This is a genomic window from Pseudomonas sp. LBUM1658 (assembly GCF_059716055.1).
The window spans coordinates 2584500-3507245 of the sequence record NZ_CP166798.1 but is presented as its reverse complement, the minus strand read 5'-3'; the positions used below and the strand labels follow the sequence as shown (position 1 = coordinate 3507245).

The 922746-nt window shown below is 58.3% G+C and carries 768 protein-coding genes and 57 pseudogenes (1 of these 825 cut by a window edge); 428 read left to right on the top strand and 397 right to left on the bottom strand.

What is annotated here, in order from left to right:
- The 5 genes from ACA064_RS16020 to phaC all read left to right on the top strand — a co-directional run.
- Positions 1-475: the 3' end of an L-rhamnonate dehydratase gene (locus ACA064_RS16020; protein WP_497668981.1), read on the top strand. The gene continues 701 nt to the left of window position 1, outside the view; 475 of the gene's 1176 nt are visible here — the last part of the coding sequence; its start codon lies off the left edge, out of view; its stop codon occupies positions 473-475.
- Between the two features lie 58 nt (positions 476-533).
- Positions 534-1529, top strand: coding sequence for an AraD1 family protein (araD1, locus tag ACA064_RS16015; RefSeq protein WP_497668980.1), 996 nt, complete (start codon positions 534-536; stop codon positions 1527-1529).
- A 36-nt stretch (positions 1530-1565) separates the two neighbouring features.
- A complete protein-coding gene (locus tag ACA064_RS16010) occupies positions 1566-3149 on the top strand; it encodes an aldehyde dehydrogenase (NADP(+)) (RefSeq protein WP_497668979.1) in 1584 nt (527 codons plus the stop codon).
- Positions 3150-3619: 470 nt separating this feature from the next.
- Positions 3620-4546: an alpha/beta fold hydrolase gene (locus ACA064_RS16005; protein ID WP_497668978.1), complete on the top strand. Its 927-nt coding sequence runs from the start codon at positions 3620-3622 to the stop codon at positions 4544-4546.
- A gap of 110 nt (positions 4547-4656) precedes the next feature.
- Complete coding sequence (gene phaC, locus ACA064_RS16000; protein ID WP_497668977.1) at positions 4657-6342, top strand: class II poly(R)-hydroxyalkanoic acid synthase; 1686 nt, start codon at positions 4657-4659, stop codon at positions 6340-6342.
- A 415-nt stretch (positions 6343-6757) separates the two neighbouring features.
- On the opposite strand, the gene ACA064_RS15995 is transcribed toward phaC, so the two are convergent.
- Positions 6758-7810 carry an AraC family transcriptional regulator gene (locus ACA064_RS15995; RefSeq protein ID WP_497668976.1) on the bottom strand — a complete coding sequence of 351 codons (1053 nt, stop codon included), beginning with the start codon at positions 7808-7810 and terminating at the stop codon, positions 6758-6760.
- A 316-nt stretch (positions 7811-8126) separates the two neighbouring features.
- Positions 8127-8670: pseudogene (locus ACA064_RS15990) on the bottom strand (SDR family oxidoreductase).
- A gap of 225 nt (positions 8671-8895) precedes the next feature.
- Here ACA064_RS15990 and ACA064_RS15985 point away from each other — a divergent pair.
- The 5 genes from ACA064_RS15985 (at position 8896) to ACA064_RS15965 (ending at position 13497) form a co-directional block, all read left to right on the top strand.
- Positions 8896-9411, top strand: a complete 516-nt coding sequence (locus ACA064_RS15985; RefSeq protein WP_497674257.1) for a DUF4142 domain-containing protein — start codon at positions 8896-8898, stop codon at positions 9409-9411.
- Positions 9412-9483: 72 nt separating this feature from the next.
- Positions 9484-9906 (top strand): hypothetical protein, encoded by a 423-nt coding sequence (locus tag ACA064_RS15980; protein WP_497668975.1) that lies wholly within the window; start codon positions 9484-9486, stop codon positions 9904-9906.
- A 66-nt stretch (positions 9907-9972) separates the two neighbouring features.
- Positions 9973-10494, top strand: coding sequence for a cupin domain-containing protein (locus ACA064_RS15975; RefSeq protein ID WP_497668974.1), 522 nt, complete (start codon positions 9973-9975; stop codon positions 10492-10494).
- A 160-nt stretch (positions 10495-10654) separates the two neighbouring features.
- The gene (ligD, locus tag ACA064_RS15970; protein ID WP_497668973.1) at positions 10655-13216 is read left to right on the top strand and encodes a DNA ligase D; all 2562 of its coding nucleotides are present in this window, start codon (positions 10655-10657) and stop codon (positions 13214-13216) included.
- 50 nt (positions 13217-13266) lie between these two features.
- Positions 13267-13497, top strand: a complete 231-nt coding sequence (locus tag ACA064_RS15965) for a hypothetical protein (RefSeq protein WP_497668972.1) — start codon at positions 13267-13269, stop codon at positions 13495-13497.
- Between the two features lie 112 nt (positions 13498-13609).
- On the opposite strand, the gene ACA064_RS15960 is transcribed toward ACA064_RS15965, so the two are convergent.
- From ACA064_RS15960 to arcD, 7 genes and pseudogenes are all read right to left on the bottom strand, one after another.
- Complete coding sequence (locus ACA064_RS15960) at positions 13610-14566, bottom strand: LysR family transcriptional regulator (RefSeq protein WP_497674256.1); 957 nt, start codon at positions 14564-14566, stop codon at positions 13610-13612.
- A gap of 231 nt (positions 14567-14797) precedes the next feature.
- A pseudogene (locus ACA064_RS15955) lies at positions 14798-14938 on the bottom strand (alcohol dehydrogenase catalytic domain-containing protein); the annotation flags it as partial.
- Positions 14939-14971: 33 nt separating this feature from the next.
- Positions 14972-15334: a DUF5064 family protein gene (locus ACA064_RS15950; protein ID WP_497668971.1), complete on the bottom strand. Its 363-nt coding sequence runs from the start codon at positions 15332-15334 to the stop codon at positions 14972-14974.
- 62 nt (positions 15335-15396) lie between these two features.
- A complete protein-coding gene (gene arcC / locus ACA064_RS15945; protein ID WP_497668970.1) occupies positions 15397-16326 on the bottom strand; it encodes a carbamate kinase in 930 nt (309 codons plus the stop codon).
- Between the two features lie 165 nt (positions 16327-16491).
- A complete protein-coding gene (locus ACA064_RS15940) occupies positions 16492-17502 on the bottom strand; it encodes an ornithine carbamoyltransferase (RefSeq protein ID WP_150643922.1) in 1011 nt (336 codons plus the stop codon).
- A 77-nt stretch (positions 17503-17579) separates the two neighbouring features.
- Complete coding sequence (gene arcA / locus ACA064_RS15935; RefSeq protein WP_497668969.1) at positions 17580-18836, bottom strand: arginine deiminase; 1257 nt, start codon at positions 18834-18836, stop codon at positions 17580-17582.
- A gap of 35 nt (positions 18837-18871) precedes the next feature.
- Complete coding sequence (arcD, locus tag ACA064_RS15930) at positions 18872-20299, bottom strand: arginine-ornithine antiporter (RefSeq protein WP_497668968.1); 1428 nt, start codon at positions 20297-20299, stop codon at positions 18872-18874.
- A gap of 318 nt (positions 20300-20617) precedes the next feature.
- Here arcD and ppk2 point away from each other — a divergent pair, with 318 nt between their 5' ends.
- The gene (gene ppk2, locus ACA064_RS15925; protein WP_497674255.1) at positions 20618-21439 is read left to right on the top strand and encodes a polyphosphate kinase 2; all 822 of its coding nucleotides are present in this window, start codon (positions 20618-20620) and stop codon (positions 21437-21439) included.
- 49 nt (positions 21440-21488) lie between these two features.
- Positions 21489-23288, top strand: coding sequence for a SulP family inorganic anion transporter (locus ACA064_RS15920; RefSeq protein ID WP_497668967.1), 1800 nt, complete (start codon positions 21489-21491; stop codon positions 23286-23288).
- 92 nt (positions 23289-23380) lie between these two features.
- On the opposite strand, the gene ACA064_RS15915 is transcribed toward ACA064_RS15920, so the two are convergent.
- Positions 23381-23605 carry a hypothetical protein gene (locus ACA064_RS15915; RefSeq protein ID WP_497668966.1) on the bottom strand — a complete coding sequence of 75 codons (225 nt, stop codon included), beginning with the start codon at positions 23603-23605 and terminating at the stop codon, positions 23381-23383.
- 291 nt (positions 23606-23896) lie between these two features.
- Positions 23897-24880 carry a ribose-phosphate diphosphokinase gene (locus tag ACA064_RS15910; RefSeq protein WP_497668965.1) on the bottom strand — a complete coding sequence of 328 codons (984 nt, stop codon included), beginning with the start codon at positions 24878-24880 and terminating at the stop codon, positions 23897-23899.
- A 153-nt stretch (positions 24881-25033) separates the two neighbouring features.
- Here ACA064_RS15910 and ACA064_RS15905 point away from each other — a divergent pair, with 153 nt between their 5' ends.
- A complete protein-coding gene (locus ACA064_RS15905; protein WP_497668964.1) occupies positions 25034-25363 on the top strand; it encodes a hypothetical protein in 330 nt (109 codons plus the stop codon).
- Positions 25364-25435: 72 nt separating this feature from the next.
- On the opposite strand, the gene ACA064_RS15900 is transcribed toward ACA064_RS15905, so the two are convergent.
- Positions 25436-25618, bottom strand: a complete 183-nt coding sequence (locus ACA064_RS15900; RefSeq protein ID WP_497668963.1) for a hypothetical protein — start codon at positions 25616-25618, stop codon at positions 25436-25438.
- 550 nt (positions 25619-26168) lie between these two features.
- Between ACA064_RS15900 and treS (ACA064_RS15895) the strand changes: the two genes are divergently transcribed.
- Complete coding sequence (treS, locus tag ACA064_RS15895; RefSeq protein WP_497668962.1) at positions 26169-28244, top strand: maltose alpha-D-glucosyltransferase; 2076 nt, start codon at positions 26169-26171, stop codon at positions 28242-28244.
- A gap of 116 nt (positions 28245-28360) precedes the next feature.
- Here treS (ACA064_RS15895) and ACA064_RS15890 read toward each other — a convergent pair whose 3' ends face one another.
- The 6 genes from ACA064_RS15890 to ACA064_RS15865 all read right to left on the bottom strand — a co-directional run bounded on the left by ACA064_RS15890 (position 28361) and on the right by ACA064_RS15865 (position 38335).
- Positions 28361-29020 (bottom strand): MliC family protein, encoded by a 660-nt coding sequence (locus tag ACA064_RS15890; RefSeq protein ID WP_497674254.1) that lies wholly within the window; start codon positions 29018-29020, stop codon positions 28361-28363.
- A gap of 498 nt (positions 29021-29518) precedes the next feature.
- Positions 29519-31027 carry a c-type cytochrome gene (locus ACA064_RS15885; protein ID WP_497668961.1) on the bottom strand — a complete coding sequence of 503 codons (1509 nt, stop codon included), beginning with the start codon at positions 31025-31027 and terminating at the stop codon, positions 29519-29521.
- Between the two features lie 18 nt (positions 31028-31045).
- On the bottom strand, positions 31046-32569 hold the full coding sequence (locus ACA064_RS15880) for a c-type cytochrome (protein ID WP_497668960.1): 1524 nt from the start codon (positions 32567-32569) through the stop codon (positions 31046-31048).
- The gene (locus tag ACA064_RS15875; protein ID WP_497668959.1) at positions 32566-34722 is read right to left on the bottom strand and encodes a hypothetical protein; all 2157 of its coding nucleotides are present in this window, start codon (positions 34720-34722) and stop codon (positions 32566-32568) included. The genes ACA064_RS15880 and ACA064_RS15875 overlap by 4 nt, the downstream gene beginning before the upstream one ends.
- A gap of 149 nt (positions 34723-34871) precedes the next feature.
- Positions 34872-35765 (bottom strand): hypothetical protein, encoded by an 894-nt coding sequence (locus tag ACA064_RS15870; RefSeq protein WP_497668958.1) that lies wholly within the window; start codon positions 35763-35765, stop codon positions 34872-34874.
- A gap of 17 nt (positions 35766-35782) precedes the next feature.
- Positions 35783-38335, bottom strand: a complete 2553-nt coding sequence (locus tag ACA064_RS15865) for a hypothetical protein (RefSeq protein WP_497668957.1) — start codon at positions 38333-38335, stop codon at positions 35783-35785.
- A 1080-nt stretch (positions 38336-39415) separates the two neighbouring features.
- Between ACA064_RS15865 and ACA064_RS15860 the strand changes: the two genes are divergently transcribed.
- The 6 genes and pseudogenes from ACA064_RS15860 (at position 39416) to ACA064_RS15835 (ending at position 45542) form a co-directional block, all read left to right on the top strand.
- Entirely contained in the window at positions 39416-40180 is a 765-nt protein-coding gene (locus ACA064_RS15860) for a tetratricopeptide repeat protein (protein ID WP_497668956.1), read from the top strand.
- A gap of 100 nt (positions 40181-40280) precedes the next feature.
- Positions 40281-40514: pseudogene (locus tag ACA064_RS15855) on the top strand (transposase); the annotation flags it as partial.
- 1 nt (position 40515) lies between these two features.
- Positions 40516-40936: pseudogene (locus ACA064_RS15850) on the top strand (IS3 family transposase); the annotation flags it as partial.
- Between the two features lie 169 nt (positions 40937-41105).
- On the top strand, positions 41106-42827 hold the full coding sequence (locus ACA064_RS15845; RefSeq protein ID WP_497668955.1) for a type I secretion system permease/ATPase: 1722 nt from the start codon (positions 41106-41108) through the stop codon (positions 42825-42827).
- Positions 42820-44190 (top strand): HlyD family type I secretion periplasmic adaptor subunit, encoded by a 1371-nt coding sequence (locus tag ACA064_RS15840; RefSeq protein WP_497668954.1) that lies wholly within the window; start codon positions 42820-42822, stop codon positions 44188-44190. The genes ACA064_RS15845 and ACA064_RS15840 overlap by 8 nt, the downstream gene beginning before the upstream one ends.
- A 2-nt stretch (positions 44191-44192) precedes the next feature.
- Positions 44193-45542, top strand: coding sequence for a TolC family outer membrane protein (locus ACA064_RS15835; protein WP_497668953.1), 1350 nt, complete (start codon positions 44193-44195; stop codon positions 45540-45542).
- Between the two features lie 284 nt (positions 45543-45826).
- Here ACA064_RS15835 and ACA064_RS15830 read toward each other — a convergent pair whose 3' ends face one another.
- The gene (locus tag ACA064_RS15830; RefSeq protein WP_497668952.1) at positions 45827-51442 is read right to left on the bottom strand and encodes a putative Ig domain-containing protein; all 5616 of its coding nucleotides are present in this window, start codon (positions 51440-51442) and stop codon (positions 45827-45829) included.
- Positions 51443-51939: 497 nt separating this feature from the next.
- Between ACA064_RS15830 and ACA064_RS15825 the strand changes: the two genes are divergently transcribed.
- Positions 51940-52353 (top strand): arsenate reductase ArsC, encoded by a 414-nt coding sequence (locus ACA064_RS15825; protein ID WP_497668951.1) that lies wholly within the window; start codon positions 51940-51942, stop codon positions 52351-52353.
- A 249-nt stretch (positions 52354-52602) separates the two neighbouring features.
- Here the strand turns inward: ACA064_RS15825 and ACA064_RS15820 are convergent, their stop codons facing one another.
- A complete protein-coding gene (locus ACA064_RS15820; protein WP_497668950.1) occupies positions 52603-53331 on the bottom strand; it encodes a Crp/Fnr family transcriptional regulator in 729 nt (242 codons plus the stop codon).
- 98 nt (positions 53332-53429) lie between these two features.
- Entirely contained in the window at positions 53430-62114 is an 8685-nt protein-coding gene (locus ACA064_RS15815; protein ID WP_497668949.1) for a glycoside hydrolase family 94 protein, read from the bottom strand.
- A 565-nt stretch (positions 62115-62679) separates the two neighbouring features.
- Here ACA064_RS15815 and ACA064_RS15810 point away from each other — a divergent pair.
- From ACA064_RS15810 to ACA064_RS15790, 5 genes are all read left to right on the top strand, one after another.
- Positions 62680-62928 carry a hypothetical protein gene (locus ACA064_RS15810; protein WP_497668948.1) on the top strand — a complete coding sequence of 83 codons (249 nt, stop codon included), beginning with the start codon at positions 62680-62682 and terminating at the stop codon, positions 62926-62928.
- 298 nt (positions 62929-63226) lie between these two features.
- On the top strand, positions 63227-63886 hold the full coding sequence (locus ACA064_RS15805; RefSeq protein WP_497668947.1) for a hypothetical protein: 660 nt from the start codon (positions 63227-63229) through the stop codon (positions 63884-63886).
- Positions 63879-65819, top strand: a complete 1941-nt coding sequence (locus ACA064_RS15800; protein WP_497668946.1) for a hypothetical protein — start codon at positions 63879-63881, stop codon at positions 65817-65819. The genes ACA064_RS15805 and ACA064_RS15800 overlap by 8 nt, the downstream gene beginning before the upstream one ends.
- Positions 65820-66776: an ATP-binding protein gene (locus ACA064_RS15795; protein ID WP_497668945.1), complete on the top strand. Its 957-nt coding sequence runs from the start codon at positions 65820-65822 to the stop codon at positions 66774-66776. It begins immediately after the preceding gene.
- Between the two features lie 77 nt (positions 66777-66853).
- Complete coding sequence (locus tag ACA064_RS15790; RefSeq protein WP_497668944.1) at positions 66854-68116, top strand: hypothetical protein; 1263 nt, start codon at positions 66854-66856, stop codon at positions 68114-68116.
- 82 nt (positions 68117-68198) lie between these two features.
- Here ACA064_RS15790 and ACA064_RS15785 read toward each other — a convergent pair whose 3' ends face one another.
- Positions 68199-69338 carry a site-specific integrase gene (locus ACA064_RS15785; protein WP_497668943.1) on the bottom strand — a complete coding sequence of 380 codons (1140 nt, stop codon included), beginning with the start codon at positions 69336-69338 and terminating at the stop codon, positions 68199-68201.
- A gap of 78 nt (positions 69339-69416) precedes the next feature.
- On the opposite strand from ACA064_RS15785, the pseudogene ACA064_RS15780 reads away from it, so the two are divergent.
- Positions 69417-70290 (top strand): annotated as a pseudogene (locus ACA064_RS15780) (DNA-binding protein).
- Positions 70291-70571: 281 nt separating this feature from the next.
- On the opposite strand, the gene ACA064_RS15775 reads toward ACA064_RS15780, so the two are convergent.
- The 4 genes from ACA064_RS15775 to ACA064_RS15760 form a co-directional block, all read right to left on the bottom strand.
- A complete protein-coding gene (locus ACA064_RS15775) occupies positions 70572-71498 on the bottom strand; it encodes a helix-turn-helix transcriptional regulator (protein ID WP_497668942.1) in 927 nt (308 codons plus the stop codon).
- A 179-nt stretch (positions 71499-71677) separates the two neighbouring features.
- Positions 71678-72220, bottom strand: a complete 543-nt coding sequence (locus ACA064_RS15770) for a VOC family protein (RefSeq protein ID WP_497668941.1) — start codon at positions 72218-72220, stop codon at positions 71678-71680.
- Positions 72217-74154, bottom strand: a complete 1938-nt coding sequence (locus tag ACA064_RS15765) for an oxidoreductase (protein WP_497668940.1) — start codon at positions 74152-74154, stop codon at positions 72217-72219. The genes ACA064_RS15770 and ACA064_RS15765 overlap by 4 nt, the downstream gene beginning before the upstream one ends.
- Before the next feature lie 89 nt (positions 74155-74243).
- On the bottom strand, positions 74244-75146 hold the full coding sequence (locus ACA064_RS15760; protein ID WP_497668939.1) for a LysR family transcriptional regulator: 903 nt from the start codon (positions 75144-75146) through the stop codon (positions 74244-74246).
- Between the two features lie 338 nt (positions 75147-75484).
- Here ACA064_RS15760 and ACA064_RS15755 point away from each other — a divergent pair, with 338 nt between their 5' ends.
- From ACA064_RS15755 to ACA064_RS15735, 5 genes and pseudogenes are all read left to right on the top strand, one after another.
- Positions 75485-76825 (top strand): MFS transporter, encoded by a 1341-nt coding sequence (locus ACA064_RS15755; protein ID WP_497668938.1) that lies wholly within the window; start codon positions 75485-75487, stop codon positions 76823-76825.
- Positions 76826-77001: 176 nt separating this feature from the next.
- Positions 77002-78285: a salicylate 1-monooxygenase gene (gene salA, locus ACA064_RS15750; protein WP_497668937.1), complete on the top strand. Its 1284-nt coding sequence runs from the start codon at positions 77002-77004 to the stop codon at positions 78283-78285.
- 80 nt (positions 78286-78365) lie between these two features.
- The gene (gene catA, locus ACA064_RS15745; protein ID WP_497668936.1) at positions 78366-79304 is read left to right on the top strand and encodes a catechol 1,2-dioxygenase; all 939 of its coding nucleotides are present in this window, start codon (positions 78366-78368) and stop codon (positions 79302-79304) included.
- Between the two features lie 48 nt (positions 79305-79352).
- Positions 79353-80497: pseudogene (locus ACA064_RS15740) on the top strand (NAD(P)-dependent alcohol dehydrogenase).
- A gap of 27 nt (positions 80498-80524) precedes the next feature.
- The gene (locus ACA064_RS15735) at positions 80525-81976 is read left to right on the top strand and encodes an aldehyde dehydrogenase (protein WP_497668935.1); all 1452 of its coding nucleotides are present in this window, start codon (positions 80525-80527) and stop codon (positions 81974-81976) included.
- A gap of 103 nt (positions 81977-82079) precedes the next feature.
- On the opposite strand, the gene ACA064_RS15730 is transcribed toward ACA064_RS15735, so the two are convergent.
- From ACA064_RS15730 to ACA064_RS15720, 3 genes are all read right to left on the bottom strand, one after another.
- Entirely contained in the window at positions 82080-83354 is a 1275-nt protein-coding gene (locus ACA064_RS15730) for an MFS transporter (protein WP_497668934.1), read from the bottom strand.
- A 62-nt stretch (positions 83355-83416) separates the two neighbouring features.
- On the bottom strand, positions 83417-84571 hold the full coding sequence (locus ACA064_RS15725; RefSeq protein ID WP_497668933.1) for an acyl-CoA dehydrogenase family protein: 1155 nt from the start codon (positions 84569-84571) through the stop codon (positions 83417-83419).
- Between the two features lie 57 nt (positions 84572-84628).
- Positions 84629-85495, bottom strand: coding sequence for an IclR family transcriptional regulator (locus ACA064_RS15720; RefSeq protein ID WP_497668932.1), 867 nt, complete (start codon positions 85493-85495; stop codon positions 84629-84631).
- Between the two features lie 237 nt (positions 85496-85732).
- On the opposite strand from ACA064_RS15720, the gene ACA064_RS15715 reads away from it, so the two are divergent.
- Genes ACA064_RS15715 through ACA064_RS15690 form a run of 6 tightly spaced genes read left to right on the top strand, consistent with a single transcriptional unit; the run spans position 85733 to position 92313 of the window.
- Entirely contained in the window at positions 85733-86518 is a 786-nt protein-coding gene (locus ACA064_RS15715; protein WP_497668931.1) for an enoyl-CoA hydratase, read from the top strand.
- A gap of 3 nt (positions 86519-86521) precedes the next feature.
- Positions 86522-88051 carry a 3-hydroxyacyl-CoA dehydrogenase gene (locus ACA064_RS15710; protein ID WP_497668930.1) on the top strand — a complete coding sequence of 510 codons (1530 nt, stop codon included), beginning with the start codon at positions 86522-86524 and terminating at the stop codon, positions 88049-88051.
- Positions 88052-88075: 24 nt separating this feature from the next.
- Positions 88076-89278 (top strand): 3-oxoadipyl-CoA thiolase, encoded by a 1203-nt coding sequence (locus ACA064_RS15705; RefSeq protein ID WP_497668929.1) that lies wholly within the window; start codon positions 88076-88078, stop codon positions 89276-89278.
- Positions 89279-89304: 26 nt separating this feature from the next.
- Positions 89305-90543, top strand: a complete 1239-nt coding sequence (locus tag ACA064_RS15700; RefSeq protein WP_497668928.1) for a CaiB/BaiF CoA transferase family protein — start codon at positions 89305-89307, stop codon at positions 90541-90543.
- Between the two features lie 60 nt (positions 90544-90603).
- Positions 90604-91368, top strand: coding sequence for an electron transfer flavoprotein subunit beta/FixA family protein (locus tag ACA064_RS15695; protein ID WP_497668927.1), 765 nt, complete (start codon positions 90604-90606; stop codon positions 91366-91368).
- Complete coding sequence (locus tag ACA064_RS15690) at positions 91369-92313, top strand: electron transfer flavoprotein subunit alpha/FixB family protein (RefSeq protein WP_497668926.1); 945 nt, start codon at positions 91369-91371, stop codon at positions 92311-92313.
- Positions 92314-92362: 49 nt separating this feature from the next.
- Here ACA064_RS15690 and ACA064_RS15685 read toward each other — a convergent pair whose 3' ends face one another.
- Positions 92363-94231, bottom strand: coding sequence for a sigma-54-dependent Fis family transcriptional regulator (locus tag ACA064_RS15685; protein WP_497668925.1), 1869 nt, complete (start codon positions 94229-94231; stop codon positions 92363-92365).
- Between the two features lie 313 nt (positions 94232-94544).
- On the opposite strand from ACA064_RS15685, the gene ACA064_RS15680 reads away from it, so the two are divergent.
- The 5 genes from ACA064_RS15680 (at position 94545) to ACA064_RS15660 (ending at position 101010) form a co-directional block, all read left to right on the top strand.
- Positions 94545-95345, top strand: coding sequence for an SDR family NAD(P)-dependent oxidoreductase (locus ACA064_RS15680; RefSeq protein ID WP_497668924.1), 801 nt, complete (start codon positions 94545-94547; stop codon positions 95343-95345).
- Between the two features lie 162 nt (positions 95346-95507).
- Positions 95508-97178, top strand: a complete 1671-nt coding sequence (locus ACA064_RS15675; RefSeq protein WP_497668923.1) for a flavin-containing monooxygenase — start codon at positions 95508-95510, stop codon at positions 97176-97178.
- 103 nt (positions 97179-97281) lie between these two features.
- Positions 97282-98730: an NADP-dependent succinate-semialdehyde dehydrogenase gene (gene gabD / locus ACA064_RS15670; RefSeq protein WP_497668922.1), complete on the top strand. Its 1449-nt coding sequence runs from the start codon at positions 97282-97284 to the stop codon at positions 98728-98730.
- Positions 98731-98851: 121 nt separating this feature from the next.
- On the top strand, positions 98852-100183 hold the full coding sequence (locus tag ACA064_RS15665) for a carbohydrate porin (protein WP_497668921.1): 1332 nt from the start codon (positions 98852-98854) through the stop codon (positions 100181-100183).
- A gap of 44 nt (positions 100184-100227) precedes the next feature.
- Positions 100228-101010 (top strand): (S)-acetoin forming diacetyl reductase, encoded by a 783-nt coding sequence (locus ACA064_RS15660; RefSeq protein ID WP_497668920.1) that lies wholly within the window; start codon positions 100228-100230, stop codon positions 101008-101010.
- Between the two features lie 128 nt (positions 101011-101138).
- Here ACA064_RS15660 and gfa (ACA064_RS15655) read toward each other — a convergent pair whose 3' ends face one another.
- The 6 genes from gfa (ACA064_RS15655) to ACA064_RS15630 form a co-directional block, all read right to left on the bottom strand.
- Positions 101139-101717 (bottom strand): S-(hydroxymethyl)glutathione synthase, encoded by a 579-nt coding sequence (gfa, locus tag ACA064_RS15655; protein ID WP_497668919.1) that lies wholly within the window; start codon positions 101715-101717, stop codon positions 101139-101141.
- 109 nt (positions 101718-101826) lie between these two features.
- Positions 101827-102195: an ArsR/SmtB family transcription factor gene (locus ACA064_RS15650; RefSeq protein ID WP_497668918.1), complete on the bottom strand. Its 369-nt coding sequence runs from the start codon at positions 102193-102195 to the stop codon at positions 101827-101829.
- A gap of 85 nt (positions 102196-102280) precedes the next feature.
- Positions 102281-103264 (bottom strand): LLM class flavin-dependent oxidoreductase, encoded by a 984-nt coding sequence (locus ACA064_RS15645; protein WP_497668917.1) that lies wholly within the window; start codon positions 103262-103264, stop codon positions 102281-102283.
- Between the two features lie 44 nt (positions 103265-103308).
- Entirely contained in the window at positions 103309-104115 is an 807-nt protein-coding gene (locus ACA064_RS15640) for a sugar phosphate isomerase/epimerase family protein (protein WP_497668916.1), read from the bottom strand.
- 15 nt (positions 104116-104130) lie between these two features.
- Positions 104131-104931 (bottom strand): sugar phosphate isomerase/epimerase family protein, encoded by an 801-nt coding sequence (locus tag ACA064_RS15635; RefSeq protein WP_497668915.1) that lies wholly within the window; start codon positions 104929-104931, stop codon positions 104131-104133.
- Complete coding sequence (locus ACA064_RS15630; protein ID WP_497668914.1) at positions 104928-105944, bottom strand: LLM class oxidoreductase; 1017 nt, start codon at positions 105942-105944, stop codon at positions 104928-104930. Before ACA064_RS15630 ends, ACA064_RS15635 begins: the two co-directional genes overlap by 4 nt.
- Before the next feature lie 157 nt (positions 105945-106101).
- Here ACA064_RS15630 and ACA064_RS15625 point away from each other — a divergent pair, with 157 nt between their 5' ends.
- Positions 106102-106983: a LysR family transcriptional regulator gene (locus ACA064_RS15625; RefSeq protein ID WP_497668913.1), complete on the top strand. Its 882-nt coding sequence runs from the start codon at positions 106102-106104 to the stop codon at positions 106981-106983.
- An 80-nt stretch (positions 106984-107063) separates the two neighbouring features.
- Here the strand turns inward: ACA064_RS15625 and ACA064_RS15620 are convergent, their stop codons facing one another.
- Genes ACA064_RS15620 through ACA064_RS15605 form a run of 4 tightly spaced genes read right to left on the bottom strand, consistent with a single transcriptional unit; the run spans position 107064 to position 109640 of the window.
- A complete protein-coding gene (locus ACA064_RS15620) occupies positions 107064-107465 on the bottom strand; it encodes a DoxX family protein (protein WP_497668912.1) in 402 nt (133 codons plus the stop codon).
- Between the two features lie 18 nt (positions 107466-107483).
- Entirely contained in the window at positions 107484-108155 is a 672-nt protein-coding gene (locus ACA064_RS15615) for an alpha/beta hydrolase (protein WP_497668911.1), read from the bottom strand.
- Positions 108148-108990 carry a DODA-type extradiol aromatic ring-opening family dioxygenase gene (locus ACA064_RS15610; RefSeq protein WP_497668910.1) on the bottom strand — a complete coding sequence of 281 codons (843 nt, stop codon included), beginning with the start codon at positions 108988-108990 and terminating at the stop codon, positions 108148-108150. Before ACA064_RS15610 ends, ACA064_RS15615 begins: the two co-directional genes overlap by 8 nt.
- A 20-nt stretch (positions 108991-109010) precedes the next feature.
- Positions 109011-109640: an NADPH-dependent F420 reductase gene (locus ACA064_RS15605; RefSeq protein ID WP_497668909.1), complete on the bottom strand. Its 630-nt coding sequence runs from the start codon at positions 109638-109640 to the stop codon at positions 109011-109013.
- Positions 109641-109749: 109 nt separating this feature from the next.
- On the opposite strand from ACA064_RS15605, the gene ACA064_RS15600 reads away from it, so the two are divergent.
- Positions 109750-110649: a LysR family transcriptional regulator gene (locus ACA064_RS15600; protein ID WP_497668908.1), complete on the top strand. Its 900-nt coding sequence runs from the start codon at positions 109750-109752 to the stop codon at positions 110647-110649.
- 146 nt (positions 110650-110795) lie between these two features.
- Here ACA064_RS15600 and ACA064_RS15595 read toward each other — a convergent pair whose 3' ends face one another.
- Positions 110796-111749, bottom strand: coding sequence for an alpha/beta fold hydrolase (locus tag ACA064_RS15595; RefSeq protein WP_497668907.1), 954 nt, complete (start codon positions 111747-111749; stop codon positions 110796-110798).
- A 168-nt stretch (positions 111750-111917) separates the two neighbouring features.
- Between ACA064_RS15595 and ACA064_RS15590 the strand changes: the two genes are divergently transcribed.
- The 6 genes and pseudogenes from ACA064_RS15590 to ACA064_RS15565 all read left to right on the top strand — a co-directional run bounded on the left by ACA064_RS15590 (position 111918) and on the right by ACA064_RS15565 (position 115911).
- Positions 111918-112775: a LysR family transcriptional regulator gene (locus ACA064_RS15590; RefSeq protein WP_497668906.1), complete on the top strand. Its 858-nt coding sequence runs from the start codon at positions 111918-111920 to the stop codon at positions 112773-112775.
- Positions 112690-113667, top strand: a pseudogene (locus ACA064_RS15585) (Mu transposase domain-containing protein); the annotation flags it as partial. The gene ACA064_RS15590 and the pseudogene ACA064_RS15585, both read left to right, overlap by 86 nt.
- Positions 113660-114463 (top strand): IS21-like element helper ATPase IstB, encoded by an 804-nt coding sequence (istB, locus tag ACA064_RS15580; protein ID WP_497668905.1) that lies wholly within the window; start codon positions 113660-113662, stop codon positions 114461-114463. The pseudogene ACA064_RS15585 and the gene istB, both read left to right, overlap by 8 nt.
- Positions 114450-114767 (top strand): hypothetical protein, encoded by a 318-nt coding sequence (locus ACA064_RS15575; protein ID WP_497668904.1) that lies wholly within the window; start codon positions 114450-114452, stop codon positions 114765-114767. The genes istB and ACA064_RS15575 overlap by 14 nt, the downstream gene beginning before the upstream one ends.
- A 136-nt stretch (positions 114768-114903) precedes the next feature.
- A complete protein-coding gene (locus ACA064_RS15570; RefSeq protein ID WP_253551918.1) occupies positions 114904-115068 on the top strand; it encodes a general stress protein in 165 nt (54 codons plus the stop codon).
- A 252-nt stretch (positions 115069-115320) separates the two neighbouring features.
- Positions 115321-115911 carry a cyclodeaminase/cyclohydrolase family protein gene (locus ACA064_RS15565; RefSeq protein ID WP_497668903.1) on the top strand — a complete coding sequence of 197 codons (591 nt, stop codon included), beginning with the start codon at positions 115321-115323 and terminating at the stop codon, positions 115909-115911.
- Between the two features lie 949 nt (positions 115912-116860).
- Here ACA064_RS15565 and ACA064_RS15560 read toward each other — a convergent pair.
- Positions 116861-117406 (bottom strand): cysteine hydrolase family protein, encoded by a 546-nt coding sequence (locus tag ACA064_RS15560; RefSeq protein WP_497668902.1) that lies wholly within the window; start codon positions 117404-117406, stop codon positions 116861-116863.
- Positions 117407-117567: 161 nt separating this feature from the next.
- A complete protein-coding gene (locus ACA064_RS15555) occupies positions 117568-118458 on the bottom strand; it encodes an MBL fold metallo-hydrolase (RefSeq protein WP_497674144.1) in 891 nt (296 codons plus the stop codon).
- Positions 118459-118693: 235 nt separating this feature from the next.
- Between ACA064_RS15555 and ACA064_RS15550 the strand changes: the two genes are divergently transcribed.
- The gene (locus ACA064_RS15550) at positions 118694-119722 is read left to right on the top strand and encodes a GlxA family transcriptional regulator (protein ID WP_497674143.1); all 1029 of its coding nucleotides are present in this window, start codon (positions 118694-118696) and stop codon (positions 119720-119722) included.
- Positions 119723-119736: 14 nt separating this feature from the next.
- Here ACA064_RS15550 and ACA064_RS15545 read toward each other — a convergent pair.
- Positions 119737-120524: pseudogene (locus tag ACA064_RS15545) on the bottom strand ((Fe-S)-binding protein); the annotation flags it as partial.
- A 142-nt stretch (positions 120525-120666) separates the two neighbouring features.
- On the opposite strand from ACA064_RS15545, the gene ACA064_RS15540 reads away from it, so the two are divergent.
- Together ACA064_RS15540 and ACA064_RS15535 are read left to right on the top strand one after the other, a co-directional pair.
- Positions 120667-121302 (top strand): hypothetical protein, encoded by a 636-nt coding sequence (locus ACA064_RS15540; protein ID WP_497674142.1) that lies wholly within the window; start codon positions 120667-120669, stop codon positions 121300-121302.
- 65 nt (positions 121303-121367) lie between these two features.
- On the top strand, positions 121368-122060 hold the full coding sequence (locus tag ACA064_RS15535; RefSeq protein WP_497674141.1) for a DUF421 domain-containing protein: 693 nt from the start codon (positions 121368-121370) through the stop codon (positions 122058-122060).
- A 301-nt stretch (positions 122061-122361) separates the two neighbouring features.
- Here ACA064_RS15535 and ACA064_RS15530 read toward each other — a convergent pair whose 3' ends face one another.
- The 4 genes and pseudogenes from ACA064_RS15530 to ACA064_RS15515 all read right to left on the bottom strand — a co-directional run bounded on the left by ACA064_RS15530 (position 122362) and on the right by ACA064_RS15515 (position 125720).
- Positions 122362-123126 carry a metallophosphoesterase family protein gene (locus ACA064_RS15530; protein ID WP_497674140.1) on the bottom strand — a complete coding sequence of 255 codons (765 nt, stop codon included), beginning with the start codon at positions 123124-123126 and terminating at the stop codon, positions 122362-122364.
- Between the two features lie 138 nt (positions 123127-123264).
- A pseudogene (locus ACA064_RS15525) lies at positions 123265-123459 on the bottom strand (transposase domain-containing protein); the annotation flags it as partial.
- A 127-nt stretch (positions 123460-123586) separates the two neighbouring features.
- Positions 123587-124489 (bottom strand): Fic family protein, encoded by a 903-nt coding sequence (locus tag ACA064_RS15520; protein WP_497674139.1) that lies wholly within the window; start codon positions 124487-124489, stop codon positions 123587-123589.
- A gap of 988 nt (positions 124490-125477) precedes the next feature.
- A complete protein-coding gene (locus tag ACA064_RS15515) occupies positions 125478-125720 on the bottom strand; it encodes a type II toxin-antitoxin system PrlF family antitoxin (protein WP_497674138.1) in 243 nt (80 codons plus the stop codon).
- Between the two features lie 142 nt (positions 125721-125862).
- Here ACA064_RS15515 and ACA064_RS15510 point away from each other — a divergent pair, with 142 nt between their 5' ends.
- Positions 125863-126312, top strand: a complete 450-nt coding sequence (locus ACA064_RS15510) for an antitoxin Xre/MbcA/ParS toxin-binding domain-containing protein (RefSeq protein ID WP_497674137.1) — start codon at positions 125863-125865, stop codon at positions 126310-126312.
- A 1345-nt stretch (positions 126313-127657) separates the two neighbouring features.
- Here the strand turns inward: ACA064_RS15510 and ACA064_RS15505 are convergent.
- The 5 genes from ACA064_RS15505 to ACA064_RS15485 form a co-directional block, all read right to left on the bottom strand.
- Entirely contained in the window at positions 127658-129142 is a 1485-nt protein-coding gene (locus ACA064_RS15505) for a hypothetical protein (RefSeq protein WP_497674136.1), read from the bottom strand.
- A gap of 1310 nt (positions 129143-130452) precedes the next feature.
- A complete protein-coding gene (locus ACA064_RS15500; RefSeq protein ID WP_497674135.1) occupies positions 130453-130716 on the bottom strand; it encodes a hypothetical protein in 264 nt (87 codons plus the stop codon).
- Positions 130717-131215: 499 nt separating this feature from the next.
- Entirely contained in the window at positions 131216-132427 is a 1212-nt protein-coding gene (locus tag ACA064_RS15495; protein WP_497674134.1) for a type II toxin-antitoxin system HipA family toxin, read from the bottom strand.
- Positions 132427-132771 carry a helix-turn-helix domain-containing protein gene (locus ACA064_RS15490; protein ID WP_497674133.1) on the bottom strand — a complete coding sequence of 115 codons (345 nt, stop codon included), beginning with the start codon at positions 132769-132771 and terminating at the stop codon, positions 132427-132429. Before ACA064_RS15490 ends, ACA064_RS15495 begins: the two co-directional genes overlap by 1 nt.
- 293 nt (positions 132772-133064) lie before the next feature.
- The gene (locus ACA064_RS15485) at positions 133065-134267 is read right to left on the bottom strand and encodes a patatin-like phospholipase family protein (protein WP_497674132.1); all 1203 of its coding nucleotides are present in this window, start codon (positions 134265-134267) and stop codon (positions 133065-133067) included.
- A gap of 389 nt (positions 134268-134656) precedes the next feature.
- Here ACA064_RS15485 and ACA064_RS15480 point away from each other — a divergent pair, with 389 nt between their 5' ends.
- The 4 genes and pseudogenes from ACA064_RS15480 to ACA064_RS15465 all read left to right on the top strand — a co-directional run.
- On the top strand, positions 134657-135709 hold the full coding sequence (locus tag ACA064_RS15480) for an ABC transporter substrate-binding protein (RefSeq protein ID WP_497674131.1): 1053 nt from the start codon (positions 134657-134659) through the stop codon (positions 135707-135709).
- Between the two features lie 1053 nt (positions 135710-136762).
- Positions 136763-137764: pseudogene (locus tag ACA064_RS15475) on the top strand (tartrate dehydrogenase); the annotation flags it as partial.
- A 108-nt stretch (positions 137765-137872) separates the two neighbouring features.
- Positions 137873-138799, top strand: coding sequence for a 2-hydroxyacid dehydrogenase (locus ACA064_RS15470; protein WP_497674130.1), 927 nt, complete (start codon positions 137873-137875; stop codon positions 138797-138799).
- A 258-nt stretch (positions 138800-139057) separates the two neighbouring features.
- Positions 139058-139291 (top strand): annotated as a pseudogene (locus tag ACA064_RS15465) (response regulator transcription factor); the annotation flags it as partial.
- A 50-nt stretch (positions 139292-139341) separates the two neighbouring features.
- Here ACA064_RS15465 and ACA064_RS15460 read toward each other — a convergent pair.
- The 9 genes from ACA064_RS15460 to ACA064_RS15420 form a co-directional block, all read right to left on the bottom strand.
- Positions 139342-140448, bottom strand: coding sequence for a DmpA family aminopeptidase (locus ACA064_RS15460; RefSeq protein WP_497674129.1), 1107 nt, complete (start codon positions 140446-140448; stop codon positions 139342-139344).
- A 135-nt stretch (positions 140449-140583) separates the two neighbouring features.
- A complete protein-coding gene (locus tag ACA064_RS15455; RefSeq protein ID WP_497674128.1) occupies positions 140584-141894 on the bottom strand; it encodes an NTP/NDP exchange transporter in 1311 nt (436 codons plus the stop codon).
- A 13-nt stretch (positions 141895-141907) separates the two neighbouring features.
- On the bottom strand, positions 141908-142852 hold the full coding sequence (locus tag ACA064_RS15450; RefSeq protein ID WP_497674127.1) for an aldo/keto reductase: 945 nt from the start codon (positions 142850-142852) through the stop codon (positions 141908-141910).
- A gap of 38 nt (positions 142853-142890) precedes the next feature.
- Positions 142891-143610: a SphA family protein gene (locus ACA064_RS15445; RefSeq protein ID WP_497674126.1), complete on the bottom strand. Its 720-nt coding sequence runs from the start codon at positions 143608-143610 to the stop codon at positions 142891-142893.
- A 489-nt stretch (positions 143611-144099) separates the two neighbouring features.
- Positions 144100-146484: a DUF3772 domain-containing protein gene (locus ACA064_RS15440; protein ID WP_497674125.1), complete on the bottom strand. Its 2385-nt coding sequence runs from the start codon at positions 146482-146484 to the stop codon at positions 144100-144102.
- Positions 146485-146860: 376 nt separating this feature from the next.
- Complete coding sequence (locus ACA064_RS15435; RefSeq protein WP_497674253.1) at positions 146861-147409, bottom strand: cupin domain-containing protein; 549 nt, start codon at positions 147407-147409, stop codon at positions 146861-146863.
- A 197-nt stretch (positions 147410-147606) separates the two neighbouring features.
- Entirely contained in the window at positions 147607-148890 is a 1284-nt protein-coding gene (locus tag ACA064_RS15430; protein WP_497674124.1) for an NAD(P)/FAD-dependent oxidoreductase, read from the bottom strand.
- Positions 148891-148942: 52 nt separating this feature from the next.
- Complete coding sequence (locus ACA064_RS15425; protein WP_497674123.1) at positions 148943-150433, bottom strand: aldehyde dehydrogenase; 1491 nt, start codon at positions 150431-150433, stop codon at positions 148943-148945.
- A 100-nt stretch (positions 150434-150533) separates the two neighbouring features.
- A complete protein-coding gene (locus tag ACA064_RS15420) occupies positions 150534-151910 on the bottom strand; it encodes a glutamine synthetase family protein (protein WP_497674122.1) in 1377 nt (458 codons plus the stop codon).
- A gap of 280 nt (positions 151911-152190) precedes the next feature.
- On the opposite strand from ACA064_RS15420, the gene ACA064_RS15415 reads away from it, so the two are divergent.
- The 6 genes from ACA064_RS15415 (at position 152191) to pcsA (ending at position 158319) form a co-directional block, all read left to right on the top strand.
- Positions 152191-152952, top strand: a complete 762-nt coding sequence (locus tag ACA064_RS15415) for a gamma-glutamyl-gamma-aminobutyrate hydrolase family protein (RefSeq protein WP_497674121.1) — start codon at positions 152191-152193, stop codon at positions 152950-152952.
- A gap of 214 nt (positions 152953-153166) precedes the next feature.
- Entirely contained in the window at positions 153167-154309 is a 1143-nt protein-coding gene (gene potA, locus ACA064_RS15410) for a polyamine ABC transporter ATP-binding protein (protein WP_497674120.1), read from the top strand.
- Between the two features lie 29 nt (positions 154310-154338).
- Entirely contained in the window at positions 154339-155220 is an 882-nt protein-coding gene (locus ACA064_RS15405; RefSeq protein WP_497674252.1) for an ABC transporter permease subunit, read from the top strand.
- On the top strand, positions 155217-156101 hold the full coding sequence (locus ACA064_RS15400) for an ABC transporter permease subunit (protein WP_497674119.1): 885 nt from the start codon (positions 155217-155219) through the stop codon (positions 156099-156101). The genes ACA064_RS15405 and ACA064_RS15400 overlap by 4 nt, the downstream gene beginning before the upstream one ends.
- A 53-nt stretch (positions 156102-156154) precedes the next feature.
- Positions 156155-157267, top strand: coding sequence for a polyamine ABC transporter substrate-binding protein (locus tag ACA064_RS15395; protein ID WP_497674118.1), 1113 nt, complete (start codon positions 156155-156157; stop codon positions 157265-157267).
- 329 nt (positions 157268-157596) lie between these two features.
- Positions 157597-158319 carry a phosphatidylcholine synthase gene (pcsA, locus tag ACA064_RS15390; protein ID WP_497674117.1) on the top strand — a complete coding sequence of 241 codons (723 nt, stop codon included), beginning with the start codon at positions 157597-157599 and terminating at the stop codon, positions 158317-158319.
- Positions 158320-158700: 381 nt separating this feature from the next.
- On the opposite strand, the gene ACA064_RS15385 is transcribed toward pcsA, so the two are convergent.
- The 5 genes and pseudogenes from ACA064_RS15385 to ACA064_RS15365 all read right to left on the bottom strand — a co-directional run bounded on the left by ACA064_RS15385 (position 158701) and on the right by ACA064_RS15365 (position 166650).
- Positions 158701-159213, bottom strand: coding sequence for a DUF2388 domain-containing protein (locus ACA064_RS15385; RefSeq protein WP_497674116.1), 513 nt, complete (start codon positions 159211-159213; stop codon positions 158701-158703).
- Positions 159214-159317: 104 nt separating this feature from the next.
- Positions 159318-160607 (bottom strand): SEL1-like repeat protein, encoded by a 1290-nt coding sequence (locus tag ACA064_RS15380; protein ID WP_497674115.1) that lies wholly within the window; start codon positions 160605-160607, stop codon positions 159318-159320.
- Positions 160607-162421 (bottom strand): phospholipase D-like domain-containing protein, encoded by a 1815-nt coding sequence (locus tag ACA064_RS15375; RefSeq protein ID WP_497674114.1) that lies wholly within the window; start codon positions 162419-162421, stop codon positions 160607-160609. Before ACA064_RS15375 ends, ACA064_RS15380 begins: the two co-directional genes overlap by 1 nt.
- Positions 162418-165128: pseudogene (locus ACA064_RS15370) on the bottom strand (type VI secretion system Vgr family protein). Before ACA064_RS15370 ends, ACA064_RS15375 begins: the two are co-directional and overlap by 4 nt.
- Positions 165129-165747: 619 nt before the next feature.
- Complete coding sequence (locus tag ACA064_RS15365; RefSeq protein ID WP_497674113.1) at positions 165748-166650, bottom strand: LysR family transcriptional regulator; 903 nt, start codon at positions 166648-166650, stop codon at positions 165748-165750.
- A gap of 137 nt (positions 166651-166787) precedes the next feature.
- On the opposite strand from ACA064_RS15365, the gene salA (ACA064_RS15360) reads away from it, so the two are divergent.
- The 6 genes from salA (ACA064_RS15360) (at position 166788) to ACA064_RS15335 (ending at position 174837) form a co-directional block, all read left to right on the top strand.
- Complete coding sequence (gene salA, locus ACA064_RS15360) at positions 166788-168083, top strand: salicylate 1-monooxygenase (protein WP_497674112.1); 1296 nt, start codon at positions 166788-166790, stop codon at positions 168081-168083.
- 207 nt (positions 168084-168290) lie between these two features.
- Positions 168291-169658: an MFS transporter gene (locus ACA064_RS15355; protein ID WP_497674111.1), complete on the top strand. Its 1368-nt coding sequence runs from the start codon at positions 168291-168293 to the stop codon at positions 169656-169658.
- 229 nt (positions 169659-169887) lie between these two features.
- A complete protein-coding gene (locus ACA064_RS15350) occupies positions 169888-171162 on the top strand; it encodes a peptidase MATCAP family protein (protein ID WP_497674110.1) in 1275 nt (424 codons plus the stop codon).
- Between the two features lie 134 nt (positions 171163-171296).
- Positions 171297-172397, top strand: a complete 1101-nt coding sequence (locus ACA064_RS15345; RefSeq protein ID WP_497674109.1) for a polyamine ABC transporter substrate-binding protein — start codon at positions 171297-171299, stop codon at positions 172395-172397.
- Between the two features lie 56 nt (positions 172398-172453).
- Positions 172454-173872 (top strand): aminotransferase, encoded by a 1419-nt coding sequence (locus tag ACA064_RS15340; protein ID WP_497674108.1) that lies wholly within the window; start codon positions 172454-172456, stop codon positions 173870-173872.
- 86 nt (positions 173873-173958) lie between these two features.
- Positions 173959-174837, top strand: coding sequence for a LuxR C-terminal-related transcriptional regulator (locus tag ACA064_RS15335; RefSeq protein WP_497674107.1), 879 nt, complete (start codon positions 173959-173961; stop codon positions 174835-174837).
- Between the two features lie 326 nt (positions 174838-175163).
- Here ACA064_RS15335 and ACA064_RS15330 read toward each other — a convergent pair whose 3' ends face one another.
- The 9 genes from ACA064_RS15330 to ACA064_RS15290 all read right to left on the bottom strand — a co-directional run bounded on the left by ACA064_RS15330 (position 175164) and on the right by ACA064_RS15290 (position 181272).
- The gene (locus tag ACA064_RS15330; RefSeq protein ID WP_497674106.1) at positions 175164-175307 is read right to left on the bottom strand and encodes a hypothetical protein; all 144 of its coding nucleotides are present in this window, start codon (positions 175305-175307) and stop codon (positions 175164-175166) included.
- A gap of 265 nt (positions 175308-175572) precedes the next feature.
- The gene (locus ACA064_RS15325) at positions 175573-175806 is read right to left on the bottom strand and encodes a hypothetical protein (RefSeq protein WP_497674105.1); all 234 of its coding nucleotides are present in this window, start codon (positions 175804-175806) and stop codon (positions 175573-175575) included.
- The gene (locus ACA064_RS15320) at positions 175772-176056 is read right to left on the bottom strand and encodes a hypothetical protein (RefSeq protein ID WP_497674104.1); all 285 of its coding nucleotides are present in this window, start codon (positions 176054-176056) and stop codon (positions 175772-175774) included. Before ACA064_RS15320 ends, ACA064_RS15325 begins: the two co-directional genes overlap by 35 nt.
- Before the next feature lie 85 nt (positions 176057-176141).
- Complete coding sequence (locus ACA064_RS15315; RefSeq protein WP_497674103.1) at positions 176142-176597, bottom strand: DUF421 domain-containing protein; 456 nt, start codon at positions 176595-176597, stop codon at positions 176142-176144.
- A gap of 7 nt (positions 176598-176604) precedes the next feature.
- The gene (locus ACA064_RS15310; protein ID WP_497674102.1) at positions 176605-177123 is read right to left on the bottom strand and encodes a hypothetical protein; all 519 of its coding nucleotides are present in this window, start codon (positions 177121-177123) and stop codon (positions 176605-176607) included.
- A 12-nt stretch (positions 177124-177135) separates the two neighbouring features.
- Positions 177136-177636, bottom strand: coding sequence for a CinA family protein (locus ACA064_RS15305; RefSeq protein ID WP_497674101.1), 501 nt, complete (start codon positions 177634-177636; stop codon positions 177136-177138).
- Positions 177637-177797: 161 nt separating this feature from the next.
- Positions 177798-178913, bottom strand: a complete 1116-nt coding sequence (locus tag ACA064_RS15300) for a carboxylate-amine ligase (protein WP_497674100.1) — start codon at positions 178911-178913, stop codon at positions 177798-177800.
- Positions 178914-178929: 16 nt separating this feature from the next.
- Positions 178930-179883 carry a methyltransferase gene (locus ACA064_RS15295; protein WP_497674099.1) on the bottom strand — a complete coding sequence of 318 codons (954 nt, stop codon included), beginning with the start codon at positions 179881-179883 and terminating at the stop codon, positions 178930-178932.
- Between the two features lie 9 nt (positions 179884-179892).
- On the bottom strand, positions 179893-181272 hold the full coding sequence (locus ACA064_RS15290) for an iron-containing redox enzyme family protein (protein WP_497674098.1): 1380 nt from the start codon (positions 181270-181272) through the stop codon (positions 179893-179895).
- A gap of 237 nt (positions 181273-181509) precedes the next feature.
- Between ACA064_RS15290 and ACA064_RS15285 the strand changes: the two genes are divergently transcribed.
- Positions 181510-182859 carry a cation:proton antiporter gene (locus ACA064_RS15285; RefSeq protein ID WP_497674097.1) on the top strand — a complete coding sequence of 450 codons (1350 nt, stop codon included), beginning with the start codon at positions 181510-181512 and terminating at the stop codon, positions 182857-182859.
- Here the strand turns inward: ACA064_RS15285 and ACA064_RS15280 are convergent.
- A complete protein-coding gene (locus ACA064_RS15280; protein ID WP_497674096.1) occupies positions 182842-183060 on the bottom strand; it encodes a hypothetical protein in 219 nt (72 codons plus the stop codon). The two genes, ACA064_RS15285 and ACA064_RS15280, sit on opposite strands and share 18 nt — an antisense overlap.
- 298 nt (positions 183061-183358) lie before the next feature.
- On the opposite strand from ACA064_RS15280, the gene ACA064_RS15275 reads away from it, so the two are divergent.
- On the top strand, positions 183359-183604 hold the full coding sequence (locus tag ACA064_RS15275) for a hypothetical protein (RefSeq protein ID WP_497674095.1): 246 nt from the start codon (positions 183359-183361) through the stop codon (positions 183602-183604).
- A 6-nt stretch (positions 183605-183610) separates the two neighbouring features.
- Here the strand turns inward: ACA064_RS15275 and ACA064_RS15270 are convergent, their stop codons facing one another.
- The 3 genes from ACA064_RS15270 to ACA064_RS15260 form a co-directional block, all read right to left on the bottom strand.
- On the bottom strand, positions 183611-185338 hold the full coding sequence (locus ACA064_RS15270; protein WP_497674094.1) for a PAS domain-containing hybrid sensor histidine kinase/response regulator: 1728 nt from the start codon (positions 185336-185338) through the stop codon (positions 183611-183613).
- Positions 185322-186485 carry an alcohol dehydrogenase-like regulatory protein ErcA gene (gene ercA / locus ACA064_RS15265; protein WP_497674093.1) on the bottom strand — a complete coding sequence of 388 codons (1164 nt, stop codon included), beginning with the start codon at positions 186483-186485 and terminating at the stop codon, positions 185322-185324. The genes ACA064_RS15270 and ercA overlap by 17 nt, the downstream gene beginning before the upstream one ends.
- A 77-nt stretch (positions 186486-186562) precedes the next feature.
- A complete protein-coding gene (locus ACA064_RS15260; RefSeq protein ID WP_497674092.1) occupies positions 186563-186997 on the bottom strand; it encodes a DUF2231 domain-containing protein in 435 nt (144 codons plus the stop codon).
- 178 nt (positions 186998-187175) lie between these two features.
- Here ACA064_RS15260 and ACA064_RS15255 point away from each other — a divergent pair, with 178 nt between their 5' ends.
- From ACA064_RS15255 to ACA064_RS15170, 18 genes are all read left to right on the top strand, one after another.
- Complete coding sequence (locus tag ACA064_RS15255; protein WP_497674091.1) at positions 187176-188303, top strand: PAS domain-containing sensor histidine kinase; 1128 nt, start codon at positions 187176-187178, stop codon at positions 188301-188303.
- Positions 188293-188916 (top strand): response regulator transcription factor, encoded by a 624-nt coding sequence (locus ACA064_RS15250; protein ID WP_497674090.1) that lies wholly within the window; start codon positions 188293-188295, stop codon positions 188914-188916. The genes ACA064_RS15255 and ACA064_RS15250 overlap by 11 nt, the downstream gene beginning before the upstream one ends.
- Positions 188917-189117: 201 nt before the next feature.
- Positions 189118-190185 carry an NADH-quinone oxidoreductase subunit B family protein gene (locus tag ACA064_RS15245; protein ID WP_489362021.1) on the top strand — a complete coding sequence of 356 codons (1068 nt, stop codon included), beginning with the start codon at positions 189118-189120 and terminating at the stop codon, positions 190183-190185.
- A 34-nt stretch (positions 190186-190219) separates the two neighbouring features.
- On the top strand, positions 190220-192067 hold the full coding sequence (locus ACA064_RS15240) for a nickel-dependent hydrogenase large subunit (protein WP_497674089.1): 1848 nt from the start codon (positions 190220-190222) through the stop codon (positions 192065-192067).
- Positions 192064-192633: a NifU-related iron-sulfur-binding protein gene (locus tag ACA064_RS15235; RefSeq protein WP_497674088.1), complete on the top strand. Its 570-nt coding sequence runs from the start codon at positions 192064-192066 to the stop codon at positions 192631-192633. The genes ACA064_RS15240 and ACA064_RS15235 overlap by 4 nt, the downstream gene beginning before the upstream one ends.
- Before the next feature lie 225 nt (positions 192634-192858).
- Complete coding sequence (locus ACA064_RS15230) at positions 192859-193503, top strand: DUF5947 family protein (protein WP_497674087.1); 645 nt, start codon at positions 192859-192861, stop codon at positions 193501-193503.
- The gene (locus ACA064_RS15225) at positions 193496-194146 is read left to right on the top strand and encodes a DUF6084 family protein (protein ID WP_497674086.1); all 651 of its coding nucleotides are present in this window, start codon (positions 193496-193498) and stop codon (positions 194144-194146) included. The genes ACA064_RS15230 and ACA064_RS15225 overlap by 8 nt, the downstream gene beginning before the upstream one ends.
- Complete coding sequence (locus ACA064_RS15220; RefSeq protein ID WP_497674085.1) at positions 194143-195519, top strand: hypothetical protein; 1377 nt, start codon at positions 194143-194145, stop codon at positions 195517-195519. The genes ACA064_RS15225 and ACA064_RS15220 overlap by 4 nt, the downstream gene beginning before the upstream one ends.
- Complete coding sequence (locus ACA064_RS15215; RefSeq protein WP_497674084.1) at positions 195516-195998, top strand: hydrogenase maturation protease; 483 nt, start codon at positions 195516-195518, stop codon at positions 195996-195998. The genes ACA064_RS15220 and ACA064_RS15215 overlap by 4 nt, the downstream gene beginning before the upstream one ends.
- A 36-nt stretch (positions 195999-196034) precedes the next feature.
- A complete protein-coding gene (locus tag ACA064_RS15210; RefSeq protein ID WP_497674083.1) occupies positions 196035-196142 on the top strand; it encodes a DUF6893 family small protein in 108 nt (35 codons plus the stop codon).
- Between the two features lie 33 nt (positions 196143-196175).
- The gene (gene hypF / locus ACA064_RS15205) at positions 196176-198578 is read left to right on the top strand and encodes a carbamoyltransferase HypF (RefSeq protein ID WP_497674082.1); all 2403 of its coding nucleotides are present in this window, start codon (positions 196176-196178) and stop codon (positions 198576-198578) included.
- Positions 198569-198844, top strand: a complete 276-nt coding sequence (locus ACA064_RS15200; protein WP_497674081.1) for a HypC/HybG/HupF family hydrogenase formation chaperone — start codon at positions 198569-198571, stop codon at positions 198842-198844. Before hypF ends, ACA064_RS15200 begins: the two co-directional genes overlap by 10 nt.
- A gap of 12 nt (positions 198845-198856) precedes the next feature.
- Positions 198857-199543: a D-sedoheptulose-7-phosphate isomerase gene (locus ACA064_RS15195; RefSeq protein ID WP_497674080.1), complete on the top strand. Its 687-nt coding sequence runs from the start codon at positions 198857-198859 to the stop codon at positions 199541-199543.
- Positions 199540-200715, top strand: a complete 1176-nt coding sequence (hypD, locus tag ACA064_RS15190) for a hydrogenase formation protein HypD (RefSeq protein ID WP_497674079.1) — start codon at positions 199540-199542, stop codon at positions 200713-200715. The genes ACA064_RS15195 and hypD overlap by 4 nt, the downstream gene beginning before the upstream one ends.
- Positions 200712-201809 (top strand): hydrogenase expression/formation protein HypE, encoded by a 1098-nt coding sequence (gene hypE, locus ACA064_RS15185; RefSeq protein ID WP_497674078.1) that lies wholly within the window; start codon positions 200712-200714, stop codon positions 201807-201809. The genes hypD and hypE overlap by 4 nt, the downstream gene beginning before the upstream one ends.
- The gene (locus ACA064_RS15180) at positions 201809-202150 is read left to right on the top strand and encodes a hydrogenase maturation nickel metallochaperone HypA/HybF (protein WP_497674077.1); all 342 of its coding nucleotides are present in this window, start codon (positions 201809-201811) and stop codon (positions 202148-202150) included. The genes hypE and ACA064_RS15180 overlap by 1 nt, the downstream gene beginning before the upstream one ends.
- Positions 202150-202959, top strand: coding sequence for a hydrogenase nickel incorporation protein HypB (gene hypB / locus ACA064_RS15175; RefSeq protein WP_497674076.1), 810 nt, complete (start codon positions 202150-202152; stop codon positions 202957-202959). Before ACA064_RS15180 ends, hypB begins: the two co-directional genes overlap by 1 nt.
- A 9-nt stretch (positions 202960-202968) precedes the next feature.
- Positions 202969-203673, top strand: a complete 705-nt coding sequence (locus ACA064_RS15170) for a hypothetical protein (protein WP_497674075.1) — start codon at positions 202969-202971, stop codon at positions 203671-203673.
- 9 nt (positions 203674-203682) lie between these two features.
- Here the strand turns inward: ACA064_RS15170 and pqqB are convergent, their stop codons facing one another.
- The 8 genes from pqqB to pedF all read right to left on the bottom strand — a co-directional run bounded on the left by pqqB (position 203683) and on the right by pedF (position 212101).
- Positions 203683-204597: a pyrroloquinoline quinone biosynthesis protein PqqB gene (pqqB, locus tag ACA064_RS15165; protein WP_497674074.1), complete on the bottom strand. Its 915-nt coding sequence runs from the start codon at positions 204595-204597 to the stop codon at positions 203683-203685.
- A 56-nt stretch (positions 204598-204653) separates the two neighbouring features.
- On the bottom strand, positions 204654-204725 hold the full coding sequence (pqqA, locus tag ACA064_RS15160; protein ID WP_010209364.1) for a pyrroloquinoline quinone precursor peptide PqqA: 72 nt from the start codon (positions 204723-204725) through the stop codon (positions 204654-204656).
- 302 nt (positions 204726-205027) lie between these two features.
- On the bottom strand, positions 205028-206548 hold the full coding sequence (gene exaC, locus ACA064_RS15155; protein WP_497674073.1) for an acetaldehyde dehydrogenase ExaC: 1521 nt from the start codon (positions 206546-206548) through the stop codon (positions 205028-205030).
- Positions 206549-206894: 346 nt separating this feature from the next.
- The gene (locus ACA064_RS15150; RefSeq protein WP_497674072.1) at positions 206895-208676 is read right to left on the bottom strand and encodes a PQQ-dependent methanol/ethanol family dehydrogenase; all 1782 of its coding nucleotides are present in this window, start codon (positions 208674-208676) and stop codon (positions 206895-206897) included.
- Between the two features lie 359 nt (positions 208677-209035).
- Positions 209036-209974: a quinoprotein relay system zinc metallohydrolase 1 gene (locus tag ACA064_RS15145; RefSeq protein ID WP_497674071.1), complete on the bottom strand. Its 939-nt coding sequence runs from the start codon at positions 209972-209974 to the stop codon at positions 209036-209038.
- 15 nt (positions 209975-209989) lie between these two features.
- Entirely contained in the window at positions 209990-210751 is a 762-nt protein-coding gene (locus ACA064_RS15140; RefSeq protein ID WP_497674070.1) for a quinoprotein dehydrogenase-associated SoxYZ-like carrier, read from the bottom strand.
- Between the two features lie 9 nt (positions 210752-210760).
- Positions 210761-211636: a substrate-binding periplasmic protein gene (locus ACA064_RS15135; RefSeq protein WP_497674069.1), complete on the bottom strand. Its 876-nt coding sequence runs from the start codon at positions 211634-211636 to the stop codon at positions 210761-210763.
- 3 nt (positions 211637-211639) lie between these two features.
- A complete protein-coding gene (gene pedF, locus ACA064_RS15130; RefSeq protein ID WP_497674068.1) occupies positions 211640-212101 on the bottom strand; it encodes a cytochrome c-550 PedF in 462 nt (153 codons plus the stop codon).
- Between the two features lie 252 nt (positions 212102-212353).
- On the opposite strand from pedF, the gene ACA064_RS15125 reads away from it, so the two are divergent.
- On the top strand, positions 212354-214009 hold the full coding sequence (locus tag ACA064_RS15125) for a methanol/ethanol family PQQ-dependent dehydrogenase (protein ID WP_497674067.1): 1656 nt from the start codon (positions 212354-212356) through the stop codon (positions 214007-214009).
- A 250-nt stretch (positions 214010-214259) separates the two neighbouring features.
- Positions 214260-214910 carry a pentapeptide repeat-containing protein gene (locus ACA064_RS15120; protein ID WP_497674066.1) on the top strand — a complete coding sequence of 217 codons (651 nt, stop codon included), beginning with the start codon at positions 214260-214262 and terminating at the stop codon, positions 214908-214910.
- Between the two features lie 159 nt (positions 214911-215069).
- Here the strand turns inward: ACA064_RS15120 and ACA064_RS15115 are convergent.
- The 3 genes and pseudogenes from ACA064_RS15115 to ACA064_RS15105 form a co-directional block, all read right to left on the bottom strand.
- Positions 215070-215525 (bottom strand): annotated as a pseudogene (locus tag ACA064_RS15115) (LuxR C-terminal-related transcriptional regulator); the annotation flags it as partial.
- Positions 215526-215777: pseudogene (locus tag ACA064_RS15110) on the bottom strand (sensor histidine kinase); the annotation flags it as partial.
- A 2-nt stretch (positions 215778-215779) separates the two neighbouring features.
- The gene (locus ACA064_RS15105) at positions 215780-215902 is read right to left on the bottom strand and encodes a hypothetical protein (RefSeq protein ID WP_497674065.1); all 123 of its coding nucleotides are present in this window, start codon (positions 215900-215902) and stop codon (positions 215780-215782) included.
- 156 nt (positions 215903-216058) lie between these two features.
- Between ACA064_RS15105 and ACA064_RS15100 the strand changes: the two genes are divergently transcribed.
- From ACA064_RS15100 to ACA064_RS15075, 6 genes are all read left to right on the top strand, one after another.
- Positions 216059-217243 (top strand): ABC transporter substrate-binding protein, encoded by a 1185-nt coding sequence (locus ACA064_RS15100; protein WP_497674064.1) that lies wholly within the window; start codon positions 216059-216061, stop codon positions 217241-217243.
- A gap of 50 nt (positions 217244-217293) precedes the next feature.
- A complete protein-coding gene (locus ACA064_RS15095) occupies positions 217294-218253 on the top strand; it encodes a YVTN family beta-propeller repeat protein (protein ID WP_497674063.1) in 960 nt (319 codons plus the stop codon).
- A complete protein-coding gene (locus ACA064_RS15090) occupies positions 218250-218984 on the top strand; it encodes an ABC transporter ATP-binding protein (RefSeq protein ID WP_497674062.1) in 735 nt (244 codons plus the stop codon). The genes ACA064_RS15095 and ACA064_RS15090 overlap by 4 nt, the downstream gene beginning before the upstream one ends.
- Positions 218981-219772: an ABC transporter permease gene (locus ACA064_RS15085; protein ID WP_497674061.1), complete on the top strand. Its 792-nt coding sequence runs from the start codon at positions 218981-218983 to the stop codon at positions 219770-219772. Before ACA064_RS15090 ends, ACA064_RS15085 begins: the two co-directional genes overlap by 4 nt.
- 262 nt (positions 219773-220034) lie before the next feature.
- Positions 220035-220592 carry a PQQ-dependent catabolism-associated CXXCW motif protein gene (locus ACA064_RS15080; RefSeq protein WP_497674060.1) on the top strand — a complete coding sequence of 186 codons (558 nt, stop codon included), beginning with the start codon at positions 220035-220037 and terminating at the stop codon, positions 220590-220592.
- A gap of 56 nt (positions 220593-220648) precedes the next feature.
- Positions 220649-221314 carry a response regulator transcription factor gene (locus tag ACA064_RS15075; protein WP_150802679.1) on the top strand — a complete coding sequence of 222 codons (666 nt, stop codon included), beginning with the start codon at positions 220649-220651 and terminating at the stop codon, positions 221312-221314.
- Positions 221315-221529: 215 nt separating this feature from the next.
- Here the strand turns inward: ACA064_RS15075 and nahK are convergent, their stop codons facing one another.
- The 4 genes from nahK to ACA064_RS15055 form a co-directional block, all read right to left on the bottom strand.
- On the bottom strand, positions 221530-224157 hold the full coding sequence (gene nahK / locus ACA064_RS15070; RefSeq protein WP_497674059.1) for a hybrid sensor histidine kinase/response regulator NahK/ErcS': 2628 nt from the start codon (positions 224155-224157) through the stop codon (positions 221530-221532).
- Positions 224087-225250 carry a nitric oxide-sensing protein NosP gene (gene nosP / locus ACA064_RS15065; protein ID WP_497674058.1) on the bottom strand — a complete coding sequence of 388 codons (1164 nt, stop codon included), beginning with the start codon at positions 225248-225250 and terminating at the stop codon, positions 224087-224089. The genes nahK and nosP overlap by 71 nt, the downstream gene beginning before the upstream one ends.
- 407 nt (positions 225251-225657) lie before the next feature.
- On the bottom strand, positions 225658-226842 hold the full coding sequence (locus tag ACA064_RS15060) for a porin (protein ID WP_497674057.1): 1185 nt from the start codon (positions 226840-226842) through the stop codon (positions 225658-225660).
- A gap of 227 nt (positions 226843-227069) precedes the next feature.
- Positions 227070-228098: an Ldh family oxidoreductase gene (locus ACA064_RS15055; RefSeq protein ID WP_497674056.1), complete on the bottom strand. Its 1029-nt coding sequence runs from the start codon at positions 228096-228098 to the stop codon at positions 227070-227072.
- Positions 228099-228242: 144 nt separating this feature from the next.
- On the opposite strand from ACA064_RS15055, the gene ACA064_RS15050 reads away from it, so the two are divergent.
- The 10 genes from ACA064_RS15050 (at position 228243) to ACA064_RS15005 (ending at position 237669) form a co-directional block, all read left to right on the top strand.
- Positions 228243-229118, top strand: a complete 876-nt coding sequence (locus tag ACA064_RS15050) for a MurR/RpiR family transcriptional regulator (protein WP_497674055.1) — start codon at positions 228243-228245, stop codon at positions 229116-229118.
- Positions 229119-229130: 12 nt separating this feature from the next.
- Positions 229131-229886 (top strand): transporter substrate-binding domain-containing protein, encoded by a 756-nt coding sequence (locus tag ACA064_RS15045; protein WP_497674054.1) that lies wholly within the window; start codon positions 229131-229133, stop codon positions 229884-229886.
- Between the two features lie 112 nt (positions 229887-229998).
- Positions 229999-230718 (top strand): ABC transporter permease, encoded by a 720-nt coding sequence (locus tag ACA064_RS15040; RefSeq protein WP_497674053.1) that lies wholly within the window; start codon positions 229999-230001, stop codon positions 230716-230718.
- Positions 230715-231425, top strand: coding sequence for an ABC transporter permease (locus ACA064_RS15035; RefSeq protein ID WP_497674052.1), 711 nt, complete (start codon positions 230715-230717; stop codon positions 231423-231425). The genes ACA064_RS15040 and ACA064_RS15035 overlap by 4 nt, the downstream gene beginning before the upstream one ends.
- A gap of 50 nt (positions 231426-231475) precedes the next feature.
- A complete protein-coding gene (locus ACA064_RS15030) occupies positions 231476-232717 on the top strand; it encodes an NAD(P)/FAD-dependent oxidoreductase (RefSeq protein WP_497674051.1) in 1242 nt (413 codons plus the stop codon).
- Between the two features lie 17 nt (positions 232718-232734).
- Positions 232735-233523, top strand: a complete 789-nt coding sequence (locus ACA064_RS15025) for an amino acid ABC transporter ATP-binding protein (protein ID WP_497674050.1) — start codon at positions 232735-232737, stop codon at positions 233521-233523.
- Between the two features lie 203 nt (positions 233524-233726).
- Positions 233727-234467, top strand: coding sequence for a response regulator (locus ACA064_RS15020; RefSeq protein ID WP_497674049.1), 741 nt, complete (start codon positions 233727-233729; stop codon positions 234465-234467).
- Positions 234464-235780 (top strand): sensor histidine kinase, encoded by a 1317-nt coding sequence (locus ACA064_RS15015; RefSeq protein WP_497674048.1) that lies wholly within the window; start codon positions 234464-234466, stop codon positions 235778-235780. Before ACA064_RS15020 ends, ACA064_RS15015 begins: the two co-directional genes overlap by 4 nt.
- A gap of 274 nt (positions 235781-236054) precedes the next feature.
- Positions 236055-236906 (top strand): HvfB family MNIO-type RiPP peptide maturase, encoded by an 852-nt coding sequence (locus tag ACA064_RS15010; protein ID WP_497674047.1) that lies wholly within the window; start codon positions 236055-236057, stop codon positions 236904-236906.
- Positions 236899-237669: an HvfC family RiPP maturation protein gene (locus ACA064_RS15005; protein ID WP_497674046.1), complete on the top strand. Its 771-nt coding sequence runs from the start codon at positions 236899-236901 to the stop codon at positions 237667-237669. The genes ACA064_RS15010 and ACA064_RS15005 overlap by 8 nt, the downstream gene beginning before the upstream one ends.
- Positions 237670-237726: 57 nt before the next feature.
- On the opposite strand, the gene ACA064_RS15000 is transcribed toward ACA064_RS15005, so the two are convergent.
- The 12 genes and pseudogenes from ACA064_RS15000 to ACA064_RS14945 form a co-directional block, all read right to left on the bottom strand.
- Positions 237727-238515 (bottom strand): SDR family oxidoreductase, encoded by a 789-nt coding sequence (locus ACA064_RS15000; RefSeq protein WP_497674045.1) that lies wholly within the window; start codon positions 238513-238515, stop codon positions 237727-237729.
- A gap of 68 nt (positions 238516-238583) precedes the next feature.
- On the bottom strand, positions 238584-238889 hold the full coding sequence (locus tag ACA064_RS14995) for a DUF1330 domain-containing protein (protein WP_497674044.1): 306 nt from the start codon (positions 238887-238889) through the stop codon (positions 238584-238586).
- Positions 238890-238929: 40 nt separating this feature from the next.
- Positions 238930-240195, bottom strand: a complete 1266-nt coding sequence (locus tag ACA064_RS14990; protein ID WP_497674251.1) for an MFS transporter — start codon at positions 240193-240195, stop codon at positions 238930-238932.
- A gap of 131 nt (positions 240196-240326) precedes the next feature.
- Positions 240327-241466, bottom strand: coding sequence for a 4-hydroxybutyrate dehydrogenase (gene gbd / locus ACA064_RS14985; RefSeq protein ID WP_497674043.1), 1140 nt, complete (start codon positions 241464-241466; stop codon positions 240327-240329).
- Positions 241467-241979: 513 nt separating this feature from the next.
- The gene (locus ACA064_RS14980) at positions 241980-242729 is read right to left on the bottom strand and encodes a hypothetical protein (protein WP_497674042.1); all 750 of its coding nucleotides are present in this window, start codon (positions 242727-242729) and stop codon (positions 241980-241982) included.
- A 202-nt stretch (positions 242730-242931) separates the two neighbouring features.
- On the bottom strand, positions 242932-243354 hold the full coding sequence (locus ACA064_RS14975) for a hypothetical protein (protein WP_497674041.1): 423 nt from the start codon (positions 243352-243354) through the stop codon (positions 242932-242934).
- 172 nt (positions 243355-243526) lie between these two features.
- A complete protein-coding gene (locus ACA064_RS14970) occupies positions 243527-243853 on the bottom strand; it encodes a lipid II-degrading bacteriocin (protein ID WP_497674250.1) in 327 nt (108 codons plus the stop codon).
- A gap of 152 nt (positions 243854-244005) precedes the next feature.
- Positions 244006-244983 carry an IS5 family transposase gene (locus tag ACA064_RS14965; protein ID WP_497669155.1) on the bottom strand — a complete coding sequence of 326 codons (978 nt, stop codon included), beginning with the start codon at positions 244981-244983 and terminating at the stop codon, positions 244006-244008.
- A 6-nt stretch (positions 244984-244989) separates the two neighbouring features.
- Positions 244990-245547: a lipid II-degrading bacteriocin gene (locus ACA064_RS14960; RefSeq protein ID WP_497674040.1), complete on the bottom strand. Its 558-nt coding sequence runs from the start codon at positions 245545-245547 to the stop codon at positions 244990-244992.
- A gap of 9 nt (positions 245548-245556) precedes the next feature.
- On the bottom strand, positions 245557-245745 hold the full coding sequence (locus ACA064_RS14955) for a Com family DNA-binding transcriptional regulator (RefSeq protein WP_497674039.1): 189 nt from the start codon (positions 245743-245745) through the stop codon (positions 245557-245559).
- A 219-nt stretch (positions 245746-245964) separates the two neighbouring features.
- A pseudogene (locus tag ACA064_RS14950) lies at positions 245965-246087 on the bottom strand (alpha/beta fold hydrolase); the annotation flags it as partial.
- A 245-nt stretch (positions 246088-246332) separates the two neighbouring features.
- Positions 246333-247346, bottom strand: coding sequence for an AraC family transcriptional regulator (locus tag ACA064_RS14945; RefSeq protein WP_497674038.1), 1014 nt, complete (start codon positions 247344-247346; stop codon positions 246333-246335).
- 226 nt (positions 247347-247572) lie between these two features.
- Here ACA064_RS14945 and ACA064_RS14940 point away from each other — a divergent pair, with 226 nt between their 5' ends.
- The 3 genes from ACA064_RS14940 to ACA064_RS14930 are packed head-to-tail and all read left to right on the top strand — an operon-like array spanning position 247573 to position 250231.
- Positions 247573-248757: an acetyl-CoA C-acyltransferase family protein gene (locus ACA064_RS14940; RefSeq protein WP_497674037.1), complete on the top strand. Its 1185-nt coding sequence runs from the start codon at positions 247573-247575 to the stop codon at positions 248755-248757.
- An 18-nt stretch (positions 248758-248775) separates the two neighbouring features.
- The gene (locus ACA064_RS14935) at positions 248776-249627 is read left to right on the top strand and encodes a 3-hydroxybutyryl-CoA dehydrogenase (RefSeq protein WP_497674036.1); all 852 of its coding nucleotides are present in this window, start codon (positions 248776-248778) and stop codon (positions 249625-249627) included.
- The gene (locus ACA064_RS14930; protein ID WP_497674035.1) at positions 249614-250231 is read left to right on the top strand and encodes a TetR/AcrR family transcriptional regulator; all 618 of its coding nucleotides are present in this window, start codon (positions 249614-249616) and stop codon (positions 250229-250231) included. The genes ACA064_RS14935 and ACA064_RS14930 overlap by 14 nt, the downstream gene beginning before the upstream one ends.
- A gap of 201 nt (positions 250232-250432) precedes the next feature.
- Here ACA064_RS14930 and ACA064_RS14925 read toward each other — a convergent pair whose 3' ends face one another.
- Together ACA064_RS14925 and ACA064_RS14920 are read right to left on the bottom strand one after the other, a co-directional pair.
- A complete protein-coding gene (locus ACA064_RS14925) occupies positions 250433-251245 on the bottom strand; it encodes a class I SAM-dependent methyltransferase (protein WP_497674034.1) in 813 nt (270 codons plus the stop codon).
- Positions 251246-251336: 91 nt separating this feature from the next.
- On the bottom strand, positions 251337-251609 hold the full coding sequence (locus tag ACA064_RS14920) for a DUF4242 domain-containing protein (RefSeq protein WP_497674033.1): 273 nt from the start codon (positions 251607-251609) through the stop codon (positions 251337-251339).
- 238 nt (positions 251610-251847) lie between these two features.
- Here ACA064_RS14920 and ACA064_RS14915 point away from each other — a divergent pair, with 238 nt between their 5' ends.
- Together ACA064_RS14915 and ACA064_RS14910 are read left to right on the top strand one after the other, a co-directional pair.
- The gene (locus ACA064_RS14915; RefSeq protein WP_497674249.1) at positions 251848-252831 is read left to right on the top strand and encodes an AraC family transcriptional regulator; all 984 of its coding nucleotides are present in this window, start codon (positions 251848-251850) and stop codon (positions 252829-252831) included.
- Positions 252832-252863: 32 nt separating this feature from the next.
- The gene (locus tag ACA064_RS14910; RefSeq protein WP_497674032.1) at positions 252864-253232 is read left to right on the top strand and encodes a VOC family protein; all 369 of its coding nucleotides are present in this window, start codon (positions 252864-252866) and stop codon (positions 253230-253232) included.
- On the opposite strand, the gene ACA064_RS14905 is transcribed toward ACA064_RS14910, so the two are convergent.
- From ACA064_RS14905 to ACA064_RS14895, 3 genes are all read right to left on the bottom strand, one after another.
- A complete protein-coding gene (locus tag ACA064_RS14905; RefSeq protein ID WP_497674031.1) occupies positions 253229-253759 on the bottom strand; it encodes a hypothetical protein in 531 nt (176 codons plus the stop codon). The genes ACA064_RS14910 and ACA064_RS14905 overlap by 4 nt on opposite strands.
- A 23-nt stretch (positions 253760-253782) precedes the next feature.
- Positions 253783-254586 (bottom strand): putative hydro-lyase, encoded by an 804-nt coding sequence (locus ACA064_RS14900; RefSeq protein ID WP_497674030.1) that lies wholly within the window; start codon positions 254584-254586, stop codon positions 253783-253785.
- A gap of 91 nt (positions 254587-254677) precedes the next feature.
- The gene (locus tag ACA064_RS14895; protein WP_497674029.1) at positions 254678-255625 is read right to left on the bottom strand and encodes a LysR family transcriptional regulator; all 948 of its coding nucleotides are present in this window, start codon (positions 255623-255625) and stop codon (positions 254678-254680) included.
- A 206-nt stretch (positions 255626-255831) separates the two neighbouring features.
- Between ACA064_RS14895 and ACA064_RS14890 the strand changes: the two genes are divergently transcribed.
- Positions 255832-256326 carry a GNAT family N-acetyltransferase gene (locus ACA064_RS14890; RefSeq protein ID WP_497674028.1) on the top strand — a complete coding sequence of 165 codons (495 nt, stop codon included), beginning with the start codon at positions 255832-255834 and terminating at the stop codon, positions 256324-256326.
- Between the two features lie 39 nt (positions 256327-256365).
- Here ACA064_RS14890 and ACA064_RS14885 read toward each other — a convergent pair whose 3' ends face one another.
- Complete coding sequence (locus tag ACA064_RS14885) at positions 256366-257076, bottom strand: FadR/GntR family transcriptional regulator (RefSeq protein WP_497674248.1); 711 nt, start codon at positions 257074-257076, stop codon at positions 256366-256368.
- Between the two features lie 532 nt (positions 257077-257608).
- On the opposite strand from ACA064_RS14885, the gene ACA064_RS14880 reads away from it, so the two are divergent.
- The 3 genes from ACA064_RS14880 to ACA064_RS14870 all read left to right on the top strand — a co-directional run bounded on the left by ACA064_RS14880 (position 257609) and on the right by ACA064_RS14870 (position 264150).
- Entirely contained in the window at positions 257609-258952 is a 1344-nt protein-coding gene (locus ACA064_RS14880; RefSeq protein WP_497674027.1) for an MFS transporter, read from the top strand.
- An 83-nt stretch (positions 258953-259035) separates the two neighbouring features.
- Positions 259036-260388 (top strand): glucarate dehydratase, encoded by a 1353-nt coding sequence (gene gudD / locus ACA064_RS14875; RefSeq protein WP_497674026.1) that lies wholly within the window; start codon positions 259036-259038, stop codon positions 260386-260388.
- Between the two features lie 204 nt (positions 260389-260592).
- A complete protein-coding gene (locus tag ACA064_RS14870; RefSeq protein ID WP_497674025.1) occupies positions 260593-264150 on the top strand; it encodes a hypothetical protein in 3558 nt (1185 codons plus the stop codon).
- 254 nt (positions 264151-264404) lie between these two features.
- On the opposite strand, the gene ACA064_RS14865 is transcribed toward ACA064_RS14870, so the two are convergent.
- From ACA064_RS14865 to ACA064_RS14850, 4 genes are read right to left on the bottom strand one after another with little or no spacing between them, the layout of a single operon-like run.
- Entirely contained in the window at positions 264405-265013 is a 609-nt protein-coding gene (locus tag ACA064_RS14865; protein WP_497674024.1) for a PqiC family protein, read from the bottom strand.
- Between the two features lie 5 nt (positions 265014-265018).
- On the bottom strand, positions 265019-266692 hold the full coding sequence (locus ACA064_RS14860) for a PqiB family protein (protein ID WP_497674023.1): 1674 nt from the start codon (positions 266690-266692) through the stop codon (positions 265019-265021).
- Complete coding sequence (locus ACA064_RS14855) at positions 266685-267299, bottom strand: paraquat-inducible protein A (protein WP_497674022.1); 615 nt, start codon at positions 267297-267299, stop codon at positions 266685-266687. Before ACA064_RS14855 ends, ACA064_RS14860 begins: the two co-directional genes overlap by 8 nt.
- The gene (locus ACA064_RS14850) at positions 267299-267907 is read right to left on the bottom strand and encodes a paraquat-inducible protein A (RefSeq protein ID WP_497674021.1); all 609 of its coding nucleotides are present in this window, start codon (positions 267905-267907) and stop codon (positions 267299-267301) included. The genes ACA064_RS14855 and ACA064_RS14850 overlap by 1 nt, the downstream gene beginning before the upstream one ends.
- A 237-nt stretch (positions 267908-268144) precedes the next feature.
- On the opposite strand from ACA064_RS14850, the gene ACA064_RS14845 reads away from it, so the two are divergent.
- The gene (locus tag ACA064_RS14845; protein ID WP_497674247.1) at positions 268145-269353 is read left to right on the top strand and encodes a serine hydrolase domain-containing protein; all 1209 of its coding nucleotides are present in this window, start codon (positions 268145-268147) and stop codon (positions 269351-269353) included.
- 220 nt (positions 269354-269573) lie between these two features.
- On the opposite strand, the gene ACA064_RS14840 is transcribed toward ACA064_RS14845, so the two are convergent.
- Both ACA064_RS14840 and ACA064_RS14835 read right to left on the bottom strand, forming a co-directional pair.
- On the bottom strand, positions 269574-271835 hold the full coding sequence (locus ACA064_RS14840) for a helicase C-terminal domain-containing protein (RefSeq protein ID WP_497674020.1): 2262 nt from the start codon (positions 271833-271835) through the stop codon (positions 269574-269576).
- Positions 271832-273502: a VRR-NUC domain-containing protein gene (locus ACA064_RS14835; RefSeq protein ID WP_497674019.1), complete on the bottom strand. Its 1671-nt coding sequence runs from the start codon at positions 273500-273502 to the stop codon at positions 271832-271834. Before ACA064_RS14835 ends, ACA064_RS14840 begins: the two co-directional genes overlap by 4 nt.
- Positions 273503-273707: 205 nt before the next feature.
- Here ACA064_RS14835 and ACA064_RS14830 point away from each other — a divergent pair, with 205 nt between their 5' ends.
- Positions 273708-273932, top strand: coding sequence for a YgdI/YgdR family lipoprotein (locus ACA064_RS14830; RefSeq protein ID WP_497674018.1), 225 nt, complete (start codon positions 273708-273710; stop codon positions 273930-273932).
- Between the two features lie 268 nt (positions 273933-274200).
- On the opposite strand, the gene ACA064_RS14825 is transcribed toward ACA064_RS14830, so the two are convergent.
- Entirely contained in the window at positions 274201-275607 is a 1407-nt protein-coding gene (locus tag ACA064_RS14825; RefSeq protein WP_497674017.1) for an NAD(P)/FAD-dependent oxidoreductase, read from the bottom strand.
- Positions 275608-275879: 272 nt separating this feature from the next.
- Here ACA064_RS14825 and ACA064_RS14820 point away from each other — a divergent pair, with 272 nt between their 5' ends.
- The gene (locus ACA064_RS14820) at positions 275880-276152 is read left to right on the top strand and encodes a DUF1652 domain-containing protein (protein WP_497674016.1); all 273 of its coding nucleotides are present in this window, start codon (positions 275880-275882) and stop codon (positions 276150-276152) included.
- A 113-nt stretch (positions 276153-276265) separates the two neighbouring features.
- Here the strand turns inward: ACA064_RS14820 and ACA064_RS14815 are convergent, their stop codons facing one another.
- A complete protein-coding gene (locus tag ACA064_RS14815; protein WP_497674015.1) occupies positions 276266-278740 on the bottom strand; it encodes a UvrD-helicase domain-containing protein in 2475 nt (824 codons plus the stop codon).
- A 273-nt stretch (positions 278741-279013) separates the two neighbouring features.
- Here ACA064_RS14815 and ACA064_RS14810 point away from each other — a divergent pair, with 273 nt between their 5' ends.
- The gene (locus ACA064_RS14810) at positions 279014-279709 is read left to right on the top strand and encodes a pirin family protein (RefSeq protein WP_150803396.1); all 696 of its coding nucleotides are present in this window, start codon (positions 279014-279016) and stop codon (positions 279707-279709) included.
- 220 nt (positions 279710-279929) lie between these two features.
- On the opposite strand, the gene pgm is transcribed toward ACA064_RS14810, so the two are convergent.
- The 6 genes from pgm to ACA064_RS14780 form a co-directional block, all read right to left on the bottom strand.
- Complete coding sequence (gene pgm, locus ACA064_RS14805; RefSeq protein ID WP_497674014.1) at positions 279930-281576, bottom strand: phosphoglucomutase (alpha-D-glucose-1,6-bisphosphate-dependent); 1647 nt, start codon at positions 281574-281576, stop codon at positions 279930-279932.
- 106 nt (positions 281577-281682) lie between these two features.
- Entirely contained in the window at positions 281683-283086 is a 1404-nt protein-coding gene (locus ACA064_RS14800) for an aminotransferase-like domain-containing protein (protein ID WP_497674013.1), read from the bottom strand.
- Between the two features lie 109 nt (positions 283087-283195).
- Complete coding sequence (locus tag ACA064_RS14795) at positions 283196-284674, bottom strand: hypothetical protein (protein ID WP_497674012.1); 1479 nt, start codon at positions 284672-284674, stop codon at positions 283196-283198.
- Positions 284675-284818: 144 nt separating this feature from the next.
- Positions 284819-285028: a hypothetical protein gene (locus ACA064_RS14790; protein ID WP_497674011.1), complete on the bottom strand. Its 210-nt coding sequence runs from the start codon at positions 285026-285028 to the stop codon at positions 284819-284821.
- A 163-nt stretch (positions 285029-285191) separates the two neighbouring features.
- Positions 285192-286283, bottom strand: coding sequence for an IS630 family transposase (locus ACA064_RS14785; protein WP_497674246.1), 1092 nt, complete (start codon positions 286281-286283; stop codon positions 285192-285194).
- A 255-nt stretch (positions 286284-286538) separates the two neighbouring features.
- On the bottom strand, positions 286539-287561 hold the full coding sequence (locus tag ACA064_RS14780) for a zinc-dependent alcohol dehydrogenase family protein (protein WP_497674010.1): 1023 nt from the start codon (positions 287559-287561) through the stop codon (positions 286539-286541).
- A 284-nt stretch (positions 287562-287845) separates the two neighbouring features.
- Between ACA064_RS14780 and ACA064_RS14775 the strand changes: the two genes are divergently transcribed.
- Complete coding sequence (locus ACA064_RS14775; RefSeq protein ID WP_497674009.1) at positions 287846-288760, top strand: LysR family transcriptional regulator; 915 nt, start codon at positions 287846-287848, stop codon at positions 288758-288760.
- An 89-nt stretch (positions 288761-288849) separates the two neighbouring features.
- Here the strand turns inward: ACA064_RS14775 and ACA064_RS14770 are convergent, their stop codons facing one another.
- Entirely contained in the window at positions 288850-290109 is a 1260-nt protein-coding gene (locus ACA064_RS14770; RefSeq protein WP_497674008.1) for a type II toxin-antitoxin system HipA family toxin, read from the bottom strand.
- Positions 290102-290419, bottom strand: a complete 318-nt coding sequence (locus ACA064_RS14765; RefSeq protein ID WP_497674007.1) for a helix-turn-helix domain-containing protein — start codon at positions 290417-290419, stop codon at positions 290102-290104. Before ACA064_RS14765 ends, ACA064_RS14770 begins: the two co-directional genes overlap by 8 nt.
- Before the next feature lie 517 nt (positions 290420-290936).
- On the opposite strand from ACA064_RS14765, the gene mexE reads away from it, so the two are divergent.
- The 7 genes from mexE to ACA064_RS14730 all read left to right on the top strand — a co-directional run bounded on the left by mexE (position 290937) and on the right by ACA064_RS14730 (position 302744).
- Positions 290937-292193 (top strand): multidrug efflux RND transporter periplasmic adaptor subunit MexE, encoded by a 1257-nt coding sequence (gene mexE, locus ACA064_RS14760; RefSeq protein ID WP_497674006.1) that lies wholly within the window; start codon positions 290937-290939, stop codon positions 292191-292193.
- A 15-nt stretch (positions 292194-292208) separates the two neighbouring features.
- Positions 292209-295388 (top strand): efflux RND transporter permease subunit, encoded by a 3180-nt coding sequence (locus tag ACA064_RS14755; RefSeq protein WP_497674005.1) that lies wholly within the window; start codon positions 292209-292211, stop codon positions 295386-295388.
- A complete protein-coding gene (locus tag ACA064_RS14750; protein WP_497674004.1) occupies positions 295385-296809 on the top strand; it encodes an efflux transporter outer membrane subunit in 1425 nt (474 codons plus the stop codon). Before ACA064_RS14755 ends, ACA064_RS14750 begins: the two co-directional genes overlap by 4 nt.
- Before the next feature lie 369 nt (positions 296810-297178).
- Positions 297179-298078 (top strand): bestrophin family protein, encoded by a 900-nt coding sequence (locus ACA064_RS14745; protein ID WP_497674003.1) that lies wholly within the window; start codon positions 297179-297181, stop codon positions 298076-298078.
- Between the two features lie 77 nt (positions 298079-298155).
- A complete protein-coding gene (locus ACA064_RS14740; protein ID WP_497674002.1) occupies positions 298156-299211 on the top strand; it encodes a tetratricopeptide repeat protein in 1056 nt (351 codons plus the stop codon).
- Between the two features lie 363 nt (positions 299212-299574).
- Positions 299575-301077: an ATPase domain-containing protein gene (locus ACA064_RS14735; protein ID WP_497674001.1), complete on the top strand. Its 1503-nt coding sequence runs from the start codon at positions 299575-299577 to the stop codon at positions 301075-301077.
- Positions 301074-302744 (top strand): ATP-binding protein, encoded by a 1671-nt coding sequence (locus ACA064_RS14730; RefSeq protein ID WP_497674000.1) that lies wholly within the window; start codon positions 301074-301076, stop codon positions 302742-302744. The genes ACA064_RS14735 and ACA064_RS14730 overlap by 4 nt, the downstream gene beginning before the upstream one ends.
- Before the next feature lie 73 nt (positions 302745-302817).
- Here ACA064_RS14730 and ACA064_RS14725 read toward each other — a convergent pair whose 3' ends face one another.
- The 5 genes from ACA064_RS14725 to ACA064_RS14705 form a co-directional block, all read right to left on the bottom strand.
- Complete coding sequence (locus ACA064_RS14725; protein WP_497673999.1) at positions 302818-303195, bottom strand: response regulator; 378 nt, start codon at positions 303193-303195, stop codon at positions 302818-302820.
- A gap of 77 nt (positions 303196-303272) precedes the next feature.
- Positions 303273-304454, bottom strand: coding sequence for a hybrid sensor histidine kinase/response regulator (locus ACA064_RS14720; protein ID WP_497673998.1), 1182 nt, complete (start codon positions 304452-304454; stop codon positions 303273-303275).
- The gene (locus ACA064_RS14715) at positions 304448-305053 is read right to left on the bottom strand and encodes a chemotaxis protein CheB (RefSeq protein WP_497673997.1); all 606 of its coding nucleotides are present in this window, start codon (positions 305051-305053) and stop codon (positions 304448-304450) included. Before ACA064_RS14715 ends, ACA064_RS14720 begins: the two co-directional genes overlap by 7 nt.
- On the bottom strand, positions 305050-305865 hold the full coding sequence (locus tag ACA064_RS14710; RefSeq protein ID WP_497673996.1) for a CheR family methyltransferase: 816 nt from the start codon (positions 305863-305865) through the stop codon (positions 305050-305052). The genes ACA064_RS14715 and ACA064_RS14710 overlap by 4 nt, the downstream gene beginning before the upstream one ends.
- On the bottom strand, positions 305865-309356 hold the full coding sequence (locus tag ACA064_RS14705) for a response regulator (RefSeq protein WP_497673995.1): 3492 nt from the start codon (positions 309354-309356) through the stop codon (positions 305865-305867). The genes ACA064_RS14710 and ACA064_RS14705 overlap by 1 nt, the downstream gene beginning before the upstream one ends.
- Positions 309357-309615: 259 nt before the next feature.
- Here ACA064_RS14705 and ACA064_RS14700 point away from each other — a divergent pair, with 259 nt between their 5' ends.
- The 12 genes and pseudogenes from ACA064_RS14700 to ACA064_RS14645 all read left to right on the top strand — a co-directional run bounded on the left by ACA064_RS14700 (position 309616) and on the right by ACA064_RS14645 (position 321628).
- Positions 309616-309966, top strand: coding sequence for a response regulator (locus ACA064_RS14700; protein WP_497673994.1), 351 nt, complete (start codon positions 309616-309618; stop codon positions 309964-309966).
- A gap of 152 nt (positions 309967-310118) precedes the next feature.
- A complete protein-coding gene (locus tag ACA064_RS14695; protein WP_497673993.1) occupies positions 310119-311408 on the top strand; it encodes a glycosyltransferase in 1290 nt (429 codons plus the stop codon).
- A gap of 70 nt (positions 311409-311478) precedes the next feature.
- Positions 311479-312384 carry an AraC family transcriptional regulator gene (locus tag ACA064_RS14690; protein ID WP_497673992.1) on the top strand — a complete coding sequence of 302 codons (906 nt, stop codon included), beginning with the start codon at positions 311479-311481 and terminating at the stop codon, positions 312382-312384.
- A 17-nt stretch (positions 312385-312401) separates the two neighbouring features.
- Positions 312402-312488 (top strand): annotated as a pseudogene (locus ACA064_RS14685) (outer membrane lipoprotein carrier protein LolA); the annotation flags it as partial.
- Between the two features lie 177 nt (positions 312489-312665).
- On the top strand, positions 312666-313976 hold the full coding sequence (locus ACA064_RS14680; protein ID WP_497673991.1) for an ABC transporter substrate-binding protein: 1311 nt from the start codon (positions 312666-312668) through the stop codon (positions 313974-313976).
- A gap of 54 nt (positions 313977-314030) precedes the next feature.
- Positions 314031-314957 carry a carbohydrate ABC transporter permease gene (locus ACA064_RS14675; protein WP_497673990.1) on the top strand — a complete coding sequence of 309 codons (927 nt, stop codon included), beginning with the start codon at positions 314031-314033 and terminating at the stop codon, positions 314955-314957.
- A 10-nt stretch (positions 314958-314967) separates the two neighbouring features.
- The gene (locus ACA064_RS14670) at positions 314968-315798 is read left to right on the top strand and encodes a carbohydrate ABC transporter permease (protein ID WP_497673989.1); all 831 of its coding nucleotides are present in this window, start codon (positions 314968-314970) and stop codon (positions 315796-315798) included.
- Between the two features lie 102 nt (positions 315799-315900).
- Entirely contained in the window at positions 315901-317004 is a 1104-nt protein-coding gene (locus tag ACA064_RS14665) for an ABC transporter ATP-binding protein (RefSeq protein WP_497673988.1), read from the top strand.
- A 16-nt stretch (positions 317005-317020) separates the two neighbouring features.
- Positions 317021-318502, top strand: a complete 1482-nt coding sequence (locus tag ACA064_RS14660; RefSeq protein ID WP_497673987.1) for a mannitol dehydrogenase family protein — start codon at positions 317021-317023, stop codon at positions 318500-318502.
- Between the two features lie 163 nt (positions 318503-318665).
- Positions 318666-320162 carry a xylulokinase gene (gene xylB / locus ACA064_RS14655; protein ID WP_497673986.1) on the top strand — a complete coding sequence of 499 codons (1497 nt, stop codon included), beginning with the start codon at positions 318666-318668 and terminating at the stop codon, positions 320160-320162.
- A 13-nt stretch (positions 320163-320175) separates the two neighbouring features.
- Positions 320176-321114: a carbohydrate kinase family protein gene (locus ACA064_RS14650; RefSeq protein WP_497673985.1), complete on the top strand. Its 939-nt coding sequence runs from the start codon at positions 320176-320178 to the stop codon at positions 321112-321114.
- 250 nt (positions 321115-321364) lie between these two features.
- Complete coding sequence (locus tag ACA064_RS14645) at positions 321365-321628, top strand: DUF2790 domain-containing protein (RefSeq protein WP_497673984.1); 264 nt, start codon at positions 321365-321367, stop codon at positions 321626-321628.
- A gap of 93 nt (positions 321629-321721) precedes the next feature.
- On the opposite strand, the gene ACA064_RS14640 is transcribed toward ACA064_RS14645, so the two are convergent.
- Complete coding sequence (locus ACA064_RS14640; RefSeq protein WP_497673983.1) at positions 321722-321991, bottom strand: DUF1652 domain-containing protein; 270 nt, start codon at positions 321989-321991, stop codon at positions 321722-321724.
- Positions 321992-322118: 127 nt separating this feature from the next.
- On the bottom strand, positions 322119-322595 hold the full coding sequence (locus tag ACA064_RS14635) for a PA2171 family ribosome-binding persister protein (protein WP_497673982.1): 477 nt from the start codon (positions 322593-322595) through the stop codon (positions 322119-322121).
- A gap of 320 nt (positions 322596-322915) precedes the next feature.
- On the opposite strand from ACA064_RS14635, the gene eco reads away from it, so the two are divergent.
- Positions 322916-323395 carry a serine protease inhibitor ecotin gene (eco, locus tag ACA064_RS14630; RefSeq protein ID WP_497673981.1) on the top strand — a complete coding sequence of 160 codons (480 nt, stop codon included), beginning with the start codon at positions 322916-322918 and terminating at the stop codon, positions 323393-323395.
- Between the two features lie 51 nt (positions 323396-323446).
- Positions 323447-323770, top strand: a complete 324-nt coding sequence (locus ACA064_RS14625) for a DUF2834 domain-containing protein (protein WP_497673980.1) — start codon at positions 323447-323449, stop codon at positions 323768-323770.
- A gap of 45 nt (positions 323771-323815) precedes the next feature.
- Here ACA064_RS14625 and ACA064_RS14620 read toward each other — a convergent pair whose 3' ends face one another.
- Both ACA064_RS14620 and ACA064_RS14615 read right to left on the bottom strand, forming a co-directional pair.
- Positions 323816-324964 (bottom strand): PQQ-dependent sugar dehydrogenase, encoded by a 1149-nt coding sequence (locus ACA064_RS14620; protein ID WP_497673979.1) that lies wholly within the window; start codon positions 324962-324964, stop codon positions 323816-323818.
- Positions 324965-325015: 51 nt separating this feature from the next.
- Positions 325016-325390 carry a hypothetical protein gene (locus ACA064_RS14615; protein WP_497673978.1) on the bottom strand — a complete coding sequence of 125 codons (375 nt, stop codon included), beginning with the start codon at positions 325388-325390 and terminating at the stop codon, positions 325016-325018.
- A gap of 204 nt (positions 325391-325594) precedes the next feature.
- Between ACA064_RS14615 and ku the strand changes: the two genes are divergently transcribed.
- Positions 325595-326473, top strand: coding sequence for a non-homologous end joining protein Ku (gene ku / locus ACA064_RS14610; protein ID WP_497673977.1), 879 nt, complete (start codon positions 325595-325597; stop codon positions 326471-326473).
- A gap of 170 nt (positions 326474-326643) precedes the next feature.
- On the opposite strand, the gene lpxO is transcribed toward ku, so the two are convergent.
- The 3 genes and pseudogenes from lpxO to ACA064_RS14595 all read right to left on the bottom strand — a co-directional run.
- Positions 326644-327543, bottom strand: a complete 900-nt coding sequence (gene lpxO / locus ACA064_RS14605; protein ID WP_497673976.1) for a lipid A hydroxylase LpxO — start codon at positions 327541-327543, stop codon at positions 326644-326646.
- A gap of 255 nt (positions 327544-327798) precedes the next feature.
- Complete coding sequence (locus tag ACA064_RS14600; protein WP_497674245.1) at positions 327799-328221, bottom strand: response regulator; 423 nt, start codon at positions 328219-328221, stop codon at positions 327799-327801.
- Positions 328222-328227: 6 nt separating this feature from the next.
- Positions 328228-329235, bottom strand: a pseudogene (locus tag ACA064_RS14595) (PAS domain S-box protein); the annotation flags it as partial.
- Positions 329236-329615: 380 nt separating this feature from the next.
- Between ACA064_RS14595 and ACA064_RS14590 the strand changes: the two are divergent.
- Complete coding sequence (locus ACA064_RS14590; protein WP_497673975.1) at positions 329616-331181, top strand: methyl-accepting chemotaxis protein; 1566 nt, start codon at positions 329616-329618, stop codon at positions 331179-331181.
- Between the two features lie 96 nt (positions 331182-331277).
- On the opposite strand, the gene ACA064_RS14585 is transcribed toward ACA064_RS14590, so the two are convergent.
- A complete protein-coding gene (locus ACA064_RS14585) occupies positions 331278-331667 on the bottom strand; it encodes a hypothetical protein (RefSeq protein ID WP_497673974.1) in 390 nt (129 codons plus the stop codon).
- Positions 331668-331932: 265 nt separating this feature from the next.
- Between ACA064_RS14585 and ACA064_RS14580 the strand changes: the two genes are divergently transcribed.
- The 3 genes from ACA064_RS14580 to ACA064_RS14570 all read left to right on the top strand — a co-directional run bounded on the left by ACA064_RS14580 (position 331933) and on the right by ACA064_RS14570 (position 335583).
- Positions 331933-333522 (top strand): ABC-F family ATPase, encoded by a 1590-nt coding sequence (locus ACA064_RS14580; protein WP_497673973.1) that lies wholly within the window; start codon positions 331933-331935, stop codon positions 333520-333522.
- Between the two features lie 267 nt (positions 333523-333789).
- On the top strand, positions 333790-334986 hold the full coding sequence (locus ACA064_RS14575) for an MFS transporter (RefSeq protein WP_497673972.1): 1197 nt from the start codon (positions 333790-333792) through the stop codon (positions 334984-334986).
- Positions 334987-335157: 171 nt separating this feature from the next.
- On the top strand, positions 335158-335583 hold the full coding sequence (locus tag ACA064_RS14570; RefSeq protein ID WP_497673971.1) for a tail fiber domain-containing protein: 426 nt from the start codon (positions 335158-335160) through the stop codon (positions 335581-335583).
- A 35-nt stretch (positions 335584-335618) separates the two neighbouring features.
- Here ACA064_RS14570 and ACA064_RS14565 read toward each other — a convergent pair whose 3' ends face one another.
- The 6 genes and pseudogenes from ACA064_RS14565 to ACA064_RS14540 all read right to left on the bottom strand — a co-directional run bounded on the left by ACA064_RS14565 (position 335619) and on the right by ACA064_RS14540 (position 340946).
- On the bottom strand, positions 335619-336656 hold the full coding sequence (locus ACA064_RS14565) for an alpha/beta hydrolase family protein (RefSeq protein ID WP_497673970.1): 1038 nt from the start codon (positions 336654-336656) through the stop codon (positions 335619-335621).
- Positions 336657-336919: 263 nt separating this feature from the next.
- Complete coding sequence (locus ACA064_RS14560; RefSeq protein WP_497673969.1) at positions 336920-337531, bottom strand: FMN-dependent NADH-azoreductase; 612 nt, start codon at positions 337529-337531, stop codon at positions 336920-336922.
- A 165-nt stretch (positions 337532-337696) separates the two neighbouring features.
- A protein-coding gene (locus ACA064_RS14555; RefSeq protein WP_497673968.1) for an IS3 family transposase occupies positions 337697-338859 on the bottom strand; the annotation gives its coding sequence in 2 pieces (ribosomal slippage) (positions 337697-338604 and positions 338604-338859; 1164 coding nt in all).
- A 198-nt stretch (positions 338860-339057) separates the two neighbouring features.
- Positions 339058-339424 (bottom strand): annotated as a pseudogene (locus tag ACA064_RS14550) (YqaA family protein).
- A 78-nt stretch (positions 339425-339502) separates the two neighbouring features.
- On the bottom strand, positions 339503-340639 hold the full coding sequence (locus tag ACA064_RS14545; RefSeq protein ID WP_497673967.1) for a nickel/cobalt efflux protein RcnA: 1137 nt from the start codon (positions 340637-340639) through the stop codon (positions 339503-339505).
- A gap of 7 nt (positions 340640-340646) precedes the next feature.
- Positions 340647-340946, bottom strand: coding sequence for a metal-sensing transcriptional repressor (locus ACA064_RS14540; protein ID WP_497673966.1), 300 nt, complete (start codon positions 340944-340946; stop codon positions 340647-340649).
- Between the two features lie 518 nt (positions 340947-341464).
- Between ACA064_RS14540 and ACA064_RS14535 the strand changes: the two genes are divergently transcribed.
- Together ACA064_RS14535 and ACA064_RS14530 are read left to right on the top strand one after the other, a co-directional pair.
- Positions 341465-342202 (top strand): HupE/UreJ family protein, encoded by a 738-nt coding sequence (locus ACA064_RS14535; RefSeq protein ID WP_497673965.1) that lies wholly within the window; start codon positions 341465-341467, stop codon positions 342200-342202.
- Positions 342203-342214: 12 nt separating this feature from the next.
- The gene (locus tag ACA064_RS14530) at positions 342215-342853 is read left to right on the top strand and encodes a transmembrane anchor protein (RefSeq protein ID WP_497673964.1); all 639 of its coding nucleotides are present in this window, start codon (positions 342215-342217) and stop codon (positions 342851-342853) included.
- Positions 342854-343115: 262 nt separating this feature from the next.
- Here the strand turns inward: ACA064_RS14530 and ACA064_RS14525 are convergent.
- Positions 343116-343328 (bottom strand): annotated as a pseudogene (locus ACA064_RS14525) (transporter associated domain-containing protein); the annotation flags it as partial.
- Positions 343329-343524: 196 nt separating this feature from the next.
- Between ACA064_RS14525 and ACA064_RS14520 the strand changes: the two are divergent.
- The 12 genes from ACA064_RS14520 (at position 343525) to ACA064_RS14465 (ending at position 353424) form a co-directional block, all read left to right on the top strand.
- Positions 343525-343995, top strand: a complete 471-nt coding sequence (locus ACA064_RS14520) for a hypothetical protein (protein WP_497673963.1) — start codon at positions 343525-343527, stop codon at positions 343993-343995.
- Between the two features lie 99 nt (positions 343996-344094).
- The gene (locus ACA064_RS14515; RefSeq protein ID WP_497673962.1) at positions 344095-344493 is read left to right on the top strand and encodes a hypothetical protein; all 399 of its coding nucleotides are present in this window, start codon (positions 344095-344097) and stop codon (positions 344491-344493) included.
- 124 nt (positions 344494-344617) lie between these two features.
- Positions 344618-344869 (top strand): DUF2933 domain-containing protein, encoded by a 252-nt coding sequence (locus ACA064_RS14510; RefSeq protein WP_497673961.1) that lies wholly within the window; start codon positions 344618-344620, stop codon positions 344867-344869.
- 252 nt (positions 344870-345121) lie between these two features.
- Positions 345122-345394 (top strand): heavy-metal-associated domain-containing protein, encoded by a 273-nt coding sequence (locus ACA064_RS14505; RefSeq protein WP_497673960.1) that lies wholly within the window; start codon positions 345122-345124, stop codon positions 345392-345394.
- Between the two features lie 27 nt (positions 345395-345421).
- Entirely contained in the window at positions 345422-345862 is a 441-nt protein-coding gene (locus tag ACA064_RS14500; RefSeq protein ID WP_497673959.1) for a DUF411 domain-containing protein, read from the top strand.
- A 245-nt stretch (positions 345863-346107) separates the two neighbouring features.
- Complete coding sequence (locus ACA064_RS14495) at positions 346108-347958, top strand: copper resistance system multicopper oxidase (RefSeq protein WP_497673958.1); 1851 nt, start codon at positions 346108-346110, stop codon at positions 347956-347958.
- A 75-nt stretch (positions 347959-348033) separates the two neighbouring features.
- On the top strand, positions 348034-348885 hold the full coding sequence (locus ACA064_RS14490; RefSeq protein WP_497674244.1) for a copper resistance protein B: 852 nt from the start codon (positions 348034-348036) through the stop codon (positions 348883-348885).
- A 78-nt stretch (positions 348886-348963) separates the two neighbouring features.
- On the top strand, positions 348964-349347 hold the full coding sequence (gene copC, locus ACA064_RS14485; RefSeq protein ID WP_497673957.1) for a copper homeostasis periplasmic binding protein CopC: 384 nt from the start codon (positions 348964-348966) through the stop codon (positions 349345-349347).
- A gap of 3 nt (positions 349348-349350) precedes the next feature.
- Complete coding sequence (copD, locus tag ACA064_RS14480) at positions 349351-350289, top strand: copper homeostasis membrane protein CopD (protein WP_497673956.1); 939 nt, start codon at positions 349351-349353, stop codon at positions 350287-350289.
- Positions 350290-350443: 154 nt separating this feature from the next.
- On the top strand, positions 350444-351112 hold the full coding sequence (locus tag ACA064_RS14475; RefSeq protein ID WP_497673955.1) for a heavy metal response regulator transcription factor: 669 nt from the start codon (positions 350444-350446) through the stop codon (positions 351110-351112).
- Positions 351113-351439: 327 nt separating this feature from the next.
- Complete coding sequence (locus tag ACA064_RS14470; protein WP_497673954.1) at positions 351440-352729, top strand: NRAMP family divalent metal transporter; 1290 nt, start codon at positions 351440-351442, stop codon at positions 352727-352729.
- 350 nt (positions 352730-353079) lie between these two features.
- The gene (locus tag ACA064_RS14465; RefSeq protein ID WP_497673953.1) at positions 353080-353424 is read left to right on the top strand and encodes a helix-turn-helix domain-containing protein; all 345 of its coding nucleotides are present in this window, start codon (positions 353080-353082) and stop codon (positions 353422-353424) included.
- Positions 353425-353697: 273 nt separating this feature from the next.
- On the opposite strand, the gene ACA064_RS14460 is transcribed toward ACA064_RS14465, so the two are convergent.
- A complete protein-coding gene (locus ACA064_RS14460) occupies positions 353698-353880 on the bottom strand; it encodes a hypothetical protein (RefSeq protein WP_497669494.1) in 183 nt (60 codons plus the stop codon).
- 598 nt (positions 353881-354478) lie between these two features.
- Here ACA064_RS14460 and ACA064_RS14455 point away from each other — a divergent pair.
- From ACA064_RS14455 to ACA064_RS14430, 6 genes are all read left to right on the top strand, one after another.
- Positions 354479-354766 (top strand): hypothetical protein, encoded by a 288-nt coding sequence (locus ACA064_RS14455; protein ID WP_497673952.1) that lies wholly within the window; start codon positions 354479-354481, stop codon positions 354764-354766.
- A 34-nt stretch (positions 354767-354800) separates the two neighbouring features.
- The gene (locus tag ACA064_RS14450) at positions 354801-355853 is read left to right on the top strand and encodes an AraC family transcriptional regulator (protein ID WP_497673951.1); all 1053 of its coding nucleotides are present in this window, start codon (positions 354801-354803) and stop codon (positions 355851-355853) included.
- 409 nt (positions 355854-356262) lie between these two features.
- Positions 356263-356685 carry a hypothetical protein gene (locus ACA064_RS14445; protein ID WP_497669497.1) on the top strand — a complete coding sequence of 141 codons (423 nt, stop codon included), beginning with the start codon at positions 356263-356265 and terminating at the stop codon, positions 356683-356685.
- Positions 356682-358187, top strand: a complete 1506-nt coding sequence (locus ACA064_RS14440; RefSeq protein WP_497673950.1) for an ATPase domain-containing protein — start codon at positions 356682-356684, stop codon at positions 358185-358187. Before ACA064_RS14445 ends, ACA064_RS14440 begins: the two co-directional genes overlap by 4 nt.
- A 5-nt stretch (positions 358188-358192) precedes the next feature.
- Positions 358193-359806: a sensor histidine kinase gene (locus ACA064_RS14435; RefSeq protein ID WP_497669499.1), complete on the top strand. Its 1614-nt coding sequence runs from the start codon at positions 358193-358195 to the stop codon at positions 359804-359806.
- Between the two features lie 70 nt (positions 359807-359876).
- Complete coding sequence (locus tag ACA064_RS14430; protein ID WP_497669500.1) at positions 359877-360125, top strand: hypothetical protein; 249 nt, start codon at positions 359877-359879, stop codon at positions 360123-360125.
- 105 nt (positions 360126-360230) lie between these two features.
- On the opposite strand, the gene ACA064_RS14425 is transcribed toward ACA064_RS14430, so the two are convergent.
- The 3 genes from ACA064_RS14425 to ACA064_RS14415 all read right to left on the bottom strand — a co-directional run bounded on the left by ACA064_RS14425 (position 360231) and on the right by ACA064_RS14415 (position 361530).
- Positions 360231-360428: a hypothetical protein gene (locus tag ACA064_RS14425; protein WP_497673949.1), complete on the bottom strand. Its 198-nt coding sequence runs from the start codon at positions 360426-360428 to the stop codon at positions 360231-360233.
- Between the two features lie 336 nt (positions 360429-360764).
- Positions 360765-361301, bottom strand: a complete 537-nt coding sequence (locus tag ACA064_RS14420; protein WP_497673948.1) for a hypothetical protein — start codon at positions 361299-361301, stop codon at positions 360765-360767.
- Between the two features lie 16 nt (positions 361302-361317).
- Positions 361318-361530 (bottom strand): PLDc N-terminal domain-containing protein, encoded by a 213-nt coding sequence (locus ACA064_RS14415; RefSeq protein ID WP_497673947.1) that lies wholly within the window; start codon positions 361528-361530, stop codon positions 361318-361320.
- Here ACA064_RS14415 and ACA064_RS14410 point away from each other — a divergent pair.
- Both ACA064_RS14410 and ACA064_RS14405 read left to right on the top strand, forming a co-directional pair.
- On the top strand, positions 361439-361780 hold the full coding sequence (locus tag ACA064_RS14410; RefSeq protein ID WP_497674371.1) for a hypothetical protein: 342 nt from the start codon (positions 361439-361441) through the stop codon (positions 361778-361780). The two genes, ACA064_RS14415 and ACA064_RS14410, sit on opposite strands and share 92 nt — an antisense overlap.
- Before the next feature lie 38 nt (positions 361781-361818).
- Positions 361819-362004: a hypothetical protein gene (locus ACA064_RS14405; RefSeq protein ID WP_497673946.1), complete on the top strand. Its 186-nt coding sequence runs from the start codon at positions 361819-361821 to the stop codon at positions 362002-362004.
- Between the two features lie 215 nt (positions 362005-362219).
- Here ACA064_RS14405 and ACA064_RS14400 read toward each other — a convergent pair whose 3' ends face one another.
- Both ACA064_RS14400 and ACA064_RS14395 read right to left on the bottom strand, forming a co-directional pair.
- On the bottom strand, positions 362220-363347 hold the full coding sequence (locus ACA064_RS14400; protein ID WP_497673945.1) for a GGDEF domain-containing protein: 1128 nt from the start codon (positions 363345-363347) through the stop codon (positions 362220-362222).
- 412 nt (positions 363348-363759) lie between these two features.
- Entirely contained in the window at positions 363760-364101 is a 342-nt protein-coding gene (locus tag ACA064_RS14395) for a helix-turn-helix domain-containing protein (RefSeq protein WP_497673944.1), read from the bottom strand.
- A gap of 302 nt (positions 364102-364403) precedes the next feature.
- On the opposite strand from ACA064_RS14395, the gene ACA064_RS14390 reads away from it, so the two are divergent.
- The gene (locus tag ACA064_RS14390; RefSeq protein WP_497673943.1) at positions 364404-364553 is read left to right on the top strand and encodes a hypothetical protein; all 150 of its coding nucleotides are present in this window, start codon (positions 364404-364406) and stop codon (positions 364551-364553) included.
- Positions 364554-364618: 65 nt separating this feature from the next.
- Here ACA064_RS14390 and ACA064_RS14385 read toward each other — a convergent pair.
- The 11 genes and pseudogenes from ACA064_RS14385 to ACA064_RS14335 form a co-directional block, all read right to left on the bottom strand.
- A pseudogene (locus ACA064_RS14385) lies at positions 364619-365751 on the bottom strand (IS3 family transposase).
- 51 nt (positions 365752-365802) lie between these two features.
- Complete coding sequence (locus ACA064_RS14380) at positions 365803-366390, bottom strand: Rossmann-fold NAD(P)-binding domain-containing protein (RefSeq protein ID WP_497673942.1); 588 nt, start codon at positions 366388-366390, stop codon at positions 365803-365805.
- Positions 366387-367055, bottom strand: coding sequence for an NAD(P)H-binding protein (locus ACA064_RS14375; RefSeq protein ID WP_497673941.1), 669 nt, complete (start codon positions 367053-367055; stop codon positions 366387-366389). The genes ACA064_RS14380 and ACA064_RS14375 overlap by 4 nt, the downstream gene beginning before the upstream one ends.
- A 68-nt stretch (positions 367056-367123) precedes the next feature.
- Entirely contained in the window at positions 367124-367510 is a 387-nt protein-coding gene (locus tag ACA064_RS14370; RefSeq protein WP_497673940.1) for a nuclear transport factor 2 family protein, read from the bottom strand.
- Positions 367511-367568: 58 nt separating this feature from the next.
- Complete coding sequence (locus ACA064_RS14365; protein WP_497673939.1) at positions 367569-367949, bottom strand: nuclear transport factor 2 family protein; 381 nt, start codon at positions 367947-367949, stop codon at positions 367569-367571.
- Between the two features lie 149 nt (positions 367950-368098).
- Positions 368099-368842 carry an SDR family oxidoreductase gene (locus ACA064_RS14360; protein ID WP_497673938.1) on the bottom strand — a complete coding sequence of 248 codons (744 nt, stop codon included), beginning with the start codon at positions 368840-368842 and terminating at the stop codon, positions 368099-368101.
- Between the two features lie 75 nt (positions 368843-368917).
- Positions 368918-370021 (bottom strand): alkene reductase, encoded by a 1104-nt coding sequence (locus tag ACA064_RS14355; RefSeq protein WP_497673937.1) that lies wholly within the window; start codon positions 370019-370021, stop codon positions 368918-368920.
- Between the two features lie 57 nt (positions 370022-370078).
- Complete coding sequence (locus ACA064_RS14350; protein ID WP_497673936.1) at positions 370079-370660, bottom strand: TetR/AcrR family transcriptional regulator; 582 nt, start codon at positions 370658-370660, stop codon at positions 370079-370081.
- A gap of 220 nt (positions 370661-370880) precedes the next feature.
- Entirely contained in the window at positions 370881-372140 is a 1260-nt protein-coding gene (locus ACA064_RS14345) for a cation:dicarboxylate symporter family transporter (RefSeq protein ID WP_497673935.1), read from the bottom strand.
- 113 nt (positions 372141-372253) lie between these two features.
- Positions 372254-372679, bottom strand: a complete 426-nt coding sequence (locus tag ACA064_RS14340) for a VOC family protein (RefSeq protein WP_123364336.1) — start codon at positions 372677-372679, stop codon at positions 372254-372256.
- A 122-nt stretch (positions 372680-372801) separates the two neighbouring features.
- Positions 372802-374004: a pyridoxal phosphate-dependent aminotransferase gene (locus ACA064_RS14335; protein WP_497674243.1), complete on the bottom strand. Its 1203-nt coding sequence runs from the start codon at positions 374002-374004 to the stop codon at positions 372802-372804.
- A gap of 101 nt (positions 374005-374105) precedes the next feature.
- On the opposite strand from ACA064_RS14335, the gene ACA064_RS14330 reads away from it, so the two are divergent.
- The gene (locus tag ACA064_RS14330) at positions 374106-374984 is read left to right on the top strand and encodes a LysR family transcriptional regulator (RefSeq protein WP_497673934.1); all 879 of its coding nucleotides are present in this window, start codon (positions 374106-374108) and stop codon (positions 374982-374984) included.
- Between the two features lie 53 nt (positions 374985-375037).
- Here the strand turns inward: ACA064_RS14330 and ACA064_RS14325 are convergent.
- Positions 375038-375298 (bottom strand): annotated as a pseudogene (locus ACA064_RS14325) (histone-like nucleoid-structuring protein, MvaT/MvaU family); the annotation flags it as partial.
- 56 nt (positions 375299-375354) lie between these two features.
- Between ACA064_RS14325 and ACA064_RS14320 the strand changes: the two are divergent.
- Positions 375355-375522, top strand: a complete 168-nt coding sequence (locus ACA064_RS14320) for a hypothetical protein (protein ID WP_497673933.1) — start codon at positions 375355-375357, stop codon at positions 375520-375522.
- A gap of 20 nt (positions 375523-375542) precedes the next feature.
- Here the strand turns inward: ACA064_RS14320 and ACA064_RS14315 are convergent, their stop codons facing one another.
- Positions 375543-376058, bottom strand: a complete 516-nt coding sequence (locus tag ACA064_RS14315; RefSeq protein ID WP_497673932.1) for an Lrp/AsnC family transcriptional regulator — start codon at positions 376056-376058, stop codon at positions 375543-375545.
- 119 nt (positions 376059-376177) lie between these two features.
- Between ACA064_RS14315 and ACA064_RS14310 the strand changes: the two genes are divergently transcribed.
- The 3 genes from ACA064_RS14310 to ACA064_RS14300 all read left to right on the top strand — a co-directional run bounded on the left by ACA064_RS14310 (position 376178) and on the right by ACA064_RS14300 (position 379908).
- Positions 376178-377212 carry a histone deacetylase family protein gene (locus ACA064_RS14310; protein ID WP_497673931.1) on the top strand — a complete coding sequence of 345 codons (1035 nt, stop codon included), beginning with the start codon at positions 376178-376180 and terminating at the stop codon, positions 377210-377212.
- A gap of 50 nt (positions 377213-377262) precedes the next feature.
- The gene (gene ocd / locus ACA064_RS14305; RefSeq protein WP_497673930.1) at positions 377263-378318 is read left to right on the top strand and encodes an ornithine cyclodeaminase; all 1056 of its coding nucleotides are present in this window, start codon (positions 377263-377265) and stop codon (positions 378316-378318) included.
- Between the two features lie 174 nt (positions 378319-378492).
- Complete coding sequence (locus ACA064_RS14300; RefSeq protein ID WP_497673929.1) at positions 378493-379908, top strand: amino acid permease; 1416 nt, start codon at positions 378493-378495, stop codon at positions 379906-379908.
- A 203-nt stretch (positions 379909-380111) separates the two neighbouring features.
- On the opposite strand, the gene ACA064_RS14295 is transcribed toward ACA064_RS14300, so the two are convergent.
- Positions 380112-380477: a histone-like nucleoid-structuring protein, MvaT/MvaU family gene (locus ACA064_RS14295; RefSeq protein ID WP_497673928.1), complete on the bottom strand. Its 366-nt coding sequence runs from the start codon at positions 380475-380477 to the stop codon at positions 380112-380114.
- Positions 380478-380782: 305 nt separating this feature from the next.
- Between ACA064_RS14295 and alaE the strand changes: the two genes are divergently transcribed.
- Positions 380783-381247 carry an L-alanine exporter AlaE gene (alaE, locus tag ACA064_RS14290; RefSeq protein ID WP_497673927.1) on the top strand — a complete coding sequence of 155 codons (465 nt, stop codon included), beginning with the start codon at positions 380783-380785 and terminating at the stop codon, positions 381245-381247.
- A 769-nt stretch (positions 381248-382016) separates the two neighbouring features.
- Here the strand turns inward: alaE and ACA064_RS14285 are convergent.
- From ACA064_RS14285 to ACA064_RS14270, 4 genes and pseudogenes are all read right to left on the bottom strand, one after another.
- Positions 382017-382712 carry a VIT1/CCC1 transporter family protein gene (locus ACA064_RS14285; RefSeq protein WP_415767586.1) on the bottom strand — a complete coding sequence of 232 codons (696 nt, stop codon included), beginning with the start codon at positions 382710-382712 and terminating at the stop codon, positions 382017-382019.
- Between the two features lie 251 nt (positions 382713-382963).
- Positions 382964-383044, bottom strand: a pseudogene (locus ACA064_RS14280) (transcriptional regulator); the annotation flags it as partial.
- A 96-nt stretch (positions 383045-383140) separates the two neighbouring features.
- Positions 383141-384364, bottom strand: a complete 1224-nt coding sequence (locus ACA064_RS14275) for an MFS transporter (protein WP_497673926.1) — start codon at positions 384362-384364, stop codon at positions 383141-383143.
- Between the two features lie 46 nt (positions 384365-384410).
- The gene (locus tag ACA064_RS14270) at positions 384411-385553 is read right to left on the bottom strand and encodes an alpha/beta hydrolase (RefSeq protein WP_497673925.1); all 1143 of its coding nucleotides are present in this window, start codon (positions 385551-385553) and stop codon (positions 384411-384413) included.
- 100 nt (positions 385554-385653) lie between these two features.
- On the opposite strand from ACA064_RS14270, the gene ACA064_RS14265 reads away from it, so the two are divergent.
- A complete protein-coding gene (locus ACA064_RS14265) occupies positions 385654-386547 on the top strand; it encodes a LysR family transcriptional regulator (protein ID WP_497673924.1) in 894 nt (297 codons plus the stop codon).
- Positions 386548-386639: 92 nt separating this feature from the next.
- Here ACA064_RS14265 and ACA064_RS14260 read toward each other — a convergent pair whose 3' ends face one another.
- The gene (locus ACA064_RS14260) at positions 386640-387005 is read right to left on the bottom strand and encodes a histone-like nucleoid-structuring protein, MvaT/MvaU family (RefSeq protein WP_497673923.1); all 366 of its coding nucleotides are present in this window, start codon (positions 387003-387005) and stop codon (positions 386640-386642) included.
- 445 nt (positions 387006-387450) lie between these two features.
- Between ACA064_RS14260 and ACA064_RS14255 the strand changes: the two are divergent.
- The 4 genes and pseudogenes from ACA064_RS14255 to phaZ all read left to right on the top strand — a co-directional run.
- Positions 387451-387759: pseudogene (locus ACA064_RS14255) on the top strand (hypothetical protein); the annotation flags it as partial.
- Between the two features lie 912 nt (positions 387760-388671).
- Entirely contained in the window at positions 388672-388839 is a 168-nt protein-coding gene (locus ACA064_RS14250) for a hypothetical protein (RefSeq protein ID WP_497673922.1), read from the top strand.
- Positions 388840-389176: 337 nt separating this feature from the next.
- Positions 389177-389550: pseudogene (locus ACA064_RS14245) on the top strand (manganese catalase family protein); the annotation flags it as partial.
- Positions 389551-389629: 79 nt separating this feature from the next.
- Positions 389630-390436, top strand: coding sequence for a poly(3-hydroxyalkanoate) depolymerase (phaZ, locus tag ACA064_RS14240; RefSeq protein WP_497673921.1), 807 nt, complete (start codon positions 389630-389632; stop codon positions 390434-390436).
- Positions 390437-390609: 173 nt separating this feature from the next.
- Here phaZ and ACA064_RS14235 read toward each other — a convergent pair.
- The 4 genes and pseudogenes from ACA064_RS14235 to ACA064_RS14220 form a co-directional block, all read right to left on the bottom strand.
- A pseudogene (locus ACA064_RS14235) lies at positions 390610-390819 on the bottom strand (S24 family peptidase); the annotation flags it as partial.
- Between the two features lie 127 nt (positions 390820-390946).
- Positions 390947-391202: pseudogene (locus ACA064_RS14230) on the bottom strand (Y-family DNA polymerase); the annotation flags it as partial.
- Positions 391186-391275, bottom strand: a pseudogene (locus ACA064_RS14225) (peptidase S24); the annotation flags it as partial. The pseudogenes ACA064_RS14230 and ACA064_RS14225, both read right to left, overlap by 17 nt.
- A 162-nt stretch (positions 391276-391437) precedes the next feature.
- Positions 391438-391848, bottom strand: a complete 411-nt coding sequence (locus ACA064_RS14220; RefSeq protein WP_497673920.1) for a hypothetical protein — start codon at positions 391846-391848, stop codon at positions 391438-391440.
- A gap of 120 nt (positions 391849-391968) precedes the next feature.
- On the opposite strand from ACA064_RS14220, the gene ACA064_RS14215 reads away from it, so the two are divergent.
- Both ACA064_RS14215 and ACA064_RS14210 read left to right on the top strand, forming a co-directional pair.
- Positions 391969-392331, top strand: coding sequence for a hypothetical protein (locus tag ACA064_RS14215; RefSeq protein WP_497673919.1), 363 nt, complete (start codon positions 391969-391971; stop codon positions 392329-392331).
- On the top strand, positions 392328-392741 hold the full coding sequence (locus tag ACA064_RS14210) for a hypothetical protein (RefSeq protein WP_497673918.1): 414 nt from the start codon (positions 392328-392330) through the stop codon (positions 392739-392741). The genes ACA064_RS14215 and ACA064_RS14210 overlap by 4 nt, the downstream gene beginning before the upstream one ends.
- A 245-nt stretch (positions 392742-392986) precedes the next feature.
- Here the strand turns inward: ACA064_RS14210 and ACA064_RS14205 are convergent, their stop codons facing one another.
- From ACA064_RS14205 to ACA064_RS14185, 5 genes are all read right to left on the bottom strand, one after another.
- Positions 392987-393367, bottom strand: a complete 381-nt coding sequence (locus ACA064_RS14205) for a hypothetical protein (protein ID WP_497673917.1) — start codon at positions 393365-393367, stop codon at positions 392987-392989.
- Between the two features lie 28 nt (positions 393368-393395).
- Positions 393396-393794 (bottom strand): DUF6957 family protein, encoded by a 399-nt coding sequence (locus tag ACA064_RS14200; protein ID WP_497673916.1) that lies wholly within the window; start codon positions 393792-393794, stop codon positions 393396-393398.
- 95 nt (positions 393795-393889) lie between these two features.
- Positions 393890-394294, bottom strand: coding sequence for a DUF6957 family protein (locus ACA064_RS14195; RefSeq protein WP_497673915.1), 405 nt, complete (start codon positions 394292-394294; stop codon positions 393890-393892).
- Positions 394291-394644 (bottom strand): hypothetical protein, encoded by a 354-nt coding sequence (locus tag ACA064_RS14190; protein ID WP_497673914.1) that lies wholly within the window; start codon positions 394642-394644, stop codon positions 394291-394293. Before ACA064_RS14190 ends, ACA064_RS14195 begins: the two co-directional genes overlap by 4 nt.
- Positions 394645-395427: 783 nt before the next feature.
- Positions 395428-396156: a metallophosphoesterase gene (locus tag ACA064_RS14185; protein WP_497673913.1), complete on the bottom strand. Its 729-nt coding sequence runs from the start codon at positions 396154-396156 to the stop codon at positions 395428-395430.
- A gap of 289 nt (positions 396157-396445) precedes the next feature.
- On the opposite strand from ACA064_RS14185, the gene ACA064_RS14180 reads away from it, so the two are divergent.
- From ACA064_RS14180 to ACA064_RS14165, 4 genes are all read left to right on the top strand, one after another.
- Positions 396446-396898, top strand: coding sequence for a helix-turn-helix domain-containing protein (locus tag ACA064_RS14180; protein ID WP_497673912.1), 453 nt, complete (start codon positions 396446-396448; stop codon positions 396896-396898).
- A gap of 455 nt (positions 396899-397353) precedes the next feature.
- A complete protein-coding gene (locus ACA064_RS14175) occupies positions 397354-398277 on the top strand; it encodes a LysR substrate-binding domain-containing protein (RefSeq protein ID WP_497673911.1) in 924 nt (307 codons plus the stop codon).
- Between the two features lie 414 nt (positions 398278-398691).
- Positions 398692-399624 carry a LysR substrate-binding domain-containing protein gene (locus tag ACA064_RS14170; RefSeq protein WP_497673910.1) on the top strand — a complete coding sequence of 311 codons (933 nt, stop codon included), beginning with the start codon at positions 398692-398694 and terminating at the stop codon, positions 399622-399624.
- Positions 399621-399980: an MmcQ/YjbR family DNA-binding protein gene (locus tag ACA064_RS14165; protein ID WP_150641776.1), complete on the top strand. Its 360-nt coding sequence runs from the start codon at positions 399621-399623 to the stop codon at positions 399978-399980. Before ACA064_RS14170 ends, ACA064_RS14165 begins: the two co-directional genes overlap by 4 nt.
- On the opposite strand, the gene ACA064_RS14160 is transcribed toward ACA064_RS14165, so the two are convergent.
- Both ACA064_RS14160 and ACA064_RS14155 read right to left on the bottom strand, forming a co-directional pair.
- Positions 399977-400405: a DUF1294 domain-containing protein gene (locus tag ACA064_RS14160; protein ID WP_497673909.1), complete on the bottom strand. Its 429-nt coding sequence runs from the start codon at positions 400403-400405 to the stop codon at positions 399977-399979. The genes ACA064_RS14165 and ACA064_RS14160 overlap by 4 nt on opposite strands.
- On the bottom strand, positions 400402-401232 hold the full coding sequence (locus tag ACA064_RS14155) for an undecaprenyl-diphosphate phosphatase (protein WP_497673908.1): 831 nt from the start codon (positions 401230-401232) through the stop codon (positions 400402-400404). Before ACA064_RS14155 ends, ACA064_RS14160 begins: the two co-directional genes overlap by 4 nt.
- 292 nt (positions 401233-401524) lie before the next feature.
- On the opposite strand from ACA064_RS14155, the pseudogene ACA064_RS14150 reads away from it, so the two are divergent.
- A pseudogene (locus ACA064_RS14150) lies at positions 401525-402304 on the top strand (cache domain-containing protein); the annotation flags it as partial.
- Positions 402305-402424: 120 nt separating this feature from the next.
- The gene (locus tag ACA064_RS14145) at positions 402425-403159 is read left to right on the top strand and encodes a methyl-accepting chemotaxis protein (RefSeq protein WP_497674242.1); all 735 of its coding nucleotides are present in this window, start codon (positions 402425-402427) and stop codon (positions 403157-403159) included.
- A 162-nt stretch (positions 403160-403321) separates the two neighbouring features.
- Here the strand turns inward: ACA064_RS14145 and betA are convergent, their stop codons facing one another.
- From betA to speB (ACA064_RS14125), 4 genes are all read right to left on the bottom strand, one after another.
- Positions 403322-405010, bottom strand: a complete 1689-nt coding sequence (gene betA / locus ACA064_RS14140) for a choline dehydrogenase (RefSeq protein ID WP_497673907.1) — start codon at positions 405008-405010, stop codon at positions 403322-403324.
- Between the two features lie 2 nt (positions 405011-405012).
- Complete coding sequence (locus ACA064_RS14135) at positions 405013-406581, bottom strand: purine-cytosine permease family protein (RefSeq protein WP_497673906.1); 1569 nt, start codon at positions 406579-406581, stop codon at positions 405013-405015.
- A gap of 161 nt (positions 406582-406742) precedes the next feature.
- Positions 406743-408251 (bottom strand): aldehyde dehydrogenase family protein, encoded by a 1509-nt coding sequence (locus ACA064_RS14130; RefSeq protein WP_497673905.1) that lies wholly within the window; start codon positions 408249-408251, stop codon positions 406743-406745.
- Between the two features lie 97 nt (positions 408252-408348).
- A complete protein-coding gene (gene speB / locus ACA064_RS14125; protein ID WP_497673904.1) occupies positions 408349-409326 on the bottom strand; it encodes an agmatinase in 978 nt (325 codons plus the stop codon).
- A 154-nt stretch (positions 409327-409480) separates the two neighbouring features.
- Between speB (ACA064_RS14125) and ACA064_RS14120 the strand changes: the two genes are divergently transcribed.
- The 9 genes from ACA064_RS14120 (at position 409481) to fapF (ending at position 417295) form a co-directional block, all read left to right on the top strand.
- A complete protein-coding gene (locus ACA064_RS14120; RefSeq protein WP_497673903.1) occupies positions 409481-410395 on the top strand; it encodes a LysR family transcriptional regulator in 915 nt (304 codons plus the stop codon).
- Positions 410396-410493: 98 nt separating this feature from the next.
- Complete coding sequence (pnuC, locus tag ACA064_RS14115; RefSeq protein WP_497673902.1) at positions 410494-411057, top strand: nicotinamide riboside transporter PnuC; 564 nt, start codon at positions 410494-410496, stop codon at positions 411055-411057.
- On the top strand, positions 411054-411578 hold the full coding sequence (locus ACA064_RS14110) for an AAA family ATPase (protein ID WP_497674241.1): 525 nt from the start codon (positions 411054-411056) through the stop codon (positions 411576-411578). The genes pnuC and ACA064_RS14110 overlap by 4 nt, the downstream gene beginning before the upstream one ends.
- Positions 411579-411909: 331 nt before the next feature.
- Complete coding sequence (gene fapA / locus ACA064_RS14105; RefSeq protein WP_497673901.1) at positions 411910-412347, top strand: functional amyloid chaperone FapA; 438 nt, start codon at positions 411910-411912, stop codon at positions 412345-412347.
- A gap of 1 nt (position 412348) precedes the next feature.
- Positions 412349-412921: a fibril amyloid subunit FapB gene (gene fapB, locus ACA064_RS14100; protein WP_497673900.1), complete on the top strand. Its 573-nt coding sequence runs from the start codon at positions 412349-412351 to the stop codon at positions 412919-412921.
- A gap of 52 nt (positions 412922-412973) precedes the next feature.
- The gene (gene fapC, locus ACA064_RS14095; RefSeq protein ID WP_497673899.1) at positions 412974-414452 is read left to right on the top strand and encodes an amyloid-like fimbrin subunit FapC; all 1479 of its coding nucleotides are present in this window, start codon (positions 412974-412976) and stop codon (positions 414450-414452) included.
- Positions 414453-414514: 62 nt separating this feature from the next.
- Positions 414515-415195 (top strand): fibril amyloid maturation endopeptidase FapD, encoded by a 681-nt coding sequence (gene fapD, locus ACA064_RS14090; protein ID WP_497673898.1) that lies wholly within the window; start codon positions 414515-414517, stop codon positions 415193-415195.
- Between the two features lie 32 nt (positions 415196-415227).
- Complete coding sequence (gene fapE / locus ACA064_RS14085; protein ID WP_497673897.1) at positions 415228-415968, top strand: fibril amyloid subunit FapE; 741 nt, start codon at positions 415228-415230, stop codon at positions 415966-415968.
- A 46-nt stretch (positions 415969-416014) separates the two neighbouring features.
- Positions 416015-417295, top strand: coding sequence for a fibril amyloid transporter FapF (fapF, locus tag ACA064_RS14080; RefSeq protein ID WP_497673896.1), 1281 nt, complete (start codon positions 416015-416017; stop codon positions 417293-417295).
- A gap of 127 nt (positions 417296-417422) precedes the next feature.
- On the opposite strand, the gene ACA064_RS14075 is transcribed toward fapF, so the two are convergent.
- Complete coding sequence (locus ACA064_RS14075; RefSeq protein ID WP_497673895.1) at positions 417423-418748, bottom strand: sigma-54 dependent transcriptional regulator; 1326 nt, start codon at positions 418746-418748, stop codon at positions 417423-417425.
- Between the two features lie 353 nt (positions 418749-419101).
- On the opposite strand from ACA064_RS14075, the gene ACA064_RS14070 reads away from it, so the two are divergent.
- On the top strand, positions 419102-419371 hold the full coding sequence (locus tag ACA064_RS14070) for a hypothetical protein (RefSeq protein ID WP_497673894.1): 270 nt from the start codon (positions 419102-419104) through the stop codon (positions 419369-419371).
- 72 nt (positions 419372-419443) lie between these two features.
- On the opposite strand, the gene ACA064_RS14065 is transcribed toward ACA064_RS14070, so the two are convergent.
- Positions 419444-424612 (bottom strand): dermonecrotic toxin domain-containing protein, encoded by a 5169-nt coding sequence (locus ACA064_RS14065; RefSeq protein WP_497673893.1) that lies wholly within the window; start codon positions 424610-424612, stop codon positions 419444-419446.
- 183 nt (positions 424613-424795) lie between these two features.
- Complete coding sequence (locus tag ACA064_RS14060; protein ID WP_497673892.1) at positions 424796-426019, bottom strand: hypothetical protein; 1224 nt, start codon at positions 426017-426019, stop codon at positions 424796-424798.
- A 285-nt stretch (positions 426020-426304) separates the two neighbouring features.
- Here ACA064_RS14060 and nhaB point away from each other — a divergent pair, with 285 nt between their 5' ends.
- On the top strand, positions 426305-427807 hold the full coding sequence (nhaB, locus tag ACA064_RS14055; RefSeq protein ID WP_497673891.1) for a sodium/proton antiporter NhaB: 1503 nt from the start codon (positions 426305-426307) through the stop codon (positions 427805-427807).
- Positions 427808-427916: 109 nt separating this feature from the next.
- Here the strand turns inward: nhaB and ACA064_RS14050 are convergent, their stop codons facing one another.
- Genes ACA064_RS14050 through gnd form a run of 3 tightly spaced genes read right to left on the bottom strand, consistent with a single transcriptional unit; the run spans position 427917 to position 431241 of the window.
- Positions 427917-428747: an HAD family hydrolase gene (locus ACA064_RS14050; protein ID WP_497673890.1), complete on the bottom strand. Its 831-nt coding sequence runs from the start codon at positions 428745-428747 to the stop codon at positions 427917-427919.
- Positions 428744-430264 carry a glucose-6-phosphate dehydrogenase gene (gene zwf / locus ACA064_RS14045; protein ID WP_497673889.1) on the bottom strand — a complete coding sequence of 507 codons (1521 nt, stop codon included), beginning with the start codon at positions 430262-430264 and terminating at the stop codon, positions 428744-428746. The genes ACA064_RS14050 and zwf overlap by 4 nt, the downstream gene beginning before the upstream one ends.
- The gene (gnd, locus tag ACA064_RS14040; protein WP_497673888.1) at positions 430261-431241 is read right to left on the bottom strand and encodes a phosphogluconate dehydrogenase (NAD(+)-dependent, decarboxylating); all 981 of its coding nucleotides are present in this window, start codon (positions 431239-431241) and stop codon (positions 430261-430263) included. The genes zwf and gnd overlap by 4 nt, the downstream gene beginning before the upstream one ends.
- 275 nt (positions 431242-431516) lie before the next feature.
- Between gnd and ACA064_RS14035 the strand changes: the two genes are divergently transcribed.
- Positions 431517-431702 carry a DUF6026 family protein gene (locus ACA064_RS14035; RefSeq protein ID WP_497673887.1) on the top strand — a complete coding sequence of 62 codons (186 nt, stop codon included), beginning with the start codon at positions 431517-431519 and terminating at the stop codon, positions 431700-431702.
- Positions 431703-431741: 39 nt separating this feature from the next.
- Here ACA064_RS14035 and ACA064_RS14030 read toward each other — a convergent pair whose 3' ends face one another.
- From ACA064_RS14030 to ACA064_RS14020, 3 genes are all read right to left on the bottom strand, one after another.
- Entirely contained in the window at positions 431742-436703 is a 4962-nt protein-coding gene (locus tag ACA064_RS14030) for a dermonecrotic toxin domain-containing protein (protein ID WP_497673886.1), read from the bottom strand.
- Between the two features lie 186 nt (positions 436704-436889).
- Positions 436890-437840 carry a hypothetical protein gene (locus ACA064_RS14025; protein ID WP_497673885.1) on the bottom strand — a complete coding sequence of 317 codons (951 nt, stop codon included), beginning with the start codon at positions 437838-437840 and terminating at the stop codon, positions 436890-436892.
- A gap of 3 nt (positions 437841-437843) precedes the next feature.
- The gene (locus ACA064_RS14020) at positions 437844-439268 is read right to left on the bottom strand and encodes a hypothetical protein (protein ID WP_497673884.1); all 1425 of its coding nucleotides are present in this window, start codon (positions 439266-439268) and stop codon (positions 437844-437846) included.
- Positions 439269-439520: 252 nt separating this feature from the next.
- Between ACA064_RS14020 and ACA064_RS14015 the strand changes: the two genes are divergently transcribed.
- Entirely contained in the window at positions 439521-441266 is a 1746-nt protein-coding gene (locus ACA064_RS14015; protein WP_497673883.1) for a phosphoethanolamine transferase CptA, read from the top strand.
- A 338-nt stretch (positions 441267-441604) separates the two neighbouring features.
- The gene (locus tag ACA064_RS14010; protein WP_497673882.1) at positions 441605-443851 is read left to right on the top strand and encodes a TonB-dependent siderophore receptor; all 2247 of its coding nucleotides are present in this window, start codon (positions 441605-441607) and stop codon (positions 443849-443851) included.
- 179 nt (positions 443852-444030) lie between these two features.
- Here ACA064_RS14010 and ACA064_RS14005 read toward each other — a convergent pair whose 3' ends face one another.
- The 5 genes from ACA064_RS14005 to ACA064_RS13985 form a co-directional block, all read right to left on the bottom strand.
- Positions 444031-444522 carry a GNAT family N-acetyltransferase gene (locus ACA064_RS14005; RefSeq protein ID WP_497673881.1) on the bottom strand — a complete coding sequence of 164 codons (492 nt, stop codon included), beginning with the start codon at positions 444520-444522 and terminating at the stop codon, positions 444031-444033.
- A gap of 151 nt (positions 444523-444673) precedes the next feature.
- Positions 444674-445261 carry a DinB family protein gene (locus tag ACA064_RS14000; RefSeq protein ID WP_497673880.1) on the bottom strand — a complete coding sequence of 196 codons (588 nt, stop codon included), beginning with the start codon at positions 445259-445261 and terminating at the stop codon, positions 444674-444676.
- 18 nt (positions 445262-445279) lie between these two features.
- The gene (zapE, locus tag ACA064_RS13995) at positions 445280-446392 is read right to left on the bottom strand and encodes a cell division protein ZapE (protein ID WP_497673879.1); all 1113 of its coding nucleotides are present in this window, start codon (positions 446390-446392) and stop codon (positions 445280-445282) included.
- A gap of 107 nt (positions 446393-446499) precedes the next feature.
- A complete protein-coding gene (locus tag ACA064_RS13990; RefSeq protein WP_150803481.1) occupies positions 446500-446841 on the bottom strand; it encodes a nuclear transport factor 2 family protein in 342 nt (113 codons plus the stop codon).
- Positions 446842-446895: 54 nt separating this feature from the next.
- A complete protein-coding gene (locus ACA064_RS13985; protein WP_497673878.1) occupies positions 446896-447612 on the bottom strand; it encodes a helix-turn-helix transcriptional regulator in 717 nt (238 codons plus the stop codon).
- Positions 447613-447809: 197 nt separating this feature from the next.
- Here ACA064_RS13985 and ACA064_RS13980 point away from each other — a divergent pair, with 197 nt between their 5' ends.
- Positions 447810-448862 (top strand): aldo/keto reductase, encoded by a 1053-nt coding sequence (locus tag ACA064_RS13980; RefSeq protein ID WP_497673877.1) that lies wholly within the window; start codon positions 447810-447812, stop codon positions 448860-448862.
- A gap of 121 nt (positions 448863-448983) precedes the next feature.
- Here ACA064_RS13980 and speB (ACA064_RS13975) read toward each other — a convergent pair whose 3' ends face one another.
- Positions 448984-449943, bottom strand: coding sequence for an agmatinase (gene speB, locus ACA064_RS13975; RefSeq protein WP_497673876.1), 960 nt, complete (start codon positions 449941-449943; stop codon positions 448984-448986).
- Positions 449944-449964: 21 nt separating this feature from the next.
- Positions 449965-451056 carry a polyamine ABC transporter substrate-binding protein gene (locus ACA064_RS13970; protein ID WP_497673875.1) on the bottom strand — a complete coding sequence of 364 codons (1092 nt, stop codon included), beginning with the start codon at positions 451054-451056 and terminating at the stop codon, positions 449965-449967.
- Between the two features lie 101 nt (positions 451057-451157).
- On the opposite strand from ACA064_RS13970, the gene ACA064_RS13965 reads away from it, so the two are divergent.
- The 3 genes from ACA064_RS13965 (at position 451158) to ACA064_RS13955 (ending at position 453251) form a co-directional block, all read left to right on the top strand.
- Positions 451158-452057 (top strand): LysR family transcriptional regulator, encoded by a 900-nt coding sequence (locus tag ACA064_RS13965; protein WP_497673874.1) that lies wholly within the window; start codon positions 451158-451160, stop codon positions 452055-452057.
- Between the two features lie 47 nt (positions 452058-452104).
- Positions 452105-452578 (top strand): LEA/WHy family protein, encoded by a 474-nt coding sequence (locus ACA064_RS13960; RefSeq protein WP_497673873.1) that lies wholly within the window; start codon positions 452105-452107, stop codon positions 452576-452578.
- A gap of 82 nt (positions 452579-452660) precedes the next feature.
- Entirely contained in the window at positions 452661-453251 is a 591-nt protein-coding gene (locus tag ACA064_RS13955; RefSeq protein WP_497673872.1) for a GNAT family N-acetyltransferase, read from the top strand.
- Positions 453252-453342: 91 nt separating this feature from the next.
- On the opposite strand, the gene ACA064_RS13950 is transcribed toward ACA064_RS13955, so the two are convergent.
- The gene (locus tag ACA064_RS13950) at positions 453343-454269 is read right to left on the bottom strand and encodes a carbon-nitrogen hydrolase family protein (RefSeq protein ID WP_497673871.1); all 927 of its coding nucleotides are present in this window, start codon (positions 454267-454269) and stop codon (positions 453343-453345) included.
- A gap of 85 nt (positions 454270-454354) precedes the next feature.
- Between ACA064_RS13950 and ACA064_RS13945 the strand changes: the two genes are divergently transcribed.
- Complete coding sequence (locus tag ACA064_RS13945; RefSeq protein WP_497673870.1) at positions 454355-455287, top strand: LysR family transcriptional regulator; 933 nt, start codon at positions 454355-454357, stop codon at positions 455285-455287.
- Positions 455288-455299: 12 nt separating this feature from the next.
- Here ACA064_RS13945 and ACA064_RS13940 read toward each other — a convergent pair whose 3' ends face one another.
- Positions 455300-455551: a hypothetical protein gene (locus ACA064_RS13940; RefSeq protein ID WP_497673869.1), complete on the bottom strand. Its 252-nt coding sequence runs from the start codon at positions 455549-455551 to the stop codon at positions 455300-455302.
- Between the two features lie 165 nt (positions 455552-455716).
- Here ACA064_RS13940 and ACA064_RS13935 point away from each other — a divergent pair, with 165 nt between their 5' ends.
- Positions 455717-456037, top strand: a complete 321-nt coding sequence (locus ACA064_RS13935; protein WP_497673868.1) for an ElaB/YgaM/YqjD family protein — start codon at positions 455717-455719, stop codon at positions 456035-456037.
- 129 nt (positions 456038-456166) lie between these two features.
- Positions 456167-461518 (top strand): dermonecrotic toxin domain-containing protein, encoded by a 5352-nt coding sequence (locus ACA064_RS13930; protein WP_497673867.1) that lies wholly within the window; start codon positions 456167-456169, stop codon positions 461516-461518.
- Positions 461519-461698: 180 nt separating this feature from the next.
- Here ACA064_RS13930 and ACA064_RS13925 read toward each other — a convergent pair whose 3' ends face one another.
- Positions 461699-462736 carry an Ldh family oxidoreductase gene (locus tag ACA064_RS13925; protein WP_497673866.1) on the bottom strand — a complete coding sequence of 346 codons (1038 nt, stop codon included), beginning with the start codon at positions 462734-462736 and terminating at the stop codon, positions 461699-461701.
- Between the two features lie 844 nt (positions 462737-463580).
- Here ACA064_RS13925 and ACA064_RS13920 point away from each other — a divergent pair.
- From ACA064_RS13920 to ACA064_RS13910, 3 genes are all read left to right on the top strand, one after another.
- On the top strand, positions 463581-466628 hold the full coding sequence (locus tag ACA064_RS13920; RefSeq protein WP_497673865.1) for a dermonecrotic toxin domain-containing protein: 3048 nt from the start codon (positions 463581-463583) through the stop codon (positions 466626-466628).
- Positions 466629-466634: 6 nt separating this feature from the next.
- On the top strand, positions 466635-468155 hold the full coding sequence (locus ACA064_RS13915) for a M35 family metalloendopeptidase (protein WP_497673864.1): 1521 nt from the start codon (positions 466635-466637) through the stop codon (positions 468153-468155).
- 131 nt (positions 468156-468286) lie between these two features.
- Positions 468287-469282 carry a FecR family protein gene (locus ACA064_RS13910; RefSeq protein WP_497673863.1) on the top strand — a complete coding sequence of 332 codons (996 nt, stop codon included), beginning with the start codon at positions 468287-468289 and terminating at the stop codon, positions 469280-469282.
- Positions 469283-469329: 47 nt separating this feature from the next.
- Here ACA064_RS13910 and pvdQ read toward each other — a convergent pair whose 3' ends face one another.
- Positions 469330-471675, bottom strand: coding sequence for a bifunctional acylase PvdQ (gene pvdQ, locus ACA064_RS13905; RefSeq protein WP_497673862.1), 2346 nt, complete (start codon positions 471673-471675; stop codon positions 469330-469332).
- Between the two features lie 310 nt (positions 471676-471985).
- On the opposite strand from pvdQ, the gene ACA064_RS13900 reads away from it, so the two are divergent.
- Complete coding sequence (locus ACA064_RS13900; protein ID WP_497673861.1) at positions 471986-472363, top strand: fe2+ zn2+ uptake regulation protein; 378 nt, start codon at positions 471986-471988, stop codon at positions 472361-472363.
- A 23-nt stretch (positions 472364-472386) separates the two neighbouring features.
- Here the strand turns inward: ACA064_RS13900 and ACA064_RS13895 are convergent, their stop codons facing one another.
- Positions 472387-472575 (bottom strand): hypothetical protein, encoded by a 189-nt coding sequence (locus ACA064_RS13895; protein WP_497673860.1) that lies wholly within the window; start codon positions 472573-472575, stop codon positions 472387-472389.
- Between the two features lie 164 nt (positions 472576-472739).
- On the opposite strand from ACA064_RS13895, the gene ACA064_RS13890 reads away from it, so the two are divergent.
- The 5 genes from ACA064_RS13890 (at position 472740) to ACA064_RS13870 (ending at position 476350) form a co-directional block, all read left to right on the top strand.
- Complete coding sequence (locus tag ACA064_RS13890; RefSeq protein ID WP_497673859.1) at positions 472740-473189, top strand: SRPBCC family protein; 450 nt, start codon at positions 472740-472742, stop codon at positions 473187-473189.
- A 208-nt stretch (positions 473190-473397) separates the two neighbouring features.
- On the top strand, positions 473398-473844 hold the full coding sequence (locus ACA064_RS13885) for a DUF411 domain-containing protein (RefSeq protein ID WP_497673858.1): 447 nt from the start codon (positions 473398-473400) through the stop codon (positions 473842-473844).
- A complete protein-coding gene (locus ACA064_RS13880; RefSeq protein ID WP_497673857.1) occupies positions 473844-474278 on the top strand; it encodes a YqaA family protein in 435 nt (144 codons plus the stop codon). Before ACA064_RS13885 ends, ACA064_RS13880 begins: the two co-directional genes overlap by 1 nt.
- Before the next feature lie 85 nt (positions 474279-474363).
- Positions 474364-475383, top strand: coding sequence for an alpha/beta fold hydrolase (locus tag ACA064_RS13875; protein WP_497673856.1), 1020 nt, complete (start codon positions 474364-474366; stop codon positions 475381-475383).
- A 13-nt stretch (positions 475384-475396) separates the two neighbouring features.
- Positions 475397-476350 (top strand): D-2-hydroxyacid dehydrogenase family protein, encoded by a 954-nt coding sequence (locus ACA064_RS13870; protein WP_497673855.1) that lies wholly within the window; start codon positions 475397-475399, stop codon positions 476348-476350.
- 6 nt (positions 476351-476356) lie between these two features.
- On the opposite strand, the gene ACA064_RS13865 is transcribed toward ACA064_RS13870, so the two are convergent.
- The 3 genes from ACA064_RS13865 to ACA064_RS13855 all read right to left on the bottom strand — a co-directional run bounded on the left by ACA064_RS13865 (position 476357) and on the right by ACA064_RS13855 (position 479850).
- A complete protein-coding gene (locus ACA064_RS13865) occupies positions 476357-477388 on the bottom strand; it encodes an NAD(P)/FAD-dependent oxidoreductase (RefSeq protein WP_497673854.1) in 1032 nt (343 codons plus the stop codon).
- On the bottom strand, positions 477375-479540 hold the full coding sequence (locus ACA064_RS13860; protein ID WP_497673853.1) for a hypothetical protein: 2166 nt from the start codon (positions 479538-479540) through the stop codon (positions 477375-477377). The genes ACA064_RS13865 and ACA064_RS13860 overlap by 14 nt, the downstream gene beginning before the upstream one ends.
- Positions 479541-479643: 103 nt before the next feature.
- The gene (locus tag ACA064_RS13855; protein ID WP_497673852.1) at positions 479644-479850 is read right to left on the bottom strand and encodes a hypothetical protein; all 207 of its coding nucleotides are present in this window, start codon (positions 479848-479850) and stop codon (positions 479644-479646) included.
- Between the two features lie 289 nt (positions 479851-480139).
- Between ACA064_RS13855 and glgA the strand changes: the two genes are divergently transcribed.
- The 10 genes from glgA to ACA064_RS13805 all read left to right on the top strand — a co-directional run bounded on the left by glgA (position 480140) and on the right by ACA064_RS13805 (position 497234).
- Positions 480140-481714, top strand: coding sequence for a glycogen synthase GlgA (gene glgA / locus ACA064_RS13850; RefSeq protein WP_497673851.1), 1575 nt, complete (start codon positions 480140-480142; stop codon positions 481712-481714).
- Positions 481715-481725: 11 nt separating this feature from the next.
- Positions 481726-483519, top strand: a complete 1794-nt coding sequence (gene treZ / locus ACA064_RS13845) for a malto-oligosyltrehalose trehalohydrolase (protein WP_497673850.1) — start codon at positions 481726-481728, stop codon at positions 483517-483519.
- Entirely contained in the window at positions 483516-485597 is a 2082-nt protein-coding gene (gene malQ / locus ACA064_RS13840) for a 4-alpha-glucanotransferase (RefSeq protein ID WP_497673849.1), read from the top strand. The genes treZ and malQ overlap by 4 nt, the downstream gene beginning before the upstream one ends.
- On the top strand, positions 485594-488377 hold the full coding sequence (locus ACA064_RS13835; protein WP_497673848.1) for a malto-oligosyltrehalose synthase: 2784 nt from the start codon (positions 485594-485596) through the stop codon (positions 488375-488377). The genes malQ and ACA064_RS13835 overlap by 4 nt, the downstream gene beginning before the upstream one ends.
- Positions 488378-488398: 21 nt before the next feature.
- Entirely contained in the window at positions 488399-488686 is a 288-nt protein-coding gene (locus ACA064_RS13830; protein WP_497673847.1) for a DUF2934 domain-containing protein, read from the top strand.
- Between the two features lie 216 nt (positions 488687-488902).
- A complete protein-coding gene (gene glgX, locus ACA064_RS13825) occupies positions 488903-491068 on the top strand; it encodes a glycogen debranching protein GlgX (RefSeq protein WP_497673846.1) in 2166 nt (721 codons plus the stop codon).
- Between the two features lie 225 nt (positions 491069-491293).
- Entirely contained in the window at positions 491294-492052 is a 759-nt protein-coding gene (locus tag ACA064_RS13820; RefSeq protein WP_497673845.1) for a PIG-L deacetylase family protein, read from the top strand.
- A gap of 92 nt (positions 492053-492144) precedes the next feature.
- Positions 492145-492945 (top strand): endonuclease/exonuclease/phosphatase family protein, encoded by an 801-nt coding sequence (locus tag ACA064_RS13815; RefSeq protein ID WP_497673844.1) that lies wholly within the window; start codon positions 492145-492147, stop codon positions 492943-492945.
- A 244-nt stretch (positions 492946-493189) separates the two neighbouring features.
- A complete protein-coding gene (locus tag ACA064_RS13810; protein WP_497673843.1) occupies positions 493190-495856 on the top strand; it encodes an autotransporter family protein in 2667 nt (888 codons plus the stop codon).
- 319 nt (positions 495857-496175) lie between these two features.
- On the top strand, positions 496176-497234 hold the full coding sequence (locus tag ACA064_RS13805) for an autotransporter domain-containing protein (RefSeq protein ID WP_497673842.1): 1059 nt from the start codon (positions 496176-496178) through the stop codon (positions 497232-497234).
- Between the two features lie 62 nt (positions 497235-497296).
- On the opposite strand, the gene glgB is transcribed toward ACA064_RS13805, so the two are convergent.
- The 3 genes from glgB to ACA064_RS13790 all read right to left on the bottom strand — a co-directional run bounded on the left by glgB (position 497297) and on the right by ACA064_RS13790 (position 505100).
- On the bottom strand, positions 497297-499528 hold the full coding sequence (gene glgB / locus ACA064_RS13800) for a 1,4-alpha-glucan branching protein GlgB (RefSeq protein WP_497673841.1): 2232 nt from the start codon (positions 499526-499528) through the stop codon (positions 497297-497299).
- Positions 499529-499530: 2 nt separating this feature from the next.
- Positions 499531-502872, bottom strand: a complete 3342-nt coding sequence (gene treS, locus ACA064_RS13795) for a maltose alpha-D-glucosyltransferase (protein ID WP_497673840.1) — start codon at positions 502870-502872, stop codon at positions 499531-499533.
- A gap of 230 nt (positions 502873-503102) precedes the next feature.
- Positions 503103-505100 (bottom strand): alpha-1,4-glucan--maltose-1-phosphate maltosyltransferase, encoded by a 1998-nt coding sequence (locus tag ACA064_RS13790; RefSeq protein WP_497673839.1) that lies wholly within the window; start codon positions 505098-505100, stop codon positions 503103-503105.
- A 213-nt stretch (positions 505101-505313) separates the two neighbouring features.
- Between ACA064_RS13790 and ACA064_RS13785 the strand changes: the two genes are divergently transcribed.
- The 6 genes from ACA064_RS13785 (at position 505314) to ACA064_RS13760 (ending at position 510530) form a co-directional block, all read left to right on the top strand.
- Positions 505314-505475 carry a hypothetical protein gene (locus tag ACA064_RS13785; RefSeq protein ID WP_497673838.1) on the top strand — a complete coding sequence of 54 codons (162 nt, stop codon included), beginning with the start codon at positions 505314-505316 and terminating at the stop codon, positions 505473-505475.
- Between the two features lie 720 nt (positions 505476-506195).
- Positions 506196-507056: an McbB family protein gene (locus ACA064_RS13780; protein WP_497673837.1), complete on the top strand. Its 861-nt coding sequence runs from the start codon at positions 506196-506198 to the stop codon at positions 507054-507056.
- Complete coding sequence (locus tag ACA064_RS13775) at positions 507053-507856, top strand: SagB/ThcOx family dehydrogenase (protein WP_497673836.1); 804 nt, start codon at positions 507053-507055, stop codon at positions 507854-507856. Before ACA064_RS13780 ends, ACA064_RS13775 begins: the two co-directional genes overlap by 4 nt.
- The gene (locus ACA064_RS13770) at positions 507843-509039 is read left to right on the top strand and encodes a YcaO-like family protein (protein WP_497673835.1); all 1197 of its coding nucleotides are present in this window, start codon (positions 507843-507845) and stop codon (positions 509037-509039) included. The genes ACA064_RS13775 and ACA064_RS13770 overlap by 14 nt, the downstream gene beginning before the upstream one ends.
- 10 nt (positions 509040-509049) lie before the next feature.
- The gene (locus tag ACA064_RS13765; protein ID WP_497673834.1) at positions 509050-509793 is read left to right on the top strand and encodes an ABC transporter permease; all 744 of its coding nucleotides are present in this window, start codon (positions 509050-509052) and stop codon (positions 509791-509793) included.
- The gene (locus tag ACA064_RS13760; protein ID WP_497673833.1) at positions 509793-510530 is read left to right on the top strand and encodes an ABC transporter ATP-binding protein; all 738 of its coding nucleotides are present in this window, start codon (positions 509793-509795) and stop codon (positions 510528-510530) included. Before ACA064_RS13765 ends, ACA064_RS13760 begins: the two co-directional genes overlap by 1 nt.
- Here ACA064_RS13760 and ACA064_RS13755 read toward each other — a convergent pair.
- The gene (locus ACA064_RS13755; protein WP_497673832.1) at positions 510502-510999 is read right to left on the bottom strand and encodes an MgtC/SapB family protein; all 498 of its coding nucleotides are present in this window, start codon (positions 510997-510999) and stop codon (positions 510502-510504) included. The two genes, ACA064_RS13760 and ACA064_RS13755, sit on opposite strands and share 29 nt — an antisense overlap.
- A gap of 149 nt (positions 511000-511148) precedes the next feature.
- Between ACA064_RS13755 and ACA064_RS13750 the strand changes: the two genes are divergently transcribed.
- The 3 genes from ACA064_RS13750 (at position 511149) to mapR (ending at position 514664) form a co-directional block, all read left to right on the top strand.
- Positions 511149-511382, top strand: a complete 234-nt coding sequence (locus ACA064_RS13750) for a DUF3203 family protein (RefSeq protein ID WP_497673831.1) — start codon at positions 511149-511151, stop codon at positions 511380-511382.
- A gap of 207 nt (positions 511383-511589) precedes the next feature.
- A complete protein-coding gene (gene ccoG / locus ACA064_RS13745) occupies positions 511590-513002 on the top strand; it encodes a cytochrome c oxidase accessory protein CcoG (protein ID WP_497673830.1) in 1413 nt (470 codons plus the stop codon).
- A 252-nt stretch (positions 513003-513254) separates the two neighbouring features.
- Positions 513255-514664, top strand: coding sequence for a GntR family transcriptional regulator MpaR (gene mapR / locus ACA064_RS13740; RefSeq protein WP_150641841.1), 1410 nt, complete (start codon positions 513255-513257; stop codon positions 514662-514664).
- A 116-nt stretch (positions 514665-514780) separates the two neighbouring features.
- Here the strand turns inward: mapR and ACA064_RS13735 are convergent, their stop codons facing one another.
- From ACA064_RS13735 to ACA064_RS13700, 8 genes are all read right to left on the bottom strand, one after another.
- A complete protein-coding gene (locus tag ACA064_RS13735) occupies positions 514781-515527 on the bottom strand; it encodes an SDR family oxidoreductase (RefSeq protein ID WP_497673829.1) in 747 nt (248 codons plus the stop codon).
- A 94-nt stretch (positions 515528-515621) separates the two neighbouring features.
- Positions 515622-517703 carry a putative bifunctional diguanylate cyclase/phosphodiesterase gene (locus tag ACA064_RS13730; RefSeq protein ID WP_497673828.1) on the bottom strand — a complete coding sequence of 694 codons (2082 nt, stop codon included), beginning with the start codon at positions 517701-517703 and terminating at the stop codon, positions 515622-515624.
- 304 nt (positions 517704-518007) lie between these two features.
- Positions 518008-519495: an efflux transporter outer membrane subunit gene (locus tag ACA064_RS13725; protein ID WP_497673827.1), complete on the bottom strand. Its 1488-nt coding sequence runs from the start codon at positions 519493-519495 to the stop codon at positions 518008-518010.
- A complete protein-coding gene (locus tag ACA064_RS13720; RefSeq protein ID WP_497673826.1) occupies positions 519492-522599 on the bottom strand; it encodes an efflux RND transporter permease subunit in 3108 nt (1035 codons plus the stop codon). Before ACA064_RS13720 ends, ACA064_RS13725 begins: the two co-directional genes overlap by 4 nt.
- 139 nt (positions 522600-522738) lie before the next feature.
- Positions 522739-525831, bottom strand: coding sequence for an MdtB/MuxB family multidrug efflux RND transporter permease subunit (locus ACA064_RS13715; protein WP_497673825.1), 3093 nt, complete (start codon positions 525829-525831; stop codon positions 522739-522741).
- Positions 525828-527144: an MdtA/MuxA family multidrug efflux RND transporter periplasmic adaptor subunit gene (locus ACA064_RS13710; protein WP_497673824.1), complete on the bottom strand. Its 1317-nt coding sequence runs from the start codon at positions 527142-527144 to the stop codon at positions 525828-525830. Before ACA064_RS13710 ends, ACA064_RS13715 begins: the two co-directional genes overlap by 4 nt.
- A 175-nt stretch (positions 527145-527319) precedes the next feature.
- Positions 527320-527820: a thiol peroxidase gene (gene tpx / locus ACA064_RS13705; protein ID WP_497673823.1), complete on the bottom strand. Its 501-nt coding sequence runs from the start codon at positions 527818-527820 to the stop codon at positions 527320-527322.
- Between the two features lie 524 nt (positions 527821-528344).
- Entirely contained in the window at positions 528345-528707 is a 363-nt protein-coding gene (locus ACA064_RS13700; protein WP_497673822.1) for a DUF6124 family protein, read from the bottom strand.
- 550 nt (positions 528708-529257) lie between these two features.
- Between ACA064_RS13700 and ACA064_RS13695 the strand changes: the two genes are divergently transcribed.
- From ACA064_RS13695 to ACA064_RS13685, 3 genes are all read left to right on the top strand, one after another.
- Positions 529258-530400: an RHS repeat-associated core domain-containing protein gene (locus ACA064_RS13695; protein WP_497673821.1), complete on the top strand. Its 1143-nt coding sequence runs from the start codon at positions 529258-529260 to the stop codon at positions 530398-530400.
- A gap of 402 nt (positions 530401-530802) precedes the next feature.
- Positions 530803-531870, top strand: coding sequence for an RHS repeat-associated core domain-containing protein (locus tag ACA064_RS13690; protein ID WP_497673820.1), 1068 nt, complete (start codon positions 530803-530805; stop codon positions 531868-531870).
- Between the two features lie 449 nt (positions 531871-532319).
- Positions 532320-533111, top strand: coding sequence for a hypothetical protein (locus ACA064_RS13685; protein WP_497673819.1), 792 nt, complete (start codon positions 532320-532322; stop codon positions 533109-533111).
- 19 nt (positions 533112-533130) lie between these two features.
- On the opposite strand, the gene ACA064_RS13680 is transcribed toward ACA064_RS13685, so the two are convergent.
- On the bottom strand, positions 533131-533370 hold the full coding sequence (locus ACA064_RS13680) for a hypothetical protein (RefSeq protein WP_497673818.1): 240 nt from the start codon (positions 533368-533370) through the stop codon (positions 533131-533133).
- Between the two features lie 13 nt (positions 533371-533383).
- Between ACA064_RS13680 and ACA064_RS13675 the strand changes: the two genes are divergently transcribed.
- From ACA064_RS13675 to ACA064_RS13635, 9 genes and pseudogenes are all read left to right on the top strand, one after another.
- The gene (locus ACA064_RS13675) at positions 533384-534367 is read left to right on the top strand and encodes an AAA family ATPase (RefSeq protein WP_497673817.1); all 984 of its coding nucleotides are present in this window, start codon (positions 533384-533386) and stop codon (positions 534365-534367) included.
- A gap of 11 nt (positions 534368-534378) precedes the next feature.
- Positions 534379-535313: pseudogene (locus ACA064_RS13670) on the top strand (DUF58 domain-containing protein).
- Positions 535310-535879: a DUF4381 domain-containing protein gene (locus ACA064_RS13665; RefSeq protein ID WP_497673816.1), complete on the top strand. Its 570-nt coding sequence runs from the start codon at positions 535310-535312 to the stop codon at positions 535877-535879. The pseudogene ACA064_RS13670 and the gene ACA064_RS13665 overlap by 4 nt, the downstream one beginning before the upstream one ends.
- Entirely contained in the window at positions 535866-536861 is a 996-nt protein-coding gene (locus ACA064_RS13660) for a vWA domain-containing protein (protein WP_497673815.1), read from the top strand. Before ACA064_RS13665 ends, ACA064_RS13660 begins: the two co-directional genes overlap by 14 nt.
- 1 nt (position 536862) lies before the next feature.
- Positions 536863-538443, top strand: a complete 1581-nt coding sequence (locus ACA064_RS13655; RefSeq protein ID WP_497674240.1) for a VWA domain-containing protein — start codon at positions 536863-536865, stop codon at positions 538441-538443.
- Complete coding sequence (locus ACA064_RS13650; RefSeq protein WP_497673814.1) at positions 538440-539840, top strand: BatD family protein; 1401 nt, start codon at positions 538440-538442, stop codon at positions 539838-539840. Before ACA064_RS13655 ends, ACA064_RS13650 begins: the two co-directional genes overlap by 4 nt.
- A complete protein-coding gene (locus ACA064_RS13645) occupies positions 539837-540871 on the top strand; it encodes an HAD family hydrolase (protein WP_497673813.1) in 1035 nt (344 codons plus the stop codon). The genes ACA064_RS13650 and ACA064_RS13645 overlap by 4 nt, the downstream gene beginning before the upstream one ends.
- A gap of 73 nt (positions 540872-540944) precedes the next feature.
- Positions 540945-542045, top strand: a pseudogene (locus ACA064_RS13640) (sulfatase-like hydrolase/transferase); the annotation flags it as partial.
- A gap of 237 nt (positions 542046-542282) precedes the next feature.
- Positions 542283-544799 carry a fused MFS/spermidine synthase gene (locus tag ACA064_RS13635; RefSeq protein WP_497673812.1) on the top strand — a complete coding sequence of 839 codons (2517 nt, stop codon included), beginning with the start codon at positions 542283-542285 and terminating at the stop codon, positions 544797-544799.
- Between the two features lie 162 nt (positions 544800-544961).
- Here ACA064_RS13635 and ACA064_RS13630 read toward each other — a convergent pair whose 3' ends face one another.
- Positions 544962-545633, bottom strand: a complete 672-nt coding sequence (locus tag ACA064_RS13630) for a DUF3313 domain-containing protein (RefSeq protein WP_497673811.1) — start codon at positions 545631-545633, stop codon at positions 544962-544964.
- A gap of 216 nt (positions 545634-545849) precedes the next feature.
- Here ACA064_RS13630 and ACA064_RS13625 point away from each other — a divergent pair, with 216 nt between their 5' ends.
- Together ACA064_RS13625 and ACA064_RS13620 are read left to right on the top strand one after the other, a co-directional pair.
- On the top strand, positions 545850-548204 hold the full coding sequence (locus ACA064_RS13625; protein ID WP_497673810.1) for a tetratricopeptide repeat protein: 2355 nt from the start codon (positions 545850-545852) through the stop codon (positions 548202-548204).
- 328 nt (positions 548205-548532) lie between these two features.
- Positions 548533-549033, top strand: coding sequence for a hypothetical protein (locus ACA064_RS13620; protein WP_497673809.1), 501 nt, complete (start codon positions 548533-548535; stop codon positions 549031-549033).
- A 237-nt stretch (positions 549034-549270) separates the two neighbouring features.
- Here the strand turns inward: ACA064_RS13620 and ACA064_RS13615 are convergent, their stop codons facing one another.
- The 5 genes from ACA064_RS13615 to nirA form a co-directional block, all read right to left on the bottom strand.
- Positions 549271-549417, bottom strand: coding sequence for a hypothetical protein (locus ACA064_RS13615; RefSeq protein WP_497673808.1), 147 nt, complete (start codon positions 549415-549417; stop codon positions 549271-549273).
- Between the two features lie 159 nt (positions 549418-549576).
- The gene (locus ACA064_RS13610; protein ID WP_497673807.1) at positions 549577-550191 is read right to left on the bottom strand and encodes a hypothetical protein; all 615 of its coding nucleotides are present in this window, start codon (positions 550189-550191) and stop codon (positions 549577-549579) included.
- Complete coding sequence (locus tag ACA064_RS13605; RefSeq protein WP_497673806.1) at positions 550188-551660, bottom strand: PAAR domain-containing protein; 1473 nt, start codon at positions 551658-551660, stop codon at positions 550188-550190. Before ACA064_RS13605 ends, ACA064_RS13610 begins: the two co-directional genes overlap by 4 nt.
- Before the next feature lie 141 nt (positions 551661-551801).
- Entirely contained in the window at positions 551802-552296 is a 495-nt protein-coding gene (locus tag ACA064_RS13600; RefSeq protein ID WP_497673805.1) for a DUF934 domain-containing protein, read from the bottom strand.
- Entirely contained in the window at positions 552293-553966 is a 1674-nt protein-coding gene (nirA, locus tag ACA064_RS13595; protein ID WP_497673804.1) for a nitrite reductase NirA, read from the bottom strand. Before nirA ends, ACA064_RS13600 begins: the two co-directional genes overlap by 4 nt.
- A gap of 268 nt (positions 553967-554234) precedes the next feature.
- Here nirA and ccoN point away from each other — a divergent pair, with 268 nt between their 5' ends.
- Positions 554235-555662 (top strand): cytochrome-c oxidase, cbb3-type subunit I, encoded by a 1428-nt coding sequence (ccoN, locus tag ACA064_RS13590; RefSeq protein WP_497673803.1) that lies wholly within the window; start codon positions 554235-554237, stop codon positions 555660-555662.
- Between the two features lie 14 nt (positions 555663-555676).
- Positions 555677-555901, top strand: a complete 225-nt coding sequence (locus ACA064_RS13585) for a cbb3-type cytochrome c oxidase subunit 3 (RefSeq protein ID WP_497673802.1) — start codon at positions 555677-555679, stop codon at positions 555899-555901.
- 107 nt (positions 555902-556008) lie between these two features.
- Here the strand turns inward: ACA064_RS13585 and ACA064_RS13580 are convergent, their stop codons facing one another.
- Positions 556009-556503 (bottom strand): hypothetical protein, encoded by a 495-nt coding sequence (locus ACA064_RS13580; protein WP_497673801.1) that lies wholly within the window; start codon positions 556501-556503, stop codon positions 556009-556011.
- Between the two features lie 222 nt (positions 556504-556725).
- Between ACA064_RS13580 and ACA064_RS13575 the strand changes: the two genes are divergently transcribed.
- The gene (locus ACA064_RS13575) at positions 556726-557418 is read left to right on the top strand and encodes an aspartate/glutamate racemase family protein (protein ID WP_497673800.1); all 693 of its coding nucleotides are present in this window, start codon (positions 556726-556728) and stop codon (positions 557416-557418) included.
- Between the two features lies 1 nt (position 557419).
- On the opposite strand, the gene ACA064_RS13570 is transcribed toward ACA064_RS13575, so the two are convergent.
- Positions 557420-557941 carry a GNAT family N-acetyltransferase gene (locus ACA064_RS13570; protein WP_497673799.1) on the bottom strand — a complete coding sequence of 174 codons (522 nt, stop codon included), beginning with the start codon at positions 557939-557941 and terminating at the stop codon, positions 557420-557422.
- 289 nt (positions 557942-558230) lie between these two features.
- Positions 558231-558671 carry a carboxymuconolactone decarboxylase family protein gene (locus ACA064_RS13565; protein WP_497673798.1) on the bottom strand — a complete coding sequence of 147 codons (441 nt, stop codon included), beginning with the start codon at positions 558669-558671 and terminating at the stop codon, positions 558231-558233.
- Between the two features lie 169 nt (positions 558672-558840).
- Here ACA064_RS13565 and pdxR point away from each other — a divergent pair, with 169 nt between their 5' ends.
- From pdxR to ACA064_RS13550, 3 genes are all read left to right on the top strand, one after another.
- On the top strand, positions 558841-560274 hold the full coding sequence (pdxR, locus tag ACA064_RS13560; protein ID WP_497673797.1) for a MocR-like pyridoxine biosynthesis transcription factor PdxR: 1434 nt from the start codon (positions 558841-558843) through the stop codon (positions 560272-560274).
- 101 nt (positions 560275-560375) lie between these two features.
- Entirely contained in the window at positions 560376-560657 is a 282-nt protein-coding gene (locus ACA064_RS13555) for a putative quinol monooxygenase (RefSeq protein WP_497673796.1), read from the top strand.
- 48 nt (positions 560658-560705) lie between these two features.
- Complete coding sequence (locus ACA064_RS13550; protein ID WP_497673795.1) at positions 560706-561116, top strand: cupin domain-containing protein; 411 nt, start codon at positions 560706-560708, stop codon at positions 561114-561116.
- A 196-nt stretch (positions 561117-561312) separates the two neighbouring features.
- On the opposite strand, the gene ACA064_RS13545 is transcribed toward ACA064_RS13550, so the two are convergent.
- Both ACA064_RS13545 and ACA064_RS13540 read right to left on the bottom strand, forming a co-directional pair.
- Complete coding sequence (locus tag ACA064_RS13545; protein ID WP_497673794.1) at positions 561313-566226, bottom strand: NAD-glutamate dehydrogenase; 4914 nt, start codon at positions 566224-566226, stop codon at positions 561313-561315.
- A 631-nt stretch (positions 566227-566857) separates the two neighbouring features.
- The gene (locus ACA064_RS13540; RefSeq protein ID WP_497673793.1) at positions 566858-568249 is read right to left on the bottom strand and encodes a hypothetical protein; all 1392 of its coding nucleotides are present in this window, start codon (positions 568247-568249) and stop codon (positions 566858-566860) included.
- A gap of 337 nt (positions 568250-568586) precedes the next feature.
- Here ACA064_RS13540 and ACA064_RS13535 point away from each other — a divergent pair, with 337 nt between their 5' ends.
- The 4 genes and pseudogenes from ACA064_RS13535 (at position 568587) to ACA064_RS13520 (ending at position 570334) form a co-directional block, all read left to right on the top strand.
- The gene (locus ACA064_RS13535) at positions 568587-568943 is read left to right on the top strand and encodes a hypothetical protein (RefSeq protein ID WP_497673792.1); all 357 of its coding nucleotides are present in this window, start codon (positions 568587-568589) and stop codon (positions 568941-568943) included.
- A 57-nt stretch (positions 568944-569000) separates the two neighbouring features.
- A pseudogene (locus tag ACA064_RS13530) lies at positions 569001-569174 on the top strand (amidohydrolase family protein); the annotation flags it as partial.
- A gap of 28 nt (positions 569175-569202) precedes the next feature.
- Complete coding sequence (locus ACA064_RS13525) at positions 569203-569484, top strand: hypothetical protein (RefSeq protein ID WP_497673791.1); 282 nt, start codon at positions 569203-569205, stop codon at positions 569482-569484.
- Positions 569485-569767: 283 nt separating this feature from the next.
- A complete protein-coding gene (locus ACA064_RS13520) occupies positions 569768-570334 on the top strand; it encodes a 6TM ABC transporter family protein (protein ID WP_497673790.1) in 567 nt (188 codons plus the stop codon).
- A gap of 133 nt (positions 570335-570467) precedes the next feature.
- On the opposite strand, the gene ACA064_RS13515 is transcribed toward ACA064_RS13520, so the two are convergent.
- The gene (locus ACA064_RS13515) at positions 570468-571445 is read right to left on the bottom strand and encodes an IS5 family transposase (protein ID WP_497669155.1); all 978 of its coding nucleotides are present in this window, start codon (positions 571443-571445) and stop codon (positions 570468-570470) included.
- A 28-nt stretch (positions 571446-571473) separates the two neighbouring features.
- Between ACA064_RS13515 and ACA064_RS13510 the strand changes: the two genes are divergently transcribed.
- From ACA064_RS13510 to ACA064_RS13460, 11 genes are all read left to right on the top strand, one after another.
- A complete protein-coding gene (locus ACA064_RS13510; RefSeq protein WP_497673789.1) occupies positions 571474-572670 on the top strand; it encodes an ATP-binding cassette domain-containing protein in 1197 nt (398 codons plus the stop codon).
- Positions 572671-572694: 24 nt separating this feature from the next.
- Entirely contained in the window at positions 572695-572835 is a 141-nt protein-coding gene (locus ACA064_RS13505) for a hypothetical protein (protein ID WP_497673788.1), read from the top strand.
- Positions 572836-573189: 354 nt separating this feature from the next.
- Positions 573190-574149, top strand: a complete 960-nt coding sequence (locus ACA064_RS13500; RefSeq protein ID WP_150640839.1) for an AAA family ATPase — start codon at positions 573190-573192, stop codon at positions 574147-574149.
- Positions 574150-574154: 5 nt separating this feature from the next.
- A complete protein-coding gene (locus ACA064_RS13495; protein WP_497673787.1) occupies positions 574155-575093 on the top strand; it encodes a DUF58 domain-containing protein in 939 nt (312 codons plus the stop codon).
- On the top strand, positions 575090-575584 hold the full coding sequence (locus ACA064_RS13490; RefSeq protein WP_497673786.1) for a DUF4381 domain-containing protein: 495 nt from the start codon (positions 575090-575092) through the stop codon (positions 575582-575584). Before ACA064_RS13495 ends, ACA064_RS13490 begins: the two co-directional genes overlap by 4 nt.
- The gene (locus ACA064_RS13485; protein WP_497673785.1) at positions 575577-576650 is read left to right on the top strand and encodes a vWA domain-containing protein; all 1074 of its coding nucleotides are present in this window, start codon (positions 575577-575579) and stop codon (positions 576648-576650) included. Before ACA064_RS13490 ends, ACA064_RS13485 begins: the two co-directional genes overlap by 8 nt.
- Positions 576647-578386, top strand: a complete 1740-nt coding sequence (locus ACA064_RS13480) for a vWA domain-containing protein (protein ID WP_497673784.1) — start codon at positions 576647-576649, stop codon at positions 578384-578386. Before ACA064_RS13485 ends, ACA064_RS13480 begins: the two co-directional genes overlap by 4 nt.
- On the top strand, positions 578383-580026 hold the full coding sequence (locus tag ACA064_RS13475) for a BatD family protein (protein WP_497673783.1): 1644 nt from the start codon (positions 578383-578385) through the stop codon (positions 580024-580026). The genes ACA064_RS13480 and ACA064_RS13475 overlap by 4 nt, the downstream gene beginning before the upstream one ends.
- 287 nt (positions 580027-580313) lie before the next feature.
- On the top strand, positions 580314-581558 hold the full coding sequence (locus tag ACA064_RS13470) for an exonuclease SbcCD subunit D C-terminal domain-containing protein (RefSeq protein ID WP_497673782.1): 1245 nt from the start codon (positions 580314-580316) through the stop codon (positions 581556-581558).
- Complete coding sequence (locus tag ACA064_RS13465; protein WP_497673781.1) at positions 581555-585196, top strand: SbcC/MukB-like Walker B domain-containing protein; 3642 nt, start codon at positions 581555-581557, stop codon at positions 585194-585196. The genes ACA064_RS13470 and ACA064_RS13465 overlap by 4 nt, the downstream gene beginning before the upstream one ends.
- Positions 585193-585795, top strand: a complete 603-nt coding sequence (locus ACA064_RS13460) for a glutathione S-transferase (protein ID WP_497673780.1) — start codon at positions 585193-585195, stop codon at positions 585793-585795. The genes ACA064_RS13465 and ACA064_RS13460 overlap by 4 nt, the downstream gene beginning before the upstream one ends.
- 199 nt (positions 585796-585994) lie before the next feature.
- On the opposite strand, the gene ACA064_RS13455 is transcribed toward ACA064_RS13460, so the two are convergent.
- The 6 genes from ACA064_RS13455 to ACA064_RS13430 all read right to left on the bottom strand — a co-directional run bounded on the left by ACA064_RS13455 (position 585995) and on the right by ACA064_RS13430 (position 588726).
- A complete protein-coding gene (locus tag ACA064_RS13455) occupies positions 585995-586267 on the bottom strand; it encodes a hypothetical protein (protein WP_497673779.1) in 273 nt (90 codons plus the stop codon).
- Positions 586264-586476 carry a hypothetical protein gene (locus ACA064_RS13450; RefSeq protein ID WP_497673778.1) on the bottom strand — a complete coding sequence of 71 codons (213 nt, stop codon included), beginning with the start codon at positions 586474-586476 and terminating at the stop codon, positions 586264-586266. Before ACA064_RS13450 ends, ACA064_RS13455 begins: the two co-directional genes overlap by 4 nt.
- 115 nt (positions 586477-586591) lie before the next feature.
- The gene (locus ACA064_RS13445) at positions 586592-586717 is read right to left on the bottom strand and encodes a hypothetical protein (protein WP_497673777.1); all 126 of its coding nucleotides are present in this window, start codon (positions 586715-586717) and stop codon (positions 586592-586594) included.
- Between the two features lie 212 nt (positions 586718-586929).
- Positions 586930-587109: a hypothetical protein gene (locus ACA064_RS13440; RefSeq protein ID WP_497673776.1), complete on the bottom strand. Its 180-nt coding sequence runs from the start codon at positions 587107-587109 to the stop codon at positions 586930-586932.
- 158 nt (positions 587110-587267) lie between these two features.
- A complete protein-coding gene (locus ACA064_RS13435; RefSeq protein ID WP_497673775.1) occupies positions 587268-588443 on the bottom strand; it encodes a lactonase family protein in 1176 nt (391 codons plus the stop codon).
- A complete protein-coding gene (locus ACA064_RS13430; protein ID WP_497673774.1) occupies positions 588430-588726 on the bottom strand; it encodes a DUF5629 family protein in 297 nt (98 codons plus the stop codon). The genes ACA064_RS13435 and ACA064_RS13430 overlap by 14 nt, the downstream gene beginning before the upstream one ends.
- A 66-nt stretch (positions 588727-588792) precedes the next feature.
- On the opposite strand from ACA064_RS13430, the pseudogene ACA064_RS13425 reads away from it, so the two are divergent.
- Positions 588793-589083, top strand: a pseudogene (locus ACA064_RS13425) (FadR/GntR family transcriptional regulator); the annotation flags it as partial.
- A gap of 224 nt (positions 589084-589307) precedes the next feature.
- On the opposite strand, the gene ACA064_RS13420 reads toward ACA064_RS13425, so the two are convergent.
- From ACA064_RS13420 to ACA064_RS13385, 8 genes are all read right to left on the bottom strand, one after another.
- Positions 589308-591683 (bottom strand): efflux RND transporter permease subunit, encoded by a 2376-nt coding sequence (locus ACA064_RS13420; RefSeq protein ID WP_497673773.1) that lies wholly within the window; start codon positions 591681-591683, stop codon positions 589308-589310.
- Positions 591684-591700: 17 nt separating this feature from the next.
- Positions 591701-592756 (bottom strand): WD40/YVTN/BNR-like repeat-containing protein, encoded by a 1056-nt coding sequence (locus ACA064_RS13415; protein WP_497673772.1) that lies wholly within the window; start codon positions 592754-592756, stop codon positions 591701-591703.
- Positions 592757-593168: 412 nt separating this feature from the next.
- A complete protein-coding gene (gene pepN / locus ACA064_RS13410) occupies positions 593169-595826 on the bottom strand; it encodes an aminopeptidase N (RefSeq protein ID WP_497673771.1) in 2658 nt (885 codons plus the stop codon).
- Between the two features lie 12 nt (positions 595827-595838).
- Entirely contained in the window at positions 595839-596669 is an 831-nt protein-coding gene (locus tag ACA064_RS13405) for a DUF2797 domain-containing protein (protein WP_497673770.1), read from the bottom strand.
- On the bottom strand, positions 596666-596929 hold the full coding sequence (locus ACA064_RS13400; RefSeq protein WP_497673769.1) for a YeaC family protein: 264 nt from the start codon (positions 596927-596929) through the stop codon (positions 596666-596668). Before ACA064_RS13400 ends, ACA064_RS13405 begins: the two co-directional genes overlap by 4 nt.
- 40 nt (positions 596930-596969) lie before the next feature.
- Positions 596970-597842, bottom strand: a complete 873-nt coding sequence (locus ACA064_RS13395; RefSeq protein WP_497673768.1) for a rhomboid family intramembrane serine protease — start codon at positions 597840-597842, stop codon at positions 596970-596972.
- Complete coding sequence (locus ACA064_RS13390; protein WP_497673767.1) at positions 597839-598810, bottom strand: metallophosphoesterase; 972 nt, start codon at positions 598808-598810, stop codon at positions 597839-597841. Before ACA064_RS13390 ends, ACA064_RS13395 begins: the two co-directional genes overlap by 4 nt.
- Positions 598810-599700: an NAD(+) kinase gene (locus tag ACA064_RS13385; RefSeq protein WP_150640862.1), complete on the bottom strand. Its 891-nt coding sequence runs from the start codon at positions 599698-599700 to the stop codon at positions 598810-598812. Before ACA064_RS13385 ends, ACA064_RS13390 begins: the two co-directional genes overlap by 1 nt.
- A gap of 155 nt (positions 599701-599855) precedes the next feature.
- Between ACA064_RS13385 and ACA064_RS13380 the strand changes: the two genes are divergently transcribed.
- Entirely contained in the window at positions 599856-600806 is a 951-nt protein-coding gene (locus ACA064_RS13380; RefSeq protein WP_497673766.1) for a DUF1853 family protein, read from the top strand.
- Here the strand turns inward: ACA064_RS13380 and ACA064_RS13375 are convergent.
- Together ACA064_RS13375 and ACA064_RS13370 are read right to left on the bottom strand one after the other, a co-directional pair.
- Entirely contained in the window at positions 600798-602090 is a 1293-nt protein-coding gene (locus tag ACA064_RS13375) for an arsenic transporter (RefSeq protein ID WP_497673765.1), read from the bottom strand. The genes ACA064_RS13380 and ACA064_RS13375 overlap by 9 nt on opposite strands.
- A gap of 280 nt (positions 602091-602370) precedes the next feature.
- Positions 602371-603474: a DUF2855 family protein gene (locus ACA064_RS13370; protein WP_497673764.1), complete on the bottom strand. Its 1104-nt coding sequence runs from the start codon at positions 603472-603474 to the stop codon at positions 602371-602373.
- Positions 603475-603528: 54 nt separating this feature from the next.
- On the opposite strand from ACA064_RS13370, the gene ACA064_RS13365 reads away from it, so the two are divergent.
- Positions 603529-604188, top strand: coding sequence for a TetR/AcrR family transcriptional regulator (locus tag ACA064_RS13365; protein WP_497673763.1), 660 nt, complete (start codon positions 603529-603531; stop codon positions 604186-604188).
- A gap of 25 nt (positions 604189-604213) precedes the next feature.
- On the opposite strand, the gene ACA064_RS13360 is transcribed toward ACA064_RS13365, so the two are convergent.
- Positions 604214-604771, bottom strand: coding sequence for an NADPH-dependent FMN reductase (locus tag ACA064_RS13360; protein WP_497673762.1), 558 nt, complete (start codon positions 604769-604771; stop codon positions 604214-604216).
- 186 nt (positions 604772-604957) lie between these two features.
- Here ACA064_RS13360 and ACA064_RS13355 point away from each other — a divergent pair, with 186 nt between their 5' ends.
- Positions 604958-605194 carry a hypothetical protein gene (locus tag ACA064_RS13355; RefSeq protein WP_497673761.1) on the top strand — a complete coding sequence of 79 codons (237 nt, stop codon included), beginning with the start codon at positions 604958-604960 and terminating at the stop codon, positions 605192-605194.
- An 88-nt stretch (positions 605195-605282) separates the two neighbouring features.
- The gene (locus tag ACA064_RS13350) at positions 605283-606176 is read left to right on the top strand and encodes a LysR substrate-binding domain-containing protein (protein ID WP_497673760.1); all 894 of its coding nucleotides are present in this window, start codon (positions 605283-605285) and stop codon (positions 606174-606176) included.
- Here the strand turns inward: ACA064_RS13350 and ACA064_RS13345 are convergent.
- The 3 genes and pseudogenes from ACA064_RS13345 to dnaQ all read right to left on the bottom strand — a co-directional run bounded on the left by ACA064_RS13345 (position 606142) and on the right by dnaQ (position 609865).
- Positions 606142-606760: pseudogene (locus ACA064_RS13345) on the bottom strand (GNAT family N-acetyltransferase). The gene ACA064_RS13350 and the pseudogene ACA064_RS13345 sit on opposite strands and share 35 nt — an antisense overlap.
- Before the next feature lie 14 nt (positions 606761-606774).
- Complete coding sequence (locus ACA064_RS13340) at positions 606775-609030, bottom strand: Orn/Lys/Arg family decarboxylase (protein WP_497673759.1); 2256 nt, start codon at positions 609028-609030, stop codon at positions 606775-606777.
- An 82-nt stretch (positions 609031-609112) separates the two neighbouring features.
- Complete coding sequence (dnaQ, locus tag ACA064_RS13335; RefSeq protein WP_497674239.1) at positions 609113-609865, bottom strand: DNA polymerase III subunit epsilon; 753 nt, start codon at positions 609863-609865, stop codon at positions 609113-609115.
- Between the two features lie 138 nt (positions 609866-610003).
- Here dnaQ and ACA064_RS13330 point away from each other — a divergent pair, with 138 nt between their 5' ends.
- Together ACA064_RS13330 and ACA064_RS13325 are read left to right on the top strand one after the other, a co-directional pair.
- The gene (locus tag ACA064_RS13330) at positions 610004-611215 is read left to right on the top strand and encodes a tyrosine-type recombinase/integrase (RefSeq protein WP_497673758.1); all 1212 of its coding nucleotides are present in this window, start codon (positions 610004-610006) and stop codon (positions 611213-611215) included.
- The gene (locus tag ACA064_RS13325; protein WP_497673757.1) at positions 611212-611751 is read left to right on the top strand and encodes a hypothetical protein; all 540 of its coding nucleotides are present in this window, start codon (positions 611212-611214) and stop codon (positions 611749-611751) included. Before ACA064_RS13330 ends, ACA064_RS13325 begins: the two co-directional genes overlap by 4 nt.
- Positions 611752-611884: 133 nt before the next feature.
- On the opposite strand, the gene ACA064_RS13320 is transcribed toward ACA064_RS13325, so the two are convergent.
- On the bottom strand, positions 611885-612862 hold the full coding sequence (locus tag ACA064_RS13320) for an IS5 family transposase (protein ID WP_497669155.1): 978 nt from the start codon (positions 612860-612862) through the stop codon (positions 611885-611887).
- A 28-nt stretch (positions 612863-612890) separates the two neighbouring features.
- Here ACA064_RS13320 and ACA064_RS13315 point away from each other — a divergent pair, with 28 nt between their 5' ends.
- The 3 genes from ACA064_RS13315 to ACA064_RS13305 are packed head-to-tail and all read left to right on the top strand — an operon-like array spanning position 612891 to position 616573.
- Complete coding sequence (locus ACA064_RS13315) at positions 612891-614069, top strand: hypothetical protein (RefSeq protein ID WP_497673756.1); 1179 nt, start codon at positions 612891-612893, stop codon at positions 614067-614069.
- Positions 614070-614073: 4 nt separating this feature from the next.
- A complete protein-coding gene (locus tag ACA064_RS13310; RefSeq protein WP_497673755.1) occupies positions 614074-616137 on the top strand; it encodes an integrase in 2064 nt (687 codons plus the stop codon).
- Positions 616130-616573, top strand: a complete 444-nt coding sequence (locus ACA064_RS13305; protein WP_497673754.1) for a hypothetical protein — start codon at positions 616130-616132, stop codon at positions 616571-616573. Before ACA064_RS13310 ends, ACA064_RS13305 begins: the two co-directional genes overlap by 8 nt.
- Positions 616574-616774: 201 nt before the next feature.
- Here ACA064_RS13305 and ACA064_RS13300 read toward each other — a convergent pair.
- Positions 616775-617020 (bottom strand): annotated as a pseudogene (locus ACA064_RS13300) (hypothetical protein); the annotation flags it as partial.
- Between ACA064_RS13300 and ACA064_RS13295 the strand changes: the two are divergent.
- Positions 617002-617873, top strand: a pseudogene (locus ACA064_RS13295) (transposase); the annotation flags it as partial. The pseudogenes ACA064_RS13300 and ACA064_RS13295 sit on opposite strands and share 19 nt — an antisense overlap.
- Before the next feature lie 154 nt (positions 617874-618027).
- Here ACA064_RS13295 and ACA064_RS13290 read toward each other — a convergent pair.
- The gene (locus tag ACA064_RS13290; protein ID WP_497674370.1) at positions 618028-618762 is read right to left on the bottom strand and encodes a hypothetical protein; all 735 of its coding nucleotides are present in this window, start codon (positions 618760-618762) and stop codon (positions 618028-618030) included.
- 308 nt (positions 618763-619070) lie between these two features.
- Between ACA064_RS13290 and ACA064_RS13285 the strand changes: the two genes are divergently transcribed.
- Positions 619071-623639 (top strand): hypothetical protein, encoded by a 4569-nt coding sequence (locus ACA064_RS13285; RefSeq protein ID WP_497673753.1) that lies wholly within the window; start codon positions 619071-619073, stop codon positions 623637-623639.
- 59 nt (positions 623640-623698) lie between these two features.
- On the opposite strand, the pseudogene ACA064_RS13280 reads toward ACA064_RS13285, so the two are convergent.
- The 3 genes and pseudogenes from ACA064_RS13280 to ACA064_RS13270 form a co-directional block, all read right to left on the bottom strand.
- Positions 623699-623851: pseudogene (locus ACA064_RS13280) on the bottom strand (inositol monophosphatase family protein); the annotation flags it as partial.
- A gap of 89 nt (positions 623852-623940) precedes the next feature.
- Positions 623941-625326 carry a DEAD/DEAH box helicase gene (locus tag ACA064_RS13275; RefSeq protein ID WP_497673752.1) on the bottom strand — a complete coding sequence of 462 codons (1386 nt, stop codon included), beginning with the start codon at positions 625324-625326 and terminating at the stop codon, positions 623941-623943.
- Positions 625323-625904: a VspR family transcription factor gene (locus ACA064_RS13270; protein WP_497673751.1), complete on the bottom strand. Its 582-nt coding sequence runs from the start codon at positions 625902-625904 to the stop codon at positions 625323-625325. The genes ACA064_RS13275 and ACA064_RS13270 overlap by 4 nt, the downstream gene beginning before the upstream one ends.
- A 111-nt stretch (positions 625905-626015) precedes the next feature.
- Between ACA064_RS13270 and ACA064_RS13265 the strand changes: the two genes are divergently transcribed.
- Positions 626016-626270 carry a helix-turn-helix domain-containing protein gene (locus tag ACA064_RS13265; protein ID WP_497673750.1) on the top strand — a complete coding sequence of 85 codons (255 nt, stop codon included), beginning with the start codon at positions 626016-626018 and terminating at the stop codon, positions 626268-626270.
- Between the two features lie 634 nt (positions 626271-626904).
- On the opposite strand, the gene ACA064_RS13260 is transcribed toward ACA064_RS13265, so the two are convergent.
- From ACA064_RS13260 to ACA064_RS13250, 3 genes are all read right to left on the bottom strand, one after another.
- Positions 626905-627126, bottom strand: a complete 222-nt coding sequence (locus ACA064_RS13260) for an AbrB/MazE/SpoVT family DNA-binding domain-containing protein (RefSeq protein ID WP_497673749.1) — start codon at positions 627124-627126, stop codon at positions 626905-626907.
- Between the two features lie 791 nt (positions 627127-627917).
- A complete protein-coding gene (locus ACA064_RS13255) occupies positions 627918-629348 on the bottom strand; it encodes an IS1182 family transposase (protein ID WP_497673748.1) in 1431 nt (476 codons plus the stop codon).
- Between the two features lie 128 nt (positions 629349-629476).
- Entirely contained in the window at positions 629477-630178 is a 702-nt protein-coding gene (locus ACA064_RS13250; RefSeq protein ID WP_497673747.1) for a GntR family transcriptional regulator, read from the bottom strand.
- 181 nt (positions 630179-630359) lie between these two features.
- On the opposite strand from ACA064_RS13250, the gene ACA064_RS13245 reads away from it, so the two are divergent.
- From ACA064_RS13245 to ACA064_RS13210, 8 genes and pseudogenes are all read left to right on the top strand, one after another.
- Positions 630360-631193, top strand: coding sequence for a fumarylacetoacetate hydrolase family protein (locus tag ACA064_RS13245; protein ID WP_497673746.1), 834 nt, complete (start codon positions 630360-630362; stop codon positions 631191-631193).
- 81 nt (positions 631194-631274) lie between these two features.
- A complete protein-coding gene (locus ACA064_RS13240) occupies positions 631275-632195 on the top strand; it encodes a VOC family protein (protein WP_497673745.1) in 921 nt (306 codons plus the stop codon).
- A gap of 117 nt (positions 632196-632312) precedes the next feature.
- Positions 632313-633929, top strand: coding sequence for a bifunctional 3-(3-hydroxy-phenyl)propionate/3-hydroxycinnamic acid hydroxylase MhpA (mhpA, locus tag ACA064_RS13235; protein ID WP_497673744.1), 1617 nt, complete (start codon positions 632313-632315; stop codon positions 633927-633929).
- Positions 633930-633996: 67 nt separating this feature from the next.
- Complete coding sequence (locus tag ACA064_RS13230) at positions 633997-635358, top strand: outer membrane beta-barrel protein (RefSeq protein WP_497673743.1); 1362 nt, start codon at positions 633997-633999, stop codon at positions 635356-635358.
- A gap of 60 nt (positions 635359-635418) precedes the next feature.
- Complete coding sequence (locus tag ACA064_RS13225; RefSeq protein ID WP_497673742.1) at positions 635419-636675, top strand: MFS transporter; 1257 nt, start codon at positions 635419-635421, stop codon at positions 636673-636675.
- Positions 636676-636904: 229 nt separating this feature from the next.
- Positions 636905-637714, top strand: a pseudogene (locus tag ACA064_RS13220) (MCP four helix bundle domain-containing protein); the annotation flags it as partial.
- A gap of 357 nt (positions 637715-638071) precedes the next feature.
- Positions 638072-638569 (top strand): annotated as a pseudogene (locus tag ACA064_RS13215) (methyl-accepting chemotaxis protein); the annotation flags it as partial.
- A gap of 36 nt (positions 638570-638605) precedes the next feature.
- Entirely contained in the window at positions 638606-639379 is a 774-nt protein-coding gene (locus ACA064_RS13210; protein ID WP_497673741.1) for an ABC transporter ATP-binding protein, read from the top strand.
- 14 nt (positions 639380-639393) lie between these two features.
- On the opposite strand, the gene ACA064_RS13205 is transcribed toward ACA064_RS13210, so the two are convergent.
- Positions 639394-640302 carry a LysR substrate-binding domain-containing protein gene (locus tag ACA064_RS13205; protein WP_497673740.1) on the bottom strand — a complete coding sequence of 303 codons (909 nt, stop codon included), beginning with the start codon at positions 640300-640302 and terminating at the stop codon, positions 639394-639396.
- A 110-nt stretch (positions 640303-640412) separates the two neighbouring features.
- Between ACA064_RS13205 and ACA064_RS13200 the strand changes: the two genes are divergently transcribed.
- From ACA064_RS13200 to ACA064_RS13190, 3 genes are all read left to right on the top strand, one after another.
- The gene (locus tag ACA064_RS13200) at positions 640413-640988 is read left to right on the top strand and encodes a nuclear transport factor 2 family protein (RefSeq protein WP_497673739.1); all 576 of its coding nucleotides are present in this window, start codon (positions 640413-640415) and stop codon (positions 640986-640988) included.
- Between the two features lie 116 nt (positions 640989-641104).
- Positions 641105-642439 carry an MFS transporter gene (locus tag ACA064_RS13195; RefSeq protein ID WP_497673738.1) on the top strand — a complete coding sequence of 445 codons (1335 nt, stop codon included), beginning with the start codon at positions 641105-641107 and terminating at the stop codon, positions 642437-642439.
- Positions 642440-642497: 58 nt separating this feature from the next.
- Complete coding sequence (locus ACA064_RS13190; protein WP_497673737.1) at positions 642498-643859, top strand: outer membrane beta-barrel protein; 1362 nt, start codon at positions 642498-642500, stop codon at positions 643857-643859.
- A gap of 73 nt (positions 643860-643932) precedes the next feature.
- On the opposite strand, the gene ACA064_RS13185 is transcribed toward ACA064_RS13190, so the two are convergent.
- The 8 genes from ACA064_RS13185 to ACA064_RS13150 all read right to left on the bottom strand — a co-directional run bounded on the left by ACA064_RS13185 (position 643933) and on the right by ACA064_RS13150 (position 653143).
- A complete protein-coding gene (locus ACA064_RS13185; RefSeq protein WP_497673736.1) occupies positions 643933-645285 on the bottom strand; it encodes an outer membrane beta-barrel protein in 1353 nt (450 codons plus the stop codon).
- A gap of 64 nt (positions 645286-645349) precedes the next feature.
- Complete coding sequence (locus ACA064_RS13180; protein ID WP_497673735.1) at positions 645350-645727, bottom strand: nuclear transport factor 2 family protein; 378 nt, start codon at positions 645725-645727, stop codon at positions 645350-645352.
- Positions 645728-645797: 70 nt separating this feature from the next.
- On the bottom strand, positions 645798-646658 hold the full coding sequence (locus ACA064_RS13175) for a fumarylacetoacetate hydrolase family protein (RefSeq protein WP_497673734.1): 861 nt from the start codon (positions 646656-646658) through the stop codon (positions 645798-645800).
- Positions 646659-646663: 5 nt separating this feature from the next.
- The gene (locus ACA064_RS13170) at positions 646664-647260 is read right to left on the bottom strand and encodes a VOC family protein (RefSeq protein WP_497673733.1); all 597 of its coding nucleotides are present in this window, start codon (positions 647258-647260) and stop codon (positions 646664-646666) included.
- 31 nt (positions 647261-647291) lie between these two features.
- A complete protein-coding gene (locus ACA064_RS13165; protein ID WP_497673732.1) occupies positions 647292-648584 on the bottom strand; it encodes a 2-oxo acid dehydrogenase subunit E2 in 1293 nt (430 codons plus the stop codon).
- 23 nt (positions 648585-648607) lie between these two features.
- Entirely contained in the window at positions 648608-651271 is a 2664-nt protein-coding gene (gene mdeB / locus ACA064_RS13160; RefSeq protein WP_497673731.1) for an alpha-ketoglutarate dehydrogenase, read from the bottom strand.
- A 110-nt stretch (positions 651272-651381) separates the two neighbouring features.
- Positions 651382-651888 carry a flavin reductase family protein gene (locus ACA064_RS13155; protein WP_497673730.1) on the bottom strand — a complete coding sequence of 169 codons (507 nt, stop codon included), beginning with the start codon at positions 651886-651888 and terminating at the stop codon, positions 651382-651384.
- A gap of 28 nt (positions 651889-651916) precedes the next feature.
- On the bottom strand, positions 651917-653143 hold the full coding sequence (locus tag ACA064_RS13150; RefSeq protein WP_497673729.1) for an acyl-CoA dehydrogenase family protein: 1227 nt from the start codon (positions 653141-653143) through the stop codon (positions 651917-651919).
- Positions 653144-653555: 412 nt separating this feature from the next.
- Between ACA064_RS13150 and ACA064_RS13145 the strand changes: the two genes are divergently transcribed.
- The 4 genes from ACA064_RS13145 (at position 653556) to ACA064_RS13130 (ending at position 659213) form a co-directional block, all read left to right on the top strand.
- Complete coding sequence (locus ACA064_RS13145) at positions 653556-654299, top strand: TetR/AcrR family transcriptional regulator (RefSeq protein WP_497673728.1); 744 nt, start codon at positions 653556-653558, stop codon at positions 654297-654299.
- A gap of 69 nt (positions 654300-654368) precedes the next feature.
- Positions 654369-655328, top strand: coding sequence for a quinone oxidoreductase family protein (locus ACA064_RS13140; RefSeq protein ID WP_497673727.1), 960 nt, complete (start codon positions 654369-654371; stop codon positions 655326-655328).
- Positions 655329-655634: 306 nt separating this feature from the next.
- Complete coding sequence (locus tag ACA064_RS13135; protein ID WP_497673726.1) at positions 655635-657245, top strand: hypothetical protein; 1611 nt, start codon at positions 655635-655637, stop codon at positions 657243-657245.
- Positions 657246-657617: 372 nt separating this feature from the next.
- Positions 657618-659213 (top strand): hypothetical protein, encoded by a 1596-nt coding sequence (locus ACA064_RS13130; protein WP_497673725.1) that lies wholly within the window; start codon positions 657618-657620, stop codon positions 659211-659213.
- Between the two features lie 307 nt (positions 659214-659520).
- Here the strand turns inward: ACA064_RS13130 and ACA064_RS13125 are convergent.
- The 10 genes and pseudogenes from ACA064_RS13125 to ACA064_RS13080 form a co-directional block, all read right to left on the bottom strand.
- Positions 659521-659649: pseudogene (locus ACA064_RS13125) on the bottom strand (efflux RND transporter permease subunit); the annotation flags it as partial.
- A gap of 239 nt (positions 659650-659888) precedes the next feature.
- A complete protein-coding gene (locus tag ACA064_RS13120; protein ID WP_497673724.1) occupies positions 659889-661280 on the bottom strand; it encodes an aldehyde dehydrogenase family protein in 1392 nt (463 codons plus the stop codon).
- Between the two features lie 60 nt (positions 661281-661340).
- Positions 661341-662156, bottom strand: a complete 816-nt coding sequence (locus ACA064_RS13115) for an HpcH/HpaI aldolase/citrate lyase family protein (protein WP_497673723.1) — start codon at positions 662154-662156, stop codon at positions 661341-661343.
- Complete coding sequence (locus tag ACA064_RS13110) at positions 662153-662995, bottom strand: HTD2 family dehydratase (protein WP_497673722.1); 843 nt, start codon at positions 662993-662995, stop codon at positions 662153-662155. Before ACA064_RS13110 ends, ACA064_RS13115 begins: the two co-directional genes overlap by 4 nt.
- Before the next feature lie 25 nt (positions 662996-663020).
- Positions 663021-663965, bottom strand: coding sequence for an electron transfer flavoprotein subunit alpha/FixB family protein (locus ACA064_RS13105; protein ID WP_497673721.1), 945 nt, complete (start codon positions 663963-663965; stop codon positions 663021-663023).
- Complete coding sequence (locus ACA064_RS13100) at positions 663966-664715, bottom strand: electron transfer flavoprotein subunit beta/FixA family protein (protein WP_497673720.1); 750 nt, start codon at positions 664713-664715, stop codon at positions 663966-663968.
- Positions 664716-664765: 50 nt separating this feature from the next.
- Positions 664766-664926 (bottom strand): annotated as a pseudogene (locus tag ACA064_RS13095) (CoA transferase); the annotation flags it as partial.
- Positions 664927-664933: 7 nt separating this feature from the next.
- Positions 664934-665812, bottom strand: a complete 879-nt coding sequence (locus tag ACA064_RS13090; protein ID WP_497456052.1) for an SMP-30/gluconolactonase/LRE family protein — start codon at positions 665810-665812, stop codon at positions 664934-664936.
- A 32-nt stretch (positions 665813-665844) separates the two neighbouring features.
- On the bottom strand, positions 665845-667035 hold the full coding sequence (locus tag ACA064_RS13085; protein WP_497673719.1) for a thiolase C-terminal domain-containing protein: 1191 nt from the start codon (positions 667033-667035) through the stop codon (positions 665845-665847).
- Positions 667032-667487 (bottom strand): Zn-ribbon domain-containing OB-fold protein, encoded by a 456-nt coding sequence (locus ACA064_RS13080; protein ID WP_497673718.1) that lies wholly within the window; start codon positions 667485-667487, stop codon positions 667032-667034. The genes ACA064_RS13085 and ACA064_RS13080 overlap by 4 nt, the downstream gene beginning before the upstream one ends.
- A 339-nt stretch (positions 667488-667826) precedes the next feature.
- Between ACA064_RS13080 and ACA064_RS13075 the strand changes: the two genes are divergently transcribed.
- The 5 genes from ACA064_RS13075 to ACA064_RS13055 all read left to right on the top strand — a co-directional run bounded on the left by ACA064_RS13075 (position 667827) and on the right by ACA064_RS13055 (position 674110).
- On the top strand, positions 667827-669383 hold the full coding sequence (locus ACA064_RS13075; RefSeq protein ID WP_497673717.1) for an AMP-binding protein: 1557 nt from the start codon (positions 667827-667829) through the stop codon (positions 669381-669383).
- Positions 669384-669453: 70 nt separating this feature from the next.
- Complete coding sequence (locus tag ACA064_RS13070; protein WP_497673716.1) at positions 669454-670443, top strand: Ldh family oxidoreductase; 990 nt, start codon at positions 669454-669456, stop codon at positions 670441-670443.
- 61 nt (positions 670444-670504) lie between these two features.
- Positions 670505-671863, top strand: coding sequence for an MFS transporter (locus ACA064_RS13065; RefSeq protein WP_497673715.1), 1359 nt, complete (start codon positions 670505-670507; stop codon positions 671861-671863).
- 136 nt (positions 671864-671999) lie between these two features.
- Complete coding sequence (locus ACA064_RS13060) at positions 672000-673370, top strand: MmgE/PrpD family protein (RefSeq protein ID WP_497673714.1); 1371 nt, start codon at positions 672000-672002, stop codon at positions 673368-673370.
- A gap of 80 nt (positions 673371-673450) precedes the next feature.
- Positions 673451-674110, top strand: coding sequence for an NADPH-dependent F420 reductase (locus tag ACA064_RS13055; RefSeq protein ID WP_497673713.1), 660 nt, complete (start codon positions 673451-673453; stop codon positions 674108-674110).
- A gap of 7 nt (positions 674111-674117) precedes the next feature.
- Here ACA064_RS13055 and ACA064_RS13050 read toward each other — a convergent pair whose 3' ends face one another.
- Positions 674118-674243, bottom strand: a complete 126-nt coding sequence (locus ACA064_RS13050; RefSeq protein WP_497456044.1) for a hypothetical protein — start codon at positions 674241-674243, stop codon at positions 674118-674120.
- 332 nt (positions 674244-674575) lie between these two features.
- Here ACA064_RS13050 and ACA064_RS13045 point away from each other — a divergent pair, with 332 nt between their 5' ends.
- On the top strand, positions 674576-675838 hold the full coding sequence (locus tag ACA064_RS13045; RefSeq protein WP_497673712.1) for an OprD family porin: 1263 nt from the start codon (positions 674576-674578) through the stop codon (positions 675836-675838).
- A 219-nt stretch (positions 675839-676057) separates the two neighbouring features.
- Here the strand turns inward: ACA064_RS13045 and ACA064_RS13040 are convergent, their stop codons facing one another.
- From ACA064_RS13040 to ACA064_RS13030, 3 genes are read right to left on the bottom strand one after another with little or no spacing between them, the layout of a single operon-like run.
- Positions 676058-677305, bottom strand: coding sequence for an acetyl-CoA hydrolase/transferase family protein (locus tag ACA064_RS13040; RefSeq protein WP_497673711.1), 1248 nt, complete (start codon positions 677303-677305; stop codon positions 676058-676060).
- A 51-nt stretch (positions 677306-677356) separates the two neighbouring features.
- Positions 677357-678580, bottom strand: coding sequence for a CoA transferase (locus ACA064_RS13035; protein ID WP_497673710.1), 1224 nt, complete (start codon positions 678578-678580; stop codon positions 677357-677359).
- The gene (locus ACA064_RS13030) at positions 678570-680279 is read right to left on the bottom strand and encodes an acyl-CoA dehydrogenase family protein (protein WP_497673709.1); all 1710 of its coding nucleotides are present in this window, start codon (positions 680277-680279) and stop codon (positions 678570-678572) included. The genes ACA064_RS13035 and ACA064_RS13030 overlap by 11 nt, the downstream gene beginning before the upstream one ends.
- A gap of 355 nt (positions 680280-680634) precedes the next feature.
- Here ACA064_RS13030 and ACA064_RS13025 point away from each other — a divergent pair, with 355 nt between their 5' ends.
- The 3 genes and pseudogenes from ACA064_RS13025 (at position 680635) to ACA064_RS13015 (ending at position 683326) form a co-directional block, all read left to right on the top strand.
- Positions 680635-681606, top strand: coding sequence for a LysR family transcriptional regulator (locus ACA064_RS13025; RefSeq protein WP_497673708.1), 972 nt, complete (start codon positions 680635-680637; stop codon positions 681604-681606).
- A gap of 69 nt (positions 681607-681675) precedes the next feature.
- Positions 681676-681765 (top strand): annotated as a pseudogene (locus tag ACA064_RS13020) (integrase); the annotation flags it as partial.
- A gap of 127 nt (positions 681766-681892) precedes the next feature.
- Positions 681893-683326 (top strand): IS1182 family transposase, encoded by a 1434-nt coding sequence (locus ACA064_RS13015; RefSeq protein WP_497673707.1) that lies wholly within the window; start codon positions 681893-681895, stop codon positions 683324-683326.
- Positions 683327-683570: 244 nt separating this feature from the next.
- Here ACA064_RS13015 and ACA064_RS13010 read toward each other — a convergent pair whose 3' ends face one another.
- From ACA064_RS13010 to ACA064_RS12975, 8 genes and pseudogenes are all read right to left on the bottom strand, one after another.
- The gene (locus ACA064_RS13010) at positions 683571-683840 is read right to left on the bottom strand and encodes a hypothetical protein (protein ID WP_497673706.1); all 270 of its coding nucleotides are present in this window, start codon (positions 683838-683840) and stop codon (positions 683571-683573) included.
- A 25-nt stretch (positions 683841-683865) separates the two neighbouring features.
- The gene (locus ACA064_RS13005; RefSeq protein ID WP_497673705.1) at positions 683866-684327 is read right to left on the bottom strand and encodes a PRC-barrel domain-containing protein; all 462 of its coding nucleotides are present in this window, start codon (positions 684325-684327) and stop codon (positions 683866-683868) included.
- 696 nt (positions 684328-685023) lie between these two features.
- Positions 685024-685333 (bottom strand): annotated as a pseudogene (locus ACA064_RS13000) (hypothetical protein); the annotation flags it as partial.
- 265 nt (positions 685334-685598) lie between these two features.
- On the bottom strand, positions 685599-686180 hold the full coding sequence (locus ACA064_RS12995; RefSeq protein WP_497673704.1) for a gamma-glutamylcyclotransferase: 582 nt from the start codon (positions 686178-686180) through the stop codon (positions 685599-685601).
- 29 nt (positions 686181-686209) lie between these two features.
- Positions 686210-688846 carry an AAA family ATPase gene (locus ACA064_RS12990; protein WP_497673703.1) on the bottom strand — a complete coding sequence of 879 codons (2637 nt, stop codon included), beginning with the start codon at positions 688844-688846 and terminating at the stop codon, positions 686210-686212.
- A 62-nt stretch (positions 688847-688908) separates the two neighbouring features.
- Complete coding sequence (locus ACA064_RS12985) at positions 688909-689088, bottom strand: hypothetical protein (protein ID WP_497673702.1); 180 nt, start codon at positions 689086-689088, stop codon at positions 688909-688911.
- A gap of 537 nt (positions 689089-689625) precedes the next feature.
- The gene (gene rnhA / locus ACA064_RS12980; protein ID WP_497673701.1) at positions 689626-690084 is read right to left on the bottom strand and encodes a ribonuclease HI; all 459 of its coding nucleotides are present in this window, start codon (positions 690082-690084) and stop codon (positions 689626-689628) included.
- Positions 690085-690190: 106 nt separating this feature from the next.
- Positions 690191-690949 carry a methyltransferase domain-containing protein gene (locus ACA064_RS12975; RefSeq protein ID WP_497673700.1) on the bottom strand — a complete coding sequence of 253 codons (759 nt, stop codon included), beginning with the start codon at positions 690947-690949 and terminating at the stop codon, positions 690191-690193.
- Positions 690950-691015: 66 nt separating this feature from the next.
- On the opposite strand from ACA064_RS12975, the gene gloB reads away from it, so the two are divergent.
- The 8 genes from gloB (at position 691016) to fabI (ending at position 701747) form a co-directional block, all read left to right on the top strand.
- Positions 691016-691783: a hydroxyacylglutathione hydrolase gene (gloB, locus tag ACA064_RS12970; protein ID WP_497673699.1), complete on the top strand. Its 768-nt coding sequence runs from the start codon at positions 691016-691018 to the stop codon at positions 691781-691783.
- Between the two features lie 98 nt (positions 691784-691881).
- On the top strand, positions 691882-693324 hold the full coding sequence (locus ACA064_RS12965) for a transglycosylase SLT domain-containing protein (protein WP_497673698.1): 1443 nt from the start codon (positions 691882-691884) through the stop codon (positions 693322-693324).
- Positions 693325-693544: 220 nt separating this feature from the next.
- Positions 693545-695374 carry an extracellular solute-binding protein gene (locus ACA064_RS12960; protein ID WP_497673697.1) on the top strand — a complete coding sequence of 610 codons (1830 nt, stop codon included), beginning with the start codon at positions 693545-693547 and terminating at the stop codon, positions 695372-695374.
- Positions 695371-697224 (top strand): extracellular solute-binding protein, encoded by a 1854-nt coding sequence (locus ACA064_RS12955; protein WP_497673696.1) that lies wholly within the window; start codon positions 695371-695373, stop codon positions 697222-697224. The genes ACA064_RS12960 and ACA064_RS12955 overlap by 4 nt, the downstream gene beginning before the upstream one ends.
- Before the next feature lies 1 nt (position 697225).
- Positions 697226-698299: a microcin C ABC transporter permease YejB gene (locus ACA064_RS12950; protein ID WP_497673695.1), complete on the top strand. Its 1074-nt coding sequence runs from the start codon at positions 697226-697228 to the stop codon at positions 698297-698299.
- Between the two features lies 1 nt (position 698300).
- The gene (locus tag ACA064_RS12945; RefSeq protein WP_497673694.1) at positions 698301-699320 is read left to right on the top strand and encodes an ABC transporter permease; all 1020 of its coding nucleotides are present in this window, start codon (positions 698301-698303) and stop codon (positions 699318-699320) included.
- Between the two features lies 1 nt (position 699321).
- Positions 699322-700932: an ABC transporter ATP-binding protein gene (locus tag ACA064_RS12940; RefSeq protein WP_497673693.1), complete on the top strand. Its 1611-nt coding sequence runs from the start codon at positions 699322-699324 to the stop codon at positions 700930-700932.
- A gap of 20 nt (positions 700933-700952) precedes the next feature.
- Positions 700953-701747, top strand: coding sequence for an enoyl-ACP reductase FabI (gene fabI / locus ACA064_RS12935; protein ID WP_150802880.1), 795 nt, complete (start codon positions 700953-700955; stop codon positions 701745-701747).
- A gap of 88 nt (positions 701748-701835) precedes the next feature.
- Here the strand turns inward: fabI and ACA064_RS12930 are convergent, their stop codons facing one another.
- Entirely contained in the window at positions 701836-706254 is a 4419-nt protein-coding gene (locus ACA064_RS12930) for an SET domain-containing protein-lysine N-methyltransferase (RefSeq protein ID WP_497673692.1), read from the bottom strand.
- Positions 706255-706752: 498 nt separating this feature from the next.
- Here ACA064_RS12930 and ACA064_RS12925 point away from each other — a divergent pair, with 498 nt between their 5' ends.
- The gene (locus tag ACA064_RS12925) at positions 706753-707178 is read left to right on the top strand and encodes a VOC family protein (RefSeq protein ID WP_497673691.1); all 426 of its coding nucleotides are present in this window, start codon (positions 706753-706755) and stop codon (positions 707176-707178) included.
- Between the two features lie 16 nt (positions 707179-707194).
- On the opposite strand, the gene ACA064_RS12920 is transcribed toward ACA064_RS12925, so the two are convergent.
- The 4 genes and pseudogenes from ACA064_RS12920 to ACA064_RS12905 all read right to left on the bottom strand — a co-directional run bounded on the left by ACA064_RS12920 (position 707195) and on the right by ACA064_RS12905 (position 709196).
- Positions 707195-708160, bottom strand: coding sequence for a GGDEF domain-containing protein (locus ACA064_RS12920; RefSeq protein ID WP_497673690.1), 966 nt, complete (start codon positions 708158-708160; stop codon positions 707195-707197).
- A 67-nt stretch (positions 708161-708227) separates the two neighbouring features.
- The gene (locus ACA064_RS12915) at positions 708228-708437 is read right to left on the bottom strand and encodes a hypothetical protein (RefSeq protein ID WP_497674369.1); all 210 of its coding nucleotides are present in this window, start codon (positions 708435-708437) and stop codon (positions 708228-708230) included.
- A 249-nt stretch (positions 708438-708686) separates the two neighbouring features.
- Positions 708687-708824 (bottom strand): annotated as a pseudogene (locus ACA064_RS12910) (short-chain dehydrogenase/reductase); the annotation flags it as partial.
- A 114-nt stretch (positions 708825-708938) separates the two neighbouring features.
- Complete coding sequence (locus tag ACA064_RS12905; RefSeq protein ID WP_497673689.1) at positions 708939-709196, bottom strand: transmembrane sensor/regulator PpyR; 258 nt, start codon at positions 709194-709196, stop codon at positions 708939-708941.
- A gap of 294 nt (positions 709197-709490) precedes the next feature.
- Here ACA064_RS12905 and ACA064_RS12900 point away from each other — a divergent pair, with 294 nt between their 5' ends.
- Both ACA064_RS12900 and ACA064_RS12895 read left to right on the top strand, forming a co-directional pair.
- Complete coding sequence (locus ACA064_RS12900) at positions 709491-709994, top strand: VOC family protein (RefSeq protein ID WP_497673688.1); 504 nt, start codon at positions 709491-709493, stop codon at positions 709992-709994.
- Between the two features lie 37 nt (positions 709995-710031).
- On the top strand, positions 710032-710865 hold the full coding sequence (locus tag ACA064_RS12895) for an AraC family transcriptional regulator (RefSeq protein WP_497673687.1): 834 nt from the start codon (positions 710032-710034) through the stop codon (positions 710863-710865).
- 216 nt (positions 710866-711081) lie between these two features.
- Here the strand turns inward: ACA064_RS12895 and ACA064_RS12890 are convergent, their stop codons facing one another.
- Positions 711082-711669 (bottom strand): LysE family translocator, encoded by a 588-nt coding sequence (locus ACA064_RS12890; protein ID WP_497673686.1) that lies wholly within the window; start codon positions 711667-711669, stop codon positions 711082-711084.
- A 230-nt stretch (positions 711670-711899) separates the two neighbouring features.
- On the opposite strand from ACA064_RS12890, the gene ACA064_RS12885 reads away from it, so the two are divergent.
- Together ACA064_RS12885 and ACA064_RS12880 are read left to right on the top strand one after the other, a co-directional pair.
- On the top strand, positions 711900-712184 hold the full coding sequence (locus tag ACA064_RS12885; protein ID WP_497673685.1) for a hypothetical protein: 285 nt from the start codon (positions 711900-711902) through the stop codon (positions 712182-712184).
- 135 nt (positions 712185-712319) lie between these two features.
- Positions 712320-712736 (top strand): TIGR03067 domain-containing protein, encoded by a 417-nt coding sequence (locus tag ACA064_RS12880; RefSeq protein ID WP_497673684.1) that lies wholly within the window; start codon positions 712320-712322, stop codon positions 712734-712736.
- 35 nt (positions 712737-712771) lie between these two features.
- Here the strand turns inward: ACA064_RS12880 and ACA064_RS12875 are convergent, their stop codons facing one another.
- Positions 712772-713542, bottom strand: a complete 771-nt coding sequence (locus ACA064_RS12875; RefSeq protein ID WP_497673683.1) for a phytanoyl-CoA dioxygenase family protein — start codon at positions 713540-713542, stop codon at positions 712772-712774.
- A gap of 159 nt (positions 713543-713701) precedes the next feature.
- Between ACA064_RS12875 and ACA064_RS12870 the strand changes: the two genes are divergently transcribed.
- The 3 genes and pseudogenes from ACA064_RS12870 (at position 713702) to ACA064_RS12860 (ending at position 716354) form a co-directional block, all read left to right on the top strand.
- Entirely contained in the window at positions 713702-713908 is a 207-nt protein-coding gene (locus ACA064_RS12870) for a DUF1059 domain-containing protein (protein ID WP_497673682.1), read from the top strand.
- Positions 713909-714077: 169 nt separating this feature from the next.
- Positions 714078-714455: pseudogene (locus ACA064_RS12865) on the top strand (LysE family translocator); the annotation flags it as partial.
- A gap of 423 nt (positions 714456-714878) precedes the next feature.
- On the top strand, positions 714879-716354 hold the full coding sequence (locus tag ACA064_RS12860; RefSeq protein WP_497673681.1) for a sensor domain-containing diguanylate cyclase: 1476 nt from the start codon (positions 714879-714881) through the stop codon (positions 716352-716354).
- Between the two features lie 1136 nt (positions 716355-717490).
- On the opposite strand, the gene ACA064_RS12855 is transcribed toward ACA064_RS12860, so the two are convergent.
- The gene (locus ACA064_RS12855; protein WP_497673680.1) at positions 717491-718177 is read right to left on the bottom strand and encodes a GNAT family N-acetyltransferase; all 687 of its coding nucleotides are present in this window, start codon (positions 718175-718177) and stop codon (positions 717491-717493) included.
- Positions 718178-719286: 1109 nt separating this feature from the next.
- On the opposite strand from ACA064_RS12855, the gene ACA064_RS12850 reads away from it, so the two are divergent.
- From ACA064_RS12850 to ACA064_RS12825, 6 genes are all read left to right on the top strand, one after another.
- The gene (locus ACA064_RS12850) at positions 719287-719943 is read left to right on the top strand and encodes a hypothetical protein (protein WP_497673679.1); all 657 of its coding nucleotides are present in this window, start codon (positions 719287-719289) and stop codon (positions 719941-719943) included.
- The gene (locus ACA064_RS12845) at positions 719900-720304 is read left to right on the top strand and encodes a LysE family translocator (protein ID WP_497673678.1); all 405 of its coding nucleotides are present in this window, start codon (positions 719900-719902) and stop codon (positions 720302-720304) included. The genes ACA064_RS12850 and ACA064_RS12845 overlap by 44 nt, the downstream gene beginning before the upstream one ends.
- A gap of 84 nt (positions 720305-720388) precedes the next feature.
- Positions 720389-721471: a bifunctional transcriptional activator/DNA repair enzyme AdaA gene (locus ACA064_RS12840; RefSeq protein WP_497674238.1), complete on the top strand. Its 1083-nt coding sequence runs from the start codon at positions 720389-720391 to the stop codon at positions 721469-721471.
- A gap of 43 nt (positions 721472-721514) precedes the next feature.
- Positions 721515-722327, top strand: a complete 813-nt coding sequence (locus ACA064_RS12835; RefSeq protein ID WP_497673677.1) for an isocitrate lyase/PEP mutase family protein — start codon at positions 721515-721517, stop codon at positions 722325-722327.
- A gap of 4 nt (positions 722328-722331) precedes the next feature.
- Complete coding sequence (locus tag ACA064_RS12830) at positions 722332-722949, top strand: DNA-3-methyladenine glycosylase family protein (protein ID WP_497673676.1); 618 nt, start codon at positions 722332-722334, stop codon at positions 722947-722949.
- A gap of 88 nt (positions 722950-723037) precedes the next feature.
- Positions 723038-723526 (top strand): GFA family protein, encoded by a 489-nt coding sequence (locus ACA064_RS12825; RefSeq protein WP_497673675.1) that lies wholly within the window; start codon positions 723038-723040, stop codon positions 723524-723526.
- A 43-nt stretch (positions 723527-723569) separates the two neighbouring features.
- Here the strand turns inward: ACA064_RS12825 and ACA064_RS12820 are convergent, their stop codons facing one another.
- Positions 723570-724199, bottom strand: coding sequence for a MiaE family protein (locus ACA064_RS12820; RefSeq protein WP_497673674.1), 630 nt, complete (start codon positions 724197-724199; stop codon positions 723570-723572).
- 226 nt (positions 724200-724425) lie between these two features.
- Between ACA064_RS12820 and uspL the strand changes: the two genes are divergently transcribed.
- Positions 724426-725289 (top strand): universal stress protein UspL, encoded by an 864-nt coding sequence (gene uspL / locus ACA064_RS12815; RefSeq protein ID WP_497673673.1) that lies wholly within the window; start codon positions 724426-724428, stop codon positions 725287-725289.
- Between the two features lie 103 nt (positions 725290-725392).
- Here the strand turns inward: uspL and ACA064_RS12810 are convergent, their stop codons facing one another.
- Entirely contained in the window at positions 725393-725866 is a 474-nt protein-coding gene (locus ACA064_RS12810) for a DUF1289 domain-containing protein (RefSeq protein WP_497673672.1), read from the bottom strand.
- A 408-nt stretch (positions 725867-726274) separates the two neighbouring features.
- On the opposite strand from ACA064_RS12810, the gene acnB reads away from it, so the two are divergent.
- Positions 726275-728875 carry a bifunctional aconitate hydratase 2/2-methylisocitrate dehydratase gene (gene acnB / locus ACA064_RS12805; protein WP_497674237.1) on the top strand — a complete coding sequence of 867 codons (2601 nt, stop codon included), beginning with the start codon at positions 726275-726277 and terminating at the stop codon, positions 728873-728875.
- 64 nt (positions 728876-728939) lie between these two features.
- On the opposite strand, the gene ACA064_RS12800 is transcribed toward acnB, so the two are convergent.
- From ACA064_RS12800 to ACA064_RS12790, 3 genes and pseudogenes are all read right to left on the bottom strand, one after another.
- Positions 728940-730577 carry a SulP family inorganic anion transporter gene (locus ACA064_RS12800; RefSeq protein ID WP_497674236.1) on the bottom strand — a complete coding sequence of 546 codons (1638 nt, stop codon included), beginning with the start codon at positions 730575-730577 and terminating at the stop codon, positions 728940-728942.
- A gap of 395 nt (positions 730578-730972) precedes the next feature.
- Complete coding sequence (locus ACA064_RS12795; protein ID WP_497673671.1) at positions 730973-732253, bottom strand: serine/threonine transporter; 1281 nt, start codon at positions 732251-732253, stop codon at positions 730973-730975.
- A 397-nt stretch (positions 732254-732650) separates the two neighbouring features.
- Positions 732651-732752: pseudogene (locus tag ACA064_RS12790) on the bottom strand (LysR family transcriptional regulator); the annotation flags it as partial.
- A 209-nt stretch (positions 732753-732961) separates the two neighbouring features.
- On the opposite strand from ACA064_RS12790, the pseudogene ACA064_RS12785 reads away from it, so the two are divergent.
- Positions 732962-733884 (top strand): annotated as a pseudogene (locus ACA064_RS12785) ((Fe-S)-binding protein); the annotation flags it as partial.
- Between the two features lie 14 nt (positions 733885-733898).
- Here the strand turns inward: ACA064_RS12785 and ACA064_RS12780 are convergent.
- Positions 733899-734927 carry a GlxA family transcriptional regulator gene (locus ACA064_RS12780; RefSeq protein ID WP_497673670.1) on the bottom strand — a complete coding sequence of 343 codons (1029 nt, stop codon included), beginning with the start codon at positions 734925-734927 and terminating at the stop codon, positions 733899-733901.
- Between the two features lie 236 nt (positions 734928-735163).
- On the opposite strand from ACA064_RS12780, the gene ACA064_RS12775 reads away from it, so the two are divergent.
- Complete coding sequence (locus tag ACA064_RS12775) at positions 735164-736054, top strand: MBL fold metallo-hydrolase (RefSeq protein WP_497673669.1); 891 nt, start codon at positions 735164-735166, stop codon at positions 736052-736054.
- Positions 736055-736154: 100 nt separating this feature from the next.
- Positions 736155-736700 (top strand): cysteine hydrolase family protein, encoded by a 546-nt coding sequence (locus ACA064_RS12770; protein ID WP_497673668.1) that lies wholly within the window; start codon positions 736155-736157, stop codon positions 736698-736700.
- 493 nt (positions 736701-737193) lie between these two features.
- Here the strand turns inward: ACA064_RS12770 and qhpE are convergent, their stop codons facing one another.
- The 10 genes from qhpE to ACA064_RS12720 all read right to left on the bottom strand — a co-directional run bounded on the left by qhpE (position 737194) and on the right by ACA064_RS12720 (position 751023).
- Positions 737194-737862: a subtilisin-like serine protease QhpE gene (gene qhpE / locus ACA064_RS12765; RefSeq protein WP_497673667.1), complete on the bottom strand. Its 669-nt coding sequence runs from the start codon at positions 737860-737862 to the stop codon at positions 737194-737196.
- Entirely contained in the window at positions 737862-738950 is a 1089-nt protein-coding gene (peaD, locus tag ACA064_RS12760; protein ID WP_497673666.1) for a quinohemoprotein amine dehydrogenase subunit beta, read from the bottom strand. The genes qhpE and peaD overlap by 1 nt, the downstream gene beginning before the upstream one ends.
- 5 nt (positions 738951-738955) lie before the next feature.
- Positions 738956-739282, bottom strand: a complete 327-nt coding sequence (gene qhpC, locus ACA064_RS12755) for a quinohemoprotein amine dehydrogenase subunit gamma (RefSeq protein ID WP_268266815.1) — start codon at positions 739280-739282, stop codon at positions 738956-738958.
- On the bottom strand, positions 739279-740712 hold the full coding sequence (gene peaB, locus ACA064_RS12750; protein WP_497673665.1) for a quinohemoprotein amine dehydrogenase maturation protein: 1434 nt from the start codon (positions 740710-740712) through the stop codon (positions 739279-739281). Before peaB ends, qhpC begins: the two co-directional genes overlap by 4 nt.
- A gap of 7 nt (positions 740713-740719) precedes the next feature.
- The gene (gene peaA, locus ACA064_RS12745; protein ID WP_497673664.1) at positions 740720-742267 is read right to left on the bottom strand and encodes a quinohemoprotein amine dehydrogenase subunit alpha; all 1548 of its coding nucleotides are present in this window, start codon (positions 742265-742267) and stop codon (positions 740720-740722) included.
- 536 nt (positions 742268-742803) lie between these two features.
- Entirely contained in the window at positions 742804-744312 is a 1509-nt protein-coding gene (locus ACA064_RS12740) for a sigma-54-dependent Fis family transcriptional regulator (RefSeq protein WP_497673663.1), read from the bottom strand.
- A gap of 447 nt (positions 744313-744759) precedes the next feature.
- Complete coding sequence (locus ACA064_RS12735) at positions 744760-746235, bottom strand: benzaldehyde dehydrogenase (RefSeq protein WP_497673662.1); 1476 nt, start codon at positions 746233-746235, stop codon at positions 744760-744762.
- A 279-nt stretch (positions 746236-746514) separates the two neighbouring features.
- Entirely contained in the window at positions 746515-747819 is a 1305-nt protein-coding gene (gene qhpG, locus ACA064_RS12730; protein WP_497673661.1) for a flavin-dependent monooxygenase QhpG, read from the bottom strand.
- A gap of 75 nt (positions 747820-747894) precedes the next feature.
- Positions 747895-749613 (bottom strand): ABC transporter ATP-binding protein, encoded by a 1719-nt coding sequence (locus ACA064_RS12725; RefSeq protein ID WP_497673660.1) that lies wholly within the window; start codon positions 749611-749613, stop codon positions 747895-747897.
- A gap of 226 nt (positions 749614-749839) precedes the next feature.
- Positions 749840-751023, bottom strand: a protein-coding gene (locus ACA064_RS12720) for an IS3 family transposase (RefSeq protein WP_497673659.1) whose coding sequence is annotated in 2 segments (ribosomal slippage) — positions 749840-750768 and positions 750768-751023 — 1185 coding nt in all. Because the reading frame shifts where the segments join, the coding sequence is not laid out codon by codon here.
- 535 nt (positions 751024-751558) lie between these two features.
- Here ACA064_RS12720 and ACA064_RS12715 point away from each other — a divergent pair.
- The 7 genes from ACA064_RS12715 to ACA064_RS12685 all read left to right on the top strand — a co-directional run bounded on the left by ACA064_RS12715 (position 751559) and on the right by ACA064_RS12685 (position 757320).
- Positions 751559-751744, top strand: a complete 186-nt coding sequence (locus ACA064_RS12715; protein ID WP_497673658.1) for a hypothetical protein — start codon at positions 751559-751561, stop codon at positions 751742-751744.
- 4 nt (positions 751745-751748) lie between these two features.
- The gene (locus tag ACA064_RS12710; protein ID WP_497673657.1) at positions 751749-751988 is read left to right on the top strand and encodes a hypothetical protein; all 240 of its coding nucleotides are present in this window, start codon (positions 751749-751751) and stop codon (positions 751986-751988) included.
- Between the two features lie 7 nt (positions 751989-751995).
- Positions 751996-752583 (top strand): TetR/AcrR family transcriptional regulator, encoded by a 588-nt coding sequence (locus tag ACA064_RS12705; RefSeq protein ID WP_497673656.1) that lies wholly within the window; start codon positions 751996-751998, stop codon positions 752581-752583.
- Between the two features lie 227 nt (positions 752584-752810).
- On the top strand, positions 752811-753761 hold the full coding sequence (locus ACA064_RS12700) for a 2-hydroxyacid dehydrogenase (RefSeq protein WP_497673655.1): 951 nt from the start codon (positions 752811-752813) through the stop codon (positions 753759-753761).
- 154 nt (positions 753762-753915) lie between these two features.
- Positions 753916-754983 carry a phosphotransferase family protein gene (locus ACA064_RS12695; protein WP_497673654.1) on the top strand — a complete coding sequence of 356 codons (1068 nt, stop codon included), beginning with the start codon at positions 753916-753918 and terminating at the stop codon, positions 754981-754983.
- A 39-nt stretch (positions 754984-755022) separates the two neighbouring features.
- Positions 755023-755790 carry an SDR family oxidoreductase gene (locus ACA064_RS12690; RefSeq protein WP_150802742.1) on the top strand — a complete coding sequence of 256 codons (768 nt, stop codon included), beginning with the start codon at positions 755023-755025 and terminating at the stop codon, positions 755788-755790.
- Positions 755791-756204: 414 nt separating this feature from the next.
- The gene (locus ACA064_RS12685) at positions 756205-757320 is read left to right on the top strand and encodes a Gfo/Idh/MocA family protein (protein ID WP_497673653.1); all 1116 of its coding nucleotides are present in this window, start codon (positions 756205-756207) and stop codon (positions 757318-757320) included.
- A 71-nt stretch (positions 757321-757391) separates the two neighbouring features.
- Here ACA064_RS12685 and ACA064_RS12680 read toward each other — a convergent pair whose 3' ends face one another.
- Both ACA064_RS12680 and ACA064_RS12675 read right to left on the bottom strand, forming a co-directional pair.
- Positions 757392-758675, bottom strand: coding sequence for a Zn-dependent hydrolase (locus tag ACA064_RS12680; protein WP_497673652.1), 1284 nt, complete (start codon positions 758673-758675; stop codon positions 757392-757394).
- A 249-nt stretch (positions 758676-758924) separates the two neighbouring features.
- Positions 758925-760412 carry an NCS1 family nucleobase:cation symporter-1 gene (locus ACA064_RS12675; protein WP_497673651.1) on the bottom strand — a complete coding sequence of 496 codons (1488 nt, stop codon included), beginning with the start codon at positions 760410-760412 and terminating at the stop codon, positions 758925-758927.
- A 624-nt stretch (positions 760413-761036) separates the two neighbouring features.
- Between ACA064_RS12675 and hydA the strand changes: the two genes are divergently transcribed.
- The 3 genes from hydA to preA all read left to right on the top strand — a co-directional run bounded on the left by hydA (position 761037) and on the right by preA (position 765312).
- Positions 761037-762476 carry a dihydropyrimidinase gene (gene hydA, locus ACA064_RS12670; RefSeq protein WP_497673650.1) on the top strand — a complete coding sequence of 480 codons (1440 nt, stop codon included), beginning with the start codon at positions 761037-761039 and terminating at the stop codon, positions 762474-762476.
- Positions 762477-762669: 193 nt separating this feature from the next.
- Positions 762670-764037 carry an NAD(P)-dependent oxidoreductase gene (locus tag ACA064_RS12665; RefSeq protein WP_497673649.1) on the top strand — a complete coding sequence of 456 codons (1368 nt, stop codon included), beginning with the start codon at positions 762670-762672 and terminating at the stop codon, positions 764035-764037.
- Positions 764038-765312 carry an NAD-dependent dihydropyrimidine dehydrogenase subunit PreA gene (preA, locus tag ACA064_RS12660; protein ID WP_497673648.1) on the top strand — a complete coding sequence of 425 codons (1275 nt, stop codon included), beginning with the start codon at positions 764038-764040 and terminating at the stop codon, positions 765310-765312.
- A gap of 162 nt (positions 765313-765474) precedes the next feature.
- Here the strand turns inward: preA and ACA064_RS12655 are convergent, their stop codons facing one another.
- Complete coding sequence (locus tag ACA064_RS12655) at positions 765475-766095, bottom strand: TetR/AcrR family transcriptional regulator (protein WP_497673647.1); 621 nt, start codon at positions 766093-766095, stop codon at positions 765475-765477.
- A gap of 163 nt (positions 766096-766258) precedes the next feature.
- On the opposite strand from ACA064_RS12655, the gene copC (ACA064_RS12650) reads away from it, so the two are divergent.
- Together copC (ACA064_RS12650) and copD (ACA064_RS12645) are read left to right on the top strand one after the other, a co-directional pair.
- Entirely contained in the window at positions 766259-766624 is a 366-nt protein-coding gene (gene copC, locus ACA064_RS12650) for a copper homeostasis periplasmic binding protein CopC (protein WP_497673646.1), read from the top strand.
- Between the two features lie 3 nt (positions 766625-766627).
- Positions 766628-767500, top strand: a complete 873-nt coding sequence (gene copD / locus ACA064_RS12645; RefSeq protein ID WP_497673645.1) for a copper homeostasis membrane protein CopD — start codon at positions 766628-766630, stop codon at positions 767498-767500.
- A gap of 142 nt (positions 767501-767642) precedes the next feature.
- Here copD (ACA064_RS12645) and ACA064_RS12640 read toward each other — a convergent pair whose 3' ends face one another.
- The 3 genes from ACA064_RS12640 to ACA064_RS12630 form a co-directional block, all read right to left on the bottom strand.
- On the bottom strand, positions 767643-768551 hold the full coding sequence (locus tag ACA064_RS12640; protein WP_497673644.1) for a helix-turn-helix domain-containing protein: 909 nt from the start codon (positions 768549-768551) through the stop codon (positions 767643-767645).
- Positions 768552-768576: 25 nt separating this feature from the next.
- Positions 768577-769623 (bottom strand): NAD(P)-dependent alcohol dehydrogenase, encoded by a 1047-nt coding sequence (locus ACA064_RS12635; RefSeq protein WP_497673643.1) that lies wholly within the window; start codon positions 769621-769623, stop codon positions 768577-768579.
- 211 nt (positions 769624-769834) lie between these two features.
- Entirely contained in the window at positions 769835-770635 is an 801-nt protein-coding gene (locus ACA064_RS12630) for a sulfite exporter TauE/SafE family protein (protein WP_497673642.1), read from the bottom strand.
- A gap of 165 nt (positions 770636-770800) precedes the next feature.
- Here ACA064_RS12630 and ACA064_RS12625 point away from each other — a divergent pair, with 165 nt between their 5' ends.
- Entirely contained in the window at positions 770801-771664 is an 864-nt protein-coding gene (locus ACA064_RS12625) for an MBL fold metallo-hydrolase (RefSeq protein WP_497673641.1), read from the top strand.
- A gap of 5 nt (positions 771665-771669) precedes the next feature.
- Here the strand turns inward: ACA064_RS12625 and ACA064_RS12620 are convergent, their stop codons facing one another.
- Both ACA064_RS12620 and bkdR read right to left on the bottom strand, forming a co-directional pair.
- Positions 771670-773178, bottom strand: a complete 1509-nt coding sequence (locus ACA064_RS12620; RefSeq protein ID WP_497673640.1) for a metallophosphoesterase — start codon at positions 773176-773178, stop codon at positions 771670-771672.
- A gap of 248 nt (positions 773179-773426) precedes the next feature.
- Complete coding sequence (gene bkdR / locus ACA064_RS12615) at positions 773427-773915, bottom strand: Bkd operon transcriptional regulator BkdR (RefSeq protein ID WP_018929722.1); 489 nt, start codon at positions 773913-773915, stop codon at positions 773427-773429.
- Between the two features lie 194 nt (positions 773916-774109).
- Between bkdR and ACA064_RS12610 the strand changes: the two genes are divergently transcribed.
- The 12 genes from ACA064_RS12610 to ACA064_RS12555 all read left to right on the top strand — a co-directional run bounded on the left by ACA064_RS12610 (position 774110) and on the right by ACA064_RS12555 (position 785819).
- Positions 774110-775345: a 3-methyl-2-oxobutanoate dehydrogenase (2-methylpropanoyl-transferring) subunit alpha gene (locus ACA064_RS12610; RefSeq protein ID WP_497673639.1), complete on the top strand. Its 1236-nt coding sequence runs from the start codon at positions 774110-774112 to the stop codon at positions 775343-775345.
- 1 nt (position 775346) lies between these two features.
- Entirely contained in the window at positions 775347-776405 is a 1059-nt protein-coding gene (locus ACA064_RS12605) for an alpha-ketoacid dehydrogenase subunit beta (protein WP_497673638.1), read from the top strand.
- Positions 776406-777689 (top strand): dihydrolipoamide acetyltransferase family protein, encoded by a 1284-nt coding sequence (locus ACA064_RS12600; RefSeq protein ID WP_497673637.1) that lies wholly within the window; start codon positions 776406-776408, stop codon positions 777687-777689.
- A gap of 18 nt (positions 777690-777707) precedes the next feature.
- Positions 777708-779093, top strand: a complete 1386-nt coding sequence (gene lpdA, locus ACA064_RS12595; protein ID WP_497673636.1) for a dihydrolipoyl dehydrogenase — start codon at positions 777708-777710, stop codon at positions 779091-779093.
- Between the two features lie 208 nt (positions 779094-779301).
- Positions 779302-780321, top strand: a complete 1020-nt coding sequence (locus tag ACA064_RS12590; RefSeq protein WP_497673635.1) for a branched-chain amino acid aminotransferase — start codon at positions 779302-779304, stop codon at positions 780319-780321.
- Positions 780322-780499: 178 nt separating this feature from the next.
- Complete coding sequence (locus ACA064_RS12585; RefSeq protein WP_497673634.1) at positions 780500-780673, top strand: periplasmic nitrate reductase, NapE protein; 174 nt, start codon at positions 780500-780502, stop codon at positions 780671-780673.
- Between the two features lie 34 nt (positions 780674-780707).
- Positions 780708-780968 carry a chaperone NapD gene (locus ACA064_RS12580; protein ID WP_150640940.1) on the top strand — a complete coding sequence of 87 codons (261 nt, stop codon included), beginning with the start codon at positions 780708-780710 and terminating at the stop codon, positions 780966-780968.
- Complete coding sequence (napA, locus tag ACA064_RS12575) at positions 780965-783469, top strand: nitrate reductase catalytic subunit NapA (RefSeq protein ID WP_497673633.1); 2505 nt, start codon at positions 780965-780967, stop codon at positions 783467-783469. Before ACA064_RS12580 ends, napA begins: the two co-directional genes overlap by 4 nt.
- Positions 783470-783480: 11 nt before the next feature.
- The gene (locus ACA064_RS12570) at positions 783481-783966 is read left to right on the top strand and encodes a nitrate reductase cytochrome c-type subunit (protein WP_497673632.1); all 486 of its coding nucleotides are present in this window, start codon (positions 783481-783483) and stop codon (positions 783964-783966) included.
- 9 nt (positions 783967-783975) lie between these two features.
- A complete protein-coding gene (locus ACA064_RS12565) occupies positions 783976-784572 on the top strand; it encodes a cytochrome c3 family protein (protein ID WP_150640943.1) in 597 nt (198 codons plus the stop codon).
- A gap of 86 nt (positions 784573-784658) precedes the next feature.
- Positions 784659-785198 carry a cytochrome b gene (locus ACA064_RS12560; protein ID WP_497673631.1) on the top strand — a complete coding sequence of 180 codons (540 nt, stop codon included), beginning with the start codon at positions 784659-784661 and terminating at the stop codon, positions 785196-785198.
- Between the two features lie 48 nt (positions 785199-785246).
- Positions 785247-785819, top strand: a complete 573-nt coding sequence (locus ACA064_RS12555) for a YceI family protein (protein WP_497673630.1) — start codon at positions 785247-785249, stop codon at positions 785817-785819.
- Between the two features lie 93 nt (positions 785820-785912).
- Here the strand turns inward: ACA064_RS12555 and ACA064_RS12550 are convergent, their stop codons facing one another.
- Positions 785913-786251 (bottom strand): FKBP-type peptidyl-prolyl cis-trans isomerase, encoded by a 339-nt coding sequence (locus ACA064_RS12550; protein ID WP_150640946.1) that lies wholly within the window; start codon positions 786249-786251, stop codon positions 785913-785915.
- A gap of 201 nt (positions 786252-786452) precedes the next feature.
- On the opposite strand from ACA064_RS12550, the gene ACA064_RS12545 reads away from it, so the two are divergent.
- The 3 genes from ACA064_RS12545 to ACA064_RS12535 all read left to right on the top strand — a co-directional run bounded on the left by ACA064_RS12545 (position 786453) and on the right by ACA064_RS12535 (position 790986).
- Complete coding sequence (locus ACA064_RS12545) at positions 786453-787793, top strand: diguanylate cyclase domain-containing protein (RefSeq protein WP_497673629.1); 1341 nt, start codon at positions 786453-786455, stop codon at positions 787791-787793.
- 108 nt (positions 787794-787901) lie between these two features.
- Positions 787902-789707: a monovalent cation:proton antiporter-2 (CPA2) family protein gene (locus ACA064_RS12540; protein WP_497673628.1), complete on the top strand. Its 1806-nt coding sequence runs from the start codon at positions 787902-787904 to the stop codon at positions 789705-789707.
- A 160-nt stretch (positions 789708-789867) separates the two neighbouring features.
- Complete coding sequence (locus ACA064_RS12535; protein WP_497673627.1) at positions 789868-790986, top strand: DNA alkylation repair protein; 1119 nt, start codon at positions 789868-789870, stop codon at positions 790984-790986.
- A gap of 15 nt (positions 790987-791001) precedes the next feature.
- Here ACA064_RS12535 and ACA064_RS12530 read toward each other — a convergent pair whose 3' ends face one another.
- From ACA064_RS12530 to ACA064_RS12520, 3 genes are all read right to left on the bottom strand, one after another.
- Positions 791002-792075 (bottom strand): NAD(P)-dependent alcohol dehydrogenase, encoded by a 1074-nt coding sequence (locus ACA064_RS12530; protein ID WP_497673626.1) that lies wholly within the window; start codon positions 792073-792075, stop codon positions 791002-791004.
- A 46-nt stretch (positions 792076-792121) separates the two neighbouring features.
- The gene (locus ACA064_RS12525; protein ID WP_497673625.1) at positions 792122-792694 is read right to left on the bottom strand and encodes a GNAT family N-acetyltransferase; all 573 of its coding nucleotides are present in this window, start codon (positions 792692-792694) and stop codon (positions 792122-792124) included.
- A 126-nt stretch (positions 792695-792820) separates the two neighbouring features.
- Positions 792821-793720 carry a LysR family transcriptional regulator gene (locus tag ACA064_RS12520; protein ID WP_497673624.1) on the bottom strand — a complete coding sequence of 300 codons (900 nt, stop codon included), beginning with the start codon at positions 793718-793720 and terminating at the stop codon, positions 792821-792823.
- A gap of 134 nt (positions 793721-793854) precedes the next feature.
- On the opposite strand from ACA064_RS12520, the gene ACA064_RS12515 reads away from it, so the two are divergent.
- Both ACA064_RS12515 and ACA064_RS12510 read left to right on the top strand, forming a co-directional pair.
- Positions 793855-795507: a GMC family oxidoreductase gene (locus ACA064_RS12515; RefSeq protein ID WP_497673623.1), complete on the top strand. Its 1653-nt coding sequence runs from the start codon at positions 793855-793857 to the stop codon at positions 795505-795507.
- Between the two features lie 264 nt (positions 795508-795771).
- A complete protein-coding gene (locus tag ACA064_RS12510; RefSeq protein ID WP_497673622.1) occupies positions 795772-797394 on the top strand; it encodes an MFS transporter in 1623 nt (540 codons plus the stop codon).
- A 73-nt stretch (positions 797395-797467) separates the two neighbouring features.
- On the opposite strand, the gene ACA064_RS12505 is transcribed toward ACA064_RS12510, so the two are convergent.
- On the bottom strand, positions 797468-798661 hold the full coding sequence (locus tag ACA064_RS12505; protein ID WP_497673621.1) for an acyl-CoA dehydrogenase family protein: 1194 nt from the start codon (positions 798659-798661) through the stop codon (positions 797468-797470).
- A complete protein-coding gene (locus ACA064_RS12500) occupies positions 798658-799830 on the bottom strand; it encodes an acyl-CoA dehydrogenase family protein (protein WP_497673620.1) in 1173 nt (390 codons plus the stop codon). Before ACA064_RS12500 ends, ACA064_RS12505 begins: the two co-directional genes overlap by 4 nt.
- A gap of 703 nt (positions 799831-800533) precedes the next feature.
- Between ACA064_RS12500 and ACA064_RS12495 the strand changes: the two genes are divergently transcribed.
- Together ACA064_RS12495 and ACA064_RS12490 are read left to right on the top strand one after the other, a co-directional pair.
- Positions 800534-800863 (top strand): hypothetical protein, encoded by a 330-nt coding sequence (locus tag ACA064_RS12495; RefSeq protein ID WP_497673619.1) that lies wholly within the window; start codon positions 800534-800536, stop codon positions 800861-800863.
- A gap of 452 nt (positions 800864-801315) precedes the next feature.
- Positions 801316-802041, top strand: coding sequence for a hypothetical protein (locus tag ACA064_RS12490; RefSeq protein WP_497673618.1), 726 nt, complete (start codon positions 801316-801318; stop codon positions 802039-802041).
- A gap of 140 nt (positions 802042-802181) precedes the next feature.
- Here ACA064_RS12490 and ACA064_RS12485 read toward each other — a convergent pair whose 3' ends face one another.
- Both ACA064_RS12485 and ACA064_RS12480 read right to left on the bottom strand, forming a co-directional pair.
- Positions 802182-802631, bottom strand: a complete 450-nt coding sequence (locus ACA064_RS12485; protein WP_497673617.1) for a hypothetical protein — start codon at positions 802629-802631, stop codon at positions 802182-802184.
- A gap of 154 nt (positions 802632-802785) precedes the next feature.
- A complete protein-coding gene (locus ACA064_RS12480) occupies positions 802786-803436 on the bottom strand; it encodes a methyl-accepting chemotaxis protein (protein ID WP_497674235.1) in 651 nt (216 codons plus the stop codon).
- Positions 803437-805431: 1995 nt separating this feature from the next.
- On the opposite strand from ACA064_RS12480, the gene ACA064_RS12475 reads away from it, so the two are divergent.
- The 6 genes and pseudogenes from ACA064_RS12475 to ACA064_RS12450 all read left to right on the top strand — a co-directional run bounded on the left by ACA064_RS12475 (position 805432) and on the right by ACA064_RS12450 (position 812532).
- The gene (locus ACA064_RS12475; protein ID WP_497673616.1) at positions 805432-807072 is read left to right on the top strand and encodes a CHASE2 domain-containing protein; all 1641 of its coding nucleotides are present in this window, start codon (positions 805432-805434) and stop codon (positions 807070-807072) included.
- 12 nt (positions 807073-807084) lie between these two features.
- Positions 807085-807534: a hypothetical protein gene (locus ACA064_RS12470; protein WP_497673615.1), complete on the top strand. Its 450-nt coding sequence runs from the start codon at positions 807085-807087 to the stop codon at positions 807532-807534.
- A 28-nt stretch (positions 807535-807562) separates the two neighbouring features.
- A complete protein-coding gene (locus ACA064_RS12465; protein WP_497673614.1) occupies positions 807563-808663 on the top strand; it encodes a M48 family metalloprotease in 1101 nt (366 codons plus the stop codon).
- Positions 808664-808798: 135 nt separating this feature from the next.
- Positions 808799-809708: pseudogene (locus ACA064_RS12460) on the top strand (LysR family transcriptional regulator).
- A gap of 264 nt (positions 809709-809972) precedes the next feature.
- The gene (locus tag ACA064_RS12455) at positions 809973-811736 is read left to right on the top strand and encodes an L-lactate permease (RefSeq protein ID WP_497673613.1); all 1764 of its coding nucleotides are present in this window, start codon (positions 809973-809975) and stop codon (positions 811734-811736) included.
- 352 nt (positions 811737-812088) lie between these two features.
- Complete coding sequence (locus ACA064_RS12450) at positions 812089-812532, top strand: hypothetical protein (protein WP_497673612.1); 444 nt, start codon at positions 812089-812091, stop codon at positions 812530-812532.
- A gap of 70 nt (positions 812533-812602) precedes the next feature.
- Here ACA064_RS12450 and ACA064_RS12445 read toward each other — a convergent pair whose 3' ends face one another.
- Complete coding sequence (locus ACA064_RS12445; protein ID WP_497673611.1) at positions 812603-813499, bottom strand: LysR family transcriptional regulator; 897 nt, start codon at positions 813497-813499, stop codon at positions 812603-812605.
- A gap of 171 nt (positions 813500-813670) precedes the next feature.
- On the opposite strand from ACA064_RS12445, the gene ACA064_RS12440 reads away from it, so the two are divergent.
- From ACA064_RS12440 to ACA064_RS12415, 6 genes are all read left to right on the top strand, one after another.
- Complete coding sequence (locus ACA064_RS12440) at positions 813671-815761, top strand: acetate--CoA ligase family protein (protein WP_497673610.1); 2091 nt, start codon at positions 813671-813673, stop codon at positions 815759-815761.
- A complete protein-coding gene (locus ACA064_RS12435) occupies positions 815758-816552 on the top strand; it encodes an enoyl-CoA hydratase/isomerase family protein (RefSeq protein WP_497673609.1) in 795 nt (264 codons plus the stop codon). The genes ACA064_RS12440 and ACA064_RS12435 overlap by 4 nt, the downstream gene beginning before the upstream one ends.
- Entirely contained in the window at positions 816549-817988 is a 1440-nt protein-coding gene (locus ACA064_RS12430) for an aldehyde dehydrogenase family protein (RefSeq protein WP_497673608.1), read from the top strand. The genes ACA064_RS12435 and ACA064_RS12430 overlap by 4 nt, the downstream gene beginning before the upstream one ends.
- Positions 817985-818806 (top strand): enoyl-CoA hydratase, encoded by an 822-nt coding sequence (locus ACA064_RS12425; protein ID WP_497673607.1) that lies wholly within the window; start codon positions 817985-817987, stop codon positions 818804-818806. The genes ACA064_RS12430 and ACA064_RS12425 overlap by 4 nt, the downstream gene beginning before the upstream one ends.
- 121 nt (positions 818807-818927) lie before the next feature.
- The gene (locus ACA064_RS12420) at positions 818928-820244 is read left to right on the top strand and encodes an MFS transporter (protein WP_497673606.1); all 1317 of its coding nucleotides are present in this window, start codon (positions 818928-818930) and stop codon (positions 820242-820244) included.
- A gap of 292 nt (positions 820245-820536) precedes the next feature.
- Positions 820537-821391: a universal stress protein gene (locus ACA064_RS12415; RefSeq protein ID WP_497673605.1), complete on the top strand. Its 855-nt coding sequence runs from the start codon at positions 820537-820539 to the stop codon at positions 821389-821391.
- Positions 821392-821524: 133 nt separating this feature from the next.
- Here the strand turns inward: ACA064_RS12415 and ACA064_RS12410 are convergent, their stop codons facing one another.
- Genes ACA064_RS12410 through ACA064_RS12380 form a run of 7 tightly spaced genes read right to left on the bottom strand, consistent with a single transcriptional unit; the run spans position 821525 to position 827837 of the window.
- Complete coding sequence (locus ACA064_RS12410; RefSeq protein WP_497673604.1) at positions 821525-822892, bottom strand: ATP-binding protein; 1368 nt, start codon at positions 822890-822892, stop codon at positions 821525-821527.
- A complete protein-coding gene (locus ACA064_RS12405) occupies positions 822889-823551 on the bottom strand; it encodes a response regulator (RefSeq protein WP_497673603.1) in 663 nt (220 codons plus the stop codon). Before ACA064_RS12405 ends, ACA064_RS12410 begins: the two co-directional genes overlap by 4 nt.
- Before the next feature lie 11 nt (positions 823552-823562).
- A complete protein-coding gene (locus ACA064_RS12400) occupies positions 823563-824207 on the bottom strand; it encodes a tetratricopeptide repeat protein (RefSeq protein WP_497673602.1) in 645 nt (214 codons plus the stop codon).
- Positions 824204-825013: an SDR family oxidoreductase gene (locus tag ACA064_RS12395; RefSeq protein ID WP_497673601.1), complete on the bottom strand. Its 810-nt coding sequence runs from the start codon at positions 825011-825013 to the stop codon at positions 824204-824206. Before ACA064_RS12395 ends, ACA064_RS12400 begins: the two co-directional genes overlap by 4 nt.
- Positions 825000-825692: an iron-containing redox enzyme family protein gene (locus tag ACA064_RS12390; protein WP_497673600.1), complete on the bottom strand. Its 693-nt coding sequence runs from the start codon at positions 825690-825692 to the stop codon at positions 825000-825002. Before ACA064_RS12390 ends, ACA064_RS12395 begins: the two co-directional genes overlap by 14 nt.
- Positions 825689-827170 carry an AMP-binding protein gene (locus ACA064_RS12385; RefSeq protein WP_497673599.1) on the bottom strand — a complete coding sequence of 494 codons (1482 nt, stop codon included), beginning with the start codon at positions 827168-827170 and terminating at the stop codon, positions 825689-825691. Before ACA064_RS12385 ends, ACA064_RS12390 begins: the two co-directional genes overlap by 4 nt.
- The gene (locus tag ACA064_RS12380) at positions 827160-827837 is read right to left on the bottom strand and encodes a thermostable hemolysin (protein WP_497673598.1); all 678 of its coding nucleotides are present in this window, start codon (positions 827835-827837) and stop codon (positions 827160-827162) included. Before ACA064_RS12380 ends, ACA064_RS12385 begins: the two co-directional genes overlap by 11 nt.
- 231 nt (positions 827838-828068) lie before the next feature.
- Between ACA064_RS12380 and ACA064_RS12375 the strand changes: the two are divergent.
- A pseudogene (locus tag ACA064_RS12375) lies at positions 828069-828284 on the top strand (cytochrome b); the annotation flags it as partial.
- 184 nt (positions 828285-828468) lie between these two features.
- Here ACA064_RS12375 and ACA064_RS12370 read toward each other — a convergent pair.
- Positions 828469-829122 (bottom strand): peroxiredoxin, encoded by a 654-nt coding sequence (locus ACA064_RS12370; RefSeq protein ID WP_497673597.1) that lies wholly within the window; start codon positions 829120-829122, stop codon positions 828469-828471.
- A gap of 287 nt (positions 829123-829409) precedes the next feature.
- On the opposite strand from ACA064_RS12370, the gene ACA064_RS12365 reads away from it, so the two are divergent.
- Positions 829410-830216, top strand: coding sequence for a DNA/RNA non-specific endonuclease (locus ACA064_RS12365; protein WP_497673596.1), 807 nt, complete (start codon positions 829410-829412; stop codon positions 830214-830216).
- 1035 nt (positions 830217-831251) lie between these two features.
- Positions 831252-832786 (top strand): annotated as a pseudogene (locus ACA064_RS12360) (M15 family metallopeptidase).
- 237 nt (positions 832787-833023) lie between these two features.
- Here the strand turns inward: ACA064_RS12360 and ACA064_RS12355 are convergent.
- Positions 833024-833377 carry a DUF1428 domain-containing protein gene (locus ACA064_RS12355; RefSeq protein WP_497673595.1) on the bottom strand — a complete coding sequence of 118 codons (354 nt, stop codon included), beginning with the start codon at positions 833375-833377 and terminating at the stop codon, positions 833024-833026.
- A 247-nt stretch (positions 833378-833624) separates the two neighbouring features.
- Between ACA064_RS12355 and ACA064_RS12350 the strand changes: the two genes are divergently transcribed.
- Entirely contained in the window at positions 833625-834305 is a 681-nt protein-coding gene (locus ACA064_RS12350) for a type 1 glutamine amidotransferase domain-containing protein (protein ID WP_497673594.1), read from the top strand.
- A 116-nt stretch (positions 834306-834421) separates the two neighbouring features.
- On the opposite strand, the gene ACA064_RS12345 is transcribed toward ACA064_RS12350, so the two are convergent.
- Positions 834422-834790 (bottom strand): DUF427 domain-containing protein, encoded by a 369-nt coding sequence (locus ACA064_RS12345; RefSeq protein ID WP_497673593.1) that lies wholly within the window; start codon positions 834788-834790, stop codon positions 834422-834424.
- Positions 834791-835020: 230 nt separating this feature from the next.
- Here ACA064_RS12345 and ACA064_RS12340 point away from each other — a divergent pair, with 230 nt between their 5' ends.
- A complete protein-coding gene (locus ACA064_RS12340; RefSeq protein WP_497673592.1) occupies positions 835021-835962 on the top strand; it encodes a class I SAM-dependent methyltransferase in 942 nt (313 codons plus the stop codon).
- A gap of 154 nt (positions 835963-836116) precedes the next feature.
- Entirely contained in the window at positions 836117-836611 is a 495-nt protein-coding gene (locus ACA064_RS12335; protein WP_497673591.1) for a PaaI family thioesterase, read from the top strand.
- 188 nt (positions 836612-836799) lie between these two features.
- Here the strand turns inward: ACA064_RS12335 and uxuA are convergent, their stop codons facing one another.
- The 6 genes from uxuA to ACA064_RS12305 all read right to left on the bottom strand — a co-directional run bounded on the left by uxuA (position 836800) and on the right by ACA064_RS12305 (position 844190).
- A complete protein-coding gene (gene uxuA, locus ACA064_RS12330) occupies positions 836800-837975 on the bottom strand; it encodes a mannonate dehydratase (protein ID WP_497673590.1) in 1176 nt (391 codons plus the stop codon).
- Between the two features lies 1 nt (position 837976).
- Positions 837977-839449 (bottom strand): mannitol dehydrogenase family protein, encoded by a 1473-nt coding sequence (locus ACA064_RS12325; protein ID WP_497673589.1) that lies wholly within the window; start codon positions 839447-839449, stop codon positions 837977-837979.
- Positions 839450-839465: 16 nt separating this feature from the next.
- Entirely contained in the window at positions 839466-840758 is a 1293-nt protein-coding gene (locus tag ACA064_RS12320; protein ID WP_497673588.1) for an MFS transporter, read from the bottom strand.
- Between the two features lie 92 nt (positions 840759-840850).
- The gene (locus ACA064_RS12315; RefSeq protein WP_497673587.1) at positions 840851-841882 is read right to left on the bottom strand and encodes a Zn-dependent oxidoreductase; all 1032 of its coding nucleotides are present in this window, start codon (positions 841880-841882) and stop codon (positions 840851-840853) included.
- A gap of 90 nt (positions 841883-841972) precedes the next feature.
- Positions 841973-843184, bottom strand: coding sequence for a D-mannonate dehydratase ManD (gene manD, locus ACA064_RS12310; protein ID WP_497673586.1), 1212 nt, complete (start codon positions 843182-843184; stop codon positions 841973-841975).
- 4 nt (positions 843185-843188) lie between these two features.
- The gene (locus tag ACA064_RS12305) at positions 843189-844190 is read right to left on the bottom strand and encodes a sugar kinase (RefSeq protein WP_497673585.1); all 1002 of its coding nucleotides are present in this window, start codon (positions 844188-844190) and stop codon (positions 843189-843191) included.
- 218 nt (positions 844191-844408) lie between these two features.
- Between ACA064_RS12305 and kdgR the strand changes: the two genes are divergently transcribed.
- Positions 844409-845212, top strand: coding sequence for a DNA-binding transcriptional regulator KdgR (gene kdgR, locus ACA064_RS12300; protein ID WP_497673584.1), 804 nt, complete (start codon positions 844409-844411; stop codon positions 845210-845212).
- Between the two features lie 52 nt (positions 845213-845264).
- Here the strand turns inward: kdgR and ACA064_RS12295 are convergent, their stop codons facing one another.
- From ACA064_RS12295 to ACA064_RS12285, 3 genes are read right to left on the bottom strand one after another with little or no spacing between them, the layout of a single operon-like run.
- Positions 845265-846080: a DUF3618 domain-containing protein gene (locus ACA064_RS12295; protein ID WP_497673583.1), complete on the bottom strand. Its 816-nt coding sequence runs from the start codon at positions 846078-846080 to the stop codon at positions 845265-845267.
- A complete protein-coding gene (locus ACA064_RS12290) occupies positions 846077-846508 on the bottom strand; it encodes a phage holin family protein (protein WP_497673582.1) in 432 nt (143 codons plus the stop codon). Before ACA064_RS12290 ends, ACA064_RS12295 begins: the two co-directional genes overlap by 4 nt.
- Complete coding sequence (locus tag ACA064_RS12285; RefSeq protein ID WP_497673581.1) at positions 846508-847158, bottom strand: hypothetical protein; 651 nt, start codon at positions 847156-847158, stop codon at positions 846508-846510. The genes ACA064_RS12290 and ACA064_RS12285 overlap by 1 nt, the downstream gene beginning before the upstream one ends.
- Before the next feature lie 282 nt (positions 847159-847440).
- Here ACA064_RS12285 and ACA064_RS12280 point away from each other — a divergent pair, with 282 nt between their 5' ends.
- A complete protein-coding gene (locus ACA064_RS12280; RefSeq protein WP_497673580.1) occupies positions 847441-847731 on the top strand; it encodes a hypothetical protein in 291 nt (96 codons plus the stop codon).
- A 33-nt stretch (positions 847732-847764) separates the two neighbouring features.
- On the opposite strand, the gene ACA064_RS12275 is transcribed toward ACA064_RS12280, so the two are convergent.
- Complete coding sequence (locus ACA064_RS12275) at positions 847765-848235, bottom strand: Lrp/AsnC family transcriptional regulator (RefSeq protein WP_497673579.1); 471 nt, start codon at positions 848233-848235, stop codon at positions 847765-847767.
- A 206-nt stretch (positions 848236-848441) separates the two neighbouring features.
- Here ACA064_RS12275 and ACA064_RS12270 point away from each other — a divergent pair, with 206 nt between their 5' ends.
- The 5 genes and pseudogenes from ACA064_RS12270 to ACA064_RS12250 all read left to right on the top strand — a co-directional run.
- Entirely contained in the window at positions 848442-849680 is a 1239-nt protein-coding gene (locus ACA064_RS12270) for an MFS transporter (protein ID WP_497673578.1), read from the top strand.
- Between the two features lie 365 nt (positions 849681-850045).
- Positions 850046-850546: pseudogene (locus tag ACA064_RS12265) on the top strand (nuclease-related domain-containing protein); the annotation flags it as partial.
- 51 nt (positions 850547-850597) lie between these two features.
- Positions 850598-850735: a hypothetical protein gene (locus ACA064_RS12260; protein ID WP_191624371.1), complete on the top strand. Its 138-nt coding sequence runs from the start codon at positions 850598-850600 to the stop codon at positions 850733-850735.
- A gap of 120 nt (positions 850736-850855) precedes the next feature.
- Positions 850856-851002, top strand: a pseudogene (locus tag ACA064_RS12255) (RES domain-containing protein); the annotation flags it as partial.
- A 149-nt stretch (positions 851003-851151) separates the two neighbouring features.
- Positions 851152-851433: pseudogene (locus tag ACA064_RS12250) on the top strand (hypothetical protein); the annotation flags it as partial.
- 521 nt (positions 851434-851954) lie between these two features.
- Here ACA064_RS12250 and ACA064_RS12245 read toward each other — a convergent pair.
- A complete protein-coding gene (locus ACA064_RS12245) occupies positions 851955-852704 on the bottom strand; it encodes an SDR family NAD(P)-dependent oxidoreductase (RefSeq protein ID WP_497674234.1) in 750 nt (249 codons plus the stop codon).
- 155 nt (positions 852705-852859) lie between these two features.
- Here ACA064_RS12245 and ACA064_RS12240 point away from each other — a divergent pair, with 155 nt between their 5' ends.
- On the top strand, positions 852860-853765 hold the full coding sequence (locus ACA064_RS12240; protein ID WP_497673577.1) for a LysR family transcriptional regulator: 906 nt from the start codon (positions 852860-852862) through the stop codon (positions 853763-853765).
- A 48-nt stretch (positions 853766-853813) separates the two neighbouring features.
- On the opposite strand, the gene ACA064_RS12235 is transcribed toward ACA064_RS12240, so the two are convergent.
- The 4 genes from ACA064_RS12235 to ACA064_RS12220 all read right to left on the bottom strand — a co-directional run bounded on the left by ACA064_RS12235 (position 853814) and on the right by ACA064_RS12220 (position 857200).
- Positions 853814-854449 (bottom strand): LysE family translocator, encoded by a 636-nt coding sequence (locus ACA064_RS12235; protein WP_497673576.1) that lies wholly within the window; start codon positions 854447-854449, stop codon positions 853814-853816.
- A gap of 120 nt (positions 854450-854569) precedes the next feature.
- Positions 854570-855505 carry a 4-hydroxybenzoate octaprenyltransferase gene (ubiA, locus tag ACA064_RS12230; protein ID WP_497673575.1) on the bottom strand — a complete coding sequence of 312 codons (936 nt, stop codon included), beginning with the start codon at positions 855503-855505 and terminating at the stop codon, positions 854570-854572.
- A gap of 208 nt (positions 855506-855713) precedes the next feature.
- Positions 855714-856586 (bottom strand): oxygenase MpaB family protein, encoded by an 873-nt coding sequence (locus tag ACA064_RS12225; protein ID WP_497673574.1) that lies wholly within the window; start codon positions 856584-856586, stop codon positions 855714-855716.
- An 83-nt stretch (positions 856587-856669) separates the two neighbouring features.
- Positions 856670-857200, bottom strand: coding sequence for an ester cyclase (locus tag ACA064_RS12220; protein ID WP_497673573.1), 531 nt, complete (start codon positions 857198-857200; stop codon positions 856670-856672).
- 23 nt (positions 857201-857223) lie between these two features.
- Between ACA064_RS12220 and ACA064_RS12215 the strand changes: the two genes are divergently transcribed.
- Positions 857224-858117: a LysR family transcriptional regulator gene (locus ACA064_RS12215; protein ID WP_497673572.1), complete on the top strand. Its 894-nt coding sequence runs from the start codon at positions 857224-857226 to the stop codon at positions 858115-858117.
- A 351-nt stretch (positions 858118-858468) separates the two neighbouring features.
- On the opposite strand, the gene ACA064_RS12210 is transcribed toward ACA064_RS12215, so the two are convergent.
- The 5 genes from ACA064_RS12210 to ACA064_RS12190 form a co-directional block, all read right to left on the bottom strand.
- On the bottom strand, positions 858469-859788 hold the full coding sequence (locus tag ACA064_RS12210) for an outer membrane protein transport protein (RefSeq protein ID WP_497673571.1): 1320 nt from the start codon (positions 859786-859788) through the stop codon (positions 858469-858471).
- 162 nt (positions 859789-859950) lie between these two features.
- Positions 859951-861852 (bottom strand): acyl-CoA synthetase, encoded by a 1902-nt coding sequence (locus ACA064_RS12205; protein WP_497673570.1) that lies wholly within the window; start codon positions 861850-861852, stop codon positions 859951-859953.
- Positions 861852-862808: a fumarylacetoacetate hydrolase family protein gene (locus tag ACA064_RS12200; RefSeq protein WP_497674233.1), complete on the bottom strand. Its 957-nt coding sequence runs from the start codon at positions 862806-862808 to the stop codon at positions 861852-861854. Before ACA064_RS12200 ends, ACA064_RS12205 begins: the two co-directional genes overlap by 1 nt.
- Before the next feature lie 175 nt (positions 862809-862983).
- Positions 862984-864075, bottom strand: a complete 1092-nt coding sequence (locus tag ACA064_RS12195) for a VOC family protein (RefSeq protein ID WP_497673569.1) — start codon at positions 864073-864075, stop codon at positions 862984-862986.
- A gap of 87 nt (positions 864076-864162) precedes the next feature.
- The gene (locus ACA064_RS12190; RefSeq protein WP_497673568.1) at positions 864163-864777 is read right to left on the bottom strand and encodes a TetR/AcrR family transcriptional regulator; all 615 of its coding nucleotides are present in this window, start codon (positions 864775-864777) and stop codon (positions 864163-864165) included.
- Positions 864778-865087: 310 nt separating this feature from the next.
- Between ACA064_RS12190 and ACA064_RS12185 the strand changes: the two genes are divergently transcribed.
- Positions 865088-866344 carry an NADH:flavin oxidoreductase/NADH oxidase family protein gene (locus ACA064_RS12185; protein WP_497673567.1) on the top strand — a complete coding sequence of 419 codons (1257 nt, stop codon included), beginning with the start codon at positions 865088-865090 and terminating at the stop codon, positions 866342-866344.
- On the opposite strand, the gene ACA064_RS12180 is transcribed toward ACA064_RS12185, so the two are convergent.
- Together ACA064_RS12180 and mhpA (ACA064_RS12175) are read right to left on the bottom strand one after the other, a co-directional pair.
- Complete coding sequence (locus ACA064_RS12180) at positions 866333-866980, bottom strand: TetR/AcrR family transcriptional regulator (protein ID WP_497673566.1); 648 nt, start codon at positions 866978-866980, stop codon at positions 866333-866335. The genes ACA064_RS12185 and ACA064_RS12180 overlap by 12 nt on opposite strands.
- Before the next feature lie 2 nt (positions 866981-866982).
- Entirely contained in the window at positions 866983-868641 is a 1659-nt protein-coding gene (mhpA, locus tag ACA064_RS12175) for a bifunctional 3-(3-hydroxy-phenyl)propionate/3-hydroxycinnamic acid hydroxylase MhpA (RefSeq protein WP_497673565.1), read from the bottom strand.
- A gap of 284 nt (positions 868642-868925) precedes the next feature.
- Between mhpA (ACA064_RS12175) and ACA064_RS12170 the strand changes: the two genes are divergently transcribed.
- The 10 genes and pseudogenes from ACA064_RS12170 (at position 868926) to ACA064_RS12125 (ending at position 883602) form a co-directional block, all read left to right on the top strand.
- Complete coding sequence (locus tag ACA064_RS12170) at positions 868926-871823, top strand: AAA family ATPase (RefSeq protein ID WP_497673564.1); 2898 nt, start codon at positions 868926-868928, stop codon at positions 871821-871823.
- 308 nt (positions 871824-872131) lie between these two features.
- Positions 872132-872347 (top strand): hypothetical protein, encoded by a 216-nt coding sequence (locus ACA064_RS12165; RefSeq protein WP_497673563.1) that lies wholly within the window; start codon positions 872132-872134, stop codon positions 872345-872347.
- Between the two features lie 116 nt (positions 872348-872463).
- Positions 872464-873996, top strand: coding sequence for an efflux transporter outer membrane subunit (locus tag ACA064_RS12160; protein ID WP_497674232.1), 1533 nt, complete (start codon positions 872464-872466; stop codon positions 873994-873996).
- A gap of 30 nt (positions 873997-874026) precedes the next feature.
- The gene (locus ACA064_RS12155) at positions 874027-875145 is read left to right on the top strand and encodes an efflux RND transporter periplasmic adaptor subunit (protein WP_497673562.1); all 1119 of its coding nucleotides are present in this window, start codon (positions 874027-874029) and stop codon (positions 875143-875145) included.
- Complete coding sequence (locus ACA064_RS12150; RefSeq protein ID WP_497673561.1) at positions 875142-878240, top strand: efflux RND transporter permease subunit; 3099 nt, start codon at positions 875142-875144, stop codon at positions 878238-878240. The genes ACA064_RS12155 and ACA064_RS12150 overlap by 4 nt, the downstream gene beginning before the upstream one ends.
- 128 nt (positions 878241-878368) lie before the next feature.
- Positions 878369-878464: pseudogene (locus ACA064_RS12145) on the top strand (integrase); the annotation flags it as partial.
- A gap of 255 nt (positions 878465-878719) precedes the next feature.
- Positions 878720-878887 carry a hypothetical protein gene (locus ACA064_RS12140; protein WP_497673560.1) on the top strand — a complete coding sequence of 56 codons (168 nt, stop codon included), beginning with the start codon at positions 878720-878722 and terminating at the stop codon, positions 878885-878887.
- A 475-nt stretch (positions 878888-879362) separates the two neighbouring features.
- A pseudogene (locus ACA064_RS12135) lies at positions 879363-879983 on the top strand (tyrosine-type recombinase/integrase).
- 298 nt (positions 879984-880281) lie between these two features.
- Positions 880282-881898 (top strand): DUF1254 domain-containing protein, encoded by a 1617-nt coding sequence (locus ACA064_RS12130; RefSeq protein WP_201181170.1) that lies wholly within the window; start codon positions 880282-880284, stop codon positions 881896-881898.
- Between the two features lie 36 nt (positions 881899-881934).
- A complete protein-coding gene (locus ACA064_RS12125) occupies positions 881935-883602 on the top strand; it encodes a DUF1254 domain-containing protein (RefSeq protein ID WP_497458392.1) in 1668 nt (555 codons plus the stop codon).
- A gap of 476 nt (positions 883603-884078) precedes the next feature.
- Here the strand turns inward: ACA064_RS12125 and ACA064_RS12120 are convergent, their stop codons facing one another.
- Positions 884079-884513, bottom strand: a complete 435-nt coding sequence (locus ACA064_RS12120) for a GFA family protein (protein ID WP_497673559.1) — start codon at positions 884511-884513, stop codon at positions 884079-884081.
- Positions 884514-884584: 71 nt separating this feature from the next.
- Positions 884585-885526, bottom strand: coding sequence for a carbon-nitrogen hydrolase family protein (locus tag ACA064_RS12115; RefSeq protein ID WP_497673558.1), 942 nt, complete (start codon positions 885524-885526; stop codon positions 884585-884587).
- A gap of 104 nt (positions 885527-885630) precedes the next feature.
- Here ACA064_RS12115 and ACA064_RS12110 point away from each other — a divergent pair, with 104 nt between their 5' ends.
- Complete coding sequence (locus ACA064_RS12110; RefSeq protein WP_497673557.1) at positions 885631-886314, top strand: winged helix-turn-helix transcriptional regulator; 684 nt, start codon at positions 885631-885633, stop codon at positions 886312-886314.
- 62 nt (positions 886315-886376) lie between these two features.
- Here the strand turns inward: ACA064_RS12110 and gfa (ACA064_RS12105) are convergent, their stop codons facing one another.
- A complete protein-coding gene (gfa, locus tag ACA064_RS12105; RefSeq protein ID WP_497673556.1) occupies positions 886377-886955 on the bottom strand; it encodes an S-(hydroxymethyl)glutathione synthase in 579 nt (192 codons plus the stop codon).
- A gap of 318 nt (positions 886956-887273) precedes the next feature.
- Complete coding sequence (locus tag ACA064_RS12100) at positions 887274-887510, bottom strand: hypothetical protein (protein WP_461970250.1); 237 nt, start codon at positions 887508-887510, stop codon at positions 887274-887276.
- 427 nt (positions 887511-887937) lie between these two features.
- Here ACA064_RS12100 and ACA064_RS12095 point away from each other — a divergent pair, with 427 nt between their 5' ends.
- Together ACA064_RS12095 and ACA064_RS12090 are read left to right on the top strand one after the other, a co-directional pair.
- Positions 887938-888588 carry a DUF2459 domain-containing protein gene (locus ACA064_RS12095; RefSeq protein WP_497674231.1) on the top strand — a complete coding sequence of 217 codons (651 nt, stop codon included), beginning with the start codon at positions 887938-887940 and terminating at the stop codon, positions 888586-888588.
- A 45-nt stretch (positions 888589-888633) separates the two neighbouring features.
- Positions 888634-889296, top strand: coding sequence for an AraC family transcriptional regulator (locus ACA064_RS12090; protein WP_497673555.1), 663 nt, complete (start codon positions 888634-888636; stop codon positions 889294-889296).
- Positions 889297-889340: 44 nt separating this feature from the next.
- Here the strand turns inward: ACA064_RS12090 and ACA064_RS12085 are convergent, their stop codons facing one another.
- Genes ACA064_RS12085 through ACA064_RS12075 form a run of 3 tightly spaced genes read right to left on the bottom strand, consistent with a single transcriptional unit; the run spans position 889341 to position 891489 of the window.
- Positions 889341-890318 (bottom strand): saccharopine dehydrogenase family protein, encoded by a 978-nt coding sequence (locus tag ACA064_RS12085; protein WP_497673554.1) that lies wholly within the window; start codon positions 890316-890318, stop codon positions 889341-889343.
- Positions 890315-890716 (bottom strand): VOC family protein, encoded by a 402-nt coding sequence (locus ACA064_RS12080; protein ID WP_497673553.1) that lies wholly within the window; start codon positions 890714-890716, stop codon positions 890315-890317. The genes ACA064_RS12085 and ACA064_RS12080 overlap by 4 nt, the downstream gene beginning before the upstream one ends.
- A gap of 29 nt (positions 890717-890745) precedes the next feature.
- Positions 890746-891489 carry an SDR family NAD(P)-dependent oxidoreductase gene (locus tag ACA064_RS12075; RefSeq protein WP_497673552.1) on the bottom strand — a complete coding sequence of 248 codons (744 nt, stop codon included), beginning with the start codon at positions 891487-891489 and terminating at the stop codon, positions 890746-890748.
- Between the two features lie 138 nt (positions 891490-891627).
- On the opposite strand from ACA064_RS12075, the gene ACA064_RS12070 reads away from it, so the two are divergent.
- Positions 891628-892521: an AraC family transcriptional regulator gene (locus ACA064_RS12070; protein ID WP_497673551.1), complete on the top strand. Its 894-nt coding sequence runs from the start codon at positions 891628-891630 to the stop codon at positions 892519-892521.
- Positions 892522-892604: 83 nt separating this feature from the next.
- Here ACA064_RS12070 and ACA064_RS12065 read toward each other — a convergent pair whose 3' ends face one another.
- Positions 892605-893219, bottom strand: a complete 615-nt coding sequence (locus tag ACA064_RS12065; RefSeq protein ID WP_497673550.1) for an eCIS core domain-containing protein — start codon at positions 893217-893219, stop codon at positions 892605-892607.
- A 651-nt stretch (positions 893220-893870) separates the two neighbouring features.
- Between ACA064_RS12065 and ACA064_RS12060 the strand changes: the two genes are divergently transcribed.
- The 3 genes from ACA064_RS12060 to ACA064_RS12050 are packed head-to-tail and all read left to right on the top strand — an operon-like array spanning position 893871 to position 897125.
- Positions 893871-895028, top strand: coding sequence for a M20 aminoacylase family protein (locus ACA064_RS12060; RefSeq protein ID WP_497673549.1), 1158 nt, complete (start codon positions 893871-893873; stop codon positions 895026-895028).
- Between the two features lie 42 nt (positions 895029-895070).
- On the top strand, positions 895071-896726 hold the full coding sequence (locus tag ACA064_RS12055) for a sodium:solute symporter family transporter (protein WP_497673548.1): 1656 nt from the start codon (positions 895071-895073) through the stop codon (positions 896724-896726).
- A gap of 27 nt (positions 896727-896753) precedes the next feature.
- On the top strand, positions 896754-897125 hold the full coding sequence (locus ACA064_RS12050) for a DUF485 domain-containing protein (RefSeq protein ID WP_497673547.1): 372 nt from the start codon (positions 896754-896756) through the stop codon (positions 897123-897125).
- On the opposite strand, the gene ACA064_RS12045 is transcribed toward ACA064_RS12050, so the two are convergent.
- Together ACA064_RS12045 and ACA064_RS12040 are read right to left on the bottom strand one after the other, a co-directional pair.
- Complete coding sequence (locus tag ACA064_RS12045; protein ID WP_497673546.1) at positions 897083-898015, bottom strand: LysR family transcriptional regulator; 933 nt, start codon at positions 898013-898015, stop codon at positions 897083-897085. The genes ACA064_RS12050 and ACA064_RS12045 overlap by 43 nt on opposite strands.
- Positions 898016-898245: 230 nt before the next feature.
- A pseudogene (locus ACA064_RS12040) lies at positions 898246-898335 on the bottom strand (polyphosphate kinase 2); the annotation flags it as partial.
- Between the two features lie 342 nt (positions 898336-898677).
- Between ACA064_RS12040 and ACA064_RS12035 the strand changes: the two are divergent.
- Positions 898678-898851: pseudogene (locus tag ACA064_RS12035) on the top strand (DNA polymerase V subunit UmuC); the annotation flags it as partial.
- A 144-nt stretch (positions 898852-898995) separates the two neighbouring features.
- Here the strand turns inward: ACA064_RS12035 and ACA064_RS12030 are convergent.
- Both ACA064_RS12030 and ACA064_RS12025 read right to left on the bottom strand, forming a co-directional pair.
- Positions 898996-899298: a zinc-binding dehydrogenase gene (locus ACA064_RS12030; protein WP_497673545.1), complete on the bottom strand. Its 303-nt coding sequence runs from the start codon at positions 899296-899298 to the stop codon at positions 898996-898998.
- A gap of 35 nt (positions 899299-899333) precedes the next feature.
- On the bottom strand, positions 899334-899774 hold the full coding sequence (locus tag ACA064_RS12025) for a DoxX family protein (RefSeq protein ID WP_497673544.1): 441 nt from the start codon (positions 899772-899774) through the stop codon (positions 899334-899336).
- Between the two features lie 211 nt (positions 899775-899985).
- On the opposite strand from ACA064_RS12025, the gene ACA064_RS12020 reads away from it, so the two are divergent.
- From ACA064_RS12020 to ACA064_RS12010, 3 genes are all read left to right on the top strand, one after another.
- On the top strand, positions 899986-900885 hold the full coding sequence (locus ACA064_RS12020; RefSeq protein WP_497673543.1) for a LysR family transcriptional regulator: 900 nt from the start codon (positions 899986-899988) through the stop codon (positions 900883-900885).
- A 123-nt stretch (positions 900886-901008) separates the two neighbouring features.
- On the top strand, positions 901009-901488 hold the full coding sequence (locus tag ACA064_RS12015) for an ester cyclase (RefSeq protein ID WP_497673542.1): 480 nt from the start codon (positions 901009-901011) through the stop codon (positions 901486-901488).
- Positions 901489-901517: 29 nt separating this feature from the next.
- The gene (locus tag ACA064_RS12010; protein WP_497673541.1) at positions 901518-901943 is read left to right on the top strand and encodes a nuclear transport factor 2 family protein; all 426 of its coding nucleotides are present in this window, start codon (positions 901518-901520) and stop codon (positions 901941-901943) included.
- 85 nt (positions 901944-902028) lie between these two features.
- Here the strand turns inward: ACA064_RS12010 and ACA064_RS12005 are convergent, their stop codons facing one another.
- Positions 902029-902649 (bottom strand): tyrosine-type recombinase/integrase, encoded by a 621-nt coding sequence (locus ACA064_RS12005; protein ID WP_497673540.1) that lies wholly within the window; start codon positions 902647-902649, stop codon positions 902029-902031.
- A 216-nt stretch (positions 902650-902865) separates the two neighbouring features.
- Here ACA064_RS12005 and ACA064_RS12000 point away from each other — a divergent pair, with 216 nt between their 5' ends.
- Together ACA064_RS12000 and ACA064_RS11995 are read left to right on the top strand one after the other, a co-directional pair.
- Positions 902866-903357: a hypothetical protein gene (locus tag ACA064_RS12000; protein ID WP_497673539.1), complete on the top strand. Its 492-nt coding sequence runs from the start codon at positions 902866-902868 to the stop codon at positions 903355-903357.
- A gap of 33 nt (positions 903358-903390) precedes the next feature.
- A pseudogene (locus ACA064_RS11995) lies at positions 903391-903594 on the top strand (HNH endonuclease); the annotation flags it as partial.
- On the opposite strand, the gene ACA064_RS11990 reads toward ACA064_RS11995, so the two are convergent.
- From ACA064_RS11990 to ACA064_RS11980, 3 genes are read right to left on the bottom strand one after another with little or no spacing between them, the layout of a single operon-like run.
- A complete protein-coding gene (locus ACA064_RS11990; protein WP_497673538.1) occupies positions 903542-904117 on the bottom strand; it encodes an FAD-binding oxidoreductase in 576 nt (191 codons plus the stop codon). The pseudogene ACA064_RS11995 and the gene ACA064_RS11990 overlap by 53 nt on opposite strands.
- A 7-nt stretch (positions 904118-904124) precedes the next feature.
- Positions 904125-904535 (bottom strand): DUF4440 domain-containing protein, encoded by a 411-nt coding sequence (locus tag ACA064_RS11985; protein ID WP_076030837.1) that lies wholly within the window; start codon positions 904533-904535, stop codon positions 904125-904127.
- Positions 904516-905883, bottom strand: a complete 1368-nt coding sequence (locus ACA064_RS11980; protein ID WP_497673537.1) for an MFS transporter — start codon at positions 905881-905883, stop codon at positions 904516-904518. The genes ACA064_RS11985 and ACA064_RS11980 overlap by 20 nt, the downstream gene beginning before the upstream one ends.
- 105 nt (positions 905884-905988) lie before the next feature.
- On the opposite strand from ACA064_RS11980, the gene ACA064_RS11975 reads away from it, so the two are divergent.
- Positions 905989-906876, top strand: coding sequence for a LysR family transcriptional regulator (locus ACA064_RS11975; RefSeq protein ID WP_497673536.1), 888 nt, complete (start codon positions 905989-905991; stop codon positions 906874-906876).
- A 159-nt stretch (positions 906877-907035) separates the two neighbouring features.
- Here the strand turns inward: ACA064_RS11975 and ACA064_RS11970 are convergent, their stop codons facing one another.
- Complete coding sequence (locus tag ACA064_RS11970) at positions 907036-907371, bottom strand: hypothetical protein (protein WP_497673535.1); 336 nt, start codon at positions 907369-907371, stop codon at positions 907036-907038.
- A gap of 389 nt (positions 907372-907760) precedes the next feature.
- Here ACA064_RS11970 and ACA064_RS11965 point away from each other — a divergent pair, with 389 nt between their 5' ends.
- Together ACA064_RS11965 and ocd (ACA064_RS11960) are read left to right on the top strand one after the other, a co-directional pair.
- Positions 907761-907979: a hypothetical protein gene (locus ACA064_RS11965; protein WP_497673534.1), complete on the top strand. Its 219-nt coding sequence runs from the start codon at positions 907761-907763 to the stop codon at positions 907977-907979.
- A 572-nt stretch (positions 907980-908551) separates the two neighbouring features.
- A complete protein-coding gene (ocd, locus tag ACA064_RS11960; RefSeq protein ID WP_497673533.1) occupies positions 908552-909598 on the top strand; it encodes an ornithine cyclodeaminase in 1047 nt (348 codons plus the stop codon).
- A gap of 195 nt (positions 909599-909793) precedes the next feature.
- Here ocd (ACA064_RS11960) and ACA064_RS11955 read toward each other — a convergent pair whose 3' ends face one another.
- The 6 genes from ACA064_RS11955 to ACA064_RS11930 all read right to left on the bottom strand — a co-directional run bounded on the left by ACA064_RS11955 (position 909794) and on the right by ACA064_RS11930 (position 914833).
- Positions 909794-910291 carry an Lrp/AsnC family transcriptional regulator gene (locus ACA064_RS11955; RefSeq protein WP_497673532.1) on the bottom strand — a complete coding sequence of 166 codons (498 nt, stop codon included), beginning with the start codon at positions 910289-910291 and terminating at the stop codon, positions 909794-909796.
- Between the two features lie 266 nt (positions 910292-910557).
- Positions 910558-911322, bottom strand: a complete 765-nt coding sequence (locus ACA064_RS11950) for an ABC transporter ATP-binding protein (protein WP_497673531.1) — start codon at positions 911320-911322, stop codon at positions 910558-910560.
- Positions 911323-911352: 30 nt separating this feature from the next.
- Positions 911353-912057, bottom strand: coding sequence for an ABC transporter permease (locus tag ACA064_RS11945; protein ID WP_497673530.1), 705 nt, complete (start codon positions 912055-912057; stop codon positions 911353-911355).
- 2 nt (positions 912058-912059) lie between these two features.
- Positions 912060-912746 (bottom strand): ABC transporter permease, encoded by a 687-nt coding sequence (locus ACA064_RS11940; protein ID WP_497673529.1) that lies wholly within the window; start codon positions 912744-912746, stop codon positions 912060-912062.
- A gap of 142 nt (positions 912747-912888) precedes the next feature.
- Positions 912889-914004, bottom strand: a complete 1116-nt coding sequence (locus ACA064_RS11935; protein ID WP_497673528.1) for a succinylglutamate desuccinylase/aspartoacylase family protein — start codon at positions 914002-914004, stop codon at positions 912889-912891.
- Between the two features lie 58 nt (positions 914005-914062).
- Entirely contained in the window at positions 914063-914833 is a 771-nt protein-coding gene (locus ACA064_RS11930) for a transporter substrate-binding domain-containing protein (protein WP_497673527.1), read from the bottom strand.
- 291 nt (positions 914834-915124) lie between these two features.
- Here ACA064_RS11930 and ACA064_RS11925 point away from each other — a divergent pair, with 291 nt between their 5' ends.
- Together ACA064_RS11925 and ahr are read left to right on the top strand one after the other, a co-directional pair.
- Positions 915125-916507: an aminotransferase-like domain-containing protein gene (locus tag ACA064_RS11925; protein ID WP_497673526.1), complete on the top strand. Its 1383-nt coding sequence runs from the start codon at positions 915125-915127 to the stop codon at positions 916505-916507.
- A gap of 458 nt (positions 916508-916965) precedes the next feature.
- Positions 916966-917997 (top strand): NADPH-dependent aldehyde reductase Ahr, encoded by a 1032-nt coding sequence (ahr, locus tag ACA064_RS11920; RefSeq protein WP_497673525.1) that lies wholly within the window; start codon positions 916966-916968, stop codon positions 917995-917997.
- A gap of 86 nt (positions 917998-918083) precedes the next feature.
- On the opposite strand, the gene ACA064_RS11915 is transcribed toward ahr, so the two are convergent.
- Together ACA064_RS11915 and ACA064_RS11910 are read right to left on the bottom strand one after the other, a co-directional pair.
- On the bottom strand, positions 918084-918821 hold the full coding sequence (locus ACA064_RS11915; protein WP_497673524.1) for an SDR family oxidoreductase: 738 nt from the start codon (positions 918819-918821) through the stop codon (positions 918084-918086).
- Positions 918822-918869: 48 nt separating this feature from the next.
- A complete protein-coding gene (locus ACA064_RS11910; protein WP_497673523.1) occupies positions 918870-919076 on the bottom strand; it encodes a hypothetical protein in 207 nt (68 codons plus the stop codon).
- Between the two features lie 42 nt (positions 919077-919118).
- Between ACA064_RS11910 and ACA064_RS11905 the strand changes: the two genes are divergently transcribed.
- A complete protein-coding gene (locus tag ACA064_RS11905; protein WP_497673522.1) occupies positions 919119-919790 on the top strand; it encodes a class I SAM-dependent methyltransferase in 672 nt (223 codons plus the stop codon).
- A gap of 500 nt (positions 919791-920290) precedes the next feature.
- Here ACA064_RS11905 and ACA064_RS11900 read toward each other — a convergent pair whose 3' ends face one another.
- Positions 920291-922300 (bottom strand): putative bifunctional diguanylate cyclase/phosphodiesterase, encoded by a 2010-nt coding sequence (locus tag ACA064_RS11900; protein ID WP_497673521.1) that lies wholly within the window; start codon positions 922298-922300, stop codon positions 920291-920293.
- Between the last annotated feature and the right edge of the window lie 446 nt (positions 922301-922746).

Genomic DNA, 922746 nt, shown 5'->3' with positions numbered 1-922746 from the left:
GTTCGAACCGCGCTGGCTGGAAGAGCCGGTGATCGCCGATGACATCGAAGGTTATATCGAGCTGAAGAAGATGGGCATCATGCCGATCTCCGGCGGCGAGCACGAATTTACCTCCTACGGCTTCAAGGACTTGCTCGAGCGCCGCGCTATCGACGTGATCCAGTACGACACCAACCGTGTCGGCGGCATCACCGCGGCGCGCAAGATCAACGCCATGGCCGAGGCCTGGTCGGTACCGGTGATCCCTCACGCCGGTCAGATGCACAACTACCACCTGACCATGGCCAGCACCGCCTCGCCCATGGCCGAGTTCTTCCCGGTGTTCGACGTCGAAGTCGGCAACGAGCTGTTCTACTACGTGTTCAAGGGCGAGCCACAGCCGGTCAATGGCTATATCCAGCTCGACGATAACAAGCCAGGCCTTGGCCTGGAGCTCAGCGATGAATACCTGAAAGACTTCAACATCATCGAGTGACCGTCCTGCGCGCCGTCAATGCAGGCGGCGCCTTGTCTGAGCATCAGGAGCAGATTCCATGAGGTTGATACAGTTTGAAAACACCGCTGGCCAGCGTCAGGTCGGAGTCGTCGACGGCGAGCAGGTGCAAGTGCTTCGCGCCACCAGCAGTACCCGCGAACTGGCGTTGGCCGCGATTCGCGCCAGGCACAGTCTGGTCGATGAAGTGACTCGGCGTGGCACCGACGTTGGACCGGCCTACGCCGACTTGCTCGGCTCTGGTCGCGTGCTGCCGCCGCTGGACCATGAAGATCCGGCCCACTGCCTGGTCAGTGGCACTGGCCTGACTCACTTGGGCAGCGCCTCGACCCGCGACAAGATGCACCAGCAGGCCGATCAGGGCGAAGCCGCACTGACCGATACCATGCGCATTTTCAAATGGGGTGTGGAGGGCGGCAAGCCAGCGTCGGGCCAGGTGGGCGCGCAGCCGGAGTGGTTCTACAAAGGCGACGGCAGCATAGTTGTGCGCCCTGGCGCCGCTTTCCCGGTTCCGCCATTTGCCGAAGACGCCGGTGAAGAACCGGAATTGACCGGGCTCTATGTCATCGGAGACGACGGTCAGCCTTATCGCCTGGGCTTTGCCTTGGGCAACGAGTTCTCCGACCACGTGACCGAGCGCAAGAACTACCTGTACCTGGCTCATTCCAAGCTGCGTTTTTGTGCTTACGGTCCGGAACTGCGCATCGGCGAGCTGCCACGACACCTCTCGGGCATGAGTCGTATCCGCCGCAACGGCGAAGTGGTCTGGGAAAAAGAATTCCTGAGCGGCGAAGACAACATGTGTCACAGCCTGGAAAACCTTGAATACCATCACTTCAAATACGCGCAGTTCCTCCGTCCGGGCGACGTGCATATTCATTACTTCGGCACTGCGACCTTGTCCTTTGCCGATGGCATCAAAACCCAGCCTGGCGATCACTTTGAAATCAGCATCGATGAATTTGGCGCTCCACTGATCAACCCGATCGGCGAAAGCGCTGCACCCTTGCCACCAGGTTGTGTGCGAGCGCTGTGAGGCGCTCATTGCTGAATATTTTCCAAGGAGACTGATATGCCGACTCTCACCGGGCAGAATTTTATAGCCGGCCAACGCAGCGGCACAGGCGATGTGCTGCTGCAAAGCCGTGACGCCAGCACGGGCGAGGTACTGCCCATCCAGTTCAGTCAGGCGACTCAGGCTGAGGTCAATGCAGCGGCATTGGCTGCGGCCCAGGCTTACCCTGCTTATCGCCAGCTCCCGTCGGCATGTCGCGCCGAATTTCTGGACGCGATTGCCGCTGAGCTGGACGCCCTGGGTGAGGACTTTATCGCCACAGTCTGCCGCGAGACGGCATTGCCTGCCGCGCGCATCCTGGGTGAGCGCGGACGCACCAGTGGTCAGCTGCGGCTGTTTGCCCAGGTACTGCGTCGGGGTGATTTCTACGCTGCGCGGATTGACTCGGCGTTGCCCGAGCGCAAGCCCTTGCCGCGCCCGGACCTGCGTCAATACCGGATAGGCCTGGGCCCGGTTGCGGTATTCGGTGCGAGTAACTTTCCATTGGCATTCTCCACTGCTGGTGGCGACACCGCCGCCGCGCTGGCAGCGGGTTGCCCGGTAGTGTTCAAGGCCCATAGCGGGCATATGGCAACTTCTGAATGGGTCGCCCAGGCGATCATTCGTGCCGCGGAACAAACCGACATGCCGGCCGGTGTATTCAACATGATCTACGGTGCCGGGGTAGGCGAGTGGCTGGTCAAACACCCATCGATCCAGGCCGTCGGGTTCACCGGCTCACTCAAGGGCGGTCGGGCTTTGTGCGATATGGCCGCCGCGCGGCCGCAGCCGATTCCGGTATTTGCCGAGATGTCGAGCATCAACCCGGTGCTGCTGTTGCCGCACGCGCTTGAACAGCGTGGCGAGCAGATTGCCAGCGAACTGGCTGCGTCGGTGGTCATGGGCTGTGGTCAGTTCTGTACCAATCCTGGTTTGATTCTGGGCGTGCGTTCGCCTGCCTTTACTGACTTCCAGCAACAGTTTGCGTGGCGCATGGAGGAGCAGGGCGCCCAGACCATGCTCAATGCGGGCACGCTGGCCAGCTATACCCGGAACGTGGCTCGGCTGCTGGCCCACCCAGGCATTGAACCGCTGGCAGGAAACCCTCAAACGGGTTCTCAGGCCCAGCCGCAACTGTTCAAGGCGCACGTCAGCCTGTTACTTGAAGGCGATGAAGTGCTTCAGGAGGAAGTTTTCGGCCCGGCGACGGTGCTGATTGAAGTGGCCGACGAGGCGCAGTTGCTTGAGGCTGTGCAAGGCTTGCACGGGCAGCTGACGGCAACTTTGATTGCCGAACCTCAGGACCTGCAAGGTCGGGAAAGCCTGATTGCATTGCTGGAACTCAAGGCCGGACGCTTGTTGCTCAACGGTTACCCGACGGGTGTCGAAGTCTGCGAAGCCATGGTGCATGGCGGCCCCTACCCGGCGACCTCGGATGCTCGCGGCACGTCCGTCGGTACCTTGGCGATCGATCGCTTCCTGCGCCCGGTGTGCTTCCAGAACTACCCGGACGCGCTGCTGCCGGACGCCTTGAAAAATGCCAACCCGTTGGGCATCCAGCGCCTGGTCAATGGCGAGCAATCGGCTGAAGCCTTGAGCTGACAGGCTCATGGTGGACGATCAGCCCTGGGTTCGCCTGGGGCTTTTCATTGAACAATCGAGGACTGGCATCCTTTGTCGTTCATGAATAGCCATAGTATCCGATTGACTGCATTCGGCCAGTGATAGCGTCGAGGTGGGTTGGATAGCTCACGGTTCGTCGGAATAGTTCAGTTTGCGCTTGCATGTGAGAGATCGCCTGCTTAAATCAGAGCCTCGGGTCGATTAGTGACTTAGCGGTCACAGCGAGCGTCTGAGCGTCCTCGCGCAGCTGTGTTCCACGGGGGAATTCTCTGCTTTGGCGCACGAACATCACCTGATTGTTCTTTGTAATTGCTTGAAATAAAACAACTTATTAGTTTATTTGTCTGTGCTCAAATTGGGGGCCGGGCGTTCTGCAATCTAATAAACGGTCCTGCGAACAGCCGCTCACGCTGTTCTGCGAACCAGACTTGTGCCGGAAGGATAACGACATGAAGCCAGAGACTGCCATCGTCGAGATTTTCAACAAGTACAAGGTTTATACCGAACACTATTTAAACAGCGCCGCAGACAAGACCATCATTCTGGTCAATGGCTCGCTGGCAACCACTGCATCTTTCGCTCAAACAGTGCGTTACCTGCAGCCGCAGTTCAATGTGGTTCTCTACGACCAGCCCTACGCCGGCCAGTCGCGACCCCACAACCGTTACGACCAGCCGATCCGCAAGGAGGACGAAGCAGAGATACTGCTGGAATTGGTCGAACACTTTTGCGCCGACCATGTGCTGTCGTTCTCCTGGGGCGGTGCGGCCACCCTGTTGGCACTCGCTCAGCAGCCGCGACGGATTGAGAAGGCGGTGATCAGTTCATTCTCGGCGCGGGTCAATAAGCCGATGCGCGACTACCTGGAGAGCGGCCTGAGTCTTCTGCATGCCTGCGACCGCTTCAACGTTGGCCGCCTGGTCAACAACACCATCGGCAAGCACCTGCCGTCGCTGTTCAAGCGCTTCAACCACCGCCATATCAGCAGCCTGGCCGAGCACGAATACAGGCAGATGCATTTCCACATCAATGAGGTGCTGACCCAGGACACCCGCTGCTACGTCGACTGCGCCGATGCCATCGAGATTCCGCTGCTGTTCGTCAACGGCGAATGGGACGAGTACACCTCGGCGCAAGACGCCCGGCTTTTCGCCGGCCATGTCCGTCAGTGCCAGTTCAGCACCATCAAGAACACCGGGCACTTCCTCGATATGGAGCACAAGGCGGCCTGGCAGGAAACCCGGCAGGCGTTACTCGGCTTTCTGCAGCCGGCTTCCAGCCTGGTCAAGCCCAAGTGCACGCCGTCGCTGGGCAACCGGCACCGTTATGCAGCCAGTGACCGTATCTTTGCGGCGCATAGCCACTTGCCCCGCTAGAGAGTCCTGGCTCTGGATGGATTTTTCGCACGGCAGTCTGGCGTGCGTTGGTACAAGTCCTTTCTGTTTGGCGCTATGACAAATCAGAATACGACGATGGAGTTTGGTCCATGCGAAAGAAACCAGCGGCGGGCGTTACGCCCGTACCCGCGTCCTTTAAAAAGGAAAAACCAAGCGCAACCCTCAGCTTGAGTGGCCGCAATCTGCTCCCCACGCTGCGTACCCTGGCGCTGCAGGGCGCCAAGCAGCCGATCCTCAGCGCCCGCCATGCGCTAGCCCTCGGCGGTCAACTGGGCCGCGTGCTGTTCGGCAAGACATCGCACCAGGCCCTCGCCGAGGATGCGCGCTTCCAGGACCCGTCCTGGCACCTCAACCCCTTCTACCGCCGCAGGTTGCAGGCTCATCTGGCCTGGAAAAAGCAACTGAACGCCTGGATCGACGAGAGTCACCTGGCGGCCGACGATCAAGCCCGCGCGCGTTTCATTTTGGCCCAGCTCGGCGATGCGCTGTCGCCGTCCAACAGCCCGCTCAATCCGCTGGCGGTCAAGGAGTTGTTCGATACCGGCGGCGCCAGCCTGGTCAAGGGAGTTGCTCATCTGCTCGACGACCTGCGGCACAATGGCGGCATGCCCAGCCAGGTCAGCAAACAAGCCTTCGAGGTCGGCCGCAATATCGCCACCACCCCTGGCGCCGTGGTGTTTCGCAACGAGCTGCTGGAGCTGATCCAGTACCAGCCGATGAGCGAAAAACAGTATGCCCGCCCGCTGCTGATCGTGCCGCCGCAGATCAACAAGTACTACATCTTCGACCTCAGTACGCAGAAGAGCTTCGTTCAGTACGCGCTGAAGAACGGCTTACAGGTGTTCATCGTCAGCTGGCGCAATCCGGACGCTAGCCATCGCGAGTGGGGTCTATCGAATTATGTCCAGGCCATCGAAAAAGCCCTCGATGTGACCCGCGCCGTCAGCGGCAGCAAAGAGGCCCACCTGATGGGCGCTTGCGCTGGTGGCCTGAGCATCGCCGCGCTACAAGGCTACCTGCAAGCCAAACGACAACTGCGTAAAGTCGCCAGCGCAACCTACCTGGTCAGCCTGCTGGACAGTCAGATCGACAGCTCGGCCATGTTGTTTATTAATGAGCGAACCCTGGAAGCTGCCAGACGCCGGTCCTTTAAGCAAGGCGTGCTGGATGGTCGCGACATGGCCAAGATCTTCGCCTGGATGCGCCCCAATGACCTGATCTGGAACTACTGGATCAACAACTACCTGCTCGGCAAGCAGCCCCCGGCGTTCGACATCCTCTACTGGAACAACGACAACACCCGCCTGCCGGCCGCCCTGCATGGAGATCTGCTGGACTTCTTCAAACACAACCCACTCACGCACCCTGGTGGCCTGGAGATCTGCGGCATGCCGGTCAACCTGCAGAAAGTCACGGTCGACAGCTTCAGCATCGCCGGGATCAACGACCACATCACGCCCTGGGACGCGGTCTATCGTTCGACCCGACTGCTCGGTGGCGAACGACGCTTCGTGCTTTCCAATAGCGGGCATATCCAGAGCATCCTCAACCCGCCAGGTAATCCCAAGGCTAGTTACCTGGAGAATGACAAGCTGCCGTCAGACCCGCGGGCCTGGTATTTCGACGCGCAGAAGTACGAAGGCAGTTGGTGGCCAGAATGGCTGGGCTGGATTCAGGCGCGCTCTGGTGAGCAAACCGAAACCCGGCTGGCGCTGGGCAACCGCAACCACCCGCCAATGGAAGCCGCACCCGGTACCTACGTGCATGTGAGTTAAACCCTGAACATTGAACAGACTGGCGGGGTTTATTACCCATTGTAGGAGCGAGCTTGCTCGCGATGGACGTCAACGATAACGCGTGTTTTCTGAATAAACGCGCCGCCCTTGAGTCCATCGCGAGCAAGCTCGCTCCTTGGGGTAATGCTGTTCACTTAAGAAAATGGATGGCGGCCTGAAAGCCCACCGGGTTTTTTCTTTGGTGTACATATCCGTTTCTGCAGCAACGGATATGTACCCAATCAACAAAATACGGGCAGGCCGGCTCTTGATGCATCGCCCCCTCGCTACGCCTATGTGTGCCTGAAACCCCGAGCTTAAGTGAACAGCATTACGCTCCTTGGGGGGCTTTTTCCGGCCAGTTTCCGTCGCGTTCCGGTGACCAGAAGAAAACCAGATTGAGCAGGGACATTCCTTAACCGACTAGACGGATCTTGGTTTCCTTGACCTCAAGCGCCGATTCGTTGGCTCGATACTGACCGGGGGTCATGCCGAACCAGCGGGTGCAGGCCTTGTGGAAACTGCTGTGGTCATGGAAGCCGAGCAGGAAAGTCACCTGCTTCATATTGAAATGGGAATGCCGCAGGTAGAAGTCGGCCAACTGCCGACGCACATCGTTTAGGACATCCTTGAATTGCGTGCCATCCTTTTCGAGTGCCCGTTGCAGCGTTCGCTTGCTGAGATTCATCGCAGCCGCAATCGATTCCATATCACACTGAGCCTCTTGCCCCTGACTCAGGCGCTCGGTGATCAGCGCACGAATCCTGCACACGATGGTGAGGCCGTACAACAGCTCCAGCTGAGCTTCGGCAAAACTGTCATGGAGCGAGGCCAACTTCTCGTTGGCCATGCCCAGCGGACGCAGAAGCTCCTGGCCATCGAACAGGATGCTGTCATAGGCCGCCCCGAAACGCAGCTCACAGCCAAACAGTCGTTGATGCTCGCGGATGTCTTCCGGCTGGGGATAGCTGAACTCCACGCTCAGCGGTTGCGGTGATTTGCCACCGGTCAGCCAGCGGCAGAAAGCCAGCAGCGAACCAAGACTGGCATCGGTGTACTGCCGTGGCTTGATCGAACCGCGCTGCTGGTGATCGAGCGCGGCCAGGCGGTAATGCTGCTGTTCCTGGACAAAAAACAGACTGAAGCCCGTGCTGATCAACGGGCTGAAACGAACCAGGCGTTCGAGGGCTTTTTTCAGGTTCAAGCTGGACATCATGGTGTAGCCAACGATCTGAAAAGTACCCGGATGGAAGTTCTCGTAGGCTTTCAAACCGATGTTCGGATCGCCGGAAGCCTGAGCCGCCAGATCCCATAGATGATAGATAGCGCTTCGCGCGCAGAATCCTCCCGGGGTGTCCGCGAGTTTTATATCAAGTCCAGCTTCCTGGCACAGAGTGGCGACATCCAGTCCTTGCGCCGAAAGCGTATTCACCAGCATGCCGGCATAACCTGAACTCATTCTATACATGACGACCCCCGACTCCCTGTTAAACCAGACATCCTTTACCGCTCAAGCGAAATCGGCGGCCTTGTTGTCGGGAATCTCGGGTGAACCGCGAGGGGGTGGTGATGGGACACTAGCGTGTCGTTCATTGCAGTACCCTCTTGATTGACCTGTTGTTATTTTTTTGGGGCTCAACCTGCTCTGTTGTGTTGGCAGGCCGGCTCGGGCAACGAAGAGCTGATTGCCGAGAGCATGCCGGACCATGATGGTGTATGAACTTGAACCAGTTTGTACCACGTTGAACGTATTTGTCTCCTGGTAATCATAAGTGGCGCTTGGCTCAAAGCATGGGCTTGCCCCCGGTGACGCCATAACGCGAACCGGAAATATAGCTGCCTTCATCCGAAACCAGCAGCACGAAGATCGGCGCCACTTCGATCGGCTGCCCGGGACGCCCCAAGGGCGTTTGCGCGCCAAAATTGCAGGCTTCTTCTGGTGGCATGGTCGAGACAATCAACGGCGTCCCAATCGGCCCCGGTGCGACGCTGTTGACCCGTATGCCTTTGTCACCGAGCAGTTGCGCCAGGCCGCCGGTGAAGTTGGCATTGGCGCCCGGCCTGCTCGACCCACCGTCGGTTTCCCGGGCATCGTCATGTTCATCCAGATATGAAACCGCCACATCGGCCCCTTCACGTGCATAGGCAATCGCCACGGCACGTCCAATGCCGCTGTCAGCACCGGTGATCAGGGCGATCTTGCCGGCCAGGCGGTCGTGGCCGGCATAACTCTGTTCGCCACAATCGGGGTAAGGCTCCATTTTGCTCTGCGAACCAGGGACGTGTTTGCGGTTGGGGTGGAAACGGAGGAACGGGATAGTCGCGCATGGCGGTGGCTCCTGGGTCCAGGGTTGAACGCTGTTTCCATTGGAAGCCGGGCAACAATCGAAGTTGAAAATGATTGCGCGGGGGGCGACGAATGGAATTGCGTTCAACACCAGGCAGTGGCCGCTGAACTGAATAGAAAAAAGATGAACCTCTGCAAAATCCCGGGACTCAGAACAGATAGCGGTAACCAAAACAATTCCGGAATCACGAGACGAGGACTTCATGATGAATACTCTGTTGCGCAGCGGCGCTTTCGCTCTGGCTTTCACACTTGCCGGGGCCGTGCATGCGGCCCAGGATGCTGATGATTTTGTCGAAGAGGCGTCGGCCAAAGGCATTGCCGAAGTCGAGGCGGGTAAACTGGCCCAGGAAAAGAGCACATCCAGCGACGTCAAAGCGTTTGCTGACATGATGGTCAAGGATCACGGACAGGCCATCGAGAAACTCACGGCACTGGCCACCAGCAAACAGCTCGAAGTCTCTACCGATGCCGAGCTGATGGACAAAGCCAAAGCGATGATCCTTGAGTTGCGTAACGCCAAGTCCTTCGACCAGGCCTATGCCAAAAATCAGGTCAATGCTCACGAAGCGGCCATCGACTTGTTTAAGGATTATGCCAAAGACGGTACCGATGCCGAGCTCAAGGCCTTTGCCCAACAGACATTGCCAACGTTGCAAGAGCACCTGGAGAAAGCCAAGGCGCTGGCCGCAGCGCATGGCGGTAATCAGGCCAATCCATAACCGCAGGTTAGCCGAAGGCCGGCGTCTCGGTGCCAGTCTTCGGCGCAGCCGCAAGCGTCAGGGCATGCAGATATGAACACACACACATTCATTCTGGGGCTGGCCATGCTGGTCAGCGGCTACAGCCATGGCGCTGCCTGCGATGTTTTTACCCGCTCGCAAAGCAGCGCAGTGCCGAGTGTTGAAACCCACACTTGTTACCAATTCACCGGTGTGCCGCCGGATGCAATCAATTGGTCATGCGGCAATGAGAGCAAGGAAATGCTCACCAGTGAAAAACGCCGGGTCGCACAGTGCCAGACCGGCTCGGTTGGCCGCTGCACCGCGACACTGACCCAGGAGGGTCTGACCAATCCGCACTCGACTAGCAAGGTACCCGGGCAGGATTCGCCGAACATTCCCCAAGGCGCGCAGGTGGTCACCTATTACTACCAGACCGCGCACCTGCCACAGGCACGCAAAGACTGCGAAATGGCGGGCGGTCGTTGGGAGTGACCCCTCTCCAGATAAACCTCTCGTAACGCAGCGGCTCAGAATTCTATTGCCCTGGAGATCGTCGATATGAGTACGCCTACCGATAAATCGCCCTTGCAGATGTACTTCAATGACGACGGGCAAACGCCCAACAGCCGTTTACCCGTGTTGCTATATCGCCAGGTTGCGCTGCATCGCCCCGACAAGGCCGATGAATTGGAAGGGTTATTCGAGGCTCATCACTGGTCAGCCCTGTGGCGCGCCCAGGTGTTTGATTATCACCATTACCACTCTACTGCCCACGAGGCACTGGGTGTCGTCAGAGGAGAGGCGTTATTGATGCTCGGCGGCCTATCCGGTGCCGAGGTCAAGGTCGGGGAGGGCGACGTGCTCGTGTTTCCGGCCGGCACCGGGCATTGCAGTCTTGAGCAAAGCGCGGACTTCCTGGTGGTGGGGGCCTACCCCAAAGGCCAGGAAAACTATGATATTCAGCGACCAGACGTAATGAATCACAGCTCGTCAGTGGCACGCATTGCCAAGGTGCCTTTACCTGCGGCCGACCCGGTCCAGGGACTGGAAGGTGCCTTGGTTAAAGCTTGGGCGTGCTGAACCCGGCCAATGTGGCGGCTTAGGCTGATTGACCAGGGTTCCCACCGCTTATCCGGTCTTGCACAACAAGAAATGAACTGGCACCTGTGTTTTTGCCTCCGTTAACAATAGAGGGTCTGTATATAAGAGGAGCCTGACCAGCCCGAGTCGCAGGTGAGCCATGAGCAAAAATCTGGACGACTACAATCGCATGCGAGACTTCGCCGCCACGCCGGAACCTGCGGCGAGGAAATCAGAAAAGCGCTCGAAAAAAACTGCGCACGCCTTGCAGTTCTGTATTCAAAAGCACGATGCCTCTCGACTGCACTATGACTTTCGCCTTGAGCTCGATGGCGCGCTCAAGAGTTGGGCGGTGCCAAAGGGGCCGTCGCTGGACCCCAAGGTAAAGCGCCTGGCGGTGCACGTCGAAGATCATCCGATCGATTACGCCACGTTCGAGGGCAGCATTCCCGAAGGGCATTACGGCGCCGGCGATGTGATTGTCTGGGATCGCGGGGTGTGGATACCCCAGGAAGACCCTGCCAAAGCCTATGAAAAGGGTCGTATGAAGTTCGAGTTGCAGGGCGAAAAACTCGGCGGTCTGTGGAATCTGGTGCGCACCCACATGCCGGGTAAGCAAGAGCAATGGTTTCTGATCAAGCATCAGGACAGTGCGGCGAAGCCCGAGGCAGAGTATGACGTGGTCAAGGCCGAGCCGGACAGCGTCCTTAGCGACCGCACGATCCTCCCCAAGGCGCAAGGCACGGACAAACCCAAACCCATCAGAAAAAAGCCGGCCCCTGCGCAAAAGCACAAAACGCCGCAATTGACCGGTGCGCGCAAGGCCAAACTGCCAGAGCTGCTCAAGCCGGAACTGGCGACACTGGTCGACAGCGCACCGGACGGCGACTGGAACTATGAGATCAAGTTCGACGGTTATCGAATTATGGCCCGCGTCGATCACGGCAACATCCAGCTGTTCACCCGTAATGGGCACGACTGGACTCACAAGCTGCCCAAACAGGCAGAGGCCCTGGCTGTTCTGGGTCTGGAGTCTGCCTGGCTTGACGGTGAAATGGTGGTGGCCGACGAGCAGGGAGTCCCGGATTTTCAGGCCCTGCAAAACGCCTTTGACTCGGGTCGCAGTGGCAACATCGTTTACTACCTGTTCGACTTGCCCTACCTCAATGGCGTTGACCTGCGAGAGGTGCCCGTCGAGGAACGAAGGGCCGCCCTGGCGACGGTGCTTAACCTTAACGAAGATCCGCTTCTGCGGTTCTCCGAGTCATTCGGCGAGACCCCCGATGCCTTGCTGAACAGCGCCTGCGAAATGCAGATGGAGGGGTTGATCGGCAAACGTCTTGGTTCGCCTTATGTGTCCCGGCGCAGCGCTGACTGGATCAAACTCAAGTGCAAAAATCGACAGGAGTTTGTGCTGGTCGGTTATACCGACCCGAAAGGTGCGCGCAGTGCCTTTGGGGCGTTGCTTCTGGGCTTGCATGACATAGACAGCGGCGAATTGCGCTATGCGGGGAAGGTGGGGACCGGCTTTAACGAAGGGACCCTCAAGAGCATTTACCAACAACTCAAACCTCTGGAGACGAAAAAGCCGGCTGTGGTCAATCCACCGAGCGGTTTTGAGGCTAAAGGCGTGCATTGGCTGAAACCGAAGTTGTTGGCGGAAGTCGCCTATGCCGAAATGACCAAGGATGGGTCGGTACGCCATGCGGTATTTCATGGACTGCGTGACGATAAACCTGCCAGGGACATTACTGAGGAGCGCCCGAAGGGTATGAAAAAACCAGCCAGCGCTGCGAAAAAACCACCCGCCAAGGTCGCATCAACCCAAGCTGTGTCGGGTACCGGCAAAGTGCGTATCACTCACCCTGACCGAGTCATCGATGCCACCAGCGGCACCACCAAAGTGCAACTGGCGCAGTACTATGCCAGCGTCGCCGAGTGGATCCTGCCTCAGCTCAAGGACCGGCCGGTGGCGCTGGTTCGGGCACCTGAAGGCATTGCCGGGGAATTGTTCTTTCAGAAAAACGCCGAGCGTCTGGCCATTCCGGGGATCACAACCCTGGACAAAGACGTCACCGGGCAGCCCGTGATGATCATCAATAACATCGAAGCCCTGGTCGGGGCGGTGCAGATGAGCACGGTGGAGTTGCACACCTGGAACGCCACCTCTGACAACCTGGACAAGCCCGACCGATTTGTCCTTGATCTCGACCCCGACCCCGCATTGCCCTGGAAAAGCATGGTCGAAGCGACACAATTGACCCTCGCGGTGCTCGATGAACTGGGACTCAAGGCATTCCTCAAGACCAGTGGAGGGAAGGGCATCCACCTGGTTGTTCCGTTAACCCGAAAACTCGGCTGGGACGAGGTCAAGGATTTCAGCCACGCGATAGTCAGTCACATGGCCAAGTTGTTACCGGATCGTTTTTCCGCGGTATCCGGACCAAAAAACCGGGTGGGGCGAATTTTCATCGACTACCTGCGCAATGGCCTTGGCGCTACCACCATCTGTGCCTACGCCGTGCGCACTCGCGAAGGGTTGCCGGTGTCGGTACCGATCTTTCGCGAGGAGGTCGCGGAACTGAAAGGCGGTAATCAATGGAATCTGCACAACGTGTATGAGCGCTTGGTCGACGTCGGTGACGGGCCCTGGGCTGAGCTGAAGAAAACCCGACAGTCCATCACCGCTGACATGCGTCGGCGGTTAGGGATGAGGAAGTAGGAAAAATTGAAGAGCCCTCAATTGCAACCTTCACCGTGGAGACCACTACAATGAATCAGTACCCCTTGGATGAAACTGATTCCGAGCACCGTAATCGTCAGGTCGGACAAGCTTTGGGACTCGCTGTGGATGAGGTGACGCAATGGGTAACCCTCATCGAGGAAGATGGTAGCGGCATGGGTTACGTTGTCGAGTTTTCCAAAGCCACGCCAGCGGAAATCCTGGCCAAGGTTCCCGGACTGGGAAGCGATTTAACGATCAATATCGGCCCCATTGATTGATGCTGCGAATAAGACCTTCGGGTGCCCCACTTTGTACAATGCAATTCTGCGTGGGCCCGGGCGCACTTCGAAGGAGCTGGGATCGCCCCATGATGATCGTTTTACAAGGACCTTACAGCGCGTTCGTCCACGGATTTCCCTGAGCGATCTTGCCCTCCAGCCAATCTTTCAGCGCTAGCGTTGCGGAGGACGCAAATTTTGCCGAGGGTCGAATAAGGTAGATCCCTCCTTTTTCCCCCAACTCCCAGTCCGGCAATACTCTTACAACTTCTTTGTTTACCAATGCACGACTGAACAGCCATTCCCCAGCACCCAGGATGCCGGTACCCGCAATGGTCGCGCGCAAAAGCGCTTCACTATCGTTGGACACCAGGGAGCCCTGGGGGCGTAGGGCAAATTGCTCACCTGCGCTGATGAGCTTCCATTCAGGGTAAGACGCCAGTCCCGTGAATCCCAGGCAGTTATGATTTGCCAGCTCCGTGGGTGACTCAGGCCAGCCGTATCGTTCGACATAATCAGGAGACGCGCAAAGAATGCGGCGATGATCGCCGAGGCGCTTGGCAATCAGGCGGCTATCGTCCAGTTCACCTATGCGTATTGCCACATCGAAGCCTTCGGCGATCACATCAACGAAGCGCTCGCTGTAATCCACGGTGACCGTCAAATGCGGATGGGCAGCCAGAAACTCCGGCAGTATCGGCGCCAACCAGAGCCTGCCCATGGCTGCCGGCACAGCCAGCCGCAGATTGCCGCGGACCTCGGCGGCCCCTAGGGCTGCCTCCTGCTCTGCTTCAGCTATCAACTCGGTAGCCAGACGCAGGCGCCTGACAAGGTGGGCCCCGACGTCTGTCAGACGGATGTGTCGGGTGCTGCGCTCGATCAGCCTTACTCCCAGCCGGGCTTCCAGCGCCGCCAAGCGCTTGGAAACGATCGTGGGATGGCGCTGCAAAAGCCGAGCGGCCGCAACGAATGACCCCTGGGATTCGAGCGCCAGCAAAGCGGCAATTTCATCCGTATGGCGGCTGACACCAATCACGAAAGCGCCTAGATGCTTGGCCCACTTGGCCATGATGGCGCCCAGACCGCCGGCGACGCCATACAGCACCATGACAGTTCCCGGCCCCACTGGATAAGTCGTTTTGAGCAGGTACTGTGCCGTGATTCCCTTGAACAGAACGGCTGCGGCGTCGTGGAAGCTGATCGACTCAGGAAGCGGCACCAGTTTCCCGGCCGGAACCAATCGGCCACTGGCGTAGGCACTCAGGGGGCCGGTGGCATAAGCCACGCGATCACCCACTTTAACGTTAGTGACTTCGGGCCCCACCGCAGCGACCCGACCAGCCCCCTCCAGACCCAACCCCGAAGGCAGAGCAACGGGAACCGCGCCGTTGCGCTGGGTGACATCGAGATAGTTAATGATCTCCTGTGGGAGCAAGCTCACTCCCACAGGTTCAGCATTCACAGAAGAATTGGATTATTCCAGATGCTCGGGTTTGACCGGGTCCCCCGATTTCATATCCAGCTGCACCCGCACGTCTTCGAACATTGCATCGTAGTCCTTGTGTGACGAACCGATGCTGCTCAGCGCCTTGGGAATGCCGTACTTCTCTGCGATTTTCGTGACGTTGCTGGCGAAGTTGTAGGCCTGATCCTTGGGCAGGAAGAATGATTCTTTCAGATCCTTGCCCTGGATGCTGCCATGCATCGTGAACAGCATCCCTTTGCCCTCCTTGGGGTCCTGGGTGACTTCATAGTCGATGCGTATGTTGTAGCTGACATCGTCCTTGTTCAGCGCGTGGCGCTCGATGTGCAGATGACCGGGCTCGAACGTGGCCATTGGCGTCTCTCCTTCAAAAGGCATTGAAGTGGGGGGCAGGCGAGGATCCTGACCCGAGGGTTTTATTGGTAAGTGATGCCAAGTGTCGCCGTGCTGATGCGGGTGCCGGCCTTGCCCTGGACGATCGCTTCGATGTCCGAGAGTGAACCGATCACCGCGACTTTGCCAGTGTTGCGGGCGAACTCGCAAGCGGCCTGGACCTTCGGCCCCATGGAGCCGGCGGCGAAGCCCAGCTTGTCCATTTCGTCCGGGTGGGCCTGGGCAATGGCCTTCTGGGTCGGTTGGCCAAAGTCGATATAGGCCGCGTTGACGTCGGTGGCGATCACCAGCAAATCACTGTCCAGCTGTTCGGCCAGCAGCGCCGAGCAGAGGTCTTTGTCGATCACCGCTTCGATGCCCTGGAGTTTGCCGTTGGCACCGTACATGGTCGGGATTCCGCCACCACCAGCACAGATCACGATACTGCCTTTTTCCAGCAGCCATTTTATCGGACGGATCTCGAAGATGCGTTTGGGTTTCGGGCTGGCCACCACGCGGCGAAACTTGTCGCCGTCCGGGGCGATGCTCCAGCCTTTTTCTGCCGCGAGTTTTTCCGCTTCAGCCTTGGCGTAAACCGGGCCGATGGGTTTGGTCGGGGTCTGGAAGGCGGGGTCGTTGGCGTCGACTTCGACCTGGGTCAGCAGGGTGGCAAAGGGCACCTCGAAGTCCAGCAGGTTGCCCAGCTCCTGTTCGATCATGTAGCCGATCATGCCTTCGGTTTCGGCACCGAGGACATCCAGCGGGTAGGGCGTTACCGAGGTGTAGGCGGCCGCCTGCAACGACAGCAGGCCGACCTGCGGGCCATTGCCGTGGGCGATAACCAGTTCGTTGCCGGGATGAATCCGGGCGATCTGTTCGGTAGCGGTGCGGATGTTGATGCGTTGATTGTCCGCGGTCATGGGTTCACCACGACGCAGGAGGGCGTTACCACCCAGAGCAACGACGATACGCATGATGCAGTCCTTCTAAATTCTGAAATGGAACGGCTTGACTCGGTCCCCTGTAGGAGCGAGCTTGCTCGCGATGAACTCAAAAACACCGCGGTGCTCCTGATGCCCCGCGTTATCGTTGACGACCATCGCGAGCAAGCTCGCCCCTACAGTGGTCCGCGTCAGCCGTTAGATATCCGCCAGCGCCGACACCAGGATCGCCTTGATGGTGTGCATGCGGTTTTCCGCCTGCTCGAAGGCGATGTTGGCCGGCGATTCGAACACCTCTTCGGTGACTTCAACGCCATTGGCCAGGTGCGGATAACGCGCGGCGATGTCCTTGCCGACCTTGGTTTCGCTGTTGTGGAAGGCCGGCAGGCAGTGCATGAATTTCACTCGCGGGTTGCCCGAGGCCTTCATCATCCTGGCGTTGACCTGGTACGGCAGCAGTTGCTCGATCCGTTCGTCCCAGGCTTCCACCGGCTCGCCCATGGAGACCCAGATATCGGTGTGGATGAAGTCCACGCCCTTGACCGCGGCTAGCGGGTCTTCGGTGATGGTGATGCGCGCGCCGCTGTCTTCGGCGAAGGCTTTGCACTGGGCGATGAAGTCGGCATGGGGCCACAGGGCTTTGGGGGCGGCGATGCGCACGTCCATGCCCAGCTTGGCGCCGATCATCAGCAGCGAATTGCCCATGTTATAGCGCGCGTCACCGAGGTAGGCGTAGCTGATGTCATGCAGCGGCTTGTCGCTGTGTTCGCGCATGGTCAGGGTGTCGGCGATCATTTGCGTCGGGTGGAATTCAGCGGTCAGACCATTGAACACCGGCACGCCGGCGAACTGGGCCAGCTCCTCGACGATTTCCTGTTCGAAGCCGCGATATTCGATGGCGTCGAACATCCGGCCCAGTACCCGGGCGGTGTCTTTCATGCTTTCTTTGTGGCCGATCTGCGACGACACCGGGTCGATGTAGGTGACGTGAGCGCCCTGGTCGTGGGCCGCGACTTCGAAGGCGCAGCGGGTGCGGGTCGAGGTTTTTTCGAAGATCAGCGCGATGTTCTTGCCTTTGAGGTGCGGCCGTTCGGTGCCGGTGTACTTGGCGCGTTTCAGGTCACGGGACAGGTCCAGCAGGTAGTGCAACTCGCGAGTGGTGTGGTGCATCAGCGAGAGCAGGCTGCGATTGCGCATATTGAAAGCCATTTTGGATCTCCTTGGATGTCGGTCGTCCACCTGCCGAGGCCCTTCATGGGGGCAGCGGCAAGCACGTCAATGATGAATTAGTAGTCGATCGGGTCGCGAATGATCGGGCAGGTCATGCAATGGCCGCCGCCACGCCCGCGTCCCAGTTCTCCGGCGCTGATGGTGATGACCTCGATACCGGCCTTGCGCAACAGGGTGTTGGTGTAGGTGTTGCGGTCGTAGCCGATCACCACGCCGGGCTCCACGGCCACTACGTTGTTGCCGTCGTCCCACTGTTCGCGTTCGGCGGCGAAGCTGTTGCCGCCGGTTTCGACCACGCGCAGGGTTTTGAGATTGAGCGCTGCGGCTACGGTGTCGAGGAAGCTGGTGTCTTCGCGACGGATGTCGATGCCGCCCGGTTTGCTTTCGTCAAGGCGCAGGCTGAAGGCGACGATCTGGCTCACCACTTCCGGGAAGATCGTCACCAGGTCGCGGTCGCAGAAGCTGAACACGGTGTCCAGGTGCATCGCCGCGCGGGATTTCGGCAGGCCGGCGACGATCACCCGTTCCACCGCTTTGTTTTTGAACAGGTTCACCGCCAGTTGGCCGATGGCCTGACGGGACGAACGCTCGCCCATGCCGATCAATACCACATCGTTGCCGATCGGCATCACGTCGCCGCCTTCAAGGGTGGAGCTGCCGTGGTCCTGGTCCGGGTCGCCGTACCAGACCTGGAACTCGGCGTTGGTGAACTGCGGGTGGAATTTGTAGATGGCCGCGGTCAGCAGGGTTTCCTGACGACGGGCCGGCCAGTACATTGGGTTCAGCGTCACACCACCGTAGATCCAGCAGGTGGTGTCGCGGGTGAACTGGGTGTTGGGCAGCGGCGGCAGGATGAAACTGGAGTGACCGAGAAATTCGCGGAACATCTGAATGGTCTTGCCGCCGAAGCTGTCCGGCAGGTCATCGGCGGACACGCCACCAATCAGGAATTCGGCGATCTTGCGCGGCTCCAGGCTACGCAGCCACGAGCCGGTTTCGTTAACCAGGCCCAGACCCACCGAATCGGCAGTGATCTTGCGCTGCAGGATCCAGTCCAGGGCTTCGGGGATCGCAACGATGTCGGTCAGCAGGTTGTGCATTTCCAGCACGTCGACATTGCGTTCGCGCATTTTGGTGACGAAATCGAAATGGTCGCGCTTGGCCTGGGCGACCCACAGCACGTCATCGAACAGCAGTTCGTCGCAGTTGTTCGGGGTCAGCCGCTGATGGGCCAGGCCAGGGGAGCAAACCATGACTTTGCGCAGTTTGCCGGCTTCGGAATGGACGCCGTACTTAACTTTTTCCGTGGTCATTACAGTGATCCTCCATATAGCAAAACAGCCAGGTGTTACAGGGTCAGGAAGCCGTCGTAGAGCCCATAGGCCGCCACCAGGGCGCCAATGAGCACTGCGGCGAAAATCAGCTTCTCGACGTTGGTGAAAACCGGTTTGTCGACTTCAAGCTTGGCCTTGGCGAACAGAATCGCGCCGGGGGCATAGAGCAGGGCGGAGAGCAACAGGTATTTGACACCGCCGGCATAGATCAGCCAGAGCGCGTAAATCAAGGCGATGGCGCCGATGATCAGATCTTTCTTGCGTTCGGCCATGGCGTTCTCATAACTCTCGCCGCGCACCGCCAGCAGCAGGGCATAGGCCGCCGACCACAGGTAAGGCACCAGGATCATCGAGGTGGCGAGGTAGATCAGCGACAGGTAAGTACTGGCCGAGAACAGCGTGATGATCAGGAAAATCTGGACCATGGCGTTGGTCAGCCACAGGGCGTTGACCGGCACTTGGTTGGCGTTTTCCTTGCGCAGGAACGCCGGCATGGTGTGGTCCTTGGCGGCGGCGAACATGATCTCCGCGCACAACAGCACCCACGACAGCAGTGCACCGAGCAAAGAAATGATCAGACCGACGCTGATCAACGCCGCGCCCCAGGGGCCGACCACATGCTCGAGCACGGCGGCCATCGATGGGTTCTGCAGCTTGGCAAGTGTAGGTTGGGTCATGATCCCCAGCGACAGCACGTTCACCAGTACCAGGAACAGCAGCACGGTGATGAACCCGATCACGGTGGCTTTACCCACGTCGCTGCGTTTTTCCGCCCGGGCCGAAAAGATGCTCGCGCCTTCGATACCGATGAACACCCAGACGGTGACCAGCATCATGTTGCGCACCTGGTTCATCACACTGCCCAGGTCGGGATTTTTCAGGCCCCAGATGTCGGCGGTGAAGATCTCCAGTTTGAACGCGAACACCGCGATCAACACAAACAGAACCAGCGGCACGATCTTGGCGACCGTGGTCACCAGGTTGATGAACGCCGCTTCCTTGATCCCTCGCAGCACCAGGAAATGCACGGCCCAGAGCAACACCGATGCACCGATCACCGCGGCCAGGGTGTTGCCTTCACCGAAGATCGGGAAGAAATAGCCGAGGGTGCTGAACAGCAGCACGAAGTAGCCGACGTTGCCCAGCCAGGCACTGATCCAGTAACCCCAGGCCGAAGAGAAGCCCATGTAGTCACCGAATCCGGCCTTGGCGTAGGCGTAGACACCCCCGTCAAGATCGGGCTTGCGATTGGCCAGGGTCTGGAACACAAACGCCAGGGTCAACATGCCCACGGCGGTGATGGCCCAGCCAATCAGCACGGCACCGACATCGGCACTGGCCGCCATGTTTTGCGGCAGGGAGAAGATCCCGCCACCAATCATCGAGCCAACCACCAGAGCGACTAATGCGCCCAGCCGGAGTTTTCCGGGAGATTCAGACATTGCATGACTCCAATGCAGGAGAAAAGAGACAACAGAGTAATCTGCTCGCTATTCAAACAGCTGACTTAGATCAATGCAGCTCTAACGCTATATCAATTACAGCCATCATGCTCCCAGAGCCTGTAGCAACAATGTAGATGATCGGCTCATGAACTAAACTCACGCGGTTAGTTACCGGAGTCAAACATACAGAGCAGGGGATCCGTCCACAACCGGCGCTGCGCTTTGCTCGAGCAAGCCGCGATCTGCGAGCTGATTGCTGCACCTGAAGGGTCGATCCGTTGGCAGCCAGCGACTTGCATTCGTGAGGGCTTGGTCATGGCAAAGGACAAGAAGGGCGCCACAAAGAGTAATTCCGCTAAAAGCTTGAAACTGACAAACAAAGACTATCTTGATCAGCTACGCCGATTGCATGTCGAACTGGTCAAATTGCAGGAGTGGGTGAAACAAAAAGGCATCAAGATCTGTATTGTCTTCGAGGGGCGCGACGGTGCCGGCAAGGGCGGGACGATCAAGGCGCTCACCGAACGGGTGAGCCCGCGTATCTTTCGAGTGGTGGCGTTGCCTGCGCCGACCGATCGCGAGAAGAGCCAGATGTATTTGCAGCGCTACCTGCCGCACCTGCCCGCGGCTGGCGAAGTGGTGATCTTCGATCGCAGTTGGTACAACCGTGCGGGCGTCGAGCGCGTGATGGGGTTCTGCACCGAAAAGCAGGTTGCGAGTTTCCTGAAGTCAGTACCCCTGGTGGAGCGTGCGATCGTCAACTCAGGAGTTATCCTGCTCAAGTATTGGCTGGAAGTCAGCCCGCAGGAGCAGACCCGCCGACTCGAGGCGCGCATCAAGGATGGACGCAAAATCTGGAAACTTTCCCCTATGGATCTCAAGTCGTACGGCCGCTGGTATGACTACTCGCGCGCACGTGACGACATGTTCAAGGCGACCGATACCGAATATGGGCCGTGGCTTGTGGCCAACTCAAACGACAAGCGGCGGGCCCGCCTCAACATCATCACCGACTTGCTCAGCCGCATCCCGTACAAGAATGTGCCGCGCGAGAAGGTGACGTTGCCCAAGCGGCAGAAGCCAGGCGGTTATCGCGAGCCGGATTATCCGTTCAGGCGAATCCCTGAAAAATTCTGACGGGTACGGTTAAGCGAATCTGCGCTGTCTACCAAAGGGCTTCAGTTCTATGAGCAATCCGGATTCTTCGCCCCCCCTCCCGGAGCCGGGCCGGATTGCGCGTCGGGATACGGGCGACGATCAAACCGGCTGGGGCCGCTGGCTGCCAGGGCTGCGCACGCTGCGCGGATACCAAGTGGCTTGGTTGCGACACGACATTGTGGCCGGACTGGTGCTGACCACCATGCTGGTGCCCGTCGGCATCGCCTACGCGGTGGCATCGGGGGTGCCTGGCATCTATGGCCTTTACGCGACCATCGTTCCTCTGCTCGCCTATGCGTTGTTCGGACCCAGCCGGATTCTGGTGCTGGGGCCGGATTCCTCGCTGGCTGCCGTCATCCTCGCCGTCGTCCTGCCATTGTCCGGCGGCGACCCGCAGCGCGCAGTCGCCCTTGCGGGCATGATGGCGATCGTCTCGGGGGCGGTGTGTATCCTGGCCGGCGTGGTGCGCCTGGGCTTCGTCACGGAGCTTCTTTCCAAACCGATCCGCTATGGGTACATGAACGGGATCGCTTTGACGGTATTGATCAGCCAGCTGCCCAAGTTTTTCGGCTTTTCGATCGAAACCGACGGACCGCTGAGAAACTTATGGGCCATCGCTACGGCGGTTATGGATGAAAAAACCAACTGGACCACGTTCATGGTCGGCGCAGCCACCCTGGCGGTGATCCTGCTGCTCAAGGGCAACAAGCGCGTGCCGGGCATCCTGATTGCCGTGGCAGGAGCGACCGTCGCCGTTGGCGTGCTGGACCTGGCGGCGCGCGCTAATGTGTCGGTCCTCGGCTCTCTTCCACAAGGCCTGCCTGCGTTCGCCATCCCTTGGATCACCAGCGCCGATATCGTCCCGGTCCTGATCGGCGGTTGCGCCGTCGCCCTCGTCTCGTTCGCCGACACCAGCGTGCTCTCTCGTGTCTATGCGGCGCGGACCCGCACCTATGTCGACCCGAATCAGGAGATGGTAGGGCTCGGCGTCGCCAACCTGGCCGCGGGATTTTTTCAGGGCTTCCCGATTAGCAGCAGTTCGTCACGTACTCCCGTGGCCGAGGCTGCAGGCGCCAGAACCCAACTGACCGGAGTCGTCGGCGCGCTTGCTGTTGCCTTACTGCTGATGGTGGCACCGGACCTGCTGCAGAACTTGCCCACCAGCGCACTGGCTGCGGTGGTGATCGCATCGGCTATCGGCCTGATCGAGGTCACCGACCTGCGACGAATCTATCGCATCCAGCGTTGGGAGTTCTGGCTGTCAATCGTCTGTACGGTAGGCGTGGCCGTGCTGGGTGCGATTGAGGGCATCGGCCTGGCCATCGTGATTGCTGTCATCGAATTTCTGTGGGATGGCTGGCGCCCGTACTCTGCGGTTCTGGGACGCGCCGAAGGCATCCAGGGCTACCACGACATCAAGCGTTATCCCAACGCGCGCCTTATTTCCGGCCTGGTCCTGTTTCGCTGGGATGCGCCGTTGTTTTTTGCCAACGCCGAGCTGTTCCATGACCGAGTGCTGGACGCAGTGGCTACATCACCTACACCAGTGCGCTGGCTGGTCGTTGCAGCGGAACCGGTCACCAGCGTGGACGTGACCTCCGCCGACATGCTGGCCGAGCTGGACGAAACCTTGCACGCGGCTGGCATCAAGTTGTGCGTGGCCGAGATGAAGGACCCGGTCAAGGACAAGCTGAAACGATTCGGGCTTTTCGCGCGGTTTGGCGAAGCGGCGTTCTTTCCGACGATAGGCGCCGCCGTCAGGAGCTATCTCGAGACCCATCCGGTGGATTGGATGGAAGGGGTTGCCCGCAAGGACGAGGATCGCTGAAGCGTTGGAGAGACTAGGCTCATTGCCACGGTTTGCCGCTGCTCGCTGACGTGGGCACGTCAGTGGCCGTCAGCTTGGCAGCTAGCGGCAAGTCAGTCGGCCATCGACATGCGCTCAGGGGTCTTATCCCTGATACGCAACCATTGCTGCCTGGCTTGCCGATATTTTTCATCAGCCTGTTTTTTAATCTCGGAAAACCTTTGCAGGGTCTGAGTCGTAACAGGTTGCTCGCTCAAGAGCGCATAGGCTTGAGCGCTGAGTTGATCTGCTTCAAAGAAGAGCTGATTGCTCAGGTTGATGGAGCTGTTCATGGTCATGGCAGCATTCCTTCTGACAGGACTGGAAGGTTGAATACTTTTCCTTGTGTTCCTTCAAGTCAGGATATTGCGGGAGAGACTTGCGTGGTTCAGCGGCAACCTCCCGTATGGGCACAAAGAGGTGCGGTCGTACCCGGCAACCATGACGCATCGGGCGAATGGCTGTTACCCAATCGTGGTGCAATGCGGGTTCATTGGCTTGATCTGTATCAATGTCCCAGGAGACTGCTGATGGTGTCCGACCTGTGGTTGTTCATGGGCGCCCAGACCAGGCGAAAGTCGAGCCTGGGTTCAGAGGGGCTGAAGCAGATCCTCTGAAGCCCACGCTCCATTTTCAGCCAATAGCGTGGCAACCATGGCCGTGCTGTCGAGCACGTGCAAGCGTTGCGTCACCTGTTCGGGTGGCAGGCGAAACGGCGGCACACTGTCACAGATGGTGATCCGTTCAAACAGCGGGCTGTCGAGCAGATCACTGCCACCGGTGAACAAACCATGGGTGGCTGCAGCGAGCAAGCGAACGGCACCTGCCTTCTGGCAGGCACGGCCAGCGTGCATCAGCGTATTACCGGTGCTGATCAGGTCGTCGACAATGATGGCCGTCTTGCCCTGGACTTCGCCGACCAGCAGGGTGCCGGTGAGCGTGGCTTGGTCCCGGTGCTTCTCCATCAGCGCACCGCCCACCGGGCGGCCCAGTCGCCGCTCCAGGGCCTGGCGAAATTGTTCGGCGCGCTTGGCACCACCGGTGTCGGGAGAAACCGCAACCACCTCGGTGTCACCGACCAGCCCGGCGAAATACTCGGCGAACAATTCTGCGCACTGCAAATTCCATGTGGGAATGCGAAAGGCATTATCGAATGCCGCCGGGTTGTGTACCTCCAGTGCGACCAGACGATCCACGCCACACGCTTCGAGTATGGCCGCCAGATAACGAGTGATGGTTGGATCCTGATGGTGAGTGCGGCGATCCTTGCGCCCGTAGCAGAGGTAGGGAGCCACCACTTGGACCTGGCGAGCACCGGCATCCTTGAGTGCGCCGCAGAAGAACAGCAGGCGACACAGCTTATCGTTCGCGCTCTGTCGATCATCTCCATACAGAGCATGAAACACTACGACCTCGCGGCCGTTGACCGGCTCCAGCGGTCGGCATTTCTGTTCGCCATCCTCATAGTTACGCTCCTCGTGGAGCGCCAGTTGGCAACCAAGCCGTTGCGCCACGCGGGTTGCGTAGTGCTCACTGCCTTGCAGAGCGAACAGAAGAGCACGTTGGGTGAGCATGATACGGCTCCTCAGAGGCTGTTATGGAGAGCGCCCAGCTATTCAGTTTTACGGCAGCAAGGAGCGCGATCAGCGGATTGCACCATGACGGCTGGAAATTTCGCTGCACTGTGTAGAATGTCCCATTCCTTATTCTAGTAACGAGAAATCCATATGAGCGCAGGACTGAGTGAGGAAGAGATGCGCTTGGCGCTATTTGGCTCCCCAAACCCATCCGATCCACAGCCGCATCCGGAAAAACAGGAGCCAGTGATCGTATCAAAGCCACTGCCTGACCCAAAGCCGCGATCGGTTGCTAAACCTCTTTCGCCGAAGCTTCGGGTTACGCTGCACGTTACCAAAGAGTTTGAAGGCGACGTAGAAGTGTTTATCTATGAGGCGAATACCTTGAGCACGCTTGTCGCGGAACAAGAGGCCAAGAGTGAAGCTAAAAAGAAGAAGTTCAGGTATTTCGATGTGGTATCGGTCAAACCTGTCCAGTAGTCGTGGCAGTAAGTCCGGGGCGATTCAGGCCCCAGGCCAGGGCGGCCATGACGGCGGTGTCGGTGTATCAGCTTAGAGCGCTGGGTTTTCCGGCGTTGTCACTTCATTGAGCTGGAGAAGGAACTTGGGAGAGCTCACTGCAGCTGGAGCGCCAGTAACCGGTTCTTCAAGCAGCCAGCGAACAACCCCGAAGGCCGTGGCCAGCCACAGGGTGCCCAAGACAACAAGTAGCGCGACGAAGCCTTTTAAATTCATTTCGGGTTACCGATTGAGCTCGGCTTCAACGAAGAGTTGATCGCTAAGGTCGATAGATTCAGGCCATGGGGAGTTTTGCGCTTTTTTTGAAGAGATCGGGCTCATAGCGGCATTTCCTTTTGGCAGGACTCGAAGGTGAAAACGCTCTCCTGGCATTCCTTCAAGTCAGGCGCCAAGCACAAGAAGTCGCTTGGCGTGTGGTCATCGTTCCTGACCATAACGGCATATGGAATTAATTGAGCTTGGATCAAGTTGGGCTGTTTTGCACAGTTGCTGCTGTGTTTACTTCATTATAACCAGAGGAAATCAATTCTCTCGCTCATAGGCATCTTATGGTCGATTCTGTTGAAAAGCCCCCTGCAAATGTTGAAGAGGAAAACTGTGCGGCGGAGATTGAAAGCGGTTTTTACGTAGCCCATTGCGCATCGAGCAGGATCGCAAGTGCAACGAATGCCACTTCATGGCCTCATATAAAAACGAGCGGTGCCATTGGTGCAGGTACAGATGGGATGGCCGGGAGTTTTTTTCATGACAACAGGTGATTGTTTTTATGACGGCGGCTGAGAAAAACCATGTGGAATGGCTGGTTGAGCAATCGATGCTTCATGCCGCAAGGCAGCGGGCCAAACTCTACTCTGGGCAAGGTCGAATGTGGCAACAGCCTTATGCTCATACTCGGCCCCGTGATGCTTCGGCCCTGGCTTCGGTGTGGTTCACCGCGTATCCGGCGTCCATTGTTACCAGCGAAAATGGCACCGTGCTGGAGGCCTTGGGAGATGAAACCTTATGGCATGCGCTGTCGAAAATCGGTATCCAGGCTATTCACAATGGCCCGCTGAAAATGTCTGGCGGCCTGAAGGGCATCGAACGCACTCCCACGATTGACGGCAATTTTGATCGCATCAGTTTCGACATCGACCCGCACCTGGGCACCGAGGCGCAGCTTCAGGCGCTGACCCGTATGGCCGCTGCGCACAATGCGGTCATCATCGACGACGTCATCCCGTCTCATACTGGCAAAGGCGCGGATTTTCGCTTGGCCGAAATGGCGTATGAAGACTATCCGGGGCTCTACCACATGGTGGAAATCCGCGAAGAGGACTGGACGCTGCTACCCGATATTGCAGAGGGGCGCGATGCGCAGAACCTCAGTCCGCAGCAGGTAGACGTTCTGCGAGACAGGCATTACATCGTAGGCCAACTACAACGGGTGATCTTCTTTGAGCCAGGGATCAAGGAAACCGATTGGAGTGCGACACCGATCGTGGTGGGCGTCGATGGCAAGCCGCGACGCTGGGTTTACCTGCATTACTTCAAGGAGGGGCAGCCGTCGTTGAACTGGCTGGACCCGACCTTCGCCGCGCAGCAGATGATCATCGGAGACGCGCTGCACGCCATCGACGTCATGGGTGCGAAAATTCTACGTCTGGACGCCAACGGATTTCTCGGCGTAGAACGCAAACTCGACGGCACCGCCTGGTCTGAAAGCCATCCGTTATCGATCACCGGCAACCAGTTGCTGGCCGGCGCGATTCGCAAGGCCGGCGGTTTCAGCTTTCAGGAACTGAACCTGACCGTTGACGATATCGCCGCCATGTCCCACGGCGGTGCCGATCTCTCGTACGACTTCATCACCCGACCCGCCTACCAGCATGCGTTGCTGATGGGCGATACCGAATTTCTGCGATTGATGCTGCGTCAGATGCACACCCTCGGCATCGATCCGGGCTCGCTGATCCATGCCTTGCAGAACCATGACGAACTGACCCTTGAACTGGTGCATTTCTGGACCCTGCACGCCCATGACACCTTCCTCTACCAGGGCCAGACTTTTCCCGGCAACATCTTGCGCGAGCACATCCGCGAGCAGATGTACGAACGCCTGGCCGGAGAGCACGCCCCCTATAACCTGAAATTTGTCACCAACGGTGTGTCCTGTACCACCGCCAGCATCATCACGGCAGCGCTCGGCATTCGCGACCTCGATGCGATTACCCCCGCGGATATTCAACAGATACGCCAGATTCATTTGCTGTTGGTTATGTACAACGCGATGCAACCGGGGGTGTTCGCGTTGTCTGGCTGGGACCTTGTGGGCGCACTGCCGTTGCCGGCAGAACAGGTCGCGCATTTGATGCTCGACGGCGATACGCGCTGGATTCATCGCGGTGCCTACGATCTGGTTGATCTCAATCCGGACGCGCCTTTTTCGGCGGGTCAGATGCCACGCCCGAAAACGTTGTACGGCAGCCTGACCAGTCAATTGAAAGACCCGGATTCGTTTGCCTCGCAGCTGAAGAAAATCCTTGCTGTTCGCCGCGCCTACGATATCGCGGCCAGTCGCCAGATCCTGATTCCGGATGTCCAGCACTCGGGGTTGCTGATCATGGTCCACGAATTACCGGCTGGCAAAGGCACACAAATCACCGCGCTGAATTTCGGCTCGACACCGATCACCGAAACCCTGCATCTGCCCAATATTGCCCCGGGGCCGGTGGTCGACATCATCAATGAGCGGGTCGAAGGCGATCTCACACCTGAGGGCGAATTCACCATCACGCTGGATGCCTATGAAGGATTGGCACTGCGCGTGGTCAGTAGTTCGCCGATGATCCAGGGACTGTAAATGACGTTGAGACTACAGCGGTCTCAACGCTGATGAGGAATGATTTAGCCGAGCCGACTTCACTCTTCACGATCGATCTGACGGAAATTGTGTATACCGTACTTGCGCCAGAGAAATCAGCCGACCGGCTCGGCCGTACAACTCATTTCCCCTGACCCTGGCTTCTGGAAAAGGACCACGTTGCCGTTTTGCCAGAAGCTGTAGTTTCCCTGGTAATCCTTGCCGAGGTATCGGGCTCCTGAATCACTCTGCACCTGGCTCAGGGTGATCGAGGTGTTCGCCCATTTCAGGTACAGGACACCAGGCTGCGTGTTAAAGAAGGTAGCGGCAATCAGCGGGTCAAACCCTGTACAACGAAAAGCCAGGGGGCCTTCGGTGAGTCTGTCTGGATCCTTGGTTCTCACGATTGCCGAGCCTTGGCGTAGCTGGTGCGCGCGCTCGGCATAACTTCGGATCGTGCACGCCTTGGGTTCCTTCTCGGAGGCACACTGATTGCGGGCCTCGATCCAGAACTGCTGGTCGATCATGACTTTGTCTGGAGGAGGTACTGAACGTTGATCCGTGAGCGCCAGGCGATAAAGACGCGTCAGTTCGATATCCATCTGCGTCAGTTGCGGATCGCGACAGATAAGCTTTTCGACGGATGCCCTTGCGGTGGCGCAGTCGAAACTGGTCTTGAGGATTGGCAAAGGGGACGCAGCATTTGCACAGGTGCTCATCGCCGTGCACACGCTGGCAGCGAGCAGACAGGAGAAAAGGGCCGTGACCGTTTTCATGTTGGCTTCACCCAGATCATTACGTGATGCCCGGAATGCCGTGGGATCTATCGATCCGTTGAACAATTCGTTCGCATTGGGTGTATCGCAGTGTAAGTCAGTGCTCAAAACTTGCCACACCGCGCGCACGGCACAATGGGCCGAGGAGGGCGGATACTTCGATGTCTGCTTTGAAGCGTCCGGCGTACCGGGGGCAATCGCTTCCACAGCGTCCTTCACTCGCCCGAAATGGGCATGGGCCACAACACGGTCGAGCGAACCTACCGCGAGCGGTCCCGCGCCGAGCCCGTATAGCCGCAGCACTGGCACGCTGCCATCGTCTGTTCCGCTGACACGCACGCTCACCGTACCGACGGTGAACACCTTGCCCAGGCGCTCCGGCAGTTCCAGCTTGAGCAGCAGCCGCTGGCGCGCTCTGCCTGCGGCCGGCGGCGGGGACAGCCGATAACGCGTCGCTCCGGCGCCGTCGGTAGTGAATTCGGGCATTGGGCAACTGCCTTATAATGTTTTCAGGTATTCCACCAAGGCGTCCTTGTCTTGCTCCGGCAGCCCGGTGCCGAACGTGTGGCCCTGGTTGCCACCGCCCTTCGCACTGACCTCGTGGCGGGTGCCGATGCGTTTGGCCTCCCCGCTCTGGGTTTCGAAGCCTGCGCGGATCGGATCGTAGACGTCATAGCCGCGCCAGAACATGGCGGGGCGTTGCGCCGGCGGCTCGAGCAGGTCGCGCAGCGTCGGCACGGAGCCGTTGTGCAGGTAAGGCGCGCGCAGCCAGATGCCGTCAAGGAAGGCGGCGATGTAACCGCGCAGTGGCTCCTCGACCAGGCCGGGGCGCTCGATGCCCATCTCCGTCACCACCTTGTTGGCTTCGATGGCGGCCTTCTCGCTCCAGGTGTCGAGGCGGTCGCGGCTGGTGCCGACCTCTGCCAGCGGCACTACGGTGCCGGTACGGGCCGAGGCGTGGCAGGCGGCGCAGGTGCTGTCGAACACCGCCTTGCCGCGCCCGGCCTTCGCTGCATCCACAGGGAAAGGATATTTCGGTGCCGGCTTGTTCGAGACGTAGTCCTGCAGCCAGTGCACCTGGGCGAGAAACTCGTCGTTGTCCTTTGGTGCGGCGCCGAGCAGCCCCAGCGTCGAGTCGATGATGACCGAGTATGCATCGTGGCTGTCCCCGGCGAAGTTCATGCGCATGCCCTGTTCCGGCCGATACTTCTTCAGGTTCCACAGCGAGGGCATGTCGGTGGGACCGAGGCTGTCATCCATTGGCCAACGGATCATGAAGTACTTGGTCAGGTTCATGGCGTCGTCGCGCCCGCGCCCCCAGGATGGAAAGTCTTTGCGGTAGAGCCAGGCGAACTGCTGCTCACGCTCAAGCAAGGTCTTTTTCGTGATTGGGATGAGCAGGTAGCGGTAGATCGCGCGGTCGATGAAGGATAGATCGGTGACCAGGCGGATCTCGGCCATGAGGTTGTCGGCGTTGAAGCGCGGGTCCTTCGCGCAGTCGACCAGAAAGCGGAAGAACGCCCACAGGTCCAGCGTATGGTTCGGCCCGGTTGGCACGAAGACCGGCGCGGAATCGACATCAGTGCGATAGCTGGCGGTATGGCAGGCGGCGCAGTTGTTGGCAACACGCGGAAAACCGACGACCTTCTTCGAGAACCCCACCGGCAACTCCTGGCCTTCCTCCCACACCACGCCGAACGACCCATAGCCGCCGGGGCCGGGCAGCTTGTCGGGAAACAGGCGTGGCAGCACGTAGAAGATCCAGTAGGGGATGCCGGCGTCGCGTTCCGCGCCGATCGAGCCGTACTTGAAGCGCATGTCCGGATCTTTGGTGATCCATTCGGGTTGCGGCTCCTCGCGAAAGAACTTGTACCAGGTGAAGGCCGCGCCGCCGACACCCAGTACCAGCAGCACGACGAGCGCGGCGAGCAGGCTGCGGCCGAGGTTGCGCGCGAAGTCGGGACCGCCATGGCGGCCCGGGTCACGCGCGCGGAAGGCAGGTTTCATGATCGTTCTCCTATGGGCTCAGAAGGTCTTCAGATGCTCGATCAGGGCGTCCTTGTCGGCCGCCGGCAGTTCGGTGCCGTAGTCCCGTCCCTCGTGGCCGGCATTGCTGTTACCGGGTTGACGGGTGTCGAACAGGAGCAGGCGCGGGCCATCGGCCAACGCGCGTGCCGACGGGGCGGCTGCCGGAAGATCCGCGACGAAGCCCACCCGCCGCGGCTCGTACACATTGTTGCCGCGAATGAAGGTGATCGGCCGCTCGACAGACGGCTCGAGCAGGTCGCGCAGGGTCGGCACGGAGCCATTGTGCAGGTAGGGCGCGCGCAACCAGACGCCGTCCAGCGGCATGTTGGCGTAGCCCCAGGTCTTGCGGAAATAACGGAAACGGTGCGGATAGCCGGCGTACAGCGTGGCCTGGTTGACGGCAAGATCGCGGGTGTAGGAATCGAGCCGCGCGCGGTCGGTGCCGATCTGTGCGAGCGCAGTCACGTGGCCGACCTTCGCGCCCTTGAAGTCCTGCCCGCTAGCTCCGTGGCAGCCGGCGCAGTACTGCGCGTAGAGCGGCGCACCGCGTGCCGCCAGCGCGTGGTCGATCGGGTAGGGGTAGGACGGCGGCGCCAGATCCAACAGCCAGTCTGCCACCCGCCCGATGGCGGCGAGGTCGATCGTCGGCGGCGTGGTGCCTGTGCCGAAGGCAGCGCTCTTGTTGCGTTCCTCGGTATGGGTGTTGTTGCCGTCCCAGTGCAGCGCCATGCGCTCGCCGTCGTCGCGCGTCATGCGCTTGCGCTGGTTCCAGATTGACGGAAAGTCGGAGGCGCCGAGCAGTTCCTGCGGTGGTAACTGCATCATCGGGAAGTTGAACAGCACCTTCGCTGAGTTGAAGGTATCGACCCGGCCCGGGCCCCATTCGGGTTGGTCGAAGACGAACTCGAAGCGCCCGCGCAGCATCAGCAGGCGCTCGCGCATCAGCGCGATTGCCACCGGATAGACCAAGTAGCGGTCGAGAGGATTGAGGCCGCCGGCGAGGCGGTCGATCTCCGGCACGATGAATTCCCTGGAGAACTTCGGCCCGGCGGCGCAGTTGAAGAAGAAGGTTTCGAAGGCGCGGATGTCGAAGCGGTGAGCCGGCATGCCGACGATCAGTCGCGGTTCGCCGTCGACTGCATCGCGCACCGTGCTGGTGTGGCATGCCGCGCAGTTCAGGAACACGCGGTCCAGCCCGAGATTGCGTCGCTTTGACACGCCGACCGGCAGGTCGCGGCCGGGTTCGTAGATCAGACCGAGCGAGGCGTAGCCGCCAGGCAGATCGTCGGCGCAGACCTGAGGCAGGGCCTGCCAGATCCAATAGGGAAAGCCGGATTCGCGCTCACCGCCAGTGGAGCCGTATTTAAAGTGCTCCACCGGGTCGCTGTACTGCACCGGAACATCAGGCAGGAAGCGCACTGCGGCGTAGAGGCCGCCGAGCACCAGTAGAATCCAGGGCAACAGCAGGAACGCTCGGCCTGACCAGCGTAGCAGGGCTGGGTGGCGGGATGGGTCGGTCACCTGCGTTCTCCTCGATCCGGGTCAATGGGTGGGACGCAAGGTGCCAAGCTTGGGTAGGGGTGCTCGAGCACAGCTTCGCCGGCGAGGCCCCCGCGCGCGCGCGTCAGGGTTTCCAGTGTGCTCAGCATCGCCGGCAGATCGGCGGACTGGGCGAAGCCGGGAGCATGGGCGGCGGCCGGTGGCGGCATCGGTGTTTTCAGCTGCGCGGCGGTCGTCAAGTGGTTCATCTGCAAGCGGTAGAGCATGCGTTCGGCGCAGTCGGCCAGGTTGGCGCGCACGCGGCTGTCGTCGCCGTGCAGGAACCCTGGCGGAAATCTGCTCGCTGAGCTGTGGCATAAACCGCACTGCTGGACGAAAGGCCGCAGGTCCGCTGCCGCCGTCATGTCGCGAATGAACGCGACATCGGCCAGCCGCGCCGGCGGCAGCGGGGGCTGTTCGCCTACCGGTAAAGGAACGCCGAGCCGGGCAAATATGGGGGGCAGCAGCGCGTCTCGGCGTAGCGCGTGCGCGTCGAAGGCATCGCTGTCACCAGCCAGCGTGGCCTGCGCCAGCGCGTCGATAGCGGCGTCGAGCGGGGCGAGATCCGCCACCAGTTCGAGTCTGGCGGTCGCCGGCGTATCGCCGCGCGCGCGCGTCAGCCACAGCCTGCGGATGCCTTCGCCACGGGCACTGCGCACACCGGCGGCGTGCTCGCCGAGGGTGAAGCCGATGTCTGCGGCGTCTCCGCGCGGCGTGCCGTGGCCGAGTTTGATCGGGCCACTATGGTCAGCACCTGGCAGGCTCAGGCGGTCGATGCTGCCCGAGGCAATGAGTCCACCGTGCAGGCTGAGCCGTGCCAGCAGGCGGCTGCCCTCGGCACCGTCGCAGTCGAGATCGAGCCGCGCTGTGCCCACGCGTTCGCGACAGATCAAGGTGACACTGTGTAGCGGCGCATCGGGCGCGGTGGCGAGTTTCCGGCCCAACAGGCGGATATCGGTTTGCGAGAAGAACAGTGACAGGGCGTGGACGAAGCGGGCAACGTCGGCGCTATCTTGCCCGCGCCAAATTGCCAATGGCGGGCGCAGCGCCAACGGGTCGAACGCGGCGCCGATGTCGGCGATGCGGTGGGCGGCCAGGCCGCTCGGTAGCGCAGCAGTGACGGTGCCGGAAAGGTCGATGGCGGAGAACGGCTGACGGTTGGGCAGTTGCGGGTCGGGTAAGGGCAGGCCGTACGGCCAGCGTGCACGCCAATGGGTCAGTAGGGGTTCGAGCAGATCGCGCCGGGCGGTCGGCGTGTCGAGCGTCATCGTGCGGCCGCCGCCGAGTCGGTAGCGCAGCGCTACGCGTAGAGCCTCGGCGCGGCAGGCGATGGCCTGCGCGCGGGTCGCCGCGGCACAGCCCTCGCGCCACAGGCGCTGGGCGAGGGTGAACAGGTTGGAGCGGGCAGTCGCGGCGTCGATCGCATCCGGCAAGTCAACGCCGTGGCGCCAGGCGATGCCGTAATAGGGTTGGCCGGTGGCTGCGAGGCGCGCAGCCACCGGCGGGCTGGCGGCGGTTTCGTCCCAGGAGGCGCGCGAGAAGATCGGCGCGGCATTCTGATGACAGGCCAGGCACAGCGCGCGGTTGGCGTAGCCCAGCGTGGGACGATTGTCAGCGCGATAGTTGTGTACGACCTGGAACTCGAAGCGGCCAGCGGTTTCGTTGTAGCTGATCACCTCTAGCGCAGCGGCGCCTTCGTGGTAGCCGATATACAGGCGGTCCTTGAGGTAGAGGTGGCCGGCCGCTGCAGCGGCGGGTGGTTCGCCCGTGACGGCGGCGACTACGCGCGGCTGGAGAAACGCCTGTATGTCCGCCACGGCGGGGCGCTGCAACGATCGGCCAAGCGGAATCAGCACCACGGTCAATCCTCCCGAAGCCTGGTTCGCATCCAACTCGGCACGGATGCGCTCGAGCAGGGCCGCGAATGGAAAGGGCACCACTGCCTCCCCCGTCGGCCCGGGCGGACCGAGCAGGATATCGAACAACGAGCGCCCGGCCGACGGCAGGGGCTCACCCGGCGCTTCGACCGCTGCCAGCGGCGTGGCGACCGGCGTTTCGCCGGCCATGACCGACAGCGTCGCTAGCCAGCCGAGCAGCGCCAGCGCCGTCGTCTGCCATGCCGTTCGGACCATCATCCGCTGCTCCCGCCATGCCCAGCGCTGCTCCCTGTCTATCCGCGGCGGGCCTGGGTTCATCGCGGTCGGCTGACGCGGTCTTGGACCTGGCTATCAAGGCTGCCGCAAAACTCGCTGCTTCTCTCATTTCGCGGGAGCGACGCTTCGGGTTACTGGCCCCCCGGAGCGCGAGCGATCTGCGTGCCAGTCCAGCAATCTTCCTGTACCTCGCCGCGCTCCATGAAGGCATCGCGGGTGCGCTTGGCGATCTCCTCGTTGTACAGCACGAAATTCACCACGAAGCTGCGGTCCATGTAGGCGCGGCCGAGATAGAAACCGGGATACACCATGCGGATCTCGTCGCGGATTGCGAAGCCGTCGCGCCCGGCCATCATGTCCGGCAGACGGCGGTAGCCCGGCAGCTCGTCGGTAAAGGCGTAGTCGATGATGATCGACTCGCGCCGGCTGTCGAGCAGGCTTTGTCCGCAGTGCAGCTTGGCCGGGAACAACAGCCATTGATCCTTGCCGTTAACCTTGATGGACTGCAGCGGTCGGTCAGCGCTTTCCTCGACCAGTCCGAGCTTCTTCAGCGTACCGAGATCTTCGATGCGATTGCGCAGCAGGCGCTCGTCGCGATAGAACACCTTGCCCTTCCACAGGGTTTCACCGATCAGGTCGAGCTTGTGGCCGGCCACATTCACCAGTAGCCCGCGCAGCCCACCGCCGGCGATTTCCGACAGGCGCAGCTTGCCGCTGCCGCCGCGCGCAAAGAACAGATCGCCTTCGAAAGGCCCGTCCGGAATCGGCCCGGCTGACAGCCGGGCATAGATCTGGTCGATCTGCTCCTGATCGAGAAAAGACAGGTTCTTCGGCGTGATCTTGTAGAGATCCTCCGGTGACAGCGGGTGCTGGTATTCGAGCTGGGCAAAATCCGGTTTCTCGGCATAGCCCTCGCCATAGGGGGCGAAGGCGATGTTTGGGGGCTTTTTGTCGAGATCGAAAAACCCGCAGCCGGATCCGCCGAGGGCGATGGCGGCACAGATGGCGAAGGTGGCGATCCTCATGGCGGCTCCCCTTGCACTTACAAGGTGGCAAGGAAGGCGATCAGCGCCTTCTTGTCGGCCTCGGACAGATCCTCGCCGAAGCGGTGACCTTCGTTTTCGATCTCGGCGGTGCAGCTGCTGTAGATCTGCTTGATCAGATAGGGGCGTGCCTTCAGTGCCGCCACCAACGCATTCGGCTTACCGATCAGTTCGCCGGTGATTACCTTCAGGTCGGCGAGCACCTTGCCGCCGGTGTCCTCGCCGAAACGTTGGGCCAGACTCGCCTGCAGCTCCTGCGGCGCGGTCTTGGCGCGCACCAGATCGACGATGAACCGCTTGTGCTGGAAGTTACCGATGGTGCCAGCGGTGACGCCGCGGCCGTCGATTTCGCTCGGGATGGTGAGTTCGAAGCCGAGCAGCCTTTCCTTCGCGGTGCCGTCCCACAGGCGTGGGCCAATGCGCAGGGTGACATCCTCGCTCAGCAAGGTTACTTTCGGAATGCGTTGCGCCGGGTTTAGCAGCTCCTGCATCGACATCTTGTACAGCCGGTAGCGACCCTCGACGCTGGGGTCGTATTCGAAGCAGGCCGGTTGCTGCTCGGCGGGCAGCAGCTTCACGCTGCTGCCGTCCACGTAGCGCGGGCGCATCGCGTAGAAGTCGTTTGCGGCATGCTGCGGCTTGCCGCACAGCTCGGGGCCGAGCGCGTTGTTGTGCAGGAAGGGGGCGTGTGCCCACAGATTGAGCAGCGAGATGCCGCGATAGTGGCCGCGCCCGCCGTCGCCGGGCTCTCTGACGTTGGGGTCGGGCGGTTGCGCACGCAGGGTCTCTGAGCCGTATTCCTGCCAGATGTGGCCGGCCATGTGATTGGAGTGCAGCGCGCGGCAGCGGAAGGTACCGACTTCGGAGACCGGGGTGCTGCGGTCGTTGCCCAGCCAATCCTCGCGCATGCCGCTGCCGAGGTCGATTTTGTGGAAGTCGAGACTGGCGAACTGCCCGGCCGCCGCTTCTGGCTGGCTGGAATGGCAGCGCGCGCAGGTGTTGGCGAAGATCTGGCTGCCACGCGCCACCGCGTTGTCGCCGAATTCGCGTTCAAGGGCGTCAATCAGGTCCTGCTCGGTATAGCGGGCGTCCGGTGTCGTGGCGCGCAGCTGGTTTTCGCGTGCGACACGCAGATCGGTGACGTGTGCTTCGGCCGACATGAAGAAATCGAGGATGTTCGGCAGCCGGTCCTCAATGGCGCGGAAGTTGGGACAGTCGCGCCGGCACTGGCCAATGTTGAACGGCGTCTGGCCGAATCCGCGCTGTTGAGGATCGATCTGGCGCAGGTCAGAGAGGTGGTTCATCCAGCACTGTTCCGAGCACGAGCCGATGTTGAAATACACGCGCTGGATCGCCTCGAGCGCGCCGATCGAGTCTTCGCCACCCTTCAGGATGTGATGCACGGTGTCCTTCGCGAGGGACTTCTGCCAGCACTTGCCGTCACGTCCCGGTTCGCACCAGCAACGGGTTTCGTCCGGGTCGTCGACGCAGGAGGCAACCTTGCGCCATTTCAGTACCTGCTCGTCAGCGAAGGTCGGCCGTTTGGCGATGTTGATCAGGGCGTTGATAGTGCCCGGATTGTTCAGCTGGTCGGTCGGAATCGCCGATGTGTCGCTGGAGCCGGGCCGCGCATGGGCGAACATCTGCCATTCCAGCGTGTTTGAGGGCATGCCCGAGACCATGATTTCCGAGATGCGCGAGTATTGGTTACCGACCAGGCCCTTGATGTTTTCCCATTTGGGGTTCGCCGGGTCGGCGGGTGGGTTCAGCGGATCGAAGGCGATGTGGCAGGAGCCGCAGGCGGTGCCTATCAGGAAGGGCGGCTCGATGGCGCCATCTTGCAGGTGCGAGCGTGTCGCCTCGCCTGCGCCGGCGGCCGCAATCGGCCGGTTGTAGCCTTCCCAGCTGCCGGGGCTGTCGTTGAGACGCTGCCAGCCCGCCTTGTCGAAGCGCGGGTTGGGAAACTTGCGAATGCCGAGCGCGCCGGTGGAGGTGCCGAATTTCAGATCGCAGGCCGATTGGCGCTGGTCGTCTGGCCCATGCACATCGCCATCCTTCAGCAGCGCGTCGCGGAAGTCGCATGCGGGATCGGTATAGCCGCTGCGTCCGACGAAGCCGAGCAGCTCCTCGTCGCCCGGGCACCAGTCCATGCCATAGGTCTCATCCAGGCTCTTCGCCGGGCAGTCCGGCGAGCCCGGTGTGCAGCAGGCCGGATCGTTGATAATGCCCCAGGCGCGGAAGCGGTCGCCGCGCTGGTCGCTGCGCAGTACGCGGTACCAATCGATCAGTACGCCGACGCGCTGCTGGAAGACGTAGGTATGGAAACGGTCGTTGCCCGCCGTGGCCTTGAACCAGATCAGACGGCCGGCACATTCTGATTCGTTCAGCCCTTCGCGTGCACAAGCCGCAAAGTAGGGCGCATCCTGCGCGTGCACACTGCGTGTTTCGGCCGTCGCCTGCGCGACCGCAGGCGACGGCGTGCCCGCGGTCAGCGGGATGGCAATGAGGAGGGACACCACGAAGGGAATGACAACGAGCAGCGCACGCTTCATGGGGCGACCTCCTTGCGGTCGGACCGACGATAAGTCACGGCGGGAAGCCGCCGAAGCACTGCTGGTAACAACGTTTGGGTCATCGACTGCACCCCGCGAGAGGAGAGATGCAGGAAGGCGTACTGTCGATCCGCAAAGCGCATCGCACCCAAAGGGCGATCCGCCGTTCAGTGTGTCCAATTAAGGCTTAGCAGGCCGCAGCCCATTTGCAAGAAATTTTACATTGCTATTTGTCGGGCATGCAGGCCCGCCTGTATTGCGCCAGCGACCTCGTGGGCAGAGGGGAAGGCACCCGGCCGGTACGACTGTTGTGCTTGCCTATGCTGAAATGCCCGAAACAGGCGTAGTAGCTTGAGTGGTTGATTTCAAACACTTTGCACAGCCAATTAACCGGCTCATGGACGCTCAGCTGATCAATCAGCGCGTACGCTCGTGATCTTCCGACATCAAGAGCGCGGATTGTATTTTTATTTCGGGCAACTTCGGCGGCCGGATTTTAAATGCTGTAGATACCGTTTTACATTCTGATGACGGCATACGAGCGGCATTCCATTTGGCATTCCTTCAATACGCTATTTAACTTATGGGTGATGTCAGATGTTGTCCCTGGTACGTCCGGCTTTCGTCGCGCACCATGGCATTCGTGGCGAAGCAGCGGTCCAGCATCTCGGTGTCGTTACTCTTCTTTCCTCTCCGTGTCCATTCTGATCAACCTCCGATGTACCCTTTCTCGAGCCGAGCTCGTTTCCACCTAAGCAAAAACACACGCCGAGGTAAAGCAAAGCAAGGTGAGTGCAAGAACGGGAGCCTTTTTCATGCAGTTGTGTCTCTGGTGGTGATGGGGCGCAGGTGACGCCATTCGTGCCTTCAAGTAGACAATAAGAATCGTCGAAGGTGCCGATTCGGCTGCTGCGCCGATCATCGTCACGGGGGCTGTTGCAGAGGGAACTTCAGGGTACTGGCCTAGTCTATAGAGTCCCTGCATCGGTGATGACGGGACAGTGAACCAACCCCAGCCGAGCAGCGCTGGAGGTCTGTTATACGACAGTGCCGTCCGAGATCAGCCGAGTCCGTCCCCTGATGCCAACCAAGAGTTTTCTGCCAGGTCTTATCCTGGCGTTCTGCGCAGCCGCATCGCTTTGCTCGGTTGCTGCCGAGCGAAGAGCCTCCCCGCAAAGTAACAACGCATCAACCACCCTAATTGAATCCGCCTCGCAGCAGTATGCAGATGGCCAGTTGGACCAAGCCGCTGCCACGCTGGAGCGTGCGCTGCATATCCAGCCGAACAATCCCGCGACGCTGCACTACCTCGGTGTGTTGCGTCTTCAGCAGGGACAGTATCAGCAGGCTGAAGCGCTGGCGGCGCGCTCCAACCTGCGGGTTGGTCGCAACGTCGAGTTACGCAACCGCAACTTCCAATTGATCCAGGCGGCGCAGCAGGCCCAGGCTTCGAGTACCCCACCCAACGCCAAAGAGAATCGGGTTGCAGTGCAGAAGGGGCTGAAAGAGGAAGCCCAAAGGCGCCGCGAAGCAGAAATTGCCGCTGCTGAGCAATCCGCTCTGGACACTGAGCGCCACGCTGGCACCTTCGCTCGCGCACAGGCAGAGTGGGAATCGGAATCGCGGACGGTTGGCAGGCCACGTCCCGAAGGAGAATTGCAAGTGGCTTCCGTCAAGCCAGAGCCCGCGTACGATGAGGTTGAGATTCCCCGCGGCCATTGGCCGCCTCCGGGCAAATGCCGAATCTGGTTTCCTGAGCGCCCGCCCGGACATCAGCCCGCTCCCGGCAGCTGCAAGAAGCTGAAACATCGGGTTCCGTTCGGAGCCTACCTGGTGGGCGGTTGAGTTTCTGAGTGTCCGCTTCTGGCCGATTCTGTTGAAAAAGTAGCTCCCCTGTCTGGCCTGCGGCAAAATCTCTTCATTGGCCGGAGGGGGATCACACAGCATGATGGGACAGTTATCAAGTGGGCAGGAGCGACTGTTTTACTCGTTCAACCTTGAAGATCACATCCCAGCAAATCACCTTCTGCGCAGCATTGATCAGTGTCTCGATCTGAGCGACCTGCGCCACTACCTCGCCGATTTCTATAGTCCGATTGGACGTCCGTCGATTGATCCTGAACTGATAATTCGCATGCTGATCGTAGGCTATTGCTACGGTATTCGCTCAGAGCGGAGGTAAGGTCGACCGCGAACAAGCGCGCAAGGACAAGAAGCGCATCCAGGACCTTGAGCGTGAGCTACGCCGCAAAGACAAGGCGCTGGCCGAAAAGGCCGCGTTGTTGGTGCTGCGAAAAAAGCTCAACGGCTACTGGGGGACCGACAACGGGACAACTGACGTCTTTGCCGGAACGGCAGTTGCTCGTGGCGTGGTTGACCGAAGCCATTGCAGCAGGAACCAGAAAGGTCAGGGCTTGTCAGGAGGTCGGTCCGTCGCTCAGAACCTTGCAGCGATGGACCGAAGCAGACGTTATCGGGGCCGATACCCGAACGACCACCGTACGACCCGTGCTGCGCAATGCGTTGAACGAGGTCGAGCGACAGGCGACCGTGGCGCTGTGCAACATTCCCGCCCGTCACCCACATGAAAACCCAGCCCGTAGAACCGGCACTAACCCGTGGTTGCGTTGTCAGTAATGGCGCCTGTAACGACGAGGACCGTCTTTGATAGCGGCACGCCAGGCTACATTTAGTGTTTTCTCCCCTTAGGGCAAAACGCTCGCGATGGATTGCGTCTTGGACCGACTATTCCTTTTGCGAGCGACATTCTATGGGTTTGCTTCTCGATCCGCGTCATGACATTGATGCCGCTTTATTAAGCTATCGCCGGGTGTTCTGGTCGCTCGCGCTGTTCAGTGGCGTGATCAACCTGCTGGTGCTGGTGCCGTCGCTCTACATGATGCAGGTGTACGACCGGGTCCTCACCAGCCGCAACGAAACCACCTTGTTCATGCTCACCTTGATCGCCCTGGGACTGTTCATGTTCAGCGCCCTGATCGAGTGGGTACGTGGCGAGGTGATGATTCGCATGAGCGCGGGGTTGGACGATGCCTTGGGCGAGCGGATTTTCGACGCCGCCTTCGCCCGCAGCCTGCGCGAGCACAACGCCAACCCGGCGCAGGTGCTCACCGATCTGGCGACGCTGCGGCAGTTGATCACCGGCCAGGGCCTGATTGCCTTGCTCGATGCGCCGTGGTTGCCAATCTTCCTGCTGGTGGCGTTCATCTTTCATCCCTGGTTCGGCGTGCTGACGCTGGTTCTGGCTCTGGTGCTTATCGGCCTGGCGCTGTGGGGCGAGTTGGCGACTCGCACGCGCTTGGGCGAAGCCAATCGCCTGGGCGTGCAATCGTCGATCTATGTAAACAGCACGTTACACAATGCCGAAGTCATCCAGGCCCTGGGCATGCTCGGGCCGTTGCGCCAGCGCTGGAGCCTGCTGCAGCAACGCATCATTGCCGCCCAGGCCCATGCCAGCGATCGCAGCGCGCGTATCACTTCTACCACCCGTTTCGTACGCATCTCCGGACAGTCGCTGGCCCTGGGCCTGGGGGCGTTGCTGGTGCTTGAAGGCCAATTGTCGGCGGGTATGATGATTGCGATGTCGCTGCTGCTGGGGCGTGCCCTGGCGCCCGTGGAAATCGCCATTGGCTCGTGGAAGCAATTCAACTCCGGCCGCCAGAGCTACCAGCGCCTGAGCCAACTGCTTGCCCAGCATCCGCGCGAGCGCCTGCGCATGCCTTTGCCACCGCCCACCGGCGCGGTGCGCCTGGAGCAGTTGTATGTCGGCCCGCCCGGCGCCTCGCAACCGATCCTGCGGGGCATCAATTTCAGCCTGGTCAAAGGTGATGTGCTCGCCGTCGTCGGCCCCAGCGCCAGTGGTAAATCAACGCTGGCCAGGGCGCTGGTCGGGGTATGGCCGGCCATGGGCGGGTCGGTGCGCCTGGACGACGCCGAGATCAGTCAATGGTCCCATGACGCCCTGGGCCCGCACCTTGGATACCTGCCGCAGGACATCGAGCTGTTCGACGGCAGTGTGGCCGACAACATTGCCCGCTTCGGTGAACAGGTCGCCGACAAGATCATCGCCGCCGGGCGTCACGCCGGCATTCACGAGATGATCCTGAGGTTCCCCAAGGGTTACGACACGCCGCTGGGCCCCGGCGGGCTTGGCTTGTCCGGCGGACAAAAGCAACGCCTCGGCCTGGCCCGCGCGCTCTACGGGCGCCCGTCGCTGATCGTGCTCGATGAGCCCAACTCCAACCTCGATGAAGCCGGAGAGCTGGCGCTGGTGCAGGCCATCAGTGCGCTCAAGGCTGCTGGCAGCACCGTGGTGCTGATTACCCACCGGCCTAATGTGCTGGCGGTGGTCGATCACATCCTGGTGCTCAAGGACGGCACTCAACAAGCATTCGGTCCACGGGATCGGGTGCTCAAGGCATTGATGCCGGGGCCAAGACCGGCCGCGGTCAGGGGGGCTGGCGAAGATGCGTGATCCGACCCCTGGGGCACAAACGTCCAGCGAGCAGGGGCTGAGCGTGCGCGGCGCCACACCGCTGCCCTGCGCCAGTACCGACGCCGGGGGGGCGGCACGCTATGGTGTGGGTTTCCTGGTCCTGACGCTGGGCGGCTTCCTGCTCTGGGCCTGCCTGGCGCCGCTCGACCAGGGTGTCGTGGGCAGCGGCACCGTGGTGGTGGCGGGCGAGCGCAAGGCTGTGCAGTCGTTGGTCGGCGGGGTGGTGGAAAAGCTGCTGGTCAGCGATGGCGACCGCGTCACCCAGGGGCAGTTGCTGGTGCAGCTCAATACGGTGCAGGCGCAGTCGCAACTGGACGTGACCCTGGGCAAGTTGCTCAACGATCGCAGCGTCGAGGCGCGGTTGATTGCCGAGCGCCTGGGCTCAGCCGAGATCCAATGGCCCGCTGAACTGCTGGAACGCGCCGACGAGCCGCGGGTCAAGGCCGCCATGGCCTTGCAGAGCCAGTTGTTTCTGACCCGCCGCGCAGAGCTGGGTAGCCGCTTGCAGATCATCGAACACGAAGCCGCGGCGTTGCAGCAGCAATTGCTTGGCTACGAAGGCGTCAAACGCAACTACGACGCGCAGATGCGCTTCCAGCAGCAGGAGCTGGAAGGCCTGCGCGATTTGGCCCGTGAAGGCTACGTTCCGCGCAACAAACTCTTCGAGGCCGAGCGCAACGCAGCTCAATTGGCCGGGCAGATTGCCTCCGGGGTGGGCGATGTCGGCAGGACCCGCCAGGCGATCAACGAAAGCCGGCTCAAGTCCTTGCAGGCGCAGCAGGAATTTCGCCGCGATGCCGAAACCCGGCTCAGCGAGGTCTCTGCCGAGGCGGCAGGTTATGCCGATCAGATTCATGCCTTGCAGTTTGAAGTCGACAACGGTGCGATCCGTGCGCCGGTGTCCGGGCAGGTCATGGACGTGAGCATTCATACGGTCGGGGGCGTTGCGCAGGCCGGCCAAACCCTGATGCAGGTGGTGCCGCTGGATGCGCCGATGGCGATCACCGCGCGTTTCGAGCCGCTGATGGCCAATAAGTTGCGCCCGGGTCTGCCGGTGCATGTGCATTTCACCGCGCTGCAACGGGTGGATACGCCGACCGTCACCGGCACGGTGACTACGGTGTCGGCGGACCAGTTGATCAATGAACAGACGCACCAGCCGTACTTTTCCGCCAAGGTCGAAATTCCCGCCGACACCGTCGCCTCGCTGCAGGCCGCCGGCCTGCTGGTGCGCCCCGGCATGCTCGCCGATGTCACGGTGGTGACGGGGGAACGCACCTTGATGAATTACCTGATGAAACCTTTGCGTGAACGCTTGCTTGCGGCCTTCAAAGAGGAATGAGCATGACCGACCGTTGCCGCTATCGCTGCGCTGTACTACTGGGTTTGTGTACCAGCTGGGCCGCGATCAATCCCGTATGGGCCGCCGAAGGAGGCCTGAACCTGACCGCCGCGTACGACGCCTCGCGTCTCAATGACCCGACCGTGCAATCGGCGGCCCATACCTTTGATGCTTCGAAGCATGAAGAGGCGATTGGCCGCGGCGGCCTCTATCCGCAAGTGTCGCTGACGTCGCGCTACGGCTACGGCGGACGTATCGATGGCGGCGACGACCGCAGCTACGTCAACAGTAACGATTACCAGGCGAACAACGTCACCCTGGCGGCGCAACAACCGCTCTATGACAAGGGGCGCTGGGCGGCGTATCAGGAGGGCAAGGCGCGAGGGCAGTTGGGTACCCAGCTATTCGACGTTGCCGGCCAGACCCTGTACGACCGGGTTGCCAAAGGCTATTTCGACGTCGCCCGGGCCGAGAACGAGATCAAGTTGATCGCCCAGCAAAAGACTGCCATCAATGGGTTGGTGACGCAGAGCAAAAAGCTTTATCAGGGCGGCCAGGGCGCGATCACCGATATTGATGAGGCCCAGGCGCGGCTCGATCTCGTCGACGCCCAGGAGGCTGAAGCCCAGGCCCGCCGCGTGGCTGCGTTGCGGGCGTTGTCCGGTCGCGCCAGCGTGCCCATCGATGACATCCAGCCGATGCGCGAAGAACTCGCCGCCGGTAGCCCGATCCCAGCGGAGCAGGATTTGCCGTACTGGACGGCGATTGCCCGTGAAGCCAGCCCCGAGCTGGCAGCCCGGCTGGCGGCGGTGAAAGTCGCCGAGGCGCAGGCCGACAGTCAGCGCGCCGGGCATTATCCGACCTTGTCGCTGACCACCCAGCTAACCCGCCGGGAAACCCGTCAGTACCAGGAGCTCGACCCGCGCCAGGACTCTTATTACGTGGGGGTTCAGCTGGATATTCCGTTGTATCGCGGCGGGGCGGTACGCGCCTCGGTGGCGAAGGCCGAAGCGCAACTGGCCGGTGCCCAGTCCGACTACGATGTGCAGCGTCAACAGTTGGCCGAGGACATCGAAGCCGATTATCTGGGCGTCGTGGCCGGGTTCACCAAGAGCAAGGCGATGCAGCGGGCGGTGGAGTCCAATCAGCGGGCGCTGACCTCGACGGAAAAAGGCTTCCAGGGTGGAGTGCGTTCCACGGTGGACATTCTTGATGCCCAACAGCGGGTGTTCCAGGCCCGTCGAGACCTGCTCAACACCAAGCTCGACATGCTGCAAAGCTATGTGAGCCTGCACACCCACACCGGCCAAATGAACCGCGCCGTCCTGGAGCAGGTGCAAAGCCTGTTCTGAAAAGCCTGGGGCTCTAACCAAAGCTCAAGATCGCAGCCTATCCCTGTGGGAGCGGGCTTGCTCGCGAAAGCGGTGGGTCAGTCAGCATCCATCTCGAATGTACCGCCGCCTTCGCGAGCAAGATCGCTCCCACATTTGATCTTCGGTTGTCTTGGATTTTCTGGCACCGCAAATCCCCCTGTGGGAGCGAGCCTGCTCGCGAAAGCGGTGGGTCAGTCAGCATCCATCTCGAATGTACCGCCGCCTTCGCGGGCAAGCCCGCTCCCACAGGATGTGGGCTTAACTCAGGCTGTAAAGTCGCTGGCGTGCAGCTCCTTGACGCCCACCAGTTCGAATTCGAACTCGGGGCTGGCGTCGGTGTTGACACTGCCATAGAGAATGCCATCGGCAAAGCGCAGTTGGCCGGTGGCGTTGGCAGGGTCGAAGGCGTTGGTGGCGATGAAGGTGAAGGCGTCGACAGCGGCGGTCAGCGGGTTGGCGTCCAGGCCGGTGAAATCCAGATGATCGCCCTCGGTGCTCTTGAAACCGTTGATCACATCGCGCAAAGCCCCGACGCCCATGTCCGACAGCGCACCAAACGCGTAGGTATCCGCGCCAGTGCCACCGGTGAGGTTGTCGGTGCCTGCACCGCCGATCAGCCGGTCATCGCCCGAACCGCCCACCAGCGTATCGTTGCCCGCACCACCGTTCAGAACGTTCGCGGTGCTGTTGCCCGACAGACTGTCGGCGTAGGCGCTTCCCGTCAGGTTTTCGAAGAATTTCAGGGTGTCGAGCCCGGAGCCCACGGTGTTTTGTTGCGCTGACGTCGAGAGGTTTACGGTAACGCCGGACTGGGCGCGTTCAAAAGACACCGTGTCATTGCCATCGCGCCCGTCCAGCACGTTGTTGCCGGCACTAGCGAACAGCGTGTTGTCCAGCGCATTGCCCGTGCCATTGGCGGCACCAGCACTGTCGATATACAGATGCTCGACGTTGTTGCCGAGGGTATAAGCCGCCAGGCTGCTGTGCACACTGTCGATCCCTCCAGCCATCACATTGCTGTTGGTTTCGATCACGGTGTCGTCGGCGTTGTCGACATAGTAAGTGTCGTTGCCATCGCCACCGCTCATGCTGTCTGCCCCTGCGGCACCATCGAGCACGTTGTCGGCGGCATTGCCGGTGATGAAGTTGCGCCGCTCATTGCCGGTGCCGTCGATGTCCGACACGCCGGTGAGCACCAGGTTCTCGAGATTGGCGCCCAGCGTCCAACTGACCGAGGCCTGCACCGTATCGATCTGCGAGGTCGAGGTGTTGGTTTCCACCACGCTGTCGAACGCGTTATCGACCACATAGATGTCGTTGCCATCGCCACCGGTCATGGTGTCGGCGCCCAGGTCGCCATCCAGCGTGTCGTTGCCCGAGCTGCCCACCAGGGTATCCGCCTGGTCGGTACCGGAAATCATCCCGCCCTGGTTCTGGGCGTTGTCGAAAATGTCCTGCACGCTGTTGTTGTCGTTGGGGTTGCCTTGGGAGCCAAGGTCATCGGCAATGTAGTCGGCCAGGCGCTGGCCGACGATTTCCGCCGATTCCTCGTGCAGGTGCCAGACGTCATCGGGATACACCAGCGGATCGACTTCGTAGCGCAAGGGCAGGTCGGTGTAGTCCACCGCCAGCTTGACGTCAGCGCGCTCGGCGGCGATGGCTTCCTGGACGGCGCGGACATAGCCAACCCCCTGGACGATGGAGGCAATCTTCTCTTCCGAGTAACCACGGGCACGCGCCGCGTCCTGCTCGTAGTGACCGGTTTCCATCATGTACACGCTGAAGTTGCCGAGCTGGGCATGCAGGTAATCAAACACCTTCAGGGTCGCGGCCTTGTAGGCCGCGGCTGCCGCTGGTTTGTCCGTGGCGCGGGCGATCTCCTGGGCGCCTTCCTCGCCCTGGCCCCAAATGATGCCCATGGTGACGTTATCGATGGATTGCAGTTCGGTGAGCTGGTCCCGCAGCAACGCTACGGCACGCAACAGCGCAGGCCCGGGTTGGTTGGTGTCGGTCAGCCACCAGCACAACTTGAGTTCCTCGGCGCCCAGGGTCGACAGGCCGGTGACCGTGCTGCCACCCACCGCGATGTCGATGCCGTTGCCATCGGCATCGGTGAACTGGCTGCGCACGTCATAGGTGGTGTAGCGGTCCAGGTCTTTGACCAGCATCGAGGTGCCGGACTGATCGTCGTCCTCCGTCATGCGCAGCAGGCGCGCATTGGATTGGCCGAGGGTGGGCAGGTAGAGGATGTCCTGCTGGGCGCGCTCGCCGAACACGAAGTCGCTGGCGGTCAGGGTGTTGAGGTAGTTGCCGTTGAGGGCGATTTCAAAACGATTGCCATCGGCATCCGCTTCGGCGGACTTGATGTAGGTCTTGTCGCCGGCTGCGTTGAGGGTCATGTACAGCGTGCCATTGCTGCCATCGCCGAGGCCGAGAAAGCCAAGGCCCGAAACATTGATCTTGTCGACGCCCACGGTAAAGTCATAAATCGTGTCGGTGACCGTGACACCGCCGGTGTCGTAGTCGCGGTAGCTGTCGAGTACGTTGGTGTAGCGGAAGGTGTCGGCACCGTCGCCGCCGTACAGCGAATCGCGTCCGGCACCGCCGTCGACGATGTCCGCGCCGGTGCCAGCCTTGATTGTGTCGTTGCCACCGAGGCCGAGGATCAGGTCTGCGCCCGCCGTGCCGTTGAGGCTTTCGGCGTTGTTGGTGCCGGTGATGGTGTTGGCGGGCGCATCGGCCACCGCCAGGGCGAAGCTGTCGCTGACCGACGCACCTGAAGGATCGGTGGCCTTGACCAGTACGTTGTAATTGCCGGACGCAGTGCTGGTTGGCGTGCCGGTGAACGTCAGGCTGGTGGCGTTGAAACTCAGCCATGCGGGCAGGGCTCTGCCGTCGGCGAGGGTCGCGGTGTAGGTCAGCACATCCTGGTTGGCATCGGTGAAGCTGTCGTGGGTCACGGTGTAGTTGAACGGCGTGCTTTCGGTGGCGTTCTGGTCGAGGAGGGGGATGGCCACCACCGGCGCTACATTGCTGGGGGTGTTCTGGTCGGCGAAGACAAAATGACTCGCCGTCAGGCTGTTCACCAGGTTGCCCGCCAGCGACACTTCGAAGCGGTTGCCGTTGGCGTCGACGGTGAGATCCTTGAGGTAGGTGCGGTTGCTCGAAGCGCTGTAGGTCACTTGCAGCGTGCCGTTCAGGCCATTGCCCAGGGCCGTGTAGCCGAGCGCCGAGACATCGATTTTGTCGGCGGTCACGTCGAAATCGAGGATCTGGTCACTGGCACTGGTGGAACCGGTGCGGTAGCTGTCGAGCTTTGAGGTGTAGCGGAATACATCGGCACCCGCGCCGCCGGTGAGTTTGTCCACGCCGGTGCCGCCGACCAGAATGTCGTTGCCGGCGCCGCCATTAAGGGTGTCGTTACCGGCGCCACCGAACAGTTGTTCGTTGGCTGCGGTGCCGGTCAGCGTGTCGTTGTTCGGCGTGCCATTGATCACAGTGGGTGCGGCGGGTACGTCCTGCACGGCGAGGGTAAAGCTGTCGCTGACGGTGGCGTTGCTGCCGTCGGTCGCGGTGACCTGTATGGAGTAAGTGCCCGACGCGGTGTCGCTGGGTGTGCCGCTGAACGTACGAGTGGCTGCATCGAATGTCAGCCAGCTGGGCAGGGCGCTGCCATTGGCCAGTTTGGCGGTGTAGCTGAGGCTGTCATTATCCGGATCGGTGAAGCTGGTGGCCGGCACCACGTAGCTGAACGGGGTGTTTTCGGTGGCATTCTGATCCAGCAACGCCGTTGCCACCACCGGCGCATGGTTGACCGTTGGCGAAGTGGCAAAGACGAAATTGGCGCTGGTCAGCTTGTCGAGGTAATTGCCGTCCAGCGCCACCTCGAACCGGTTGCCATTGGCGTCGGCGGTCAGGGACTTGATGTAAGTCTTGGTGCCAGCAGTATTGAGCACCAGGTACAGGGTGTTGTTTTTGCCGTCCCCCAGGCCGGTGAAACCCATGGCCGAGAGGTCGATCTTGTCGGCGGTGATATCGAAATCGGTGATCAGGTCGCCAAGGTTGGCACCGCCGGTGTTGTAATTGCGGTAACTGTCCAGGCGATTGGAGAACACAAAGATGTCCGCTCCGGCGCCACCGGTGAGGGTGTCCATACCGGCACCGCCGTCGAGCTTGTCGTCGCCCGGGCCGCCACTGAGGCTGTCGTTACCCGCCAGGCCGAGCAGGGTGTCGGCCGAATCACTACCCAACAGCGAGTCGCTGCCGCTGGTGCCGGTGACCACCCGATTGAAAATGAAGTTGCTGGCGGTCAGGGTGCTGGCGAGGTTGCCCGAGAGAATCAACTCGAAGCGATTGCCGCTGGCGTCGGCATCGTAGTCCTTGATGTAGGTGCGGTCGTTGCTGGCGCTGTAGCTGACCTGCAGGGTGCCGCCACGGCCATTGCCCAGGCCGGTGAAACCGAGGCCGGCGAGGTCGATCTTGTCCTGGGTGACGTCGAAGTCGGTGATGGTGTCATCGAAGCTTGCGGTTGCGTTGCGGTAACTGTCGGACTGAGCGGCGAAACGGAACGTATCGGCGCCGGTACCGCCGGTGAGTTTGTCGATGCCTGCACCACCCACCAGAATGTCGCCACCGGCTCCGCCATTGATAGTGTCGTTGCCGGCACCGCCATAGAAAATCTCGCTGGCGGCGCTGCCCAGCAGGGTGTCGTTGCCAGCCGTACCTTGCACGGTGGTCATCGGCACCGTGGCGCTGACGTAGCTGCCGTCGCCATAGACCAGCGTGGCGCCCTTGCTGGTGTGGCTGATGGTGTTGCCGATGATGGCGTTGCGATCAGTGCCGTCTTCATTGCGCTCTGCAACGCCGTAGGTCGACAGGTTGCTGCCGCTGATGATGTTGCCCTGGATCGTGTTGTCGCTGCCGTTGAAGTACTTGCCGGACACCCCCAGGGTGTCGTCGTAGGACTGGATGATGATTTCCGGTACGGGGTTGCCCAGGGAATTGTTGTTGAGCGTGTTGTCGATGATCTCGACGTGGTTGCTGCCGTAGATGCGGATCCCGGCGCTGGTGTTGTCGTGGATATCGACGCCGTCGACGGTCACGTCGCTGGACAGTTTGATCAGCACCCCTTCGGCGCCGTTGCCGTACACCTCGCCACCGGTGATGGTGATGTTGCTGGGGGAGGGGATGTCCTCGCTGCCGCGCTGCACCACGATGCCATTGCCGCCATTGTTGTAGGCAACGTTGTTGGTGAGGGTGAAGTCGTGGGTACTGGTGACGACGTTGAAACCGTGCCGGTCATTGTCGTAGGCGACGTTGTTTTCGAAGGTGCTGTCGCTGAGGAAGTCAGCAACGAAGCCGTCCAGGCCATTGCCGTGGGACACGCTGTTCTTGATGACCATGTTGACGGTCTGCTCGTGGGGGTCGAAACCGTACCCGGAGCAATCCTTGATCTCGACGCTGTCGAGGGTGACGTTGGAGTCGTAGCCTTCTTCGCCGGGAATGTAGCCGTTGAACCAACCGTCGATCTTACCCGTGGTGTGGTCACGGTTGCCATCGATGGTGAGGTTGCTGACGCCGAAGTCGTGGGTTTCCTCGCCATAGGCGGAGCGGATGACCCCCGTGATCTTGGCGTCGGAGCCATCAGCCACCTTGACGGTGGTTGCGCCCATGCCGTCGCCGTACAGGTAGACGTTGCTCTTGAGCATCAGGCAGCCGTCGGAAGGTTCCTCACCTCCCGAAACGATATAAGTTCCGGTCGGCATGTACACCTGCCCCCCGCCTGCAGCGGCCGCCGCATCAATTGCACTTTGTATCGCCGCCGTGTCGTCAGTGATGCCATCTCCTTTGGCGCCAAAATTCTGTACGTTGAAAATCATGATCATATCTCCGTATCAGGCTAAAACTTCGGTAGATGCCAATATTCCATCGACTGCCACCGTGTTATGACCCAGCGGAGCGCAAAAGTTGTGACCGCATATCGGGGAGGTGTCAAAAAACCGGACTAGCTGATCAGCGGTTGTGAGGGGTTTCGAAAAAGTAACGTTCTGTTGACGCTCGCTCAGGTAGCGAGCGGTGCCCCTGTGGGAGCGGGCTTGCTCGCGAAGACGGTGGTTCAGGCAGCATTGATGTGACTGACACACCGCTTCCGCGAGCAAGTCGGATCGCCGCACCGCCGCTCCCACAGGTTCCGCGGTGGACTGGCAGATGTGGTTTTCCTTGATTGGCATCAACGCCTATTGGAAATGTTGGCACTGATTGGTTTGAAATAATGCACTGCATCGATTCGAAGTCGGGCGATCAAAATCACTGCTTTAATCAACGATGTCGTTTTTGAAAGCACTATTTCGTTAGGCTGAGGATTGGGGGAAAAGGTATGGCTGACAGAGTCCAGGTGCTGTTCGTCTGCGCCAAAAATGACGTTCGTTCAGTGATGGCAGAAGCGCTTCTTCGACATACTGATTCGTCACACTTCGAAGCCTTCAGTGCCGGGCTTGAGGCAGGTGAGATCGACTCACGCACACTGGAATCTCTAGATCACATAGGTGTCGAGACTACTGGCCTGCGTAGCAAGACGATCGATGAGTTTGAGGGGAGGCAGTTCCACTATGTAATCACTCTGTGTGACAAGTCTTCCGAAGAAGCAGCTCGGATGCCTACTTCCGGCGAGGTGATGGTGTGGAGCTTTGAGGATCCGACGACCAGTGAGAGACATGAGCCTTTTCGTCACGCTCTTCAGGAGATACACGACCGCATCAAAATGTTCGTCACTGTGAAGACCAGACAGTGAAGTCATAGATCTAGGTTCTTCAGTGTGATTTCCGAGCGTGGCTAGTAAGCACTCGTATTGTTTGTTGATGGCTATCAGGGCTGATGCGGGCTGACCGTCGGATCTTCTATTTGAATGATCACTCCCTTGCGCCAGACGTCAGCGCCTGAATCAATAACGGGTGCAGGGAGGTCAGCTCAGGCCGAGAAAAAACTTAACGTCGTGTCCGGGATTAGTTGACCACTGCACAGAGCGAGGGAGGGCTTAGAATCAATCAGAGCGGTGCACGGGAAGGTAGGGGAGTAAACGGTCGGTTTCATTTCTGACCACGGCGTAGCACTCGCAGCTCAGCTGCTCAAGCTTAGGTCTGTCTAGCACGTTGATGCGGCCGCGACTGTATTCGATCACGCCCTGCCTTTGAAGTTTGCCCGCCGCATCGGTAACACCCTCGCGGCGAACACCGAGCATATTGGCAATCAGCTCTTGAGTCATGGTCAACTGATTACCAGGCAAGCGATCAAGTGAAAGCAAGAGCCAGCGGCACAACTGCTGATCTATCGAGTGGTGACGGTTACATGCTGCGGTCTGGGCCATCTGCGTGATTAGGGCCTGGGTGTAGCGCAGCATCAACAGCAGCATTTCGCCATGACGATTGAACTCATCCTTGAGTCGCGGCCCTGGCAGCTGGAAAGCATGCCCGGCACTTTGCACAACCGCCCGGCTAGAGGTGCTTTCACCGCCCATGAACACATCGACGCCCACCAGACCTTCATTGCCAACCACTGCGATTTCCGCGCAGGCTCCGTTTTCCATTACAGAGAGTAGTGAAACGATAGAGTCGGTAGGGAAGTAGACATGGCGAAGCGTATCTCCAGACTCGTACAGCACCTTGCCGAGGGGCAAGGAGATCAGTTCAAGATCAGGGAGGAGGCGGTTCTGGACTTGATCAGGGAGTGCGGCAAGCAGATAGTTCTGTTGTGACTTGAGTGCATCGAACATATAACGCCACCGTTCAGAGAATGAGTCCTTTCTCCCTCAGCCTAGTCCAAAACAGGCGCTCTGTGCGCTATCGCTCAGAGCCCCTGTTACAACTGCCGTTAAGAAGTTGATGTGACGCGCCCCTCATTAACCGCCGTAGATTTCGGGCAAGTCGCCAAAATACGGTGTTCGATCCCATCGTCCAGCAGTCCTAACGTCGCATCGGTGAGTAGCTTGCCATCCAGGCTGAGTGTGTGTGTGGCGTCTTCGTTTTGGCGCACCTCGATGTGATAGAGGGTTGCACCGAACCAATAATGTAGCGTGAAGCCAGGCCAATTGGCTGGCAGCACCGGTTCAATGCGCAGCGAGTTGCCGCAACGTGTCAGTCCCAGCAGTGATTCGACGATCAGGCGATACATCCAGCCCGCCGAGCCGGTGTACCAGGTCCAGCCGCCGCGTCCTGTGTGGGGCGCAACCCCGTAGACATCGGCGGCCATCACGTAAGGCTCAACCTTGTACGTTTCGATTTGTGCAGCGCTGCGACGACTGACGGGATTGATCATGCGCAGCAGCTCCCATGCCTTGTCGCTGTCGCCGAGACGGGCGAAGGCCATACTTGCCCAGACGGCGGCGTGAGTGTACTGGCCTCCGTTCTCGCGTACGCCGGGTACGTAGCCTTTGATGTAACCGGGATCCAGTGCACCCTTGTCGAACGGCGGGTCCAGTAATAACACCACGCCGGTGTCGCGCCGGACCAAGTGCAGATCCAGTGAATCCATCGCAGTTCGGCGCCGTACCTCCGACGCAGCCCCGGAGAGCACCGACCAGCTTTGCGCTATGGAGTCGATACGACATTCCTCGTTATTCGCAGAGCCCAATACCTGGCCATCGTCGAAGTAAGCGCGGCGGTACCAAGCGCCATCCCAACCCTGATTTTCCAGGCTCACACGCAAGGTCACCGCCTGCTCAGTACAACGCTGGGCGAAGACCATGTCGCCTTCCAACTGCGCAGTACTGGAGAATTGCAGCAGCACCTCGTAGCCGAAGAAACCAAGCCACACGCTCTCACCAAGGCCTTGCTCGCCGACTCGATTCATTCCGTCATTCCAGTCTCCGCCCCCCATCAACGGCAGCCCATGGGATCCGCGCTTGAGGCCATGCTCAATGGCGCGCACGCAATGTTGGTAGAGGCTTTCCTGGAGTTGCGAACTGCCAGGCAAATCGTAGTAGGAATCTTCGCCAGCATTGAGTGCGCGTCCCTCGATATAACCCACCACTTCGCTCAGCACGCTACGATCACCGGTGATGTACACGTAGCGGCTGGTTGCCAGAGGCAGCCAAAGAAAGTCGTCGGAACAGCCCGTTCGCACACCGCGACTTTGCGGTGGATGCCACCAGTGTTGTACGTCGCCTTCGGGGTATTGATGTGCGGCGCAGAGCAGTAGGTGGCGGCGCGCGGCAGCCGGGTCGGCATGTATCATTGCCATGCTGTCCTGCAACTGATCACGAAAGCCAATGGCTCCGCCGGATTGGTAATAACCGCTGCGCGCGCAGAAGCGGCATGCGATGACCTGATACATCAGCCAGCCGTTGACCAACACATCGATGGCTGGATCGGGAGTCTGAATTTGTATGGCCCCCAAGGTCGTGCTCCAATGCATACGCACAGCGTCCAGTTCGCCCGCCGCGGCCTTGGCGCCGCGGTATTTCTGCACCAGGTGGGTGGCTGATTTGGCGTCCTGTTCGGCGCCGAGGCGGAACATCACGTCCTGGCTTTCGCCGTCCGCCAGCTCCAGTGCGACCTGCATTGCTGCGCACGGGTCGAAACCACCACCACAGCGTCCAGACAATCGGGCACGAGTCAGTGCTGCCGGAGTTTGCAGGTTTGCGTTGCGACCAAGAAATTCGGCACGATCACCGCTAAAACTGCGCCCCGTCGAGTCCGTGTCGAGAAAGGCGACGCGACCGGAGAACTCGATCGAAAAGGCATTGCGCGCAAACAGCGCGCCACTGAATGGGTCCACCTCCGTGACCACATGCATGGCCGACTTGCTGCGCAAATCCCCCAGTACCCACTCCACGTAGCACGTTGCCGACAAACGCCGCGGCCGGCCGCTGGTATTGCGTATTTTCAGGCGCGAGAATTTGATCGGTGCATCCAGCGCCACATAGACCCACAACTCGCTATGGATGCCGTCCTCTTCATACTCGAATACGCTGTAGCCGAAACCGTGGCGAGTCCGGTAAAGGCCGCTACCTGGGCAGGGTTGCGGGGTCGGCGACCAAAAGTGTCCGGTATCTTCGTCGCGCAGGTACAACGCCTCACCGCTGGGGTCAGAGATCGGGTCGTTATGCCATGGGGTGAGACGATATTCGTGAGCATTCTCGCTCCAGGTGTAAGCACCGCCACTTTCGGAAATCACCGTGCCGAATTGCGCATTGGCCAGCACATTGGCCCAAGGCGCGGGTGTGGGTTGGCCTGGGCGCAGGGTCACTACGTATTCGTTACCGTCCGGGCTGAAGCCACCGTAGGGATTGCTCAATATCAAGGCAGGGTCGGTTTGTGCGGCACTGACCACAGGTGGTTGCTGCACTCGCACAATACTCGGTTCGAGCCTGGGGAGCAGAGGGTCCGCGCGGCGCCGATGGACCTGATCGGCCAGGCTGCCGTGGCTGTCATTGAGTACCAGACGGGCCACCGATAGCATCAGTGTCCGGTCCTCGTTCGACAACTGCTGCGCCGGCCGCACAAAAATCCCGCCAGGACGGTCGACCAGGCTCGCTTCACTGCCCGAGGTGACCAGTCCCATAATCAGGTCTTGCAGTTGCTGGCGATAGCCGGCCTGGTCTTCGTTCCAGATCACCAGATCTACCGACAGGCCTTTCTGACGCCAATAGGCATGAGCTTTGACCATCTGCTGTACAAACTCGATGTTAGCCAGATCGCTGATCTGCAGCAGCACGATGGGCAAGTCACCCGATATCGCCTGCCCCCAGAGGCCGGACTGGTTGCGCCGGTTGGCCACCAGCACGCTGCTCTCGGCCCGCAATGCGGCGTTGGCATAGATGATCGACGCCGCCATCTGTTCGAACAGACGCGCGTCGGCCAGTGACGCGTTGAGCTGACGCAGCAACACCTGGCTATGGGTCCAGGCCAGGTCAAAGACGCGATCGGCCAGATGACGGTCGCGATACTTGTCGATCAGGTGCAGGCAGTTGTCACGGCTGTCGGCAAGGCCAGTCACCAGGTCGATGGTCGCCGTTTGACCAGGGTCCAGGGTGATGCGACAACGTATCGCTACAATCGGATCAAGTACCGGGCCGGCGGTTCCTGACAATTGTTCAACCTCATCATCCATTGCCGCCGGGGCCACGACACTGCGTCCACGACCGATAAAGCGCGCGCGGTCGGTCTCGTAGGAGATCGCATCGACGTGTACACCGTGCGCTGCCAGCAAATGACACATCCAGGGCACTGTTTCCTGGCTGGAGCGCGGTCGACGGGTGCAGATGATTGCCTGCAGCGCACGCAACAGTTCGGTCTGCACGAACAGATTGCTGAAGGCCGGGTGTATCGCGTCGCTGATTGCCGAAGCCAGCACTACCTCGGCGTAGCTAGTGAGTTCTATGCTGCGGCGCACCCGCGCACGGTTGGTGATGTGCAGGCGGCGCAACTCGATATCGTCTTCCGGTGAGACGACAATTTCGGTATGGGTGTCGAAGTCTTGTTCGCGTACGCGGAACTCCGCTCTGGCATCAGTGAAGATGGCTTCGTGGCTTTCCGTTTGGCGCAGCGTCGGTTGGTGCGCGGCGGACCAGAATGTGCCGCTTGTGACATCGCGCAGGTAACAGAACATACCCCAGTTGTCGCAGGTGAAGTCTTCATGCCAACGGGTGACAGCAATCTCGTTGCTACGGCTGTAACCTGCGCCAGCACTGCTGACCATCACATGGTAGCGGCCGTTGGAGAGCAACTGCACCGCAGGGCGTTTGCGGTCAGGATCGGTAAATACCCGCAGCTTGGTCTCATGTAATCGTGATGCCCGGTCCGCAGCCGGCGAACTTGCGGCATGCAGGTATTGCGCGGCGGTCTTCGGCACACGCTCCTGTAACAGCAGGGCGGTCGCCTGGAATTGTGGGTCGGATTCGAAACGTCGCTGCATTGGCCTGTCAAGTAGCAGGCACGTCAGCGCGAGCAGGCTCATACCCTGGTGGTGCGCCATGAAGGAATAGACGACTGCGCAACGTTGTCCGCGCTGCAAGCGCGCTTCGGTAAAGTCCACGGCTTCATACAGGCCGTAGCGCCCGGCCAGGCCCAGCGCGGCAAGTCGCTGCAGGTTCCGGCACGAGGCTTCGGGGGCCACCATCAGCGCCAGGGCGCTGGCATAGGGAGCGACAACGGTGTCCTCGCCAAGACCTCGCTTGAGTCCCAGGCCTGGTACACCGAATGCGCGATACTGGTAGTTGAAGTGAGCATCCTGAGTGTTGTAACCCGACTCGGAAACCCCCCAGGGAATACCCAACTGATTGCCATACTCTATCTGCAAGGCGACCGCTGAGCGGCAGGTCTGGTCGAGCAGGGTGCCTTCATAGTTGGGCATTACCAGCATGGGCATCAGGTATTCGAACATCGAGCCAGACCAGGACAGCAGCACGGGTAGGCCACCGTTGCTGCTGAGCAGTCTTCCAAGGCTAAACCAGCCTTCTTGAGGTAACTGGCCTTGGGCGATAACCACAAAGTTGGTCAGTCGCACCTCCGAGGCCAGCAAGTCGTAATAACCCGTATCCAGCTTGCGCTCGTCGGCGTTATAGCCGATGGCGAAAAGATCGCGCTGGGAATCATAGAGAAAGGTGAAGTCCATGTCCGCCATGGCGTCGGCCAGATTGGCCAGGCGGGTGACTGAGGCAATGCGCTGTACCGCCAGGCGCTGAACGCCCGTCACTTGAGCCTGCTGAGCCGGCAACCAGCGCGCGACATCGAGTTGCGCCAACTGGCGCCAGCTGAGTGCCAATGACTCGGCCCTGTCGATGGCGGGCGGCAGCCTGAAGCGCAGCAGTTCGGCCTGCAGATCCTGACATTGCGCGTACAGCGCCTCGAGCCAGAAGGCGGCTTCGCCGACCGTCGCCGAGTGGCTGAGGGCAGTGGGTGCGCTGATGCGCTCCAGCAAGATCAGGAGAGTCTCGGTGGCATCGTCAGGGCTCGAAACAACCCGAACCTGCGCCACGAGCGCTTCGCTTTGCAGCATTCGCACGTCGTGGTCGTCCAGGCCCGCGGCGAGGAGGGCGTCTTGCAGCACATCCAGGGTATCGATCATGCCGTTGACCACCCGCAAATCAAGCAGTGGCGCATCGATCAAGTCCAACAGCCCTGGGCGCAAGGTCAGTAGCAGTCCTGCCAGATTCCCGCTATCTACCGTCGATACGTAGTGCGGTGGCAGGGGCTTGAGCGTCAAGGTGTCATACCAGTTGTAGAAGTGCCGGCGGTGGCTCTTCAGGCCGGCCATGCTGGACAAGGACTGATCGAGGCGCTCCAGCAGCCGTCCGCCACTCAGATAGCCAAAGTCGTGCGCGGCCAGATGGGATAGCAGCGCCATCCCCATGTTGGTCGGCGATGTACGATGTGCAATGGCAGGGCGGGGCTGGTCCTGGATGTTGTCAGGGGGCAACCAGTTGTCGGCCGGACCGACGTATTGATCGAAGTACGCCCAGGTTTTGCGCGCCAGGGATCGCAGAAAGCGCAGCTCCTGCGCTGAAGGATTGAACTGCGCCCGGGGGGAAGGCCGGCTGAGCCACCAGGCGACGGCCGGGCTCGCAAGCCACAGCAGCAAAAATGGTCCGGCCAAGGCAAGGACATTAGGAGTGGGTAGTAACAGTGCGCAAAGGACCACCGCCAGCAATGGGGCGATCCACATTCCACGGTATAGATCAGACAGTTTGTTGCTGTTGCTGCGTTCCACTTCCCGTGAAGGGTCCCACTGCAACAGACGGCGCTTGCTGATCAGCATGCGCCACAACGTACGGCCGATCGCATCCAGGCTGTATAAGGCTTCAAACGGCAGCCAAACCAGAGGAAGGACCGCCCGCGTAAAGTGTTGGCTGGAGGTGCCCAGGGCCGCTGTCAAATGCTGCTCGATCGGAACGTCGGCGGTTTTGCCCATCAGCTCCTGCAAGGTGCTCGCCAGTGGTTGGATAAGTACCAGGATAAGCACCGCGAAGGTCCACGAAAAAGACTGCATTGCTCCAAGCCAGCCCCACAGCAACATTGCCAGGAAAGCGCTCGGCTCCAGACTGCGCCGAAGATTGTCAAAGATTTTCCAGCGAGCCACGGCACAAAGGCGATTGCGCTCTAGCCCTCCACCTGCCTTGGGCGTCCAGGGCATGACCCAAGGCAGCAACTGCCAGTCCCCGCGAATCCAGCGATGCCGGCGCTTGACGTCGGCGCTGTAACGGGCGGGGTATTCTTCGAACAGTTGCACGTCGCTGAGTAACCCCGAGCGGGCATAACAGCCCTCGATCAGGTCGTGGCTAAGGATGCGGTTTTCCGGGAAACAGCCTTCCAGGGCGTGCTCGAAAGCATCCACGGCGTAGATTCCTTTGCCAATGAATGAACCGTGCTGGAAAAGATCCTGATAAACATCCGAAACAGCGCGGGTGTAGGGATCGACGCCTGCATCGCTCCCGAACAGCCGGGCATAGGAAGAGCGTGCAGTGCTCGGCAGACTGATGCCCACTCGCGGTTGCAAAATCGCATAACCGCTGCTGATATGGCCCTGATGCGGATCGAACACGGGGTGATTTAGCGGGTGCTCCATCGCGCCGATACATTGCTGTGCAACATCACGCGGTAGTTGGGTATCCGTGTCGAGGGAGATCACGTAACGAACGGGAGTCAGTGTCTGGATATCGCCAACGATCAGTGAAAAGCACTCCTGGCCACGGCCTCGCAGCAGGGCATTGAGCTCGGCGAGTTTGCCGCGTTTGCGCTCATAACCCATCCAGGTCTGCTCTGCCTCGTTCCAGCGTCTTGGTCGGTGCAACAGGAAAAAGCGGTCATTGTGTGGGTCGGGGTATTTCTGATTTAACGCTTCTATCAGCCGCCGTGCCAGCAACATCAGGCTCGCATCCTGCTCCAGCTCCTGGGTGGGGGCATCCATGAAATCGGTGAGCAGGGCGAAGTGCAGATTGGCATCCCGATTGGCCAGGAAGCGTACTTCCAGGCCTTCGACCAACTCTTCGACATCTACGCAATGGGCTATCAGGGTGGGAATGACCACCAACGTGCGCGCTTGCACCGGGATACCCTGGCTGTAGTCCAGTCGGGGAAGAATGCAGGGGGGTAGGGTGAGAGTGATCAGCCAATTGACCAGGCTGATGGCCAGGCGGCTGGACATCAGCAACGTAGGTATCGCGAGCAATGCCAGCAGGTATCCAGGTCTTGCGTCGCGATAAACGGCCTCAAGGAAAGGCCAGGCGAACAGCGTTGACAGGATCAGCACCAGACCCAAGTAGAAGGTCAGCGGTGCGCGAAGCAGCAGGCGTGGCCATTGCTCGCCCAAGGGCACTCGAGCGGCGATTCGATGCTCGAGCTCATTGAGCCCAGGGCCCACCAGGTAGTAACCCACATGTCCGGCCACGTCGCCCTCGGGCGGGGGCCTTACCCGGGCATCGGCCAGGGCGATGGCCGCTTGCGCGACGCTTTTTTCAGCCTGGTCACAATTCTTCGCCAAGCGTTCGACCACATGCCGATAGTGATCACGGGTGGCGAAATCCATCCGCGCGTAGATCCCTGCCGGGTCTGTGCGCAACACGTGCTCGACGTGGCTCAGGTGTTCGACGAACTCCTGCCAGTTGGTGGCCGACAGCAAACGCAAGCTGGCGATGCTGTTGCTGATGGACACCTGATCGGCGGCTTGCTGCTGTGCATCCACCTGCACCAGGCGCTCGATATTGAGTCCTGACTCGCTGAGCACCTGCTCGATCCAGGCCAATGGCAGTATCAGCGCGGCACTTTGCCCTTGTAGCCGTCGCGCCAGTTCAGCGACGAATGATGAGCTCATTGGTGGCCCCGAGCGCGCCATGTCAGCCACCGTCAGGACCACGCTTTTGGCATCGCGTTCGGCGGTTTCGATCAAGTGATCGGCCCAGTCATTGGCCAGGTTGCGGTCATCCCAGTTCGCCATGACTCGCGAGGCTACTCGCCGCAGATTTTCGATCAGTGCCAGGCGCAGCATGATCGGAATCGCCCACAATTCACCGAGCGTTAGTGGTGTGATCGTCTGATAGAACACTACAAAACGGCTCAGACTCTCCTCATCGACCCTGCCGTCGCCATGTGAAATGGTCTCCAGCGCGATGTCGTAGACCCGTGGCAATCCGGCCGATGGGCCATCGGCCAATTGCGGCAACTCGCGGCTGTAGCCTCGGGGCAGGTGAGATTTGGTGGTGCGGATTTGTTCTTCGACCAGGTAATAATTGTCCAGCAACCATTCCGCTGCCGGTGTTGCACGCCGGGCGGACAACGGTGCAGTAGTGAGCGCCTTGCAGCTACTGGCTAGCGTCACCTCGTTGTCGGCCAGGCGCGCCAATAGCGAGTCTTTCGCCGAGCGGCCACTGATACGGTGCTGTTGGGCCAGTAGCGTTCCATGGCTGGCCATCTGTTCGGCGCTGAACAACTCCGAGCGCAGCAGTGGTTCGTAATCGAATTTACGATGTGATTCGTTCCACTGGCGATAGTAAAAGGCAGGCAGACGCCAGAACCGGAAGAGGATGTGGGTCCAAATGACTGTCCATATTTTCCTTAACATGACACGCCCTCGACGAATGGCGTGATGAGGGTGGCAGTGCTCACGGCGCAGTTCGTGACCTGATGGCGGCGTCACGAACACCTAGCAGCAAGCAACTACGGCAGGCTTCGAGTCTGCCAAAGGGGGCTGGCCAATGTCTGTGTGTTAGCGAACATAGCTGCGTTCCGGCTAGTCGGAATGTAATGTCACCTAGCTTGCGAGATAACTGATGTTGGCGTCACACCGTCGCAGTGCAGGGCTTGACCTTTTTTGCTGAGCCTTGCCATAAGCATGTCTTCGAGAATTTGACTCGGCAAGTGACCAATAGCTTCTCGGCTCTGATAATCAGTCCGAACAATGCCCGTAGCGACAAAGCTTCCCCCGGTGTCGCTCGATGGCCATCCTCATGAGTGAACAGGCCAGTCAATATTGGCGCTTGTTCATACTGGACAGCGAGCAGCGCACGCTGAGGTATAGATGCTTGGTTTTCGTAGTCATCGTGAGTACCTCGCGCCATATGGCATGATTCAAGTTTATGGTCTATTGCTTGGTGGCCCAGATCCGGGCCGAACGTCAGGAGATCGAAATGCGCGTAGTGATGGACCGGCCGCTCCCGGTGGATTACGTACATCCAAGCGGGGAGCAGGCGAAGATCGATTTCATCTGGGGGGAGCTAAACAACCCTATACCCGTTGGCATCAGCATCTGGCTCAAAACTGGCGAGACCTACGTGAAGCTTGGGGTAGAAATTGACAACTGGAATACCTTTGGCGAAGCCAGGCAGCGCGGTATGGAACTGGCGACCAATTTTTTCCCCCCAGCTTTATCATTTTAGTACCCCGAACTAATAATGAAAAATCCCAAGAAAATCCAAAATCAACCTTCGTTCAATCGGTTAGCGCGAATATCGCGAATGAGCTTGAGATCATTATGCACTTTTACTTCCTCTGAGCGCTGATCAGATTTTGATCCGGTTTTCAATGGTGAAGTAATTTTCCAAAACCGGGAATTTCGCCCTAGCTTGCCAGATGACGACGCTCTGCTAAGCTGCTGGGAGGAATTAACCGGAATGCCCCAGCCATAGGGAATTGAGATAAGGACCAGCATATCCTCATGTTACCATGGGGATAACTATGTCTGCGAAAGGTGTAACATATAATTTTACATCCAGAAAAAGAGCCTTTGGCAATCAATGGCTAATATATAGCAATAAATCTCAAGCCATTCTTTCTTTGCTTAGCGATAGAGAGATTGCGCATTGGGTGTTAAACCTAGAATTCTGTCAGGAAATAAAATCATTTCACTTCAACGACTTCGAAGAAGAAATATTGACCGCCGATGGAAAGATCGCGTCACGCTATCGGTTGCGGGTAGAGTCCAGTGACGGAGTTGAGTTTTACAAAATTTCGGTCAATAAGAGTGAGGCGGATAGAGCGCATGAAGAGCTCTTTGATAGTTATCTCTGGCGCGAGAGGCATGTTAGATTCAAACATTTTACAGATGAGGATTTTCATTGCCACAAGCAAAAAATATTTCCTCTTTTAAAGCTTTCAGCTTTCTTGACTGCCAGTCGAGAACAGTACCTGCCGCCTAATTTAGTCGAATCTGCAAGTTTGCATGTCAATAATTTTAAGAGAGGAACACTTCTGCAGTATTTGTCTGCCCTCAGCGAATACAGCAGGCCCTCAGTGATGTTGCAAATATATCGCATGTACAACGCAGGCGATGTTGTGATTAGCTTCGAGGAGACACCATTCTCATTAGACTCCACATGGAGTCTAAAAAATGAATGACGCCACGAAATACTCTATAAATCCTATCTACGTAAAAGTAGACCCTGCGCAGGTGCCAGATAATAAAAGGGCAATATTTTTACGTCGGCGCGATGCGGCAGCGATGCGTTTAGATGGCGTATCATTGAAGCAGATATATACAGAAACTGGGATCAGCGCGTCCAAGGTCCATCGCTTGATGGATCGATTTAAAACAAAAGATGAAAATGGTGTTTGCTTTGGTGAGGCGGCGTGCATTCCGGATTTTAGAGTAAAAAAATATGAAAGAACAAAGTCAATTCTACCTAAAAAAAGTGAACAGAAAGGTGGCATGGCTGGAGTAATGGATAATCTACTAAAAGCCTTCCCAAATATTTTAACTAGATTTGTTGAGCAAGTTTTCCGGCGCAACGCTCCTATTGGCAAGGGGATGAAGTATCAAAGGACATTACTTTTTCAAGACTTTTATGAAATATGCAGAAGCGAGGGTGTCGGTGATAATGCCTGGCCTCTTTCTCAGGTCAGAGGCGCAAACAAAACTGTTTCAAAATTGATTAATAACATACTCGAGCAAGATTTCCAAGCTGCAGCACTTGCAGTAGGAGGTGGGTTGAGCCTGATCCACACCGCTGTAGGCAATGGGATTGAGCCACTATTTGGTCAATGTGATGTATTAGACGTGTTCGAGATCGATTCCCATTACCTAGATGGAACATTCGTGTTGCATATCAAAGGCGATCGCAGACTCACCACGAAAGATGTGATCGATAGATTCTGGTTGATTTGTGCGCGCTGCAGGAAAAGTAAAGCAATATTTGCCGCTCGATACGTTTTTGCTAGCCAAGTCACTGCACTCGATATATTTCAAGTAATTTGCGACGCGTATCTAGGCAACTGGAAACCAAGAGAAAAACTAAACGTGCCAAATCTTGAGTACATCACAGGCGCCGGCATGCCTTACTTTGTCCTTCCTGAACTCAGATACCATAGTATTGCTGCAATCTATTTTGACAACGCTATGCAGCATTTTGCTCTGGATGTACAAGATCTGTGCCTAGACAAGCTAGGGATCGCCGTTGACTACGGCCCCCTGGGTAGTCCAGGGCGCAGGACAAATATTGAAGGGTTATTTAAGACTTTATCCAGTCACGTACTGCATACGTTTTCATCAACAACCGGATCGCATCCTCATGACGGAAGATCAGACTCTCCTCAGGAGGCAGCTGTCTACTACGATATTAATGTGGATGAGGCGCTTGAAGTATTAGATGTATACATCGCAAACCATAACGCACTTCCAAGTGGGGGCGCTAACAAGGGAAATAGTCCGCTTGAAGCCATAAAAGCTTATCAAGATTGTAATATGCTATTTAAACCGATCGTGAATGATCTTCTCGTAAATTCCAAAGACATCAATTCATTGTGTCGTAAAGTTACTGTTCGAGGCAGCATTGCAAAAGGAGTGCGTCCGCGCATCAAACTAGATAAAGCACTGTACACGAGTTCTGTTCTCGCAGAAATGCCTAGCTTGATAGGCCAAGACATCATAGTCAGGATCGATCCAAACGACTACAGGACAGTTGCCGCGTTTTTACTTAGTGGTTTGCCACTCGATATTTTGACTGTAGAGGCCGCGTGGCGAGACTACAAACATAGCGTTCAAACAAGGAAGTTAATCAATAGAGCAATTGATAAAAAATTATTCGAAATTTATTTCGGTCAGCGCCCCGTCATCGTATATCGCAATTTTTTACTGAAATCGAAGTCAGCTCGCAATAACTTAGCGCTGCAAAGATTGCTAAGCGAGAACCCTGAGCTTGGTGAGCAAGTGGCCTCTACTAAAGAGCCAACAAGCAGTGACAGCAGTGATGCCCACGACAATAGTGACAAAAAAGAAACGACTAAGGAGCCTCAATGGCGATCTTTTTCTATTTCTCAATTTGAGGAAGATTAAATGCCCGATCTAAATCATCCTGGACTAAAAACGTATTTTAGGCTCAACACACCGGTGTTGAAAGATGTCGTGAGGCAAGTTTTTTTCGCAATAGCAATGCAGCAGACAGGAGTGATTTTCCAAGGTCCACCGCGAATAGGAAAAACTCGGTGCTCGGAAGCGTTAGCTGAAGAAGTGGAGCTAAAATTTGCGGATGTATTCGTCATAAGGCTTATCGCTGTGGCCCGTGAAAATGCAAGACATCGATCGACCGTAATACATCAGCTAATTAAACAAGAGAAAATACCTACAAAACCGAGAGATAGTAGCCTTGTAAAATTAAATTTGTTGGTTGATCGTATTCAAACGAGAATGGGGGAGCGGAACAAAACACAATTTGTGCTGATTATTGACGAATTGCAACGATTTGCTAGCGCTGACTTTTACCAATTGTCTGACTTGGTGAATCTTCTTGACAGTTTAAAAATAAAGATGACCGTGGTGTCTTTCGCTATGCCAGAGATCGTAGACATGGTAGATGAATTCAAAACAGTAGAACAGTCACAAATTATCTCCCGATTTATGAGCGATGTACGAGACATGTCTGGCGTAAATAGCGAAAAAAGTCTAGTCCAGATCCTCAAGCTTTATGACTGCGACATGATATATCCCGAAGGTAGTGGAATCACTTACACCCAACACTTTTTTGCAGCAGCCTTCGCGCAAGGTTGGCGGATCAGTTCAATCGCCTCTGCGTTATGGAGTGAAATGAACAATAAGGCTTCAGGCAATTACGTTAAAAACCTACCAATGGAACATGTATCTGCTGTTGTCCGTTATTTTTTTCTGGTTCGCTGTATGGTTAAAGGTAGTGATGATGCTAATTCTCCTATAACTATCGATGATCTCCGAGAGGCTGTGGAGCGTTCCGGTTTTGAACCTTTTTGTCGTAGAGCAGCAGTTGGTAAGCGATTATGAAGCTTTATACTCCGAAACAGGTGTACCCCTACGAATCTTATATTTCTATCTTTTATAAACTTCTGAGGTACACGTATTTGACTGACAGTGATTTGCTAAAAGTCAGCGGGATCACGTATGGGCGTCATCGGATGCCGTTTGAAACTCCAAGCTGGTTACCTGCATCGGCACTAGGGGAGGGGGCGACCCATCTTCCGACACGGTTCGCCCCGCCACAGCAAATTCTAAACCCTGCAAATAATATCCGCTTCTGCCCCGCATGCATCAAGATGGGATTTCACTCCGTATTCACATTCATTAAGTATTATCATTATTGCGCTATCCACAATGTTGAACTAATCGACATGTGCGCTGAATGCCGCAGTCGTTTTATGGGTGAGGTGCCTATCACCTCCTACTTTGAAGGAACGGTATTGGAGGGAAAAAAGCAGCACCATTGCGAAATCTGCTCTCTGGCTTGGCCCGATCTAGGCCACTGTTTTAGTTGGCGGGTAGACGGCGTTTTTATGGCCAAGGTGTTGGAAGTAAGCGACCACGAGGCTCAATGGTTTGAAGCGCTGATGTCCAGGGTGCTTGTTGGCTCGTACCATTGTCAGCATTACTACACTAGTGATGAGGATAGGGAGGCTTTGGCGGTGCCTCTTGAGCGGTTCTTAGGGATATCGTGTCCAGATCGAATGGCCGGTCGTGTGTACAGCCATCAGCCGGTGCATTGGATAACTCCGGAGTGCCCAATGAATGGGTATTACGACTATCTTGATCTTCAGGATTATCAACATGTCCGGCAAACGCTTTATGCTTGTTGCGAAGCGCTAGAAGAAAAGTATCTGCGCGGTCACGATGATTGTTTGGAGCGAATTAATTCGCTGACCGAATACGGCGCAAACACAGGGATCATTGGTAATTTTTGTTCATGTGCTCTGGCTTACGTGATGCTGCGCTTAAAATTGGCTTGTATTAAGTGGCCGACGGTTACAAGCGTTTCAAGTAAAAAGTCGGGATTCGACTGTTTTATTCAGCGTGCGCCATGTGCTTATGATGGTGCGGCCATAACTAAACTTATTACTGCGTGTTTCCTTAAATTCCTCGGCGAGATTCAATACAACATTGAAAAGGGCATCAGTTTTTCGATTGTTTTAAATGCTGAATATCCGTGGTACAGATCGGGAAAACATCAAAGCTTCTTTATTCGGCGGAGTAGCTACCGGTTTCGCAACGCCTGCACGCAGGACTTGGAATTCCAGCATACTTTTAAATTGACTCGAACCTCTCCCCGGTCCGGATTTAGCGTAATTTACGCTGACAACGAGCTTTCAGCCCACCATGTCCTAACTTTATAGATTACAGACTCAAAATGCCGGAGCAGCTACAGCTAACACGCTAGTATTCTTGGAGAGCCTTATTTCTTCAACTGAGTCCATCCTAGGGTTTAATTGTATCAGACGTATCTTTTATCGACCCCGGCCTGGCTGATGGCTCGAGGCGGGGTAGTAGCTCGGTTGCACGGCTGCTTAGCAGCGCACCAACTTGGAAGTAGCCCATTACTGAGCTCACACTGCGGTGCTCGGTCATGGCCATCACTTCGCCCAGTGGCACGCCCTGACGGCCAGCCTCGGTGACAAATCCCGACCTCAAACTGTGCGCCGCCCAATCCCCCTCCAGCCCGGCCAGCTGGGCACGGCGCTGGACAATGCGCGCGACCTGGTCTGCTGATAGGCCTGAGGCCCCCACTTTGCCACCCTTATACAATCGACGAAACAGAGGCCCGGAGGAGGCTGGCGCGGCCTCGAGCCAGGCACTCAGCGCGTGCGCCGCCGGTCCGCGCAGCGGCTTCTCCCGACGTATGCCGCCGGTGTCGGTCTTGGTCGCGCCCAGGGCATACAGCCAGGTGTCGGCATCCAACTTCCGCACATCGCCGATCTGCAAGCCGACCACCTCCGAGCGCCGCCGGCCGCCACCACTCCAGGCCAGCAAGAGCAGGGCGCGGTCACGGATGCCGCGCACGCCGTCGCTGCAGGTGGCGAGCAGCGCCTGCAACGGCTCGAGTACGAGGGCCATCTTTTTCCGTACCGACAGGCCTTGGCGCGATTGTGCCTTGCGCGCCTCGCGCAGCAGGGTTTTCAGCGCCGGGGCCTCAATCGGGTTGTCCCAGTTGTTAATCCGGTGCCATTTACCGAGCACCGCCAGGCGATGGCTGACCGTATTGAACGCCAGCGGCCCCAATTTCGCCTTGATCCGAGCGGCGACCAGCGCGGCGTCAATGCTTGGAGGCAGCAGCTGTGCCCAACCGCCGCCATCCAACGGGCGGGCCAGGTGATCGAGGACAAACTGCACCGCCACCGTCGTCGGCAGCGGCGTACTGCCCAGCGTCTGGCCGTAGCGCAGCTGCAGCCAGGCCGACCCGTAGGTGAGGGCGCTGCGGTAGCTGCGCAGGGTGTTGGTCGCGGTGCCGGCGGCGAGAAACGCCGCCGCGGCCTGCTGAGCGCTGAGCGCCAGGCCATGCAGGTCCAGCGGCGATTGGTCGACCAGCGATAGCTGATCGGTAATATTGAGTACGGTCATCGGACTGAAGTTTCAGTATGCGGAAGATAACGGCGGATAACAGTGCATTATCCTACCTAATTAGGTGAGCAGCAGGGCATGGCCGTCGGCGTACCGGAAACGGAGGTGTTTGCCGCGGCGGACGCGGTATTGGCCCGCGGGGAGCGGCCGACAGTCGAACGCGTGCGCCTGGCGCTGGGCCGCGGCAGTCCGGCGCGGGTCGGTGGGCTGCTCGATCAATGGTGGGCGCGTTTGGCTGAGCGCCTGAATGGCGAGACCCGCTTGCCGGCGTTGCCGGGTGAAGTGGCGCAGGCGTTCGTCGCGGTGTGGCAGCAGGCCACTTGCCTGGCGCAGAGTACAGCCGAGCAAGCGCTGGCCGAACAACGCCAAGTGCTAGCCGCCGAGCGCGAGCGAGTGGCGCTGATCGAAGACCAGGCGCGCCAGGACGCGGCGCAGTTTCGTCAGCACGCGGCTGAAGCCGCGACGGGGCGTCAGGCAGCCGAGGCGCGCTTGGCGGATCTGGAATTGCTTTTTGGCGCAGCGTCAGACACAGATCGACGACCTGCAGCAGCAGCGTGAAGGTTTGTTACACGAACGTAGCGAGGCACAACAGCTGAATCAGGCGTTACAACAAAATCTGCAAGCGCTAAGGCTCAAAGCCGAGCAGGAGCGCGTAGCGCAGGAAGGCTACATTCGCGGGGTCGAGGATCGTGCGCACCGCGAAGTCGACCACGCCCGGGAGGAGGGCAAAGCCATGACGGCCCAGCTCAAGGCCGCCGGCCGGCAGGTCGAGCAGTTGCAACGGCGGGTGGAGTCGATTCAGATCGAGCTTAGCCAGACCCAGCTACGGGCTGCAGCGCAGCACGCTCGCGCCGAAACGCTGGAGCAGCAATTGATTCAGGTTCGCCAAGCTCCAGTGACCAAGCGCAAGCCAAGAACCCGAAAAAACGCCACACCAGGTATCAACCCCTAGACCGAATGGCCGCAGAAATTCTCGCAGAATCGACAGACGTAGATACCGGATGCGTAGCAGATACCGCAAAAGAATACCCGCTTAAAATTTGCTGCAAGGACATAGTTCTGGCGACCAGTCCACAAGCGAGGCAGGGGTGAAAATAGGAGAGCCAAGCCATAAGCATCTTCGGATCATGAAAGGCAGCTAACGGCCCAGAGTGTGTAAAAACGTCAGATTGGGTTTTCTATATCGACGCAAGGAGACCTTGCTCACGTTTCGTGGTCGCTGACTAACGCACGTTACTGTAAGGCCGATGAGCAAAAAAGCCTGGAAACGTTTTTCTCGCGATACTGCTTGGGCGTCATGAACAGTTTTTCCTGGAACAGTCTGGTCATATGGCTTTGGTCCGAGAATCCGCAATCCATGGCGACAGCCTTCAACGGAACATCACGCACCGTAGACAAGATCCGCTCAGCTTTTTTTAAGCGGCGCGACTGAACGTACTGATGGGGAGAGACCCCATACACAGCCCCAAACACCCGTACAAAGTACGACGGGCTCAGGTCGACTATTGCGGCCATGTCTTTTACCGAAATCGGGCAGGACAGGTGTGAATCGATGTATTGCTGAAGCTGGTCGCGTTTCATGTTCGTCAGGCGAGACGCTTGATCGCTGTCTCTCAGATCACACCGCACATACTGGCGCAGCAGATGAATGCATATCTGTATTTCTAACGTCTGGGCGAAGATGCTGCTCCCCGGTTCGCCACTCAAACATTCCATTTCATAGGCTGCCATGAGCCTGGAGAGCTTCGCGTCGTTGACAATGGGGCAGTGGTCGACAAAAACCCCGTCAACGTCCTGTTGAAAAACTTCATTGGCGACCTTTGCCATCATCGCTTGCGAGATGTAGATATGACTGACTTCGATATCGTTCATCCAGTACCACCTGGATGATTCGCCTCGAGTCAAAATGGTGACGTCGTTATCGCCAACGGACCATTTTTGCCATTTCTTGCCATCATGGAAACCAAGATTGGATGTTCCCGATTTCCATCTCACCAACTCGTAATCCCGCATGCAAGGGATGCTGACTTCGGTTTTGTCAAAGCGATAGCCGCGGATCGACATGCCGTTATCGGGTGCAGTCTCAACGGTACCTTTGATCGTTACTTCACCAGGGATAACGTCCAGCATTTTTTCTGGCGTTAGCAGGATGGCACTCATCACAACTCCCTTTTTATTTGTATTGGCAGTGGAGTTTTTTATCAGCACTTAGCAGTTTTTGAGTGTTGATGGCATAGCGTTCTCACATTCAAAAACTAACACATCCTTCAAGTTTGTACGCAAAACAGGCTTGCCGCCGATCGGGGGGGATTTCCTCCGATCGTCTGGCAAGCCTTTCCTTACTCCACCTGGTTTTCGTGGTCACTCAGCTCGGTCAAACCCGGTCGCCATCGGCGCAGGTGAGTGTGACGCTCGTAGGCCTGCGCCGACGGGTAAGTCACCAGTTCAATCGTGCTTCCCCAAGGCGTGCGGGTGTATACGTAGCGATTAGCTTTTCCGGCGTCACCGCCCGGGAGGTCGCCAGGGCGGCTGAGGAGAACGCCACCGGCTTTCTCCAGGCGATTGGCGGCGGCGTCGATATCGTCAACGTAGATGCATATGTGCTGAATACCCAAATCGCTTGGAACTACAGGTTGCGACTGCTGCACCCCGGTGTAAGAAAACAGCTCCAGGTTGGGGCCGTTGCCGAGGCGAAGCATGCGGATTGCGGTAATCACAGCTCCGGGGGCGATGCCGAGTCCCACCTCCACCTCAGGCCCCCCCAAGGGCGCGTCAAGCATGTCGTAAAGTTTCTCGGCACCAAAGGCATCGACGAAGAATTGGGTCGCCGCTTCCATATCTGGAACGGTAATACCTACGTGTTCGATCGCGCGAACGTTCATGACAACTCTCCTATTTTCGCTGCCGCCCAGAATCCGGACTGGGTTGCCTCATACATCCGCCCGCCACGCGACCTCGTCCCGATGCTATGGACGCGAATGTCATCGACGGACGCCTCGAGGACAGTTGAAGCATTGCGCGCAGTCGCCATCACCACGTAGCCGTCATCGGGCACCGCTCCTGCTGTTCTGATCGATACGTCCAGGCTCTTGAGAAGGCCGATGAGGTGGTCGCGCTGCATATCATTGGTATCGACACCCACCCCATCAGCGGGTGAAACAAGGCTGACTTTTTTGCCTTGCTCGGCCATCCAAAGGGCGGCGAACATTGCAGTTTCGGTTTCACCAAATACGGTGACTTTGTCAGCCACGGGCAGATCCCCGTTTGCCAGCATGTCGGCAACATCCGGACTTTGATCCTGCGCAACGGTACCGGTCGCCAGCAATACGGTGTCCCACGGGGCCAAGTCGAAATCAGCTGCATCGGTATTGAGTTGTACTTCGACGCTCACGCGTTCGAGTTCGCTCTCGTAAAAGTGAATCATGTTCTTGACCTCCATGCGAAACGGGCTCGCAGCTGCCCAGGCATGGAGCTGGCCGCCGATGCGATCCGATCTCTCGACCAACCGCACGCTGTGTCCGCGCTCAGCAGCCAGTATCGCAGCCTCACAGCCGGCCGGGCCGCCACCGACGATCAGTACTCGCTGCTGTTTGGAAGCAGGACGGCGAGCGTCACTCGCGCGGCGTTCCTGTCCGAGGGTAGGATTTATCACGCACTGAGTGCCCTTGCCGTTGAACATCCACCGTGAGATGCACTCATTGACCGCAAGGCAGCGTCGGACACTCTGCGGTTGCCCGCGCCGTGTCTTGTTAACCGTTTCGGGGTCTGCAAGACCTGATCGACCGAGGGCCACAAAATCGAGCTCTCCGTTAGACACCGCTTGTGCCATCTCGTCAAAGAGCCAAGTGAGACGACCAACTCCGATCACCGGGATCGAAACACGCTTTTTCACGAGCTTGGCGTAATCCACCAGTGATCCTGGCGGGATCATGGGCAGCAACGTCATTGCAGTGTCGTAGTTCCCGGCACTTACATCCAAGGCGTCAACGTAAGGCTCGAGCATTTCGCAAAAGGCCAGGCCATCTTCCAATGAGAGACCGCCCTCGTAAGGCTCCATCACGCTGAGGCGATACAGGATCGGGAAATCCGCACCGACCTGTACGCGAACCCCACGCACGACTTCGAGCGCAAAACGGGCTCGATTTTCCAGGGATCCACCCCAGCGGTCGGTACGTTTATTTGTGAAAGGTGAGAGAAACTGACCGAGCAAATAGCCATGTGCACCGTGCAGCTCAACGGCATCAAAGCCGGCTGCCACCGCGCGCCGGGCACCTTGGACGTACTTGTCGATCAGCCCTGGAATTTCATGTTCTTCGATTGCTCGCGGTGGGGTGCCGAACGCGCTGGTGATGCCTGCTGTCGGCGCGAGTGGCGGTTCGTTACGTTCCGTATTGCCCTGGGAATTCTGGCGGCCGGTGTGGTGCAGCTGCACCGCAATCTTCGCTCCTTCGCCGTGGACGGCGTCGACCAGATTGCTGAGTGCGCCAATAAACCTGTCGTGGTCAATTCGCATCGGGTGGCCCGCCGTGCGCCCGACTTCCCAATCGATGGAGGTGTTCTCGGTGATGATAAGACCAACCCCTCCACGAGCACGGGCCCGATGGTATTCGATGAGCTTATCGTCAACCTCACCGAAGGTGCTGGCGAACTGAGTGAAGATCGGCGCTTGCACGAAGCGGTTGCGCAACTGCAAGGTGCCGATCCGCCCAGGCTGGTAGAGCGCCGCAGCAGGGCTGTCTGAAACCACAAGATTACGGATGTCTGGGTGTGCCATTGCCATCTCCTCATTATTTTTTTTGTTTTGAGGTTTGAGCATGGAAGATGGGCCGGCAAGAGTATTGAACAATCATGCCGAAGTGTTGAAGAATTCTGCTTTGGTGTCGCAACCATACTCGCTCAGGTGACTTAATCGGAAAACAGCTCAAACATCAGCTGGCGAAGCCAACGATTGGCTGGATCCTTGTTATAGCGTGCATGCCAGAACAGGTTTATTTCGATGTTTGGCAGTTCCACTCGCGTCGGCAGCACCGTGAGCCCAAAGGGTTGTTCGCAACTGCTGGCGAATCGTTCAGGCACTATTGCCATCAAGTCAGTGCGTTGAAGTATGTGGCCTACTGCGACGAAGTGGGGTACCTCCAGGCGTATATTTCGCTCGATGCCGGCGCGCGCCAGAAACGTATCGACTTCGCCGTGCCCCGTGTTCGCCGCTACGACGCGAACGTGGTCATAACTGCAAAAACGTTCCAGCGTTAACGGTTCCCTGGTAGCCGGGTGGTCTTTACGGCACATGCAGACATAGCGATGGTGAAACAGGCGCTGCTGAAAAAATCCAGCTTGCAGGTGCGGCAGTAATCCAACTGCAAGGTCAATCGCACCGTTCTGCAACCCTTCGGCCAAGGTATTGGAGGTGTTGCGCAGTGTGCTGATCGAGCAACCCGGAGCGCGCTCAGCCAGAGCGTCCATCAACCGCGGCATGAAGTAGATTTCACCAATATCGGTCATCGCCATCGTAAATCTACGATTGTAGTTGAGCGGGTCAAACTTGTCCTGTCGGCTCAGTGCATCACGCAAGGTCTGAATGGCCAGTGCAACCGGCTCAGCCAACTGCCGGGCATAGGGCGTGGGCTCCATTCCTTGATAAGTGCGAACGAAAAGCTCGTCGTTCAAAGCGACACGCAGTCGCTTTAACGCGTTGCTGACCGCGGGCTGGGTCAGCTCAAGGTTATCCGCCGCCGTCGATACCCTGCGGTCAATGAGCAGTTGGTTAAACACCAAAAGCAGATTGAGATCCAATTCACGTAATTCCATACCGCCTCGTGCAGATTGCGCGCTCATAAAGGGCTATAAATCTTTGCCCACCGTTGGGTCTGCACCGCTCTGAAATTGCCGCTGCAAGAGCCAAAGCCTAACAAGTGCCAGACCGCCGCGTCCATCGTGAGATCGATGGGACTTTTGCTCCCCTTCGATCTTTATTCACGTTCGAAATAATGCCTATTCACCTGGCTGCATTTATCACGGTTGATGGTTTGCCCATGATCGAATCCATGTCCAGTGCTGAACGCTCTGCGTAACACCATTGGGCACCGCGCAATTTCCGGAGGCGTCAGATCCTCCGGCTCTATAACAATGACAAGAAGAGCGATGCCATGCGTACGATTGATGTATCAGCCCTGATTGACGGGGCACGTTTCAATGCCTTCCATGCGCGCGTGCTGTTCTGGTGCGCGCTCATCATCATTTTCGACGGCTATGATCTGGTCATCTATGGGGTCGTGTTGCCTTCACTGATGTCCGAGTGGGGCCTCAGTTCGTTACAGGCGGGTGCGTTAGGCAGCTGTGCGCTGGTGGGCATGATGCTGGGTGCGTTGTTTTTCGGTTCTTTGTCGGATCGTATAGGCAGACGTAAAACCATCATGATGTGCGTCGCCATCTTCAGCGCAGTGACAGCGATCAACGGCTTGGCACGGAGCCCCGAGGCATTTGCCTTATGCCGGTTCATCGCCGGCCTTGGGATCGGGGGGGTGATGCCCAACGTTGTCGCGTTGATGAACGAGTACGCACCAAAAAAATCCCGTAGCACTTTGGTCGCGATCATGTTCAGTGGCTACTCGTTAGGCGGAATGCTATCGGCGAGCCTGGGCATGGTGCTGATCCCACAATGGGGATGGCAAGCGGTGTTTTATGTAGCGCTGATTCCTTTGTTGGTCTTGCCATTTCTGATACGACAATTGCCGGAGTCGATGGATTTCCTGCTGCGCACCGGGCAGACCGTCAAGGCCAAAAACCTGTTGGCAGAGGCCGCGCCGTCTTATGAACCAACCGCAAATGACCAGTTGAACCAGATGGTTGCCAAAGGCACGACTGTGTCGATTGCGCAGCTGTTCCAGGACGGGCGCAAGTTGAACACCTTCATGCTGTGGTTGGCGTTTTTCTGTTGTTTGCTGATGGTTTATGCATTGAGCTCCTGGCTGCCAAAACTCATGAGTGCTGCAGGCTATGGATTGAACTCCAGCCTGGCGTTTCTGGTAGCGCTAAATGTCGGCGCGATTATTGGCGCGGTGGCCGGTGGATGGCTGGGGGACCGAATTGGAATCGCCAAGGTCTTGTTCGGGTTTTTCAGTTGTGGAGCATTAGCCCTGAGTCTGTTAGCGCTCAAGGCGCCGTTACCGGTACTTTATTTGCTCATCGCCATAGCAGGGGCGTGCACCATTGGCACGCAGATCCTGGCCAACGCCTGCACGGTGCAGTATTACCCTGCGCACATACGGTCTACAGGGCTTGGTTGGGCGATGGGCGTCGGTCGCACCGGAGCCATCATCGGTCCTTTGTTAGGAGGCGCACTGCACGCTTCTTCATTGCCGCTGCAGGCGAGCTTTCTCATCTTCGCAGTACCAGGTCTGATAGGGGCCATCGCTATTCTGGTGTTTCTGATTCAGAACTCTCCAGGCCGTCAGGCCGCTTCATCCAAGCAACCCGTGCCGCAGTAACGATTGCAGAAAAAGGCGAGCGCAAGGAAGGGCTCGTCTGGCCAATGACTGCTCGTCCTAACGAGTAATATTCACACTCTTGATGGTATGTATGGGAGTTGCGGTATTTATCAATAGCGCTCAGATGGCGATGATTTGGTTACTCCAATAACAATCAGCCTTATGGGTAACTTGCTATGCGTACTCCTCAATCTAAATTGCACATCGGTATTGTTGGCGGCGGTATTGCCGGCGTGGCTCTGGCCCTGGACCTGTGCCGTCATTCCCATCTGAGCGTGCAGTTGTTCGAAGCGGCTCCGGCCTTTGGCGAGGTCGGAGCAGGTGTCTCCTTCGGCGCCAATGCCGTTCGTGCCATCGCGGGTCTGGGTATTGCCGAACCCTACCGCAAGATTGCCGACCAAACGCAGGATCCCTGGCAGGACATCTGGTTCGAATGGCGTCGTGGTGAAGATGCCGGTTATCTGGGCGCAAGCCTGGCCGAAGGGGTAGGGCAGTCTTCGGTACACCGTGCTGACTTCCTCGATGCTCTAGCCAGCCAGTTGCCCGAAGGGATCGCCCAATTCAGTAAGCGCGCCGTTAGCGTGGAGCAGGATGCCGAACAGGCTCGCGTAGTTTTCACCGATGGCACTGAGCATCGCTGCGATCTGTTGATCGCCGCGGACGGTATCAAGTCTTCAATTCGTGATCATGTTCTCAACGGTCTTGGCCAACCACTTGTGGCGCCGCGTTTCAGTGGTACCTGTGCCTACCGTGGGATGATCGACAGCCAACAGCTGCGCGCGGCCTACCGAGCCCGGGGTGTCGATGAGCACTTGATCGACGTCCCGCAGATGTACCTGGGGCTTGATGCACATATCCTCACATTCCCCGTCAAACAAGGCCGGCTTATCAACGTTGTGGCCTTCATTTCCGATCGCAGCCGCCCTGATCCAACCTGGCCAAGCGATTCTCCGTGGGTTCGCAATGCCAGCCAGGAAGAAATGCTCTCTGCCTTCAATCATTGGGGAGACGCTGCACGGGTGCTGCTCGAATGCATTCCGGCACCCACCCTTTGGGCTTTGCATGAACTCGATGAGTTGCCAGGCTACGTGCACGGCCGCGTAGGGCTGATCGGCGATGCTGCGCATGCAATGTTGCCGCACCAGGGCGCTGGCGCAGGTCAGGGGTTGGAAGACGCCTGGCTTCTGGCGCGATTGCTGGCCGATCCGCAGGTCCTGACCAGCCAGCCACAAGCGGTGCTCGCGGCTTACGACGCAATTCGTCGTCCACGTGCCTGTCGTGTGCAGCGCACATCCTGGGAAGCCGGGGAGCTTTATGAACTGCGTGATCCAGCCGTAGCCGATGACGAACAACTGCTGGGAAAAACCCTCGCAGAGCGTTTCGACTGGCTGTGGAATCACGATATGCAGTCCGATCTTCAAGAGGCTCGTACCCAGTTGGGTTGGCGAGCACTCGCCTAATGACTTGAACCGACATGCATGGAGGGAGCATCCAGCGGCTCTCTTCGTTCGTGAATACCAATAAGATCAGGTGAATCAAGATGACAGTGAAAATTTCTCAACTGCCGCAATTGCAGCAATTCTTCCGACAAGCCTCGGGACTGGACAACAACGAAGGCGATCCACGCCGCAAGCAGATCGTTTTACGTTTGCTGCAGGAAGTCGCCCGAGTGATCGAAGATTTGCAGATCAGCGACGATGAGTTCTGGGGGGCGGTGGACTACGTCAACCGCTTGGGTGCCAGAAACGAAGCAGGTTTGCTGGTCGCGGGACTCGGCATAGAACATTTCCTTGATCTGCTGGCGGATGCCAAGGACGCCGAAGCGGGCCGGAGCGGGGGCACGCCACGGACAATTGAAGGCCCGCTGTATGTAGCAGGGGCTCCACTGAGTGAGTACCAAACTCGAATGGATGATGGGAGCGAGGACGGTATCGCAACGGTGATGTTTCTGGAGGGACGCGTAACCGATTTGAAGGGTCAGCCGATCGCCGGAGCCACCGTGGACTTGTGGCAAGCCAACACCCAAGGCTACTACTCATATTTCGATAAGAGCCAGTCCGAATTCAACTTGCGTCGCCGGATTCTCACTGACGCCAATGGTTGCTACCGGGCTCGCAGCATCGTGCCTTCTGGGTACGGTTGCGATCCAACCGGCCCCACTCAGGAATGCCTCGATCAGTTGGGCCGTCACGGGCAGCGACCCGCGCATATCCACTTCTTCATTTCTGCCCCGGGGCATGAACATCTGACCACACAGATCAACCTGTCGAATGACAAGTACCTGTGGGACGACTTCGCCTATGCAACACGTGACGGACTGATCGGCGAAGTCAGCTTTGTCGATGACGAGGAACGGGCCGCAGCCAAGGGCGTGGCAGGGCGCTTTGCCGAGATGACTTTCAATTTCAGCCTGCGTCCGGCCGCCGGCGAAGAAGCAACCCATCGCAGCCAACGCCCGCGAGCGTTGCAGTCTGCCTGACAATCCGACGTTTTCTCGACTTCGACGAACTACTTCAAGGAGACAACGATGTCCCGGACCGATGCACAATCGATTAACATCCGTGCCGCAGTGCTGCGCACCTCGGGAGCCCCATTACAAATTGAGGATGTCTTGCTCGAGGCTCCGCGGCCAACAGAAGTGCGGGTCCGCGTGGTCGCCACAGGCGTTTGCCACACTGACATGGTGGTGCGAGATCAGCTATTTCCTACACCACTGCCCATCATCCTCGTCATGAAGGTGCCGGTGTAGTGGATGCGGTCGGTTCTGCAGTCACCACGGTACAACCGGGCGATCACGTGGTCATGACGTATATGTCATGCGGCCTTTGCCTGCCTTGCGAAACGGGCCACCCGGTACATTGTACGCACATGCACCCGCTGAACTTCGGTGGTGGCCGACTCGATGGCACTACTTCCGCTTGCGCTTGTGGCAACGACCACGCCATCCACGACCATTTCTTCGGCCAATCCTCCTTTTCCACTTACACGATCGCCAATGAGCGCAACGTGGTCAAGGTAGCGAAACAGGTGCCATTGGAACTGTTGGGGCCGCTGGGTTGCGGCATCCAGACTGGCGCATGATCGGTTCTCAATGCACTTAAGGTAGAAGCCGGATCGAGCTTCGCCGCCTTTGGTGCGGGCGCAGTCGGCCTGGCGGCGGTAATGGCTGCGAAGGTCGCCGGCGCTACTACCATCATTGCAGCGGACGTCACCCCGAGTCGGCTGGAACTGGCGCTCGAACTGGGGGCAACCCACGTCATCAATAGCCGCGAAGAGGATCCGGTTCAACGTATTCAGTCCATCACCCAGGGCGGTGTCAATTACAGCCTTGAATGCTCTGGCCGCTCCGAGGTTCTGCGCCAGGCGATCGATGCACTCACCACGCTTGGCACCTGTGGCATCGTCGACGCTACCAAAGTCGGCACCGAGGTGGTATTCAATATCAACGACGTGATGATTCCCGGCAAACGGATCATGGGCATCGTACAAGGCGATGTCGTTGCCAATGCCTTTATTCCGAAGCTGGTTGATCTCTATCTGCAGGGCCGATTCCCCTTCGACAAGCTATGCAAGTTTTACGAGTTCGATGAGGTGAACCAGGCGATGGCCGATAGCGAACGCGGTGTAACCATCAAACCGATTCTTCGCATGCCAGTCCCTGCTTCGGTCTGACTTTTTCGATTTGCAAAGGAACCCGTAATGACCGTTCAACTCGTGATAGATAATCAAAAACTCGACTCCTCCAATGGCAAGACTTTCCAACGCATCGATCCGCTCAGTGCCGCGACCGTTAGCGTAGGTGCAGCATGCAGCGTCGAGGACGCCATCCGTGCCGCCGAATCTTCCCAGCGCGCTTTTCGGACGTGGTCCAGAACCGGTCCAACCGAGCGTCGGCGCATTCTGCTGGCGGCAGCCGATGCCCTGGAATCGAAAATGGCGCAGTTCTGCTCGGTCATGGCCGAAGAGATCGGAGCTTCGCAACTGTGGGCACAATTCAACGTGGGCGCATCGGCCAACCTGCTACGTGAAGCCGCGGCCCTGACCACACAAATCAAAGGCGAAACCATTCCTACCGACAAGCCAGGCGCACTGTCGATGACGTTGCGCCAACCGGTGGGCGCGGTGCTGAGTATCGTGCCCTGGAACGGTCCGGTCATTCTTGGGGCACGCGCTATTGCCTACCCACTGGCGTGTGGCAATACGGTGATTTTCAAGGGGTCTGAAAGCAGCCCACGTACGCATGCGCTGCTGGCCGAAGCGTTTTACGATGCCGGTCTGCCTGCGGGAGTGTTGAACTTCCTGATCAGCGCGCCAGAGGACGCCGCTGGTGTGACTGAAGCGTTGATCGCGCATGACGTTGTGCGTCGAGTGAATTTCACCGGCTCGACCAAGGTCGGCCGCATGATTGCCCAGACCTGTGCCAGTCATCTCAAACGCTGCCTCCTGGAGCTAGGTGGCAAAGCACCTTTCATCGTTCTGGATGACGCGGATATCGACGGGGCAGTCAACGCTGCCGTTTTCGGAGCATTCCTTTACCAAGGACAAATCTGCATGTCGACCGAGCGTTTTGTGGTCGATGAAGCGGTTGCCGACGAATTCGTTTCCCGTTTCGCAGAACGAGTACGGTCGCTCGAAACTGGCGTTCCATCAACGACACCAAGCTGCGTGATTGGCCCAATGATCGGCCAAGGCTCAGTGAAACGGATCAATCATTTACTCGACGACGCCGTTGGAAAGGGCGCTGACATAGTTGCTGGCGGCCTGGCGGAAAATGCCTTGATGGGGCCGACACTGGTCGATCGGGTAACGCGTGAGATGTCGATCTACGACGAAGAAACCTTTGGTCCGGTGACAACTATCGTCCGGGTGAAGGGGGCCGAGCAAGCGCTGGAGGTGGCCAATGACACCGCCTACGGTCTTTCGTCATCAATATTCAGTCGCGATGTCACACGTGCATTGGATCTGGCTGGCCGACTTGATGCTGGCTGCGTACACATCAATGGAGCAACCGTCCAAAACGAACCCCAGGCCCCTTACGGAGGAATGAAGAAGAGTGGCTACGGCCGCTTCGATGGGAGTGCCGTCATTGAGGAGTTTACCGAGGTCAAGTGGGTAACGGTCGAGCCCTCTGATCAGCCTTATCCATTCTAAGTTTGAAACCGGCGCGCAAGGCGCCGGTTTTTTCTAGCGGTCGGGTGCCACGGAATAGCCTTGTCTCATTAGCCAACGCCAGGCCTCCAGGGATTACAAAGCACTATTGTTTTTGCGGGTCGAACTGTTTGTCCCTGATAAATAGCGCGGGAATCACGCCACAGATGAAGTAGGCCGCGCCCATGACCAGGAAACCCACACCGATCGAGCCATGAGAGGCGAGGAACCCGATAGCAGCCGGAGCAATCGCTGCGCCCAGACGCCCGATATTGTAGGCCCCGCCTACGGCAGACCCACGAAATTTGGCTTCGAAGCTTTCGGTCATGTACGTGGCGTTCACACCGTAGGGAATACCGTACAAAAAGCCAAACACCACCAGCATCCAGAGTATGTTTTCCTGGCTTTGGAAGAGCACGATGACCGGCAGGAACACCGCGGTCCCTAGAGCGCCAAAGGCGAACACAGTGCGACGCCCGATACGATCAGCCGCCAGGCCAGCAAGAATTTTGCCGAGGATCATGGCGGTGTAGGTGCCGACCATGTAGCCGGTCATGGATTTGAGATTCATGCCCAGTTCGCTTTCCAGGTACGTCGGCATCCAGTTGTTCACACCGTAGTAACCGAACTGTAGAAAGCCTGCAGTCAGGGCCCAGAAGATAAACATCCGACTAGCTTGCGGATCACTGAAGATCAGCTTGTACATGCTTTCGCGCTTTTCGGAGAATGGTTTTTGGGCGCCCGTGATTTTTTTCTTGGCGCGCTCGGCCTGAGCGTTGATCCAGGCTTGTGGCTCCGGTACGAAACGTTGCATCACCACGGCCAGGATCACCGGGATAATCGCGATGTAGAACAGCCAGCGCCAGCCATGGCTCGGCAGTATCCAACCCGCCAGCAGCGTCGCAACGATATACCCCACTGACCAGCCTGCCTGCAGGGTGCCGAGTACAGTAGTGCGGTAACGGGTGGGCACGTATTCGGACATCAGCGTGTTGCAAGCCACATACAGTGCGCCGATCCCTAGCGAGGCGACGAAACGGGTGATCGCGAACTGCCAATAGCTATGCGTCAGGCCTAAGACAGCGGTGCCGACGGAAAACAGTACGATACTCCAGACGACGGTCTTCACCCGGCCGAAGCGATCGCAGGCCCAGCCACCGTAGATGCCACCGATGGCCATTCCAGCCAGGGTAAAGCTACCCAGGCTGCCGGCCTCTACGTTGCTCAGGCCGAATTCGGCCTTCAGGCTGCTGAGGCTGTAGGAAAGCAGCATCAGATCGGCACCGTCGATCAACAATCCAAGAAAACAGAAGATGAAGACCAGCACCCAGGTACTGGTTTTGGCGTGCGTAGTCACACTCGCCTGAGCTGCAGCGTCCATGGTGTTACCTTTTGTATTTATTAGGGAAGGGCACTTGAACCGGAAATTGAAAGTCCGAGGTCTCAGTTTTGAGCGTCGCGGATCATGTTTCGGGCAATGACTATCTGCTGAATCTGCGTAGTGCCTTCGTAAATGCGGAACAGGCGAACGTCCCGATAGAAGCGCTCGATGGCGTATTCGCTCACATAGCCGGCGCCACCATGAATCTGTACGCAGCGGTCGGCGACCCGTCCGCACATTTCAGTGGAGAACATCTTGGCGCAGGAGGCTTCAGTGCTGACGTTGCGTCCGTTGTCACGCTTGCGTGCGGCGTCCAGCACCATGCAGCGACTCGCATAGATTTCAGCCTTGCTGTCGGCGAGCATGGCTTGGATCAGTTGAAACTCGGCGATCGGTTTGCCGAACTGTTTGCGCTCCAACGCGTAACGCAAGGCATCGTCGAGCATCCGCTCAGCGGCGCCAACACTCAACGCCGCAATATGCAGGCGACCCTTGTCGAGAACTTTCATCGCGGTCTTGAAGCCTACGCCTTCGACACCGCCGATCAGTTGGCTGGCGGGGACCCGTGCATTCTCGAATATGACGTCGCAGGTGTGTGCACCTTTGTGGCCCATTTTGTGGTCGGGCTTACCCAGTGATACGCCGGGTGTTCCACGCTCGACAATAAACGCGCTGATGCCGGCGGCGCCTTTGATCTCGGGATTGGTTCGCGCCATGACCGTATAGATTCCGGCATGCGGGGCATTGGTGATGAATCGCTTGGTGCCATTGAGAATGTAGCTATCGCCATCGCGCACGGCGTTGGTTTTGAGCGAGGCGGCGTCTGAGCCAGCGTCGGGCTCAGTCAAGCAGAAAGAACTGAGTAGCTCGCCGCTGGCCAGCTTGGGCAGGTAGTGATGCTTCTGTTCTTCAGTGCCGTCCAGGAGGATGCCGATGGAGCCGATCCCGTTGTTGGTACCGATGTAGGAGCGAAACGCCGGTGAAGTGCGACCCAGTTCGAAGGCGATATGCACCTCTTCCTCCATCGTGACGCCCAAACCGCCAAACTCTTCCGGAAGCGTCAGGCCAAACAAGCCCATTTCCCGCATCTGCTCGACGATGTCCTGGGGGATTGCGTCTGTGTCAGCCACCTCATTTTCACGGGGAATCAGCACTTCGCTGACGAACTGACGAAGGGAATCCAACAGTATCTGCAGGGTTTCGGTATCACGGATCATGTGCGCTCCTGAGGCTCGCGAGCGAGCCGTTTTTTAGAGCGCCGTTACTCCGTTGCGTCAGCGAGCAGCGGCGCCAATGTTGTTGACCATATTGATCAGGCGAGGCCCGATATCGTCCACGAGCTGTTCACGGGGTAGCTGAAAGCTCGGTCCACCGCAGTTGAAGGTCAGTAACCCGTACTGCGGGTGTAGCAATGGCACTGCAACGGAGTTGACGTCGCGGTGCCACTCACCGATCGATAGGCAGAAGCCGTAGTCGGCGTAATCCCTGAACGCTTTGTCCAGACCCTTGCGGATGGCTGGCCATTGCTCTGATTCGCGCTGGCGAATGTGGTCGAGCAAAAATTCCCGCTCTGTTTCCGGCATCGCAGCAAGGCACGCCCGACCCACCGAACTCTGTGCCAGTGGCAAGTAGCTGCCGATTTGCCGGCGCATGGTCATGTTGCCCTGACCCTGAACCACATCCAGGTACACCATCTGAAGTCGATCGCGGGCGGCCATGGCGACGGCCGCCTGAGTGTGAGTGGCCAACTCTTCCATCAAGGGATGAGCCACCGTGCGAATCGCCAGATTCGACAACATGGCGTAACCGAAACCCAACACACCTACGTCCAGTTGATACTTGCCTGAATGCACTTCACGTTTGAGGCAGCCCAGCCGCATCAGCGTATTGGTCAGACGCGTCACCGTCGGTTTGGGCAGCCCGGTCATTCGCGCCAGGTCCTGATTGCCGAGCACGTTGTCGCGCGGGGTGAAACACCTCATCAGCTCAAGACCGCGTGCCAACGCAGTTACGAACTGGCCACTGCTTTCGTCTTCGCTCAGCGCGCTGGCGGGATCCAGCATGCCCATCTTCAGTAAGCCGATTTCATCCGCTCCTTTCGACTTGTCCACGGCCTGGTGATCTGCCTTGTTGCGACCCATGGTAGAACCTCGCTTTCGAGAAATGCAAGAAAATAAAATACAGTTTCGCTTGACGAAATTGTATTAGGTGCTTAATCAAAAACCAATCTATTTATTTTAGTTGTGTAAGTCACTGTAATTAAAGGACTAAAACAGATTTATTGGCTTTCCTGTTTACAGAAATTTAGAAGGGTATCTATGATGTATCGTAATAACGGTATTCAGTTTCGTATAGCGAAACAAAAATAAGAGGTAGGTATGGACTCCCAGCTTAACGCTGTAGTGGCTCTGCAAATCCGCGATGATGCCGTCGCTGTCGTACGGATCCAGCGGCCTGAGGTCAAAAACGCACTCAACAGCGCGGTACGCGAACAGTTGGCGGGAATCTTTCGCTCTCTGGCCGGCAATGAGCAGGTGCGTGCGATCGTCCTCACCGGTGGTGAACAGTGCTTTGTCGCCGGTGCCGACATCCGCGAGTTCGCCGAGGCCAGCCCGATCGAGATGTATCGCCGCCACACGGAGTACTTGTGGGAGGCCATCGCTCGTTGCCCTAAACCTGTGATCGCCGCGGTGAATGGTTTTGCCTTGGGGGGCGGCTGCGAATTGGCGATGCACTGCGACATTATCGTCGCAGGACAATCGGCACGCTTCGGTCAGCCGGAGGTCAAGCTTGGCCTGATGCCGGGCGCCGGCGGCACCCAACGCCTGATTCGTGCCGTCGGCAAATTCCAGGCAATGCGTATCGCGCTGACGGGCTGTCTGGTAGCGGCCCCCGAAGCGCTTGCCATGGGCATGGTCAGCGAGGTGGTGAGTGACGAACGTACAGTGCCGCGAGCACTTGAACTGGCTGCTGAAATAGCCGCCTTGCCGCCACTGGCTGTCGCGCAGATCAAGGAAGTGATGCTACTCGGTGCCGACTTGCCCCTGGACAGTGCCCTGGCGTTGGAGCGCAAGGCGTTTCAGTTGCTGTTTGATTCCAGGGACCAGAAAGAGGGCGCCACCGCCTTCCTTGAAAAACGCAAAGCCATCTTCTCGGGAGAGTGATTCATGACACGCGAGATCAACCATATGGCGGTTGTGGGGGCTGGCATCATGGGCACCGGCATTGCCCAGATTGCAGCCCAGGCCGGTATTCAGGTCCTGCTCTTCGATAACCGCGAAGGTGCCGCTCAGGCCGCTCGCGATAACCTTGAACAGACACTGGACAAGCTGGTGAGCAAAGGCAAGGTCCTCGGCGCAGACGCACAGGCCACACTCGATCGCCTGCGGGTAGCAACCGCTCTGACCGAGCTCAAGGACGTCGACCTCGTCGTCGAAGCTATTATCGAACGCCTTGATGCCAAGCAGGCTTTGCTCGCGCAACTTGAAGCGGTCGTCGGTGACGATTGCATCCTGGCAACCAATACCTCATCGCTGTCCGTGACCAGCATCGCGCGGGAATGTCGACGCCCTGAACGTGTCGCGGGGTTCCATTTCTTCAACCCGGTGCCATTGATGAAAGTCGTGGAAGTCATCGACGGCCTTGCCAGTGATCCGCAGGTGGGTGATCGCTTGCAAGCGTTGGCGGCGCGCATGGGCCATCGTGGCATTCGAGCCAAGGACACGCCAGGTTTCATCATCAACCATGTGGGGCGAGCCTACAGCACCGAAGCCTTGCAAATTCTCAAGGAGGGCGTGACTGAGCCCGCCGAAATCGACCGAATCCTGCGCGAAGGCCTGGGTTTTCGCATGGGGCCGCTGGAGCTGTTCGACCTTACAGCCCTGGATGTCTCGCACCCAGTGATCGAGTCGATCTACAACCAGTTTTACCAAGAGCCTCGATATCGCCCGGCAGCGCTGACTCGGCAGATGCTTGAGGCCGGGTACGTCGGTCGCAAGGTCGGGCGTGGCTTTTACCGATACGCCAATGGCCAAATGGTTGATGCGCCCCAGGCGCAGACTGTGCCGGTAGTGGAGACTTTACCGCCGGTGTGGCTGGGCACCGAGAACGAGACCGATCGTGTCAGCCTGACGGCTTTGCTGGAGCAACTGGGCGCGCAGGTAGAGCCGGGTGACACACCGTCCAGCGAAGCACTCTGCTTGCTGGCGCCCTATGGCCTGGATGCCACCAGCGCTGCGGAACGCTTCGCCACTGACCCGGCGCGCACGGTATGCATCGACCCGCTGCTCGACTGCGCTCGCTACCGCACGCTGATGCTGAACCCGGCAACCCGAGTCGACATGCGCAATGCCGCGCACGCTTTGCTGGCTCGAGACGGCGTCGGTGTCAGCGTGATCAACGACAGCGTCGGCTTCGTTGCCCAACGCGTGCTGGCAATGATCGTCAACCTGGCTGGCGATATCGTTCAACAGCGTATCGCCAGCGTCGAAGACCTGGATGAGGGAGTGCGCCGGGGGCTTGGTTATCCGCAGGGGCCGTTGGCCTGGGGCGACAGTGTCGGCGCCAAACGCCTGCTGACCATCCTGGAACGAATGACCGAATTGACGGGGGATCCGCGTTACCGGCCGGGTCCCTGGCTGCGCCGACGAGCGACCATCGGCCTGTCGTTGTGCCACATCGAACCGACACTGACTTGACCTTTTAACGCCAAGGATACTTCCATGCTCGACGCCTACATCTTCGCAGGGTTGCGGACTCCTTTCGGCCGTCACGGTGGTGCACTCGCACCCGTGCGACCTGATGATCTTGCTGCTCATGTGATTCGAGAACTGCTTGCGCGATATGCCATCCCTGGTGACGCCATTGAGGACGTGATTCTCGGCAATACCAACCAGGCAGGAGAAGACAGTCGCAACATTGCCCGTCACGCCGCGTTGCTCGCCGGTTTGCCGGTGACGGTGCCGGGGCAGACGGTCAATCGATTGTGTGCCAGTGGTCTGGCCGCCGTGATCGACGCAGCCCGCGCGGTGACCTGCAAGGAAGGCGAACTGTTCATCGCTGGCGGAGTGGAAAGCATGTCCCGCGCACCCTTTGTCATGGCCAAGGCTGAAACCGCCTACAGTCGTGATTTGACGGTGTTCGACAGCACTATTGGTGCGCGCTTTCCAAACCCGAAGATCGTCTCCGAATTTGGCAATGACAGCATGCCTCAGACGGGAGACAACGTGGCCCACGAGTACGGTATTGACCGAACACAGGCCGACATTTTTGCAGCAGGCTCGCAGGCGCGTTACGAAGCAGCGCGCAAGTCCGGATTCTTCGCTGACGAACTACTTGCGGTGAGCGTACCCACCGGCCGAAAGACACCGCCCAACGTAGTCGAACAGGACGAACATCCGCGCCCGCAATCGGATCTCGCGGCCCTGGCTCGCTTGCAGCCTTTGCTCGAAGGCGGCGTGGTGACTGCGGGCAACGCTTCCGGTGTTAATGATGGTGCCGCCGCACTGCTGATTGGCTCTTCTGCCGCTGGCGAACGCCATGGGCTGGTACCCATGGTGCGAATCCTGTCTGCAGCGGCCGTTGGTGTGGCGCCTCGCATCATGGGCGTGGGGCCCGTCGAGGCGATCCATAAGGCGTTGGCGCGAGCCGGACTGAGCCTAGCGGATATGGACATCATCGAAATCAACGAGGCATTCGCCAGCCAGGTTCTGGGCTGTCTCAAAGGGCTTGGCCTTGCATTTGACGATCCTCGCGTGAACCCCAATGGCGGTGCCATTGCGGTAGGGCATCCGCTGGGCGCTTCGGGTGCGCGATTGGCGCTCAGCACAGCACGGGCGTTGCAGCTAAGTGGCAAACGCTACGCAGTGGTAAGTCTATGTATCGGTGTCGGCCAAGGGCTGGCGATGGTTATCGAGCGCGTCTGAATGCGCGCAAAAAAAGGTGGTATGAAATGGGTGCTTTGACTGGATACCGCGTGCTCGACTTGAGCCGTGTGCTGGCCGGTCCTTGGTGTGGCCAGACCCTGGCCGACCTGGGAGCCGAAGTCATCAAGGTTGAACGACCAGGTGTGGGTGACGATACCCGTGGTTGGGGGCCGCCGTGGATGAAGGGCCAGAACGACGAGGCTACACACGAAGCCTCCTATTACCAATCGACCAACCGGGGCAAGTTATCGGTGGCGCTGAACCTGGCGAGCGCCGAAGGTCAGGAACTGGTGCGTGCCCTGGCCACCGATTGCGATGTGCTGATTGAAAACTACAAGGCCGGGTCGTTGGCCAAATACGGGCTGGATTATGCCTCGTTGTCCCAGCTCAATCCGCGGCTGGTGTATTGCTCGGTGACCGGTTTCGGGCAGACCGGGCCGCGGGCTGCGGAGCCGGGTTATGACTTCATCATCCAGGGGATCGGCGGGCTGATGAGCATCACGGGGGAGCGTGACGACCTGCCCGGTGGCGGGCCGCAGAAAGTTGGCGTGGCGTTCTCCGACCTGATGACCGGGCTCTACTCGACGGTCGCCATTCAGGCTGCATTGCTCAGCCGCGAGAAAAGCGGCGTGGGTCAACACATCGATATGGCGCTGCTTGACGTTCAGGTCGCTACGCTGTGCAACCAGAGCCAGAACTACCTGGCTTCCGGTAAATCTCCAGGTCGCTACGGTAACGCCCACGCCAATATCGTGCCGTATCAGGTATTTCGCGCCAGTGATCAGGACTTCGTTATCGCCTGCGGTAACGATTCCCAGTTTGTTGCGCTGTGCGAGGCTATCGGTCTAACGGACCTTCCTAAAGACCCACGCTTCGCGCGCAATGCGGACAGAGTGACCAATCGGGAGGCGATCATCGAGATTCTTACGCAACATTTCGTCAGCGCTACTGCCGATGAATGGGTGCGACGTATTCATCCGCAGGGCGTGCCGATAGGAGCGATCAACAGCATTGCCCAGGCGCTGGATGAGCCGCAAGTGAAAGCGCGCAATATGCTGGTGAACATCCCTCATCCGCTGAAGGCAGATTTCGTTACGGTGGGCAGTCCTATCAAGTTGTCAGGTACGCCGGTGGAGTACCTGCGCCCGGCTCCGATGTTGGGTGAGCATACCGATGAAGTCCTCAAGCGTCAGTTGGGGCTGGACGATGAGCGCCTTGCCGAACTGAAGGCACGCGGTGTCATCGAGCAGCTAGGCGAACGCTGATATGTATGACCTCGCATGCCACCTGAGCTGTCGGGGCAATTTTCACCATTGGAGCCTGTCATGAAAGTCCTCGTAGCCATCAAGCGGGTGGTCGACTACAACGTAAAAGTTCGCGTCAAGGCGGACAATTCCGGCGTCGACCTCGCCAACGTCAAGATGTCGATGAACCCGTTCTGCGAAATTGCCGTAGAAGAAGCCGTACGCCTGAAAGAACTCTCTATAAAAGAAGGGCGCGTTGCGACTGAAATCGTCGTCGTCTCCATCGGCCCGACCACTGCTCAAGAGCAACTGCGCACTGCGCTCGCTCTGGGTGCAGACCGCGCCATCCTCGTCGAATCCGCTGAAGATCTGACGTCCCTGGCCGTTGCCAAACTGTTGAAAGCGGTTGTCGACAAGGAGCAGCCTCATATGGTGATACTCGGCAAACAAGCCATCGACAGTGACAACAACCAGACTGGCCAGATGCTCGCTGCATTGAGCGGCTACGGTCAGGGCACGTTCGCTTCGAAAGTCGAAGTGTCCGGCGACAGCGTTGCCGTGACCCGCGAAATCGACGGCGGCGCGCAGACGGTTTCCCTGAAACTGCCGGCCATCGTCACCACCGACCTGCGTTTGAACGAGCCGCGTTATGCGTCCCTGCCAAATATCATGAAAGCCAAGAAGAAGCCTCTCGAAGTGCTTACTCCGGACGCTTTGGGCGTTTCCACCGCCTCCACCAACAAGACCGTGAAAGTCGAAGCGCCAGCTGCACGCAGCGCGGGTATCAAGGTCAAGTCGGTGGCTGAACTGGTAGAGAAACTGAAAAACGAAGCGAAGGTGATCTGAATGACAATTCTGGTGATTGCTGACTATTCAAATGACAAGCAGGACAATAAAGTCCTGGCCCCGGCCACGCTGAACACCGTGGCTGCCGCCGCCAAAATCGGCGGTGACATCCATGTTCTGGTGGCTGGCACCAATGTTGGTGCTGTAGGTGAAGCCGCGGCGAAAATCGCTGGCGTTTCCAAAGTACTGGTGGCCGACAACGCCGCCTACGCTCACCAACTGCCGGAAAACGTAGCACCGCTGGTTGCCGAGCTGGGCGCTGGTTACAGCCACATCCTGGCGGCTGCGACTTCCAACGGCAAAAACATCCTGCCGCGCGTTGCCGCTCAGCTGGACGTTGACCAGATCTCCGAGATCATCTCGGTCGAAAGCGCTGACACCTTCAAGCGTCCGATCTACGCCGGTAACGCCATCGCTACCGTGCAATCGAACGCTGCGGTCAAAGTGATCACCGTGCGTGCTACCGGTTTTGGCCCGGTAGCCGCTGTGGGTGGTTCTGCTCTTATTGAAGCGGTGGCGACTATTTATGACGCTGGAAAATCCAGCTTCGTTGGCGAAGAACTGGCCAAGTCCGATCGTCCTGAACTGACCGCTGCCAAAATCGTCGTTTCCGGCGGTCGCGGCATGCAGAACGGTGACAACTTCAAACACCTGTATGCCTTGGCTGACAAGCTGGGCGCTGCTGTCGGTGCTTCCCGCGCCGCGGTTGACGCAGGTTTTGTACCCAACGACATGCAGGTCGGTCAGACCGGCAAGATCGTTGCGCCACAGCTGTACATCGCCGTCGGTATCTCCGGCGCGATCCAGCACCTGGCCGGCATGAAAGACTCCAAAGTGATCGTTGCGATCAACAAGGACGAAGAAGCACCGATCTTCCAGGTGGCCGATTACGGCCTGGTGGCGGACTTGTTCGAGGCGGTGCCGGAACTGCAACAATTGATCTGAAACGTGAAGCGACGGGGCCAGGCGCTATGTTCATAGCGCCTGGTGTTGTTCAGTTATAGGAGCCTTTGCCTGGCATTTTGATCCCGTGCAGATTCACTTTGCGATACAGCGTCGCCCGGGAAATGCCAAGCTCCTGTGCCGCCAGCACAGGTTTCCAGCGATTGCGCACCAGCGTATCGATCAATGCCTGGCGTTCCGGGCTACCGGATACCGTTTCCAACCCCTTCACTGGCGCACTCACGCTGAGAGTGGTCGGTAAGTCCTTAACGCCAATCACCTGACTTTTACAGACGGCGCACGCGTATCGCAGCACGTGGTGCAACTGCCGCATATTGCCTGGCCAACTGTAATTCAAGAGCATTTCCAGTGCGCCCTCGCTCAGTTCGAGGGGGTCTCCCGAGCGCTGACACTCTTCATCCAGAAGTTTACTAATCAACGCCAGCTTGTCCTTGCGCTCACGCAGCGGGGGGATATCGAAGCGCGCGCCGCTCAACCGGAAGAACAGGTCCTCACGAAAGCTGCCGTTATCTACCAGGGTGGAGATATCACGGTGGCTGGCGCAAATGACCTGAATGTCGATGGACTGCGGTCGCGCACCGCCCAATGGAGCCACTTCTCCCTCGCTCAAAACCCTGAGCAAACGGGTTTGCAACATGAGCGGCATGTCCCCGATTTCATCCAGGAACAGCGTACCGCCGTCAGCTTGCTGCAGCAGACCACGCATGCCTTTGCTGGAGGCGCCGGTGAACGCGCCGGCTGCATAGCCAAACAGCTCACTCTCAATAAGATTCTCGGGTATCGCCGCACAGTTGACCGCTACGAAGGGCTTGCCCCGTCGTTTACTGGCGGCATGCAGTTGCAGAGCGAAGTGCTCTTTGCCTGCGCCGGTCTCACCATGGATCAGCACCGGCAACCCGCGGTCCTTGACGCGCACTCCCAACTCCAGCGCTTGAGCAACCTTGGGATCGAGAGCTGAAACCGCAATACCGGGCATAGGCACGCTGTTGGGTCTTCTTGGCACCTTGAGGCGCACATGCAGGCCTATCGATGGCAGGTAGTGGATGCTGTCATCGCCGGAAGTGGGCAATCGTTCGGATGCGAAGGCATCTTCAATATGGGTGGGGATTCTTCCACAGCGCTGCATCAGGAGTCGGCGTGCGGCCGGGTTGAGTGCCTCAATCATGCCATCTCGATTCCAGGCGAACAGGTACTGTGGCTGACTGTCGACATAACCGGGCAGGGGGTGCGCGCGCATCACCCACAGATCCTGGGTGCTGTACATGAAGTACGCATTCTCGATGTCAGTGGCACTCTGAATGACCATCTGCCGAATCAAATGCTGGCTTCGCCGGTCATCCGGTGAGCGGATCGAGGACACATCCAGTACCGCGAGGATCTCGCCGTTCGGCGAAAAAACGGGTGCCGCGGAGCAGGTGATGCCGATGAACGCCGCGCGAAAATGATCGTGCTTATGCACCGTGACTGGCAGTTTGTCGATCAGCACAGCGCAGACGCCGGTCGTACCTTCTTCGCTTTCCGACCAACAGGTTCCGACATCCATACCCGCGCGGCGGTATTCCCCGCGTATCGTCGACTCGATTCGGTAGTCAACCGTACAACCCAGCGTATCGGTGAGCATCACACAATAATCGGCGTCACGTACGCGGCTGTGTAGTCGCGATACTTCATCGCCGGCAAGGCGCAGAAAGTCGTCGACGCGCTCGCGGTGTTCATGGAGTTGGTGAGCCTCAAGGACCCTGGGGCCCTGCAATGAACCGGGGTCGAGTTTGTGATGCTGTACCGAGCGGCGCCAGGAATCGAGGATGACACTAGGCACCGGCAAGGTCGGGGCGTTTTCGGCAGTGCGTAACACTCGATTCACATGTTCAACGTGAATCTTTGAAAAGCCAGAGGACATGGTACCTCCGAAGGTTGGATCTTATTTTTCTGTGAGACTCATTAAAGGCGGGTTGGGCAGTCCCTACAAGCTGAATCGGTCAGTCAGTTCAGGTGAGACATAACATCTCAGTATTCGCAGCCTGGCATGAGAAGAGAGAGTCATTATGTCTTGAACCCTCCCGCTGTTTTGTCCTCTTGCTTACGTATTTAACCGCTCTGTTACGTGCCTTTCAGCCTGTTATTCCGTTGTTGGCATTCGACTTGCTCTGACAGTCTCAGCGGGCCGCATGAGACGGCCGTATCTCAACAACAATAATGAACAGAGGCATCACATGAGCGAATCCAAAGCTGTCGATTTCTCCCTTACAGGCAAAGTTGCCCTAGTGACAGGTGCTGGACGTGGTATCGGTCAGGGCATCGCGCTAAGTCTGGCCCAGGCTGGCGCTGACCTGGTGCTCGCGGATTACGACATTGGCATCGCCGAAGAGGCCGCCGCCAGCGTTCGCGCCCTGGGTCGTCGAGCTGTTGCCCTGCAAGTTGATGTCAGCAAGGCCGAAAGCGTCGCCAGCATGATTGAACAGGTCAGACAGGCATTTGGCCGTCTCGATGTGGCAGTCAACAACGCCGGTGTGGTCAGTCTCGGCAGGGTCGATGAATTACCGGTCAGCGAATGGGACCGGATCATGAACATCAACGCTCGCGGTGTATTCCTGTGCTGCCAGGCTGAACTCAAGCTAATGCGCGAGCATAAATTCGGCCGAATCATCAACCTGGCCTCGATTGCCGGCAAAGTCGGTTTCCCGGACTTGTCCCATTACAGCGCTTCCAAATTTGCCGTGATCGGCTTTACCAACGCCTTTGCCAAGGAAGTTGCCCGTGAAGGCATTACGGTCAACGCCCTATGCCCCGGTGTGGTCGGCACTGGCATGTGGCGTGGTGATGAAGGGCTGTCCGCACGCTGGGCCCAACCAGGTGAAACGGAAGTGCAGTCCTGGGAGCGGCACCAGTCCAGCCTCCTGCCTCAAGGCGAGGCGCAAACGGTAGAAGACATGGGCCAACTGGCGGTTTACCTGGCCTGTGCACCCCATGTCACCGGACAGGCGATCGCCGTCGATGGCGGCTTCTCGCTCTAGTTGAGCGAGCGGGAAAGTACTAACCCGCTCAACCCCAATTTTGATGACCACCTTCCCTTGACGCTTAGTCAAGGGAGACGGATGCGGCTTGCCTGCAGCCTTCAAAAAACGCGCTGCCGTTAGTGAAGTCTGCGGGCGCAAAGACCGAAACAGGAGAACATAATGACAACTACAGTTCTGGCCAAACGTTCCGTTGGCACCGACATCATTAACTACGACGCCGTTGTGATTGGCGCGGGCTTTGGCGGCATTTACATGCTCAAGAAGTTGCGAGATGAACTCGGTTTGAACGTTCGCGCCTTTGACAAGGCGGGCGGTATCGGCGGCACCTGGTTTTGGAATCGATACCCGGGCGCGTTATCCGATAGTGAATCTTTTGTCTATTGCTTCTCCTGGGACCGAGAGCTGTGCCAGGAGTGGGATATCACCACGCGCTACCTGACCCAACCGCAGATCCTGTCGTACCTCAACCACGCGGTTGATCGACATGACCTGCGTCGTGATATCCAGTTGGAAACCGGGATCACCTCTGCTGGGTTCGACGAGCAAAGCAGCCGCTGGCTCGTCACCGCTGACGACGGTCACCAATACAGTGCCAAGTATCTGGTCACGGCACTCGGTCTGCTCTCGGCGACTAACGTGCCGAAGATAAAAGGCCTCGACCAATTCAAGGGTCATATGTACCACACGGCCAACTGGCCTGCCGATGCCGTGCTGGAGGGCAAACGGGTGGGCGTCATCGGAACCGGCTCGACCGGTTGCCAGGTCATCACGGCCATCGCGCCAACGGTCGGCCACCTGACCGTGTTCCAACGCTCCGCGCAATACACAGTGCCAGTGGGTAACGGCCCGCTCAGCCGCGACTATGTAGATGACATCAAGCGCAACTACGACGCCATCTGGAAAGAAGTGCGCAGCTCGCGGTTGGCGTTCGGTTTCCAGGAAAGCGACATTCCAACCATGAGTGTCGACGCTGCCGAGCGAAAAGCCATCTTCCAGCGCGCCTGGGACGGTGGTGGCGGTTTTCGCTACATGTTCCAGACCTTCAATGACATCGCAACCAGCGAAGAAGCGAACCTCGCCGCCCAGGACTTTGTGCGGGGAAAAATCGCCGAAATCGTCAAAGACGCAGAAACCGCCCGCAAGTTGATGCCCCGCGACCTTTACGCAAAACGGCCGCTGTGTGACAGCGGCTACTACGCCACATTCAACCGGGACAACGTATCGCTGGTCGATGTTAAGGCCAACCCTATCGAGGAAATCACCGCCAAGGGCATTCGCACCGCGGACGGGGTGGAACACGAGCTGGATGTACTGGTCTTTGCCACCGGCTTCGATGCCGTGGATGGCAACTACAAGCGTATTGATATTCGCGGGCGCGACAATGTCTCGATAAACGATCACTGGGCCGACGGACCTTCGAGCTATATGTCGGTCGCCACCGCCAACTTCCCCAATATGTTCATGATCCTCGGTCCCAACGGTCCTTTCACCAACCTGCCGCCCACCATCGAAACCGAAGTTGAGTGGGTGTCCGAGCTGATTACCTTCATGGAAGAAAACGAGTTGGCATGCGTGGAACCCGATCCGCAAAGCGAGCATGAATGGGGCGTGACCTGCCAGGACATCGCCGATCAGACGCTGTTCGCCAAGACCGATTCGTGGATCTTCGGTGCCAACATCCCCGGCAAGAGCAACAAGGTTTACTTCTATATGGGTGGCTTGGGGGCATTCAGCGAACATCTGACAGCGGTGAAAAACGATGACTACCGGGGCTTCAAGTTCAAGGCCGTGAGTGTGGCGGACAAGCACGTGCAAAAAGCACTGCACTGATCGACAGAACGCGACTGGCAAACACGGTTGCACTCGTCTGCTGCGCCAGTGCCCAGGCGAGTGTTGAACGGGCGTAATTGCGCCGCATAACGGAGAACTTGCAGTGATATTGAACAACCCTCAGCTCTTGCGCCAACAAGCCTATATCGACGGTGAATGGCTGGCTGCCGACAACGACGCCACCATCACCGTGGTCAACCCGTCGACCCATGTCACCATCGGCCAGGTCCCACGCATGGGTAGGGCCGAGACCCGTCGTGCCATCGAAGCTGCCGAGCGCGCGCTGCCCGCCTGGCGTGAGCTTTCGGCGAAGGAGCGCGCCAACACGTTGCGCCGCTGGTACAACCTGATCATCGAGAATCAGCACGATCTGGCCCACATCATGACCTTGGAGCAGGGCAAGCCATTGCCCGAGGCGCTGGGAGAAATCACTTTCGGCGCTTCCTACATCGAGTGGTACGCGGAGGAGGCCAAGCGTGTTTACGGCGATCTGATACCGGGTGCCGTCGACAAGCGCCTACTGGTCATCAAGCAACCCGTGGGTGTGTGCGCAGCCATCACCCCATGGAACTTCCCCAGCGCGATGATCACCCGAAAAGCCGGACCCGCGTTGGCGGCCGGTTGCACCATGGTCATTAAGCCGGCCTCTCAAACTCCATTTTCGGCATTGGCGTTGGTCTACCTGGCCGAGCAGGCGGGCATCCCAAAAGGTGTACTGTCGGTGGTTACCGGCGCGGCAGCGGAGATTGCCGAAGAGCTCACAAGCAACCCGGTCGTACGCAAGATTTCCTTTACCGGTTCCACCGAAATCGGTCGCCAGATCATGGAAAAGTGTGCCCACGACATTAAGAAAGTCTCTCTGGAGTTGGGGGGTAATGCGCCTTTCATCGTCTTTGAAGATGCCGATCTCGATGCCGCGGTGCAGGGGGCGCTGGCCTCTAAGTTCCGGAACGCCGGGCAAACATGCGTCTGCGCTAACCGCTTGTATGTCCATGACAAGGTGTACGACACCTTCGTCGACAAACTCGCCACTGCGGTGGGTGCGCTGAAGATTGGTGACGGCTTTGCCGACGGGATCACTCTGGGTCCGCTGATCGATGGCAAGGCCGTTGCCAAGGTGCGCGAGCATATCGAAGACGCGTTGGCCAAAGGCGCGAAGGTCATCAAGGGTGGCGCGGTGCATGCCCTTGGCGGCAACTTCTTCGAACCTACCATCCTGATCGATGTGCCCGATCATGCTCGGGTATCCAAGGAAGAAACCTTCGGCCCGCTGGCGCCGGTCTTCCGCTTTTTTGATGACGCCGAGGTCATCGCCAAAGCCAACGACACGGAGTTCGGCCTGGCGGCGTATTTCTACACCGCGAACCTGGGCAGGGTGTTCCGCGTCGGTGAAGCCCTGGAGTACGGCATTGTCGGGGTTAACACCGGCATCATCAGCTCCGAGGCCGCGCCCTTTGGCGGTATCAAGGCGTCCGGTGTCGGCCGCGAGGGTTCCAAATACGGTCTAGAGGACTATCTCGAAATCAAGTACCTGTGCCTGGCAGGCATCTAACCAGCGCCAGATCCGCCACTGTCCGTTTTTAAATTGATCGCTTTATTCGTGACCGCAGCGGCATTGCCCTGCGGTCCAGTTAACGCTGTGTCGTAAAACATAAAAACAAGGATAAATCGACATGTACATCTCTTGGAAACTGCCGTTGGGGCTCGGGCTCCTTTCGTGCATTGCTTTACCCGTATCCGCCGCTGACCCTTCATCGCAGTGGGGATCGGGAGATTGGGGAGGGATACGCAGCGAGCTTCTGGAACAGGGCGTGGACGTCATCGTCGGGTACGTCGGCGAGGCGGCCACCAATGTCCACGGCGGCTACAACCATGACCGCACGGCACGCTACACGGCGCAGTGGGCCCTGGGTACACACCTGGATCTGCAAAAACTCCTGGGCTGGAATGACGCCGAATTCCAGTTACTGGTGACCGAGCGTAACGGCAACAACCTCTCTAACGATCGCGTTGCTGACCCACGTACAGGTCAACTCAGTTCGGTTCAGGAAGTGTGGGGGCGGGGGCAAACCTGGCGCCTGACACAGATGTGGTATCGACAAAGGTTTTTCGACGACGCACTCGACCTCAAGCTGGGACGCCTGGGGGTCAACGAAGACTTCAACAGTTTCCCTTGTGACTTCCAGAGCCTGTCGTTCTGCAGTGCACCCATCGGCAACGTCGCCGGTGATGTCTGGTACAGCGGTCCCGTTAGCCAGTGGGGAGGGCGGGTTCGTTACAACATCGATGGACAGTGGGCGGTGCAAGTCGGGGTGTACGAGCAAAACCCTTCGAACCTGGAGACCGGCAACGGCTTCAAGCTCAGCGGCAGCGGTACCAAAGGCGCACTGGTGCCAGTAGAGGTTATCTGGAAACCGATGCTGGGGAGCGAAGCGCTGCCGGGTGAATACCGTTTGGGCTACTACCACAGCAGCGCCAGCGCCAATGATGTGTATGACGATGTTAACGGCGAGCCGCAAGGGTTGACCGGCCAGGCGCCCAAGTCCCGCAGCAGCAAACATGGCGCGTGGATCATGGGCCAGCAGCAACTCACCTCCCATCGCGGCGATGCGTCACGTGGCTTGAGCGTCTTTGCCAGCGTGACCGTCCACGACAAGGCCACCAGCGGTATCGAGAGTTTTCAGAACATCGGCGCGGTCTACAAAGGCCCGTTCGATGCCCGGCCAAAAGATGACATCGGCCTGGGTGTCGCTCGGCTACTGGTCAACGATGCCGTGACCAAACGCCAGCATCAGATCAACCAAAGCACGGGCATTGACGACTACGACAACCCGCAATACGTCCCCGTTCAGCACAGCGAATACGACATAGAGCTCAACTATGGCGTTCATGTCACCGACTGGCTGACCGTGCGCCCGAACGTGCAGTACGTCCGTCACCCCGGCGGCGTTTACGAAGTGGATAACGCCTTGGTCGCAGGCGTGAAACTCCAGGCGAGTTTCTAAACCGTTGTCTAATTTCCCCATAACGATTGAGAAGGAAAAATAAAATGAGTAAATCCCAGGGAAAAGTTGCTTTTGTTACAGGTGCAGGTCAAGGCATCGGTGAGGCCATTGCGATGCGATTGGCCTCAGATGGTTTTGCGGTGGCCTGTGCTGATATGAATATTGATACCGCAAGCCGCGTTGCTGAAAGAATCAATACAGAGGGCGGGAGAGCCTTGGCGATAAAAGTTGATGTGGCCGATCGCGACAATGTCTTCAAAGCCGTGCAGGAAGCGGTGGATAGTCTGGGCGATCTCCATGTTGTTATCAATAATGCGGGTATTGCGCCTATTGCCCCAATTGAATCGATTACGCCTGAGATTTACAGGAGAACGTTCGATATCAACGTGGGTGGTGTTTTATGGGGTATACAGGCCGCTGTACATGCGTTCAAAACGCTGGGGCACGGTGGCAAAATCATCAGTGCTTCGTCGCAGGCAGGTCATGTAGGCAATCCAGACTTGGCTGTTTATGGTGGGACTAAATTTGCAGTGCGTGGCATCACCCAAACGGCGGCCAGGGAATTGGCCCACCTCGGCATTACGGTGAATGCATATTGCCCTGGCATTGTGAATACACCCATGATGCGCAAGGTCGCCCAAGATGTGGCGGACAATGCTAATCAAAGCGTTGAATGGGGGATGGAGCAGTTTGCTCAGCATATTGCGTTAAAGAGACTTTCTCAGCCGGAGGATGTTGCTGCCTGTGTTTCATTCTTGTCCGGGCCTGATTCTGACTATATGACAGGTCAGGCTGTAATTATTGATGGCGGAATGGTTTTTAACTAATTCTTAATTAGTAGCTGTGCGCTGTCAGATAAAAAACAAGCCACTGGCCGACGTCGTCAATCACTCAAGCTGATTGACGACGTCGCGTCATGGTCTGAAGCGTTGACGGTGGTTGACGGTTTCCAGTGTCACTTGGACAGAGCAATGCCCTTCAACTTGGCGACTTGCGTGGCCAGTACATCCATCAAGTCAGGGGACAGGCAGTCATAGGGTTCAAGGCCCAATGAGCGCAGACGCCCGCGGATATCCTTCATGTCTTCAGGTCGCGTCCCAGTCTCGATAATAGACGAGACGAATGCTGCGAACCCTGGAGCAGCCCAGCCGGATTGTGGAGATAGCTCGGTGTGAACAAAGTCCAGTCCGTAAAAACCGTGATCCTTGTTCTCGATACGCCCAAACAGATGGACATGGCACTCTTTGCAAGCGTGACGCTGAATAGCGGCGTGTTCGTCAACGATGACGAGTTTTTCTAAATGCGCGGTGACGGTGACTTTTTCGCGTGGAACGACCGCGATAACCGCAAGTTTCGCACCCACTGGCTTCCAGCATTTGCTGCAGCCACATGCATGGTTGTGCAGCGTCTGAGCGTCAATTTTGACTTCGACCTTATCGGCCGGGCACAGACATTGTAGCGTGCCGCCCGTAAAGCCTGGTGCGGTAGGTTTCATGCCGTTATCCAGTGAAGGATGAAGTTTTACGTCGCTCAAAGTATATCTCCAGATCGCTAGGAAACTTAGGATGACGCCTGAGGCTTGCGCCCCAGAGGCGTACTTCAGTACTTACCGATGGTGAAAGGGCGCTGTTTGCCCTGTCTTTCTATTCCGCCTCGTGGATAGCCGGTAAGCGTCGGTTTTCCAGCAAATCACTCAGGCAGCCAGTGAGGTGCTGAATAGCCGCCTCGTTACGCTTTAGGAAATGAAAAGGGCCGGTTTTGTGTACATCGACCAATACCACCTCTTTGAGCACGGCCAGGTGTTGGGAGACTGTCGATTGGGACAGACCGCAACGTTGCGTGATCTGGCCAATGCTGACCCCGAACTCAAAACCGTATGGCAACTGCGCAAAATGCTGAGTCGGCGCCTTGAGCCACTCGAGGATTTTTCGTCTCACTGGGTGTGCGATCGCGCGCATGGTCGCGTCGAAGTGGTGCGAAGTGAGTGTCGATTCCTGATCTGTATCCAGCATATGGATTATCTCGGGTCATAGTGTTCGCGGACCTCCTGTAGAGGCCAGCGAAAGAGGGACCGCTGCAACACCGTTCCAGTGGGTATCAGTCAAGCAAGTCGGCAATGGATTCGGCGGCGAGTTGATACGAGCGGCAACGTGCGTCAGGGTCGTAAATCCTCGCATCGATTATCACCTCGTCCGCTTCAGTGGTAGCGATGAATTGACGTAGCCAACGTCCCACATCGTCCGTGTTGCCAATTGCAGTGCACGACATGGCTTGATCCAGATTTTGCCGATCGTAGTTGGAGAGCCTCTCCATAAAGCCCTCTTCCGGACGCGGCAAGGCGCCTGCTTTGCCCGCGTACAAGTTGCTGACCCACTGATGGTGAGAACTCGCAAGGTAGTCGGCTTCAGCTCGAGTCGGGGCAGCGAAGACATTCGCGCCCGCGATGACATAGGGGCTCTCCAGCACTGCTGATGGCCGGAACGTGGCGCGGTAGTGGGTGATGGCTTCCATCAAAAATCGAGGTGCAAAATGCGAAGCGAATGCGTAGGGCAGGCCCAGTTTCGCGGCGAGATCAGCACTGTTCATGCTCGAACCCAATAGCCATAGTGGAACGTCATGTTTTCCAGGGATCGCGCGAACCGGCTGATTTCCATCGTCCGCTAGATAGTCGGTCAATTGTCGGATGTCTTGCGTGAAGTCACGCTCGGAGGCATCGCCGCGCAAGGCGCGGATAGCCGGTCCAGCGGATCCAGGTGCTCTGCCAATGCCTAAATCGATGCGGCCTGGAAACAAGGTGTCCAATGTCCCGAACTGCTCCGCCACCATCAAAGGTGAGTGGTTGGGTAGCATGATGCCGCCAGAACCCACTCGCAGGGTGCTGGTTGCAGCAGCCAGATGCTGGATCAACAATGTGGTAGCCGAAGAGGCAATCCCCGGCAGGTCGTGATGCTCGGCGATCCAATAGCGTTTGTAGCCGTGGGCTTCCACGTGCCGCGCCAGCGAGACTGCGTCATCGAGGGTGTGGGCGAAGGTTTTTTCTGCGCCGATCATCATGAGGTCAAGTACAGAGAGGGCTGTCATTACAGGCTCCGTTTTTCAAATTAGGTTCGTGAGGCTGCAGCCCGTTACTTCAATGGGAAGTCCGACCAGTGCGGATTACGTTCCAGGCGTCGATCAATATCGCGAAGCGTTGCCAGGCATCGCTGGAGCTTGAGGTAGATATCACCACCGTAATCCCAGCCAAGTACGCCAATACTGCCGGTGTAACCGACGCGGTTAAGCGCGGCGATCAAAGCGAAGTTGTCGAGCTCTCCGCGGTCGACCGGCTCCATGGTCGCCACGCCGCCCCAGCCCAGTTGCGAAAGTGCGCTGCCGGAAGTCACCACTTGCATGAGCCAGGGTTTCATCGCAGCGAGACGCTGTTCCAGTTCGGCTTCTTGGCTGGCATACCAGTGATAGCCGTTGAACGAGGCCCCCAAGCGAGGGTGAGCAAAGAGCTCGCAAATCTGCACAACCTGCGTGGTGGTCTGGGTGACATGGTGAAGATGTGGATACAGCGCAATCCGTAATCCGCGCCGTTCGGCAATGGGCAGCAGCGACTCGATAAACCGCAGAATTGCTTGGGTGCCATTGACTGAGGTCTGAATCGCCAGCTCGATAAGCTCTACCCCCTCGACGGTTTCGACGATGCGCCGTATCAGGGCGTCGTTGCGCCCCTCATGCAGCACCAGGTAAAGCCCCTCGATGCGCAGACCATGGGTTTGCCAGACGCTGGGCAACAGGCTGAGGTCAGTCAGTGGTGTGCCACCCCAGGCGGCTACAGTCATGCCGTCGTAACCGAGTTCAGCCAACATTTCGCACTGTGTTTGAAAGGCGTATACGCCCATCGACGAGTAGAAAAAGGAATCGAGTGCATGGATGCGATGAGCCATGGTTTATCTCCTGGCTCAGTGAGGTGAGTCGGTCAGGACAGCCCATTCAGGGTGGGCGGCCAACCGTTGCTCCATGGAACGGAACGCTGTGACCGAGCGGCGTAGGTTGCCGTAGACGTCGCCGCCCATGCTTTCCCAGCCGAGCACGCCAAAACGCCCGTTAAAGCCGCGCCGTTCGAGGGCGCCCAATAGCACGAAGTTGTCCATTTCACCTTCATCGAGCGGTTCGATGGTTGCCAGGCCGCCCCATCCGAGGGGCGAGCGCCGGGTGCCAGCAATGTTCACTTGTTTCAACCAGGGCCACATCGCGTCAAGTCGCTGTTCCAGAGCTTGCTCCTCAGTTGCGTACCAGTGATAACCGTTGAACACGATGTTAAGGCGCGGATGGTTGAACTCTCTGCATAGCGCCACCGCCTCGGTAGTCGTCTGCATGCCGTAGCGTGCATGCGGGTACAGGCTGATCTCCAGGCCTCGGCGCTCGCAGATCGGCAGCAGGCGCTCGAGCATTCGGCGGTCAAAGTTCGTAACTTCGTCGCCGGAATGCAGGGCCAGTTCGATGGTGGTGCAGCCCTCGATGGTCTCGAATATGTTGGTCACAAAGGATTCCAGGCCCTTGCGATAAATCAGGTAGACCGCGCCCACGTCCAGTCCCCACGTGGGTTTAACCCGGGCGATCGACTTCAGGTCTTTGCTCCAGGCGGATATCGTCAGCCCCTGGTAGCCGAGTTCAGCGAGCATCTCGCACTGCGCTACCAGGGGATAGGTCCCCAAGGCCGTCTGAAAAATGAAATCCATATGATGCAAAGGACGATTCATGAGTGGGCCTGCGCTGGCACTGGTTCGATGGGTAACGACGCACTTGGAAAGTGCGGCAAGAGGTATTCGCCCAGCTCGTCGATGACTTCCGAGGCGTGGCGTCGCTGCGGCTTGAAGTGCAGGGCAACGTGACCGACGCCCTGATCCTGTTGGCGCTTCCAATGCTCAATCAGCGCATTTCGCCCGGCACGCAGCACGCGGCCCGCTTGGACGGGATGGTTTGGATCGCGGTCCAGGTCAAACAGAGTGCCGTAGCCATAGGGCTTGTAAACGTTGGTGCCACAGGCAGCGCGCCAGCGCTCGATGATGTGTGGAATCAGGACCGGGTTGGAGATGTAGGAAAGAATGCCGTCCGTATTTTCTCCAATCCACTCCAGCGACTGGCCGGCCTGGCCAACGATAATCGTCGGCATGCGTGAGCCCACCGGTTTGGGGATGAGGTCGATCTCACCATTCAACTGGCCATAAAACCGCGACGGGTGCACGGTCCAGTGTGTTTCTGTGGCAGCGCGAATGATTGCCAGCGCGTCACGAAAACGCTCGGCACGGTTGCCGAAGTCGAGCCCGAAGGCGGGGTATTCCACCGGACGATCGCCGGTGGCCAGGCCCAGAATAAATCGTCCCCCAAGCAACTGATCGATGCTCGCCGCCTGCTTGGCAACGATCAACGGATCGCGCAAGGGGAGGACGATGCCGGCGGTGCCGATGGCAATCTGCTTGGTCACGGCAGCGAGGAAGCCGGCATACACAAGCGGATCAAGGATCTGACCCACGTCACCGAAGTTCGGATCGTAAAACGGCACATCTCGAAGCCAGATCGCGGAAAAACCCGCTTCATCAACCCGCTGAGCCAGCTGCGCGTGATCCTGCAGAGTCGGGCCTGGGCTGTTGGGATAGCTTTCCAGCGGCGCGATAAAGCCGAAGGTCAAATGGCCGGGTTGGAAAACGCGCGCGTAGCCGGGGTGCTGTTTGAGCTCCGGCGCAAGTTCGTAGGTGGAAGGCATCGAAGTCATTCGAGGGCTCTCGTGTAGTCAGATGACGGTAACTTCGCAGTGCGATATGAGGGGTGAAGTCACAATGGCGGTGACTATAGGTTGTATGATGCGAAAGAAAAATAGGATGAAGTTCCGAACTTTTAGGAATATAACGCTTAAATAGACTGAGGTGGATATGGATCATTTCGGGGCGCTCGGCGCGTTCGTGCATGCCGCACAAACGCGCAGCTTTACCGAAGCAGGGCGCAGAACCGGCGTGTCTTCATCGGCCATTGGTAAGGCGGTTGCACGACTGGAGGAAGAACTGGGTGTAAGGCTGTTTCACCGGTCCACGCGCGCCATCACCTTGACGTCTGAGGGCAGCCTGTTTCTGGAACGCTGCCATCGAATTTTTGCGGAGTACGAAGTTGCCAAACGGGAGCTCACTCAGGCTGCCGGCAAGCCCCAGGGGAAATTGCGCCTCGGTTTGCCACAACTGGGGATGAGGTTGATGCCTCACTTGATTGCGTTTCAGCAGGCATATCCCGAAGTGGAGTTGGAACTGGAGTTCAGCGATCGGTTGGTCAACGTCATCGAGGAGGGTTTTGATGCCGTGATGCGTATCGGTGAGGTTGAAGACTCACGGCTGATGATGCGCAAGCTCAACGGCTACAGTCATCGCTTGGTGGCGTCTCCACACTATCTTTCACTACGGGGTGTTCCTTCACGGCCATCGGAACTGTCCAGCCATTCATGCCTGCGTTACCGATACCCCACCAGCGGTAAACTCGACCCTTGGCCTCTGGTGTTAAAAAAGGGACAGGACCGTGTTGAACTGGGACAGTCGGCTACCGCCAACGCAATTGAACCGTTGTTGGCAATGGCTGAGGCAGGGCTAGGAATAGCCTGTCTCCCTGACTTTTTTGTCGAGGACGCCATCGCGGACGGCCGATTGGTACCGGTATTGGATCGCTACGTTCGCGACCATCGCACCTTCAGCATTCTCTGGCCATCCAGCCGCCAGCCGTTGCCCAAGATAAAGGCCTTTGTAAGCTTTATGACATCGCGTCTGACGTGAGGGGGTACGGTTGACCGAACGCAAACTGCCGATGCTGCGGAGTTTTCCGTAGCATCGGCAGGTTTTAATTGCGCAGTGACTTATGCTTTGTTGGTGGCCTTTGCCGCAAGGACGCCGTCGCCCAGCAAGGCTACGACCAGTGCGGTGACGCACAGGTAGATCGGGTATTCCCAGCCGCCATTGGCGTTGGTGAAGCTCCAGCCATTGCCGAAGTGGACGGTCGCGGCCACGAACAGCTGAATCACTGCCAGAGCGGCTACCCAGCGCGAGTAAACACCCAGCACCAGCATCAAGCCGCCGATCACTTCAAAGGCCATCACCGGGTAGGCCAAGAAGCCCGGGAAGCCGATGGACTCAAAGAAGCCCGCCGTGCCTGCAGGGGTGAAGACAAACACTTTGGTCAGGCCGTGGGCAATGAACATGATGCCCAGTGCCAGGCGCATAACGAAGGCAGCGTATGGAGCGGTACGTGTGTCGATCATGGTGCAGTTCCTTTTTGTTTACTTGGAGAGTGACAGCGTGTTGGTCAGCCATTGCGAGAAATCCGCCAGTTCTTCGGCGACGATCTCGTGGGCCATATCGTAGAAATGCGTTTCGTGGGCGACGCCTATTCGATCCAGCCAGTCGTCCGCTTCTTTTGCCCAAGCCACTGGCAGGACGTTGTCCTGATGGCCGTGGGCGATGAACGCGCTGACAGACTTGAGTCGCTCGGCGGAAGCGATCCGAGGATCCAGTTCGCGCAGCATTCGGCCGCTCAAAATGGCGAAACCGGCTACCAGCTCGGGCTCGGTGACCCCAAGGCTCGCGCTCATGATGCCGCCCTGGCTGAAACCGGCGATCACGGTAGGCAACGTGGGCAACGCTTCGATGAAGTGGTGCAATAGTTGCCGGGCAGACTCTGCCTGTTCCTGATTGAACGACGGGCCGTTACTGGTGAAGTTCACCTGATACCAGGCGAAGCCTTGTGGGCCAACCTGCAGCGGACCGCGCAGCAGAATGACTTCCAGCTCCTCGGGTAGCGATGCGGCCAATGACGCGAGATTCGCTTCATTTGAACCTACACCATGCAGCAGAAGCAGGCGGCCCTTGGGCGCCGAAGTACTGCAACCCTTGCGGAAAAACAGGCCTGTTTGAGGCTCGCGGGCCGCTTCGGAAAAAGTAGTGTCACGCATGGTCTGTGATGCCTTGCGTGAGTTGAATGGACTCAGGTCCATCATCGTTGTTTGAAGAAAACAGGTAACTGTCCATTGCCAGCACCCCATAGGTCACGCCGCCCTCCAGAACACGTGTTTCATAGCGCTCACCAGCCGCGCCCAAAGCGATGAGTAGCGGTAAAAAATGCTCATCCGTCGGATGTGCGCGTTCGGCTGAAGGTGCGTGCTGCCTATAGTCCAGCAGGGAATCGGTGTTGCCCGCTTGCAGGGCTCGGGCTGTCCAGGCAGCAAATTCCTTCACGTAATCGGCCCCAAGGCTGGCCGCACCCCGAAACTCATACAAGTTATGGGTCAGGCTTCCGGAGGCCACGATCAGCACATTTATATCCCTCAGTGGCTTGAGGGCTTGGCCCAATTTCCAGGCCTGGTGGGTATCGAGGCCGGCAGGCATCGATACCTGTACGACGGGAATGTCTGCCTCGGGAGCCAGATACAGCAGAGGCACCCAGGCTCCGTGATCGAGTCCCCGTTGATGATCGAGCCGGGATTTCCATCCCGCGGTCTGTAGCAGCTTCACGATATTGGCGGCCAGGGCCGGCGCGCCCGGTGCGGGGTAGCGCAATTGGTACAACGCGTCGGGGAAACCACCGAAATCGTGAATGGTGTCAGGGGCGGTGCTCGCCGTGACGCTGACTTCGCCGCGCGTCATCCAGTGCGGGGAAAGGATGACGATGGCATCAGGTCGCGGCAGTTCGCGACCGAGCTCGGCCAGACGTTGACCCGCCAGACCAGGCTCGATGGCAAACATTGGAGCACCATGAGACACAAACAGCAGAGGGAACGAAGTGTTCATGGTGTAGTGCTCCGAGGTAATTACTTGCTAAGCCAGACAGGGGCGATCGAGGTGCCCAGGCCGGCGCCGTAGCCGAGATAAATGTTCAGGCCTGCCAACGGCTCCAGGTAACGGGCGTTGATCAGTCCACCAACGTTTACCGTGTTCCAACCCAGGCTCTGTGCCAGGGCAGTTGCGGTCTGCTTGGCGCGCTCGCTGTCACTGGCGACGAAGACGCTGCCGCGCTGGTCATTGGCGAATGTCGCGCCGTCGGCAAGCACTTGCGCGAACAGAGTGTTGAAGGCTTTAACGACCTGGGCTTGAGGCACTGCTTTGGCAATTTCCTCGCTAGCACTTGTCACGTGGCCAACGGTCAGCGACATGTAGTCGGCGCTCAGTGGATTGGTGATATCGATAACCACCTTGCCCGTCAGGTCGCCCAGGCTTTGCAGGGCTTTGGCGGCGTCTTCGTAGGCGGTTGCAACAACAACGACGTCGCTGTCACCCAGCGCCTCGCCAGCCGGGTAGGCGCTGACATTGTCAAACTGAGCGGCAAGCGCTTTGGCTTTGTCGATGTCGCGGCCTGTGATACGAACAATATGGCCAGCACCGGATAACTGTTTTGCGAACGCCGAACCCATGTTACCGGTACCCACTACTGTAATTTTCATTTGGACCTCATTTGCATTGATGTGCGCTTCGATGGGGTCAGTTTATAGGTTGTGAATTTGAGATAAATAAGGCTACATGTGATTTATAGTTCCAGTAAGTGAGACAATCATGGATAGAGCGTTGGAGATGCAGGTCTTCTGCACAGTGGTCGATAAAGGCAGCTTCGTCGGTGCGGCCGAACCCCTGCAGATGTCCAAAGCGGCGATATCGCGCTATGTGAGCGGTCTTGAAGAGCGGCTCGGTGTGAGGCTGCTTCATCGCACAACGCGACGTCTTTCATTGACGGATGAGGGGCGGCAGTTCTATCACCAGGCGCGGGAGGTTCTGGCGCTTATGGATCAGGCCGAGGAGGCCGTATCGTCCACCGCGCCGGAACCCAACGGCGTTCTCAGGGTGAATGCACCGGTCAGTTTTGGAGTGCTGCACTTGGCGCCGATCTGGGGCGACTTCATGAAGGCCTATCCCGATATCGAGTTGGACATCAGCTTGAACGACCGGCTGGTGGATCTGGTGGAGGAGGGTTTTGATGCGGCTGTGCGCATTGCACGAATGGAAAACTCTTCTCTGGTAGGCCGTCGTCTGGCGGGTACTCGAATGTGCCTGTGTGCTTCACCCGAATACTTGGCAAGTCACCCCGAGGTGCGCACTTTGTCTGACCTGACAGAACACGGTGTGATTGCCTATACCAACTTCGCTAGCGGCAATGAATGGCAGTTCCAAGGACCTGACGGCAGCGAAAGTGTGCGCACCCGCTCGATTGTTCGCTGCAACAATGGCGATACCTGTCGCAGTATTGCATTGGCGGGGGGCGGTATTGCTTTGCAGCCCAGCTTCATGGTGGCCGAGGATTTGCGGGCGGGGGACCTGGTGGAAATATTGCCTGAGTACCGGTCCGTCGAGTTAGGCATCTACGTGGTTTATCCCACCCGCAAGCATCTGGCGAGCAAGGTTCGGGCGCTGATAAATTTTTTGGCTGAGCGATTTGCCAACCCTCGATGGGAGCAGTAGAAACCGTTTAACGCAAAAAAATCCCGGCTGACGAAAGGGGAGCATTCAGCCGGGTAAAAGCAGCGTTGCATCATTAGCGTACAAGGCGTTGTCGCGGTCCTTTCTGGCGGCCGCGCAGACTGTAAAGAAAGAGGGTAGGGCTTAACTCACGGCGTATCCAAAAAGTTACGCAAATCGGCGGCGAATTTTTCCGGATTTTTGAACGCCAGAAAATGGTCGCCTTGCTCGGCTTTACTGTAAACATGCAACTGGGAGTTATTGATGACCGAGCTCATCCAGCGCTGACTTTCCAGCCAGTCGCTGTATTCCCCGGTGAAAATCGCCGTTGGAACATCAATCCTGTATTGGATGACATCTCGCCAATCGTTAGTGGCGTGATCGAAAAGTACAAGCCCAGTGAACGCCATGTCATCTTCCGCCATAGCCTGAGCCAAGCTTATGGCGGTATGAAAGTAGGGCGAGTCCAGGGCCATGGCCCGTTCGACAACCCGGCTTCCCGAGATCACCTGGTTGGTGGGCGTCATATTGACGTAGGAAGCAATCATGCGCTCCGGCGAGGTGGTGAAAGCACCTGCCTCCAGTCGCTGCTGTTCCGTCCAGTCGGCATGGCAATAGATCGAGGGTGCCTGGTCAATGACGCTTAACGTCCGTATGCCTTGTGTGCCGAACAGGTCTATGTAGGCCCACATGACGGATGCCCCCATTGACCAACCGCAGTAGTCGGCTTCGGACAAGTTCAGGTGCTCTGCAAACTCTTTCACATCCATGGCATAACGTGAAATCCGGTTACCGAACGCGGTCCTCTCAGAGAGGCCCTGGTTTCGAACGTCTAGCACGTACACGTGGTAATGCTTGCTCAGGATGTGCATGACGTGGAAGTACATCGCGCCGTTTGCCGACCAGCCTGGAATGAAAATCAGTGGTTTACCAGCGCCCGCTTCCCAGTACCCCAGGTTGACATGGTCGCTGGTGGAAAAGCTGCTGAGTTTCAGGTCTTCAAAGTCCGAGACGCGAAACGCTTGACCAATGATTTCATGCGGAAAGTAAAAGTCTTCGCCGAGCAATGTGGGGAGCGATTGATTTTTCAGCGGGTATTTCACAGTCAATCCCATGTCGTTCAAAAATGGTGTTTAAACACTTCACTCAAGCGCCAACCCTATGATTGCGCCGCACCTGGTACAGCGATTCGCTGCGAGGCGACGATAGAGCTTGGACAGTACCGAGATAAATACTCAAAATGCCTGAACATTCGAAACGGATCATTGGTAATGGATCGTCTGAGTAGCATGGCGGCGTTTGTCAAAGCCGTGGAGATGGGGTCGTTCAGTGCCGCTGGAGACGCGCTGCAGATGTCTGCGCAACTGATCGGCAAGCATGTTCATCATTTGGAGCAGCACCTGGGTTTATGCTTGTTGAATCGCACCACCCGACGTCAAAGCCCTACGGACTTTGGGCGCGAATTCTACGAACGCTCCAAATTCATCCTGGCGGAAGTGGAAACCGCTGAAAATATGGCTGCCGGAACCCAGGCCTCACCCAGCGGCCGCTTAAGAATCAATGCCCCCGTTAGTTTCGGCATGCAGTCGCTTGCGCCAAGGCTGCCTGAGTTTATGCGAGCCAATCCCTTGGTCAGTGTTGAATTGACGCTGGCCAATCGTGCCGTCGACCTTATCGACGAAGGCTTCGATGTTGTTTTCAGGGTGGGTCAGCTCTCTGACAGCGGCCTTGTTGCAAGGGCCTTGGCACCCTATAGGCTCATTCTGTGCGCAGCACCGTCCTACCTGAAAGACACACCCGCGATTGAAACACCGTGGGATCTTCAGGAGCATGAATGCCTGGGCTTTTCACATACTGAACTGCGTACCCATTGGACGTTTAACGGGCCTGAAGGAAAGATCATTGTTCCGGTCGGCAGTCGGTTGACGGCTGATCACGGTGAGCCGCTTCTATGCGCCGCGCTGGCCGGATTGGGAATACTGCTTCAACCGGTTGAGCTTGTACGCAACTCGTTGCTGCAAGGTGATCTGGTTGCTTTATTGCCCGATTACCCGCTCGTTTGGTGCATTGGGTGGGGTGCCGCGTCGCGGCATCTACGACAACATGAAGACCGCTGTCGACAAGGTTAACAAGGGAAAAGGCCGTACGGTAAATGCTCGGTTTGCCGTGATGTGCGCGCACTACCTGTTTGATCCGGACTTCTGCAACGTCGCCTCCGGCTGGGAAAAAGGCATCGTCGAAAAGAACGTCCAAGACAGCCGACGGCGCATCTGGCTCGATGCTCAAGACTGCATGTTCCATACCTTCGAAGAACTGAATGCCTCGCTCGGACAACGCTGCCGTGCACTCTGGAGCGAGCTGCTGCACCCGCAGTACAACGGGCTGACGGTGGCGGACGTCCTGGAACTGGAACGGGTGGAAATGATGCCAATGCCCACTGCCTTTGACGGTTATGTCGAACGCACCGTGCGCGTCTCCAGCACCTGCCTGATCAGCGTGGCGCGAAATCGCTACTCGGTGCCTTGTGAGCGGGTCGGCCAGTGGGTCAGCAGCCGTTTGTATCCTTCCCGGGTGGTTGTCATCGCCGATGAAACGATGATTGCCAGTCACGAGCGCCTCTTTGATCGAGATCAGGTCAGTTTTGACTGGCAGCATTACATCCCGCTCATCGAACGCAAGCCGGGAGCACTTCGCAATGGCGCTCCGTTTGCCGATCTGCCGAAGCCGTTGCTGCTTCTCAAGCGCGGCCTGAGACGTCACAGCAATGGTGACCGAGTCATGACGCAGGTACTGGCTGCTGTTCCCATCGCCGGGCTCGATGCCGTGTTGGTGGCGGTGGAGTTGGTACTTGAATCAGGCAGCTTGAGCGCTGACCACATCCTGAATGTCCTGGCTCGACTGACATCGACAGCAGTCCCTCCGTCCGCCGAAACCAGTCTTCAACTCAAGATAGCGCCTGTCGCCAATACGGCACGCTACGACCGGCTCCGCAACACCGATGAGGAGACTCGCAATGCGTGATCTTATGGCGGAACTCAAAGAACTGCGTCTGCATGGCATGGCCAGCGCCTGGGAAGAGCTTGCTTCCCAAGGAGAAGCCTCTACGACCTCATCAAAATGGCTGCTTGAGCATCTTCTCCAACAAGAACATGCGGATCGAGCGGTGCGCTCAGTGAACCACCAAATGAACATGGCCAAACTGCCCATGCATCGTGACTTAGCAGGCTTCGACTTCAGCGCTTCCAGCGCAGATGCCCGTCTGGTCAAAGATCTGTCCAGCCTGGAGTTCACAGATACCGCACAGAATGTCGTGTTCATCGGCGGGCCAGGAACGGGCAAAACACACCTAGCCAGCGCCTTGGCCGTGTCCGGAATCACGACCCATAACAAGCGAGTCCACTTCTTCTCCACGGTGGATCTGGTCAATCTGCTGGAGCGTGAAAAGTACGACGGCAAGACGGGCCGAATCGCTCAAGGGCTGCTTCGGACAGACCTGGTAATACTCGATGAACTCGGGTATTTGCCCTTCAGTCAGAGCGGTGGTGCCCTGTTATTTCACCTGCTGTCCAAGCTGTACGAGCACACCAGCGTGGTCATCACCACCAACCTCAGTTTCTCGGAGTGGTCGAGTGTGTTTGGCGACGCCAAGATGACCACGGCGTTGTTGGATCGGTTGACACACCACTGCCACATCGTCGAAACGGGCAACGAGTCCTACCGCCTGCAACACAGCAGCTTGGCCGCCCAGACAAAGATCAAATCACGTGAACGAAAGCGCAAGGAACATGACGGTGTCGAGGACGATGAGCCGTTTTGATCTGCACCATAAATACCTTGCCGCATGCCTACATGCGGTGGGGCTTGATGCCTCTTCAACCGGGACACGGCTGCTAAGCTTATCCACAATTGCTGATGCAAAAATCAGCAATCAGCCCTGGGTCAATTTTCAATCGGCAGGGTGGGTCAGTTTTCAATCAGCGCCAACAGCCCACGGCTTGCCCGGATACCCCCGTGATATAGAAGATGATGAGGAGCACTCAATACCGTTGAAGCGGCCACGGGGTGCTGAACCAAAAACCGGTATCGAAACACCGGAACAGGACAATGACAGTGTTGATTGAGCGGTAGTGATTGCGTCCAGAAATTCGATTTTTTCACTATAGCGGCGGGTAATTTCCGTTGGTCGTGCCAGTGGGACGAAGGCTCAGGGCGCAGATCCAATGAAGGTGACTATTTTTTTGTTAAAGGAGATTAGCCATGACCAAACGACAGGAACCGCATCACGGCTTTTCCGACGACCCACAAAAAGTTAAAGAGGCGGGGCGTAAAAGCGAACAAAATGCCAATGTGGCAACTGACAAGGCGGAGAAAGCTCGAATCGGCGGGCAACATAGCCATGGCGGGACGCGCGGAGAACGGTGATAAACAGCTGACCTGCTGACATGCCTGCGTCAGCAGGTCGGTATCCTCATAAAGCAGTGGCGAGACGACGAACCAGAGCAGGATCACCGAGATCAGTTGAATGAGCATGACGTCGGTGAGAGGCTGATGGACGACGAGCGCGTCAGCAGGGAAGAGGAATCGGCGTGTGACGGAGTTAGGGTTACGCCGGGCCCCGCAGATGAAGAGCAACTACCCAATCAGTAATACACTGCCTTGAAGGAGATGCTGCGGATGAGCATTTGGTCATCAAGCCTCGAGTCTTTTCGAGACAAAATTGCGGCTGATACTTCGGTACCAAGCTGTGGTGCCACGTCATGCGTCTGTGCCAGCTTCGGGCTTGCGCTTCTCCTCATGGCGCTGCGTAAATCCGCTACCCGCAACCTGGAAGACGAGGGGAAAAAGACCATCTATGAGGTGGAGCAACTGATGGCAGTCATGAAGGCCCTCGCCGACAACGATGTTCGGGCGTTCAGTGCTTTTATCGAAGAGCCACTGGCTGACTCTCAAGGTCACAGTCAGCAGCGAACACTGGAAATTACCTTAGGTGCACTCGCAGCTGCGAGATGCTGCCTTCAGGGCATCGAACTTGCAGAGAGGGGCTTACCAGGTGTGAAGTCATTCTTGCAATGCGATGTGGTCGCCGCCGTCTTAACCATGCACGCAAGCCTATCGGCGCTATTGCTGAATGTCGATTCGGTCGTTGATCAGCTCGTACCGACAGCTAGGAGAACTGATCTGGTACATAGCCGCTCCGACCTTCAGCGAAAAGCCGATGAAGCGCTAGCTCGCGTCTGGCGTCAGGACAAACCGCTCCTGACGTGAGCACTCAGCCAAAACGCATGATCAAATCGATACAGAGCCTCGACGGCTGGCGAGATCGTCGAGAGCAGGGGTGAGGTCAACGAACTGCTAGGGGATACGCCACGGCTAAGTGTTCGGGAACACCCTTAAGCGGCAGCGCATAACGGCGTTTCGTTATATGTCCCCTCACAAACAAACCGCTTCAGTGGGCTTTTTTGCGCCTACTGGACACCAGCCCCGGAGGCTGGCCTACCATTGCCATAGTGATTGGTTTTACGCGCACTCAGCCCCTGTCGCACCTCAACAAAGGCCTGCTTTTGAATGTCCGTGACCTACCTGCCGCTGAAAGCCTGAAACAAACACTGGCAACTCGACGGCCAACTGGTGCGCTGTCGACTCTGTCGAAGCGTTCAGGACGTCACGGATACACGCGCTTTTCATCATGCGCTCGGCTGTAAAGCGCGGAGCCTGAAAGCCCAATACCCCAGCCAGGAACTGGCCGCGCTGCTGCAGCAGAAAATCCACTCGGGGTTGTTCTGATGCGCGCCGGGATTCAAGACGGGCGTGATAGGGAGGGTGTGGTTTGTTAACGAGCATCAGCGTCAGGGCCTTCGACGGGCCTGCACCTCAGTTTCATTGAGTGACACCCCGGAGTGGAAAAGGCAGCAGTCGACCCATAACAGCCAGTCACAGCGACTACCGAATCAGGAGATAGCATCATGGAAGCCAGCACGGCTGAAGCTTGTCGGGTGAGTGTATAGACACCTTCAGGCCGACGAAGCTAGGACGTCAATTACCCAAGTCTGAGAAATGAAAAGGCAAAAAATGGTGCTTACACCATCGAGCCTTGGTGGCGCCCGATAATTATTATCAACAGCAGGGCCCCGCAGGGCCTTTTTGCTGTAGGGGAAGGGAGATTGTGACTAAGCGGCTTTTAACTTATCTGAAGTAAAACTAAATTGTTACGAGCTTACGCCGAGAGGTAATCGTCCACAGATTTAACGGTGCCGTAGCCGAACTCAAAAGCTGCCATCATTGCCGCATGCGCTTGAGCGGCAGGCACGTTCACACCGCGAAATGTGAGATCTAGGGTGGCGCAGGCATCATGCAGCACAGTAACCGGATACCCCATGTCCGCCGCAGCACGTACTACAGCGTCGATGCACATGTGGCTCATCGCTCCTACAACCACAATATCTTGGACATCGAAAGCATCCAGCTGCTTCTTGAGATCAGTTTCTCTGAAGGCATTGATGTGTTTTTTAACAATCACGGGTTCTTGTCCATCTGGGGCTACTGCTGGCTGAATTTCCGCGCCGATGGATCCCTTGATAAATATCGTGGCACCGTCATTACCGGATTCATGCCGTATGTGAAAAACCGGAATACCTGAATTTCGCGCATGAGTAATCACCCGGCTAGCATTTGCCACAGCCGCCTCGATGCCGGTCAAAGGCAATTTGCCAGTTGGCAGGTACTCGTTTTGCAAATCAACTACTACAAGACCTCGTTTCATTAACGACCTCCGGTAAAATTCTTAATCTGATGATGTCGTGAGATACTCATTGTTCCTCACGTAGACTCTGTAGGAGTGGGCTTTTTATTAACCCACTCTCTAACTGAGCACCGAATAGCTTGCGAGTAGCTGCCTTTGACCACGGTGCAATGTGATTTAAATTAAAACTCCAGCGAAGCGCCGTCTTCCGGTATGTCTACACGACTCTCGATACCTTGCTTCTTGACATAGGTGCGCAATTCGTCGCGGGTCAAGGACATGTGATTGATTGCGTCCATGTGCACGGCGACAATTTTCGCGTTTTTCGCGACCTGTGAAGCACGCAGGACGTCTTCCTCGCCCATGATGATCGCACCCTCGTACCCCGTCATTTTTGCTTTCCCTGCATTGAGTACGATGACTTCCGGGTGATATTTCTCAATGGTCTGGTCTACCTCTTTACGCCAGATAGTGTCGCCAGCGAGGTAAAGGGTCTTGTAGCCTGGCGCTTGAAAGACCACGCCCATGGCTTCGCCCAGCGGTTTTGCGAGGGCTGGCACAGCATACATTTCGTCTGTGCCATGCTGACCACCGGTCTTGGTGATTTTGACGCCGCCGAATTCAGCTTCATCAGTCAGTACGCGCACATTCTTGAAACCTTGGGAACGAATCAGCTGCGCATCTTCTTCATGCTGTGTGAACAAAGGGATGTCTTTAGGCAGCGCTTTTTGTGCGGCATCGTCCCAGTGGTCAAGATGCGTATGAGTGACGATGACTGCGTCGACACCAGAGATAACTTCAGCGGGCGACTCGGTCAGATCAACCAGAGGATTGCGCAGGTTGCTCCGGTAGGTATTTTCAAACCCTGGGTAGGCTCCCTTTTTGGCCAGCATAGGGTCGATCAGGAAGGTCGTGCCGCCGTAGGTGATTTTCACCGTTGCGTTACGAACTTGCTGCAAGTCCACTTTATGGGATGCGTCCGGCGCGTTGGTGACGTTTGAGCCCGCAAATGCCGGAGTGGCGGCAGCAGCGCAAACAATGCTGAGGGCAAGCGGAAGCGTTCTGAAGTTCATGTGATTAATCCTGTAGATACATCGAGAACACCATTCTTGCCGAATGCTTTTAAGCCTGACAGTGGCCTGAATGACATATTTCGATATAATCGGGCCAAGCGATACGCGGGGTCTGGATTTATGCGATGAGGGGGGCGACGTTCCCTTCCATCCTTGAAATACATCACTGTGAACGATCGCTCACAATTCCTGTGTGCGTTCGATAGCAATTACACGGCAAATCCGAGGCGGCCTGATGCAATCCATACGTGTTGCTGTTCTAGCTTTCAACGGCGTGAGCCTGTTCCATCTCTCTGTGCCGGGAGTGGTGCTGGGGACGGCTCAATCCGCACCTGGTGAACCTCGATACGAGGTTAGTTACTGCGCAGAGACGCCGGGTATGGTGAGTAGCGACCAAGGCATCGGCTTGGAGGTCACTCATGGCCTGGAACTGATGGAGTCCTCTCACGTAATTGTCATTCCAGCGTGGGGCGATCAATCGGTCGCTGCATCCGCACAGCTCGTGAAAGCCTTACAGCTCGCTAATGTCCAAGGAAAGCTCATAGTCGGGTTATGTTTGGGAGCATTCGTGCTCGGAGATGCCGGGCTGCTTGATGGCAAAGAAGCAACCACTCACTGGGCAGTCAGAGACGAGTTTGCGCGACGCTTCCCTGAAGTTCGTTTCAGGCCCGAGGTGCTCTATGTCAGTGATGGCAATATCATGACCTCCGCAGGAACCGTGGCGGCAATCGATTGTTGCCTGCACCTGGTACGCCAGCGGCTCGGCGCCGACGTGGCGAATCGCACCGCGAAAATGCTGGTGACACCGCCGCACAGGCAGGGCGGCCAAGCTCAATACGTTGAGCATCCTGTGCCGCAGCTATCCAGCGAGACTCATCTGTCTGACGTACTGGTATGGGCCCGGATGAACCTGGCCAGTGATCTGTCGCTCGATGTCTTGGCGGACAGGGCGAAAATGAGCAGGCGCACATTTACTCGGCGCTTCAGGGAAGCGACTGGCAGTACTGTCTCAAAATGGTTGAATGCAGAGCGCGTCGTCAGAGCGCAAGAGCTGTTGGAAAGGACTGACTTGCCTATTGAGTGTGTGGCCGGTGAGGCAGGTTTTGGAACGCCCTTATCGTTGAGGCAACAATTCGGCGTTCACCTCGGCACGTCGCCTTCTGAGTATCGGCGAATGTTTTTCCGCGAAATGAATCCGGGCCGTAAGGCCGGCGGCAGTGAGGGTACTGCCGAGCCACTGACTCACTCCCAGGCAAAAGCCTAATGATGTCCCGGAGTTCAGGCAGCAACATTCCTGACAACAGCGAGCAGCGCCTGCAGCGGATGTAATACGGTTATACGTTCTTTTCGCTTCACCTGGCCGCGGCAAGAATATCCGTCGGCCAGTAATCGGCCTGAACATTCAATTTCGCCACCGCCGGCGCCCAGGACTGTTTGTAAATTACATCAGACGTCTCTGCGTTTTTCGCTTCGTGTCCGTAAGTGCCGGACATGCCGCAGCATCCGCTGGCTTGAACGCTCAGTTTCAGTCCCATTCGCTCATAGACTTGCTGCCAAAGGCCAATGCTGTTCGGCTCATTTGTCTTTTCAGTGCAGTGGGGAAGGAAGTGATAGGGATCGGCATCTTTCACGCTCTGTGCCTGTGGAAGCGCATCGGCGAGCCATTCCTGAGGCAGTAGCACGCTAGGTGCTTTGTAGCTGCCCAGCGTCTTCGCGTATTCCTGGCGATACACCAACGTCATCGCGGGATCGAGTCCTACCAGCGGTATTGCGTAGCCCTGAAGCTGATGCAAAGCTTCGCCGTTGAAATGTGCGGCCTTTTCAAAAGCTTTGATGAAACCCTGTACCTGAAGCGGTTTCCCGTTGGGTGCAAAGGGTGCGATATAAACCTGAAAGCCAAGCATTGATATCAGTTCGATCCAGTCGGATAGCACCGGTGTTTCGAAGTAGCGGGTAAAAGCATCCTGGACGAGGATTACGCTGCGCGCACGCTGTTGTTCGTCCAATGCCGACAGGCGCTCAGGTGTCGCGATCTCAACACCCCAACGGCGGCATACAGCGTCAAAGACTTTGAGTTGCGGCGCGCATGGTCTGTTAGAATCCTCCCGGCCTATCTGTTCGAGTACGTGCGATGAAATGAAACGCCAGACCACAAGAGATTTTTCAATTAAGTGTGATAATGGCATTTTGACTTGAGCGGATTAAGCTATGTTTATACGTAATACGGCCCTCGGCATGTTCCTTTTATGCGCTACGGCTGCTACCCAAGCTGCTGACGAGGATTACAATGAGATCGACGCATCGCTCTATGTCTGCGAAAGCAAACCGCAAGCAATGAAACTGGCTCAACTCGGCTTGCGCGAGGATGAGATGAGAGACTTTGTTTTTGCAGACAACAGCGGCTGTGCGCTGTGGAAGAATCCGGCGACTTACCGAGTAGTGCCCGGTACGGCTACCAATGGTGTCGAACAGATACAGATCGATAAGGTAAACAGGGTAGGTTCCGACCCAGGACTTGGCTGGATTACCCAGCAGCAGCTTGATTTTGCGAAGGGCAAACAGACAACTATGGTGAGGCTAGAAAGGCCCTTTCTGGCTTGCAACACCCTCGAAGGCGCTAAAACGAACATCCCAGCCAGCATGAGAGCCTCGAAAGCCGGTATTGCCGTCATCGGTGCTTCGCACGGCACCAAAGCTGATCCAACCAAGAATTATGCATGCTTTTCCATCAAGCCAGTTACGTATGCCATTGGCTATCTAAACTCGGCTAATTCTGGATATGCCCAATACAAGCTCTTCGACGCGAAGGCCACTGAAGTTTGGATGCTCAAATTTTGGAAATAATGTCGTAGGGGACAAAATCATTCCGACGCGACTTGTCGGAACAATTGAATAAATTTGAGGTAGTGATGACGCCTTTTGATTTACAGCGAATTTTGATAGATGAATTCCCGTACTGGTTTCTGCTAGAGGTTTCCTTTCGAGCGTCTTTCGCGTTTGTTGCAGTTTTTCTATTTTTAAAATCCAGCGGTCGGCGAGGTATAAGACAGCTATCCGTCTTTGAATTGGTTGTAATTCTAACGCTGGGTTCTGCTGCTGGGGATGTGTCTTTTTACCATGACGTGCCCTTGCTACCTATAGCAGTGGTGTTTCTCACGCTTTTGATGCTTTATCGCTTTACCGTGCTCGCAACGACACGTAGTAAAAAATTCGAAGCGTGGATGGACGGCCTTCCTATAACTGTTATTAAAGATGGTTTGTATGAGCTGAAATCTTTAGAAAAGTTAAATATGTCGTCAAGCGAATTATTGATGGAGTTTCGTCAGCAAGGGGTCGAGCATCTAGGCCAAGTTAGATTAGCTATAGTAGAGACTGATGGCGACGTCAGTCTTTATTTTTTTGATAAAGACGATGTCCGGCCAGGCCTCTCTGTTTTACCACCTGAGCACCGGGATGAGTTTGTTAGGGTGCCCGCTTCAGCGCTTTATTGCTGCGTAAACTGTGGCTTCTCATACAATATCAACGCAAAAGAAGGAGCGGATTGCTCTCGGTGCAAAAACGATATCTGGTCAGTGGCTCTTGATACTCAGCGCTGTCGGTGACGTTTATGATTTTGAAATTCGCGAGATCGAATTCATCGCTTGATCTGTTGTAATACCACCCGAGCGTGCTGAAAATTAATGTTTTGGTATTGATTGATCTAGATCGTCTGCCGATGATTGAAAAAGCTCAACTGCGGGAATAGGGTATGACCGCTATTGAAGTTAAAGAGCGGTAGTGACGCAGGTGCTGTTCATTCGAATCCAAAAAGAAAATCAAGGGGCGAGGGATAATGGCATGTTCGACGAAGAGGAGTTGGTACCAGCTCGTAACACTGCAGGAACATGAAATTCTGATAGTAAATCAGTCGAATAGTCGTCCCAAAAGCCGCTCAATTTGCGTCCCCTCGTAACGTGTCTTCAGCTCCTCGAGCTTTGCTGCTCTGCGATCTCCAGCAAGCAAGCTGAGCCCATGAAGTGAGTTGATGAAGCGCTGAGGCTCTGCGATTTCGTCTCTGAGGCTGAGCCAGCCAGAGTTTGTCTGTTTGACGAGCACCTCAGCTTCCAAGCTCAAGCCCTGCGACTCAATCAACCTGTTGCCGTTTACCTCTGTCTTAAACTTGCTCAGGACTTCCTCAAGCTTTTGTAGCTGCTCCGTAACGGTCTCTGCGCTATCAAGTGAAACGGATCTACCTTCAACATAGATCGTGTCGTCCTGGATGCAGAAGATCGCCAGCGGGGCTTCACCACCTCCAGTGCAATCGAGTGCAAGAAAGTTTCCCAAGCGTAGCGGATGAGGAATCCAGGTATGACCAGTGCAAACGCGCCAGACGCCCTCTACGCCTTTTCGATAATGTTTGATGACGCGCTCCCGTCCCCACAGAGCCACTTCTTCGATCTGTGCGTTATCGAGACTCCCGACAAACTCTTTCCAGGACAAGCCAGCGGGCACATCTGCGTGGACGACACCTACAATTCCACGCGCAGATTCAACCTCGATGGCGATTGGAAGACCTTCGAGCTTTTCGATGGTCATTTCCTTCGAGTCATCGGCAATCGTCATCCACCATCTCGCGCCCTTGGCTGAATACACGACGTGAGGATTGGCTCGGTAGGCATCGATCAGCATCTGCTCATGATTACCTAAGACCGTGTAGAACCAAGGTTCGCCGAGCAGCTTGAGACCATCAAGGACGCCAGGCCCACGGTCGATCAGATCACCGTATCCGATCCATGAAGCACACCTATCGCCAGGTGGGCCCCTCGTTTACCGTGGCATTTCCGGTGAGCAGTTCCACGGCAGCAAGGCTTCGTAGTCTTCCACCGACGAGGCATGCGGCAAGCGCTCAAGTACGTGGCGCAGCCACGTATAGGGCTCTTGGCCGTTGACTTTGGCGGTCTCGACCAAGCTATAGATCTGCGCACTGGCGGTGGCGCCTTTGGGTGTATCGCTGAACAGCCAGATGACTACAATCAAAAGCTCATCGAGGTCTTCCGAGCTGAGGAAGCAGAGAATTGATGTCGGGCATAGCGGTATACCGCGAGGAGGTTTTGGATTGCTTGGAGGTGGAGAAGCTTTGCTTCGATGCTCATGGCAGGGGAGACCTTACATCGCTATTGGCTAAAGTGAAGTCAGGAAAAATATCCCGCGCAAACCAGCTCGGAATGCCTATCTGCAGCATATGGGGATAAGAGGCTGATTTCACCGCAAGGCCAATATTGATCAACTTGATGAGCTGATCGCGTGCTTCGTTAGGCTGATGGCCGGTAAATATTTCGAACTCGGAAACCGGTAGTGCGCCTTGCATCAGCAGCGCAAGGAGTGCAGACACTGTTTGCGGTTCGATCTCTGCCTCTATGAAGCGCGAGTGCGTTCTGGGGGCATGCATTACTGCCTCTCGAAGCCGGCCGCGATTCAGCGCAGCAGTCATGTAATTTGCTTCCTCTAGGCAAACCTCAAGCATGAATTCAATGAAGCTGATGGTGGATTTACCTGACGGTTGGCCGCCAACCGTAGGCTCGGTCACTCCCCTGCGATGAGTCGGAGCCAAAGCCTGATATTCCTCCCGCCTACGGGCCAGGCCGCGAGCAAGCGACCACAGGTGGGGATGCAACCCAAGCTGAGTCAAGTGTTGGTGAGTGATCGCCCTTGCGACAACTCCCTTACCATTGGGAAACGCATGAGTTTGGAGAGTGTGAAAGTGATGGGCTAGCGTCGTAACGATACGTCGACGAAGCTCCGGTACTTTCTCCAGCATAAACTGCTGATTCGCTGCGTTAAAGGCAGTCTTCAGAAATTCTGGCTGTGTGTGGTACCCGTCAATTATCCTCGAAAAGTCGGCGTCAGAGCCCATCAATAATTTGCATAAGCACGCTGCAGTTTCAGGCGCGACCATGCCAGCCAAGTAAGCTGTTTTCGTTACGAGCAAATCTGCGCTCGCCAGTATTGACGGAGGAATCGAGTCGGGGAGGGCCGGGATTGAGACGTTCATGGCGCTGACACTATCCGCGCTTGGAGCGCTTGTCATGCAACAAGTGTAGATGTCGAAATGAGCGAAGAGGTGCACATCCTGATTTGTTGCACACCGATATCGCTGATAAAGGGTGGGAGATAAAACCCCCGATATTCGATTCGAGCCGGCTGCGGGCCACGTAAACCGGGCCACTCACCAAATTCCGGTGGTTGCTTCGGCCAGGATGCGCTCAGCAAATTCCGGTCGGCGTACACAGGATTCCGGTGCCTAGGCCGGTTGCACACCGAACGGTGCCAGTGACGCTGCTGATGGAGGGTGGGAGATAAAACCCCCGATATTCGATTCAGGCCGGCTGCGGGCCATGTAAACCGAGCCGCTCACCAAATTCCGGTGGTTGCTGCGGCCAAGAAACGCTCAGCAAATTTCGGTCGGGGCACAAGAATTCCGGTGTCCTCTGTTGAAATCCTCGTTCGTCGGACGCCGACCGGGCCAGGGATGCTGCTGATTTAGGGTGGGAGATAAAACCCTCGATATTCGTTTCCGGTCGGCTGCAGGCCATGTAAACCGGGCCGTACACCAAATTCCGGTGGTTACTTCGGCCAGGAAGCGCTCAGAAAATTCCGGTCGGCGCACACAGAATTCCGGTGCCCTATGTCGAAATCCTGATACCCCCCGATATTCGATTCCGGTCGGCTGCAGGCCACGTAATCCCGGCCGCACACCAAATTCCGGTGGTTGCTCCGGCTAGGAAGCAGTCACCAAAATCCGGTGCCCTATCTTGGAGGGTGGGACATAAAAACCCCGATATTCGACCCCGGTCGACTGCAGGCCACGTAAACCGGGCCGCTCACCGAATTTCGGTGGTTACTTCGGCCAGGAAACGCTCACCAAATTCCGGTCGACGTACAAAGGTTTCCGGTGCCCTATGTCGAACCGGTGCCAGAGATGCTGCTGATTGAGGGTGGGAGATAAAACTCCCGATATTCGACTCTGGTCGGCTGTTGCTTCACTCATCATCCGCTGAAAGCGGGGCATTGATGTCAACATCGATACCGCCGACTAATGAGTTAAGGCGAGCCAGGAAAGTAGGATCGAGGGCGATCAGTTTCTCGGGACTACGCTGGATATCGTCTTCCAGCAATTTCAGAAACCCACAAAGCTCCTGGTCATTCTCTGAGGCGCCTGTGTGCTCCGACGCATTGCGGGAGTGGATCGTGGAAATGGATGGAGTAGGATTTGAATCGTTCATGGCACTGACATTATCTGCGCTTGAAGCTCTTGTCATGCTCTGCCTTCGTAAGCCGTAAAGCAGTGCGTATCGCCGAGTGGGGGATGTCGCTGATTCGGGCCCTTGGCCCGGCTAGCCTGAGGTTTTTCAGATGGAGATAAGAGTGCTGTCATTGATCAAGGAATACCAACCAGGGCCCCAGATCCCACAGAGCATTTGGATGACCCTCGGGCTGCCGTCACGCGGCGCCAGGCTTCATGACCTCGTTCAAGAAGGACTGCCTTTCGAATACCTCGAACGGATAGCAAGCCTCTTGCAGGTGAAGCCTGGGGTTATCACCAAGGCTATTTGCATAGCACCCTCAACATTGGCGCGTAGAGCGAAAACAGGGCGGTTCAACGCCGTAGAAAGCGACCGCCTCGTCGCATTGGTAGCTGTCTTTGAGGAAGCCATTTCCCTGTTCGAAAACGATGTCAACGCTACAGCGGAATGGGTGAGCATGCCGGTACGAGGGCTCGGATCGAAGCGTCCAATCGACATGGTGGGGACGAGAGTGGAAACGAACGCTGTCCTCGATCTTATCGGTCGATTGGAGAGAGGAATTCTTGTGTGAGACTCGTCAGGCCAATGCTTAGCGCATCTCCCTATGCGCCGCGAGGTGCTGCATCTCGGCAGTCCATAGCCGTAAAAACCGACGCCAATCTCTCGCATAGCTACCCTGGCGTAAACGGGTAGACCCAGTACTCGCTTCTTCGAAACGCGTCCTCCACGGTTCTGGTATGTGCTCGTCAAACACGACTACAAAGTGGGATCCGCTTACTCCTACTATTTCGGTTTCTGGAACGCATTCTCGTAGCTCATCAACCGACATTGCGAATGCATCGCCAATGGGGTCATCTCGATCTTGGCGCTCGATTTCATCAAGAATCGCCAGGTACTGACTCGCTCGATCCGATCCAGGCTGCAGCCTTTCTAAATCCCACAAAGCGTAGCGCCGTTTGCGTTCGCGTTGCCATAGACGATTTTCGTCAATCATCATTATTCCCCACTATTCCAGACCCCAGTGAACTCGTTTTAGATGTGCACGTTGAGCAGGAGCGCAGTTACCCGTCACACGAGGTGGTGATCGAGCCAATTATATATGCATACCAAGCCTGAACCTTGGAGGGCGTCCTCCGCCATGGCCGTCTGAGGAAGTCGCCTGGTGAGGACGCCAGTAAAGGCTCCTACAACCTGCGCATCCAGCCATCCCTGATAGAACCAGAAGTCGGTAAAGGGAGCTGAGCTCACAAACGCCTTGAGCTGAATCCCGGCGACCTTGGTTACGAATTATCTTGAGAGGCATCTCGGAAAGTACGACTAAGCCTGGAGGGTAGTTGGTGCCAGCAGGTCAGTCGAGAAGTGGGGGGTGGTATCCAAGCAATGCGATGGAGTGGCGACCTTATCAAAGCTGGCCGCAAGGAAGAACTGGCGCAGCGTATGGATAAAACATTGCCTCTTGGAGAAAATCTTTATGATGCACCTGTATACAGCGTACAAGAATTTAGGCTCCGGATCCAAATTATGTTAATTCGTTACTTCTATTCCGTAACATCGGGCCAGAAGATGAGACCCAATCAAAGGTGGCAGGAATATTATGAGTCCGTATCAGATTAGCAACTGGATTAAATCTAGTTTCTAACTCAACAGTCGCTGACTGACGCAGTTGCTCTAATTTTATCCACACGCTAAAGCCCTGAATTTCAAAGTCTGAGCCTACCGGCTCGGGATGATGTCGGCCTTGGGCTACATGCTAGGCAGAAGAGGTGAGGGGACATTATGTTTGAGCGCTCACTTGTTGTTACCTAAATGTTTCTCGGGCCCCCATCCCCCTTCCTGCGAGGCTGTGACTGCCTAATCTACGTTGTTTAGACATCAAAGCTAGCGCCTTACAGCAAAAAATCAGGCTGGCCAATTAATCATTTGTACCCATTCCACAACCTAAGCATTGGCTTAAAAAATACATTTAAATTTTGAAGTCCACATTTAATAGCCCAGGCCTGCACTTGACTACAATATGTGACAATCACTGCAGCACGTGCTCTCGGACGCCCTCGACTCGAACGAAATGGTCGCCAATGTGGGTGGTACTCTGGGAACGCGGGATCGCAATCTCGTAGAATCCGAAATTTTTGGGTGGTTACCCAAGAAGCTGGCGGCGCACAACAAAACTCAAAAAACTCAAAAGCGTCCGCTTCGTTCAACAAGCGAACAGGTTTTCTTCGAACCAGAAATGTCCAAAGTAGAAGCGTTTCATACGCCCTGGCCTGCCTATTTAGCACACCACCATTAACATGGTTATAGACATATAGAAGAAAAACCCGAAGGGAATCAACATGCTCGGAAATCAAAGCGTCATCTAAAAAAATTAGAAGCTTACGCACTCCCAAGTAATTAAAGCGCAGAAACACTACACCATTATTCTCTGTTAAATAAAGCAGAGGAAATGCCATACCTTTATCCGATAACAATAAACTCTCTACTTGAGTAGTTGAATTAATCTTCAAGCCATCAAGCCTGGTGTGAAAATCACCTAATCGCTTTCTATTATATATTCTATACGCTTGGCTACGATTTTTTGCAGAACATGCTGCCTTTTCTACTGAGGAATTAGATTTCCGCACGAGCAAATTTAATAACTCGGATGGAGTTAAACTAATCTCAGGGTGCGCGGGAATCATTTTAAACCACCGTGTAATTGTCAGTCCTGTAACCTCACTATCAACGGTGGTTCGCTGAAACGCTAGCATATTAGAAGGATAGGACTCCTTAATGTTGAAGCCGACCGCATCACAATAGCGCTCGTAATATCTCCCAAAACTTCTAGGGATCGTATGAATTATTTGCCCATAAGGCGTATCAATCTTCCAGGAGAATCCGCCGCCGGGCAGGGGGGCGATATCATTTAGATATAGATGTGGTCTAAGCTTGTGGAAACCGGGCACATCAGTTTGTAGATACGATGCACACGCGAACAAAAAAAGACTTATCTCATGCGCTCCACGAGCTGATCGGAGTCCAAACAAGTAATCTAAATATTTTTCAATAATATTTGCAATGTCATCACCGCATAAATTCAAATCATTTGCTGCAGGAAACTCGTTCCTAGGCACCAGAGCGCGCAAGGTAGCATTCGGCAATACTTCCCTTATGATTCTATTTAATCCATTTGAAAGCGTCCGCTCCCTACCATTCATATTATGAGGTGAGGTAAAGGGACGCCAGGCCTTGTTGAAACACACGCAGCCTGAGGTTGCGTTGAATCGACTAAATGTACGCCTCGCCACCCAATTATTGGGTGGCGACATATAAAATGACTGAAAATCAATGAGATCTAAGTCGGTTAAGTCAAGGAGAGACTTTCTCCGGAAATAAAAACACCATAACAACAGCTTTTCAAACATGGCTTTGTAAATCCCTACGTGAGTTATAGATCGATCTCTAATACCCCACAGAAACTCGCAAGCGATCTGAAGACTTGCCGCCGCATTCAGTTTTCTGTCGAGCGCTCCGATACTTGATAGGATCAGCTGAGACTCAGCGTGCGAGTCGCTGGGTTGCAGCTTATCAAAAGTACAAAATGTTCCGAATAAGGGGGGCGGCGTACACGATTCTGTCTCAATCATCGGCATCGAGATCCCATCCAAAACCTAGATGATAGACAAAGCCTTGAAATTAGCCACCAATCAACGGTGGTATGAGGTGTTCATTCTTCCACTTATTTTTTAACTAATTATCGATAATCTTCCATTCAACTATTCAAATGATCGAGCGACTGTTAATTGTTTTCAGCATAACCGGAGGCAGTTTGAATTATTGTAAATTCCAGTCAATAGAGGCAGGTAGTCCGATCACCGCCATTGCAAAGACGGCCAATTTTACGCTAAGCAATTGATTTTCATGCGATTCCAGTAAATTTTTACATGGATTCCCGTTTATTCTTAGCCGTTACAGGGTTTGTCGAATCAGTGCCTTACGGGGCTCATGAACATTTCTAACATGGCATCTGGTTTAACATAATATACATTATGCGTAGTGCTAGGTATTCCTCGTGAGTCTTCACCAACGTGCTTTTAAAGCAGCCATCAGCGCTCGGAAGTGATTCCTTGAATCACAGCCTCTGCATCATATTCAATGTTTTAGTTCCTCGCGGCCAAACTTTGTGGGCATGCTCCCAGGGATCCTACCTCATGGCCAGCTTGGATAAGCATGCCTGCCGTCGGCGCCATTTGCTTTCACGATGCGCGCGAATCTACCGATCTAGTTGATTGGAAATACAATTTTCAATTGACGCTCTATTCAAGGCTTTAGTGACAGTGTGAGCTTGGTTCGAAGCGATCAGTGACGCGCGCTACGCAAAATCTGGACGTGTCACCAAGGCTCGCGGGTTCACATTTTACGTAGCGTCAAAGTGTCTTCCAGGTACCGCATAGGTTGAGTTTGCTGATGCGACCTGGCGAAGTTCTGATTCATTTCTCGCTCCTGGTTAATATCTAGAACCTTCAGCAAGGCCAGTCTGCTCACATTTTACGCTGCGTAGGAGTCATGAAATCAGACCTGGCAACGATATCCGTGCCGATCATATGCCGTGCCGCTGGCGCGTTTTGAGCTTTGGATGCCTGCGTCCATTTCAACGAATTACTTCCTCAACGATCGCTCATCCGGCCTTTGTTCATCTGCCTAATCGAGATCTCGGTACTCCCAGGCTGGTTAGTCATGCCGGGAAAAGGTGCTCGTTTTCACTGTAAAAAGTAGCCACGAAGATTATGTTTTTCACCGTAAAAACCATTGGCAGATCAGGCTGTGTCGGGACATCTAGGAGCCCGGTAAACTTTTGGCAGCACGCCATTCTTTGAAGGAAAATCAGCCCGCCGTTGTTATCAGGATCGTCAATGATCGGCTGCGTGAGATTGCTAACAGTTACCGCAGCCTGCTTACCTCCTGCAGAGTACTGCCACCAGCAGTCGATATAACTCAACTAAACAGTCATTTAGTTGAGTTAATAATTTAGCGTACTTTCAATCGTAATACCGGCTTCGTCGGTGTTACGTTTTACAGTGTCGAGTCAACGAATTAAGCGCCATATTATTTTTGCTGCTCAGTCTAAATTCCTATTTTTAATACAAGTACCCTCCTCCTTAATTAATCGCCGTTAGCATTCTGATAAGTGCGCGAGTGGGCTACCGATTGAACTGAGCAATTATCAACACCAGGCTCGGGCTCACGGTCGCACCGAAGCGCTCAAGAGCCCGAGCCAGTGCACGACTCGACTAGCTCAACGCGAGGTCGACGGTGTGACCCAGCCGGCGCCTACCCCGCCTCAATCTGCCAGGGTCGCCGGCATCGATGATGCGTTGGCCGGCTGGCTGCCGCAGGCGAGCATCGACCAGTGGCGCAGCAAGGGCGTGATGACCGCCGGCGTACAGTAAGACATTTATGCATGCCACCCGAACAAACCCCGCGGTGTATGCGGCTTACTACCGCATACGCGCGGTGCTGACCGCTCCGCGGGCCATCTCCAGCTCTTCGCCTCGCAACCACTGAGCGTAATAGTCTTTCAGTTCCTCCTCCCAGCCAGCGACTTCATCCAGCAAGTGTTCGGCGTGTTCGCGGGTCAGCGCAAAGTGAGTGTGATGACTGAGCAAATTGGCACGGCTGATTTGATTTCCGTCCCGGCCAACCGCCATGGCCAAGGTGTGAGCAGGACCTTCATCCACAATCGGCAGCACGTCGTACATAGGCGAGAGGCGCCATTTTCCTGCGAGCCAAATAATGGAGTGGTTTCGCGGGTGGTCGTCGCTGTTGCCCGCCAAGGCGTTGTAGCACATACGTTTGAACAGCTCTTGCAGATCCACGTCCGGGACACCGCGCCGGCGCATTTCATCGGCCACTGCCGCATATCGCCAGTCACGGTGGTATTGCTCATTCCACTCAGCATCCAGCAAGGTCAGTGCACTGAGCATTGGAATGCGCCTGGCGCCTTCGGCCAATGGTGTACGGTCGAAGCGTTCGATCAAAAGCGTGGATGGCGTTTCGGCATGCAAGGCGGTATTGGCGACGTTCATACCCTTCGACGCGGCGAAGGTCATGCAGGCATATTCGATTGAGGGGAAATCGTATTGGTCAAACCGGTCTCGAGGCTTGGCCAGAATCAGCATCCCGTTATCCTGCAACGTTCGCTTTGGCCGCGCACCGCCGAGAGAGGAGCGTTGCTGGCGGATGTTCAGCATCGCTACAGACCGTTCATCCAGTTGTCCGTCATAGACCGCTTCGCAGGCTTCTATGAATTTTGCCAAACCTTTCAATGTTGGCACCGAACTGTCTCCCAGACCGGGGGCGGGAACAGTCGCTGTCCCGGCCAGGAGATTGCCGGCGCGGTCGTTGTTTGGAGATTTGAGCAAAAAATCGATGGGCGCCAGCACTTGACCATAAGCACGCTGGAGCAAGCGCTCTCCCCATCCGTCCGGCATAGCGTCGTTGATAAAGCCCGGTATGCCACGGTTCTTGGCAATGCCGGTAAAGGCTTCTGCACGTAACGGATAGTTGATGGGGTCAGGCACCCAGTCACCGCACTCCACATAGTCGGGGGCATAAATAAACTCGCCGAACTTCCCCTGCAATGTCAGCCTGCCAAGGGTCAGAATCTTTCCGGTGTCCGGGTGCTCCATGTAGATATATGCACGGGACATCAGAAATCCTCCGATTTAGGTTTGCGCAACCGCACACGCTTCGAGGCGATGCTCTGGTGAGCGTCCTCATCAGTGACATAACGCGTTATCTGCGATGTGGTTTCGATCCCATTCAACGAGCCGAAAATCAACTCGTTGATTCCAAGGCGCCACAGGACCAGCATGAAAGATCGAAGGTCGACGAATTCCGACCCATTCTCGATTTTGCGCAGTGTGTGTTCGGAGATGCCGAGCGTCGATTTGAAGTCCGCTTGACGCAAGCCCAAAGCCAGGCGCCGTGTTTTGACCAAAAGCCCGATTCTGCAAAGGGTGTCAGCACAGGCGACTGGAAAAAAGTCTTTCATAATACGTACCAGAATGAGCGTTATCCCTAATAAGGTTAACAATATCACGTATTATCTTAGAATTTGAAAAGTTAATATCAACCACGGTGAGTATTATCTTGTATAAAGCTCACCTTCGTGAGCTTTATTTATCAGCCTTGCTTTGATTTTCTCACTCGCATCATCCGCAACGGGGTGTAGCTGAGCACCGTTTCGCCGCGCTGATTGATAACCACATTGCGGGTACGCACCAGGCCGCGGTCGGGTCTGGAGGTGATGCGGTGAGTTTAATGTCGGCGAAGAGGTTAAAAACTTCAGTAAGACGATTCTTTCTCGCTAGGCGGTGATTTAAGCCACGGATAGCCCTTCGCGCTGAGTTGAAACGCGTAATCGAATAAACGCTTCATATACTCACCATCGAAATTATGATTGCGAGGAACGCAAAAATCGGCGCCGATGTATGCAAGATTGAAGTCCGCCCCATCCTGCTGTGCAATACGGTAAATTCGATCCAGGTCGCTGATCCCCTGAGTCTGGATCAATGCGCTGATGGCTCGACCGCCGATGCTCAAAGTACGGCGCTTCGTTCCGGACCACTGTGGCTCCAGTTTCCCATTGCGAATGACATAGAAATGACGTTCGCGTCGCAAAATTGCTCCGGGGACTCGGTTCAGTGCCATCACGGTGCCAGGTGGGTAAAGGAACACCTGAGTGATTACGCCTCCGTCCACGTGCATTTCCTGAAACTGCTCGCCATCAACCTCCACATCGATCATGACCGGTGAGACTGCGCCGGGAATGCTCATCGACGCGATCATGATGTTGCGAAAGAGTTCGAGCGCTCCCGGTGCTTCGCTGGAGGCTATCGCGCCCATGTTCCAAGTGACCGGCCGTCCTGAATCAAGGTCGGTGGTGCCGATCATCAGCAGTCGTCCTTTTGCGTATTCCGACGCGATCGCTGCAAGAAGCTCACCCGTAACGTATTTTGCAATGAGCCGCGACAGTGGTTTGCTGTGCGCCATACCGTCGCTGGTAAGACGGGTCAGCATATTTCGCGAATGGAAAACGTCTTTTGGACCTATTGCGTTGGAGATACGCAGAATGTCGACGTCGTACTGAGGCCCCAGGTAAGCGAACGGGGCGACCAGGGCGCCAGCGCTAATGCCCGTGACGACCTTGAACATAGGTCGAGTCCCATGCAGGGTCCATCCCGCAATGAGTCCCGCGGCGAATGTGCCTGCGGTGCCGCCACCCGAAACTGCCAGCATATTTGCCAGTGGCAGGATGTGGTTCGGCTTCCCGGCTCTGGCGAGAGTCTCGGCCTCTCGTTGGTTGGCCTGACTTGCATCCAGGATGAACGGAGTCAGATCGTGGTCCAGCCAGTAGCGAGCATTTGGAATGCCCGGGATGACCGCTTTTTCCGTTAAAGTCGGCGGCACAGCGTCACGACGTGGCAGACACGCCTGAAGCAGCATGTTCAGAGTTGAGGCACCAGGTCTGAGCAGCAATGGTTTCAAAACGCCTCCCCCGCCCCTGCAGTCGACAGTGAAGGCGCTCATCGTACTCGCAGATGCTGTCCTTACCTGTGGTGCCCAGGATCGCCACACGCCAGCCGGCAGCGATACGTCATTCGAATGTCCAGTAGCCCATTTTGCGCTCCTTTGCGTGATAAAAAAACTCGTGGATGCGTGGTGGGAAATGCGACACAAATGCTCGGCGCCCGCCAGACGCATTAGATGCTGTTTGCCTCGTCGATTTCGCAATAAAGCACTTTGCCCTCACCGATTTGTGCGTCCTTCGTTCGGCGGCATCCCGGTACATTAGAACTCCATGGTCCTGCAGAGCGACCCAAAACAAAAACAGCCAGCTCGCCTCAATAATCTGCCAACCATCAGGAGTCATCCCAATGACAACATCCCAGATTCGCGCTCTTCAGTTTGCCGGTTTCGCGTTACTGACGGTTGGTGCAGGCGCTGCGCTGGCCGAAGACATCACCTTTGTTTCCCAAGGTGGTGCCTACCAGGAAGCGCAAAGCAAGGCGATACTCGAGCCGGCCGCGAAAAAGCTCGGTCTGACGCTAAAGCAGGACAGTTCCCCCAAAGCGTACCCCATCATCAAGGCCCAGGTTCAAAGCGGTAAAGTCAGCTGGGATGTAGTCGATTTGCCAACTGGCGATTGCCTTCGCGGCGAAGAGGAAGGCTTGTTCGAGAAGCTGGACCTGAAACTGATCCCCAATGCCGCCCAATTGCCCCCTGAGCTCAAGGACGACTACAGCGTCGGCTACATAAGCTACTCCACGGTACTGGCCTATCGTACCGATGCCTTCAAGGGCAAGGATGTACCTAAAACCTGGGCGGATTTCTGGGATACCGATAAATTCCCCGGCCAACGCTCGTTGCGCAATTTGCCGCGCCCGACCCTGGAAATTGCCTTGATGGCCGATGGTGTCGCCCCGGATAAACTCTATCCGCTGGATGTCGATCGGGCCTTCAAGAAGCTTGAGCAGATCAAGCCCGACATCTCGACCTGGTGGACCTCCGGCGGGCAGTCGGCCCAACTGATCAGCGATGGTGAAGTGGACATGATCCAGGCCTGGAACGGCCGGATTACCGCCGTGCAGGCCGGTGGCGCTCCGGTAGCCTTCGACTACAACCAGGGGGTGCTGGAAACCAACTCGCTGTGCGTGCTTAAAGGCACGCCACACAAGGACGCCGCGATGAAGTTCGTCAACGAAGCCATCGACGCCAAACTGCAAGCCGCCCTGCCCCTGCTCATTGATTACGGCCCGTTGAACCCCGAAGCCTTCAAGACCGGGACCATTCCCGACGGGCTCGCGGCAAAACTGCCGTCCTCGCCGGAAAACATCGCCCGTCAGGCATTGCTGTCGTCCAAGTGGTGGGCTTCCAAGGAGGGAGTGAAGGCAGAGGAACGCTGGTTGTCGTTCGTTCAGAAGCAATAAAAGCAGGATCAAAAGATCGCAGCCTGCGATCTTTTGGCGGTTTCGGGGATGCCGAAAGAGCAAGATCAAAAGATCGCAGCCTGCGCCAGCTCCTACAGTCGGAGATGCCTGCAGCCCACCTTAAACCCTGAAAAACCCCCAACGCAGGACATGCCGTCTACCTCCCCTATTTCGCAATAAAGCACTCTGGCACCGCGCATTTGTGACCGCTTCATTTGCGGGCCTGCCGGTACATTAGAGGCTGCATGGTCCCTACAACAAAAACCACGCCCAGCTCGCTTTTAGAATCTGCCCCACTCGGGAGTCCTCCATATGACAACAATCAAGCAGCGTCTGTTTTCTATCGCGAGTCCGGTATCACTGAGCGCCAGCGCATTTGCAGCCAGGCAGCGTGGGCTGTCATTCGTTCAGAACAAGTGATGGGAGGCCAATATGTCCAATACCTACTTAACCAAATCAGCCAAATCCATGCCTGACTCCAGCGACGGTCCGCGCCTGACCCCGGCGATCACAGCGCAAGCCCTGGCCCGCGAAGAACGCAAGGAAAACCGTTCCATGTTGTTGCTGCTGACGCCAGCCCTGGTGATGGTGGTGGTGTTGTTGATCCTGCCGATGTGCTGGCTGGCGTTCCAGTCGGTGCAGACCGAAGAAGGTTTCTCGCTGGTCAACTATGTGCGGATCTTCCAGGAGCGCATTTACTGGGACACCTTCGCCCTGACCTTCAAGATCAGCTTCATGGTGACCATTCTCTCGATCTTCCTGGGGTTTCCCATCGCCTACGCCGCGTCACGGTTGCAGGGTTTCTGGGCCAACCTGGTGCTGATCTGCGTGATCATTCCGTTCTGGACCAGCGTACTGGTGCGTTCCTACGCCTGGCTGGTACTGCTGCAACGCCGTGGCCTGGTCAACCAGACCTTGATCGACCTGGGGATCATCGACCAGCCGCTGAACCTGATGCACAACACCACCGGTACCGTGATCGGCACCTTGCACGTGATGTTGCCGTTCATGGTGCTGCCGTTGTATTCGGTGATGCGCAAGATTCCCCAGGACCTGATGCAAGCCATCGCCAAGACCCACAATCTGGACCTGCACTGGGACTGGTTCGATTTCGCCAGTGCCGACTACTACATCGAGCACGGCAAGATGATGCCGGACGACTGGTTCGAGATCCTTAAAGGCTACGACGCTATCTACTTCGGCGCGGTCGGCTGGCCGGACGTGGTGCCGGATCACATTTCCCTGTGGGACTCACTGCTGCAGTTCCGTCGTGAATTCGATCAGTACGTCAACCTGCGCCCCTGCCGCCTGATGCCCGGCGTGAAAGCACCGCTGGCCAATCGCAAGCCAGGCGACATCGATTTCTGGGTGGTGCGCGAGAACACCGAAGGTGAGTACTCCAGCGTCGGCGGCAAGATGTTCCCCGGCACCGAGCGTGAGATCGTGCTGCAGGAAACCGTGATGACCCGCATCGGCGTCGATCGCATCCTCAAGTTCGCTTACGAACTGGCCCAGAGCCGGCCGAAAAAGCACCTGACCTCCGCGACCAAATCCAACGGCATCGCCATCACCATGCCTTACTGGGATGAACGGGTGGTCGAAATGGGCAAACGCTTCCCGGAGGTCAAGGTCGACAAATTCCACATCGACATCCTCACGGCCAACTTCGTCCTGCACCCGGACTGGTTCGACGTGGTGGTGGCGAGCAACCTGTTCGGCGACATACTGTCCGACCTCGGCCCGGCCTGCACCGGCACCATCGGCATCGCACCTTCGGCCAACATCAACCCGGAGCGCAACTTCCCGAGTCTGTTCGAGCCGGTTCACGGTTCAGCACCGGACATCGCCGGCAAAGGCATCGCCAACCCGATCGGGCAGATCTGGTGCGGCGCGATGATGCTTGAGCACCTCGGCCATCCCGAAGCAGGCGCCGCCGTTCTCAGCGCCATCGAAACCGTATTGGCCATGGGCCCCGAAGCGGCGCCGTTGACGGCCGACATCGGCGGCACCGGCAATACCGAAGCGCTGGGCAAGGCGATCGCAGCGATCTGTTAAGTCCCGAAATCGCCGCGCAATCTTCCGTTTCGCGCCAGCTTTACGGGAGATTGTGGCGTGGCGACAGGTCATTCTGATGCTGACTTATCCCGTTGCTTGCGAGGCCTCATGACACTGCTTTTCAAAGTCGACACCGAACGCGGTCTGGCCTGGAAAAACCTGTTTCAGTGTCACGCGCCGGACATTGACGTCCGGTTCTGGCCGGACCTCGGCGACCCCGACGAAGTCCGCTACCTGGCGACGTGGCAGCCGCCACCAGACGTGCACCTGCTGTTGCCGAATCTGCAAGTGATACTCGCGACTTCCGCGGGTGTCGATCAATTCGATCTGAGCTGTCTGCCACTTCAGGTTGAGGTCGTGCGCATGCTCGATCCCGGCATTGCCCAGGCCATAGTCGAATACGCCTGCTTTGCGGTGCTGGCGCTGCATCGAAAAATGCCCGAGTACCTGGTTCAGCAGCGCCAGCAGCAGTGGCAGATCCAGCCTTGGGTCTCGGCGCCGCAGCAACGTGTCGGCGTCATGGGACTGGGTAACCTGGGGGTCGCCGTACTGGATCGATTGCGAAGCTTCGGTTTCGGCCTCAAGGGCTGGGCCCGATCCGCGAAGCAGATCGATGCTGTCGAGTGTTTCGCCGGCGCTGAACAGTTAGCGCAATTTCTCAATCAATGCGACATCCTGATCTGTCTGTTGCCGCTGACGGAAGACACCCGCGGCATCCTCAACGCTTCGACCTTCGCGGCACTTCCCCCTGGCGCAAAGCTGATCAATCTTGGCCGTGGCGGTCACCTGATCGAAAGCGACTTGCTCCAGGCGCTGGACAGCGGCCACCTGCAGCATGCCGTGCTCGACGTGCTGAATGACGAACCACCAGAGGCCGACCACCCGTTCTGGCAACATCCGCGTATCTGGCTAACCCCGCACATCGGGGCAATGACCCAGCCGGAAACAGCCTTCGAGGTCTTGCTGGCCAATATCCGGCGCCATCAGCGTGGTGAACCTATGGTTGGCACCATCAAGCGCAGCGATGGCTACTGAGTGACCTGTGGCAAGGGGGCTTGCCCTGATGCCCTGTGGAGCTGCCGAAGGCTGCGATCTTTTCAGCAGATGACGCGTTTGCCGGGCAGCCGCGAAGATCAAAAGATCGCAGCCTACGGCAGCTCCTACGCCGACCGTGGCCGGTAAAACGATCGGCGAGATACTCGCAACCGTCGGCACTCGGCAAATTTTGCCAGGCACACACAACCCCTGTAGGAGCGAGCTTGCTCGCGATGGACGTTAACGTTGGAGCTGCCACCCAGCTGGCAGAGCCGTCTGGAGTCGGCCACCCGGCAGCTGAGTTCGCCGCTATCGGCCCGTGAGATGGAGGTTGGCCGGCTGATGCTCAGCGGCTGCTCGAACAAGGAGATCGCCCGCAAACTGGCGATTTCCGCGGAGACCGTGAAGGTCCACCGCAAGCACATGTACAGCAAGCTCGGGATCAAGTCCCAGTCCGAACTGTTCTCGCTGTTTCTGCAGGCGCAGGAATGAAAAACGCCCGACACTCGTTATGAGTGCCGGGCGTCGGAGCCGGGATCGAATCAACTCATCCGGGGCTGCCAGCCGACTTTGCCCATGGCCGACAAGAGTTGCTCAGGCTTGAGCGCCAACACTCGATTGCCACAGCCTTCAAGGTCGGTTGCGGCGAGCATTGCATTGAGGATGGCCTCCTCGACCGCGTCGGCGGCCGCCACGAACAGAGCCGAAATATAGTCGTTGTTGACCATCTGCAAGGCCGTGGTCGGTTCGCCCGGACAGCCATGATTGGCTACCGGCAAACCGCGATTGCCCACCGAAAACGCGATGAAGATATCGCCGCTGGAGTCTTCCGTGCCACCGCCAACCCGCGCCAGGCCAACGCTTGCCCGCTGCGCCAGACGCGTGCACTGATGGGGCAGCAAAGGCGCGTCGGTGGCAATGGTGATCACAATCGACCCCATACCCGCCTCACCGACGTTCGCAGAACCTTGAAACGGCGATGGCACGTCATCCAGAACCCCGCCGACCGGATAGCCCGCCACCCGCAGCGCACCACGCACGCCATAGTTGGCCTGCACCAAAGCGCCCACCGTCCAGCCGCCCTGCTCGGCACTCAGCACCCGCGAGGACGTACCGATGCCGCCCTTGAATTCGTGGCAAATCATACCGGTGCCACCGCCGACGCAGCCTTCTTGCACCGGGCCGGAGCGCGCATCTGCCAGGGCCGCCTGGACATGTTCGGCGGTGACATGCTGACCCCAGATGTCACTCAAGACGCCATCGTAGGTTTCCAGCACTACCGGCATGCACCAATAGGTATGGAGCTTTGCCATTTCCCGCTCGGCGGCCACCAGTGCGTCCCGCACTACGCCGACGCTATGGGTATTGGTATAAGCGATTGGCGTGGTCAGCAAGCCCGCTTCGCGAATCCACTCCAGGCCCGTGGCATCGCCATTGCCATTCAAAACATGGACCCCGGCAAAGCAGGGTTCCAGGTGCGCCGCAACTGCACGCGGTTCGATAACGGTAACGCCGGTGTGGATGGAGGTTTCGCCGGATTCGACACTGAGCGTGTGATGACCGACTCGCACTCCTGGCACATCGGTAATGGCGTTGTAGACGCCCGGGTTACCCGAACCAATAGCGATGCCTAGGTCACGTAAACGCATTGTTCTACTCTCCACATTCGATCAATTAAGGTGCTCGAAGTGTAGAAACCCGGCAGGCACTTGGCGATAACCTGCATTCGTTACCCCAAAGGCGTTACGGGTGTCCATCAGGCTTACAGGTCCATCCCCGTCCTGTTACTCCCGGCTTACCGGAACGTCCCGCTCCAACTCACGTCGCCGGCGTCCGAGCCAGCCTCCCGACGCGGCCCACATCAAGGCGATTGCCGCGCCGATGAACATCGCCAATTGCGGATGCTCGACCAGCACATCCAGCCCGCGCTTGACCCAGCCGGCGACGGCATCGCCGCCACGATAGACCACGGTGTCGATGAAGTTCTTGGCCTTGTATTTCTGCTCCGGCAACAGCACGGTGTAGAGCATTTCCCGACCCGGGCGCACCAGCGCGTACTCGCCAGCCCGGCGAATGACCATGACCACCACGAACACGGCAAACACCGGCGCCAGTGCCAGCCACAGGAAACCGGCGGCCATCACCAGCGGGACTGCCACCAGCAACACCCCCACCCCGAGCTTCTGCGCGATGCGTCCGGTGAGGAAGATTTGCGTCAGGATCGCCAGGGTCTGTACCACGGCATCGATCAGTCCGAACACCTGGGTCTGGCGGGTGCGGTTAGTGAAAGTCTGCGCCACCAGCCGCGCCTGTTCGAAATACAGGAAGGTGCTGACACTGGCCAGCAGCACCACGAACAGCGCAATGCCCAGCAGATAAGGCGAGCGCAGCACCGCTGTGGCGCCGGCGAACGGGTTGCCGCCCAGCGGCCTGGACCGAGGATGTTCGACTTCCGCCGGCAATGGATGGCGATCACGCCAGCGCTGCAGGTACAACGCCGCCCCGATGCTGCCGAGCAGGAACAATGCCGCCAGCAGCACCAGACCCGAGTGGCCGATGACCCCGACCAGCACTGCGCCCAGAATCGGCCCGATCAACCCACCCAGGCTGGCGCCACCGGCCATCAGGCCGAACAGGCGCTTGGCTTGCTCGTTGGAGAACAGATCGGCCAGTACGCTCCAGGCCAGGGAAATAGCCAACAGGTTGAACACCGACAGCCAGATATAGAATGCCCGTGCGGCCCAGATATTGTCCGGTTGCACAGCAAAGATCGCGGCAAACAGCAGCAGGTTGCTCGCCAGAAAGCCATAGGTCCAGGGCAGGATGCGTCGGCGTTCGACCCGTGAGGCCAGCCATCCGAACAGCGGCAGCGCCACCAGGGTGGCGATGAAGGTGCCGGTGAACAGCCATTGCAGGTTCTCCACCCCGCCGGCCACCCCCATGGTCTCGCGCACCGGGCGCAGCATGAAGTAACCGGCGAACAGCAGGAAGAACAAGGCCAGCCCGCCATACACCGCGACAGCCTCCTCGTCGCGGACATTGAACCCCTTGCCCAGCAGGCTACTGAAGCGATTGCGCGTTGCCGGCCCGGACATGAGATCCCTGGGCTCAGGCGAATTGCTGGATCAGACTTCGTAGTTGCTCAGTGCTGAGCAACGGGCCGGTTCCAGCCTTGAGCTGATCGAGCTGGCGATCGGGCCGGCTGGTGGCGGGGATCACCGTGGTCACCGCCGGATGGCTGATGGCAAACTTGAGAAACAGCTGCGCCCAACTGCTGATCCCCATCTCCGTTGCCCAGCCCGGCAATACCAGGTCCTTGACCCTGGCAAACAATCGGCCGTCGTCGAACGCCCGGTTGATCAGTACCGCCACGCCTTTGTCCTGGGCCAGCGGCAGTACGGTCTTGGCGGCGTTGGGCGAGTTGACCGAATAGTGGATCTGGATAAAGTCGAGCTTTTCAGTGCGCAGGATCCGTTCCAGCTCTGCCAGGCCGCTGTCGATGTAATGGGTCACGCCGATATAGCGGGTCTTGCCCTGGGCCTTGAGTTCGCGGGCATAGGGCAGTTGCTCTTGCCAGTCGCGCAGGTTGTGGATCTGCAGCAGATCGACTTTATCCGTGCGCAGTTTCTGCAAGGAGCCTGCCCACTGTTCTTCGGCCGCGGCGCGGCTGTTGGCGGCGATCTTGGTCGCCAGGAAGCTCTTCTGGCGCCAGCCTCCCTCCTCCAGCAACTGACCAAGCACCGCATCGGCGCTACCGTAGTTGGGCGAGGTATCGATGACCCGGGCGCCGTGCTGGAAGAACACCTGCAAGACCTGTTTGAGCTGCTGGTACTGCGCCGAGCCCGCCTCGACCTCGAAACTTCCAGAGGTGCCCGCGCCGATCACCGGCAGCGCTTCACCGGTAGAGGGGATCTTGCGAGTCAGCAAAGGCGTTGCAGCCGGTGACTGCCCGTTCGATGTGCTTTGTGCGAAGGCGCCGCTATGAACGGCGAGTAAACCGAGGCCTGCGGTGGCGGTGGCGGTGGTAGCCAGGAAGTGGCGACGTGTATACATGCTTGATCTCCTTCCACTGGAACGCGATTCAGTGGCGGCTAACCAGATAGAGGAATGACCAGGGTCAACCAGGTATTCCAGCCCTCTGCGCGATTCTTTGCGTCAACCTCGTAGTAGCCCTTGAGATTGGTGTACCAGAGCTGTTGGCCGACCTTGAAGAAGTGTCCGGCCTGTGGCCCCACGGCGCTGATCCTGGATTTGAAATCGCCCAGCACGGCACCGCTGCCGCTGTCGCCGGTAAGCTGATGGTAAAAATAGCCGACCACGCCCAGATGGGTCTGATCCGAGATGAAGTGCGAGGCGCTCCAGTCCAGGTGGGCGTCGATGCCGTTCTGGTAGTCGGTATCCGGATTTTCCCAGTTGTAGGTCATACCCGCCACGGCGGAGAACTCGTTTTTCTTGTCGAACCAGGTATAGCCGCCCCCGGCATCCAGTGAAGCATGGCCAAGCCCCACATTGACCAGGCGATCAGGGTCGTAGGCGCCAACCGGAATGTTGCCCATGCTGTACGCCATGAAGTTGTGAACCCCATGATTCCACTTCAAGCTGCCCAGCAGATAGACGTCACTCCCACCATTCAGGCTGTCCTCCGTACCCCCGGAGAAACTCCGGCCGCGCGGGCCGGTCAAGGTGGCATCGACACTGACATTCGACCGCCCCACGGCGGCGATCATCGATACCGCGGCCTGGGCCCCGAGCAGTGGTTCGGCGAAGGTATAGGTGGGGCCGGCGAACAACAGGTCGGCTCGCGCATCCACGCCCAGGGTGGTCCGTCCCCCCCCGCGGAAAAGCTTTATTACCGCTCTCGTCCGCACTGATGTGGTAATAGATAAATGGCAGACTCCAGCCAGGTTCGGTCGGCACGGCTGCCAGTGCGCCGAACTGGCCCGGAAGCCAGAAACTGATGCCTCCGTCGTCCGCAGACACCGTAAATGCAGGCAACAAAGCCAGAAGCCCAAAAAGCCTTCCCTTCGCTCTCATCAAGCACCTCTTGGCAAACAACCTGATACGTCAGGTTAGTCGCAGCGGGAAATGCTGCCACCCCTACGCCGACCGCATACTCCCGTGATATCGCGGATGTACACAAATCCTGTAGGAGCTGCCGCAGGCTGCGATCTTTTGATCTTCCCGACAGGCGACTCGTTGCCTGAACTGGCGCCAAAGTCAAAAGATCGCAGCCTTCGGCAGCTCCTACGAGTATCAGGCCCTCAGCGAAGCTGTCCCGAAGCCCCATCCAGCTTGAACCATCAGGGTTTAGGACTGGCCAATGGAATCCCGGCGGCACTCAACTGCTTGAGAATCTCGAACAGCAACTCGCTCTTGGTATTGCTGACGATTCTGGGACTGCTGACATAACCGGTGATGCTCAGGATTATGCCCGCAGGGGTCAGTTGGCTGAATCTGACGGCAGGTGCGGGTTTTTCGAGAATGCTTTGGTGTTCGGTGTAGACATCCTGCAGCAGGTTCCGAACGTGTTCCGGGTCGATATCGAAGGGAAAGGTCAGTTCGAGTGTGACTACCCCTTGAGCGCTGCCGCCCATGGTCACGTTGCGCAGGTTCTGGGAAATCAGCTGGGAGTTTGGGACTATCACGATCGAACGATCGCTGAGTTGGATTTCCGTGGCCCTGACGTTGATCCGCCGAATATCCCCTTCGACCCCGCTGATACTCACCAGATCGCCTACTTTGACCGGCCGCTCGGTGAGCAGGATGATCCCGGAGACGAAATTCTTGACGATCTCCTGCAGGCCAAAACCGATGCCCACCGACAAGGCGCTGACGATCCAGGCGAGGCTGTTCCACTTGACGCCGAGGGTGGACAGGCTCAGCAGAACCACCACCACGTAACCCACGTTGCTGAACAAGGTGCTCAGCGAGGCGCACATGCCTGGGTCCATATCGGTTTTAGGCAAGAACTCTCGGTCCAGCCACCGGCTCAAGGTTCGGATCAGATAAACCCCGATTGCCAGGGCCAGGACCGCGCTCAACAGATGCGCCGGAATGATATTCAGTTTGCGCAGGCCTTCGCCTCCGAGCACCGCGACGGTACTGTTAGCCAGTTGTCCAAGGGTGCTGCCGACTCCACCGACCAACAATGTAATGACTGCGAGCAACAACAGCAGTGCCCTGCCCGCGCCCGACAACACGATCGCTGCCTGCTCCAGGCGCACGTCGCCAATGCCCAATAGCTGCTTGAGTGCTTTGCCACTCGGGTTTCGGGGAGAAAAAACGTTTTCGCATGCATCTTTGTGCAATTGGGTCAGCAGATAGAAACTGGTCACAACGATATAAATCCATACCAGTTCATAAGTCAGGAATCTTGCCAGAGAGATATAGCCAAGCAACAAGGAGAACAGTGACAGCACCACGACCAGATAGGTACTGGCATAGACCAGGCCGGCAAAGGTGGTACGGGCTTCAGGCAATTGGCCTGCTGCGGCCATCGCCCTGCGGATGTGATTGGTACGCAGCAGCAACGCGCCGATAACCAGCGCGGTGCCTAGTGCTGCCACGCCACGGGCGGAAGTGATGAGCTGTGTGCTCATGCCGGCCACGTTGGCCAACTGCGTCAGAGCAACAAGCACCAGCAGCAGACCGGCCAGTATCCGTGGGAACGGTTTCATGGCCAGGGCGACTGGATCGGCAATGTCTGGCAAGCGCCAGGACGGATTTCGAGTAGATAACAAGGCGCGACCCAAACCGGTAATCATGGCGCAGGTGTAGACCAGCTTTTCCAGTTCGTCAGCGTAGTTCTGCATTAACGGCATCAGTTGATACTGGCGGGTAAGCGCAAAGTAGAGCAGTTGAAACGCACAGCCGGTGGTCAATACGGTGGCCAGGGTCGTGGCAATTGCCAGTGAACTACGCCGTAGTCTTCCTTCGGGCAAGCGGTGGATGCAGAACCACGTCAGTCCCCGCTCGGCCAACCTGCGCCCCAGGGTCCATACCCCCAGGGCCAGCAACAGCAGCATGGCGGACACGGCTCGTTGTCCCGGTAGCCACATCGTTTGTACCGCAGTGGTTGCCTGTTCGACGAACACCTTGAGCCGCTGTTTATCCTCGTCAAGCGGATAAAACAACGGCGACCAGAACCGGGGGCCCAGGATGCTACCGGTGCGCATCGCCAGTTCGATTTCCATCTGGCTTCGGCGGATGCCGGCGATCTGCAGAGTGAGATTGGCCGCGTTTTGCTTGATGCCTTCGAGCAACTTCAGTTCGTCGTCCAATCGGTTTTTTTGACTGCTGAGGTAGGCTCGCTGTTGCACGATATCAGGCTTTTCGATGGTCGCGCCGTCGCTGGGTGGCGGTCCCAATACGCCCAGTTGGGCTTGTAGCTGGGCCTGTTCGGGGAGCAGCGAGACTGCCAGTTGGTTGGCATCATTGATCAGTTGCTGCACCAGGTCCTGGAGCCCGACCAACTGATTGTAATTGGTGGTGAGCGCAACTTGCTGCTTGAGCGTGTCCAGGCGTAGCTGGAGTTTTTGCAACTCGCTTTGGGGAAGGGCTGTTGTGGAGCTTTGCTCCTGCGGTACTGGAACCGGCGGCATATCAGCCGCAGCGAGTGGCCCCGACACCAGGCCAAGCAGCAGGATGAAGGTGGCGCGAACTATTGGTTTCAATGAACTGCACATAGGAGGGCCAGCCCTTTGTTTTACTCGCCTTGTCCCTGGGCCACTGGATGAACCGGTGTAACGAATAGACAGAAAGCCTCGAGTGGTGACGAGGCGAATCAGGGGCCACCTCGTTGAACGCAATGGGATGAGTCTAGGCGACGATCGCGAAAAATGTGGGAGCGGCGGTACGGCGATCCGACTTGCCCGCGAAGCCGGCCTGTTTGTGTGGGTTACGCATTCTCCTGTAGGAGCTGCCGCAGGCTGCGATCTTTTGATCTTGGTTTTGCGGTGATTCAGGAAAGATCGCAGCCTCGTTTCACTCGTCAGCTCCTACTCAGCTCCTACGCCGACCGCGTGCACCTGCCATGTCGTGGGAGTCTGCAATCGCTCTATATCAGAAGTTCGCCGGAGTGTTCGCGCTGATGATCTCGGCTTCATCCTGGCCGATATTGCGAAAGCGGTGCGCCAAGGTGGTGGGAAAGTAGTAGCCGTCGCCGGCATTGAGGATGCTGACTTGTCCGTCGATCGTCAGTTCGACAGTGCCCCGGGTCACCAGGCCGCACTCCTCGCCTTCGGCATGGACAATGGGGTCCTCGCCGGAACTCGCACCAGGGGCGTACTGCTCACGCAGAAAGCGCATCTGCCGGCTCGGCACGACCGCGCCGACGAGCAGCAGGCGCACTCCATGACGGCCCAGATCGGGCTGTTCATTGGCGCGGAAGACGTAACGGCCTTCCCGAGGGGGCTGGTCGAAGGTGAAGAAATCCGCCAGCGACATGGGAATGCTTTCGAGCAGCTTTTTCAGCGAGCTGACTGAAGGACTTACGCGATTCTGCTCGATCAGCGAGATCGTGGCATTGGTAACGCCGCTACGCCTGGCCAGTTCGCGCTGAGAAAGCTTATAGCTTTCGCGCACTAATTTGAGTCGTGTGCCCGTGTCCATGACAGCCTTATGCGAAAAATACTCAAGGGTATTGGGGAAAGTGGACGACATGTTGAAACAATCGCCCCTGCCCTGCCCCGGATACGTGGGAAGCCAAGTATTAAATCACGTTTGTTCGCGCAGCTCAGCAGGTTAGATAAATCGCCGACAAAAAGGCCGGCAACCCGTGCCGGCCTGACTGCCTCCGGTAGCTCCAGCTAGATTCCGAAACGATCGCGCAGCGAGTAGTAAGCGGCGCCCATGGCGGTGAACGGGGCCTGGAAGGTCCTGCCGCCGATCATCGGCATGTGCGGTAGCGAGGCAAAGGCATCAAAGCGCTCGGCGTCACCGCGGATCATTTCCGAGATCAGCTTGCCCGCCAGGTGCGAACAGGTCACGCCATGCCCGCTGTAGCCCTGCATATAGTAGGCGTTCTTTTCAATGCGTCCGAATTGCGGCATGCGCGACATGGTCAGCAGGAAGTTGCCGGTCCAGCGATAATCGACCTTCACGCCTTTGAGTTGCGGGAACGTCTTGAGGATCTTCGGCAGGATCAGTTGTTCGATGTCATCTGGCTCACGGGCACCGTAGACCACACCGCCGCCATACAGCAGGCGATTGTCGGCGGTGAGCCGGAAGTAATCGAGCAGGTAGTTACAGTCTTCGACGCAGTAATTGTTGGCGATCAGGCTCTTGGCCACTTTCGCTGACAACGGCTCGGTGACGGCGATTTGCGAGCCGCAGGGCATGCTCTTGCGGGTCACCCGGGGGTCCAGGTCCTGGTTCAGATAGGCGTTGCCGGCAATCAGCAGGTACTTGGCCTTCACCACGCCTTTGGCGGTCCTGACGACAATTGGCTCACCGTAGCTGATGTTGACCGCCGCCGACTGCTCGAAGATTTTCCCGCCCAGGGCAATGATCGCGGCCGCCTCGCCCAATGCCAGGTTCAACGGATGCACGTGCCCGCCCTGCATGTCCAGCAGGCCGCCGACGTAGTTGTCCGAACCGACTTCCCGGGCAATGTCCGCGCTATCGAGCATTCGCAGTTGCTGATTGCCGTAACGCTCCCAGGCGCTTTTCTGCTCTTCGAGACCCTTGAGTTGTTTCTTGTTGAGCGCGGCGAAAATTCCACCAGCGCGGTAGTCGCACTTAATGTCGTAGTGCTTGATTCGCTGGCGAATGATATCCGCGCCCTCGAAGATCATGCTCCCGAGGATTTCCGCGGTCTTGTCGCCGTAACGCTGTTCGATGACATCGACGTCGCGGCTATAGGAATTGACCAGTTGTCCGCCGTTGCGACCGCTGGCGCCGAAGCCCACTTTGGCGGCTTCCAGTACCGTTACGCTGTAGCCCGCTTCAGCGAGAAACAGCGCCGATGACAAGCCGGTGTAGCCCGCGCCGATCACGCAGACATCGCATTCCACCAGCTCTTCAAGAACCGGGAAGTCACCTGTGTGGTTGCGGGTCGCGGCGTAGTAGCTGTTTACATGAGTTTGCATCATAAAATTCCCCGGTGAGCGTAGGCAGACACCTGCGACCACCGTTGTAAAAGTATTAGAGCTTGATCCAGGTCGCTTTGAGTTCGGTGTATTTGTCGAACGCATGCAGTGACTTGTCGCGACCGTTACCCGACTGTTTGAAACCGCCAAAGGGCGCAGTCATGTCGCCACCGTCGTACTGATTGACCCAGACACTGCCGGCGCGCAGGCCACGGGCAAAGGTGTGGGCCTTGCTCAGGTTGCTGGTCCAGACTCCCGCGGCCAGGCCGAAGATGCTGTCGTTGGCGATCTGCAACGCCTCCTCCACGGAATCGAAGGTGATGACCGACAGCACCGGGCCGAAGATCTCTTCCCGGGCAATGGTCATGGCGTTGGTCACGCCATCGAAAATCGCCGGCTCCACGTACAGGCCACCGGTGTCCTCGAGGGTGCGATTGCCACCGGCGATCAGTTCAGCGCCCTGTTCCTTGCCGACTTCGATATAGCGCAACACCGATTCCAGTTGCCGCTGATCGACGACCGCGCCGACGGTGCTGGCCGGGTCAAGGGCATGCCCCGGTTTCCAGGCTTGCAGCGCTTCCACCAACAACGGGATGAACTGCTCGCGGATCGAACGCTCCACCAGCAGACGCGAGCCGGCGGTGCAGACTTCGCCCTGATTAAAGGCAATGGCACTGGCCGCCGCTTGTGCAGCAGCGCGCAGGTCAGGTGCATCGGCAAATACCACGTTGGGGCTTTTGCCGCCCGCCTCCAGCCAGACCCGCTTCATGTTGCTCTGCCCGGAGTAGATCAGCAGTTGCTTGGCCACCGCGGTCGAGCCGGTAAAGGCCAGGACGTCGACATCCATATGCAATGCCAGCGCCTTGCCAACGGTGTGACCAAAACCAGGCAGTACGTTGAAGACCCCTTTGGGGATCCCCGCGTCCAGCGCCAGCTGGGCAATGCGGATCGCCGTCAGCGGCGATTTTTCCGAAGGTTTGAGGATGAACGAGTTACCCGCCGCCAAAGCCGGGGCGAACTTCCAGCTGGCCATGATCAGCGGGAAATTCCACGGCACGATGGCCGCCACCACGCCCGACGGTTCGCGAGTGATGAGCCCCAGCTGATCATGGGGCGTCGCCGCGACTTCGTCGTAAATCTTGTCGATCGCCTCGGCGCTCCAGCGGATCGCGTTGGCGGTCGCCGGAATGTCGATGCCCATGGAATCGCTGATGGGCTTGCCCATGTCGAGGGTTTCCAGCAGCGCCAGTTCTTCCTGGTTCGCCAGAATCAAGTCGGCGAACCGAATCAGGATGCGCTTGCGCTCTGCCGGGGCCAGTCTGGCCCAGACGCCGGATTCAAATGCCTGGCGCGCGACGACCACCGCCGCATTCGCGTCGGCCTCGTCGGTGCTGGCGACGTTTGCCAGAAAGCGGCCGTCCACCGGGCTCATGCATTCGAAGGTGTCGCCGCTGAGTGCCGAGCGGTATTGGCCGTCAATAAATGCCCGACCTTCTATTGATAAGGACTGAAAGCGTTGCTCCCAGTCGCTGCGAGTGTTTGCCATGGTTGTGACTCAACGCAGAGGAATAAGTTGTCGTTGGACGTGTAAGGGTTATTCACCCGCCATCAAAGATATGTCGCCCCAATTGACGGGTATTAGCCAATCAGACCGTGTGCAGGTACCAGTTGTACTCAAGATCCGAGATGGAGTTTTCAAACTCGGCGAGTTCGCTTTCCTTGCACGCCACAAACACATCGATGTACAGCGGGTCGATGTAGCGAGCCATGACTTCGCTGTCGTCCAGCTCGCGCAGGGCATCGCGCAGGTTGTTCGGCAGGCTCTGCTCGTTCTGCTCGTAGGAGTTGCCTTCGACCGGAGCGCCAGGTTCGATCTGGTTGGTCAGGCCATGGTGGATGCCGGCCAGGACCGACGCCATTAGCAGGTACGGGTTGGCATCGGCACCGGCAACCCGGTGTTCGATCCGTACCGAGTCCGCCGAGCCAGTCGGAACGCGGACCGCGACGGTACGGTTATCGATGCCCCAGCTCGGCGAGTTCGGCACGTAGAACTGTGCGCCGAAACGACGATAGGAGTTGACGTTCGGGCAGAGGAAGGCCATCTGCGCCGGCAGGGTCTCGAGCACACCGCCGATTGCATGACGCAGTGCGGCGTTCTGCTCGGGATCCTCACTGGCAAAGATATTGTTGCCTTCTTTATCAAGGATCGAAATGTGCACGTGCAGACCATTGCCCGCCTGGCCTGGATAAGGCTTGGCCATGAAGGTGGTGTCCATCTCATGGTCATAGGCGATGTTTTTGACCAAACGCTTGAGCAACACCGCGTAGTCGCAGGCCTTGATCGGGTCCGAGACGTGATGCAGGTTGACTTCGAACTGCGCCGGGGCGCTTTCCTTGACGATCGCGTCAGCCGGAATGCCCTGCTCTTTCGCGCCTTCAAGGATGTCTTGCAGGCAATCAATGTATTCGTCCAGGTCGTCGATCAGGTACACCTGAGTCGACATCGGACGCTTGCCCGATACCGGCGAGCGTGGCGATTGCGGACGACCGTTCACGTTGTCCTGGTCGATCAGATAGAACTCGAGTTCGAACGCGGCGCAGATAGTCAGGCCCATGTCATCGAATTTGCTCACTACCTGACGCAGCACTTCGCGAGGGTCAGCGAAGAACGGCTGGCCTTCGAGTTCGTGCATGGTCATTAACAGTTGCGCCGTCGGGCGCTTCTGCCATGGCTCGATGCTGAGCGTATTAGGGATGGGGAAGCAGATTCGGTCTGAGTCGCCGATGTCCAGACCCAGGCCGGTGCTTTCCACCGTAGAACCGTTGATGTCCAGAGCAAACAGTGACGCCGGGAGGTTAATGCCTTTTTCGTAGACCTTATGAAGACTGGTGCGCTCGATGCGCTTGCCGCGCACCACACCGTTCATATCCGCAATCAGAAGGTCGACGTACAAAACCTCAGGATATTTCTTAAGGAATGCGTTTGCTTCGTTGAGTTGAACGGCACGCAGAGGGACCGACATGATGCACCTATTAGCTGTTAATTATTATGTTCACTACCCTTTCACTAGCCCAGTCAATCCGAAAGGCAAAGTGAAGTCAATAGCGAACACTCAACCTTTAATCGCCAGTTTTCTGGCCTCATCGAGGTACGACGGTGCCAAATAAGCCTTGAATCGAGCGTGAAGCCTGAACATCGGACGTGCGGCGTTTAGAATTTTTTACATGAGAGTTGTTAATTAAAATCAACAAGGCTAAGCTCCGGAAAAGCTCGTTCAAGTGTGAAACTTCGAGGTGATAAAAATGGCATTCAAGCCATTGATCGGCGTTACTGCGTGCGTCAAACAGATTGGCCTGCACCCCTACCACATCAGCGGCGACAAGTACTTGCGTGCTGTCAGCGTCGCGGCTTTGGGGCTGCCGGTAGTCATTCCATCCCTGGCTGAACTGACCGAAATAGATGAGCTGCTTGAGCATCTGGACGGCCTGCTGCTGACCGGCTCACCGTCCAATGTGGAGCCGTTCCACTATCAAGGGCCCGACAGCGCTCCAGGCACGGAGCACGATCCGCAACGGGACGGCACCACCCTTCCCTTATTGCGTGCAGCGATCGCTGCCGGCGTTCCGGTGCTCGGCATCTGCCGCGGCTTTCAGGAAATGAACGTGGCGTTCGGTGGCAGCCTGCATCAGAAGGTCCACGAACTCCCCGGATTTCTCGATCACCGCGAAGCGGATCATCCGGAGCTGGCCGTGCAGTACGCACCGGCCCATGGGGTCAGCGTGCAACCGGGCGGCGTGTTCGAAGCGCTGGATCTGCTTCAGGTGTTCCAGGTCAATTCGATTCACAGCCAAGGCATCGACAGGCTGGCCCCCGGCCTGCGCGCCGAAGCCATCGCACCGGATGGCCTGATCGAGGCGATTTCCGTCGAGCACAGCAAGGCCTTCGCCGTCGGCGTGCAATGGCACCCGGAATGGCAGGTCCTGGCGAACCCTCCCTATTTGAGTATTTTCCAGGCGTTTGGCGACGCGTGCCGGCAACGGGCGGCGCTTCGTCATGCGCGCTGACTGACGAGCTCAAACACCACTCAACGATTTACTGCCCCCGTGAGCCAGGCGGGTGCGCCCGTGCGCGCCGGTTCATGACATCAACGCAATAACAACAAGCACCACCAGGCAGCCAGGACGGCGGCGCCGAATAACCCGCCTGGCGCGGGTTGGTAATCACTCTATTAAGTCAGGCCGTATTGGCCCGGCTACTCACACCTGTTGGGAGTTTCACATGGCAAACGCCTCCAGCACTTACCGGAAGGCTCTTGAAGGCAACCCGCACCAGAAGAAGGTGTTGGTTAAAGTCGACCGGGTCACCAAGAAATTCGACGAGACCATCGCCGTGGACGATGTGTCCCTGGAAATCCACCAGGGTGAAATCTTCGCCATGCTCGGTGGCTCCGGCTCCGGCAAGTCGACACTGCTGCGCATGCTGGCAGGCTTCGAGCGTCCTACCGAAGGGCGAATCTACCTCGATGGCGTAGACATCACCGACATGCCGCCCTACGAGCGGCCGATCAACATGATGTTCCAGTCCTATGCCCTGTTCCCGCACATGACCGTGGCGCAGAACATTGCCTTCGGTCTCAAGCAGGACCGGCTGCCGGCCAGCGAGATCGAAGCCCGGGTCGAAGAAATGCTCAGGCTGGTGCATATGACCCAGTACGCCAAGCGCAAGCCCCATCAACTGTCGGGTGGTCAGCGGCAACGAGTGGCCTTGGCGCGTTCCCTGGCCAAGCGGCCAAAGCTGTTGCTGCTCGACGAGCCCATGGGGGCGCTGGACAAGAAACTGCGCTCGCAGATGCAGCTGGAGCTGGTGGAGATCATCGAGCGGGTCGGCGTCACCTGCGTGATGGTGACCCACGATCAGGAAGAGGCCATGACCATGGCCCAGCGCATTGCGATCATGCACCTGGGCTGGATTGCCCAGATCGGCAGCCCGGTCGATATCTATGAAGCGCCGGTCAGCCGCATGGTCTGCGAATTCATCGGCAACGTGAATGCCTTCGACGGCACCGTCACCGAAGACCAGGAAGGCCATGCGATCATTCATAGCCCGGATCTGGAGCAGAAGATTTACGTCGGTCACGGCGTCAGCACTTCGGTCGAAGACAAGTCCGTCACCTACGCCATTCGCCCGGAGAAGTTGCTGGTCACCACCCTCAAGCCCGACGCCCGCTACAACTGGTCCCAAGGCAAGGTGCATGACATCGCCTACCTGGGTGGGCACTCGGTGTTTTACGTAGAGCTGCCGGGAGGCAAGATCGTTCAGTCGTTCATGGCCAACGCTGAACGCCGCGGCGCGCGTCCGACCTGGGACGACCAGGTCTACGTGTGGTGGGAAGACGACAGCGGCGTGGTACTGCGTGCATGATCACTATCAATAAGCGGATTCAGCGACTGATCCCCAGTGGCCGCAAAGTGGTCATCGGGATTCCATTCATCTGGCTGTGCCTGTTCTTCATGTTGCCGTTCTTCCTGGTGATGAAGATCAGCTTCTCGGAAGCGGCCCTGGCCATCCCACCCTACTCGGAGATCTACAGCTTCGCCGAGCAGAAATTCCAGCTGTTCCTCAACGTCGGCAACTATGCGCTGCTGGCCGCCGATGATCTTTACATCTCGGCCTACCTGGGCTCGTTGAAAGTAGCCTTTTTCAGCACCCTGATCTGCCTGCTGATCGGCTTCCCGATGGCCTATGCCATCTCCAAGGCCCGCCAGGACGCGCAGACCGTATTACTGCTGTTGATCATGATGCCGACCTGGACCGCGATCCTGATCAGGGTTTACGCCTGGATGGGGATCCTCAGCAACAACGGGCTGCTCAATGCATTCCTGCTCTGGACCGGCCTTATCCAGCACCCGATAGAAATATTGAACACCAATATCGCGGTGTATATAGGCGTCGTATATGCCTACCTGCCGTTCATGGTCCTGCCGCTCTACGCCAACCTGGTCAAGCATGACCAAAGCCTGCTGGAAGCAGCATCGGACCTGGGTTCAAGCACCTTCAACAACTTCTGGAAAATCACCGTGCCGCTGGCAAAAAACGGCATCGTCGCCGGTTGCATGCTGGTGTTCATTCCAGTGGTCGGTGAGTTCGTGATCCCGGAACTGCTCGGTGGCCCGGAGACCCTGATGATCGGCCGCGTGCTCTGGCAGGAGTTCTTCAACAACCGTGACTGGCCGGTGGCGTCCGCCTTGGCGGTGGTGATGCTGGCGATCCTGATTGTGCCAATCATCCTGTTCAACCGCAGCCAGGCCAAAGAGATGGAGGGACGGGCATGAAACGTTTCGGCTTTGCAAAATTGATGTTGGTACTGGGTCTGTTGTTCATCTACCTGCCGATGCTGATCCTGGTGATCTACTCGTTCAACGCCTCGAAACTGGTGACGGTCTGGGGCGGCTGGTCGGTGAAGTGGTATGTCGGCCTGCTGGACAACTCGCAACTGATGGGCTCGGTGGTGCGTTCCCTGGAAATCGCCTGCTACACCGCAGTGGCGGCTGTGGCGTTGGGCACCCTGGCGGCCTTCGTGCTGACCCGCGTGACCCGCTTCAAGGGCCGCACGCTGTTCGGCGGCCTGGTCACCGCGCCGCTGGTGATGCCCGAAGTGATCACCGGTCTGTCGTTGTTGCTGCTGTTCGTGGCCATGGCGCAGATGATCGGCTGGCCCCAGGAGCGCGGCATCATCACCATCTGGATCGCCCATACCACGTTCTGTGCGGCCTATGTGGCGGTGGTGGTCTCGGCACGCTTGCGTGAACTGGACCTGTCCATCGAAGAAGCGGCCATGGATCTGGGGGCGCGGCCGCTGAAGGTGTTCTTCCTGATCACCATCCCGATGATCGCACCCTCGCTGGGCGCGGGCGGCATGATGTCCTTCGCCCTGTCGCTGGATGACCTGGTGCTGGCGAGCTTCGTTTCCGGGCCGGGTTCAACCACCTTGCCGATGGAAGTGTTCTCCGCCGTGCGTCTGGGGGTCAAACCGGAGATCAACGCGGTGGCCAGCCTGATTCTGCTGGTGGTGTCCTTTGTCACCTTCCTGGTCTGGTATTTCAGCCGCAAGGCCGAAGCCAACCGCAAACGCGCGATCCAGGAAGCCATGGACCAGACCGCGAGCGAATCCTGGAAACAACCTGAGCGCCAACTGGCGGGTGCGGCTGCCTAGCAGCCGCGTTTCACCGAAGCCTCACATCACAAGAAAAAAACGGAGTTGTACGGATGAAAATGTTTGGCAGGACTCTACTCACGCTGTCCTTATTGGGTGGGTCCTTTTTCAGCACGATCAGCACCTGCGCCCTGGCCAATGACCAGGTGCTGCGTGTCTATAACTGGTCGGACTATATTGCACCGGACACGGTGAAGAAATTCGAAGACGAAACCGGTATCCGCGTGGTCTACGACGTGTTCGACAGCAATGAAACCCTCGAGGCCAGGTTGCTCGCCGGCAAGTCGGGTTACGACATAGTCGTCCCCTCCAACAGCTTCCTGGCCAAGCAGATCAAGGCCGGGGTCTACCAGCCGCTGGACAAGTCAAAGCTGTCCAACTGGAAAAACCTCAACCCGACCCTGCTGAAAAACGCCTCCGCCAGCGACCCCGATAACGGCCACGCCTTCCCCTACATGTGGGGCTCGATCGGTATCGGCTTCAACCCGGGCAAGGTCAAGCAGGCCCTGGGCACCGACGCACCGGTGAATTCCTGGGACCTGCTGTTCAAACCCGAGAATGCGGCAAAACTGAAAGCCTGCGGCATCAGCTTCCTCGACTCGCCGACCGAAATGCTCCCGGCCGCCCTGCACTACCTGGGCTATCCGGTGAACACCCAGGACCCGCAGCAGATCGCCGAGGCCGAAGCGCTGTTCATGAAAATCCGCCCATCGGTGGCCTACTTCCATTCGTCCAAATACATCTCGGACCTGGCCAACGGCAACATCTGCGTCGCCGTCGGCTACTCCGGCGACGTACTGCAGGCCAAGGCCCGCGCCAAAGAAGCCGGCGACAGCGTGAAGATCAGCTACAGCATCCCGAAAGAAGGCGCCGGCAGCTTCTATGACATGGTCGCCATCCCCCGGGACGCGGCAAACGTCGAGAATGCCTACCTGTTCATGAACTTCCTGATGCGTCCCGACATCATGGCCGAGATCACCAACAACGTCGGCTACAGCAACGCCAACGCCGCGGCGACACCCTTGGTCGATGAAGCGATTCGTAACGACCCTGGCTCGTACCCGCCGCAAGAGGTGATGGCCACCCTCTATGCGGTCCCAGACCTGCCCATTGGCACCCAGCGCCTGATGACCCGTGGCTGGACCCGGGTAAAACTCGGCAAATAGACACCAGCGCGCCTGTCGGTGCGACACCCAATTCCGTTCACGCAGCGACTTACCAACGCGGCAGCCCCATGAACGGCTTCACCTGGCCTCCCTCGGTTAAGGTGACTCTTGGCGCCTTCGGGCGCTTTTTTTCTTTCAGCCCGCAAGCTTGAAGGCGTCAGTGATGCAGTACGCTGATCTAATCTACGCAGTGCATGACGGAGCAAAGATTTTTTACTGGTGAACCTTATTCCCCGATACCCGGTCGATACTTGCAACCTAAGCTATGTTTGCCGGTACCCGCGTCGACGGTGGTTACAGGTTGGCTGCAATTTTTGGAGAATGCCCCGATGATATCGACTCTACACATAGCCAGGCTTAAAGCATGGGGCGCCCATGGGTTTACCGCCACCGGCGTGGTCACCGCATTCCTGGCGACCATTGCCTTGTTCGAGGACCATCCCAAGGCCTGCCTGCTGTGGCTGGGGGTGGCGCTGATCGTCGATGGCGTCGACGGCTCGCTGGCGCGCAAGGTCAATGTCCAGACTGTCCTACCGGGTTTTGATGGCTCGGTGCTGGATCTGGTCATCGACTATCTGACCTATGTATTCATCCCCGCCCTGTTCATCTATTGGTATATCGAGCTGCCGGGCTACACGCCGCTGTTGACGGTATCGGTGATCCTGGTCTCTTCGCTGTTTTGCTTCTGCAACGTCAATATGAAGAGCAAGGACAACTACTTCCAGGGCTTCCCCGCCGCCTGGAATGTGGTCGCCCTGTGCCTCTTCATCATCTCCCCGCCGCCCTGGATCACTTTGCTGAGCATTATCGGGCTGGCGCTATTGACCGTGAGCCGGATGAAATTCCTCCACCCCTTCCGAGTCCGTCGGTTCATGCCGATCAACATCGCCGTGACCGCCGTCTGGTTGCTGTGCAGCCTGTCGCTGGTGCTCAACCATCCAGGCAAAGACCCGATGGTGATGGGGCTGTGGCTGGCGATGTCCGCGTATTTTCTGGGCATCTGCATCTGGCGCACTTCCCTGGAGTGGTTCGACAGGTTACGCGCACAATAAAGCGTTGCGGTTGGCGAGGACTTGGTGCCTCGCCAGGTTGGACATAACTGTCGTCGCCTGGCCCTATCTGTCAGGCCGCCTTCCCTGTAGGAGCGAGCTTGCTCGCGATAGACGTTAACGATAACGCGTGTGTTCTGAATAAACGCGCCGCCCTTAAGTCCATCGCGAGCAAGCTCGCTCCTACAGAGACCTTATTTCCTAAATTACTGGCATTAAGGCAAGCCCGCTCCAACAAGATAAAGATCAAAAGATCGCAGCTTTCGGCAACTACCACGGTCAACTTTTGTTCGGGGGAAGACCAACGGTCCTGCATCCAGTTAGGGATCTATCATGATTCTTGGCAGCACAACTCCCCTTTTCAAGCCGCCACATTGGAGAGTTTCACGGGTCGGTGTCTGAAAACTCCGTGAGAATCCATGTCGCAAGCGCCATATCACTCTGTTCCATACCACGGAAGCTCATCACGCCAAGCGCAACTTCCAGAAACGCACCTCGATGATCGCCATCACTGGCGACAAAGGCAGCCGCATCATCCCGGGCCCGCAGCAACACTTTAAGGTCTCGATCCTCGAACAGATCCGACGTGCCATCGGACGTCCACTGGGACACATATATGGACGGAAAAAACGTAAAGACAGTGCCGATGGTGGACAGCGCTTTCTCATCAGGAATAGCCGGACTGCCCAATGCCAATGAGTGATACGAACCGAAAAGCAGCATCAATATAAGAATGCTGCCATATCGAATTTTTCTTGTGCAGGCCATCAACGTCGATTTAAGACTATAGGCACATCGAAACTTCGGTGGAAGTGCTGCAATTTCACCTTGAAACGCCGTAAAAATTCTGCCGCCTGCATGTGACCACCAAATACAATTAATAGTTATTACGCTCAAAATACCCCCACTCTGCGTTGGTATTGGTTATCGGATCCGGGCGAGCGACAGATGAGCCGCCACAACCGACCAGCGCCGCGCTCAACAGCCAGATGAGGCAGTACTTAGGCTTCACCGAGCAATTCCCATAAGACTTTTTCTTCGGCGACCGTAATTTTGTCGGAGAGCAAGAAACGGGTGTGGCGACTCTGGACTCTCTGCGTTGGCATGATTTCGCCCTGCTCGAAACGGCGAATGGCGCCTCCTTCGAGGCGTGACAGCGACGGGTGGGCGATCCGGGCGGCCTGCCAATAACCCGTCTGCGTGCAGGCTTGGCCGCTGTTACAGATCGGCACGGGAAAGGTGGCCTTGAGGAAGGCGGATGAGCCTGGCATCGGTCGGCCAGTGGTCGGCTCGAGGACCTTGGCCTTTGCCAGTTGGTTGATTAGAGCCTCACTGGGTTTCTGTGGCGGGACATTGGCCTGACGCGCTTCCAGCCATTGGAGCTTGCCGTCCCATGGCGGAAGTTGGGCTGGTGGCAGCGGGAGGATCTCGTTGATCTCGGGGATTTTGGGGTGGGCGTAGGAGTAGTTCGCGAGCACCCTCCAGATCTTTTTATAACGTTCGGCGCGTTCGAGATCCTCCTGCTGGCCGAGGTAGTACAGTTCATCAGTGGACGGCGGCGCGCGAAAACCCTTCGACAACCGGGAAGCGGCACTTTCGTTGCCGGCAGCCACGCCCATCTGCAAGACCTCAATGGCTTCATTGTATTTTTTATCGTCCTGAAGATAGATCGACAGCATGACGGCGGCTCTGCCCTGTCCTTGCTCAGCGGCACATCTGCGCATCTGCCGGGCAACGCCTGGGGCGATTTTTTTGGGCGCCAGCTTGTCGCCTACGTAGTATTGCGCCTCGGCATTGCCTTGGTCGGCGGCTTTACGGTAGTAGCGCAGCGCCATTTCCGGGTCCTGCTGTAGCCCGGCCGAGCCCTGCTGCAGGAAGATCCCGACGAAGTAGTAGCCCGTCGCCACACCCGCCTCGATCAGTTGCTGACTCAGACGCAGGTGCTCCTCGCCACGGAGCTTGAAATGGCCGCGCATCGCACCGTTCTGTAGATTGATATTGGCTTTGTAATGGCCGTTCTCGCTGGCAATGCGATACAGCCTCTCGATCTGAGCATCGACGGCCTTGTCCTGCTTGAGCTGGTTGTTCTTCTGTAACCAGCGTGCGTATTGGAACAGGACATCGGCTTCGGCGGTGGCCGCAGGAATTTTTTCGTGTGCGCAGGTGAAAGCCAGACTGGCCTTAATCTCGGTGAGCGGGTTCACATGGGGGTCCTTCTTCGTATAGGTAAAGGCGCTGCGGCTATCGCAGGCGGCCAGCAGCAGGCATGACAGCAGGAGGATCCGGCGCATCAGTCGAGGTCCTTCAAGGTTGCCTTGTCATAATAAAATTCAACTAGAGGGGCGTCGGGCACCTCCTCGTCGTTCTGGAGTTTTTTGTTTTTGTCGATGATCTCCTGCCAAGCGATGAATGCCTCCGCCGGATCATCCTGCGCCCCCTTCCCTGCCGAATGCAGCCCCCACAACCGCCGCCGCAGCGCCTGGGTCACACTCATCCACTCATGGGCAATATTCAGCTCGCTGTCGACCTGCATGCTGCGGGTGTTGATGTTGGCCGATCCGAGGGTGGTGAACACGTCGTTGACGATCATCAGCTTGGAGTGGATGTACACCGGCATCCATGGCTTACCCGCCGGCGAGTCGGGGGCGACCAGCGAGCACACGTGAACTTTCAGGCCGGGAATGTCCTTGTCCGGGATAATGGTGCTGTCCTTGATCTGCTGGATTTGCTGATCAAGCTCGGCCTGCCATTCGGCCAGTTCCCTCTGCCCGGGACGGTCGCGGGGCTCGGGGCGTGGCCGGGGTGGTGCGTCTTGTTTCACTTGCTCGATGCGCCGTAACTTCGTCACCTCGGGAATGGTCTCGGCACGCCCGAGGCTTTCGAGCATGCGTTGAGTATTGACGGTGCCCGCCCCGATGCCGTCGTCGGTGGCATTGGTGATCACGAACAGGTGCAAGGCGCCATGCAGGCCGGGGTCGCGGCCTTTGCGGGTCTGGACGAGCGCCGCCTGCTTGATGGCCGCGGCCAGGGGTGGCCAGCGGAAATACTGGTTTTCAATGTAGATGAACTGGGTCGCGTTGTTGACGGCCTTCAGGTAGAGCTGCTCGATATCGCGCTTGCCCGCTTGCGGCTGGGTGCGCAATAGCTGGGCCAACTGCCGGGTGGCGCCGGGGGCGCATTGAAGCTGCAGCCCCACGTGCATGGCCTGACGCGATGCGAGCAGGTCCTCGCCGGTGTCCTTGCGCCAGGCGGTGGCGAAGTTGTGGTGCAGGTGTTCCAGGATCGGACCGCTGACCTGGCTGGAAATATCCTGGCGCGGCGTAAAACCACGCGCGCCGCAGTCGGGTGCAGGCTTGCTGTCTTCGGAACGATTTAGTGCCGAATGGCCGTCGGTGTCCCAGTATTCGTCGAGCATGTTGTGGCCCATGACGAAGCCGACGGCGCGGTCCGGCAGTTCGTAGTCGACCAGCACGCTCTTTTGGTGGTGGCTCGGTGACCACCACTGCACGTAACGCGTGCTTCTGCTGATTTCCGGATCGAGACTTTGGTTTTTCACCTGATCGGCAACGTTGTCCCTTTCAGCCTTGCTGAAGCCGCGACTGACAAACAGGGGAATGCGATCGGCGCTCCGCTGAGCCGCCTTATTGCCCGCGACCGAACAGTCGGCAAACCACTGCCGATCAGAGGCGTATTGCTCCTGGGTGGAACTCTGCAGCGCCCGATTCTTGATCCGCAGCGAGCCTTTGCCGGGCAGGTTGGCCTCGCCCACCGCGCCGGCGGCATTGAACGGATACTCCCAGCCCAGCACGCGAACCTTGACGCCTTCCCGAGCCTTGGCCTTGAGCAGCTCGCCGATGCTCAGGGCCTTGCCGTTGCGGATGAAGTACATCGACGGCTGGAAGCCCCAGCAGATGATGTCGATGGATTTCGTGGCCCCGGCGATGGCCAGGTGCACGGCTTTGAAGGCTTCTTCGCCGTTGATCAAGGGTTGATAGGTGGCTGCCACCGGATGGTATTCGGTATGGCAGACGAACCAGGGTGAGCTGCAGGTTGCCTCCTGAGTGTGCTGGAGGGCGACCGGCACCACGATATTGCACTGCGTCATTGGGTTTTCCCTTCCTTGTCGCTGAGTCCTTCCAGCACCGCTTCGTACAAAGCGCGGTGATCCGTGTGCGCCGTGGGCTGGTTTACCTCGGCGTTGGTGTGTGAGGGGTGGTTATGCAGACCACGATTGGCCAGGTGCGCCTGCTCGGCATTGCGGTAGTCGGTGGGCAGCGGAATCTGGTAGGTCACGCCGTTAGCCATCTCCAGCCGGTAGCCCCGGGTCATGACCTGGTGGTCGATCAGCAGTTGTCCGGTGTCGTCCAGCACGCCTTGTTTGAGCAGCGCGCCATCGGCATAAAGCGTGTAAGGCATACCCGCCCAGCCTTTGCTGGAGGCATTGGGGGCTTGCGGGACGTTGAGCCGCAGCCTTTGTTTGGACAGGTTCTGCGGATAATCCGGATGCGTGGCCGTCATGCTGGCCGGGCCCCGGGCCTCGAAATGCGCGGACTTGATACTGTAGTCACCCGCTGTACCCGATCCGATGCTGTGCGGATCGAGGGTGATGTAACTGCCGCCGGCGTTGAGGGTGATTTTCTTCTTGGCGGTGATGTGGATTTCGTCTTCGGTACTGGTGATCTCCAGGCCATGGCGGGCCAGCAGTTCCAGTTTGTCGTTCTGTGCTTGCACGCTCACCGGTCCCTGGTTGGCGATCAACTTGATGCCGAGCTTGCGCACGAACAGGCTCAAGCCCTGCCCTACCCCCATGAACAGGCGCTTGACCACGCTGATGTCGGCCTCGGCACCGGCGTTGAGCATCAGGTTGTGTTTCGCCGCCAGTTGCAGATGCTTGCCGCTGCTCAGGGCGATGCCCTTGGGTGCGCTCAGCAGTAGTACCGCAGCGTTGAGTTCTTTGAGCTGATCTCGCATCAACGTCAGTTGCGCCTGCACATCGGCCGGCTCGGCCTGGCTCGCCTGGGCATCGACCGAGAGCTTTTGCAGTTGGTCGCCAGCCTGTTGCAAGCGGTCCAAGGCGGCGCTCATGTCGAGCACCTGGCCTTGAGCCTTAGGCTGCGCGTCGGCACTGATGAACAGGCCTTTCCCGGCACGAATCGCCCCCCAGTCATCCGTCCGCAGTTCAAAACCTTCACCACGCTTCTGCTTCTGCGCATCCACCACATGCCCCAGGTTCAACTGACTCTTGCCGCCGTACTCGGTGCTGAGCTTGATGTGTTCCTGGCCGCGGTTGTCCTCCATGCGCAGTTTGTTGTTGGCCGGGGTGCGCAGCACATTGCGCTTGTAGTTTTTCAGGGTGACGGGATCGGGGTGCTGGCTGTCGTGCAAGGCGTGGGCGATGTAGGGGCGGTCCGGGTCGCCCTGTTCGAAGGCCACTGCCACTTCGGTGCCGGCGATCAGGGGCAGGTGCAGGCCGTGGGTGTCGCCGGCGTAGGGCCGGGCCAGGCGCAGCCAGGCGCTTTCCCGGCCGGGGCGGACCACTGATCGCGGTCGAACAGGAACTGCACCCGGTAGCGTCCTTGCAGGTCGATTTCGGCGTAGGGATCATGAGCCTTCGGGCTGCTGACCCGGGCCGGCAGGGTGCCGGCGATTTGCGGTTTGGCCGGCAGCGGCGGGCGGAAGCACACGCTTTCCGAGTAGGGAATGGCCTCGAAGCTGGCTTCGAAACTGGCATCGCGGGCGGCGCAGGTGCTCAGCCGGGTGATCACTGCTCCGGGGGCGAAGGCTTGCGGCGCGCCGCCGGAGATTTTCAGCACCTGGCCGGGGGCCAGGCTGGCGCTGCTGCTGGTCCCGCTGAGTCGGGTCTGGTCGTTGAGGTAACGCTCGTGGCGCAGCCGTGCGTAGAAGTAGCCGCTTTCGCTGTGCAGGTCTTCGTAGTGTTGGTAGCGGTCGCCGAGCACGCGGTAGGGTTCGGCGTAGTGGTAGGCCTCGCCGTAAGTGGTTTTCGCGCCGCGGCTGTGGTCGATGTCGCCGTGGAGCCAGGCGTTGGCGTCGTTGGAGTGGTAGGCACGGATGTTGACGTGCTGTTCCACCACCTGGTGGTGGGTCTGCAGCTGCCACACCCCGTCCTGGCCGCTGCTCAGCCCGGCGGGTGGACGGTGCGGCAGCTCGAGGTCGAACTGGTAGGCCCGCTGGTCGTCGTGGAATTCCACCACGTCGATGTTCAGGCGTTCGTCGCTGGTGAAGCGATACCAGATGCCGACCTCGGCCAGCAGCCGGGCGATAAAAGCCAGGTCGCTTTCGCCGTATTGCATGACCTGTTCGCGTTTGGGGTATTCACGGTGCAGGTCGAAGAAGAAATCCTGGCCGCGGAAGTCGTGGCGGCTGCGCAGGATCTGGTCGACGATCTCCGGCACCGACTGGTGCTGGTAGAGGCGAAATTGCCGGCCACGGCCGAGCAGTACCAGGCGCGGCTCGAGGGTGATTTCGTAGCGGGCTTCGTCGCGGGAGCCGGACAGCCGCTTGAAGCCGGTAATTACCCCGTGCAGCGTGCGCAGCGGCTGGATCTTGGACGGGCTCAGGCCGAGGAACGGCAGCTTTTGCGCCGCGGCGTGCAGGCTGAAACGGGCGTCCTTGCCGAGCAGCTGTTCGGCGGCCAGGTCCTGCTGGGGGCAGGTGAATTCCACGCTGTAGTGGAACGGCTGGCTCAGGCATTCTTCGCCGTGGAAGGTCAGGACGTCGAGCGCTGCCTCGACATTGCGGACCCAGAGTTGATGCCGGCTGTGGTCGAAGAAAGTGCGCAGTGGGCTGGACATGTTCAGGCCTCCTTGGCGGCGGGCGACGCCACCCCCGGTGTATTTAATGAAGTGGCTTCGTCGCTGGCATTTGCAGACGCGAAAAAAACCCGACCAAAACGCTGTCGAAGCTGTTCGGGTTAATAGTGATCGGGCTTCTTTCGGAGAATGAACTCTGTTCTTTTACATAGCCGCGCCACTACCAAAAGTTGCCGGCCACAGCATTCAATCCATTTTTAAATACATGGGCAAAGTATCTACAGACAGGGACTGGTTGCTTCCCTACAACCAACAATGAATCATCTTCAGCAACCGTTCCACCCCCTTAAGTCTCATCAGGAGCGTTCCTATATCCTTCGCCGAATCAGCCTACAATCGGCGGCTAGTTGAAGAGGATGGCGCACTATTTTCGCGGGATCGCAGGAAGCCTGGGTACCGGCGAACAAGTCCGAAAACATTAAGTGGCCGTAACCGCAGAAATGGATAGATACAACGACCAAAAGCCAAGATCAAAAGATCGCAGCCTTCGGCAGCTCCTACAGTGGGATTGGGTACATCCGCAAGAGATAGGCCGGCTGTCAGGCCGTCATCGTCGGAACTCCGCCCGGAGCAAGCTTGCTCCTACATCCAATGGCGCCCCTCAGTCCGAAAACAAATCAAACATCAACTGACGAAGCCAGCGGTTGGCCGGGTCCTTGTGATATTTGGCGTGCCAGAAAAGATTGATCGCAATCTCCGGCAGCGCCACTGGGTGCGGTAGCGACGTCAGACCGAAAGGTTCTTCGCAGCAGGCGGCGAAGCGCTCAGGTACGGTCGCCAGCAGGTCGGTGCGTTGAAGAATGTGCCCGACCGCGACGAAATGCGGGACCTCCAGACGTACCGAGCGCTCGATGCCTTCCCGTGTCATGAAGGCATCGACTTCACCATGGCCGGTGTTGGCCGAGATCACCCTGACATGTCCGTACGAGCAGAACCGCTCCAGCGTCAAAGGCTCGCGCGTGGCCGGATGGTCCTTGCGGCACAGACACACATAGCGGTGGTGGAACAGTCGACGCTGGAAAAACCCCGCCTGCAGATGCGGCAGCAAGCCGACGGCCAAATCTACCGTGCCGCTCTGCAGGTCCTCCCTGAGGCTCATGGGATTTTCCCGTACGGTGCTGATCCTGCATTTGGGCGCCTGACTGGCCAATGCATCCATCAGCCGGGGGGTGAAATAGATCTCGCCGATATCGGTCATCGCCAGGGTGAACACCCGCTCGCTGGTCGAAGGGTCGAAGCTGTCCTGCCGGTTCAAGGCATCGCGTAACGTATGCAGCGCAAGGGCGACGGGTTCGGCCAGTTGCTCGGCATAGGGCGTGGGCTGCATGCCCTGGTAAGTGCGCACGAACAGCTCGTCCTGCAAAGCCAGGCGCAAGCGTTTGAGAGCGTTGCTTACTGCGGGCTGGGTGAGGCCCAGATTGTCCGCGGCGGTGGAGACTCTTCGGTCCCGCAGGAGCTGGTTGAACACCACCAGCAGATTCAAATCCAGATCACGCAGTTCCATGGGAGCTCCAATGCTGGCGTCTTCCAATGAGTAATATTCACACTGGCAATAACCTGTATGGGTTTCGACGTATTTATTAATAGTACTCGACCCGCGATGATCGGTCGTACAAAAACAACGCGACCACAGGTACCACAATGAATAACAACAGCAGCTCAGCCTTGCGTATCGGGATTGTTGGCGGCGGTATTTCCGGTGTCGCGCTCGCCCTGGATCTTTGCCGTCATCGCCATCTCGACGTTCAATTGTTCGAATCCGCTCCAGCCTTCGGTGAGGTCGGCGCAGGTGTTTCCTTCGGCGCCAACGCGGTTCGCGCGATTGCCGGCCTGGGTCTGGCCGAACCCTATCGGCAGATAGCCGACCGTACGCCGGAGCCCTGGCAGGACGTGTGGTTCGAGTGGCGTCGAAGCACCGATGCCCACTACCTCGGTGCCAGCGTGGCGCCGGGGGTGGGTCAGTCCTCGGTACATCGAGCGGACTTTCTGGATGCGCTGGCGAGTCTCCTTCCCGCCGGCATTGCCTGCTTCAACAAGCGCGCGGGCGCCGTCGAACAGCACGCAGGCGAAGCTCGAGTGCTGTTCACCGATGGCAGCGACTATCGCTGCGACCTGCTGATCGGCGCGGATGGGATCAAGTCGGCGTTAAGAGGCCATGTTCTGGAGGGGCTGGGTGCGCCACCCGCCGCGCCTCGCTTCAGCGGCACCTGCGCCTATCGCGGCATGATCAACAGCCAGCACTTGAGGGAAGCCTACCGCGCCCGGGGCATCGATGAGCATCTGATCGATGTGCCGCAGATGTACCTCGGACTGGACGGCCATATCCTCACCTTCCCGGTCAAACAGGGTCGAATCATCAACGTGGTCGCCTTCGTTTCCGACCGCAGCGAGCCGGACCCGGTCTGGTCCAAGGACGCTCCCTGGGTCCGCGAAACCAGTCAGCGCGAGATGCTCGACGCCTTCGCGGGCTGGGGCGACGCCGCGCGAATCTTGCTCGAATGCATTCCCGCGCCATCCTGTTGGGCGCTGCACGATCTGGCCGAACTGCCGGGTTACGTCCACGGCCGGATCGCGCTCATTGGCGATGCCGCCCATGCCACGCTACCGCATCAGGGGGCCGGTGCCGGACAAGGACTGGAAGACGCGTTTTTCCTGGCACGGCTGCTCGGCGACCCACGGTTGAGCAACGACAATCTGCACGCGATGCTCGCGGCCTACGACACGCTGCGCCGTCCACGCGCCTGCCGCGTACAGCGAACCTCACGGGAAGCCGGTGAGCTGTACGAACTACGCGATCCGGATGTCGGTGCGAATGAACACGCCCTGTCCTCAACCCTGGAAAGCCGCTTCGACTGGCTGTGGAATCACGATCTGGACGCAGACGTTGTCCGGGCTCGCGAGCTGCTGGGCTGGGAAGCCCTGTGCAGCAGTCACTGAAGGGGGTGTGTTCATCCGGCAACTCGTGGATGTACACGATCGGCGTAGGAGCTGGCGAAGCCTGCGATCTTTTGGCGGTACTGCACATTGCCCGCAAGCAAAATCAAAAGATCGCAGCCTGCGGCAGCTCCTACAGCCCAGCGGCCGTCACCGGGACTCCGTCGCCTTAGTCCCAGGCGTTATAACAATGACAAGAAGAGCCAAGCCATGCGTACTATCGACGTAAACGCCCTGATCGACGGGGCCCGCTTCAATTCGTTTCATGGGCGCCTGCTGTTCTGGTGCGCGCTGATCATCGTCTTCGACGGCTATGACCTGGTGATCTATGGCGTGGTGCTGCCCGCCTTGATGCAGGACTGGGGTCTCACCGCCGTGGAGGCCGGACTCCTGGGCAGCTGCGCACTGTTCGGCATGATGCTCGGGGCACTGTTCTTCGGCCCGCTGTCGGACCGCATAGGACGGCGCAAGACCATCATGACCTGCGTGATCCTGTTCAGCGGGTTCACCGTGATCAACGCTTTCGCGCGGACTCCCACGGAATTTGCCCTCTGTCGCTTCATCGCCGGGCTCGGCATCGGCGGCGTGATGCCCAATGTGGTGGCCCTGATGAACGAATACGCGCCCAAGAAAATGCGCAGCACTCTGGTGGCGGTGATGTTCAGCGGCTATTCCATAGGCGGGATGCTGTCGGCAGGTCTGGGCATGCTGCTGATGCCGCGCTGGGGTTGGCAGGCAGTGTTCATCGTGGCCGTCGTTCCGCTGCTGGTCTTGCCGCTGCTGGTTCGCCAACTGCCGGAATCCCTCAACTTCCTGCTGCGTGCAGGCCATGTCGACAAAGCCCGGGGGCTGCTACAAAAGGCGGCTCCAGACTACCAGCCACGACCCGATGATCAGCTCGGCCTCGCCAAAGGCCAGGCGAGCCACGTCTCGATCCTGCAGTTGTTACAGGATGGCCGCAAACTGAACACGCTGATGCTGTGGCTGGCCTTCTTCTGCTGCCTGCTGATGGTCTACGCCCTCAGTTCCTGGCTACCGAAACTGATGCATACGGCTGGCTACGGTCTGAATTCGAGCCTCGCTTTTCTGCTGGTGCTGAACTTCGGCGCCATATTCGGCGCCATTGGTGGTGGCTGGCTCGGCGACCGTGTCGGCATCGAACGGGTGCTGCTGGGGTTCTTTGCCCTGGGCGCACTTTCGCTGAGCCTGCTGGCACTCAAGTCGCCGGTATGGGTGCTGTACCTGCTGATCGCCATTGCCGGTGCCAGCACTATCGGCACCCAGATCCTGGCCAACGCCTGCGCCGTCCAATTCTATCCAGCCCATATCCGCTCGACAGGCCTTGGCTGGGCGATGGGAATCGGCCGCATAGGCGCAATCATCGGCCCGCTGCTCGGCGGCGCCCTGCATGCGGCGCAATTGCCGCTGCAGGTCAGCTTCCTGACATTTGCCGCTCCCGGGGTGGTCGGGGTTCTGGCGATACTGGTGTTCCTATTGCACCCGCCAGGTCGGCCAGCGCTGATCCGCCCCGCAGCGGTACTACCTCTGGAATCGTCCTCCGTCAACGAAGCTCGGTGACTCCGTCCGGCCCCCGGCTAATCCGGGGGTTGTGCCAACTCCGTCGCCTTTTGGCTGAAACCATGCAAACGCCAAAAACAGATCCTGCCTATTCCGAAAAAACTCGCCAAGGGCAAATGGTTACTGGTAGGCCGACAAGCGTTCCGTTTTTGATCTTTGCGCAGTGTGAGATCGGACTCGACAACGACTAAGCTTTTGAGATTGACCCGCGTCTCCCAAGGAGGTTTCCGTGAGCGTCGCTCCCCTGTCCGAACTCGATGCCGCTCTACCCGGTCTGGCCCGCAAGATCCGTGTGCTCGATGCCTTGGCCTGGCCGGCTGGGATCGAAGAGGTATTCCTGGCGCAATGGCGCGCCGGGCATGCCGAACTGCCCAAGGTCGAGCTGCGCCCGCGCGAGCACAGCGCCGACATCGCCGCCCTGGAAGCATTTATCGGCCGTTGCGATGAGGGGCATCCGGCCGGGCGCTACCTCGCCATGACAGCGCGCAGCTACGCGACGGCCGGGCGTATGCTGGGTGCCATCGGCACACCCGACTTCACCCAGTATTCTTCAGCGCTTTACCGACGCCCGGACTTCTACTACCCACGCCTGAAACTGAGCATGCTGGACGCGGCCCACTTCTTCCTCAAGACCACCGACGCCCTTCTGGGTGGTGCCCGGATTCCACCGAGCCAGGCCGAGATCCCGGCCGAGGCCTTCGCCGCCTGGATGCAGCCGGAACTGGATCGTTTCTTCGGCCCCGGGCGGATCACGGTGGTGCTCGAGCCGACCCTGGCCGCCAAGGCCATCGCCGGGGCGAGCCGCATCCGCCTGCGTGCCAGCGCCCTGTTCTCTGAACTGGACAAGAACCAGCTATTGCAACATGAGGCCTTCGTGCATGTCGCCACGGCACAAAATGGCGCGCTCCAACCCAACCTGAAAAGCCTTGGCCTGGGTGCACCACGCACGACCCAGACTCAGGAGGGCATCGCCACTCTGGCCGAGCTGTTCACCGGCAGCATGGACATCAACCGCCTGCGCCGCCTCGCCCTGCGCGTGCTCGCGGTCCAGCAGGCGCTGGATGGCGCCGATTTCATCCAGGTCTTCGAAAGTTTTCTCGCTGCCGGTCAGTCCCAGGAGGAGTCCTTCCGCTCGACTCAACGGGTTTTCCGCGGAGCCGACCTGCGCGGCGGTTCGGCATTCACCAAGGATGCCGCCTACCTGACCGGTTTGCTCGGCGTCCATACCCTGCTGCGCATCGCGATCCGCGACAACCGGCCGGAACTGGTGGCCTATCTGTTCGCCGGGCGCCTCAGCCTGGGTGATACCGTACGCCTGGCCCCACTCTTCGAGTCCGGCTGGCTGCAGGGGCCGGTCCATCTTCCGGCTTGGGCCGCCGATCTGCGTCGGCTCGCCGCCAACCTGGCTTTCTCTGCCTTTATCGCCCGGATCAAGCTGGATGTGCTCGATCTGGAGGTGCTCATGGCCTTCGCAGACGAGCATGAAGCCGATGCCAGCGCCTGAGCCTGAATTAACCTGATTCTGTCCTTCGACACCCCCACCTACCCGATCGGGTTATGGCGCGATTGTCGGCTCTGCTTGAGAGTGAGCGCAGCAGCTCGAACCGGGCCCGACAATAACCACAAGGTGGGACTGATATGCGCAAAATCCTCGCAGCAGTACTCAGCGCGGCACTGGCCGCACTCCCTGCGCTCAGCCATGGCACGGAGACAGCCGGCAATACCCTGCGGCTGTACAACTGGTCGGACTACATCGGCGAGCACACCATCGCCAACTTCGAAAAGGCCACCGGCATCAAGGTGACCTACGACACCTTCGACTCTTACGAAACCGTCCAGGGCAAGCTGCTGCCGGGGCGTTCCGGCTACGACCTGGTGGTGCTCAACGCCTCACTGGTGCCCCTGCTGATCAAGGCCAAGGTGTTCCAGCCACTGGACAAGACACAGCTACCCAGCTGGCGAAATCTAGACCCGCAAGTGCTCAAGAGCCTGGAAAACTACGACCCCGGCGTGACCTATTCGGCGCCCTACACCTGGGGCAGCAACGGCGTGACCTACAACGTCGACAAGATCAAGGAACGCATGCCGGATGCGCCCATCGGTTCGCTGGCGATGATCTTCGACCCGAAAGTCGTTGCGCGCTTCGCCGACTGTGGGGTGACCCTGCTCGATTCGCCAACCGACATTATCCCGCTGGCACTGACCTACCTCGGCCGTGACCCCAACAGCGCCGATCCGCAAGACCTCAAGGCCGCTCAAGAAGTGCTGATGGCGGTGCGTCCGTACATTCGCAAATTCGACTCGACCAGTTACCTGAACGGTCTGGCCAATGGTGATCTGTGCCTGTCCACCACCTGGTCCGGCGACTATGCCACCGCCCAGGCCCGCGCCGCAGAAGCCGGAGCGAAGACCCGGCTCGACTACTTCATTCCCAAGGAAGGTTCGCTGATATGGTTCGATGATTTCTACATTCCGGTCGACGCACCCAACGTCGCCAATGCCCACCGCTTCATCGAGTACCTGTTGCAGCCGCAGGTTATCGCCGAGGTCAGCGACTACATCCGTTATGCCAACAGCAACAAGGCGGCGACCGCACTGGTCAGCGCCGAGGTTCGCGACAACCCGGCGATCTACCCGGACGCGCAAACCCTGCAGCGCTTGTTCACCCAGAAGACTCAACCCCAGGCCAGCGTGCGCTTGATCACCCGCACCTGGAACACGGTGAAGACCGGTAAATGATGCCGCCCCCTGCCCCGCCAGATATCCACCCTACAGTGATGCCGAAGGTGAAGCTTATGCCAACTCAATCTCCAGCGTTCTTCGCGCAATTGGACCAGGACCAACTGGTCGCCGCCGACAAAGCCCATTACATGCACGGCTTCCACATGTTCGACGAACACCGTGAGCAAGGCTCGTTGAACATTGCCGCAGGCGATGGCGCCTATATCTACGACACTGCCGGCACTCGCTACCTCGACGCCGTCGGCGGCATGTGGTGTACCAATATCGGCCTGGGTCGCGAGGAAATGGCCGAGGCCATCGCCAATCAGGTACGCCAGCTGGCCTACTCCAACCCGTTCTGCGACATGGCCAACGTCAGTGCCATCCAGCTCTGCGAGAAGCTCGCCAGCCTGGCCCCCGGCGATCTCGACCATGTGTTCCTCACCACCGGTGGTTCGACGGCGGTGGACACCGCCTATCGACTGGTCCAGTTCTACCAGAACAGCCGAGGCAAACACCAAAAGAAACACGTCATCTCGCGGCTCAACGCCTATCACGGCTCGACCTTCCTGACCATGTCGATCGGCAACAAGGCCGCTGACCGCGCGCCTGAATTCGACTTTATGAGCGATCTGTTCCATCACGTCTCCTGCCCCAACTACTACCGGGCGCCGAACGGCATGAGTGAAGCGGACTTCCTCGACTTCCTGGTCAATGAGTTCGAAGACAAGATCCTCACCATCGGCGCCGAGAATGTCGCGGCGTTCTTTGCCGAGCCGGTCATGGGCTCGGGCGGCGTGATCATCCCGCCAGAGGGTTATCACCGGCGGATGTGGGAAGTCTGCCAGCGCTACGACATGCTGTATGTCGCCGACGAAGTAGTGACCTCGTTCGGGCGTCTGGGCAGTTTCTTCGCCTCCAAAGAAGTGTTCGGTATGCAACCGGACATTATCACCACCGCCAAGGGCCTGACCTCGGGCTACCTGCCGCTGGGCGCCTGCATTTTCTCCGAGGGTATCTGGCAGGTGATCGCCGAGCCGGGCAAAGGCCGCTGCTTCACCCATGGCTTTACCTACAGCGGGCATCCGGTGAGCTGTATTGCGGCACTGAAGAACATTGAAATCATCGAGCGGGAAAACCTCCTGGCTCACGTCGAGGAGGTCGGCAGCTATCTGGAGCAGCGCCTGCAGACCCTGGCCCACCTGCCGCTGGTGGGCAACGTGCGCTGCAAACGGCTGATGGCCTGCATCGAGTTCGTCGCCGACAAACAGACCAAGGCACTGTTCCCGGAGGCGCTGAACATCGGTGAGAAAATCCACCTGCGGGCGCAAGCCAAGGGTTTACTGGTGCGGCCGATCGGCCACCTGAATGTAATGTCGCCACCCCTGATCATCACCCACGCACAGATCGACGAAGTGGTCCGGACCCTGGGCGAATGCATCCTGGAGACTGCCGATGAACTCCAGCGCAGCGGCCAGTACCAGGGCCAATGAATAGCCCGCAATACGGGGCTGAAAAACCTGCCCCACGGCTTCTCGGCATTTTGCCTGCAAGGTGCCCGGCGAGTAGACTGCCGGGCATGACCGAGTCCCTGAAAAATACTCCCGGCGCTCCCTCGTTCCAGGCCTTGCAGACCTGGAACGAGGGACTGGCCAAAGCCTTCATGGCGCTGGACGACAGCGTCTTTCTCGAAGCGTTGGCAGCCGCCCTCAACGGTTTGACGCCCATCGAGTCGATGATGATCAGCCTCGAACGCAAAGGCCTTCCCCCGCAGTTGCTGCATCAACGGGGTATCCCGGGCGATCACCGCGACGACATCATCAACCGCTACTTCTCCCGTGGTTACCTGCTGGACCCGTTCTGCCTGGCGGTGGAAAACGGCCTTGCCGAAGGCTTCTACCACCTCTCGGAAATTGCCCCGGATGACTTTTTCAGCAGCGAGTACTACAAGACTTACTACCTCAAGAGCGGCGCCGTGGAAGACTGCTACTACATCGTCGATCTCGACCCGCAGAGCAAGATTTCATTGTCGATGTTCCAGGGCCTGAGCACCACGCCCTTCAGCGCCGAACAACTGGCACTGATGCGCGCCGTAGAGCCCATGGTCCGCGAGCTGCTGCGCCGTTTCGGCACCAGCGGCGGCCTGCGGCAGCTGTTTACCGAGATTGACCGCAACACCCTGCCCGCGACGCCCCAATCCAGCCTCAATCAACAGATCGAAGCCGCCTTCATGAATTTCGGCAGCCCGCTGCTGACCGTGCGCGAACGGGAAATCGCCCACCTGATCCTGCGTGGCCACTCGGTAAAATCCACCGCACGGGTGCTGAATATCTCCCCGGAAACCGTGCGCATGCACCGCAAGAACCTCTACACCAAACTTGAAATCAGCTCCCAGGCGGAATTGTTCGCGTTGTTTATCGATTGGTTGACACACAGCCGGGACAACCGGGTGGTCTGACACGATCGGTTGCGGGCATCGCGCAGATCATTCTGCCGATCACGGTCGGCGTAGGAGCTGGCGCAGCCTGCGATCTTTTGGCGGTTCTGCAGATTGCCGGGAATCAAGATCAAAAGATCGCAGCCTGCGGCAGCTCCTACGGGGGATTGTGTATTCGGCAGATCTATGCCGAACACGGTCATCGCGGGCATCGCGCAGACCTTTCTGCCAAACACGGGGGATTGTGTGAATCCGGCAGGTCTTTGGCGAAGAACGACCGTTGGTCATTCGCACCACACCTGACACTCGGGCATTGGACAATGTTAGCCAACGACGCAAAGCGGGAGTCACGCCATGATCGCCAGGAAAACCAGCGCGCTGATGCTGTCCGGGCTGCTTTCAGCAATCTGTATTTCAATCTGTGCGGGAGTTGAGGCTGTCGCACCAAGCGCCTCCAGCGGCAACCGCCCCGCTGCCAGTGGCTCGGTCATGCCACCAGCAACCCATCTGAACCCGACGTGGGGTACGGCTGCGGACCCTGACGACAGCCGTCGCACGGGTACCTCCAGCAACCCCAGGTCCTCCAACAGCGGTGTCGACTCAATGCGCAATGGCACCGGCACTTCCACCGGACCCGGCACAGGCGGGGGCACGGGCGGTGCAGGTGGTGGAACCGGCAGGGCTGGGGGCGGAGTTGGCGGGTAACTGAGGCAGCAGCAAAATGAGCCGCGAAAGAATAATCGGGGTTGTTCGAGGTCAGGCTTCGGGATCTTCCAGCCGAGTGCTGATCGCTTCTTCAAGCGCCTGGGAATGGGCGGTGTCCGCCAGCGCCTTGAGCTCCACCCAGCCTGGTGCGTCGATCACATCAGCCTTGAGTAGCTGTTCGGCCAGGTTCAACAGTGCAGTGTGATACGCATCCGGTGAATCGGTGCGATAGGTGGTGTCGTCAAGCAACTCATACCAGGCTTGCAGCGTCTTTTCGTCGCTCATCGCTGATCCTCACCACTTCTACATTTCCGGTTGCTTCGCCCAGGGCTTCAAGAAGCTCTTGGGTATGGTTTATCGACTCGCGTATTTCGTCGAACGCGTGATCCAGTGCCTGTCCGCCATCCTTTGCCGGCCCTCCGCTCAGGGTGCGTCGAATGACCAGTTCATCGTGCTTGAATTCGCACACATGGGCGCGCAACGCCATGAGCCGCAGGGATAATTGTGAAAGATGGTGGCGACGTCGTTGAACCATGTTGGTGCTCCTGACGAAAGTCTCTAGATATTGAGAGTTATTTTGCCATCAGACGTTCAGTATCACGGACCAAAGGTGTCAGCCATCAAGCACGGTCTGCCTCATAGGCGATGATCGAGATCTTGCCGTTGCGCTCGATAATCGCAAATTTGATCTGCTCAATAGTTTCCAGACCCTGACTGGAGCGGGCCGCTTCGAGAATATCGGATTCGACCAATCGCGCTTTGTACAGGCGCTTGCGCAGTAACTGGCCGTTCTCGACAACAATCGTCGGTTCTCCATCAATCAGTCGCGAGGTCCGGGGCGAACGTTGCTTGAGCAACGACAGACCGACATCAATCGCGATCAGCGTAATGATCACCAACAACGCATTGGTCAACGAAAAGTCATCGCCCAGCAATGCTTGCTGCGTTGCCTCGCCGATGATCAGCAGCAGGAGGAAATCGAAGGTGGTCAGCTCGGCCAGTGAGCGACGCCCGGCAATCTTGAACAGCACCATCAGCGCGAGATAGATAGCGACAGCCCGCCATACCGAATCCATAGGTCACCTAAGGGTAAATGAACTGATCGAGGTCAAGCGGCTCGGCACCCGCAGCCAGCACACGAGTGTGGTAGAAGCCCAGACCGTCACTGCGCAGGGTCAGGTAAATCCTTGCAAGGCCCCCTGCGTCGGTCTTCAGCAAGAACTTTATCCCCTGCCCGGCGCTGCTTGAGCGCAATGGCTGTGGCTGCAGTGTTTCAATACTGAAACCCTGAAATACATTACCCCCCAGTTCGAGCTCGATCGGTGTGTCGGGTGGCGCCTTGACCTGGATGATCATCGGGCTGGTCGAACCATTGCGATGGAACAACTCGTATTGCACGCTGATGCGCCCGTCAGCACTCAGGGTCTGCCGCGAACTGAGCGGCCCTCTGGAAAACAGTCCGAGTAAAGCCAGCATCACCACCAGCAGCATCAAGTACCAACCCCAACGCTCCAAACGCCAGACCTTGAGCTGAAACTTCATGTCTTCCCGGATCGGATACTCACGGCTGTGAAAATCGTCATGCTGTGGCTTTTCCATCATCAGCCCCCGCCCTTATCCGCGTTCGCCGTTGAGCGCCAAACGGTGAAAAACCGGCAGTTGGTCCAGGACATGCTCAGAGGCCCACAACTGAACCTCTTCCCGGGAACCGAAAAAACGCCGTGTGCGGGTAAATACCGCGCTCTCGCCACTCAGGGCGAAGGCCCAGGCGAAACAGACGGTTCCGGCCGCGATGCCATCGACGTCGTCCGGGCCGAGAATGCCGGTGGTAGCCACCGCTACGGTGGCCGTGCTGTCGCGCAGGGCTCCAAGGGCCATTTCCCGTGCGACCTCACAACTGGTCAGATTGAAGGTAGCGATGGTCGCGGGATTGACGCCGAGCAAGCGCTGCTTGGCTGCTGGCGAATAGACCACATAACCACTTTCGATCAGGTCGCCGCTGCCCGGTACCTCGGCCAGCAAGGTGACGATTTTTCCGGCGGTACAAGATTCCGCGGTAGTCAATACCAGGGAATGCTCGCGCAGGTATTCAACGACTGCTTCTGCACAGGTCATAAGTGCTGGCCCCTGTCACAAGATTGAGATCCTGAAGGGTTGACCGCTGACTGAGGTATTCATTCAGTCGCAAAACCTTGGGTCCTGCTGGCGCTGATCCCGGCGGTGTGACTGTTCTGGTTCAACGTGCTGACACCCGAGTATCTGCGTACGCCTATGGGTTAGCCGCGCAATAACAATTGATCGACCACCCGCGCCAGCGCGGCCGAAGTCAACAGCCCGGCAGACTGTGCCTGGTCGAAGCAGTGCAATTGCCGATCGGCGCTGCTGCCCTCCTCCAGGATCTGTCGGGCCTGATCGAACACCCGGGTCTCACCCAGTTGCTCGGCGGTGGCGAGAAAGGTTTCCTGCGCCCAATCCAGCCATTGCCCGGCCGACAGCATTAGCGAACTTCCCTCGCGAATAAAGTGGCCATGAATGCCAAACCGTTTGGCGCGCCAGCGGTTTTCCTTGAGGATCCATTGCGAAGTCTGGCTATAGCCCGCCCCCGGTCGCGGCGTGGCAATGGCCTGGCCGACCATGATCCGGAACAGCGAGGCGATGCATAAGGCATCACTCAGCCGCGGACAGGCATCGGTCATGCGCAGCTCAAGCGTCGGATAACGTGCCGCAGGCCGCAGGCCCCACCAGCATTCCCCTGGAGTGCTGATCGAGCCGGTTTGCAGCAATAGCTGCAGGTAGTCACGGTAAGCCTGTTCATTCTCGAAGTATTCCGGCACCCCCATTCGCGGCCACTCGTCGCACGCCACCTGGCGATAACTCATGAATCCGCTCGGGGCACCGTCCCAGAACGGCGAAGAGCTGCTCAACGCCAACAACAGTGGCAACCAGGGCAGCACCTGGTTCATCACGCAGATACGGTCGAGCCGGTCCGGCACCTCGACATGCACGTGCAGGCCGCACAGCACGCTGCGTTGCGCCACAAGCTGGAAATCCCTGAACAGCTTGCGGAAATGCTCCTGGTCGGTGGCCTGTTGCAAGCGCCAGTCCGCCAGCGGATGGCTGCCGGCACAGAGCAGGCCCAAGTCGTTGTTTTCAAGAATCTGCACCAGGCTGCCGCGAGCGTTCGTCAGATACTCGTTGGCCTGGGACAGATCGGTAAAGACCGGTGACGCGACCTCGATCTGACCCTGGAACATCTCGAAGGCGAAATGGCTGCCCAGCGCCGTCTGGCACTCGGCAATCAGCTGCCGGGGCGGCTGGCTGAGCATGGTGCGCGTCGCCAGATCGGTGATGAGGTATTCCTCTTCGATCCCGAAGTTCAAGGTCATGGTCATAACCGCCTGCGCAGATTCAAAGGCTGCGCGTCACGATCAACGCGACCACGGCAATCCGTTCCACCCGCTGGTAGCCGGGCGTCAACAGTTCCTCGCCGAACACGTCCGGATCCAGCTCGCGGTAAGTCCAGGCATGGACCGCTGACGCCAGCCGGGGGCGCAAGGCTTCGAGAAAAGGATCGCGGCCCTCGACCATGGCCACTCCGGTGTACAGCACCAGGGACCCGCCCGGCGCCAGGCGCGGCAATGCCTCTTCGACAATCCGCAACGACAGCTCCGCGCCGAGGGCACCGCCGCCATGACGATAGGCCCGCTGCGCCGGATCCTGCATATAGGGCGGATTGGCAACGATCAGGTCGAATTCGCCGTCCACGCCGTCCAGTACGTCACTGGCACTGATACTGACATTTGCTACATCGGCCAATGCCGCGTTGACGGCGGTCATGCGCAACGCCAGCGGGTTGATATCCACCGCCAGCACCTGGGCGTCGCGACGGGCCCGGCCAATCAGGATGGCGCCAACGCCGGCCCCGCAACCGATATCGACGGCCCGGCGGATGGCGCCGTAGTCATGTTGCAGGTGCGATCTGATCAGCTGCGCAAAACGGTAGCTGTCCGGGCCGAAAAACACTGCATCGCTGGCGGTGGTCGGGAAGCCCGAGTGCACGAACAGCAGATCTTCCAGGCTCGACCAGCGCACGCTGCTGTGCATCAGCCCATCGCGCGGTTCGACAATACCGGCCTGTTGCATCTGCTGCAGTTCGGCGCCCGACAACAGTCCGGGGGCAAACGGTCGCGACCAGCCAAAGACATCGCGCAGGGATTTCGCCCGTTGATTGGCGGCTCGCCCATTGACCCGCTGGTGGGTCAGCGGTGTGCCGGTGATGAAGTGATAGCCGTCCGCTTGCAAGCGGCGGCCCAGGTGCAACAGCGCCAGGTCGGCGCTGCACAGTGGTGCTGGCTGATCCATGCAGAGCTCCTAGCGAAGACTGGACTTGAGTTCGCCAAACAGCCGTGTGGCCAGTAGCCCGGCGGGATGGGAATGACGTTGCGGCGACAGCCAGGGAATCAACAGCTCCAATTGTCTGTCGGCACTGCATCCGGCCAACGCAGCTTGCAGCTGCCGGATGTCCGGGTCGTCTTCTACCTGGGCCATTGACCCATCACGTTCACGCCAGTTCGGCGCAGAGCGGTTTGCGGCTTGCCAGTCGCCAGCGATCCAGTCGTGCAACAGCTGTTTTTCATAAGGGCTGAACACCCCGAACATCGCTGCGCCGCAACCTTCAATCAACTTCCAGAATCGACTGGCCTGGGGGTCCTGATGACGTTTGATCCAGCCCTGGCTCTCCAGCATTGCCAGGAATGCTGGCAGTTGCCCCGGGACCGCCAGCCATTGGTTGACGGTCTTGCCGGCAAATCGGCAGAAATCCGAGTGCATGTGCTGGCCGAACGGCCGTTTGCGTTCGAGCATCTCCAGTACTTCGCGCTGCAGATCGAAAGACTGGATCACCGCGTTTGAACCCAGGCCGAGGTCGTTGAGCCGATAGCCCAAGGCCACTCGCCGGTAGAAGTCTTCCCGTCCGGCTTCAACCGGCAGCAGTTGCAACAGCGACTGCACCGCCTTGTGGGCATGGCCGCTGCTGGCATTGTCGATGGTCACATGCAGGGTGAAGTAATAGGGGTCGATGCCCAACTCTCGAAGTTCATACCCGCTGATCAGCAAATGCAGCGGCAGTTGTTCGTAACCGAGGTTGTAGCCGATGACCTCGGGCAAGAATTCGTCGGCGCATTGACCCAGGGCCAATTGCACGGTGCCTTGCAGATAATGAGGGTCCTGGGCGCAGGCATTGGCGTCCAGGCCGTGCTCGGCAAGCAGCTTGCGGTAGATCAGCACATGATTCTGCGCTGGGTTACCTTCCCCCAACTCTTCCAGATAGGTGCGCAGCAGGTTGTCGAATCGCTGATCGCGCCACTGCCGCAACAGCCCATGGAGCCAGGCGCCATCCACCAGTTTGGTCGGCGCAACCGCCTGCAGGAAATACAGGGCATGGGCCTTGTTGCTGAAGAAACGCCGCGAACCACCGGCCTTGCGCCCTTGCAGATACTCGGCGTACTGGCGAGCGACACTGGCGCTGTGTTGTTCGACCCAAGCCTGCAGCGCCTGCGGATCCGCGGGTAGATCATCGGGCAAAGTTTCAGCGGCCCGTAACTGTTGTTGAAGAAAAGTCCTGGCAATCTCGCGTTTGTCGAGTTCGTCCGGTCCATACAGCAATTCATCGTAGCGCTGGCGAACAGCTCCCGATGGCAGAGTTGGCTGAAAGTTGGCCGCATTCAACTCCAGTGTCGTCAGCGCGGTCATGGCCTACCTCTCATGTTCTGACTGTCCATGTTCTGGTTGATCGTCGACACGTCTCTATTGCAAAAGAGCGAAATCCTGAAGGGAAAATTCATTCCGACTTTCAAACCACCGGACAAACGGCAGCGGCGCGATGGCCAGCGCCATTTGAACCAAGCACGGTGCAGGCCCCTCGAATAGTCATGGAGCAGCAGCCGGATGGTCGCTTCGGGTGCGCAGCCAACACGGCGGGAATCGAACATGAGTTTCATCCTATGGGTGGCTGTTTTAGGTACCGTATTGCTGACCCTGGCGCTGACCTCGTCCTATCTGCGCTGGTTGCCGGTCACTACCTCGGCGGTGTGCCTGGCGCTGGGAGTGGCCATTGGTCCGTCGGCGCTGGGTCTGCTGCAGCTGAATATCGACGGCGCTTCCGTGTGGATGGAGCATCTGACGGAAGTCGCGGTGCTGTTCTCGCTATTCGTCAGCGGCCTGAAACTGCGCCTGCCGCTGACCCACCGGACCTGGCGCGTAGCATTCGGCCTGGCCGGCCCGGTGATGCTCTTGAGTATCTGCGGGCTATGCCTGGTTCTGCATCTGCTGTTCGGGCTGTCATGGGGGATGGCGCTGCTGATCGGCGCCATCCTCGCACCCACCGACCCGGTGCTCGCCGGGCTGGTTCAAGTCAGCGATGCGGGGGATTACGACCGGGTGCGCTTCGGCCTGTCGGGCGAAGCCGGGCTCAATGACGGTATCGCCTTTCCCTTTGTGATCCTCGGTTTACTGGTCCTGCAACAGGATGGCCCCAGCAGCGCCTGGCTTACCGACTGGGCCTTGTACAGTTTGCTGTGGGCGGTGCCTGCCGGGCTGCTCATCGGCTACTGGATGGGCAAAGGCCTTGGCCACATGACCCTGCTGATGCGCATCAAGAATGCCGACAGCACCCTCTCCCCCAATGACTACCTGACCCTGGCACTGATCGCCCTGGCCTACGTCGTGGCCGAATCGATTCACGGTTACGGCTTTCTATCAGTGTTCGCCGCCGGGTTGGGCTTGCGCCAGGCTGAAGTCAAATCCAGCGGCGGCTCGCAAACCCCGGCCGAACACCTGGCGCAACCGGTGGTCGGCCACCTGAATGTCGAACCGGAGCAAGCCGTGCATGGCGATATTGAGAACCTTGAGGACAGCCAGGTAGCCGCCGGCATCATGATGGGCGACATGCTGGCGTTCGGCAGCCTGGTGGAGCGCTCCATGGAGGTGTTCCTGGTGACCTTGCTCGGTGTGGTGCTGGCCACCCATTGGGACTGGCGGGCCCTGGGCATAGGCTTTGCCTTGTTTTGCGTGATCCGTCCGCTCTGCGTGCTGGCCATGCCCTGGGGCAAGCTGCTGGACCGCCATCAGCGCCTGTTGATTGGCTGGTTCGGCATTCGCGGTATCGGTAGCCTCTATTATCTGTTTTACGCCTTGAATCACGACCTTGGGCAATCCCAGGCAATCATCTGCACGGACCTGACCTTATCGGTCATAACCCTGAGCATCCTGGTTCATGGCGTCAGCACTCAGCCGATGCTGACGCGCTACGAGCGACGGCGCTCAGCTCGGCTGACCTGAGCCATCCTTGCCGGCAATGTCTGGATCATCCGGGTCGGCCTCGGCTTCGGCTTCGTCGATTCGCACGCCACTCTCCGGCATATCCTCCTCTTCGAGCTCGACCCGGGTTTTCTTGCGCTCCGGGTCCCTTGGATCGATCGGAGCCGACAGCGGATATTCCGGCGTTGTGTCCGTATCAGGACGTTTTGATCGGCTGGTCATGGAGCACCTCGCTTAAGACCTTGAAGTTCAGGTCATGCTGTTTTGAGAGTAGAACCTGAGCGCCGTTCGGTTCAAAAGACCACCAGTCATCGGACAATGCCGGTTAAGGAAATGAGGTCTCTGTAGGAGCGAGCTTGCTCGCGATGGACTCAAGGGCGGCGCGTTCATTCAGAAAACACGCGTTATCGTTAACGTCCTTCGCGAGCAAGCTCGCTCCTACACTGGCATCAGGATAATTTCGAGGGAACGGCCATGCACCGAGGTGGTCTGGAGTAAAGAATCGTCAGGAAACTTGCGCATGGACTATCTGGATTGGGTGCAATGGCCAGCCATGGTCGTCACCGTACTCGCCGCGTGGCTGATCGGCTCGCGCCAACCGCAGCGCCGAGTCAGTGGCTTCAGCTGTTTTATCGCGAGCAATATCCTGTGGGTGATCTGGGGCTATCACACCGATGCCTATGCCTTGATCCTGCTGCAGTTCTGCTTGTGCGCGATGAATATGCGCGGGTTCAAAAAGAACACCGAGCCTGAGGGCTCGGCTTGAACAGCGTTAACTGAGCATCTGGCTCAAGGCCGCGCGAAGCTTTCCGGGCTTGACCGGTTTGTTTAACAGCGGCGCGCCGAGCTTTTGCAACGAGCGTCGACACTGATCGCTGCGGTCAGCGGTGATCATGATCGCCGGAATGGGTTGTGCGAAATGTTCGCGCAGGCGCCTGACCACCTCGCAACCAATAACCCCATGATCCAGGTGAAAGTCCGCCAGAATCAGTTCCGGTGCCCGGCCTTGCAAGGCTTGCAGGGCGCCGACTTCATCAGTGGCGGTGACCACCTCGCAGCCCCACTGCCCGAGCAATGCGCTCATGCTTTCGAGAATGCTCAGTTCGTTGTCCAGCACCAGCAGGCGGCGGCCCGGCAAGGGGTTGCCGGTAATCAGTTGCGGCGCCGCCTGGCTGATGGGCAGCGGCACCTCGCGGGAAATCGGCACCTCGATGCTGAACATCGAACCCCGTCCAGGCCGCGAGATCACCTGGACCCGATAGCCGAGGATTTTCGCGATCCGCTCGACAATCGCCAGGCCCAGCCCCACACCCTTGCGATCGGCGGCGCGACCGACGTCGAGTTGGTTGAACTCGAGAAAAATCGAATCCAGCCGGTCGGCGGCAATACCACGACCGGTGTCCCAGACCTCAAGCCGCAAGAACTCGCCGCGGCGTCTGGCCCCCAGCAAAATGCTGCCCTCGATGGTGTAGCGACAGGCATTGCTGAGAAAGTTGCGCAGGATCCGGGTCATCAGGCGCAAGTCAGTGTGCACGGCAAAATTGCCAACCCGCGCCCGCAGATTCAGCCCCGCCGCCTGGGCCACCGACTGGAACTCCGAGACCAGTGGCGCAAGCAATTCGTCCAGCCGGTACAAGGCGATGTCCGGTTTGACCGCGGCCTGATCGAGCTTGGAGATATCCAGCAGGTCGGTGAGCAAATCTTCCGCGCCTTCCAGGGCTTGATGGGTGCGCTCGACCAGTACCTGCTCGACGTCGGGCAAGGACCGCTCGCGCAAGGTGGAGATCAACAAGCGTGCGGCGTTCAACGGCTGCAGCAAGTCATGGCTGGCGGCGGCGAGGTATTTGTCCTTGCTGCGATTGGCCGCCTGGGCCGCATCCCGGGCCTGACGCAAGGCTTGCTCGACCTGTTCGCGCTGGGCGATCTGCTGCTGCAGGTTACGGTTGGCTTCCAACAACTCATCGGTGCGGGCCGCGACCCGTTGTTCCAGCTCATCGTTGAGTTGCTGCAAACGTTGCTGGGCCAGTTTGCGCTCTGTGATATCGGTGACGAAGCCTTCCACCAGCCCATCCTGATCGGGTTTGAGCAGCAGGTTCATCAGCACATCGAGACAACTGCCGTCCTTGCGCCGCAGCCGGGTTTCATAACCGAGCAGGCTGCGCTGGCTCTGCAGCTTCTCGCCGATCGCCTGCAACTCGCCAGCGCCACCGACAAACAGATTGCCGGCCAGGCCAGTCAGGGAAAACAGCACTTCCTGGGGTGTTTCATAACCGAGCATCCGCGCCAGTGCCGGGTTGGCGGCGCGCATACCCTCTTGCAGGCTGGCCTGGAAAATCCCGTGCACCGCATGCTCGAACAGCCATTTGTAGCGGTTGCGCTCGGTTTCCAGGTCTTCGAGACGCGCCGCCAGCTCGGGATAATGGCTCTTGCGCGCAGAAAGGCTGCCCAGCCCCAGCAGACCGGCCAAGGCCCGCTGTTGCTCTTCAGAGGGCTTCGCCATAGACGACCTCGACGTCACGTTGGCTCGACTCGCGCGGATTGGTGAGGATGCACGGGTCGTGCATGGCGTGCTGCGAGAGGAATGGAATATCGGCCATGCTGACACCATGCAGGCCGAGGGTTTCATGGAAACCGATGGAGTGCTTGAGGGCGATCAGGTGCTCCACCAACCGTCCGCAGATCTGCCGGTGATTGAGTCCCCGACAGTCGATGCCAAACGTCTCGGCAATCACCTTGAACCGGTCGGGCGCCGAGTTGTAATTGAACGCCACCACGTGCTCGACCAGCACCGCGTTGCACAAGCCATGGGGCAGATCGAGAAAACCGCCGAGGCTGTGGGACATGGCGTGCACCGCGCCGAGAATCGCGTTGGAAAACGCCAGCCCGGCCTGCATGCTGCCGAGCATGATTTTTTCCCGCAGGACGATGTCGTTGGGGTTGGCGATCATTTGCACCAGGTTGCCATTGATCAGGCGCATCGCCTCCAGTGCATGGGGATCGGTCAACGGCCCGTGGCCCGTGGAGACGAAGGCCTCGATGGCATGCACCAACGCGTCGATACCGGTGCAGGCGGACAGGAACGGGTCCATGCTCAGGGTGGTTTCCGGGTCGATCAACGACACGTCCGGCACCACCGCCTTGCTGACGATGGAGAACTTCATCCGTTCCTGCTGATTGGAAATAATCACGAATTGCGAGACGTCGGCCGAGGTGCCGGCGGTGGTTGGAATCAGAATCAGTGGTGGGCTCGGCACCCGAATGGTGTCCACGCCTTCGAATTCGAGGATGTTGCGCCCGTGGGCGACCACGATGCCGATGCCTTTACCGCAGTCCATCGGGCTGCCGCCGCCGACGGCGACTATCACATCACAGTGGTTTTCCCGGTACATCTCGGCCCCGAGCATCACCTCCTCCACCCGTGGATTGGGCGAGACGGCGCTGTACAAGCAGTATTCGATGCCCTGGGCCTGCAAACTGGCCTCGACATCGGCGACCCAACCGGCGGCAATCACCCCGGGATCGCTGACAATCAGGACCTTGCGGGCACCGAAGGTTTTGGCACAGTTGCCGACGTTATGCCGGCAGCCGGCGCCGAAAATGATTTCAGGTGAGACGAATTTGCGCAGTTGACTGAAGTTAGGGCTCATGGAAAGCCTTTTCTTATTGTTCGGGAGATAAAAGCCAGCCTAAAGCATCCAGTTACGAATGCAATCAGACTAATGGGCTAGCGCTTGTAGCCGCCATAGGTGATTCGGGTGCCGAAAAACGCCCCTTGCAGCAGCAACCCGCAGGCCGCCACATCGATCAGCAAGCAGATCAGGATCAGACCCTGACCGCTATCGGACAGGCCGGCGATCAGCAGCTTTACACTCATCGCGCACCAGACCAGCGTCGTGCGCACTCCATGCCGGGCGGCGAGCCGGACATCGTTGCTACCGGTCTCGGACAGATGGATGTATTCCATCAGCCCCGTCATCAGTGCCAACACCCCAGTCACCACACCGGCGGCGCTGGCACCCAGCGCCAGCCCCCACCACAGTGGCGCGGCGGACCACAGCGCAACCCCATCAAAGAACGGCACGCTGAGCCAGAACACCAGCGGGAAATGCACCAGCATCGGATGCAGGGGAAGACCCAAAAAATGTCGGGGCCAGCGCATGGTGCCACCCTCCCTCGGGACAAGCTATTAGAAGGCTAGTCGAGCCAAAGGCATTTGCGCCGACGACCGGAGAACCCTGGAACTGCTGGCGCCGGGCGGGCGTCTACACTGATGGAGGCAGCAGAACTGCGACGGACTCCGCATCCAGACACCTCTGAAGCATTGACCGGCCCAGCCTATGCAGAACACACCGCCAGCACCGATGTTTGATTACCACGATCTGTTCGAACGCGCCCCGATCGGCTATGTACTGCTGGAAGCCTCGGGACGCATTTGCAAGATCAACCAGACCGGTGCCGCGCTCTTGGGTTGGGATGCCACCTGGCTGACAGGTGAATCGTTCGCGCGCTGGGTGGTGAGCGCCGACAAATCGCGGTTTCATGCGCATCTGAGCAAACTCGGCAGCCTTGGCGGCTGCGTCAGTCAGAAGTTGCGGGTCAAGAACCGCCAGGGACGGATTGCCACGCTGTGGCTCAAAAGCGACAGAGAACCCAACAGCAACGGCCCCCTGGAGCATTTTCGCACCGCGATGATCGACGTCTCGGGCGAACAGGAGTCCGAGCGAAAACTGCGCAGCCTGCAATCGCAGCTCACCCGGCTCGCCCGCCTGAACACCGCGGGTGAGCTGGCCTCCAGCCTGGCCCACGAACTGAATCAACCGCTGGGGACTGTGGTGCTCAGCTGTGAAGCGGCATTGCGGCTGTTGACCGCGGATGCTACCCAGGCGCCCGAATTCATCGAAGCCCTGACTCAGGCCCGAGAGGCCGCGGCATTTGCCAGCGAGGTGGTTCGCCACCTGCGCGGCTTTTTGCAGAACAACGGCGAGCTGGCCACTGAATGCGAGTTTTTTTCGCTGATCCAGGAGGTGTCGATGCTGATCGAGGTCGATGCCAGGGACAGCGATATCGACCTGCAACTCGATATCCAGCGAGGAATGCCGTACGTGCGGGTCGATGTGGTGCAGATTGGCCAGGTGCTGGTGAACCTGGCCCACAACAGTATCGAAGCCATGCGCGAACAGGGCGGCATCGGCCATCGATTGACGATCAAGGCGCAGGTACAGCCCTCGGGGCAGATTCAGGTCAGCGTGGCCGACACCGGGCCGGGCCTGGACCATAAAGAGCTCGAGCGCATTTTCAGTCCGTTTTACACCACCAAGAGCCACGGCATGGGCCTGGGGCTGTCCATCAGTCGCACGATTATCGAGGCCCATGGCGGAGCGCTTTGGGCCGATGCCAGATCCACCGCCGGGGCAACGGTGCATTTCACCCTGCCGACACTTCAAGGTAATGGCCATGACGACTGAGCAGGTCATACACGTGGTGGATGATGACCGGCTGTTTCTCGCCGCTCTTGAGCGCACCCTCGGATCCACCGGTCTGGAGGTCCGCACCTACATCTGCGCGAAAACCTTTCTCGACAGCTTCGACCCACAGCAGCCCGGATGCCTGATCACCGATCTGCGCATGCCGGACACCAGCGGCCTGGACTTGCAGAAACGCCTGAAAGAATTGCAGATACGAATGCCGATCATTTTCATCAGCGGTCATGCCAATGCCAGTACCGCGGTGGCCGCACTCAAGTGTGGCGCGGTGGATTTCCTGGAAAAGCCTTTCAGCGAAAAAGACCTGCTGGCCAGCGTCCATCAAGCCCTGGACAAAGACCTCGACGACCGCCGGCTGGCCCGCGAACAGGCGCTGGTGCAGCGGCGCTACAGCAACCTGTCGCCCCGTGAGCAGCAAGTCTTCGCGCTGGTGGTGTCGGACCTGCCCAACAAGAAAATCGCCCGGGAACTGATGATCAGCCCGCGCACCGTCGAACACCATCGCGAGCACCTGATGCTCAAGATGCAGGCTCACTCCACCGCCGAACTCATCACCATGGCGGTGCTTTGCGGTATTCACCAATTGCGTTTGTAAACACCTCTCCCCCCGTAGCAGCTGCCCCTCTCCCCCGTTCTCAGCATCTGATAGGTAGCAATACCTAGGTAGTCACACGCTTGGTCAGGCTTCATGGCTTGGGATACAAAGCTAGCTGAGTAGCCCGGTCTGATGACGGCCCTGCTTTACGCATCGACCGAACCCTGCAAGGCATGCATACATGCGATCAGGAGGCAGACCATGGCCGATATGCCCAGCGTCCCCTACGGACGCAAGACGCAACGCAAACCCGACCTTAAAGAAGTCCACATCATCTGGATCAACGATGGCATGAGCTGCGACGGCGATTCGATCTCGATCACCGCCGCCACCCTGCCCAGCATCGAAGACGTGGTGTTGGGAGCGATTCCGGGCCTGCCCAAGGTCCATTTGCACAACCCTGACCTGTGTTATGAGGTCGGTGAGGAATTGATGCAGTACTGGCACCAGGCCGCGCGTGGCGAGATCGATTTCGTGCTGGTGATGGAAGGCTCGATCCCCAACGAAAACCTCAGCGGTGAAGGTTACTGGGCCTACATGGGCAACGACCCGCAGACCGGCGAACCGATCACTATTCCCGAATGGCTCGACCGCCTGTCTCCCAAGGCCCTGGCGGTGGTGGCCTGCGGCACCTGCGCGACCTACGGCGGCATCCACGCGATGCAGGGCAACGTCACCGGGTGCATGGGCGTCAACGACTACCTGGGCTGGAACTGGAAGTCCAAGGCCGGATTGCCGGTGGTGAATGTGCCGGGCTGCCCGGTGCAGCCGGACAACTTCATGGAGACGCTGCTGTACCTGCTGCGCCAACTCGCCGGCGTCGCGCCGATGATCCCGCTGGACGATGCCGGGCGTCCGACCTGGCTGTTCGGCAAGACGGTGCACGAAGGCTGCGACCGCGCCGGCTACTACGAACAGGGTAATTTCGCCAAGGAATATGGCCAGCCGCAGTGCATCGTCAAACTCGGCTGCTGGGGGCCGGTGGTGCAGTGCAATGTGCCCAAACGCGGCTGGATGGATGGCATCGGCGGTTGCCCGAATGTCGGTGGCATCTGTATCGGTTGCACCATGCCCGGCTTCCCCGACAAGTTCATGCCGTTCATGGATGAGCCGCCGGGCGCGGTGTTTTCCTCCAATTTCGTCCGGCCCTACGGCAAGTTGGTCAAATGGTTGCGCGGTTTCACCAACGACACCCTCAACAAAGAACCTAAATGGCGGCATAACCGGCCGGAACTGACTACCGATCCACCTCCTGAAATTCGTCGCTAGATGGCCAACCGTATTGAGCCAGGAGGAATACCCCATGGCGATCACCGAGAAAGACGTCACCACCCAGCCCAAGGACGCCACCGAGAAACAGCCCGGCAAACTGGTTGCGATGAACTGGGACCCGATCACCCGGATCGTCGGCAGCCTGGGTATCTACACCAAGATCGATTTCGAAAACCGCGAAGTCGCCGAGTGCCACAGCACCTCTTCGATCTTTCGCGGCTATTCGGTGTTCATGAAGGGTAAGGACCCGCGTGACGCGCACTTCATCACCAGCCGCATTTGCGGCATCTGTGGCGACAACCACTGCGTGTGCTCGGTCTATGCGCAGAACATGGCCTATGGCATCCGCCCTCCGGCCATCGCCGAATGGATCATCAACCTGGGCGAAGCGGCCGAATACATGTTCGACCACAACATCTTCCAGGACAATCTGTTGATGGTCGACTTTTGCGCGAGGATGGTCCAGGAGACCAACCCGGGCGTCTGGGAGCAGGCACAACATACCCCGGCGCCGAATGCCGACAAGCACGGCTACAAGACCATCGCCGACATCATGACCGCGCTCAATCCGTTCGAAGGCGAGTTCTATCGCGAGACGCTGATGGTCTCGCGCTACACCCGGGAAATGATTTGCTTGATGGAGGGGCGTCATGTGCACCCTTCGACCATCTACCCCGGTGGTGTCGGCACCGTGCCGACGGTGCAGCTGTTCACCGACTACCTGACCCGGCTGATGAAGTACTGCGAGTTCATGAAGCGGTGTCTGCCGCTGCATGACGACATCTTCGACTTCTTCTACGAAGCCCTGCCCGGTTACGAGGAAGTCGGCCGGCGACGCATCCTGCTCGGGTGCTGGGGCGCGTTCAACGACCCCGACCATTGCGATTATCAGTACCGGCATATGACCAGCTGGGGCCGAGCCATGTTCGTCACCCCGGGTGTGGTGGTCGACGGCGAGCTGGTGACCACCGATCTGGTGGAGATCAACCTGCAGATGCGCATCCTGCTCGGCAGTTCCTACTACGAGAGTTGGGAAAAACGCCAGCGGTTGGTAGAGCGAGATCCCCTGGGCAACGTGGTGGATATCAACCATCCCTGGAACCAGACCACCGTCCCGCGTCCGCAGAAACGCAACTTTGACGACAAGTATTCCTGGGTCATGTCGCCACGCTGGCTGGACAAACGCACCGGCGATCACCTGGCCCTCGATACCGGCGGCGGCGCGCTGGCCCGGCTATGGGCCACGGCACTGGCCGGGCTGGTCGATATCGGCTACATCAAGTCCACCGGCCATAGCGTCAGGATGTACCTGCCGCAAACCGCGCTCAAACCCGAAGTGGAGTTCGAGTGGCACATACCCCAATGGAGCAACGCCATCGAGCGCGATCGCGCCCGGACCTACTTCCAGGTCTACGCCGCGTGCTGCGCCCTGCACTTTGTCGAGAAAGCCCTGGGCGAGTTGCAGGCCGGCAATACCCGCACCTGGACCGACTTCAAGGTCCCCGATGAGGCCATCGGTTGCGGCTTCCACGAAGCGGTCCGCGGGGTGCTGTCCCATCACCTGGTGATCAAGAACGGCAAGATCGCCAACTACCACCCCTACCCGCCTACCCCCTGGAATGCCAGCCCTCGGGATATCTACGGTACCCCCGGGCCTTACGAGGACGCGGTGCAGAACACGCCGATATTCGAGGAGAACGGACCGGATAACTTCAAGGGCATCGACATCATGCGCGCGGTGCGCAGCTTCGACCCCTGCCTGCCCTGCGGCGTGCATATGTACCTGGGTAACGGCAAGACCCTGAAGACCATTCACGCGCCGGGCAATTGCGGGATCGGGCAGCCGATCGATGGCGATGACGAGGACAAGACATCATGAGCGGATACCGTCAGCAGGAACTGGATGAGCAAGTGGAACGCTTGCAAGAACTGCTGGGCGCGTTGGACGAGCTGGCAGACCCAGCCGCCAGAAACGCCGCCCGGGAACTGCTGCGGGTGGTGATTCGCCTGCACAGCCTGGGCCTGGCGGACCTGCTGGAGATAGTTCAGGAAGCTGGCAGCCAGCCGGCAGACACGTTGTTGCCGCGTTTCACCGCCAATCCCCGAGTGCGTGGCCTGTTGCTGCTGCACGACCTTCACCCGGAGGACCTGCCGACCCGCACGCGCAAGGCGGTCGAGCGCCTGCACCCGCACCTGGGAGTGAAAAATGTCCGCGCCGAGCTGGTCGCAGTGGAAGGCAATCGGGTGCGGATCAGCGTCAGCGCCAGCGACCCGAACGGCGTGCTGCCGACGGCCGAGCTGCTGCGCCAGGAGATCGAGCAAGTGCTGCTGGAAATGATCCCCGATGCCGACGAGTTGGTGATCGAAGGTTTGGACACCCTGACCGCCCGTGCCGGGTTTGTCCCGCTGGTGTGGGTAACCCAACCGGTGGAGGCTGAGAAATGAATGGGCAGCCGGGCGAGCCGCTCTATTGTGGGAGCGGGCTTGCTCGCGATGGGCGTTAACGATAACGCGGGCTTTCTGAATGAACGCGCCGCCCTTGAGCCCATCGCGAGCAAGCCCGCTCCCACAGGGTTCTGAATGGACGCGGGGCCCTTGGGTCCATCGCGAGCAAGCTCGCTCCTACAGGGGGGGCAGCGTTCGTTAACTGAGTGGAATGAGGACCGAGCAATGACCGAGACCAGCGTAGCGCAACCGGATGCCTGGGTGGCTTCGCTCAAAGGCTTTCTGGGCCTCGAGCGCAAGCCGGTCGAGCACTGCGAGCTGTGCTACGCCGAGATCGAGTCCGAGCATGATCACCTGATCGAGCCCGACACCCGACGCCTGCTCTGCGCCTGCCAGGCCTGCGCCCTGTTATTCGACAGCCCCGAAGCCCGCCGCTACCGCCGAGTACCCCGCGAGGTGAAACGGCTGCAGGGTTTCGACCTCAGCGACGCGCAGTGGGATGCCTTGTTGATTCCGATCAATCTGGCGTTTTTCGTCCGCAGCTCAACCCAGGGCCGGGTACTGGCCCTGTACCCCGGCCCTGCCGGTGCCACCGAGTCGCAGCTGGCGCTGCAAACCTGGGACGATCTGGCCAGCGCCAATCCGCTGCTCAAGGCGCTGCAGCCGGATGTCGAAGCCCTGCTGGTTAACCGGATGGACGGTGCCCGCGAGTATTACCGCCTGCCTATTGACCGTTGTTATGAGTTGGTCGGGCTGATTCGCCGCCACTGGCACGGCCTGTCCGGCGGTCAGGACGTGCGGGCGGCGCAACTGCGGTTCTTCGAGCAACTGCGGGGCGAGACCGGTGCGGGAGGCCAAGGCGATGCCTGAACTCACTATCAGCGTCCAGGGTGCTACGCCGGACAGATACTCGGCCGCCCCAACCCTGAACTTCGAACTGCTTATTCGCCAGCGCGGGCGACCGGTGCCGATCCAGAGTATTTCCTTGCAATGCCAGATCCGCATCGAGACCAGCAAACGCCACTACGATCCGGCGGAGCAGGCACGCCTGAGCGACCTGTTCGGCGAACCCTCGCGCTGGGGCCAGACCCTGCACAGCATGCTCTGGACTCATGCCAGCGTGGTAGTCCCGGGGTTTTCCGGCGAACGCAGTCAAGTCAACCTGCCGGTGCCCTGCAGTTTCGACTTCAACCTCGCCGCGACCAAGTATTTCCATGGCCTCGATCAAGGGCTGGTGCCGTTGCTGCTTCTGTATTCTGGAAGCGTGTTCTATCGCGACGACGAGGGCGCGCTGGCGATGGCCCTGATCTCCTGGAATGAAGAAGCCCGATACGCCCTGCCGGTCGAAATCTGGAAGCAGATGATGGACCTTTACTACCCCAACCAGAGCTGGCTGTGCGTCAACCGCCAGGTGTTCGAAGCGCTGTACGACTACAAGCGTCGCTATGGCCACCCGGGTTTCGATGAAGCCCTGCTCAGCCTGCTGGCCGACGTCAAGAGGGCTGCCTCATGAACCTGACCCAGGTACAACCGGTGGTCGATGCCGTCCTTTATGAAGGCTATATCCTCTATCCCTACCGCTCCACCACCGCGAAGAACCGCCAGCGCTGGACCTTCGGCGGCATCTATCCGAAGGTCTGGTTCGACGCCACCGAGGGCGGCGAACCCTGGCAGATGCAGACCCAGTGCCTGGTCGAAGGACCACCCGCTGCGCGCCTGGAGGTGCGGGTGCGCTTCCTGCAGCCGCTGGCCCGTGAGGTCGGCGAGCTGCTATCGCCATTGCCTGCCTGGCCAGAAGACCTGGAAGGTTTGAGCCGGGCGCAGTGGAATCCAGTGCCCTCACTGACCCTGGGTGACCGGCAGTTTCATTGCTGGCAGGAAGCCGTGGAGCGCGATCTGCCAGTGGCAGACTGCTCATTGAGCGAACTGCTGCACAGCCCTCGAAGTGTATCTTTCGCCTTCGAAGGTCGCCGGGAACTGGAACCGCTGCGTAATGACGGGGCTGTTCGCGGCGTGCTGCTGCGCAATCAGCGCGCAATCCAGGGGCGTGTCGAGCTGAAGCTGGAACCCATGGGCGCACAGGCCTATCGCCTGACGGTGCGCATTGAAAATCACACCCGGATGGACCCCGCCAGCGTGACCGACCGTGAACAGGCAAGTCTCTACAGTTTCGCCTCCACCCATACCATTCTCGCGGCGCAGGACGCAGGTTTTATCAGCCTGATGGACCCGCCTGCCGCGCTCAAGGACGCAGCGGCAGATTGCGACAATCAAGGCACGTATCCGGTGCTGATTGGTCAGCCGGGCGCCCGCGACATCCTGCTGTCTTCGCCGATCATTCTCTACGACTACCCGCAAGTCGCGCCGGAAAGCCTCGGCGAGTTTTTCGACTCCAGCGAAATCGATGAAATTCTCAGCCTGCGCATTCTGGCCATGACCGATGCGGAAAAGCGCGAGATGGCCGCCCTCGACCCGCGCACCGCGGCGTTGCTGGCACGCACCGAAGCCCTGGATAGCGACAGTTTCATGCGCCTGCATGGCGTGTTGCGTGATCCTCTGGCCGAGTCCGTTGCGCTGCAGCCTGAGCCAAGCGGTCCAAGCCTGGCATACGACAGCAACGGCGGCACGGCACTGCGAGTCGGTGATCGGGTGCGCCTGCAACCCAAGGGTGGCGGCGACGCCATGGACCTGGTGCTGGCTGGCAAAACCGCGGTGATCGAGGCCATCGAACGCGACTTCGAGGACCGGCTGCATGTGGCAGTGACCATCGACGACGATCCCGGTCGCGAGTGGGGCCTGCAGCGGATGCCCGGGCACCGGTTCTTCTTCTCGCCGGAGGAGATCCAGCCGCTGGAGTCCCCAACCCACGGGGGAACGCCACGATGAAAATCCTGGTCGCGGGAATCGGCAATATCTTCATGGGCGATGACGGTTTTGGCTGCGAGGTCGCCGACCGACTGAGTCAGCGCCAAGTGCCGGCCGGGGTCGACGTGGTGGACTTCGGCATCCGCGGCCTGGACTTGAGCTATGCGCTGATGGACGGCTACGAAGTGGTGATCCTGATCGACACCGTGGACCGTGGCGAGGCGCCGGGCACCCTGTATCTGATCGAGCCCGAGATCGGTGACGCCGCAGCACCGGCCCGGGGCGAACAGCTGATGGCGCCCCACGGCATGGACCCGGCCAGCGTGCTGCGCTTCATTGCCGCGCTCGATCAGCGGCGCCCGCGAGTGTTGATGGTCTGCTGTCAGCCAGCCTTCCTCGGTGGAGAACAGGGGCATATGGGCTTGAGCAAAGAGGTCGCCAAGTCCGTTGAAAAGGCGGTAACCGAGGTTCTCGGTTTGGTCGACGAGTTACTGGCATGAGTGCAACAGGAGCCTGCAAGCTCCGGGAGGATCGCTATGAGTGGCTGGACGATTTTCTGGATTTTTCTGTTGGTGGTGATCGTCGTTCTGGTGGTGGTGAATTTCCACGACATCAAACGCTATTTCAAAATCCGCAATATGTGATCTCGAGTACCGGCGTTGGTCTGGGAGATGGTTATGGTGATGGCATGCGAACGGCTTGACCAGGCTTCGCGTACAGCGGCAGGCACCGGCGAAGCGATTCGTGTCAGAGGCTTGGTGCAAGGCGTGGGTTTTCGGCCCACTGTCTGGCGCCTGGCCCGCGATTGCGGGCTGTGCGGAGACGTCTGCAACGACGCCGAAGGGGTGCTGATTCGCATCTGGGGCGCACGTGCGGCCCGCGAACGGTTTCTCGCCCGCCTGCGCGCCGAAGCCCCGCCGCTATCGCGGATCGACTCACTGGAGTCCACGGCGCTGAGCGGTCAGGCGCCAGTGACGGATTTTCGCATTGTCAAAAGCTCCGGCGGCCGGGTGCACACCGCAATAGTTGCCGACGCCGCGACCTGTGCGGCCTGTTTGAGCGAGGTGTTTGACCCCGTCAATCGTCGTTACCGTTACGCCTTCACCAATTGCACCCATTGCGGGCCGCGGATGTCGATTGTCCGTGCCATCCCTTATGACCGCGGCAATACCAGCATGGCTGCATTCACGCTGTGCCCGGCCTGTCTGCGCGAATATCGGGATCCCGCCGACCGGCGCTTCCATGCTCAACCCAATGCCTGCCCGAATTGCGGGCCGCGGCTATGGCTCGAAGCTGCCAGCGGATCCGCGGTCGATTGCAGCGGTGATCCACTCAAAGCGACCCAGCGCTTGCTCAAGGCCGGGCACATCGTGGCCATCAAGGGCATTGGCGGCGTGCATCTGGCTTGCGATGCCTCGAATGCCAGCGCCGTGGATCGACTGCGCCAACGCAAGCGCCGTGAGCACAAACCTTTCGCCCTGATGGCCCGTGATACGGCGATGATCCGCCGCTATTGCAGCCTGGACCCGGAACAATTCGCGCTGCTGCAGGAGCCGGCCGCGCCCATTGTGCTGCTGACCATCGACGGCCCGGAACACCTGGCCGATGGCGTGGCGCCCCGGCAATGCTGCTACGGTTTCATGCTGCCCTACTCGCCCCTGCACCATTTGCTGATGGCCGGCCTGAAGACGCCAATCGTGCTCACCAGCGGCAACCGCAGCGAAGAACCGCAGTGCATTGGCAACGACGAGGCCCGCGAACGCCTGGGCGATATCGCTGACGCGCTGCTGCTGCATGATCGGGAGATCGTTAACCGGCTGGACGACTCGGTGGCCCGGTTGGTGGCTGGCAGCCCTGCCCTGCTGCGTCGCGCTCGTGGTTATGCGCCGACGCCGCTGCGCTTGCCCGCGGGTTTTCGCGCCGCGCCAGCGGTCCTGGCCTTGGGTGGCGAACTGAAGAACAGTTTCTGCCTGATCAAGGACGGTCAGGCGATCCTCTCCCAGCACCTGGGCGATCTGGCCAACGCCAGTGCCAATGCCGCCAGCCGCCAGACCCTGGCGCTGTACCAGCAGCTGTTCGAGTTCCAGCCTCAGGTGCTGGCGATTGATTGCCATCCCGACTACCTGCCGAGCAAGTTCGGCCGCGCTTGGGCCGCGGAAAATGGCCTGGTGCTGGTCGAGGTTCAGCATCACCACGCACATATCGCCGCCTGCCTGGCCGATAACGCTGTCGAGTTGAACGCGCCGCCGGTGCTCGGCATTGCGCTGGACGGCACCGGCTATGGCGATGACGGCAGCCTGTGGGGCGGTGAGTTTTTGCTGGCTGACTACCGTGGCTATCGACGCCTGGCCAGCCTGGCGAAGGTCGCCATGCCTGGCGGCGAAGTGGCCATCGAGCAACCCTGGCGCATGGCCTATGCCCACCTGCGGCGCACCGCGCAATGGCCAACGTTGGTCAAGCAGTTCGGCGAACTGGCGTATTTCCAGACGCTGGCGGACAAACCCCTGGCGACCTTGGACGGCATGCTCGCATCGGGCTTCAACAGCCCCCTGAGCAGCTCCTGCGGACGCCTGTTCGACGCGGTTGCGGCGGTCATCGGCCTGTGCCAACAGGTTAGCTACGAGGGTCAGGCGGCGATCGAGCTGGAGGCCGCCGTCGATGCCTCGGCGCTGTCAGACCACCAGGGTTATCCCTTTGCGATTGTGTTGGACAACGGCTTTCCACGCCTGGAGCCGCAACCGATGTGGCGGGCGCTATTGACTGACCTGCGCGCAGGTATGGCGCCGGGGGTGATAGCGGCGCGCTTCCATGTCGGCCTGGCGCAAGCCGTGGTGCAGATGGTCGAGTACCTGGGGCAACTGCATGGCGACCTCTGGTCCGGACGCATCGCGCTGTCGGGCGGGGTATTGCAGAACGCGGTACTGACCCGCGAGCTGATCCAGCGCCTTGAATTCCGTGGCTTGCAGGTGCTGCGCCACGCACGGGTGCCGGCCAACGACGGCGGGCTGAGCCTGGGCCAGGCGGCAGTCGCCACGGCGCAAACCCTCGCGGCACCAGAGGAGCGGCAACCATGTGCGTAGGCATCCCCGGACAAATCGTCGAGATCGTCGATGCGGCGACCGACACCGCCACCGTGGAGATCGGTGGCATCCGTCGCGCGATCAATATTTCTTGCGTGGTCGGCGACGGTCGCAGCCACGCCGATTGCCTCGGCGAGTGGGTACTGGTGCATGTCGGCTTTGCCATGAGCCGGATCGATGAACACGAGGCGCTCAAGACCCTCGAACTGCTGCAGGCACTGGGTGAAATGGCCGAAGAGATGCGTCTGATGCAGGACAACCGATAGGGAGGCACGACCATGTCCCAAGGTGATAGCCCACTGCGTGGCTTGTACCCGTTCTTGCACGGCGACAAGCAAGAGGTCGGCGCGCTCGATGCGGCGCTGCTCGAATCCGTGCAGCAAAAGGCCGCCCATAGCGTCGAGGTCAAACAGCGATTTTTTGCCGAAAACGCCGAAGCGGTGGTGGCGACGGCCCGGGCCATCGCCGCGGTGTATCGCCAGGGTGGGCGCATGTTGTCGATGGGCAACGGCGGCTCTTCCTGCGACGCCGCGCATTTCGCCGTGGAGTTCCTGCACCCGATCACCGCCGGCCGGCCGGCCCTGACCGCCACCAACCTGGCGGCCGATCAGGCGATGATGACCGCGGTGGGTAACGACGTCGGCTTCGATCACATCTTCGTCCGCCAACTCATTGCGCTGGGAAGGCCCGGGGACGGCCTGGTGGGATTTTCCACCAGTGGCAACTCGGGCAATCTGCTCAAGGCCTATGCCAAGGCCCGGGAAATGGGCATGACCACCATCGGCCTGGCCGGCGGCGACGGTGGAGCAATGGCTCGCTCAGCTGATCTCGATCATTGCCTGGTGGTGCCCACCGACAGCATCCACCGGATCCAGGAAGTGCATGTCGCCACCTACCACATTCTCTGGGACCTGGTGCACACCCTGCTCGCCGATGAGCGCGGCGGCCTGGAGGCCCGGCCATGAAATTCGTCGATGAGTTCCGCGACCCGGTCAAGGCCCGGGTGCTGGTGAAGCAGATCGAGAAACTGGTGCTGCGCATACCGGTGTGCCGCACGCGCCCGCTGCAACTGATGGAAGTCTGCGGCGGGCACACCCACTCGATCTTCAAGTACGGCATCGAGCAGATGCTGCCTGACGCCATCGAATTGGTGCATGGCCCCGGCTGCCCGGTGTGCGTGCTGCCCATGGGCCGGGTCGATGACTGCGTGGCGCTGGCGCAGCACCCGAACATCATCTTCACCACCTTCGGCGACGCCATGCGCGTCCCGGGTTCGAAAAAGAGTCTGCTGCAGGCCAAGGCCGAAGGCGCCGATGTACGGCTGGTGTACTCGCCAATGGACGCGCTGAAGATCGCCCGCGACAACCCGACCCGCGAAGTGGTGTTCTTCGCCCTGGGCTTCGAAACCACCATGCCGTCCACCGCCCTGACCGTCCTGCGGGCCGACGCCGAGAACCTCGAAAACTTCTCGGTGTTCTGCAACCACATCACTATTATCCCGACCATCAAGGCGATCCTCGACTCGCCGGAGTTGACCCTGGACGGCTTCCTCGGTCCCGGCCATGTGAGCATGGTGATCGGCAGCGAGCCCTATGAATTCATCGCCAGGCACTACAAGAAGCCGCTGGTGATTTCCGGCTTTGAACCGCTGGATATCCTCCAGTCGTTATGGATGATCTGCAAACAACTGGCCGAGGGCCGTTGCGAGGTGGAAAACCAGTACCAACGCGTGGTCCCCGACGCTGGCAACAACCCGGCCCTGCAAGCGGTGCAAAAGGTCTTTCAGTTGCGCGAGTTCTTCGAATGGCGTGGCCTGGGGTCGATCGACCATTCGGGGGTCAAGCTGCGCGAGGCCTATGCCCGCTTCGACGCCGAGCGCAAATACCCGGTGCCGAACCTGAAGATCGCCGACCCCAAATCCTGCCAGTGCGGCGAAGTCCTCAAGGGCGTGATCAAGCCCTGGCAGTGCAAGGTATTCGGCACCGCCTGCACCCCGGAGATGCCCCTGGGCTCGTTGATGGTTTCCAGCGAAGGAGCCTGCGCCGCGGTGTACAACTACGGGCGCATCGATCTGGTGGACATCCTCAAGCAGCGCGAAGCCGCTGTCGGTGAAGCCCACAGGGAGCACCAGACATGAGGCTACCCGACCCGGAGAATCTCGCCCTCGAGCAACCGCCAGCGCGTATTCGTCAGCGCAGCGGCAAGGTTCGCGGCGACACCATTACCCTGGCTCACGGCAGTGGTGGCAAGGCCATGCGCGACCTGGTGGACGATGTGTTTGTCGGTGCGTTCAACAACCCGTTGCTGGCAACCCTGGAGGATCAGGCCCGCTTTGCCTTGAGTGATCTGGCCAGGAACGGCGACCGACTAGCGTTCACCACTGACTCCTATGTGGTCGACCCACTGTTTTTTGCCGGGGCCAACATCGGCGACCTGGCCGTCAACGGTACGGTCAACGACCTGGCGGTGTCTGGCGCCCTGCCGCTGTACCTGTCCTGCGCGGTGATCCTCGAAGAAGGGTTCCCGGTGGCCGACTTGCGGCGCATCGTTGCCTCCATGCAGCAGGCTGCGCAAGTCGCCGGGGTGCAGATCGTCACCGGCGACACCAAGGTGGTGGAGCGCGGCGCGGTGGACAAGCTCTTTATCAACACCTGCGGCATCGGGGTAATTCCGACCGGTGTCAATATCGCCGCGACCCGCGCCCGCCCCGGGGACAAGGTCCTGGTCAATGGCTACATCGGCGACCATGGCGTGGCGATCCTCGCCGCCCGTGATGATCTGGCGCTGGATGTGCCGATCAGCAGCGACTGCCAGCCACTGCACGGCCTGATTGCCGCTCTGCTCAAAGCCTGCCCCGATGTGCACTGCCTGCGCGATGCCACGCGCGGCGGCATCGCCACGGTGTTGAACGAGTTCGCCCAGGCCGCCGATGTCTGCGTCAACCTCGATGAACCGACCATCCCGGTGCGCGAAGCGGTCAAGGGCGTGTCGGAAATTCTCGGTCTCGACCCGCTGTATTTCGCCAACGAAGGCAAGCTGGTAGCCGTGGTCCCCGGCCATCTGGCCGAGGCTGCACTGGCGGCGATGCGCGCACACCCGGCCGGTGTCGACGCGGCGATCATCGGTGAGATCGGCGCCAGCCCGGTGGGTTGCGTGATCATGCACACCGCATTCGGCGGAGAACGCATCGTCGACATGCTGATTGGCGAACAACTGCCGAGGATCTGCTGATGCACGAGCTGTCCATTACCCAGAGCATTGTCGAGGCTTGCAGCGAGCGCGCCGGCACAGCGCGGGTGCTGCGGGTCACGCTGGAGGTCGGCAGTTTGTCATGCGTGATGCCGGATGCCCTGCGCTTTTGCTACGAGGTGGTCTGCGAGGGCACGCCACTGCAGGGTTCGGTCCTGGAGATCCTGCGCATTCCCGGCCTCAGCCGCTGCCGCGATTGCGGCGCAACGGTGCAGATGGAGGACCTGCTGTCCAGCTGTCGCTGCGGCTCGATCAATCTGGAGCGACCCCGCGGTGGCGACCAGCTGCGGATCAAGTCGATGGAAATCGAGGAGGCAGCCTGATGTGTACCACTTGTGGTTGCTCCAATGGCACCGGGGCAAGGATCACCGACCTGAGCACCCGCAAGATGCAACCGGTTGCCGAGCACGACCGGCAAGGTGCGTATGTGCGCATGCCGCCCCACGATCCCGCGCACACACATGCTCAGGCCCATGGCACCACCATTAACCTCGAGCAGCAGATTCTGGCGAAGAACAACCGCCTGGCCGGGCTCAATCGCCAGTGGCTCAAAGCCCGCAACATTCTGCTGCTGAACCTGATGAGTTCACCTGGCGCCGGTAAAACCACCTTGCTCGAGCACACCCTGCGTGACCTTGCCGGCGACCTGTCGATCAGCGTGGTCGAAGGCGATCAGGAAACCCTGTTCGATGCCGAGCGGATCCGCGCCACCGGCTGCAAGGCGGTGCAGGTCAATACCGGCACCGGCTGCCACCTGGAAGCCGGAATGCTGGCCAGCGCCCTCGAGCAACTCGCGCCCCCGGCCAATTCTCTGGTCATGGTGGAAAACGTCGGCAACCTGGTCTGCCCGGCCCTGTTCGATCTTGGCGAACGGGCCAAGGTGGTCATCCTCTCGGTCACCGAAGGCGCCGACAAGCCGCTCAAATACCCGCACATGTTCAGAGCCTCGAGCCTGATGATCATCAGCAAGACCGACCTGCTGCCCTATGTGGATTTCGACCTGGACGCCTGCATCGCCTTCGCCCGTCGAATCAATCCTGATATCGAAGTGCTGCAACTCTCCGCGACCCGCGGTGAGGGATTACCCCACTGGTACGCCTGGTTGCGCGGCCAACTGTTCAGCGAGGTCTGAGAGAACATCATGGTCGAACTGTTGCTACTGGGTTTTCTGTTGGGGATGCGCCACTCCATGGAAGCCGACCATGTCGCTGCCGTGGCCACCCTCACCACCCGCAGCCGCAGCACCCGCGAGGCGATTCTGCTGGGAGTGGCCTGGGGTTTGGGGCACACCCTGACCCTGCTGGTGGTGTTCTGCCTGGTGTTGGCCATGGACGGGGTGATCCCCGAGCGTCTGGCCCAAGGCCTTGAAGGCGCGGTCGGGGTGATGCTGATCCTGCTGGGGCTGGACCTGCTACGGCGCATGCGCCGCGAACGGGTGCATTTTCATCTGCATCGGCATGCTGACCACACCCTGCACTTGCACGCCCACTCCCATGCCGGTGACACCAGTCCCCACCGCCTGCATCACGAGCACCCGCACCCCCGGCAGTTTCCGATGCGGGCGCTTTGCGTGGGTATGATGCATGGGCTGGCCGGCTCGGCGGCGCTGATTCTGCTGACCCTGGGTCATGTCGCATCGCCGCTGACCGGGCTGGTCTATGTCGGCCTGTTCGGCCTCGGTTCGATTGCCGGCATGGCGCTGTTGTCGTTGATTATCAGCGTGCCGCTGCACAGCGTGCGGCACATCACCTGGCTGTGTAGCAGCCTGCAAGCCGCGGTGGCCGTGACCACCATTGCTATTGGCAGCCTGCTGGTCTACCAGAACTACCTGACGCCACTGGTGTGAGGTGCCTCGCTACAGGGTGATGTCCATGCCATCGAACGCCACTTCGATGCCGCGGCGTTCCAGCAGCGCCCGTTCGGCAGAGTCCTCATCGAGAATCGGGTTAGTGTTGTTGATATGGATAAGAATCTTGCGCTGCTCGGGGAAGCCTTCAAGCACTTCGAGCATCCCGCCGGGGCCGCTTTGCGGCAGATGACCCATTTCGCTGCCGAGTTTGTCGCCGACCTCGCAGACGCACATTTCATCGTCGCGCCAGAGGGTGCCGTCCACCAGCAGGCAGTCGGCGCGGTGCATCCACTCGAGCAATTGATCATCGACCTGACCGAGCCCCGGGGCATAGAACAGGCTGGCGCCGCTGCGCCGGTCTTCGATGAACAGGCCGATGTTATCGCCCGGCTGCGGGTTGCCGCGATGGGGCGAGTACGGCGGAGCGCTGCTGCGCAACGGGATCGCCCGCAGCCGCAGGTGGTTACAGCCAGGAATGCTGAAGGGTTCACCGTCCAGGCCGATGGGCTGCCATTGCAGGCCGCCGTTCCAGTGGCTGAGCATGTTGAATAAGGGGAATCCGCTGCTGAGGTCCTGATGGACCATCTCGGTACACCAGACTTTATGCGGGCAGCCTTCGCGCAGGCTCAGCAAGCCAGTGCAATGGTCAATCTGGCTGTCGAGCAGGATCACTCCGGCAATCGCCGTATCGCGCACCTGGCGGGCCGGTTGCAGCAATGGGAAAGACTCCTGCTGGACGCGGATGTCCGGCGAGGCGTTGCATAGAATCCAGCTCACGCCGTTGTCGCTCAGGGCAATCGACGACTGTGTCCGCCGTTGCGCCCGCACGCTGCCATCGCGCACGCCGGCGCAATTGCGGCAGTTGCAGTTCCATTGCGGAAAACCACCGCCAGCGGCGGAGCCGAGAATCCGGATATGCATGGGGCAATGCTCCAGTGAGGAGGTCCCGGCCAATGGAAGACTGGCCGGGAGAACAATCAACGGCTGGCGAAATACATGGTCACTTCGAAGCCAATACGCAGATCGGTAAACGCGGGTTTAGTCCACATGGGTCAATCCTCTTCTTATGCCGGGCTATTCCGGTAGAAGCATTAATGCACGGGGCCTGGCGGGACTGAATGCTACTTTGGAAGGAGGTTGCGGGGTGCATTGGTAGGGGGTGTTGGCGGGGTGTCAGGCATTCAAGATCAAAAGATCGCAGCCTTCGGCAGCTCCTACAGGGGTTGTGTACACCCGATTATGCGCGAGTGTACCGGGTCGGTGTAGGAGCTGCCGCAGGCTGCGATCTTTTTGGCCACCCCAATGCCTGACTGACAGGCATTGGGGTTGGTTTGATGCGTTGCGTGCTAGATCAGAAGAAACCCAATGGATTGATGTCGTAGCTGACCAGCAGGTTTTTGGTCTGCTGGTAGTGGTCGAGCATCATCTTGTGGTTTTCGCGGCCGACGCCGGACTTCTTGTAGCCACCGAACGCGGCGTGGGCCGGGTACAGGTGGTAGCAGTTGGTCCAGACGCGACCGGCCTTGATCGCCCGGCCCATGCGGTAGGCACGGTTGATGTCGCGGGTCCAGAGACCGGCGCCAAGGCCGAATTCGCTGTCATTGGCAATCGCCAGGGCTTCGGCTTCGTCCTTGAAGGTGGTGATGCTCACCACCGGGCCAAAGATTTCTTCCTGGAACACGCGCATCTTGTTGTGGCCCTTGAGCAGGGTCGGCTGGATGTAGAAACCCGTGGCCAGGTCACCCTCAAGCCGCTCGACGGCACCACCGGTGAGCAGTTCGGCGCCCTCTTCCTGAGCGATTTTCAGATAAGACAGGATCCTGTCGAATTGCTGCTCGGACGCCTGGGCACCGACCATGGTTTCGGTGTCCAGCGGGTTGCCGCGCTTGATATTGACGATCTTCTTCATGACCACTTTCATGAAGTCGTCGTAGATCGATTCCTGTACCAGCGCCCGCGACGGGCAGGTGCAGACTTCGCCCTGGTTGAAGAACGCCAGCACCAGGCCTTCAGCGGCCTTCTCGATGAACTGCGGTTCTGCCTTCATGATGTCTTCGAAGAAGATGTTCGGCGACTTGCCGCCCAGCTCGACGGTCGACGGAATGATATTTTCGGCCGCGCATTTCATGATGTGCGCGCCGATTGGGGTAGAACCGGTGAACGCGATCTTGGCGATGCGTTTGCTGGTAGCCAACGCTTCACCGGCTTCGCGACCAAAGCCCTGGACGATGTTCAGCACGCCTGGCGGCAGCAAATCGGCGATCAACTCGGCGAAGACCATGATCGACAGCGGGGTCTGCTCGGCTGGCTTGAGCACCACGCAGTTACCGGCGGCCAGGGCCGGAGCGAGTTTCCAGGCGGCCATCAACAGCGGGAAGTTCCACGGGATGATCTGCCCGACCACGCCCAGGGGTTCGTGGAAGTGATAAGCGGTGGTCAGTTCGTTGATTTCGGCGGCGCCGCCTTCCTGAGCGCGAATGCAGCCGGCGAAATAACGGAAATGGTCGGCGGCCAGCGGCACGTCGGCATTCAGGGTTTCGCGCACGGCCTTGCCGTTGTCCCAGGATTCGGTGACTGCGAGGACTTCCAGGTTCTGTTCGATGCGGTCGGCAATTTTCAGCAGCACCAGCGAGCGGTCCTGGGCTGAAGTCTTGCCCCAGGCGTCGGCGGCGGCATGGGCGGCGTCCAGCGCTTTCTCGATGTCGGCAGCGTTGGAGCGCGGGAACTCGGCAATCACTTCACCGTTCACCGGCGAGGTGTTGGTGAAGTATTCGCCATTGACTGGTGCGACGAACTCGCCGCCAATGAAGTTGCCATAACGCGGCTTGAAAGACACGACGGCGCCTGGTGTTCCGGGTTGAGCGTAAATCATGGTGGGCCTCTGTTTGGTCGAATGCCTGTCGGTCGGACAGGCCATGAACCGATAGTAGAGAGCCTCGCGTGCCAGACGAATGCGCCGTTGGCAGGAGGACTCTCGTTATTTGGTACTGGTTTTTGCCAGTCTGTGGAGCATTTGCGGCGAAAGGGCTGTTGTGGCGAGGGGGCTTGCCCCCGCTGGGCTGCGAAGCGGCCCTAAAATCAGGCACCGCGCATTTTCAGATAAACCGCAGGCGCAGGCTTTACGACTGCTTCGCAGCCGAACGGGGCGATGCGGCGTTCCGACAAGCCCCCTCGCCACAGCAAGCTTGCTCCCACAGGGGATTGTGTCGCCGGTTAGATCAATGCTTGGCCACTACCAGGTCTTTCGGCAGTTTGAAGGTCCAGAGCATGCCGCCCTGGTTGAAGTCCTTGATCCGTTTCGCGACTTCGCCGCCCCACAATGGAACCGCGCCACCCCAGCCGGAGAGGACCGAGACGTACTGTTCGCCATCCATTTCCCAGGTGACGGGTGAGCCGAGGACGCCAGAGCCGGTCTGGAATTCCCAGACTTTCTCGCCGGTCCTGGCGTTGAAGGCCTGCAGGAAACCTTCCGGGGTACCGGTGAAGACCAGGTTGCCCTTGGTGGTCAGCACGCCGCCCCAGAGCGGCGCGTAGTTCTTGTGGCGCCAGACTTCCTTGCCGGTTTTCGGGTCGATGGCGCGCAGCACGCCGATGTAGTCTTCATTCAATGGCTTGATGGTGAAGCCGGCGCCGAGGAACGCCGCGCCCTTTTTATAGGCAATGCCTTCGTTCCAGATGTCCATGCCCCATTCGTTGGACGGCACATAGAACAACCCGGTGTCCTGGCTGTAAGCCATGGGCATCCAGTTCTTCGCGCCGAGGAACGCCGGTGCGACGAACACCGAGCTGCCCTTGGCTTCAGTGCCTGGAGCGCCGGGACGGCTGGCTTCGTTGTAGATAGGCCGGCCATCCTTGTCCAGGCCGGTGGCCCAGGTAATCTTGTCAACGAACGGGAAGCCACGGATGAACTTGCCGTTGGTGCGGTCGAGCACGTAGAAGAAACCGTTGCGGTCAGCGGTGGCTGCGGCCTTGATCTCTTTGCCTTCCTTGTCCTTGTAGTTGAAGGACACCAACTCGTTGACGCCGTCATAGTCCCAGCCGTCGTGCGGGGTGCTCTGGAAGTGCCATTTGATGGTGCCGTCGTCCGGGTTCAGCGCCAGACGCGACGACGAGTAGAGGTTGTCGCCCGGGCGCAGGTGGGAGTTCCACGGCGCCGGGTTGCCGGTACCGAACAGCAGCAGGTTGGTTTCCGGATCGTAGTAACCACCCAGCCAAGGCGCGGCACCGCCGGTTTTCCACAGATCGCCAGGCCAGGTCTTGCCCGCTTCACCGCCGGAAATGCCGTTCTCGACCGCCTTGCCGTCCTTGTAGACGTAGCCCATGTGGCCTTCCACGGTCGGCCGCGTCCACAACAAGTCACCGTTTTTCGGGTCATAGGCTTCTATCTTGCCGACCACGCCGAACTCGCCACCGGCGACCCCGGTGATCAGCTTGCCGTTGATCACCAGCGGCGCGGCGCTGATGGAGTAACCTTCCTTGTGATCGGCGACTTTCTTGCTCCAGACTACCTTGCCGGTGTCCTTGTTCAGGGCTACCAGCTTGGCGTCGAGGGTGCCGAAAAACACCAGGTCGCCATACAGAGCGACACCACGGTTGATCACGTCGCAGCAAGGGCGAATGTCATCGGGCAGGCGCGCATCGTATTGCCAGAGCTTTTTGCCGGTGCGTGCGTCCACCGCGAACACCCGTGAGTAGGAACCGGTCATGTACATCACGCCGTCCTTGATCATCGGCTGCGCCTGCTGGCCGCGCTGCTTCTCGCCACCGAAGGAGAAGGCCCAGACCGGCCGCAAGTCTTTGATGTTGTCGGTGTTGAGAGCATCCAGCGGACTGTAACGCTGGCCCTGGACACCCAGGCCGTTGGTGACGATCTGCCCCGGGTTCTTCGGATCCTGGAGGATGTCTTGATCGGTGACTGCGGCAAGAGCCGAGGCGGACAACAACATGGCGCTGAGCAGCAGGCTCAAGGCGAAGGGTTGGCGGCGTGCGGATTGGGTCATGACGGCTACCTCTGCGGTTTTTGTTATACCCGGGAAATTTTCCCGGTCTGGTGCAGATTCTTGGTCCGTAGGGCCCTGGCGACAATTAGCCGCAGTGCGGAGTTTTCTAGTTCCTTGGTACAGGGGTGGGAATGGAACGGCTGGCGCAGGGCCTTTGTGGGAGGCTTAGCAGTTAACCCAAACCTTTGGCCTGGAGACCAATTGTGGCGAGGGGGCTTGCCCCCGCTGGGGCGCGAAGCGGCCCTAAAATCAGGCACCGCGCATATTCAGATAGACCGCAGGCGCAGGTTTACGACTGCTGCGCAGCCGAGCGGGGCGATGCGGCGTTCCGACAAGCCCCCTCGCCACAGGTTCTGCGCTCAATTCCGATCGACTGAATCCACCCGCTTCATCTGCCCGCGCTCATAGCTCGGGTACAAATGGCTGACGCTGCGGATCAGCTCATAGCGGCTCAGGCTGATGGCGGCGAAACGATCGGGGATCGGACTGCGGATCATCTCGCCCATTTCGCTGCCGCTGCTGGCGCCGTCGCGCATCAACTGGTCGAGCCAGCCAAGGTAGTCGCGCATCTGGGCAAAGGGCGCGCGGTCGGTTGCGACCGGCCCGTGGCCGGGCACTATGAGTGTCCACGGCAAGGCTTCGAGCTGATCGATATCAGTCTGCCAAACCTCCAGCCCCGGGGAATTCGGGGTAGTCAGAGCTCGCTCATAAAACACCAGGTCGCCAGCAAACAGCACTCCGGTTTTCTCGTCCAGGATCGCCAGGTCGGCGCCGGTATGTCCGCGCAATCCCAGCAGGCGCAACGAATGACCGCCGATATTCAGGGTGCCGGGGATCAGCTCCCGGGTCGGCAAAACCACTTCAGTGCCACGCATCCAGTCGCCCACCAGTCGATACATGTTCTCGGCCATGGCATCGCCTTGCTGTCCCAGCAATTTGCGGGTGCCGGCCAGGGCGCCGATAGACACGTCAGCGAACGCCTGGTTGCCCAGCACATGATCGGGATGATGGTGAGTCAACAGGACCTGAATCACCGGCTTGTCGGTGGTCGCGGCAATGGCTTTGCGCAGTGCCTCGCCGTAGCGTTTCGACGGCCCGCTGTCGATCACCACCACCCCGTTATCGGTGACGATGAACCCGGCATTGACGATATTCCCGCCATTGGTCTTGGCGAAATTATCGGTACTGCCTTCCAGCAGCCAGGTGTTCTCGGCGATCTGCCGGGGTTTGAGTTGATAGTCGAAGTCTGCCAGGGCCGGCAGGCTAAAGGTCAGACACAACAGCAGCATCCAGCGCATGGCGCTCTCCTGAGGTTAGGGAATCGCCGCATCGAATTGATTGCCGCTGTTATCGCGCAGTTGCAAGCGAGTCTGCCCTGCCCCCTCGACGTCGAACGCCAGGTTCGGGTTTTCGCTGACTGCCGGGAACAGTTCAAGACTGGCCAGCAGCTGGCCGCTGTCGTCACGCAACTCGGCATGATTGAGAAAGAACTCGGGAATCCCGCTGACCATGCCGTTATCCATCGGATGCGCCACCTGCATCCGCAAACGGCTGAACCCGCCACGGGGATAGCGCCCGCCGAGGACTTCGCCGATATGTTCTTCCCAGCCCGGCTGGGTGCGTACCACGCTGGGCGCGGTGCAGCCGCCGCCAGCGGCGTCGATCAGGGTCGAGCCGACATGCCAGAGCCCGTCGCGGGTCAGCACGGCCGCCCGCAACGGCGTGGCCTGTTCGATGCGGATGCGAATCGACAGCCAGGGCAGCACCCGCTCCCCGGGCCGAAAGTCGACGATCTGCGGCAGCGGGTTGAGCTCGGCCCAGGCCAGAATCCTCACCACCTCGCCCTTGAACGCCCGGGCGTCGATTTCCAGTGGCACCTGTCGGGCGTCTTCGGCGAACGGCGGCGCCAGCAACTTGACCCGCTCATCGAACACGAACGGCGCATCGCCGAGGATCTGCTTGTGGTAGAAGGCCCACATCACCGAGGGCACCGGGTCCTTGCCCGGGTCGACCTCGACGGCCTGGGCTACCAATGGCAACCAGCAGGCCAACAGACAACTCGCTCGCCAGTTCATCAGCCGCTCCTATTGATACATCTCCGGTACTTCATAGCGCAGGCCGTACTCGGCGTAGATGGCCTTGAGCGTGCCGTCGCGGATCAAGCCTTCGAGTGCTTCTTCCACGGCGTAGGCCAGCTGACGGTTGCTTTCATGCACCGCCATGCCGATCTCCCAGAGTTGTTTGCCCATGTTCGGGTAGGCGTTTTCCGCCAGAGCCAGTTGCGAGTCCCCGGCTTCGTGCACCTGCCAGTCGATCTCGCCGCGCATGGCCATTACCGCATCCACCTCGCCGGCTTTCATCGCGGCAAAGGCTTTGGACACGGTGGGGTAATGGTGGGTCTTGGCACTGAGCATGCCGTTGAACACCGAGGTCAGGTAGAACGACGGCACGCTGTCCACTTCGACGCCGATCGGGTGGTGTTCAAATACTGCGACGCTGCCCACCTTGTCGAGCCGGCGACGGTCATAAGCGACTTGCCAGGACTCGTTCTGATAAGGGCCGAACATCACCACGTGGCCGTTTTCCAGCTCACCGAGTTCATTGCGCTTTTGTGCGTAGTCGCGGTCATACGGCGCGCGCATCATCAAGTCGGCCAATTGCTGGTTGCGCAGCTGGTTGCCGCGCCAGATGTAATCGCGCAGGTCGTCGTCGAGTTTCTCGCCCGCTGGCGCCCAGATCAGGTCCAGGCGCACGCCGAGGGCCTTGGCCAAAGCCTTGGCCAGGTCCACATCAACGCCCCGCGCCTGGCCGCCATCCTCAAAGCTGTAGGGCGCGAAATCCTTGTACACCGCGACCTTCAACTCGCCGGCGGCGATCATTTCATCATAGGTACGGACCTGCGCGTGCAGCGTCTGACAGCACAGCAACAGCGCAGTTAACAGCACAGCGAACCGACCCATGGATTACTCCTCGATGTGCACGCTGTCCAGGTAGGTGCGCACCGCCCACAAAGCTTCCTGGCTCAAGTAGTCGGCCATTTTCGGCATGTAGACGCGACCGTCGCGCACCGCGCCATGGCGCACTCGCTCGACGAACCATTCATCTCCGAGCTCACCGGCATCGAGCATGCGCAGATCCGGGGCGATCCCGCCGGACTTGGCTTCCAGGCCATGGCAGGCCGCACAGTTCTGGTTAAAGGCAGAAGAGCCGATTTCGACGGCCTTGTCTTTTTCCGGGGTAGTGCGATAGGGGTTTACCGCAGCCCAGCCATCACCATCGACCGGTACTCCGGCATCCTTGATCGAAGTCAGGCCCTTGGTTTCCACAGCTTGTGGCACCACGTTGCCGTGGGCCAGTACTGAACCGGTAGTGATAAGGCCAGCCAGCAGACCGGCGACGAGTATGGCGTTGCGTTTTGTTGTCATTGTTATGCCCTCAGGATTGCACGCTCAACCTCTCTGCAGAGGCTCTGCTCTCATCTTAAGAACACTGAACTGTAAGCCGAATGCTGCTTTGGTGTCCGCCCTCTACTCCCTTGGTAGTAGGGCTTGTGGCGGTGGTCTAATTCAGGTGCCAACCGGGAACTAGTCCCGGCAAGGGCGGGACTAGTTCCGTATCACCGCACGCCGTTGGGTTCCATCGTAGGCAGGCCAAAACCTCCACTGGGAACTGCAACCATGACAATAAGATCGTTACCCGCCCTCTCCCCGCTGGCTCTTGCCGTGCAAGCCTTCTTGCTGGTGAGCTGCCTGTCATTGACGGCCGGAGTAAACGCCGCCGAGACTGCCGCGACGACTCCCACTAAAAACGTCACCTGGGAAGACATCGCCAACGACCACCTGACCACCAAGGACGTGCTGCAATACGGCATGGGCAACAACGCCCAGCGCTGGAGCCCGCTGGCCCAGGTCAACGACAAGAACGTGTTCAAGCTGACCCCGGCCTGGTCGTATTCCTTCGGCGATGAAAAGCAGCGCGGCCAGGAATCCCAGGCCATCATCAACGACGGGGTGATCTACGTCACCGGCTCCTATTCGCGGGTATTCGCCCTCGACGCCAAGACCGGCAAACGCCTGTGGACCTACAACCATCGCCTGCCGGACAACATTCGTCCGTGCTGCGACGTGGTCAACCGCGGCGCGGCGATTTTCGGCGACAAGATTTATTTCGGCACCCTCGACGCGAGCCTGATCGCCCTCGACAAGAACACCGGCAAGGTAGTCTGGAAGAAGAAATTCGGTGACCACGCCGCCGGCTACACCATGACCGGCGCGCCGACCCTGAGCCACGGTGGCGGCGCGCCTTGGCAGAGCGCCAGTTTCGATCCCGAGACCAATACCATCATCGTCGGCGCCGGCAACCCCGGCCCGTGGAATACCTGGGCGCGGACCTCCAAAGACGGTAACCCCCACGACTATGACAGCCTCTACACCTCCGGCCAGGTCGGCGTCGATCCGAGCACTGGCGAGGTGAAGTGGTTCTATCAGCACACCCCGAACGACGCCTGGGACTTCTCCGGCAACAACGAACTGGTGCTGTTCGACTACAAGGACAAGGACGGCAAGGTGGTCAAGGCCACCGGCCACGCCGACCGCAACGGTTTCTTCTATGTGGTCGACCGCAATAACGGCAAACTGCAGAACGCCTTCCCCTTTGTCGACAACATCACCTGGGCCAGCCATATCGACCTGAAAACCGGGAAGCCGGTGGAAAACCCTGGTCAGCGTCCGGCCAAGCCGTTACCGGGTGAAGCCAAGGGCAAATCGGTGGAGGTCTCTCCGCCGTTCCTCGGCGGCAAGAACTGGAGCCCGATGGCGTACAGCCAGGACACCGGCCTGTTCTACATTCCGGCCAACAACTGGAAAGAGGAATACTGGACCGAAGAGGTCAATTACAAGAAGGGTTCGGCCTATCTGGGCATGGGTTTCCGCATCAAACGCATGTACGAGGATCACGTCGGCTCGTTGCGCGCACTGGACCCGACGACCGGCAAAGTGGTCTGGGAACACAACGAAAAACTGCCATTGTGGGCCGGGGTACTGGCAACCAAGGGCAACCTGGTATTCACCGGTACCGGCGACGGTTTCTTCAAGGCCTTCGACGCGAAAACCGGCAAGGAATTGTGGAAGTTCCAGACCGGCAGCGGCATCGTCTCGCCGCCGATCACCTGGGAACAGGATGGCGAGCAGTACATCGGCGTGACCGTGGGTTACGGCGGCGCAGTACCGCTGTGGGGCGGCGACATGGCCGAACTGACCAAGCCGGTTGCGCAAGGCGGTTCGTTCTGGGTGTTCAAGATCCCAAGCTGGGATAACCAGACCGCGCAGAAGTAAGGCTTTTGCCAACAAGCCTGCCCCGCAGATGACCTGACCCGGCCATTTGTGGGAGCGAGCTTACTGTGGCGAGGGGGCTTGCCCCCGCTCGGCTGCGAAGCAGTCGTAAAGCGGTAAACGCGTTTCTGATTGAAGAAACGCATCTGGCCGCTTCGGGCCTGCTGCGCAGGCCAACGGGGGCAAGCCCCCTCGCCACAATGGATATGTGGATCAGTGAAATCTCTGCACTTACTCCCCCGAGAATCCCGCCATGAAATATCTGCCATTATTACTCCTGCTCACCCTCCCCCCCGCCTTCGCCGCCGATAACGACGAAGGCACCCCGCTGACCATCAACGGCTGCGTCATCGCCGAATCCAGCCAATGCCCCGGCGCCAACCTGCGCGGTGCCGACCTGAGCAACCAGGACCTGCGCAAGATGAACCTCAGCGGCGCCGATCTGCGCGACGCCAACCTGCGTCACGCGCGGCTTGATCTGGCCAACCTGGAAAAAGCCCAATTACAGAACGCCAACCTGACCCGCGCCAGCCTGCAGCAGAGCAACCTGCGCTTGGCCGATTTCAGCGGCGCGAAGCTGGTGGCTATCCAGGGCTGGGGCCTGTTCGCCCAAGGCGCGCAGTTCCAGGACGCGAACCTCAGTGCCGCTTACCTGCAATTCGCCCGCCTCTCCGGCGCCAGGCTGCACAACGCCAACCTGCAAGCCGCCGATCTGGAAATGACCTGGCTGAGCAAAGCCGACCTCAAAGGCGCCAACCTCAGCGACGCCAACCTGCAAGAAGCCAAGTTCGGCGAAAGCAACCTGGGACAGGCCAACCTCAGCGACTCGCGCCAGCACTATGCGAATTTCGAGGACAGTAATATGGAGGGGTGCAAGGGGTGTCCGACGACCTGGGATAAATAGTCCGAGGGGATACCCACAATCCCCGCCAAGATCAAAAGATCGCAGCCTTCGGCAGCTCCTACGCCGACCCGGTACACCCATGGATTATCAGGCGTACACAAAACCCGTAGGAGCTGCCGCAGGCTGCGATCTTTTCGACCCGCCACCCATTTCCCCTGATCAAACCGCCACCCGCACCACCCCCATATCAATCCCCAGATGCACCAGTTCGGCATGGGAGGTGACCTGCAGTTTGCTCTTGAGCAGCGTCAGGTGGTTGGACACGGTCTTGGCGCTGATGCACAGCTGTTCGGCGATTTGCCGGGTCGGGGTGCCTTTGGCGAGCATGACGAAGATTTCCAGCTCGCGCTGGGTCATGCTTTGCAGGCGCGGGTCGCTGGCATCCCGTTGCTGCGGGTTGCACGCCAGCTGGGTGGCCAGGGGTTGTTCGATGTAGGCGTGGCCGGCGAGGATGCGCCGCACGGCTTCGATCAACACTTCGGGGTCGGAGTTTTTTGTCAGATACCCCGAGGCGCCGGCGTCCAGGGCCTGGCGCACCAGCGGCAGTTCATCGTGCATGCTGAAGAACAGCACCCGCAGCTGCGGTAAACGCTGACGCAGGCGCCGCGTAGTCTCCGCAGCCCTGGCCGTCTCGCCAGGGGCCAGCCAACTCACCCGAACATGCCGCAAGCTGGCCGTGAGTCTCGGTTGCAGGCTCGCCGGATCACGCTCGGCGGTTTCGCTGAGGTACTCGACCACCGCTTCGGCGGCCTGCAGTTCGCGTTCGACATCGGTCGTCGCCTGCCGCACCAGCAGCGTCAGGCAGCCGAAGGTGACCACGGCAAAAAATACCGTGACCCACAGGTTGATCCGCCAGAGTGCCGACATGCCTAACGCCCCGGCGCAGCGGGCGTGACCAGTCCTGGCAAGGTCACCGGGGTCTGCAGCTTGTCCAGGCCGATCAGGCTCAGAATCAGCAGCAAGGGCAGCAGCAAGGCTTTGAGAATGCGCATGGCCGGTGATTTCCAGGGTGATGGCCGTTACAGCCATCCTAAGACCCTGCCCAGTGCTATGAGCTACTACCTTGGTACTGGCCGACTGGTACTTTCTGCATATTTCCCTGCACCCCATGACTTCCTATGCTGACGCTACCTGTAGTGGAGTGCCTTATGCGCCAGCTTGTCAGTTACGCTTTGTTCTACCTGTTGGCGATTGCCAGCGCCGCGTTGCTGGCAACCCACAGCCAGGCGGCCGACGGCGGCTTGCAGATCCCCATTGGTTACCTGGGCTATCGTCCCGATCCCGGCCCGCTGCTGTCGAACGTCATTCCCGAGCCGGTCGACGGCGGGCTGCGCGGAGCGCAACTGGCGATCAGCGACAGCAACAGCACCGGGCGTTTTCTCAACCAGAGCTACAGCCTGGTCAGCGCCAGTGTCGACAGCCCCGAAGCCTTGCTCGATGCAGCCAAGGCCCAGCATGCCCAGGGCCTGCGGCTGTTCGTGGTGAACGCCCCGGCCGACAGTCTGCGCCAGCTCAGCGCCGCCCTGCCCGACAGCCTGCTGTTCAATGCCGGCAGCGCCGATGACCGCCTGCGCAGCACCGATTGCCTGGCGAATGTGCTGCACAGTCTGCCGAGCCGGGCGATGCTCGCCGATGCCCTGGCGCAGTTTCTGGTGGTGCGCAAATGGCAGCGAGTATTGCTGATCGTCGGCCCGACCCCGGACGATCAGGCCTATGCCGCAGCCCTGCGGCGGGCGGCGAAACGTTTCGGCTTGCAGATCGTCGCCGAGAAACCCTGGTCTTTCGACAATGACCAGCGTCGCAGCGCCCAGGCCGACATGCCGTTGTTCACTCAGACGGCCGAATATGACGTGGTGCTGGTGGCCGACGAGCGCGGTGACTTTGGCGAATACGTGCCCTACCAGACCTGGTACCCACGCCCGGTGGCCGGCACCCAGGGCCTGACCCCGACCGGCTGGCACAAGACTGTGGAAACCTATGGCGCTGCGCAATTGCAGAAGCGCTTCGAAGCCATGGCCGGACGCTGGATGAACGACCGTGATTTCGCCGCCTGGATCGCCGTGCGCAGCATCGCCAGCGCCGTGAGCAAATTGCGCCAGAGCGATGCCACGGCGATTCGCCAACTGGCCCTCGGCGATCAGCTGCCACTGGATGGTTTCAAGGGTCGCAAGCTCAGTTACCGCTCGTGGAATGGCCAACTGCGCCAACCGATTCCGATCGTGCAACCACGGGCGCTGGTCAGCACTTCGCCGCAAGAAGGTTTCCTGCACCCGTTCAATGAAATGGACAGCCTCGGCTACGACAAGCCTGAGGTGACCTGCCGCTTTCCCTGATTCCCCTGATTCCCCTGATTCCCACAATGACAAAAAAAAAGGAACTTGCCATGCGCCGCACCCTGCTTGCATCCGCCTTACTGCTTGCCACCGCGCCTGTGCTGGCGAGCACCGCCTGGGTCTCCAATGAAAAGGACAACAGCCTGAGCCTGATCGACCTGCAGACCCTGCAAGTCACCGAGACCCTGGCGGTCGGCCAGCGCCCCCGCGGCCTGCTGCTGTCCCATGACAATACGCTGCTGTACATCTGCGCCAGCGACTCGGACCGGGTCCAGGTGATGGACATCGCCACCCGTAAAATCATCAAGGAACTGCCCTCCGGAAAAGACCCCGAACAGTTCGCCCTGCACCCCAATAACCGCTGGCTGTACGTGTCCAACGAAGACGATGCGCTGGTCACGGTGATCGATACCGAAACTTCCAAGGTGCTGGCCCAGATCGGCGTCGGTGTCGAACCGGAAGGCATGGCGGTCAGCCCCGACGGCAAGTGGGCGGTGAACACCAGCGAAACCACCAACATGCTGCACTGGATCGACACCAGCACCCAGACCCTGGCCGATAGCACCCTGGTCGATCAGCGGCCGCGTTTCGTCGAGTTCAATCAGGACGGCAAGCAGCTTTGGGCCTCGGCCGAGATCGGCGGCACCGTCACCATTCTCGACGTCGCCAGCCGGCAGGTGCTCAAGACCCTGAAATTCCAGATCAAGGGCGTGCACCCGGACAAGGTCCAACCGGTCGGGGTCAAACTCAGCGCCGATGGCAAATACGCCTTCGTCGCCCTCGGCCCGGCGAACCATATCGCGGTGATCGACGCCAAGACCTTCGAGATTCTCGACTACCTGCTGGTGGGTCGTCGGGTCTGGCAGTTGGCGTTCACCCCGGATCAGAGTCAGTTGCTGGCCACCAATGGCGTCAGCGGCGATGTATCGGTGATCGACGTGAACAGCCTCAAGGTCATCAAGTCGGTCAAGGTTGGACGTTATCCATGGGGCGTGGTGGTGACCCCATGAACGCCCTGGAAGTCTCCGACCTGAGCTTTGCCTACGGCGCCCGCGAAGCGCTGCGCCAGGTGACATTCAGCCTGGTGCCTGGACGTTTCGCCGCGTTGCTGGGGCCAAACGGTGCCGGCAAGTCAACCTTGATCGCCCTGCTGACTCGCCTTTACGACCTGCAGCACGGTGACATTCGGGTGGGTGGTCATTCGCTGCGCAGCGCCCCGCGTCTGGCCTTGCGTCAATTGGGCGTGGTGTTTCAACAGAGCACCCTGGACCTGGACCTGAGCGTCGAGCAGAACCTGCGCTACCACGCCGCCTTGCACGGCATGCCCAGGCAGCTGGCGAATGCCCGGGTCGAAGCCGAACTGGCGCGCCAGGCATTGACCGAACGCCGCCGTGAGCGGGTCCGCGAACTCAATGGCGGCCACCGCCGGCGCGTGGAAATTGCCCGGGCGCTGCTGCATGAACCGCGGCTGTTGCTGCTCGATGAGGCCAGCGTCGGCCTCGACCCGGCCAGTCGCCTGGCGCTTAACCAGCACATCCGCAACCTGTGCCGGGATCAGGGCATCAGCGTGCTCTGGACCACCCACCTGCTGGACGAGGTGCAGCCCAGCGATGACCTGCTGATTCTGCATCAAGGACGGCTGGTGGCCAGTGGTCAGGCGGATGCCCTGAGCCTCGAACACGGCACTGACCTGAGTTCGGCGTTCCAGCGCCTCACCACTCCAGGAGTAGCGGCTCGATGAACGCTTACTGGCAGTGTTTCAGCGGTATCGTCCTGCGCGAATGGCTGCGGTTTATCCTGCAGCGCACACGCTTTCTCAGCGCGCTGGTGCGGCCATTGTTGTGGCTGCTGGTGTTCGCCGCGGGTTTCCGGGCGGCGCTGGGCATCGCGATCATCGAGCCTTACGACACCTACATTCCCTACGAGGTCTACATCATCCCCGGGCTGGCGTGCATGATCCTGCTGTTCAATGGCATGCAGGGCTCGCTGTCGATGGTCTATGACCGGGAAATGGGCAGCATGCGGGTGCTGTTGACCAGCCCCCTGCCCCGGGCCTTTCTATTGGGCAGCAAACTGCTGGCCACCTCCTTGATCTCGCTGCTGCAGGTCTATGCCTTTCTGGCCATCGCCTGGGTCTATGGGGTGCAGCCGCCAGTCTTGGGTTTGCTGGTGGCCCTGCCGGCCTTGCTGCTGGTGGCGCTGATGCTCAGTGCCCTGGGGTTGTTGCTGTCGAATGCCATCCGCCAACTGGAAAACTTTGCCGGGGTGATGAATTTCGTGATCTTCCCGCTGTTTTTCCTGTCTTCGGCGCTGTATCCACTGTGGAAAATGCGTGAGTCGAGCGAATGGCTGTATTGGCTCTGCGCCCTCAGCCCCTTCACCCATGCCGTGGAACTGGTGCGCTTTGCCCTGTACGAGCGCCTCAACCTGCTGGCCCTGGGCGTGTGTCTGGGCTTGACGCTGCTGTTTTCCCTGCTGGCGGTGCTGACCTTCAATCCGCAGCATGCGGCGCTGCGGCGGGCTGGGTAACAGCCGATATCAGCGATGTACCCATATCCTGTAGGAGCGAGCTTGCTCGCGATGGTCGTTAACGATAACGCTTGTTTTCTGAATAAACGCGTCGTCCTTGAGTCCATCGCGAGCAAGCTCGCTCCTACAGGGGGTTTGAGTCGTCAGGCCCTGCGCGCACACAAAAATTACGACTTTAGTACTGGTTTTCCTGTCTATTGTCGCATTCACAAAGCATCAACACTGGCATGTAATAGGTCTATAAGAAAAAGGACCACATCCTATGCTGCGTGCCCCGCGTAATTTACTCCACCGCTCCCTGGCAGCCTTGTCGCTGAGTCTGTTGCTGGGCGTCGCACAGGCACAAACCACGCTATTTTCCCCTGCGGGTTACCGCACCAGTCTCTATCGCAGCCCGACGCCGGATCATCTCGACGGCGGCCAAATCATCGACACCACTGACCTGCAAGCCTTGCTGGCACAAACTCCGAGACCGGTACTGATCGACGTGTATCGTCGCCAATGGCTGCAGGGGCGTTTCATTGAAGACCAACCCCACGCCAACCTGCCCGGCAGCCTCTGGCTGGCCAACACCGGTGACGGTGAACTGAGCGCGCAATGGCAGGACTATTTCGCCCGCAACTTGCAAAAAGCCGCGGCCGGGCGCAGGGATCAACCGGTGGTGTTCTACTGCCGCGCCGATTGCTGGCTAAGCTGGAACGCGGTAAAACGCGCCACTGAAATGGGTTATAAAGATGTGTATTGGTACCGCGATGGCCTGGATGCCTGGGAGGCGGCAAACCTGCCAGTGGAAGCGGCCCGACCCGAACCCTTCCCCTGACTCACACGGCACCGTGCTCCCGCCATACCATAATTAAAATAACGAGGTGAAAGGCCATGTACAAAATTCTGATTGCCGACGATCACCCCCTGTTTCGCGAAGCCATCCATAACGTCATCAGCGATGGCTTTCCTGGCAGTGAAGTCATGGAAACCGCCGACCTGGACAGCGCCCTGGCGCTGACCCAGGAGCATGACGATCTGGACCTGATCCTGCTCGATCTGAACATGCCCGGCATGCACGGTCTCAACGGCTTGATCAACCTGCGCAACGAGGCTCCGACCATTCCGGTGGTGATCGTCTCCGCCGAGCAGGACAAGCAGGTGGTGCTGCAAGCCATCACCTATGGCGCGGTGGGATTCATCACCAAGTCGTCGCCCCGTGCGCAGATGACCGACGCCATCCAGCAGATCCTCAACGGCAACGTCTACCTGCCCTCGGACATCATCCGCACCCAGAAACCCGGTACCCGGCGCAGCATGAATGACATGCCGAACTTCGCCCCCGAACTGCTCCAGGCCTTGACCCGCAAGCAGCTGCTGGTGCTGGAGCGGATGACCAAGGGCGAGTCGAACAAACAGATCGCCTACACCCTGGAAATCGCCGAGACCACAGTCAAGGCCCATGTCTCGGCAATCCTGCGCAAACTCAACGTGCACAACCGGGTGCAGGCTATCCTCAGTGCCGGGGATATTGATTTTGCGGCGTATTTGCGGCGGTGAGGTGATATAACCCCAAGAGTCGGCGTCAAGCCACAAAGATCGCAGCCTGCGGTCTTTTGGCGGTTCTGGAGATTGCCCGCAAGCAAGATCAAAAGATCGCAGCCTGCGGCAGCTCCTACAGGGGGATTGGTGTTCATCCGGCAACCCATGGATGTACACGGTCGGCGTAGGAGCTGGCGAAGCCTGCGATCTTTTGATCTTCCCGGGAGTGGTGTTTACCCCAACAAATGACTCATCGCCATCTTCAGCTTCATCGGCCTGACCGGTTTGTGCATCAGGGTATGACCCAGTTCGCGCATTTGCAGTTTCAGCTCGTTGCTGTAGTTGGCGGTGATCATCAGCGCCGGCAAGGGTGAGGCGCGCCGGGCGTTGATCAGGGCTACGGCGTCGACACCGTTTTTGCCATGGTCCAGGTGGTAGTCGGCGATCAGCAGGTCAGCCTCGGCATGGTAGTTGTCCACCTGGCACGCCAGGTCTTCCTCCGACAACGCCGTCACCACCTGGCAACCCCAGCTTTCCAGCAGCGTGCGCATCCCGGCGCAAATCGCTGCGTCATTATCCAGTACCCAGATCCGTGCCCCGTGCAAGCGCTCCAGCATCGGCTCACTCATGGGCAACTGCGCCACCGCCTTCGGCGCGCTGTTGGTCAGTGGCACCTCGACGGCAAACATCGACCCCTTGCCCGGCCAGGAACGCACGGTAATCCGATGTCCGAGGATGCCGGCGATTTTTTCGACGATCGCCAGGCCCAATCCCAAGCCCCGGTCCTGGTTCGGCCGTTGCACGTCACCGCGTTTGAACTCCTGGAAAATCTCCTCCAGTTTGTTCTCCGCGATGCCCATGCCACTGTCCCAGACCTCGATGGACAAGCGCTGACGATGCCGCCGACAGCCCAGCACCACGCGGCCGCTGGTGGTGTAGCGAATGGCGTTACTCAACAGGTTGCGCAAGACACGGGCGAGCAACTGGATATCACTGCGCACCAATGCCGAACAGCCCACGAAGTGAAATTGCAGGCCTTCGCTGCACGCCACCTGGGAATATTCGGTCGCCAGGTTTTCCAGCAATTCGCTGAGGGCGAACGGCGCGATATCGGCCTTGATCACTCCGGCATCGAGCTTGGAAATATCCACCAGAGTGCCCAGCAGGCTCTCCACGTCTTCCAGGGAATTGCTGACGTTGCGCACCAGAATAGCGTTGGCCACCGGTTCGCGGCGTTCGAGCAGCGCACTGGTGAACAGCCGCGCCGCGTTGAGCGGCTGCAGCAGGTCATGACTGACCGCGGCCAGAAATTTGGTTTTCGACAGGTTGGCCTGCTCCGCTTCCAGCTTGGCCTCCCGCAGACGCGATTCGACACGGCTGCGCTCTTCGATCTCGCGCAGCAGCTGATCGTTGAGACTGGTCAACTCGGCGGTCCGCTCGCGAACCCGCAACTCCAGGTTCTGATAAGCCTGATGCAGGGCCTCGGCGGTGCGTCGACGCTCGGTGACGTCGCGGATCAGCACAAAGATCCCCACCACCTCGCCCGTGGCCAGGCGGTTCGGCACATAGGAGCGCAGCATGTAGCGCTCCTGATTGTTGATATTGGTTTCGGGACACTCGAAGGTCACGCTTTCTCCGGCCAGGGCCCGTGCCACGTAGGTCTCCAGGCGCTGGTAATGTTCTTCGCTGTGCACCTCGCGCAGGCTCTGGCCGAGCATCACGCCGCGCGGCCAGCAGTACCACTCCTCATACACCTTGTTGGTGAACTCGTAGACCAGGTCGGCGTTGAGGTAGGCGATCAGTGCCGGCACGTGGTCGGTGATCAGGCGAATCCAGCGCTCGCTCTCGCTGAGGGCTTCGACATGCTGATAACGCTCGGTGATATCGGTGAAGGTGTTGACGAAACCACCGGTCGGCAAGGGATGGGTGCGGATTTCCAGGACCCGCCCGTCATAGAGCCGCTGCTCGCACTCATGGACCACCCGCCCGTTGGTGTCGCGGCTGGCTGGGGTCAGCAAGTTCAGCTCGCTATCGCCGATCACCTCGGCGAACTGCCGATGGGCCGCCACCGGGGCCAGGCCGCTCAACTCGAGGAATCGACGGTTCCACAGTTCCAGGACGCCGTCGGCGTTGACCATCGCCACGCCCTGGGACAGGTTGTCGACCGCTCGCTGCAACAGGTGCGACTTCTGCGCCACCGCCTGCTCGCGACGCGCGGTTTCGCTGAGTTTGACTTCGGTGATGTCGGTGAAAAGGATTACTCGCCCACCTTCCTGGGTCGGCCGCTCGCTGATTTGCAACCAGCGGCCATTCTGCTGCCGGTAGAGCAAATGCTCATCGGCATGGCTGCGCGGTTCTTCGCTGAACAGGCCAGTGCCGGTCATCAGCCGTTTGACCTCCGCCAGACGCATGCCGGCGATGATCCGCACCTGGCTGGTGGCCCAGAGTGCCTTGAAACGGCTGTTGAACAGCACGATGCGTTGATCCTCATCGAACAGCACAAAGGCATCGGAAATGCTTTCGATTGCATCGATCAGGTGGCGGTGAGCGGTTTCCGCCCGCAGCCGGGCTTCGCTGAGCAAATGATTGCCGGCCTTGAGTTCGGCCATGGCCTGATTCAGCGCGTCGGTGCGCTCGCGAACCTGTTCGGCGAGCACCACAGAATGCTGGAACGCCGAATACGGATCGTTGCCACGGGTGCCCCCGGACTCGATCCGTTCGATCAGCGCGGCATTGATCCGTTGCAGCTTGCGGTTCTCATGCTGCAGGCCGGCAATTTGCGCCTGTAGTTCAGCGGGCGACGGGGGGCCGGTTTCGGGCAATGGCAACGCCGGTGAAAGTCTGGTTGATATGCATACCATTGAACTGTTCTCCGTAGGTGTTGAAGCCCATCACCCGCTGCTCGCGCAGGAAGGCGCCAATTTGGTCCAGGCTGCCGTCGTCTTCGAGCTCCAGCCGCCTGAGAAAACAGTCACAACCAATGGTCAGCAGCAGTGTTCCGAGCCGCGCTTCAAGTCCTTCGAACAGCGTCTGCAGATTCGGCAACAACGGTCCAGGGGTCATGGCGGTCAGGACGATGCCGTTCTCCACGGCGCAATAGAAACTCAGGCTCAGGTCCGGGTGAACCTGCTGGATAGCCCTGACGTAGTACTGCTCGTTGATCCGTACTGCCAGCGGATGGGCGGCGAACACTCGATGATCGAGCTCGGCAACCGGCACGCCGATATGCCGGGCGTACTCCTCGGCGGCAGGTTCGGCGTTGAGCTCATAGACCCGCCGCGACGGACTGTCGGCGTGGGTGACCACCAGCTTCTCTTCACGGGGCAGGATGTGATGGGTGGTAAACACCTCGAAGTCCAGACAGGTATTGACCAGCACCACCACTGCCGCGCCACTGTGGAACTCGCCACCGAAATAAACGTGGGTGTGGGTCAGTTTGTTGTCATCGCCGGCCGAGCCGCCGAAATGCGGAATATCGCCGAGGGCCGCACTCAGCGCCGCAAGGACCATTTCCTCACGGCTGGACAGGCCGTCGAGCAGGGTCAGGGCGAAACTGTTGCCCTTGATCGGCGCCAGGGTGTTGCTGCGACAGTCGCCCACCAGGCGCTCGACCATTTGCTGGGCGTCGATCAGGCTGAAGTGTTCCATCTGATCGATCAGCTCGATGGCGATGGAGAAATGCCGGTGATCGAAACCGACCGCAGTGATGCAACCGCGGCCATAGCCATTGGGAGTGATTTCACCGGCGCTGGTACAACCCACCAGGCGAATCCCGCCAAAACTCTGCTGCAAGGCCGGACCCAACGCCTTCAGGTCGTATTCGGCGGAACAGAAAAACAGCACGAAGCCCAGGTGCGGATGCAACAGCTGCCGAGCCAGATCCTGGGCGGCCTCCTGGGCATCGGTGGCCTGGGACATTGCACTGACGACGCCATCGGTCTGGCCCTGTTGCATATTCGCCTCCCGCAGGTGCGTAGTCTGAGGCATGAGTGTACGAAGCCCGGGGCGTCAACCCTATGCTACTTGGGTAGCGGGTAGGTGGTTCGATGGGATGAAGTGGGGATGGCGGCTGATGGAAATGTGTCGGTGTGACGACTAATTTGTGGCGAGGGGGCTTGCCCCCGCTCGGCTGCGCAGCAGTCGTAAAACCGGTAACCAAGTTCCAACTGAAAGAACTCATTGCCTGATTTTAGGACCGCTACGCGCTCCAGCGGGAGCAAGCTCCCTCGCCACAGGTGCAATGTTCGTCTCAAAATCCTTGACTGACTAGCGTTGGGGCAAGCCCCCTCACCACAGGTATTGTGCCCTGCCCGGCTCCACCCCACACCGCGATGCGCGCAGCGCGGGCAGATCCGGCGGGGTTACCAGGTCAGTACTGCGCCGAGGGCGACGGTGTCGGTGTTTTCATTTTGGGCGACGGTGTCGTGGCCTTCGATTTCGAACTGGTTGTATTCGGCCACCAGCTTGAGGTTGTCATTGACGTCGTGGAACAGCGCGATCCCGCGGGTTTCATAATCCGCGCCGCTGCCGACCACGCCGTTGCCGTCGTCCTTGGTCTTGCCGTAGGACAGCGCCAGGCGGTTCTTGCCGAGTTTGTAGGAGCCCTGCAGCAGGTAGCCGTCACTGTCGACTTCACGCAGCGTCGGTTCGCCGGCGTTGTTGGTGAAGAACGGGTTGATGCCCTTGGCCTGGAAGCCCGAACCGGTCAGGGACAAACCGCCCATCTTCGCTTGCACGCCGTAACCGACGCCTTTTGAAGTGACTGACTGCACCGTGGAGTCGGTGTTTTCCGAAGTCTGGTAGCTGCCGTTGACCCAGCTGTAGATCTTCGCCCCGGCAACGTCGAACTGGTAGGTGATCTCGCTCTCGGTCCGTGGGTTTTCCTGATAGGCCTTGCCCAGTGGGCTGCTGTCGTTGGTGTCCACCGGGTCCATGATCCCCACCGCTACGCGCAAACCTTCCATGATCGGCGTGCGATAGGTGATCTGCGAGGTCGGGAACGGATACGGGTAGCCGGTGCCGATGTTGCCGAACGACACACCGCCGCCATCCACCAGCCCCAAGGTGTCGCTGACCTGACCGTAACCGGCGAGCATCTCGTCGAGCAGGATGTTGGAGCGGGCGAACAGCCCGAAGTCCTTACCGATAAGCACTTCGCCCCAGCCGGGATTGCCCACGGTGCCGTAGAACTGCCGCACATCAATGGCGGTGTCGGTGCCGTTGGTTTCGCTGTCGTTGATGGTCACCCAGAACGATGCCCGCGCACCGAGTTTCAAGTCATCGATTTGCTTGCCCATGTTGAAGCCCAGGTAGTTGGGCAAGAAGCCCATCTTCACCCGCGCCTGCCGACGGTCGAACTGCTCGCCCTCGCGGTCGACGTCGCTATTGACGTAGAAGGCGTTGATGTAGCCATCGGTGGAGAAAGTGGTCTGGTCCTTGTCATACAGCATGATTTCGGCCTTGGCCATGGAACTCATGCCAAGGGCCGACAGGCTGGCAATCAGTGCAGGCAAGAAACAGTGCTGAAAATTCTTATTGTTGTGCATGGCGCGCTCCGCAACCGGGGGACTTGATGTCGGAGGCGATTATCGAAAGGCAGGGCCGCGCCTTATATGCTGCCTTGGCGGCAATTGGCAGCTGCTTTGGATTGGCGGGAGTGGCCCGGCAAATTCGGTGTAAGACCAGACTGCTACGCGGTGCGAAACTTAAGGCTTATGAGCGCGGGTCGATGGGATGATCGACCCGTACTCGCAAACACATTGCGCCTGATTCACTACACCAGTTCACGCAACTTTTTCAGTTCAGCTGCAGCCAGGGGAATGCCGGTGCTGCGGGATTTTTCCCGTGCCTGATAACGTCGGTCACCCGGCATGCGCTGCAGCCCGACTGCATGCATCTGCCGCACCAGTTCTTCGCTGCGACTGGCGAAGCTGTTGCCGCCGGCCTTGGTCGGGTCGATCAGGATTACCAACTGGCCGGTCCAGGGTGTTTGCGCGCCGGGGTGGTTCGACCAGTCGAATTCAAAAGAAAAGTTGCCTCCGGTCAGCGCGGCGGCCAGTAGTTCAACCATCATCGACAACGCCGAGCCCTTGTGCCCGCCAAAGGGCAATAAGGCGCCGCCAGCGAGGATCGCGTGCGGGTCCCGGGTCGGTTGGCCCTGGCTGTCGACGCCCATGCCCGGCGGTAATTGTTCACCTTTGCGCGCAGCGATCTGCACATCGCCATGGGCAATGGCGCTGGTGGCCAGGTCGAAAACAATCGGCTCGCCCCCGTCACGGGGCGCGGCAAAGGCAATCGGGTTGGTGCCGAACAACGGCCGCTGCGCGCCATGGGGCACCACGCAGGTCATGCTGTTGACCACACTCAGGGCCACCAGCCCCTGCCTGGCGAAGGGTTCGACGTCTGGCCACAGTGCCGCGAAATGGTGCGAGTTGCGGATCGCCAACACCGCGATCCCGGCGCTGCGGGCCTTTTCGATTAGCAGTTCGCGGGCGGCAGCCAATGCTGGCTGGGCAAAACCATTGGCGGCATCCACCCGCACGAAACCCGAGGCGACGTCTTCGACAATCGGCTGCGCCTGGCCATCGACCCAACCGCTGGCCAGCGACGACAGGTAGCCGGGAATGCGGAACACCCCATGGCTATGGGAACCGTCGCGCTGCGCCCTGGCGCAGTTATCGGCGAGGATCCGGGCGACCTCCGTGGAGGTGCCGTGGCGCTCGAAGATCTGTTGCAGCAACTGGCTCAGCTCGGCAAGGGCAAGATGCTCTATCTCGGCCAATACAGGGTTAGATTGGGACATTGCGAAGCTCCGGGGACATTGTTATTGGGAGTGGGCTGCAGTGGCCTGACTATCCGATCATGCCAGTTACCTGTCAAATATTGACTTAATGACAGAAAACATTCACCTTCTGCTTCAAGCGCTGAATAACAACAGGAAACAGCCTTGAGCCAGCCCATCAAACAACGCCTTGAAAGCAGCTTGTTGACCGCCGCCGCCTCAGGCAGGGCGATCGCCAATTACATGTTGGCCAATCTTTACGAGTTGCCGTTTCAGACCTCGGCGGATATCGCCGCCAAGCTAGGCGTCAGCGAGTCCACCGTCGGGCGCTTCTGCCGCTCCATCGGCTACAGCCATTTCAAAGACCTGAAAAACGACCTGAAAACCGATCTGGGCGAAGGTCCATGGCTGGTCGGTGAACGCTTGCAGGAGTTCCGCCAGCAGTCGAGCCAGAGCCCCCAAGGCTTGCCGCGCAGTTTTGAGCTGGAAGTCGGCGCGCTTATGAAAGTCTACGAATACAGCCTGACCCCAGCCTGGCAAACCGTCAGTCAGCGCCTGGCCACCCGGCGCAAGGTGTTTGTCGCCGGTTTCCAGACCGAACGCGGTATCGCTGCATCCATGGTCCATCTGCTGCAGTACCTGCGCGATGGCGTGCAGTTGGTGGATGGCGCCGCCGGGCATTACGCCGACGTGCTGCTCAGTAACCCCGAGGAGTGTGCGCTGGTGGTGTTCGAAGCCCGGCGATATTCCCGTCACGCCCGGAACCTGTGTCGCAAGGCCCGCGAAGCCGGGATCCCGGTGACCCTGGTCACCGACACTTTCTGCGACTGGGCCGAACAACACGCCGATGAAGTGTTCCGCGTGCCCACCGAGTTCAACCTGTTCTGGGAGTCCACGGCGGCGATGCTGTCGCTGGTGCACCTGCTGGTCAACGAGGTGTGCAAGCAGTTGGGCCCCGAAGTCGAAAAACGTCTTGAAGCAACCGCTGCCTTACATAACGAGTTCGTTGGATATACATCCTCACCAGGACCAAAACAATAATCGAGGTGTCACTTGAAAAACGTCATTCGCTTTGCAGCTACCTGCGCAATGCTCATCGCCGGAGTCTCCGGGGCCCAGGCTGAAGTGCTGAAAATCGCCACCGAAGGCGCTTACCCGCCCTTCAACTATGTGGACTCGGACAACAAGCTGCACGGCTTCGACGTCGATATCGCCAACGCCCTGTGCGAACGCATGAAGGTCGAGTGCACGATCGTCGCCCAGGATTGGGAAGGCATCATCCCGGCGCTGATGGCGAAGAAATACGATGCGGTGGTGGCCTCGATGATTGCCACCGATGAGCGCAAGAAGAAGATTGCCTTCACCAATCACTACTACCGCACCCCGCTGTCGGTCGCGGTGGCCAAGGACTCGGCCATCACCGATGCCCAGACCAAGTTCAAAGGTCTGACAGTCGGCGCCCAGTCATCTTCGACCCAGGCGATCTACGCCGAAGATCATTACGCCCCGGCCGGTGCCGACGTGAAGTTCTACCCAACGCTGGACGAAGCCAACAGCGACCTCGCCGCCGGCCGCCTGGATGGGGTGATTGCCGACAAGTTTCCGCTGCTGGCCTGGGCCGAAAGCACCGGCAAGGACTGCTGCAAGATCATCGGCGACGTCAACGGCACCACCGCCGACGCCTCGATCGCCGTGCGCCAGGAAGACAACGCCCTGCGTGAACGACTGAACAAGGCGCTGGATGAAATCGTCGCCGACGGCACTTACAAAAAGATCTCCAGCCGCTACTTCGCCTTCGATATCTACTGAGCCCGCGGGTCCGCGGCACTGGCCCCGGACCTGTCCCCCTGACACCCCTGCCCCGCGCTCGCCCTGAGCGCGTCGGCGGCGTGCAGGCTTAATTTCGCGAGAGGGTTCGGGCATGTTCGAACATCTGTCACTGTTATCTTTCGCCAGCGGCGGCTGGGGCTCGGCCTTGCTGGCCGGAGCCCTGGTAACCATCGCCCTGGCCCTCAGCTGTGTGCCGATCGGTTTGCCGCTGGGCCTCGGCGTGGCCCTGGCAGCCCGTTCCAAACGGCGCTGGTTGCGGACTTCGGCCACGGTGTTTTCCACGGTGTTCCGTGGACTACCCGAGTTGCTGACCCTGCTGCTCATTTATTACGGTTGCCAGATCGCCGCGCAGAAGATCCTTGCTGCCATGGGCTACCAGACCGAGGTGACGATCAATACCTTTGTCGCGGCAATGATCGCCTTCAGCCTGGTATTCGCCGCGTTTTCCAGCGAAATCTGGCTGGGCGCCTTCAAGACCGTACCCAAGGGCCAGTTCGAGGCGGCCGCGGCGCTGGGTTTGTCCAAGGGCACGACGTTTCGCAAGGTGGTGCTGCCGCAACTGGCGCGTATTGCCCTGCCGGGCCTGTCGAATAACTGGTTGTCGCTGCTCAAGGACACTTCACTGGTCTCGACCATTTCCTTGGTGGACCTGATGCGCCAGACCAACCTGGCGGTCAGCGTGACCAAGGAACCGATGTTTTTCTACGCGGTGGCCTGCTTCGGCTATCTGTTTTTCTCGGCGTTGTCCGGTCGCTTGTTCCACTTTCTCGAACAGTACTTCAGCCGCCATCAACGGAGTGCCCGGCCATGAGCTTCGATGATCTGCTGAACCTGTTCCTCAGCCCCGAACTGCTCGAACGCTACGGCCCACGCTTTATCGACGGCTTGCTGGTGACCGGCAAATTGGTGGCGATCTCCTTCACCCTCGGCGCCCTGCTCGGCCTGCTGATTGCTCTGGGCCGGTTGTCGAGCAACCGGTTTTTGCGCAGTTTCACCGGCGCTTATGTGTACTTTTTCCGCGGCTCGCCGCTGCTCGCCCAGTTGTTCATGCTGTATTACGGCCTGGGTTCGTTCAAAAGCTTCTGGCAGGACGTCGGCCTCTGGTGGTTCTTCCGCGATGCCTGGTTCTGTACCCTGCTGGCCTTCACCCTGAACACCGCGGCCTATCAGGCCGAGATCCTGCGCGGCGCCCTGCTGGCCGTCGCCCAGGGCCAGCGCGAGGCGTCGAAAGCCCTGAGCCTGTCGCGCTGGACCACCTTTCGCAAAGTAATCCTGCCGCAGTCGTTGCTGGTGGCCATCGGGCCGCTGGGCAACGAGCTTATCCTGATGATCAAGGCCAGCGCCATTGCTTCGCTGGTGACCATCTATGACTTGATGGGCGTGACCAAGCTGGCCTTCTCCCGCAGTTTCGACTTCCAGATCTACCTGTGGGCCGCCGTGCTCTACCTGCTGATCGTCGAAGTGGTGCGCCGCAGCCTGAAACTGATCGAAGGCCGTCTCGGTCGTCATTTGAACTGATCCGATTTTCCCAGGCCGCCCCAGGCGGCCCATGTACCAGGGATTTACCCATGCATTGCGAAACCATCGTTCTCGGCGCCGGGATTGTCGGCGTCAGCACCGCCCTGCAGTTGCAGGCCCGCGGCCGCAAAGTGGTATTGCTCGACCGCCAGCAACCAGGCAACGGCACCAGCCATGGCAACGCCGGATTGATCGAGCGCGCCAGCGTCATCCCCTATGCGTTTCCGCGCCAGCTGTCGAAGCTGCTGCGTTATGGCCTCAATCAACAGTCGGATGTGCGCTATAGCCTGCGTTACCTGCCCAAGGCCGGTCCCTGGTTGCTGCAATACTGGCGTCATTCCGGGCCCAAGGGCCTGGCCGCCGCGACCCGCGCCATGCTGCCGCTGGTGGAGCGCTGCGTCAGTGAGCACGAGTTGCTGGCTGAACCGGCAGGCATGAATGGCCTGATCCAGGGCGGCGGCTGGATCGAAGCCTTCAACGATCAGGCGGCATTCGAAAAAGCCCAACAGGATGCCTTGGATCTGAGCGAGTACGGATTGAACTATGCAGTGCTCGACCGGCAGCGGATCCACCAACTCGAGCCTGGGCTGCACGCCGATGTGGTGGGAGGCCTGCACTGGCTGGACCCCAAGACCGTCAGCGATCCCGGTGGCCTGACCCGTGGTTACGCCGAACTGTTCCAGAAACGCGGCGGGACTTTTGTCCTCGGCGATGCCCTGAGCCTGCGCCAAAGCAATGGTCAATGGCAGGTGCAAAGCGAGCGAGGACTGATCACCGGCAATGAAGCAGTGGTTGCCCTCGGGCCCCAGGCCCGGGGCATTTTCGAGCCCCTGGGCTATCGCATTCCGCTGGCGATCAAGCGCGGCTACCACATGCACTACGCGGCCAAGGCCGGGGTGCAGATGCAGCATCCGATTCTCGACCCGGTGGGCGGTTACGTGCTGGCGCCGATGGTGCAAGGCATTCGTTTAACCACCGGCATCGAGTTCGCCGACAGCGACGATCCGATCAACGAAATCCAGCTGCGCCGCTGCGAAGAACTGGCGCGGCACTTCTACCCGCTGGGCGAGCGCCTGGATGCCGAACCCTGGCTCGGTCGCCGGCCGTGCCTGCCGGATATGTGCCCGGTGATTGGCCCGGCCAGTCGCCATCCCGGATTGTGGTTCAACTTCGGCCATGCGCACCACGGCCTGACCCTGGGCCCGGTCAGCGGCCGCCTGCTGGCCGAGATGATGACCGGCAGCATGCCGTTTACCGACCCGACACCCTACAGCGCCGAGCGCTTCCACTGATCGCTGGAGAGATAAGCATGCTATCTGCCACTGCCCTGCTGCAAACCCCGACGATCGCCGCCCCTGACACGCGCAAGGTGGTGGTCGATATCGCCGGACTGAACAAGTTCTATGGCGCCTTCCATGTGCTGCACGACATCGACCTGAAAGTCCGCGAAGGCGAACGCATCGTGCTCTGCGGCCCGTCCGGTTCCGGGAAGTCGACTCTGATCCGTTGTATCAACCGCCTGGAAATCGCTGAAAAAGGCCGGATCCTGATCGACGCCACCGACCTCTCGCAAAACACCCGAGAGGCTGCCAAAGTCCGCAGCGAAGTGGGCATGGTGTTCCAGCACTTCAACCTGTTCCCGCACATGAGCGTGCTCGACAACTGCACCCTGGCGCCCATCTCGGTCCGCAGTCTGCCGCGCAAGAAGGCCGAAGAACTGGCGCGCAATTACCTGAACAAGGTCGGCATCGAAAACCAGGCCGACAAATACCCCAGCCAACTCTCCGGCGGCCAGCAACAACGGGTAGCCATCGCCCGCGCGCTGTGCATGGAACCGAAGATCATGCTATTCGACGAGCCGACCTCGGCGCTGGACCCGGAAATGGTCAGTGAAGTGCTGGATGTGATGGTCAAGCTCGCCGGCAGTGGCATGACCATGCTTTGTGTCACCCACGAAATGGGCTTTGCCCGGCAAGTGGCCGAGCGAGTGCTGTTTCTCGATGGCGGGAAAATCATCGAGGATGCGCCGCCGAACGACTTCTTTGGCGCGCCAAAAAGTGCCCGGGCCAAAGCCTTTCTAGCGCAGATAGTGCATTAAGGTCGGAACACTCGACAGCTTGCGGTGACCCGGATGGGTGCCGCAGGTGCCTGTTCGAGCGGTGACATCCGGCACAAAAGCCGGAATTTTGCATGTTTATGTATCCACGGCGAGCTGGATACACTGCAATACAAAGGCCTGCGGGCAAGCCAGGAAAGGCTCGATATGCTGTGTCACAACCAGACACAGACAGGGCTGAGCAGATGGAACATGTCGATCACATTCTGATAGTCGATGATGATCGCGAGATCAGAGAACTGGTGGGCAACTACCTGAAGAAGAACGGGCTGCGCACCACGGTGGTCGCCGATGGGCGGCAGATGCGCAGCTTCCTTGAATCGACGCCGGTCGATCTGATCGTGCTCGATATCATGATGCCCGGTGACGATGGCCTGATGCTCTGTCGCGAGTTGCGCGCCGGCAAACACAAAAACACCCCGGTGCTGATGCTCACCGCCCGCAACGACGAAACCGACCGCATCATCGGCCTCGAGATGGGCGCCGACGACTACCTGGTCAAACCCTTCGCCGCCCGCGAGTTGCTGGCGCGAATCAATGCGGTGCTGCGGCGCACGCGGATGCTGCCGCCGAACCTGGTGGTCAGCGAAAGCGGCCGTTTGCTGGGTTTCGGTCGCTGGCGCCTGGACACCTCGGCCCGCCACCTGCTCGACCAGGACGGCACCCTGGTGGCCCTGAGTGGCGCCGAGTATCGTCTGCTGCGGGTGTTCCTCGATCATCCGCAGCGGGTGCTCAGTCGCGACCAATTGCTCAACCTGACCCAGGGCCGCGACGCCGACCTGTTCGACCGCTCCATCGATCTGCTGGTGAGCCGCCTGCGCCAGCGCCTGCTGGATGATGCGCGGGAACCGGCGTGTATCAAGACGGTGCGCAGCGAAGGCTATGTATTCTCAATGCCGGTGAAAGTCCTCGGGGCGCCGGCATGAGATTCTCCTTGAGTTGGCCGCGCACACTGGCTTCGCGGCTCTCGCTGATTTTTCTGGTCGGGCTGATTCTCGCTCAGGGGTTGTCTTTCGGCGCGCAGTTCTATGAACGCTACCAGAGCGCGAAATCGACCATGCTGGGTAATCTGGAAACCGATGTCTCGACCTCCATCGCCATTCTCGACCGCTTGCCGGCTGCCGAGCGTGCGGACTGGCTGCGGCGTCTGGATCGGCACAATTATGGCTACCTGCTGAACGCGGGCGAGCCCGGCACACCCCTGGAGCTGGCTGATGCGCCGGTCGCGATGCGCTCGATCGAGGACGCCATCGGCCATGATTACCCGCTGGTATTTACCGATATCCCCGGCCCGCAGAAACATTTCCAGGTGCACCTGCGCCTCGCCGATGACAGTCCGGTCACCATTGACGTCAGGCCGGCGATCATGGCGCTCTCTCCCTGGCTGCCGTTTGTCTTGCTGGGCCAGTTGGCGCTGTTGATCGGCTGTACCTGGCTGGCCGTGCGGATCGCCATCCGCCCGTTGACGCGGCTGGCCCGGGCCGTGGAAACCCTCGACCCGAACAACCACGCCATCCACCTGGACGAAACCGGGCCCACCGAGGTCGCCTACGCCGCAGCCGCCTTCAACGCCATGCAGAAGCGCATCGCTGCTTATCTCAAGGAGCGCATGCAACTGCTGGCGGCGATCTCCCATGACCTGCAAACCCCCATCACCCGCATGAAGCTGCGGGCCGAATTCATGGACGAGTCTGCCGAGAAGGACAAACTCTGGCAGGACCTGGGTGAAATCGAGCATCTGGTCCGCGAAGGGGTGGCCTATGCCCGTAGCGTCCACGGCTCCCACGAGGCAAGCTGCCGGATCGATCTGGATTCATTTCTCGACAGCCTGGTGTTCGACTATCAGGACATGGGCCAGGCGGTGCAACTGAGCGGGAAAAATGCCGCGGTGATCGATACCCGGCCCCATGCGTTGCGCCGGGTACTGGTCAATCTGCTGGACAACGCGCTGAAGTTCGCCGGCGCTGCGCAAATAGAGATCCACACCAGGGCCGATCGGAGTCTGTCGATCCAGGTGCTGGATCGCGGCCCGGGAATCGCCGAACAGGAACTGGCCCAGGTGCTCAAGCCTTTCTACCGGGTGGAAAGCTCGCGCAATCGAAGCACCGGTGGCACCGGGCTGGGCCTGGCTATCGCCCAGCAACTGGCCCAAGCCATCGGCGGCGTGCTGACCCTGCGCAACCGCGAAGGCGGTGGGTTGTGTGCGGAGCTCGAACTGGGCGGTCCGCGGTTGACCTGATAAATCGAGTCGCCTGCATCGCGAGCAAGCCCGCTCCCACACCAGGCCGCAGCTGTACACAAATTCCGTGTCCGCTGAAGATCACCTGTGCCATCAGGATCCACCAGGCCCCGGTTTGTATCGGACTGTGTATGAAGCGCTCCTGATACATCCGCTTTAGTTTGGGCCGCCACAGGACACAGGCCGGATACACCCCTGCGATTAACTCTGTCTACCGGCCTGACGTGTTGGTCGGGCGCACCTCTCTGACCCCGGATCAAAGGACATCAAGCTCATGCAGACCCATCGTTCTTCGACCTTGCCGCAGGCCTCCACCGTAGGGCTTGGCTTGCGTCGTTCGCTGCTCAACCAGCTGCGGGATGCCCCCGCGGGCAATTTCGATTTTCTGGAAGTCGCGCCGGAAAACTGGATCGGTATCGGCGGGGCCCATGGCGCTGCGCTGCGTTCGCTGGCCGAACGTTATCCGTTGTCCTGTCACGGGCTGTCACTGTCCCTAGGCGGCACAGCGCCACTGGACGTGGCTTTCCTGCAGGAAGTGCGGGTGTTTCTCGACCTGTACAAGGTGCCGCTCTACAGCGAGCATTTGAGCTACTGCAGTGACGACGGCCATCTTTACGACTTGCTGCCGCTGCCCTTCACCGAAGAGGCGGTGCATCACGTAGCGGCCCGTATTCGCCAGGCTCAGGATGTCCTGGGTCGGCGTCTGGCGGTGGAAAACGTCTCCTACTATGCCGCGCCGCAACAGGATATGGACGAACTCAGCTTTACCAATGCGGTGCTCCAGGAAGCCGATTGCGACCTGCTGCTGGACGTCAACAATGTCTACGTGAACTCGGTGAATCACCGCTTCGATCCCCAGGCCTTCCTCGCGGGAATCGCGCCCGACAGAGTGGTCGCCATGCATGTGGCCGGGCACTACGACGAATCCGACGACCTTAAAATCGACACCCATGGCGCTCCGGTCAAGCCGGTGGTCTGGGCATTGCTGGGCCAGGCCTATGCACGGTTCGGTGCTAAACCGACCTTGCTCGAACGGGACTTCAACTTCCCGGCCTTCGACGTGCTGGTGGCCGAGCTGAACATCATTCGCCAACTGCAAGCCAATCAGGTGGTGGCCCATGGTTAATCCAGTTGCAACCTTGCATCAGCAGCAACAGTCACTGACCCGCTATCTGCGCGATCCCGATAGCTGCCCGCCACCGGAAGGGATGGACCTGGCGCGGGTGCAGATCTATCGCGACCTGGTCTTCGAAAACCTGCTGTCGCTGCTGAGCGGGACCTTTCCGGTGCTGGTGAGCATCCTCGGCGATACCGACTGGCGAGTATTGGTCAGGGCGTTCTTGCGGGATTACCGCTCGCCCACGCCGAAATTTGGCGAAATCGCCAAAGAGTTCGTGGTCTTTCTTTCGGACGAGCCGGCGGTACTCAAGGACACTACATGGCCTGCGTTCATGGTCGAACTGGCCCATTACGAGTGGATCGAGATGGCACTCCAGCAGGATGAAGCCGAGCCCCTGCCCGCCAGCGATGGCTGGTTGTTGCTGGATCGCCCCTTGCAGGTTTCAGCGCTGGCCTGGCCCTTGGCCTACAGCTGGCCGGTCCATCAGCTGGGGCCCGATTACCAACTTGAGGCGCCGCCCGCCCAGCCGACCTTGCTGTTGATTCGTCGGTCGGTCGACTGGAGCGTGGGTTTTTCCGAGCTCAGCCCGTTGGCCTGGCGACTGCTGCAACGTATCGAACAGTTCCCCGAGCTGCCGGGGCGAGCCCAGTTGCAGGAACTGGCCGTCGAGGCCGGGGCCACCGACCTCAGCGACTTCATGGACAGCGGCCTGGTCCTGCTGCAGCAGATGCATGGCGAGGGAGTCATTGGCATAGCGAGTGACCAGTGACAGGTTTGCATCAATCACCGAGACCGGGCCGATCAAGGAATCGGCCCGCGACCGCCCTTAGAAAGTCCCCGGATAGGCGCCACCGTCCAGCAACAGGTTCTGCCCAGTGAGATACCCGGCGTGGCGGCTGCACATAAACGCACACAGCGCACCGAACTCATCAGCAGTACCGAACCTGCCGGCAGGGATGCCCCGGCGTTTGTTTTCCAGCGCCTGGTCAAGCGCCTGGCCGGCCGCACTGGCAGAGGCCTGAGTCGATTCGCGCAGGCGATCGGTGTCAAACAGCCCCGGCAGCAGGTTGTTGATCGTGACGTTATTGGAAACCAGCTGCGGCTGACGCGCCAATCCAGCAATAAAACCGGTCAAACCGCTGCGAGCGCCGTTGGACAGCCCCAATATGCCGATCGGCGCTTTTACCGCACCCGAGGTAATGTTCACGATGCGGCCGAATCCGCGTTCGGCCATATTATCGACGGTGGCCTTGATCAGCTCGATAGGTGTGAGCATATTGCCGTCAAGGGCGGCTATCCAGTCCTCGCGAGTCCAATTGCGGAAGTCTCCCGGTGGCGGACCTCCGGCGTTAGTGACCAGGATATCGACCACCGGACAGGCTTTTAATGCCGCTTCGCGCCCGGCGACGGTGGTGATGTCGCCCACCACGGTTTTAACCGTCACATTGCTGTTCAATAGACGCAGTTCAGCGGCTGTTTCTTCCAGCGCCTGGGGATTACGCGCAGTAATCACCACGTTCACCCCTTCCGCGACCAAGGCTTTGGCGCAACCTTTGCCAAGGCCTTTGCTCGCGCCACAGACCAGTGCCCAACACCCTTCGATTCCAAGTTCCATGCTGACCTCTCTATGAATGATTAAGTGATACGGGTCTGAGCCACCTTCGATAGCCTGGGTTGCCAGGGTCAATCGAGTTGCGGCCCGTCATACCCCTCGACAATGATCAGATCAATGATGGAAATGGGCTGGCGAATCTTCGCCGCGTCCTGATATTCCGGGGAGTTCCAGCAATCGATGGCAGCCTGATAACTGGGGAATTCGATCACCACATTGCGCGCCCGGCTCTGGCCCTCCACCGCCTCGAAACGTCCGGCGCGGATGACAAACCGCGCGCCGTACTTTTTATAAGCCACGGCGTTGGCCGTGGCGTAGCGCTGATACTCTTGCGGATCGCTGACGTCGACCCGGCCAATCCAATAACCCTTGGGCATAAATCCTCCAGCTCAATAGTGTTCAATCAATAGATAACGCTCAGTCGCCGACCGGCCCTTTGAGCAGCACCCAATAGGCAAATGCCGCGACCACTGCGACCACCGCGCTGACCATGAAGGCCGTGGCGAAGGAGCCTGATTGCTGGATGCTGAAACCGGTGACGATCGGCGCAATGGATCCGGCGATGTAGCCGCCAAAGTTCTGGATCGAGCCAAAGGAGGCAACCCGCCGAGTGGAGACAATGGTATTGGCGATCATCCAGGCCGTTGAACTGGCCAGGTTGATGCTGAACAACGCCAGGCACAGCAGCACCACACTCAGGGTCAGACTGCTGCCAAACGACAGCGGCAGGGTGAACATGGCCGCCAGCAACAGGCCGGAAATAGCCGTCACCTTGCGACTGCCCAACACGCTCATGCCGCGCTTGACCATGCGGTCGCAAATGCGTCCGGCGGCGATGGTGCCGAAGGCCCCGAACAGGTAAGCCAGCGAGACCACCCAGGCGGTTTTGTACAGACCCAGGCCATGCTCGCGCTCGAAGTAACCCGGCAACCAGGTGAGGTGCAGCCAGAGCATGTAGATGACGCCCATGAAACCCAGGACCGCGCCCCAGGTGCTGCGATGCTGGAACAGGCTCAGCCAGTCGGCGAGCAGCGCCTTGCGCGGTGCCGGCTCGGCGGTTTTTTCGGCGACCTCGGCAACCTCCGGCGACGCTTGACCGCTGGCGGCCAGCTCGGCCAGGTACTGTTTTTTGCTCTTGTAGAACATCAGCCAGCACGCGGCCAGGACAATGCCGATAAGCCCGGTGATGACGAACATCCCGCGCCAGCCGAAATTGATCATGAACAGCGTCAGCAACGGCGGCGCCAGGCACGGCCCGATACAGGTCGAAGACAGCACGATGCCGGTCGGTGTCCCGCGTTTCTCGGCCTCGAACCATTCCGACAAGGCCTTGGCCGCCGACGGGAACATCGGCGCCTCACCCACCCCCAGCAGGATCCGCAGGCCGATGAAGCCAGCAAAACTGTTCACCAGCCCGGATACCGATTGCGCAACGGACCAGGTCAGCAAGGCGGCGCCGAGGGAGATTTTACTGCCCAGTCGATCGATGATGATCCCCAGCGGCAGTTGGGCAAACGCGTAGGCCAGGGAAAACGCCGACAGCAGAATGCCCATTTGCGACGGGCTGATCAGCATGTCTTTCTGGATCGAGGTATTGGCTATCGAGAGCGCGCTGCGATCCAGATAGTTGACGATGCCGATCAGCAGTAACAACACCACGGTGATGCTCTGGTATTTCTTCAGGGACGAGGTCCGGGCGCCAGTGCGCGCGAGACCTGCAACCTCGGTTGCGGATTCAGGGGTCATATCAACACTCTTTTTTATTGTTGTTCAGGTGGTTTGCGCCAAGCGGCGCAATGATCTTCAGGCCTGCCTTACATCGACTGTTCCAGCAGCAGTTGGTAGTCGTCAGCCGAAGCCTCGCGCGGATTGGTCCGGTGACTATGGTCGGCGAGCGCGCCCTGGATGATGAGCGGGAATAGCTCGCGGGTGACGCCCAACTGGCTCAGACCGGTAGGCAGGCCCAGGGCTCGGGTCATGTCGACGATGGCGGTTTCGACTGCTTCGTGTGACTCGAGTCCCATCGCCTGGGCGATACGCGCCAGTTTTTGCTCGTTCTGAACGGTTGGTGACTGACGATTGAAGCGGATCACCGCCGGCAGGAAAATCGCATTGAGCGTGCCATGGTGCAGTCGCGGATCGATGCCGCCCAAGGCATGGCTCAGGCTATGTACGCAACCCAGGCCTTTTTGAAAGGCCAGCGCGCCCTGCAGCGATGCGCTCATCATATTCATCCGCGCCTCGACATTCCCCGGCTCGCGAGTCGCCAGCTCGATGTGCCGCCAGGCCCGCCACAGACCATCCAGGGCAATGCCATCCGCTGGTGGATTGAACGCCGGAGCCATGAAGGTTTCGAGGCAGTGGGCAATCGCATCCATGCCGGTGGCCGCAGTGAGCCCCGCGGGCAGGCCGAAGGTCAGTTGCGGATCGCAGATGGCAACTTTCGGAACGACATAGGGTGAGATGACTCCGACCTTGCGCCCGTCATCCAGAATCAGGATCGCCCCGCGACCGACTTCGCTACCGGTCCCGGCGGTGGTCGGGATCGCAATAAGCGGCGCGGTCGCAGCAGTGATCCGCGCCAATCCGCCTTCGATCACGGCGAAGCTTTTTAACGGCCCGGCATGGGTGGCGCACACCGCAACACCCTTGGCCAGGTCGATGGAAGAGCCCCCGCCTACGGCGATAATCCCGTCGCAATCATGTTGCTGGTACATCGCTACTGCATCACGAACCGCCGATTCGTTCGGATTCGATGGAGTCCGGTCATAGACCGGCAATTCGGCACCCGATGGCAGAGTGGCCAATACCGCATCAAGAATGCCCGCGGCCTTGACCCCGGCATCGGTGACAATCAACGGGCGCTTGATCCCGATTCGTGTGCACTCACCCGGCAGCAACGCAATTGCCCCGACCTCGAACTGGATCTGTGTGATGTAGTTGATAAGCGACATACATTACCCCGCTGGTATGACAATAAGCTTTACCCGTTATCAAGGGGTACCCGAGAACCCTTGTCCATGGGCTCGGAAGCAGTTGCGCTGGAGTATATGTAGGGGAAAGAAGGGGCGATATTGAGAAGATTCGATACCGGTATAACTAATCCTCAAGTCCAATGCCGACCGTGGAATCCTTGAGTTGCTGGATGAACCCACATCCCCGCGTACACCTGCGATGCTGGGGATATATGCAATCCCCGCGTAGGAGCTGCCGCAGGCTGCGATCTTTTGATCTTGATCTTCGACATCCTTCAAACCGCCAAAAGATCGCAGGCTTCGCCAGCCCCTACACCGACCCCGTACACCTGCAATGTTGGGGATATATGCAATCCCCCGTAGGAGCTGCCGCAGGCTGCGATCTTTTGATCTTGATCTTCGACTGTCTTTAAACCGCCAAAAGATCGCAGGCTTCGCCAGCTCCTACATGGATGCACATCAACCCCCAACCGCAGAAAACCTCGGCAAGCTCTATTGCACCGGCAGGAAATTCATCAACAACAGGCTCTGGGCATAGTTCAGGCCGATTCGCCGATAACGCTCATCGAGCATTTGCGTGAGCAGATCCAGCCTCGCGACTATCTTGCCGAATTCCACGGCGAAGCTCAGGTTGCTGCCCTCCTCCGAGATTTCATTGGAGAACAGCAGCAGCTCGCCGTTGGCATTCTGTCGCTGGCTCAGCAGCCAGGTGGCTTTCTCGATATTGCGCGCCGCGTTGTTGACGAATGTCGGGTTGATCACGTCGGTTATGTAGAACTCCTGCCGACCGCCATGGGCAGTGATCAGCATGCTGCCGATCGCATAAATGAAGGCACCGACCCGGTCGCCGAGAAATTCCGGGCTCAGGGCGTAACTGAGCGCCGCGAGGTTCCGTCGTTCGCCCAATTGCGGCAGCGGTTGGCGCTGCTCGATGGCGTTACGCACCTCGCGCTCGGCGGTGCGCGCATCGAGGAACCCGGACTTGCGCCACTCGGAGGGATTGCGCAGGTAGAGCTTGTTCATCAACAGATAGAGGCTTTGCAGGTTGTCCTGCATGCTCAGGGTGGCGATGCGATCGACGCTGGTCTGAAACAACTCCGTGGGAGTTCCCTCGCTTATCTGGGTGGCCACGTCCCGACCCTGCTGTTGGCTGCAACCGCCGGCGCAGAGCAGCAGCACGCCGCTGAGCAACAATGAATGGCGAAGGAATCGCGTGACGACAGGGAGAACAACGTTGGCCATTGACAAGGTCTTGAACGATCCGGATGCGATGGGAGTCGCCGCAGCCTGGTCAAGAGTAGAACCGCAAAACCGGAAAAAGTGCGATGGCCCGTAACGGCCATCGCTAAGGCGAAGTCAGGATCGGTCAGAGGGTGCTCGGCGAAACGATGTTATTCACGTTGTGTTTAGTTGGTGCCGCAATGCTGACAAGTATCGGCGGCGACTAGTCTGACAATGCAGGTTTCTTCGGAGCTGCAATCCACACAAGAGCCAATGCCAAAACGTAAAACGCCGCCCCTACGATGCCCAATAGGGTACCAGGTACATATGAACAAGTGACGAGCACCCCCAGCGCCGAAGTAAAGACAAAAAGCAGGTTTGCCAGCGCGTACACACTCAGCCGTAGCCGATATGAACTGTTCTTCAGCCGCACCAGGATCAATGATCCTGAAGCCGTGAATACGATTGAGGCCAAGCCTAACGCTTGAAGCATCACCGTGTAGATGGCAACCGCAGGCAAGCCACTTGTGTCGCTGAGATCTGCCGGGTTTTCCGGTACTCCTTTTGTCGCATATACCAGAAACAGCCAGGCTACGACAAAGCAGAGCACCGCCGCAGCAACACCTTTGAACACATTAATTTTCACTAGCCAACCTCATTTCCTTTGTTCATCGACCAGAGCGCACTCCAATATTGCAAAAAAAATCTGTGTTGAGTCGCAAGATTACTAACTTCAATAGTGACAATCAATTCGTTATCCGACGTACATCAGCTAAGCCGGTGACCCAGGCTCGTTATTTGCGAATCTGGGGTTTTATTTACTTCTGGAAATGCAAAGGAAGCTCACCGGTAATTTGGATTTCGTACGTCTTCGCATTAGCTGCCTTTTCTACACCGCGTAGGGCGGTGGTCGCTTTCTCATCCCAGTCATTACGGTGGTTGCTGCGATTAGCATCGTACACATCGTTAAACGCTTTGGCGGTACCAGCAAAGATTACTGGTCCCGATACAAATCGGGTCACTTGGCCTACGATTTTGAGAGTGATGTTGCCAAGATAGTATCGAGCGTTGAACGAATCTAACCCGGTATAGTAAGGGACAATTATCTCAACATTAGTGACTCCGACTGGAGCAGTATCGATTATGGCCTTAAGGAAGGTCTGAAGTACCCACCGATTTTTGATGCCCTCTCTGTGAGAGGTTCAAAAAACGCTGATTCGGTCGAAAATCGGACCTTTCCACTCTTTAATTCATGATTTTTCCTCTAATCGCGCTGTTTCAGGGCGATTAGCCCGCATTACAGGCGCACCTCTCCTGCATTCAACAATCGTTTTCGCACCATCCACAGGTTCGACAAGGCGAACAACGTCGTCTGCTGAGCGATGTTTTTCGCCAGACCACGAAAGCGCACTTTCGTATAGCCAAACTGGCGCTTGATCACTCGAAACGGATGCTCAACCTTGGCTCTGACTTGCGCTTTCGCATACTCAATCCCGCGTAGCACGCTACCGATCACCGTGTCTTTGCCATGCTCTTTGTACGAACTGGGCCGGGCAGAAATCGACCAAATCATCTTGCGATCCTGATGTTCTGGGCGTTTCTGCACCCCGGTGTAACCGGCATCGCCACAGACGTGAACTTCTTCTCCGTGAAGCAATTGATCCACTTGTGTCACGTCCGCCACGTTGGCGGGAGTACCGACAACGCTATGAACCAAGCCCGAATCCGCATCAACGCCAATGTGGGATTTCATTCCAAAATAGTACTGATTTCCTTTCTTGGTCTGATGCATCTCGGGGTCGCGTTTCTTGTCTTTATTCTTGGTTGAGCTGGGTGCATGAATGATCGTCGCATCCACGATCGTTCCGTGACGCAACATCAATCCACGGTCACCCAGATAACCGTTGATAACCTGCAAAATCCCACCCGCCAGCTCATGTTTCTCCAGCAAGCGGCGGAAGTTGAGAATCGTGGTTTCGTCAGGAATTCGATCCAGATGCAGCCCTGCAAACTGGCGCAGGATCGTCGTTTCATACAGCGATTCTTCCATCGCCGGATCGCTGTAGCCGAACCAGTTCTGCATCAGATGAACCCGCAACATGGCCAGCAACGGATACGCCGGACGACCACCTTCACCCTTCGGATAATGCGGTTCGATCAAGGCAATCAAACCCTTCCAGGGCACGACTTGATCCATCTCGATCAGGAAGCGCTCGCGGCGGGTCTGCTTACGTTTACCGGCATACTCGGCATCGGCGAAGGACATCTGTTTCATCGGGGCTCAACCGTTCGATTCGTGTGAGATGGGTATTTCACCAGAGATGGAAGTCTTTTTCAGAGTTTCCTTAAGGTCGGGTAGCTTTTCAGGAGTTGGGGTGATGCCTATGTCATTGATCGGAACAGTAGCGGTTCTACCCTCCCCCATCAGATAGTGAGCAAAAGCTTTCAGTGGCGTGAAGATCCCACCCGAAAAATGCGTTTCCTCAGTCAAGGTCATATCATGCGTAAACCTTGTACGCGCTTGTTTGCTTCGCCCTTGAGCCCAGGCGTCTGAGTCAAGCATAGATGGTTGTGAGGCCTTTAACTCGTCGGCATGGTGAGCGGCCACCAAGTCATGCAATAACAATCCAAGCGAGAAAGCCGGAATGTTGTATTGGGCAACCAGAAGTTGATTGCGCATCAGAGACCACCAGTTACCCTGTATGTAACCATCGTCTCTCATGCATTGAGCGATGCCGACAGCTAGCGGGTAGGACGGAATAGTCTGGCCGCGCATAGCCCCGGCTGGCGTGCCGAAGTCGTCTGCATATACACACGATGGAGCTAGTTCAATAGTCATATTGTTCACCTATAGAGTCGAATGTTTAGTTTGTGCAGCAGATGCCGCACTCATGTCGCTCACAGGCGATGGGTCGAGGCTCGCAGCCTTCATATGATTCAACGTTCCGCATCGGGAACATTTGATCTGGAGTTCTGTAAAATCACCCACTCGGGCGAGAAGTTTTTTGCAACTACCGCATCTGCATTCCTTTAGCATCTGCAAAACCTTAAGGTTTTCTGCCGTGCTCCATGTCACTCGCGCGAGAGCAGGAGGCCTTGGCGACTTACGGGCTGGTCTGCGAACTGGTGACTACATGAACTGGATCATCCAGGACAGTATCGGTCGCGAAAGTCATGACCCGATATTGGCGATGTTTTACTGCGCTGTAAGTCAGACCGCGAGGACAGGCGCAGTGGGAATTTGCCTTCCAGTCAATAGACCGACGCTGCCGATCAGGGTCAGTGAGCGCCCCCGCTGTGGCGCCAGCCGTGTAGTATTCAAGGACACCGCGCCGCCCATGGAATGGCCCACCAGATGCACCACCTCGATATCCAGATGAGCAATGTGTCTATTTAAAAGTGTCCACCATGTCTCCGAACACCTGTCCACCATGTGTCCGGTACAAACACCCCAGAGGGGCGAGGGAGCAGATTGTGGGTTTCTGAAGATGTGCTGCGACCTGAAAGTACCAGGTTGAATCCATAATCGACTCAGTCTCACAGGTCGCAAGAGCTCGATAGACACTCGAGATCAGCTCCCTCGCCCCCTTGGGGAGAGGGTTGGGGTGAGGGGTGGATTTCGGATCAAGCCTTGTCCTGAAACCTCGCCCTATACCGCCCCGGACTCTCCCCCGTCCATTTCTTGAACGCCCGGTGGAAGGCGCTGGGCTCCTGAAAGCCAGTCTGTTCGGCAATCTCGGTAATGCTCACCTGAGTCTGGCGCAGCTGTTCAAAGGCCATGCCCCGGCGCACTTCGTCCTTGATTTCCTGAAACGAGCAGCCTTCGCGCTCCAGCTTGCGCCGAAAGGTGCTGGGGCTCATCCGTTGTTCCAGGGCAAAGGTTTGCAACGTCGGCCACTCACTGTAGTGGCTGCTGCGCAAGCGCTGATGGACCTGCGCCGCGAGGCCATGCTGGTTACGGAAACGAATCACCAGCCATTGCGGCGCACTGCGCAGGAACACTTTCAGCGAGGCCAGGTCCTGGACCACCGGCAGCCGCAGGTAACGACTGGCGAATTCGATCTCGGTGCGCTCGGCGCCAAAGGTCAGATTGGCGCCCCAGAGCAACGGATCATCCGTGAGCGGCACACGCTGATGGCGAAAGTCCACGCGGTCGATGGGGATTCGTCGCCCTCCCAGCCAGCACAGCAGGCTGAACATCAACACCAGGAAGGTCTCTTCGCCGAACACACTGGCCTGCTGGTCTTCGCAGCGGGTCTGCACGCTGATGACCGCCCGTTTGCCGCGCACACTCAGGCTGCCGCGAAAATCCCGGAGGAACAGCGCAAAGTTGGCCAGGCACTGGCGCATGGCTTTTTCCAGGTTCGGCTCCTGGATCAACGCCCGGCAGATCAAGGCGAAACTGCCGATCGGCATGCCGTGGGAGTCGAGTTGGAAAAACTCGTCGTCCAATTCGCGAATCTGGATCAGCCATAACGCGGCAAACGCACTGGCCGGGACTCGCGCCTGGGGCTGATTCATCAGCGCCGGGTCGATGCCCGCCTGCTCCAGTACCGCCCGCAGTCGCAACGGATCGTCACGCAATGCATGGACCATGGCATGCACAAAATAGACAGCAACCGAGTCCTTTTCGCGCATTTGAATGGTGCTCTCCTCATCGCCTGAAATGGCAAAAAACATCAGCTCTGCTGAACAGTTATGGCATAGGCGCGGTGGCGCTGCCGGCTCTAGACTCGTTACCAGGAAAGGCGTTTCAGCGAGCACCCGTGGCCATCGTCCCATGCCGGACGGCGCCCATGGTACGCCAGTCGCCGAGGCGCCGACTATTTCAGCTAACGAATCCACCCTGATTCAGAGAGTCGATATGAACAATTCCGATATTTTCGTCGTCAGCGCCGCGCGCTCCGCCATCGGCAGCTTCGGCGGGTCGCTCAAAGACGTCTCGCCTATCCAGTTGGCGACCGACGTTTGCCGCGCCGCCATTCAACGTTCGGGCCTTGCCCCTGAGCATATCGGCCATGCAGTGATGGGCCATGTAATCCTTACCGAAGCTCGCGACGCTTACCTCTCCAGGGCCGTGGCGATGAATGCCGGGCTACCGAAAGAAACCCCGGCGTTCAACGTCAACCGTCTGTGCGGTTCCGGTTTGCAAGCGATTGTCAGCGCCGCGCAAAGTCTGCTGCTGGGCGATGCGGGGGCCGTAATGGCCGGTGGCGTCGAGTCCATGAGCCGGGGCGCTTACTTGCTGCCCCAGGCGCGTTGGGGTGCCCGCATGGGCGACATCCAGGGCATCGACTTGATGCTGGGCGTTCTGCAGGACCCGTTTGCCGGCTTCCATATGGGCATCACCGCGGAAAACATCGCCGAGCAGTACGGCATCAGTCGGCAGATGCAGGATGACCTGGCCTTGCTCAGCCAGCAACGGGCCGCCCGGGCCATAGCCGAAGGACGCTTTGTCGAGCAGATCGTGCCGATTGAAGTGCCTACCCGCAAAGGCACGGTGTCGTTCGCCACTGACGAGCACGTGCGAGGGGATGTCAGCGCCGAGCAGCTGAGCGGTATGAAACCGGCCTTCAAGAAAGATGGCAGCGTCACTGCCGGCAACGCCTCCGGCCTCAACGACGGTGCCGCGGCATTGATCATGGCCACCGGTCAGGTTGTCCGTGAGCAAGGTCTCAAGCCTATAGCCCGCCTGGTCGGCTACGCTCACGCCGGGGTCGAGCCGTCGCTGATGGGTCTGGGACCGATTCCCGCGACTCGCCTGGTGCTCAAGCGCGCCGGCCTGACCGTTGCCGACCTGGATGTCATCGAATCGAACGAGGCCTTCGCCGCGCAAGCCTGTGCCGTGACGCAAGAATTGGGTTTCGATCCGCAGAAGGTCAACCCGAACGGTTCGGGTATCTCCCTGGGTCACCCAGTAGGAGCCACCGGCGCGATTATCGCGACCAAGGCCATTTACGAACTGCAGCGCTGTCAGGGCCGTTATGCCCTGGCGACCATGTGCATTGGCGGCGGCCAAGGCATTGCCGTGCTGTTCGAACGCGTTTAATCAAGGAATTGACCTGAGATGAATTTGCACACTATCGGCGTGATCGGCGCTGGCACCATGGGCAACGGCATTGCGCAAATCTGCGCCCTGGCCGGCATCAATGTGACCTTGCTGGACATCTCCGAGGCCGCGCTGGAAAAAGCCCTGGCGACGGTGAGCAAGAATATGGATCGGCAAATCGCCAAACAGCTGCTGTCCGAGGAACAAAAGCTGGCGGCGCTGCAGCGGATTCAGATCAGCACTGACTACACCACGCTGGAAAGCGCGCAATTGGTGATCGAAGCCGCCACCGAAAACCTCGACCTGAAACTGCGGGTGCTGCAGCAAATCGTCGCTCAGGTCAGTGCCGACTGTGTGATCGCTTCGAATACTTCTTCGTTGTCGATCACACAGCTGGCGGCCAGCGTCAGTCGATCGGAGCGCTTTATAGGCCTGCATTTCTTCAATCCGGTGCCGATGATGGGCCTGATCGAAGTTATTCGCGGCCTGCAGACCAGTGATGCGACCCATGCCCTGGCGCTGGAACTGGCGCAACGACTGGGCAAGACCGCCATCACCGCCGGCAACCGCCCGGGTTTCGTGGTCAACCGGATTCTGGTGCCGATGATCAACGAAGCGATTCTGGTGTTCCAGGAAGGTCTGGCCAGCGCCGAAGACATCGACGCCGGCATGCGCCTCGGCTGCAATCAGCCGATCGGCCCGCTGGCCCTGGCTGACCTGATCGGCCTCGATACCCTGCTGGCGATTCTCGAGGCCTTCTACGACGGCTTCAATGACAGCAAGTACCGTCCGGCACCGTTGCTTAAAGAGATGGTCGCCGCCGGTTATCTGGGGCGTAAAAGCGGGCGCGGCTTCCATGCTTATGCCTGAACGCTGTTCACGCCTGGCGCAGCATCGCGACAAGGCGCTCGAGCTGTTCGCCAGGAAGGGTTTCGGCCAGGTCGGCATGCGTGAGCTGGCGGCCTACCTGGGAATCACGGCTGGTTCGCTGTATCACCACTATCCGAGCAAGCAGCATTTGCTGCTTGACCTGATCGAAGAGTTCTACGAGGAGCTGCTGGCCACCTTGCAGCGAATCGACAAAGGCCCGCGCCGTGCTCGCAATATTCAGGTGGTCATCCGTGCGCACCTGAAACTGCATCGGGAGATGCCCGAGCACTATCGCCTGGTCGAGCGCGACAGTTGTTGTCTGAATGAAGATCAACAGCAGCGGGTCAAGGAATTGCGCGAGCAATACCAATGCCGGTTGTTGGCGATTCTCGGGCATCGGACAGCACTGACCGAACAGAGCCTGCTGGCCGCCGGACACGCCATTGCCTCCTTGCTCAATAGCGCCCCGTCCTGGCTGGCCCAGCACAGCCTCGATGACCAGCAGCGTGACGATCTGCTGGAAACCCTGGTGACTGGCGCAATTGAACGCTTGCTTGCCCCCTGCCCGCCAAGGGCGGCCTGTCTTCAGGCGGCGGTGGCTTGAGCGTAAAAGATCGCAGCCTACGGCAGCTCCTACACCGACCGGGGTTGGCAAAAAATCGGCGAGAGATACCCGCAACCGTCGGTGCCCGGCAAAATCTTCCGGATACACACAGCCCCTACGCCGACCACATACATCCGCGACTTTACAGGTATACACAAATCCCGCCGACCGTGGTTGGCAAGAGGATCTGGCAAATGCGCCTCAACGCCGAGTGATCACCACCTCCAGATATTCACCGGGCACTACCAGCGAATCCGGGCCCGCCCGGTTCAGGCTGTTCAACAGTTCGGTCAGGTCGTATTCCAAGGCCAGGGCAGCGTCAGCCTCAAGCGCCGCAAAGGCCTTGTGAACCGGTCCGTACCAGGTGCGAAACACCTCGATGAAATGCGCGGCGGAGCGGTACCTGAAATTGAACAGCCGTCGGGTTACCGCGATATTGGCGGCACGGTCAGCGAACAGGGTCTGCAGATGGGCTTCGGTCCCCCACAGCGAAGGCGATTGCGCGCCCGCCGGTGGCGGGAGATGACGCCCGAGGGTCTTGAACATCTGCCCGATAAACCCTTCCGGGGTCCAGTTGGCAAGGCCTATCCTGCCCCCCGGTCGACACACCCGCGCCAGCTCGGCGGCCGCTTTCGCCTGGTCGGGGGTAAACATCACCCCAAAGGTCGACAGCACCACGTCGAAGCTCGCATCCTCGAAAGGCAGTGCTTCGGCGTCGGCCACCTGAAAGGTCACTTCCAGGCGCTCGGCCCTCGCCCGGTCCTCGCCGCGTTCGAGCAGCGCTGGCACGTAATCGGTCGAGGTCACCTTGCAGCCTCGACGCGCCGCGGCCAGCGTCGCGTTGCCATTGCCGGCCGCCACGTCAAGCACCTGCTCATCGCAATGCAGGTCGCAGGCCTCGGCCAGCTGCTCGCCGACTATCTGCAACTTGGTGCCGATCACCGCATAGTCGCCACTGGCCCAGGAAACCTTCTGACGGCTTTTCAGGGCGTTCAAATCAATTGGGGTACTCATGAGTTCTGGCTCCGAATGGGAGGGCGTAGATTTCGCACAAAGGCCGAACTGTCGATCAGCCGCAGCCTCTGCAAAACCTGATTGAACGCCGCTACTCCGCCGTTGTGGGATCAATGATCGAGGTGACCTGGGAAACCCGGTTGATGGGGAAACTGCCTAACCTGGCGTGTTCCCTGACCAGCTCCTCGTTCGGTGCGATATACACGCAGTAAAATTTGTCGCCGGTGACGTAGCTTTGCAGCCACTGCACTTCTGGTCCCAACTCGCTAATGACCTTGCAGGACTTTTGCGAAAGGGCTTTCAGGTCTCGCTCCGTAAGGTTTCCGGCTCCCGGAATATCCCGTTCAATAACAAACTTCGGCATGGCAACCTCCACTTGTTGGATCGCCGGGGCAGGCAGTTACCCCGTGGGACAACTATCGCGCCCGGACACCGTGGCGTCCTGCCCGATCGTCGGCAAGGTCTGCCCGATCGTCCGGACATTGCCTGTCCCGCGGCCACGCGCTCACAATCGGAAAAGCCCGGCCAATGGGGAGATCAGCCATGGCAGCACAGTTCATTGTCGAAACCTCGCTACCCGTGGTGCAGCGGAGCAACGGCTGATGGACGCCCTGTCGCAGACCTTGGGCGTGGTTCACCTGGTGGGCGCGATCTTTATCAATGCCAGGTTCACCGCGCCCTGGTGCTATCAGTCACCCAGAGCCGACTCGGTGGCCCCACTGCTGGAGCCTGACGCCGAGCGGGTGGTGATCTTCCACCTGATCACCGAAGGCGAGTGTTATGTCGCACTCGACAACCAGCCGCCGCTGCTTTTGACCGCCGGCGACGTGGTTATTTTCCCTCAGGGTGATGCCCATCGCATGAGCTCGCAACCCGGACTTGCGCCCGCCAAAGGTGGGCGTCTGGCTGCGGTGCTATCGCGCCGTCCACGTCAACTGAACTACGGCGGTGGCGGTCCGGCAACCCGCCTGGTGTGTGGCTATCTGGCATGCGATACCCGCCTGGCGGGGATGCTGCTGGCCGGATTGCCGCCGCTGGTCAAGGTCAATGTGCGCGGCTCGAGTGCCGGTATCTGGCTGGAATCTTCGGTGCGTTACGCCCTGGCCGAGGCCCGTTCCCCACGGCCCGGCGGTGCCGGGGTGCTGGCGAAACTGGCTGAGGTGCTGTTCATCGAGGTGTTGCGCCTGTACATGAGTGAACAAAGCGAGGGTCGCACCGGCTGGCTGGCCGGGGTCAGGGACCGGATCGTCGGTGCCGCGTTGAACTCGCTGCACAAAAGCCCCGCGCAGGCCTGGACTCTGGATGAACTGGCGCGCGCCGCAGGCACCTCAAGGTCAGTACTTGCGGAACGCTTTCAGCAACTGGTGGGCAGTTCGCCCATGCAGTACCTGGCGCAATGGCGGATGCAACTGGCGGCCAATCTGTTGCGCCGCAGCAACGCCTCATTGGCGCACATCGCAGAGCAAGTGGGTTATCAGACCGATACCGCCTTCAGCCGGGCCTTTCGCCGCGAGTTCGGCTGTCCGCCCGCGGCATGGCGGCGCAGTCAGTCGGCGACAGCGCGTGGAAAACCGAATGTTGCCTAAGCTGAAGGTGATCGTGGCAGGAGGATTGCAGCGTGAGCGTACAGCTGAACCACACCATCGTCTGGTGCCGTGACAAGCAGCGGTCATCGTCATTTCTGGTGGAGCTGCTGGGCCTGCCCCGCCCTGCCCCGTTCGGTCCGATGCTGGTGGTCCAACTGGATAACGGCGTCTCGCTCGACTATTACGACGAGGAGGGAGAAATTGCGTCCCAGCACTACGCGTTCCTGATCGGCGAGGACGATTTCGAGCCGATTTTCGCCCGTATACAGGCCCAGGGAATGCCCTACTGGGCCGATCCCGGCAAGCAGCGGCCAAATGAAATCAACCGGTTGGACGGTGGTCGCCGGGTGTATTTCGATGATCCCGACGGCCATCTGCTGGAGATTTTCACTAAGCCCTAGACCGTGACGTAACGAATCACATCGCTAAGCATGCCTATATCTGGAGCGTAGCGAATGGCCTCTTCCGGACTGCACCACGGATAGTCCAGGCTTGATACCCAATCCATTATCGGCTGCAGATCAGTCGCCGGCAGCGTCTTCATGTGCTCGATGGTGATGGTGAGCTTCTCGACCAACCCGGACCCGGGACTGAACTGCCATTCATACAGACCGCACCCTACCCGGACCTCGCCGGAACTCTTGTCGGACATGGCGACCAGCCATTTACATCGGAACCTTGGGCTATCCGACTCAGGGGGGCATCCCAGGCAGAAGGTGTAAATGTTTTCGAAGGTCTGGCCGAACCGACTGACCAGGACTTCGCCGATCGACCCACGGCCTTCAACGTGGGGTGGAAACGAGATGGTTCCGGTGTGCACCACCATGTCCAGTACGGCCTCTGGGGTAAAGGCCTGCCGCAACAGATGCGGGCGGTTACCGTCCTTGGCTTTTATGTACTGTTGAATCGATAACCGAGGCGCTTTCATTGATTGTCCCTTGTATCAATGGATTACAAAGCATTGTTCCACAAATCTGTCACCAGCATGCAACCCGGGGCATGGGTGATGCACAGCGGCGGACGTGACGCCTGCACCACCGACTGCGGGGTCACGCCGCAGGCCCAGAACACCGGAATTTCGTCGGCTTCGATCGGTACGGCATCGCCATAGTCCGGCGTGCTCAACGAATGGATGCCGATCAGCGATGGATCACCTATGTGGACTGGCGCGCCATGGACGTTGGGCATGCGGGCGGTGATCTGGATCGCCTGGATCGCCGCCGCGGCTTTCATCGGCCGCATGCTCACCACCAGCTTGCCGCCCAGGCGCGCGGTGGGCCGGGTGTCGATATTGGTCTGGTACATGGCGACATTGCGCCCCAGGTCGATGTGCCGCAGCGCAATGCCGGCATCCAGCAAGGGTTGTTCGAAGGAGAACGAGCAACCGATGGCGAAGGCCACCAGGTCGTCCTGCCACAGGTGTTCGATATCCAGCGGCTCCTCACTCAGTTCGCCATGGCGATAGACCCGGTATCGGGGCACATCATGGCGAATATCGATGGCTTCTCCGAGATTGAGAAAATACGGATCACCCGGCTCGGTGACGTCGAGCAACGGGCAGGCCTGGCGATTGAGGGCGCAATACCTGAGGAATTCGTCGGCCCAGGCACGGGGCAGGATCACGATATTGGCTTGCACCCGGCCCTGGCCGAGGCCGCTGGTGTGGCCCTGATACTGCCCGGCGGCGATGCTTTGGCGCAGGGCCAGTGGCGCGTTGTGCTGCAACTGCTCGAAGGACAGGAGGGGCTGGTTCATCACGACATTTCCATGGGTTCGGTGACTCTTTGTAAAAAACCATGGCGATGCCGTCCAACTAGGAATGTTGTTACCCCCGGATAACTAAAAGTTATTCGAGGGGCAGCCGGCTGTTGAGATCCGCTACCAAAACCATGCGTTGCGGGCCGACATCCGCGGCGTATTGATTGACCACCTGGCGGCTCATTCTGACAATACTCTCCACCAGTTCCAGACCCACCCCGGCGCGCCACGAGGCCACGACATCCAGTTGCGGCAAGCGGCTGCCCGGCTCCAGCTGAATCAGCTCGCCGCTGGCCAGGGGCTTGGCCACCAGCGCGGCCGGCAAGGCGCCGATACCGAAGCCGTCGCGAATCAGCCGGGTCATGGCCGACACCGAATTGACGCAACTGACCCGCGGCGCATTGATGCCATGGGCGTGCAGCAGGTTGAGCACATCCTGATGCGGGCGCGAGTGTTTGACGAAGGTAATGATGCGTTCACCGGCCATCTCGGCCAGCGAGGCATAGGGCCGGGCATAGATCGAGTTGCTGGCGGCGATCCAGTGCATGGGGTAATGGGCCAGCTCGAGGTTGCGCACGCTTTCGTGGCGGATGAAGTCGGTCTGGAACACGATGTCCAGGTAGCCCTTCTGCAACTGGTCGCAGAGATTGCGCGCGGCGTCGGCGGTGATCTCGATTTCCACCGCAGGAAAGGTCTGCATCAGGGTCGACATCAACGGGCTGAGCCAGGTATGGATCACCGTATCCATCACGCCGATGCGCACCAGTCCCTGCTGCGGGCTGGTGTTGTCCAGAGAGTCTTTCAACGCTCGCTGCACTTCCAGCATCTGCTCGGCATAGTCGAGCACCTTGAGACCTTCGGGCGTCAGCGAGACTCCCCGCGAATCACGCACGAACAGGCGCAGGCCCAGTTCGTCTTCCAGCGAAGCGATCCGGCTGGAGATCGCGGCCTGGGTGCTGAACATTTTCTCCGCGGTCAGGCTGAAGCTTTGCAGGCGGGCGACCCAGACGAAGGTTTCGAGGAATTTGAGGTTCATGGCGGCTCTTGTGGCTTTGGTGATATTGAGGGTATTCACTGTTCTCCCACAGAGAACTTATTCGGCGCGTTGCAATTGTTACTCCAGGGCTTGCCCCAATGCCAGTCAGCCAGGAGTAAAGGCGCCGAATGCGAAACCTGGACTTTCCGCGCCTGGCCAGCGAGAGTCTGCATGACGCCTCAGACTGCAAGCAGGAGCTCCCCGCAATGCTCTCGATAGAACTGCACAGTGCCCAGCGCGATGAGCTCGAATGCATCGAAAACCTGATGCAGTTCTATATGTACGACTTCAGCGAGTGGCTGGCGCTGGAGTTCGGCGAGCATGGTTTTTTCAGTATCCAGCCCAAACTCGACTACTGGCGAAAACCCTCGACCCACCCGTTCCTGATCAAGGTTGACGGGGAATTGGCGGGGTTCGTGACCATTGACGACGAGGTTCGCTCGCAAGGCGCGCAGTACAATATCGGCTACTTTTTTGTCGGCCGCCGCTATCGTGGTCGTGGCATCGGCAGGTTTGTGGTGTCGGCGTTACTGAAAAAATTTCCCGGCCAGTGGCAGATTTTACACATCGACGCCAATCAGCCTGCTCGCGCATTCTGGGCCAGGGTCATCCCCGACCTCTGCGAGGGTGAATTCACTCGGCATCAGCTGTCGGTCGATGGATATGCCTGCACGCTCTTCCGGTTTGAGTTCAGCGCTTAAGCGATAAGTGTTGTGATGCCATGGCCTATGGTGACCTGTTCAATCTGCAGAAAACCGGTCACGACTGTTCGTCAGGTGTAGCCACATCGCCGCTCGAGCTGCGTCCGGGTCCTGTTTTTTGATGGCATTGAGAATGGCCTCGTGCTCAAGATTGGCAAGCTGCCCAAGCTTCGCCAAGTCGACTCCGCCACGTTCAGTGGCGGTTACCCGGGTTCTGGGAATCATCGAGCTCCCCAGATGCTGCATGATTTCGGTAAAGCAGGTATTGCCGGTGGCCTCGGCAATCAGCAAATGGAAGCGTTTGTCTTCTTCCACGCAACTGTCGTTATTGGCCAATAAACGCTGATAGTCATCCAATGCCTTACGCATCTGCGCCAACTGCTCCGGGCTGCGACGCTTGGCAGCCAGGGCTGCGGCCTGGGTTTCGAGGCCCATGCGCAACTCGAGAATGCTGCGCACGCTCAAGGCTGTATCGACATTCAGGCGCAAGCCCTGCTCGGGCAAACGCTCGAGAACAAAGGTGCCGATGCCGTGGCGGGTTTCCACCAACCCCGATGCCTGCAATTTCGAGATGGCCTCACGCACTACCGTGCGACTGACCCCATGCTCACGAACAATGGTGTTTTCTGCCGGAAGCTTTTCGCCAGGCTTGAGGGTGCCCAGCAAAATCCTCTGGGTCAGCTCCGCCACCAGTTCATAGGCAAGATTGTGAGAGCGTTTGCGCGCAGGTACATCAGTGTCGTTTTGCATCATGGTCATCCACAAATCCGGGCTATCAAATCGTAACATCCTGGCTGTTTCGTGTTGCGCTCAGTTCCCTGTGCGCCGTGAAAGGTGCGCTATGCCTAGCAAAACTTGTATGACAACACTCAACAACTGTCAATAACCGAGGTTTTTGACGCTCCTCATCAAGATCTATTTACCCCTCATCCATTCAGTTCCTTATTCCCGTAAAACATCAAAAATCCTCCTTAACTTTCTGTAAATTATGGATATAAGGCAATATTTAACAGTAAAAACGCATAAAAAACAGAATCCCTAGAACGATAAAGTCACGCCGCTTGCCTTGTAGGAGAAAAACCTCAGTTGTATGATGTCTATCAACTCGAGCCACACCCCTAACAAAAACTATCCAGCAGGCGGACCTACCATGAATTCACACGCATTCAACACCCTCCCTTCGGCAGCACCCCTCGCCCTCCCTGTCAGCGATTTCGATACGCCCGCCTGACACTTGATCACGCCATACCCCGCATAAAAATAACGAGTGGGAGAAAATACTGTGAACACATCCAATTCCAGGGTGAGCGACGGCGCGGATCCGGCTTTGCTTTCGGCCGTATCGAAAGTAAAGCGTCATGTCCTGCCGCTGTTTGTCATCATGTTTATCGTCAACTACATCGACCGGGTAAACATCGGCTTCGTGCGTTCGTACATGGAGCACGATCTGGGTATCGGGGCCGCAGCCTATGGCTTTGGTGCCGGCTTGTTTTTCATCGGTTACGCGCTGTTCGAAGTCCCTTCCAATATCCTCTTGCAGAAAGTCGGTGCCCGCATCTGGCTGACCCGCATCATGCTGACCTGGGGCATTGTCGCGACCTGCATGGCGTTCATCCAGAACGAAACCCACTTCTACATCCTGCGTTTCCTGCTGGGTGTGGCCGAAGCAGGGTTCTTCCCGGGGGTGATCTATTACTTCACTCGCTGGTTGCCCGGTGTGGAGCGCGGTAAAGCGATTGCGATCTTTCTCAGTGGCTCGGCGATCGCCTCGCTGATCTCTGGTCCGTTGTCGGGGTTGCTCCTGCAAATAACCGGTTTCGGCATGCATGGCTGGCAGTGGATGTACTTCATCGAAGGGCTGTTTTCGGTGGTGCTGTGCGTCTTCGTCTGGTTCTGGCTCGACTCCAGACCCCACGATGCCAAATGGCTGACCCGCGCCGAGCAGGATGCCCTGGTCCATGCCATCGATGCCGAGCAACTGGCCCGTGAAGCGGCAACGCCGATCAAGCCTACGCTGGGCAAACTGCTCAAGGACCGCCAGATCATTCTGTTCTGCCTGATCTACTTCTTCATCCAGCTGACCATCTATGCCGCGACCTTCTGGCTGCCGAGCATCATCAAGAAGATGGGTGAGCTCAGCGACCTGCAGGTCGGGCTGTTCAACTCGATTCCCTGGTTGCTGTCGATTGTCGGCATGTATGCCTTCGCATCCTTCTCGGCCCGCTGGAAACACCAGCAAGCCTGGGTCGCGACCGCGTTGCTGATTGCCGCCGCCGGGATGTTCATGTCGACCACTGGCGGGCCGATCTTTGCCTTCGTCGCCATCTGTTTCGCGGCGCTGGGTTTCAAGTCGGCATCCTCGCTGTTCTGGCCGATTCCACAGGCGTATCTGGATGCACGAATCGCCGCGGGTGTGATCGCGCTGATCAACTCGGTCGGCAACCTCGGCGGCTTCGTGGCACCGACTACCTTTGGCTTGCTGGAAGAACGCACCGGTTCGATCCAGGGCGGTTTGTACGGCCTGGCCGCTACTTCGATCATCGCCGCGATTATTGTCTTCGCCGCTCGCAACAAGCCCAAAGGCGCACCCGCCGCCGCGTTGAAACCGGCCCCTGGCCACTTCTGACGAGGATGGGGTAGTGCGCCAGAGCCGACAATCGCCTGGCCACTGCCCCGGATCAAACGAATTCGAATTTACAGGACATCACCATGAACACGTCGACCCCTCAAGACGCCGGTAAAGCCCCGGTCATAACCAGCATGCAGATCGTCCCGGTGGCCGGCCACGACGGCATGCTGCTCAACCTCAGCGGCGCCCACGGGCCATTCTTCACTCGCAATATCGTGATTCTCAAGGACAATGCCGGCCATACCGGCGTGGGTGAAGTGCCGGGCGGTGAGCGAATCCGCCAGACCCTCGAAGACGCCCGCTCGCTGGTGGTCGGCAACGGCATTGGCACTTACCAGAAAATCCTCAACAGGGTGCGCCAGACCTTTGCCGAACGAGACGCTGGAGGTCGCGGCTTGCAGACCTTCGACCTGCGCATCACCATCCACGCCGTTACCGGTCTGGAAGCCGCCCTGCTCGATCTGCTGGGTCAGCACCTGGAGGTACCGGTCGCGGCCCTGCTGGGTGAAGGCCAGCAGCGCGATGAAGTGAAAATGCTCGGTTATCTGTTCTACGTCGGTGATCGCCACAAGACCGACCTGGCCTACCGCGGCGAGCCGGAGGCGGACAACGACTGGTTCCGCCTGCGCCATGAGCCGGCCATGACTGCGGAAACCGTAGTCCGCCTGGCCGAAGCGGCTCACGCCCGCTATGGCTTCAAGGACTTCAAACTCAAGGGCGGCGTGTTAAGCGGCGACGAAGAGATCCAGGCGGTCACCGCCCTCGCCGAGCGCTTCCCCGACGCGCGTATCACCCTGGACCCTAATGGTGCATGGTCGCTCAAGGAAGCCGTTCGCCTCTGCCGCGATCAGCAGCATGTACTGGCTTACGCAGAAGACCCCTGCGGCGCCGAGAACGGTTTTTCCGGTCGCGAAGTCATGGCGGAATTTCGCCGTGCGACCGGCCTGAAGACCGCGACCAACATGATTGCCACCGACTGGCGCGAGATGGGCCATGCAATCCAGCTGCAATCGGTAGACATCCCGCTGGCCGACCCGCACTTCTGGACCATGCAGGGTTCGGTTCGGGTGGCGCAGATGTGCAACGAATGGGGTCTGACCTGGGGTTCGCATTCCAACAACCACTTCGACATCTCACTGGCGATGTTCACCCATGTGGCCGCTGCCGCGCCGGGCGAAATCACCGCCATCGACACTCACTGGATCTGGCAGGACGGTCAGCGCCTGACCAAGGCACCGCTGCAAATAGTCGATGGCTGCGTGCAGGTTCCAGCAAAACCCGGCCTGGGTGTCGAGCTGGATATGGACCAAGTGGCCCAGGCCCACGAGCTGTACAAAGGCATGGGGCTGGGCGCGCGAGATGACAGCGTGGCCATGCAGTTCCTGATCCCTGACTGGAAATTCAACAACAAGCAGCCCTGCCTGGTGCGCTGAACCAGCGCTCAACCCGGTGTTCGGCCAGAGGCAATAGCTTCTGGTCGGGCACCTCACCTCGCCTTCAATGAGTTGATTCGCCTATAAAAACACGCACAGATAGCGTAGCTGCTGGCCATTGCGCGCGCCCGCGAGTTGGGCGGACGCCCTGGTTGGGTCTATACCTTAGGAGTAGCGGTCGCCCCGACACCTGAGGGATAGGCCATGGACAACAACAAGGATTCAGGAAGCAACCTGGGCTTCTGGCTGCCAGGCAGCGCAGTCATCCTCAGCCTGGTGGTATCGACCTTCGCTCTGTACCGTGAGCCTTTCCTCGAGTCGCGCCCCATCGGTGGGCAATTCCAGGCGCAACTGCCCATAGAAGCTCGCCTGTGGCAGGACCCCTTCGATGCGCTCGAGCGCTATCGCAAGAAGCTCAAGGGCGGCGAGGCCGAAGGCTCTGAGTGTAGTAGCACGCTTTCCGGCAAGTCAGCGGTGCCTGGCACCTCACTCGCGCAGGGAGCGCCTCCGAACATCATGGTGGCACTGGTCGAGGGTGGTCCGTATGCCGATGAGGTCGAACTGCGCCGGCGCATTCGCTACGCAACCCTGGCCGGATTCAAGAACTCCCGAATGGTCCCGGAGGACGAGCAGCACATCCGTTGCCTGGCCCTTGCAAACGATCTGGTGGGCAATCCGCAAACCACCGAAATCGATGATCCGCAACGCGTCGAACTCCCCTATGAAACCTTCGTCGCCGACCCGTTCGATCCCCCTACGGACGCTGACGACATCAAACATCCGGCTAACCGGACCATGCTGTTCTGGGTGAAGCAGGAATATCTCGGTTCGGACCCGTTGCACAAGCTCGACCTCTTACGCCACACCCTGGCCTGTAAAGTCGGCCAGGCGTACGGTGCTCCGCAAGCGTGCGACGCGCAGCCCGACAGTACCCTACTCAAGGTGATCGGCCCCTCCAACTCGACCATGCTCCGGGATATTTACTGGCAGGAGGCCCTGGACATCCCAGTGCCCAAAATCGAGATTTACTCGCCACTGGCCACGGCCGACAAAAAAATGCTGATGCGCGGCTTCACCAAGGCCGCGTCTGGCAAAACAGGTTCTCAGGAGGAAATGTCAAAGGAGCCAGCGAAATACAAAGAGTCATTGAACCTGCTGCGCACGGTCAGCGACGACGGCACCATGACGCGCTTGCTATTGGAGGAACTGAAGCTGCGTCGAGTAGATCCGGCTGCCGGCGTGCAATGCGCCAAAGGTGCGACGCTGCGGGTCGGAATGCCTTGCGCTCCTGAGGGCAGGATGCGCGGCAACCGCATTGCGCTGATCTCCGAGTGGGACAGCTTCTACAGTCGCGCACTGATCGAGAGCTTCAAGTCGCAGGTTGCCGAGAGCGCCCGTATCAGCCAGGACGACATGGCAATGGTCGATGAATGGGTGCTGCGCTTCAGCTATCTGCGTGGCCTCGACGGACGCCTTCCGGAGGAAGCCCCGAGCGCCGACAAGGCCACCGCCAAGGACACCAGCAAGGACAACAACCAACTGGATCTGAGCCCGCTCGAGAAGTCCGATGGCAATTCCCAGCTCGATTACCTGCGCCGCCTCGCCGATCACATCGTGCTCGAGGACGAGGCTTATCGTCGAAATGGTGAAAGTGGTATCGGCGCCATTGGCGTGCTGGGCGTCGACACCTACGACAAGCTGCTGGTCTTGCAGGCCCTCAAGAGCCGGATGCCGAACAAGGTGTTTTTCTCCACCGATCTTGACGCGCGCATGTTGCAGCGCGGTCAGGCGCAGACCACCCGCAATCTGGTGCTGGCCGCGCCCTATGGGTTGACGCTGACCCGCGCCCTGCAACAGGACGTGCCGCCCTTTCGCGACAGTTTGCAGAGCGCGGTCTTCATCGCGGTCCTGGCCGCCCAGGCGCCGCAGAGTTTCGACGCCAAGCGGGCGAAATTCGATTATTCGAAGTCGGGGCTGCTCTCGCCCGGCATTTATGAAGTGGGCATCAGTGGCTTCATCCCGTTGGCGAGCCGGTTGACCGCATCGCGCACCGAGGATTGCGCAGCCCCGCTCCGTGCGCGGCCAGGCCGGACCAGCACTATACGTCCGCAGGACATCATGGCCCTGCGCTGCCTGCAGGATCCGTCGCCACCGCCGTATCCCGAACTGTCCCAATCGATGCGCAACAGGTTCGAAGAGCGACAGTCGTACTTCTGGGCCGGGCCGCTGTCGCTGATCCTGCTGGTCCTGGCGATCTTCCTTGGCTGGTGGTGGACCAATGAGCAATCGCCCAACAACAGCCTGCCACCTTGGGTACGCGGCGTGCCGCTGGCGCTTTATGTGGCGTCCGGGCTGTCCGCCTGGGTCGCCACCCAGTACTGGCGCGTGGAGTTCATGTGGATCACCTTCATGTTGATCCTGCTGGGGATCATTTGCTCAGGGCTTATCCGCCGCTCCCGGCGCCAGTCGGCTCCTTGCGAAGGCCCACCCGCCCCCGCCGTGGCCAGAGGGTTGTTCGACTCGTCGGCGTGGTACATCGCGGTGCCGATCGTGGTATTCATCCTCGCGCTGCTATGGGCATTCCAGATCCGCCACACCTTGACGGGCGGCGGACTGGGCGAGCCGATGTTCCTGTTCGAGGGCATCAGCGCCTGGCCAACGGTGGCGCTGCGCCTGCTCGCAGTACTGATCTCCCTCTCGGCGCTGGCCTGGGGCTGGCGCAGCCTGCGCGTCAATCGGATCGAGATCGAGACTTCCTATCATTTACGCCCCTACCTGCGCAGCCATCGAACGAGTCTGTGGTGGCAGTTTCCGCGCTTCGTTCAAGGTGGGAAAAGGCGCACATGGCATCAATGGCTCGAAGAACTGGGGCATCGCCTGTTCCTGGTGCTGTTCCCGCTCTCATCCACCAGTATGGCCAGGGCACAGCCCAAGGCATGGGCTGCTCTTCCCCGGTCCGGTGATGCGGACGGGCGCACGATCATCTCTTTCCTGCGTTTCTGGAGGGAACACTGCGTGAGCGGTACCTTCGGTGCCCGTATGCTGCGCGCCGTACTCGCCACCTGGATTTTTGTGGTGGTCACCAGCGTGCTCTTTGTGCTGTGGCCCATGGAAGGGGTTCCGGTGCGCGGAGAGTCGCCGGTCTGGAGGTTGAGCTGGATGGTTCCAACCCTGGTTTTCCAACTGCTGGTGTTTTGGGTGGTGGATGCCAACCGCCTGCTGGCGCGATTCATCCGCCAACTGAGCAGCTATCACTCGATCTGGCCGAAAAGGTTGCAGGATCAGCACGAGAAGATCTTTGGTATCCGTGACCATGCCTGTATCGACGACTGGGTGGACATGATGTTGATTGCCAGGCGCACCGCGGCGGTCAACCGTCTGATCTATGCACCGACGGTGGTCCTGTTGATCCTGATGGCGTCCCGCAGCAGTGTGTTCGACAACTGGCCGACACCGCCCAGCGTGGTCATCTCATTCCTGCTCACCGCCCTGGTGCTGCTGATCAGCGCGCTGTCGCTGCGCCGTGCCGCGGAAAAAGCACGAAGCGCGGCGTTGCAACGGGTTGATAGCTATCTGTTGGAAACACCCGCCGGCACGCCGGGCTACGACAAGTTCCGGATGATCCGCGAGCGCATCGCGGCACTCAATACCGGCGCCTTCTCACGCTACTCGGAAGAGCCGCTGGTGCGGGCACTGCTGCTGGCGCTGACCGGCATTGGCGGTTCGGCCATCGTCGACGCGTTGAGTTATGCGAAGTTTTAGGCAACGGCGGACAAGGCATTGCCCGCCGATAGCCGACCTAAGGGCCAATGCCAGTCAGTTAAGAAAAAAAGCGCCGAACGCAAACCTGTGGCGAGGGGGCTTGCCTGTGGTGAGGGGGCTTGCCCCCGTTCGGCTGCGAAGCAGTCGTAAAATCGGTGAATGCAATGTGCCTGATACAACGCCTTTGCAGGTTTTAGGGCCGCTACGCGCCCCAGCGGGGGCAAGCCCCCTCACCACAACTGACTGGCATTAATCTAAGGGCAGCCGGTCCCCCGCTGCGTTGACCAGTTACGCGCAGTACCGGCAATGATGCCCGCCAGTTGCCCGATGGCCTGCTGATGGGCCAGCACCACATCCTGCACCCCGGGGCCGGCGGGTTGGCGGATGACGCTACTGCACGTCAGGCTTCGAGGTTTTTCGCCAGCGCCGCGCAAGGCGATGCTCCAGACCGCATCGATCAAGGCGTACTGGCCCGGCAGCGAGTCGAAGCGCCGGACATCGGTTTGCAGCGAGAGAACGTCGCGGCCGGGAATCTTGGGCAAGCCCGCCAGATCGCGGGTCCCCAGCTTGAGCTCCATCTGACTGGCCAGGGCGTCATGGAACTCATCGGCCAGCGGCGCGCTCCAGCGTTCGGTCTCAAGGATCGCCAAGGCTCCACTGCTCTGGCGGATCACCACCTGCGGCTGGTCGACTTGCACCGGGATGCGCACCGGCAGCATCTCGAACTGGAAGGCTGGCGTGGCTACATTGGTGCGCGCAGCTGCGTCCGTCGCGGTCGGCACCAGGGTGTAGTAATGGGTCGGTGCCGACGTGCAGGCGCTCAGGCCCAGGGTGGCGAAAATGGCCAGGGAGCGAATAGTCATGGGGTTCATTCCTGGTCAATGTCTCGAGAGGATGAAGACGATGATTTATATCCATCGGGCTTGTTGTCTTTGATCCGTCCGCGAATCAGCGCCTCGGGATGCCGGCCCAGAAAGTCGGTCAGCACCCGCACTGAACGCGCGGTACGCTGGATTTCATCCATGGCCTGGCCAAATTGCTGGCGCTGCGGTGATTCCTCGGAAAAGCTGTCATTGGCCGAGGCCACGGTTTTCTTGGCCTGTACCAGGGTATCGCGCATCTGCGGCAGCACTTCGCCATTGACCTGCTTGAGGGTTTTCTGCAGGTCGCCGAGGGTGCCATTGAGGTTGGCGGCAATCTGGTCGATCGGCAGCTTGCTGATCTTGTCGACGACGGCTTGCAATTGCTCCTGAAGTTTATCCAGGCTGCCCGGTATCGTTGGAATCTCCAAGGGTCGTGCCGCCACGTCGAAGTTCACCGGTGTGGCGTTCGGGACAAAGTCCAGGGCGATGTAGAGTTGGCCAGTGATCAGGTTGCCGGTCCTGGCCTGGGCTCTGAGCCCCCGCGCGACGAACTGCCCCATTATTTGTACAGCCTGGGCTTCGTCGTTGACGTCCCGATTCTTCAACATTTTTTCATGGGCCTTACCCAGCCTGCTGGGATAAATCACGGCGCCAATGATGGTGGGGAAGCTTTTCTTGACCTCGTCATAGTCCAGGTCAACCGATACCACCCGGCCCAGGTTAACCCCGTGAAATTCCACCGGCGCGTTAACTACCAGGCCACGCAAGGGCTGTTCGAAGCGCATGCGGATGTAGCGTGGCTCGCCATCGGCTGGCGCCATGGCGGTTTGCTGGTCGTTGAACAGGGTGAACCGGGTATTTTCTTCTGCGATCACCGGATTGGGGCTGTACTTGGGCTCAACGAAAGAGATCCCCCCGGCCAGAATCGCGGCCAGCGACTCGGTGTTCACTTTCAGGCCGTCGGCGGCCAGGCTGACATCCACCCCGCTGGCGTTCCAGAATCGGCTATCACGGGTCACGAACCTGTCGTTCGGGGCATGGATGAAGATCTGTACTTCGACGCTTTTGCCATCATCCGCGAGCTTATAGGACACCACTTCACCCACCGGAATACGCCGATAGTAGACGCTCGAGCCGATATCCAGCGAGCCCAGGTCATCGGTTTTCAAGGTGTAACGGGTGCCTTGCTCACCGTAGATAATCGAAGGCGGAGTTTCGAGGCCGACAAACTCTTTTTGGGTTTTTTTCGACTCGCTGGCATCGGCACCGATAAAGGACCCGGACAATAGCGTATCGATCCCCGAAATGCCTTGGGCGCCGATACGCGGCCGCACGACCCAGTAGCGCGTATCTTCAGTAGCAAAGGATTTGGCGAAACCTTCGAGGTCGATGGTCACGTCGACATGGCTTTGGTCCTCGCGCAAGGTAATCGAGGTCACCTTGCCGATGACCACGTTCTTGTATTTGACCTGGGTCTTGTTCGCCACCAGCCCTTCGGCCGTCAGGAAACTCACGGTAATCTGTGGTCCGGCCGTTCTGGCGTTATGGATCACCATGGACAACCCGACCAGGGCCGCGACAATCGGCACCAGCCATACCAGGGACACATTGAAACGTCGACGCTTGACCTCGGGAGTACCTGGAGCCGGCGCGGCGGTGGAGCTTGGATGATCAGGCATTTTCAACCTCTGCGTCCCAGATTAGCCGGGGATCAAAACTCATGGCAGCGAACATTGTCATCACCACCACCAGACCGAAAAATAGAATACCGATCCGCGGATCGATGGTACTGAGGGATTTGAATTGCACCAGGGCGGCGATCACGGCCACCACCAGCACGTCGAGCATCGACCAGTAACCGATCACTTCGATCAGGCGATAGAGTTTCGCCCGCTCGCGCATGGCCCAGCGACTGCGACGCTGGCAGGTGACCAGAAGGGTGCCGAGCACCAGGAATTTCATGCAGGGCACTGCCACGCTGGCAATGAAAATAACCAGCGCCAGGTCCCACTCCCCTGCGTTCCAGAACTCGACGATCCCGCTGAAGATGGTGTTTTCGCTGCCGCTGCCAAAGATGTCGGTATACATCACCGGCATCACGTTGGCCGGGATGTAGAAGACCAGGCTGGCCAGCAAAAATGCCCAGGTACGCGAAATGCTGTTGGGTTTGCGTCGATGCAGGGGTGATTCGCAACGAGCACAGTTCCGGTCCGCCGCCGGGCAGACCTGGCCGCAGGTATGGCACAAGGTCAGATTCAACTGGCTGGCATAGGGCGGCATGTTCATCAAATGACGCCCTCCAGGTCCTTCCACAGCCTGCGGATGCCTTTACCGGAAATCAGGATGATCAGCACGGTGAGCATGGCCAGCGCCCACAACCCCACCCCCGGATGCACATCGAGCATGCCCGCCAGTTTGATGATGGCCACCAAAATACCCAGCAAGCACACTTCGAGCATGCTCCAGGGCCGCAAGTGCTCCAGGGTCCGCATGCAGTTCTTGAAGCCGGGAGCCGCGCGCCCGGCCAGGGCAAAGCTGAGCACCCAGCACGACACGCAGATTTGCAGGAATGGCGCGAGGATGATCGCCAGCCCCGTCACCGCCGCTATCACGCTGATCTCCCCTTGCGCCAGGGCTTGCACCGACTGCCACAGCGTCGCTTGATTACTCAGGCCTTGCAGACTGATGGTCATGATCGGGAACGCGTTGGCGAACACAAACAAAAGCGCGGCGCTGATGGACAGTGCCAGCAGTTGTTGAACGCTGAACGACTCCCCGCGATCCAGAATGGCCGCGCAACGTATGCAACGAGCCGTCTGGCCCTTGGCCAGAGGGACTGCCTTGTACACCGAGTCGCAGTGCTCGCAGATGATCCAGGCAGGAGAAGAGGTCATAGGCTCGACTGAGGCATAGGGAAGATCCGTTTCTCGTGACTGGAGACTATCGTCTGATTCCAGGGGCGATTTACTCTGTGGAGTCTAGTGCGGACCGGCTTTAACGCCAGTCAGGAGAGGAACAGCCAGATCTGGATGTTGCTTGGTCTGGCTACGGACTCAGCGTGTTAGCCTCCAATGGCGCAAATAGCAGCAACCGAACAACAGAGAGTTGTCATGTTCAGTTTTATCAAAACCATGAATCTTCCCGCCCGATGCCTTGCCGCCCTGGCGGCCTCCCTCTGCGCTTCGCTGGCCAGCGCCGACGCCAGTCAACCCGATCTGGCGGGGCGGCTCGATGGGGTGATCGAGCGCGCCGTCGCCGAGCAGCGGATCGTCGGTACTGTGGTGATAGTCCTTCGCGACGGTCAGGAGGTTTACCGCCGGGCCGCCGGTTTCGCCGACCGCGAGGCGGCGAGACCGATGACCCAGGAGACGATTTTCCGCCTCGCCTCCGTCACCAAACCGCTGGTCTCGGCCGCAACCATGCGCCTGGTCGAGCAAAGACGCTTGTCTCTGGATGATCAGGTCAGTCGCTGGCTGCCGGATTTTCGGCCCCGACTGGCCGACGGCAGCGAAGCGGATATCAGCATCCGCCAGCTGCTCAACCATACCGCTGGCCTGAGTTATGGTTTGCTGGAAACCGAGCACGGGCCTTATCGCACCGCGGGCGTCTCGGATGGCCTGGCTGAACCGGGTATCAGCCTTGAGGAAAACCTCAAGCGCATTGCCAGCGTGCCACTGAGCTATGCGCCGGGCACCCAGTGGCGGTATTCCATGGCTACCGATGTGCTGGGCGCGGTATTGCAAAAAGTCACGGGGCAAAGCCTGCCGGTGCTGGTCGAAGAGTTGGTCACCGGTCCGGCCGGCATGCGCGATACGGCGTTCTCGGTGCGCGATATCCAGCGCCTCTCGGCGGTGTACAGCGACGGCCACCCGCGGCCGCTGCGAATGGCCGATGAGGCGGTGATCAAATCCGGCGAAAGCAGCACGCTGTTCTCCTTGAAACGAATCCTCGACCCTCAGGCCTACCCGTCAGGCGGTGCCGGCATGGCGGGGACCGCCAGCGATTTCAGCAGCTTCCTGGAAATTCTGCGCCAGGGCGGCGGGTCAATCCTTTCGAGCCGTAGCGTGCAGTCGATGATGACCGATCAGGTCGGCCCCCAGGCGCAGGCCCAAGGTCCGGGTTGGGGCTTCGGTTATGGTTGGGCGGTACTGGACGATCCGGCTCTGACGAAAACACCACAATCCAAGGGCACGATTCAGTGGGGCGGGGCCTATGGTCACAGCTGGTTTGTCGATCCGCAGGCGAAGCTGACTGTAGTGGCCCTGACCAATACCGTCTTCGAGGGCATGTCCGGGGCGTTTACCCGGGACATTCGCGATGCGGTGTATCCGGCGCAATGAGGGCGGGTTCCAATGACTGTCAGTGAAGGATTTTGGACGAGCATCACACCTGTGGCGAGGGAGCTTGCTCCCGCTGGGGCGCGCAGCGGCCCTGAAACCTGCAAACCGGTTCTGCCAGGCACACCGCATATGCAGGTTTTACGACTGCTGCGCAGCCGAACGGGGGCAAGCCCCCTCGCCACAGCAAGCTCCCTCGCCACAGGTTTTGTGTTCGGCGTATCTACTGTTCACTGACTGACCACCAGCGCGGCAGCAATTGCTGAACCCTGGCTTCGGCAAAACGGTCGTCGATCAACATCACCACGCCGCGGTCTTGCTGGGTGCGGATCACCCTGCCGGCGGCCTGCACGACTTTCTGTACGCCAGGAAACAGATAGGTGTAGTCATAACCGGCACCGAAGATCGCGGTCATGCGCTGTTTCAGCTGCTCGTTTACCGGGTTCAGCTGCGCCAGCCCCAGAGTGGCGATAAAGGCGCCGATCAAGCGTGCGCCCGGCAGGTCGATGCCTTCGCCAAAGGCTCCGCCGAGCACCGCAAAGCCGATACCCTGGCTGCTGCTGGTGAATTGCTCGAGAAAGGCCTGACGCTGCCCTTCGTCCATCCCGCGCGACTGTGACCAGAGCTTGATATCCGGGTATTTCTCGGCCAGCAACTGCGCTACTTGCTGCAAATAATCGAAACTGCTGAAGAACGCCAGATAGTTGCCCGGACGCTGTTCAAACTGCGTGGCGATCAATTCGACGATGGGCGCCAGCGATGCCTGTCGATGCACGAACCGGGTAGAGATCCGGCTGACGATATGTACATCCAGCTGGTCAGCGGTGAACGGTGACTCGACATCAACCCAGACGGTGTCAACCGGCAGCCCCAGCAGATCCCCATAGTAGTGCCGGGGGCTCAGGGTCGCGGAAAACAGCACGCTGCTGCGGGCCGCCGCCAGCCTGGGGCGGATGAAACCGGCGGGCACCACGTTGCGCAGGCAGAGTTGCGACACACTGCGTTTGGCGCTGAGCTCACGCTTGCTGATATCGAACAGGAACTGCTCATCGAACAGCTCGGCGACCCGGGAAAACTGCAGCGCCTCGAAATAGAAACCCTGTAGCGCACTGTCCAGCCCCTGGGGATGGTCGTTGAGGTAGTCACCGAAGGCGGCGATGCACAGTGACAGCGCCGAAAGCAGTTTTTCCGGAGTCCGGGCGTAGGCCTGATAGGGGCGGATCTGCTCCTTGTGCAGGGCATTCCATTCACGGTTCAAGCGCTGCAAGGACTTTTTCAAGGCTTCTGGCGCGTTGTGGCGCACGCTGTTCAAGGTCGATTGATCAAGGCTTGCGCTGTACATCTGCCGACCGCGCTCGACCAGGTTGTGCGCCTCGTCGACCAGCACCGCGACCCGCCACTGGTTGAGTTGCGCCAACCCGAACAGCAAGGCGCTGAAGTCGAAATAGTAGTTGTAGTCGGCAACCACCACGTCGGCCCAACGGGCCATTTCCTGGCTCAGGTAGTAGGGGCAGACCACATGCTTGAGGGCAATTTGCCGCAGACTGGCTTGATCCCAGACCTTTGCCTGCGTGGCCTCCTGGCGGGCCGCTGGCAGACGATCATAGAAGCCTTTGGCCAAGGGGCAGGATTCACCGTGGCAGGCTTTGTCCGGGTGTTCGCAGGCCTTGTTCCGGGCCACCAGTTCGAGCACCCGCAACGGCAGCTGCGGCGCGCTATGGTGGATCACCCGGGCGGCATCGAGGGCGAGTTGCCGGCCCGGGGTCTTGGCGGTGAGGAAAAACACCTTGTCCAGTTGCTGCGGTACCAGCGCCTTGAGCATCGGAAACAGCGTACCCACGGTCTTGCCAATGCCGGTCGGTGCCTGGGCCATCAGGCAGCGGCCGGTACTCACCGCCTTGAACACCGATTCCGCCAGATGGCGCTGGCCCGGGCGAAAGTCGGCGTGTGGGAAACGCAACAGCTGCGCCGCCTGATTGCGCGCCTCGCGATGGGCCATTTCCTGCTCGGCCCACTGCAAGAACAGGCTGCAATGGTGATTGCAGAACTGCTCCAGCTCAGCGGCGCTCCAGGCTTCCACCAGCCGGGTTTCCTTTTCGCTGATAATATCGAAATACACCAGCGCCAGGCTGATCCCGGACAGCTGCAATTGCTGGCACATCAACCAGCCATAGATTTTCGCCTGAGCCCAGTGCAGCTGACGATGATTGGCCGGCATGGCGCTCAGGTCGCCGCGATAGGTTTTCACTTCTTCGAGCTGGTTCTGGCCGGGGTCATAGCCGTCCGCCCTGCCCCTGACCCGCAATTGCCGGAACTGGCCCTCGAGCGCGACTTCGGTTTGATAACCCTGGCTACGTCGCGAGGCGACGGTGCGGTGGCCGACGATGCCTTCCAGCGCCGTCGGCGACGGGGTAAAGCGCAAGTCGAGATCGCCGACCTTGGCGGTGAACTCGCACAACGCGCGCACCGCAATGCTGTAGCTCACGTGCCCTGCTCCGCCCATTGCACATAACAGACGGCTACCGGCATCTGATGTTGCTGGCAGAACTCGAGCCAGCGCAATTGGTTGTCTTGCAGACGATCCCCTGGGCCTTTGACTTCGATCATGCGGTAGGTTTTCTGCTGCGGCCAGAACTGGATCAGGTCCGGCATGCCGGCGCGGTTGGCCTTGATATCCAGCAGTAAACGATTGAACCAGTGCTTGAGGTGTTCGGCCGGCAGGCAGTCGAGGGCCTGTTCGAGCAAGTCCTCTGTCAGGGTGCCCCAGAACACGAAAGGCGACTGTACGCCCCACTTGGCTACGTAACGCCGGCGGATGGTCTCGAGGTAACGCCGGTCGTCCAGTTCTGCCAGGCAGGCCTGGAACAGCTCGGCGCGCCGCGAATGAAAGTCCTCGTTGAGCAGGTCGACCGGTCCGCGCTGGAACGGGTGAAAAAACGCCCCGGGCAACGGCGCAAAGATCGCCGGCCAGCACAGCAGCCCGAACAACGAATTGATCAGGCCGTTCTCGACATAGTGCACCGGTGCCAGGGCTTCATCGAGGTGGGCCTGGACATGCAGTTCGACCGACAACGCCGGATCGGTTCGCGACAGATTGAGATCCAGGCGCAACATATCCCGCGTCACCGTTCGTGGCATGACCGGGCCACCGAGCTTGCGCCGCAGCCTTGGCAGCACTCGCAGCAGTTGCTGTTGCTCGGCGGCATTTTCCGGGAATTGTTCGGCATGACTGGCCAGCTCCATTGCCAGTGGATACTCGCCGCTGCGCTCAAGCACGCGGATCAGCCGCAGCCTGGCGCCGGGATAGGCGCAGGTACGGTAGATAGCCAGCGCTGCGGGCAAGTCGTCGACTCGCTCGCAGTGCTGGCCGAGCTGAAACAACAGCCTGGCGCGGCGCCGTTCAAGCCAGGGGTTGTCGGTCTTCAGTCCATGGATCTGCTCAAGCACCTGGATCAATGGCTCGCCGGCCTCGAAGCGTTCCTGGCAGTGCTGCAGGTACACAAAGCCATCCACGTCGTCGCGGCTGCGCAAGCCACGGGATTCGGCGCAAAACTCGACCTTCTCGTAGGTAAAGATGCCCAGGTCCGCCAGCACGAATTCCGACCAGTCCTGGTAGAGATTACCGAAGAACATCAGCCGCAGCCGATCGCACAGGCCCATGATGGTCAGGGTAAAGAGCCGGTCATCCAGGGTCGGACACCATTGCTTGAAGGTTTGCACTTCGCTGAACTGCCCGCTCAGGCAGGCAAGCCATTCGGTTTTTTTCGCCTTGGGCTGATCAATCGAGGAGTTGAAGCACTGGAGTATTTCCGGTTTCAGCAATACATCACACAGCTCTTCGATGCCCAGCAACGCCCGCTCATCGACCCAGCCCAGCTGCAACAAAGGTTCGACCGCAGGCCCAACGTCGCCAATTTCCTGGTAGCGCAGTTTGCCGGCGCGAAACCGCAGACCCTTGCGCATCACCATTCGAACCAGCAGTGCCTGGGAGGCTTGGGGCAGGCACCGGAAGTCGAGCATGAATCGCTGCTCTTCAGCGCTCAACACATCGGCATAACGTTGCTCAAGCCAATCAAGCACTTGCACGAAGTTGTTGAGGTAATAGAACGGATTGTCGAGCGGGTTGGAAGTCACGGATCTAGCGCGCCACATTTGCTGGGTACTGGTTATGCGTACAGATAGCAGCTCAAGCCCCGGGCTTGCAAACGGTATTGGATAAGCGGCTGAATCGATGGCTTTTTTCTTCCAGGGCAGCGAACTTTCTGCTCAGTTAACTACACAAAGAGCCACTAGCCTTTTATTCATGACTCGCGTCAGGCGAAGCGGTCGAATGGTCTTTAAACAAGGAGTTTTATCCATGAACATCAAAAACCTGGGTTTCCCCCTCGCGATAGCAGCGCTTTTGGCATTGGGCGGTTGCGCCTCGCCGACAGTGGTGACGCTGCAGGATGGCACGCAATACCTGACCAAGGACGCACCGAAAACCCAGACCAGGGACGGCTTCTACGAGTTCGAAGACATTTCCGGCGCGACGGTCAAGGTCAACGCCAAGGATGTCGCCACCGTCCGCCAGGAAGATTGAAACCTGCGAATCTTGTTGATGCGTTCTCCCTGAGACAACGCGACTGCCGATTTCAGGGACGCTTCGCGACCCATCACGGGCAAGCCATTTCGGTCCGGCGCAGATCCAGTGTGAGAGCGAGCTTGCTCGCGATTGCGGCTTCACATTCGCCAGAGATGCTGATTGATCTACCGCTTTCGCGGGCTTGTAGGCGCAGATCCAGTGTGGGAGTGTGGCTTGCCCGCGAAGTCGGCCTATCAGGCACCACTTCCGATAATCCATGACGCGACTATTGCATAAAGCCTTCCATGAACCCTGCCACCCTACTGGCGAGCTTGCGCCGCCACGGAGCAGTCGCCGGATTGGCCAGGGTCCGGTCTTCATGGATGAAGCTGCGAATGATCGCGTTGTAGCCGAGCCAGCGGCAGGGCTCCGGTTCCCAGGCCTTCAGCGCACCGAGGCCGCCCTGCTGAATCACCCAGGGTTGATGCACCAGTTCGGAGTCGCGGTCAAGGATCAGGTCGGCGAGGGTCCGTCCGCCAAGATTGCTCGCGCCAACGCCCTCGCCGCCATAACCGCCGGACAAGGCGATGCCGTTGCTGCGATCGCAGAGCATGTGCGGCTTGAAACGTCGGGACATGCCCAGGTTGCCGCCCCAGGCGTGGGTGATTCTGACGTTCTTGAGCTGGGGGAAGAGTTCGCCGAACAGGTAGCGTCGCAGTTCGATTTCGTCGCGTGTCAGGTCAAAGTCGTGACGCAGTTTCCCGCCGAACTGATAGCCGCCGCGGGCACCGAACACCAGCCGGTTGTCGGCGCTGCGTTGGCCATAGGTGACTTGCCGGCTGCTTTCACTGAAGGCCTGGCCCCGACTCAAGCCAATCTCGTCCCAGGTGGCGGCGGACAAGGGTTCGGTCGCCACCAGCAGACTCTGCACCGGCAATTGATAGCGCCCCAACGGCGCCAGTGTCACGGCATAGCCCTCCACTGCGGGCACTATCCAGTGACTGCGAACCTGGGCCTTGGCGGTGCGCAGGCTGCCGGCCTGCCAATGCTCGACCGGGCTGTTCTCGAAGATCTTCACTCCCATGCGCTCGACAGTCCGGGCCAGGCCCCGGACCAGCCTGGCCGGCTGGATGGTGGCGCAATGCGCTGCATAGATACCGCCATAGGGCTTGGCGACGCGGATCTGCTGCGTCAGTTGCTCGGGGTTCAGCCAGCGATAGTCCGCTTCGTTGAGGCCCTGGCTGTAGAGCTTGTCCAGGTAGCGACGCAGGCTGGTTTCCTGCTCGGGATAACGCGCCGCGCAATACAACACCCCGCCCTTGCGGTAATCGCAGTCGATACCTTCGCGTTCGATGACGATCCCTACTTCATCAGGGATACCGTGCAGCAGATCGAAAGAGCCGCGACGCTGCTCGGCCGGCAGATCGGCGAGTAAGCGGTCCTCGCCCAACAGATTACCCATCAGCCAGCCGCCATTACGCCCGGACGCGCCGAAACCGGCGGTCTGTGCTTCCACAATGGCGATGTTCAACTCCGGCGCCCGACGCTTGAGGTAGTACGCAGTCCAAAGCCCGGTGTAGCCGGCACCGATGATCGCTACGTCGACATCCAGGTCTTGCTCCAGTGACGGCCGTGCCACCAGGGGCTCGTCGAGCTGGTCCATCCACAAACTGATAGTGCGCCACGCCGACATACAAGACTCCGCCACCCAAAACCAGATGGCTGTGATCCTAGTGCCTGGGCTTAGAGGTTGTCTTGCACGGTTTGAATGGTGACTTACAGATTGATCGCTCAGACATGACTTACGTCAAAGCTTTGCCAAGCAATTGCCAAACGGCCTGAAAAAAACTCCTGCCTGTCACAATCGAGTGCTACTTTTAACAGCTCTACAGGTTGGACCAGTGAAGGTCCTTCCGTTCCTACCGCGAGCTTAAGGAAGCGCTCAACGAACAAGGTGGGCAACACATGAACAAAGTCTTTTCCAAGGTCACCTTTCCCAATGCCTGCCAGCTTATGCGCTGGCATTTTCATCCAATGGGCTTCGAGGCCAGCATGGATGCACCCGGCAGCATGATCGCCCGGTTATTCGATCGCGCCACCGGCGAAACCATGATTGCCATTGCCGGTATTCCTTGCGCCACGGTAATGAACGCCACCGATGTCGAACGAATAATCGAAGCGGTAGAAGACGAACTTGAATCCTTTATCCCACCCATGGCTTTAAGAAGTTACGGTTAACCATTGAAATTCTGACAAAAAGCCCACTTTCCGTGGGCTTTTTGCTGGGTGCGGCGACCCGAGGATCTTTGGTGCGGGTCATATCGCTAAAAGATCGCAGCCTGCGGCAGCTCCTACGCCTGAACCTTCATCCCTCGCTGATCGGCGAAGAACGCCTTGTCCTTGGCGATCCGGTCGGAGGCCTTTGGAACATTGGCCGCCTGGGCATCCTGACTATCAACATACCAGTAGCAATGCTTGACCGCCCGGGTGATACCGACATACGCCAGACGCAGGATTTCGTCTTTCTGGGCGCTGTCATAGGGTTCTGCATCACCCTCCCTGGCCAGCCCGGCCATTCGATAGACCTGGTTTTTGTAAGGTGAACTGGTCAGATGCTGACAATCACCCAGCAGGAAAACCGCATCGGCTTGCAAGCCTTTGGAACTGTGGTAAGTCAGTTGTTTCAGGCGTCGCTCTTCGAACGGCAATCTAGAATCAACATTAACTACAGACTGAATATGCTCCTCTATCAATAACTTATCGCTACTTTTTCTAAACAACATCAGGATTGAATCGCCATTTCTGTAGTGCTCGATCAGGCGTTTGGCCAGGCCTTGGTCGTCGCGATCCATGACATTCACCGGTAGCAAATCCTTGGGTTCGCCGCTGGCCCTGGCCTTTTTCCCGGCAATCGCCGGCGCCGCGCGGACAATATGTTCTGCCGCATCGATGATGTGCTGATGGCTGCGGTAGTTGTCGCTGAGCATGACCCGGGTGGTATTGGGTGACGGGAATTCCTTGTTGAACTCCATGAAGTATTTCGGCGAACTGCCGCGCCAGCCGTAGATCGATTGCCAGTCATCGCCGACACACAGCAACGATGAACGCTGGGCGCCCCGGCCGACATGCATCGCCGGGCCGCGGCTGCGGATTTCCCGCAGGCTGGCGCGGAGCCAGGAAACGATTTGCGGGGAGACGTCCTGGAACTCGTCGATCATCAGGTGCGACAAGGGCCTGAGCAACTGATCACTCAGCAACTTGAGGTTTTCCGGCGAATGCTCGCTGAACAAGGCGAACATGCGGTTGTAGGTCATGATCGGCGGTGATTGGTCGAGCAAGTGATCTTCCAGCGCTCGCCAATACAGGCTCAGGGCTTCGAAGAAGTAACGATCAGGATCGTCCTTGGCAAAGCTCATCTGACCGACTGCGGCGGGTACATCCAGCCCCAGGTTCTCGATAAAACTGGCGGCGGCGACAAAACTATCCAGCAGCGGTGCGGAACTCAGCTCGCCCTTGACCTTGTAATCGAAGCCCGGACCGGCGCTGGCATCCCCTGCCAGCGAGGATACAATGCGCTTCGCCGAGTCATAGCTATCCAGCCAAATCAATGGCTTGCGACAGAAAGCTTGAAACAGGGTGCGCTTGACCGCCCACTCCGCGCGGACTGACAGCTTGGCTCCTGGCCGGCTGATCTGCGCGTTCTCGCGGGGATCGAAACCCAGGACCACCCAGGCATCCAGCTCGGCTATGTAGCCGTGGCAATGGAATGAGCAACCATTGATCTCAAACGTCTGGCGGTTGGGTTCGATGCCCTTGATCGGCCAGGCTCGAGCGCGAAACCAAAGGTCTTCAATCGTGTCGCAGAGTTCTTCGTCGCGCTTGGCCGCAAGCTCGGTCACCGCCATGCGTTTTTGCACGTCCGGGTGATCACGCTCCAGTTCCTTGAGTTGCAAGGCGTGTCGGGACAGCGGCTTGATCAGTTCGCGGAAACGTTCATCACGGCTATGCAAGGCGTGGTAACAGGCATTCAGTTGCTGGCGCTGAGTGTCATTGATCCGCAGATCGAACGGATTGCTGTCGGCGCCTTCATCACCCTGCGGGGAACGCGCATTGAGGTTCTCGAAGGCCTGCAACTGAGCGAATCCCGGCAGACTGCGCACCATCGGCAGGATCCTGGAGTGGAAGGTTCGCACCACGTCCCGCGCATCCTTGAAACTGAGTGTGCGACCCCAGAGAGCAAACATCTCCACCAGCTTGTTAATGAAGTCCTTGCGCGACTCGCGGGTGAAGGTCACCACGGTCAACGAATCCAGTTCAAACCCCAGGTAATGGGTCAGCAACAGAATGCGCAGCACCAGCGAGGTCGACTTGCCCGCCCCTGCGCCGGCAATCACCGAGGTCGAGGGGGTATCGCTGAAGATCATCTTCCACTGGGCCGCGCTGGGCTGCGCTTGCGCCGGCAGCAATCGGGCGACGTCGGCCTTGATGCGTTTCTTCAATTCGGCACTGAGGGGCAGGCGCCAGTCGTCGAACAGGTTGTCGTCAATGCCCGGCGCCCGGTGCTCGGTGCAGCGCGAGTCGCGAATCAGCAGGACCTGGCGACCTTCCTCGATGCCTTCAAGTTTGCCCTCTTTGTAGCCGTAATCCACGCCGGCGCTGTGTCCGCTGCGAAAGCCGTCAGCCTGGCCATGCAGCCAGGAGGCACGGTGTTGGGCGCGCAGCCGAGTAAGGCCATGGCCGAAGAACCTGGCGGCCAGCCGCTTGAGCAGCGGCATTTCAGCCAGAGGTAGCAGCTCGGGGGGCAGATCGGGGGTGTGTTGCGGCACGCTGACTCCAGGGTGTGAGGCTGTTGCGCCTATGGTCGCTGCATTTGCCCATGACTTCTAGTGAAATGCTTATCTGTCATTGGCTTAAGCGATGAACTGAATGCGGATCGGTAGATTTACCGCAGTAGAACAATCGACTAATTAGATTGGTTTGAGGCATTTTTTCCGCTTTTTATCGATATTGGCTTATTGGATGATGCTCGCCATCAACCACGGGTTTAGTTCTGCGGCTCAAGTGTTCAGCCACATGACGAACCTTTACAGGAGACGATCATGCTTGAACTCAGACCTTTCAAATCCCTGGGCGGCGCTCACCATGGCTGGTTGGATGCCCATCACCACTTTTCGTTCGCCGAGTACCATGACCCCAAACGCATGAACTGGGGCAACCTGCGGGTCTGGAACGATGACGTGATTGCTCCCGGCACCGGCTTCCCGAAACACCCGCACCGTGACATGGAAATCATCACCTACGTTCGCGAAGGTGCCATTACCCACGAAGACAACCTGGGCAACAAGGGCCGTACCGAAGCCGGGGACGTGCAGGTGATGAGTGCCGGGACCGGGATCGCTCATAGCGAGTACAACCTGGAATCGACCGAGACCCGAATTTTCCAGATCTGGATCATCCCGAACGAGGCCGGCTCGGCGCCATCCTGGGGGGCCAAGCCGTTTCCCAAGGGGCAGCGTGAAGGTTTTGTAACTCTGGCCAGCGGCAAGGCCGGCGACGATCAAAGCCTGCGGATTCGCGCCGATGCGCGGTTGGTGGCGGCCAACCTGAAAGCCGGTGAAAGTGCCGAGTACCGCCTGGACAGCGGTCGTCGGGCGTACCTGGTGCCGGCTACCGGAGTCATTGAGGTCAATGGCTTGCGCGCAGAAGCTCGAGACGGGGTTGCAGTGGAGCATGAGCAGGTGCTGCGAGTGACGGCCATTGAGGACAGTGAAATCGTGCTGGTGGATCTGGCTTGATCCTTTAAATGCGAGACGAAAAAAGGGGTGACCGGTTTGGTCGCCCCTTTTTCGTTTGAGCCGGGATCCGGTCAGCGACCTGAGACTTGTGGCGCATTTGAGATCGCCAGGATCGCAGCCTGCGGCAGCTCCTACGCCGAACCGGTTCGCCCTCAAAATAACAGGTGTATGTAAAACCTGTAGGAACTGCCGAAGGCTGCGATCTTTTTGCGGCCCTCCGTCATTTCACAGCAATAGCGCCATCCACCAATACCTGAGCCTCGGCCACCAGCTGCTTGAGGTGTTCCTCGCCGATAAAGCTTTCAGCATAAATCTTGTAGATGTCTTCAGTGCCCGAAGGCCGCGCCGCGAACCAGCCGTTTTCGGTCATGACTTTCAGACCACCGATGGCCTGGTCGTTGCCCGGGGCGTGGCTGAGGATGCTCTGGATGGTTTCGCCAGCCAATTGCGTCAACTTGACCTGGTCCGGCGATAGCTTGCCGAGCAAGGCTTTTTGCGCGGGCGTGGCCCTGGCATCGACGCGCACCGCGAAGGGTTCACCCAACTCATCGGTCAGGGCCCGATAGATCTGACCTGGGTCGCGGCCAGTACGAGCAGTCATTTCCGCCGCTAACAGTGCCGGGATCAGGCCGTCCTTGTCAGTGCTCCAGACGCTGCCGTCCTTGCGCAGGAACGAGGCGCCGGCGCTTTCTTCACCGCCGAAGCCCAGGGAACCGTCGAACAGGCCATCGGCAAACCATTTGAAGCCCACCGGCACTTCATACAGCCGGCGACCCAGACGCTTGGCGACTCGATCGATCAAGCCGCTGCTGACCACGGTCTTGCCCACCGCAGCATCGGCCCGCCACTGCGGACGATTCTGGAACAGGTAGTCGATGGACACCGCCAGATAGTTGTTCGGCGCCAGCAAGCCGCCGGACGGGGTGACGATACCGTGGCGATCATGGTCCGGGTCACAGCCGAAGGCGACGTCGAAACGGTCCTTGAGGCCGATCAAGCCTTGCATGGCGTAACTGGAGGATGGATCCATGCGGATCTGCCCGTCCCAGTCCACGCACATGAAGCGGAACGTCGGATCAACCTGGGTGTTGACCACTTCCAGATCCAGGCGGTAATGCTCGGCAATCGCCGACCAGTAGCGTACCCCTGCTCCGCCCAGCGGGTCGACGCCCAGACGCAGCTTGGCGCCACGGATGACGTCCATGTCGATCACATTGATCAGGTCGGCAACGTAGGTATTGAGGTAGTCGTGACGATGGGTGGTGCTGGCCTTGAGCGCCTGTTCGTAGCTGATGCGCTTGACCCCCGCGAGCTTGTTGGCCAGCAGTTCATTGGCCTTGGCTTCGATCCATTTGGTGATGTGGGTATCGGCCGGCCCGCCATTGGGCGGGTTGTACTTGTAGCCGCCGCTCTGCGGCGGGTTATGGGAAGGCGTGATAACGATGCCGTCGGCCAGCCCTGAGGTGCGGCCGCGGTTGTAGCAAAGAATGGCGTGGGAAATCGCCGGCGTCGGGGTGTATTCGTCGCCCTCGGCGATCATCACCGTCACCCCGTTTGCCGCGAGCACTTCCAGCGCGCTGGCACCGGCTGGCGTCGACAACGCGTGGGTGTCGATACCGACAAACAGTGGACCATCGATACCCTGGGCTTCGCGATACAGGCAAATAGCCTGGCTGATGGCCAGCACATGCCATTCATTGAAGCTCGAGTCGAAGGAACTGCCGCGGTGTCCCGAAGTACCAAAAGCCACACGCTGGGTGGAGACTGCTGCATCAGGTTGGCCGGTGTAATAGGCCGTTACCAGTCGCGGGATATCGACCAAAAGTTCTGCCGGTGCCGGTTTGCCCGCAAAAGGACTGATTGTCATGCATAACCTCTGGATAAGGATGGTTCAGGGATAGGAAAGCAGTTTACTGGCAGTTTGACCGCAGTGCGACGCTATCTATCCCTACGATAGGATTTGTCAGGTGTGCCTAGTCGAGCAACTCCAGGCGCAACGCATCCGCCAGACAGCTCAGCGCTGCATCCAGATCATGGGCGCCGCTGCAGCAGGCGTGACTCAACCTCAGGCTCTGGGAGTGCAGCCCGTGAATGCTGAACAGCTCCCCCGGGGCAACGAGGATCCGCTGCTTGAGCAGACGCTGAAACACTCGACGCACATCCACCGGGCGCAAGGAACGCACCCAAACCGTGGCGCCGCCAGCGGGCAGGATGAACTGCAGGGAGTCGGCCAGCCGTTCCTGCAGCAGTTGTGTCATATGCTGCATGCGTTCTTTCAACATGCGCCGCAGCACCTGCAGGTGTTGATCGAATCGGCCACTGGTATACAGCCGGGCAATGGCCTTCTGACGGATCGGCGACAAACGAAAGGAACGCAACAGAAAATGTCGCTGCAGTTCAGCGCTCGAATGACGTGAAAGCAGATACCCATAAGGTGCTTCCGGACCGATTATTTTCTCGAAGGTGGAAAACACCATTAGCCGTTCGGTGTCCACCAGGTCACGAAAGCGCCATTGGGTCTGTTCAAACGCCAGTTCACCGTAAATGTCGTTCTCCAGCACCCAGCAACCATGCAGTTCCAGCAACTGCGCCACACGACGTCTGTCGCTCGCGGGCATCAGGCTGCCCATCGGCATGCTGATGCCGGAGGACAGCATCACCAGACGTACCACTTCGCTCTCCAGCAGTTGGCTGAGCGCATCGAGGTCCAGGCAGCCATTGTCTTGCAGTGGCAACTCGATCACCCGCACTCCGGCAGTCTGCAGCAAACGCAGAATCCCCCAGTCACAGGGGGATTCCACCAGCACCGTAGCGCCCGCGAGCCCAAACACCGCGATCAGAATCTCCAGTACGCCGCGCAGGTCGGCACCGATGTAGACATCGTCGGCATGCCAGCAGCGCACTGGCGACGAGGTGTAACGGGCCGCCAGGGCAGTACGCAATTCCAGCTCGCCACAAGGCTGCGACAGCGACTGAAGCTGGCGTGGATACTGACGCACCAATTCGCGCTCCAACAGCAATAGCGGGCTATCCAGAGACAGCAGCAAGGCCGGTTCATCATTGCTCAACACCAACATATCCGGACGTCGGGCACTGATATAGACGGTTTCAAGCAGGTCATTGCCGCTGACGTATGGGCTGCTGGAAGATACCGGCAACGCATAGTAGCCAGACTTCGCGACCGGATAGACCCGCCCCTCCTTCTCCAGCAATGAATAGGCGTACTGAATAGTCGAGATGGAAACATTCAGCCGCTCCGCCAATTGCCGCAACGAAGGCAACTTGATGCGAGCCTCGGTCCCCACCTCACTGATCAGGTTGGTCAGATAACGGTACACGGCCTGGTAAGCGAAGTCGGTTTGTCTGCCTCCTTTCATGGGTAAGGACCCAGCCGTGGTGAGCTACCGGGTGCGCGTCGGCTTATCCGGGGACCGGAAACCTGCAAGCAGGGAGACACTTTCCTTGAACCTCTCAGCTTGACCGCCATCAACTTCCCGCCGACTCTTCGCTATTCAGGCGTCCGCTATCGGGGATGGGGCGTGGACCCGCGTATTGCTCAGGATCCTTGAAGTCAAACGAGGCTTCATCAGCAGCGGCCACCGGACACATGCTGTATAGCTTGCTCAGCAAGCCGATGGACAGGCCGCTGACATCGACCATCCATTGCAAGACCTGCTCCGGCGCCGACAGTGTCTGCAGCGCTTTGTGCAAATCGGGAACCGCCACCAGCATGCCCGGGTGACGACAGCGCAGGAAACGCTCAAGGCCAGCACCGGCGTTGACAAAAGGGCTGAACAGCAGGCAAACCAACTGTACCTCATTCAGGCCAAGGGTTTGCTGGGCATGGCTGCTCGCCAGAGCGCGGCGTTCCTCGATCCGCTGCGGATTGCCATAGGCTGAAAGCATCTGCTCTATCAGCTTTTCCGGCAGGTTCTTCTTGCGCATCATCAGCGCGGCCGATTGCAGGTACTGGCAAACCCCCTCCTCATAGCTGCGACCGTCTACGAACTGGGCGCGCAAGCCTTGGGTGTGAGCCGACAACAACGGGCTCACGTATTCGGTTTCACTGACCTGCGAGGTCAATTGATCGAACTGGAACCCGAGAAACTCGCTGAGCAACGGCCAGCGATCTTCCAGCTCACCCCTCACCAGGTCATGCAGGCCAAGGTACGAGACCTGTCGACGGGCCTGGAAATTGTCCGGCGCATCTTCCTGGTCCTGGTCCCCACATAATTCGGAAAAAAAATCTTGCCCGTACGGGGCCAGGACGCTGAACAGGTCTTCGAAATCCAGTGCCAGGGTGCCCTCGCTCGGTAAACCGATGGTTCGTGCGGCGCTGATGAAACCCATCAGATAGTGTCTTTGCTCATGAGGCGAGTCACTGCTGACCAACACATCGACACCATCGCCCCAGCGAGCAATTCGGCCATAGAAAGCGCCCATGGATAAGTAGCAGTCATTACGAAAGGTCGAGCGCTTTACGCCCGGCGCAAGATGGCAGCTGAGCAGCAGGTTTCGCCGATTGAGCTCGCGACCTTCATCGCACAGCGGGGACAGGTGATTGAACGGCAAGACACTTCGCCCCTCGAGCATCAACACCTCCACCCGCGGGTCGTCATAGACAAACAGGCTGCCGTAGCTGCGATGAACATTGGCCAGGGCGGTCTGGCTCATCCCCCCATGGCGCAAGGTTGCAACTCGCAGGTTGAAGGTAGCCGGAGCCCTGCCGGCAATACTCAGTTGGGCGGCCCGCACGAATCCCAGGGTATAGCTGCTGTCCCTGGTTCCCGAATGGACCACCAGCACCTTGAATTCACTGATGCGCTCTATTCCCCCTGCCGCGACGATCAGCCGCTGGATAAAAAGCTGCAATGCGGTGCGCTCTGCCCGGGAATAAAAACTCAACAAGCGTTGCAATACCTGCTGATAAACGTAATTCATGGCTTGATCGTGAATATCGCTCATTGTCGTTACACCTGAAAATGGAAGTCAGTATCAAGCAGGCCATCGTCGGCCATGGCTCGGCTGCTGTTCTGGAAAAAGTAATATTGCCCACTGGCGCAGGCATCAGTTACCAAATGTTAACATCCTGGCGAAGTGCCACGCCTGTCAAGAAGCAGATGAATATTGCCTAGGAGCTTTCCTACAACTTCCCACAAACAATGAGTACATTAAATAAAGAAGATGCACATAGCCGGCACCAACAGCAACTAAGCCTACAACGATTACTTTCTGGCAGCGCTGCTCAAACCCTTGCGCAGCAAGGGATCCCTGAAAAACCATGTAGCGCAAAGTCAATAACCCATGAACTTCAAACATGACTCATTCCTTGAGATGAAAGTGATCATGCAATTATCAAGGCTTATATAATGATTGGAAGATACAGATCCGCACAAAAAACCAGCTCAGTTTGCGGACAGCTCGACATTTCGAGTGTTATTACATTTAAGTTACAGGAAAAGAATGCTAGTGGCCTGAGCGGTTAATCCATTAATTTATTTTTTATCACGCTCAGCTTCGCCTTATGTACCGAGCTAATGATGGCCTCAGCCGTTTTATTCCACTTGAACGGCTTGGCTGAATGCTCATTGTGAGCCTCGATAAATTGGCGGATAGCCGCCTTCAGGTCGGCGACGCTGGTGAAAGCGGCTCGGTACAACGCTCGTCTTTCCAGCTGTGCAAACCAGCCTTCCACGGCGTTCAGCCAAGACGCGCTAGTCGGTGTGAAGTGCAATTTGAAACGCGGATGCTTTTCCAGCCACTGCTTGATTGCAGCCGTTTTGTGGGTCGAACTGTTATCTAGAATCACATGCAGATCCAGTCCGGCTGGCGTGCTGCGTTCAATCTGTTGCAGAAAAGCCAGAAACTCCTTGGCTCGATGGCGCTGGGTAATCCGTCCGATTACCTGGCCGGTCATGATGTCGAAAGCCGCGTACAGACTCGCCGTGCCATGGCGCTTGTAATCATGCGTGCGACGTTCAACTTGGCCTGGGCGTAGCGGCAGCATCGGTTGGGTGCGATCCAGCGCCTGGATCTGGGTTTTCTCGTCAACCGACAACACCAGGGCGTTATCCGGTGGGTTCAGATAGAGCCCGACTACGTCGACTACCTTGTCGGCGAAATGAGGATCGTTGCTGATTTTGAAGGTCTTCAGACGATGGGGTTTGAGGTCGGAAGCGGCCCAGACTTGCCGAACCTGCCACGTGGTGACCCGCGCATACTTGGCCATCAAACGAACGCTCCAGTGAGTGGCTTCCTGGGGGACACGCCGGGTAGTCAGTGTCAGGATTTCGTTGATTTTTTCGGGCCCAAGTTTGAGTGGCTGGCCGCTGCGCGGCAGATCGCTCAACCCTTCGATTCCCGCCTCCAGATAACGTTTTCGCCACTTGAATACCGTCGGCGGCGTGACCTGCAACTGCTCGCTGACAGCCTTGGGCGTCAATCCATCAGCCAGTAGAAGCAGGATGCGCGCTCGCTGGGCGAGGCTCTGTTCCAGCGTACTCATACGCAACCAACTTTGCAGGGCGATGAGATCAGAAGGCGTTAAAGCGAAGGGGGAAGTCGGTCGGGCCATGCGCATAACCAATCCATGACATTGGACGCACAGTATATCGTTACCAATAAATAAATAAATGAATTAACCGCTCAGTCCACTAGCTGTGGGCGCACAAAGAGTCGAGCGGATACCTGAGGATATTAGGATATTCAACCCGCCCAGGTGAATGGGCGGCCGACTGACAGGAGGGGGACTAATGAGTACTTCGGGGGCGGGGTTACGCGCTGCAGCAACAACGCCAGAGTCCTTTGCAAGCGACTCTGGCGAACGCAATCAAGCCGGCTCGACCTGAAGCGCAACCCGCTCGCGACATGGGCATTCGTCCATGTAACGGTGGGCTTCGACAAATTCATTGAACGGGAAGACCCGGGTCTTGAGCGGCAGCAGCACGCGATCCGCGGTCATCTGATTGATGTCGCGCAACGCCCGTAGCAACGCCACCTGATCCTGAATGATGCCCAGTTCCGGCTTGCCGGTGAAGTTGCCGATGCAATGCACAAAGAACTGAATGTTCTTCTGGAACGCCGCACAGGCCGGGAACGGTGTCTGGTTGCCGCCTTGCAGGCCGTACAATACCAGGCTGCCGCGCGGCGCCAGGACATCGCCCAGCAGCGACATCTGCGGTCCGCCAAGGCCATCGAAGACCACGTCGACGCCACGATTGTCGGTGTACTTGTTGATCTGCATCAGCAGATCCTGTTCTTCGGTAACGATCACCTTCTCGGCACCGAGGGACAGCAGATATTCACGTTCATCCGCTGTCTTGGTGGCGGCAATCACCCGCACGCCCAGGGCTTTACCCAGCTGCACAAAGGACGGACCGGCGCAGTGGCTGGCATCGGTCACCAGGGCAAACTGACCCGGCTTGACCCGCGCCAGGTCGGCATAGGCAAAGTAGGCGATCAGCAGCGGCGTGTAGTGCACGCTGGCTTCAATCGGGCTGAGGACGTCGGGGTAACGGGTCAGCGCCGAGCGTGGCAGAACGATCTGCTCGCCGTAGACCGGGTAATCGTTCGGGCTCTCGGCCGGGAAGCTGGCGACCTTGTCACCCACTTCCAGGTCATCGACGCCCTCCCCGACTGCCGTTACCACACCGGCCATTTCATGACCCAGTCCCGAAGGCAGGCGAGCATGGGACGATGCCAGGTTCTGACGCCAGAGCACGTCATACCAACTGATGCCTATCGCCTCGACACGCACCTGCACTTCGCCCGGTGCAGGCAGCGCTGCCGCATGCTCTTCGCATTTGAGCACCTCGGCTGGACCAAACTTGTGAAAACGGATCGTGCGGGACATCGCAAACCTCGTCAAAAATTAACCTCTAATGCCATGAACTCTATCTGGGCTTTCTGGCCAAGACCATCAGTGGCTATTAATAGTCGACATGCCTGTCATTGATTCCGCAACTCCTGCTACGACGTACAAACGCCGTAGAAAACCGAACCAGCATTGTAGGAAAATTGAATTACCCGGTGCAGAGTAGCAGCCTTTCCCCGTAAGATTCATGCCGGCCATTGTTATCAAATGACCGCTCTCGTCAAGCTTGCTGACTCTCCTTGCTGATTTTGCCAGGACACAAGATGAACCGTAATGATCTGCGTCGTGTCGACCTGAACCTGTTGATCGTGTTCGAAACATTGATGCATGAACGCAGTGTGACTCGCGCTGCGGAGAAATTGTTCCTCGGCCAGCCGGCCATCAGCGCGGCGTTGTCACGCCTGCGCGGGCTGTTCGACGACCCGCTGTTCGTGCGCACCGGGCGCAGCATGGAACCGTCCGCCCGGGCGGTGGAAATCTTCGCCCTGCTCTCGCCCGCGCTGGATTCGATCTCCACTGCGGTGAGCCGCGCTTCGGAGTTCGATCCGGCGACCAGCACCGCGGTGTTCCGGATTGGCCTGTCGGATGATGTCGAATTCGCCCTGCTGCCGATGCTGCTCAAACGCCTGCGCGCCGAATCGCCGGGCATTGTGCTGGTGGTGCGGCGGGTCAACTACATATTGATGCCGGGGATGCTGGCGTCTGGCGAGATTTCGATTGGCGTCAGCTACACCACCGATCTGCCAGCCAATGCCAAGCGCAAGGTCCTGCGCCGCAGCCTGCCGAAATTGTTGCGCGCCGACAGCATGCCTGGGGCCCTGAGCCTGGATGACTTCTGCGCCCGCCCCCATGCCCTGGTGTCGTTTGCCGGAGACCTCAGCGGGTTTATCGATGAGGAACTGGAGAAACTCGGGCGCAAGCGTCATGTGGTGCTCGCTGTCCCCCAGTTCAATGGTTTAAGCACGTTGCTGGCGGGCACCGACATCGTCGCCAGCGTGCCCGATTATACTGCCGAGGCGCTGACCGCCGCCGGAGGTGTAAGGGCCGAAGACCCGCCGTTGCCCACCCGCAGTTTCGAGTTGCATATGGCCTGGCGCGGTTCCCAGGACAATGATCCGGGTGAACGCTGGTTAAGGTCGAGGATTCAAATGTTTTTCGGCGACCCCGAGAGCCTTTGAAAAAGGCTGGCATGCGCGAACCAGCGTGTTGGATAACTCGCGAATATTGTCTGGCCAAGTGGTCGCCATCGGCCGCAACGGGTGTGTCTTTAGCGAAGCAGGTCGATGTTTTCGTCGATTCGGCCTTGAATGGTATCCAAGGTGTCTTGGGTGATCCCGCGTGGGTACATGTTCTCGGCGATGGCCGCAAACTGGCTAGCGACGCGGCAAATTCTGTCAATGATGCCGCCAGCAGTCTCCACTGAGACCTCTGCTTCGTCTGCAAGTCTGAGCATCACATCTCGGTCAATCTCCAAGGCCTCGCCCATCACGTCCATCTGGTGATAACCGCCCGGTCCCTCGCAGAAAGTCACGTCGTAGGCCGGCGCCAGCTGCCATGCACCGGATGGCGACATGACGTAGGCGAAGTTTTTGGGGTGGTCGTCTCGGTTGTTGAACGCGACATTGAAGACGGCACGCTCGAAGGCGATAGCTTTCTCTCGCACATCGTTGGTGCACATCTGTGTCGCACGCAAGAAGTTGACATAGTCCAAGGACCCCGGTGACTTGTAGTCGGCCCCGGTAAAGGCGGCAAGGCTTTGCATGGGCACGCGCTGACCTTCTATACGATCAAAGCGTTTACTCGCGAAGGCTGCCAGCCCGTTGGGCAGACTGAAGTGCTGCGTGTCCGGGGTCTGGATGCCGCACATGCGCAAGCACTCGGCATAGACCATTTCGATAGCACACACCTCGGGATGTTCTTCTTTTGCCGGGAACTTAATCAGCCAGGCTTCAAAGCCCGGCTTGGCGGCGGTGGTAAAGGCTCCAGTTTGAGGGTCGCGATAGACCAACGCCTTTGGCCTGGCGCCTTGAGGCGAGCCCCCCACCAGCAGTAACGTCTGCAGGAATTCCCCACCTTCACCATTGAGAACTTCCTGAATCTCAGCCGCAAGCAGCTCAAGGGGAATATGCACTTGCGGCTCCTGCCCCTCGGGCGCCACGGGCTCGAACGACATTGCCCCCATGGCATTGTTGCCAATATAGGCCAGCCGCTCCAGAGGTCCTATGCGTGCTGTGTTGAGGCGGCGGCGCCTGAACAACCGGTCCATCAGCAGCATGCCCCAACCGTCAGGCAACGAGTCATAGACAGGTCCTGGCAGGCCCATCTGGTGGGACGGAAAACCTCGACGTAACTGGGGCCCCTCCAATGGAAGTGTGTAGGACGACAGCTCCAAACCTCTACTCTTCGCTTCATTGCTGTACTCAAACACAATCTGTGGGCGACCGGTGATGGCGGTCGTAGACACAAGCGTGCCCCACAGCCAACGTTCACCCCAACCATCGTAGTAGACGTCAACTTGCTCAAGCATTGTCGGACTTCCTCTTAGTACGATGACGATTGACACTGTTTTCGTATCGGCGAATGTCTTCAAGGCTGTCCAGCTTTGGCAAGAACAGTCCTTCGAGCTCCTTGGTTCGCCCAAGGACCATGGCCACACGGACCACATTCTCGAACCCGACATTGCGCCCAGCTTCGAGGTTGGACACGGTGTTGGTCCCGATACCGGCGCGACCGGCCACATCGGCTTGCGTCATCTGCAGGGCCAGTCGCTCCGTGCGAAGACGCTCGCAGAGTCGCTTGATGATCTCACTCGGCTTGCTAAAGCTTAAATCCAACATAATGTGTCTTCCGTTGCTGCACTCCCCTTAACACTTAAAATTATAGAGTTAACCAGAACTCTGATCAAGACATGTAATTCCCTGATTTTGTGCCTTAGGTCCGTAATCCTGATCGTTACCAACAATATAATGGAATTGACGCAGCAGGACTCGCACAGAGAATTATCCGTCCCTGACGCGCGCGGCACGACGCCGTGTCAGGGCCAGTCTTTGCATTTCGGGGACGTCTAAACAACCGAGAACGAGAAAACCCTCAATTCCAGATGTGCCACTCCGAGGCCCGGCGCCGCGCCGCGCCAGACGGCCGCACCTCGGTCTCAAGCCTGTCCTTTGCATTTCCCGCAACACTGAATTGCCACAATCCAAATTGATAGCCCCCTAACAAAAGGCGCAAGCTAGAGGGCTCGGTTCACGCTTATATCATTCCGAATGATAGTTACCTTCGCTTCATTCGATTCGTGCGATACAACCTCGCAACGCATCATCCGCCCATCTTAATATTTTGGCGGATGCATCCATGGAACAGTCATTCAAACATTTGCGCTTCCCCTTGGCCGCGCTGGCCTTGTTGGTGATGAGCGCCTGCGGCAAGGCTCCAGACGCTGCCGCCACCCTGCCAGCACCCAAGGTCAGCGTAGCCAAGGTGCTGGAACAGCCGGTCAACGAGTGGGACGAATTCACCGGGCGTCTTGAAGCTCCGGAAACCGTCGAGATCCGTCCACGGGTGTCCGGCCAGATCGATGAAGTCGCTTTCACCGAAGGTGCGCTGGTGAAAAAAGGCGACCTGCTGTTCCAGATCGACCCGCGTCCGTTCCAGGCCGAGGTTCGCCGCCTCGAAGCCCTGGTTGCCCAGGGCCGCGCCAATGCCACCCGTAGCGAAAACGAAGCCAAACGCGGTGAGCGTCTGCGCACCAGCAATGCGATTTCCGCAGAACTGGCCGACTCGCGCACCAGCGCCGCCCAGGAAGCCCGGGCCGGTGTCGGCGCTATCCAGGCACAGCTTGATCTGGCGAAGCTGAACCTGAGTTTCACCCGCGTGACCTCGCCCATCAGCGGTCGCGTCAGCCGTGCGCAAATCACCGCCGGCAACCTGGTCACCGCCGACGTCACCGCGCTGACCAGCGTGGTGTCCACCGACAAAATCTACGCCTACTTCGACGCCGATGAGCGCGTGTACCTCAAGTACACCGAGCTCGCCCGCCAGGGCCAACGCGGTCAAACCACCCCGGTTTACCTGGGCCTGTCCAATGAAGACGGCAACCCGCACCTGGGCCAGATGAACTTCGTCGACAACCAGGTCAACCCGAAAACCGGCACCATCCGTGGCCGCGCCGTGTTCGACAACAGCGATGGCAGCTACACCCCAGGCCTGTATGCACGCCTGAAACTGGTAGGCAGCGGCACCTACTCCGCGGTGCTGATCAACGATGAAGCGGTCGGTACCGACCTTGGCAAGAAGTTCGTGCTGGTGATAGATGGCGACAACAAATCGACCTATCGCGCAGTCGAACTGGGTCCGAAAATCGAAGGCTTGCGCATCGTGCGCAGCGGCCTGAACAAAGACGACACCATCATCGTCAAGGGCTTGCAGCGGGTTCGTCCGGGCTCACCGGTCGCCCCTGAAACGATCCCGATGGCCAGCAAAGAAACCCTCGCCGCTCTGGCGCAACAACGACAAGCACTGGAAGCCAGCAACCTGCCCCAAGTCGCGCCCGACAAGAGCGCAACCGGGGTCGCGGTGAAGCTGGCCAGCGCTGCGAACCCACGCGGTTAAGGGACGACAACTCCGATGAATTTTTCCCAGTTCTTCATTTCACGGCCGATCTTCGCAGCAGTGCTGTCGCTGTTGATCCTGATCGCTGGCGCCATTTCGCTGTTCCAGTTGCCAATCAGCGAATACCCGGAAGTGGTACCGCCGACTGTGGTGGTGCGCGCCAACTTCCCGGGTGCCAACCCTAAAGTCATCGGTGAAACCGTGGCCGCTCCCCTGGAGCAAGCCATCACCGGCGTCGAGAACATGCTGTACATGTCCTCGCAGTCGACCGCCGACGGCAAGATCACCCTGACCATCACCTTCGCCCTCGGCACCGATCTGGATAACGCCCAGGTCCAGGTGCAGAACCGCGTGACCCGAACCGAGCCCAAGCTGCCCGAGGAAGTGACCCGGATCGGCATCACGGTGGACAAGGCCTCGCCCGACCTGACCATGGTCGTGCACTTGACCTCGCCGGACAAACGCTACGACATGCTCTATCTGTCCAACTACGCCCTGCTCAACATCAAGGATGAGCTGGCGCGCCTGGGCGGTGTCGGTGATGTGCAACTGTTCGGCATGGGCGACTACTCGCTGCGGGTCTGGCTCGATCCGAACAAGACCGCTTCGCGCAACCTGACCGCCACCGACGTAGTCACCGCGATCCGCGAGCAGAACCGCCAGGTCGCCGCCGGTGCCCTGGGTGCGCCTCCTGCACCGAATGCCACGGCCTTCCAGCTGTCGGTCAACACTCAGGGCCGGCTAGTCTCCGAGGAAGAATTCGAGAACATCATCATCCGCTCTGGCGACGATGGTGAGATCACTCGTCTGAAAGATATCGCCCGAGTTGAACTGGGCTCCAGTCAATACGCGCTGCGTTCATTGCTGAACAACCAGCCCGCGGTGGCCATCCCGATCTTCCAGCGCCCTGGCTCCAACGCCATCGAGATTTCCAACGAAGTCCGGGCAAAAATGGCCGAGTTGAAACAGAACTTCCCGGAAGGCATGGACTTCGACATCATCTATGACCCGACCATCTTCGTGCGCGGTTCCATCGAGGCAGTGGTGCATACCCTGTTCGAAGCGCTGATCCTGGTGGTGCTGGTGGTGATCCTGTTCCTGCAGACCTGGCGTGCCTCGATCATTCCATTGGTGGCGGTGCCGGTTTCGCTGATCGGTACCTTTGCCGTGATGCACCTGTTCGGCTTCTCGTTGAACGCCCTGTCGCTGTTCGGGCTGGTGCTGGCCATCGGTATCGTGGTGGACGACGCCATCGTGGTGGTGGAAAACGTCGAGCGAAACATTGGACTCGGACTGACACCGGTCGAAGCCACCAAGCGCGCCATGCGCGAAGTGACCGGGCCGATTGTCGCCACGGCACTGGTGTTGTGTGCGGTGTTCATCCCGGCGGCGTTCATTTCCGGGTTGACCGGGCAGTTCTATAAACAGTTCGCCCTGACGATTGCGATCTCCACGGTGATCTCGGCCTTCAACTCGCTGACCCTGTCGCCGGCATTGGCCGCGGTCCTGCTCAGAAGCCACGACGCGCCCAAAGACCGTTTCTCGAAGGTGCTCGACAAGCTGTTCGGTGGCTGGTTGTTCCGTCCGTTCAACCGTTTTTTCGATCGTGCCAGCCATGGTTATGTCGGCACCGTCACCCGCGTGATCCGCAGCAGCGGCATTGCCCTGCTGGTCTATGCAGGCCTGATGGTGCTGACCTGGATGGGTTTTGCCAGCACTCCGACCGGCTTCGTTCCAGCCCAGGACAAGCAATACCTGGTGGCCTTTGCCCAGTTGCCTGACGCCTCGAGCCTGGATCGCACCGAAGAAGTGATCAAGCAGATGTCGGAAATTGCCCTCAAGCAACCTGGTGTCGCCAACTCGGTGGCCTTCCCTGGCCTGTCGATCAACGGTTTCACCAACAGCCCGAACAGCGGCATCGTGTTCACCCCGCTCAAGCCATTCGATGAGCGTACCGATCCGAGCGAGTCTGCCGGTGCCATCGCGGCTGCGTTGAACGCCAAGTTCGCTGACATCCAGGGTGCCTACATCGCGATTTTTCCACCGCCGCCGGTACAGGGCCTGGGGACCATCGGTGGTTTCCGTCTGCAGATCGAGGACCGGGGCAACCTGGGCTACGACGAGCTGTACAAAGAAACCATGAACATCATCAACAAAAGCCACAGCGTTCCGGAACTGGCCGGTTTGTTCACCAGCTACACCGTGAACGTGCCGCAGGTCGATGCCGCCATCGACCGGGAAAAAGCCAAGACCCACGGCGTGGCCGTCAGCGACATCTTCGACACCCTGCAGATCTACCTGGGTTCGCTGTATGCCAACGACTTCAACCGCTTTGGTCGCACCTATCAGGTCAACGTTCAGGCCGAGCAGCAGTTCCGCCTTGAACCCGGCCAGATCGGACAGCTGAAAGTGCGCAACAACAAAGGCGAGATGATCCCGCTGGCGACCTTCATCAAGGTCAGCGACACCTCGGGCCCGGATCGCGTGATGCATTACAACGGCTTCATCACCGCTGAAATCAATGGTGCCGCGGCGCCCGGCTACAGCTCCGGCCAGGCCGAGAAAGCCATCGAGAAACTGCTCAAGGAAGAACTGCCCAACGGCATGACCTACGAATGGACCGACCTGACCTACCAGCAGATTCTGTCGGGCAACACTGCGCTGTTCGTGTTCCCGCTCTGTGTGTTGCTGGCGTTCCTGGTATTGGCGGCACAATACGAAAGCTGGAGCCTGCCACTGGCGGTGATCCTGATCGTGCCGATGACCCTGCTGTCGGCCATCGTCGGGGTGATTGCCTCGGGCGGCGACAACAACATCTTCACCCAGATCGGGCTGATCGTGCTGGTGGGGCTTGCCTGCAAGAACGCGATTCTGATCGTCGAGTTCGCCAAGGATAAGCAAGAGGAAGGTCTCGACCCGCTCAGCGCGGTACTGGAAGCCTGCCGTCTGCGTCTGCGGCCGATCCTGATGACCTCCTTCGCCTTCATCATGGGTGTGGTGCCCTTGGTCTTCTCCAGCGGTGCCGGTGCGGAAATGCGTCATGCCATGGGTGTGGCGGTGTTCTCCGGGATGCTCGGGGTGACCTTCTTCGGTCTGCTGCTGACGCCGGTGTTCTACGTATTGATCCGTCGTTTCGTCGAACGCGGCGAAGCCCGCAAAGCGGCCAAGGCCCTGAAACTGGAGGCGCAACAATGAGCCTGAAAGCCTTCCTGCCGAGCTTGCTGGTGCTGGCCTTGAGTGCCTGCACCGTCGGCCCGGACTATAAGACCCCGGACACGGAGGCGGCCAACATCACGGCCGCCACCGATGGCGCCGCCGGCCAGAAGAACTTCGATCGTGCACGCTTTGAAGGCATCTGGTGGCACCAGTTCGATGATCCGACCCTCGACCAGCTGGTGAGCAAATCCTTGCAGGGCAACCGTGAACTGCGCGTCGCCTTCGCCCGTCTGCGTGCGGCCCGGGCGATCCGCGATGACGTCAGCAACGACGCCATGCCGACCATCACCAGCCGCGTCAGCAGTGATCAAGGCAAGGCTCAGCAACCGGGCATCACCGACCAGCGGGTGCACACCGAACGTTATGACCTGGGCCTGGACATGGCCTGGGAGATCGATCTGTTCGGGCGTATCCAGCGTCAACTGGAAGCCAGCGATGCCGACCAGCAAGTGGCCGCCGCCGACCTCTACCAACTGCAAGTCACCATGATTGCCGAACTGGTGGATGCCTACGGGCAACTGCGCGGCGCGCAACTGCGGGAAAAAATCGCCCTGGCCAACCTGAAGAACCAGCAGGACTCGCGCACCATTACTGAAAGCCTGCGCGAGGCCGGTGTCGGTGATCAGCTCGATGTGGTGCGCGCCGATGCCCGCCTCGCGGCGGTCGAAGCCAGCGTGCCGCAACTGCAGGCCGAGCAAGTGCGCCAGCGTAACCGCATCGCCACCCTGCTCGGCGAGCGCCCGGACAAACTCACCGTCGACCTCAGCCCGGCGACCCTGCCGGCGATTGCCAAGGCGCTGCCGATTGGTGATCCGGGCCAGTTGCTGCAACGCCGCCCGGACATCCTCAGCGCCGAACGCAAACTGGCGGCAGCCACTGCCCGTATCGGCGTGGCCAAGGCCGATTTGTTCCCACGGGTCAGCTTGAGTGGCTTCCTCGGCTTCACCGCCGGACGTGGTTCGCAGATCGGCTCCTCGGCCGCCAACGCCTGGGCACTCGGCCCTAGCATCACCTGGGCGGCATTCGATCTGGGCAGCGTCCGCGCTCGCTTGCGGGCTGCCGATGCTGACGCCGATGGCGCGCTGGCGACCTATGAGCAACAGGTGCTGTTGGCCCTGGAAGAGTCGGAAAACGCTTTCAGCGATTACGGCAAACGCCAGCAGCGCCTGATCTCGCTGATTCGTCAAAGCGAATCGAGCCGCGCCGCCGCCGACCTGGCGCAAATCCGCTACCGCGAAGGGACGGCGGACTTCCTCGTGCTGCTCGACGCCCAACGCGAACGCCTGGCCGCCGAAGACTCTCAGGCCCAGGCCGAAATCGATCTGTACCGCGGCATCGTCGCTATCTACAAAGCCCTCGGCGGCGGCTGGCAGCCGGAGACAGTCGCCAGCAATCACTGATTCAAGCGCTCCTTTGGTTGGCCGCAACCAACCAGATTTTTTGCCCCGCACCGCATTCGGTCGCGGGGCTTTTTTTGCGCGTTTGCGGGGAACGATGAAGATCCTGTGGGAGCGAGCCTGCTCGCGATGGGCGTTAACGATAATGCGTGCTTCCTGAATAAACGCGCCGCCTTTGAGTCCATCGCGAGCAAGCTCGCTCCTACAAAGAGCCCTGATATCATCAAGCAATATCCATCCGATCTAACGATCGTCAAGCCAGTCATCATAGATGTGCTCGATCAAACCGTCAGCCATAGCGATTGGACACTGATTTCCCGGGCTCTTAATCTGAACCCGCTGCGAAAGCGCCTCAACCGAAAAGCCTCGACGATGATTGTCCGCTCCAAGCCGAACCTGATCGGCATCCTGTTTTCCCTCAAAGGCTCGATTGCCCGACGCATTGCCTTGCGCAGCCTGCTGGTGACGTTGCTGGCCTCGGTGATCGTGCTGGTGGAGACCTGGCATCCGGCCTGGTTCTCCAAGGTCAACGCCACACCGTTTACCTTGCTCGGTCTGTCGCTGTCGATTTTCATGAGCTTTCGCAACAACGCCTGTTATGACCGCTGGTGGGAAGGTCGCAAGCAGTTGGGCCAGCTGATCATCGAGGTGCGCTCGCTGATTCGCGAAACCCAGGTACTCAAGGGCGGTCACGAGCGCGAGCGTTTGCTGCGTGAACTGTGCGGGTTTGCCCACGGGTTGATTGCCCGGTTGCGCGGTGAAGATGAAGCGGCCGCCGCCAGACCCTGGGTACATGACGTGATTGATAGCCATCACCCCAATGTCACTGACAGCCTGCTGCAACGCATTGGCGCCCGCTGTTCGGTGCTTGCCGAACAGAAGCGGATCAGCGAGTGGCGTTACGTTCAGCTGGAAACCCGGCTGGTCAGCCTGAGTCTGGTCCAGGCCAGCTGCGAACGGATCAAAAGCACACCACTGCCCTTCCCTTACACCTTGCTGCTGCACCGCACGATTTATCTGTTCTGCATCCTGCTGCCCTTCGCCATGGCCGAACCATTGGGTTGGCTGGCGCCGATCTTCACGGCGATTGTCAGCTACACCTTTTTCGGCCTCGACGAGATCGGCGATGACCTCGAAGACCCGTTCGGCTTCGATGAGAACGATCTGCCGTGTAACGCGATAGTGCGCACCATCGAACGTGAAGTTCTGGTGGCACTGGGGCGAACCGACCTGCCGGCGGCGCTGGAGCCCCTTGATTACGTGCTGAGCTGAGTCCGGGTTTGACTCCCGGTTCCTGCTGACCGAAGCTGACGCCTTTGCAAAAGCTCGCCAGCCCCCCGGATTCCTGCATGTCCAAGCCCCGCCGCTACCTGCTCATCAGTCTGCTTATCCTGTTTGCCTTCGGTATCGCGTGGCTTTTTTTGCGCAGCACCGCGCCAGAGCTTCCCCCTGCGGTGAAGCGTGGTTACGACAAAGCGCTGGTCCAGGCCCGTAACGGCCAGCCGGGCGCGGCACGGGTGCTCTATCAGCAATTGGCGCGCACGGATCTCTCGGACAGCCGACGGGTCAGATTACATGCCGAGTTGCCCAACTACCCTAGCCCGCAAGCCTTGAAACTGGCCGGTGCCGACCTGCACAACCCCTCGGTTGTAGTTCGCCAGGCAGCGATACAAAGCATCGTCGGGCTGGTTCCCGGCGGGCCGCGAAGTTTGTTGCTCGGGCCGTTGCTCGACGACAGCGATCAGCCCCTGCGCTTTGCCGCCGCCGCTGCGCTCCTGGGGCTTTCGCCGGACGACCTGGGCTTGTATTTCGGTCCCTTGCAACAGGTACTCGACGAGTATGAGTCAGTGCTCAAGACCCAGTCCGAGAGCGTCGAGGCGCAGTACCAACTGGCCCGCCTGCACCTGCACAACGCCGAATTGAAAGAGGCGCAACAGGCGCTGGAACAGGTGTTGCGCCTGGAACCGGACAATCTGCGCGCCGGGGTGCTGCAGGTCGAGGTACTGGACAAGCAAGGTCAGAGTGAAGCAGCGCGGCAATTGCTCGCCAAACAGCTGCAGGCCCAATCCGGTTCGGCTTACCTGCAACATGCCCTGGGCCTCTGGCTATTGCATCACGGACAAAGCGAGTTCGCCCTGCTGGGCCTGTCCAAGGCAGTGGAGCTGGAGCCGGACAACAACGATTACCGTTATGACCTGGCCACCACCTTGCACGACGAAGATGAACTCGAGGCCGCACAACGACAGCTCGAAGAAATCGTTCAACGTCAGCCGGCCAACCGCAAGGCGCGGGTACTGCTGATCAACTACTGGAAAGAATCCGGGCAATTGCAGAACGTGCAAATCCTGCTGGCGCAGCTGGAGCAACAAAACCCGGATGATCCGGCGTTGCAACAGGGGTTGTAGGCGCTTTCCTGCGGTGTAATGGGTGTACAAAAACCCCTACGGGTTTTACAGGATGATCCGGCGTTGCAGCAGGGGTTGCAGGCGCTTTCCTGCGGTGTAATGGGTGTACAAAAACCCCTGTAGGAGCTGCCGCAGGCTGCGATCTTTTCCGCGAGCAATGGGGTTGGCCAGGCTGGCGCGAAGATCAAAAGATCGCAGCCTGCGGCAGCTCCTACGGGTTATGCGTACACCTGATAACCCATGGGTTTCTCAGACACCGAATAAAACGTTGAACCGTGGCCACGCACCAAGGTCAAGTGAGAATGCAGCGATTTCGGGCTACCCGGCCAGCTGCACGCTTACCCAGTCGCGCGAGGGCATTTTTTGTCTATTTCTAACGAGTCGATCAGCGTCAAAGCCGCCACCGGTATCGAGGGACTGGATGACATCCTTTCTGGCGGACTGTCACGCGGCCATGTATTTTTGCTCGAAGGCGAGCCCGGGACCGGCAAGACCACTGTAGGCCTGCATTTTTTGCTGGCTGGAGCCCGGGCCGGCGAACGCTTGCTGTATATCACGCTGTCGGAAACCGAGCGCGAACTGCGTCAGGGGGCACTGTCCCACGGTTGGGAGCTGGACGAAAACATTCATATTTTCGAGCTGACGCCCCCTGAAAACCTGCTCAATGGCGAGCATCAACAAAGCCTGCTGTACTCCTCGGACCTTGAACTGGGCGAAGCCACCCGACAGATTTTCGACATCGTCGAGCGGGTAAAACCGACCCGCGTGGTGCTCGACAGTTTGTCCGAGATTCGCCTGCTGGCCCAAAGCTCATTGCGTTATCGGCGGCAGATTCTGGCGATCAAGCACTACTTCGTGCACTACGACGCCACCGTCCTGCTGCTGGATGACCTGACCACCGAAGCCCTCGACAAGACCGTCCACAGCGTTGCCCACGGGGTCATCCGCCTGGAAGAGTTGACCCCCAATTATGGTGCGGAACGCCGACGGGTCCGAGTGGTGAAGTATCGAGGCCAAAAGTACCGCGGCGGGTTCCACGCCTTCACCATCATGGCCGATGGCGTACACGTATTCCCGCGCCTGGTGGCCGCCGAGCATCGCGGGTCCTATATCCGTCGCCAGCTCAGCAGTGGCATCGAGGAAATGGATGCGCTGCTGGGCGGCGGTATCGAAACCGGTTCCAGCACCTTGATCCTCGGCCCGGCCGGGACCGGCAAATCGCTGATCACCATGACTTTCGCTGCCGCGGCAGTAGCTCGCGGCGAGAAGGCCGCGCTGTTCATCTTCGACGAAGAGCTCGGCCTGCTGTTCGAACGCATGAAGAACCTGGGTATCGATCTGCAAGCCCTGCAAGCCAGCGGCAATTTGCTGATCGAGCAGGTGGATGCCGCGGAATTGTCGCCTGGCGAGTTCTCCTGGCGCGTTCGTCGTTGCGTCGATGAAGGCAATATCAAGACCGTGATCATCGACAGCATCAACGGCTACCAGGCAGCGATGCCGGAAGAAAATGCCCTGGTGCTGCACATGCACGAACTCTTGCTATACCTCAATCGCCAGGGAGCCGCGACCTTCATGACCGTCGCCCAGCACGGCCTGGTGGGTGATATGCATGCGCCCGTCGATATCACTTACCTGGCCGACACAGTGATACTGCTGCGCTACTTCGAAGCGCTGGGCAAGGTCCGCCGGGCGATCTCGATCATCAAGAAACGCACCGGTAGCCATGAGTCGACCATTCGCGAATACCGCATCAGCGGCCGAGGCTTGACCATCGGCGAGCCGCTGGAGGCATTCCAGGGTGTGCTGCGCGGTGTTCCAACTTACCTGGGCGCGAGTAAGCCATTACTCAAGGATGAGGACCAGTGACAGTTCTTGAACCCGCTTGTGCGCGCGCGATTATTCTCGCGCCCCTGGGGCGTGACAGCCAGCTCGCGCTGTCGCTTCTCGACGAAGCCGGTTTCAGCGGCATCGCAGCCCGGGATCTGAGCGGGTTATGTGCCGAACTGGAACAAGGCGCCGGTTTGTTGATCATCGCCGCCGAAGCCCTGCTCGGCGCGGATCTCGGGCCCTTGATCAGCTACCTTGAACAACAGCCGGCCTGGTCGGACTTGCCTATCGTGCTGTTGACTCACCATGGAGGTCCGGAGCAGAACCCGTCCTCGAGTCTCGGGGCACAATTAGGCAACGTCACCTTTCTCGAGCGACCTTTTCACCCGGTGACGCTGATCAGCCTGGTGACGACTGCCCTTCGCGGTCGATGTCGGCAATATGAAGCCAGGGACCGGTTGATCGACCTCAGCGACAGCGAGCAACGTCTACAGAACACCCTGGAGACCCTCGAACAGCAAGTCGAGGAGCGTACCGCGCAGTTGCGCCACAACGAGGAAGCCTTGCGTCAGTCGCAGAAGATGGAAGCGGTCGGGCAACTCACCGGCGGTATCGCTCACGACTTCAACAACATGTTGACCGGAATTATCGGCAGCCTGGAATTGCTGCGCAGGCGTCTGGCCCGCGGCCGTACCGAGGATCTGGACAGCCTGATCGAACTCGGCGTGACGTCGGCCAATCGCGCCGCGGGTCTGACCCATCGTTTGCTGGCGTTTTCCCGTCGCCAATCGCTCGACTCCAAGCCAGTGCACATGAACACTCTGGTCATCGCCATGGGCGAATTGCTGCAGCGCAGTCTCAACGAGAGCATCCACCTGGACATGCAGTTGGGTGATCAACTGTGGGTGGCCGAAGCCGATCCGAACCAACTGGAAAGCGCCCTGCTCAACCTGGCGCTCAATGCCCGGGATGCGATGCCCGATGGCGGCAGACTGGTGGTGGAGACCTACAACCAGCGTCTGGATGCCGGTTTCACGGGGCCTCAGAACAACCTTGAACCAGGCGACTACGTGGTCTTGAGCGTCAGGGATTCCGGCTGCGGTATGCCGGAACACATCATCAACCGCGCCTTCGATCCGTTTTTCACCACCAAGCCGATTGGCCAGGGTACCGGACTGGGCCTGTCGATGATCTACGGTTTCAGCAAACAATCCCACGGCCATGTCACGATCCACAGCGAGGTCGGCAAGGGCACTACGGTGAACCTGTTCCTGCCGCGCTTTTGCGGCGACCTGGAACCACAGGCATTGCTCGATCAACCACAGGCGCTCAATGCCAGAAAGGGTGAAACAGTGCTGATCGTCGAGGATGACCCGGCCGTGCGGGTACTGGTCAGCGCGGTTTTGAGCGAGTTGGGGTATGCCTTTGTCGAAGCGGGCGACGCCAGCAGCGCGATGCCGATACTCGACTCCAGCCAGCGTATCGACCTGTTGATCAGCGATGTAGGCTTACCAGGCATGAACGGCCGGCAACTGGCGGAAATTGGCCGACAGCTCAGGCCGGGCCTCAAAGTGCTGTTTATCACCGGCTACGCCGAGCACGCGGCAGTGCGCGGTGGTTTCCTCGATCCCGGCATGCAGATGATCACCAAACCCTTCACCTTCGACCTGCTGACGGCGAAAGTGCGAGAGATGATCAGTGCCTGAAGCCAGACGCAGATCTCGTAGCAGCTGCCTCGCGGGCTCGGCAGCTGCTACGTAGGCAGTACCAGTTCGAGCCTTAAGCCAGCATTTCCTGCATTTTCTCTTGCAGCTTATTCAGGTCGAAAGGTTTTTCCAGAATCGGTGCAGTCAGGGTGATGGGGCTGCCTGACTCGCGGATTTCCGCCGCATAACCGCTGATAAAGATCACTTTCAGGTCCGGACGCAGTTTGACGGCGGGCTCGGCAATCATCACCCCGGTGATGCCACCGGGCAGTCGATAGTCGGTGATCATCATGTCCAGATTCGGTTTGCTGGCCAGAATCTCGAAGGCCTGCTCGCCGTTTTCGGCTTGCAAGACCCGATAGCCCAGGCCTGACAGGTAGTCGGCGAGCAGCATCAGGATTACCGGTTCATCTTCGACAATCAATACGACGTCTTGTGCATCTTCACTCATGGGAAGCCTTTGTTCGGTAGTAGCTGCCAGATACGACCATAGGGTCAGGCAGAGGTTGCGTTCCGTGCGGCGGTTTTCTAAAGCGGCAGACAAACGCGAAATAATGAGCCTTGATGAATCTTGCTCTCGACGGTGATGGAACCACCATGGGCGGCAACAATTTGTTCGGAAATAAACAGTCCGAGACCCAGTCCGGCGACTACGGTTTTCGCCGACACCCGCTCGAACTGCTGAAAAATGCGCTTCTGATTCTCTTCGCTGATACCAATGCCATGGTCACGCACTTCGACCCGCGCCTGGCCGTCCTGGGAGTACACCCGCACGTCGATCGAACCCTTGGCGCCATAGCGCAGGGCATTAGTCAGCAGATTAGACACCACCTGCTCGATGCGAAATTCGTCCCAGTTGCCCTCTATCGGTTGCTCCGCGAGGAAGCTCACCGAGGATTCGGCCTCGTCGATCTGCGACGCGAAGTTTTGCAGCAGGTTGCCCACCAATTGCGTCAAATCGAAGCGGCTGGGGCGGATCGATAACTTGCCGGTGCGAATCCGCGAGACATCGAGCATGTCTTCGATCAACCGGATCAGGCTTTTGATCTGGCGCTCGTCGCGATCGACCATCGCGTGCATCTTGTCCAGGGTGAAGGCCCCGGCGTTATCCCGGGCCAGGTGCATCTTGCGCAACTGGGTTTCCAGGAACAGCCCGTTCAGCGGTGTACGCACTTCATGGGCGACGATCGACATAAAATCGTCGCGCATGCGCACCGCTTGCTCGAGTTCGTTTTGCGTAACCTGCAATTGCTGGAGCAACGCTTCCTGCTCGCGACGGCTGCGCTCCAGTGCTTCGACCTGCTGCTTCATGGCCTTGCTTTGCCGATACAGTTCGACAAACACATTGACCTTGCTTTTCACCGCATGGATATCCAGCGGCTTGTGCAAGAAGTCCACGGCCCCGCTTTCATAGCCCTTGAACGCATAGTTCAGGTCACGACCGGCGGCGCTGACGAACACAATCGGAATGTTTTTGGTTTTTTCGGTGCCGCGCATCAACTCGGCCAGTTCGAAACCGTTCATGCCCGGCATCTGCACGTCGAGAATCGCCAGGGCGAATTCGTGTTGCAACAGCAGGGACAGGGCTTCATCGGCGGACAAGGCTTTGTACACCATGCGGTCTTCACGCTTGATCAGCGCTTCAAGGGCCAACAGGTTCTCCGGCAGATCGTCGACGATCAGCAGTTTGGCCGGGATATTAATTAGCATGTGATTCGTTCCAGCTCGACAAGCAAACGGCTGATGCCGCGCAAAGGGAGAATGTGGTCCGGTTGCTGCAGTGCCAGGGCCGCATCGGGCATGGTCGACACATGGGCTTCCTGCGGATCCTGAACCACGGTCAAGCCGCCACGGCGCTTGACCTGCGCCAGGCCAAGCGCACCGTCCTGGTTGGCGCCGGTCAACAGCACGGCGGCCAGCCCCGGGCCATAGGCATCAGCGGCGGACTCGAACAGATAGTCGATGGCCGGACGTGAATAATGGACACGGTCTTCCAGGCTCAAGGACAGGCTACGGTCCTGCTCCACCGAAAGGTGATAGTCGGGTCCGGCGAAATACAGGGTTCCGGGTTCGATAACAGCCTTGTCGCGAGCTTCCTTGACCGGCATCGACACGCGCCGGGCAAAGACTTCCGCCAATTGGCTGCGGCGCTCATCGGGCAAATGCAGAACGACAATGATCGGCAAGCTGAAACCCTGGCCCAAGTCACTGAAAATGCTCAGCAAGGCCTCGACTCCGCCGGCCGACGCGCCGACTACGATGGCCTCGATACAAGGCAGATTGATTCGCTTGGCCAGGCCACTGTTCATGATTTGCGGTAGATCCGTTCTTGTTTCACCAACGGTTCGAACTGCTTGCCATAGGCGGAAAAATCCAGGGTTTCCTTGCTTCCCAGTACCAGGAAGCCACGATGACAGAGCGATTCGTGAAACAAACCGAAGGCGCGATCCTGCAATTTTTTATTGAAATAAATCAATACGTTACGGCACGAAATTAATTGAGTTTCGGAGAAGACACTGTCGGTCGCCAGGCTGTGATCGGCGAAGGTCACGTTGTCGCGCAAGGTCTTGTCGAAAATCGCATAGTCATATGCAGCAGTGTAGTAGTCGGCAAACGAACACCGGCCGCCGGCCTGCTGATAGTTATGGGTGTAGGCGCGAATATTCTCCAGCGAGAAGATGCCCTGCTTGGCTTTTTCCAGCGAGTGCGGGTTGATGTCGGTCGCATAGATGATGGTCCGTTCCAGCAGCCCCTCTTCGCGCAACAGAATAGCCATGGAGTAGACCTCTTCCCCAGTACTGCAACCGGCGATCCAGATCTTGATCGAGGGCCAGGTCTTGAGCAGCGGCACCACTTCCTGGCGAATCGCCAGGAAGTGCGAGGGGTCGCGAAACATCTCGCTGACCGGGATCGTCAGCAGTTGCAGCAACTGCATGAACGCCGTCGGGTCGTGCAGTACTCGCTCCTGCAATGCAGAGATGGTCTTGCACTCGAACTGGTGCAACGCATGATTGACCCGGCGCTTGATCGAAGCGCCGGAGTAATCACGAAAATCGTAGCTGTACTTGAGGTAAATCGCTTCAATCAGCAACCGCAATTCGATCTCGGTATTTCGCTCCACTAGATTCGTTCCATCTTTGGCAGCCACACACGAATGAGCGAGAACAACCGATCCAGGTCGATGGGCTTGGCCAGGTAATCGTTGGAGCCGGCCGAAAGGCAGCGTTCCTGATCGTCCTTCATGGCCTTGGCCGTCACCGCGATGATCGGCAGCTTGCGCCAGCGCGGGTCTTTGCGAATCTCGATGGTGGCCTCGAAGCCGTCCATCTCCGGCATCATCACGTCCATCAGCACCAGGTCGATGTCATCGACTTCATTAAGTCTCTCGATCGCCTCGCGGCCATTACGCCCAATCACCACGATTGCACCCTTTTGCTCAAGGGCACTGGTGAGGGCGAAGATATTGCGTACGTCGTCGTCCACCAGCAACACCTTGCGCCCCTCGAAGACCCGGTCACGGCTGCGGGCGGTCCTGAGCATCTTCTGTCGGTCATGGGACAATTGGGATTCGACTTTGTGCAGAAACAGCGTCACTTCATCGAGCAGACGCTCAGGCGAGCGCGCGCCTTTGATGATGATCGAGCGCGAGTACTTGCGCAGCTCGGCCTCTTCATCACGGGTCAGGTTACGTCCGGTGTAGACGATCACCGGCGGGAACGAACAGATGTCTTCGGTGGACATGCGCTTGAGCAGGTCATTGCCGAGCATGTCCGGCAACTTCAGATCGATGATCATGCAGTCGTAGATGTTGCTGCGCAGCAGGTCCAGCGCAGCCTGCGCCAGACCGACCGCGGTGATCTCGATATCGTCATCGCCGATCAGCCGGGCAATGCTGTCGCGCTGCACATCATCGTCTTCGACCAGCAGCACCCGTTTGACCTTCTGGGTCAACTTGGCCTCCAGGCGGGCGAACACGTCCTTGAGTTCTTCGCGGGTGGTGGGCTTGACCGCGTAACCGACAGCGCCCATGTGCATGGCGGCTTCGACGCGGTCCTCGACAGAAATCACATGCACCGGGATGTGCCGGGTCTCGGCATGCTCCTTGAGACGTTGCAGCACCGTCAGCCCGGAATGGTCCGGCAGGCGCATGTCGAGCAGGATCGCGTCCGGGATGAACTGGGTGGCGAGGCTGTAGCCCTCGTCTGCGCCATGGGCTACCAGGCAGTGATAACCCAGCTCATGGGCCAGATCGAACAGAATGCGCGCGAAGTTCGGCTCATCTTCCACTACCAGCATGCAGCGAGTGGCAAACGGCGCCTTGTCGCGGTCATCGGCAAAGTGTGGAATCGGGACTGCGCTGATGACCGGCAAGGGGGCGGCGCTGATCGCGACTGGAGCGCCAGTGAATGCCATGGCCTGCAGGGGTTCGCTCGGCTGTACGTGCGCTTCGACGTACTGCTCCGGCAACACCAGGGTAAAAGAACTGCCCTGCCCCGGCTCACTGGTGACGCTGATGGAGCCACCGAGCAGCGCCGCCAGATCGCGGGATATCGACAGGCCCAGCCCGGTGCCGCCATAACGGCGGTTGATGGTGCCGTCGGCCTGGCGGAAGGCTTCGAAGATACTGTGCTGCTGCTCCGAGGCGATACCGATCCCCGAGTCGCGCACGGTGAAGGCAATGCCCGCGCCGGGCTGGCGTGAGACAGTCAGGCTGATGTTGCCTTTTTCGGTGAACTTCAGCGCATTGGAAAGGAGGTTCTTGAGAATCTGCTCCAGTCGTTGGCGGTCGGTGAAAATCATCTGTGGAGCGCCATTCTGCAGTTCGACCGCGAACTCCAGGTGTTTGTCCGCGGCCAATGGCTGGAACATCCCGCGCAAGCCTTCCACCAGGCGCGCCACATTGGTGTTTTCCGGGCGCATTTCCAGCTTGCCGGCCTCGACCTTGGAAATATCGAGAATGTCATTGATCAGGTTGAGCAAATCGTTGCCGGCCGAGTAGATCGATTCGGCGAACTTGACCTGCTCGGCGCTGAGGTTCTGCTGGGGGTTTTCCGCAAGCAACCTGGACAGGATCAACGAGCTGTTCAGTGGCGTGCGCAGCTCATGGGACATATTGGCGAGGAACTCGGATTTGTACTTGCTTGAGCGCTGCAGCTCCAGCGCACGCTCTTCCAGCTGTACCTGGGCCTCACTCAATTCGCCATTCTTGCGATCCACGGCGTCGCGTTGCTCGGCCAGGGCCACGGCCTGCTCGGCCAACTGCTCGTTGGACTGCTCCAGTTCGACTTGTTGGGCCTCCAGGTGGGCCTGGGACTCCTTGAGGATCCGCGACTGCTCTTCCAGCTCTTCGTTGGCGGTCTTGAGCTCTTCTTGCTGCACTTGCAGTTCTTCGTTGAGTTGCTGGGTCTGGGCCAGCACTTCCTGCAAGCGTTGACGATAACGCGCGGCTTCGATCGAGGTGCCGATATTGTCGGCAATCAACTCTAGCAGTTCGATATCGCGGTCGGTCAATGCCCGCAGGAAACCCAGTTCAATGACCCCATTGACCTGCTCATCGTTGTTGGTCGGCACCACCAGCACACAACGCGGCGCCCCGTCACCCAGCGCGGAGCTGACTTTGAAATAGTCGCCAGGCACATCGTCCAGGCGGATGATATGGTTCTGCTGGACCGCCTGGCCGACGATACCTTCACCACTGAAAATCGCCTGTCCCCGCTCTTCCTGTTCACGGGAGAAACCGTAGGTGGCCACGCGTTTGAGACCACCCTGTTCTTCGCGCACATACATGGCGGCAACAACGCTGCCTATGTATTGCGCGCAAAACTGCAGAATATTGCGTCCGAGCACGTTCAGCGTCAGTTGCCCCAACACCTGTTCGGCCAGTTCGGTCTGACCGTTACGTAGCCAGGCTTGCTGTTCGAGGCGCTGTGCACTCTTGCCTAGCGACTCGAGGTTTTCTCTATAACTACTTGAAAGATCTAATAAATTTTTTCGACCCATATAGGCCAATATGGCGCTGAGACCGAGCACGAACAGCAAATAAAGGCTGACGGTCAGCACAGTGGTGCGACTGACGTCCTCATTGCGGATGACCCGCAGTTGCCGCTCCATCGCAATGAATGCGTCATATTCCTTGCGGGTCTCGTCCGTTAGCCGCTTGCCCCTGCCTGCTTGCACAATTGCGCGGTAATCACCGTTTTGTCTACGCAGATCAATCATCATCTGCGCATAGGCATTCCATTCATTCTGCAAGGATTCCAGACGCTGGAGCCGGTCGACCTGTTCCGGGTTATCCGCCACCAGTTGCTGCAGGTTGCGCAGCTCGCTGATGATCCGCGGCTTGGCCACTTCATAAGGGTCAAGGAAGTGCTCGTCGCCGGTGATCAAAAAGCCGCGCATACCGGTTTCCAGATCGACGGTCAGCTTCGCCGCTTCATTGGCGTTATTGATCACTCGGTCGGTGTGTTCGACCCACTGGATCACCGACAGCAAATAAGTGATCAACGAGACGAAAAAGACGGCGCTGAGTACGCCGACACCCAACGGCAGACTGACGTTGCGGCTCAGCAGCTTGCGAAAACTCTGCTCGTCAACCGAAGACGGAGGGGTCATTTGAAGGCCTTGATCAAGGATTAAAAACCACGGAGTTTGCCCCAAAGTCAGGCGTAACAGCTATTTTTCTGACAGCTTAGCGCGCAATTTCCTACGGCGTGGCTGCCCAGGCTCAGGCAGACCGGTTACTCTGGCAAGCCATTGTACAGCTATGCTTTTTTGTGCAGCGTCGGGAACTTGTCGGGATCCGTCATTTACTCATACAAAAGGCCGGATATTTCACCCGGCATTCGCGACTTCATTTTTCGAGAGCCCCCTCATGTCCGCCACCATCCTTGTAGTCGAAGACGACAATATCGTGCGCATGCTGATCGTTGACGTGCTTGAAGAGCTGGAGTTCAAGGTCCTTGAAGCCGATGGCAGCGAAGCCGCCCTGAGCCTTCTCGAGAACAACGGACAGAACATCGACCTGATGATGACCGACGTCGGACTGCCTGGCATGGACGGCAAGGAACTGGCCGCCCGCGCTCGCGAGTTGCGACCCCGGTTGCCGATCCTGTTTGCCAGCGGCTATGCCGAAAGCATTGAGGTCCCTGCCGGCATGGCGGTCATTGGCAAGCCCTTTTCTATCGATCAACTGCGGGACAAGGTTCGCGGCATGCTGCCCTAGAAATACGCCGGGAAACCCACAGACGACAACCCCAACCTGACTGGATGCCCGGAATGTCGCGCAGCCTTGGGCAGTCGCGAGCATTTTCGCTACCTGTGGTTTAATTGCGCCCCTCGCCAAACCTCCGCCTGCCCGTATCAAGGAATTGCCCCATGAGTCAGCCCGTCGCAACCAAAGTCCTGATCATTGGTTACGTCTGGCCCGAGCCGCGTTCATCCGCCGCCGGTGGTCATATGATGCAGATCCTCGAGACTTTTTTGCAGCAAGGTTGGGACGTAACCTTCAGCAGTCCCGCGGGCATCGGCGAGCATAAGGCGGATCTGGCCTCACTGGGCATTCGCGAATGTCCGATCGAATTGAACAACGCCAGTTTCGACTCCTTTGTTGCCGAGCTGGCGCCGGATATCGTGCTGTTTGACCGGTTCATGATGGAGGAGCAATTCGGCTGGCGCGTGGAGAAACACTGTCCGGACGCCCTGCGCGTGCTGGAAACCTCAGACCTGCAAAGCCTGCGGGATGCCCGTCACCAGCGGCTCAAGGATCGCCTGAAGGCCAGCGATGATCCGGATGACTTCAGCGCCTTGTTTGCCCCTGCCTTGCGCCAGGAGTTCGAGCACATGGCCGACACCGACCTGGCCAAGCGCGAGATCGCCGCACTCTATCGCTGTGATCTGAACCTGATGATTTCCGAGGTGGAAATCGAACTGCTGGTCGAGCAGTTCAAGGTGCCACGCTCGTTGCTGCATTGGTGCCCGCTGATGCTCGACAATCCATCCGGCAAGTTTTTACCCTTCGAAGAACGCGCGCATTTTCTGAGCATCGGCAACTTTCGTCATGGGCCGAACTGGGACGCGGTGCTCTGGATGAAGACCACCCTCTGGCCGCTGATTCGTCAGCAACTACCCGGCGCGCAGTTGCATATCTATGGCGCCTATACACCGCCCAAAGCCACTGCGTTGCACAATCCGGCCCAGGGTTTTCATATCATGAACTGGGCCGAGGATGCCTTGCAGGTCATGTCCGGCGCACGGGTCTGCCTCGCTCCGCTGCGTTTTGGGGCCGGGATCAAAGGCAAGATTGTCGATGCCATGCTCTGTGGCACACCTAATGTCACCACGCCGATTGGCGCTGAAGGAATGCATGGGGACCTGCCCTGGCCGGGCGCGATTGCCGAGAGCGCGACGGCCCTGGCCGACGCGGCAGTCCGCTTGTACCAGGACCAGGCCGCATGGTCTGAGGCCCAGGACCAGGGACGAGTGTTGTTGGCCGCCCGCTACCAACAACAGGTGCACGGCCCGGCGTTGATCGATCAGCTGGAACTGTGCCGCGAGAATCTCGAATCGCTGCGGCGGGACAACTTCACTGGCAGCATGCTGCGTCACCACCACCACAAAAGCACCCAATACATGGCGCAGTGGATCGAGGCGAAAAATCGCAGTTGAAAGCCGGGCTGGCGAGGTTGGCTGCAAGGAGGCATTATCGTTTCAGCGATAACAATAAAACGGCCCCAGCATGACCCGAGCAGCGAGAATCACCGACCCGTCCTATGAATTGATGGACGACCACAACGGGTTGTCCATCATCTATCGCCAGCACGGCTTCCCCTGTCCGCTGGTGCGCTGGCATTTCCACAAGGAATACGAGCTGCACCTGATCGTCGCCAGCTCCGGCAAGGTATTCATCGGCGACTACATCGGCAACTTCTACCCCGAAACACTGTTCCTCACCGGCCCCAACCTGCCGCACAACTGGATCAGCCAGATTGCCGAGGACGACGTGGTGCCCAAGCGCGACATGCTGGTGAACTTCACCGACGAGCTGTTCGAAAGCGGGTATCAGGTCTTCACCGAGCTGAAGGCCCTCACGCCCCTGCTCGAGCGCGCGCGGTACGGAATCGAATTTCGCTGCAAACACACGATCCGCCGGGCAATGACCTTGATGCAACGCATCGCGGATTCCACAGGGGTCACCCGGCTCGGGCATTTTTTCATTCTGCTGGAACTGCTGGCGGCGACCGACGATTACCAGTTGCTCTCGGGTACGACCACCGCGCAACTGGCCGATGAACACAACGTCGACCGAACCAACCGCGCCGTGGATTACATCTTTGCTCATTACACCCGCGAACTGCCCCTTGAAGAAGTCGCCGAACATCTGGGCATGAAACCCACCTATTTTTCCCGGGTATTCAAGCACGCCACCGGCCGCTGCTTCATCGAATTCGTCAATCGCTTGCGCATCAGCAAGTCCTGCGAGCTGCTGGCGGACGGCGAAAAACCGGTCACCGATGTGTGCTTCGAGTCCGGGTTCAACAATATTTCCAATTTCAATCGCCGCTTCCAGCAGCTCAAGGGCATGACCCCTTCGCACTATCGGCGCCTGGCGGTGCAGCGGTTGACTGAGCAGAATCTGGGGTAGGAGCGAGCTTGCTCGCGATGGTCGTTAACGATAACGCGGGAAGCCAGATGCACCTCGGCGCTCTCAGGTTTTTCGCGAGCAAGCTCGCTCCTACAATGGATTGCGATTTTTCCCCCGCCATTTTTTCCCAGTGCAAAAAAGTATCGATTCAAGTGTCATGGATGATTTGTCATTGCGCCGTTTGAGGGCTGTAATCAGCCCACATTCTTCCTTGTCTGCGGAAGACACAAAAACAATAACTGTCCTTCTGCTGCCTGCCGGGCGTAGAAGAGGAGTGCGCAATGAAACCCTCGGTAAAAGCTCTGCTTGCCTGTACCTGCATGACCCTCAGCGGCGTCAGCCTTGGCGCACAAACCCTGACCATTGCCACGGTCAACAACAGCGACATGATCCGCATGCAAAAGCTCTCGAAGACCTTCGAAGCCGAGCATCCGGAAATCAAGCTCAATTGGGTGGTGCTGGAAGAAAACGTCCTGCGCCAACGCCTGACCACCGACATCGCCACCCAGGGTGGCCAGTTCGACGTGTTGACCATTGGCATGTACGAAGCCGCACTCTGGGGCGCCAAGGGCTGGCTGGAGCCGATGAAGGATCTGCCCGCTGCCTACGACCTCGAGGATATCTTCCCTGCGGTGCGCGAAGGCCTGTCGGTCAAGGGCAGTCTCTACGCCCTGCCGTTCTACGCTGAAAGCTCCATGACCTACTACCGCACCGACCTGTTCAAGGAAGCCGGCCTGACCATGCCCGAGCGGCCTACCTGGGAACAGATCGGCGAATTCGCCACAAAACTGACCAAACCCGATCAGGAACAATACGGCATCTGCCTGCGGGGCAAAGCCGGCTGGGGCGAGAACATGGCCGTGATCACCACCCTGGCCAACGGTTTCGGCGCGCGCTGGTTCAATGAGAAATGGCAGCCGGAGTTCACCGGTCCGGAATGGAAGAACGCGCTGAACTTCTACGTCGAGACCATGAAGAAAGCCGGCCCGCCCGGTGCCTCCAGCAACGGTTTCAACGAAAACCTGGCGCTGTTCAACAGCGGCAAATGTGCGATCTGGGTCGATGCCAGCGTGGCCGGCTCCTTTGTCACCGACAAATCCCAGAGCAAGGTCAGCGAGCATGTCGGCTTTACCTACGCGCCCCATCAGGTGACCGACAAAGGCACCGCCTGGATGTACTCCTGGTCACTGGCGATCCCGGCCAGCTCCAAAGCCAAGGACGCGGCCAAGACCTTCAGCGCCTGGGCCACTTCCAAGGAATACGGCGCCCTGGTGGCCGAGAAGGACGGTATCGCCAACGTACCGCCAGGCACCCGCGCCTCGACCTACAGCGAGGCTTACATGAAAGCCGCGCCGTTCGCCAAGGTGACCCTGGAATCCCTGAAGGTCGCCGATCCGACCAAGCCGACCCTCAAGCCGGTGCCTTATATCGGCATCCAGCTGGTGACCATCCCCGAGTTCCAGGCCATCGGCACCCAGGTCGGCAAGCTGTTCGCCGCCGCACTGACCGGCCAGACCAGCGTCGACCAGGCTTTGGCGGCAGCCCAGCAAACCACCGAACGAGAGATGAAGCGCGCCGGTTATCCCAAGTAACCCCGCTCCCACATTTGATCTTCATCTGCCTGTTCCCAATTGGTTGTTATCACCATGAATACATCAACGCTCAAAGCTCATATGGATATACCCCAGCCGGTTCGCAAAAGCCGCCTGGCCAATCCCGGCTGGTTTCTGGTCAGCCCCTCGGTCGCGCTATTGCTGCTGTGGATGATCGTGCCGCTGGGCATGACCCTGTACTTCTCGCTGATCCGCTACAACCTGCTCTACCCCGGGGAGAACCAGTTCGTCGGGCTGGAAAACTTCACTTACTTCCTGACGGACTCGGGCTTCATGCCCGGGGCCACCAATACCCTGGTGCTGGTGGGCAGTGTGTTGCTGATCAGCGTGGTGTTGGGGGTGTTGATCAGCGCCCTGCTGGAGGCCAGCGAATTCCTCGGTCGCGGTATCGTCCGGGTGATGCTGATCTCGCCGTTTTTCATTATGCCCACGGTGGGTGCGCTGATCTGGAAAAACCTGATCTTCCACCCGGTCTCGGGAATTCTCGCGGCGGTGTGGAAGCTGTTCGGTGCCCAGCCGGTGGACTGGCTGGCCCATTACCCGCTGCTGTCGATCATCATCATTGTGTCCTGGCAATGGCTGCCTTTCGCGATCCTGATCCTGATGACCGCCATGCAGTCCCTGGACCAGGAACAGAAAGAAGCCGCGCGCCTGGACGGTGCCGGTCCGATCGCGATCTTCTGGCACCTGACCTTGCCGCATCTGGCGCGGCCGATAGCCGTGGTAGTGATGATCGAGACGATCTTCCTGCTCTCGGTGTTCGCCGAAATCTTCACCACCACCAACGGCGGTCCCGGCTACGCCTCGACCAACCTCGCCTACCTGATCTACAACCAGGCGCTGGTGCAGTTCGATGTCGGCATGGCATCGGCCGGCGGCTTGATTGCGGTGGTGATCGCCAATATCGCGGCGATTGTCCTGATCCGGATGATCGGTAAAAACCTGACTGACAAGTCCTGAGGCCTGCGCCATGACCCTTCAACAATCCCGTCGCCTGCAAAGCCTGCTGCTCGGCACTTTGGCCTGGGCCATCGCGATCCTGATTTTCTTCCCGATCTTCTGGATGGTGCTGACCAGCTTCAAAACCGAAATCGACGCTTTCGCCACGCCGCCGCAGTTCATCTTCACCCCGACGCTGGAGAACTACCTGCACATCGAAGATCGCAGCGGTTACTTCAGCTTCGCCTGGAACTCGGTGCTGATCTCCTTCAGCGCCACCGCCTTGTGCCTGCTGATCGCGGTGCCGGCGGCCTACTCCATGGCGTTTTATGAAACCAAACGCACCAAAGGCACTCTGTTGTGGATGCTCTCCACGAAAATGCTGCCTCCGGTGGGCGTGCTGATGCCGATCTACCTGCTGGCCAAGAGTTTCGGCCTGCTGGATACGCGGATCGCGCTGATCGTCATCTACACCCTGATCAACCTGCCGATCGTAGTCTGGATGATTTACACCTACTTCAAGGACATCCCCAAGGACATCCTCGAAGCCGCCCGCCTGGATGGCGCGACGCTGTGGCAGGAAATGGTCCGGGTGCTGCTGCCGATCGCCAAGGGCGGTCTGGCCTCCACTGTGCTGCTCTCGCTGATCCTGTGCTGGAACGAGGCGTTCTGGTCACTGAACCTGACCTCCTCGCAAGCCGCACCGCTGACTGCATTGATCGCCTCTTATTCGAGTCCGGAAGGTTTGTTCTGGGCCAAGCTCTCGGCGGTCTCCACCCTCGCCTGCGCGCCGATTCTGATCTTCGGCTGGATCAGTCAGAAACAGTTGGTCCGTGGTTTGTCTTTTGGTGCGGTGAAATAGGCAAAAAGATCGCAGCCTGCGGCAGCTCCTACACAGGCTGCGATCTTTTGATCGTCAAGGCAGCGCACGCCCAACCTGAACAATTAAATGCGGAGGCCCATCATGGCCAACCTGAAAATCAAGAATCTGCAAAAAGGTTTCGAAGGCTTTTCCATCATCAAAGGCATCGACCTGGAAGTGAACGACCGCGAGTTCGTGGTCTTCGTCGGCCCGTCCGGTTGTGGCAAGTCGACCCTGCTGCGACTGATCGCCGGCCTGGAGGAAGTCAGTGGCGGGACCATCGAGCTCGATGGCCGCGACATCACCGAAGTCAGCCCGGCCAAGCGCGACCTGGCCATGGTGTTCCAGACCTACGCCCTGTATCCGCACATGAGCGTTCGCAAGAACATGTCCTTCGCCCTCGACCTGGCCGGCGTGGCCAAGGCCGAAGTCGATAAAAAAGTCGGCGACGCCGCGCGGATTCTCGAACTGGAACCGATGCTCGAGCGCAAACCCAAGCAGCTGTCCGGCGGTCAGCGTCAGCGAGTAGCTATTGGTCGGGCGATTGTCCGCAACCCGAAAATCTTCCTGTTCGACGAACCGCTGTCCAACCTCGACGCCGCCCTTCGGGTGCAGATGCGCCTGGAGCTGTCGCGGCTGCACAAGGAATTGCAGGCGACGATGATCTACGTGACCCACGACCAGGTCGAAGCCATGACCCTGGCCGACAAAGTGGTGGTGCTCAATGCCGGCCGCGTCGAGCAGGTCGGTTCGCCACTGGAGCTCTATCACCAGCCGGCCAATCTGTTTGTCGCCGGATTTCTCGGCACCCCGAAAATGGGCTTTCTCAAAGGCAAGGTCAGTCGCATCGAGTCTCAGGGCTGCGAAGTCGAACTGGATGCCGGCACCCGCGTCAGCCTGCCGCTCAGTGGCGCGAGCTTGAGCGTTGGCAGCCCGATCACCCTGGGGATTCGTCCGGAGCACCTGAACCTGGCCCAAGCCGGCGACTGCGCATTGCAGGTCACGGCGGACGTCAGCGAACGCCTGGGCAGCGACACCTTCTGTCACGTCCTGACCGCCTCCGGCGAAGCCCTGACCATGCGCATCCGCGGTGACCTGGCCAGCCGTTATGGCGAGAAGCTGAGCCTGCACCTGGAAGCTGAACACTGCCATTTATTCGATGCCGACGGTGTAGCCGTTACCCGACCACTGCGCGCCGCCGCCTGATCACCGAGAGCCCACGATGAAACTGAACAAACACAACCTAAGCCGTCTGCCGCCCGAAGTGGCGGTGCCTTCCTACTCCCTCGCGGATACCCGGCAAGGCATGGTGCATATCGGTGTCGGCGGTTTTCATCGCGCCCATCAGGCGTATTACACCGACGCCTTGATGAATACCGGAGAAGGCCTGGACTGGAGTATCTGCGGCTTCGGCCTGCGGCCCGAGGATCGCCGCGCCCGGGATGACCTGGCCGGCCAGGATTACCTGTTCACGCTCTTTGAACTGGGCGACAGCGACGCCGCCCAGGTGCGGGTGATCGGCGCCATCAACGATATGCTGCTGGCCGAAGACGGTGCCGATGCGCTGATCGACAAGCTCTCCAGCCCGGACATTCGTATCGTCTCGCTGACCATCACCGAAGGCGGCTATTGCATGGACGACAGCAGCGGCGAGTTCATGGCGCACTTGCCGCAGATCCAGCATGACCTGGCTCATCCGGACTCTCCGAAAACCGTGTTCGGTTTCCTTTGCGCCGCCTTGGCCCGGCGCCGTGCCGCCGGTATCCCGGCCTTCACCCTGATGTCCTGCGATAACCTGCCGCACAACGGCGCGGTGGCCCGCAAGGCGCTGCTGGCCTTTGCCGCCCAGCGCGATGCCGAGCTGCACGACTGGATCGGTGCCCACGTCAGCTTCCCCAACGCCATGGTCGACCGCATCACACCCATGACCAGCGCCGCCCATCTCCAGCAGCTGTATGACGAACATGGCATCGATGATGCGTGGCCAGTGGTCTGCGAACCCTTTGCGCAATGGGTGCTGGAAGACAAGTTCGTCAACGGTCGCCCGGCTTGGGAGAAGGTCGGCGTGCAGTTCACCGACGACGTCACACCTTATGAAGAGATGAAGATTAAGTTGCTCAACGGCAGCCATCTGGCCCTGACTTACCTGGGGTTTCTCAAGGGCTATCGCTTCGTTCACGAGACCATGAACGATCCGTTGTTCGTGCGTTATATACGCGCCTACATGGACCTCGACGTCACCCCGCAACTGGCGTCGGTGCCGGGGATCGATCTGACCCGGTATAAAGACACGCTGATAAAGCGTTTTTCCAACCAGGCGATTGCCGATCAGCTGGAACGCGTCTGCTCCGATGGATCGTCCAAGTTTCCCAAATTCACCGTGCCGACCATCAACCGTTTGATTGCGGACGGTCAGGAGACTGAGCGTGCGGCCCTGACGGTTGCCGCATGGGCGCTGTACCTGAAAGGGGTCGATGAGAATGGCGAGCGCTATGGCATTCCGGATCCGCGGGCCGAGTTCTGTCAGGGGTTGGTGGCGGATGATGGGTTGATCAGTCAGCGGTTGCTCGGGGTTGAGGAGATTTTTGGTGCGGCGATTCCTGAATCGGCGGAGTTTGTGGCGGCGTTTGAGCGGTGCTTTAACAGCTTGCGTGAGGACGGGGTGACGAAAACGCTGGAGCGGTTGTTGGCGAAGGTGGCCTAAGCCTTGAGCATTTGTGGTGAATCCAAAATAGCCTTCGCGGGCAAGCCCGCTCCCACAAGAGCACCACTTTACCTGTGGGAGCGGGCTTGCCCGCGAATGACCGCGAAGCGGTCACAATGATTCGTGCCGCAACGATATCGAACTGACGAACCAAGGTCTTTCCATGGCAAACCAAACACTCTTCCTCGGCATCGACTGCGGCACCCAGGGCACTAAAGCCATTGTCCTCGACTCGGTCAGCGGCAAGGTCCTGGGCCAGGGCGCAGCCGCCCACAACATGCTCAGCGGCGCCAATGGCAGTCGCGAGCAGGACACCGCGCAGTGGCTGCAAGCATTCACCCTCGCCACCCGCCAGGCATTGCTCGCAGCGCAAGTCAGCGGCCAGGAGATCCTCGGCATCGGCGTCTCAGGCCAGCAACACGGCCTGGTTCTGCTGGACCACCAGGGTCTGGTGCTGCGCCCGGCCAAGCTCTGGTGCGACACCGAGTCCACAGCGCAAAACGATCGACTGCTGGCCCATCTGGGCGGTGAAAGCGGCTCCCTGGAGCGCCTCGGCATCGTAATCGCACCGGGTTACACGGTGTCGAAACTGCTCTGGACCAAAGAGCGGCATCCTGAGATCTTTGCGCAGATAGCAAGCATCTTGCTGCCCCACGACTACCTCAATTACTGGCTGACCGGCCGCCGTTGCGCCGAATACGGCGATGCCTCTGGCACCGGTTATTTCAATGTGCGCAGCCGTGAATGGGATGTTGCATTGCTCAACCATATCGACCCCACTGGTCGACTGGTGGCCGCGTTGCCGCAATTGATCGAATCCCATATGCCTGTGGGCACTCTTCTTCCCGAGATCGCCGAGCAGTTGGGTCTCAACCCCAAGGCCCTGGTCTCCAGCGGCGGGGGCGACAACATGCTGGGCGCCATCGGCACCGGCAACATCCAGCCCGGTGCGATCACCATGAGCCTCGGTTCCTCCGGCACCGTGTATGCCTACGCCGAACAGCCACAGGTCAGCCCGGATGCGTCGGTGGCAACCTTCTGCTCTTCCACAGGCGGGTGGCTGCCGCTGATCTGCACCATGAATCTAACCAACGCCACCGGGGTGATTCGTGAGCTGTTGGCGCTGGACATCGAGCGCTTCAACCAGTTGGTCGAAGAGGCACCCATCGGTGCCGACGGAGTGTGCATGCTGCCGTTCCTCAACGGCGAACGGGTCCCCGCCCTGCCCCATGCCAATGGCAGCCTGCTGGGCTTGACCATGACCAACCTGACCCAGGCCAACCTTTGCCGCGCAGTGGTCGAAGGCACCACCTTCGGCTTGCGTTATGGTCTGGATCTGCTGCGCGACAGCGGCTTGCAGAGCCGCAGCATTCGGCTGATTGGCGGCGGCTCGAAAAGCCCGATGTGGCGCCAGATGGTCGCCGATATCATGAACACCCCGGTGATCTGCACCGAACAAAGCGAGGCCGCCGCCTTGGGTGCGGCGATTCAGGCGGCCTGGTGCCAATCTTCAAGCAGCGGATCGGAACAACGCCTGCTTGAACTGTGCGAGCGCTGTGTAAGCCTCGATCCGGCCAGCCAAACCTTACCCGTCGCAGCCAGCGTGGCTGCCTATCAACAGGCCTACGAACGCTATCAACAGCATGTAGCGACCCTTTAAAGAGCGAACAACTATGTATCTGGTATGTGGCGAAACGCTATTCGATTTCTTCAGTGAAAACGACCCCAGCGGTCAGGCTTCAAAAGTGAACTACAAGGCCATTGCCGGCGGTTCACCGTTCAACGTCGCCGTCGGCTTGCGGCGCTTGGGCATCGATGTGGCACTGTTCGCCGGGCTGTCCACCGACTACCTCGGCCGGCGTTTGCAGCAGGTGCTGCAGGAGGAAGGCGTACGCCCGGACTACCTGCTGGACTTCGACGCACCGACCACCCTGGCAATGGTCGCCGTCGGCGCCAATGGCTCGCCGCATTACAGCTTCCGCGGCGAAGGCTGTGCCGATCGCCAGCTGCTGCCGACGCATTTGCCTGAGTTGGGCGCCGAGGTGCGCGGGTTGCATATCGGCTCGTTCTCGCTGGTGGTGCAGCCGATTGCCGACACTCTGCTGGCGCTGGTCCGCCGAGAAAGCGGCAAACGCCTGATCAGCCTCGACCCGAACGTGCGACTCAACCCGGAGCCGAATATCGAACTGTGGCGTGAACGCATCGGCACTCTGGTCGAGCATGCCGATCTGATCAAGGTCAGCGACGAAGACCTGAACCTGCTCTACCCCGAGCGCGATCCGCAAAGCGTGATCGAAGACTGGCTGGAACACCGCTGCCAGCTGGTCTTCCTCACCCGTGGCGGCCAGGGCGCGACCGTGTTCAGCCGCCGCCATGGCAGTTGGTCGGTACCGGCCCGTGCCGTAGAGATGGCCGATACCGTAGGTGCCGGCGACACCTTCCAGGCGGCGTTGATTGCCTGGCTGACCGAACAGCAGCTTGACTCGGTGGAAGGCTTGCAGCGCCTGAGCCGCGAACAGATCGATGCCATGCTCAGCTTCGCCGTCAGCGCCGCCGCCCTGACCTGCGGCAAAACCGGCCCGGACTTACCTTATCGGCATCAGTTGGACTGAAATTTGGCCAGGATCTGTGTCGCCTGCACTGCCGTCATCGCGAGCAAACGGAACGCCGCCCGGCTGCTCCTGCAGCCGTTCGTCAAAACCAGATCTCAAAAGCCCTCCTTGTGCTTAATCATCGGTTAATTCCGCGGTCCAACCATGGACAGGACCGCGTTGGCGCAGAAATTTTCTGACGCTCTGCGCGGAAGGTCCGACGCCGTTACAAGCGCCGGGTTGACGTTTCAGAGCACATCGGAGATTTCTCATGAACAGTCGTATATTGCTGGCTGCAGGAGTCCTCGCCCTTTCCGGGTTTACCGGTGCAGTACAGGCGCAGGACACCACCGTCCAGGCAGTGCCTTATCACTATGGAATGCCGTTGCACGTTGCCAAGGTTGTTTCCCTGACTGAACCGCAAACGATGGAGTGCAAAGTAATCACCGCGCAAATGGAGTTCATCGATCCAGCGGGAAAACTCCAGGCAATCAGTTACAGCAAGCTGTCGGATGCCTGCAGTTATCAGAACTGAGGGATTTTGCTGGCGGTAAGGAGTCGAAGTCGCGCTTGGTCTGGGATTTATCCAGACCAGGCGCGTGGCTATCGAAGGGACAGAAACAACAGCTTAATGAGTTTTCACCCGGGGTTCGAGATGCTGGCAACCCGGTTTGTGCTCAAGGTCATAGCGTAACTCGGTGATCAGATCGCTGATTTCGCGACATCCATTGAGGCCCTCAGCCTTTATGCCCGTGACTACCATCTCGACACGGTCGGTTTTGTCGTCGCCATAGATCTTTACCGTCATGGATAGATCCGGAGACAAGGTGCATTGGCAACGTTTCGGCAAAAAACTGTTTTCAATGATGTTGCGCAGTTCCAAGGCAGATAGAAACATGCTGACCCTCCTTTATATGCGGCTGCCAATCAGGTGTTGTCAGTACCATGTGTATTCACAAGCCCCATGGGCAGAGAGACTTGCTGTATTGCCCTACCGACCATGGAGAGCAATACCACCCACAAGACTAGGCCGCTTTTCCGATCTCGGTAAGCTCTTTTTTCATTTGCGCTTTCAAGGTCTCCATTTGCGCGCCAAGCTCTTCCAGCGTCGCCTTGCCCAGGAGTTTTTCCGCCTGAGGAAACATTTCGGTTTCCTCCTCTTCGATGTGGTGCTCCAGCAACTCCTTGACCACTTTCACCCGCCCGGAAAACTCTGGAGTACCTGGTTCCGTGGCTTTGAGGTCAGGTAGCACCAGCGAGTCGACGGTGCGGTGTTCTTCCTTGGCTTCGTGATACATCACTACCTGCTCCTTGCCGCCGGCCTTCTTGAAAGCCGGGTAGAGGATTTCCTCTTCAAGCCGGGTATGAATGGTTATCTCCATTTCCAGTTTGGCGATCAACTCTGCGCGTTTCTTCAGCGCCCGCTCAGTACTTTCGCTGAGTTGACCGAGAATGTCCTTGACTCGCACATGGTCCTGTTCCAGCAGGCGGATTGCATTCATTTGGATATCCTCACCAGGGTTAGCAAATCGGTTTGATTTAAAAGCGCAATCAGGGGTTTTCCCTTGAGTCACTAAAGAGCATGAACCATGCCCAAAATGAGCCAGAATTGATCTCTTGACTAATCAATGAGTTAACTCCAAGTTGAGCAATGAGCCTCATGCAAAATGCAAGAAACCCAAACTGGCAACCCTGCAATTTACCGCTGCAGCGCTGGCCGATTGCATTGCGTGCTACCACGCAGTAAAAATGCCGGGCCCACGCAGATGCCTGGAGGCACTCAAATGCGTGCAATCATTTTTCAAACCAGCAAGGAGGCGCCATGCGCTCATCCATAATCACTGCAGCCGTCGTGTTGCTGTCCGGCCTGTCCACTTTGGCTGCTGCGGCCAGTCTTGAAGACGTCGCGCCCTACCCCAAGGCCGAAACCGGTTTTGTCCGCCAGGTCATCCACCTTGCGCCTGCGCAACAGGAAGAACACTACAAGGTCGAGATTCTTGCCGGCAAAACCCTGAGTGTGGACTGCAACCGCCAACGCCTGGGCGGGAACCTCGAAGAAAAAAACCTCGAAGGCTGGGGTTATCCGTTTTATCGACTGGAAAAAGTCAGCGGCCCGATGAGCACGTTGATGGCTTGTCCGGACGGCAAGAGCCGGCAGGACTTTGTTCCGGTGATCGGTGATGGCTTTATGCTGCGTTACAACAGCAAACTGCCTATCGTGGTGTATGTGCCCCAGGGTGTCGAAGTCCGCTACCGAATCTGGTCGGCCTCCAGCACCATCGAAAAGGCCCGCCAGGAATAAGGCACCCAAAGGCCGCTTCGCATCCAGTTCATCTACCCAAGGAAGGAAAACATGAAGTCTGTCGCACTCCCGTTAATCGCCCTCATCGCCTTCGCCGGCTACACCCTGGCGGTGATGCTCCAGGCCGAGCAGTCGCTGATTGAGTTCGGCATCAGCCTGATGTCCCGCCCGGATACCGCACAAGTGGTGATCGACCTTTATCTGCTGGCCACGCTGGCGGGGGTATGGATGTACAGGGATGCGCGCAGTCGCGGTCAGTCGGCGCTTTCAGTGCTGCCTTACCTGCTGATTACCGCGGTCTTTGTTTCTATAGGACCGTTGCTGTATCTGGTGGTGCGGGGGCTTCGGGGGCGAGCGGCAATTGCTGCCAGTTAACACGATTCCTCGGCCTGGCAATCCTCTGTGGCGAAGGGTATGTGGTCATTCCAGCCCGATCTTGTATAAGGCCCCATCCTCCTCGTCGGTCAGCACGTACAGATAACCATCGGGCCCTTGCCGCACATCGCGGATTCGCGCGTTCAGTTCTCCCAGCAACCGTTCCTCGTGGACGACCTTGTCGCCATCGAACTGCAGGCGGATCAGCTCCTGGGATACCAGCGCGCCGATAAACAGATTGTGCTGCCAGGCCTTGAAGCGGTCGCCATCGTAGAACGCCATGCCACTGATAGCCGGGGATTTTTCCCAGACATGATGGGGCGCCACGGTGCCTTGGGCGGTTTTACCCTGGGCTTCCGGTATAGGCGCACCCGAGTAATTGGTGCCGTGGGTCGCCAATGGCCAGCCGTAGTTCTTGCCGCGTTCGATGATGTTGACTTCGTCACCGCCTCTGGGAGCATGTTCGTTGTCCCAGAGTGTGCCAGTCCAGGGATTCATTGCCGCCCCCTGGGGATTGCGATGGCCATAGGACCAGATCTCCGGGCGCACGCCTGGCTGGCCGACAAACGGGTTGTCGGCCGGCACCTTGCCGTCTGGATAGATCCGCACGATCTTGCCTTGCAGTTTGTCGAGGTCCTGAGCCGTTGGCCGATCGTTATTCTCGCCCAGGGTAATGAACAGATAACCGTCGCGGTCGAACACCAGCCGTGAACCAAAGTGATTGCCGGTGGAGAGCTTTGGCTCCTGACGGAAGATCACCTTGAAGTCCAGCAGGCGGCTCAAGTCTTCGGACAATCGCCCGCGCCCCACCGCTGTTCCCGCTGTACCGCCCCCACCGCCGCCTTCGGCAAAGGATAGATAGACCATGCGGTCCTCGTTGAAGGCCGGTGATAGTGCCACGTCCAGTAAACCGCCCTGGCCCTTGGCCCAGACCTTCGGCACGCCACTCAACGGTGCCGAGAGTTTGCCCTCGCTGACAAGGCGCAGTTTGCCCGGACGCTCGGTCACCAGCATGCCCTGTTTATCCGGCAGGAACGCCAGCGCCCAGGGATGTTCGAGCCCCTGGGTAATCCGGGTGACGCTGAGGGTGCCCTGCTCGCTCCGGAACTGTTGGCTCTGCGCTGCAAAGGCCGGCATTGCGCCCGTCACCAGAGCAGTGGCACAGAATGTTGCCAGGAGAGTTTTACGCAACATGCACGATTCCTTCTGTCGTAAAAGTGCGTCGATGGTTAGTGGCATCAGCCTTCAACGATTGCTGTTGCTCGAATCTCTGACGGGCCTGTCGGGTTCCAGGGTCGGCTTGACCGAGCCCGGAGCAGGAGTGCTGGGATAGCCATTGCGGATGCCGCCGTTATCCAGGGTCGGTGGACGCGGCACCGGCACGGTGTTCGGTGAGCGCGGCGCCGGAGCGCTGGGTTGGGTGCCTTGCATGCTGTTGGGATTGGCCCGGCGGATCGGGCTGTTATAAGGGTTGTCGCTGCTGCCCGGCAGGTTCTGGGTCAGCAACAGGGGCCGGGATTCGGCATGTTGTGGCGTTAGAGCTTCAGGCCGGGCTTGAGCCAGGTTGCTCAGCAAGCCACTCAACGCCAGCGCTGTGAAGCCAAGCACAAGCCTGTTCATGGGAACCTCTCATTTTGCATAGACATCACCTTCGATAACAGGCTACGCGCAGGGTTCGGGTTTGTTAACAAAATAGGCAGCGGAACATGTAACACCAGTTCTCCCCACCGCTGATCCGCCGGCAATCCTTCGACCGCAACCAGCGGAAACTTTTGCCGCGCGCCGCAGGTCACCTGAACACCAGTCACGTCGGGGTATATCGTTATGGCACGGGCAATCTGGAAAGGCGCAATCAGTTTCGGGCTGGTACATATCCCGGTGGCACTGGTCTCGGCGACCTCATCGCACGGGGTCGATTTCGATTGGCTCGATTCACGCAGCATGGACCCGGTTGGCTACAAGCGGGTGAATAAGGTCACCGGCAAGGAAGTGACCAAGGAACACATCGTCAAAGGCGTGCAGTACGAAAAGGGTCGTTATGTGGTACTCAGTGAAGAGGAAATCCGCTCGGCGCATCCCCTGTCGACCCAGACCATCGACATCTTTGCTTTTGTCGACAGCGAGCAAATTCCCCTGCAGAACATCGACACCCCGTATTACCTGGCGCCCGACAAGCGCGGCGGCAAGGTGTATGCCCTGCTGCGTGAAACCCTGAGCAAAACCGACAAGGTCGCCCTGGCCCATGTAGTGCTGCATACCCGCCAGCACCTGGCGGCGTTGATGCCGCTCGAGTCCGCCATGGTGCTGGTCATGCTGCGCTGGCCGGCCGAGGTGCGCAGCCTCGACGAACTGGCCCTGGGCAGCGAAGTGACCAAACCCGACCTGGCCAAGGGCGAACTGGACATGGCCAGACGTCTGGTGGAGGACATGAGTGCCGACTGGCAACCTGACCAGTACCGCGACAGCTTCGAAGACAAGATCATGCAACTGGTCGACAAGAAAGCCCACGAAGGCAAGATCGAGGACGTCGAAACCGGCACCGTTGAAGAGGAGCGTAAAACCGCCGATGTTATCGACCTGACCGAACTGCTCAAGCGCAGCCTGGCGGGCAAAGCCGCTGCCAAAGCCCCAGCTAAATCCAGCACCAAAGCAGCCGACAAAACCAGCCCGGCGAAAAAAACCACGAAAACCTCCCGCGGCTGAACGCCAGGCGGGGGGTGGGGTCAGGAAGACTTGAGACTGAATGTTCCGGCCTCATCGCGAGCAAGCCCGCTCCCACAGGGATTTATGGTGATCACAAAAACTGTGTTCTGTCACAAAATCTGTGGGAGCGGGCTTGCTCGCGATGGCGCCATCAGCGTTTCGAAGATCTTTCAGACCAACACCAAAATCGCCAACAACCCGGCAAACATCGCCCATTTCTCGAGGTAGTAACGTTTACGGTTGCTTTTTTTCAACCGTTTACCGCGCAGACGGATTTTGTACAGTTTGGTAAACGCCCGGTTCAAGCCTCCGGTTTTGTCGCCGGCATCGTTCGGCGAACCGGCGGCGGCCATCACCGTGCGACTGAACCAGCGGTTGAAGGCGCTCGCCCAGCGATACTTCATCGGGCGCTCCACATCGCAGAACAAGATGATGCGGTTCTGCGCAGTGGTGTTCTCGGCGTAGTGAATGAAGGTCTCGTCGAACATCACCGCCTCACCATTGCGCCAGTGATAACGCTCACCGTCTACATCGATGTAGCAGCCAGGGTCGTTCGGTGTGTCCAGGCCCAGGTGGTAGCGATAGGAGCCCGCGTAGGGGTCACGGTGGCGCACCAGTTTCGAGCCCGGGGGCAGCTCGGCAAACATCGCGGCCTTGATCGAGCCAATGCCTTGCAGCAGTTCGGTGGTGCGCGGGCACAGTTTCATCGCCGAAGGATGGCTGTCGCCGTACCACTTCAGGTAGAAGCGCTTCCAACCAGTCTTGAAGAAGGAATTGAATCCCAGGTCATCGTAGTGAGCCGATCGTTTGATCTCCCCTGCCCGGAGCAGGTTCTGGCCTTCGCGGCGGATGTCCTCCCAGTGGGTTTGCAACGGGCTAAGGTCGGGAAAGTCGGCGGGATCGAGGTAAGGACGCTTGGGCTGCCTGGAGAACAGGTAAAGGAAACAGTTCACCGGCGCCAGGAAGGTCGAGTGATCGCTCAACTGGCGACTGATTTTATGCCGGACACGGCCACGCAAATGCACGTAGCTGATGGACAAAATATACAGAACAGCAATGATGAGCTTCACGGCAATCGTCACAGGTCGGAAGAGAACATGCTGCGCCATCAACGGCCACGGACCGCCGATGGACAGTGCAGCGTCTGAAAGCGATATCGACCAGGTGAATCATGCGCCAGTCGGTACAGAAGGCTCTGGCATGGCCGATGGCGGGTATTTTAGCCACAGCCTGAAACTCAAGGTTAACCAACAATTGTTAAACTCTGTTCAACAGCGGTGCCCAGGAAGTCAGTCATGAAAAAAAGTATCTACGCAGTTTTTCGTCTAGGCCATCGCGTCAATCACGGCGCGCAATAGCAGCTCCTGACTGAAGGGTTTGCTGAGTCTTGGCCAGCTGACGGCAATCTCCATCTGTTCGGCGTACCCGGTTGCCAGCAGTGCCAGCAGTGCCGGCAACTTCGGCCAGCGAGACTTGATGGTTTCAGCCAACTGGATTCCCGTCATATGCGGCATGGCCTGATCAGTAATGACCAGATCAATAGTATCGTCCTCGGAGATTATTTCCAGGGCCCGCGTTCCGGAGTCGGCGTACAACACCGTATGGCCCAGATCCTCCAGCATTGCGACGGCGCTGAGCAACACCAGCGGATCGTCATCCACCACCAGAATTCTGAACAGATCCATGGTTGATGGCTGGCTGGGTTTGAGCACCCTGGTTTTAACCGAAAGCTCGGAAACATCCGCCATCGGCAGCCATAATTCAACGGTGGTTCCACTGCCCTTCTTACTCTTGAGGATCAACCGTCCACCCGACTGTTCAGCCAGGCCTTGGACCATCGACAGCCCTAGCCCCGTGCCCTTGCCGATGCCCTTGGTGGTGAAAAACGGTTCCGCCGCCCGGGCCGTAAGCCGGCCGATCGACTCCATTTTCTGCGACTGGAATACCGCTTCACGAGCCTCTTCGAGCGCCCGTTGAGCTGCTACAGCGTCGGTAATGTCACGAGTGATTTTGGCGAAGCCAAGCAAGACTCCACGCTCGTCACGGATAACGTCGATCACCACATTGGCCCAGAACCGCGAACCATCCTTGCGCACACGCCACCCCTGGTTCTCGAAACGGCCATCGCGCAGGGCGATGTCCAGGGCCCTTTGCGGCTCGCCCTTTTCCCGATCCTCTTCACCGAAAAACATCGAATAGTGCTGGCCTATGACCTCGCTCGGCAGATAGCCCTTTATCCGTTGCGCGCCCAGATTCCAACTGCTGACCCGGCCTTCGGGGTCAAGCATATACAGCGCGTAGTCGGTGACGCCCTAAACCAGCATGCGAAATTGTTCTTCGCTCTGTTTGAGGGATTGTTCGGCAAGTTTGCGCTCAGTCAGGTCGCGGGTAACTTTGGCAAAACCCAACAGCTCGCCATTGGTCCCTCGGATCGGATCGATCACCACATGTGACCAGAAACGCCCGCCATCCTTGCGCACCCGCCAGCCTTCGCCCTCAAAACGGCCTGCGGTGGCAGCAGTCCGTAGTGCGCGCGCGGGTATTCCTGCCGCGCGGTCTTCTTCGGTATAGAAACGGGAAAAATGTTGCCCGAGAATCTCGGCCTCTTCATAGCCCTTGAAACGCCTGGCACCGGTGTTCCAGCTACTGACAAAGCCATCAGGATCAAGCATGTAAATGGCGTAATCGGTCACTGCGTCAATCAACAGGCGATATCGCCCTTCATCTGCCAGTGACGCATTCAATCGTTCTGTCTGCTTCATCACGCGACCCAATACCTGTGTGATGAGAGGGAGATTAGTCCAAAGAAACGCAATGACGTGAGCGGCAGGCATCTCTCACTGACCAGCGCTTAAAGGAGGCGCCCCAAGGGCCTTTCACAAAATCTTCACATCGAGAAGCCTAACTTGGTGGCTGCTCCTTCATGAACTCCTTTTTAAGCCCGCCCGCATGCGGGCTTTTTGTTGCCCTCAGGAAAATCGCGGGCTATCCAACGTTTCCGGGGGCAAATCCAGATTCGATCTGAATGGATCCAATTTACCCCAAAAACAAAGTTAACTATCTGATGAATGGGGATTTTTCCGCCTCACCTTTTTGCTCCCGGAGCCGATGTCACTTTACTGGCACCCCGGAGCAGATGGTAATGAGAAACAATCAGCCGATAACTAATCGTGAAGTTGCGCTTCATCCTCAACAAAAGCTCATTTCCACTACAGATGCTCGAGGAGTCATCACTTACTGCAATGACGCTTTCGTAGAGATCAGTGGTTTCGAGAAAAAGGACTTGATCGGCGCACCGCAGAACATTGTCCGCCATCCGGATGTACCGTCAGCGGTATTCGCGCATATGTGGGCCGCCCTGAAGCAAGGCAGTCCGTGGATGGGCATCGTCAAGAATCGCGCAAAAAGTGGCGACCATTACTGGGTCAATGCCTATGTGACGCCCATTTTCGACGGCAATAATATAGTCGGCTATGAGTCGGTGCGGGTCAAACCCACTGCTGAGCAAATTCGCCGCGCTGAAGCCTTGTACCTGCGCGTCAATCGGGGCAAGTCGGCCAGTCCTTCAGGAGACAAATGGCTGGCGGTGATTCAAGACTGGTTACCCTTCATTCTGGTCAGTCAGCTGAGCGGCCTGGTTTTCCTGTCGACAAGCTCCTGGTGGGGCTTCGCTGGTGCTGCGGCCGTATCGGTGCCGTTGGGATTGATTGGCTTGCATTGGCAAAAGAGCGGCACGATACGTCTGTTGGAGATGGTCGAGCCGTCTACCTCTGACCCATTGATAGCGCAAATGTACAGCGACGGCCGCGGCCCTCACGCTCGTCTGGAAACCTCGATTATCAGCCAGCAAGCTCGCCTGAAAACCTGCCTGACCCGGTTGCAGGACACAGCTGAACAGCTCAATGAGCTGGCGAGTAGATCCGACAGGCTGGCGGCCGACAGTTCCAAAGGCCTGGAGCGTCAACGCGTCGAAACCGAACAAGTGTCAGCCGCGGTCAACCAGATGGCTGCGACTACCCAGGAAGTCGCCAGCCACGTACAGCGCACCGCTGACGCCACCCAGGAAGCCAATGTGCTGACCGGACGTGGACGGGAAGTGGCCAGGGACACCCGCGAAGCCATTCAGCGACTGTCCGTGGTGGTCGGTGAAACCGGTCTGACGGTGGCACAGTTGGCCAAGGACAGTAATGAAATTGGCACCGTGGTCGATGTCATCAAGGGCATCGCCGACCAGACCAACCTGCTGGCACTGAACGCGGCGATCGAAGCGGCCCGAGCCGGTGAAATGGGGCGCGGCTTTGCCGTGGTGGCCGACGAGGTAAGGCAGTTGGCGCAACGCACAACGGAATCCACCACGCAAATCCACGGTCTGATCACCAAACTCCAGCAGTCATCCAACAACGCCGTGCAGATCATGGCCAGCGGTCATCGCCAGGCCGAGGAAGGGGTCGCCTGGGTACTGGAGGCTGACAAGGCGTTGGTCGGGATCAGTGAGGCAGTCGCCAATATCACCGATATGACAACCCAGATCGCCGCGGCCACCGAAGAGCAAACCGCCGTCGCAGAAGAAATCAGCCGCAATATCACCACCATTGCGCACCTGGCTGACCAGACCTCGGAACAATCCCTGCATTCGGCAGAACTGAGCAAGGAGCTCACCCGAACCGCTACCACCCAGTATTCGTTGGTCGAACGTTTCAATCGCTAGATTCGAGGTGGGTCGCATCCTGACAGCGAGGTGGTTGACACCTCGCGCGTTGATCAGGAATTACCACGCTGAGCGGCAAGTACCGCGGACAAGCGGTCAAGCAATATTAATCAGCCGTAGCAAGCGGCGAACATCATCCACTGACCGTAGCTTGATGGTCCATTCGCCATCAGTCTTGTCATTGACCTCGCCCATTTGCGCAGAGAGGGTTTTAAGCGAACAGTGTCCGGCCTTGAAAGCGGGCAGCCGGAAGTGAAACAGCAGCCAATCATGATAGGAGGCGAAGCTGAAGGGACAGTTGTCGTCCGCTACCGAAAAGATTCCAATGGTTCTATTCAGCTCAGCCTCTGGCATCGGGGCACAGCTATGCCCGTTCATGGTGGAAATTGCGCCAACCAGCATGCAAAAGGCCTCCCGCACTTGTGGACTTTCGATAGCCGAGTAGCATTCAACGTACTTCGCCGCATCCAGAGCGCCAGTGATCATCCGAGTCTCCCAGGGGTTTGTACCCTCTTTCAATCCAGCACCATCCCACTACCCTCCTACATATGCGACAATACGCCCCAAATTCCAACATGAACCCCGCATTTATTGCTCAGCAACCTGACCACAGTGTCCAGAGGTTGCTGTCGACGCATGCCTGCTGGCTCAAATCAAGCGACGACTGAACCGGACTGGAAAGACTTCAGATGGGTGTAACATCGGTTTCAGCAGACATCGGCCAGCTCTAAACCACTGATAGGTAAGGTAATTGATCTCCACAGCTAACATCACGATGCAGTTCGGCGCCAAGCCGTTATTCGAGAACGTTTCGGTCAAATTTGGCGCCGGTAACCGTTATGGCCTGATCGGCGCCAACGGTTGCGGCAAGTCGACTTTCATGAAGATCCTCGGCGGTGACCTGGAATCTTCCGGTGGCCAGGTCATGCTGGAGCCAAACGTGCGCCTGGGTAAATTGCGCCAGGACCAGTTCGCCTACGAAGAATTCACGGTGATCGATACCGTGATCATGGGTCATGAAGAGCTGTGGAAGGTCAAGGCCGAGCGCGACCGCATCTACTCGCTGCCGGAAATGACCGAAGACGATGGCATGGCCGTTGCCGAGCTGGAAACCGAATTCGCCGAGATGGACGGCTATACCGCCGAATCACGCGCCGGTGAACTGCTGTTGGGCCTGGGTATCGGCATCGAACAGCACAACGGTCCGATGAGCGAAGTGTCGCCGGGCTGGAAACTGCGGGTGTTGCTGGCCCAGGCGTTGTTCTCCGATCCTGAAGTGCTGTTGCTCGACGAACCGACCAACCACCTGGACATCAACACCATCCGCTGGCTGGAAAACATTCTGACCCAGCGCAACAGCCTGATGATCATCATCTCCCACGATAGACACTTCCTGAACAGTGTCTGCACCCACATGGCTGACCTGGACTACGGTGAGCTGCGCCTGTTCCCGGGCAACTATGACGAATACATGACCGTGGCCACCCAGTCCCGCGAGCAACTGCTCTCGGACAACGCCAAGAAGAAAGCGCAGATCTCCGAGCTGCAATCGTTCGTCAGCCGCTTCTCGGCCAACGCCTCGAAAGCCAAGCAGGCCACTTCCCGCGCCAAGCAGATCGACAAGATCCAGCTGGCCGAAGTCAAGCCATCGAGCCGGGTCAGCCCGTTCATCCGCTTCGACCAGACCAAGAAGATCCATCGCCAGGCGGTCATCGTCGAGCGTATGGCCAAAGGCTTCGATGGCAAGCCGCTGTTCAAAGACTTCAGCTTCACCGTCGAAGCCGGCGAGCGCGTGGCGATCATTGGCCCGAACGGTATCGGCAAGACCACCCTGCTGCGCACCCTGGTCAATGAACTGAGCCCGGATGCCGGTACGATAAAATGGACCGAAGCCGCGGAACTGGGCTATTACGCCCAGGATCACGCCTCGGACTTCGAAGACGAATCCAACCTGTTCGACTGGATGGGCCGCTGGACCAAGGAAGGCGAGCAAGTGGTTCGCGGCACCCTGGGCCGGATGCTGTTCTCCAACGACGAGATCCTCAAGTCGGTCAAGGTCATCTCCGGTGGTGAGCAAGGTCGCATGCTGTTCGGCAAGCTGATCCTGCAAAAGCCTAACGTGCTGATCATGGATGAACCGACCAACCACTTGGACATGGAATCCATCGAAGCGCTGAACCTGGCGCTGGAAAACTACCCTGGCACGCTGATCTTCGTCAGCCACGACCGTGAGTTCGTATCGTCGCTCGCAACTCGCATCATCGAGCTGAGCCCGAGCGGTGTGATCGACTTCAGCGGCACCTACGACGACTACCTGCGTAGCCAGGGTGTGGTGTTTTAAGGGCAGCTACCAGCCTTTAGCTGCAAGCGTAGGAGCTGGCGCAGCCTGCGATCTTTTGATCTTTCCAGAGATCGGCACAACTCCTGAAAAGATCGCAGCCTTCGGCAGCTCCTACACCAACCGCATACACCCATGGATTTTCTGGGGTATGCAGATCCTGCAGGAGCTGCCGCAGGCTTCGATCTTTTGATCGTTAGCCTGCTTTCTTTTATCCCACACCCGCCCCATGATGCAGTTCTCCAACCGCCCGCCCGCGAACGAGCCCTCATGTCTGCGCAACAACCACCTGCCCTCAGCTCCACGGCGATCACCCTGCAGATCGTCTCTATCGTGTTCTATACCTTCATCGCGTTTATCTGCATCGGTCTGCCGATCGCTGTGATCCCCGGTTATGTCCACGAACAACTGGGTTTCAGCGCCGTGGTGGCCGGGTTGACCATCGGTTCTCAATACCTGGCGACCCTGCTCAGCCGGCCGCTGGCGGGACGCCTGTCGGACAGCCTCGGCACCAAGCGCGCGATCGTTTACGGGTTGCTGGGGATTGTCCTGAGTGGCGTGCTGACACTGATTTCGACACTGCTGCAAAGCCTGCCACTGCTCAGTCTGCTGATTCTGATCGGCGGTCGCGTGTTGCTGGGTATCGCCCAGGGCTTGATCGGGGTGGGCACCATCAGCTGGTGCATGGGCCAGGTCGGCGCGGAGCATACCGCACGCTCGATCTCCTGGAATGGCATCGCCTCCTATGGCGCAATCGCGATTGGCGCGCCACTAGGGGTGGTGATGGTCGCCGAGTGGGGCTTTGCCAGCCTGGGCATTGTCCTGTCGTTGCTGGCGCTGGCGGCGTTGCTGCTGATCCGCAACAAGCCCTCGGTTCCGGTGATCCGCGGCGAGCGACTGCCATTCTGGGCGGTGTTCGGGCGAATCGCCCCTTATGGTGCCAGCCTGAGCCTGGCATCGATCGGCTACGGCACCTTGACCACCTTTATTACCCTGTTCTATGTCAGCCGCGGCTGGGTCGGTGCAGCGTACTGCCTGACGGTGTTCGGGGTGTGTTTCATTCTGGCGCGGCTGCTATTTATCTCCAGCATCAATCGGTTTGGTGGCTTCACGGCAGCGATCGCCTGTATGTGCATCGAAACCCTGGGGCTGGTGTTGCTCTGGCTTGCGCCATCGACAGGCGTTGCCTTGATCGGGGCCGGGCTGACCGGATTCGGTTTGTCGTTGGTCTACCCGGCCCTTGGCGTCGAAGCGATCAAGCAGGTACCGAGCACCAGTCGCGGCGCGGGGCTGAGTGCTTACGCGGTGTTTTTCGATCTGGCGCTGGCGATCGCCGGGCCATTGATGGGCGCGGTAGCGTTGAATCTGGGGTATTCGTGGATCTTCTTTTTCGCGGCGTTGTTGTCGGTGACCGGACTTGGCCTGACGTTGTTGCTGTCACGGCAGGCCGCACGCACGGGTAGCTGAAGGTTCGTTTAAACAAACCAAGTAACAGAAAATAAAGCAATTCTAGATACAACCAATATGCAACATCCCGACTCGATTAATGCAGAGTGCCATCGTTGTTTAAATTATTAACTTCGACGAGTCTCCATGCACTGCATTCACATTACAATCGACAAACAGGGAAGTACCTAAATGCGCATATTACCTTTCGCCCTACTCGCCCCGACCCTGGCGTTTGCTCTTTACTCCCCTGCACAGGCGGAAAACACGGTTCAGCAGCAGATCTGCCATAACGGTAAGTGCTGGGATCTTGGCGACATTGGCTCCGAGTGTTGCCCATTCAGTGATGAACGACTCAAGAACGAAGTTCAGCCCATGAAAAATGCGACGGAAAACCTGCTCAAACTACAGGGCGTAACGTTCAACTGGAAACAAAACGACCAAGCCGACATCGGCCTGATCGCTCAGGATGTGCAGAAAGTTTATCCACAGTTAGTTCGTACCGAGGGCACTCACCTGCAAGTAGATTATCAAAAACTGGTGGCTCCTCTTATCGAATCGGTTCGCGAACTGAATAGCAGAATTCAAATACTTGAAACTGCCTTGGCTAACAAATAACGCGTATAAAAAACCGCCGATCATGAGTTCACGATTCATTGATCGGCAGTCTGCATCCCAGCCCTGCCTGGTTTGCCCAAGACATGGGAAAAGAACCGCCCGGCTTCAGAGATCATGGTGCGGTGAATGTCTTTGCGGTCGACGCCGTCGGCGTCGGTGCATAAGGCCGGCATGGCAGCCAGTTGCTCTTCGGTACAGGGCGCCATGAACACGAAGTGCCCGGCCCCGGCCAACAATTTGAAGTCCGGAGCAGTCGGCAGCTTGCGCGCCAGGGCGACGGCGTTTTTGTCGAAGGCCACCAGTTTGTCGCCGTCGCCGCTGTACAGCAGCACCGGCACATGCACATCGGCCAAGGTATGGCGGCCGAATTTCAGGCTCAATGGTGCCATCAGCAACAACGCACGAACCCGCGGATCGGCAACCGGCTGCAGGTCATCACGATCGGCGATCAACTCACCCTGGGTGTTACAGGCGTCCCGGTCGTCGGGCCGCTCCTGGCAGTAGCGGCGCAGGCGATCCAGGTCCGGTGTGGCGCCGGACAGGATCAATGCGGTTTCGCCACCCGCCGAATAACCGATCACCCCAACCTGATTGGCATTGACGAAGGGTGACAGCATCGGGTCCGCCAGGGTTGCGGTAATCGCTTCGGAAATCTGGATCGGCCGGCCATACAGATTGCTCAAGGTGCCAAGGCGGCTATGGTCTCTGGAGTTGTCGCCGGGGTGAATCACCGCGACCACCACAAAACCTTTGCGCGCCAGGGAGGTGGCGAGGTCGTGCAAGGCCAGCGGGGTGCCGGTATTGCCATGGGACAGCATCAACAGCGGAAACCGGCCAATCGCGACTTTGGCGTCTTCGCTGGCTTCGACCTGATAGCCCTCCAGCAAGCTTGAATGCTCCTTGCCGGTAGAGGGATAGAAGGCAATGGCACCCATGGGCTGCAAATCCAGCGGATCGAGAAAGCGCAGCTGATGGAAGCCGACACTCCAATGGGGATGCAGCCCGCGCGCGGCGTGCACTGAATTCAGGCTGCCGAGCAGGCAGATCAGTAACACTGCACACAGACGCATCATCGGATGCTCCCACCTTAGCTGTGTTGCGCCCCTGTAGGAGCGAGCTTGCTCGCGAAGGACTACAGGGCGGCGCGTTTATTCAGAAAATACGCGTTATCGTTAACGTCCATCGCGAGCGAGCTCGCTCCTACAGTTAGAACGCATAATCCGCGCCAGAACCGATTCGCCAGAAACAAAAAACTCCGTACCCTGACCATCCTTCGATGAGCAGAATACAGAGTTTAGTGCTTGTTACCGGCGCTGATTACGCCTTTACACAAGCCTTACGCGGCAGCGAACAACTGCTCGCTGATCTGCGCCTGGGCATCGCTCATGGCTTTGACGCGAACTTCGTCACCGTAGGCCAGGCCATGGGCACGGACGAATTCGATGTCGGTGATGCCCATGAAGCCGAGCATGACCTTCAAATACTCTTCGTGGCCGACGCCGGTAGCCTGGCCGACATGCAAACCACCGGAAGTCGAGACCACCACGACTTTCTTGTTACCGCACAGGCCTTCAGGGCCGGCTTCGGTGTAACGGAAGGTCTGTCCGGCGACGGCAATGCGGTCGATCCAGGCTTTCAATTGAGTCGGGATGGTGAAGTTGTACATCGGCGCGGCGATGACCACGGCGTCCGCGGCAAGGAATTCAGCCAGGGCCTGCGCGCTCAGCTCGGCTTCGTGCTGCTGCGCGGCATCGCGCAATTCAGCGGTGGTGCCGGCGGCAATCAGGGTGTTGGCGGAAAAATGGCTGATAGCATCGCTCGCCAGGTCGCGGTAAGTCACCACGGCTTGCGGCTCTGCGGCCTGCCAGGCTTCAACGACGCTGCGGCTGAGCTCACGGGAAGCCGAGTTGTCACCCAGGATGCTCGAATCGATATGCAGAAGTTTCATGTGGGATCTCCAAGTGAGGATCGCCACTGGGCGATCAAAGTGAGGACAATCCTACAGATGAAAGCAATGGATGATTAGACGGCATAAATGCGATAGTTCGTCTCACTGATAGAACAGTCGAGTGTTGACCATGCAAGACCTGAATGTTTTCCTAGGATGTAGTGGTCAACTAATCCCGGACACGACGTTAAGTTTTTCTTCGGCCCGAGCTGGCGCCAGCCCACCGTTGAATTGATGGGGTCGAATCCAGTTGTACCGATGCATCAAGAAATGGCTGATATCGCGCTGGGCCTCTTGAGCAGTTCTGTAACCCAGAGTCGGTATCCATTCGGTTTTCAAGCTGCGGAACACCCGCTCCATCGGCGCGTTGTCCCAGCAATTTCCCCGGCGACTCATGCTCTGGCGCATTCGATAACGCCACAGCCGCTGGCGAAATAAACGACTCGCATACTGCGACCCTTGATCCGAGTGAAACAGCAGGCCCTGAGGCCTTCCACGTTGCTCGTAGGCCATATCCAGTGCCTTGATAACCAACTCGGCGTCCGGCTTTTCCGACAATGCCCAGCCCACCACCCGGCGCGCGCAAAGATCCAGCACGACCGCCAGATAGTGCCATTTCCCCTGGGCCCAAATGTAGGTGATGTCGCCGCACCACACCTGGTTGGGTGCCGGGACATCGAACTCCCGATTCAAGGTGTTCGGGATATCCAGCCGTTCAATCGTCGCTCGTTTATAGGCATGAGAACCTGGTTGTTTGCTGACGAGGTCAAGCTCACGCATCAAGCTGCGCACTTTGAACCGACCGAGTTGTTCACCATCGTCACGCATCAACGAGAGAAGGCTACGGCTGCCGGCAGCACTGCGACTTTGTGAAAACAACTCGCTCACCCGGCTGCGCAACCGAAGCCGTTCGACATCAGGCGTTCGGCGCTTGAGGCGGTAGGCGTAGTAGCTTGAGCGGTTGATTTCAAACACTTTGCACAGCCAATCAACCGGCTCATGGACGCTCAGCTGATTGATCAGCGCGTACGCTCGTGATCTTCCGACATCAAGAGCGCGGTAGCCTTTTTTAATATCGATTTTTCCCGTTCAAGGCGGGCGATCCGGGCTTCCAGCTCCTGGATTTTCTGCTGTTCCGGTGTCAGCGCTTTGCTCTGCGGGGTAACGCCTTTGCGCTCCTGCTGAACCTGACTGACCCAGCGGCGTAGTGCCGACTCGCCGACGCCGAGTGAACGGCTGGCTTCGATGTAGCTGTAGTCTTGCTTGAGCACGAGGTCGGCAGCCTCGCGTTTGAATTCAGCAGAAAAGGAACGGCGTTGTTTGGTCATCTGACACCTCGATCTGGCGAGCATTCTCGCCTAAATGGGTGTCCGGTTTCATTAGACCACTACATTATTCAGCGTGAGATCTCTCACCCAACGCAGAGTATGGCCAATTGCCTTCACCGGACAAGCGACTTACTCACTCTTCTCCAGGTATTCGATGGAAGGCTTTGAGTGGGGACTGCTGGAGTGTGTGAGCGGTCATCATGTACACCCCAGCGTGAGAGTGGTCAGTACGAAATAGCGAGCCCCCTTGGCTAGCGTGACGATCAGCAGAAAACTCCAGAGCGGCTCGCGTATGACTCCGGCGGCGACCGTTAATGGATCACCAATGAGGGGCAAGCAGCAATAACCTGCACCCGTAGCGTAGGTAGGACTGCTGGGCTTTTCGAGCTTGCTCTCGCTCACGGGGAACCATCGCTTATAGCGAAACCGTTCGATGAAGCGACCTAGTAAACGGTTCAGCGCAGAGCCGAGTACGTTGCCGATGGTGGCGACTGCCAATTGCGTTGAGGGCGGCGACGTATTGATCGGAGATCAACATCCCGACCAATACAGCCTCAGACTGCATTGGCAGCAGCGGGGCGGCACCGAATACCGCCAAGAACAGACCAATATAGCTGGAGAGTCCAACCAGCCAAGCGTCGCCCTATGCGTTCAAGCCGATCCAGCCATGAATGCCCACGTAGAGGCCGACACCGATGATCAACAGGCTAGAAAGGTAAGGTGCGCGGCGGACAACAGCGCCTAGCCAAGGCCAGCGGTTGGAGGCTTGCCTTGCACCGATCGCCGCAGCTGCACCGACGGTGACCAAGGTGATCGCCAAGCCGATGCTGAAGCACAGGACGAGCATGCCACCCAATGCGACTTCTTTAACCTGGAGGCAGAGCAGTAGAACGGTAATGGCGGCAGGGCAAGGAATCAGGCCGCCAGTCAAACCGAACACGATGATCTGACCCGTAGTGACGTCTCTGTTGGTAAAGCGCTTACGAATGTCGTTGGCATGCGCACGCTCATGCGCATCCTGATAACCATCAATCGACAGTTCCAAACCTTCCAGCTCGGAATGCGCATGCCCATGATCATGCTCCTGGTACTCCAGGTCGTAATCATGGGAGTGACCTGCATGTCCCAGGCTCAGGCGAGCACTAAACTCATGAGGTTCAGGGATATCGACGGTCGACTCAAGGAAACCTTCGCGTTCGACGAACAAGAACGCTTGAGCGCTACCGTCTGGACGAGTGGTGGTCAGACGAACCTCTGACGCCGGCCAGGTAAACCCACTCAGTGCCTTCAAACGCCAGTGCGGTGGCATGCTTTCTTCGAAGATCGACAGTTCGATTCGCCCGTGCCCGGTATCGATACGATGGGTCTCATCATGATGACCGTGGTCATGCTCACCATGGTGATGATCATTACCTTGCTCGAACTTGAACATCTGCTCGCCATGCCATGTACGCCACAGCATCCACAGCGCAATCGCGATGATCAGTGCGGATGACACGAGCTGGAAGTAAGGCTCGGTAGTTTGCGCGTCCAGACCTTTACCCAGATACATGCCGCCGATGGCGACCAACCACACCACCAAGGTGTGGGAAAGTGTTGCTGCCAAGCCCAACAGCACAGCCTGTTTCACCGAGCCACGAATCGCCACGATGAAGGCTGCCATCATGGTTTTTGAATGACCTGGTTCCAGCCCATGCAAGGCGCCGAGCAAAATGGCACTCGGAAAGTACAACCAGGCGTGAGACCCACCCTGTTGCAAGAGTTCAGCAAAATTGGGCATGTCAGACCTAGAGGTACTTGGTGATTTGTTTAAACGCTTCCAGCGGTGCGCGCTCACCACCGCTCAACGCTGAGACGGTGTCTTCCAGGCAGTGATCGATGTGATCCTGGATGAGCGTTCGCTTGGCCTGACACACCGCTTTTTCTACAGCATGCAGTTGCTGAGCAATGTCGACGCAATCACGACCCTCTTCGATCATGGTGATGACGCTGCGCAGATGACCGTCAGCCCGTTTGAGGCGCTTGATGATCGCCTCGTGGCTTTGGTGGGTGTGCGGGTGACTGTGTTCGTGCTTATGCTCACTCATGACTTGAGCCTCTGCCCTCAATGAATTACGCTGGGCATCGTATCCCCCCAGGGGGGTTAGGTCAAACGCGTAGCTGTTGCAAAAAAACGAGCCAAAAGACGGTCACGATGTTCAGCAGATCCCTGACAACAACGGTGGTATTCGCGCTTGCTCTCGCCTTTTTGGCGGCTTGGGCTGGGCATACCTATACGTTGTCAGTGGCCACCAACCAGCCCGCGTGGGAGGGTACGCAAGACGCCTATCACTCCCACGACGAGGAAGAAGCGTCGCTGTCCTGCGTAAGCTGTTCAGATCACTATCATTCGCCGCTAACCCCTGACCACCAGCACGAAACACTGCAACTGACGTCCCTGTCGATCCTGGCCGAACAGCCCAAGCTAGCGATGCGGGTTGATGCCCCGAGATATGCCGTCCCCCGACCGCCAATATTTTTGATCGAGCGTCCACCTCGTCCTTCGTTCGCATTCTGACCATGGCCGCACTGCGGCCCACGATCACTGCAACGTAGGATTTGATCCATGCATTCGCACTCGATGAGCGACGTTGGCGTATTCACTGCGCCCTCGCATCGCCCGCTACTGCTGCTGTTTGTACTTATCGCCTCACTCTTTCTCGGCATGCCCGAGGCGCTGGCTCACGCGGTGGCTGAAGGTGATAAAGGCTTCATCCAGGAAAGCTCTGGCGTCATGTTGCTGCCCTTCATCTACATGGGTGCCAAGCACATGATGACGGGCTACGACCACCTGCTGTTCCTCTTCGGAGTGATTTTCTTCCTCTACCGCCTGAAGGATGTCGGCCTCTACGTCACGCTATTTGCTGTCGGGCACTCGGTCACGCTGTTGCTGGGTGTGCTCACGGAAATCAGCATCAGCTCCTACATCATCGACGCCATCATTGGTTTCTCGGTGGTGTACAAGGCGCTCGACAACCTCGGCGCGTTCCAACGTTGGTTCGGCCTTCAACCCAATACCAAGCTGGCCACGCTGGTCTTCGGCCTGCTTCATGGTTTTGGTCTGGCCACCAAGATCCAGGAATACGAAATTTCGCCCGATGGCCTGATTCCTAACCTGATTGCGTTCAATGTCGGCGTCGAGATCGGCCAGTTGCTGGCCCTCAGTGCGATTCTCATTTTGATGGGGTATTGGCGGCGCACCGGCAGTTTTTGGCGCCACGCCTATGCCGCCAACGTTGCCATGATGAGTGCCGGTTTCCTTCTGATGGGTTACCAACTAACCGGCCTGTTTGTTTCTTCGTAAGGAATTCTGACCATGTTCAATGCTCCTCTTCCAACCGCCAATGAATTGCCCAGCAGCCGCCAGTTGGTGCGCTCGACGGCCCTTGCACTGGTGACTGCCGTCGGCCTTTTGGTGACCGTTGTCATGCCATCGGAATACGCCATTGATCCAACGGGTGTAGGACGCGCTTTGGGCCTGACGCAGATGGGCGAACTGAAAATAACCCTCGCGCAAGAAGCCTCGGCGGATGCCGCTCCACCCCCAGCCGTCGCGCCAGCGCCAGCTCCGCAGATGGCGCAAGTTCAGCCTGCGGCAAAGCCGGTAGCTGAACCTGTGGTAGCCGCCCCTGTATCTAAGACCGATCAGATGACCGTCAAGCTCAAACCGGGTGAAGGGACGGAAATCAAGCTGGAGATGCTGAAGAACCGCACCGTCAGCTATCAGTGGACAACAGCTGGGGGGCCAGTGAATTACGACACCCACGGCGAGCCCTACAACGGTGAAAAGGGTTACTTCCACAGTTACACCAAAGGCAAGCAGGTCAATGGTGACAAAGGTGAGTTCACCGCCATTTTTGACGGCACTCACGGTTGGTTCTGGCGCAATCGCAGCAACAACGACGTGACTATCTCACTGAAAACGACCGGTGATTACTTGAGCGTCAAACAGTAATCCGGGAATGACCGTTCTTCTGCCACAGTGCGGGAGAACGGCCTGCTCGTACGCGTAGCTTCATCATTTTTTAAATAGGCATTCCCATGAAAACTTCCGTAACTCTGCTCCGTTCGATGCTCTTGATCTGCTTCTTCGGCCTGATGACGGCATGCAGCGGAGGCAAGAAAGAAGCCACCTCCGAGAGCGCTGATCACGGGCATTCGCACGAGTAATACGATAAAAACTAACAAAGCCGCAAATGCGGCCTCGTTTTCTTTCTTCACTCTTTATGTAACAACACCCGCGTCACCCGACGCTCTTCGACCTCGACAACGGTCATGCTCCACTCCTACCAATTGAGCTTATCTCCAATGATCGGCAAACGATCCAGCAAGCTCATGACCAACCCCGCGAGCGTCTGATAGTCATCAGTTGCTTTAGCCTGGAAGCCGATGTGTTCGCGAATCTGGCTGAGATTCAGCGCACCGTTAACTTTGATTCAAAAGCAGCTTCAGTCACTGCGACCGCTTTGCACTCAATTCACCCTTAATACACATGGACAATGAAAGGGCAGCGCCCCACAAGCTGCTAGTAAAGAACGGCAAAGATGGGTAAACATTTGAAAGGTCGATGTTGACATTGCGATTGGGCCACACCACAGGAGCCGACACCCGGCTGCATACATTGATGTGGATCAACCGCAGCACTTTGATGTGCTATATGTTGAAAAATCAAAACCCGTTAATCAGTGCCGGGGATTCTCCATGTTCTGGTTCCGCCATCGTCAACCAACGTTCATACGCCTCGCCATCGTGCTGTGGGTGTTAGCGTTTGGTCTGGCAGCGACCCAGGGATGTCTGGCACAGCCCAGCCACAATCCGGCTACAACCCATGTTTCGCTGAACACAGCGCAAGATCACGATAGCCACGACGCCCATGCCCTCGGTTGCCTTCAACACTGCGCCGATGCGGCGATAGCCGTGATTCCTTCACTCCATCTTCAAATGGTTGACCCGTCCAGTTGGACGTTTCTGTTACTGATCCCTGCATTGCTGATTTTGTATCCCGCCAACCCCTCCGCTTTTGCCTTTCTTGCATTACGGCGCCCTGCACCAGCCAGACCGCCTGCCCGCCTGATTTTCGTCCGTTTCAACGATTAAACCGACCTTCTGCGCGCCGATTACCGGCGCACTGTCTAACTGCGCCAACCTGGCGCGGCTTGGTATTACCTGCGTTGTCCTCACCCTTTGGAGATTGCCATGCATGCCTCATTGAACTTGATCCTCGCCACCCTGCTCGTGAGCAGCCCACTCATGGTCTCGGCCGCCGATGAACATCACCCGGAGCAGACGTCGACCACACCAACTCAAACAAGCGAAGCGGCCACGCCTATGCAGAACAAAGCCATGACCGAGCAAATGCAAAAAATGCAGGCGGCACACGACAAGGCAGCCGCCGCCAAGACCCCCGCCGAGCGACAGGCCGCCATGCAGGAGAGCATGAAAACGATGAAGGACAGCATGGCCATGATGCATAAAAACTGTCATGGCATGGGCATGGACGGCAACAAAGACGGCATGGAGATGGGAATGATGAACATGATGATGAAAATGATGGATCAGCAGTCGAGCATGATGAAAATGCCGATGAGCAAGTGACGCGCACAAGCCGGTAGGCAATGCAACGGCGGCTTCACCTTAGCCAATATGCCAAGGGTTAAACCGCCGCCCGTGCAACCTATACGACGTACCACTAGACAGCACTCCTCAGGAGTAAAAAACCATGACGAATTCACCATTTTCAGCTAACACCTCTCCAACATTTTGGAGGAGCAAACCCGGCATAGCGCTGGGCATGCTGCTGGTGATCGCGCTGTTCTATCTGGCCAGAGAACACTACGGCCATATGTTAGGCCTACTGCCTTATATGATTTTGCTGTTGTGCCCGCTGATGCATTTTTTCGGACACCACCACGGCGGTCACAGTCATCACGGAAAAACCTCAGACTCAACCAAGGATGCGAACAGGAGTTAGCTCATGCACAACCCTGAGCTTCGTCAAGAGCACAACCCAATGCGACAGCCTGAGCCTCAACCAGTCGGCTCCCTTGAGCGTGAGTTCGGCGTCGGTAGTATTCAACGCTTTGCGCCTGCACCGCGTTTCGATTGTTTGAGCGATAGAGTCTGCTTGACCTTACTACCATGGCAAGGTTGAGGATAAAGCCAAGGCCACACGAATCCGCATACCTCAGTCTTTCTACGATCATTTTTTTGTGAGGAGTCATCGATGAAAACCGTTGAACTGCAAGTCCAGGGCATGAGCTGTGGTTCATGCGTCAAACATGTCACCGAAGCGCTGCGCCCACTTGAAGGCGTCAGTGAAGTGGCAGTGGATCTACAATCCGGACGGGTGAAGGTCAGCGGCGATTCGGACAGCCATGCGCTGCTAGCAGCCCTGCAGGACGCGGGCTATCCAGCACAGCTGGCGACAGCGGAAACCGTAGCAAGTAAGAAAACCTCTGGTTGTGGCGGGAACGGCGGCGGTTGCTGCTGTCGGTAAGCGCTATTTTTAAACTGGAGAACTCCCATGAATACCAGACTGCTTATCGCTGTGTTCACGACCCTACTCATGACCGGAGCGGCACAAGCCGCTGAAGTCATCGACGTTTACCGCGATCCGAACTGCGGCTGTTGCAAGGACTGGATAAAGTATCTTGAAGCCAATGGCTTCAGCGTGCGCGACCATGTCGAGCCCAACATGAGCGAAGTCAAACAGCGCCTCGGAGTCGCTCCGCGCTTGGCCTCCTGTCATACCGCGATGATTGACGGAAAATTCGTCGAAGGGCATGTGCCGGTAGCACAGATTCACGACCTGAAGAATCACCCCGACCTCGTCGGAGTTGCGGTGCCGGGCATGCCAACTGGTTCGCCTGGAATGGAGTACGGCCAAACCAAACAGCCGTATCAGGTGATAGGTCAGACCCAATCGGGTACCGATCAAGTAGTCGCCGATTATCCTGGAAATTGATGACTACGTTCAGGGCTAACCAGACACGGCCTATCACAACATGACAAATCTATGAGTGCTGCTCAATCGCAGCGCAAGCCCGATTGCCTTTGCCAACCTGACCGAAATGTAATCATACGCGGCCCAATGATGTGACATCTTGCTTGAAAAATGGCGGCTGGCACCGAATCTCTGAAGCGAGCCCTGGTCGCACTGTGGCAGCGGATCCGTATCTGCCTGGATTCTGACTTATTGGGCACCCCTCCATGCATTCCAGAACATCAAGACGAACTTTCGTGAAAGCCCTGGCCGCAGGTGGGGTACTCGCAGGCTTTGGACTGTGGCGCAGCCCGGTGTGGGCGATTACCAGCCGGGGCCAGCCGAATGTGCTTGCCGGTTCTGACTTCGATCTTTCCATCGGTGAGATGGGAGTGAACTTTACGGGCACTCCGCGCACTGCGATGACAATCAATGGCAGTCTCCCAGGGCCGTTGCTGCGCTGGCGCGAAGGCGATACGGTAACCCTGCGGGTCAGGAACCGGCTCAAGGAAAACACCTCGATCCATTGGCACGGCATCATTCTGCCGGTGAATATGGACGGTGTTCCAGGCCTGAGCTTCCACGGAATAGAGCCAGATGGCCTGTACGTGTACTCGTTCAAGATTAAACAGAACGGCACGTACTGGTATCACAGTCATTCCGGGTTTCAGGAGCAGGTCGGTGTCTATGGGCCTCTAGTCATTGATGCAAAAGACCCCGAACCCTTCAGCTACGACAGCGACTATGTGGTGATGCTGTCCGACTGGACTGATGAAGACCCCGAACGGGTCATGAAAAAGCTCAAGAAACAATCCAGTTACTACAACCTGCACAAGCGCACCGTCGGCGACTTCGTTGATGACGTCAGCAAGAACGGTTGGTCTGCCACAGTCGCGGATCGGAAAATGTGGGCTGAAATGAAGATGAACCCCACGGATCTTGCCGACGTTAGCGGCGCCACCTACACCTACTTGCTCAATGGGCAGGCTCCCGACAGCAACTGGACAGGCATTTTCAGGCCCGGCGAACGGCTGCGCCTGAGGTTCATCAATGGCTCGGCGATGAGCTACTTTGACGTGCGCATTCCTGGACTGAAGATGACTGTCGTCGCGGCAGACGGGCAGTACGTGAAGCCAGTCAGTGTTGATGAGTTCCGCATCGCCGTGGCCGAAACCTTTGATGTGATCGTCGAACCCACCGAAAACGCGTACACCCTGTTTGCCCAGTCGATGGATCGCACAGGTTTCGCGAGAGGAACGCTGGCCGTACATGAAGGGCTTTCAGCCCCTGTACCGCCCCTGGATCCCCGTCCCTTGATCACTATGAGCGACATGGGCATGGGCGATATGGGCGGCATGGATCACGGCGATATGAATGGCATGACCCAGGATTCGATGCAAGGCATGGAGGGTATGGATCACAGCCAGATGGCGGCCGGTGACTCCATTCAGAGAATGACGGGCATGGCTGACAGTTCGACTCAGAGCATGGATCACAGCCAGATGCCAGGCATGTCTGCCCACTCGATGCAGGGCATGAACGGCATGGATTCGATGGAGCTCCACCCGGCCTCAGAAGCAAATAACCCACTGGTCGACATGCAGGCGATGAGCCCCACGCCGAAGCTTAACGATCCAGGCATGGGATTGAGAAACAACGGTCGCCGGGTACTGACCTACGCAGACCTCAAGAGTACCTTCCAGGATCCCGATGGCCGGGAACCAAGCCGCACCATCACACTTCACCTGACCGGACACATGGAAAAGTTCTCGTGGTCTTTTGACGGCGTCAAATTCGCGGATGCCGAGCCGCTTCGTCTCAAGTATGGAGAGCGCATTCGAGTGACTCTAGTGAACGACACCATGATGATGCACCCCATTCACCTGCATGGCATGTGGAGTGATCTGGAGGACGAAAACGGTGATTTCATGGTTCGTAAACACACCATCGACATGCCGCCGGGCACCAAACGCAGTTACCGCGTGACCGCCGATGCTCTTGGGCGATGGGCGTACCACTGCCACCTGATGTACCACATGGAAATGGGCATGTTCCGCGAAGTCCGTGTGCAAGAGTAGGAGAATGGCATGAACATCGTCGACAAATCCGCTAAACCGTTATTCACCAGCCTGGCGATCCTGGGTTTGGGTGTGATGCCGCTTGCACTTGCCTATGGGCAGACCGAGCCGATGCAAGGCATGGACGGCAGCCAGATGCAGGGTATGGATCACTCCCAGATGCAGAGCATGGATGACGGGCAGATGCAGGGCATGAAACCCACCGCGTCCCAACAAAGCCATACACCGATCCCAGCACTCACCGACGCGGATCGCGCGGCGGTGTTTGAAAGCCATGCCGGCCACCAGATGCACGACCGCTCGATCAACTCGTTTTTCCTGATCGATCAACTCGAATGGCAAGACGCGGATAAGGGCAGCGCGCTGAGTTGGGAGGCGAACGGCTGGATTGGTACCGATATTGATCGCCTCTGGCTACGCTCTGAGGGCGAGCGAACCAACGGCGTCACTGAAAGCGCCGAAGTTCAGGCTCTATGGGGACACGCCTTCAGCCCTTGGTGGGATGTTGTAAGCGGCGTGCGGCAAGACTTCAAACCCGGAGCCCCCCAGACCTGGGCCGCGTTGGGACTGCAGGGTATGGCGCTCTATGATTTTGAAACACAAGCAACCGCCTACCTCGGCGAGGGAGGCCAAAGCGCACTAAGACTCAAGGGTGACTACGATATTTTGCTGACCAACCGCTTGATATTGCAGCCCACTGCTGAAATGAACCTCTATGGCAAAAACGACCCTCAACGGGCCACCGGCTCCGGGCTGTCGGACACCGAGGTCGGCCTGAGACTGCGTTATGAAATACGCCGCGAATTCGCACCTTATGTCGGTGTGACCTGGAACCGCTCCTACGGAAAAACTGCGGATTACGCCCTTGAAGACGGCGAAGACCGCAGCGAGACGCGTTTTGTCGCCGGTGTGCGAATGTGGTTCTAAACCTGACCGATACGTACACCCCAAATCCATTCTAACAATAGCCACCCCACCCACGGCCCAGGCCGTCCGGAGCCTTGCATGTCATCTCTTAAAACCCTCAGCGTTATCGCGGCACTCAGCGCAGGTCTGTTGTTGAGCGCTGCCGCTCAGGCGCATCCGAAACTGCTGTCGTCTATACCGGCCGAAGGCGCCACGGTGGCGGCACCGGCAAAAATCGAACTGAACTTCTCGGAAAAACTCACCACCCAGTTTTCCGGCGCGAAACTAATCATGACCGAGATGTCGGGCATGGCGCACTCCCCCATGAGCGTCAAAGCCAGCGTTGCGGGCAGCGCCGATCCGAAAGTGATGGTCATCACCCCGGCAGCACCGCTCACTCCAGGCACCTACAAGGTCGAGTGGAGGGCGGTCTCTTCCGATACCCACCCGATCACAGGCACCGTGACCTTTAAAGTCAACTGATCCATGGGCGAATCAATCAACATAGTCCTTCGCTTCGCGCTGTACATCGACCTGATGTTGCTCTTCGGCTTGGCACTGTTCGGTATCTATAGCCTCGGAGGAAAAGAAAGGACTGGCGGAGCCGTTTTGAATTTTGAGTCGCTTTTGGCTGGCACTGCAGTTACCGGCGTTCTGCTGTCGATGGCAGCGATGCTGCAAATGGCCAAGACGATGAGTGGCGTATCCAGTTTCATGGAGCTTCATCATCATATTTTCCAGATGATGCTGATGGGGACTGATGTCGGGCTGACCTGGATGGTTCGAATAGTCTCGTTGACAATGGCGAGCATAGCGGCCGCACTCAACAGACGAGCCCCTACCTTCAGCCTCTGGACGGTCACGATATGCGGCGCGGTCGCTCTGGCTACTTTGGCCTGGACAGGACATGGCGCTATGGATGAAGGTTCTCGTCGTTACCTGCATTTCACAAGCGATATTGTTCATCTTCTGGGTGCAGGCAGCTGGCTGGGCGCTCTCGCCGCGTTTGCGCTTTTGTTGCGCTCAAACAAGCTCACAGGAGATCTGCAGATCCGATTGCTGGCTCGAACGCTGACTGGTTTCGAATCAGCGGGGGCGCTCATCGTCGCAACCCTGGCAATCACCGGAATAGTCAACTATCTGCTGGTTGTCGGGCCGGCATTCGAGACGTTGACAACCAGCACTTACGGGGCCCTGCTGTCTTTAAAGGTCTTCTTGTTTGCTGGGATGCTGATGTTTGCGGCGTTGAACCGCTTTCACCTAAGCCCACTGCTCGAGCGATCCATTCAGACAGGTACTCACACAGTCGCCATCAACGCCTTGAGGCGCAGCATGACTCTGGAGTTGTCAGTTGCGGTGATCATTATGGGCCTGGTTGCCTGGCTCGGCACCCTCAGCCCAGAGATGGAGATGTCAGCTGAGTAGACCGTAAAGCGAATGCAGGCAGTGCTTTCAATACTCTATTTGAACGAGTACATCCGCGCTGAATCAGCTGTAGAAATTACATTCTTGTCAGCTTGTATTGGGGCACTGGTTTTGGCTGCACACTGCTGCAATACGACACGTGGAACCTGCCGTCATGAAACTCTTGGTAGCTGAAGACGAACCAAAGACCGGAATTTACTTGCAGCAAGGCCTCACTGAGGCCGGCTTCAGTGTTGACCGAGTCATAACAGGGAGCGACGCTCTTCAACACGTCCTGGAGAAATCCTATGACCTTCTCATCCTTGATGTGATGATGCCCGGTCTCAATGGCTGGGACGTCCTGAGAAAGATCCGGGCCGCAGGCAAAAACATGCCGGTGTTGTTCCTCACTGCTCGCGATAGCGTAGAAGACCGAGTTAAAGGGTTGGATCTTGGTGCTGATGACTACATGGTCAAACCCTTTGCGTTCTCCGAACTGCTTGCTAGAGTCCGGATCTTGCTGCGCAGAGCACACCCTCTCTCCAGTCAGACCCATCTAAAAATCGGAGATCTTGAGCTTGACCTACTCAAGCATCAGGCGCTTCGAGGAGGGAAACGGATTGACCTCACGGCGAAAGAGTTTTCGTTATTGGAATTCATGCTCCAGCGCCGTGGTGAAGTTCTGCCGAAATCCCTCATCGCGTCGCAGGTTTGGGGGATGAGCTTTGAATGTGGCACCAATGTCATCGAAGTTGCAGTGCGTAGGCTACGGGCGAAAATTGATGACGGTTTTGAACCCAAATTGATTCACACCTCACGTGGCATGGGTTACATGATCGACTGAATCCCCGCCGGTTTCCCCCAGCGAATCCAAGCCTGCCAAGTCGCTTTCGATTTGGCCTAGATGATGTCCGCAGACACTTCTTCCAGCTGATGAGCATTTCGGGGCGTCAATCATTACGTATCTGTAATTGTGGCATTGCCGGCTCTTGCTGCCCTCCTGACCCTTGATGAGCGTTGCAGGTTGAACGGAGGCCCCTCGCCACTCCTACTCGGGCCCAACGTGAGCGGGTAGTAGCCTAGTAAAAATCGCTCTGAAAATCATTCTTGAACTCCCGTTAAAGAGCCTCAGTCAAAACTTGGTGGCTCCCTTGCCCCTGAGAAGTAAAAAATGAATAAAAAAGAACTCAAAGGCAAGCCTCCGGCTGTTACCCATCGTTCGTGGATAAAAAAACTAGGGCCCGGCCTGATCACAGGCGCGGCGGATGATGATCCAAGCGGTATCGCGACCTATTCGCAAGCTGGCGCGCAATTTGGCTTGAATACACTCTGGACTTTGTTTTTCACCTTCCCCCTGATGGTCAGCATACAGATCATCAGCGCCAAAATAGGCCGAGTCAGCGGGCACGGGCTGTCTTCGAATATCCGCCGCCATTACCCCAGGCCTTTTTTATATGGCATCGTCGCCCTATTGATGTTTGCCAATACCATCAATATTGCAGCAGACATCGCAGCGATGGGGGCGGCGTTGAAGCTGTTGATAGGCGGATCGTCTCAATTCTATGCAGTCGGCTTTGGTCTGGTTTCTCTGCTTCTGCAGGTGTTCATCCCGTATAAACGCTATGTGCGGGTACTCAAGTGGCTGACACTCGTATTGCTGGCTTATGTGGGCATTATGTTTGCCGTGCACATTCCATGGGGGCAGGTCGTTCGCCAGACTGTATGGCCTAACATGTCCTGGAAGCCGGAGTATATAACAATGGTGGTTGCCATTTTTGGCACAACCATCAGCCCCTATCTCTTTTTCTGGCAAGCATCACAGGAAGTTGAAGACATGGAAGCTGACCCCAAGGCGCAGACGCTGATTGATGCGCCAGACCAAGCGCGAGCCAACTTTACTCGCATCAAACTTGACACAATAGTGGGTATGGGTATTTCTAACATCATTGCGTTTTTTATTATGTTGACCACAGCTGTCACGTTAAATATGCATGGCATCACAGATATTCAAACGTCCGCACAGGCGGCGGGTGCGTTACGACCGATTGCGGGGGAGTTTGCATTTTGGTTGTTCAGCGCAGGCATCATTGGCACGGGCATGTTAGCGGTTCCAGTGCTGGCAGGCTCTGCTGCTTATGCAGTGGCCGGAACATTTGAATGGAGCAATAGCCTGGCGGCCAAGCCGCAAGCAAACAAAGCGTTTTATAGCATTATCACGGCGGCAACATTATTGGGTGTATTGATCTGCTTTGCTCCGATTGACCCCATTAAAGCTTTGCTTTGGAGTGCAGTCATCAATGGCGTGATCGCAGTGCCAATCATGTTCATCATGATGTTGATGGCATCGCACAAGGACATAATGGGCTCTTTCGTCATTCGCCCCAGGCTGAGGGTATTGGGCTGGAGCTGTACGATAGCAATGGCTTTTGTCGTGATCGGTATGTTCTGGGGCATGTTTTAAGCGTAGAGCATCTTTCTGAAATTTAGTCGGTCGCTTCAGTCATGGCCAGCGGCTGGTTCCCCAGGAGATCCTCGGCTTGGGGTGTAATCCGAAGCTGTCAGCCCCGGACGGTCGCGCGACCGCTCTCGCACTGCTCAGTGACCCAGATGTACGCGTTCCACCACCCATACCTTGCGTAACTACGCGGACGTCCACTTATGCACCTCTACCGATCCATTGCGAGTCTTACGTGAGTATCACGCATCAGCGTGGAGGAGATAACCAGACGCCTTTGCCGGACGCATACCGTACTCAGGAAGTCATCGTCAGCTAAGCTCTGGAATATGCTAGTTCCTGCTTGTGGAGACCAAATGAATACGTTGGGTGTGCGACTAAAAGAAGAAAGAAGAAGACTAGGGCTGTCTCAAGTCGACCTGGGTGCGATTGGTGGCATTGAAGCCAACGCTCAAGGTTTGTATGAGCGGGGGAAGCGCTTTCCAAACGCGACCTACCTCTCTTTGATCGCAGCTGCCGGCGTAGATATCCTGTTCGTGGTGACTGGTGAACGGAAAATCAGATCCACCGAAGGTATGACTGCACCGGAAACCAAGGTTTTGGATGAGCTGGACAGTTTGCCCGAGGACGTTCAGGACGATATCAAGCACTTGATAACTACGCTGCACGACTCCGATGAGAAAGAGAGTGAGCAACGGTAAGAGTAGGCAAAGTCTCTCTGCCATCGTACTGAAAGTTCACCGCGTAAAAAGAAACGAAGGGTCAGGCTGTTCTTTCTCAGGATGGGAACATTCAGGCAATAGTTTTTTGGTATGTTCGGCATCGCGCCATCATCCCTTGCAGTGGAATGAAGGCATGGAGCCCGCAGGGGACACGGGCCAAACCCGCGAAGCGTTCAGGGTCGACGTGGCGGTGGGAAATGTGTGGAATCAGGGGCAAGCTGTCCTGCCAATTGAGTGAAGTGACGGCACCGGCTAACTCAGTATTCGCTGATGATATTCATGCATTCCAGCCGTGAGCGATTCCGCATCGAGCCGCAAACGCTCGACCTCCCCGGCCGACTTCACGCCTTTCGCTTCGTTGTATCGGAGCAGTGCTTGCAGCGCCCGCTGCATTAACGGCTCCCCCGCCGCCATCTTCTCGCTAAGGTCTTTCATACATTCTCGAATGTTGATCATTTAGGCAGGGCGGTACAGGCAACGTCGCACTACCGCCTCATCCCGGCACTGCGCCAGCAACCGGTCAGCTTCGCGCTTCGTTGTCGGACTCCACAAATGCCATCCTGCTTATGGAGCTATCTTGCGAAAGACCAGCCCGGATGTGAGCAGTTCGAAATAAAACCATCCGTCAGCCTACAGCGAGTATCTACTGGTCGAATGCGGGTATCTGGCGACTGCAGATGCTCGATGGCCGGCGCTGGTTCGTGGTTGATCAGCCATGGCTTGATGCTCTCGTACTGCTCTGGTCGACTACCAGATCGCGGATGACCGTCTCGCAATCCTCCCTTCGAGGGCAGTGAAGGTAGGGAGCCCGGGGAAAAAACTGGCCAATCGCCACATCGCCACCTAGTACAAATAGGTTCAATTTTGTACAAAATAATTTCATTCCACTGTGTCACTATGGTCAGGAACGATGACCAATACGGAGAGATTTTCGTTGTTGGTGCCTGACCTGAAGAATGCCAGGCCTGCCAGAAGAAAGTGAGAGCAGGTTGAGTCCCAAAAATAACAACAGGTCAATCAAGAGGATATTGCAATGAACGACACGCGGGTGTCCCATCAACCCATAGCCTGTCTGAACCTGGCTCTTGAACGTAACAACCAGCTTTTCAGCGAAGCACATAGCTTGAACTGCGCCGCCCTGGAGTTTCTTGATCGGCCCTACCTGGATGCGGAAGTTTTCAGCCAGTACCAGGAAAAACGACGATATGCCGATCTTAAATACCATGACGCCATCGAGCACTTGCGATTGCTCATGACCGAATACCACGCCCCTCCCGACTCGCCCGACAACATGAGGCCGCCGACTTCGCTTGAGCGGTAAAGGATGTCTGGTTTAACAGGTAGTTGGGATCGTCATGTATAGAATGAGTTCGGGTTATGCCAGCGTGCTGGCGAATACGCTTTCGGGCCAGGGACTGGATGTCGCCAGTCTGTGCCAGGAAGCTGGAGTGGATATAAACCTCGCGGACACACTAGGAACATTCTGCGAGCGAAGCGCTATGTATCATCTGTGGGATCTGGCGGCTCAGACCTCCGGCGATCCGAACATTGGTTTGAAGGCCTACGGGAATTTCCATCCCGGCATTTTTCAGATCGTCGGCTACGCCATGATGTCCAGCTTGAACCTGAAAAAGGCCCTCGAAAGACTTGTTCGTTTCAGTCCGTTGATCGGCACCGGATTCAGCCTGTTTTTTGTCCAGGAGCAACAGCATTTCTGCCTGGCCGCGCTCGATCATCAGCAACGCGGTTCGGTCAAGCCTCGGCAGTACACCGATGCCAGCCTTGCTTCGCTGCTGGGTTTCTGCCGCTGGCTGAGCGGTGGCAAATCGCCACAACCGCTGAGTGTGGAGTTCAGCTATCCCCAACCTGAAGACATCTCCGAGCATCAACAGCTGTTTGGCTGTGAGCTGCGTTTCGGGGCGGCCTATGACAGCATTCTGTTCGATGGCCAGGAGCTTCTACGTCCGTTGGGCATGGCCAATGAGAAGTTGGCCACGCTTCATGCCAGCTTTGCCGAAGCTCAGCTGGAGCTGTTGTACGGCTTCACCATCGTGTGCAGGATTCGTGCGCTGATCACCGAGCGCCTGAGTCAGGGGCAAGGAGGCCAGTGTGATATGGAATCGATTGCGGCCGCGCTGAACCTCAGCAAGCGAACGCTGCAACGGGCACTCGAGAAGGATGGCACGCAATTCAAGGATGTCCTTAACGATATGCGTCGGCAGTTGGCCGACTTCTACCTGCGGCATTCCCGTTTCAACATGAAGCATGTGACTGACCTGCTCGGCTTCCACGACCACAGCAGTTTCCACAAGGCCTGCACCCGCTGGTTCGGCATGACCCCGGGTCAGTATCGAGCCAACGAATCGGCGCTTGAGACCAGGGCAACCCAGATCCGTCTAGCCGGCTAAGGAATGCTTGCGTTACACCTTGGGCAGCGTCCAGCCGGCGTCGGTTGCAGCACCTCAAGTTCGGCTTCGATAGCTGTGTCGATCAGGTCATCGAGCAAGCTGGCTTGAGCGGACTCTCGGGCATCCTTCAGATTCGCAGTCGCCCACGACACCCTTGCCTTCGGCTAACACTTCCCCTTGCCGGGTGATACCCCATTCAGGATAGGTCGGCACGCCGGCCAAACGCAAAGTTGCATGTCCCCCTCAACTGTTTATCGCTAGCTATCGCCTCGCCGACTCCCATGTAGCTTCGCCATTGGCCCAAGCGAACTCTTGCCAGCATAAAACCCTCAAGCTCGAATTAGCTCAGTCGTTCGGTGTGTAGGGTGTACCATCCAAGCTAATCGCATCCACGAAGGGACGTATGTCCATGGAAAGCGACGAGAGCCGTAGGATCGCGGTATCGACTGCTCGGCGAACTGGGGAAGCCCCTAGCTCAGATGAAGTCGCCAACGCGATCGTGGCCACCCTGAAAGATGTTTACCTGGTTCTCACCCCTATCCTTGGCTTGGGAGGGGTTGCTGCGCTCTACAGACGTAGCCTGCATCTGTGTTCCTCGCGTCACAAATGCCTTTGCAACTTTGATGAAACCTCAGATCCCGATTTTGCCTGGCTGAGATCTCTGCTCGCGGAGCAAAGCAGCGACACCGCCACACTCTATGGCGACGATTTGTTGAAGACCTTCAACGACCTACTGTCATCGCTCATCGGATCTTCTCTTTCCGAGCGCTTGCTTCGCTCCGTGTGGGAGAATTCTTTAAGCGGCACCTCATCGCAGGATACTTCGCCATGACCCCCAAAGTGACAATCAACCGCTTGGCCACCGGAGTGCCAGGACTGGACGAGGTGCTTGGCGGAGGATTGCCGGAGTTTTCGTTCAACTTGATCGCCGGGCCTCCAGGTTGCGGGAAGACCACCCTGGCCCATCAGATGATGTTCGCCCTCGCCACGCCTGAACGCCCGGCGCTGTTCTTTACCGTGTTGGGCGAGCCGCCCCTGAAAATGCTGCGTTACCAGCAGCAATTCGACTTTTTCGACAGCGAAGCGATCAACCATTCGATCCGCTATATCAACCTGTCTGACGACACGCTGACGGGCGATCTGGATGAAGTGCTGCGGCGCATCGTCGCCGAGGTCGAGGCCCACGCCCCGTCGCTGGTGTTCGTCGACTCGTTTCGTTCGGTGGTGCTGGCGAGCCAGACTCAAGCCAATCCGAACAACAATTTGCCGCAGTTCGTTCAGCAACTGGGCATGTTGATGACCACGTGGCAGGCAACGACCTTCCTGATTGGCGAATACTTCACCGAGACCGACACCAATCCGATTTTCACCGTGGCCGACGGCCTGATCTGGCTGCGCCAGAGCGTGCAGCGCAACTCCATGGTGCGCAAAATAGAGATCATGAAGATGCGCGGCCAACCGACGCTACCTGGCTTGCACTCTTTTCGTATCAGTAACGCGGGTATCAAGATATACGCCCCTGCAGCCAACCAGATCAACGCGAGCAAACCCTTTGAGAAGTTGTCTGCACTCGATTCGCGCCTGTCGATAGGAGTGCCAGACTTAGACGAAATGCTCGGGGGGGGCTTGCCACGCGGTTATTCACTCTTGGTGGCGGGGCCATCTGGATCTGGAAAAAGTATCCTCGCAACAACCTTCCTCGCGGAAGGGGCCCGGTTAGGAGAAACCGGTGTCATAGCGGTGTTCGAGCAGCGCCCGGATCACTCGCAAAACGCCACGCTAGCGAACCTGATCAAAACTGGCCAGGTGGGTCTGGTAGACAGTCGTTCACCAGATTTGTCGATCGAGGAGATTGTCCACAAGCTTCTTCAAGAGATCGAGCGCCTTGGCGCCAGCCGCGTGGTCATCGACTCTCTGTCGGGTTTCGAATTGTTGTTGGCTCCGACTTTCCGAGAAGATTTCCGTGAGTCGCTTTCATGCCTGGTCAGCTCTTTGACCAGTTCAGGTGTCACCGTACTGATGACTTCGGAGCTTGAGGATCGCTATACCGACCTTCGTTTCAGCCCCTATGGCACAGCATTTTTAACCGACGCGATCATTGTGCAGCGTTACATAGAAGTCGATAGTCGATTACTGCGGATCCTAGCGGTGGTAAAAGTTCGTGCCAGCGCCCATTCCGATCAGTTACGTCTGTACCGTATCGACGCTCAAGGCATTCGTATAGGCGGGATGCTCGCGGATCAAGAAGGACTACTGGGTGGCAGACCGACTCAGAAAAAGCCCCAAAGACCGATACAGCAGTCTGAAACGGGTAATCGTGAGCCCACCCTGTGAGCGGGGTGACTGGCAACGACAAGCAAGCTCTGTCCATCGTCAACAGCGAGCTGGCTCTCCTTATTCGACGAACTCACGAGGCTCGCGTAAAGCTCGCAGCATTGGAACAACAGGTGCTGAATACTGAGCACAATGTGTTGCAAAACCATCAGTCTGGCCAGCTGATAGAAGCCAATGAGCACCTGGTGCTGTCACTTTTAGAGGCGCAATCCAGTGTCGAGCAAGCGGCCAAGGCATTACGCGAGGTTTCTCTCGCGGCTCAACTCGACGTGTTGACCGGCCTTCCCAATCGCAGACTGCTGTTGGGGCGTTTAGCGCAAGCCATCGACCAAGCAAAGCAGGGCCGTGACTGCCTGGCCGTACTTTTTTTGGATCTGAATGATTTCAAACTGATCAACGATACGCTTGGGCACGCAGTCGGCGATGAGATGCTTAAAGAAACAGCGCTACGTTTGAGTAGCGTGGTGCAAGAAGAAGATACCGTGGGGCGCTACGGTGGCGATGAGTTCATTATCCTGCTGGGTGGCGCTCTAACGCGCGCCGATGTATTGGGTATCTGCGATAAAATCGTCACGGTGCTTGGCACGCCACGTCTTATAGGTAAACACGTGCTACGTCTGACGACCAGCATTGGTATTAGCCTTTACCCTGAAGATGGCGACGCCCCTCATACTCTGATCGACTGCGCCGACGCGGCGATGTACCGAGCAAAGCGTTATGGTCTCGGTATAGCGTTCCACAGCGACGTCTCACCTACCGAGGCGACTTCTACGCCCCCGATTTCCCTCTCACTGAAAAGTCCGATCGCTCACTACCACATTGCCCAGGAGGAATACGGACGAAGGCATGCTCAATTGCGAGAGGCCAATCAGCAGTTGGTGCTAGCGGCAATCAATGCTCAGCAATTGCAGACCGCAGCGGAACAAGCCCACGAGAAGCAGAAAGCCATCTTGGCGATGGTTGCGCACGAATTGCGTAACCCGCTGACACCGTTAACCATGGTGGCAGGGATGCTGGTGCGTTCCCCCTCGGAAAGACTCCCGAGCATCCAGGAGATTATCGAACGCCAGGTCAGTCAAATTTCCCGCCTAATCGACGACCTCCTGGATGTGTCGCGCGTCGAAACCGGGAAACTCAGGCTGGATATCCAACCTACCGACATGACGGAAATTATCGATCACGCGGTCAGTGTCTGTCGTTCCGCGATGGATTTGCGCTTGCAGCTATTTGTCGTGCACATGCCGGGCTGTCCGCTCATGGTCAATGGCGATTCCATCCGACTGACTCAGGTTTTGTGCAACCTGCTGGGCAATGCATCCAAATACACGCCGGACGGTGGCTCGATAGAACTGAATGTGAGCGCCAGTGCCGATGTCATTACCATGACTTTTTCTGACAACGGCATAGGCATCAGCGCCGAGGTGCTAGCTTTTATTTTCGACCCCTTCGTACAAGATACGCACGCCGTCGGCTTCAATGGCGCAGGTCTGGGCATCGGACTGACCGTAGTGCGCGAGCTGGTTGAAGGGCATCAGGGCAAGGTGAGCGTAAACAGCGCCGGCCGTGGACTCGGCAGCAAGTTCGTCGTCACACTGCCCTCGATCATCCTAAAAAACTGAACGAGGTAACTCTCCAAGCTTCGTAAGCGAGTAGTACCAATTGCTTCTACCTTGAATGCCGGATAGCACGATGTCCATCGAAGACAATTGCATTTTTCTAAGGACTCTGATCGATCAACTCTCTTTGGAGGAGCCTTCAGACTCGAAAAATCTCGGGGAAGATCATGATCAAGTTCTTCTTGGGTTAAGAGACCTCTTTGACTTGCAGATGATTACAGGACTGTTTATCTATGGAGCACAGGGTGATCCGATTGGATTGCTCCTGACATCAGGCACCCGAATGCTGCTTACTCGACGGGGGGCCTTGTTTAAACGTTGACGCTAATGGGTATTTTTGGCCGAGGGAACGAAAGCAGAAACTCAGGGCGATTATGTCGAAGCATCGCCCCTTGGATCACCCAATTTTGTATAAGGCCATTATTCTTTAAAGCAGGTCAGTCAAATTGGCGATAAGACTCATGTGTTTTCCACTGGCTTTGGCGACATAGAGGGCCACTTCAACCAATGTCCCTTCCTCAAGCTGAAGTTTGATCAAACACGAGGGTAACTGCGCGATACCACATCCCGCCAATACCGCAGTCACCTGCCCCTCGCCATCGCCCACCACGAACCTGGCAGCCATGACCCTGCGTTCAGTCTCGCCGGGGCGGCTTTTCGAAAAACGCCAAGGGCTGACCGTGCCCTCCGCCCGGCCTTAAGCGATGCACTGGTGATGCTCCAGATCGCGATCAGTCACTGGCTCGCCATACTTGCTCACATACGCGGGCGAGGCGCAGAAGATATGCCGCTCACTGCCCAGGTAGCGATGCCCCAATCCGAACGAACTTGGTTTTAATATCGGCCGCTTGGAGAGGGTCAATCCCTACGATTTGGGAAATATCCCGGTAGAGGATGGCGGCCATGGAATCAACCTGACACGTAGTCCCAAACAGCATGGATTTGCCTCTCTGTCTGCGTCTCAAGCACCTGGATTTGTGATTTGGATATAGACCGCCCAGATGCCAAGCAATATCCAGAACGTCGCGAAGATCCAAGGTGTACGAACCGAAAACAGCAACGCCTTTCGGTACCCCCTGTGCGTGGACTCTCGCTCACAAAACAAAGGCGATTCATCATATGCCAACCCAATCAAAGGCTCGCTACGCAATAGCTCGCTTTGCTTGAAATGCCAGTGGTCGATAATGTCGTATGCCGCACGAATACCAGGCCAAGCATTCAGCGAACTTAGCACTCCAAGCAACGCAAGAAACGGTGGTACCACCAGCGTGAACAACTTGCCCCATTCAGGGTTGAGATTGGCCATACAAGAGGCAAATGCGATGACCAAAAAGGACTGGGACGCCAGATAGGCGTCAGTTCGATTGGCCAAGATGCTGGTCTCGTACTGAATCTCCCTTCGGTAAAAATCCAAGCGCTCCTTTGGAGACCCGAACATCTTGGCATTGTGCTCGCTGAGTGCGGCGTCGCCTATCTGGGAAGTCAAAATTCTCGGCAAGGTGGGCTCATCCTGATCAAATATGTGAAGCTCCGGCTTTCAAACCTTTGCTGTGTTCGGGCGATGACGGCCCCTTGGTGATGCTTCTCGGCCAGGCGATACCCCATAAGCCCAGGCCCAGCGGTGGTAACAGCAAGATGATCGCCGTCCACATGCCCTTGCTGGCTGAAGAGTTTTCGCTTCTCAGAATACTGTTGAGGGCCCATAGATCCAACAACAGCAGAATCACTCATATAGGCTTAGGCCTGGAGGTAGCTCTGGGGTTCATTGAATTTGATAGTCGGCTAGAGTTCACCGATCAGCACTCAATTTCTGCCGACTCACAGCTCTACCAAACCAATCAGTTTCTCTACTTTCTCAAGGCTCGGGAGGATTTATTGCGAGCTAGTTATGCCCGGATATTGGGCTTCGCAGAGCAGGTGAGCGTTGAAGCCTGCGAGTCCCTTATCGAAGAGGTCGATACGGAAAAAAAGCCCTAATCTCGTCGACCCACATTCCGCAAGCGCGAGACGGCTCCATGTTCCTGCCCACGTTAGGACGTGACGGCTGGTTCACCGTGGGACGCAAAGGTGACGAGAAAAAAATACATGGCTATGGAAATGCGCTGGTCTATTTGGCTAGCCTGCCAACGGCCTATTGGCGTCGACCAAATGAAAAAGGAAACTGGGGAATTGTGGCAGGGGTAGTTTGGGTGATGAGTTGACGCGATGCGACCACGGGCTAGCACTTCTCTGCGTATTTATCGGAGTTGAAATGCGGGCCAAGCAATGTTCATTGACGCGAGGGCACGCATTTCATGTCTGAACCTACATTGGTTTGCATAAGACACCAGGAAGGAAAACGCTTTCCTCAATTGAGCATGGAGGGTCACCTGCTGAAGCCTTTAGTCTGTCTCTCATTTTCGGCCAGTAGGCAAACCTACTCAGCAACAGCGACCTGATTACGTCCCATCGCCTTGGCTCGATACAGTGCTTTATCGGCACTGTTTATCAAGCCCCGCAGATCGTTATCACCGGTATCTGTTGACGCTACGCCGAGGCTGGCCGTTATGCAGTGAACAGGCTCAGTCATCAATCCGGCGATAGTCTGGATGAGTTGTTCAGCAATCTTAACGGCGACCTCAATGGAGGTGTCCGGGAGCAGAATAGCGAACTCCTCGCCACCCAGCCTGCCGTGGACGTCAGTTTCACGAAAGGACGTACTGATGACCACTCCCATCTGACGCAGAACCTGATCCCCGACCTGATGACCGTAGGTGTCGTTGATATGCTTGAAGTGATCCATATCCAACATCACGGCGCACAGAGGTAACCGGTTATTTTTACAGTAATCATACAGCTGCTGGGCATGCTCAAAAAAAGCTCGACGATTTTTCAGGCCAGTGAGTTCATCGGTCTGCGCCGCACGGGTGGAAATACTATGCGCCCGCTCTATTTCACGTGTTAGACGAAAGGCGGTTTCCAATGCATCGGATAGACTGCGTGTAGCGCTGGCCACAAATGACGTGAACACTAAAACGGCCAGTGCCATACCGACCTGCATCGCTGACGATTGAAACAGCAGCCATGTGGTGCACGGCAACAAAACCAAGCCAATGGACACTAACGTCATGTATCGATAGGCGGAGTAGCAAGACACCGCACTGACCGACATTCCGACGGTAAAGAGCATGACCAAGGCCTGCGACAAAAGGTCGTTTGGTGGCATTACAGCTAATGCCCCTGCGCCCCAGATACCGGCAGATAACACTAGCGTGCTCCAGTATTTCCACTCCCATCGTTGAGGTGTGCGTTCACTTTCCTGGCTGCGAAAATAGGCAATGAACATCGAGATCCGCAACAATGTCGATCCCGTCAGTATGGGTATCCACCAAACAACGACGCTGTGCTCAAAACGATCCCAGCACATCCAACACAGAATGACGGCAGCTAGGTAACTACCGAAAACCGCAGAAACTGATTGGCGGAATAGCTGATGCAATCGGTCAGTTCGCACCTGCTCTACTATGAAAAAATCCTGGTTATTCCGAGATCTTGGGACATCCATTTGATCCGCCTGATCATGATGCTGCGTCAGAAACTATTGAGGCACCTTGCCACCAAAGCAAACAACCGATTCACAAGCATAGCTGGCTACAAAACTCGCTGTTAATCGCCTTTGCTCACCCCCGACGATCCAAATGACCAATTCGCGATGTTGCCAACCGGCAGCATTGAGTCAATTGCCGCTCTCTGGCCGGCAGCTAACAGCCCAGGTTGTGTAAAACGTTTTAGAGAAGGTTTAACGGCCAGAACCAGAACGAAAATTGCGTTCCTAGCGTAGACACATCAAGCAGTCAGCCAGTCAAACGTGTGAACACGTCCTTCAAATACGCATACGGATCATGGGCCGTTTACCGCCCCTATCAGAATCAGAATGATTCCGCTCGTGCTGAAGTGAGGCGTGTAGTGCTACAGCGTCAGGAGTGACTGTTGCCCGGTGTCGAAAACTCAGCAAGCGATGACGCAAGCCGTGCGATGGCATTCCGATCACCTTGGTTAAGGCGGCGGTAATTCTCAATGACTTTGGTTTCTTCATCGGACAGAGCTTCTTTAAACCGGGACTTCTTCCCCGTCAAGAGGTAGAGAACGTCAACTCCCCTGCTTGCTATGGCCGTCAAGTAGTCGGCCCTGGGAAACCGAGATCCCTTCTCGTACTTACTTTGGGCGTTTGCCAAAACACCTCCCAGAGCGCCGAACTCTTGCTGGGAGAGGCCTAAAGCCATGCGTTCCTCTTTCAATCGCCTACCGAACGTCTTCATTTTGGTAGCCTGCTCCATGAGTTCGGCTAAAATCATAGTTATCGAATATGGCTGCGCCGACCCGAGGATGGGCGCGGACGAGCAGCAATAGGGATTGCGCCCTCACACTTGCTTACTGAACGTGTGAGTGCAGGTGGTGGTGCGCAGCAATGGTATTGATCCCCGATAAAAGGCTCAATATTTTTCTAGCTCGCTCACTAAAATAGGTGGACACGAGCGCGGCTCGAGAAAAGGTACATCGGAGGTTGATCAGAATGGACACGGAGAGGCTAAAGCTCGCCACCCGCGTGCTGATAGACGCCATGATTGAAGAACTCGATGAAGACGATCGGCTGTATGAGAAGGGCTTAGCGGATGGTTACATCGCCGCGCTGGTAGACTTCGCGGGCCTCAGCTTCATCGATGGTAGAGCGTTGATGGAAGAGGCTACGCAAGCCTATCTGAAACGGTGATTCAGCAATTGTCATAGCCGAATTAACGTAATGCCAATACGAGCCCAAATCAGTGTGTGTAGTGGTCAACTAATCCCGGACACGACGTTAAGTTTTTCTTCGGCCCGAGCTGGTGCCAGCCCACCGTTGAATTGATGGGGTCGAATCCAGTTGTACCGATGCATCAAGAAATGGCTGATATCGCGCTGGGCCTCTTGAGCAGTTCTGTAGCCCACGGTCGGTATCCATTCAGTTTTCAAGCTGCGGAACACACGCTCCATCGGCGCGTTGTCCCATAAACACCTCGATCAAAGGTGTTGCGACGACCGGTTGAATTCGCCCTGCGACCCTTGATCCGAGTGAAACAGCAGGCCCTGAGGCCTTCCACGTTGCTCGTAGGCCATATCCAGTGCCTTGATAACCAGCTCGGCGTCCGGCTTTTCCGACAACGCCCAGCCCACCAGCCGGCGTGCGCAAAGATCCAGCACGACCGCCAGATAATGCCATTTCCCCTGGGCCCAAATGTAGGTGATGTCGCCGCACCACACCTGGTTGGGGGCCGGGACATCGAACTCCCGATTCAAGATGTTCGGGATATCCAACCGTTCGACCGTCGCTCGTTTATAGGCATGAGAACCTGGCTGTTTGCTCACGAGGTCAAGCTCACGCATCAAGCTGCGCACTTTGAACCGACCGAGTTGCTCGCCGTCGTCACGCATCAACGAGAGAATGCTACGGCTGCCGGCAGCACTGCGACTTTGTGAAAACAACTCGCTCACCCGGCTGCGCAACCGAAGCCGTTCGACATCCGGCGTTCGGCGCTTGAGGCGGTGGGCGTAATAACTTGATCGATTGATCTCAAACACTTTGCACAGCCAATCAATCGGCTCATGGACGCTCAGCTGATTGATCAGCGCGTACGCTCGTGATCTTCCGACATCAAGAGCGCGGTAGCCTTTTTTAATATCGATTTTTCCCGTTCAAGGCGGGCGATTCGGGCTTCCAACTCCTGAATTTTTTGCTGCTCCGGGGTCAGCGCTTTGCTTTGCGGGGTGACGCCTTGGCGTTCCTGCTGAACCTGCTCAACCCAGCGGCGTAGCGCAGACTCGCCGACGCCGAGTGAACGGCTGGCTTCGATGTAGCTGTAGTTTTGCTTGAGCACGAGGTCGGCAGCCTCGCGTTTGAATTCAGCAGAAAAGGAACGGCGTTGTTTGGTCATTTGACACCTCGATCTGGCGAGCATTCTCGCCTAAATGGGTGTCCGGTTTCATTAGACCACTACAGATTCGAGCAGCACCTGGGCGATCCGCGACGCGGGGTTAAGCCGCCAGCGAACGGGCAACAGTCTCCCGGCCAAGCCGAGCGCAAGCACCAGTGCGCGCTCACCCAGCCGCAGTTCGTCGCGCGTCCCACCGATGACGCCGTGCCTCACATAGGTGAGCGACTGAAAGCCAAGCACTGCAAGTGATGTCTCCAATTCGCCCTTTACTCGGTTGTAGAAGAAGCTCGAGTCTGGGTTCGCACCTATGGCCGAATTGAGAACGTATGTTGAGGTGCCATGGTCTTTGGCTAGACGCGCCACATCCAATGGGTACTCAAAATCAACCCGCCGAAAGGCGTCTCTCGACCCCGCGCGCCGCATCGTCGTGCCCAATGTGCAGATCAAGGCGTCGGCTTGCCACCAGTCGACAGCTTCGGGCAGATGGTCGAAATCGGTAAACGGAGCATGTAGCTTGGGGTGAGCTACAAGCGCACGACGAGTCGGTGCAACCACCAGACTGATGCGTGGATCAGCGAGCGCCTGTTTAAGAACCTCGCGTCCAACAAGCCCCGTAGCACCAACCAAAACCAACTTCATTGCGAGCAACGCTCACGACCAAGCCTGCGCACAGCGTCGGAGACTGGCGTGTCACCCTGAGTGAGTTCGAAAATGATCCGGCTTACTTTCGGCTGGTCGATCAACTCGGCAAGTGTCGCTGCTACGTCATCTCTTGAAACGTCACCGTAGGGAATAGCGACGTCAGCATTTACCTTGCCCGTACCGTTGTCATCCAGAAGCGTACCTGGGCGCACAATCACCCAATCCAGATCCGTCCCTACCAAATGAGCATCTGCGCTTTTTTTCACGGCAATGTAGTTTTCGAAACCTTCGGATAACGGGCCGCCACGTAGCGCATCGGGGAAAGCAGAGACCAGAATGAACCGCCTGGCACCTGCTTGAATGGCTGCGGCCACTGCCAACTCCAATCCTCGCCCATCAATCGCATTGGTCAAATCCATACCTGCGCCACCAGCACCTGCAGTGAAGACCACGGCATCACTGTCCGACATAAGCTGCGCCATTTGCCCGGAGTCAAGCTCAAGCAAATTGCCTTCGACGGGCGTCGCTCCCAGAGCCGCAAGCTCACTTCCCTGCTCCGATTTCCGATGCAGTGCGATCGCTTCGTGACCTCGCCTGGCGAGTTGCTGAACCAATCGTCGCCCCACATTACCAGCGGCGCCGATGATGAAAACTTTACTCATGATCGCTTCTCCATTTGATGATGGACGAGCTCCGATCCCGGCATGACTCCACCGGGATCGGTAGACGCTCAACTTTCGAACTGGTGATAAACCTTGGCGATGACCTTCCAGGTGCCGTCGATTTTGATCAGGGTCAGGTAGTCGTTGTAGTCGGCACCGATCGCATCCTTCTCCATATCGACACGTACCACGGCTGTCGTGGGTGTGATCGCCAGTACGTCGAGTCGGGTAGTGATTTCGGGGGCATTGCCGTTCTCCTGAACGAAATCAAACAGATTTTTAATCGGGCCACCAAGTAGCTCGCCATTCGTGAAGCCATACATCACCGCGTCTTTGTGGAAGGCTTGCGCAACACCCTCTGCGCTACCCACGCGCAGCCCTTCAACGTACTGATTGGCGGTGGCAATGACAGCGTTGTACTCGGAGGTCGGTACCGCCTTTATGTTCTTTGACATGGTTCTCTCCTTTCAGTGAGGACGAGGTCAGCACACCTCGCCAGATGCATTCGATGGATCAAGCGCTCGGGTGGGTGTGGTAAATCTTGCTGACGATCGTCCACTTGCCTTCTACCTTCAGCAGGTTGAAGAAGTCGGTGAAGCGAAATCCCGAAACGTTGTCGGTATCGACCCGAGCACTGGCGGCAGTGCCCACGATGTCTATGCGAACGATCGCGGCTTTGGCTTCGGGGGATGAACGGAACGAGTTGTCGATGACGTCGTACAGATTCTGGATCGCGCCGCCGACGAGCTTGTCACCGTCGACGCCAAACATGGTGGCCTGGTCGTTGAATGCGGGCTTCATCAAAGCGCTGTCAGCCTTGGCACCACCTTCGTTGTACTGGCTAAGCACGTCGACGATCGCGTGGTATTCCTGGACGTAAGTTGGATTGCTCATGATGTACTCCTGATTAAAATTAATGTTCCTATGACTCGTTCGGGCTGCCAGGGGCCGATGGCATGAACTGGCACCGGGGGTCATCGAGAAAGCGTCACAGAACGGCACAACCGATCACGATCAGCTCCCGAATGATGCTCAACCGCCGATCACCAATCCTGGCGAGTCGGCGAGATGATCAGATCGTTGACGGTGACGTTTTCCGGTTGGTTGAGCGCGTAAATCACGGCACGGGCGATATCGTCAGGTGCGATGGCAATCCGGTTCAGTTCTTGAGCGGCCTTGCGCCCCTCAGGATCGATCACCTTTTCTGCCCAACCGGTATTGATGACGCCGGGGCTGACCGTGTTGACGCGGATGCCATGCTGGACGCCCAATTCTTTACGCATGGATTCGGTCATGGCCTGGACGAAAAACTTGGTAGCGCTGTAGACACCCGCCGCCGGCCCCACCTGGTGACCCGCAACGGAGTCCATGTTGAGAATCTGCCCGGACTTCTGCTCCAGCATGAACGGCAGCACCGCAGCAGTAGCGTTGAGATAGCCTTTGATGTTCACATCGATCATCTTTTCCCAATCCTGCACGGCCAGATCGACCCAATTGGAAAAGAGCATCAGACCCGCGTTATTGACCAGAATGTCCACGGCGCCATAGGTGTCTTGTGCAAACTTCGCTAGCGCTTTGGTTTGATCCAGATGGGTAACATCGGTGGTGAAAGCGACCACGTCGCTCCCTGACTCACGCAGTTCTGCAACAAACGCTTCCAGCCCTTCCTGATCGAGTGCTGCCGCCACTACGCGTACACCCTGTGCGGCGAGTGCGCGAGTGGTGGCCGCGCCAATACCGGAAGATGCGCCAGTTACGATAGCAACCTTGTTTTGCAGGTAATTCATGCGGAGTACCTCTTGTGCGGTGAAATGCTTTTGCGACGGAGCCTCCCTGCGCCGAACTGACGCAAGGGGCATAACTCAGTAGTTAGCCGTTGGCCAATCGGTGTAGCCCTTGGCGCCTCCGCCGTAGTAACTCTCACGTGGCGCGATGGTCAGCTCGGCACCACGACGCAGGCGCTCTACGAGGTCTGGGTTGGAAATGAACAAGCGACCAAACGCTACCGCATCAATCCGGCCCTGCTCCCGGCGCTCCAACGCCATATCCAGGTCATAGTTGTTATTACCAATGAACGGCCCTTCAAACTGAGCACTCAGCGCATCAAGATCCACACCTTCAGGCACGGTGCGAGAGGTGGCGGTGGCGCCTTCCACGAAGTGCAGATAGGCCAGGTTGAACCTGTTGAGCCGCTGAATCAGGTAACCGTAGGTCGCCATGACATCGCTGTCGGGTGGTGTATTGCCTGCGTCAGGCGTCACCGGCGAGAGGCGGATACCAACCCGGTCGCTGCCCCAGATCGCAACCACGGCTTCGGTGACTTCAAGCGTCAGCCGAGCACGATTCTCGATGGAACCACCGTATTGGTCGGTGCGCTGGTTGGTGGAATCACGCAAGAATTGGTCGAGCAGATAGCTGTTGGCGGAGTGGACTTCAACTCCGTCAAAACCTGCACGCTTTGCACATTCGGCGGCGTGTTTGTACTGCTCAAGAATGCCTGGGATCTCGGAGGTCTCCAGCGCGCGAGGCATAGAAACTTCGACCATACCGTTGTCGGTGTAGGTAGTACCTTCGGCTTTGATTGCCGATGGAGCCACGGGTTGTGCGCCATCTGGTTGAAGATCTACGTGAGAAAAGCGCCCGACGTGCCACAGCTGGCAAACAATTCGACCGCCTGCTGCGTGCACGGCATCGGTCACTTTCTTCCAGCCATCCACCTGCTCTGGTGTCCAGATACCAGGAGTCATTGCATAGCCACGACCTTGGGCGGAGATATTGGTGGCCTCGCTGATGAGCAGCCCGGCACTAGCCCTCTGGGCGTAGTAAATGGCATGGAGCTCATTGGGTACGCCGTCACCTCCCATGCGGCTGCGGGTGACAGGGGCCATCACAATACGGTTGGGGAGATTGAACGCGCCCATTTTGAAGGCAGAAAAAAGATCGGATCGAAGGCTGTTATCAGTCATTGCTAACCTCTAATTAATAGACCAGTCGTCTAGTAAAAAATCAAAAAAAAGGACGAATCACAAAATCATGCGATTCGTCATGGTCAAGGCGGTTTCGAAGGGCTTGGTGGACTTGTTGACCTTCGCCAAAAGCGAAGCACCGAGCCACAGCTGGTAAAGGGATTCCGCTAACTCATACGCCGTCATAGTCGAGGGTATCGAGCCATCCGCCATACCTTTCTCTACACACCCGGCGATACGCTGGATGATTTTGTCCGTGCCCACTAAAAGCACGCTGCGCATGTCTTCAGAGAAGTCGCACACCTCGGCACCCAGCTTGACCACCAGACATTTTTCTTCTGGCACATCGGCACCTTGTGTCTCAGCCCAATAGCGGAAATAGCCAACCAGACGCTCGGCCCCAGTGCCCTGCGCATTGAGGAGTCCATCTACCCTACCCAGGTACTCAGCGAAATATTCTTCGAGCAACGCCTGGCCGAACTCTTCTTTGGATCGGAAGTAATGGTAAAAAGAGCCCTTGGGTACACCGGCAGCGGTCAGCACTTCCGTCAAGCCAACGGCGGTGTAGCCTTTATAGGTCATCAGCGACTTCGCCACATCGATAATGTGTTGTCGCATATCTTGGGTTGGTTTCTTCATAGGGGAGGCACTCTACAGAAAACTAGACCGGTCGTCTAGTTACTTCTTGAAGACCTATCCGGTCGCCGGGATGCTTGCAGTGGCAGGCCCCTCTGAGGCTCACAGCGGCGCAGAAACGCTGCTCCTCCCCGACCGCCTGGATACCAGCCATATTCGTCGTTGAACTACGAAAACAAAAAGAGCCATAGGCTTTTGATAGCCGATGGCTCTTGATGGATAGCTATGCTTTCTGCGCTACTCGCTCAACCCTTGAAGGCTCAAGGGCTGCCTTTTCCCATTTGGCGATGACCAATGGTGCAATCGCATTTCCCAGCACGTTCAGCGTGGTTGTTCCGCTATCGATAATCCTGAAGATCCCCGCGATTAGCGCTACCCCTTCCAATGGAAGACCGGCAGACGCCAATGTGGCGGACAGAATAATAATGGCAAATCCAGGTACCCCAGCTGCACCTTTAGAGGTCAGCACCATCGTGACCACCAGCAGAATCTGCTGAGATAACGACAGGTCGATACCATAGAGTTGTGCGACAAAAATCGTCGCCACACCGAGGAAAATCGATGCGCCATCCAGATTGAATGCATAACCCACCGGCACCACAAAACTGACGATACGACGCGGGACGCCATAGCTCTCCAGCTTGCTCATCAACTGCGGCATAACGGCTGCTGATGCGGCACTAGAGAAAGCAAGAATCAGCTCATTCCTGAAGTACTTGATCAGTTTGAAAATATTCTCGCCAATCAGGTAGCAAATGCCGCCGAGCACCACCAGAGCAAAGAGAATCAGAGCCAGGTAAACGACGCCGATCAACTTGAGCAAAGGCAATAGTGAGGCAAAGCCAAAGGTCGCAACGGTAGCGCCAATCATGCCAAATACGCCTATTGGCGCATAAGCCATGACGATTGAGACGACCTTGAACATTGCATCAGAGAGACCTTGAATCACCGCAACCACCGGTGCGCTTTTCTCTCTTGGGAGCGAGTTCAATGCAATGCCGAACAGCACGGCGAAGAACAGCACCGACAGCAGTTTCGCTTCCGACATCGCTACAATCACGTTATCGGGGACGATATTCTGCAAGATGACGAGGGCGCCCTTGGAGGGTTCCAGATTCATCGTGGCGGTGCTGTGCGAGATTCCCGAAATGTCAGTGCCCGTTCCAGGCTCGAAAATGTTCGCGAAACACAACCCCATCACAATAGCCAAGCCTGTAATCGCGAAGAAGTAAGCCAGCGACTTCACGCCCATACGACCAAAGGACTTGTTATCACCGCCTCCAGCGATGCCCAGAATCATGCAACAGAACACAATTGGCACAACGACCATCTTCATCATTTTAATAAAGATATCGCCGAGTGGTTTCAGAACTTCACTACTGACCCACAACTGATACTGCGGGTGTGTATTGAGGTACCAACCTACGAGCACGCCAAGCAAAAGCCCGGCAACAATTTGCCAAACCAAAGGGATACGTTTCATGTCTAGCCTTTTTGTTGGAATGAAAGGACTGCGTTATGTGGCAGTTGCTAGAGTCATGAGCTTCCAGCTCATTTGAAATCAAATGGCACAACAAGGTTGTGCCAATATCTTTATTATTTTGCGAAGAGTTGGCTCATATCCTTGAACGCCTTGAACTCAAGTGCGTTGCCACACGGATCGAACAGGAACATCGTGGCTTGTTCGCCGACCTGCCCTTTGAAACGAATGTAGGGTTCAATCACAAACTCAGTGCCAAAGGATTTCAGTCGCTCGGCCAGTGCTTCCCACTGTTCCCAACCCAAGATAATGCCGAAGTGAGGAACAGGTACATCGTGTCCGTCTACTGGGTTGCTATGGACACTCTCTTGGGAAGCGGTCTTTGGATGCTCATGAATAACCAGTTGGTGACCATAAAAGTTGAAGTCGACCCATTGCGTGCTGGAGCGACCCTCTTCCAGTCCGAACACTTCTCCATAAAAGGTGCGTGCTCCGGCAAGGTTGTAAACAGGAATAGCGAGGTGAAAAGGAGAAAGGCTCATCAGAACTCCAATTAAAGTGTTTTTATAGGTTTATGAAATCGGAACAGAGTATTAATGCCGCCCGATGGTTTTGAGCACCGTCCACAGCCTTTAGCGTTTTGAACGGAAGTGAATTTCAATAATTAGCTCAGCTGCTCGCATGCCAACCGTATGCGTTCGCACGCCAGCTCAAGTTGTTCAGTGGATGTCGCGAACGAAATCCGGAAATACCCTTCGAGGCCAAATGCACTGCCAGGCACTACCGCCACTCGTGCCTTTTCAAGCAGATAACGGCAAACATCGGCGTCATCGCCAAGCCACTTTTTGTCGGGAGTTTGGCGATTGATCAGCCCTTCACAGGAAGGGAACAAGTAGAACGCCCCCTCTGGTCGACGGCAGGTCAAACCCGGAGTGGAGTCGAACGCATCCAGGCACAGGTCGCGGCGCTGGCGGAATATTTGATTTCGGCTCTCCAGAAAGTCTAGAGGCCCGTCGAGCGCTGCCTGCGCCGCCGCTTGTGCGATGGAGCACGGATTACTGGTGCTTTGTGACTGGAGGGTGGCCATCGCTGCGATCAGATCCTTCGGCCCCCCAGCAAAACCGATACGCCAGCCCGTCATGGAATACGCCTTCGAAACACCGTTGACCGTCAGAGTCCGATTGCGCAATGCCGGAACCTGAGCTGCGATGGTGTTGAACTCCCAGCCGTCGTACCGCAGGTGTTCATAGATGTCATCCGAGAGCGCATACACCTGCGGATGACCCAAGAGCACAGCGCCCAACTGCTTCAGTTCCATCGCCGAGTAGCCGGCACCGGTCGGGTTGCTCGGCGAGTTCAGGATGATCCATTTGGTGCGGGGAGTAATTGCGCGTTTAAGCTGCGCGGCAGTGATCTTGAACCCCTGGTTTTCCGGGCAGCTCACTTCCACGGGAATGCCGCCGGCGAGCCGTACCATGTCCGGATAGGAGACCCAGTAAGGAGCGGGAATGATCACCTCGTCACCATGGTTCAGGGTTGCCAGCAACGCGTTGAAGATGATCTGTTTAGCACCAGTGCCGACGCTGATTTCCGATAACTCATAACCAAGGCCATTCTCGCGTTCAAACTTGCGAACGATGGCGGCTTTCAGCTCTGGCGTTCCATCGACATCGGTGTACCGAGTCAGGCCTTTGTCGATCGCAATCTTGGCTGCCGCGTTTACATGATCAGGTGTCGGAAAGTCGGGCTCGCCCTGGGACAAGCCGATGATATCCACGCCTTGACGTTTCAACTCAGCCGCTTTTCTGGTGATGGCAAGCGTCGGTGAAGGCTTCACAGCTTGCAGAAGATTCGCCAGCAGTTGCATACCCTGACCCTTTTTGTTTTTGAGGATGGGGCCATCGTAGAGGCGCAGGCTGATCAAGAAAATCAATATGTTTTTATTAGAAACACAATTAATATTTGTGAATGATCAAAGAACTGAAGACACTCATCGCCGTCGCACGGGAAGGCACTTTCGCCGCTGCCGGGAACAAGATCGGCCTCACCCAGGCCGCAGTGAGCGCACAGATACAGCGTCTGGAGGCGGAGCTCGGCTTCGAGATTTTCGACAGGAAGGGACGCTCGGCCCACCTCAACAGAATGGGCCATCAAATACTTCTGCAGGCGCAGGAGTTGCTTCGCCTTTATGACAACCTAGGCTCCACCAACGCCGGACTTCCTGCCAGCGTTCTGGTGAACATCGGTGCTATCGCTTCCGTGCAGCGCTCCTTTTTACCAGACGCGCTAGCGAAGTTTCACCAACAATGCCCGCAGTGCCGCACCCGTGTAATCCCTGGGCTATCGATGGAGTTGGTCAACCTCGTGGATGCCGGCGAAATCGACATGGCAGCAATCATTCGCCCACCCTTCTCGCTTCAAAGCGATCTGCGCTGGACGACCTTGGCACTTGAGCCATACCGCCTAATCGTTCCGCGCGATTTGCCGGGAGAAGATTGGTCAGAACTGCTTTCCAGCCAACCGTTCATTCGGTATGACAGATCATCATTCGGGGGCAGACAGGTGGATCGCTTCCTGCGGCAGACACATTTCAATCTGCGTGAGGTTTGCGAGCTGGATGAACTGGAGGCCATCATCAAGCTCGTTGAAAATGGTGTTGGTGTAGCCCTGGTGCCGCAGACAGCAACACATCAGGAATGGCCAACAGGTGTACGAGCGCTCGACCTCGGACAGCACACCTTCCATCGTGATATCGGGCTCGTACATCGGTCTCGGCAGAGTTTTACCGAGCCTGTACGAATTTTGGCCCAACTTATTAGTGACCAGGTAAAGACCAGTTCTGAATAAAATCCACACAGCAAAAAGGGCCCTCGAAGGGCCCTTTTGTACTCAAACCAAAATCACTTGGTCAGCCAAGACTCGACGGTGTCGGAGCCGTATTCCGCTTTCCATTCCTTCAGTGTTTTGTGATTCCCCCCTTTGGTTTCGACGACTTCAACAGTTTTTGGATTTTTGTAAATCTTCACTTGGCGAGGTTTGCGCGTGCCCGATTGCGACTGGACTGCTGGAGCGCGCCGCCCTGCTTGCGGATCAAGCAAATTGACGATGTCTTTCAAGCTGTAGCCATACTTCGCAAGCAAAGCGCTCAGCTTCGTTTCAAATTAAATTTCCTGTTTATGTACACAGGGTTTCCCCCCCTGACGACCGACGGAGCGTGTTGATTGAGCTCGACCATCAAGCGGCAGCCAACTTGATCGAGTTATACATAGGCATCCACGAGAGCTATGTTTCAGTGGCCAGCGGCTTCTCCAACGATCAATTGCTCACGATTGCCGAATTTCTTGAAAAGGTAAGCCAAGTGCCGTCGAAACAAGACAGTCTCTAACGCGACTTTGAAAAGGTGATCTAACGCTTTTCCGCTAAGTCCTTACTCGATTTGGGTATCGCAATACGGCTACTGGTCTTGACCTCGCGTAATGACAGGCTGGACTGGATGGAGGCAATACCCACCTGACGCCTGAGCACCTGCTCGATAAATTCACTGTAGCTATCAAGATCCTCTGCCAACACTTGCAGCACGTAATCGGCATCCCCGGTGATCTTGTGACAGGACAACACTTCGGGCAATTGCGCAATCACCGCCTCGAAGGCGTCCGGAGCGTGATCGGCGTGGGTGGAAAAACGAATGTGCACGAACGCCATGATATCCAGCCCCAGCATTCTTCGATCAAGGTTCGCCTGGTAGCCCTTAATCACGCCCGCCTCCTCCATTCTCTTACGCCGCCGCCAGCAAGGCGTAAGACTTAACGAAAGCCGCTCACTGAGCTCGGCGTTGGAAATACTCGCGTCCTCCTGCAGCAATGCGAGAATCGCCAAGTCGGTGTCGTCGAGACTGATGCGCTTGGATATTTTTTTCTGCATTGCGCCATTCCTGAGTAAAACCTCCCGCAAAATCTACCAAAACCTGCAAACAAAGCAAAGAAATCGCATCCGTACCAGAACAAAATATTTGCACTGGCTCACATCAACGGATGCGCAGAATGTTTACAGTTTTCAGTGATTCCCACCGCTTGCACCATGGCACCGAATTAAAAGACGGCGTGCTCAAGCCGTCCTTCGAACAGCCCAGTCGGGCCGATACCGTCCATAAACGGGTCAAGCAGGTAGGGCTTGGCCAGATCATCGAGCCGCGAGCATTTGACCGGTCGTGCTATGTAAACGCGCACAGCGAGCGCTACGTAACCTTTCTGGAAACCGCCTGGTCTGAATGGTGCGCAACCGGACGCACCCACGATGCCTTGCCGCTGGTGTGGCCAGTGCGTGATCTGGACAACGAGCAAGTGCCGACTTTTATCGACGGCAAGCTGGGTTTCTTCGCCATGGACGCCGGCTCCCCCATTACCGCTACCACGTGGCAAGCGGTAAAAACCAGCGCCGATATCGCGCTGACCGGACTGGCGCTGATCGATGAAGGCCACGACAGTGCCTTTGCCCTGTGCCGTCCGCCCGGCCATCACGCAGCACGCGAATACATGGGCGGCTACTGCTATCTCAACAACGCAGCCATTGCCGCACAGCAGGCTATTACCCAAGGCGCCAAACGTATCGCCGTACTGGACGTCGACTTTCATCATGGCAACGGTACCCAGAACATTTTCTACGGGCGCAGTGACGTCATGTTTGTCTCGTTGCACGGCGAACCGGCGGTGTCCTATCCGTACTACTCAGGCTTCAGCCACGAAGTCGGCGCTGGCAACGGCGAAGGTTACAACCTGAACTATCCGATGCCGAAGAACACCACCTGGGAAAGCTACCGCAACGCCTTGCTTCACGCCTGCAAGAAACTCCAGCAATTTGCGCCTGAAGTGCTGGTTATTTCACTGGGCGTCGACACGTTCAAGGACGACCCCATCAGCCACTTCCTGCTGGAAAGTGAAGACTTCACCGGCATCGGTGAGCTGATAGCAGGCGTGGGCTGCCCCACCCTGTTCGTGATGGAAGGCGGCTACATGGTCGATGAAATCGGGATCAATGCGGTCAACGTGCTGCATGGTTACGAGAGCAAACGCGCCTGAGTCATCCCCTGAACCGCAGCGTTTCAACGACTGAATCGGAGAACAAAAACATGACTCTTTTTATAGATGTCGATCATGCCGCACACCTGTTTGCCACGGTGGGAATCCACCGGGCAATCCGCGAAATGGCCGCTTACATCGAAGCTGACTATTCACGCTGGGCGCAGTTTGATAAGTCGCCCCGCACCGCTAATCATTCGGCCAACGGAGTGATCGAATTGATGCCGACCGACGATGGCCAACAGTACTCGTTCAAATACGTGAATGGTCACCCGGACAACGGTCAAAGGGACTTGCTGACGGTCATGGCCTTCGGTGTCCTGGCCGATGTCCACAGTGGCTATCCAACGTTGCTTAGCGAACTGACGCTGACCACCGCCGTGCGTACTGCCGCGACCTCCGCCCTGGTCGCGCAGTCCCTGGCGCGCCCGGGTGCAAGCATCATGGCAATCATCGGCAATGGCGCCCAGAGCGAATTTCAGGCCATCGCCTTCCACGAAATGCTGTCCATCAAGCAAATACGCATTTTCGATATCGATCGCGACGCTTCACTTAAGTTGAAGCGCAATCTGTCAGCATTCCCGGATATTGAGGTGATTCTGGCCAACTCGGTACAAGACGCGGTCAAGGGCGCGCACATCGTCACCACAGTCACCGCAGACAAGGCCTATGCAACGATTCTGACGCTCGAGATGATCGAGCCCGGCATGCATATCAATGCCATAGGCGGTGACTGCCCGGGGAAAACCGAACTGCACGCCGAGATCCTGCGCAATGCCCGAGTCATCGTTGAATTTGAACCTCAAACCCGGATTGAAGGCGATATTCAACAACTGGAGGCCGACTCTCCCGTCGTCGAGTTTTTCCGGATTGTTCAGGGTGAAGTACCGGGCCGCGAGAACGACGCACAGGTCACAGTTTTCGATTCGGTGGGCTTTGCCCTGGAAGACTTTTCGTCACTGCGCTACGTGCACGACCTGGCCCGAGAGCATGCCATCGGTGAGCGCATCCATCTGGTGCCGACGCCTTCCAACATAAAAAATCTCTACCAACTGCTTGATCAGCAGCCAGCAATCGTCCCCTCGCGCCTGCGCACGGCCAGCTGATAGCCATAGGTGATGCCCCTGAGCAAAGTGCCAAGGGGCTACTCACCCTGTAGTGAACGCGAAACCCTGCCACCCGCAAACCACCACCGTCAGTAGCCGTTGCATCTCTAACAAGAACGCTAGACAGCCACTTTTCTGCCAAAACTCAAAAACATAAAATCAAGAGGTTTTGTAATGAAATCGACTCCGTCCGAGCGGGTTGAACAGCCCGCGCTGCAGCGTACGCTCAGCAATCGTCACATTCAGTTAATGGCCATGGGAGGTGCCATCGGTACAGGCCTGTTCATGGGTTCCGGGAAGATCATCGCCCTCTCCGGCACGTCGATCATCCTCATCTATATGATCATCGGTCTGTTCGTCTACTTCGTTATGCGCGCCATGGGCGAGCTGCTGCTTTCCAACTTGAACTTCAAAAGTTTCGCGGATTTTGCCGGAGCCTACCTCGGCCCACGCGCGGCGTTCTTCCTCGGCTGGTCGTACTGGTTGAGCTGGAGCGTCGCGGTGATTGGCGATGCAGTAGTGGTCGGCGGATTTTTTCAGTATTGGTTCCCCGATGTACCCGCCTGGATACCGGCCATCGGTATGCTAATGACGCTGTTCGCCTTAAATGTGCTGACCGTCCGGCTTTTCGGTGAAGTAGAGTTCTGGTTCGCGATCATCAAGATCGTTGCCGTCGTCACCCTGATTGGCGTCAGCATGGTGCTGATTGCCAGCTCCTTTGTCTCACCCAATGGCGTCACGGCATCCCTGAGCCACCTGCTGGATAAACAGGCAACCTTCCCTAACGGCTTGTTCGGTTTCTTCGCCGGTTTCCAGATGGCCATCTTCTCATTTGCCGGCACCGAGTTGATCGGCATCGCAGCCGCGGAAACCCGCTCCCCCGAGAAGACCTTGCCTAAAGCCATCAACTCGATTCCGCTGAGAATCATCCTGTTTTATGTGTTGGCACTGGCCTGCATTATTGCGGTGACTTCCTGGCAACAGGTTTCGCCCAACAAGAGCCCCTTCGTCGAACTGTTTCTGGTTGCAGGGTTTCCCGCAGCAGCAGGTATCGTCAACTTTGTGGTGCTGACGTCTGCCGCCTCATCGGCCAACAGTGGCGTATTTTCATCCAGTCGCATGCTGTTTGGACTGGCCAATCACGACAATGCTCCGGGGATTTTTCGGCGCTTATCGAGCAGTAGCGTCCCCTTGCTAAGCCTGGCGTTCACGACACTGTTGATGTTGGTGGGTGTACTGTTGCTGTTCATCGTTCCGGAAGTCATGACCGCGTTCACCATAGTTTCTACCGTGTCGGCGATCCTGGTGATTTTCACTTGGTCGACCATCCTCGCGTCGTACATTGCCTATCGAAAAAGCCGGCCCGACCTGCATGCGAAATCGGCCTACAAGATGCCTGGCGGCGTGCCGATGGCCTGGTTCTCCTTGGCGTTCCTGGGGTTTGTTCTCTGCCTGCTGGCATTAAGACCTGACACTCGTATTGCCTTACTGGTCATGCCAGGGTGGTTCATTTGGTTGGCAATTGCTTATCAGCTGACCCATTCCAGAAAGCTAAAATCCGCTGCTGGTTCGGCAAATCAGTACAGCTGATGTTCACCTGCCACCTTTAGGTGCCGACGCAGTAAAACGCGCTTGAGCGACGTGGCATTTGTGGGGCGCCTGCAGGTTGAAGAGTTGCAAGCGAAGGCCGTCAAGTTTTACTGACGGCCAGCTCTACGGATGGACGGCTCGGCTAAGTACATCGTTGGTGGACTCTCAACGTATCTTGCGGCCCTTTTGTACTCAAACCAAAATCACTGGGCCAGCCAAGACTCCACGGTGTCAGAACCGTATTCGGCTTTCCATTCCTTCAGCGTTTTGTGGTTGCCGCCTTTGGTTTCCACCACTTCGCCGGTATTCGGGTTTTTGTAGACCTTTACCTGGCGTGGCTTGCGAGTGCCGGCTTTGGACGCGGTAGCTGGTGCGCGACGACCGGCCTGTGGATCGAGCAGGTTGATCACGTTCTGCAGGCTGTAACCGTACTGAGCAAGCAGCTCACGCAGCTTGGTTTCGAATTCAATTTCCTTCTTGAGGCCAGCGTCACCCTTAAGGGCTTCAAGCGCTTGGAGCTGCTCGGCTAGGTGTTTTTCGAGTTGGCGGAATTCTGCGAGTTTGGACACGGGAAACCTCTTCTGAGTAACGCTCTAACGGTACATCAAAAACAGAAAATGCCGACTTCCAGGGGGTTGGCCGAATCTGGCGCATGCCGATGACCAACGTCATCGACCGGCAACTTGTGGTGCGCAGCAATGCGAGAAAATATCTTGGAACGCTGAGCGAAATGAGGGGGCATCTGTTCCGCACATGGGTGTAGGTCACCACTATTATTCAAAAATACCTGGCGACTTTCACAGCGAATTGGGATCGGGGCTTGAAGCCCAGTTCTTCGGACATAGCGCTCTAAACGAGGCAGGAGGTAAGCGATTTGTCTTATTCAACTGAAGATCGAAGCGATAGGTGGCGATCTTTCGCTGCGGATACTCTCGCGTTGATCCTATTTTTTACCGTTACAGGCATCCTTAACGAGCGGCTCATTGCGGGGATGGCTTGGGAGCAGGTGCTTCATACCCGACTTCTAGGTGCCGGGCTTATGGTTCTGACTGGCCGCCCATATGGGCTTTGGCGAGACTGGTTCATGAGATTTTCCAGCACGAGTCGAAGTTCCCATATCTTGTGGGACTCGCTCGCTCTCGTAAGCTTCCAGGTACCAATCTATGCAGCCATATTGGCAATCTGCGGGGCTAACGGCGAAGAACTGCTGTATGGATCGCTTGGTGTGACGGTAATTATGCTAACTCTGGGACGACCATATGGAGCTTTCCTGAACTTCGTCAGAGGTCGTTTCGGCCTCCCGGACGGAGGAGAAAAGCCAATGTCGTTGAACATGTGATAGCCATTTTGTGGCTTCGGTGAGGGCGATGACGTCCGCTTTAAAATAAGTGGACGCTATTGCCCTTATCGCTCTTGGCGTGTAGTTCAGGTAGGTGCAGGTGACGGGCAATATGCCAACGAAGCCAGCGCCGGATCTCGATGTAGTCGTCACGGTGCCGATCGCCCCAGTTCGGCATCTCTTTGGAGAGAGCACAACCAAGTGCGCGGACGCCAGCTTGACCCCCTGTGCTCGAGTGCAAGCGCGTCAGCTCGTCCAACCCAGGTTGTCTTTTGTATTGCGCCAACGCTTGCCCAAGTACCTGATGAAGCGATGCACCGTAGGCACGCAATGCTACTGCCCAGACCGTCGCTTCCAGCTCTGACTCTAGCTCCACTTGATTCTCACATTACCCCACCCGCCGAAAACACAACATATAATGGTAAAAAACGAAATAAAACCGATGAATAGCAATATGTGGATTTTTTTGAAAAAATTGACGGTATTTTGTATTCAAAGCATAAGCAGCAGCCCACGGCTGTAAGTAATGCGATTCCCCTTGGGCCCCCAAGGCCTGCGTTTCAGTTTCAGCTTCTGTTCCAGCTTTCAATCCTGTGGGATTAAAAAGCTAAAGAAAACAGAAGAAAAAACCGGCGGCATCCTATCGGATAAAGGTGTGTGCGGGCAGCGCTGCTTTTCTCTTGCCTTCAAATATATAAACCCTGTTCCATCCTTGTATAAAGGCCCACTCTCACCATCAAGAATTTAATTCTGGAACCCGCTCCGGGTTTTATACTGTGGTTCCCAACAGGGTACCGACTCCTGCTGCCACCGCCATCGAAAGCGCACTCCAAAAAGTCACACGTAAAACCCCATTTTTAATATTCGCCCCGCCGACCTTGGCCGCCAAGCCGCCAAGGATAGCAAGGAAGACCAACGACGCGACGACGATGACTGGGATGAGATGTTCTTGTGGAACTACTACGACCACGAGTAATGGTAGTGCCGCACCTACGGCAAAGCTTAGCGCAGATGCAAGAGCAGCCTGTAATGGCTTTGCACTCATCGCATCGGTGATTCCCAACTCATCTCGGGCATGCGCCCCCAAGGCGTCGTGATCCATTAGTTTAGTCGCGACTTCTTTTGCAAGCGGCACCTCAAGTCCTCGCTCAACATAAATTCCTGTCAGTTCACGATTCTCGCCCTTCGGATTTTCCTGAATCTCAATTCGCTCCGTCTCTAGGGCAGCCGCTTCCGTGTCGGCTTGGGACTGCACGGAAACGTACTCTCCGGTAGCCATCGACATAGCACCGGCGACGAGAGCAGAGACACCCGCTATAAGGATGCTGTTGTGAGTTGCGTGAGAGGCGGCTACGCCCAGAATCAGACTTGAAGTTGAAACGATTCCGTCATTGGCCCCCAATACGGCAGCGCGCAGCCAACCAATGTTGTCTATTGAGTGTTTCTCTTTATGATGCGCTGCCATTCTGGAATTCTCCGTGTGAAAAATTGCATTAGGTCGGGTCACTCTGGCGTCATGAGCACCGTGAGATTCATGTTGATGAACGGAGATCCAATCACCGGTAATGACTGAATCAACCGATTAAATTTCAGAAAGATGCTTTACGCTGCCAGCATGCCCCAGAACATACCGATCACGGCAAAAAGCCATTACGATAGTACATCGTGTTTAACAAAAAAGGGCCCTCGAAGGGCCCTTTTGTACTCAAACCGAATTCACTTGCTCAGCCACGATTCCACGGTGTCAGAACCATATTTCGCTTTCCATTCTTTGAGCGTCTTGTGGTTGCCACCTTGGTTCCAAGGCACTGTTCACATGCACGACTACTCGAAACCTCCCGAAGCGGTCGTTCGCACAGTCCCATAAATGGTTTTCTTGCGATGGCGGCAAACCTAAGCAGCCTGTTCCATTTGCGCTCGTGAGGTCAGCAAGGCCAACACAGCAGCGAGTAATAACAAAGCAGCACTGGCGAAGAAGGTGATGCGATAGCCGCTACCATCAAACAGGATGCCGCCAATGGTCGAGCCCAGTGCGATGGATAGCTGAATCACAGCCACCATCAGGCCACCACCGGCTTCAGCGTCCTTGGGCAATGCTTTGGCTAACCACGCCCACCAGCCCACGGGTGCTGCCGTAGCCACCAAGCCCCACATTCCCAGTAATACAAAAGCCGCCACCACTCCGCCACCCGAGATGATCAAAGCCAATGCAATTGCGGCCATCAATACCGGAATGCAAACCAAGGTACGGTACATGCCAATCTTCAGGAACGTACCAATCAACATGGTGCCAAGGAAGCCTGCGACGCCGATCACCAACAAAATCATCGACAGCATGGAGACATCCACGCGGGTTACGGTTTCCAGGAATGGGCGCACATAGGTGAACAACACGAACTGCCCCATGAAGAAGGCACCCACCCCCAACATGCCGAATGTGACCAACCGACTCCTGAACAACCGAAAAACATTGCCGGAGCCAACCTTGCGCGGTTCGGCCTTCATTGACGGCAGGCTGATCCACTGCCACACCAGTGCTATGAGTGCTACCGGCATCAGACAGAAGAATGCGCCCCGCCAGCCGATGACACCCCCAAGATAGCTTCCCAGCGGCGCGGCCACCACAGTCGCTAGCGCATTTCCGCTGTTGAAGATCGCGAGTGCCTTGGGCACGCTACTGGTCGGAACCAGCCGCATCGCCATTGCCGCCGACATCGACCAGAACCCACCGATCACTACACCGATCAGCGCACGGCCGATCATGTACACCAGATAGTTGGGAGCCAAACCGACGACCAACCCCGACACGCACATAAGCCCGGTCAGCAGCAGCAATAAGGTTTTGCGGTTCATCGATCCTGCGAGCGTTGAAATCGAAAGACTGGTCAACACGGCGAAGGCACCGGAGATGGCGATACCATAGCCGGCCAGTCCTTCACTGATTTGAAGATCCGTGGCAATCGGTGTGAGCAAACTGACAGGCATGAACTCTGAGGCGATCAACGCGAACACGCATAGGGTCATTGCAAAAATACCGCTCCAATAAGCCGGGCGTTCCCCGGTCTTCGGTGGGCCGAGAGTATCGCCTGCTGGTGGCTCAAATACTTGAGTTGTCATTCAATAGTCACTCATCAAAAAATTGTCTGCCAAAGCGCTAGCGGGGTTACCCAACCGCCGTCAGATGCCGGGTAAAGAACGAAGTGAGCTTGCTCCAAGGGATCAGGTTCACGCGGTCGTAAAGATCGACGTGACCGGCCCCGGATACCCATGCCAATTCCTTAGGCTCGGCAGCACGCTGGTAGGCGTCTTCGCTGAACTCTTTGGAATGCGCCTGATCGCCGGCGATGAACAGCAGCGGGCGTGGGGAAATCGTCTCGATATCGTTGAGCGGATAGAAGTTCACGAATCTGACTTCACTGGTCAACGACCGATTTTGCGTCAGCTCAAGCGTTCTCCCCTGAGGGATATGGATGCCACGCGGTGTGCGGTAAAAGTCCCAGAACTCACGTGTGACAGGGTCGGTATCTTTACCAGGCTGCGCGGGCAAATAATTCAGAAAGTGCATTTTCCCGGTGGCGAACTCGTCATCGCGTTGCTCCGCTGCTTTAGCGAGCATGGCTTCGCGTTGCTCCACAGTCAGTGAGTGTCCCAAGCCATTACGGGTGACTGCACCCATGTCGTACATGCTGACGGTAGCGACGGCTTTCAGACGCGGATCCATCTTGGCGGCACTGATGGCAAAGCCGCCACTGCCACAGATGCCCAGTACGCCGATATTGGTGCGGTCAATGAAATCCCGTGTGCCAAGATAGTCAACGGCGGCACTGAACGCGTCCGCATACAGTTCGGGAGCGACCAGGTTGCGAGGTTGGCCCTCGCTTTCACCCCAGAAAGGCAAGTCAATCGCCAACGTGACAAAGCCTTGTTCCGCCAGTTTTTGCGCATAGAGCATGGAGCTTTGCTCTTTGACCGCGCCCATTGGATGACCCACGATAACCGCAGGAGCTTTACCGCTTTGTGCCAGATTTTTCGGCGTAACAAGATTCCCAACGATCTGCAGGCTGTACTGATTTTTGAAGGTCACCCTCCGCACGGTCACCTTGTCGCTCTTGTAAAAATTGTCAGCACCTTCCGGTATGTTCGAAGCGATCTGCAAGTCCGCCGCAAAGGCAGAGCTTCGTGCAACGGTGAGGACGCCCAGAGCAGCAATGCTGACTGCGGCGGCCTTCACGAACTCGCGGCGATCGGCGCCGGGACTGGTCAAGGTCTCTGCAGCTTCAAGGCTGATGTCAGGTGTCTCGCTCATCGTCGGTGCTCCGTTGGAGATTAGGTGGCAGATCTTGACGGATTCGCGAGAGCATGATTAGTAGGCATAATCTTGATGTAGTTGTGAGAAAACCTCAGCAATGGCTAATACCAAAGTAAATGATCTTCAGGCCTTTCTGGCTGTGGCGCGCGACCAGAGTTTTACCAAGGCTGCCGCGAAGCTGGGTATCACCCCATCCGCCTTGAGCCATACGATCCGGGCACTTGAAGAGAGGCTGGGTGTGCGATTGCTGGCCCGCACGACGCGCAATGTGTCGCCGACAGAAGCGGGAGAGAAATTGATGCGTTCAATTGCCCCGCTTTTCGATCAGATCACTGCTGAACTTGAGGCGCTAGGTGAGCTGCGGGACACGCCGAGGGGCACGATTCGCATCACCTGCACTGACGATCAGATTGAGTTATGCATACGGCCGATGCTCGCGGGATTTTTGAAAGACTTTCCAGATATCACGCTGGAGTTCTACGTGGACTACGGGTTCACCAATGTCGTCGAAGAGCGGTTCGATGCCGGCATTCGCATGGGTGAATCGATCAGCAAGGACATGATTGCCGTTCGTATAGGGCCGGACTGGCGGCTGGCTGTGGTGGGTTCTCCAGCGTATTTCGAACGGAACGCAGCACCGACGACACCCCATGAGCTGACCAGCCATGCCTGCGTCAACATCCGACACAGACCATCAGGTGCCATTTACGCATGGGAGTTTGAAAAAAATGGCCAGGCTTTTACCGTCAAAGCAGACGGACAGCTCGTATTCAACAGCATCATGCATGTCCTAAATGCTTCAATAGATAGTATTGGCTTGGCCTATGTACCAGAAGAACTGGTTGCGCCTTATCTGGCTGATGGCCGACTCATAGAAATCCTGGCTGATTGGTGCCCCAAGTTTGAAGGCTACCATCTGTATTATCCCAACAGACGGCAAACATCTCCCGCTTTTTCTGCATTGGTTGAAGCGTTGAAATACAGAGGCTGAGAATGCAGTTTGCTCAGAATCTCCCCTAACGGCCTTCACTCCGCTTCAAACAAAAAAAGGCCCCGAAAGGCCCTTTTGTACTCAAACCAAAATCACTTGGCGAGCCAAGACTCAACGGTGTCCGAGCCGTATTCCGCTTTCCATTCCTTCAGTGTTTTGTGATTGCCGCCTTTGGTTTCCACCACTTCGCCGGTATGCGGGTTTTTGTAGACCTTCACTTGGCGAGGCTTGCGAGTGACAACAGCAGACGAGGCAGCTGGTGCGCGACGACCGGCCTGTGGGTCAAGTAAGTTGATCACGTTCTTCAAGCCGTAACCGTACTGTGCAAGAAGCTCACGAAGCTTGGTTTCGAATTCGATTTCTTGCTTAAGGTCAGCATCACCCTTAAGGGCTTCAAGCGCTTGGAGCTGCTCGGCCAAGTGTTTTTCAAGCTGGCGAAATTCTGCAAGTTTGGACATGGGATATCTCTCCGTGATTGTTACCCTAACGTTACACCAAAAACTCCGATTTGGATGAAGTAAGTGTGTTTACTTTGCTCATTAAGTCGCATCCGTTGCAGGATTTGCACTTGAGCAAACGTCCATCAATCAACATCTGGCGACGAGAGAAAGTTCATAAAACCGCAACGGAACATTGGTGTGATGGCGCGGCCTCTGAAACAGGTTTGCGGAACGGAACTGGGAGCCAAGGTGTCATTTGTATTAGACACCTTGGTGTCGTACATCCTGTTGAGATAGAGAGGTCGTTTTATGAACAATATCATCTACATCGTTGGGGCAGTGGTGATCGTCCTGGTTATCCTGTCGTTCGTCGGTCTTGTATAGACTGCGAGCCAAGACCGTTCTTGCGGCGCCGGTAGCGGTACAGTACGAGCCAACCCCGGCCCTCGGAGGCGTTTGCGACATATATCCGACGACACCTGATGGTCGCTACTTTGTAGTCAAAGGGCAGCTGTGGCGTTGCACCAACCCCTCGCTGAATGAGGATGCCCGGCAACGCCTCGTCGACGAACTCATGGCTGCGCGTCGTGAGGTAAAGGCAACGAAAGCCTCCGGCGATCCTGTGCAGTTAAAGACAGCCAGGGCACGCGTTCAAACAGCCAAGGTAGCGCTTTGGGAGCGAGGGCCCGTGTGTTGGAGTGACGGCAGCCCTGACTTCAATAGGTGCCAGGTCGCCAATTCACCTTACGCTCAGTGGTATACCTCCTTAAACACCATCAGCCCACCTAAATCCACTCCGTTATCGCGGCGAGGTGAACCGAAACAGTTCCGCTCGCTCGGTGAACGCCGCTCAACCTTTAAAGAAGACAGCGATCCTGTTTCCGACTGGATCGCGAAGGTAGGCAGCGCCGGGATGATGCCGTTCCCCGCCGTTGCGGAGTCGCCATTAAATGGATAGGCGATATGAATGCTTCCGGGCCCATTGGACTTGTTCGGTTATCGGCCATCCACGGACTCCCTAACTTCCGGCATGGCTTGAGAAGCGGCAACAAATAGCTACTGACATGCTCAGCACCTCGTATCTGAAGCGCTACCGCCTTGACGAGTCTCCCAAAGGTTCTCATACAGCCCAGACTGATTGTGCAACGCAGACGCGGTGCCAACCTTGGCACCTGGAAATTAGGCTGGTTCCAAGACATCCCTGCGGTGCGGTCGAGAACTTTGCGTCCCCGGATGCTGCGGTCTGTAATGCCGCGCTAACGTCCTCAAGGGGACATCGGGCCACTTGCGCAGGGAGGACTGACCGCAATTCCTTTTTAATGCATAAAACCTTCTGATATAGCCCGGTCATTGCAAATTGCATGGTCTGGTGACACGAGAAAAAAATTAACTTATTGAAATAAAAGAATTTATTTAAAGTCAGCAAATGGCACGGTTATTGCGCATTATCTTGCTAGAGTTGTAATGCCATTTTCGGCCAGGAGAACAACAACAATGTATAGATCCTCTGATACTTATTTCACTGCGCTGGGCGAGCGTCACCCCACCTATGAGATTGCAAAGGGCGAGCGGTTGGCACCAAATTCTAGTCGAAGCGCCTTTAATGTGGCTTCACCAAATGATTAGGATTGGAGGATTGCATGGAAGATCTTGACGAGAAGATCGTCGCAGGGGAGCAGTTGGTGTGGAAGACTCTGCAGGCATTACGGATTACAAGGAAACCAAAGGCGTGAAACCGACAGAGGAGGTCGAATACCTGCGCGTCGAAGCGGAAGCGTTCATGACTGTGATGTCGAAGTATCAGCTTTGGGCACCGGGTGAGCCGGTGCATTTACTTCATTGGCGGGAGTAGATTTGAATTGAGTATGGCGGCACCTCCATTGATGGGATGATATTAACCGCACGAATGAATTAAGCGATTATGTTTGATTTCAGTCGGCAGAATTAACCTCTAAACGTTCGCGATAGCGGTTGAGATCGACGAGCAGGTAAAAGTTTCAATCGATTGAATCAATGTCCGACGACCGACCACAATTCAGCACAATTCACACCGTTAAATACCGCCTGTCGCGAGCGGCAAAACTTTATAGAATTTTTGGACGGGCATCACCTTCAGATGACAGTGGGCGGCGAATTCAGTCAATCACCAAATGAGTAGCGACCCCCTTTTAGGCCTGAGGAGATTCGTCATGTTCCTACATAACAAACGACTTCAATACACCGTGCGCTTGGCCCAACCCAATCCTGGGTTGTCGAACCTTTTACTTGAACAATATGGTGGAGCCCAGGCGAGTTGGCCGCAGCCACCGAATACTTCACCCATGCATTGGCCGAAGATGATGCGGGAAGGAAGGATTTGCTGATGGACATTGCCATCGAAGAACTCAGTCACCTTGAGATCGTAGGGTCGATCATCGTGTTGCTTAACAAGGGCACCAAGGGGCGCACGGCACAAGGTGTGGAAGAAGAGGCCGAGTTGTATCGCGCCATCAACGGGGCTAGTAACGATTCGCACATCACCAGCCTGCTGTACAGGGCCGGCGCACCCCTTACTAACTCCGCTTGAATCTTTGCTGCGTCACCTGGGTCTTCAATTCAGGTCATAAATTGCTATTAAAATTTGTCTAAGCAGGAGTTTAGGAATGGATATTAAAAAAATACATATCAATGGCCAGACCATCCGTGTAGGTGTACGCACAGGGCTACCAAATACAACTCCCCTTATGATATTCAATGGAATTGGGTCTGGCCTTGAGCTAGTCCTGCCCATTGTTAATTCAATGCACCCTGATCTAGAAGTCATAGCATTTGACGTTCCCGGTGTAGGTGGCTCATCTATGCCAAGTCTTACTTACACTTTCTCTGGCCTTGCTAAAACCGTAACGAAAATCCTTGATCACTTAGGACATGAGCAAGTTAACATCATTGGCCTTTCTTGGGGTGGATTCTTAGCGCAACAATTTGCTTTTGATTATCCACAACGGTGTAAGAAGCTTATACTCGCAGCCACATCATGTGGATTGATGTCTATCCTACCAGATTACAAAGTGTTGGGATTGATGGCCAGTCCGCGCCGTTATACCGACCCTGAATATGCCGCTAGCATTGCACCTGCACTTTACGGAGGCAAGTTCCGGTACGACAAGAAGCTGGCATCTTTGCACGCCAAGGAAATGTGTGCAGATAAATCACCTTACGAAGTTACTACTGGCTACAGCTATCAAATGATGGCCATTGCATGCTGGTCTAGCGCTTTCTGGCTGAACCAAATAGTCCAGCCTACGCTAGTGTTGGCAGGTAGCGATGATCCAATCATTCCATTGTATAATATGGAACGATTATCTGATCAAATTGCTAATGCAGAATTGCATGTGTTTGATGACGGGCACTTGTTTTTTCTTACGGACTTACCCAACGTAGCCCCTATCATTAATGAGTTTTTACTTTGACTCTTTAGGCCTTAAAATCGTTATTCCTAATTACCCGCTGAAGCCTACGCACAAAAGTGTTCATGATGGGCAGTTTCTCATGGCGGCGCACGGGTTTTAAAAACACACTAACCCTTGATGGGTAAAAAATATGAGCGGAATTTCCTTCGATCTATCTCTTTTCAACACGGCTAGTCTTTGGAAAAAACACCGGCACCAACCATGCTGTCGCCGTCGATGCGTACGAGGTAAACATGTGGCGCCCGAAAATCCAGGAGCTCGTCTAACGAGACCTTTTGCTCAAGGTGATCCGCTGCGGGTGAGGGCAAACCCGCTGGAACAAGGTAAGAATAAAACGGGAGCGGAACGCCGCTGCTGGTTAGCGGCCCAAGGATAGTGACCATGATACAAATACGCCGAATAATGTATGTTCGTACAGTAAACCGCCGAAACGAGTTTGCGGTCAAATAAAGACTCATCACGGGCGACAGGGGTAGATACGTGCGGGCGTTTTGCTCGGAGCACTCCCTGTTGCTGGCTCATATCACCGTATAGCGCATAGTTCGATGAGAACGCCACGAGGCGGTGCTGCTTCAGTTTCTGTTTGATCTGGAAGTATGGCTCACCCATATTTACGTACGGCTTGCTATCAGCGCTATGGGCGCTCACACAGCCGTCGTTGTTCGATAGCACCACGATAGGTGACCAGGTCAGGTCGGAACACTCGCTCGCAGCTAGCATAGAAGCTGTCGATCAGCGCAAAGACGGACTCAGGCTTTGGGGTCATGAGCGCGCACACTGAACGTCACCACGCCCCAGATGATCAGTTCATCACCCTCTAGGATGTAGCGAGGTGGATAACCCCGCTTGCGGTCAATCTCGAACGCGGGGAATTTCGAAAGGTGGATCATATTGTGAATGGATAGTGGGGCACGATTGCAACATTGCCAAAGCTGTCGCTTTGTCTACCCTGGCGCTCACGACCCAAACATTAATGTCGAATGCGACGTGGGGTACTTTTCCTACAGGCCTAAATCTCTGCCGAGTTGATCCTCTTTCATTTGATCGACTGCAAGCCCCCTTTCCACGAGATGCCACTGAAGCTGACAACGTAAGTGCTCTTTTAAACGAGATCTCAGTTCGACATAGCCAAGAGCATATTCCAAGGATCCAGCGTTGATACCACGCCGCCCCAGCACATCCCGCAAGACCTGAATACCTGGCTGGCCGATGTCCGACGCATGCAGTCGCACGAGAGGGTCGAGTCCCGGGAGTCTCTTGAAGCTGTCGACTGCCTGTTCAATCAGTTGTGCAAACGTAGCGGTATCAAATGCCTGCTGCACCGATCGCCACACTTTCGATTCGAGTTCACTGTCCTTCACCTCCTCCAGCACTTGCAGCGCGCGCGATCTCGCGAAAAGATTGTCCGACACCGGTATTTTTTAAAAATTGGATTGTCGTTTGAAAACAAAATGAAAAGCAGCCGCTTTCAGCGAAGAGCGACTGCTGCACCACCCCAGGTTAAGCCTTGGGCATGCATTCGACACAGAACCGTGAAAGAACAAGCAAATGCAAAAAGCAACAACCTCATTTCTCGCGCTTTAGACGTGACATCCAGGTGCTTTAAAGATCTCCGCTTTTTTGTTGTCCTCAAATATAAAGCTCCGTTTTTCAAAAAAAATTTCAAGGGCAAAAAAAAACATATTTTTTTTGAGACGGCAAATGGGAAATACCGCATGGCCAAGTGGGGCCATCCAGGAGTTCCAGGGCTGCCCTTCCCGCTCCTCGATCCTTCTCCACTAATGCCCACTTTTGGATTGGCTGACGGCCCTAGCTCCGTTGACGTAAGCTGGGCATCTCCTGAGCTGAATCAATTTATAAAGAGTACGTTTTTACTGTGGCAGAGACACGGATGACTGATCTAAAAGCCCTTTGGCAGCGCGAGCGCGCACGCAGGGAAGCGTTGTGGGGACTTGAACGCCTACAACCTGGTGCTGAAGAGGCGAGACCGCATATGGCTGCGCTCGATGACATTGATCGCCATGATCGGGAGCACCCGATTGGGGATGCATGCTCTATGACGATTGATGAGCTGCGCGAATCTGTCTCGGAAACTCAATTCGAAGGAGCCGATGGCTATCATTTCGTGATCGTACTTGACCAGCACATCCCTCAACCGTGGCGAATGAGATTTGAGGCCGCCAGTGCGCTTTCGACTCGTTTGCGAGAAGGCAGCTATGCCCACGACTGGCGCCGCTTTCTTCGGGGTTGGGTACACGAGATGCAGCACCTTGCCGCCCACAGGGAGCGTTGCAAGAATGATTGAATTTGATTTGAACACAACGATTCAGAATCGTTGTTGAGGCATGAGAGCTTTATGCCAACTGGTGATGATCCGAGAGAGAATCGTCGCGTGCAAGCCACTTTGGAGGCTCTTCGCGAGGCGTTGATCGATCACCTTCGCGACGATGGGGGCCCAGGTTAGGCTGATTAGGAGTCGGTGCGCAGTTTGGCCTTTGGGAGATTTCCTCTGCATCCATTTGCTTCAGGCAATCAGCTCGCCCCCCACGTTCATCGACTATCATCTGCTGTGGCTGACCAGCTAATGTGGTCAAGGCATCGTACGCTGAACCAACGCTCCCCCACTAAACTCCCGGCCTGTCCGCAAACCTCGCACATTGACAGTGACCGCTCCTCTGCCGTGGCTACCGCTTCACGACAAGCTGTATCACCACCTGAATAATAGAAGCGCAACCCCCCGTATTTTTCCTTGACCTGGAGCACTTGTATTTGAGGCACGCCGGGATGAGCATTCAAGTGAATTTTCAATGTTTGGCACAGCTCATCTATCAGATTCAGCCAGCCTGGCAAACACGCTATTTCGCGAAGATGCGTATTGGAAAAAAACTCCGGATAGCGCTCCCGCATAACGGGCAACAGGTCATCAGTCATATGATTCCAATGCTCTCGTTTCAGCTTTCTAATATGCCTCTAGCGCCAGGACAGCAGGCAAACTCGCGTGCTTTCTTGAGCCGCGACCGGCTAGGATGTAGAGCGTGTCTTTGCTTTCAAAAAAGCAGCCTTCAAAGCTTTGCTGGTAGCTCGTAATGACGCTCTCGCCAGCTGAAAATCGAGCTTCGCTGTCGAACACAGCCCTATGTGCATACAGTATCGCGGGCTGTAGGCCCTGATTTTTTATCGACTGCTCATGTGGCTCAGGAAGCATTACATCGATGATCATCCATTCCCTGACAACGCAGAACGATCTGCCTTCAAATTCATCGCTGGCTAGTCTGATCAACTCGTCGTCGCTCAGTCTTGAGCCGCCCAGCGTTCGCGCCGGGCCATAAAGTACATCTACAATCAATTCAGTTTTCACACTACCTGCCTAATACTATTCATGCGCAGCGCCAACTCAAAAGCCGTCCAAGCACAAGCTTTCTGCGAGTATTCCCTTGTAATGGGTAGGTAGCCTCATCTACCGATCGACCAAACCGCCCTACCGCTGCCCTTCTTTCGCGCACCACGCCCGATAAGCACATACGCTGTATTTACGCTTTCAAACACGTAGCCACGAGTCAGCGATCGTTGAAATGTGCTGCGTACCCAGTCGTTTGGCTGCCGTTTTCCTGTGCTGTGCATCACTACGCTGCGGGCGTAGAGTACGAAAGGCATGAGTCCATCTTCCGCCAACGATTTCCGGTATGCGTCGTCGACTTCTATTTCGATGATTCGCCAATCTCTCACTAAGCAAAATGGCTTGTCGGGAAAGCTCAAAAGCGCCTCGACCTCAGCTTCCCAGATCTCTCCGCTGAAGCCGTTCATTGGCTCGCCGCCGCCATAGAGCAAGTCTTCCAGCTCCCACAGTATCGCGCTCATTTAGTCCCTCCAGTGCTTAGCACCGGGCGCAATGCGGCTATGGCTTCGTCCATTGAAAAACCCGCCCGACGAGACTTTATGAGATGACGAGCGATCAGGGTAGAGAGCTCCTCAATATCGAAGTCTTCCAGGGCGACCCACGAGGCCTCAGCAGCTGCAATATCACGCGGACTACCGCGCACTATGGCGCCAGCTTGCGCCCGCTGCTGCAGGTACCCGGGCTGGCCAATCACTTCGCTGGGATCGATCGACACGCACCCATTTTGAACCCGCAGTGTCTTGAGGGCTTTGATGGATTCCGAAATCGCGCGGTCTCGATCACTGAGGGGCTTTGATCTCCAGAACCACATCAGCGATTACCGCCTTCGGGCGATCGTGGATCGTCAGCCACTAGCTCACTCATCACACATCTCCTCAACTGTCAGTGAACATAGTCGGTGGGAGTAGCCCCGTTCTCGTACAACCAATGGCAAACTACATAACGACTGCTGCTGAGCGTCTCACACACTAGATACCCTTTGAGCACAAAGACTTTCTCGATACGAGATGTACGGATCTTTCCCCCGTCCCTGAACCGACCACGCTCATCTATGAAAACGATGCCGATCAGGCATGGCGGCTTAAATTCGGCGCAGCACAAGTAGCCAGTGACCGGGACGCCAAAATCAATTTTTTGTGCATCCGAAATACTTCGTGGGATACCCATTTCTTTTCCTGTTGCTCTCGGAATTTCTAGTTAGAGAACGGCGCCCAAAAACAGCTTTAGTGAACTCTGTCGAAACGGTCTAGAGCTCCGTTCTCATGAAGCCAGTGCGCGACGACATAGACACCACCTCCCTGTGTGACTACAAGTTCGTAACCCTCGCGCCAGAATCGATCAGTGATAGGTGGAGTGTGTACTGGTAAACCTTCCGGGAAATTCCTCTGCCGGTCGCAGAAGAGCAGACCTGTCATCAGCGGAGTTCGCTCCAACGCACACAGCAGGAACCCCACGACCCTTGGATCAGGTATGGCAGCTCGCGCTCGTTCTATGACTGTCGGCAACCTGTGCATCCTGAAATCGGACAGCTCTGTGCCATAGGTTTTGATCCTGTACACCCTAGTTATCCGTCCATTCAGCAAAGGGTTAACGATCAGATTTCAATGGTGAAGTCCGCAATGAAGCCCGTCTCTTCCCGAGGGTAACCCCGTGGATTTGAGATGAGCCGGCACCCGCTCAGCTCAACATCGATCAAGTGATGCGTATGTCCGAAAATCCAAAAATCCGCCATCTCAAGGAGCGAGTGCCACCTGTTGGAATATGCAGCGTTCAAATGGCCGTCATGCTTCTCGCCGGCAACCTCTGGGATCGGACAATGATGCGTAACAACCACCGTCTTACCGTCAAACCGCTTAGCGAGCTCGTGCAGCAGGAAGTCAAAAGCAATACGGTTTCGCCCAATCACGTCTGCTGGTCGCAGTCGGCGGAAGCGCTCTTCAGCTCTGATCGCCCGGAAGTCGTTCATCCATTGTCCGCATGTCATGGTCGCGGCGACGACGTCTCCGGTTGATGAAAAATCCGTCCAGCCCGTTGTGACCAAAAAACGCGTTTGGTTGCAAATCCAAACCTGGTTTTCCAGGACATGCACATGCGGTGCGGCAACGTCTCGCATTTTGCTCAGGGTGTGGTCGATGTGGCCTTTGTAAAATTCGTGATTCCCCGCGCAATAAATTACGGGGCAGCTGAAGGTCTCGTTCGCCCATTTCACACCTCGGGATTGGACGTCGATGTCACCGGCCAGGATCACCAGATTTGCGCCAATCATTGGAGATTCGAATAGGGCGAATTCGTTGTGCAGATCTGAGTAAATCTGGATTTTCATATTTCGCCCATATCAAAAGTCGGATCGGGATCAGGTAGACGCGAGGCTTCGCAGGCTTGCATCGACTAGGGACAAAAAAGGTCTCAAATTCGAATTAGCTCTATATTGAAAAGGGCATTTGTCCGACTCCATTCGCTATTCGCGCAGGCGTGGTGAAGGTGATATTCCTTTCCACCCTACCTTAGCCAGCAGTAGCAACTGAACCCGAATCGTTCGATGCGTATGACTATATGCATTTGCCTCGAACAAGGCAAATCCGACATACAGTTCCGTTTACCGGGAACACCTCATGTCGATTCGCACTGCGTTTGCTTCTGCTTTGCAATTTTTGAGAGCCCAACGAAAGCTCTCGCAGAAAGACATCGCTATTCAGACTGATCAGTCCTACATCAGTCGTCTTGAGGCGGGTGAAAACTCGGTGACTCTGGAGATCAGCCAAGAGCTTGCAGAAGCGCTTCGATTAGATCCCATGTCTCTGCTGACAATTGTGTACGCTGTCGAGCGCGGACAATCCCCACGCGAAATCCTCAGCCGTATCCAGGACGACCTTGAGTCGTCGAATCTGCTCGACGCCAGAATCCCCTCTAGCCCTGCTCAAACGGTACACCCGGTTGTTGCAGAAGCAGCTGAATTGAAACGCAAGATAATTGAGCTGATGGATGAGGGCCATTCACAAGCTGAGGTTGCTAGGCGTCTTGAGGTTTCGAAGTCCACTGTCACTAAGCATCTGAAAAACAGATAGCGGCTGATTCGAGAGGAGTGATCGGACGTAGGGCTCCTTCTCCTATCGACTGCAGTCTGCCATGATTTAATACCAACTGGCTTGCGCACCAACAACGCACTCACTACGGGAAACCGACGAAAGCGGCGTCTGGGAAGTCGTTGATATTGAATTTGAAGGTGAGGAGCTCATCTGCCCCTTCTGTTCGCTCCATCTAGCCAGCACGGATGATTGAAGCACTAGGACTGGAGTCGATTTACTCAGTCAAAATTGAGCGCGAGATGGAGTATGAGCCTGATTATGGTAATGATTGATCTGGTCGCGTAGCGTAACGCGTGAAGTTCGATCGAAGTAGAATCTACGGGAGCCGGTCGCCATATCGTCGTTATTTGATTTCATACTTGGAATTCTGAATGGGAAGTCCCCTTTTCATCGTACTATCACCACCCTACTGATTCGGATAGGTTTTTATTCAAGTGGCAGTCGGCGATCCCAAGAATCTGAACGATCTATTTTATTTCGCCAAAGTCGTCGAAGCCGGAGGATTCGCGGCCGCCGGACGCCTTTTGGGAGTACCTAAATCCCGACTGTCGCGACGCATCTCAGAGCTTGAGGCGCGTCTGAACGCCAGACTGCTACAACGCACGACTCGCAAGATGCAACTCACCACACTGGGCGAGCGCTATCTGCGCCACTGCCAGGCCATGCTGCTGGAGGCCGAGTTGGCCGACGAGGTGGTCGCTAGCGTTACAGCTGAGCCACGAGGGCCGCTACGGGTTAGCAGTCCAGTAGGCTTAGCTAGTCACTTTCTTACTCCGCTTGTACGAGACTTTCTGCTGCAATACCCGCAGGTACAACTGGATTTGCTCTTGGTTAATCGTCGCGTCGACTTGATCAACGAAGGTATTGACGTTGCACTACGGGTACGGGAGACCGGCGACGAAGAGCCAAATCTCGTGACCCGTCGCCTGCGAGAAGCCCACACTGAAGTGGTGGCCTCTCCCATATTTGCTAAAGCGAACAACCTTAGCCACCCAAGAGAGCTGACTACATTGCCTTTCCTTGGTGCTCTTGACTCCGATCGTCTTGCCCGTACTCGCTTGCACAATTCAAAAGGCGAACGCTTCGAGTTGGCAATGCCCGCGCGGCTAGGCGTGGAGGATTTCGAAATGCGCAAAGAAGCTGCCTTGGCCGGCTTGGGGTTCACGGTACTACCGATGATGTATTGCGAAGATGAACTTGCTAGTGGCGCGTTAGTACGCCTGCTACCTGATTGGCACTGCCCACCGGCCTGGCTACAGGCTGCCTACCCACATCGACGCGGTGTGCTACCCGCAATTCGGGCATGGCTGGATCATCTTGAGCAGGCCTTCAATCAGTGTGGAAATCGCACCCTTTAATGGGGATCACCGGACAGGCCAGCCCGATGGCTGCAGCCGCGCCTTGAACGACGAGTGGGTGCTTGAGTTGCTGCGAAGCGTATTTCCAGAAGCTCGATGCCATCGGCACCCCTGACTTCCTCGATGAGCCTCTCCAGGACGTAAGTCGCCTGTGCAAGACCACGAGTCAGAGACCCGCAAAAGCTTGAGGCCATTGCCAGGCGAAGGCTGCCGGCCAAAACCGGTCTCGGTCATCGTGCTCTAGGTTTTCCCAAATCGACTGTCAGCCGACTTTTGTATGACTCGGAAGATGCAAGGCTCCCAGGTGGACGAGGTCTGAGGCTAAGTGCAGGTGAGCTAACCTGGTTTAGAGGAGGCAGATTTTGAGCATTCGTCAAAATCTAAAATCACATAAGCGACTGATCTGTAAGGACAATGTGGGATCTTAGTAGTGGTTCACCTAGGAAAACAGGTCATCTCTACTATTTCGCCAAGGTCGTCGAAGCCGGCGGGTTCGCGGCCGCCGGGCGGATGTTGGGTATTCCAAAGTCCCGCCTGTCGCGACGTATCGCCGAACTGGAGGAACGCCTGAATGCCCGACTGCTGCAGCGAACCACCCGACAATTGAAACTGACCGCCGTCGGTGAACGTTACCTGCGCCACTGCCAGGCGATGTTGCTGGAGGCGGAAATGGCCGACGAAGCAGTCGCCAGCATGTCCAGTGAGCCCCGTGGGCGACTGCGGGTGTCATGCCCGGTGGGGCTGGCCCATGGGTTGCTGGCATCGGTCATCAGCTCCTTTCTGGAGAAATTCCCGCAAGTGCAACTTGAAGTGCTGCTGCTCAATCGCCGCGTCGACCTGGTGACCGAAGGGGTCGACGTCGCCTTGCGAGTGCGCGAACTCGGTGATGAAGACCCGCTGCTGGTCACCCGGCGCCTGCGCCAGGCGCAGACCGTGATGCTGGCCAGCCCGGCGTTCCTGCGCGAACGGGAAATCAACAGCCCCGAAGACCTGAAAAATGTCCCGGTGCTGGGGGCCCTGGAGGCGGATCGCATGGTGCATTTGCGCATGCTCGATGAGCACGGAACAGCCTCTGATCTGACCCTTGAAGCACGCTTGGGAATTGATGATTTCACCGTGCGCAAAGCCTGCGCCCTGGCCGGTCTGGGCTTCACTATCCTGCCAATGATGTATTGCGAGGAGGAGCTGGAAAACGGCCAACTAGTCCAGCTATTGCCCCAGTGGTCGCTGCCTGGCGGCTGGCTGCAAGCGGTCTACCCTCATCGGCGCGGGGTGCTGCCGGCGGTGCGTGCCTGGATTGATCATTTGGCTGAATCATTCAAAAGTTGCGGAGATCGACTGCTATGAAAGCCAGGCCCATGACTGAAGAAGACGTGGCGAACTTCTGCCTGGCGCTGCCCGGTGCCAGGGAAGACTACAAATGGGGCGGTGTGCGAGTGTTCTCGATTGCCGGGAACAAGATGTTTGCCCTGCAGAACCTGCGTGGCGAGTCGTTGGCATTCAAGGTCGACAAGGATCTGTTTCTCGGCCATGTCGACCGCCCGGGCATCCACCCCGCGCCTTATCTCGCCAGGGCCCAGTGGATCATCATGGAAACGCCCTACCCGCTGGCCGCCGAAGAGCTGCAAGGCTTGCTGCAACGCTCTCATCAATTGGTGGTCAGCAAATTGCCCAAGCGGGTGCAGGTCGGGTTGCTGCTCTAGAACAACGAAAACAGCGTGGCGCCAAGGAACAACTGATCGATCCAGAACACCTGGTGCAACAGGACGATCGCCCAGAACAGCAGTTGGTAGGACAGCTTGCGGGTCTTGTGTCGAAACAGCTGCTGGGCCAGCAAGGCGCCCGGCCAGCCGCCGGCCAGTTCCACGGCATGCAGCACGTTTTCCGGCGTGCGCCAACTGTCGGCACGGGCCTTGCGCTTGTCATGCCAATACAGGAAGAACGCCAGCAGGCTGACAATCCCGTAGGCAGCCAGGGGAATACTGGAAATCCCCCGCAGCCACAACATCGCCGAGCCGAATCCTGGCACGGCGCACAACGCCAGAAAAACCAGGCCTTTGAATCGCGGATGTTGAATGGCAGCCCCGGGCTGTTGCCCGGAGTTGCCGCGCGGTCGAGGCTCGATCAAGGTTTGGCCGCCGCCCAGTCGACCCAGCCGAACTGCCAGGTCGCCAGAATCAGCAGACCAAAAGCGATTCGATACCAGGCGAATACCGCATAGCTGTGGCTGGCGATGAACCGCAGCAGCCCCCGGACCGATAACATCGCGAAGATGAACGCAGTGACGAAGCCAATGGCGAAGACCGGAAAGTCCTCCGGTTTGAACAGGTCGCGGTATTTATAGCCGGAGTACACCGCGGCACCGACCATGGTCGGCATCGCCAGGAAAAACGAAAACTCCGTAGCGGTTTTACGCGAAAGGCCAAACAGCAAGCCGCCAATGATGGTTGAACCGGAGCGCGAAGTGCCGGGAATCATCGCCAGGCACTGGGCGAAGCCGACTTTCAGTGCATCTTTCCAGGTCATTTCGTCGACGCTGTGGGCATGCACTTCGTGTTGGCGACGCTCGGCCCAGAGCATGACGATCCCACCTACCACCAGCGCGCTCGCTACGGTAATCGGGTTGAACAGGTACTCATGAATCAAGTCGGCGAAGATCACCCCCAACACCACGGCCGGCAAGAACGCGATCAGCAGATTGACGGTGAAGCGCTGGGCATTGGGTTGTGTCGGCAAGCCGACGACCACATCGAAGATTTTCCGGCGAAATTCCCAGACCACCGCCAGAATCGCCCCGAGCTGGATAATGATGTTGAAGGCCATGGCCCGCTCGCCATCAAAATGCAGCAAATCCGCGACGATGATCTGGTGTCCGGTACTGGAAATCGGCAGAAACTCGGTCAGCCCCTCTACAACCCCTAAAATAAATGCCTGAAAGGCCGTCCAAAGATCCATCAATCCCCCATGAAGCGATGCCTCCAGGCATGCCTCGTTAATATTTTTCCGTAGCCTTGACTGCGGTAGCGTAGTTGAGTTTCAGCGCGCTCGGAATCGACAGAAAACCGTAAAAATCCCGTGAAAAATCAAGCCAGGCTCAGGTTTTCCCGCGCGCGGTCGAAATCCTATCAGACATCCCCGATTTACGCTGTCGCGTTAGTAGACTTGGGTCGGATTGGCTCACCGCACAAAGCGTGTTTCGATGCTGGCAGATAGTTAATTAGAAGAAAAAAATCTGGAGTAACGGGTTATGAATAGCTTGCGCAGTTTGTCGATCAGCCGTCGGTTGTGGCTCATCCTGATAGTGGCTGTGCTTATGCTGACGACCTTGGGTCTATTGATGCTCAAGCAAATACACGATGACCTCTATCAAGCCAAGGCCGAGAAAACCCAGCATGTGGTGCAGACCGCCAATGGCGTGCTGGAGTATTACCACAGCCTCGAAACCGCTGGCACCTTGAGCCGTGACGCCGCCCAGAAACAAGCATTGAGTGTGGTCCGCGGCCTGCGTTATGACCAGAAAGAGTACTTCTGGGTCAACGATCTGAAGCCCGTGATGCTCATGCACCCGAGTAACCCGAAACTCGAAGGTCAGGACCTCTCCGCCATCAAGGATCCCGATGGTTTTGCGCTGTTCAACGAGATGGTGGCCATCGCCAAGTCCAAGGGCGCCGGGGCCATTGACTACCGTTGGCCAAAACCGGGTGCCACGGCCCCGGTGCAAAAAACCTCCTATGTGAAACTGTTCGAGCCCTGGGGCTGGGTCATCGGTTCCGGCGTTTACATCGATGACATGCAGGCCGAGTTCTACGGTCAGGTCTGGGAAGCCTCCTTCATCGGGCTGGTTATTGCGCTGATCATGGCGCTGCTGGTGACCTTGATCGCCCGCAGTATCGTGCGGCCGCTGCAAGAAGCGGTGCAGGCCATGGCCAATATCGCCAGCGGTGAAAGCGACCTGACCCGCAGCCTCGATACCCACGGGCAGGACGAAGTGACCCAATTGGCCCATCACTTCAACGGCTTCACCGCCAAGTTGCGCCAGGTCATCTGCCAGTTGCAGGTTTGCGCCAGTGCCCTGGGCCAGTCCTCGGCCGATCTGGGCAACAACGCAGCGCAGGCTCAAGAGCGCAGCCAGCAACAATCCCAGCAAATGGAACTGGTGGCCACGGCCATCAACGAAGTGACCTACGGGGTGCAGGACGTGGCGAAAAACGCCGAGCATGCGGCCAGCGAAATGCGCGACGCCGAATCCCAGGCTCGACAAGGCCAGGTGAATATCGATGGCAGTCTGCAGCAGATCGATCAGCTGTCGAGCACCATTGATCAAGCTGTCGAGGTGATCCGCACGCTGGCGGCGGAAAGCAACCAGATCGGCAGCGTTCTGGAGGTGATCCGCTCGATCGCCGAGCAAACCAACCTGCTGGCGCTCAACGCCGCGATTGAAGCCGCGCGCGCCGGTGAACAAGGTCGCGGGTTTGCGGTGGTCGCCGATGAAGTCCGCTTGCTGGCCCAGCGCACGCAGAAATCCACGGCCGAGATCCAGTCGATGATCGAGCGCCTGCAGACCCACTCCGAGGCAGCGGTCAAAGTTATCAGCGACAGCAGTCGTGCCTCGCAATTGACTATCGAACAGGCCGGTCTGGCCGGGGCCAGCCTGAGTGCCATCGGCCAGGCATTGCGCAATCTGAACGGGCTGAATGCCTCGATCGCCAGCGCGACGCTGCAGCAGGCCCACGTGGTAGAGGACATCAACCAGAACGTCACCCAAGCTGCGGGCCTGTCCCAGAGCACCGCCCTCGCCGCCGAGCAATCCAGCGTCGCCAGCGTGCATCTGAAACAACTCAGTGAGCAGTTGAACGGCCTGCTCAAGCAGTTCCGGGTGTAAACCGCAAAGCACGCGTTATCGTTAACGTTCATCGCGAGCATATTCGTAGCCCACAGGTGCATGTTCCTTCCTCGCCGACAGCTGACTTCCAGCGATGTCAGTATGGAAGAGAAAGGAACGGACTACCTATATCGCGAGCAGGCTCGCTCCTACACCCTCCAATCAGCAGCGGACCTTACGCACCGGCGCCGATGTGCGTTGACGGGTTTCCCACGCCTGGGCCAGACCGACCAGCGCATCGGATGCCGGCAGCATGGTGCGGCCGCGCACCAGATCGGCCGCGCGCTCGGCGAGCATGATGGTCGGGGCGTTGAGATTGCCGTTCGGCTCGCTGGGAAACACTGACGAGTCGATTACCCGCAAGCCATCGATACCCCGCACGCGCAATTGCGAGTCAACCACCGCCATGTCGTCCTCGCCCATGCGGCAGGAACCACAGGGATGGTAGGTGCTCTCGAGATTTTCCCGCACGAAGGCATCAATCTCTGCGTCAGTATTGACCAGCGGTCCGGGCGCAATCTCTGCGTCACGGAAGCGATCCATCGCCGGCTGGCCGATGATTTCCCGAGTCAGGCGCACGCAGCGGCGGAATCCCTCGCGGTCCTCTTCCCGTTGCAGGTAGTTGAAGAGAATTTCCGGATGCTCGTAAGGATCCGCCGAGCGAATCCGCACATGACCTCGGCTCTTGGGTTTGTTCGGCCCGGTCAGCACCATGAAGCCGTGGCCCTTGATCGGCTTATTACCGTCGTAGCGCATGGCAGCGGGCAGGAAGTGAAACTGGATGTCGGGCCAGCGCAGCCCCTGTTCGGAGCGAATGAAGCCACCCGCCTCGAAGTGATTGGTCGCACCGAGGCCGTCCTTGCGCAGCAACCAGCGCAGACCGATCAACAGTTTGCTCAACGGGTCCATTTTGCTGTTGAGCGTCACCGGCTCCTTGCAGCCGAACTGGATGTAGATTTCCGCGTGATCCTGCAGGTTTTCCCCGACGCCGGGCAGATGATGCTTGACCTCCACGCCGGCTTTGCGGAGTACCTCGGATGGCCCGATACCGGAGCGTTGCAGCAAGTGCGGGGCACCAATGGGACCTGCACAGATCAGCAGTTCTTTGTTGCAGTGGACAGTATGGGTCTGGCCTTCGCAATCGTAGGTGATCCCCACCGCGCGCTTGCCGTCGAGGATGATCTGCCGGCTCATGGCCTTGGTCACCACGGTCAGATTCGGCCGATTCATGGCCGGTCGCAGATAGGCGTTGGCGGTGGAACAGCGCACGCCGTTTTTCACCGTCATATGCATCGCACCGAAGCCTTCCTGCATAAAGCCATTGCAGTCGTCGGTCTTGATGTAACCCGCCTCCGCTCCGGCATCGACCCAGGCCCCGTACAGCGGGTTTTTCATGTGGTTGCCGTTGCTGGTGTGCAAGGGCCCGGAGCCGCCGCGGTATTCATCCCCGCCCGCTTCGCAACTTTCGGCGCGTTTGAAATACGGCAGGCAATTACGGTAGCCCCACCCTACTGCGCCAAGGGACTCCCACTCGTCAAAGTCCAGGGCATGGCCACGGATGTACACCAGCCCGTTGATTGACGAGGAGCCACCCAGCACCTTGCCTCGCGGGCAGTGGATTCGACGTCCGTTGAGGTAAGGCTCCGGCTCGGTCTCGTAGCGCCAGTTGTACTTGGTGGTGTTCATCGGGATCGAAAAGGCACTGGGCATCTGGATCACCACGCTGCGATCGCTGCCACCGTATTCCAGGACCAGCACGCGGGTGTCGGGATCTTCCGTCAGCCGATTGGCCAGCACGCACCCGGCAGATCCGGCGCCGATGATGATGTAGTCGAATGATTGGGTGTTCATGGTCATCTCCCGAAAGTCTTTTCGCTGAGCAGCGGTGCCGGACGCGAAGATTTCTTGTCGCCGGTGGTGTAATGCGGGCAGGTCTTCTCGATATCCTGGATCACTGTTTCTTCGCGTTTGAGGTCAAGGGAGCGGCTGAGCCAGTAGTACGCCAGTCCCGAGACGATCAGCCCGACCAGCCAGGCAATGTCGATACTGCCCAGGGCCCTGGCGAGCGGGCCGACGTAGACCTCGCGCTGCTCTACCCCGTCGTAGATGTAGAAGAACGGGATCATCGCGACGAAGCCGATAGCATAGGAAGCAATGCCCCGCAGGCCCCAACTGCCATAGATGTTGTCGTGGGGCATGAAGAAGTGCGGAATGGCGTAGCGCCCCTTGCGCACGAAGAAGTAGTCGGTCAGGTTGACCGAGGTCCAGGGCACCAGGAAATACAGCATGATCACCAGGTAGATCCCCAGCACCGACAGGCCTTTGCCGGAACCCTGGATGCTCAGCGCCACGCCCAGTTGCAGCAGGATGACAAAGCCGATCGCGATGATGCGCGCCTTGCGGGTGGGCTTGATGTGCGTGATCGAGTCGACGCAGGTCAACGTGGTCAGCTTCGCGCTATAGATATTCATCGCGATCACCGGCAGGAACGCCAGAATGGTCACGACCACCACTACGGTGCCCATCAGCGGCGACCAGGCGTTGCCCACCTGCCCCAACGCCACCAGGACGTCGGTCGAATTCAAGTGATCGGCCAGCCAGCCGCCCAGCGAGATCATCCAGGCCCCGGACAGTGACGCACCGAGGAACACCACCGCGATCAGTCTGCCGCTCGGGGTGTTCTTCGGCAGGTAGCGCGAATAGTCGGAAACATAGGGCGCATAGGCGATGTTGTAGCTTGCCGCCGCGGCAAACTGCGCAATGAAGCCGGTCCAGTTGAAGCCTAAAGGCTCTGCAGCGACCTCCCCGGCCGCGAGTACCGGCAACGGCGCATCGGGCACCCAGTGCATCAGCACCGCCAGCGTCACCAGACCGTAGAGTGGCAGCGACAACCACAGCGCCCACTTGAAGCTGCGGTGCATCCAGTCGTGACCGAGGATTGCCAGTACCGTCGCCGGCACCGTCACGGCCACCGCGACCGCCACCGGATTGAAACCGAACAGCGTCTGCAGCCCCTGCATCATCAACACCAGGTTGACGATGTTGAAACCGGCGAAGACAAACAGCGTCGCCAGCAGCACCAGGATGACTCCGCGATAACCGAACTGCGCCCGCGACTGGATCATCTGCGGCAGCCCCAGGTGCGGGCCCTGCGAGCCATGGAAGGCCATGAACAGCGTGCCGAACATGATGCCCAGCGTGCCGCCCAGGGTGGTCCACAAGGCGCTCAAGCCGACACTCGGGCCGACGAAGCCGATGGTCATGGTAAAGAAGGTAAAGTTACCAAGGAACCAGAACGGCCCCTGGCTCGACAGTTTGTCGGTGCGTTCGTTTTCCGGAATGAAATCGATCGAATGCCCTTCGACGGCTAACTTGTCGTCGCGAGGCGTTGCGGTGATGGCGGCATCAGGATGGGTGTGCATGACGTACTCTCATTATTAGTGAAGATCATGACGAGATAACTGCAATCTTTCGGGTGACCGGCGCCCCAAGGTCTGTTGACGTTTGGTAGCGAACCGCGTCCTTGCCGTTCCCGCCTTAAAGGCGCGTCATGCGTCAGGCGTGAACAAGCGTGAACCGATGATCAGGGCAGGGTTATCCAGACCGCCTTGGTCTCCAGCAAGTAATCGAGTTGCTCAGCCCCCAGGTCCTTGCCGAACCCGGACTGTTTGTAACCACCGAACGGCATCGACGGGTCGATGGTGCTGTGGGCATTGACGTACACCGTGCCGGCCCGCAGCCGTGGGATCAGGCTGTGCACGCGCCCCAGGTCATTGGAATACAGCGCGGCAGCCAGCCCGTAGGGCGAGTCGTTGGCCAGTTCCAGGGCCTCCTCCACATCGTCGAAAGGTGCGGTGACCAGTACCGGACCAAAAATCTCCTCCTGGACGATCTGCATGTCATTGCGGCAATGGGCGAAGATGGTCGGTTCGACGAAATAGCCTGGCCCCTCGACCGGCTGGCCGCCATAGACCAGTTCGGCACCTTCGCGCTTGCCGAGGGCGATGTAGTCCGTCACCCGCTGCTTCTGCAACGCCGACACCAGCGGGCTGATGAAACAGTCGGGATCCAGTCCGGGTGCCATCTTCAACGTCCGGGTGTAGGCAATCAGCTCGCGCAGGAACTCGTCGTAAATGCTCCGATGAACATAGGCGCGGGTGCCGGCGTCGCAGACCTGACCGGAGTTGAAGAACACCCCGTTGGCGATCGCCTGGGCCGCGGCCGGCACATCCGCATCGGCAAGTACGATTACTGGAGATTTTCCTCCGAGTTCGAGGGTTAGTCGCTTCATTTCATCCACCGCCGCCCGCCCGACAGTGCGACCGACCGGGGTCGATCCGGTGAAGGTCAGCTTGTCGATGCCACGGTGAGTCGCCATCGCCGCACCGACCACGCTGCCGCGCCCGGTGACGATATTGATCACCCCGTCCGGGATGCCCGCTTCCTGCACCAGCTCGGCGAAACGCAAGGCCGACAGCGAAGTCAGCTCGGCGGGTTTGACCACCACCGTACAGCCGGTGGCCAGGGCGGCACCGAGTTTCCAGGCCATGGTTTGCAGCGGGAAATTCCACGGCACGATGGCTCCGACCACGCCTACCGGCTCCTTGCGGGTATAGGCCAGGTAGTTGCCCGGCAAGGATGGCTCGACGGTGCGCCCGTGCAGCTTGGTCGCCCAACCGGCGAAGTAACGCAGGGTGTCGACCGTACCCTGGATATCGACATCCCGCGCCTGGGCGGCTGACTTGCCCATGTCGATCGATTCGATTTCGGCCAGTTCGACGGCATTGATTTCGATCAGATCGGCCAGCCGCTGCATCATCCGCTCGCGCTCCAGCGGTTTGGCCTGGCGCCAGGCGCCGCCGTCAAACTGGGCGCGGGCGGCTTGCACGGCGCGGTCCAGATCGTCGGTGGTGCCCATGGGAATGTGGGTGAGCACGCCTTCGGTCGACGGCTCGATGACCTCCGAGGTCTGTCCGTCACTGGCCGCGACCCAGGCACCACCGATGAACATCTTCTGGACCTTGCCGAGGAAGGTCTGGGTGGCTTCGGATACACCGAATTTCTGCAAGTATTGCTTGACGATCGTGTCCATTATTATTCTCTCTGGCCGGCGCTTTCGTTCACGCCGGGCCACTGAAGTGGTTCAAGGATCGCCCTCGGGCCGCACGAGCCCGGGGGTGTTTCGTCAGTCACATGGCTCGTGCCTTGGCCCGTTCGTGGTAGATGAAGCCGATGCTGTTGAGCAGCAGTTGCGCGGCGAGGATCGAAGTGACCCCGGCCGGGTCATAGACCGGCGCGACCTCCACCAGATCCATGCCGATGATCTTGCCTTGGCTGCGCTTGGCCAGGGCCTGGATGATTTCCAGCACTTCGTAATAGAGGAAGCCGCCATGGCTGGGCGTACCGGTGCCCGGGGCAATGGACGGGTCGAAGCCGTCGATGTCGATGGTGATGTAGTAGTTGATGCCTTGTGGAATCAGCTCCAGCACGCCCTCGGTACCGAGCCGGCGAACATCACGCACCGACAGGATCTTCGAACCGGCGGCATGGGCGGCTTCGTAGTCATCGCGATTGGACGACGAGACGTTGCGGATACCCATCTGGGTCATGCCGACGATATGGTCCATTTCCGAAGCGCGCCGCAGCGGGTTGCCATGCCCGTAACGCACGCCATGGCGTTCATCGACGAAATCCAGGTGAGCGTCGAAGTGCACGATATGAATCGGCCCCTGGCCTTCGAATGCCTTGATTACCGGAGCGTGGACCGAGTGGTCGCCGCCGAGCACCACCGGCATGGCGCCGGCCTGGAGAATCTTGCGCACGGCAAACTCGATGTTGTCGTTACTGGTCTGCATGTCGGTATGGACGATGTCGGCGTCACCGACATCCACCATGCGCACGTCGTCGCGGGTCAGGTAGAGCACGTCATCTTCATGGTCGTAGGCGCCGGCATGGCCGAACGAGAACAAGGTCGATGCTTCACGAATCCCGCGCGGCCCAAAGCGCGCGCCGGAACGCCATTGAGTCCCCATGTCGTTGGGGGCGCCGAGAATGGCCACGTCGGCATCCAGTGCGTCCCAATCGGTGCAGATTGGCGACTTGGCAAAGGTGCAGTGACCTACGAATGGAAGGTTCAAGCGGCCTGACTCATAACCGTGCTTAGACATGTCGATGCATCTCCGTTCTTGTTGTTCGGCGAGGGCGGAGCTGGTAAGTAACCGCCGTTGGAGTGACTATGAGCGCCGGATTTCGGAGAAAAAATGCTAAACATCCGATACTCACATCGGCATCGGCGATGCATCGACAGGCTGGAGGTTTGAGTTGAATCAGCTGCACGACGTGGACTTGAAATTGCTCAGGGTGTTTGCCGCTATCGTCAAATGCGGAGGCTTCTCCGCCGCTCAGGCGGCGTTGAATGTCGGCCAGTCGACCATCAGCGAACAGATGAGCCAGCTGGAAACCCGCCTCGGTGTGAAGCTCTGCCAGCGTGGGCGCAGCGGCTTTCGCCTGACCGAACAGGGGGTGGCGATTCACGAGGCTACCCAGCGTTTGTTAGCTGCCGTGGACGACTTCTGCCTGGATACCGATGTGCTCAAGCAGCACATCACGGGTCAGCTTCATCTGGGCATCATCGATTCGACCATCACCGACCCTGACTCGCCGCTGCCAAAGACCACCCAGCGCTTTGTTTCCAGAGGGCACGATGTCCACCTCAACGTGTATGTCGGCACCCCTGCGGAACTGGAGGAACGGGTACTCGACGGCCGCCTGCATCTGGCTATCGGACACTTTCCAATCCACGTACCCGGCCTCGAATACCTGGCGCTCTACCAGGAGGCCCTGGGTTTTTACTGCGGTCGGCGCCATCCGCTGTTTGGCTGCAAAGCCGAAGGCAAGGAGCTGCTCGAGGAGATCGGCGAGAGTCGGATCGTCGCTCGGGGTTTCATGCAGCAATACGACCTCGAACATCTCGGCGTCAGCAAAGCCGCGGCCACCGTTGACAACATCGAGGCACTGGCCATTCTGATCATCTCGGGTGCCTATCTGGGTTTTCTGCCCATGCATTTTGCCGCGCAATGGGTCAAGACCGGCGACATGCAGCAACTGGCGCCGCTGAGCCTGCAACTGATGTCGCCGTTCGATGTAATCACCCGCCGAGGCATCGCCCCGCCGCCGATTCTGCGGGTATTCCTGGAAGACCTGGCGAACACTGCACGCAATGAAGCACATGCCTGAATGGATGTGCCTGCGGCAGCTCCTACAAAGTTCTACGTTCGGTCGGGATGTACCCGGTTACAATCCGCCCCTTCTTCGACTTCCCCCAAGGAACCCCTATGTCCGGGCTTGAACTGTTTGCCGCTACCCTCGGCGTCATCGCCGTGTGGCTGACAGTCAAACAGAACCCCTGGTGCTGGCCGATCGGTCTGGTCATGGTGTCGCTCTACAGCTGGATCTTCTTTGAGGTAAAGCTGTATTCGGACATGCTCCTGCAAGTGATCTATGCCGCTTTACAGCTCTATGGCTGGTGGCAATGGACTCGTGCAGGCGAGGCCCATCATGGACGGCAAGTCAGTCAACTGGCCACTCAACCGATGCTGCTCGGCCTTGCCGCCGGCGCCATCGGCAGCCTGCTGTTGGGGGCCGCCATGGCCCACTGGACGGATGCCGCGCAACCCTGGCTGGATGCCGCACTGACCGGATTCAGCCTGGTGGCGCAATTGTGGATGGCGCAAAAACGCGTGCAATGCTGGCCGCTGTGGATCGTCCTGGACTGTATTTTCGTCGGCCTGTTCCTGTACAAGGGGATGTACCTGACTGCTGTCCTGTATGGCCTGTTCGCCCTGTTGGCCATTCAAGGCTGGCGCACATGGCGCAGCGATCCGCTGCTGTGCCCATGAAGGTGTTGGTGCTGGCAGGGCCGGAATCCAGCGGCAAAAGCTGGCTTTCGAGCGAGATTCACGCCAATTTTGGCGGCATTTTGGTCGGTGAGTACGTTCGGCATTTCATCGAAAGTGAAGCCCGCGAGACCCGCTACGATGACATTACATCCATAGCACATGGCCAGCTGACCTGGGAAGATGAAGCACGCGCCAAACAACCGTCACTGTTGATTCTCGATACGCACCTCTTAAGCAATATCCTTTGGAGTCGCACGTTGTTTGGCGCTTGCCCGACGTGGATCGAGCAAGCATTGCTGGCACGGCACTACGACCTGCATTTGCTGCTGAGCCCTGAAACCGTGGCCTGGCATGACGACGGGCAGCGTTGCCAACCGCAACTGGCAGAACGCCAGGCGTTTTTCCAGGCCAGCCGCCAATGGCTTGACCTGCACCGCCAGCCTTGCCAGGTACTGCAAGGTGATTGGAAACAGCGCAAGGACGCGGCATTCGAGGCTGTGACGCGCTTGCTCAAGGCCTGACAGGGGTACCCCGCCCTGCCGCAAATGTCCATTCCTGAAACACGTACCCCTGCGCAAACCCTCGAGCTAAAGCGGCCCGAGCACTCCAGCAAGAAAGTGTTAAGCCACTGATACAACCTGCCTTCAGCGCCCTTAGCGAGCAATGCCGCCAGTATGGACGGCGCTTTTGCGTGGCTCTGTCTCAGTGGCGTTACAAAATTTTTTTGACCACCTCGACGATTAAAGCCAACCAACTGTTTTTAAAAGAAAAACAAAAACCGGCACACCTTCTGCTCTCTTCCTCGCAACGCTGATAAGGGAAAGCGTTCCACTTACAGAAGGAATTGCCGCCGTGGGGAAATTTGATAAAAGCATCTATAGCCTCCTGCTGATCGGATGCGCACTGGGCTCAAGTTTCTGCCTGCCTGTACAGGCTGACAACGGCGTCATTCTTATCAAACGTGATGTCCAACCGCGCAACGCAATGATTCCGCCGTTGATTCCCGACCCTGACCCCACGACCGTCAATGCCAACCCGTCCAAACATATCCTCAGGCAAACGAACGAGTTGAGCGACGGCGACTTTGCCAGCATCGCCAGTGGTGCAGGCAGCTCCCACCTGGTCACTCAAGGCACCAACAACCTGGGCGGCAATATCACCAACCAGACCCAGCTTTCCAACCTCCCCGCTGGACGTTCGGGAAATTCGGGCAACGGTATTGCCAACATGGTCAATTCAAACATCCAGCAAGGCCTGGGTGCTCTGAAAATCGTAACGGGAGACCGTTAAGATGAATCGTACGCTGCTGATTATCGCCATGTTTTGCAGTGCATCGACCTTTGCCCAATCTCCCGTCATCAATAACGCCGAAATCGACGGTTCGGGCATGCAGTACCAGGGCAACCTCTCGGTCAACCAGGCTGCGGGCGATCAGCAGCAACAGGCCAACGCCCGGGCCATCGCCATTGGCCATGGAGCCAGTGCTACCACACAGATTCGCCAACGGCTGCGTACGCAGGTCGACCCCAGGATCGATGCTCGATCCAGCATTCAAGGCGACTCCTTCAGCCACGGCAACGGCGTACTGGGCGTCAACCAGAGCGCGGGCGCCAGCAACCAGCAAGCCAATGCCCTGCGGATAAGCATCAGTACACAGCCGCAAAGTATCGACGACAGCGTCCTCAGGCAACAGAACGTGGCGCTGATCACTAACTCCGATCCAACTGACTCTGCACCAGGTTATCGCCAGGTCGCTACCAGCGATCAGGCCTTCACCGGTAGCCGTGGGGTGATCCAGTTGAATCAGAGCGCCGGGGTGGGAAACCGAACGGCCAACACCCTGAGCGTCCGGGTCGTGGATTGACCCAAACAGGTAGAAACAACACTTAACCTAAAATAAAGTACGGAGAATCACCATGAAACCTTCGATGGCAATCAAGCCTCTGGTTTTCGCAATTGCTGCGGTCATGGCTGTTGCTGTACAGGCTGGGCAGACCGATCGGCGTGACAATGGCCACCACAATGGCCATCATAACGGCAACCAACAAACCCCTCCTCCAACAAGGATCCCTGTCAACGCGACTGCCAATGCGTCGGATAGGCAGAGCAGTTCCGACAACCGCATCCGCAACGAAGGGACTGAGAACGAAGCCGAGATGAACAGCTCTGCCGAAGGCTCGAGCGGCAACGTCGGCGTCAACGTGGCTGCAGGCAACGGCAACCAACAAGACAACGCGGCCGCCATCGCAAACGCTGGCTCCGAATCCAGTCTCGATAACAGCTTCGTGTTCGGCAATGCCACTGCCACCGCTAGAGTCACGCAAACCAGCGACAATAACAGGGTCACCAACTACTCCAGCACAGCCTCTGCCGTGATGAGCGCATCGGCCAATGGCGGCAACGGCAATATGGGTATCAACATTGCTGGCGGCGACCTTAACCAACAGAAAAACACCATGGCAATTGCCAACTCCAATGCCCCGCTCGGTAGCGCAACAGCCACAGCCTCTGCCAATCAAACCGGTCCTGGCCTGGTAGTGAATAACAACGCCGATCGGACGTACCGCGTGGATACGCTGACAGTTACCAACACGGCCAGCGGTAGTTTCTCTCGCGATAAATCATCCGAGGCTAGCGGCAGTAAAAGCGCTTCTTCGAGCTGGGACGCGGCCGGTTCCAAGAGCTTTAATGCCAGCGGTTCCAAAAGCGTTGATATAAGCGGTTCTAGCGCCAGTAATGCGAGCGGTTCCAACAGCAGTACTGCGAGCGGTTCCAACAGCAGCAATGCGAGCGGTTCCAACAGCAGTAGTGCCAGCGGTTCTTCGAGTGCTTCTTTGAATGCTTCGTTGAGCGCTACTTTGGACGCTGCTGCGGCGGCTGCCAGTTCCGTTACCTTCAATAATGGCTTTGGCGATCGCACCCGCAGCAGGTCTTCCGACGCATCGCTTAACGCATCGCTTGACGCAACGCTTGACGCATCGATAGACAGATCGTTCGACAGATCGCGCGACTCCTCGTTCGACAGATCGCGCGACTCCTCGTACGACAAATCTCGCGATTCCTCGTACGACAAATCGCGCGATTCCTCGTTCGAAAAATCGTTCGATAAATCGTACGAGAAATCGACCGCCTCCTCGTACGAAAAATCGGGTAATAAATCGTCCGAATCTGCGTACGACAAAGCGAAAAGCTACAGTGAAAGCAGCTCATATGATTTGAGCAACACCTACTCCTATCAAGTGCTGACTCCAACTGGCTGGGCAAACCCTGTGACCAACACTGCAACCCTGAGCGGTTCGGTGAATGGCGGCAGTGGCAACCTGGGCGTCAACGTGGCTGCCGGTGTGGGTAACCAACAAAGCAACTCGCTGGCCATTGCCAACCAATCGTTCTAATTGCTGTCTCTGGAGGCCCCCTTATGGGGGCCTTTTTCAACACAACCAGAAGGCGTCCCACCATGCGCATTATCGCCTTGGCATTTTTGCTTTGCGTGGCCAGTGTAATCGAGGCTGCACAAATGCCGCTTTCCGTCCTGCCGGGCGGCGCGGTGGTGTATAAGCCGATCCAGAGCATACGCGAGCGCAAATTTGCCGACCTGGTGCAACAGAAAACCGACTTCAGTTGCGGCGCAGCTGCGCTGGCGACCATATTGCGCCAGGCCTATTGGCTGGACGTGAACGAAGAACAAATCATCGAAGGCATGCTGTCACACTCCGATCAAGATCTTGTCCGCGTCCAGGGCTTCTCCATGCTCGACATGAAGCGTTACGTGGAAAGTATCGGCATGCGGGCCCGTGGCTACCGGGTAGCGCAGGAAACGTTGAGCGATATCAGAATTCCGGTTGTGGTACTCCTGGATATCCGTGGCTACAAACATTTTGTGGTCATGCAAAGAGTCCATAAGGGCTGGGTATATATCGGAGATCCGGTACTCGGTCATAAACGTTACAAAGTCGACGACTTTGTCAAAGGCTGGAACGGCATCGTCTTTGCCGTCATCGGCCAGGGCTACGACAAAACCAATGCGTTGCTCGACCCACCCATGCCACTGACCGCCAAGAACCGCATCAACGCCTTCACCCCGGTGCAAGACGCAGAGTTGATGGATTTCGGATTCATCCAAAGCGACTTCTTCTAATGACAAGGAGCACGACGCTCCGGGAGCATCCAATGAAGACTCCAATCTGGCTGGCCGTGGTTTGCCTGGCCGCCAGCCTGCCGACCCAGGCACAGACGTTCAAACCCATTGAACTGAAGGATCAGGAATTGGCGAACCTGCGAGGCCGCTATGTCATGCCGGGACGGATCATCAGTTTCGGCATTGTCATGACCAGCGCTTGGCAAAATGCCAACGGTGACGTGATCGGGGCAACTTCCTCGATGCAAATTCAACAATCGACCATCAAGCCACAGTTCTATGTGTCGATGATCGACGAAAAAGGTAATGGCCCAGCGCGTTCGCAAGGCACCGGTACCGTCACTGGCGGCAGCGGCCTCAACAGCACCGAAGGCGTCACTCAAGTCGTGCGTGCTGCCGGCGACAATAACACCGCCTACAACAACGTTGATATCAACGTCACCAAGGCTAGCCAAGCGCCAGCAACGCAACAGCAGGGCCAGGCATTGGCCGCAGGCTCGACGTTGGTCGGTGCCAATGGCGCGGGCTCGCTGAGCGTTTCCTCGACCGGTACTGGTGTGCAACTCAACATCGCGGCCAACAACAACCAGGGCAGTACCGTACAACGCCTGGCCCAGGGTGGGCTGATGCAGAACACGACTTTGCTCGGCGGTGGCAACCAGGTCAGGAACCTCACGTCCCTCAATGTCGTGCTGCGTGACAACGTGCCGACAGCCGGGTCGCTGAACGGCAATCTGGACCAGCTCAAAGGTCTTCGCACTCTCGGATTCTGATCTACGCTCAGTCTCATCAGATGTAGTCAGAAGGGACGGCTAACCCATGCACCGATCGTTAACGTTCAGAGCTATTGTTTGTTTGAGTAGCCTGGCCCCGGCCACACTGCTATGCGCAGCACCGGACCCCCAGGTCGAAGCACTAAAACAAGAACTCATGGAGTTGAAACAGCGTTACGAAGCACAACAGAACGCGCTGATGGTACTCGAGCAACGCGTGCGCCAAGTCGAAGAAGCACCTGCGACACCTGCTCCCAAACGCCTGACCAAATCCCCCGCTGAAACGACCAGGGGTGGCCAGACGGTGGCCGCAGGTGCGCCGGGAACCGCAGGCAGTTCATACGGCCAATCGCTGAAGGATGATTCGGAGCCTGCGCAAAGCGTTTCCAACCTGTATGACGAAGCCAGCGGCTTCTTCGGTGGCGGCAAGTTCAGCGTCGAAACCGGCCTGACCTACACGCACTACGATACCCGTGCGCTGACGCTCAATGGCTTTCTGGCACTGGACTCGATTTTCCTCGGCAGCATCAACCTCGACCGCATCAAGGCCGACAACTGGACACTGGACCTGACCGCCCGCTACAACACGGGACAACGCTGGCAGTTCGACATTAACGTCCCCGTGGTTTATCGCGAATCAACATATTCCTCCGGTGGCGCCGGTGGCGCAGGCCCGGTGACGTCGGACGCAACCGTTACCCGCGACCCGACCATCGGCGATGTGAACTTTGGCGTTGCTTACAAGTTTCTGGATGAGTCGGCCAATCTGCCCGACGCGGTCGTTACACTGCGCGTCAAGGCGCCGACCGGTGATGACCCTTACGGCATCAAGCTGGTCAATGACCCGAACAACGATAACCTCTCGGTACCCGATGACTTGCCTACCGGCAATGGTGTCTGGTCGATCACCCCGGGTATCTCGCTGGTCAAGACCTTCGACCCGGCCGTGCTGTTCGGCAGCCTGGCCTACACCTACAACATGCAAGACTCTTTCAGCGACATCAGCCCTCAGGTCAACTCCAAGGTGCCCGGGGACGTGAAACTGGGCGATTCCTGGCAGGTCGGCGCCGGCATTGCATTCGCCTTGAACGAGAAGATGAGTATGTCGTTCTCGTTCACCGATCAGTTTGCCCGCAAGAGCAAGATCAAGCCGGACGGTGGCGATTGGCAATCGATTTCCAACAGCGATTACAACTCGGCCAACTTCAACATCGGCATGACCCTGGCAGCAACCGATAACCTGACGATCGTTCCCAACCTGTCCATCGGACTGACCGACGACTCGCCAGACTTTTCCTTCAGCCTGAAATTCCCGTACTACTTCTAATCCACAACAACAAAGTTGTAGATTAAAAGATCGCTGCCTGCGGCAGCGCCTACATTGGAATGCGTTCACCCTGTAGGAGCTGCCGAAGGCTGCGATCTTTTGATCTTTAGATTTTTTGATCTTGCGTCTAACGTATCTGATGCTTGTGCAACAAACGGTAGAAGGTAGGCCTGGATATCCCCAGCACCTTGGCGGCGATGCTCAAATTATCGCTGTGGCGGTTAAGTACATCGCACAAGGCCTGGCGCTCTGCCCGGCGCTTGTAGTCTTCCAGCGTGCCCATCGGCGCGGCCATGGCCTGGTGACTGAGCAAACCCAGGTCCCTTGCCTCGATCTGCCGCCCTTCGGCCAGCACCAACCCGCGGCGAACCCGATTGGCCAGTTCGCGCACATTGCCCGGCCAGTCATGTTTGCCCATGGCCACCAGTGCGTCCTCACTGAAACTGCGCGGACGCCGACCGGTTTCCTGGCTGTAGAAGTGGGAAAAATGGTTGGCCAGCATCGACAAGTCACCATGGCGCTCGCGCAATGGCGCGGTGACGACTTGTAATACGTTCAGACGGTAATACAAGTCCTCACGAAATCGCTTCTTCTCGATGGCCGCTTCCAGATCGACGTGGGTCGCCGCCAATACCCGTACATCGACTGGAATCGGCTGGCTGCCACCGACCCGTTCGATGTGTTTTTCCTGCAGGAACCGCAACAGATTGGCTTGCAGCTCCAATGGCAGGTCACCGATCTCGTCGAGGAACAGCGTGCCACCGTGAGCCGCTTCGATACGTCCGACCTTGCGCTGGTGAGCACCAGTGAAGGCGCCCTTTTCATGACCAAAGAGTTCGGACTGAATCAGGTGTTCGGGGATCGCACCGCAGTTGATCGCCACGAACGGCTTGCTGTGGCGTTGCGATTGTCGGTGCAGGGTTCTTGCCACCAGCTCTTTGCCGGTGCCGCTCTCGCCGCGAATCAACACCGGCGATTCGGTAGGTGCCAGTTTGCTCAAGAGCTTGCGCAATTCGCGAATCGGTCGGCTGTCGCCGAGCAACTCATGTTCCGGCTGGTCGACGTGTATCGAGCCTTGCCCGCGCAACCGCGCCATGCCGAAGGCCCGCCCCAGGGTCACCTGGACCCGGGAGACATCGAACGGCAAGGTGTGAAAATCAAAAAACCATTCACAAACAAAATCGCCCACATTCTGTAATCGCAGAACGTCCTGGCTGAGCACAGCGATCCACTCCGTGCCGCTGTGGCTGATCAACTCCTTGACCGCCTCCGGTCGCTCCAGGTGAAACGGCTGCAGACGCAGCAGACCGACATCGCAAGGGTGTTCGGCGGCAGACTCCAGGGTACAGCTGTCGACGTCCCAGCCGACTGTGCGTAAACCGGGCAGTAATCGGTGACAATCGTCACAGGGATCGACCACTAGCAATCTTCGTAGGGCAGGCGCTTCGATCATGACTGTTCCTTGGCGCCAAATTTAAGAAATGTTATTAGAAACAGTCATTTGGCAGACCTGGATGTAACATTAGCAAGAACTTGACACTACCTTGTACCGATTGATTATAGGGCTAATACCTAATGGCCATGAATTCGTTATAAGAACCGGCTTGGTTAGTGGCCTAACGAATTAAAACCTTTCGTTCAGCTTTCGAAATGCTTGTTTTAGAGCCTCAAACGAAAGAAGTTGAGAAATCCTGTAATTGCATGTGACCTGTGTGACCAACGAGTCATCAATACAAGTAACCAGCCGGACGGTAGGAAGCCCACGGACGGCATATCATTTGTTTGGGCTTTTCGAGAGATAACGACATGAACGCCCCGCTCCGTTTCAACGAAGCACTTTTGATTGCCGGCCACGCCTTTGAACCTTTTCAATGCGTCGCCTGGGCCCCACAAGATGGTAACGGCGAGCTCAGCCTGACGGTCATCGACCGGACCTGCACGCCCATTATTGGTCACAAGCAAATTCCCAGCAGTGCCTATACCGATCCGGCGAAACTGGAAAATGTGCTGAACCGGGCTCGCGCCGAATTGAACAAGAAAGGTTATGAACTGCAATCCTGGGCAATGCCGCGATAAAGTGAAGGTTGCGGATCACCTGGGGTGATCCGCAAAACACTTTTAAAGGACACCGGGGCGACTACCGGCTCCCTACCCCGCTACTTGCGATGAGTACTCCAACCGTCTGAAAAAAATCACCCAATCAGCTGGTACTTGCGCCTCTACCTTACGGAAGGTGCCGCCATCGGCTTTTCTGGGTTGCACCCCGGCAAGCATCCTGATGATTTTATTATTACGGTAAGCCACCGCAAGATCCCCGACCAACGAATAGTCTTTTGCCGGATACATTCCAAGTAAGCGTTCTATCCAGCCGTTCGACAAAACAAGATGGTCTTTGCCATACAGTGTCGTCGTCGTATACCGTGCTTGCCTTACCGCTATGCAGTAAATAGTCTCACTGCCTGGGAGCCTTGCCAGTAGAGCATTGGATGCCCCTGAACTGCTGGGACCTTCCAGACTTTGATGAACGAATCCCAGCTCCGTCAGCTTCTCTTGAACAACTGTACTTGCCCGGGCGTTTTTACCGTGTGTGGCCAGACCATTCCACTCTGCCCCGGTAAACCTCGCCGCTCTCCCTGCATCCAATCGGAAATCGATACCCTCAAGTTCTCCATAGGGAATCGGCTTGAGCTGTCTGATCGACATGTGTTCCGCCGTTACTGCTATAGGATCCAGATTTTCCAGAAGGTTGAGCGGTGTTACCTCGATCGCCGATACCCGGCTCCAGTTCCTTTGCGCCTGCCAGTAATTCGCCAGTTTGTTTCCGGTAATTTCGCCACTTGACGGGTCCTGACGGGCTACCAGCCAAGCCTCGATGGCTTTGCTGGTACCCTCTGTCAGCGTCGGGACAGCTCTGTGGATCACGCTATGAAGATGCTTGCCCTGCTCTAGCAAAGGATCGAGCGGAAACCATTTTTTCCCCATGCTGGAAAAATACGCCGGCAGAGGCTGCTCGGACACTGGGCCGTCGACCCAACGGTGTAAATCGAGAATATCCCATGCTGATAATGTTCCCGGAGATTTCACAAAAACGAGTGAAGGATCAGAGGTCAGCAGCACTTCATAATAAAACTGGCCTATCTTTATCGCCTGAAACTGACGAAACCGGCTTACAACCGTGTAAGTTTCAATCAGGCCGGGGTTTTGGATGAGCTGGTCGAACCCCTTGAGTATCCAGTTTTCCTGAAGAGGCTCGACACGTAATTGCTGTTCAAAAATAGCGTCGACCAAGGCCTGACCCAGTGGCTTTGACACGGGATTCCCACCTTCGGTCGTCCTGACAACCGGCCTTTGGGTGGCGGGCTTGCTTCCTCCACTCGGCCCTGGCTGCGGCGAACCCGGGCGCTTGCGTGGCCTGCCTCTGCCACCGCCTCCGGCAAGGCCATAAGCAGATTGAAACTGCCACTCTGCGAACTCATCCAGCCTGACCGCTCGCTCAATCTGACGCTTCGCGGTTTTCTTCAGAACCAGAACGCCCGCACCTCGGTAAACCTCGTGAGTATGGCCGTTCCTGGGAATCAGCTGCACACCATTCTTCATATAGCTACCTTGGTCGACGGGCCCGGTGAGAGCTACAGCGCCGTCCAGGGAAATCCCGGATTCATAGCCATCAAAGGAGGTCATGACATAGTTCTTCTTGCCGCCGGTTGCCTGACGCAATGCGGCTCGACCATTGGCCTTGAGAAGTTGTTGTCGCTTGAGGCTGCTCAACGAGATCTTTAATGCGCCACCTTTGGCTACCCCCCATGAAACCGGTATGAGACTGATCAGAATTTCAAGGGATGACAGCACCACGACTTCGACATTCTCCAGGATTTGCTCCCGGCTACCGCCTCGATACAGATGACCGATCGCTTGAAACAACTCATAGAAACTCACGCCTATCTGCACCACCGGTACCAGCGAAAGCCCCATCCGGATGTAGCCCCAGTTTCGGGCGGAGTCTTCCTGCTTGCGGAGGGTGTCGAGATCCGCCTTGGAGCGCCCGAGTAGACTCGCCCGGTCCAGCAGCCGATAAACATAGGAATGGGCCAGCATCAGCGCCAGTTCACACAGATCAAGTTCGGCGGAGGTCAGCCAACGCCGTGGATAGCGACTTACTGTGATGTCGATCACCTTTTTCAGCGCATTGAAGTCGATATCGGGATCGACTTTTTTCGCCCAGGGTTCGAACCTGACAGGGTCGCGGATCAGCGTCATCAGATAGTTTTCGGCAGCTTGCAGACTGTCGTGCTCGATCAGGCACCGGCCGTTGTCGAATGTACTGATATAGAGCAAGGTCTTGTCGGTTGTCTTGTCATGAATCAGCACAATGGCGTTCAGATAAGTCTGATGAATCCAGGCTCCGACGTACGCCAGTACCGGGGCTCGCAACTCAAGATCAAAGCCGTTCTTCTGCAGGTCGCGAGCATCTCGGGCAGCCAGGGCCGTCTCGAACAAAGCAATGGCTACAGGTGACAGCCCGTTCAGACGAGCCAGCATCAGCTCCAGTTCTGCCCGCTGCCGATAAGGACGAGTAATAAGCTGCGCCGCGAGCGATTCTGTCTGGGTAATGGCCGGTCCAGGCTTGCCGTAGCAGGTCTGGAAAATCAGTTTCTCGTACTGCCCAAGAATGTCCAGTGCACTGATGGTTGTCACCAGGTAAAGTCCGTTCAGCTGCGCTTCCCACCGCTTGTCGAGCACCCGCACCTGACCAAAGCGCAACGAGCCGAGCGATTTCCGATCGATGTTCTCCAGGGCCAATTGCAACAGGCTGTAGTCCTGCCGTGTTTTGCTGACGAGGATGTCTTCGCGCAGCCCCAGATATAACAGGATCTTGTCGGTGAACCTGCCGGAGATCAGCGTTGCCGAGGCATGGTCGGGGATATCGAGCAGTGGCGCTTCAATGTCCAGATCCGCAAGGCCATCCTTTTCCAGCTGCTCCTTGAGCCTGTCTCGGGCGAAATCCAGCAATGCCGGCAAGGTTTGCAGTTTCGCCGCCAGGATGTTGCTGCTCTGGGCGTAGCGCGCCAGCAACGCCACATATTCCTCGCGAACCCTGGGCGCCACTTTCAACAACCACTCATGCTCTTTTTCAATCACCGACAGGCTCAGGCGCGCCATGGCGATATTGTCGAATGCCTGATCCCTGGCCACATGCTCGGGCACCCGCAGGTTGCGCTCCAACGCTTGACCGAGTTCTGCAAGGGTAAGTGGATCACCTGCCACCTCGAGCAGACTCCGCCGGTAACTGGCCAACTGGCGGCGCACGCTGTGTTCCATTGCCGGTCCCTTGATTGCCGTTAACGACAAGGGGGCCGGCGTGGAAACCGGCAGAATTTTCAGCAGATCGTTGACGGCCTGCTGATCGCCAACACTGATGTAACTCCAGAGGTACGCGCCGTACTGCCCCCGCAGAGCGCGGCCCAGGCGAAGCTTCAACGCCGCCAATGAGCGAAATTTCTCCAGGCCTCCATTCGCTCCCGGCAGGTAGAGCAAGGACGAATGGGCTGCATCGGGATTGCGCATGGCGCTCCAGGTGGTCACCACCAGCGCGCCGGCCAACTCGTACCCTGGATCATCCGGGCCGATCGAGATACTCAAGACTTGGGTTTCACTCTGCTCCGGATCAAGCTCGACACTGGCTTGCAGCACCATATCCAGCCGCGCCACATCGACTTCGTCCAACTGGCCTTCCAATAACTGGAAATCTGCCTCCTCATATAATGCTTCTGTTCTGCACCAGGCTATTTCCTCCTGGCGTTCGCGCCCTGTGTGTTCATGCCTCTGCGTCCAGAACTCCAAGGTGGTCAGGTTTTCGCCCAACCCCGCCAGGACCTGTTGCGCATTCAAGTGGTGGGCTTGCAGCGCTGCCTGGCGTTCGAGATATTGGCTGTATCCCGAAGTATCCTTTTCCGAGCCGTGTTCGTTAAGCAAGGCTAGCAAGTTACGTTCGTGTCGCTCGATTTTTTTCCTGCGCATGGCCACGGCCAGTTCGGCCGCGAGACTACCGAAAGACAAATCGTCGTCAGCTCGTTCGACACCGAGCGCAATCTGTTGGCCAACGGCAAAAGAGAGAGTCCGGGATACGGATGCCGTCGCAATGCGCGCACGGTAGCCTTCGAGGCGATCAGTGATCTGCAGGACACCCTGTTGACTGAGTGTCGGATCAGGATCCATGAATAGCGAGGGTAGATTGCTCTCCCGCGCGCTCTTGAACTCATTACGAGCTTGCGTATGGATACTTTGGATCACGCTGTGATGGAGGGCATGGCTGGTCACTGGACGGTAATCCAGTACAAATGGCAATAGCCGTTGTTCTCCAGAAAAGCCGGAAAGCAACTTCTGTCGCGACTCGAGCGGCAACATCTGCCAAAGCAGATGTCTTTGCGGGGAGCTCAACAAGGCCCTGACCCTGCCCTCAAGTGCGGTGCGGTTCAAGGTTTCGACAAAGGGTTGTTCCATACCGGGCATGAACAGTACTTGTCGCGCCGGCTGACTGATCAACAAGCATCCGCTGAACGGCACAGGTGTTTGATCCTGGCCCTTGAGACACAGCTCGAACACTTCAAGGTGCGCCAGTTCTGCACCGGCAGCGCTGCGCTTGTCGGGGGTCGGAGCATCGTATAGTGCCTGCACCAGGCTCAGTCCCTCAGCCGACAACTCGCCAATGCCGTGTGCGAGATTTGCCTGATCCCTGAACAGTTCAGCGCGCAGCTGACCCGCTAGCGCCCCACGGGATAACGCTGAATCTTCTGCCAGCCCTTTCCAATAAAGGTTCAAGGCCTTTTTAAGGGTACCAGCAAGGTCGATTGCAGCCACCTCAGTCAACAGCGCCTGTGCCGTGAGCCTGAATGCCTGATTGATCGCGGGTCCCGTTACCCGTGTTTCAAATCCGCTGGCGAGCGGACCTGCACGCAGGGAGTTCGCCGCTACCTGGGTCAATGTGTAGACCACAGGTCTGGCATCAGGCGTTTCTCTGAAGGTCAGCAGTAGCTGATCCGGATCAACGCCACAGGCCTCGACCAGTTGCCCTTGGATGACCGAGCGCAGTCCGGGCATCCGGGTGAAAAGTGTTCGCAAGGTACTGCTGGCCAGTCTTGCACTATTGACCGCAGCTTCCAGACGGTTCAATGCGACATCAGGTTGACTGGAGGCTTCGAGAAAGATCGCCAGATTGGCGGCTGTGCGGGAGCCCGGTATCGAGGCCGGTTGGCTGGTGGAGAGATCGAGTTGACCTGCCACAGGCGGGTCATTGGGGGGTAATAATTCGTTGTCCATCACATGCTGCCTTTCAATCCTGGAAAGAGAGCAGCTAACGGCACTTATCGTTCAAGCGGGCACTACATAGTTACCTCCTGATGCTGCGTGTAATCTTTTGATCTTTACGAACGCGCCCGAGCCATCGGCCGCGCCTGCGTCAGGCGTCAGAAGAGAAGGGCCTTGCGACCCTTCGCCATGGGCTCAGGCCTGAAGCCCGTAGACTACTGGGCCGCGACTTCCATTGCCGATGAAAGCGTCGCCGCCTACGATAATACGAGTACTGCTCTGAACCTTCACATCCCAGGACAATCCTCCTGACGTACCGACATGAACCCACCCGGGATTGCCGAAGCTGATGTCGTGAACACCCTCGGGCAATAGCCTGCAAGCGATCATATCCCGAGGAATCGGGTCATTTAGTGTACTGTCGGTGTAACCGACCACCACGAGCTTGCCATCCAGTTGCTGGGCCAACGAAGTCCAGCGTAAAAGAGGACTATCGGCGTAGGTCAGTACAGGGAGCCCGCCATTCCACTGCCCATCGGGCTGACCTTCTACGGTGAACCTCATCACCATGCCCTTTGTGCTCGAGCCCCCTTCGGATTTCATGCCAGCAATCACCAGCTTGCCATCCGTCTGCACGATGAGTTGCCCAAAGCTGAGTGAGACGCCGGCCGTCGCAAAAAAAGCGAAACCATTGTCACCAAATTTGGTATCGATTTTCCCCTCCATATCATAACGCACAAGAACCAGCTGACCGGATGTGGTGGCACCGCCTACAATGATCTTCCCGTCTTGAATCACAACGCTACGAAGCAAGATAGTGCTGCCCTGGCTTTCGACCTCGACAAAACCGACCTTGTTGAAGCTGGTATCGAGTTTACCGTCACTGTGCAGGCGAACCAGCACTGACCCTGCGAAGGTAGTCGCGAAATAGCCAAACGCCACGAGAATTTTTCCATCATCCTGCAGACACGCGTCGATCCAATCCACAAAGGCCCAATCACGGTGGGGTATAGGAATAACGAAACTGCCGAAGACCAGGTCCGGGCTGCCGTTGACATTAAAGCGTGTCAACGCTGCCGGCTTGAGACCGGTGCCTTCTATGCTATTGCCGATCACCAGAACCTTGCCATCCTTTTGCAATAGCAAACGCGTCGGTCTTGCATCTTCGCCGTTGACAAACTGCCACTCGCCGGTGTTCCCACTACCACCACCAAACCCTGGGTCCGGGATACCGTGAGGATCGGTGCGGTATAAAGTGAAACCATTTCCCTGCCAGGCAGCGTAGGTCAAGGCGCCTTCAGCTGACAACACAGTGGCCCTGACCGAGCCGCCCTGCAGGTTGGGTCTGATCTGTCCATTTCCGTTAAAACCCGGGTCGAGTTGGCCCGGGGCAATCTGTTTTACGGTCTGAATTTCCATGATGCTTGCACCTGTCCCTATAGTTTGAACACTTCCGGGTGTACGCCCTGTGTCGCCTGACAAGGCAGTCAGCACAACCCATGACGCACCGAAAATGATTCAAACAGAACATCTGAGCTGTTCGATACTGTCAGATATGACAGTTGTAATATCGTAAAAAACCGAGACAGCAGTATTCGAGGGCATATGCAGACGGGAGGCCATAACCCCGTAAAGCAATAACGCACCTTGAACTTCCCTTTCGCTTACGGCACCTTGCGCGCTTCTTAATACAAGGAGCTGCCGATGTCCGGTTCAATGGCCCAGGCGTTCGCGCACAATTTTCTCGGGCATTCGCCACGCTGGTACAAGGCAAGCATTGTCGCCTTCCTGATTCTCAATCCGCTGGTGCTCTGGACCGTCGGCCCGGTGGCGGCCGGTTGGCTGTTGGTAGTGGAGTTCATTTTCACCCTGGCCATGGCGCTCAAGTGCTACCCGCTGCTGCCCGGCGGGCTGCTGTTGGTCGAAGCGTTACTGCTGCGGATGACCACGCCCCAGGCGCTGTATGACGAACTGTTGCACAACTTCCCGGTCATCCTGTTGCTGATGTTTATGGTGGCGGGCATCTACTTCATGAAGGACCTGCTGCTGTTCCTGTTCTCGCGGCTGTTGTTGGGAGTGCGTTCCAAGGCACTGCTGGCGTTGATGTTCTGTTTCCTTTCGGCGTTTCTCTCGGCGTTTCTCGATGCCTTGACGGTAACCGCGGTGATCATCAGTGCCGCGGTGGGCTTTTACTCGGTCTATCACCGTGTGGCCTCGGGCAATGATCCGCGTCAGGACAGCGAGTTCAGCGACGACAAACACCTGCCGAAGCTGCATCACCAGGACCTTGAACAATTTCGCGCCTTTCTGCGCAGCCTGTTGATGCACGGTGCGGTGGGTACGGCGCTGGGCGGTGTCTGCACCCTGGTGGGCGAGCCGCAGAACCTGTTGATCGGCCATGAGATGGGCTGGCACTTCGCCGAGTTCTTCCTGAAGATTGCCCCGGTCTCGTTGCCGGTACTGGTGGCGGGCCTGGTGACTTGCGTGCTGTTGGAGAAGTTGCGCTGGTTCGGTTACGGCACCTTGCTGCCGGATAACGTGCGCGCGGTATTGGCCAACTATGCCGCTGAAGACAACGCCGAACGCACCCAACGTCAACGAGCTGCACTGCTGGTCCAGGGCCTGGCGGCATTGATTCTGATTGGCGGACTGGCGTTTCACATCGCTGAGGTCGGCCTGATCGGCTTGATGGTGATCGTGTTGATAACCTCGTTCACCGGCATCACCGAGGAGCACCGCATCGGCAACGCCTTCAGGGATGCCATGCCGTTCACCGCGTTGCTGGTAGTGTTTTTCGCGGTGGTGGCAGTGATCCACGATCAACAGCTGTTCACCCCATTGATTCAGTGGGTGCTGGCCCTGCCGCCGGAGCAGCAGCCAGGCATGCTGTTTATTGCCAACGGTCTGCTGTCGGCCATCAGCGATAACGTGTTCGTGGCGACGATTTACATCACTGAGGTCAAGCAGGCGTTCCTTTCCGGTCATATGAGCCGCGAACACTTCGAAACCCTGGCGATCGCCATCAACACCGGCACCAACCTGCCGAGCGTGGCGACTCCGAATGGGCAAGCTGCCTTTCTGTTTCTGCTGACTTCAGCGATTGCGCCGCTGATTCGCCTGTCGTACGGGCGGATGGTCTGGATGGCGCTGCCGTACACCGTAGTGATGGGGGTGTTGGGGTGGTATGGGGTGAGCTTCTGGCTTTGACGCCGATCAGCTAATGTAGGAGCGACTTTGCTCGCGATGGACGTTAACGATAACGCGTGTTTTCTGAATAAACGCGCCGCCCTTGCGTCCATCGCGAGCAAGCTCGCTCCTACAGTGAATCTGCCCTCAGGATAAACCGCTCAATCGCTTCTGCCGCGCCATCCTCGATGTTGCTGCCGGTGACTACGTCAGCCTGACCCTTAACCTCTTCTGGCGCCTGCCCCATGGCAATCGACAACCCGGCTCGATGAAACATCGGTGGGTCGTTGCCGCCATCGCCGATGGCCGCTGTCTGCTCCAGTGCAACACCCAGGAATTCGGCCAGGGTGGCCAATGCATGCCCCTTGGTCGCCTGCATCGCGGTCACGTCCAGATAGATCGGTTGCGAACGCGAAACCTGGGCCTGCCCCTCGACTTCGGGTTGCAGCCGAGCCTCCAGTTCAATCAACAATTGCCCATTGGCGCTGGCGGCGACGATTTTGTCGATGCGCTCCAGATAGGGTTCGAAACTCTCGACCGTCACGGGCGGATAACCCAGGCTGTGCTGTTCACGGGGAACCATCGGGCCGTTCGGCTCGCGTAGCAGCCAATTGCCGTCGGCGAAGACCCAGACCTCCACCTCCGGCTCCGTGGAAAACAGTTCCAGGCTGGTGATTGCAGCGTCACGCGGCAGGTAATGGGCGACCAGAAAGCTGCCATCCGGGTGAACGATGGTGCCGCCATTGAACGCCGCCGTTGGCAGATCGACGCCCAAGGCTTCGATCTGCTGCAGCATGGCCCTGGGCGGTCGGCCGGTCGCCAGGCTGAAGAACACCCCGGCCTCACGCAACGCCCGAACCGCCGAGAGGGTGCGCTGACTGAGACTGTGGTCAGGAAGCAGCAAGGTGCCGTCCATGTCACTGAGCAAGAACTGGATGGGTTGTAGGGTTACCTCACTCATCCGAGGCTGTGCCAGACGCGACCGTCACGACTCAGCAATTCCTCTGCCGAGGCCGGACCGTCTTCACCTGCGGGATAGGTCTGAACGTTAGAGTCTTCTTTCCAGGCATCGAGGAACGGTTGCACGGCGCGCCAGCCATTCTCGATGTTGTCGGCACGCTGGAACAGCGTCTGGTCACCGGTCAGGCAGTCGTAGATCAGCGTCTCGTAACCGGTGGACGGCTGCATCTCGAAGAAGTCCTTGTAGGCGAATCCCAGCTCGATATTGGCCATGTCCAGCGCCGGACCCGGGCGTTTTGCCAGCAGGTCGAACCACATGCCTTCGTTGGGCTGGATCTGGATCCTCAGATAGGTTGGTTGCAACTCATCGACTTCGGTATCGCGAAACTGTGCATAGGGCGCAGGCTTGAAGCAGATGCAGATTTCCGTGTCACGTACGCTCATGCGCTTGCCGGTGCGCAGGTAGAACGGCACTCCGACCCAGCGCCAGTTATCGATCATGACCTTGAGGGCTACATAGGTTTCGATACTGCTGTCGGACGCCACTTTCGGCTCATCGCGGTAACCGGCCACCGGCTCGCCGTCGAGTTCGCCCGCCGCGTACTGGCCGCGCACGGAATTGGCTCGCGCATCAAGGGTGGACCACGGGCGGATCGCGCCGATGACTTTGGCTTTTTCCCCACGCACCGCATCGGCGCCAAAAGCCGCCGGCGGTTCCATCGCGACCATCGCCAGCAACTGGAACAAGTGATTGGGCACCATGTCCCGCAACGCGCCGGTGGTTTCGTAGAAGCTGCCGCGAGTCTCGACTCCGACGGTTTCCGCAGCGGTAATCTGCACGTGGTCGATGTAATGGTTGTTCCAGAAGGCCTCGAACAGGCTGTTGGAGAACCGGCTGACGAGAATGTTCTGGACCGTTTCCTTACCCAGGTAGTGATCGATCCGGAAGATCTGCTTCTCGGTCATGACCTTGAGCAGGCAGGCGTTCAGTGCTTGCGCGGTATGCAGGTCGGAGCCGAAGGGTTTTTCGACGACTACCCGACGAAAGGCTTCCGGGGTTTCTTCAAGCAGGCCGCAAGCCCCCAGACGACGCACCACTTCACTGAAAAAGCGCGGCGCGGTCGCCAGGTAGAACACCGCGTTACCGGTGCCACTGGCGGCAATTTTCGCCGCCAGGGCCTGGTAGGTGCTGTCGTCGAGGAAGTCGCCCTGTACATAGCTAATGTTCTTCGCCAGCTTGGCCCACAACGCGGGGTCCAGAGTGTCCTCGCCTTTGCCGACCTTGTTGGCCACCTCGGTACGAATGAAGTCTTCGAGCTTCTTGGCGAAGTCCGCATCGCTGATAGCGTTGTGGTCGACGCCGACGATGCGCAAGCCATCGCTGAGCAAACCGTCACGGCTGAGGTTGTACAGCGCCGGCATCAACAGGCGCTTGACCAGGTCGCCATGGGCGCCGAACAGGAACAGCGTGGTCGGCGGTGCGGGTTGGGCCTTGTTCTTTTTTTTCCGTGCAGTCATTTTTTCGGGGTCTCGACATGGCCACCAAAGCCGAAGCGCATGGCCGACAGCAGTTTGTCACCGTAGGTGCTTTGTTGCCGCGAGCGGAAGCGCGCGAACAGCGAGTTGGACAGCACCGGCACCGGCACCGATTGCTCCATGGCGGCTTCGATGGTCCAGCGGCCCTCGCCGCTATCAGCCACCGCGCCGGAGTAACCGTCGAGCTTCGGATCGCTGGCCAGGGCGTCAGCGGTCAGGTCCAGCAGCCAGGACGACACCACACTGCCGCGACGCCAGACTTCGGCGATGTCGGCCACATTCAGGTCAAAGCGCTGATCTTCCGGCAAGTTCTCGGAGGACTTGGTTTTCAGAATATCGAAACCTTCGGCGAAGGCCTGCATCATGCCGTACTCGATACCGTTGTGGATCATCTTCACGAAGTGGCCGGAACCCGCTGGTCCGGCATGGATGTAACCGCGTTCGGCGCGATCATCCTCGGCGACCCGGTCCCTGGTTCGTGGAATGTCGCCCAGGCCCGGCGCCAGGCTGTCGAACAGCGGATCAAGGCGTTTGACCACGTCGCTATCACCGCCGATCATCATGCAGTAACCGCGCTCCAGGCCCCAGACGCCACCGGAAGTGCCGACGTCGATGTAACGAATGCCTTTTTCCGACAAGGTCTTGGCGCGACGGATGTCGTCCTTATAGAAGGTGTTGCCGCCGTCGATGATCACGTCGTCGGCGTCGAGCAATTGGCTCAGGGTGTCGATGGTCTCTTCGGTCGGTGCGCCGGCCGGCAGCATCACCCAGACTGCCCGAGGTTTTTCCAGGGCGGCGACCAGTGCCGGCAAGTCCACGACGCCAGTAGCGCCCTCTTCACTCAAGGCGCTGACGAATGCAGCATTGCGGTCATAGACCACTGTGGCGTGCCCATCGAGCATCAAGCGTCGCGCAATGTTGCCGCCCATGCGGCCTAGTCCGATGATCCCCAATTGCATGTGCTGATGCTCCCAACTACAAATAAATACGTAAAAAAGGTTATAGCTCAAGGAGGCTAATGAAGGGTTAGTCCAGAGCGTCTGGACATAGTTTCCCATCAAACGGCCGAATTCGCCGGATAACGTCAGAAATCATGCCGAAGACACACGGACAATAAAAAATAAAAAAGTTCCCTTTAGCTGAAAAAGAAATCAGAATCGGCTCCGAAGGTGATCTGACCCTCAGACTCGAGCGGCAGAACCACCGTTGTGACACACCATTTGCGAGGTGAGCAATGGGTACCGTACTTTCCGCACGTCCTGCACAAACCCTTTACGTCACCATTCGTCGTGATGAACTGCGCCAAATCAAAGACGAACGCGAGCAATTGATCTACCAAGTCGCGCAACTGCGCCAGCAATTGCAGGCCCTGGGTTTCGAAGATCTGGCGCCGCGCACGCTCGTCCGCTCACGGGATTGATCGCGCAGGCTGCCCCCGCGGATCAACCCCGCAATACCGTCAATGGACGGTATTGAAGAAATACTGATCCGCAAATTTCTGGCTGATGTCCCCGGCCTTGATGGCCCGGACCTGCTCACCGTTGCGCGCCTCGTTCAGTTGGTCCTGATAGGTCTTGAACCTCAAGGCCTTTAGCTTCAAGTGCCCTTTGTTGATGAAACGGGTGCTTTTGGCCGGGCAGTGAAAGTGTGCATACCACAACACCTCTTTCTGCCCATTTACGTTGATGTTTTTCTCGTCGAGTATGGCGTATTCCAGCAGGAAATCCGTATCCCTGACGGTGCTTTTGTCTGTCCACAGCGGTTCTGCAATGCTGACTTCACCCTGTTGCAACAGATACTGAAAACGCCCGGCACTCGGAGGCAGTTCCCTGGATGCCTTGATACGCAGCAACCTCGCCTCCTCAGTCAACCTTGCGCTTTGCTGACGTAACCGGGTCTGCACCTCGACGGTCGCCGGTTTGCGCTCCTGCTCCTTGAGTGCCGCCAGACCCTGGCTGATTTCACTGGCAGTTTCATCCAGTTTTCTTGCCTGGTTCTCCAGCATTTCTTGCAGGCTTGTGGGCTCCGGTGCGCTGTGGGTCGGTTTTTTCACCCATTCGATAAAGGCGTCCACCCCCTCCAGCAGTCGCTGTCCTTTTGCCGTCGATCTGTTCAGCAACCCAAGGTCGGGTTTCACGGACGGGGCTGACGGCTCGAGCCATACTTGCCAGTCCTCCTGACCTTCAGGTTTGTAGTAGTTGATCGGCTTGCCACCCATCGGATCGCTCATGCTCACTTCCTGTGGCTCGCCGGCTTGCTGCCCGGAAAAGTCGCCAACCAGCGTCTCCTGATTACGGCTTTTGAACACCCTTTTGCTCGGCTTTTTAGCCGGCTTGACCGCCGGTTTCTTGTGCGGCACCGGCAGCGCTTCAGGTAATGCCTGGGCTTGGGGTAGATCCTCATCGAGAATCTGCACACTCAACGCTTCTTGAGCGCTAGTCTTCAGCTCAGCCAGCCGGTTCTGGAAACGTTGCAGGAGATCCTGAGGAACAGGTGGATTTTCGGCACTTTCAAGCAACCCGCCCATCGATGCGGCGCGGTCATATTGCATCAGCGCACTGTCGAGCACTTCGATTCGCTCGAAAGCCCCATAGCCGTCATGCTGCAGCACTTCCCATTGAGCATTGGCCGCGCCGCTGACGTTGATTTTTTTCAATACGTCCCTGGCGATACTTTGAACGCCTGTATCGCTCGGTGCCGAACGCCCGCTGAGTACTCGCTTCAGGCATTCCAGTTCTCTGAGCCGCCAACCCTTGGATGTCGTCTCCTCGGTTGTGTATTGTTGACGCACCCGTTTACCATTGGAGGCCGAAAATCCTTCCAGCTCATCGAGTGTCGATTCCAGCTCCTCGAACGCCTCAATGATGCGCACCATGGAATCCAGTACTCGTCGCTGCTCCTTCACAAAGGCTTCGTAGGGAATCTCGCTGAGGCCTAACTCCAGATCGGGCGGGGGAAACAACTCGCCGCCTGAAAGGCCCGGGTCAGGATGCTCCACATTCAACGCCCGAAATTTCTGGCCGATCTCCTCATACTGGGTCCTCGCGATTTCCTTCAAGTTGACCACGATATCCTTGCTGTAAAGCGCAGCGTCTTGCTTGTTGAGCTCCACGACTTCGCGCATGACCGCCACCCGCTCTCGTTGAAGCCGCACGACGTTCAATGCGGCATTTTCAACAGCCATATCCGCAGCGAACATCCGGGGTTGCTGGATTGTTTTCAACAGCTTGATCAACTGTGGGCGCTGCTCAACGGTGGCATTCTCGATTTGGACATTGAGTTGCTTAATTGCCCCAGACAACTTTTTACGACTCTCGGTGACCGCCTCCAGAGAGGACCGCGCCGCAGGCAACTTGCTGTTCGCTGCCTTCAGTTTGGCGTCACACTCAAGCATTTGCCCATCCCTGACTTTTACAAGCGCTTCTTTTTCTTTCAGCTTTTCTGCCAGACTCACCCTGGCGCTGGAGTCCTTCTTCGGCCCACCACCACGCACCCGGAACTCCGCTGCGACCTCCCAGAGCCCGCTCCCGCTGTGGCTTAGCTGTAACCACGGAATCGGCTTGCCCTGGCTGTCCAGAAGGAACACATTCTCGCCCCCGGCTGGAACAACTTCAGCCCAGCCCTGCCCGCGAAGACGAGCAGGAACACGCGCAAACCAACGCCCATCCACCACTCGAATGCCTTTCAACGGCGTCCCTTGAACAGGCCCTTGGTCTTGCAGGGTGTTTTTGACCAGACGCTCCAGCAACGCCTGCGCATCACCGGATATCGAGGTGGAGAAGTCCACGACCGTTTCGGCTTTTTCCAGGAGTTGAGTGCCATCCGCTGCATCCGCGAGCCAAATACTCGCCTCACCGGTTCCACGAACACCGGGGCGAGCTCTGGGCACGTTTGCAGGGATTGCGGGCAACTCATCGACCCGACTGATCAGCCTCGACCCCAATGAGTTCAGCCCATGGGTCAATAACACTGCCCCCAGATTGACCAGTAGCTGAACCAACAGCGACTGTGCCGGGACATGATCGCCGCGCTTTTCGGCTTCGAGAATGTCCTTCACGCTTTGCGCCAGGACGATCAGCCCGCCGACCACCGCAAAAGGTCCTTGCGCAAGTGGCAGAACAGCATTGGCAATTGCGAAGCGTGTCGCATTGAACCGCTCCCAGCGAAATTCGTCCCCCGATACGGTTTTTTCATTCGCCGTGCGCAGTACGATTTTCGCGTCGCATTCATAGAGATGCGCGAGCGGATCACCGTCAAACTCGGTCTTCGAGAGTAATGGATGGCCAGTCTTGCGATGCCACAGACTCGTCCCTTTCAAGAAGAACAGGAAGTCGATCTCGTAGCGTGCGGCCGGATTATTGAAACCATTGCTGACGTAGGTCGCTCGCGCATCGGGTTCGAGCCAGTCCAGGACACTGTCACGCAAGGACAATTGTTTCTGGCTGCCATCGGGCTGCGTGACCGGCTTGCCTCGTGGGGTGTTACTGCGCAGCTCGTCCATAAAGGCTTCCCGGGAGGGAAACTCGATCAATGACTCTTCATAGAATGGACGGTACAGCACAATCGGCGCTTTCAGGATTCCGGGCCTGGGGCCGATCAAAAACATATTGCGCACTTCACCCGAAGGCTTCCAGAAAGCGTGTTCGACCTCCGAATGCGCCTGCTCAAGTTCAGGTTCGAACGAAAGTGGGCCTAGCACGATTTCTTCTCCATCGACATACCGCCCGACCTGCTCCGGATGCATCAGGGCCGCGATATACCGATAGCCTTGCTGCGAAAATCCGGACTCACCCTTGATCTTCAGCTTGAGCGCCTGCATCGGCAATTGAATGCGTAACTGCTGCGCGTAGCGCTGCTCGCGCATGGCGCGTTGCGACGGGTCATCGAGCAGGTCGTGCCTGACCCTCTCGGGGTAGACCTTGCCGATATCCACCTCGCCGATCAGCCTCCCCAGGTACTCAGGCGTCATCCAGGATGGCACCGGGGAGTCATCCTCGTATTTGACCGCGGTCAGAATGTAGGGCAACCCGAGGACATTTTTCAGGGCTCGCTGCGTAAGGCTCGATGTTTCGATCGAGTAATCCTGAGTATGAATATCCCCATCGATAACCTCGAAGGGTGTCCTGTTGCTTCGGTACTGCGAGACCATGATTCGGTCCGGGTCAAGGCCCGCCGATTCAACCGACGTGCCCTGCCGGCCAGCCTCTGCGACCAACGCTTGATGCAGGAGCTGGTTGGCAAAGGATTGCGCCGAAGGAATATCATGATTGTAGGCTTTGCCACCGTTGTGCAGCTGATACATCGCCAGGTCGAACACATAACGACTGTACCGCTCGGCGTCTTCACCGCTGGCGCTCTTCAACCAATCCTCGAGGGTCTCCCGAACCTCCAGGAACCGGGTTTGCTGATCTCCCCCAGGGGTTCGATCGATAATCAATGCGGCCAGATCAGTCACCTGTTCATAGCGTTTCCCCAATGCCACCAGATCCCAATCGGCCAAAGGTTCCAGGGCTTTCAGGCTCTCAAGCTGGTTATTCAGGATCGCCTGAGCCTGGCTGACGAAGACATTGCCCTTTATTTCATAAGGCTGCATATCGACCGCATCAATCAGCAACCGGTTGCCCAGCCTGGAACGTTCCTGGTCCGCAAAATCCTTGCGCGACGCAAAGGTCTTGACGGCCCCCGACGGGCCAAATAGCAGGACGATTTCACCCTTATCGACCCTGCGTGTCACCAGCACCTGCGCCGACACTGACGCAACACGGGTATCGCCGGTTTGCAGGCTGTAGTCCACGAGATAAGCCTGTGCACACTGTTGGCCGTACATCGCGTTGCGTTCATCCTTGACCGGGCAGTTGATAATTTGCCTCAGCGTATCGGTCTGATCGCCGTTCAGACGCTCTGACACGTCGTTCGCTGTGGCGCGGGTCGACACGGCGAACTTGATCACCTCGCCGAGCCAACGCCCGCGAGTGTCGCCGTCCAGGAGCGCTTCACTCCAGTACTTGGCCAATGCCTGTTGCAACGCCGGGATAATGGCTTGCGGCAATACCTGCAGGAGTTCCTGGATCCGACGCATATCGACGGATAACCGATGATTGATGCGAACACTCAGGTAACACTCTTCGGGATCCTCCCAGCGTGGCATGCCAATTATATTTTGGGTCACCACATCCAGCAGGGGTTTACGGTGATAACCGTCGATACGCCGACCTTCGTGGTCGGTTATCCAGTTTGGGGTGTTCAGGCTGACCTTGGAGATATCGATATCCAGCGCCGGATACTCATTCTTCAGCGCCTCGCTGAACAGATCCCGGGCAACCGAGGTTAACGTCGGCCGACTGTGAAATCTGATAAGTACCGCTTGCGCCAGCGCATCGAAGGGCATTGCTATATCGGGTAGTGCTTGATCGTTGGGCATTTTCAACTTCCTGTTGATTTAATCGTCCATCGCAACCGGAGTCGCGGATTGTTGCAGGCCAGTCCGCCTGCTTGCGCGATATCTAATACCGATTGCGCCATGGCTGGGCGATAACTGTTTACCGCCCAGGTTATTTCTTCAACAGTGCCCTTTGTTACAAGGGCAACTGTTTGCTCGCCCCACACTTCAAACAGTCGGCGGATGCGGCCTGAAGAAGTAGTTTTGCGCGAATGAAGTTTGAATGTTAGCCGGCGGAATTGCCTTATCCGGGCCGATATTCGGATTCCGCACTTGATCTTCAAGGGTCGCGAACCGTAGCTGCTCCAGCTTCAAATGGCCCTTGTTCATGGTATTCACATTTTTCGCGGAACAGTGAAAATGTGCGTACCACAGAGGTTTTTGACTTCCTCTTCGCGGAGCAGGTGATTGTCCATAGATATCGTACTCCAGCAAAAATCCGCCGCTCTTCTCTTCTTTCCACCGCGATTCGCCGACGCTGATTTCACTCGGTGAGAGCTCCAGCAGGTACTTGAAGTTGCCAGCGTTAGGCGGTAGTTTTTTTGCACCTTCGACATGCAACCTTCGTCCTTCCTGGGTCAACCTATCAATTGCAGTGCGCAGCTTCCCGACCGTCTCAATGGCCGTTGTCCGCGCTTCGCCAGAAAGATCAGAGGTTTTTCTGCTGATTGCAGCAGCAGTGTCATCAAGTTTTTTCACCTGCCTGAGCAATGAATCTTCCTGACTTTGTGGTTCCGGCGCACGATTGGAAGGTTGATTGACTGAACGAATGAGTTCATCCAGATCATCCAGAAAGCGTTGCCCCTCATTCAGTAAAACACTCATTTCACGGGCGGGCTTTTCGGGTACAGGGGGACGTTGAATCAGTCTTCTTTGATATAACTCACCGCTATCCCCTTCATGTCGGTAATAAACCGTTTCTTGCTTGTTGTCCGGGTTCTGGACCACGACCGTCTCGTCCGGTTCGCTCGGACCCGCGGGCTGGACATTCCCCACCTGGACCCCGTCCTCGGTTTCGATAACACGTCTGGCGGTGTTTCTGACGCGTTTTCTGCCGGGCTTGGGAGTCGGCGCTTGCGGTACGTTCGGTTCTACCTCCCCCAACACTTGTTCACGCATTGCTCACGATCTCATCCATGACGGCACAGGCGAGCCGTCTTTATGCTTGAATTCAGATGCCAGGAAGGGCAGTCCGGCGAGGTTATTCAATGCTCGATGAGTCAGGCTTTTGGTGTCCGCAGTCAGCCGTCCCAGTCCAGGCCCCAGGATCACCAGCACACCATCTTCATTACGGTATTGGGTGACCTCGATCAGGTCCGGGTTTACCACTTCGCCATAGGCAGACATCCCATCTTCCAGGGCTTTTCTGGCGAATTCTTCGGGGGTCCTTAACCCGTCCTTGTAAGCCTTGCCTTTAGTCGCTAGCTGAAGAGCAGCCAGCCGAAACATGTAACGACTGTATTCCTGGGTTTGGGCAGCGTTCGCAAGCGTCGTCCACTCAGGCAAATGGGTGCTGACTTGGTCATAAGTCCTTTGTTCATAAAGACCGGGGTTGAGCTTTAGCAGATAGGGAGCCAGATCCGTCAGGCGCGCAAAGCGGTCTTCCAGCTCTTTGAGATCCTGTCCTGCCAATGGTCCGATAGAATTCAGACCCTCAAGCTGATTATTGAGTAGTGCCTGGGTCTGAGTCACAAAGACATCGCCGATCGACTCATAGGGCTGCAGCTCCAATGCAGTGAATTCCAGCTTGCGCGACCATTTGTCCGCCTTTGCGTCCGCGAAGGCTTGCATCGAGTCATAGGCCTGGAGAGTACCGCCAGGTTCAAAGCTGATAACGACGTCGCGACCATTGACCTTGCGCGTTACCAATGCCTCATAAGACAGGGTCGCACGGGAGCTGCGCCCACTTCGGGCATGGTAATCAATGAGAAAGGCTTGGGCGCAGTTCTGTCCGTAATGCGTGATGCGCTCCGGTTTGGTAGGGCAATAGATGACTTGCAAGAGTGTGTCGGTCTGCTCTTGATTCAGGAAGGAGCCGCTGCCCGAGGGTCCCATGCTGACCAATAGTGCCGTTCTGAGTACATCGCTGACCCATTGCCAGCGGCTGGCGCCTTCGACTGCCGGCTCATTCCAGTAATCGGTCAAGGCTTGCTGCAGTGCCGGAACCATGACCAGGGGCAGTCGGCGCAAAAGATCTTCGACTTCACGCAGATCTACCGCTATGCGCTTGCTCTGTACATCAGTCAGAAAGTGCTCGGGGGTGAAATACAGCTGCGCCCTGGCGGTTATGCTCTGGATCATCACCTCCAGCAGCGGGGTTGTCGTGTAGCCGTCGATTCGGGTGCCCTGCTCGTCACTGACCCAATAAGGGGCATTGACGGTGGTCGTGAGCACGTTGATTTGCAGTGCCGGAAATCTATTGTTCAGTGCCAGGCTGAATTGTTTCAACGCCGACGATATCACTATCGGTCGGTCCTTGAACTCCTGGTAGACCGCCTGTGCCAAGGTGTCGGAGGCTATTTCCGTTGTTGCTGGAGTGTCTGTCATTGCAACATCCTGTTGTCATGTTGAACAGCAAGCCACCTGGCCTGCTTCAACAGGATGTAATGCGATTCCGCTGGTCAGCGTGCGGTAATTAAATACCCCGCCGCCTGTCACACTCAGCACACAACTGACGAATTTTTCACACTTATTTGTCGATACTCCTGAACACTATAACCGCTCGTTTTTCGAGCGGTTTTTGTCGCTGGCGCGTAGAAATCCCCAGCGGTTGAAGTAATAAATCGGCTGGAGCCCTGAATGGCGATGTTTAAACGCAGCAATGTATCTGCGAAAGGTTTTGATTGGGCGGGCCTCGGCTGGCTGTTTCTGTTCTTCTGGTATTTTTCCGGCATTACCCAACTGCTGATCCTGCTGACCGGCACCTCCGGCTTCGCCGGATTCCGTCAGGCCTTCTTGATGAGTGCCGTGTGGCTGGCGCCGATGCTGCTGTTCCCGGCCCGCACTCGTTTGCTGGCGGCGCTGATCGGCGTGATGTTGTGGGCCTGTTCGATGGCGAGCCTGGGTTACTTCTTCATCTATCAGCAAGAGTTCTCGCAAAGCGTCATCTTCATCATGTTCGAGTCGAACATCTCCGAAGCCGGCGAGTACGCAACCCAATACTTTGCCTGGTGGATCGTCCTCGGGTTCATTGCCCACAGCGCCTTGGCGGTCTTTCTCTGGACCCGCTTGCGCCCGGTGTATCTGCCCCGTGGCCAGGCCTTCGTCGCGGCCATGGCGATTCTGGTCACCGTGATCGGCTACCCGCTGGTCAGGCAGGTGATCAAGAACGACACCCTGGCCGGCGCCATCGAGAAATTCGAAACCCGGGTTGAACCCGCTGTGCCGTGGCAGATGGTCGTTGCCTGGCGTCGCTACACCCAGCAACTGGAAAACATGCAAGGCATGCTCGACAACGTCAGCAAGATCCCGCCTTTGCACAACCTCAAGGACGCCATGGCCAATCAGCCGGCGACCCTGGTGCTGGTGATAGGCGAATCGACCAACCGTCAGCGCATGAGCCTCTATGGCTACCCTCGGGAAACCACCCCGGAACTGGACAAGCTCAAGGACCAGTTGGCGGTTTTCGATAACGTCATCACCCCGCGCCCTTACACCATCGAAGCCTTGCAGCAGGTGTTGACCTTCGCCGACGAAGAAAACCCGGACCTGTACCTCAAGACCCCGTCGCTGGTCAGCATGATGAAACAGGCCGGTTACAAGACTTACTGGATCACCAACCAGCAGACCATGACCAAGCGCAATACCATGCTCACCACCTTCTCCGAGCAGGCCGACGAGCAGGTCTACCTCAACAACAACCGCAACCAGAACGCGCGCCAGTACGACGGCGATGTGCTGGAACCATTCTCCAAGGCATTGGCCGACGACGCACCACGCAAGCTCATCATCGTGCATCTGCTCGGTACCCACATGAGCTATCAGTACCGTTACCCGCCGACCTTCGACAAATTCACCGATCGCAAGGGCGTCCCGGACGGCGTGCGCGACGACCAGTTGCCGACTTACAACAGCTATGACAACGCCGTGCTGTACAACGACTTCGTAGTGTCGAGCCTGATCAAGGACTACGCGAAGACCGATCCGAACGGCTTCTTGATGTACCTCTCCGACCATGGCGAAGACGTATTCGACTCCCCTGGCCACAGCACGCTGGGGCGCAACGAGGGCAAACCGACGGCGCCGATGTACACCATTCCGTTCATGGCCTGGGCCTCGCCGAAATGGCGCGAAAGCCACGACTGGGATTTCACCGGTGAGCTGGCCCGCCCTTACAGCAGTTCGCACTTGATCCATACCTGGGCCGACCTTGCCGGCTTGAGCTTTGACGAAATGGACCCGAGCAAAAGCCTGGTCAATGACAACTTCAAAGAGCGCCCGTTGCTGATCGGCAACCCTTATGAACGCAAGCAGAGGGCCCTGATCGACTTCAGTTTGATGAAGCCCAAACGCACATCCGCCGATCCTGAGGTCGTACTCAAGTAATCCTTTCGGGGGCTGACTCCAGCCCCCTCTTCTACTCTGCTACTCCAGCTAAACCCAACTGCTTTGCACGGTCCTTCGGGTACTCAAAAAGAGGCCGGCGTAGGAGCTGGTGCAGCCTGCAATCTTTTCTGCGGACGCCGCATAGATCAAAAGATCGCGCCTGCGGCAGCTCCTACAGGGGATTGCGGACACCCAGTACATTGCAGGTGTACGTGCACCTTTATGTGCGAATACAGCAAAAAAGAAATAATAATTATTCCTGTTTGGACTAAATCCCCGTCCCCCTTTTCGTCTTTGAGCAAACGGATTTTTTCAACGACGATAAGGAGACGGCTGCGATGTTCGCGCCTATCACCCGTTCCATGACCTTGACCCTGGGTCTTTGCAGTGCCGCCCTGAGTGCAGATTTGCTCGCTGATACGGAAGCCACCCAGGAGCCGGATGCCGCGCCTGCAGCCCTGGAGCTGAGCGCCACCAGCATCACTGCCCAAGGGCTGGGCACCACCACCGAGAACACCGGATCCTATACCACTGGCGCCATGAGCACCGCGACTCGCCTGAACCTGTCGATCAAGGAAACGCCGCAGTCGGTCTCGGTGATTACCCGCCAGCAGATGGACGATTTCAAACTCGATACCTTGTCCGAAGTCATGGGCCAGACCACCGGTGTGGTGGTCCAGCACCTGGATTCCGACCGTGTGGAGTACTCGTCCCGTGGCTACTCGATCGACAACTTCCAGATCGATGGCATGCTCAACACCTTCAGCCGCATGAAGTCCGACGCCGACACCATCATCTACGACCGCATCGAAGTGGTACGCGGGGCCACCGGCCTGAGCACCGGCGCCGGCGACCCTTCGGCCACCGTCAACATGGTGCGCAAGCGTCCAACCCAGCAATGGGCGGTGCAAAGCGGTGTCAGTGGCGGCAGCTATGACAACTACTACAGCTACCTCGATGTCGGCGGCCCGCTGGCCTTCGACGGAAGGTTGCGCGGTCGCAGCGTACTGGCTTATCGCGACAGCAAGTCGTTTCGCGACAACTACCAACTGCAACGTGAAGTGGGCTACGGGATCCTCGAAGCCGATCTCACCGACAGCACCGTTCTGGCCGTGGGTTATGACTACCAGGACAAGCAGGTCGACGGCACGTCCTGGGGTTCCTTGCCGATCTGGAATTCGTCAGGCGCCAAGGCCAATCTGCCGCGCTCGACCAACATGGCCGCACACTGGAGTTCCTGGCCGCTCAAGGACAAAACCGCTTTCGCCACCCTGGACCAACGCCTGGCCTATGACTGGCATTTGAAGGCGGCCTATACCCACCGCGAAAGCGACACTGACGGCAAGGTCTACTACGGCGGTGGGGGCTTTCCGAACGCTGATCGTAGCGGCATGCAGGCCTGGACCAATCACATGATCGGCCAGCAGAAGATGGCAGTGTTCGATTTCAACCTCGCCGGCCCCTATCGCCTGCTGGGTCGCGAACATGAATTGACGGTCGGTTACGGTGAGGCCGAACGTCGTGAGACTTCGCCTTTTCTGGTTGAAGGAACAACCCCGCCCGGCTACACCAGCATCCCGGACTGGAAGCACATGGGCGGCATTCCCAAGTTTCGCGACACGGTGACCGGCCTTGATGAATTCCGTGACAGCACCCGGCAAAAAGCCGGTTATCTGGCTACGCGCCTGAGCCTGACCGATGAGCTGCATGCGGTCCTTGGCAGCCGTTATGGCAGCTGGAGCGTCGACAGCAGGACCTACACCTATGACGATAACCTCCAACCGACTGCCGTCGACCACAGCAGTCAGCGCCACAACGATATGTGGACGCCCTATGCCGGCCTGCTTTACGACATCACCCCGGAATACACCGTCTATGCCGGCTATACCGACATCTTCAATCCTCAGTCCAGCCGTGACAAAAGCAAGAAATACCTTGAGCCCGTGGTGGGCAGTAACTATGAACTGGGTTTGAAGGGCAGCTTGCTGGACGAGCGCCTGAACCTGAGTACGGCGGTGTTCTGGAGCAAGCAGGACAACGTCGCCGAACTGGATGATTCGGTACCGCCCGATCCTGCCACCGGTGAGAGCTTCTATAAGTCTGGAGGCAAGGGCCAGAAAGTTCAGGGTTTCGAAGCCGAGGTTTCCGGGGAGGTTATGCCGGACTGGAATCTGACTGCCGGTTACACCTACACCCATTCGGTCAATGGTGAAAAGCAACGCACCAACACCACCAGTCCCTTGAACATGGTGCGGCTGTCGACAGTCTATCGCCTGCCCGGCAACTGGCGTGCCCTGAGTGTCGGCGGCTCGGCCAACTGGCAAAGTGACATGTTTGGTGTGGGCAACCGCCCCGTCGGGCGCGAGGCCAATGGCGACTTTATCACCCAGCGTACCAAAGTCAGTCAGGAGGCCTACACCGTGGTCGGCCTGATGTCGCGTTACGAGTTCGACAAACACCTGTCGGCCTCGTTGAACGTCAACAACCTGTTCGACGAGAAGTACTACGACAATGTGGCCTTCTATAACGGGGTCTTCTGGGGCGATCCACGAACAGTGACCTTGAGCCTGGACTGGAAACTGTAGCCCTGATGTAGGAGCGAGCTTGCTTGCAATGGACGACACAATCATGCCGGCCGGTAGCTCCCGGTGTCAGGGTAGTTGTCGTGTCTCAGAAAAACGGCCCATGCTCTATCTGGAGCATGGGCCGATTCCGGGAGCTGTTGATTGAGGCTGGTGCGCTCACTCATGTACGCCTGGTCTTCCTACAAGGCTTTGGTCCAAAACAGCATGCGGCCGTGGGCCGGGTCGAACATCCCCGCGGTGAAACCGAATTTACCGTAGGAGGCCTGAGCCACTTCATTGCCTTCGAGGACTTCCAGGGTGATTTTGCAGCAGCCACGCTGACGGGCAATATCCTCGACTTTTTGCAGCATTTTCTGACTCAAGCCAAGGCCACGGAATTTCTTCATCACCGCCACGTCATGCACATTGACCAATGGACGACAGGCGAAGGTCGAGAAGCCTTCGAAACAGTTCACCAGCCCGGCCGGTTCGCCTCCGACGAAGGCCAGGACACTGAAGGCGTGAGCACGCTTGGCCAGTTCGCCGGGCAGGTTTTGCAACACATCGGCCGACAATGGCTTGCCACCCCCCATGGGATCTTCGGCGTAGTGGTTCAGGACCAGACCGATCGCCTCGGCATGCACCGGGTTGGTATAGCTGGCTTGTAGTACCAGAATTTCAGCGGATTCCATTTCCATCCTCGATCGCATAGTGATTTGCCCTTTCTCAACACGTCTCCAGACGGTTGAAAGAGTCAGAGGACCTTATCGCGGCCGGACGGGTTCCGACAATACCTGTATGACGTTGCCGTAGTCTTTAGGGTTATTCCGTCAGAGTCGGGGTTTATGTCCTACATCTCCAAATCTGCTCTTCAGTCCAGCCCAGTTCAGCAAAGTCTTCGGCGCGCAACGCCGCTTCACCGGCGCAGAAAAACTCGTCCAGTTGCGGCGGCTTGACCGAAGTCCCGCTGAGCATGGCGTGGACCTGGCCACGGTGATGCAGCTGGTGTTCGAGCAAATGAGCGAGCATACGCAAGCGGCTGTCGTGCTGCGGGTGTTCGCGGGCGATGGTCACCACACGGCTCAGGTCCGCGTCCTGCAGTTGCTCGCAATAGGCGATCAGACGACGGTCCACCAGGCTTTGTTCGCGCTTGAGTTCGGCGCAGGTGTCGAATGGTTCGTCTTCGGTGAAGAACACATTGCAATCGGGATGGGGTGCTTCACCCCGCAACTCTCGCTCCAGGGCATCCACATAGAACCAATCGCAGGTCAGGATGTGATTGAGGGTGGCCTTGATGCTCGGAAAGAAGCTGACACGCAGTGCAACAAACTCGGCCTGACTCAACTGCCCGCAGGCCTTGGCCAGGCGGTGATTGGCCCAGGCATTCTGGTAGGCCATGGTCAGTAAGTGGTGGGATAGGGGCTGGTCCACAGTGGCACCTCCTATGATTCAAAGCACTGCGCCAAAACGCTGCAACTGCATTTCCCGCAAACGACTGAGGGTGCGGCGAAACGCAAACGCAAGGTAACCCTCGGTGTACAACGACTCCATTGGCACCTGCGCTTCGATGTACAGCGGCACTTTACGGTCGTAACACTCATCGACCAAGGCGATGAAGCGCCGCACGCTATCGTCATGCACCGACAATTGCGGCAACTCCCGGTCGCCGGCATCGACTCGCTCGACCCCGTCTTCGGTGCCGCGGGCAATTCGCCCGGGGCGTTTTCGGGCGCTGAGATTGGGCACTTCACTTAATACAATAGCGCGGAACCTGTCGCACAAGGCCATGAAGTCCATGGCTGCAAAGGGTTGTTCACACAGGTCGGCATAACGGCACCAAAGCACAGTTGCGCTGGACAGCATGGCAGTGACTGAGCGGTATCCGACGCTGACCTGCTCACTGGAAACCGCTTGCCCGACCGTCAGCCCCTTGAACACCTCGCTCGTGAGGCCATGCGTACTGAGCCAATAACGCTGGACCCCGACCCCCGGATGCAAACGATGGTCCTCTGCGCCATCCACCGCCAATATCTGCATATGATTGTTGATTGCGGCAATCGCCGGTAGAAATCGATCGCGGTTGAAGCCATCGGCATACAGCTGTTCCGGCGGCTGATTGGAAGTGGACACGATGACCACCCCCTCCTCGAACATCACCTGGAACAGCCGCCCGAGAATAATCGCATCGCCGATGTCATTGACGAACAGTTCATCGAAACACAACACCCGAACCTGTGCGCTGAGCTCACGGGCCAGCGCCTGCAAGGGGTCGGCAGTGCCGGTCAGCTGGAACGAGCGCTGATGTACCCAGCCCATGAAATGGTGAAAGTGCTGACGGCGGGCCGGGATGCGCAGACTTTGGTAGAACTGGTCCATCAACCAGGTCTTGCCCCGCCCGACCGGGCCCCACAGGTAAACACCGGTGACTGTCGTCTGGCTCTGGTGCAAGGCTTTATGACATTGCTCAAGTGCCTGCACCACCCGCCATTGCGCAGCATCCTGGACAAAACCCTGTTGTTCGATGGCATGTTGGTAGGCGCTGAGGGGGGAATCGAAGGTCATACAGGCAGACTGGTCGGGACTGAAGCCGACCAGTATGCCATGTCCCTCGTAGCAGCTGGCGAAGCCTGCGTTTGGCAGCTGCTACGCGCGCGTCCGGCCCCTTGTGCCTACAACGAAATATCCAGCCGGGCGATCTTGCCTTGCTCATCGAGCCGGAACACGTAGCGCAACTCCAGCGGGCTGCCGGGAAAGGTGCCGCAGATCAGGTTCTTGACCAGCACCTTGCCGGTACGTTGTTGCACATCAAGGACTTCGACCCGCGGCTGGTAACGTCGGGCGGCATCCTCCATCCACTGGGCGATGGCCTGGGTGCCTACCCGATGTTCGCCCTCATCGAAAACGTTGGCATCCTCGGCGAAGAAACTGGCGACCGCCGAGCTGTCACGGGCATTGGTCGCGGCGATGTAAGCGGCAATGGACGGTGTGAGTGAAGTGGCTGGATTCGACATCTTGATACGGCTCCTTGTTTGTTGATTCTGGAGCCATGCTAAAACAGCCGGGTGTCAATTCTTGTCAGGAGTGAAACGTCCGGCTTCATCCAGTTGCATCAGTTTGCGCCAGGCCCGCAACAAGTCGCTGCGCCGCCCCGGGTAGCGTTCGCCCTGTTCGCTGGCGGCAGCAATCCGGTCGGTGCGGAAAGTCCGATACGCCCCGCGCAGCTCGCACCAGGCAACGATCACCCGCGCCTCGTTGAAAAAGCCCAACGCCAACGGCCAGATCAGCCGCTGGCTGGGCACTTTATTCACGTCGGCGTAATCGATGTGCAGCTTGGCCTGGCTGCGAATGGCCTGGCGAAACACATTCAACTCCACGGCATTCTGCGGGTAACCATAGCCCGGTGGTCCGGGCAGTACCGTCGGGTTACGCAGAGCATCCTGTGCCGCCGGTGCCAGCACCGCGGCGATCTTCGCCAGGGCATCAGCGGCGGCCTTGCTCAGCACCTCGTCACCGCGCTGATCGACATAGCGCAAGCCCAGCACTATGGCCTCTGTCTCATCGGCATTGAGCATCAGCGGTGGCAGAAACAAACCGCTGCGCAGGACATAACCTATGCCCGCCTCACCATAGATCGGCGCTCCGAGCGCAGTCAGCTCGGCTATGTCGCGATACAGCGTGCGCTCGGAAATCTCCAGCTCGCTGGCCAGCACCGCGGCCGTCACAGGGCGACTCTTGCCGCGCAGGACCTGGAGCAAGGTTAATAAACGGCTGGTACGCGACACGTCGCTCACGCTCTTGTTTTAAAGGTCGAGGGAGATTAGCAGAGCCTGCTGTCAGAAACTGTCAGCAGTGAACCGAGCGCCGATCGACCATTGGGCAGTGAACCGAAAAGCGTCTTGACAGCAAATATTACTAGCATAATATTAAATAAATGTTGATTGAAATTTATTCCTCCCCCAGTTTTTTTAGGAGTTATCCCATGCATTACAAGGTCTTTGGTCGTCGCACCGGCTTGCGCGTTTCGGAACTGGCCCTGGGCGCCGGCAATTTCGGCACTGGCTGGGGGCATGGCGCCGAACGGGATGAAGCGAAACGAATCTTCGATGGTTATCTGCAAGCCGGTGGCAACTTTATTGACACCGCCAATGGTTATCAAGCCGGACAATCGGAAACCATGCTCAGTGAGTTCATTGCCGCCGAACGCGACAATTTGGTGATCGCCACCAAATACACCATGGGTACCACGCCTGCCGCCGGCATTTCCCACACCGGCAACAACCGCAAAAACATGATCCGTTCGGTCGAGGAAAGCTTGAAGCGGCTGAAGACCGATCACATCGATCTGTTCTGGGCCCATATCAGTGACGGCGTGACGCCAATGGAAGAAATCCTTCGCGGGTTCGATGATTTGGTGCGTGCCGGCAAGATCCACTACGCCGGGCTGTCCAATTTCCCGGCCTGGCGCATCGCCCGAGGAGAATTGCTCGCCGAAGTACGCGGCTTTGCGCCGATTACTGCGATCCAGGTGGAGTACAGCCTGGCCGAACGCAGCGCCGAGCGCGAATTGCTGCCCATGGCCGAAGCCCTGGGGCTGGCCGCGACGCTGTGGTCGCCATTGGCTGGCGGTTTCCTCACCGGCAAATACCGCACCAGCAGCGATGACACCCGCGCGAGCAAACTGGGCATGCTGGTTCACGCGGAAAAAGGTGCCCGGGAAACCGCCCTGCTCGACTCCTTGCTGGCAGTAGCCGCCGAACTGGCCGCCAGCCCGACCCACGTCGCCATTGCCTGGTTGCGCGAAAAAGCCAAACGCTCGACCACCGCGCTGATTCCGATTCTCGGTTCACGCACCCGCGAGCAACTCGATGCGACGCTGGGGGCGTTGGAGGTGCAGTTGAGCGCGGAACAATTGGCTCGTCTGGATGGAGGCAGTGAAGTGGCGATGGGTGTGCCCCATGAAACAATCGCTGGATCAATCGGGCGCTACAGCGGTACAGAGGTGTTGGATCTGCCGGTGATTCCAGTGGTTTAAAAGCTTCGCAGTGTAGGAGCGAGCTTGCTCGCGATGGTCTCAACGGCGACGCGTTTATTCAGAAAATACGCGTAATCGTTAACGTCCATCGCGAGCAAGCTCGCTCCTACAGGGGGCAGCCCTACCGATCCACCTTATGCCGCGCCGCATACAAACACAGCATTTCCATCGCCAGGGTCGCGGCCGCCAGTGAGGTGATGTCCGCGCTGTCATAGGCCGGGGCGACTTCCACCACATCCATGCCGACCAGGTTGATCCCGCGCAAGCCGCCGAGAATCTCCAGCGCCTGCACCGTACTGAGACCGCCACACACCGGCGTGCCAGTGCCGGGAGCGAATGCCGGGTCGAGACAGTCGATGTCGAATGTCAGGTACACCGGGTTATCGCCGACCCGCGCGCGGATCGCTTCGATGATCGCGTCGCAGCCGCGTCGATGCACCTGTCGCGCATCCAGCACCTGGAAACCCTGATGGTCGTCATTGGTGGTGCGCAAACCGATCTGCACCGAACGCGACGGGTCCACCAGTCCTTCTTTGGCCGCATGCCAGAACATGGTGCCGTGGTCGATGCGTTTACCCTCTTCATCAGGCCAGGTGTCGCTGTGGGCGTCGAAGTGGATCAGCGACAACGCGCCGTGCTGCCGGGCATGAGCCTTGAGCAGCGGGTAGCTGATGAAGTGATCGCCGCCGAAGGTCAGCATCGCGCAACCCGCCGCGAGGATTTTCTCGGCATGCGCCTCGATGCTGTCCGGCACTGACTGCGGCGTGCCGGAATCGAAACTGCAATCACCGTAATCAATCACCGCCAGATGATCGAACGGATCGAAGGTCCAGGGCCAATGCCGTTCCCAGGCAATTCCGGTCGAGGCACTGCGAATCCCCCTTGGCCCGAAACGCGCCCCCGGGCGGTTACTGGTGGCGGTGTCGAACGGTACACCGCTGACCACCACATCGACTCCGCGCAAGTCGCGGCTGTAACGACGGCGCATGAAACTGGTAATGCCGGCGTAGGTGCTTTCGGCGGCAGTCCCGTAGAGGCTGTCGCGGGTCATGGCCTGGTCGTTCTGATTGGCGATTTCCATGGAGAGGTCCTTATTACTGGATTATTGGCGGCTACGGAAAGTGGTCCAGACGCGGGTGCGCTGCCGCATGTCCTTGAGGCTCATGCTGCGGTCGGCGTATAGGCGCTCACGCACCTCGGCGGGCGGAAAGATGTCGGCGTCGTCACGCACGGCGGCATCTATCAGGGGGATCGCGGCCAGATTGGCGCTGGCGAAGAACAGCGTATTGGTCAGCCCGGACACCGATTCGGGGCGCAGCATGAATTCGATAAAGGCCCGGGCCGCTTCCGGGTGCGGGGCGTCCTTGGGGATCGCCAGATTGTCCTGCCAGACCAGCGTGCCTTCCTTGGGAATCCGGTAGGTCACTTCAAAGGGTTTATTGGCCTTGTGTGCCTGATCGGCGGCCACGGCGGCGTCACCGTTGTAGGTCAGCGCCAGGCACACACTGCCGTTGGCCAGATCGCTGATCTGCCGACCGGTGGCGACGTACAGCACCGAAGGTTGCAACTGATGCAGCAGGGCTTCGGCGGCAGCCAGATCCTTCTTGTCGGTGCTGTAGGGATCTTTACCGAGGTAATGCAGCGCCAGACCGATCACTTCCTGAGGCGAATCGAGAATGGCGATGCCACAGTCTTTCAATTTGCTGGCGTATTCGGGCTTGAACAGCAGGTCGAGGCTATTCAGGGGTACTCCTGGCAAGCGCTGCTGTACCGCTTCGACATTCATCCCCAGGCCCAGCGTTCCCCAGGTATAGGGCACGCCATAGCGGTTGCCGGGATCGACCGCGGAGAGCTTTTCCAGCATGTCCGGATCGAGGTTGGCGTAGCCTTTGAGGCTTTCGCGGGGGATTTCCTTCAGGGCGCCGGCGACCAGACCACGGGCCAGTACGCTGGACGATGGCACCACCACGTCATAACCGCTGCCACCAGTAAGCAGCTTGGTTTCCAGGACCTCCGGGGTATCGAAGGTGTCATAACGCACATGGATGCCGGTTTCCTGTTCGAAACGCTGCAACGCCTCGGGCGCCACGTAATCGGCCCAACTGTAGAGATTGAGTATTTTGTCTTCGGCCACGGCCGGGAGAGCCATGAACAACACCAGCGCTGGACAACAAAACTTGAGAAGAGAACCCATGACGAGCACCTGCCGGGAGTGAGTGCCTGCAGCATGCGCCGGGTTTTACATTGCAAAAATATTAAGATTATTATCCTGACTTTACCCATGAGTAATGTTTGATGCTCGGTCAATTTCACGATCTGGACCTGCAGCTGCTCCGCTTGTTTGTCAGCGTTGTCGAGTGCGGCGGTTTCAGTGCCGCACAAGGCGAACTGGGCCTGAGTCAGTCGAGCATCAGCCAGCAAATGGCCAAGCTCGAAACCCGACTCGGTTATCGGCTGTGCAGTCGCGGCAAAGGCGGTTTCAAGCTCACCCCTAAAGGCGAACAGCTGCTCAGTGCGACTCGCGGGTTGTTCGACTCCATTGAAGCGTTCCGCCATCAGTCCAACGGCATGGCCGGTCGATTGCTCGGCGAGGTGCGCCTGGGCTTGTCCGAAGCCCTTGATCAATTGGTCCTGCAACGGGTCGCCGAGGCGATCCGGCGCTTTCGCCAACGGGATGAGTCGGTGCGCATCGAACTGGTCAGCGCCATGCCCGGGGAAATGGAACGGCTATTGCTGCAGCAGCGGCTGGACCTGGCGATCGGCTATTTCTCACAGGCCCAGAGCGCCTTCGACTACCGCCAGCTGTTCACTGAAACCCAGCATCTGTACTGCGCAAAAGGTCATCCGCTGTTCACCAACGACGCGCCTGACGATGACGCGTTGCACAGCACCGACCGGGTCGACCACCCCTATCGCTTCCTGCGCAGCGACGAACCCTTCCAGGGCAAACTCTGCTCGGCCCGTTCGGAACAGGTCGAAGGTACCCTCGCTTTCATCCTCTCCGGCAAACATGTCGGTTACCTGCCCAGCCACTTCGCCCGCTCCTGGGAGGACAAAGGCTTGCTCAGAGCAGTACCTCGGCCGGACCTGAGCTTTGAAGTAGCCTTTCACCTGGCCCGGCATCGGGCCCAGGTGCCGGGGGATGCGCAGCGGGCATTCGAGGAGGATCTGCTGACCGCGTTTTCCCTGAACTAGCGTGTGCAAGCGCGCTACAGTGACCAGATCAACCAGAGAACATGTCCATGCGCAGATTCATCGGTTTTTCCCTCGCCCTGCTCTTGCTCAGCTTGAGCGCCTGCGCTCTGTTCCCCAATCGGGATCCGCTGAACATCAATGTGGTGGGTATCGAACCGCTGCAAAGTCAGGATCTGGAGGTGCGCTTCGCGGTGAAGATTCGCCTGCAAAATCCCAATGAAACGCCGATCGACTACAACGGAGTGGCGTTGAATCTTGAAGTCAACGGGCAGCCGCTGGCCACTGGCGTGAGCGATCAACAAGGTTCCATCCCGCGTTTCTCCGAAACGATCCTGACGGTGCCGGTGAGCGTCTCGGCGTTTTCCGTGTTGCGCCAGACCCTCGGCCTGAGCCAGACCCAAAGCCTCGACAACCTGCCCTACGTGCTGCGCGGCAAACTGGCGGGTGGGCTGTTCGGTACCATGCGCTTCGTCGATCATGGCAATCTCAGCCTGCCTGGCTCGATCACCGGGACCTGGTAACCTGTGGCGAGGGAGCTTGCTCCCGCGCCACAATGGATCGCTGTCCATAGATTTTTGTTACATCCCAGGAGGAAGCATCGACATGGAATCCCCACCCACTCTGTACACCGAACGCCTGATCCTGCGCCCGCTGGAACTGGCCGATGCCGAGGCGATTCAGCAGCACTTTCCCCATTGGGAGGTGGTGCGTTATCTCAACGCCCTGGTGCCATGGCCTTATCCGGCGGACGGCGCGCTGACCTATTTGCGCGACATTGCCCTGCCGGCCATAGCCCGGGGCGAAGAGTGGCATTGGTCGATTCGCTTGAAATCAGCGCCCGGGCAACTGATTGGCAATGTCAGCCTGATGGATGAACAGGACAACAACCGTGGCTTCTGGCTGGCTCCGAAATGGCAGGGTCAGGGGCTGATGGGCGAAGCCAGTGCGGCCGTGACCGACTATTGGTTCGAAACCCTGGGCCGCCCCCTGATGCGAGTGCCCAAGGCCGCACCGAATCTGGCCTCGCGACGCATCTCGGAGCGCGACGGCATGCGCCTGATCCGCACCGAAGAGCGCGACTTTGTCAGCGGGCGCCTGCCGTGCGATATCTGGGAAATCAGTCGTGAGCAATGGCGCCAAAAAAGATCGCAGCCTTCGGCAGCTCCTACGCAGACCCTGTACACCCGCAAATGAACTGGTGTATGCAATTCCTGTAGGAGCTGCCGCAGGCTGCGATCTTGGCGATCGAGTCTGCGCAGCATTTCTATGGAAGCAAACACTGGTCTCAATCCTGAATAAACCGAACCCCCGGCATGGCCCGTTCATCCACGCTCAACTCGAACACATCCGGGCGCGCGTAGTGTCCTGTCACGTCGAAGTCGTAGCGGGCGCGGACCAGTTGGTCCGTATCGATCTCGGCAGTCAGCAGACCGGCACCGCCCACCAGCGGCCCGGCAAGAATATCGCCCATGGGGCTGACGATCACGCTGCCGCCGGCAATCAGCCGGCGCTCGGTCGGCCAGTTGGCGATGTCCAGGCCCAGGGCTTGCGGTGAGTCCTGGACCTGGCAGGCGCTGACCACGAAGCAACGCCCTTCGTGGGCGATATGGCGCATGCTGACCTGCCACATTTCCCGCTCATCCACCGTCGGCGCACACCAGACCTCCACGCCCTTGGCATACATCGCAGTGCGCAGCAGCGGCATCATGTTTTCCCAACACACCGCGCCACCGATTCGACCAACCTTGCTTTCGACAACCGGCAAGGTCGAACCGTCGCCCTTGCCCCAGATCAGTCGTTCAGTGCCGGTGGGCATCAGCTTGCGGTGTTTGGCCACCAGCCCGCCCTGTGGCTCGAAATACAGCACCGTGCAATACAGCGTGCTGCCGGATCGTTCGATCACCCCCAGCACCAGACTGGCGCCGGTACGTGCCGACAATCCCGCCAAGGCTTCGGTTTCAACGCCGGGAACATCGATGGCGTTGGCGAAATAGCGGGCAAAGGCTTCCCGGCCTTCCGGCAAGCGATACCCCAGTTGCGTGCCGAATCCTTCGCCTTTGGGGTAGCCACCCAGCAAGGCTTCCGGCATCACCACCAGGCTCGCGGCAGATTCAAGGATGGCGCCTTCATAGGAAAGGATCTGTTCCAGGGTCTCGCCTTTGCCGCCGGGCAGAGAACCGATTTGCAGTGCAGCAACGATGGACTTGGGCATCGCGGTAACTCCATGAGCAATGAGGGGTTGCTCATTCTCCGGCCGCGCCCGATCATTAATAAAGACCACTTCACTGCTGAATGATATGAGCCAAATGAATATCGCTAACGTCGACCTCAACTTGCTCAAGGCCTTCGAGGCGCTGCATGACGAGTCCAGCGCCAGCCGCGCGGCACTGCGTCTGGGGGTGACACAATCGGCCATGAGTGCGGCGTTGCGGCGGCTGCGGGATTTATATGGCGATCAACTGTTCGTGCGCACGGGTCGCGGGCTGGCACCGACGTTGCGGGCCAACCAGCTGAAACCGGTGGTCAGTGAAGCCCTGAACAAATGTCGGCAAAGCCTGGCGATGGTCGATCCGGCTGCCAGTCACTACGAGGGCCGTTCGGTCACCGTCGGTTTATCGGATGACTTCGAGATTGCCTACGGTCGCAGGATGATCGAGGAGGTCTCCCAGCGTGCGCCGAAACTGCGCCTGATCTTTCGGCAAACCCACAGCCAGATTGTTGCCCAGGCCTTGATGGAGCGCAGTATCGACCTGGCAATCACCGCCGGTGGTTTTGCCGAGCGCATGCTCAGCCGCCAGGTGCTTGGCGAAGGCGATTATCTGTGCCTGGTGGATCCACGCAGCCTGGCGGACGGCCAGCATGCAATCAGCCTCGACGAGTTCGTCAGGCGCGAACATATATTGGTGTCGTCAGGAGGGTTTATCGGGATTACCGACGAAGGGCTGGCCGGGCTGGGACTGAGCCGACAGGTCTGCGCCTCGACCACCCACTTCGCGGCATTGCCTTATCTGCTCAAGGGCAGTCAGGCTGTGGCGACTATCCCGGCCCATGCGGCCCGCAGCATTGCCACACTCACCGGACTGACGTTGCTGCCCTGCCCGTTGGCGCTGCCGCGCTATCCGATCGAACTGGGCTGGCGCACCGGCACTCAGCTCGATCCAGTGGTATTGAAGGTGCGCGAAGCCATAGTGGCGAGCTTTGCGGAGCTGCCGCAGGCTGCGATCTTTTGATCTTAGCCCCGCCTATTTCGCCGCCATCAACCGATTGACTTCACTGCGCACCATGTTGGCAAACTCCGGTGGAGACATCGTATCGAGCTCCGAGCGCACCCATTCCGCCCATTTGCCCTTGCGCTTGGCGCGTTCGCTGAACAAGCGGGCGCCCTCGCCCTTGGCTTTGCCCAGGTTGCTCTGCCAAAGGTCGAACAGACGGGACTTTTCATCTTCGAGCGCCGCGCGCTCGGCAAGGGGCTGGTTAGCCAGATTGAAGCTCATGGGAGTTACCTGCTGCGTAAAATAGGCGACATCTTACACTGTAGAAAGAAATGTCTCGGCCTCGATTTCCCGTCGATTGTCGACTCAGGCACAAAAAAGCTGCAACTTTTTCACCTTCGGCGGACTCCATTGTTCACTGCCCATTCACCTGCAAGGAGTCTCTCGATGGCCCGGAAAAACGCCACGCAAATGGCCGAAGAACAAATCAAGGATCAAGCCTTCAGTGAGCTGCAAACGCTGATTGAAGAGTCGGAAAAGTTACTTAAAAGCAGCGCTTCACTGGTGGGCGAGGAAGCCGAAGGTCTGCGTCAACAAGTCGCGCTGAAACTCAAGCAGGCGCTGGACGCCGTATCGAACGTACGCGAACGCGGCAAACCTGTGGTCGACGCCACCGAAATCTATATCGGCGGCCACCCGTGGCAGACCGTGGCAATCTCTGCCGGTTTTGGTCTGGTGGTCGGCCTTTTGCTAGGACGTCGCAACTAAGGCGTAAGCGTCAAGGGGGGGCCTTGCGCCCCCCCTAACTATATACCGCAGCCCCCTTCCCCTGTCGCTCTAACGTTCCGCCATGAAGATCCGTCTGCATTCGGACAGATCAGGACGAGCACACCCTCCATGGCAAATATTCCGCTTTCCCCTTACTACGACGTCGATAAGTTAAAAACGCGCTATCAAGAAGTTCTGAAAAAAGCAGTTCTTGATAAGCACATTACCGATACAGACAAACAATGGCTGGAAACCGCCCTTTTACCGGACGATAAGATGCGCGCCGCCCAGTCCGTGCCGATGCGCATCGATAGGGTCCAGTTCGTATTGCCGGGCAAGCCACCTTGCGATCTGTTCGGCTCATTCAAACTAAGCGCCCCCAAGACGAAAGACGCTCCGGTATTTCTCTACTCCCTGGCCTGTGGTCTGGATAAATACGACGATGAAAACGCGCTCCTCACCTCTCTGGCCGAGCGACTCAAGGACCCCCTTAAAACCAACGAGCTTCTGCGCTACGTTCCAGTCGATCAACGTTACGCAATCTGCGCCACGCTCCCGCCAAAACTCCAGCCCTACCTAGTCAACATTGATGCTTTCAATGATCTGCGCCAAGCGCTGCTGGACAACTCGGCAAGCGATCTGGTGGGTATGGCGGACGAGTTCCTCAGGCTGCCTTCAATCAACTCCGCGCTGAACGATTACCTGCAAACCCAGCTGGATAACATTTACCCCGAGGGAGAGCTGGATCCGGAGGCTATTGACGTCAACAGTTTCATCACCGTGGATGAAGAAGACGAGCACGGAGTCAACCACGCCATTCAAAGCGAGATCTCTTCATTCACGCTGACAGAAACCGTTTTGACCTATTACCGCAGCGGTTCATGGCCATCGGCACAAATCAGGGAGTACCGCAGCGGGGTTGGCCTTGAGGAGGAGTTCGCGCGCAGAGGCTTGCCCATTATAAACGACGCCAAACGGTTTGATGCCCTGGTCGTTCGAGCCAGTACCGAACTCCAGGCTCTTTTCAAAAAAGCACTCGAGCAGTTCTGGTCAAGTCCATTCGCCGGCAACCACACTCGCCGTGACTATTTCGCTGATGTCCTGGCGCAGCGGTTCGCCAAAGAATTGAGGTCACACGACTACTCGGGCGACATTTCCCCTACAGAGAGTATCTGGCTCGCCAGGGTCAACCAATTACCCTCGCACACATCCTCGACGGAGCCGCTTCGGATCGATTATCTTTCCTATACCGCACCTGGAAAAAATGAAATCTTTTTTGCCGGGGCTTTTCTGGTCAGTCATACCCTTCCGAGCTCCTCCAGGGTTTTTCTCTATGTGCCGAATGAGGGGCTTGAATCATTCGAAAACCTCCACGACCTGAAACAACAACTGGGTGCACGCCAAGAACGCCCAGGCGCCCTCAACAACCTGTTGTCTTGCCTCTCCTTGAATGAGTACCTCGCCCCCGAGGGGCCCGCGGGCTTCGGCTTTCAGGCTCACAAACTGGACCAGGCGGTTTTCCCGGAGCGCATGGACTCGATCATCGGCAAACAGCTGGCCAATGTCCGTTACGTGTTGAACCTGCTGAAAAAGAAACATGCAAAGCTCGATATCAATGATGCTGTCGACTACGCGCTGGACATCCGGAGCATGCTCGACAGCCGATTACCGACCCTTGAAGAACAGCCCCGCTGGGACAACCTCAAGGCATCCAGCGAGGTGAACGTATTCAATCCAATCGAAGCGCCACTCGCCTTTCAACCACCGACCACACCATCTGGCGACCCCATTCAAACGGCTCTTCGAAGTCTAACGGCACTCGATTCCTGGACCAACGAACTCTGGAATCGCCGTCCGACCATCCGTTCGTTTTCACAAACGCAGATGCAGAATTACCTGACTTACGTGCACAGTGATCTTTTACCTGATGACATCCATATAGAGGCTGAGTCCAACACTATCAGTGCGACCGAACCCGCCCTGCTCAATTACTCCAGCAATCTGCCCGACCTCTTGATCGAGCAATTGACTGGTTATGCACAGTCCAAGGGTTATACCGGCACCGGTCATGCCTTCAAGTGGGTTAAAGGCGTACAGCAGGCGCTAGCGGAAAATCAGCCTGACCAGCCTGCCCTGCAGAAAATGCTTGGTCTGGCGAAGACCGACTTCCTCAAGCGTTACCTCGAAGAACTGAAGCGTTTCTACGCAATCGCTGATACCCAGGGGCATTCAATCAAGGACACCCTGATCAAGATCAGGTATGCGGCGCTATGGCACGAAATCAACCTCAGGTCGGCGGATCAAAGCCTGGACGAGAATGATCGCCAGCTGCTCGCCACGGTGCTCGACAGCCCCGTCAGAGCCATGCGTAATACCCTGAATGGCTTCCGCCCCGATGTCTATAGCCTTGCCCTGAGTGCGGACGATCAGCCGGCACGGGTAAAACTTGCCAATTGCTTTGTGATTGTCGAACGCGGCGGTCTTGGCCCGGCACACGCCCCTGAAGACTGCGGACGGGTCGTTCTATGGACCCCGGAGCGGGGTCTGGAGCCGTTCAACGCCATGCCGACACTGCTCGGCCAACTCAATGCACGACTGCCTGATATTGGCGAGCGCTCCAGCCTGCTCGATAATATTTCGTGGAAAGACCGTTCAAGAATCCTTGAGCAAACCTCAATCAAGATAGAACTGAAGGTTATCGAGGGCGACTTTCAGGAAGTTCTTCAGCAATGGCAGATAGACGCCGAACTGGCGACGAGTGAAAACCTGTTCCACCTTGCCCAACTCTCACAACTCAGCGCGCAACATACCTTTGACCTGATGCGGGACCAGCCCCCGGATATCCGGGCAGCAATCAACCTGGACAAACTGATTGCCAGCGCCCAAAACACGCTATTCCGGCACACACTGCCGGACTGGTTACGGGGCAAAGCGCTCAACGAGCATCAAGAGTACCTCGAGGCGCTCAGAGCCTATCGACGGTCCATGGATGCAGAGAAAAACTATCTGCATGACATTCCGGATCTGCACGACTTTGCGCGCTCGAGACTCAAGCCCCTGCTTGATGCCAAGGACCCGGATCACCCTCTGAACCCGGACCTGATCGACGTCACCGTTACCCATTATGAGTCGTCCCTGGCCCCCGCTGGCGAGCCGCCCTTCTTCTTCGCTGCAAATGCAAAGGGCACTGCGCCACACACCACTGAAAGCTTGACTCAATTTGCCTTGAAAACTTATGCGCAGGTCAATGGTGCGGCGATTCTCATAAGCTTCAAAAACAGTAGCCTCCCGGTTCCCGAGTGGTTGACCCCTCCCTGGCTGCAAGAGGTATTTCGCACGCTGGACATAGGCAAGGAGTATGTAAAAACACTCCGTGCCCAACTCGATGAGGGTAAACCGGGGATCGATGAGCGCAAGGACCTGTTTGCCACACAACTACCGGCGCAACTGATTGAGCAGGCGCTAGCCATGAGACTCCAAGGGGAGCTCACAAAAACAGCGTACTCGTTTGTCAAACAAGTCATGACGATGCCGAACGCCCTCGCCAGAGAGCCGTTGGGTGACGTAAATATTATCGTCCGCCCGCTGGAGCTCATCCCGGACAAGGACCTGAAAGCCGACGCCGCGCTCGGCATGTACTTGATTGGCCCAAGGCAGCCCGCCGCTGGGCCACTCATCCTGTATACGCCATACAGCAAGGATTTCGGGTTCAAAGAGTACAGGGATGAAGCGCACTTGATCAGTGATCTGCAAACTTCCGCGTCCCTGCAAGCACTGGTCCTGGAGCGAATGTCGAATGCCGCCGCAAAGATCTATGCCAATGTCGGTTTCATCGAGCCGCACATTCCTTTTTCCGATCTGCCGACCCGCACGCCTGGCCCCATCAGTCTTTCGTACACCCCCTATAAGGGCAATCTGCTGAACAGCCTGTTTGCCGACAACACGGCCTTGTTGATCAGAATGGCCGAATTGCAAAGCGTTACGGCCGCACAGGCCGGATGGGAAAGATTGAAGTTCTTGCTGACGCCCGTTATCAATGCCGGATTCATGTTCGCGCCTGGAATAGTCACGCTGCCTTTCATCATATGGAGCAGCCTCCAATTGGTCGCGCAAGTGGCAGAAGCGATCAAGGCATCCAAGTGGGGCGAAGCTTGCGACTTAGTCATCACCAATTTGCTGCAAATGGTGGCCATGCACCCACTGCGCATGCGGCCGGCACGCGAGGGTTCCAGGGCTCTGGAAATCGACAGGATGCTACGACCTACCGGCCTCGCCTGGGCAGACCATCCGATGAGCGCCGAGCAAATCACCCGGCTGCGTGAATTCGAGTTACCCGGGATCGAGCTGAACAACCTGCAAAGCGATGAGACTCCTGGAGTCTTTAGAGACCCGATAAGTCAGCGCCGATGCGCCCCGTTGCAAGGCCGGGTTTACCGCATCGATAAACGCGCGGGGGAATGGAGAATGGTCAATGACGACAGGGTTGGGCCCGCCCTGAAAAGAAATCAGATCGGCGTCTGGGAAATAACCACCGCCCCCCTCTCTCGTTCAGTTGCAAGATCGATCGAGGGGAAAAGCGCGACGGTTCGAGCAAAGCTGGAAATGGACTTCAACGCGCAAGGTATGACGCAAATCAGGACACGCTACCCGGCAAAAGCCCGGGCCTTGCAGGATGCACACAAAACCGCGTTTATGAAATTGCTGGGATGCCGGTTCGTATTGCGCAAGCCAGCGCCAGGCTCGTCTCGAGACCCAAGAGCCATCTCGATCATAAAAGAGGTTCTTTCGATCCCTGATGTAACACCCGCGCTCTATGACCAATTGAGTGCAATGGTTAGCGCGTTACTCGACGAACTCTGGACCCCCTCCATGAACATCTATAACTCGAAACGCTTCGTCATAGGGACAACCACTACGCCAGACAATGTCGTCGCATTCTCGGTACCCGGCGATCCCAAGCGCAGAATCTTTTTCACCGAGCATTTTTTTGATCCGAGCCTTCGTGGTGAAGACTATCCGGTTATTGGATCCTTCGATCAGGGGTCGCACTCGCGCGCAAACACCTTGATTCATGAACTGAGCCATCTCGTATTGGGTACCAAGGACCTGGCCGATGCCTGGTCCGAGTACCCGCCGACAGCCAAACTCGATACAACCCGTCTGGGACCTTTCCAGACACCGGACTGGATAGTCAGTAGTCGCAGAAAAGCGTTCTCCAGGAGTACCTCTGCCGACCGCCTGTTCATGGAACCACTCAACCATACGGCCCTGGAAACCATTCTCAAAGTCAGCGGGACCGCCAACCTCAATGCCGCACGGCTGGCCTTTCTTTATGACCCGACAGTGCGTGCCCGGATGATCCTCTCCAACGCAGACTCGGTGGCCCTGCTTATTTCAGAACTGGCTGCTTTGGACCCCACATGGAGTGCCTGGACCAAAACGCCTGCGAATAGCATCCTGCAAAATACTCTGTCTCATTAGGGTATTGCGGACACCCATACATTTTCCGGTGTACTCGGTCGGCGTAGGAGCTGGCGCAGGAGCTGGCGCAGGAGCTGGCGCAGCCTGCGATCTTTTAGCGGGTTTGGGAATGCCGAAGGGCAGGATCAAAAGATCGCAGCCTCGCTCCGCTCGACAGCTCCTACACAGCTCCTACGGGCCTCAACCTCCAGCCAACCCACGCAGCTGCGCCAACTCATCCACCGCAATGGCAATTCCTTTTTCCTGGGCCTTGGCTCTCTCGGCATGACGACGATCCCCCGGCAACCGCTTGAGCCCTACACCATGCATCTGCCGCACCAATTCCTGGCTGCGCTCGGCGAAGCTCTGCCCGGCGGCCTTGCTCGGATCAATCAGAATGATCAACTGGCCAGTCCAGGGGGTTTTCGCTCCCGGGTGATTGGACCAGTCGAACTCAAACGAGAAGTTGCCGCCAGTCAAGGCCGCCGCCAGCAGTTCAACCATCATCGACAGCGCCGACCCCTTGTGCCCGCCAAACGGCAACAGCGCACCGCCTTCGAGGATCGCTTTCGGGTCCTGGGTCGGCTGGCCCAGGCTGTCCACGCCCATGCCGGCCGGCAGCCGCTCACCTTTGCGCGCAGCGATTTGCACATCACCGTGGGCAATGGCACTGGTGGCCAGATCGAAGACGATCGGCTCACCGTCGGCCCTGGGCGCGGCAAAGGCAATCGGGTTGGTGCCAAACAGCGGCCGATCGGCGCCGTGGGGCACCACGCAGGTCATGCTGTTGACCATGCTCAACGCCACCAGCCCTTCATAGGCGAAAGGTTCGACATCCGGCCAGAGCGCCCCGAAGTGATGGGAGTTGCGTATCGCCAATACCGCGATCCCGGCACTGCGGGCCTTTTCCACCAACAACTCTCGGGCAGCTGCCAGGGCCGGTTGCGCAAAACCGTTGGCCGCATCGACCCGAACAAACCCTGACGCCACATCTTCAACGATCGGCAGCGCCTTGCCATCGACCCAGCCGCTGGCCAGCGTCGATACATAACCGGGGATACGGAACACACCGTGACTATGGGCACCATCGCGCTGGGCACTGGCGCAGTTATCAGCCAGCACGGCGGCCACTTCGGCCGAGGTGCCATGGCACAGGAAAATCTGTTCCAGCAACGCCACCAATTGAGCGTAGGTGAGGTGTTCTGAAGGGGGTTGGACAACCAAAGGTGATGCAGACATCTGAAGCTCCAGTTTAATTGTTGGAGGGGGCAACAGCGTATGAAGATCCGGCACCCTGATTAAACAACGCTTTGCAATTGACCTGTCAACTCTTGTCGATGGTTCATGCGCAAGTACTAACTATTTACCGCCGCCAAAGAGAACCCGCGCCTTAGGATCGCGGTCTTCTTGAACGCATTGGTGGTTGCAGTCAACTGCCGGCAAAAATCCGAGGTAGACCATGGACGACTCTACGCTGCCCTATTTTTTTCCTGAGGTTTTTCTGCCTGTCACCCGAAAGCAACCGAGCGAGCGCGAACGCGCTCGTGGCTTCACTGTTAAAGACCTTGACTGGCTAAAGAACCTGCTGCTCGCCAGCCATGCCGAGCGTTCAACACCAACAGAGCCGATGCAGGTCGACAGATTTTTGCTGAACACGCCTGGCAACGACACACCATTGATTCTTGCCGGTGCCTTCATGATGGGGCCGACACCCGATGAGAAAAAAGTCTTTCTCTACACCCCCTACGGAGGCCTGGAAAAGTTCGCCAACGCCGGCATGCTGATGGCCGAACTGACCGCGCGGCTGGACATCCCGGCACAGCGGACCGAGTTGCTGCAGTTCCTGTCCATCCCACAACGCGCTGCCTTGAAACCCGAGGACAAGTTCACCCTCACCACTTCGTTGATCGAAGGTGACGTATTCGAAGACCAGGCCACCACCATCCGGCTTTACCAAAGTCAGAATGCGCAGGCCATGCTGACTGAACTCCTCAAGTTGCCGACACTCACCTCAATGCTCAATGCAACGCTCAACAGCACCTTGCGAACACAGTTGCCGGGGCTGGATCAAAGCCAGACCCGGATGAACAGCTTTATCGAGGAGGTTCCTGTTCATTCCCAACCGGACAATCAGCCTGTACGCCGCTGGGTCGACTCGGTGACATTGAGTGAAGCCCTGTTGAGTTTCTATCAGAAACAAGGGTGGCCCCTGGGACGAACCCGGGAATTTTTCAACCCAAAAAGATCTGATGACCCGTCAGACCCTGAACGCACTGCAAAGGATAAACAGCATTGGGAAAAGGCAGTGAAAGACATTTCCGGCAGCCTGACCCTGTTGCTGAGCTTTCACCTTGAGAGTTTCTGGAACACTGAAGTCAATCACGGACAATCACGGCTGGCGTTTTTTGCAGAAACCATGAGCGACAAGTCACGCATGGACTTGCTGTTCAAGCGTCAAGAAAAAGTCATTACCGCGCAACAGTGCCAGCAATTAACCACACTCTATTTGCAGGACAGCACATTACGCAAAGCACACAAGGATCCACTTCACGTCGAGAAAGTCCGCATATGGGAGCACTACCCACACTACGTTGAACTGGCCAGCACGCTGATGATCAGCAACTCCGGCGCCTACCTCTATACCCAAGCCGAAGGGCTGCAACTGCTTGAAAGCCACTCCGACTTGCTACAGGTGTTGCAAGCAATGGCCAAGGCCGCGGGCCATGAAGATGAACTTTACGACTCCCTGACACTGGAAGAGCGCCATCGATTTATCGGTTTCAAGCACCCGCAAGTCTCCGGGGCCCCGGTGCTGGGTGCGGTGTTCACGGAAATCATCCAGGGAATCGTCGACAAGCAGCTGCAAAACCTCGAGTACGCCCTCGGAATTTATCGCCGCAGCGAAGGCATCGTGGATATCGACGCCTTGCTCGATCACGCGCTCGACATCCGCTCCATGCTCGACAACCGCTTGCTGACGCTGGATGCCAGTGGCCGCTGGAGCACCCGTCCGGTTGCCAGCGACAAGCAACGCCCCTCTACCGTCCAGGCGGAAAAGGCGAAAAGACTCGAACAGACCTGCAAAACCATCGAGGACTCTCTTGCCAAGGAAATCGAAACCCATCCGACCCTTCAGGGCACAGCCACGATTGCACTTGAAAGCACCTTGAAAATATTGAAATTCGATGACCTTTTGCCAAAAAACATCGACATCAAGCGTTTCTCGGAAAACCCCGGGCCAGGTAAGGAACATCCATCGACCGACTCCCACACCCTGGTCGACTATTTTATTGATCGTTTGGTTTCCGGGGCCGAGTCCATTGACGAATTTCCCGCAATCGGCACCTACAGGGAAAGTCCTGCTGACAGTTCATCAAAGCTGGCAATCTTGCCTGCCGCGACGGTTAAAACCCTCATTCAGACCGCACTGGCGTACTTCAAGGGGCATGACCTCAACGATATCCCGAAAAACGCCCTTGAAGAGATGAAACCCAGGCTGGCCCACGCCATGTCGGTGGGGATACGCGGGGAAGCTGAACTCAGGGTTCTGAACAAAACGTTGCATCCCCAGGATCAGGCGATTATTACTACCGCGCTTAATCCCGACAGCCCGGACAGACGAACTCGGCAAGGGTTGAACGGGTTCCGGCCGGATGCTTACTCTTTGACCCTGGAGCGCACGGGGCTTCGCACACTGCTTCCCTTGGCCCATTGCCTGTTACTGAGCGAACGTGGTGGTATAGACCCTGAGCACTCAGGGCGGATGATCCTGTGGACGCCAGCGCTGGGCCTGGAAGTATTCAGCTCGGTCAACAGCGTTCGAAGCGAATTGGCCAGGCGTTTGCTGAGTTCGAAAGAACGCCTGATACTGCTGGAAAACCTCAAGGCGACCGACCGACAATTCCATCAGACTTACTCGCTCGGCCCATTCCGACTGATCGAGCGCAATGTAGCGCAAGACCGGCAACAGACTGGTATCGAGCACTATCTTGCAGAGCGCAAGCAGACCCTCTCGCTCAAGCTGCCCGCCAGACAACTGTTGAGCCGACTCGACGATCTGAAGAAAATCCCCGCCCCTCTCAATCTGCAACGAACCACACAGGTGGCGCAGGCGATCTTCCAACAACAATCATTGCCGGTCTGGCTGGGGATGGCATCGGCACAAGAACAGCAACTGCATGTCGAGTTACTCGAACAGTATCTTCATAACGTAGATGCCGACCGGGACTATCTTCACGGCATCCCGTCACTGCGTGATTACGCTCAGGAAAAACTGACGGAACTGCTCAAACTCCGTTACCCGGGACATACACTTGACCCCTCTGAAGTATCGATCACGCCGCGTCTCGCTTTGGCCGGAAAAAAACAGGCACTGACCGATTTCGCACTCAACCACTTCGATGGCCTGGACGACACCGATTTCACCGTGGCATCCGCAACAGCCAAAGCGCTCCCGGCGCAATTGAACCCCGCATCAGTAAGGCAACTGGTGCGTCAACTGGATATCAAGACGCACTACCAGACACTGCTTAAAACCTACCTTACTATCGGCAATGCCGGTGCCACCGATCGCCAGCAACGCTTTATCAAACAACTGCCCTGGCAGGTCCTGCAATACGCTCACGGGCTGAAACTTCAAGAACGGCTTTCCGACGGCGCCTACTCATTGATCCAGCAAGTCATGGACATGCCCGACGCGATTGCTCGCTCAACCGTCTCCGGTGCCAAAGCCCTGATCCGTCCACTCGAGTTGATCGCGACTGAAGGCGCCGCGGCGGTCAAAGCGCTCGGCCTCTACCTGATCGGCCCTGAACCGGGAAGCAAGGGGCCGCAGGTTCTTTATTCGCCTTACTACCAGAACCATGTATTAAAAGAGTATGAAGATGAAACGAGTTTTTTAACCGAACTGCGAACCTCAGGTACTCTGAAAAGTTGGTTACTAGAACTTCTCCCTGTCGCCCAACAGGCCATTTACAGAAATCTGCTGACAGGCACCGACCACCAGAGCTCGGATATCAGGTTGGCCTCGAACCCGATAACCGGAACTCTGCTCAAGCAATTGTTTGAGGACAACACAGTTCTGCTGCTGAAGCTGCTCGGCAGTCAGTCCCAAGCCAAGCAACACGCCTAATGGGAGATGGTGAAAGACCTGTTTAGCGGTGTGCAACAGGCCATTCAGTTCCTGGCCGGAAAGCTGGCTTACCCGTTGGCCGTATGGCACAGCTATCAGTATTTCAAGGAGTCGGCCGAAGACCTTCAGCAACACAAATGGGGATCCGCGCTCAAGGCGTTCATCTACGGGGTCGGTCAGCTTGCGACGATCAAGAAGGCCATGGAGGCGTCTCCATCAACGCCGGTACCGACGGCTGCAAAAGATGTTGTTTCCACCGAGTCGCCTCTGGAGCCACCTGCAGTTATCACCAACTGGGCCAATATGGACCTGACGGCGCCTCAGCGAACTCGACTGCAGCCTTATGAGGTCATGGACGTCGCGCTCAAGGATCTGAAAAAGAGCACGGAGCACGGGGTTTATCTGGATGCAGCGACTAACCGCCAACTCATTCCCCTTGCAGGGAAAGTCTATCGTGTAGAGAAACGCGGACATCTCTGGCAGATCATCAGTGATCAGTACAAAGGCCCTTTTGTACGTAAAACCGAAGCACAACAGTGGGTATTCGACGCTCGCCAGCACCTCCCCCGCTTCGGCGGGGCGCTGACCAGGTTAAACAATCAATACCTGACCTGGTCGAGCGTTCGCAACGGAATGAACATAGAAGCCGTTGGCATGAAGAACATTCGACGGCTGTACCCTGAAAAAGCACGGATGATCAGAGAAGGACTGGATCTTGCCATGCATTACACCAGTTACTGCAAGCACAACCTGCGCCTGCTGGATCCTGCTGTTCAACCGGTCACGCGAGTGCATCGATTCCTCAAGAGTTTTTTTGCGGTGTCCACGATAGAACCGAGCCTGGTGCAGAAACTGACAGCCGCTGTCGACAAGATCCTCCTGGAGCTGGTGGATCCGTCTCTTGCGTCCCCCAACTCAAAGCGCTTTGTCACAGGTTTTCACCGCTCTCACCCAACTACCCATACAGCCTTTGTGATCCCGGCCGATGCCGAACGCAAACTGTACCTGGCGGAGCGTTTCTTTGACTTTGGCTATGATCTGTATCGGGCACACTTGATGGGCGATTTCGATATCGATACCCATGCAAGAGCTACAACCATTATTCATGAACTGACTCATTTAGTCTGTGCTACCGAAGATATTGCTTATCTTGAGTCCGCAAGGCCGTTCCCTGATCTATTGGCTGAAGCAACGGGAAAAAGATTGAAGGATGCCCTGCACGACGTTCAGACCGCATCACTGTCCATGCTTACCCCAATCACCGAATTGTTCCAGGTCCTGGACGAGGACACCGGCACCTGGATGGATGCGGGTGCCGCCGTTAATACGGAGCACATTGAAGATCATATTCTGAAACTTACCGGAGGTAAGGACCTGGACGATGCACGTCGAATCTTTCGCACCGACTCGACCCGACGAATCGACACTATATTGGGCAATGCCGACTCCGTTGCCTACCTTATCATTCAACTCGGCCGCCAACTGGATCCCGTTCCGTCCAGCCGGCCTGTATCGCCGATACCCTGAACGCAGACGGCGTCTATCGTGTTTAAAGGGTAAGGAAGACAAAATAAGCTTCACTTGATGTTCTTTTGCCATATCGACTGTTCTCGTCGACCACCTGCGAAGGTTAGAATGCAGGAAATCAGGAAGAGTCAATGAGCGAAAAGTCCCTCTCGGAAGCCGAATACGACGCCGTCACCGATGCTGCCGCGCATTGGTGCATGCGGCTGCACGCGTTTGACTGCACGGCAGCTGAACGCCTGGCTTTCGAACAATGGCGCGATGCTCACCCGCTACACGCCTTCGAATACGAGGCGATGCTCGAGATCTGGGATGTCTCGGAGCATCTGCCTCGCGCTGCAGCCCCGTCGACAGTGGCTGCCCCCCTCAATCGATGGCGAACCTACGGCCTGGCCGCGGCGATCAGCCTGCTGGCGCTGCCACTGGCGGCGTATACCGGCTGGAGTCTGGGCTGGCTGCCAAACTCTTACGAACACTTCCAGGCCGGCAACGGTGTGCGGCAAATCACCCTGGCCGATGGCAGCCTGGTCGAACTGAACCTGGGTAGCGAACTGACCTACAGCAACTACAAGGATCAGCGCCGGGTCACACTGAACAAAGGTGAGGCCTTCTTCAGTGTCAGCCATGACAGCGCACATCCCTTCGTGGTCAAGGCCGCAGACGGGCGTATTCGTGTCACCGGCACCCGGTTCAACGTATGGATGTACGAAGATCAGGTGCGAGTGACACTGTTGGAAGGTTCGGTACTGGTCAGCAGTCACGCCGCTCAACCCGGCGACGGCCTGCGCCTGGACCCGGGCATGCAGGCTCGTTTCAAAGCCGGCGACTATTCGCCGCAGCTCAGCCAGACCTATGCCGGCGATACCTCGCTGGCCTGGCGCGGCGGCAAGCTGATTCTCGACAACCTGGCCCTGGTCGATGCCCTGCCCCTGATCAACCGCTACCTGAGCAAGCCGCTCATGCTGGCGGATAACGCCACCGGTGCGATTCGCATCGGCGGCATCTACAACACCAGCGAGGTCAAGCGCCTCGTGACCTCTCTACCCAGAGTGCTGCCGGTGTACCTGACCCAGAACAGGGATGGCAACCCGGTGCTCAACTCGATTCCGCGCCAAGCCCCAAAACGCTGAAAGGCCGCGCCCCCCTTGGGCGCGACCGTGGTTTTGGCCGGTGCAACCTACTGCGCCGCCACTGTACCTGAGCGTTCGTCCTGTTCACTGATGACCTGCAACTGATACTGCGGATCGTCCTTGATCTGCTGTTCAGTGAACGGCAACGCACTCCACTGTTTCTTCGAGAACGCTTCAGTCTGGTCCCGTGAGTGCCTGGAAGCCGGATCGCTCGACAGCGAAAACGCCAGCAGGCCCTGGGCTTGCGGCCCCTGACCGTCGAACGTCACCACCTGCAGATAACTGGTGCCACTGACCACTTCGCGCTTGCCACCTTCAACCGCTACGCTCTGGATGGCGTTATACACCCCCAGGCTCGCCGGACCGCCATGGATCGGCGTCTGCTGCCCACCACTGCTGACCACCTGAATATCCCCCCAACGGCTATCCGCCGTCAGCCCGGCCTTGGCCACCTGTGTGACCGAAACCAGCATCGCTTCACGCAACGCACTGGCAACCGCCGGCCGATCGAGAGCCAGGCCGCGCGGCGTGTGCTTTGGGTCTGCCGGGTCAAAGGCGACACGCCAGAGATCAGGGATTTCCTGCAACGGCTCCATGACGTTCTGAAAATGCACAAAGCCCAGACCAGTTTGCAGGTTAGCACTGCGATCCCAGGTCTTGAGACTGGAACACAGCGAGGTCAGGGTCGCCGCGTCAGCGCCCAGGCTGGTGGCGCAGAACTGCAACAGATCCGGCATGACCTGGCTCGCCAGGTAAACCTGATCGTCCATCACCATCCGCTGCATGTCCGCCACGGCCAGCGTCCCGGCCTTGCTCAACGTGCTCAAGCGATCCAGGGCAAAACGGGCACGCTGACCCAGTGGCAGGCTGTCCTGACTGATCAGCGGCGAAAAACCCTTGAGCGGCGCTGCCGGGTTGGCCATCCAGGCCGAATCGTTGGAGTTTTGCACATAATCGGTCCGCAGCAGTTGCGGCAACTGGCTGGCTGGGTAGATACCCTTTTGTGCCGCCGTGCTTTCGATGTCCCAGGCACAGGCACTGCGGGAGCCGTCGAGCACAATCATTTGCAATCCGGCCCGAGGGTCGCTGCACTTGGCCAGCTTGGCCGCGTTGACGTTCGGCACCACCGACAGATTCATATAGAGCGTCTGCCCCTGGTCGTCCACCGCCAGGGTATTGACCCAGGGAATGCCCTGAATCTTGTGCACCGACGCCTGCAAGTCCTTGAGGCTGACCGCACTATTCATCGCGTACCACTGCTGTAGCACCCGGTCGTTTTCCAGGTTGGCGTCGCGCAGGCTATAGGCGAACTCATTGTTCCAGTCCAGTTTGCCCGGCCATTGCACCACCGGGCCGAACACCGAGCTGTACACCACACGGGAGACTGGTCGGGTGCTGCCATCCGCGGCCTTTACATTGACCGTCAGCGTTTGCCTGGTCATCGGCAAGGACTTGCCATCGAGCAGGTAACGGGTCGCATCCTTGGGGTCCAGCTGCAGGCGATATAGGGTGAAGTGCCTGGACGTGTCCACTGTGTGGGTCCACGCCAGGTGCTGACTGAAACCGATATTGATCATCGGCAAGCCTGGCAATGCAGCCCCCATCACATTCAGTTTACCGGGGATGGTCAGGTGCATCTGATAAAAGCGCATACCGCCAATCCATGGGAAATGCGGGTTGGCCAACAGCATCCCGCGCCCATTGAATGAGCGTTCACTGCCAATGGCGACGGCGTTGCTGCCGCGATCCAGGGCGAAGCGTTGCACTCGGGTGGCGGCCAACCGGAACGCCTGTGACGAATCTGAGACTTGAGTGACGGCCTTGGGCGGTGCGGCACCGACCAGGGCCTCGGCGAATTGCCCGACACCCCCTTCGACCAGCAAGCGCCGGGTCAGCTTGACCAGGTCCAATGGGGTAATTGGTCGCACCCAGGCTGCCTGGCACTGTTCAGGCAGTCCGCGGGCTTGTCGTTCGGCGAGCGAACGGTTGTAACCGGCGACATAACCTTCGATCAATTGCCGCACTGGCGGGGTTTGCGCCTGCCAGAAAGCAGACACCGCCTGTGGCGTATTCAACCAGTTGAAAAACAGGTCGCTGGCAAGGTTTTCCCGCTCTTCGAGGGTGAACGGCTCAGGGCCGAAATACTTCGAGCGCTCGCCGTTGACCGTCACCACTTCATTGGCCAACAGACACAGATTGTCCTGGGCGTAGGCATAGCCGATACCATACCCCAGCCCCCTTTCATCATCGGCGCGGATGTGCGGTATGCCAAAAGTGGTGCGCCGAATATCGGCACTGGCCTCCCCTGTCGCCGCTTCTGCCTGGGCGGCAACACTCAGCCCCAGCAACAATCCCGCAAGGCAAAACCTGGGTAACGGCCTGGAAATAATCACGCTGACTCCTGATCGATAGGAACGAAAAACCAGGGCCGGCATGCAGTGTGATGGCGATGCAAACAGCGCAGCCAACCTGGAAAAGAACGCAGTCCCGGGTTCGACCCGGAATCTGTCTCCTCCTGAAGACGAAGCAAACGTAAAAAAATTTAGCGCCTGGCGCCCCGTCTCTCCGGGCATTTGACGGGGCATCGACCTGATACCGACAAATTTTCTACATCTGGCGCTTCATTATTGGGCTTGCTCGTACGTCTTACTAACTGAGAGCACCCGTCATTTTCCTGATCAAGCTCTGAAAAGGAGTTTTTGCATGTACAACCAGCAACTGCCAATGGATGGTAACCAGACCCTGCACAGCCCTTCGCTGGGCAACAGCGGCGCATACGAGAAAAGTCTCGAGCGCCACGGCAATGATCGGATCCGTCTGGTGCTCAAAAGCTTCGGTTTGCGCACCAGCCTGATTCGCCTGAAGGTCATCGACGCGCTGTTGAAAGCCGCCGAAAGCGAGCGCTCGCTGGGCGTGCGCGGTGTGCACAGTCACTTGCTGGAACTGGACATTCCGTTGTCCTTTCTCAGCGTGCGCGAAGTGCTCAAACGTCTGTGCAGCGAAGGCGTGATCACGCTCAATCCAGACAAGAGCTACAGCCTGGATCAACAGGCTGCCGCGCTACTCCAGGGCAAGGCCTGAGCCCTGGCGTGCTCGGTGCTCGGTCAGGGCTTGACCTTGCGGCGCATCACGCCATTGACTACGACCACTATCACCGCCACCGCAATGGCGATGTACTGGAACATTTTTTCGGTAATCATCCCGGCGTTCTGCAGGTAAGAGAGGCCAATCATGATCCCCAGTACCACCAGGGAAATCAGAATCGAGTATTTCAAACGTTGCGACTGGGTCATTGCGGGTTCCTGAGCCTGAATAAGGTGTATCCGGATGCGTGCCAGGCCCCTGCTTCTGTACGGGGCCGGTGGTTGCAAACGGCGTCACATGTTACCGCGCAATGAAACCCGCGTCCCATGCCTGAGCAGCTAAGCTTGACGCACCACCCACAAGGAGGTGCGTCATGGGTCAGCATCAGATAGCAGTGGAGCAGGTCTGCAACCAACTCTATATCGACGCCACGATCGATACCGTCTATGACTACGTGACCCAGCCGGATCGCTGGCACGAGTGGCACCCTACCTCGCTCAGTGCCGAGACCGGCATCGGCGGTTCTTTGCCGACAGGCCACCGGTTTACCGAAGTGATCGACCTGCTGGGTCTGCAAATCCCGATGAATTACCGAGTGCTGATCGCCCACCGGCCAGACGAATTCAAGGCCCTGTTCTGCTCCACACCGGTTGATGGCAGTCTTCACTACCAACTTCATCGATGTGGCAGCGGCACACTGTTCAAGCGCACGCTGCAGTACTCGACACAGATGAACCTGGGCGGTCTGCGCCAGCGGATGGTCGAGTTGTCCAACACCGCCATGGGCAACCTCAAGAAAAAGCTCGAAAGCCACTCAGCCTGACATATTTGTAATGCCCGCCTCAGTTGGCTGACAGGTGGAACGGATTACAATCCCGTCGAATCTGACGCCACCGGCTTGCAGGGAGCTTTGTATAACCTTGAAACAAAAGCGCCTTTTTTTATCGCTGAGAAGGGTCAGAATGCGCCTCGACTGCAAGGTGACCAGGGTTCCGGCCGCCTTGAATACACTGTTCAACAAGAGCTAATCGATGAAAAACACATTGCGCCTGACAGCCCTTTGCGCCCTGTTCATCAGCTCGCTGGCCCAGGCCGCCGAGCTGATTCCGATCGATGTACACCGTGATGCCAACTGTGGCTGCTGCAAAAAGTGGATCACTCACCTGGAGGCCAACGGCTTCAAGGTCAACGACCAGGTCGAAACCAACATGAGCGAAGTCAAACAGCGTCTCGGCGTGCCGCCGCGCCTGGCGTCGTGCCATACCGCTGTGATCAACGGCAAATTCGTCGAAGGCCATGTGCCCGCCGAACAAGTGCTGGCCTTGAGCAAACGCTCCGACCTGCTCGGCGTGGCCGCTCCGGGCATGCCCATGGGCTCGCCGGGGATGGAGATGGATGGCATGGCGGATGCATATCAGGTCATAGGTCTCAGCAAAAACGGCACCGATGAAGTGATCGCCGACTACCCGGCCCATTAGTGCTCGCAGGTTACCTCGGGCTGTTCCTCGCGGCGTTTGGCGCCGCCACTTTGCTGCCGTTGCAATCCGAGGCGGTGCTGGTCGGTCTGCTGCTCAGTGGCAAGTACCTGGTCTGGTTGCTGCTGAGTATTGCCATTGCGGGCAATGTAGCGGGCTCACTGGTGAATTGGTGGCTGGGGCGCGGCATCGAGCGTTTTCGCGACAAGCGCTGGTTCCCGGTCAGCGCGCAATCACTGGAAAAGGCTCAACGGCATTATCAGCGTTATGGACACTGGTCATTGCTGCTCAGCTGGGTGCCGATTATCGGCGATCCCCTGACATTGATCGCCGGGGTGCTGGGCGAGCCGTTCTGGCGTTTTCTGCTGATCGTGACCCTGGCCAAATCCGCCCGCTATCTGGTATTGGCCTGGGTGACACTGGGCTGGATGCAGTGAACCTTTGATCCAAGGGAATGCCTCTGATTAATGTCGCCATAATCCTGTGGCTACAGCATCGACGGGTTTCCCATGGAGTTCATGCATGTCTCGCTCACCTTCCCTCTGGCTTTCCAGCCTGTTGCTGACCGCCGCTCTACCCGCCTTCGCCGCTGAAGGCCCGACCTATGGACCCGAGCTGCAAGGCTTCGAATACCCCTACCCGGTCCGGCACTTCGCTTTCGAGTCCCAGGGCCAGTCCCTGCAAATGGGCTACATGGACGTACCTGCCAGCGGCAAGGCCAACGGTCGCAGCGTGGTGCTGATGCACGGCAAAAACTTTTGCGGCGCTACCTGGGACACCTCGATCAAAGCCCTGAGCGAAGCCGGCTACCGGGTCATCGCCCCGGACCAGATCGGCTTCTGCACCTCCAGCAAGCCGGACCATTACCAGTACAGCTTCCAGCAACTGGCAAGCAACACCCATGAGCTTCTGGCCAAACTCGGCATCCAGCAAACCAGCGTGCTCGGCCACTCCACCGGCGGCATGCTCGCAACCCGCTATGCCCTGCTCTATCCCGAACAGGTCGAACGCCTGGCGCTGGTCAACCCCATCGGCCTGGAAGACTGGAAAGCTCTCGGCGTGCCCCATCGCAGTGTCGATCAATGGTATGAGCGGGAATTGAAGGTGAGCGCCGATGACATCCGTAACTACGAGCGCAGCACTTATTACGCTGGCCGCTGGAAACCCGAGTTCGACCGCTGGGTCGATATGCTCGCCGGCCTGAACAAGGGCCCGGGGCATACCCGGGTGGCTTGGAACTCCGCGCTGATTTACGACATGATCTTCACCCAGCCGGTGTTCTACGAATTCAAGAATCTGCAAATGCCAACCCTGCTGCTGATCGGCACCGATGACACCACCGCCATCAACAAGGACCTCGCCCCAGCGGCGCTCAAGGCGAAAATCGGCAACTATCATCTGCTTGGCAAAGAAGCGGCCAAGCTCATTCCACAGTCGACGCTGGTGGAGTTCCCTGGCCTGGGCCATGCGCCGCAGATGGAAGAACCGGCGAAATTCCACAAGGCCTTGATCGGCTGGCTCGACACCCCATCCACCCGTTAACGAGGTAGCGTCCATGGCTGTGCAGATTGCGGTAATCGATGACTGGCAGAACGTCGCCAGCCGTGTGGTGGGCTGGTCCGCCCTGGCGCCCATCGGCGAAGTCAGCTTCCTGCATGACTTCCCGACCGACCGCGCAACGCTGCAAGAACGGCTCGGCGCTTTCGAAGTGATCTGTATCATGCGCGAACGCACCCTCTTCGACGATGCCCTGCTGCGTGGCTTGCCCAACCTCAAGTTGCTGGTCACCGGTGGCATGCGCAATGCGGCGATTGATCTGAAAGCTGCAGCCGAACTGGGGATTGCTGTATGCGGCACCGACAGCTACAAACACGCCGCGCCCGAGCTTGCCTGGGCATTGATCATGGCCCAGACCCGAAATCTGCTGAATGAAGCCAACGCCCTGCGCAACGGTGAATGGCAGCAAGGCTTGGGCGGTGACCTGCACGGCAAGACCCTGGGCATCCTCGGGCTTGGCAGTATCGGCAAACGCATTGCCCGGTTCGGCCAGGTGTTCGGCATGCGGGTGATCGCCTGGAGCGAGAACCTCACTGCCGAGCGCGCTGCAGAGGCCGGCGTCACCTATGTCAGCAAACGCGAACTGTTCGAACAGGCTGACGTGCTGTCGATCCACCTGGTGCTCAGCGAACGCAGCCGCGGCCTGGTGGACGCCGAAGCCCTGGGCTGGATGAAGCCCACCGCGCACTTGATCAACACCGCCCGAGGTCCGATCGTCGATGAAGCCGCGTTGATCCAGGCGCTCCAGCAGCAGCGCCTGGCCGGGGCGGCGCTGGATGTGTTCGAGCGCGAACCATTGCCGGCGGATCATCCGTTTCGTCGATTGAGCAATGTGCTGGCCACACCTCATGTCGGGTATGTCAGTGAACAGAATTATCGATTGTTCTTTTCGCAGATGATTGAAGATATTCAGGCATGGGCGGATGGTCAGCCGATTCGCTTGCTGGTTTGAACCTGTTCAATAGATATCGAGCCAGCCCGGCGGACAGGGATGAGCCCGATAGAACCCGAGCATGGCTGCCCGGTCACGCTCAAACCAATCGCTCACCCAGCGTTGATATTGATAGTGGGCAGCTACCTCACTGGCTGGTCGATCAAGACAATCGGCTATGGCCTGGGCCGTCTGCATACCGGACATCAATGCTTTGATAACGCCATGGGAGGCGCCGGGGTCCAATAGGGCAGCGGCATCACCGACAACAAAATAGCCGGGGCCAGCCGATGCGTTGCACAAACGCCAGGACACATCCGCCCCTCTGGTGCCGCCGATGGCCTCAAGATGCGCCAGTGACTGAGGCAACGCTGGCGCACGGGTATGCTCTCGGGAGAACCAGACTCGCGTCCAGTGATAGCGGTCCAGTGCGACTTGAGCGATCCAATACCAACCACCGTCATCAGCCACGATAGCCGGCGTGCGATTGACCTTATCGCCAGTACCTTTGCGGTAACCGTATCGGGCAATCAAGGTCGGGGAAAACGGTTGCCGCGTCAGCCCCAGCTGCCGCGAAAGCCAGCCATGGGAACCACTGGCATCGATCAGGTATGAAGCGTGCAACTGGCTTGAGGATGTTTGTACGCCTTGCACTCGCCCTTCGTACACCCGCACTTTTCTCGCTTCACACGGCTGCATGACCTTCACCCCCAGCACAGCCGCCCGCTGCAACAGCAGCTGATCCAGCGCAACCCTCGGGATCTGAAAGCCACGCCACGGCCCCGCTGCATCCTGGCCGAATGCATTGAACTGCGGGTCGCCTGCCCAATGGACCCAACTGCCGGTATGACGCAGAAACGCACCTTGCTGCACCTGCTCGGCAATGCCCAATTGCTGCAACAGCGGTTCGACACCTGGATGCAGGGTCTCTCCCGGACGCTCGCGAGGAAACGCGCAGCGTTCGAGCAGCGCTACCCGCATTCCCCGCTGGGCGCAGGCAATGGCCGCCGCGCAACCGGCCGGACCGGCCCCGATCACCACCACATCAAAGCGATTCATGTTCGAGGCGCCAGGGGTCCTGGTCCCATTTGATCAACAGGGCCTGCGCACTGACGAACAAGCGAACCTGCTGCTGAACTTCAACATGGCGATACTTGAACGCATCGCCCGCTGTCGTGACCTCGCCACGCTTATACAAATGGAAGTGCTGAATCTCGCCTTGAAGAACGATTCCTGACTCTTGCTGGGCAATTTCCAGGTCAGCATCAGGGCGCTGCACCAGGATGAAAGACAACACCGGCCACTGCCGACGCTGCTCTTTGTCCACTCCCGCTCCGACGGCGTTGTAGGCGCGGTACATCGCCATGACTCGCTGGTGATAATGCGCGGTCGTGGTCTGCGCCGTACCATGCAACGATAGCTCCCCGGCCAGCGCCGCCTGGGTGTAGTCGGTGTATTCGTAGGCCCTGTATTGCGCCACCGGCCGTCCTTCCAGCTCCAGCAGGACCGGGCCATGCACACCATCCCAGAGCATTTCCTCATCGGTCAGCGGAATGATGGTCGTCGAGACCGAGCGCGGTTCGAATGTCCGGGTCGAGTCCGGTGATACACCCGGCCAGTAAGAACCCAGCGCCGCGCAAATCCTCACATCCTCGGTGAACGGACTTGCCAGTTGATAACCGCACAGCATGTTCAGAAACGGCGAGTTCGACGTCCCCCGGCCAATCTCCCAGCCCGGACCGAATACACCGCTGGCGAAGTCCGGCAGCCAGGATTGGCGCTGGGCCAGGGCCACCGCAGTAAGCTGTGCGGAGGGCGGATCAAGGCGCTCAATGGGGAGCGAAACGATTGCGGTGACACCCCGGTCCTCAACAGGAAAATGTTCGCCCTTCAACGACTGATTGGCATAAAAACGCACATCCGACAACGGATCCAGTCGGGTATGCCAGACCTGCTCAGAGGCGAACAACGGCTCATTGGCGGCCCACTCTTTCAGTTCTCGTTGACCACACAACGGGAAGAAGTCCGGAGCGCCCAGGATCGAATAGGCCGCAACGTTCGTGCCTGAAAAGGGCTCCAGCTGCGGGCACCGGGCACGGACCCAACCATCCGCCATGGCATCCTGATAATGCACGGCACGATAACCGCCGGCCTTGACGATCGAGTCGACCGCCAGACTATCGTTGAGGTCCTCGATGCGACCATCGGCCAACACCTTATGCCGACCATGCACCAGCCCGCCGGTCCCGGCCGGCATCATGAACGTGAGGGGCTCACCCTTGTAGAAAGCCGGCTCCACCAGGCGGTTCCTGGCAACGGGAATCAGTAGCCCTTGGCCGAACGCCTCAGGCGGCGCCCATTGGGCCAGTCCTTCGGTCATCACAAAGGGTGGATTGTCGATATCCGGCGCCTGCCAACCTGTGCCGCTGAACCGTACATGGATCTGTTTGATCTTCTCGTTGATCTGGTGGTTATCCAGTTCGAGGGTCAAGTCCAACCCATCCAGACACTCCGGGCCACTGAACAATTTGTGCAAGGGCACCCAGAAGTCCAGGGACGGGTCGATATCCGCCTGAAAATTCATCGGTCCGAAACGCTGGTAATCGCCTTTTTGCTGCACGGCGATGTAAGCGCTATAACGGGCCGGGATAACCCGCATGGCCTGCCGATCACCTTCGACAAAGGGCAGGAATCCTCGGCGCTGCGGGTCGTAGAGCGCAGGCGCAGTGCCAATTCTGGCCACCCCGGAGCGGGAAAAACACAGATCGGCCTGGTGTCGATGAACGGTTTCGGGACCAGGTCGATACTCGCTGGCGAATACCGCAATAGCCAGAGGAGCACCGCCAGCCTGGCGTTGCACATCAGCCAGTGAGGGTGGATGCATACCGTAGACGTAGTTCAATACCGTTTCAATCTCGGCCGCGCTCGGATACAGCTGCAACGGAGTACCGCTGGCATCGGTCGTCACATTGGGCGATGCCAGTGCGTGATACAGCAGGCTGCGCGCCGGCTGTCGCGCGGCGATGCCTGAGTCGCCTTGCGTCGAAAAATCCTCGAAGCCCTTGAGTGTCCGGTCCACCTGGAGCGGCTTACCCAACTCGTGATGCAAGTCCGCCGAGCGGATATCAAGCCCATGCTGCAACAGCAATCCATGCCAGCCACCTGGAGCCAGACGCTCGCAGATAGACCTCACTTCATCGATCAATGCCATATTCAGCTCCCTTGAATGGCCAGCGCGCAGCAAAATGGCGCCAGGGTTGGTCCTTGCCAATCATGTTGTATGAATGGGCACAATCCGACAACTAGCTGAACTGCTAGGTAAGATCGATTTCAAAGCGCCCGAGAAAACGCACCACAGCACCACAATAGTGCAAACGCATTTTCTTCCCGCCCCGCCATCTGGCAGCCCCCTCTCCTTTTTCGTGCATCGAACGCAAAACCATGTCCCTCGCCAGTGCGCCCGTAAAACTTTTGTGGTAGGCAATCGGCTTATTGGGCATTTTGTCGGACAATTTTGCCAAAGATGCCTCCGCCGCTCTAACTTCTGGCCTAGACTCAATTTCTCGGGCGAAAACCAATCGGCAAACCACACAAAAAAAGTCGAAACTTTCTGTCCGGGCGAAAGGTCAGGTTAAAGGAAGGCCGTAATGTTTGGTGCAATCCTTGCAACGGCCCATCCACTATTCATTGCTTCAGCGTACTCGGTGCCATTCGCCCGTTTGCGTAGCGCTTGTGCGCTTGGCCACAGGAGTTGGCCAACCCTATCTCTGGTGATTCGCCAGGAACAATTCAAAAAAAGGGGAAAGACAGATGATCAGTGCCAGTGCCGCTGTAGATACCCAAGGAGAACTTTCTCATCAGCAGGTCGGTGAATCGGTGCCAACGCCGGTTCTCGCCACAGGTGGCAGGACGCTGCAGCCAGCGCTCAGGCACAATCCCAATCGAAAGAAAGTCTTGTTCGTCACTTCGGAGATTGCCGATCTGGTGAAAACCGGCGGCCTGGGCGACGTCTCTGCGGCGCTGCCCAGGGCCATGGCGCTATTGCATGATGTGCGAGTGCTGATCCCCGGTTACCCCCAGGTACTCAATAGCGAAAACCCGATCCATATCATCGGCGAACTGGGCGGTCACGCCGCGCTGCCACCCTGCAGGATCGGGCGCATGGACATGCCTGACGGCCTGGTCATCTATGTGTTGATCTGCCCGGAGTTGTACGAGCGCGAGGGCACTCCCTACGGCGCCAACAACGGGCGCGACTGGCCGGACAATCATATCCGCTTCGCCCGCCTGGGCCTGGCCGCCGCCGATATCGCCGCCAACATGGCGCAGATCCATTGGCACCCCGACCTGGTGCATGCCCACGACTGGCCTGCCGGCCTGGCACCGGCCTATATGCACTGGCGCGGTCAGCGCACTCCGACCCTGTTTACCATCCATAACCTGGCCTACCAGGGCGTGGTCAGCCTCAACTCCTGCCCCGAGCTCGGCATTCCGATGCATGCCCTGCAACAGGACGGCATGGAGTTCTACGGCAAGATGTCATTCCTCAAGGCCGGGATGGCCTACTCAAGCCATATCACCACCGTCAGCGCGACCTACGCTCAGGAAATCACCACGCCGGCTTTCGGTTGCGGTCTCGATGGCTTTCTGGCCAGCAAGACCCAGCAAGGCCTGCTCAGCGGCATCCCCAACGGCATCGATGAAAGCTGGGAATCGGCCACCGATCCGCATCTGGTCTGCCCGTTCAGCATCGGCGATTGGGAAGGCAAGGCGATCAACGCTGCCCATGTTCGCGAACTGTTCGGCCTAAAGGAAAGCGAAGGCCCATTGTTCGCCGTGGTCTCGCGCCTGGTGTACCAAAAGGGCCTGGACCTGACCGAAGGCGTGGCCGAGTTCATCGTCGCCTCGGGCGGCCAGATCGCGATCATCGGTCGTGGCGAGCCGGAAGAAGAACAAGCCATGCGTGCCCTCGCCCTGCGTTTCCCCGGGCAGATCGGTGTGCGTATCGGTTTCAACGAAACCGATGCCCGTCGCATGTTCGCCGGCAGCGATTTCCTGCTGATGCCTTCGCGCTACGAGCCGTGTGGCCTGAGTCAGATGTACGCCCAGCGCTTCGGTTCATTGCCGGTGGCACGTAACACCGGGGGCCTGGCCGACACTATCGAAAATGGCGTGACCGGTTTTCTGTTCGACGAATCCACGGTGCCCAGCTATCAAGAAGCGCTGGAGCGGGCGTTCAAGGTATTTGCCTACCCCGACCTGCTCAACGCCATGCGTTGCCGGGCCATGGCCGCGCCGTTCAACTGGTGCAAGGCGGTCGAACCCTACGCCGAACTTTACGAGCAACTGGTGGCTAAAGCGCTGGGTAAATCGGGCAAACATTGAGGTCTTCATAGATGCCGTTACGGACTCTGGAAACCTGGCCCCACGGCGCAATCATGCTGGATGCAGAGCACACCCGCTTTGCCTTGTGGGCGCCAGATGCGTTTTATGTCAGTGTCGAACTGGAGGGCGGCCAGTCGTTGCCGCTGTTACCCCAAGCCGACGGCTGGTTCGTGATTCAAACCCGCTGCCCCGCCGGCACCCGTTACCGCTTCAACATCGATGGCGAACTGGAAGTGCCGGACCCCGCTGCCCGGGCTCAAGCCGGCGACGTGAGTGCTCCCAGTGTGGTGGTCGACCCTCTCGCCTACCGCTGGCAGCACAGCGCATGGCAAGGCCGCCCGTGGCATGAGGCGGTGATCTATGAGCTGCATGTCGGCGTGCTGGGTGGCTACAGTGAAGTCGAGAAACACCTGCCGCGCCTCGCCGCACTGGGTATCACCGCGATCGAGTTGATGCCGCTCGCGCAATTTCCCGGCGACCGCAACTGGGGCTATGACGGGGTTTTCCCCTATGCACCCCAAGCCTCCTACGGTTCGCCCGAACAGCTCAAACAGCTGATCGACTGCGCCCACGGCCTGGGCCTGGCAGTGATTCTCGACGTGGTCTACAACCACTTCGGCCCGGACGGCAACTACCTGCATCGCTACGCCAGTAGTTTCTTTCGCGAAGACAAACACACCCCCTGGGGAGCGGCGATCGACTTTCGCCGCCGCGAAGTGCGCGACTTCTTCATCGACAACGCGTTGATGTGGATTCTCGAATACCGCTTCGACGGCCTGCGCCTGGATGCGGTGCATGCCATCGATGACCCGGAGTTCCTTCAGGAACTGGCACAGCGCGTGCGGCAACAGATCGACCCACCGCGACATGTCTGGCTGACTCTGGAAAACGAGTTCAATCAGGCCAGTCTGCTGGAGCAAGGCTTCGACGCCCAATGGAACGATGACGGGCATAACGCTTTGCACGTGCTATTGACCGGCGAAACCGATGCCTACTACGCCGACTTCGCCGAGCAACCCACCGAAAAGCTTGCCCGTTGCCTGAGCCAGGGCTTTGTCTACCAGGGTCATACCACCCGCCACGGCACCGCCCGCGGCGAACCCAGCGGGCACCTGCCACCCAGCGCCTTCGTGCTGTTCCTGCAGAATCACGACCAGATCGGCAACCGCGCACTGGGTGAACGGCTGAGCCACCTGGCACCGCCACAGGCGCTGCAGGCCGCCACGGTGTTGCTGCTGCTGGCGCCGATGATCCCGTTGATGTTCATGGGCGATGAAGACGCGGTCAGCGAACCGTTTCTGTTTTTCACCAGCCATCACGGTGAATTGGCCGAAGCTGTCCGGCAGGGCCGGCGCAATGAGTTCGCCGCCTTCAGCGCTTTCGCCGATCCGCACAAACGCGAGCAGATCCCCGACCCGAATGCCCCCGAGACCTTTCATGCTTCGCGTCCTGACCTGGCTCGAGCGACTGCAGATACGCAACGCGCGACCCAGGAGCTGTACCGGCAACTGTTGGAGATCCGCCATAGGGAGATCATCCCGCGCCTGCCCGGTGCCCAGGCGCTGGGTGCCGAGGTCCTGGCCGAGGGTGCGCTCAGCGCGCGCTGGCGGCTGGGCGACGGCAGCCTGCTGCGAATAGATCTGAACCTCAGCGCACAACCGCTGGTCCATTCACCACAGGACCTGACACAGGCCCTTTTCGAATACCCGCAACAGGCATTCAGCCTGCTGCAACAGGGCACCCTCGCCCCGTACAGCGCGCTGGTCAGTCTGACAGCGCCACCTCTGACTGGAGAGCGCCCATGAGCGATACGCAACTGGAAACACTCGCCAGCCGAGCGGGCCTGGCAGTCGACTGGATCGATGCCAATGGCCAACCGCAAAAAGTTTCTCCCGCCGTACTGCGGGCTGTCCTCACCGGGCTCGGGCACCCGGCCTCCACGACTCAGGAAATCGATGCCAGCCTGCTGCAGCTGCAACAGGTCCAACAGACCAAACACCTGCCGCCGCTGCTGACCGCAGACTTCGGCAAGGGGCTGGACCTGGCGCACTATTTTGCCCCGCAAACGCCCTGTGAGATTCACCTGGAAGACGGCGCCGTGCTCAACCTGAAACTGGACGCCGAGGCGGTCCTGCCAGGTTTGGTTCCAGTCGGTTATCAAAGTGTCAGCATCGCCGGGCAACACTTCACCCTGGCTGTGGCGCCCAGCCATTGCTACAGCGTCGGCGATGCCGTCGACAGCCCGAAGCCACGCGTCTGGGGCTTGGGCGTGCAGCTGTATTCCCTCAGACGTCCTGGTGATGGCGGCTTCGGCGACACCCAGGCGCTGGAGAACCTCGCCCGGGTCGCCGGCGAACGGGGCGCCGATGCCTTGGCCATCAGCCCGTTGCACGCCATGTTCAGCAGCGACACTGAGCGTTACAGCCCCTACTCCCCCTCCAGCCGGCTGTTTCTCAACAGCCTGTATGCCGCGCCCGGAGCGATTCTCGGTGAACGTGCCCTGCGCACTGCGATTGACGCCACAGGCCTGGCCGAAGAGCTGCACCGACTGGAGCAGCAGCCCCTGATCGACTGGCCGACCGCGGCTGCGGCCAAACAACGGCTGCTGCGGGCGCTGTATGACGGCTTCTGCCAGGGCGAACATCCCCTGCATGAGGACTTCAGCAGCTTTCGCCACAGCGCTGGCGAAGCGCTGGAAAACCATTGCCGGTTCGAAGCGCTGCAAGCCGAGCGCGCAGCCCGCGGCGAAAGCCTCGACTGGCGCGAGTGGCCGCAGCAGTGGCGTGACCCTGGCAGTGCGGCACTGGCCGAGTTCGCCGAACAAAACGCCGGGGAAATCGGCTTCTTCGCCTTCTGCCAATGGCTGATCGCCCGTTGTCTGGAGCGCGCACAAACGGCGGCACGCAGCAGCGGCATGGGCATCGGCCTGATCGCCGATCTGGCGGTGGGTGCCGACGGCGGTGGCAGCCAGGCCTGGAGTCGCCAGGACGAACTGCTCGCGTCGCTGACGGTCGGCGCGCCCCCCGACATCCTCAATCGTACCGGTCAGGGCTGGGGCATTTCGGCATTCAGTCCCGAAGGACTGGTGCGCAATGGATTTCGCGCGTTCATCGAAATGCTCCGGGCCAACTTCGCTCACGCCGGCGGGTTGCGAATCGACCACGTGATGGGCCTGCAGCGCCTGTGGGTGATCCCTCGGGACGCACCACCCAGTGACGGCGCCTACCTGTATTACCCGGTGGACGACCTGCTTCGTCTGCTGGCGCTGGAGTCATTCCGGCATCAGGCGATCGTCCTTGGCGAAGACCTCGGTACCGTGCCGGACGGGCTGCGGGAAAAACTCATCGCCCGCTCGATGCTCGGCATGCGCGTGCTGCTCTTCGAGCAGGACCAGAATGCACGCTTCAAATCGATTCTCGAGTGGCCGGACAACGCCTTGGCCACCACCAGCACCCATGACTTGCCAACCCTCAACGGCTGGTGGCACGGCCGCGATATCGAATGGAATGTCCGCCTCGGGCTGGCGGATGCCCCCACCGAATCCCACTGCCGCGCCCATCGACAACGCGAACGTGTCGGTTTGCGCCGGGTCTTGAGCGAAGACCCACAGAACTTTCGCGAAGAATCCCACGAAACCGACCAGATACTCGACGCCAGTATTCGCTTCCTTGGTCACACCCGTGCGCCACTGGTCTTGCTGCCGCTGGAAGATGCCCTGGGCATCGACGAACAGCCCAACCTGCCCGGCACCACCGACAGCCATCCCAATTGGCGTCGGCGCTTGTCCGGCGACAGTGAAGCGTTGCTCGATGACGCGGATGCCGCACGACGCCTGGAAATACTCGCCTGCGCTCGCCTGCAAGCCTTCGAGCGTGACCAATGAAGGACCAGGTCCCTGCGCTGCGGGCAACCGTGCGCCTGCAATTTCACCAGGGGTTCACCCTGGATGACGCAGTGCCGTTGCTGCCGTACTTCGCTCGCCTGGGCATCAGCCATATCTACGCCTCGCCGCTGCTCAGTGCCCGCGCCGGCTCAATGCATGGCTATGACGTGGTCGACCCGACCACGGTCAATCCCGAGTTGGGTGGAGAAGCGGCCTTGCGACGCCTGGTCGGCGCCCTGCGGCAACAGCGCATGGGCCTGATCCTCGACATCGTCTCCAACCACATGGCGGTGGGCGGTGCCGACAATCCCTGGTGGCTGGATTTGCTGGAGTGGGGGCGACGCAGCCCCTATGGCGAGTTCTTCGATATTCAGTGGCACTCCCCCGACCCCTTGCTTGAAGGCCAGTTACTCCTGCCCTTTCTGGGCAGTGACTACGGCGTCGCGCTACAGGACGGGACTATCCCCCTGCGCTTCGATCGGGAGCGCGGGGCCTTTTATGTCGAGCACTACGACCACCGCTTCCCGATCTGCCCCACCGACTACGGTGAACTGCTCAACCCCGGCGATCAACTTGATCCCGAAGCCGCGCAACAGCTCAAGTCCCTGGCTGACCGTTTCAGCGCCCTCCACTACCTGTCCGACGCTCACTCCCTGGCGGTGCCGCTGCACCGGGACCTGTTCGAACTGGCCCGGCAACCGGTGATCCAACAGGCCATCGAACACACCCTGAGCCTCTACGACTCCCGCCAACCCGAAGGACTCGAGCGCCTGCACAACCTGCTGGAGCGGCAGAGCTATCGCCTGGCCAGTTGGCGCACCGCGGCCGACGATATCAATTGGCGGCGCTTCTTCGACATCAACGAACTCGGCGGCCTGCGGGTCGAGCGTCCGGTGGTGTTCGAAGCCACCCATGCGAAGATTTTCCAGCTGATCAGCGATGGCCTGGTGGACGGTTTGCGCATCGACCATATCGACGGGCTCGCCGACCCTCGAGGTTACTGCCGCAAATTGCGCCGACGGGTCGATGCCCTCGCGCCTGCGCAACACTTCCCGATTTACGTCGAGAAGATCCTCGGCCTGGGTGAAACCCTGCACACCGACTGGCGGGTGGACGGCAGCACCGGCTACGAGTTCATGGATCAGGTGTCGCTGTTGCAACACGACCCGCAGGGCGCGGAAAACCTCGCCGAGCTGTGGAGCCGCCACAGTGAACGCCCCGCCGAATTCCTGCTGGAGGCACTGCTGGCTCGTCAGCAGATACTCAACGGTTCCCTGGCCGGGGATTTCGAAAGTGTTGCCCAGGCCTTGTTGCAGATTGCCCGCAATGACCTGATGAGCCGCGACCTGACCCTGGGGGCGATCCGCCGGGCGCTGCAAGAGTTGATCGTACACTTCCCGGTGTACCGGACTTACGTCAGTGCGCGTGGTCGGGCAGCAGAAGACAACGTGTTCTTTCAACAGGCCATGGCCGGCGCCCGCAGCACCCTGGGCGAAGCCGATTGGCCAGTGCTCGACTACCTCGAGCGCTGGCTCGGCGGCCAGCCCTGGCGCGAAAGCCCCGTGGGCAGGCAACGCAAGATCCTCAAGCATGCCTCGGTGCGCTTTCAGCAGTTGACGTCGCCTGCAGCCGCCAAGGCAGTGGAAGACACCGCGTTCTATCGTTCGGCAGTGCTGCTGTCGCGCAACGACGTCGGCTTCAGCACCGAGCGGTTCAGCGCCCCGGTTGCGGACTTTCACCTGGTCTGCAGCCAGCGTCTGGCGACTTTCCCGGATAACCTGCTGGCCACGGCGACCCATGACCACAAGCGCGGCGAAGACACCCGCGCGAGGCTGGCAGTACTCAGCGAACGCAGTACCTGGTATGCCGATCAGGTCGAGCATTGGCGAGCACTGGCCGTCCCCCTGCGCAGCGATCCCATTGCGCCGTCGGCGGGTGATGAGCTGATCCTCTATCAATCCCTGCTCGGCAGTTGGCCGCTGGAGCTGCGCAGTGACGACACTCACGCCCTGCAGGACTATGCTCAACGCCTCTGGCAATGGCAGCAAAAAGCCTTGCGCGAAGCCAAGCTGCAGAGCAGCTGGAGCGCGCCGAATGAGGCTTATGAACAGGCCACTCAAGAGTTTCTCGAGCGCCTGCTGTTATCCCCCGAGGGGTTTGAGCTACGCTCGGCTGTAGGTAACGCCGCGCAACTGATTGCTCCAGCCGGCGCCTTGAATGGCTTGGCTCAAACCTTGCTGAGGCTCACGGTGCCAGGTGTCCCTGATCTGTATCAGGGCAACGAGTTCTGGGACTTCAGCCTGGTGGATCCGGACAACCGCCGCCCGGTGGATTTCAGCAGTCGGCAACAGGCATTACAGAGTGCTGCACAGGTTTCGCAGTTGTTGGTGAACTGGCATGACGGGCGTATCAAACAAGCGCTGATTGCCAGGGCGCTGGCTCTGCGTGCCGAACATCCGGAGCTGTTTCGCCGGGGCCGCTACCAGCCCCTGGAAGTGCTCGGCAGTCAGGCTGAACGCGTGCTGGCGTTCAGCCGCGAAATCGAGGGTCAACGGGCCGTGGTGATTGTTCCAAGACTGGTATCCGGCCTGCTGAAAACTGGCGCGCAACCGCTGGTGTCTGCATCGGAGTGGGGCGATACCCGGGTAAAACTGCCATTTACCGCCTCCGGGCAAAATTTGAAGGGACTTTTTTCAGCCTGCGCAGTCACACACCACAACGAGCTATTGATAAGCGCCGCGCTGGGGGAATTCCCGGTCAATCTCTTTATCCAAACTTGAGTTCAGTTCAGGAGCATAGCGATGAGTAGCGACGACAAACGCGTCCGTGAGTTTGCCTATCAAATCTGGGAATCCGAAGGTAAGCCCGAAGGCCAGGAAGCCCGTCATTGGGAGATGGCGCGCAAGCTCGCCGAGGCCGAAAGCCTGGTCCCGAACAAACAGTCTAAAGCCAGTACCACCAAGGCCAAACCCGAAGCCAAAACCAAAGCCAAAGCCCCCGCGGCTACACCCTTGGTAACGCCGCCGGGCGAGAAAAAAGCGGCGGCCGCGAAAAAACCACGAGCACCGCGCAAGCCATCGGCGAGCTGATCAGCTCAACCCCCCTTGTGGTGAGGGGGCAAGTCCCCCTGTAGGAGCGAGCTTGCTCGCGATGGACTCAAGGGCGACGCGTTTATTCAGACAACACGCGTTATCGTTAACGTCCATCGCGAGCAAGCTCGCTCCTACAAAAGATGCCCGCCCCTCTCGCTGGCCAGCAGAAAAGCGTTGCTGATTTACCGACTGAACTCATTTGCAGGAGCATCTATGACCACGCCAAAAAAAGCCGCGCCAGCGCCAGAACCTCAGATCGAGGTCTCGCGCATCCGTGAAGGTTTGCCCTTTCCATTGGGTGCGACCTGGGACGGCCTGGGGGTCAACTTCGCTCTGTTCTCGGCCAACGCCACCAAAGTCGAACTGTGCGTGTTCGATGACGCCGGTGAAGTTGAACTCGAGCGCATCGAACTGCCTGAGTACACCGACGAGATCTTCCACGGTTATCTGCCTGACGCCCACCCCGGGCTGATTTACGGCTATCGGGTCTACGGTGCCTACGACCCGGAAAACGGTCATCGCTTCAATCACAACAAGCTGCTGATCGACCCCTACGCCAAGCAACTGGTGGGCGAGTTGAAATGGTCCGAGGCACTGTTTGGCTACACCATCGGCCACCCTGACGCCGACCTCAGTTTCGATGAACGCGACAGCGCGCCATTCGTGCCCAAATGCAAGGTAATCGACCCGGCCCACACCTGGGGTCATGATCACCGCGTCAGCGTGCCGTGGGACCGGACGATCATTTATGAGGCTCACGTGCGTGGCCTGACCATGCGCCATCCCTCCGTCCCCGAGGCCTTGCGGGGCACCTTCGCCGGGTTGATGGTCGATGACGTGCTGGAACACATCCGCAAGCTCGGTGTGTCGACCGTGGAATTGCTGCCGATCCACGCGTTCGTCAATGACCAGCACCTGCTGCACAAGGGCATGACCAATTACTGGGGTTACAACAGCATCGCCTTCTTCGCCCCGGACCCGCGCTACCTGGCCAGCGGCAAGATCGCCGAGTTCAAGGAGATGGTCGCGCACCTGCACGAAGCCAATCTGGAAGTGATTCTCGATGTGGTCTACAACCACACCGCCGAAGGCAATGAGCAGGGCCCGACGCTGTCCATGCGCGGCATCGACAACGCCTCCTATTATCGGCTGATGCCCGACGACAAGCGCTTCTACATCAACGATTCCGGCACCGGCAACACCCTGGACCTGAGCCACCCCTGCGTACTGCAAATGGTCACCGACTCATTGCGTTACTGGGCCAGCGAAATGCACGTCGATGGATTTCGTTTCGATCTGGCAACCATCCTCGGCCGTTACCACGACGGCTTCGACGAACGCCACAGCTTCCTCGTTGCCTGTCGCCAGGATCCGGTACTGCGTCAGGTGAAAATGATTGCCGAAGCATGGGATTGCGGCCCCGGTGGTTATCAGGTGGGTAATTTCCCGCCGGGCTGGGTCGAGTGGAATGATCGTTTTCGCGACACCGTGCGAGCCTTCTGGAAAGGTGACGACGGCCAGCTGGCGGACTTTGCCGGGCGCATGACCGCTTCTGGCGAGATGTTCAACCAGCGCGGTCGCCGCCCCTACGCCTCGGTCAATTTCATCACCGCCCATGACGGCTTCACCCTGAACGACCTGGTCTCTTACAACGACAAGCACAACGAAGCCAACGACGAGAACAATGAGGACGGCACCGACAACAACCTGTCCTGGAACCACGGCGTCGAAGGGCCGACCGACGACCCGCAAATCAATGAATTGCGCTTGCGCCAGATGCGCAATTTCTTCGCCACCCTGTTGTTGGCCCAAGGCACGCCGATGATAGTGGCCGGTGACGAATTCGCCCGTACCCAGCACGGCAACAACAACGCTTATTGCCAGGACAGCGACACCGGTTGGGTTGACTGGAACCTGAGCGACGACGGCAAGGCCTTGCTCAAGTTTGTCAAACGCCTGATCAAGCTGCGCCTGGCTTACCCGATCTTGCGCCGCCAACGTTTTCTGGTGGGCAATTACAACGAGGATATTGGCGTCAAGGACGTCACCTGGCTGGCACCGGACGCCAGCGAGATGACCATCGAACAATGGGAGGAAGGCCATGGCCGCTGCCTGGGCATGCTGCTCGACGGCCGCGCCCAGGAAACCGGCATCCGCCGCAAAGGCGCCGACGCGACCTTGCTGCTGGTGGTCAACGCCCATCACGACGTCGTCAACTTCACCCTGCCGCAAGTACCTGAAGGCATTTTCTGGACCTGCTTGCTCGACACCAACCAACCCTCGATTCGCGGCCAGGAACGTTTCGAATTCGATGACCAGTATTCAGTGACCGGGCGCTCGCTGCTGTTGTTTGAATTGCAGCGTGAGGAAGAGGATTGATCACCAGCCTGTAGATTTCCCTCGGGGGTGGTTTTGACGGCTTGTTGCAGACGTTGATCCTGCCCCGATGGCAAACAGGCACCGATTGTTCAGACAAGAGCGACGTAATCCGCAACATAGGCAATACTCAGCTCGCGGCAATCCAGGATCCGGAGAACCGGCAAACCTCTATCAGCACCTCATCACCAGGGTGCAGAGGACCACCAAAACAAGGATGTGACATCGATGAAATCCGTCTCGCTCCCCGAAAACAGAATTCCCGCACAGGTGTGGAACAGCGCGCTGCAGCTGCAGAATATCCCGGTCATCAATACCAGTACCCTGGTCCCGCCAGGTGCTCGCGTCGTGGTGATCGCCCCGCATCCCGGGGACGAAGTGGTGTCCTGCGGCGGCCTGCTGCAGTTATTGGCCAGTCTTGGGCATCCCCTGCAACTGATCTCGATCACCGATGGCAGTGCCAGCCACCCGGGTTCAAGCCTGTGGTCGGCCAGGCGTCTGAGCGTATTCCGCCCGCAGGAAAGTGTCGAAGCCCTGAGGCGCCTTGGCTTACCGATGCACAGCCTGAAGTGGATCCGTGGCGGCTTCACCGATAACGCGCTGGTTGAACAGGAGCAGCAATTGACCCAGTTCATTGCGCGATATCTACGCCCCGGTGACGTGGTCTTCAGCATCTGGCGCGAGGATGGCCATGTCGACCATGACGCGGTCGGTCGGGCCGCCGCCAGGGCGGCCGAAATGGTCGACGCGCACCTTCGTGAAATACCGCTCGGAGCCTGGCACTGGCCGGCTCGCGAGCAAGGGCTGATCCCCTGGCAGCGGGCGCGCAAGATACGTCTGGACAGCTGGACGGTGGCCCGCAAAAGTCATGCGACCCATGCTTATGCCAGCCAACTGGACGGCGAGCCGGCCATCGGTATCGCGCCGATGCTCTCACGGCCGATGCTGGAGCGCTTGCGGCTACCCTACGAGATCGTGTTCATCTAAGCGACCCGGAGTTGATCAACGCGTCCGAAACTCTGAACTGCCGGGCAAAGCATCAGTCGCATAAGTAACGGCCCTGATTCAGAGGAGTGACCGTGACCAGCGATTCAGACAGGTTTGCTGTCAGCTCGGCAACACTGAAAAACGCCCCGGCGATCCATTGCCTGAGAGTCCTGACGGTCAACACCCACAAGGGGTTCACCGCCCTCAACCGGCGCTTCATCCTTCCGGAGTTGCGCGAGGCAGTTCGCAGCACCTCCGCGGATCTGGTGTTTCTGCAAGAGGTATTGGGCGAGCACGACCGCCTGGCCTTGCGCTACAACAACTGGCCGCAACAGTCCCAGTACGAGTTCCTTGCCGACAGCATGTGGAGCGACTTCGCCTATGGTCGCAATGCGGTCTATCCGGACGGCCACCATGGCAACGCACTGTTGTCGAAATACCCGATCCGCCATCACCGCAATCTCGACGTATCGATCACCGGCCCCGAACGTCGCGGGCTGCTGCATTGTGTGCTGGAAGTACCGGGGCATGCCGAAGTGCACGCGATTTGCGTGCACTTGAGTCTGCTGGAAAGCCATCGTCAATTGCAGTTGGCCCTGCTCGGTCAGCTGCTGGAATCGCTTCCCGAGGAGGCACCGGTGATCATTGCCGGCGACTTCAACGATTGGCAGCTGCAGGGCAATGCCACCCTCGCCCGGCACGACTATCTGCACGAAGCCTTCGAACGCCATCATGGACGTCCGGCCAAGACCTATCCGGCGCGCTGGCCGCTGCTGCGCCTGGACCGCATTTACCTGCGCAATGCCAGCAGCCACCAGCCGAAAATCCTCAGCTACAAGCCCTGGACCCATCTGTCCGATCACTTGCCCCTGGCGGTGGAAGTGCATCTCTAAGCGCTCTAAATCAAGCCCGACTATCACTATTCTTAGCTCGAAACAACTGTCAGATATGACAGTACCGTTTGTCAGCTGCCTAATCGTCAGTCACAAAAAGCAACTAGTACTTTGTTTGTCTGAAGGAACAGACGTTTCAGTCCATTAGTGCAGAAGCTTCAAGTCAGCCAAGAGCTTTGCTGAATGTCTGCGGCATGAATTCACACCAGGAAGTCTTGAAAATAACCACGGATCCGGATCTATCATGAACCGCCAAAACCAGCGATTTACGTCATTATCGACAGCTTTTGCGGCCACCTCACTACTCATGCTCTCCTGCGCACCGGCTCAAGCCGCCTGTACGCTCACGCCTGGCAGTGGCAATGACAACTTTACCTGTGACAGTGGCAGCAACGGTCCACTCACCGATCTGGCGGGCAACAACAGCCTGACCTTTCCCGCCAATGGCACGGGCAGCATCAACGGCAATGTCAGCTTCGGCGCAGGCAACGATCGGGTGCTGATGGATTCGGGCACTATCACTCGCACCCTCAATCAGGGTGATGGTCGCGATACCTTGCAGATCAGCGCCGGGCAAATCACCGGCGCGGTCAGCCAGGGCAGTGGCATCGATGATTTCATCATGAGCGGCGGACGCATTCAGTCCCTGGCTCAGGGCGATGGCCTGGATACGTTCCTGATGACCGGTGGCACCATAGTCGGTGCCTTCGAGGATGGGGATATTGCGAAGATGACCGCCGGCACCATCGGCCGGGTCGACATGAAACTCGACGACAACACCTTCGACCTGTCGGGAGGAGAGATCATTGGCAATCTGGTCACCGGCTTCGGCACCGATACCATCATCGTCTCCGGCGGCAAGATTGGCGGCAACGTCAGCGTCAGCGGTGGCGACGACAGCATCACGGTCAGTGGCGGAGTCATTGCAGGGCAAATACGCGCCAGCGTCGGCAATGATAGCTTCACCTGGAAGGATGGCGGCCAGATCCAGTCCGCTATCCTGATGGGCGATGGTGACGATAGCGCGCGACTCAGCAACCTGAATGAAAACTTTCTGTCCTCGACTCCGTCTCTGGATGGCGGCTTGGGTAATGACCGTCTCGCCTTCGATAACAGCAGCTCTGCTGGCGCGGCGCGTTATGTCGGCTGGGAGTCCGTCGAGCTGACCAACAACTCACGCTTGGATCTGGCGGGTGATTTTTTCCTGGGCGACAGTGCAACCGGAACAGGTGTCTTCGCCATCGACGGCAGCAGTGCCCTGGCGGTGACCCAAGGCAGCATCCGGCCCTATACCGCCGGCCAACTGGCCACCCTCAACAACGCCGGTGTCATCGATATGACAACTGGCAGCAGCAGCGCGACAGACTCACTGACGGTACACGGCAACTATGTCGGCAGTAACGGTCGGTTGCTACTGCAAACCGTACTCGGCGAAGACAGCTCAGCCAGCGATAAACTGCTGGTATCTCAAGGCACCATCAGCGGTCATACACAGCTTGGCATCAGTAATCTCGGCGGGCTGGGCGGGCTGACCCGGCAGAACGGCATTGAGGTCGTACAGGCTCAAAATGGCGCCACCAGCAGCAGCGATGCCTTTGCATTGAACAGCTCGGTTTCCGCCGGCGCCTACCAGTATTATCTGTTCAAGGGCGGCGTCACAGCCGGCTCGGAGAACAACTGGTACCTGCGTTCATCGGTCGTAGCAGTAACGCCGCCCGCCGTCCCGCCCGTAGTACCACCGCTACCTGAGGTGCCACCCGCACCTCCAGTCGTACCACCCGTTGCGCCCACCATCGATCCGGATGAGCCGCCAGTCGAGCCCCCCACTGCCCCAGCCCTGGCGCCTGTTGCCCCGCCGGCCCCAGCACCTGCGCAGGTAGCTGCCCAGACTTCCCCGGTGCCGGCCATGACTACACCGCCATTGCCCACTGCGGTAGCCGGTGCAGACCCAATCCCACTGTATCGTTTGGAAGTGCCGGTGTATTCAGTAGTGATACCCGCCGCCCAAGTGATGACCTTGCAAGCCCTTGGCACGTTCCATGATCGCCAGGGCGAACAAAGCCTGCTGACTGAAACCGGAGCAATCCCCGCGGGTTGGGCTCGAGTCTATGGCAGCGACTTTCAGAAGAGCTGGTCAGGGACAGTGACGCCGCGTTTCGACGGCTCGCTCAAGGGTTTCCAGATCGGCCATGATCTCTATGCGTCGCAAACCAGCGGTGGGCACATCCAGCGTTCAGGCTTCTTCGTTGGTCAGAGCCGCCTTCAGGGTGATGTCGATGGTTTTGCCGAAGGTTTCCAACACCGCCGTGCTGGCAGGGTAAAGCTCGACGGCGACAACTTTGGCGTCTATTGGACCCTGACCGACCCAACCGGCTGGTACGTGGACGCGGTCGCCATGGGCACCCGCCTGGAAGGTCATAACCGCTCGGATCGCGGCGTAAAAATGGACACTGAAGGCCACGCCTTGACGCTCTCGCTCGAGGGTGGATATCCGATTGCTGTTTCCGCCAACTGGGTGGTCGAGCCGCAAGTTCAGGTGATCAACCAGGGTATTGATCTGGACGATCAGAACGACGGTATTTCCGATGTGTCGTTCGACTCCCAGGATTACTGGACGGGTCGGCTGGGAGCCCGGCTCAAGGGTCGTTACCAGGTGCGGAACATGCCAATCGAACCTTATCTGCGAGCCAATGCCTGGCAGACCTTCGGTGGTTTCGACACGGTGACCTATGACGGTGTTGACCGGATCAAAAGCCAACACAAATCGTCCACCGCGGACATTGGCGTGGGTATTGTCGCCAAGCTGTCATCCGATATCAGCGTCTACCTGGCTGCGGACTACAACACCAATCTGGATAGCAATCCGTTGGAGGGGGTCAGCGGCAACCTCGGAATTCGGATGAGCTGGTGATCCCGTAGCAACCTAACGAAAGCCTCTAAAACGGGGCTTTCAAGACGATATTGCGTACAAACAAGAGCTTAGAGAAAGCTTAATTATCAAATATTTAACACTCCTAAAATAACGCTACCGCCCATCATCCAGTTTCTTGACGCGAGGTCTTGAGTCTTCTTAGCTTCACTTTACTACCCCCGGAAATACCACCCGGGGCAAGCCTCGAAGCTCCTGCGCATGCGGGCGGGTGGGCTTTGCCTCATTGAATTCGGTCGCCCCTCATTCGGGGTAGGAGAGACGCCAGAGCGAGATAGGCATGCCATGCAGGTAGACCTCCATGAAAACTTCAATCACCCAAAAAGAGATTAAAATCACCCTTTGCACCGTATCAACTACTCTGCTGCTCTTTTCCTCCATGGAGGTTCAGGCAGGTTCCGCCGAAGATGAGCCGACACCCTGGTATCACCAGGACACTCCAGTGTTTACCTTGCCGACACCGGATTCGACCTTCAGCGGACCTTACACCTCCAATCTGCGCCTCGACACTCATCCGCTGACCCTCAATGAAGCCGCCCCGGCCGCCTGGGAGCGGGTGTACGGCCAGGCCTCCAGACAGGCTGAAAGTGACTTCCTCGCTTCGCAGTTCTCCAGCAACCTTTCCAAAGGACCGGCCCTCTACACCCTGAAAAATGACAGCGGGCACACCCAGCGCGTCGGCCTGGTCGGTGGCCAGAGCCAGTTCCAGGGCAACAGCAACGGCATGCTTACCTCGCACGCAATGGCCGACCCGCGACACGACAGCCTCAACCTCGAAGGCCCGAGCCTGGGCGCCTACTGGAGCCTGACCGGCCCGCAGGGCTGGCATGTGGATTTGACTGCCAGCGGCGGCCGGGTCAATGGCTTCAGTCGCACAGAACAGGGCGCCCTGCAGGCAGCAGAAGGTAGTGCGGTGACGCTGTCGGTCGAAGGTGGATTCCCCATCGGCATCAGCGAAAACTGGGTCGTTGAACCCCAGGCGCAATTAGTCAACCAACGCATTAGCCTGGACGCCCCGAATGCCGCCAGCGGCAACGCCTCGTCCAGCGATTTGACGTCCTGGAGTGGCCGGGTCGGTGCCCGCTTGAAAGGTAGTTACGAAATTCGCGGACTGCCGGTCGAACCCTATGTGCGGACCAACTTGTGGCATACGGTGTATAGCGGCGACACGGTGAGCCTCGATCAAGTCGACAAGATCAGCAGCAGTCGCAAATCTTCCACCGTCGAACTGGGTCTGGGCCTGGTGGCCAGAGTCTCGCCCATGGTGAGCCTGTACGTCAGCGCCGACTACAGCAGCGATGTCGACGACAACGACATCAATGGTTTGATTGGCAGTCTGGGTGTGCGGATGCGCTGGTAACGGTTTGCCACAAAGTGGCAACCTGTGGCAAGGGAGCAAGCTCCCTTGCCACAAAGCCCGCGTTAACCCTCGGGCCGCAGCATCAACACCGCTAACGGCGGCAGGTTCAACACCAGCGACAATTCCTGGCCATGGCTGGGCTCGTCCTCGGTGAAGACACCGCCGCCGTTGCCGTAATTGGAACCGGCATAGGTGTCGGCATCACTATTGATCATTTCGCTCCAGCGCCCGGCAAAGGGCACGCCGATCCGATAGGCCTGACGCGGCACTGGCGTAAAGTTGGCCACCACCAGCACCGGCCGGCCGTCCTTGCTCCAGCGCAACCAGGCATACACGCTGTTGACTGCATCGTCACCGATCAGCCACTGGAATCCCTGTGGCGCATCGTCCTGATCGTGCAGCGCCGGCTCTTCGCGGTACAGCCGGTTCAGATCCGCCACCAGCTTGCGCACACCCCGGTGCTCGGGATACTGCATCAGGTACCAGTCCAGTTGCTGATCGTGATTCCACTCCCGCCACTGGCCGAACTCGCAGCCCATGAACAGCAGTTTCTTTCCCGGATGCGCCCACATGAAACTCAAGTAAGCGCGCAGGTTGGCGAATTTCTGCCAGCGATCGCCGGGCATTTTATCGATCAGCGAATGTTTGCCATGCACCACCTCATCGTGGGAGATCGGCAGGATAAACCGCTCGGACCAGGCGTACACCAGGCCGAAGCTCAACTCGTTGTGATGGTGCGCGCGATACATCGGATCCTGCTGAATATAATGCAGCGAGTCGTGCATCCAGCCCATGTTCCATTTGTAATTGAAACCCAGGCCACCCTGTTGGGTGCCCTGGCTGACACCGGGCCAGGCCGTCGACTCTTCGGCAATCATCAGCGCCCCTGGAGCCTCCAGCGCGACCACGTCGTTCAGGTGCCGGACAAAATCGATGGCTTCCAGGTTCTCGCGACCGCCGTGGCGATTGGGCACCCACTCGCCGGCTTTACGTGAGTAGTCGCGGTAGAGCATCGAAGCCACCGCATCCACTCGCAGGCCGTCGACGTGGAAATGCTTGAGCCAGTGCAGCGCCGAGGCCAGCATGAAACCGTGAACTTCGGTGCGCCCCAGGTTGTAGATCAAAGTATCCCAGTCCTGATGGAAGCCTTCCTGAGGATTGCCGTATTCGTACAGCGCGGTCCCGTCGAATTGCGCCAGACCGTGGGTGTCGGTGGGGAAATGCGCGGGGACCCAATCGAGGATCACCCCGATGTTCGCCTGGTGGCAGGCGTTGACGAAATAACCGAAATCCTCCGGCGAGCCGTAGCGGGCGCTCGGGGCGAATTGCGACAGTGGCTGATAGCCCCAGGAGCCGCCGAACGGATGCTCCATGATTGGCATCAGCTCGATATGGGTGAAGCCCAATTCCTGTACGTAAGGGATCAAGCGCTCGGCCAGCTCATGCCAATTGTACTGACGTGAGACTTCACCAAGGTCATCGACCTCACACTGCCAGGAGCCGGCATGCAACTCATAGATCGACAGCGGTGCATTCGGCCGGTGGCGCTCGCCACGAGTCTGCATCCATTCCTGGTCCTGCCAGTCGATCTGCAGTGGCGATGCGACTTTCGAGGCGGTATCCGGTGGCAACTGAGTGGCCAGGGCCATCGGGTCGGCCTTGAGCGGCAGAATCCCGTGAGCTCCCAGAATTTCGTACTTGTAGGCCTCCCCTGCCTGCAGGCGCGGGATGAACAATTCCCACACCCCGGACGGATGACGCAAGCGCATAGGGTGTCGACGGCCGTCCCAGACGTTGAAGTCACCGACCACCGAGACCCTTCGGGCATTCGGTGCCCACACCGCAAACCGCACGCCATCGACGCCGTCCACGGTCTTCAACTGCGCGCCAAGGCAGGCGCTCAGGTCGCGATGATTTCCTTCGGCGAACAGATAAAGGTCCATCTCGCCGAGCAACGGTCCAAAGCTGTAAGGGTCTTCGCTGGTCTGCTCGCCGCCCGCCCAGTTGATCCGCAATTGATAGGGTTGCGCGCGGTCGAAATGCCCGACAAACAAACCCGGCACCTCGGTCGCCTCCAGGTTCCCGATGACTTCACCGTTATCGCTGGCCAGTACCTGAACACTCAAGGCACCGGGCAGGAAGCCACGGATAAACTGCCCGCCGGCACCATCGCCATGGGGCCCCAGGATCGCGAACGGATCGTGGTGCTCGGCGCGCACCAACGCATCGATATCCTTGGCGCGGGGCAGCAGTGCCTCTTTCGAATGACCCTGTTCCTTGTTTGAGAAACTCATGACTACTCTCCACTGGTCTCTGTGTCGGAAAAGGGTTTTAGCCCACTCAATAACCCGTACAAACCGTGCAATGGCACCGGCAGCCAGGTGGGACGATTATCGGCTTCATAGACTACCTCATAAGCCGCTTTTTCCAAGCCGAACAACGCCAGCGCGGCGTCCTCACCTTCGGCATCCTGCCATGCATGAGCAAGACTAGCCGTTGCCAGCCGATATGCCTGAACAAAAGCCCCTCGCGCTTCAATGACATAGCGCTCGGTCACGCGCTGACGCGCAGCATGGGCCTGGGCCGAGCCATCGACATTCTGCACATTCAGCGCCATCGCCGCCGCATAGTCGAATGAGCGCAGCACACCGCTGACATCCTTGTACGGGCTGTGCTTGCCCCGACGTTCATGCAATGGCCGCGCCGGTTCGCCTTCGAAGTCGATCAGGTAGGCATCACCCTTGATCACCAGCACCTGGCCCAAATGCAGGTCACCGTGGACGCGAATGCGTAAACCGCCCGTGGCCTGTTTCGCCAGTTCCTGGATATGACTGAGCACCGCTTTCTTGTGTTGCAACAAATGGCTGACCAGCAGCTGATCCTCGGGCTGCAACTCGGCCTTATGCTGCATGAGCATCTGCAAGGCGCGCTCCAGTTGCGCGCCGATATGCCGGGTCCATGCCTGGGCATCCTTGAGAGTACTCTGTTGCGGGCTGAAATCGGGGTTGTCGGTCGGCGCCGCCAGTATTTGATGCATCTCGCCCAGACGCTGACCCAGCATGCCGGCAAAATCCTTCAATTCGCCGAGGGCGTTGTAATGTTGTTCCTGCTCGGAAATCGCCTCGGCCAATTCATCGCGAATCGCCCGTTCAAGGTTGTTCTGCGTCCACTCCCAGGCATCGCCCTGATTGCTCAGGTAACCCTGGGCGATCATCAGCAAGTTGTCCTCGCCCTGCTCATCGCGGCGGATCACCGAGCCGAGCAGCGGTGAGATATGGAGGAAACCGGCCGTGGTCAGATAGGCGCCCATCTCCAGTTCCGGGTGCACCCCGGCGCTGACTTTGCGAATCAACTTCAACACCAGGCTGTTGCCGATCACCACCGAGCTGTTGGACTGTTCGGCCGACAGATAACGCACTTCAGATTCGTCGTTCAAGCCCAGCTTCGCCAGTTCGGCGGTGGGTTCGAAGCGAATCTCGCCGGCGCTGGTCGGTAAAACGGTCTGCGCCTGGATACCCTGCAAAACCGCCCGTACAAAGCTATCAAGGCTGAAGGCATCGGTAATCAAGCCCACTTGCCGTCCACGCCGGACCCGGGCCAATGCCAGTTGCTGCGGCAAGGCCGCACTGTATTGATCTTCTGCGAGGAAGCCGAAGGGCAATTGATAGCGATTGGTCTGACCGTCGCTGGTGACCTCGATCTCGCTGAACAGCACCGGATGCTGCGGGTCGCCAAAACGCACGCCGTAGACGATATGCACCTGACCGATAGTCGAATCCTTGTTGGCGAACCAACGGCGATTCGGCAACCAGGCTGGCAGCGAAGTCTGCTCCAGAGTGGTGCGCGACGGTGCTTCGAGCAATTCTTCGAGGCGCTTTTTCAGCACCAGGGTGGTGAAGTCCGGGATGCTTTGCGCCGGCTCCACATGCCAGCTGGGCATCTGGTTCTCTGCCGCCAACACAAACCAGTAAAACCCGTAAGGCGCCAGGGTCAGCAGGAAATTCAGCTGGCCAATCGGCGGGAAGGCGTTACCGCCGAGCATCTCCACCGGCACCATCCCGGCGTAAGTTGACAGGTCCAATTCAGCGGCCTGGGCGCTGCGTGACACGTTGGCCACGCAGAGAATGACTTCGTGCTTGCCATCAGGACCGGTGTACTCCCGGGTATAGGCCAGAATCCGCCGGTTGCTCGGTGAGAGCATTCTCAGCGTACCGCGGCCAAACGCCTTGGACTGTTTACGCACCGCCAGCATCCGCCGATTCCAGTTCAGCAGCGAATGGGGATCGCCCGCCTGGGTCTCGACGTTGACCGACAGATAACCGTAGAGCGGGTCCATGATCGGCGGCAGCACCAGGCTGGCCGGGTCGGCGCGGGAGAAACCGCCATTACGGTCGATGGACCACTGCATCGGCGTGCGCACACCGTCGCGGTCACCGAGGTAGATGTTGTCGCCCATGCCGATTTCATCGCCGTAATACAGGGTCGGGGTGCCTGGCATCGACAGCAGCAAACTGTTGAGCAACTCGACCCGACGGCGGTCGCGCTCCATCAAGGGCGCCAGGCGTCGGCGAATCCCCAGGTTGATCCGCGCCCGACGGTCGGCCGCGTAGTAATTCCACAGGTAGTCGCGCTCTTTGTCGGTGACCATTTCCAGGGTCAGCTCATCGTGGTTGCGCAGGAAAATCGCCCACTGGCAGTTGGCCGGAATCTCCGGAGTCTGGCGCAGGATGTCGGTGATCGGAAAGCGGTCTTCCTGGGCCAGTGCCATGTACATGCGCGGCATCAAGGGGAAGTGAAAGGCCATGTGGCACTCGTCACCGTTCTTACCCTTGGTGTCACCGAAATACAGCTGAGTGTCTTCCGGCCATTGATTGGCCTCGGCCAGCAGCATGCGGTCCGGGTAATTGGCATCGATCTCGGCACGGATCTGCTTGAGCACCTGATGGGTCTCGGGCAGGTTCTCGTTGTTGGTGCCATCGCGCTCGATCAGGTAGGGAATCGCGTCCAGGCGCAAGCCGTCGATGCCCATGTCCAGCCAGTAGCGCATCACCGAGAGCACCGCTTTCATCACTTGCGGGTTGTCGAAATTCAGGTCCGGCTGGTGGGAATAGAACCGGTGCCAGAAGTACTGGCCGGCCACCGGGTCCCAGGTCCAGTTGGACTTTTCGGTGTCGAGAAAAATGATCCGGGTGCCGTCGTACTTCTGGTCGTCATCGGACCACACATAGAAATCCCGAGCCGCCGAACCAGGCTTGGCCTTGCGTGCCCGCTGGAACCAGGGGTGCTGGTCCGAAGTATGGTTGATGACCAGCTCGGTGATGACCCGCAGCCCGCGCTTGTGGGCTTCGGCGATAAACCGCTTGGCGTCGGCCATGGTCCCGTAGTCGGCATGCACGCCACGGTATTCGGCAATGTCGTAGCCATCGTCGCGACGCGGCGAAGGGTAGAACGGCAATACCCAGATGGTGTTCACGCCCAGATCGGCTATGTAATCGAGTTTGGCGATCAGGCCAGGAAAGTCGCCGATTCCGTCATTGTTAGAGTCGAAAAAAGACTTAACGTGTACTTGGTAAATCACCGCATCCTTGTACCAGAGCGGATCCTTGATAAAGGCGGCTGACTTGGGTTTCTTCGCCATCTGTAACTCCTGTTGAATTCATAAAAGCGAGCAGCGCCGCGACTTGTGTGGCGAGGGGGCTTGCTGTGGCGAGGGGGCTTGCCCCCGCTGGGGTGCGAAGCGGCCCCAAATGCTGAAACCTTGTTCTTTCAGGCACACCGCAACCGCTGGTTTCACGACTGCTTCGCAGCCGATCGGGGGCAAGCCCCCTCGCCACAGGGGTAAACCTCTCCACTAAGAACTGCCCTGCATCAAATTGCCGTTATCCGCCAGATCCCGAACGGCTGATGCCAGGGTTCGATCCGCATCCGCTGGGTCTTGCCATACCAGGTCCAGCGATGGCCGGTCATCAGGTCCTCACCGCTGGTTTGCGCATCGTCAGGCAAGTCCATCTCCCACAACGGTAGTTCGAAACTCGCCTCTTGGGCGTTGACTGGATCGAGGCTGACCGCCACCAGAATGAAATTGCTGCCATCGGCGCTGCGCTTGCCGAAATACAGAATGTTGTCATTCCAGGCGTTGTAGACCTTCAGCCCCAGATGACTGTGCAGCGCCGGGTTCTGTCGGCGAATGCGATTGAGCTGAGCGATCTCGGCAATGATGTTGCCCGGCGCGGTGAAGTCCCGTGGACGAATCTGGTACTTCTCCGAATCCAGATACTCTTCCTTGCCCGGCACCGGTGCCGACTCACATAGCTCGAAGCCTGAGTACATGCCCCATAACCCGGAACCCATGGTCGCCAGCGCGGCGCGGATGAGGAAACCGGGGCGCCCCGACTCATGCAGGAACCCCGGATTAATGTCCGGCGTATTGACGAAGAAATTCGGCCGGTAGCACTCGCGCCACGGCGACTCGTTCAACTCGGTGAAATAAGTCGCCAGTTCGGTCTTGGTATTGCGCCAGGTGAAATAGGTATAGCTCTGGGAATAGCCGACCTTGCCCAACCGCGCCATCATCGCCGGCGTGGTAAAGGCTTCGGCGAGAAAAATCACTTCGGGGTACAACGCCCGCACATCGGCGATCAACCACTGCCAGAACGGCAAGGGTTTGGTGTGGGGATTGTCGACGCGGAAAATCTTCACTCCCTCCTCGACCCAACCGATGACAACATCCCGCAGTGCGAGCCAGAGACCGGGGATGGCATCGACCGCATAAAAGTCGACGTTGACGATGTCCTGATACTTCTTCGGCGGGTTCTCGGCGTATTTGATGCTGCCGTCCGGCCGCCAGTTGAACCAGCCCGGATGCTCTTTGAGCCAGGGGTGATCCTGAGAACACTGAATGGCGAAATCCAGGGCGATTTCCAGCCCGTGGTCAGCCGCGGCGGCCACCAGCCGGCGGAAGTCTTCACGGGTGCCCAATTCGCAATGGATTGCTTCATGCCCGCCCTCCTCACTGCCGATAGCATAGGGGCTGCCCGGATCATCAGGACCGGCCGTCAGGGAATTATTCGGGCCCTTGCGATAGCTGCTGCCAATCGGGTGGATCGGCGGGAAGTACAATACGTCGAAGCCCATGTCGTGGATCATCGACAGACGCGAGTGCACGTCATTGAAGGTGCCATGGCGCGCTGGGTCATCGGTGATCGAACGCGGAAACAGCTCATACCAACTGGCGAACTGCGCCAGTTCACGCTCAACGTCCACCGCATATTCAGGGCTGATACTAAGGAAGGCCCGATGATCGGCCTGCGCCATCAACTCGGCGCTGCGCTCGTGCAAAAACAGCGCAACCTGCTCGGCTTCCAGCAAACCGGACAGTTCATGGTGCAAAGCATGCAACTGCTCGCTCAACATCCCTTCACTGCGTGTAGCGGCCTGCAGCACGTGGCTGCGCCCTTCCTGCAACTCCAGACTGACCGGCACCCCGGCTATCTGTTTCTTGCCCAGCTCGTAACAAAAACTGCCGAACTGATCGATCCAGGCTTCGATGCGAAACCCATAGCGACCCTGCTCAGTCGCAGTGAACTGCCCTTCCCAGCCATTATTGCCCAGATCGGTCATGGCCTGGCTGTGCCACTGTGCATCAGCCGATCCACGCCAGCACAGCTTCACCGCCAACTTGTCGTGGCCATCGGCGAACACCTTGCTGGTGACTATCACCGGCTGGTCCACCACCGCCTTGACAGCAAACTGGCCACCATCGATCACCGGCGCGGTGCTCTCAATCGCAATCCGTGGCAACAGCAATGCCTGCGGCAAGGGTAATTGCGGGTTGTGCTCAAGTTCTGTCGGTTGTTCAGCAATCATCGAGCATCGCTCCTTACGCCCCATGGACGCTCTTGTGCCTGGTCGAATGTCACATGCGCTCGTGTTCTCTGAATGAACTCACTTAGGTTCCGAGCCAAAAGCCGGGGCAAAAGTTCAGATGGATTTGCCTGTGGCATGCCTTGGGAAAAAACCCGGGAGTCAAAGTCGTCCGCCCATGGTCAACCTTCCATCAAGCACAAAGGAGGCCACGCCATGGGTATCCCCATTCCAGCTGAAACACCTGATCCGAACATCGACGACCCAACCCTGCCACCGCCCGACCCGACGCCCGTTCCGGAGAAGGATCCGACTCCGCCCGGCATTCCGCCGACGGTAGGCGACCCTCCGAGCGAGGAGCCGCCGGTCAAGGCTTGATGCAAGAGTAGTGTCAGTTCATGGCAGGCGTGCTTGAGGTCGCTTCTTGAAGCGGCCGATTTTCGTCAATTGAGGCTACCGTTCGTCGCCTTTTTTATAAAAAAACAAGTCGCATTGAAAATAAAACGCACACAAAAAAGAGAAATGACCTACTTGGTCCTACAGACGCATATTGATCAGCGATATTTTGATATATTTCATATTAATGACAACTAAAACCAAGTTTTTCAAAGAGTTTTAAAAACGCCTCGCAACATTTTATTTTCACAACCCACAAAACAACGAATAAGAATGATCCAGCTTTTTTGCGCGATCCTTCCCTCAATGCTGAATGAAATTTCCTACACAGAAAAATCCACCTACTTGCAGTTGAAGCCACAAACAACTAAACCTAGCAACGTCACTTAATACAAGTGACGATTCTTTCAACAGCAGGAGATCAACAATGAAAAATGAAGATCTTGGTGATGTTCTTTTCAACTTCAGCGATGAGTTTGATTTTGGCTCATGCCCACATATAGCCGGAGGTTCCGGTAGTCAAGGCGGCTGCGGAGGTAGCGGCGGATGTGGGGGCGGTGGAGGCTGTAAAGGTGGGAGTGGCGGCTCTGGTGGGTCTGGAGGTAACGCTATAACCAACCACTCATCTCTCGAAAGCGATCAATAACAACATCTATAAAGGTTTTTCTGGCATTTGCCAGAAAAACCTTGGAAAGGAACTCCATGAAACTTAACATACACAACTATGAAATACTCAACTTCCCTTCCGACAACCTTATAATTTCGGAACGGGGCATATCAAAAATAAGCTCACCTTCATTACTAGAAGCACTTATCAAATTAAAAAAATATGACAATATTACAAAATTGAAATTCAATGAAATACTATCAGACCACGGACTTAATCCGGAAAGCACTTATGATTTTTTAGAAAAAGTCATCACCATCAGGGAGGCCATAGACAATGATTATTTCGAAAAAACTATCGTCGTGCATGACTGGAGTGGAAAAATTGATCTGGAGCAACTATTAAGAAGCGAAATCAATACACCGTTAGAGTTTTACAAAATCTCAGACTCCCTTGAAGAGATCGTATCGAATAAAAAATACTACATTGTCATGTTGTGCGTGCATTACAACTACGAACTCATAAAAAAAATTTACTTCGACCTGGTAGATGCCGCACCTGAAAGTGCCATCAGCGTTTGCCATCATTCGGGAAATGCCTATAGCATAAGTCAACCCTACCTCCCAAAGATCGGAAACCCGTGTCATTTTTGCAGCATAGACAGACTCATTAACTATGAAAGCCAACAAAATAGTAAAAACACCTGGTCAAAACTTCTCAAATTTTGCAAAAGCAGACATATAGCAATCCCCACCAAACCATTAAGTACTTTGCAGGAATCCATGGTAGTAGGGTCATTGATTCAAAAAATAAAATTAATGACACATGTCAATGATTGTCATCGCTACCAAGACAACATTCTTCAAGCAACCTATATTGACTTTAATAATGGAGTCATTACGGATGTTTCGGCTTCCCATTGGTACATGTGTGACTGCCTGAGACTACTAAAATGAAGCATATACCCCATGATTACTATCTAAAATTCCTAGACCCTACCGTATATGAGGACGTTCTAGAGTTCCACACCAAAGGAAACTATACAATTCATGATGCATTCAAGCATTCCACTTACCTACATAATATTAATGATCATCAACTCACACAACTGACGGGGAATGAACTCAGGCTATACCCAGACATGGACTTAACATTCCCTATTCATTGCGACGCTGACGCGGCCAGCATTTTTTGTCGTAATGAATCAGGTGAAAGATTTTCGCGGGCTAATATTGACTTCTCCAGAATTGAAAAACTGGTGCACCCGCTACTTTCCAAGAAAAAAGATAGCCATAAACGCGGCTATCCAAGTGGCGGAGCATTATATCCTACTGAAATCTTTATCTGCTCGCTAATGGACAATGATGAAAGCTGGCCTTGCCTAGAAAAAATCGTGCACTTACTACCAAACTCAGGGAAATTTGAAATTGTACAGGGCACGCAGATAATTGAAGAGCTAAAACAGGCAATTTTATCCGCTCCCGGAAATATCGGCGAACCTAGCATAGCAATAGTTTATGCGGCCTACCTGCCAAAAACGCTTTTCAAGTACCGATATCGAGGCTATCGACTCGCGTTAATGGAAGCAGGTTCCATTTACATGCTCATTGAATTGCAAGCAAAAAAACTTGGCTTGCGGTGTAGATTATGGTCGGCCTATACGGACACGATGCTTAGTAAGGCAATAGGTCTGAATCCTACTCTTTTTTTTCCGATGTGCGTGCACTTCATTGGTGAACAGCATGAACCTATATAACCCCCACCACTCAGCGTTGCCTGGCGCGCTGATTTGCCAGCCAGCCTGTGTACTATCCTTCCCTTCCTCTGTTGAGGTAGACGACCCTTGGTCCAATGGTGGATCCGGCATAGGAAGCGGTTCGTCCGCCTTAAAAACGGCATTAGGTGAGTATTTTGAAAGACGGCATTTTTACATGGAGATCATGCCTGACTTAGTCGGGCGTATCGACCACTCACTTACGAAGGAAGAATCTGACAAATTCATTTATGCTTTCTCTCAAACCAACAACAACAGCTTGACCATCGGCCAACTTGAAACTCATGCATTTAATCTAACTAAAGTTTGCCGTACATCAGATTTTTCAAACTGCCACATACCGTCTGCATGTATATCCCTAGATTTCTTTGGAATTGAAAGCGAGAACTCAATATACCCATTGCGCGACACATGCGGTTGCAGCTTTCACTGGAGCGCAGAGCATGCACTCTTGGGATCTGTAAAAGAACACTTGGAGAGACAGTTTCTTACAAAATTCTGGCTCACCAAACAATGCTCGCACATCTTGGATCATCATGAAATAGAAACGGAACTGAACGCCAGTGGTTCTCGACAATTATACAACGCACTTCATCAATCAGGTGAGGTTACCGTCATTGACATATCAGACTCAAACTATCCCGGCAAGTGCTTATTAACCGTTTACGACCAAAAAAACAAGAAACGCCACATCCAATATTGCGCAGGGATGTCCTATTCAGAAACACGTAGCATGGCACTGGAAAAATCAATATATGAATTATGGCAAACCTATAGATTTATAGACCTATTCAGGGCAACTAACAGTGATGACACGGAGATCAAAGATCCGTACTTAAGACACTTCCTGAACTGTAATTCCTATGACACCTTTCAAGAGATAACTTCCATCAAACCATCCAACACTAAAAGCTCATCCCCTATGCTGGACTTCAGTTTATCGGGTTTATTATCCACACTGAAAACTCAACAGATTGATGGTTACCTTTACACAAAAATGACAACTATAGACAATGCTTCTTATTTTTTCTGCAAATACGTATCCCCTGACTTATTTTTGCATATGAACAACTCAAGAAATATAAATATCTGTAACAAATACTCTGAAAGCTTCATCGGCCAGATTCTTCCCGTTCGAAGAAAAATAATGGTCCCATTCCCATAAAAGGTGAACTATGTATACTCGTACATTGCCCCGCTCTTTTGCGCTCGCCCTATTATTTATAAAAGAGCAATTCAAAGAACCTATCGCGCTTTTTTGGATCATTATTTCCCCAGCAGCGATATTTTATTTGCTTGCCTATTCCAGAGGTGAAACCTACTCCTTTGGAATCAGCTACATTGAGAGCACTTCATGGTTCTATGCTTATATCTCTTCCAGCGTCGCTTTTTTTGGCTTTGCCTTTTACATTATTGGAAGGAGAGAAAGCGGCTTCATAAGGTCGTTTATTTACACTCCCGGAGCCAAGTGCATATTTCTTTTGGCACAGTTTTTTGCGTATTCTTTGATATCTTCAATATATTGTTCAGTATTTTATTTTCTAACATATTTTTCTTTCGGATCATTTGAGCCATCTGATTTCCTGATCATCCTCAGCCGCTTCTACATCTGCTATTTACTATTCAGCATGCTAGGAATCTTATTAACCTTACTACCAATAAACTTTCAAAACGCTAATACTATTTTTTCTGTAGCCTCATTCATCATGCTGGTATTAGGCATACTGAGTACCCGTCAACCTCACGCAGCGATAGACTTTATAAACACCTTCAACCCTTTATGGCTCGCCAATCAAATTATGATCGGGGGTTTTTCAAAACACGGAATATTGATATCCAGCACTTTTATCATTTTTGTTGGAGCCTTCTTGCTATCGCTGCGTTTCTTACGCATTAATCCAGTATGGAGTCGTTATTAATGAGCGCCCTGAAAGCCAAATCTCTTTGCTTTGGATATTCTGATAAAACAATATTCAATGATGCTTCCATCCAGGTCACACCCGGATCCATCACAGGTTTATTGGGCCCTAATGGCTCCGGTAAAACCACGTTCTTCGATATCATCTGCGGGCTTAGTAAAGCGAAAAAAGGAGAGATTTTCAATGATTTCAGCAGCCAGCTTTATCTTTCGCAAACGGTCATGACTCCTCCCGTGCTGCGCATGTTCGATGTTTTTACAATGACTACATTACTTTGCTCATCGACCAACATAACTCAGGAACAGGCCTTGAAAAAGCTCAGTACCTGGAGCCCTGAAATTGTTGAGCGCTATCAGGAAATCTGGAAGAAGAAATCTGCCGTATGTAGCTACGGCGAGAAGCGCTGGTTCTTTACTCTTTCATTGCTGGCCGTTGAAGCGGAGCTGGTGATTCTGGACGAACCCACCGCCGGGGTTGATCCTGAATTCAGGCATTACATCTGGCAATGCCTGCGGGGAGCCGCTAAAGAAGGTACGGCAATTCTAGTGTCATCACACAATATCGAAGAAGTTGCAAACAACTGCGACAATTTTTACATGATCAGCCAAAAGCAATTCAAACCATTCAACTCAGGCGAAGAATTCATGAACCGTTACGGCGCAAACACGCTGGACGAGGCGTTTATTCGCGCGGCCTCTGAACCCGTCTTTACGGCTCATCCTTCTCCAGCAACTTGACCACCATTGGCATCACACTCAGTATCAGCAGCGCCAACAAGGTACTGAGCACCGCCGTCGCCTCTCGGCCCAGACCGGCCGAGACGCCGATGGCGGCGGTCATCCACAGGCCGGCGGCGGTGGTCAGGCCTTTGACGTGGCCCTCGTCGCCTTCGTGGTTTTTCAGGATGGTCCCGGCGCCGAGGAAGCCGATCCCGGCAATCACGCCCTGCACTACCCGACTCATGGCATCGGCCTGGGAGCCGGACATTTGTGGCACCAGCACGAACAAGGCCGCGCCCAGCGCCACCAGCATGTGGGTGCGAACGCCGGCAGCCTTGCCCTTTTGTTCGCGTTCGAAGCCGAGAATGCCGCCGAGAACGGCGGCCATCAGCAGGCGCACGGTGATTCTGGTCATTTGACTGGCATCGCCGATATCGGCGAACTCGGCTTGTAACGTCACCCAAACTTCATGCCACCAGGCGTTCATGGTGCTGTCCTTCTTTTCGGTCGATATGCGATGGACAGCGGCCGTGGGCAGACGTGCGTCGGGGGCGTAATGACCATTAATCGGCTGTTCAGAACGATGGTCAACCGCTGAAACCTAATGCTCAAATCCCTGACAAAAAGGACAACACCATGACTGTGCGCATCGAAAACCAGACCTGTTTCTTCGAAACCGACGAGGTGCAGGAACAACGCCCCGCCGCCGAGGTGACGGTCATCACCGATCCGGAAGTGGCCATGTCGGCGGTCGAGCTCAACGGCGGTCGCGTATACATCACCGAAGCAGAAGCCGACGCATTGACCGTAGCAGGTGCCGCCGACGGGCGCAGGCATTTGAAGGCCACTGACCGTGGTTCGGTGATTTGACTGACGCAGATCACAGACATCCGCCAGCGTCTGTGTCAGGCGCTGGCGCCTTGTAAGCAAAGGGTCGCCAAGGGGTGCAGCAAGTTGTCGCAGGCAGGGTGCCGAGGTGCATCTGATCCGCTTTTTATTCCCCTACCTGAGTCTGTTATGCAAACAGATCACTGGTCATAGTGCATCGGCCTGATGGAGGCTGATGAGCGAAATACCATGAGCGATAAAATCCCCGTCCGATTAGTAGAAACATTCGAGCCTTCGCGTCCAAAGATGAAGGCCAAATCCAGCGACAACCTGATCCACACACGCAGCTTCAGCGGTTTGTTCCGCAACTTGCGGTTGAGCGGCGCGGGCTTTTTGTTCCTGGCGTTTTTCGGCACCGTCTGGCTGAACTGGGGCGGCCGTCAGGCCGTGCTCTGGGACCTGTCGGAAAGCAAGTTCCACATCTTCGGCGCGACGTTCTGGCCGCAGGATTTCATCCTGCTCTCGGCGCTGCTGATCATCTGCGCGTTCGGTCTGTTCGCGATCACCGTGTTCGCAGGCCGGGTCTGGTGTGGCTACACCTGCCCACAGAGTTCCTTTACCTGGCTGTTCATGTGGTGCGAAAAGGTCACAGAAGGCGAGCGAAACCAGCGAATCAAGCTGCAAGCCGCACCCTGGGGCCCGAACAAGCTGATGCGCCGCTCGGCCAAACATACCCTGTGGCTGGCCATCAGCCTGCTCACCGGCTTGACCTTTGTCGGTTACTTCACCCCGATCCGCCCGCTGGCCAACGAGCTACTGACCTTGCAGATGGGTGGCGTCAGCTTGTTCTGGGTGCTGTTCTTTACCGGGGCCACCTACATCAACGCCGGCTGGTTGCGCGAAGCGGTGTGCATGCACATGTGCCCCTACGCACGCTTCCAGAGCGTGATGTTCGACAAGGACACCCTGACCATCTCCTACGACGTGGCCCGCGGCGAAAACCGTGGTCCGCGCAAACGTGACGTAGCACCGGCTGAAGTCGGCCTCGGTGATTGCATTGACTGCCAACTCTGCGTGCAGGTCTGCCCGACCGGCATCGACATCCGCGACGGCTTGCAGATGGAATGCATCGGTTGCGCGGCCTGTATCGATGCCTGCGATTCGATCATGGACAAAATGGGCTACGCCCGCGGGCTGGTCAGCTATACCTCGGAGCATGAACTGCAGGGTGGCAAGACCCATTTGCTGAGACCACGGCTGATCGGCTACACGGCGGTGCTGCTGGTGATGATCGGCGCCCTGGCCCTGGCACTGGTAGAGCGGCCGATGGTGTCTCTGGATGTGAGCAAGGACCGTGGGCTGTTCCGCGAGAACAGTCAGGGGCAGATCGAAAACATCTATAGCCTCAAGGTCATCAACAAGACCCAACAGCGCCAGCAGTACCGCCTGGAACTGGTCGACGGCGATGGCTTCCAGCTGCAGGGCAAGACCGAGTTGAGCCTGGCGCCGGGTGAGATTGTCGACGTGCCGGTGTCGGTGGCGATGACCACCGAACGGCCAGGCAGCAGCTCGCAGAGCATCAGCTTCAAGGTTGTCGACAGCGACGAGTCTGAGATCTACAGCGTGGCGAAAAGCCGGTTTGTTGCGCCGATGAATCGGTGAGGCTTTAAGATGGCGAGCGCTCTTGAGGCTGTTACGTGCAAGTCAGGCAATGGTGTTGGCCCCGACAAAGATCGCAGCCTGCGGCAGCTCCTACGGATTTGTGTACGACCTGCAATCAATGGCGCACCGATTCGATTTGTGTACGACCTGCGATCAATGGGGCCCCGATTCGGCGTAGGAGCTGCCGCAGGCTGCGATCTTTGGCTGCTTCGACCGCGCCAAATAACTTGAATGAATCAAACCGGGCATTAGATGAAACGCTACGAAAAATTCGCCGATGACATCGCTGAACTGATTCGCTCCGGGGTGCTCGGCCCTGGCCAGCGCGTGCCGTCGGTGCGCTACGCCAGCCAGACTTACGGGGTCAGCCCGTCCACGGTGTTCCAGGCCTATTACCTGCTGGAACGCCGCGGCCTGATTCGCGCCCGGCCGCGTTCCGGTTACTTCGTCAACACCCACGCGCCGAGCCCGTTCTCGGAGCCGGTGATCAGCAGCCAGGTCAGCGAATCCACCGAAGTCGACGTCAGCGAACTGGTGTTCTCGGTCCTCGACTCGATCAAGGACCCGAGCACCGTGCCGTTCGGCTCGGCCTTCCCCAGCCCGACGCTGTTCCCGCTGCAGCGCCTGGCCCGCTCTCTGGCCAGCGCCAGCCGCGACATGGACCCGCGCATGGTGGTCACTGACATGTCGCCGGGCAACCCGCAATTGCGTCGGCAAATCGCCCTGCGCTACATGGTCGGCGGCCTGATGCTGCCGATGGAAGAGTTGCTGATCACCAATGGCGCCCTCGAGGCCCTGAATCTGTGCCTGCAGGCGGTGACCGAACCCGGCGATCTGGTGGCCATTGAAGCCCCGGCGTTCTATGCCTGTTTGCAAGTGTTGGAGCGCCTCAAGCTCAAAGCAGTGGAAATCCCGGTGCATCCACGCGATGGCATTGACCTTGGTGTATTGGCACAAACCCTCGAACGCCACCCGATCAAGGCCTGCTGGTGCATGACCAGCTTCCAGAACCCGATGGGCGCGACCATGCCCGAAGCCAAGAAACAGGAACTGGTGGAGTTGTTGCGCCGCCATCAAGTGCCGCTGATCGAGGACGATGTCTACGCCGAACTCTACTACGGCCAACAGGCACCGAAACCGGCCAAGGCGTTCGACACCGAAGGTCTGGTGATGCACTGCGGCTCCTTCGCCAAAAGCCTGGCCCCCGGTTACCGCATCGGCTGGGTCGCCGCCGGGCGCTATGCGCAGAAAATCGAGCGTCTGAAGTTGATGACCTCACTCTGCGCCTCGATGCCGGCCCAGGCCGCCATCGCCGACTACCTGCAACACGGCGGTTACGACCGCCACCTGCGTAAACTGCGCTACGCCCTGGAAGAACAGCAAAGCGCCATGCTCGCCGCCATCGCCCGTTATTTTCCAGCTCAGACCCGCGTCAGCCAACCGGCCGGCGGCTACTTCCTGTGGCTGGAATTGCCGGAGCAGATGGATTCGTTGAAGTTGTTCCAGATGGCGCTGGCCCAAGGCATCAGCATTGCGCCTGGGCCGATTTTTTCACCGACCCGGCGCTTCAGGAATTGCATTCGATTGAATTATGGCAGCCCGTGGAACGAGGCGGCGGAAAAGGCCATGGAGACCTTGGGGCGGATTGTGCGGTCGTTCTAAACAGCAAAAAGATCGCAGCCTGCGCCAGCTCCTACACAAGCCCTATACACCCACAAGATAACGGGCGTACGCAAAACCTGGAGCTGCCGAAGGCTGCGATCTTTTGATCTTGAACCCTAGCGCCCACCCCCCAGATCCACAAAAGTCCCGGTCGCATACGAGGCCTTGTCCGACAGCAGCCAGACAATTGCCTCCGCCACTTCTTCCGGGCGGCCGCCGCGGGCCATGGGGATGGCGGATTCAAGTTTGCTGACCCGCTCCGGATCGCCGCTCAGGGCGTGGAAATCGGTGAAGATGAAGCCAGGGCGCACGGCGTTGACGCGGATGCCCTCGCCCGCCACTTCCTTGGACAAGCCGATGGTGAAGCTGTCCAGCGCGCCTTTGGAGGCGGCGTAGTCGACGTATTCATTGGGTGAGCCCAGGCGCGAAGCAACCGAGGACACATTGACGATGCTGCCGCCCTGGCCACCGTGTTTGGGCGACATGCGCAGCACCGCGTGCTTGGCGCAGAGGATCGGCCCGAGCACGTTGGTCCGGATGGTTTTGAGAATGCGGAATTCGGACATTTCATCGACCCGGGATTTCTGTCCGACGGTGCCCGCATTGTTCACCAGCGCCGTGACCCGCCCCAACTCAGCATCGACCCGATGAAACAGGGCGATGACTTCGTCTTCGATACTGACATCGGCACGCACCGCAATCGCCAGGGCGCCCAGTGCCCGGACTTGCTCGAGTACCTGGTGGGCGGCCTGCTCGTCCGCCTGGTAATTGATGCAGATCCGATAACCCTGCTGCGCTGCCAACAGTGCGGTGGCCGCGCCGATGCCGCGGCTGCCGCCGGTGATGACCAGGACTTTGTCCATGCTTGCTTTCCTCCGTTCCAAGCTGAAGCAATTCGCTGCAAGAATACTCGCCAGTGACCGCCTTTGCATCGGATCAAGTCAAGCACAAGGTGCTTCAGCCTGCCGCCAAAAGTTCTGCTCGATGGATATCGGCCATGAATCGTGCCGCCGGCAGCGGGTGCCCAAGCAGGTAACCTTGCAGCGAATCACAGCCCAATTGAGTCAGGAAGCTCTGCTGCACATTGGTCTCCACGCCTTCAGCGACGATCCGCAGCCCCAATGCCTGACCGAGGGCGACGATGGCCGAGACGATGGCGGCATCGTCGCTGTCATGTTCCAGGTCGCGGACAAACCCGCGGTCGATCTTCAACTCGTTGGCCGGCAACCGTTTGAGGTACATCAGGCTGGAATAGCCGGTGCCGAAATCATCAATGGACAGGTCGACGCCCATTGCCGAGAGTTCCCGCAGCACCGTCATGCTCGCATCCGCGTCGCTCATGGCTGTGGTTTCAGTGATTTCCAGCGTCAGGCTGTTGGCCGGCAACTGGTGACGGGCCAGTGCACCGACAACACTTTGTACCAGTCCGACATGACAAAACTGCAACGCGGACAGGTTCACCGCGATACGCCAGTCGGTATAACCCTGCACATACCACTCACGCATCTGACGACAGGCTTCGTTCAATACCCACTCGCCGATCGGAATGATCAACCCGGTCTTTTCCGCCAGATCGATGAATTTATCCGGCAGCAGCATCCCCTGCTGCGGATGTTCCCAGCGCAGCAAGGCCTCGGCCCCCACCGGCAAGCCGTTGCCCGCATTGAACTTGGGCTGGTAATACAGACTGAATTGCTGCTGCTCGACCGCAGTGCGCAGGTCCTGCAGCAATTGCAGCTGTCTGCGGGCGTTGGTGTTCATCGAGACATCGAAGAAGCGGTAGCCGTTTTTGCCGGTGCCTTTAGCGTGGTACATCGCCGCGTCGGCATTCATCAACAATTCTTGCGCGGTCTGGCCGTTACCCGGGTACAGCGCGATGCCGACGCTGGCGGAGATTTGCAAGTCATGCTCGGCCACCCTGAACGAACGGGAAATCAGCCCGACCTGGCGAGCGGCCAGGCGCAAGGCATCATCCGGCTCGCCAAGCTGCACCAGCAGCACGAACTCGTCGCCACCGATCCGCGCCAGGGTGTCCTGGCTGCGCAGTTCCTCGCGCAAGCGCACGCCGACCTCACGCAGCAACTGATCGCCCATGTGGTGCCCAAAAGCGTCGTTAACTGGCTTGAAGCCATCCAGATCGATAAACATCAGCGCAAAGCAACTGCCCTGCTCCTGCACCAGGTGCATAGCCTGGTCGATGCGATCGGCCAACAGCACGCGGTTCGGCAAACCGGTCAGGGGGTCATGCAGCGCAAGCTGGATGAGTTCCTGATTGGCCTGGGTCAGGGAGTCGGCCAGGTGGGCGGTGCGGGCTTCCAGGCGGGCATCGAGGATCGAGGTCAACAAGGCAATGCACAGCACCGCCAGGGTGGTCACCAGCACCAGATTGTCCAGCCCTTTGCCGCTCAGGCCATCGATCGCTGCGCCGCAGAAGCTGCCGTCGGCGAATCGCGCGGCGGCCATGGCGGTGTAATGCATGCCGACGATGGCGATGCCCATGATCACCGCCGCCCCACCCCGGACCAATCTGACGTAGGGCGTGTTCTGCCGCAGGCGGAAGGCAATCCACAGCGCAGCGGCCGAAGCACCGACCGCGATCAACAGGGACGCGCCGAACAAGGTCGGATCGTAATCGATGCCCGGCTGCATGCGCATCGCGGCCATCCCGGTGTAGTGCATGGCGCTGATGCCGGCACCCATGATCAGGGCGCCGAACGCCAACTGCCAGGCCGGCAAGCGCGCTTGACTGACCAGCCACAAGGCAAAACCGCAGGACAGGATGCCGATCAGCAGCGATAACAGGGTGATAGAGAGGTCATAACCCAGGTCAATCGGCAACCTGAAGGCCAGCATGCCGATAAAGTGCATCGACCAGACACCCACACCCATCGCCAGCGCCCCGCCAGCCGTCCACAAATGAACCGCGCGGCCTTTGGCCGTGGCGATCCGCCCGGTGAGGTCGAGGGCGGTATAGGACGCGAGAATCGCTACGCAGAGGGAAATCAACACCAGGACGGGGGAATAACTACCGATGAGCATGGGACTTCTCGGGGACTATGAGCCGAACAGCGTCCATGCTCGGGGAGTAAAGTCGGCGATTGTACCGATTGCGCCGAATAACGCACTGGGAAATATTATCAATTGGCCATTAGTCTGATGACTTGATCGCCAGGCGCTCATTCGCGACACGCAACCGCCCGCCCGCCCGCGCCCCATTTTCACGCGAATATAGATCCTGTAGGAGCTGTCGATAGGCTGCGATCTTTTGATCTTCGTTTTTAATCCAGAAAATGGATTGCCTGAACGGACGTCAGGATCAAAAGATCGCAGCCTTCGGCAGCTCCTACGGTTTCACCTGCAGCTGCCCATCCCAGCCACCGCCCAGCGCGGCGATCAGTTGCACGCTGGTGATCAGGCGACTTTGCAGCAGGGTCAGCACACTGCGTTCGTTATTCAGGGCGGAGGCCTGGACCACCACCACATTCAGGTAGGCGATCAAGCCGGCGCGGTACTGGTTCTCGGTCAGGCGCAGGGATTCACGGGCCGACTCCAGCGCCTCCTGACGCACTGCCGCCTCGTCTTCCAGCACCTTCAACTGCACCAGGAAGTTTTCCACTTCGCGAAAACCATCGAGCACGGACTGGCGGTATTGGGCCACGGTCTGGTCGTAGACGGCTTCAGTGCGATCGACTTCCGCCGAGCGCTGGCCGCCGTCGAACAGGGTCATGGCCAGTTGCGGCCCCACTGACCAGAAACGGTTCGGCACGCTGATCCAGTTCGCGAAGGTACTGCTGCTGTAGCCACCACTCAGGCTCAGCGTCAGGTCCGGGTAGTAAGCTGCTTGCGCCACGCCAATTTCGGCATTGGCGGCGATTACCGAGCGTTCGGCCGCGGCGATATCCGGCCGCCGCTCCAGCAGCTGCGACGGCAGGCTCAAGGGAATCTGCGGCAATGCCGGGATGTCCTGAGTTTCTGCCAGGCTGAATTCCGCTGGTGGCACACCGGTCAACACGGCGATGGCGTTTTCCAGTTGCGCGCGCTGCCAGATCAGGTCGATCAGGTCGGCCTGGGTGCTCTTGAGCTGGGTTCGCGCCTGGGCGACCGAGTCTTTGCCAGAGACGCCGGCGCGGTATTGGTTTTCGGTCATGGTCAGCGAGCGCTGATAGGCCGCGACTGTGGCTTCCAGCAAACGCTTTTGCTGGTCGATCACCCGCAGTTGCAGGTAGTTCTGCACCAGCTCCGACTGCTGACTCAGGCGCATCGCCGCCAGATCGGCAAAACTCGCCTCGGCGCTGGCCGAGTCGGCTTCCAGGCCACGGCGCAACTTGCCCCAGATATCCGCCTCCCAGCTCACACCCAACTCAGTGCTGTAGGTGTCGCGAATGCCACTGCTGGAGCTTGTCAGGCTCGAACTGCTGCTGCCAACACCTTGGCTGGAGCGGTTTTTCCCGGCACTCAGATCGACACTGGGAAAGAACGCACCCCGAGTGCTGCGCACCAGGGCCTGGGCCTGGCGGTACTGAGCTTCAGCTTGGGCGACGGTCTGGTTGGCGTTGTTGAGCTTTTCAATCAGGCCATTGAGTTGCCGATCACCGTACAGTTCCCACCAGGCGCCACGGGCCAGGGAGTCGCTGGGACTGGCCTGGCGCCAGCCCTTGGCTTCTTTGTACTGGACCGGGGTGCTTATTTCCGGGCGCTGGTAGTCCGGACCGATGGCGCAGGCGCTGAGCAACAACCCACAGAGCGCCAGGCCGAGCAGTCGCGAACCTCGGGCCACGCCCAAGCCTTGGGCGGACAGCGCGGGGAATTTGGAAAGCGAACGGTCAGTCATAGCGGAGTTTCCAGAGCAGCATCGGTACGTACCCCACGCCAGTGGTTGAAGCGATGGCGCAGTTGGTCGAGATAGAGGTAAACCACCGGAGTGGTGTAAAGGGTCAACACTTGGCTGAAGATCAGCCCGCCAATGATCGTCAGGCCCAGCGGCTGACGCATTTCCGCGCCTTCGGCGGTGCTCAGCAGCAATGGCAAGGCCCCGAGGATCGCCGCCAGGGTGGTCATCAGAATCGGCCGCAGGCGCAACAGGCAGGCACTGCGGATCGACTCCAGCGGTTCAAGGCCCTGGTGGCGTTCCAGCTGCAGCGCCAGGTCGATCATCAGAATGGCGTTTTTCTTCACCACGCCGATCAACAGGAACAACCCCAATAGCGAGATCAGGCTGAACTCGCCACCCAGTACGTAGATCGACAGCAGCGCGCCGACCCCGGCCGACGGCAGGGTCGAGAGAATCGTCAGCGGATGAATGTAGCTCTCATAAAGCACCCCGAGCACCAGATACACCGCCACCAGCGCGCCGAGAATCATCCACGGCTGGCTCTTTTGCGTGGCCGCGAAGGCGTCCGTGGTGCCGGCCATTTTCGCGATCACCTCTTCCGGCAGGCCGACCTTGGCAATTGCCCGCTCGATGGCAGCGCCGCCCTGTTCAACGGTGACGCCCTCGGCCATGTCGAAGGAAATGCTTTCCGAAGCGAACTGCCCTTCATGGCTGACCCGGTCGTCTTCCAGACTGTTTTCGTAATGGGCGATGCCCGACAGCGGAATGCGCTGGCCGTCGACGGTGATCACCTGCACCTGATTGAGGGTGATCGGATCCTGGGCGTACTTCGGATTGACTTCCATTACCACCTGATACTGGTTGAGGCTGTCATAGATGGTGGAAATCTGCCGCTGGCTGTAGGCGTTGTTCAGCACCGAGGTGACCATATCCATGTCGACACCCAGACGCTTGGCCTGATCGCGGTCGACCACCAGCGTCACCTGCTGCGCGCCGCGCCCTTCCCGGGCATCGATGGCGGTCAGCTCGGGCAAGGCCTTGAGCGCGGCGACCACTTTCGGGTACCACTCGCGCAAGGCGCCCAAATCACCGCTTTGCAGGATGTAGGAGTATTGCGAAGTGCTCTGCTCGCGGCCGCCGCCAAATTGCAGGTCCTGGTCGGCCATCAGCATCAATTGCCCGCCGGGTACCTTGGGCATGTCCTTGCGCAGGCGCTCGATGACTTTCTGCGCGGAAATCCGCCGTTCCTTGATCGGCTTCAAACGCACCAGCATGAACGCATTGTTGATGCCGTTGCTGCCGCCAATGAAGCCGGCCACGCTTTCCACTGCCGGATCGCGCAATACCGCGCGGCGGAAGGTTTCCATCTTCGGCTGCATCACGTTGAACGACAGGCCGTCATCTCCGCGCACGAAGCCGATCAACTGACCGGTGTCCTGCTGCGGCAAGAAGGTTTTCGGCACCACCACATACAGCGCGACGTTGACCCCGATGGTCACCAGCAAACTGAGCAACGTCAGCCGCCGATGGCGCAACACCCAATCCAGGCTGCGCGCATAGCCGCTGACCATCCATTCATTGGCCCGCTGGCTCCAGCGTTGCAGACGGTTTTCCTGGCCTGGCGTGTGCGGCTTCAGCCAGCGTGCGCAGAGCATCGGCGTGAGGGTCAGCGAAACCACCAGCGACACTATGATCGCGGCGGCCAGAGTGATGGAAAACTCGCGGAACAGGCTGGCAACGATCCCGCCCATGAACAGGATCGAGAGGAACACCGCGACCAGCGAGACGTTCATCGACAGCAGTGTGAAACCGACTTCCTGCGCCCCGAGATAGGCGGCCTTCATCGGCGGCACGCCTTTGTCGATGTGGCGGCTGATGTTCTCCAGCACCACGATGGCGTCGTCCACCACCAGCCCGGTGGCCAGAATCAGCGCCATCAGCGACAGGTTGTTCAAGGAAAAGCCGTAGAGGTACATGATCGCGAACGTTCCGACCAGTGACACCGGCACCGCCAGGGTCGGGATCAACGATGCGCGGAAGTTACCGAGGAACAGGAACACCACCAGAATCACCAGCGCCACGGCAATCAGCAGGGTCATTTCCGCTTCGTGCAAGGTCGCCTTGATCACCGGCGAGCGGTCCATGGCCAGGTTCAGCTTGACGCTGGCCGGCAACACCGCCTGCAACGCCGGCAGCTGGGCTTTGATCTCGTTCACCGTCTCGATGATGTTGGCCCCGGCCTGGCGGTTGATCACCAACAGCACCGCTGCGTCATCGTTGAAGAAGCCGCTGTTGTAGCGGTCCTCGACGCCGTCGCTGACCTTCGCCACATCGCTCAGACGCAAGGCCGAGCCGTTCTGGTAGCGAATGATCAGCGGTTCGTAATCCTTGGCTTTTTCCAGTTGATCATTGGCCTGCACCTGCCACATGCGCTGGTTGTCTTCCACCGAGCCTTTGGGCCGGCGCACGTTGGCATTGGCGATGGTATTGCGTACATCGTCCAGGGCCACGCCGTACTGGTTGAGCAACTGTGGCTCCAGTTCGATGCGCACCGCCGGCAGCGAACTGCCGCCGATCTGCACTTCGCCGACGCCCGGCACCTGGGACAGGCTTTGGGAAAGAATGGTCGAAGCCAGGTCATACAGCTGGCCTTTTTGCAGCACATCCGAGGTCAGCGACAGCACCATGACCGGTGCCTGGGACGGGTTGACCTTCTTGTAGGTCGGCATGCTGCGCATACCGCTGGGCAGCAGGTTGCGCGAGGCGTTGATCGCCGCCTGCACTTCCCGCGCCGCGCCGTTGATGTCGCGATCGAGGTCGAATTGCAGGATCACCCGGGTGGAGCCCTGGCTGGATCGGCTGCTCATGGTGTTGACCCCGGCAATGGTGCCGAAGGAGCGCTCCAGCGGCGTGGCCACGGTCGAGGCCATGACCTCCGGACTGGCACCCGGCAGGCTGGCCTGCACCACTATCACCGGGAAATCCATCTGCGGCAGCGGCGCCACCGGCAGCAAACCAAAGCTCATGCCGCCGAGCAACACAATCGCCAGGCTCAGGAGCATGGTCGCCACCGGGCGTTTGATGAACGGTCCGGAGAGGTTCAATAGAGGCAGCTCCCAGCTTCAAGCTTCAAGCTGCAAGAGAGCAGCGGCAAGCGGCAAGCTTCAAGCCGCAAGAGAAAAGCAGGTCGTGCGCAGGCCGTTAGCTTACAGCTTGTAGCTTGCAGCTTGAAGCTGACGCCCATCACACCACCTCTCGCGTGCCGGACTTGGCCCACCGCCGCCCCAACCTATCGAATGCCAGGTAGATTACGGGCGTCGTAAACAACGTCAGTACCTGACTCACCAGCAGTCCACCGACCATCACCAGACCCAATGGCTGACGCAGTTCCGCGCCGGAACCGGTGGCGAGCATCAATGGCACCGCGCCGAACAACGCTGCCAGGGTAGTCATCAGGATCGGCCGGAACCGCAGCAATGCCGCCTGATAGATCGCCGTCTCCGGATCCAGGCCCTGGTTGCGCTCGGCGTCGAGGGCGAAGTCGATCATCATGATCGCGTTTTTCTTGACGATACCGATCAGCAAAATGATCCCGATGATGGCGATCATCCCCAGGTCATTGCCGCTGAGCAACAGCGCCAGCAAGGCGCCGACTGCCGCTGACGGCAAGGTCGAGAGAATGGTGATCGGGTGGATATAGCTCTCGTAGAGCACGCCAAGGACGATGTACATGGTCACCACCGCTGCCAGAATCAGCAGCAAGGTGCTCGACAACGACGCCTCAAAAGCCTGGGCGGCGCCCTGGAACTGTGTCTGCACACCCAATGGCATGCCGATGTCCTGCTGCACCTGGTTGATCAGCTCGACCGCCTGCCCCAGCGCCACACCGGGTGCCAGGTTGAACGACATCATCACCGCCGGAAACTGGCCGATATGGGTGATCGCCAGTTGTGCCTGGCGCTCCTCGATATGCGCCAGGCTGGACAAGCGCACCTGGCCGCCGTCGGTGGTCTTGACGTGGATCTGCTCCAGCGCCTGCGGACCGATCTTCTCGCCGGACTGTGCCTGCAGCACCACGCGGTATTGGCTGGCCTGGGTGTAAATGGTGGAAATCTGCCGCTGGCCGAAGGCGTCATACAGCGCATCGGTGATGTTCGACACCGAGACACCGATTCGCGACGCCGCATCGCGGTCGATCACCAGATAGACCTGCAAGCCCTTGTCCTGCAAATCACTGGCAACGTCGGTCAGTTCCGGCCGGCTGGCCAGGGCCTCGACCAGCCTGCCGCTCCACAGGGCGAGCATGTCGGCGTCCGGCGAGGACATACTGAATTGGTATTGGGTACGACTGACCCGGTCTTCGATGGTCAGGTCCTGCACCGGCTGCATGAACAAGCGGATACCGGCCAGTTGGTTCAGTTCTGGCTGCAAACGCGCAATCACCTCGGTTGCGCTCAGGTCGCGCTCGCCGTGAGGCTTGAGGTTGATCAGCAGGCGGCCGCTGTTCAGCGTGGCATTGTCGCCATCGACGCCGATGTAGGACGACAGGCTCTCCACCGCCGGGTCTTGCAGAATGATTTTCGCCAGTTCCTGCTGACGCTCGCTCATGGCCGCGAACGAAATCGACTGCGGCGCTTCGGAAATGCCCTGGATCACCCCGGTATCCTGCACCGGGAAAAAACCCTTGGGCACCACCATATAGAGGAACACCGTCAGGCCCAGGGTGGCGATGGCCACCAGCAGGGTCAGCGGCTGGTGCCTGAGCACCCACTGCAACTTGCGCCCGTAGGCGGCGATCATCCAGTCGATGCAGGCGCCGCTGGCGCGGTAGAAACGCCCCTGGTCTTCTTCTTTGGGTTCACGCTTGAGCAACCGCGCGCACATCATCGGCGTCAGTGTCAGGGAGACCACCAGGGAAATCAGGATCGCCACCGCCAGGGTGATGGCGAACTCGCGGAACAAACGCCCGACCACATCAGCCATGAACAGCAATGGAATCAAAACCGCGATCAGCGACAGGGTCAGCGAGATCAGGGTGAAGCCAATCTGCTTGGCACCCTTGAGCGCCGCCATCATCGGGCTGTCGCCCTCCTCGATGAAGCGCGAAATGTTCTCGAGCATGACGATCGCATCATCCACCACAAACCCGGTGGCGATGGTCAGGGCCATCAGCGTCAGGTTATTGACCGAGAACCCGGCCAGGTACATCACGCCAAAGGTGCCGATCAACGACAGTGGCACGGCTACCGACGGAATGATGGTCGCGCTGGCACGGCGCAAAAACAGGAAGGTCACCATGACCACCAGGGCAATGGCGATCAGCAGCTCATGTTGCACATCGGTAACCGAGGCGCGGATGGTCTGGGTGCGGTCGGTCAGCACGATCACGTCGAGGCCGGCCGGCAGGTTGTCGGTGATGCTCGGCAGCAAGGCCTTGATCCGGTCGACCACCTCGATCACGTTCGCCCCGGGCTGGCGCTGGATGTTCAGCAGTACGGCCTGGTTTTCATTGGCCCAGGCGGCGAGACGCTCGTTCTCGGCGCCGTCGACGATCTGCGCCACGTCCTTGAGACGCAATGGCGCGCCGTTGTTATAGGCGAGAATCAGCTCAGCGTAGTCCTTGGGCGAGGTCAACTGGTCGTTGGCATCGAGCATCGACACCCGGGTCGGGCCGTCGAAATTGCCCTTGGGCTGGTTGACGTTGGAGGCGCCAACCAGGGTCCGCACGTCCGAGAGGTTCAGACCATTGGCCGCCAGGGCCTCCGGGTTGACCTTGATCCGCACCGCCTGGCGCTGACCGCCGGCGATGCTGACCATGCCGACGCCGCTGATCTGGGCGATTTTCTGTGCCATGCGGGTATCGACCAGGTCATTGAGCTTGGGCAACAGCATGGTCTTGGAAGTGATCGCCAGGGTCAGCACCGGGGTGTCCGCGGGGTTGACCTTGTTGTACACCGGCGGTGCCGGCAGATCCTTGGGCAACAGGTTGGTGGCGGCGTTGATCGCGGCCTGCACCTGCTGTTCGGCGACATCCATATTGATGTCGAGGTTGAAACGCAAGGTCAGCACCGAGGCGCCGCCGGAACTGGTCGAGGCCATCTGGGTCAGGCCGGGCATTTGCCCGAACTGGCGCTCCAGCGGCGCGGTGACCGCACTGGTCATCACATCCGGGCTGGCGCCGGGATAGAGGGTCATGACCCGGATGGTCGGGTAATCGACCTGGGGCAATGCCGAGACCGGCAGCAACCGATAGGCGATCACGCCAGCCAGGATAATGGCCAGCATGCTCAGGGTAGTGGCTACCGGGCGAAGGATGAACAGCCGCGAAATGTTCATGCGCCGCCCTTTTGCGCCTTGTCGGTGGCCGCCGGTTCAGTCGCGTTGGCCGCCGATTTGCCCTGCAGGTGCTCGGCCGGGGTGGCCGGCACGTCCTGGCTGTCGTTGACCACTTCCACTTCACTGCCCTCTTTCAGGCGGTCGGTGCCTTCGAGGACCACCCGATCGCCGGGGGCCAGGCCTTCGTTGACCACCGTCAGGTTGCCGTCGCTGGCGCCGACTTTCAGTGGGTGGATCTTGACCTTCTTGTCGCCATCCATCGCATAGACGAAGGTGCCGTTATTGCCGAACTGGATCGCCGCTGTCGGCGCCAGCACCACACCTTTCAAGGTGTCGGCGAGCAAGCGCACATTGACGAACTGGTTGGGGAACAGGCTTTGATCGCGGTTCTCGTAGCGCGCCTTGAACTTCAGGGTGCCGGTGGTGACGTCGATCTGGTTGTCCAGGCTCTGCAACACGCCGGTGGCCTGCAACTTCAAGTCGCCGCGATCCCAGGCTTCCACCGGTAGTTTCGCGCCGCTGCGATAACGCTCCAGCACCGTCGTCAGGCTGTTTTCCGGCAAGGTGAAGGCGACGCTGATCGGTTGGGTCTGGGTGATGATCACCAGCGCCGTGGTGTCATTGGCCGCCACCAGGTTGCCGACGTCCAGCTGACGCAAGCCCAGGCGCCCGGCGATCGGTGCGCGAATTTTGGTGAATTCCAGGTTCAGCTTGGCGTCATTGACCGCCGCCTGGTTGGTCTTGACCGTGCCCTGATACTGGCCCACCAGCGCTGCGGCGGTGTCCAGGGTCTGCTTGGCGATACTGTCTTCGGCATACAGTCCGCGGTAGCGTTGCAGATCGACCAGGGCGTTTTTCAATTGTGCCTGATTCTGCAGCAAGGTGCCTTCGGCCTGAAGCAAGGCATTCTGGTACGGACGCGGGTCGATCTCGGCCAGCAAATCCCCGGCCTTGACCATCTGCCCTTCCTCGAATGCGATCTTCACCAGTTCACCGGCCACCCGACTGCGCACATTGATGGTGTTCAACGCCGTGACCGTGCCCAGTGCCTTGTAATACAGCGGAAAATCTCCGCGGGTGGCCGGAGCCACTCGTACCGGAACCGGCCCAGCCGCCCCACCGAAACCCGGGCGCATCCCACCGGACCTGCCGGTATGGCCGTTGGCGGCTTTTTGCCCAGCAGCGTCTTTTTCGGCAACGTCGGTTGGCCAGAACTTCCAGCACAGCCCGACGATGGCCAACAGGACTAGCAGACCGAACAGCCAGCGACGGGGATTGCGGGAAGCGGAGGATTGCATGGAGTGATCAACCATTGGGCGCGAGAGCATCTTCTTCGGAAGGCTGAAAGATAAGCACTGGAGGGGATTTAGCAAAGCGCCTTTACCGGCAATTTACCTTGGGCTTACGTTTGTCAGCGCTTGCTAAGCCACTGAGGCACAAATAAAAACGGCCTGGACAAGGCCAGACCGTTATCAACTGTGAAGCCTGTTACTTCAAAACGGCCAACGCCGCTTCGTAGTCTGGCTCTTCAGCGATCTCTTTGACCAGTTCGCTGTGCAGCACGTTATCGTTTTCGTCCAGTACCACCACCGCACGGGCAGTCAGGCCTTTGAGTGGACCGTCAGCAATGGCCACACCGTAGTTCTCGATGAACTCGGCGCCACGCAGGGTCGACAGGTTCTGGACGTTTTCCAGGCCTTCGGCGCCGCAGAAACGAGCCTGGGCGAACGGCAGGTCAGCCGAGATGCACAGGACCACGGTGTTGGCCACTTCATTGGCCTGGGCGTTGAACTTGCGCACGGAAGTGGCGCAGGTCGGGGTATCGACGCTTGGGAAAATGTTCAGCACTTTGCGCTTGCCGGCAAGGCTAGCCAGGGTAACGTCGGACAGATTGCCCGCCACCAGAGAGAAGGCTGGAGCCTTGGAACCAACTTGCGGCAATTCGCCGTTGACTTGAACCGGGTTGCCTTTAAGAGTGACTTGAGCCATGAACGGAGTCCTTTTAAGCGGAGTGGTTATGAACAATCGCAAGGCATTGCGAGGAGCCAAAGTTAAACACGAAAGCGCCTTTGAGCCTATCCCGGAATGCTGACAGACGACTCCGAATTCATGACCTGAAATGTCTTACTCAGGACTGCCATGCACACAGGTTGGCAGGCGCAAGTTTCCATGCACAGACCGTATCGCGGGCAAGCCTTAATGCCAGTCAGTTAACGGAAATCTATCGACTGGTGATTAATTGTGGCGAGGGAGCTTGCTCCCGCTCGGCTGCGCAGCAGTCGTAAAACCTGCACATGCGGTGTGCCTGGCAGAACCGGCTTGCAGGTTTTAGGGCCGCTGCGCGCCCCAGCGGGAGCAAGCTCCCTCGCCACAGTTGATCGTCCGACCATAGATTTTTGTTAACTGACTGGCATTGGGGTAAGCCGCTCCCACGGGGTCAGCGCCAAACCCGGATGGTGTGGTCGACACCTAACCTGTGGGAGCGGGCTTGCTCGCGATGAACGATAACGCGGTCAACCTGCCGGAACCACCTGCTCCAGCGCCTCATTCACCAGCAACTGGCTCAACTCGATCATCTGCTGCACCGCCAGCGCCACATTGCGGCACGAGCCTTCGACATCGAACGCCAGATCGCTGGCCAGGACATTGGCGCTGGCTAGCGTCTCGGAGGCGTTCGCCAACAGCGTTTCGGTGTTCAGACCCGGGACGACAGTGAAGATGTTCACTGGACGGACGTCAGCGTGCCTGGACTTGTCGGAGGGTGGTGGCAGGCAGTGATCGAGGGCTCGCTGCGCGGCCTCGTGGGCCTTGCTGGAATCGAGGGATTCGTAGGAACCGTTTTCGGTTTCAGGTGGATCGGGGGTAACTTTGACCATTGAGTGATTCTCCTGACATTAAAGGAGCTCACCAACATCGTGACCAAACGATAGGTGGTGGGCTGTACGCAGGTTGGTCAACCGGGAAGTCAGGCACCCGGCGCACTCGAAAGTGCCCCGCGCACAGCCCACCGCAACGCATTTAACAAGCACAAAAAAAGCGCCCGACATGCTGAGGTTGGCGCTCGTGCGCCTGACATTAAACGGGTGACCAAACCCGATCGCTGATTTTGCAGCGACTCGCAAAGGTTAGCCGCGCACCGTGCTCAACGCAACCCCGTGTTAGCCCCGAAAACCTGTCAGAAGAATTCCGCCCTCCGCGCGTAATCTACATCAGCCCACGATAATGTGATCGATGCCGCCCAATTGAGCCTGCGATCTTTTGATCTGCAAGACCGCCAAAACCAATCCCGCGCCACGAAGCGCGCTCTTATGATAAATCCGACGCTTGCGCACCATCCCGCTACCTAGCAGATCTGCTAGTAGACAGCCTTTGCACCAACGACGAACCTGAACGCCCTGCCCTCAAGGACCCACAGGAGTTCATCGGATGACTTCCAGCCGCGAAATCGTACTCTGCCGCTACCATTACGACCCGCTGGATCGGCTCGCATCGACTACACCAGTATCGGCCGTCAAGCTTCAGCGTTTTTACTGCAAAAGCCTCCTGGCTACGGAAGTTCAGGGTGAGGTAAAGCACACGATTTTTCAGCACGACAACCAACTCCTGGCGCAACAACAGAGCGGCGCGGATAGGGTGAAGACCACATTGCTGGCCACCGATCAGCAGCGTTCTGTACTACATACCCTCAGCGCAAGTCCACCCCAACCCATCGCCTATTCACCCTACGGCCATCGCCCCGCCGTCAGCGGTTTGCTGAGCCTGCTGGGGTTCAACGGCGAACGGCGGGATCCAGTGACCGGGCACTATTTGTTGGGTAATGGCTATCGGGCGTTTAATCCCGTGTTGATGCGGTTTAACAGTCCGGATAGTTTGAGTCCGTTTGGGGATGGCGGGTTGAATGTGTATGCATATTGTTTAGGAGACCCGATTAACAGACAGGATCCGACGGGACATATTTCTGGATCTTTGTTAGTTCTCTTTCAGAAATATTGGGCAAGAGCAGCTTCAACCATTTCGGAAAGAAGCAATGCTGTATTGCGAGTGGCGAGATCCAGCGGTTCAGGACGGCTCGCCGCTCCTAACCAAGTTATTGCCACACAAGTACCCGCCATTGCGCAGGAATCTTTCACAATGCCACGTTTCACCTATCATCCGATGGGCGGAAGAAACTCGAGACTTCAGACTCAGAACACATTTGGGTCGACTGGTTCGCTTGATTCAATTAGTTCATTTGAATCAACTTCTTCCAGCGTATTTGCTCAATCGAGAGGATCAACCAGTTCAATCAATTCGACTGGATCCACCAGTTCTACTGCTACAGCATCAACGGGCTCAGGACGAGGATCTATCTCCGCAGATACAGACTGGTCTGGCTCGGGCAGGCGCGCAAACGTTGAGTGGGGATCCAACGAATCACTAAGTTCAGTATCCTCATACTCTTCGGGATCAGCTCCTCGGGTGACCTTCGAGAACACTGTATTGACGCTGGATGCTCAAGGAAACGTTTCATCTCGTCCTGACCCCGTATCTACCCAAACCTCGCGAATCAGGGACACATCCAGTCGGTAATGGCAGGCGGGTACCTTTGAATAAGGGGGTTTTTCCAGGCTGGAGCGCGAACCACACGCTCGTCGCTGCTGGCGAAGGCAAGATTAGTATCGTTTTTTGAGGATTGGCACGGACGTTTCTCGAGTTTGAACGCACGACTGTAGGAGCGAGCTTGCTCGCGATGAACGCAGCGCTCGTACGTCCGGCACACGCGATTTACAGGATGGATTAACTCTCCGCAGGAGACGCAGCCTGCGATCTGCAACACAGCCCAAACCAAACCAAACCCGCCACGACGCCCGTCCTTATGGCTAATCCAGCGCCCCCTGACCGCCCCTACCTAGCAGTTCTGCTAGTAGACAGCCTCGGCACCAACGACGAACCTGAACATCCTGCCCCAAAGGACCCACAGGAGCTCACCTCATGCTTTCCAAGCGCGAAATCGTACTCTGCCGCTACCGCTACGACCCGCTGGACCGGCTCGCCTCGACTACACCCTTGTCGACCGTCGAGCTTCAGCGCTTTTACTGCAAAAGCCGCCTGGCTACCGAAATTCAGGGTCAGGTAAAACACTCGATCTTTCAGCACGACGACCAGCTCCTGGCGCAACAACAGAGCGGCGGGGATATGGTGGAGACCACATTACTGGTCACCGACCAGCAGCGTTCGGTGCTGCATGCGTTCAACGCAAGTCCACCCCAACCCATCGCCTATTCACCCTACGGCCATCGCCCCCTCAACAGCGGCTTGCTGAGTCTGCTGGGGTTCAACGGCGAACGGCGGGATCCGGTGACCGGGCATTATTTATTGGGCAGTGGCTATCGGGCGTTTAATCCGGTGTTGATGCGATTTAACAGCCCGGACAGTTGGAGTCCGTTTGGGGATGGCGGGTTGAATCCGTATGCGTATTGTTTGGGAGATCCGGTTAATGGCCGCGACCCCACGGGACATAGTCCAGCCACCATTCTCCTATATAAAAATAGAAGAAATTTTCTATTTGAATTATTTAAAGACATGAATCGTCAAGCACTTGGAAAACTGACACGCAGTGCCAATGGCAGAAGTACCTCTCAAAAACTAAAAAAAGTAACTGAAAACCTCGACATCATTAATGAAAATCGAAAACCAACCATTAAATTAGACAATCATGATGAAGTAGGACGGTTCAAAGAAAACCATGACGCTTTTATACAAGCCAAGGAAAAATATATTTTTGATGATGGAATCCCTAGTTCGACACAAGCGAACCCAAATGACACAACACCTTTCACAGCTACCCTAAATCACTATAGAGATCAAAATACCTATTATCAGTTTTATGATTCAAATATGACTTTGGAGCAAATCAGTCAAAAAATTCGAGGTACAGAATTGGCCCGCGATCAGTTCCTGGCAAGACGTTCAGCGGACAATCCGCTTATCCCGCAAAGCACCTCAACGCGGGGAGCTCAATCATCAAATGTGAATACATCGGCACGCAGGAGACCTTGATCAAATCCCCCTACCTTCGCGGACAAGCCTGTTCCCGCGTCAGGTCATCGCCAAGCCCGGATGGCGTGATCGACACATAACCCGAGGGAGCGGGCTTGTCCCAATGCCAATCTGTTAAGACGTGATGCGAACCGTAGCAGCCGGCGAAGCCTGCATTCGATTGCACAGCAATCGCAACCGGGTAAACCGCATATTCTGAGGAAGAATGTGTTCTCCGGTTTTACGACCGCTTCGCGGCCGGACGCAGCCTTCGGCAGCTGCTACGAGGGGAACCCAAATCCCGCGACGCCGCGCACAGAAACCAACGACTCACCCCTTCCCACTGGCTAACCCGCCGTTCCCTGCTAGCTTAATCTGAAGCGTCCTACAGGCTTGCCCCAGCGAACAGCCTTACCCATCGGCCACCCAGTGCCGAGTCGTCCACTGAGCCAGGAAGGAACCGGGGAATCATGTCGATAAAACTCTACGCGCCCGCCATGCTATTGGCCGCAACCTTGTCGCCTGCGTTTTGTGCCATGGCTGACAACGTCGAGACCGCCAACAAAAGCAACAACCCACTGAACCTCGCGCCCGGGATGAACCTGCAGGACTACTACACCCCGAGGTACTACGACACCAATATCCATACCAACGACCTGCTGGTGCGCGGCACCCTGCCGATTGCGCCCAACGACTACATCGGGGTCCCGCAGCTGCTGCGCGCCACTGCGCCGATCAGCACCCGCCCCGATCCCCATGGGGGTTACAGCACCGGCGAAGGTGATCTGAATCTGTTCGATATTTTCCTGCTCAAGACCGATGGCGTGCAGTTGGGCATCGGTCCGCAGGTCACCCTGCCGATTGCCGATCAGGACGAGCTCGGTACTGGCAAATGGCAGGCCGGCCTGGCGGCCATCGCCATCGACGCCTCCCCCCGCGGCCTGCTCGGTGCGCTGGTGCAGTACCAGAGTTCGTTTGCCGGCGACAGCGACCGCCCGCATGTTGAAACGGCGACCCTGCAGCCGTTCATCATTCACAACCTGGACAGGGGCTGGTACCTGCGCTCCACGGCCATCTGGACCTTCGACCTGAAAAACGACAGTCACTACATCCCCTTGGGTTTTGGTGCCGGCAAGGTCTGGAAGGACCGCGACAATATCCTCAACGCCTTTATCGAACCGCAATGGACAGTGGAACGCAAAGGCGATGGTCAGCCGCAATTCACGCTGTTTGCGGGACTTAATGTCACCTTCGGAAAATAAGGAAATCTCTATGAATAGTTTATTGCGCGCCGCCGGTTTCAGCCTGTTTGTACTGTTCGCCAGTTGTGGTGTTGGTGCTCAGACCCAAGCCCAGTCCCTGGTAACGCATCCAGGCCCACTGGCGTCCTACGCCCAATAACAGGTTGAGTTTCACGACAAACCCGGTGCCCTGAGCGGCGACCTGATGATGCTCGAAATACGGGGAAAACCGCCCGGAGGGCAACGGCGTCAGCATCAAGCTGACACGGGCATTTATCAAGGAGAGACCAGCGATGACCACGGCGCTCAACGACCTCAACGCCCTGCAAGCCAGTATCACCGAAGCGGTGCTCGGTCAGGACCAGGTAATCCGGCAGATCATCCTCGGCCTGCTGGCCAACGGTCACCTGCTGCTCGAAAGCCTGCCGGGGCTGGCCAAGACCCGCACGGTCAAGGCCCTGGCCAAACACCTGGACGCGAAGATGAGCCGGATCCAGTTCACTCCGGACCTGCTGCCTTCGGACATCACAGGCGCCGAGGTGCTGCATCAGGTCGACGGGCAAAACCAGATCCGCTTCCAGCCCGGCCCCTTGTTCGGCAACCTGATCCTCGCCGACGAAATCAACCGCGCCCCGGCCAAGGTACAGGCGGCGTTACTGGAAGCCATGGAAGAACGGCAGATCACCGTCGCCGGCAACAGCCATGCGTTGCCCGAGTTGTTTATCGTGGTCGCCACGCAAAACCCCATCGAGCAGGAAGGCACCTACCCGCTGCCGGAAGCGCAAATGGACCGCTTTCTGATGAAAGTCTTGCTGGATTACCCCAGCGCGGAGAACGAAAGCCAGGTGCTGCGCCTGCTGCGCGACGAAGAACAGAGCCTCGCTGGCCAATCCACCGCGGTGAAAGGCTTCGCCCTCGCTCAAGAGGTGGTTTCCGCTGCCCGCAAGGAAGTCAGCGCGATCCATGTGTCACCGGCGCTTGACCGCTACCTGATCGACCTGGTCAATGCCACCCGGCACCCCGCCGATTACGACGCCGACCTCGCGCGCTGGATCGCCCTCGGCGCCAGCCCGCGCGGCGGTATCGGCCTGGACCGTTGCGCGCGGGCCGATGCCTGGTTGCAGGGGCAGGACTTCGTCTCGCCGGACAACGTTCGCGCGGTGGTGCATCCGGTGCTGCGTCATCGCCTGCAACTGAGCTACGACGCGGTGGCCGATGGGGTGACTGCCGACCAGGTGCTCGACCGTTTGCTCGACAAAGTCGCGATACCGGCCTGAGGTGGTTGACCATGAAGGCTCAGGATGCCGACGATCTGGTCTACGTTTCTCTGGCGCAGTGGAGTTCAAGGCCCGTGACCTGAGCTTTCTTGCCCGCCAGCCCCAAGGCAGCATCCTCGCCGGCAACCATGCCTCGCGGTTACGCGGGCGCGGGCTGAATTTCGATGAGCTGCGCCGCTACCAACCTGGCGACGACCTGCGTCACCTGGACTGGCGCGCCTCATTGCGCACCGGCAAACCGGTGGTGCGCACCTTCACCGAAGAGCGCGACCGTCCGGCGCTGATTCTGGTGGATCAGCGCATGTCGATGTTCTTCGGCTCCAGTCGCAGCTTCAAGTCCGCCATCGCCGCCGAACTCGGGGCGCTGGCGGCGTGGATGGTCTTCAATGCCGGCGACCGGGTCGGCGGGCTGGTATTCAACGACCAGCGCATCGACAGCGTTGCCCCGCTGCGCAGCCGCAAGCGGGTCGAAGCGCTGTGCAGCCGGATTGCCCGGCAGAACCAGGAATTGAACGCCAGCAACCCCGACAGCGAAGGCGAAGACCAGCTCGACAAGGTGCTGCAGCATTGCCTGGCGCTGGCCGGGCACGATCATCTGATCTGCATCGTCAGTGACTTCGCCGGCGCCGGCCCGCGCACCTTGCAACTGATGCGTCAGCTAGCCGCGCACAACGATGTGATCGCCATGCAGGTCTACGACCCGCTGGCCCTGAATCTGCCGAAAAATGGTCGAGTGCTGATCACTCAGGGCCAGTTGCAAGTGGAGTTGGCGGTGGAGCGCCGTCAGGTGCATCAACCCCTGGGAGATTTTCTCAGCGGACGGCTCAAGGACGTGGCGACCTTGCTGCGGCGCAGCCAGGTGCCCTTGATGATGTTCAGCACCGCCGAGGATGCCCGGCAACAGCTGCGCACAGAGCTGGGCAAGCTCAGCGGTAGACGCCGGTGACGACGCAGGTTCCGGGTATCGAACAGCTCAAGGAGTTGGGCTTGCCAGCACCCGTCAGTTATATGCCGCAGACCTGGGGCTGGTGGCTGCTGTTGGGGTTGCTGGTCAGTGCGGCGCTGCTGTTCAGTGCACGCCGATATTGGCAATGGCGGCGAGATCGCTACCGCCGCGAAGCACTGGCGCGATTCGAGGAACTGCAAAACAGCGATGATCAACTGGCCGCCCTGCGCGAACTGCCGGAATTGCTCAAACGAGTGGCCTTGTCGATGCTCCCTGTGGGAGCGAGCTTGCTCGTGATGGCGTCGGGTCGGTCAGCCTCTGTGTCGAATGACACTCCCTCATCGCGAGCAAGCCCGCTCCCACAAGTGGCGCCTTTGAGTGGGGAGGCCTGGCAGGCATTTCTGGTGCAACACAGCCCCCGCGCCTTGCCCGCCGATTTCAGCCGGCAACTGGCGCAGTTGGCCTATGCCCCGGATGCAACCTTGCTGGCGCTTCCGACCGCCCAGCGTCAGCAGCTGTTCGATATCTGCAAGCTCTGGGTGGAGCATCACCATGTGGCAGCTTGATTATCCCTGGCTGTTAGTGCTGCTGCCGCTGCCATGGTTGGGCTACCGCTACCTGCCCGACTACCGCGAAGCCCGCAGCGCCGTGCGTGTGCCGTTTTTCAACGCCATGAGCCGCGCCATCGGCCAGGCGCCGAGCCAGGCCGGCACGCGCACCAACCGCTGGCAATTGCTGCTCAACCTGCTGGTCTGGGTGTTGGTGGTAGTGGCCGTGTCCCGTCCGGTGTGGGTAGAAAAACCCATTGAACGTCAGCAGCCGGTACGTGACCTGATGCTCGCCATCGATATTTCCCAGTCCATGGAAACCACCGATTTCACTGACGCCAACCGGCAAAAAATCAACCGCCTCAAAGCGGTAAAAGACGTGGTTCATGGCTTTATCGAGCGCCGCAAGGACGATCGCCTGGGCCTGATCGTCTTCGGCAGTGCTGCATACCCGCAAGCGCCACTGACCCTGGACCACAGCAGCCTGTCGATCCTGCTGGACGACACCGGGATCGGCATGGCCGGCCCCAACACCGCCATTGGCGATGCCATCGGTCTGAGCCTCAAGCTGCTGGATCAGGCCCACGAACAGGAAAAAGTGCTGATCCTGCTCACCGACGGCAATGACACCAGCAGTGCAATCACTCCGGACCACGCTGCGTCCATGGCGGCGGCCAAGGGCGTAGTGATTCATACCATCGGCATCGGCGACCCTGACGCCTCCGGCGAAGCCAAGGTCAACCTGCAAGGGCTGCAGCAGATAGCTCAGGCCGCCGGCGGGCGCTTCTTCCGTGCTGAAGACCGCAACGCGCTGGATCAGGTCTATACCACCCTCGACCGGATCACCCCGCATCAAGTGAAAACCCTCAGTCACCAGCCCAAGCGTGAGCTGTTCTGGCTGCCACTGGGCGCGGCCCTTGGCCTGCTGGCGCTGTATCACCTGATCGCCCTGCTGCGTCGTTCATGGCTGACCTCCGCCAGCCAGCGGCAGGAGGCCTGAGATAGAAATCAATCTCAGCGACTTGCACTTCTTGCGCCCACTCTGGCTGCTGCTGGCGCTGTTCGGCGTCCTGCTGCCGCTGCTGTGGCGGCGCAGCCATGAACTGCAACGACGTCTGCGCAGCAATATCGCCCCGCACCTGTTGCCGCATCTGCTGATCACTCCCCAGGACCAGCAGCGCCTGCGCCCGGTGCATCTTGTTTGCGCCATCCTGATCATAGGTAGCGTTGCCGCCGCCGGCCCCACCTGGGAACAGGACCGCCCGGACTTCCTGGAAAATCGCGCGCCGCTGATCATCGCTGTCGACCTGTCGCCGTCGATGGACGCCAGTGACCTGCAACCTACTCGTCTTGAAGCGGCCAAGCACAAACTGCACGACCTGATCCAGCGCCGCAGTGGCGCGCGCACCGGTTTGATCGCCTATGCCGGGAGTGCCCACCTGGTATTGCCACCGACTGACGATCCGGTATTGCTCGACTCCTTCATTCAGGCTATCGGTACTGACCTGATCAGCAAACCGGGGAAAAACGTCGAGGCGGTGATCGAGCAAGCCAAGCGCCTGCTGACTGCCGAGAAATCCCCCGGCACCCTGGTCTTGATCACCGACGGCGCGGACACCACACAACTGGCGGGGCTGGACAGGCAACTGAGCGCCAGCGCGCTGCAAGTGCTGATTCTCGCGGTGGGCAGCGAGGATGGCGGGATCATTCACGACGCCAACGGCCAGCCGCGTACCGACAGCAATGGTCGGCCGCAACTCGGCAGCTTCGATCAGGTCGCGCTCAAGCAACTCGCTTCCGCCACCGATGCACCGCTGGGCAGCCTGACGCTCAATGACGACGACCTGGACTGGATCGAGCTGCATGCCCAGCGGCACTTTCACACCGCCAGCGACGAACAGCGCGAGCTGCACTGGAAGGATGCCGGTTACTGGCTGTGCTGGCCGCTACTATTGATTGCCTTCTTCAGTGTGCGCAAAGGCTGGAATCTGAACTGGATGGCGGCGTTAGTGATGATTCCGGGCCTGGCCCTGCAACCGACGCCTTCGCAGGCCAATGCCTTGACCGATGCCTTCTTTACTGCCGATCAACAGGGCCACTGGGCCTTCGAGCATCATCACTACCCCGCCGCGGCCGCCCTTTTTGTCGACCCATACTGGAAAGGCATCGCCGCCTACAACGCCGCCGACTACGACCTGGCGCTGGCCAGCTTTGCCCGGCTGCAAACGCCCCAAGCCTACTTCTATCTGGGCAATATCTACACCCGCCGCTTCAAGTTCGACCAGGCCATCGCCGCCTACACCCAGGCGCTAAAGTTGCAACCGCAGTTCCCCGAAGCCAGCGCCAATCTGGCCCTGGCCATCGCCTTGCAGAAAGACACCGAAAGCGCCGAACAGAATGCTCCCGAAATCAAACCCGACGAAGTGAAGTTCGACAAAACGGCAGGTAAAGGCCAAAGCAAGCCGATAGAAACCCAGCAAGCCGCCTCGGATGAGCTCTGGCTGCAAAACCTCACGACCTCGCCCGCCAGATTCCTGCGCCAGAAATTCAGCCTGCAGGATCAGCGCGAGGCCAAGCCATGAACCTCTTCATCGGCTCCAACACGGCCCCCTGTGGGAGCGGGCTTGCTCGCGATGACGGCCCGCCAGTCAATAAACATCTCGAACCGATCCGCCCATGGACCCTGCTGACCCTCTGCTGCCTCATCAGCACCCACCTTTTTGCAGCCGAACCAGAACTCAGAGTCCAGACCTACCTGCAACCCGCCGATTCGATCGTGGTCGGCGCCACCCTGCAGCTGCAAGTCGATGTACTGACCGACACCTGGTTCACCAGCGCAATCCAACTCCCCGACCTGAAACTGCCCGGCGCCCTGGTCCTGCCGCCCAGCGGCGAAGCCCAGCACCTGACCCAGACGCTGGATGGCAAGACCTTTTACGGCATGCGCTACACCTACCTGATCTCCCCGAACCAGGCGCAAACTTTCGAGATTCCGGCTCTGTCGATACGCGCCACACCGGGCCAGGCCAGCCACGAGCTAAGCGCCCAAAGTCAGGTGCTGCAGTTCACCGCCCGACAACCGCCCGGCTTCACCCCAGGGGATCCGGTACTGGTGGCGCAAGGGTTGCGCTTGCGCCAAACCATCAGTAACTCCGCGACCCCGCTCAAGGTCGGTGACAGCGTTACGCGCCGGCTGCCCCTTCAAGCCGACGCCGCACTGGCGATGTCGCTGCCGGCTCCGGCGCTCGACGAGATCAAGGGCCTGCGCCGCTACCCGAAAACCCCACAAATCAGCAACCTGGACGATGGCCGCGGCAATCTCACGGGCGGTCAGCGCATCGACAGCGTCACCTATCAGATCCAGACCCCAGGCCGCCATGAGCTGCCTGCGGTGCAACTGAAATGGTGGGATTCGAGCAGCCACCAGACACGCAATGCCCAAGTGCCCGAAGTGAGCTTCGACGCAGCCAGCAGCAGCTACCGCCCGGTGTTCTCCATCAGCGAAGACTTGCAGAGCCTCGGCCGGCAAGGCCGCATCCATCTGGCCCAGCATTGGTTGGGGCTGCTGGCTCTGTTACTGGCAATCGGCGCGCTGCTGTACTTCGGCCGTCCCTGGTGGCAACAAGCCTACGCAGCCTGGCAAGAACGGCGGCGCCGGCGCGATGCCGCCTGGCTTGAATCCGCGGACTATGCCTGGCGGCAAATCCCGGCCCAACTCGATGAAAAACCCGGGCAATTGAGCGCGCTGTACCGGTGGGCCAGGCGCAGCCGTCTCGGGCTGAAGCTGGCCGGCCTCGACCCGCGTCTGCAGAACCTGTTACGCGGCTGCTACTGCCGTGACCCCGACGAGACCCAGGCGCTAAAGCAACTCAAAGATTCATTGACTACGCTGCATCGTCAGACACCACGCCCGGATCAGCACCACCGACAAACCGCTTTGCAACCACTCAATCCCGGTCACGAGAAGGACTTCCCATGACGAACCTGAAATCGATTCGCCAACGCCACGGGCTCACGCTGTTGCTGGCCCTGGTCCTGCAACTACCGTTGCTGGTGCAGGCCACCGAACCCCTGCCCTCATGGAACGACGGCCCGGCGAAAAACAGCATCGTCGAGTTCGTCCAGGCTGTGACCACGCCGGGCACCAAGGACTACGTGAAACCGGCAGAGCGCATCGCCGTATTCGATAACGACGGCACCCTGTGGACCGAGCAACCGCTGTACTTCCAGGTGTTATTCGCCCTAGAAGAAGTCAAACGCCTGGCCCCGCAGCATCCTGAGTGGAAGACCGAGCAACCGTTCAAGGCGGTGCTGGAAAACGATCAAAAAACCCTGGCGGCCAGTGGCATGGACGGCTTGCTGAAGATCGTCGGCGCGACCCACACCGGGATCACCACCGAAGCCTTCATGGACAATGCGAAAACCTGGCTGAGTCAGGCTCGTCACCCGAGAACCGGCAGGCCTTATACCGAGATGATCTACCAGCCGATGCTGGAGATGCTCGACTTCCTGCGCAGCCAGGACTTCAAGACCTACATCGTCAGCGGTGGCGATACCACCTTCATGCGTGCCTTTGCCGAACAGGCCTATGGAGTGCCGCCAGAGCAGGTGATCGGCACCCGCTTCGTCACCCGCTTCCAGATCAAGGACGGTGAACCGTCGATCCTGCGCACCGCCACACTGGCCCACAACGATGACGGCCCCGGCAAACCGGAAAGCATCGACGCGATCATCGGCCGGCGCCCGCTGCTGGCTTTCGGCAACTCCGACGGCGATCTGCAAATGCTGCAGTGGACCGCTGCCGGGCCAGGAAAACGATTTATGGGGCTGGTGCATCACACCGACGCCAAACGCGAGTGGGCCTACGACCGCCAGTCGAATATCGGTCGGTTGGACAAGGCCCTGGATGAGGCAAAAACCCGTGGCTGGACTATCGTCGATATGGCGTCTGACTGGCGCCGGATTTACCCCTTCGAGCCCGCCCCGCAAGCGCAAGTGCAAGTGCAATAACCCGCAACGTAACGCAGGACTGCAATTAACGTTGGTCGCTCTCTCGCGACTCAAGCAGGCAAAAGGAGCTTAAGAGGAACCGGAACGCCCGTACTGGCCCAAGGACGACCCGGACTTCGTCAAGGCCAACTCCCCTCGCGGGGTGATCCACAGTTTCGCCGATGGCAAGATCGAAGACACCGGTGCGTTGAACAAAAAACGCATGGAAACCATCGACGACGAAACCACCGCGGCGGCCCAGGCCTTCATCAAGAAACAGGCTGAAGCGGACAAACCGTTCTTCGTCTGGATGAACACGACCCGTATGCACGCGTTCACCCATGTGCGCGAATCGATGCTGGGGCAAAGCGGCATGCCCGGCAATGAATACGCCGACGGTATGCTCGAGCATGACAGTGATGTCGGCAAGCTCCTGCAGACCCTGGACGACCTGAAAATCGCTGACAACACCATCGTCATCTACACCACCGATAACGGCCCGAACCAGTTCTCCTGGCCGGATGCGGCGACCACGCCGTTCCGTAACGAGAAGAACTCCAACTGGGAAGGCGCCTACCGGGTACCGGCGATGGTCCGCTGGCCGGGCAAGATCAAGGCGGGTGAAGTCACCAACGACATGTTCTCCGGTCTGGACTGGTTCCCGACGCTGCTGGCCGCTGCCGGTGACACCGCGGTCAAGGACAAACTCCTGAAAGGCTGGGCACCGACTGCGGGCGGCAGCAACTTCAAGGTGCATCTGGACGGCTACAATCAACTGCCCTTCCTGACCGGCCAGGCGCCGAAAAGCGAACGTCGCGAGTTCTACTACTTCAACGACGACGGCATGCTGGTTTCCATGCGTTTCGACAACTGGAAAGCGGTGTTCGCCGAGCAGCGTGCACCGGGTGGTTTCGAGGTCTGGAGCAACCCGTTCACACCGCTGCGGGTACCGAAAATCTTCAACCTGCGCATGGACCCGTATGAACGCGCCGACGTGGTTTCCGATCAGTACTACGACTGGACAGCCAAGAACGTCTACCTCACCGGCATAGCGACCATGAAGGCAGCGAAATTCCTCGAGACCTTCGTCGATTATCCGCCGACCCAGAAACCGGCCAGCTTCAGCATCGATCAGATCCGCGCTTCGGTAGATTCGAAAATCGCCGAAAAAATGAAAGCTGCACCTGCCCCGTAGGAGCTGCCGCAGGCTGCGATCTTTTGATCTTGGGGGCTTCGTGAACGCGTTGCCCCCAGCCCCGTAACAGCTGGCGAAGCCTGCGTTCGGCTGCGCAGCAGCCGCAAATTGGCAACATGCGTTTCTGCAGGTGTAACGCTGTCAACGGATTTACGAGGGCTTCGCCCTCGAACGCAGGCTTCGCCAGCTGCGACAAGGATTCGTGCATTTTCCAGACCTGACCCAAGGCCATCAACAATGTCCTCACCCATCGCCACCCGGCAGACCCGCACATCTGCCACTACCACCCAAACCACCCCGGCGACTCTGATCCCCGCCTTGCTGCTGTTCATCTCCGGTGCCGCGGCGCTGGTGTATCAGGTGTTGTGGATCAAGCAGCTGTCACTGGTGGTCGGGGTCGAGGTCTATGCCATCACCACTGGAATCAGCGCGTTCTTTGCCGGTCTGGCATTGGGCGGGCTGCTATTCGGGCGTTGGGCGGATCGGCTGAGCCAACCCATTTTGCTGTACGCCGCGCTAGAGGTTCTGGTCGCACTGCTGGGCGTCGGTGCAACCGTCGGCTTGAGCATGGCCGCCAGTCCGTTTGCCTGGATGGAGCAACATCTCGGATTGCTGGCCTGGGTGTTGCCCTTCGCCCTGGTCAGCTTTCCGGCATTGCTGATGGGCGGTACCCTGCCGGTGCTGGTTCGCTCTCTGGCCGCCGACCCGAGGCAACTGGGCCAGGCTGGCGGGCAGCTGTATGCGGCCAACACCGCCGGAGCAATCGTCGGGACCTTGCTGACGGTGTTCGTCTTGATTGCGACCTTCGGCGTGCGTGGCAGCGCCTTTGCCGCTGCCGTGTTGAACCTGCTGGCCGCAGGCGCAGCGTTATGGTTCCAGCGTCACCGTCTGGTGCAAACTGCAGTGTCGGCGAAGGTTGTACCCAGCCCCCCTGCGTCCCGACTGGCCCTGTGGCTGTACTCGATTGCCGGCGGCGTGGCCCTGGGCTATGAAGTGGTCTGGTCGCAGTCCATCGTGCAATTCATGAGCACCCGTACCTATGCCTTTGCCGTGGTGCTGGCGACCTACCTGACCGGGTTGTTTCTTGGCAGCACGCTGATGGCCCGTCGCGCAGACCGGATTCGAGATCCGTGGGGGCTGTTCGGCCTGCTGATCGCGGCGACCGGGCTGCTGGCCTTGCTGGAAATCGCGCTGCTCGGACGCTGGCTGATCCTCCTGCAAACTCAGGCCGAGGCTCTGCTGCTGGCCTTGGGCGCGAGTGAACTGGTGGGCATGAGCGCACGTTTCGCGGTAGCCGCACTGAGCATCGTGTTCATCCCGACCTTGCTGCTCGGGGCCGCGTTTCCGCTGGCATTGCGCTTGAGCGTCGGCCGCGAACGGGTTGGCCAGGATGTCGGGGCGGTGGTGGCGTTCAACACCCTGGGCGGGATTATTGGAGTCATGCTTTGCGGTTTTGTACTGATCCCATGGCTGGGGTTGGTTCGCACCCTGGGACTGCTGGCGATTGTCGCAGCAGTGGTCGGCTATGTGGCGGTCAGCCGTGGCCAATCGGTGAAGAAAGGCACCCGCCAGGGCGTAGTCTTCGTCGGTTTGCTGGCAGTAGCCGTGGCGCTGCTGACACCGATCGATAAACTGGCGAGCCTGTTGCCGGGTGCACGCAACGCACAGCTGGCCTTTTATGAAGAAGGTCGCGGCGGCACGGTAGCGGTGGTGACCCAGGGACAGGGCCAACGGGCTTTCCAGCGCCTGTATATCCAGGGCGTTTCCAACACCGGCGATGCCATGCCGTCGTTGCGCTACATGCGCATTCAGGCATTGCTGCCGTTGCTGATTCACAATGGCGAGCCACGTTCGACCCTGGTCATTGGCTTCGGCACCGGTATCACCGCCGGCGCCCTGCTGCGTTATCCCTCGCTGGAACACCGAGTGGTCGCCGAATTGCTGCCGGCCGTGATCCAGGCCGCGCCGTTGTTCAAAGGCAACTTCAACGCCGCCGCCGATCCCGGAGTCGATGTGCGTCTGCGCGACGGTCGTCAGGAACTGCTGCGCAGCGAACAGCGCTACGACCTGATCACCCTCGAACCACCGCCGCCGTCTGCCGCCGGGGTGGTCAATCTGTATTCGCGGGACTTTTACCAGCTGGCGGCCAAACGTCTGGAGAAACACGGCCTGGTCGCCCAATGGCTGCCGTTGCCCACGCAAAACATCGACGACTCGCGTTCACTGGTGCGCAGCTTCCTCGATGTCTTCCCCTACGCCACGCTGTGGACCAGCGAGTTCCATGAAATGCTGCTGGTGGGTTCCCTCGAATCGATCGAACTGGACGCCGCCCGCATCAGCGCGCGCTTCCAGCAAGAAACCGTGCGCAGCACCTTGCAAGATGTCGGTATCGGCTCGGCCGCCGCCTTGCTCGCAACCTGGGTCACCGACCGCGGCGGGTTGGAACGCTTCGCCGGGAATGCCCCACCAGTGACCGACGACCAACCGCACATCGAATACGCACCCTGGGTCCGCTCCAGGGAAATCAGCCGGGTGCTACCGGCTCTGCTCGACCTGTATCAACCGCCGGGATTGCTCAATGCCGACACGACCTTCATCGAGCGCATGAACATCCACCAGCAACGCCTGATGCAGTTCTACCGCGCCAGCCTGCACGCCTACGATGGCGATCGGGCGGCCTGGGGCCGGGACATTCGCGAAGTGATGCGCGGGGATGGGGGGAATCCGTATTACCGGTGGTTTGTCGGGGATTAAGGTTGAATCAGTCAGTTTTTTGTTGACCGATAAATCGCCATCGCGAGCAAGCTCGCTCCCACAGTTGAACTTGGTCAGCCTCGGGGTTGAGGCTGACACAAAACTCTGTGGGAGCGAGCCTGCTCGCGATGGGGCCTCCAATTCAACAACTGACTAACGGCCCTACTTCGACTTTAGCTTCAAATAAGACTGATGCATATCCGATGCCCAGCCATCGATGACATTTTTCACATCGTCGGCCTTCATCACCTGTGATTCGCTTGCCAGCGGTTTGCCGGTGCCTTTGCGCACTACCTGCGCTACGACCTTGTTGTTGCCGCCATCGAGGAACACCGCTTCGGTGCCCAGATTGGTTTCCTGGTCACGAATGCCGGTCGCCGTGCTGACCGCGGCGGCCACCAGAGCAATCGGGATCACTTCATAGGGCTTCAGGCCTTCGGTCTTGCTGCTGACGGCGGTGATCGCCGCACGCACCACCATCACACCCGGGCCAGGACCGCTGGCCAGGGGCAATGATTTACTGATCTCACGTTTGAGCGCCTGATCGTAATAGCTGGTAATTCCGGACAAAGTGCTTTGCGGGATTTTCACCGTCGGTTGCGGCTTGGGATAGAACTGAGTCGGCTCGACGTAGACGCTGGTGTATTGGTTGAGGTTGAGTTTCGGATCGATCCAGCGCATCACCTCAACGCCTGAAGGGGACTTTTCCTCTCTGAGCTGACTGTAATCCTTGATAAACCCCGAATACTCGTCAGGCTGGGGCACTTTGCTGGAACAGCCCACTACCCCGATAGAGGCAATGCACAGCGTGCTCATCATTAGCGCAAGCTTCATTCTGTAACTCCTGTCAGATGGCCGACAACGGTAGTGGGTACCGAAGTTAGGTATAGCCAAAACTGAGGAAATTGTTATTACAAAAGCCGAATACTCATCCATGGCTGTAGGCAATTTCACCAAGGTCATTTGACAGGCAACCCCCCATGGAGCAAAGCTGCGAAGAGTTTAAACGCGCACCTTACAGGTCAACGCATCCGGACTATGGAAGTCGTAATGCCGACGTATAAAAACAAAGCTGCAACACCCCGACCTGATTCGCGTCCTTCCCTGATTACCCGTTATCTGTTCCCCACCCTCGCCGCCGTGTTGCTACTGGTCGCAGCCGGGCTGTGGTGGTTTGTGCATAACAGCAAACCGATGCCACTGGCCCATGCACCTGTCAGCGCGCCGGCAGTACAGCCAGTAAAGCCAATAGCCGCACCTGCGCCACCGGCAAGCATGGTCGATGAGCAGCAATGCCAGGGTTGCCACAGTGCTCAGGCAAAAGACTGGCAAGGCTCCCACCATCAGCTGGCAATGCAGACAGCCAATGGGAACACCGTGCTGGCCGATTTCAATGGCGTGACCTTCAAGAACGAGAATGAGACCAGCCGTTTCTTCCGTAAAGATGACAGCTTCTGGGTCAACACCGCCGGCGCCGACGGCAAGAATGCCGACTTCAAAGTCGCCTACACCTTCGGCATCGCGCCGTTGCAGCAATACCTGATCGAAGTCGGCGAGGGACGCTTGCAAGCCTTGGGCGTGGCCTGGGATACCGAGAAACATCGCTGGTTTCACCTGTATCCCGGCCAAGGCGTGAATTTCAAGAACCCGCTGCACTGGAGCAAACCCAGCCAGAACGCCAACTTCATGTGCATCGAGTGCCATACCACCGGTTTCCAGCGCAACTTTGACGCCGCCAGCAACACTTTCGCCAGCCAATGGAACAGCCTCGGCGTCGGCTGCCAGGCCTGCCACGGCCCGGCATCGAACCATCTCGAATGGGCGGCGAAAAAAGGTGACCTGATTCATGCCGGTTTTGCCGTCGACCTCAAAGCCAGGGACGCCACCACCGAGATCGAAACCTGTGCCCGCTGTCATGCCCGTCGCGCGCCATTGGACGACGGTTACACCGTCGGCAAACGCTTGATGGATGACTATCTGCCCAGCGTGCTGACCCGCGAACTGTACGCGCTGGACGGCAAGATCAAGGATGAAGTGTTTGAACACGGCTCCTTCGCGCAAAGCAAAATGTTCGACAAGGGGGTGCGCTGCAGCAACTGCCACAACCCCCACAGCACCGAACTGAAAGCCCCCGCCAACGGCGTTTGCCTGCAATGTCACAATACTGCCGGCAAAACCCCGGTCGAGGGAGTCGACGGCAAAGGCCTGCAAGCGAAAAATTATGACTCCCCCGAGCACCATCGGCATCAGGCCGGCCAACCGGGTTCCCAGTGCGTGGATTGCCATATGCCGGGCAAGTTCTACATGGGCAATGACTTCAGGCATGACCACAGCTTCAGCATCCCCAACCCCGAGCGGGCGAAGAAACTCGGCACCCCGGACGCCTGCCTGACCTGCCATCAAGGCAAGGCCGGCGACAAAGTTACCGAGCAATTCAAACTCTGGAACAGCAACCCGATCGCCCAAGCGCCCCGCTACGACGAAAGCCTGTGGTTGATTCGCGGGGGGCAGGCGGGGGCGGCGCAAGCCTTGTACGAGCAATTGCAGCGTAACAACCTGCCAGCTATCCAGCGCGCGACCTTGCTCGCCGAACTGCCGCTCTACCCCAGCGAACAGGCGTTGAAACTGGCCAGCAAGGATTTGAGCAACCCTGCACCCCAGGTACGCGACAGTGCCATCCGCGCAATCAGCGCTTTCCTGCCTGCGGCAGAACGCGCGCCGCTGCTGGCACCGCTGCTCAATGACCCGGTCCGCGCCGTGCGCATCGCCGCCGCCCGCGATCTGTTGAGCGCCGCCAATAGCGGTTTGGGCAGTGCTCAGGCCAGCTGGGATGCGGCCATCGCGGAATACGAAGCGGTGCAGTTGAGTCTGCTCGAACGGGCCGAAGCCAACCTCAATCTGGCGATGCTCTATCAAGCCAGTGGCCGCAGTGCCATGGTCGAAGCGCAGTTGCGCGCGGCGCTGCTGCGCGACCCGGACTTCTTCCCGGCGCTGGTGACCCTGGTGCAATGGCTCGAAGCCAATGGCCGCAACAAGGAAGCTCAGGACCTGCTGGCCAAAGCCCTGGGCGAACACCCTGATGCGGCGCTGCTGCAACACACCCAAGGGCTGGCCCTGATCCGCGCGGGCAAAGCTGCTCAAGCCATGCCCGCCTTGCGCAACGCCGCCCGCCTGGAACCGCAGAACGCCCAATTCGGCTACGTACTGGCGGTGGCCTTGCACGACAGCGGACAGATCGACGAAGCCTGCGCACAGCTGGAAAAAATGCTCAAGCTGCAACCGGCCAACCGCAATGCGCGCCTGTCACTGATCCAGTACTACCTGGAGAACGGCCAGGAACCCAAGGCCCAGATGTTGCTGCAAGGCTGGAAGCAAATGAATCCCGCAGACCCGGCGTTGAAATGACACTGAAAAGATCGCAGGCTCCTGCGCCCGCCGAATCCACCTGTGATGGATCGGCTGTAAGCCCTCCCCTGTGGGAGCGAGCCTGCTCGCGATGAACTTGAAGCCGACGCGTTTCGTCAGGAAGCACGCGTAATCGTTAACGACCATCGCGAGCAAGCTCGCTCCCACGGTGAACACTGTCTCCTGGAGCTGTAATTTTTTGATGATGGCCCAGCGCCATTAGTGATAAAGTGCACGCCGTCAAATCCAAGCCTGACAAAAAATAACAACGCGACCGCATGAAGCGGTCTCGGCCAATGACGGCACAGCATTTGACTCAAGGAAAACAATGAAAGCCCTTCGCAAAATGTTCACCGTTACTGCCCTTCTCTCCACGCTCCTGACTTCGGGTTGCGCCAGCATCGTCGGTGACAGTAAGTACCCGGTAAATGTCTCCAGCACACCCAGCGGCGCCAGCTTCAGCATCAAGAACAAAGACGGCATCGTGGTCCACAGTGGTTCCACCCCCAATAGCGTGACCCTGCCGTCGGGTCGCGGTTACTTCAAGGGCGAGGACTACACCATCACCTTCAAGAAGGACGGTTACGCCGACAGCACCGCGAAACTGGAATCCAGCATGAGCGGTTGGTATTGGGGCAATCTCGTGTTCGGCGGGCTGATCGGCATGTTGATCGTCGATCCCATGACCGGTGCCATGTACAAACTTCCGGAAGAAGCGAAGGCCAATCTCGGCAATCCACTTGCTGGCAAAGCACCGAAAGACCTGACCCTGCTGGAAATCGATCAGGTTCCGGAAAGCCTTCGCGCGGGGCTTGTACGAATTAACTGATTGCGCCAGGCACTTGTGGCGAGGGAGCTTGCTCCCGCTGGACGGCGAAGCCGTCCCAAAACCGGCCCCCACGTTTCAACAGACCGAACGCGTCAGCCGGATTGAGACTGCTTCACCCGAGTACGGATCAACTGCGCCACGGCCCTGAGCACGAAGGCCACGAAGGCGGGCATCGGACTTCGGCAATCGCCCCCAAAAATGCCCAGGAATGGCTGGATCGATGGCTGCACTGGAGCGCTAGCGCATGGCTTCCCAGGGCTCGCCGATTACCAGTGCGATTTTCGGCCCACTGGCGCAAAGGCGTATCGCCGTCAACACCAGCAGTGCGACAACGGCCAGCCCGATCCCGCCACGTTGCCCGCCGAGATGCGCGAGACCGTTCATCGCACGCCCCGGCCTGAGGCGATATCCAGAATCGCCTGTTCGATCCGCTGGCGATCAGGGTGCTGCCGCAGTTCATCAACCCTCGCCGCGGCCTTGACCATGAAGGCATGCGTTGATGAATATCGGACAGCTTGGCAATGGGGTCGTCAAAGCGCAGGGTCATGGCTTTACCCATGGCGGGGCAAGTGCCAGCGTGATGAGGTAGCGCTCCTCTGTGGGACGCTTATCGTCCTTGAAACGATTAACCACCAGCATCACTTGATACTGGTTGCCCGCTTGCCAATAAGTTTTGCCGCCTTTGTTCACGTCGCGCAATCGGGCACGCCATTGCGGCGTGTCGGCGAACGATGGAAAGTCGGCCCGGGTTGGTGTCCAGCCCCCATTGCGCCATTGCTCCTGCAAATCCAGCACGACCTTGAGCGTATCGTCGAGTAACAGCGGCTCGATTTGCGGGGACATGCGTACACCGTCGATTAACTCACCGCTATTGAAACTAACCGTGAAGAAACGGGCCAATGGGGTCACGAACCCGTATTGAGGGTCTGTGAAGCGAAGGCGGGCATCGGACTTGGGAATATTGAACCAAAAGTGCCCAGGAATGGCCGGGTCAATGGTAGCGCTGGAGCGCTGACGCATGGTCTCCCAAGGCTCGCCAATCACCAGCGCGATTTCCGGCTCACCGGCGCCAAGACGCACCGCCGCCAACAAAAGGAGTGCGACAACGGCCAGGCCGATCCCGCCACCTCGCCAGCCGAGATGCGCGAGCCAACTCATCGTACGCCCCGACCTGCGGCGATATCCTGAATCGCCTGTTCGATCCGGTGGCGATTGCCGTTTCGCAGCAGCTCGTCAAATTGCGCCGCCGCCCTGAGCACAAAGGCCATGCGCTGATGGATATCGGACAGGTCGGCCATGGGGTTGTTGCCAAAGCCAATAGTGCGTCCATCATCGACGCGGCGGCACTGGCTGGCCAGCGTCAATTCGATGGCTTCAGAGGCGCCGGACGGGAAGCCGATGACGTAGGAGACATGGTTACCGCGCAGCAACCATTCCAGTCCCCGGTGGTTATACATCGTCGGCTGCAGGATATTCCGCTGTTCGTGCGAGGCTAGATGCTCAACACTTTCGGCGATATTACCAACCTCAATGGCCTCGAAGGCTTGCAGGATTTCCTTGTAGTCATGACCGAACTTTAGCGTCTCCTGCTCGACCGGCCACAGCACCGGTTGCTGGTCATATCCATAGATGTTGCTACGTGAAGGCAGACAGGTTTCCAGCGCCCTCAACCCACGTTCTTGGTAAAAAACATGCAGCGGAAATATATCCAGAAACAGCGTGGTATTGCCCATGGCCAGCATCTCGTACACGTACTGGTACAGCTGCTGCACGGACGACAGCGATTTGTCGTCGCGCCTGAGGTCGATGCTCGGCACCGGGTTGTTGCGGTGGGCTTGCTCGTAGTCGCGTTGCTTTTGCTCGAAGTCCCGCAGTTTCGCCTGCCTGTCTCGCTCACTGCGGTTGAGCAAGCCAAAGAACCCTTTCCGGGCGCTATTCTTCAGGCGCTCTCCCGCCTCATATTCAGCCTGAATCTTATCGATCGAATCGGCGGCGTGCAGCAGGCCGCAACCGACCTGTTTCGAGGCAAAGGCTGCGAGGCCTGCCCATTGGAAGCGCTGATCCTCAAGCCACAACCCAGCGTAGGCGGCATTGATCGCGCGATTACGCGCCTTGGGGTCGGCGATCAGCGTGCCGCCCGGCGCCACGATGGCTTCGGCTCGTTGCTGGTACCCGCGCCAGAGGTTCTCGCAGATCAGCCCCGGCAGTTCGCTGAAGGTCGGTGTGCGCTGGCTCGGCGCCGGCGCAACACCGGAGGATCGCGGCCCGGTTGGCGAGGGACTTGTTGCAGCCGCAGCGGCGGGTTGAGCGGCGGCTCGGGCACGCGGCGCGGCGCCACCACCGTCGATCTCCTGACACCTGAGGGTCTGGTTGGCAATCAGCCGGGGCGGCGGGTCGCATTTGCAGCTGCAGAGGTCACCGTCCAGGGCGGCGTGGCGTCCATCCAGCAGGTCGACCAGGTGCGGGCCGTCGCAGACAATCTCTCCGGTGCTGTCGCATTCCGGGCAATAGACCTCATCGCCTTCGCGGGCCATGGCCAGACCATTGATCGTGCTGCACTGCCAGCCGGTGCGCACGGTACCGTCGACGGTGGTTTTAGCCCCGACGGTGATGTGATAACGCCTCATGCGGTCTATGTCCTTGTTTTATCTGCAGGGACGAACACGCTAGGTAAGGCGATGCGGGAGATAAATCAGACGTTTCTTTGTCTGGTGTAGGTCAATTCAGCAATCAGGCAGCCGATGGCCAGTGATTGGGGTCAAATGGTCTCACCGGCGCCTGAACAACGGCCGCGGTTCGATCACCGAGCGGCCGTACAACACGCTCATCCCGGCCAACCCCTTGAGCGCATCCTCTGCGGACTTGTCTTCGCGCACCGCAAAAGCATCGAAACCGCATTGGCGCATGTGGCTGAGCTGGTCGCGCAGGACATCGCCAACCGCCCGCAACTCACCCTGCCAGCCGAAGCGCGTACGCAGCAGATAAGCCTGGCTGTAGGCGCGTCCGTCGCGAAAGCTTGGGAAATCCAGGGCAATCAGCGGCAACAGATTCAACCACGGCTTGAGGCTTTCCACTTCGTCGTCCGGGCCTAACCAGACCGCGTCCCGGGCTGGGGCGTGGTCGATTCGGCGGCTCAGCCATAGCCCCAGCGGCAGGATCAGCGGTCCCTCGGGCAGGTCGGCGTCCACTTCCCTGACCAGGGTCCAGGCATCGTCGTTGACCACCAGTGGCACACCCTCTTGCAAACGCAGCAGATTGTTCATGCCGACACCTCCAGCAACTTCGGATAAACCTCTTCCTTGAACGGCTCCAGGCCGATGCGTTGCAAGGTGTCGACGAACAGTTCTTCACTCTCGCGGTAACGGACAAAGGTGGCGATGATGCGCTCGATCACCTCCGGCACCTCGGCAGCGCTGAACGATGGGCCGATGACCTTTCCCAATGCGCTGTTCTTGCCCTGGGAACCGCCGAGGGTGATCTGGTACCACTCGCTGCCGTTTTTATCGACGCCAAGGATGCCGATATTGCCGATGTGATGATGGCCGCAGGCATTCATGCAGCCGGAGATGTTCAGGCTGATTTCCCCCAGGTCGTGCAGGTAATCCAGATCGTCGAAACTCGCCTGGATCGCCTGGGCGATGGGGATCGACTTGGCGTTGGCCAGGGCGCAGAAGTCACCGCCGGGGCAAGCGATGATGTCGGTCAGCAAGCCGATATTGGCGCAGCCCAGGCCCTGTTCACTGGCCAGGCACCAGAGCGCATGGAGGTCGGCCTTGGGCACATCCGGCAGGACGATGTTCTGTTCATGGGCGATGCGGATTTCGCCAAAGCCGAACTGCTCGGACCAGTCGGCAACGGCTTCCATTTGTTCCGCGGTGACGTCGCCCGGTGGAGAGCTGATGCCAGGTTTGGTCGACAACACCACACTGCTGTAGCCCGGTATTTTATGCGGCTGTACGTTGCGCGAAACCCAGCGGGCGAACGCCGGGTTTTCGCTCAGACGGGTGCCGAAGTCCAGATCGGCATCTGCCAGGCTGCGATAAGCCGGTGGCACGAAAGCACTGGCCACACGCTCGTACTCGAGGTCGGTCAACTGTGCCGGCCCGTCCTTGAGGTATTGCCACTCCTCTTCGACTTCCCTGGCAAAAGCTTCAATGCCCAGAGCCTTGACCAGAATCTTGATCCGCGCCTTGTACTTGTTGTCCCGCCGACCATGGCGGTTGTAGACCCGCAACACGGCCTCGACATAGGACAGCAGGTGCTGCCAGGGCAAGCCTTGGCGAATCTGCAAACCGAGGATCGGTGTGCGCCCCAGACCACCACCGACTATCACTCGCAACAGCATTTGGCCGCTGGTGTCGCGGTAAAGGTAAAGACCGATGTCATGCATCATGATCGCCGCCCGATCCTGTTCCGCCGAACAGATGGCGATCTTGAATTTACGCGGCAGGAAGAGAAATTCCGGGTTGACGGTAGACCACTGCCGCAGAATCTCCGCCAGGGGCCGCGGGTCCAGCAACTCATCGGCGGCGACCCCGGCAAAGGCTTCGGTGGTGATGTTGCGCACGCAGTTGCCGGAGGTCTGGATCGCGTGCATTTCCACTTCGGCCAGGCGTTCGAGGATCTCCGGCACCTGGGCCAGTTCGATCCAGTTGAACTGCATGTTCTGCCGGGTAGTGAAGTGACCGTAGCCGCGATCGTAATCCCGGGCGACGCTCGCCAAAGTACGCATCTGCCGGGCGCCGAGGGTGCCGTAAGGGATCGCGACCCGCAGCATGTAGGCGTGTTTTTGCATGTACAGGCCGTTCTGCAGACGCAGCGGGAGGAATTCTTCCTCGCTCAACTCACCGCCCATGAAACGCTCGACCTGATCGCGAAACTGCGCGACCCGCTCAAAGACCAGGGCACGGTCATAGTCATCGTAGTGGTACATGTCGCTACCTCATCATCAGGGCTGACCGCGCTCTATCGGCTGGTTCCGGGAAGGCGACTATGCACCTGCGGCTCAGCACCTTACAGATTCAGGTAATGACAAAAAAACCATATCAGCGCCCGTCCGAGCGCTACTGGCTGGCCATTTAATCTGATCCGCATTAATGCAGTTTTTCTGAGTCTGTTTTGTTTCTCCCATGCTTTCTACAGTTCACAGCATGCCAGACCGGGTGGCCTGGCAAGACTTTGCAACCGTGGAAGAATTGACCATGAGCACAGCAGCAATCGGACAGGCCTATAACTACAAGGTGGTCCGCCAATTCGTCGTGGCAACAGTGGTATGGGGCATTATCGGCATGGCGATGGGCGTGTGGATCGCCTCGCAATTGGTCTGGCCGCAAATGAACCTGGACCTGCCGGGGACCACCTTCGGTCGCCTGCGTCCGCTGCACACCAGCCTGGTGATTTTCGGCTTTGCCGGCAGCGCCCAATTCGCCGCAAGTTACTACGCGGTGCAGCGCACCTGCCAGGTGCGCTTGTACTCCGACAAACTGGCGGCCTTCACCTTCTGGGGCTGGCAGTCGGTGATCACGATCATGCTGATCACCCTGCCGCTGGGCTACACCACTACCAAGGAATACGCCGAGATCGAATTCTCCGGCGCGGTGTGGATGACGGTGGTCTGGGTCGCCTACGCGATTGTGTTCTTCACCACCGTGGTGCAGCGCAAGACCAAGCATATCTATGTGGGCAACTGGTTCTTCGGCGCGTTCATCGTGGTGATCGCCATGCTGCACGTGGTCAACCACCTGTCGATCCCGGTGGACTGGTTCAAGTCCTATCCGGTGTATTCCGGCGCCACTGACGCCATGGTCCAGTGGTGGTACGGGCACAACGCAGTGGGTTTCTTCCTGACCACCGGTTTCCTCGGAATGATGTATTACTTCGTGCCGAAACAGGCCGGACGGCCGGTGTACTCCTACCGTTTGTCGATCGTGCACTTCTGGGCGCTGATCACCCTGTACATCTGGGCCGGCCCGCACCACTTGCACTACACCGCACTGCCGGACTGGGCGCAGTCCCTGGGCATGGCGATGTCCTTGATCCTGCTGGCACCGAGCTGGGGCGGCATGATCAACGGCATGATGACCCTCTCCGGGAGCTGGCATAAATTGCGCACCGACCCGATCCTGCGTTTTCTGGTGCTGTCCCTGGCGTTCTACGGCATGTCGACCTTCGAAGGGCCGATGATGGCCATCAAGACGGTCAATGCCCTCTCCCACTACACCGACTGGACCATCGGCCACGTGCATGCCGGCGCCCTGGGTTGGGTGGCGATGATCACCTTCGGTTCGCTGTACCACATGATCCCGAAAATCTTCGGCCGCGAGCAGATGCACAGCATCGCGCTGATCAACCTGCACTTCTGGCTGGCGACCATCGGCACCGTACTGTACATCGCCTCGTTGTGGGTCAACGGTATCACCCAGGGTCTGATGTGGCGGGCGATCAACGACGACGGCACCCTCACCTACTCCTTCGTCGAGGCCTTGCAAGCCAGCCATCCAGGCTTTGTGGTGCGCTTTGCCGGTGGCGTTATCTTCCTCGGTGGCATGCTGCTGATGGCCTACAACACCTGGCGCACGGTGCGGGTTTCGGACGTCGAGATGGCCGGGCGCGAAGCGCAGATTGCTTAGGCAAGGAGCTTGGGATGATCGAAATCGCACTGGATGTACTGGGCGTGGTGTGCCTGTATCTGTCGGTGGAGTATTGCTTGAGCAATCAGTCGACCGAGAGCCTCGACGATGCGAGCCTGATCCCGTTTGCCGACGACCCGGAGGTGGCGCGCCGGGTGGAATCGGCGACGGGCAAGAGCATCAGGGCGGTGGCACCTGAGGTGGTGAAGGATGGTTGGGGGAATGTGGAAATCTTGTAGGAGCGAGCTTGCTCGCGATGGACGTTAACGATAACGCGTGCTTTCTGAATAAACGCGCCGTCCTTGAGTCCTTCGCGAGCAAGCTCGCTCCTACATTACCGGGTGACTTACCCACGCTCGCGCGGAATCAGGCTCTGCAATTGCTGCGCCAGGAAATCCGCATCAAAAGCAAAGGTATCCGGGTCTTTCAGACCGTTGGTCTTGCGCCACTGCCAGTCGGTCGACGGCGGTTGGCACACCAGCGAGATGCTGCCATAACGGGCGGCCGTCAGGCCCATCACCGCCAGTGAGATCAAACCGCCAGCACCCATGACGTCGGGCACGAATTCCACCGGTTTACCGGCGATCTGAATCGTCAGTTTCTCGGTTCTGAAAGGTGAGGTTTCGACGACCACGCTCGGGCCGGAAGCGACATAAGCCTCGCGGCTCACTTCGAGCAGGTTCGGACTTTTCACTGGTTCCAGCCACTGTTCGATCTGATCGAACAGTTTGCCGATCCGTACCGCCCAATCGGCCGATTGGGTCTCGAACACCTGTTTCTTATGCGCTTCGCTTTCTGCGTAGTGGCGAAGCATCTCGCCCAGTTGCTTTACGTCGTCCATCGCGATGTTCCTTGGGTGAAGCATGACTGCAAGGTATTGATCATGGCAGATGCCGGCCAGCCGCGTATGACTAAAACCCGTTGGGTCTATGACCCGCCAGCGCAGGGTCTCAACCGAGGATGGAAATGATCGGCAATCACGGGCACTGTAGGCGGTCCACGGAGAATGTTTCCCTTCAGGACATTTTCCTCGATATAGAGTTGCCATCAACAGGAGAACAGCATGCGCACCATCGGCCTGATCGGCGGTATGAGCTGGGAGTCCAGCGCCGAGTATTACCGGATCATCAACCAGCTGGTGCGCGATCGCCTGGGACCGTTGCGGTCGGCGAAACTATTGATGTACAGCGTCGACTTCGGGCCCATCGAACAGGCCCAACATGCCGGACGCTGGGACGATGCGGCGCTGATTCTGGTGGACGCAGCCCAACGACTCGAAGCCGGCGGCGCCGAATGCGTGGTGCTCTGTACCAATACCATGCATTTGGTGGCCGAGCAGATTCAAGCGGCGATATCGGTACCTTTTTTGCACATTGCCGACCCCGCCGGACAAGCCGCAGTGGATGCCGGCGCCATGACCGTCGGCCTGCTCGGTACCGCGTTCACCATGGAGCAGGACTTTCTCAAGCAGCGCCTCGCCGCCCAAGGTTTGAACGTGTTGGTGCCCGAGGCCGCCGAGCGCGACGCCGTGCACCGGATCATTTACGACGAATTGTGTGTCGGGGTGATCAGTGACCGCTCGCGGGAAACCTACCAGCGGATCATCGAATCCCTGGCCGCACGCGGCGCCCAGGCAATCATCCTCGGTTGCACTGAAATCAGTCTGCTGATCAAACCCGAACACAGCCTGCTGCCACTGCTCGACACCACCGAGCTGCATGCCCGGGCCGCGGTGGCGTTTGCCTTGGGCGACTGACTCAGGAGCTCGAGCGCGTGCGCCGCAGGCGCGCCATGCTCAGTGCGTCGACCAGGCTGCCGTCACGAATGGCGTAGTCACGCAGCAGGCCTTCGGTGTCGAAGCCGAACTTGCGGTAGAGCCCGATGGCAGCTTCGTTGTCGGCGTATACCGACAGTTCGACCCGTTGCAAATTCATCCAGTTGTCGGCCACTTCCAGCGCCGCAGCGAGCAGTTTCGAGCCAATGCCCTTGCCTTGCCAGGCCACCGCGACTGCCATGCCGATATTGCCGCAATGGCTTCGGCGGATCCGCGAAAACTGCTCCAGGCCGCAATTGCCGATCACCGCGCCTTGATGCACGGCCACCAACTGCAACAGCCGCTCGTTCTCCGGGGCAATGCGTTTGCGCCAGACTTCGCTGGTCTGAAACGGCATTTGCAGCACCTGGCGGGCCACTGCCGGATCGTTGTAGAGCGTAGTGATGCCGTCGACGTGGGCTTCGCTGAAGCGTTCGATGGTAATGGTGGGATCGGTGACGGGCATGGTGGTTCGTCCTTGAAACTTCGAATGGACCGCCGAGTGTAGAACTGAATGCAGGGTGTGGCGAGAGGCCTCGGCTTGGGCGAGTCCATTCAATTACATGGCATTCGCCTACACCTGCGAAATTTGCGGACGTACGTGGTCGGCGTAGGAGCTGCCGCAGGCTGCGATCTTTTAGCGATTTGAAGACCGTCGAAGATCAAGATCAAAAGATCGCAGCCTGCGGCAGCTCCTACAGGGATCGCGTTGTACCTGAGCGAGCTTGCTCGCGATGGCGTCGGCTCAGTCACCATCAATCACTTGGCTGCTGCCGAAACCCCACCGCCAACCGATTCCAGCAATTGATAGTGGCCACCGCCACGGTCAGGTCGACCATCTCGCGCTCGCTGAACTCGGCCCGCAGCGCCGTGTATAGCTCGTCCGGTACATTGGAAGTCGACAGCAAGGTCACCGACTCACTCCAGGCCAGCGCGGCCTTTTCCCGTGCATTGAAAAACGGCGAGTCGCGCCACACGCTGATGGCGTACAAACGGCGCTCGGTTTCGCCCTGACGGCGGGCTTCGACGGAATGCATGTCGGTGCAGAACGAACATTGATTGAGCTGCGAGACACGAATCTTGATCAGCTCCAGCAACGGCTTTTCAATCGACAGACCAAAAGTCGCCGCCTCGAGCATGAGAATCCCCTTGAGGGCTTGCGGCGAGGCCGTGTAGTAATCCAGACGGGGTTCCATGGGCGTGACCTGTGGCTGACGTTCATTGACTCAAAGCCTACGACCCGAGGCGCCAACGCCCTATAGCCAATTGCCGGTTTTTTGCCGAGACCACCCAAACGCCGCGACCTACAACAAAAGCCTTGTTGCGAGTAACCTTGCACACGACCGACCGCCTTCAGGACTGCCCATGGAACTTCATGTCGTCATCAACGGCCGCAAGGACCTGGCCGAGCAGCTGTACCAGCAACTGCGCGGCGCCATCGAATCCGGCCGTCTTGCCGCCGGTGCCCAGCTGCCGCCCAGCCGCCTGCTGGCCGAGCAACTGGGGGTCTCGCGCAAGACAGTCTCCGACACCTACGCGCTGCTGACCTATGAAAACTTGCTGATCGGCAAGATCGGCCGTGGCACCTTCGTCAACGCGCGCGCCGCCAAGGCCGAGCGCAAGCAAAGTGCCGCGGACCTGGCCTGCGCGCAGAGCCTGGACAAGTGGCAGAATCTGCCGGCGACCCTGCGCCATCCCACCTTGGAAGGCACCCTGCGTTGCGAGTTCATCGGCGGCGCGACCACCCGCAATCAGTTCCCCCCGGAAGAATGGCGGCGCTGCACTCAGGATGCGCTACGCCGGATCGCCTTGAGCGCCGGCTTCTACAGCCAGCCCGAAGGCCTCCCAGCCTTGCGCAGCGCCATTGCCGGGCATATTGCGTTTTCCCGTGGAGTGGCCTGTCATGACGATGACATCGTGGTCTGCAACGGTGCGCAACAAGCCTTGGATCTGATCGCCCGGGTGGTGATCGAACCGGGCAGCCTCGTCGCGATGGAAGACCCCGGCTACACCCCGGCGCGGCTGTTGTTCACCGCCCAGGGTGCGACGGTAGTCGGGGTACCGGTAGACGCCGAAGGCATCCAGGTCGAGCTGATTCCCGACGGCACGCGACTGATCTACGTCACTCCATCGCACCAGTTCCCCCTCGGCATGCCGATGAGCCCGGCGCGGCGTGAAGCCTTGCTGGAACGGGCCCGAGCGCTCGGCGCGATAGTGATCGAAGACGACTACGACTGCGAATTCCGCTATGAGGGGCGGCCCACCGATTCCCTGCAAAGCATGGACACCCGTGGCGTGGTCGCCTACGTCGGGACCTTCTCGAAAACCCTGCTGCCGGAGTTGCGGCTCGGGTATGGGGTGTTGCCGCCGGCGATCCGCAGCGCGGTGATCAGGGCCAAGCAATTGACCGACTGCCACACCTCTACCCTGTCGCAATGGGCGCTGGCCAAGTTCATTTCCGAGGGTTATCTGCTCAAGCACATCCGCCGTTGCCATACGGTTTACGCCAGTCGCCGGGAGCACATTCTCAAGCGCCTGAATGGCGATCTTGCGCCCTGGTTCGAGGTCGTGCCGTCGATTGCCGGCTTCCACATGGCAGCGCTGTGCAAGGTGGCGGTGGACATCCCGTTGCTGATCGAGCTGGCGAAAAAAGTCGAAGTCGGGCTTTACCCCCTGGACGGCTTCTTCCACGACATGCCGGCCAAAAGCGGGCTGTTCATCGGTTTCGGGGCGATCGAGACCCTGGACATCGACCCGGCGCTGGACAAGGTCCGGGATATTCTCAAACAGATCGCCTGATTGGCTCAGTGGTTTTCCCGCTAATTGGATATTGGTGTTGAAAGAGTGCAGCCCTACTCTTCTCATCACGAACTCCCAAGCCAGCAACAGGAGAACTCGCCATGCACAGCAGTGCGATCAATACCGTCCGGATCCAGGCCGTCCAGGGCCGTTCAGATGAGCTTGGCCTGCACTTGGCGCGAATTGCCGAGGCGGTCCGTGAAGTCCCGGGCTGCCTCGACTACAGCGTGCAGCCATGCCCGGTCATTGCGGGCCGGTGGATCGTCAGCGGCCACTGGCAGTCCCGCCAATCCATGGAATCGCACTTCGCGCTGCCGGCGCTGCAAGGGTTTATCGATCTGATCGACAACGGTGTGGCCAGCCGTCTGGATTTCAATCACTGACTGTTCTTTCCCGATAATCACGCCTCCAACCACGCAAAGGTACCCCTCATGAACTTCGCGACTTCGATCTTCGCCGGTCTGGCGATGCTGGCCTCCCTCAATGCCTTCGCCCACGACCCGGTCTACGGCAAGGAAAAAATCAATATCCTGCAGGAACATGAACTGACCAACGCACCGGGCCAGAAAGCCATGATGCTCACCGTCGATTACGCCCCGGGCCAGGCCAGCGTGCCGCATATGCACCAGGGCTCGGCGATGGCCTATGTGCTGGAGGGTGAGGTCACCTCCCAGGTCAACGATGAAAAGGCGATCACCTACAAGGCCGGCGAATCCTGGTACGAAGCGGCCGGTTCCCGGCATCCGGTATCGGCCAACGCCAGCGCCACCAAACCGGCGAAGTTGCTGGTGTTCATATTGAAGGGTGAGAAGGATGAAGTGCTGACGCCATTGGAGAAGTAATCGCGGTGTATCCATTAAAAGATCGCAGCCTGCGGCAGCTACAGGATTTGTATACATTCGCAGTATCATGGGTGTGCGCGGTCGGTGTAGGAGCTGCCGCAGGCTGCGATCTTTCCGGCACCCCACCCAATCCAAACCATAGCAACAAAAAAAACCCCGCATCTTTCGATGCGGGGTTTTTTCATTCAGCACTCAATCAGGCAGTGGCAGCAACCGCCGTTTGACCGCTCTTCTCCCGGTCCGGCGTGGCAGCAACCACCGCTTGACCACTTAACGCCAGGTCCAGCAATTCGCGGTTGGCCACCGCATACATGGCGTAGTCAGTGCCGCTGGCGGCACGGATTTCCACCAGCATGGCGCGCCAGCGTTCGATCATGCCGTCGTGCAGCTCCATCCACAGCGCCAGGCGTGTTTCCACATCCTGGGTGCCGTCGCCCATTTGCAGAACCGAGATGGTGATCGCCCGCTGTTGCCAGTCGACGTCATCGCGGAACGCTTCACGAGCCAGCGCCTGCCAGTTGTTTTCCACCGGCAGCGCACTGATCTGTTGCAGGTACCAGGTAATGTCCAGCGCACTACCAACGGCGAAGTAGGCCTTGGCCACGTCCGCCGGGTTCTGACCGGTAACGTCCGAGGCTTCGATGACCGGCAGCAGGGTGTACAGGTGAGTCGTACCTGCAACCATGCGCGCCAGCAACTCCGGTACGCCGGCGGCGACATACGCCTGATACCGGGTCTGCCAGCCTTCGCGGGTCGGGCCTTCCAGCAGTTCGTCGAGCTTGAGACCCAACGCCGCCAGGTGCGGACCGAAGTGCGCGACGTCACGGGCAGCGTTCTGCTCGTTGCGACGGCTGCGCAGGAACCAGCGGGTCGCCCGACGGCCCAGACGCATCAGCTCATCCATCAGCTCCAGTTGTACGTCGGCCGAAACCTGGTAGTCCAGGGCTTCGATCTGACGGAACCAGTGCGGGAGGTGGAAGATGTCACGCACGATTACATAAGCACCGGCAACGTTCGCCGGGCTCATGCCAGTCGACTCTTTCAGGCGCTGGACGAAGGTGATGCCCATGTGGTTGACCAGATCGTTGGCGATCTGGGTGCTGACGATCTCGCGTTTCAGACGGTGACGACGCATGGCTTCGGCGAACTTGCTGACCAGGGTCGGCGGGAACGCGGTTTCCATGTCGCGGGTCAGGTACGCGTCATCCGGCACCTGGGAGTTGAGCAGCGCTTCCTTGAGATCGATCTTGCTGTAGGAGATCAATACCGACAGCTCGGCACGGGTCAGGCCATGGCCAGCCGCGATGCGCTCGTTGAGTTGCTCTTCCAGTGGCAGGAATTCGATGGCGCGATCCAGCTTGCCGCGGCCTTCGAGGTCGTTCATCAGACGCTTGTATTCGGCGATCCGCACGTAGGCACGGCGGGCCGCCAGGGACAGCGCCTGGGTCTGCTTGTAATTGTTACCGAGCACCAGGCTGCCGACTTCATCGGTCATGCTGCCGAGCAACTGGTTACGTTGCTTCTCGGTCATGTCGCCCGCCTGCACCACTTCGTTGAGCAGGATCTTGATGTTCACTTCGTGGTCGGAGCAGTCCACGCCACCGGCGTTGTCGATGAAGTCGGTGTTGGAACCGCCGCCATTGAGGCCGAATTCGACACGACCCAGTTGGGTCATGCCGAGGTTACCGCCCTCGCCCACCACCTTGCAGCGCAGCTCGTTGCCGTTGACGCGCAGTGCGTCGTTGGCCTTGTCGCCGACATCGGTGTGGCTTTCGGTGCTGGCCTTGACGTAAGTGCCGATGCCGCCGTTCCACAACAGATCCACCGGTGCCTTGAGCAAGGCGTTGAGCAGTTCGGTCGGGGTCAGCTTGTCGGCCTGGATGTCGAAGCGCTCTTGCATCTGCGGGGAAATCGCGATGCTTTTCGCGCTACGGGAGAAGATCCCGCCGCCTTCGGACATGATGCTGGTGTCGTAGTCGGACCAGGCCGAACGCGGCAGGTCGAACAGGCGCTGACGCTCGGCGAAGCTATTGGCAGGCTCCGGGTTCGGGTCGATGAAGATGTGCAGGTGGTTGAAGGCCGCGACCAGTTGCAGCTTGTCCGACATCAGCAAGCCGTTACCGAACACGTCACCGGCCATGTCGCCGACGCCGACTACCGTGATGCTGTCTTGCTGGACGTTGATCCCGCGTTCACGGAAATGGCGTTGTACGCCGACCCACGCGCCCTTGGCGGTGATGCCCATTTTCTTGTGGTCATAACCGGCCGAGCCGCCGGAAGCAAAGGCGTCACCGAGCCAGAAACCGTAGTCGATGGCAATGCCGTTGGCGATGTCGGAGAAGGTCGCAGTGCCCTTGTCCGCTGCCACCACCAGGTACGGGTCATCGTTGTCGTGACGAACCACGTTGGCCGGAGGCACCAGAGCGCCGTCTTTCAGGTTGTCGGTGATGTCCAGCAGGCCGGAAATGAAGATCCGGTAGCAGGCGATGCCTTCGGCCTGGATTTCATCGCGACCGCCACCCAGCGGCAGACGACGCGGCAGGAAGCCGCCCTTGGCGCCGACCGGGACGATCACCGAGTTTTTCACTTGCTGGGCTTTTACCAGGCCCAGCACTTCGGTGCGGTAATCCTCTTCACGATCGGACCAGCGCAGGCCACCACGCGCCACGTTACCGAAGCGCAGGTGCACGCCTTCGACCCGTGGCGAGTACACGAAGATTTCGAACTTCGGTACCGGCTTGGGCAGCTCTGGAATCAGGTGCGGGTTGAACTTGAAGCTGAAATAGGACTTGTTCTGACCGTTGGCGTCGGTCTGGTAGAAGTTGGTCCGCAGGGTGGCCTTGATCAGGTCCAGGTAGCGACGCAGGATGCGGTCTTCGTTCAGTACCTGAACGTCGTCCAGCGCGGAAAGGATCGCGTGTTCCAGGCGCAGTTGCTTGTCGTCGAGGTCGTCGCTGGTCAGTTTGCGGGCCAGGTAGAAACGGGTCTTGAACAACCGGGTCAGCTCGCGAGCGATGTCGGTGTGGTTGTTCAGGGTGCTGGCGATGTAGCCAAGGTCGAAGCCCAGGCGAATCTGCTTCAGGTAACGGGCATAGGCACGCAGCAGCGCCACGTCGCGCCATGGCAGGCCAGCGGTCAGGACCAGACGGTTGAACCCGTCGTTCTCGGCCTCGCCACGCACGATATGGACGAAAGCGTCCTGCAGTGTGTCGTTGAGTTGCTGGATGTCGAGGTTCAGGCCTTCGGCGGCGGTGAACGCGAAGTCATGGATCCAGAACTCGCGGCCATGGACCTGGCGCAGGCGATACGGGAACTCTCCGAGCACGCGCAGACCGAGGTTTTCCAGGATCGGCAGGACGTCGGACAGTGCCAGCGGGGTATCGGCGTGATACAGCTTGCAGTGCAGCTCACGCTGACCAGAAACCTGACCGAGTGGCTGATAGAAGCTCATCACCAGCGGGTTGGTTTCGTTCAGGCTCAGCAAGTGCTGCATGTCGACCACGGCCGAATGCGCAGCGAAACGCTCGCGGTAACCAGCCGGGAAACCTTTCGGGAAGTCCGCCAGCACGTTGGTGCCGTGGGCTTCGCCGAAGCTTTCGATCACCAGGCTCGCGTAGTCGTCCTGCCAGCTGCGGCAGGCCTGCACCACTTCTTTTTCCAGCAACAGCGGGTCGATGTCCAGGCGGTTCTTCGGGTCGACCCGCAGAATCAGCTGTACACGAGCCAGCACGGACTCGGAGAAGAAGGTCCAGAACTCGCAATCGGAGGCTTTCAGGCGATCCATCAGCACTTGCTGGATCTTCTGCCGCACTTCGGTGGAGTAGATGTCGCGCGGCACATAGGCCAGGCAGTAGCAAAAGCGGCCGTACGGGTCCTTGCGCAGGAACACGCGAATCTTGTTGCGTTCCTGGATCTGCACGATCGACATAACGGTGGTGAACAGCTCGTCGACCGGAGTCTGGAACAGATCGTCACGGGGCAGTACTTCGAGCACCTGCGCCAGTTCCTTGCCCAGGTGAGCCTTGGGCTGGAAGCCGGAACGCTGTTCGATGACCTCGACCTTGCGGCGGATGTAAGGAATGACCCGCACGCTTTCGCCATACACCGACGAGGTGTACAAGCCCATGAAGCGGCATTCCTTGGTGACGTTGCCGTTTGCGTCGATCTGGCGGATCGACACGTAATCCGGGTAAGCCGGACGGTGTACACGGCTTGGATGTGCGGCCTTGGCGAACGACAGCGGTGTCGGCTCGCGCAGGTAGTTGACCGCGTAGTCTTCGATGCGCAGATCGTCGACAGTCAGGCCGGCGCGCAGCAGTTTGGTCAGGCCGAGGAAAGAACTCTGGTCATATTCGATATGACCGCCATTCTGGTCATCACAGACCACGAACTCTTCGTAACCGAGGAAGGTGAAGTGGTTGCCCACCAGCCACTCGAGGAAAGTCTTGATCTCGTGCTTTTCGTCGGCATCGATAGCGAACTGGCTATTGTCGATGCCTTCGATCAGTTCCTGGACCTTGGCTTTCATCGGTTCGAAATCGGTGACCGCGACGCGGACTTCACCGAGAACCTGCTCCAGTTCCTTGCTCAGGACATTCAGTTCGGCCGTATTGGCGCAACGGTCGATTTCCAGGTACATCAGGGACTCTTGCAGAATCCCCTCGCCCTGGGTGCCCTTGGGCAGGATTTCCAGCAGCTCGTTCTTGCTGCCGCGACGCACGCTCAGCACAGTGGTCTGCAGGGTGTGGATGCTGTAGCCGCGACGGTTCAGCTCGGTGCGTACCGAGTCCACCAGGAACGGCAGGTCATGGTGCAGCACTTCGACCGCGGTGTGGGTCGACTGCCAGCCGTGACGTTCGTAATCGGGGTTGTAGACGCGCACTTGCGGTTGCGCGTGATCGAAGCGCTCAAGTAGGCGCCACGCAGAAAGAGTACAGCCGGCGAGGTCGGACAACCGACGCTGGGTCAGCTCGTCCAGGGAAATGATGCCGAAGAATTGTTCAGCGAACAGCGCCACTTGTGGCAGTGCCTGTTCATTGATGTGCTGCGCCAGTGCCGCTTGCAGTTGGTGATGGAAGTCGGCTTTGCTGGCTGCGGTGAAGAACGACATCTGTAGTACTCCGCTTGGGCTTGTTATTGATGGAAGCGTCGCGTGCAAACCCCTTTCGGGGCAATCCGTCACCCTGTTCCTGATTCTCGGGCAGAGGAAACAGGATGACAGGTGGGTGAAGCTGGACGAGACACTCAGGTCACATTCACCTTCTTCGATGGGCATCTGCAAAAACGACTGTCGAACAGATCGACAATGCCTTTACAGGTATCCATCAGTTGCGCAGCTTAACGAGTGCGGCAAGGCCCGTGCTTGCGATGCTGCGACATATTCGGTCATCGGCACGTACCTCGCGTGCCGCGCATCGAACAACACTAGCAGTCGCGGAGGAAAACAGAGGTTTTATGGGGCGAATCCGCGCGCAGTGGTGTCGAAAATGACTGGCAGCCGACCAATTGTTCACAGCTGAGATCAATACGCGAGCTCAGGCCCATGACCGATTAGCAGACCACGGGCTAATGTAGGAGCGAGCTTGCTCGCGATGGACGTTAACGATAACGCGTGTTTTCTGAATAAACGCGCCGCTCTCGAGTCCATCGCGAGCAAGCTCGCTCCTACAATTTGGGCCCTGGGCGCTCCCTCGAGGTGGACGGTTGGCGATCGAGCCTGCCCGGGGCCAGGCTCGAAGCTGTCAATCATCATGAATTGCCTGAAATTTGCTCACGGTCGAACAGTCATAGCAGAGCATCTGCACCGAGACCTTATCCATCTTGACCTCGATATTGCTGGAGCCACACTCGCGGCAGAACAGATGCATGGGCTCAGCGAGGTCCGAGCCATAAGCAGCAGCGGAAAAAAACCGCGGCACCAACTCATCGCGCCAATAGATCCCGGGGGACTTGGAAAATCCTGCCCCGCTGTCCTTGAGTACCAGGTCATACAACAACCGATGCAACGCGGATTGCGGGACACGGGAATCCCGATAGGCGCCCTTCCTCCAATGTCTGGTCAGCGCGTCTTGCGCCGTACCCAGCATATTGTTTGGAATGGTATTGGCGGCATGGAATCGGCCTTTGGACTTACCAGTGGCATAAAAATGCGCAGCGTTTTTTACAGCCAGCCTGGCGAAATAGTAAATCTCACTCACGGAAAAATCCTGGAGCAACTGACCTACGACTGACTCAGCCCGGGCCTCTGCGTTAAAGATAAAATCAACTTCAGCGGCCAGCACGTGAATGTACTGAATAGACTCTTGCCTAGCCAAATCGAATATCAGGGAATACAGTTCACTTTTCCAGGCGGGTTGAATCACCCCGACCAACTCTTCATACAGCGCCAGATAAAGCGATTGACGCGAACTTCGCTCGGAATCCGAAAGGGTCACATTCGTCAGCCAACGCACTTTTGAATAGTCAAGGATTTTATAACCGGCTGCCGGATCAAACGCCTTGATATCCGAATCCGGATCCACCCTCAGCACACCGACCTTGTGAAGGCGCTTGAGAACCTCCTCCGAAGCCGCGTCACTGGGCGCCAGTCGTTCCGCTCTGGCGGCGGAATCGAGAGCCTCGAGCGGCTCGCTGCCAACCGACTTCCTTACATCAAGCATCGCCAGCAGCGACAATTTCTGAACGAAGCCGAGGCTGTCGTAGGGCACCGGCGGGCAAGGCGTTCCATACCTTTTCTTCAGTTCGTCGCGGTTCATCTGCGCTTGTGCTGCAAGCTTCCCTTGCAAGGCCTTGTAACACTCCACACAAGTACATGTGGTACGACGGCCGTAGTAATACCCGGCGGAAAAAACCTGATGCTCGCAGCGCAAGCATTTGAAGGGCGGCGCCGAGGTCGCGCTCGTGCCTTTCGCTCGTCGCTTGGTCCACATGGGGACATCGCAGTAAGGACACAGCAGGTCTTTACTGATAATGGGAGGTAACACTTTGAGCAAAGCCCGAGGCTCGATGGCGATATTGTATTCGGCAAGCAGATCGGCATTTTTCTCCCCTGCCAGATAACGCTCGTATAACGTTTCAATATCGGCTTCGCAAAGGTGTTTTATCTCCGGTGCCCACGTAAAATATTGTTCCATGAAAACCCGCTCCATACCGTCGAATCAGTCAAATACCACCTTAAATAAAATGAACACTACACATCAAAAAAACAATAACAAATTTGACAAAAACTCTTTTTTTCTTACGACCTTACTGCCCCCTACAACACCCTCGGAAACACCCTAAAACAATTGAGTAAAATGCCTTCAGCAATATCCTACACAATCATTTATCCATTGTTTTTTCTCTCGATATCAGCGGCTACGTAAATAGAAGGTTTGACGATTCATGAACGCAAGCCAGCAGAAAATCCTTCGGGCTGGCAGAATTGCACTTTGTCAGCCTTCACCGCGCTCAAACGCCAGGAACCTTCCCATGCAACTGACCACCGCCCACCTGATCGCCAACCCTTGCGATGACGAAGAAGACAACATGGCCATGCTCTGCTGCCACAGCGACAAGGGCGAGATGTTCCTGATGACCCGCTACCCGGACGAGGATGAAGTCGAGATCACCCTCGACGGCGAGCCTTCGACCCTGGATGGCTTGAAAGTCACTCTCAGCGCCGAGCGCCTGTTGATCGAAATCGGCGCCGCCGATGCCGATGCCCTGAATGGCGACGACCATCTGGAAATCCACCACGGCACCGCGGCGTCGGACCTGCCCGAAGTTGAAGAGACCCTGCAAAACATCCTCAAAGGCACTGGCATCTATATCAGCCAGCTTGCCTGAGCCCTCGACCGACGGAGCCCGCCATGCCCTCGCGCATTTTTCGGCGCCCATTGCCACATCATCGACCCCGACTATGCGCTGATCCCAAACCACGGCTACCTGCCCGAGTCGTTCAGCGTCGATGACTACCTGGCTCAGACCAGGCCACTTGGCATCGGGGGCGGCGCGGTGGTATCCGGGTCGTTCCAGGGCTTTGACCAAAGCTATCTGATTGCCGCCCTCAACCGACTAGATTCCCAGCGCCAACCCGCAGGTGTTGATGTTTGGCACTGATCTGCCGTCGACGCGAGCGCCGAGGGCGCTTGAAGTAGCGGACATTCAGTTGCTGATTGAGGCGCCGGGTGAAACCGGAGCCGAAATGGCGCTCGGGGCAATGCGCAAAAATTTTATGGCTTTGCCGCTTCGGCGCCCACAAGAGCACCATTCTTTCCCCCATGCAAAAAATATTTCAATTACACAAATCACCCTCCACAAATGCCGAAAAAACCCTTTCGCCTTTGGAATCTTTAATGCCGGGCGACTGATTTCGAGCCCAAATTAAAAACACTCACCTATGTATCACTCATTGTTAAACATGCTAACGGACTGATTCAGCAATAGAACTGCAAACCAATAAACGCCAAAGCAATAATCAAGATCTTACTCCTACGTCTCAGTAGGATTTTACCTACATCGATATAGGATGGATTCGCACCCCGCCGAATTGAACATGGTGAGTCGAACTGCTATCAATCCCGTGGTCCCTCAACACGTACTTCTCAGCGATTCAGCAATCATTGCCACAGCCACCTAAAAAAACTCACTCGCTAGCGAAGTAATTGGCCATGAGAAGATTTCTGACAAAAGCATGCGCTAAACACAAGCCACTTTTAGCCACAACGATTACATCAGTTATTGCGTTAAAAATTTTAACGATGGGGCCTCCCCTGATACTGGGCAAAATTGTTGACAACCTTACTTCCAGCAACATGATCGGCCTCACGTCATTAATAGTGCTGACCGGAGGATTTATTCTCGTCAGCTGTCTGCAGGCCGCCATCACTCCCCTTCAGATATTTTGTCTATCCAGGCTAGTCCAAAGGGTCATCATGGATGCGTCCATCGAGTGGACTGGAGCACTCATGCGCAAGGAGTTCCAACACTTCAGCTCATTACGAATCGGGCAGTTCATCAAATCAGTAGAACGAGGTATTACTGCGCACGAGCAATTATTGAGCTTCTTTGTAACAGTAGGCCTTCCAGTCTGCCTTGAATTCATTGTGATTGGCGGGGTGTTTTTTTATATGGGCGGCGCTGAAGTGTTCATCGCTATGGTGTTGGCCGGGAGCCTGTATCTGCTTGCGACTCATCGAATCATCAAATGGCGCAGAAAACACCTAGGGAAGGTCTGAAGTACCCACCGATTTTTGATGCCCTCTCTGTGAGAGGTTCAAAAAACGCTGATTCGGTCGAAAATCGGACCTTTCCACTCTTTAATTCATGATTTTTCCTCTAATCGCGCTGTTTCAGGGCGATTAGCCCGCATTACAGGCGCACCTCTCCTGCATTCAACAATCGTTTTCGCACCATCCACAGGTTCGACAAGGCGAACAACGTCGTCTGCTGAGCGATGTTTTTCGCCAGACCACGAAAGCGCACTTTCGTATAGCCAAACTGGCGCTTGATCACTCGAAACGGATGCTCAACCTTGGCTCTGACTTGCGCTTTCGCATACTCAATCCCGCGTAGCACGCTACCGATCACCGTGTCTTTGCCATGCTCTTTGTACGAACTGGGCCGGGCAGAAATCGACCAAATCATCTTGCGATCCTGATGTTCTGGGCGTTTCTGCACCCCGGTGTAACCGGCATCGCCACAGACGTGAACTTCTTCTCCGTGAAGCAATTGATCCACTTGTGTCACGTCCGCCACGTTGGCGGGAGTACCGACAACGCTATGAACCAAGCCCGAATCCGCATCAACGCCAATGTGGGATTTCATTCCAAAATAGTACTGATTTCCTTTCTTGGTCTGATGCATCTCGGGGTCGCGTTTCTTGTCTTTATTCTTGGTTGAGCTGGGTGCATGAATGATCGTCGCATCCACGATCGTTCCGTGACGCAACATCAATCCACGGTCACCCAGATAACCGTTGATAACCTGCAAAATCCCACCCGCCAGCTCATGTTTCTCCAGCAAGCGGCGGAAGTTGAGAATCGTGGTTTCGTCAGGAATTCGATCCAGATGCAGCCCTGCAAACTGGCGCAGGATCGTCGTTTCATACAGCGATTCTTCCATCGCCGGATCGCTGTAGCCGAACCAGTTCTGCATCAGATGAACCCGCAACATGGCCAGCAACGGATACGCCGGACGACCACCTTCACCCTTCGGATAATGCGGTTCGATCAAGGCAATCAAACCCTTCCAGGGCACGACTTGATCCATCTCGATCAGGAAGCGCTCGCGGCGGGTCTGCTTACGTTTACCGGCATACTCGGCATCGGCGAAGGACATCTGTTTCATCGGGGCTCAACCGTTCGATTCGTGTGAGATGGGTATTTCACCAGAGATGGAAGTCTTTTTCAGAGTTTCCCTAGACACTGTAAACGAGCAAGAGGATGAGCTAAGCGCGGTTTTATTCAGCACGCTACAGGCTGGCAAATCGATAAAGCTGGAAAACGCTCAGGAAAGCGCAACTCGACCGCTGAATCAGGCCTTCACGCGTTACGCCAATGCGGCTATCACGGTTGCAAGCTCGGCTGGAATGTTGAATGCGGCAAAAATCCTGTTCATCAGCCTTTCTACCGGTGCATTGTTGAGTTGGGGAGTAATGGACCAGCTGTCCGGCCAGCCCAGCATCAGCGTCGGCGAATTGGTCGCCATTTTCTCTATTGCGGGCAGCTTCCTGTTAAACATATCTGGATTATCGGAGGCATACCGGGTATTTGACCAGTTTTTAGCCGACCAACGTAGGCTGCAACACCTCCTTTCACTGCCTGATTTTGATGCCCCTCAACGGCAAACGAACATCTCATCCGGTGGAAAATCGACACTAACGCTAACGCCTTGCTCGATCACAGACAATCAGATGGAACGCGTCTCCATAAAGCAGGATGTGATCATTCACCAAGGAGAATCCATAGCCATCACAGGCCCAAGTGGAGCAGGAAAGTCGACCCTGCTGGAAGCCCTCGCCGGAGTTTACGATTGCGTACGCGGCCAGTTGGAACTCGATGGAATCGAGGTTTCCCGGTTGAGTGCCGAAGCGCATCTTGCCGCATTGCGTTACTGCCCTCAAATGCCGGTATTCCTGGAAGGTAACTTCAATCAGTCCGTTTTGTTTGGTCAGCCACCTTCGCAGAACCTTCAAGAGTCGATACGCCTCCTGCAGTTGGGCAATGTCGTAAGAAATCGAACCATTGCCGAAGGCGCATCCAATATTTCTGGCGGCGAAGCCAAGCGCTTGTCTCTGCTACGCCTGATCAACAAACCTGGACTTTTTAATTTTTTTGATGAGCCCAGCTCCTCCATAGAACCCAAACTTGCTACCCCTGTCTGGGATTTGCTATTTACCCATTTCGCTGGGCGCGGCCTGATCTGCGTTACCCATGATGTTGAACACCTTTCGCGCTTTGATCGTGTGATCGTCATGCAGAACGGTGCGATCGTAGATGAAGGCACATGGGCTGATTTGACCACTAGACCCTCCCTCACACCGCTCATAAAAGAAATGCAGGAGATCCGATAGTACGGTGCTACACCAAGGCGTTTGGTGTTTGGCAGCGAGCTGCCGTCGACCCGAGCAGCGTTTGAGGCGGCGGGTATTCAGTTGCTGATTGAGGCGCTGGGTGAAGCCGGAGCCGAAATGGCGCTCTGGGACAATGCGCAAGAATTTTATGGTTTCGGTGGCTGACATACCGCTTCGCGAGCAAGCTCACTCCTGGGGAGATGCCTACACCCGATCAATCACGGTGACACACGGTCGGCGGAGCTGGCGCAGCCTGCGATCTTCAGGCGGTTTCGGGGATGCCGAAGAGCAAGATCAAAAGATCGCAGCCTGCGGCAGCTCCTACAACGATGGCGCCCGCAAGAGCACCAACTCCCTTCCCCCCAGGCAAAAAAACCTTCAATTACAGAAATCCCCGCACAAATGCCGAAAAACCCCAGATCGCCGTTAGTCGCCACCCCCTGCTATGGATTAAAGTAACGCCCCCAGCCCTGGCGTTATTCGAACGTCTTTGCTCACCCTCTCCAGGAACAGTCATCGATGGAACATCGTGAAGCGCTGCTTGCGCTGCGAACCTTTCTTTCAACGCAGATTCTCGGCCAGGAAAAACTCATCGAGCGCTTGCTCATTGCCCTGCTCGCCGACGGTCACATGCTGGTCGAAGGGGCCCCCGGCCTGGCGAAGACCAAGGCCATCAAAGAGCTCGCCGAAGGCATCGAAGCGCAGTTCCATCGAATTCAGTTCACCCCTGACCTGCTCCCCGCCGACATCACCGGCACCGAGATCTATCGCCCGGAAACCGGCAGCTTCGTGTTCCAGCAAGGGCCGATTTTCCACAACCTGGTGCTGGCCGACGAGATCAACCGCGCCCCGGCCAAGGTCCAGTCGGCCTTGCTCGAGGCCATGGGCGAACGCCAGGTCAGCGTCGGTCGCAGCACCTACGAGCTGTCCCCGCTGTTTCTGGTGATGGCGACCCAGAACCCCATCGAGCAGGAAGGCACCTATCCACTGCCCGAAGCTCAGCTCGACCGCTTTCTGATGCACGTCAAGATCGGTTTCCCGGACGCCGCCGTCGAGCGGCGCATTCTGCAGCAGGCGCGCGGCGAAGCCCTGCATGGCGAGACCAAACCCGAGCGCCGCGTCAGCCAGCAGGCGATCTTCGCCGCGCGCAAGGAAATCCTCGGTTTGTACATGGCCGATGCCGTGGAGGAATACCTCGTGCAACTGGTCATGGCCACCCGCACCCCGGCCAAATTCGACCCGGAGATGGCCGAGTGGATCGCCTATGGTGCCAGCCCGCGCGGCTCGATTGCCCTCGATCGTTGCGCCCGGGCCCACGCCTGGCTGGCCGGCCGCGACTTCGTCAGCCCGGAGGACATCCAGGCGGTGCTGTTTGACGTGTTGCGTCACCGCATCATTCTGTCCTTCGAAGCCGAAGCCGCGGGCATCGATCAGGACCGGGTGGTCCAGCGGATTCTCGACGTCGTAGCCGTCGCTTGACCCCGATGAACGCCAACCTGGAACCCGGTATCCGCATCAGCCTCGCCGAGCTGATCGAGATGCGTCATCGCGTGCGCGAAGTGCAGCTGTTCTCCACGCCGAGCCAGCGCAGCCCGCTGATCGGCCTGCACCATTCGAAACTGCGCGGACGCGGGGTGGACTTCGACCAGGTGCGGGTCTACCAGGCTGGCGACGATGTGCGGACTATTGACTGGCGCGTCACTGCGCGGACCCAGGAACCCCATACCAAGCTGTTCCATGAAGAGCGCGAACGGCCGATCTTTATCATGGTGGAACAGAGCCATCGACTGTTTTTCAGCTCCGGCCTGATGTTCAAATCGGTACTCGCGGCCCAGGCCGCAGCCTTGATCGGCTGGGCGGCGCTGGGTCATAACGACCGGGTCGGCGGGCTGGTGTTCGGCGACAATGAGCACTACGAAATCAAGCCGCGACGCAGCAAACAGAGCCTGTTGCAACTGCTCAACCGCCTGGTGCGGGTCAACCAGTCGCTGCACAGCGAAATCGTACCGAACCGCGATGCCTTCGGTATTGCCCTGCGTCGTGCGCGGGAAGTGTTGCGACCAGGCAGCCTGGTGATCGTGATCTGCGATGAACGCGCCCTGGCCGATGGCGTCGAGCAACAACTGAGCCTGCTGTCACGGCATTGCGACCTGCTGTTGCTGCCGTTGTCCGACCCGTTGGACCATGCCCTGCCCGCCGCCGGCCTGCTGCGTTTCGCCGAGCGTGGCGCGCAGCTGGAACTGGACACGCTGAACTACGACTTGCGCCAGGCCTATCGCGCCCAGGGCGAAGCGCGCATTGCCCACTGGGAGTTGCTCGCGCAAAAACTGCGGGTGCCGTTGATGCCCTTGAGCACCCAGAGCGAGATGGTCGACCAGCTGCGCGATTACCTCAATCCGCAGCGTCCGGGGAAAACCCGATGAACAGCCTGGACCAACTGCAACCCTTGATCTCCCCGCCGCCGATTGGCTTCTGGCCGCCTGCGCCGGGATGGTGGCTGCTGTTGATCCTGCTGCCGCTGCTGGGTTTGGGCCTATGGCAATTGCGGCGTTTTTTACCGGGAAAACGCCCGCTGGTCCGCGCCGAACAACCCCTTGACCCATTGCGGGTGGCAGCTTTGGCCGAGCTGGCCCTGATGCCAAAACCCTACGACGGCGCGCCCGCAGGTGCCTGGTTGCAACAACTCAACGGGCTGCTCAAACGCCTGTGCCGCAACGATTACCCCTACAGCCAGAGCCACACCCTCAATGGCCGCAAATGGCTGGCGTTTCTCGACAACCGTTGCCCGGCTGCCGGCCTGACCCGCTGGATGGTGCTGGTCGAGGGCGCTTACAAACCCGAATGCAAACTCGATGACAAGGCCATCGCCGGCCTGACCCAAGCGGTCGACACCTGGATACGCAAGCATGTTTGAGTTCGCCTGGCCCTGGATCTTCGCCCTGCTGCCACTGCCTTGGCTGCTGCGGGTGCTGCTGCCGGCAGCCGACAGTGGCGAGCCGGCACTGAAAGTCAGCTTCCTCGCCGACCTCGAGGGCCTGGCCCGACGTCGCGCCCGGGCCAATTTGCCGGCCTGGCGCCAGCAGGCACCGTTTCTGCTGCTCTGGCTGCTGCTGTTGATCGCCGCCGCACGCCCGCAGTGGCTGGGCGAGCCCTTGCCGGTTGCCGCCAGTGGCCGCGACCTGCTGGTGGCAGTGGATGTGTCCGGCTCCATGGACTTTCCCGACATGCAGTGGCAAGACGAGGACGTCAGCCGCCTGACGCTGGTCAAGCATCTGCTGGGAGACTTTCTCGAAGGCCGCGAAGGCGATCGAGTCGGCTTGATCCTGTTCGGCAGCCAGGCTTATCTGCAGGCGCCGCTGACCTTTGACCGCCGTACCGTACGCATCTGGCTCGATGAAGCGCGGATTGGCATCGCCGGCAAGAACACCGCCATCGGCGACGCCATCGGCCTGGCCGTCAAGCGTCTGCGCCAACGTCCGGCACAAAGCCGGGTGCTGATTCTGGTCACCGACGGCGCGAACAATGGCGGCGAAATCAACCCGATCACCGCGGCGCGGCTGGCCTTCGAAGAAGGCGTGACCATCTACCCGATCGGCATCGGCGCCGACCCGGACAGCGGCACGCTGGGCTTTCTTGGACTCAACCCAAGTCTGGACCTCGACGAACCGGCCTTGAAGGAAATAGCCGAGGTCACTGGCGGGCACTACTTCCGTGCCCGCAATGGCGAAGAACTGCAAGCGATCAAGAAAACCCTCGACCAGCTTGAACCCGTCACGCAACAACCGACCCAGGCCCGCCCTGCCCAGGCGCTGTACCACTGGCCGTTGGCTGGAGCCTTGCTGCTGAGCATGCTGTTGGTGGTTCGCGAGCGCTGGCCGGACAACCCGCTGCAGCGTTTTTTCACCAGGGGGCACTTTCTGCAACAGCACCCTGACTGGCGCCAGCGGCTCAAACGCCTGCGACTGCGGAGGCGCCGATGATCGCCCTCTGGCCGCACTGGTTCCGTCCCTGGTGGTTGCTGCTGCTACCGCTGCTGGGCTGGCTGCTTTGGCAACTCTGGCACCGGAAAAAGCGCGCCGGCCGCTGGCAGATGATCCTGCCCCCGGCCTTTCACGCCGCCTTGCTCAGTGGAGGCAGCGGTCGCGAAAGCAAGTTGCCCTGGGTCGCCCTCGGACTGGCCTGGGTTCTGGCGGTTCTGGCCCTGCTCGGCCCGAGCTGGCAGCGGGTCGAACAGGCCAGCCAGAAGCCCGCCGACCCGCTGGTGGTGCTGCTGGAACTGACTCCGGAAATGCTCGCCACGGATGTTGCGCCGAACCGCCTGGAGCAAGCCCGGCGCAAGTTGCTGGACCTGCTGCAGCAGCGCAGCGATGCGCAGACCGCGATTATCGTCTACGCCGGCAGCGCTCACACCCTGGTGCCGTTGTCGGATGACCTGGCCACCAGCCACAACCTGCTGGAAGCGCTGAAACCCTCGATCATGCCAGAGGTCGGCCATCGCGCCGATCTGGCAGTGAAGAAAGCCCTGACCCTGCTCGAACGCGGCGCCCTCGGCCAGGGCCGAATACTGCTGATCGGCTCATCGCTTACCGAACAGGAACGCCAAGGGATCCGTCAGGCCCTCAGCGACCAGGCGCCGCAGCTATTGATACTCGGTATCGGTAGCCGCGAAGGTGCGCCGGTGGCTGAGGAAGACGGCAGTTTCCTCAAGGATGCCCAGGGCGCAATTCTCGTCTCGCGCCTGGACGGGCCCAGCCTCAAGGCCTTTGCCAACGAACTGGACGGGTTCTACCGCCAGGCACGACTGGACGATAGCGATCTGCGCGACCTTGGCCTGCTCGACGGCCCGCGCAGCGTGCGCAATGACGGCCAGACCCTGCGCCTGGATACCTGGGCCGATCAGGGCTACTGGCTGCTGCTGCCGTTGTTGCTGCTCGCTGCTTGTGCCGGGCGCCGGGGCTGGCTGTTTTGCCTGCCATTGCTGTTCATGCTGCCGCAACCGAGCTACGCCTTCGAATTCACTGATCTATGGCTGCGCCCGGATCAGCAGGGTCAGCACCTGCTCAAGCAAAAACGCCCCGCCGAAGCCGCCAAACACTTTGAAGACCCGCAATGGCAAGGCGTTGCGCTCTATGAAGCCGGAAATTACAGTGCTGCCGCTCAGCGCTTCGCCCAAGGCAGTGACGCCCACGCCCACTACAATCGTGGCAATGCCCTGGCCAAAAGCGCTGAACTGGAGGCCGCGCTGGATGCCTACGAACAGGCACTGGAGCGCCAACCGGATTTGCGCCCCGCGCTGAAGAATAAAGCCCTGGTGGAAAGCCTGCTGAAACAGCAACAACAAGCGGCGCAAGACCAGTCGGAAAAGACCGAGGACACTGACGCCGAGCCCGCCACACAAAACCCGCCAGCGGACGCAGCCACTCAACCCTCGACTGCTGACGAACAGAAAGACGGCACGCAGGCCCCCTCGTCGGACAGCGATCCGCAGGCACCCGGCACACCAAAACCGGGCAAAAACGAAGTACCGGGCAGCGACCTGGGGGACGAACAGACCACCACGCCACCCCTCAGGCCCGCCGAGGGCCGCATCGACAGCGAGCATCGGCAGGCACTGGAACAATGGCTGCGGCAGATCCCGGATGACCCGGGTGAACTGCTCAGGCGCAAATTCTGGTACGAACAGCAACAACATCAGGATCAGGGAAAAACTCGATGACCCGCTTCACCACTCTCTTGCTCGCACTCCTGCTCTGGACCTGTCAGGCCCAGGCTGCAGGGCTGATCGCCAGCGTGGATCGCAGCCGCCTGAACTCCGGCGAAACGGTCGAACTGACCCTCGAGTCCGACGATGTCACGCTGTTTGGCAAACCGGACCTGAGCCCGCTGGACACGCTGTTCGAAGTACGCGGCACCCGTCAGATCAACCAACTCAACACATTAAACGGTGAGAGCCACGCCACGACCCGCTGGATCATTACCCTGCTGCCCAGACATAGCGGCACCGTGGAGATCCCGCCGTTGCAATTGGGCGATATCAAAAGCCAGGCGATCAGCCTGCAAGTGCTCGAAAGCCAAAGTCAGGACAGCGTGACCAAGCTGGCACCGGTGTTCATCGATTCCAGCCTCGACCAGGACAACGTCTACGTGCAGGCCCAGGCGGTCCTGACCCTGCGTATCTATCACTCGGTGTCGCTGTATGACGACAGCAGCCTGACGCCCTTGCAGATTGCCGATGCGCGTATCGAACAGCTGGGCGAGTCGCGCACCTACGAAAAAGTCATCAACGGCCTGCGCCATGGCGTGATCGAACAGCGCTACGCGATCTATCCGCAACACAGCGGCGAGCTGAAAATCCCGCCACAGATGTTCAGCGCCACCCTGGTCGACTCTCAACCGCTCCAGGAATCGACACCTTTCAGCCCGAAACAGGGCAAGCTGATGCGCGTCAGCTCCGCCGAGATTCCGCTGACGGTCAAGGCCAAACCCGCCGACTACCCGGCCGACATACCCTGGTTGCCGGCACGCAGCCTGGGCCTGAGCGAAAGCTGGAGCCCGGAACCGGATCAAAGCCAGGTCGGTGACTCCCTGACCCGCAGCCTGACCCTCAAGGCCGAAGGGCTGTCCAGCTCACAACTGCCACCGCTGCCCGCCACCGACGTCAACGGCTTGCGCCGGTATCCGGATCAGCCGGTGCTGAGCAACCAGGACAGCGACCGCGGGCTGATCGGCAGTCGCGAAGAGCGCGAAGCCCTGGTGCCCAATCGCAGCGGCCCGATCGAGCTGCCGGCGGTGGAAGTGGTCTGGTGGAACACCTTTGAGGATCACCTGGAACGCAGCAGCCTGCCGGCCCGGACCCTGCAAGTCGCGAACAACCCGAACCTGATGGTCGACACCCCCGCCGGCAGCACGCCAGCGACTTCGGCCGTTGGCAATGCCCGTCTCTGGCCTTGGCAGCTCAGCACCCTGATTCTGGCCTGCACCACCCTGCTCGGTTTCGGCCTGTGGTGGCGCGCCCGTTGGCAGCCGGCGATCCTGCGTGCCGCACAGACCGGCCCCAGCCCACGGACCCTGCTCGACGACCTCAAGCGCGCGAGCCTGGCCAACGACCCGCAAGCGACCCGCCAGGCCCTGGATGCCTGGGCCCGCCAGCAACCGGAAACCCTGGCCGACATGGCCGCACGTTATGTGCCGCTGTCCGATGCACTGGATGGCCTGAACGGCGCGCTCTACAGCGAAACCGGTCAACACTGGCAGGGCGAAGAACTGTGGCGGGTGATCCGCGCCATCCCGATCACCGAACGCGCCCAGGACCCGGCTGGCGACAGCAGCAGCCTGCCGCCGCTTTATCCGAAATAACCTTTTCAGGCCGAGCGCTCTCCCCTGTGGCGAGGGAGCTTGCTCCCGCTGGGGCGCGCAGCGGCCCCAAACCCGGCAATCGCGGTTTTTCAGATAGAACGCATCAGCCGGCTTTACGACTGCTTCGCAGCCGAGCGGGAGCAAGCTCCCTCGCCACAGGGGGGCCTCGGACAGCTTGAGAGGACCCACATCAACTACCCCCTCTCGATTTTTTGCCAGTAAACTCTCTGCCCTTTCGCCGCTATCATTTTCCCGCGGCCACACCTCATTTTTAAGCGGAGTACGTCTTGCGTCTGTTTCACACCTCCGACTGGCACCTTGGGCAAAACCTGCATGGCCAGGAACGCGATTTCGAACATACCTGCTTCCTCGACTGGCTGCTGCGGCAACTGGCCCAGCACACACCAGACGTGCTGCTGATCGCCGGCGATATCTTCGACACGGTCAACCCGCCGGTCAAAGCCCAGGAACGCCTTTACGACTTCATCGTCAGCGCCCACGAGCAGCAGCCATTGCTGACCATCGTGATGATCGCCGGCAACCACGATTCCGGCTCGCGGATCGAATTGCCCGCGCCCTTGATGCGGCGTTTGCGCGCCCATGCCTTGGGTCGGGTGTTGTGGCTCGATGACGGCCAGCTGGATGCCGAACGCCTGCTGATTCCCCTGCCCGACGCCAGCGGTGAAATTGCCGGCTGGTGCCTGGCGCTGCCGTTCCTGCGACCGGCCGAAGTCACCGGCGCGCATCTGGGTGACAATTACCTGCGCGGTATCGGCCAGGTCCATGAATGGCTGATCGCCGCGGCCAACGCCAAGCGCCAGCCGGGGCAGGCGCTGATCGCCATCAGCCACGCGCATATGGCCGGCGGTTCGGTTTCGGAAGACTCCGAGCGCAGCCTGATCATCGGCAACGCCGAGGCGCTGCCCGCCAGCCTGTTCGGCCCGAGCATCAGCTATGTCGCCCTCGGCCATTTGCACAAGCCGCAGAAGGTCAACGGTGAGGAACGCATTCGCTACAGCGGCTCGCCGATCCCGCTGTCGTTTTCCGAGATCGGCTACCAGCACCAGATTCTCGATATAGAACTCGAGGGTGAAACCCTGCTCAGTGTCGAACCCAGGTTGATCCCCCGCGCCGTCAACCTGCAGCGCCTGGGCCCCGCGCCGTTGGCCGAGGTCCTGGGCCAATTGGCTGAGCTGCCGAATATCGACCTGTTGGCCGATATCCAGCGCCAACCCTGGCTGGAAGTGCGGGTGCGCCTCGACGAGCCGCAGCCGGACCTGCGCCAGCAAGTGGAGACTGCGCTGCAAGGCAAGGCTGTGCGTCTGGTACGGATCGCCGCCGAATACGCTGGCAACGGCAGCCGCGAGGGTAGCGATGATGGCAAGCAGTTGATCGAACTGGACCAGCTGACTCCGCAGGAACTGTTCAGCCGCGCCTGGATAGAGAACTACGGCAGCGAGGTCGATGAACAGACCCTCAAGGACTTTGCCGTGCTGCTGCAAGACGTTCAGCTGGAGAGCGAACAACCATGAAGATCCTCGCGATCCGCCTGAAAAACCTCGCCTCCCTGGCCGGTCCGTTTGAACTCGACTTCACTGCCGAACCGCTGGCCAGCGCCGGTCTGTTCGCCATTACCGGGCCCACCGGCGCAGGCAAAAGCACCTTGCTCGATGCCTTGTGCCTGGCGTTGTTCGGCGCTGTGCCGCGGCTGAACAACACCGGGCGCGATGCCAAGGTTCCGGACGCCGACGGCGAAATCGGCACCGGCGACCCGCGCACCCTGCTGCGTCGCGGTACCGGCGAAGGTTATGCCGAAGTCGATTTCGTCGGCATTGACGGCCGCCGCTATCGTGCCCGCTGGGAAGCCAATCGCGCCCGAGACAAGGCCGGCGGCAAACTGCAAGCCAGTCGCCAGAGCCTGCGAGACATCGATCAGGACCAACTGCTCGCCAGTCAGAAAGGCGAGTACAAGTCCCAGCTCGAAGCGGCACTGGGCCTGAACTTCGAACAGTTCACCCGTGCCGTGATGCTGGCCCAGAGCGAGTTCAGCGCATTCCTCAAGGCTGACGACAACGACCGCAGCGAACTGTTGGAAAAGCTCACCGACACGGCGCTCTACACCCGTCTCGGTCGCCGGGCCTTCGAAAAGACCAAAGAAACCCGCGAAGCCCACAAGTTGTTGCAGGACCAGGCCACCGGGGTTACGCCGTTGTCAGCCGAAGCCCGGGCCGAGCTTGATGAGCGCTTCAATCAGGCTCAGCAACAACTCAAGACCCAGCAGGCGCAGCTCAAGCAGCTTGAGTTACAGCACACTTGGCTGAAGGACCTGCGCCAGTTACAGGACGAGCAACAGAGCGCTACCGAGCAACTGCACAACGCCCAGCAGCACTGGGACAGTCTGGCCGGCGAACGGTTGAAGTTGACCCGCCTGGAGCAACTGGCTCCGCAACGGCATCAGTTCGCCCGCAAGACCGACCTCTGCGCCCAGCTCACACCGCTGGCCGCGCAGATTCAGCAGCACACTCAGCAACAACAAGAACAGCAGGCGCGCCAGGCTCAACTCGAACACAGCCTGAGCAGCGCCCATACCGCGCTGACCGAGGCCCAGGGACAACACACCGCCAGTGCCCCGCTGCTGCGTCAGGCCTTTGAAGAGCAAAGCTCCCTCGCCCGTCTGGTCAAGGACGCCAGTCTCAGTGCCGATCTCAAACAACATGCGGAGCTGGCCTGCACCCAAGGCCAGAACAGCATTCAAGGCTTGCTCGACCAGCAACAGCAGGTCGCGTCACGCCTGGAGCGGATCGCCGGGCAGCTTGCGCAAAGCACTCATCTGGCGCCCCTGAGCGATGCCTGGAACGCCTACCGTGATCGCCTGCAACAGTTGATGCTGGTGGGTAATCGCCTGAACCAGGGCCAGGCCGAGTTGGCCACCCTGGAACAGAGCGCCAACCGCGCAGCCGAGGAACTGGCGGCACAGCGCCAGAGTCTTGAAGTCCTGTACAAAGAGGCCGGCGCCGAGCCCGAAGCGGTGGCTGAACAGATCCAGATCCTCGGCAGCCTGTTGCAAGACAACCGTAAGCAGCAGCGGGCCTTCGAAGAGCTGACGCGACTCTGGGTCAGCCAGCAGGAGCTGGACAAACGCGCCGCAGAACTCCAGCAACGGCAGCAGGCCGCGCAACAGGAGCGCGATCGTCTGACCCAGGACGGCGTGAAGACCAAGGCCGAACTGGCCGTCGCCGAACAGACCCTGACCGTCACCCGCGAACTGCTGGAGCGGCAACGCCTGGCCCGCAGCGAGAGCGTCGAAGAACTGCGCGCCCAGCTGCAGGACGAGCAACCGTGCCCGGTCTGTGGCAGCCTGGATCACCCTTATCATCAGCCTGAAGCGCTGCTGCAAAGCCTGGGCCGGCATGACGAAAGCGAACAGGCCAACGCGCAGAAAGCGGTGGACCTGCTCAAGGAAAAACTCACCGACCTGCGCGCCGAAGTCGGCGGTTTGATTGCTCAGCAAAAGGAACTGCTGCAACAGCAGGAACAACTGGTCGCCCAGCAACAGAGCCTGGCGCCAAGCCTTGCAGCCCACCCGCTGTCGACCCAGCTGCTGGCCCAGGACCAGGCCAGACGGGATGCCTGGCTCACGCAACAAAGCAGCCAGCTGAACCAGAGCATCACTCAGGACGAACAACGGCAAACCGCCCTGCTCACCTTGCAACAGGATGTCGCGCGGCTTCAGCAGCAACTGCGCAGCGCAGAAGCGGCGAGCCAGCAAGCGACCCAGCACCTGACCCACCAGCAACATGAGTTGAGCAGTGATCGTCAGCGTCTGGACCAAGAGCTGACGGCCTTCAGCACACTGCTCCCGGCCGACACGCTGGAGGCCTTGCGCAACGAGCCTGCCGCCACCTTCATGCAACTCGACCAGCAGATCGCCCAGCGTCTGGAACAACTCGACCAGCAGCGCGATGAACTCAACGAACAACAACAGCGTCAGCAGACGCTGGAGAAAGAACAGGATCGCCAGCAGACTCGCGCCCAGCAGCTGGAAATCGCCGGGCAGCAGTTCGCCGCCCTCGCCGAGCAGCAACAGACTTGCCAGCAAAAACTGACGCAATTGTTGGGCAAGCACCTCAACGCCGAGCAGTGGCAGCAGCAACTGGATCAGGCCGTCGAACAAGCCCGCAATGCCGAAGCGGCGGCCAATCAGGAACTGCAAGCCGTGCGCACGGGGCTGGTGCAGTTGGCCGCCGAACTCAAGGCGCAGCAAGAACGCTTGCTGGCACTGGAAACCGAAGATCGCGAGCTGACCGGCAAGATCGCCGACTGGCGTGCATTGCATCCAGAGCTGGACGACGGTGGCCTGGAAGATCTGCTGAGCGTCGACGACCAGCACGTCAGCGCATTGCGTCAACAGTTGCAGCAGAGCGAAAAAGCCATTGAACAGGCCAAGGTCTTGTTGCAGGAGCGGGATCAGCGCTTGCTCAGTCACCAGGCGCAACACAACGGCAACCTCGACGCCGAGCAGCTCGCAACGCAGCTGGCCGAGCTGCAAAGCCTGTTCACCGCCAGTGAACAGCGCTGCGCCGAACTGCGGGCCGAACAGGCCGAGGATCAGCGCCGGCAGAACGCCAATCAGGCCCTGGCGCAGCAGATTGCCGACGCTTACACCGAGTATCAGCGCTGGGCGCGTTTGAATGCCTTGATCGGCTCGGCCACCGGTGACACTTTCCGCAAGATCGCCCAGGCCTACAACCTTGACCTGCTGGTGCATCACGCCAACGCGCAACTGCGGCAGCTGGTTCGGCGCTACCGGCTCAAGCGCGGCGGCAGCATGCTCGGTTTATTGGTGATGGATACGGAAATGGGTGACGAGCTGCGCTCGGTGCATTCGTTGTCCGGCGGCGAGACCTTCCTGGTTTCCCTGGCCCTCGCCCTGGGCCTGGCATCTATGGCTTCCAGCACGCTGAAAATCGAATCGCTGTTTATCGATGAAGGGTTCGGCAGCCTCGATCCGGAGTCGTTGCAACTGGCGATGGACGCCCTCGACGGTCTGCAGGCGCAGGGACGCAAGGTCGCGGTGATTTCCCACGTGCAGGAAATGCACGAGCGGATCCCGGTGCAGATCCAGGTCCGGCGCCTGGGCAATGGCCTGAGTACCCTGGAGGTGAAATGAGCACGGCGACCCTCTACTCCTTCCGCCGCTGCCCGTACGCCATGCGCGCGCGCATGGCCCTGCGTTATAGCGGGGTGGCCGTGAACATTGTCGAGGTCAGCCTGAAAGCCAAGCCGGCCGAAATGCTCGCGCTGTCCAGCAAAGGCACAGTGCCGGTGCTGAGCGTTGATGGGCGGGTTGTCGACGAAAGCCTGGAGATCATGCATTGGGCGCTGGAACAAAACGATCCGCAGGACTGGCTGCTCAAGGACGACCCGGCAGCTCAGCAAGCGAGCGCCGCATTGATCGAAGAGAACGATCAGCTGTTCAAGGTGCATCTGGATCACTACAAATACGCCGATCGTTATCCAGAGCAGCCGATGGAACATTACCGTGGGCAAGGCGCCGGTTTTTTACAAAAACTCGATGGCCTGTTGCAGCAACATGACTATCTACTGGCTGATCACCCGAGCCTGGCGGACATCGCCCTGGCGCCGTTCGTGCGCCAGTTCGCCCATGTCGATCGGGACTGGTTCGCGCAGACGCCCTATCGGCATTTGCAGGCCTGGTTGCAGCGGTTTTTGGAGTCGGAGTTGTTTATCAGCGTAATGGCCAAGTAACGGCGATCTAGCGGTGAGCACACTTTATTGTGGTGAGGGGACTATTGTGGCGAGGGGGCTTGCCCCCGCTCGGCTGCGAAGCAGTCGTAGAATCTGTGAATGCGGTGTGCCAGACGAAATGTGATTGCAGATTTCAGGACCGCTTCGCGGCCCAACGGGGGCAAGCCCCCTCGCCACAAGTACTCTGTTTACTTCGAGGTCAAGCCACCCCCCACCGGGCAAACACTCTGCACATCTTCAATGCCGAGCAATCCACCTTGAACGGCCCGAAAAACTCAGCACTGCGCTTGATCGGCGGATTACCGACCAACAACCCCAAGGCCTTGGCGGTCTCGATGTTGTGGGCGATGCTGTGATTGCACTGGATGGCCCGCGCCAGCGAACCCGCCGAGCCCTGCCCCATCCCCAGCAATGAAAAGCCGTTGGTCAAGAACGCCATGAAGGCGACGACCCAGAGTTTGCCTCCTTTCATAACGCCGCCACCACCTCAGCCCGCGCCTGTTCAGCGGAGATACCCTGTGCGCGTTGTTCGAATTGAATGCCTGGGTGAGCGACCTGAATCGGTGGTTCGATAGAGTGCTGAATCTGGCCGGACAGCATGAACACAAGGACCAAAGTCGCGTACGCCGCAATGGCGATATAAGCACCGTACCTGACAGAAGAAAGAAGTTTGCTGGCCATGGGATTCTCCGTGGGCATGTTTCAGTGCCCACAGGATCGATCAAATGCCAAAGTATGAAAAACAACCGTCATTCATAGTCAATATCAGCTTTGTTGATCTTGAATCCGGCGTCTTTCAGTCCTGCAGCAAGCTCATCAAGCGCTCGCGCGCCGCATCCGGTTCGTCTGGAACGGGCTGTTCAGTCGACAGGACGGGGGTGGAATAGAGGAACAGAAGTACCACTGCCAGACGCATGACCATGCTTTCGATCCCTTGGAGATATGGAGTCAATAAATTAGCGTCAAATTTAAACACATGGCCATATGGCATTACCAAGGGAATTTGTCATGCCGGATGAATACTGTCGCAAACGGTTTATGCAGGAGCGACCTCACTCTGGGTGTCTGTCGGCAAATATTCGCCGATCAGAGCAAGTGATTTCGCTCCTGCATAAATGTTGTCGTGCGCAGGTTTCAGTGTTGGATCTTGTGATCCAGCGCCGCGTAGAAGTTGGCGCTTTGTTGCAGGTATTTTTGGGTGTAGGTATGGGTGCTGGATTTTTTCTCGCTGATCTCAACGTTGGCACTGGCTGGCAGAGCCACGGTGGCCGAGATAGCGGAAGCAGCGATGACGGAGAAGATATTGAAGTTCATGGCGGTAACCCTCGTGGATTCAGTTGGCTTGCTTGCCCGTGCGGGCCGTGAAGCAAACTTACGCGGGGAGGGTCGGCTCTTTGAAATGCTTTGTAACAGTAGCGAATATCAGCGTCATTGATAGAACTACACAGGCCCCGGCGTTCGGGGCCTGCGGCTTATTGACGCAGCAAGAACTTGATATCGCTGGGGGAATCGAACGGCAGCTTCTGTACGGTTTTGCCTAACAAACCGGTCTTAGCATCGCGCTCCATCACCACGATCTGGTTGCTTTTCTGGTTGCCGATCAACAGGAACTTGCCACTCGGATCGAGGCTGAACTCCCGTGGATGATCCCCTTCCACCGAACGTCGCTGGATTTCCTTGAGCTCACCGGTTGCAGGATCTATGGCAAACACCAGTAACTGATTGGCGGTGCCTCGGTTGCTGACGTAGAGGAACTTGCCGTCCGCCGAGGCATGCAACGCACCGGCGGCCTTCTGTTCCGCGGGTTGGTCGGGGGCCAGTTCAACTATTTGCCGCTGCACCAGCTTGCCGGCCTGATAAACGAATACCGCGACCTGCGCGCTCATTTCCAGGGTCAGCCAGGCATGCTTGCCATCTGCGCTGAACAACAGATGTCGCGGCCCGCTGCCCGGTGGCAACTGCACCGAGGCCGGGGTGGCAGCGGTCAATGGCTGCTCGGGATTGGCCTTGGGGTCGTAGCGATAGACAAAGATCCTGTCCGCCCCCAGGTCGCTGGAAAACACGTACTGGCCGTCCGGCGATGACACTGTCGAATGCACATGCGCCGACATCTGCCGCTCGGGATTGACCCGACTGGACGGATGACTGCTGATCTGTACCGGCGGCGCCAGTTTGCCATCGGCCGCCACAGGCAATACCGCGAGGCTGCCGCCTGGATCCGGCGCCACCGAGTAGTTACTGACGAACAGGTAGCGACCGTCAGCGCTCAGGCTCGAATGGGTCGGCTCATTGCCCAGAGACTGGACCTGATTGATCAGGCTCAGCTGTTGGGTCTTCGGGTCAATGGCAAAACTGCTGACACGGCCGACTGGATCAGCCTGGCCGGGACCGTTCTCGTTGACCACGAACAGCTGTCGTTGATCCCTGGACAGGGTCAACCAGGACGGGTTGGCGCTCTTCACCATCTGCAAGGGTTTGCCATCGAGCTGACCGGTGGCGCTGTCGAACTGCAGACGATAGAGCCCCTGGCTCTGCCCCTGGGTATAGGAGCCGACCAGCAGCTCATAGCTGTCGACCGCTGCTGCCTGTACAGATATCGCCGCGAGACTGCCAGCCATCAGCAATGGCCAGAAGTTATGCATCTTCATGCTCGTCATCCGTTTCGTCGCCGGCACTGATTGCGCTCATGCACACCAGTCGGTGTTCACCGGAATCACCGGTGATGGTCCAGCTTTGCAGGGTTTCATCGAAGGTCGCGGCCTGCACCTGGGCCATAGTGAAAACCCAGCGCTTGGCTGCCCGGCCGTCCATGCATTCGATGTGCAGTTGATCCTCTTCGTCGAGCGAAAAATCAAAGGCGTGCAGCCCGTCGATTTCCAGCATGTCGCAGTTTTCGAGGACGTTGAGCAAGGTGTCGGTAGCGGCAGTCATGGCGATCAATCATCAAGGGGAAAGCCGCAATGATAGCCCATCATCGAACTTCAAACCCTGGACCAATCGCCAAACACAAAACTGCAACCCGACCTGGATTTCCACAGCCGGATCGCCGACGCCACCCACAACGACCTGTTGGCCAACCTGTGCAACATGCTCTAGGTGGCCATTGCCGAAGCGTTGAAGCATTCCAACCGGCGGCCGAATCTGCATGAGCTGGCATTGCCGCGACACAAGGCGATCCTTACCGCCTTCGAAAATCGCGATGCCCTGGGCGCACGGCATGCGACGTTGGTGCAGCTGGACGATGCGCGTAATGCGTTGAGTGTGGTGTTGGGGCAGGATTTGTCGTAAAGCAAGATCAAAAGATCGCCGCCTTCGGCAGCTCCTACACCGACCGCGGACATCCGTAATTTTGCGGGTGTCCCTCCGCACGCCGACCGCGTACACCCGCAATTTTGCAGGTCTACAAAAATCCCCCTGTAGGAGCTGCCGCAGGCGGCGATCTTTTGATCTTGCTTTCAGCGAGTACAAAAAAGCCGCAACCTGAGTTGCGGCTTTGTTGTTTCACCTAACCCTTAATGAGCAAACAGCGAATTACCCTTCTGCCCGGCCAGTTTTTCCGGTTTGATCAGGAACCGCGCCAGCGCTGGCAGCAGCCATAGCGCGCCGAACATGTTCCACAGCAGCATGAAGGTCAGCATCAGACCCATATCGGCCTGGAACTTGATCGCCGAGAAGATCCAGGTCGCCACGCCGATGGCCAGGCACAGGCCGGTGAACAACACCGCTTTACCGGTGGATTTCAGCGTCTGGTAATAGGCCTCTTGCAGCGGCAGACCGGCGCGCAGGAAGCTTTCGAGGCGGCTATAGATGTAGATGCCGTAGTCGACACCGATCCCCACCCCCAATGCCACCACCGGCAAGGTCGCGACTTTCACGCCGATGCCCATGAAGGCCATCAGTGCGTTGCCGAGCACCGAGGTCAGTACCAGCGGCAGGACAATGCACAGGGTCGCCGCCCAGGAACGGAAGGTGATCATGCACATGGTCGCTACGCAGATGTACACCAGGATCAGGATGGTCAGTTCCGACTCCCTGATCACTTCGTTGGTGGCGGCTTCGATCCCGGCGTTACCCGCGGCGAGGATGAATTCCAGACCGTCCTTGTTGTTCTCCTTGGCAAACTCCTGCACCGCATGCACGGCACGGTCAAGGGTTGCGGCCTTGTGGTCGTTGAGAAACACCAGTACCGGTGCCAGCGAGCAACTGTTGTTGTACAGGCCATCGGCGCGAGCGATGGAGTTGTTCAGCACGTCCGGGTTGCGCGACAGGGTTTCCCACTTCAGGTTGCCTTCGTTCATGCCCTTGATCATCTGCTTGGAGACGGTCACCAGGGAGATGGCCGACTGCACGCCTTCGGTGTTCTGCATCTTCCACATCAGTTCGTCGATCGGCGCCATGGCTTCGTAGCGCGAGCAGCCTTCGGACTTGGTCTTGACCATCACTACCAGCACATCGGAGCTGGTGGAATAGTTGCTGATAATGAAGTTGTTATCCTGGTTGTAGCGCGAGTCCGGACGCAGTTCCGGCGCGCCTTGATCGAGATCGCCGATCTTCAGGTTCTGGCTGTACCAGAGGCCGCCACCAAAGGCTACCAGCGCCAGGGCGATCGACACCGGGGCGACTTTCGGGCTGGCGAAGTTCGACAGCAGGCGCCAGAACGGGTGCTCGCGTACTGCGTCTTTCTTGCTGCGCTCGATAGCGCGCCTGCTGATGCCGACGTAGGAAATCGCTACCGGCAACAGGATCAGGTTAGTGAACACGATCACTGCCACACCGATGGAAGCACCGATGGCCAGTTCACGGATTACCCCGATGTCGATGATCAGCAAGGTGATGAAGCCCACCGCATCCGCCAGAATCGCAATCATCCCCGGCAGGAACAGTTGCCGGAAGGTTCGCCGCGCCGCGGTCAGGGCGTTGTCGGCCTCACCCGACTGCAAGGCGATACCGTTGATCTTCTGCACGCCGTGGGAAATACCGATGGCGAAGATCAGGAACGGCACCAGCATCGAATAGGGATCCAGGCCGAAACCGATGGCATGCATCAGCCCAAGCTGCCAGACCACCGCCACCAGTGTGGTAATCAACACTGCGATGGTGCTGCGGATACACCAGGTGAACCAGTACAGCAGCACCAGGGTGATGACGAAGGCGATGCCGAAGAACATCACCACCATGATCAGGCCATCAATCAGGTCGCCGACTTTCTTGGCGAAACCGACGATATGGATCTGCACGTTGGGGTTTTGCGCTTCGAACTTGTTGCGGATCTTGTCTTCAAGCTCGTGGGAAAACTTCTGGTAGTCCAGCGCGAGCAACTTGCCCTGGTCTTCAGGGTCCGGGTAGGACTCCAGCAGCGGGATGTCGACGATGCTCGACTTGAAGTCGTTGGCCACCAGCCGACCGACCTGGCCGGACTTGAGCACGTTGTTGCGCAACTGATCGAGACTGTCGGCCGAACCGTTGTAGCTCTGGGGAATCACTTCACCACCGGCGAAGCCTTCCTCGGTCACTTCGGTCCAGCGAATACTGGGACTCCACAGTGACTTGAGGCCGGAACGGTCAACGCCGGAGATGTAGAACACCTCGTCGTTGATCTGCCGCAGGGTCTCCATGTACTCCTTGGAGAAAATGTCGCCATCGGTGGCTTCCACCGAAATCCGCACAGTGTTGCCAAGGTTGGCCAGGTCATTGCGGTGTTCGAGCATCTTCACGATGAAGGGGTGCTCGAGCGGGATCATTTTTTCGAAGCTGGTGGACGGCTTGATCAGCGTGGCCTGCCAGAACAGGAACACACTGACCAGCAGGCAGATGACGATCACTGCCGGGCGGTTGTTGAAAATCAGGCGTTCGAGAAACGTCGCCTTGTCTGTTTGATGACTGCTCATGGAAATCCCCCGCCTTCTTATTGTTTGCCCAGCTCAGCGCCGGTTGGCGTGGTAGCGCGAACGCCGCCCTGTCCTACCAGAATCAAGTTGCCATTGCCCGCTGCCGTGACCGCCGATAAGGAAATGCGGTCGGGCCGATTGAATACGCTGAAGGTCAAACCGTTGTCGCTGCTGCGCACCACGCTACCGCCGTTGCCGACGATGACCAGCGAGCCGTCGTCGAGCAGGGTCGCCCCAGACAGACCGAATTCCAGTGCGCCACGGACCGCCTTGAGTTCGACCGGCTCCCAGGTCGTGCCGAAGTCAGTGGAACGGAACAGATTGCCCCGCAGACCATAGGCCAATAACGTGCCGGACTCGGCGGTGCCGATTACCCCGAACAGCGAGCCCTGGTACGGGCCTTCGAGGCGCTCCCAGGTCTGCCCCCAATCGGCGGAACGGAACATGCTGCCCTGCTCGCCGACGATGAACAGACCGGAATCCTTGACCGCCGCGATGGCGTTGAGGTGGTATTGGTCTTCATTGTCCAGGCGTTCGCTGGCGGCTTGCCAGTTCTTGCCGCCGTCGCTGGTTTCCAGCAGTGCGCCATAAGCGCCTACGGCAAAGCCGTTGTTGCCATCCTTGAACCAGACGTCGAGCAATGGCGCTTCACGGGTCAAGTCTTCGTACTGCTTGGTCCAGGTTGCGCCGCCGTCTTCGCTGGCGAGGATCTGCGCGTCATGCCCGACCGCCCAGCCATGTTTGGCGTCGACAAAAAACACCGCCGTCAACAGCTGGCGGGTCGGTACTTTGGCCTGGGTCCAGGTCTTGCCCTGATCATCGGAATAGAGAATGTGACCGCGGTCCCCCACGGCCACCAGACGCGCGCCGGCCTGCACGACATCAAGCATCAGGCCTTTGGCGGACTTTGCGGACTCAATCGAATAGACAGTATCGACCGCCGCCGTGGCAGCGGCCTGGACGGGCGCCGACAGCACGGCAACGCCCAACAGCGAGAGCGCTGTAGCCAGCAACGCGATTCTGCGTAACGCCGGCGGGCGGCAAAAACCCACACCCATGACAGGCTCACTCATAGACCTTCCCCCATTATTATTGTTAGGTCGTTCAACCTTTCAGGGCGCCGTTCAGGGCAGTTCTTTCTGATTTGCCGTTTCGGATCGTTCTCCTGAAACCTGCAATCTAGAGCCCCTTCAGAAGCTTGCCTATCCTATCCAGCTTTGGAAAGCCCTGACAATCAATACGACGTTATCTTTTGTTAACCCGGGGCTTGGGAGTAGCGCCTGAATGGCGAGGTATTCGCTGGCTTGATGAATAAAGGTCATTAAATGGCCTTTATCAAAGAGGTGGGAGGCTGGATGGAGGTTTCGCGGTCCTCCGCGACATCATGGCTTTGCACAACCCCACTGTAGGAGCTGCCGCAGGCTGCGATCTTTTGATCTTCGCGGTTGTGGTGCCCGCAGAAAAGATCGCAGTCTTCGCCAGCTCCTACGCCAGGCTTTTGCTGACCACCTCGTACACATCACTGGAAAGCTCACCGGACGCAAGAATCCGCTCCAGCTCGCCCTTCATCAGCGCCTGACGAGCACTGTCGTACTTGCGCCAGCGAGTCAGGGGCGCCAGTTGCCGCGAAGCGATCTGCGGATTGAAGCCGTTGAGCTGGATCACCAGATCCGCCAGGAAGCGATAACCCGAGCCGTCCGCTGCGTGGAAGTTGATCAGGTTCTGCCCGGCAAAAGCACCGACCAGGGCACGGACCTTGTTCGGGTTCTTGATGTTGAATGCCGAATGCTGCATCAGCGCCTTCACCCGCTGCAAGCCACCTGGCAAACCGCTACCGGCCTGGACACTGAACCACTGGTCCATGACCAACGGGTTGTCCTTGAAGTTTTCCGCGAAGGTTGCCAGGGCCTTGGACTTCTGTTCATCGAATGGCGAATTGACCAGCACCGCCAGCGCAGTCAGGCGTTCGGTCATGTTGTCGCAAGCGTCGAACTGCTCCAGGGTTGCCGCCAGAACTTCCGGTTTGCCGCTGAGCATCAGGTAGGACAGCACAATGTTTTGCAGACTGCGCCGGGCAAAGTCCTCGGATTCAGCGATGTAAGGGGTGTTTTTCGACAGATCGCGATTGGCCTGATAACGCAGCCACAAGGCTTCGAACAAGCCATCGGCCAACTGCTTGCGAGCGAACTCGCGAGCGGCGTGGATCGCCTCCACATCGGCCACTTCGCTGATTTCGGTGAGGTAGGCTTCGCTCGGCAGCGAGAGCATTTCCGCGACCATCGCCTGATCCAGCGTCTCGTCCGCCAGAACGGTACGCAACGCCGTCACCAGGCGCTGATCCATAACCAATGCAGTGCCTTGTTGATGCTGAGCAATCAATTCCTGCAGCACCTGCACCGACAGTTGCTGGCCGGCTTCCCAGCGATTGAAACCGTCGCTGTCGTGTTGCATCAGGAACATCAACTGGTCGCGATCGTAGGGGAAGCTCAGCTTCACTGGCGCCGAGAAGCCACGCAGCAGGGATGGCAATGGTTTTTCCGCGATATCGACGAAGGTGAACGTCTGCTCGGCTTCGGTCACCGAGAGTACCCGGGAGGTACCGTCAGCGGCGGTCTCACCGGCCAGGCGCAGGGCAATGCCCTCCCCCTCGGCGTCCAGCAGGCCGAGTTCGACCGGGATCACGAATGGCTGTTTCTCGACCTTGTCCGGGGTCGCCGGGTAGCTCTGGCGGAAGGTCAGGCTGTAGGTTTTCGCAGCACTGTCATACGCCTCGCTGACGGTCAGGCGCGGTGTACCGGCCTGGCTGTACCAGCGCTTGAACTGGGTCAGATCGACGCCATTGGCATCTTCCATGGCCTTGATGAAATCGTCGCAGGTCACGGCCTGGCCGTCATGGCGCTGGAAATACAGGTCGCTGCCTTTGCGCAAACCCTCGGCGCCGAGCAAGGTGCGAATCATCCGCACCACTTCCGAGCCCTTCTCGTAGACGGTCAGGGTGTAGAAGTTGGAGATTTCGATAAAGCTTTCCGGGCGCACGGCGTGAGCCATGGGGCCGGCGTCTTCGGCGAACTGGTGGGTGCGCAGATAAGCTACGTCCTCGATGCGCTTGACCGTGCGCGAGTTCATGTCGGCAGAGAACTCGGAATCGCGGAACACCGTGAAGCCTTCCTTGAGCGACAGCTGGAACCAGTCGCGGCAGGTCACGCGGTTGCCCGACCAGTTGTGGAAGTATTCGTGGGCGACCACGGCTTCGACCCGTTGGTGCGCGGCATCGGTAGCGGTTTCGGCACGGGCCAGCACGCAGCTGGAGTTGAAAATGTTGAGGCCTTTGTTCTCCATGGCGCCCATGTTGAAGTCATTGACTGCAACGATCATGAAGATATCCAGGTCGTACTCACGGCCATAGACCTTTTCGTCCCAGCGCATGGACTTCTTCAGGCTGTTCATCGCGTGCTGGCACTTGTCGATGTTTTCCGGCTCGACATAAATGCGCAGCGCCACCGAGCGTTCGGTCATGGTGGTGAAGGTATCTTCGACACACCACAGGTCACCGGCTACCAGCGCGAACAGGTAGGCCGGTTTCATGAACGGATCTTCCCAGGTCGCCCAGTGCCGCCCGTCTTCTTCCGGACCGCTGCCAATCGGGTTGCCGTTGGACAGCAGCACCGGATAGCTGTGCTGCTCGGCGACGACCGTGGTGGTGAACTTGCTCATCACGTCCGGACGGTCGAGGTAGTAAGTGATCTTGCGGAAACCTTCGGCCTCGCACTGGGTGCAGAACATGCCGCTGGATTTGTACAGGCCTTCCAGGGCGGTGTTGGTTTCCGGATGGATCCTGACGCTGGTGTCGACCGTAAATGTTTCGCTGGTCGGGTGCAGGGTCAGATGATTCTCGGTCAACTGGTAGTCGGCGGCGCTCAGGTCGCGGTCGGCCAGTTGCACCGACAGCAATTCCAGCTGCTGGCCATCGAGCACCAGCGGCGGCAGGCCCGGGCCGCGGGCCGGGTTACGGCGCATCACCAGTTGCGCATGGACCAGGCTGTGGTCCTCGAACAACTCGAAGGTCAGGTGCGTCTCGTCGATCAGGTACTCAGGCGCCTGATAGTCCTTCAGGTAGATCATCTTCGGTTGTTCGGTGCGCATGCTGGAGTCCTTCTACTGATGCACGGCGAGCTGGTAGGCCGTGTACTTGCGAATATTGATAACGCCGGTATCGAAGATCAGGTACTGGCCCTTGATCCCCATCAGCGTGCCTTCGGCAATCGGATTCTTGTCCAGATTGAAGCTGACGATCTTGGCCGGGTACTGCTCGACCGGATAACGGATGTCGATCGGTTCGACGTCATCGATTACTTGGATGGCCTGCAGGCCAAAGCGTTCCTGCAAACCCGACAGACCTTCGGCACAGCTGTCGAACAGTTGCTGACGAACCTGTTTGAGATCCACCGCCACGGCATCGCCCTTGAGCAAGGCACGCCAGTTGGTTTTGTCGGCTACCTGACTGCGAAACAGGTCTTCGACGAAACCCGATTGCTGGCGAGTCGAGACCCGCATGATCGGCAACGCCTGGCTGGCGCCCTGGTCGAGCCAGCGAGTCGGCAGCTGAGTCGCGCGGGTAATCCCGACTTTGACGCCCGACGAATTGGCCAGATACACCACGTGATCGGTCATGCAGAACTGCTCGCCCCAGGCCGGATCGCGACAGGTACCGGCGTCGTAGTGGCAGCGCTCGGGGCTCATGATGCAGATATCGCACTGGGCCAGCTTGGTCATGCACGGGTAGCAGTAACCCTGGCTGAAACTGGTTTTGGTCTTGCGTCCGCAATGGGTGCAGTGGATCGCCCCCAGGTACTCGAGGCGCACCGTAGTGCCGATCATTGGATTGACCGGCACCTCGATGTCGCCCAGACGGAATGCGTACTGAACGGCCGACGCTTCGAGGCGCGCCGACATCTTGCTGATTGCACCGCGGCCAATCTCGATCAATGGGTGGCGTCCGACTTGAACAGCAGGTTCGGTACCGGTTCCGACTTGGAGCCACAGTCCTGCGGGCCACCCATGTAACCGGTACGCTGATCTTCCGGCAGGTTCTGGATTTCCCAGGCGATCATCGCTTGCAGCGACAGTTCGCGCTGCTCGGCAGTCAGCTTGCCGCCGTCTGACCATTTGCCGATCTCTACCGCCAGTTTCAGGTTCTGGTAGATATCCGGGGTGATGTTGTTGATCATTTCGTTAAAAGAGGACATCAGGTCTCCGCGCTCTCTATTCATACTCATACGGTAATTTTTAAACGGCCAGTTTACGTCGGCTGAACAAGCCACCCAACAAACCGGTAAAGCATCCGACGAGCAACCCGCCGACATGCGCCGCGTTGGCAATTTCACCGAAACCGATCATCGAGATCAGCCCGGACATACACAGCAGCAACCACACCAGCATCATCACCAGCACCCCACGGGGCAGGCGATAAGCCGGATTCGGCGACAACAATTGATAGATCCAGCAATGCCCGAGCAGGCCGTACAGCACCCCGGACAGCCCGCCGAACAAGGTCGGACCGCTGAAATAATACTGGGCGTAATTGGACACCAGGCTGAACAGCAGCGTCAGCCCAAGCAGGTTGATACCGCCCTGGCGTATCTCGATGCGCCGGCCCAGCTCCCAATACCACATGCCGTTCATGGCCAGGTGCAGGAAGCCGAAGTGGATCAGCATCGGCGTCACCAGGCGCCACCACTGCCCTGCTTCGAGGCTGTCGGCCAGGGGCGTGAACTGGATGTACTCGCCAGCGATGCGGAATTCGAGAAAGGTCAGCCAACGCATGACATCGAGGTTGTCACCGAGCATTGTCACGCCGCCAACGATCAGGCTGAGCAACAGGATCAGCGCGGTCGCCGGGCTGTGGCGCAATTGCTCGACGAACCCCGGTCGCTGGACTGCTGCCCCGGTGTCGGGGATGTCCAGTTGCTGATCCGGATCACCGGCAGGGAAACGCTCATACAGTGAGCGGACATCCTCACTGATCGCGTCCGGCACCCAGAGCACCTGCTCGCCGGCTTCTTCGCTGACCCGATGGGGGACCTCCATGCGCTGCAGCAGTTTGACGAAACCACTCAGGTCGACCGCCAGCGGCAGGCGTAACACCGCGACGGCACTCATTGCAGCACCTCCGGGCGTTCGACATTGACCCAGACGAACTTGCGCGGATCAAGGCGGGTTTCCTGGTCCAGCCGGTAGGCGACCAGTTTACCGTAGAGCACCGCACTGTAATCCAGGCAGGCCAGGTTCGGGCGGATCGGTGCCGGTTTACCGCTGCGCCAGTAGTGACCGACGAACAGCAACGGCTCGTCGACGCCATAGCGCAGCAAGGTGTTTTTCTCGATGGACGACAAAGGTGTCTGGGCAATCGGCTCAGGTAAGGCGTCAGGTTGGAACACGATGTCTCCGTAGGTTTGCGGGTCGTCTTCCCAGAACTTGGTGCGGAAGAACGCCCGGGTCAGGCCGTCGCCGCTGGTCATGGTCAAGCCGTGGGGCAAGCGCATGTCAGTGCCGCGTAACAGACGATCGAACACCGTGCAGGCGAAACTGCCAGGCACTGCGGCGGCCTGGAGGAAGTGTTCGTCGATGCAGCCATTGTGATATTGCGCCCGCAACGGCTCGATCAGCCCGGCATCCCAGCAGGCATGGACTACCCGGAAGCGCCCGGCATCGACGAACAGCGGCATCTGGTAGAACCACTGGAGGAAGTCGTGCCAGTCCGCCGGGTGCTGAGCGAATTGGGTCAGGGTTTCGTCGATCAACCTCGTATGCCGTGGGGTGTGTTCGCGCACGTATTGCTTGCCGCTGCCCGGCGGTGCCGGGGTGCTCCAGCCGAGGGCGTTGAACTCATGGTTGCCCATGATGCACAGCGCCTGCCCGGCCTCGGTCATGTCGTGGACGATATGCAGCGCTTCGCGAATCCGCGGGCCACGGTCGATGATATCGCCGAGAAACACCGCCATGCGTGAAGGATGGTGCCAGGTACCGCCCACCTTGTGGTACCCGAGCAGGTCGAGCAAATGCTCAAGGGTATGAGCGCAACCATGCACGTCACCGATCAGGTCGTAGCTTCGCGCGGGATCAAGCATCAGTCGCCTCCACCACCCAAGCGGCTGCCCCAGCCGAGCTTGGTCCGGCAAACTTCATAATAATTGTGGTCCAGAGGATGGATCAGCCGCAGTTTCTGCGCTTTCTTGCTGATGGTGATGGTGTCGCCCGGCGCGCAGGTGAAATGGTTCTGCCCATCGCAGGAGACTTGCGGGTAGATCTGCATATCCTTGGACACGACGATTTTCAGCTCACTGTTGCCATCGACCACAATCGGCCTTCCAGACAAGGTATGGGGGTACATCGGCACGATAACAATGGCATCGAGTTTGGGATGCATGATCGGCCCGCCTGCCGACAGCGCATAGGCGGTCGAGCCGGTCGGCGTCGCGACGATCAGGCCGTCGGCCTTCTGACTGCAGACGAACTGGCCGTCGATGTACAGCTCGAACTCGATCATCCGCGTCGACTTGCCCGGGTGCAGCACCACGTCGTTCAACGCATCGCCCTGGCCGATGGCCTCGGCGTGGCGGCGGACTTCGGCCTGCAACAGGAAACGGTTTTCCACCAGGTAGTGGCCGTCGAGCACCTCGGCGACTTTCACTTCCAGTTCGTCGGGACGAATATCGGTCAGAAAGCCCAGGCTGCCACGGTTGATCCCCAGCACCGGAATGTTGTGCCGGGCCAGCGCCCTGGCGGCGCCCAGCAGGCTACCGTCACCGCCGACGACTATGACCATGTCGCAGACTTCACCGAGCATCTTGCGCGATGAGGTTTGCAGGCCGTGACCTGGCAGGACTTCGGCAATGGTGTCCTCGAGGATCACGTGCATATGCCGGTCGAGCAGAAACCTTTTCAGTCGGCGAACCGTGTCGAGTACCTGGGAACTGCCCAGGCGACCGATGATGCCGATATTGCGAAATTGCTCCATGGGGTTCCTGCGAAGTTCTGGGACGGGCCGAAAAGGACGATTATGGGCGAAAGCCGCCCGCAGACAAAATGCTTTCAACTTCAAGAGTGTGTTCTGCATATGCCGGCGCACCGGTGATTTATCGATAACACACCCTGATAGGCTATGCTCGCAGAATGATCCTGTTCCCCGGCTTGCTCAATTTACCCCGCCAGTTGCGTCACCCCGAGGTGCGCGACCTGGCTTGGGTCATCCTCGCGCCGCCGATGCTCAGTGAAACCCCGTGGCCGCAGCGCCATCCGCTGGCGGGCAGTGATTGGGTAGAGTCTCCCGAACAGCTTGCGCTGTGGCTCAACCAGCTGGATCAGGACAGCAGCCCGTTGCGCCACTGGCTGGCTCTGGGCCCGACCCGCCGTCTGGGCCTGTATTACGAGCGTCTGTGGCAATTCGCCGTGCAGCACGCCCCCGGCATCGAATTGATCGCCGCCAATATGCCGATCCGTCGTGCAGGCCACACCCTTGGCGAACTGGACATGCTGCTGCGCGATCGCGACGGCGTGCACCACCTGGAATTGGCGATCAAGCTCTATCTCGGGCCGCAACAGGGAGATGGCCATGACACGGCGCAGTGGCTGGGCCCCGGCTGCCATGACCGGCTGGACCGCAAACTGGCGCACCTGAGCCAGCATCAGTTGCCGATATCTGCCCGCCCCGAGAGTCGCGAGGTACTGGCCGCACTGGATATCCAGCAGTTCAGTGCGCAGTTGTGGCTGGGCGGATACCTGCTGTATCCGTGGCCAGGCAAGGCCCAGCCGCCGGCCGGCGCGCACCCGCAACATTTGCGCGGCCGCTGGTTGCACCAGCGCGACTGGTCGAGATTTGTCGTTGAACAGCCACCGGGCCGCTGGCAACCCCTGCCCCGCCATGCCTGGCTCGCACCGGCGCACTACCCGGCCGATCAGACCTGGGATGCTGACCAACTGAATACCTGGCTGGCCGCTCTGGAACCCCAGGCACCGGCGCAATTGATGGTGCGCCTGACGGAAAATGCCACGGGCGAATGGGAAGAAGCCGAGCGCTTGTTCCTGGTGGCGGATCTTTGGCCGAATGTGCCGGGGTCAGGGTAGACCCACCGACAACCGCACCGCCAACGCCGCCAATGTCCCCAGCAACACCGGCACGGTCAGCACTATTCCGACCTTGAAGTAATAGCCCCAGCCGATCTGGATCTGCTTGCGCGCCAGTACATGCAGCCAGAGCAAGGTCGCCAGACTGCCGATCGGGGTGATTTTCGGTCCCAAATCACTGCCGATGACGTTGGCATAGATCATCGCCTCCTTGACCACGCCAACGGCCTGGCTGGCATCGATGGACAGCGCGCCGATCAGCACCGTCGGCAGGTTGTTCATGATCGAGGACAGCAACGCCGTCAGCAGGCCGGTGCCCATGGCCGCGCCCCAGATGCCATAGCTGGCGAACCAGTCCAGCAGCCCGGCGATGTGCCCGGTCAAACCGGCATTGCGCAGGCCGTAGACCACCAGGTACATGCCCAGGGAGAAAATCACGATCTGCCACGGCGCCTCTTTCAGCACCTTGCGGGTGGAAATCTTGTGCCCGTGGCCGGCGATGACCAGCAGCAAGACCGCGCACACCGCCGAGATGGCGCTGATGGGAATCCCCAACGGCTCCAGGGCGAAGCAACCCACCAGCAAAATCATCAGCACCCACCAACCGGCGATAAAGGTCGGCTTGTCGTGAACTGCGTGCTCTGGCTGTTCCAGCTGTTCGGGGTCGTAACTGCGGGGAATGTCGCGCCGGAAAAACCACATCAGCATACCCAGGGTGGCCGCGACGCTGACCAGGTTCACCGGCACCATCACCGCGGCGTACCGGTTGAAACCGATCTTGAAGAAGTCTGCGCAAACAATGTTCACCAGGTTCGAAACCACCAATGGCAGGCTCGCGGTATCGGCGATAAACCCGGCGCCCATCACGAACGCCAGGGTTGCCGTGGGAGAAAAGCGCAGGGCCAGAAGCATTGAAATAACGATGGGCGTCAGGATCAACGCCGCCCCATCGTTAGCGAACAAGGCCGACACCAGCGCCCCCAGCAACACCATGAAGGCGAACAACCTGCGCCCACTGCCACGCCCCCAGCGGGCGACATGCAAGGCGGCCCAGGCAAAAAAACCGGCCTCATCCAGCAACAGGCTGATGATGATCAACGCTACGAAGGTTCCTGTGGCATTCCAGATGATCTGCCACACCAATGGAATATCGCTCAACTGCACCACACCGGCGAGCAACGCCAGCACCGCGCCGAACACCGCGCTCCAGCCAACCCCCAGGCCTTTGGGCTGCCAGATCACCAGGGTAATGGTCAACAGGAAAATCAGCGACGCTATAAGCATGCAAAAACAGCCTTCGGAAATATGAAAAGTTGTCGTTTGAGTTGATCTGCAGCGTGCAGGACAGTCGAACTGACAGAAGGCAAGTAGCTCGATGCTAAGAGCGCGGAATATATGGATTTTCGTATATTCAGTAAAGCGGGGATTTGCCGGCAGGGTTCATTCGTGACTGACCATAGGTCTATGTTGCCGGTCGGGCCGTCATCGCGAGCAAGCTCGCTCCCACAGTGGCTCGGGGTGCCTCCGTGAGAGCCAGGCCGGCTGTCAGGCCGTCTTCATCACCTCAAAGGCGGATCACATGCCCCTCAACCGGTGGCACTTGCCCATGGAACAGGCGGGAAATCACCTCCTGCGCCGCCCCCAGCCCTTCACCGACCACCACTTCCAGCAACGGATTCGAGGATTCGGTCACCTGCCGATAGAACCGCTGCAAACCCTCGCCAATATGCTGGCTGACCCGCTCCGGCCCCCAATCGGCATTGCGTTTGCGAATCTGGATCGGTGCGAAGAAGAACACCGGCTGCGGGCCTTCGATGGCACTCAACTGCGCCTCGTCGGTGCTTTGCGCCGAGCCGGCGAAGCAGCTATAGCGCAACTGCCCGGCAAAGTGCTGATGCACTTGATCACGCAGCTTCAGGTCGCCGGAAAAATCCACGTATAAAGTCGGCCGGTCCTTCTCCAGAAGGTCCAGCTCGGCATAGGAAACCGTCCGTTCATAACACCCAAGCCCTTCGACAAAGCCTTTATTACCCGCAGAAGTGAGGGCCACTCGCTCAAGCTCGGGCAGCCCTGCCAAACATACGGCAGTGCCGTAAGCAGTCTTGCTCGAAGCGCTGGAAAACACCAGACGGGTCGCACCGAAGAACTGGTTGTCCTGCAGGAAGTCCGCCAGCATCGACGAAGTCAAAAACAGCGGCTTGAGCAGGATCTGCAAATTTTCGGTGGCCCGGCTGTAGTACTGATCCCAACTGCATCGGGTGTATTGGTTATAGGCCGAAGTCAGTGCCTGACGATGCTCGGCAGCGTCATAAAAGCCGCGCTCGGTGACCCGCTCGGGACGCATCCAGACATGACTGGCCAACGGAAAATAGCCGTAGAAACGCTCTCCCGCTTCAACCCCGTCGATATTCGAGGCAACCACATCGGCAAAACCCCAGATCGGTATATGGCCCCACTCCGAAAGCCCGGTCGGAAAGAAGCCCCAGTAATTCATCGAATCACCATAGGCCGCGTAGGTGATGTTATTGGTAGTTAGCGCACAGCGCTCAATCTTCAAAATCGCCTCGCCCGCAGCCGGTATCAAACTGCGCTGCTGCTGTTCGATACGACTCTGGTCCAGAGCATTCTTGCGGGTGATCAGCCGTGTTACCGTGCTCAAACTTTGCATTTCCAGGCTCCTGCTGCGTAACAGTGGTGAGTCGCACCAGAGTAGTGGCAGCCGATGAAGAACGGGTTCGGAAACTACAGGAGCACTGCGTCTACCCTGAAACCCCGGGCCAAGCCGCTGAAACGGCCCACTCAGGCACGGGCGATCTTCACCGTCGAGGCGATTTACGAAGCCTTTGTTCGGATTTGGCGGCGCGATGGCTGGTCGGGGTTGACCACCCGTTCGGTGGCGCTGGAAGCCGGAGTAGCGATCGGTACGTTCTACGACTATTTCCCCAGTAAAGAGGCGCTGCTCTCAGGCTATGTCCGACATTGCGTTGAACACTTGCTGCAACGCCTGGATGAGCAGGTCATACAACCCGGGGACCTCGACTGGCGACTCCGGATAACCCGATTGCTGCGCCTGAGCTGCGACCCGGCCGATGCCCGACAGCCCTTGTTCGACTATGAGCTGCTGATGCTGGAATACCGGATCGCCGAGCCCAAGCATCATCAGCGGGTGTTCCAGGAACTCTCGCGCAAATGGCATGAAGCCTTTGCTGCCTGCAGCGACCTGCCGGAAAAACCTTCAGCGACAAGTATCGATGCCTGGCTGATCATGGCCTGGGGCGGCCGTCGCTACGGCATCACCCTGCAGTCCACTGCCGCGCAAACAGCCGCCTGGCTGACAGAACTCGAAGCAATGATCTGTGAGCGGCTGACCAGCGCCGGGTAGTCCGCAAGCACTGGCACCGCGTACTTCAGAGCTTCTTGTGCTGCTCGACCCAGGCCCCGTAGGCATTGATAAATTTCTGCAAGATCGGCTGGATAGCCTCGGAAGGTTTGCCCGCGTCGTCGAACGCGGAGCCGGCACCACTCAGATAGGTTTCGGGTTGCTGCATGCACGGCACATCGAGGAAGACCAATGACTGGCGCAGGTGGTGGTTGGCACCAAATCCGCCGATCGCTCCCGGTGACGCGCTGATCACTGCGCCCGGTTTGCCGCTCCAGGCACTTTTGCCATAAGGGCGGGAACCGACGTCTATCGCGTTCTTCAAAACACCCGGCACCGAGCGGTTGTATTCAGGGGTCACGAACAGCACCGCGTCGGATGAGCTCACCTGTTGTCGGAAAGTGCTGTAGGCTGCCGGCGGGGCGGCATCAATGTCTTCGTTGTAGAGCGGCAAATCACCAATCTCGATGATATTCAGTTTGAGATTGGCCGGCGCCAGTTCTGCCAATGCCATTGCGACCTTGCGGTTGATCGATTGTTTTCTCAAACTGCCGACCAGCACTGCAATCGTGTAGACCTTGCTCATTGTGGGATTCCCGACTATCTGTCTATAGGAGCCTGTAGTTATAGATGATTCGGGCGGCATCACAACCGAGCTGATTCAAGGAATCGCTGCCCATGACTATTTTTTTCCATCAGGAAAACTTACCGCGCCCAATTACGGTCTACAAAGCCGCAAATTGAGTGATTTATCTCCAGAGGTTCTAAGCAGATGGCAGCAGTACTCGTCGGACAATTCCATGCAAGAGACGCGGAAGGCCGTGTCTATTCGGTGCATGAGTTCCAGGAATCCACCCCGTCGTCAGATGGCCTGGCCAGCTCGGAACCTGTGACCAGCTATCGCCTGGCCATTGGCGATCGGGTCGACAAACTGAATGATAACGAATTTCAGTTGAAGCAGTCGGGCGTCACCATCACTCGCGAACCCGAAACCTACATCGCCTCATAACCCCGTGTTATGAGCTGAAGTCATATGCGCGGACTTGGGTTAGGATTCAGTCACTGAATCCCTCACCCGCTGGACATGGACTTCACGCATGCGTTTACGTCATATCGAAGTGATCCAGGCGCTGCTGCAAACCAGTCATCTGGGCACTGCCGCCGAGTTGCTGCAACTATCGGTGGCCGAGGTTGAAGCGATTCTGCGCGATGCCGAGGATCAACTCGGCTTCATGCTGTTCGCCAGCGTGCGCGGACGGCTGCAAGCCACCCGCGAAGCACGAGAGCTGCAGGTCGAGATCGCCCGTGTCTACGAAGCGTTTGAGCCTGTGCAGCGATTGGCCAACAGCCTGAAACAATATCAGGCCCCACCGCTGCGGATCATCTGCACGCCCCCGTTGGCACAGCAACTGTTGCCGCAAAGCATCGCCAACCTGCGCCGAAATTTTCCCGACGTACCCTGCAACCTCGCCAGCCAGCCCACCCGTGACATCGTCAAAAGCCTGTTATTACGCGAAAGCGATCTGGGCTTGAGCCTGCACAACCCCGACCATGGCGACCTCCACTGCGACATGCTGGCGCAAGGCAAACTGCAGCTGCTGGCCCCCCATGGTTGGCTGCAGCCCAAGCAGAAATACCTGTCCGTGCAGGATTTGGCGGGCCAGTCGATGGTCGGACTGGAAGGTCATGACCCGCTCAGCGTGATGCTCGACAGCAAGCTGCAAGCCTTGCGCCCGGCACCGGTGATCCAGATCCGGGTGCAAACCCATCAGATGATGCGCAGCATGGTCGAGGCCGGGGAAGGCCTGGCCATCGTCGATCCCTTTACCGCCATCGGCGCACGCGCGGGTGGCCTGGATGTGTGTCCACTGTCACCGCCGGTACCGATCACGCTCTATTCCCTGACGCTCAAGAACAGCACGCCCTCGCCCGCCTTGCAGGCCCTGCTGGAAATTGTCACGGAGAAAGCCGCGGCATTGCTGGCGGGTTGATAACCGGCTTACTCCAACGGATTATCAAACAGCCGGTACCAGAAAATCGCCACCTCGGCGGTGTGCGGGTCAATTGCGCGATAACGCAGATGATCGATCCCGCCGATCACGTAACCGCAGCGCTCATACAGCCGGCAGGCGCCCAGGTTGTTGTTCTGGGTTTCCAGCATGATGCCCGGCAACTTCTTCTTGCGACTCCAGAACTGCGCGACGTCCAATAACGCCTTGGCCACCCCGTGGCGACGCGCCGGCGCATGCACCGCCAGCTCATCGATATGGGCATAACCGTTCCAGTTGGTACTGACCACCACATGCCCCACGGGCTGATCGTCGAGCCAGGCCATGAAAATAGCGCTGTCCGCGGCGTCGCGGTAACCGTGGAACTCTTCCGGGTCGATGCCATAACACTTGCGATAAGGCGCGATTTTCTCCACCGGCCATTGGTCGACGCTTAAACCGACTTGCGCCGTCGCGTAGGCACTGACCTCAAAACTGAAATCGCTGCCCCAGATGTAGGCCGCGAAGCCGTCATCGGCCACGCGCACCGACAAACCGGGATATTTGGGATTGATCACTGGCTGCATGGCAGGAAACGTCCTCAAACCTTGATGCAATCGACGGTATAGCACCGTCCATTGCCTTCGTCTTCGTGCTGCAAACCATGCACATCCGCGACAAAGCCGGGAAAGCTGCTGTCGAAGGTGCGGGCAAACGCCAGGTAATCGACGATCGAGCGGGTCGACTCGGTGAACCGCTCACCGGGCATGATCAGCGGAATACCCGGCGGATACGGCACCAGCATCACGGCGGCGATCCGTCCCTGCAGGGCGTCGATGGGTACTGCTTCTACCTCGCCACGTACCAGTTGGTCGTAGGCATCGGCCGGTTTCATGGCTATCTCCGGCAGTACCGTGTACATGCGTTTGAGGTGTTTAGCCGTGGCATTGCTGCGATAACAGGCGTGCAACTGGTCGCACAGATCCCGCAGGCCCATGCCCTGATAACGCGCGATGTCCTGTTTCGCCACGCACGGCAGGCAGGTCGCCAGGCTGACGTTGGCGTCGTAGCTGCGCTTGAATTCCAGCAGTTCGGTGAGCAGCGTGCTCCACTTGCCTTTGGTAATGCCCATGGAGAACAACACCAGGAACGAATACAGCCCGGTCTTTTCCACCACCAGCCCGCGTTCCCAGAGGAACTTGCTGACTACCGCCGCCGGAATGCCGCACTCGCTCAAAGCGCCACCGGCGGTCAGCCCGGGCATGACCAGGGTGACCTTGATCGGATCGAGCAGGACATAATCTTCGGCAATCTCGCCGAAACCATGCCAGTCGGCTTCGGGCTCGAGCAGCCAGTCAGCGGTGATCACCCGGTCGATACCTTCGACCGATGGCGGCTGCCAGATCGAAAACCACCAGTCATCCGCAGCGATATGCTGACGCAGATTGGCCAGCGCCCGGCGAAAACTCAGCGCCTCATCGAACATTTCCTGCAACAGCGAACGCCCCGCCGGACCTTCCATCATCGCCGAAGCGACGTCCAGCGAGGCGATGATGCTGTACTGCGGCGAAGTGGAGATATGCATCATGAAGGCTTCGTTGAAGCGGTCACGGTCCAGTTGCCGCGCGCCGCCGTCCTGCACATGGATCATCGAGGCCTGGCTGAAAGCCGCCAATAGTTTGTGGGTGGAGTGGGTGGTGAATACCAGGGGGCTGTCGGCGCTACGCGAAGTGCCCATGCCGTAACGCCCGGCAAAGAACTCGTGAAACGCCGCGTAGGCGTACCAGGCCTCGTCGAAGTGCAGGACCTCGACGCTGTTGCCCAGGGTCTGTTTGATCAGCTCGGCGTTGTAGCACAGGCCGTCGTAAGTGGAGTTGGTGACCACCGCCAGCTTGACCTTGGGTGGCCGGCCCTTGGTCAGCGGGCTGGCATCGATCTTGGCCTTGATCGACTCGGGGCTGAATTCGCTCAGCGGAATCGGCCCGATGATCCCCAGCTCATTGCGCTCCGGACACAAGTACAGCGGAATCGCGCCGGTCATGATGATCGAGTGCAAGACCGACTTGTGGCAATTGCGGTCCACCAGAACCAGGTCGTCGCGCCCGACCATCGAATGCCAGACGATCTTGTTCGCAGTCGAAGTGCCGTTAATCACAAAAAACGTGTGATCGGCGCCAAAATTGCGCGCAGCGCGGGCCTCGGCTTCAGCCAATGGACCGGTGTGATCAAGCAGCGAGCCCAGCTCCGGCACCGACACCGACAAGTCCGAACGCAGGGTATTTTCCCCGAAAAACTGATGGAACGCCTGCCCCACCGGGCTCTTGTGATAGGCCACGCCGCCGCCGTGCCCGGGAGTGTGCCAGGAGTAATTGGAATCGGCGGTGTGTTGCACCAGCGCCTTGAAAAACGGCGGCAACAGGCCATCAAGGTAATTGCGCGCCGCTCGCGCCACTTGCCGGGCGAGGAACGGCACGGTGTCCTCGAACAGGTAGAGAATGCCGCGCAGCTGATTGAGCTCGCTCATGGCATCGGCCGGGGCGTTTTCCAGGGTCACCTGCTCACCCAGAGCGAAAATCGGCAGGTTCGGCGCGCGGACCCGGGCCAGGCGGATCAACTGAGCCATGTTCTGTAGCAGATGAGTATTTTCCCTGGCGTCTTCGGCCGCAATCAGCATGCAGGCCAGGCCGTGGTGAGTCGAGGCCACCAGGCGGCCCTCGGTATAATCCACCGCAGAAACAATACTGAAGCCTTCCTGCTCCAGCTCCCGGGCGATTCCGCGGACCCGATCACCGGCGACAGTGTCGGCCTTGATGTCGCGGTGCACGATAAGGACGGGGAATTTCAAGTCTTTATACATGGGGCAGGTGTCCTGAGACGGCAGACCGCAGCCTGCCAATGATCTCAGGGTAGAGGGTTGAGGCCCCTGTGGCCAATGAAGGTTAACCCCTGGCCTCAGCCAACTGCACCCAAAGCGCTGGAGCGCCGGCAGACTTGGCAATCGCTTCCATCCGCGCCAGATGTTCGGCCAGGTCGGTTTCACTGGCGCGAATGATCCGGGTCGGCTGGCGATCGGCGGGCAGACGGCGGATCTCGGTGGCGGAGTTGTCCGCCCCTGCGCCGGAACCATTACCATCCGAAGCATTACCGGCCAGGGACAGACTGGTCTGGCCGCCGGTCATGGTCAGGTAGACGTCGGCGAGGATCTCGGAGTCGAGCAAGGCGCCGTGCAGCTCACGACCGGAGTTGTCGACGCCATAACGCTTGCATAAGGCATCGAGGCTGTTGCGCTGCCCGGGGTGACGCTCACGGGCCATCATCAGGGTGTCGAGGATCGTGCAGTGCTGAGTGATATCAGCCCGATCCTTGTGTCCCATCAGGTTGAATTCATTGTTGATGAAGCCAACGTCGAACGCCGCGTTATGGATGATCAGCTGTGCGCCTTTGATGAATTCGAAGAATTCTTCGGCCACTTCAGCGAAACGCGGTTTGCCCACCAGGAATTCGTTGGTGATGCCGTGCACACCAATGGCGCCTTCATCACTTTCCCGGTCCGGCTGCAGATAGACATGGAAGTGCCGACCGGTCAGGCGCCGACCGATCAACTCGACGCAACCGATTTCGACAATCCGGTGGCCGTCGGTCACCGGCATGCCGGTGGTTTCAGTATCGAGTACTACCTTCCTGTCAGCTATATTTTTGTAAACCGTCATCGCTTAGCCACCTGTAAATACGCGCCAAATCTTAACATATCGTTAGAAAATCACCGCAAAAAATGGCGATGAAGTGTAAACAGCAGTTGACATTCTCTTCCACTACGCACAGGTGTAAATATGAACTATACGATTAAGACCTATATTGCGAGTGGAGGCGAACGGTTCTCCCAACTCTACGAAGCTGACGCCTCTGGCTTTCCTCTGTTTTATCCAACCGCTTTCATTGCCCGCTCGATCAGGCCCTCCACTACGCACGAAACGCAGAAGGTCTACCTTGCAGCGATTAAGAGAGTCTGTGAATGGGAGTCCCGCAGGAACATCGACCTATCCATGGATTTCCATAACCGTAGGTTTCTCAGCGCTCCGGAGATTGATGACCTGGCGAGGTATTTGCGTGCCAGCAAGGTGAGTGGCAAGGGAGGTGTCATCAGCAGCGCTAAGTACAACACCTATATTGCTTATGCAGCAATGTACATCCGCTGGATCGCGCATGAGGTTATCACCGACTCAAATACGCGCGACGTTAGGGATGCGGTTGAGGAGCAAAACACAATGCTTCTGCGAAAAAAAAAGCGCAAGGTCGGTTCAAAAGCCGCTCGCGAGCAGCGAATTGTTGGGTTGAGGCTGCCTGCCGAAACTCGCAACCGGCTGTTGGACCTGTTTGACCAGCCCTTCGAGGGCCTTCAACAACCACAATACTTTGGCCACAGACTGCGCAATATTGTGATGCTGCGTGTTCTTTACGAGACCGGCATGCGATTCGGCGAGCTACTGAGCCTTAAACTCAAGCACTTCATCGAAGCCAGTGGCGGCGATAGCGCCTACCTCGACATTGAGCGTAACCACCACGATGAGTTCGACACCCGGCTACATCAGCCGGTTGCCAAAACGCAGGGGCGTAGGGTTCCGATATCGGAAAGCCTCGAAGAACAGCTAATGGACTATCAAGACAATTGGCGAGCAGAGGTACCAAGTGTTGGATTCTCGGATGAAGACTTCATTTTCATCGTCCATCGTGGAGGACGCAGCCAAGGTCAAGCGCTACCCAAGACGGCATTCGGCACAGGGCTTGCCAACCTAAGGCAACTCTTCAAAGCGCTTATGCCGGTTCACCCTCACCTCTTACGACACGACTGGAATTACCGTTTTTCGCAGCAAGCGGATCGCGAAGGCATCCCTTTTGAGGAAGAGCGAACCCTGAGGGAACAACTGATGGGCTGGGTGCCAGATTCGCCTATGTCGAGGCGCTACAACCACCGCCACATTGAAGAAAAATCACATGAAATCGGCCGAAAAGTCGCTTCCGACACGGCAAGGATTACAAAATGAAAAGCAAAGCCTCCTTAACTGATGCGCCCATATTGTTTGATCTCGATCTCAGGCGCACAGAGCGCCCCGATTCGCAGGACGGGGCGTTTTATTGGGAAGGTGATACTCTTGTTAATACAGGCCGGGGTAGATTCAACATGGTCAAAGCCCTGTTGCAACTAAGCCCTCCGCTTAAGGCATCATTCAAACAGAACTTAATCTTATTCTCGACGCATGGCGATTATGCGCCAAATAGCTATTCCTGTATTTTTTCAGCACTGCTGACAAGTCTGAATGCGCACCCCACGAGTTCCTTTGACACCAGCTGGATGGCACGGGCATTAACCAACCCATCGTTCCATAGAAGCAAGAGGGGAATTACTGAACTTTTCCTTCATTGGCAGGAACGCGACAGCGCAGCAATCAGCCAGGAGGCATTAAGTTTACTGAATGATACTGCTTCCTTGCGCGCAGGTCCGCGTAATGTGCTTTCGGACGATCCGAAGAAAAGCTGGCTCACCGAAGAGGAGTATGACGGTTTGCTAAGGAAGGTCTGAAGTACCCACCGATTTTTGATGCCCTCTCTGTGAGAGGTTCAAAAAACGCTGATTCGGTCGAAAATCGGACCTTTCCACTCTTTAATTCATGATTTTTCCTCTAATCGCGCTGTTTCAGGGCGATTAGCCCGCATTACAGGCGCACCTCTCCTGCATTCAACAATCGTTTTCGCACCATCCACAGGTTCGACAAGGCGAACAACGTCGTCTGCTGAGCGATGTTTTTCGCCAGACCACGAAAGCGCACTTTCGTATAGCCAAACTGGCGCTTGATCACTCGAAACGGATGCTCAACCTTGGCTCTGACTTGCGCTTTCGCATACTCAATCCCGCGTAGCACGCTACCGATCACCGTGTCTTTGCCATGCTCTTTGTACGAACTGGGCCGGGCAGAAATCGACCAAATCATCTTGCGATCCTGATGTTCTGGGCGTTTCTGCACCCCGGTGTAACCGGCATCGCCACAGACGTGAACTTCTTCTCCGTGAAGCAATTGATCCACTTGTGTCACGTCCGCCACGTTGGCGGGAGTACCGACAACGCTATGAACCAAGCCCGAATCCGCATCAACGCCAATGTGGGATTTCATTCCAAAATAGTACTGATTTCCTTTCTTGGTCTGATGCATCTCGGGGTCGCGTTTCTTGTCTTTATTCTTGGTTGAGCTGGGTGCATGAATGATCGTCGCATCCACGATCGTTCCGTGACGCAACATCAATCCACGGTCACCCAGATAACCGTTGATAACCTGCAAAATCCCACCCGCCAGCTCATGTTTCTCCAGCAAGCGGCGGAAGTTGAGAATCGTGGTTTCGTCAGGAATTCGATCCAGATGCAGCCCTGCAAACTGGCGCAGGATCGTCGTTTCATACAGCGATTCTTCCATCGCCGGATCGCTGTAGCCGAACCAGTTCTGCATCAGATGAACCCGCAACATGGCCAGCAACGGATACGCCGGACGACCACCTTCACCCTTCGGATAATGCGGTTCGATCAAGGCAATCAAACCCTTCCAGGGCACGACTTGATCCATCTCGATCAGGAAGCGCTCGCGGCGGGTCTGCTTACGTTTACCGGCATACTCGGCATCGGCGAAGGACATCTGTTTCATCGGGGCTCAACCGTTCGATTCGTGTGAGATGGGTATTTCACCAGAGATGGAAGTCTTTTTCAGAGTTTCCCTAAGCGTCGTCTGGGATAACTACGACAGAGGTGTCTCTGGCACCCAGCTGACGCTTATCAAGCTGCTGTCCATGCAATATGCGCGAAGACCCATACAGATCGCGTATTTAAAAATAGGTGATGTCCGTGAAAACGACGGCTCGGATAACTTGGCTCCTATTGGGAAAGTCATTTTTTTTCCGGGTGTAAAGGATCTTAGATCCGAAATAGGTTTTCGTGACAGCAAATTTGAACCTCACTCTCTGGCCGATCACTTGTGGGATCTGTGTCATATTCAACGTCAGGAAGTCCGAGCCCTCTATGAACATATCTTGGGCCTTTCTTTAACAGACGATCAACTGAATAAACTGCCTCTTTTTTGCAGCGAATTGCGACTAAAGCAGTCTCTGCAACTCATTAAAGACCAACCTCGACTCAGCCTATTAGCGAATTTAGACAGTGAGCTATTTCATCTACGAAAAGCAAGTGTGATAAAAGTTCTCTGCTGGACAGATAACACCCCGACTTGCGACTATGGTGCAAAGCTCAAACGGTCGTTACGGCCGATACCACCGATCAGCCCCCGCACGGGCAGCACAATGGCGATCACTGCTACGCGAATGCGTCATACGCGGGCACGACAACTCGCCCGACAGGGCCTACCACATCACGTGCTCTCTCACTGGCTGGGCCATACGTCTGAGGACTCGTTGATCGACTACTACAACGATCCCGCCGAACAAGCGCGACAACTCAATGAAGCAATGGCACCGGTATTGGCGCCACTCGCAATGGCTTTTGCAGGAACTATGATCGACTCAACGAACCAAGCCACAAGAGCCAGCGACCAGACCAGCAAATTGGAGTTCGCCCGCGCAGGTGAACTCAGAACCGTTGGTCACTGCGGCAAACACAGCTTCTGCGCAACGACATCTGTGCCGATCCCTTGTTACCGCTGCAAGCATTTCGAACCCTTGGTCGATGCGCCACATCAGGAGGTTCTGGATGCTCTAGTACAGCGACAAGCCGCCGAGGACCAAGTACTAAAAATTGGCGGCCCGCGAAATCTATTGATACCCATAGATCTCTCGGCAGACATTCGCGCTGTCAAAAATTGCATTGCGCGCTGCAACGCGCGCAATGCCGAAAGAGGATGAATCCATGAGCAAGACCATTCGGTTCACCCCCAAATGCGAAATGTCTGCCAAGCAGAACCTTAGCGATTTCATTGCCATGGCCAGAGATAATCTGACGCTTTGGTCTGATCTGGAAGGTTTTGCTTGGGACGCCGCGAGATGGCCAACCACAAACACCGGAGTCCGCTTTATCAGCTTTGAACACCGAGATCTGCCCCCCCGCAAGTATCCCGAAACGCATCAAATGATGCATCCGGCTTTTGCAGAGGTTGCCAAGGCCTACCTGCGCTACAGGCATACACTGTGCCCACAGAAAACAGTCACTCAGGAAATGCTAGCGTTTCGGGTGATAGAGTTCGTTTTACGCATGGATATGATAGTGCCTGATATCACCAAGTTCGAACAACGACACTGGGACGAAGCCGCCAACGTCGTTAAACCTATAGTCACTCGCCAAAACATTTGCGGAGACATTCTCACTATTCTCAAGACGCTAGCGGATTTTTTCATTCTAACGGTCGATCCGCGATTCTGGAGGAGTCCCTACCTGGGTCTGGACAGTTACGACGCTATCAATGGCACAAATGCGCCGGGCGAAGCGAGGTCAAAAAAAATACCCGATCAGGACGCGTTACTGGCCATCGCCGAGGTATTTTCGCAAGGCACCAATGAAACGCTAAAAGACACCGATATAATGGTTACATGCGTCACAGGGCTTCTGATGAGCGCCCCCATGCGTATAGGTGAGACCCTGCGCCTCCGCCCAGACTGCTTACGCGATGACCCCGACAAGGATGGAGAGCGCCAGCACTACCTTGCTTACTTAGTACCGAAGTTGCGGCAATTCGCTCGCAAGGCCATCCCCAAGACAATGATCGCAGTCGCTACGGAATCGATCCAACGGCTTAGGGAAATCACCGAGGAGAGTCGCCGCCTAGCGCGTTACATGGAGACTGACCCAAAGCATTTCTACCGGCACGCCAACTGCCCAGATATTCCTGACGACCAAGAGCTTAGCTGCGCTCAGTTAGCGCAGGCGCTTGGTTTTTCTAACCGGGAGGGTTGCGAGTTTTTCGTGAAAAAGCACACCGGCAAGTTTGCGCTGACAGGATTTACGCTTGATACCCTATGGCAACTTGTGCTCAAAGAACACCACGCAATCAACCCACACTTCCCTTACCAGGAAGCTCCATGCAGCTCGACGCAACCACCGCTCCGAATGTCCGAATCCCTGATGTGCTTTCGTCGATATCAACTGGCATCGCGGCGTAGCATCAGCCCCGTATTGCTTGCACCTTACAATAACAATACTTATGGACAACGCTTGGCGACAGGGTATAGAGCAGCAGAAAACAGGAATTTTTTCGTAAGGAACGGATACGGCACCATCAAGCTGACATCCCATAGCCTCCGCCACCTTCTCAATAGGTTAGGGCGCAGCAGCGGCATCTCCATGGACCTGCTTACCGAATGGAGTAGTCGCGCCACCACCCGGCAGACCCGTACTTACCTGCACGACGATCCAGTGAAAACTGCCGCCAAAGGAGCTGTTGTACTCGGGACCATCCAAGAGCAGGCACATCTGAAACCGGTCAGCATTGAAGAAGCAGAGCTTTATGGCAAAGGACCGTTCCATCGCAGCCGCTATGGTATCTGCCGACGAAGTTGGAGAGCAGGGCCCTGCAACAAGTTCGCCGATTGCCTCAATTGCTCGGAACTCCTCATGTGCAAGGGCGACAAGATTGCCGCTGAAGTCATCAAGCTGGATCGTGACAATCTCGTGCTGACTTACACGGCCGCCCAACGGGCGATAACGGAAGGCGAGCGGGCTGCATCACGCTGGACTGAAAAGGCAGGACCGCAGATCGAAAGACTCGATCAACTACTGGCTATCCTGCACAGCCCTGAAATACCTGACGGCAGCCCAATCGAAATGGCCGGAGATGACTTCAGCCATGAGAAGGTGATTGTTTCCAAAAAAGCCGAGGCATCAGGCGTGAAGTTACTGGACAGAAGTGAACTACGCATCACCTACGGCGATGATCTGCTGGCCTGCCTGGAGCTACTTCGGAGTTCTGATAATGCCTAAAACGATCACAGAGCAGCATGAAAGAAAAATCGCTCAGATGATCCGTAACTGGCCGGTCGAACATGCACTGGACTGGAACGCAGTCTGCATTGGTGCACAAGGCATATTGGGGTGGGACAACCCGCCAACACGTCAGGCGCTCGACAAGAAAATAGCGATAAAAGTCGCTTACAAGACCAAGAAAGAACATCTTAAGCTTGAAAAACAGAAGCTCTTGGACATGCCAAGACCGCGGAGCACGCTGGATGCCATGAAGAAGATCACCCGGCTTCAGGCAGAAAACGACGAGCTGAAGGCAGAGCTTGCCAAAATGGCCGAGATTGCGAACCGACTCATCTACAACGCAACCATTGCAGGTCTTACACGAGAGCGGCTTATGGCCCCGCTTCCGACTATCCGTGAGCCACAGCCACGCAAAGTTCGAATTCCTCAGTGATCGTTTGAAGACGTATTTTTTGTATTTTCTGTCGTCTAGGCAGTGACACCATGCGGGATTACACAGACCGGGAGTCCTCAAGGTCATCAAAGACCCGACTCCAGTCCCGAGCTACCAATGTCTGGCAAGCAACTTCCAATCCATCAAAGCAGCGACGTGAGACTTGCCGCATATTGTCTTCTGTTGCGTATCGAATTGAGGCAAGCGTCTGCCGATCACATCCATCAAATCACAGCCGTCGCGTAACGGGATGGCCAGTAGTTTGGAGAAATCCGACAGCACCACCGTGTCGCAGCCGATCTCTGCGCGGAAGGCGATGTTTTCCAGCACCTGAGTGACCGTGCGGATGCGGTAATCGGCCATGGCTTGCAGGACATCGAGCGGGGCTTGGGTGTCGATGAGCAGGGAGGCCGGGATCAGGTCGATTCCGGAGAGTCTGCCGTCAATTTGTGGTGCTGTGCCAGCAACTGGGATTATTCTCGGAAGCGCTCGTTGCCGTCGATGGCAGCAAGTTCAAGGCGGTCAACAATCGGGATCGGAACTTCACCCGCGCCAAGCTTCAACGGCGAATGGAGGAAATTCAGTCCAGTATCAATCGCTATCTGACAGCACTTGATACCGCAGACCGTCAGGAACCTTCCGTTGCCCAGGCCAAAGCCGAACGCTTCCATGACAAGATCGCGGCCTTGAAAGCCAAGATGCAGGAGCTCAAGGAAATCGAGGTGCAGCTAACCAACCACCGGATAAACAGATCTCGCTAACCGATCCTGATGCTCGCTCGATGAAGACGCGCGGAACAGGAATGGTCGGCTACAACGTCCAGACGGCGGTCGATGCGAAGCACCACCTGATCGTGGCGCACGAGGTAACGAATAAAGGCGTTGATCGAGACTAACTGAGCTCGATGGCCAAGCATGCACGAGCGGCCATGGGTGTCGATGAACTTTCGGCAGGCGCAGACAGAGGCTATTTCAAGGGCGAAGAAATCCTGGCGTGCCATGAAGCTGGAATTACCGTTTTCGTGCCCAATACGCTGACCTCGGGAGCGACAGCGGCTAGCCGCTTCGGTAAAGATGATTTCATCTATGATGCCTCAACGAACGAGTATCGGTGCCCACCCGGGCAAAGCTTGATCTGGCGTTTCTCAAGCGTCGAGAAAGGGCTGAAGCTGCATCGTTACTGGCACTCGCACTGCCAAAACTGTGCCCTGAAGGAGCGCTGCACGCCCAGCTCTGAGCGGCGAGTTAGCCGCTGGGAACATGAGTCGGTACTCGAGGCGATGCAGAGTCGTCTTGATCAAGGAAGAAAGGGGACAGACCACCATTTCTTCCCCGTGGTCCCCACTCCAACTGTTTTCAACAGAATCGGCCGAAAGCTGCCAGTAACCAGAGTTCGCCCGCAGCAAGACTTTCTCCTACTAATCACCGCTTCAGGGTCGGCGCTATGCTCGCCGCTTATTTGCTCAACAACTCATCAATCAAAAACTTACGAGCATTGCGTGCTCCCTGACTCCTACTGCTTGGGTGCTGAATTCGATAGCACTGAATTTGCTCGTTCAGGCGAAAGCGCCACAGTTGATTCTTGGGTATACCTTCCTCGGCATAGTCCCCAAAATCAGAGCAAACGCAGTGCTCGCCTTTATGTGGAAAGAAGGCTTGGCGAATAGGTGCACTGCTTGCGCCATTGGCAAAAATAATGGTGTCAGGCGCAAAAATCTCGATTTGTCGCTTTAGCAGTCGTTCCGAGAATTGGCGAATGATGGGAAATTGCGGGCATTTTTGTGGCGAGTTTCCGGCCCAGGAAAAACAGAATAAATTAGCCCAAACCACTCCCTTGCTCCCGCAGCAATCGGAAACAAGACGCAGGAAATTGAAGAAGCTGGCACCGCTGTCTTTGGGGATTTCGAGGTGCTTAGCCAGGAACTTCTGATGCTTGGTCAGTGATCGTTCGACATACGCTCCAAGCGTGGTGAAAGGAGTTTTGTCACTTACGACATTCCATGCCCGAGTTTCTCGCCCAACCACCATGATGCGCTGTTTGGCAGAGGAGTAACCCTCGGGTGCGCTGGGTAGAAATAGCCCAGAAAGTTTGGCAAAGGCTGGCGTATCTTTTTGGCTCTGGTCAAGGAAATGACGTTCTATATCCTCAAGAACCGGCAAGTAAGCTTGTGCAATAAATTGGAGATCCACTTCTGGCGCCTTGGTCGGTCCGTTGGCTTGTCTGTCTCCGACATACAAGGCTCAAGCGAAAGGCAGGTTCCCCAGCCAGTGCTGGCACAAGAGTATCATTGCTTGCCTGGCTGGGGATGTAGCAGGACCTGGTGGATGACAGCTATGGACCAAAGTAGCCATAGAACAATCCATAGATTGGACGTTTATAGCGCAAGCTAGATGTGTCTTCCTGTGAAGGTAGGTAAATTATCGAACCTATTATTTACTTGTGTAACCAGAGCCGAAAGGAATCTGGCCGTGCATTGCTTCTCTATCAAGGACCGAAGATGGCTCTATCAACTATTTCACGATTACTTTCGTCGCTGGTCACACCCGTGCTGGGTTGGGTGAAGAAGCCCTGGGCAGTGCGTACTGCAGCTCGCAACCCAGCTGCGGCGACGTACTCACCAATCGACAAAATGGACGAAGAGACCTTGGTGCATCTCGGTGCAAGTTCGTCCACGGAGGCAGGCGGGAAACGAATACTCGAGATGTTCGGTCATCTGCTAGTAAGGTCGGAGCCATTCTCCCTACCGCATGTGCGTGAATGGTTGGACTTGTCCGACACGCAACGCCGATTGCAACGCCTTGCACATGCGCACATCACCTCGGCCCCTCTGCCGTCGGACGATCGTATGACGCTAGTCGACAGCTATATGCTGGCGTCCGGCGAACATCGTATTCGGGCAGAAAATATAATCGATCACGCCGTGAAAATCTTAGTGGCGGGTGTACTTGGAACGATAAAAGATAAAGCCTTGGGAGGCGTGCTTCAAGTCAGTATGCGTGCTCTGCAGCAGCGCTTCGATGAGTTCGATATACGACTTGATGCACCGGCAATACCGGAGCCGGGTTGGTCCTTGGATATGGCATTCAAAGCCAATGAAGAGTGGCTGTTGAGTACCTTCTCCAGCCGGAGCAAAGCCAAGACTCGGCTCGGCCAGCCACTCAATCCCGCGGACATCACGGCGTTTGTCAATCCGATGTCTAGAACCGACCTGATGGAGCGCTTTAAGACCCTACTGATCGAATCTCCCATTGGTGGCGTGGTAGCCCTTACCGGTGATGAAGGCAATGGCAAATCCTGGCTAGTCGCGCGGACTTGGCTTTCTCTTCTGGAAAAGCCGCTGACACTTTTTTTGAGTGCAGAAGAAGTTGGCGAGCAAATCGCCGACCCAGTAACGCTTATTGCCCGAAAGCTTTGCGTGCAGACGGATAGGCAAGGATCCGAACGCCATCAAGTGTTTTGGTCTTCTCAACTAGATGCATGGCGCAAGCAACAGCACGGCCCCGCGCAAGGATTTCTGGTCGTGCTTGATGGCTTGAACCAGCGTCCACGCACCGAGTGGGCTCGCTTAATCGACCGGCTCAGCGAAGAATTAGAGCGCATCGGCGGCAAGCTGATTCTTACTTCACGGAAACGTTACTTCGATGGAGTGATCAAGCCGCACTTAGCCTCGTTCTACCGTGAACTGACAGTGCCAGAGTGGACGCCGCTAGAGCGCGATGAGTTGCTCGCCGCCCGGCGCATGCACGGCGGCCAACTGCATGAACGGGTTGCTGCGTCATTGTGTAATCCTCGCTTACTCGGCATTGCCTTAACGCTGCTCGATAGCGCCCAGCTCCGGGCAATGGAAGAATTAAGCGTTCCTCTTTTACTGTTTGAGCACCTGCGCACGAGCCAACGTGACAGCTACGGTCAATCTGCCGAACTCTTCAAGCGCAATCTGCAAAACCATGCAAGGGAAGTATTGCAACGCCTGAACACGCAGCAGCGCGATGACCTAAAGGTGTTTGATGGCGGCCTAGATGCAGTTGTGGAAGGGCGTTTTTTCATACCGCTGACGGAAGACCTAACGCGCTACACCGTTAGCGAAGAGGGTCTCGGTCTAGCCCTTGGCTTGGCGATCCTCGACGACCTGAATTCAGCACTGCGCAATGGGCGCAACCTTAACGAAACTCTGGCTGTGCTAGCTGAACCGATCGCTGCGCTTGATCAGACCTCGGAGGCGATACTGGCTGCACTTACAGTGGCTTGCATGAAAGAAGAGAATTCAACTGAGATCGGCGTGGCAATCCTGATGGGCTTCGCCGGCCTACAGAATTTGGACGACGGTGCTTTCGACGCGATTGCCGTACTGGCGCGTACCCGGACGCCGGTTTTTCTCCAAACGGTGCAGACGTTGGCGCTGCAGGGTGGTACGGCGCTCAATTTCGATTGGATCGAACTGGCGTTGCACCGGGCAAAAGCTGACAAGCAGGCTTGGCAGCAGATTGCGCCGGCCATCAAAGGCTGGCTGGCACATATCACTCTAGATATCGAAAAGCATATCCTCCCATATGGCAAAAGCGCTGACGAGGTCACGCAACGACGCACCGAGTTGCAAGGCGAATTGGAAGCCAAACTGGCGAGACTGTCTACCGAGGAACGCGACTTTCTTGGTGAGCTGGAGCTCACTAAAGCACAAGATACTTCAATGCTCGGGATGGTCGCTCTGAAGCTGTTGGCCGGTATGCCACTGGCGCAATTTGCGCAGGCATTCGTACGATGGAGTTTTGCTAGGAGTCTGAACAGCAGTCAGGACGCGCCCTTGAAGGAGTTTCTTCACTTGATCTGCTTTAACGGCACCGATTGGCAAGCCACGCGCGAGGCTCTCCTGCTTTTCAGCCTGATGCTGCGCAACGGGACGCCTTCGCGCGTAGGTCAATGGGCTTCGGTAACTTTGCTGCAATCGACCGGCCATCCGGATGATGCCCGGAATGCGCAAGAACTCGTTGATGAATTGCGTACAGGACAACCGAGCGGTACGCGCTGGCGACTGATTGAGAAGTATTGCAGTACCGATCCCTGCGATCCCAACAATACAGAACCTGATAACGCAGTTCACACTGCTGAACAGTTTACCGCCATGGATGTCACCAACCTTTGCCAGGGTATGGTAATGAATGTCCAGGACCAATTCTTCAATGATGCGCGGCCTGCTGTTAGCCGCTACTACGCGGACGTCGCCATCGACCAGCATCGTGCATTGGTTGATGATGTACTGTTACGCAGCGGCTTGCCCCTGCGACAAGGAGTGGCCGGTCTACTCGCGCATTCTGCCTTAGTCACGCATGAACAAGCGCAGCGGTTTATCCGTCGTGTGTGTGGCAGCGAGGCTGACGTCAATGCTCTGCGCTCGCTGGGTGACGAGGCCAACATCTGGGCGCAATTCCAGCTGCAATTAGCTTTTCCTGCGCTGGAGGCGGGCGTACAACTCAAGTCGCTCTTAGATGCGCGGTTTGGTAGCAAGCTGTCGCGTAATCTGATTGAGGAGATTAAACCGCTCGACGTGCTGACCTTTGAGTCTAGCCTTGCTGAGGCGATAGCGGCACAGGACGATGAAGCACAATTCACTGTGCTCTTGTTTGCTCCCTTTACTAAACAGCCACTTCCGCCTGCAACACAAGAAAACCTTTCTGGCTTGCTTCTCAGCACGTCCACATTAGTACGCTCATATACCTTGCGCATGATAGCAAAGTCAGCTGATACCAAGGCGCTGAAAATGGTTGTGGATAGTGGCTGGCTTGCGACCCAATTGAGCGAGGATGAGAAGCTTGAACGCTGGTACGGCTCAGAAGCTTTGATGGAAGCTGCTGTGCAATGCGTTGCTCCTTGGGAAACACTTGTAACGAAGATGGAGTATCAGCACCTCGGTCGTCTATCGGCGTGTCTCGGAGGGGGTGCAGCGCTACACGTCGCAGGTGTTGTTGATGCCTTGCTCCGGCGCTCGCTGGAATTGCCAATTGAGGCAAGCATGCTTGAGATTGAGCTTATGCAGCATCCGGGAGCCGCTCCACAACTTCAGTACTTCAGCTTGCACGAGCGCCAACTACCGGCTATTGACCCAGACAAAGCATGGCAAGGTCTTTCTGAGGTGAAAGACGGTTTTAAAGAACGCCAGAGAAAATTGCACACCACATTCGATGCGTTGCAGACGCACCTCACGAGTAATGATGCCGGCAGGTTGCTGGATCAATTTTGCATGGAAGATTTCGCAACCATCGCTGGGGCTGATACCAACTTGACCAAGCGCTGGTGTGCTTTGCTGCTGGACCAGCCAGGGCATGTGAATCTAGTAGCAGTACGCAATATCGGCCTGTTGTTGGCTCGTTCGATTGCGACATATGACCCCGTTCGGGCGGTCCAACTGTTCGAAAAATATGACCCGATCGCACCACTTGTGCGCGTAGTTTTCGGGCGCGCTGCTATTGAACTGGGCGCGATGGCAGTTTGGTCAACAACAGACCTTCCTGAGCTGGAGGCGCTGCGCGTGCGCCGTCTAGACTGCGCCGCCGATAACGATGTACTCGCATGCGAGGTGTGGGCTGCACTGTGGAGTGGAAAATCGACGGAGCTCACGCGGTACATTGATTTGCGCTTGGCTTCTGCGTGGCCGGCAGAGCAGGCTCGCGCCATCTTAGTCGCCGGCTTAATGGGAAAGAACCCACGCAGCGACAGCGTGCTGGCGCGATTTGCCGGAGTGCCTGGGCTACTTGGAGAAACACAGCGCGTTGCGCAAGATGCTTACGACCGCCATGCCTGGACCGTACTCTGGTTTACAGCCATGCGTGATGCGCCATCTGCAGAGGCTTTCTGGCGTGCAGCCGTACTGTTCCTAGTGGTGGCAGACGGTCGCGTCGAGGCGCTCAAACTCGCACAGGGCGCAGCGCAGGCAACGTTCTGCCTACATTGGCCCGGTATTGAACGACAATTGCAGAACCGCTTTGGTAAGTTGCGAAAAAAGTGGAAAGAGCGCTTTCTGTCAGACGAGACGCCTTGGCCGCCTTTTTTGGCGCAACCGGAGCGTGACTGAACGTCTAAGGTGCAAGCATTCGCAATAGCAGTTACTTGGTCGAAAACGTACATTTAAGGAATTGAGTCGACATTTTCATTGATCAAAACCTCACCCGATCCCCTTAGCAACGCATGCCCGGCAACGACATCATGTGCTGAAACCGGGTAGAGAGATACGCCGCAGACACCATCGCCTGCGGCAACTTTTGCAAGCCTGTAGGCAATAGAGGGCGACTGTGACACATAGGATTCCAACACTGGCGGCCCTTTCGGTGATTTGGCCAAGACTGCTGCGGCTGGAGATGGGTAACAAAAACACATCAGAAAACGGCCAGCAGTTGCTGGCGATAATTTTTCGAAAAGCTTATTTGATAAGACGATACAGGGGCCGAATCGCCGGCCAATACAAACTTCTGCGCTGTGGTGGCAACTGCCGAGCTGCATGGTTCTTCTGCGTTATATTGCATGGAGGTATCCAGCTCACCTTCTGTGGAACCAGCCTCGAACCCAGATGCACTGACAGCGCAAACGACAGCTAAATCATCCGGCAAATCATCAGCGATACGCTGGGAAAATCGCTTAAGTGTCGGTTCCGCCAAGACGAACAACCAAGCTTGATCATCAATTTCGCCCATACGTCGAAGAACTCTTCCCAGGACCTGACGGTAATGCAGTTCAGTACGAATTCGACTGAGGTAGCAGCATACCTGGAGCCGAGGAATATCAGTCCCCTCGCTGATCATTCCCACTGCAACAATCCAACGGCAGTCGCTATTTTTGAACCCGTTGATTACCTGTTGTGCGCCTGGGGTTCTGGTGGTCACGACTTGGAAGCTTTCGCCCTTGCCCTTTAGCGCCAAAGCAACCTGGTGAGCATGTTCGATATTCGTAGCAACAACCAAGCCCGCGGCATTCGGTTTGAGCATTCGCATTTCATCGAGTTTCTTGCGTCCCAGATCAAGCAACTGACTGAGCGCGTCTTCATGACAGATCAGGTCCTCGTATGAGACCAGAGATTCACGCAGTAGCTTAGCGATGCTAGGAAAAAGTTTGACGGTGCTATCGTTCGCGAAATCTTCTTTGAGCCTCAGCATCTGGTTATCTAGCAGAACGATGCGAGGTGACCGGCAAACCCCGTCGGAAATGGCTTCTTTGAGACCGTAGCGATAGTCGCAAATCAATCGGCCTTCCGGGTTGGAGTAACGAGCAAGAGCAATGCCTCTGTCATCGGAACGCCATGGTGTGCCCGATAGAGCCAAGGTAAAGGCAGCACGATCCTGCATTTTCAATAGAATCTGTTGCCCCCAAGCGTTGCTCAAAAGCGGATCGTATCCGGAGCAGTGATGGATCTCGTCGAATACTGCAAACACGCGGTAGTCATCGAAAAGCCTCCAGAAGGCTTCATCCTGGTGCTCCATCGCTTGATAGGTACTTGCAGCTCCAACGGCACCGATAAGTCCATCCAAGCGCCTCCCCAATACAGCAGAGAATGTCGAGCGAAAGCCGTCGACGACTTGGCATGACGGAGCAAAACAGAGCACGAGATCAATCTTGCCCTGCTCCAACAGTTGTCGAGCCAGCTCTGCGGCCATTCGTGTCTTCCCTGCCCCTGGAGTGGCTTGGCAGAAGAAGTGCGGCGTTGTGGTGTAGTGTTCCAGTGCAATGCCAATGCATTGGCTCTGCCATTTTCTCGGCGATGCTTTCATCGTGCGGACATGACTGTCTTGAGCGTCTTTTCTACAGCTCGGAGATGTCCTAGAAGACGGGAGCTTCGGTCTCTAGCTTCGAGATACTCACCTTCGACTTGGTCTTTCAGGTGCGGCATTTCGTCGAGCAGTTGCTTATAACGCTCCGCCTCTCCCATTGAGGAAAGGAAGTCGAGCCGAATCTCTTTGAGTATGGATTCCAGGTGCTCGATCACATCTAGCCCAGGCTGCTTTGAGTCCATGCTTTGTGGGGGCTGTTGCAGCGGTTTATTCTCAGACTTAACACTGTTCTCATACCCATTATCGATGAGCTCCACCTGCAGGTCCCCTGGAATACTCTGCCAGTGATAAATCTGACCCCGCTTTTGTCGTTTTTCATCCTGAATGACCCATCCGGTACGCAGCATCCGTCTGATCTGCTCATAGACATATCTGCGCAGGTCGCTGCTGTTGAACGGAATACCCGCCAGGTGAGTGGCGTAAGCATTACGTAAGTCGTTGGTCGTAAATTGACGTAGATGCCCCTGCTGAAACAGGTCGTAGAGCCGCCTGTCGAAGATGAATGAATCGGGTTTCATGCAGGCACCTTGAAGGGAAGTTCGCGGAACGGTCAAAATGCGGATTATAGTCCGTGGCTGATTCATCCGCAAACGCAAGATAGTGCCGCCTCAGTGGGGACCGAGGCGGATATGCATCAGCTTGCAAAGGCATTGGGCGAAAGAATACGGACACAGCGGAAGGCCAAAGGATTTTCCCAAGATGCCTTGGCGCACTCTTGCAGTGTCGATCGTAGCTATATGGGGCGCATTGAGCGCGGTGAAGTGAACATCACTGTAGAAAAGCTATATCGCATAGCCAGCGTATTGGAATGCGAGCCTCAGTACCTCTTGCCTGAAACGCTTTCTCTCCACGAGTTGGCTAGTGATATGACGGCAAGCGACTGAACCGAAATTAGCTGGCAATCAATGACCGGAACTGACAAATTACTGATTCAAATGCGCAGCGTCCCTTGGCAAGGGTCGGCATGGACCCTACCCGGGACGCGAACCGGCCATGACTTTTCACTAAGACTTAAATTTTGTTCACTCGAATCTGAATTAGAGGGCTAACGTTTTCACCTATGTCACCTCGGATACCTGGCGCGGCCGAGCGCCAGGTATCCGCCGTTTAGTTTCAGGGCCTGGCCAAAAGTACCAGGTGACGTCGAACGGTTTGCCAACTTGGCCAACCCACACACGCATCGCCCCTACCAGAATGATCGAATGCTGCCCAATTCGCTGGCCACACACCGAGCTAAATTCCTATAAATCATTGAGGCACCGTCCACACTTCTGCTGGCTCAGGGATGTGAAACCTGTTTGGCGTTGTCTCCAGGTCGATGCGGTGGTCTACCTTGATGGGGGATCGATATACCGTCTGTTTGAAAAGTTTTCGCTGACTATGACGGACCGGTATAAGTCGACTCCATCATTAATTAGCGCCGCTAAACGACCCAAAACGTACCGGTGAATGGAAAACGACCTTGAGCAGCCATACGAACCACTTCGAATTGCTCTGTAGTAGTTATGAACAGCTCATTTAATCCTGAGAACCTGGTCGGCCATCCCAGTGTTCGACCAATTCATCGATGCGATCCGGAATACGCGGCGTTTTGGAGAGTACAAGGCATTTGGTATTGCCGACGAACTCCAAGACCAGGTACAACGTGTCGCCGATCTCTATGCCCATCTGCTTCAGCAGCTTGTCTGGCAGCTCGATGATTCCGTCGCCGTTGTCCGCTTGCAGAATACGAGTACGCATGGCTTAACTCCTGGATGAGTGAGCGACGTAAGCTTGCTAGTAAGTCTGCCGGCGACGGCCAGACGTTGCCGCAAATCCCACAGCACAGGCAGCATAGCAAGGCACATCGGCCGGGTAAAACTAACGATTTTATAACCCAAAAGGCTTGCGGAGATTTCCCCCTATTCACCCTTCGTAATAGGGAACTTGATACCCAATGGGAGATTACTGATCGAACACGCCAACCCAGCATGGAACGACCTGTGGTTGCCCGTTGCAGCCAATCGCGACAGGCAAAAATCATCTACAGAACACCTTTATGAGTGAGCTGCCCCGCTGCGGGTTGCGAGATATGCCGACTAATCGTCTACCGCCGGCCGAGCTCCGACTGACCGCCGCCGAGTTTCAGTGCCTGGCACCACCAGAATGGGCGCCGTCGAATGGTTCGCTAATTTGGCCAGCCCACGAACGCGTCGAGCCTTCCTGGGCGATCGATGGTTCCCGCTGGCCGCACACCCGAAGGAAATATAAGGAAGTTAGCGAGTTTATGTTTAAAACATAAACTCGCTAACTTCCTTATATACCACCGACGTGCGGACGTTTTGCTCGGATCACTCCATGTTGCTCTCAGTCGAGAAAGGCAGAAATCGGCCCAGAGTGTGTAAAAACGCTCATGGGGCTCATCTTCTTGGAGCATCGACGTTCGTTGGCTTAGCCACCGCACGGTCAATGCCACGGATTGCATCGGTAGCGACCTGGAACACATCAACGCTGTTTTACAGCCTCTTGGAAGGGTCAAAACCGGCCTTTTTTTAGGCCGACAGCGCTTTCATCAAACCGTTGGCTCCGATGATTTTCATGACCCGTTTCAAGTTGTAGGCGAGCACGTTCAAGCTCATCTCCGCACTCACCCCTGCCAGCTTTCGCGTCAGGAAATGCGTTGCACCCATCCATTGTTTGAGCGTCCCGAAGGGATGCTCAACCGTCCGTTTTCGGATTCGCATCATCTCCGGCGCGTTGCTCAGCCGGTTCTGCATTTCCTCCAACACAGACTCATGTTCCCAGCGTCGAACCCACCGTTGCGTGCTCGGGGTGCACTGCGGTTTCATTGCGCAGCCCCGGCATTTCGAACTCCAGTAACGGTGCAACGTCAGGCCTTTTTCAACGTTGGTATAGCGCCAGATTAGCGCCTCTCCAGCCGGGCAAACGTATTCGTTTTTTGCCGCGTTATAGATGAAGGCATCGTTATTGAAACGCCCGTCTGCTTTGGCTCCAGAGGTCATCGGCTTGGGCACATAGGCGGTGATGCCTGCATCGTGACAAGCCAGGATTTCTTCGCTTTTGAAGTACCCTCGGTCAGCCGCTACCGACAGCGTTTTTGACGCCATCGCCTCGCGGGCCTGCTTGGCCATCGAGCTGAGTTGATCGCGGTCGGAACCGACGTTGGTCACCTCATGCGCAACGATCAAATGATGCTGGGTATCGACCGCTGTCTGCACGTTGTAGCCGACGATTCCCGTGCCGCGCGTCATCATGGAGCGGGCGTCTGGATCGGTCAGTGAGACCTGTTTATCCGGCGATTCGTTGAGCTGGATTTCAATCGCTTGAAGCTCCTTCATTTGAATTTTCAGCTTGGCGATTTTCTCTTCCAGCCGTACGGCTTTGGGCTCAGAGGATGTGGGTTCTTGCCGATCGGCAGCATCGAGTGCGGTCAGGTAACGGCTGATGCTCGATTCAATTTCTTCCATGCGCCGCTTCAGTTTGGCACTGGTGAAATTGCGGTCGCGGTTGTTGACTGCCTTGAACTTGCTGCCGTCGATGGCGACCAGGTTCTCTCCGAATAATTCCAGTTGCTGGCAGAGCAAAACGAACTGGCGGCAGACACCTCGAATGGCCTTGCTGTTGTCTTTTCGAAAGTTGGCGATGGTCTTGAAATCCGGCATCAAACGCCCGGTCAGCCACATCAGTTCGACGTTACGTTGGGCTTCTCGTTCCAGTCGCCGACTCGATTGAATGCGGTTGAGATAGCCGTAGATGTAGATCTTCAGCAGGATCGCGGGGTGGTAAGCAGGCCGGCCGGTGTCAGCTGGAATAGCGCCGTCAAAACCCAAGGAGACCAGGTCGAGTTCGTCAACGAAGACGTCGACTACGCGCACTGAGTTGGTATCGCTGACGTAGTCGTCGAGGCTCTCGGGAAGTAAGGTGCTTTGGCCTCGATGTTCACCTTGAATAAAGCGCTTCATGGGCGATCCCTGCGATGAAATCCTCAGAAATCATAGCAAGGGTTCAAGAAAGCGTTTTTACACACTCTCGGCTGTGGATTCAACCGGTCGATGCAACGCAACGCAATTTGATCGAGGGAGCGTCACCGCTATCCCAGCAGTGCGTGCTTGAGCACCGAGTCGGTCGTGGTCTGATAGTGGGATGAGAGCAATTCGCACGCCATGTCGATGTCTTTGGCCAGCGCCGCCTCCATCAACTGACGGTGTTCGTGGGGCACATCACGCACGGCACTTTCAACATAGTGCATCGATAGAAACCGATAGCGCGCGGTCTGGTCGCGCAGGGACGAGCACAGGCGCAGCAATGTCGGAGAACTGCAGCTAGAGATCAGCGCCTGATGGAACACTTCGTGAGCGTTTTCCCATTCCGGTTTTAGCAGCCGCTCAGGTCCTTCCACGATGGTCAGGCGATCCAGCCGGTGGTGGGCGGCAAGGACGCGGCTCTCCCACTCCACATCGCCCTGGCGAATCGAATCGGCCAACACCTTGCATTCAATGTGCAATCGAGCGGCGGTGATGTCGGCGATTTCTGCTGCCGAGATCCGGCCGACACTGAAACCTTTCTGATCGGCTGCGGAGACGAAGCCACTGCTGGCCAAGCGCGACAACGCTTCGCGTAGCGGAATCACGCCCACGTCGTAGGCTTCGGCCAATTCCTTGAGGCGCAGGCGACTGCCTGGGGCCAATCGGCCATTGATGATGTCCTGGCGAATCCGGGCTTCTAGCTGCGAGGCCATGGTGCGCTTTTCAGTGGGCTCGGCCGATTGCCAGTTGATCAGAGGGGAATTCACGGTCGACTCCATTTTTCGCTTTGTATGCGCGAATCATACACAAAGTGAATAATTTCTCACATCCATAAAAATATATATTTTTTTGTTGACGGCATATTTTTTTGGCTCTAGCTTTGTGAGCACGCAGTCGGTACTTCCCTTCACAGCCGGCGCCCATTCAAACCAACAAGAGAAACCTGCCATGCGTTACGTCCGCTTCCTCAATCAAGGTCAACCTGTCCTGGGTGTCGTCACTGCCGAAGGCGTACGCGTACTGGGTTCCGAATCTCTTGAGTCGCTGTTGGCACGAGGAGTCGATTTGACCACTCACGGTGCTGATGCCCATGGTGACTTGGTCGAAATCGCTGAAGATGCGTACCTGCCATTGATGCAGCGTCCGACCAAGATTGTGTGCGTGGGCCTGAACTATGCCGACCACACCAAGGAATCGCCTTACGCCCAACCGAGCTACCCGACCCTGTTCCCACGCTGGAACTCCAGCCTGACCGCCCACAACAAACCGCTGATCCGTCCCCGTGCCTCCGACACGCTCGATTACGAAGGTGAAATGGCCGTGGTCCTGAAAAGTGGCGGCCGTCACATCAAAAAGGACGATGCGCTCAACCACGTCGCCGGTTACGCGCTGTTCAACGAAGGCTCGGTACGTGATTACCAGTTCATTTCGCCGCAGTGGACCGTCGGCAAGAACTTTGATGACACCGGCGCATTTGGTCCGGTCCTGGTGACCGCCGATGAGTTGCCGGCTGGCGGCAAGGGCTTGCTGCTTGAGACCCGAGTCAACGGCAAGGTCGTACAATCGGCCAACACCAACGACATGCTGTTCGACGTGGCCACCATCATCTCCACGCTGAGCGAAGCGGTGACGCTTGAAGCCGGCGACGTGATTGTCAGCGGCACCCCGGCGGGCGTAGGGTTTGGCATGAACCCGAAGGTCTACCTGAAGGCAGGTGATGTGGTCGAAGTGTCGATCGAGGGCATCGGCAAGCTGGTCAATCCGGTTGTCGACGAGGTCTGATAACAAACACGGCTTCAAACTCGGCGCAGGGCCGACCCCGCCCCTGCGTCTCACAACAAAAATAATTAAATGGAGGCAATCATGAGCGTTTCCCATGGTGTGCATTCAATCGATCATTACGCGCTGAACGTTCCGTCTCTGGACCAAGCCTGCCAATTCTTTGAAAGCTTCGGCCTTGACGTTCAACGTGAACCGAATCAACTCCTCTTACGGGCAGCCGACGGCCACGTCTGGGCGAAAATTTTTCCTGCCGCGTCCAAGTCCCTCGCCTATCTGAGTTTCAACTGCTACGAGCAGGATTACACCGCGTTGCGCCAGCAGATCGAAGCCGCAGGCGGGCGCTTTGATGATCGTCCCGAAGCCGGAATCTGGTTCCGTGACCCGGACGGCAACCTGCTGCAGGTGAAGGTCGGTGATAAAACCATGCCCGACCAAAAATCAGCTCCCCACAACAGCAGTACACCGCCAAACAGCCGCGGCGCGACGACCCGCGACGCCATGGTGCAGGTCCGCCCTCGTCGCTTGTCCCATGTCCTGTTGTTCACCCCCGACGTACTCGGTGCGCTGGACTTTTACGAACAGGCCCTGGGCCTGAAACTCTCCGACAAGTCGATGGACATTATCGCCTTCAGTCACGCTCCCCACGGTTGCGACCATCATCTGGTGGCGTTCGCCAAGAGCAGCGCCAAGGGCTGGCACCACGCTGCGTGGGAAGTCGACAGCATCGATGAAGTTGGCGCGGGTGCTTCGCAAATGGCGGCGGCGGGATACGTGAAAGGTTGGGGCACCGGCCGTCATTGCCTGGGTTCGAACTACTTTCATTACGTGCAGGATCCGTGGGGATCGTTCTGCGAATACTCGGCCGACATGGACTACATCTCTGAAGGCAGCGAATGGCCAGCCGGCGACTACCCGCCGCAAAACTCCCTGTACCTATGGGGCCCGGACGTGCCGGACAACTTCATTTTCAACACTGAAGCGGACACCCCGGCACCTGCCTGAGTCGCCCTGTCCCTCATTGTTAACAAACTGACATTCCTGCATTGCGCGAGCCTACCCGCTCGCGCGACGGGTCCGGCCATGCCCGGAAATCATTGCGAAGTACACGAGGCACAGATCATGAATCAGCACACCACAGTTGATGTTGCCATTGCCGGTTACGGCCCCGTGGGTCAGACCCTGGCCATTCTGTTAGGCCAGATGGGGTACTCGGTCGCCGTGTTCGAACGCTGGCCAGCGCTTTACCCGCTCCCGCGTGCAGTATTTTACGATCATGAGATTCGCCGCATTTTCCTTTCAATGGGACTCGGTGAAGAGCTGGCAAAAATCTCCCAGCCGTCGGCACGCTACCAGTGGTTCAACGCTGACTGGAAAGTCCTGGTAGAAATCGATTGGTCGGCGGAATCGATCAGCGATGGACCGTTCGGTTATCTGTTTAACCAGCCGTTATTGGAAGCGGCACTGGACCGCAAAGCAAAAAGCATCGGTAACGTGCAGATCCATCAGGGCTGGGAAGCTACAGCGCTGAAACAGGATGCCGATGGCTGTGACATGGTCCTCAATCGGGTCATTCGCGAAGACGGTAAGTTCTCACTCGGTAAAGAGCAGCAAAGTGTCCGCGCTCGCTACGTGATCGGGGCCGACGGCGCCAACAGTTTCGTGCGCCAGTCGTTAGGCGTTGAGTGGCAGGACTTGGGCTTCCAGGAAGACTGGCTGGTGGTCGATTTGCAGCCCAAACCCGGTGTGCAACTGGATGTGCCGGACATCGGCCAGTGGTGCAACCCCGAGCGCCCCACCACCATGGTCCCAGGTGGCCCCGGTTATCGCCGCTGGGAATTCATGCGCCTGCCCCACGAAACCATCGAAGACTTGCAAGACACCGACAAGGTCTGGTCACTGCTGTCGCGCTGGGTCACACCGGACACCGCTGACCTGGTGCGCCACGCGGTCTATCAGTTCCGCTCGCGTATTGCCTCGAACTGGCACAGCGGTCGGGTGATGCTGGCCGGCGATGCGGCCCACGTGATGCCACCGTTCATGGGCCAAGGCATGTGCTCGGGGATTCGGGATGCGTGGAATCTGTCCTGGCGTCTCGATTTGCTGCTGCGGGGTTTGGCTGACGATTCCCTGCTGGACAGCTACACACTGGAGCGTAAACCGCAGATCCGCGCCGTGATCGAAGCGTCCATGGCCATGGGCAAAGTCGTCTGCGTATCCGACCCGGTCAAGGCGGCCGAGCGCGACGCAGCGTACTTGAGCGGCAACGTTGCGCCATTGCCGCCGTTCCCGGGTTTAACCGATGGTCTACTACAGAAGGATGGCCAATTGCGCGGCATTCTTGGGGTACACGGTTCGATCGAAATCGGTGGAAAGGTCAGCCGCTACGACGATGTCATCGGACGCAGCTTCCACTTGCTGGTGAGAGGTGACGAGAATCCTTTGACGGTGCTCGACCCGGAACAGTCGAGATTCATTAGTGACTACGACGTGAAAGTCGTTCGGCTCGCGGCTACGGCTGACAGCAGCAAAGGCATCTATCGCGATGTCTCCGGCAAATACCTGCAATTCATGGCCGAGGCCGGACTCAAAGCCCTCATCGTGCGCCCCGACTATTACTGCTATGGCGGCGTCGCAGAGCTGTCTGCGCTGCCAAAATTGCTCAACTCCCTGCGCGAGCAATTGCAGCACAGCAGCCAAACCCATGTCGTCAATGGTGGAAAGGCCTGCCACGCCTGACACGATTTTCTGGGGGCATGGATGCCCCGCTCTCTAAAACTCTGACAACAAAAACAAGAGACAGATAATGATCAACATCAAGGTGAAAACGCTTGGTGCGGTTTTGGCCGCCTTCGCAACACTCAACACACACGCCGCCGAAACCCCTGAAAGGGGTGAAGGCACGGTATTTCGTAGCTTGTTTGGAGACACACTGGAAAAGGATTACGGGATTCAGGTCTCTGGCCTTTTTGACGTCGCTTACTCTCGCAATAATCGCTCGACACACGATGAGCGTCAGGATGGTTTGAGCAATCTCCCGGTGGTTGGCTTCGCGGATGAAGGCCTGGAATGGGGCGGCCTGCATCTGTTTGTCGACAAGGCACTGAAAGGCGACATGGTGCCGCGTATCACCCCGCTTCCGGGCCCTGCACCGAGCGAAGCGTCCTTCGGTTTCACCTTCGAAATGAACTATGGCCGTAACGCCCAATTCGCCCGCACCCAAGGCTGGGACATGCACTGGGATGTCAATTCACCCGGCGATGACGACCTGGCCAAGGCCCAGCGCGATAAACAGAGATTCCTCGCCATTCCCAACATCGCCGCCACCGCTTACTTGCCATACGGTCCCGGTGTAACAGTTATGGCCGGGGTGTTCGGCCCAGCGATCGGTTACGAGATTCCACCCAACATCCGTGCTGCACGCAACCCGTTTGCCAGCAAGACCTACGCCTTTGTCAGCGAACCCGGCACCGTATCCGGGGTCTTGCTGGGTACACGGTTGTACAACGGCGAATCATCGATCCTCGGTGCGGAACTAGGAGTGGTTCAGGGCTGGAATAATCTGCGCGACAACAACGACCAGAAGTCGATGATGGGGGCCTTGCGTTGGCGTACCGCCGATATGCAGACCTGGATCGACTACGAATTCATCCTCGGCGATGAACAGAACGATAGCTTCAACGATGTGCAGGCTCCAACGTCGCGCCTGGTATCGCCAGATGGTCAGTTCAAACAACAGCACTCGCTCAACGGCTGGCATCGTTTCGACTCAAACTGGTCGATGGGCGCAGAAGTGGTCTATGGCCGGCAGGACGGCGATGGCAAAGCCTCGACTGTCGACATCATTAACGGCCCTGGTTTCGACGGCGCTCATTGGTGGGGGACCAACGCGGTGCTCACCTACCAACAACGCCCGGACCTTTCCTACTCGGTGCGAGCCGAACATTTCGCCGATCCCGACGGCTTCATATTGCTGCCGGCGTCCACCGCTCGCGGCAATTTCAACGCCCTCACTGCCGGCCTGCGGTACGACCTGAACAAGTACATCTCGCTACGTCCCGAAGTGCGCTTCGACGTGTTCGATGGCAATGCCGACGATCACCCGTTCGGTGCCGGTCGCGACCGCACGCAGCTGACCGGGCTGGTTGAAGCGCTGGTCTATTTCTAAACCCTCTGCGGTCGGGCGCTCGTACGGCCGTCACACCTCAACTCCATCCGAGTAACAACCATGAATAACAATAAACACGCGTGGAATGTTCGCTACGAGTTTAAAGCAGTAGCCCTGCTGGCCTTGGGCTTCGGGCTGGTGGGCCTGGACCGCTTCATCATCCTGCCGCTGTTCCCGGTGATGATGAAAGACCTCAACCTGAACTATCAGGATCTGGGCAACGTGACGGCGATCCTGGGCCTGGCCTGGGGGATCTCTTCGATCTTCATGGGTAGGCTTTCCGATCGAATCGGTCGACGCAAAGTGCTGATTCCAGCGGTGTTGGTGTTCTCACTTCTTGCGGGCCTTTCCGGTCTGGCGACCGGTATTGGCGGATTAATGCTGATCCGGGCGATTATGGGCATCTCCGAAGGCGCCTTCACTCCAACCGCGCTGGCGGCTACGGCCGAGTCGTCTCATCCGCGTCGCCGGGGCATGAATATTGGCATCCAGCAGGCGTTTTTCCCCATCCTGGGGCTCGGCCTCGCGCCCATTCTCGCCACACAGCTGTTGCTCATCGTGCCGTCGTGGCGCTGGGTGTTCGTCATCGTTTCGCTGCCGGGCTTCTTGCTAGCATTGGCGATGTACCGTTACTTGCGGGAAACGCGTGCAGTCACTCCGAAAAAAGCCGAAGCCAGTGCTGCAGTGGATCACCCACGCTGGCTGGATGCCTTGCGCTATCGCAACGTACTGCTGAACATCGTCGGAATGTTCTGCATGTTGACCTGCCTGTTCGTGATCAGCGTGATGATGCCTAACTACCTGATGGACTATTTGCACCTGGAAGTGCAGCAGATGGGCTTCGTCATGTCGGCTATCGGCCTGGGTGGTTTTCTCGGGCAATTGATCATGCCTGCCGTCTCAGACCGCATCGGTCGTAAACCTGTGGTGCTCATATCGTTCGTCGCCACTGGTGTGTTTCTTTGGTTGCTGATGGGCACCGGCGCCGAACCGATAAAGTTGTTCTCGCTGCTGTTTCTGACGATTTTTTTCAACTTCAGCATGATCTGCATGACGGTCGGGCCACTCACCAGTGAATCCGTTCCGGCCGCGCTGACGTCGACTGCTACCGGGTTGGTGGTGGGCATCGGTGAGATTTTTGGCGGCGGTGTCGCTCCTGCTATCGCGGGCTACATCGCACAGCATCACGGGATCGAAAACACCATGTACCTGGCACTCGGCGCAGTACTGGTGGGGTTGCTGGTCGCGACCTGTTTACGTGAAACCGCACCGGCCAGAGTGGCCGAACCTGCGGTCGAAGGAATAGACCGCGTGTAACAAAATTCACTCTCCATCAGGGGAGCGACAGGATGTCGGAATGGGAGTGTTCGTTCGCAAGCACAACGCTCCCCGTCACGCACACGATGAGCGTGCCAGTGCCTGGCGCCACGATCGCCCGGCGCTGATTTCCCTAAAGCGTTTCATTGAAGTAACGGCGCCAGCCACAAGCTGGCGCCGTCTCATCTGCTTTTCGGCATGACATGGCGCATAAACCAAGCGTCCATCAATGCGCACGCTGCGATCCCCTTCTTTGAGGACAAATCCGTTGTTTTTCAGAAAAATGAAGTTGGCACCGCGCTCGATTTTCGGCTTTGGATTGATTGGCTTGGTCGTCCTGCTGCTTGGCCTGTTCTCATTGAGTATGGTCAAGCAAATGAGCGTGCAGTCCGAAGCCATCAGAGAGGTCTGGGTCCCTGGAATCATCCGGCTTGCGGCGCTGAACACAACGGAAGATCGAGCCGGAATCATGACCTTCCGAATGGTCGTTCTACGGGACCCGGTGGCCTTGGCTGCCAATCAGACGGCGCTGATGCAAGTACTCGACAGTGTTCGGCAGCAGCAAGATGATTTTGCCACGCACCTGCACGAAAAGTCGGAGCGAGACATTTTCGAACGTTACTTGCTCGCCTCGAAAGCGTTCAGGCATGAACAGCTTGAGGTGATCCGACTGGCAGCAGAGGGTAAACCGCAGGCAGCTACAGAAATACTCAACGGCCCTATCGATAAATTTGCCATGGAACTGGGTGCAAGCTCGGGTGAACTGCTGGATTTTTATTTGAAGCATTATCACCAGGCAGCTGAAAACGAACAGCAGACACGTGAGCGTGTCGTGACGGGGGTCATTGCGGCAATGGCGCTGGCCGCCCTGCTGACGGTATTGCTGGCAACGCTCTACACGAGAAGTATCAACCAGCCATTGCTCAACGCCCTTAAGGTCGCAGAGAGTATTGCACGAGGTGATTTAACCTCTTCAATCGACGATAGCGGGAAAGATGAGCCAGCCTTATTGCTTCAGGCATTGAAAGCCATGCAGGGCAATCTTCACGACACCGTCCTGCGTATAACGGACTCTTCCACCCTGTTGGCTTCGTCCTCGCAGCAGTTTCACTCAGTGATAGCAACCGCCACGAGCGGGCTCCAGGAACAGAACAGGGAAATCGAGCAAGCCGCCACAGCCGTGAATGAAATGACCGCTGCAGTCGATGAAGTGGCGAGAAATGCATCGGCTACGGCACACGCTTCACGAACCACAGATGTCGCGGCACAAACCGGTAAAGCCCGCGTCGTCGAGACGCTTGAGTCGCTCTCAGTTTTAGCAGAGGGCATTTCGATTACCGCTGATCGTGTGGAGGAACTTGCAAGCAGCGTGTCCAGCATCAACCGGGTGCTTGAAGTGATACGGTCGATTGCCGAGCAGACCAACCTTCTGGCGCTTAATGCGGCGATTGAGGCCGCCCGGGCTGGCGAAGCGGGCAGCGGTTTCGCCGTTGTCGCCGAGGAAGTCCGGCCATTGGCATTCAGGACGCAACAATCGACGGGCGAGATCGAGCACATGGTCAGCGAGTTGCGCAGCGTGGCGACATATACGCTGTCCTCCATGCAACTGAGCACCGAACGTGTCAACTCGACGTTGGGCATCGCTCAGGAAGCGGATTCGGCACTGCAACAGGTGACCGTTGCTGTCGAGACGATCAGTCAAATGAACATCGTCATCGCCACTGCGTCGGAGCAGCAAGCCCAAGTCTCTCGGGAGATTGACCGGAGCTTGATCAGCATTCGTGATCTGTCGATGCAAACCTCGGCGGGCGCTGTACAGATTCATATGACCAGCGAAGAACTCTCGCGTCAGGCCACAGGCCTGCGCGAGCACATCAACAGGTTCCGCATCTAGCTCGGGCGTCAGTAATTATTCTGCAAGGTTTTACACATGATCGAATTTCATCAAGTCACCGCGTATCAGCAACAGACGAAGGTCCTTAATCGGTTGTCGTTGAAGATTGAGCCGCAGGAGCGCGTGGCAATCCTGGGTCCCAACGGCGCGGGAAAAAGCACCCTGCTTAAACTGATAAACCGGGAGCTGTATCCCGTTGCGCAGGAAGGCAGCTACCTGAAGCTCTTTGACAGCGAAACGATTCATCTTTGGCAGTTGCGGGACAGGATCGGCTTTGTTTCGCACGACCTGCAAGAGAACTACACGCCCTATACCACGGCATTAGAGGTTGTCGTTTCTGGGTTTTTCGGTGCCATTGGCAGTCATGAATACCTTCAACCGACGAATATCCAGGTCGATCAGGCGCGGGCGATGATGACCAGACTCGGGATTGGACAGGATGAGGCCTGCATGTTTCAACGCCTTTCCACCGGCCAGAAACGGCGCCTCCTGCTGGCCCGAGCGCTTGTTCATCATCCCGAGGCGTTGATTTTCGATGAGCCCGCCAATGGCCTGGACATGGGCGCCAGCCTGACGATGTTGACGCTGTTGCGCAGCTTTTGCAGTGAAGACCGGTCATTGATCATCACCACTCACCACGTTGACGAGATCATTCCCGAAATTGACCGCGTGGTGCTAATCAACCGAGGACAAATTATTGCTGACGGCCCAAAACCCGACATTCTGACGAGTAAAAACTTGTCGGAGCTGTATCAGACCCCGCTACACATCAGCGAGAAAAATGGCTGGTACCGCTGCTGGCACGACTAAGAGAAGCTTGCCAGTCAGGACTGTCTTGGAGTCGCAGCGGCCATTCCTCCTTGGCGTGCAACCTTCAGGAACGCGTGCACCGCACCCGCAGTTTCATTCACGCGGCTGATGAGCAATAGGTCGGCTTGTGGTTCGACGTCATCGAATGTTCGATAGATCACACCGGGAATCATGACTTGTATCAAAGGCGCGGGCACCAGTGCTACGCCCATTCCAGCGGCCACCAATGCCAGCACACTCAAGGTGCTGGTGGTGCGCTGAACCTTGGGCTCACGCCCCAGTGCTTTACGAAGCGCAGCAAGCATATGTTCATCCGCGCCGTGGGCGGCATAGACGATCAACGACTCGGCACCCAGCATCGGCACGCGCAAAGGCTGCTGATTCGCCAACGGATGGTCCTCAGGCATCGCAACGACCAAGGGCCACGTTCCAATCCGCTCAAACAGCAGTGCGTTGTCTAGGGCCTGTCCGCCATGACTCGGGGCATAACCCAAATCCAGCTGCCCGTTCTGAATGGCTTCGACCTGCAGGTGCGGCGCCAGCTCGCGGAGGACGACTTCCGCGTCAGGGTACGCCGTACGAAATGCGCGAACGTCCACCATTAACCTACCACTAAACACGGCATTGCCTGCAAAGCCAATCCGTACTGTGCCCATTTCCCCGCGTAGAGACCGCTGCACTACTTGTTGGGCGTGCGCCGCCTGGTCGAGGGTGCGTTGCGCTTCGGCACGCAACAGGACACCAGCCTCCGTGAGCTCTACGCGACGGCTGGTGCGCAAGAACAGAGGCCCGCCGAGCTCTTCCTCCAGAGAACGGATTTGCATGCTCAGAGCGGACTGAACAATGTGCAGACGCTGGGCTGCCCGACCAAAATGGCCTTCCTCGGCAACTGCTAAAAAATAACGTAAATGCCGCAGATCCATTGCCCACCCCATCAGATTTAATGATCGATTGTTCATATCAATCTATTTGAAGTTATCTGTCCAGAAGACGATGCTAACTTCGACATCCCGTTACCTGCCAAGGACACCTCATGCAGACTTACCTGGAAGACCGTTTTCAAATCACTGACCTGATCACCGGCTGGATTCATCGCGACTTGGGCCAATGGGACGAATTGGCCAAGCTCGCTCATCCTGACGGGATCATTGAAATCACCTGGTTTGAAGGGCCGTTCGCCGAGTTTGTCGAAGGCTCCAAGCGCATGGGCAAGTCCGACTTGCGCACCAAACACCTGATCGGCACACCGGTGGTTACTTTCAAAGGCAATAGAGCCATTGTCGAAACCAATGCGGTGATCGTTGCCGAAAACGCCAAGCTGGGTCTGGGGTGCAGCGTGCACAACCGTTTTTATGACCTAGCCGAAAAACGCGAAGGTCTGTGGAAGCTGGTCAAGCGCCAAAGCATCTATGACATGGGTAGCTTCACCTTCCCACAAGGCCTGGTCGAGATTGACCGTGACATCGTGGCGCGTTATCCGCGTGAATACGCGCCGCTGGCCTATCTATTGGATAAGAGCGGCTTTCCACTGAATCGTCTATTTGCCACCCGCGGCAGCGAGCTTGAACAAGGCATGCGGGCCGAAGCTTGCGCATGGCTCGCTGACTGATAGCCCGCCATCGCCAACCTTTACAACCGGGATCTTATCCTCACCGCCCACTCGTTCTGACATTGCAAACCGAACACCGCTATTACCGAAAATAATTACAACAGAGGTATTTGCTTGTGAACAATCAACTCGACATCTGCGTGATCGTCGAAAGAAGCCGTTTGGGCGCCTTTCAGCTACTTGTGCTCGTTCAATGCTTCCTGTGCATGGTCGTCGATGGCTTCGATATCCAAGCCATGGCCTATGCCGCGCCCAGCCTCATCGCCGACTGGGGCATTCCCAAAGCCAACCTGGGTCCGGTGTTCAGCATCAGTATGCTCGGCATGTTGATCGGATCGCTTGCGCTGGGCTCGGTGGCCGACCGCGTGGGTCGGCGGCCAGTGCTGGTGACGGCCTCGCTGGTCATGGCGGTTTTGATGTTTTTCACCGCCCACGCGACGACAGTGGATGGCCTGATGACGCTGCGGTTTTTCACCGGTATCGCCATGGGTGCCATTGTGCCGAACGTTGCCACCCTGGTGACGGAATTTGCACCTCGGCACAACCGTGTAATGCTGTTGACGCTGGTGTCGTCGGGCATGGTGGTCGGTGGCCTGGTCGGCGGCGCTATCGCAGCCGCGCTTATTCCACAGTATGGCTGGCAAGCGGTTTTCTACCTGGGCGCCATCGCACCGCTGTGCTTGGGTGTGCTGATGTTTTTCGCCCTACCCGAATCACTGCAATGGTGCGTACTGCGTGCACGCCAGCTCGACCGTGTCAGGACCATCCTCAAACGCATCGAGCCTAGCCTGCAGATCGATCCACAGACTGTCCTGGTGATCGGTGAACCGCGCAAGAAAGGCCTGTCGTTCTCTCTGTTGTTCGCCGAGGGTCGGCTGCCGGGCACGCTGTTGTTGTGGCTGATCAACTTTATGAACATGCTCTGCGTTTACTTCCTCGCCTCATGGACGCCGGTACTGATGAGCGGCGCAGGCCATACCCCTTCGCAAGCGGTGCTTGCCGGCACATCTATGTGGCTGGGTGGCTTGGCGGGCGGCTGGCTGCTGGGCTGGTTTGTCGACCGCCGTGGTTTCGGCGTCGTGCTGGTGCCCACGTTTATCGTGTCTGCCATCGCCATCCTTTTGTTTAGCCATTTCTACGCTTCGATCAATCTCGCTTACCTGACAATCGCTGTCGCAGGCTTTGGCATCCTCGGCGGTCAGGCGGCGTTGAATGCCATGACCGCCACTTTTTATCCGACTGCATTGCGCGCCACCGGTACTGGCTGGACGCTGGGTGTCGGTCGCCTGGGTGGCATCTGTGGACCTTTCATTGGCGCCACATTGCTGCACCTACAGTGGTCAACGAGTGATCTGCTGGTGGCGGCCGCCATTCCCGCCGGCATCGCGGCGCTCGGCATCTTCAGCTTCTGGCGCCTGAACCGAGTGGTGGGAATACCCGCTACCAACTGACGGCCGCAGCTAGTGGCCAGTGGATGGCCGCATCCCCGATAAAAATAAGAGAAGCCCCATGAAGAACATCAACGTCAAATCGTTTGGTGCGGTTCTGCTCGCACTCGCAACAAGCCACTGTCTTGCCGGCCAGCCTGCCGACGTCGGCGAAGGCACCGTGTTTCGTAGCATTTTCGGCGACTCGCTGGAACGCGATTACGGCATCAAGGTATCCGGCCTGCTGGACGCCGGTTACTCGCACAACAACAACTCATCCCACGATGATCGCAAGTCAGGGCAAACCAACACACCGATCGCGGGTTTTTCTGATGAAGGTTTTGAACTCGCGACCCTTCACCTGTTTGCCGATAAAGCGTTGAAGGCAAACTTCATCCCGCGGGTGACACCTCTGCCCGGCCCAACGCCCACCGAAGCCTCCTTCGGCTTTACGCTTGAGGCCGCCTACGGTCGCAATGCTCAACAGGCCCGCACATATGGCTGGGATATGCATTGGGGCATCAATTCGCCCGGCGATAACGATGCGGACAAGGCCCGCCGCGATAAGCAGAACTTTCTCGCCGTCCCCAACATTGCCGCCACGGCTTACCTGCCGTATGCAGGTGGCTTCACCGCGATCGCCGGCATCTTCGGCTCAGGGCTGGGTTACGAAATACCACCCAACGTACGGGCCGCACGCAACCCGTTCGCCAGCCGTTCCTATGCCTTCATGACCGAATCCGGGGCTGTTTCCGGCTTCCTGCTGGGTAAACGTCTGATCAACAACTCCAGCATGTTACTCGGTGCCGAACTGGGGGTGATTCAGGGTCAGGGCAACCTGCGGGACAACAACGATAGCAAGGCGATGCTGGGGGCTTTGCGTTGGCGCACACCGGATATGAACACCTGGATCGACTATGAGTTTCTTGTCGGCGACTCGCAGAATGACAGCCGCAGCGACATTCAAACTTCCCGGGGACGGCTGATCTCCAGCGACGGCCAGTTCAAGCAGCAACACTCGCTCAATGGCTGGCATCGGTTCAATGAGCAATGGTCGATGGGTGGGGAAATGGTCTACGGCCATCAGGACGGCGACGGCAAGGCTTCCACCGTCGACATCGTCACCGGACCCGGTTTTGATGGCGCGCATTGGTGGGGTGCCAACGTCGTGCTGACCTACCAGCAGCGCAAGGACTTGTCGTTCTCAGTGCGCGCCGAGCATTTCGACGACCCGGACGGCTATGTTCTGTTTCCCTCCTCCACCTCTCGCGGCGCGTTCAACGCACTGACGACGGGGGTGCGTTACGACTTCAACAAATATCTGTCACTGCGCCCGGAGTTGCGATACGACTGGTTCGATGGTCGCGACGATGCACATCCGTTTGGTCAAGGCGATGCCCGTAACCAGTTGACCGCTACCGTGGAAGCGCTGGTGTACTTTTGAAACGAGACAGATAGCAGGCGCAAAAAACCATCGCTCGGTGTGTTTGACAACGAGCGATGGCGTTGAAGCAGTACTAAAAATAATAGAGCGCCTCGACCATAGTGCTCAGTTGCGTGCGATCGCGACCGTTGCCGTATGGACGGTCATGATCTCGCGCATCGAACCAGTCGTAACGCAGTTCCGGGCGCAGCGACAGGTTCTTGTTGACGTCATAACGAAAACCCGTGGTGACAGCGTTGAAGTCACCTTGGGCAGTCGTTGTCGGGAAGAGGATAAAACCATCTGGGTCACTGAAGTGGTCACCCCGCAGGGACCAGGACAGCTGCGGTTGAATCTGATAGGTAACCACCGCGTTGGCCCCCCACCAGGAGGCGCCGTCGAAACCAGGACCATTGACGACATCTACAGTCGAGGCTTTTCCATCCCCATTCTGACGGCCATAAACAACTTCGGCGCCCATCGACCAGTGCTGGTCAAATTTGTGCCAGCCATTCAACGAGTGTTGCTGCTTGAATTGCCCCGACGGCGAAACAACTCGCGCGGGCGGTGTCTGCACATCACTAAAGTCGTCATTCTGTTCATTACCGACAATGAATTCGTAATCGATCCAGGTATTCATATCCTGTGTGCGCCAGCGCATCGCGCCCATCAGCGATTTGTCGTCGTTATTATCGCGAAGGTTATTCCAACCCTGCACCACACCCATTTCGAGCCCCAGGATACCCAAGTCCCCGTTATAGACACGACTACTCGCGAGCACCCCGGCGACTGTGCCGGGCTCGCTGACAAAGGCGTAAGTTTTGCTGGCAAAAGGGTTTCGCGCGAAGCGAACATTGGGCGGGATTTCATAACCTATAGCGGGGCCGAATACGCCAGCCATGAAATTGACACCGGGGCCATAAGGGACGTACATCTCTACGGCTGAATTGGGAATCGAGAGGAAATAATCTTTGTCACGCTGTGCTTTGGAATTGACTTGCTCGTTCATGTCCAGAGCCATATCCCAGCCATAAGTCCTGGCGAACTGGGAGTTACGACCATAGTTGAGTTCGGCGGTAAAACCGAAAGAAAAATCCTCTGATTTTGGGCCTGGTAGCGGAGTAATGCGCGGGATGAAATTACCCTTGAGTTGTTTGTCGACAAAGAGGTGAAGGCTGCCAAGTTCCAATCCTTCATCAGACATGCCAGTGATTGGCAAATTGCTCAGTCCATCCTCTCGTTCTTTATGGGTAGAGCGGTTATTGCGCGAATACCCTATATCCAACAAGTTGGATACGGTGATGCCATAGTCGCGCTCCAGGCCTTCGCCGAACACGCTGCGAAACAATGTACCTTCACCTGGCTTTTCAGTTTCATCGGCATAGCAGTTCACAATCGCGAGGGCGGCCAGAACCGCACCAAGCGCTTTCACCTTGATGTTCTTCATTTTCTGTCTCTTGTTTTTATTGTCAGAAACCCACCTCTTCAGGTGGGTTGGCACTGGGTTGGCGTTAGACGTTAGTGGCTTGGAAACTGATCTGGCGCCAGGCGTTATCACGACGTAACCAGATCTGAGTGGCGATCGCGTTCATCTCACGATGCTCGCCAGTGCCGCAAAATTCGATGCTCTGCAACAGGCGCCCGGTGGCGACCGCTACGTCGGCGTAAACGCGTACCTGAAGGTCCTGCCGTTCGACTTTCAGGAATCGGATGGCGGTCTCGACCATCTTCAGATAGCCGTGTTTATCGTCGACCTGGCCGGTGGCGTGGACGTGCACCAACTGGTCATCAACCAGCTCGCCCAATGCGCCGAGGTCGCCTGCCACCAGCGCACGGCAGCGCGCATTTTCAAGCTCTTTAATGGTGTTAACGATCGCTTGCTCATTCATACGTGTTCCCCCTGGGTGGAAAAATTGAAGGGCTGCCAGCTGTGTGCCCGCGGCCCATACCCTGCACGCATCAGACTTCGGCGCGCACCACGTTTTCGATGGTGCCAAGTCCGTCGATTTCGACGCGCACACGATCGCCATTGCGCAGCCAGCGCGCAGGCTTGAAGCCACCGCCGATGCCACCTGGAGTACCGGTGAAAATGACGTCGCCAGGTTCCAGGGTCATGACCTTGGAGAGGTGCTCGATTTGCTGAAAGCAGTCGAAAATCAGCTGATTGGTGTTCGAATCCTGCCGCTTCTCATCATTGACGAAGCATTTAATGCCAAGCTGGTGCGGATCATCCACGTCATCAGCGGTGACAATCCACGGGCCGAATGGCGCGTGGGTATCGAACGACTTGCCCAAAGTAAATTGCGATGTACGCAGCTGCCAGTCCCGCACGCTGACGTCATTACCGACGCAATAGCCGAAGATCGCCTCTTTCGCAGACTCCGGTGTGAGGTGGCGACACTGCTGGCCGACGATAAAGACCATTTCAGCTTCGTAATCGAGGGTCTCGGACACTTTCGGCAAATCGACAGGATGGAAAGGACCGTTGGCCGAAGTAGTCATCATGGCGAACCACAATTGGTCGGCCGGCATGTCCATGCCCGACTCCTCGACATGGTCGGCGTAGTTGAGACCAATACCGAGGATCTTGCCCGGGCGCGGCACGGGTGCCAGCAGCGTGATTTGATCCAGCGCAATGCCGGGCGCGCCGCTTGCAGCCAGTTGTTGCAGAGGCTTGCGCCAATCGGCCCACGCGGTGATCAACTCAATCATGCTGCCCGGTGCAGCCCTGAGATGGTCACTGATGCGAATGACCTTCTCTCCCACAACCAACCCGACCGCAGGGGCGCCATCCTGAATCTGGAACGTACAAAGTTTCATGTTATTTACCTGTATTGAGGACCAAGATTTACGCCTGTAGCTGCGGCGCCTAATGTGCAGAGTTGTTCATCACCAGCGCCTGCGCGCCACATCGCGACCAGTTCATCAGCATTGAATTCGGTGCCAATCGGGTTAGCGGCAAAGGTCTCGGAATGAAAGAAGGCAGCGGCATCAGCGGCATCGACGAAATTGTCGACCTGCAACTCGATGTCGTTGCCCTCAGGATCCCGGTAATAAAGCGAAGTGGTCGGTCCGTGGTTGATCGACCAGACCGGCACCATATTCAGGCCCTTGAGCCGCTCGTACGTAGCGAGCAATTCGCCAATGGTCCGATAGCTGTAAGCGATGTGGTGAACACCGACCATGTTGTCGGTTTTTTCCGGCAACTCCGGCATGTTGAAAAAGGCCAGGCGGTGGTGCTCATCGTCGTAGGTGATAAAGGTCAGTATGTCGTCCTCGAACACCAGGTCGGCCTGGAACAGTTTGCGGTACCACTCGACCATGGATTTGCGATCGGCGCAGCGGTAGACCAGGTGAGCCATTTTGAAGGGCGCAATGCGTTGAGCGCCGGTATCGAGGCTGGTTGCTTGCAGAGCAGTCATTTTTCGTTCTCCTTGTTCTTGTTGTGATGAGTCAGATCGAGACACGGCGGAAGTCCGCCAGCAGAGTTACCAGATAGGCGAGGAACCGGCCGGCTTCAGCGCCGTCCACGGCGCGGTGATCCCACGACAGCGATAACGGCAATTGCAGCCGCGGCTGGAATGCCGAGCTGTCCCAAGTGGGCTGCATGGATGCCTTGCCGACGCCCAGAATCGCCACTTCCGGTGCGTTGATGATCGGGGTGAAATGCCCCCCGCCAATGCCGCCCAACGACGAAACGGTGAAGCAGCCGCCGCGCATCTGATCTCCGGAAAGCTTGCCATTGCGTGCCAATTGCGAGAGTTCGGCCATTTCAGCGGCGAGCTCCGCGATACCTTTTCGATCCGCATCGCGAATCACCGGGACCACCAGGCCGTTGGGCGTATCGGCAGCGAAACCGATGTGGAAGTACTGCTTGTGCACCACTTCCTCGCCTTCCAGGCTCACATTGAACTGCGGGAACCGCTGTAACGCCGCCACACACGCCTTGATCAGGAACGCCAGCAAAGTGATCTTGGCCTGTCCTTCCCTCGCCTCCTGGTTGAGCTGGACACGCAACGATTCGAGATCGCTGATATCGGTTTGACTGTGATTGGTGACGTGCGGGATGCTCACCCAATTGCGATGCAGGTTGGCCGCAGAAATGCGCTTAAGACGCGACATCGAACGACGCTCGATCGGGCCGAATTTGGCGAAGTCGACCACCGGCCACGGCAGCACACTAAAGCCAGAGCCTGTGCCAGCCGTCGGTGTGGGCATGGCTCGCTGGGCTTTGACGAAAGCCTTGACGTCGTCACGCTGAATTCGACCGCTGGGATCGCTGGCCTTTACTTCATCCAGATCAACACCCAGTTCACGGGCCAGCTTGCGGACGGCGGGACCGGCTAGGGCCATCGACGCAATGCGCGGCTTGTTGGCGTTGGCAACGACCTCTTCCGTCGGTGTGACTGCCGATGGCACCGGGGCAACCACCGGAGCACCCACTGGAGCCACCGCAACGGGCGTCGAGGTGGTCACGGGTGCTGCCGTTATCGCTGGCTGGACCTCGATGATATCGGCAAAATCGACATGGGCAATCACACTGCCCCTGGAAACGATGTCGCCGGGTTTGATCAGTACCTCACGAATCGTGCAATCACGGGTGCTGGGCACATCCATCACCGCCTTGTCGGATTCAAGGGTGATCAATGCCTGCTCGACCGAGACCTTGTCACCGGGCTTGATCAGTACATCGATCACCGGCAGGTCCTGAAAATCACCAATATCGGGAACCATGAGTTGTTGCATAAGTCAGTCTCCTTGTTCTCGATTCAGCGGTTCCACGGGGCGTCGAGGACGACGTCAATGCCGTAGCGCTCACGGGCTTGTGCCGCTTTTTGTGGATCAACGGCAGCCAATGCGGCGACAGCGATGTGCTGGCTATCCATCTCGAAGAAACGGCGCAGTGCAGGGCGGGTGTCACTGCGGCCGAAGCCATCGGTGCCCAGGGCGATGTAGGGCGCATGGATGTATGGGGCGATCAGTTGCGCATAGCCGCGCACATAATCGGTGGCAGCCACAACCGGCACGTCGCCGGACAGGCATTGCTGCACGTAACTCTGCGACTGAAGTTCGCCGCCAAACAGTGCGCTGCGCTCTGCTTCGCGAGCTTCACGCGCCAGCTCGGAGAAGCTGGTGACACTCCAGATTTCGCTGCTGACGCCCCAATCCTCGGCGAGCAATTCGGCGGCAGCGATCACCTCGCGCAGTATCGAACCCGAGCCAAGCAGTCGCACTGCGGGTGCAACGCCCTCGTCGCCGCGACCACCGAAACGGCGCATGCCTTTGATCACTGCGTCGTACTCACTTTCGGTGAGTGGCGCCTGGGTGTAGTTCTCGTTGGTTACCGTCAGGTAGTAGAACTCGTCATGCTGCTCTTCGAGCATGCGTCGGCTGCCATGATCGATGATCACCGCGACCTCACTGGCGAACGCCGGGTCGTAGGCGCGGCAATTCGGGACAGTGGAAGCAATCAGCTGGCTGGTGCCGTCCTGGTGCTGCAATCCTTCACCGGATAGCGTGGTGCGGCCGGCCGTGGCGCCGATCAGGAAACCGCGGGCACGCTGATCGGCGGCAGCCCAGATCAGGTCGCCGATGCGCTGAAAGCCAAACATCGAGTAGTAGATGTAAAACGGCAACATGGTGATGCCATTCACGCTGTAGGACGTGGCCGCCGCCACCCAGGAGGAGATAGCACCGGCTTCGGTAATGCCCTCTTCCAACAGCTGACCGTCCTTGGACTCTTTGTAGTAGAGCATCGCCCCGGCATCTTCCGGTTCGTACAGCTGCCCAACGGGTGAGTAGATACCGATCTGACGGAACAGGTTGGCCATACCGAAGGTGCGAGCCTCGTCAGCGACAATGGGCACGATGCGCGGGCCCAATTGTTTGTCCTTGAGCAGGTTGGTGAACAACCGGACGACCGCTGTCGTCGTCGACGTTTCACGCTCATCCGGGGTCAGCGCGAACTGCGCATAACTGGCCAGCGCCGGCACCGACAGAGCGTCAGCCTGGGTCTTGCGACGCGGCATGTAACCACCCTGCTCAGTGCGCCGGGCATGCAGGTAGCGCATTTCTGCACTGTCTTCAGCGGGTTTGTAGAAGCGCATTTCCTCCAGCGTTTCGTCGTCCATCGGAAGCGCAAAGCGGTCACGAAACGCCTTGAGTGCCTCGACATCGAGCTTTTTTTGCATGTGCGACGTGTTACGCGACTCGCCAGCCAGTCCCATACCATAGCCTTTTTTGGTCTTGGCGAGGATCACCGTGGGCTGACCGTTATGCTGTTTGGCGGCCGCAAACGCGGCGTAAAGCTTGCGGAAATCGTGACCGCCACGGCGCAGTCCATCAATTTCTTGCGGCGTCATGTGCGACACCAACGCCTGCAACTCTGGATCGAGATCGAAGAAATGCTCGAGGTTGTAAGCGCCATCATTGGCACCCAGGGTTTGGTACTGGCCATCGACGGTGTGGGCAAAGCGGCGTAGCAGAACGTTGTTGCGATCACGCGCGAACAACGCATCCCAATCCGAGCCCCAGACCACCTTGATCACGTTCCAGCCGGCGCCACTGAACAGCGACTCCAACTCTTGAATAATCTGACCGTTGCCGCGCACTGGCCCGTCCAGACGTTGCAGGTTGCAGTTGACGATAAAGGTCAGGTTGTCGAGGTTCTCGCGCGCCGCGAGCGATAACGCAGCAATGGATTCCGGCTCGTCCATCTCGCCATCGCCGAATACACCCCAGACGTGGCGCTTGGAGGTGTCAGCGATACCGCGATGTTCCAGGTAGCGCAGAAAGCGTGCCTGATAGATTGAACTGATGGGGCCGATGCCCATTGAACCGGTCGGAAACTGCCAGAAATCGGGCATCAACCAAGGATGCGGATAGGAGCACAAACCGCCTCCATCGACTTCCTGGCGGTATCGACTCAATTGCGACTCATCAAGGTGCCCTTCGAGAAAAGCGCGCGCATAGACGCCAGGCGCCGAGTGCGGTTGAAAGTAAACCAGATCACCTTTGGATTCGGCGTTATCGGCACGGAAGAAGTGGTTGAACCCCACTTCAAAAATCTCGGCAGCTGACGCGTAACTGGCGATGTGGCCGCCCAGTTCCCCATAGGCCTTGTTGGCTCTTGCCACCATCGCCAAAGCGTTCCAGCGAATGATCGAAGTGATGCGTTCTTCCATCGCCAGATCACCGGGGAATGCCGGCTGTTTTTCTAGGGCGATGCTGTTCTGATATTGCGAATACGGGTGGGCGGAACGCCGCACACCCAAGTGGCTGGCGTGCTCATCGAGGCGTTGCAGAAGGAAATCCACACGTTCGCTGCCGGCACTGCGAGCGATGCTCTCCAGCGCGTCGAGCCACTCGAGGGTTTCCTGCTTATCGATGTCGTTGTCTGTTTGCACAGGCAATTCGCGTATGTTAGCGGTCATGGCAAATCACTCGGTTTACATATAGTCGGCATGAGCCGGCCCCTGACATTCCACGGTGGGGATACCAACTCAAGCTGTTTCAGCGTCTATCTTTTTCTAATGGACGGAAGTCACCAGACGTCGACGCAACCACTCCACTCGGCGCTTGGCGCGCGGGCGTGCATTTGGTGGTAGCGACCACTATAAAAAAGCAGCGGCTTACGTTGTGCCCCGATGCGCACATGCTCGATCTCGCCGATGTAGAGCAGGTGGTCACCGGCCGGGTGCACGTCGACCGTACGTGCGACGAGCTGCACGAGACTGCCGTCCAGCAATGGCGTGTCCCCGTGGTAGGTGAAAGGCAGCACAGCCCCCTCCTCCGGGCGCCCACCGAAATGACCGCTGAGCCAACGCTGACTTTCGGCAAGAAAATTGATCCCAAAACGCACGCCCTCACCAACAAACTGGTTGAAGCTCGAGGCATTGCGGATTGAAATCAGGATTAGCGGGGGTTCCAACGAGACCGACATGAAAGCGTTGGCGGTCATGCCGGCTGGCTGGCCGTCGGCGACGAAGGTGACGACGGTCACCCCGGTGGCGAACTGGCCCATTACTGAGCGCAGAAGTTTGGCGTCCATAGGAGAATCCTCAGGTTCGTGGCGGCGCTTAGATCAGCGGCGTGACGGTGTTTTCCACGCCCAGTAGCGCCTTGCCATATAGCTCGCTCCCTATCGCAGGCAACGCCACGGCGTGCCGTGCTGCAGTGTTCGAATCGCGCCACCAGCGTTGCATCGGACTGGCCTCGGAAAAGCTCCCGGCGCCATGAGCGGACAACAGAATGTTAATCGCGTCAGTGATCAGGGTGTTGATCAGGCCTACGTCAGCGCGAATTCGCGCCCGCGTCAAAGCATCCAGCTTGATGCCCTGGCGCGAGGCTTCGTCAATCTCATCGGTGGCGCGGAAAGCACGCAGGTGAGCGGTGTCAATCTTGAGGGCCGCCTCTGCGATCTGGGTCTGAAACACGACCGAGTCCGTCTGCTTTTCGAACGAGGTGTAAGCCACGGCTCGACGCGGCGCATTGTCGATCACGTATTTCAACGCAGCGCGGCCCAAGCCGAGTTGCGGGCCATTGAGAATCAGCGAAGCAAACGGGACGAACAACGCGCGGTAAGCCACTTCGTCTTTGAATTCGGTGGCGTATTTGCCCTCGATCGCATCGCCGAGGTTCAGCAGACGATGATCGGGCACGAATATTTCATCGGCAACAATGCAGTTGCTGCCTGAAGCGCGCATGCCGGCGGTGAACCAGGTGTCTTCGATGCTGTAGTCCGATTTAGGCATCAGCGCGAGATACTGTGCGACGACAGCGCCGTTGCTATCGCGCTCTTCGGCACCGACAGCGGCCCAGTCGGAGTGAAGGCTGCCCGAAGACGAATACCACTTTCCAGAGACGATCAGTCCACCGTCTACACGCCGAGTTGTCGGCGAAGCGTTAAACACCCCGGCGACCCGAGCGTCCGGGTTAGCGCCGAATACTTCGTCTTGAGCTTGTTCGGAAAACAGGGAGGTGAACCAGGCACACACGTTGGTCAATGCAACGACCCACGCGGTCCCGCCACAAGCTTCGCCCAGCGCCGCGGACACCTCGAGGTGCGAACGCAGCGTGCCTTCGTAGCCGCCATAACGCTTGGGCACCATCAACCGGAACAGCCCTGCTTCACGAATGGCGTCAATGTTCTCGTCACACGTGCGGCGGTCTTTTTCGCATGCAACCGTGTTCTTGCGCAGTAGCGGCTGCAGCGCCTCGGCGCGTTTGATCAGCTCTGGCAGCGTCGGTGCCGGAACAATTGCAGTGAGGGTATCGACGTCCTGAAAAATCACTTCTGTGCTCATACCAACCTCGAATGTCATAATGAACTAAAATGTCATTTATAAATTCCGGGTGAGCGAATACCCCAGCGAGCATTGATTGCTCAGCCGTGTGCGGGTCATACACCCGATCTGGTTACATCGTCAAAAACTTGCCGTCAGCGAAGATGCACCGTGGCTCGATGGCTTTTGAAAACGGTGACGTGCCAATTCGAACGAGCACAGGGGGACGTTGGATGAGGTCGGGCGGCGGGATGTGAGGGGTTGAACATTTTCGTCTCCTATTATTTTTATGACGATATTGTCATTCCGACAATTGAGTTGAATGTAGGACAAGAATTTACGCCGCGCAAGGTTTATTTAGACATATTTGTCATTCTGAAAAATAACCTATAAATTGTCACTCTGACGCCAAGTCATCGCTTGAGGCTAGATCGTGCAAACACAAGAAACACCCCCGGCCATATCGGACCACCGTCCAAAAGTCGCCAAGAAAAAACGTCAAGTCATGCGCAGTAAATTGCTTGATGCGGCGATGCGCGTGTTCGCAGCGCCGGGTGGGGCAACTCCCGTCATTGATGATGTGATTCGTGAAGCCAACGTATCGCGGGGCACGTTCTACAACTATTTCGATTCGCTGGATCAGGTGCTCGTGGCTATCGGCCAGGAGCTCAACAACCAGATGACCACCGACATCCTTCCGGTCTATGACGTCCTGACCGAGCCCTGGCAGCGCGCGGCCGTTGCGTCCAGGCTTTTCCTGGTGCGTGCCCTGCTCGATCCAAAATGGGCGGGTTTTGTCACCCGTGTTGATGCGTGGCAGCACAACACGCTCGTCGCGGAGTACATGGCCAAGGACCTTGAGAACGGTAAGGCCTCAGGTGACTTTACGTTCGACCGCATCGACGCTGCAACGGACTTCCTCATGGGCTCTTCAGCGCATGGCATACAGGCCATTCAACAAGGCGTTGAGCGCCCCAATAACTACATGGACGCGTGTGTGCGCCTGACCCTGGCAAGCCTGGGTTGCAGTAGAGAAATGTGTGAAGCAGGTGTGACATTTTCCGTGTCGTATTTGAAGTCTTGGATGAGCGGAGAGCTGACTGCCACCAAGCCTGAATGGGCGCTCAATATGGACTCCGAAGCAGCCCGGCAATTTCTCGCCTACTCACCCAATTAAATTGCAGCTCGGCTTCAGCGAAGCCTGTGCGATCGCACATCTTGCATCCAACACTTTAGGAATTGCCGCATGAAAGCTGCCGTAGTCCACGATTTCAACGCGCCGCCACGTTACGACGATTTCACCACTCCGGCGGCCGAAGCCGGCGAAACTCTCGTCCAGGTTCGAGCCGCAGCACTCAGTCAACTGGTCAAGGCCCAAGCATCGGGTCGTCATTACAGCAGCGGCAAGACATTGCCCTTGGTTCCAGGCGTGGATGGCGTGGGCCTGCTACCCGACGGGCGTCGGGTGTACTTCGCCTTTCCGCGAAAACTGTTTGGCTCGATGGCTGAGACCAGCGTTGTGCAACTGGAGAACTGCGTAGACATCCCCGATGACGTGGATGATGTAACGGCAGCGGCTATCGGCAACCCCGGCATGTCGTCATGGACCGCCCTGTTGGACCGGGCAAAATTTCTTCCTGGCGAAAATGTACTGATTAACGGCGCAACCGGCGCGTCGGGACGCTTGGCCATTCAAATTGCAAAACACCTTGGCGCGGCAAAGGTCATCGTCACCGGCCGCAATGCTCAAAGCGTAAAAGGATTAGCTGCACTGGGCGCCGACATATTGATCCCTCTCGACGTACCCGCAGATGAGTTGAAAGCCTCGTTTCGCGAAGCATTGCATACCCATAAAGTAAACGTAGTACTCGACTACCTTTGGGGCCCTTCGGCTGAATGCTTGCTGCATGCGGCTGCCGGACAAGGTAATCACTTAGGCGAGCCGCGAATTCGATTCGTGCAAATAGGCTCGCTGACTGGCAACAACATCAATCTTCCAGGCTCACTGCTGCGCAGTTCCGGCCTGGAGCTGATGGGCAGCGGCTTGGGTAGCGTTTCCAACGCTGGTCTAGTCCAAGCGGTGGGCGGAGTTTTACGTGCAATCAGCAGTGCAGGGCTTTCGATTGCCGCTGAAGCGGTGGCATTGCAGGATGTGGAAAGTGCCTGGCTGAATGAGAGCTCATCGCGACTGGTTTTCACGGTGTAACGACAACACCATCTGATTCGGCCGGTAGCTGGAAGTGTGCATCGTTGATGGCACCAGCAAGCCCCTTGGCGTTATTTTCAGTTTCGCCCAACCCACCCTGCCTCCCTCTGACATCGACGTAGTTTGAAGAGGCTCGCCGAGACCATCATTGATTTAGAAGCGTTCGATATCAGTACGGTACGCCCCCTTCGGCAGAACGCTGGCGTTGGGATATAGACGTTGAGTATCTGGAAATCAAGACATCCGGTCCCCTACATGTCACACCACAAACGCACGCTTTTGAGTGCGCTTCAGGAGAGACACATCATGGCCCATTTTCGAATCAGCACGTTGACGAGTGCTGTCCTCATCGCCATAGCGGTTATGCCGCACATGACCCAGGCGCAGGACCAACTGTCCGAACAACTCACCCCAAGCACCATGAAGGGCATCGGCACGATTGACGAACGTTATCAGTCCTACAACGTTGAGATGCTTGAGGTAACCGGCGGCAAATTCTGGAAATCGTACGAAGACATTAAAAAGGCCGCGGCCTCTGCGGGGACAGAGGGCGAAGCCCAAAGCGGGGATGCACCCGCAGGAATGGATCCCGGCCTTTACCAGTATCGTTCCCCACTCGACCTTACCAACAAGCGGTTGCGCGCCATGGCCCAGGCGCTTGCCCCAGCGTACATGCGGGTTAGCGGCACTTGGGCGAACACCACCTATTTCGCCGACACGGACTCATCGCCAAAGGAACCGCCCCAGGGCTATGGGGGTGTGCTTACACACCAACAGTGGTTGGCAGGGATCGACTTCTCGCGTGCCGTAAACGCACCCATTGTTACCTCAATGCCGACAAGCGTCGGCACCCGTGGCCCCGATGGCCTCTGGCGGCCCGACCAAGCCCGCCGCTGGCTCGGCTTTACCAAGGCACATGGCGGAACCGTTGCGGCTGTCGAGTATATGAATGAGCCCACGTTGGCTGCGATGGGCGGCGCCCCCAAAGGTTATGACGCGGCGGCGTTCGGCCGTGACTACCGGGTATTTAACGCTTTCATGCGCAAGGAATTTCCGGACACCAAGCTTCTCGCGCCGGGCTCGGTCGGCGAATCGTACGCTGATTGGGCCGTCGCCGTGGGCGGATACGGCGACCAGGCGACGCTGCCAGCAGGTGAACTTGCAACCTCGACAACTGACGCCGACGCGTTTTCCTACCACCATTACGGGGGTGTATCGCAGCGCTGTAAGGATCAAGGCTTCCAGACAACTCCCGACCAGGCACTCTCCGAAGAATGGCTGGGCCGCACCGACCAGACGCTCGCTTACTACCGCGATGTGCGCGACAAGAGCATGCCCGGCAAGCCGTTCTGGAACACCGAGACGGCGGACACGGCCTGCGGCGGCAACCCTTGGGCCGGCACCTTCCTGGACACCTTCCGCTACCTCGATCAGCTTGGCCGTCTTGCTCGCCAAGAGGTGGACGTCGTTTTCCATAACACACTGGTCGCCAGCGATTACGGGCTCCTGGACGAAAACACCTTCGAACCCAAGCCGAATTTCTGGGGCGCCTTACTGTGGCGCCGCCTGATGGGGACAACGGTCCTTGACACAGGGTTTGCCAACCGCGCCGGCATGCACGTTTATGCACACTGCCTGCGCGGCGTGCCCGGCGGTGTGGCGATGCTGGTCCTCAATACCGATCAGCAAAAGACCCACTCGCTTATCCTCCCGGCCGCAGCAACCCGTTACACCCTGGCGGCAGCGAGCCCAACCGATAAGACCGTCTCGCTGAATCGTACGCCACTGCAACTTGGCGCAAACGATGCCCTTCCAGCAATGGAAGGATTAGCAACTGCCAGCGGCGAACTCTCCCTCCAGCCCGCCAGCATTACGTTTCTTAGCGTCCCCAGTGCCAACAATGCAGCCTGCCAGTGAGCGCGCCTGCCAAGCCGAAGATGAGCTGAGCCCAGCGCGTTCAGCTTGGTCACCCCGCGCCATCGGGTGAAAGAACCGGTCATTTCGTCAGCGAAATGACCGGTCCTGATGAGCGAAACACGCACTGCAAATTAACGTTCGTGCGAGTACAAAAAGGCGCACGCTTTGGAGCGCGCCTTTTGTGTTTTCAGGACGGCCGCCTGTCGGCGGTCAGTGCCGGAGAAGCCGTGGTACCTGCTTCCGAGCTGAGCGACGCGGGCCTACTCTGAATGGCGAATTTGTTTGTGATGAACAGCATGCCGCAACTATGCGGGTGCGTTGGAACCAAGGAACAGCTCCGATGCCCCGCACAATTCGCACAAGGTGAGGTAGATGATGCTCCCATTCAGCAAGAACGTTCTGGCGAGTGCTGTGCTTAGCGCTTTGGCAGCGATGCCTCTGATGACGCAGGCGCAGGAGGGTACGTATGAACGACTTGCCCCCAGCACCATGAAAGCGGTCGGTACGGTCGATGAGCGCTATCAGTCGTACAATGTCGAGATGCTAGAGGTCACAGGTGGCAAATTCTGGAAACCGTATAACGAAATCGGCGCATCCTCCTCGGACGGCGACGCACCGGCCGGCGATACGCCGTCTGGAATGGATCCTGGCCTCTACCAATATCGTGCGCCGCTCGACCTCGACAATAAACGCTTGCGAGCGATGGCTCAAGCGCTCGCTCCCGCCTACATGCGGATCAGCGGCACCTGGGCCAACACGACCTATTTCGCCGACACCGACACACCGCCCAAGAACCCGCCCGAGGGCTACGGTGGTGTGCTCACGCGCCAGCAGTGGTTAGCCGGGATTGAGTTCTCGCAAGCAGTCAACGCGCCTATCGTCACGTCGATGCCGATAGGCATGGGCACGCGTGGACCCGACGGAATCTGGCAACCCGATCAGGCCCGCCGCTGGCTCGACTTCACCAAAACCCATGGTGGAACAGTGGCGGCGGTCGAGTACATGAACGAGCCTACTCTGGCGGCCATGGGCGGCGCTCCTGAAGGCTACGATGCGTCGGCGTACGGGCGTGACTTCAAGGTTTTCGAAGCGTTTATGCGCAAGGAGCATCCGGACACCAAGCTCCTCGCGCCGGGCTCGGTCGGCGAATCGTATGCGGATTGGGCCACCATTGCCGGATACGCCCACAAGCCATTGCGAGCAGGTGAGCTTGCGGCTTCGACAACGGACGCCGACGCGTTTTCCTACCACCATTATGGTGCTGCATCGCAGCGCTGTGCGGATCAAGGTTCCCAGACAAGTGCCGACCAGGCCCTCTCCGAAGACTGGATGGGCCGTACCGACAAGACACTCGCGTTCTACCGCGACGTACGCGACAAGAGCATGCCGGGCAAGCCCTTCTGGAACACCGAGACGGCTGACTCGGGCTGCGGCGGCAATCCTTGGGGGGGCACCTTCCTGGACACTTTCCGCTACCTTGACCAACTCGGGCGGCTCGCTCGCCAAGAGGTAGAGGTGGTATTTCACAATACCCTGGTCGCCAGCGACTACGGGCTTCTGGACGAAAACACCTTCGAGCCCAAGCCCAGCTATTGGGGCGCCTTGCTGTGGCGTCGACTCATGGGCACCACGGTGCTTGATGCGGGGTTTGCCAACCGCGCCGGCTTGCATGTCTATGCACAGTGTTTGCGCGGCGTGCCCGGTGGCGTTGGGATGCTTGTGCTGAACACCGACCGCCAGAAGGCCAGTTCGCTGACCATCCCTGACGCAGCAAGCCGCTATACGTTGGCGGCGGCAAGCTTGACCGACAAGACCGTCATGCTCAATGGCACCTCGCTGCGACTTGGCGCCAACGATTCCATCCCAGCGATGGAAGGCTCGGCGACTGCTGGCGGCGAGCTCACATTGGAGCCAGCAACCATTACGTTTTTGAGCGTGCCATCGGCTAGGAATCAAGCCTGCATGTAAGCGCAAAGGTCGTCGTGTGGTGGTTGATAGCCGTCACTGCACGACGTAACGGCCCCGGGAGCTGCTGGCCCAGCCAGGCAATGCCCTATGCTGTGGGGATGAAAGGCGAACTTCGAAAGAAGGCTGCTACGAGAATGCCGGGCTCCTAATCCCGGCACTTACAGAGGTTTAATTTTTTACTGAATGGCTCTCAAGGGCTGACTGCTCCCAGCCTCCTCCCAAGGCCTTGTACAACTGCACTTGGCTATCGAGTTGTAACAGTCGATCGCTGAGCAGTTTTTGCCGCGAGGACAACAACTGACGCTGCGCGCAGGGTGTTCTTGTCAAAGGTGTGGTTGAACCAGCCGAAGAAGCCCTTCTTCCCATGCTGGCCCGGTTTGTACGGCTTGAGCATTGTGGCGCACAGGGCCGGAGTAAAGCCCAAGGCAATCAACACTGGATATCGGGCCCAAAGGACAGGAGAAACCGCAAATAGGGGCAAGTCTGCGACACTACCCATATCGGATGCTGTAATTGCCTTGAAATAATCGTCGGGTTTCCAGAGTTGCCTTTACCCTTCCAGACCAAGCTGTGACCCCTGTGAACGCTCTTAGAGCACCGCTGAATGCGCTTGACAGCATAGGTTCATAATTGTGAAAAGCCCTGGAGCAAACGCTCCCAAGCTTATTGATGCGGTCAGCGCCGATCCAGCCACACAGTCTGGGCATTGCAGAATTCCCGCACCCCGAAATGCGACAACTCACGGCCAAAACCGCTTTTCTTCACGCCGCCGAAGGTGACGCGTGGGTCGGATGCACAATAGCCATTGATGAAAACACCACCGGTTTCAAGCTCGCCCGCCAGCTGCTGGGCTAGCTCGATATTGCGCGTGTAAATGGTGGAAGCGAGTCCGAATTCGCTGTCATTGGCCAGTTCCAGCGCATGGGCTGCATCGCGCGCGGTGATGATCGAGGCCACCGGGCCAAAGAGTTCCTGTTTGAACGAGGTCATCTGGTCGGTAACCTCACTGAGCACAGTGGGCTCGTAAAAGTTGCCAGGGCCATCAGCCTTCCTGCCGCCCATCAACAACGTCGCGCCTTCTTCCAGTGTGTCACGGACCTGCCGGTCCAGTTCATCACGCAGGTCAAAGCGGGCCATGGGGCCTATGTAAGTGTCTGGGGACAGTGGATCGCCGACGACCAACTGGCGGGTGGCTTCGACGAACTTGCGCGTGAATTCCTTGACAACGCCTTGCTCGACAATCAGCCGTTTGGCGGCCGCGCAGACTTGCCCGGTGTTCTGGTAGCGACCAATCACGGCGGCTTTGACGGCTTCGTCGAGGTCGGCATCGTTGAGCACAATGAACGGATCGGAACCGCCCAATTCCAACACACACTTCTTCAAGGCCGCCCCGGCCTGAGCTCCGATGGCCATGCCGGCTCTCACGCTGCCGGTGAGTGTCACCGCGGCGATGCGTGGATCAGCGATCGCGCTGGAGACACCGTCCGGCGTGACATTGATGATTTCGAAAACGCCTTCGGCAAAGCCGGCGCGTTTGAAGGCATCCTGGAGGAGATAGGCGCTGCCCATCACGTTTGGCGCATGCTTGAGGACGTAGGTGTTGCCGGCGATCAAGGCTGGCACGGCGCCGCGTAGCACCTGCCAGATGGGGAAGTTCCACGGCATCACGGCGAGAATCGGACCGAGCGGGCGATATTCGATGCGCGCCTTCCCACCTTCAACCTGCGTGGGTTCGGCGGTCAGCATGGCGGGCCCGTGTTCGGCATACCACTCGCAAAGCTGCGCACACTTTTCAATCTCACCGCGTGCCTGAATGGTGGGTTTGCCCATTTCCAGGGTGATCATCTTCGCCATCGTTTCTGCGTTGCCGCGTAATGCCTGAGCCAGGGCGATCAACAACTGTGAGCGTTGTTCCGCGGGTTTACGTCGCCAGAGGGAGAACCCGGTAAAGGTGCGTGAAAGTGCAGCCTCCAGTGCCGGCTCGGATTCGAATGGGTAGTAGCCGATCTGCTCGCCATTGCTGGGGTTGATCGAAATGGCATGGGTAAGGCTGGAAACATGAGTCATGACACCGTCCTGCAAGGTGGGAATGATGCGCAGCTTCGAAGCAAAGGCGTCGCCGTTGAGTCAGGTCGCGCGCGCCAGAATGGAGTGCGCACGACCAATGACGGGGGCATCGACCATTTCCCCATCCATCACGAAGACGCCTTCTCCTGAGCTGGCGGCCTCGATAATGCGTTGCGCCCAGTGCAACTGTTCAGGACTGGGTGTTAACGCCTGATGGATGATTGCTACTTGGCTCGGATGGATGCACAACGCGCCACCGAAACCCATGTCGCGGGCATATTGAACGGCATCATGCAGGCCTGCGGTGTCCTGGATGGAGGGAAAAACACCGTCCAGCGCCGGAGCCAGGCCGGCAACCCGTGTGCAGAGCAACACGGCATAGCGGGTGTGGCTGAGCACCTCTTCGGCGGCACGGCTGCCGGTGGTCAGGTTCAGGTCCAGGCCTAGATCGAGGCTGCCGAACGACAAACGCTCAACGCCTTGGGTGCTGGCAATCGAGCTGAGTGCCGCCAAACCCTTGGCGCTCTCGATGATCGGCCAGATCGGTTTGCCGGTGCTGCCTGCATTGAGCACCTGTGCTGCACTTTCTGCCTTTGGCAGCAAGATCGCGGTCACGCCGGCGTGCCGCCGACAAAGCTCCAGGTCTGCCTCGTGAGCCCAATGATCTGGCGCATTGACACGAACCAGTACTCGAGCGTCCGGGGTTTCACTCAAAAAGCGCTCCAGGTTTTTCCTGGCCTGTTCCTTGAGATTTTCCTGGACGGCATCCTCGAGGTCGACGATGACCCGGTCCGCACCGCTGGCGATGGCTTTGGGGATGCGTTCGGGGCGAGTGGCCGGGACGAACAGGGCCGAGCGAACAATCGAAGTACTCATGCTGTTGCTCCCTCGCTGAACTCGATTTCTCCGACCTGCGCAGTACCTTCCTGATTACCCGCCCAGACCTGCGCCTTGCCGGTGTCGGTTAACCGTCCGCCCACTTCGAAAGATTGCGGTGAAATCAACGGGCGCAGGCCGCGGAAGGTGAAACGCTTCAGGCGCGCAGTCGGGTGTGCTCGGGTAAAGGCACGCAGGTTCAAGGTGGCAATCAACGGGCCATGCACCACCAGGCCGGGATAGCCTTCGGTCTCGGTGACGTAAGGCCAGTCGTAATGAATCCGGTGGCCGTTGAACGTGACCGCCGAGTAGCGAAACAGCAGGGTCGGGGACGGTTCGACCTGTTCCTGCCACTGGCCCTCGGGTAGTGCCTCGGTGCCGCTCAGTTTGGGCTGTGTGGGTTCGCGGTAAACGATGTCCTGCTCATCCTGCAGGGCACGCTCGCCCTCCTGGAAATACTCATGACGCACCGTGACAAACAGCAACGACCCGGTGCGACCGTGCTTCTCTTCGACCTTGAGAACGGTCGAGACACAGGTCACCTCGGCTTCTACTTTCAACGGCTGGTAAAACTCGATACGGCTACCGGCCCACATGCGATTGCGGTTGTACGCCGGAGGCAGGAAACCACCCAGTGCGGGATGCCCATCCGCGCCCAGTTCGCTGGCGGCGACCGGCTCCTGAAAGAACGCCCAGTGCCACAGTGGCGGCAGCGGTTCGCCGGGCTGAGGCGCCACTTCGCTCAACGTCGCGGCAATGCGCTTGACCAGGTTGAAGCTGATCCGCTCATGGCTTTCCAGGCGACGCCCGATCCAGGCTGAAAAATCGATACTGTTCATAGAAAACGCTCCGGTCGGTCGGTGATCAGGCCAGGGCAGCCATTTCGGGTATCGCTTCAAACAGATCCGCCACCAGGCCGTAATCGGCCACCTGGAAGATCGGCGCTTCTTCGTCCTTATTGATCGCAACGATCACTTTGGAGTCTTTCATGCCGGCCAGGTGCTGGATCGCGCCGGAGATACCGACGGCGATGTACAGCTGAGGCGCGACGATCTTGCCGGTCTGACCGACCTGCATGTCGTTGGGTACGAACCCTGCGTCGACCGCGGCGCGGGAAGCACCGACGGCAGCGCCGAGCTTGTCAGCCAGGGCATACAGGTGTTTGAAGTTGTCGCCGTTCTGCATGCCGCGACCGCCGGAAACGACGATCTTGGCAGCGGTCAGTTCCGGACGATCGGACTTGGCCAGTGCTTCGCCGACAAAGCTGGAAATGCCCGCGTCGTGGGCAGCAGCAACGGTTTCAACCGACGCCGAACCGCCTTCAGCGGCCACCGGGTCGAAACCGGTGGCCCGCACGGTGATCACTTTGATCGCAGCCGAAGATTGCACGGTAGCGATGGCGTTACCGGCATAGATCGGACGCTTGAAAGTGTCAGCGCTTTGCACCGAGATGATCTCGGAGATCTGGTCAACGTCAAGCGCAGCGGCGACGCGTGGCAGGATGTTTTTGCCGTTGGAGGTAGCAGCCGCCAGGATGTGGCTGTAGCCAGCGCCCAGCTCGGCCACCAGTGGCGCTACGTTTTCCGGCAGCTGGTGAGCGTAGGCAGCGTTGTCGGCCACCAGCACTTTAGCCACGCCAGCGATTTTCGCCGCGGCTTCAGCCACGGCGCCAGCGCCCTGACCTGCCACCAGTACGTGGATGTCGCCACCGATTTTCACGGCCGCAGCAACGGTGTTCAGCGTGGCCGGAGCCAGCACTTTGTTGTCCTGCTGGTCGGTTGAATAGTCAGCAATAACCAGGATCGTCATTTAGATTACCTTCGCTTCGTTTTTCAGTTTCTCGACCAGTTCAGCCACCGACTTGACCTTGATACCCGCGCTACGTGCAGCCGGCGCTTCGACTTGCAGAGTCTTGGTGGTGGAGGCGGTAGAAACGCCCAACGCGTGCGCAGTCACTACTTCAAGAGGCTTCTTCTTGGCTTTCATGATGTTTGGCAGGGACGCATAACGCGGCTCGTTCAAACGCAGGTCGGTGGTGACGATGGCTGGCAGTTTCAGGGAAACCGTCTGCGCGCCGCCGTCGACTTCGCGAGTCACGGCAACGCTGTCGCCGCTGACTTCGACGTTCGAGGCGAAGGTGCCCTGACCGTAGCCGCTCAGCGCAGCCAGCATCTGGCCGGTCTGGTTGTTGTCGCTGTCGATGGCTTGTTTGCCAAGGATCACCAGCTGTGGCTGTTCCTTGTCGACTACAGCCTTGAGCAATTTGGCCACGGCCAGGGAGTTCAATTCATCAGCGGATTCGACGAGGATGGCCCGATCGGCACCCAGCGCCAGCGCGGTACGCAGCTGCTCTTGAGCAGTGGACGGACCAATGGAGACGACGACGATTTCAGTCGCAACACCTTGCTCTTTCAGGCGTACTGCTTCTTCCACGGCGATTTCGCAGAACGGGTTCATCGACATCTTGACGTTGGCGAGGTCGACGCCGGAATAGTCCGCCTTGACGCGAACCTTGACGTTGTAATCCACAACGCGTTTGACAGCTACCAGGATTTTCATGGGGCAGTATTCACTCGAAAACAGTTGATCGTTGCACTCGGATGGCGCCGGCTGTAGGCATACATGGCGGCGGCGGTATTGGCGACCGTGCATCCCGCCTTGGCCATCTGTTCTTCGGCCGCCCTGCCGGTCACCGAAAGGAGCCCGCTATCACTCTGGATCAACAGGGAGCAGGCTTTTTCTTTGCATAAGGGCCGGCGACGCCATAGCCTTAAATGTCAAACCCGAAACGCGTGCTCGGCCAGACCCGCCACGGGCGAAGCCGCCGCGAACACGCATCCCGCATGCGGTTCGGTAGCGAAATCAGCCTCGGTCATGCCGTCATTTCGCGTTGTGATGTAGAGCGTTTTGCGGTCGACACCGCCAAACGACACCGAAGTCGGCCGGCGGGTCGGCACCTCTATTACGCAATCGAGCTTGCCTTGCGGCGTGTAGCGCGCCACCCGCGAACGGTGCACCTCGGCAATCCATACACAGCCGTCGGTGTCGGTTGCCAGGCCATCGGGCTTCACGCCAGTGTCGGTGTAGTCGACAAGCAATCTGCGCTTGCCGACATGCCCTTCGTCGAGGTCGAACTCATACGCCCACAGTTGCCCCGGACGCGAATCCGCGAAGTACATCGTGCGCTCATCTGGACTCCAGCGCAGCCCGTTGGCAAGCCGGACACCGGTCGCCTCGCAGGACGCCCGATCGCCCTCGAAACGATAGATCCCGCCGAGCGGTGCCTTGAGATCGACGTCATAGGTACCGGTCCAGAGGCGGCCACGCGAATCGCACGCAGCATCGTTGTAACGCTCCTGCGGCGAGATCAGTCCGCTCGCAGCGAAGGGCACATAATGGTCGCTCTCGAAGCTACCAAATGCGAGTCCACGCGTGAACGAGAAAAGCAAAGAACCATCGGTGCATAGTGTCACGCGCGCGCACCGATAGGGCAGCGACTTGGAGTCAACTGCGCCGGTTTGGGGGCTGCCCCGGTACAGGCGCTTACCAATCAGGTCGATCCAATACAACATATTGTCGGCGGGGTTCCACAAGGGGCCCTCACCAAGCTTGGTATCGGAGTGAAACGCAAGCTCTGCGCGAATTTCGTGGGTCATGTCGGTTATCGCCAATCCATAAAGAGTAGGTTTTATCGACGGCCGAGAATCAGTCCGCTCTTGTGGCCGCCGCCGCCGCCGCTCGTGATAAGGCAATGACGAGCGTCCTTGACCTGCGCAGTCGACTCGCCGCGCATCTGCCGCACACCTTCGATCACCAGGTTCAATCCGTGCAGGTACGCTTCCGATAACAGGCCGCCCGATGTATTGATCGGCAACCGGCCGCCGGCACGAATCTCGCCCGCTTCGATGAACGCGCCGGTCTCGCCGCGACGGCAGAAGCCGTAGTCTTCGAGTGCCATCGGAATCAACCCGGTGAAGGCGTCGTAGATCTGCGCGACGTCGATGTCGCTCGGCGTCAGCCCGCTCTGCTGATACAGCGCAGCGGCGACATCTCTGGAATTGATGGTCGCGTAAGTGTCAAGTGGCACATTGTGCGAACCCATCGGCCCGAGGGTCCAACGCTCACCGCTGGCCTGCGCTGCGCCAAGTATCGGTACGGCGGGCCGTTGCAGTTTCTCAGCCAGTTCCGCCGAGGTGATGATCACGGCGCACGCGCCGTCGGTTTCGAGGCAGCAGTCGTACAACCGGAACGGGTCGGCGACCATTCGCGCGGCGAAGTAGTCATCGCGTGTCATCGGCCGGCCATGCATCACCGCTCGCGGGTTCTTCTGCGCGTTGCCGCGAATGGTGACAGCCAGCTCCGCGAGATGGTCGGCGTTCATACCCGACTCTTCCAGGTAGCGCCGATAGACGAGCGCCATCATCATCGCCGGCGACATCAGCCCGAAAGGTGCGACGTACGATCCCCACATCGGCCGCGCGCGGTACTCGCCGTAGCGCTCGTACTGCCCCTGACAGATCGAACGATAGGCCACTGCATATTGGCACTGCCCGGTAGCCACCGCCGTGGCGGCGAGCATTACGGACGCGGAGCAACCGCCACCACCACCGCCCCACGCGAGCGACGAAAAACGCAAGCGTGGCGCGGCAAGCGCGGTCTGGACCATCACCGGCTCGTGTCGCTCGAACCCAAACGAGGTATAGCCATCAATCGCACTCGCCTCAATACCCGCGTCGGCGGCCGCATTGCGGATAGCCTCAAGGCACAGTTCGAATTCGGAGTGGTCGGTATGCCCGCCGCGTTTGGTGTAGACGGTCTCGCCAACGCCGATGATGCAAGGCTGCAAGCGCTTGGGTGCATCTGCGGTCGGAAAACTCATGATTCGCCCCTGTCAGGTTGATTCGATTCGATACGCGCCTTGAAGCGGGGCAGCTGAACTCCCCCGGAAACGGCATCCCAATACACGCTGACCGGCAATCCGATCTTCATGTCCTCAGGCGCCACATCCACAACATTGCTCACTAGCCGCACGTCGTCCGCATCATCGAGCAGCACCACCGCCACGTTGTATGCACCAGACCCTTTGAGCGCGGAGTGTGTCGGGTGATGGCTGATGGTGTACGTGTACACAGTGCCGTTTCCGCTGACCTCTTTCCAACCCATGCGAATAGACGCGCAGTGCGGACAGCTTGGCATCGGCGGGTGAGAGAAGCGCTTGCAATCGGTGCAATGGCGAATGATCAGGCGGCTTTCGTTGCAGGCGTCCCAGAACGGCGCGTCATCGCGCGAGGGCTGCGGAACGGGCATCGTGTCAGGCAAATAGGGCGGCATGGAGTGTCATCCTCGTTGGGCAAGCGCATCTGCGCCAGTGATCTTGTGCCCCTACTATAGGCATATCGCCCCACCCTCAGTAGCAGCATCCGGACATGGCAGAGATACCAAAACCACATACCTGGAAGCTGTCCCCTTGCCCCTAACCGGTCAAACGCGGCTGATGCAAATCATCTACTGGAACATTTCTGCCATACAACTTGATCATGGCTGCGATGCGGGCACGCTCCTACCCGCCCTCCTGAGCGGCTCTTATAGTCCAAGTGCTCCCAGCGATTCCAAACACATGAACGCTGTCGCTACCACAAGGCCTTGAGCCATGAATCCGAGTCAGAAATTATGAGCTTTCAGATCCCCCACGAAGATCGAACACTTAGCAAATTGCTCTTCCAGGCCGCAGAGCTTCACGGCAACAAACCTTTTCTGCACGTTGATGGAAGAACGTATTCGTTCCACGAAGCGCACCTGAAAAGCCAGTCAGTCGCACGTGGGCTGCGCGCGCTTGGCGTGGGGCCGCAAGAGCCGGTAATGGTGATGTTGGACAACTCGGCCGAGTTCATTTTTTCGTGGTTTGCACTCAGCCTGCTCAATGCCATTTGCGTGCCGATCAATACCGCTTACGCGGGCGACATGCTCGCTTACGTGACCTGCGATGTTAAATCACGCGTCATCATTACCAGCGCGGGTTATGCAGCGGCGTTCGCAAACCTCGCACCGCAGCAACGCGGTGCGCTGGAGACAATGGTGATCTGTGGCGCGCACGACGCCGTCCCGGGTACGAAGTCGCTCAGCTGGGACGCGCTGATGATCGAAACCGGCGATCCGATATGCGCCCCTTCGACACCCACCGACGCCGCGTTCATCAGCTACACCTCGGGCACAACGGGTCCATCCAAGGGCGTGATACTCCCGCAATCGCTGACCTTCCAGACTGCGCAGAGCTTCATCAATGCGGTAGGCATGACTGCCGAGGATATCGTCTTCACACCGCTACCGCTCTTTCACGGCATGTCCCGTACGATGGCGACACTGCCCGCACTGGTGCTCGGAGCTCAGGTGCACATCGCTGCGCGGTTCAGCGCCACAACCTTCTGGCAGGACGTGCGTCGCGCGAACGCGACCATCAGCACCACCATTTTCACCATCCCGCCGATCCTCAATGCCAAGCCTGCTTCGGCGGACGACCGCGCTCATCGCGTGCGCGTCATGTTCAATGCCCATCACGACCCCGAGTTCGAGGAACGCTTCAACGTACGGCTCGTCGAAGCCCACGCGATGACGGAAACCGGGATGACGGTGTTCACGCCCTTCCCCGAACGAAAACTGGGTGCATCGGGCCGCGTGGGGGATGACTGGGAATCGGCCATCGTCGACGAGAATGACCGGCCTGTGCCGACGGGCGCCATCGGTGAACTCGTGCTACGCCCGAAGCTGCCTGGCATCGTGATGGACGGCTACCTCAACAAGCCAGAAGCAACGGTCGGTGCATGGCGCAATCTGTGGTTCCACACAGGAGACATGATGCGCGCCGATGACGAAGGCTACCTGTACTTCTGCGGCCGCGCGAAAGAGCGTATCCGCCGACGGGGCGAGAACATCTCCGCCTACGAGGTCGAGACCATCGCGATCCAGCATCCCGATCTGGTGGAATGTGCGGTTCTGGGTGTTCCTGCAGGTGATAACGAAGACGAGGTGTATCTCGTCGGCGTATTGCGCGACGCGCAATTGCTTAGCGAAAGCGAACTGCACAACTGGCTGAAGGGCCGTTTACCCAAGTTCATGGTTCCACGCTACATCGAGTTCCGTGAGGAGCTGCCTAAAACCGCCTCGGCGAAAATCGAACGGCATACCCTGCAGAAATCGGTGCCATCGCTGGCAGCCTGGGACAGCGTTTGAGGGACAGTACCTGCGTCATTTGACGCAACAAAAACCGTACAAATAAGAACAATAAATAGTGGAGAAAGACATGATTCTTAGCATTCCCGACGCGCGAGCGTTGGTCCATGCAAGCATGGTCGCGACCGGTCATACTTCGGCCGAGGCGGACATTATCACCGACCATTTGATCGATTGTGAACTGCGCGGCCTCTCATTCGGCGGCCTGCCACGGGCGCTTTCGGTCATTGAACGGATCCGTGCAACGACAACCCCGCGCCAAGCCATCAAGATCGTCAAAGAGTCGCCCGTTTCTGCGGCGCTCGATGGAGGTGACCAGGTTGGCTATCTGGTTGCCCAGCGCGCCACCGATCTCGCTCTCGAGAAGGCTCGCGCGAGTGGCATTGCAGTCATCACCGCTAACCAGACTTGGTACACGGGAATGTTTTCCTACTACCTTGAGCAAATCACGGCCGCGGGCTTCATGGGCTTCGCCGCCGGAAGTGGCGGGCGCCGCGTCGCGCCGCATGGCGGTACCGAAGGACGCTTCTCGACGAATCCGATTGCCTTTGGTTTTCCGAGCGACGGGAACCCTGTTATCTGGGACATAGGTACGTCGGCGATCATGCTTGGCGAAGTGATATTAGCCCAGCGTATGGACCAATTGCTCCCGGATGGAGTGGCATTCGCGCCGGACGGCGAACCTACGCGCGACCCGAGCGAGGCCCTTGCCGGAGCATTTGCCGCCTGGGGTGGACACAAAGGCTCGGGACTCGCGCTCGTGGTACAAATGCTGGGCATGATGAGCGGTGCATCCGCAGCACCGCCCAAGCTAAGCGACTGCGGTTTCTTCATGCTCGTGGTTGATCCGGCACTCTTCACCGACGCCGAGGATTACGCGCAGCGCGTGAGCACATTTGCAAATGACCTTCGCGATACCCGCCCGCTTGATCCGGCAACACCGGTGCGAGTGCCGTTTGAACGATCGGCTGCGGAGCGGGAAAAGCGTAGGGCCGACAACCGGATCGACGTAGCGGACCAGATCCATGAGGCTTTGAAAGCGGTCGCCCTGGGCGCCTGACACAGGATCAAACCTGAACTGCATCGCCCAGGTGATCGAATGAATATCCAAGGAGACAACAATGTCTAACTCCGCCTCAAGCACTACCGTGCGTTCCGAGAGCGACAGCGTGTATCGAAAGGTCACACTGCGCATCGTGCCACTACTCTTCGTCTGCTACATGCTGAACTACATAGACCGCGTCAATATCGGCTACGCACAGCTGCAGATGAAACACTCTCTGGACTTCTCCGACGCGGTCTTCGGGCTCGGCGCGAGCGTCTTCTTCCTCGGATATTTTCTCTTCGAAGTGCCAAGCAACCTGCTACTGAACAAGATAGGCGCTCGCAAGACGCTGCTGCGCATCATGCTCGGCTGGGGACTGGCGTCGGCGTGCACGATGTTTGTCACTACACCCATGCAATTCTACGTCGTGCGTTTCTTCATCGGCATGTTCGAGGCGGGGCTGTTCCCCGGCATGCTGCTTTATCTGACTTTCTGGTATCCGCCGGCGCGGCGCGCGCGAGTCGTGGCCCTGTTTATGCTCGCCACTGCTGCGGCCGGAATCGTCGGTGGCCCGGTCTCAGGATGGATCCTGCAGAACATGAACGGTATATATGGGATGGAAGGCTGGCAGTGGATGTTTGTCATCGAGGGGTTGCCGTGCTGCCTGATCGGCATATTTGCCTACTACTATCTGGCTGACAGCCCTGCGAAAGCGCACTGGCTCACGGATGCACAGAAATCGCTGGTACTGGGTGAAGTGACGGCAGCGGCAGCAGCCGCAGCAGCAGCAGCAGCGGCGACGGCCAGCGGAAGGCAAAGCCGCTCTGCGTTCGCTGACCCGAAGGTCTACCTGCTAAGTTTTGTACTGTTCTGCATGCTGTGCGGTTCATATGTGCTCGCCTTCTGGCTACCGACGGTGATTCGAGAGCTTGGCGTCGACAATTTCCAGCAGATCGGCCTGTACGCGATGATCCCCGACGCGCTCGCGATAGTGTGCACGATTCTGTATAGCCGCCATTCCGATAAGCACCTGGAACGGCGCTGGCACTTCATCATTGCCGCTTTGATCGCAGCGTTCGCACTCAGTGCGACCACCCTCACGGCACATAGCCTTGGTCTTTCTATCTTAATGTTCGCCTTCGCCCGGGCTGCGATCGTCTCGTCTCTGCCAATCTTTTGGACCATGGCTACCACCCAGCTTTCGACGCGTTCGAGCGTCGCAGCCATTGCGGTAATTTCTAGCTTGTCGAACTTCTCCGGCATGACGAGTCCTTTCCTGATCGGGTTAATCAAAACGGCGACGGGCAGTCTCACCTACGGGATGTACGTGATCTCGTCGTTGATGATTATCTCTGCCTTGTGCGTATTCTTTTTTGTGCGACGCGAGCCACGAGCCAGTGACGCGATCAAGCGCACCGCACTGTCGCGAGCCTGAACCCGCCCTGCCCTTTCATGCCGAAACCGCGAGTCTCGAGTGACACACCGAGGCTCGCGGCCGGGCACGCTGCGGCCGCTGGCCGCCGATGCCCGCGAGCGCTTCGATTGGAACTAAAGAAATGACACATCAAATAATGAACGAGCAGCCCGACTCAGCAACGCGCCGGGCTGCGCAGGCCGCCGTGGCCATGGGGCAGCTTGAGCCCGATGCCGCAACGAAAAGCAAGGTCGCCCTGGTGCTGCTGGACTTCTTCGGCTGCTGCCTGGAGGTTGTGCACAGCCCGGTCGGTGCCGCCACGCAGACCTATCGCGCAGCGCACCGAAGTGCGCCCGAAGCGCATCAATGGGGGCTGAAGCAGAAGGTGAGCGCTGAGGATGCCGCCCTGGCCAACGGGATCCTCGGGCACGGCCTGATCCGCGAAGACATGCACGTGCCCAGCGGCACGCATCCGGGTGTGGTGATCCTGCCGGCCCTGCTGGCACTGGCGGAACGCGAGCGTCTCTGCGGCGCAGCTCTCGTGCGAGGCATTGCGACCGGTTATCACCTGATGGGCGCGCTGGGCATCTCCGCCCGGACCGGGTTGACCAATCGGCGGTTTCGTCCGCTCGGCATTTCCGGTCCGTTCGGCGCGGCGGCAGGCGCCATCGCCGCCACTGGTACCGACGAGGAGACCGCCGTTCATGCGCTGGCATTCGCGGCAAATTTTGCGGCCGGTCTGAACCAGTGGCCCTGGGCCGGCGGTCAGGAGATCTACGTGCATGCCGGCATGGCTGCGCGCAACGGGCTGGTGGCGCTTGATTTGGCGCGAGCTGGCCTGACCGCTTCGACGGACATCCTGGAAGGTGAAGACGGTCTATTCGCAGCGCTGGGGAGCGCGACGAGCGCTACTTCGGTGTTCCTGCGCAGGCTCGAGGGCCCGAACTGCCTGCTGGACGTCACCCACAAGCCCGTGCCCGGCTGCAACTTTGTGCAGACCGCGGCCGCAGCGGCGCTACAGCTCCATGCGCAACTGGGTGCTCAAGAAACCCGCGCGATCCGGCGGATTGTCATTTCGACCTTCTCTGCGGCCCGCAACTATCCCGGCTGCGACAGTACAGGCCCCTTCAGCCACATCGAGCAGAGCAAGATGAGCTTCCAATACGCGATCTGCGCTGCACTGCGCCATGGCCAGCTTGACAACGCGATCTACAGCGACTGCGACGATGCCGAACTTCAGCGCCTGATCGGGCTGACCGAATTGCGCATCGACCCGGTGTTCGAACAGCGGACCTTGCCCGCTCAGCCTGCCCGTGTCGAGGTGGAGATGGCGCATGGCGAGCGCATTGCCAGCGAACTGGCGGACGTGCCCTGGCTCGATGCCGAAGCAGTTCGCGATCGCTTCCTGGCGACGGCACAGCCAGCCCTGGGCGAGGAGGACACTCGCCGACTGGTCAAGCTCGTCGACACGCTCTGGAACCAGGACGACACATCGGAATTCTTCAGTCTGTTGCAAAAGATGGGCTGAAGCGCGGCGCTACGCCCGAAAATAGCCGCCACTTTCAGCCCTCAATTTAGACAAGATCCCTTTACACAAGGAGTTAACACGTGAAGATCGGAATCATCGGCGCGGGCTTCATCGGCCGCGCGCTTGCGACATTGGCCGTGAAGAACGGCCACGAGGTGATGCTTAGCAACTCGCGCGCCGCGAAGACCCTGGGAAGTACCGCCGTTGCAATCAGCTGCAAAGTCGGCACCGCGCTAGAGGCTGCCAGTTTCGGTGAGATCGCGATCGTAGCCATACCGCTGATGAATTATGCGCAGGTTCCGGTGGAGGCCCTTGTCGGCAAGATCGTGATGGATGCCAACAACTACTACCCCGAGCGCGACGGACGCATCGAAGCGCTCGACACCCACGCGACCACGACCAGCGAACTTCTCGCCGCCCATCTTGCCGGCGCCAAAGTCGTGAAGGCCTTCAACGCGATCTTGCAGGGGGATCTCGAAAAAGACGCCCGACCTGCCGGTTCACCTGCCCGGCGTGCGCTGCCGATCGCAGGGGATGACGCCGCTGCGAAGCGCATCTGCACCGACCTTATCGATCAGTTCGGCTTTGACGTGGTCGACGCAGGGCCGTTGGCCGAAGGCTGGCGATTTCAGCGCGCCATGCCGGCGTATTGCATTCCCCTCGCTGCTGCAGGACTGCAACGCGCGCTGGCCGCAGCCGAACGCGGTGTCGAGCTGCCGCACGGCTCCTGGCGTCCGTAACACAGGGCTATCCGCCCACGCCGGCGAACGTGATCGTGCCCAGTAGTCCGGGCTCAAATCTCGACGTCGCGGCACACGTCGTCATGAAGGCGCGGATGCGCCAGACGCCTTCCTTGGCATACAGCTTGATCATGGCTGCGATGCTGGCGCGCTCCTACCCGCGCTCCTGAGCGGCTCTTATAGTCCAGTTGTCCGCAGCGATTGCCAATGCATGGCTGCTGTCGCTACCACAAGGCTTTGAGCCATGACGCAAGCATCTATTCGTCTCACAAAACGCAGGTGAGTAGCCTGGCCGTCGCACTTGGACTGTGCTCGCCTGGCGCGGGGTCGCCGAGCCAACACCGAGGGTCTGGAGCGACCTACCCAGGCTCACTGCGCGTGCTTTGCCGGTTCAGATTCACCTGACGTTATGTCATGCAACAACCGTTGCGATACCAGCCACAAAAATAATTATAGGTAAACAACATGCACTTCCTCGCGTCTCCCAAGGGGCTGCTGCCCTGCCTCGCCGGCTTGCTCCCCAGCCTGGCCTGCGCCGATTTCATCGACGACAGTCACCTGCGTTTGGATACCCGCAACTTCTACATAAATCGCGATTACCGGGACGCTGACCGCCCCGACACGCCCAGGCATGACGGCCAGAGTCAGTCCAAGGCTGAGGAGTGGGCCCAGGGCTTCCTCCTGCGCTTCAACTCCGGCTACACTGATGGCCCGGTCGGCTTTGGCCTCGACGCCTTGGGGCTGGCCGGCCTCAAGCTCGACTCTGGCGCTGGCACCAGCGGTGCCGGCGCCCTGCGGCGCAACCCGCAAAATGGCCAGTCGGCCGACGACTACAGCTTCCTCGGCCTGACCGCCAAGGCGCGTATATCCCAGACCAACATTAGCGTCGGCGACCACGAACCGGTGTTGCCAGTGGCGCTGCGCAACGACACTCGTCTGTTGCCACAGACCTTCCAGGGCGCCCAGGTACTGTCGAAAGACATCGACAAGCTGATGCTCATCGGCGGCCAATTCCGCGCCGTACACCAGCGCGATTCGGGTAACTACGACGACTTGAGTATGTCCGCCGACGGCTCCCGCGGTGGCGTCACCACCGACCGCTTCAACTACGCCGGCGCCAGTTATGCGCTGCTGCCCGATCTGCAATTGACCGCCTACCGCGCCGAACTAAGGGACAACTACAGTCAGTCCGTCGCCAACCTGGTCTACACCGTGCCGCTGGGCAAAACAGCCAAGCTAAAAGCCGACGTGCGCTATATCGACAGCAATGGCGAGGGCCGCAGCGACGTCGACAACCGCTTACAGGGAGCAATGTTCAGCTACCTCGATCAGGGCCATCGCCTCAGCCTGGCCTATCAGGAACAGAACGGCCGCACCGGCATGTCTTATCTCTCGGGAACCGACCCTTGGGGCTTTAACAACGGCACCTACCACAACTTCGTCCGCGCCGATGCAGACTCTTGGCAATTGCGCTATGACTACGATTTCGCCACCGTCGGCGTGCCCGGCCTGACCTTGATGGCGCGCTACATCAGCGCCGATGACTTTCGCATCGCAGGCCAGGCGGCACGCGCATGGGAACGCGACATCGACCTTGGCTACGTGATTCAGAGCGGCACACTAAAGGGTTTGGGACTGCTCTGGCGCAATGTGGCTTACCGCAGCAACGCCACCACCGATATCGATGAGAACCGCGTACTGATAGCCTACACCGTCAAAGTCTGGTGAGACGTACGCGCGGGGGGCTCCGCGATTGCGCAGCCCTCCGCGCGACACCTACCGCCACGGCTCAATGGCCTGACGGTGCTGCACTGGCAAGGGATGTTGTGGGTGCACCGCGGACCAAGCCGGAGGCGCCCCCCGTCTGCGACAAGAAAGGTGGAACGGCGTACAACCTCGACGGTGGTCCGCCCTATGCCAGGGTTGGAGCGCCCGGCCATAGACACGTCATCGGATGGTATGCGCCTGACGTTCTAGCTGTTCGCGATGCGCCGGGTCGGCGATCGCGATCATTCGCCGCACACGTTCAGCCAGTGAGCAGCCGCGCAGGTCTGCGATACCGTGTTCGGTCACGATTACGCCGGCGTCGCAGCGAGCGGTGCTCGTGGGGCCCGACAGCGACGCGACAATACGTGATCGTTCGCCCACGGTAGAACGCAGTGCGATGATTGGAATGCCCCCGGGGCTCAGATGGGCCGCGCGCAGAAAATCGGGCGCCCCGCCCACCGCCCCAATGTAATTGCCGTTGGCGACTTCGGAGTTCGCCTGGCCCGTAAGGTCGACTTCGATCGCGGAATTAATCGCAACGAAATGATCAATCGAGCGCAATGCTTCGCCACCGTGGGTTTCGTGAGTGCCGCGTAGCACGATGTCGGGGTTGCGGTCGGCGTAGGCATAGAGCCGCTTGGTCCCCATCAGCAGGCCAGCGACGCTTTTGCCGGCATTGCGTTTCTTGCGAGCATTCGTGAGCGCGCCGGATTCGGCCAGGTCGACCAGGGCGTCACCGACAATACCCGAGTGGATACCCAGATCTCGGCGGTTGGTCAGCCGCTTGAGGGTTTCTTCCGCCACGCCCCCGAACCCAACCTGCAGCGTTGCGCCGTCTTCGATAAGGGATGCGACGTACTCGGCAATGCGTTCTTCTTCGGGCGACGGCACGCTGTATTGCGCTTCGAGCGGTGCGAAGGCGGCCGGAACGAGCACGTCGATCTCATCCGGACGCAACCGGCGCTCGCCATAGGTGCGCGGCACATTGGGATTCACTTCGCCAATCACCACTCTCGCCTGCCCGATGGCCTCGATCAGCAGGTCGTTGGCCAGGCCCAGGCTATACAGGCCATCATCATCGGCTTCGGCGACCTGCACAAACACGACATCGATACGGCTGCCCGCGTGCTCCATCGCGCCCAACAGCTGCGAATAAGGCGACGGAACAATATCGAGCAGCCCCGCTCTGGCGAGCGCTCGATTGCCGCCTGCGCCGCAATAACTCATGAAGCGAAAATAGTCGGCGTGCTCTGGGCGCAGAGTGCCGCTTAAGTCGATCCCCAAGAACAGATTCAGGCGGCCGAAGTGTGCCCGCTGCGCGACCAGAGCACGGGTCAGGGTCAGGGGTTCAGCGGTCGCCTGGCCCCATATCAGGGTATCGCCGTTGCGCAGATAGGGTGTGAGGTCGGGCAGTGGATCGATATGCAAAGCAGGCTCCTTACAGCACGTGCAGATTGAATCAGGCAGATGAACTACGTCTCAGCTCGACGGGCGACCGGCAACCTTGCGATCGATCAGTGCGCCCACCTGCGCGCTCGATAACCCGAGCAAGTCCGTGAGCACCTGCTCAGTATCTGCACCCAAGCACGGCGCCGGTCGTGCTGGGGCGCGCGGGAACGAGGAGAAGGCAAGAGGAGAACCCGGCGCGAGCAGGTCGCCTACGCCCGGCTGGGCAACCGTGGAGAACAACGGGTTCGCGGTAGAACACTCAGGATCGTGCGTCACCAGCTCGCTGACCGTTTGATATCGGTTCCAGCAAACGGCATGGGCATCGAACGCCGAGGCGACATCCAGCAATGTTCGAGCGCCCACCCACTGCGCAAAAAGCGAGGACAGTTCAGCGCGTGCGATAAACCTGTTCCCCTCGCGGCGCAGATCAAGGTCTAGTGAGCGGCCGAGTGTGTCGATGCTGTCGGTGAGGCCAGTGGCTTCGCAGAGCGACTTCCATTGTTTGGCGGTCAACCCAACGATCATGATGCGCTGCCCGTCGGCGGTCAGAAAGTCGCGACCGAACGCGCCGAACAAGTCGTTGCCCGTGCGCTCTCGTTGCTGTCCGAGCTGCGCTTCGGCGAGAAAGCCGAGGTGGCCCATCACCGCGAGCGCCGCGTCTTCGAGTGCAAGTTTTACGTGTTGTCCCAAGCCGCTCTGCCGGCGAGTACGTTCGGCGGCCAGAATGCCCAGCGCGGCCAGGTTGCCGGTCACCAGATCCCAAGCGGGCAGCACATGATTGCAGACTTCGTCAGCGGACCCGTTACCGGTGAGATACGGTATGCCGAGTCGTGGATTGACCGTGTAATCGACTGCCGAACGGCCATGCCGGTCGCCGGTGATGGTCAACTGGATGAGGTCGGCACGGCGTGCACTCAAAGCCTCATAGTCGAGAAACCCGCGCGGCGGAAAGTTGGTGAGCAAGATGCCCGCATCCGGCCCTGGAGCGGTGACGAGTGCGGCAGCAAGCTCGCGCCCCTCGGCGCTAGCGAGATCGAGTGTGACCGATTTTTTCGACTTGTTGAGGCCGCACCAGAAGAGGCTCGTATTATCCGCCGTGATCGGCCAGCGCCGATAGTCCAGACCGCCGGCGAGCGGGTCGATCCGGATCACTTCGGCGCCCAGTTGCGCGAGCGTCATGCCACCGAGCGGGGCAGCGACGAATGCCGACGCCTCGACAATTCGCATGCCTTTGAGAATCGAATCAGACAGCATGGTTTACCTCACTTGCGTCAGTCGTAATACGCGTCAATGTGCGGTCGTACACAGCGCGCGCCACGACCTTCAACGCAAGCGTTTCCTCGGCGCCTTCGAAGATCGAAAGTACGCGCGCATCAACGAAATAGCGGCTCACGGCACACTCTTCCGCGTATCCCATACCACCGTGAATCTGCAGCGCTTCACGCGTGACGATTTCGGCCGAGCGGCACGCCAGCAGCTTGACGAGGCTCGCCTCCATCTGCGCGCCTTCGCTTTCGAGATGCCGGGCAATTGCATAGGTCATCTTGCGGCATGCGCTATAGCGCGCCGCCATACGCGCGAGTTTCACCTGGGTGAGCGGGTAGCTTGACAGCTGCTTGCCGAACACCTTGCGGTCGTCGGCGTAGCGAATCGCTGCATCCAGCGCGGCACGCATGACGCCCGACGCGCGCGCAGCGGTTTGCATGCGCCCGCCCGTCATGCCCTGCATGGTGAAATAGAAGCCCTTCCCGAGCCCCGCGTCTGCGCCGAGCACGTGAGTGTCGGGGACGTAGAACTGCTCGAAATGCAGGTCGAACGAGTGCATTCCCCGGTACCCAATGGTCGGAATCGCCCGCCCGGTGAGACGGCCGCCATCGGGCTGCGCGAAATCAATCTCATGCCCGTCGCTCGAAGGTTTTTCCACGAGCATGATTGACAGGCCACGGTGCCCGGCCGATCGGTCGGGGTCCGTGCGGGTAACCACCATCAGCAAGTTCGCCATGCCGGCGAAGGTGCACCATGTCTTGGCGCCATCGAGCAGCCAACCGCCCTCCACGCGCGTGCCTTTAAGGCTCAGGCTGGCCACGTCGGAACCGAAGTCCGGCTCGGTAATCGCAATGCCGCAGAGCGTTTCGCCCGATGCGATGGCGGGCAGCCAACGCTGCTTTTGTGCATCCGTACCGCCAGTGAGCAGCGCTCGCGAAAGAATTTCCGGACGGGTGATGAGACTGCCTGCCGCGGCCAGTGACGCCTCCGACAGGGCTTCCGTGACCGCCACCATCATCAGCGCGTCGTTGCCGGTGTCCGATGCGCTACCGCCCAGCGACTCCGGTATCGAAAGTCCGAAGGCTCCCATCTCGCGCATGCCATCCAGTATCTCGGAGGGAACCGTCATGTCTTGGCGATGGATCTCTTCGGCAAGCGGTGCAACCACCTTTTTTGCGAAACGTCGGAACGCATCTTGAGCCATCGCAACGTCATCCGGCTGCTTCATGTCGGCAATCGATTCGGCCGAGGCCAGTTCACTACCGATTTGCGCAAGCACTTCGCTGCTGCTGGTAGCCCGGCGCAAGCGCGTAAACTCTGCGCTTTGCGTGACCTCATGCAATCCCGTGGCACAAATGCCAAGGTCGACATACAACACATCGATACGTTGCACGACGCTGATAATCGCGTCACAGGCAAAGGCGAGCGAGAGGCGCATGTCCAGATCGGTGGCGCAGTCTTGTGCGTCACTGCGATCGCAGACAGTTTCGGCCGCGAGCAGCTCCGCGCTTGCCAACGCGATTTCATAACTAGCGGGCTGGAATTGGTCGAGCAGCAACGCATCGAGTTTTCCATTGACCACACACGAGCCGACGACCGAGTGCACCGCCTCGTCAAGCAAACAACGAACACGACGGAGTACGGCAGCAGTAGCGGCAAAACTTTGGGGAATCGATTGATTGGGCATCTTTTATGGTTTCGAAAAAGTGGGCCGGTGTGGCGGGTTCGGGGGGCTTTTCCTAGGGTGGAACCATTGGCGCCATGCCCGACGTGCTGGAAGCAGCATAAGCAAGCCATGGGAGTGCCGGTAGTGGCCGCCCCGCATGACAGACATGCTGCTGCGACATGACAGAAAGCGTAGCGCGGGGATGTTGCGCCACGCTTCCAACACCATGAAGGGCTGCCCGCCCGATAGTTCGCGAGCCAGAAGTAAGAAAAATCTACTGCCAAGCTCTCGATCGTGTATTTGAAGCATGTCCTCCATAGACACCTCAGCGATGGCTGATTAGGATGAATGCCCCACCCTGCGATGCATTTTCGACATGAGTACTCATACCTTACCGATTGGCGAGCAGATCATTGACTGCGACCTGCTAACAATTTTCTGCAAGGTCGCCGAACTGGAAAACTTTTCACGGGCGGCAGTACAGCTCGACCTCGCGCAACCGGTCGTCACCCGCAAGATGAAACGGCTCGAAACAGAACTCGGGGTGGAGTTATTCGTCCGCACCAACCGTGGCTGTCAGCTCACGCGTTCGGGCAAACTTCTGTTCGCTAAGGCGGGCGGCATCCTCGTGCAGCTCGCGAACTTGCGCGAAGAGGTGATGCATTCGGCGCAAGACATTTCCGGCTCGATTGCGATAGGCATAACCCACACGGCCGGCTCGTATCTTGCCGCGCACATCGTCTCCACGATCGCCCAGCATTGGCCGAAGCTACATGTGAGTCTCGTTCAAGATGTAAGCAGTGTGCTGAGTACTCAACTATTGAATAACGAACTGTCGGTTGCCGTGCTTTTCGATCCGCCACACGACGCTCGCATCCTCGCCGTTCCCTTGCTGATGGAGCGCCTTCACCTCGCCGGCAAGCCCAACTCCGAGCTGCTCAATATCGAACGCCTTACGATGGCCGACCTCATCGATGCACCGCTGATTCTGCCCACTCGCGGTCAGGCGCTACGACTACTCGTCGACGAAGCGTTCAGCGAGATTGGCGCATCGCTTGAGCCGATCTACGAGACCAACAGCACTGCACTTCTGAAGTCACTCGCTGCGCAAGGACTGGGCTATACGCTGCTGACCTACGGCACCGTTGCCTCGGAGATCGCGAGCGGTCAACTAGCTGCCCGCGCCCTTAATGAGCCCGGCATGTCGCTCTGCCTGACGCTTGCCTATACGCACGAGCACCGTCGCCTGAAGACAGTGCGCTTTGTAGGGGATCTCATTCAGCGCGAGGTCCGTCGGCTCGTGCAAAACGGCACGTGGAAAGGTACGCCGATGGTTGCACAGGGATGAGCATCGGCGCCCCCTGAACTCCATCGAAGACCCTCACTCGTAAAATGCTTGATACCCGGGATCAAAGAATTGGGCCATACGAAGCTAGGAAGCACTGTCAGATAACTTGGCATTGAGGTAGATGATGCGCTGGAGATGGCCGAACAGACAGAGGTCTGAGCCCGGCATCGCGTTGGTCGAAGCTCTATCGGCGCGGTTCGAAAAGCCGCTTTCGGCCCAGAGTGTGTAAAAACGCCTTCGCAAACCCTTGCTATGATTTCTGAGGATTTCATCGCAAGGATCGCCCATGAAGCGCTTTATTCAAGGTGAACATCGAGGTCAAAGCACCTTACTGCCCGAAAGCCTCGACGATTACGTCACGGATACCAATCCAGTGCGCGTAGTCGACGACGTCTTCGTCGATGAACTCGACCTGGTCAATCTGGGTTTTGAAGGCGTCATTCCAGCCGATACTGGCCGGCCTGCTTACCACCCCGCAATCCTGCTGAAGATCTACATCTACGGCTATCTCAACCGCATTCAGTCGAGTCGACGCCTGGAACGAGAATCCCAACGCAACGTCGAGCTGATGTGGCTGACTGGGCGTTTGATGCCTGATTTCAAGACCATCGCCAACTTCCGAAAAGACAACAGCAAGGCCATTCGAGGCGTCTGCCGTCAGTTCGTCGTGCTCTGTCAGCAGCTGGGACTGTTCGGAGAAAATCTGGTTGCCATCGACGGCAGTAAATTCAAGGCGGTCAACAATCGCGACCGCAACTTCACCAGCGCCAAACTGAAGCGGCGAATGGAAGAAATTGAATCGAGCATCAACCGTTACCTGACGGCACTCGATGCTGCCGATCGGCAAGAGGCTGCGCCCTCGGAGCCCAAAGCCGTGCGGTTGGAAGAGAAAGTCGCCAAGCTGAAGATGCAAATGAAGGAGCTTCAAGCGATTGAAATCCAGCTCAATGAATCGCCGGATAAACAGGTCTCACTGACCGATCCAGATGCCCGCTCCATGATGACTCGCGGCACGGGAATCGTCGGCTACAACGTGCAGACAGCGGTCGATACTCAGCACCATTTGATCGTTGCGCACGAGGTGACTAACGTCGGTTCCGACCGCGATCGACTCAGCTCAATGGCCAAGCAGGCCCGCGAGGCGATGGCGTCAGAAACACTGTCGGTAGTGGCTGACCGAGGTTACTTCAAAAGCGAGGAAATCCTCGCGTGTCGAAATGCAAACATCACTGCCTATGTACCCAAGCCGATGACCTCTGGAGCCAAGGCTGACGGGCGCTTCAATAACGATGCCTTCATCTATGACGCGGCAAAAAACGAATACATTTGCCCGGCTGGAGAGGCGCTGATTTGGCGCTATTCCTACGTTGAAAAAGGCCTGAAGTTGCACCGTTACTGGAGTTCCAATTGCCAGGGCTGCGCACTGAAATCGCAATGTACACCGAGCACGGAGCGGCGAGTCCGGCGCTGGGAGCATGAAGTCGTGCTGGAGGAAATGCAGAGCCGGCTGCGCAACGCGCCGGAGATGATGCAAGTCCGAAAACGAACGGTTGAGCATCCCTTCGGGACGCTCAAACAATGGATGGGAGCGACGCACTTCCTGACCCGAAAGCTCGCCGGGGTGAGCGCCGAGATGAGCTTGAACGTACTCGCCTACAACTTGAAACGGGTCATGAAAATCATCGGTACCCATAACTTGCTGAAGGCGCTAACGGCGTAAGAACCGGCCTGCTTCCTACTCTCCCGTTGATCTGACGCGTTGCTGGGCCGGTTTAGCTCACCAGAAAAGCGCCGTGCCCTTGATCAGGCTGCGAAGGGTGACTGTTTCTCAGGCCTTGAAAATCGAAACGGGATCTAGCGTTTTTACACACTCTGGGCCGATTTCTGCCTGTTGCGACCGGCTTAAAACGACCCATAACGGACATTCGATCTCGATCGACGACGCAGTCGGTACTAACCTTGATTTAGCGAACAAAAAAATCCAGAAGACAATTCTGTTTCCGGGATTTTTCGATGTAACGCAGTGTTTGTTTGAGCTGCTTTCGTCCCTTTATTAGACACCAGCTGCCAGAGGGAATAGTCCCAGCAACAAGCAAGTGAGCAAAATAAGGAAGCTCAACGCGAACGCCCATTTCATAGTGTATTTCTGATGGCCGCTGAACTCCAATGCGCGCCTTAGGGTTTGGCACCCCCAACGCCAGCCTTAGCATGTCGTTGTTTTGCTCGGCGCGCATCACTCTTCGTTTTGGATAGGGACGGTTAGCTCTTGTCGACACTTTGTCTCTGGACAGTATCGTAATCGAAGGGTTTAGTTCCATAGAAAGAATGGATTTCTGTTGCCCAAGACTCGTCGGCCATATTAGGCCAACTGTCCTTGTCAAAGCCTGGTGCATTTTCCAAGCGCTCTTTCTCTATATTTAGTACGAAGCGCTTATTGAGTGTATCGAGTGACAATGCATTCCAAGGTACCGCAAACAGTTTTTCTCCCATGCCAAGAAAGCCACCAAAGGATAGAACGGCATAACTCACTCTACCGCTGCGAACATCCAGCATGATTTCCTTAATATCTCCCAAGTCTTCTTCATTATGGTTATAAACATCATTTCCAATGAGCGTGTCTGCACCCATCAGGTCGGGCCCAGGCCCCTGTTCCTCGGAGCCGGGATCTCGTAGGAGGTTGGTTTTGTACATGCCATAGGTATCGCGATCTTCATAGTTCATTGCTATCTCCTATCAACAATCGACAATCAATAAGAAAATGTATGTGCAGCCTTTATGACTGTATTGATGAGAGTCACCCGCTTTTGAAAAGTTTGAATTTTTTTTCGCGTGACGACGAATGGTAGGTTGGAAATAAAAATAATATTTAATCAGCTTTTAATTAGGGTGCTATCCATGCATAAAATTGATGCTTTGAGTTGTTTTATATATTGGCATTCACCTACATTGCTTATCGTAGATACCTGAATAAAGCGATTTCCTGTTGTGGCAACTATGTCTCCAGCTTGCATATGACCTCATAAATATGACGATGAAGTTTTGCCCACAACTGTAACCGACCTCGGTCAGCGGAGCGAACTAATAGAGTGATAGTCCATATAGGGCACTCCAATAAAGTCCGGAGCAGGACATCAAAGCGGCAGGCGAATGTCCGCTTCTGGCCGTTCTCTGCCGGTCATGGCCGCGAAGCGTGCTGGTCAAATCCTATGCAAATGGATGGTCAGGTCAAATGCAAACGAGTGGGCAAATCTGTGCAATTACCCAGAGCCGTTTTAGAACTTCCGATCAGCAGCTTCATCGGGTGTCGTCCAAGCAATTCCCCTCGCCGGCTCAGGCGACGCCTTCAATCGGGGCTCGGCTCATTTCGTTTTTTTAAACTGCCGAGCAGAGTAGAAGTTTTCGTGAATGCTGTTTTTACAGATTGAGCGTGTCGTACAGCACATGCAGCACGTCCACATCTACCGAAGCGACCCATGTTTTTTGGCGCCTGCATCCGCTGACTGATTCCGGCAACGCTGTTGCGCAAGCCCTGGATCTTCTCCTGCATGTGGCCACCGACCGTGGCGTTGTGCTTCTGCCCCAACACCAGGTTCAGATCCCGGCCGGTGGCCTGGTGCAGGTCGTCAGCGGCCGCCAGGCAGGCGGACCCGCCCGACAGCAGCTTGAACGCACCCAGGGCCTCTATCTTCTTGATGCCACCCATGGACTCGGTCGAATGCTTGTCTACGCGTACCTGCCAATTCGGCTCGCCACCCCCCTCCGCAAGACTGCCAATGGATCAGTCAGACACGACCTACCCTTTAGAACTGATGTCACCATCTGACATGAAGCTGAACAGCTCGCACGATCCGACATCGAACAGCCAAAAACAGTTACTAACAGTAAGTGGCTGAATTAGCTTGAAAATATGAGTAGTAACAGTTAACAAGGCTCCGGAATCAATCCGCACGCCCGCGTGAGGCGTGACCTGAAGAGGGGCACAATGCGGCCGCTTAAAGGCCTATACCTGAACCCCCTTCCTTGACGTCTATTCCATTCACTTCGTCCCTAATCTCCGGACGGACCTCACATAATAGATCCCGCATCTCAGTTACCGCAGGATCGTTGATGCCGAGCTTCGTCAGCTGCTCATAAACATCCAATACATAGTCTGAGCACTTGCCGCTTGAGCCCTTGGCATGGCTGGCCAACTCGATAGCTACTTGCGTATCGGAGGATCGGATTATGTTTTTACCCGCGTACAACGGGACCAATGCCTGTACCGCTCCTGAACCCTCGGCAATAACCTCCAGAAAGGAGAGATTGAAACTCCTACCTTCACGTCGGGCAAGGTAAGCCTCTACATCGCCTCTCCGTGCTTCGGAAAATTCGAATGCAATCCCAAGACAGTGTGCATTTGCTTCAGACACCAGGTTGAGGGTTGGACACGGACAATCGCGTGTCCCCCAGTTAGTGACAGACGCTTTATTGAATGCGCGCCGATATCCCTTTAGTTCCGCTGTAACTCGCTGCGTGCAGTCAAAGTCTTTCTCCCAACCGTCGGTCATCAGCGATCCGTACCCGAAAACCCACATGGCAGCTCCCTTTTTTGGTTTTCTATCGCTTAACTGAACACAGCCTTTGGCTTGGCCTTTTCCCAGTCCTTGCGAGCCCTGCTGTAGTCCGACTTAATGCTGTCGAACTGAGAAAATTCACTGGCCAAGACTTCAACCGTGAGCGGCACCTCATGGAAATCTTCAGAATGTGAATGCGCGTCGATGTAACGGGACAATGCGACCATTCGCTCGTGCACACAGAGTGCAATCGCCTCATCAAAGAAAACTTGGTTCAACGTGAACGTAATATTCTCTCGCCACCGACGTACGACGTTGTTAAACAGCTTCTTCTGGATGAAATCCTCATAGCCGGTTCTCAAGCTTCCACAGGCTTTTTCCAAAGCATCGCGCTGCGGGTCGCCAGTCAACGCGCGCGCTGCATCGTAGTGTTTTTTCGCTCGGTCATACGCAGCGCCTTCGTAATGCTCATGTGGAAAAGCCAATCGATCTATCGCACCTGGGGCATCGTTGTCATCACGCCACACTGTCCGCCCGGCAAATGACACACCTTTATCCTCCGCGGCAGTTGCGAGGTAGTTCGTAAACAGAATGTCATGAGTGAACACAATGACCTGACGGCGTGTGGCCTCATCCACCAGGCGTTGGGCGATGAGTTCCTTACGTACATGGTCCATGGACGTAACCGGATCATCGAAGATGACGCCGGCACATGTACCATTGAGTTCGATTTCCGTCAGAAAGTCCGCCAATGCCGCGGCGGTCTGCTCCCCTTCACTCAGTACACGGGAAGGGTCAACACCGGCCGTACCTGCGTTGCTGATCTCGATCTTTCGATCTGTTGTGCCTGCATCCCCAGCAAAGCGGAACTGCACGGGCAACTCCAGATTTAACGCATCGCAGTTCTCCGCAAATCGAGCAATAAAACCTTGCGCAACCAACGTCGTAGCAAGGGCTTTTTGCTTACTTGTCACATCACGCTGAATGGTTGAGAAGCCCCGAATGCATGGGGTTGCCTTACTCACCCATTGGAGACCCTCAACCGCTGCAGCAATATTATCGTATTGGCCAGAAAGGCGATGGCGGTCATTCAGAAGTTGTTGCTCTAACAAAAGAGCATCAATCAAAGCCTTGGGATCACTTTCGCGCAGTTGTTCATTGTCCCGTTTCAAGCGCTCGACCAAAGCGCTGATGCGCTCTGAAACAGCGTCATACTCCAGCAGGGAACACATCGGGTCGCAGACGTTTGTTACAGCAAGGTCCAAAGACTCAATGAGATGCCGGTAGCCTTCCACATGAGCCGCGATATCGGCTTCCAGCACCGTGTCGAGCTCCAGCAGCGCACGCCGCGCAGCACTGTCCTGGGCAAAGAACGTAGTACTAACCGAGCTTATGTCCGAGCCATGAACTTTCATTTCGTCTCGGGCGGTGGTCAGCTGCATTTCTACGTCGCTTGCGACCATCTTATAGAATCGCTCCATACGATCTGCGCTCTCCGCATCGAGCACCTGCTGACACAACACGCAGCGCGACTCCTCGGCTTGGGGAGGGAACGCATCGCCTGGATAGGCTTCGGCGTTGTATGCGATCGCAGCGGATAAAAGATCTCGCCACGCCGTAGTCCCTATCGGCTGTACAGGCTCTTCGCCGAACTGCGCTGCGGACAATGCCGCGCCTTTTTCGATGAGTTCACCAATCTGCTTAGCAGTTTCGCCAATTTTGGTCACCGTGGTCGGTTTTACACCGACAGCCAACGCAGCAATACTCGCTTTGACAGCGTCCAGGTCAGCAATCCGTTGCTCGTTTTTTTTGACGATTTCCTTAGGGTCCGTTGTCCTAAGCTCAGTCAATTGCGGCTCGATGGCCAGTAATCTAGCGGTTTCGACATCGCCAAACACCGCAAACGTTTTCAGCTGGATCAAATCCGTTTGCGCGGTAAGCGTCGCCAAGGCATTGGCTACATCTGACGTGCTGTCCTGGATCGCGAATTTATCCAGCACCGGCGTCCGATTGGTGATTTCGTCACGAAGCTTTGTTTGTAATTTGCCAAACGCTGTCACCATTCGAGGGAAAACGTCGAACAGGTACGGCATGACTTGAAAGACGTTGCGGTCATCAAGGTGCACGCGAACGCAGGTCGAATCGAAAACGGAAAAACCATCACGCAATCGCGGGCATGCCTCTTGATGCACGAAGGTGACATTTGAACCGTCGTCAAAGTGGAAGGCTGCCGTAGGCTTCGGATGTGTGCCCTTCGCAAGCCTGACGTCACCTAAGATGCCCGTGTCTTTTGATCGAGTGAAACATGCAGACTTCAGGACACGTGCATATCCAGACTTACCGGCGCCATTAGGGCCATAGATCACCGTAAGTTTTGGACCAAAGCTCAGGGTTTCGCCAGCAGCTAGCGCATTGACGCCTTCAACCGACTCCATGGAGGTTAGGGTGCAGACAGCCCCCGACGAGTCGACCTCGAACTGCGGCAGAGTCATGTCCCAGGTGGCACGAACTGCCGCTGGCACACTAAGACCTTGGTCGATTAGGTATTCGGTAAAGACCTCATCCAGTGATTCATCGCTGAGCTCAGCTGATGCCACCAACTGGCTTAACAAAAAACTCTGCCAGGGAGAAAGTGTTTTCCCCCAATCAGACAGCGCATCGAAGATATTGAATGCAGGCTGCGTCATAAGGCGTCTCTCGAAGCGAAACAGAGGATAAAAATGCTGCGAGGACCCAGTCTTATAGATACTCACGCGCGGCAAACCTGCTCCACACGCCGATTGCAGACCGCCTGTTGATCCAGAGGGGCGTGATCGTCAAAATATTTCAAGAAAGCCACGATCTCGTTCACTGATCCGTAAGGCTCCTCGAAAATCAGGTTGCGGTGTGAAATGAATGACGGTGCGTTTCCTACCGTGGAATTGGACATGCGAGCTCCGAAGCCCGCTCGAACCGTGCGGGGACAGAGATTCTATCTAAGTCTCTGCGTGCCCTTATCTTAAAATGTAAACGATGGAACCCCGAAATAGATCATCGTTTACATTTTGGACGCATCCAGGATGAAAACTCACCCATCAGAATCATGCAACCTGACTGCCAAGCCCCACACTATCAGACTTTAAACCCGTCATAGACGCGCAAGATCCTCGGTTACAACGTTGACAAGTAGCCAGAAGGTTATAACGGATCTGTTGGCCATCAGGGGTCAGCTCTCAACGGGTCATTCGTGCAAAAGCGGCGATATTAACACGCTCGCGGACCATGACGCGCGCAAGCCCAATGACCGGCAGGGTTGTGTATGTCTGGCAGATCCTGTTGCCGAACACAGTCGGGGAGCTGGGTAGGAGCTGGGTAGGAGCTGAGTAGGAGCTGTCGAGTGAAACGAGGCTGCGATCTTTCCAGGTCCCCTCGAGTCCCAAGCGAAAGATCAAAAGATCGCAGCCTGCGGCAGCTCCTACGAGTGAAATCAGGATTGCTTGTAACCGCGCACTTCATCCACGCCACGGTTGGCCAGTTGGTCGGCGCGTTCGTTGCCGTGGTGGCCGATATGGCCGCGTACCCACTTCCAGGTGACGTTATGGCGATTGACCTGCTCATCAAGCAGCTTCCACAGGTCAGCGTTTTTCACCGGTTCCTTGGAGGCGGTTTTCCAGCCGCGTTTCTTCCAGTTGTCCATCCATTCGTTGATGCCTTTCATCACGTACTGGGAGTCGGTCACCAGCAACACGTCGCAGGAGCGTTTGAGCTCCTCCAGGCCTCGAATTGCCCCCATCAACTCCATGCGGTTATTGGTAGTGTTGGCTTCGCCACCCCAGAGTTCTTTTTCAACGCCCTTGCAGACCAGCAACGCACCCCAGCCGCCCGGGCCGGGATTGCCCTTGCAGGCGCCATCGGTGAAAAGTTCTACGCTATCGCTATCGCTCATGCCCAACCTATCCAGAAAATGCCTGTGGCTTGCCGATCGTTGATCGACAACGCCCGAGGCCGGGCAAGCCCGGCCGGCCAATATAATATTAAAGAGAAAGAGTGTTTTACGGCTCGATGTCGCGTCGATTGACCTTGGCCATCGGCAATGGAATCAGCTTGCCCATCGGTTCGCGGCGAACCTGACGCACCGGCCTCAAGCCGACCACGATCTTGCGCGCGACCAACAAGTAGAAGCCGCCACCGGACAACTGCCAGTCACCGGCCTTGCGCTCCCAACCGGCCAGACGGGCCTGCCACGCCGGGGACGCAAGCGGCGGACGATAGCACCCGAAGCGGCGTTTCTCCAGCGCAAAGCCCAGCAGGTTCAACCAGTCACCGACCCGTGAAGGCGAAATGCAGCGCGCCTTGCGCAACGCGTCATGGGCGAACACATGGCGCAAGCCCCAGCTACTCCAGGGGTTGATGCCGATAATCAGCAAGTGCCCGCCGGGACGCACGCTGCTGGCTGCTTCACGAAGCAAGCCATGGGGTGACAGACAAAAATCCAGACCGTGCTGCAATACCACCACGTCGGCAGCATGCTCGCTGAGGGGCCAGGCCTGCTCCTCACAGACGATCTCCACGCCGGGCAAGGGTGCGCCGAGCCGGACATTGCGCTGCACCTGGGGCGCCGCTGGCGGCGTTTCGGCCGAGGGCCCGTAATGCACCAGGTAGCCGCCGAAAAACCGCCCAAGCTCGTCTTCAAGCATGCGCCGCTCTTCGTCCAGCAAGAATTGTCCGATGGGCCCGGCCAGCCATTCACGGGCCGCGCCGATCAATGCCAGCCAGTCAGGATCAGCCTGAGCGAACGCTTTATCGGTCATTTGCATTCTCCAACTCGCCAAGAAGTTCTAAGATGCGCCATTGTTTTCCGCTTGGCGAATCCGACCATGATACAGATCAGTGCCCTGCCCGCATTCACCGATAACTACATCTGGTTGTTACAGGACCACCGCACCCAGCGCTGCGCCGTGGTCGATCCGGGTGATGCCGCGCCGGTGCAGGCCTGGCTCGAACAACATCCGCAGTGGACACTCAGCGACATCCTGGTCACGCACCATCACCATGATCACGTCGGTGGTGTCGAGCAGCTTAAACAAAAGTCGGGCGCCCGGGTCTACGGGCCGGCAAGCGAAAACATCCCGGGCCGCGATGTGGCGCTGCACGACAATGACAACATCAGTGTACTCGGCTGCGAAATGAAAGTATTCGCCGTCCCCGGCCATACGCTGGGGCATATTGCGTATTACCACCATGGGCTGCTGTTCTGCGGCGACACGCTGTTCGCGGCCGGTTGCGGGCGACTGTTCGAAGGCACCCCCGAGCAGATGCATCACTCGTTGAGTCGTCTGGCAGCGTTGCCTGAAGACACCCTGGTGTATTGCACCCACGAATACACCCTGAGCAACCTGCGCTTTGCCCAGGCGGTCGAGCCGAACAATCCGCACATCGCCGAACGTCTGGCGAAAGTCGCTCAATTGCGCGAAGACGGCCACATGAGCCTGCCCTCGACCCTGGCCCTGGAAAAGCTCACCAACCCGTTCCTGCGCACTGGCGAAACATCTGTTAAACAAAAAGCGGACGAACGGAATGGCCTCGATAACCGTGGTCCCAGTGCGGTTTTTGCTGCCTTGAGGGCTTGGAAAGATAAGTTCTAGACGTACTACTGTTGACACAAAAATTCTGAATGGTTGACCGCACCTCAGGTGCTTCCTAGAATCGCCCGACATTTTTGCCCGGAACTTACTTCCAGCCAATGTCGTCATTTATCAGTAAAACCATCAATTCAGACGCATTGACCCGCCTGGCTCAAGCCATCGCGGTGGCTGTGTCCGCCACTCTGGCGGGCTGCCAAAGCACCAGTTATGCCCCGCAAACCAACGCGGCGCATGCCCCGAATCTTTCCAACCGGGTCCAACAAAAACCCGTCTGGCTCAGCGAAAAACCAACCCCACAAGCCCCTCAGGATGTCTGGGAGCGCATGCGTCTGGGCTTCCAGTTACAAGACAGCCTCGGCGTCAACCCGCGCATCGAGCAACAGCGCCTGTGGTTCGCCAGCAATCCGTCGTTCCTGGAGAACGCCGGTGAGCGCGGCAGTCTTTATATTCATTACATCGTCGAACGCCTTGAAGAGCGCAACATGCCGCTGGAGCTCGCGCTGCTGCCGGTGATTGAAAGTGCCTACAACCCGATGGCCTACTCCCGGGCCCATGCCGTCGGCCTGTGGCAGTTCATACCGTCTACCGGGCGCTACTTCAACCTGCGCCAGACCCGTTTCTACGATGGCCGCCGCGACATCACCGCCTCCACCACCGCGGCGCTGGATTACCTGACCCGTCTGCACGACATGTTCAACGGCGACTGGATGCTGGCCCTGGCGGCCTACAACGCCGGCGAAGGCACCGTCAGCCGGGCCATCGAGCGTAACGAAAAACTCGGCCTGCCTACCGATTACTGGAATCTGCCGCTGCCTGCCGAAACCCAGGCTTACGTGCCCAAGTTGCTGGCCTTGTCCCAGGTGGTGCTGGCGCCGGAAGCTTATGGCGTGAATCTGAACCCGATCGCCAACCAGCCCTATTTCGAAGTCGTCGAAATCAACCAGCCCATGGACTTGTCCCGTGTCGCCGCCGTGGCCAACATCGACGAAGACGAGCTGTTCCAGCTCAACCCGGCCTTCAAACAACGCACCACCATCGACGGCCCCCAGCATCTGCTGGTGCCAACGTCCAAGGCCCAGTTGCTGACCACCAGCCTGTCGACCATGAAGCCGGAAGAACTGATCAGCAAACGCTCGCTCAAACCGGTGTTCGATGACGTGGCTGACGACGAGTCACCCAGGCTGAAGCGCAGCTACCGGGTAAAACGCGGTGACAATCTGTCGCTGATCGCCAAGGCCAACAAGGTCGACGTCAAGGATCTGCAACGCTGGAACAAACTGACCGGCAAGAACCTGAAGGCCGGCCAGACCCTGGTCATGCAGGACACTGGTAAAGGCAAAGGCAAAGGCAAAGGCAAAGGCAAAGGCAACAGCGTTGCCAGCAACAAGAAGTCGACCCAGTACAAGGTCAAGCAAGGCGATTCGCTGTATATGGTTGCAAAGCGTTTCAATGTCGAGATGCAACATCTCAAGCGCTGGAACCCACGCACCGGCCAGGCACTCAAGCCGGGGCAGATGCTGACGGTTTCTGCGCCCCATTGAGTACCCCCCTGTAGGAGCAGCCGGTCGACGCTCGATTGCTCGCGATGGACGTTAACGATAACGCGTGTTCTCTGAATAAACGCGTCGCCCTTGAGTCCATCGCGAGCAAGCTCGCTCCTACAAGGGCTAGCGCACAGGAACACGGTCTTTTTCCTGTCGATACAAGCTGTTACTGTACCGATCACAAAGCCCAAGCCGCCCGGATCGGATCTCTGACTTGATGCGTCCCCTCCTCCTGCTCCTAATCAGTCTGGCCTTGAGCTTTCCCGCAAGCGCAACAATCAGCGAAAGCCATGGTTATGCGCAGTTCGGCACGCTCAAATACCCGGCAAAATTCACCCATTTCGATTGGGTCAATCCTGCAGCGCCGAAAGGCGGCACTTTGCGGGTTATGGCGTTTGGCACCTTCGATACGCTCAACCCCTACACTTTCAAGGGCTCCAGCCCGGTTTCGACGTCCAATTTCCTGCAATACGGCGTCAACGAGCTGAACGAAACATTGATGGTCGGTACCGGCCAATACGCCCCTTCGGGTGATGAGCCGACTGCCAGCTATGGCCTGATCGCGCAATCGGTGGAATACAGCGAAGACCGCAGCTGGGTGGTGTTCAACCTGCGCCCGGAGGCACGCTTTCACGACGGCACGCCGATCACCGCTTACGACGTGGCGTTTTCCTATCGCCTGCTGCTCAAGGAAGGCCACCCGCAATACCGGACCAACCTGCAGGAAGTCCTGCGGGTCGACGTGCTCAACCCGCAACGCGTGCGTTTCGTCTTCAAACGTGCCGGCAATCCGCTGCTGATCCTGCGCCTGGGCGAGCTGCCGGTACTGCCCCGGCATTACTGGAAAGACCGCGACTTCAAGGCCACCACCTTCGAACCGCCACTGGGCAGCGGGCCGTACCGCATCACTGCGGTGCAACCGGGACGGCAGCTGGTATTCGAGCGGGTCAAGGATTACTGGGGCAAGGCGTTGCCGGTCAATCGCGGCAAGTACAACTTCGACCGGGTCGAGGTGGAGTTCTACCGCGACAGTGATGTGGCCTTCGAAGCGTTCAAGGCCGGCGAGTTCGACATCTATATCGAGCACCAGGCCAAGAACTGGGCCAATGGCTACAACTTCCCGGCGGTTCGTCGTGGCGAGGTGATCAAGGCACAGATCGCCCATAAGATTCCAACCCAGACCCAGGGCCTGTTCATGAACAGCCGCCGCGGCACCTTCGCCGACATCAAGGTGCGCGAAGCATTGGGGATGATGTTCGATTTCGAGTGGACCAACCGCACACTGTTCAGCGGCGCCTATAAACGCGCGATGAGTTACTACCCCAACAGCGAGTTTTCTGCCACCGGGGTTCCGGTCGGCCATGAATGGCTGCTGCTCTCGCCGTACCGCAGCCAGTTGCCGGCCAACCTGTTTACCGAGGCCTTCAGCCTGCCGCAGACCGAGGGTCGAGGCATTGGGCGAGACACCCTGCGCCGCGCCCTCGGGCTGCTGGCCGAAGCCGGCTGGAAGCTCAATGGCCAGCGCCTGCAGAACAGCGCCGGTCAGCCCCTGCGCTTGGAAATCCTGCTGGTCAATCCCAATCTGGAAAGGCTGCTGCAACCCTACGCCGAGAATCTTGCCAGTATCGGCATCGATGCGCGCCTGCGCACGGTAGACCGCGCCCAGTACAAACAGCGCCTCGACCAGTTCGATTTCGACATGATCCTGATGACCCTCGATCAAACCCTCAGCCCGGGCCTGGAGCAATGGCAGTACTTCCACTCCAGCCAGGTCGGGGTCAAGGGCAGCAAGAATTACGCTGGCGTCGCCAACCCGGTGGTCGATCATCTGCTGGAACAGTTGCTCGCGGCGAAAACCCGCGACGAACAACTGGCTGCCGGCAAGGCCCTGGACCGGGTCCTGCTGTGGCAGCACTACATCGTTCCCAACTGGTATATCAACTATCATCGTCTGGCGTACCGCAACCGGTTCGCCTTCGTCGCCACGCCGCCCTACACCCTGGGCCTGAGCGCGTGGTGGCTGAAGTCTTCGGAGAAAGCCCAATGATGCCTTTGCGTGCCCTGCTCTTGCGGGCCTGTGGCCTGTTGTTCACGGGACTTGCGTGCGCCGCCCAAGCCGCCCCGCAGCATGCCCTGACGTTGTATAACGAGCCGCCTAAATACTCAGCCAACTTTAAACATTTCGATTACGTCAACCCGGATGCGCCCAAGGGCGGGATCTTCCGCCAGGCCGGTTTCGGTGGCTTTGACAGCCTCAACCCGTTCATCAACAAGGGCGTACCAGCCGACGATATCAATCTGATCTACGACACCCTGGCCAAACAGAGCCTGGACGAACCCTTCACCGAATACGGGCTGATTGCCGAAAAAATCGAAAAGGCCCCGGATAACAGCTGGGTGCGTTTTTACCTGCGCCCCGAGGCCCGCTTCCACGACGGCCACCCGGTTCGTGCCGACGACGTGGTGTTCAGCTTCCAGACCCTGATCAAGAGCGGCGCGCCGCTGTACCGCGGGTACTACGGCGACGTCGAAGAAGTAATCGCCGAAGACCCGCTGCGGGTGCTGTTCAAGTTCAAGCACAACAACAACCGCGAATTGCCGCTGATCCTCGGGCAACTGGCGGTACTGCCCAAACACTGGTGGGAGAGTCGCGATTTCACCAAAGGCAACCTTGAGATGCCGCTGGGCAGCGGCCCTTACAAAGTCAGTTCGGTGAAGGCCGGGCGCTCGATTCGCTACGAGCGGGTCAAGGACTATTGGGGCAAGGACCTGCCGGTCAATCGTGGCCAATACAATTTCGACGTCATGACCATCGACTACTACCGCGACAATACCGTAGCGCTGGAAGCCCTCAAGGCCGGTCAGTTCGACTACTGGATGGAGATGGCAGCGAAGAATTGGGCCAATGCCTACAACACCCCGGCGGTTGCCGAAGGCCGGCTGATCAAGGAACAGATCCCCAACGGCAACCCCACCGGCATGCAAGGCTTCGTCTTCAACCTGCGCCGTCCGGTGTTCCAGGATGTGCGGGTACGCGAAGCCCTGAGTCTGTTGCTGGACTTCGAGTGGACCAACAAACAACTGTTCAACGGCGCCTATGCGCGCACCCGCAGCTATTTCGAGAATTCGGAAATGGCCGCCACCGGCCTGCCGGATCAGGAGCAACTGGCGATACTCGAACCGCTGCGGGGAAAAATCCCCGAGCCGGCGCTCAGCGAGCCCTTCCAGCCATCGAAGACCGACGCCAGCGGCATGATCCGCGCCCAGCAGCGCAAGGCCTATCAGCTGCTGCTGGAAGCTGGCTGGCGGATTGTCGATGACAAGATGGTCGACGCCACCGGCAAACCGGTGACCATCGAGTTCCTGCTGGCCCAGACCGAATTCGAGCGGGTATTGCTGCCGTTCAAGCGCAACTTGAGTGACTTGGGGATCGAGCTGGTGATTCGCCGGGTCGACGTGTCCCAATACATCAATCGCCTGCGCTCGCGGGACTTCGATATGGTCGTCGGCAGCTTCCCGCAGTCCAGTTCACCGGGCAACGAACAGCGCGAATTCTGGAAGTCGGAAAGCGCCGACAAACCTGGCAGCCGCAATTACATCGGCCTGAAAGACCCGGCCATCGACCAGCTCGTCGAACAGCTGATCAATTCCGATTCGCGCAAGAGCCTGGTGGCCCATGCCCGCGCCCTCGACCGGGTGTTGCAGTGGGGCTACTACGTGATCCCCAACTGGCACATCAAGACCTGGCGCGTGGCCTACTGGAATCATATCGGCCACCCGAAAGTCTCACCCACCAACGACGTCGGCATTTCCACCTGGTGGATCAAACCCGACGCCGCACCGGCGGTAGAAATTCAATCCCAGGTGAAAGCCGAACCCGCAGGCGTGGAGCAATAAGATGCTGGCGTATATCTTTCGGCGGCTGCTGCTGATTATCCCGACCCTGTTCGGCATTTTGCTGATCAACTTTCTGATCATCCAGGCAGCCCCCGGTGGCCCGGTGGAGCAGATGATCGCCAAGCTCGAGGGTTTCGAAGGCGCCACCAGTCGCATTGCCGGCGGCGGCGCCGAAGTCTCGGTGGCCGGCTCCAGCTACCGTGGCGCCCAGGGCCTGGACCCGGCGCTGGTCAAAGAGATCGAGCAAATGTACGGCTTCGACAAGTCGGCGCCGGAGCGTTTGTGGATCATGGTCAAGAACTACGCCAGCCTGGACTTTGGCGACAGCTTCTTTCGCGATGCCAAGGTCATCGACCTGATCAAGGAAAAAATGCCGGTGTCCATTTCTCTCGGGCTCTGGAGCACGCTGATCATGTACCTGGTGTCGATCCCGCTGGGGATCGCCAAAGCCACGCGGCACGGCAGCCATTTCGACGTCTGGACCAGCTCGGCGATCATTGTCGGCTACGCGATCCCGGCGTTCCTGTTCGCCATCCTGCTGATTGTGGTGTTCGCCGGTGGCAGTTACTTCTCCTGGTTTCCGCTGCGCGGGCTGACCTCGAACAACTTCGACGAGCTGAGCTTGGGTGGCAAGATCCTCGACTACTTCTGGCACCTGGCGCTGCCGGTGACGGCCCTGGTGATCGGCAACTTCGCGACCATGACCCTGCTGACGAAAAACAGCTTCCTCGACGAGATCAACAAGCAGTACGTGGTCACCGCCAAGGCCAAAGGCCTGACCCAGCGCAAGGTGCTGTATGGCCACGTGTTCCGTAATGCCATGCTGTTGGTGATCGCCGGTTTCCCCTCGGCCTTCATCGGCATCTTCTTCACCGGTTCCTTGCTGGTGGAAGTGATCTTCTCCCTCGACGGCCTGGGCCTGATGAGTTTCGAAGCGGCGATCAACCGCGACTACCCGGTAGTGTTCGGTACTCTGTTCATCTTCACCTTGCTGGGATTGGTGGTGAAACTGATCGGCGACCTCACCTACACCCTGGTCGATCCGCGCATCGACTTCGAAAGCAGGGAGCATTGAGATGAATATTTCCCCCCTCAATCGCCGCCGTTTCGAACTGTTTAAAGCCAACAAGCGTGGCTGGTGGTCGCTGTGGCTGTTCCTGATCCTGTTCGGCCTGAGCCTGGGCGCCGAGCTGATCGCCAACGACAAACCGCTGGCGGTGCATTACGACGGCGACTGGTATTTCCCGGCGCTCAAGCGCTACCCGGAAACCGCCTTCGGTGGTGAATTTCCGCTGGAAGCCAACTACAAGAGCCCGTACATCCGCGAACTGCTGAAGGCCAAGGACGCCTGGATCCTGTGGGCACCGATTCCCTACAGCTACCAGAGCATCAACTACGACCTGAAAGTCCCGGCCCCCGCGCCACCCTCGGCCGATAACTGGCTGGGCACCGACGATCAGGGTCGCGATGTGCTGTCCCGGGTGATTTACGGATTTCGGGTCTCGGTGCTGTTCGCCCTGACCCTGACCATCCTCAGTTCGATCATCGGTGTGATTGCCGGGGCCTTGCAGGGTTTCTACGGCGGCTGGGTCGACCTGGCGGGGCAGCGCTTCCTGGAGATCTGGTCCGGGCTGCCGGTGCTGTACTTGCTGATCATTCTCGCCAGTTTCGTGCAGCCGAATTTCTGGTGGCTGCTGGGCATCATGCTGCTCTTCTCCTGGATGAGCCTGGTGGACGTGGTGCGCGCCGAGTTCCTGCGCGGGCGCAACCTCGAATACGTACGGGCCGCCCGAGCGCTGGGCATGCAGAACGGCGCGATCATGTTCCGGCACATCCTGCCCAATGCCATGGTCTCGACCATGACCTTCATGCCGTTCATCCTCACTGGCGCCATCGGCACCCTGACCGCCCTGGATTTCCTCGGCTTTGGCCTGCCGCCCGGCGCGCCGTCCCTCGGCGAACTGGTGGCCCAGGGCAAATCCAACTTGCAAGCGCCGTGGCTGGGCATGAGTGCCTTCGCCGTGCTGGCGATCATGTTGAGCCTGCTGGTATTTATCGGCGAGTCCGCTCGCGATGCCTTCGACCCGAGGAAGTAAAATGAATCAGAACACTCTGATCGAAGTCCGCGACCTCTCCGTCGAATTTATCGCCGGTGAGCGCCGTCAGCTGGTGGTCGAAAACGTCAGTTTCAAAATCAACCGCGGTGAAACCCTGGCCCTGGTGGGCGAAAGCGGCTCGGGTAAATCGGTGACCGCCCATTCGATCCTGCGTCTGCTGCCCTACCCCCTGGCACACCATCCGACCGGTGCCATCCTGTATGCCAACCAGGATTTGTTGAGCCTCAGAGAGAAAACCATCCGCCACATCCGCGGCAACCGGATCGCGATGATTTTCCAGGAGCCGATGACCTCGCTGAACCCGCTGCATTCAATCGAGAAACAGATCAACGAAGTGCTCGGCCTGCACAAAGGCCTGACCGGCAAAGTGGCGACCAAACGCACCCTGGAATTGCTCGAGCTGGTGGGCATTCCCGAGCCGCACAAGCGCCTCAAGGCTCTCCCCCACGAATTGTCCGGTGGCCAGCGCCAGCGCGTGATGATCGCGATGGCCCTGGCCAACGAGCCGGAACTACTGATTGCCGACGAGCCGACCACCGCCCTGGACGTGACCGTTCAGCTGAAAATCCTCGAATTGCTCAAGGAGTTGCAGGCGCGCCTGGGCATGGCATTGCTGCTGATCAGCCACGATTTGAACCTTGTGCGAAGAATTGCGCATCGCGTATGTGTCATGCAGCGTGGTTGCATCGTCGAACAGGCATCATGTGAAGAGTTGTTCCGCGCGCCGAAGCATCCTTACACTCAGGAACTGCTGGCAGCGGAGCCTCGCGGCAATCCGGCGAGCAATGTGGCAGGTGCCCCTTTGCTGGAAGTCGAGGACCTGAAAGTCTGGTTCCCGATCAAGAAAGGCTTTCTGCGCAGCACCGTCGATTACGTGAAAGCGGTGGACGGCATCAATTTCAGCCTGCCTCAGGGTCAGACCCTGGGGATCGTGGGTGAGAGCGGTTCCGGTAAATCGACCCTGGGCCTGGCGATCTTGCGGTTGATCGGCAGCAAAGGCGCGATCCGTTTCGAAGGCAAGCAGCTAGACTGCCTGACGCAGCAACAGGTTCGGCCGTTGCGACGGCAAATGCAGGTGGTCTTCCAGGACCCCTTCGGCAGCCTCAGCCCACGGATGTCCGTGAGCCAGATTGTCGGTGAAGGGTTGCGGATCCATAAGATGGGCACGGAGGCAGAGCAGGAACAAGCGATTATCGCGGCGCTCGTGGAAGTAGGTCTGGACCCGGAAACCCGGAACCGCTACCCCCATGAGTTCTCTGGCGGGCAACGGCAAAGAATCGCCATTGCCCGGGCATTAGTGCTAAAACCGGCGTTGATTCTGCTGGACGAGCCCACTTCGGCGCTCGACCGGACAGTCCAGCGCCAGGTTGTGGAGCTGCTGCGCAGGCTGCAAACCAAGTACAACCTGACATATTTGTTTATCAGCCATGACCTGGCGGTAGTCAAAGCGCTCAGCCACCAGTTGATGGTGGTCAAGCAGGGCCAAGTGGTCGAACAGGGTGACGCGCAAACTATTTTTGCCGCACCGCAACATCCCTATACACAGCAGCTGCTGGAGGCCGCTTTCCTGGCCCCAACAGCTGTCGAATAACCTGAAGAGAGGAGCAACACATGGGTTTTCTCGCCGGTAAGCGCGTACTGATCGTCGGTGTCGCCAGCAAGCTGTCCATCGCATCCGGCATCGCTGCCGCCATGCATCGCGAGGGCGCTGAGCTTGCCTTCACTTATCAGAACGACAAGCTCAAGGGTCGTGTCGAAGAGTTTGCACAAGGCTGGGGTTCGAGCCCCGAGCTGTGCTTCCCGTGTGACGTGGCCAGCGATGAAGAAATCGCCAAGGTCTTCGAAGCACTGAGCAAGAAGTGGGACGGCCTGGACTGCATTGTGCACTCCGTCGGCTTCGCCCCGGGCGACCAACTGGACGGCGACTTCACCGAAGCCACCACCCGTGAAGGTTTCCGCATCGCTCACGACATCAGCGCCTACAGCTTCGTAGCCCTGGCCAAGGCTGGCCGCGAAATGATGAAAGGCCGCAACGGCAGCCTGCTGACCCTGTCGTATCTGGGCGCCGAGCGCACCATGCCGAACTACAACGTGATGGGCATGGCCAAGGCTTCCCTGGAAGCTGGCGTGCGTTACCTGGCCGGCTCCCTGGGCCCGGATGGCACCCGCGTCAACTGCGTATCGGCTGGCCCGATCCGCACCCTCGCCGCTTCCGGCATCAAGAACTTCCGCAAAATGCTGGCCGCCAACGAAGCGCAAACTCCGCTGCGTCGTAACGTCACCATCGACGAAGTCGGCAATGCCGGCGCCTTCCTGTGCTCGGACCTGGCGTCCGGCATCAGCGGCGAAATCATGTATGTAGACGGCGGCTTCAACACCACCGCCATGGGCAACCTCGAAGAGTGATGCCCACGCTGTAAAAAACCCGCCGATTTGGCGGGTTTTTTATGGGCCTTCTCTTCGCCCTTGGAAGCACCGAACGTTTGAGTGTCGCTCAAGTCCAGTCGTAGCCGTCTCCATAATCGAGAAGGAGTTCATCCCCCTTCTTGATGTCTTGCCATGCAACAAAGAACGTCATGTATCTTCCAACGTTAATGGATGCCACATTTTCACGCCCCAAAGATGGCCTGCCTGGCGCGGTAGGACTATTGATCAGACTTAAAATATTGCCGCTGCCATGGGCACTGAGCGTTCCGTCATTTGAAAACGTGTTAAATGAATAACTACCCACAGCCTTATGACCCTTTTCTGAAATCTCCTCTACCAGCGTTTTATTTCCAACATGCAACTTTCCCGAATACGGACCCAGCACTTCGAATCTTTTAATGTCGCGTTTCGCAACTACCGAACGACCAAGCTCCGGCCTCAACACTTTAGATTCCATGAGCTTATCCAACCTCGACGCGAGGTTATTCTCGTTTCGAATCCAGTCACGCACGTCCTGGATGATTTTTTCCTGCAACTTCAACCTTGCGGTCTTTGCCGTCACCTCATCAAGTAATTGATTCCAGTAGGTCACCTCAATTTCATCAGCAGTTGCTGCACGCCCACCAGGTCCTTCAGCCTCTAGCGTCAGGCTCTTTTTAACATTTTTCGGGTCCTGCAGAATCGGCAACGAGTTGTCTATGTCATGATCCAGGTGAGGCCCTCGCGGTGGGGCTTCCCGATCTAAATTCTGTGCAGCCTCAGGGTCTGGCCGGGGGCGCTTGCTACTTCCGGGCACGCTCTCTTCTGCGGGACGTTTAGTGCTCTCGGATGTATCGCGCCCTGCCGGACTTTTGCGCGCCAAGTGCGGCATGGGAGTCGGCTCGCCAAATATAAGTAGCTGTTTTCCGGACTTTGTAAGACCACCCGTTTCGTCCACGCAAGTTCCCCAACGCACTGGATTCAGATTGTTTTGCTCAACAAAATCACTCGCGGTAGTCTTATTGTTTCTGGACTTATACAGCGCCTGCCAGGCTTCCAGATGCTCATAGGTAAGAGTGGTGAACTCTTCACCCTTGGCATGCTTCACCAACACCTTTCCAGCGGCTTTAAGCTTGCCATACTGATCGATGTGTTCCATGAATAATGCAGGATTGAGATTATGCCGATTAGCAAATCCCTCTTGTGTCAATCGATCACGCCCGTGCTGAGATTGAGCTTGCCAGTGCCTCAAATGTTTGTCAGTGATCGCTGTCTGAACGTTCCTTGCTCTCAGGAGCACTTGCTGCCCTTCACTCGTGAGTCCGAGATTCAACTGCGCATACTGTCTGAATTCTTGAGGATCGAGTCGGTATTTGTCGGTGAATTGACGCACTGCCATCGCTTCGACCGAGTCATTTAACTGCTTCCATTCCTCCAGGTGTTTGTCGGTGATCAAGTCATAGTCCCCAGGGGCGCCTCCACTTAACCCGATCTTCTGCCACTGACCAGAATAGGTCGACCATACCTGCAATTCCGTTTGTCGGTTGGTTTTGTAATTGACGATATTGACAGAAACAACATCGTCATTGAGATCAAAATCATTTCGAATTTGATACACTGCTATGTTCCCACCTTCATCTATGTTGCATATGTAGTGCCGCTGGCCATCCACACTCCGATAAATTCCTTTGGAGTTAGGCTTGAGCCCTGCTATGCACAATGCCGGCGCTGCATAATGACGGTAGACCAGGTTACTGATGGCTGTTTTCGGCTCCTGGTAACTCGGCCCGAAAACGTGATTGGTTGATGAATCGATCAGACGATAATCGCGGGAAGCAAGGTTGCCGGTGTTACGCATCGGGACGTTATCGATACCGCCGACGTTGCTCAGTTGGTCACCGGTTCGCAGCGGTTTCCAGGTCGCTGGATTCACTGAGATCAGATGAAGAGTGGCGCCCGGGGAAGCCATCTTCATCGACCATCTGCTCAGTTGAGTGATGCCTCTATTGACTTGCCTTGCGCCAGCCCCGGCCACTTTGAGCGAGACGGTACCTCCCAGTTTGAGCAATGTCAGCGGACCGTCCAGCGGGTTGAGCTCCTGTAGGCTCGATATCACCAATTGTTTGGTCAATGCGGTGAATCGAGGCAGTGCAACGCGAATACCGACTTTCCCGGCCTGGACTGCCAGGCGAGTTAAACCGGAGACGTATTTTCCGATCGGAAAACCGAACGATACGATATCGGCAAACAGGGCCAGGCCGCCTTGTTCAATGCGCTCAGGATCGCCCGATAACAAATCGTCTATCGGCCCCCAGACAGGCACGACCATTTTCCCCCAGAAAGAAAGTTCATCCAGCAACCTTTGCTCGAGGTCCAGTTCTTGAGTGTTTTTTCGGGTCTGCTCCAGGAGCGCCTGTTCGTCACAGAAGAAAAGCTCTCGGGAGACCATTTCTGCCAGGTCCTCGCTGCGCCGGGAATGGAGCAGGTTGGTGAAGAAGGATTCTTCCCTGGGCGTTTCGATGATGGCGGGTAACGTCCGGCCTACCTGCTCAGCGATCAAGACAGCTGAGCTACCCTCTATGGGTCTGCTTCCATGCATATAGGCCTGCCAGTCGAACTTCAGCTCGGTACCGAATCTGAACTGTCCTTTGCTGGGGCGGGAGGTGCTGCCGGTCGACCGCACTTCTATCGAACCACCAATGAGCAAATCACGGATGTCTTCGCGGGCACGAGCCACACAGGCCTCGGGGAAGACCTCCATGTAGTATTTCTTATTGTGAAAAACAGTCTCGATGACGAACCCTGCTCGTCCCCGGACCGCATCAGTGTTGCGTTTGGTTTCGTGCCCCAACTGCGTATTAGGAAGCGCTTCTCTTAATGAGTACACCCTGACTTCGCCAACGTCGATACTGTGTCGATACAATGACGGAAGTTGGGTGAGAAGCCCCTTGATCAGGGTTTTGTAAGCAATCTTCGGCGTCTCGAGGGATGAATGGAATGCCTTTTCAAACGCCTCATCCGAAGTGAAACGCCAACGGCCGGGTGGCGTCAGAACAAGGTTCTGGACTGCCTCGGTCATATCGCGCTCATGCTCCTCCAAAACCGTAACGGCTCGCTCGATTTCTTCGGCCGAGTAACCTTGATGTTTTATCGCCATCACACCATTGCCGACCGCCCATTGCACTGCCGGAGCCAGTCGGGATGCAGCGACCAGCGTTTGGTCTTCAGGTGAAGCTGCACGAGAATGTTCGGCGGGCAGGTTGAGCAACTGCTCGAAGGTCATGTGTCTTGATGAGCCGCAAGCCATCGCCTCCGCCAAAATAAAACCGCTCCTGAAATTGACCCATGTGCTGGAACCGGTATAGGTCAGATCATCCGGAATATCGCGTACCCAGAGTTCGGAAGAGGTGTTCGCTTCGATGACGCGCATAACCAGACGCGCGACAGGCGCAAAAGTGTCCAGGCGGCCCATCAAGTCCGTTACGATGTCCTTGCGGATAAAAGAATAGTTAACCCCCAGGCCGGTAAATTTCGCCATATCATAGTTCAAATATAAACATTCCGGCTGAGTCGGCGACGCAGCGACACTCAGCCAAAGTGCGCGCCACACCAATTTCGCCAATACCGGTTGCGGGCAGGTTTCGCCTTCTTTGCTACCGTACCAGTCCAGTGCTTTGACGAGCCTGCGGCCCAAGGCAAGGCTGTTTTCCGTGTTTACCAGTTGCTCAAGAACAACGGTAGGTGTGTTGGTAACTTGTTGTTCCAGCTCAACCGTAAAAAAATGCGTAGCCAAGTAATTGATCAGCGATTTTTTCTGTTCCGCTTGAGTTTGATAAATGACCTCGAGGATGCATTTATCGTCCTGATCATCCATGATCAGATCAAGATCACTCAATTGACCGTCGTGACCCAGTACAAGGGCAGCGCGAAGCTCCTTCAGACTATCCAGCACGGCCTCCCATTGAACTGCCGTCTGCGGCGACGACGGAATAATCAAGTAATATTTCAAGACAAGGTCGAGCCGAATCGTACGGTCGCGTCTGATGCCGTCGCCAATGATGCGATGGACGTCCAGAAGAACCGCAATATCGTGCTGCCAGTAAGCAGGAACTTCATCCAGCAATAACTTTATGTTATCAATGGTGAGTACCAGAGCGGGCAACGGTGTCTCGACCTTGGGACTGCTCAACAGCGGTACGATAATATGATGCCAGAACCAATCCGTTTCGCTGGGGCGGCTGATTCCGTTTTTCTTATCTTGCAGGTACTGCTGAAACTCTTCGTCCGCGTCAAGTTTTTTCAGCACCGCAAACGCGTCGGCGCATACATTGTCCAGTTCGGAATGGCTGGGAGGTGGGTAATAAACATGTGTTGCGGTCGACGAAGAATAACCATGAATGCGCAAAGTACCATGGACCAGTTGCTCCATGTAACCAATTAAATGATCAATATCCTGCAGGCGTTTTTCTGGCCGCTTGAAATAGAAATCGGAAATAGCATTATTCAAAATACAGCCCTCATGAAGTTTAACCGTGATTAGCTTTTATATATTTAGCAGACGTCAGCGTACAACTCACCCATCAATACGTGACAATTCATTCAACGTCGAACACCTGTAATATCAAGAAAAAGTTAAACCAGCAGAATGCAACACGAATGACTGACACGAAAACACTAAAGACCGAACACAATAATCACCACAGCACAAACATGCCACGTGGAGAATCGCTTGTTCACAATAAACGATGACGCGGTTCTCCAGATAAACCGCAGTGCCTGAATCGCGATCAGGCCCACACCCTGAACTACTCCCCCTGAATGCCATCCAGCAAACACCGGGCAAACAACTGCTGAATCGGTTGATTACGCTGACCATGCCGTACCAGCAGCACGATCTCGCGGTAGAACGTCAGCTCCCCCAATGGGATGATCCTGACTTTGGCTCCATATTCCTACCACAAGGCTAGAATCAGTCCGACTTCCCTGCGAACGAGGCTTGATCCCGATGCGACTTTCCCCCTTTCACCTGGCCATTCCGGTTTTCGATCTGCCTGCCGCACGGCGTTTTTATAGTGAGGTGTTCGGCCTGGAGGAAGGCCGCTCAAGTGATCAATGGGTCGACTTTAATTTCTTCGGCCATCAACTGGTCATCCATGCACACCCTAAAACCACCTCGCAGGAATCCGCCCACACCAACGCCGTGGACGGGCACGATGTCCCAGTCCCGCATTTTGGGGTGGTGTTGGCAATGGATGAGTGGCAGGCCCTGGCCGAACGGCTGAAATCCCTCGACACCCAATTCGTGATCGAGCCCGGTATTCGCTTCAAGGGCCAGGTCGGCGAACAGGCCACCATGTTCCTCTTCGACCCCTGCGGCAATGCCCTGGAGTTCAAGGCATTCAAGGATATCGATCAGTTGTTCGCCAAGTAAGCCTGAGGATGAGGTATCAGCGATTTCCGAAAACTTGCTTATGGACGTGTATCGCCCAGTCGGTATCGGCCAGCAGACCCTCGATCGATTCGTGACGCTGCAGGTCATATTCGATCTGGCCGACGCTGAAGCGAATGGCGTAGCCGCGCTGCAAGGTCGAGTTACGCTCATCCAGAATCTCTTGCAGGCGCGCCATGATGACCGAAGTCTCCATGTGATGGGCGCCGGTCAGCAACGCCACGAACTCATCCCCAGCCAAACGGCCGATCACATCACTTTCACGAAACGCGATGCGAAGCACGTCAGCGAAGGTTTTAAGCGCATTATCACGCTCGGCATGGCCGTACAAGTCGTTGATCTGCTTGAAATCGTCGAGATAAAAAAACAGCAGCGTCGCCGGTTTTTTCAACCGTTTACAGGCGCTCAACCCGTGTCGGGCCAGGGCCTCGAAACCATGGCGATTGGACAGCAGCGTCAGTTCATCCATGCTCGCCACCTGCACTGCCGCCAACTCCTGCTCAGCCATGCGCGCAAGCTCACGTAGCAGCTCGCGCTCTTCGTCGCCCAGTTGGCGGGGTTTCGTATCGATCAAACACAAGGTGCCAAGTGTGCTGCCATTGGCGGCGGTCAGCGGGCAGCCTGCATAAAAACGAACGCCTGGATCGCCGACTACCAGCGGATTGTCATGGAAGCGCTCATCGTGCTGCGCATCCGGCACCATCAGGATGTGGTTTTCGAGGATCGCATGGCCGCAAAAAGAAATATCACGCCTGGTCTCCCTGGCCGCCAGCCCATCACAGGACTTGAACCACTGCCGGTCTGCGTCCACCAGACTGACCAAGGCGATCGGCACATTGAACACGCGCCGGGCCAATCGGGTCAGGCGGTCGAAGCGCTCCTCCGGGGAGGTGTCGAGGACATTCAACGAGCGTAAAGTCTCTACGCGGGCACCCTCATTGACAGGTTTGATTGGGGTCAGCATCACGCACTCCCTTGGCATGTATGTTCCTTTTTGACCAGTCCACGCGCGGTTTACTCCGCGATACCTCTCACACTTGGCTGGGTCGTCTCCATGCCCAGAGCTTGAACTGGCTGACGAAGACGTCATGGGCCACCGGCACCGGCGCCCGGGTACCGCCGGGACTCCAGCCCCAGAGCACCGGTTTGTCTTCACTGACGTGTTTGATCAGCGCGGCTGCCAACGCCGTCTCATTGGCGGCAAACAAGTCCGGGGCATAGCTGCCCAGGCTGATTAACATTATCGACCCGAGAAACAGGTGTCTTCTCACTTCACACCTCCGCCAACGGCAATTCGCGCAGGCGTTGACCAGTCAAGGCAAACACTCACTGGGTCCTTGAGCTGCATCGCTGTGGCCGTTTCCGGTCTACGCGCGCATTAGGGTTATCCATACAGCTAAGCGCACTTTGCTGAGCAGGCCACCTTCATCGACAACCGGTCATGCAAAGGCCACCTTATCCGGGCGGCCTTTTTTCACTTGAGGGGAGGATCAAAAATCAGTGGAGGCCGACAGCTCGCGCCAGGTTTCCAGCTCCCGCTGGACGAAGGCGTTCTTGGCTTCCATATAGCTGATCGAATCACTGCCCAGCGGCAATCGCAACGGCGGTTGCTCGGCTTCGACCAGGGTACTTCCCGAGCCGGACCCAGACGCAACCCAAGCTGCGCGCCTTTATCGACATGGCCAGCGCCTGGGTGGCCACCCAAGGTGGTCTGGGTCGGTGTCCGGGTTGAGCCACAACCCTCAGGCTGCGGCGAAGACCAGGCCTTTTTTCGCAGCGTGCAACCGGCGCTGGGACAGCAAGCGCATCACATAGCCGATTTTGAGCAAAGTCGGACCCAGGATAACCATCCCGTGCATGGGCACCAGGGTCACTATCCCAAGCTGGCCTTCGTAGCCGTAAGCACCCGTCACGCCAATACCCAGCAGGACCAGACCAAGCCACAGGACTTTGCTCGATAGCTGCAGCGCATTTCGAGGGGAGCTGAAGAATTCAAACATTGTGGAGTACTCCTGAAAAGTTCAGTTGTACTGTTTCTCTTCCAAGTCCCATGCCAGATTAAAATACTTTATATTTCAGCCAGTTATCAAAATAGAGGTCAATTTGACCCAAGGCCAGGCTTGTCCTTATGACACATACTAGTCATAACGACTACACCCTTCGGTCTACATCAGCCACACCAGAATCTACCCGCCGCCAATGAGCTGTTTGCTTGTCGATCTACGGCACGGCCAGACGACTGCCCGCGGGCTACGCTTTATTTTCAGCGTGCTTACCCGATGAGGAGAACCGCCATGCAACGCATTCAGAAGATCACCCCATGCCTGTGGTTCGACTATCAGGCCGAGGCTGCTGCCAACTTCTATTGCTCGGTGTTCGATCACTCGAAAGTCACTGCCCTCACTCACTACGGCAAAGCTGGGTTCGAGGTTCATGGCCGGCCCGAAGGCTCGGTGATGACTGTCAGCTTCGAACTCGATGGTCAGACCTTTACCGGGCTCAATGGCGGTCCGGTATTCACCTTCAGTGAGGCCATTTCGCTGCAGGTCAATTGCCTGAATCAGGAAGAAGTCGATCACTTCTGGAACAGCCTGTCCGATGGCGGCGACAAACAGGCCCAGCAATGCGGCTGGCTCAAGGATAAATTCGGCCTGTCCTGGCAGATAGTTCCGGTGGCGTTGATGGACATGCTGAAAGACCCCGACACGACAAAATCCCAACGGGCCATGCAAGCCATGCTGCAGATGAAAAAAATCGATATCGCCACACTCCAGCAAGCCTTTGCCGGCGAGAGCTAATACACTCGATAACCGGCCTGCCGATGGATGCCCGACGATGACCCGAAACCTTGCGAAAGATGCCGACAAGGCGCCACGCTTCTGGCGTGACCCGGCCCTGCCGTTCATCGAAGCGCGCTCCATCGCGGACGGCCGCGAGGTCTGCTATGCCCGACACTCCCACGAGCACTTTTCCATCGGTGCGATCACCGCCGGGCAAAGCACCTATATCCATGAAAACAGCCAACTGCGGGTCGGCGCCGGCACGGTGGTGCTAATGAACCCCGGCGAAGTCCACGCCTGCAACCCGATCGACGACCAGCCCTGGTCTTACCGCATGTTCTACGTCGATACGCCGTGGTTGACCGAGCTTCAGCACCGGCTGGGGTTCAGCCCGGAGCTGGGTTTCAGAGCCTTTTCCACCACCCACAGCACCGTCGCCCGCCTGTATGCAGGGCTGAACCGGCTGTATGAGGTACTGGTCGACGAACAGCTCGAAACACGGCGCAAACACAGGGCCGCAGTGGCGTTTTTTTCCGAACTGCAGCAACGACTCAACCCGGCTGAACTCCTCGATCGCGACGTCAACCTCAAGCTGGAACGGGCCGCCGCGTACATTCGCGACAACTGCACCTCGGCGCTGAAACTCGAAGACATTTGCGAAGCAGCACAGCTATCGGCCTCCTACCTGATCCGCGCCTTCAAACAGCACTACGGCATGACGCCCCATGCGTTTCTGGTCAACTCCCGTATTCAGTTCGCCCAGGCGCAACTGCGCAGCGGTAAGTTGATTGCCGATGTCGCACTGGAGGCCGGGTTTGCCGATCAGGCGCATTTTCAACGAGCCTTCAAACAGCATCTGGCCGCGACGCCGGGGCAGTATCGAGGCTAAGCATCACCCTCGGTATCACAAACACTGCACAAAACCCCTGTGGCGAGGGAGCTTGCTCCCGCTCGGCTGCGAAGCAGTCGTAAACCGGCTTATGCGTATTAGCTGAAGAATTACGGTGGCCGGTTTTGGGGCCGCTGCGCGACCCAGCGGGAGCAAGCTCCCTCGCCACATGGGGGCAGCGTGCAACTTGGTTACCTTGCGCAGAACTCTCTGCGTCTACGGCAACACCAAATAAACCGCACTCGCCGCCAGCAACAACGCCATCAACCGATTGAACAACCGCATCCCCTTCGGATTGCTTAAATAGTGCCGCAGAAAAGTCCCGGCATACGCCCAGCACCCCACCGACACGTAGCAAACCACCAGATACACAGCGGCAAATTTCCAGACCAGCGACGCCTCGCCATTCGCCGCGAACGCCCCCATCCCCGCCACGCAGGCCAGCCAGGCTTTCGGGTTGAGCCATTGCATGAGCGCACCATAGAACATCGACGGCGCCCTGCCCGTGCCGTCCGTGTTCAGTTGACCATCGTCGACGGCCAGTTTGAAGGCCATGAACAACAGAAACGCCACCCCGGAAAGTTGCACCACACGGGTCAGCGACGGCCAGAGCAGCAGCACTTCATGCAGGCCCAGGCCCATCAGTACCAACAACAGGACGAACCCGAGGGTCGCGCCGGCCACATGCCGCAGGCTGGCGCGAAAGCCGAATTGCGCGCCCGAACTCAAGGCGACGATATTGACCGGTCCAGGGGTAATCGAGGACGCCAGCGCAAACGCGGCCATGGAAACAATCAAGCTCATTGCACACCTTCTTCAGATCAGTGGAGGATTATTCCAGAGCTCAAGTTAAAAGAGCGCTGCACCACCTGTATTGAAGAAAATACCCCTCGGAGCCTGGCGCCGAACGTGCTCCCTACGCTGATGTCTAAACATTGAACGGGATCGCGACCAATCAAGGGCATTCGGCCCTCTTCAATCGTTAACCAGGCTGCGAATCCCGGCATCGCACTCACTGCGAAGGAGATTCAAAGATGGTTACCCACTACAGGACCGCCGGGCATCTGGCCTGCGGTCACCATGGCGACAACCTCAGTTCCACCACTGAATTTGCGCGGGTCAAATGCCGCAGCTGCCGCAACACCGACGCCTTCAAGGATGCTCGAAAAGACAGCCGCAACGCCGCGCGCAGGGCCGCACGCAAAGCCAAGGTCCCTCACGCGGCGGTTGACTGGCGCGTATCCTGGATACAAAGACTCACCGATATGCCAGGTCAGCAACGCCTGCCTAGAGGCTTCAGTGGTCAACCTTACGTCTAGCGTCCATACACACATTCACCGGCGCGATGAGCGCTGCCCGCCGAGACGGGTAGCCATCGTCGGTGCCGGTAAGGTATTTTCCGACCCTGACGACGGCCTGTATTGCAGCGCGTCACGTCAATAAAGGGAATTAGTATGTCCGGTTTTCCGAGCTGTCAGGACGACACCCGCAACGAAATCGACCTGCAAGCGCTACAAGGCCCCTGGGAGCAAATCGCCCTGGAGGACAGCGGCGTCTTGAATCCGTCGGATGAACATGGCGCACCTGGCGCGCTGACCACCATAACGGGCAACCAATTCTCCGTGATCACCCCGGAAGGGACTGTGCTGCTGGCCGGCAGCTTTACCCTCGATGCGTCCACTACGCCAAAATCCATTACCTGGATCGATTCGATGGGTGCGGACCAAGGAAAACAACTGCCCGCCAGCTACACCCTCGAAGGTGATCATTTCGTCTTCATTGCCGGCGATGAAGGGTGCGACAGACCAACAGAGTTCCGCACCAGACAGGGCGAAACCATGCGTACGTTCATTCGCAAGCGAGCTTCCTGAGCCCTACCCGAAATCGGTATTGCCTGTCCGGCAGTTCAATCGTATTCAGCCTCCAAATGGTCACCCAGCAGCCGCAATTGACGCGGTGTGGCGGCGGCCAGCACATCAGGATTGAAGTGCCAGTGCAGGTACGGCGCGAATTTCTGCGCGACCATTCGCCGGCCGTAGTGCATCTGCAACAGATAGCGGGTGCTGTCCGGGGTCCGGTTGCTGCTGCCGGCGTGCCATAGCTCGCTGCGAAACATCAGAGCATCGCCGGCCCGACACAATACCGGTTGCGCAACGTGGCCCTGCCACTGAGTTTCGCCTTTGCCTGGCGCGCGTCCGGCCCGATGGCTGCCGGGGATCACGCGGGTGGGACACAGATCGGCGTCGATATCATCCAGGTAGAGGTGAAGGGTGCAGATCTGCATCGGCAATAGAAAGCGGGGATCGGCCAGCAGGCCGGATGGCAGCTCCATCACCAGATAATCCAGGTGCAGTGCCAGGCCGGTGAAGCCGGGATGGCAACGCCAGGCTGTCTGACCAATCAGATGGCAATCGTCGCCGAGGGCCGCTTCGGCCAACTCGATGATTCCCGGCAGGTCGAGAAACGGCAACCACAGCGGGTCGCGATTGAACACGCAAGCGTAATGATCGAGCAGCCCGCTGTAGTCCCAGTGCTGTGGTTTGAGGCGGTCAATGGCATTGCGCAGGTTCTCAATCTGCACCCCATTCAGCACCCTGGGTAACAGAACAAAACCGTCCCGGTGCAAGGCCCGCAGACGCCTGCTGGTCAGGCGTGGCGAAACTTCAGTGGTGGCCATGGCAGGCACCCCGGCAAGCGCGATTCACTGCAGGCATCCTTGCACGGCGCGGGTTATCGCGCCAAGTACCCTCGGGTCGGCTCGAATCAGCCAGTTTGTCCCAGGGGATATACTTCAAGTATCGATACTCACTTGATGCCCCACGCCGAGGAGAACAGCATGACCCGCAAATACATCGATTGCCGCGAATGTCCGAGCGATATCAATTGCTCGGTCGCACTCTCGGCAGACTCCGAAAACGAACTGCTCGAGGCAGCCGTACAACATGCAGTGGCTGCCCATAAGCATAGCGATTCGCCGGAACTGCGCGCCCAGCTCAAGCAGCTGTTTCACGACGGTACGCCGCCTGTCGAAGCACCTCGTTAACAGCACTTCACCAAAAACCTGGTAGCGTTTCGGCGCAATCGCGCGCCGAAACCAGCAGGCTGATTTTTTTCATCGACATTGAATACACTCTCTTGGCCTGCCGACTGAAGTCCACGGCCATGGCAAAAACCACCAGGCACCTGCAATAACCTCCCCCATGGAGCTCCTCGTGGATCTCACGACCCTCACACTGTTTCTCCCGGCCTGCTTCGCACTGAACATGGCCCCCGGTCCGAACAACCTGCTGTCGGTCAGCAACTCGACTCGCTACGGCTACCGCACCTCCTGCGTCGCAGGGATTGGCCGGTTATTGGCCTTCGCCGGGATGATCGCCCTCGCCTCGGCCGGCCTGGCGGTGGTGCTGCAGACCTCGGAGCTGCTGTTCTACGGGATCAAGATCCTCGGCGCGGCCTACCTGTTTTACCTGGCCTGGCAACTGTGGCGAGCGAACCCCGAAGCCGAGCAAGCAGCGGCGACTGCGCCGGTCGGGGTACTGGCCCTGGCCCGCCAGGAGTTTCTGGTGGGGGCCGGCAATCCTAACGATGTTCAATCTAAATTCCACTGACGAGCTGCTTTCGGCCATCATAAGGGGACATAAAGTGCCGCCCCCTCCTGAATCACGCCAGAGCAAGCCCGGCTCGTATCTCTACATTTCTCTACATTTTTCATAGTTGATATGGAGATCAAGCTCGGTAGACTGGCAGATTAAACGCCAAACGCGCTTGCTCCCAAGCAGCGAAAGCGTTTCGACGATGTTCGAGGCATGACTGGAGACGCCTTGAGGATGCATGGAAGCTAATGAGCTTTAGCCAACTGGCTGCTGCTCCATCGAAATCGTTTGCAATCCCCTCGCCCATCCGGACTCCGTAAAATGCCTACCCGGCCGAAGTGTAAACTCAACCTTCGCATCCTGATTCTAATCTTTGTACTGCTCTCTGCAATCGCAACCCTAGCCAACAGTTTCTGGGTCATGTTCAAGATTCAGAAGCAGGAATTGATTGAGAATGCGCTGGAAGTCAACAAAGCCTATGCCTCTCGGATCGCGACGGGTGTAGAGCAGGTACTGAACTCCGACCGCGACAAATTGAAGTATGGCTCAGCCATGATTGGCAAGGCCTTTAACGACCAGCAACACCTGGCAGAAGAAGCCCAGCGATTGCTTGAGCAGGACACTAGTTTCAACTCCGTGCTTATCACCAACTCTGCCGGAACCATCATTGCGTCAGCCCCCGAAAGCCTCCACCTCAATGGCCAGACTCTGCAAGACAAGGAACCACTCAAGCTCCGCACGCCGGCAATCAGCAACGCTTTCAAGTCCATCGTCGGCAATCTGGTGATCTTCATATCCCAGCCCGTGTTCAACGCGAAAGGGGAGTACCTGGGCCTTGTAGGGGGCAGCATTCGACTTGAACAGAGGAATACACTTCAAGCGCTAATGGACATAAATGTCCGCCAGGATGGGGCCCATGTCTATCTAATCGACAGCACCCGTCGGGTACTCTATCACCCCTATCCCGAGCGAATTGGGAACATCGCTGGACAGGATCTGATCGCCGATGCAGCCTTGAGCCAAGACGCCGGCACCTTGCAGGCGATGGATGCCAATGGCGTGGAAATGCTCGCGGGCTTCGCCAAAGTTCCCAGCAGCCGTTGGGGAGTCATCTCGCAGCAGCCGCTCGGAAACATACAAGCCATGCTGCAAGAGACGATGTCCAAAGTCGCTAAGGGCATAATCCCACTTGCGCTGTTCGGACTCGTTTTGATTTGGTGGTTGGGAGCGAAGATCTCCGCTCCGCTGTCCAGGCTCGCAGATAGCGCCAAACGACTGGACACCCCTGAAAGCTACGAGCGCATTAGCGCGATTCCGACGCACTTTTTCGAAAGCTGGCAGATTCGCAGAGCACTGCTGCAAGGTACCACCCTGCTACAGGAAAAGATCGGCAGGCTAAACCAGCAAGCGCAAAGTGATGCGCTGACAGGACTGGCCAACCGTCGAGCGATGCAGGACACCCTGTCGCTCTGGCAGGATGCTGACAAGGCATTCGCCGTCGTTTCCATGGACATCGACCACTTCAAACGGGTGAACGATACCTTCGGCCATGGCGTGGGTGATGAAACGCTGAGGGCTATCGCGGACCTGATGAAGCAGAACTCGCGGTCCAACGACCTGCCATGCAGGGTCGGTGGAGAGGAGTTCGTATTGCTGTTGCCGAATAGTTCGCTTCGGGCTGCAACTGATGTCGCCGAACGACTGCGGGTTTCGATCGAAGCTGCGAACATCGATACCGTCGGACACATCACGGTTTCGCTTGGAGTAGCTCTATGGCGTCCGGGTGGCGATTCGGTATCAGCTGTGCTCGAGAAGGCTGACCAGCTGTTGTATCAGGCCAAGCAGAACGGTCGTAATCGTGTCATGGCGGAAGAGTCCTCATTGGTAACTAGCTAAATCCGACCATGTTCAGCAATCGATTTCAAAATTGTTGAGCGAGCTTCACCCATTTACAAAGCTCATATACCGACTGTCCGCTTGAGTCGAAAGCGGCCACCCAGCTGGTGGTGAAATCAAGCTAGGCTCCAGCAAGCCTAGTGATGCCCAATATAAACTGCTTTGATAAGCAGGTTTCGGCCGATTGTGTTGAAAAAGTCGATCCGCCCAAACTGTCCGCATATTGACCGGTGAAATCGTATTTTTTTCACCCTGCTACGTGAAATCTGAGGCCGGAAGCCTCTGCCCAAAGTAAGGATTTCAATCTCAGACGCGTACTTTTCTGCCGTGGAAACCATTGCCGACTTTTTCAACAGAATCGGCCAACAGCGGACATCCAACCTCTACCACTGAACGTCATTAAATCAACTGGAGCCACACCTTGTGCTTATCGAAACTGCCCTGGTTGCGAACAATGACTCTCGCCGAGAATCCGTGTCGTTCATTATCCCTGATGAGGAGTGGGCGCTCCTTATCCAGCTCCATCATCACGTTAATGGTCTTCGAGCGACACGCTTCGTACGAGAAGGGCATGGAGGTAGTATCGGCTTCAAGTGGAAAAGGGGTGAAGCCTAGCTCTCTTTGCGCTCGTGGATATGGTGCAGTCGGTCCTTGGTACAGGGGATCTTGTCGAGACACTACAACGTTGCTCTGAAGGCACAATGCCTGAGATCCGCTGTCCTCCAGAGTACTTCGACGAAATCGCATAACAAGCGTTCAGCAGTCCTCTTGTGAATTATAGATATGACGACCCACTTGATCATCTCGCAGCACGCCACCAAGGGGGAGAAGGTCTAACATGGGTCGATTGCGGCCCTTCTCCGGGAGCCCATTGCAGGTGCAATATTGCGTTCAGTCCAGGCAAGCCTAACGATTGCCAATATGAATTTTTTCGATAGACCGCCTTCGGCCAGTAAAAGCAAAAATCCCGGGCTAGCGCCCCAACTCTTATAGGGTGATGTGCCCAATCGAGGCGAGCTGATCGAGCTAGGACAGGGTGACGAGCTGTATGGTTTGGATTATGTTCGGTCGGCAGGACGCCGGGGAGATGCGCACCGAAAATCTAAACCCCGGAGGTATTCCTGCGGGGTTTGATCTCACGCTGCTGCAGTTACAGTGGGGCGCCCTGGTTTGCGCAGAAGGTCGAGTCGCGAACCGTTGTAGTGGGTTTCGCGGAAGAAACGCCAGCGCCCAAACAGGCCATAGACATGCATGACCCGACCCTGCTCCTGATACCCCATGCGGATGTGCAATTTGAGCGCCGGGATGTTGTGCGTCTCGCAGACGTCCACCACCTTGTTGCAGCCTTGCGCTTGCATGGCCTGCCATAGGCTGAGTTGGGCATCGACTGAAATAGCGGTGCCGAAATAAGGTCGCGTCATCTCGCCACCGAACTCGAAGAACTCGCCTTCCTTGACCGGGAACCAGCAGCCGTAATAGTGACGATCATGGTAGTTGCGTTTGCTGCCCCAAATGAAGCCCACGGCATCGCCCTTGTCGTCCAGGTACATATGTCCGGTATGCCCCTCGGCGGCCAGTTCACGCATGGTTTCCACGCGGTCGCCAAAGTGCTTGGCGAACGCATCGGCGTTCTGTGTATCGATGTCGACCAGGCGTAACCCCGAATAGGGTCTGAGTTTGTAGGGCGGTACCGGGGTGACCAAGTCGCGCTCCATCCACAGTAGCTCCCAGTGGAAAAATACATAACGCTCCGACAACGTCTTTAACGTGCGGCGCAGACCTTTTTGTTTGATTCGTTCTTGAAGCTGCTGCAATGCATTCATGATGCCTCCTGAAGGATGGGCTGTATGAAATGGCAGTGATGGTGGAAACTGCGCACGCGGCTGCGCAACAGTTCTGGGTATCAAGACGGCTAACAGACTGAAACCCAGAAACTTTACAAGACAGTACAGCGATCCAGTTTTGGCTGTCGGTACCGACTTGTTTCAGTACTGCCAGTATCAGTACGACTGATATGGCGGTTGTGTTCGCCTACAAAATGGCGAACCTCGTGACCAGAGACATATCTGACTAGGTTGAGACTCTTGAAGTGGGTATAGATCAGAGCATCCATCTCGTATCAAAAGGCCAGCTAAGGATTTGTTTCAAAACTATTCGGCATCGAATCTCAACGAACCTACGCCGAGCCGATCTGCGTTTCCACCGTTGATCGAACGCGATCTTGTTTACGCGTCGCCGGCCCTAGCCCAGGGCAAAGTTAGGACCATGGCTAAGCCGTTCTCTCTCAGGGCGGTCAGCACCAACAGCCAGAATGACGGGTCTTTTTCTGGCATGTGTGGCATCTCGGGTTCCTCCAGTCCGCTTTTTTGCGGTTTGGTGTCACGGTGCTTTCGTTTGACGGCTCGCCGCCGATATGGAGATCCATGAAATGGTTACTCGTCTTCAAGAAACCAATCGCTTCGAAGCAGTAGGTAGGTCCGGACGGAAATACACGATTATTGAATCAACGAGTCAGACATCACCGATTGCCAATATAATTTTTCCAAATAGACCGCTTTCGACCCGGCACAACCCGTCGCTATGCCCACGAAACAAAAGGCGATGCCGCCATCAAGCGTTTTCCATAGACGGCAAAAGTAGCAGTTAGCTACCATAGTGAAATCACCCCGGATCGCCACTTCTTCGATCGTACGACCAAGCACGCTCATCTTCCCAAACTAGCGGCTGAGAGATTGGGGCGCTCTCTACTGATCTGAAAATAGCCGGCCGCCCAGACCTAGCGCATTCTCTTGCCGAAAGCGCGATAATATACTGCAAGAAAATCCCGGAAACATTTGCCCGCAAAGGTGCTGGGGAAATAGAGAGAGATAGCCTGATTCGTAACCTCGAAACGTTCCTGGGTGCGTTGGGGATCGATAGCAAGGCCAACCGATTGAAGAGCAGCTGGGGGCTGATCCACAGTCGCTTCTTCGTACATCTGGGCGCGATCGCCGCAGTGGCTGGAGGCGTTGCCATTGCGATCATCAATTCACCCGAATCGCATTATTCCCCCCCACGTGGACCGACGCCCTACTCCAATCAATCTTCGGCGCCGTCCACCAACGGCCTTAGTGCGACTGGGCAACCCACAGTGGCCAACGCCAATCCCCAGAAAGCCACATCGAAGAAAGCAGCTTACGTACGCCTAAAAACTGCCCCGAATGGACGTCCATGGCCGGTAACTGCGGGTTACCTGGCCGGCGAACCCCAGACACACACAGCTGGTCATTCAAAGGTGACAATCGACAATGGGCAAAACAACTCAGACGTACAACTAAAGCTCGTTGCGTTGGAGGGCAAGGTCGCCAGACCGGCAAGACAAATTTTCATCCCTGCCCACAGTCGGTTCACTATCAAGAATCTCACCGCCGGCAACTATGACGTACGGTACCGGGATCTGAATTCCGGCAACCTCTCTCGCTCGGAATCAATGAGGCTAACCGAAACCACCACGTCCAAAGGCACCGAATACAGCGTCATCACGCTCACGCTATACAAAGTAGTAAATGGCAACGCTGCGACCTACGGGTTTTCAGAGGACGAGTTTTAGCCAAGCAGGAGCTAGGAAAAGCACTATGGGTTGTAGATCTGACCCGCCGGTTTGGGTCGATAGCTGCAACCAGTGCCTTCGCAAAATCAAGGTCAGCCCCAGCAATCCGAAAGCCATTTTGATTTTCACCGCGTTCCTGCCGCAGTTCGTCGACTCGACACAAGCGGTCGCTCCACAGTTCGCGGTACTCGGCGTGTTATTCCTGGGGCAGGAATGGATCGCCATCAGCGCCTACGCCTATATGGGCCTGCACATGCGCCGCTGGTTCGCCGAGCCACGGGGCAAGCGGATATTCAACCGTTGCTGCGCGGGGTTGTTGTCGGCCGCGGCTTCGGTGTTGTTGATGGCGCGCCGCGCCTGAGGGAACAAACCTCACGGCGAATGATTGGAATTCTCTGTCGATTTTCCGGTGGAGGCGCTGGGCGACGCGCCTTATGCTCAGTTCATGAACCTACAAAACGCTTTGCTACCGCCCCACTCCGAGATGGTTCGCGCCATGCTCGAGCGAGACACCGCCTACGAGGGGGTGTTCTTTACCGCGGTCAAAACCACCGGCATCTTCTGCCGCCCCAGTTGTACGGCACGCAAACCCAAACCGGAGAACGTCGAGTTCTTCGCGCATGCCGATGAGTGCATGTCCGCGGGCTACCGCGCCTGCCTGCGTTGCAAGCCGCTGGACGCGGCGGCCATCGCGCCGGACTGGGTGCAGCGGCTGCTCAAGTCGGTGGACGCCGACCCGGATCTGCGCTGGACCGATGCCCAGTTGCTGGCCGAGGGCATCGAGCCGCTGAAACTGCGGCGCTGGTTCAAGCAGCATTTCGGCATGACCTTCCACGCCTGGCTGCGCACCCGGCGCCTCGGCATGGCGTTGGGCGGGATCAAACAGGGTGAGTCGATTGACAACGCGGCGTTCGACTCGGGTTACGAATCCCTGAGCGGATTTCGCGATGCATTTCAAAAGTCCTTCAACATCACGCCGGGCCGCGCAGCCAGCAGCGAGCCGCTGCTGTTCACTCGGTTGACCACGCCGCTGGGGCCGATGATCGCCATGGCTGAACACCGCGGGTTGGTGCTGCTGGAGTTTCTTGATCGACCGGCATTGACCAGGGAAGTCGAAGAACTCCAGAATCGTTATGGCTATGCGGTAGCGCCGGGGCACAACGGGCATCTGCAGCAGATTGAAGCCGAGCTGACGCAGTATTTCGCCGGCAAACTCACCGATTTCAGTGTTCCACTACACTTGCCCGGCAGCGATTTCACCCGGCAGGTCTGGGCCGAACTGGCGAAGATCCCTTACGGCCAGACCAGCACCTACGGCGCCATTGCCGCAAAACTGGGCAAGCCCGGCGCCAGTCGCGCAGTGGGCCTGGCCAACGGGCATAACCGTCTTTCGATTGTCCTGCCCTGTCACCGGGTGATCGGTGCAGACGGTTCGCTGACCGGCTATGGTGGAGGACAACCGCGCAAGGCGTTTCTGCTCAGGCTGGAAAAAGCCGCCGTGCAGGTCACCCAACAACTCACATTCTGATCACTGCACGTTCTTTTCAAAAAGTCATAAGGAAGGACATTCGATGGACACACTCGACCACCAACTTCACCAACTGCACCAGGACGGCTTGCTGATCCTCACCAACGTCGCCGATGCCGCCGGAGCGCGACTGGTTGAGCAACTGGGCAGCAAAGCCGTTGCTACCAGCAGCGCGGCAGTGGCCTGGGTTCATGGTTATCAGGATGGCAACACCCTGCCCCTTGAACGTCTGGTAGCGACGGTCGAGTCCCTCGCACGGGTGATCTCGGTGCCGTTGAGCGTGGACATCGAGGCTGGCTATTCCAATGACCTGGCGCGGGTTGCCGAAGTCATTGATGCCGTGATCGTTGCCGGGGCTGTCGGGATCAATATCGAAGACGGCGCGTCTGCGCCCGAGCTGTTGGCGAGCAAGATCGAAATCGCTCGTCAGGTTGCCAATCGCCGCAATGTGAAGCTGTTCATTAACGCTCGAACCGATGTGTACCTCAAGGGTCTGGTTCCTGCCGAAGATCGCGTGGCAGAGACGCTCAAGCGCGCCGCGCTGTATCAGGCGGCCGGTGCCGATGGGCTGTTTGCTGCCGGGGTCACCGCGGAGTATGAGATCGCTGCGCTGTGCCATGGCACCACGCTTGCGGTAAACGTACTCGGGTTACCGGGGCTGCCATCGCCTGAAGAGCTGAAAGCACTCGGCGTGCGCCGTTTGAGCGCAGGTTCTGGCATCGCCGAATTCCTTTACGGCGCGATGGCGTCCCTGGCCAAAAGCTTTCTGGAAACCGGCAAGCTCGACAGCAGCAACCTCAAAGCCTTCACCTACGGGGAAGTGAACGCCCTGCTGGCGCCGACCGGGAAAGTTTGACCGCATGCCCGACACCTATCTGCCAGCCACTGCGTTTCTATCGTCCATCGACGAAGACTGGGCGCGCCATATCGCCGCTATCGGCCCCTGCCTGCATCAGCCTCATGCGGCTCGCGATCCATATGAGTCGCTGGTGCGGGCGATTGCTTACCAGCAACTGCACGCAAAGGCCGGGGATGCAATTGTCGGTCGGCTGCTGGCGTTGTTTCCTTCGAGTACGTTCCCAAGGCCTGAACAGATTCTGGCGACGGACTTTGATCAGATGCGCAGTTGCGGATTTTCGGCCAGCAAGATCGCGACCATTCAGGGCATTGCCCAAGCGGCGATGGATGGCGTGGTGCCGGATTACGCTACGGCGATAGCGATGGATGATGAGGCGTTGATCGAACGCTTGATCACCCTGCGCGGTGTTGGACGCTGGACGGTTGAGATGCTGCTGATTTATAGCCTGGAGCGGCCGGATATTTTGCCGGCCGATGACTTCGGGGTGCGTGAGGGTTATCGGCGACTCAAGGGGTTGGAGGTACAGCCAAGTCGCAAGCAGATGATTGAGATTGGCTTGGCGTGGCGTCCGTTTCGGACGGTGGCGGCTTGGTATTTGTGGCGGGTGCCTGGCAAGTAGACCGCGTTATCGTTCATCGCGAGCAGGCTCGCTCCCACACTGAAGGTCTAGGCTGTCTGGGTAAGCTCAAACCCCGTCGGAGGTTCCCATGCAGCTCGAAGGTTCCTGTCATTGCGGTGCGGTCAGTTTCAGCCTGAGCAGTGCCCACCCCTACCCTTATCAACGCTGCTATTGCTCGATCTGTCGCAAGACCCAGGGCGGTGGCGGTTATGCGATTAATCTGGGGGGTGATGCCAACAGCCTGAAGGTCCGCGGCCGCAAGCAGATCGCGATCTATCACGCGCGGCTCAAGGATGAGGGCGACAGTCGCGCCCACCGCAGCACGGCCGAGCGGCATTTCTGCAAGCTGTGCGGCAGTGCGCTCTGGCTGTTCAGCCCCGAATGGCCGGAGCTGATCCATCCGTTCGCCTCGGCCATCGACACGCCGCTGCCGGTGCCGCCGGAATACACCCATCTGATGCTCGGTTCGAAAGCCGCCTGGGTTGAGGTCGAGGCGCACCCCGGCGACCAGCAGTTCGAAGTCTACCCCGAAGAATCCATTGCCCAGTGGCACGAGCGGCTCGGTTTGAGCCGATAAGCAATCGGGAGCAAGATCAAAAGATCGCAGCCTGCGGCAGCTCCTACGGGCGCACCTCAATTCCTGCAGGAAACGAGGGCACGCCGCTGTGGAACCGGAACTCGACGTCCGGCGACTCGATCAGTTCCTGCTCGGCCGTCCTGACCCTGTCGATCACCTGGGCGATATCCTTGGCGTCGCCGTATTGGTAAGCCAGCTTCAGGTAGCCCTGGAAGTGCCGGGCCTCGCTTTTCAGCAGGCCGAAGTAGAACTTGCCCAACTCTTCATCCAGATGTGGCACCAGCGCTTCGAAGCGTTCGCAGCTTCGCGCCTCGATAAAGGCCCCGACCACCAGGGTATCCACCAGTTTCACCGGTTCGTGGTTGCGCACCACCTTGCGCAGCCCCGAGGCATAACGCCCGGCAGACAGCTGGCGCAGCTCGATCTTGCGCTTTTTCATCAAGCGCATGACCTGTTCATGGTGGACCAGTTCTTCCCGGGCCAGGCGTGACATCAGGTTGATCAGGTCAACGTGGGAGTGATACTTGGCGATCAGGCTGAGGGCGGTGCTGGCGGCCTTGAACTCGCAGTTCTTGTGGTCGATCAGCAAGGTCTCCTGATCCGCCAACGCGGCCTGGATCCAGCCATCGGGGGTGCGGCACCCAAGAAACTCATGAATTTCCGGAAGAATCATTGGCACACTTCCGCAAGTTCAGGAGCGTGGCAAGGCAGGACGGCAGCGACTTCAGCGATCAGTAACATGAGGCTCACGAGAGAAAGGTTCACAGCGAAGGGCGCTGATTATACCGGCCGGGCCGCAGACCACCAGTCGGTCGACTTGACATGCATCAACATCACGCTTGGCGCACAGCAACTATAGTTGTGCAACGCAGCGCCTTTTCACTATGGAGATCCTGATCATGCAAGCCATTCGCAGCATCCTGGTGGTTATTGAGCCCGAGCATTCGGAAAGCCTCGCCCTCAAACGCGCCAAGTTGATCGCCGGGGTCACCCAGGCGCATCTGCATTTGCTGGTGTGCGACAAGAAACATGATCATGCAAGCCTGCTCAGCGTAATCAAGAGCAGCTTGCTGGAGGAAGGCTACAGCGTCACCACCGAACAGGCCTGGAATGAAAGCCTGCACGAAACCATCATCGACGTGCAGCAGGCCGAGGGTTGCGGGCTGGTGATCAAGCAGCATTTCCCCGACAACCCGCTGAAAAAGGCCTTGCTCACTCCGGCCGACTGGAAACTGCTGCGTTATTGCCCGACGCCGGTGTTGCTGGTCAAGACCGCCAAGCCCTGGACCGGCGGGGTCATTCTGGCGGCCATCGACGTCGGCAACACTGATGTCGAACATCGCAACCTGCACGCCAGAATTGTCGATTACGGCTTTGACATCGCCAGCCTGGCCAAGGCGCAGCTGCATGTGATCAGCGCCCATCCATCACCGATGCTGTCGGCCGCCGATCCGGTGTTCCAGCTCAAGGAAACCATCGAAGCCCGCTACCGCGAGCAGTGCAAGGCGTTCCAGGCCGAGTTCGACATCGATGACCTGCACCTGCACGTCGAGGAAGGCCCGGCAGACGTGTTGATTCCCCACATGGCCCATAAACTGCTGGCATCGGTCACCGTCATCGGCACGGTGGCACGCACCGGTTTGTCAGGTGCGTTGATCGGCAATACGGCGGAAGTGGTGCTCGACTCGCTGGAAGGCGATGTGCTGGTGCTCAAGCCGGACGAGATCATCGATCATCTGGAGGAGATTGTTACCAAGCATTGAAAGCCGGAGGATCAAAAGATCGCAGCCTGGCGGCAGCTCCTACAGAAGAATCGGCGTCAACCCGGTCTCTGTAGGAGCTGCCGCAGGCTGCGATCTTTTGCATTCAATCAGGCGCCAAGGCATCCCTGAGAAACCCTGGCGCAATGTAGCGCTGATAATGCGCTTCAGACAGCAGGAAAAATTCCCGATCGATGGCATCGCGCAGCTCCGGCAGGTTCCAGTCGCGAAACTCCGGCAACAGCACCATCCCGTAGGCGTCCAGATTGTTGATGACCCGCGCACCACGGGCGATCAACTGATAAGCCCAGCAATACTCGGACTGATGGGGTACGAAGCGGATTTTTCGCTGTTCCAGCTGCAGACGTAGCCGCCTGGGGTCAAAAATCTCCAGTTTGCCGGCCATCACTTGCACCAACAGTTGCTCAAGACGCAGCCACACCGCTCGTTTTTGTTCCTCGTTGTAGCCGTTCCAGTGAATCACTTCATGGTGGAACCGCTTGCAGCCACGGCACACCAAATCACCGTAAACAGTGGAGCAAAGGCCGACGCAGGGGGTCTTGATGGTCTGATTGGGCATAGGTAAACAAAGCACGGGAAAGCAGAACAGGTGGGCATGTTAGCCCTTTGTCTAACATTGATCACCCCTCAAAGTTCAGGGCCTAACTTACCTTTAATTTTTTTTTGCCGTAGAATCAGCCAGCCTTTTAAGGCGCCAATGTCCGTTAGAAGCTGTTTTCAAAGCGTCACGAGCACAGTCGTTCCTTCAGAGCGGTGTTGGCGAAGGGTTTTTCCAGCGGGGAAAAGCCCAACGCCAACCCTCATCAGCTCCCCGTTCTGCAGGCGTAAAACTTTGAAAGCAGCTTCTGTAAGGAATTGTCGGTAATTCTGGCTAAGCGGCCCACAACGCCACGCAGCGCATGAGTACGGCAATTTCGGGATGAGCGTCCCGGACACCCATTTGGGACCACTGATGAGGGTAATAACTGTGCTTGAAGCCTACCGCAAACATATCGAAGAGCGCGCAGCACTGGGTATCGTTCCCCAGCCGCTTAACGCCGAACAAACTGCAGGCCTGGTCGAGCTGCTGAAGAATCCCCCGGCTGGCGAAGAAGCTTTCCTCGTTGACCTGATCACCAATCGCGTGCCGCCTGGCGTCGACGAAGCTGCCTATGTAAAGGCCGGTTTCCTGTCCGCGCTGGCCAAGGGCGAAGCCAACTCCCCTTTGATCGACAAGAAACGCGCTGTTGAACTGCTCGGCACCATGCAAGGCGGCTACAACATCGTGACCCTGGTCGACCTGCTGGAAGACGCCGAACTGGCGCCAGTCGCGGCCAAGGAACTCAAGCACACCCTGCTGATGTTCGATGCTTTCCACGACGTCGCGGAAAAAGCCAAGAACGGCAATGTTCACGCTCAAGGCGTGCTGCAATCCTGGGCTGACGGCGAGTGGTTCCAGAAGCGCCCGGTGCTGGCCGACAAAATCAGCCTGCGCGTGTTCAAGGTCACCGGCGAAACCAACACCGACGACCTGTCCCCTGCTCCCGATGCCTGGTCCCGTCCAGACATCCCGCTGCACGCCCTGGCCATGCTGAAAATGGCCCGTGACGGTATCGTTCCGGATGAGCAAGGCGTCACCGGGCCGATGAAGCAGATCGAAGAAATGCGCGGTCAAGGCTTCCCGATCGCCTACGTCGGTGACGTGGTCGGTACCGGTTCCTCGCGTAAATCGGCGACCAACTCGGTGCTGTGGTTCTTCGGCGACGACGTTCCTTTCGTGCCGAACAAGCGCGCCGGTGGTTTCTGCTTCGGCAACAAAATCGCTCCGATCTTCTACAACACCATGGAAGATGCCGGCGCACTGCCGATCGAATTCGACGTGACCAACATGAACATGGGCGACGTGATCGACCTATACCCGCATGCTGGCAAAGTCACCAAGCACAACAGCGAAGAAGTCCTGACCACCTTCGAAATGAAGACTCCGGTGCTGTTGGACGAAGTCCGTGCCGGCGGTCGTATCCCGCTGATCATCGGCCGTGGCCTGACCGAGAAGGCTCGCGCCGAACTGGGTCTGCCACCTTCGACTCTGTTCAAGCTGCCTGAAGCACCGGCCGAAAGCACCAAGGGTTACACCCTGGCGCAGAAAATGGTCGGCAAGGCGTGCGGCGTAGCTGGCGTTCGTCCAGGTACCTACTGCGAACCGAAAATGACCACCGTCGGCTCCCAGGACACCACCGGTCCCATGACCCGTGACGAACTGAAAGACCTGGCGTGCCTGGGCTTCTCGACCGATCTGGTCATGCAGTCCTTCTGCCACACCGCGGCCTATCCAAAGCCGATCGACGTGACCACCCACCACACCCTGCCTGACTTCATCATGACCCGCGGCGGCGTTTCCCTGCGTCCGGGCGACGGCATCATCCACAGCTGGCTGAACCGCATGCTGCTGCCGGACACCGTCGGCACCGGTGGTGACTCCCACACCCGTTTCCCGATGGGGATCTCCTTCCCGGCCGGTTCCGGTCTGGTAGCGTTCGCCGCCGCCACTGGCGTCATGCCGCTGGACATGCCGGAATCGATCCTGGTGCGCTTCAAAGGCAAGATGCAACCGGGCGTCACCCTGCGTGACCTGGTTCATGCCATTCCTTACTACGCGATCCAGGCTGGCCTGTTGACCGTAGAGAAGAAAGGCAAGAAGAACGCCTTCTCCGGTCGCATCCTGGAAATCGAAGGCCTCGATAACCTGAGCATCGAGCAGGCTTTCGAACTGTCCGACGCCTCCGCCGAACGTTCCGCTGCCGGCTGCACCATCAAGCTGTCGAAAGAGTCGATCACCGAGTACCTGAGCTCCAACATCACCCTGCTGCGCTGGATGATCGGCGAAGGCTACGGCGATGCACGGACTCTGGAACGTCGCGCGCAAGCGATGGAAGCCTGGGTTGCCAACCCTGAGCTGATGGTTGCCGATGCTGACGCCGAATACGCCGAAACCATCGAAATCGACCTGGCCGACATCAAGGAGCCTGTGCTCTGCGCGCCAAACGACCCGGACGACGCCCGTCTGCTCTCCAGCGTTGCTGGCGAGAAGATCGACGAAGTGTTCATCGGTTCGTGCATGACCAACATCGGTCACTTCCGCGCTGCCGGCAAGTTGCTGGAAAAAGTCGAAGGTGCGCTGCCAACTCGTCTGTGGCTGTCGCCGCCGACCAAGATGGACGCTCACCAATTGACCGAAGAAGGCTACTACGGTATCTACGGCAAGGCTGGCGCGCGCATGGAAATGCCGGGCTGCTCGCTGTGCATGGGTAACCAGGCGCGCGTTGAACCGAACTCCACCGTGGTGTCGACGTCGACCCGTAACTTCCCGAACCGTCTGGGCGACGGCGCGAACGTTTACCTGGCTTCGGCCGAGTTGGCGTCTGTAGCTTCGATCCTGGGTCGCCTGCCGACCGTCGAGGAGTACATGGCCTACGCGAAGGAAATCGACACCATGGCCAGCGATGTCTATCGCTACCTGAGTTTCGACCAGATCGCCGAGTTCCGTGAAGCGGCTGCGAATGCCAACATTCCGGTCATTCAAGCCTAAGGTTACAACTCCATAGAAAACGCCGCGTATCTTGCGATACGCGGCGTTTTTTTATGCCTGCCGATTATGCATCCGGCACTCTGAGCGCCACCTGCACTGCGCCATCCACACTCAAGCCACTGAGTACCACCTGCAAACGCTCGGTCACCGGCAAGGCCGACAACGCCGCCTTGGCTTCGTGTTTCAAACGCGCCAACAGCAATCGCTTGCCTTCGGCGCTGACGCGAACAAAGAACGTTTCCAGCGCCTCGATACTGGTGCCATCCAGGTTTGATGACTCTTCCAGACTCAAAATGACCGTATGGATCGGTTCTTCACTGTGACAGATCAACCTGAGCGCCCTGCCCAGAATCCGTTCGACGTTGGCGAAAAACAAGGGCTCTCCAGGGCGAAGAATCAGCACTCCAGGAATTTTCAGGGCCAGGGGATGACGTTGCAGGTCGACGTAATCATGCCCACCGCCCATTTGCCCGAGGATCTGGATATCCGCCGAGGACATCTGCCGCAGCATCAGCACGACGCTGATGGCGACGGCCACCAGCAATCCGTCCAGCACACCCAGCACCAGCACCGCAGCCACGGCGCAGATCACCAGAAACCGGTCGCGACGCCAGACAAAATAGCGCCCCAACGGTTCCAGACTCAGACCGCGAGCCAGGGCATGAATGACAATGGCCGCCAATACCGGTTCCGGGGTCAAGGCAATGTACGGCAGCACGGTCAACACGATGACCAGCACCACCAGGGCCGCGACACCACCCGCCAGACGCGAGCCGGCACCCGCTGCCTCATTGGCCGAGGTCGCCGAATAGCCGGCGCCCGCCGGCATACCCTGGAACAGGCCGGACAGCAGGTTGGCCGCCCCCAGCGCCAGTAAATCCCGGTTCGACGCCACTCGATCGCCGTGCTTGAGGGCAAAGGAGCTGATCGAGCCGTACGATTCGGCATACAGGATCATCACCATGGCAAAGCCCAACTCGCCGAGGCGCAGCCAGTCAGTGAATGGCAGAACTGGCAAATGCGGGATATCCAGAGTCAAATCGATCACACCGATCAGCTTCACCCCATAGGCCGTCAGGTTCAGCCATTGGCCCGCCGCGATACCGGCCATCACCACCAGCAGCCCACCCGGCAAGCGTTTGACCCGTGCGCACACGCACAACAGCGCCAGCGCTACCGCCGCAATACCAGCACCGACCCAGTTCCAGCGCGGCAACTGCTCCAGTAGCTCAGGCAAAGAGCGAAGCAGATTGCTATTGGTCAGGTGCACGCCGACCACGGTTGCGAGCTGTTTGAGAACGATGGTGATCGCCAGACCAAAAGCGAACCCGCGCAATACCGGCTTGGCGATGAAGGACGTCATGCTGCCGAGCCTGAACAGCCCAGCCAGCAAAAAGAACGCTCCGGTGACCAGTACCAGCCCGAATGCCAGGGTCAAGCGCAGCGCCGAATCGCCGCCGGCAAGCGTCATGGTGGCCGCCGCCAGCACCGCTGCCGAAGAGGATGTCGCAGAGACAATGGCAAAGCGACTGGTGCCAAACAGCCCATAACACACTAAACCGGCGAACAGCGCGATAACCCCGGCCTGGGGTGGCAATGCAGCGATGCTTGAATAGGCAACGGCTTCAGGCAACAGCAAGCCGGCAATCGACAAGCCTGCCAGCAGATCCTGCGTTCGGCCCTGCGTCGGGGAGGATGGAATCGGGACTGGAGCGGGAGAATGCGGACTATTGGGCAATCGAATTGACCCAACCCGACAGGTAGCGGGCCTTCTGACGGCGTGCGAGATTCATGCTGTTGGCCTGAAGATTCTGACCCTGATCGATGACCAGGTCACGGGCGATTAGGCTCCGGGGACATAGCCCGGAGAAACTCACTGAACGGCGTTGCGTCAGTGAGGCGCAGCATAGCCGCCAATGGCGACACGGTATTGATATCAATCAACCGGGCTGCGTTCGCCACTTCCCCCAACCACATAGGTATCTACACATCTCGTCGCAGTACACACCGCACTTGTGGCGAGGGAGCAAGCTCCCTCGCCACAGTATTTGGCAGCCCTTAAAAAATGTGTAGCACCTTTGCCCAACCGCAACAGACTCAGGCAGTAAGCGAATAGATCAATGCGGTAATCGCCACCAGACCCACCAGCGTCACAAAGACATTGGAAGCCTGACCACGATACCGTGCCATGGCTGGCACCTTACGGATCGCGTACATCGGCATCAGGAACAGAATCGCCGCGATGATCGGGCCACCCAGGGTTTCGATCATGCCCAGGATGCTCGGGTTGAGCGTGGCGACAATCCAGCACACCACCAGCATGAAGGCTGCGGTCATGCGGTCCAGGGTCTTCGGTGCCGGGCGACGACCGCTCTTGACGACCAGACCCTTGAGGCCTTCGCTGGCGCCGATGTAGTGCCCCAGGAACGACTTGGAAATGGCCACGAAGGCAATCAGCGGTGCGGCGAAGGCAATCGTCGGGTTGCTGAAGTGGTTGGCCAGGTACGACAGGATCGACAGGTTCTGCGCCTTGGCTTCGGCCAGTTGTGCCGGCGACAGGGTCAGCACGCAACTGAAGACGAAGAACAGCACCATCACCACCATCAGGCCATGGGCGCGAGACAGAATTTGCGAGCTGCGCTCTTCGGCATGCTCGCCATGCCGACGCTTCTGGTCCACCGCAAAGGCCGAGATGATCGGCGAATGGTTGAACGAGAACACCATCACCGGAATCGCCAGCCACAGGGTGTGCAGCAAGGCTGAAGGCTCAGGCACTGTGCTTGCGGTGGCGAGAATGCCGCCGTTCCAGTGCGGAACCAGGAATACCGCGAGGAACAGCAACGCGACGATGAACGGATAGACCATCAGGCTCATGGCCTTGACGATCGCCTGTTCACCACAGCGCACCACCGCCAGCAGCCCGAGAATCAGCACCAGTGACAGAACCACCCGCGGTGGCGGCGTGATGTGCAGTTGATGTTCGAGAAAACTGCCCACGGTGTTGGTCAGCGCGACGCTGTAGATCAACAGGATCGGGAAGATCGCAAAGAAATACAGCAAGGTGATCAACGCCCCGGCCTTGATCCCGAAATGTTCTTCGACCACTTCGGTGATGTCGGCGCCGGCCCGGCCGGAGAGCACGAAGCGGCTCAGGCCACGGTGCGCATAAAATGTCATGGGGAACGCCAATAGCGCCAGAATCATCAGCGGCCAGAAGCCACCGAGGCCGGCGTTGATCGGCAAAAACAGGGTGCCCGCACCAATTGCAGTACCAAACAGGCCCAGCATCCAGGTTGTGTCATGGCGACTCCAGCTACTGAGACTCGCTGGTGTCGCCGCTTCATAGCGTTCGTCGACGCTATTGGCCTGATCATTCATCCGGTCGGATCTCCGCATTCCAGTCATTTGCCACACAGTCGGAGCGAGTCAGAAAAAGCTGACAGGCAGCGCCCCGGCCATAACAGGGGCGCGATTGTCCGGGATTAGCTAACAGAAGCAAAGACTTAGGTGAGGAGCGGTAAGGTGGATCAGTTTGCCAGCCAGAGATTGCGGTGGCGGTTGCCGTAGTTTTTCAACATCTTCTGAAATTTTTTCAGCTAGGCTGAAACGATGCTTGTCAGATCAAACGTCACCAAACCATCGAGGGCTCGGGTCCTCGATGGTTTCCACTTCGGCGTTTCTCCTCCTTCCGGCGATTCTACGCCCCACCCCAGAAAGCAGCTTAGCTTCTCGTCCTCTTAAGAATTACCCACAGCCATAAACACAGAACAGAGTAAGCCACAGCGTTTTGGATCGTGTGCAGACTGACACTAACCTCGCCGAGAAACAGCTGCCCGGCCTCTGTCAGCGTCAGTCGACGGCTGCTGCGGTGAAAGATTCATTCCCCAGGTAGCCCACACTCGTTCATCGGCCTGACTCATGTCCAACCGGGGATCGGCAAGACGTTGAGTTTGGCTTCAACAATGAAGCCTAGGAACCTTCGGAACCACACAAGACACTATTGAGGTTGAATCGATCACCCTGTTCACGGAGATGCGCCAGGTCATAGCCGGTGAGGCAGCGGTTGAGTTTAGGAAAGGTTCGAGCTCACTGGAATACACGATCCCCTACATCGCTCGTGTCCCACGACTGTACAACTTTGTCATGGGCGCTCGCCCCGTTCGCTTCATCCTTGAACATGTGGCAGGAATGGTCGATAGCCCTTTGCTCAGCATGACGGACTTTGACGTTGAATGCCGTCGTTGGGGTGTTGAGATCGCGACGCCTGAGCTTTTGTCGACATTGAGTGAGCAGCAGCGTGCTCGCAGCGTAATCCTCGTCCAGGATGCTTTCACCCGTTACTTCGAAACACCGGTGCTTTCAGACTGGATCGAACTGATCTCAAGGCTTGGCTATCAGGTTTACATCGCTCCCTTTGCTCCAAACGGAAAACCACTTCAGGTGCAAGGTTTCATCAGAGCGTTTGAAAAAGCGGCACATTTCAACAGTGAAACTCTGCGTCAGCTTCAGGGCTCCACAATACCGCTGGTGGGACTCGATCCCGCGATGACGCTGGTGTATCGCCAGGAATATGAGAAGACGCTGGGCAGCGACAAAGCTCCCACCGTTCTACTGCCTCAGGAGTGGCTTGCCGGTGCGCTTCCACAGGCACAGAGCGTGAAAAATGCCGATCCTATCACTTCCTTCCCCACTGCACTGAAAAAACAAATGAGCCGAGCAGTATTGGCCTTTGGCAACAAGTCTATGAGCGAATGGGACTCAAACTGAGCATTCAAGCCAGCGGATGCTGCGGCATGTCCGGCACCTATGGGCACGAGACGAAGAACGCCGCGACGTCCGATGTAATTTACAAACAGTCATGGGCGCCAGCGGTGGCGAAGTTGAATGCTTCAGGCCGGTTATTGGCTGATGGCTATTCGTGCCGCAGCCAGGTAAAACGAAAAGACGGTGTAACCGTTTTACATCCGCTGCAGGCACTGCTCGCTGTTGTCAGAAATGTTACTGCCTGAGCTTTGGGACATCGTTAAACCTTTGCCTGAAAACGAGTAGACGGCTCGGCAGTGTGCTCACTGCCGCTCGCCTTCCGACCCGGGTTCATTTCGCGAAAAAAGGTACGCCGATATTCAGAAGGCGTCGTGCCGAGATGAACGCCGAATTGTTGCCTCAACGATAAGGGTGTTCCAAAACCAGCCTCACCGGCAACACACTCGATAGGCAAGTCAGTCGTTTCCAACAGCTCTTGCGCTCTGACAACTCGCTCAGCATTCAACCATTTTGAGACGGTATTGCCAGTGGCTTCCCTGAATCGCCGAGTAAACGTGCGCCTACTCATTTTCGCCATGTCCGCCAGGATGTCGAGCGACAGATCACTGGCCAAGTTCAGTCGAGCCCACGCCAGTACATCGGACAAATGTGTCTCGCTGGATAGTTGTGGTACGGGATGCTCAACGTATTGAGCTTGGCCTCCCTGCCTGTGCGGCGGTGTCACCAGCATCTTCGCGGTGCGATTCGCCACATCAGCGCCGAGTCGCTGGCGTACCAGATGGAGGCAACAATCGATTGCAGCCACGGTTCCTGCAGAGGTCATGATATTTCCGGCGCTGACATAGAGCACCTCGGGCCTGAAACGAACCTGCGGGAAGCGTCGCGCAAACTCGTCTCGGCCTGCCCAGTGAGTGGTTGCTTCTTTCCCATCAAGTAGCCCGGCATCTCCGAGCACGAATGCGCCTAAACATAACCCGACTATAAGCTTGCCTTTGGCATTGGCGAGCTGGAGCGCTTTCACCAGCTGTGCAGATGCAGCGACCAATTGATCGCCCCACGCTGGAATGACGATTACATCAGATGCCTCCATCAGTTCCAGGCCGTGAGCAACCGCTAAGTCGAGGCCTTGGTCGCTAGTCACCATTCCCGGCGTCTCTGCGCAGTAACTGACCTCGTACTGAGGTTCACCAGGTGCGGATTGAGCCGTCCCCAGCACCATTCCCGGCACGGAAAGATGGAACAGACTTACGCCATTAAAAGCTAGAACAGCGACACGTATGGATTGCATCAAGCAGCCTCGGATTGGCCCTGTCTTGGCTAATATCTATCGCACACAGGAAACATGGGCGACCGTTACGTGGGAGCATTTTTGGAGAGTGGATGCTGACGTCGACCTCCTCCCACATCCTCTTGATACGCTGGTCGACTGGCCCGATTATATCGCAATATGTCATTCAGGCCACTGTTAGGATGCAAGGCACCCGGTAAGAATGGTGCTCTCGATGTACCAACAGGATTAATCCCATGAATTTCAGAGCTTTTCCTCTCGCCCTCAGCATCGCTTGCGCTGCAGCTAGCACATCGGCGTTCGCGGATACAAACGTCTCCTCAGCGCCGAACGCAGCCCACAAAGTGGACTTGCAGCAAGTTCGTAACGCAACGGTGAAAATTTCCTATGGCGACACGACCTTCCTGATCGACCCGATGCTTGCAAAAAAAGGAACCTATCCAGGGTTTGAAAATACGTACCGAAGCAACCTCCGTAACCCGATGGTTGATCTAACCGAATCGCCCGCTGATGTAATTGCTGGTGTAGATGCCGTTATCGTCACTCATACGCATCTTGACCACTGGGACGATGCCGCGCAAAAAGCACTGCCTAAAGACATCCCGCTGTTCACGCAGCATGAGGACGATGCGAAGCTGATTCGTTCCCAAGGTTTCAAGAATGTGCGCGTGCTGACTGACGAAGCTGAATTCGGCGGAGTCAAAATCACTAAGGCCGGTGGCCAGCACGGCACAGACGAGATGTATGCCGCGCCCCCCCTCGCAAAACTTCTGGGCGAGGCCATGGGCGTTGTGTTTCAAGCGCCGGGCTACAAAACTCTATACCTTGCCGGTGACACTGTCTGGCGTAAGGAGGTAGACCAGACCATTGAGAAATATCATCCCGAAGTCATCGTACTGAATGCTGGGAAAGCAAAAGTGAATGGGTTCGAGGGCGCAATCATCATGGGTGAGGAGGATGTCCTGCATGCTTCACGGGCCGCAAAAAACGCGAAAATAGTCGCCGTGCACATGGACGCAATTAATCACACTTCCCTATCCCGTGACGCGTTGCGCACCTATGTTCAGAAGCAAGGTATCCAAAATCGCGTAGATATTCCGGAAGACGGCGCTTCACTGGAGTTCTGATTAAAACCATGTTGGGCCGTAGTTGAAACTGGCTTACTTTCCCGCAAGCAGCTCGGCCCTCACGACAACATCACGTTGATAATTTGACTGGAGATCGTTCATGAAACGAGGTCTTGTAGTAGTTGATCTGCAAAACGAATACCTGCCCACTGGCAAACTGCCTTTGACCGGCATTGAAGGGGCTGTCGCGAATGCTATCCGGGTGATCAGCCACGCGCGCGATACAGGTATTCCAGTTTTTCACATACGGCATGAGTCTGATAATGAGGGGGCTCCAATCTTCGTTAAGGGATCCACCGGCGCGGAGATTCAACCAGCTGTAGCCCCTGATGGTCATGAACCCGTGATTGTAAAAAAACACATCAACGCTTTGAGAGAAACTGATCTCAAGGAACAGTTGGATGCCTCAGGTGTACAAGAAATCGTGGTCATAGGGGCAATGAGCCACATGTGCATCGACGCCGTAGTACGCGCTGCAGCGGACATGGGTTATCCGGTTACTGTGCTGCATGATGCCTGCGCCACCTTGGATCTCACATTTCGCGGTGTGAACGTGCCTGCTGCTCATGCGCATGCAACGATGATGGCCGCATTTGAGTTCGGCTATGCCGCTGTTAAATCTGTGGACGAATACCTTTCAGCGTAAATGAAAAATGATCTATTTGTTTGGGGGCCGAGCGGCCCCTTTTTGGAAAGCGGATTAACCGCTCGCCATTTTTTTAACGCAACTTACTGGGCATTGGTCATCGATCTATCTCTTTCCCTTTGAGTGTTGGCGCCGGCGTCGAATTAACCCAGTTGCCGAGATGTCACTGATCCAGTCTGATTCCTCGCGAACCATTGCCTATGCTGGATTTGTGCCGATTGGAGGTAGGTCAGTCTTGCGTCGGCACGTGGGTCAATTCAGCGTTGGCGTCAACAACCAGTTCAAGGCTGGTATCCATACGATACAAAGAAGTACCTACCAATAGTGAGACGGTGCAAAGCAAACACAATCCCGCTAGTAAAGTGACTTTCCACTTAATGGAGACATGTGCGAAACGCATAGATAACCCCCGAGTTCGGGTCATTTTAGTTGGGCCAAATCACCGAGATTTCAATGACTACGCCTTTGATGTTCTGCCTGAATGACAGGCTGCTTAGCTGATACGTTTTTCAGGTCCAAAGTAATCGCAACGCTCTCCCATTAAGTGAAGAGCATCCTGGAGCTCTAGAGCGCGGCCTTTCTCTAGGACGATCTTGGCTAAATACCCGGCTACCCGTGCGGCTCCCAAACTAGCCCCGGCCATGCCCTTCCCGGCATGCTCAGGAGAATTACTCCAGGCTCCAAACAAGCGAGGTCCCAAGCGCGAGAGTTCTTCCCACTTACATCGAGCATCTCCAGTACCGCCAATCACACCAGCGTAGCCAGCTGGATAGCAAGTGACACCTCGGGCCGGACTGGCCGCCACAATAAGCATCTTCTGCTCGTTAGCGTTGTGGACGGCCTCGCGCAAAGGAGCACGGTCAGCCGCTAAACCCAAACTCATGCAGACAATGTGGACTCGCTGATCAGGCGGCTGCGAAACGAACCAATCGAGGGCCAGGCCAACCTGCAAGGCGGTCGTAACTGGCCGTACGTCGAACACTTGAGCATGGATTATTACGACATCTGGACAGCTGTTGCGAATGACCTCGGAGACAATGGTTCCATGTCCGAGGCGATCAGGCACACATGCCTCGACCGCCCCATTGGACCGAAATGCCAGAGAACCTTCGATTTCCGCCAAAGGCCCTCCGCTATCAATCACGCCAATACGAACGATCATCAGTGGACCGTGAACAGTCGCAGGGCTGAGTTGTTTGACATGTTTGCATTGCCTGGCAGCTTTACCTCGCCAACTTTTTCCAATGTAACACCATCATAAATAAGCAAATCGCCACCTGCGCCTCCTATCCAGACATATTTATTATCAGAGGTGATGGCGACCGAGTAGAACGTATGAGGAAGGTTTATTTGCTTTAGAGGCTTCCCACCATTTTCCAGGTCAAAGGATTGGAGCACGTTATAAACAGCATAAGCACGTTTTCTATCTGGACTTGCAGCCATTGAAAAATAAATAGTTTGGGTTGGCTCAACATTGTTCATATGCATTTGCCCTTTTTTCAGATCAAGGGTAAGCAGTCCGGTCTGAAAGGTATCAGGGGAGGCCGGATCCTTATTGCGCAACTTGACGTAATACGGCGCAATCATCAATTGAGAATTATCATATTGATACCAAACATTTAGCATATCTGGAGGGAAATGCTCTTTTTGTGACCATTTCTGGATGGGCAACTCATCGAGTTGTTTTCCAGACTCAGCGTCGAAGACGTACATGTCTTTACCAAGCGCGAATATCTTTTTACCATCTGTCGAGTACATTAACATGGTAACTTGGCGTGGTGCAGGAGCTGTAAATTTCAACGTCAAGGTATCAGCATCGTATAGTGCGATACGTGTAGGCTGGACCTTGAATTCGTTTCGTAGATGTTTTACTGGATTCTGATACACCGCGAGGGTTTTGCCGTCGGGTGAAAGATTCATTCCCCAGGTAGCCCACACTCGTTCATCGGCCTGACTCATGTCCAACCGGAGCACATTTTTCCCCGTAGCCATATCTATCTTGACTACACTTTGACTTCCATTGGCCAGTACGTACACATATTTGGCATCAGGACTTACAGCAGAGACGATCGGCGTAGCGCCACTGTTCTCTACTACAAAATTTTTTACTATCTCCCGTTTATCCATATCAACAATAAAAACTTTATCAGGGTGCGCCACCACAGACAAGAAATCGTTAGCAAAAACAGGGGCAGCAGCGCTAAATCCACCAATGATCGCTAGCACCGCGAAGCATATTGATTTTCTCATTATTATTAACCCTTAGATTCGGGGAAAACGGAATTCAAGTTACGCCAATCCTGAGTGGGATCCGCAGTGTCCTTACCCCAATTCGGATAAGTCGACATCGTGTCCGGGACTTGTGCAGGCCACCAGCAAGGATCGGAGCAAGCGTATAAATCTGCCTCCATCGGCTGACACAGATTGGAAACGCCACCAAACCCATCAATTTCCCAGCCCGGGTCAAAAGAAGTTGAGCAACCTACCAGGGCGTTCATTGCCACAACTTCTTCTTCGCGGCCTTCGGCGTGGGCTTCGACAAAAGCCTTGGCCTTAGCGTTGGCAGGGGTCAGATGTTTCATACTTTGGCGCTCCTGGGTTCAATATGATTACGGAAAAAGCTAGGATTATTTTTCATGATTCGTACGTACGATTCGATTCCGAAATCAACCCAGTCGCGCAGTAAATCGCAGTAATGGTATACAGGAGCAAACGGATCACCTTGTTTCGCATAAGATTCGTGATAGCATCCACCCGCACAAATCGAGCGAATCCGGCAAGTTTTACAGCCGAAACTACTGCGATCTTGGGCACCCTCGATAAAGGCAGCCAACTTGGGTACATCAATGCCACGATCCACATTGCCGTAAGTCGGTTGATCAGATCCAACGAAGCGATGGCACAAATGGAGATCGCCATCTTTATCGACAGCCAGCAACCCTAGACCGGCACCGCAAGGCACTACTTTTTTAGTGCCCTGAGCAATATCTGTTAATAACTGGTGCATATTCGAAAAGCCGATATTCTCGCCACGGCACGCCGCCTCGACATAGCGCTGCCCCAGTGTTTTCATATCGTTAAAAACTTGCTTTAACGCATCGTTATCCAAGTTGAAAGATGCGATAGGCCCCGAAGTGGCCGGACCAAATCCGACTTCAGCAAAACCCAGATCATTTTTCAGGTGGTTATGAATACCGAGTACGTCTGTGACGCCGCGGGTAAGCGTCACTCGGACACCGACAGCGCGCGCGGTATAACGCGAGAGCAACATCCGCACCTTGCGCGCCACCACGTCATAGGTGCCATTGCCACCCACCGTAATGCGGTTCGCATCATGCATTGCTTTCGGACCATCCATGGATACCGTCAGGCCAAAGCGGTGCTCGTTGAGCCAATCCACCATGGGCTCCGTTAAAAGCGTGCCATTGGTTGTCAACGAAAAATCAATCTTCTTTCCTTCTTCCGCCGCTCGGGCTTCGGCATAAGGAACCATTTCGCGAATTAGCGGATAGTTAGAAAGCGGCTCGCCTCCAAAAAAAACGAGGTTGACCTGATCCCTGTTTTTCGCTTGTTTAAGCAACATTTCAAACGAAGCCTTGGCTACATCGAAGCTCATCTTCACGCCTTTTGAGGGGGTCGTAAGGTCTTCCTTGTAACAATAGGTGCAGGACAGGTTGCAGCCCGTGTTCACGTTCAAAACAATTGTAGAAAGCGGGATCTCTTCAACTTTAGCAATAGCACGAGGCTTTTCAGGGATACCCAGCTCCCGCAAAATATCCAAATCGATAAAACTATTGATGCATTCCGCAAGACTGTCAGGAGAATGCCGCACGCCTAGTTCGGCGCGTATGATTTCACTGTCGACGTGATCAAAGCGAGTGAACAGCTCGTATACATCGCGACTAACCCCATCTAGCTCGAAAAGGCTGCTACTGGGAACATGCATCATCATGGCATGACCATCTACATCAATCTGATGCGCGTTATGCCGAATTAGAGTAAGTGCTTTCATGGGAGCCTCAACGTATAGGAGTGTCAACGAAGCGTTGAACGGTGACATAGAGGTGCGCCTCACCCGGGAGAGGTTTGCCGTTATCGTCAACTGTAGCGATCACCTTGAGATTGCCGAGGTTGTTGGTAGACATCGGCCGCTCCGGATTAAGGCCGGCGTCCGCAGGAGTAAACCGGCCGTTTTGCTCGATAGAGCCGGCATACTTAACGTCCTGCATCTTCGCGGCGCCTTCGTCCCAGTTGTCTACTGTCCACGACGCGTCAAACGCACCGACACGGATGTCATCCTTCGTCCCCGGTTTCCGGTCCGCTCCATTCAGAAATCCTATTGCTTCAAACTGCGCGGGCACTTTCGAGATAGGACCGCCATTACCGCCAACCCTGGCGATAGTCAGCTCAGGCTCAACGCGAACCTGGTCAAGCTTGGAAAAAACCACCAACGGTGCACTTGCCTTACCAACGCTGACTTTCACAGCGCCCAACGCTTTGCCTGCGGAAAGCTTCATCACGACTTTGGTATCAGTCTGAGAGATAACGGTTCCAGTGACGCCTTTCGGGAGGTTCGGCTTACCCGATAAGCCCACACCGACAAGCGTGATCTCACTTTCAACGCCGGTGCGCAGATAAGACGGACTGACAGCAAGAATCCGAGGCTGGGTATCAACCGGAGAAGCTACAAGACGTCCGCCAATGACCTCATTTGATTTTTCGAACCAGCGACCCGTAAGCGACCCGTCCGCGTTCAGAGCAAATACCTGACGAATCTCCTGCTTACCGTCGCTTAACGTAGCGCGCCATTCGCCCTCGCCCAGCAGCACTCCCCGCCCTTGATAGGTCGTAGATCCGCCTTTGTCATCAAGGGTCATGGAAACATCATAGCCTTCCTGCCCGGCCCTCAATGACAGCGATCCAGAGTAGTCGCCGCGTCCTGGCTGTTGGCCTGTAACAATCCAACTCTCGCCCAATTTGACCGTAGTCGCTTTTGGCGCTTGACCCAGTGGAAAGGTTTTTGTCAGGAATGGCAGGACTTCCCCGTTGACATAGGCCCACCAATCTCTATCGCGCGCCAGCGCCTGAAGCTCCAGCGTCGGGAATTGACCAAGGTGGAAATTAAGTAATTTTTCCCAGTCTTCACCGGTTCGCCGCTGCAATGCGACGCGGGCATAGGAGTGACACCTGGAGCACGTTTCGGTCATCATTTGATTAGGCGCCACATCTACCGCTACAGGTTCCTTCTCCAGGATGTATCGACGCCCCTCCGTTTCCTTCACGCTCAGCCCACGAGTCTGGGCTAGATATCTCACTACCGCCGTACGGTCGTCTTGACTCAACGGCACATGGTGGTTGCGCATCATCCGAACTACAGTCATATCCCAGGCTTCAGGCGTTTTACGTACGGCATCTATGCGCTCAAAGCTACCGTCTGCTGAAATGTGACAAGCGGCGCACATGGTATTTAAGACCTGTTCCCCCGTCTGAGCTTCTGCGAGTGGGACGATAGCGAGCGCCAAGACCGTACTACATGAGATAAATGCGAGTCGGTGGAGTGGTTTCATCGGTCAGAATTCCTCTGGCTCTTCACAAGGGTCAAAGCCCGTGCTGGCTATTTTTATGATGTTGACTTTGATTTTTGTTGTTGTGGCCCTGAGAAGCTTAGCTTGCGGGCGCCTTGCCGTTTAAATACACAATTCGTGCCATCAGATATAACCCCATGATTTAACCAGAAAATCATGCAGCAATTAAAATCAGTATCAACTTGAGTGATCCATTTCGGAACACAGTGTTCAACTCTTCTGAAAATCGGAACACAGCGCAATGCATAGGCAGATAAGTGCGGCTTGCGCGACACTCAAACGCTGTTGACTCGACGGGTGTGCACGTGACGATAAATCCGGTGGCCGGTCTATTCGAACCCAAGCGGGCCGTAATTGAAGGTAGAGGTGGGGTCAAAGTCAGGAGGTAAAAATACAAACGCTTATTCAATAGTTGCCAATGTTTTTTTTCAAAAAAGCTGACCCTTTATTTGAGCGCATAATTATTGCTCAACCAGCAATAACTTGGCGTTCTACTTCAGCTTTCCTGTAGCCTTTATCTATTCAAGCCGAAGCTTACCATAAATAGTGCCGCGCGCAATGCCCAGTTGCTGGGCAGTAGCTTTCACATTGCCCCGATTGGCATCCAACGCATCTTGAATTTTCTTTCTTTCGAATTCTTTTAATGATTTTTCACTTCGCTTCCAGGCAGGCTGCGCTAAGCCGGGAAAGTGTTCCGAAAGGATCACCAGTCCCTCGCCAGCCAGCGCTACGGCCAAACGAATAGCTTGCTCCAACTGTCTGATATTCCCACGCCACTCCTGCTGCTTGATAAGCTCCAAGGCCTCCGGGTGTAATGAGCCTCCTTGGTAGCGCTGAGTCAGCTTGAAGATAATACTATCTATATCCTGCCGCTCACGCAGTGCTGGTATGTGGATTTGTACGCCATTGAGGCGGTAAAACAGGTCCTCTCTGAAGCGATGCTCGTGGATATATTTTTCGATGTCGCAGTGAGTTGCGCTAACTACCCTGACGTCCACAGGATGGCGCTGTGAACTTCCGAGACGGGTGACCTCCCTTTCCTGCAATACCCGAAGCAAGCGAGTCTGAAGATTGAACGGCATGTCACCAATTTCATCAAGCAACAATGTTCCACCATTTGCTTCCTCTATACGCCCCTTGGTCCCTCCTCGACGTGCGCCGGTAAACGTTCCTTCAACATAACCAAACAACTCCGATTCAATTAAATTCTCGGGAATTGCGGAGCAGTTAATGGCTATGAACGGCGCCTCAGGATTCAGGGAATCATGGAGTGCCCGAGCGAAAACCTCTTTCCCAGTGCCCGTTTCTCCCTGCAGCAGAATAGGAATGCTGGCTGCGAAGGCCTTCGATGCCATACTAAATTGCTGGTTGAGTGCAGGATCAAGCCCAATTCCATGGGCGGGAATACGCACACGACTCGGCGTTTGGGAGTAACCAGGCGACAACAAGGATTGGGCATATACCGAAGAACCGTCATTCAGGGCTATCAGACATGGCGCGTTTACAAAAATTGATTGAGGGCCACGCTCAAAAAAGTTATCCCAGTTTAATGAAGATTCGGCAATCGCTGAGGCATCAATGCCAAGTATTTTTTTCGCCACTTTATTGGCAGCACAAAATGTTCCGTTCTGATCAAAAGCCACCAATCCCTGAAATGGAGTTCCGATCAACCTGGCATCGAATTGTAGTGCAACGATCTGGCAATCTATCAAGTCCGAATACAGCCTGCTTTCAATAGCCATCGCCGCAATTTTCAGCTGCTCCAAAACCGCAGATGCATTCCGCTGGCCAATTCCAGTGATGTCAATCGCACCAACCAGCTCCCCTCGCACACCGAAAACAGGCACCGATACACAGAAAAAATTTTCAAACTCTTTTAGATAGTGCATGCCTCCGCAAACAATAAAGGGTTGCTGTTCATGAAGTGTGCAACTGGGAGCAGTTGTTCCGATATCCACTTCATTGACACGTTTTCCAACTTTTAGCGAGTCCACCATATCTGGCGCGGAGGCGTGTTTGGCATACACGATGACACCCTCGGGGTTGACACAAAATAGTGCCCACTCCTGCCCTCCGAATATGCCCCATAACCTGTCGAGCTCAGGCTGAGCGCTGGCCGCCAGACGTGAATCCAGGCTACTCAATTCGTGGGCGCGCCAGCGTCCGGTTAAACGCTTATCCCAAGGTGATAGACCTGCCTTCCTGGACCGTTCCCAAGAACTGGCTACGGCCGGGGGCAACAGATCAGCTGGCAGAGCATGCCCATCCAGAAAGCGACGCCGAACCTCATCGAGGCCATGCATATCTCTAATATTCATGTGGAGACCATTCGTAATTTTTCACAACACCCTGATGAGGTTTTATCACCAATGACAGCGATATATATATAATTACATCGCATAAAAAAGCGCCTGTTAAGAACAAGCGATTTTTTAACTCGCAACCACCGTCCCGGCTATGCCCTACTCCATCATTTATAGGACGTAAGGGGTGGCTTCGTCCTTGATGGTTAGCCATTGCCACTGAGTAAACTCCTCCCAGTTCGCCGCCCCTCCCACGCTCGTTCCATTTCCAGACGCGCCCCAACCACCGAACGGATTCACTACTTCGTCATTCACTGTCTGGTCATTAATGTGCAGCATTCCGGTGTAAAGCCTGTCACCGATTTTCAGTGCCCGTCCGACATTCGAACTGATGATTCCTGCTGCCAGGCCGTACTCCGTATCGTTAGCAAGCCTTACTGCATCTTCATCAGAGTCGAAGGGCACAACGACAGCCACCGGCCCAAATATCTCTTCACGGAAGGCGGGGTTATCCGGCGTTACATCACTGAGGATCGTCGGCTGGAAAAATAGCTCCTCGTAGCGGCCACCCGCTTCGAGTTTCGCACCCGCTTGCTGGGCCAGGTGAACGATTTGAGCTACCTGGTCACGTTGATGCGCATTGATGAGGGGCCCTAAAGAAACTTTTGTGGTCGCGGGGTTCCCCACTGTAAGTTCGCCAACCTTGGCTATCAGTGCGGCCAGGAATGCGGGATAGATATTACGCTGAACCAGAATTCGGCCGGTGGCCATACAGATTTGACCTTGGTGCAGGAATGTTCCCCAGATAGCGTTGGCAACTGCGAGATCTACGTTGGCATCGTCCAAGACAATCAATGAGTTCTTGCCGCCTAATTCGAGCGACACCTTTTTCAAATTGCGGCCTGCAGCTTCACCGACCTTTCGACCTGCCGCGGTTGATCCGGTGAACTGAATCATTGCCACGTCAGGTGAATCAACCAACGCTGCACCCGCTTCGCCAGCGCCAGGCAGGATGTGTAAAACCCCTTTTGGAAGCCCTGCAAGTTCAAACAAACGGCCAATGATCAATCCGCCGCAAACTGCAGTACGGGGATCAGGTTTCAGCAATACGCTGTTGCCGGTGGCCAAAGCAGGCGCGACCGAGCGCATGGCAAGGTAGAGGGGGAAGTTGAAGGGCGAAATGACACCGACGACACCCAATGGCCGGCGCCTGGCAAGACTGAGGCGCCCCGCTCCCGGCGCATTCGGCAAAACATCGCCTTGGCTCTTTCCTGGCATCATAGCACTCTCATGCAACGCTTTGATTGTTACACGGGTTTCAAACCCCGCTTTCAAATGCGTCGAACCACTTTCTTTAACCAACCATTCGACAATCTCGCCGAAATGTAACTCGGCGATTTCAGCCGCTTTACGCATAATTGAAGCTCGTTCCTCAAAGGAGGTTTCAAACCAATTTGCTTGTACGTTTCGAGCAGTACGGGCAGCACTTGAAACCGCTGCAACATTAGCCATACCTATATATCCCAGCGACGCCCCTGTTGCGGGTTCTATAACCGGGTTTACATCGGGATAAATATTTTTCCAGGTACCGTCAAAAATACAATTTTTCCATAGTTCTTCTGGCAGAAATTTTGAGACTTCAATCATGACGTTACCTATATCAGTTATTCTTGGGGTGGCATCGTTTTCTGTAACTCCCTGCGTAGCAGCATAAGACGTGCCAATTTGATTTCATGAGCGCATCGCGGACAATCTGTTTAATAATTGAACACGACCAAAAAACGTGTTTCACAATTGAACACTATTGAGCACGGTTTATGGTTGTCCTACTAAGAAACAATGAGCCGATGAGTATTTATCGAGCGGAATAAAATGACGGGCAAATACCAGATCACACAGATTCGAATCAGCAACGCACCTGACAAATCAGACAGGCTTGTATCCTTGTGCCAGCAACCAGCTTCGAACCATACGCCCCTGCTCTACCGTCAAGCCCGCCAGCACTCGCTCGGGGGACTCGATGCGGAGCCGTCTTAACAAAGGCGCGAGCTCAACTCCCTGTACATGCCAGGCGCCCAATGGTTGATCAGCTGTGATCACCACATCTGCCTCAACTATGAAACCGTCGTGCAGCACAGGCGCCCTCACTATCCTCAATGCGCTGAAGTCCGCTTCGGGGTGAGCGACTTCGGCGTCCGGCCATTGTCGGCGCTCAAGCCAGAACGCCTGCTCGCGCCAACGCTGTTCATCGATGTAGAAATCCCGACCGATCCTCGCGAACCGAAAAAACAAATGCTCTACTCGCCGCTGGTGAAACCGTCGGGCCAATGCCGCTCGCTCAGGTTTAAGCAGCAACGTATTGATCACTGCCGGCGCCTGCAACGCTGACGACAACGATTGAAACATTCCATTGCCCGACAGCGGATCCACCGCCATCGCAGCGTCACCGATTCGAATCCAATGATTGCCGCACACCTGCGTGTTCAAAATTGCGGTACTGCTACGCGCATGCAATTGCACATCGGTTTGCGGCTTCGGACCAAAAAACGCTTGCGCCGTAGTAGAATCACGACGCCGCTGAAGACAATGCTCGAGCAAATGCTGCTTGCCAGGCAGCTGGGCGCTGGCGACATCCACCGTCCACTGCCAGTAACACTGGCCATCCGCCCGCCTGGCCATCCATACCCATCCATCTTCCAGGCTTTCCACTGCGCTGGCTGTAGCGCCCGGCTGGCCTTGCCAACGATTCAGCAGGCTGACCGTCTCCGGCCCGCGCACGCTTTTACCAAGAGATGGCGCCTGACGTCCACGTGCCTCCACCAGGAAATCCACGTGCAATGGTTCACGTCCTTCGATGTCCACCTGGTGCCCGGTCGCTGAAGTTTGAACGCTGAGCACACGCCCCTCGATCAACTCGACTCCGGCCAGGCGCAAGTCCTCCCGCAACCCTTTGTCGAAGGTCGGGCGGTCCAATAAAAATTCAATATTTTGCGCGTGCCGTTGCCCGTTCCAATCCACCTGTCGCTGAGACGGCAATGCCGCATCCGCCAAAGCATGATGCAGCCCTACACCGCGCAAAGCCTCAAGCACACGTACCGATACGCCCTCCAATGCTGCAAATCGGCGCCACTCGCTGACCAGCGAAACTGGATAACCGAGCCGTCGCAGCCCCAAGGCCGCCGTCGCACCTGCGGGCCCTGCACCCAGTATCAAGATTTTGATCCGAGTCATCGGGAAACAGCCTCGCTTTGCATCTGGCTCAAGACACACCACCGAGGGCCGAGAAGCGTCAAGTAAACTCGCGGTTTACACAACATACGGCACCATTTTCGATATGAGCACGCCATCCAGCAGTTCGAAACATAGATCTGCGTTGGCCAGGGTGGAAGGGCGATGACTGATCAGGATGCGCGTACGCCCGGAAAAAAGTCGATCAATGGCTTCAATGACCTCACGCTCGGTGGCTTCGTCCACCGCAGACGTCGCTTCGTCCAGCACCAGGATCTGCGGGTCCTGCAGCAGCGCACGAGCAATGGCAATGCGTTGTTTTTGTCCACCGGAGAGCTGTTGACCGCGCTCACCCAAGGGGGTGTCCAGGCCTTCGGGCAGCGAGGCGATCAGGCTCTCGAGCTGCGCCAGTCGCGCCACTGCGATTATGGCTTCACGGCTCGCGTCTGGCACAGCGTAGGCGAGATTGTCAGCGAGGCTGCCGCGAAACAAAACAATATCCTGGCTGACCACGGCAATCTGCCGCCGCAGTTGAAACAGGTCTAGCTCTCGTAGATCAACCTCGCCCAGCAATACTCGTCCCGTCTGTGGATCATGATGCCGTTGCAGCAGATCGATCAAAGTCGATTTGCCTGCGCCGGAGCCACCGCTCAATGCGATTTTCAATCCGTAAGGAATGCGTGCATTGATGCCGCACAGGGTACTCGGACGATCGGGGTGACTGAAGTGCACGCAGTCGAAACGCAATTCACCGTGGGCTGGTATCGATTTCGGTATGGCCGGGCTGACTACTTTAGGCTCTTCACCGCGCAGCTCCATCACGCGTCCGAGGCTGACCGTCATTCGCTGAACTGCGACATAGAGTCCAAGCAAGCTCTGAACCGGCCCTACTGCCATCCCCAGGTAAGTGGAAAATGCAATCAGCGCGCCAAGTTGCCAGGTCCCCTGCACAACCCAATAGCCACCTACGAGGAAGGCGCAGGCGCGCGCCAGCGACGTAAGCGTGCCAGGTATGGCCTGAGTGAAAAACTCTGTAATTTGCAGGCGCAATAACTGGCTCATGTAACCCTGCCCCAGCGTCTCAAGTCGACGAGATTCCCTCCGCTGCTGACCGGCCGCCTGGATGAACTTCATCACTGGCAACGTCTCAACCATAAAAGACGACACGTCCGCAGAGCGCTCGCGCAGCTGTCGTACATCGCGCTCGACTTTTCGCCGCATCCAGCGCAACCAGAGTATGTCGAGAGGAATCAATACCAATATAAGCAATGAGAGCTTCCAGGACAGCGCCAATAAAATCGCCACAGCACAGACCAGTCCGAGCACGCTCGACACTGCTGAAAATAATGAGTCGACGGCGAAGCGCTGAATCTCGGCGACATCACCGTCGAGCCGCGACATTAAATCACCGATGCGTCGCTGCCCGTAAAAGCTCGGAGACAAGGTCTGTAGATGCCGATAAAGATCGTCGCGCAGCGAGAAGAGAATGCGCCCCGACAAGCGTGTGTGCAGGTACCGGTTGATCCCCGAAAGCGCCGTTCCAAGCAGGCCGGCAACGATCATCAGGCCGGCAATCAACACCAGTGTTGGAAAGTCACGCGCCAGCAAACCATCATCAATGAGCAGTTTGGTCAACCATGGCTGTAGCAGCACCAAAAGCGAGGCGCAGATCGACAAGCCGAGTAGCCCGGCGATCGCCAGCCGATGCGGACGCACGAAGCTATATAGCCAACGCAACGCTGCTAGCAACGACCCTGGGTCTTGATTGTTAATCAGCAGTACCATCAGGCGCGGCATCAAACGGCTTCGCATCGCATAACAACGAGAGCGGTTTTTTTGAACATGGTAAAAAGCTCCACGCTAAATTGCCTATAAAATCCGCACATTCGTGTTCGGTGAGTATCACGATGCATGCAATTTTTGCTCCAGCCTGGAATTATCATCGTTTCTATTCCGCTTTTATCCTTCCAGCCCCGCTAAAAAATGACCCTAAAGAACGCCAAACGAGTCTACGGTCCCAACCTCAAAAAAACCTCAAGCGACGTTTGAGTGGGCACGACGCATGCTTGAGTAATTGGGACTGTTCGTCACAACCGATATCGCCGTTGAATTGATGGGGTCGAATCCAGTTGTACCGATGCATCAAGAAATGGCTGATATCGCGTTGGGCTTCTTGGGCAGTTCTGTAACCCAGAGTCGGTATCCATTCAGTTTTCAAGCTGCGGAACACGCGCTCCATCGGCGCGTTGTCCCAGCAATTCCCTCGACGACTCATGCTCTGACGCATGCGATAACGCCACAGCCGCTGGCGAAATAAACGACTCGCATACTGCGACCCTTGATCCGAGTGAAACAGCAGGCCCTGAGGCCTTCCACGTTGTTCGTAGGCCATATCCAGCGTCTTGATAACCAGCTCGGCGTCCGGCTTTTCCGACAACGCCCAGCCCACCACCCGACGCGCACAAAGATCCAGCACGACAGCCAGGTAATGCCATTTCCCCTGGGCCCAGATGTAAGTGATGTCGCCGCACCACACCTGGTTGGGTGCCGGGACATCGAACTCCCGATTCAAGATGTTCGGGATATCCAACCGTTCAACCGTTGCTCGTTTATAGGCATGAGAACCTGGCTGTTTGCTGACGAGGTCAAGCTCACGCATCAAGCTGCGCACTTTGAACCGACCGAGTTGCTCACCATCGTCACGCATCAACGAGAGAATGCTACGGCTGCCGGCAGCACTGCGACTTTGTGAAAACAACTCACTCACCCGGCTGCGCAACCGAAGCCGTTCAACATCCGGAGTCCGACGTCTGAGACGGTGGGCGTAGTAACTTGAGCGGTTGATTTCAAACACTTTGCACAGCCAATCAATCGGCTCATGGACGCTCAGCTGATTGATCAGCGCGTACGCTCGTGATCTTCCGACATCAAGAGCGCGGTAGCCTTTTTTAATATCGATTTTTCCCGCTCAAGGCGGGCGATCCGAGCTTCCAGCTCCTGGATTTTCTGCTGTTCCGGGGTCAGCGCTTTGCTCTGCGGGGTAACGCCTTTGCGCTCCTGCTGAACCTGGTCGACCCAACGACGTAGTGCCGACTCGCCGACGCCGAGTGAACGGCTGGCTTCGATGTAGCTGTAGTTTTGCTTGAGCACGAGGTCGGCAGCCTCGCGTTTGAATTCAGCAGAAAAGGAACGGCATTGTTTGGTCATTTGACACCTCGATCTGGCGAGCATTCTCGCCTAAATGGGTGTCCGGTTTCATTAGACCACTACAGAAAGACTCTAAAGTGTAGCGTTTGAGGCGACGTGAAGTTACATCCTGCGCGGAAAGGCTTCTCTAGCGACGGATGGTCGGTAAACCAACCCTCCCGAGCATGCCCTCAAGATAGGTCACTCCTCAAAGACCTGGCGCAGTCGTCCTTTGCGGTGGGCCTCTCTCATCGAATTACGACTGTTCAACAACCCCTTCCAATTCCCTGTCACTCCAGATAACGATGGGTCAGCACAAGTCGGTTTATCTTGCGCCAGAAACGCGTCCGCCCAAGCGACTGCTTCGGCATACCAACGGAAAATGCCAGTCTAAGACCTGGTACCAATCTTCCTGAAAAAAAAATCCATAATCGACGACAGGTAACGCTGTCTCGCCCCCTAATTTGGCGCTAGTCATGCCAACGAATAATGGAACGCTTCGGGTTGCACCCTCTTCGCGGGCAAGCCACGCTCCCACAAATGATCCCGTTCCCCTGTGGGAGCGTGGCTTGCCCGCGATAGCGATCTGCCAGCCAAGAAATATTTCAAGGGCATCGAACGTATCAAATCCGATTCCGTGGCACTGGCCGGAGTGGTGTTCGGCCTGGGGCTGGCCGGCACCGGTGTCGCTTTCATCCTTTATTACTTCATCGTCCATTGGCGGGGCGCCCTCGCCGCCTAATGGCGTGACCTATATCCCGCCGGTCATCGCGTTGTTGGTCGGCTGTTTGCTCGCCAGTGAACCGCTGAGATCACTGGACATACTGGCCATGGCAGGCGTCTATATCCTAATCGGGCAAGAAAAATGTGCTCGCCGCGGCTCCGCCCGCGACGAGGTTGAACTCATGACACCTCTGGTCAGGAAGACAGAACGCCGACAGTTACTTATGATGCAGATCATCTATAAACCGTTCGAAACCCTCTGAGCCACTGATGCCTCGAGTCTCCCGCAAGCAAGCCGAACTCAACCGCGAAATCATCGCCGAGGCTGCGACGCGCCTGTTCCGCGAACATGGCCTGCATGGCATCAGCGTGGCCGATGTGATGGGTGCGGCCGGACTGACCCATGGCGGTTTTTACGGTCACTTCGACTCCAAGGAAGCCTTGGCGAATGAGGCCTGTGGCCGCGCGTTCGAACAATCGGCGCAGCGTTGGCAGGACAAGATCGAGCAAAGCGCCGACAAAGCTGCGGCGCGCCAGGCCATCGTCGACCCCTACCTGTCAGCCGCCAATCGCGATAATCCCGCAGAAAGCTGTCCGGTGGCGGCCTTCGCCGGGGACATGTGCCACGAAGCCAACGAAAGCGGGCTGCATCAAACCTATACCCAAGGCCTGGAAACACTGCTGCAAACTTTCGCCCCACTGATGGAAACCGCCAACCCCGACACCAACCGACAAGCCGCGCTGGCGCAGTACTCGCTGATGGTCGGCGCCTTGACCCTGGCGCGCGCCACTCGTGGCGAGTCGTTGTCCGATGAAATCCTCGACGCGGCCCGGGCGTTTCTCGCAGCGCAGCATTGACGTGATGCCCACCGGCGACCGCGTGCAGGTGCGTACAACCGATCAATCGCAGGTGTACGCGGTCGGCGTAGATACCCTCTTAACCCACACCGCCCGCGCCAGCTACCATTGTCAATCATCTGTGGAACCAGCAGTCTTGAGTCTTTTTTTAGCGATCTCCCAAGGATGAGCTAAATACTAATTACAACTTCGGCAAATCCACCGATTGAAATCCACAGGAGCGCAGCATGCCCGTCACCGTTCTGGTACTGGTTGAAACCATTAACGACTACCTGCCGATCCTCGAACACAGCGGTTTTCACCTGATTCTTGCGCCTACGCCGGCCGAGCGAGCCCAGGCCATCCTCACCCACGCCAGCCAGATCAAGGCCGTACTGACCCGCGGCCCGCTAGGTTTGACCACCGAAGAAATCGCCGCCCTGCCGCATCTGGAAATCATCTGCGTGATCGGTGCCGGCTATGAACACGTCGACCTGCAGGCTGCCAGCAATCGCGGTATCCGCGTAACCAACGGCGCCGGGATGAATGCTTCGTCGGTGGCCGACCATGCCATGGCACTGCTGCTGTCCCTGGTACGCGACATTCCCCGGGCAGATGCCGCGGTCCGGCGCGGTGAGTGGCCGAAAATCATGCGCCCTTCCCTTGCCGGCAAACGCCTGGGCATTCTCGGCCTCGGTGCCGTCGGCATGGCCATCGCCAAACGCGCGGCGAACGGCTTCGACATGACGGTGAGTTACCACAATCGTCAGCTACGCAGTGACGTACCCTATAGCTTTTGTTCCACTCCCACCGTGCTGGCCCGCGCCTCTGACTTTCTGATCATCGCCACTCCCGGCGGTCTCGGCACGCACCACCTGATCAACAGGCAGGTGCTGGACGCTCTGGGGCCCAACGGTTTTATCGTCAACATCGCCCGAGCCAGCGTGATAGTCACCGCCGAGCTGATCTCGGCGCTGGAACAGCGACGGATCGCCGGTGCCGCCCTGGATGTATTCGATGCCGAGCCGCAGGTGCCGCAAACGCTCAAGGTATTAAGCAACGTAATCCTCACTCCCCATGTCGCCGGGCTGTCTCCGGAAGCGACCCAGGCCACCGTGGAACTGGTGGGTGAAAACCTCCTGGCGTATTTCTCCGGGCGCCCATTATTGACCCCTATCGACTTGCCGCCAGCGAAATGACCGTGGCCCGAGGGCATTCAAACGCTTGTATCAAAAGCAATGATTGCCCGGCAACACGCTCACCTATAACGGCTTGCCGCGGTTGTGGGCCCCGGGCGGGCACATTAGATTAGACAATAATGTCGGGCCTCCAAAATAAGCAGAAGGGATAAGCATGGCGCTTACTGATCAGTCCACCGATGTCCGCTCCGGCGAAGAACTCGATATCAACCTCATCGACCCGTACCTCAAGGCGCATATTCCCGGCCTGAGCGGGACGCCACGGATCAGCCAGTTTCCGGGCGGCGCTTCGAATCTGACCTACCTGCTGGAATACCCCGGGCAGGAGTTCGTCCTGCGTCGGCCGCCGTTCGGCCACAAGGCCAAATCCGCACACGATATGGGCCGCGAGTACCGCATTCTCAATCAGCTCAAGGACGGCTTCCCGTACTGCCCGAAAGCCTATGTGCATTGCACCGACGAAGCGGTGATCGGCGCCGAGTTCTATGTGATGGAGCGGGTCAAGGGCATCATCCTGCGCTCCGACCTGCCGCCGGAACTGGGCCTCGATGCGCAGAAGACCGAAGCGCTGTGCAAGAGCTTCATCGACAAGTTCGTTGAACTGCATCAGGTCGACTACAAGGCCTATGGCCTGGCCGACCTCGGTAAACCCGAAGGATATGTGGCGCGGCAGATTCGTGGCTGGAGCGACCGTTATGAAAAAGCCCTGACCCCGGATGCGCCGAAGTGGGAAGCGGTCAAGGCCTGGCTCAACGACAAGATGCCCGCCGACCATCCGACTTCGAGCATCGTGCACAACGACTATCGTTTCGACAATGTGATCCTCGACCCGAACAACCCGATGCAGATCATCGGTGTGCTGGACTGGGAACTGACCACCCTCGGCGATCCGCTGATGGACCTGGGCAACACCCTCGCCTACTGGATCGAAGCCGCCGACCCGGCACCGGTGCAACTGATGCGCCGCCAGCCGAGCCATGCGCCCGGCATGTTGACTCGCCGCCAGTTCGTCGATTACTACGCCGAACGCGCAGGCATCCAGATCGACAACTTCGATTTCTACTACACCTACGGGCTGTTCCGCCTGGCCGGTATCGTGCAGCAAATCTACTACCGCTTCTTCCATGGCCAGACCCAGGACAAACGCTTCGCGCAGTTCATTCAGATGAACAAACTGCTGGAGCAGATGAGCCTGCAAGTCATCCACAAATCCAGCCTCTGACTGCGCGTCCTCGCGCCTGGCATACAACAAGGAAAAACCATGTCCAAGACTCAGTTGTTCGACCTCGACGGCAAGATCGCTTTCGTTTCCGGCGCCAGCCGCGGTATCGGCGAAGCCATCGCCAAACTGCTGGCCCAGCAAGGCGCCCACGTGATCGTCTCGAGCCGCAAACTCGACGGTTGCCAGCATGTGGCCGATGCGATCATCGCCGATGGTGGCAAAGCCACGGCCGTTGCTTGCCACATCGGTGAAATGGAACAGATCAGCCAGGTCTTCGCCGGGATTCGCGAGCAATTCGGGCGCCTGGATATCCTGGTCAACAACGCCGCGACCAACCCGCAGTTCTGCAATGTGCTGGATACCGACCTCAGCGCATTCCAGAAAACCGTCGACGTGAACATCCGCGGCTACTTCTTCATGTCGGTGGAAGCCGGCAAGCTGATGCGCGAAAACGGTGGCGGCAGCATCATCAACGTCGCCTCGATCAACGGCATCTCGCCGGGCATCTTCCAGGGCATCTACTCGATGACCAAGGCCGCGGTGATCAACATGACCAAGGTCTTCGCCAAGGAATGCGCGGAGTACGGCATCCGCTGCAACGCCTTGCTACCGGGCCTGACCGACACCAAGTTCGCTTCGGCGCTGGTGAAGAACGACGCGATTCTCAATACCGCCCTGCAGCAGATTCCGCTCAAGCGAGTGGCTGCGCCGAGTGAAATGGCGGGCGCGGTGTTGTATCTGGCCAGTGAGGCATCGAGCTATACCACTGGGGTTTCGCTGAATGTGGATGGTGGGTTTTTGTCCTGATTGAAGCGGGTTTGGGGTGAACAAGAGGCAGCCTTCGGGCTGCCTTTTTGTTTGGGTTGGATGCATATCCATTGGTGTATCCAGATACCTGTGTGAGCTGGCTTGCCCCAATGCCAGTCAGTTAACGGAAATCTATCGACTGGTGATTAATTGTGGCGAGGGCGCTTGCTCCCGCTGGCCGGTCCGCGCTCGGGCGCAGCAGTCGTAAAACCGGCAGACACGTTCCAACTGACAAACCGCGGTGGATGGTATTGGGACCGCCCGACGAAAGCCAAGATCAAAAGATCGCAGCCTTCGGCAGCTCCTACAGGGGGCCACACCAACCAAATGAATATTTATTCCATCTATTGAATATTACGAATTTTTATTCCATTAATAGTCCTCCCGAAAACAATAATCCAAAAGGACCCCACCATGCGCGAACTCGGAATCGGCTTGATCGGCACAGGCTTCATGGGCCGCGCCCACGCCCTGGCCTTTCGCAACGTCAGTGCGGTATTCGAACTGCCCATGCACCTGCGTCTAGCCGCCCTGGCCGACGCCGACAGCCAGCGCGCCGAGCACTGCGCCAAGGCCTGGGGCTTTGAAAAAGCCCATGGCGACTGGCAACGACTGATCGACGATCCAAAGGTCAACGTCGTCGCCATCACCACGCCCAACCACCTGCACTACCCCATGGCCATGGCCGCCCTGGCCGCGGGAAAATCCGTGTATTGCGAAAAGCCTCTGGCGGTCAGCCTCGAACAGGCCGACCAGATGCGTCGCGCCGCCAAGGCCGCCGGCGTGGTGACGCGGGTCGGTTACAACTATCAGCACAACCCGATCATTGGCCTGGCCCGTGAACTGATTCAGAGCGGCGAGCTCGGCGAGATCATCAGTTTTCAGGGCGAGTTCAGCGAAGACTTCATGGCTGACCCACAGTCGCCATGGTCGTGGCGTTGCGAAGCGCAGCATGCCGGTGGCGCGCTGGCGGATCTGGGCAGTCATTTGCTGGCGATGGCCCGGTATCTGGTCGGTGATGTGGAAGCGGTGTGTGCCGACACCCAGACGGTGCACCGGCAACGGCCTGCTACGGCGGGCAGTCATGAACCACGCAGCATCGCCGTGGATGACCAGGCCCATGCCCTGCTGCGTTTCGCCAACGGGGCGCGCGGTACCTTCAGCAGCAGTTGGCTCAAGCATGGCTACAAGAATCACCTGAGCTTCGAGATCAGCGGTACTCGCGGCACCCTGGCGTTCGATCAGGAGCGCTTGAATGAATTGCGCCTGTGCCGTGCCGGTCAGGACGGCTTTCAGCGTTTACTGGCCGACCCTTCCCTGCCCGGTTATGCCGCTTTCAGTCCGGCGCCGGGGCATCAGTTGGGTTACAACGAGTTGAAGACGCTGGAGGTGCACGGGCTGATCATGGCGCTGGCCGGGCAAGCTTCAAGTGGTACCGACTTTGAAGAAGCCTGGGAAGTGGAGCGATTGGCGACCGCCATTCGCCTGGCCGCGCTGGAGCAGCGCTGGGTCAAGGTCAGTGAAGTGTAGCTGAGGGCGCTGGGATTCGAAGCAACCCGTGCTTCGAATCCCACTTGCCAATCCCATCAGATTTCAGTCTTTCAAGCCGCCAACTGGCCGTCGGCAATCGACGCCGACGCCGCCAGCATTGCCCGCAACAATACTGCGCAGCCGGCCGCCAGATCGTCCGGCGTGGCGTTTTCGATTTCGTTGTGGCTGATGCCGCCTTCGCATGGCACGAAGATCATCCCGGCCGGGCCCAGTTCGGCAAGGAAGATCGCGTCATGCCCGGCGCCGCTGACGATGTCCATGTGCGACAGACCCAAGCCTTGTGCGGCACCCCGAACGGCATCGACGCAGCCCTTGTCGAAATACAGCGGTGGGAAATCGGCGGTCGGTGTCAGTTCGAAACTCAGGCCGTGTTTCTGGCAGGTGGTGTCGATCACCTGTTTGACCTCGGCAATCATCGAGTCCAGCCGCGCGGGCTCCAGGTGACGAAAATCCAGGGTCATGCGCACTTCGCCGGGAATCACGTTGCGCGAGCCGGGGTAAGCTTGCAGGCAACCGACGGTGCCGCAGGCATGGGGTTGATGACCCAAAGCGACGCGATTGACGGCAGACACTATCACCGCCGCGCCGACCAGTGCGTCCTTGCGCAGGTGCATCGGGGTCGGACCGGCATGGGCTTCAACGCCCTTGAGTTTGAGATCGAACCACTTTTGCCCCAGCGCGCCCATGACTACGCCTATGGTTTTGCGCTCATCCTCAAGGATCGGTCCTTGCTCGATATGGGCTTCGAAATAGGCTCCGACCGCATGGCCGCTGACCTGGCGACTGCCGGCATAGCCAATGGCGTTCAGCGCTTCGCCGACGGTCACGCCTTGGGCATCGGTCTTGGCCAGGGTTTCCTCCAGGGTGAATTTCTCGGCGAACACTCCAGAGCCCATCATGCATGGAGCAAATCGCGAACCTTCTTCGTTGGTCCAAACCACCACTTCCAGTGGCGCTTCGGTTTCGATGCCCAGGTCATTGAGGGTGCGCAGCACTTCGACACCGGCCAGCACGCCGAAGCAGCCGTCGAATTTGCCACCGGTAGGCTGGGTGTCGATATGGCTGCCGGTCATCACCGGCGGCAGGTCCGGATTGCGCCCGGGACGACGGGCGAAGATGTTGCCGACGGCGTCGATGCTCACGGTGCAGCCCGCCTCTTCGCACCATCGCACGAAGATGTCGCGAGCCTGGCGGTCGAGGTCGGTCAGGGCCAGGCGACAGACGCCGCCCTTGACCGTGGCGCCGAGCTTGGCCAGTTCCATCAGCGACTGCCACAGACGGTCGCGGTTGATGTGCTGATGGCTGGACTGCAGAACGTCAAGGGCAGCGTTCATGATGATCTCCTCAGGCAATTATTATGGTTTTATCAGGCGAATCCGAATTTCGGGGCTCAATCAAATCTATGGTCCGGCGATTAACTGTGGCGAGGGGGCTTGCTGTGGCGAGGGGGCTTGCCCCCGTTCGGCTGCGAAGCAGTCGTAAAACCGGCTGATGCGTTCTACCTGAAAAACCGCGATTGCCGGTTTTAGGGCCGCTTCGCGCCCCAGCGAGAGCAAGCTCCCTCGCCACAGGTTTTGCGCTCGTCACACCGGTGTCTTGGCCACCGCAGTGTCACTACGACCCATCATGCACAACCCGTAATACAACAACCCGCCCAACGCCGAGCCGGTGAACCAGCCGTAGCTGTAGAACCAGCTGAAGGCGTCGCTGCCCAACGACATCAGGGTCAGCGCCACCGGGATGCTGAAGGCGATAAAACCGTTCCAGTTCCATGCCGGATACACGTCGTCACGATAGAGGCCGGCCAGGTCGAGCTGCTGTTTCTTGATCAGGAAATAGTCCACCACCATGATCCCGGCGATCGGCCCGAGCAAGCTGGAATAACCCAGCAACCAGTTGGAATAGACCGTTTCCAGGCTGATATCGGAGACCAGCAAACCGAGTTTTTTCAGCAGTTCGTGGGCCATCAATGCCAGGCCCACCAGCCCGGTCAACATCACGGCTTTGGTCCGGTTGATCAGTTTTGGCGCGATGTTCTGGAAGTCGTTGGTCGGCGAAACAATGTTCGCCGCGGTGTTGGTGGACAAGGTCGCAACGATGATCACAAACATGGCCAGCGCCACCCAGAACGGGCTTTGAATATGACCGATCAGGGTCACCGGATCGGAAACTGTCACCCCCACCAGCTTGGCTGAGGCCGCGGTCATCACCACACCCAGCGCGGCGAACAGGAACATGGTCAGCGGCAGGCCGATGATCTGCCCGACGATCTGGTCTTTCTGGCTTTTTGCGTAGCGGCTGAAGTCCGGGATGTTCAGTGACAGGGTTGCCCAGAACCCCACCATGGCGGTCAGCCCGGCCATGAAGTAACTCGCCACTCCAGCGCCTTCCGGGCGTTTCGGCGGTTGCGCCATCAGTTCGCTCAACGAGACGTTCGGCAAGGCCCAGAACAGCAAGCCCGCGCCCACCAGCACCAGCAGCGGTGCGGACAGGGTTTCCAGCCACTTGATCGATTCGGCGCCGCGCAACACCACCCACAGGTTGAGTACCCAGAACAGCATGAAACCGATCACCTCACCGGTGCCGCCCAGGGCCTTCCAGCCATCGAACACCGAACCCAGAAACAGGTGAATGGCCAGGCCGCCGAACATCGTCTGGATACCGAACCAGCCGCAGGCCACCAGGGCCCGGATCAGACACGGCACATTGGAGCCGATCACCCCGAATGACGAGCGCAGCAGCACCGGAAACGGGATGCCGTACTTGGTGCCGGCGAAGGCATTCAGGGTCAAGGGGATCAGCACGATGATGTTGGCGAACAGAATCGCCAGCAGCGCCTCACCGACCGACAGCCCGAAATACGCAGTGAGCACCCCGCCGAGGGTATAGGTCGGCACGCAGATCGCCATGCCGACCCAGAGCGCCGTGATGTGCCATTTGTTCCAGGTTCGTTCGTGCACCTTGGTCGGCGCGATATCGTGGTTATAACGGGGACTGTCGAGGACGTCGCTGCCGGCCTCGAGCTCGTACAAGCCGTCGCGCTCGGTCACTTGCGATCTGATCTGGTGCATGGCCGCTCCACTGTTCTTTTGATTGTTTTGCTCATCGGACCGATTGGCGAATTGCAGCGCAAACCGGGCGATGGCCGGAGTACTTACGACTTTCACGAACCGGCCAACGTCGCAGCGGCGGCACTCAATAAACGTGCCGGATATCCCGTTTGCGCGTCTGCCAGTTTCGTGAAATCCATGTAAACAACTGATGTTTATCAGTTTTATTCAGTAACTCATTGAGTCCAGGGTTACTTGCTCCATCACTCAGGCGCAATGTCAGGCAAGTTGGCCGATCAGTCGGGACTCAATCTGGTGCAACACTGTTTCTTCAAAACTTTCCACTCGCCCATAGGCATAGCTCAAGCAGCTGATTTCACATAAGAAATCTTGACCATATTTGGTTCCTGTCAAGTGCGTCAAAATGGTGAGGGACCTCACCATTTTGGTGTTTTTAATATTTATTCAATATTTTTCAACAAGTTATATTCAATATAAGCTTATAAAAAATAATCTTGCTCAATCCAATAACTCCAGCTAGCGTCTATTCCTGACAGCGCTGACAGGAATACAACTTCCCGCAGCTCGCCGCAACTACAACACCAAGAACTGGCATCAGCCGGTCAAGCCCGTGAGGAACTCGCAATGTCACTGTTGATCCGTGGTGCCACCGTTGTTACCCATGATGAAAGTTACCGCGCCGACGTGCTGTGCGCTGAAGGTTTGATCCAGGCAATTGGTAGTAACCTGGATGTTCCGGCGGACTGCGAAGTGCTCGATGGCAGCGGTCAATACCTGATGCCCGGCGGCATCGACCCACATACCCATATGCAACTGCCCTTCATGGGCACCGTTGCCAGCGAAGACTTTTTCAGCGGCACCGCGGCCGGGCTTGCCGGTGGTACCACCTCGATCATCGACTTCGTGATTCCCAACCCGCAGCAATCGTTGATGGAGGCTTTTCACCAGTGGCGCGGCTGGGCCGAGAAGTCCGCCGCGGACTACGGTTTTCACGTCGCCATTACCTGGTGGAGCGAACAGGTTCGCGAGGAAATGGCCGAACTGGTCAGCCAGCATGGGGTGAACAGCTTCAAGCATTTCATGGCCTACAAGAACGCGATCATGGCCGCCGACGATACCTTGGTGGCGAGTTTCGAACGCTGCCTGGAGCTTGGCGCGATACCGACGGTGCACGCGGAAAACGGCGAACTGGTTTATCACCTGCAACGCAAACTGATGGCCCAGGGTATGACCGGCCCTGAAGCTCATCCCTTGTCGCGGCCATCCCAGGTTGAAGGCGAAGCCGCCAGCCGGGCGATCCGTATCGCCGAAACCCTCGGTACTCCGCTGTATCTGGTCCACGTCTCGACCCGCGAGGCGCTGGATGAAATCACCTATGCGCGCCGCAAGGGCCAGCCAGTCTATGGCGAAGTCCTGGCCGGGCATCTGCTGCTGGACGACAGCGTCTACCAGCACCCGGACTGGCAGACCGCCGCCGGTTACGTGATGAGCCCGCCCTTTCGCCCTCGCGGCCATCAAGAAGCGCTGTGGCAGGGCCTGCAATCAGGCAACCTGCACACCACCGCCACCGACCATTGCTGCTTCTGCGCCGAGCAGAAAGCCGCCGGTCGCGACGACTTCAGCAAGATCCCCAACGGCACCGCCGGTATCGAAGACCGTATGGCCGTGCTCTGGGATGAAGGGGTCAACAGCGGACGGCTGTCGATGCAGGACTTCGTAGGCCTGACCTCCACCAACGCCGCGAAGATCTTCAACCTCTACCCGCGCAAAGGCTCGATTCGCGTCGGCGCCGATGCCGACCTGGTGCTCTGGGACCCGGAAGGCACCCGGACCATTTCGGCCAAGACTCACCATCAGCAGGTCGACTTCAACATCTTCGAAGGCAAGACCGTGCGCGGCGTACCCAGCCACACCATCAGCCAGGGCCGGCTGGTTTGGGCCGACGGCGACCTGCGGGCCGAACGCGGTGCCGGGCGCTACATCGAGCGTCCGGCTTATCCGGCGGTGTTTGATTTGCTGAGTAAGCGGGCTGAGTTGCACAAGCCGGTTGCTGTGAAGCGTTAAGGCCACCAAACCGTAGGAGCTGCCGCAGGCTGCGATCTTTTGATCTTGATTTTGGCGATTGAGGCCGAAACCGTGGCGTCTGCCTTAAAGATCGCAGCCTTCGGCAGCTCCTACAGGGACCGAGTTCAATTTCAGCGATGTGTGCAAATCAATGCCCGCTAGAGGCAACCCACAAAAAAGTGAGGCCAACACCGTGATCAAGACCCTGAACCACCTCCCGCATCCCCACGAGGACGCGGTCGCCCTTGCCGGCCATTTCACCGATCTGGCACCGCCGCTCAACGCCCGCCAGGCCCATCTGGAAGCCTCGCGCTGCCTGTATTGCTATGACGCGCCCTGCGTCAATGCCTGCCCGAGCGAGATCGATATCCCGTCGTTCATCCGCAATATCCATCAGGAAAACGTTCAGGGCGCCGCGCAGAAGATCCTCTCGGCAAACATCCTCGGCGGCAGTTGCGCCCGGGTCTGTCCGACCGAGATCCTCTGCCAGCAAGCCTGCGTGCGTAACAACGCTCAAGAGTGCGCGCCAGTGCTGATCGGCCTGTTGCAACGCTACGCGGTGGACAACGCACAGTTCAGCGAACATCCGTTCCAGCGTGCAGCGCCGACCGGCAAACGCATCGCGGTGGTCGGGGCCGGGCCGGCAGGTTTGTCCTGCGCCCACCGTTCGGCGATGCATGGCCATGATGTGGTGATTTTCGAGGCCAGGGAAAAGGCCGGCGGCCTTAACGAATACGGGATAGCCAAGTACAAACTGGTGGACGACTTCGCTCAGCGTGAGCTGGAGTTTCTGCTGGGCATCGGCGGAATCGAGATTCGCCACGGGCAAAAACTCGGTGACAACCTCAGTCTCACCGAACTGCATCAGCAGTTCGATTCGGTGTTTCTCGGCCTCGGCCTGGCCGCCAGCAGACAACTCGGTCTGGCCCACGAAGACGCCCCGGGCATGCTCGCCGCCACCGACTACATCCGCGAACTGCGCCAGGCCGATGACCTGAGTCAACTGCCACTGGCCGATCGCTGCATCGTCCTCGGCGCCGGCAACACCGCAATCGACATGGCAGTGCAGATGGCTCGCCTCGGTGCCCGCGACGTAAACCTGGTGTATCGCCGCGGCCTGGAGGACATGGGCGCCACCGAACACGAGCAGCACATCGCCAAGGCCAATCAGGTCCGCCTGCTGACCTGGGCCCAGCCTGAAGAAGTGCTGCTCGATGAACAGGGCCAGGTCCGCGGCATGCGCTTTGCCCGCACGCGAATGCTGGAAGGCCGTTTGCAGACCACCGGCGAGACCTTCGAGCTGGCCGCCGACGGGATCTTCAAAGCCATCGGCCAGGCCTTCGACGACTCAGCGCTCAGCGACCCGCTGGCCCGTGAACTGAAGCGCCAGGGCGAGCGCATTCTGGTGGACGAGCAGCTGCGTACCAGTATCCCCGGGGTGTATGCCGGCGGCGACTGCACCAGCCTCGATCAGGACCTCACCGTCCAGGCCGTGCAACACGGCAAGCTGGCCGCCGAAGCCATCAATGCCCAACTCATGCTCAATGTGGAGGCTGCGTAAATGGCCGATCTCTCGATAGTCTTCGCCGGTATCAAAGCCCCCAATCCATTCTGGCTGGCCTCCGCGCCGCCCACCGACAAAGCCTACAACGTAGTCCGCGCCTTCGAGGCTGGCTGGGGTGGCGTGGTCTGGAAAACCCTCGGGGAGGATCCGGCGGCGGTCAACGTCTCGTCACGCTACTCCGCGCACTTCGGTGCCAACCGTGAAGTCATGGGTTTCAACAATATCGAGCTGATCACCGACCGCTCGCTGGAGATCAATCTGCGGGAAATCACCCAGGTCAAAAAGGACTGGCCGGACCGCGCGCTGATCGTGTCCCTGATGGTGCCCTGCGTCGAAGAGTCGTGGAAAGCCATCCTGCCGCTGGTGGAGGCCACGGGTGCCGACGGCATCGAGCTGAACTTCGGCTGCCCCCACGGCATGCCCGAGCGCGGCATGGGCGCGGCGGTCGGTCAGGTGCCGGAATACGTCGAGCAAGTGACCCGCTGGTGCAAGACTTACTGCTCGCTGCCAGTGATCGTCAAACTGACGCCGAACATCACCGACATCCGCCTGGCTGCCCGTGCGGCCCATCGTGGTGGCGCCGATGCGGTGTCGCTGATCAACACCATCAACTCCATCACCAGCATCGACCTGGAGCGCATGGTCGCCCGCCCGATGGTCGGCAGCCAAAGCACCCACGGTGGCTACTGCGGCTCCGCGGTTAAACCTATTGCGCTGAACATGGTCGCGGAAATCGCCCGCGACCCACAAACCCGGGGTCTGCCGATTTGCGGCATTGGCGGGATAGGCAGTTGGCGCGATGCGGCCGAATTCATCGCCCTGGGCAGTGGCGCGGTTCAGGTGTGCACGGCGGCGATGCTGCATGGCTTTCGCATAGTCGAAGAAATGAAGGACGGTCTGTCACGCTGGATGGACAGTCAGGGCTACGCCAACCTGCAGGAGTTTTCGGGGCTGGCGGTGGGCAATACTACGGACTGGAAGTACCTGGACATGAACTACCAGATCATTGCCAGGATCGACCAGCAAGCCTGCATCGGTTGCGGCCGCTGCCACATCGCCTGCGAAGACACCGCACACCAGGCCATCGCCAGCCTCACGCAGCCTGACGGCACCCATAAATATCAAGTGATCGACGACGAGTGCGTGGGCTGCAACCTGTGCCAGATCACCTGCCCGGTTCAGGACTGCATCGAGATGGTGCCCGTCGACAGCGGCAAGCCGTTCCTGGACTGGAATCATGATCCGAGGAATCCGTATCACGTGGCGGGTTGAGCCGAGATGTTTGTTGTCTGATCCGCCGCTATCGTCGGAACGCCGCCCGGAGCAAGCTCGCTCCCACAATGGGTCGCAGTTGCACACAAATTATGTGTCTACTGAAGATCCAATGTGGGAGCGAGCTTGCTCGCGATGGGGCCCTCAGCCACACCACACCCCTCAAGGCTCCAACCCGATCCCCCGAAGAATCACACTGGTCACCGTCTGCACCGCCCGTTCGAACTGCATGTCCGACAGTGGCTGGTGATCATTGAGGATCATCACCTGGTGATCGAAGTCGGCGTAATGCTGGGTCGAGGCCCAGATCATGTACAGCAGGCTCGAGGGCTCCACCGCGAGGATGCGTTTGTCTTCCACCCACTGACGAATCTTCGCTTCCTTCATCTTCGCCCAGTCGTACAGGCTGGCATCCAGTGCCTCGCCCAGGGTCGGTGCACCGTGGATGATTTCATTGGCCCAGACTTTCGAGCCATAAGGCCGGCTGCGGGAATGGTTCATCTTGGCGCGGATATAGCTGCTGAGCACCACCCGCGGATCATCGAACATCTCGAAGCACAGTGCGTCCTGCTTCCAGACTTCCAGCAAGTCGAACAACACCGCGCTGTACAACTCGCTTTTGGTGCTGAAGTAGTAGTGCAGGTTGGAGCGCGGCAATTGCACTTCCCTGGCAATATCCGCCATCGCCGTGCTGCCATAGCCCTTCTCGGCGAAGATTTTTTCCGCCGCCAGCAGAATTTTCTCGACGTTACTGCGACGAATCTCGATCTTGTGATTGCCCATGAGGGCTCCCTGGCTACAGCGTTGATCAAGACTAGCATCCGCTCTAGCTCGGGGCGACAGGCGAAAACGAAACTTCGTACGTGAAAAGCCCAAGAGGCGTTTCGCTCCTCTGGCGCTTCATGTTCTATTAACGTTCCCGTTGCACTCATTGAAGGTGCCTACGATGATTATCAAAAAATTCCTGACCAGCGCAGCCTTGCTGAGCTCGCTGCTCGCTGCCTCTTCGGTGTTCGCCCACGCCCATCTGGAAAGCGCGACACCGGCCGCCGAGGGCACCGCTGTTGCGCCCAAGGAATTGCGCCTGATGTTCTCCGAAGGGGTTGAAGCGAGCTTCACCAAAGTCAGTCTGAGCAAGAATGGCGCTGAAGTGCCGATCAAAAGCATCGCCACCGAAGCCGCCGACAAAAAGACCCTGATCGTGACCCCGGCAGAACCACTGGCAGCCGGTGAGTACAAGGTCGAGTGGCATGCGGTATCGGTCGACACCCACAAAAGCGAAGGTAAATACAGCTTCAAGGTCGGCCAATAACCCATGTCGAACATGCTGGTGCTGTGCCGTTTCCTGCATTTCGCTGTGGTGTTGATGCTGTTTGGCGCCTGGGTCTTGCGGCCCTTGCTGTTGGATCGGGCGCCGCTTACCGATGCGCTCTCAACTCTGGATCGACGCCTCGCCAGCGTGACAAAGCTACTCGCCTCGTTGGCCCTGGTCAGCGGGCTCTGTTGGCTGCTGCTGATCACCGCCAGCATGGCCGGGTCATGGCCGGCGGCGCTTGACCTGCCGACCGTGCAATTAGTCCTGAGCAAGACCTTTTTCGGACAGGTCTGGAGCTGGCACCTGCTGTTCAATCTGTTGCTGGTCGTGTGCCTGATGACCCGATTGCACACCTCATTTACCTTACGCTTGGTTCTCACAACCCTGCTGCTGGCCACACTGGCGCCAGTCGGCCACGGCGCCATGCTCGACGGTCTCGACGGCCAGTTGTTGATCCTCAATCAGCTGATTCACCTGGCCTGCGTCGGCGCCTGGCTCGGCGGATTGATGTTGCTGGTATTGATCCTGCTACAACCGGCCGGCCAACCGATCGGCGTGATACTGCGACGCTTCAGCGGTATCGGTTATGGACTGGTGGCCGGTTTGCTAGTCAGCGGATTGATCAATGTCCGGGTACTCACCGGAGTCTTTTGGCCGACGCCATTGCTCTCCGGTTTTGCGCTGATCCTGCTGATCAAGGTCGCCCTCGTCGGCGCTATGTTGCTGCTGGCGCTGTTCAATTGGCTGCGGGTGAAAGACTGTGAACAGCGCCTGTCGACGCTGCGCTCCAGTGTGATCATCGAGTGGTTGCTGGGCGTTGCAGCTGTGGCCGCGGTTTCATTGCTGGGGACATTGCCGCCGATGGGTGGTTGAGTTAGGCAACGAAGATCAAAAGATCGCAGCCTGCGGCAGCTCCTACAGTGATACCAAGGGTGAATACGGTCGGCGTAGGAGCTGCCGCAGGCTGCGATCTTGGCGATCTCGCGTGCGCCAAAATTCTCTCGGCTTTCAACCATTAAACCTGCGGATGACGGGGCCCACGTTCCTGGCGCTTGCGATATTCGGACGGTGTCTCGGCCATTTCATGGCGAAAGTGCCGATTGAAGTTCGACAGGTTGGCGTAGCCCACTTCGAAACAAATGTCCGAGACCGACAGCCGGCTTTGCAGCAACAGGCGGCAGGCGCGCTGGACTCGCAGCTTGCGAGTCAGGTCGACGAAGGTGTGTCCGGTGGTGCGTTTGAAGAACCGTGAAAAGGCCGGCTCGCTCATCTCCAATTGGCGGGCGATCACCGACATGCGCAGCTCTTCGTGCAGATCCTTGAGGATGTAATCGAAGACCTGGACCATGCGTTCGGAGGTCAGGCTGTCGAGCATCGGCGCGTATTGCTGACTGGCCAGGCTCCGGCTCTCCCCGGCTCCCGCTTCGTTGAGGGTTTGCAGCAGCGAGACAAACAGCGCAAGGCGCTTCAGCCCGCTACTTTGGCCAATCTCTTCGAGCAGCTCAGCGGCCTGCCGCCGGGTCGCGCCGCTGAATTCGATGCCCTGCCGCGCCCGACTGAACAAGCCTTGCAACTCATCCAGTTCCGGCAGGGTCTCGCGCAGTTTCAACAAACTTTCGCCATCGAACTGCAGCACCACATCGCGCCCGACAATCTGTTCGCCGGGCGCCAGGTCGCCGATCCAGTCATGGGGCAGCCCCGGCCCGATCAACGCCAGATGCCCAGGGCCGAAGTGGCCGATGTAGTCCCCGGCGAACAACCGGCCGCTGCCATGGCGAATCAAATGGATCTCGAACTGCGGATGATGATTCCAGCGCGCCAAGGGGTACGGGTAGTCATGCTCGTACCAGCGAAAACTGTGCTGTGGCTCGGTGAAGATCACTTCAAGTTCGGAGGGCTTTTCCGCTGTTTTCTTGTTGTTCATCACCCAGGGGTTCCGTTCTGACAGGTCAACTCAAGGTCGGGTCGAAGCTGATTTGCAACTTTACATCCCCCGGCAAGGCACTGGCTGCCCGCTCGAAGGCTTCGACGCCGCGGGCAAAGGGAAAGGTCGCAGAGACCAGCGGTTTCAGATCGACCTTGCCGCTGGCGATCAGGTTTACCGCCCGTTGATAGACATTGGCATACCGGAACACGGTTTCGATACGGATTTCCTTGGCCTGGGCAGCCACCACGTCAAACGCCACCGGTTCGACCGGCATGCCCACCAGCACCAGCGCGCCGCCAGGACAGACACTGGCCAGGGCATCGTCATAGGCGCGCGGGCTGCCGCTGGCCTCGAACACCACGTCGGCGCCCCAATTGTCGGTCAACTCGGCGACCCTGGCCGGCAATGGGGTTTCGCGGACGTTGATCGCAATAATGCCATCGTAACTCCGGGCGATCGCCAGTTTTTCTTCCATCAGATCCGATACCAGCACCTGGCTAGCCCCGGCTGCGAGCGCCGCCAGAGCGGTCATGATGCCGATAGTGCCAGCACCGATCACCACCGCCACATCGCCGGGTTTGATCCGCGCTTTCACCGCTGCCTGCATGCCGATGGCGAACGGTTCGACCAGCGCGCCTTCAGCAAAACTGACGTGAGCCGCAAGCTTGTAGGCAAAGGCTGCCGGATGAATCACTTCCGGCGTCAGGCAACCGTGCACCGGCGGCGTGGCCCAGAACACCACCGCCGGGTCGATGTTGTAGAGACCCAGGCGTGAGGCTTTCGAGGTGGGGTCGGGAATCCCCGGCTCCATGCACACCCGGTCCCCGACCACCAGATGCCGTACGCGGCTGCCGACCTCGATCACGGTTCCCGCCGCTTCATGCCCGAGCACCAGTGGCTGATCGACCACGAACGGACCGATTTTGCCATGGGTAAAGTAATGCACATCGCTGCCGCAGATGCCGACGGTGTGCACCCGAATTCGCACATCGTCCGGGCCCATGACCAACGGCAGATCGACATCGCGGATTGTCAGGGTGTGTTGTTTTTCCAGAACCAGGGCTTGCATGGTGAACCTCGCTTGTCGGAAGGCCGGTTCGATGCCGTCTCCCGCAGGTGAAAGACACCTGAACAGGTTCGGCTGGCCGTAACGCCAGAATCCCATTGGCGCGCAATGCCAGCTAGCGCGGTGGTTTCGTTGCAACGATGGTTTTTTGCAGGTGCATGGGGTTTGCACACAAAAACCTCATCAGCCCTTAGACTTTGCGCAGGCCCCGAGCTTATGCCTTGATCAGCATATAGCCCGCCACGACGATGCAAATGCTCGCGAACCCCACCTGCAACCCCCTGGCCGGCACACGCGATGAAAGCCGTCGGCCAAGCAGCATGCCGACGATGCTCGCGACGATGAACACCCCGCCAGTGGCGTCTATGGACACTCCGGCGTAGAACGCACCGATCACTCCTATCGCCGAAATCAGACTGATCACCATCAATGACGTGGCGACGATTCCGCGCATTTGCACATCGGTCAGTTGCTTGAAGGCCGGCACGATCAGAAAGCCGCCACCCACCCCGAGCAGCCCCGACACAACCCCGGTGACCGCGCCTAATGCGGCAAGAGTCGCCGAGCATTTCGCGGTCCAGGAAAGGCGCCCGGTCTGCTGATCGAGCATGCAGTTTTTCTGCCCCCAGGAAGCACTGCCATGATCACTCGGCCCGGCATCCCGGGATTCGCGACGCAGCATTCGCCACGCCACGATGACCATCAGCAGGCTGAACAGCACCATCAGGGTCTTTTCCGGCAAACGATGGGCGAAGTAGATCCCCACCGGCGAGAACAAGGCCCCGAGCAAGGCGATCAGCAACGCCGCGCGGTACCGCACCAGGCCGTGTCGCAGTCCATCGATGGCGCCGACTGCAGCGGCGCTACCCACCGCGAAGAGCGCCACCGGTGCCGCCTGGGTCATGCTCCAGCCCAATCCCAGCACCAGCGCCGGCACCGCGAGAATGCCGCCGCCGGCACCGGTCAAGCCGAGGACCAGGCCCATCACCACACCAAAAAATGTTGCCAGCAGCATAAAACGCTCTTGATCCACTTTAAAAAAAACGGGAAGAACCCGGCCATCGAATGGCGCCACGATACAACCCACAACAGTTTGCATCATTTAAAATCACATCCAGACTAGTCAGTGTGCGGATAAAGTACGTAACCTCTGGACGTATTCCGAATGGATCTGCCCCCCATGTCAGCGTTGATTCAAGCCTTCCTGGACGAAGCATCATCGACCTATACCTACGTGATATTCGAGCGCGATGACGGGCTCTGCGCAATCGTCGACCCGGTGCTCGACTACGATCCCGTCTCAGGGCGCACCGCGACTATCCACGCGGATCGGGTGATCGCCTTCGTCCGCGAACACCGCTTACAGGTGCAGTGGCTGCTGGAAACCCACGCCCACGCCGATCACCTCTCCGCCGCACCCTATTTGCGCCAGGAACTGGGCGGCAAGATCGCCATTGGCGAGTCGATCAGCAAGGTTCAGGAGGTATTCAAGACCCTGTTCAACCTTGAGCCGGAATTTTCCGTCGACGGCTCGCAATTCGACCACCTGTTCGCGCCGGACGAAGAGTTCGCCATCGGCAACCTCAAGGCCAAGGCGTTGCATGTGCCTGGGCACACCCCGGCGGACATGGCGTACCTGATCGAAGACCAGTTGATTCTGGTGGGCGATACGCTGTTCCTGCCCGATGTCGGCACTGCCCGCTGCGACTTCCCCGGCGGCAATGCGGACCAGTTGTTCACTTCGATACGCAAACTGCTCGCCTTACCCGCCGAGACCCGCCTCTACGTCTGCCACGACTACCCGCCCGCTGGCCGCGAGCCGCAATGCCTGAGCAGCGTCGGCGAACAGCGCAAAAGCAATATCCATGTGCATGATGGCGTCGAGCAGGCTGCGTTCGTCGCCATGCGCAACCAGCGCGACGCCGGGCGGGCTATGCCAACGCTGTTGCTGCCGGCGATTCAGGTCAACGTGCGCGCAGGAAATCTGCCGCCGGCCGAGGACAACGGGGTGGTTTATCTGAAGATTCCGATCAATCGGTTGTGAGGGGTTCACCGGCAGTCGGCAATGCCCGGCGCTCTGAAGCGCCCGCCTCCGGACTCCGACATTTCCCAAAGCCATAGCTCAGCCACCGGGCGTAAGGTACCCGGCCTGACGAACACCGCCGAATAACAGGCTGTGAGATCTTCCGGCCGTAGCTCGCGCAGTGCTTGTGCAGGGCTCATGGTTCTGGCAGCGGCCAACTGCAAAAATGCCTCCTCATCGACCAACCGTTGAAAGGCGCCGGTATTCACCACCGTCACGCTATGGGTGTTGCTCAACGGGACCTTCCACCTGGACTCCCAGCGATGGGTATGCCCATAAACAAACAAATCGAATGGTCCGAGGACCTTTTCGCGAGCTCTCAGGTGACTCTTGAAAATCGCGGTCCTGGGCACCAGCACGTCCACTACCAGTGCGGACAGCGCCGGGTTGCAGGGGTTGATTTTGCTATACACAACGGCATTGCGGCATAACATTTCCAGGTCTTCGACGGGCATGGTCTTGAGCAGCTCATTGAGCTCGCTGCGCAGTTCAGCGCCTTCCGGGTTGGTGTCTTTGAGCAGCTCCTTGAATGAGTCACCCTCCGGTAGCGAATAGCTGAACAGCCGGTACCCGACCTTCTCGGCTGCCGCGCGATTGAACGGCGGGACTTGCGTGCCCTTGGTCGACAACGCGCTGTATTTCTGGGCGGGAGTGGTTTCAAAAATGTTGAAGGCAATGAACCTGGCCAGGTCCTTGATGGTTCCACCCACGCCCCGCTCGCTCATTCGATAACGTGCGCCGGCGGTTTCCGGGTTCAGGTTGTCGATGACCGGATAGTTCATCTCCTGTTCATTGAACAACTGCTGCACGAACCGTTCTCCCCAGGGACGAATCATCAGTTGAGTGCCATTGGAGTCGGTGGTGGTGACCTTCGGCCAATCGGCAAAGGCATTCACGTCACTGCCGATCTGATGCCCGTGTTCGGCCACGATCCGCTTGTCTTCGGAAACCCACAGGCCACTTTCGACGAAAAACACCCGTCCGTTCTGCGCCCCGAGACGTTCGATTAACGGCGCCCGGACGGCGGGAATAAGCAAGGCCGCATCATGGTTGCCGGGCACCAGATAGAGTCGATTGCTCCCGCGGGTGGAAAACTCCTGCAACGCCTGGAGATCGGCGTCATGGGCCTTGATGATTCGCCGGCTCAAGTCGACCAGCTCGGCTGCCGAACAGCCTGCGCCGGCTCCGCTTCCCTGGCAGTGAATGTCATTGGGCAACTGCCACAGTTCCAGGAAATCACCGACGATGATCAGGTCGACCTTGTCATGTCCCTCTCTGGAGATCGCGGTCAGAAAGCCTCTCAACGCCTGACTCCATCTGAAGTCCTCATAGGGATGCCAGCGCCCATCGGCAGTACGCCCCAGTCCGAAATGCAAATCACTGACGAATACGCCAAGGCGGTCTTGCGCATACCCTTCACACACGACAAACACACTTAAACATGCCAACAGAGCACTACAGAGGCGACGCTTCATTGCGGACCTCCGGTGTGCGGGTTCGACGCTGTACAGCGCCGGGAGCAACCTGTGCCAACCTGACCAGGAAGCTGCGCCCTTGCACTCGCAAACCTCCCTTTGGCCCATCACATCACCTCACGCTCGGCAACGCTTGTCGGCATGCGCAGCTGAGGACAACTGACTCTCTTATGCACCTTTATGAATAAAGCACCACGCCGGTGTTACTGCAAAACCCCGTGATGAATGGGGCTACCCCATCAATGGAACTACCCCGCCAGCGTCAAGCCATTGGCCGGCAACGGCAGCGCGGTCTTGTAGCGGACCTGCTTGAGCGCAAAGCTCGAACGGATATTGGCCACACCCGGAACCTTGGTCAGGAAATCCATCATGAATCGCTCCAAAGACTGGATGGTCGGCACCAGTACGCGGATCAGATAATCCGGGTCGCCGGCCATCAGGTAGCACTCCATCACTTCCGGTCGGTCGGAAATCGCTTCTTCGAAATGCTGCAGGGCTTCCTCGACCTGTTTCTCGAGGCTGACATGGATAAACACGTTGACGTGCAGCCCCAGCAAATCCGCGTCGAGCAGCGTGACTTGCTCGCGAATCAACCCCAGCTCCTCCATGGCCTTGACCCGGTTGAAGCAGGGAGTTGGCGATAGGTTGACCGAGCGTGCGAGGTCGGCGTTGGTGATGCGGGCATTCTCCTGGAGGCTGTTGAGAATGCCGATATCGGTACGATCCAGTTTGCGCATGAGACAAAACCACCTGTTTTTTGTGTTTATGCAGATTTTTTATCCTCAAATGACTTAAAGCGCAACGAAACAGAGAGAAATATTCTTCTTGGCGAGGCCTATGATTGTTGTAGGACAGGATTTCTTTTACCCAAAGAAAGATTGTCAGCTAGCGCGCCCACTACAAGAAATTCACAAGATCGAGCGTAGAAGCCATGAACCAACCGTACGAACCCCTGCGTCTGCACGTTCCTGAACCCTCCGGTCGTCCAGGCTGTAAAACCGACTTCTCCTACCTGCGTCTGACCGACGCCGGCACGGTGCGCAAACCCCCAATCGACGTTGAACCCGCCGACACGGCCGATCTGGCCAAGGGCCTGATTCGCGTGCTCGACGACCAGGGCAATGCCCTCGGTCCGTGGGCCGAAGGCGTGCCGGTGGAGATCCTGCGTAAAGGCATGCGCGCCATGCTCAAGACGCGGATTTTCGACAACCGCATGGTGGTCGCCCAGCGTCAGAAGAAAATGTCGTTCTATATGCAGAGCCTAGGCGAAGAAGCCATCGGCAGCGCCCAGGCCCTGGCCCTGAACATCGACGACATGTGCTTCCCCACCTACCGTCAGCAAAGCATTCTGATGGCGCGGGAAGTGCCGCTGGTGGACCTGATCTGCCAGTTGCTGTCCAACGAACGCGATCCGCTCAAGGGCCGCCAGCTGCCGATCATGTACTCGGTACGCGATCACGGCTTCTTCACCATTTCCGGCAACCTCGCCACCCAATTCGTACAGGGTGTGGGCTGGGGCATGGCCTCGGCGATCAAAGGCGACACCAAAATCGCCTCGGCCTGGATCGGCGACGGTGCCACCGCTGAATCGGACTTCCACACCGCCCTGACCTTCGCCCACGTTTACCGTGCGCCGGTGATCCTCAATGTGGTCAACAACCAATGGGCGATCTCCACGTTCCAGGCGATTGCCGGTGGTGAAGCTACTACTTTCGCCGGTCGTGGCGTCGGTTGCGGCATCGCTTCCCTGCGGGTCGATGGCAACGATTTCGTCGCGGTCTATGCCGCCTCTGCCTGGGCCGCCGAACGCGCCCGCCGCAACCTCGGTCCGACCATGCTCGAATGGGTCACTTACCGCGCCGGCCCGCACTCGACGTCCGATGATCCGTCCAAATACCGTCCTGCCGACGACTGGAGCCACTTCCCGCTGGGCGACCCGATTGCGCGCCTCAAGCAGCATTTGGTGAAAATCGGTCACTGGTCCGAAGAGGAACACACCGCCGTCAGCGCCGAACTGGAAGCCGAAGTCATCGCTGCGCAGAAAGAAGCCGAGCAGTACGGCACCCTCGCCGGTGGCCAGACGCCGAGCGCCGCGACGATGTTCGAAGACGTCTATAAAGAGATGCCGGAGCACTTGAAGCGCCAGCGTCAAGAGTTGGGGATCTGACATGAACGATCACAACAGCAATATTCAGTTGGAAACCGCCATGACCACCACCACCATGACCATGATCCAGGCGCTGCGCTCGGCCATGGATGTGATGCTTGAGCGTGACGACAACGTCGTGGTGTTCGGCCAGGACGTGGGCTACTTCGGCGGAGTGTTCCGTTGCACCGAAGGTCTGCAGAACAAGTACGGTACCTCCCGGGTGTTCGACGCGCCGATCTCCGAAAGCGGCATCGTCGGCGTTGCGGTGGGCATGGGCGCCTACGGTCTGCGGCCGGTGGCCGAGATTCAATTCGCCGATTACGTCTACCCGGCGTCGGACCAGATCATTTCCGAAGCCGCCCGTCTGCGCTATCGCTCGGCCGGCGAGTTCACCGCGCCGATGACCCTGCGCATGCCTTGCGGCGGCGGCATCTACGGCGGCCAGACCCACAGCCAGAGCATCGAGGCGATGTTCACCCAGGTCTGCGGTTTGCGCACGGTCATGCCGTCCAACCCTTACGACGCCAAAGGCTTGCTGATTGCCTCCATCGAAAACGATGACCCGGTGATCTTCCTCGAGCCGAAACGCCTGTACAACGGCCCGTTCGACGGCCACCACGACCGCCCGGTAACCCCGTGGTCGAAACACCCCGCCGCGCAAGTGCCGGACGGTTACTACACTGTGCCGCTGGACGTCGCCGCGATTGCCCGTCCGGGCAAGGACGTGACCATCCTCACCTATGGCACCACGGTCTATGTGTCGCAAGTCGCGGCTGAAGAAACCGGTGTCGATGCTGAAGTGATCGACCTGCGCAGCCTGTGGCCGCTGGACCTGGAAACCATCGTCAAGTCGGTGAAGAAAACCGGACGTTGCGTGATCGTTCACGAAGCGACCCGCACTTGCGGTTTCGGCGCCGAACTGGTCGCCCTGGTGCAAGAGCACTGCTTCCACTACCTGGAAGCGCCTATCGAACGCGTCACTGGTTGGGACACTCCCTATCCGCACGCGCAAGAGTGGGCGTATTTCCCTGGTCCGTCCCGTGTGGGCGCGGCTTTGAAACGGGTCATGGAGGTCTGAATGGGCACGCACGTTATTAAAATGCCGGACATTGGTGAAGGCATTGCAGAAGTTGAATTGTCGGTGTGGCACGTCAAGGTCGGCGACATGGTCGTCGAAGACCAGGTGTTGGCCGATGTGATGACCGACAAGGCGATGGTCGACATCCCTTCGCCGGTAAATGGCAAGGTCATCGCCCTCGGCGGTGTGCCGGGCGAAGTCATGGCGGTCGGCAGCATATTGATCAGCATTGAAGTCGAAGGCGCGGGCAACGTTAAAGAGTCGGCTCAGCCTGCGACCGTTGCCGTTAAAGAAGCGCCGGTTGCAGCGCCGAAAGTCGAAGCCGTTGTCGAAAGCAAACCGGTTGCGGCCCCGCGCCCAGCCGTTTGCCAGGGCCCGATGGTTGCTCGCGAGGCCGATGAGCGTCCGCTGGCCTCCCCGGCCGTGCGCAAACATGCGCTTGATCTCGGCATTCAATTGCGTCTGGTCCGTGGCACCGGCCCTGCCGGGCGGGTTCTGCACGAAGACCTCGACGCCTATCTAGCTCAGGGTCAGGCCCAGGGTCAGCAGCCGCAATCCACCGCTGCTGCCGCTTACGCCCAGCGTAACGACGAAGAGCAAATCCCGGTGATCGGCATGCGCCGCAAGATCGCCCAGCGCATGCAGGAAGCCACCCAGCGCGCCGCCCACTTCAGTTATGTCGAAGAAATCGACGTCACCGCGGTAGAAGAACTGCGCGCGCACTTGAACGAAAAACATGGCGCGACCCGCGGCAAGCTGACCTTGCTGCCGTTCCTGGTCCGCGCCCTGGTCGTGGCCCTGCGGGATTTCCCGCAGATCAACGCCCGCTACGACGACGAAGCCCAGGTCATCACCCGCCTCGGCGCGGTGCACGTGGGCGTCGCCACGCAAAGCAACATTGGCTTGATGGTGCCGGTGGTGCGTCACGCCGAAGCCCGCAGCCTGTGGGACAGCGCCGCGGAAATCTCCCGTTTGGCTACCGCTGCCCGTAATGGCAAGGCCAGCCGCGATGAGCTGTCCGGCTCGACCATCACCTTGACCAGCCTCGGCGCCCTGGGTGGCATCGTCAGCACCCCGGTGCTGAACCTGCCGGAAGTGGCAATCGTCGGCGTCAACAAGATCGTCGAACGGCCGATGGTGATCAAAGGCCAGATCGTGATCCGCAAGATGATGAACCTCTCCAGTTCCTTCGATCACCGGGTGGTCGATGGCATGGACGCGGCGCAATTCATCCAGGCCATTCGCGGGCTGCTCGAACAACCCGCCACGCTGTTTGTTGAATAGGCATTTGGGGAGCAAGGCATGCAACAGACTCTGAACACCAAGCTGCTGATCATCGGCGGCGGCCCTGGCGGTTATGTGGCGGCGATTCGCGCCGGGCAACTGGGCATTTCGACCATTCTGGTGGAAGGCCAGTCGTTGGGCGGCACCTGCCTGAACATCGGCTGCATTCCGTCCAAGGCGTTGATCCACGTCGCCGAACAGTTCCACCAGACGCAGCACCACAGCCAGCATTCGGCACTGGGCATCAGCGTTTCGGCGCCGACCCTCGACATCAGCAAGAGCGTCGAGTGGAAGGACGGCATCGTTGATCGCCTGACCACCGGTGTCGCCGCGCTGCTGAAAAAGAACAAAGTCCAGGTTATTCAAGGCTGGGCCAAGGTCATTGACGGCAAAACCGTTGAAGTCGGGGACACCCGTATCCAGTGCGAACACCTGCTGCTGGCCACCGGCTCGAAAAGCGTCAACCTGCCGATGCTGCCAATTGGCGGGCCGATCATTTCATCCACCGAAGCCCTGGCGCCTGTTTCCGTTCCAAAACGGCTGATCGTGGTCGGTGGCGGTTACATCGGGCTGGAGCTGGGGATTGCCTATCGCAAGCTCGGTGCCGACGTCAGCGTGGTCGAAGCCCAGGAGCGGATCCTGCCGGCCTACGATGCCGAACTGACGCAGCCTGTACACGATGAATTGAAAAAACTCGGCGTGAAGCTTTACTTGAAGCACAGCGTTGAAGGCTTTGATTCCAAAGAAAATACCCTGCAAGTTCGGGACCCGAACGGTGACACCCTGAACCTGAAAACCGATCAGGTGCTGGTGGCCGTCGGTCGCAAACCCAACACCCTGGGCTGGAACCTCGAAGCTCTGGGCCTGGATATGAACGGTTCGGCGATCAAGATCGACAACCGCTGCCAGACCAGCATGCGCAACGTGTATGCCATCGGCGACCTGAGCGGCGAACCGATGCTCGCCCACCGGGCCATGGCTCAGGGCGAAATGGTTGCCGAGCTGATCAGCGGTAAATCCCGCGAGTTCAGCCCGACTGCTATTGCTGCCGTGTGCTTCACCGACCCGGAACTGGTGGTAGTCGGCAAGACCCCGGACGAGGCCAAGGCTGCCGGTTGGGACTGCATTGTTTCCAGCTTCCCGTTCGCGGCCAATGGCCGGGCGATGACCCTGGAGTCGAAAAGCGGCTTTGTGCGGGTCGTTGCGCGGCGTGACAATCATGTGATTGTTGGCTGGCAAGCGGTCGGTGTGGGCGTTTCGGAGTTGTCGACTGCGTTCGGCCAGAGCCTGGAAATGGGCGCTCGGCTGGAAGACATCGCCGGCACCATCCATGCGCACCCGACTTTGGGCGAAGCTGTCCAGGAAGCGGCGTTGCGTGCCTTGGGGCATGCGCTTCATCTGTAAACATCAAAAGATCGCAGCCTTCGGCAGCTCCTACACAGAGCGGATTCACGCCGAACCGCAGGCTGCGATCTTTTCAAGGCGGCCAGATTGAATTCTGTGCGCTTAGCGGGCTGCGATTTAGCCCCAGAATGAAGTATTGTTGTACCCATCCAGAAAAACGTCAGAAGCCTTGAACCGTTGCGACGGTTGTTAAGCGATAGAGGGTGTCATGGGTAACGAAAGCATTAATTGGGACAAGCTGGGTTTTGACTACATCAAGACAGACAAGCGCTATCTGTCGCACTGGCGCGATGGCGTCTGGGACAAAGGCACCCTGACCGGAGACAATGTGCTGCACATCAGCGAAGGTTCCACTGCCCTTCACTATGGCCAGCAATGCTTCGAAGGGCTGAAGGCCTATCGCTGCAAGGACGGTTCGATCAACCTGTTCCGCCCTGACCAGAACGCCGCGCGCATGCAGCGCAGCTGCAGCCGTCTGCTGATGCCGCACGTGCCGACCGAAGACTTCATCGAAGCCTGCAAGCAAGTCGTGCGCGCCAACGAGCGCTTCATTCCGCCTTACGGCACCGGCGGCGCGTTGTACCTGCGCCCGTTCGTGATCGGCGTGGGCGACAACATCGGCGTGCGCACCGCGCCCGAGTTCCTCTTCTCGATCTTCTGCATCCCGGTCGGCGCCTACTTCAAGGGTGGCCTGACCCCGCACAAGTTCCTGATCTCCAGCTACGACCGCGCCGCGCCGCAAGGCACCGGTGCGGCCAAGGTCGGTGGCAACTACGCCGCCAGCCTGATGCCCGGCTCCCAAGCCAAGAAGGCGCACTACGCCGACTGCATCTATCTGGATCCGATGACTCACACGAAAATCGAGGAAGTCGGCTCGGCCAACTTCTTCGGTATCACCCACGACAACAAGTTCGTCACGCCGAATTCCCCTTCGGTGTTGCCGGGCATCACCCGCCTGTCCCTGATCGAGCTGGCCAAATCGCGCCTGGGCCTGGAAGTGGTCGAAGGCGACGTGTTCATCGACAAACTGTCCGACTTCAAGGAAGCCGGCGCCTGCGGGACTGCCGCAGTGATCACCCCGATCGGCGGCATCAGCTATAACGACAAGCTGCACGTGTTCCACAGCGAAACCGAAGTCGGCCCGATCACCCAGAAGCTCTACACAGAGCTGACTGGCGTGCAAACCGGCGATATCGAAGCGCCAGCAGGCTGGATCGTCAAGATCTGATCTGACGGGGCCTTGCCCCAAGCGGCACTCAGCCCACCCATCGCTTCGGCGGTCGGTGGGCTTTTTGTTGCACTGCAATCTGCGCCCCGCGACCGTTAGTCGCTCTCGCGAGTGATGCTGACGGTCCCTGCACGAACATCATCTAGTCTCAGAGCAACACTCAGCTGGAGCTTGACCGATGTCGTTAGCTGATGAGCGTGTGCCCAATTCCGACCGAGGCAAGGAAACCCGGCTGTTCCTCTTCCTCGTTGCCTGCCTGTTTCCCATGCTCTCCATCGCTCTGGTCGGTGGTTACGGCTTCTTCATCTGGTTCATTCAAATGATCTTCGGTCCACCCGGGCCACCCAACTGATAGCACCTTGTTTGAGTCTATCGGGAGCACGGACATGGATAAACCTCTGCATATTGCCAGCCTGGTGGTGCTTGCCCGTCCCGAACTGTTCGAGGCGGTGAAAGCCAACTTGCGCCTGTTGAAAGGTCTTGAACTGCACCAGGAAAGTCCTGCCGGCAAGTTGGTGGTGGTGCTCGAAGCCGAAGATGAAAGCCAGATCCTCGATTGCATCCAACAGATTGGCAATCTGCCGGGGGTGCTCAATGCCGCGTTGATCTACCACGAAGTTCTCGAAGACACTGGAGAGGTCGTATGAGCATGACTCGCCGGGAGTTCGTCAAGGCTCAGGCCGCCGCTATCGCCGCCGCCGCGGCCGGTCTGCCGATTGTCACTTCCTCCAGCAACCTGATCACCGACGCCGAGATGGTTACCCTGGACTGGAACAAGGCGCCCTGTCGTTTTTGCGGTACCGGTTGCAGCGTGATGGTGGCCACCAAGAATAACCGCGTGGTCGCCACCCACGGCGACGTCAAGGCCGAGGTCAACCGCGGGCTGAACTGCGTCAAGGGCTACTTCCTGTCAAAAATCATGTACGGCGTCGACCGTCTGACCCAGCCGCTGCTGCGCATGAAAGAGGGGCAGTTCGACAAGCAAGGCGAATTCCAGCCGATCAGTTGGGATCAGGCCTTCGATATCATGGAGTTGAAATTCAAGGCGGCGCTCAAGGCCAAAGGCCCCGAATCGGTGGGCATGTTCGGCTCCGGACAATGGACGGTGTGGGAAGGCTACGCCGCCAACAAACTGATGAAAGCCGGTTTGCGCAGCAACAACATCGACCCTAACGCGCGCCACTGCATGGCCTCGGCGGTGATGGGCTTCATGCGCACCTTCGGCATGGACGAACCGATGGGCTGCTACGACGACATCGAGGCGACCGACACCTTCGTGCTATGGGGCTCGAACATGGCCGAGATGCACCCGGTGCTCTGGAGCCGGGTCACCGATCGCCGGTTGAGCCAGGCGAATGTCAAAGTGGTGGTACTGTCGACCTTCGAGCATCGCAGCTTCGAGCTGGCCGATATTCCGATGGTGTTCAAGCCGCAAACCGACCTGCTGATCCTCAACTACATCGCCAACCACATCATCGAAAGCGGCTCGGTAAACCAGAGTTTCGTCAGCAAGCACACCCGCTTCGCCAAGGGCACTGATGATATCGGCTACGGCCTGCGCCCTGACGATCCGCGGGAAATGAAGGCAAAAAATGCTGCCAAGGCCAACACCTGGACCGATATTTCCTTCGAACAGTTCGCCGATTTCGTCAAGCCTTACACCCTGGAACGCACAGCCAAGGAAACCGGAGTTTCCACCGAGCGCCTCAAGGCCCTGGCAGAGCTGTATGCCGATCCCAAGCGCAAGGTGGTGTCGTTCTGGACCATGGGCTTCAACCAGCACACCCGCGGTGTCTGGGCCAACAACCTTATCTACAATATCCACCTGCTCACGGGCAAGATCAGCGAGCCGGGCAACAGCCCCTTCTCCCTGACCGGCCAGCCCTCGGCGTGCGGTACTGCACGCGAGGTCGGGACCTTCTCCAACCGGCTACCCGCCGATCTGGTGGTGACCAATCCCAAGCACCGCGCCACGGCGGAAAAAATCTGGAAGCTGCCGGCCGGGACCATCCAGGAGAAGGTGGGTTTTCACGCCGTGGAGCAGAGTCGCATGCTCAAGGATGGCGTGCTCAACGTCTACTGGGCGATGTCCAGCAACAACATGCAGGCCGGACCGAACATCATGCAGGAGGTCCTGCCGGGGTGGCGTAATCCGGAAAATTTCGTAATCGTCTCGGATGTCTATCCCACCGTCTCCGCCCAGGCCGCGGACCTGATTCTGCCCAGCGCCATGTGGGTCGAAAAGGAAGGCGCCTTTGGCAATGCCGAACGGCGCACCCAGTTCTGGCACCAGCTGGTCAGTGCGCCAGGCGACGCCAAATCCGATCTGTGGCAACTGCTGGAATTCTCCAAACGCTTTACCGCCGAAGAAGCCTGGCCCGCCGAGTTGCTTGCCAAGGCACCCGAATACAAGGGCAAAACCCTGTTCGAGGTGCTGTACAAGAATGGCCAGGTCGACCAGTTCCCGCTTGAGCAACTGGAAGCCGGATACAAGAACGATGAAGCCAAGGTTTACGGTTTCTACCTGCAAAAAGGTCTGTTCGAGGAATACGCCCAGTTCGGTCGGGGTCACGGCCATGACCTCGCCGAGTTTGACCGCTACCACAGCGAGCGCGGGTTGCGCTGGCCGGTAGTGGATGGCAAGGAAACCCGCTGGCGTTACCGCGAGGGTTATGACCCTTACGTGGAAAAAGGCAGCGAAGTGCAGTTCTACGGCTACCCGGACAAGAAGGCGATTATTTTCGCCCTGCCCTACGAGCCGCCAGCCGAGATGCCGGATGCCGATTATCCGTTCTGGCTGAGCACCGGTCGGGTGCTGGAGCATTGGCATACAGGGAGCATGACCCAGCGCGTCGAGGAACTGTACAGGGCCGTGCCGGATGCGCTGGTCTACATGCATCCGGAGGATGCCAAGGCAATGAATGCGCGCCGTGGCAGTGAAGTAAAAGTGATCAGCCGACGCGGTGAAATGCGTGCTCGCATCGAAACCCGCGGGCGCAACAAACCGCCGCGTGGCCTGGTGTTCGTGCCGTTCTTCGACGCCAACAAGCTGATCAATAAGGTCACGCTGGATGCCACCGACCCGATCTCCAAGCAGACCGACTACAAGAAGTGTGCGGTGAGGATCGAGCTGATCAGCGCGGCCTGAGGAGAGTCTTCATGAGTTACCGCTTGCTACCCGTGCTGTTGCTCGCTGCCTTCGGCCTGGCGGTCGCGGCCCAACTCGACTACCCGCTGGACGCTCCCGGGCCGGACGGCCGTCGACCCGGCGGAATAATGACGCAAAACCAGCCAGCGCCACCCATCGCGAACGACGAGAACAAGGACCTCAAACGCGAGCGCAATTACCCGGACCAGCCGCCGACCATTCCCCACACCATCCGTGGTTATCAAATCGACAAGAACAGCAACAAGTGCCTGTCCTGCCACAGCCGCGCCAACAGCGCGCGCAGCCAGGCACCGATGGTCAGCATCACCCACTACATGGATCGCGACGGCCAGGCACTTGCCGCGGTATCGCCGCGCCGCTACTTCTGCAATCAGTGCCATGTCCCGCAAAAAGAGGTCGCGCCCCTGGTGGGCAACAGCTTCGAGAACATCGACAAAGTATTGCAAGACGAAGCCAGTGCGCCAGCGAAACCCTGAGGAGAGGTCATGAAATCATTGCTCGCCCTGCTCAAGGACTACTGGGGCGTCTTGCGTCGTCCCAGCGTCCATTACAGCCTGGGATTCCTCACACTCGGCGGATTTATCGCCGGAGTCATCTTCTGGGGTGGCTTCAACACCGCGCTCGAGGCGAGCAATACCGAGAAGTTCTGCACCTCCTGCCACGAAATGCGTGACAACGTATTCGTCGAACTGCAGGAAACCATTCACTACAGCAACCGCTCAGGCGTACGCGCCACCTGCCCGGACTGCCACGTGCCCCACGAATGGACCCACAAGATCGCACGCAAGATGCAGGCCTCCAAAGAGGTCTGGGGCAAGATTTTCGGCACCATCAGCACCCGCGACAAATTCCTCGGGATGCGCCGCGAACTGGCCGAGCACGAATGGGCCAGGCTCAAGGCCAACGACTCGCTGGAGTGCCGCAACTGCCACAACTTCCAGTTCATGGACTTCACCCGCCAGAGCAAGCGCGCCGCGAACATGCACTCCACGTCCCTGGCCGCTGGACAGGCAACCTGCATCGACTGCCACAAGGGCATCGCGCACAAACTGCCAGACATGAGTGGGGTCAAGGGCTGGTAAGTGGCTGCCTGCTCACCCCCAGCGGCCAGGCTCTACAGGCTCATATCGGTTTTTTCGGGAATCCGGCCGGTCGAGGCGCAACACTTATGAATCAGCGTTACACGACCACCGCGATTGCCCTCCACTGGCTCATGGCGCTGGGGCTGATCGGCGCCTTCGCGATTGGCTTCTATATGCCGGACCTTGCACTGTCGCCGACCAAGCTGAAGCTGTACTCATGGCATAAGTGGGCCGGCGTGACCCTGTTTCTGCTGGTACTGCTGCGCCTCGCCTGGCGCCTGCTGTATCCCCCACCACCGTTGCCGACGAGCATACCCGCGGTATTACGCTTCACCTCGCTGGTCATGCACTGGCTGCTGTATGCACTGATGATTGCAATTCCTCTCAGCGGCTGGCTGATGAGTTCGGCGCAAGGTTTCCAGACAGCCTGGTTCGGAGTACTGCCGCTGCCGGACCTGCTGGACAAGGACGCCGCGCTGGGTGAACGTCTGCAGGTGCTCCATGAAGTGCTTAACTACATACTGCTTGGCCTGGTGATCGTCCATACGAGCGCTGCGCTCAAGCATCACTTCATCGATCGCAACGACGTGCTCACGCGCATATTGCCGGTCAGGAACAAGGGCTGACCCAGGGTATTTCAGTTAATGAAGCTCATGCTCCGACCGGAGAGTCCTATGAATGATCGGTTCCTGCGTTCTGCCGCCCTGGTCGCCGCACTCATGCTCGGGCCCCTGACCGGCGCCCAAGCGGTCCAATACAAGCAAGTGAATCCCGTAGCCAGCCAGATCTCCTTCACCTACACCCAGATGGGTGCGCGGGTGTACGGCACGTTCGGCAAGTTCGACGCCACGCTCGATTTCGACTCGACCAACCCCACGGCGGCTCATGCCGAGCTGACCATCCAGCTCGACAGCATCGACGCCGGCACCAGCGACGCCAACAGCGAGCTGCAGAAACCCGCCTGGTTCAACACGGCGCGGTATCCGCTGGCGAAGTTCGAATCGAACAGCGTCAAGGTGCTCGACAACAACCGCTACCAGATTAGCGGCAAGCTCGCGCTCAAAGGCCGCACCCGCGACGTCAATGCGCTGGTGATTTTGAAGCCGCAGCACTCCATTGGCGTATTCAGTGGCGAGTTCATCCTCAACCGCGCCGACTTCAGCATTGGTGAAGGCGAATGGGCGGATATCGGGATCATATCCAATGAAATCCTGATTAAATTCCGCGTCGTCGCCCCCGAGCAATGATCACTGAGCATAGGTATCTACACATCTTTTAAGGCTGCCAAATTACACAAGTTCGGTGTGTACTGCGACGAGATGTGTAGATGTATCGGACCATCAGTCGTCCCGAGTCAGCACTTCCAGCAACTCGATTTCGAAGGTCAGGTCCGAATTGGGCGTGATCGCACCCATCGAGCGTACGCCGTAGGCCAGATGCGCCGGCACCCAGAGTTTGCGCTTGCCGCCGACTCGCATGCCCATCAGTCCGAGGTCCCACCCCTTGATTACCCGACCCGTGCCAATCACGCACTGGAACGGCTTGCCGCGCTCATAGGAGGAGTCGAACGGGGTGCCATCCTCGAGAAAACCGCGGTATTGGGTGGTAATCAAGGCACCTTTGACCACTTCTTTACCGTCGCCCAGTTGAATGTCTGTCACCTGCAATTCGCTGCTCATTGCTCTCTCTCGTTGATTCGGTAGCCCTGGATGGCTCCAGATGCAGGGTTTTCCCAGAATTTTCGCGGGTTGGCAACCTTCATGAGCGCCACAACTGTCTCGTGGCTTTCGGGAAAAACCTGCTGTACTCCAGGGTGTGGATTAAGATAGCCGACGGCCATTACTCCCAGGGTTTCAATACACCATGTCATTTGCATTCACATGAGCTATGCCTGGCTCAGCCTTTGCGCTGTTCTCCTGATGCTGGCGGCAGTTGCCGTATGGGTTCGTCATGAGCGCAGCCTGCAACACCGTCTGGCCCAGTATCGGGAACTGCTCGAAGGCCTGCCGGACGGGGTGATCCTGGTCGATGCCGAGGGCCTTATCCAGCAGCAGAACAGCGCGGCAGCACGGCTGCTGGATAGCGACGATGCTCTCCTGGTCGGCTCGTCACTGTCCAGTTGGTTACCGCACTTAAATGAAACCCTGGAGCAACGTCAACGCACCCTTGCCACCCGCGCCAATGGCCAGCAGCGGGCGATCGAGGTCACTCGTCTGCCTGCGCCCGACAGCGCAAATTCCATTGTGCTGGTTCATCGCAGCAAGCAATACGGTCACTCGCCAGAGGATGCCGAACGCTATAAACGCAGCCAGTATTTCGCCCGCATCGGCACCTGGGACTGGGATGTCGATACCGAGCAGCTGTATTGGTCAGAGGCGATCTATGGCATGTTCGGCTATAAGGTCGGCGAAGTGACGCCCTCCTATGAACTGTTCTGCAGCTGCGTGCACCCGGAGGACCGGGCTCAGGTGCGGGCCGGTGAGTTGCGCTGCCTTGAAACCGGCGATAACCACGACGAGGAATACCGGGTCATCTGGCCGGACGGCAGCATCCACTGGCTGCGGGAAACTGGCAACGTGGTAAAAAACACCGACGATTCGACGGTAAAAATGATGGGCGTGGTCCGCGACATTACCGAGGAAAGGGCCTCGGCCAGCCAACTCCAGCACCTGGCACACTTCGATCTCCTGACCGGGCTGCCCAACCGCCTGGCCCTCGAAGACCGCTTGTCCAAGGCCCTGGAACAGGCACGGCTGAACGATACGCGGGTGATACTGGTGTTTGTCGACCTCAACAGTTTCAAAGAAATCAATGACCATTTCGGCCACGCCGCCGGAGACCGGGTGCTGGTTACCACCGCTACCCGCCTGAAGAAAATCCTCCGTTCAACCGACACCGTCGCCCGCATCGGCGGTGACGAGTTCGTGGTCATTCTTGAAGGACTGCCCCAGGGCAAGAGCCTGCAAGACGAGGCCCACAGCATTTGCGAGAAAATCTTCATCGAGCTATCGCCCCCCGTCACCATCGGTAATGACCAGCGGCACATCGGCACCAGCCTCGGTGTCGCGGTGTTCCCGGATCATGCCCCGAGCATGGACAAACTCATCCACATCGCCGACCTGGCGATGTACGAGGCCAAGCGCAGCGGGAACAATCAGTATCGGTTGGGTGGTAGGAGCGAGCTTGCTCGCGATGGACTCAAGGGCGGCGCGTTTATGTAGGAGCGTTTATTCAGTGAATACGCGTTATCGTTAACGTCCATCGCGAGCAAGCTCGCTCCTACACGCGCCAGTCTGCATCAATTGTGCGAAACACCCAGGAGTCAGCCCATGCCCCATGAAGGCAACCTGTTGCAAGCCGCCGTGGTTTTTCTGTTCGCGGCGGTGCTGGCCGTTCCCTTGGCCAAGCGCCTGCAATTGGGCGCGGTACTGGGCTATCTGTTCGCCGGGGTGATCATCGGCCCGTCGGTGCTGGGGCTGATCGACAACCCACAAAGCGTCAGTCATATCTCGGAACTTGGGGTGGTATTGCTGCTGTTCATCATCGGCCTGGAGCTCTCGCCCCGACGGTTGTGGGTGATGCGCAAATCGGTGTTCGGCGTGGGCCTGGCGCAGGTGTTGCTGACCGGGTCGGTGATCGGCGTCCTTGCCTTGTTCGTCTTCGGCCAGCCCCTGAATAGTGCCATCGTGCTGGGCCTGGGCCTGGCGTTGTCGTCCACCGCGTTTGGCCTGCAGAGCCTGGCCGAGCGCAAGGAGCTGACCAGCCCCCATGGGCGGCTGGCGTTTGCCATTCTGCTGTTCCAGGACATCGCCGCGATCCCCTTGATCGCCATGGTGCCGCTGCTGGCCGGCGGTGATCACAGCACCACTGCCACCCAGAACCTGAATCACGGCCTGCAGGTGCTGGGCAGCATCGCCGTGGTGGTGATCGGCGGGCGTTATCTGTTGCGCCCGGTGTTTCGCGTGGTGGCCAAAACCGGTCTGCCGGAAGTCTCCACCGCCACCGCGCTGCTGGTGGTGATCGGCACGGCATGGCTGATGGACCTGGTAGGGGTCTCCATGGCACTGGGTGCGTTCCTCGCCGGTTTGCTGCTGGCCGACTCGGAATACCGACACGAACTGGAAGCGCAGATCGAACCGTTCAAGGGATTACTGCTGGGGCTGTTTTTTATCAGCGTCGGCATGGGCGCCAATATCAGCCTGTTGTTCAGCGCGCCGGCCGCGGTATTGGGGCTGACTGTATTGCTGATCCTGATCAAGCTGCCCCTGCTGTTTGTCGTCGGCCGGCTGGCCGGCGGCCTGGGTCGAGTCAATGCCATACGCCTGGGCATCGTGCTGGCGGCCGGCGGTGAATTCGCCTTCGTGGTGTTCAAGATCGGTCGCGATCAGGGGCTGTTCGAGCCCCATCTGTACGACCTGCTGGTGCTGACCATTACGCTGTCCATGGCCCTGACGCCGCTCTTGCTGCTGTTGTGCGCGCGGCTGGTCAAGCCGGTGGTAAAACCGCTGAGCATGCCGCCGGAATTCCGCGAAATCGAAACTGACGCACCACGGGTGGTGATCGCCGGCATGGGCCGTATGGGGCAGATCGTCGCGCGGATCTTGCGGGCGCAGAACATCAAGTTCGTGGCCCTCGACACTTCGGTGGAAACCATTGAGCTGTCCCGCAGTTTTGGCGGGGTGCCGGTGTTCTACGGCGACCCGATGCGCCCGGAGATTCTGAAAGCCGCCAAGGTCGAACAGGCGGAATTTTTCGTGATCGCCACCGACGATCCGGACACCAATATCAAGACCGCCGAACTGGTGCACAAACTCTACCCGCAGATGAAAATCATCGCTCGCGCGCGCAACCGTCAGCACGTTCATCGGCTAGTGGATGTCGGCGCGCAAGCGGTGCGGGAAACCTACTATTCGAGCCTGGAAATGAGCCGGCGCACCCTGGTCGGGCTCGGCTTGAGCCAGACCCAGGCCGATGCCCGCATCAAACGCTTTACCCACCACGACGAACAGGTGCTGGAGGCCCAGCATGCGGTCTATGACGATGCCGCCAAGGTGCTGCAAACCGCCCAGGAAGCCCGGGGCGAACTGGCGCGACTGTTTGAGGCGGATCAGCTGGAGGAAGAGTCCAGAGGGTGATGGTGGATGTGAGGACCCCATCGCGAGCAAGCTCGCTCCCACAGGGGATTGATGGTGTATCCCCTATTTGTGGATCGGCATCTATCCAATGTGGGAGCGGGCTTGCTCGCGATGAACGATAACGCGGTGTATCAGGTAAACAACAACCAAGGACTTCAAAATGAGCAGTGCTGACCAATCCTCCCCTGCCCTCAAGGAAATCTTCAACGCCGAACGTCTCCAGCACATCGCCACCGAGATGAGTTCGGTTTATCCGGCATTCAATGCAAAAGCCTTCCTCAAACTCGCCAACCTGGGTCTGGCCGAATTATCGGTGATGCAGCGCCTCGCCCGAGTCAGCGAAAGCCTGAATGCAGTGATTGCCCTCGACTACGAGCAAACACTGGAGCTCTTTCGCGCGTTGGCCCCACGCTTGAACAGCCGTTTCGTCAGCATGTTCCTGCCCCATTACGTCGCCACTTATGGCGCCCACGCGTTCGAGTTGTCGATGGACGCACTGAAGTACTTCACTGCGTTCGGCTCTTCGGAGTTTGCGGTGCGGCATTTCCTGCGCAGCGACTTTGAGCGCGCCCTGGCGCTGATGAACCTGTGGTCGCTAGACGAAAACGAACATGTCCGGCGCCTGGCCAGCGAAGGCAGCCGTCCGCGCCTGCCCTGGTCATTTCGCCTGGAACAGGTGCAAGCCGATCCGTCGTTGGCAGCGCCGATCCTCGACAATTTGAACGCCGACAGCAGCCTGTATGTACGCAAGTCCGTGGCCAATCACCTTAACGACATCACCAAGGATCACCCGCAGTGGGTGCTCGAGCTGATCGAAAGCTGGTCCCTGGAAGACCCGCGCACCGCCTGGATCGCCAGACACGCCTTGCGCAGCCTGATCAAGCAAGGCAATCAGCGGGCACTGGCAATCATCGGCGCAGGAAGTAAAGCGGAAGTCGAAATCCAGCACCTGAAAATCGAACCGCCAGTGATTCGCCTGGGCGAAAAAATCACCCTGTCCTTCACCCTGAAATCGACCCTGAGCGACAGCCAGCGCCTGGTGGTCGACTACGCCATCGATTACGTCAAAGCCTCAGGCAGCACCTCGGCGAAAGTCTTCAAACTCAAGGGCCTTACCCTGGCTGCCAATGCCAGGGAAAACATCAGCCGCGCCCAGCACATTCGCCAGCTGACCACCCGCACGCACTATGCCGGCAAGCACGCCGTGCACATTCTGGTGAACGGCGAACGCTTGGCCAGCGGTGCGTTCGAGATTCTCGACCAAGCCCTCGACGGTTGAAACGCAGCGGTGTTTTCAAGGCGTAATTGCGACCTTCAGCACTCCATCGCGCTGACTGGCGAACAGCTCATAAGCGGCTTCGATGTCATCGAGTTTGAAGCGATGGGTCACCAAGGGTTTGAGATCGACCTGACCACAGGCAACCACCTCCATCAAACGCCGCATGCGCTCCTTTCCGCCCGGGCACAAGGTGGTCACGATGCTGAGGTCGCCCAGCCCTGCGGCGAATGCATCGAGCGGGATGTGCAGGTCCGACGAATAGACCCCAAGGCTCGATAAGGTACCGCCGGGACGCAGTACTCGCAGCGCCGATTCGAAGGTGCCCTGGGTCCCCAGGGCTTCAATGGCCACGTCAACCCCGCGACCATTAGTGATGGCCATGATGCGCTCGACCACATTGCCGTCCTTGAAGTCGACAGTATGGGTCGCGCCCAACTGGCGGGCGACGCCCATTCGCGCAGACACGGTGTCCACTCCGATAATGGTCGTAGCACCCATCAGCCGTGCACCGGCAATGGCACACAGACCGATGGGGCCCAGGGCGAACACGGCGACCGTATCGCCAATCTCGACCTTGCCTCGTTGCGCGCCGGAAAAGCCCGTGGACATGATGTCCGGGCACATCAGCACTTGTTCATCACTGAGGTTGTCGGGAATCGGGCAAAGGTTGGCAAGGGCATCCGGCACCAACACGTATTCCGCCTGGCAGCCGTCAATCGTATTGCCGAACTTCCAGCCACCGGCGGCGCGAAAACCGTGGCGAGTCCCCGGACCGTCCTGAGACGAACAGCCACAGAGGCAGGCGTAGCTTTGGCCACTGGGGGTGATAGCGCCGGCAATCACCCGTTGCCCTTCGACGAAGCCGACGACCTGCGAGCCGAGCTTTTCGATCACGCCCACCGGTTCATGACCGATAGTCAGCCCCTTGGCCACCGGGTATTCGCCGCGCAGGATATGCACATCGGTGCCGCAGATGGTGGTCGTGGTAATGCGCACCAGCGCGTCAAGCGGTCCCACCTCGGGAATCGGCTTGTCATCCAGCACGATGCGGTTTTTCTCGACGAAGATCGCCGCTTTCATTTTTGCCATTGTGTTGACTCCTGTCCTTTAGATCCGCGGAAGGCGTTACCGACAGTCACTTCCCAAGATCGAGTTCATGGATGATTTCGCTAAACCCCTCGCTAGGGTAGCGGCTGGTGAAACCAAGGTTTCTCGCCAGGCAATGCATGCCGTAATTGGTCGCCATATCAGTCGAGGCCATGATCTTGAACCCGTTGCGCCGCGCGGCGTCGATCAAACGCCCGCCCAACAGGGTTCCGAGGCCCAGACGCTGCCATTCATCGGCGACCGTTATGGCACATTCGCATTGGCCCGACCCGGGCGTCGAGGCGTAACGGCTGACGCCGATTTCCAGCAACTGCCCGTCCCTGTGCACCAGCGCGACATAGGCCATGCGCTTTTCATAGTCCAGGTCCATCATGCGGTCCATCAGGGGCCCATCCGCCTCACTGAAAGTCCCCAGAAAACGCAAGCGGCGAGATCCGGCAGACAACTGCTTGATGAACTGGAACTCGCGCTCACGATCCTGCTCCTGAAGCGGGCGGATAAGCACGTGAGCGCCGTTTTTCAGCGGTTCAATCCAGTGTTCTTCAGCATCGTCTGGACAGAAGGTGGCCAGTTTTATGGCGGTTGATTGACCAGTGATCATATTTTTCTCCCGGGCCGTAAGTCGAAATGCTCGCAGGGCCCAAGAGTGTTGTACGACGGGTAGCGTTTGCCGATCTGATCTGGGTCAATGTTTAGGTGTATTGAACAGCCTATACCCAGGCAACTGCTAACCTGCCTGGTCCGGACCGCGCAGCAGCGCCTGCTCGCGCTCACACAACTCCACCACGTAATCCCACAACACCCGCAACCGCACCGACTTGTGCAATTCGCGCCGGGTGCTGATCCAGTAGCTGCGCTGAATGCTCTCGGCCGGCAGCAATGGAATCAGATCCGGGTCATTGCTGGCCATGTAGCACGGCAACACGGCGATTCCCAGGCCCGAGCGCGCAGCCTGGTGCTGGGCGATCACGCTGGTACTGTGGAACACCACCTGCGGGCTGCGGCAGAAGCTGTTGAGGAACATCAATTCCTGGCTGAACAATAAGTCATCGACGTAGCCGATCCAGGCATGCTGCGCCAGGTCTTCGCGGCTGTGCAGCGCTGGCGCACGGTCCAGATAGGCGCGGCTGGCATACAGCGCCAGGCGGTAGTCGGTGAGTTTGCGGGTCACCAGCATATCGACGACCGGGCGTTCGAGGTGGATGCTAATTTCCGCTTCGCGGTTGAGGATGCTGACGAAGCGCGGCACCGCTACCAGCTCCACTTCCAGCCCTGGATAGCGCTCGAACAGGCCGTTCATGCGGCTCGCCAGGAACATGATGCCCAGGCCTTCGGTCACCCCGAGACGGATCTTGCCCTGGGGCGCGCTGGACCGGGTGATTTCCTCCTGCGCCAGCAAGGCCACATTTTCCATGGCTTCGGCGTGTTTGAGCAGCGCCTCGCCGGCCGGCGTCAACTGGTAGCCCTGGGCGTGCTGGACAAACAGCGCGGTGCCCAGGCTTTTTTCGATGGCCTCGATATGCCGGGCTACCGTGGCATGGGTGGTATTCAGCCGGCGTGCCGCGGTCAGCAAACGGCCGCTACGCTGTAACTCGAGAAAAAACCGCAGGTCATTCCAATCGAACATGAATCTTCCTTGAACGTGCCGCAGGGTACAGCTGTCTAAAAACGCACAGCCACTGAGTAAAAACTAACATTCTTTAAACGAAAGCTAACAATTAGGATGAATCACAACAAGAACAACAACAGAAGAGGTCATGGATGCAGCCTGTCGTTGATGAATATGACTACGTGGTAGTGGGCGCCGGGCCGGCCGGTTGTTTGCTGGCCAATCGTCTGTCCGCCAACCCTGAGCATCGGGTGCTGCTGCTCGAAGCCGGTGGCCGCGACAACTACCCGTGGATTCATATCCCCGTCGGTTATCTATTTTGCATCGGCAACCCGCGCACCGACTGGTGCTTCAAGACCGAAGCGCAACCCGGCCTGCAAGGTCGCAGCTTGAGCTACCCACGGGGTAAGGTCCTGGGCGGTTGTTCGTCGATCAACGGCATGATTTACATGCGCGGCCAGGCCAGCGACTACGACGGTTGGGCCGCCGACGGCAATCCTGGCTGGGCCTGGAAGGATGTACTGCCGCTGTTCAGGCAGAGCGAAAACCACTTTGCCGGCGACTCGGAGTTTCATGGCGCTGCCGGCGAATGGCGGATCGAGCGTCAGCGGCTGTCGTGGCCGATCCTCGATGCCTTCCGCGAGGCGGCCGAACAAAGCGGCATTGCCAGCATCGATGACTTCAACCGGGGCGACAACGAAGGCTGCGGTTACTTCCAGGTCAACCAGAAGGCCGGAGTGCGCTGGAATGCCGCCAAGGCTTTTCTCAAGCCGATCCGCAACCGACCCAACCTGACCGTACTGACCGATGTCGAAGTCGACCGCGTGCTGCTGGAAAACGGCCGTGCCTCAAAGGTCAGTGCCCGCTGGCAGGGCCAGCCGAAAACCTGGAAGGCGCGGCGGGAAATCGTCCTCTGCGCCGGCTCCGTCGGCTCGCCGAGCATCCTGCAACGTTCCGGGATCGGCCCGAGCGGCTTGTTGCAACGCTTGGGGATTGGCGTCGCCCATGAATTGCCCGGCGTCGGCGGCAATCTGCAGGATCACTTGCAGCTGCGGCTGATCTACAAACTGCAAAACGCCCGCACCCTGAACCAGATCGCTGGCAGCCTGTGGGGCAAGATGGGCATGGGCTTGCGCTATCTGTATGACCGCAGCGGCCCGCTGTCCATGGCGCCAAGTCAACTGGGGGCATTCGCCCGTTCGGGACCGGAGCAGACTTCGGCCAACCTTGAATACCACGTGCAGCCGCTGTCGCTGGAGCGCTTCGGCGAGCCGTTGCATGCATTCCCGGCATTTACCGCGTCGGTCTGCGACCTGCGTCCACAGAGCCGTGGTCGAGTGGAAATCCGCTCCGCCAATCCCCAGGACGCGCCGCTGATTCAGCCAAACTACCTGAGCCATCCTGAAGATCTTAGAGTCGCCGCCGCCGCCATTCGCCTGACCCGGCGCATCGTCGCGGCGCCGGCCCTGGCGCAGTTCAAGCCTTGCGAATACCTGCCGGGCGACGCCTTGCAGACCGACGAGCAACTGTATGAAGCGGCGGCGCGGATCGGCACGACGATCTTCCACCCGGTCGGCACCTGCCGCATGGGCAATGACAAGAATGCCGTGGTCGACGCGCAGTTGCGGGTCCACGGCGTTCCCGGGCTGCGCATCGCCGACGCCTCGATCATGCCGCGCATCACCTCGGGCAATACCTGTTCACCGACTCTGATGATTGCCGAGAAGGCCGCTCAGCTCATTCTCGCACCTACGACAAGGAGCCTTGACCCAAAAGAAAAACTGCTCACCGAACCGCACTTGTAGGAGCTGCCGCAGGCTGCGATCTTTTCAGCGGCCACCACGTTGTCAGGACTGGCGCGAAGATCAAAAGATCGCAGCCTTCGGCAGCTCCTACGCAGGCTGCGATCTTTACAGCGGCCACCACGTTGTCAGGGCTGGCGCGAAGATCAAAAGATCGCAGCCTGCGGCAGCTCCTACGCGGATTTCATCATGCAATACCGACATCGTGGCGCCGAACATCGCGGCGACAGTGGAACAACAAAAACAATCACTGTAAGGGATACCGATATGTCAGAACATGCTCAACCCCTGGACGCGACGCTTGGAGCGACCACCAGCAAGGAAACCCAGAAAGTCATCTTCGCCTCGTCCCTGGGGACGGTGTTCGAGTGGTATGACTTCTTCCTCTACGGCGCCCTCGCGGCAGTCATCAGCAAACAGTTTTTCGCCGGGGTCAACGACACCACGGCGTTCATCTTTGCACTGATGGCGTTCGCCGCGGGCTTCATCGTGCGACCGTTTGGCGCGCTGGTATTCGGCCGTCTCGGCGATATGATCGGCCGCAAGTACACCTTCCTCGCGACCATCATCCTCATGGGGCTGGCGACCTTCTGTGTCGGCCTGCTACCGACCTATTCGAGCATCGGCATCGCCGCACCGATCATCCTGGTGGTGCTGCGCATGCTCCAGGGCCTGGCCCTGGGCGGTGAATACGGCGGCGCGGCGACCTACGTCGCGGAACACGCACCGGCCGGCAAACGCGGGTTCCACACCAGCTGGATTCAGTCCACCGCTACCCTTGGCCTGCTGTTGTCGCTGCTGGTGGTACTCGGTTGCCGTTACTTCACCGGCGATCAGTTCGAAGTCTGGGGCTGGCGCATCCCTTTCCTGTTTTCGATCGTGCTGCTGGGGATTTCCACCTGGATACGCATGAGCCTGCATGAGTCGCCGGCCTTCCTGAAAATGAAAGAAGAAGGCAAGATCTCCAAGGCGCCGATCCGCGAGTCCTTCGGCAAATGGGAAAACCTCAAGATTGTGCTGATCGCGTTGTTCAGCATCAACGCAGGGCAAGCGGTGACCTTCTATGCCGCGCAGTTTTACACGCTGTTCTTCCTCACCCAGTTCCTGAAAATGGACCCGGCCCTGGCCAACGGTCTGCTGATTGTCAGCGTGGTGATCGGTGCGCCGTTCTTCATCTTCTTTGGCTGGCTGTCGGACAAAGTCGGGCGTAAACCAATCCTGATGCTCGGCCTGTTGCTGGCGACCGTGTTGTACTTCCCGATCTTCAAGAGCATTGCCCACTACGCCAACCCGGCAATCGACCTGGCCAGCCGTCAGGCACCGATCACCGTGCTGGCCGACCCCGCCACCTGCACCTTCCAGTTCGACCCGGTGGGCAAGGCACGCTTCGACAGCCCGTGCGACAAGGTCAAGACCTTCCTGGTCAAACAGGGCCTGCCGTACAGCAGCGCAGCGGCGCCGACCGGCAGCCAGGTGCAAGTGAGCATCGGTGACGTGCGCATCGACGGTTACGACGAAGCAGCGTTGCGCGGCGCAGTGACCCTGGCCGGTTATCCGCAACGGGCGGACACCCAGCAGGTCAACAAACCGATGATCGTCGCGCTGATGGTCGCCCTGACCTGTATCGCCGCCATGTGCTACGGCCCGCTGGCGGCGCTGATGGTCGAGCTGTTCCCGACCCGCATCCGCTACACCTCCATGTCCCTGCCCTACCACATCGGCAACGGCTGGTTCGGCGGCTTCCTGCCGACCGTATCCTTCGCATTGGTGGTGTACACCGGCGATATCTTCTACGGGCTGTGGTACCCGGTGGTAATCACCGGGGTGAGCTTGATCGTGGGCATGATCTGCCTGCGGGAAACCAAAAACGTGGATATCGATAAGAACTGAAGGCCGGGATATCCGTCCATGGCCCGATACAGGCCCTGGACGGAGAATCAGACATGGAAAAGCGCTTTGCTGGTCAGGTGCGCAGGCGCGGTTCTTTGGGCATTCCCAGCGCGCGTTCGGCGATGATGTTGCGCTGGATTTCGTTGCTGCCGCCGTAGAGGGTGTCGGCGCGACTGAACAGGTACAGCGACTGCAAACGGGTGAGTTGATAAGGCGCGGCCTCGAGCAGTTCAGCCTCGGCGCCGAGTACGTCCATCGCCAGCTTGCCGAGGCTGACGTGCCAGCTGGACCAGAACAGCTTGTAGATGGTCGCCTCCTTGCGCAGCGAACCGTCCTGGCTACCTGAGAGCATGCGCAGCGAGTTGTAGCGCATGATCCGCAGCCCGCTCCAGGCTTCGGCCAGGCGCTGGCGCAGGATCGGATCACGCGAGGCGCCATTGGCCCGGGCGATGGCGATGATCTCGCTCAACTCGTTGTGAAACTGCATCTGCTGGCCCAAGGTCGAAACCCCGCGCTCGAAACCCAGCAACGCCATGGCAATTTTCCAACCCTCGCCCGGCAAGCCAATGATGTTCGTCGCGTCGGTTCGGGCGCTGTCGAAGAACACTTCATTGAACTCCGAGGTACCGGTCAGTTGCTCGATCGGGCGCACGCTAATCCCGGCCTGCGCCATCGGCACCAGCAGGAACGACAAGCCGCGATGACCGACGCTGCCAGGCTCGGTGCGGGCGATCACAAAGCACCAGTCCGACTCATGGGCCAGCGAGGTCCAGACTTTCTGCCCATTGATGACCCAGCTGCCGCTCGCTTCATCCAGCAGCGCCCGGGTCTTGACGTTGGCCAGGTCTGATCCGGCCCCCGGCTCGGAATAGCCTTGGCACCAGAACGCCGTGCCGCTGACGATGCCTGGCAGAAACCGCCGTTGCTGTTCGGCGCTGCCGAAGGCGGCAATGGTCGGTCCGGCCAGCCCTTCGCCGATATGCCCCATGCGTCCGGGGCCACCAGCGCGGGCGTATTCTTCGTGAAAAATTACCTGCTGGCTGATGGAAAGACCACGCCCGCCGTGCTCCGACGCCCAGCCGACACAGGTCCAGCGACCCTCGGCGAGTTTGCGTTCCCAGGCCTTGCGCTCTTCGGGAAACATACGTTCATCGCCCGGACCACCACGAAAACGCAGGGGTTCGAATTCACCGCAGAGGTTAGCGCTCAACCAGTCGGCCACTTCCTGACGAAAGCACTCGTCCTGCTCGCTGAAACTGATTTTCATGGCTGCTCTCCAAGAATCGCCACGGCAATCCGTTCGCGATGCCAGGCCGGTGCGCCGAGAAAGCTTTCGCTGGCGCGGGCGCGTTTGAAGTAGAGATGCGGGTCGTATTCCCAGGTGAAACCGACGCCGCCGTGCAACTGGATCGACTCTGCCGCGCAGTGGAAGTAAGTTTCCGAGCAATGCGCCTTGGCCAGCGCCGCCGCCAGCGGCAGCTCGGCGGCAACCTGCGGGTCGCCCTGCGGATCAAGCACTTCCTGGGCCACGCAGGCTGCGTAATAACTGGCCGAGCGCGCGCATTCGACCTGCAGCATCATGTCGGCGGCGCGGTGTTTGAGCGCCTGAAAGCTGGCTATTGGTCGACCGAACTGCTGGCGTTCCTGCATATAGGCGACGCTCAGGTCCAATACCTGCTGCGCGCCACCGGTCTGCTCTGCGGCCAGGCCGATGCAGGCCAATTGCAGGACCCGCTCCAGGTGCGGCCAGCCGGCGCCGAACTCACCGAGCAGGCAGTCAGCGCTGAGATACAGGCCCTTGAGCTGGATGCGTGCCTGGCGGCGGGTCTGGTCCATGGTGGGCAACATCTGCCGCTCGATACCTGCACGGCCAGCGTCCACCGCGAACAGGCTGATCCCCGCTTCTCCGGTCGAACCGGGAACCCGTGCGGCAATGATCAAGAGATCGGCGCTATGCCCGTCGAGGACATGATTAAGCGTTCCGTCGAGCACGAAACCCTCACCCTCGGCGACCACCGTGGCCTGAACATCCTTGGCAGCCCAGCCGTTTGCGCTGGTGAAGGCCAGAGTCGCAGTGAGGCTGCCGTCGGCGATCAACCTCAGCCAGCGGTGCTTTTGTTCAAGGTTGGCGGCCAGCAGCAATGCCGGCGTGGCCATGCAGGCGGTGGCGAAAAACGGCGAGCAGAGCAAACGCCGGCCCATCTGCTCGAGCAGAATCGACAGTTCGACAAAGCCCAGTCCGAGACCGCCGAACACTTCGGGAATATGAATCGCCGGCCAGTACATTTCACTGCACAGACGTTGCCAGAGCGCCTCGTCAAAGCCTCGCTCGCTGACCATCGCCACCCGCACGGCGGTACAGTCCGACACATCGGCGAGAAAACTCTCGGCCGATGCACGGATCATTTTCTGTTCGTCGCTGAATGCAAATTCCACTGCGGCGCCTTCTACTCGTCTGGCGGAGCACGCATGCAGCGACACCCCTTTTGCCATCGAGTCTGGCGTCAGCCGGCGGCAGCAGAATCGTCAGCCCAGCCTAGTCCGAGTGGGCGATGCCGGGGCCGATCCGCCGAGGATCGAGCGCCTGGCCCGCTTCACCCGGATGGGCTGACTGTCGCAGCAAATCCCTCTAACGGGCGCCTTGGCGGGCGGAGCAGCTGATAGTCAAGGATTATGTAGTGACTGAAAATATTCACTACAAATCTATTGACGGCTCGGTTGTCCTTTTGCATTATCGACTCGTCTCTCGGATCGGGAGAGCTGGCATGGGATTACGAACACGCTCGACAGACCGCCGAGCTGTTCCTTGATATGTACTGCCCACAAGGCAGATTGATGAAGCTGATCTGGCAGGACCGTCCAGTACAGGGACGAGAAGCGCTGGCGAAACGTCCTCATGATGCTTGTGGCTGACCTTGTAGCGGTCAGCATGGGCATCCGGGTTTGCGCTGCTTCTCCTCGTTGTGACGGTAATCTGTAGTCGCCTTTCATCAATGCTACATTCATCAAGCCCAAGGCTGGATCTGCACCTGACGGACACCGTGTCCCGATTGTGCTTCAGGAAACGATTGGCTGATTCGGCAACATTTTTTCAGCGAACCAACCAGACAAGATCAACGAGTGGTCAAGGGGCTTACCAATGAATCTGAACAATCAACCCACTATTGATGAACTGGCTCGACTGTTCGCATCGCACAAAGACAACCACGACAGCCACGTACTGTGGATCTGCAAGTCGGGTGAAGTCCGAATCGATTGCCTCGCGCCCTACTCGCAGGAAAGCGAATTCGAGAAGGCCCATCAAAGCATGCGTGCCCGTCTCAGAATGTACCGTCGAGGCCAGGGCTATGTCGGCAAAAAAGCGGCAGCGGACAAAGACTTCATTGGCCGGGTCTTTCAGACCCTGAGCCAGGAATGGAAACTGCTGCAGAGTCAGTCCGGAGTGAATCTGCTGGACCGCTACTGCTGAGACCCCTTGTGGTGTCGCTGGCAACTTGAGCCTCAGGCTGACCAGCGACACCCGAATCTGCGAACCCCAAACGGCGGCCGTTTTCATTTGATGAAAGCGGCCGCGCTGTTTTAACCGCGCCTGTTTTTCCCCTTGTCCTGCACCTTCGCTCATGTTTTTTTACTGTGAAACTTAGAGCGAATTCAGATTAGCGCAGAGCAAATCTGACAGTGAACCCTCAGTGTTAATCTGGCGATACAAGTTGTATCAACTCTTTTGAACAATAGACATTTCCAACAATACTTTTTCAGCCACTTAATCACCCCCCGCCTTACATGCTGACAGCACGAGCTATTATTCAAGTAACTAGCCTGACACTGACCCGACACAAAATGGCGACTTTAAAGTTAACCCCGGCACTACGAGCTGAATATCAAACGCTATTCAATAACTGTCTGATCCGACCGGATCGCATGGCCGTCGTCAACACCTTGGTCGAGCGCCTGAATCAGCACCGAGACACTTACCAAAGCGTTGCCAACGAAGTTGGCGTCCCCTGGGGCTTTGTCGCGGTCATTCACAATATGGAAGCCAGCCAGCATTTCGACCAGCACTTGCATAATGGCGATCCGCTCACGGCCCGTACCTTTCATGTTCCGGCAGGCCGACCGGCCAAAGGTAATCCGCCATTCAAATGGGCTGAAAGCGCAGCCGATGCCTTGCGTATGAAAAAACTCGGACCCGCGACCGACTGGACGCTGCCTGGCACCTTGTTTCAACTGGAACTGTTCAACGGCATAGGTTATCGGCGTTTTCATCCGCACGTGTTAACGCCTTACCTATGGAGTTTTTCCAATCACTACAAAAGCGGCAAGTACATTTCCGACGGTACCTGGTCGGAAACCGCAGTCTCGGCCCAGTGTGGTTCGGCCGTATTGTTGCGGCGCATGGCAGAGAACGGCTTCCTCGACTTCGAGGACCAGCCCGCCCCTGCGGAAGGTGCCCGACCAATCATTGTGAACCATTCCAACAAGAAGCCGGATGATCCCGCCGAACTGGCAAAAGCCATTGCATTGCAGAACTGGTTGAATACCTTCCCGGGGATCTTCGTCAAAGTCGACGGAGTCCCCGGCGATCGGACGTCAGCGGCGTTTTTCAAAGTGACGGGACGGTTTCTGCCGGGGGATCCCAGAGGGTAATAAGCCCGCAAAAGATCGCAGCCTGCGGCAGCTCCTGCGCCAATTCGGTACACCCGCAAATGATCAGGTGTAAGCAGCACCTGTAGGAGCTGCCGCAGGCTGCGATCTTGGCGATCTCGCCTGCGCCGAACATTCCTGGTTTACGTCGCTGGACTGTGTATTTCCCTTGCCCGACCGGCCTCACGACAAGCCCAGCACGTCAACAGAATGCCGATAATCGACGGCAAGGTAACCGCCGGAAAATCCACCCGCAATACCTCCGGACTACAGATCCCCGCCGCCACCTCCCAGAAGTGAAACAGCCCATGAGCCGTGAGCCAAGCGGTTGCCGAAGCCCAGAGCAGGACTCGGTGCACCACGCTCAGGGTGCCTGCGATAAAGGCCGCGCCAATCGCCACGTAGAGCAAGCCGATATCGCGGATAAAATGCTGGTTGAACAAACCGGTGCGCTCCACCCCCGGCACCGCGGTGTACCAAAGGGCGGGATCGATCAGCATGAACACCCCATTGACGGCCATCGCGACGCCCAGTGCTACGGCGAACACCAGTATCGGGCGCTGGAACCAGGGTTTTGCGCAGTGCGGATTCATCGGGGTTTCCTTGCAGGAGGCACCGCGCGCAATCCAGACGTTCGAAGTTACGCAGCGACCAGAGATGACGGTTCGAAAAGTGAGCTTCAACGCTAATCGACCGCTGCGCAAATCCCTATAGCCAATGTTCAGCTTTTCCAGCACTCCATTTGACTCAAGCCGCAGCCCCTTGTCGGGAGCTGTTGCTCACCTCGAACTGCCCCACCAGCTTTTGCAGTTTATTGGCATTGAGCCTGACGGTTTCCGCACTGGTCTGCAGCACCACCACGGTCTGGCGCATCTCGCTGGAAGACTGGTCGACCTGTTTGATCGTGCGCCCATAATCGAGGCCGCGTTCATTGAGCTGCTGGATGATGGTGAACATGCTTTCCACCGCCTGATGCAGCTGCACGTTTTCCGAGGAGGCCTCTTCGGCCAGGCGCAGGCTGTTGTCGACATCCTTGACGCCGTTCTCCATAAAGCTCACGGCTGTTTGCGTTTCGTTTTGCAAGCCTTCGACCATTTGCCGGATATCCTCGGCGGCCCGTGAAGTACGCGAGGCCAGGCTGCGCACTTCATCGGCCACCACGGCGAAACCACGGCCATGTTCGCCAGCCCGCGCCGCCTCGATGGCAGCATTGAGCGCCAGCAGATTGGTCTGATTGGTGATGGCGCTGATCAGCCCGGTGATATTGCCGATCTGGGTCATCCGGCTGTCGAGCAATTGCACGCTTGAGGAAGAGCGCTCGACCACGTCGCGAATCGACTGGGTGCCGACCTGCACCGCGAGAAACTGTTCGCGGGCGCGGCTGACCACCTCGTCCATGGCTTGCTTCATTTGTTCGGCACTGGCCGAGGCTTGCTGGATCTCGCCCAATTGCTCTTCGACGATGATCATCATGTGATGCACCGCATCCGCGACTTCGCCACAGGTGAGACGGGCTTCCTGGCTGCGGCCAAGCATCAGTTGATTGGTCTTGCCGACACTGTGACTGGCCTTGATCACCTGCCCGACGACCGAGTCCAGATGGTCGATAAAACTGTTGATCCAACGGCCCATATCACCGGTCTCGTCGTTGGCCATGCGTGAGGTGTCGAGGCGCTGGCGCAAGTTGCCTTCGCCCTCGGCGATAGTCCGAATCACCCCGGTCATTTCGTTCAGTCGTGCCGCCAGCCGCTTCGGGCCGAAGGTGCTGAACAGGATCGCGGCGACCAGCATGCTCAGGACCTCACACCCATCGATCAGGCTCTGTGCAAGGCCGCTGTAATGCCGAACCAGGAAGTTGCAGGTGAACAGCGCCGCCATGGTGGCCAGGTAAGGTTTCATCAAGCCGTAACTCAGCGAGCGCCGGCGATAGACTTCCTCCAGATCGGCTTCGCACATCATGCCCCAGCGGTCAGGCGATCCGGGCAGTTGAAAGGTCACGCCCTTGCCGACCACTGGAATGTGCCGGTAGTCCGAGTAACCGGGATAGGTGACGAACAGATTGGAACCGCTGCGAATGGTCTCCCGCACGCCAGGGTGCAGTTGCTGGGTCGCCGGGTCGGTGAAGCGCAATTCCAGTTCGGTGTGGCGCTGCACCTGGACGGTCTTCCAGGGCGTGTGTACGCCGCTCTTGAGGTTCTCGCCGTGGGTGAAGGTCCCGTCCTCGAAGCGTGAACGTGACAGCGCGACCCCAGGCTGGATTGCCGGATCGAAACGCGACTGCACCATGAACAAGTAATTGTCCCCCGACTCGGCATAGATATGCCCGGCTTCGCGCTGGATCAGATCGCCCAGCACATCGTTCGGCACCCGGCCGCAGAGGCAGCCCAGGACTTTGCCGTCAACCTTCAGCGGCTGGTAGAACATCAGCGTGACTTCATCGTGAAAGCGCGAGGATGAAGGACCGATCTGCAAGGTCAGCGGATCGTTGTAGGGTCCATGAAGGAACGGCGCCTTCAACCCTTCGCCCAGCGCCCGCGGATTGCAGGGCTGGTTTGTGCCATGGCCGCTCCAGGTCGAGGCAATGACCGCGCCGCGTGGATCGACGACCAACAGTTCCGAGAAGTCCTCGGCCTGGCTGAGCTTATCCAGCAGTGAAGTGTTATCGAGATGGGCGAAGTCGCGGCCGAGGACCTCCGCCAGTTCGGCCAGGTGTTCCCACTGCTCGCGAGTCCAGCCGTGCAGCAACTGGACGCGGGTGGCGGCGATGGCTTCGAACGTTTGCTCGATCACCGGGTAGGCGGACTTGTTGAGCCCGCAAGACCAGCGCATGGCCAATTTTCCGGTCTTGCCGAACCAGGGTAGCCAGTGCTTTTCGGCGGAGGATAACCCCATGGAATTGCTTGATAGCGACATTCACTTCCCCAAGGACGACACTCTAATGCGGAACTTCAAGGCAATTACCACGCCAATTCGCAAGCTTGCTATCTATCCTTAGACTAAAGTCTCGGAAATCAGCGGGACCGCCGTAGATACTCCCAAACTGCCGGCGAGCGGTGGTGTTCGAGCGAGTGGGCCGATCGGGAATAAATGGTTCAAGTCAGTGCACGACTGGATGCGTGCTCGATAACAGGGCTTCAGATCGAAGGAACTGATTGAAGTGTTTCATCGCCTTGACACCCGCGCCCTTAAGCCTTTGGCGCCGATCAGCTGCCCTTGTGAGGCCTTCGATAACTGCTAGATTTCACAGATAGCGTCTCGCCATCTCTGGACACCCTCCCCCTTGCCGGTGCCCCCATGGCCCAGGCAGTGGCGCACAGACGGCAGCGGCCCTGCCCTGCCAGGGTTCCCAGGCAATCCCCTGGGCAAGTGCGTTACTGGGTATGGAGCCAGGAAATGCCAAAGGGACTTCATACAACCGACTCACCGCAGCGACCGCTTCGGCGCTGGATCCGCGCCCGTCCGCGTGTGCTGCGGCGCTGGATCCTCGACCTTCCGGGCAACTGTCGGCGCTGGCTCCTCGCCCTTCCGCGTAACCTTCGACGCTGGATCCCCGCACGTGCGCGTGCGCTGGGAGGCTGGATTGCGCACCTCCCAAGCCATTTTCCCGGGGCCGTGGCTGTCGCCTCGCTGGTGACCATCGGCCATCTCCACTATCACCTGCTGGAAGCCATCGACGGTTATGCCTTTATCGGTATCGGCAACCTCAGTGCGATAGGAGCCTTGTCCAGTGGCGCCAAACACCCCACCGTTGCGGTTGTGGTCATCGACCAGTCAAGCTATGAAAACTGGTACCACGAACGCTCACCACTGAGTCGCTGCCAACTGTGGGCCGACCTCAAGTTCCTCTACGAACTCCGGGTACCGCCCAAACTGATGGTCATCGATCTGGATCTGTCGCCCTCTTCGCAAACGGAAGATGCACGCTCCCGCCGCTGTCAGCAGTCGCTGAATAAGTTGCTTATAGATAGCCAGCGCAGGACCAGGACGGTGTTGATGGACCCTCTTCCCGTGCGTGACCCGGTCGCAAAGGAAAAAACCCGGATCTGGAAGAACCTCATGCTGGAGGCGAACATTGTCTTTGGTGATCCGAACCTGCCTATCCGTTATGGTCTGGTGACTAAAATCGAATGCGATGAGAAAAAGCTCGCGGCAAAAGCCTTGAGGGAGTTCTCGACCCATCACAACAACAACTGCCTGGGCATGCAGGAAAACAATCGAGCCAAGGAGTTTCTGATCAACCCCAAGCAATACGTTATGGGTCTGAGTCCGGTGTCGGCCTCGAGTCTGCCATCGCAAGACAACCTGTTCGCCGAGTGGCCGGGAATCGCCCTTCCCTGGCAGCTGCCGGTGGTGTTCTTCGGTGGCACCTACGGCTACGATGACACCTACCTGACCCCTCTGGGCATCATGTACGGCGTCGAGGTGCATGCGGCGGCCTATATGTCCCTGGTGGAGCCGGCGAGCGAATTCGATCATCTACTCAGCTTCAGTCTGGAAATCGTCATCGCAGTGCTCTTCGGCGGGCTCATCAGCTCTTGCTGGCGGGGCTACTTCGCCATGCGTTTCAGCCCCGAACCCTGGAAGCGCGAATCATCCGCGGTTTTCGTGCTCATCCTGGGGGTTTTGCTGATATTTCTGGTCGCGGGCACCACTGCCGGTTCGCTTTTCCTCTTGAGCATTAGCGACTACTGGCTCTCGCCCATCCCCATCGCGCTCGGGATGTTGATCGAGAGCTTCTTCGTCGGCGCCGTGCAAGAAGCCGTGCAGGAAGGAGTTCACCAGCGAGAGGATTTGGTCCGGCGGTTTATCGCAGCGCTCAAGTATGGCCCGGACAAATTCCACAAGGCGGTCGCCGCGCAAGTGCGACAGCACCCTCGTAACCTCGGCGACCAACTCTCGCACTTCATCATCGGTGACGTTGCACGGCATATCGGAAAGGTCCATTTAGGCGCCGCACTGTTCCTGCTAGTGCGCCGTCTGCTGCTTTTCTTCCTGCTGGGTTTTGCCCTGTCTCTGATCTTCACCCAACACTAGAGGAGCCAAAAGATGAAACGAACCACCCTTAACCTTTGCGCGGTCGCGCTGCTTCTGCTCTGCAGCACCAGCGCTTTCGCTCAGGACTGCAAGGGGCTGCAAGCGCTAAACCTCAAGGCCAAGGGCAGCGCCTGGGATCGCCTGATGACGGCGATCAAGAGTAACGATTCGGAGCCCGTCGAATGTGGCTCGCTGGAATCGGTCCTCGCCAGCGCGGCGAACAACCCCAGACCCGCTGGGCGCAAGCTGGAAGAAGACCGCCCATTCAACCCCCAGGAAGCCCAGGCCAACCTCGCCGAAGCCCAGAGCGACCCCCTGGTGAAAAAACGTCTGGAGCAGATCAGAAAAAACGTCCCGGATGCCAACCAGCGACTGCTCTACGAAGCCGCGACGCTCGACGAAGAGGGTTACTACGGCGCCAGGGATTTGCGCATTCGCCAACTCCAGCAGCAACTCAAATGACAGGCTCGCGCCTGCCAGCGGAGGCCTCATGAAATCGCGCACATCAACCCTTGGCACAGTGACGCTGGCGGCCTTGCTGGCCGCTTGCAGCGGATCGCAACTGTCCAACCCGTTCGACGCCGGCAAGGGTGAGACGGTACGGGTAAAACAGATCACCACCCTCTCGCCGAGGGCGTCGGTGGTACTCGACAAGAACTGCCCGGACCTGGTCCAGCCCTACCGGCTTACCGACAACTTCGCCTCGGTCGCGATGTTCAGCATGAAGGAAGGCCTCAAGGACCTGCCGGGCAAGCTCGGTAATCTGCTGGGCAAGGCACCAGCCCCGGCCACCGGCGACAAACTCTCGGCCTCGACCAAGCTGGCCGCCAAGCAGCTCAACTGGATGCCGATGACCGCCGAGGAGCTTTATGCCGAGCGCCAGCACAACGCGCGCACGGACATCCTGTCCCGCGACAGCAAGCTCGGCCGCAAGTACTACCCGATCGCGGACAAGATGCTGCGCGAGATCCTCGCCAGCATCGACGAACCCTACGACTATCGGTTCAAGCTGTTCATCCTGAAAACCTCCAACCGCAACGCCCTCGCCCTGCCCGGCGGCTACCTGTATATCGACCAGGGCCTGGTCGACAGCCCCAAACACCTGCCCAAAGCCTATTTCGCCCTGGCCCACGAGGTGGCCCACGTACTGCAGCGTCACGAAACCAAGGAGATGCAAAGCATGGTGGTGGACTCCTTCACGGTGAAAAAGGAACTGATCGAGACCCTGGAGGCGGCCAAGAACAACCCGACCCTAGTGGTTGATCGCGTCAAACTGGAAAAAGGCCAATTCACCAAACATCACGTGGATCAGGAACTGCAGGCCGACTCCTGTGCAGTAAGGATGCTCAGCCACGTCTACCCCGACCGTCAGGAACTGGCCGTATCGATCAACGCCTTCGAGGTCGACCTGCCCAAGATGGAACCCTCCTCCCCCACCAAGGCCCCACAGAACGATGCCGAGGCGCTGGCCGAAAGCGTGCACGACATCGTCAACTCGCCGGTGATGCGCCACCCCAATACCCGGGAACGCACGGCGAACCTGCAAGCGATTTATCGGGAGGTGACCAGCACCACCACCGCGGCCAAATGAACAGCCGGGGTGTACTGGTCGAGTATGGGGTGATGTGTTGCCCGGCGGTGGCGAGCTAGAAAATGAGTGATCTACTACTGATCCCATTCGATTGACGTACGATGTTTCAAGCCTGCTCGTTCGAGGGTTTTGAACATGTTGTCGATTGAAGATCTCGCGCTCCTGGAAGCGATCCGCGAAACCGGCAGCCTGTCGCGGGCCGCCGCGCGCCTTGGCAAGGCGCCTTCGACCATCTCCTACGCGGCGCGGCAGTTGGAGGAGCGGTTCGACGCCCTGCTGTTTGACAGGCGTCGCTATCGCTTGCAACTGACACCCGCCGGGGAGTTGCTGGTAAATGAAGCGGCGCGATTGATGCAGGACGTATCACGGCTGACTCAACGAGTGCGGCAGGTCGCCAATGGATGGGAGAGCCGACTGTGGATCGTCACCGATGAACTCCTGGAGTTCGAAGCCTTGATCCCGGTGATTCAGGAGTTCGACGCGCTGCAATCCGGTGTGCCGCTGCGGGTGACCCATGAAGTCTTGCGGGGGGTCTGGGAAGCCTTGCGCGAAGGCCCTGATCATCGGTGCCACCAACGAGCCTCCGGCCATCCCCACACTGCGCTGGATGCAATTGGGGGAAATGGAGTGGGTGTTCGCCGTCTCAGCGCAGCATCCTCTGGCCAAAGCCAAAGAACCCCTGTCACGAGCGTTGGTCGCACAGCACCGGGCGATAGTCGTGGCTGATTCATCGAGAGTCACCGAGGGCAGCACCTACGGCGTATCGGCCGGGCAACCGGTGCTCGCCGTGCCCACCATGCGCGGGAAAATCCTTGCACAATGCAACGGTCTCGGTGTGGGCTGGTTGCCGAGACATCGCGTCGGTTCGTTGCTGAAAAATGGCACGCTGATTGAAAAACAGATGGCCGACCCGCGAGAGCCCAACATCCTTTACGCCGGTTGGCGCGGCGATCATGACGGCCGAGCCCTGGGCTGGTGGCTGGAGAAACTCAAACAGAGCTACCTCTCCAGGCAGCTGGTTCAGGGGAGCGACACCTTTATTTAGATGACGACAGGAGTCCGGAAATCGCCATCGTGGACAAGCCCCTGACCTGTAGGAGCGAGCTTGCTCGCGATGAACGCTAACGATAACGCGTGTTTTCTGAATAAACGCGCTGCCCTTGAGTCCATCGCGAGCAAGCTCGCTCCTACAAGGACGCAGCGTTCGCTTGTATGACGCTGCCCTGAAAGTTGCGTAATGCCACCTATACTACAAGCCACCTACCCCCCGGGGGCCTGCACTGCCAACAATAACAAGCAGAGGTGGCAAATGGTCTGGCAACAAATCTACGATCCCTTCGGTAACCCGGTGCTATCGACCATCTTGGCGGCTGTGCCGGTGGTGGTGATGCTGGCGGCTCTGGCGTTTTTCCATATCAAGGCGCATCTGGCGGCATTGCTCGCCCTCGGCTCGGCCTTGCTGATCGCGATCTTCGCCTTCGGCATGCCGGCGAACATGGCTGGCTCGGCCGCGCTTTACGGCGCTGCCAACGGCCTGCTGCCGATTGGCTGGATCGTGCTCAACATCATCTTCCTGCATCGGCTGACCACCGAGAACGGTTCGTTCAAGGTGCTGCAGGATTCGCTGACGCGCATCACCGACGATCGTCGCCTGCAATTGCTGCTGATTGCCTTCTGCTTCGGGGCCTTCTTCGAAGGGGCCGCCGGCTTCGGCACGCCGGTGGCGGTCACCGGGGCCATTTTGATCGGGCTGGGCTTCTCGCCCCTGGCCGCGTCTGGCCTGGCATTGATCGCCAATACCGCGCCCGTGGCGTTCGGCGCCCTGGGCACGCCTATCATCACCCTGGCCAAGGTGACCGGGCTGGATGAAATGGAGCTGTCGATGATGGTCGGCCGGCAACTGCCGTTTTTCTCGGTGATAGTGCCGTTCTGGTTGATCTGGGCCTTCGCCGGCTGGCGCAAGATGCTGGAAATCTGGCCGGCGATCCTGATCGCCGGGGTCAGCTTCGCCGTGCCGCAGTTCCTCGTCTCCAACTACCACGGGCCGATGCTGGTGGACGTGATTGCCGCGCTGATTTCCATGGCCTGCCTGACCGCTTTCCTCAGGGTCTGGAAGCCGGCCACCGTGCATACTTCCGCTGCCCTGTCCGGGCGAGTCGACGACTCCAAAATAGCCGAGGAGCATGACGAACAACCCGTGGCCAGCGCGACCTTTGCCAGCGATGCCAAGCCTGCGGTAATGCGCGCCTGGATGCCGTGGATCATCCTCACAGTCTTCGTCTTCGCCTGGGGCACCCAGAGCTTCAAAAACATGTTCGATACCCGGCAGGCTGTAGATCCGCAAACCAGCTCGGCCAAGCTCGACCCGCAGGGCAAGCCGATGCGCGAAGCGAACCCGATCTTTGCCCCGACCCTGACCTTTACCACCATCCACCAGCAGATCGAGAAGGTCCCGCCCGTAGTGCCCGCGCCTAAAACCGAGGAAGCGGTCTACAAGTTCAACTGGTTCACCAGCACCGGTAGCGGCATCCTGCTGGCGGCGATCCTCGGCGGATTGCTGATGGGTTATTCCATCCCGCAACTGATCCACCAATACGTGCGAACGCTGTGGGTGGTGCGTTACTCGCTCATTACGATCGTGGCCATGCTTGCCCTCGGCTTCCTCACCCGTTACTCGGGCCTCGACGCCACCATGGGCCTGGCCTTCGCCGCAACGGGCATCTTCTATCCCTTGTTCGGCACCCTCCTCGGCTGGCTCGGCGTGGCCTTGACCGGATCGGACACGGCCTCCAACGTGCTATTCGGCGGCTTGCAACGGGTGACCGCCGAGCAATTGGGGATCAGTCCAGTGTTGATGGCAGCCGCCAACAGTTCCGGCGGGGTCATGGGCAAGATGGTCGACGCCCAGTCGATCGTGGTGGCCTCTACCGCCACCCGCTGGTACGGCCATGAAGGGGAAATCCTGCGTTACGTATTTTTCCACTCGATCATCCTGGCCATTCTGGTCGGCGGCCTGGTGACCTTGCAGGCGTATGTGGTGCCCTTCAGTCATATGGTGGTGGGCGGGCCTTGACGCCTATACAGAAAAATAAATCCGAGAATCACCTGGGCAACCTCCCCACCTAATAGCGGTGTCGGGCAATCCGGCGCCTCTACTGACTTTGTTTTCCATCGAATCGACGCACAAATTTTTCGGTGCATATTGCTGCCACAATATCGTTGAGCTTCTCCCGCCAACCAGCACTGAACAATGCGTCGGGACGCGCGACTTCCGCAGATCACCCAGGGAGAACCATACAAACCGTCGCGGTGTCCTGATGTTTAACGGGGCCAGTCGGTTCCGGGTGCTACGCTTTCATTTCATCGAATAGAGTCGAAGCGATGCCCACCGAAAACTCACTCCCCAGACAGTCGAAGGTGCAGCCATGAAGCGGATTCTGCTGATTGGTGGCATCACCGTGGCGATTGTCGGCGCGATGACGTATGTATTTATCCAGTGGGAAGCCGCCGAGACCCAGAAACGGGACGCTCTGTGTGTAGAAGCCAAGCAGTCCCTGAAAGAAGTGGAAATCCGAGCGCGGGCGTTGGCTGCCGGATTGTCTTTAGAGGCGTACGCCAAGGATGAGGAAGCCAAAGTGGCTGCTCTCATCGATGCTCTCGACGCCGCTAATAATGAAGCTGAGGTTAACGCCGTAATAGAGGCCCACGCTGCCGCCATAGAGGCGCAGGCTGCGGCTATTGACGCTGAGGTTGACACTCGAGGCGATCAAATATTCCTCGAACAGCGACTGATGAAGCAGCGGATACCTGCCGATGTCAAACAGGAACTCCAACGCGCCGCGAAGGCAGTAAACGATGCTTGTGGTTAGCGTTCAGCGATGACAAGCCGCTCCCCCCGGCCAAAGGCACCCCGAGCACCGGGTGTTGACCATCGTTGAGCTAGCCAAGAAGCGGTTTGGCAAGTTCGCGCACATAACCACCTACCACCCTGGCGGCTTTAGAGAGCGGATGGTGATGGGTGAAAGCCAAGGCTATGGTTCGTTTGATCTCCGGTCTTTTGATCCGCACAGCGTCCAGCAACCCACGCTCGACATCTTCCTGTATAGCCAGAAACGGCAGGATGGTGAATGCCCCGCCAACAGCCGCGACGTCCTTCATTGCATTCAGCGTGTCGACCTCGATGACTACGTTCAACGCGATTTGATGCTTGCGCGCCAACTGATCAAGGGTGGTTCTCAATCCGTTAGGGCGGGACGGCAGAATCAGCGGGAAATCCGCTAATGCGGCGAAAGCAATCTGTTGCCCATGTCCCGCCAGGCTTGTGGCTTTGCCGACCAGATAGGTGTCAACAATACCTAATGTCTCTTCATCGCGTGCGTTGGTTACCCCGTAACGGTTAACGACAATCAGATCCAGCTCACCCGCCGCCAGTTTTTCATCAAGGTCACCGCTGAAACCTTCCACCACATGAAGGCGTACCGCAGGCGCGTGGTTTCGTAACTCAGTGAACAGCGACGGCAGCAACCTGCGCGACATCGATGGCAGAACGCCGATATGCACGGTGCCTGCGGGTATGCCTGCAGATTCTCTGACCCTGGTTTCAAGGCGCTCTGCCTGCTCCACAAGCAGACGAATATCTGGCAGCACAAGCCGCCCGAAATCCGACACAACCAGTCCCCGCCCGGTGCGCACGAACAGTTGATCGCCCCACTCCGTCTCCAGTTGCGCCAATTGGCGACTGACCAACGATTGAGCCGTGCCTAACGCAATGGCAGTCCGGGAAATCGAGCCCAGTTCGTCCATCAGAAGCACGCTCTGCAGCTGTTTGAGGTTCATCGACGCCCTGCTCTCAAGCCTGTTTCAGTCGTCAAAACATAAGGCATACGCCACCGCCAAGCCATCACTATTTGATGTATCTGATATCACCTATATGACACTTCCAGATAGCCATAGGGCTCCCTAGACTCGAATCAGACCTGAAGCCAACCCTCAGAATCGAGAAGCCCCATGGCCCATAACAATAAAAGCGGCTCGACAGCTTTATCGCTGTTCGACCCATCCAGCGTCGCCATCATTGGTGCGTCGGACGATCCCAACAAAGTGGGCGGACGGCCCATTCACTACCTGCGCAAGTTCGGTTACGCCGGCCGCATCTTGCCTATCAATCCCAAGCGCGAGTCGGTTCAAGGCATCCAGTGCTATCCCGATCTCGGCGCACTCGACGTTATCCCGCAGGCAGCAATCATCGCAGTCTCGGGTTTGGCGGCAGTGGAGGCTATCAAGGAGTGCGCGCGGCTTGGTGTCGCGACGGCAGTAGTCATGGCCTCCGGATTTGCCGAAACCGGCGACAAAGGTCGCCAGTTGCAGAATGAACTGGTGGAATTCGCTCGCTTGCATGGCATGCGCTTGATCGGGCCCAACGCCCAAGGCTTCGCCAATTTCGCCAACGGTGCTGTGCTGAATTTCAGCACCATGTTCATGGAAGTGACGCCGGCGGACGGGCCCATCGCCATTGTCAGCCAAAGTGGTGCGGCGAGTGTGATGCCTTACGCCATGTTGCGTGAACAGGGCTATGGCGTTCGCTATCTGGTAGCCACCGGTAACGACGCAGATTTGGGAGTGTCGGAGCTGACTCGGTTACTCGTGGACGACCCGTATATTCGCCTGATTCTGGTTTACGTAGAAACAGTTTCCAATCCGCAATTGCTGGCGCAGGCAGCACAGGTTGCCCGTCAAAACGGCAGTCACATTGTGCTGCTTAAAGGTGGCGTCAGCGATAAAGGCGCGGCAGCCGCGGCGTCCCACACTGGCGCGATGGTGGGTCAGGATGGGGCACTCGAGGCCTTTCTCGACAGGCATGGAATCTGGCGTGCCCACGACATTCATGAGTTGGTTAACGCAGCACCGCTTTACCTGAATGGCTTTGCACCGGGTGCTGGCCGAACAGTGGTGATGAGCCACAGCGGCGCGGTCGGTGTGCTGTGCGCCGACGCCGCCGAGCGTGTCGGGCTGCCACTGACCGAACTGGCGGTACCTACCCGCGAACGCCTGAAAGGCCTCATTCCCGACTTCGCCAGCGCTGCCAACCCACTGGATCTGACGGCCGCCCTGCTCGGCAACGGCGAGATGTTCCCGGCCGTTCTCGATGCCCTCGGCGAAGACCCGGAGGCTGACATGTTTCTCATCGGGATTCCCGTGGCGGGCCCAGGCTACGACGTACCGGGACTCGCACGGACCACTGCGCGATTCATGCAGCGAACCGGCAAGCCCATCGTCATGACGGCGCCACAGGCGGATGTCAGGGCGCATTTCCAACAGATGGGAGTACCGAGCTTTCGCAACGAAAGCGATGCGGTATCGGCGCTTCGTCAGTATGCCCGAAATTGCCAATGGCAAGGTTCACCCCTGCCCGCCCCCACGACTACCAAGCCGGGTTCGTATGTCGGCCTGCTTGACGAGGCTGACAGCCTGGCCTTGCTGGCGAACGCAGGCGTGCCGGTGGTCGAACACCTGGTGTGCCATGACCCCGAGAGCGCAGCGCGCATCGCTGCCGACTTCGGTGGGCGCGTCGTGATCAAAGGTTGCGCCGCACAGGTGCCGCACAAGAGCGAGCACGGCTTGGTGCATCTCAACCTCGCCGATCCGCAAGCGGCGTTGAACGCGGCGCGTCTGTGCCTGGGTGCATTGGACAAACTGGGTGTTCCCCATGGGCGGCTGATCGTGGCCCGCTCAGTCAAGGGGCTGCATGAATTCATGCTCGGAGTGGTCGTAGATCCGCTGTTCGGACCGCTGGTGGTGATCGGCGAAGGAGGCACCCTGGTCGAGATTCGCCAGGACAGCGTTTCGTTGCTCGCCCCGTTCACTCAGGCGCAGGCGCTGGAAGCGATCAGTCGACTGCGCATCGCCCCGGTACTCAAGGGCGCTCGCGGTCAGCCACCACTCGACGCGCCTGCCCTGGCCCGGGCGGCGGTGGCGCTAGGCGGCTTTGCCCTTCAACACCAGGCGAATCTGCTGAGCGTCGACGTCAATCCGGTCATGGTCATGGCCGAAGGGGTGGTGGCAGTCGACGCCGTTATTGAATACCGGGAGGCACCATGAGCAGCAGTCATATCGATAGCCCACGCAGCGTCCTGGTTGATATCGAGGATCATGTTGCGCTAGTCACGCTCAATCGCCCTGCCCATCTGAACGCAGTCAATCGCAGCCTGCGCAGCGCATTGATCGCTACGCTTGCGCAGCTCAATCAAGATCCGGCGGTAAAAGCAGTGGTACTGACCGGTGCCGGTGACCGAGCGTTTTGTGCCGGCCAGGATCTGGAAGAAGCCAGCGCAGTTGACTGGAAGCAGATTGCCCCTTGGTTGAACGCGCAGCGCGCCATGTACCAGGCCGTACGCGACCTGGACAAACCCTGTGTGGTCGCCATCAACGGCGTGGCGGCCGGTGCGGGAATGCAATTGGCGCTGTGTGGCGACTGGCGTGTCGCCTCAGCTGATGCCCGGATTGGTCAACCGGAGGTAAAAGCCGGTCTGGCCAGCATCGTCGGCTCCTACTTATTGTCGCTGCACGTCAGCCTGACCCATAACACCCAGCTGTCTTTGTCGGGTGAACTGATCAATGGGCAGCGTGCTCATGAGATCGGGTTGGTGACAGAGCTGTGCCCCTCGGACGTTATCGGCGCCGCACTCGCTCGCGCGCGTTTCCTCGCCAAACACCCTGCAACGGCCATCCGTTTATCCAAACAACGCTTGCGGGCGATCACCCAGCCGGGCTTCGACGACGCCTGTACGGCCGGCATTCGCGCCCAGCTTGAGTGCTACGCCAGCGGTGAACCGCAGACCTTGATGAGCGCGTTTCTAGACGCGCGTGCACGCAAAGGAAATAAACCATGACTGACTACCCACATCACTTGATCAACGGGATCTGGACGCAAGCTCGATCAACCGACCACACAACGGTCTACGACTCTGCAAGCGAAACGGTGCTTGGGCAAGTAGCCCACGGCACCAGCGAAGAAGTCAGCCTCGCTGTTCAGGCTGCTAAAACGGCCTTCGCCTCATGGTCGGCGTTGCCAGTCAGCACAAGAGCTGACTACATGCGAGGCATCGCCAATCAGTTGGAAGAACAGGCTGAACAGCTTGCGCAAGGGATCGCCGCGGAGGTCGGCATGCCGTTGAAACTGTCACAACGGATACAGGTTCAGGCACCGATCCTGGCATGGCGCGCAACAGCTGATCTCGCTGTCGAGTGCCTGGCAGACTCCGTGCTCGGACACTCCACCATCACCCATGTTCCGGTCGGGGTAGTCGGTGCAATTACGCCATGGAACTACCCTCTGAACCAGATAACCGCCAAGGTCGCAGCAGCCTTGGTTGCAGGATGCACCGTCGTACTCAAACCTTCGGAGCTGGCACCTTGTACGGCTCGTGCACTGGGTGAAGCTGCGCTGGCAGCCGGCCTGCCTGAAGGCGTGCTGAACATTGTCATGGGGGATGCGGCTACCGGCCAAGCGCTCGTCGACCATCCCGATATCGCCTTGCTGTCCTTCACCGGCTCCACAGCCGTGGGCCGGCGTATCGCAGCCTCGGCAGGTCAGGCGTTGAAACGTGTGGCCCTGGAACTGGGAGGCAAATCAGCCTGCATCGCGACAGCGGATGCCCCCGCTGAAAGCGTGGTTCGTCAGGTGGTTGGATCATGTTTTCTTAACTCGGGACAATCGTGCAACTCGCTGACCCGCCTTCTCGTTCCCGTCGAGTTGTATGAAACCTATCGCGCGCTACTTGCCGACGCCGTGACACGCCTGACATTAGGCGATCCCATGGACTCAACCACGCGCATGGGGCCATTGGTGTCAGCGGCGCATCGGGATCGAGTACTCGCGATGATCACTGATAGCGAATCTCAAGGTTTCGACCTGATTGCCGGTGGCAGCCAAGCGGCAGTGCCGGCGAGCGGCTACTTCATCGCCCCGACGATTTTCGGTCGAGTTCCCCCTCGATCGGCGCTCGCGCAGCAGGAGGTTTTTGGCCCGGTGCTCAGCGTCATCACTTATGAAAGTGAACAGCAGGCAGTCGAGATTGCCAACGGCACGGCCTATGGCCTGGCCGCTGCAGTGTGGGCAGGCAGTACCGAGCATGCGCTGAACCTCGCCCGTCAATTGCGCGCGGGTCAGGTCGATGTCAATGGAGCGCCCTACAACCCGGCAGCACCCTTCGGCGGCTTCGGCGATTCGGGTCTGGGCCGCGAGGGCGGGACGTATGGAATCGAGGAGTTTGTGGAGGTCCGCGCCATTCAAATGCCCGTTGCAGGCACGAGGGAAAAATCATGACCTTTAAACAGATCGAACTGAGCCGCTTCGGGGCTCAGGAGCATGTCGCCCTGGTGACGCTGATGCGCCCGGACAAGGTGAATGCGCTGACCAAGGTGATGGAAGCGGAGCTGCGTGAAGCCTTCGCCCGGCTGGATCGCGACGACAGTGTTCGCGTCATCGTGCTGACCGGTAACGGTCGAGCATTCTGCGCCGGCATGGACATCGACGAGCTTGAGGTGCTGCCACCCGACGACATCAGCGAAATGGCCTGGATGCGCCCCTATGACATGAACCGTCGTGCCGACTATCAAAGCCGCTATTCGTATTTCCCCGGGGTACGCAAACCCATCATCAGCGCGATCAACGGCGCCGCCGCGGGATTGGGATTGGTGCTGGCGCTGTACAGCGACATGCGCTTCGCTAGTGAGACGGCGGTGTTTTCCACTGCCTTCGCCAAACGCGGGCTGATTGCAGAGCATGGCATTGCCTGGCTGCTGCCGCGCATTGTCGGGCCAGGCCACGCTGCTGACTTGCTGCTCTCCTCGCGTAAGGTCTCGGCGCAGGAGGCATTGAGCATGGGCTTGGTTGAGCGCCTGTTTTCGGCAGAAACCCTTCTGGATCAGACGCTTGAATACGCCGAAGAACTGGCCCTCAATGTCTCGCCGCGCTCTGTGCGAGTCATCAAACAGCAGTTGGGTGAGTCCCCTTTTCAGACCCTTACAGAATCAATTGCACTGGCCAACCGCGAGATGTTTCTGAGCATTCAGAGCGATGACTTCAAGGAAGGTGTGGCGCACTTCATGGAACGACGACCGGCGCGCTTCAGCGGCAGCTGATTAATCCCGACAGCCTTCAGAACTGCCACAATCGCCGGTGGATAGTCCCTTCGACTGTTCCGCTGGCGATTACAGGGCATTGATATCACGAGTACTCCATAAAAATAACAAGGAGTCAGCGATGACTATTCTCGATATAGCAGAACAACACGCCGGCGAGCACAGCCCTGCCCTCGCCGACTCAACGTTCAAGAAAATCATGTGGCGCTTCATGCCGTTGTTGTTCCTTTGCTACGTAGTCAGCTACCTGGACAGGATCAACGTCGGCTTCGCCAAACTGACCATGCTCAACGACCTGTCCTTCAGCAATGCGGTATACGGTCTCGGCGCCGGTGTGTTCTTCATTGGCTACTTCTTCGCCGAGGTGCCCAGCAACATGATCCTGCACCGCGTCGGAGCGCGCCGCTGGATCGCTCGTATCATGATCACCTGGTCGCTCATCTCGGCGGCTACCGCGCTGGTTCAGACTCCGATGCAGTTCTACATAGCGCGATTTTTTCTGGGCATTGCCGAAGCAGGCTTTTTCCCAGGCATCGTGCTCTACCTCACCCTTTGGTTTCCGGCCCATCGACGGGGCAAGATGGTCGCGCTGTTGATGGCGGGCAATCCAGTCTCCGGAATCCTCAGCGGCCTGGTATCGGGCTATATCCTGCACACCATGAACGCCGTACAGGGTCTGGCGGGCTGGCAATGGCTATTTATCATCGAAGCCGCGCCCGCACTGATACTGGGTATTGTTGTGCTGTTCTTTCTCACCGACAAAGTCGACGACGCTCATTGGCTGAGCAATCAAGAACGAACATTGGTGGCCGAGGAGATCAAGCACGACAACAGCACCAAGACCCACAGTTCAGTGCGCCAAGGATTACTGGGTGGCCGGGTGTGGTTGATGTGCGCAATTCTGTTTTTGTTGGTCATGGGCACCAGCACCATCGGCTTCTGGCTGCCCAGTATCATCAGCAACTCGGGTATAATTGATCCCAGGATGATCGGGGCCATTTCGGCAGTGCCTTATCTGGCGGCATTGCTCGGCATGTATTTGGCCGGCAAAAGCTCTGACCGCCATCGTGAGCGTCGTTGGCATGCCGCCATCCCGCTGCTTGTTGCAGTGCCAGGTTTTCTGATCTGCGCGTTCTTCCCGTCAACCCCATGGTTGGCCATTACCGGCCTGATCATCGCCACTGCCGGGATCATCACTTCGCTGCCAATGTTCTGGGCGCTTCCAACGTCTTTTCTGGGCGGTGCGGGGGCGGCAGCGGGAATCGCTCTGATCAACTCCACTGGCAATCTGGCCAGCTTCGCCGGCCCTGCCTTACTGGGTTTCTTGAAGGATCTGACTCAGTCGATGACCACTGGGCTGGTGATCGTAGCGGGCTGCGTGTTCGTCTCGGCAATGATCATTCTGGTGTTTGTTCCAGCCAGGCTGGTCAATCGATGAGTCTCGAACTTCTCTGATGGAACCGTTGCAGCTCCTGAGATCCCACAGGAGCTGCACTCCATCAGATCGAATAGGATTTGATCAGAGTTTCTCTTAGTTAAAAATCAACTAACTCAGCCGACCAGCTGCCTGAGCGTCAAGCACATTAGCCTTATAATTCTCGGCCATCGAGTTGAGCGAGCTGAACACTCGCCGGAGCGCAACTCGATACCTATTGCCAGGATCGGATATCTACACTTTGGTGGTGGTGGATTCGCAGCAGTCCGGGGAGCTGATTCTGAACAGAGCTAAAATGATTGCCAACGCCACCCGGTCCCATCTGCATCTGCTGGCCTGCGACAAGCAACACAAACATGCCTCCTACCTGAACGACATGCAAGGCGCCCTGGTACAGGAGGGTTACAGCGTCAGCTCCCAACAGGCCTGGCATGGGAGTCCGCACAAGACCATCATCGCCGCCCAACAGGCGGAGGGCTGCGGCCTGGTGATCAAGCAGCACCTGCCCGACAATCCACTGCTCAAAGCCCTTCTCACTCCCGAAGACTGGAAGCTGCTGCGATACTGCCCCAGCCCGGTGCTTATCGTAAAAACCGCCAGGTCCTGGATCGGTGGCAACATTCTGGCCTCGGTCGATGCCGGCAACAGTGACGTGGAGCACCGCCTCCTGCATTCCGGCATTGTCAGCCACGGCTACGACATTGCCAAAATGGCCGGCGGCACTCTGCACATGATGAGCGCCCACCCCTATCCCCTGCTCTCGGCAGCCAACCCCATACTCCAACTCAAGGAGAGCATCCAGGTTTTCTATCGCGAACTTTGCAAAAGGTTCCAGGCCGAATTCCACATCAGCGACGATCGCCTGCATATCGAGGAAGGCTCGGCCGATGTGCTGATCCCGCACGTCGCGCACAAGCTCGAAGCCGCGCTCACGGTGATCGGCAGCGTGGCCCGTACCGGACTGTCCGGCGCATTGATCGGCAATACCGCCGAGATGATTCTGGACACCCTGGACAGCGACGTACTGGTGCTCAAACCTTACGACATCATCACTCACCTGGAGGAACTTGCCGCCCCACACTCCACTCCATCGGATACCGCGGCATGCTCATGGCCGTATAACCATCATAACCATCGACCGCATACCTGAAAGTCAGTGAAGCGCCCTCGACCAACCCATGATCGGTTGTTATTTGACCCACTGCGGACACTGGCAAATGTTGGAGATAACCAGCGCCGCAGCGCAGTGCAGGGAACCCAAAAAAGCCCATGAAAAATCGACGTTATGAATCACTGATCTCCAGGGTCGCGCGTAGTCCCCCACAAGGTCGATTCTCCAGCCTGATCTGACCGCCCAGGCGGGTGGCGATGGTCTGTACGATGGTAAGTCCCAGACCCGCGCCCTGGTCATTTGCGCGGCTGTAGAACCGCTCGAAAAGCCGATCACGTTCGGCTTCATCGATGCCAGGTCCCTGATCGTCGACAGACAGCTCGAAATGTCCCTCTTTCTTTGCCAGCCGCACGGTGACGACTCCGTGTTCCGGAGAGAAGTTGGCCGCATTGCTCACCAAATTGTTCAGTGCAATGTCAATGGCCGCGGCATCGGCCTTGACCCGATAAACCCCGTCGCTGACATCGAAAGCCAGTTCCAGCCCCTTGCTCAACAACCAGGGCGTCAGCTGAACCAGACCTTCGCGAACCGTGGCCACCAGATCGATGTATTGCAGCTGCGGAGCACCTGATTGTGGTTCAAGGCGGGCCATGGTGAGCAACTGGTTAACCAGTCGACTGGTGCGGTCCACGCCGACGATCAAGTACTCGAGGGACTCGCGACGTTCTTCCTCGGTCCCCGCCTCCAGCAAGTTCTGCGCATGGACCCTGAGTACCGCCAGTGGTGTACGCATTTCATGGGCAGCATCGGCGATAAAGCGTCGTTCACGTGCCAGCACCTCGCGGATTTGCACCAGCAAGCGATTGAGGGCTGCCTGCATGGGTTCAAGTTCGCTGGGCAAAGGCATCAGTTGCAATGGTTCAAGTGAACCCGAATGCCGCGCACGCAGGGTTGCAGCCATATTCGCCAAAGGTTTGAGGCCCCAGCCGATGGCCAGCCAGATCACTGCGGCGAGAATCAAGCTACCGATCAGATTGGGCACCAGCGTGTGGCGAACGATGCGATCGACCAGATCGGCGCGCACATCATCGCGCTCGCCGACCCAGATTTTCAGGCCGTACTGGCTGTCATCCAGCACAAACGCCCGCCATTTATGGTTCTTCAGATCAACCAAATCGCTGAAACCCGACTTGCTCGGCGTGGAAGTAAAGGACGGTGCACTGGCCGTGTGAACCAGCAGTTCACCTCGGGAATTCCATACCTGGAAAGCGATCTTGCTTTCATAGGGGTGACCGTCGATTTTCGGGGTCGCCAGGCTCAAAGCCTGATTGAAGGCCTGGTAAAGCTCGGTGTGCTCCTTGCTGGCCATCGGCATGCGCATGACGCCTTGCAACAAACGGGCGTTCTGGGCCAGTTGGGCATCATAGACTTCATCAATTTCATGCTTGCTGTCGTGGAGATTGAACACACTGATAATCAACAGGCCGACGAATAATAGCCCGAGGATCAGTATCAGTGTCCGGCGCCGGATGGACATCATCGGCGTTCTTCCACCAGGTAGCCGACACCGCGAATGGTGCGGATCAAATCCGTGGAAAATTTCTTGCGCAGATGATGTATGTGCACCTCCAGGGTGTTGCTCTCCGCTTCTTCGCTCCACCCGTATAGCAACTGCATCAACCGTTCGCGGGTCATCACCCGTCCCGGAGGAGACAGCAATTCGTAGAGTAGCTGGTATTCCTTGGGGGTCAGCGCCACGGCTTGGTCGTGATAGGTCACCTGTTGGGTACTGGGGTCCAGACAGATACCGGCATGCTCGATCATCACTCGAGCGCGGCCGGCACTGCGACGCAAAAGCGCCCGCAGTCGGGCTTTCAATTCAGCCAGGTCGAAGGGTTTGACCAGGTAATCATCGGCGCCGGCATCCAGACCGGCAATACGGTCTTCGGTGGCATCCCGCGCGGTGAGAATCAGCACCGGTAAGTTCGACCCGCTCTGGCGCAAGCGACGCAATACTTCAAGGCCGTCCATGCGCGGCAGGCCCAGGTCGAGTACCGCCAGGTCAAAGGTTTCACTGAGCAGCGAATGCAAGGCGCTGCTGCCGTCTTTCAGCCAGTCGACGGTGTACCCCTCTCGACTCAGGGCCTGGTGAATACCCTCACCCAAAGCAACGTCATCTTCAATCAGTAATAGGCGCACTAAGACTCCTGTCAGTTCAGTTTTTTACCGACATCGACCAGCAGCGCCTGAATCTCCTGGCGCCGACCACTATCCGCCACTTCCCGTCCTGGACGGGCGGGCGCTTGCAGCGCCTTGAGCAAGGCCGCCTTGGCTTCGCCGTAACGACCTTGACGATAGAGATGGTCACCCCAGAAGTACAGACTGTCGATGCCATCGGGATTGAGTGCCAAGGCTTGTTTCAACAGTTGCTCGGCTTTGTCCGCGTCACCAAAACCGATGGGCCAGCCAGGCACTCGATCATACAGCGCCGCCAGGCTGGTATAGGCCGAGCCTTGCAGAGCACGCGGGTCCAGCGTCAGGGCTTTTTCGAAATCGACACGGGCGGCCTTGGCCTTGCTCAGCGCGCCCAATCCGCCCTGCGCACCCGCCCAACTGCTGGTGACGATGCCGGACCAGATCCAGGCTTCGGCGGCATTCTGGCGGGTCTGAGTAAAGGCTGTCGCTTCCCCGGCGAGTTTCTCAAAGGCTGCGGTACGCTGTTCGGCTGGCAACTCGTACTGGATGTGCGCCCAGCTTCGCTGAATGCTGGCAAGACGCTGTTGATCCGCACTGTCGAGTGCCCATGCGGAGCCGCTTGACACGCCTAGAAGGACACAGAAAATCATCTTTTTCATGGTTTGGGCTTCTCGCTTTCTTGCTGGTGGCTGAGTCGGCGAATCAATGGCAGTTGCTTGCGCAAGCCACGGTCCACCAGGTTGGGCAGCAGACTGTTCAAGCGCACGAAAAAGCGCTCAGGCCAGCCCAGGTAAAGATCCCGATGATCCCCGGCAATGGCATGGACCACCGCGTTGGCAACGGTTTGCGGGTCGTCGACACTGGCCTTCAACGCGTCGTTCAACGCCTGTACCGCGGGGCTATTCATCGCGGTACGAGTAGCCCGGGGGGCGACATACAGAACGCCGACCCGGGTATCCGCCAGCTCCCGGCGCAACGCCTCGGAGAAACCGCGCAGAGCGAACTTGCTGGCGCAGTAGCTGGCGTACCCCGGATAGCCGATGGAGCCGTAGATCGATCCGACATTCACCACCATCGCGGCTTCAGCCTCCTTGAGCAGCGGCAATAGTGTGCGGGTGAGGCAAATCGGCGCGCTGATGTTCAGCGCCAGCAGCGAGGTGATTTCGTCATCCTCCAACTGTTCAAGCATGGCGAAATGGTTGGTGCCAGCAGCGTTGATCAGCATATTCACGCCGCCGATGGCTTTGGCTGTGGCGAGGACCTTGCGTCGGTCGGCGATGCAGGTCAGGTCCGCGGCGATCCACCAAAGCTGGTCGGGGTAAAGAGCCAGCAAGGGTTCCAGAGGCTCTCTGTGTCGTGACACCGCCAGCACATGGGCGCCACTGGCACACAGCGCGCGGGTGATGGCCAGGCCGATACCGCCGCTGGCCCCGGTCAATACGACCCTTACTTCAGAAAGACGCATGCGCGCTCTCCCCGATTCCGGACCTGGGTGTCACGCCGGGCAACTCGCGGAACATGTCGGTGTAGAGCTTGTAGACGACCCTGGAGGCGTGAATGACCGCGGCCTGGTCGGCCGGATCCTCCAGGCGATTCATCAGCCGGCGATAGGTCTGCATGTGTTCCACATCCAGCGCACCGTGAGAACTGAGGTAGCTGAAGGCGGTTGCAGGCAGTTCGAGTCGCTCCCGAATGCTATCGGCGGCATGGGTCGCCAGCGCGATGCTGGTGCCTTCCAGTACATTGACCATGCCGAACAGTCCCACCGGGTTACCCCGCTCGATCAAGTCGTAAAGAAAGCTGACCATCAACTCGATCGGCAGCCCGGGCCCCCCTTCTATGACGACGTCCCGGTTACCGCCACAGGCGACGATGTCATCGAGTACCCATTGTTCATGACCGTACTCTTCTTCAATGTATTCGCAGACCGCACCGCGCAGCCATTCGAGGCGAACCGGCAGGCGCGCACCACAGGCCATCATCAGCGGGACAGTGTGACGGACGTGGTAATAGGCCTGCATCAGAAAGGCCCGATAACTTTCCAGGCTGACTTTCCCCGTAAGGGCATCGCGAATAATGGGCAGGTTGAACAGCATGTGACGTTCTTGTTGGGTGGCTTCTTGTAGCGTGTCAAAAAAACTCATGACGTGGATTCCTCAGAAGAGACAGATGAGGTGAACAGTTGCCGGTAACGCTCAACAATGGCTTCGCGACGGGGGCGGCCGTTAGCAGTGAGCAAGCCGTTGGCTGGCGTAAAGGGTTGATCGAGACGGGTCCAATGGTGAACCTGGGCATAATCGGGCAGTGTCTGATTGGCCTGCACCACGGCGGCGCCGAGCTCGCTGTCGGTGCACTGCGCAGTGTGCGGCCACAGCAATGCATGGTTACTCGGCAGCGCCTCGCCATAGACGAACGCCTGGGCGATGTGGCTGCGCTGGGTCAATTCAGCCTCGACCCATTCGGGGTTCACATTGCGGCCAAAACTGGTGACGAATTGGTGCTTCTTGCGGCCTTTGAGATAGAGAAAACCTTCGGCATCGAACTCACCCAAATCACCGCTGTGCCACCAGTCATCGGACCCGGGCGCCTCCCCCAGATAACCCAGCATCGGTGAACCGCTGATCAGTACCTCGCCGTCGTCGGCCAGACGAACCTGAACATGGGGCAAAGGTTTGCCGACACTGCCGGGACGCAGAGCACCTGGACGGTTGAGACACACCACCGAGGCGCATTCGGACAAGCCATAGCCCTCATAAACCGGCAGACCAAGACGTTGTGTCCGTTGCAGCAGGTCCAGCGAGACCCGGGCGCCACCCACCGCGGCAAAGCGCAATGTCGCGAAATTGAAGGCTTTTTGCTCGGCAGCGTTGACCAGCAGCAGCAAACATTGCGGTACCAGAATCAAGCTTTCAGGTTTGCGCTGGGCCAGACAGCCGAGCAGTTTCTGAATATCCACCCCACTCGCACCTTGAATCCCCAGTGTTCGCTGGCTTGGCAGGCTCAAGGTGGCACCGGCATACAGCGCAGCGTAACAACCGAGGTTTTCCAGCAGGATCGCTACCGGCAGTAACGCCAAGTGATGGCGCGGGTCGTTGGGCCGGCTGGCTTGATCCAGCTCGCGAGCAACCGTCAGCAGGCTGTCGGCACTCAGGCAGACGCCTTTCGGGGTGCCGGTGGTTCCGGAAGTGAACGTGAGCTTTGCAGTGCCCTCGGGGATGCGCTTGGGACCGGTGAAAGATCGGTGCCAGAATTCGCCGCGCTTCACATAACCGGCGAGTTCCAGTTCAGGGGCCAGATCAGCCTCGGCGATGACCAGTTGCGCCTGGCTCTGCTCCAGACAGTAACTACGCTGGGCAGGACTGAAGAAGCCCGGCAATGTCAGACAGGTCAGCCCTTCGAACAGCACCGCAAGATCCCAGAGCATGGCGTCCGCGCCGTTCTCCAGGACCAGGGCTACAACATCAACCCGTTCATCACGCAGGCGTTGTTGCCGATAGACCACCTCCGCATACAGCGTGGCGTAGTCCAGCCGCAACTCATTACCCCATATCGCCAGGGCGTTGGTCTTTTGTTCGGCATGTTTGCGTAATGTCTGTTGGAATCGCAGCACTTCAAGCGACATGACTGGTTTCCTCGATCGACGACTGCATACCGAGGCGGTTGAACATCCCCATATTGCGCAAGTGAATGAAGCCGGCGCGAATATTGCCCACATGCACGGACGGCCGACTCTCGTAGTAACTGCCCCAGGCGTGTCGGTCTTCTCCCAGGCGCTGTGGATCGGCGACGCACAGCGTTACGGGCCGCAAACCCAGGCGATGGAAGCTGTTGACCAGGCCGATGCTGCCGGTAAACGCCACCCACTCCAAACCGCCCATCGCCAGCAAATAGGTCATGGCGACGATGCTCAGGCGGGCGCTGCCGGTATCGATGGCGGCAAGATTGCCAACCTCGACAATACCCATACGGTCAACCGGGCGATCGGCAGCCGCACAAATCTGCGGCTCGATCGGATCGTCCAGGTAGCGCTCGAGAAACATCGACCCCGCGCTGGCCAGCCGCACGCCAGCCACAGCATTAAGCGTTCCTGCTGCGTTACTGAGCCCGAACAGTTCAGGCATGAATTGGCTAATCTCGGCACCGTGTGCCTGACGAAAACGCTGCTGAATAAAAGCCTCGAATGTCGGGCGCAACTCATCATCGGGCAATGACCTGTGCAGACTCATGGCGGGCGTCTCGGCATTGCCGAAATGCAGGGGTAAGCGGATGTTCCAGTTGAAACCGGGCATTGGAAGAACTCCTCCCATGAATAATCAGGGTGGAGTATCAGTCGCGATTCTTAAGGGAGTCTGAAGGTGCATCGAGATAAAGGGGGAGCAGTCTTCAGACTGCCTTAAGACTGCCGAGCCAAGGTGTCGCAGACCAACAAGCTGATTAGCTGAATCACTTGGCTTCTCTTGCTAGCGCAATGACGCGGACGGCTTGCAACGACACCCACGAGGTCCGCTTATGAATACAGACTTATTGCCGCCGGCAAACCGGTTCCCTGGTTCGGGTTCTCCCTGCCCTCGCCGATCGGTCTGGATTCCGCAATGGCCAAGCAATTCAAAGAGTGGCATGAGTTGATTGGCAGTGCCGGGTACTGGCTGATCGGGATACATGCCGGCGCGGGGCTCTATCATCATTACTGGATGGGTGATAACGCCCTTGCGCGGATATTGCCCAAACGTCTCTAACACTTGTTATGTGCGCGGGCGGGCATGTCCTGCCCCGTGAACCTGCTACAAGAATGACCATCGTCACGGCACCGACAGTCAGGTGGATTGGCTCAGTCAACGCTTCAATCGGTACCTACAGCGTAGAGTCGCTCCCAGATACCAATCCATTCTCCAAACGTGACTGAGCCCTTGCTGGCTGTTGTTACTTCGGTTGCGCCACGGTGCGTAAATAGGGCTTCAACGTCTTGAAGCCCTGCGGGTACTTCTTCCTGGCCTCCTCGTCGGATACCGAAGTGGGAATGATCACGTCCTCACCCGGACGCCAGTTCACTGGGGTGGCGACTGTGTGCTTGGCGTTTAATTGCAGAGAATCAAGCAGGCGCAATACTTCATCGAAATTGCGCCCGGCACTCATTGGGTAGATAAGCATCGCCTTGACCTTCTTGTCCGGGCCGATGATGAACACCGAACGTACCGTGGCGTTGTCCACGGCGGTGCGTGAGCCGCCACTGGCATTCGGGTGAATCATGTCGTAGAGCTTCGCCACCACCAGATTCTCGTCGCCAATCATCGGATAGTTGACCGCATGGCCCTGGGTCTCTGCGATGTCGCCAACCCAGGCCCGGTGGTCACTGACCGGGTCGACACTGAGCCCGACAATCTTGGTGTTGCGTTTGTCGAACTCCGGCTTAAGTCCAGCCATATAGCCGAGTTCAGTGGTGCACACAGGGGTGAAGTCCTTCGGATGCGAGAACAGGATGGCCCACTTGTCGCCAATCCACTCGTGGAAGTGGAGCGGGCCTTCAGTGCTTTCGACGGTGAAATCCGGTGCTTCGTCGCCAATGCGGATTGCCATGTTCGATCTCCTTTCAGTGACTGATAGGGAAGCTGCCAGAAACCTGACTGCTGTTCCAACGGCACTCTGAGTCTGCGTTGAGCCCGTCAACGCGAATCAAGTATAGGAGATGCACCAAAAAAAGCCGGAAACCAAGTATTCCCGCTGTAAGCCCTTGAATTAGCATATCTTATGCCGTCATCAGCGTTCAGCGGGTGATTCGTTCAATAGACCACTTTCACTCAGGTCCCGTGATTCCGGGCTTTGCCGTAAGTATCCCCTTCACCCCAATTCGAAGATTTTCAAGCATGAACCTACGCAACATTGCAGTGGGGCTGTCGACCCTTTTTTTGTTCGCGACTGGAGCGGCAGAAGCTCGCGACCTGCAGGCAATTGACCTCTATTCACGCACTCAGCAACAGGCATCGTTTGATGGGTGTGCAAACCTGTTCCCGGCAGCCAGGCCGATCAGCATGGCGAGTGTGCCTGCAAAGATGAAGCCCTTGGCCCTGTGCTCCGACAACTTTGCAGTGCTGTACTCGCAAACCAGCAAGACGCCGTTGGTTGTGGTGGAGCGTCTTAATTCAGACCAGCTACAGGATGCCAAGGGTGAGGAACGAACCAATCAGTTCTATCCCGACCCACGCATTCCCAAGAGCGGGCGGGCAGAGTTGAGCGATTACCGTGGTCAACATCCGGCGGTGGATCGTGGCCATCAGTCCCCGGCAGCAGATGCACCGAATCCGAATGCAATGGCTCAGTCCTTTGCGCTGTCGAACATGGTGCCGCAAGACCCAACCAATAACCGGAAGATCTGGAGCAAGGTCGAGTCTGATGTAAGAAAGTTCGCGAAGCGAGCCGATGGCAATGTCTTCGTCTTTACCGGACCGCTCTTTGACGCTGGCCATACCACCATTGGCGACAATCAGGTCTGGGTCCCTACCCGCCTGTTCAAGCTGGTCTACGACGCTTCGTCAAAGCGGGCCTGGGCCTACGTGCTACCCAACTCGGAAACCCGCATTGAGAGGCCGATGGACTATGAGACTTTCGTGAAGACCACCGGCCTCAAACTGCTGGGAAATCTACCGGTCTCTGGTTCAGTGGGTCGCTCTTGATCTTCCAGAGTCCGCTTCCCTGGCGGGAGTGTTGAAGCACTGTCCGCCACAAGGAGGTGGCACTCGTTACCAGAGCCCGCAACCACGGGTTTTTTTGGCCTGCTACGCTTATCGGTGTGCCTGATTGGGCGGCCTGTACCCAATGTTGCCCGCTCATGACGGTCAATATGGCAAGCACTCTGGCTTGCCATTGGGAGGCAGCATGAAACATCGGGGGCGCCGCAGGAGGACCGATAGGCGCACTGGTAGGAGCAGCCATCGGATTGGTGGCAGGAACCGGCGTGCAAGTTGCTGTCGAGCAGGAGGGGCAGGCCTACAAGGTTCGCAGCAGCTCCGGCGAAGAACGAGTTATTCGGTCTCCGCACGAAGAGTTCACTATTGGGCAAAAAGTCGAAGTCAGCGGCACACGATTGCACGCTACCACGCCCTGACCAGGCCTTCGTTGGCGCAAGCCTTGAGGCCTGGAGCCTCATCAATGGCTAACGCCAGGACTGACCTGGTCCGACCTATAGCGACCAGGTCGCCCCCACCCTTTGCCAGTACACGAAAAGTGCCTTTGGCTCGCGCACGCCAGACACGTTGGCACAACGGCCTCTTTCGGATCGATTCCGGTCAGTCGTGACCGGCAGAAATCAGCGGTTGGCGCGGCCTGGGCCCAATGCCAGTTAGTTAAGCGAACGCTGCATCCCTGTAGGAGCGAGCTTGCTCGCGATGGACTCAAGGTCGGCGCGTTTATTCAGAAAACACGCGTTATCGTTAACGTCCATCGCGAGCAAGCTCGCTCCTACAATAGGGCCTAGGCCGCGGACTCGCGTAGTGACGAGGGTGTTTATTGGACGATGGTTCAGCGCGCAGTGAGTGAGGGTTTCACAGTGGCATTGCTGGTGGAGCGGGTCACGCATTGCTACTGTCCCCGACCCGACCCATTGCCTGATCGGGTTTGAGAGCCGGAATCCTTGGAGGCATCGCATGCACTCTCTCTGCAAAATCACATCTCTGCCCTCCCCAATGCCATTTCCGGTTCGTTCACGCAGCATGCTCGCGCGGCCCTGGCTGCGATGGAGCCTGTGCCTGAGTATTGTCGCGCCCTGCATCGCCGGCGCCGAGCCAAGGCCAGAGCACATGGTCTATTTGCGTACGATCGATCCGAGCATTGAGCAAGACATCCGCTATGCCAGCGCCCACAACTTCACCGGGCACCCACTCGACGGTTACGCCGCTGCCGAGTGCGTGTTGTCGCTGGGCGCCGCCAAGGCCATCGCTCGGGTACAAATGGCACTGCGTACGCAGGGCTACGGGTTGAAAGTATTCGACTGCTATCGACCCAGCCGGGCTGTCGCCGATATGGGGCGCTTCGCGACGCAACCGGGTGACCCACGCAAAGCCGAGTTCTATCCGCGCCTGAACAAGCAGGACTTCTGGCGTCTGGGTTATGTGGCACGGGTTTCGAATCACTCCAAAGGCGCAACCGTGGATGTGACACTGACAGGTCCCGAGGCTCTGCCCGCCGGAATCTGGACTCCCTCGGCCGCGCAAGTCGATTGTACTGCCCCCTACGGTCAGCGTTGGCGCGACGGCGCACTCGATATGGGAACAGGTTTCGATTGCTTCGACGAGCGAGCGCATACCCGCAACCCGATGATCAACGCTACCGCCAGGAAAAATCGCCAGCTGCTCGGCAGCGCCATGGAAAAAGAGGGGTTTGCCGGATACTCGGCCGAATGGTGGCATTTCACATACAGTCGGAATGATGGTGTGAAGCGTGTGATGGATTTCCCCATTACGCCGCTGGACTCCAGCGTCACAGATCAGGCGCTTCACTGAGGCTTATCCCGGAGCGATTAACCATGAGTAGATTGTTTAAAGCCTGGTCGCTGTTGGTGCTGCTTTTTCCATTTGCAACGATGGCGCAGGTGCTCGACACCAGCAATCAACTGATCGTGGTCACGACAAAAAACTGGACTGACATCCAAGGGACCGCCCAGCGCTATGAACGGCATGGGAAAACCTTTCGAAAATACGGAGATTCGTTTCCGGTGGTTGTAGGCAAGAGCGGGATGGCTTGGGGCAAGGGTTTAAGCAGCGTTGAACAACGGGAAGGTCCGGTCAAACGTGAAGGTGACGCAAAAGCGCCTGCCGGGATATTCAAACTTGGAACGGCTTTTGGCTACGACAGTACGGCCGAAACCAAACTGCCTTATCTCGCTCTGACATCGACCACCGAATGCGTGGATGACAGCAACTCCAGACGCTACAACGAGCTTGTCGACGGGTCGACGGTATCAAAGGACTGGAACAGCTCCGAACGCATGCGTCGCGATGAGGGTTTGTATCGAAAAGGCATTTTTATCGAGCACAATACGCCGGCGTCCCCTGCTTCAGGCTCATGCATTTTTTTCCATATCTGGCGTGGCCCCACTTCCCCAACGCGTGGCTGCACAGCCATGGATCAAGCGGATATTTCTCGTTTGTTCAGCTGGCTGGATCCTCGCGAGGCCCCTCTACTGGTGCAAATGCCCGAAGCGCAATACGAGCACTTTCGCGAAAGCTGGAACCTTCCCGAACGTTGATACCGTCGACTCAAGCCCTCGCTCGCCCTCTATCCGTTCGCGCTTGTTCCGATCTGTGGCGAGGGGGCTTGTCGGAACGCCGCACCGCCCCGCTGGGGCGCGCAGCGGCCCTAAAACCTGCAAACGCCTTGTATCAGGTACACCGCGTTCACCGACTTTACGACTGCTACGCAGCCGAGCGGGGGCAAGCCCCCTCGCCACAGTATTCGGCAGCTCTTAAAACATGTGTAGATACCCCTAAGCGCTCACAATCATCTCGAAACCGCCGAAAATCATCCGTAGTCCATCGAAGGGCATCGGGTTGACGTCGGGTTGGATCCGCGGGTCGGCCATGACTTTCTGCATACCCGCGTCACGGGTCTGGCGCGAGGGCCAGATGATCCACGAAAAGACCACGGTCTCGTCTTCCTTGAGTTTCACCGCCATCGGGAATGAGGTCAGCTTGCCTTCGGGCACGTCGTCGCCCCAGCACTCGGCGACACTCAAGGCGCCGTACTCTTTGAAGATCGCCGCAGCGGACTCGGCATGCTGCTTGAATTTTTCGCGGTTGGCGGTTGGGACTGCGGCAACGAAGCCATCGACATAGGACATGATCAATCTCCTGCCTGGGATGCGAGAAAAGCTGGAACCGACGTTGGGCGGATCCCGTCGTCGATCGCAGAGGGTTCTGCCTGTTAGTCGATCCGGTAGACGTCATTTCGACACGAAGAATCGATCAAGCCGACCGGCGGCCATTTCCGCCAATTCAGAATGATCCGACGATTGATGACTATGCTGAAGCGTCTGACGCCAGGGAAATAGCGGCAGTTACCCACTGCAAAAAAACCGGAGGCGAATCATGAGCAAGAAGATTCTGGTGGTAGTAACCAGCGTCGAGAAATACCCGACCCTGCACCGCGCAACAGGTTTGTGGCTCGGTGAAGCCGTGCACTTTGCAGCTAAAGTCCAGGCTGCCGGTTACGCGGTTGACTATGTCAGTCCTCAGGGCGGTTATACCCCCGTTGATCCCCACAGCCTGTCCATGGCGCAACCGATCGACTGGGAGTGGTACCACGACAAGGCGTTCATGAACCGACTGGGCGCGACACTCAAGCCGAGCGAGGTCAATGCGGATGACTATGTCGCCATCTACTATGCCGGCGGCCACGGCGTGATGTGGGATTTCCCCGGGAACACCGAACTGCAGGCCGTGAGCCGAAAAATCTATGAAAGTGGTGGCGTCGTTTCCTCGGTTTGCCACGGCGCAGTGGGTTTACTCAACATCAAATTGTCTGACGGCTCCTTGCTGATCAAAGATAAGCAGGTCACCGGCTTTTCCAACGAGGAAGAAAAAATCGCCGAACTGGATAAGCACGTGCCCTTCCTCACCGAGTATGAATTGGTTGCCCGTGGCGGCGTGTACAGGAAGGCCGACGATCCCTGGGTTCCGTTTGCGATTGCCGATGAACGGGTGGTCACCGGGCAGAACCCCGCTTCGGGTGGCGCCGTTGCCGACCTGGTGCTGGCAGCCCTTAAATAAACCTTCAACCAAGGGGAAATCCAGAGTGTCCAGGAGAGTTGAAGGACATTCTGGATTTTGCCGACAAGGGGAAAAACTGCTGATTCGTAGCTTCGTTATCTCCTGAAAAACGACAATCAAACCTCGGCGTCGAGGAGTTCGAACTTCACTTGATCGGGATAGAACGCCACGTATCCGCGAATCTGCTCTACCGATACCTTGGGATCCTCATAACTCCATGCCGCGTTGGCGCGTTCATGCCCCGGGACTTGCAGACTGAAATAGCTGGCATCGCCCTTGTAGGGGCAATAGCTGGTGTGATCGGTGCGGGCAAAGTACTTTTCTTCGATGTCCTCCCGCGGGACGTAGTACACCGGAGGGTAATTGGTCTCAAGCAACACCAGCGCCCGTGCGGACGCGGCCACCTGGATACCGTGAAACTTCACCAGCAGGCAGCCGGGCTGCTCGGCGACGGTGATGACAGGACTAGGACCGGAGCTTTTCATGGAATACGTTCCTCATGACGGTGATGGACCTGTGGGGGCAAGGATTGCCCACGATGGGCTGCGCAGCAGCCGTAAAACCACGATCTATCAGGTATAACCCAGGTTTCGCAATCACGACGGCTTCGCAGCCGAACGGGAGCAAGCTCCCTCGCCACCTTTTTACCTTGTAGGGGCTCAGGCACTGCAATTGTGTTTAAAATGCCGCCCCTTCAAATTGCCGACCCTGCCCGATGACTCCTGACGCCCTTTGCACTCTGCATCACCATTTGCTGACGGCCCTGGCGGCTGCCCCGGAAGAAACCCGCCGCCTGTTCCATGGTCGGGGCCGGTGCTGGCCGGGGCTGGAACAACTGACTGTCGACTGGATGCAGGGCGTGGTCCTGGTCTCGCTGTTCAAGGAGCCCGAGCCGGCGCAACTGGAGGCATTGAAGCAGCTGCTGATGGAGATCACGGAGTCGCCTGAGTGGCACCAGTCCGGCGCACAGAGGTTACTGCTGCAACACCGCTACCTGCCGCAAAGCACCACCGAATGGCTGCTGGGGGAAGCTATCGACGAATGGACGCTGACCGAGGGCGGCCTGCGTTATCGGGTGGACCTGGGCAAGAAACAGAACAATGGCCTGTTTCTCGACATGCGCTACGGCCGCGATTGGGTGCGGGCCAATGCCCAGGGCAAGCGGGTGTTGAATCTGTTCGCCTACACCTGCGGGTTTTCGGTGGCCGCCATCGCCGGCGGCGCGGAGCACGTGGTCAATCTGGACATGTCCCGCGCAGCCTTGAGCCGTGGCCGCGACAATCACCGGCTCAACGGACACGACCTGAGCAAGGTGAGCTTTCTCGGTCACGACCTGTTCAAGTCCTGGGGCAAGGTGATCAACACCGGACCTTATGATCTGGTGATCATCGACCCCCCTTCCTTTCAGAAAGGCAGCTTTCTGCTGACCAAGGATTACCAGCGGGTGTTGCGCCGCCTGCCGGAACTGCTCAGCAGCCATGGCACTGTACTGGCGTGTATGAACGACCCGGCCATGGGCCCGGACTTCCTCATCGATGGCGTAACCCGCGAAGCCCCGAGCCTGCGCTTCGAACAGCGCCTGGAAAACCCGCCGGAATTTGCCGACATTGACGCTGAAAGCGGCTTGAAGGCGCTGGTGTTCAGGCAGGGTGAATAACTGCTGCTTTGGGCCAGCACGTTCGACAGGCGTCCACCCAGACGGTTTGATTCAACTGCTGACCCTGCTTAACATGTCGAACGCTCACCGGCTCTGGCTCACCGTGTAAGCGGCCAGACCTGGTTAGTATTTTCAAGAATAAAAAGGAATAGCCATGAATGACAGCTCCCTGCAAGACATCGCCGCGCCTGAAGGCGTCTGTTATGGCTGCGGCAGCCGTAATCCACACGGGCTGCACATCAAGAGCCACTGGCATGAGGATGGCGTGCATGTCGTGGCCGAGCATCTGCCTGAGACCAAGTATTGCGGCTGGCCGGATCTGGTCTACGGCGGGCTGATCGCGATGCTGGTTGATTGCCATTCGAACTGGACTGCCATGGCGTACCACTACCGTGCGGGAAACCGCGAGGTGGGCAGCCTTCCGCGCATCGACTGCGTCACTGGCAACCTCGGCATCAAGTTCATCAAGCCGACACCGATGGGCGTGCCTCTGACCTTGCGTGCCAAGGTCGAGGGTGAGGTAGGACGCAAGAGCCGTGTTATCTGCGAGGTGTATGCCGGCGATGTGCTCACCGCTATTGGCGACTCGATTTTTGTTCGGGTAGATACCGGGCAATTGGCCGCCACCGCCCATGGCCGTGAAGCTTGATTCTTTCAAGCTGACTGGCACGGTCGAGTGTGTGGCGAGGGAGCTTGCTCCCGCTGGGTCGCGCAGCGGCCCCAATAAGGCTACTGCGGTCTTTCAGAGAGAACTCTGCGACCTGTTTCAGGGCTGCTGCGCAGCCCAGCGGGAGCAAGCTCCCTCGCCACAGCGGTACCCTGATCGGTTCGCAGCGATCAGCTGCGCTGATGCCGCACGGCTAACTCGACGCCCCTTATTTCAGCCAGCCCCTTGAGGCGACCGATCAAGGAGTAGCCGGGATTGCTTTTGCGCTGCTGATCATCAAGCAGTTGATGCCCGTGATCCGGACGCAATGGCAAGCGTGGGCCACCTTCGCGTTCACGCCTGTACTCCTCATCGACCAAGGCGCTGATCACGCCAACCATATCGACGTCCCCGTCCAGATGATGGGCTTCATGAAAGCTGCGCGGATCGGCTTCCCGGCGGGTTGAACGCAGATGGGTGAAGTAGATGGACGGCGCAAAACGCTTGGCCATCGCCACCAGATCGTTATCCGCGCGCACGCCGTAGGAGCCGGTACAGAATGTCAGGCCATTGGCTGGACTGGGCGCGGCATCCAGCAACCATTGGGCGTCATCGGCGGTGGAGAGAATTCGCGGCAGGCCAAGCAATGCGCGAGGCGGGTCGTCCGGGTGAATCGCCATGCGCACACCGACTTCTTCGGCGAGCGGAATCACCTCGCGCAGAAAGTGCCCCAGGTGTTCACGCAAACGGGTCTCATCGATGTCGGCGTAGGTCCGCAGCAAGGCCCGAAAGTCATCCAGGCTGTAATGCTCTTCGGCGCCCGGCAAGCCGGCAATCAAGGTATTGACCAACGCCTCGCTCCGGGACGGCGTCAGTTGCTCGAAGTAGGCCTTGGCCTGTTGGATATCGTCGGCGCTGTACTCATCTTCCGCCCCAGGGCGCTGCAGGATGAACAGGTCGAACGCGGCGAATGCGGTTTGATCGAAACGCAGCGCCCATCCGCCATCGTCGAGTTCCCAGGCCAGATCGGTACGGGTCCAGTCGAGAATCGGCATGAAGTTGTAGCAGACGATATCAATGCCGCAGGTCGCCAGGTTGCGCAGGCTTTGCCGATAGTTGGCGATGTACTCGTCACGCCGACCACAACCGCGCTTGATGTCTTCATGGACAGGAATACTCTCAACCACCGACCAGCTCAGCCCGGCGGCTTCGATCAACTGTTTGCGAGCCTCGATGGCCTCCACTGGCCAGACCTGGCCATTGGGAATGTCGTGCAAGGCAGTGACAATGCCCGTCGCACCGGTTTGTCGAATGTCCGCCAGAGAGATCGGGTCCTTCGGGCCAAACCAACGCCAGGTATGTTCCATGTCATTTTCCTTCTTGGTTATCTTGTTGTGGAAAGGTTTTCAGATGGCTTCGAATTCCGTCGCGACCGAGGGTGCTGTAGGCCTGCTGCACGGCGTCGCGGAACTGGCTGCGGTCAGCTAACGCCGTGGGGAAGACTTCGCTCAGGTCGAGAAAGGCCTCCACCAACTGCGCGCCGTGCAGCCGGGCAGCGAGATCGGCGAAGGTCGCACGCAAGGGGTCGTCGATAACAGGCGTCGTACTCCCAGGCGAATGGTGCCCGCAATAATGAATCCAGGCCGCGACACCCAGCGCGGTGCAGGCAATGCTGCGACCGTCGTCAAGCAACTGTTGTGCGCCGAGCAGCCAGCGCTGCGGCAATTTCTGCGAACCATCCATGGCGATCTGCCGCAGGCGATGTTGCAGGCTGTCATTGGCAAAACGAGCGCAGAGTTCGCGGGCATACAGTGCCAGGTCGATACCTTCGGGCATGTTCAGAGTGGGAGCGGCTTCCTCGGCCATGTAGCGGTGGATGAAGCGTGCGAGATCGGCGTCGCCGATCGCCTCGAACACCGTCTCATGACCGGCCAGTAAACCGATGTAGGCCAGCAACGAATGGCTTCCATTGAGCATGCGCAGCTTCATGGTCTCGAACGGCCGGACGTCGCGAACCATCTGCACGCCCTCTTCCTCCCAGTCCGGACGCCCGAGCGGGAAATGATCCTCGATCACCCATTGACTGAAGCTTTCAGACTCCACCGCTGCGCGGTCCTGACAGTCGAGCTGTTCGTCCAGTCGAGTGAACGCGGTAGCATCCATCGCCGGAACGATTCGATCGACCATAGAGCCGGGAAACGCCACCTGCTCGTCGATCCATTTTGCCAGCTGCGCATCCTGCGCGGCCGCCAATGCTCTGACGGCCTGTCGGGTTCGCTGGCCGTTGTCCGGCATGTTGTCACAGCACAGCACCGTGAACGCCGCAATGCCTTCGGCGCGTCGGCGACGCAGCGCTTCCAGGACAATGCCAGGGGCTGTACGTGGTGTTTGAGGATGAGCGATATCATGGGCAATGGCCGGGTCTTCAGTGCGCAACTGCCCCGTGGTCGGGCTCAGGTAATAGCCTTTCTCGGTGACGGTCAGGGTCACGATCCGCGTTTGTGGATGGGCCATGCGCTGCAATAAAAGTGCAAGTTCATCGCCGCCGTCACCGACGTACAAAACCTCGCGCAACACGGTGATTTCACGCAGAACCACCTGCTCGCGGTCGCGATATTCCGCCACATGGTAGCGACCCTCCTGATTGCGCAATTGATCGACCAGTGCGCGATTGGAACGAAGGTTGGCGCTGCACAGCCCCCAGTCACCGCCACCATGGCGGGCCAGGTTGCGTTGCAGATAAACCGCCTGATGGGCGCGGTGAAACGCCCCCAGGCCCAGATGCACGATACCGATCCCGGGTGCTGGACCTGTCGAAGGAATACGCTGAATAACGGACATTGGCGCTCTCCTTCTTCTAGGGATGATTCAGAGCCGGACTTGGCTGGATGCTGGCAGTTGGCGACGAGGCTACGTCGGCTACCGCCAGTGGCTTGACGAAACGTGCCACACACGCAGCACCGATCACGGTCAATAGCCCCGCCAACAGGAAGGCGCTGGTGAACGAGCCGGTGAACTGGACGATAAACCCGGTCAAGGTCGGCCCGATAATGCCCGACGTATTAGCCAGAAAATGCATGAAGCCACTGACTCCACCGACGCGGGCGGCGGGTACGGTGTCCTGAATGATTGCCCAGTAGATAGCGCCGGTGAGGTAGAGGAAGAACACCGCCAGGGCCACCAGGATGACTGCCGGATACAGGGTTTTCACTATTCCGGCGAAACCGATGCAGCCTGCGCAGGCGAGCAGGCAGGTCACCAGTACGACCTTGCGCGAGAACATCATTCGGCCGGTTTTCTTGAACACAAAGTCGGAGATGAAGCCACCCAGGGCCAGGCCAAGGAAACCCAGCAGCCAGGGAATGACGGTGGCAATGCTCATGTCTTTGACGTTCAGGCCGTGGGCCATGGTCAGGTAGCTGGGGAACCAGGTCAGAAAGAAGAACAGCGTGTAGTTATAGGAAAAGAACGCTAATGAGGTGAACAGCACCGTGGGTTGTTTGAGGTAGTAGCGCAGCGGTTGAACGGCTTGGGCAGCCATTTCGCTCTCGCCCTCTGCCAGCAGAATGTCCTCGGCCGCCTTGCCCTGGGGCTTATCCTTGACGAATTTGAACCACACCGCTGCCCAGATCAGACCAATCACCATGATGATGATGAAGGAAATCTTCCAGCCGTAACTGATAGCGATAAATCCCACCACCGGACCGGAAATCGCGCCGCCCAATGGCGTCCCGGACATCGAAGCGCCTAGCGCCCGCGCCCGTCGTTTGGGTGTGTACCAGTTGTTGACCATCTTGCTGGTAGTGACACTCAGCGGGCCCTCGCCCATGCCGAACAGGATCCGGATGAACACCAGCGAGGTGAAGCCGATGGTCAATACGGTCAGACCGCTGAACAGCGACCAGAGCACCATCGCCAGCAGCAGCGTGGTTTTTGCGCCGTAGCGATCGGCAGCCCAGCCGCCGATGAAATTGAACACCGCATAACCGACGAAGAAGCTGCTGAAGATCATCCCCATTTCGCCCGTACTCAGACCGTAGTCCTTCTGGATGAAAGGGGCCGCCACAGACAATGCCGAACGATCCAGGTAATTGATGACACCTGCCAGGAACAGCATGATGATGACTAAGCTACGACCTTGACCAAACATTTGAAACCTCCCGCTTTTTTGTGTTTATTCGGTGAGGGTGCCCATCCAGGGGCACGATAAAACCCGGCGGCCCATGCAGGCGCCGCGGGTTCTCAGTTGAGCTCGCTCATCAGTTCCACCAATACCTTGCGGGTCTGTTCGGGATGGTTCTCGATCATCTCGATGGCGGCGGGCATTTCGTCGAACGTAACGCGATGGCTGATCAGGTCCTGGACTTGCAATTTGCCGCTGGCGATCAGTTCGATCACCCGTGGGAATTTGCGGTTATTGAGGCGCGAGCCGACCAGCGTCAACTCCTTCTTGATCACTTCCAGCTGCACCAGATCACTCGGTATGGCATTGAAACCGAGCAGCCCGATGCGTCCCGCGGGCGAAGCCAGACGCACCATTTGCGGCATCAAAGCAGGAATGCAGGCGGCATCGACGATCAACGGCACCCCTTCACCCTGGGTGAGTTCGCGCATCTGCGCCTCGACATCCACCTCCTTGCCATTGAGGGTCCGGCTCGCGCCCAGGGCCCGCGCGGTGTCCAGTCGGGCTTCGATGACGTCGGTGACGGTAATGTCGGTCAGCCCCAGCGCCCGGGCCATTTGCACCAGGGTCAGCCCGATCACGCCAGCACCGTAGATCAACAGGCTGTCGCCGGGATGCGGTTGCATGCGATCGAGCACGTTCAGGGCGATGGAATAAGGCTCCACCAACGCCGCGTGGCTCAGCGACATCGAGTCAGGCAAGCGGTGGGCATTGGTCGCCGGAACACAGACCTGCTCACTGAAGCCGCCGTCTCGATGCACGCCAATCACTTGCAGTTGCGTGCAGACATTGGGTCGATTGATCCGGCAGGGATAGCAGGTGCCACAGCTGATCACCGGATCGATACACACCCGGTCGTCGACCTGCAGGTGCTCGACCCCCTCGCCTACCTGCCGGACAACACCGGAAAACTCATGACCGGTCACGCGGGGGAAGCGCACAAAGGCGTTCTGCCCATGGATGATGTGCATGTCTGAGCCGCAGATACCGGCGTAGGCCACATCGACCTTGACCTCACCGCGGGCAACCAGTGGCAGGTCGACCTGGGCCAGCCCGAATTCAAAGGGTGCTCTTACCTGGAACGCTTTCATCGGATAACTCCTGTCAGGACGCGGCGTCCTGTTTTTTGTACTTGTAGTTATTCAACAGCTGAACAGTCGTGGAAAGCTTCAGAACGGCGCTTACCAGTGCCAGAGCGTACCGTCCTCAAGACGGTTGACCGGCAGGCTGGCGCGTTTATAGGGATATTTCGCGGCCAGGCTTTCATCGATGTCGACGCCATGCCCTGGCACATCGCCGGGCGTGAAATGGCCGTCCTCGAAGCGGTAGGCGTGGGGAAAGACTTCGTCGATGCGCGGGTCGTGAGGCATGTGTTCCTGGATGCCGAAGTTCGGCACCCACATATCGAAATGCAGTGCAGCGCCCATCGTCACTGGCGACAGGTCGGTAGCGCCATGGAAGCCGGTGCGCACCTGGTAAAGCGCTGCAAAGTCGGCAATCCGCCGCACATGAGTGATACCGCCGGCATGCACCAGCGTCGCGCGAATGTAGTCGATCAACTGCTCCTGGATCAGCTCGCGACAGTCATGAATCGAGTTGAACACCTCCCCGACCGCCAAGGGTGTAGTGGTGTGCTGGCGAATCAGGCGAAAGGCTTCCTGGTTCTCGGCCGGCGTACAGTCTTCGAGCCAGAACAGGTTGAACGGCTCCACCGCCTTGCCCAGGCGCCCCGCTTCGATCGGCGTCAGGCGATGGTGGACATCGTGGAGGATATGCAGGTCATCGCCGAAACGATCGCGTACGGCGGCGAACAGTTTGGGCACGTAGTTGAGGTACTTGGCGGTGTCCCAGACATGTTCGGCGGGCAGGTCGCTGTCGGCCGGCTCATACCGCTCGCCGCTGCGCTTGGCAACGCCGTAGGTGGTGGCAATGCCGGGGATCCCGCATTGCACGCGCACGGCCTTGTAGCCCAGTTCGACATGGCGGGCGACTTCTTCCAGGCAACCTTCGATGTCCTTGCCGGTGGCATGTCCGTAGACCATGACCCGCTCGCGGCTCTTGCCGCCCAACAATTGGTACAACGGCATGTTCGCGGCCTTGGCCTTGATATCCCAGAGCGCTACGTCCACTGCGGCGATGGCGGTCATGGTCACCGGGCCACGGCGCCAGTACGCCCCGCGATACAGGTATTGCCAGATGTCCTCGATACAGTGCGCATCGCGACCGATCAGCGCCGCAAGAACGTGTTCCTCAAGATAGGCGACCACCGCCATTTCACGGCCATTCAAGGTCGCATCGCCGATACCGTAGATCCCTTCATCGGTGACGATCTTCAAGGTGATCAGGTTTCGACCCGGGCAGGTGACGATAACGCGGGCTTCACGGATTTTCATAAGGTCAGACCTGTGAGGCAGAAGAAAAGGATGGAGTGCTCATGCTCGGCATTGCACTTGTTGGAATTAACGCACCGCGATGCTGGATGACCTCGGCGGCCAGACGATGCCCCCAGCGTGCCGCCAGTTCCGGCTCGCCACCTTGCAGGCGGCACGCCAGGTAAGCAGCGCTGAACGAGTCACCCGCGGCGGTCGTGTCGACGACCTGACGAACGTTTTGCGCGGGCACTTCGAAACGGCCTGCGGTGCATTGGATCAAACAGGACGCAGCGCCCCGCTTGAGGACGACTTCGCTGATGCCGAGTTCGGCATAGACACTGAACAAAGCTTCGGTATCTAGAAAGCCGAACAAGGCCGCGTCGTCTTCCCAGGTGATCAGCGCGAGGTCGGTCTGGCGCAACATGTCGCGGTAGGCCTGCCGGGCTGTCTCTGGAGATGGCCACAGGTGGGGACGGTAGTTGTTGTCAAAAACAATTCGAGTGCCCGATTGGCGGGCCAGGCTCAAGGCGTGCATCAGGTGCTCGCGCCCGGTGGGCGTCAGGATCGCCAGGCTGATGCCGCTCACATAGAGATAGTCGTAGTCCGCCAATGCACTCAGGACGGCATCAGCTTCAGGACCATCGAACATGCGCCGCGCCGCTGCTTCCCCGCGCCAATAGAGAAAGCGTCTTTCGCCAACCGAATCGGTCTGGATGAAATAGAGCCCTGGCAGGCTCCCCTCGATCACCCGCACATGCTGCTCACCGATCCCTTCGCTGCGCCACATCTGACGCATGGCAGCACTGAACGCATCACCGCCCACTGCCGTCACGTAGTCCACGACAACCCCGGCGTTCGAACTCAATCGCGCGAGATAGACCGCAGCGTTGAGCGTATCGCCGCCGAAGGTCTGGCTGATCGCGGTACCGGGCTCACCGCCCATCTCGATCATGCACTCCCCTATCAGCGCCACCTTCAGGGGTCGGGCCAGGCCGGTCTGCGGGCCATGTCCAAGCGTTACCTTCATAACTACGCGCCTTTGGTTTTTATTCGAATGCGTCGCAAGGCTTGGACGCAGAGACGAACCATCGTGTTCTGCAGAGCCATCCGCGCTTTTTAAAACGGCGTTTCATTTTCTTCTGAGGGTCGAGTTTAATCAGATTTCCCGGACCGTCAAGAAAAATGAAACAGCGTTTTGATCCGCTTGCGTATATCCTTGGGTTTTACGTTCCCGTTGGAGCCTTCATGGACAACAGCGTCACCCAAAACAATGAGCTGGTCTCCGCCGTAGGCCGGACCATGGCCGTACTCGAGGCCCTGGCCGAGCATCCGGAAGAAAGCGGCGTATCGGAAATCGCCCACAAACTGGACATGTCAAAAAGCACGGTTTATCGCTTTTTGCAGTCACTCAAGGCGCGGGGCTATGTGGTCCAGGATGCCGAGGATCGTTATCGCCTCAGCGTACGGCTGTTCGAACTGGGGGCTCAGGCCCTGCCCCATCTGGACATCGTCCGGGAAGCAGAGCCAGGTATGCGGCGGATCAATGAGCTGACTGGCGAGACTGTTCACCTGGGCATCCTCGACGAAGGCAGCATCGTTTACGTCCACAAGATCGATTCAAAATACAATCTGCGCATGTACTCGCGCATTGGGCGGCGTGCGCCGTTGTACTGCACCGGCATCGGCAAGGTGCTGATGGCCTGGCTCGAGGAAGCTGAGTTGCTCGCGCACCTAAAGGAAGAAAGCTTCGAGCGCCGTACTGCGAATACCCTGACCAGCATCGAGTCGTACCTGCGAGAACTGGAAGTGGTTCGAGAACAGGGCTATGCCGAAGATCATGAAGAGTTCGAAGACAACATGCGCTGCCTGGCAGCCCCCATCAGGGACCGCTTTGGTCACGTGATCGGTGGCATGAGTGTTTCCTTCCCGTGCTTTCGCTTCAGGGAAGAACTCAAGCAGGACTTCGTGAAAAAACTGATGGAGGCCACTCAACAGATTTCCGGGCAATTGGGTTGGCACCCGCAGCCAGATCCACTGGCGAAGAAGTGATTTGTGGGGTTGGCGGGATGTCGTCCAGACCTCCCGCCTTGCTCCAGCGTCTTCAAGAAGTGCCCAATCCCTGCGACAAGTCAGCTGGCGTTGCGGATGTGGGCTGCTGCGCTACTCCGGTCACGCCTCCTGTATGTTCGGTGGTTTTGGTCACTGTATCGCGTACCGCCTCAAAGCCCTCCCGCGCTTGTTGTTTGACCTTGCCGGTCAGGTTTGCACTGGTCTTGCCCAGGTAGCGTTGCTCAGCCGCCGTGGTGGGCAGCGCCGCTCCCAACATGGCACCCAGGGCGATACCCGCAGCGGCGACTATCAACGGCTGTTCCTTGAGCAGATGACTGAACTGGTTGCTCAACACTTGCGTGTTGCGCACCAAACGGTCACTGGCGTGGTGAACGACGTGGCCGAAGTTGTCGGTGGCGGCGCTCAGATCGTCGCCAACGCTCGCGGCCTTGCCCTTGAACGACTGGTAACCGCCCTTGAGTGTGTCGGTGGTGCTGTGCAGATAGCCACGGGCGCTATCGATGCCGTCCGCCAGGCCGTCGGCCATATCACCGAAGCTGTGCTCATCCGCGTCGAAGCGATCGGCCGGGCGTGGCGGCGGGCGATTCTGGCTCATCATCAACCACAGCAACCCGACCGAAGTCAGCACAGCGGGAACCGGATTATTGCGAACACTGGTGCCCAGGTTGCTCAAGAAGGTGGTGCCGTTGCTCTGCATCATGCTCAACGCCTGGTCGAACATTTGCCCCGGCGTGAATTTGCTTTCCAGTTCATCGACGATGTGGGAAATGCTTGCCCGCTGCGCATCGATCTCGCGCTCGATGGTTTCCGGACTTTTCGCCGACTCGATTTCCAGTTCACGATTCATGACACTTTCCTCCGCAACGCTTCCTGGTCCTTGTTGAGGGCGTCCAGGGTGCGATCAGGCTTGAAGTGGGATGCTTCGAATTGCTTTTTTCCCGCCTGCAACATGACGAACCCGACCACCATCACCACCACACCGACAATCAATGCAGCAAACCAGGGGGCCATGACGATGCTCAAGCCATAGACGGCTGACATCAACAGGATGACGAACCCGGCAAGCAGCACCATCGCTCCGCCGGCAATGCCTGCAATGGCCGCTTTCAAGGTCGTGAGGCTGGCCTGCATTTCAGCTTTGGCCAATGCCAGTTCCTTGGTGAACAGCACCGGCACTTCCCGGGACAATTGCCGCAGCAAACCTATGACCGAGCTGTCGTGGTCGGCAGGCGGTATCGGATGCGCGCGCGGCCTATCCATTTCTTCTCTGTTCATCACAGTTCTCCTTTGAAGTGGCTCGAGTCAGGTCTCGAGGTTGGGGCGAAATCCCCAGGGTAGTCCTGGGCATTCGGTGAGGCTGGCGTGGCGCCTGTAGCCGATTCTGAAGAAGGACCGGCACCGCTCGGGACCGAAGTTTCGTAGGGTCGCTGAGCGCCGAAACCACCGGAGGGAGGCATGGAGGTGCTTCCGGCTGCCGGATCGCTGTTGGCAGATGTGCGAATTTCAGCACTGCCGGCTTTCAAAAACCGCGACAGGCCAAAACCCACCGCGATGCTGCCGGCAATGAACAACGCCGGATTGTTGCGAGCCAGGTCTGCTCCGTCATGCAGCAGTTGTTCGGCGCTTTTGTTGCGTAGCTTTGCAGCCAGCCCGCTCATGTTCTCGGCCATATTGGCGACGTGGTCGGAAAGACCGAGCGTGTCATTGGTTTCGATTTCCGAAACCAGGGATTTGGCACCTCTGGCCAGGGCCTCGATCTGGTCGGCCGCGGTGTCACGGTACTGGCCAAATTGCGCATCGGCCTGCTGCCGTGCGTCTCCTAGAGTCTCGGTAACCTCCTCCTTCAAATGCTCAAAGGTTTGCTCCGGCCGTGTCGGGTTCTGCTGGGCGGACGGTTGTCCGGTCCTGCTGTCTGGAGTATTCATCTCGTCCCTCACTTCTTAATGAAAAACAGATTCCAAGTGGTCCGCCGCGGTAAACCCGCAGATGCCCCTCAGTTCAGATGACGAAGAGCCTTTAAAGGAGTTCCAACGAGATGATGAGTGATACATCGGACACTTTGAGGGAGATGGGCGTGCCAGGACCTGCCGGTGGTCGTTGCATTTCGCTTGTCACCGGCGTTTGGCTAAGCTAAACAGATCGGGACGATAGCGGCCATCAGCTGATCTGGATTGGCATCAAGACGGTAACTCACTAAGGAGACGACTATGTATGCGGTCATAAGAACCTACTCGGGTCCTGGCGCAAAACAGCTTTTCGATCTTTTAGAACAGCAAAAGGCCGACGTCGAAGCTGCCCTGCGCAAAGTGTCTGGCCTCGCAAGCTACACACTGCTACCTCTCGGAGATGGCGGGATGTCGGTGACTGTTTGCACGGACAAGGCCGGCACCGATGAGAGCATGAAAATCGCGCGCGACTGGATTCAGCAAAACGCCTCGCATATCCATGCGAACCCGCCGGTCATCACGGAAGGCCCGGTCATCGTGCAGATCAATTAGCGCGCCCTTGGGTGCAGCCGATGGTGATCGGGTTCAGACCGGCACGCTAGTGGTGTACTTCACCCGCGATAGCGCGAACTGTGAGCTGGCATTCGCGACAGCTGAGTGTCGCAACAGGGTGTGCATCAAGAATTGCTCGTAGTCTCGAATATCCGCCGCGACGACCCGAAGCAGGTAATCCCATTCGCCCGATACCGTATAACACTCGAGTATATTCTCCTGGTCTGCAACGAAGCGTTCGAAGGCTTCGGCATCCTCCTCGCTGTGGGACTTGAGCCGCAGCGAGCAGATCACATCGACATCGCGATTGACTGCCCGTCGATCAATCAAGCGAACGGTAGCCCCCAGGATACGTGCCTCTTCCAATGCCCGGACTCTTCGCCAGCAGGAGGCTGGCGAACTGGATACCGCTTCAGCCAGCGCTGCTCCATTGAGACTTGCATCGGACTGTAAGGTGCGAAGGATACGTCGATCCAGATTATCGAGCTGAATGGTTTTTTCCATTTTAAGCCTACTTGTGAATTCAGGATTTCATAGTAGTGCACCACCACGGAATACTGATCAACCAATTTCTGCTCCAGTCGGCAAACTAACCACTCAGTTTGTCCGTCACTCTTTTCCCACCAAACCAGGCGATCTGCCTCGGTAGGAACGCAATCCGCAAAGTGCCCCGCGCCTATGCTCGTGCGCGCTGTCGCGGTGGAGATATCATGCAGAAAATCAGTTTTTCCCCGGCCTGCATCGTCATCCTGTCGGGCGTGGTCGCGGCCCTGCACTTGGGCAAGGTTTCCCCGGCCATTCCCGCTCTCCAGGTCTCGTTGAACCTGACGATGGTACAGGCAGGGTTCCTGCTATCGCTGATGCAACTGGCGGGTATGCTTGCCGGCGTCATGATCGGTGTCTTCAGCGATGGCCTGGGGCTTCGCAGAAGTATCATTAGCGGTCAGACAATCCTGTGCCTCGCCAGTGTCATTGGTATGGGTGCGCGGCAGCCTGATGAGTTGCTGATGCTGCGAGCCTTGGAAGGCGTAGGCTTCTTACTCACAACATTGCCGACCCCTGGATTGATACGACAACTGGTTTCTCGCGAGCGCCTGGCTTTACATCTGGGGCTGTGGGGATGCTACGTAGCGATTGGTACGTCCATAGCTTTTATCGCCGGCCCCACGTTGATAGAAACGATGGGCTGGCAAGGGTGGTGGGGTGTTCCGGCCATATGTTCGGCCGCAATGATTATCTGGCTTGTGCGAGCCGTGCCATCCGATCGACAGCGCCGGTTACCAGAGAGTGCCTCTGCGCGGTGGACAGCAGCGGCCAGTGAGGCCTGGACGCATCGACTCTGGACAATCCTCAAGGCATGCGGCCCTTGGCGTGTAGGTATCGCCTTTGCCATGTACTCGGGGCAGTGGATTGCCGTCATCGGCTTTCTGCCGTCTATCTATGCCGACACCGGTTTGTCAGGGCCGATGGCAGGCGCGCTGACGGCGCTGGCCGCCTTCGTCAATATCAGCGGAAGTACCTCGGCAGCTCTGTTGCTGCATCGGGGTATCAGTGCCAGGCGGCTGTTGTTGGTCGGATACATTTGCATGGCCATCATGACGCTGTTCGCGTTTGGCCAGTTCACTCAAGGCATGCCGTTCGTGCGTTATGGCGCCGTACTGGTCTTTTCAGCCGTCGGCGGCGTAATCCCGGGGACGCTATTCATGATCGCCGTGAGCGTTGCGCCCAGTGAACGAACCGTGTCGACGGCTGTGGGTTGGGTGCAGCAGATTTCATCAATGGGCATGTTTGTAATGCCACCACTGCTGGCCAAGTTGGCCGGTTGGGCGGGGGGATGGCATTGGACCTGGTTGGCGTCAGGACTGGCATCTTTGATTGGCCTGCTGCTCGCGACTGGCCTGGCACAAGACGATTACGTTCCATCTGTACCAGAGAAGGATTATTTGTGAGGTCAGGATAGGTGCAACGGATCAGATTAAACTGACCTCCTCCTTCCATCGCGCCGGCATTGGTCCGATCTCCCCTCTCGACGAACCCGAAACAACCATCGTGTTCATGCTCACGGCGGTCGATCATCTGATCGCTGAAATCGATCTTGTGCCTTAGCTGTCCTGGTAACGCTTAAGGTCAAAAGATCGCAGCCTGCGGCAGCTCCTACATTGACCGCGTGTAAACCCGATCCTGTAGGAGCTGCCGCAGGCTGCGATCTTGGCGCCTACCTCGCGCCACAACTTTCAAGCGACAATCTTGCCCGCGTCCTCCTCATTCCAGCGGCGCCTACGTCCGTAGTGAAGCAGTTTCATACGCATAAGCCGGCGGTGAAAAGCAGGCTCAGTGGACGCAACAGTTTTACAAAAAGCGTTCCAAATTCCAGAACCCGATTCACCAGAACTACAAGCACTTGAAAGCACTGCAAGCCGTGCTGGGGATCGGCCCAGAGTGTGTGCACTCGGTCATCGCCTTTGTCGGCGAGAGTACCTTCAAGTCCGAGATGCCGGCCAATGTCACCCAAGGCATGGGCTCGATCCGCTACATCAAGTCCTTCCAGCAACCGGTGTTCAGCGAGGCACAGGTGACGGCCATGCTGCATACCTTGCAAGCAGGTCGGCTGGCACCGACCCTCGCTACCCGGCGTGAGCATGTGCAACGTCTAAAGCAGCGCAGCGATCCATCGGCCTTACGCCAATGCCCGCGCTGCGGCAGTGCGCTGGTGGTGCGTACATTCAAAAGTGGCAGCAAAACCGGCCAACAGTTTTGGGGGTGCAGCACATTCCCCAAGTGCCGGACGATGCAGCCCATAGCGCCAAGTAGCTAAGCTTTATCAGGAGGCCGCTTCGCGAAATTTTGAAAAGTCAGGAGGCGAAAAGTGAGCAAACAACCTCAACCCCGTAGCCGCTCCAACCCTCAGCCCAGATCCCGCCCGGTAGTGCCTGACCTGCCCGGCAAAACGGGCAACAAGTCCGGGGGCTTGCGCGGCAACTACCCGACGAAGAAGTCGAAATGACCTGAGGAGTACGGCAGGCTTTGCGACTATCGCCATTGACCGTCTCAAGTCGTTCACTCTGGCCTTGACGATCTCCACTGGTCGCGGCGAACCTGCTCTACAGATTCTTTTTACCTACGTCTTCGCTATAACTCTGTGCGTATGCAGGGCAGTTACTGCTGGGCGCTGATGACCCTGAAACCAGTTTCATCAATTATTCAAACAGCCCATTACGAGATGATCTGGGACGGTCAGATCACCAGCGTCAGCAAAATCAGCGAAGCCTGAACGCGATCCCCCTGCCATCACCCGCGTAGAACCTTGCGCATCCATTACCCGCATCAATAGTCACCATCAACTCAATGAAGTTCTCATAAAAAATCCGCGGCGTAACATCAGCTCCATACCAAGCCATTACACCCCCGGAGCACACAATCATGAAACGCCAAACTCTCCTCAGCATCGCTTTCTCGGTTTTTGCAGTTAACGCTTTCGCCGCTACCTCTGCTCACCCGGTTGTCGCTGAAGGCGGCTCGGATCGTTTGATTGAAAGTCGCGTTGCTGAAGGTGGTTCGGATCGTTTGATCGAGAATCGCGTTGCCGAAGGTGGTTCGGATCGTTTGATTGAAAACCGCATCGCTGAAGGTGGATCCGATCGTCTGATCGAGAATCGCGTCGCCGAAGGTGGTTCGGATCGCCTGATCGAAAACCGCGTTGCATGAATGAATGTCTTTACAGCAGTACTCAATGAAAAGCCCGGCCTAACAAGCCGGGCTTTTTCGTGCGCAAAATAAATGAGTCTCCATTTACTGAGTGAAGCCTCATAGAGATGACGTGGTACGAAGTTGAACGCCTGCTATGTGTCGGTTTCAGCCCGTCGTGATCGGCAGCAATCGACTTAAGTCGGTCATTCGTGACAGGCAGAAACGGCCAATAGTGGTCATTCAAGACCCCTCCTGATTGGCGACCATACTCGCAAAATCGCAACGATTTCACTCGTAGCATTTTCCAGTTAGCAAAATCGTCTAGGCACAACTATGAAGGAAGCCATCTCCGTACTACTGGCGAAGGCCGAGAAATCGCCGTCAGTGAAAACCTATGCGCAATGCATGAGTCAATTACAAGAAACCGAAACAACGGTTTAAATCCTACTGACCCGGAAGTATGCGGTGAAGGGTGTGTAAGCGATCCAGTGTTGAGGTAAAAATGAGAAGCCCGCTAGCGGTCTTCTCGACTGTCATCAGGCGCTTTGGCCACCATCAACGTTGAGCGAGGCACCGGTTATATAGGAAGCATCGGGGCCTGTCAGGAAGGACACCGCGGCGGCAATGTCCTCTGGCTGACCGTAACGACCCAGCGCGGCCAATCCGGCGAAGAAGGGTGCATGATCCGATGTTTCAGGGTTCATGTCGGTATTGATTGATCCGGGCTGAATGATATTCACGGTGATGTTGCGAGGACCAAGATCGCGAGCCCAGCCTCGGGTGTACGCAGCCACAGCGGCCTTGGTTGCGATGTAATCGGCTGCGCCCTGGATTGGCAAATGATCGACAAGGGTTGTCCCCAAAGAAACAATTCGCCCCCCATCGCTCATCAGCGGCGCAGCAGTGCGTACGGCCGTTACGACCCCTCCTACGTTGATCGCTTGCTGACGGTCAAACGCTGCGACATCGGCGTCCGGAGTGCCTAGGGGGCCAGTGACGCATACGCCGGCACTGTTCACGAGGATATCCAGCCGGCCAAAGTGCTCATGAACCTGTTTGACCAACGCAGCTACCTGAGCGGTATCACCTTGGTCTGCTTGAATCGAAAGCGCTTTGACGCCTTGACGCTCGATTTCCGCTACGACGGCGTGGGCTTGATCAGATGACTTTGCGTAGCTGAAAGCGATATGTGCACCGTCTGCTGCCAGGCGTTTTGCGATGGCTGCACCGATACCGCGCGAACCACCCGTTACCAACGCCACTTTGCCTTTCAAATGCTGAGTCATTTTTGTCATCCCATTGAACCTGCCACCCGGATTGGCTGACTTTGATTTGTTGAAATCAATCTATAAGCAATCTTCAGCAGGATAAACAGGGTAAAAACAACACCAGTGTTCCTGATTTGATGATAATTTGCGCAAAATCAAATCGAGTAGACGACGTGGACTACTTCATGGCTGTTCGGGTTTTCTTGCAGGTTGTTGAGGCCGGAAGCTTTGTCAAAGCTGCACAAACCTTGGATTTGCCGCGCAATACGGTAACCAAGCACCTGCAATCGTTGGAGGCGCACCTGCGGGTCAAATTGCTGAACAGGACCACGCGACGTATTTCGCTGACCAATGACGGCACCGCATATTACGAACGCATGGTGCGAGTCCTCGATCAGTGGCAGGAGGCCGAATCGGACCTGATGAGTGCTCAAGCCCGGCCTCATGGTCGTTTGCGCGTCGACATGGGATCGACAATGGCCACCAGGCTGGTGTTACCTGCCTTGGCGGAATTTCAGGCACGCTACCCGGAGCTGCAACTCGATATTGGGGTTAGCGACAGGCCAGTGGATCTACTGGGCGACCGTGTGGATTGTGTCATCAGAGGGGGGCCGATTAGCGATCCCTCATTGATAGCCCGCCAGCTTGGCAGTCTTGCTTTCGTGACATGCGCAACGCCTGCTTACCTTGCCGCTAATGGCACTCCCGTTCACCCCTCAGATCTGGAAAGCGACCACCAGCTCATTCGCTATTTCTTTGCAGGCTCAAACAGGCGGCGGCCGGTGGAATTTGTCAAAGGGGAAGAACGGATCACCGTCGACGGTCGCTATTTAGTCGCAGTGAACGATTCGAACGCCTATCTGGCGGCGGGTCTCGCCGGGCTGGGTGTGATGCAGACGCTGGCCTTCATCGTCAAACCACACTTGGAGTCGGGGGCTCTAGTACCCCTGCTGGAAGAGTGGTCGCCTGAGCCCAATCCGATCTATATCGTTTACTCGCCAAACAGACATTTGAACGCCAGGGTCCGCGTGTTTGTCGAATGGCTAGTGGCGCTATTCGAGGCCAAAGGAATGAAATGAGTGAACTCATCCGCAAACGGCCGCTTTCTGCCCTGCGCATGTAAAAAGTTATTGAGCCGGTGAAGGGCGATAGGCGGCCAGCAGCGCCCCCATGCCCATCAGTAGCCCGCCGGTGATGCAATTGAAGTTGCGCAGGTGTCTCGATTGCAGGTGGCGCTGCAAGCGCGCACCGCACATGGCATAGAGCATCATAATGACGATATTCAGGGTGCACAGAGCGATCAATAGGCAAGCATATTGAGGTAGCTGCGGCTGTGTGCTGTCGACGAACTGCGGCAGGAACGCGGACATAAAGAGCAAGGCCTTGGGATTGGACAACGCCACCAGCAAACTGCGGGTAAAAATACCCGCCGAGCCTGCACCCGTGTTCTTATTCTGCTGCTCGGCGGACAGCGGCAAATTGCGCGAACGCAGCATCTGCCAACCCAGCCAGATCAGATAAGCGGAGCCGATCCATTTCAAGGCCTGGAATAGCGTCTCGCTCGCGGCCAGCAACAGCCCCAAGCCACAGGCCACGGCGGTGATCAGCAGGGCGTCGGCCAGCACTGCCCCGGCCATGCCCCAGAGCGCAGCCCTGAATCCATGATTTGAACCATTCTGCAAAGCGAGCAGAACGGTTGGGCCAGGTATGGCAACGATGGCCGAACTCATCATGATGAACAGAAGCAAGGTGGTTAGCGGCATACAAATATCCTGTTGAAGTTGAAACGCAATGAGCTTTCAGGCTGATCGCAATTAAAGATAGTCCTTCATTTCCTGGCAATCCCCTAAGGAAGGATTGATACCCATATACCGCCAATTCATTTATGTTGATGACAAATCCAAAATCCCAACAAGGCTTGAAAAAAGGATAATCAGCCCTGTCCAGATATTTGCTCGGAAAAGTTTGAAATTGAGTTCTGGTCGAGCAATATCGACTTGCCACGCTTGCCATCCAAGATGTACAGCAATAGCACACATGCCGATAAAATAAGGGAATGACATAGATAGCAGCCAACCACCTATAGACCAGAGAAGTGCTGTCGCGATGTAGAAGCCGGCTATCCATTCCCTGCCGCGGCCACCGAACAAAATCGCTGTCGAGCGTAGTTTAAGACGGGCATCGTCTGCGGCATCGACGTAGGCATAGATTGTGTCGTACCCGACTTGCCAGGTAATAGCTCCTAGCCACATTACAACAGCTCCAATAGGAACGGTACCCTGGGTATCTGACCACGCCATGAGCATCCCCCAATTGAATGCAGCGCCAAGAATTACTTGGGGCCAGTGCGTAAATCGCTTGCATAGGGGATAGATAAAAACCAGAGGAAGGAGTGCTACGGCAAGCCACCGTGTAAGCGGGTTCAGGAAGACCAGGAGCGTGGCCGCGAGGACTAGTTCCACAACAAGAAACACCAATGCATGACGTGTCCGCAACTGGCCGCTGGCAAGCGGCCGAAAACGGGTCCGCTCAACATGCGCATCAAAATTGCGATCAGATATGTCGTTTGCGGTAGAACCCGCGCTTCTCATGATGAGCGCCCCGAGCGAAAACAAGACGAGGCGAAAAATTGTTGGCATGTCATGTGCTGCCTGAGCAAGGCCTGCCAGGCATGGCAAAAGAGTAAGCCAAGTTCCTACAGGCCGATCTAGCCTGGCAAGCCGCGCGTATGGGCGCCACGGCTTCGGCAACCAGCGATCAACCCAATCAGCAAAATGGATATCGCTAAGGTCAAGTCGCGTGTGAGGGTTATTTTTCATAAGTTCGTCCGAGGGGGAGCATAGGGCACGTGACCAGCAACGTTTTGCGTCATGGCACGCCGTTGATGACACTCTTCGCCCTTCGAATCTGTAGATGGCACGCCGACATTTACTGACGAGACCATCCCTGACCGACTTAAAGGTGATATCGGTGATCAACCGAGAACGGCCAGACACTGTCGTTCAACTGTGGACTGCCCGGTTCGAGCTATTCAGTCAGCCCCATACGGCGCTTGGCGCGGTGCAATGAACAATTACGTACAGCCCAACGCAACACAGGCAAAATGTTATTGGCGCTGGCACGAACCAGTTTGCGTTTCAGCGGGCTCTGGGAGGCGCAGTACATCTCGCTGGCCCAATGCGGTAAAAGGTCAATACCTGCTTGCATCATCAACGAGCCAAACGGTCTTGCCAGGCGACTGGGTGACGGGGCGGCAAGCAAAAGCTCCAGTACTTCACGACTTCGACTGTCGCAGAGCAACTGCGGCCGCATTCGCTCAAGGTAGTCTGAAATTTCCCGTCTAGAGCGCGGCACCTCACGGGCGCCCAAACGCTGCGCGATAGATGCAGCTTCATCGTAGTAACGATCTTGATCATCCAACGACAAGTGTGGATTTTTATATCGTAGGTGTGCCGAAAGAAAACTACTGACCTCACCAACATGAACCCAGGTCAACAAATCCGGGTCACTGGCTGCATAAGGCCGGCCATCAAGAGCCGTGCCAGTGACCTGCAAATGAATGGTGCGCACTTTTTCGATCAGCCACTCGGCATCCTGGCGTGAGCCAAAGGTGGTTCCAGAAATAAATAATCCAGTTCGCCGCAGACGACCAATCATATCCTCGCGAAAAGTTGAGTGATCCCAGATACCTGCCAACGCAAGCGGGTGCAATGCTTGCAACATAAGGGCACTAATACCACCTATCAGCATACTGCTGTAGTCCCCATGCACCTGCCAACAGATCGAATTCGGCCCGAAGAGACCTGGGTCACCCTTGGGATTTTCCAGATCGATTTTGACAAGAGACAGTCCCGTCAAACTCATGACTTGAGTTTCAATGCGGCGACGAATGAATTCCATAGCAACCTTATGTGGACGACACAAAAAACTGAAACACTGCCCGGACTTATTAGTAACAACAAAGCCCAGACAATAAAAGCACCTTAAGCGTATTCAAAAATACCTAGTTGCTTGGCCATGAATAATTCGTTTCGCTCAACAATCTCCTCGACAATCTTCCCTTCAGTATTAAATCGAAAGTAAGTTAACGCGGTCCACGCCAAGTCTTTGCCCGCAACATCAAACCCGTGCCAAGTATTAGAACCCTTAGTTTGATGCTTCAATGCCACCACCACTATATCGCCCGCCACAACCTCCTTTTGGAAGGTCGTGTGTATAGAGTCATATCTGTCAGTCACATTCAGTCGCAACGCTTTCTTGAAAGGCCCTACACCAACGATAGGCGCAATGCAGTCCGGTCTATGAACAACGACATCATCCGCAAAAAATTCCGCCACGCGATCCACATCTTTTCCGTCAACGCAGAATTTAAAATAGTTTTTTACGACACCCAGATTATTACTCAATTGAATACCTATCGAGTTTCCTTCAGCGCAGAACATCTTTGCTGCAAGGGATAGAATTAGGTTAACGGTAGCAATTAAATTGAAAAAGCCTTTAACTGGAAATGACATTTTCGCTCAATGGAACAATGCTGATGGATCGCTGGACCGAATATGAACTGTTTGTAAAGGTCACAGAGCTGGGCAGCTTGAGCAAGGCAGCAGAGGCGCTGGACCTGTCTAATGCCGCTGCCAGCCGCCACTTGGCGGCACTGGAGGATCGTCTAGGGGCGAGGTTGATAGAGCGCAGTACACGCCGATTATTTGTCACTGAGGTCGGCAAGGACTTCTACAACAATTCCAAGGCCGCACTACTGGCCATGCAAGGCGCCACCGATGCCGTGTCCGCGACCAAAAGCCATCCAATGGGTGTGTTGCGCGTTACCGCCTCTTTATCGCTGTGCCTACAGCACATATTGCCCCTGCTGCCGAAATTCAATCAGCAGTACCCTGATGTTCGCTTGGACATCGTTGCTGAAAATCGCTACTACGACATCATTGACGACAACATTGATGTGGCGCTTCGGACACGAGAAAGTGAACCTGACACGAGCCTGGTGATTCGGCGCTTGACTGAGACACGGCGCACGCTTGCCGCGTCGCCTGATTATTTGCGACGTCACGGCTCTCCCGAGCACCCTCAAGCATTGGTTGACCATCAACTCTTGCTTTACACCTACGCCACCGCCCCTTATGAAATGGTTTTCCAGCGTGAGGAGGAGTCCATCACGATCTCGACAAAAGCATCACTTGAGTCCAACGATGGTCAGCTCTTGCGGGCAGCAGCGCTGCAAGGATTAGGCGTTCTTGCTCAGCCCACTTATGTGATACACGACGATATTGTTGCGGGTCGATTGATTCCAGTTTTAGCCGACTGGAACCTACCCAGATTAGCAATCAACCTCGTTTATACGTCCCGACTGCATTTGCCTGCGAAAACGCGTGCATTCATCGACTTCATCGTCAAGGAATTTCAGCATTTAGACTAATGCAAGGGCTCAACAATTGCGGCCCTTCGCGAGAGGCAGCAATCGGCCAAAAGCAGCCGGTGACGACTGGCAAAGCTGGGCCAACAACCGTCTCTTACCCTTGAGTATCTTTCGCAGGGGGCGATCATGAAGCGATTCATTGAAGGTGACGGTACCTGCAAATCGAACAGCATATTCTCCAATGGGTTAACGCCGACGACCCACCAATTACCGCGAAAGTGTTCGCGGCAGTGGGTGCTGATTGACCGGCGGAACTGCATCACGACCCCGTTGGGATAGTTGCCTTCGATTAAAAGTGAACCTTCAGGACGGCTTGCGAAAATGGGCTCCCTTAAAAGGGAATGGTGTCGATTAGTACCGATAGGTTGCCTGCACTGAAAATCCATTCGCACTATTTTCGTAATTGGCACTGTATTCCGGTTGAAGACCGGAGTTGTTCGACTGCTTTACTGAGACTTTGGAATCCCAGAGATAACCATAAGCAAAGTCTATCGTCAGATCGGAATTCGGCGAATAAGCACCACCCAAAGTCACGGCTTGGCGATTTCCAACAGGAATGCGCACGCTGCGGTCGGCATTTCTGATTGGCGAAGGATCATAGGCGTAGCCTGCGCGCAGCAGCCATTGTTGGTTCAATTGATAGGAGGCGCCAACTGCGGTGCTCCAAGTGTCGCGCCAGTTCATTTCTTCGATCACATGTCCCAGACCAGCCGCCTGGCCCATGGGGGAAAGACCGCTGTTGACTGCCTCGACCTTCTGGATCCGGCTCCAACGTGTCCAGGTGGCCCCCAGGTATCCCGTCCAGCGACTATTGAAATGATGGGTGATGGACGTGTCCACGGATTCGGGCATCGTGAGGTCTATCTTGTTGTCATACTTTCCGTCCAGCGGGATAACGCTCGGGGAGCCGTTAACCTCAGTATGCCCTTCGAGTTCATAGTCTACCTTCGAGTGATAGTTAATCCCCCAAGTAGTTGCATCACTCAAGTCAACCAAGAGACCGACGTTGTAGCCAAGTGCCGTGTCATCGCCTTTGATGGTGACCAGTGTGTCCTGACCGTTGTTCAGGGCGCCGGTGGCCAGGTAATTCTGAAGCTTTGCACTGAAATGGTTGATGGTCGGTCCACCACCAATGGACACGTAATCATTGATCCGCCAGGCAATGGTGGGCTGCAGGGTTATTTCCTTGGTCGTGCTATAGGAACCATGGTAGCGGCCCTGAAAAGTGCTCTCGTAATCATTGATCAGACCACTCGGCGCATAGAGGCCAAGACCAATCGAAAAACGATCATCAAGTGGCGTCGACATATAAGCGAAGGGCACGACTCCCAAAGGTACCGAGTCCCCTTTATTAGTGCCTGCGACACTGCTTTGCGCATCACTGATGTCGTCGCTCACCGAGACGACCGCGGCCCCGCCGGAAATCTCACTGCGTTTCAACTTGGTCAAGCCTGCGGGATTTCCAAAGATAGTGCTGGCGTCCAGCGCGGAAGACGACCTTCCCGCATAAGCAGTTCCCGCACTGCTTGCACTTTGTTCGTTTAGAGCAATGCCATTGGCGCCTGCCATTGTAGAGGCGCTGAGTAGTGCCATGGCACTGGTGAACTGAATCCAGATAGCCCACTTTCGCTGAGCAGAGAGACACGGGATCACACGGCTATTCAGTTTCATTTTCCACCTCTTATTTATTGTTTTTGTTGATTGCACGCAGGCAAGGCTTCGCCTTCCTGTGCACCTGTCAGTGCCGGTTGGAGTTGATCGAAGTTGTGTAAAAGGCCCTGGCTGAACAGCACCAGGGCATGATTGCTGGACTTACAGATGCAAATCAGGGACTCAATTAAGCCACTCGATTTGGAAGCTATAGCGTCCCAGGAGCGGCGCCAGGATTTCTTGGCTGGTTCCGGCCCGGATGCAGGCGACAAACCCACGGCGATTGTCCTGCACTACCTCAACAGCAATATCCGAAAGCCCCAGGCGCTCCACTTCCTGCTGGACTACTTTGGCAATCTCCCGCTGCTGCAAGGCCGGCTTGAATATCTTGCCCACGGCAGTCAGTGGCAACGCTTCGAGGATTTCAATGCGCTTGGGAACTGCTGCCCGCTCGCTGATGTTGAGATGAGCGAACGCCTCAAGTTCTTCGGTGTTGCAGGCTTGCCCGGGGCGCAGTTGAACGTAGGCGACCGGCACCTCGCCCGAGTAGGCATCGGGGCTGCCGATTGCAGCGGCCAAGGCGACGGCGGGATGCGCCTGCAAAGCCTCCTCGATTTGCTTGGGATCGATGTTGTGGCCGCCGCGGATGATCAACTCCTTCTTGCGGCCGGTCAGCCAGAAGTAACCCTGCGCATCCTGGCGACCCAAATCGCCCGTATTCAACCAGCGCTGACCGTCGATATCGATCCAAAGGCCCTGGTTATGACGCTCATCCAGATAACCTTGGAAAAGGTTCGGACCACTGATCGTAATGAGGCCGATCTCATCCACGTTGGCGTCGCGCAGGAACTCTCCAGAATCATTGAGCACGACCGCGCGCATATTCTGGTAGGCGATCCGTAGCCCAATGGAGCCGATACGGCGCTCGCCATGGGGCGGATTGATTGAGGAGACGCAGGCGCCCTCGGTAAGACCGTAACCTTCAAGGATCTTTACCCCGGTCCGGCGCTCGAACTCTCGGAAAAGTTCAGCCGGCATGGGTGCGGCGCCACACATTGCAAAGCGAAGACTGGATAGGTCGCGGCCCTGCCATTCATTTTGCAGAAGTGCAGCATAGACAGTCGGCACGCCGGAAAAGAGGTTGATGCCGAAGTGCTCGACCATCTCCCAGAATCGTGGGATCACCCCCTCGCCACGATACCCATGAGGCGTCCCGAGGATCACATGGTCGCCTTGAGTCCAAGGCATCAGCCCAGTAACCAGTTGTCCATTGACATGAAATAGCGGCAGGCCACAAAAGATAACCTGGCCACCACTGCGTGGCTCCAAGTGAGAGGCCACGGCCCATGCATTGAATACTTCAGAGCCATGGGTACGCGCGGCGATCTTGGGGAGCCCAGTGGTGCCGCCAGTACAGATGTAGGAGGAGCATTCATCCTGGCGGATTTGCCGACCGCTCTTGAGGTGTGTGTGCGGCTGAGCATTCATCAGCGATTGCCAATCGTGGATCGCAATATCGCTGTGTAAATCTCGTTCCTTCAGTGCCACGGCTTTCAGGGCCCCACGCACTGGTTCGTCGACATAGGGCGCCATGCTGACCCAAACGACAGACCTGATCCCGGGTAACTGATCCAGCTGCGAAGCCAGTTTGGGCCACAGATCGCTGCCTGGAGTCGGCGCGAGTGTCACCACCACGGATGCCTTGGCGGCATTCAGCAAGCCAGCCATCTGCTTGGCCTCGAGCAGAGGATTGATCGCCATGACGATGCCCGCCGCCTCCCCGCCCCATATAGTGAAATGGGTTTCCGGCAGATTGGGCAGGATGAAGGCAAGCACCTCGCCCGGTTTTATACCCAGATCATGGAAGGCATTCGCCGCGCGGGTGATATCCGCGAAGAGCTGGGAGTAGTTCCACTCGTAGGTGCGCCTGAAATCGGCGGCATCGGCGAAGAAGCTTAGCGCCGGCGCCTGGGGGGTGCACTCGGCCGCCTGTCGCAGCGCTTCATAAGTGCTGCAAGCCAGGCCACGCTCCGACAAGGGGACTCGTTCGAGACTTTCGATGTCATTCAGGCTCTGCACAACCATCAGGCTTCCCCCACGACTCGGTTGCGTTGCACGCCGAGGTCGATCACACCATCGGCACTGCGAATGCGCGCCTCGACCACGTCACCTGGCTTGAGATACTGCGGCCGACCCTCCTGCGCCTTGAGGAAAAGTTTCCACTTGGTGGCTTCTGGCATCAGGGCCGCAATGCGCTGTTTGGCAGGCGAAGGTATCGTTAGGGCACAGCCGGCAGGAGTACCGGTGGCGATCAGGTCTCCAGCGGCGAGATCTTGCAAGGCGGAGAGCTCGGTAAGGGTTTCAGCGGGGCCGTAAACCAGGTTGGCCGTGCTGTCGCTCTGTCGCACCTGGCCGTTGACCGTCAGGCGCAGCTGCAGTGCTTTCAGGTAATGCATGTCCTTGGCATCCAGAAGGCAGAGGTAGGGGCCGACCGGGCCAAAAGTGCGGAAGCTCTTGCCCTTGTAGAACTGCATCTGGGGAATTTGAATGTCACGCGCCGAGTAGTCGTTGACAATGACGACGCCTGCAATGAACTCATGCAGATTGGCGTCGGTGATAGCAATAGCGCCGGTGATCGAGCGCTTCATCACAAGACCCAGTTCGATCTCGTAGTCAAGGAAGCGCACGGTGCGCGGCTTGATCAGGTCACTATCAGCTGCCACCAGGCAACTCGTCGCCTTGGTGAAAATCATGTTGAATTTCTTCGCATCCGGGTCCATGCCCGACTCGATCATGTGCTGACGGTAATTGGCGCCCTGGCAGACGAACTGCTGGTTACGGGTCACCGGCGACAGCAGTTTCACTTCACCCTCCTCCAACTCCGTACCTTTCAATTGAGCGAGGTCGTCGATACTGTTCTGGCGAATGAAGTCACCGGTGGTTTCAAAAGTACCGGGGACAACCGTGATACGGCCCTGGCGTAGCACGCCCCAGTGGATACCATTCTGAAATTCAAAGCGGACTACGTGTACAGCAGACATTGAAGGTACTCCTGGAGCAGTGTTGGTCCCGTGCTCGGCGGCGCGAGAACTGTGGTGTTGTTCTGAGGGGGGGCTGGCAACGCTGTAGACCAGCGAGCCGCCGACGATCAAAGCACCGGCTTTGAGCACATCCCGCCGGCCATACCTGGTTGAATTGCTCGACATGGCGGCAGCTCTACCCGAACATCCGCATGAGTGTTATCAACTTGCGAATGGTTAAGTCCGGGCTGCGTCGCAGGTTACGGATCAGCGCACGCAGATTGGTCAAGCCCATCTTGGGTTTTGTAAAACTCTTGGGCATGAGCTGTCCCCACTGGGCCATTGCCTCGGGGCTCACGGGATGAATGCCAACAGGCTGTACGGCCGTGAAGATATCCCCGTCGCAGTAATGCTCATGCTTATCGCCCCAAGGGTCTTGCCAGTAATCGAAAATCTGACTGCCCAGAATGTGTCGGCCGATTCCCCATGAGTGCTCCCACCCCCGCTCCCGCAAGACCCGCTGCCCCATGCCCACCGCGTCTGCATCGACCACCTCATAGGCGCTATGGCTATAGGTAGCCATGAACCCTTGCGCTATCGCGAGCGTATGGTGATCCGTGGGAATTTCACCGAGGTCCAGGCGCATGAAGGCGACGATAGGTGTGCCATCGGGGAGTACTTGCACATCGCTGGGAATAAACCCGAAATGCTGCGTATACCAGGCACAGGTCGCCTGGTAGTCGGCCACTTCGATTACGATGTGGCCCAGTTTGAGTACTTCAGGCGGAGCAATCGGCGGGCGCTGCGTAGAGTTGATTCGCGGTTGCTCCTGCGCCAGATTCCAAGGAAGAGGAGCTCTGTGTAGCAGAGTTTCACCTGGAGTCTGGTGGCAAACAGCTTCCACAATGAAACCGGAAGGATCGGTCAGTCTGACGCAATACCCGCCACCAGGATGTTCCGACTTCTCTACCGGTGACGCGCCTGGGATTCGAGTCAGCTTTTCCAGATCCTTGCGAGACTGGACTGCCAGTCCGAACCCAACAAAACGTGCATGTTCTGCACGATGGACACGGTAACAGTATGAAGTGGGTTCGGTGGCGCGTAGATAGAGCGTATCGGCGTCCTGCTGACTTACCGTCAGGCCGAAGTCAGTCAGGAATCGAGCCGCCTCGTCCAAGTCCGGCCTCTGAAATATCAGGTGAGTCAGATCTCGGGCCTTCACCGTTGGCTGCGGATGCCGGGCGGGTTGTGGTGTCGCCAACTGGGGCATTTCATTTTTGTTGTTCATTGCTCTTGTTTTCCGGGTTTTTAGGGCAAAGCTGTCCCCAACCCCTGAAAAAACCAGGGGTGTTGTCTAGTTGAGTCAGTTACGAGCTCAGTCGAGAGACGGAAGTGCCGGCAACTCTTTGGTCGCCAGCGCACGAGCCTCCTCTGGCGGCACACCCAATGCCCGCAGTACTAGCTCGGCCGTGTCTGAGCCCGATTCGCGCCACGTCCTGTGCCCTTCCAGCACCAGGAAAATCGAGCCGAGGACGCTGCTCGATATCAGCGTCAGTACTGAGAGCAATTGCTCCTGCGCAAACGTGTAGCGCCCACTGGAAAGCCCGCTCAGAAGATCCGTAGTCGCTTGGCTGGAAAACATTTCGCGCAACGAAGAATTGCTCATGGCGAATTTATGTATGAATGCCCCCCACTGGGAGTCCTCGTGAGCTCGACGAATGAAGAGTCGAACGCCATTGGCAAGGCGCTGAGCCGGATCGGAGAGGGAATTGAAGCTCTTGTTGACGCGTTCATGCATCTCCCTCGCGAGATGGCTGGCGACCGCCTCGAACAGGCTTTCCATGCTTTCGATGTTGCTATAGACCGTTCCGCGCGCCACTCCTGCCTCTTGCGCGAGGTCGAGGATGTTCACCTGCGAGGTGCCTCTTTCAGCGAACAGGCGAAAGGCGGCTTGATGAATGCGGCGCTGTGTTGGATTTAGGGTTTCCACGGTTCTCTCTCCAGGATTACCTTATGGCCTTATTGAACACGCGTGTTCATTTGACGTCAACGACGTTTTTTGAATCAAGTACGCGCTTCACAATCAAAACGGTTATATATCTCATAAATTCGGGGGCTTTCTGAGTAATGAAGAGCCATTCAGATGTCCACGCATTGACTTATTTGAACACGCGTGTTCAGCTCCATGTTCTTTGGCTCGTCCTCTCGGCAGGGCCATCAAACCGGCCCATCGATGTAAACCAGGACTTCAACAAACCTGAGCGATGGCTGGCCGTTTTTTCATTCCTGAAGGACAGAACATGACCGGCTCAAAGCTCTTCGAACCGCTTCGATTGCCTAACGGCGTGGTGATTCCCAACCGTATTGCCAAGGCTGCCATGGAGGAGAACCTTGCCAATGAGGATCACGCTCCAGGGGAAGCGCTGGCCAGGCTCTATCGACGTTGGGCGGACGGTGGGGCCGGTCTGATCATCACAGGCAATGTCATGGTTGATCGCCACGCCTTGACCGGACCGGCTGGCGTGGTGCTTGAGGACGATCGAAACCTGGGCAAATTCAGGCTATGGGCCGATGCGTGCCGCAGTCGTGGAGCCCAGGCCTGGATGCAAATCAATCATCCCGGACGGCAGCTATTGGCTTCAATGGGGCAATCGGCACGGGGGCCCTCTGCGGTTGCCGTCGACATTCCCGGACTATCAAAGGCTTTTGTGCCGCCCAGGGCTTTGAATGAGCAGGAGATCGAAGAGCTGATTGAGCGCTATGCCCATGCTGCAGCGCTGGCCGAGCGTGCCGGATTCACCGGCGTGGAGGTTCATGCAGCGCATGGCTACCTGTTCAGCCAATTCCTTTCGCCCTTGACCAACCGGCGTAACGACCGCTGGGGTGGCAGCCTGGAAAATCGTGCGCAAATTCTCCTGCAAACCATCGACGCAATACGTCAGCGAGTGGCACCGACCTTTTGTGTCGCTGTGAAGCTCAATTCCGCGGATTTTCAGCGAGGCGGTTTCGATGCCGAGGATGCGGCTCGCGTGGTGGAAATGCTCAACGCCAAGGCGGTCGACCTGGTCGAGTTGTCAGGTGGCAGCTACGAAAGCCCGGCGATGCAGGGGCAGACCCGCGATGGCAGCCGCTTGGCTCGAGAAGCCTATTTTCTCGAGTTTGCGGAGAAAATAGGAGAAATAGCGCGCATGCCGCTGATGGTCACCGGCGGCGTGCGCAGAAAGGAGGTCGCGGAGCGAGTGGTGAGCGGCTCGGTGTCGATGGTGGGGCTTGCCACTGCGTTGGCAATCGAGCCGGCACTGCCAAGCCAGTGGATGGCAGGTCAGGACACCGAAGTGGAGCCCATCGTCGTCCGCTGGAAGAACAAGGCGCTGGCATCGCTTGCAGTGGCGTCGGTGATCAAGAAGCAGCTCGGCTTGTTGAGCCAAGGGAAACGGACAAAACCCAGGACGTCGCCATTCATGGCATTGATCGGCAATCAGCTGAAGGCTCGTCGCCAGGCGAAGAACTATCGGCAATGGATTGGGTCGAGGATGACATCAGGACTAGACGGGTAGCGGCTTGCCGGCGATTCTCTTGGCTCTGGCAGGTGTTACGCCCAGAGCCTTGAGAATCATTTCGGCGACTCGCAGATCGTGCTCCGCCACCGCACGCCCCTCGACAACCGAGCGCATTGCTCCGGTTGTGCAGGATACGACCATGTCCAGGGCGATCCCTTCGTCCTCGTAAGCGAAAGTGCCCGCGCGCAGACCTTCACGCAGGTCGCCAAGCACATGGGCAGCCAATCGCGAGCGCATGGCCTGATCGAAATGGATGATGCGCAGCAGTGCATTGGCCCATTGGTGGTCGTCGGCGGCCCGGCATACGAACATGCGCACGCCAATCGAAAGCCGCTGTGCGCCGCAGTCCACGTCCGAGCTCAGGGCGGAAATGGCATCGGAGAACTCGGCGGCCATGGCGATGCCAACTGCCTCGAGTACTTCGTCGCGAGTTCGAAAATAGTTGTAGATGGTGCCGTTGGATACCGCGGCCTCCGCGGCCACCTCGAGCAGTGCAATCTCCCCCACCTCCTTACGTGCGACAAGACGCAATGCCGCGTCCACCAGGCCGCGACGGGTGCGTTCACGCTTCTTGTGGCCTCGAGTGAGAGGCTCTTGCGCAGTTGCTTCTGAAGGAAAAGTGGGGGAAGGCATCTTCAGGCTCTTAATCGAGGGGGCTCGTTAATGGTAATGGAAACGCTATCGGCTGTGGCGTCGGCGCTAGCCAACAGGCCCATGCAGTCTCGAACGAGACTGCCTGCCTCTGCGCCAGGGACGTGGTGCATGATGATGCGGTCGGGGCGTACCGCGACCAGCGTTCCTTTAGCAGCCAGCGGCAGGATGTCATGGTTCAGGTCTTCGATGAAGTCGCAACTGCCACCGGAGCGCGTGCCGCGGGTTCTGATCTCCAGGAAATGGCCTCCCATTTTTTCCCAGGAAACGACCTGGGCGCGGGTCAGCAGTGACAACGGGTCAACACCGAATCCAACCAGGGTCAGGTTGTCTCCAAGCGCATCGTCGCTCAATTTGATCTGCTTTTGCATGGTGCGAACCCAGGCTTGGGGAAACAGACTGCCACGAACCAGCTTATCGCCACGACGATGCTGCACGAACAGGCCGTTTTTGAAGATGTTCTTCGGCTTGATGTCCAGCTGTTCGAAGTACCTTCTGGTGGCGGGAGTCAACGCCAGCATGCGCATCAGGCCGTGGACGAAGAAAGCTGCGATCTTGTTTCTGGGCATCACCAGGCGGCCCATGAGTTTCGCCAGATTGATCATCGCCTGGGCATGGGGGCGACGCTCTACGTCATAGCTATCGAGCACTGAAGGCGCGGCATGGCCGCGAAGGACCCAGGCCAGTTTCCAGGCCAGGTTGGCGCCATCTCGAAGGCCTGCAACGAGACCTTGCCCGACAAAGGGAGGGGTAATGTGGGCTGCATCTCCTGCGAGAAAGGTGCGTCCCTTACTGAATTTATTGCAGCAGCGCGCGTGGAATCGATACACCGCTTTGCGCTCGATTTCCAGCTCCTGCGGATTGATCCATGGCGCGATCAGTCGGGCTATGCTTTCCGGGCTTTCCAGCTCTTCCCGGGATTCGCCTGGGTGTAGCATGAATTCCCAACGCTCCCTTCCGCCGGGAGCGGGCATGTGCGGCGTTGGGCGCCGTGGATCACAGATAAACTCAATGTGATCAATCGCTGACTTATGCCGGTTCATGACATCGACAATCAGCCAATCCTCTGCATAGGTTTGTCCTTCGAATTCCTGGCCAATCAGTGCTCTGACCTTGGAGCTTGCGCCATCCGCACCTACCAGGTACTGCGCGCGAACGGAATGCAAGTGGCCATTCTGATCACGTACGGAGGCGACGACACCGTCCGATTCCTCGACCAGGTTCTCAAGTTCGAAGCCACCAAGGCTGGTCACTGACTTCAGCCTGGAAACCTGGCTGCGCATCGCTCGTTCGAGGTCGGGTTGATAGAAAGTCACAAGCTTGGGATGGCCGTCGATACACCCTGCGGTATTGGCTCGACTGAATTGCCCGAGAACCGGGGAGTGCATCTTCACTTCAGGGATAGCGATCTTCTCGAAAGCGTCTTCCGACAATCCGGCGAGTTGCAGGATGCGCAGCGCCTCGTTGTCCAGGGCAATGGCGCGGGGCATCAGCAGGACCTCATGGGTCTTGTCCAGTACCAGTGTCGTTATCCCATAGCGGCCGAGCAGCGCCGCGATTGTCGCACCTACCGGACCGTTACCGACGATCAGCACATCGACGGCGGCGGGAGGCAATTCGGAAACTTTCTTGTTGTTGTTCATCTCGAGCCCTTGTTGTGATTGAAGTCGTGAGACGCGCAGGTCTCATCGTCAGGCAAAGTGAAGATATTAAAAAATGAGACATTTATCAATATTGATGTTTTTGTCATTTATTTTTGAGATCATTGACGCACCAAAATGAAGCCGCGTGGTCTATGCCTAGGGTGTGACGGGCCTGGTTTGCGTCAGTTTCCGACCGGTGAGGCTTGGCTTCTGAGCCAATCAGCGTTGTCATTGGAGTAATGGCCCAGTACTAGAAACTATGTTTTAGTCTTCAGGAATCAAACGTGGCACGTCCGCAGCCCCATCCGAACCCAGTCCAGCTCCGCTTCGTCGACTTCGAGCTCGACGAGGCCAACGCCTGCCTGTTACGTAACGAAGAAGCCGTGGCATTGGCGCCAACGCCCTTCATCCTGCTGTGCGTTCTTGCACGCCAGCCGGGATCGCTGGTGACCAAGGATGCTTTGCTTGACGCAGTCTGGGGGCATCGGTTCGTCAGCGATTCGGTGCTGAAGACGGCTATCAGCGATCTGCGCAAGGTGCTGGGCGACGACCCCAGGCAGCCCCGCTTCATCGAGACGGTGTCGCGGCGCGGCTATCGCTTCATCGCCGCGCCCTCCCCTGCACCTTCGATGCCGCCTGCGTCCGTGACGGTGCCGGCGGCCGGCGCGCATCCGTCACCGCCATTCATTGGCCGCACCGACGAGGTCTCAAGGCTGCAACGGGCGTGGGAGCGGGCTTACGGGGGCCAGCGTGCCGTGGTCTGGCTCGCCGGAGAACCGGGGATTGGCAAGACCACGTTGATCGAGCATTTCCTCGCCAGCCTTGGCGGCATCGCCTGCGCACGCGGCCATTGCGTGGAACACTACGGCACCGGCGAGCCGTACCTGCCGGTGCTGGAAGCGTTGGCCGATCTGTGCCGCAGCGACCCCGCCCTGCCGGCGCTGCTGCGCGTCGTGGCGCCGACCTGGCTGCTGCAACTGCCGTGGCTAAGCACTACGCAGGAGCGAGACGCATTGCGCCGCGAGCTTGCCGGCGTCGGTCCGGACCGCATGCTCCGGGAAATGGGCGAACTGCTGGACCGCTACACGGAACAGCGACCGCTGTTGCTGGTGACCGAAGACCTGCACTGGAGCGATCGGGCGACGGTCCAGCTCATCGACTATATCGCGCGGCGACGTGGCCGCACGCGGTTTATGTGGCTGTCGAGCTTCCGCCTCGCCGAGGTGGTAGCGCTCGATCATCCCCTCAGCTCGTTGCGCCACGAACTGCGCCTGCAACGTCTGTGCGAGGAAGTGGTGCTCGATCCGTTTTCGGAAACCGAGGTCGCCGACTATGTCGCATTGCGTTCGGACTCTCTGGCGCGCGATGAAACTTTCGTGCGTGCCCTGCACGAGCGCACCGACGGTGTGCCGCTGTTCGTGTCGTCAGTCATCAGCGAAGTGATGGATCCAACCGACGACGACGCCACCATCGAGGCCCGGCTGGCGGGGATGGCGGTTCCCGAGAACCTCGCGGCCATCATTGATCACTACATCACCAAGCTCGGGCCGGAGCAGCGTGCGCTGCTCTCGGCGGCAGCGGTATGCGGAGTCGAATTCCGGGTTGAGACGGTTTCGCTGGCCCTCGAGCGCGACCTCGCTTCTGTGGCCCACGCCTGCGAGGAACTGGTGCGCGAGCAGGTGTGGCTCACGCAGCCGCGAGCCGCCGAACTTGAAGAGGCGGTGGAGCTACCCTACTCGTTCCGGCATGCCCTCTTCCGCCAGGTACTGTACGACCGCACGCCGCGCTCATTGCGCACCCACCTCCATCGCCAGGTTGGCGCTGCCCTCGAACGCGAGCGCATGGCCGGCGTGCCGGTTGCTGCCTCGGAGCTGGCGACGCACTTCGACCGGGCTCGGCAGCCGATGATCGCGCTGCGCTATTACGCCGAGGCCGCAGAAGCCGCGCTGCTGCACTTCAGCCCGGCCTTGTGCATTGGTCTCACTGAGCGCGCGTTGGTCCTGCTGCGGCAGGCACCAGAAGGGATGGAGCGCGATGCGCTGGAAATTACCTTGGCCACACTGCAGGGGGTGTCGGCTTTCCATACGCTCGGTGTCGGCAGCGAAGCCAGGAACGCGTTCGAACGCGCGTACACGCTGCTAGCGGATGTACCCGAGCATCCGATGCGCGGTCGCCTGCTGCACGGATTCGGCTATCTGCTCGGTCTGCGCGGCGACTATACGCTGGCGCTGGAGGTGGCGGAACGCGCCGAAGCCCTCTCGTCCGAGACGAACGATCCAGCGCTCATGCTGGTGGCGTGCATCGTGCAGGGCGAGGTGCATCACCTCCAGGGGCGCACGCAGGCAACCCGTAGCTGGCTAGAGCGCGCCCTCGCAATCGCCGAGCCGCTGGACATCGGGGCCAACGAGGTCTTTGCGGCCGATCCTCAGGTCATGCTGCACGGTATGCTGGCCATAGAACTCGTGCGTTCTGGCCTGGTTGAGCAAGGCCGAGCCCACATGCAGCGGGCGCGGACCCGCGCGCAGGCGCTTCGTCAGCCCATGACCTGGCTGGTCGCCACCTGGCAGGAGGTGTTGATCGAGGTGCGGATGGGCAACCCTGTGCGTGTGGCAGCGCTGGCTGACGACATGCAGACGCTGGTCGACGAGTATTCGCTCGCACTGGGGCGTACGGCTTGCCGCTGGTGGCGCGGCTGGGCCGACGCGCGCAACGGCGCGCCGCGCGACGGCTACCGTCGCATCCGCGAGGCCTACGACGAACACACCGGGCTCGGCATGCGCTCCGGTGCCAGCGAGGTGCTCGGCTACGCCGCCGAGGCGCTGTTGCTGGCGGGTGATTGCGACGCTGCGCGAGTCGAGCTACAGGAAGCACTACGGGTCGGGGAGGAACTGGGCGAGCGCGTGTACCTGCCGCAACTGTTACTGCTGGAGGCAGCGATTGCGCGGATGCAGGGCCGACTCGATGCCGGCAATACCGCGGTGCGGCGCGCGGTTGAGGAGGCGCGCGCCCAGGAAGCACCGTGGCTGGAGTTGCTCGCGCTGGTCGAACTGTGCGAGCACCACGACGCTGCAACCGAGGACCGCCAGGCCCTGGCGGCGCTGGTTGACCAGTTGCCCGAAGCGGATGGAACCGAGCTGGTGAAACGTGCGCGCTCGCTGCTTCAGGCTGCCGAGTCGGCTTGAAGCGAAAAGGGGCCGCTGCGATGGCGACAGGTCACGATTTCTGGGTAATGCCGGTAAGTTAGGACTTGAACACCGCAGCCCTGTGGGAGCGAGCTTGCTCGCGATAGCGGCGGATCAGCCAATATTGATGCTGAATGTACCGCCGTCATCGCGAGCAAGCTCGCTCCCACAAGTTTGCGCCCTTAACTTACCGGCAATAATTTCTGCGGGGAGGACGCTGTCCCGACCGAAGTCTGACCTTTCGCTTACGACTCGACCCAGGGGGCGGCCTACGCTGTCGTCGAACTTTCTTGATCCCCTGGTCTGCCATGAGCCTGAACCCTGAATCCAAGTACCCGAGCCGCCGCTCGTACGTAGTGAAGCTGCGTAGCGATGCCGCGCCGGGGGCCCTGGTGGGCCGCCTCGAAAACCTGGTCACCGGACGTCAGCGCGAGTTCTCGTCCGCCGAAGAGCTGCTGGAGTCGATTGCCTCGGACCTCGTGTCGACGGCCGGCGAGCACACGGCAGATACCGATGGCGAGTGACATCTCACCCTGAATGAGCGCTCGATATGACGACCGAACGGCGACGTTTCGCTGACGACTTCGCGCACACCGGGCCCTACGCTGATGCAACCTCGAATCTACACGAGTCCAATCCGATGCCGCGACTTCCAACTTCCCATCCGCTGACCCGCCACGCCGGGCAGACGCCCCTGCAACATGCCGAACGCCTGCTCGGCGTCGTCGTTGGTGCAGCGCTCGCCGCGTCTTTCGCCCTGGTCTTGACCGGTTGCTCCACTGAGGTCGTCAAGCCGTCGGTAGACCTGCCGGCCAAGTTCGCCGCAAGCACAGCCTCCGAGATGGAACCCGAAGCTGCGTGGTGGAAGACTTTCAACGACCCGGTGTTGACGGATCTGGTGCACCGCGCGATGCGCGAGAACCGTGATATCAAGATCGCCGCCGAGCGCGTGCGCACTGCTCGCGCCGGTGAGACGGTCAGTCGCTCCTGGCTCTTTCCGAGTGTCGCAATGTCCGCCTTCGGCTCCGACCGTAGCAGCGGCTACGACACTGCCAAGAAGCAGGCGCTTCCAGATACCAAGACCGTCGGCGCAGGCCTGGACGTCTCGTGGGAACTTGACCTGAGCGGACGCCTGCGCGCTGGCGCGGCAGCGGCCGAGGCCGAGGCACTGGCTGCGGAGGACGGCGTACGCGGCGTGCGCCTACTGGTGATGAGCGACGTCGCCAGCAACTACTTCACGCTGGTCGGCGCGCTGCGCCAGGCCGAAACATTACGCGCGATCTCGGCGGCGCAGGACGAGACACTGCGCCTGGTTAATGCGCGTCACCGTGTAGGGCTGGCGACCTCCTTCGACGTCGAGCGCGCGCAGACCGATGCCGCATCGGCGCGAGCGCAGATCCCTGCGCTGGAGACCCTGGCTGCTGTGGCGCGGCACCGTATCGCCGTATTGATCGGTGATCAGGCCTTTAACGCTGCGAGCATCCAGCCCTCCCATGGCAACGTGGTGGCGCCCGAGGCCCGGCAGGGGCAGCCCGCCACCCTGCTGCAGCGCCGGCCTGATGTATTGGCGCTGATGGCGCAGATCGATGCCGCCAATGCGCGCCGTAAACAAGCCGCGGCCGAGTGGTTCCCGCGACTGTTCCTCGGTGCATCCTACGGCCGCCAGGGCCTTGAGCTGAACGGTCTCGATCTGGGCGCCGCCAACTTCACCAATGTGGCCGGCCTGCTCACCATGCCGATCTTCAACGCCGGACGCACACGCGCGATCAACGAGGTCGCCGAGAGCGGCCAGCGTGAGGCGCTACTGCGCGCCGAGGACGGCATTGTGCGTGCGCTCGAGGACGTGGAGAACGCCCTCGTCACGCAGGCGCAAGAGCGTCACCGCGCCAAGTGGTTGCAGTCGGCCACCGAGTCTGCGGAGGCTGCTCTGAGCCGCGCGCAGTCGCTCTACGATAGAGGGCAGATCGATCTGTTGCCGCTGCTGGACGCGCAACGGGCGCGCCTGGCGGTGCGCCTGAGCGCCGACGACAGCAACACCCGGCTGCTGCTTGATAGCGTGCAGCTCTACAAGGCACTGGGCGGGGGCTGGCAGGTGTTCGAACAACCCGCTACCCCCACCGCAGCCACCGAAGCCACCGAAGCCACCAAAGCCGACCGGCCACCACTTTCCTAAGAAACTGCCGTTTTTCAAAGAGGAACCGCCTTGAAAACCTCCCTTACTGCGGCCGGCGCCTTGGCCGTAGCCGTCATGCTGTCCGCGTGTAGCCCGGACCAGCCAACCGTGCAGGCCCCACGACCGGTACGCACCGTTGAAATCAGCTACGACAATGCCCGCGACATCAGTCGCTATGTGGGCACCGTACAGTCGCGGCATGAAGTCGACCATGCCTTCCGCGTGGGCGGCAAGGTAGCCCAGCGCAAGGTCGATGTAGGCCAGTTAGTGCGCGAAGGCGACATACTGGCTGTGCTGGATGACAGCGACTACCGCCTCGCTGAGGAAGCATCGCTACAACAGTGGACGATTGCCGTCGAGCAGACACGCCAGGCCGACTCGGACCGCCAGCGCCTGACCGCGCTGAAGGTTGATGGCTCGGTCAGTGCGGCCGAGGACGAGCGCGCGCATACCAATGCCCAGACCGCGCAGGCGACCGCCAAGGCCGAGGCGCGAAAGCTCGAGCTCGCGCGCAACCGGCTCAAGTACACCGTGCTGCGCGCCTCGCGTAGCGGCGTCGTCACGGCTGTGCACTTTGAAGTCGGGCAGGTCGTGGCGCAGGGCCAGCCGGTCGTCTCTATCGCAAATCCGGACGAGCCCGAGATCGTGGTCGATGTGCCCGAGGATCAGCTGTCCGCCTTCAAAGAGGCACGTTTCAAGGCCTCGCTGGCCAGTGCGCCAAACGAAACCTTCGATGTCACGCTGCGCGAGCTGTCGCCGCAGGCCGCGGCGCAGACGCGCACCTATCGCGCGCGGCTGAAGCTGGGAAACGCGCGGCCTCTGTCACTGGGCGCCACCGCGACGGTAATGGCCGAGCGCGTGATGACAAACATCTCGGTGGCGGCGGTGCCGGCTACGGCCCTGACGCAAAACGGCGGCCAGCCGGCACTGTGGGTGGTCACGCCCGCGGGCAAGGATCCGGTAGGCATCGTCGAACTGGAGCGTGTGGCGGTGCGGGGCTACCGCAATGACGAGGTGCTCGTCTCCGGGCCGCAGGCCGGCGTATTGGTCGTCACCGCCGGGGTGCAGAAGATGGCGTCCGGACTGAAGGTCGCGCTTCCCGGCGCGGCAATCGTAGACGCGAACACCACGCAGCAGGCCGCCCGATGAACAACTTCAACCTCACCGACTGGGCGCTGCGCCATCGCGCCATCGTCCTGTTCATGCTCATCCTCGTCGCGGTGGCCGGCACCTTCAGCTTCACCAGGCTCGGTCAACTCGAGGATCCGAACTTTTCCGTGCCCTCGATGACTGCCATGGTCATCTGGCCGGGCGCCACTGCCCAGCAGTTGCAGGACCAGGTGCTCAACCGCATGGAGAAGAAATTCGAGCAGATCGACAACTTCGAAAAGGTGGTCACCTACGCGCGGCAAGGCTACGCGGGCATGACGCTCACCGTGCGCGGCGGCACCTCCAAGGCCGACCAGAGCGAGGCCTGGTACCAGGCGCGCAAGAAACTCAACGACCTGAGCCTCGAGCTGCCTGACGGCGTGATCGGCCCGATCCTGAACGACGAGTACGGCGACGTGTATGGCCTGATGTACGCGGTCAAGGGCGACGGCATCGGCCACGCCGACCTGTCGGACGCGGCCGAGGACATCAAGCGCCGCATGCTGAAGGTGCCGATGGTCAAAAAGATCGATGTCGTCGGCAAGCAGGCCAAGCGTGTCTACGTCGAGTTCTCGCATGAGCGCCTGGCAGCGCTGGGCATTACACCGCTGGCCATCGCCGAAAGCCTCAAAAGCCAGAACGCCATGTTGCCCGCGGGCCAGATCGATACCCGCGGCGACCGCGTCATGGTACGCGTGAGTGGCCAGTTCGCCAGCGAAGACGCCATCCGCAACGTGCCCATCGCCGCAGGCGGCCGGCAGATCAAACTCGGCGACATTGCGACCGTTACACGTGGCTTTGAGGATCCACCGACCTACACGGTGCGCCACAACGGCCAGCCAGTGCTGATGCTCGGCATCACGATGACCAGCGACGGCAACATCGTGGACCTTGGCAAGGAGATGGACACGGCAGTCGCCAAGATCCAGTCGGAACTTGCGCATGGCGTGGAGCTGGAGCTCGTGGCCGACCAGCCAACCACGGTGAAGGACGCCATCCTGGACTTCGGGCGCGCGCTGGCCGAGGCGCTGATCATCGTGATCGCGGTGAGCCTGGCCAGCCTGGGCTGGCGCGCCGGCCTCGTGGTCGCGACCACGGTGCCGCTGGTGCTGGGCGGCGTGGCGCTGGTGATGCTGGCGATGGGCTGGAACCTCGAGCGCATTTCGCTCGGCTCGCTGATTATCGCGTTGGGACTGCTGGTGGATGACGCCATCATCGCCATCGAGATGATGGTGGCGAAGATGGAAACCGGCATGGATCGCGTGAAGGCGGCCGCCTTCTCCTATCAGTCCACCGCCATGCCGCGCCTGACCGGCGCGCTGATCACCGTCGTGGGCTTCCTGCCGATCGGTCTCTCGCAGTCCACCACCGGCGAGTACGCGGGCGGCATCTTCTGGATCGTCGGCGCCGCGGTACTGTTCTCGTGGATCTGCTCCGGCATCTTCACGCCGTACCTGGCGGTCAAGATGCTGCCCAACGACTTGGGCAAGCACCAGCATGGCGCTGATCTGTACGACACGAAGTTCTACCGCAGCCTACGCCGCCTGATCGACGCCGCCATCGAGCGCCGCTGGGTGATCATCGGTGCGACGTTTGGCGCTCTGGCGCTTGCTCTGGCCTGTATCAAGCTAGTGCCGCAGCAATTCTTCCCCAACAGTTCGCGTCCTGAACTGGTCATTGACCTGCGCGTCAAGGAAGGCTCCTCGTTCTCCGCGACAACCGAGCAGGTCAAGCACATGGAGGAGATCCTGGCGAAGGACCAGGACGTGCGTTTCTTTACCGCCTACACCGGCGCCGGCGCACCGCGCTTCTATCTCTCGCTCAACCCCGAGCTGCCGAATCCGGGATTTGCCCAGTTCGTTGTGATGACCAAGGACCTGGATGCACGCGAGCGGGTACGTGCGCGGCTGGTGAGCTCGGCCGACCAACAATTCCCGCAGGCGTGGGTGCGCGTGACCCGGCTCGAGTTGGGGCCGCCTGTCGGCTACCCGGTGCAGTTCCGCGTCGTAGGCCCCGATACCCAAGTGGTGCGCCAGATCGCCCGCGACGTAGAGAAGGTGGTTGCGTCCAACCCGAAGGTGCGCGACCTCCAGCTCGACTGGAACGACCCGGTGCGCACACTGAAGGTGGAGCTTGATCAGGACAAGGCGAGCGCGCTTGGCCTCACGCCGGCCGACGTGTCGCTGGCGACCCAGACCGTGATGAACGGCGCAACCCTGTCGCAGCTGCGTGAGCACGAGGACCTGATCGACATCGTGGCCCGTGCCGTGCCTGAGGAGCGCTTGAGCCTCGACACACTGAAAGACATCAACCTCTACACGCGCCAGGGCACGGTTGTGCCACTGTCGCAAGTCGCACAGGTGCGCTCTGAGCTGGAAGAGCCGGTGCTGTGGCGCCGCAACCGCGATATGGCGATCACGGTGCGTGCCGACGTGAAGGATGGCGAGCAAGGTGTATCGGTGACGCAGGAGATCCAGCCGTTGCTTAAGGATATCGAAGCGAAGCTGCCGTCGGGCTACCGCATTGATGTAGGCGGCGCGGTGGAGGAAAGTGACAAGGCCAACAAGGCGCTGCTGGCGGTGGCCCCCCTGATGCTGATCAGCATCCTGCTGCTGCTTATGCTGCAACTGCAGAGCTTCTCTCGCATGTGGATGGTGGTGCTGACCGCACCGCTGGGTCTGATCGGTGTGGTGCCGGCGCTGCTGGTGTTCCAGTCGCCACTGGGCTTCGTCGCAATCCTGGGCATCATCGCACTGGGTGGCATGATCATGCGCAACTCGGTGATCCTGATCGACCAGGTGCAAACCGAAATCGCCGAAGGGCGCGACCCGTGGAATGCTGTGCTGGATGCCGCCATTCATCGGGCCCGTCCGGTGATGCTGACGGCGCTGGCCACCGTGCTTGCAATGATCCCGCTAACGCGCAGTGTGTTCTGGGGGCCGATGGCAATTGCGATCATGGGCGGCCTTACCGTGGCGACGCTACTGACGATCTTCTTCGTCCCGGCGTTGTACGCCGCATGGTTCAAGGTGGGTCGCCAGACGGCCACTGACACCCAACAGGTACGGGGGGACGCCGCGCTCGCTTCTGAGTGATGAGTGCCGAGGCACCGTGTTCCCGACCTCACCGCTATTGGAAAGGCTTGCTCAGCGCCGTTTCTGAAAACAACCGAGGTCGCCGCGAGGTTCTGCGAACGTTACTCTCTTTCGCCTCCTCGCGGCCTAATGAGGACTTTCTTTTTCCTCGTCGGCTACCAAAATCAGATCATTTGTCCACGCGGCAATATGCACGCATCGTTAAAGCTTGGGTAACTTCACTCTTCTCTTCACATCCTCTCGCTGGCTCGTAAGGGAAAAATTCGCTACCTGGGCACGTAAGCCGCGACCCTGAACAGCTCGTCCTATAGCCGAAGTCAGATTTCGCGACTGACGGTTTTCGGCCAATAGCTCCGGTAACGTGCAACAGGAGTGAACCCAAAACCGTCATCAACTCACTTATCGAGCTGGGACCAAAGCCCACGGGACAATTCCGACCTTGGTACCCGCTGAAAATTCCACCCAGAGCCAGTCGTTTTGTGGGGGTAAAAGTAGGGGGAGTCCGTGGGGTCGCGGTACTGGGTATCGGCGGCCTCGGCCAGGTCGCGGTGCAGATCGTCACCGAGCCCCTGGATGGCATCAATCAGGTGTTCGAGCACATGTGCAAAGGCCAGTTGGTCGGGCGCACGGTGCTGAAGATCGCCTGACCTCGCACAGACCAGGAAGCGGAGCCCCCCTCTCCTTGGTTCGGCGAGCCCTGCGCGCTTCTTTTTTTGGCACTTCCGACTCCAGCCGCCGCCAGCATTTTTAACCAACACATCAAGTCGGCCGTATCACTCGCGAACATCGAATACCCGCCCAGGCAGAAACCAGCCAGCGTCAGCATCGATCAGATCCGTGCGGCAGTAGACACAAAAGTCGAAGAGAAAATGAAAGCTCAATCCAAACAGTAACGAAGGGGCAGCCACCCCGTGTAGTTTGGACGGCTCCTTTTTCTGCATCACTCTCCATTGCCTAAGCCTTTGTTTGAGTTCAAAGGCGGACTGTCAATATTCACCAATAGAAGCCACTTTTGACCGAGCGGTTTTGCTCGCGGTGGAAGCGAACGACGGCTCAGGGTCGATAGCGACCTCGCCCCCTGACTGATCCACCCTTGTCCTCCCTCAACGTGGAGGACAAGCCATGAACACTATCACTAGATACAGCCATCAGCCTTGGAACAAGGGAAAGCTTGTCGGGCAGAAAGCCCCGCTCCGAGTCAGAGATATCTGGGCCATCCGGGTAAGTCTCCAGCTTGCGGAGAAGACACGGGATCTGGCTCTCTTCAACTTGGCCATCGACAGCAAGCTGCGTGCCTGTGACTTAACCAAGCTTCGTGTACGGGACATAGCCCATGGGGAGCATGTGTCGTCACGGGCCATCGTGATGTAGCAGAAAACTCAGCGCCCAGTGCAATTTGAAATCACTGACCAAACTCGAACGGTACTGGAGGCTTGGATGCGTCAGGCCCTGCTCCGCAGCGAAGACTTCTTGTTTCCGAGTCGGCTGCACTTCTCAGATCATCTTTCCACTAGGCAATACGCTCGAATAGTCAAAGCCTGGGTGGCGGCCATTGGCCTTGACCCAACCATGTACGGTACTCACACGCTACGGCGAACCAAGGCATCGTTGATCTATCGCAGGACGAAGAACTTGAGAGCAGTCCAACTTCTGCTTGGTCATACGAAGCTTGAAAGCACCGTCAGATACTTGGGGATTGAGGTCGACGATGCTTTAGAAATGGCTGAGCAGACGGAGGTGTAAACCCACTCAGCGACGGTCGCACCTAAACCGTCGCTATCCGGCCAATAGCAGTCGTTGGAACGAGCAATGACAAATGATTGGCTATGCTTCATCTGCTGCCGCGAACTGGTCGAGCAGACTGCACTTTTTGTCCTCAACGTATAACTCCCTTCAGCGTCCACTAAAATTTAAGGCGTCATCTCCCATTTAGGGGCTATCAAGAGTTGTATGGCTGGTTGTTGTAGCGATCGAGGAGCTGGCGTGAAATCGCCGCGAGTGTGGCGAGGACGATTTTATCCATAACGATGGAGATGAAACTGTGAAACAACTCATCCAGCTCCTGACAGTCCCTGCAGCCTGCATTGTGCTGACACTACCCAGCTTGACTGCTGCGCAGGAGAGCCCCGTTATTCCCGCGTCGATCAGCACACCGGACAAAGTCGAGACGCGCATCGGCGCGCTCGACTTCAAGGACGGCATGCCGAGCAAGCAGACCATCGACAAGGTCTATGACAATCTGGACTTCACGCGCGCGTTCGAGGCGTTTGTGAACACCTACCAGGGCGTGAACATGGCCGCCATCCGCAAGGGCTTTCTGAGCATCGCGGTAAAAGACAACGAAGTAATCATCTGGTCCGAACTGATGGATGCCAAGTTGCTGTTTCTGACGACCAACGCCGATACCGTCTATTTCGGGAGTTTCATAGACATCTCAAAGGGCCCGATGGTGGTCGAGACACCGCCCAAGGCGCTGGGCACCTTCGACGATATTTGGTGGCGTTGGATCATTGATTTCGGCTTGCCCGGACCCGACCGCGGCGAAGGCGGGAAATACCTCATCCTGCCGCCGGGGTATGACGGTCCGCTGCCCGAGGGCGGATTCTATATCGCTCGCTCCCGCACCAACCGCGTGCTGCTCTTGGGCCGCTCGTTCATGGAGAAAAACGATCCGAAGCCCGCGGTCGAATTGATCAAGAAGACGACCAGAATCTATCCCTATGAAGCGGGTGGCGAGGGCACGAGCATCGCCGAGTTCCTGAGCGGCAAAGCTAAACTTGGCAAAATCACCCCCCCGCCGCCGCCTGTGTTCCACGAAGGCAGCGGCAAGGTAATGAACACCATTCCACCCAGCGATTTCAGCTACTACGAGATGCTTAACGAGGTGGTGCAACAGGAGCCTGCAACTGCGCTCGACCCGGAATTGATGGGACCGGTGGCCGCCATCGGCATCATCAAAGGCAAGCCGTTCAATCCCGATGCGCGGATGAAGAAGATTCTCACCGAGGCGGTGGCGCTCGCCAATGCCACCTCGCGCACCCTGTTTACGGCGCCTCGCGACCCAGCTTGGTACTACTATCCCGGATCGGGTTGGCAGAACATGCTGTTCTCCTCCGGCTACGAGTTCGAGACGCCGGTCCCGGAAATTACGCCCGAGGGCGTCAAGCCCTACCCGCCCACCGGCTACCGCCAGTTGGACGCGCGAACGTCTTTCTTCTACGGCGTCACCGGCATCACGCCCGCGATGGCCATGCGCGTGGCGGGCATCGGCTCGACCTACCTGTGGACGATGGTCGATGCCGACAAGCAGTACTTCGACGGCGCCAAGACCTACAAGGTGACGCTGCCGAAGGACATTCCGCAGGCGAATTTCTGGTCGTGGACGCTCTACGACACCATGACGCGCTCGATGCTCGACACGCCGCAGCGCTACCCGCGTGCGGGCAGCCAGAGCTATCCGTCCCCCGCCGCCGAAGCGGATACCGACGGCTCCACGACAGTTTACTTCAGTCCCACCCAGCCTACGGGTGTCAAACGGGGCAACTGGATTCAGACCATGCCGGGTAAGGGCTATTTCCCGATGCTGCGGCTCTACAGCCCGCTTCCACCGTTCTTCGCCAAGACCTGGCGGCCGAGCGAGGTCGAGGTGGTGAAATAGGCAGCTCAACAAAGACGCACTGAAAGGAATCAACCAATGAAAATAACCAATCGCACTTTCATTAACGGGGTGTTGGCTGCCGTGCTCGTCGCCACCGTCATCATCGTCGCGGATGAAGCTACAGCCCAGACATCCTCCGCAATCCCTCCGGCAATCACCACGCCCGACCAGATCCAGACGAGTCTCGGCACGCTCGAGTTCAAAGACGGCGCGCCGAGCAAAGAGACCGTCGCCAAGATCTACGACAACCTCGACCTGATGCACGGCGTCGAGGCGTTCGTGAACGCTTACCAAGGCGCGTCGGTGGCGGCCATCTTCAAAGGCTTCAACGAGGCCGGCGTTCCGAACAACACTGCCCTGATCTGGTCGGAGCTGATGGACTCAAAGTCCCTGTTCCTAACTGCCAATGCAGACACCATCTATTTCTGGGTCAATCTGGATGTCACCAATGGACCACTGGTGGTCGAGACGCCTCCGATGTCACTCGGCGTCATCGACGACATCTGGTTCCGCTGGGTGACCGACATCGGACTGCCAGGGCCGGACCGAGGCGAGGGCGGGAGATATCTACTGGTGCCGCCTGACTACAAAGGCATACTTCCGGAGAACGGTTACTTCGTGAACAGGCTGCGCACGAACCGAGCGACGATGTTAGGCCGGTCATTCCTCGAGAACGATGACCCCAAGCCTGCGGTTGCACTCATCAAGAGGACGCTCAAGGTCTACCCTTATGTACCGGGCGGCTACGGCACGAGCATTGGCTCGGCACTTGAAGGTAAAGCCACGCTGCTGCGCACCCCGGAGCACAAACTGGAATGGTCCTTCCTCAAGCCCCCGCCGCCGGTGAAGTTCACCGAAGGCAGCGGCAAGGTCATGACCACCATTCCGCCGAGCGACTTCAGCTACTTCGAAATGATCAATGATCTGGTCCAGAAGGAGCCGGAGGGTTCCTTCGATCCGGAGATCATGGGTTCGCTGGCCGCAATCGGCATCGTCAAGGGCAAGCCTTTCAATCCGGATACGCGGATGAAGAAAATCCTGACCGATGCGGCGGCCATCGGATCGGCCACGGGTCGAACCCTGGGCTGGAATGCGCGCCCATCCGAGGGATGGTTTTACTATCCCGGCTCCGCCTGGACGAACATGCTCTTTGCCGGCGGTTACAACTTCGAAACGCCGCCGCCACAGGTCAGCGCGGACGGCACCATCACACCCTACCCGCCCACCGGTTATCGCATGCTCAACGCGCGCACGGGGTTCTTCTTCTACGCCACCGGCATCACCCCAGCGATGGTTATGCGGCTGACGGGCATCGGCTCGCAATACCTCGCCGCGTTTGTGGATTCCAAGGGCGAATACTTCGATGGGAGCAAGACCTACAAGATGACGCTCCCGCCGAAGATCCCGGCGGAGAAGTTCTGGTCCCTGACACTCTACGACAATCAGAGCCGCTCGATGCTCGACACGCCGCAGCGCTACCCGCGTGCGGGCAGCCAGAGTTATCCGACGCCCGCCGCCGTGGCGAACTCCGATGGCTCCACGACCGTGTACTTCGCCCCGAGTAAGCCAGCAGAGGTCAGCGACGGCAACTGGATACAGACCGTTCCGGGTAAAGGCTGGAGCACGATCCTGCGCTTCTACAGCCCGCTTGAATCGTTCTTTACGAAAGAGTGGCGGCCGAGCGAGGTCGAACTGGTGCGGTGAGACAAAGTCACGGTCAGCACCACCGCTCGGGCGGTGCTGACCGTGATGTTGTTCCTACTGAAAGGAGGGGAAATGTTGCGAGGCTGGGGCTTTCGCGTGGCGGTGACGTTACTGTTTCCACGCTGATGGGTAGATCAACACGACTGCGATTTGTAGGCGAAATCGATAGGTTGAAATCGACGCTTACTGATTGATACGAATGACCGCTTGGGGTCGTTTTAAGCCGGTCGCGACAGGCAGAAATCGGCCAAAATCAGCCGGTCATGAAGACAACAATCGGAGCCTTATACGCCTGTCCGCATATCCTTTTCAAAATCAGTGGTTGCGAGAGACAGCTCATCAAGCTCTAGCTGGATCTAAATTCAAAAATCGCCCTTTAGGGAGTGATGGACGGTCCAAAATCCGCAAAATTCTACGTTGTGTTTTTTTCACGTTCCAATGCTTCCTTCCACGCTGGGCCAAAAGCCTTGCTAGCGCTATTCGTCCACGCTGATGCCCGATCCCCCTAATTCGTTGGGGACATCCTTCAGCTTGGGCAATCCATCTTTGATGCGCAGCACGGTCTCCTGATAGTGGACGTGAACGCCTGGCGAGTACGCGAGATCCGGGATGACCGCGGCATACACGTCGATGAGCCCCATCCCGGGGTGTTCGGTGAAGAGGTGCCCGCCGCACGTCTTGCACCACTTGCGGTAACTCTGCGGTGTCTTGTTGTAGGTGCCGATGTTGTCAGCACCCCGCGTCACTTGTACCGCCTCGGGTTTCCACAGCGTGAAGGCATTGACCGGCCCTGCTGACCAATGCCGACACGACTCGCAATGGCAATAGCCCATCCCGGTCGGCTCGCCGCTGACGGTGAACTCGACTGCGCCGCAAAAACAACTGCCCTTGTAAGACCGTTCAATGCTCATGAATGACTCCTTGATCAATTGTCAGGCGAACCCGCCGGACATGGCATGGATCGCCTGAACGTTACCTGCCTTCACCCGTCGATGTAGCGCACTACTGTCGCCGGCGTGCGCCGCACCTGCAGTTCGAAAATGTCAGGGCGCGCGTAGTGGCCGGTGACGTCGAGCGCTCGCCGCGCTGGCGCCACGAGTGAGACGTCGATGTCCGCATACAGAATGCCTGCCTCTCGGTGCAATGGACCGGCCACGACCCGGCCTTGCGGATTGACCACCACCGAGTCGCCGTCGTTGATCCATTCGTCCGGATCGGGAAACAGTTGCATACGAGCCGGGAAGTCGTCGGGGATGTCACTGCCGCGCAGCGAGGTGCCACTGCCGAGCACCCAGCAGCGGCCTTCGAGTGCAATGTGACGCATCGTGCTGATCCAGCCGTCGCCCGTGTCGTACGTGGGGGCGACGTAGATTTCCACCCCTTGGGCATACAGTGAATAGCGTGCCAGCGGCATGTAGTTTTCCCAGCAGATGAGTGCACCCACGCGACCGACCGGTGTATCGACCGTACGCAAACCGGAGGCATCACCGAAGCCATGCACCATGCGCTCGGGATTGGTTGGCATCAGCTTGCGGTGTCGGTTGAGCACGGCGCCGTTCGCGCCGATAACGACTACGCTGTTATAGAGCGTGCCGCCTCCATTGCGCCGGTCGCACTCATTGATGCCGCACACGATCGTCACGGCGTGAACCCTGGCGGCCTCGCACAATTGGCTCAGGTCACCGTTGGTGATATCGACGGCGTTGGCCAGCAACCGCGCGTGCAACTGGCCCATTACAGCCCCGTCCTTTCCCGCCGCCAGCCGCCAGATCCACGACGGGTAACCGGGAATGTACGATTCGGGCAAAACGATCAGCGAGGCTCCCGCCGCCGCAGCCTCTGCGACCGATTGCACGGCCCGGGCGATCGTCGCGCTGCGATCGAGCAGCACGGGCGGGCGCTGAATGATGGCTACTTTTGTCATGGCGTTCTCCTTTGGCGGTTGGCTTTCGGAGGCTTCAGCGTGCGCGTGGCGAAGTCGCGGGGCTAGTTCAAAATCTGAAGTGTTGCAGTTGCGGAGTCCAGGCGATGGAAGAAAGCTACGGTCAGTTCTGCACGGTCGCGCGCGGTGCTGAAGCGCTGTGCGAGCGCTGGACACCTTTGGTCGTGCGCGAGCTGCTGTGCGGCAGCAAGCGCTTCAATGAACTGCACCGCGGCGTGCCCCGGATGTCCACCGGCCTGCTGGCACAGCGGCTGCGCCATCTGGAAGATATCGGTGTCGTGCATCGCACGGCCGCAGGCAAAGTCTGGGAGTACGGCCTGACCGAGGCGGGCGAGGAATTGCGCCCCATCATAATGGCGCTAGGCCATTGGGGCGCGCGCTGGATCGGCAGTCGCCTTCGCGATGACGAACTCGATGCAGGCTTGCTGATGTGGGACGTGCGCCGGTTCGTGCGCATTGAGACGTTCCCGTCCCGACCGGTGATCATCCACTTCAGGTTCCGCGACGCGCGCCCCGGCGAGCAAGCGTGGTGGCTCGTGGTTGAACAGGGTGTGGCAGACCTGTGCCGCGACGACCCCGGACGCGAACTGACGCTCGTCGTGGACTCCAGCGTGCGCGCGTTGACCGAGGTGTGGACTGGCGACCGTACACCGCGGGAGGTTCTTCAGTCGCGAGAGCTGCGTGTAGACGGCGCCGTGCAGGATGCGCAAAACCTGTGGCGCTGGCTTGGCACGAGCGCGTTCGCGGGTACCCGGAGCGCTGCACGCTAGCCCCAGATACATCTGCGGGACGTCGACAAGGTGCTCATCGACACCCCGAGCACAAATGGGGGTTAACGGGATGCGATAACACCATTCAACTTCGCCACTTGCGTAGCCAATGCGTCCATGAGATCTGGCGACAAGCAATCATAAGGTTCCAAACCGAGCGCGCGCAGTTTTTCGCGAATTTCCTTCATATCCTCCGGTGGGGTGCCGGTTTCGATGATCGACGAAACGAAGGCTGCAAAGCCTGGTGCAGCCCACCCTTTTTGCGGAGATAGCTCGGTATGCACGAAGTCCAGGCCATAGAACCCATGGTCTTTGTTTTCGATGCGGCCATACATATGTGCATGGCACTCTTTGCAGGCATGTCGCTGAATAGCCGCGCGCTCGTCGACGATAACCAGCTTCTCAGCGTTCGCGATGACGCTGACTTTATCGCGGGGAACAACTGCAATAACCGCGAATTTCGCACCTGCGGGCTTCCAGCATTTGCTGCAGCCACAGGCGTGATTGTGCAGGGTCTGGGCGTCAATCCTGATTTCAACCTTATCGGTCGGACACAGGCATTGCAGGGTACCGCCAGAGAAGTTTGCAGAGCTTGGCTCTATTCCGTTATCCAACGAAGGATGAAGTTTCAGGTTGCTCATGATAAACCTCCAGTATCAGGGAGTATTCGAACCGAATCTGGTGCCTCAGCTCCAGGGTGCGGATCAGTATTTGATAACGGTGCGGATCGATTTGCCTTTATGCATTAGATCGAAGGCCTCATTGATTCGTTCAAGTGGCATGGTCGGCATAGTTGGCATAGTTGGCATAGTTGGCATAGTCAATTTCAACATGATTACGATCGTAGTTTGGGGCCGCGGAAATTGGACGAGCCTCACTGGTAGGTCAACCAGTCCACCTGCTCAGCCCCCTCGTGGCTTCCACTTATCGGCGCGCGTTGCCGGTCGCTGCACCTGGCATCAACTGGGTTGATCGACGACCTTAATCTGCGTCAGCCCTACCAGCTCAGCCTGCTCTAAAATCTCCTCCGGCGTCGCGTCCGCAGTGGGCATGATCAGGCTGTTCTCTCCATCCCCAAAATGCAGCTGTAGCAGGTGCATCGCCGCCTCGTGTACGGGCAGCTGAGGCTGCTTGAATTCGAACATGTGTGTGCGGGGCTCGCCGTTGAACAGGTATTCCAGGGTGTATTTGCGCATGGTGGGATCCTCGTATGGGAGAAGTGCAGCTGACCACCCTGACTTAATAGTCAGCTTTTAGCTCAACTGCTCGGCTTTACCCTGTTCATGCAGACCCCGATTTTTGGTTATCGAGGAGCTATATATACGCATCGGTACGTCGGCACGCACTTGAACGTCTGCGCATCCAAGGGGTTACCACGATTGCCCTTCTACTGCCGAAGCCCAGAAGGTCGGGGCGTGTGTGCGGCGGGGCTTTCCTATTCAGGGACGCTCATTCGTCTCGACATCCAGGTCAAAGCACCTTACTTCCTGAAAGCCTCGACGACTAACCGGCCGTGCGGCCCACGAATGCCTGCTTGGGGGGCGAGCCAGCTTCTATGCTTGTATACAGCGCCCCTGCCGGGGTTTTCCCACGTTTCGTTATCGAGCCTCCAAGCCCTTGTGTATGCGCATTGTAGTGCTGGCCTTGGTCCTGACGCTGTTCGGCTGTGCTACCGCGTCGAGCCCGCCGAGGGGCGAGGACGGCGGTTGGCGCTCCTTCTATGTAGTGAATCATGGCCTGCATACCGGGTTGGCGATTGCGCGCCCCGATCTGCTTCAGGTGCTTCCCGCACTGGCCGAAGAGTTCGGCGACGGCGACTTCGTTGAGTTCGGCTGGGGTGACGAGGGCTTTTACCGGGCCCCACAGGCCACCTTGAGCCTCGCCCTGCGGGCCTTGTTCGGGTCGACAGCAACCGTGCTGCATGTGGTCAAGATTGCCGGGGACCCCAGGCGGCGTTTCGCCGCAAGCGAGGTCATCGAGGTGCGGGTGACGGAGGACGGCTACCGGCGACTGCTCGCGTTCGTGGCCGGGACCTTCACCCACTCCGCTGCGGGCACCTTGGCGTCGCTCGGGCCTGGCCTGTATGGCGAGAGCCGGTTCTACCAGGCCAAGGGCAGCTATTCGCTGTTCTATACCTGCAATACCTGGGTCGCAGAGGCGCTGGCCGCGAGCAGCTGCCCAATATCGCCTACAGCGGTGGTTACGGCGGGGAACGTCATGTCGCAGTTGCGCCGGGCGACAGCGGCCGGTGCATCTTGCCTGGCTACCCGCTAACCCGCGCCTGACAAGTGGACGGACACCGGGCTGCCGCGCGTGGCGATGATCCACGCCGAGGCGTGTGCGAGTCAGGTTTATCAGCCGATGGTGCACTTGGTGCTTCAGGGCGCGAAAACCTTGTCCATCGGCGATCAGGTTTTGCGGTACTTACCGATCACCTATTTCCTGGTGCCTGTGGATGTGCCCGCCACCGGCGAGATTCACCCGAGCGGGCCAGGCCTGCCCTATCTTGCGATCAGCCTGACCCTGGACCCGAACGTCATCGCCACGCTGCTGACAGGTGAGACCATGACGGCCGAGCAGCCAACCACGAGTCGCTTTTCTGCGGTGACGGCACACGCTGAAATGATTGATGCGTGGTTGCGCATGCTGCGGCTGATGGACCGCCCAAACGAAGCGGCGGTACTGGCGCCGATGATTGAGCGAGAAATTCTGTTTCGAGTTTTGCAAGGACCGTTAGGACCAATGCTGCGTGAAATCGCTCGCCCGGATGGCCGTCTGGCGCAGATCCGCCGTGCTACCCAATGGATCCGTGAGCACTACACCGAACCCTTTCGCGTGGAGCCACTCGCGACAATGACCGATATGAGCGTCGAAAGCGCATCGCAATTCAGCCGTGAATATGCACGCCTGTTCGGGATGCCTCCGGCGCGTGCCGCGGCCAGGTTCAGAGCGCCCATTGCTTCTGGAGCGGCGTCGCCTTGAACGCAACGGCATTCGATGAGCACGAAACCGAGCGTTGTCGCGCCCTAAAAATCTGTGATTGTCGTCCCTGCAATCGTCTCCGCGAATCCGGCGCCAAACACCCGCGCAGGCGTTTCAAAGCCTGGTCGCCGCTCACCGTGCAGCACTCGGCGCGCAGCCTCCACAGCAGCCAACGGTGTGTAGGTGTAGCCGTTGACGGTCTCGATCACTGAACGCGCACTTGTGCCGTCAGCGCCAATGACTTCAGCCACGGCGCGTGCGCGGTGGGCTTCACGCTGCTCCGCACTTGGGCCATCGGGAAGTTGTGAGAGATCACCTTCAGGAAAGGCATCACCGGTGATGTGCACGAACATGGAAATGTTGGGAATGCCGGTGGAGTGCCAACCGGTCACCAGGTCACCGAAAGACAGTGGCGCGCACAGTGCCGGGCCGTCGCCAAAATCGAAGTGCTGAGGCTTCGTATCCGGGGTTGCGACCAGCAGTCCTTCCACTCGTGCCAAAAGGCCCGCGCCAATGATCTCGCTGACACTCAACGCTGATCCCCGTGACATGGAGCCTGCGACCTGTAGCGCCACCTTCAGGGCCTGCGGATCCTGCACACGGCGAGCGACATGCATTGCCAGGCAGTCTGTCGGCACCACGTCCCAGCCGACCCCGGGCAGTAACATGACACCCGCCTCGGCCGCCTGAGCGCCAAGCCGTTCCGCCAGCCGATAGACATTGATCTCGGCCGTGATGTCCAGATAGTCGACCCCAACCTTGATACAGGCCTGCATCAACGCGTCTGCCGTCTGAGCGAAAGGCCCTGCGAAGTTCAGCAGCACGCCGATGCCTTCCAGCGATTCTGCTGCCTGGTTATCAGGAGTGAACACTCGATAAGGTACGCCCAATTGCGCAGCGAGAGACTCCAGACTTTCTCCATTGCGGCCAGCGATCACAACGTCCAGCCCCTGCGCTTTGGCATGCTCGGCAGCCATGCGACCGGTATAGCCGGTCGCCCCGTAGATCATTAATTTATTCATTGGGCGTGCTGCCAGTTTTTGTAGACGAATTCGAGGCTGTAACCGTCCGGGTCAAGGACATTGGCGGCGTAATAATTCGGGTCGTAATGCAGACGTGCGCCAGGTGCACCGTTGTCTACAGCGCCATTCTCCATAGCCGCCGCGTAAGCTGCGTTGACCTCGGCCTTGCTGTTCGCCACGAAGCCAACATGAACCGCCCGCCCCTCCACAACACCCTCGCGCAACCAGAAAAACACCCGCCCATTGGCACCGAAGCCCTTGAGGTCCGGGTGACCGGGCGGACCGTCCTTGCCGTCGTAATCAAGTCTGCCGGTAATGCCAAGCGGGGTCAGTGTCGCCGTGTAGAAACGGATGGAACGATCAACGTCGCTTACCGAGATAAAAATATGATCAAGCATTGCGGTTGCCTCGCTTTTCAGATGCTGATTTAGATGAAATACCCGCCCGCGACTTCAATAGTCTGAGCATTAATCCAGCGCCCTTCTTCGGACAGCAGCATGGTGATAACGCGAGCTACGTCCTCTGGCTCGCCCACCCGGCCAAGGGCGGTTTGCGATGCGAGTAAAGCTTCGAATTCGTCATTCAAACCACCACCCAGTTCGGTGCGAATCGCCCCCGGCGAGACGGCGTTGGCACGGATGCGCCGAGGGCCGAACTCTTTGGCCATGTAACGAGTCAACACGTCGAGTCCACCCTTGAAAGCCGCGTAAGGCGCAACGCCCGCAGTGGCCACTCGGGTCGTGGCGCTGGTCAGGTTGACGATGCTGGCGCCCTCTTCCATCAGCGGCAGCAAGGCTTGAGTCAGAAAAAACGGACCTTTGAGGTGAACGTTCAGCAAGCCGTCAAACTGCGCCTCGGTGACCGACTCCAAGGGATTGAACAAGCCATGGCCCGCGTTGTTCACCAGACCGCCGAGCGTTGTCACACCCCAGGTTGACTGCAAGGTCAGTCGCACCGCTTCTCGGAAACTGTCGAAACGGTTCACATCGGCAACGTCCAGTTCAAGCGCCACGGCCTTGCCGCCCGCTGCCTGGATACGCTGGATGACGGCGGTTGCCGAATCAGCATGGCTCTTGTAGGTCAGGATGACCCCCATGCCGCGCCGAACACAATGTTCGGCCGTGCTGGCGCCGATGCCCCGGCTGCCACCGGTGATGACGATAACGCTCATGCGCTGCTCCAATGTCACTGAGATGAGTCACCACAGTAACCATCGCCTTCGCAACGCACGCAGCCGTTCCTACTCGAATCCTGCCTGTTTCTGCTTTTTGCTTGCCTGGGCGTATCAGCCTGGGTTCAGATGTTCCCCATGACAAACCAACTGAATGAACTTCGCTCGCTGGCTTCCCGTGCCGAAAACCGCCGCACGGAGACGGGCATCCCGCGTGTAGCCATGGTCCAGGGCGAAATCCCCGAACACCTGCTGGCCGCCGTTTACGACCCGATGATCAACCTGATCCTGCAAGGCAGCAAATCAATGACCATCGGCGACCGCACACTTCGCTATGACCCGGCAACTTACTTCGTCATGTCCATCGAGTTGCCTGCGGTCGGTCAAGTACACCCTGCCTCTTCCGGTGAGCCTTACCTGGCGGTCAGCCTGACACTCGACCCGACAGTCCTGGCGACCCTATTGGCCGACCTGCCAAAGCCCATCGGACAATACGACAAGGATGCAGGCTTTTCGGTAGCCGCCGTGACGCCCGACTTGATGGATGCCTGGGTGCGCATGCTTCGATTGATGACCCGGCCTGAAGAAATTGCGGCCCTGGCGCCTGTATACGAACGGGAGATTTTGTACCGTGTTTTACAAGGCCCACACGGCTGGATGCTGCGGGATATCGCGGCACCCGATAGCGCCATGGCTCGGGTCAGCCTGGCCATTCAGTACATTCGCCGGGAGTTTTCTGAGTCCATCCGGGTGGAGACACTGGCACAACGCGCTGCGATGAGCGTGTCAGCCTTTCACCGTCACTTCAAAGCCGTCACCGCGCTGAGCCCGTTGCAGTATCAAAAAAGGGTTCGCTTGCTTCAGGCACGGACGCTGCTGGTGGCCAACGCCAAAAGTGTTACTAACGCAGCGTTTGAGGTCGGCTATGAAAGCGCTACCCAGTTCAGCCGCGATTACGCACGGGTATTTGGCTTACCACCGGCACGAGATGCAGCAAGGATTCTTGGGGAAACCCGAGGCGAGAGAAGATAGGAAAAAAATGACTGTTAACCAGTCAGGTAGTGGGTCGGCCTGGCAGTCGTTCTTTATCAGCACCAAGCTATAGGGCCAAGAGATCAATGTTTGAATGGATCGATAGCCGTCCCTTCCCGCACCAACTGTCTGACCTCAGCCTGTATGGCATAAGCCGGCGCCTCCACAGCATCGAAATCTTGTGTATACCGCTGGGCAAATCCTTCTACCCCCCATTCCTGATACTGCTGCACATGCTTTAATTCGTGAGCCCAGAGCGCGATGTTCTGTTCTGCGGTTTGAGCGTCCCGGAAGAGGATGATGTCGATCAGCGTCACGGCACCGACATCGGGGTTTTGCAGCATGGCAGTGGCGGCGCTGAATTGGCCGTTGTCGCTAACTTTGTAGCGCGCGGTATCGAGGACGCTGGGGTCGTACCAGCGCAGCAGTTGCTCCCGGATGTGCGGTGGAATGGGTTGGATGCCGGCGTTGGCTGCTTCAGCGCGGGCTTGGGTCAGCCACAGCGCCAGGGCAGGTGCCGCGATCTGGTAGATGCCATCAGGCAGGGGGCCGAGCAGCTGTCCCACGTCTGGCAGGCAGATGCAGCCGTCCAGGCACACTTGTTTCTCGCCAGCTGGGCAGACGTTGGTCTGGGCTGGCACTTCAAGAGTCAGGCAAAGAACAAACAGCGCCACCAGGCGCGTAGTGATGGGCGACATTGGGCGCTCCAGGGACGGCGCAGCGCGAAAAGTGGGTCACAATTGATCGACGACCCGCATAGCTTTAGCGTAGTCCCGAACTAAGCGCCCCCAAGATAATCGCAGGAAGCGACAGACCACTGTTTCCTGCGAGTCCCCCCACTTTAGTAGACATGCGTCCGTAACAGCTCTTGGCTGGTGACTCCCGCTCGTCGTGACCGGCAGAGGTCGGCCAAAAACGGTCCGTCGCTCAAGAAAATCGTCGTTTGCTGGCGAATCGAGTCCCTCTATCATTTCGATCGGCGACGATTCCCATCTATGCCAGTTGGATCAGTCGCGACAGTCCTTTCGGAGCGATTGCTGCCGGTCATACCCAACCGAAATCGTCCAACAGCAGATCTTAAAATCAAGCTAGCTCGCACGCCGATCTGTCGTGAACTTAAAACCGAGATCGACGGGATGAGTTTGAGGCGGTATCGATGATATCTAGCCTGATCGGTAGCTCTCGACCAGATAGTTGAACCGCCGATGACTACAGGATGCATCGGCTATGCAAAGTACGCATAGCTACGCCTGAAGTTTGCATTGGTCCAAGGCATTTACGGTGCGGCATGATGCGGGCAAGAGTTGGCCAGCTCTACTCTCTGCCTCCAAGTCTAAGGATCCATTCATATGACTATTTGCCCTGAAATCCAAGCCCTGGCCACCGATATGCGCGTCTGGCGCCAACAGATTCACAGCCAGCCGGAAATCGCCTTCAAGGAACACAGAACCGCTAACTTCGTCGCCACACATCTGCGCTCATGGGATATCGAAACCCATACCGGTATCGGCCAGACCGGCGTCGTTGGGGTGATCCATGGCAGCCTTGGCCCTGGGCCGAGTATCGCCTTTCGCGCCGACATGGATGCGTTGCCCATTGTCGAGGAAGGTCAGCCCTCCTATCGCTCCCAGCATCAGGGGATATTCCATGGCTGCGGTCACGATGGTCATACCGCCATCCTGCTGGGCACGGCCCGCCTCCTGGCCCAGAAGCGGCATTTTCGCGGCAAGGTGGTGCTGATTTTCCAACCCGCCGAGGAGATTATCCAAGGCAGTCTGGCCATGCTTGAGGATGGCTTGCTGCAACGCTTTCCCTTCGACGAAATCTATTCCCTGCACAACCACCCTGCTCTGCCTGCGGGCACCATCGGCGTGCGCACCGGTGGCCTCATGGCCTCGGTGGACTTTTTCTCGATCCGCATCACTGGCGTGGGCAGCCACGGCGGTATGCCGCACCTGAGCGTCGATCCGATCGTCATCGGCTCGAACCTGGTCGGTGCCCTGCAAAGCATCGTCAGTCGCAACGTCGATCCGGTGGAAAGCTCAGTCATCAGTGTCTGCCGCTTCCAGGCGGGAGAGACGAACAACGTCATCCCGGAGTTCGCCCTGCTCGATGGCACCGTGCGCACCCTGTCCACCCGCGTTCGTCAGCAGGTCATTGAGCGCATGCACGAGGTCTGCCAGGGACTGGCACTGAGTTATCAGTGTCAAATCGATATGACGCTGTCCAACAGCACTCCGCCGGTGGTCAACAGTGCGGATCATACCCGGTACGTGATTAGCGCCGCGCACAGCGTGGTCGGGGCCCACAACCTGATCGACAACGTTGCCCCAATCATGGCGGGCGATGATGTCGCGGTGTTTCTCCAGGAACGTCCCGGCTGCCATTTCCTGCTGGGGCAGGACGGCCACATGTGTCACCACCCACACTATGACTTCAATGATGATGTGGCGAGCATCGGCGTCGCCATGTTCGAGCAATTGGTGCGCTTGCGGCTCGGCGCCTGATGAGACAACAACAACAACAACACAATAGCCCTGGAGCCCGGCATGACACCCAGAACTCTGCCTGCTTGTCTTTCACTACTGCTCTTACTGCTTTCGAACCCCGCCAGTGCGGCTACTGGCAGTAGTTACACCGCCAACTGGCATACGCTGGTGCCCTTTTTCCTGCTGATTACACTGACCCTCGGCATCACCCGCTGGGCCAGCCGTCGTAACGGCAGCGCCGCTGACTACTACAACGCTGGCGGCGGCATCACCCCCTTGCAAAACGGCTTCGCCTTGGCTGGCGACTATATGTCAGCCTCGACCTTTCTCGGCGCTGTGGCCATGCAGGCCCTGTACGGCTATGACAGCCTGATCTATGGGGTCGGCACCCTGGTCGGCTGGCCGATCCTGCTGTTCCTGGTGGCCGAACCCTTGCGCAATCTTGGCCATTACACCCTATCGGACGTGGTCTCGTTCCGCCTGCAAAAGCGCCCGGTGCATCTGCTGACCGCCGCCAACTCCCTGGTCATCGTGCTGTTCTACCTGGTGGTGCAGATGGTCGGTGCCGGCAAACTGATCCAACTGCTGTTCGGTACGCCCTACCTGTTCTCGGTGGGTATGGTCGGCCTTCTGGTGTTGTTTTATGTGCTTGTCGGCGGCATGCTGGCCACCACCTGGGTGCAAATCATCAAGGCTCTGTTGATTCTGGCGATCGGCAGCTTCCTGTGTTTCATGGTGCTGAAAAGTGTGGGTTTCAGTGGCAACCAGTTGCTCGATAGAGTGGTCCATGCCTATCCCCAGGGCTTGGCCGTGCTGGCCCCCAGCAAGCTGATCGCCGACCCGATAGATGCCATTTCCCTGGGGGTCTCGCTGATCTTCGGCATGGTCGGCCTGCCCCACATCCTGATCCGCTTCTTCACCGTCAAGAATGGCGCCGCCGCCCGCCAGTCGGCCTTCTACGCCACCTGCATCATTGCCTACTTCTACACCTTGCTGGTGGTGATCGGCGCGGGGGCGGCGATCTTCGTCATAGGCAACCCCGCATTTCTCGACGCCGGCAGCCAGGTCCTTATCGGCGGTAACAATATGGCGGCCATGCACTTGGGTACGTTCTTTGGCGGCGAACTGTTCCTGGGGGTGATGTCTGCCGTGGCCTTCGCCACTATCCTCGCGGTAGTCGCCGGCCTGACCATCTCCGGTGCTTCGGCGGTCAGCCATGATATCTACACTCACCTGTTCAACCAGCAAAAAAACGATCCCCAACGGGAGCTGAAAATTTTCCGGAGTGCCAGCGTCATCCTGATCGTCGTCGCCCTGCTGCTCTCGCAATTGGTGCAGAACCTGAACATCAGCTTCCTCGCGGGCCTGGTGTTCGCGATTGCCGCAAGTACCAACTTTCCGATGCTGATCCTGTCGATCTTCTGGCGCGACCTGACCACCCGCGGAGTGGTCGCCGCCTGCCTGTGCGGGCTCGTCACCTCAGTGGGCCTGTTGATACTGGGGCCGACGATCTGGGTCGGTGTGCTGGGGCACGATACGGCGATCTTCCCCTATTCCAACCCGGCGCTGTTCTCCATGAGCCTGGCCTTTTTCGCCGCCTGGGTCGCCTCGGTTACCGACCGCAGTCCATCGGCCCAAGCCGAACGCGCCAGGTTCGATGCCCAGCACTACCGCTCGCTGACCGGTATCAACGCCAGCAACGCCGTGGCTCACTAACCCCCAACTGCAAACGAGGTATCTACCATGCCAACCCTGCCCATTGCCCCAGACAGCGACGCGCCTCTGGCCAACCTGAAAAAGGTCCGCCTCAGGTTAAGCCTGGGACTGACCCTGTTGACACTGAGCGCCTATTTCGGCTTTATCCTGTTGGTGGCATTTGACCCCCACTGGCTGACCCTGCCGCTGTCGACAGAGTCGCGGCTGACCACCGGCATCGTGATGGGGATTGGTCTGTACTGGTTCTGTGTCGCCATCACCGGTTTTTACACCTGGTACGCCAACCACCGCATCGATCCGCTGTTGCGAGAGATGCAGCGGTCGACCGACGCTGAAGGCACCCGGGCCCAGGTTGATCAACCGTCAACTGCGGGCACCACGGCCAGCAGTTCGGCGTAACTTGCGAATATCTTATGGGCCAACGTCTTGGCCCCCTTCACCGAGGGGGCCAGGGTGCGTCCCGCAAGACTGACCGAGCCGAAACGCGCGCTTCGTTGCAGCGACGGACTCAAGGCGACTTCCTGCAACCGACCGCTGTCCAAAGCCTGCCAAAAAGCCGGACGGCTGCCAAAGATCACTGTGTTCCCAGCCAGAGCCAAAGCCTCCAGGTCCGCCAGCACATCAGTCTGAAAATGAATGGCTGCCTCGATAGAGCCCTCGAAATACATATCCAGGTCAGCCATGGCCCAGGCTGACAAATTGATGCAGCCCACGGGGTAATTCAACAACTCGGCCGGGGAGACCAGGCTTCTTTGCGCCAGAGGATGACTGGCGGCACAAAAGAAACCGCTGCGCCAACAGGGCAGCGTATCGACCTGCAAATCCTGACGATAGGACAGCAGCGCCACATCGCCGAAAAAAATGTCGACCTTCTCCTCCAGCAGCAGCCTCAACAACTCTTCATAGGTACCGCCCTTAACGGTAAGCCGTACCTGCGGTGCATTCACGGCAAAATGCTCCAGCAGCGGCGCCTTGAGCAAGGCTGCCGCAGTCGGCCCGAAACCCAGGGCAATCTCGCCATACTCGCCACGCCGTACCAACTCGATGTCCCGGCGCAATTCATTGAGTTCGGCCAGCACCTTACGCGCCCGCTCAGTAAACACCTCGCCGTAGGGTGTCAGCTCAACGCCTGTGGGCCCACGATCGAACAACCGAACCCCAAGTTCGGCTTCGATCGACTGAATGCTCCGAGACAGGGCCGGCTGACTCAGATTGACCTCGATACTGGCTCGGGTGAATGTCAGGTGCTCTACCAGCCCTAGAACGTGACGTAGTTTCCTGGTATCCATTTTTCTCTTTCCTGGCGGTCGGATCTATTAGACATAGCCCAGGACAATCCCACAAGAACCGGTGCCCTCGGCCTTTAAGGCGATCACACCAAATTGGCTGGTTCTCTATCTGGGCAGCGTAACCGATCTTGAGGCCCCCACACTGCCCAAAATATCTGCCAGTGGACGGTCAGTCGTCGACTGGCTTACCCACGGTCGCATTGCTCCTCTTTCAAAAGTGCCGCGATTCTGTCACGCGCTCGTGAATAGTCATACCAGCGGCTGTATGACCTGAGATCCATTGGGGTCAGCTTCCAGATTTCGCGTCCATCCGCCAGCCGTCGCCACGCTGATCGTTCCAGTGAAAGTCATTGCCATTAGCAGGCCGAAGATGACCTCCCTGACACGCTCGATCGGATCCAGCACACGTGCCCGCTTTGGTTCTCCAGTGCTTTGCATGCGTTCATCCTCGCCACGGCTGCGTCAGCGTGACAGGTGCATGTTCCACCCTCGCTGACAGCTATCTGCCAACCGTTACCAGTATCGGTGAAGGTGGGACGGACTATCTATATTGGGTCGATTTCAGTCAGTCGTGACAGGCAGAAAAGGCTAAAAGCAGCCATTCCATGTGACTACGAAACTAGGGGCTATTCACGGACAGTCACGCTTGACCCCGCTTAATGGGCTGCGTGATAGCGCGCAGTGCCGACAGCAAGCCGTACATAAAATGGGAGAGCCGTACTTCCAAATCAAACAAAAACTGAAGCAGCACGGTATCGCGGCCTTATCATCGACCTACCGCTCTAAGCGACATGAGCCAACGCTTGGTGAGTGTGATCGAATCGCTCGTGCCCGCGAGGTAATTCAGGAGGCGAAGAACGCGACTATGCGCTGATTCCAACCGTTAAAGCGTTTGCACCTCATCAACAAATCAGGCCATCCGGTCAGGCGCCGCAACCAAGCGATCGCCTGCATGCTTCCGGTCTTTTATTGCCCGATTTTTATTGGCTGGGATTGAGTACAATCTTACCGCGTGTATGGCCGGCCATACTTTTTTCTACGGCCTGCTTTACCTGCGAGATCGGAAACACTTCGACCTCTACCGAGAGATGGCCTGCATCGAACAACTCGGCGATGGCCGCGAGTTGTCTGCCATCCGGCCGGGTGGCGAAGTTCTTCGCCGAAACGCCATGCACCTTGGCCAGCTCCGCGTCCGGCGCGCTGACCGGCGACACCAGAACCCCGCCCTGCTTCAATACTTTCCAAGAACGCATCTGGGTTTCGCCGCCGATCAGGTCGAGCACAATATCGAGCGTTCATCCACTGCGGCGCCATCGGCTCAGCTACGACGGGCATCGAGGCTGAAGCGACCGGCGCCGAGCGCGACGATCTGCAACAGGCCACCGGCCATAGCGACGTTCTTGAAGAAGTGGATGAACTGGTTCTGGTCGCTCAGGCTGTTATGGAATGCCAGCGCGGTGAACACGCTGAATACGGCAAGCACCAGCGCAACGGTACGGGTGCGGTAACCAGTGATTAGAGCGATGCCGCCTGCGATCTCGATGACGATGGCTAGTGCCAGAGCGAGTTGCGGGAACGGCAGGCCAACCGAACCGATGTAGCCGATCATCATCGCCGGGGCGCCAAGTTTGGAGATGCCCGACAGGATGAAGATGGCGCTGAGGAACACACGGCCGACCAGCGCAGCCGTGGCGGTGGTAGCGACGGAACGGGACAGTTCATGGGTGTCGCGGGAGGTAGTTGCTGCGGATTGGGACATGCGATGTTCTTCCATCAAGTAGGGCGCCTCCACCATGGAGCGCCGCGTTGAGAAAAGTCTGCCACCCACCCTACAATCTTAATAGCCGACTAATTTCGACGCTTAGGTTCTAATTTTTAGAAATGCTGTCGCGCCCTTCTCATCGGGTTCTCGCGGCACTACTGCACGTGAAATCAGCATAAATGCCCCGCAGGCGTTCAAGGAAATCGAAATGATCTCAGACCCAGGTACTCCCACTCTCGATCAACTGCGCGTATTCCTGACAGTTGTCGAGGTCGGCAGTTTTGCCGCGGCGGCGCGAAAACTGAGCAGGGCCACTTCTGTCATCAGCTACTCAATCTCCAATCTGGAGATGCAACTCGGCGTTGTTCTTTTCGATAGAAACACCACGCGCAAACCCCGGCTGACCGATGCGGGACGCACCGTGCTCGCCGAGGCGCGCACCATCGCTAATGGCGTCAACGGACTGCGGGCCAAGGTGAAGGGGCTGCTGCACGGCCTGGAGGCAGAGATTCACCTGGTGCTCGATGTGATGCTGCCTGCCGAGCGCGTGGTCGATGCGCTTAAGTCATTCCAAGAGGACTTTCCTACCGTATCCCTGCATCTTCATATGGAAGCCCTGGGTGCCGTAACTCAGCTCGTGCTCAATCGCGAGGCCAGCGTCGGGGTGAGTGGCCCGCTCGATAGCATCATCGATGGAATCGAGCGCATCGGTATCGGCAGCGTCGAACTGGTGCCGGTCGCAGCGCCCAGCCACCCGCTGGCAGTGACTCGGCTGAACTCCCCAGGCGCTGGACGCGAGCATGTCCAGTTGGTGCTTTCGGATCGCTCACCTTTGACCCACGGTAAGGACTTCGCCGTCGTCAGCACGAGGACCTGGCGCCTGGCGGACCTGGGGGCGAAACACATGCTACTCAGGGAGGGGATCGGCTGGGGCAACATGCCGTTGCCCATGATCAGGGATGACTTGGCGTCTGGCCGTCTCGTGCAACTCGACATGCCGGATTGCAAAGGCGGCGTCTACAGCTTCGATGCCATCTATCGCACGGATACACCACCCGGTCCGGCGGCAAGATGGCTGATCAAGCGCTTCGCGCAGCAACACGAGTAAAGCACCGACTATTCCAATTTCTCGACCATTAGCGTCGATTTTATTCGTCTATTGCGTGCTCTTCCCGTGTGCCAAATTCCTCCTCGCCGTGGCAGCATCGCCGCGCCCGATCAGGAGCCTGTCATGACAAAGGTAAAAAACTTCATAGCGGTCTTTTTCTGTGCGGCGATCTGCGCGACCGCCAGTGCCGCGCAGCCCAATAGCTACAAACAAGACGTCCAACTCTGGTACGACGCCTTCGACAAGAATGACCCAAGCCGGATCGACAGGATATTGAGCGACGACTGGCTGGACATTCCCGCCGGCCCGGATCAATCCCCTGGCCCGGCGGGCGCCAAGGCAGTGCTCGAGCACCTGCACGGCACATTCTCCGACTTCAGCATCAAGATCGAGGAAGTGTTGCAGGACGGCGACAAGGTCATCGTCCGCTCCCGTATTTCCGGCACCCAAAGCGGAACCTTCGTTGGTGTCGCGCCGACCAATCGCAAAATCAACATCATGGCCACCGATATCCATGAGTTCAGAGACGGAAAAATCATCCGGACCTGGCACATGGAAGACTGGATGACAGGCCTACATCAGCTTGGCGTTCTGCAACGCTAAAACCACCTGGCCAATCGGAGAGAACGACCATGAGCATCGCTGCCGAGTTGCTGCACCTGCATTTCCAAACGTTCATCGATGACCACGAGAAGTGGAAAACACTGATCGCCGATGATCTGCTGTGGGAGCTTCCCTACGCGCCCGGTTTGGGCCATCCCGAACGGCTGACCGGCCGTAAGGAAGTACTGGGCCATGTGGGCTGGTTCATTGAAGCGGTCGAGAACTTCCGTTTCTACGACCTCAAGGTCCATCCCTTCGCCGATCCCAGCATGGCGGTGGCCGAGGTCAAAGCAGAGGGTTTGATCAAGCCTACGGGCCGAATCTATCGCCAGGACTACGTTCTTTTCTGCCGAGTGGAGAACGGCAAGATCGCTTTCCTGCGTGAATACTTCGACCCAATTCGTGCTGCACATGCGCTTGAGGCACCGATATCTACGGCACAGCAATATGCATAGATAGCCCATAGTTTCGCAGACACTTTCTAACCGTCCGCATTGGGTCGGATAGCGACGGTCTAGCATCGACCGTCGCGATGGATGGTCAGACTTCCGTCTGTTCCGCCATTTCCAGGGCATCATCGACCTCGATTCCCAGGTATCTGACGGTGCTTTCAAGCTTCGTATGACCAAGCAGGAGTTGGACAGCTCTCAGGTTCTTCGTCCTGCGATAGATCAGCGATGCCTTCGTTCTCCGTAGCGTGTGAATACCGTACATGGTTGGGTCAAGGCCAATGGCTGTAACCCACGCTTTGACTATTCGAGCGTATTGTCTGGTGGAGAGATGGTCCGAGTTGTGCAACCGGGTCGGAAACAAGAAGTCCTCGCTGCGGAGGCGGGCATGATGCATCCAAGCCTCCAGAACCGTTCGGGTTTGCTCAGTGATTTCAAATTGCACTGGGTGCTGGGTTTTCTGCTGCATCACGATGGCCCGTGACGACACATGTTCCCCATGGGCTATGTCTCGTACTCGCAGCTTGGTTAAGTCACAGGCACGCAGCTTGCTGTCGATGGCCAAGTTGAAGAGCTCCAAATCTCGTGTCTTCTCAGCAAGCTGAAGTCTTACCCGGATGGCCCAGATATCTCTGACTCGGAGCGGGGCTTTCTGCCCGACAAGCTTTCCCTTGTTCCAAGGCTGATGGCTGTATGTAGCAATAGTGTTCATGGCTTGTCCTCCACGTTGAGGGAGGACAAGAGTGGATCAGTCACAATGAGTGGTGGTCGCTATCCGACCCAAACCGGCCGGTGGAGAAGTTCAAGAGCTGGGGGCGATTCAACAGTACGCACCCGGCGAACGGTTTTTATCCTGCCCCACCACATAGACGCTTCGCCGGCAAACCGATAGCCTCATTGCCTTTACCGCCATCGAAAAGGGATTGGCATGGCCAAGCTCATCAAACTAACGGATACATCCTGGCAACAACCATTCCGTGACCGTAAAAAGGAACACATTCTTTGGGGCTCCCACACCGAGGTTCGTGAAAACTGCAATTTCGCAGACGGCACACGCCGCCTCCTACAAATCTCATTCGAGCCACGATTCGAGCTGGATATTGTCGATCACTTTCAGATCACCAGCGGACGCGAGATCAAGTTCCCAAAGGCGCTCGTGGATATGATCAGCCCCATCGTGCTGGAAAATCCCGAATCCAGCTTCATCGTTACCGTGCTCGATGCCGTTGAGCAGGAAGATGGCGAAGTCGGCAGTACAAAAGACTTGGCCAACCTGATTACCGCTCGGGCAACGACAATCATGGCCCGCGTCGGCCAGCAGAAGTTCAGGAAGCAATTGATGGTGTTTTGGGGTGATGCTTGCGCACTCTCTGGAGTGAAGGAGCCCAAGCTGCTGGTCGCATCGCACATCGTCCCCTAGAGCCAGTCAGAAGCAGATGCCAAGCTCGATCCATTTAACGGCCTGCTACTGGCTCCACACTACGATCGGCTGTTTGATCAAGGCCTGATCTCATTCAAAGACGATGGCTCAATTCTGCTGTCCAGCATAGCCCAAAAGCTGCCTCCAGAGTTTGGCCTGTCGAAATCCATGAAGCTACGCAAGCTCAATCCGAAGCATTTGCCCTATCTTGCTGCCCATAGGGAAACGTTTGGCTGACAGAGCGACGGCCCTCGGGCTGATTGGAGAAGTGCAAGTGCAAGCGTTCCTGCAGCAGTGCCTGCATTGGCAAGGCATAGGCCGCGTCATCGTCGCTCCTGGCGAAATAGTGCAGGTGGGCGCTTCGATTCAATGACGTCAGGTGTTGAAGGATCCCGGTCAGCGGCGTAATGCCGATGCCGCCGGCAATCGCAATGTCCCTGCCGACGTCTTCAGTGAGCGGGTAGGTGAACGTATTGAACGGGCCATTGAGCTGCACCGTGTCGTTGACGGCCAGCGAACGAATGTAGCGACTGCTGACCGAGTCGGCAGTGAGCCGGATGGCAAAGACGACGCTGCCTTGCTGCGTAGTGCGGTCTGCCAGCTGTACCGCCGAGTAGTGCCGCCATTCATTCAGTTCGGGGATGAACCATTTGAAATGTGCGCCCGCTGCCGGCACCGCACACCCCGTTGCTAGCGGGCTGACGGTGATTTCTTTTATAGAGGTCGAGAGCATTCGGCAATCAGTGATTGTGTAGTTCATACGAGAATCAGCTTTCATGGCTTAGCGGCGTTTCATGCAGGTAGATCCATTGGGCGTTGTGGTGATGCATGCCAATGATCGCCACCGAAACCCGTGAGCTTTCGCGCTGGCCGAGGCGATGGGTTTCCTTGTAGCGAATCGCCACGCTGTTGCCTTCCTGCCAGACCGTCTGCAGATCGCTGATGACGATCTCCAGGCCTGGCTTGGCGCCGACTGCACCTTTAAACATCTGTTCGACTGTCGCCCGGCTGACAATGGCGGCCGAGGTGGTGACCATGGTGAACTGCTCGGCAAAGGCCGATATCAGTGGTTCAAGCGTGGCCTGCCCCTTACCGTTTGCGTCGGTGAACAGGGTGTGGATCAGCTCGTGCACGTGATGAATGCTGTGGTGCGCCTGTTCAACTATTTTGTTGTGCATGACAGTCCTTTTGAGTGTTCAACTGACTCAGTTGAAAGAGTGGGAACAGGCCCACCAGCGCGGCGATGGCAAAGGTCACGTGGTAGGCCTGGGTGGTATCGAAATGCTTCAAGAGCAGGTTGAAAACCATCAGGAAGAGGGCAGCGCCGATGCTGAATGACATCTGTCGGTTGATGTTCCAGATGACACTGGCCTTGTGGGTGTCATTGCCCTCGAAGTCCATCAGCGACGTGGTTTGTGCTGTGTTGGCACCGATGCCGCCGCCGATCCCCATCAAGCTGTAGGCGATGACGATCACCAGAAAGTCTGAGGGATCGTTCACCAGTAACAGGGTGGCGATGCCGGCGCTGTGCAAGAGCATGCCGAGGGCAAACAGCCGCTTGGCGCCCATCAGGTTATAGACCCGGCCACAGATCAGCATCGCGATGAATGCGCCGATGGCGTAGAGGATCATGAACATCCCTGTCAGTCGGGCGCTGAAGTGCAGGGTGTTTTGCAGGAAGAAGATGCTCATCAAGTTGACCCCCGTGAACACACCGGGAATCGCGTAATAGATAAAGATGGAGGTGCTGAGTTTTTTGCTTTTGAGCAGGCTCAGTTCAATGATCGGATTTTTGCAGGTGCGGTAGTGCAGCCCGTACAGCACGACGAACGTAACGCCGGCCATGACGAAGAGGGCGGCCACCCATGCCGGAGCGTCGCCGCCATACAACGACATGCCCATCAGCAGGCTGCCGAGTGCAGCGCTGACCAGCAGCAAGCCCTTGATGTCGGGTCTGGGCAAAGTCGTCGGTCGCGCTTCGTTGATCCAGAACCATGACAGCAATGCCGCGATCAGTGAGAACGGGATGTTGCTGTAGAACACCCAGCGCCAGGAGCTGCTGTCGACGATGCCGCCGCCGATGGTCGGTGAAATGGCGGGCGCAATCAGGGCAACGGCCATGACCAACGTGGATATTTTCGCCCGCTGCTCGCCCTTGAACAGGTTGAACGTCAGTGCCTGTCCGACAGGAATCAACAGGCCGCCGCCAATCCCCTGGACGAAGCGCCAGATCACCAGCTCGTTGAAACTGTTGGCCAGCCCACACATCCACACGGAGGCTGTAAACACGATCATCGAGGTGGTGAGGATTTCCCGACTGCCAAAACGACCGGCCAACCAGGTGCTGACCGGAATGATCAGTGTCAGCCCCAGAATATAAGCGTTAGCCACCCAGGCAACGTCTGAAGTACTAACGTGCAGCGCTGCCGATATACTCGGTAATGCGACCGCTGACATAAAGATATTAATGCAGTCTATAAAAAAGCCGATCAGAAATATCAGTGCAACTTTGTAGCGATAGGTCATGTTGTTTCCCCTTTGCCGCAAAGCATAGGGGCGGTGGACTTGAACTGTCGATACGACTATCCTTGAAACAATGTTTGACGGGATTTAACAGTGAGCCATATTTCTATGCACACTCATCTTAATCGGGTCCAGACATTCCTGGCCGTGGTCGATTTTGGTTCTTACACCAAGGCTGCCAATTACCTGAGCATCAGCAAGGCCATGGCCAGCCTGCATGTCAAGGCGCTGGAGGACGTGCTGTCAGCGACGTTGTTGATTAGAAATACCCGAAATATATCCCTCACCGAAATCGGTCAGGACTTTTATGAAGAATTCAAAGGTATTGTCGCGGACATCGATAACGCCTTCGATAATGTATTAAAAGGGCATAATCGGGTGTCCGGAAAGTTGCGCTTCAGTTCCACCAGTGAATACGGCGAGGCCTATATTCTTCCGTTGATACCGCAATTTATAGAACGCTATCCGGAAATAAAAATCTGTTATAATTTCAACTCGTCACTCAATGATCTGGTGGCGGAAAAGTTAGACCTGGTAATCCGTTTAGGCAATTTGGCGGACTCGGCTTTCAAGAGCCGTAAACTGGCGGATTATGAAATTGTCCTGGTGGCTACCGAGGCGTTTCTTGCACGTCACCCGGTGCAGAATCCTCAGGACCTGAATTCGGTGCCGTGGATCGCCAACAGCAACCTGCAGGCACCGACCCAGTGGACGTTGAGCCATCCGCACTTGGGGACTGTCGAGATCAACGGGATCAATCAGTTTGAATCCAATTCTTCCACGGCCATCCGCTCCATGACGTTGTCGTCGCTAGGCGTCTCGGTGCTGCCCGCCTGGGTGATCAAGGACGATATCGCCAGCGAGCGGCTGATCCGGTTGTTGCCCGACTATTCGCTGCCCTCGCAGTCCGTCAACGTGGTGTTTCCCAACAGCCCGCATTTGCCCCACAAATCGAGGGCATTCATCGATTTCCTGTTGCTACATCTGGCGCAGTAAGCACCAAATAAAAGCCCCTGAATCGAGAGATTCAGGGGCTTTCGTTTAACCGGATACTCGTCTTGACTGAGCAAGCCCAATGTCTGCTATTGGCCGATTGCTGCCTGATGCCAAAGGCAAAAAAGCCCGCTCAATGGCGGGCTTCGTAATCGGCTTTTCCTATGGAGCGTGGCCAAAACTCTTACGGAATTCGTCTTCAAGCTTTCGACAAGATTCTGCGATTACGTTTTTCCCGACTGCCGGGCCGGAGTAGCTATTTACTTCGTGGCGGCATAGTTCGGCGGCATCTCGAGCCTGCATCATTTCCTTGTCTTCCGACCTGTTACTGACATAAGAGCCGAAAGCCAAGTACAAGGTGATGGCGATAATGGTTCCGATGAGGACCTTGCTGACAGGGCCCATTCCCTTTTCTGAAGGTAGTGGCCGACTAGGTGGGATTGGTATTTTCTGCCTGATGTCTGATTGGCAGTGCTTGCATAAAATCGCTTCAGCCATGATGACTTCCGCGCAATATGGGCAACTCATTTTTCCAGCCTCCACAGATGAAACTCCTTTTTCAAAACAAGATTCTATCATTGGGCCTGAGGGGCGTAGAGGGACGCGTCGCTATTATTCACTCAAAGATTTGGTGGGGGCAATGTCACGCCAAGCTAATCGCTCCTACCGAGTCTGGTAAAACAGAATCCGATATTGAATGACCGTTCACTGCCGGTCATGTTTGCTAAGGGTGCGGGTCAAATCCGGTGCAAATGGCTGGTTAGGTCGAATGCAAATGGGTGGTCAAGTCAGTGCAATTACCCAGGTGTCAGCGGATCTGGAGAAGTGGCCCAGCCAGCGGCGAGTTCAGCTAGTCTTCCCGCACCAGTTACTCAAGGACGATACCCATGCCAGATAACTCTGAAACCAACATAGCCATAGCTGACGCTCTCACAATGCTCCTGCACAACCAGCACGCCATATGTGCGGCCATTGAAGAGGTGACCAAGTGGCTCTCTGAGAATGGAGTGGGAAGTGTCGCCGCTAACGCAATGGGGGCCTTGGAAGCGCTGGACACGAATGCACGAGCCATCACCGATGCGATTATGCGGCTACGCGAGTCATAGGCATCATCTAACGCCCGCTGCCCCTCTTTCATGAACAAGTCCCGATTTAATGCGGGAAAAATGGAATTCTTTGGAGAGTGAGAAATTGCATTCCACTTGACCACCCATTTGCATTGCCACTGACCAGCCGTTTGCATTCGACATGAACAACAGGCGCCGTAGTGACGGCCGACAGAGAACGGCCAGAAGCCGACCTCCGTAAGTGATCTCTTGTGCGAGCAAAACACCTGAACTGTGGGAGAGGCAGCCCCAGGCTGCGATCGTTCCAACACGCGACGGCGAACGGACTCGCCAGCGACCACATCGCACCGCTCCTTCACGCTGAAGAATTCTGAGGATCGCACACTGCTATGTGAGGCTAAGGCACAACGACTTGTCATCTTGACACGGGCAGACTATTGGCGCCCCCCCTATCTACATCAATGGCACTGCCTAGCTGATTCCGCTGTGAGCGCACTATTTTCGACTTCTCCCGCTGCGCCTTGGACCAGTATTGGCCGAGATAGTCCCTCCATTGCCACGACAATAGTTCCCCGGACCGCAATTAATTCCAAAAATCCAAAGGAACGCACATGACCCGTTACATTGACGTAAACGACCTGAGCCGTCTCGTCCAAGAAAGAGGCTTACCGCAATGCCTGACTGAAATGGCCGAGTACATTCGTCAAGACTACCTACGCTGGGAAGATTTCGAGAAATGTGCTCGCTTGGCCAACCATTCGCCCGAAGGGGTAATCGAGCTGATGCCAGTGTCTGACGCAGCGTTGTACGCCTTCAAGTATGTCAACGGGCATCCGAAGAACACTCACAACGGTATGCTGACAGTCATGGCGTTTGGAGCGCTGGGAGATGTCGATACTGGCAAGCCTGTTTTATTGAGTGAAATGACCCTGACCACGGCAATTCGCACCGCTGCCACCTCTGCACTTGCGGCCCGTTACCTGGCCCGGCCAGATAGCCGTCGCATGGCACTCATAGGCAACGGCTCGCAAAGCGAATTCCAGGCCTTGGCGTTTCACACACTGTTAGGCATTACCGAACTCAGCCTCTACGACATCGATCCTGCCGCGACGGCGAAGCTGGCAGCCAACCTGCGTGCCTACCCCGCAATACACGTGACCATTGCCGCAACCGTCGCAGACGCTGTACGCGGCGCCGATATCGTGACCACTGTGACGGCCGACAAGGCATACGCGACGATTTTGACCCCTGAGATGATAGAACCCGGTATGCACCTCAACGCAGTGGGTGGCGACTGTCCCGGCAAGACCGAGTTGCACCGAGACATCGTGGAGCGTGCGCGGGTCATTGTTGAGTACGAACCGCAAAGCCGCATAGAAGGCGAAATACAGCAGATGCCCGCCGATTCACCGATTATCGAATTTTGGGAAATCGTCAATGGTCAGGCGCAAGCTCGACAACATGCCGAGGAGGTAACGCTGTTCGACTCGGTCGGCTTCGCCCTGGAGGATTACTCTGCATTGCGCTATGTGCTGGACGTTGCAAGAGCACTCAACATCGGCAGCGATATCCAACTGGTGCCAGAACTGCAAGATCCCAAAAACCTGTTTGCATTGCTGGAGCCGCCAGCAACAGCCGAACTAAAGCTTCGAGCTTGAAACAATGCGCACCCCAACTGAAGACTGGCAGGTGCGAGATTGGGAAAAATATTCGCCTGGCAGCCTCACAGACGATATCAGCCATTGACGTTGCAACACCGACAGAAAACACCAGGATTGCCAGTGGCGATCCCTGGTTTGCTCCACCGCGAAGCAGCAGGCTTCAAGCAGCACTATCGATACCAAGGTACTGATCTAAAGATGGCTTGTTACGCTGGTTTTGACAATCGCCAGTTCAGGGTGAGCAACAAGTTTATCAATATGCAATTGGTCGCTGTTCAACCAAGTCTCCGTGACAACACGGTAGTGTTCCATATCCTTGCAACGCATACGCAGACTGTAGTCGAACGGCCCTGTGATCAATTGGCAATCGAGCACTTGCGCACACGTTTTTACGGTGTTTTCAAACGCTTTCTGGGCGGTTCGCCCGCTTTGATTGGACAACGCCACCAGCACCAGCAGCGATAACCCTGGCGAGACCGCCTGCATATCGATAATCGCGCTGTAGCCCCGAATAAACCCTTGCCGCTCAAGCTTGCGTACTCTTTCCTGGCAAGGTCGGGGCGTCAAATGAACTAAGGTCGATAGCTTTTCATAGGTTATCCGGCCGTCATGGCGTAACACCTCTAAAATGGCTTGGTCGATACGATCCAGCGCATAGGGGACAAGCGGATTTCTTTCTTTGGTGTTCATCTTGGATTCTTGTTCACTTCAATTGGAGAGCCGGGGTGGGCTCCTCGGGATTGAGATCCTTGGCCACGCCACCTTGCACAACATAACGACCAGCAGAGTCCAACGTGCATGCGCGCCTTGGGTATAGGTGGCCGAGCGAGTCCGGCTAACGTCATAGGGTTTGCAGCGCTGGCGGTCAAGGACAGAGCGCTGCATTTTAGCAAGTGAAGGACTTTGTCCCTGGTGACGGTGTTTCTGTTATCAGGCGTTGCCGCGTCAGGGCTGGCTTACTTCAGAGCACCGCAGAGAAATTGGCGCAGGCGTTCGCTTTTGGTCTGGCTGAAAACTTGCTGGGGAGTACCTTGCTCCTCTATATGGCCGTTGTGCAGGAAGATCACCTGAGTCGATACTTCACGGGCAAAGGCCATCTCATGGGTCACTACAATCATGGTGCGGCCTTCGGCGGCCAGGCCCTGCATAACCTTGAGCACCTCGCCGACCAGCTCCGGGTCGAGGGCTGAAGTCGGCTCGTCGAACAGCAAAACGTCCGGCTCCATGGCCAGCGCGCGAGCAATAGCCACCCGCTGCTGCTGGCCGCCGGACAAGTGCGCCGGATAGACATTGGCGAACTCACCGAGCCCCACCTGCTGCAGATACTTCTGACCGCGGTTCAATGCTGCGGCGCGACTCAGGCCAAGCACATGGATGGGCGCCTCGATAACGTTCTCAAGTACGGTCAGGTGCGACCACAGGTTGAAGTGCTGAAACACCATGGCCAGCCTGGTGCGCATGCGCTGCAGTTGCTGGTGATCGAGCACCTGCAACTCACCGCGGCGATCAGTGCCCAGACGAATGTCTTCGCTGCCTAGGCGGATCGCCCCGGCATTGGGTTTTTCCAGGAAGTTGATGCAACGCAGGAAGGTACTTTTACCCGAACCCGAGGAGCCGATGATGCTGATCACATCGCCCTTTTGCGCAGTCAGCGAAACACCCTTGAGTACCTCCTTGTTGCCGTATTGCTTGTGAATATTTTCTACGACGAGGGTTGTCATTGTTATTCCTCTTGAACGGTATAAGACGACTCAATTTGCCGTGCGTGGCGCCAAATAAGCCAGGTAGCGCACTTCCAGTAGCCTGAAGAGGCCTACCAGAGCGAAGGTCATGACCATGTAAACCATGCCGATAAAGAGAAACGCCTCGAACGGTGCGTAGTAGTCCGAGTAGACACTGCGGCCTGCCCCTGTGAGATCCATGAGGGTTACCGCACTGGCGATGGATGACCCCTGTAGCATCAAAATCACTTCATTACTGTAGGATGGGATGGCACGCCGCAAGGCCGACGGCAGGATTATCCGACACAGCAGTGTCATAGGAGTCATCCCGTAGGCACGCGCGGCCTCGATCTCACCCTGTGGAATGTTGCGCATGGAACCTGCAAAAATTTCAGTGGTGTAAGCGCAGGTATTCAGCGCAAAGGCAATCAAGGCGCACCAGTAAGGCTCGCGCAGGTAGGGCCAGAACAGGCTGTTACGTACCCATTCGAACTGTGACAAACCGTAATACAACACCAGCAATTGCAGCAGCATCGGCGTACCGCGGAAAAAGTAGGTGTAGGCCCGGACTGACTGACTCAACCAGCGATTGCGCGACACTCGCAGGCGCGCCAATGGCATGGCCAACAGAAGGCCGATCAGTAAGGAGCAGCCGGTGAGTTTGAGGGTCATGAGCAAACCGGCAAAAAACAGTGGCAAGTTGTCGAGGATGATCTGAGGTTGCAGGTCGATCATGATCAAATCTCCGCGTGCCGAACGCCAAGGGAATAACGTTTACTCAAGGTGCCGAGAGCATATTGAGAGCAGGCCGTCAGGGTCAGGTAGAGCAGGCATACCAGCATGTAGAACAGGAACGGTTGACGAGTGGCCCGACCAGCCTGATCTGCCATCCACGTCATGTCCTGCAGGCCGATCATGGTCACGATTGCGGTGCTCTTGAGCAGCACCAGCCAGTTATTGCTCAGGCCGGGCAGAGCGAAGCGCATCATTTGGGGGAACAGCACACGGCGAAACACCTGGGCGCGGCTCATGCCATAGGCAACCCCTGCTTCCAGCTGGCCTGCCGGCACAGCAAGAAAGGCACCGCGAAAGGTTTCGGAAAAGTACGCGCCGTAAATCAGTGCCAAGGTAATGACTCCGGCAACATATGGATCGATATCCCATTGCGCCAAACCGTAAGCCTCGGTGAAGACGTTGCAGAAAATCTGCATCCCATAGAACAGCAGTAGCATGGCCACCAGGTCTGGCACGCCCCGCATGATGGTTGTGTACAGATGCGCCGGCCAGCGCAGCCAGGCGAATGGCGAGAGCTTGAGACAGGCACCAGTCAGCCCCAGCAAAATGGCTAGCAGCAACGCCAACAGCGCCACCTCAAGGGTAGTAAGCACGCCAGCGAGAATTGCCGGGAGGTATCCGTTAAACATGTTTCCTCCAGGGCGTGCTGACGCGTAACCGAGCAAAAATGCCGCACCAACCGGTGAATCCAGCCATGGCGGGGAAACGTAATTTCATGGTCATCTTATTGTTATTCCTGTTACCTGCCCTGCTTGACCGAGGGATGAATCCTTAGGCACCGAGCAAACATCCATTACGCAGCGGCACTTGCCCTGCGACGAAGGTCAGCTCGGTATTGGCTTCGGTGAATCGCTCTAGCACCCGCGCGTAGAACACGCCGGAAGTGTTGCTGGTGAGGGTGCTGACCCGATCAGTCAGCGGATCGATAACATCGGCCAAAACGGTGCCCGGCTCGACCCAGCTGCCGATCGGCGCACGGTAAGCCACCAGCCCGGAGTGCGGTGCATTTAGCACCTCGACCCCGGCCAGCGGCGTCGGCTCGTACACTGGCGGCGGCACCATCGGCTGCGCATCGGCGATCAGACCCAGGTGACCGAGGTAGGCGAGCAGCGCCTCGGCATCGACCTGAGCCAGTTCATGGCTGACATCACTGGTGCCGCGCAGCTCGACCGTGGCGGCGAAGGTGGCCATGGAAATCGGCTGCTGCGCAAAAGCCTGACGCAGGTCATACCAGGCAGCGGTGAAGGTTTCGTCGAAGGAACTGCCGCCCTGCTTCAGGGCATGCAGAGTCGCATGCGCGCCGGTCAGGCCCGCCAGCACGCGGGCTTCGGCCTGCTGCTCGCTGTGCACATAGAGATGCACCATGGCCTCGCTGTCGCAGTGCAAATCGAGCACGCAGTCGGCATCGCAGGCCAGCCGCAGCAGGGTCAGGCGCATCGATTCAAGCTCGGTGCGGGGCTGCAACGCTTGCAGGCTGCTGCGCATGCACTGGCGAATCAGTGCCACGTTGGCGTCGACATCCTTTCCTAATTCATCGGCCACCTGCTCACGCACCAGTTCGGCCAGGTCAAGGTAGTGACGATTGAAGTTTTCCCGGCTGGACAGCTCGAAACGCCCCAACTGGCGACCGAATACGTAGTTGCTCAGACCAATCGGGTTGGCGATCGGTACCAGCACCACTTCACCGGTTAGCCGGCCAGCGGCCTCGAGTTCCAGCAGGCGCAGTTTCAGGTGATGCAGCACCAGCATGCCGGGGTGTTCGTCGGCATGCAGGCCAGCCTGCAGGTAAGCCTTGCGCCCCTGCCCTTGCGGGCCGAAGTGCAGGCTGATGATTTCGCGCGGGCTGCCCAAGGTTTGCACTACAAGCGCATGTTGCTGCTGTCGCATGGGGATATCCAAATTGAAAGATTCGTCTGGCGTGGCAAAGCCGACGCCAGATGAGACATCACTCGTACTGGTTGTACGGGAAGTACTTGTCGTTTATCTGCTTGTAGGTGCCATTGGCGAGAATGGTCTTGAGCGCCTGATTGAATTGCCCAAGCAGGGCCTGATCACCCTTGCGCATGGCAATCCCGGAGCCTGTGCCAAAGTACTTGGGATCATTAAACTGCTCGCCAAAGGCATGGTAGGCGCCCAGGTTCGGATCTTTCTGCGTGTCGTAGATAATCCCGACTTCCAGCACCACGACGTCCACCCGTCCGGCGTTCAGATCCATCAGCGCCGTCTGTGTATCCGGGTAGCGCTGTACCCGGATGCCGGCCTTCTCGTAGTAATCCTTGGCGAAGTTCTCCTGAATCGAGCCTTTTTGCACAGCGATGACCTTGCCCTGCAGGGCCGCCGGGCTGCTGTCGGTCAGACTCTTGCTGCCGAACAGCATGGAGTAGCCGCCCTCATACTTGTCCGAGAATGCTACCTTTTGCTCGCGCTCCGGGGTAATCGCCATGGAGGAGACAATGGTGTCGTACTTCTTCGCCATCAGCCCGGGAATGATGCCGTCCCAGTCCTGCTTGATCAGCTTGCACTGGACTTTCATCTCCGCGCATAGGGCGTTGGAGATGTCGACATCGAAGCCACCGAGGCTGCCGTCCGGATTGACGAAATTGTACGGAGGGTAGGCTCCCTCAATGGCAATCCGGACGATTGGGGTTTCTGCCTGGGCAAAACTGCAACTGGCGAAGATGAAAGAGCCGATGAGTATTCTTTTTATTGTGCGCATCTGGGGTGTTCCTTTGATGAGTGCTGGTAACGCCCCTCCACGTTATCTCTTCTGCGTTCAGGCTCCATACACAGCAGCCCCTAAATGGACCGCACCTGTATCAGCTGAAAAACCTGTACAGGGGGCGACGAAAAATCGGGGCGCGCGACCGCCCTGCACAGGCAGGTAGACCCAGTGATTGACAAAAGACCGATCCTCCCCTGACGACTGCACCGGCAACTTCCTTTCCAAGGCCAGCGCTCCTAAAATGGCGGCCATTGCCCCTCAGCCAGCGGATACCTCCCCCAGCCAATGGAACTTGCTCGTAAAACCTCACTCATCGGTCAGCTGGTAGAGCACTTTTCCCAGCGCATCGAACACGGCCAACTGGCCCAGAGCACTCGCCTGCCGTCTATCCGTGCCGCGGCCAAGGAGTTCGATGTCAGCACCTTCACCGTGGTTCAGGCATACGACCGTCTGGTTGCTTTGGGCTATGTCGAGGCGCGCAAAGGCGATGGTTTCTTTGTCGCGCAAACCACCCTTAGCATCGAGCAGCAGCGCATCACAGCGCCGCTCAGCGATGTTTACTGGCTGCTGGATGACGCCTTTCACCCAGATGCGGATGCCCTGCAACCAGGCAGTGGCGGTCTGCCGTACACATGGCTGGATGAGCCAGGCCTGCACTTGGCGATGCGCGCCCTGGGTCGCTCCAGCGGGCTGATTACCGAGTATGGTGAATCCCGTGGCGACCATGGTTTGCGAAGCTGGATCCAGCGCTACCTGAGTGATCGCGGCGTTCCCGCGCACATAGACCATATTGTGCTCACCAACGGTGCCAGCCAGGCGCTCAATCTGGTGGTCCGCGCCCTGCTGCAACCCGGAGACTGCGTGCTGGTGGATGACCCCGGCTACATCAACCTGCTGGCCAACCTGCGCGATCACAAGGTCAAAGCCATCGGTGTACCCTGGACACCGCAGGGGCCGGATGTGGAAAAACTCGACGAGCTACTGGCGCTGCATCAACCCAAAGCATTCTTCACAAATCCCTGGCTGCAGAACCCGACCGGGGCCAGTTACAGCCCGGCCGTGGCGCATCGTGTGCTGCAACTGGCCGACACCCATGACTGCTGGATCGTTGAGGACGATGTGTCCGGTCAGTTGGTCGGCGACAATCAGGCACCGCTGGCGGCCCTGGACAATCTGCAGCGGGTTATCCACATCGGCAGCTTCTCCAAGACTCTGGCCGCCTCGCTACGCGTCGGCTTCATCACTGCGGAACCGGCGGTGGCCGAAGCCCTGCTGCATTACAAGATGACCACCGGGCTGTACAGTTCGCAACTGAGTGAACAATTAGCACTGCAGATGCTCAACGACGGCACCCAGCGCAAACGCTGCCAGAAGTTGAGCGCTCGGCTGTTCAACGCGCAATTGTCCGCGCGACAGCAATTGCAACAACTCGGCTGGCAATGCTGGGCGCCCGCCGCCCCCACTCCCTACCTGTGGATCGGCAGTAGCAAGGCCGATTTTGATCCAGTGGCTCTGACGCGTGCCGGACTCAAGCAGAACATCCTGCTATCACCCGGCTGTATCTTCCGCCCTTCCCTGCAAGCCACGCCTTGGCTGCGTTTCAACGTGGCTTTCAGCGAGAACCCATCTGTCTGGAGCTTTCTAGCCGAAGCCCATCAGAACTTGTAGTGGTCAACTAATTCCGGACACGACATTAAGTTTTTTCTTGGCCTGTGGGTCGGTTAACGACTGGGGGGCTCTCAATGTAATGACCGCTATTGGCCGAATTTTGCCAGCGCTCACCGGCAGCTGCGGGTCGATTTCTGCCTGTCACGACAGGCAGAAATCGGCCAAGAGCAGTCATTCAGCGCCATGAAAATAGCGGCCGTCCAGCATTGGCCTCGGACGCATCAGCAGCCGAACGAAGAGTGTCACCGACCGTCCTTGAGGTATGTTTTCTTCTGAGTTCGACTTGCCATGCTGGGTAGCGGTGATAAGTAGCTCAAATGGAGTGATCGCTTAACGGTTAATGTGTTGTCCCCAAGATATCGGCAACCGAGACGACGGCAAGCGATAGGCTACACTTCCTTGGCTCCGCCGCGGCACCTGAGTTGCCAAAACCCTGTCTCCTGATCAGGAGGTATCCAATGAGCAATAGCACCGAACTCACTTCCTTCACCGGCTGGGCCGCAACGGCGGCCGGCGCTCCACTGGAGCGCTATAGCTACGCTCCCGGTCCATTGGGGGACGAGGAGGTGGAAGTCGCCGTGGAGTATTGCGGCGTCTGCCACTCCGACCAGTCGCTGATCGATAACGAATGGGGCATTAGCCACTACCCCTTTATCCCCGGCCACGAGGTGGTCGGCAGTATCGTGCGAGTGGGCGCGCAGGTACGCAGTCTCGAAGTGGGACAACGGGTGGGTATTGGTTGGTACAAGGGCAGTTGCATGCATTGCTCCTCGTGTATCGGAGGCTCCCATCACCTATGCCGTACAGTCCAACCCACCATTATCGGCAGCAACGGCGGCTTCGCCGACCGCCTGCGTTCGCACTGGGCCTGGGCCCTTCCGATACCGGACGGACTCGACCCGGTCATGGCCGGGCCACTGTTCTGCGCCGGCTCGACGGTGTTCAACCCGCTTGTGGAGTTCGACGTCAAGCCTACTGACCGGGTCGGTGTGGTGGGAATCGGTGGCCTCGGTCATCTGGCACTACGCTTCCTTAACGCTTGGGGCTGCGAAGTCACGGCCTTTACCTCGTCGTTGAGCAAGCAGGACGAAGCCAGGCGCCTGGGCGCGCACAACGTAATCGCCTCAACCGACAGTAACGCGCTGAAATCCATTGCCGGCACCCTGGATTTTCTCCTGGTCACTGCCAACGCCGACCTCGACTGGCCGGCCATGCTCGCAACCCTGCGCGGCAAGGGGCGCCTGCATTTTGTTGGCATGGTGCCCGCCGCTATTCCAGTGCACGTGTCCGACCTGATTCCCCAACAAAAGAGCTTGTCCGCCTCGCCGGTCGGCTCGCCCGGTACCACGGCGACCATGCTGGAATTCTGCGTACGTCATCAGATCCTGCCGCAGGTCGAGCACTTTCCCATGAGCCGGGTCAACGAAGCCATCGATCACCTGCGCAGTGGCAAGGCGCGCTACCGTGTCGTGCTGGACGCCAGTAAATGACGGATTGGCGCGTCGGGTAACGCCGCACGCGCCTTCGTCCTCCGCGACTCGAGCACATCGGGCACGATTTTCTCAGCCATGCGAGATCAAAACGGGCTAGCCGTTGGGCGGACAATCAGTTCACTCACATCCACATCATCAGGTTGCTCAACCGCATAAGCGATAGCTCGAGCAACGGCCATGGACGGGATTGAGATCTTGCGAAACTCACGCATCTCGGCCCGCCCGCCTTCGTCTGAAATGCTCTCGGCCAACTCGGATTCCGTTACCCCCGGCGAAATGACGGTGACACGAATGTCTCCACCGACCTCCTGACGCAATCCTTCCGAAATGGCGCGCACTGCAAACTTCGTCGCGCAGTAAACAGAGGCTGTGGGGCTGACGGTGTAGGCGCCAATCGATGCGATATTGATGAACTGACCCGACTTCTGTCTCTGCATCAGAGGCAAGCCTGCCGCGATACCGTGCAGCACTCCGCGAATGTTGACGTCGATCATCTGATCCCATTCAGCGACCTTCAACGCCTCGAGCTTCGACAGCGGCATGACCCCGGCGTTATTGACGATCACATCGACCCGGCCATGCTGACTGACCGCGAGATCCACAAGCGCTTGCACATCGGATAGACGGGTGACATCAACCGCCTGAAAGCGGGCATTTCCCCCGTCGGCGTTGATCTCGTTGCAGAGCACTTCGAGGCGATCCGTACGACGTGCGCCGAGCACGACACAGGCGCCCTTGCTGGCTAAAAGACGCGCCGTCGCCTCGCCAATACCGCTGCTGGCGCCAGTGATCACAACTACTTTTTTCGAGATATTCGACATGACCATAATCCTTCACTTGAAGATGGGTGACGCGAGCATGGTGTCTCGCTACCCGTTCAGATTAGGGGTAACGGCAGGCCGCCAGTTAGCCGGATCCTTCTGACAGATTGCCTGATCCTGCCGTAGCTTTATCGTTCCCGCCGTCGTTCTGATCGCCTGGATGGCGAGCACGACACATGTTTGCAGGATCTTGCCTGCCAGCATTTCGATCGGACGCAGGTTAAGCGTCACCGACAAGGTCCGATCCACCAGCATTTGTCCTATCCTTTTATCCAAACAACAACTCTGGACACCGAAATGCCCGCCCCCGAATCCACCCTCCTCCAAAGCTGGCACCACAACGCCCAATCCTGGATCGAAGCCATCCGCACCGGCACCATCGAAAGCCGCCTCAAGGTCACCGACCAGGCAATCCTGCTGGCGGTGCTAGGCCGCCAGCCCGAGCGCGTGCTCGACCTGGGCTGCGGCGAGGGCTGGCTGTTGCGTGCGCTGGCTGAACGGGCCATCAAGGCGGTCGGTGTGGATGGCGATGCGACGCTGGTCGAGGCGGCACGGGAGGCGGGTTCTTCGCTGGTGCATTTGGCGAGCTATGAAGAGTTGGTGGAGGCGAAGGTGGACATCGGCAGCGACTACAACCTGATCTGCGCCAACTTCGCCCTGCTGCACCAGGACATCATCCCTCTCCTCGCCGCCATGAACGCCCTGCTCGCCCTTGGCGGCGCGCTGGTGATCCAGACGCTGCATCCGTGGACCGCGGCGGCGGGCGACTATCAGGATGGTTGGCGGAAAGAGACCTTCGCTGGGTTCAAGGGGCAGTGGCAACCCATGCCATGGTACTTCCGCACCTTGTCCAGTTGGCTCAATGCTCTGGACATGGCCGGTTTTCGGCTGGCCGGCCTGCAGGAGCCGCAGCACCCGCAAAATCCTGTGCCGCAGTCGTTGCTGTTGGTGGCCGAGCAGCGGAGGTGAGCCCCCACACCTGGTTTGAGTGGCGTGGCTGTTGAAAGCCCAAAGTTACAGTTCGCCAAGGGCGGCAAACGGCCCAGAAGCAGCCCCTGACGCCCGACCACTATTTCGAGGCGATTTATCCAGACAGTACCGCTTGCTCGCTGACTAAAGCCGAAATTGTCGCTGCATGGCATGGGAAAGCAGATTCAGTCTGTTGCTCAGCAGCCTGGTCGCCTCTAGCGCGGTGCCCAGGAATCAGCCAACGCAGTCCTTGCCAAAGATCGCGCGAGCAATGACCAGGCGTTGCACTTCATTTGCCCCCTCGTAAATTTGGTTCAGACAATGCTCTGGACTATACGGAACTGACTAACAGACCCTGTCTGTTTGCTGTACATCCGCAATGGGTCCGAAAGCAGGCGCGTCCATGGGAGAGACCTACTTTTATACCTCAAAAAAACCTGGATGGTCTTTCTGTGACACTTCAGCGCGGCTACTCCCCGAATCGGTGAGAGGCTGTTGAGCTACTTGCGCTCTCGTTCTACATACCACTGCATGAACGCTTCGGCGCTTACCGGTCGGCAAACATGAAAACCCTGGGCGGTGTCGCAGTGATAACCGCCCAGCGCATCGAGCACGTCGGCTGTTTCTACGCCTTCGGCGATGACCGACATGCCGAGGTTGTGCCCAAGGTCGACGACGCTTCGCACGATCAGCTCGTTGGCCTGATCGCTTTGCATGGCCAGTACAAAGGACTTGTCGATCTTGAGTTCGCTGATCGGCAGGTCCTTCAACTGAGCCAGGCTGGTATAGCCGGCGCCGAAATCATCGATGGCGATATGGATGCCCATCCCGTGAAGCTGTATCAGGATGGAACGAGCAGCATGGGAGTCGAGCATGATGGCCGACTCGGTCACTTCGATCACCAGCATGTTCGGGGTCAGTTTGTGGTGCTCAAGCAGTTCGACAATCTGAAACACCAGCTTGTCGTCCAACAGGTTGCGTGCAGAAATGTTCACGGCAACCGGTATGCATATCCCGGCGTCGGCCCAGGCCCGTACCTGAGCCAGGGCGAGATTGAGCACGTAATAAGTCAGGGAGCCGATGATCCCGGTGAGCTCGGCGAAGGGGATGAACTCGTCCGGGCGCACCAGGCCGCGTACCGGGTGTTGCCAGCGCACCAGCGCCTCGACGCCGGTGACTTTTCCTGTGCTCAGGCTGACTTTTGGTTGGTATTCCAGGAACAATTCGCCGCGATCCAGACCGCGGCGCAGCTCACCGAGCATCGCAAGGCGTTCCGGTGTGCGCCGATCCGACTTCGGGTCGTAGGCGAGTATCCCCTTGCCCTGCTTCTTGGCTGCATACATGGCGATGTCGGCGCGCTGCATGAGCGTCGAAGGATCATCGCCGTGCAGGCCGGAAACCACCACACCAAAGCTGGCTTCGACATCAAGGTCGACTCCGTCGATTAAAAAAGAGGCAGTGATCGCGGTGTGCAGCCGTCGCGCTGCTTTCAAAGCCCCGTCCAGGCCCTCTACTTCGGGCAACAGAATGGCAAACTCGTCGCCTCCCAAGCGGGCGACCGTGTCGATTTCCCGTGCTTCGCTGATCAGCCGCTTGCCGATCTGGTCGAGCAGGCGGTCCCCGTAGTGGTGTCCCAGGGTGTCGTTGACTTCCTTGAATCGGTCAAGGTCGATCAGCAACAGACCTGTGCTTGACCCATGGCGGCGCCCCAGGCGCAGTGCCTGCTCGAAGCGGTCGGCCAGGAGAGTCCGGTTGGCCAGCCCGGTGAGCTTGTCATGCAGCGAAGCGTGCAAGGCGTCCTTGCGTTGACTGTCGAGTTCGATACGAGTGCGCCGCAGCACCTTGGTGAACAAACCGGCGAGGAGCAGCCCGGCGATAAAAACGATGGGAGTGGTATTGGCGTTGAAGGACTCCCGTGTGCGCAGCTTCTCCAGCGCCACGATCGACTCCTGGTGGTGATCGGCCGATGCTTGCAGGACGACTGTTTCAATCTTCTCGAACCGCGGGTCGCACTCTTCGTTGTCGATCCGGCGCACCTGCGCGTCATCTCCACGGTCGACGGCGTCGAACATCTTGTTGATGCTTTCCAGGTAGGGAGTCAGTGCCGTGCGAACATCCTCGACAACAAGGTGTTCCGCAGGCGATCCGGAACGGTGAACACGCTCGAGTGCAAGGGTCAGCTGCGCTACGACATTCTTGAAGTTACGACGTACTTCCGGGCTGGGATCCAGCCGATATTTACGCTCCAGAGACTCGGCAGCTGCCACGGCAATTGCAGCCGCTATGTAGTGGTCGGACAGAAGGCTCGAGGCGATCGCCTCCTTCCCCAGGCGTCCGGTGGTAATTGAAGACCATACCGCAAAGCCGCTGATTGCCAGCAGTACGGCGACCAGACCATAGCGTGCCCACCTGCTGGGTATTGTTTTGCTCCAGCGCATAAACCTGGGTACGGCAATCACTGGCGCAAAGACTTCAGGATGCACCGGACTTGCTGGCGGTAAATTGCTCATGCGCTACCTCAGGGAGAAGTGGCTGATTCCATTCTTATTGGCAATGTCCACCAAAAACTTGAGCATAGTCGAACTCGAAAATTAACCTTGAGTATTCGATAATGGCTGTGCAGTGTTAACGGATCTAAAAACAGCTAAGTGATATTCAAATGGACTGTAAAACAACCTGAGTCTGAATAGACTCTATCAACCCTTCCCGCACCTTCTCATGGGCAAGCCGTGGTTTCTATTGGACCTAAGCCGCAACCCGCTTCGAGCCCTGAGGACCTCAGTCAACTTGATCAAGGTTGTTGAGAAGCGCTGAACCCCGCTCCCTCAAGGCATTCAAACAGATGGGTTCGTCATAGAGTGTTCAGGCCCGATCTTTTAATTTCGATAATAATAGTCACGATTAAATAATTTGAAATCGACCAAAGTAAGTGGCCGCTAGGGGTCCAGGCTGTGTG

Excerpts from the sequence above, each read along its gene's own strand:
- ACA064_RS12520 (WP_497673624.1), bottom strand. The coding sequence starts at position 793,720 with ATGTTCGATTGGAATGACCTGCGGTTTTTTCTCGAGTTACAGCGTAGC.
- ACA064_RS15005 (WP_497674046.1), top strand. The coding sequence starts at position 236,899 with ATGGTTAATCCAGTTGCAACCTTGCATCAGCAGCAACAGTCACTGACC.
- ACA064_RS15285 (WP_497674097.1), top strand. The coding sequence starts at position 181,510 with ATGAGTTTCATCCTATGGGTGGCTGTTTTAGGTACCGTATTGCTGACC.
- ACA064_RS13325 (WP_497673757.1), top strand. The coding sequence starts at position 611,212 with ATGAAAAGCAAAGCCTCCTTAACTGATGCGCCCATATTGTTTGATCTC.
- ACA064_RS14755 (WP_497674005.1), top strand. The coding sequence starts at position 292,209 with ATGAATTTTTCCCAGTTCTTCATTTCACGGCCGATCTTCGCAGCAGTG.
- ACA064_RS11900 (WP_497673521.1), bottom strand. The coding sequence starts at position 922,300 with ATGAGCAATTTACCGCCAGCAAGTCCGGTGCATCCTGAAGTCTTTGCG.
- ACA064_RS12845 (WP_497673678.1), top strand. The coding sequence starts at position 719,900 with ATGGCAACGCTGCGACCTACGGGTTTTCAGAGGACGAGTTTTAGCCAA.
- ACA064_RS15530 (WP_497674140.1), bottom strand. The coding sequence starts at position 123,126 with ATGCTGATCGATGCCTACCGAGCCAATCCTCACGTCGTGTATTCAGCC.
- ACA064_RS13675 (WP_497673817.1), top strand. The coding sequence starts at position 533,384 with ATGACCACGGCGCTCAACGACCTCAACGCCCTGCAAGCCAGTATCACC.
- ACA064_RS13380 (WP_497673766.1), top strand. The coding sequence starts at position 599,856 with ATGATCCTGTTCCCCGGCTTGCTCAATTTACCCCGCCAGTTGCGTCAC.
- betA (WP_497673907.1), bottom strand. The coding sequence starts at position 405,010 with ATGAACACCCAATCATTCGACTACATCATCATCGGCGCCGGATCTGCC.
- napA (WP_497673633.1), top strand. The coding sequence starts at position 780,965 with ATGAGCATGACTCGCCGGGAGTTCGTCAAGGCTCAGGCCGCCGCTATC.
- ACA064_RS12835 (WP_497673677.1), top strand. The coding sequence starts at position 721,515 with ATGGACACACTCGACCACCAACTTCACCAACTGCACCAGGACGGCTTG.
- ACA064_RS15635 (WP_497668915.1), bottom strand. The coding sequence starts at position 104,931 with ATGAATCGTCCTTTGCATCATATGGATTTCATTTTTCAGACGGCCTTG.
- ACA064_RS13785 (WP_497673838.1), top strand. The coding sequence starts at position 505,314 with ATGGGTATCCCCATTCCAGCTGAAACACCTGATCCGAACATCGACGAC.
- ACA064_RS12355 (WP_497673595.1), bottom strand. The coding sequence starts at position 833,377 with ATGTCCTATGTCGATGGCTTCGTTGCCGCAGTCCCAACCGCCAACCGC.
- ACA064_RS15035 (WP_497674052.1), top strand. The coding sequence starts at position 230,715 with ATGAGCTTCGATGATCTGCTGAACCTGTTCCTCAGCCCCGAACTGCTC.
- ACA064_RS15100 (WP_497674064.1), top strand. The coding sequence starts at position 216,059 with ATGCGCCAGCTTGTCAGTTACGCTTTGTTCTACCTGTTGGCGATTGCC.
- ACA064_RS15395 (WP_497674118.1), top strand. The coding sequence starts at position 156,155 with ATGAAAATGTTTGGCAGGACTCTACTCACGCTGTCCTTATTGGGTGGG.
- ACA064_RS15975 (WP_497668974.1), top strand. The coding sequence starts at position 9,973 with ATGAGTACGCCTACCGATAAATCGCCCTTGCAGATGTACTTCAATGAC.
- ACA064_RS14130 (WP_497673905.1), bottom strand. The coding sequence starts at position 408,251 with ATGGACACGATCGTCAAGCAATACTTGCAGAAATTCGGTGTATCCGAA.
- mexE (WP_497674006.1), top strand. The coding sequence starts at position 290,937 with ATGGAACAGTCATTCAAACATTTGCGCTTCCCCTTGGCCGCGCTGGCC.
- ACA064_RS14870 (WP_497674025.1), top strand. The coding sequence starts at position 260,593 with ATGGACAACAACAAGGATTCAGGAAGCAACCTGGGCTTCTGGCTGCCA.
- fapB (WP_497673900.1), top strand. The coding sequence starts at position 412,349 with ATGAATCGTACGCTGCTGATTATCGCCATGTTTTGCAGTGCATCGACC.
- ACA064_RS13120 (WP_497673724.1), bottom strand. The coding sequence starts at position 661,280 with ATGACTCATGTTTCCAGCCTTACCCATGCCATTTCGATCAACCCCAGC.
- ACA064_RS11970 (WP_497673535.1), bottom strand. The coding sequence starts at position 907,371 with ATGGCTGAAGCGATTTTATGCAAGCACTGCCAATCAGACATCAGGCAG.
- ccoG (WP_497673830.1), top strand. The coding sequence starts at position 511,590 with ATGAGCGATAAAATCCCCGTCCGATTAGTAGAAACATTCGAGCCTTCG.
- ACA064_RS12085 (WP_497673554.1), bottom strand. The coding sequence starts at position 890,318 with ATGAATAAATTAATGATCTACGGGGCGACCGGCTATACCGGTCGCATG.
- ACA064_RS13565 (WP_497673798.1), bottom strand. The coding sequence starts at position 558,671 with ATGGAACCCCGTCTGGATTACTACACGGCCTCGCCGCAAGCCCTCAAG.
- ACA064_RS12540 (WP_497673628.1), top strand. The coding sequence starts at position 787,902 with ATGCCCCATGAAGGCAACCTGTTGCAAGCCGCCGTGGTTTTTCTGTTC.
- ACA064_RS14430 (WP_497669500.1), top strand. The coding sequence starts at position 359,877 with ATGTCCATCGAAGACAATTGCATTTTTCTAAGGACTCTGATCGATCAA.
- ACA064_RS12485 (WP_497673617.1), bottom strand. The coding sequence starts at position 802,631 with ATGAATCCGCACTGCGCAAAACCCTGGTTCCAGCGCCCGATACTGGTG.
- ACA064_RS15800 (WP_497668946.1), top strand. The coding sequence starts at position 63,879 with ATGAATGACGCCACGAAATACTCTATAAATCCTATCTACGTAAAAGTA.
- qhpG (WP_497673661.1), bottom strand. The coding sequence starts at position 747,819 with ATGACTCGGATCAAAATCTTGATACTGGGTGCAGGGCCCGCAGGTGCG.
- ACA064_RS11925 (WP_497673526.1), top strand. The coding sequence starts at position 915,125 with ATGGAACTTGCTCGTAAAACCTCACTCATCGGTCAGCTGGTAGAGCAC.
- ACA064_RS13285 (WP_497673753.1), top strand. The coding sequence starts at position 619,071 with ATGGCTCTATCAACTATTTCACGATTACTTTCGTCGCTGGTCACACCC.
- ACA064_RS11980 (WP_497673537.1), bottom strand. The coding sequence starts at position 905,883 with ATGACCTATCGCTACAAAGTTGCACTGATATTTCTGATCGGCTTTTTT.
- ACA064_RS15805 (WP_497668947.1), top strand. The coding sequence starts at position 63,227 with ATGTCTGCGAAAGGTGTAACATATAATTTTACATCCAGAAAAAGAGCC.
- ACA064_RS11915 (WP_497673524.1), bottom strand. The coding sequence starts at position 918,821 with ATGTCGAATATCTCGAAAAAAGTAGTTGTGATCACTGGCGCCAGCAGC.
- ACA064_RS13730 (WP_497673828.1), bottom strand. The coding sequence starts at position 517,703 with ATGCTCATCGGTAGTTATTCCCCCGTCCTGGTGTTGATTTCCCTCTGC.
- copC (WP_497673646.1), top strand. The coding sequence starts at position 766,259 with ATGATTATCAAAAAATTCCTGACCAGCGCAGCCTTGCTGAGCTCGCTG.
- ACA064_RS13480 (WP_497673784.1), top strand. The coding sequence starts at position 576,647 with ATGATCGCCCTCTGGCCGCACTGGTTCCGTCCCTGGTGGTTGCTGCTG.
- ACA064_RS15785 (WP_497668943.1), bottom strand. The coding sequence starts at position 69,338 with ATGACCGTACTCAATATTACCGATCAGCTATCGCTGGTCGACCAATCG.
- ACA064_RS14790 (WP_497674011.1), bottom strand. The coding sequence starts at position 285,028 with ATGTTTGAAGTTCATGGGTTATTGACTTTGCGCTACATGGTTTTTCAG.
- ACA064_RS15515 (WP_497674138.1), bottom strand. The coding sequence starts at position 125,720 with ATGAACGATTCAAATCCTACTCCATCCATTTCCACGATCCACTCCCGC.
- ACA064_RS14210 (WP_497673918.1), top strand. The coding sequence starts at position 392,328 with ATGACTGATCTAAAAGCCCTTTGGCAGCGCGAGCGCGCACGCAGGGAA.
- ACA064_RS13070 (WP_497673716.1), top strand. The coding sequence starts at position 669,454 with ATGATTCTTAGCATTCCCGACGCGCGAGCGTTGGTCCATGCAAGCATG.
- ACA064_RS15695 (WP_497668927.1), top strand. The coding sequence starts at position 90,604 with ATGAAAGTCCTCGTAGCCATCAAGCGGGTGGTCGACTACAACGTAAAA.
- ACA064_RS14940 (WP_497674037.1), top strand. The coding sequence starts at position 247,573 with ATGAACAATTCCGATATTTTCGTCGTCAGCGCCGCGCGCTCCGCCATC.
- ACA064_RS12870 (WP_497673682.1), top strand. The coding sequence starts at position 713,702 with ATGACCCGCAAATACATCGATTGCCGCGAATGTCCGAGCGATATCAAT.
- ACA064_RS14725 (WP_497673999.1), bottom strand. The coding sequence starts at position 303,195 with ATGAGTGAAGATGCACAAGACGTCGTATTGATTGTCGAAGATGAACCG.
- ACA064_RS15315 (WP_497674103.1), bottom strand. The coding sequence starts at position 176,597 with ATGGATTCGGTATGGCGGGCTGTCGCTATCTATCTCGCGCTGATGGTG.
- ACA064_RS14010 (WP_497673882.1), top strand. The coding sequence starts at position 441,605 with ATGTTCGCGCCTATCACCCGTTCCATGACCTTGACCCTGGGTCTTTGC.
- ACA064_RS15555 (WP_497674144.1), bottom strand. The coding sequence starts at position 118,458 with ATGAACTTCAGAACGCTTCCGCTTGCCCTCAGCATTGTTTGCGCTGCT.
- peaB (WP_497673665.1), bottom strand. The coding sequence starts at position 740,712 with ATGAAAGCACTTACTCTAATTCGGCATAACGCGCATCAGATTGATGTA.
- ACA064_RS14745 (WP_497674003.1), top strand. The coding sequence starts at position 297,179 with ATGATTGTCCGCTCCAAGCCGAACCTGATCGGCATCCTGTTTTCCCTC.
- ACA064_RS13190 (WP_497673737.1), top strand. The coding sequence starts at position 642,498 with ATGAAGAACATCAACGTCAAATCGTTTGGTGCGGTTCTGCTCGCACTC.
- ACA064_RS15660 (WP_497668920.1), top strand. The coding sequence starts at position 100,228 with ATGAGTAAATCCCAGGGAAAAGTTGCTTTTGTTACAGGTGCAGGTCAA.
- ACA064_RS14795 (WP_497674012.1), bottom strand. The coding sequence starts at position 284,674 with ATGAGCGATATTCACGATCAAGCCATGAATTACGTTTATCAGCAGGTA.
- ACA064_RS14300 (WP_497673929.1), top strand. The coding sequence starts at position 378,493 with ATGAAATCGACTCCGTCCGAGCGGGTTGAACAGCCCGCGCTGCAGCGT.
- gudD (WP_497674026.1), top strand. The coding sequence starts at position 259,036 with ATGAACACGTCGACCCCTCAAGACGCCGGTAAAGCCCCGGTCATAACC.
- ACA064_RS15450 (WP_497674127.1), bottom strand. The coding sequence starts at position 142,852 with ATGTATACACGTCGCCACTTCCTGGCTACCACCGCCACCGCCACCGCA.
- ACA064_RS14050 (WP_497673890.1), bottom strand. The coding sequence starts at position 428,747 with ATGAGTGAGGTAACCCTACAACCCATCCAGTTCTTGCTCAGTGACATG.
- ACA064_RS13810 (WP_497673843.1), top strand. The coding sequence starts at position 493,190 with ATGAACCGCCAAAACCAGCGATTTACGTCATTATCGACAGCTTTTGCG.
- ACA064_RS13110 (WP_497673722.1), bottom strand. The coding sequence starts at position 662,995 with ATGAACAGTATCGATTTTTCAGCCTGGATCGGGCGTCGCCTGGAAAGC.
- ACA064_RS14775 (WP_497674009.1), top strand. The coding sequence starts at position 287,846 with ATGAACCGTAATGATCTGCGTCGTGTCGACCTGAACCTGTTGATCGTG.
- ACA064_RS15965 (WP_497668972.1), top strand. The coding sequence starts at position 13,267 with ATGAATCAGTACCCCTTGGATGAAACTGATTCCGAGCACCGTAATCGT.
- ACA064_RS12945 (WP_497673694.1), top strand. The coding sequence starts at position 698,301 with ATGAATATTTCCCCCCTCAATCGCCGCCGTTTCGAACTGTTTAAAGCC.
- ACA064_RS13750 (WP_497673831.1), top strand. The coding sequence starts at position 511,149 with ATGACTGTGCGCATCGAAAACCAGACCTGTTTCTTCGAAACCGACGAG.
- ACA064_RS15640 (WP_497668916.1), bottom strand. The coding sequence starts at position 104,115 with ATGGCTCATCGCATCCATGCACTCGATTCCTTTTTCTACTCGTCGATG.
- ACA064_RS12445 (WP_497673611.1), bottom strand. The coding sequence starts at position 813,499 with ATGAACCTCAAACAGCTGCAGAGCGTGCTTCTGATGGACGAACTGGGC.
- ACA064_RS12590 (WP_497673635.1), top strand. The coding sequence starts at position 779,302 with ATGGGTAACGAAAGCATTAATTGGGACAAGCTGGGTTTTGACTACATC.
- ACA064_RS14475 (WP_497673955.1), top strand. The coding sequence starts at position 350,444 with ATGAAACTCTTGGTAGCTGAAGACGAACCAAAGACCGGAATTTACTTG.
- ACA064_RS13990 (WP_150803481.1), bottom strand. The coding sequence starts at position 446,841 with ATGTCGAATCCAGCCACTTCACTCACACCGTCCATTGCCGCTTACATC.
- ACA064_RS13370 (WP_497673764.1), bottom strand. The coding sequence starts at position 603,474 with ATGCAAAGTTTGAGCACGGTAACACGGCTGATCACCCGCAAGAATGCT.
- ACA064_RS13910 (WP_497673863.1), top strand. The coding sequence starts at position 468,287 with ATGAGCGAAAAGTCCCTCTCGGAAGCCGAATACGACGCCGTCACCGAT.
- ACA064_RS12700 (WP_497673655.1), top strand. The coding sequence starts at position 752,811 with ATGCCCGTCACCGTTCTGGTACTGGTTGAAACCATTAACGACTACCTG.
- ACA064_RS15610 (WP_497668910.1), bottom strand. The coding sequence starts at position 108,990 with ATGAACACTTCGTTCCCTCTGCTGTTTGTGTCTCATGGTGCTCCAATG.
- fabI (WP_150802880.1), top strand. The coding sequence starts at position 700,953 with ATGGGTTTTCTCGCCGGTAAGCGCGTACTGATCGTCGGTGTCGCCAGC.
- phaC (WP_497668977.1), top strand. The coding sequence starts at position 4,657 with ATGCGAAAGAAACCAGCGGCGGGCGTTACGCCCGTACCCGCGTCCTTT.
- pdxR (WP_497673797.1), top strand. The coding sequence starts at position 558,841 with ATGGAACTTCATGTCGTCATCAACGGCCGCAAGGACCTGGCCGAGCAG.
- ACA064_RS13650 (WP_497673814.1), top strand. The coding sequence starts at position 538,440 with ATGAACCTCTTCATCGGCTCCAACACGGCCCCCTGTGGGAGCGGGCTT.
- ACA064_RS15275 (WP_497674095.1), top strand. The coding sequence starts at position 183,359 with ATGGACTATCTGGATTGGGTGCAATGGCCAGCCATGGTCGTCACCGTA.
- ACA064_RS14825 (WP_497674017.1), bottom strand. The coding sequence starts at position 275,607 with ATGTCGGCGTGGCGCACTATCAGTTTGTGGATGGACCAGCTCGACGAG.
- ACA064_RS14310 (WP_497673931.1), top strand. The coding sequence starts at position 376,178 with ATGTTTACAGTTTTCAGTGATTCCCACCGCTTGCACCATGGCACCGAA.
- ACA064_RS14965 (WP_497669155.1), bottom strand. The coding sequence starts at position 244,983 with ATGAAACAGATGTCCTTCGCCGATGCCGAGTATGCCGGTAAACGTAAG.
- ACA064_RS14995 (WP_497674044.1), bottom strand. The coding sequence starts at position 238,889 with ATGCCCAAGGGTTATTGGATTGGCCGGGTCGACGTCAGCGATCCGCAA.
- ACA064_RS14920 (WP_497674033.1), bottom strand. The coding sequence starts at position 251,609 with ATGCCGAAGTTTGTTATTGAACGGGATATTCCGGGAGCCGGAAACCTT.
- ACA064_RS13585 (WP_497673802.1), top strand. The coding sequence starts at position 555,677 with ATGATCGAAATCGCACTGGATGTACTGGGCGTGGTGTGCCTGTATCTG.
- glgA (WP_497673851.1), top strand. The coding sequence starts at position 480,140 with ATGATCAGTGCCAGTGCCGCTGTAGATACCCAAGGAGAACTTTCTCAT.
- ACA064_RS15690 (WP_497668926.1), top strand. The coding sequence starts at position 91,369 with ATGACAATTCTGGTGATTGCTGACTATTCAAATGACAAGCAGGACAAT.
- ACA064_RS15170 (WP_497674075.1), top strand. The coding sequence starts at position 202,969 with ATGGTCGAACTGTTGCTACTGGGTTTTCTGTTGGGGATGCGCCACTCC.
- ACA064_RS15810 (WP_497668948.1), top strand. The coding sequence starts at position 62,680 with ATGCGCGTAGTGATGGACCGGCCGCTCCCGGTGGATTACGTACATCCA.
- ACA064_RS14960 (WP_497674040.1), bottom strand. The coding sequence starts at position 245,547 with ATGACTATTGAACTAGCTCCATCGTGTGTATATGCAGACGACTTCGGC.
- ACA064_RS14885 (WP_497674248.1), bottom strand. The coding sequence starts at position 257,076 with ATGCAAAACGACACTGATGTACCTGCGCGCAAACGCTCTCACAATCTT.
- ACA064_RS12505 (WP_497673621.1), bottom strand. The coding sequence starts at position 798,661 with ATGAAAATCAGTTTCAGCGAGCAGGACGAGTGCTTTCGTCAGGAAGTG.
- ACA064_RS12000 (WP_497673539.1), top strand. The coding sequence starts at position 902,866 with ATGGCCAAGCTCATCAAACTAACGGATACATCCTGGCAACAACCATTC.
- gfa (WP_497673556.1), bottom strand. The coding sequence starts at position 886,955 with ATGAGCAACCTGAAACTTCATCCTTCGTTGGATAACGGAATAGAGCCA.
- ACA064_RS14495 (WP_497673958.1), top strand. The coding sequence starts at position 346,108 with ATGCATTCCAGAACATCAAGACGAACTTTCGTGAAAGCCCTGGCCGCA.
- ACA064_RS14505 (WP_497673960.1), top strand. The coding sequence starts at position 345,122 with ATGAAAACCGTTGAACTGCAAGTCCAGGGCATGAGCTGTGGTTCATGC.
- ACA064_RS15760 (WP_497668939.1), bottom strand. The coding sequence starts at position 75,146 with ATGGAATTACGTGAATTGGATCTCAATCTGCTTTTGGTGTTTAACCAA.
- ACA064_RS12045 (WP_497673546.1), bottom strand. The coding sequence starts at position 898,015 with ATGGATACCAGGAAACTACGTCACGTTCTAGGGCTGGTAGAGCACCTG.
- ACA064_RS12440 (WP_497673610.1), top strand. The coding sequence starts at position 813,671 with ATGGCCCATAACAATAAAAGCGGCTCGACAGCTTTATCGCTGTTCGAC.
- rnhA (WP_497673701.1), bottom strand. The coding sequence starts at position 690,084 with ATGAGCGATAGCGATAGCGTAGAACTTTTCACCGATGGCGCCTGCAAG.
- ACA064_RS14355 (WP_497673937.1), bottom strand. The coding sequence starts at position 370,021 with ATGACTGATAACAGCCTTCGATCCGATCTTTTTTCTGCCTTCAAAATG.
- ACA064_RS14675 (WP_497673990.1), top strand. The coding sequence starts at position 314,031 with ATGAATACATCAACGCTCAAAGCTCATATGGATATACCCCAGCCGGTT.
- ACA064_RS14945 (WP_497674038.1), bottom strand. The coding sequence starts at position 247,346 with ATGCGCGAAAAGGACTCGGTTGCTGTCTATTTTGTGCATGCCATGGTC.
- ACA064_RS13090 (WP_497456052.1), bottom strand. The coding sequence starts at position 665,812 with ATGACCCACGAAATTCGCGCAGAGCTTGCGTTTCACTCCGATACCAAG.
- fapF (WP_497673896.1), top strand. The coding sequence starts at position 416,015 with ATGCACCGATCGTTAACGTTCAGAGCTATTGTTTGTTTGAGTAGCCTG.
- ACA064_RS13615 (WP_497673808.1), bottom strand. The coding sequence starts at position 549,417 with ATGAACGGTCTCGCGCATCTCGGCGGGCAACGTGGCGGGATCGGGCTG.
- ACA064_RS12205 (WP_497673570.1), bottom strand. The coding sequence starts at position 861,852 with ATGGTTGTGCAGAGCCTGAATGACATCGAAAGTCTCGAACGAGTCCCC.
- ACA064_RS15415 (WP_497674121.1), top strand. The coding sequence starts at position 152,191 with ATGGCATTCAAGCCATTGATCGGCGTTACTGCGTGCGTCAAACAGATT.
- ACA064_RS15125 (WP_497674067.1), top strand. The coding sequence starts at position 212,354 with ATGACAATAAGATCGTTACCCGCCCTCTCCCCGCTGGCTCTTGCCGTG.
- ACA064_RS12470 (WP_497673615.1), top strand. The coding sequence starts at position 807,085 with ATGAAACGAACCACCCTTAACCTTTGCGCGGTCGCGCTGCTTCTGCTC.
- ACA064_RS12270 (WP_497673578.1), top strand. The coding sequence starts at position 848,442 with ATGCAGAAAATCAGTTTTTCCCCGGCCTGCATCGTCATCCTGTCGGGC.
- araD1 (WP_497668980.1), top strand. The coding sequence starts at position 534 with ATGAGGTTGATACAGTTTGAAAACACCGCTGGCCAGCGTCAGGTCGGA.
- ACA064_RS13060 (WP_497673714.1), top strand. The coding sequence starts at position 672,000 with ATGAACGAGCAGCCCGACTCAGCAACGCGCCGGGCTGCGCAGGCCGCC.
- ACA064_RS15295 (WP_497674099.1), bottom strand. The coding sequence starts at position 179,883 with ATGGATCAGCCAGCACCACTGTGCAGCGCCGACCTGGCGCTGTTGCAC.
- ACA064_RS13365 (WP_497673763.1), top strand. The coding sequence starts at position 603,529 with ATGAAGAACGGGTTCGGAAACTACAGGAGCACTGCGTCTACCCTGAAA.
- glgX (WP_497673846.1), top strand. The coding sequence starts at position 488,903 with ATGACCACGCCAAAAAAAGCCGCGCCAGCGCCAGAACCTCAGATCGAG.
- ACA064_RS12690 (WP_150802742.1), top strand. The coding sequence starts at position 755,023 with ATGTCCAAGACTCAGTTGTTCGACCTCGACGGCAAGATCGCTTTCGTT.
- ACA064_RS14700 (WP_497673994.1), top strand. The coding sequence starts at position 309,616 with ATGTCCGCCACCATCCTTGTAGTCGAAGACGACAATATCGTGCGCATG.
- ACA064_RS12180 (WP_497673566.1), bottom strand. The coding sequence starts at position 866,980 with ATGCCTTCCCCCACTTTTCCTTCAGAAGCAACTGCGCAAGAGCCTCTC.
- ACA064_RS13630 (WP_497673811.1), bottom strand. The coding sequence starts at position 545,633 with ATGAAGCTTGCGCTAATGATGAGCACGCTGTGCATTGCCTCTATCGGG.
- zwf (WP_497673889.1), bottom strand. The coding sequence starts at position 430,264 with ATGACTGCACGGAAAAAAAAGAACAAGGCCCAACCCGCACCGCCGACC.
- ACA064_RS14575 (WP_497673972.1), top strand. The coding sequence starts at position 333,790 with ATGTCTGCGCAACAACCACCTGCCCTCAGCTCCACGGCGATCACCCTG.
- ACA064_RS15345 (WP_497674109.1), top strand. The coding sequence starts at position 171,297 with ATGCGCAAAATCCTCGCAGCAGTACTCAGCGCGGCACTGGCCGCACTC.
- ACA064_RS15300 (WP_497674100.1), bottom strand. The coding sequence starts at position 178,913 with ATGACCATGACCTTGAACTTCGGGATCGAAGAGGAATACCTCATCACC.
- ACA064_RS15710 (WP_497668930.1), top strand. The coding sequence starts at position 86,522 with ATGACACGCGAGATCAACCATATGGCGGTTGTGGGGGCTGGCATCATG.
- ACA064_RS15000 (WP_497674045.1), bottom strand. The coding sequence starts at position 238,515 with ATGGAACTTGGAATCGAAGGGTGTTGGGCACTGGTCTGTGGCGCGAGC.
- ACA064_RS13510 (WP_497673789.1), top strand. The coding sequence starts at position 571,474 with ATGGGTATTTCACCAGAGATGGAAGTCTTTTTCAGAGTTTCCCTAGAC.
- ACA064_RS12960 (WP_497673697.1), top strand. The coding sequence starts at position 693,545 with ATGCGTCCCCTCCTCCTGCTCCTAATCAGTCTGGCCTTGAGCTTTCCC.
- ACA064_RS14030 (WP_497673886.1), bottom strand. The coding sequence starts at position 436,703 with ATGCCCAACGATCAAGCACTACCCGATATAGCAATGCCCTTCGATGCG.
- arcC (WP_497668970.1), bottom strand. The coding sequence starts at position 16,326 with ATGCGTATCGTCGTTGCTCTGGGTGGTAACGCCCTCCTGCGTCGTGGT.
- ACA064_RS14400 (WP_497673945.1), bottom strand. The coding sequence starts at position 363,347 with ATGGATGTCCCAAGATCTCGGAATAACCAGGATTTTTTCATAGTAGAG.
- ACA064_RS12115 (WP_497673558.1), bottom strand. The coding sequence starts at position 885,526 with ATGACAAAAGTAGCCATCATTCAGCGCCCGCCCGTGCTGCTCGATCGC.
- ACA064_RS13170 (WP_497673733.1), bottom strand. The coding sequence starts at position 647,260 with ATGACTGCTCTGCAAGCAACCAGCCTCGATACCGGCGCTCAACGCATT.
- bkdR (WP_018929722.1), bottom strand. The coding sequence starts at position 773,915 with ATGCGCAAACTGGATCGTACCGATATCGGCATTCTCAACAGCCTCCAG.
- ACA064_RS12810 (WP_497673672.1), bottom strand. The coding sequence starts at position 725,866 with ATGCCCAATCAGACCATCAAGACCCCCTGCGTCGGCCTTTGCTCCACT.
- ACA064_RS14890 (WP_497674028.1), top strand. The coding sequence starts at position 255,832 with ATGCTCTCGATAGAACTGCACAGTGCCCAGCGCGATGAGCTCGAATGC.
- ppk2 (WP_497674255.1), top strand. The coding sequence starts at position 20,618 with ATGGCAAAGGACAAGAAGGGCGCCACAAAGAGTAATTCCGCTAAAAGC.
- manD (WP_497673586.1), bottom strand. The coding sequence starts at position 843,184 with ATGAAAATCCGTGAAGCCCGCGTTATCGTCACCTGCCCGGGTCGAAAC.
- ACA064_RS14690 (WP_497673992.1), top strand. The coding sequence starts at position 311,479 with ATGACCCGAGCAGCGAGAATCACCGACCCGTCCTATGAATTGATGGAC.
- ACA064_RS14570 (WP_497673971.1), top strand. The coding sequence starts at position 335,158 with ATGCGCATATTACCTTTCGCCCTACTCGCCCCGACCCTGGCGTTTGCT.
- ACA064_RS14535 (WP_497673965.1), top strand. The coding sequence starts at position 341,465 with ATGCATTCGCACTCGATGAGCGACGTTGGCGTATTCACTGCGCCCTCG.
- ACA064_RS14660 (WP_497673987.1), top strand. The coding sequence starts at position 317,021 with ATGAAACTGAACAAACACAACCTAAGCCGTCTGCCGCCCGAAGTGGCG.
- ACA064_RS12090 (WP_497673555.1), top strand. The coding sequence starts at position 888,634 with ATGATCCACGCCGAGGCGTGTGCGAGTCAGGTTTATCAGCCGATGGTG.
- ACA064_RS12840 (WP_497674238.1), top strand. The coding sequence starts at position 720,389 with ATGAACCTACAAAACGCTTTGCTACCGCCCCACTCCGAGATGGTTCGC.
- ACA064_RS13695 (WP_497673821.1), top strand. The coding sequence starts at position 529,258 with ATGACTTCCAGCCGCGAAATCGTACTCTGCCGCTACCATTACGACCCG.
- hydA (WP_497673650.1), top strand. The coding sequence starts at position 761,037 with ATGTCACTGTTGATCCGTGGTGCCACCGTTGTTACCCATGATGAAAGT.
- ACA064_RS12795 (WP_497673671.1), bottom strand. The coding sequence starts at position 732,253 with ATGAATGATCAGGCCAATAGCGTCGACGAACGCTATGAAGCGGCGACA.
- ACA064_RS12465 (WP_497673614.1), top strand. The coding sequence starts at position 807,563 with ATGAAATCGCGCACATCAACCCTTGGCACAGTGACGCTGGCGGCCTTG.
- ACA064_RS12545 (WP_497673629.1), top strand. The coding sequence starts at position 786,453 with ATGAGCTATGCCTGGCTCAGCCTTTGCGCTGTTCTCCTGATGCTGGCG.
- ACA064_RS14600 (WP_497674245.1), bottom strand. The coding sequence starts at position 328,221 with ATGGCGGATGTTTCCGAGCTTTCGGTTAAAACCAGGGTGCTCAAACCC.
- ACA064_RS13945 (WP_497673870.1), top strand. The coding sequence starts at position 454,355 with ATGAGCCAAATGAATATCGCTAACGTCGACCTCAACTTGCTCAAGGCC.
- potA (WP_497674120.1), top strand. The coding sequence starts at position 153,167 with ATGGCAAACGCCTCCAGCACTTACCGGAAGGCTCTTGAAGGCAACCCG.
- ACA064_RS13315 (WP_497673756.1), top strand. The coding sequence starts at position 612,891 with ATGGGTATTTCACCAGAGATGGAAGTCTTTTTCAGAGTTTCCCTAAGC.
- ACA064_RS12565 (WP_150640943.1), top strand. The coding sequence starts at position 783,976 with ATGAAATCATTGCTCGCCCTGCTCAAGGACTACTGGGGCGTCTTGCGT.
- ACA064_RS15960 (WP_497674256.1), bottom strand. The coding sequence starts at position 14,566 with ATGGCCAAGTGGGCCAAGCATCTAGGCGCTTTCGTGATTGGTGTCAGC.
- ACA064_RS15845 (WP_497668955.1), top strand. The coding sequence starts at position 41,106 with ATGGGTTTGCTTCTCGATCCGCGTCATGACATTGATGCCGCTTTATTA.
- ACA064_RS15820 (WP_497668950.1), bottom strand. The coding sequence starts at position 53,331 with ATGTTCGATGCACTCAAGTCACAACAGAACTATCTGCTTGCCGCACTC.
- ACA064_RS14850 (WP_497674021.1), bottom strand. The coding sequence starts at position 267,907 with ATGACCTCTTCTCCTGCCTGGATCATCTGCGAGCACTGCGACTCGGTG.
- salA (WP_497668937.1), top strand. The coding sequence starts at position 77,002 with ATGCGTACTCCTCAATCTAAATTGCACATCGGTATTGTTGGCGGCGGT.
- ACA064_RS13495 (WP_497673787.1), top strand. The coding sequence starts at position 574,155 with ATGAACGCCAACCTGGAACCCGGTATCCGCATCAGCCTCGCCGAGCTG.
- ACA064_RS12985 (WP_497673702.1), bottom strand. The coding sequence starts at position 689,088 with ATGTCCAATTCCACGGTAGGAAACGCACCGTCATTCATTTCACACCGC.
- ACA064_RS15020 (WP_497674049.1), top strand. The coding sequence starts at position 233,727 with ATGGAACATGTCGATCACATTCTGATAGTCGATGATGATCGCGAGATC.
- ACA064_RS12150 (WP_497673561.1), top strand. The coding sequence starts at position 875,142 with ATGAACAACTTCAACCTCACCGACTGGGCGCTGCGCCATCGCGCCATC.
- hypF (WP_497674082.1), top strand. The coding sequence starts at position 196,176 with ATGGTGATGGCATGCGAACGGCTTGACCAGGCTTCGCGTACAGCGGCA.
- ACA064_RS12875 (WP_497673683.1), bottom strand. The coding sequence starts at position 713,542 with ATGGCCACCACTGAAGTTTCGCCACGCCTGACCAGCAGGCGTCTGCGG.
- ACA064_RS15605 (WP_497668909.1), bottom strand. The coding sequence starts at position 109,640 with ATGAAAATTACAGTAGTGGGTACCGGTAACATGGGTTCGGCGTTCGCA.
- ACA064_RS15040 (WP_497674053.1), top strand. The coding sequence starts at position 229,999 with ATGTTCGAACATCTGTCACTGTTATCTTTCGCCAGCGGCGGCTGGGGC.
- ACA064_RS13660 (WP_497673815.1), top strand. The coding sequence starts at position 535,866 with ATGTGGCAGCTTGATTATCCCTGGCTGTTAGTGCTGCTGCCGCTGCCA.
- ACA064_RS12415 (WP_497673605.1), top strand. The coding sequence starts at position 820,537 with ATGATTGCCAACGCCACCCGGTCCCATCTGCATCTGCTGGCCTGCGAC.
- ACA064_RS12345 (WP_497673593.1), bottom strand. The coding sequence starts at position 834,790 with ATGAAAAGCTCCGGTCCTAGTCCTGTCATCACCGTCGCCGAGCAGCCC.
- ACA064_RS13805 (WP_497673842.1), top strand. The coding sequence starts at position 496,176 with ATGAAAACTTCAATCACCCAAAAAGAGATTAAAATCACCCTTTGCACC.
- ACA064_RS15225 (WP_497674086.1), top strand. The coding sequence starts at position 193,496 with ATGCCTGAACTCACTATCAGCGTCCAGGGTGCTACGCCGGACAGATAC.
- speB (WP_497673876.1), bottom strand. The coding sequence starts at position 449,943 with ATGGAAATCGCCAATCAGAACGACCAGGCCATGACCCGCGACAGCCTC.
- ACA064_RS12235 (WP_497673576.1), bottom strand. The coding sequence starts at position 854,449 with ATGCCGCTAACCACCTTGCTTCTGTTCATCATGATGAGTTCGGCCATC.
- ACA064_RS15550 (WP_497674143.1), top strand. The coding sequence starts at position 118,694 with ATGCAATCCATACGTGTTGCTGTTCTAGCTTTCAACGGCGTGAGCCTG.
- ACA064_RS12525 (WP_497673625.1), bottom strand. The coding sequence starts at position 792,694 with ATGATCACTGGTCAATCAACCGCCATAAAACTGGCCACCTTCTGTCCA.
- ACA064_RS14315 (WP_497673932.1), bottom strand. The coding sequence starts at position 376,058 with ATGCAGAAAAAAATATCCAAGCGCATCAGTCTCGACGACACCGACTTG.
- ACA064_RS12455 (WP_497673613.1), top strand. The coding sequence starts at position 809,973 with ATGGTCTGGCAACAAATCTACGATCCCTTCGGTAACCCGGTGCTATCG.
- ACA064_RS14190 (WP_497673914.1), bottom strand. The coding sequence starts at position 394,644 with ATGTGGTTCTGGAGATCAAAGCCCCTCAGTGATCGAGACCGCGCGATT.
- ACA064_RS15250 (WP_497674090.1), top strand. The coding sequence starts at position 188,293 with ATGACGACTGAGCAGGTCATACACGTGGTGGATGATGACCGGCTGTTT.
- copC (WP_497673957.1), top strand. The coding sequence starts at position 348,964 with ATGTCATCTCTTAAAACCCTCAGCGTTATCGCGGCACTCAGCGCAGGT.
- ACA064_RS13015 (WP_497673707.1), top strand. The coding sequence starts at position 681,893 with ATGAAGCGCTTTATTCAAGGTGAACATCGAGGTCAAAGCACCTTACTG.
- ACA064_RS12210 (WP_497673571.1), bottom strand. The coding sequence starts at position 859,788 with ATGAAACTGAATAGCCGTGTGATCCCGTGTCTCTCTGCTCAGCGAAAG.
- ACA064_RS15150 (WP_497674072.1), bottom strand. The coding sequence starts at position 208,676 with ATGACCCAATCCGCACGCCGCCAACCCTTCGCCTTGAGCCTGCTGCTC.
- ACA064_RS15210 (WP_497674083.1), top strand. The coding sequence starts at position 196,035 with ATGAGTGGCTGGACGATTTTCTGGATTTTTCTGTTGGTGGTGATCGTC.
- ACA064_RS15280 (WP_497674096.1), bottom strand. The coding sequence starts at position 183,060 with ATGACCAGCCGATCAAAACGTCCTGATACGGACACAACGCCGGAATAT.
- ACA064_RS15200 (WP_497674081.1), top strand. The coding sequence starts at position 198,569 with ATGTGCGTAGGCATCCCCGGACAAATCGTCGAGATCGTCGATGCGGCG.
- ACA064_RS15240 (WP_497674089.1), top strand. The coding sequence starts at position 190,220 with ATGGCGATCACCGAGAAAGACGTCACCACCCAGCCCAAGGACGCCACC.
- ACA064_RS15950 (WP_497668971.1), bottom strand. The coding sequence starts at position 15,334 with ATGGCCACGTTCGAGCCCGGTCATCTGCACATCGAGCGCCACGCGCTG.
- ubiA (WP_497673575.1), bottom strand. The coding sequence starts at position 855,505 with ATGAAAAATAACCCTCACACGCGACTTGACCTTAGCGATATCCATTTT.
- ACA064_RS15650 (WP_497668918.1), bottom strand. The coding sequence starts at position 102,195 with ATGCTGGATACAGATCAGGAATCGACACTCACTTCGCACCACTTCGAC.
- ACA064_RS12705 (WP_497673656.1), top strand. The coding sequence starts at position 751,996 with ATGCCTCGAGTCTCCCGCAAGCAAGCCGAACTCAACCGCGAAATCATC.
- ACA064_RS12315 (WP_497673587.1), bottom strand. The coding sequence starts at position 841,882 with ATGAAAGCGTTCCAGGTAAGAGCACCCTTTGAATTCGGGCTGGCCCAG.
- ACA064_RS15025 (WP_497674050.1), top strand. The coding sequence starts at position 232,735 with ATGCTATCTGCCACTGCCCTGCTGCAAACCCCGACGATCGCCGCCCCT.
- pedF (WP_497674068.1), bottom strand. The coding sequence starts at position 212,101 with ATGACAACAAAACGCAACGCCATACTCGTCGCCGGTCTGCTGGCTGGC.
- ACA064_RS13605 (WP_497673806.1), bottom strand. The coding sequence starts at position 551,660 with ATGAGGCGTTATCACATCACCGTCGGGGCTAAAACCACCGTCGACGGT.
- ACA064_RS13435 (WP_497673775.1), bottom strand. The coding sequence starts at position 588,443 with ATGAAGATGCATAACTTCTGGCCATTGCTGATGGCTGGCAGTCTCGCG.
- ACA064_RS14370 (WP_497673940.1), bottom strand. The coding sequence starts at position 367,510 with ATGTCAAAGAACATAAAGGCGGTACCGACCTCCGAGTACAACGCTGTC.
- ACA064_RS15860 (WP_497668956.1), top strand. The coding sequence starts at position 39,416 with ATGCCAACCAAGAGTTTTCTGCCAGGTCTTATCCTGGCGTTCTGCGCA.
- ACA064_RS14145 (WP_497674242.1), top strand. The coding sequence starts at position 402,425 with ATGGAACTGGTGGCCACGGCCATCAACGAAGTGACCTACGGGGTGCAG.
- ACA064_RS14075 (WP_497673895.1), bottom strand. The coding sequence starts at position 418,748 with ATGATCGAAGCGCCTGCCCTACGAAGATTGCTAGTGGTCGATCCCTGT.
- ACA064_RS12060 (WP_497673549.1), top strand. The coding sequence starts at position 893,871 with ATGACTATTTGCCCTGAAATCCAAGCCCTGGCCACCGATATGCGCGTC.
- ACA064_RS14585 (WP_497673974.1), bottom strand. The coding sequence starts at position 331,667 with ATGATCACTGGCGCTCTGGATGCGGCGAAGTACGTTGAATGCTACTCG.
- ACA064_RS15910 (WP_497668965.1), bottom strand. The coding sequence starts at position 24,880 with ATGCTCACCCAACGTGCTCTTCTGTTCGCTCTGCAAGGCAGTGAGCAC.
- ACA064_RS14770 (WP_497674008.1), bottom strand. The coding sequence starts at position 290,109 with ATGCTTGAGCAAGTTGACGTCTACTACGATGGTTGGGGTGAACGTTGG.
- ACA064_RS13390 (WP_497673767.1), bottom strand. The coding sequence starts at position 598,810 with ATGCTTGATCCCGCGCGAAGCTACGACCTGATCGGTGACGTGCATGGT.
- mhpA (WP_497673565.1), bottom strand. The coding sequence starts at position 868,641 with ATGAACAACAACAAGAAAGTTTCCGAATTGCCTCCCGCCGCCGTCGAT.
- ACA064_RS14670 (WP_497673989.1), top strand. The coding sequence starts at position 314,968 with ATGACCCTTCAACAATCCCGTCGCCTGCAAAGCCTGCTGCTCGGCACT.
- nirA (WP_497673804.1), bottom strand. The coding sequence starts at position 553,966 with ATGTACCACTACGATGACTATGACCGTGCCCTGGTCTTTGAGCGGGTC.
- ACA064_RS13725 (WP_497673827.1), bottom strand. The coding sequence starts at position 519,495 with ATGACTGACCGTTCGCTTTCCAAATTCCCCGCGCTGTCCGCCCAAGGC.
- ACA064_RS14360 (WP_497673938.1), bottom strand. The coding sequence starts at position 368,842 with ATGAATTACCTGCAAAACAAGGTTGCTATCGTAACTGGCGCATCTTCC.
- ACA064_RS15795 (WP_497668945.1), top strand. The coding sequence starts at position 65,820 with ATGCCCGATCTAAATCATCCTGGACTAAAAACGTATTTTAGGCTCAAC.
- ACA064_RS15145 (WP_497674071.1), bottom strand. The coding sequence starts at position 209,974 with ATGCGCTGGATGCTGCTGTTGTGTCTGACCTTTAGCCTGCCGGCCCTG.
- ACA064_RS15255 (WP_497674091.1), top strand. The coding sequence starts at position 187,176 with ATGCAGAACACACCGCCAGCACCGATGTTTGATTACCACGATCTGTTC.
- ACA064_RS15195 (WP_497674080.1), top strand. The coding sequence starts at position 198,857 with ATGTCCCAAGGTGATAGCCCACTGCGTGGCTTGTACCCGTTCTTGCAC.
- ACA064_RS13030 (WP_497673709.1), bottom strand. The coding sequence starts at position 680,279 with ATGCCCAATCAATCGATTCCCCAAAGTTTTGCCGCTACTGCTGCCGTA.
- ACA064_RS12165 (WP_497673563.1), top strand. The coding sequence starts at position 872,132 with ATGAGCCTGAACCCTGAATCCAAGTACCCGAGCCGCCGCTCGTACGTA.
- ACA064_RS13915 (WP_497673864.1), top strand. The coding sequence starts at position 466,635 with ATGGTGAAAGACCTGTTTAGCGGTGTGCAACAGGCCATTCAGTTCCTG.
- ACA064_RS14615 (WP_497673978.1), bottom strand. The coding sequence starts at position 325,390 with ATGAACAGGCTTGTGCTTGGCTTCACAGCGCTGGCGTTGAGTGGCTTG.
- ACA064_RS13515 (WP_497669155.1), bottom strand. The coding sequence starts at position 571,445 with ATGAAACAGATGTCCTTCGCCGATGCCGAGTATGCCGGTAAACGTAAG.
- ACA064_RS15430 (WP_497674124.1), bottom strand. The coding sequence starts at position 148,890 with ATGATGCAAACTCATGTAAACAGCTACTACGCCGCGACCCGCAACCAC.
- ACA064_RS15440 (WP_497674125.1), bottom strand. The coding sequence starts at position 146,484 with ATGTGCAGTTCATTGAAACCAATAGTTCGCGCCACCTTCATCCTGCTG.
- ACA064_RS15355 (WP_497674111.1), top strand. The coding sequence starts at position 168,291 with ATGCGTACTATCGACGTAAACGCCCTGATCGACGGGGCCCGCTTCAAT.
- ACA064_RS12480 (WP_497674235.1), bottom strand. The coding sequence starts at position 803,436 with ATGGACGAGGTGGTCAGCCGCGCCCGCGAACAGTTTCTCGCGGTGCAG.
- hypE (WP_497674078.1), top strand. The coding sequence starts at position 200,712 with ATGAGGCTACCCGACCCGGAGAATCTCGCCCTCGAGCAACCGCCAGCG.
- ACA064_RS14180 (WP_497673912.1), top strand. The coding sequence starts at position 396,446 with ATGTCGATTCGCACTGCGTTTGCTTCTGCTTTGCAATTTTTGAGAGCC.
- ACA064_RS14515 (WP_497673962.1), top strand. The coding sequence starts at position 344,095 with ATGCATGCCTCATTGAACTTGATCCTCGCCACCCTGCTCGTGAGCAGC.
- ACA064_RS14470 (WP_497673954.1), top strand. The coding sequence starts at position 351,440 with ATGAATAAAAAAGAACTCAAAGGCAAGCCTCCGGCTGTTACCCATCGT.
- ACA064_RS13545 (WP_497673794.1), bottom strand. The coding sequence starts at position 566,226 with ATGTCGTTCTTCACCGCAGCCAGCAAAGCCGACTTCCATCACCAACTG.
- ACA064_RS12015 (WP_497673542.1), top strand. The coding sequence starts at position 901,009 with ATGACAAAGGTAAAAAACTTCATAGCGGTCTTTTTCTGTGCGGCGATC.
- ACA064_RS12025 (WP_497673544.1), bottom strand. The coding sequence starts at position 899,774 with ATGTCCCAATCCGCAGCAACTACCTCCCGCGACACCCATGAACTGTCC.
- ccoN (WP_497673803.1), top strand. The coding sequence starts at position 554,235 with ATGAGCACAGCAGCAATCGGACAGGCCTATAACTACAAGGTGGTCCGC.
- ACA064_RS13180 (WP_497673735.1), bottom strand. The coding sequence starts at position 645,727 with ATGAATGAGCAAGCGATCGTTAACACCATTAAAGAGCTTGAAAATGCG.
- ACA064_RS14545 (WP_497673967.1), bottom strand. The coding sequence starts at position 340,639 with ATGCCCAATTTTGCTGAACTCTTGCAACAGGGTGGGTCTCACGCCTGG.
- ACA064_RS13175 (WP_497673734.1), bottom strand. The coding sequence starts at position 646,658 with ATGAAACTTTGTACGTTCCAGATTCAGGATGGCGCCCCTGCGGTCGGG.
- ACA064_RS15680 (WP_497668924.1), top strand. The coding sequence starts at position 94,545 with ATGAGCGAATCCAAAGCTGTCGATTTCTCCCTTACAGGCAAAGTTGCC.
- ACA064_RS12420 (WP_497673606.1), top strand. The coding sequence starts at position 818,928 with ATGACTATTCTCGATATAGCAGAACAACACGCCGGCGAGCACAGCCCT.
- ACA064_RS13255 (WP_497673748.1), bottom strand. The coding sequence starts at position 629,348 with ATGAAGCGCTTTATTCAAGGTGAACATCGAGGCCAAAGCACCTTACTT.
- ACA064_RS12305 (WP_497673585.1), bottom strand. The coding sequence starts at position 844,190 with ATGAAGGTAACGCTTGGACATGGCCCGCAGACCGGCCTGGCCCGACCC.
- ACA064_RS13940 (WP_497673869.1), bottom strand. The coding sequence starts at position 455,551 with ATGAGCTTCAATCTGGCTAACCAGCCCCTTGCCGAGCGCGCGGCGCTC.
- ACA064_RS15365 (WP_497674113.1), bottom strand. The coding sequence starts at position 166,650 with ATGGAACTGCGTGATCTGGATTTGAATCTGCTGGTGGTGTTCAACCAG.
- ACA064_RS13790 (WP_497673839.1), bottom strand. The coding sequence starts at position 505,100 with ATGATTGCTGAACAACCGACAGAACTTGAGCACAACCCGCAATTACCC.
- ACA064_RS13620 (WP_497673809.1), top strand. The coding sequence starts at position 548,533 with ATGAAAGCCCTTCGCAAAATGTTCACCGTTACTGCCCTTCTCTCCACG.
- ACA064_RS12695 (WP_497673654.1), top strand. The coding sequence starts at position 753,916 with ATGGCGCTTACTGATCAGTCCACCGATGTCCGCTCCGGCGAAGAACTC.
- ACA064_RS11975 (WP_497673536.1), top strand. The coding sequence starts at position 905,989 with ATGCACACTCATCTTAATCGGGTCCAGACATTCCTGGCCGTGGTCGAT.
- ACA064_RS14665 (WP_497673988.1), top strand. The coding sequence starts at position 315,901 with ATGGCCAACCTGAAAATCAAGAATCTGCAAAAAGGTTTCGAAGGCTTT.
- ACA064_RS14330 (WP_497673934.1), top strand. The coding sequence starts at position 374,106 with ATGATCAAAGAACTGAAGACACTCATCGCCGTCGCACGGGAAGGCACT.
- ahr (WP_497673525.1), top strand. The coding sequence starts at position 916,966 with ATGAGCAATAGCACCGAACTCACTTCCTTCACCGGCTGGGCCGCAACG.
- ACA064_RS12285 (WP_497673581.1), bottom strand. The coding sequence starts at position 847,158 with ATGAATACTCCAGACAGCAGGACCGGACAACCGTCCGCCCAGCAGAAC.
- ACA064_RS13865 (WP_497673854.1), bottom strand. The coding sequence starts at position 477,388 with ATGAATCGCTTTGATGTGGTGGTGATCGGGGCCGGTCCGGCCGGTTGC.
- ACA064_RS12905 (WP_497673689.1), bottom strand. The coding sequence starts at position 709,196 with ATGTTTGAATTCTTCAGCTCCCCTCGAAATGCGCTGCAGCTATCGAGC.
- ACA064_RS15335 (WP_497674107.1), top strand. The coding sequence starts at position 173,959 with ATGACCGAGTCCCTGAAAAATACTCCCGGCGCTCCCTCGTTCCAGGCC.
- preA (WP_497673648.1), top strand. The coding sequence starts at position 764,038 with ATGGCCGATCTCTCGATAGTCTTCGCCGGTATCAAAGCCCCCAATCCA.
- ACA064_RS13490 (WP_497673786.1), top strand. The coding sequence starts at position 575,090 with ATGAACAGCCTGGACCAACTGCAACCCTTGATCTCCCCGCCGCCGATT.
- ACA064_RS13895 (WP_497673860.1), bottom strand. The coding sequence starts at position 472,575 with ATGACCCAGTCGCAACGTTTGAAATACTCGATTCTGATTTCCCTGGTG.
- ACA064_RS15865 (WP_497668957.1), bottom strand. The coding sequence starts at position 38,335 with ATGAAGCGTGCGCTGCTCGTTGTCATTCCCTTCGTGGTGTCCCTCCTC.
- ACA064_RS14135 (WP_497673906.1), bottom strand. The coding sequence starts at position 406,581 with ATGCACACCCATCCTGATGCCGCCATCACCGCAACGCCTCGCGACGAC.
- ACA064_RS15495 (WP_497674134.1), bottom strand. The coding sequence starts at position 132,427 with ATGTCCCGTGCATATATCTACATGGAGCACCCGGACACCGGAAAGATT.
- ACA064_RS12995 (WP_497673704.1), bottom strand. The coding sequence starts at position 686,180 with ATGTGGGTTTTCGGGTACGGATCGCTGATGACCGACGGTTGGGAGAAA.
- treS (WP_497673840.1), bottom strand. The coding sequence starts at position 502,872 with ATGGCGAAGAAACCCAAGTCAGCCGCCTTTATCAAGGATCCGCTCTGG.
- ACA064_RS15505 (WP_497674136.1), bottom strand. The coding sequence starts at position 129,142 with ATGTTTGAAAAGCTGTTGTTATGGTGTTTTTATTTCCGGAGAAAGTCT.
- ACA064_RS14695 (WP_497673993.1), top strand. The coding sequence starts at position 310,119 with ATGAGTCAGCCCGTCGCAACCAAAGTCCTGATCATTGGTTACGTCTGG.
- catA (WP_497668936.1), top strand. The coding sequence starts at position 78,366 with ATGACAGTGAAAATTTCTCAACTGCCGCAATTGCAGCAATTCTTCCGA.
- ACA064_RS12225 (WP_497673574.1), bottom strand. The coding sequence starts at position 856,586 with ATGGAATTCATTCGTCGCCGCATTGAAACTCAAGTCATGAGTTTGACG.
- ACA064_RS14455 (WP_497673952.1), top strand. The coding sequence starts at position 354,479 with ATGAACGACACGCGGGTGTCCCATCAACCCATAGCCTGTCTGAACCTG.
- ACA064_RS12365 (WP_497673596.1), top strand. The coding sequence starts at position 829,410 with ATGAACCTACGCAACATTGCAGTGGGGCTGTCGACCCTTTTTTTGTTC.
- ACA064_RS12410 (WP_497673604.1), bottom strand. The coding sequence starts at position 822,892 with ATGATGTCCATCCGGCGCCGGACACTGATACTGATCCTCGGGCTATTA.
- ACA064_RS11945 (WP_497673530.1), bottom strand. The coding sequence starts at position 912,057 with ATGATCGACCTGCAACCTCAGATCATCCTCGACAACTTGCCACTGTTT.
- ACA064_RS13010 (WP_497673706.1), bottom strand. The coding sequence starts at position 683,840 with ATGCGCGCCGAGCAAAACAACGACATGCTAAGGCTGGCGTTGGGGGTG.
- ACA064_RS15685 (WP_497668925.1), bottom strand. The coding sequence starts at position 94,231 with ATGTCCTCTGGCTTTTCAAAGATTCACGTTGAACATGTGAATCGAGTG.
- ACA064_RS15380 (WP_497674115.1), bottom strand. The coding sequence starts at position 160,607 with ATGCGCCGGATCCTCCTGCTGTCATGCCTGCTGCTGGCCGCCTGCGAT.
- ACA064_RS14365 (WP_497673939.1), bottom strand. The coding sequence starts at position 367,949 with ATGAGCAATCCAACTTACGTCCAGGAATACCACGCGATCGTCGACGTG.
- ACA064_RS15765 (WP_497668940.1), bottom strand. The coding sequence starts at position 74,154 with ATGCTCAAACCTCAAAACAAAAAAAATAATGAGGAGATGGCAATGGCA.
- ACA064_RS15620 (WP_497668912.1), bottom strand. The coding sequence starts at position 107,465 with ATGATCGACACACGTACCGCTCCATACGCTGCCTTCGTTATGCGCCTG.
- ACA064_RS15735 (WP_497668935.1), top strand. The coding sequence starts at position 80,525 with ATGACCGTTCAACTCGTGATAGATAATCAAAAACTCGACTCCTCCAAT.
- ACA064_RS14065 (WP_497673893.1), bottom strand. The coding sequence starts at position 424,612 with ATGGACAACGAATTATTACCCCCCAATGACCCGCCTGTGGCAGGTCAA.
- ACA064_RS15015 (WP_497674048.1), top strand. The coding sequence starts at position 234,464 with ATGAGATTCTCCTTGAGTTGGCCGCGCACACTGGCTTCGCGGCTCTCG.
- ACA064_RS13735 (WP_497673829.1), bottom strand. The coding sequence starts at position 515,527 with ATGGACAAAGTCCTGGTCATCACCGGCGGCAGCCGCGGCATCGGCGCG.
- ACA064_RS12925 (WP_497673691.1), top strand. The coding sequence starts at position 706,753 with ATGCGACTTTCCCCCTTTCACCTGGCCATTCCGGTTTTCGATCTGCCT.
- ACA064_RS15730 (WP_497668934.1), bottom strand. The coding sequence starts at position 83,354 with ATGGACGCTGCAGCTCAGGCGAGTGTGACTACGCACGCCAAAACCAGT.
- ACA064_RS13465 (WP_497673781.1), top strand. The coding sequence starts at position 581,555 with ATGAAGATCCTCGCGATCCGCCTGAAAAACCTCGCCTCCCTGGCCGGT.
- ACA064_RS13870 (WP_497673855.1), top strand. The coding sequence starts at position 475,397 with ATGGCTGTGCAGATTGCGGTAATCGATGACTGGCAGAACGTCGCCAGC.
- ACA064_RS13765 (WP_497673834.1), top strand. The coding sequence starts at position 509,050 with ATGTATACTCGTACATTGCCCCGCTCTTTTGCGCTCGCCCTATTATTT.
- speB (WP_497673904.1), bottom strand. The coding sequence starts at position 409,326 with ATGTCTAAGCACGGTTATGAGTCAGGCCGCTTGAACCTTCCATTCGTA.
- ACA064_RS14835 (WP_497674019.1), bottom strand. The coding sequence starts at position 273,502 with ATGTGGCGCGCTAGATCCGTGACTTCCAACCCGCTCGACAATCCGTTC.
- ACA064_RS14905 (WP_497674031.1), bottom strand. The coding sequence starts at position 253,759 with ATGAAAGCGCCTCGGTTATCGATTCAACAGTACATAAAAGCCAAGGAC.
- ACA064_RS11935 (WP_497673528.1), bottom strand. The coding sequence starts at position 914,004 with ATGCGACAGCAGCAACATGCGCTTGTAGTGCAAACCTTGGGCAGCCCG.
- ACA064_RS12555 (WP_497673630.1), top strand. The coding sequence starts at position 785,247 with ATGAATGATCGGTTCCTGCGTTCTGCCGCCCTGGTCGCCGCACTCATG.
- ACA064_RS13045 (WP_497673712.1), top strand. The coding sequence starts at position 674,576 with ATGCACTTCCTCGCGTCTCCCAAGGGGCTGCTGCCCTGCCTCGCCGGC.
- ACA064_RS12895 (WP_497673687.1), top strand. The coding sequence starts at position 710,032 with ATGACCCGAAACCTTGCGAAAGATGCCGACAAGGCGCCACGCTTCTGG.
- ACA064_RS11965 (WP_497673534.1), top strand. The coding sequence starts at position 907,761 with ATGCCAGATAACTCTGAAACCAACATAGCCATAGCTGACGCTCTCACA.
- ACA064_RS13920 (WP_497673865.1), top strand. The coding sequence starts at position 463,581 with ATGAACAGCTTTATCGAGGAGGTTCCTGTTCATTCCCAACCGGACAAT.
- ACA064_RS14425 (WP_497673949.1), bottom strand. The coding sequence starts at position 360,428 with ATGGCTGCCAGGTTCGTGGTGGGCGATGGCGAGGGGCAGGTGACTGCG.
- fapC (WP_497673899.1), top strand. The coding sequence starts at position 412,974 with ATGAAACCTTCGATGGCAATCAAGCCTCTGGTTTTCGCAATTGCTGCG.
- ACA064_RS12120 (WP_497673559.1), bottom strand. The coding sequence starts at position 884,513 with ATGAGCATTGAACGGTCTTACAAGGGCAGTTGTTTTTGCGGCGCAGTC.
- ACA064_RS14865 (WP_497674024.1), bottom strand. The coding sequence starts at position 265,013 with ATGACTATTCGCTCCCTGGCCATTTTCGCCACCCTGGGCCTGAGCGCC.
- ACA064_RS13240 (WP_497673745.1), top strand. The coding sequence starts at position 631,275 with ATGAGCGTTTCCCATGGTGTGCATTCAATCGATCATTACGCGCTGAAC.
- ACA064_RS12320 (WP_497673588.1), bottom strand. The coding sequence starts at position 840,758 with ATGTTTGGTCAAGGTCGTAGCTTAGTCATCATCATGCTGTTCCTGGCA.
- ACA064_RS12860 (WP_497673681.1), top strand. The coding sequence starts at position 714,879 with ATGTTCAAGATTCAGAAGCAGGAATTGATTGAGAATGCGCTGGAAGTC.
- ACA064_RS15540 (WP_497674142.1), top strand. The coding sequence starts at position 120,667 with ATGTTTATACGTAATACGGCCCTCGGCATGTTCCTTTTATGCGCTACG.
- ACA064_RS13400 (WP_497673769.1), bottom strand. The coding sequence starts at position 596,929 with ATGTCCTCTTTTAACGAAATGATCAACAACATCACCCCGGATATCTAC.
- ACA064_RS14845 (WP_497674247.1), top strand. The coding sequence starts at position 268,145 with ATGAATCTTCCCGCCCGATGCCTTGCCGCCCTGGCGGCCTCCCTCTGC.
- ACA064_RS14025 (WP_497673885.1), bottom strand. The coding sequence starts at position 437,840 with ATGCGTGAACAAGTGTTGGGGGAGGTAGAACCGAACGTACCGCAAGCG.
- ACA064_RS15310 (WP_497674102.1), bottom strand. The coding sequence starts at position 177,123 with ATGATGGAAAAGCCACAGCATGACGATTTTCACAGCCGTGAGTATCCG.
- ACA064_RS14560 (WP_497673969.1), bottom strand. The coding sequence starts at position 337,531 with ATGAAACTTCTGCATATCGATTCGAGCATCCTGGGTGACAACTCGGCT.
- ACA064_RS14935 (WP_497674036.1), top strand. The coding sequence starts at position 248,776 with ATGAATTTGCACACTATCGGCGTGATCGGCGCTGGCACCATGGGCAAC.
- ACA064_RS15470 (WP_497674130.1), top strand. The coding sequence starts at position 137,873 with ATGACACTGCTTTTCAAAGTCGACACCGAACGCGGTCTGGCCTGGAAA.
- ACA064_RS13570 (WP_497673799.1), bottom strand. The coding sequence starts at position 557,941 with ATGCCCGTCACCGATCCCACCATTACCATCGAACGCTTCAGCGAAGCC.
- ACA064_RS14750 (WP_497674004.1), top strand. The coding sequence starts at position 295,385 with ATGAGCCTGAAAGCCTTCCTGCCGAGCTTGCTGGTGCTGGCCTTGAGT.
- ACA064_RS12535 (WP_497673627.1), top strand. The coding sequence starts at position 789,868 with ATGAGCAGTGCTGACCAATCCTCCCCTGCCCTCAAGGAAATCTTCAAC.
- ACA064_RS12350 (WP_497673594.1), top strand. The coding sequence starts at position 833,625 with ATGAGCAAGAAGATTCTGGTGGTAGTAACCAGCGTCGAGAAATACCCG.
- ACA064_RS15215 (WP_497674084.1), top strand. The coding sequence starts at position 195,516 with ATGAAAATCCTGGTCGCGGGAATCGGCAATATCTTCATGGGCGATGAC.
- ACA064_RS13900 (WP_497673861.1), top strand. The coding sequence starts at position 471,986 with ATGTACAACCAGCAACTGCCAATGGATGGTAACCAGACCCTGCACAGC.
- ACA064_RS13455 (WP_497673779.1), bottom strand. The coding sequence starts at position 586,267 with ATGAAAGGAGGCAAACTCTGGGTCGTCGCCTTCATGGCGTTCTTGACC.
- ACA064_RS15900 (WP_497668963.1), bottom strand. The coding sequence starts at position 25,618 with ATGAATTTAAAAGGCTTCGTCGCGCTACTTGTTGTCTTGGGCACCCTG.
- ACA064_RS15375 (WP_497674114.1), bottom strand. The coding sequence starts at position 162,421 with ATGACGCAGTGCAATATCGTGGTGCCGGTCGCCCTCCAGCACACTCAG.
- ACA064_RS13305 (WP_497673754.1), top strand. The coding sequence starts at position 616,130 with ATGCCTAAAACGATCACAGAGCAGCATGAAAGAAAAATCGCTCAGATG.
- ACA064_RS13320 (WP_497669155.1), bottom strand. The coding sequence starts at position 612,862 with ATGAAACAGATGTCCTTCGCCGATGCCGAGTATGCCGGTAAACGTAAG.
- ACA064_RS16005 (WP_497668978.1), top strand. The coding sequence starts at position 3,620 with ATGAAGCCAGAGACTGCCATCGTCGAGATTTTCAACAAGTACAAGGTT.
- ACA064_RS14165 (WP_150641776.1), top strand. The coding sequence starts at position 399,621 with ATGAAAGCCAGGCCCATGACTGAAGAAGACGTGGCGAACTTCTGCCTG.
- ACA064_RS13600 (WP_497673805.1), bottom strand. The coding sequence starts at position 552,296 with ATGAACAATCTGCTGCGTTTGCAAGAGGGTGTGCCACTGGTGGTCAAC.
- ACA064_RS12675 (WP_497673651.1), bottom strand. The coding sequence starts at position 760,412 with ATGCACCAGATCAGATCGCAAGTGACCGAGCGCGACGGCTTGTACGAG.
- ACA064_RS12125 (WP_497458392.1), top strand. The coding sequence starts at position 881,935 with ATGAAAATAACCAATCGCACTTTCATTAACGGGGTGTTGGCTGCCGTG.
- ACA064_RS12580 (WP_150640940.1), top strand. The coding sequence starts at position 780,708 with ATGGATAAACCTCTGCATATTGCCAGCCTGGTGGTGCTTGCCCGTCCC.
- ACA064_RS14980 (WP_497674042.1), bottom strand. The coding sequence starts at position 242,729 with ATGGCCAACGTTGTTCTCCCTGTCGTCACGCGATTCCTTCGCCATTCA.
- eco (WP_497673981.1), top strand. The coding sequence starts at position 322,916 with ATGCGCTCATCCATAATCACTGCAGCCGTCGTGTTGCTGTCCGGCCTG.
- ACA064_RS12605 (WP_497673638.1), top strand. The coding sequence starts at position 775,347 with ATGAACGATCACAACAGCAATATTCAGTTGGAAACCGCCATGACCACC.
- ACA064_RS13935 (WP_497673868.1), top strand. The coding sequence starts at position 455,717 with ATGGCCCGGAAAAACGCCACGCAAATGGCCGAAGAACAAATCAAGGAT.
- ACA064_RS11955 (WP_497673532.1), bottom strand. The coding sequence starts at position 910,291 with ATGAACACCAAAGAAAGAAATCCGCTTGTCCCCTATGCGCTGGATCGT.
- ACA064_RS12600 (WP_497673637.1), top strand. The coding sequence starts at position 776,406 with ATGGGCACGCACGTTATTAAAATGCCGGACATTGGTGAAGGCATTGCA.
- ACA064_RS13210 (WP_497673741.1), top strand. The coding sequence starts at position 638,606 with ATGATCGAATTTCATCAAGTCACCGCGTATCAGCAACAGACGAAGGTC.
- ACA064_RS14260 (WP_497673923.1), bottom strand. The coding sequence starts at position 387,005 with ATGTCCAAACTTGCAGAATTTCGCCAGCTTGAAAAACACTTGGCCGAG.
- ACA064_RS12435 (WP_497673609.1), top strand. The coding sequence starts at position 815,758 with ATGAGCAGCAGTCATATCGATAGCCCACGCAGCGTCCTGGTTGATATC.
- pcsA (WP_497674117.1), top strand. The coding sequence starts at position 157,597 with ATGATATCGACTCTACACATAGCCAGGCTTAAAGCATGGGGCGCCCAT.
- ACA064_RS12450 (WP_497673612.1), top strand. The coding sequence starts at position 812,089 with ATGAAGCGGATTCTGCTGATTGGTGGCATCACCGTGGCGATTGTCGGC.
- mhpA (WP_497673744.1), top strand. The coding sequence starts at position 632,313 with ATGAATCAGCACACCACAGTTGATGTTGCCATTGCCGGTTACGGCCCC.
- ACA064_RS13475 (WP_497673783.1), top strand. The coding sequence starts at position 578,383 with ATGACCCGCTTCACCACTCTCTTGCTCGCACTCCTGCTCTGGACCTGT.
- ACA064_RS13420 (WP_497673773.1), bottom strand. The coding sequence starts at position 591,683 with ATGAGCAGTCATCAAACAGACAAGGCGACGTTTCTCGAACGCCTGATT.
- ACA064_RS12095 (WP_497674231.1), top strand. The coding sequence starts at position 887,938 with ATGCGCATTGTAGTGCTGGCCTTGGTCCTGACGCTGTTCGGCTGTGCT.
- ACA064_RS15075 (WP_150802679.1), top strand. The coding sequence starts at position 220,649 with ATGTACAAAATTCTGATTGCCGACGATCACCCCCTGTTTCGCGAAGCC.
- ACA064_RS13135 (WP_497673726.1), top strand. The coding sequence starts at position 655,635 with ATGGCCCATTTTCGAATCAGCACGTTGACGAGTGCTGTCCTCATCGCC.
- ACA064_RS13225 (WP_497673742.1), top strand. The coding sequence starts at position 635,419 with ATGAATAACAATAAACACGCGTGGAATGTTCGCTACGAGTTTAAAGCA.
- ACA064_RS12625 (WP_497673641.1), top strand. The coding sequence starts at position 770,801 with ATGTCAGCGTTGATTCAAGCCTTCCTGGACGAAGCATCATCGACCTAT.
- ACA064_RS12160 (WP_497674232.1), top strand. The coding sequence starts at position 872,464 with ATGCCGCGACTTCCAACTTCCCATCCGCTGACCCGCCACGCCGGGCAG.
- zapE (WP_497673879.1), bottom strand. The coding sequence starts at position 446,392 with ATGACCTTCGATTCCCCCCTCAGCGCCTACCAACATGCCATCGAACAA.
- ACA064_RS14390 (WP_497673943.1), top strand. The coding sequence starts at position 364,404 with ATGATTGAAGAACTCGATGAAGACGATCGGCTGTATGAGAAGGGCTTA.
- ACA064_RS15920 (WP_497668967.1), top strand. The coding sequence starts at position 21,489 with ATGAGCAATCCGGATTCTTCGCCCCCCCTCCCGGAGCCGGGCCGGATT.
- ACA064_RS13970 (WP_497673875.1), bottom strand. The coding sequence starts at position 451,056 with ATGGGTTCTCTTCTCAAGTTTTGTTGTCCAGCGCTGGTGTTGTTCATG.
- ACA064_RS14405 (WP_497673946.1), top strand. The coding sequence starts at position 361,819 with ATGTTCCTGCCCACGTTAGGACGTGACGGCTGGTTCACCGTGGGACGC.
- ACA064_RS13610 (WP_497673807.1), bottom strand. The coding sequence starts at position 550,191 with ATGAGTTGGCTCGCGCATCTCGGCTGGCGAGGTGGCGGGATCGGCCTG.
- ACA064_RS13540 (WP_497673793.1), bottom strand. The coding sequence starts at position 568,249 with ATGGAACAATATTTTACGTGGGCACCGGAGATAAAACACCTTTGCGAA.
- tpx (WP_497673823.1), bottom strand. The coding sequence starts at position 527,820 with ATGGCTCAAGTCACTCTTAAAGGCAACCCGGTTCAAGTCAACGGCGAA.
- ACA064_RS12900 (WP_497673688.1), top strand. The coding sequence starts at position 709,491 with ATGCAACGCATTCAGAAGATCACCCCATGCCTGTGGTTCGACTATCAG.
- ACA064_RS14635 (WP_497673982.1), bottom strand. The coding sequence starts at position 322,595 with ATGAATGCAATCCGCCTGCTGGAACAGGACCATGTGCGAGTCAAGGAC.
- ACA064_RS15105 (WP_497674065.1), bottom strand. The coding sequence starts at position 215,902 with ATGCGCATTCTCAAAGCCTTGCTGCTGCCCTTGCTGCTGATTCTGAGC.
- ACA064_RS13700 (WP_497673822.1), bottom strand. The coding sequence starts at position 528,707 with ATGGTCAAAGTTACCCCCGATCCACCTGAAACCGAAAACGGTTCCTAC.
- ACA064_RS15535 (WP_497674141.1), top strand. The coding sequence starts at position 121,368 with ATGACGCCTTTTGATTTACAGCGAATTTTGATAGATGAATTCCCGTAC.
- ACA064_RS13025 (WP_497673708.1), top strand. The coding sequence starts at position 680,635 with ATGAGTACTCATACCTTACCGATTGGCGAGCAGATCATTGACTGCGAC.
- ACA064_RS14155 (WP_497673908.1), bottom strand. The coding sequence starts at position 401,232 with ATGGATCTTTGGACGGCCTTTCAGGCATTTATTTTAGGGGTTGTAGAG.
- ACA064_RS14925 (WP_497674034.1), bottom strand. The coding sequence starts at position 251,245 with ATGAGTACCCCAATTGATTTGAACGCCCTGAAAAGCCGTCAGAAGGTT.
- ACA064_RS12955 (WP_497673696.1), top strand. The coding sequence starts at position 695,371 with ATGATGCCTTTGCGTGCCCTGCTCTTGCGGGCCTGTGGCCTGTTGTTC.
- ACA064_RS15570 (WP_253551918.1), top strand. The coding sequence starts at position 114,904 with ATGACCAAACGACAGGAACCGCATCACGGCTTTTCCGACGACCCACAA.
- pepN (WP_497673771.1), bottom strand. The coding sequence starts at position 595,826 with ATGCGCACCGAACAACCGAAGATGATCTACCTGAAGGACTATCAGGCG.
- ACA064_RS12425 (WP_497673607.1), top strand. The coding sequence starts at position 817,985 with ATGACCTTTAAACAGATCGAACTGAGCCGCTTCGGGGCTCAGGAGCAT.
- ACA064_RS12920 (WP_497673690.1), bottom strand. The coding sequence starts at position 708,160 with ATGCTGACCCCAATCAAACCTGTCAATGAGGGTGCCCGCGTAGAGACT.
- nhaB (WP_497673891.1), top strand. The coding sequence starts at position 426,305 with ATGTCCGGTTCAATGGCCCAGGCGTTCGCGCACAATTTTCTCGGGCAT.
- ACA064_RS14510 (WP_497673961.1), top strand. The coding sequence starts at position 344,618 with ATGACGAATTCACCATTTTCAGCTAACACCTCTCCAACATTTTGGAGG.
- ACA064_RS15840 (WP_497668954.1), top strand. The coding sequence starts at position 42,820 with ATGCGTGATCCGACCCCTGGGGCACAAACGTCCAGCGAGCAGGGGCTG.
- ACA064_RS13685 (WP_497673819.1), top strand. The coding sequence starts at position 532,320 with ATGTCGATAAAACTCTACGCGCCCGCCATGCTATTGGCCGCAACCTTG.
- ACA064_RS12475 (WP_497673616.1), top strand. The coding sequence starts at position 805,432 with ATGCCAAAGGGACTTCATACAACCGACTCACCGCAGCGACCGCTTCGG.
- ACA064_RS13835 (WP_497673848.1), top strand. The coding sequence starts at position 485,594 with ATGAAGGACCAGGTCCCTGCGCTGCGGGCAACCGTGCGCCTGCAATTT.
- ACA064_RS13715 (WP_497673825.1), bottom strand. The coding sequence starts at position 525,831 with ATGAACATTTCGCGGCTGTTCATCCTTCGCCCGGTAGCCACTACCCTG.
- ACA064_RS13445 (WP_497673777.1), bottom strand. The coding sequence starts at position 586,717 with ATGGTCATGCGTCTGGCAGTGGTACTTCTGTTCCTCTATTCCACCCCC.
- ACA064_RS12630 (WP_497673642.1), bottom strand. The coding sequence starts at position 770,635 with ATGCTGCTGGCAACATTTTTTGGTGTGGTGATGGGCCTGGTCCTCGGC.
- ACA064_RS14680 (WP_497673991.1), top strand. The coding sequence starts at position 312,666 with ATGAAACCCTCGGTAAAAGCTCTGCTTGCCTGTACCTGCATGACCCTC.
- ACA064_RS15940 (WP_150643922.1), bottom strand. The coding sequence starts at position 17,502 with ATGGCTTTCAATATGCGCAATCGCAGCCTGCTCTCGCTGATGCACCAC.
- ACA064_RS14800 (WP_497674013.1), bottom strand. The coding sequence starts at position 283,086 with ATGAAAGGAGGCAGACAAACCGACTTCGCTTACCAGGCCGTGTACCGT.
- ACA064_RS15425 (WP_497674123.1), bottom strand. The coding sequence starts at position 150,433 with ATGGCAAACACTCGCAGCGACTGGGAGCAACGCTTTCAGTCCTTATCA.
- ACA064_RS12770 (WP_497673668.1), top strand. The coding sequence starts at position 736,155 with ATGAAACGAGGTCTTGTAGTAGTTGATCTGCAAAACGAATACCTGCCC.
- ACA064_RS13395 (WP_497673768.1), bottom strand. The coding sequence starts at position 597,842 with ATGAGTGCCGTCGCGGTGTTACGCCTGCCGCTGGCGGTCGACCTGAGT.
- ACA064_RS14205 (WP_497673917.1), bottom strand. The coding sequence starts at position 393,367 with ATGACTGATGACCTGTTGCCCGTTATGCGGGAGCGCTATCCGGAGTTT.
- ACA064_RS15270 (WP_497674094.1), bottom strand. The coding sequence starts at position 185,338 with ATGGCGAAGCCCTCTGAAGAGCAACAGCGGGCCTTGGCCGGTCTGCTG.
- fapE (WP_497673897.1), top strand. The coding sequence starts at position 415,228 with ATGAAGACTCCAATCTGGCTGGCCGTGGTTTGCCTGGCCGCCAGCCTG.
- ACA064_RS15085 (WP_497674061.1), top strand. The coding sequence starts at position 218,981 with ATGAACGCTTACTGGCAGTGTTTCAGCGGTATCGTCCTGCGCGAATGG.
- treZ (WP_497673850.1), top strand. The coding sequence starts at position 481,726 with ATGCCGTTACGGACTCTGGAAACCTGGCCCCACGGCGCAATCATGCTG.
- ACA064_RS12655 (WP_497673647.1), bottom strand. The coding sequence starts at position 766,095 with ATGGGCAATCACAAGATCGAGATTCGTCGCAGTAACGTCGAGAAAATT.
- ACA064_RS13310 (WP_497673755.1), top strand. The coding sequence starts at position 614,074 with ATGAGCAAGACCATTCGGTTCACCCCCAAATGCGAAATGTCTGCCAAG.
- ACA064_RS15095 (WP_497674063.1), top strand. The coding sequence starts at position 217,294 with ATGCGCCGCACCCTGCTTGCATCCGCCTTACTGCTTGCCACCGCGCCT.
- ACA064_RS14015 (WP_497673883.1), top strand. The coding sequence starts at position 439,521 with ATGGCGATGTTTAAACGCAGCAATGTATCTGCGAAAGGTTTTGATTGG.
- ligD (WP_497668973.1), top strand. The coding sequence starts at position 10,655 with ATGAGCAAAAATCTGGACGACTACAATCGCATGCGAGACTTCGCCGCC.
- ACA064_RS13965 (WP_497673874.1), top strand. The coding sequence starts at position 451,158 with ATGCTCGGTCAATTTCACGATCTGGACCTGCAGCTGCTCCGCTTGTTT.
- ACA064_RS13360 (WP_497673762.1), bottom strand. The coding sequence starts at position 604,771 with ATGAGCAAGGTCTACACGATTGCAGTGCTGGTCGGCAGTTTGAGAAAA.
- ACA064_RS15055 (WP_497674056.1), bottom strand. The coding sequence starts at position 228,098 with ATGTCCCAATCTAACCCTGTATTGGCCGAGATAGAGCATCTTGCCCTT.
- ACA064_RS12620 (WP_497673640.1), bottom strand. The coding sequence starts at position 773,178 with ATGAAGCGTCGCCTCTGTAGTGCTCTGTTGGCATGTTTAAGTGTGTTT.
- ACA064_RS15090 (WP_497674062.1), top strand. The coding sequence starts at position 218,250 with ATGAACGCCCTGGAAGTCTCCGACCTGAGCTTTGCCTACGGCGCCCGC.
- ACA064_RS12100 (WP_461970250.1), bottom strand. The coding sequence starts at position 887,510 with ATGCGCAAATACACCCTGGAATACCTGTTCAACGGCGAGCCCCGCACA.
- ACA064_RS15120 (WP_497674066.1), top strand. The coding sequence starts at position 214,260 with ATGAAATATCTGCCATTATTACTCCTGCTCACCCTCCCCCCCGCCTTC.
- ACA064_RS12880 (WP_497673684.1), top strand. The coding sequence starts at position 712,320 with ATGTCCGGTTTTCCGAGCTGTCAGGACGACACCCGCAACGAAATCGAC.
- ACA064_RS14465 (WP_497673953.1), top strand. The coding sequence starts at position 353,080 with ATGAATACGTTGGGTGTGCGACTAAAAGAAGAAAGAAGAAGACTAGGG.
- ACA064_RS13780 (WP_497673837.1), top strand. The coding sequence starts at position 506,196 with ATGAAACTTAACATACACAACTATGAAATACTCAACTTCCCTTCCGAC.
- ACA064_RS12725 (WP_497673660.1), bottom strand. The coding sequence starts at position 749,613 with ATGCCGCGCCTGATGGTACTGCTGATTAACAATCAAGACCCAGGGTCG.
- kdgR (WP_497673584.1), top strand. The coding sequence starts at position 844,409 with ATGGACAACAGCGTCACCCAAAACAATGAGCTGGTCTCCGCCGTAGGC.
- ACA064_RS15875 (WP_497668959.1), bottom strand. The coding sequence starts at position 34,722 with ATGATGGTCCGAACGGCATGGCAGACGACGGCGCTGGCGCTGCTCGGC.
- pgm (WP_497674014.1), bottom strand. The coding sequence starts at position 281,576 with ATGACAATCAGTCCTTTTGCGGGCAAACCGGCACCGGCAGAACTTTTG.
- ACA064_RS12780 (WP_497673670.1), bottom strand. The coding sequence starts at position 734,927 with ATGCAATCCATACGTGTCGCTGTTCTAGCTTTTAATGGCGTAAGTCTG.
- ACA064_RS12080 (WP_497673553.1), bottom strand. The coding sequence starts at position 890,716 with ATGCTTGATCATATTTTTATCTCGGTAAGCGACGTTGATCGTTCCATC.
- ACA064_RS15560 (WP_497668902.1), bottom strand. The coding sequence starts at position 117,406 with ATGAAACGAGGTCTTGTAGTAGTTGATTTGCAAAACGAGTACCTGCCA.
- ACA064_RS15180 (WP_497674077.1), top strand. The coding sequence starts at position 201,809 with ATGCACGAGCTGTCCATTACCCAGAGCATTGTCGAGGCTTGCAGCGAG.
- ACA064_RS15460 (WP_497674129.1), bottom strand. The coding sequence starts at position 140,448 with ATGCGTTTACGTGACCTAGGCATCGCTATTGGTTCGGGTAACCCGGGC.
- ACA064_RS13385 (WP_150640862.1), bottom strand. The coding sequence starts at position 599,700 with ATGGAGCAATTTCGCAATATCGGCATCATCGGTCGCCTGGGCAGTTCC.
- ACA064_RS15830 (WP_497668952.1), bottom strand. The coding sequence starts at position 51,442 with ATGATTTTCAACGTACAGAATTTTGGCGCCAAAGGAGATGGCATCACT.
- ACA064_RS11930 (WP_497673527.1), bottom strand. The coding sequence starts at position 914,833 with ATGCGCACAATAAAAAGAATACTCATCGGCTCTTTCATCTTCGCCAGT.
- ACA064_RS15260 (WP_497674092.1), bottom strand. The coding sequence starts at position 186,997 with ATGCGCTGGCCCCGACATTTTTTGGGTCTTCCCCTGCATCCGATGCTG.
- ACA064_RS13035 (WP_497673710.1), bottom strand. The coding sequence starts at position 678,580 with ATGCTGTCTGATTCGATTCTCAAAGGCATGCGAATTGTCGAGGCGTCG.
- ACA064_RS14915 (WP_497674249.1), top strand. The coding sequence starts at position 251,848 with ATGGACGCCCTGTCGCAGACCTTGGGCGTGGTTCACCTGGTGGGCGCG.
- ACA064_RS13980 (WP_497673877.1), top strand. The coding sequence starts at position 447,810 with ATGCATTACAAGGTCTTTGGTCGTCGCACCGGCTTGCGCGTTTCGGAA.
- phaZ (WP_497673921.1), top strand. The coding sequence starts at position 389,630 with ATGGATATTAAAAAAATACATATCAATGGCCAGACCATCCGTGTAGGT.
- ACA064_RS14820 (WP_497674016.1), top strand. The coding sequence starts at position 275,880 with ATGAACAAAGTCTTTTCCAAGGTCACCTTTCCCAATGCCTGCCAGCTT.
- uspL (WP_497673673.1), top strand. The coding sequence starts at position 724,426 with ATGCAAGCCATTCGCAGCATCCTGGTGGTTATTGAGCCCGAGCATTCG.
- ACA064_RS13760 (WP_497673833.1), top strand. The coding sequence starts at position 509,793 with ATGAGCGCCCTGAAAGCCAAATCTCTTTGCTTTGGATATTCTGATAAA.
- ACA064_RS15770 (WP_497668941.1), bottom strand. The coding sequence starts at position 72,220 with ATGAACGTTCGCGCGATCGAACACGTAGGTATTACCGTTCCAGATATG.
- ACA064_RS13245 (WP_497673746.1), top strand. The coding sequence starts at position 630,360 with ATGCGTTACGTCCGCTTCCTCAATCAAGGTCAACCTGTCCTGGGTGTC.
- exaC (WP_497674073.1), bottom strand. The coding sequence starts at position 206,548 with ATGATTTACGCTCAACCCGGAACACCAGGCGCCGTCGTGTCTTTCAAG.
- uxuA (WP_497673590.1), bottom strand. The coding sequence starts at position 837,975 with ATGGAACATACCTGGCGTTGGTTTGGCCCGAAGGACCCGATCTCTCTG.
- ACA064_RS15755 (WP_497668938.1), top strand. The coding sequence starts at position 75,485 with ATGCGTACGATTGATGTATCAGCCCTGATTGACGGGGCACGTTTCAAT.
- ACA064_RS12830 (WP_497673676.1), top strand. The coding sequence starts at position 722,332 with ATGCCCGACACCTATCTGCCAGCCACTGCGTTTCTATCGTCCATCGAC.
- ACA064_RS15010 (WP_497674047.1), top strand. The coding sequence starts at position 236,055 with ATGCAGACCCATCGTTCTTCGACCTTGCCGCAGGCCTCCACCGTAGGG.
- ACA064_RS13440 (WP_497673776.1), bottom strand. The coding sequence starts at position 587,109 with ATGAACTTCAATATCTTCTCCGTCATCGCTGCTTCCGCTATCTCGGCC.
- ACA064_RS13755 (WP_497673832.1), bottom strand. The coding sequence starts at position 510,999 with ATGAACGCCTGGTGGCATGAAGTTTGGGTGACGTTACAAGCCGAGTTC.
- ACA064_RS13550 (WP_497673795.1), top strand. The coding sequence starts at position 560,706 with ATGAACTTCGCGACTTCGATCTTCGCCGGTCTGGCGATGCTGGCCTCC.
- ACA064_RS12400 (WP_497673602.1), bottom strand. The coding sequence starts at position 824,207 with ATGAAAAAGATGATTTTCTGTGTCCTTCTAGGCGTGTCAAGCGGCTCC.
- ACA064_RS12185 (WP_497673567.1), top strand. The coding sequence starts at position 865,088 with ATGACCGGCTCAAAGCTCTTCGAACCGCTTCGATTGCCTAACGGCGTG.
- ACA064_RS15720 (WP_497668932.1), bottom strand. The coding sequence starts at position 85,495 with ATGGGTCGCAACAAGGCAGATCACCAGGCCGTGGACAAGTCGAAAGGA.
- ACA064_RS14185 (WP_497673913.1), bottom strand. The coding sequence starts at position 396,156 with ATGAAAATCCAGATTTACTCAGATCTGCACAACGAATTCGCCCTATTC.
- ACA064_RS13185 (WP_497673736.1), bottom strand. The coding sequence starts at position 645,285 with ATGAAGAACATCAAGGTGAAAGCGCTTGGTGCGGTTCTGGCCGCCCTC.
- ACA064_RS14705 (WP_497673995.1), bottom strand. The coding sequence starts at position 309,356 with ATGACCCCTCCGTCTTCGGTTGACGAGCAGAGTTTTCGCAAGCTGCTG.
- ACA064_RS14275 (WP_497673926.1), bottom strand. The coding sequence starts at position 384,364 with ATGACAACTCAAGTATTTGAGCCACCAGCAGGCGATACTCTCGGCCCA.
- ACA064_RS14035 (WP_497673887.1), top strand. The coding sequence starts at position 431,517 with ATGGGTACCGTACTTTCCGCACGTCCTGCACAAACCCTTTACGTCACC.
- arcD (WP_497668968.1), bottom strand. The coding sequence starts at position 20,299 with ATGTCTGAATCTCCCGGAAAACTCCGGCTGGGCGCATTAGTCGCTCTG.
- xylB (WP_497673986.1), top strand. The coding sequence starts at position 318,666 with ATGGCAAACCAAACACTCTTCCTCGGCATCGACTGCGGCACCCAGGGC.
- ACA064_RS14930 (WP_497674035.1), top strand. The coding sequence starts at position 249,614 with ATGCTTATGCCTGAACGCTGTTCACGCCTGGCGCAGCATCGCGACAAG.
- ACA064_RS13270 (WP_497673751.1), bottom strand. The coding sequence starts at position 625,904 with ATGAAACCCGATTCATTCATCTTCGACAGGCGGCTCTACGACCTGTTT.
- ACA064_RS15565 (WP_497668903.1), top strand. The coding sequence starts at position 115,321 with ATGAGCATTTGGTCATCAAGCCTCGAGTCTTTTCGAGACAAAATTGCG.
- ACA064_RS14530 (WP_497673964.1), top strand. The coding sequence starts at position 342,215 with ATGTTCAATGCTCCTCTTCCAACCGCCAATGAATTGCCCAGCAGCCGC.
- peaD (WP_497673666.1), bottom strand. The coding sequence starts at position 738,950 with ATGAGAAAATCAATATGCTTCGCGGTGCTAGCGATCATTGGTGGATTT.
- ACA064_RS12885 (WP_497673685.1), top strand. The coding sequence starts at position 711,900 with ATGGTTACCCACTACAGGACCGCCGGGCATCTGGCCTGCGGTCACCAT.
- ACA064_RS14395 (WP_497673944.1), bottom strand. The coding sequence starts at position 364,101 with ATGAAGACGTTCGGTAGGCGATTGAAAGAGGAACGCATGGCTTTAGGC.
- ACA064_RS14340 (WP_123364336.1), bottom strand. The coding sequence starts at position 372,679 with ATGAGCCTTTCTCCTTTTCACCTCGCTATTCCTGTTTACAACCTTGCC.
- ACA064_RS14780 (WP_497674010.1), bottom strand. The coding sequence starts at position 287,561 with ATGTCCCGCACGATCCGTTTTCACAAGTTTGGTCCAGCCGAGGTGCTC.
- ACA064_RS12050 (WP_497673547.1), top strand. The coding sequence starts at position 896,754 with ATGCCAACCCTGCCCATTGCCCCAGACAGCGACGCGCCTCTGGCCAAC.
- ACA064_RS14895 (WP_497674029.1), bottom strand. The coding sequence starts at position 255,625 with ATGAACCTCAAATTCCTCGAAACCTTCGTCTGGGTCGCCCGCCTGCAA.
- ACA064_RS13065 (WP_497673715.1), top strand. The coding sequence starts at position 670,505 with ATGTCTAACTCCGCCTCAAGCACTACCGTGCGTTCCGAGAGCGACAGC.
- fapD (WP_497673898.1), top strand. The coding sequence starts at position 414,515 with ATGCGCATTATCGCCTTGGCATTTTTGCTTTGCGTGGCCAGTGTAATC.
- ACA064_RS13930 (WP_497673867.1), top strand. The coding sequence starts at position 456,167 with ATGGCAAATATTCCGCTTTCCCCTTACTACGACGTCGATAAGTTAAAA.
- ACA064_RS13690 (WP_497673820.1), top strand. The coding sequence starts at position 530,803 with ATGCTTTCCAAGCGCGAAATCGTACTCTGCCGCTACCGCTACGACCCG.
- ACA064_RS15590 (WP_497668906.1), top strand. The coding sequence starts at position 111,918 with ATGGATCGTCTGAGTAGCATGGCGGCGTTTGTCAAAGCCGTGGAGATG.
- ACA064_RS13260 (WP_497673749.1), bottom strand. The coding sequence starts at position 627,126 with ATGCGTACTCGTATTCTGCAAGCGGACAACGGCGACGGAATCATCGAG.
- ACA064_RS12020 (WP_497673543.1), top strand. The coding sequence starts at position 899,986 with ATGATCTCAGACCCAGGTACTCCCACTCTCGATCAACTGCGCGTATTC.
- ACA064_RS15625 (WP_497668913.1), top strand. The coding sequence starts at position 106,102 with ATGGATCATTTCGGGGCGCTCGGCGCGTTCGTGCATGCCGCACAAACG.
- ACA064_RS13205 (WP_497673740.1), bottom strand. The coding sequence starts at position 640,302 with ATGGATCTGCGGCATTTACGTTATTTTTTAGCAGTTGCCGAGGAAGGC.
- ACA064_RS15520 (WP_497674139.1), bottom strand. The coding sequence starts at position 124,489 with ATGAACGTCTCAATCCCGGCCCTCCCCGACTCGATTCCTCCGTCAATA.
- ACA064_RS13635 (WP_497673812.1), top strand. The coding sequence starts at position 542,283 with ATGTCCTCACCCATCGCCACCCGGCAGACCCGCACATCTGCCACTACC.
- ACA064_RS13355 (WP_497673761.1), top strand. The coding sequence starts at position 604,958 with ATGGCAGCAGTACTCGTCGGACAATTCCATGCAAGAGACGCGGAAGGC.
- ACA064_RS15700 (WP_497668928.1), top strand. The coding sequence starts at position 89,305 with ATGGGTGCTTTGACTGGATACCGCGTGCTCGACTTGAGCCGTGTGCTG.
- ACA064_RS13535 (WP_497673792.1), top strand. The coding sequence starts at position 568,587 with ATGCAACTGACCACCGCCCACCTGATCGCCAACCCTTGCGATGACGAA.
- ACA064_RS12075 (WP_497673552.1), bottom strand. The coding sequence starts at position 891,489 with ATGAGCGTTATCGTCATCACCGGTGGCAGCCGGGGCATCGGCGCCAGC.
- nahK (WP_497674059.1), bottom strand. The coding sequence starts at position 224,157 with ATGGTATGCATATCAACCAGACTTTCACCGGCGTTGCCATTGCCCGAA.
- ACA064_RS13830 (WP_497673847.1), top strand. The coding sequence starts at position 488,399 with ATGAGTAGCGACGACAAACGCGTCCGTGAGTTTGCCTATCAAATCTGG.
- lpdA (WP_497673636.1), top strand. The coding sequence starts at position 777,708 with ATGCAACAGACTCTGAACACCAAGCTGCTGATCATCGGCGGCGGCCCT.
- ACA064_RS12775 (WP_497673669.1), top strand. The coding sequence starts at position 735,164 with ATGAATTTCAGAGCTTTTCCTCTCGCCCTCAGCATCGCTTGCGCTGCA.
- ACA064_RS13645 (WP_497673813.1), top strand. The coding sequence starts at position 539,837 with ATGACGAACCTGAAATCGATTCGCCAACGCCACGGGCTCACGCTGTTG.
- ACA064_RS13165 (WP_497673732.1), bottom strand. The coding sequence starts at position 648,584 with ATGCAACAACTCATGGTTCCCGATATTGGTGATTTTCAGGACCTGCCG.
- nosP (WP_497674058.1), bottom strand. The coding sequence starts at position 225,250 with ATGCAACAGGGCCAGACCGATGGCGTCGTCAGTGCAATGTCCCAGGCC.
- ACA064_RS13555 (WP_497673796.1), top strand. The coding sequence starts at position 560,376 with ATGCACAGCAGTGCGATCAATACCGTCCGGATCCAGGCCGTCCAGGGC.
- ACA064_RS12245 (WP_497674234.1), bottom strand. The coding sequence starts at position 852,704 with ATGACTCAGCATTTGAAAGGCAAAGTGGCGTTGGTAACGGGTGGTTCG.
- gbd (WP_497674043.1), bottom strand. The coding sequence starts at position 241,466 with ATGTCGCTTATCAACTACATCACACAGATCCAGTTCGAGGTCGGGGCA.
- malQ (WP_497673849.1), top strand. The coding sequence starts at position 483,516 with ATGAGCGATACGCAACTGGAAACACTCGCCAGCCGAGCGGGCCTGGCA.
- ACA064_RS15985 (WP_497674257.1), top strand. The coding sequence starts at position 8,896 with ATGAATACTCTGTTGCGCAGCGGCGCTTTCGCTCTGGCTTTCACACTT.
- ACA064_RS13115 (WP_497673723.1), bottom strand. The coding sequence starts at position 662,156 with ATGAGTACTTCGATTGTTCGCTCGGCCCTGTTCGTCCCGGCCACTCGC.
- ACA064_RS15980 (WP_497668975.1), top strand. The coding sequence starts at position 9,484 with ATGAACACACACACATTCATTCTGGGGCTGGCCATGCTGGTCAGCGGC.
- glgB (WP_497673841.1), bottom strand. The coding sequence starts at position 499,528 with ATGAGTTTCTCAAACAAGGAACAGGGTCATTCGAAAGAGGCACTGCTG.
- ACA064_RS12950 (WP_497673695.1), top strand. The coding sequence starts at position 697,226 with ATGCTGGCGTATATCTTTCGGCGGCTGCTGCTGATTATCCCGACCCTG.
- ACA064_RS13350 (WP_497673760.1), top strand. The coding sequence starts at position 605,283 with ATGCGTTTACGTCATATCGAAGTGATCCAGGCGCTGCTGCAAACCAGT.
- ACA064_RS14445 (WP_497669497.1), top strand. The coding sequence starts at position 356,263 with ATGGAAAGCGACGAGAGCCGTAGGATCGCGGTATCGACTGCTCGGCGA.
- ACA064_RS12380 (WP_497673598.1), bottom strand. The coding sequence starts at position 827,837 with ATGCCCGGTTTCAACTGGAACATCCGCTTACCCCTGCATTTCGGCAAT.
- ACA064_RS14540 (WP_497673966.1), bottom strand. The coding sequence starts at position 340,946 with ATGAGTGAGCATAAGCACGAACACAGTCACCCGCACACCCACCAAAGC.
- ACA064_RS13575 (WP_497673800.1), top strand. The coding sequence starts at position 556,726 with ATGCGCACCATCGGCCTGATCGGCGGTATGAGCTGGGAGTCCAGCGCC.
- ACA064_RS12820 (WP_497673674.1), bottom strand. The coding sequence starts at position 724,199 with ATGATTCTTCCGGAAATTCATGAGTTTCTTGGGTGCCGCACCCCCGAT.
- ACA064_RS12195 (WP_497673569.1), bottom strand. The coding sequence starts at position 864,075 with ATGAACAACAAAAATGAAATGCCCCAGTTGGCGACACCACAACCCGCC.
- ACA064_RS13340 (WP_497673759.1), bottom strand. The coding sequence starts at position 609,030 with ATGTATAAAGACTTGAAATTCCCCGTCCTTATCGTGCACCGCGACATC.
- ACA064_RS16010 (WP_497668979.1), top strand. The coding sequence starts at position 1,566 with ATGCCGACTCTCACCGGGCAGAATTTTATAGCCGGCCAACGCAGCGGC.
- ACA064_RS12275 (WP_497673579.1), bottom strand. The coding sequence starts at position 848,235 with ATGGAAAAAACCATTCAGCTCGATAATCTGGATCGACGTATCCTTCGC.
- istB (WP_497668905.1), top strand. The coding sequence starts at position 113,660 with ATGCGTGATCTTATGGCGGAACTCAAAGAACTGCGTCTGCATGGCATG.
- ACA064_RS13140 (WP_497673727.1), top strand. The coding sequence starts at position 654,369 with ATGAAAGCTGCCGTAGTCCACGATTTCAACGCGCCGCCACGTTACGAC.
- ACA064_RS14005 (WP_497673881.1), bottom strand. The coding sequence starts at position 444,522 with ATGGAATCCGCTGAAATTCTGGTACTACAAGCCAGCTATACCAACCCG.
- ACA064_RS15835 (WP_497668953.1), top strand. The coding sequence starts at position 44,193 with ATGACCGACCGTTGCCGCTATCGCTGCGCTGTACTACTGGGTTTGTGT.
- ACA064_RS12530 (WP_497673626.1), bottom strand. The coding sequence starts at position 792,075 with ATGGCAAAAATGAAAGCGGCGATCTTCGTCGAGAAAAACCGCATCGTG.
- ACA064_RS13925 (WP_497673866.1), bottom strand. The coding sequence starts at position 462,736 with ATGTCTGCATCACCTTTGGTTGTCCAACCCCCTTCAGAACACCTCACC.
- ACA064_RS13200 (WP_497673739.1), top strand. The coding sequence starts at position 640,413 with ATGCAGACTTACCTGGAAGACCGTTTTCAAATCACTGACCTGATCACC.
- ACA064_RS12430 (WP_497673608.1), top strand. The coding sequence starts at position 816,549 with ATGACTGACTACCCACATCACTTGATCAACGGGATCTGGACGCAAGCT.
- ACA064_RS14110 (WP_497674241.1), top strand. The coding sequence starts at position 411,054 with ATGAAGGTGTTGGTGCTGGCAGGGCCGGAATCCAGCGGCAAAAGCTGG.
- ACA064_RS14565 (WP_497673970.1), bottom strand. The coding sequence starts at position 336,656 with ATGATGCGTCTGTGTGCAGTGTTACTGATCTGCCTGCTCGGCAGCCTG.
- copD (WP_497673956.1), top strand. The coding sequence starts at position 349,351 with ATGGGCGAATCAATCAACATAGTCCTTCGCTTCGCGCTGTACATCGAC.
- ACA064_RS11940 (WP_497673529.1), bottom strand. The coding sequence starts at position 912,746 with ATGTTTAACGGATACCTCCCGGCAATTCTCGCTGGCGTGCTTACTACC.
- ACA064_RS13150 (WP_497673729.1), bottom strand. The coding sequence starts at position 653,143 with ATGAGCACAGAAGTGATTTTTCAGGACGTCGATACCCTCACTGCAATT.
- ACA064_RS15705 (WP_497668929.1), top strand. The coding sequence starts at position 88,076 with ATGCTCGACGCCTACATCTTCGCAGGGTTGCGGACTCCTTTCGGCCGT.
- ACA064_RS12370 (WP_497673597.1), bottom strand. The coding sequence starts at position 829,122 with ATGGCAATCCGCATTGGCGACGAAGCACCGGATTTCACCGTCGAAAGC.
- ercA (WP_497674093.1), bottom strand. The coding sequence starts at position 186,485 with ATGAGCCCTAACTTCAGTCAACTGCGCAAATTCGTCTCACCTGAAATC.
- ACA064_RS14350 (WP_497673936.1), bottom strand. The coding sequence starts at position 370,660 with ATGAAGAAACCAACCCAAGATATGCGACAACACATTATCGATGTGGCG.
- ACA064_RS15675 (WP_497668923.1), top strand. The coding sequence starts at position 95,508 with ATGACAACTACAGTTCTGGCCAAACGTTCCGTTGGCACCGACATCATT.
- ACA064_RS15665 (WP_497668921.1), top strand. The coding sequence starts at position 98,852 with ATGTACATCTCTTGGAAACTGCCGTTGGGGCTCGGGCTCCTTTCGTGC.
- ACA064_RS12940 (WP_497673693.1), top strand. The coding sequence starts at position 699,322 with ATGAATCAGAACACTCTGATCGAAGTCCGCGACCTCTCCGTCGAATTT.
- ACA064_RS15230 (WP_497674087.1), top strand. The coding sequence starts at position 192,859 with ATGACCGAGACCAGCGTAGCGCAACCGGATGCCTGGGTGGCTTCGCTC.
- ACA064_RS12390 (WP_497673600.1), bottom strand. The coding sequence starts at position 825,692 with ATGAGTTTTTTTGACACGCTACAAGAAGCCACCCAACAAGAACGTCAC.
- qhpC (WP_268266815.1), bottom strand. The coding sequence starts at position 739,282 with ATGAAACATCTGACCCCTGCCAACGCTAAGGCCAAGGCTTTTGTCGAA.
- ACA064_RS15330 (WP_497674106.1), bottom strand. The coding sequence starts at position 175,307 with ATGACCGAGCCACTGGCAGCGGGGCGGTTGCCGCTGGAGGCGCTTGGT.
- ACA064_RS15615 (WP_497668911.1), bottom strand. The coding sequence starts at position 108,155 with ATGCGTGACACTACTTTTTCCGAAGCGGCCCGCGAGCCTCAAACAGGC.
- ACA064_RS13525 (WP_497673791.1), top strand. The coding sequence starts at position 569,203 with ATGTTTGGCACTGATCTGCCGTCGACGCGAGCGCCGAGGGCGCTTGAA.
- ACA064_RS13050 (WP_497456044.1), bottom strand. The coding sequence starts at position 674,243 with ATGATCAAGCTGTATGCCAAGGAAGGCGTCTGGCGCATCCGCGCCTTC.
- ACA064_RS15080 (WP_497674060.1), top strand. The coding sequence starts at position 220,035 with ATGCTGCGTGCCCCGCGTAATTTACTCCACCGCTCCCTGGCAGCCTTG.
- ACA064_RS12975 (WP_497673700.1), bottom strand. The coding sequence starts at position 690,949 with ATGACCGATAAAGCGTTCGCTCAGGCTGATCCTGACTGGCTGGCATTG.
- ACA064_RS12395 (WP_497673601.1), bottom strand. The coding sequence starts at position 825,013 with ATGCGTCTTTCTGAAGTAAGGGTCGTATTGACCGGGGCCAGCGGCGGT.
- mdeB (WP_497673731.1), bottom strand. The coding sequence starts at position 651,271 with ATGACCGCTAACATACGCGAATTGCCTGTGCAAACAGACAACGACATC.
- ACA064_RS15725 (WP_497668933.1), bottom strand. The coding sequence starts at position 84,571 with ATGATCCGTGATACCGAAACCCTGCAGATACTGTTGGATTCCCTTCGT.
- ACA064_RS14955 (WP_497674039.1), bottom strand. The coding sequence starts at position 245,745 with ATGCTAAAGGAATGCAGATGCGGTAGTTGCAAAAAACTTCTCGCCCGA.
- ACA064_RS14785 (WP_497674246.1), bottom strand. The coding sequence starts at position 286,283 with ATGGCCCGACCGACTTCCCCCTTCGCTTTAACGCCTTCTGATCTCATC.
- ACA064_RS14620 (WP_497673979.1), bottom strand. The coding sequence starts at position 324,964 with ATGTTGCGTAAAACTCTCCTGGCAACATTCTGTGCCACTGCTCTGGTG.
- ACA064_RS12495 (WP_497673619.1), top strand. The coding sequence starts at position 800,534 with ATGAATCTGAACAATCAACCCACTATTGATGAACTGGCTCGACTGTTC.
- ACA064_RS12385 (WP_497673599.1), bottom strand. The coding sequence starts at position 827,170 with ATGTCGCTTGAAGTGCTGCGATTCCAACAGACATTACGCAAACATGCC.
- ACA064_RS11905 (WP_497673522.1), top strand. The coding sequence starts at position 919,119 with ATGCCCGCCCCCGAATCCACCCTCCTCCAAAGCTGGCACCACAACGCC.
- ACA064_RS14855 (WP_497674022.1), bottom strand. The coding sequence starts at position 267,299 with ATGAACATGCCGCCCTATGCCAGCCAGTTGAATCTGACCTTGTGCCAT.
- ACA064_RS15435 (WP_497674253.1), bottom strand. The coding sequence starts at position 147,409 with ATGGACACGGGCACACGACTCAAATTAGTGCGCGAAAGCTATAAGCTT.
- ACA064_RS12550 (WP_150640946.1), bottom strand. The coding sequence starts at position 786,251 with ATGAGCAGCGAATTGCAGGTGACAGACATTCAACTGGGCGACGGTAAA.
- ACA064_RS13450 (WP_497673778.1), bottom strand. The coding sequence starts at position 586,476 with ATGGCCAGCAAACTTCTTTCTTCTGTCAGGTACGGTGCTTATATCGCC.
- ACA064_RS12010 (WP_497673541.1), top strand. The coding sequence starts at position 901,518 with ATGAGCATCGCTGCCGAGTTGCTGCACCTGCATTTCCAAACGTTCATC.
- ACA064_RS13080 (WP_497673718.1), bottom strand. The coding sequence starts at position 667,487 with ATGCCGCCCTATTTGCCTGACACGATGCCCGTTCCGCAGCCCTCGCGC.
- ACA064_RS12215 (WP_497673572.1), top strand. The coding sequence starts at position 857,224 with ATGGATCGCTGGACCGAATATGAACTGTTTGTAAAGGTCACAGAGCTG.
- ACA064_RS15490 (WP_497674133.1), bottom strand. The coding sequence starts at position 132,771 with ATGAAAGACTTTTTTCCAGTCGCCTGTGCTGACACCCTTTGCAGAATC.
- hypB (WP_497674076.1), top strand. The coding sequence starts at position 202,150 with ATGTGTACCACTTGTGGTTGCTCCAATGGCACCGGGGCAAGGATCACC.
- ACA064_RS14265 (WP_497673924.1), top strand. The coding sequence starts at position 385,654 with ATGGCTAATACCAAAGTAAATGATCTTCAGGCCTTTCTGGCTGTGGCG.
- ACA064_RS15890 (WP_497674254.1), bottom strand. The coding sequence starts at position 29,020 with ATGAAAACGGTCACGGCCCTTTTCTCCTGTCTGCTCGCTGCCAGCGTG.
- ACA064_RS13265 (WP_497673750.1), top strand. The coding sequence starts at position 626,016 with ATGCATCAGCTTGCAAAGGCATTGGGCGAAAGAATACGGACACAGCGG.
- ACA064_RS15325 (WP_497674105.1), bottom strand. The coding sequence starts at position 175,806 with ATGAGCGACGAAAAGACGCTGCAAGCCTGGTATGAGTTGCTTGACGAC.
- ACA064_RS12825 (WP_497673675.1), top strand. The coding sequence starts at position 723,038 with ATGCAGCTCGAAGGTTCCTGTCATTGCGGTGCGGTCAGTTTCAGCCTG.
- ACA064_RS13330 (WP_497673758.1), top strand. The coding sequence starts at position 610,004 with ATGAACTATACGATTAAGACCTATATTGCGAGTGGAGGCGAACGGTTC.
- ACA064_RS14715 (WP_497673997.1), bottom strand. The coding sequence starts at position 305,053 with ATGAACAGTGGCCTGGCCAAGCGAATCAATCTGCCTTGTATCGAGGCC.
- ACA064_RS12915 (WP_497674369.1), bottom strand. The coding sequence starts at position 708,437 with ATGTTAATCAGCCTGGGCAGCTATGCCCCGGACTTGTTTGCCGCCAAT.
- ACA064_RS12005 (WP_497673540.1), bottom strand. The coding sequence starts at position 902,649 with ATGAACACTATTGCTACATACAGCCATCAGCCTTGGAACAAGGGAAAG.
- ACA064_RS13375 (WP_497673765.1), bottom strand. The coding sequence starts at position 602,090 with ATGCTTATAGCGTCGCTGATTTTCCTGTTGACCATTACCCTGGTGATC.
- ACA064_RS11990 (WP_497673538.1), bottom strand. The coding sequence starts at position 904,117 with ATGAACTACACAATCACTGATTGCCGAATGCTCTCGACCTCTATAAAA.
- ACA064_RS14170 (WP_497673910.1), top strand. The coding sequence starts at position 398,692 with ATGTGGGATCTTAGTAGTGGTTCACCTAGGAAAACAGGTCATCTCTAC.
- ACA064_RS15645 (WP_497668917.1), bottom strand. The coding sequence starts at position 103,264 with ATGACAGCCCTCTCTGTACTTGACCTCATGATGATCGGCGCAGAAAAA.
- ACA064_RS13820 (WP_497673845.1), top strand. The coding sequence starts at position 491,294 with ATGAAATCCGTCTCGCTCCCCGAAAACAGAATTCCCGCACAGGTGTGG.
- ACA064_RS15825 (WP_497668951.1), top strand. The coding sequence starts at position 51,940 with ATGGCTGACAGAGTCCAGGTGCTGTTCGTCTGCGCCAAAAATGACGTT.
- ACA064_RS13580 (WP_497673801.1), bottom strand. The coding sequence starts at position 556,503 with ATGGACGACGTAAAGCAACTGGGCGAGATGCTTCGCCACTACGCAGAA.
- ACA064_RS13710 (WP_497673824.1), bottom strand. The coding sequence starts at position 527,144 with ATGGTTGATCACTCCATGCAATCCTCCGCTTCCCGCAATCCCCGTCGC.
- ACA064_RS13520 (WP_497673790.1), top strand. The coding sequence starts at position 569,768 with ATGAGAAGATTTCTGACAAAAGCATGCGCTAAACACAAGCCACTTTTA.
- ACA064_RS13960 (WP_497673873.1), top strand. The coding sequence starts at position 452,105 with ATGCGCAGATTCATCGGTTTTTCCCTCGCCCTGCTCTTGCTCAGCTTG.
- ACA064_RS14765 (WP_497674007.1), bottom strand. The coding sequence starts at position 290,419 with ATGTTGGATTTAAGCTTTAGCAAGCCGAGTGAGATCATCAAGCGACTC.
- ACA064_RS13130 (WP_497673725.1), top strand. The coding sequence starts at position 657,618 with ATGATGCTCCCATTCAGCAAGAACGTTCTGGCGAGTGCTGTGCTTAGC.
- ACA064_RS15885 (WP_497668961.1), bottom strand. The coding sequence starts at position 31,027 with ATGAAACCTGCCTTCCGCGCGCGTGACCCGGGCCGCCATGGCGGTCCC.
- ACA064_RS14070 (WP_497673894.1), top strand. The coding sequence starts at position 419,102 with ATGAACGCCCCGCTCCGTTTCAACGAAGCACTTTTGATTGCCGGCCAC.
- ACA064_RS15305 (WP_497674101.1), bottom strand. The coding sequence starts at position 177,636 with ATGACCTGTGCAGAAGCAGTCGTTGAATACCTGCGCGAGCATTCCCTG.
- ACA064_RS15290 (WP_497674098.1), bottom strand. The coding sequence starts at position 181,272 with ATGACCGCGCTGACGACACTGGAGTTGAATGCGGCCAACTTTCAGCCA.
- ocd (WP_497673930.1), top strand. The coding sequence starts at position 377,263 with ATGACTCTTTTTATAGATGTCGATCATGCCGCACACCTGTTTGCCACG.
- ACA064_RS12560 (WP_497673631.1), top strand. The coding sequence starts at position 784,659 with ATGAATCAGCGTTACACGACCACCGCGATTGCCCTCCACTGGCTCATG.
- ACA064_RS12735 (WP_497673662.1), bottom strand. The coding sequence starts at position 746,235 with ATGATTGAAGTCTCAAAATTTCTGCCAGAAGAACTATGGAAAAATTGT.
- ACA064_RS15135 (WP_497674069.1), bottom strand. The coding sequence starts at position 211,636 with ATGGGTCGGTTCGCTGTGCTGTTAACTGCGCTGTTGCTGTGCTGTCAG.
- ACA064_RS12280 (WP_497673580.1), top strand. The coding sequence starts at position 847,441 with ATGTATGCGGTCATAAGAACCTACTCGGGTCCTGGCGCAAAACAGCTT.
- ACA064_RS13485 (WP_497673785.1), top strand. The coding sequence starts at position 575,577 with ATGTTTGAGTTCGCCTGGCCCTGGATCTTCGCCCTGCTGCCACTGCCT.
- ACA064_RS15235 (WP_497674088.1), top strand. The coding sequence starts at position 192,064 with ATGAGCGGATACCGTCAGCAGGAACTGGATGAGCAAGTGGAACGCTTG.
- ACA064_RS13155 (WP_497673730.1), bottom strand. The coding sequence starts at position 651,888 with ATGGACGCCAAACTTCTGCGCTCAGTAATGGGCCAGTTCGCCACCGGG.
- ACA064_RS15600 (WP_497668908.1), top strand. The coding sequence starts at position 109,750 with ATGGATAGAGCGTTGGAGATGCAGGTCTTCTGCACAGTGGTCGATAAA.
- ACA064_RS13275 (WP_497673752.1), bottom strand. The coding sequence starts at position 625,326 with ATGAAAGCATCGCCGAGAAAATGGCAGAGCCAATGCATTGGCATTGCA.
- ACA064_RS14410 (WP_497674371.1), top strand. The coding sequence starts at position 361,439 with ATGATCGCCGTCCACATGCCCTTGCTGGCTGAAGAGTTTTCGCTTCTC.
- ACA064_RS13775 (WP_497673836.1), top strand. The coding sequence starts at position 507,053 with ATGAAGCATATACCCCATGATTACTATCTAAAATTCCTAGACCCTACC.
- ACA064_RS15140 (WP_497674070.1), bottom strand. The coding sequence starts at position 210,751 with ATGAACTGGCGAGCGAGTTGTCTGTTGGCCTGCTGGTTGCCATTGGTA.
- ACA064_RS12510 (WP_497673622.1), top strand. The coding sequence starts at position 795,772 with ATGTCAGAACATGCTCAACCCCTGGACGCGACGCTTGGAGCGACCACC.
- ACA064_RS14720 (WP_497673998.1), bottom strand. The coding sequence starts at position 304,454 with ATGCTAATTAATATCCCGGCCAAACTGCTGATCGTCGACGATCTGCCG.
- ACA064_RS13770 (WP_497673835.1), top strand. The coding sequence starts at position 507,843 with ATGAACCTATATAACCCCCACCACTCAGCGTTGCCTGGCGCGCTGATT.
- ACA064_RS15715 (WP_497668931.1), top strand. The coding sequence starts at position 85,733 with ATGGACTCCCAGCTTAACGCTGTAGTGGCTCTGCAAATCCGCGATGAT.
- ACA064_RS13230 (WP_497673743.1), top strand. The coding sequence starts at position 633,997 with ATGATCAACATCAAGGTGAAAACGCTTGGTGCGGTTTTGGCCGCCTTC.
- ACA064_RS15400 (WP_497674119.1), top strand. The coding sequence starts at position 155,217 with ATGAAACGTTTCGGCTTTGCAAAATTGATGTTGGTACTGGGTCTGTTG.
- ACA064_RS12065 (WP_497673550.1), bottom strand. The coding sequence starts at position 893,219 with ATGTCGCCCATCACTACGCGCCTGGTGGCGCTGTTTGTTCTTTGCCTG.
- ACA064_RS15340 (WP_497674108.1), top strand. The coding sequence starts at position 172,454 with ATGCCAACTCAATCTCCAGCGTTCTTCGCGCAATTGGACCAGGACCAA.
- ACA064_RS15030 (WP_497674051.1), top strand. The coding sequence starts at position 231,476 with ATGCATTGCGAAACCATCGTTCTCGGCGCCGGGATTGTCGGCGTCAGC.
- pnuC (WP_497673902.1), top strand. The coding sequence starts at position 410,494 with ATGTCCGGGCTTGAACTGTTTGCCGCTACCCTCGGCGTCATCGCCGTG.
- ACA064_RS12325 (WP_497673589.1), bottom strand. The coding sequence starts at position 839,449 with ATGTCCGTTATTCAGCGTATTCCTTCGACAGGTCCAGCACCCGGGATC.
- ACA064_RS12585 (WP_497673634.1), top strand. The coding sequence starts at position 780,500 with ATGTCGTTAGCTGATGAGCGTGTGCCCAATTCCGACCGAGGCAAGGAA.
- ACA064_RS14375 (WP_497673941.1), bottom strand. The coding sequence starts at position 367,055 with ATGAGTAAAGTTTTCATCATCGGCGCCGCTGGTAATGTGGGGCGACGA.
- ACA064_RS12290 (WP_497673582.1), bottom strand. The coding sequence starts at position 846,508 with ATGAACAGAGAAGAAATGGATAGGCCGCGCGCGCATCCGATACCGCCT.
- ACA064_RS12055 (WP_497673548.1), top strand. The coding sequence starts at position 895,071 with ATGACACCCAGAACTCTGCCTGCTTGTCTTTCACTACTGCTCTTACTG.
- ACA064_RS14450 (WP_497673951.1), top strand. The coding sequence starts at position 354,801 with ATGTATAGAATGAGTTCGGGTTATGCCAGCGTGCTGGCGAATACGCTT.
- ACA064_RS14625 (WP_497673980.1), top strand. The coding sequence starts at position 323,447 with ATGAAGTCTGTCGCACTCCCGTTAATCGCCCTCATCGCCTTCGCCGGC.
- ACA064_RS12515 (WP_497673623.1), top strand. The coding sequence starts at position 793,855 with ATGCAGCCTGTCGTTGATGAATATGACTACGTGGTAGTGGGCGCCGGG.
- peaA (WP_497673664.1), bottom strand. The coding sequence starts at position 742,267 with ATGAAACCACTCCACCGACTCGCATTTATCTCATGTAGTACGGTCTTG.
- ACA064_RS13075 (WP_497673717.1), top strand. The coding sequence starts at position 667,827 with ATGAGCTTTCAGATCCCCCACGAAGATCGAACACTTAGCAAATTGCTC.
- ACA064_RS12220 (WP_497673573.1), bottom strand. The coding sequence starts at position 857,200 with ATGTCATTTCCAGTTAAAGGCTTTTTCAATTTAATTGCTACCGTTAAC.
- ACA064_RS14335 (WP_497674243.1), bottom strand. The coding sequence starts at position 374,004 with ATGCAACTGCTGGCGAATCTTCTGCAAGCTGTGAAGCCTTCACCGACG.
- ACA064_RS12490 (WP_497673618.1), top strand. The coding sequence starts at position 801,316 with ATGGCCGTCGTCAACACCTTGGTCGAGCGCCTGAATCAGCACCGAGAC.
- ACA064_RS12570 (WP_497673632.1), top strand. The coding sequence starts at position 783,481 with ATGAGTTACCGCTTGCTACCCGTGCTGTTGCTCGCTGCCTTCGGCCTG.
- ACA064_RS14645 (WP_497673984.1), top strand. The coding sequence starts at position 321,365 with ATGAACAGTCGTATATTGCTGGCTGCAGGAGTCCTCGCCCTTTCCGGG.
- ACA064_RS14590 (WP_497673975.1), top strand. The coding sequence starts at position 329,616 with ATGAGAAACAATCAGCCGATAACTAATCGTGAAGTTGCGCTTCATCCT.
- ACA064_RS14195 (WP_497673915.1), bottom strand. The coding sequence starts at position 394,294 with ATGAGCGCGATACTGTGGGAGCTGGAAGACTTGCTCTATGGCGGCGGC.
- ACA064_RS12990 (WP_497673703.1), bottom strand. The coding sequence starts at position 688,846 with ATGACGCAGCCTGCATTCAATATCTTCGATGCGCTGTCTGATTGGGGG.
- ACA064_RS11985 (WP_076030837.1), bottom strand. The coding sequence starts at position 904,535 with ATGCACAACAAAATAGTTGAACAGGCGCACCACAGCATTCATCACGTG.
- ACA064_RS15245 (WP_489362021.1), top strand. The coding sequence starts at position 189,118 with ATGGCCGATATGCCCAGCGTCCCCTACGGACGCAAGACGCAACGCAAA.
- gloB (WP_497673699.1), top strand. The coding sequence starts at position 691,016 with ATGATACAGATCAGTGCCCTGCCCGCATTCACCGATAACTACATCTGG.
- ACA064_RS13085 (WP_497673719.1), bottom strand. The coding sequence starts at position 667,035 with ATGAGTTTTCCGACCGCAGATGCACCCAAGCGCTTGCAGCCTTGCATC.
- hypD (WP_497674079.1), top strand. The coding sequence starts at position 199,540 with ATGAAATTCGTCGATGAGTTCCGCGACCCGGTCAAGGCCCGGGTGCTG.
- salA (WP_497674112.1), top strand. The coding sequence starts at position 166,788 with ATGAATAACAACAGCAGCTCAGCCTTGCGTATCGGGATTGTTGGCGGC.
- ACA064_RS14020 (WP_497673884.1), bottom strand. The coding sequence starts at position 439,268 with ATGACAGACACTCCAGCAACAACGGAAATAGCCTCCGACACCTTGGCA.
- ACA064_RS14810 (WP_150803396.1), top strand. The coding sequence starts at position 279,014 with ATGCTTGAACTCAGACCTTTCAAATCCCTGGGCGGCGCTCACCATGGC.
- ACA064_RS12890 (WP_497673686.1), bottom strand. The coding sequence starts at position 711,669 with ATGAGCTTGATTGTTTCCATGGCCGCGTTTGCGCTGGCGTCCTCGATT.
- ACA064_RS12680 (WP_497673652.1), bottom strand. The coding sequence starts at position 758,675 with ATGAACGCTGCCCTTGACGTTCTGCAGTCCAGCCATCAGCACATCAAC.
- ACA064_RS12070 (WP_497673551.1), top strand. The coding sequence starts at position 891,628 with ATGACAAACCAACTGAATGAACTTCGCTCGCTGGCTTCCCGTGCCGAA.
- ACA064_RS15915 (WP_497668966.1), bottom strand. The coding sequence starts at position 23,605 with ATGACCATGAACAGCTCCATCAACCTGAGCAATCAGCTCTTCTTTGAA.
- ACA064_RS11910 (WP_497673523.1), bottom strand. The coding sequence starts at position 919,076 with ATGCTGGTGGATCGGACCTTGTCGGTGACGCTTAACCTGCGTCCGATC.
- ACA064_RS12110 (WP_497673557.1), top strand. The coding sequence starts at position 885,631 with ATGGAAGAAAGCTACGGTCAGTTCTGCACGGTCGCGCGCGGTGCTGAA.
- ACA064_RS13625 (WP_497673810.1), top strand. The coding sequence starts at position 545,850 with ATGCCGACGTATAAAAACAAAGCTGCAACACCCCGACCTGATTCGCGT.
- ACA064_RS15815 (WP_497668949.1), bottom strand. The coding sequence starts at position 62,114 with ATGTTAAGGAAAATATGGACAGTCATTTGGACCCACATCCTCTTCCGG.
- ACA064_RS13885 (WP_497673858.1), top strand. The coding sequence starts at position 473,398 with ATGAAAAACACATTGCGCCTGACAGCCCTTTGCGCCCTGTTCATCAGC.
- ACA064_RS13875 (WP_497673856.1), top strand. The coding sequence starts at position 474,364 with ATGTCTCGCTCACCTTCCCTCTGGCTTTCCAGCCTGTTGCTGACCGCC.
- pqqB (WP_497674074.1), bottom strand. The coding sequence starts at position 204,597 with ATGCATATCCGGATTCTCGGCTCCGCCGCTGGCGGTGGTTTTCCGCAA.
- gnd (WP_497673888.1), bottom strand. The coding sequence starts at position 431,241 with ATGCAATTGGGGATCATCGGACTAGGCCGCATGGGCGGCAACATTGCG.
- ACA064_RS13005 (WP_497673705.1), bottom strand. The coding sequence starts at position 684,327 with ATGAACTATGAAGATCGCGATACCTATGGCATGTACAAAACCAACCTC.
- ACA064_RS12685 (WP_497673653.1), top strand. The coding sequence starts at position 756,205 with ATGCGCGAACTCGGAATCGGCTTGATCGGCACAGGCTTCATGGGCCGC.
- ACA064_RS14490 (WP_497674244.1), top strand. The coding sequence starts at position 348,034 with ATGCCGCTTGCACTTGCCTATGGGCAGACCGAGCCGATGCAAGGCATG.
- ACA064_RS12200 (WP_497674233.1), bottom strand. The coding sequence starts at position 862,808 with ATGTCTGCTGTACACGTAGTCCGCTTTGAATTTCAGAATGGTATCCAC.
- copD (WP_497673645.1), top strand. The coding sequence starts at position 766,628 with ATGTCGAACATGCTGGTGCTGTGCCGTTTCCTGCATTTCGCTGTGGTG.
- ACA064_RS12295 (WP_497673583.1), bottom strand. The coding sequence starts at position 846,080 with ATGAATCGTGAACTGGAAATCGAGTCGGCGAAAAGTCCGGAAACCATC.
- ACA064_RS14640 (WP_497673983.1), bottom strand. The coding sequence starts at position 321,991 with ATGTTTCTATCTGCCTTGGAACTGCGCAACATCATTGAAAACAGTTTT.
- ACA064_RS14500 (WP_497673959.1), top strand. The coding sequence starts at position 345,422 with ATGAATACCAGACTGCTTATCGCTGTGTTCACGACCCTACTCATGACC.
- ACA064_RS14900 (WP_497674030.1), bottom strand. The coding sequence starts at position 254,586 with ATGAACCAGCCCCTCCTGTCCTTCGAGCAGTTGCAGCACAACGCGCCA.
- ACA064_RS13955 (WP_497673872.1), top strand. The coding sequence starts at position 452,661 with ATGGAATCCCCACCCACTCTGTACACCGAACGCCTGATCCTGCGCCCG.
- ACA064_RS12640 (WP_497673644.1), bottom strand. The coding sequence starts at position 768,551 with ATGAACAACAAGAAAACAGCGGAAAAGCCCTCCGAACTTGAAGTGATC.
- ACA064_RS14740 (WP_497674002.1), top strand. The coding sequence starts at position 298,156 with ATGTCCAAGCCCCGCCGCTACCTGCTCATCAGTCTGCTTATCCTGTTT.
- ACA064_RS12340 (WP_497673592.1), top strand. The coding sequence starts at position 835,021 with ATGACTCCTGACGCCCTTTGCACTCTGCATCACCATTTGCTGACGGCC.
- arcA (WP_497668969.1), bottom strand. The coding sequence starts at position 18,836 with ATGACCACGGAAAAAGTTAAGTACGGCGTCCATTCCGAAGCCGGCAAA.
- ACA064_RS15575 (WP_497668904.1), top strand. The coding sequence starts at position 114,450 with ATGAGCCGTTTTGATCTGCACCATAAATACCTTGCCGCATGCCTACAT.
- ACA064_RS13500 (WP_150640839.1), top strand. The coding sequence starts at position 573,190 with ATGGAACATCGTGAAGCGCTGCTTGCGCTGCGAACCTTTCTTTCAACG.
- ACA064_RS13415 (WP_497673772.1), bottom strand. The coding sequence starts at position 592,756 with ATGAGTGAGCCTGTCATGGGTGTGGGTTTTTGCCGCCCGCCGGCGTTA.
- ACA064_RS14060 (WP_497673892.1), bottom strand. The coding sequence starts at position 426,019 with ATGGAAATTCAGACCGTAAAACAGATTGCCCCGGGCCAACTCGACCCG.
- ACA064_RS13460 (WP_497673780.1), top strand. The coding sequence starts at position 585,193 with ATGAGCACGGCGACCCTCTACTCCTTCCGCCGCTGCCCGTACGCCATG.
- mapR (WP_150641841.1), top strand. The coding sequence starts at position 513,255 with ATGAAACGCTACGAAAAATTCGCCGATGACATCGCTGAACTGATTCGC.
- treS (WP_497668962.1), top strand. The coding sequence starts at position 26,169 with ATGACGGCGGCTGAGAAAAACCATGTGGAATGGCTGGTTGAGCAATCG.
- ACA064_RS12855 (WP_497673680.1), bottom strand. The coding sequence starts at position 718,177 with ATGAATGCATTGCAGCAGCTTCAAGAACGAATCAAACAAAAAGGTCTG.
- ACA064_RS13430 (WP_497673774.1), bottom strand. The coding sequence starts at position 588,726 with ATGACTGCCGCTACCGACACCTTGCTCAACGTCCTCGAAAACTGCGAC.
- ACA064_RS14345 (WP_497673935.1), bottom strand. The coding sequence starts at position 372,140 with ATGAAACGTATCCCTTTGGTTTGGCAAATTGTTGCCGGGCTTTTGCTT.
- qhpE (WP_497673667.1), bottom strand. The coding sequence starts at position 737,862 with ATGATCGTTCGTATTGGCGTGATTGATAGCGGAGGGCCTTTGGCGGAA.
- ACA064_RS13105 (WP_497673721.1), bottom strand. The coding sequence starts at position 663,965 with ATGACGATCCTGGTTATTGCTGACTATTCAACCGACCAGCAGGACAAC.
- ACA064_RS15455 (WP_497674128.1), bottom strand. The coding sequence starts at position 141,894 with ATGTCCGGGCCGGCAACGCGCAATCGCTTCAGTAGCCTGCTGGGCAAG.
- ACA064_RS14460 (WP_497669494.1), bottom strand. The coding sequence starts at position 353,880 with ATGAAAGACCTTAGCGAGAAGATGGCGGCGGGGGAGCCGTTAATGCAG.
- ACA064_RS15995 (WP_497668976.1), bottom strand. The coding sequence starts at position 7,810 with ATGTATAGAATGAGTTCAGGTTATGCCGGCATGCTGGTGAATACGCTT.
- ACA064_RS12335 (WP_497673591.1), top strand. The coding sequence starts at position 836,117 with ATGAATGACAGCTCCCTGCAAGACATCGCCGCGCCTGAAGGCGTCTGT.
- ACA064_RS15775 (WP_497668942.1), bottom strand. The coding sequence starts at position 71,498 with ATGAGTGCCATCCTGCTAACGCCAGAAAAAATGCTGGACGTTATCCCT.
- ocd (WP_497673533.1), top strand. The coding sequence starts at position 908,552 with ATGACCCGTTACATTGACGTAAACGACCTGAGCCGTCTCGTCCAAGAA.
- ACA064_RS14380 (WP_497673942.1), bottom strand. The coding sequence starts at position 366,390 with ATGAAGTTGGTTTTGGTTGGTGCTACGGGGCTTGTTGGACGCGAGGTT.
- ACA064_RS12635 (WP_497673643.1), bottom strand. The coding sequence starts at position 769,623 with ATGCAAGCCCTGGTTCTGGAAAAACAACACACCCTGACAATCCGCGAT.
- ACA064_RS15420 (WP_497674122.1), bottom strand. The coding sequence starts at position 151,910 with ATGTCGGTCCCTCTGCGTGCCGTTCAACTCAACGAAGCAAACGCATTC.
- ACA064_RS15905 (WP_497668964.1), top strand. The coding sequence starts at position 25,034 with ATGAGCGCAGGACTGAGTGAGGAAGAGATGCGCTTGGCGCTATTTGGC.
- ACA064_RS14860 (WP_497674023.1), bottom strand. The coding sequence starts at position 266,692 with ATGCCTGATCATCCAAGCTCCACCGCCGCGCCGGCTCCAGGTACTCCC.
- ACA064_RS13860 (WP_497673853.1), bottom strand. The coding sequence starts at position 479,540 with ATGGCATTGATCGATGAAGTGAGGTCTATCTGCGAGCGTCTGGCTCCA.
- ACA064_RS14440 (WP_497673950.1), top strand. The coding sequence starts at position 356,682 with ATGACCCCCAAAGTGACAATCAACCGCTTGGCCACCGGAGTGCCAGGA.
- ACA064_RS15870 (WP_497668958.1), bottom strand. The coding sequence starts at position 35,765 with ATGAGGATCGCCACCTTCGCCATCTGTGCCGCCATCGCCCTCGGCGGA.
- ACA064_RS14650 (WP_497673985.1), top strand. The coding sequence starts at position 320,176 with ATGTATCTGGTATGTGGCGAAACGCTATTCGATTTCTTCAGTGAAAAC.
- ACA064_RS13100 (WP_497673720.1), bottom strand. The coding sequence starts at position 664,715 with ATGAAAATCCTGGTAGCTGTCAAACGCGTTGTGGATTACAACGTCAAG.
- ACA064_RS15630 (WP_497668914.1), bottom strand. The coding sequence starts at position 105,944 with ATGACTTCGATGCCTTCCACCTACGAACTTGCGCCGGAGCTCAAACAG.
- ACA064_RS15060 (WP_497674057.1), bottom strand. The coding sequence starts at position 226,842 with ATGCACAACAATAAGAATTTTCAGCACTGTTTCTTGCCTGCACTGATT.
- ACA064_RS12610 (WP_497673639.1), top strand. The coding sequence starts at position 774,110 with ATGAACCAACCGTACGAACCCCTGCGTCTGCACGTTCCTGAACCCTCC.
- ACA064_RS14830 (WP_497674018.1), top strand. The coding sequence starts at position 273,708 with ATGAACATCAAAAACCTGGGTTTCCCCCTCGCGATAGCAGCGCTTTTG.
- ACA064_RS14285 (WP_415767586.1), bottom strand. The coding sequence starts at position 382,712 with ATGGCAGCGCATCATAAAGAGAAACACTCAATAGACAACATTGGTTGG.
- ACA064_RS15220 (WP_497674085.1), top strand. The coding sequence starts at position 194,143 with ATGAACCTGACCCAGGTACAACCGGTGGTCGATGCCGTCCTTTATGAA.
- ACA064_RS13890 (WP_497673859.1), top strand. The coding sequence starts at position 472,740 with ATGGGTCAGCATCAGATAGCAGTGGAGCAGGTCTGCAACCAACTCTAT.
- ku (WP_497673977.1), top strand. The coding sequence starts at position 325,595 with ATGGCACGGGCAATCTGGAAAGGCGCAATCAGTTTCGGGCTGGTACAT.
- ACA064_RS15480 (WP_497674131.1), top strand. The coding sequence starts at position 134,657 with ATGACAACATCCCAGATTCGCGCTCTTCAGTTTGCCGGTTTCGCGTTA.
- ACA064_RS11950 (WP_497673531.1), bottom strand. The coding sequence starts at position 911,322 with ATGACAACCCTCGTCGTAGAAAATATTCACAAGCAATACGGCAACAAG.
- ACA064_RS14270 (WP_497673925.1), bottom strand. The coding sequence starts at position 385,553 with ATGAGCGAGACACCTGACATCAGCCTTGAAGCTGCAGAGACCTTGACC.
- ACA064_RS15320 (WP_497674104.1), bottom strand. The coding sequence starts at position 176,056 with ATGGTTCAACGACGTCGCCACCATCTTTCACAATTATCCCTGCGGCTC.
- ACA064_RS12965 (WP_497673698.1), top strand. The coding sequence starts at position 691,882 with ATGTCGTCATTTATCAGTAAAACCATCAATTCAGACGCATTGACCCGC.
- ACA064_RS13950 (WP_497673871.1), bottom strand. The coding sequence starts at position 454,269 with ATGCCCAAGTCCATCGTTGCTGCACTGCAAATCGGTTCTCTGCCCGGC.